Below are 692,128 nucleotides of genomic sequence, written 5' to 3' on the forward strand. Positions count from 1 at the left end.
AGCCGCGGCGGTGCGCGCGGCCATTGGCGGACTCACGGCAGCAGATGCCGCCACGCTAGGGCTCCGCGGCCTCATAGACATCCCGAAAGCGGCCTATCTCGCCGTCCCCTCCCCACCCGACGGGGCGTGAGGGTCAGTCCTTGCGCAGACAGGCGATATAGAACCCGTCCATCCCGCCTTGATCGGCCCAGAAGTCGGGGCGCAGGCGCAGCCCGCCCTCTTCGGTGTGCCAGTCGGCCTCGACGCCGGGCACCTCCAGCGCGGCGGTGTCGACGGTCATGTCGCCATGCCGCTCCAAGGCTTCGTCGACCTGCACCTCGCCCTCGTCCGGCAGCAGGCTACAGGTGCAGAACACCAACCGCCCGCCGGGCTTGAGTAGGCTCCAGGCATGGTCGATCAACTCGGATTGCAACTCGATCAGATCACCGAATTCCGATCCGTCTTTGGCATAAGGCAGGTCCGGGTGGCGGCGGATGGTGCCGGTGGCGGAGCATGGCGCGTCCAGCAGAATGGCGTCGAATGTGCCCTGCACGGCGCGCGCATCCTTGGTCAGCGTCTTGGCCTTCAACCCCACGCGGGCAAGGTTTTCCTTCACCCGCTGCATCCGGGGATGCGACTGGTCGACAGCGGTAACGACCGCCCCCGCAGCGGCAAGCTGCATGGTCTTGCCCCCCGGCGCGGCGCAGAGGTCCAGCACCGTCTCGCCCTCCTTCGGGGCCAGCACCCGCACCGGGATCGCGGCGGCGGCATCTTGCACCCACCAGTCCCCCTCGGCGAAGCCCGGCATGGTAGAGACCTGCCCGGCATCCGTCACCCGGACGGAGCCTGTCGGCAGCAGCGTGCCGCCCACCGCCTCGGCCAAGGCGGCAGCATCGCCCTTGGCGGTCAGATCAAGCGGTGCGCCCGCAAAATGCGCCTGTTCCATCGCGGCCATGGCATCGGTGCCCCAAGCCTCGGCCAGCGGTCCGCGCAGCCATTTGGGCAGGCGCGGCGCGCGCAGGGCACCCCACGCCTCGGGCCCCTGAGCGGCGACTTTGCGCAGCACGGCGTTGGTCAGCCCTTTGAGATGGCTCAGCGTGCGGTGTTGCGAGACGAGGTTCACCATCGCGTTCACCACCCCATGCGCGGCCCCGCCCTGACAAAGCTCGACCGCGCCGACCCGCAGCACATTGCGCACGGTCAGCGGCGGTGCCTTTTGCAGGTGCTTTTGCAGCAACCGGTCCGCCCGTTCCAACCCGCGCAGCGTGTCCTGCGCCAAACGCTGCGCCCGCGCCCGATCATCGGGGGGCAGCTTGTCCAGCGCGCCCGCGGCAAGAAGCTCGGACATCAGTCGCGGCTCATCGCCCAAAATCTGATCCAGCAGATAAACCGCGCTTCTGCGGGCCTGAACGCCTGTGTCTGCCATGGTCATATCCTATCTGGGTCTGGCTTGAGGGGTTGCCGGGTTGTCTGGGCCAGCGGGCGACGTATATCAAGGGAGAACTTGGCTCAAGAGGACCATGATGCCCGATCAACGCCCCATTCCCGACAGCAAACCCGGCCCTGATCCCACGCCCAGCCCCGCGCCGGACCTGCCCCCGCAGCCCAAACCGCGGCCGAAACCGATCCCCGACACGCCGCAAGACCCGACGCCAGCCCCCGGCCCCGATCTGCCCGCCGCCGCCCAGCGCGCCTTGGCCGAGGCTGCCGCCCGGCGTGAGGCGGCAGCCGCGCTCGACATGCCCACCGAACTTGGCGGGCGCGATGGGCCAGAGCCTGTGCGCTATGGCGATTGGGAAAAGAAAGGCATCGCCGTCGATTTTTAAGCGCCTCAGCGCAGGGTCAGCACCGCCGACTCCCCCGCGCCCCTGTCAGAGGTAAAGCGGAGTTTCGCGCCATCGCGGGCGACCAATTGGCAGTTATAGCCCAGATCCTTGCCGCCCCAGACAAGCGTGCGGCAGAAATAGCCGTCTTTCCACGACCACTTGCCGGTCACCTCCCAAACCGCGCCCCTGCCGGAAATGGCCCCGCCTGAGGTGACCCGCAGATCGACCAGCGGGCGGGTTAGCCTTTTGCCATTCACTGCGGCGATGAAGTCTGACTTATTTTGAATACGGGCATATTCCGCCGCAGCGGGCAGACCAACAGCCGCGAGCATCGCTGTCACAGCCAGTGCAAAGGTAATCTTCATCGAAACCTCCCTTGGGGTGAGTTGCCTGAGGCACTCACGTAGCCAAGGAAGGTAAAGTTTCAGATAATTTGCCTGCGCCTCAGCCCTTCAGGCCAAGCACGTCCAACATGTCATATTCCCCCGGCGCTTTGCCCTGCCCCCAAAGCGCGGCCTTGAGCGCCCCGCGGGCGAAAAGCGCACGGTCCGAGGCGATGTGGCGCAGGATGATCCGCTCTCCGGCGGCGGCGAACATCACGTCATGTTCGCCCACAATGTCGCCGCCCCGGATCGCCGTGAAGCCGATATCGCCCTTTTGCCGCGCGCCGGTGATCCCGTCGCGGCCCCGGTCCGAAACATCCGCCAGTTTGACACCGCGCCCCTCGGCGGCGGCTTCGCCCAGCATCAATGCAGTGCCCGAGGGGGCATCGACTTTCTGATTGTGGTGCGATTCGATGATCTCAATGTCGTAATCCACGTCCAGCGCGGCGGCGACCTGCCGGGTCAGCTGCGTCAGCAGGTTCACGCCGAGGCTCATGTTCCCCGCACGGACGATGACGGCCCCCTGTTCGGCAGCGGGGGCAAGCTGCGCGATCTCGTCTTCGGTCATGCCGGTGGTGCCGATGACATGGACGATGCCAGCCTTGGCGGCCTCACCGGCGAAAGCGATGGTGGCCTGCGGCGCGGTGAAGTCGATGACGGCCTGCACCTTGCCAAACGCCTCTGCCGCATTGTCTGTCACAGTCACGCCCGAGGCCGTGCCGCCCATCGCCTCGCCCAGATCGCGGCCAATCCAGTCATGGCCCGGACGCTCTAGCGCCGCGGCCAGATGCATTTTGTCGCTTGCGTTGATCTCACGGATCAACATTTGGCCCATGCGGCCAGAGGCGCCGGTGACGGCAATGCCGGGGGTCTGTGTCATACTCGGTCTCCTGCGGTTCTGGCCGTGACTGGCAGGGCCGGTTTAGCCCGTCGCGGAGCGCTTGGCAAAGTGCAACCGAAGCCTTAGATGGGGGGCATGGCAAAGAACAAGTTTCATGAGGGCCCCGGCCCGTCGCAACGACAACTCCGCGTGGGCGAAACCGTCCGCCGCGCCTTGTCCGATGTCCTCGCACGCGGGGATGTGCATGACACCGATCTCAATCGGATGTCGATCACCGTGGGCGAGGTGCGCATCTCTCCCGACCTCAAGATCGCCACAGCCTATGTGCTGCCCTTGGGCGGTGAAGGTCAGGAAGATGTGCTCAAACTGCTGGCCCGCAACAAAAGCGAACTGCGCCGTCAGGTCGCCAAGAAACTGACGCTCAAATTCTCGCCCGATCTGCGCTTTCAGTTGGACCAGACCTTTGACCGGATGGACGACACCCGCCGCATGCTGAACCAAGAGGTGGTGCGCCGCGATGCGGATGCCCCCGATGACGACGGCGCCGATGACAGTGCCGACGGCGCGCCGGATCAGTGATCCGCGCGGGCCTGATCGCATTCGCGCTCCTGGCGCTGAAAGGCACGCCAGCGGACGCTGCCGAATGCCGCAACATTACCTTTGACGGCAGTTCCTACACGATCTGCGAAGTCGATCTGGAGCGGGATGACCTGCGGCTCTTTCTTAACAATGAGGCGGGCGCGCCCTATGGGTTCTTCGGCTCGCTTGACGAGGCGCTGAAAGCGCAGGGGCTGCGGCTTGGCTTTGCCATGAACGCGGGCATGTACCACGAAGACCGCTCTCCGGTCGGACATTACATCGAAGAAGGGGTCGAAACGCGCGGCGTGATCGACAGCGCAGGCCCCGGCAATTTCGGCCTGCTGCCCAATGGGGTCTTTTGCCTGCGCGAGGGCCGCGCCGATGTGATCGAGACCAAGCGCTATCTCAAGGCCAAGCCGAACTGCCGTTTCGCCACGCAATCCGGCCCGATGCTGGTCATCGACGGGGCGCTGCACCCGCGATTCCTGCCCGACAGCACCTCGCGCTACATCCGAAATGGGGTTGGCACCACGGCAGATGGCAAGCGCGCGGTTTTCGCGATTTCTAATGACGTGGTTACCTTTCACGAATTCGCCCGGCTCTACCGGGATGAGTTGGACCTGCCTAACGCGCTGTATTTCGACGGCAATATCTCGCGCCTGCGCGCCCCCAGCCTGCGCCGCAGCGGGGCGGGCTTCACCACCTTGGGGCCGATCGTAGGCATCGTGACGCCCGCAAAGTAAGCTTTTCCCCGCTTGGGGGCTGGGCAGCGCGGCGCGGCTCCGATAGAGGGCAGCACCACAAAGCGAAGGGGCAAGACATGGCACGCAAACGCAAGGGTCGCGATATTTCTGGTTGGCTGGTGGTGGACAAACCCGCTGGCCCCACCTCGACCGCCGTGGTCAACAAGGTCCGCTGGGCGCTGGAGGCCAAGAAGGCGGGCCATGCAGGCACGCTCGACCCCGAAGCGACCGGCGTTCTGGCCATCGCCTTGGGCGAAGCGACCAAGACCGTGCCCTATATCACCGACGCGCTCAAAGCCTATGAGTTCACCGTGCGGCTCGGCATCGCCACCAATACCGACGACGCCGAAGGCGAAGCCATCGGCACCTCTGACCTGCGCCCCGATGATGCCGCGATCAAGGATGCGCTGAACGGCTTCATCGGTGACATTCAGCAGGTGCCGCCGCAGTTCTCCGCCGTAAAGATCGACGGCCAACGCGCCTATAAACGCGCCCGCGACGGCGAAGAGATGGAGATCGCCGCCCGCCCCCTATGGGTGGAAAGCCTGCTGCTGGTCGACCGCCCCGATGCCGATCATGTCACGCTTGAAATGGTCTGCGGCAAGGGCGGCTATGTCCGCTCCATCGCGCGCGATCTGGGGCAGAAGCTTGGCTGTCTCGGCCATGTCCGCGAATTGCGCCGCACATGGTCCGGCCCGTTCGAGGCAGGCAACGCCCTGACGCTGGCGCAGGTGGACGAACTGGCCCGGACACCGGAACTCGACACCTATCTGTTGCCGCTGGCCGAAGGGCTGGCCGAGCTGCCCGAAGTCAAAGCCACCCCCGAAGGCGCCACCCGCCTGCGCAACGGCAACCCCGGCATGGTCATCGCCCATGACGTGGAATATGGCGATGAGTGCTGGGCCTCGCTCGATGGGCTGCCTGTCGCCGTGGGTCGCTTCAAGGCGGGAGAGCTGCATCCGAGCCGGGTGTTCAACCTGTCGTCGGACGCGAATGAGGGCTGAATGGCCCTGATCACCCGCAGCCACACCAAGGGCGACGCGCCCTCGACGGCGGTCTATTCGCCCTGCGAGCAGTACCGCTACAGCCTCACGCGGGTTTGGGACAGCGCGGCACCGCGGGTGATGTTCGTGATGCTCAACCCCTCCACCGCGACCGAGGTGCAGAACGACCCGACGGTCGAGCGCTGCGAGCGTCGGGCGCGGGTGCTGGGCTTTGGCGGCTTCCGGGTGACCAATATCTTCGCCTTCCGCGCCACCGACCCGCGCGACATGCGCGCCGCCCCCGATCCCATCGGCCCCGACAATGACGCCACGCTGGTCGAGGGGGCCGATTGGGCCGACCGCATCATCGCCGCTTGGGGCGTGCATGGTGCTCATCTCGACCGCGGTCTCGCCGTCGCGGCTCGGCTGGCTGAGGGGGCAAAACCGCTCTACCACCTCGGCCTCTCCAAAGCCGGGCATCCCCGCCATCCGCTTTACCTGCCCTACACCCAAGAGCCGGTTCTGTGGCAGCCCGAGCCCCCGGCGCGGGCAGGCATTCGTTAACCATTTCCCCGCTATTCCTTTGATTTTACAGCCACGACATGCCCTTTTGAAGCTGGGACGATGTGTGGGGCATCAAGCAATCAACGGGTGGAACTGCGGATGTTGTGGCTGGCTGGAGTAATGGGTCTGATGGCGGTCGGCGCCGTCACTTTCGTGGAAATCGAAACACCGCCGGAGGACGAGCTGCCGGAGGGGGACAGCCCGGGCGGCGGCACCACCACGGTCGGAGATATCCTGTTAGGCAGCGATGACGGTGAGACGGTGCAGGGCGGCCCCGGCGACGACCAGCTTGGCGGCTACGGCGGGGAGGACCTGCTTCGTGGCGGCGGCGGGGATGATGACCTGCACGGCCACGGCGGCAATGACACGCTCCAAGGTGGCGCGGGCGGCGACATTCTGCATGGCAATGACGGGGATGACGACCTTTTTGGCGGCGCGGGCAACGACAGCCTCTTTGGCCACAATGACGATGACTTTCTCTATGGCGGGGCGGGCGATGATGCGCTGCAAGGCGCGGCGGGGGATGACCTGCTGGAGGGCGATGCCGGAAACGATGCCCTGCAAGGCGGGCTTGGCGACGATGCGCTGCGCGGCGGCGCGGGCATGGATACGCTTTTTGGCGGCTGGGGCGACGACACGCTCACCGGGGCGGATGACCAACAAAGCCCCGATTTCCTGAACGGCGGCGGCGGCGACGACCTGATCATCGCGGGCGCCGGGGATGTGGTGACCTCGGGCGACGGCACCGATCAGATCGCCTTGGGGGACTGGATCGGCCAAGGCGGGGCGGCGCAGATCACGGACTACCACGCGGCGGACGATTCGCTGCTCTTTGTCTGGGACGACAGCAGCGCGGGCGGGGCGGAGCCGCCGCTCTCCATCCTGCCCGACCCGGAGGATGCGGGCCAAACCCTCGTCCTGCTGGATGATATCATCGTCGCGCGGGTGGCGGGGGACAGCATCACGCTGGACGATATCGCGCTGATCCCGCTCTCTGCAGCCTTCGACCTCGGCCTCGCGGCCTAAGGCGGGGCGGAGCCCATGCGCAAATCACCCTTTGCCAAAGGCGAAAATTCCTCCTATACGCCCCCATCGCCTGCTGATTCCGTCAGCGGGTGATATCTCCATGGGCCTGCGCTGGACGACATCCCGGCCTGCGCCATCCATTTTAACTCTTTTCGAAAGGAGACCCCGATGTCGATCACTGCTGAAGAAAAAGCAAAAGTCATGAAAGAATTCGGCACCAAAGAAGGCGACACCGGTTCGCCCGAAGTTCAGGTTGCCATTCTGACCTCGCGCATCACCACGCTGACCGAGCACTTCAAGACCCACAAGAAAGACAACCACGGCCGCCGTGGTCTTTTGAAAATGGTCGCGACGCGCCGCAAGCTGCTGGATTACGTTAAGGCCAAAGACGAGTCCCGCTATCAGGACCTGATCAAACGCCTCGGCCTGCGCCGCTAATCGCGCGCAAGCCGCCGGAAGTTCCGGTGACAGGACGACCAAAACCTCCCGGCCCCCGCCGGGAGGTTTTTTGTTGCGCGCAGACCGCAGCGCGCTGCGGCGGAGAGAACCCGCCGCTTATGGCCCCGAGGCGACAGAACACTTCCCATTTGCCATGAAAACATGTATGCCCGCGCAATCTGAAATCCGGCGCCCGGACTCCAGCGCCTGAAAAAGAAGATACCGGAGTCAGGGGCAATACGGCCCCTATGCAATGGCCAATGGGCCAAAAAGGAAACGTAGATGTTTAATGTAACGAAAAAATCGATCCAGTGGGGCGAAGAGACGCTGACACTGGAAACCGGTAAGGTTGCCCGTCAGGCGGACGGGTCGGTGATTGCCACGCTGGGTGAGACCAGCGTCATGGCCAACGTGACGTATGCACGTCAGCAAAAGCCCGGGCAGGATTTCTTCCCCCTGACCGTGCACTACCAAGAGAAATACTATGCCGCCGGTAAAGTACCGGGTGGCTTCTTCAAGCGTGAGGCCCGCCCCACCGAGAAGGAAACCCTGACCGCGCGTCTGATCGACCGTCCGATCCGCCCGCTCTTCGTCCCCGGTTTCAAAAACGAAGTTCTGGTGATGTGCACCGTGCTGAGCCACGATCTGGTCAACGACCCCGACATGGTCGCCATGATCGCTGCCTCCGCCGCGCTGACACTCTCGGGCGCGCCCTTCATGGGTCCGATCGCGGGCTGCCGTGTGGGCTATGAGGGTGGCGACTATGTGCTGAACCCCACCATCGACGACATGCAAGACCTGCGCACCAACCCCGACCAGCGCCTCGACCTCGTGGTCGCGGGCACCAAGGACGCGGTGATGATGGTCGAATCCGAAGCCTATGAGCTGTCGGAAGAGGAAATGCTGGGCGCCGTTAAATTCGCCCATGAGCAGATCCAGCCGGTCATCGACCTGATCATCGATCTGGCCGAGGAAGCCGCGAAGGAGCCCTTCGACTTCCAGCCCGAAGACTATTCCGATCTGTCGGCTGCCGTGAAAGCCGCTGGCGAAGACGAAATGCGTGCCGCTTTCGCGATCGTGGACAAGCAAGAGCGCACCGCCGCCGTTGCTGCCGCCCGCGAAACCATCAAGAGCAAGCTCACCGAAGAGCAGCTTGAGGACAAGAACCTCAGCTCCGCGATGAAGGGCCTTGAGGCCAGCATCCTGCGCGGCGACGTGGTGAAAACCGGCAAGCGTATCGACGGTCGTCGCACCGACGAGATCCGCGACATCGTGGCCGAAACCGGCATCCTGCCGCGGACCCACGGTTCGGCGCTCTTCACGCGTGGTGAGACGCAGGGCCTCGTGGTGACCACGCTCGGCACCGGCGACGATGAGCAGTTCATCGACGCGCTGCACGGCAACTTCAAATCGAACTTCCTGCTGCACTATAACTTCCCGCCCTACTCGGTCGGCGAAGTGGGTCGCGTGGGCCCTCCCGGACGCCGCGAAGTCGGCCACGGCAAGCTTGCATGGCGCGCCCTGCAGGCGGTTCTGCCCGCGGCGACCGACTTCCCCTACACCATCCGTCTGGTCTCCGAGATCACCGAATCCAACGGCTCCTCGTCGATGGCATCGGTCTGCGGTGGCTCCCTGTCTATGATGGACGCGGGCGTGCCGCTGAAATCGGCCGTGGCCGGTGTGGCCATGGGTCTGATCCTCGAAGATGACGGCTCCTACGCGATCCTGTCGGACATCCTGGGTGACGAAGACCACCTTGGCGACATGGACTTCAAGGTCGCGGGCACCGAAGCCGGCATCACCTCGCTGCAGATGGACATCAAGGTCGCAGGCATCACGCCCGAGATCATGGAGAAAGCCCTGGCACAAGCCAAAGAAGGCCGCATCCACATCCTCGGCGAGATGAACAAGGCGATCTCCGGCGCCGCGGACTTCTCCGTTCACGCCCCGCGTATCGAGACCATGCAGATCCCGACCGACAAGATTCGTGAAGTGATCGGCTCCGGCGGCAAGGTGATCCGCGAGATCGTCGAGGTTTCCGGCGCCAAGGTCGACATCAACGACGAAGGCACCATCAAGATCGCCAGCCCCAACGGCGAAGCGATCAAGAAAGCCTATGACATGATCTATTCGATCGTGGCCGAGCCCGAAGAGGGTGCCATCTACACCGGCACCGTCGTGAAAATCGTCGATTTCGGCGCCTTCGTGAACTTCTTCGGCAAGCGCGACGGTCTGGTCCACGTCTCCCAGATCGAAAACCGCCGCCTGAACCACCCTTCGGACGTTCTGAAGGAAGGTCAGGAAGTGAAAGTCAAGCTTCTGGGCTTCGACGATCGCGGCAAGGTGCGCCTGTCGATGAAAGTCGTCGATCAGGAGACCGGCGAAGAGATCACTGCCGAGAAGAAAGAAGCGGCAGAGGGCTAAACCCCGACCGCGACCTGACTAACGAAGGCCCCTGCGCAGCCGCGCGGGGGCCATTTTCGTAGCATGAAGGTTCAACCTCTCGAACCTAGCCATCCCGCAAGCATGCTGATCACATTGCTCCGGTCCGCATGACGTGCCTCCCGCGCTACGGAGACTTTATCGACTTGCGCCGCCGTCTGATGAAGCTATCTAGCGCGCATGACCGAGAAAACGCTTTCACCAATTGATGCCGTCATCGCCTGGGTCGATGGGAACGACCCCGCCCACGCGGAAAAACGCCGCCGTTATGCGGCCGAAGACGGCGTCCGGCACAAGACATCGCAGGCCGCTACACGCTTCGACAGCCAAGGCGAGATTTACGTCTGCGTGGCCTCGATCCTCAAGTTCTTGCCGTTCATTCGCACCATCTGGATCGTGACCGACGGCCAGCGACCGCCGTTCATCGATAATTTCGCAACGTCTGGGCATTGCTCGGCGGACAAAATCCGGATTGTCGATCACCGTGATATTCTGGGTGACCATCCGGAGGCTCTGCCCACCTTTAACAGCCTGACAATCGAAGCCGCGCTTTGGCGCATTCCGGGGCTGGCGGACCGGCATATCTATTTTAACGACGATATGTTTGTCAAATCGAGCCTGCCTCCGTCCTACTTTTTCGACGAGGATGGGCATCCAAAAGTCCGGGGGCGAATCCTCAGTATGCGATCCACGGGCGGTATCGACTGGCTAAAGCACGACCTGTTGCGCAAGCTCCGTCCAAATCACTGGGGTCGCGCCTCCTTCCGCACAGCTCAGGAGAACGGCGCTCTCGCCGTAAGAAACCAACGCACATTCATTCACCAAGAGCATTGGCCCCACCCGATGCGAACCACGACGCTTGCGCGCTATTACGAAGAGAACCCTGAGGAGTTTGCCAAACAGGTCCGTCCGCGCTTCCGTGTGCGCGAACAGCATTGGCCGATCTCACTACACAATCATCTCACGACAGTAACAGCCTACGAACCGCCCCGTGTGGCCTATGCAAAACCCGGGCGCCATGTCGATACAATGCTCAGCCAACTGCTGGCCGAAGGTTACGACTTTGGCTGCATGCAGAGCTTGGATGAAATCGACCCCGACAAGACCGCTCGGCTATTCAGCGGTCTTGTCGACATCTATCAGCCCTATCTCGATATGAGAATGCTGGGCGCGGGGGCATAAACCTCCCCGCGCCCCTTAGGCCTTCAATTTGGCTTTGCGCAAATAGGGCAACACCGTCTCAAACGCCCCGAACTTCGCCTTGGCGTCCTCATCCGACACCGTCGCGGGGATGATCACATCCTCACCCACCTGCCAATCCGCAGGCGTCGCCACAGCGTTCTTCGCCGCCGTCTGCAACCCGTCCAAAGCCCGCAGAACCTCTGCAAAGTTCCGGCCCACGTTCATCGGATAGGTCATGCTCAGCTTCAACTGCTTATCCGGCCCGATGATGAAAACCGACCGCACCGTGGCACTGTCATTGGGCGTACGGCCATCGGGCAGATAGGCCTCCGCAGGCAGCATATCAAAGGCTTTCGACACCTCCAGCCCCGCATCCGCGATGATCGGGAAACCGGCCTCGGCGCCTGCAACCTTCTCGATATCGCCCTTCCACTTCTTATGCTCTTCAACACCGTCAACACTGACGCCGATCACCTTGGTGCCGCGCTTTTCCCATTCCTCGGAAAGCCGCGCCACGGCGCCGAACTCGGTGGTGCAAACCGGGGTGAAATCCTTCGGATGCGAGAACAGGATCGCCCAGTTGTCACCGACGAAGTCATGCAGGGAAAAACTGCCCTGATCGGTTTCGACTGTAAGATCGGGAATAGTGTCGTTGATACGCAAGCCCATGATATCCTCCGGGTCAATCTGTGAACAGATAGGTCAGAGGTAATCGCAAACCCCGCCGGTTTCACCCCCCGATCGCCACAAAGCCCAACTTCACCGCAGCGCCACGGCCCCTTCCCCTTCATCCTTTCTTAAATACCAATCCCGCCCCCACCTCACGGCGCAAGGCCGGGCAGGGAGCGCAGCTCAGAAAGGCGCCTTGGCCCGCACCTTCGTCGATGCGCCACCCTGCGGATGGTTGAACCGCAATTCCTCGCTATGCAGCATCAACCGCGGAAAATCCCGCGCGGCCCCCGTGGCATAGAAAGGGTCGCCCAAAATCGGATGCCCAAGCGCCAGCATATGCACGCGTAGCTGATGGCTGCGCCCGGTCTTGGGGAAAAGCCGAAGGCGCGCAGTCTCCCCATCGTTCTTGACCATCTTCCAGTCGGTCTGCGCAGGTTTGCCGGTCTGATGGCAGACCATCTGCCGGGGGCGGTTGGGCCAATCGACGATCAGCGGCAGATCGACACTGCCGGATTTCTCCGCTGGCACCCCCCAGACCCGCGCGACATAGGTCTTGCGGGTCATGCGCTTTTCGAACTGCAACCCAAGGTGACGCTGCGCATGGGGCGTCAGGGCAAAGATCATCACGCCCGAAGTGTCACGATCCAACCGGTGCACCAGCAGCGCTTGGGGAAAGACCGCCTGCACCCGCGTGATCAGGCAATCGGCCAGATGTTCGCCCTTCCCCGGCACGCTGAGCAGCCCTGACGGTTTGTCGACCAGCAGAACTTCGGCATCTTCATGCAGAATGACCAGCGGGTCCTGCGGCGGGTTATATTCGCTATCCATGGCTCCCCCTCGCAGATGCAGCCCCGCGGATCAAGCGGGGGCGTGGCCGTCAGGCGACGGCGGCGAAACTATCCTTGAGGATCGCGCTCAGCGCATCGGCATCGGCTTGGGTGAAAGCGTTTGGCTGGTCGCTGTCGATGTCGAAAACGCCCAGCAACTCCCCCGCGCCGTTCCAGACCGGCAGCACCAATTCCGAACGTGTCGAGGAGGCGCAGGCGATATGGCCCGGAAAGGCATCGACATCCTCGACCAATTGCACCTCGCCCGTGCGCGCCGCGGCCCCGCAGACCCCGCGCGAAAAGGGGATGACCAGACAGCCGTGCCCGCCTTGATAGGGGCCGATCTTCAGCAATTCGGGCGCGGTCACCCGGTAAAAGCCGGTCCAGTCAAAGCGGTCATCCGCGTGATGCACTTCGCAGGCGATGGTGGCCATCAGGGCCACGGCATCGTCTTCGCCCTCGGTCAGGGCGGCGATGGTCTTGGCGAGGGTTTGGTAGTCGACGGTCATGGGGATACTCATATTGCAGACGGGAAAAGGGAGGCTAACCGCCTCCCCCATAAATACTCTAGTCGGCCCGTAGGATCAGGGGCGCTCAATGGCGATGGCGGTGCCTTCGCCACCGCCGATGCAGATCGCCGCGACACCACGTTTCAGCCCGCGTTTTTCTAGCGCGTTCAACAGGGTCACCATGATCCGCGCGCCCGAGGCACCGATTGGGTGGCCAAGCGCGCAGGCGCCGCCGTTGACGTTCACGATATCATGCGAGAGGTCCATTTCATGCATGAAAGCCAGCGGCACAACGGCGAAGGCCTCGTTGACCTCCCACAGATCGACATCCTCTTTCTTCCAGCCGATCCGCTCCAGCAGCTTTTGCGCGGCGGGCACGGGTGCTGTTGTGAAAAGCCCCGGCGCTTGGGCATGGCTGGCGTGGCCCACGATCCGTGCACGGATGTGCAGCCCTTTGGCATTGGCGCTGTCCTCATCCGCCAAAACCAAAGCCGCCGCCCCATCGGAGATCGACGAGGAATTCGCCGCCGTCACCGTACCGCCCTCGCGGAAGGCGGGTTTTAGCTGGGGGATCTTCTCGGGCCGGGCACTTGCGGGCTGTTCGTCAGCGCTGACCGTGGTGCTGCCGCGGCGCGACCTCACCTCGACCGGGGCGATCTCATCTTCAAAGGCGCCGCCCTCCTGCGCCTCGATGGCGCGCGATAGCGACGCCAGCGCATAGTCGTCTTGGGTTTCACGGGTGAACTGGAAACGCTCGGCGCAATCCTCGGCAAAGGTGCCCATCAGGCGGCCTTTGTCATAGGCATCTTCCAAACCATCGAGGAACATGTGGTCGATCACCTGACCGTGCCCCAGCCGCGCGCCGCCGCGCATTTTCGGCAGCACATAAGGCGCGTTGGTCATGCTTTCCATGCCGCCCGCGACCATCACATCGGTCTGGCCAAGCGCGATCTGGTCAAAGGCCATCATCGCCGCCTTCATGCCCGAGCCGCACATCTTGTTGAGCGTGGTGGCCGGCACCTCTTCGCCCAGACCGGCCTTGAACCCGGCCTGACGCGCGGGCGCTTGGCCTTGCCCCGCGGGCAACACGCAGCCCATTAGAACCTCTTGCACCTCGGCAGGATCCGTCTTGCCCAGGGCCGCCTTGATCGCGCTGCCGCCCAATTCGGCGGCGGTCAGCCCCTCGAAGGCCCCTTGGAAACCGCCCATCGGGGTTCTGGCTGCACCGGTTATCACGACATTGCGCATCACGTTCTCCTAGAGTTGCACCGCATACCGGATGGTAAGGTTTTACGGCTAATCACGTCTCGAACTTCAAGTCTTGAGGCATGTTTATGGAAGTTTCCGCGAAAACAGAAGACCGCTTTTGCCTCGTCAGCGTGCTGCACGACCGCATCGATGCCGCCGCCGCGTTGGAGTTCAAGGATGCCATGCGCCGCGCCACGGCCCATGCGCCGCCGGTGGTGATCCTTGATCTGCACCGGGTGAATTTCATCGATTCCAGCGGGCTGGGCGCGATCATCGCGGTTATGAAACATCTCGCGCCAAAGCGCGCGCTGGTGCTGGCCGGGCTGACCCCGGCGGTGGAAAAGGTCTTTACCCTGACCCGTATGGGTACGGTTTTCGGCATTTTTCACACGCTGGACGCCGCCCTTACAGCGTATCGGGGATAGCGCGATGCGGCTCTCCGCCGCGCGGTCCGCGCTCTGCCCGTTCGAGATCACCGTTCACAGCGGCCCGCAGGCCGCGCGGGAGGCGCTTACGCTTTTGCTGGACGCGCTTAGCTGCCTTTCGCTCGGGGCCGAGGAGGTCTGCGTGGTGCGTTTGGTTGTCGCCGAAATGCTCAACAATATCGTCGAACACGCCTACCCCGACCCGCACCCCCCCGGCCCCATCCATATCGCCTGCCATCACGCGCCCGACGGCCTGCACCTTGCCGTGTCGGACGAAGGGCTGCCGATGCCCGATCTGCAAGTGCCCTTGGGCCTGCCGCAAGAGATCGACCGCCCGGTTTGCGACCTGCCCGAAGGCGGCTTTGGCTGGTTCCTGATCCGCGATCTGGCGAAAGACCTGACCTATCGCCGCTTGGCCCAAGAGAACCGGATCGACCTGCGGCTCCCGGTCGGGTTACCGCCGCGTTAACACCTGCGGCAGGGCGTCCCGCATATTTCGCAAAACGGCCCCGCTGGGATCACAATTGCGCCTTGGTTGCCGGTCATAAACGGTGCTGTAGCTGCATATGGCTTCCCTCGGTGCCGTGTTTAATAGCCCCCACCCAGTACGCGGTGCCGAGGAACTTTCCCCCGCATTGGCAGAACCGAGATCTCCGTCTAGGGTCACGCTGACGTAATTCAGCGAGGGGCAGCACATGCGCGATTTTCACCTTCCCGGCCGGTCACCGGTCTTGGCCACCAACGGCATCTGCGCCACATCGCATCCGCTAGCCGCGCGGGCGGCGGTCGATATCCTTGCGCGAGGCGGCAACGCGATGGACGCGGCCATCGCCGGGGCGGTCTTGCTAGGCATTTGCGAGCCGCAGATGACCGGGATCGGCGGCGACTGTTTCGTGCTCTACTCCCCGGCGGGGAGCGAGGAGGTCCATGCCCTTAACGGGTCCGGCCGCGCGCCAGCGGCGCTGGATGCCGCGAAACTGCGGGACAAGGGCGAGCAGACGGTGCCGCTCCGCTCGGCGGATGCCGTGACCATCCCCACGGCCATCGACGCCTTCTGCCACCTCTCGGAAAGCGCCGGCAAATTGGGGTTGGACGCCCTGCTCGCCCCCGCGATCCACTATGCCGAGGCGGGGGTGCCCGTCGCCCCGCGCGTGGCCTTTGACTGGGCCACCGACGGCGGCACCCTTCAGGGACGCGCGCGGGATCACTTCCTCATCAACGGCAAAACGCCCCGCACCGGCGACATCTTCCGCGCGCCGGGACAGGCCGAAGTGCTGCGCCGCGTGGCCGTGCAGGGCCGCGATGCCTTCTACACCGGAGAGATCGCCGAGGACATGATCGCCAGCCTGCAAGCCGCAGGCGGCAGCCACAGCGCCGCGGATTTCGCCCAGGCCCGCGCCGAGGTCACGACGCCCGTGTCAGGCCAGTACAAAGACCTCGAAGTGGTCGAACATCCGCCCAATGGCCAAGGGGCGACAGCCCTGCTGCTGATGAATATCCTCGATCACTTCGACATCGCCGGGATGGACCCATTGGGGGCCGAGCGCCTGCATATCGAAGCTGAGGCCACCAAACTGGCCTATGACGCGCGCAACCGCTTTTTGGCCGACCCGGACCACACCGCGCGGCTGGAGCATATGCTCGCCCCCGAAACCGCCCGCGCCCTTGCGGCCCTGATCGACCCCAAACGCGCCATGGCCGCCGCCGCCCCGATCAGCGAGGCGGTGCATAAAGACACGATCTATATCACCGTGGTCGACGGCGACGGCATGTCGGTCTCGCTCATCTATTCGATCTTCCACGGCTTCGGCTCTGGCATCGCCTCGGACAAGTTCGGCATCCTGCTGCAAAACCGTGGCGCGGGTTTCACATTGGAGGAAGGCCACCCGAATGAGCTGAAAGGCGGCAAACGCCCGATGCATACGATCATCCCCGGCATGATCCGCGAGAATGGCCGGGTGACCATGCCCTTTGGCGTGATGGGCGGGGCCTATCAGCCCTGCGGCCATGCGCGCTTTGCCTCGAACCTCACCGATTTCGGCATGGATGTGCAAAGCGCCATCGACGCACCGCGCGCCTTTGCCGATGGGCAGGTGATGAAGGTCGAGCGCGGCTTTGGCGACGATGTGCGCCAAGCCTTGAGCGATCTGGGCCATAGAGTCGAAGTGCCCGAAACGGCGATCGGCGGGGCGCAGGCGATCCGCATCCGCGAAGATGGCGTGCTGGAAGGCGCGAGCGATCCGCGCAAGGACGGCTGCGCCTTGGGCTATTGATGAAACGCTTGGGCTGGCGAAGGCCCGCCGGGCTTAGTTCATCTGGAAATGCAGCGGATAGGCACCGTCGGTGAAGGGGCCGAACAGATCGGGGATATCGGGGTGGTCCACAGGCTCCCCCGAATAATCAGCCACGAGGTTCTGCTCGGAGACATAGGCCACATAGTAGCTCTGATCATTCTCGGCCAAGAGATGATAGAACGGCTGGTCTTTCACCGGACGGTTCTCTTCGGGGATCGCCTCATACCATTCTTCGGTGTTGGCGAATTCCGGATCGACGTCAAAAATCACGCCCCGAAAGGGATGCTTCTTGTGACGGACAATCTGCCCGAGGTGATATTTTGCGCGTGTTCGTATCATAACATGCTGCCCCTACCCCTCGACGGTAGCCCTTTCAAGGGGCTTTTGTCCAATCACAGCGGCTCTGCGCGGGGAAACAGACTGTGAACGCCGCGCCGACAGTGGGTTTCCGGCGGCATCATAGCTGGGGATCAACCGCTTTGCTGCATTTCCGCGAAATACCGCCTGCGCGGGGCCGCATGGTCAGCGCAATACCGCCCAGCAAACCGAGCATTTTCCCAATTTAGTGATGTGATGGAGGGGGTGAATCGGTTAAACTCCTTCGAAAAAACGACCCTAATAAAAAACGAGAGGCGAGAGGCAGATGACCAAGCATTTTTGCGCAATGATGATCGTACTGCTGGTGGCATCCTGCGGCGGCGGGCCTCAAACGGCCCCGCGTGATCTGGATAACGCCTGCACGATCCTGAAAGATCACCCCGACTACCTGCGCGCATTCCGCGCGACCGAGCGGAAATGGGGTGTGCCCATCCACGTTCAGATGGCCACGATCCACCAAGAGAGCAAATTCGTGGCGGATGCCCGGACGCCGTTCAAATATGTGCTGGGCGTGATTCCGATGGGCCGCCAATCCAGCGCCTTTGGCTATTCGCAGGCTTTGGACGCGACATGGGATGAGTATCTGGAATCCGAGGGCCGCTGGCGCGCCAAACGCGACCGGATTCGCGACGCGAGCGATTTCATGGGCTGGTACATGAACCTGACGCGTGAGCGGAACGGCGTCTCCCTGCATGACGCCCGCAACCAATACCTCGCCTATCACGAGGGCCACACCGGTTTTGCCCGCAAGAGCTATAATAGCAAGGCGTGGCTGGTCGGGGTCGCGGGTAAGGTCGATTCCCGCGCCAAACTCTATCAACGGCAGATCGCCGGTTGCCGTCTGGGCCGCTGGTAAACCCGCCCACTCCAATGCAAACCGCCCCGGCCTGATCAGCCGGGGCGTTTTTTGTTTCAACAGGGCGCTTAGCGTCTGCCGCCTGCCCGTGCGCCCGCGGTGTCGAACAGGCTGTTAGAGATATTGCCCCCCACCTGCATGTCACCCAGCACGACCGTCGTGGCGCTGCCGTTGCCATCGTTGATGATCCACTGACGCAGCTGCACCGGGTTGCCGGTGAACTTCATCTGAATGTTGCCATATTGCGGGTTGGCGGGATCTTGGGCCGTGACCGTGGTGGCGGTGCCGTCATAGCTGTGGCCTGTCACCATCTTGGCGCGGCCTAGATTGACGTTGTCGGCCAAGATGATCGAAAGCGGGGTCCGCGCTAACGGATAGGTCTCCGCCGGTTGGTTCGACTTCTTGTCGTAGATCACGACCGTATTCGCACCCGCGACGACCAGCCCAGAATCGGGCGCATTATATTCGAAACGTACCTTGCCGGGGCGTTTGATATAGATCGTGCCCGTGCTGATCGACCCGTCATCGTTGATCTGGGTAAAGTCGCCCTCGGCGGTGCGAAGCTGGTTCAGATAGCCCGAAATCTCATTCAGCGACAGTTGCTGCGCCGCCGCCGCGAGGGGGGCCGATACGGCCAGTCCAACCGCCAGAATCGCAGAAGTTAGTTTACGCATGTTGTTCGTCCTGTGTTGCCTCACGTTCTGACATAGGGCGGGCGGGCGTGATATTCGATATCAGGGCGCGGTTTTTCGCTATCGCCCGCCCTGCCCCATAAAAAAACACCGCCGGGAGATTGGCCCGACGGTGCTTTGCATGATCGCCCCCCCCCCCGACAGGGGAGGGGGAGGTAGCCCTATGCCTGTTCCGGCACCAGAATCTCACGCTTGCCGACGTGGTTCGCCGGAGAGACCAGCCCCTCTTCCTCCATCTGCTCGACCAGTCGTGCGGCTTTGTTATAGCCGATCGCCAGTTTGCGCTGGATGTAGGAGGTGGAGCATTTGCGGTCTTTGATCACCACCTGCACGGCGGTGTCATAAAGCGCGTCTTCACTATCGGTATTGCCGCCAAGGCCCAGCACCGCGTCGATGTTGCTTTCCTTATCCTCGGACGGCCCTTCGACCACGCCCGAGACATAATCCGGCTCGCCGAATTGCTTGAGGTGGTTGACGATCTCTTCGACCTCTTCGTCGCTGACGAAGGGGCCGTGGCAGCGGGTGATCTTGGCCCCGCCCGCCATATACAGCATGTCGCCCATGCCCAGAAGCTGCTCGGCCCCCATCTCGCCCAAGATGGTGCGGCTGTCGATTTTCGATGTCACTTGGAAGGAAATCCGCGTGGGGAAGTTCGCCTTGATCGTGCCGGTGATCACATCGACCGAAGGGCGCTGTGTGGCCATGATCAGGTGGATGCCGGAGGCCCGCGCCATCTGTGCCAGACGCTGGATGCAGGCTTCGATCTCCTTGCCTGCGACCATCATCAGGTCGGCCATCTCGTCGACGATGACGACGATATAGGGCAGCGCCTCGGGGGTGTTTTCCTCGGTCTCAAAGATCGGCTCGCCGGTGTCTTCGTCGAAACCGGTCTGCACGGTGCGCGAGAACATCTCGCCTTTGGCCAGCGCCTCGCGGACGCGGCCGTTGTAGCCTTCGATGTTGCGCACGCCCATTTTGGACATCTTGCGATAGCGTTCTTCCATCTCGCCCACGACCCATTTCAGCGCCACGACGGCCTTCTTGGGGTCGGTGACGACCGGGCTCAGCAGATGCGGGATGCCGTCATAGACCGACAGTTCCAGCATCTTGGGGTCGATCATGATCATCCGGCATTCTTCCGGCGTCAGCTTGTAGAGCAGCGACAGGATCATCGTGTTGATCGCCACGGACTTACCCGAGCCTGTGGTCCCCGCAATCAGCAGGTGCGGCATCTTGGCGAGGTTGGCCACAACCGGGTCGCCGCCGATGTCCTTGCCGAGCGCCAGCGGCAGGCGATGGTTGCCGTCGCCGAAGTCGCGGCTTGAGAGGATCTCGCGCAGGATCACCTTCTCGCGGTTCTCGTTGGGCAGTTCGATGCCGATCACCGAGCGGCCCGGCACGGTGGAAACACGCGCTGAAAGCGCGGCCATGGAGCGCGCGATGTCATCCGCAAGACCGATCACGCGGCTGGCCTTGAGACCGGGCGCGGGTTCGAGTTCGTACATGGTGACGACGGGGCCGGGGCGCACCGCGACAATCTCACCCTTCACGCCGTAGTCGTCGAGCACGGTTTCCAGCATCCGCGCGTTCTCCTCCAACGCCTCGTCGCTCAGGTGCAGGCGCTGCACGCTCTCGGGGCTTTCGAGAAGGCTCAGTGGCGGCAGTTCGAAACCGGGGTGCGTGTCGTCGAAGGTCAGGGTGGGCTGCGCTTCGACCTGCGCCTGTTTCGAGGGCTGGACGGGTTTGCGGGCGGGCTGCTGCACCACTTTGCGCGGTTCCGCCACGGGGATCTTCATCGCCTCAGGCGCGGGCGCCTGCTGCAACGGCAGGGTCTCAGACGCCACGGTGTCTTCGTAGGGCGCGGCCATCGGCGCCTGCGCTGCCGGTTCCTGAACCATCGGCTCAGGCGTCGGGGCGGGCGCGGGCTGGGCCTGCGGCCTGCGCAGCAGCGGCTCGGGGCGCAGGGTGGCCGGTTCGGCGGTCAGGGGCGGTTCGGCACGCAGCCCGGCGGGCTGGGCGGCGGGGCTGGTGTTCAGCACCAGCGGATCCGGGCCACGGCCCCGGCCCTTGGTCAAGGGCGCGGTTGTCGGCGTGTGGATCGCATTGGCATGGCGCACGCGGTTCTTGATGACATCGGCGATCTTGCTTTTGATGCGCTCTTCGCCCGGTGTCTCATCCACGATGGCGTCGCTGTAGGTCTCGATCAGTTCCGGCTCGGGCATGTCGTCTTCGGGTTCGGGCCGTTTGATCAGCCCGGGCATCCGACCGAACAGGCTGCGCGGTTCGGCTTCCGGCTCGGGCACCGGGGCGTGCTGCGCGGCATAGCTCTGCTCGGCTTCCTGCGCGGCCCAGGCTTCGGCGTCTTCGGCTTCCTGACGGCGGCGCTCACGACGTTCGGCCTGACGGGCCGAGAGGTTCTGCGCGGCCACGACGGCCCCATTGGCCCCGCGGCCCAGAAGGGTCATCAGCCCGGCATAGGCCATGATCAGACCGACCAGCAGGAACCGCGCAATGCGGAACAACTCGGCCTTGGTAAAGCCCAAGACGAAGGCGCCCAACGCAAGGATAGCGACCCCCATCAAAAGCGACATCAGCTTGACCGTCAGGGTCGAACCGATGGGCAGGATCGTCAGCAGCGCGCCCATGACGGTATCGCCGAAAAGCCCGCCCAGACCGAAGCTATGGGTCAGCAGCCATTCCTGACCGGGGGCCAGTGTCGCGGCGTAGATCGCGCCAAGTGCGACGGCGATGGGGGCAAAGATCAGCCGCCCAAGCGCGCGGTCATCGCCCTGATGCAACGCGAAGCGTCCGCCCCAGAACAGCAGGACGATGGCGATGCCCCAAGCGCCCCAACCGACGATCATGAACAGCGGCGCGGCGATAGAGGCACCGATCCGGCCCATCCAGTTCTGCACCGGCGCATCGGTCGAAACCATCCAGTTGGGATCGTCGGGCGTGTAGCTGCCGATCATCATGGCGGCCATGATGCCCAGCATGATCAGCGCCAGCCCCAGCAGTTCACGACCGCGCTTTTCGATTGCCTCGGCCATGTTGCTGTCTAGCAATGGATCGCGTCCCCGTGTCTGATATGCCATGTCGTCCCTCGCTTATGCCGAATACAGACAGTCGCGGATCGCTTCCAATCCGCGCGTCGTTTCGTCTTTTGGGGCCACCAAGGCGACCCGAATGTAATTCTGCCCGGGGTTCCCCCCGGCGACGTTCTGCGCCAGATAGCTGCCGGGCAGCACCCGCACGCCGGTCTCGCGCCAGAGTTTCAGCGCCGCGGCCTCGTCATCCTCGACCGGAAGCCAGAGGAAGAACCCCGCCTCGGGGCTCACATAGCCCGGCACATTGCCAAAGATGCGGTCGGCGATGGCGTATTTCTCTTGGTAGAGCGCGCGGTTCTCTTCCACATGCGCCTCATCCGCCCAAACGGCGGCGGCGGCCTGCTGCAGGGGCAGCGGCAGCGGCGCGCCCGCGTAGTTGCGCAACTGTTTGATCTGGCGCATCGTCTCGGCCCCGCTGGCGGCAAAGCCCGACCGCAGCCCCGGCAGGTTTGAGCGTTTCGACAGCGAGTGAAAGATCACCACGCGGTTGCGGTCGGTGCCCAGTTCCTTGACCACTTCCAGCGCGCCGGTGGGCGGCGTGTCGCGGTAGATCTCGGAATAGCATTCATCGGCGAAGATCAGGAAATCATACTTCTCGGCCAGCGCGATCAGATCGGCCCAGTAATCGCGCGAGGCGACAACGCCCTGCGGATTGGCGGGGGAGCAGAGATAGGCCGCCGTAGTCCGGCGCAGCACCTCTTCAGGCAGGCTGGCGAAATCTGGCAAATGCCCGGTCTCTGCGGTCGCGGGCACCATGATCGGGTCCGCCTCACCGGAAATCGCGCCGATCATATAGACTTGGTAGAAGGGGTTCGGCATCAGGATGGCCGATTTCTCCCCATTCTTGGTGGGCGGGCAAAGCGCGATGACGGCGTTATAGAGCCCCTCGCGCGTACCGTTCAGGGCCATCACCTCGCTGTCGGGGTCCATCTCGACCCCGTAGCGCCGCGCGATCCATGCGGCGATGGCCGCGCGCAATTCGGGCGAACCGTCGTTCGGCGGGTATTTGTTGAACCCTGCGGCGTGTTTCGTGATCTCATCGGTCACCCAAGCCGGAAACGCATGTTTCGGCTCGCCGATGGTCATATGGATCGGCGTGCCGCCGCCCTCATGCCCGTCAAGCAATGCGCGCAGGCGCGGCCACACGTGGGCCGGAAGGTTCGAAAACCGCTCGGTATACATCATCAAAACTGCCTCGGATCGGGATCATTCGCGCCCCGTTTGCCCCAAGGTACCCAAGGGCGCCTCTCCCGTCCAGAAAAACCGGGGAGTTTTGCCGCCCTTGTGGCTTTTCGGTCGTGCGCTCTTAGGCCTCGCGCAGGGCCGCTTCAGCCGCTGCACCAAGGCGCAAAAGCTGTTCTTCGGCCCCCGGCGCGCACATCAGAGAAATGCCGCAAGAGGGCGTATCGGTCGGCAAGGTAAGCGCGCAAAGCCCCATGAGATTCGCGACTCGCGTGTTGCGCAAGGATAGGAGATTCTGCGCGAGGTAATAGTCGTGGTCACTGTTCAGCCGTTCGATGTTCGGCGGCAGCATGGGCGCTGTGGGCACCAGCACGGCGTCATAGCCTGCCACGGCCCGGTCATAGCCGGCCCGCGTCAGATCGAGCTTGGCCCAAGCGGCAACGTAATCGGGGCCGGAGAACCCCTTACCCAACCGGAAACGCTCAAGAATTTCGCTGAACATCGCTTCCGGGTCGGCTTCGATCACATCGCGCCATAGCCCATAGGCTTCGGTGGTGTAGAGACAGGAACTCAGCGGCATCGCCTCTTCGACTTCGGGCACGGCGATCTCGTCAACCGTGGCACCGGCCTCGCGCAACCGCGCTACCGCCGCGTCAAAAGCGGCTTTGGGCTCATCGGAAAGCTCATCCATGACAACATTGGTCAGCACCGCAAAACGGCAGCCCTCCAATTCGCTCTCTTGCAGATCGACAGGCTTGGCCCCCTCCAAGGCGGCAAGCAGCAGCGCCGCATCTTCGACCGAACGGCAAAGCGGGCCAACCGTGTCGAACTTCGCCGCGAGCGGCACGGTCCCGGCAAGGGAGACACGGCCCGCGGTGGTCTTGAGCCCCACCAGATCGTTCCACGCCGCCGGGATGCGCACCGACCCGCCGGTGTCGGACCCGATCGCCGCCGCCGCCAAGCCAAAGGCGACCGAGGCCGCCGCGCCTGAGGACGACCCGCCCGAGACGCTGTCCGGCTCGTTGACGCAGGGCGGTGTGGCGGTGCTGGGGTTGTGGCCAAGACCCGAGAAGGCCAATTCACTCATATGCGTCTTGCCCAAGCAGACCAGCCCCAAGGCCGTCGCGCTGGCGAGCACTTCGGCGTCACGCTCTGGCACCCGGCCTTCCAGCAGCTTAGAGCCCGCCTCGGTGCCCGTTCCGGCGGTATCGAAGAGGTCTTTCCAAGAGATCGGCACCCCGTCGAGCGGCGATAGGCGCTGACCGTCGCGGGCCCGCTCAGCCGCGGCGGCGGCTTCGGCGCGGGCGCGGTCAGGGGTGGCGCGGGCATAGATACGGTCGCGCATCGGATGTGCGTCGATGGCATCGAGATAGGCATCGCAAAGCGCCACCGGGTCGATATCGCCCGCCGCGATCCCGCGCCCCAAATCCGCCGCCGTCATTTCCAACCATTCTTGCATGTCATGCCCCTTACCGCTGTTCTTGGCGAACCTAGCGACCGTTCGGCGCATGGACAATCCCCGCGCGCAGGTCATATCTAGGGCCATGGATTTTGACCACGATATCGCGATCATCGGCGGGGGGCTGAACGGCCCCGCCCTTGCCTTGGCCCTTAGCCGCGCGGGATTGCGCGTGGCGGTGATTGACGCCCAGCCCGCACAGACCTTTGAGAACGCCGCCTTTGATGGGCGCGCCTATGCGCTGGCGCTGACCTCGGTCAGGTTGTTGGAAGGCATCGGCATCTGGCCCGACATCGCGGATGACGCCCAGCCAATGCTTGAGATCAAGGTCACTGATGGGCGTGCCGGAACCGGCCCCTCGCCCATGTTCATGCATTTCGATCATGCCGAGATCGAAGAAGGCCCGATGGGCCAGATGGTCGAAGACCGCCATCTGCGCCGCGCGCTGCTGCAAGCGGCGGCCGCCGATCCGGCGATCACGATGATGAACGACACCCGCGTTACGGGGCAATCGGTGGCGCCGACCGGCATCACTCTGACGCTTGAGGGCGGCAAGACCCTGCGCGCAAGACTGGCGGTGGGGGCCGATGGCCGCGGCAGCGGCACGGCGGAGCGCGCGGGCATCAAGCGTGTCGCATGGTCCTATGGTCAGACGGCGCTGGTCTGCGTGGTGGATCACGAAAAGCCGCACCACGGCATCGCGCATCAATTCTTCATGCCCCCCGGCCCGCTGGCGATCCTGCCGCTGACCGGCAACCGGTCGCTCATTGTCTGGAGCGAAGCCAGCGCCAATGCTGCGGCGATCAACGCCCTGCCGGATGCGCAATACCTTGAGGTGCTGCGCCCGCGCTTTGGCAGTTTTTTGGGGGAGCTTTCGCTGACCGGCCCGCGCTACAGCTATCCGCTGGGCTTGTCGCTGGCCCATTCCATGACCGCCCCGCGCGTGGCGCTTTTGGGCGACGCGGCCCATGGGGTGCATCCCATCGCCGGTCAGGGGCTGAACGCGGGCCTGCGCGATGTGGCCGCCTTGGCCGAGGTGATTGCCGATGCGGTTCGCCGGGGCGAAGACCCCGGAAATGACGCGGTACTGGCGCGCTATCAGGAATGGCGGCGGTTCGACAATGCCAGCCTCGCGCTGGCGACCGACAGTTTCAACCGACTGTTTTCGAACGATAATGCGCTTTTGCGGTTGGCCCGCGACATGGGCATGGCCGCGATTAACGCCCTGCCCGGTCTACGCCGCACTTTCATCCGCGAAGCGGCGGGGCTGACGGGTGACCTGCCTCGATTGATGCGTGGCAAGCCCCTTTGACCGGGTTGCGGGCCGTTACAGGGTCCGCGCCTCATCCGGCAGCATAACGGGAATGCCGTTACGGATCGGATAGGCCAGTCCGGCAGCTTTCGACACCAGCTCTTGCTTTTCCGCGTCATAGGTCAGCGTCGTCTGGGTGCGCGGGCAGATCAATGCCTCCAGCATCCGGCGGTCGAATTGAACGGTCGCATCCGTCATTGCATCAAGCCCTCTTCCTGACCGCCGCGCATCGCGAATTCGATCAATGTCACCAACGTCTCCCGCCGGGTTTCCAGCGAAGGCGCCTCCAACAGCGCCTGTTTATCTTCGGCCTCGAACTCCAGCATCATCGACAGGGAGTTGATCAGCAACTCATCTTCGGCATCTTTCAACGTGTCCCAATCGGCGGAGAGGCCGCGGCTATCGAAATAGCGCCCCAGAAGGTCAAGAAACCGCGCCCGGTCAAAGCTATCGTCGACCTCATCCTCGCCCAGATCGCGGTCAAAGCCCGACCAATTCACATCGCAGCGGCGATAGGGGGAAAAGCCCTCGATCTCCTCCACCACGCGAAAGCGCGAGACGCCGCCAAGGGTCACCATATAACGGCCATCCTCGGTCTCGGAAAACTGAGTGATGCGGCCCGCGCAGCCGATCTGGTGCAGCCCATGGCCGTCGCGACCGGGCAGTTCGTTGGGCTGGACCATGCCGATCAACCGCGTGTCAGTCTTGAGCGCGTCTTCGATCATCTGAAGATAGCGCGGCTCAAAGATATGCAGCGGCAGCCGTGAGCGGGGCAGCAGCAGCGCCCCTGCCAACGGAAAGATCGCAATAGTCTTGGGCAGTTCTGCTGGCTTGATCATGACAAGGGACTTAGCGCGACCGACGCCTCAGGCAAATATCATTGATGACAGTTTGCGACGGCCATTCAGCACCACCGGATCATTGGGCTTAAGTGCTTCGAAAATAGTGAAAAGTTGCGTCTTGGCGGCGCCTTCGTTCCACTCCCGATCGCGGCGGAAAAGCTCTAGCAGGTGCTCGACGGCAGCCTCGGCATTGTCATGGGCATAGAGCGCTTGGGCCAAATCGAAGCGCGCCTGATGGTCGTCGGGGTTGGCCTCGACCTTCTCGGTCAACTCGGCCACGGGGCCGGCATCGGCAGCCTGATGGGCCAGTTGCAACTGGGCATGGGCGGCTTCGAGTTCGGGGGCTTTGGAGATTTCGATCGGCGCGCCGTTTAGCAGGGCTTCGGCCTGATCCAATGCGCCCATGGCAATGTGAGACCGAACCATGCCGCCATAGGCGGGCGCGTTCATCGGGTCTTCTTCGAGAATCGCAGCAAAGGTCTGCTCCGCGTCGGTGGCGGCCCCTTCGGCCAGCATCTCTTCGGCGGCGGCGACGGCATCGGCCAGCGTGTCACCGGGCGCTTCGCCGCCCCCCGCTTTTACCACACGGTCGACGAAGGCTTTGATCTCGGACTGCGGCAGCGCGCCTTGGAAACCGTCGACCGGCTGGCCTTTGTAGAAGGCATAGACCGTGGGGATTGATTGGATTTGCAACTGACCGGCGATGTTCTGGGCCTGATCGACGTTGACCTTCACCATCTTCACCGCGCCTTTGGCCGCGCGCACGGCGTCTTCCAGCATCGGGCCAAGCGTCTTGCAAGGGCCGCACCACGGCGCCCAGAAATCAACGATGACCGGCACCGTTTGCGAGGCGTCGACGACGTCGGCCATGAAGGTCGCCTCGGTCGTGTCCTTGATCAGATCGGCATCCGCGGGGGCGGCGGTGGAAAGGTTCAGGTCGGTCATATCGTTATCCTCGCTAATCGCGTTTGGCCTTATATGGATGTGCAGGGGCGCGATTCAAAGGTCAAAACTGGCAAAAACCGGCGCGTGGTCACTGGGTTTCTCCCATCCGCGCGCATCGCGGACGATGTGGCTGGAGTGTCCGGCCTGCGCGATATCCGATGTGGCCCAGATATGATCGAGCCTGCGGCCCTTGTCGGCCGCATCCCAATCGGCGGCGCGGTAGGACCACCAGCTATAGAGATTGCCCTCCGGCACATCCTGCCGCGTGATGTCGACCCAATTGCCCGCATCCTGCACCGCACCAAGCGCTTCGACCTCGACCGGGGTGTGGCTGACGATCTTTAGCAGCTTCTTATGATCCCAAACGTCATCCTCACGCGGGGCGATGTTGAGGTCCCCCACAAGGATCGACTTTTCGGGCTTGTCGCCATGGAACCAGTCGCGCATCTCAGAGAGGTAATCGAGCTTCTGGCCGAACTTCTCATTGATCTCGCGGTCGGGTTTGTCGCCGCCTGCGGGGACGTAGAAGTTGTGGATCGTCGCGCCATTCTCAAGCTTGGCCGCCACATGGCGGGCGTGGCCCAGCATGGCGAAATCCTGATCACCCGCATCCACCAGCGGCAGTTTCGACAGGATCGCCACCCCGTTATAGCCCTTCTGCCCCCGCGCGACCATATGGGTGTAGCCCGCCGCCTTGAACGCCTCGACCGGGATCTTGTCCACGGGGCTTTTGCATTCTTGCAGGCACAGAACATCTGGCCCGTGTTCGGCCAGCAGTTTCAGCACCAAAGGCTCGCGCAGGCGGACGGAGTTGATGTTCCAAGTGGCGAGGGTAAAGGACATGGGGGAGGCTCCGGTCTGGGGGTGGTTCGGCACAGTAACGCGGGCGGCGCGGGGGTGCCATGCGGAAATGGGGCTTCCTTGCGGTGAGGGCCATCGCCTACGGCTTGATTTCGGTCCGGAGTGACGATCTCCCCGCCTCCCCAAAAAAAGACCGGGCGCAAAGGCCCGGCCAGTCCAACAGGGAGGTATGTACCTTTACCCGGGTACAAAAGTCGGGCTTCAAACCGAGGTGCGGGTCATGAAAACCCCGCCTCTCAGGTATTCCAACCACGGGGGTCGGAATTGGTTCCCGGTTTTTATGCCATCAGGCGATAGCCACCGGATTCCGTCACCAGCAAACGGGCGTTCGAGGGGTCAGGCTCGATCTTCTGCCGCAGGCGGTAGATATGGGTTTCAAGCGTATGGGTCGTGACGCCCGCGTTATAGCCCCAGACCTCATGCAGCAGCACATCGCGCGGCACCACACCGTCGTTGGAGCGGTAGAGGAACTTGAGGATATTGGTCTCTTTCTCGGTCAGACGCACCTTGCGGTCGTCCTCCGTGGTAAGCACCTTCATCGCGGGTTTGAACGTATAGGGCCCCAGCTGGAACACCGCGTCTTCGGATTGCTCATGCTGGCGCAGCTGCGCGCGGATGCGGGCCAGAAGGACGGGAAATTTGAACGGTTTGGTGACATAGTCATTCGCCCCGGCATCAAGGCCGAGGATCGTGTCGGCATCGGTGTCATGGCCCGTCAGCATCAGGATTGGGCTTTTCACCCCCTGTTTGCGCATCAGGCGACACAGCTCGCGGCCATCGGTATCGGGCAGGCCTACGTCGAGGATGATGAGATCGTAAAGCGCCTCTTTCGCCTTGGTCATCGCCTCGGTGCCATTGGCCGCTTCGAAAACGTCGAAATCCTCGGTCATGATCAACTGCTCGCTCAGCGCTTCGCGCAGGTCATCGTCGTCATCGACAAGCAGGATTTTCTTAAGCTGGGCCATCTGTCTCTCCGTCTGTTGTCTTATACATGCGCCTTGGGCGGGGCCCGGACAAGGGATGTGACCACTGTCTCACAGCCTCGTGTCAACAAAGCGTGAAATGTTTCAATTCCTTGCGATATAACCTAGATAGACGGGGAAGCCTTTGCGGAGTTGCAACAAACCATGAGTTTCGCCCCGGACATCACCGAACAACTGGCGCGTGCGCGGGCCGATCTGCGCATGGGCGTGCCCGTGATTCTGGCGGATGCGGCGCAGGCCGCCCTCGTGCTGGCGGCAGAGACGCTGACCGCACAGCGCCTTGCGGATGTGCTGGCCTTGGGCGGTGCGCCGGTGCTGGCGATCACGGCGCGGCGGGCCGAAACGCTTAAGGCACGGGCCTATGATGGCCAGCTTGCCCGCGTGCTGCTGCCTGCGGGGGCCACCCCGGCTTGGGTGCAAAGCATCGCCGATCCGGCGGATGACCTGCGCGCGCCGATGAAAGGGCCACTTCAGACCGCGCGAGGTGGTGATACCGCGCCGCATCGCGCCGCACTCGATCTGGTGAAAGCCGCGCGGATGCTGCCCGCCGCACTGGTCCTTGACCTGCCGCAGGGCGCGGATTTCGCACGGATGCATGGGCTGACCTTGATCGACCTTACCGCCGCCGCCCCGATCCTTGCCGAGCGCAGCGCGCTGCATCCGGTGGTGAACGCGCGCCTGCCGATGGAGGTTTCCGAGGCCGGGCGCCTGCATATCTTCCGCCCCGAGGATGGCGGCGAGGAGCATTACGCCATCGAAATCGGCCGCCCTGTCCGCGACACGCCGGTGCTTTGCCGCCTGCATTCGGCCTGTTTCACCGGTGACCTGATGGGCAGCCTGAAATGCGACTGCGGCCCACAACTACGCGCCGCGCTGGCGCAGATGGGCGGCGAAGGGCATGGCGTGCTTTTGTACCTCAACCAAGAGGGCCGCGGCATCGGTCTTGCCAATAAGATGCGCGCCTATTCCTTGCAGGATCAGGGCTTTGACACGGTCGAAGCCAATCACCGGCTGGGGTTCGAGGATGACGAACGCGACTTCCGCCTCGGCGCCGACATCCTACGCTCGATGGGGTTCTCCGCCGTGCGCCTGCTGACCAACAACCCGCGCAAGGTGGGCATGATGGAGCAAAGCGGCATCGCCGTGAGCGAGCGTGTCCCGCTGGCCGTGGGCGAGAACCGCCACAACAGCGCCTATCTGGCCACCAAAGCCGCGAAATCGGGGCATCTGCTATGACCCCGAATGACATGGTTCTAACGCCCACGGGGCTGCGGTTTCAGGGGCGGCGCTATGCCTGTAGCATCGGCAAGGGTGGGCTGACCGATGACAAACGCGAGGGCGATGGCGCCACGCCACGCGGGGCGCATCGTCTGGTGGGGATGCTCTACCGGCCCGACCGCATCCCGGCGCCAAGCGCTTGGGCCCAGCCGATCGGTCCGGGCGATCTGTGGTCAGATGCCAGCGGCCAGCCCGACTACAACCATCGCGTCCGCGCCCCCTACCCCCATAGTCATGAGGCCCTGCGCCGCGCCGATCCGCTTTATGATCTGGTGATCCTGACCGATTGGAACTGGCCCGACGCCGCGGCAGGGCGCGGCTCCGCGATCTTTATCCATCAGTGGCGGCGGCCCGGCTATCCGACCGAAGGGTGCATCGCCTTTGCACGGAACGACCTACATGAAATCGCCGCGTGCGTGGGCCCGGCGACGCGGCTGATTATCCGCTAACCCTTTCGCCGAAGATGGCGGAGCCGACGCGCACATGGGTCGCCCCAAGTGCGATGGCCTGCTCAAAATCACCGCTCATGCCCATCGACAGGCCGCTCAGATCGTTGCGCGCAGCGATCTTGGCCAGCAAGGCGAAATGCAGGGACGGCGCCTCATCCACCGGCGGAATGCACATCAGCCCCTTGATCGGCAGGTCAAGCGCGCGACACTCGGCGATGAACGCATCCGCGTCGCGGGGCATCACGCCCGCCTTCTGCTCTTCCTCGCCCGTATTCACCTGAATAAAGAGGTCGGGACAGCGGCCAATCTCCTGCGCCAGCCGCGCGATGGTCTTGGCCAGTTTGGGGCGGTCGACCGTGTGGATCGCCTCGGCCAGTTCCACCGCCTGCCGGACCTTGTTGCTTTGCAATGGGCCGATGATGTGCAGGTCGATCCCGTCAAAATCCTCGCGAAAACCGGGCCATTTGGCCGCCGCCTCTTGCACGCGGTTCTCTCCGAAAGAGCGGTGCCCCTCTTCCAAGACCGCACGCACACGCGCATCGGGCTGAACCTTACTGACGGCGATCAGCTTGACCGATCCTGCCGCGCGGCTAGCTTCGGCCTCGGCTTTCGAGATGCGGTTTTGGATGTCGCTCAGACTCATTTTCGGCCCTCCATGTCAGGCGCGCAGAAAACAACAGCCTTGAGTAAAAGAAAAGGGGCAGACCGAAAGGCCTGCCCCAATATTCAGAGTATGTCGTTCAACTTAGAAGTTGAAGCGAACACCCATGTCGGCAACGGTGTCGCCGTCGAACTGCTTAACCACACCGCCGCGCAGCGAGGTGCCGCCGCCCAAGTCGTGGTTGAAGTCGATGCCGTAGCCGGTGTCGTCTTCTGTGCCGCCGTCGTTGTCAGCAACATAGACTTCGATGTCTGTTGCAGCGCCTACGTCGAAGCGGCCAGCCAGAACAACGCGGTCACCACCGGTGCCGTTATCAGCATAGGCGAGAGTTACGTCTGCGATGCCGAAGGAACCGCCAGCTGTCGCTGTCCACTCGGTGTCGCTTGCCGCGTCGGAGTCTTGGCCACCAACTGCGAAGGTCCAGCCGCTCCATGTGTAAGCAACGTAACCAGCAACGCGGTCGTTGATGTCGGAAGCCGACACGTGCACTGCCAGATCACCAGCGGAGTAAAGGACTTCAACGCCGTTGGAGCCAGCTGCACCGTTACCGCCAGAGGAATACTGGTCGCCACGGTCATCAAACGCAGTGTAGTCATAGCCCAGACCGGTCAGACCCATGTCGACGGGGTACTGACCCGGCATGGATTCCAGAGCGCCGAAGATGTTACCAACGCCAACTTCGAAGCCACCGGTGCGAGCGAAGAAACGCACACCGTTGATGCCTGTACCGGCAGGACCACCGCTTGTGGTCACGTCGTCAGCTGTACCGTAAACACCATCAGGGCCTTTGGCGACGTTCACGTTGTCGTCAGAGTTGTTCTGCTGGATGCGCATACGCGCACCGAAGACAACGCCAGCGTCGGACTCAGCTGTCGCGTCGATCTGCAGGCGCAGACGCGAAGTAACGTCTGTGTCGCTGTCGCCACCAGTGGAGTCGTTGTCGTTGTACATGATACCGAAACGGCCGTAGCCGCCGAATGTCACGTCTGCTGCTGCTACACCGGCGGTCGCAACCAGGGCTGTTGTAGCGAAGAGAACTTTTTTCATGAGTTTTCCCTCGGTTTGAATTCATATGCCCAGACCGGGGAATCCGGTAAGGGTATGCAGGCTGTTTGCCCCCAATCCCCTGCACTTGGCAAGGTTCACGGCCTCCCCACCCGCAATGTCGCCGGGGTTGGTGCAGCTATGCCACAGTTCCTTCACCCCAGGGCCGCGGCTTTGCCTATGGCGGCGCCCGATGCCGCGCAGCGCGCTCCTATGACATAGACCTTGCCGATAAGGGCCTGCTTGGATAGACCGGAGCGCAAACAGGCAAAGGAAAGCTGCAATGGCCCTTCGTACCGCTTGCAAGATGGCAATCTCCGTTCTGGCGCTCAGCGCGCTGACCGCCTGTGGCGGGAGCTTTGGCAGCCCGGCCACAGATCGGCCGGATCAATACACCAATCCGAACAACCCCAATAACATTGAGACCAACCCCGACAATACGATCTGGTCGATCTTTAACCGCAAGAACACAGACACCAGTGTTTCGGTGAACAAATACCTCTGGTCGGCCTCGCTCGAAGTGCTGAACTTCCTGCCTGTGCAATCGGTCGATCCTTTCACCGGGGTGATCGTCACAGGCTATGGCACCCCGCCGGGCGGTGGCCGCGCCTATCGCGCGACCGTTCTGATCGACGATCCGGCGCTTGATGCACGCTCGCTCAATGTGGCGCTGCAATCTTCGGGCGGCCAGCCCGTGGCACGGGCCACCACCCGCGCGGTCGAGGATGCGATCCTCAGCCGAGCGCGGGAGATGCGCGTGTCCGACAGCAAATTCTGAGCCCGCTTAACTCAACACCGTTCCAACGCCGGGCCTTGTGAAAACAGCAGCCCGGCGTTTTTCATGTCACGAAGGTCCCCTCATGCCCCGCTATACCCCCGCCGAGATCGAAGCCCGCTGGCAGCAAGCCTGGGAAAAGGACGGCATTTTTCAGGCCGTTCGCAACGCTGACAAGCCGAAATACTATGTGCTTGAGATGTTCCCCTACCCCTCGGGGCGCATCCACATGGGCCATGTGCGCAACTACACGATGGGCGACGTGATCGCGCGCTACAAGATCGCGACCGGGCATAACGTGCTGCACCCGATGGGCTGGGACGCCTTCGGCATGCCCGCCGAGAACGCCGCCATGGCCATCGGCGGCCACCCGGCGGATTGGACCTATGACAACATCGCCGAGATGAAGAAGCAGATGAAGCCCTTGGGCCTCAGCATCGACTGGAGCCGCGAGATCGCCACCTGCCATCCCGGCTACTACGGCCAGCAGCAGGCGCTGTTTTTGGACTTCCTCGAGAAGGGTCTGGTCTACCGCAAGAACGCCGTGGTGAACTGGGACCCGGTCGACATGACCGTGCTTGCCAACGAGCAGGTCGAGAACGGCTGCGGCTGGCGCTCCGGCGCGCCGGTGGAGCGGCGCGAGCTGACGCAGTGGTTCTTCAAGATCTCCGACCACTCCGAAGAGTTGCTCTCGGCACTCGACAGCCTCGACAACTGGCCTGCCAAGGTAAAGCTGATGCAGGCCAACTGGATCGGCAAGTCGCGCGGGTTGCAATTTGCCTTCTCGACCATCGAAGCGCCCGAGGGCTTTGACCGGATCGAGGTCTATACCACCCGCCCCGACACGCTGCTTGGCGCTTCCTTCGTCGGCATCTCGCCCGACCATCCGCTCGCCAAGACGCTGGAGCGCGACGACGAAGCGGTGGCCGCATTCTGCGCCGAATGCCGCAAGGGCGGCACCACCGAGGAAGCGATCGAGACCGCCGAGAAGCTCGGGATGGACACTGGCATCCGCGTCCGCCACCCCTTCGACACGGCCCATGAACTGCCCGTCTATATCGCCAACTTCATCCTGATGGACTATGGCACCGGCGCGATCTTCGGTTGCCCGGGCCATGACCCGCGCGACTTCGAGTTCGCCACGAAATACGACCTGCCGATCATCTCGACCTTCCTGCCGTCCGAGGATGCCGCGCCCGAGCTGGACGTCGCTTTCGTCCCGCCGAAGACCGAAAAGGTGTTCTACAACCGGGGCTTCGCGGGCGACCAGTGGCAGACCGGCGAAGAGGGTGTCGACGCCGCCATCGCCTTTTGCGAGGAAAACGGAATCGGCCACGGCGTCACCAAATACCGCCTGCGCGACTGGGGCCTCTCGCGCCAGCGCTACTGGGGCTGCCCGATCCCGGTTGTGCATTGCGACGACTGCGGCGTGGTGCCCGAAAAGAAAGAAAACCTGCCGATCGAGCTTCCTTACGACGTCAGCTTCGACACGCCGGGCAACCCGCTGGACCGGCACCCGACATGGCGCAACTGCGCCTGTCCCGCCTGCGGCAAGGACGCCCTGCGCGAGACCGACACGATGGACACTTTCGTCGACAGTTCGTGGTATTTCGCCCGTTTCACCGCGCCGCGTGCCGAGACGCCGACCGTCATGGAAGACGCGCAATACTGGATGAACGTCGATCAATATATCGGCGGCATCGAGCATGCGATTTTGCACCTGCTCTACTCGCGCTTCTTCGCCCGTGCGATGCAGATCACCGGCCATCTGCCCGAAAGCGCGGTGGAGCCGTTTGACGCGCTCTTCACCCAAGGCATGGTGACCCATGAAATCTACCAGACCCGCGATGATAATGGCCGCCCGGTCTATCACCTGCCCGAAGAGGTGACCGATGGCAAACTTGCCGATGGCACCGAGGTTGAGATCATCCCTTCCGCCAAAATGTCGAAGTCCAAGAAGAACGTCGTCGACCCGCTGCACATCATCTCGAACTACGGCGCCGATACCGCGCGCTGGTTCGTTCTGAGCGATTCGCCCCCCGAGCGGGACGTGGAATGGACCGCCTCTGGCGCGGAAGCCGCCTATAAACACCTCTCGCGCGTGTGGAACATCTGTGACCGCGTGGCCGAGATGGACCGCGAGGCGGCGGGCTCGGGCGACGACGAGTTGCTGCGCGCCATGCATAAGACGATCCATGACGTGACCATGGGCATCGAATCCTTCGGCTTTAACGCCGCGATTGCCAAGCTCTATGCCTTCACCGCGACCTTGCAGAAATCCAAGGCGGGCTATGCCGCGCAGCGCGAAGCGATCATGACACTGGCGCAGTTGATGTCGCCGATGACCCCGCACCTGTCGGAAGACATTTGGGCGCATCAGGGCGGCGAAGGGCTGATCGCCAAGGCCCCATGGCCCAAGGCGGATGAGAAGATGCTGGTCGACGACACCGTGACCCTGCCGATCCAGATCAACGGCAAACGCCGGGCGGAAATCCAAGTGCCCGCCGATATGCCGAAGGAAGAGGTTGAAAAAACCGCGCTGGCGCATGAAGCTGTCATTCGAACGCTGGACGGGGCCACGCCGAAAAAGGTCATCGTCGTGCCCGGACGGATTGTGAATGTCGTTGCCTAAGACCACCCATATGCGCCGCCGCTTCCTGCTGGCCCTGCCCCTACTGGCGCTTGCCGCCTGCGGGTTCGAGCCGGTCTATGGACCCGGCGGCGCGGGCACGGCATTGCAAAACCGCGTGCTGGTGGACGCGCCGGAAGACCGCTTTGGCTATTTTCTGGTGCGCGAGGTGGAAAGCCGCCTTGGACGCGCGGCCACCCCCCGCTGGGGGCTGGCGCTGACCACCACCACGGTCGAAGACGGCCTGGCCATCGACAGCGAAGGCAACACGCGGCGCTACAACCTTGTCGGCACAACCGCCTATGCGCTGCGCGACCTCGACAGCGGGCAGATCGTGACCTCGGGCAAGGTCGAAAGCTTCACCGGCTATTCCGCCACCGGCACCACCGTGGCGACCCGCGCGGCGGAACTGGACGCGCAGGAACGTCTGATGACCATCCTCGCGGACCTCGTGATCAGCCGCCTTTATGCGGCCGACCTGCCCCAATGAAGCTGACCCCGCGCGAGGCAAAACCCTATTTCGCACGGCCCGATCCCGCGCGCACGGGGCTGTTGATCTATGGCAGCGACGCGATGCGCGTGGCGCTGAAACGGCAGGAGTTTCTGAAAAACCTGCTCGGCCCCAATGCCGAAGAGGAAATGCGCCTCAGCCGGATGCCCGCGGGCGAATTGCGCCGCGATCCGGCGATGCTACTGGACGCGATCAAGGCGGTCGGCTTCTTCCCCGGTCCGCGTGCCGCGTTGGTGGAAGAGGCGAATGACAATATCGCGAAAATCCTGCTCGACGCGCTGAAGGAATGGCAGCCGGGCGATGCGCAGATCGTGGTCACCGGCGGCGATCTCAAGAAAACCTCAAAGGTGCTGAAGGCCTTTGAGAGCCACCCCAACGCCTTTGCCACCGCGATCTATGACAACCCGCCCGACCGGGCCGAGATCGAGCAGATGCTGAAGGACGCGAAGCTCACGCCTGAGGCCGACGCCATGGCCGCCCTGACCGATCTGGCCCGCACCCTCGACCCCGGCGATTTCCGGCAAACGCTGGAGAAGATCACGCTCTATAAACTGGGCGACAGCAGCAACATCGGGCTGGATGATATCGCCGCCTGCGCCCCCACCTCGACCGAGGCCGAGGTCGACGACATCCTGCATGTCGTGGCCGAGACCCGCGCCGCCGAAATCGGCCCGGTGATGAGCAAGCTACAAGGCCAAGGCGTGAATCCGGTGACCCTGACCATCATGGCGACCCGGCATTTCCGCACCCTCTACCGCATCGCCGCCAACCCCGGCGCGCCGATCTACGGCGTGCGCGACCGCGACCGTGCGATGCGACAGGCGCGCAACTGGGGCGCGGTGAAGCTGGAAACCGCGCTGGCGGTGCTGACCGAGACGGACCTCAAGCTGCGCTCCGCCGGGCAGCACGCGCCAGCGCTGGCGCTGGTCGAACGGGCCTTTATCCGTCTGGCGATGCTGGGCGCACAACGTTGATTTTGGGAGAGGAAATTCAATGTACACAGTCATCGGCGGCACCAAGACCCGCGCCTTTCGCGTCATGTGGATGCTCGAAGAATTGGGCCAGCCCTACGATTTGAACCCCGCGGCACCCCGCTCGGACGAGGCGCGCAAATACAACCCTTCGGGCAAGATCCCCGCGCTTGTGGACGGCGATGAGGTGCTGACCGATTCCGTTGCCGTCATGACCTATCTCGCCGACAAACACGGCGCGCTCACCGCCCCCGCCGGAACGCCCGCGCGGGCGCGGCAGGATGCGATGACCTTTTGGCTGATCGACGAATTCGACGCGGTGCTTTGGGCCGCGGCAAAGCACAGTTTCGTCTTGCCCGAAGAGGCCCGCGTGCCCGCCATCAAGGACAGCCTGAAGGCCGAGTTCGAGCGTGCGGCCAGCACCCTGTCCGACCGGCTTGAGGGGCCTTTCCTGATGGGCGATCAGATCACCCTGCCCGACCTTTTGGCGGTGCATTGCATCAATTGGTCGATCGGCGCGAAGTTTCCACGGGTGGATGACAAGCTGAACCTCTGGGCGAAATCCCTGCGCGAACGCCCCGCTTTCCTCGCCGCGATGGCCAAGGAAGGCGGTTAACCCCGCGCCCATTCCACAGCATGGCGGCCTGCCCAATGGCCGGTCGCCAGACAGCCGTTGAGCAAATAGCCGCCCGTGGGCGCTTCCCAATCCAGCATTTCCCCTGCGGCAAAGACGCCCGGCAGCGCGCGCAGCATCAGCCCCGCGTCCAGCGCGTCGAGCGCTATGCCCCCCGCCGTCGAAATCGCCTCATCCATCGGGCGCAGCCCGGCGTGGGCGATGGGCAGGTCTTTCAGCAAGGCGGCCAGCGCCCCGGCCTCCTGCGGCAGCGGGCGCGCCATCTCTTGCAGCAGCGCGATCTGGGCGGGGCTCAGCTTCAGCCGTTTGCGCAGATGGTTGGCCTGACTGTCCTTGCCGCGCGGCTTTGCCAAACGCGCCGTCACCTCGTCGGCCTGCAAGTCCGGCAGTAGATCAAGCGTCAGCCCCTGCCCCTCGCGCAGCCCGCGCGAGACGCTATAGATGCCGCCCCCCTCCAGCCCACGGGCCGAGATCACCGCCTCCCCGCGCGAGCGGTAGGGGCCAGCCTGCCATGCCACCCCCTTGAGCGCTGCGCCGAAATGGCGCGTCATATGCGGGGACCAATCGACCAACAGCCCGACATTGGCCGGGGCGAAATCCTGCAGGTCCACGCCACGCGCCACCAGCAGGGGCGCCCATTCGCCAGTGGCGCCAAGCCGCCGCCAACTCGCCCCGCCAAGCGCCAGCACCGTCACATCGGCCTCGACCGCTTCCCGCCCGCCGGGCGTATCGAAGGTGAGTGCGTCCCCCTCCCAACCACGCCACTGCCAACGGGTGTTGATCGTCACTCCGTCTTCCGCCAGCCGCGCGAGCCATGCCCGCAGCAGGGGCGAGGCTTTCATCGCCCGGGGGAAAACCCGCCCGGTGGAGCCGGTAAAGACCTCCTGTCCCAGCCCTTCAGCCCAGTCCTGCACCGCTTGGGCATCAAAGGCCTCCAGCATCGGACGCAAGGCTTGCTGCGCTTCTTCATAGGCGGCGAGGAAGGGGGCGAAGGGCTCGGACTTGGTCAGGTTCAACCCGGATTTGCCCGCCATCAAGAACTTGCGCCCGACCGAAGGTTTCGCCTCACAAAGCGTGACCGACAGCCCCGCCTGCGCCATGACCTCTGCCGCCATCAGCCCCGCCGGGCCGCCCCCGATGACCAAGGCGCGGGTCACGCGGCGCGCTCTTCGATCTGGTTTTCTGACGGGGAAGCCATGGGCCTGTCCTTGCCTTAGGGAGGATTTGACACATCCTCTTGCCTGCCGTGGCCCTGCAATGCAAGCGAAAGGGAGGACCGTGACCCAAGGCGAAACCGTGCCACATTGCCCGCTCTGCCACCGGCCCATCCCTGAGGACGTGCCGCAGAGCCTGCATCACCTGATCCCCAAACTGCGCGGTGGCAAGGGCGGGCCGACGGTGCTGATGCATCACATCTGCCACCGAGAGGTGCACGCCGCCCTGACCGAGACCGAACTGGCGCGGCACTATAACACGCCCGAAGCACTGCGCAGTCATCCGAGGCTTGCCAAATTCGCCGCATGGGTGGCGAAACGCCCGCCCGGTTTCCGCTCCAAAGTGCCCGGAGGCACGCGCAAACGTTAGGCGGGGCCGCACATCCGTTTGATTTCCTGCGCGACGTCCGGACTTGCCGCCACTGTGTCGACGGCCAGCGACTGCGCGTGATCTTGCACCTCCTCCGCCGCGACTATGCGGTCGATCAGGCCAAAAGTCAGCGCCTCCTCCGCCGTGATCTTTTGCCCGCCCATCAGCAAGAGCTTGGTCCGCGCAGGGCCGATCAGCGCCGCCATTCGCGCCGGGTCAGAGGGCTGCGGCAAAAAGCCCAGCTTCATCACCGGATAGAAGAACTTCGCCCCCGGCACCGCGATGCGCAGATCACAGGCCAGCGCCATGCCCATCGCACCGCCCGCCAACGTGCCGTTAAGCGCGGCGATGCTCAGCCCCGGCAAGGCGGCCACCGCGCCCGAGAGACGCTCCCAAACATCCGATTTCGCAAGGCCCGCGCGGGCTTCGTCCCGATCAGCCCCGGCGCTGAACACCTTGCCGCGCCCGGTCAGGATCACCGCGCGGGCGGCCTGCGCCTCTTCCATGATCTCGGCGAGTTCGACCAGCATGGCATGGGTCAGGGAATTGGCCTTGTCGGGGCGGTTGATCGTGATGGACCAGATGTCGCCCGCGCGGTCAAGCTCGATCATATCAGGCCCACCGCCTTGCGGATGCCTTCGTCGCGCAGGGAAATCTCATCGCCCAAGAAGCGATCCGCCTCCGGGCCGCACATCCACAGCAGCGCGCGGGCGGGCCAATCGGCGGGGATATGCACGTCCCAATCCAACTGGCTGACCGGGTTCACGCCGCTGTCCTTGATGTCGCGCTGCATGTCGGTGGCCACGGTGCCGGGGGACAGGCCGATGGCGCGGATGCCGTTGCCGCCCTCTTCGTGGTGCAAACACTGGGTCAGCATATTCGCCGCCGCCTTTGACGCGCAGTAGTGGCTCCACGCCTCGACCGGGTTATGCGCCGCGCCCGAAGAGATCGTCAGCACCGTGCCGCCTCCGTTTTCCTTCATCAAGGGCAGCGCCGCGCGCATGCCGTGGAAGACACCCGTGACATTGATGTTGATTGCCTTGGCCCAATCCGCGGGATCGGCCTCTCCCATGAGCGAGATCGGGTCGATCACGCCTGCGTTGTTGATCAGCACGTCGAGGCCACCAAAGGCCCGGCGCGTGGTCTCGACCGCCGAGGTCATCTCGTTATAGCGGGTCACGTCGCAGGGGATGGCGATGGCCTGTTTGCCCAACTCTCCGGCCAATTCGGCGATGGCATCCTGACTGCGCGCCAACAGGGCGACATTGCCGCCCGCCTCGGCGAACACACGCGCGGCGGCGGCGCCGATGCCCCGGCTCGCGCCGGTAATCATGATCGTCTTGCCTGTCATGTCCATGGGGGGATCCTTCCGCTTGTTTTGTACATTGCTTGAGGGCTGTGGTAATCTGCCGATCAACCCGGGTCTAGCCTCGCATCGCTTGACCCTGCGCGGGGATTGGCAGACCCTATGCGTAACTCATTGCCGAAAAGGATTTTCCGATGTCTCGCATTTCCACCGCGTCGCTGTTCCTCGCCCTGCCGGTCACGCTGGCTTCGACGCCCCTCTGGGCCGATCTGACCCCTTCCGACGTCTGGGGCGATTGGCGCCAGTATATGGAGAGCATGGGCTATGAGGTCGAGGCAAGCGAAGCCTTCAACGGCGATGACCTGACCGTCAGCGATGTGACCCTGAAAATGGACATGGCCGAAGAGGGCGGCGATTTCTCCATGTCGCTCGGCACGCTGAGCTTTGAGCCCGAAGGCGACGGGGCGGTCAATATCCGCATGCCCACCGTCATGCCGATGACGATCAACGTCGCGCCCGAAACGCCCGAGGATGAACCGGTGTCGATGGTATTGAACTACGCCCAGACCGCGCCGGTGATGCGCGCCAGCGGCAGCGCCGAGGCACTGCAATACGACTATGCCGCCGACAGCATTTCGCTCACGCTGGCCGGGCTCAAAGTGGGCGAGCAAAGCTATACCGAGGAAGAAGCCAAGTTCACTCTGATCGGCACCGGCGTCAGCAGCCGGACCGAGATGACCGGGACCGAGACGCGCCGCTATGACCAATCGGGCCGCATCGACAGCCTGCAATATGACGTGGTGATGAAAACCCCCGAAGACCCGGCCCGCGTCGCCGTCACAGGCGGGGTCGATCAGGTGGTCTTTGACGGCAGCGGCACCTTGCCGATGATCGACGCAGGCGCCGACGTGGCCGCGATGATGCGCGAAGGCCTTGCCTTCGACGGCAGCTTTACCGCTGGCGCGGGCCGCACCGACATGCAGGTTTCCGACCCCGAAAATGGGGAGTTTCAACTGATCTCAAGCTCGACCGGGGCAAAACTCGGCGTGGCCATGGGGCCTGAGGGGCTTTCTTATGACGGCGGCCAGCAGGACATCGAAGTCAGCGTGACCGCCGCCGACATGCCCTTCCCGATCCAGTTCAGCATGGCAGAAAGCGCCTTTAACCTCAAAATGCCGGTATTGAAGTCCGAAGAGCCGCAGGATTTCGCCTTTGGCGTTACGCTCGACCGTTTTGAGATGTCGGACATGATCTGGGGCATCTTCGACCCCACCGGCCAATTGCCCCGCGACCCGGCGACCTTGGTCGTGGACCTGTCGGGCAAGGCCAAACTGCTGTTCGAACTGATGGACCCCGAAGTCACCGCCACCATGGGCGATGAGGCCCCGGGCGAGATTCACGCGCTTAACGTGAACGAAGTGTCGCTGGACGTGGCCGGGGCCGAGTTCGACGCCTCGGGCGCGATCACCTTTGACAATGACGATATGCAAACCGTGGCCGGCATGCCGAAACCTCTGGGCGCGCTGGACCTGTCGCTGGTCGGCGGCGTGGCCCTGCTCGACAAACTGGTGGCGATGGGCCTCGTGCCGCAGGATCAGGCGATGGGCGCGCGGATGATGATGGGCCTCTTCACCGTACCGGGCGAGGGCGAAGATTCCCTGACCTCCAGAATCGAGTTCACCGAAGAGGGCGGCATCCTCGCCAACGGTCAGCAGATCAAATAACCGGCGGCGCGGCCCTGCGCCGCGCCTGCCCTATCTGGGAAAATAGAGCCCAGCCCTTGCCCCCCGCGGGGCGGGGGATTACCCCTTTTCCAACCCCAAAAGGAGCCAGACCATGCCAGACGCCCTTGATGCATTGACCAAGTCCCTCCTTCACGCGGCGACCAAGGCCGGGGCGGATGCGGCCGATGCCATGGCGATCACGGCAAGCTCTGTCTCGATCGAAGTGCGCGGCGGGGCGCTGGAACAGGCCGAACGCTCCGAAGGGACGGACATCGGGTTGCGGGTCTTCGTCGGCCAACGCTCGGCCAATGTCTCGGCCTCCGACACGTCATCGCGCACGATCGAAGAGATGGCCGAACGCGCCGTCGCCATGGCCAGAGAAGCGCCCGAAGACCCCTATTCCGGGCTGGCCGATCCCGATCAACTCTCACCCCGCCGCGATGCCGAAGGGTTGGAGCTTTGCGATCCCACGCCCGAACCTTCCCCCGAAGCCCTGCAAGAGGACGCCGCCCGCGCCGAAGCCGCCGCACTGGCCGTCAAAGGGGTCAGCCAAGTGCAATCGGCGGGCGCGGGCTATGGCGCGCAAGAGATTTACCTCGCCGCGACAAACGGGTTCGAGGGCGGCTATGCCCGCAGCGAACGCGGGCTGTCCTGTGTCGCCATCGCAGGCAGCGGCACCGGGATGGAGCGGGATTACGACGGCGACAGCCGCATCTTTCAGGCCGATCTGCGCGACGCGCAGGAGATCGGCACCCGCGCGGGCGAACGCGCGCTGGCGCGGCTCGATGCCCGCAAGCCCCCCACCGGCAGCTACCCGGTGCTGTTTGACGAACGCATCGCCGCCTCGCTGATCGGGCACCTCTTGGGGGCGATCAACGGTCAGGCGATTGCGCGCGGCGCGTCCTTCCTGCGCGATGCCAAGGGCGAACAGGTGCTGCCCGAAGCCCTATCCCTGATCGAAGACCCGACCCGCATCCGCGCCACCGGCTCGCGCCCCTTTGACGCCGAAGGGCTGCCGACCCAGCGGCGGGCCATCGTCGACAAAGGCATCTTGCAAGATTGGACACTCGACCTCGCCACCGCCCGCAAGCTGGAACTCAGCCCCACCGGCAACGCCGCGCGCGGCCCCGGCTCTGGCCCTCAGCCCTCGAACTGGAACATCGCGCTGACCCAAGGCGAGGCCAGCCGCGACGATCTGATTGCCGAGATGGGCACGGGGCTTTTGGTGACCTCCATGATCGGCAGCACGATCAACCCCAACACGGGCGACTATTCGCGCGGCGCCTCGGGCCTCTGGGTCGAGAATGGTGAGATCACCCATGCGATCAACGAATGCACCATCGCGGGCAACCTGCGCGACATGCTGCGGGCGATGATCCCCGCCAATGACGCGCGGACGCATCTTAGCCGCGTCGTGCCCTCGCTGCTGGTGCCGGGAATGACCCTTGCCGGTGCCTAAGGACGATCTCACCCTGCTGATCGACGCCGCCCGCAAGGCGGGTGCCGTGGCGCGCGGCTTTGTCGGGGCCACGGCGAAACGCTGGGACAAGCCCGATAACGCAGGCCCGGTGACCGAAGCCGATCTGGCGGTGAACGATCTGCTACTGTCAGAGTTGCGCAGCGCGCGGCACGACTATGGCTGGCTGTCCGAAGAGACCGAGGACAATACCGATCGACTCTCTCATGAGCGGGTCTTTATCATCGACCCGATCGACGGCACCCGCAGCTTTGTCGAAGGGTCCGACACTTGGGCGCACTCGCTGGCGATAGCCGAGGGCGGCGCGGTGACGGCGGCGGTGGTCTATCTGCCGATGCGCGACATGCTCTATGCCGCGCACCGGGGAGGCGGGGCCACGTTGAACGGCGCGCCGATCCGCACCTCCGAGGTCGGCAAACTGGCCGAGGCGACGGTGCTTGCCGCGCGGCCCGCGCTGGTGGCCGAACGCTGGCACGGCGGCGCGGCACCGGTGTTCAAACGCAGCTACCGCCCCTCGCTGGCCTACCGTATGGCGCTGGTGGCCGATGCATCCTTCGACGCGATGATCACCCTGCGCCGCACATGGGAATGGGACATCGCCGCAGGCACGTTGATCGTGGCCGAAGCGGGTGGCAGTTGCACCACCGCCACGGGCGCACCGCTCAGGTTCAACAACCGCGACCCGCGTGTCGATGGCATCGTGGCGGGTGGCCCTTCGGTGCAGCGCGCGCTGATCGACGCCCTTGCGTGACCGGCCTCATCTGCTAGGCACTATGCGCAGCACCGCAGCTTTGACAGATCAAAGGACAGCTTCATGACCCAACGCCTGCACCTTGTTTTCGGTGGCGAACTTGTCGATCCGACCAAGAACGCGTTCAAGAATGTCGATGACATCCACATCGTCGGGATCTTCCCCAACTATGCCAGCGCCTATGACGCATGGAAATCCGAAGCGCATCGCACCGTCGATAACGCGCATATGCGCTATTACATCGCCCATCTGCACCGCCTGCGCGACGAAGAGACATCGGCCTCGCCCACCGAAGAGCTGGAATAAACCACCATGGCGGCGCGGTCGCTGGGGCTTGCAGCCTATCGCGCCCTCGTGCGCCGGGGCGGGGCCGAAGACGCGCCGCCCTATATCCCGCGCCCCGAGGGGGAACTGGTCTGGATGCATGCCGCCGAAGCGGGCAACGTGCTGGCCGTGCTCGACCTTGCCAAACGGTTCATGGCGATGCGCGACCGGGCCGCGGTGCTGGTCACCCTCTCGGAAAGCGCGGCGGCCCAAGAGCTGCCCACGCCCGAGACGCGCGATCTGTTCATCCTCCCCGCCCCCAGCGAACACCCCGACAATGTGGCGCGCTTCCTTGACCATTGGCGGCCTGATTTCTGCCTGTGGACATGGGGCGGGCTGAGGCCCAACCTCGTGTTGGAGACCGCAGGGCGCGGCTGCCCCATGATGATGATCGACGCCGACAGCGCCGGTTTCGATGGCCGCCGGGACCGTTGGCTGCCCGATGTGACGCGGCAGTTACTGGCGGCTTTCGATCAGGTGTTGACCCGTTCCCCCGCCGTGCTGCGCCGTCTCGTGCAACTGGGCCTGCCGCGCAACAAGGGGCAGGTGACCTCGCCGCTGTTGGCGGGTGGTCAGGCGCTGCGCTGCGCGGAATCGGATTTGGCGGATATGTCGGCCTGCCTTGTCGGGCGTCCGGTTTGGTATGCGACGCAGGTTTTGGCTGAAGAGATACCCGTCATTCTCACTGCCCATCGCCAAGCGCTGCGCCTCTCGCATCGGTTGCTGCTTATCCTGCACACCCATGATTACCCGACCGCCGATATCGCTTATGAGCGCGCCCGCGCGCGGGGGTTCACCACGATGCGGTGGGGCGATGACCCCTACCCCGATGAGACGACACAGGTCATGGTGGCGGACGATCCCGGCGACCGGGGGTTGTTCTTTCGGGTGGCGCCGGTGTCTTTCCTCGGGTCTTCGCTGGTCTCGGGCCACGGCGGCTGCGACCCGTTCGAGGCGGCGGCGCTTGGCTCGGCGGTGCTTTACGGCCCCAAGGTGCGCAACTTCCTGCCCTCTTACGGGCGGCTCGCCACGGCAGGCGCGGCGCGGATCGTCAATGACGCGGGCGCGCTTGGCAATGCGGTGTCGCGTTTGATCGCGCCGGATCAGGCCGCCACGATGGCCCATGCGGGCTGGGACGTGATCAGCGAAGGGGCCGAACTGGCCGATAGGGTGATTGAGATGGTGCAAGACCGGCTCGACGAAGAAATGGGAGCATCCGATGCGCGCGCCTGATTTCTGGCATCTGCCCCGCCCCGACTGGCGCGCACGGCTGTTGCAACCGCTGGGCGCGCTCTATGCCACGGCCACCGCGCGGCGGCTGGCGGGCGGCAGGCCGCTGCGGTTGGGGGTGCCGGTGATCTGCGTCGGCAACATCAACGCAGGCGGCACCGGCAAGACGCCCACGGTGATGGCTGTGCTGCAATATCTGCTGGAGCGCGGCCATCGCCCGCATGTCGTCTCACGCGGCTATGGCGGCACGCTAGAGGGGCCAGTGCGGGTCGACCCCCTGCAGCACAGCGCCGAGGAGGTCGGGGACGAGCCACTGCTGCTCGCCGCCTTTGCAGATGTCTGGGTCGCCCGGGATCGCGCAGCGGGGGCGCAAGCCGCCGAAGCGGCGGGGGCCACGGTGGTGGTGCTGGATGACGGCTTTCAGAACCCCGCGTTGGTGCAGAATCTGAGCATCGTCGTGGTGGATGCGGTGAAAGGGTTCGGCAACGGCCTCTGCCTGCCTGCCGGGCCGTTGCGTGAGCCTGTCGCGGCAGGGCTGGCGCGGGCTGACCTGTTGCTCTCTATCGGGGATGAGGCGGCGCAGGCGCGCTTTGCGAAACGGCTGCCTAAGACAGACCTGCCCCATGCGCGCGCCGAACTCGCCCCGCTGCAAACCGGAATGGATTGGTCGGATTCCCAAGTCCTCGCCTTTGCGGGCATCGGCCATCCCGAGAAATTTTTCGCCACCCTGCGCGGGCTGGGGGCAACGATCCTTCACGCCGAGGCGCTGGAGGATCACCAGCCGCTGACCTCGCGGCTGATGTTGCGGCTGGAGGCCGAGGCCGCGATGCGCGGCGCCCAGCTTGTTACAACCGAGAAAGACGCGGTGCGCCTGCCGATGGAGTTCCGCGCCAAGGTGCTGACCCTGCCGGTGCGCCTGTCCCTGCCCGAAGGCAACGCGCTGCATGCAGCGCTGGACAGGCTGCCACCGCCTTAGGCCTTGTTGTCTTCGCCCAGTTTCGGCGCAGGCCGGTGCAGCGAAAGCTCGGCCCCCGAAAAGGTGAAGGGTGACCGCAGCCCCGGCACACCGTCCAGTTCAATCTGCATGCCCCGCGCCACGACCTGCGGATCGGCCATGACATCGGCCATGTCGTTGATCGGCCCGGCAGGCACGCCATGCGCCTCGCAGGCGGCAAGCAGATCATCACGGCTGCGCAGACGAGTGGCCCCGGTCAGGCGACGGATCATCTCGGGCCGATTGGCGACACGGTCGGCGTTCTTGAGGTACTCCGGCGCGGTGGCCATGTCATCGAGCCCCAGCAATTGACACAGGCGTTGGTACTGCCCGTCATTGCCCGTGGCGATGATGAGATGGCCGTCGGAACACTCAAACACCTCATAGGGCGTCAGGTTGGGGTGGGCGTTGCCCATCCGCGTCGGTGCCTTGCCGGTGGTGAGATAGTTCATCGCCTGATTGCCGGTGATCGCCACGGCGCAGTCGAGCAGGGCCATATCGATATGCTGCCCGACGCCGGTTTGGTGGCGCTGGTGAACGGCGGCCAGAATCGCGGTGCTGGCATAGACCCCGGTAAAGATATCGGTGATCGCCATGCCGGATTTCTGCGGCTGGCCGTCCCGCTCTCCGGTGATCGACATCAGGCCGGACATGCCTTGGATGATGAAATCATAACCCGCGCGATGGGCATAAGGCCCGGTGTGGCCGAACCCCGTGATCGAACAATAGATCAGCTTCGGGAACTGGGCAGACAGGCTGGCATAGTCCAACCCGTATTTCGCCAATCCCCCGGTCTTGAAATTCTCGATCAGGATATCCGCATCGGCCAAAAGCTCTTTGACCTGCGCCTGACCTTCCTCAGTGCGGAAATCCACGGTGACCGAGGCTTTGCCCCGGTTGGTCGAGTGGAAATAGGAAGCGGTGACATCCTCGTCCCGGGTGACGAAGGGTGGCCCCCATTGGCGGGTGTCATCCCCCGCCGGGCTTTCCACTTTGATCACCTCGCATCCGAGGTCCGACAGTGTCTGACCGGCCCAAGGGCCAGCCAGAACACGCGCCAATTCGACGACTTTCAGTCCTGCGAGCGGTGCGGTCATTAGCCAGCCAGCGCTTCGTCGAGGATTTCCTTCATGTCGGCATAGGACATGTTGGAGTGTTTCTTGCCGTCGATGACAAAGCTCGGCGTGCTTGAGATGTCATCCTCTTTGGCGTTTGCGGTGTACCATGCCACCAGCGCCTCGGCCATTTCACCGTCTTTCAGGCATTCATCCAGCGTCTCGTTGTCGAGCCCGGCCAGACGGCCAATCTTGCGCAGCTCATCGACGATGGCGGCAGGTTCGCCAGCGCGGGTCCATTCGCTTTGCGATTTGTAGATCAGGTCAGCGATGCCAAAGAACTTCTCCTGCCCGCCGCAGCGCGCCACCATGGAGGCCCAGAGACCGTAGCGATCGAAATAGACTTCGCGGTAGATGAACTTGACCTTGCCGCTGTCGATGTAATCGGCCTTCAGCTTTTTGAAGGTCTCGTTGTGGAAGGTCGCGCAATGCGGGCAGGTGAAAGAGGCGTATTCGACAACCGTCACCGGCGCGTTCTCATCGCCCAAGACCATCTCGGTGATGCCGGAGGTGTCGACTTCGCCCTCGGTGGTTTGCGCGTTCGCGGCGCCGACGAAGGGGGTCAGCGCAGTGCTGCCCAGGGGGGCCGAGCCAAAGCTGCTGGCAGCGAACCAGCCACCGACGCCGAGGGTGGCAAGACCGCCAAGGATTACGTTTCTGCGATTCATAGGATGTTCCTTCCGTTTGACCAGCTATCAGATCGTCAGCTTTGGTTCTTGTTCAATATGTTCTCGCCCAGACGTGCAAGGGCCTCGCGCAGCCCCTCATCGGCCACCGGCTTGGCGGCTTCGGCTGCTTTTTGTTGCAACGCGGGGTTGGGGCGGGGCTTCTCGCCCTTGGGCTTGTGATCGAAGGCCACCCGCCCTTCGGCAAATCCGGTCGCCGCCGTTTGGGTGATCCGCACCCGCGCGATGGCGTTGTAGCCGTAGACCGCGTTGACCCGCGCGCGCAGTTGCTCTTTCTGCATTTCCAGCATGGGCGCATTGGCCCCGGTGGTCAGCAGGGTCAGAGTGGCACCGATGCCCTCCTTGCGGCCATAGCTGACCTCGACAGGGCGCGAGATGGCGGCGGTTGCCTCGCCCGCGATCTCGGCCCAATGGGTCAGCAGACGCGATTGCGCAAAGCCGCGCGTCTCGCTCGCCTTGCGGATCTGTTGCGACAGCAGGCTGTTGGTGCGTTTGAACCCTTTTGTAGTCGTACGACGTGGCGGCATGGCTTTGTTTCCCGAATGTGCTGACATACATAACCATTTGCCCCAGCGTCACCAGCCCCCGACCCGTCGAAAGGCCTAAACATTGCGTGAGAAAACCCGCGTCAGCGAGCTGCCGCCGATCCTGCTAGAGTGGTACGACACCCACGCCCGCGCCCTGCCATGGCGGGTGCCGCCGCAGGACCGGATCGCCGGGGTCATGCCCGACCCCTACCGCATCTGGCTGAGCGAGGTCATGTTGCAGCAGACCACCGTGGCCACGGTAAAGGATTACTTCGCACGGTTCACCGCCCGCTGGCCGGATGTCGCCGCCCTCGCCGCTGCCGAGGATGCCGATGTGATGGCCGAATGGGCCGGGCTTGGCTATTACGCCCGCGCCCGCAACCTGCTCAAATGCGCGCGGGTGGTGGTGGATGAGCATGGCGGCAATTTCCCCGCGGATCACGACGCGCTGCTGAAACTGCCGGGGATCGGGCCCTATACGGCGGCGGCGATTGCCTCCATCGCCTTCGATCTGCCCCATGCGGTGCTCGACGGCAATGTGGAGCGGGTGATGGCGCGGGTCTATGACATCCACACGCCCCTGCCCGCCGCCAAGCCCGAGCTGATGGCCCGGGCCGCCGCCCTGACTCCGGCGGCCCGGCCCGGCGACTATGCCCAAGCGGTGATGGATCTGGGCGCCACGATCTGCACCCCGAAATCCCCCGCCTGCGGCATCTGCCCTTGGCGCGATCCCTGCGCCGCGCGGGCGGAAGGCACGGCAGCGCTCTTGCCCAAGAAGACGCCGAAGAAACCGAAACCCATTCGGCACGGCACCGTCTATCTGGCAGAGCGCGAGGATGGCGCATGGCTGCTAGAGACGCGGCCCGAGAAGGGGCTGCTTGGCGGCATGCTCGGCTGGCCCGGCTCCGACTGGGTCGACACGTCAGAGCCGCGCCCGGAAGGCACGCCGCCCTTGGCCGCCGATTGGCGCGCCCTGCCCGGGGAGGTGCGCCATACCTTCACCCATTTCCATCTGATGTTGACGGTGCAGCACGCCCGGGTGGGCCATGACAGCCGCCCCGAAAACGGTGAATTCATCGGCCAGAACCAGTTCCGCCCCAGCGATCTGCCCACCGTCATGCGCAAAGCTTTCGACCTCGCGCGCTAGCGCCGCGTCAGGCTTTGAGCCTCGGGCAAACTGCGGTATATCTGGCGCGCAACTATGAGGTGCCCCATGGCCAACCGCATCATCGCCGCCCAAGACCTCGCCCGCCTGTCCCGCGCGCTGCCTTTCTGGATGTCCCTGCTGCTGATCCCGCTGGCATGGTTCTGCGCCACACAGGGCGGCTGGACCATCGCGCTGCTACCGCTGGTGACATGGTATCTGTTTTCGATGCTCGACGCGGTGCTGGGGCTGAACCTCGACAACGCCGATCTGGAAGCGACGGAGGATGATCTTTATTGGTACCGCCTCGTCACCCTGCTCTGGACTCCGCTGCAATGCCTGACCGTTTTTGGCCTGATCTACTACGCCACCCGCGCCGGGCATCTAGACACGGCAGAGCGGATCTTTCTGTTCTTCGGCGTCGGCGTCATCACCGGCACCATCGGGATCAACTACAGCCATGAGCTGATGCACCAGCGGAACAAGACCGAACGGCGGCTGGCGGATATCCTGCTGGCCATGGTGCTATATTCGCATTTCCGGTCTGAGCATCTGTTGGTGCACCACCGCCATGTCGGCACCCCGCGCGACACGGTGACGGCGCGCTACAACGAAGGGTTTCATCGCTTCTACCCCCGCGTACTGCGCGAGTCGCTGACCTCGGCCTTTCAAGCGGAGAAGAACATGCTGGCCCGCAAGGGGCTGCCCTGGACCGATCCGGGCAATCCCTTTTTCAAATACTGGGCGCTGCAAGCCACCTTTTTGCTGCTGGCGCTGATCTTGGGCGGGTGGAGCGGTCTGGGCCTGTTCCTTGTCCAAGCCGGGGTGGCGATCTGGCAATTGGAACTGGTCAATTACATCGAACACTACGGGCTGACGCGTAAACATCTGGGCGGCGGGAAATATGAACATGTCCAACCGCGCCATTCGTGGAACGCGGCGCATAAGGCCAGCAACTGGCTGCTGATCAACTTGCAACGCCATTCCGATCACCATTACAAACCCGACCGGCGCTTTCCGGTCTTGCAGACCTATGGCACGGGCGATGCGCCGCAGCTTCCCTATGGCTATCCGGTGATGACCATGGCCGCCATGGTGCCGCCGCTGTGGCGGCGCGTCATGAACCCGCGGGTGCGCAAATGGCGCGAGATGTATTACCCCGAGATCACCGATTGGAAAGCCTACAACAAGGCCAGCAATCCCCTGCCCCGGCTCTGAACACGGCAACGCAAAGTTAAACTTTGCCTGCCAGAAAAGCTGCGACTGTTACCTGTGGAGTGGTATTGATGCAGCACCAAGACGCGCCCGCGCGGGCGGCCTATGATGGCACCTGTCTGATCGTCGAAGACAGTGAGTTTGACCGAAAAAGGCTGCGCCGCGTTCTGGCCCGCGCCTATGGCGGGATGCAGGTCGAATTCGCCCCCAGCATCGAAGCGGCACGCCGGGCGCTCAGCGCCGGGGACAAGGCGCTGATCCTGCTCGACAACAACTTGCCCGATGGGCTAGGCGCGAATTTCGCGCTGGAACTGGCCTGTGATCATCGCCACGCTCAAACCCCCGTCATCATGCTCAGCGATTGGCCCTCTCCGGTCATGTGGGAGAAAGCCGCCTCGGCCGGGGTGCTCTATGTGGTGAATAAATGCGATTTCGATGCCAGCTACCTCGCCGCTGCGCTGCGCGCGCTTCAGGGCCGCAACCGGCAGATGCATTAGGCCAGCCTCACGTGAAAAGCAGAACCAAAAAAACCCCGCCATCGGGCGGGGTCAAGGTAGGCACCCGTGTGCATGCCCCTCACGCAGAGGGGCCACGGGTGCCGGCGGTGTTCAATTATCCGGGGTGGATCAGTTCGCCATCTCGGCCCTGATCTGCTGACGCAGAATGTCGATGGGGACATTCTTGCCGTCTTTCTTGTAGCACCAATAGGTCCAGCCGTTGCAGCTGGGTGCTTTCTCATAGGCCGCGCCCACCTGATGGATCGACCCTTTGACATCGCTGCCGATCAGGGTGCCATCAGCGCGGACCTTGGCCTTGTGGCGGCCATTCATGGAATAGAGGTTCTCACCCGGGCGCAGCATGCCGCGCTCGACCAACTGGCCGAAGGGCACCCGCGGCTCGGCGCGTTTGGAAGTGGTGGTTTGCAGCGCTTCGTTGTCGAATTTGCGCACCATCGAGATCCGCTTTTCTGCAACCTTGCGATAGGCTTCCTCACGCTCGATCCCGATGAAGTCACGGCCCAGCATCTTGGCGACGGCCCCGGTGGTGCCGGTGCCAAAGAACGGGTCGAGGATCACATCGCCGGGGTTGGTCGAACCAACGAGGATGCGGTGCAGCAGGCTTTCTGGCTTTTGCGTCGGATGCGCTTTCTCGCCCCCCTCATCCTTCAGACGCTCATGGCCGGTGCAGATCGGCAGCACCCAATCGCTGCGCATCTGGATACCTTCGTTCAGCGCCTTCAGCGCCTCATAGTTGAAGGTGTATTTGCTGTTCTCGCTCTTACCGGCCCAGATCATCGTCTCATGGGCATTGGTGAAACGCTTGCCACGGAAGTTCGGCATCGGGTTGGATTTGCGCCAGACCACGTCGTTGAGGATCCAAAAGCCCTGATCCTGAAGCGCGGCACCGACGCGGAAGATGTTGTGGTAGCTGCCGATCACCCAGATCGCGCCATCGGGCTTGAGCAGACGCCGCGCGGCTTTAAGCCATGCGCGGGTGAATTCGTCATAGGCTTTGAAGCTGGCGAATTGGTCCCATTCGTCATCAACTGCATCGACCTTGGAGTTGTCGGGGCGATGCAAATCACCTCGCAACTGCAAGTTGTAGGGCGGATCCGCGAAGATCAGATCCACCGATTCTGCTGGGAGGGCGTTCATTGCCTCAATGCAATCGCCCGCAACAATAGTGTTCAAGGGAAGCGCCGCGGCGCCCTTTGTCATCGTTTTCATATCTCTGCCTCATTACCCGGCGCTTAAGCGCTCATTGGTTGTGGATAAAATGAGCCATCAGAGAATCGCGGTCAATTTCTTTTTTGAATCAATCGGTTAACAAATTCGCTTGATACAAGATATTGTGTACCGGCTTGAACAAACGTCTATGGTGTGGGGTGACACCAAGATCCTGCAGGGCGGCGATGTGGCTTTTCGAGCCATAGCCCATATTGGTTTCCCAACCGTAACCCGGATGTTGTTGCGCCAAATCCACCATGAGGTTATCGCGTACGGTTTTCGCAACAATAGAAGCCGCTGAGATCGACAGGCAGCGCGCATCGCCCTTCACCACAGGTTGCGCGGGCAGCGCCAGATCCCGCGGGAGCATATTGCCGTCGATCAACGCATAGTCCGCCTTGCAGGCCAAACCGGCCAAGGCGCGGGTCATGGCCAGATGGCTGGCACGCAAGATGTTGTGTTCCTCGATCTCTTCGACCGTGGCATGGGCCACGCAGACCACGGCGACCGACATGATTTCTTCATAAAGCTTTTCGCGGGCGCGGGCGGTCAGTTTCTTGGAATCGTTCAGCCCCTCGGGGATCTGCCCTTCGGCAAAGACCACGGCAGCGGCAGTGACCGGCCCGGCCAGCGGGCCACGGCCCACTTCGTCCACACCGGCGATGGTGCGAAAGCCGCGGGTCATCGCCCCGCGTTCGAGTTCATAGTCAGGTATCATGGGGCTGGTGAAACCGCATGCGCCCAAAAGGTGCAACAAAAAAGAGAAAGGGGAGGCGCCCGAACACCCCCCCTTTCAAAACCCGAGCGACAGGGACGTGCCGCTCGGTCAAGGCACGCCGGATTTACCGACGCGCCAAGCTGTAACCCGAGTCGCGCAGACAGCGGGCGTCATAGCCATAGCGCGCGCCCTCGGCGGTACTGACGCGTTTGGCGCAGTAGCGGGGCAGGCGATCGGCATAGGAGTAATTTTTCTCAAGGCAGGGCTCGCCAAACATCATGACCTTGCCCTCATCGCCCTCATAGCTGCGGAAGCACTGCTGCGGCAGCAGCTTGCGGTCCACGCGCTCAGGCAGGGGGCGCACTTCGCGCTCAGGGTAGGTGGTACGGTCGCGCTCAGGGCGGGTCCAGTCGCCGCGACGCGGCGCGGGGCGCGGGTTAACATAGGGGCGCGGATGGGGTCGCTTGGAAACCGTGGGGTAATACCGGGGCGCCTCATAGACCGGCGCGGCGCGGCGGCGGGTCACGGTCTCACGCTCTTTGCGCTCTTTGTTGTTGTTGTCGTAGATCATCTTGCCCACGATCGCGACACCCGCAATCGCGGCGAGCGTGCGCAGCACCTCTTTTTCATCGGCAGCAGCCGGGCGGGCGCCAAAGGCGGTGATGGCAACCGACAGGGCGGCGATGGTAGCAATGAACTTGCGGTACATGGGTCTGGTCCCTTCTCGTTATCGGCGCGTTTTGCTGCGCCCTTGATCCTCTGCGGCCATAACTCGGGGGCCGCGTATCGGTTCGTGTGTCTGTTGGTGCCACCAAATTGGGATGAGGGCCAAAGACAGGCAATAACAGGGGGTCGTTATCCAATAACAAGACGCTCAAAACGCCTTGGTTATTGAATATCAGCGGGCAAAAGCGCATTAAAAACATATGAAAAACCCATGTCTCTCCTTGCTGACCGCACTAGCGGTCGTTCTGGCCCTGCCCGCCGCGGCAACAGCCGGATGCTTTGCCGATTACAAGGCCAAGCAAGACAATCCGCTGCGCCTTCACTATGGGGTGGCGCAGATCTCCGGGGCCTGTGAGCCAGCCTCCGCCGAAACCGAACTCACGCCGCGTCTTGCAGCGGAGGGCTGGACATTGTTGAATGTGCTGTCTGTTTTCGGTGACGAAGGCTTGGATCAAAGGAAAGACAGTGCAGGAACATTCTACCTCCGCTTCTGACATGCGCAGATTTGGCGGGCGTTTCGTGATCGGCGGCATCGCCGCCGTGGTCGCCGTGCTTTTGGTAGGGGCGCTTGTCCTGCTTTGGGCGCTGCCGGATGCGAACGTCTTTAACGCCCGGGTCGAGCGGATCTTTATCGAAAACGACGATCTGACCACCCAGGCCGAGATCAAGCTGCTGGAAATCCTCGCCCAGTCCGGCACCGCCTTTTCCGAGACTTTGGCCAGCTATCGCATCGTGATCGTGGTGCTTTTGGTCTTTGCCAGCGCCATGCTGGTCGCGGCGATGGTGTTTCTGTTCATGCTGATCGGCTTCAACCGCCGCATGGCCCAGATCGAGCGGACGGGCATTCAAGTGAACTCTCTGCTGATCAGCCGGGAAGAGAATACCGTCTATCTCAACAACCTCGGCTTCAAACTGACCGCCGCCGCGATGGAGACGATGTCGGTCCTTGCCGAGGCGCGGATGGATGACGACGTGCTGTCGGGCTCCGAGATCGAAGGCATGATCTCGGGCCGCAGCCCTGCCGACTGTGATGAGGCCGCGGGCGCCACGCGGATCAAACGCCTGCGCGACACGCTTGGCAACCAGCTGGTGTCGGAACTGCTGGTCAAGAACATCGCCCGGCGCGGCTATATGCTGGCGATCAACAAGGACGTGATCAAGGTTCTCTGACCCCGGCTAAGCACCGCCCTGCCCCGCCCTCACGCGGCTGGCCCTAGCCAATGCCCCGCAGGCACGTTAAATGGCGTCAAATTAAATTGGACAGACTGGAGTAATCAGATGGGTTATCGCGTCGCCGTCGTCGGTGCCACAGGCAATGTGGGCCGTGAAATGTTGAACATCCTTGCGGAGCGTCAGTTCCCCGTGGACGAGATCGTGGCCCTTGCCAGCCGCCGTTCGCTCGGGACTGAGATCACCTTCGGAGACAAGACCCTCAAGACCAAAGACCTCGACACTTTCGATTTCACCGGCTGGGACATGGCGCTCTTTGCCGTGGGCTCCGAGGCCACCAAGAAATACGCGCCTGCCGCTGCCAAAGCGGGCTGCGTGGTGATCGATAACTCTTCGCTCTACCGCTACGACAACGAAGTGCCGCTGATCGTGCCGGAGGTGAACCCCGAAGACGTGCACGGCTATTCCAAGAAGAACATCATCGCCAACCCCAACTGCTCCACCGCGCAGATGGTCGTGGCGCTGAAGCCGCTGCATGACCGCGCCAAGATCAAGCGCGTCGTCGTCTCGACCTACCAGTCGGTTTCCGGCTCGGGCAAAGAGGCGATCGACGAGCTTTGGGACCAGACCAAATCGGTCTACAACCCGACCGACAATTACGAGGCCAAGGTCTACCCCAAGCAGATCGCCTTTAACGTGATTCCGCATATCGACGTCTTCCTCGAAGACGGGTCGACCAAGGAAGAATGGAAGATGGTCGCCGAGACCAAGAAGATCGTCGATCCGTCGATCAAGGTCACCGCGACCTGCGTGCGCGTGCCGGTTTTCGTGGGCCATGCGGAATCGATCAACATCGAATTCGAAGACCACCTTGATGAGGCCGAAGCCCGCGACATCCTGCGCGAAGCGCCGGGCATCATGGTGATCGACAAGCGCGAAGACGGCGGCTACGTCACGCCGGTGGAATGCGTCGGCGATTTCGCCACCTTCATCAGCCGCATCCGTCAGGACAGCACCATCGACAACGGCATCAACCTGTGGTGCGTCAGCGACAACCTGCGCAAGGGTGCCGCCCTGAACGCCGTACAGATCGCCGAACTGCTGGGCCGCGAAGTGCTGAAAAAGGGCTGAGGTTCAGCCACAGTCTAGGAATAAGAAAGGGGGCCAAGCGGCCCCCTTTTTCGTCTCTGCCATCTGTCTGCGCGAGCGTCAGACCGGCTCGAATTTCTGCGCCTTGGCGTCGTAATATTCCAAGCTGCCCTCGCCGATGTCAGTCCACAGGCCGTGTAGGCTCAGCGTGCCGTCTTCGACCTTTTCCTTGATCCACGGGAAGGTCATCAGGTTTTCGAGCGAGGTTAGCACCGCCTGACGCTCCAGCAAAAGCTGCTGCTCCGCTGGGTCTTCGACCTTTTCCACCGTCTCGTATTTCGGGCGCAGCAGGTCCATCCAGCGGCCCACGAAACTGTCTTGGTTCTCAAGCTCGGGCGCGTTGCCTTTGCACATTTCGATGCAACCCGCCACGCCGCCGCAACTGGAATGGCCCAGCACGATCAGATGCGCGACCTTCAGCGCGTTGACAGCATATTCCACCGCCGCCGAGGTGCCGTGCTGCTTGCCATCCGGCTCATAGGGCGGGACAAGGTTGGCGATGTTGCGGTGGATAAAGAACTCCCCCTGATCCGCCCCGAAGATCGAGGTCACATGCACGCGGCTGTCGCAGCAGGAGATCACCATCGCACGCGGGCGCTGCCCCTCGGCGGCCAATCGGCGATACCATGTTTGGTTCTCGGCATAGCCGGTCGCCTTCCACCCCTGATAGCGTTGCAACAGATACGACGGCAGAGCCTTGGCCTTGTCCATGTGTAAACGTCCCCTAATGCGAAATGCGGTTTTAGCGCAGATAGCGCAAATGCCATACGAATTCGAGAGAAAAGGCACAATCATCGCAACCCTTTGCACACCTTCACGCGCCATATTGCCCTTAGGCCGTGGGGGCGATCGAAGGATGACTGGAATGCAACTTATGCAAATTCGCCCGACCGAACAGGTCTGCGTCGATCAAGAGCGGCTGGCGCTGCTCTACACACAACTGGGTGAGGTGGGGGCCGAAGATGTTCTCTGCCGCGCGATGGAGGAATTGGCCCTGCGCCTGTCCCATTGCAAAAGGCTCCATGAGGGCCAAGACCGCGCCGGCCTGCGCAAAAGCGTGCACCGCCTGATCGCCATCGCCGATCAAATCGGCATGGCGCTCGTCGCCCGGGTGGCGGCGGATGTGATGGTCTGTATCGACGACGGGGATGACATCGCCACGGCAGCCACGCTGTCGCGGCTGATCCGCAACGGCGAACGGTCGCTGACCGCGATATGGGACTTGCCCGAGATCACGATCTGATCGCTTGCGGGTGGCGATGGAAAAGGTAGGCTGCGCGCAAATCCAGATTTGCAAAGGTTTGTCATGTCCGCCGAATTCGCCACCTCCTCCGCCAATGCCCTGCCGCTTCATGTCTTGAGCGAGACCGCGCTTGAAGGCTGGCTTGCCGATCAGCCCGGCGCGGTGCAGGCATGGGTGAAGGCCAGCGGCTTTGCGGGCGGCCTTGGTCAGGCGCTTGTCGTGCCGGGTGCCGAGGGCGCGCCGGTGATGGCACTGGCGGGCTACGGGTCCGAGGCTGCCCGCCGCCGGAGCCGCTTTCACCTCGCCGCCGCTGCAGCCAAGCTTCCTGCCGGGGATTACCGGATCGAAAGCGGCCTGCCCGAGGATCAGGCGGCGACAGAGGCGCTTGGCTGGCTGCTGGCGGGTTACCGATTTGACCGCTACCGCGAGCAGTCCCCGCTGACCGCCCGCCTCGTCGCGCCCGAGGGGGTCGACGCCGAACAGATCACCGCGCTGGCCACGGGTGAGATGCTGACCCGCGACCTGATCAACACACCCGCCTCCGACATGGGGCCGCCCGACCTTGAAGCCGCCGCGCGCAAACTGGCCGAGCGGCATGGCGCGCAGATCGAGGTGACCACCGGCGATGCCCTTCTGGAAAACAACCTGCCGATGATCCACACCGTGGGCCGCGCCGCCGACCGCGTGCCGCGCCTGATCGACATGGCATGGGGCGAGGCGGGGCCAAAGCTGACGCTGGTGGGCAAGGGCGTCTGTTTTGACACCGGCGGGCTGAACCTCAAGCCCGGCGCGTCGATGGCGCTGATGAAAAAGGACATGGGCGGGGCCGCCGCCGTGCTGGGGCTGGCGCATATGATCATGGCCACCGGCATGGAGGTGCAGCTGCGCGTACTGATCCCGGCGGTAGAGAACTCCGTCTCGGGCAATGCCTTCCGCCCCGGCGACATCCTGACCTCGCGCAAGGGGCTGACGGTTGAGATCAACAACACCGATGCCGAAGGGCGTCTGGTGCTGGCCGATGCGCTGGCGCTGGCGGATGAGGACAAGCCCGATCAGATCATCTCGATGGCGACACTCACCGGGGCCGCGCGGGTGGCCGTGGGGCCGGACCTCGCGCCCTACTACAGTGACGACGCCGCCTTCGTCTCGGCCTTGGAAAGCGCCGCGGCCGGGTCTGCCGATCCGGTCTGGCGGATGCCATTCCACGACGCCTACGAGGCGCTGATCGAGCCCGGCATCGCCGACCTCGACAACGCGCCCAAGGGCGGCTTTGCCGGGTCGATCACCGCCGCGCTCTTCCTGCGCCGCTTTGTGACCGACAGCAAATACGCGCATTTCGACATCTACGGCTGGCAACCTGCCGACGCCCCCGCCCGCCCAAAAGGCGGCACCGGCCAAGGCACCCGCGCGATCTATGCCGCCCTGCCCGCCTTGCTGAAACCATGAGCGATCCGCGTCTCACCCCGGACCCGGCACTGGCGACCCAGAACCGCCCCGCGCAGGTGGCGGTGCCGGTGGCCGACCTCTGCCGCCGCCCTGACGGGCCACGCGACCGGCAGTTGTTGTTCGGCGAGCAGGTGACCGTGCTGCATGAGGCGTCGGGCTGGGCCTATGTGAAGGCCGAGAAAGATGGCTATTGCGGGCATGTTCTGCAAAGCACCCTCGGCACCCCGTGCAAGGCCACGCATCGCGTCTGCGTGCCTGCCACCCATGCCTATCGCGACGCCGATCTGAAATCGCCGGACCTGCTGAGCCTCAGCTACGCTGCGCGCGTCACAGTCACGGCAGAGACCAAGGATTTCGCCGAAACCCCGCAGGGGCACATTCCGCTGGGCCATCTTGCACCCGTCGAGAGCCGAGAGGCCGACCCGGCGCAGATCGCGGCGCTGTTCATTGGCACGCCCTATCTCTGGGGCGGCAACAGCCGTTGGGGGATCGATTGTTCGGGCCTTGTTCAAGCGGCGCTGCTGGCCTGCGGCATCCCCTGCCCCGGTGACAGCGACCAGCAGGAAAAGACCGTGGGCGCCCCCGTCAGCGACGCCTATCAGCGCAATGATCTGTTGTTCTGGAAAGGCCATGTCGCGCTGGTGGTGGACGGCGAGACGATGATCCACGCCAATGCCCACGCCATGGCCGTGAGCTATGAAAACATCGCCGAGGCCATCGCCCGGATCGAAGCGGGCGGTGACGGGCCGGTCACCGCACATCGCCGCCCCGGCGTTTAATCCACCGCGCGGATCAGCTTGCGCTCCAACACGCGCAGCACGGCCTTCAGATCATGGCCCCGGCGCAGCACCTGCCCGCCGGTGCCGACCACTGCATACATCCCCTGCCGATTGCGCAGCTTGGGCCGTTTTTCGATCCGGTAAAGCGGTATCTCAGCCGTGCGCCGAAAGACCGAAAAGACGGCCACGTCCTTAAGGTGCGAAATCCCGTAGTCCCGCCACTCCCCCGCCGCGACCATACGCCCGTAGAGCGATAGGATCAGCGACAGTTCGGTGCGGTGGAAAGCGACCTGTTCGGCAGGGCGCTCGAAAGCCGTGATTGGCGATGGGGGCTCTATGCTCATGGCTTTACAGTTGACCCTGACGGGGGCCAAATCAAGCCCTGACATGGCCGAAAGCGCGGCTCAAAATTTCTTGAAAGCGTTACAGAATTGTGCAACCAATCTGAAAAATGAAACACAAAGGCATGACGGAATGACCCCAGACGCCCGCGCCCGCAAATGTGCCGAGGTGATGTTCGCCCGAGATTCCGCCTCGGCCGGATTGGGCATGAGGATCGACGAGGTCACCCCCGGCGGCGCGGTTTTGTCGATGTCAGTGCGCCCGGACATGCTGAACGGGCATGGGATTTGCCACGGCGGTTTCATCTTCACGCTGGCCGACAGCGCCTTTGCTTTTGCTTGCAACAGCTACAACCAGACCACTGTCGCCCAGCAGAACCAGATCACCTATCTCAGCCCCGGCCAGCCGGAGGAGCGGCTGACCGCCACCGCCCGCGAAGTGTCGCGCAGCGGTCGGTCGGGCATCTATGATGTGACCGTCACGGGCGAGGATGACCGTGTCGTGGCCCTGTTTCGCGGGCTCTCCCGCAGCATCAAGGGCCAGCTATTTACCGAGGAGGAGCCGACCTGATGAAAGACCTGACCCCCGCGAAGGATACGCTCGACCCGATTGAGATCGCCAGCCGGGACGAGATCAGCGCCCTGCAATTGGACCGACTGAAATGGTCCCTGCGCCATGCCTATGACAACGTGCCCTTCTACAAGCAAAGCTTCGATGAGGCGGGCGTGCATCCCGATGATCTGAAACAGCTTTCCGATCTTTCGCGCTTTCCCTTCACGGTAAAGACCGACCTGCGCGACAATTACCCCTTTGGCATGTTCGCCGTGCCGCGTGATCAGGTGGCGCGCATTCACGCGTCCTCCGGCACCACCGGGCAGCCGACCGTGGTGGGCTATACCAAGGACGATCTGGCGAACTGGGGGCAAGTCGTCGCCCGCTCCCTACGCGCGGCGGGGATGCGCCCGGGCGACATGCTGCACAATGCCTATGGCTATGGGCTGTTCACCGGCGGCTTGGGCATCCACCTTGGCGCCGATGCGCTTGGCCTATCGACCGTGCCGATCTCGGGGGGGATGACCCCGCGCCAAGTGCGCCTGATCGAAGATTTCGCCCCCAAGGGCATCACGGTCACCCCGTCCTACGCGCTGTCGATCTTGGATGAGTTTGCCAAACAGGGCATCGACCCGCGTCAATCCTCGCTCGAAGTCGGCATTTTCGGGGCCGAGCCTTGGACCAACGCCATGCGGCAGGAGATCGAGCAGGCCTTCGACATGCATGCGGTCGACATCTACGGGCTCAGCGAAGTCATGGGCCCCGGCGTGTCGATGGAATGCGTGGAAACCAAGGACGGGCTGCACATCTGGGAAGACCACTTCTACCCCGAGATCATCAACCCCGAGACGGGCGCCCCGGTCGAGGATGGCGAAATGGGCGAGTTGGTCTTCACCTCGCTCACGAAACAGGCTTTCCCGATCATCCGCTACCGCACCCGCGACCTGACCCGTCTGCTGGCGGGCACGGCGCGCTCCATGCGGCGGATGGAAAAGGTCACGGGCCGCAGCGACGACATGATCATCCTGCGCGGGGTGAATGTCTTCCCCACCCAGATCGAAGAAGCGCTGATGGCGACGCCGGGGCTTGCCCCGCATTTCCAGATCGAGCTCACACGCCCCGACCGGATGGATCAGATGCGCGTGCTATGCGAATGCGCCGATGCCAGCGTGACCACCGACGCCCGCGCCACCGCGATCAAAGCGCTCTCGGCGCAGATCAAGCAGACGGTCGGCATCTCGGTCACGGTTGAGGTGATGGATGTGGGCGGCGTTGCCCGGTCAGAGGGCAAAGCCGTGCGCATTCTCGACAATCGGCCAAAGGGCTAGGGGCACACCCTAGCCGCAGGTGACCTTGGCGATTTTCCCCTCCGCGTCCAACACGATGTTGGTGCGGTTGGGGTTGGCATCCATGGTCACCGGGTCGCCCTCGGTATAAACGCGCTTGGGCTCGGAAACGATGCTCGCCGCCGACTTCGGGCGGCCGATCAGCCCCCACCAACTGCCTTCTTTGCAGGTGTCGGTCGGGCGCTCGGCGGCTGCGAGCTCTTCCTGACCGTCGTCCTCAGAGGGGCTGGAGGTGTCATTCACCGCATTGACCACCGAATCCGGCAGGGGCTTGGGCTTGGCCGGGCTGCTGGGGGTTTCGGACCGCGCAGGGGCCGATGGCTTAGAGACAGCCGGTGGCGGCGCGGGCGTGGTCGCCACAGGCGCGGGGGCCGGGATCGGGTTCTGCACCGGCGCTGTCGATAATTCGGCGCAACCGGCCAGCACTAGGGGTGCCAAGAAAAATACTCTCATATTCCAAACCTCGTTCTTCGCGTGGCGTCCATCCCGCAACAGGTAGCTCCCTGACCCGCCCCGCCAAGGGCCGGGCGCTTTGCCCTTGCTGGAACCTGCCAATAGGACTGCTGTGGCAGCGAGATCACGGAGCCGCCCGGGGCGATCCCGCTGGCCGCAGCCGCCTGAGCGCGCGGGTGGTGCCGATCGGTTCAGCCAAGGCCACGCCCCTGCCCCATTGCACCCCAAGGGCGGGCTGGCTAATGCTTGACCCATGGTCGCGATCTTCCTGAAAACCCTGCCGTTCTTTGCGCTGATCGGCCTTGGCTACTGGGCCGGGCGCACGCGGTTCTTCTCTGCCGAAGCGACGGCCTATCTCACCAAATTCGTCTTCTACTTCGCCCTCTCGGCGATGCTGTTCCGTTTTTCCGCCAATCTGTCCTTGGCCGAGGTCTGGGACAGCCGCCTTGTCGCCGCCTACCTCTGGGGGACGGCCTTCGTCTATGCCATCGCCAGCCTCGTCGGCTTTTTGCGCGGGCTCGACGTGGCCACCAATGGGATCGAGGCGCAATGTGCCGTGATCGGCAACACCGGCTTTCTGGGCGTGCCGATGCTGACGCTGCTCTTAGGGCCGGATGCCATCGGCCCCGTGCTGCTGGCGCTGACCGTCGACATGATCATCTTTTCCAGCCTCATCGTGATCCTGATCACCGGCTCCCGAGAGGGGCAGTTGCGGCTGGCGACACTCAAAACCGTCGGGATTGGCCTGCTGAAAAACCCGATGATCGTCGCCATCACGCTGGGGTTCCTCTGGTCCGGCTTCGGCATCCCGATCCCCGTGCCGCTGAACGAATTTCTGGCCATCCTCGGGGGCGCTGCCACCCCCGGTGCCCTTTTTGCCATCGGCGCCTCGCTGGCCTCAAAATCCGCCGAGCGGATTGAGATCGCGGGCTGGCTGACCTTTTGCAAACTTGTGCTACATCCGCTCTTCGTGGCCTTCGGCGCGCTGTTTCTCTTTGGCGTTGACCCGTATAAAGCCGGGGTCATCATCGCCACGGCCTCTCTCCCGGTCGCGGGCAATGTCTATATGCTCGCCCAACACTACGGCGTCGCCCCTCAGCGGGTCTCTGCCGCCATTCTCGTTTCAACCACGGTCAGTATCGTGACCGTCAGCCTTGTCGTAGGCTGGGTCTCGGCCCTGTGACACACTCAAGTTCGAAAGGAACGCTGCCATGAAAACCATCTCGGAAAACGCCTGTTTCGGTGGCACGCAGGGGGTCTACTCCCACGTCTCCGACACCTGTGGCTGCGACATGACATTCGGCCTGTTTCTCCCTGCCGAGGCGGAGGACGGCCCGGTCCCGGTGCTCTGGTATCTCTCAGGCCTGACCTGCACCCATGAGAACGCCATGACCAAGGCGGGCGCGCAGGCTTGGGCCGCGGAACACGGCATCGCGCTGGTCTTCCCCGACACCTCCCCGCGTGGCGAAGCTGTGGCCGATGATGACGCTTACGACCTTGGCAAGGGCGCGGGGTTCTATGTGAACGCGATCCAAGACCCTTGGGCGGCGCACTACCAGATGTGGGATTATCTGGCCGAGGAGTTGCCCGCCCTGCTGGGCGAAAATTTCGCCCTCGATATGGAGCGTCAAGGCATCACCGGCCACTCCATGGGCGGGCACGGCGCGCTGACGCTCGCGATGAACCTGCCGGGGCGCTTCCTCTCAGTCTCGGCCTTCGCGCCGATCACCCATCCAACGGCGAGCGACTGGGGCAAAAAGCAGCTCAGCGCCTACCTCGGGTCCGACGAGAGCACATGGACGAAACACGACAGCACGCTCCTGATGCGTGAGAAGGGCTTCGACGGGCCGGTGCTGATCGACCAAGGGGCGAGCGACCAGTTCCTTGACCTCTTGATGCCCGAGGCGCTGGCCGAGGCCATGGCCGCCAAACGCCAGCAGGGCAGCTTCCGCATGCAGCGGGGCTATGACCACAGCTATTTCTTCGTGGCGAGTTTCATGGAGGATCACGTCGCCTTCCATGCCGATGCGCTCTACGCGGGCTGAGCCATGACCGCGCTCTACATCGACGCAGACGCCTGCCCCGTGAAGGCCGAGGCCGAGCGGGTGGCGACCCGGCACAAGATCAAGATGTTCCTCGTCTCCAACGGCGGGCTGCGCCTGTCGCAGAACCCGCTGGTGGAGGTGGTGATCGTGCCCGACGGGCCCGATGTGGCCGACATGTGGATCGCCGAGCGGTGCGGACCGGGTGACGTGGTGGTGACGGGGGACATCCCGCTGGCAGCCAAATGCGTCGAAGCGGGGGCAAGGGTGCTGAAACACAACGGCGAGGCGCTGACCGCGCGCAACATCGGCAACGTGCTGGCCACCCGCGACCTGATGGCCGACCTGCGCGCCGCCGACCCCTTTCGCCAAGGCGGCGGCAAGGGGTTTACAAAGGCCGACCGCTCCCGTTTCCTCGAAGCATTGGAGCGGGAACTGCGCGCGGCGGCGCGGGGGTAGGCCCGCGTTAAGCAATTGTTAGGGCAAGTGATATGACACCACAGGCGGTCGTTTTCGACATCGGCAACGTATTGATCGAATGGCAACCGGAGCGGTTTTACGACAGCGTCATCGGCGAAGATCGCCGCCGCGCCATGTTCGACGCCGTGGACCTGCACGGCATGAACGACCGCGTCGACAGCGGCGAGAATTTCCGCGACACGATCTATGCCATGGCCGAGGCGACGCCTGAGTGGGGCGATGAAATCCGCCTCTGGCACGACCGCTGGATCGAGATGGCCGCCCCGGTGATCGACCACTCCCTGCGGTTGAAGAATGCGCTGCAAGCGCGCGGCGTCCCGGTCTTCTCGCTCACCAACTTCGGCATCCAAAGCTATGATCTGGCCGCGACCCATTACCCTTTCCTGCGCGAATTCGACCGTGATTTCATTTCCGGCCACCTCGGCATGATCAAACCCGCGCCCTCAATCTACGAGGCCGTGGAGCAAGGCAGCGGCCTGCCGCCCGAGGCCCTGCTCTTCACCGACGACCGCGCCGACAACATCGCCACCGCCGCCGCGCGGGGCTGGCAAACCCACCATTTCACCGGACCACAAGGCTGGGCCGACCGTCTGGTCGCCGCCGGTCTGCTGACCCGGGAGGAGGCCGCATGACCGACATCCCGAACATCTCCTTCGACGCGGGGGAGGCGCTGCTGGATTGGATCGCGCTTACCGATGCGCTGGCCACGGGCCACGACCTGCCGAAGGCCGAGATCGGCGACACCTTCCTCTATCGCGGCAAGGACACGCTTCTAAGCCGCGCGGCATGGATCGACGGGCTGGGCATGGCGGTGAAATCCGCCACGATCTTCCCCGGCAACCCCGACCGGGAGGTGCCGATGGTCAACGGCGGCGTCTCGCTTTTCGATGACGAAACCGGCACGCTCTCCGCAATCGTGGACTTCCACCTCGTCACCAAGTGGAAGACCGCGGGTGACAGCCTCTTGGCCGCGCGCCGTCTTGCCCGACCGGACAGCGAGAACATCCTGATCGTCGGCGCGGGCACCCAAGGCCGCGCGCTGCACGCGGCCTATTCCGCGGCCTTCCCGCAGGCGCGTTTCACGGTCTGGAACCGGACGCCCAAGAACGCCGAGGCGATGGCCGCAGAGCTCAAGATCAACGTGGCGACCGATCTGGAGCAGGCGGTGCGCGCCGCAGATATCGTCACCTCTGCCACCATGTCGACCGACCCGCTGATCAAGGGCGATTGGTTGCAGCCCGGCCAGCACGTCGATCTCATCGGCGCCTACCGCCCCGACATGCGCGAGGTGGACGACACGGCGCTGCTGCGCGCCCGCGTCTTCGTCGACAGCTTCGACACCACCATCGGCCATATCGGAGAGATCAACATCCCGCTTGAGGCAGGCACCATCGCCCGCGATCACCTGATCGCGGATTACTACGACCTTTCGGCCTTCACCCGGCAGAGCGATGATGAAATCACCCTGTTCAAGAACGGCGGCGGCGCGCATCTGGACCTGATGACCGCCAACCACATCCTCGAACGCTGGCGCGCGCGTTAAGCGGTCACCAGCCCCTCCAGCCGTTTCTCGCGGATCGGCAGATGCACCACGGCGCTGAAAGCCCCCACGGCCACGCCCACCCACCAGACGCCGGTATAGCTGCCGTAGATGTCGTACATCCGCCCGCCCAGCCAAACGCCGAGGAAACTGCCCAACTGGTGGCTGAAGAACACGATGCCGTAAAGCGTGCCCATGTAGCGCAGCCCGTAGATATGCGCGACGAGGCCGGAGGTAAGCGGCACCGTGGCGAGCCAGAGCGCGCCCATGCCCACAGAGAACAGGATCACCGTCATCGGCGTGATCGGGAACATGATGAAGGCCGCCGCGATCACCGTGCGCCCGACATAGATCCCCGCCAGCAGGTATTTCTTGGAATAGCGCTTGCCCGCCCAGCCCGCCAGCAGCGTGCCCGCGATATTGGCCAGACCGATGAGAGAAATCGCCACCGCGCCAAGCGCCGAGGTGGTGGTGATGCCGATGTTGTGCAGCACGCCGCCCGCTAGGATCGGGCCGCACATCTCGGTCACGAAGGCGGGGAAATGCGCGGTGATGAAGGCCAACTGGTAGCCGCAGGAGAAGAACCCGAGGAAGATCAGCGTATAGGAGGGGTCGCGGAAGGCTTTGCCGAGGATCTGGCCCATCGACTCTTCAAGCTCCGCCCGGCTCGCCATCGCGGGCGCGCGCATCATCGGCAGAGTGAGCAGCATCAGCAGGATCGCCCCCGCGAAACTCACGAAGGTCATCTGCCAGGACATGAAGCCCAGCATCCATTCCGCCACTGGCGCGCCGAAGACTTGGCCCGCGCTGCCCGCCGCCGTGGCAATCGCCAGCGCCATCGAGCGGTTCTCGTCCGAGGCCGCCCGCCCCACAACGGCGAGGATCACGCCGAACCCGGTGCCCGCGATGCCGAAGCCGACGAGCCAAGCATAGGTTTGATGTTCGATCGGCGTCGCGGAATTGGCCGACAAGAGCAGCCCCACCGCATAGACCACCGCCCCGATGATAATCGCCCGCCTATCGCCAATCTTCTCGGCCAGCGCGCCAAAGATCGGCTGCCCGATGCCCCAAGCGAGGTTTTGGATCGCGATGGCGAGGGAGAACTCGCTGCGCGCCCATGCGAATTCCTCGGCAATGGGGATCTGGAACACGCCGAAGGAGGCCCGCACGGCGAAGCTGACCATGATGATGATACATCCGACCATCAGGACCGGGGTGAACAGGGGCGCGCGGCTTTGCATGGAAGTGTTCCTTTCCACGGCAGATTATGGGTTTCCCGGGCGTCGTCAATTGCGCATCTCCAAAGACTGGCCAGCCCGCCCGCGCTGCCGTAAACATGGCCCCGTGCAAAAGACGGGAAGCTGATGGACGAGATCGACAACAAGATCATCGCGGAACTGCGCCGCGACGCGCGCATGTCCTATTCCGCGCTGGCCGCCACCACCGGCCTGTCGCGGGTGACGGTGCGGGCGCGGGTGGAGCGTCTGGTCAGCTCGGGCGCGATTTTGGGGTTCACGCTGATCCTGAAAGAAGACATACGCCACAGCCCAATCCGGGGCCATACGCTCTTGGCCATCGAAGGCGCGGGCACCGACCGGATCAAACGCATTCTTGCAGGCATGCCCGCGGTGCAGGCGATCCATGCCACCAATGGCAAATGGGATTTGATTGTCGAGACGGGGACGGAGACCGTCGAAGAACTCGACAGCGTGTTGGGCCAAATTCGCCGCATTCAGGGGGTGAGTTCCAGCGAGACGAACCTGCTGCTGGCCACGCAGATGACGGTCACGACCTAGGCTATTGCACCGAAAGGACGACCACCTCGACCCGCCGGTTCTGTTCGCGCCCCGCTTCGGTCAGGTTGCTGTCGCGCGGCGCGAGATAGCCCGCGCCCTGCGCCTCCAGCCGGTCGGGGGCCACGTCATAGCTCTCAACCAACCGGTCCCGCACCGCCTCTGCCCGCCTGCGCGACAGGGCGGTATTGGCGTCGAGACTGCCCACCGCATCGGTATGCCCCACCAGCGCCACCCGCAGACCCGGCTCGGCCTTGAGCAATTCGGCAAGCCGCGCCAGGGTCGCAAAGGGGCCGGGGCCAAGCGCGGAGGTGCCGGTTTCGAACTCCAACCGGTTCAGCACCTTATGCCCCTCGGTCTTTAGCGTCGCTGCAAAATCCCCCGTGGCGCTGGCAAGCGGCACCTCCCCCGTAGCCGCAGGCGTGACAGGGGGGCTGTCACCCTCCGCCGCGTCGCCGCTGCGGGCTTGGATGATCTGCACATAGGCCGAGGTCGCCGCCGTGCTGGCAAGGATGCTGATCGCCTCGGTCGGCGTTCCGTCCTCGCCCCGTCGCAGGGCGGTGATGAAGTGGAAGGCCCGCAGGTTCACATACATATTCGGCCCCGGCAGCACCTCTATCGCAAAGCGGAAATCAAAGCCGCCGCACTCCCGCGCCGCGCAGTCGAGCACAATGTCGAAACCCGCCTCTTCAAGCTGCCGCCGCAGCGGGCGCATCACTTGCAAGGCGGTCAGCCCCGGCGTGTCCATCCGCCATGCGGCGCGGCGCAGGTCGCCATCCACATTGACCCGCGCCACCTGCCCTTCGGCATAGACCCCGACCGGTGCCGCATAGCGATCCGGTGCGGTATTGCGTTCAGCCGTCAGGCGCGCGGTGCTGGGCAGCGCCAGTTCAAGCGCCGCCGCCGGGGCCGCCAGCAGCACCCCGACCAGAGCCGCAACGACGCGCGCCCGGCTCATCGCGCCTGCGCGTGGTAATCGTCGTTGGGGCGCATGTCGGTGGCGCTGGCCACCCGGTTGGTCATGTTAAAGAAACCCGCCACGCTGGCGATGTCGAAAATGTCACGGTCGGTGAAGCCTGCGTCGCGCAGCGCCTGACGGTCGGCTTCTTCGACCTTGGCGCTCGCCTCGGTCAGCTTGACGGCGAAATCCAGCATGGCGCGTTGTTTGGGGCTGATCTTGGCAACCCGGTAGTTCATCACCAGCGCCTCGCCCAACTGCGGATCGCCCGACATTTCGCGCACCGCCGCCCCATGGGCCACGAGGCAATAGTAGCATTTGTTGACCGAAGACACCGCCACCGCGATCATCTCACGCTCAAGCTTGCTGAGCGCGCTGTCAGCCAGCATCAGATCGTTATACATGCCCGTAAAGGCGTTCAGCTTGTCGATGTCAAAGGCATAGGCGCGCAGCACATTGGGCACCATCCCGAGCTTTTCCTGACAGACATCGAAATACTTCTGCGTCGCTTCTGGCAGCGGATCGACCATCGGCAGATCAAGGGCGGTGGGCATGTCGTTGGCCATGGGCTTATCCTTCACTCGGTGCTTTGACGGTAATGATAGTGCCCGACCGGTGCAAAGCCCAGCTTGGCATAGAGCGCCTGCGCACGGATATTGGTATCGACGCAGAGCACCGAAAGCCGCGCGGCCCCCTGCGCCTGCCCCCAATGGGCGGCGGCCCGCATCAGCCAAGTCGCCACGCCTTGGCGTTGTTGATGGGGCAGCACCTCGACCGCGTGGACCATACAGATATCATTGTGCACCCCGGCAAAGGCCACCCCCGCGGGTTTCTCGTTCCAGCGGGCGAGAATGCCCGTTTTGGTCGCGGCACGGTCCATCACGGCAAGGCGGGCGGGACCGACCCCTCCGGCGGCCCAGATCTCGGCCATGATCGCCAGCGGCTCCCAGATACAAAAAGCGGTGACCGGGGGCATCGGCACATCCGTAAGCCGAGTGATCGGCGCGCTCAGCACCGTGACCGGGTCGACCACGCCGTAGCCCCGCGCGGCCAGCAGCGCGTCGAGGTCATCTTCCCCCGCGTGCACCATGAACAGCGGGCGCTGGTCCATCTCGCGCATCGCGGCTTCGGCGGTCGGAATGTCGGCGTCGGTTATCGCCCCGCGCGCCGTCGCCGCCGAGACCCGTTTGCCGCCGCCCTGCCCTTCGCGCAGGGTCCAGGGGCCGTGCTCGAAGCGCCGCGCGGCGGGCCATGTCGCGTCACCCGCGTCGAAAAACGCCTGCGCCTCGCTCATGCGAAGGCGGCCTTGAGCTTGGCCATTGCGGCTTCGACCATCCCCGGATCGCTGCCCCGGATCACCACATGCGCGCCAAAGACGCCGTCCTTTTGAAACGGGTAGCTGCCCATGGACAGATGCGGATATTCCTCGGCCAGCGCCCCCAGTGGCCCGGCGATATCGCCCTCGCCGCGGTCGATGCGCAGGGTCTCACTGATCAGCGGCTGCCCCCCGGTCAGCCCCGGCAGAACACTGGCAACCATCGCCTGAAAAACCGCAGGCACCCCGGCCATGACATGCACATTCTCAACCACAAACCCCGGCGCGGCAGAGACCGGGTTCTCGATCAGCGCGGAGCCTTCAGGGATGCGCGCCATGCGCAGGCGCGCCGCGTTCATCTCGGTCCCCGCGCGGGCATAATGTTCTGCCAAAATCTCGCGCGCATCGTCGCGCACGTCGATGTCGCGGTTAAAGGCGGCGGCGATGCAATCGGCGGTGATGTCGTCATGGGTCGGCCCGATCCCGCCCGAGGTGAAGACATGGGTATAGGCCGAAGACAGCGCCTGCACGGCGGCGATGATCGCCCCATGATCGTCCGAGACCACGCGCACTTCGCGCAGGTCGATCCCCACTTTCGTCAACTCCCCCGCAAGGTGATGCATATTGCTGTCACGGGTCCGGCCCGAGAGGATTTCGTCGCCGATCACGATCATCGCGGCGGTGGGGTTTGACATGGGGCGGCTCCTTGAGGATGGCGTCCCTTCGGTATAGGCCGCGCCCCATGCGCTTTCAAACCCAACTTGTCCCCGCCCGGCTGATCCGCCGCTACAAACGCTTTCTGGCCGATTGCAGGCTTGAGGAGACGGGCGAAGAGGTGGTGGCCCATTGCGCCAACCCCGGCTCGATGATGGGGCTGGCGGAACCGGGCAGCCGCATCTGGCTGGAGCCGAACGACGATCCAAAGAAAAAGCTGAACTACGGCTGGCGGTTGGTGGACCATGAGAACGGCCATTTCACTGGCGTCGACACCGCCCTGCCCAACCGCGCGATGAAGGCAGCGCTGCTCGCGGGTGAGGTCGCCCCGCTCGCCGCCTATACCGAGGTGCGGCCCGAGGTGAAATACGGCGAAAACTCCCGCATCGACTTCCTGCTCAGCGGCAATGGCCTGCCCGATGCCTATGTCGAGGTGAAATCCGTCACCCTGTCACGCGAAACCGGGCTGGCCGAATTCCCCGACAGCGTGACCGCCCGCGGGGCGAAACATCTGAGCGAGTTGGCGCGGATGGCGCAGGCCGGGCACCGCGCCGTGCTGCTCTATCTGGTGCAGCGCACCGATTGCTCGCAGATGCGCCTCGCTGCCGATATCGACCCGACCTATGCCGCCGCCTCCCATGCCGCGCGGGCGGCGGGGCTGGAAATCTACGCCATCGGCACCCATATCACGCCCCAAGCCGTCACACTGGCGCAACCGATCCCCTTCGCGGGCTGAGCCGCTCTGGCCCTCGCCCGAAAGCCACGTTAAGTAGGAGCGAACACAAGCATGGAGAGAGCGGTGAACAACGCACACCGAGGCCGCCAGACGCGCGACGGCATTCGCATTTACGAGCCTTCCGATCATGCCGGGATGCAGGCAGCGGGCCGTCTCGCCGCCACCATCCTCGACGAGATCGCAGAGCATGTCTTCCCCGGTCAAACCACCGGAGAGTTGGACCGCCTGATCGAAGAGAAGGTCAACGCCGCCGGGGCGAAATCCGCCACCATCGGCTACAAGGGCTACAAACACGCCAGCTGCATCTCGGTGAACCATGTGGTCTGCCACGGGATCCCCAGCGACAAGAAGCTGAAAGACGGCGACATCCTGAACATCGACGTGACCGTGATCGTCGATGGCTGGTTCGGCGACACCAGCCGCATGTATGTGGCGGGCAAACTGTCGCGCAAGGCCGAGCGGTTGATCAACGTGACCCACGACAGCCTGATGCGCGGGATCGAAGCGGTGAAGCCGGGCAACACCTTTGGAGACATCGGCCACGCGATCCAGACATTTGTCGAAGGCCACCGCATGTCGGTCGTGACCGACTTCTGCGGTCACGGTCTGGGGCAGGTCTTTCACGCGCCGCCCAACGTGCTGCACTATGGCCGCCCCGGCACCGGTGCTGTGCTTGAGCCGGGCATGTTCTTTACCATCGAGCCGATGGTGAACCTTGGCCGCGCCGAAACCAAGACCTTGGCCGACGATTGGACCGCGGTGACCCGCGACAAATCCCTCTCGGCACAGTTCGAACATTCGGTGGGCGTGACCGAAGACGGGGTGGAGATCTTCACCCTCTCGCCCGGTGGTTTGTTCCACCCGACCTACAAGACCGACTAAATGCAGCGGGGGCACGGCCCCCGCCCGCCTATGCGTCGATGGCAACCAAATGATTGTCCCACGCCCGTTTGGCCGTGGTCAGCCGCGACAGCGTCGCCTCTTGCAGCGACAGGATACCGCCCAGCCCATCCGTAGCCACGAAGCCCCCCCGGCCCGGTGCCAACCCGCAGACATCGGCGCGGCGATGGCTGGCAAGGAAAGAACCCTTGTTGTCAAAAACATGCAGCCGCCCGCCGCGCGGTGACGTGATCCCGACCGCCCCGCCATCGACGGCAAATGCCACGCTGCCCGCGTAGCCCTGCATCGCGATTTGCTCGGCCAGATCGGCCTCGGCCAAGATCGGGTCTTCCCCGCGACGATGCAGCCCCAGCAGCGGCACGCCGTCGCCCGGCTCCCCCTGCCATTGCATCGCAAAAGCCACCTGCCCGTCCGGCGCCAAGGCCAGATGCCGGATCGAGTTCTTATGCAGATCATCGGGCAGCGAAACCTGCTCCAGCACTTCGCCCGAGAAGCTGACATAAGACAGGTTGGGCCGCATCACGTCGATGTTCAACTTTTCCCGCCCGCTGTCGGGATGGGTTCGGATACCGCCATTGGCCACAACCAGCACATCCTCGGCCCAGCGGCGGATTTCATGGGGGCCGACCCCGCCCGAGGCGATCTCTCCGATCCGGGCATAGCCATCGGCGCGGGACCACAGGCCAATGCGCCCTTCGCCGCTGTCGATCTCATTCTCACTGGTGGCGAGGATGGCCCCGCCCTGCAAAAACGCCCCATGCCCGTAGAAATGCCGCCCCTCTGGCGCGTCGAGCCGATGGGCCACACGGCCCTTCTCGCAGTCGATCACCAGCGCGAACCGGCCCGGACGGCGGGCAAAGGCGACCGCCTCGGGCGCGGTGGGATGGGCGGCAGCGGCATGGCCCCGGTCGGGCAGCGGAATGCGGAAAATGTCGTGGCCGGTCCCGTCCAGCCCGAAAAGCGCATAGGCCCCCGAAGGATCACGCGCGGCGGCAAGATAGACAGGGCTCCCGGCGGCGGCCCAGCCCATCGCCGGCAGGCTCGACGCGGCGGCGAGACCGGCGAGGAAATGGCGGCGCGAGGGCATCAATCCCCATCCGCCGAGTTGAACCCGACCGAGACGCCAAGCGCCGGGGCGATCTCTGCCCCCACCGCCTCGGAAATGGCGCGCACATCGTTTTGCAGCGCCTCGACCCGGATACGGCTGATCGGATCGGCCACTCCGGCAAAAACGGGGTCTTCCAACGCGCGCGCGGCGCTCAAGGCGCGGTCGAATGCGGCGTCGGTCTTGGGGGTGGGCGCGTCCGACAGCGTGTCGGCCAGACCATGCAATGCTTCGAGCGACAGGACCACATTGCGCAGGCTGCGGCCCGAACGGCGCGCCTCGGCCACCTGCGGTTTGGGGGAGTCGAAACGGCCCATCGGGCGGCCCAGACGTTGGTCGGCGACGAAGTCCAGCCCTGTTGCCAAAGCCGTATAGAGCGCCTGAGACGCCTCGCGCGGGCTGAGGAAACGGTCATTGCCCGCCTCGCCTGCGCTGCGGAGCGTGGCGGCGAAGTCCTCACGCCATGCGGTGTCGACCTCCCGCCCCAGTTCCGCCAGATCTGCTGCCATCGCGCGGGCCAATGCGCAGCTATAGCTGTCAGCCTCGTAGCCCGCGAAGTCATCGTCATAAAGCAGCCGTTCCAGCGCAAAGAGCCCGCGCGCGGCGATGGAGACTTCGGCGTAATCACCGCTTGTCGCAATCGGGTCTTCTTCGGCCACCATCCGCGCCACGCTGCGCCCCACCATGCCGCGCGTGTCGGGCCAGAAGGCGATGGCCAGCCCGCGCCCGTCTTCCTCTAGCGGTCCAAGGGTCAGATGCGCGATGCCGAGCCATGCGTCGAAAGCCTCCTGATAGGCCGGGCGCAGGGCGGCATCGGTGCAATCGGCCTGCGCCGCCGCATCAAGCGCCGCCGTGGCCGAGGCGAAACGGGCGGTGCCGGGCAGCGCGTGATCTTGGATCACCTCCTCTACCCCGGCGAGGGCGGGGGCGGCAGTCAGAAGGAAGGTGGCGGTCAGCAGGCTGCGCATCAGAGGCTCTCCAGATAGCGGATCAGGGCGTCACGGTCGGCTTTGGGCATGTCGACCACGGCATCGCGGGCGGGCTGGGCTTCGCCGCCGTGCCAGAGCACCGCTTCGAGCAGTGACCGCGCGCGCCCATCGTGCAGGAATTGGGTATGGCCGTTGACCTGTTCGGTCAAGCCAATGCCCCAAAGCGGCGCGGTGCGCCATTCGCGCCCGTTCGCGCGGCCCTCGGGACGGTTGTCGGCCAGCCCTTCGCCCATGTCATGCAGCAAAAGGTCGGTCATCGGCCAGATCAGTTGGAAGCTCTGCTCGGGCTGATCCTCCAGCCGTTCGGTCACGAATTTCGGCTGGTGGCAGGAAGTGCAGCCGACCTCATGAAACACCGCCTTGCCGCGCAGCACCTCAGGCGCGCCGACATCACGTCGGGCAGGCACGGCAAGGTTGCGGCTGTAGAAGGTCACCAGATCCAGCCCCTCGGCGTCGATCTCGGTGCCACGGTCGTCACCATCCCCATGGGGTGCCGCGCGGCAGGCGGTCTGCTCTGCCGTGCAATCGCCCCATGCCGCGTCGAAAATGGGGGAGGAAATGCCGATGTCCCCCGCAAAGGCGCTGGCCGATTGTTCGCGGATCGTCGGCGCCCCGGCTTTCCAGCCGAAGCGGCCCAGCATCGGACGCGCATGTTCAAAGGACCAGACGATCTGCGCCCTGCCCGAAATGCCGTCGCCATCGGCGTCCTCCGGGTCGGCCAGCGCCAAGATATCTGCCGCCGGAATGGCCTCCAACAGGCCCAAGCCGATCATCGGCGGGGCGACGCGGGGGCTGAGCATCGCGCCGTCGGCCAAGGGGCCATAGCCGAGGTCTTCGGCACTGTAGGTCGGGCGGCGCAGGCTGGCTGTCTCCCCCTCCGACAGGGCGACTTCCACCTCTTCATAACTCACGCCCAGACGGTATTCCGCCGGATGGCCCGCCACCCCGAAATCCTGCAATTGCCCGCCATAGACCGGATCGGGCCGCGTGCGCGGGGTCTCATCGCCGACCGAGAGCAGGAAGGCCTCGATCTCGCTCATCGCCTCTTCGGGGGGCGTGGGGACCGAGATGCGCAGGAACATCGACACCGCATCATCCTGAGGCCCCTCGGGCGGATGGCCGCGCCCGTCTTTCAGGTGGCAGCGCTGGCAGGAACGCGCGTTGAAGAGCGGCCCCAGCCCGTCAGAGGCCAGCGTCGAGGAGGGCGAAGAGACCCAGAGTTTTTTGAACAGACCGTTGCCGACCTTGAAGTCCAACTCACGCTCGAAAGGGATATTGCCTGAAGGCAGCGAAAACGCATCGGCATTGCCGCGCGGGCTGACCGTGGCGGCCCCTGCCGGGTTCGTCTCAAAGGGTTCGGGCTTGTCGAATTCGGTCGCGGGGGCGGTGACCTTAGCGATCCGGGCGGCCTCTTCCGCGGTGCGGGGGATCACCTTTAGATGCGGTTCCTCCAAGGCTTGCGGAGCGGCGGCGGCCATGCTCGCGGCGGCCACCATGAGCATCGGAATGAGGAAACGCATGGGGAATGCCTTGGATAAGCGGCAGGCCCGAAACCGGGCCTGCCTGTCGTGGTTACTTGCTGTCGTCTGTCGGCTTGGCCTGAAGCTGGCCATAGACGGCCTCGCCCAGTTCCGCCTGAAGCGCCAGTTGGGTTTCGAGGAAGTCGATATGCCCTTCCTCATCGGCGATCAATTCTTCGAACAGGTTCTTCGAAACGTAGTCGCCCACCTGATCGCAGTGATTGCGCGCTTCGATATAGAGGGTGCGGGCCTCATGCTCGGCGGCGAGATCGGCCTCCAGACATTCCTTGACCGTCTCACCGATGCGCAGCGCGTCCAGCTTTTGCAGGTTGGGATGCCCTTCGAGGAAGATGATCCGCTCGATCAGCTTGTCGGCGTGGTTCATCTCTTCGATGCTTTCCTCGCGCGATTTATCGGCAAGCCGACCATAGCCCCAGTCTTCTTGCAGCCGGTAATGCAGCCAGTACTGGCTGACCGCTGTCAATTCGCTGCGCAGTGCAGCGTTGAGATATTCGATGACCTTGTCGTCGCCCTTCATGAACCTGTCTCCTTGTTTGGTTTTGCCTGACATAGAGTGGTTGTCAGCACCGGCACGGAAAAGTTGCCATTTCCGCGCATGGTAGACAAGAACAGAGGCATACAGCCCCCACAATCGGCCGCTTTGCCCAAGGCGCGGTAGACTTTACCGGCCGTGATGACCGTGCGTGCGTCTGAGGCGCGCATCCAGTCGATGGCATTGTTGATGTCGCGATCGGTGATGTTCTGACAGTGACAAACAATCATGGTGTTGCGTATTCCTTGGCTGGCCCCGGGCCGCGACACGCGCGCCCCGGGGGAAAGTTTAGGATTACTGGAAGACGGCCTCCGGCGCGTCGAGGCTGTCGGAGCCTTCAAAGGCGATCTCGTCACCGCCCAGAGCCGTCACTGCGCGTTCGATGGCGCGGGTCTGGTTCACCAGCGCGTCGACCGCGCCCATGATCAGTGCCTCGCCCTCGGCATTGCCGCGCTCAAGCATCATGTCATAGCTGAAGCCCGCTTCGGCGGCGGTCTTGATCTGACCCAGTTCCACCATGGAGGCGTTCAGCTTGGCGCGCAGGTCTTCGTCGACACCGGCATCGGCACTGGCCACCAGATCGGACAGCGACGCGCCCGAGACCACGCGCCCATCGACGCGCAGGTATTCGCCCAGATAGACGTTCCGCACACCCAGGCCATCGTAGTAGTGGCTGTTGTGGGTGTTGTCCGAGAAGCAATCATGCTCTTCCTCGGGGTCGTTCAACATGACGCCCAGCTTCATCCGCTCCCCGGCCTGTTCGCCGTAGGAGAGCGAGCCCATGCCGGTCAGGATCGCGTCGATCCCGGCGTCTTCGTCGGCCAGCACGGCGGCGCGTGCCTCACCGCCTTCGGCCCATTGCCCGGCCATCCATTCCAGATCGCTGACCAAAAGATCGGTGGCGGCCTTGAGGTATTGCCCACGGCGGTCGCAATTGCCGCCGGTGCAGTCGTCGCCCGCTGCGTAGTCGGTCCAAGGACGGTCGCCCGCGCCGTGGTCGGTGCCGTTCAGGTCTTGGCCCCAGAGCAGGAATTCGATGGCATGGTAGCCGGTGGCGACATTGGCCTCGACCGCGCCCGCCTCATGCAACTGCCCTTCGAGCAGTTCGGGGGTGATTTCGGTGGCGTCCACCTCTTCCCCGCCGAGCGTGAATGTCGGGTTGGCGATGACGTTCAGAACCGCCAGTTGGTTCTCATCTGTTTCACCGCCATAGGAGGCGTCGACATAGTCGATCAGACCCTCGTCCAGCGGCCATGCGTTTACCTTGCCTTCCCAGTCATCGACGATGGCATTGCCAAAGCGGAACACCTCGGTCTGCTGGTAGGGCACGCGGGCGGCCAGCCATGCGGTTTTCGCCGCCTGAAGCGCCTCAGCAGAGGGGGAGGCGATCAGCGTCTCGACGGCGGCTTGCAGGGTCTGCGCGGTGGTCAGGCTGTCTTCGTATCCGGCCTGCGCGATGTCGGCATAGGTGTCCAGCACCTCGGCCTTGCCTTGGGCGAATGCCGGGGCGGCGGCGAATGTGATCAGCGCAATGGCCGTGGACGCTTTGAGGCGCATCGGATGTCCTTCCTTGAAAATCACCATGGTCCCGACACAGGGCGTATCGGGCCTTCGGGCAATAGGTGACTTATTTTGTCGGAAAATACAAGGTACAACCTCACGCGGGCTGAACCTAGGGAACCCCGTTAGTTGGTGGCCCTTTCCAACAGGGTCACATGGGTATCGCCATATTTGCGCGTGTCGATCCGGGCGAATCCCTCAGGCGCCTGCATGGGGGCGCTTTCCTCCCAAACGACCATCGCCCCGGGGGTGAGCCAGCCGCCTTCGGCCGCCGCGGCAAGCGCCTTTTGCCCCATGGACTTGCCATAGGGCGGGTCAAGAAAGACCAGATCGAAAGCCGCCTGCGCCCACGGCCCCAGCCGCGTGGCATCATGGCGCAGCAGTTGCGTGTCCGCCGCCGCATCCAGCTTGCGCATATTCTCCCCGATCAGCCGCTGCCCGCTGCGGCCATTCTCGACGAAACAAACCGATGCGGCCCCGCGCGACAGCGCCTCGAACCCTAGCGCGCCGGTGCCTGCAAAGAGGTCCAACACCCGCGCGCCTTCGATTACGTCGTGATGGGTCAGCATCGAAAAAAGGCTTTCGCGCACCCGGTCCGAGGTCGGGCGCAGATGCGCCCCGGCGTCGCCCTTGCCAAGTGCCGCCAGCGGGCGGCCCCGGTATTTCCCAGCGATGATCCTCATGCCCGCAGGAGCGCCTTGAGGTCCGCCTGAGGGTCCGCGACCAAGGCGGGGTCAGGCGATTTGCCCGCCTCAATCAACCGTTTGCCGACCATATAGCCCCGTGGATCGTTTGCCGCATCGACGGCCAGCAAAGTCTCACCGCGGTAATACCAGAAGGACGCGCTGCCCGCGCCCCGGCGGGTAACGACGCGATCATAGCCTGCGTTTAGCCCAGCGATTTGCAGTTTCACGTCATATTGGTCAGACCAGAACCACGGTTTGGCGACATAGTCCTTGCCCGCGCCAAGGATGTTTTCGGCCACGACCTCGGCCTGATCGATGGCGTTTGGCACGCTTTCCAGACGGATGCGCCCGCCGCGATAGGGGAACGAGGTGCAGTCCCCCGCCGCCCAGATACCGGGCAGGTTCGTGCGGCCCTGCGCATCGACCTTGATGCCGTTGTCGATCTCGACCCTCGCGCTGGCGGCCAGCGCGATGTCGGGTTCGATGCCGACGCCGGTGATGACGAAATCGGCGGCGATCTCTGTGCCGTCGCTCAGCCGTGCGCCGGTGACATGGCCCTCGCCCAAAAGCCGCTCCAGCCCCACGCCTTCGCGCAGGCGCACGCCGTGGCTTTCGTGCAGGGCGCGGAAATAATCGCTGGTCTCCGGCGCTGCCACCCGTTGCAGGATCCGGTCGGCCATTTCCACCAGCGTGACCTCAAGCCCCAGCTTGGCCGCGACCGCCGCCGCCTCCAGCCCGATATAACCGCCGCCGACGATCAGCACTTTCGCACCTTTGACGAAACGCGGGGCCATGGCATCGACATCCGCCAGATCGCGCACGGTAAAGACACCCTCCAGCGCCCCGCCGATCGCGGCGGGCAAGCGGCGCGGGGTCGAGCCGGTGGCGAGCACCAGTTCGTCATAGGCGACCGCGCCGTCGGAGGTGCTCAGCACCCGCGCCTCGGGGTCAATCGCCGTGACGCGGCAGTCGGTTTTCAGCGTGATCCCTTGATCGGCGTAGAATGCCTCGGGCCGGAGCAAGAGACGCTCTTGGCTCATCTCCCCCAGCAGGTAGCCTTTGGACAGGGGCGGGCGTTGGTAAGGGGGGCACGGCTCGGCGCCGATGAGGGTGATTTTCCCCTCGAACCCGCCGCTTCGCAGTTTTGCCACGCATGACGCTCCCGCCTGCCCGGCTCCGATCACCACCACATGCTGCATCTGCCACCCCCCGATTGATCTGGTCTCAGTCGCGGTCAAAGCCTATATCTGGCCCCAAGACAACCGCAATGACAGGAGAGGCTATCCCATGACGATTTCTCAAGGTTCGACACTGCCGGACGCGAAACTGGTTCAGATGGGCGCCGACGGGCCCGAGCCGGTGCAGATGGCCGACAAGGTAAAAGGCCGCAAAGTGGTGATCTTTGCCGTGCCGGGCGCCTTCACGCCGACTTGCCACTCTGCCCATGTGCCCAGCTTCGTGCGCACCAAGGATCAGTTCGACGCCAAGGGCGTGGATGAGGTGATCTGCATCTCCTGCAATGATCCTTTCGTGATGAAGGCTTGGGGCGAGGCGACCGGCGCGACAGAGGCCGGGATCACCATGCTCGCCGACGCGAGCAGCGCGTTCACCCGCGCCATCGGCATGGAGTTCGACGCCGAGGGCGCCGGGCTGGTGGGCCGGTCCAAACGCTATGCGATGCTGGTCGAAGACGGTAAGGTCACGCTCTGGCAGCCCGAAGAAAGCGCAGGCACCTGCGAGATTTCCGGCGGTGAAGCGTTGCTGGATAATATGTAAAGTGACGGGCAGCGGCTAAGCGGATCAGGCGCTGCCCATTCAACGATCCGCCCGGTGGCACACCGGGCATCGCCCTCCCTCCCCCCGGAGGGCGATTTTGCAAGGGTCTGGCAGACGGAACCTCAATTTAGGGTGAACCGGCCCGCCATACAGCGAGCCCCTCATCGCCCCCCAGGGAGGGCGATGCCCTTCGTTTCAGCAGGCAACGCCCTTCAGCCGCCTTACTCCGCCGCCTGAACGATTGTGCGCGTGGGGAAGGGGATATCCACCCCGCCCTCATCCAGCGCCTCTTTGACCTTGCGGGTCATATCGGCCTTGAAGGCAAAGTAATCGTCCGCGCTGCACCAGACCCGCACAAGGAAATCCACCGAACTATCGTTGAGGTTGTTCACCTGAATGAAGGGCTCGGGATCCGTATGCGCGCGCTCATCCGACATGATTGTGCTGCGGATGATATCCTCGGCGGTCTTGAGGTTCGCGCCATAGCCCACGCCAAAGGTCCACTCCGCCCGGCGCGTCGGGTTGACGGAATAGTTGGTGATCACATTGCCCCAAACCTCGGAGTTCGGCACGATGACCTGCACGTTGCTGAGATCGGCGAGAACCGTGTAGTTCAGGTTGATCTGTTTGATCGTCCCCATCTCGCCCGCGATCACAACGAAATCGCCGATCTTGATAGGGCGGAACAGGATCAGCATGACGCCCGCGGCCACGTTCGACAGGGTGCCTTGCAGGGCCAGACCAATCGCCAGACCCGCGGCACCAATGACCGCCACGACCGATGTCGTCTTGACCCCGAAGGTATTGAGCACAAAGAGAACGGTGAAACCCAGCACCACATAGCGCACGATGGAAGCGAGAAATTCGAACAGCATCTCATCGAGATGCTTATGCCGTTTGCCCAGATTCTCGACCCGGTGTTGCAGCCAACTGGAGATGACCCAGCCCAGCAGCAAAATGGCAATCGCGGCGATCACCGACCCCGCCGCGCTGGCCAAGAACTCCAGCGTCAGCAGATCGGCAACTGTCTTGCCCTGCCACAACTCGGTTTCAAACAAATCTTGCATCCGGTCTCTCCGTCAGTCTTTGCCGGCCCCAAAGAGACCATCCATCTTACGCGCCAGCTTCGCGTCGAGCGAGCTGAGCCCATCCACATCATGGGTGATCAACGTTACCTCCACCCGGTTGTAAACGTTGCTCCATTCCGGATGGTGATTCCATTTTTCCGCCCAGATTGCTACCCTTGTCATCCAGCCAATGGCATCCACGAAATCACTGAACTTGAAGGTCTTGTGGATCGCATCCCGGCCTTCCACCATCTCCCAGCCCGTGTTGAACAGCGGCTGAAGGAGGGTCTTGCGGGTTTCGATACTCAATCTTTCGGTCATTCTTGTTCCTCGATCGTCGTCTTTTTGAAAGGTCCGTAGTCGGTCAGCACGCTGATCTCTTCGTCCACGGCGTCGCGTTCGGCCTGCAAATACTCCCCCACGGCGGCGGCAAAGCCCGGGTCGCGCATCCAATGCAGCGACCATGTGGGCGAAGGCAGATAGCCCCGCGCGAGCTTGTGCTCGCCCTGCGCGCCCGCCTCGACACGGGCAAGCCCATGGGCAATGGCGAAATCCATGGCGCGATAATAGCACAGTTCGAAATGCAAAAAGGGGTGGTGTTCGGTGCAGCCCCAGTAGCGGCCAAAGAGCGTCTCGCGCCCGATGAAGTTGAGCGCCCCGGCCACCCAACGCCCGTCACGTTCGGCCAGCACCAATGCGATATCGTCGCGCAGATTTTCCTGCGCATGGTCAAAGAATTCCCGCGTGAGATAGGGTGAGCCCCATTTCCGCGCGCCGGTGTCTTGGTAGAACTGCCAGAAGGCATCCCAATGTTCCGGCTCGATCTGGTCGCCGGTGAAGGTATGGATCTTGCCGCCGAAGTCCTGCGCCTGCGCGCGTTCCTTGCGGATGTTCTTGCGCTTGCGCGAGGACAGGCTGGCGAGGAACCCGTCGAAATCCGCATAGTCGCGTTTGTGCCAATGGAACTGCTGGCTCTTGCGGCTCATCAAGCCGAGTTCTTCGGCCCGCGCGACTTCGCCCTCGGTGCAAAAGGTCACATGCAGCGACGACAGCGCGTTGTTGTCGGTCAACTGCACCGCGCCTTGAACCAGCGCGGCGGTGCCCGCCTCTTCGAACCCGGGCCGCATCAGAAAACGCCGCCCGGTGGCGGGGGTATGCGGCACCGCGATCTGAAGTTTCGGGTAATAGCGCCCGCCCGCGCGCTCATAGGCATGGGCCCAGTTGTGATCGAAGATATATTCGCCTTGGCTGTGGGATTTGGCATACATCGGCGCGACGGCGATCACTTGGCCTGCGATCCGCGCCACCAGATACTGCGGCTGCCAACCGGTGCCGGGGCCGACCGAGCCGCTGCGCTCAAGCGCCGAAAGGAAGCGATAGGTGGTGAAAGGGTCGCGCGGACGGCCCCCATCCGCGGCCTCGGGACAGGCGCAGGCGTCCCAATCCTCTTGGCCGATCTGCGCCAATTCCGGCACCACGGTAATCTCGATTTCCTGCGCGTTCATCTGAGCCTTGCCTGCCTTGCGTCCTATGTGTGGCCTCGGCCTCGCAGATCAAGGGCGCGGCAGATAATCCTCAAAGGTCACGTTCTGCGCCACCTGACGCGCGATCTCTTCCTCCGCTTGACTGCGGATCGTCCAGCAGAGCACCGCCGCCCCTTCTGCTTTCAGTTCCGCCACGCGGGGGCGGTTCAGATCGTCCGCCTCATGGCTGATGAAACAGGATCCGCTGTCGGCGTAATCGGGAATTTCGCGCAGCCGGTCACAGGTCGCTTCGGGCAGCGGCCATTCATCGGGGCGATAGGCGCTGGTGGTCAGGCCGCGCGGCACCTCGGGCAAAAGCCGGGCCAGCGCGCGCACCGAATGCGGGTTGAAGGACATGACCGCCAGATCACCCCGGTAGCGGCCAAGCAGTTCCGCCGCGGCGGCCTCAAGCGCACCGACATCCGGCCCCATGGCACCGTCCTGATCCTTGAACTCCACCAAGAGCGGCACGCGCCCGGCAACGAGGTCGAGGATGTCCTCAAGCGTCGGAATCCCCTCATCACCACCCTTCAGCGGGATCGTGGCAAGGGCACTTGCGTCGCGCAGCCGAACCGCGCCCTGCTCTTCCGTCAGCCGCTCCAACCCGTAATCGTGGAACACCATCGGCTTGCCATCGGCGCTGAGTTGCAGGTCGATCTCGATGCCTAGCCCCGCATCGACAGCCGCGCACACGGCGGCGCGGCTGTTTTCGGGCCGTCCGGCGGCAAGGTCATGCAGCGCGCGATGCGCCAGCGGAATGTTCAAAAAGGCGGCAGGAAGGGTCATTCGATCTCAAAGATGCCTTCGATTTCGACGGCGACACCCAGCGGCAGCGACGCGGCAGAGACCGCCGAGCGGGCGTGACGGCCCGCATCGCCCAACGCCTCGACCATGAAATCGGAGGCGCCGTTGATCACCTTGGGCTGGTCGGTGAAATCGGCGGTGGAGTTCACGAAGCCGGTCAATTTCACCACACGCTTGAGCCGGTCCAGATCGCCATCACAGGCGGCGCGGACCTGCGCCAGAAGGCTCAGCGCACAGCTGCGCGCGGCGGCGGCACCGGCGTCGACATCCATATCAGCGCCCAAACGCCCGGTGATCAACCCATCCGGCCCGTTGGAGATCTGGCCCGAGACATAGACGGTATTGCCGGTGACCACGAAGGGCACGTAGTTCGCGGCGGGTGCGGGCGCGTCGGGCAGGGTGATGCCGAGTTCGGCAAGGCGGGCGGTCAGGGACATGACGGGCTTCCTTTGGTTGCGGTTCTGGGCGGACGCTAACCGCCCGCCGCGCCAAGGGAAAGCCCCTTTGCCACCTGCCCCGCCTCAGCTTTCGCGGAAGGCGCGGGCGAAATAGTCGGCCATCGGTTTCAGCAAATAGGCCATGGGAGAGCGCTCCCCGGTGCGGATAAAGGCCTCGACCGGCATGCCGGGGAGGAGAATGGTGCCCTCCTCCAGCTTATCCGTCTCACCGGGGTTCAGCGCGATCTCGGCCCGGTAATAGCTCTGACCGGTGGCGTCATCCTCGATGGAGTCGGCAGAGACCTGAAGGACCTTGCCCACCAGTTCCGGCGTGGTGCGCTGGTTCAGCGCCGAAAGACGCAGGTTCACCTCTTGGCCCACGGCGACCTGATCAATGTGAATGGTCTGCACCTGCGAGGCGATGATCAGCGGACGGTCCTGCGGGACGAGATACATCAGCGGCTCCGCCGCGCGGACGACGGAACGCGGGGTTTGCACCTGCATGCCATAGATCACCCCCGACACCGGCGCGCGGATATCAAGGCGGTCGATCTCGGCCCTAAGCGCGCGGCGCTGCTCGGCCATCTCCAACTCACGGTAGCGTAGATCGCGCAGTTGAGTGATCGCCTCTTCCCGCCCGGCGGAGCGCAGTTTGAGCCGTTCGATGTCGATCTCTGTCACCCGCTCTTGCGACTGCGCCTTTTGCGCCGACAGCTCTCCGATCTGGCCGCGCAGGCGGGCCTGTTCGCGCATGAGGGTCAGCACGGCGGAGGCCTGCGTCAGGCCCCGGTCCAGCAGCGATTGCTGGTTGGCCAATTCCTCTTCGATCAACTCCAACTGCCGCGAAAGCGCGGCCTCCTGCGCGTCGACCCCGCGGATTTGCGCGTTGATCTGCGCCCGGCGTTTGCCCAATTGCTCAAGCTCTTGCGCCACGCTGACGCGGCGCGCGTCAAAGAGGTTGCGCTGCCCGTCCACCAATTCCTGCACGTCAGGGTTCGTCGCCCCGGCGGTCAGCAACTCTTCGTCAAATGTGACCGTCTCGACCTCATCGCGCTGCGCTTCGAGCCGCCCACGCCGAGCCATAAGCTCGTAAAGCTGCCCCTCGACGATGGCCAATTGCGAGGTCAACTGCTCCGCATCCAGCCGCAGCAGCACATCCCCGGCAGCGACGCTGTCGCCCTCATCCACAAGGATGTCGGCCACGACACCGCCGGTCTCATGCTGGACGATCTGCCGGTTGCGGTCGACTTCGATCCGGCCCGAGGCCACGACCGCCCCGGCGATTTGGCTGGTCACCGCCCATGTGCCGAAACCGCCGAAGAGCAGGAGCAGCCCGATGAACCCAAGGATCAGGGGCCGCCTCGCCGACCAGCGCTTGTCCTCGCGGGCGTTCATACCACGCCTCCCGAGCGCGCGGGCGCTTTCTGAATCTCGCGGTGGTTTTGCACCATCCCGGCCAGCACCTCATCCTTGGGGCCAAAGGCTTTGCGCATGCCGTTATCCAGCACCAGCAGCGTGTCGCATTCCTGAATGGCCGCCGGACGATGCGCCATGATCAGCACGGACCGCCCGCTGGCCTTCATCTGTCGGATCGCGTGGTTCAGCGCCTGAGAGCCGGTATTGTCGAGGTTCGAGTTCGGCTCATCCAGCACAACGATCACCGGGTCATCATAAAGCGCACGCGCCAGCCCGATCCGCTGCATCTGCCCGCCTGAAAGCCGCACCTGCCCCGCGCGGATGGGCGTGTCATAGCCTTGCGGGAATTCGAGAATCATCTCATGGGCCGCCGCCATCTTGGCCGCCTTGACCACTTTGGCGTCGTCAGGATTGGGGGAGAGGCGGGCGATATTTTCGGCAATGGTGCCGTCGAACAACTGAACGCGCTGCGGCAGATATCCGATATGCCGCCCCAAGGTCTCGCTCCCGTAATGCTCCAGCGCGGCCCCGTCGAGGCGGATAGACCCGCCCGCAGGCGGCCAAACCCCGGTGAGCGTGCGGGCCAAGGTCGATTTCCCCGCCCCCGAGGGGCCGATCACGCCAACCGCCTGCCCCGGCTCAACGGTGAAGTTGATCGACTTGAGCGCCGCCTGTTTCTCACCCGGCGCCACGACGGTCAGCGCTTTTGCGGCGAGTTTTGCCTTAGGCTGTGGTAGGGCAGTGCGCGCGGGCTCCTCCCCCACCGCCCCCAGAAGCTGCGCCAAATTGGCCCAACCGGCCCGGCCCCGCTGCACGACCGGCCATTGGTTCAACGCCAGTTCCACCGGCGCCAGCGCCCGGCCCAAGAGGATCGAGCCTGCGATCATCGCGCCCGGCGTCATCTGGTTTTTCAAGACCAGCCAAGCGCCGAGGCCCAGCATGGCGGATTGCAGAAACAGCCGCAGCGTCTTGGTCATCGCGGTAAAGGTGCCGCCCACGTCGGTCGATTTCACCTGCTGCGCCAGCGTCTGCCCCCGGGCCTGCTGCCAGCGGGTAAAGGCGGCATCGCGCATCCCCATGGCCTGCACCATCTCGGCCTCGACCCTGATCTGGCCCGACATGGCATCCGCCGCCTGCCCCGAGATGCCAGCCCGGGCTTGGCTTTCGCGCGACAGCATTTGATTGGCCACCGCGATTGCCACCAGCACGGCGGCACCGCCCAAGGCCAGCCAGCCCAACATCGGGTGGAACAGAAAGATCGCGGCAAAGAAGATCGGCGTCCATGGCGCGTCAAAGGCGGCCATCAGCACCGGGGAGGTCATGAGGCGCTGCACGGCTTCGAGATCGGCAAGGCCCGCGTTGGTTTTCACATCCGGGGCCACGGCGGATTTGCGCACCACCGCGTCGAACACCCGCCGGTCGAGATCGGATTGAAACCGCGCCCCCACCCGCGCCATGATCCGACCGCGCGTGTAATCCAAAAGCCCCATCACCGCATAGAGAAAGACGACGAGAACCGAGAGGGCGATCAGCGTTTCCTCTGACCCTGAGCCGAGCACGCGGTCATAGACCTGCAACATATAGAGCGGGCCGGTGAGCATGAGCATATTGGCAAAAAGGCTGAACAAGGCCACCGCCCAATAAAGCCCGCGGCTGCGCCTGCGCACGCGACGCAGCTCGGACAGCCCCCTGTTCACCACATCGCTTTGCATCAAACCCCTTCAACGCTGCCCGCCACGCGCGCAGCACCTTCCCGCCTTTGGGGAATTGATACTGAGTTTAACAACCCAATGCTATTGATTTTTCGGCCCGCCCCCGACCGCCTCAGCGGTCGAGGAAGTTCGGCGCGGGCGCGCTGGCCCCGCTGCCGCTGCTGCCGCCGCCAAAGATATCGCGCAGAACCCTGTCGATCACATTGTCCGCGCCGCCGCCTTGGTTGCCACCGCCTTGGGGTTGCGGCTGTGGCTGCGGTTCGGGCTGTGCCTCGCTCAGGTTGCTGGGCGGGGCGGGCGCCTGCATCGGTAACTCCTTGAGGGGCATCCCCTCATGCACGCGGCTCATGGTTTCGCGCCAGATCTCTGCGGGCAGGCCCCCGCCCGTGACCCCGGTGAGCGGCGTGTTGTCGTCATAGCCCATCCAGACCCCGGCCACATAATCCGCCGAGAAGCCCACGAACCAGGCATCTTTGTTGGCCGAGGTGGTGCCGGTCTTGCCCGCCAATTGCCGCCCGCCAAACTTGGCGCGCTGGCCGGTCCCTTCAGAGATCACCTTTTCCATCATATAGACCAACTGGCGTGCGGCATCTTCTTGGATCACACGTTCGTTGATGCCGCCGCCGGTGCCCATCAGCGGCTCCGTCTCGCCCAGAAGGCGCAGGTCGACCAACCCATAGGGCGTCACCGATGAGCCGCCGTTGAGGATACCGGCATAGGCGCCGGTCATTTCAAGCAGGGTGCTCTCTGATGCGCCAAGCGCCAGCGCCGGACCAGCGGCCAGATCGCTTTTGATGCCGAACTGCGTGGCGACCGAACTCACCGTTTCGCGGCCCACGCTTTCCGAGACTTTCACCGCCGGAATGTTCAGCGAGCTTTTCAGCGCCTCGGTCAGGGTCACCGGCCCCTTGAAACTCTTGGTGTAGTTCTTGGGGCACCATTGTCCCGAGCCGGGTATGTTCAGGCAATAGGGCTCATCCACGATGATGTCATCGGGCGAATAGCCCAGATCGAGCGCCGCGGCATAGATGAAGGGTTTGAAGGCCGAGCCGGTCTGACGCATCGCCTGCGTGGCGCGATTGAAGGCGCCCGCGACCTTGGTCTTGCGCCCGCCCACAAGCGCACGCACCGCGCCATCAGAAGACATCACCACGATCGCCGCCTGCGCCTTGGAGCCTTCGCGGACCTTATTCTCGAACACCCATTTCAAACCTTCCTCGGCTGCGCGCTGGATGCGCTGATCGAGGGTGGTCTTGATGATCACATCTTCGGTGGTGTTGCGGGTAAAGAATTCGGGCCCCGAGGACATGACCCAGTCGGCGAAATAACCGCCCGCCTCGGCCTCTGCCGCCTCGGACAGTTGCGCGGGGTTGGCGATGGCCTCATCAGCCTCGGCGGCAGAGAGATAGCCCTGCTCTTCCATCAGGCGGATCACCGTGGCGGCGCGGCTTTGCGACCGGTCCAGATTGTTGGTGGGCGAAAGCGTCGTGGGCGCGGTCAAAAGACCGGCCAGCATCGCGCCTTCGGCGGGCGAGAGGGCCGCTGCGGGCTTGCCGAAGAACCGCTGCGCCGCGGCCTCCGCCCCAAAGGCACCGCCGCCCATATAGGCGCGGTTAAGGTAGATCGAGAGGATGTCGTTCTTGGTGTATTTCAACTCCATCGCGATGGCAAAGAGCGCTTCCTTGGCCTTGCGACCCAAGGACGAACGACGGCATTCCGCCTCATATTCCTTTTCCGTCATGCCGCTGCTGGGGTCATAGGGCTCGCCCAGACAAAGCAGTTTGGCTGTCTGCTGGGTGATGGTCGAACCGCCGTGGCCGGAAAGCGGCCCGCGCCCCTCGCTCAGGTTGATGCGCACAGCCGAGGCGATGCCCCGCGGGCTGACGCCCAGATGGCGATAGAATCGCTTATCCTCGGTGGCGATGACCGCGTTTCTCAGATGTCTAGAGACCGATTCCGCTGAAACCACGCCGCCGAACTGATCGCCGCGCCATGCAAAGACCTCTCCCTCACGGTCAAGCATAGTGACAGACCCGCGCGCGCGGCCATCCAACAACGCTTCGAGGGGCGGGATCGTGGTGTAGATATAGCCAACGGCCAAGGCGAGGACGAGGAAGACCACAAGGCTCACCCGCCATGTGATGGTCCAGATCAGCCGCCAAATCCAACGGGCCACCCCCGCAAAAAAGCCAAGGATACCGCCGCGCCGGGGGCGTTTGGGACGGGCGGCTTTGCGGCGGGCGGGCGCGGCCTTGCGCGTGGCCGGTTTGCCCCGCGCTGCGGTCTTGGCCTTGGGTTTGGCCTTCCCGGGATACCGCTTGTCGGCCACCAAAGGGCGTTTGCGCTTGTTCTTGTCGGTCATAATATCGCCTGCTCGGCCCTATTTTTCGCCACTTTAGCCTGACTGCAGCGGTTTGTTTAGCGCTGCAAGGTCCAATCGTCGTCAAATGTCTGATTAATTTATAGGCAGATTCCAGCCTGCGCCCGCTTTTTAGGCGGCACTGCCACGCAATGGCGCAAGTATGGCAGGCAAACCTGTCCAAGAGCGCCCGATATCCGGTTTTCTCATGCTGCACGGGCAGCCGCCCGCTTCGGTAAGCACGCATTCGGACCCGCAGACAGGAAACGACCATATGAAACCCATCTTAATACTTCCCCTCGCAGCGGCGGTCAGCGCCCTGCCCGGGCTGGCGCTGGCACAGGACGCGGAATACGCGACGCTGGCGGATACGACCTTCATCTTCAACACCCTGCTTTTCCTGATCGGCGGTTTCCTCGTCTTCTGGATGGCGGCGGGTTTCGCCATGCTGGAAGCGGGGCTGGTGCGTTCCAAGAACGTCACCACGCAGCTGACCAAGAACATGGGCCTCTTTGCGCTTGCCGCGGTCATGTATTGGCTGGTGGGCTACAACATCATGTATCCCGGTGACGGCAATTGGATCATGGAAGGCGTCTTTGGCACCTTCGCGACCAAGGATATCAAGACCGAGATCGACGCAGGCGGCTATTCCAACGCCTCCGACTTCTTCTTTCAGCTGATGTTCTGCGCCACCACCGCCTCCATCGTGTCGGGTGCACTGGCCGAGCGGATCAAGCTGTGGCCCTTCCTGATCTTCGTGGTCGTGCTGACCGGCTTCATCTACCCGATCGAAGCGTCCTGGCAGTGGGGCGGCGGTTTCCTTTCCGCCATGGGCTTCAGCGACTTCGCCGGCTCGACCCTCGTGCACGCCGCTGGTGGCTTTGCCGCCCTCGCCGGGGCCATCGTCCTGGGGCCGCGTTTGGGTAAATACGGCAAGGATGGCCGCGTTGTGCCGATGCCGGGTTCCAACCTTGCCCTCGCCACTTTGGGCACGTTCATCCTGTGGATGGGCTGGTTCGGCTTTAACGGTGCGTCGCAGCTTGCCATGGGCACCATCGAAGACGTGGACGCCGTGGCGCAGATCTTTGCAAACACCAACATGGCCGCTGCTGCCGGTGCCGTCGCCGCGCTGATCCTGACGCAGGTGATGTACAAGAAAGTCGACCTGACCATGGTGCTGAACGGCGCGCTGGCCGGTCTCGTCTCGATCACTGCAGGGCCGCTTGACCCGACGCTGTTTGGTGCGCTTTGGATCGGTGCCGTGGGCGGTGTCATCGTGGTGCTGACCGTGCCGATGCTCGACAAGTTCAAGATCGACGATGTGGTCGGCGCGATCCCGGTTCACCTGATCGCCGGTTTCTGGGGCACGCTGGTCGTGCCGGTCTATACCGAAGGCACATCCTTCGTCACACAGATCATCGGCTTCGCCGCGGTTGGCCTCTTTGTCTTCATCGTCAGCTTCGTCGTCTGGCTGATCCTTAAAACCGCCGGTGGCATCCGTGTCAGCGAAGAGGCCGAGATCACCGGTCTGGACATGTCCGAACTGGGCATGGAAGCCTACCCCGAGTTCGCCAAGGGCTAAGCCCCGGCGACATCGCCAAACAATCGACCGCCCGGCCCGCAATGGCCGGGCGGTTTGCGTTAGGCCACTAGAGGTAAAGAAATGGTAAAGGTCGTGCCGACACCCGGGGCGCTGACATAGCGGATGCTGCCGCCGTGTCGGTCCAGAATCTGCCGGGTGATATGCATCCCCAGACCGCTGCCATAGGCGACCTTGGTGTCGGAGCCATCGACCTGCGAAAAGGGCGCAAAGACCTGCTCTTCCGCGCCCGGCGGGATGCCACAGCCGCTGTCGCTGACCTGCACATGCGCCATGCCTTCGGACTGCTGAAGGCTAACCTCCACCTGCCCGCCCGGGGCAGAGAATTTCACCGCGTTCGACAGCACGTTGCCAAAGACCTGCCCCAACCGCTCTGCATCGGCTTGGACCGTCAGCACCGCCTCGGGCATCTCGCAACGGAAGCGTATATCCTTCTCCGGTTGCAGGCTCTCCGCCCGGACCACGGCCTTTTGCACCAGCGGGGCGAGAGCGGCAGGCTGCAGGTCGATGCTGAACTCGGCACTGCTGAGGCTTTGGGTGTCGATCAGATCATTGACCAAGGTCGTCAGCGTCTCGGAGCTACCTGCGGCCTTTGCCAGCAGACGCGCCTTTTGCGCATCGCTCACCTTGGCCCCGCCCTGCGACAACAGGCCAAGCGCGCCGTTAATGACCGTCAGCGGGGTGCGCAGCTCATGGCTGACCGTGGCGAGGAACTGCGCCTGCATCTGCTCGGCGGCGATGGCCTTTTCGGCGGCGATCTTTTGCACGGTCACATCCAAAAGCGCCACGGCCCAGCCCACCTGTTTTTGCCCCGCCCCCAGAGAAATCGCATGGGCGCGCACGGCGAAATGGCGGTGACCCAGTTGGATATCGGTCACATCGGGTAGGCCGCCATGGGCCGCGAGATAGCGGATGATCGGCCCCAACTCCCCAAAGGCGCTCAGCGGGGCCTCGGGATCGGCCTCCCGGCGCAAGAGGTCGGCGGCGGCTGGATTGGTCTCAATCGCAGCGCCGCTCGGGTCGACCACGAAAACCGGATCGGTGCTGTTGTAGAACAACAGCTCGCGCGCGATTGCGTTCACGTCGATCCAGCGATTATCGGCCACCAGCCAGACCACCAGCGTCAGCGAAAGCGCGAATGAGAAAGGCGTCGGATCGGTATTGAACAGGGTGATGCCGCCCAAGATATAGGCCAGATTGGCCACCATGGGGATCAGCGTCGCGGCAAAAAGCTTGAGGAAAAAGCTGCGCACTGCGGGGTTGGCCGAACGCACCGCCCGCCCCGCCACGACCGCCGCCGCCATGATGACCATGTAAAGATAGGTGATCGCGATGAAGAACAGCGGGCCGTGGTCGGATTGGACATAGGCCCCCTCTGCGCTCAGCAACCACTTGGTTTCGGGGCCATAGAATGTCTCATGCCAGCCGCTCGTCACCGCGGCGAGGGTGATCAGCGCAGGCGCAAGCCCCGCGCAAAGCGGCACGAGCCATCGCGGCACCTTGGCCCCAAGCGCATATTCATAGAGGAAAAAAGCCCAGAAGGTCGGCAGCAGCACAAAGCCGATCCACGCCCAACGGCTGACCCCAAAGGCGCAGGCGGCAGAGGTGGCGGAAAGCTCGACCCCGACCGACAGAAGCCAGAGGTCCATGGCCAGAATGGCCAGCAAAAACCAATGTTTACCGGGTAGGCTGCTGTGCCCACGCACCCAATAGCCCAACACGGTGACAAGCGTGGCTGTCACGATCACCAGCTCTACCGCTGGCAAGCTCACATCCAAGCGGATGCACTGTAAGAATGATTCTAAAATTGGCCCGACCCTGAGTTTTCACTCAAGCTATCCAAACATGCCATTTCGACCAAGTTTTGATTAAAAGAGGCCAGAATAGAGGCATAGGGCGATTGTTCCGCAACAATCGAAGGCTGACCGGGCCGCGACATGCGCGGCCCGGAGCGCGATTAGATACCGACGTCGATGATCGCACGGGCGAGGATCGGCACGCTGTTTTGATTCAGCCCGGCAATGTTCATACGGCTGTCGCCGACCATATAGATGCCATGTTTCTCACGCAGCGCGTCGACCTTATCCGGCGTGGTGCCAAGCCGCGAGAACATGCCCCGGTGCTGGGCGAGGAAGCCAAAGCGGTCCGACCCGGAAAGTTTCTGCAACTCACCCGCCAGTTGCTCACGCAGACCCAGCATGGCGTTGCGAACATCCTCAAGCTCGGCCATCCAATCGGCCTTGAGCTCATCATCGGTCAGGATGGTCGACACGATCCGCGCGCCGTGATCGGGCGGGAAGCTGTAGTTCTGGCGGTTGAGGAAGGCCAAAGTGGCTTGGTTCAGCCCCTGCGCCGCCTCGGCGGCCACCAGCATCAGAATGCCGGTCCGTTCGCGGTAGATGCCGAAGTTCTTAGAGCAGCTTGCCGCGATCAGGCATTCCGGCACCGAGGCGGCCACTTTGCGCGTCGCAGCGGCATCCGCCTCCAACCCGTCGCCAAAGCCCTGATAGGCGATGTCGATCATCGGCACGGCGCCGGTGCTTTGCAGCACTTCGATCACCGCGTCCCACTCCGCGCTGTTGAGGTTCGCGCCCGTGGGGTTGTGGCAGCAGCCGTGCAGCAGGACCACATCGCCTTTCTTGGCGGTCTTGAGGTCTTCGATCATGCCGTCGAAGTTCACGCCGCCGGTCGCGCTGTCGAAATAGCGGTAGTTCACCACTTCCATGCCCAGATAGGACAGGATCGACAGGTGGTTCGGCCATGTCGGATCAGAAACGAAAACGCGCGCTTCGGGGTTGGCCATACGCACCAGTTCAAAGGCCTGACGCACGGCACCGGTGCCACCGGGGGTGGCGGCAGCGGCAATCGCGCCGCGCGGCACGGCATCGCCCAGAACGAGCGCAGCCATCGCATTGGTATAGGTCGGATCGCCAGCCAGACCGGTGTAGACCTTGGTGTCTTGGTTTTCCCAGATGCGCTGCTCCGCGGCTTTGACGGCGCGCATCACCGGGGTGTTGCCGCTGGCGTCTTTGTAGACACCGACGCCGAGGTCGATCTTCGTGTCGCGCGGGTCTTCGCGGTAGGCCTGTACAAGGGCGAGGATCTTATCGGCGGGTTGCGCCTTGAGCGTCTCGAACATTGGGTTCTCCGGTTGGAAGGTAACGGTAAAGGATTAAGCCGCGCCAGTGGCCACGGGCACGGTGGGGAACATTCCCCATTCCGCCCATGAGCCATCGTAGAGCGACCATTTGCGGTGGCCCAGCCGCTCCAGCGCCAGCGCCAGCACGGCGGCGGTGATGCCCGAGCCGCAGGAGGTGATGACGGGTTTCGACAGGTCCACGCCCGCCGCCTCGAAAATGGCGCGGGTCTCTTCGGGGGTTTTCATCGTCTTGTCGTCGTTGAGCAATTCGGTGAAGGGCACGTTACGCGCGCCGGGAATATGGCCTGCGCGCAGCCCCTCGCGCGGTTCAGGCGCATCGCCGCGGAAACGTGCTGCGGCACGGGCGTCGACGATCTGCGGATCGCCGAGTTTGGAGGCATGGGCCACCTGTGTCACATCGCGCACCAATTGGTTCTGGAAGCGCACGGTCATATGGCGGTCGCGCGGCACGGGGGGCATGTCTTCGGTCTCGCGCCCCTCGGCCTGCCATTTCGGCAACCCGCCATCCAGAACGGCGACATTTTCCTGCCCCATCAGGCGGAACAGCCACCAGACCCGCGCGGCGGACATCAGCCCCGCGCCGTCATAGACCACCACCTGATGCCCGTCACCCACGCCCATGGCGCGCAGCCGCGACATGAATTTCTCGATCGGCGGGGCCATATGCGGCAGGTCCGAACGCGCGTCCGAGATATCGTCGATGTCGAAAAAGCGCGCGCCGGGGATGTGCGCGGCGTCATACTCCGCCTTCGGATCGCGCCCGGCGTCGGGCAGATACCACGAGGCATCAAGGATGCGCAGGTCCGGGTCTTTCAGATGCTGAGCCAACCAATCGGTTGAAACCAATGTCTTGGGATCGTCGGCCATGGGGGCCTCCTTCGTCGCGGGCGTTGCCCATGCCTATAACCGGCGGGGGATGCTGGCAAGTGGAAGGGGGGCGGTGAGGCGTGCTGAGGACCATCGCCTGCCCGCGGGTGGGCGATGTGACGGTGCCACATGCCACTTTATGGTTCAGCTTCGATGTGCGCTCACGAGGTCACGCCCAGCCTCGCCAAATCGCCTACCCGGTCGCACCAAAGGTGCGCCTAGTATAATCTGGCACGCCTTTGGCGAGACGGGCGGGCAGGCGATGGCCCGGCGCCTGCGGCTTCATTCCGGGCCGGTGGTAATCTCGGTCGAAGCGAAACCTACCCGTGATCTTTCAGCAACCGCTGCTTCTGCCGCGACCAATCGCGCTTGGCCGCCGTCTCGCGCTTGTCATGCAGCTTCTTACCCTTGGCCACGCCGATCTTGATCTTCGCCATGCCGCGATGGTTGAAATACATCACCAAGGGCACCAGCGTCATGCCCTTGCGCTGCGTCGCGTTCCACAGATCGGCCAATTCCTTGCGGCTGACCAGCAGTTTGCGCCGGCGCCGTTCTTCATGCTGAAAGGTCTTGGCCTGCTTGTAGGGCGCCACATAGGAGTTCACCAACCACAGTTCGCCATCCTCTACGGCAGCGTAACTCTCGGCAATATTCGCCCCGCCTTCGCGTAGGGATTTCACCTCGGATCCCTCAAGGATAATACCGCATTCGATGTCTTCTTCGATCGCGTAATCAAACCGCGCGCGGCGGTTTTCGGCGATCACCTTGTAATTCGGATCGGATTTGGAACTGGATTTGACCTGTGACATGCCAAAGCATGTAGAGCGCCCCCCGCCCCGGTGCAAGATGCTGCCGCTCAGTCACCGAGTTTGGCGTGCACCTCATCCAAATCGATCTCCCCCAGGGGGTGCTTATTGCCGGGGTTGTCAAAGTCATATTTGAACAGATCGAAGTCGCGTTTGTAGATCTCGCGCATCAGATGCATCGACAGATCGTCAAAGTAATCCTCGACCGGATGCGCCCGCTTGGGCCCATGGCCCTCACTCTCGTTAAAGCGCGGGATCGCCGCCAGATCGACAGGGTGCGGCGTGTCCACGGCATCAAGCACCTGCTGCATCCCATCGTTGAACCGCTCGGTCCAGAAGATCTGGTCGTAGGTGCCGCCATTGACGATAAAGGTGCTGACATGGCCCGAGACCGCCGACCAATGAATGTCCGGGTCCATTGGCCGCCGCCAACGAATGGTATCGCGGGCAAACAGCAGGAACCGCCGGAAGCTCGCGATCTGGTCGAACTCCTCCTTGCCGTCCTCACCGCCCACGTCGATCCCGTATTTCTGCACCAGCAGCGGCACCAGATTGCCGCGATAGCGCCGCCCGTTGCGCTGAATGCCGCAAATCTTGTCAAAGAAAGACGACAGGATTCGCGTGTAAGGGTTGCGCACGCAGGTAAAGGCATAGGACTTGCGCGCCGTCACATTCTCGGTGATCGGCCCCTGCGACCCATCCAAGGCCCATTTATGAATGCCTGATTTGGCATCATGGATGTCGCCGTCAAAAAATTCGCCATGATCGGAATAATACATGATCTGGCCGATGGTCGAACAGGCGCATTTTGGCACCACGCGGTACACCATGCTCTCACTTTCCGTCATCCATGTTCCGGGAAAACCCATGCGCGTCCTGCCTCCTGCTGGCGCTGGCTGTTTTAAGCAACAGTCAGACCTCGGTGCAAAAAAGCAAAGAAATGCTGTTTATTCAATCGGTCTTCAGGATTAACTAGAAAGGTGATCCACGACAAAAGGCCGATGCAAGCGGGCCGCGACAAGGACATTCGGTATCCTGCATGGCGAAAATTGCCTATATCCTGCTGTGCCACAAGGATCCGGAGGCCATCATCCGGCAAGCCGAGCGGCTGACCGCCGTGGGCGATTACATGGCGATCCATTTCGACGCCTCCGCCAGCGCCGAAGACTACGCCCAGGTCACCGCGGCCCTGCGCGACAACCCCAACGTCGCCTTCCCGCGCAAACGCATCCGCTGCGGCTGGGGCGAATGGTCACTGGTGCAAGCCACGCTCGACACGCTTACCGCCGCGATGGAAGCCTTCCCGCGCGCCACGCATTTCTACCTGCTCTCTGGCGATTGCATGGCGATCAAATCCGCCGAATACGCGCATCGGTTCCTCGATGAGAATGACACCGACTTCATCGAAAGCGTGGATTACTTCGAAAGCGATTGGATCAAGACCGGCTGGAAAGAAGAGCGGCTGATCTATCGCCATTGGTTCAACGAACGCACACAACGCAAACGCTTCTACGCAATGTTCGAGGCGCAAAAGCGTCTCGGCCTGACCCGCAAGATCCCTGCCGACCTTCAGGTGCAGATCGGCAGCCAATGGTGGTGCCTGCGCCGCCGCACCGTGGAGGCGCTGATGGCATTCAGCCACGAACGCCCCGATGTCATCCGCTTTTTCCGCAGCACTTGGATCCCAGATGAGACCTTCTTTCAAACCCTCGTGCGCCACCTCGTCCCCGAAGGTGAAATCGCCAACCGCAGCCTGACCTTTCTGCTGTTTTCCGACTACGGCATGCCGGTCACCTTCTACAATGACCACTATGACCTGCTGCTCGGCCAGAACCACCTCTTCGCCCGCAAAATCAGCCCCGAGGCACTGGACCTCAAACGCCGCCTCGGCCTGCTCTATGCCGCCCAAGGGGTGCCTTTCCAGATCAGCGACGAAGGCCGCAACCTGTTCGAATTCCTCACCGCGCGGGGCCGCATTGGCCGCCGCTTCGCCCCCCGCTTTTGGGAGAGGGAATCCAGCCTTGGCCGCGAACGTGAACTGCTGATCATCATCGCCAAGAAATGGCATGTGGCAAAACGGCTCGTGGGACGGATACGCCAGCAAACCGGCCTCCCGGCGGTGGATTTCCTCTTCAACGAAGAAGACACCCCTCTGCCCGACCTCGGCGGCATTCAAACCACGCTGGAAAAACGCACCCGCCACCGCCGCGCCCTGATGCGGATGCTCTACGACTACTACGACAGCACGCGGCTGATCGTCTGCATCGACACGTCGAACCTTGACCTGCTGCGCGATTTCGCCTCGGACCGCGCGCAGGTGCGCATGCTCGAAGTCGAATGCAAACTGACCGACGCCTATCTCAGCGGCCACGCCCGGCGCATCGGCCTGAGCGGCGCGCAAACATCGCAAGAAAACCTGTCCCGCCTGCTCCCTACGATCCGCGGGAACATGCTGCATGAGGTCGACCAAATCCGCGATGCCCAATTCGCAAACTACAGCCGCCTCTCCGAATACGCCAACCCCGAAACCAACGCCGCAGCCCTCGCCCACTTCCTCAAGCTGACCGAAGGCGAGGCCCGCGCGATCGTCCAGCCCGCAGGCCTCTTCGCAGATTAGCGCCGCCCGCCCCTACCGTCCGGAACAGCCCCCCGCGCCAAGCGTTGAACCAAGAACGCCGCCACGCGGCCCGACGCACCACAACGCAAGAGGTTTTTCCATGACACATAAGCTCACCGCCCTCGCCACATCGCTCCTGCTCGCCCCCGCAGCCCTCTTCGCGCAAGAGACTGCCCCCAAGGCTGAGCGCATCAGCATGTCCCAAGCCATCAAATCCGCGCAAAGCAGCATCGACGGCGGCGTGCTGGAAGCCGAAATCGAAACCGAAGGCGACGCGCTGGTCTATGAGATCGACCTCGTCCGCCGCGAATCCGTGTACGAAGTCACCGTCAATGCCGCCACCGGCGATGTGATGAAGCAGTCCGAAGAGCAACTCACAAGCTTCCTCAGCGGCCTCTTCCAAGAGGACGAGTTGCGCGTCGCTGGCACGGCCCGCGAAGTGCTGATGACCGCGCTGACCGAGCTGGAAGGCCAAGACGGCACACGGATCGAGGAAGTCTCGCTCGACGATGAAGATGACCGCATGGTTTATGAAGTCGAACTGACCGACGCCACCGGCGAACGCGAACTACTGATCGACGCCACCACCGGCGAAATCACCCCCGACGACTAACCCCAGCCAAAGGTGCGGCCGCCTCTACCGGCCGCACCCCCCTATCTTCATCCTTTCTCAAATACCCTGCACAACACCGCCCCAAACGCCCCCCAACGTTTGACGCGCCGAGCTACCCCCGCCCGCCCGAGATCAGATCCACCGGATCGATCCCGCGCTTCTCCGCACTGGCACGCACCGCCTCGCGCAGGGCCGCGCTTCGTTCCAGCAGGCGCCGGAACCGGTCCTCGTCCAGAACCAAAAGCGTGGTCGGCGCGATGGCGCGCACATCCACCCGGCGGACGCGGTTCGTCAGGATGGCCATTTGGCCAAACATCTCCCCCCGCCCCAAACGCCAAGTCTGACCCGCGCTTTCCAATTCGACAGCGCCTGAGGCGATGAAAAACACGCTGCGCGCGGGGCTTTCCTTGCGCAAAACCACGTCGCCGATATCGACATAGCGGGTCTTGAGCGCCCGGCTCAGCCGTTTGAGCGCGCCCTCCTCCAGATCCGCAAACAGCGGAAACTGCTCGATGAAAGCCCCGCGCCGCACTGCAAGGTCAAGGCCCGGCCGCCCCTCTGCCGCGGTGCGCCGGGTCGCCAGTTCCTGCATCAAGGCGGTATAGACCTCGGCCCCAAACAGACCGTCTTCGCGCATCAATGTATATTCGCGCTCTTCCAAACGCAGTGCCGTGCGGCGGATGAAACGCCGTTCCAACTCCTCAGCATAGCCGGGATACTGCAAGCGCAGCCCCTCCAGCGCGGTTTCAATCCCTTCGATGCGGCGCGCCAACAGGTCGTGCAGCAATTCGGCCACCCGCCGCCCATGGATCCGGCGAATGCGGCCATCGATAAAAGTGCCCAGATCCCGCAGGATCAACCGTTGCGACAGCAGCATTTCAAAGCGGTCCGCCGTCATCCGCGCCAGCGGCCCCGACACGCCGTAGCGCCCGTGCAGCACTGCCGCCGCGCGAAAAGTGCGCCCATAGGCCACGCTGCGCCGCGCCGCGCGTTGATAGCCGCTGCGCCCTTGGGTTCGCGCCCCTTCGATTAGCCGGTCCGCATCCGAGAGCACCAGATCGGCCATCCGGGCCGAGATCGTCCGCTCGCGCACCCGCGCAAGGATCGTGTCACGCTCATGCCCCGCCAACGCGATCAGCCCAAGCGCGATGCGGTCGCGGTCGAGGATATCGGTCGCCTCCTCCGCGGTCTTGACCGCTGTCTCAAGCCGCTCGCCAAACCGTTTCGCCTCAGAGCGGACGATGTCGCGGTTCAGGTCGTAATTCTCGGTCGTTTGGGCCACGTCCTCGCGCACGGTCTGCAGGGCCACGGCGATGACCTGCCGCGACAGGGCGTGGTCGATGGGCGAGAGTTGATCCAGCCCCAGCCGCCCGATGATCCAGCGCAGCGTCGTACCCTGGGCCAGCAGGGTGAAGAGCGTGAAGCCGGTGGCCAGAATACCCACGATCCGCTGAATGTCATCCGGCACCCGCACGCTTTCCGTCACCGCCAGCGCCAGCGCCAAGGTGACCGCCCCGCGCAAGCCGCCCCAGAGGATCGCCACCCGGTAGGGCCGCTCGACCGCGGGCGAAAGCTTCGCCGCCGTCAACAGGGGCAGCAGGCCGAAAAGGATCACCGCGCGGGCGAAAATGGCGGCCACCACGACCACGGCGATGAGAAAGAAATCCTCCAGCCGGACTTCCTCAAGCAGCCGCGGGATCAGCAGGGCGGCGAGGATAAAGATCAGCGCCCCCGCCCAATGGGCCAGCACGTCCCAAAGCTCGCGCAGGTTGGTCAACGCCTGCGGCGGCAGCCGCCCCGGCGCGGTGAGGTTCAGCGTCAGCCCCGCCGCCACCACGGCAATCACCCCCGACGCGCCGACGCTTTGCTCGGCCACGATATAGGCCAGATAGGGCAGCGCGACCGAGATCGACTGTTGCGCCAATTCATGCCGCGCAAACAGCGCCATGACCCAAACCGCGATCCGCGCGCCCAGCCAGCCCACCAGCGCCCCGCCTGCGATCAGCATCGGGAATTGCGCAAGCGCGCTGCCCAGTTCCGGGTCGGGAATGCCCAGCATGACATAGCCCATGAACAGACCGAAAAGCGCGATGGCAGCGGCGTCGTTCAGCAGGCTCTCGCCCTCAATGATCCGCGCCAGCCGCCGCGGGGCCGAGATCGACCGAAAGATCGAGACCACCGCCGAGGGGTCCGTGGTCGAGACGATGGCCCCGATCAGCAGACAGGCCGCCAGCGGGATCGCACTGACCCAGAACAACGCGTAGCCAATGCTGACCGTCGCCACCACCACGGCCACGACCGCCAACACCAGAATGGGCACCCAGTCGTCGACCATGCGGCGCAGGTTCATCCCCAGTGTCGCCTGAAACAGCAGCGTCGGCAGGAAGACATAGAGGAAGACGTTCGACCGGATCGGCAGCCCCAGAATGGCCGCCGCCACCGGGTTCAACGCATCCGTCAGATCAGTGCGCAGGAAAAAGATCGCCGAAGCCCCGATGAGGATGCCGACGACCGCCAAGATCACGCTGAACGGCAGTCGCAATCGCGCGGCCAAGGGCTCGGCCAAGCCGATGACGACAAAGAGCGACGCGATGACCGTGGTGACGAGGATGATGTCCATATAGGATGGAATACCAGAATTTAGCTGAATGCAGGGCGTTTCTTGCCCCGCTCAGCGCCTGCAGTTCGTGGTGAGGTTATTTCCGCGCGCGACGTTCGGCCCGCCAGCGGGCAAAGCGGCCCCGCCGCGCGGCGATGTCATCCTCGATCGCCTCGATCTTGGGGTCCAGCCGCGCCCGGCGGAACCGCCGCCAGCGCACCCAGATCGCATAGAACAGCGCCGCGGCGAGGGTCAGCACGATGATGGTTACGAAGGGGATACCCTTGCTCGCTTCCGGCCCCTCAACCGGGCGGAGCGAGATGGCATTGGGGTAGATCGACAGTAGCTCACTGCGCCAGCCATAGTGTTTCAGCGCGTAATACTGCGGCGCGCCGGTGGTGCTGCGGGCATCGGCTGCCTCGGCCTGAAGGTTGGCGGTGTCGAACTTGAAATAGGGCGGCCAGCCCCAGCCGGTGTCTTCGTTGCGGTAGACCATGACATCGCCCTTGGCACGCCGGGTCTGGATGAAAAAAACATCGCGGTTGACTGCTTGGCCAGCGCTATCGGTCGATGAGCCGGACCAGAAGATCGAATTGTTGCCGAAGTCGATCCGCTTTTCATAGGTGTCCGTGACGCGGACGATATCGGTCTGCGGCAGCGTATAGTGGAAGAACGCCCCCACCAGCACCCAGACGGTCACCCAGAACACCCATTTAACGATTCTCATCTTCGGCCCTTTCCATTAGGTCGCGCGGCCGGACAGGGGCCTTTGCCCTTCTGACATAGTGTTTCCGCGGCGCTGCGGCAAATGCCTTACGCGCAATAAGGCGGGACATTTGCCGCAAAATTCGGGCCTTAGCTGCCCAGCAGCGCTTTGGTCAGGTCGCTGTCCGGCTCTGACAGCGGATCGATCACGTCGAAATGGTGCTTGCCCTCGGCCACCACATGTTTCGCGCCCCAACTGCGGGCGAAATTCTCGGCCTGTTCGAGGAAGGCGGGCCGCTCCGCCGCGCCGACCCAGACGGTGACGTCCACACCATGGGGCGGGGTCATCTTGATCGGGCTTTCAGCGGCGGCTTCGGCCTCATCCAGCCGCAAAGTGTCGTTCATTTCGGTTTGCAACAAGGGCGCCAGATCAGCCACGGGGGAGATCGGCACGATCCGCGTGATCCGGTCGCGCACCTCGGCCCCCAGCAGCAGCGGGTCGGTCATGCGGGCCACCAAATGCCCCCCCGCCGAATGGCCCGACAACACGATGGTGCCCTGCGTGCGGTTCGCCACTTCGGTCAGCGCCGCGGCGATCTGGGTGGAAATCTCGGAAATGCGCACCTCGGGGCAAAGGTCATAGGACGGCACCGCCACGGCATAGCCCCGCGCCAGCGGACCGGCGGCCAGATGCGACCAATAGCTCTTGTCGAAAGCCTTCCAATAGCCACCATGCACGAAGACCGCCGTGCCGCGCGACACGCCCTCGGGCTGGAAAAAGTCGAACTTTTGACGGTCCGAAGGGCCATAGCGCACGTTAAGCTGCGCGCGCGCCCCCAATGACGCGCGGAATGCCTCTGCCTCCTTTTCCCAGCGGGGCGGAAAGCCGTCGGCCCCGTCGATATAGGCAGCGTTTGCATAGGCGTCATCTAGCATCATTTGGGTCTCCCACCCCGGATTTGATCAAACTTAACTGGACAATCATACTCGTTGTTGCTTTGGAGGCTATAGAGAATAGCGGAGAGATGACATGACTGATGCTAAGACGGATCTGAAATCACTGCTGAAAGACCCCAGCCTGCTTGAAACCCGCGCCTATATTGGCGGCCAATGGGTCGAAGGCGACGACGGTACATTTGACGTGACCAATCCCGCGCGGGGCGATGTCATCGCACAGGTCGCCGACCTCAGCCGCGCGCAGGTCGCGGGCGCGATTGCCCAAGCCGAGAAGGCGCAGAAGGACTGGGCCGCTTGGACCGGCAAAGAGCGCGCCGCCGTGCTGCGCAAATGGTTCGACCTGATGATGGAGAACCAAGACGATCTGGGCACCATCCTCACCGCCGAACAGGGCAAGCCGCTGGCCGAAGCCAAGGGCGAGATCGCCTATGGCGCCTCCTTCATTGAATTCTTCGGCGAAGAGGCCAAGCGCGTCTACGGCGAGATGATCCCCGGCCACCAGCGCGACAAGCGCATCATGGTGATGAAACAGCCCATCGGCGTCGCGGCCTCGATCACCCCGTGGAACTTCCCCAACGCGATGATCACCCGCAAAGCCGCGCCAGCGCTGGCGGCGGGCTGTTCCTTTGTGGCGCGTCCGGCGGCGGAGACGCCGCTGTCGGCCATCGTCATGGGTGTACTCGCGGAACGCGCAGGGATCCCGGCGGGCGTGTTCAACGTGGTGCCATCCTCCTCCTCCTCCGTCGTGGGCAAGGAGTTCTGCGAGAACCCCGCCGTGCGCAAGCTCACCTTCACCGGCTCCACGGAGGTCGGGCGCATCCTGTTGAAACAGGCCGCGGATCAGGTGATGAAATGCTCGATGGAACTGGGCGGCAACGCGCCCTTCATCGTCTTCGACGACGCCGATTTGGATGCGGCGGTCGAGGGCGCGATCATGTGCAAGTTCCGCAACAACGGCCAGACCTGCGTCTGCGCGAACCGGATCTATGTGCAGACGGGTGTCTATGACGCCTTCGCGGCCAAGCTGAAGGAGCGCGTGAGCCAGATGAAGGTGGGCGACGGCCTTGAAGAGGGCACCGACCTTGGCCCGCTCATCAACCCCGAAGCCTCGGACAAGGTGCAAGAGCATATCAAGGACGCGGTCGACAACGGGGCCGAGATCATTCTGGGCAATGCCAAGGACGATATGGGCGGCAACTTCTTCGGGCCCACCATCGTGACCGGCGTGACGCAGGACATGAAGGTCGCCAAGGAAGAGACCTTCGGCCCCCTCGCGCCGCTCTTCAAGTTCGAGGATGTGGACGACGTGATCGCCATGGCGAACGACACGATCTTCGGCCTTGCCTCCTATTTCTACGCCAAGGACCTCAGCCGCGTCTACAAGGTGGCCGAGGCGCTGGAATATGGCATCGTCGGCGTCAACACCGGCATCATCTCGACCGAGCTTGCGCCCTTTGGCGGGGTCAAGCAATCCGGTCTCGGGCGCGAAGGATCGCACCATGGGATCGAAGACTATCTTGAGATGAAATACGTCTGCCTGTCGGTCTAAGCACCGGCGGAAGTTAAAGAAACGGGGCGTGCCATGGCGCGCCCCGTTTTGCATCGGGCTATTGCGTCAGCCGGTCCTGTGCCAGCATCCGGCGCTCCGCCCGCGAAAGATGCGAGACCGCCTGCGCGACATCACCTTCGCAACGCTGCAACGCCCGACACCACAGCCGATGCGCCGAACGGGGCGACCACGGCAGCGCCGCCTGCGCCAGCCATGCCCGCAGGGGCGGCGGCAGTTGGTCAAAGGCCGCCATCGGGTTCCCCTGACGCCGCCGCTGTTTCAGCCCGCTCCGCAGGTTTCGCTTTTTGCCAGTCATGCCGCGGGCCGCCCTTAATGCGCCTGCATATCCGCCGCGATCTCAGACGCGCTCAGCTCGGCGGGGAAATAGGTCGGCCAGTTGGTCAACTCTTCCAAAACCTCGGCACGGTCGTCGCCCCAGTAGAGGTGATAGTGATCGGCCTTTTGCGGCGCGATGATATGGTCGCTGAATTGGATATATTCCGGCGCCTCGGCATCGCCGCCCTCTTTGGCAAAGACATAGCGCACGCCGCGGTTGCCCTTCTTGTAGGTAAGTACCTCATAGCCATCGCTGGCATAGCGCCCCTGCACCGGATCACCGTCCCGGAAGAAGGTCACGGCATTGCCGTCGATGGTGATGCGGTCCACATCGGTGGCATAGCCAACCTCGTAATAGGCCTTGTACTCCGCCGCCGTCTTGTCGCCGTGCTCGGCCTTGTGCTGCATCACCGCGTCCAGCGCGCCCTGCTGCAACAGCGGGTAGACCGATTGCCAGTCGCCCGCCCAATCCGACAGGGGCCTATCCTTGATCTGCGCGTCGTCGAAGTAGCCTTTGTAGATGTCGTTCTGGTCGTGGGCGTGGTCATGCGCATGGGAATGATCGTGGTCATGCGATGCCTCTTTCGTCTCGGCCACGACCGGGGCCGAAAGGGCAAGGCCCGCGCTGAGCGTCAGGAAGAATAGCGGGGATGCGGATGTTTGGGGCATGTCGTTCTCCGTAGGTTGGCCTGCGTCATGATTCGATATGTTATATCATAACTAGCGCGGAGTAGCCCTGTCCCGGAGAGTTTGCAACCCGATGGCCGCTAGCCCGAACATGAAAAAGCCGACAGCACTTTCATGCTGTCGGCTTTCGGGCGGGGGAGAGATCCGCCCTGGGGTGACCCGTCTTAGTTGGTCCGGGTCTGCGCCGCGCCGTCCGCATTCACTTGCTGGGACAGGGCCGCGGCGAATTCTTCGCCCGTCATGCCGATGAGCAGCTGGCCATCGGCGTCGACATCTTGGTCGATCTGCACGACCGCACGGTCGCTATCGGCGGCGAATTCCTCGGCCAGATCAATGGAATAGCGCATGGAACCGTCCGCTTGCGGCTCTGCGTTTGAGATGGTGCCGATGACCGTATCATCTGAGGCGACGGCCACGGTGCTGCCATCCAGCGCGATATCGGCATCCGTATCAATGTCCGAGGTCGCGGTTTGGTCGATGGCCTCTTCGGTGGTCAGGGTGCCATTCGCCTCGGCCCCGGCTGTGGTGTCCAATTCCGTGCCCGCCAGATCGGCGGTCGCATCGGTGCCAACACCGGCGTCCAGCGTCTGTGCGGCGACTGGGGCCGCCATAAGAGCGGCGACAGCCGTGGTCAGGGAAAGCTTGCGTAGGGAATTTGCATAGGTCGTCATGGTTCTTCCTTTCATTGCGCGTACGGTACTCTGCACGCTGTTGTCCGGGCACGCCTGCCCGGCCCCCCACTCAACCCGACAGCTTTTGCTTGGTTTCACCCCGCCCCCCGCGCAGCAGAAAGCCGCCGTTTTCGCCCCCAAGCTTCGGCAGATATTCACCCACGAAAGGGTCGAGCTTGGGAGGCGACCGCCCACAAAAAAGGCCCGCCAAAAGCGGGCCTTCGCAAAGCGCTGGAACGGTCGCGCTTAGTTCACGGATTTGGCGTCAACCACGTCCTTGTCGATCGCCTTCACCTCGGAAGAGATGGTGATCTGGCGCGGTTTCAGGGCCTCGGGCACCTGACGCTCAAGCTCGATATGCAGCATGCCATTGGCATGGGCCGCGCCGATGACCTGAACGTGGTCCGCCAGATGGAAGCGACGCTCAAAGGCGCGGGTGGCGATGCCACGGTGCAGATAGGTCTTGGCCTCATCCTCATCCGCCTTGCGGGCCGAAACGATAAGCGCCTTCTCACGCACTTCGACGCTCAGATCGCTATCCGAGAAACCGGCGACGGCAATCGAGATGCGATAGGCATCGTTGTCGAGCTTTTCGATGTTGTAGGGGGGATAGCTGGGGGTGGCCCCATCGTTTGTCAGAACCCGGTCCATCATGTTGGCGATCTGGTCGAAACCAACGCTGGAGCGGTAAAGGGGTGCGAAATCAAAGCTACGCATGTGTTCATCCTCATCAGTGAGCGATTGACATATCGGGCCTTCCACCATTGGACAGACCCGGTTGTTCAAGCGCCGAAGCCCTATTGAGGCACCTCGGCAAAGCTCATGTGGGAAAGGGTTTGCGCGCTTTCAAGTCCTGCCGCGCAGAATTACGGGCGGATGAATTTCGCCCCGGTGCCGCGCTCTTCGCCAACGCGGATGCGCTTGCCTGCGGGGTTGGAATCCAGAAACACGCCCTTGCCAGCCACCAGTTCCGCTTGCAGCAGCGCCAAAGGCGCGCCAAGCGCCGTGCCGAGCGAGACCTGCGCGCCCTCGACCTCGGCTTTGGCCGAAACGACGGAGACGATATGCGCCTCGCCTGCGACGAAGCTAAAGATCGGCGCGCCGCTAGAGCCGAAATCGACCGCGCAGGAGGTCACCAGAACCCCCTCTTGCTGGGCCAGCACCTTGCAGACCTCTTGCAATGATGGTGCCTCGGCCCGGTCGCGGGCATAGCTGACCACGCCGACACGGTCGCCGGGGCGCGGACGCGCGGCGGTGCCGAAGGGCCGGATGGTGGTGTTGCGGATCGGGCGGGAGAGTTCCAGAAGCGCCAGATCATTGCGCACCCGTCCCGAAGAGACCTCACCGTCGTAGACGTAATCGGGATGCACCACGGCACGGCGAATGTCGCGGTAGGCCCCGGCGCGGCCATTGCGCCAACCGGCGAGGAACTGCACCTCACCATGGTCGATCCGGGCCTTGGTTTCGCGGTCAAACAGGCAATGCGCAGCGGTCAGCACCAGACGCGGGGCGATCAGCGTGCCGGTGCAAAAGCCGGTCCCGCCGATGTCGAGACGGCCCACCGCCTCCCAAGCGGCGGCATCTACACCGTTGTCGAGCGCTTTGAGCGCGCTGTCTTGGGCCAGCGCCGCCGTGGCTAGGGTAAAGACGCCGAAGATAGCCGCCAACAATTGTCGCAAAATGCACCTCAAAACCTTGTTTCCTTGGCGGATATAGGGGAGTTGCGGCGAAAATACGGCGCAGGCTTAACGCAAACGCGGCACCTGCGCAGGCGCGTCGGGATCGCGGCTGAGCGCGGGTGGTTTTGGCCCACCGCAGGCCCAATCGAGCAGTTCGACGCTATGCACCACCGGCACCCCGGTGCCCGATCCGATCTGCATCATGCAGCCGATATTGCCCGCCGCGATCACATCCGGTGATTTGGCCTCCAAGGTCTTGATCTTGCGCTCTTTCAGCTTGGCCGAAATCTCGGGCTGCATCAGGTTATAGGTGCCCGCCGAGCCGCAGCAGAGGTGACTGTCCGCCGGTTCCACCACCGTGTATCCCGCCTGTTTCAGCAGGGTCTTCGGCACGGCCTTGATCTGTTGCCCATGTTGCAGCGAGCAGGCCGCGTGATAGGCGACGACCATGCCCGGCGCTGCCGGTTCGGCGAAGGGCAGCTCCAGCTCTGCCAGCAGTTCCGTCACATCTTTTGCAAGGGCCGAAACCCGTGCCGCATCCTCTGCCAGCGGGCCATTGCGGAACATATGGCCGTAGTCCTTGACCGTGGTGCCGCAGCCCGAGGTGTTGATCACAATGGCATCCAGCCCCTCGCCGTCCATCTCGGCCCGCCATGCGCGGATGTTGCGGGCGGCGTGGGCGTGGCTCTCATCGGTCTTGCCCATGTGATGGGTCAGCGCGCCGCAACAGCCCGCCCCTTGGGCCACCACCACCTCACAGCCCGCGCGGGTCAGCAGCCGGATCGTGGCGTCGTTGATATCGGTGTTCAGCGCCTTTTGGGCGCAGCCGGTCATCAGGGCCACCCGGCGCAGCGGCTTGCCATGGGCGGGAAAGCTCTGCGGGTCGTCGTTGCGGCTGACCGGGGGGACCGTCTTGGGCGCCATTTCCAGCATGGCGCGCAGCCGCGCGTCGGGCATCAGCCGGGCAAAGGGCCGCCCGATCTTGGCCCCAAGCAGCGCCAGCCGAAAACGTGTGGGATAGGGCAGAATCCGCGCAAGCATCCAGCGCAGGGCGCGTTCGCCCATGGGGCGCTTGTAGCGTTCTTCGATATAGGCGCGGGCGTGATCGACCAGATGCATGTAATGCACCCCCGAGGGGCAGGTCGTCATACAGGCGAGGCAAGACAGGCAGCGGTCGATATGCTGAACCGTTTTCGGGTCCGGGTCGCGGTCGTTCTCCAGCATGTCCTTGATCAGGTAGATGCGACCGCGCGGGCTGTCCAACTCATCGCCCAAGACCTGATAGGTCGGGCAGGTCGCCGTGCAGAAGCCGCAGTGCACACAGGCGCGCAGAATCTCATTGCTGCGCTGCGTATCAGGATCCTGCAACTGCTCAGGGGTGAAGGTGGTTTGCATGGCGGCTCCGTTCCTATGTGCTGCGCATCAGATTGGCGAGGACGAGGCCGAACCACGGCACCGTCGTGCCCACGGCTCCCAAAACCCCGCTCCACCGGCGCATTGCCGGGCGCGGATCGGCCCGGCGCAGGGCTTGGACCACCAGCGCAATCACCCCGATCCAAGCGGCCCAGAGCGCCAAGGCGATGGCCCCCAACAGCCAAGCGCTGTCACCCCAATAGCGCAGCAGACCATAGCGCAGGGCAAGCGCGATGAGAAAGGTCACCAGCACCATCGCCGCCAAGGCGCGGATGACCCTAAGCGAAGGCGGCACGGCAATCAGCGCCTTGAACAGAAACGGGCCGATCAGAAAGACGATGAGGAAGACCAGCACCAAAGTCATGCGCTGCGGGCCAAGGCTTCGGCGTTGAACAGGCCACGGGGGTCGAACTTGGCCCTGAGCCCCGCCGTCAACCGCGCCACCCCCGGCGCTTCGGGTTCCTGTCGGGGCAGCGCCCCCGCCGCCTCGGCCCGCAACAAGGTCGCGTGGCCGTCATACCGCCCCAAGCGCGCGCGCAGGTCCGTGCCGGGGGCCATGCGCAGCCATAGCAGCCCCCCGGCCCAATCATAGAGCCGCGCCTCCGCCCCGGCCTTTGCCGCAAGCGCCGGAGCCTCGGTCGGGCGGCAATGCAGGCGCCAGACATCGCCCGCCGCCCCATGGAAAGGTGCCACATCTCGCAAACCCTGCCAGAGGGTCTCTGAGCTACCTTCTGCAAGCACCTCAATCTCGCCCCCCGTGGCGGCGAGCAGATCCTTCAGCCGCCCGATCCGGTAGCTGACCGAGGTCTCGAACCCCTCCAACCGCAGGACCGTTCGGCCCTGCGCCGGGTCATGGGCCGCGCCGGTCACCTCGAAGGGGCTGCGCATGGCCTGCGCCATCGCGGCGATGGCGGCGGGGTCGTTCAGCCCGGACAGCACAAGCGTCGCGCTGGTTTCGGGTTTCGGCAGCACCTTCAGCGAGACTTCGGTCAGCGCGCCCAAGGTGCCCTGCGACCCGGCCATGAGCTTGACCAGATCATAGCCGGTGACGTTCTTCATCACCCGGCCCCCATTCTTGATGATGGCCCCCTGCCCATCGACGAACCGCACCCCCAACAGGAAATCCCGCGCGGCCCCAACGGCAAGCCGCCGCGGGCCGCTGACATTTGCGGCAAAGACCCCGCCGATGGTCGGCGTGCCGCTGCGGCCCATAAGGGCGCGATGGTCCATCGGCTCAAAGGCAAGCCGCTGCCCCTCGACGGCCAAAGCGGCCTCGATCTCGGAGACCGGCGTGCCCGCCTGCGCGACCAGCGTCAGCGCGCCCGGCTCGTAAAGGGTGATCCCCCGCAGACCGGCAAGCGACAGTGCCGCACCCGGCCCTGCCATGCCGCGCGTATCGCCGCCACGCAGGGAAAGGGGCGCATCTGCGCCACCGATCGTCTCGGCCAGTTCCGCCTCGGAAGTCACCGTCACGCCGCCACCGACGCGCCGCTGCCGCGCCGCCCTTTCGTCACGTCGAGGGGGAAGACCTTGGCCGGGTTCAACAGCCATGCCGGGTCAAAGACATCCTTCACCATCAATTGCGCCTCTAGATCAGCGGGGGCGTATTGCTCATGCATCAGATCGCGCTTCTCGATCCCAACCCCATGCTCCCCGGTCAGGCAACCGCCCGCTTCGACGCAGAGCCGCAGGATGTCGGCGCCAAAGGCCTCGCATTTCTCCAAATCGCCGGGTTTGTTGGCGTCAAACAGGATCAACGGATGCATATTGCCGTCGCCCGCGTGAAAAACATTGCCGACCTTGAGCCCATAGTCATCGGACATCTCACCGATGCGGCGCAGCACCATGGGCAGCTCATTCACCGGGATGGTGCCATCGAGGCACATGTAGTCATTGATCTGCCCCATCGCGCCAAAGGCGGACTTGCGCCCCAGCCAGATCGCGGCGCTTTCCTCGGCGCTGGTGCTTTCGCGCAGTTCCACCGGGTTGTGACGGCGGGCAATCTCGGTGATCAGGGCCAATTGGTGGTCGATCTCGGCATCCGAGCCTTCGACCTCGACAATCAGCAGCGCCTCGCACATCGGGTACCCCGCATGGGCAAAAGCCTCCGTCGCCTCGATGCAGGGGCGGTCCATGAATTCGATTGCCACGGGCAGCACACCCGCCTTGATGATGTCGCTGACACAGGCCCCGGCGACGGCGTTGTCGTCGAAGCCCATGAGCACGGGCCGCGCGCCTTCAGGTTTGGGCAGGATGCGCAGCGTGGCTTCGGTCACCACGCCCAACTGCCCCTCGGAGCCGCAGATCACGCCCAAAAGGTCCAGCCCAGCCGCGTCCATATAGCCGCCGCCGATCTCGACCACTTCGCCGTCCATCATCACCATGGTGACGCCCAAGAGGTTGTTGGTGGTGACCCCGTATTTCAGGCAATGCGCCCCGCCCGAGTTCATCGCGATATTGCCCGCGATGGCACAGGCCAACTGGCTGGAAGGGTCAGGCGCGTAAAAAAAGCCGTCTTCCTCCACCGCGCCGGTGACGCTGAGGTTGGTGCGCCCGGTCTGCACGCGCATAAGCCGGTTGTCGTAATCGACCTCAAGCACCTCGGCCATGCGCGCCACCCCCAGCACCACGCTATCGGCAGTGGGCAAGGCCCCTCCGGCAAGCGAGGTGCCCGAGCCGCGCGGCACCACCGGCACGCCCTCCTCATGGCAGATCGCCAGAATTGACGAGACTTCTTCGGAGCTGGCAGGCAGGGTCACGGCCAAGGGGGGGCATTTATAGGCCGTCAGCGCGTCGCATTCATAGGCGCGGGTCTCATGCGCATCGTCGATCACGGCATCGCGGGGCAGCGCCGCACGCAGCCGCGCCACGACACGCGCCTTGCGCGCAATGATCCCGGCATCGGGTGTTGGCATCTGCATTGCGGTCCCTCCTCTGGCCCGCAGCATAGAGCCTATGGCGCGGGTTTGGCCAGTTTGCCGCGCGCCTGGTGCAATTGCACCACTAAATTGCGGCTTCAGGGTGAATTGCACCGGGCCCAACTTCCGCCTACCTTGGAACCTTTCCGAAATGCGCTATATTCAGTTCGTTGTTTTATTGGTGTCCCATGTTCAAACGTAGCCTCATTCTCGCCTTTTTGGCCTTTGCCGCGCCGGGTTTCGCCGATCCGCCCGCCATTCTGAATGTCACGGTCGATCGACAGGGCGACTTGTGGAAGTTTGACGTCACCATTCGGCACAACGACAGTGGCTGGGACCACTATGCCGACGCTTGGCGCATTCTGGGGCCCGATGGGAAACCCTTGGGCACCCGCAATCTGGCACATCCGCATGTGAAAGAGCAGCCCTTCACCCGCTCGCTTTCGGGCGTGCGCATCCCCGAGGGGATGACGGAGGTCAGCATTCAGGCGCGCGACAGCGTCAGCGGCTGGTCTTCGGAATTGGTGACGATCCCGCTGCCCTGACCTACGCCCTTTCAGACCCGGTGGTAAGGCCCGCCCGAGAGGATCGCGGCGGCGCGGTAAAGCTGTTCGGCCAGCATGACCCGCACCAGCATATGCGGCCAGACCATCTTGCCAAAAGAGAGGGCATGATCCGCCTTAGCCCGCAGGCTGGGGTCGATGCCATCGGCCCCGCCGATGACAAAGGCCAAATCCCCCCGCCCGGCGTCACGCCAATTGCCAAGCCGTTCGGCAAATGCGGGGGAGGTTTCGACCTTGCCGCGTTCATCTAGCACGCAGATCACCGCCCCTTGGGGGATCGCGCGCCGTAGCAGCACGGCTTCGGCGGCCATGCCGCCGTTCTTCTTGTCTTCCATCTCGACCACGCGCGCGGGGCCAAGGCCCAGACCGCGCCCGGTCCGGTCGAACCGGGTCAGATAATCATCGACAAGGGATTTTTCCGGACCGGCGCGAAGCCGGCCCATGGCACAGATGTGAACCCGCATGACCTAGGCCCGCAAAGCGGGATCAGTGAGGTGCCGCTGTGGCCGCGTCGTCGCCGCCCAGCCACATCTTTTCAAGCTGGTAGAATTCACGCACTTGGGGCCGGAAGACATGCACGACAACGTCGCCTGTGTCGATCAAGACCCAGTCGCCGGTTTCGCGGCCTTCCATCTTGGACGTGCGTCCGGTGGCGTCTTTGACGGCCTGCGCCAGCTTTTCCGAGATCGCCGAAACCTGCCGCGTGGAGCGGCCCGAGCAGATCACCATATAGTCGCCGATGGCCGTCTTGCCGCGCAGATCGATCTGCACGATATCTTCGGCCTTGTCGTCATTCAGCGAGGAAAGGATAAGCGCCAGCAGGTCGTCGCTGGTTGCGATTTGCGAGGCGGCAGTCATTGCAGCCCCATGGTCAGCAGCCTGCGCTGCGTCAACGTTAAGAGACAGGACATTGTCCTCCTTCGTAAATAGCACCATCAATGCTGAACGCTTGCCCCGGTGCCGAGCAGCCCCAATTTAGCGACCCGGGGTTTATTTTTCAATGGATCGCGTAGCCATAGCGTTAACCACGGCGCAAATCCCCGCTCACTCAGGCATATCCCGCGATGCCGCGGCGCGCGACAGGGCCAGTTGACTGTCTTCGATGACTTTTACCTCGCGCTGCGGGAAGGGGATGGAGATGCCGTGTTCCTTGAACGCATCCCAAAGCGCCAGATAGACATTGCCGCGAATGTTGGTCAGCCCGCCGGTCGGATCCTTGATCCAGAAGCGCAGGATGTAATCCACCGACGAATCGCCAAAGCCCACAATATGGCAGACCGGCGCCTTGTAGCTCAGCACCCGGTCGACGCCCTTGGCCGCCTCCACCGCCAGTTTGCGCACCAGATGCGGATCGTCGGAATAGGCCGTGCCGAAATAGATATCGAGCCGCACAAAGTCATTGGAATGCGACCAGTTCACCACCTGCCCGGTGATCAGATCTTCGTTCGGGATCAGGTATTCCTTGCCATCCCGCGTCACCACAGACGCATAGCGCGCGCCGAGCGTTTGGATCCAGCCAAAGGTCTCTCCCAGACTGATCACATCGCCGGGCTTGATCGACTTGTCGAGCAGAATGATCACGCCAGAGACGAGGTTCGACACCACCTTTTGCAGACCGAAACCAAGGCCCACACCGATTGCGCCCGACAGTACCGCAAGCCCGGTCAGGTCAATCCCCACCGCCCGCACACCGATGAAGAACGCGAGCCCGTAGAGCAGGATTTGCACCCCCTTCACGGCCAGCACCTGCATGGAGGGGCTGATGTCTTCGTTCTTGCGGATCGTCGCGGCGGTGGTCGTGCTGACCAGCCGCGCCATGGTCAAAAGCGCACCGACAACCACCAGCGCGGTCATAATGGTCAGCACCGAAAGGCGGAATTCGCCCACAGTCAGCGCGACCCCGTCCAGAAACAAAGCCACATCATCGGCGACGTTCAACATGTAGAGCGTGGCATAGATCCACAGCCCCCATGTCACCATGCGGCGCAAGGGTCGGTTGCGCACCAGACGCGCGGCGAAAGCGATGCCCACATAGATCGCCGCCAGCGTCGCTGCCAAACCGATGAGGTACGACCGCGACGGCCAAGTCACGTTCTGCATCACCTGATAAAGCAGCCCCGCCAGCAAAGCGAACCAGATCAACCCCAAGCGCCGCTTGACCTGCACCACCACGCGCAACTGCCACTTGGACCAGCCCTCGCGGGAGCGGACCCAGTTTTGCAACATCACGCCGGTGACCCGGTGCAACACCCACGCCAACGCCACCAAGGCCAGCAGGATCAGTATTTGGTTTTGCCGCCAGCCGGGGCTGAGGATGCTTTCCCCAAAGCCAAGCACCCCGTCGAACAAAGCCTGTAGCGACAGCAGGAAGTTCGAAAAAGGGTGGGATTCGGGGATCATGGACGGCCTTTGTGGCTAGGGAAGATCACGGTTGCACAGGCACTAGTATAGGGCAAGTTTGTCACACGGCGATGCCACCTTGCGAGACTCGCCAAGGCGCTATATCCCTTGCCCCATGATACTGGTGTTTGACCTTTGCGACCGTGCGCGTCTGCGCGAACGCTTTTTCGGCGCGACGCATAGCGTTCTAGCCCGACTATAAGCCGCCCCTCTCAGCCACACCCATAGCCATTCCAAACCACGGGAGAGGACCATCATGTCCCCCAAGACGCTTTACGATAAAATCTGGGACGCTCATGTCGTCCACGAAGCCGATGACGGCACTTGCTTGCTTTATATCGACCGTCACCTCGTCCACGAAGTGACCAGCCCACAGGCCTTTGAAGGGCTGCGCATGTCGGGCCGCACGGTGCGCGCACCGGACAAGACCATCGCCGTGCCGGATCACAACGTGCCCACCACCGAGGGCCGCGAAGACCCCGAGGCGATGACCGAAGACAGCCGCATTCAGGTCTCCGCCCTCGACAAGAACGCGCGGGAATTCGGCGTGCACTACTACCCCGTCTCGGACGTGCGCCAAGGCATCGTGCATATCGTTGGCCCCGAGCAGGGCTGGACCCTGCCCGGCATGACCGTGGTCTGCGGCGACAGCCACACCGCCACCCACGGCGCTTTCGGCGCGCTGGCCCACGGCATCGGCACGTCCGAGGTCGAACATGTCCTTGCCACCCAAACGCTGATCCAGCGCAAGGGCAAGAACATGAAGGTCGAGATCACCGGCAAGCTGCGCCCCGGCGTCACGGCCAAGGACATCACCCTTTCCGTCATCGGTGCCACCGGCACCGCGGGCGGCACCGGCTATGTCATCGAATATTGCGGCGAGGCGATCCGCGACCTGTCGATGGAAGGCCGCATGACCGTCTGCAACATGGCGATCGAAGGCGGCGCCCGCGCCGGCCTCATCGCGCCGGACGAGAAGACCTTTGAGTATTGCAAAGGCCGCCCCCACGCTCCGAAAGGTGCGCAGTGGGAAGCGGCGATGGACTGGTGGAAAACCCTCTTCTCTGACGAGGACGCCCATTGGGACAAGGTCGTGACGCTCAAGGGCGAAGACATCGCACCGGTCGTCACATGGGGCACCTCGCCCGAAGACGTGCTGCCGATCGACGCGACGGTCCCCTCGCCCGAAGACTTCAAGGGCGGCAAGGTCGACGCGGTGAAACGTGCGCTGGAGTATATGGACCTGAAACCGGGCCAAAAGCTCACCGATATCAAGATCGACACCGTCTTCATCGGCTCCTGCACCAACGGCCGCATCGAAGACCTGCGCGCCGCTGCCGAAGTGCTGAAGGGCAAGAAGATCAAGGACGGACTGCGCGCCATGGTGGTGCCGGGCTCCGGCCTCGTCCGGGCACAGGCCGAGGAGGAAGGGCTGGCGGATATCTTCCGCGAGGCCGGTTTCGAATGGCGTCTGGCGGGCTGCTCCATGTGTCTGGCGATGAACCCCGACCAGCTTGCCCCCGGCGAACGCTGCGCGGCCACGTCGAACCGCAACTTCGAGGGGCGTCAGGGCTATAAGGGCCGCACGCATCTCGTGTCACCCGGCATGGCCGCCGCCGCCGCACTCACCGGTCACCTGACCGACCTGCGCGAACTGGCGTGAGCGACCGGGGCACGGATACCGGGCGCGTTGCGCGGGGCTCAGTTAGCCTTGCGCAGCTCGCTGCCGGACTTCAGGACTTCGCTGCCGTCGTCCTGTTCGATCTTATAGGCCGGTTCGTCATCGCTCGCCTTGCGGGTCACCTCGCTGCCCTGCAGCTTCAGCGTGATCTTCTGCGTGTATTTCTTGACGATCTTGCCGGTCCCGGTGCCATTGCCCCAGTCCCATTCCACCTTCGTGCCGGTTTGGTACGACATGCCATGCCCTCCTGATATACCATTTGCCTAGAACGCGCCGTCAGCCGGCGCGGTTCCCGCACTCTCCGAAGGATACCCCGATGGATAAGTTTACAGAAATCACCGGCACCGCGGCTCCCATGCCGCTGGTGAACATCGACACCGACATGATCATCCCCAAGGTCTTTCTCAAGACGATCAAACGCTCCGGCCTTGGCGTGAACCTGTTCGACGAAATGCGCTATGACCGCGAAGGCAACGAAATTCCCGATTTCGTGCTGAACCAACCGCAATATCGCGACGCGCAGATCCTCGTGGCAGGCGACAACTTTGGCTGCGGCTCCTCGCGCGAACATGCGCCTTGGGCGATCCTCGATTTCGGCATCCGCTGCGTCATCGCACCCAGCTTTGCCGACATCTTTTACAACAACTGCTTCAAGAACGGCATCCTGCCAATCGCCCTGCCGCAAGAGCAGGTCGACGTGCTGATGAAAGACGCCGAAAAGGGATCGAACGCGCGAATGACCATCGATCTGGAAGGCCAGACCGTGACCACTTCAGATGGTGAGACATTCCCCTTCGAAGTGGACGCCTTCAAAAAGCACTGCCTTCTCAACGGGCTGGACGACATCGGCCTCACGCTCGAAAAAGGTGCCGCGATTGACAGCTATGAGGATTCGCTGGGCCAAAGCCGCCCTTGGGTCTAACGCCCGGCCTGCATGATCAAACTTGTGGGCGCAAACCGCGCGCCCACAAGATGTTGCCGCCTGCCATCAAACCGCCACGGAATTGATGCAAGAAGGCACCACCCCCTCCCTCAAAATACCCCAGTATCCTGCTCTTCTCTCCGCGGAGCCTTGAGGCATGTGCGGAAAGAAGGCAAAAATTGGACCAGAATGAGGCACACCCCATCAGCCGGGGGCATCAAGTTGGAACAAGCACGCGGCATCGTATCGCGGCTGGCCAGTTTGAAAGGGCAGAGCAGTGATCGGACGAATGACAGGCGCGGCGACGCGTGGCCTATTGGTGGCGCTATTGATTGCCATCCCGGCGCTTCTCTTGCCGGGGGCTGATGCGGAATCCAGCCAGATCACCGTGCTGCTCGCCTGTATCGCGGCGATCCTGACCTTCATGGAATACAACGCCCGCCAGCCCGGCATCGTCGAGTTTCGCGACGCGCCGCCTTTCAATCGGCTGCGCTTCATCAGTCTGCTCTTCACGATCCTCGTGTTGTCGCTTATCGCGCGGGGCCAAACGGCCCCCACCCTGCTGACCGGCGCGCTCACCGCGCTTGGCACGATACTGGGCAATGCGCTTGATTTCCCCTATTCCCCGGTGCGTCTTGTGGTACTGATGATGCCCGCCGACGCCCCTCTCGAGGCGGTCAACCTGATCCGCACAGCGGCGGGTCTGGCCTATCTGGTCTCGCTCATCGCATTGGCGACCTTCGTGGTGCTGGTGCGCGTTATGGGCTGGCCCGCGCGCCAAGGCGCTTTCAACGTCTGGGTGAACCTGCCACTTTTCGACCCCACCGCTGGGGGCGATGTGCTCTACCGGCTGCAACGGGACGCGCGGATCAACATCGCGCTTGGCTTCCTTCTGCCCTTCTTCATCCCCGCAGTGGTCAAGGCCACCGCCGATCTGCTAGATCCGATCTCACTGAGCAATCATCAAACCATGATCTGGACAATAAGCGCATGGGCATTCCTTCCGGCCAGTATGATCATGCGCGGCATCGCCATGGGGCGGGTGGCCGAGATGATCCACGACAAACGCCGCCGCGCCTACGCCGAAGCGCATATGCAGGCCGCCTGATCCGCCTCCTGCTGGCGCTGCTCCTGCTGACCGGCACCGCGCAGGCCGAACCGCTGCGCATCGCCACCTTCAACACAGAATTGTCGCGCAAAGGGCCAGGCCTGCTCCTGCGCGACATCCTGCGCGGGGACGACCCCGCCGTCACCTCCGTGATCGAAACCATCGCCAGCGCCGATCCCGATATCATCGCGCTACAAGGCATCGACTACGATCTCGAACAGGCCGCCCTCAATGCCCTCGCTGATGAGCTCACCGCCGCGGGCGCGCCCTACCCCCACCGCTTCGCCGCGCCGCCCAATGCAGGCCGCCAAAGCGGGGTCGACCTCGACGGTGACGGCAAGCTCGGCACCCCCCGTGACGCCCAAGGCTATGGCCGTTTCTTCGGCCAAGGCGCCATGGCGATCCTCTCACGCCACCCGATCCAAGAGGGCGGGTTCCAAGATTTCAGCACCCTCCTCTGGCGCGACCTCCCCGATACACTATACCCGATGATCGACGGCACCCCCTTCGCGGGCGCCGAAGCCCACGCCACACAGCGCCTCTCCTCCAACGGCCACTGGTCCCTGCCGATCCAAACCCCGGAGGGCCCCGTCACGCTACTGACATACCACGCCACCCCGCCGGTCTTCGACGGCCCCGAAGACCGCAATGGCCGCCGCAACCATGACGAAACCATCTTCTGGCTCCACCACCTCGCCGGAAAGATCGGAACGCCCCCGACACTCCCCTTCGTCCTGCTGGGCGACGCCAATCTCGACCCGCAGCGCGGCGACGGGCGCGGCGAAGCCATTGCCGCCCTCCTCTCCCATCCCGCGCTGCAAGCCCCCCTGCCGCACCGCCCCACGGTCAACTGGCCCCAAACCGGCCCGATGCGGGTCGACTACATCCTACCCTCCCGCCACTGGGAAGTCAGTGACGCTGGCCTCATCTGGCCAGAGGGTGAGAGCGCGAGCCGCCATGCCCTCGTCTGGGTCGACCTCACCCGCTAACGCCCCCTATCTTGACCCTCCGGAACCCGCAGGCTACCCAATCTCCAACCGTATTTTCAGGAGTTTCCCATGGCCAACCCATCCTTGCTCATCCTCCCCGGCGACGGCATCGGCCCCGAGGTCATGGCGCAGGTCACGCGCATCATCGACTGGTTCGGCGAAAAGCGCGATCTGGCCTTCGATGTAGAGCATGATCTGGTCGGCGGTGCAGCCTATGACAAACACGGCACCCCGCTGCATGATGACACGATGGCCCGCGCCCTCGAAGTCGACGCCGTGCTGCTGGGCGCCGTTGGCGGCCCAAAATACGACGACCTCGACTTCTCCGTGAAACCAGAACGCGGCCTGCTCCGCCTGCGCAAGGAAATGGACCTCTTCTCCAACCTGCGCCCGGCACAATGCTTTGACGCGCTGGCCGATTTCTCCTCGCTGAAAAAAGACGTGGTCGCGGGCCTCGACATCATGATCGTGCGCGAACTCACCTCCGGCGTCTATTTCGGCGAACCGCGCGGCATCTTCGAGGAAGGCAACGAACGCGTCGGCATCAACACGCAGCGCTACACCGAAAGCGAGATCGAGCGTGTCGCCCGCTCCGCTTTTGAACTCGCCCGCCGCCGCGGCAACAAAGTCTGCTCCATGGAAAAAGCCAACGTCATGGAAAGCGGCATCCTGTGGCGCGAAGTCACCCAACGGGTGCGCGACACCGAATACCCGGATGTCGAACTCAGCCATATGTATGCCGACAACGGCGCCATGCAGCTCGTGCGCGCACCCAAGCAGTTCGACGTGATCGTCACCGACAACCTCTTCGGCGACATCCTCAGCGACTGCGCCGCCATGCTCACCGGCAGCCTCGGCATGCTGCCCTCGGCCAGCCTCGGCGCACCCAATGCCGATGGCCGCCCCAAGGCCCTCTACGAGCCCGTGCATGGCTCCGCCCCCGACATCGCAGGCCAAGGCAAAGCCAACCCGATCGCCTGTATCCTCAGCTTCGCCATGGCGCTGCGATACTCTTTCGACCAAGGCGAAGAAGCCGCACGTCTGGAAAAAGCCGTCGAACGCGCGCTGGCCGATGGCGCCCGCACCCCCGACCTGATGGGCCCCGAAGGCGGCACCCCCATCACGACCGAGGAAATGGGCGACGCCATCCTCAAAGCCCTCGACGCCAGCCTCTAAAAAAACCGAGGCGGGGTTTCACGCCCCGCCCCTTCCCCTTCATCCTTTCTCAAATACCCTCGGGGGAGCAGCCAAAGGCTGCGGGGGCAGCGCCCCCAATTACACCCGCGTTCCCAAAACGCCCCGCAAAATCCCTGCAACTGACCAATTGCCAAAGCCGCCAAGCTGCGGTATTGCGCTGCACATCGGTCGGGCTGTAGCGCAGCCTGGTAGCGCACCTGCTTCGGGAGCAGGGGGTCGGAGGTTCGAATCCTCTCAGCCCGACCAGATCCCCCCACAGATCCCTATGCCCAAAACTCGGATCGCTCCGCTCAGCCGTAGACCCTGAGCAGCATCCAGACCCCCATGCCCAGCATCATGACGTTCTCGGTGAGCGAGACGAACCCAAGTGGGACATTGCTCGACCCGCCGACGCAGGCGCATTTTAGCTCACGTTTGTCGACATAGACCGCCTTGATGACCGAAACCGCGCCAATTGCGCCGATCACGATCGCCACGGGGGCCGAGAGCCAGGTCAGCGCCCCGGCGGTCATCAAAACACCCGCCAACGCTTCCCCGAACGGATAGACCTTGCCATAGGGCACCCACCGCTGCGCCAGCAGGTCGTAGTTCAGAAACATCGTCGAAAAGCTTTCGATATCCTGCAACTTCTGAACGGCAAGGAAACACATGGAGATCGAGATGAACCACTCGAAAGCCCGAAGTGTGAAGATGTTGCCGAATGCATACCAAGAGAGTCCCAGTGCCATCAGGAAGGCCACGCCGAAAATAGCGACAACGGGCTGATAGCTGGTGTCCGATTGCTTTTCCTTGGGCTTGTCCAAACCTAAATGCACGCGCAGATCGTCGTAACCGCCGATCCGCTCCCCATCGATGAAAGTCTGCGGCGTGGTCTCCACACCCTCTTTCGCCATAAAGGCATCGGTCTCTTCGCGGGTCGTGAGGTGGTGATCTTCGACGTGGTAGCCCTGCCGCTCCAGCAGGTCTTTCGATTTCAGCCCGAAGGGACAGAGGTGTTGCTCCATCACCATCCGGTAGAGTTTCGCGGTCTTGCCCTTTCCTTCGGCCATCCTAGCCTCCTTTTAGCTTTTCGAACGACGTCTCAAAGGAGAAACAAGTTTCCAACGCAGGAGAGTTCCGCAAAGGGGTGATTTAGGTCAACCGGCAACCCGGCGCAGCACCACTGGCGCGATGCCGCTCAGGCCAGTTTTCCCAGATGCGCGGCAGGGATCGTGACTGTCCAAGTCAGGGCGTTTTCGCTGGTCACCGTTTCCGCCGCGCCATTAACCATCGCAGGTGCCAATACGGACAGAACCTTGCTCCCGAAACCGGTGGCTTTCTTGGCAGAGGGGTCAATGGTGATGCCGGTCTCGATCCACTGGAAACGCAGCCCCCCCTTCTCGGTATGGGACCAGTGGCATTGGATATCGCCGCAGCCGTTGCTCATCACCCCGTATTTCGTGGAATTCGTCGCCAGCTCATGCAGCGCCATGCCGATCAGTTGCAACGCCTGCGGTCCCAAAGCGACAGAGGGGCCATCCACATCCACCGCCTTGGCCTGCAAATGCAAAAACGGGTCCAACTGTGCGCGCACCAGTTCGGCCAGATCTACCGAAGACCAGCCGCCATCGACCAGCAAATCGGTGGACCGGGCCAGCGCCTGAATACGGGCTCCGAAGGATTTGTTGAACTCCGCGAGAGAGGCCGCCGAACTCGCCGTCTGCCGCTGCATCGCTGTGACCAGAGAAAGCATGTTCTTGGCCCGGTGGATGACCTCACGCGAGACGAGATCGCGCACCTCTTCGGCCTTGCGCGTGGCAGTCACATCATGGTGGATGTTCGAGATCGAGACGATATCCCCCGAAAGCGTCCGAATGGGCGTGCAGGCGATGGTGACATGGCGCTCGGTTCCGTCCTTGGCCACGCGCACCGCATTGAATTGGCGCAGCTTGCCGGCCATGATCTGATCGCGATACTCAAGCACCCGCGTCGGCCAATCCGGCGGATACAAAAGCTCGACCGACTGGCCCAAAGCCTCCTCTTCCGTATAGCCATAGAGCCGCTCAGCTGCCGGATTCCAACTGATGATGCGGCCTTCCATGTCATAGGTCAGGATCGCTTCGGCCGTGGTGGCCACGAGGGCGGCAAAGGTTTCCGCCTGCACATGGGCCCGTTCGATATCGTCATGGGCCATACGGCGTGTCGTGACATTGCGATGCTGCAACAGCAGGCAGGGCGCGCCTTGGATCGTCAGGCGGTTGGCGTTGAGTTGAAACCAGCGCCGCACCCCCGGCCCATCGCAGGGGTATTCCCCCTCAAAGGAAGTCCCGGTTTTCAGCGCTTGGCGCAGCCCCTCCAGAACCGTTTCCGCCTGCACCACGGCACCCATGGCCGCCGCTTCGCAGATGTCAAAGTAATTGGCCCCGACGTAATGCGTTCCGGCGTCGCCGCCATTCTCTTCGCAAAACAGTTTCCACGCCATATTGACCGCGACAATCTTGCCGGTGGCGTCAAGAATGACCACCTCATCGGTCATCGCCTCGATCAATTCATAATGGCTGGCGTCGAGCGTGACGCTTTGGGTGCTTTTCAACATAGCCCCACCATAGCGCGAATTCGGCATTGTCTAAAGTTAACTTAGGTTTAATCGTTAAGGCCAAAGTCCTTATTTTATCGGCTTTTGGCGGAAACCCTCCTGCCTCTGCGGCGGCTGCCCGCCCGCCCGGGCCTGAGGCTTGCAATCCGCGCAATTTCTGAAATAAGCCCCGCCATCCGGTCGCAGCCTACCCGGACATCAAAACAAGGGCCCCAAAATGAAAACACTTGTCATCTGCTCAGGCGGACTCGATTCCGTGTCGCTTGCGCATATCACCGCCGAGGTGCACCACCTCACCCGGCTCGTCTCCTTCGACTATGGCCAGCGTCACCGCAAAGAGGTCGATTTCGCCCGGGCGGCGGCCGAACGATTGGGCGTGCCGTTTCACCTGATCGACATGCGCGGGATCGGTGCGGCGCTATCGGGCTCCGCCCTGACCGACGATATCGACGTGCCCGATGGGCATTACGCCGAAGACACGATGAAGATCACCGTCGTGCCGAACCGCAATGCGATCATGCTGTCGATCGGCTTTGGCATTGCCGCCGCGCAGGGGGATGAGGCGGTAGCCACTGCCGTGCATGGCGGCGATCACTTCATCTATCCCGACTGCCGCCCCGGTTTCACCCGCGCCTTCGATGCGATGCAGCAGGCCGCGCTCGACGGCTATGCCGACGTGCGGCTGCACACGCCCTTCGTCGAGCACAGCAAGGCCGAGATCGTCCGCCAAGGCGCGCAGCACGGCACGCCCTTCGCTGAGACGTGGTCCTGCTACAAGGGCGACGCGGTCCATTGCGGGCGCTGCGGCACCTGTGTCGAACGGCGCGAAGCCTTTCATCTGGCCGAGGTCAGCGACCCGACGGTCTATGCCGATCCCGACTATTGGACCGAGGCCCTTGCCGCACGGGGGAAAGGCTGATGTTCCGTATTCGCAAGGAATTCCACTTTTCCGCCAGCCACCAGTTGAGCCACCTGCCCGACGATCATCAATGCGCGCGGCTGCATGGGCACAACTACATCGTCGTGGTCGAACTGGCCGCCAAGACGCTCAATGCCGATGGTTTCGTGCGCGATTACCACGACTTGAAACCGCTCAAGGCCTATATCGACGATCACTTTGACCACCGGCATCTGAACGATGTGCTGGACGGCCCCTCCACAGCCGAGAACATGGCGAAACATTTCCACGACTGGTGCGCCGCCCGCTGGCCCGAGACCTCTGCCGTGCTGGTCAGCGAGACCCCGAAAACATGGGCGGAATACCGGCCATGACCCTGCGCATTGCCGAGATTTTCGGCCCCACCATTCAGGGCGAAGGCGCGCTGATCGGAGAGCCGACGGTATTCGTCCGCGCGGGCGGCTGTGACTATCGGTGCAGCTGGTGCGACAGCCTGCATGCCGTCGACAGCCAGTACCGCCATAGCTGGACCCCCATGTCGACCGAGGACATCTGGCGCCAGATCCGCAAGCTTTCCAAGGACCAACCGCTGACCGTCTCCCTCTCGGGCGGCAATCCGGCGATACAAGATTTCGGCCCCCTGATCCGCATGGGCAAAGCCGCGGGCTATCGTTTCGCCTGCGAGACCCAAGGCTCTATCGCGCGGCCATGGTTTGCCGAGCTCGATACGCTCGTGCTCTCCCCCAAACCGCCATCAAGCGGTGAGCGCGTCGATTGGGACGCATTCGGCGCCTGCCGGACCCTCGGCGCGCAGGCGCGGCAGCAGGTGATGAAGATCGTGATCTTCGACGAGATCGACTACCATTGGGCGCGCGAAGTGCATGCCCATCACCTCGATATCCCGCTCTACCTTCAACCCGGCAACCCCGAGGTCGACCCCGCCACGCCGGTGGACCCGCAGGCGCTGGCCGACCGTTTGGGCTGGCTGACCGAGCTTGCCATGACCGATCACTGGTTCGCCCCCCGTATCCTGCCGCAGCTTCATGTCCTGATCTGGGGCAACAAGCGCGGCGTCTGACCGATGGAGACCCCCATGTCCGACGACATCTATAGCAATCTTAAACAGCTCGGCGGGGAAACCCGCATCCCCGCCAACCCCGAAGAAGCCGAGCTTGAGCGTGTGCCGAACCCGCAGGCCGATGTGGCCTATAACGTGCGCTTCACCGCGCCGGAGTTCACCTCGCTCTGCCCGATGACCGGCCAGCCCGACTTTGCCCATCTGGTGATCGACTATGTGCCCGGCCCGTGGCTGGTGGAATCGAAATCGCTCAAGCTGTTTCTGACCTCCTTCCGCAATCACGGCGCCTTTCATGAGGATTGCACCATATCCATCGCCCGGCGGTTGGCCGAGTTCCTTGCCCCGCAGTGGCTGCGGATCGGCGGCTATTGGTATCCGCGCGGCGGCATTCCCATCGATGTATTCTGGCAAACCAGCCCCCTGCCCGAGGGCGTCTGGATCCCCGATCAAGGGGTGCCGCCCTACCGCGGGCGCGGCTGACCAAGCCCTCCCTACCTCCGACCCCCGCAGCATTCGGGGCGCGCGCCCACCCGCCCGCGCCCCGTTTTTTCGGTGAAAACCGTGTGTTTTAGATCACAATATCTTCAGCAACCGCCTTCTTCCTTGAACCTCCAGCGGAGAAAGGCCGTTAGTCTCTCATACACGCATACGACCCTGCCCCGCGCAGAGAGGTCAACCACGGAGCGACCACATGCTGACAAGACGTCATTTCATCCAGACCACCACGGCGCTATTTTCCGGCGCGATTGCCACCCCCCTGATGGCCCGCACGCGCCCAAGCGCGGCAGAGAAGGCCGCTTGGGATGCGCAGGTCACCCCAGCAGGCTTTGACCCGGCGACGAGCAACCCTTGGGGCGTCCACCCGCGCTTCTTGCCGCAGCGGGTCGTGGCGAATGACAACCTGCGCGTCGGCGACATCCACGTCGATGCGGTGGCACGCTATATCTATCATATCGAAGAGGGCGGAACCGCCATGCGCTACGGCGTGGCGATCGCGCGTGGCAATCTTTATGAGCCGGGCACCTATACGATCAAACGCAAGGTGCAATGGCCGCATTGGACGCCCACCCAAAACATGATCAAGCGCGATCCCGAGCTCTACGCGGGCCTTGAGGACGGCGTGCCGCCCGGCCCGGAAAACCCCCTTGGCTCGCGCGCACTTTACCTCTTTGAAGGGAACCGCGACACCTATCTGCGCATCCACGGCACCCCGCAGCCACAAAGCATTGGGGGCCGGGCAAGCTCAGGCTGTGTGCGGATGATCATGGCGCATATCAACCAGCTCTACCCGAATGTGCAGACCGGCTCGACGGCCTATCTCTATTCGGCGGAAGAAAGCGTTGTTGCCAGCAGCTAAGCTGGAACGAATAACGGGGGCCGCTTGGCGGCCCCCGTTGTTATGTCAGGCTTGGCGTTTGGTGCAGATCGGATTGCCACCCACCGCCCGCAGCGGCACCAGCGTCGTCTCGACCGGGCCGTTGTGCTGATACCAATAACAGCCATCCTCCGGCAGCAACCGCGCCGTCGACAAATCTTGGTTCGGCGCGGCAAGGCTCACCACCGCCTCCGGCAGATTGCCCACACGGGCCGAGCCGCCCTGCGGCCCACTCGCCGGTACCGTACATCCGGCAACGGCCAGCAAGGCCGCCCCGATCACAAAAGTTCCTGTTTTCATCAAAGCCTCTGCCATTCCTGATTATATCTGGGGCAATCTGACAGACCGGATGGGGATTTCAAGGCACAAGGGGGTGAGGATGCTAATGGTGACCCCGGCAGGATTCGAACCTGCAACCTGCCCCTTAGGAGGGGGCTGCTCTATCCAGTTGAGCCACGGGGCCGACAGGCTTGGGTTTAACGCAAGCGTCTGGCGATGTCATCGGCAGATTGGCAACCGAATGACTGCGCCTCGCAGCAGTGCTGCGGCAATGCTTGATCGCGCCTCCCGCTTCGCGCTACCTATGGGTGAGGAAAACAGGAAAACCAAATTGACCACACCCCCCAAACGCCCGTTGACCCTGCGTGATGTGTCCGATGCTTGCGGCGTTTCCGAGATGACGGTCAGCCGCGTCCTGCGCAAGCGCGGTGACGTGTCGGAAGCCACCCGCAACCGTGTTCTCGCCGCCGCCAAGGCGCTTGGCTATGTGCCCAACCAGATCGCCGGATCGCTGGCCAGCCAGCGCGTGAACCTTGTGGCGGTCGTGATCCCTTCGCTGGGCAATATGGTGTTCCCCGAAGTTCTGAACGGCATCAACCAAGTGCTCGAAGACACGCCGCTGCAGCCAGTCGTGGGGGTGACGGACTACCTGCCCGAGAAGGAAGAGCGGGTGCTTTATGAGATGCTCTCATGGCGGCCCTCTGGGGTGATCATCGCGGGGTTGGAGCATTCCGACGCCACCCGCGCCATGTTGCGCAATGCGGGCATTCCGGTGGTCGAGATCATGGACACCGATGGCAAACCCGTCGATGCGATGGTGGGGATTTCGCACCGCCGCGCCGGGCGCGAGATGGCGCAGGCGATCCTGCGCGAGGGCTATGAGCGGATTGGCTTCATGGGCACGAAAATGCCCCTCGACCACCGCGCGCGGAAACGGTTTGAAGGTTTTACCGAAGGGCTCGCCAAGGCGGGGGTCGAGATCGAAGACCGGGCCTTTTACTCCGGCGGCTCCGCGCTGGCCAAAGGGCGCGAGATGACGCAAGAGATGCTCGAACGCTCACCCGACCTTGATTTTCTCTATTACTCCAATGACATGATCGGCGCGGGCGGGCTGCTGCATCTGATCGACCAAGGCATCGACATTCCCGGTCAGATCGGCCTTGCCGGGTTCAACAACGTCGAGCTGCTGCAAGGTCTGCCGCGTCAATTGGCGACGATGGACGCTTGCCGGAACGAGATCGGTCAGGCCGCGGCGCGGATCATCCTCAACCAGACCCAGCCCGAGCCGGACCCGGAAATGCAGACCCAGATCACCCTGACGCCAACACTGTCGCTGGGCGACACCCTGCGCCGCCGCCGTCAGGGGTGAGTCGCCCAAGGCTCGGCAATGCCGCCGCGCGGCGGTTGTTTCTGGCGCGTCACCTGCTGTCGGACCCGCCGCAGGGCCCGGCCAAGGGCGCGGCACTGCTCAAGCTGATCCATGATCTGGGTTTTGTGCAGCTCGACAGCATCAACACGGTGGCGCGGGCGCATGATCTGATCCTGTTCGCCCGCCGTCCGCGCTATCGCCCCGCTGCGCTCAAGCGGCTTTATGAAAAAGACCGGGCGCTGTTTGAGCATTGGACCCATGACGCCGCCGTCATCCCGATGGAATTTTACCCGCAATGGCATCTGCGCCGAACCCGCGATGCGGCCAAGCTGCTGGGCCGCTGGAAGGATTGGCAGCGGCACGACTTCGAAACACAGATGCAAAACGTGCTCGCGCAGGTCCGGGCCGAGGGCAGCGTCACCTCATCCGACGTGGGCCGCGACGAGCCGCGCAGCAGCGGGGGCTGGTGGCAATGGCATCCGTCGAAAACCGCGCTGGAGTATCTGTGGCGCAGCGGCGCGCTGGCTGTGACCGGGCGCGAGGGGTTTCGCAAGCGCTATGACCTGACCGAGCGGGTGGTCCCCGCCGCGCTGCGCGACCCGGCGCATGCCCCCGACATAGAGCAGACGATCGACTGGTGCTGCGATCAGGCGCTGGCGCGCTTGGGTTTTGCCACGGCAGGGGAATTGGCCGCCTTCTGGGCCCATATCTCCCCCGCCGAGGCGCGCGGCTGGTGCGCGGCAGAACAAGGCGCGGGGCGGCTGGAGGAGATCGACATTGAGGCGGCCGACGGCAGCCTGCGCCCCGCCTTTGCCCGCCCCGGCTGGGCCGATGACCCCGCCCTTACCCGCGAACCGCCCAAACGGCTCCGGGTGCTCAGCCCCTTCGACCCCGCCCTGCGCGACCGCAAACGCGCCGCCCGGCTTTTCGGTTTCGACTACCGGATCGAGGTCTTCGTGCCCGAGGCGCAGCGCGAATACGGCTACTATGTCTTTCCGCTGCTACAGAGCGACAGGCTGGTGGGACGGGTCGATATGAAGGCGCATCGCGATCTGGACGTCTTGCACGTCACCGCGCTCTGGCCCGAACGCGGGGTTCGCTGGGGCAAGGGGCGGCAAGCGGCCTTCGAGGCAGAGCTGCACCGCCTCCTGCCGCTGGCCGGGGTGCGCCGGATCAGCTTCACCGACGGCTGGCTGCGCGCGCCGCTTTAGTCGAAACGGGGCGGCAGCAGCCCTGCGTGAAACCAGTTGAGATAGCTGTGGATCGAATGCACGGGCCGCCCGGTCGCTGCCGCGATATTCGTAGCATATGGCACCATGTTGGTGCATTCCAAAAGAATCGCCCCGACATCCGCGTGGGCCTCCACCAGCCGCTGCGCTGCCTGCACCATCTCGGCCCGCGCCTGCGCCACGTCGAGGTCGGGCAGATTGCCGAGGATCGTTCGGGCGAAGCCGCTGCCCTCCATCCCCACCACCGGGCTGCCCTCGGGCACGCCCGCCGCGTGCAGATGGGCGGGCGAAAGCGTGGCGGCGGAGATCGTCAAGATGCCCACCCTTTGCCCCGGCGGCAGGCAGGCCGCGATCTGCCCCGCCTGCTCCAACGCAGAGGCGGCAACGGGCACGCCCAGCGCTTCGGCGAGGCGAGGCCGGATCAGCGCCAAGAACCCGCAGGTGGTGGCAATGCCGGTGCAGCCTTCGGCGATCAAGTCGCGCCCCGCGGCGATGAAAGCCTGCACGAAGGGCTCGATATCGACGCACACGATCGCTTCAGGCGTGGCCCCCGGCACCACGGCGTAGCGCACCGGGAAATCCCAACTGCCCGCATGGCCGACATCCCCCAGAATGCGGGGAAACCGCGTGTCCAGCATGAGGATTCCCAGCCGCGCGCCCGTCTCGTTTGTCATATGCCCTCCGTTTGGGCGCAGGGTGCCTTTGCGGGCAGGACGAGACAAGCGAAACTCTAACGATGACATTTTATCAGCATTTTGTTGACGTGATGATTTTTTGTGTAAAAGATGCCCCAAAGGAAACAAGCCATGACCCAACGCGAAATCGAAAGCCACCACCCATGAACCGGCATGTCGTCGTTATCGGCGCCGGGATTGTCGGCGTCTCTGCTGCGATCTGGCTGCGCCGCGCCGGGGCGGAGGTGACACTGGTCGACCGGGCTGAGCCGGGGCGCGGCACCTCGCATGGCAATGGTGGCGTGCTGGCGGCGGCGGGCGTCGCGCCGGTGACCGGGCCGGGCCTGCTGCGCAAATCACCGGGGATGCTGCGCGACCCTGAGTTTCCGCTGTTCCTGCGCTGGCCCTATCTGCCCCGCCTGCTGCCATGGCTGCGCCGCTACATGGCCCACGCCAATGACCGCGATACCCGCCGCATCTCTGCCGGGTTGGTGCCCATCGTGAGCGACAGCGTGGCGCAGCACAAAGCCCTCTGCGCCGATCTGGGGCTGGAGGACTGGGTTCGCGACAGCGACTATTGCTTTGCCTATACCAACCGCGCTGCCTTTGAGGCTGAGGCCTACACCTGGGCGCTGCGCCGCGAGGCGGGTTTCGAGCCGGACATCATCGAAGGCGGCGCGGTCAGGGAATTCGACCCGGCCTATGGTCCGCAGATCACCTGCATCGCACGGCTGGCCGACCACGGCTTCATCGCCGACCCCGGCGGCTATGTTCGGGCTTTGGCCAAGGCTTTCGGGGGGATTGGCGGCACCATCCGGCAGGCCGAGGTGCAGGACGTGGCGATCACCGACGAGGAGGTCACTTCGGTCCTCACCGATCAAGGCTCCCTGCCCTGCGATGACGTGCTGCTGGCGACTGGTGTCTGGTCGAAAACGCTCATGCGCAAACTGGGGATCAACGTGCCGCTGGAATCCGAACGCGGCTACCACATCGTCTTCAAGGATGCCGAGGGCGGCCCATCGCGCCCCACCATGATGGCGGCGGGCAAATTTGTCGCCACGCCCATGGCCGAAGGGCTGCGCTGTGCCGGGATCGTCGAGTTCGGCGGGCTGGAAGCGGGTGCGTCCAAAGCCCCCCTGGCGCTGCTGCGCCGTCAGGCCAAGGCCGCCTTTCCCCATCTCACCGCCAAGGAAGAGATCGAATGGCTGGGGCACCGACCCGCCCCCAGCGACTCGCTGCCCCTGATCGGGCAGATCGGGACGAGCCGGGTCTACACTGCCTTCGGGCACCATCACATCGGGTTGACGGGCGGTCCGAAAACGGGCCGACTGATCGCCGGATTGATCACGGGGCAGACGCCAAACACGGATCTGACCCCGTATCACCCCCAACGCTTCGACGGATGACGCCAAGCGTGGGACTGCAACAACAAGGGAGAAACCACATGACACTGACAGCAAGACTGATGGCAGGCGCGGCAATGACCGCGCTGACGCTGGGCACCGCCATGCCCGCCTTCGCGGCCGAGAAATGGGACATGCCGATGGCCTATTCGGCCTCGAACTTCCACTCCGAGAACGGCGTGCAATTCGCCGAATGCGTGGGCGAGAAGACCGGCGGCGAGATCGAGATCACCGTGCACCCGGGCGGCGCCCTCTTTGCTGGCGCGGACATCAAGCGCGCGATCCAGACCGGGCAGGTCCAACTGGGCGAGCGCCTGCTCTCCGGCCACCAGAACGAGAACGCGGTCTTCGGCTTTGACTCCATCCCCTTCCTCGCGCCCTCTTTCGAGGCGAGCGCGCAGCTTTGGGAAGCCGCCAAGCCCAAGGTTGAATCCGTGCTGGAAGAGCAGAACCTCGTCTTGCTTTATAACGTGCCATGGCCGCCCCAAGGGCTCTACTTCAAGAAAGAAGTCGACTCGGTCGAAGACATGAAGGGCGTGAAGTTCCGCTCCTACAACAACACCACCGCGCGTCTGGCTGAATTGACCGGCATGTCGCCCGTCACCATCGAGGCCGCCGAAGTCAGCCAAGCCTTCGCCACCGGTGTCGCGGAATCAATGATTTCTTCGGGTGCCACTGGCTATGACCAGAAGGTCTGGGAGAGCCTGACGCATTTCTACGAAGTCGACGCATGGTTGCCGCGCAACTATGTGATGATCAACGCCGATGTCTGGGCCGAAGTCTCGGACGCGAACAAAGAGGCGATCACCACCTGCGCGACCGAGGCCGAAGAGCGTGGCCTGCAAGCGTCCAAGGACTACACCCAGTTCACCTATGATGGGCTGCGCGAAGGCGGCATGAACGTGGAACCGGCCAGCGAAGAGCTGATGTCGGGCCTGCGCGAAGTGGGTGAGACCATGACGCAAGAGTGGCTCGAAGCCGCGGGCGAAGACGGTCAGGCGATCGTCGACGACTACAAGGCGATGCAGTAATCACGAAACCTGCGGCGGCCCGTCACCCGGGCCGCCGTTCTCGTGCCCGGGCATGATTTGACGGAGGGAGAGCCGCATGAAGGCGCTGCGCAGACTATTGGACGGGCTATATACCGGGGCGGGGGCGCTTGCCGCGCTCTGTCTGGTGGCCATCCTTACCTTGATCGTGGCCCAGATGGTCGCCCGTTGGACTGGCAACGTCTTTCCGGGCGCCGCCAGCTATGCGGGCTATGCCATGGCCGGGGCCAGCTTCCTTGCCTTCGCCAATGCGCTCAACCGCGGCTCGCATATCCGCGTTTCGATCCTGCTTAACGCGCTGAGCGCGGGCGGGAAGCGGCTGCTGGATATCTGGTGTTTCGCCGTGGCGGCGGCGGTCGCGTGGTATTTCACCTATTACGCCTATTGGTTCGTCTACTGGTCGTGGAAATTCCACGAAGTCAGCCAAGATCAAGACGCTACGGCCCTTTGGATTCCGCAATCTGTCATGGTGATCGGCGGCGGCATCCTTGCCATCGCGCTGACGGACAATCTTTTGCACCTCATCTTCAAGGGCGACCACCGCGTCACCCGTGACCTAGTCGATCAAAGCTTCGGGGAATGACGCCATGACCGAGATCTATGCCATTACCCTGTTTCTGATCGTTCTCTTCTTCCTGCTCGGCACCGGTGTCTGGGTTGGCCTCGCCCTGATGGGCGTGGCTTGGGTCGGGATGGAGCTTTTCACCACCCGCCCCGTGGGCGACGCCATGATCACCACGATCTGGGCCAGTTCCTCAAGCTGGACGCTGACCGCGCTGCCGCTCTTTGTCTGGATGGGCGAAATCCTCTACCGCACGCGGCTGTCGCAGGACATGTTCCGCGGGCTGTCGCCTTGGCTGGCGAAACTGCCGGGCGGGCTGGTGCATACCAATATCGTCGGCTGCACGGTCTTTGCCGCCGTCTCGGGCTCTTCCGCCGCGACGCTGACCACCGTAGGCAAGATGTCGATCCCCGAGCTGCGCGCGCGCAACTATCCTGAAAAGATGATCATCGGCACGCTGGCCGGGGCCGCCACGTTGGGCCTGATGATCCCGCCCTCGCTGGCGCTGATCGTCTATGGTGTCACGGTGAACGAAAGCATCACCAAACTCTTCTTCGCCGGCGTCCTGCCCGGCCTGCTGCTGGCGCTGATGTTCATGGGCTATGTCGCCGTCACCAGCATGTTGTCGAAGGACTGGAACCCCGATGCGGAGACCGGGATGAGCTTTGGCGAAAAACTGCGCAACTCGCGTTTCTTGCTGCCGGTCTTTGCGCTGATCACCGTCGTGATCGGGTCCATGTACCTCGGCTTTGCCACGGCGACCGAGGCGGCGGCCATCGGCGTCATCGGCTCCCTCACGCTGGCGCTGTTCCAAGGCTCGCTGAACTGGCACAGTTTCCGCGAGAGCCTGATGGGGGCGATGCGTACCTCTGCGATGATCGCACTGATCCTTGCGGGCGCGGCCTTCCTGAAACTGTCGATGGGCTTCACCGGTCTGCCCCGCGCGCTGGCCGACGGGATCGCGGCGATGGAGCTTTCGCGCTTCGAGCTGCTGATGGCGCTCTTGGTCTTCTACATCGTGCTGGGCATGTTCCTCGACGGCATCTCCTCGGTCGTGCTGACCATGGCGGTGGTCGAGCCGATGGTCCGCAGCGCGGGCATCGATCTGATCTGGTTCGGCATCTTCGTGGTCGTGGTCGTTGAAATGGCGCAGATCACCCCCCCGATTGGCTTCAACCTCTTCGTGCTGCAAGGCATGACCAACCACGAGATGGGCTATATCACCAAGGCCGCGCTGCCGATGTTCGCGATCATGGTCTTCATGGTCTTCGTCCTGATCTGGTTCCCCGAAGTGGCCACATGGCTGCCCGAAAACCTGCGCAGCGCACCGGTTTAGCGGTGAAGGGCCATGCGCTATATGCTGAGACTGCCCTCGCGCCATGCGCGGGCCTGCCTGATCGTCGGGCTGCTGGCGGGGCTGGCCCTGCCCAGCCTTGCGGCGGCGCTGGCCGGGTGGCTGCCGCAGATGGTGGCGGCCCTGCTGACGATCACCGCGCTCAGGATCGGGCACCGCGCGGCCCTTGGGGCAGTGCGCGATCTCATCTGGGGGCTGGCCTCGGTGCTGGCCTTGCAGACGCTCCTGCCCCTGCTGCTGCTGGGCGGCTTCGTGCTGGCCGGGCTGGGGCAGACCCCTGCGGCACTGGCCGTGACCCTTGCCGCGGCGGCCCCGGCGCTGACGGGCAGCGTGAACCTCGCCCTGTTGATGCGGCTCGACGCGGGGCGGATGATGCAGCTGATGGTGCTGGGCACCGCCGCCTTTCCGCTGACCGTCCTGCCGGTGCTGGCAGCCCTGCCGCAACTCGGCCCGGCCTCGGAAATCGCCCTCGCCGCCCTGCGGCTCTTGGCGGTGATCCTTGGCGCGACGGGGCTGGGCTTTGCCCTGCGCCATGTCTTTCTGCCCCATCCCACCCCGCGCCAGACCGAGGCGCTGGACGGCGCATCGGTGCTCGCCTTCTCGGTCATCGTTGTGGGGTTGATGGCGGCGCTGAACCCCGCGCTGCGCAGCGATCCATGGGCCGTGGCGGGCTGGACGCTGCTGGCCTTCGCCCTAAGCTATCTGTTGCAGGCGGGCACGTTGCTGCTGACCCGGCGTGGCCCGCTGCGCGCCGTGGCCGGACCACTGGCGATCGGCGCGGGCAACCGCAATATCGCGCTGTTTCTCGTGGCGCTGCCTGCGGATGTCATCGCGCCGCTGATGATCTTTATCGGCTGCTGGCAACTGCCGATGTATCTGACCCCGGTGCTGCTGCCGCGCCTTTACGAAAGGATGCTTCGCAATGACTGACTGGCCCCGCATCCGCAGTGTCGGCCTCTCCGGCCTATTGGTCACCTTTGCCGAGAAGATGTCCGAACCGGCCAACCGCGCCGCCCTCGCCTTTCGCGCGGCGGTAGAGGAACAGGACTGGCCCGAGGTGAGCGAGACGAGCACCTCGCTGGTGTCGACCTTCGTGCAATTCGAGGTCTCCCAAGAGGCCATCACCACGATGACCGACCGCCTGCGCGGACTGCTCGAAACCCGCGACTGGTTCGCCGAAGCCCTCCCCGCCGGGCGCAGCCTGTGGCATGTGCCCACGGTCTATGGCACCGATCTGGCCCCCCAGTTGGAGGAGGCCGCCGAGGCCGCGGGCCTCGACCCCGACACGGCCATTGCGGAACTGTCGCAGGCGCGGGTCCGGGTGCTGACCATCGGCTTCGCCCCCGGGCAGCCCTACATGGGCGAACTGCCCCCGCATTGGGACATCCCGCGCCAGCAGGGGCTGACGAAATCGGTGCCGCCGGGGTCGCTGGTGGTGGCCATTCGGCAGCTGATCATCTTCACCAATGCCTCCCCCACCGGCTGGCGGCACATCGGCCAGACCGCTTTTCGCACCTTCCGCCCGGGCAGCGACATGCCCTTTCCGCTGTCGCCGGGCGATGAGTTGATCTTTCCGTCGATCACCCGGCAAGAGTTCGACCGCATCGCCGACGACCCCACCGGCGGCGCGGAGCGGGAGGCGCTGACATGAGCGGCACGCTGACCATCCATCAAGCCGGTCCGGCCATGACCATCCAAGACCTTGGTCGCCCCGGCTATCGCGCCGTTGGCCTAACCCACGGCGGCGCGGCGGACCCGACTGCCCTGCACGAAGGGGCGGCCCTGCTGGGGCAAGATCCCAACAGTGCCGCGCTGGAGATGGCCGGGAGCGGCGGCAGTTTCGAGGTCGATCAGGACACCCGCATCGCCCTGACCGGGGCGCAGATGCAGGTGAGCATCGACGGCGAGCCGATTGCATGGAACGCCAGCCACCTTCTGCCCGCCGGGGCCAAGCTGACCATCGGCGGCGCGCGGGACGGGGCCTATGGCTACCTCCATGTCGGCGGCGGGCTTGACGTGGCGCCGGTGATGAACGCGCGTGCCAGCCATCTGGCCGCTGGCATCGGCGCGCTGCTGCAAAGTGGTGAGACTCTGCCGCTAGGGGTCGATAAGGGCGGTGAGGCGAACCTCACCCTGGCCCGCGACAGCCGGTTCGGGGCCGAGCGGGTGCGCATCGTCGCCTCCATGCAGACCGATGCCTTCGACGAGGGAACCCGCCAGCGGTTCACCGAAACGACCTTTCGCCGTGATCCGCGCGCCAACCGCATGGGCGCACGGATGGATCATGACGGCGAAGGTTTTGCCACCGGCGGGCAGTTGACCATCGTGTCCGAAGTCATCACCCCCGGCGACATCCAGATCACCGGCGACGGCGCGCCCTTCGTGCTGATGTGCGAATGCCAGACCACCGGCGGCTACCCCCGCATCGGCACGGTGATCCCCTGCGACCTGCCGATCGTCGCCCAAGCCCAGCCGGGTGCTGCGCTGCAATTCGCCTTCGTCGACCTCGACGAAGCGCTGGCCGCCGAGACGCGCCACCGCGCCGACCTCGCTGCCCTGCCCAAGCGCCGCCAACCGCTGTTGCGCGACCCGGCGCGGATTCGCGACCTTTTGGGCTATCAACTGATCTCCGGCGTGGTTTCAGCCACTACCGACCCCTTCGAGAAGGAGCAGACATGACCACCGTCGATCTAAACGCCGACATGGGCGAAAGCTTTGGCCCTTGGAAAATGGGCGACGACGCGGCGCTTCTGCGCGTCGTGACCTCGGCCAATATCGCCTGTGGCGGCCATGCAGGCGACGCCGACGTGATGGCGGCCACGATGCGCATGGCACATGAAAACGGCGTCGGCATCGGCGCGCATCCGGGGTTCATGGACCTCGCCGGTTTTGGCCGCAACCGCCTCTCGGTGCCGCGCGGCACCTTGCAGAATCAGATCCGCTATCAGGTCGCCGCGAGCGTCGGCATGGCGCGCAGCGTCGGCACGCAAGTGCGGCACCTGAAGCTGCACGGGGCGCTGGCGAATATGGCGTCTGAGGATGAGGAACTGGCCCGCGACCTCTATGAGGCAGCGCTGAGCGTGGCGCCCGACCTCATCGTCATGGTGCTGGCCGCCACGGCGCAGGAGGCGGCGGTGAAATCACTGGGCTGCAAATGGGCCGGGGAGATCTTCGCCGACCGCGCCTATAACGACGACGCGACGCTGGTCGACCGCAGCAAGCCCGGTGCGGTGATCCACGATGCGGAAGCGGCAGCGGCGCGGATGGTCGAGATGGTCAAGGCAGGCGCGATCATCACCGAGAGCGGCAAACACATCCCCAGCCGGATCGACACGATCTGCCTGCATGGCGACACCGCAGAGGCCGTTCAAATCGCAACCGCCGTCCGCAAGGGTTTGCAGGACGGCGGCGTAACTTTGGCAAAGTTCAGCGGCAGCGTTTAGCTGCGCACCAGCTTTTCATAGTCCAAAGCGATCTCACGGGTCAGCGCGCCGACCTCAAAGTTCCAGTCGCCGATCTGCCCCACCGGGGTCACTTCGGCGGCGGTGCCAGTGAGCCAGCACTGCTCGAAACCTTCCAACTCTTCGGGCATGATGTGGCGCTCGTGGACCTTGATGTTCTTCTCGCGCAGCATGTCGATGACGGTCTGCCGGGTGATGCCGTTGAGGAAGCAATCGGGCGTCGGCGTGTGCACTTCGCCATCCTTGACGAAGAAGATATTCGCGCCCGTCGCCTCGGCCACATAGCCGCGGTAGTCATACATCATCGCGTCCGAGCAGCCCTTCGCCTCGGCCGCATGTTTTGACATGGTGCAGATCATATAGAGACCCGCCGCTTTGGCATGGCTCGGGATCGTCTCGGGCGAGGGGCGCTTCCATTTGGAGATGTCGAGCTTGGCGCCCTTCATCTTGGCATCGCCGTAATAGGCACCCCATTCCCATGCTGCGATAGCCATGCGGACCGGGTTGCGGGCCGAGGCGACACCCATGTCTTCGCCCACACCACGCCAAGCGACCGCACGCACATAGGCGTCTTGCAGGCCAGAGGCGGCGAGGACTTCGGCCTTGGCAGCTTCGATCTCATCAATGGTGTAGGGGATCTCAAAGTCGATCATCTCAGCCGAGCGCTTGAGCCGTTCGGAATGCTCGCGGCTTTTGAAGATTTTGCCGTTGTAGGCGCGCTCGCCCTCAAACACCGAAGACGCATAGTGCATCGCATGGGTCAGGATGTGGACGTTGGCCTCACGCCAATCCACCATTTCGCCATCCATCCAGATGTGTCCATCCCGGTTGTCATATCCGCCTGCCATGGTGTTTCCCCTCCAAATGACGCGCTATCTTTTCAAAAATTGCGCAACAATCGGCAGATGCAGACATTTAATTGCGCAAAACACGAGATTCGATAGCCTTTCACTATTGGAATGTCAACAACGCTGACGTAAACTGATCCCCAACAGGCCCGAGAGAGAATGAGACACACTATGGCTGACGGGCGCATGATGGCCCCTAGCAGCGGCGACAGCCTGCTGTTTTTGACGGATGAACAACTGCGGCAGGGGATCGAGGCGATGTTCTTTGCCTATCGCGGCTTCACCGCCGATCCTGACCGGATTCTGGCCGATATGGCCTATGGGCGCGCGCATCACCGCGCCATCCACTTCATCAACCGCGCCCCCGGTACGACGGTGAACAACCTGCTCAATATCCTCGGGGTCACGAAACAATCGCTCAACCGTGTCTTGCGCACGTTGATCGCCGATGGTCTGGTGCAGAGCAAGGTTGGCCGCAATGACAAGCGCGAGCGGCATCTGTTCCTGACCGACGAGGGTCGCACGCTGGAACAGGAGCTATCAGACGCTCAGCGCGCGCGCATGCGGTTGGCCTTTCGCACCGCCGGACCCGAAGCCGTGGCCGGTTTCAGAACGGTATTGGAGGCCATGATGGACCCCGAAATGCGCCAAAGCTTTGACCGGCTGCGCGAAAGCGCCCCATGAACGATCTCGACCCGCACCTGCTGGTCGTCGACGACGATGAGCGGATTCGCAGCCTGTTGAAGAAGTTCCTGATGCGGAACGGTTTTCTGGTCAGCACGGCCCGCGATGCGGCCCATGCGCGGCGGGTGCTGGCGGGGTTGGAATTCGACCTCATCGTGCTCGACGTGATGATGCCCGGCGAAGACGGCATGGCCCTGACCCGCGCTTTGCGCGAAACCCTGCAAACCCCGATCCTGCTGCTGACCGCCAAGGGCGAGACCGACAACCGCATCGAAGGGTTGGAGGCCGGGGCGGATGACTACCTGCCCAAACCCTTTGAGCCAAAAGAACTTCTGCTGCGCATTAACGCCATCCTGCGCCGAATGCCCGACACCACTGCTGCCGACACCGCGCCAAAGGTGCTGTCGCTCGGCGTGATCCGCTATGACATGGAGCGGGGGGAGATGTGGCAGGGCGACGATCTGGTGCGCCTCACCGCGACCGAAGTTCAACTGATGAAGATCTTCGCCGCCCAGCCCTGTGTCGCGCTGAGCCGTGCCAAATTGGTCGAGGAACTGGGCCGCGACCGGGGGCAAGCGCAGGAACGCGCGGTCGATGTTCAAATCACCCGCCTGCGCCGCAAGATCGAGAGCGACCCGAAACAGCCGCAATACCTGCAAACCGTGCGCGGCGCGGGCTATATGCTGGCCCCGGACTGACCTAGGCCCGCCTGCTCAAACGGGCCGGTGAAATTCATCACGCAAGCCCGCTGGCAATGCGCGGCGCGAAGTTCTATTGTCGCGCGAAATTCCGAAAACGAGGCGCGCAATGTCCGACACACCCGTAGAAGAGATGAACTTTGAGACCGCCATGACCGAGCTTGAGAAAGTCTTGGGCCAGCTTGAAAACGGCAATGTCGCATTGGACGAAAGCATCGCGCTTTACGAACGCGGGGCCAAGCTTAAGGCGCGCTGCGAGACCAAGCTGAAAGAAGCTGAAGAGAAGGTCGCCGCGATCACGCTTGACGGCGATGGCAACCCGAATGGGCTGAAACCCGTCGAAGGGCTTTGACCGCCCACATGCAAGAGACCACCCCCCGTCCCTTGGCAGAGGCGCTTGCCCATGCCCGCGATCTGGCGCAAGCGCAGATCGACACAGCACTCGGCACCTATGATGGCCCTGTGGCCGAGGCGATGCGCTATGCCTGCGGCGGCGGCAAGGGGCTGCGCGGCTTTCTGGTGATCGAATCCGCCCGGCTGCATGGCATCGCCCCCGGCATGGCCGCCCCTGCGGCGGCGGCGATCGAGGCGCTGCACGCCTATTCGCTGGTGCATGACGACCTGCCCTGCATGGATGACGACGATCTGCGCCGGGGCCAGCCCACAGTGCACCGCAAATGGGATGAGGCCACTGCCGTTCTGGCCGGTGACGCGCTGCAAATGCTGGCCTTTGAACTCCTTGGTCAAGCGCCCTGCCCTGCAGAGGCGCGTCTGACCTTGATGACCAGCCTCGCCCAAGCGGCAGGCGTCGGTGGCATGGTCGGCGGTCAGGCATTGGACATTGCCGCCGAGACCGCCCCCGCCCCGCTGTCGCTGGCCGAGATCACGGCGCTTCAGGCAGGCAAGACCGGCGCGTTGATCGAATGGTCCGCGATGGCCGGGCCGCGCATGGCGGATGCCGATGCCTCCGCCCTTGGGGCCTACGCCAAACACCTCGGCCTCGCCTTTCAGATCGCGGATGACATCCTTGATGTCGAAGGCGACGCCGAAACGGTCGGCAAGGCGGTCGGCAAGGACGACGCGGCGGGCAAGGCCACTTTCGTGTCCCACCTCGGGCTGGCCGGGGCCAAGACCCGCGCCGCCGAATTGGTGGACATGGCCTGCGACGCCCTATCTGAATATGGACCAGAGGCGCAGAGCTTGCGAGCCGCTGCCGCCTTCGTTATTGCCCGCGACAGCTAGCCGGGCGGCACATGCGCCAATGCGGCACCAGAGAGGCCCCGATGAGTGACAAACCCGCCACACCCCTGCTTGATCAGGTCACCCGCCCTGCGGACCTGAAACACCTGTCCGATGCCGAACTGACCCAAGTCGCGCGCGAACTGCGGGCCGAGACGATCTCGGCCGTGTCGGAAACCGGCGGGCATCTCGGCGCGGGGCTTGGCGTGGTGGAATTGACCGTGGCGCTGCACGCGGTCTTCGACACGCCGCGCGACAAGATCATCTGGGACGTCAGCCACCAGTGCTACCCGCATAAGATCCTGACCGAACGCCGCGACCGGATCCGCAGCCTGCGCATGAAGGACGGGCTGTCGGGCTTCACCAAACGCAGCGAATCCCCCTACGACCCCTTTGGCGCGGCCCATAGCTCGACCTCGATCTCAGCCGCGCTTGGCTTTGCCGTGGGCCGCGATCTGGGCGGCGTGATCCCCGAAGGTCTGGGCGACGCGATTGCCGTGATCGGCGACGGCGCGATGTCTGCCGGCATGGCCTATGAGGCGCTGAACAACGCGGGCGACCTGAAGAAACGCCTGATCGTCATCCTCAACGACAACGAGATGTCCATCGCCCCGCCCGTCGGCGCGATGTCGAGCTACCTGAGCCGCCTCTACGCCGAAGCGCCGTTTCAGGATTTCAAAGCCGCCGCCAAGGGCGCGGTGAGCCTGCTGCCCGAGCCCTTCCGCGAGGGGGCCAAACGCGCCAAGGATATGCTTAAAGGCATGGCCGTGGGCGGCACGCTCTTCGAAAACCTCGGGTTTTCCTACCTCGGGCCGATCAACGGGCATGACATGGACCAGTTGCTGCCGGTGCTGCGCACCGTGCATCAACGCGCGACCGGGCCGATCCTGATCCACATCCAGACGCAGAAGGGCAAGGGCTATGGCCCTGCTGAGGCCGCGCGCGACCGCGGCCATGCCACGGCCAAGTTCAATGTGGTGACGGGCGAGCAAAAGAAAGCCCCCTCCAACGCGCCGAGCTACACCCGCGTTTTCGCCGATAGCCTGCTGGCCGAGGCCGCCGAGGATGACAAGATCTGCGCCGTGACCGCTGCCATGCCCGATGGCACCGGCCTCGACCTTTTCGCCGAACGCCACCCCAGCCGCTGCTTCGACGTGGGCATCGCCGAACAACACGGCGTGACCTTCTGCGCGGGTCTCGCCGCGGCGGGGATGAAACCCTTCTGCGCGATGTATTCCACCTTCTTGCAGCGCGGCTACGACCAAGTCGTGCATGATGTCGCAATCCAGCGCCTGCCGGTGCGTTTCGCCATCGACCGCGCGGGGCTCGTGGGCGCCGACGGGCCGACCCATGCGGGCGCCTTCGACGTCGCCTTCCTTGCCAATCTGCCCGGTTTCGTGGTCATGGCAGCCGCCGATGAGGCCGAGTTGCGCCATATGGTCGCCACCGCCGCTGCCCATGACGACGGCCCCATCGCCTTCCGCTATCCGCGGGGCGAGGGGCGCGGGGTCGAGATGCCGGAGCGCGGCACGCCGTTGGAAATCGGCAAGGGCCGGATGATCCGCGAAGGCAGCAAAGTCGCGCTTTTGTCCTTTGGCACGCGGTTGGAGGAGGTCGAGAAGGCCGCCGAACGACTTCGGGCCAAGGGCATCACCCCCACCATCGCCGATGCCCGTTTCGCCAAGCCGCTGGACCGTGAGATGATCCTCAAGCTCGCCCACGACCACGAAGCGCTGATCACCATCGAAGAGGGCGCAGTCGGCGGCTTCGGCAGCCATGTCGCACAGCTGCTGGCGGATGAGGCGGTGTTCGACAAGGGGCTCAAGTTCCGCTCCATGGTGCTGCCCGATACCTTCATCGATCAGGCCAGCCCGGCGGATATGTATGCCGTGGCGGGGATGAACGCCGAACAGATCGCTGCCAAGGTGCTCGAAGTGCTGGGGATCGGCGACTTGGACGCACAGCGCGCCTAACTGGCGGCGGTCAGCACCAGCAGGCCACCCGCGACCAAGGTGATCACGACACAGACATAGCCCAAAAGCACGAAAAGCCCGTCGCGGGTGAACAGCCCAAACACCAAGAGGGCAACGGTGCCCGCTCCCAGCGATGACATCATCGGCAGCACCTCCATAAAGGGCCAACCGAGCGGGATGATCGTGACCACCACCAGTGTGATGAACCGCATCGGCCCGGTGGTGAGGAACTGAAGGCGCGGCTTGCAACGCCCGTCGACGAAAGCGCAAGGACGGCGCAGAAAGCGCACGCAGCCGCTCAACCGATGGCCCGCCACCTCACGCCGCAACAAGAACTGTGGCATCCAAAGCCTGCGCCGTCCGGTCACGGCCTGCACGGCCAGCAAGATGATCGTCACCGCCGCGAGGGTCGAGACGCCGGGAATGCCCGACAGGGGCGAGACCAGCAGCAAGGCGACGATCAGGATCAGGGGGGTGATCGAACGGTCCCCGATCTCATGCAGCACGTCGTTGATCGACACCGCTTCCTTCTCTGCCGCGCGCTCCATGCTATCCAGCAAATGGGCCAACGTGTGTTCGTCTTGACGCATTCAGAGCCTCTGGCGGTGCCTCGGATTCAGTCTTCCGCCTCCAGCAGCGCGGCCAGACCAGAGCGGTAATCGGGATAGATCGGTTGCCAGCCCAACGCCGCCTTGGCGTGATCGTTCCGGACCTTCTTGCTCTCCGCGTAAAAGCTGCGAGCCATGGGGGTCATCTCGGCCTTGTCGAAGTCCACCGCCGGGGGCAAGGGCAGGCCCAAAAGCGCGGCGGCATGGCCGATCACATCCTGCGGCGGGGCCGGATCATCGTCACAAAGGTTATAGATCGCCCCCGGCTGCGGTTTGGCCAGCGACAGGTCCAGGGCTTGGGCGATATCCTCCACATGAATACGCGAGAAGACCTGCCCGGGCTTGATGATGCGCCGCGCCGTGCCTTTGCGCACCTTGGCGAATGGTCCGCGCCCGGGGCCGTAAATGCCCGCGAGCCGGAAAATATGCAGCGGCAGGCCGGGGATCGCACTCCATGCCGCTTCCGCCTGCACCCGCGCCGCGCCGCGCCGGGTGGAGGGGGTGAGCGGTGTCGTCTCATCCACCCAATCGCCCCCATGGTCACCGTAAACACCGGTGGTCGACAGATAGCCAACCCACCGCAAATGGGGGGCCGCCGCGGTGATTTCATCCTGTAAATCCAGCAGAACCGGATCCCCCTCCGGCCCCGGCCCGGCAGAGACCAATAGGTTGGGCACCTCTTGCAAAAGCGGAGACAGATCGCTGCCGGGCCAGACCATCGGCTCCACCCCCGTCGCTGCGATCTCATCCAGTTTTTCGCGGCTACGGGTCGTGCCAATGATGCGCCAGCCCTGCGGGAGCAACCGGGCCGCCAAGGCCCGCGCGCTATAGCCATGGCCGAGGGAAAGAAGCGTTTTATCCATACCGCCAAAGTGGCCCGCTTGGGCCGCAACCACAAGCGGCAAGCGGTGGATTTACTCTTTCAGGAGGTCGATCCGCTGCGATCATTAGAACCTGCGCGATTAACCCCGGTGCTCCGTTGGTAGCGAGCCTGCCATGCACTTCGCTATGAGGACCTTCGCAATGCCTCAGGCGGGGCGAACCCCTCAACCCAACGGTAGACCACCTGACGCGCCAGCGCTTCGTCATTCGCCACCAGCGCTTCGCGCAGATCTCGCAGGGCAGAGGCGATTTCGAGTTCGTGCAGCCCGTTTTCCCGCGCGGAATAGATTTTGGGATGGGCCGTATTGATCAGCAGACCGCTCAACGTGAGCTCTTCGGTCATCTTTTCGCCGGGGCGCAGACCGGTGATCTCAATCTCGATATCGCCATCGGGGTTGTCTTCGTCCCGCACCGTGTATCCGGCGGTCTCGATCACCTGCCGGGCCAGTTTGAGGATCGGCACGGGTTTGCCCATGTCCAGAACAAAGACCTCGCCCCCTTGGGCCAGCGATCCGGCCTGTAGGACCAAGCGCACGGCCTCTTCGACCGTCATGAAGTAACGCGCCACCCCGCGGTCCGTCACCGTCAACGGGCCACCGCGGCTGACCTGCTCTTGGAACAGTGGCACGACCGACCCGGAGGACCCCAGAACATTGCCGAAGCGGACCATGGAGAAGATGACACCGCCCGGACCGCCATATTTGCGCGCCATATCCTGAATGACGAGTTCGGCAAGCCGCTTGGACCCGCCCATGATATTGGTCGGGCGCACGGCCTTGTCGGTGGAAACGAGGATGAAACGCTCCACCCCCGCCCGGGCCGCCTGTTCGGCCAGAGCATGGGTGCCGAGGACATTGTTCACCAGCCCCGACAGCGGGTTCGCCTCGACCAAGGGCACATGTTTATAGGCCGCGGCATGAAGGACCACATTGACCCCGTGTTGCGACAGCACTTTGCGCAGCTGCCGGGTATCCGTCACCGTCCCCAAGACCGAAACGATTTCGATATCGCTGCCCTCGGCCAACTGGCGGATCTCCATGTCGGCGTTATAGAGGGCCAGTTCGCTCAACTCGAAAAGCACCAGTTTGGTGGGCCGACAAAGCAACACTTGGCGGCACAGTTCCGACCCGATGGAGCCGCCTGCCCCCGAGACGAAAACCACTTTACCCGCATAGCTCTCGCCCCCTTCGTTGATCAAAGGGGTGACCTCATCCCGGTTCAAAAAGCGGCTCGGAGAGACGGGGGAGAGCTTGTCGACCAAAGCCTCTTCGCCGATCAGCTGCGCGAAGGAGGGGAGGGTCTGCACCTCAAGACCTAGCTTTTCCAACCGCCGAGCGATCTGGGCCTGTTTGGGGGTGCTGAGCGAAGGCACGGCAAGCAGCACGCGGTCGATCTGCTTTTCGACGGTAAGTTCAGCGATGCCCCCTGGGGAATAGACCGGCAGCTTCGAGACGTTGAGCCCCTGAAGCGCGATATTGTCATCAACAAAAGCAATCGGTTCGATCGTTTCATGGCCGCGCAGGGCCGAAACCAGTTGCGTCCCCGTGGTGCCTGCGCCGTAGATCAAAACGCGGCACCGCGCGTCGCCCGTCCGGTAGATTTGCAACACGATATGCAACAAGATGACCCGCGACAGGACCACCAGAGAGAAAAAGATCGCCCCGAACATCACATGTACGCCGATTGGGAAATCCAGTCCCAGAAGGGTCGCGCCCAGCAGAGATACGGCCGCAAGGATAGTCCCGAGTATTGCGGTGCTTCCGACCGCTGCGGTCTCGTAGGCGTTGAGTTGTGTTGTGCAAACCCCCAAGCGGATCGAAACGATTACGCCGACGATCAGGGTAATGGGTAGCGTGAGGGCATAATTCAACAAGGCATCGACGAAGGGTTCAGGTAGCCCGCGCACCGCCAGAGCGATGATGGCAGCTAACAGGATCAGGCAGGAGTCAAGCGTCAGCATGATCACGCGCTTTTGCCGCTTGGTCAGCGACTTGATAATGCTCAGCATGCGCCGTCTCCTGCTTACGAGTATATTAGCCGCAGCGCGGCCGAAACCTATTAGTAGCTCTCTTTTGTCCATGGAGCTTTTCGAGAGCGCCAAGAAGCGCAAAAACAGTAAATAGCGCTTAATGTATCACCATTCGAATCTGCATTCGCTTAAATTTTCAGCAAATAATGCCATGATTTTGTGAGGAACACCAATTCTTAACTAATTTGCCCGTCAACACTCTGCTGACAACCACAAACATTAACTGCTGCGAAAGAGGTTGCTAATGGTTTGAAACACCAGATCAAAGTCGTAGCATATGCTTTGATGGCGCTGATAGATCAGATCAAGCTGCGCCTTGCGCGGGACGCAGGTGCGACAATAGACACGATCGGTCTCTGCTGCGGTCTCGCAGTGCGACAGCAGCCGTTCTTCATGTTTGTGGTAGCGGATCGTGGCCAATCCGGTCACGCCGGGCCGGGATTTCAGGACTTCGGCATAGACCTCGGGAAAACGCTCAACATATTCGCGCAGCGGCGGGCGGGGGCCGACAAAGCTCAGATCACCGCGCAGGATGTTCCACAGCTGGGGAAACTCATCCAAGCGCCGCGCCCTGAGCCATGCGCCCGTGGGGGTGATCCGCGCGGCCTTGTTGCCGCCCGATACGCCCTGATCCTCTTCGGCCACAGTCATCGTGCGCAGTTTCCAGAGCTTGAAACTCTCTTCCGGCGTTTTCATCCGTTCGGCCACATGGAAAAGTGGCCGCCCCTCTTTGACCAGCAGCCAGACCAGCAAGCCCAGCAGGATCGGCCCCAAGATGACAACGAGAAGGCTGGCGAAGAACAGATCGAAAATGCGCTTGCGCCAAGTCATTGATGGGTCTTCATCGTTTGTTCATATCCTGCTGCCATTCCTGCACCAAACCGGCGGGCGTTTGAGTTTCTGGCGTGAAATCGACGTGGCGTTCAAGTGCATTCGTATCCAGCCGCACCTCGGGAATGGCAGCGGCAGGGGCGGGTTTGGGCTCCCACGCCAGCCCCGCCGCATCCAGCAACGCGCCCATTTCCACCGCGCCGGGGGCCGCGATGTTCAGAATGGGCGGCAGTTTGACTGCTTGGCAAAGCGCGTGAAGCACCCGCGCCAAGGTCACCGGCCCGATGTAACTGCGGCTTGGCGTGCGACCATTGGGGAAGCGATCAATTTGCATGCCCGGCCGCCAGCCGCCGAGGATCGCATCCGCCCCCGCTACGTTGCCGATCCGTAGCGCGGTGACTGCGGTCTCGCCGCTCGCCTCTTGCACCGCCTTTTCCATCGCAAGCTTCTGTCGGCCGTAGTCCGACAGCGGAGCGCAGGACAGGTCCTCTCGCAGCGGGCCGTCCTCTGCACCGTAGACCGCCGCCGATGAGGCGACGATAAGCCGCGGGACCCCCGCCGTCTCTGCCAGTTTCAGCGCAGCTAAGGCGAGGGTCGCGTTATCTCCCAAGGCAGCACCCCCAGCCCCCGCCCGGGCTGGCGTCACACCCGCCAAAGAGATGATCGCTCCTGCCCCACTTGCGGCTGCGAGGGCTGCATCGCTTGGGCTCTCTTCCGCATTCGGCAGCTTGAGATCATAAAAGCCGGGCCGCGGCTCTCTCGACTGGCTGCGCAGCGCCTCCGGCTCTGGCCAATGGCGGCGCAGCATGCCGCCCAGCCGCCCCGTCGCGCCAAGCAAAAGCACATCGCCAGATGCCAGAACCCTGCCCGAAAGCGCATTGCCCATTGAAATCATTGACGCCATAAGTTCAGTCATTATCCTGTCGAATTAGAATTGTAATCATAGGCCGCGCAGGCAGCATTCTGCGAGACCCGTTATTTTACATTAGACATTGATCAAATACCCCGGTTTGCCGGTAAAACATTCGGAAGCGATGCGCATCTTATGAAGCACCTCAGCAAGCTGTTCCTCTCGATCCTGCTGGCATCTTCTCTCGCGGCCTGCGCAAACCTTCCGCGCGGTGCCGCCATTCAGAAAGAGGTGACACGGGCGGCGGAGACTCCAGATGCGGATATCGCTGTCTATCCGGTAACCCATGCCTTTCTGCCCCATGTTGCCCATTGGCCCCGAACCGATAGTAAGCGCCATAGTTGGATCGGCGCCAGCCGGGGATCGAATGCCCAAGTCATCCGCCCCGGCGATCGGCTGGACCTTTTGGTCTGGGACAGCGGCGATAACTCCTTGCTGACCTCTCCGGCTCAACAAGTCGCCACACTGCCCGGCATTCGCGTCTCGGAAAGCGGGACCATCTTCATGCCCTATATCGGCAAGGTCAAAGTCTCTGGCCGCACACCGGATTCGGCCCGTCAATTGCTTCAACGGCAGCTTGAGGGGATCGTGCCCTCCGCACAGGTGCAACTGGCGATGACCGAAGGACGCGGCAATTCGGTGGACCTCGTGGGCGGGGTCAACAAGCCCGGCAACATCCTGATGCCAGACAACAACTTCACCGTTCTCGCTGCAATCTCAGCTGGCGGCGGCGTGCTCTCCAGTATCGAAAACCCGCAGGTCAAACTGCTGCGCGGCGCCAATATCTATACCACCTCGATCGACCGGCTTTACGAGAACCCAAGCCTCGACACCCGGCTGATCGGGGGCGATAAGCTGATCATCGAAGATGACCGCCGCTACTTCCTGTCGCTGGGTGCCGCCGGGCGGGAGGCACAGTTTCCCTTCAACCGCGACGAAGTCTCGGCACTGGATGCATTGGCAATCATCGGCGGGGTGAACGAATCCCGCGCCGATCCCGAAGGCATCCTGATCCTGCGCGAATACCCCGCCAGCGCGGTGAGTGCGGGCGTGCGCGGCCCGCGCCGCACGCGGGTGGTGTTCACGCTGGATCTGACCACATCCGACGGGCTGTTCTCGGCGCGGAATTTCCATATTCAATCCGGCGATCTGGTGCTCGCGACGGAAAGCCCGCTGTCGGACACCCGCACCATTCTGGGCCTTGTCGGTTCGGTCTTCGGGCTGGTGAATACCGCCGGCAACCTCAGCAACTGACCCTAGCCGATCCGCTTGCCCTCGGGCACCAATGCGTTGATCTGCGCGAGGTGTTCGGGCAAGCAGCGGGTCAGGAAATCGTAATTCTCAACCACATGGGCCCGCGCCGCCGGGCCGAGATGGGCGTGATCCTGCGGATGGGCGAGCACCTCTACCACCTGCGCTGCCAACGCATCGGGGTCGAAGAAATCCACCAGCAGGCCGGTTTCACCGTGGGTCACGGCCTCGCGCACCGGGGCCACGTCAGAGGCGACGATCGTGGCCTGCATCGACATGGCCTCGAGCAAGGACCAAGACAGCACGAAGGGCATCGTCAGATAGATGTGACAGCGGCTGATCTGCACGAGCTTCTTGAAGTCGGGATAGGGCACTTTGCCCACGAAATGCACGCGGTCCCAATCGACCCTATCCTGCAACTCCGCCGCCATCTCTCCGCGCAGACCGCCGGGGTGATCGCTCTGCTTGCCGTAGGAGACCTCATTGCCGCCGACGATCACCACCCGCGCATGGGGCCGCTCGGCCAAGATACGCGGCAGGGCGCGCATCATCGTGTGAAAGCCGCGGGTCTTTTCCAGATTGCGCGCGACATAGGTGATGATCTCATCCTCGCGCGTGACGGGCCGCGCCAAACGCCCTAGACGCAGGCTCACATCTGGGTCGGGCAAGAGCTGATCGGTGCGGATGCCATCATGACAGACATAAAGCTTGCGGTGAAAGCTCTCGGGAAAACGGTCGCGCTGCCAATAGGTCGGGCAATGGCCCAGATCGACGGTTTCAATATTGGCCAGCGGTACGATGTTGCGGGCATGGTTGAGGTAGGGCGCATGGGCCGAGATTTTCTCGGCTGGGTCAAAGCCCACCATCCCGCCGGTCATGTTATAGTAATACTCGAAATAACCGATGATCGGCACATCCGGCCAAAGCTGTTTGAAGAAACTCAACTCCCCCCAGCCGACGTGACCAATGATGATGTCAGGGCGAAATCCCTCTCGCGTTTCGATCTGCTGGGCGGCGTTGACGGCACCGAACCCATTGCCTGAGGCTTCCTCCCAAATGCGCGAGAGACCATAGGCCTTCTCGTCGGGGCGGTGATGGGGCCGGTAGACACGGGTTTCGACCCCCGGCAGCTGCGGCGCATTTTGACGTTGGGTCAGAAAATAAATGCGATGCCCGCCCGCCTGCGCCAGCCATTGTATCAACTCCCGGTATTGGCCGGGCATGTTCTGGTGCACAAAGAGAAAATTCATATAATCGTTCCGTAAATGCCTTGCGCGCCAGTTAGCCGCAAGCGGCGCGCTCTGGCAACATCGCGCGCCCTTTCCGATGGCGTGATCGCTTGAACCTCCCCCGGCCCTATGTCACCTTTGGACATGACAGATAAAACGTTCCCCTCTTGGCCCGATGTGGCCGCGCAATTGGTCGAGGTCGCCGCCGGACGGCGCGCGGCCGATACGATTATCACCGGCGGCACATGGGTGAATGTGCACACCCGCGAATGCCTGCCCGACCATGACATCGCCATCGCCGCCGGGCGCATCGCCTTCGTCGGGCCTGATGCCAGCCATTGCCGCGGCGATGATACCCATATCATCGAGGCCAAGGGCCGCTACATGGCGCCCGGCCTTTGCGACGGGCATATGCATATCGAGAGCACGATGCTCACCCCCGCCGAGTTCGCCCGCGCCGTGATCCCGCATGGCACCACCTCGGCCTTCACCGACCCGCATGAGATCGCCAATGTGCTGGGCCTCGACGGCGTGCGCATGATGCATGACGAAGCGTTGATGCAGCCCATCAACATCTTCACGCAGATGCCATCCTGCGCGCCTTCCGCCCCGGGGCTGGAAACCACGGGTTTTGAGATCACCGCCGAGGACGTGGCAGAGGCAATGACGTGGCCCGGCATCGTGGGTCTGGGCGAGATGATGAACTTTCCGGGCGTCAGCAACGCCGATCCGCAGATGCTGGCCGAAATCGCGGCCACGCAACGCGCGAACAAGACCGTGGGCGGGCATTACGCCTCCCCTGACCTCGGCCCCGCCTTCGCCGCCTATGTGGCAGGCGGCCCGGCGGACGATCACGAGGGCACCTGCGAGGCCGACGCCGTGGCGCGGATGCGGCAGGGCATGCGCTCGATGATCCGACTCGGTTCTGCGTGGTACGACGTGAAGACGCAGATCACCGCGATCACCGAGAAAGGGCTCGATCCGCGCAACATGATCCTGTGCACCGATGACAGCCACTCGGGCACCATCACCAACGAGGGCCACATGAACCGCGTGCTGCGCCATGCCATCGACTGCGGCTGCGACCCGCTGGTGGCGCTGCAGATGGCAACGCTCAACACCGCCACGCATTTCGGGCTGGAACGCGAGATCGGCTCGCTCACCCCGGGCCGCCGCGCCGACGTGATCCTGACCTCGGACCTTTCGAGTTTCCCGGTCGAGATGGTGATCGCCCGGGGCGAGGTCGTGGCCGAAAGCGGCGACTGCCTTGTCGATTGCCCGCATTACGACTGGCCCAGCAGCGCGCGCAACACCGTGAACATGGCGCGCGACCTCGCGGCGGCGGACTTTGACATCCCCGCCCCCGAGGGCGCCAATGCCGTCACCGCCAATGTCATCGGCGTGGTCGAGAACCAAGCCCCGACACGGGCGCTGAAGTTCGAACTGCCGGTGACCGAAGGCCGCGTGCAGGGCACCGGCGAGGTCTGCCAGATCGCGCTGGTCGAGCGCCACCGCGCCACCGGCACGGTGACCAACGCCTTCGTCTCGGGCTTCGGCTACGAGGGGCGCATGGCGATGGCCTCGACCGTGGCGCATGACAGCCACCATATGATCGTCGTCGGCACCGATGCCGAGGAGATGGCCCGCGCCGCCAACCGGTTGCGCGAAGTGGGTGGTGGCATCACCATCTTCCGCGAGGGCGAGGAACTGGCGCTGGTGGCTTTGCCGATCGCCGGGCTGATGTCCGACCGCCCCGCCGCTGAGGTCGCCGCCGATGCCGAAGCCCTCGTTCAGGCGATGATCGACTGTGGCTGCAAGCTGAATAACGCCTATATGCAGCACTCGCTTCTGGCCCTCGTGGTGATCCCCGAACTGCGGATCTCGGACCTTGGGCTGGTCGATGTGCAGAAATTTGAAATCATACCTTTGTTAGAGCCGCAAACATGACAACGATCCTGACCCCGGACACCCCGAACCCGGAAAGCTTCCGCGATGCGACCGCTGCCGTGGACCGTCTGACCGAACTCTATCAGCAGGCCACCACCTTCTTGCGGGAGTCTTTTGCCAAGGCGATGGAGAGCTCGGCCCCCGATGCCCGCGTCCGCGCCTTTTACCCTGAGCTGCGGTTTCGCACCTCCTCCTATGCGCATGTGGATACGCGGCTGTCTTTCGGGCATGTCTCCTCTCCCGGCACCTTTGCCGCGACGATCACCCGGCCCGATCTGTTTCGGAACTACCTGATCCAGCAAATCGGCCTGTTGATCGAAAACCACGACCAGCCGGTGATTGTCGGCCCTTCGACCACGCCGATCCCGGTGCATTTCGCCATGTCCGGCGATAACGCGCTGAACGTGCCGCAGGAGGGGGCGGCGGACTTCACCCTGCGCGATGTCTTTGACGTGCCGGATCTGTCGACCACCAATGACGATATCGTCAACGGCACCTATGTGCCCGAGGATGACGTGCGCCCGCTTGCACCCTTCACTGCGCAGCGGGTCGATTACTCCCTCGCGCGGCTGGCGCATTACACGGCCACGGATCCTGAGCATTTCCAGACCCATGTGCTGTTCACCAACTACCAGTTCTATGTGACGGAGTTCGAGCAATACGCCCGCGAGATGCTGCGCGACCCGGAAAGCGGCTATACCGCCTTCGTCTCGACCGGCAATGCCGAGATCACCGACCCCGATGCGCCCTTGGCCGAAACGCTGAAGACGCCGCAGATGCCGACCTATCACCTCAAGCGGGCGGATGGGTCGGGTATCACGCTGGTCAACATCGGCGTCGGCCCGTCCAACGCTAAAACGGCGACGGACCACATCGCCGTGCTGCGCCCCCATGCTTGGCTGATGGTCGGCCACTGTGCCGGGCTGCGCAATACGCAGGCTCTGGGCGACTTTGTGCTGGCGCATGGCTACCTGCGCGAGGATCACGTTCTGGATGACGACCTGCCGGTCTGGGTGCCGATCCCGGCGCTGGCCGAGATCCAGATCGCGTTGGAGCAGTCGGTGGCGCAGGTCACGCAGTTGGAGGGCTATGAGCTCAAGCGCATTATGCGCACCGGCACCGTCGCCACCATCGACAACCGCAACTGGGAACTGCGCGACCAATCCGGCCCGGTGCAACGGTTAAGCCAATCCCGCGCCGTGGCGCTGGATATGGAAAGTGCCACCATCGCGGCCAACGGCTATCGCTTCCGGGTGCCCTATGGCACGTTGCTATGCGTGTCGGACAAACCGCTGCATGGGGAGTTGAAACTGCCCGGCATGGCCTCGGACTTCTACAAAACCCAAGTCGCCCGCCATCTGATGATCGGCATCCGCGCCATGGAGTTGCTGCGCCGCATGCCGCTGGAGCGGATCCACAGCCGGAAACTTCGGTCCTTCGACGAAACGGCGTTCCTATAGGGCTAGAAACAGCGGAAAATCGCATGTTTTCGCGTTTATAGCGCCACAATTCGTTGTGTTATCCCACAACATACCGTTACATTCCGGCCATGAGGCCCTAAAAAGCGGGCAGTCTAAGGAGAATAAAATGGCAAAACCGATGACCAAGACCCAGCTCGTTGCTGCTCTGGCAGAAGAGATGGACACCGACAAGAAATCCGCAGGCGCAGCGCTCGACGCCGTTTGCAACCTGATCACCCGTGAAGTGTCCGCCGGCGGTGCCGTGACCCTGCCGGGCGTTGGCAAAATCTATTGCCGTGAGCGCCCCGAGCGGATGGTCCGCAACCCCGCCACTGGCGAACAGTTCAAGAAAGACGCCGACAAAGTGGTCAAGATGACCATCGCGAAAGCGCTGAAGGACAGCGTGAACGAGTAAGCCTTGGGCTGAGCGTTTACGAAAGGGTCGTCTTCGGGCGGCCCTTTTTTGTTGTGGGATTGATGGAGGGCCATCGCCTCCGGCTTGTTTCCGGGCCGGGTGGCACATCTTACCAAACCCACCTTGCCCTCCCCCTACAAACCCGCCATTCCTTAGCAAGTTCAGCACAGGGGGCATTTCATGGACATCCGCGCAATTCTCATGGGGCTGGCCTTTGCCGTGATGTGGTCCTCGGCCTTCACCTCTGCCCGCATCATCGTGATGGACGCCTCGCCCCTGCTGGCCCTTTCCCTGCGCTACCTGATCTCGGGCCTGATCGGCGTTGGCATCGCGCTGGCCTTGGGGCAAAGCTGGCGGCTCACCCCCGCGCAATGGCGGGCGACGATCATTTTCGGCGTGCTGCAAAACGCGGTCTACCTCGGCCTTAACTTCATCGCCATGCAGACCATCGAGGCGTCCCTCGCCGCGATCATCGCCTCGACCATGCCGCTGCTCGTCGGCTTCGCCGCTTGGGCCTTCTTGGGTGAAAAACTGCGCCCTCTGGGCATCGCAGGGCTGTTTGCCGGTGTCATCGGCGTCGCCATCATCATGGGCGCGCGCTTGGGCGGGCAAGTAGACCTCTATGGCCTCATCCTCTGCGCCATCGGCGTTGTGGCCCTCACCGCCGCCACCCTGTTGGTGCGCGGCGCGACCTCGGGCGGAAACTTCTTGATGGTTGTGGGCCTGCAAATGCTCGTCGGTTGCGTTGCCCTCTCCATCGCCACCGCGCTGTTCGAAACACCCCGCATCGACCCCAGCCTGCGCCTGACGCTTGCCTTCGCCTATACCTGCCTCGTGCCCGGCTTGGCCGCCACTGTGGTCTGGTTCTGGCTGGTCAACCGCATCGGCGCCACAAGGGCGGCGACCTTTCACTTCCTCAACCCCTTCTTCGGCGTGGCCATCGCAGCGCTGCTGCTGGGCGAAACGCTGGGGCCGCGCGACATCCTTGGCGTCGCGATCATCGCGGGCGGCATCCTCGCCGTCCAAGTCTCGCGCCAGCGCAGGGCATAACGCCAGTGTGAGGCGCACCCCCTTTGAATTTCACCGCCACACCCCATCTAATAGGCCAAGCCCATGAACGGAGGACGCCATGCCGCAATACGAGAAAACCAATGCCGCGATTGACGCGCTGAGCCCCGAAGAATTCCACGTTACCCAACGCAGCGGCACCGAACGCCCCGGCACCGGCAAATACCTCGACAATAAGGAACCGGGCATCTACGTCGACATCGTTTCGGGCGAGCCGCTCTTTGCCTCTTCGGACAAATACGAAAGCGGCTGCGGCTGGCCGAGCTTCACCAAACCGATCGAGCCTGCCTATGTCGAAGAGTTGGAAGACGCCTCGCTCGGCATGGTTCGCACGGAAGTGCGCAGCAAACATGGAGACAGCCACCTTGGCCACGTCTTCCCCGATGGCCCGCCCGACCGGGGCGGGCTGCGCTATTGCATCAATTCCGCCTCCCTGCGCTTCATCCACCGTGACGACATGGAAGCCGAAGGCTATGGCGAATATCTCAACCAAGTGGAGAATGTGACATGACAACCGAACGCGCAATATTGGCCGGTGGCTGCTTCTGGGGCATGCAGGACCTGATCCGCCGCCGCCCCGGCGTGGTCTCGACCCGCGTCGGCTATACCGGCGGCGACGTGCCTAATGCGACCTACCGCAACCACGGCACCCATGCCGAAGGGATCGAGATCATCTTCGACCCCGCGAAGACCTCCTACCGCGAGTTGCTGGAATTCTTCTTTCAGATTCACGACCCGACCACGGTGAACCGTCAGGGTAACGACATCGGGATGAGCTACCGTTCGGCGATCTACTACGTGAACGACGAACAGAAAGCCGTCGCCGAAGACACCATCGCCGATGTCGAAGCCTCCGGCCTCTGGCCCGGCAAAGTGGTGACCGAGGTTGAGCCCGTGGGCGACTTCTGGGAGGCCGAGCCCGAGCATCAGGACTATCTTGAGCGGCTGCCCAACGGCTATACCTGCCACTTTCCGCGCGCCGATTGGGTGCTGCCCAAACGCGACGCCGCAGAATGAAGCGCTGCCCCCGGCCCCGCGCCGGGGGTTAGCCCACCGCAACCCGCGGGCGGCCCGAAGCTTCGACGGTCAGCGCGGCCTCGACGAAAACCTCCCGCCCCTCGACATCCGCCAGCCGGATATCCCGCGTAACATGACATTCAATCTCCGCCGCCCCGGCTGCCCCCGCGCGAGCACGGGCGGCTTCGGTCAAAGCGCGCTCCGCTTGGGACAAAGCGCCTTCAGCGGTCGGGAAATCCTGCGGGCCATTAGCGAGGTGGAGGCGAAACACCCCCTCTTGCGGTACGGTGATGGTCGCGCTTTCGCGCATGGTGACCCGGCCCACCACTGCGCCTATGGCATTGGCGACATGGGCGTATTTGGGCAAGATCATCTCACTGCTCAGCCTTTTGCCCACCGCCGGATAGTAGGTCGCCGCCGAGGCGCCCAGGCCCACCATAGGTAAGTTCAGCCCCGCATCGATCCGCAGCACGCCGCGATGGCCCGAGAGGCCGCGCTGCATCAGCACATGGCGCGCCAGAACCTCTGGCGGCAGGTCGAAACCGGGTTTTTCTTCGGCAAATGCGGTCTCTAACAGGGCCAAGGTCGTCTGGTCGGTCAATCGGTCGAGGATGATCTGAGCGAGGTCATCAGGATCAGGACAGAACCGCATCCCCGACCCGCCGCGCTTGCGCCCGAACAGGGTCAACGCCTTGCGCGCGGCATCGGCATCCCATGCAGAAAGATGCCCCGTCACATGGCTCGCATCCGTGGGCGTCACCCCTGCCAGTTGCACCAACCCGCGTGCGACCAACCGCGCCAAAGCGCTTTGGTCGACCCGGTTGCGCAGCACATCCCCCAAGGGCCAGACATCGCCACCGATCCGCTCCAACAGCGCCATGTCGCGCGGGGCCAGACCTTCGGCCCCCTGCCCCTCTACGGCGCGGACAAAGCGGCCGTCATGCTCTGCCACCACGCTGCGGCGCAGCTGCGCGTCCAAGGCGTTATGCACCACCTCCGGCGCGGCGACCGCGATGAGAGAGATCGGCAGCAGGCGCTTCGGCCCAAGAGTCACGCCTGCGGTTAGACCCTGAGACGTGAAATGCACCTCGCTGTCGCCGCCCAGCCCATGGGTGCGCATCGCGACCGCCTCGGCCATGGTGCGGTAGGGACCGACCTGCGCGCCCGCCGGGTCAATCGCCGGGCGACCGTCGCGCAATAGGGCCACATCGGTCGTTGTGCCGCCGATATCCGACACCAGTGCCGTCTCTGCCCCGGTCAACCACCGCGCGCCCACCAGCGACGCCGCAGGGCCGCTGAGGATGGTCTCGATGGGCCGTTCGCGGGCCTGCGCGCTCGACATCAGCGCGCCATCACCGCGCACCACCATCAACGGCGCGTGGATGCCCAGATGGCGCAATTGATCCTCCGCCCGGCCAATCAGCAGGTCGATCATGCCGATCAACCGCGCGTTCAACAGCGCCGTGAGCGCCCGCTTCGGCCCGTTCAGCTTGGCCGAGAGACTGTGAGAGGCCGAGACGGGGCGCCCCGTGACCTCTGCCACCAGCTCTGCGACCCGCTGCTCATGCGTGGGGTTGCGCGTGGCGAATTGGCTGGCCACGGCAAAGCCGCTGACCTCGGCCTTATGCGTCTCTAAAAAGGCGATCAGGGCCGGTTCGTCCAGTGGTGCAACCTCGGCCCCCGCGTGGTCATGGCCGCCAGAGAGCAGCAGACAAGGGTCCCCCCGCAGCGCCTCCGACAGCCCATGCGCCTCAAGGTCAGCCGCGCGAAACCCGACATAGATCAACGCCACGCGTCCGCCCTGCCCCTCGACCAGCGCATTGGTCGCCAAGGTGGTGGAGAGGGAGGCCATCGCGATCTCTTCCGCCGCCACGCCGGATTGGGCCAAAACCGCGCTGACCGCCTTGCCCACGCCCACGGCCAGATCGGCACGGGTCGTCAGCGCCTTGGCGGTGGCGATCACCTCTGTCTCATCGCGGATCAGCACCGCATCGGTATAGGTGCCGCCCGTGTCCACGCCCAATAACACCGCCATGCGCGTGCCTCCTATGCCAAACGCGCTGCCGCCCAACGCGCGGCATCGGCCACGGTGGGGTCAGCGTCTTCGGTCAGAGATTGCGCCACGGGGCGCAGCCGCGCCAGCCCGGAATTGCCGATGGCATAAAGCACGTTGCGCACGAAACGATCCCGCCCGATCCGTTTGATCGGAGAGCCGGAATAGCGCGCGCGGAAAGCGGTATCGTCAAGGCCCGCAAGCTCGGCCAGATCGGCGGGCTGCACCGCCGGACCGTGATAGCGCATATCGCTGGCCGCCACGGCGAACTTGTTCCACGGGCAAGCGGCAAGGCAATCGTCGCAGCCATAGATCCGGTTGCCCATCTTCTCGCGCAGGTCCAGATCGACCGGCCCTTTGTGTTCGATCGTCAAATAGGAAATGCAGCGCCGCGCGTCGAGTTGATAGGGCGCAGGGAAAGCATCCGTTGGGCAAGCCTCAAGACAGGCCCGGCAAGAGCCGCAGTGGTCCATCTCTCGCACATCTGGGGGCAGATCGAGCGTCGTAAAAACAGAGCCTAAAAAGGCCCAATTGCCGAACTTTCGGCTGAGGAGGTTGGTATGTTTGCCCTGCCAGCCCAGCCCGGCGGCCTGTGCCAAAGCCTTTTCCGGCACGGGAGCGGTATCGACGAAAACCTTCACCTCCGGGTCCAGCGCGCGCGCCTCTTCCATAAGCCACCGCGCCAGCCGCTTCAGCCGCTTCTTGACGATATCGTGGTAATCGCGCCCCTGTGCGTAGACCGAAATCCCGCCCTTGTCGGGATGCTCCAACACCGCGCGGGGGTCATGTTCGGGGGTGTAGCTTTCGGCCAGCATGATGACCGACCGCGCCTCGGGCCAGAGGGCGGCAGGGTTGCCGCGCCAATGCATGCGCTCTTCCATCCAGCCCATCTGTCCGTGAAACCCGGCCTCGACAAAGCGGGCGAGCCGTTCGGGCACTTCGGGCACGTCTTGGGGGCGGCAAATGCGGCAGGCGACAAAGCCTTCCTCAAGCGCCCGGGCCACCACCCGCGCCTTGAGAGCCTCCGGCCCGGGTTCGGCGCGGGGGGCGGCAGGCATCAGAAGTCGAGGTTGTTGTAATGCAGCGGAGGCGGGAAGCCCGGCAGTTGATCGGCGAGGATCGAGCGGAAAGCCGGGCGCGACTTGATCTTGGCGTACCAATCCTTGACCACGTCAGAGCGGTTCCAATCCACGTCTGAGATATAGTCGAGCGAGGACAGATGCGCGGCGGCGGCGAAATCGGCCAGCGTCATCACATCGCCCGCCAGCCAGCGGCGGTGATCCAGCAGCCACGCCATGTAGTCGAGGTGATATTTGATCGCCTTGGCCCCGGCCTTGACGTTCTTGCTGTCCGGGTAGCCCTGTTTGGTGACCTTCTTGTTGACCCGCTCATACAGCAGTTTCGAGGTCACCTCGTCGTGGAACTTGTCGTCGAACCAACTGACCAAACGCCGCACTTCCAAGCGCTGCACCGGGTCGTTGGGCAGCAAGGACGCCTCGGGGCGGGTCTCTTCGATATATTCACAGATCGCGGCGCTTTCCGCCATCATGATCCCGTCGAGCCGCAGCACAGGCACCTTGCCCGCCGGGTTGCGGCGCAGGAAATCGGGGTCTTGCTCCCAATAGCGCTCCTCGACCAGTTCCACCTCGATCTTCTTCTCCCCAAGGCTGAGCCGCACCTTGCGGCAGAAGGGGGACAAGGGAACGTGAAACAAGCGAGCCGTCATATAAAGTCCGTGTGGTTAAAGGGATTGCACTCTTCCATGCCTGCTGGCGCGAGGATTTTCAACTCTCGAAACAGGCGGCGCGACCGTCCGCGCGGATGGTCGCCGCCCCGTCCATGATCTGGGCCGTGCGCTTGCGGGTAAAGTCACCGGGGCGCGAGGCGGAACGCTCTTTCGGGTCGGGCAGGATCGCGGCAAGGCGGGCGGCCTGCGTGGCGCTCAGGTCTGCCGCCGCGACGCCAAAGTAATGCGGCGCCGCCGCACCAACGCCAAAGACACCTTCGTCAAACTCGGCCACATTCAGATAGACCTCGATGATCCGCCGCTTGGGCCAGAGGGTTTCGACCAGCGGGGTCATCCCGGCTTCAAGCGCTTTGCGCAGCCACGACCGGCCATGCCAGAGGTAGACGTTCTTGACCGTCTGCTGGCTGATCGTCGAGGCCCCGCGGGCCGACCCGTTCTCGATCGCGGTACGAATCGCCTGCATGTCAAAACCCCAGTGGTTGCAAAAATTCGCATCCTCCGCCGCCACGGCGGCGCGGGCCATCACGGGGGCGATCTGTTCCAGCGGCACCCAGTCCCGCTGCACCCCGCCCAAACGGCGCGATTCCGAGAACATGTAGAAACCCGTGGGTGGATTGACGAAGCGGAACAGCAGCACCAACAGCACCGCCAAGAGAAAGGCCAGCGCCAGGGCGCGCAAGGCCCAACGGCGCGCGCGTTTCTTGAGCGAGGGGCTGCTCTTGCTCGATTTCTTACCCTTGGGGGCGGTCTTTTTCCGTGTCGCCATGGATCAGCTATAGGCCGTCTGCGGGATTTTGTGAACGGCTCTCGCGCGCGGTGATCTCTTGCGCGAGGTAGGCCCCGATCCGGGCAGAGCCTCGGGCCGAGGGGTGCACGTTGTCGCGAGCGAAGAGCCCGCGATCCCCCCGGTCGATCACGTCTTCGGAATCGACGAAATGGACCCCGGGGCGGCGCGCGGCGAAGCGGGCGATGCGGGATTCGATTTCGACCAGATCATCACGGCAGCCCGCGAAGGCGCCCGAACCGGAGCCCGCGTAATAGCCCATCCACATGACCTGCGCGCCGGTCTGGGCGCGGAGGCGTTGCAGGAAGGCAGGGATGCTGCCGCTTTGACCATCCGGCGCAATCAGCGCATCGACAGCGGCTCCGCAGGCGCCACAGCCGCAATCGGCGTTCAGGTCATTCGCGCCGCCATTGACCACCACCCAGTTCCAGCGTCCGCCGGGGAACTGTTGCTGGATGTCAAAGCCGACGGCGGAGGCCACGGTCGAGGCATTGTCGAACTGAGCGCCCGGCACGGCGCGGCTGGTGACGTTGCGGCCCGTTTGACTGGCGATGACATCGGGGATGGCGCGGCCCCCGTTCCACGCCATGATGGAATCGCCCAAGATGAGGATGTCACCCCCGCCGCGCGGGGCGGTGTCGGTGCAAGCGGCAAGGCCGGTGACTAGGGCGAGGGCGACTAGGATTTTATGCATGGGGTCCTCCGATGCGGAGGAAGTAGCGCATCCCGTCCCGTCTACCACCCCGCCCCGGAAGCAAGCCGTAGGTGCCGGGCCATTGCCTGCCCGCCCGGACGGGTAGGCGATGGCCCTCCCCGCGCGACCGGAGCCGCGCGGGGCAAAGATTACTCCGCCGGAACCGCGGTTTCTTCCACGCTGAGCGGCGCGGGCAGATGCACCAACATCTCCTTCGGGCAAACCTGCAAGAAGTTGTGCTTCTCGGTCTCCCAATGCTGAAGGATATCAGCGGCCTTGCGGCTCTTGGTCTCGGCGACATGGCGCTCCAGCAGACCGTGCAACTGATCGAGCCAATGATCGACGGTGACCGGGCAGGTCACGATGGTCTCGGCATTCATCAACTTATGGGCCGAGCCTTCGGGATCATAGAGATAGGCCATCCCCCCGGTCATCCCGGCAGCAAAGTTCGCGCCGATCTCACCAAGGATCACCGCCACACCGCCGGTCATATATTCGCACCCGTTGCTGCCGCAGCCTTCGATCACCACATACGCGCCCGAGTTGCGGACGGCGAAACGCTCGCCCGCCCGGCCCGCGGCAAAGAGGTATCCCGCCGTCGCGCCATAGAGCACCGTGTTGCCAATGATCGTATTCTCCGACGCCACCACGGGGCTTGCCATCGAAGGCCGCACCACGATCGTGCCACCCGACAGACCCTTGCCGACATAGTCATTGGCATCGCCCGAGACTTCGAGCTTGAGCCCCGGTGCGGCGAAGGCCCCCAGTGACTGCCCAGCCGAGCCGGTCAGCTTCACCGTCAGGTGATCCGGTTGCAGCGAATTGCGCATCCCGAAGCGCTTGACGATATGGCTCGACACCCGCGTGCCGACGGTCCGGTGCGTGTTTTGGACGGCATAGGACAGTTGCATCTTCTCACCGTCCTCAAGGAAGCGCGCGGCATCGCGGACGATCTGCGCGTCCAGCGTGTCGAGCACAACCTGACGCGGCTTGTCGCGGTCATAGACGTTCTCATTCGCGCCATCGACGGTGATCAACAGCGGGTTCAGGTCGAGATCATCAAGGTGCGCCGAGCCTCGGCTGACCTGCGTCAGCAGGTCCGCACGGCCGATGACCTCATCAAGGCTGCGCGCCCCGATGGAGGCGAGGATTTCCCGCACCTCCTGCGCGTAGAAGGTGATGAGGTTCACGACCTTATCCGCATTGCCGGTGAACTTGCCGCGCAGCGCTTCGTCCTGCGTGCAGACGCCGACGGGGCAGGTGTTGGACTGGCACTGGCGCACCATGATGCAGCCCATGGCGATGAGCGCGGCGGTGCCGATGCCGTATTCCTCGGCCCCCATCATCGCGGCCATGACGATGTCACGCCCAGTGCGCAGGCCGCCATCGGTCCGCAGGGTCACCCGGTCGCGCAGGTTGTTCATCGACAGGACCTGATGCGCCTCGGTGAGGCCCATCTCCCACGGCAGACCCGCGTATTTGATCGAGGTCGCAGGCGATGCCCCGGTGCCGCCGTTGTGGCCCGAGATCAGGATGATGTCGGCCTTGGCCTTGGCTACGCCGGCAGCAATTGTACCAACACCACTCGAAGCGACGAGCTTAACGGTTACCTTGCAGCGCGGGTTGATCTGCTTGAGGTCGTAGATCAACTGCGCGAGGTCTTCGATCGAGTAGATATCATGGTGCGGCGGGGGCGAAATCAGGGTTACCCCCTTCGTCGAATGCCGCAGCCGCGCGATCAGGTCGGTGACCTTCATGCCCGGAAGCTGGCCACCCTCACCGGGCTTGGCACCCTGCGCGACCTTGATCTCCAACTCTTCACACTGGTTGAGATACTCTGCCGTCACGCCAAAGCGACCCGAAGCAACCTGCTTGATCTTGGCTGACGGGTTATCGCCATTGGCTTCCGGCACGAAATGCGCCGGATCCTCGCCGCCCTCACCGCTGTCGGACTTCGCCCCGATGCGGTTCATCGCCACGTTCAGCGTCTTATGCGCCTCAGGCGACAGCGCCCCCAGCGACATGCCCGGCGTTACGAAACGCTTGCGGATTGAGGTGATGCTTTCCACCTCCTCCAACGGCACCGGGTTGCCGCGCGGCTTGATGTCCAAAAGGTCGCGCAGATGGATCGGCGGATTGCTCTGCATCTTTTTCGAATACTGCTGCCACATCTGGTAGGACGCTTTGTTGCAGGCCATTTGCAGCATGTGCATGCTGCTCGCCTCCCAAGCGTGTTTCTCACCCGAGCGGCGCAGCTTGTAGAAGCCACCGATGGGCATCACGACACCGTCGCCCTGCCAGCCCTTGGCGTGGACTTCCTCGGCCTTGCGCTGGATGCCGACGACACCGATGCCTGAGATGCGGCTGGTCATGCCGGGGAAATACTCGGCACACATGGCACGGGACAGGCCCACTGCCTCGAAGTTCAGACCACCGCGATAGGACGAGATCACGGAAATCCCCATCTTCGCCATGATCTTGAGCAGACCTTGGTCAATCGCCTCACGGTATTTCTGCACCGCCTGCGTCAGGGTCATGTCCAGCAGCCCGCGCTCAATCCGGTCGGCGAGGGAATCCTCGGCCAGATAGGCGTTCACCACGGTCGCACCGCAGCCCACCAGCACGGCGAAGTAATGCGGATCGACACATTCGGCAGAGCGCACGTTAAGCGAGGTAAAGGTCCGCAACCCCTTGCGCACGAGGTGGCTGTGCACCGCGCTGGTGGCGAGGATCATCGGCATCGCCACGCGGTCAGCACCGCTGTGCTGATCGGTCAGCACCAGATGCCCCGCGCCCGAGCGCACGGCGTCTTCCGCCTCGGCCCGGATGCGCGCCAGACCGGCGCTCAGATTGCCGTTGCCGGGCTCGAAGGTGCAGTCGATGGTGACGGTATGCACTTTGAACTGGGCCATCAGCTCATCGAACTGCGCGTTGCCCACAAAGGGGCTGTCGAGCACGATGATTTCGGTCTGCGAGCTGTCTTCGTCGAGCACGTTCTTGAGGTTGCCGAACCGTGTCTTGAGGCTCATCACCCGGAATTCGCGCAAGGAGTCGATCGGCGGGTTGGTGACTTGGCTGAAGTTCTGGCGGAAGAAGTGGCTCAGCGGGCGGTACTGGCCGCTGAGCACCGCCGAAGGCGTGTCGTCGCCCATCGAGGCCAGCGTTTCCTTGCCGTCTTCGGCCATCGGCGCGAGGATCTGTTCCAATTCTTCGATGGTATAGCCCGCGGCCACCTGACGGCGGCGCAACTCGGCCCCTTCGAACAGCGGTTTTTCGGTGACACCGGCAAGGACACCATCCATCTCGGTGATCTTGCCGACCCATTCGCCGAAGGGCTGGTTGGCGGCTAGTTTGTCTTTGATTTCGGTATCGTGGAAGAGTTTGCCCTCTGCCATATCCACCGCGATGATCTGGCCGGGGCCAAGCGCGCCCTTGGCCACGACGCGCGCCTCGTCCAGCGGCACCATCCCGGCCTCGGAACCGGCGATCAACATGCCGTCCGAGGTTTCGACATAGCGCATCGGGCGCAGCCCGTTGCGGTCAAGCCCGGCGCAGACCCAGCGGCCATCGGTCATCGCTAGGGCGGCGGGACCGTCCCAAGGCTCCATGACGGAGTTGCAATAGGAATACATGTCGCGCCATGCCTGCGGCAGTTCCACGGCCTGTTTGGACCAGGATTCCGGCACCAACATCGTCTTGGCCATTGGCGCGGAGCGGCCCGCGCGCACCAGCACTTCAAACACGGAATCAAGCGCCGCGGAGTCGCTGGAGCCGGAGGCCACGATCGGCTTGATGTCCTCGGCCATCTCGCCAAAGGTCGCGCTCGCCATGCGGATCTCATGGCTCTTCATCCAGTTCATATTGCCCTTGAGGGTGTTGATCTCACCGTTATGGGCCAACATGCGGAAGGGCTGCGCCAACCACCACTGCGGGAAAGTGTTGGTGGAATAGCGCTGGTGATAGATCGCGAAGGCGCTAATGAATTTGTCGTCTTTCAGGTCGGGATAGAACTCCGCCACCTGTTCGGCCAACATCATGCCCTTATAGATGATCGAGCGGCAGGACATCGAAGCGATATACATCTGCGGCACCTGCGCCGCGATGGCGGCTTTCTCAATGCGGCGGCGGATCACGTAGAGCTCGCGCTCAAAGGTCTCTTCATCCACGCCCTTGGCGTTGGAGATCAGGATCTGCTCAATCTCGGGCCGGGTCGCATTGGCCTTTTCACCCAGCACCGAGATGCCGACCGGCACATGCCGCCAGCCATAGATGTAGTAACCCATGCGGAGAACTTCGGTCTCCACGATGGTCCGGCATGTCTCTTGCGCGGCGAAATTGGTGCGCGGCAGGAAGACTTGGCCCACGGCGATCAACTCGTCCTCACGCGGGGTGTGACCGGTGCGGCGGACTTGTTCATAGAAGAAGGGCACAGGGATCTGCACATGAATGCCCGCGCCATCGCCGGTCATGCCGTCGGCATCGACCGCGCCGCGGTGCCAGATCGCCTTGAGCGCGTTGATCCCATTGACCACAACCTCGCGGGTCTTCTCGCCATTGATGTTGACCACAAGGCCCACGCCGCAGGAGGAATGCTCTTCCTCGAAACTATACATGCCCTTTTCGGCCATCATCGCGCGTTTGGCTTCTTCGCGGGCCACCCAGGCGTCATCATATTTGGTCATGGCTTGGTTCCTTCCACAAACGCCGCAAATCCTGCTTTGACTTGGGCCTTGGTTTTGTTCTCGTGCGCGCTGGCAAAGGCAGGGCCGTCGGGCGTCACGTCTATTTCACTCTTGGTCTCGGGCAGCGCCGCAGGGGGCGGGGCGGCAGGCCGCCCCGATACCATCACTCCGCCGCGATGCGCTGTGCGCCGTTGAAATCGTCAAGGATCGCCTGCGCGCAGTCGCGCCCGTCTTTGATCGCCCAAACCACAAGGCTCGCCCCGCGCACGATGTCGCCCACGGCATAGACCCCGTCGAGCGCGGTCGCCCCGGTGACGTAATCGGCCTTGATCGTGCCCCAGCGGTTGACCGGCAGCTCCGGCTCGTTCCAAAGCGTCGGCAGGTCTTCGGGCTCAAAGCCGAGGGCCATAATCACCATGTCGGCTTCTTCGACATAGTCGGCGCCTTCGATCACCTCGGGCGACTGGCGGCCCGTCACGTCAGGCGCGCCGAGGCGCATCTTTTGCACCATCACGCCGGTCACCGGATCGCCGACGAAGCCCTTGGGCGCGCTCAGCCATTCAAAGATCACGCCTTCTTCTTCGGCGTTTTGCACTTCGCGCTGGCTGCCCGGCATATTGGCCCGGTCGCGGCGGTAGAGGCATTTGACGCTTTCCGCGCCCTGTCGGATCGAGGTGCGCACACAGTCCATCGCGGTGTCGCCGCCGCCGATCACGACAACCTTTTTGCCCGCAGCGTTCAGACGGCCGTTTTCGAATTCTTCGACCGTGTCGCCAAAGCTCTTGCGGTTGGAGGCGGTGAGGAAGTCGATCGCCCGTTCCACGCCGAATCCGCCCACACCGGGGGCTTCGATCTCACGGGTTTTATAGACGCCGGTCGCGATGATCACGGCATCATGCTTGCCCCGGATCGCGCCAAAGCTGATGTCGACACCGACATCGCAATTCAACTCAAAGGTCACGCCACCTTCGGCCAACTGCGCATTGCGGCGTTCAACCACGTCTTTCTCAAGCTTGAAGCCGGGAATGCCATAGGTCAGCAAGCCGCCGGCCCGGTCGTAGCGGTCATAGATGGTGACCTGCACGCCCGCGCGGCGCAGCATATCCGCTGCCGCCAGACCGCCCGGGCCCGCGCCGATGATGCCGACACTTTCGGGCCGCTCTTCGCGCGGGGCGGCGGGTTTGACCCAGCCCTGCTCCCAAGCGGTGTCGGTGATGTATTTCTCGATCGAGCCGATGGTGACGGTTCCATGGCCCGACTGTTCGATCACGCAGTTGCCTTCGCAGAGGCGGTCCTGCGGGCAGATACGGCCACAGATCTCGGGGAAGGTATTGGTCGCTTGGCTGATCTCATAGGCCTCTTGCAAACGCCCCTCGGCAGTCAGGCGCAGCCAGTCAGGGATGTTGTTGTGCAGAGGGCAATGGGTTTGGCAATAGGGCACGCCGCATTGGCTGCACCGGCTCGACTGCTCGGCCGCTTTGGCATCCGCATATTCGGCGTAAATTTCATCGAAATCCGTCCGGCGCAAATCGGGCGGGCGTTTTTCGGGCATATCCCGCGCAACGTCTGTAAATTTTAGCATGACCTGCTTCGCCATATACCCGTTCCTTCGACAAATTCCGTCAGAAGGCTCGTATACGAGAGCGCCAAAGTAAATAAAAGACAGCAATGCTGACCTATTTACCTCTTTCCGAGCAAATAGGAGGCTCGGCCATTATTTTTATACATCATTTAAGGTCCGATGCGGACCTACCCACTAAAACCCAGCCCAAAGTGCGAGGATAACCACCCCGCCCACAAGGATTCGCCACCACCCGAAAAGCGCATAGCCATAGCGGCTGATGTAATCGAGCACCCAACGCACCACGAAAACGGCAGAGATAAAGGCCATGGCGAAGCCCACGGCAATCTCGCCCATGGCCGAGGCATCCAGCACATCGCGGTTCTTGTAGATGTCATAGGCGAAAGCGCCCGCCATCGTCGGCATCGACAGAAAGAAGGAGAATTCCGCCGCCGCCCGTTTACTGGCGCCCAGCAACAGGGCGCCAACAATTGTCGCCCCCGAACGTGAGGTGCCCGGCACCATGGCGAGGCATTGGATCACGCCGATCTTGAAGGCCATCGAGAGCGGGAACTTAGTCGCGTCGGAATGGGTCGGCGCAGGAGCAATGCGGTCTACAACCAGCAGGACCACCCCGCCCAGTACCAACATGACAGCAATCAGCAAGGGCGTCTCGAAAAGGACTGTTTTGATGAAGTCATGCGCCAAAACGCCGATCACGACCGCTGGCAGAAAGGCCAGAAGCACGGACCAGATGAACCGCCGCGCCTGCGGATCATGCGGCGCGGCCGAGAAGACCGCCCAAAGCCGCGCGGAATAGACCGTCAGGATCGCCAGCACCGCGCCCAATTGGATCACGACCTCAAAGGTCCGTCCGGCGCTTTCGAAACCCAGAAAATGACCGGCCAGCAAAAGATGCCCGGTCGAAGATACGGGGATGAACTCTGTCAGCCCCTCCAGCAAACCCAGAAAGGCGGCGATCAGAGTGGTCGATTGTTCCATTATCCCTGCCGCAGGTTACGTGCCGATGCTTTGATGGCGTCATATTGCCCCGAGGGCCGGAACCGCCAGAGATAGTCGGGGAGCACCGCATCCATCGCGGTTGGGGTGATGCCAAGCTCGGCAAAGCCGCGCGCGTCTTCCGCTACGACATTGTCCTTGCGCAGGTTCTTGACCTGATCGCGGGTCAGCATCTTGTTGGTGAACAGCCCAAAGGTAGCCGTCTGCACCATATCGAACCCGAAGGCAACGATCTTGGCGAGGAACCACGGCATGTTGAGCACCAAACGACGGCAGTGAATCACCTTGAGCATGCGCTGCATCAACCCGCGGAAGGTATCCACATCGGGACCGCCGAGTTCATAGACGCCCGAAGCGACCTGCCCCTCCAGTGCTTTTTCCGCCGCCTTGGCCACGTCATCGACGAACACCGGCTGGAACCGGGTCGAGGCACCGGCGACCGACAGGATCGGGCCGGTGCGGGTCATGCCTGCAAAACGGTTAAAGAATTCATCCTCTGGCCCGAACATGATCGAGGGTCGCAGGATCACGGCATGGGGCATATGTTTGAGAATGGCCGCCTCGCCCTCGCCTTTGGTGCGGGCATAGTCGCTCTCGGCCTCCATATCCGCGCCGATGGCAGAGACATGCACGAAATGACCGATCCCTGCGGCGGCGGCCATGCGCGCGATACGCTCGGCCCCTTCGGATTGGACGGCGTCAAAGCTGTTCTTGCCGGTCTCGACCAGAATGCCAACGCAGTTCACCACCGCATCCGCGCCGCGCAGCGCGTCGGCCACGGAGCCATCGTTGCGGATGTTGCACAAAACAGGTTCGACCTGGCCGACCACACCATAGGTCCGCACAAAGAGCGCCTCGTTGGGATTGCGCACCGCCACCCGCACCCGCCAACCAGCTCTGGCCATGCGATACGCGATATAGCGTCCGACAAACCCCGAACCGCCATAAATCGTGACCAGCTTAGACATTCTGCCGCTCCTGTAGATAAATTCTCTGACAGGATGTACCCGCGCACCGCCCCTGTCACAAGGCCAAACCCCCGGTTGCAGCGCCTCGCGGGCAGGATTTTCCGATTTTCGTATAAATTGCGATTGACAGTCACCCGGCTGAGCCTTAGAGCACCCCACACGATACGTGCCCAGGTGGCGGAATGGTAGACGCGCTAGCTTCAGGTGCTAGTACTGGCAACGGTGTGGAGGTTCGAGTCCTCTCCTGGGCACCATATTCCCCGACAGATGATTGACTGTAGATCAGGCCTTAAACGGCCCAGACGCTACCCCCTCGGGGGCGCTGCGACCGCCGGTCACGCACGGCCCTATTGAACGCGGACACCCGCATTTTGCAGGCAAAGCTGTAGCCGCGCAGCAAGCTCGGCTAGGCTGAAAGGCTTTTTCAAACAATCGCTTGCCCCCGCCGCCAAAGCGCGGCGCAGCAGATTGGCGTCTTTCCGGGTGGAGATCATGACGACCGGGATGCCCCGATAGAACGGCAAGCCCCTGACATGGCTACAGAACTCAAGCCCATCCATCGCGGGCATCATGAAATCGGTGATGATGACATCCGTCGCGATCCGCTCCTGCGCCAGCGCGACCAGAGCTTGGGCGGGGCAGCCATAATCTGCCACGCATGAGAACCCGACCTCGGCGAGGGACGCTTGGATGAACTGTCGTGCGATTTCAGAATCGTCGATAACGATAGCATTCCAGTTCATCACGCCCCGCCTTACACTTTTAATCACGCCCCAAGGGCCACCCTAGTGGTGCGAGACTTAATATGACGTGAATGCTTAAATGCGTTTGCCGACGAACATCGCCGAGTCGGAACGCACGCAGGCGATCTCACCCCTTTGCCAGATAAGCTCCCCCTGTGCGGTCGCGTATTTGCCCATGCTGACGCAGGCGGTGATCGGGGTGATTTCGCTAACGGCTTGGGCGGCGTCGAAACTGTTGCTGAACTGAATGGACATGGCTTGTGCTCCTGAGTTGACTTGTCTCAACCTTCACACATCTCGCCGCGCAATGCCTGCTGGCGTCGGGATAAGCGCCCTATTCTTAGGTATAGAGCGCCCCTCCCTCGGGCTGCGGCTAATGCCTGTTCAGCAGCTTTTGGTACTTCGATACAAAGAGATGCGCGCCCTTCATCTTTTGCGTCACCCAATCGCCCGCGGTGAAGAGCATCAAAAAGCTATTGCCGCGCACCGGCCCCAAGGGCAGCAGAATCGGCGCCTCTGCCCCCCAAGGGCGATAGGTTTTCATATCCGCCAGCTTGCGGCCCGTGATCAGCCCGGTGAGGGTCTTTCTCAGCCATGGCAACTGCCGGCTGACCGCAACGATGGTCATATTGTCGCCGGGGTCCGCCACATCCCCCGCGGCAAAGACATTGGGCAGGGATGAGGGGCGCAGATAGCCATCAGTCTTGATCCGCTCCGCAGCGGTGACCTCGGCCCCGGGCAGGTTCTTCAACAATTCTGACGCGGCGCGCGCGCCCAAGACGGGGAAGATCAGATCGAATCTCCGCTCCGCCCCGCCGTCGAGGGTGAGGCTGCCCGCATGTGGCTCTGTCAGGGAGGCGAGCCCTTCGGCCTTCTTGCCAAGGATCAGCTCCACCCCGGCGCGTTTCAGCTTCCTGCTCAACGACGCGCCGAGGCTGTCGGGCTTTCCGGCAAAAAGCTTGTCGTCTTTGGTGATCAGGGTGATCTCTTTGTCGGGCATGGCATGGGCGATCTCACCGGCAAGCTCGACCCCGACGGCGCCCGCGCCGATGATGCCTACGGTCTTAGCCGCCAGCAGCTTCTCACGCGTCTCTTGGTTCGCGGCCCGCAGCCCGTCGATATCTGCGCCCTTGGGCTTGAACGGCGTCGCATAGTCCGAGCCGGTGGCGACGACGATGTAATCCGCCTCGACCCGCGTGCCGTCCTCCAGCGTGACACACTCGCCATCGACATCAGTCGCCCGCGCCGCGACAACGCGACCCCGCTTCAGCAACCGGTCATAGGGGATCAGCGATTCCTCAACCAAACTGGGCTGCACCACGGCGCGGATCATCGCGGAGGCATGTACGAAATGGCTGCGCGGCTCGATCAAGGTCACCTCGGCGATCTGGTCCATCGCCTTGGCCAGTTCGGCCCCCAGATAGCCGCCCCCTACGATTGCGATACGCTTGCCCATCGGTGCCTCTCCTTTTGATCGGTTTCGCCTGCCGGACAGTCTGCCCGCGTGGTCAGCTTTCTACATAGGTGCTCTATCACCGATTTCTCGCCGAACGTGGCGAAAGCCGCCGATCCTGCCATCACCGGGGGCTAAATGCCCATGCGATAAGCGCCGGGAAGGGCGCGATTCTCTTAAATGGTGCAACATATTGTTTAGAATCATCGCACCTGTTTAACTCCCCCCAGCGACAGGGAGAGCCGCGACACAATGAAAGACACCAAAGCAGAGACTTTTCTGCGTTTCGATAACGTCAAGAAGAGCTACGATCAGGAAAATCTCGTCGTCAAAGGCTTCGACATGGATGTGCAGGAGGGGGAGTTCATCACCCTTCTTGGCCCCTCGGGCTCGGGCAAAACCACCGTCTTAATGATGCTGGCGGGGTTTGAGAGTGTCACCTCGGGCGATATCGCGATCAATGGCCGGTCGATCAACAAGACCGCGCCGAACAAGCGCAACATCGGCATGGTGTTCCAGAACTACGCGCTGTTCCCGCATATGACCGTGGCCGAAAACCTCGCCTATCCGCTGAGCGTGCGCAAAATGTCCAAGGCGGATATCAAAGAGCGTGTGGCCGAGTATCTGTCGCTGGTCGAGCTTTCCGCCTTTGGCGACCGTCGCCCCGGGCAGCTTTCGGGCGGGCAACGGCAGCGCGTGGCGCTGGCCCGCGCGATGATCTTCCAGCCGACGCTCATTCTCATGGACGAACCTCTTGGCGCGCTCGACAAGAACCTGCGCGAGCAGATGCAGTTTGAGATCACCCGCCTGCACAAGCAGATCGGCTTTACCGTCATCTACGTCACTCACGACCAGACCGAAGCGCTGTCGATGTCCGACCGGATCGCCGTCTTCAACGACGGTGTGGTGCAGCAATGCGCCCCGCCCGCGGAATTGTACGAGCGCCCGGTGAATGCCTTCGTGGCCGAGTTCATCGGCGAGAACAACTTCGTGCAGGGCCGCGTCACCCGGATCGAAGGGCAGATCGCCAAAGTCGAGACCGATACCGGCACGATCACCACGCAAACCTCCGAAGGGCTGACCGAAGGCGCGCAATGCCGCGTCTCGATCCGTCCCGAGAAACTGTTCATTCACCCCACGACCCATGCCCATGACAACGCGCTAACGGCGACTTTCGTCACGCGCATCTATGTGGGCGATTTCATCCGCTATTATTTCCGCCTGCCGGACGGCACCGACATTATCGTCAAAGTGCTCAACGACCTGTCCGCGCCCGAGTTCGAAGAGGGCGCGACGGCGCAGCTGTTGTCCCTGACGAAAGACTGCATCGCCTTTGCCAATTAAGGGCGACCGGGGGCAAACCGGGGCCCCGCATAAAACCTGGACATGACAAGGAGAGACCGATGAAGAAGCATCTGAGTTATCTGGCCACCGCGGCGCTGATCGCCAGCCCCGCCTTGGCCGAGGATCTGACGGTGACGTCCTTTGGCGGGGCTTACGGCGCCGCGCAGATGGAGCATATGATCCAACCCTATATGGATAAATCCGGCACCAACATCCTGTTCGAAGACTACGGCGGCGGCGTGGCCGAGATGAAGGCGCAGGTCGAGGCGGGCAACATCCTGTGGGATGTCGTCGACATCGAGGTGATCGACCTCGAACGCGCCTGTGCCGAGGGCTATCTGGAAGTGATCGACCAATCGGTTCTGCCCGATGGCGACGATGGCACCCCGGCGGCGGATGACTTCATCGATGACGCGCTGGCCAATGAATGCGGCGTGGGCAATATCGTGTGGTCCGTCGTCTTTGCCGTAAACACCGAGAACGGCGAAGGCCCCAAAACCATCGAAGACTTCTTTGATACCGAGGCGTTCCCCGGCAAACGCGGTCTGCGCAAGCGGCCTCAGGTCAACATGGAATGGGCGCTGCTGGCCGATGGCGTCGCCCCGGAAGAGGTCTATGAGGTGTTGGCCACCGAAGAGGGGCAGAAACGCGCATTTGCCAAACTCGACACCATCAAGGACGACATCACTTGGTACGACAGCTGGTCTCAGGCCCCCGTTCTGCTGAACGACGGTGGGGCGACCATGGTGCAATCCGCCAATGGCCGCATCTTCGCCGCGATCAAGGATGATGGCGCCCCCTTCGAGATCGTCTGGGACAGCCACATCTATGACCTCGACGTTTGGGCCATCATGAAGGGCACCGAGAAGAAAGAAGAGGCGATGGAGTTCATCAAGTTCGCCACAGGCACCGTGCCGCTCTCGGGGATGCAGGACGTGGCCTATGGCCCGACCCGCGCCTCTGCCCAAGCGCTGCTGCCCGAGGACGTGAAACAAGACCTGCCCACCGCGCATCTTGACGAAGGCGTCAAAGCCGATGGCATCTTCTGGGCCGACTATGGCGAGACGTTGGGCGAGAAGTTCAACGAATGGCTGCTGCAATAAGCATCCCGCCCCGCGCCTGACCGGGCGCGGGGCACCCAACCCCTATAGATGAGTAACCGCGTGTCCAGCCTCACTTCCCAAGACGCCGCCAACGCCCGTCGCCAAATGCGCAGACGCCGCCTGCAGGCGTTTCTTTTCGTGGTGCCGCTGCTGCTCTTCATCCTTTTCGCCTTTGTCGCGCCGATCACCACGATGCTGTTCCGCAGCGTCTACAACCCCACCGTGGCCGAACTGGTGCCCGAAACGCTGGAGATGCTCGAAGACTGGGAGGGCGAAAGCCTGCCCGACACGGCGGTCATCACCCAAATGGCCATCGACATGAAGCGCATGGCAAACAACCGCACCTCCGGCAGGTTCGCCGATGAGATCAACCGCGCCCTGCCGGGCATGTCGAGCGTCATCAAATCCACCGCCCGGGGCCTGCGCCGCGTCGAGGATGCCGAGCTTGCCGCCAATGGCGCCGAGATGCTGCTGGAAAAGAACGACCGTTGGGCCAAACCCGCCACTTGGCGCGCGATCCGCAGCGCCGGGCAGGTCTATACGTCGAGCTACTACCTCACCGCTGTCGATATGGAATACGACTCCGAAGGGGACATCGTCCAACGCGACACACAGATCTACAAACAGCTCTACACAAAGACGCTGAAGATGGCGCTGATCATCACCGGGCTGACGATGCTGCTGGGCTATCCGCTGGCCTTCTACATGTCGCAGGCCAGCCCCGCGACGGCGAACTTCCTGATGGTCTTTGTCCTGCTGCCCTTCTGGACCTCGCTCTTGGTGCGCACCACCGCGTGGATCGCGCTGCTGCAAGCCGGGGGCGTGGTGAACTCCTCTCTGCTCTGGGCCGGGCTGATCAACGAGCCGATAGAGCTGCTCTACAACGAGTTCTCGACCATCCTCGCCATGACCCACATCCTGCTGCCCTTCATGGTGCTGCCGCTCTACGCGGTGATGCGCGGGATTGATTCGAGCTTCATGCGCGCGGCGATCTCGATGGGGTCGAACCCCATCGGCGCGTGGTACAAAATCTACCTGCCGATGAGCCTGCCGGGTCTCTCTGCGGGGGCGCTTTTGGTTTTCATCATCTCGGTCGGCTACTACATCACGCCTGCGCTGGTCGGCGGCACCGACGGGCAGATGATCTCGAACATCATCGCTTTCCACATGCAGGTCTCGAACAACTGGGAACTGGCGGCGGCGCTTGGCTCGCTCCTGCTAATCCTGATCCTCGTTCTCTACTGGCTGTTCGACCGTTTCGTCGGCACCGACAACCTCAAGCTGGGATGACACCATGAGCCCATTGCCCGACTATTACACGATCTGGCACAAGGCGGGCCACTACGGGCTGCGCGTCATGGCGGGTCTGGTGCTGATCTTCCTGATGCTGCCGATCCTCGTCATCATGCCGCTGTCGTTCAACGCCGAGCCCTTCTTTACCTTCACCCAAGGGATGCTCTCGCTCGATCCGGACGCCTATTCGACGCGCTGGTATCAGGAGATCGTCGATGATCAGAAATGGCGCATCGCGATCCGCAACTCCTTCGTCATCGGCATCGCGGCGGCCAGCATCGCCACCGTGCTGGGCACGCTGGCGGCGGTGGGCCTCGCCTCGCCTTGGATGCCATTCAAACGGGTGATCACGGCGTTGCTGCTGTCGCCCATGATTGTGCCGCTGATCATCATCGCGGCGGGGATGTTCTTTTTCTACACGCAGTTCAATCTCGTCGGCACCTTCACCGGGCTGATCATCGCCCATGCCGCGCTTGGCGTGCCCTTTGTCATCATCACCGTCACCGCCACGCTCAGCGGCTTTGACCGCTCGCTCTTTGTCGCAGGGCTGAGCCTTGGCGCCTCGCCGATCAAGGTGTTCTGGGACGTGGTGATTCCGCTCATCCGCCCCGGCGTTATTTCGGGCGGGCTTTTTGCCTTTGTCACGTCTTTCGATGAGGTGGTGCTGGTGCTCTTCCTCGCAGGGCCAGAGCAGCGCACGATTCCGCGGCAGATGTTCTCGGGTCTGCGCGAGCAGATCAACCCGACGATTCTGGCGGTGGCGACGCTGCTGGTGGTGCTCTCGGCGACGATGCTTTTTGTGCTGGAAGCCCTGCGCCGACGCTCGGCCCGGCTGCGCGGTCAGGAATAGGCAAAACCGCCCGGGGGGCGGCACCAAACACCTGATCCATAACCATTTAGGAGGGGGGGGTGAGTGGTGAGCCGTGATGGGTTCGAACCATCGACCTACTGATTAAAAGTCAGTTGCTCTACCAACTGAGCTAACGGCCCACTAGGCGGGTAACTAGAAATTACGGGCGGCAGGGTCAAGCCCTTAATTACGAAAATCTTGCGAGATGCTGGATTAGTTTTCATGCCGGGGTTATATGCGCCGAATGTACAGCGATCAGACCCCCGGTTTGCCCTTCATGAAGATGCATGGGCTTGGCAATGACTTCGTCGTGTTTGATGCACGCGCGGAAGGAATCGACGTGACCCCGGCGATGGCACAGGCCATCGGGCACCGGCAATTTGGCGTGGGATTCGATCAGCTTGCGGTGATCACGCGCGGGACGGGCGACGCGCATCTGACCTTTTACAACAGCGACGGCTCCCTTTCTGCCGCCTGCGGCAACGCCACCCGCTGCATCGCGCGCTATCTGATGGACGACACAGGCCGCGATTCGCTGCATCTGACTACAGCACGCGGCGATCTGGCAGCGAAAGACGCCGGGGGTGGCCTGACCTCGGTCAACATGGGCCACCCGCAGCTAAAGTGGGACGAGGTGCCGCTGGCGCGCGAGATGGACACGCTGCACCTGCCGATCGACGGCGATCCGACAGCGACCGGCATGGGCAACCCGCATTGCACCTTCTTCGTCGCGGATGCCGAGACCGTGAACCTCTCCGACCTCGGCCCCCGCGCCGAGCATGACCCGCTCTACCCTGAGCGCACCAACGTGCAGGTCGCGCAGATCGTCGGGCCGGACCATATCCGCATGCGCGTCTGGGAGCGTGGCGTCGGCGTAACGCTGGCCTCGGGTTCCTCCTCCTGCGCCACCGCCGTAGCCGCCGCGCGCCGGGGCCTCACGGGCCGCGCCGTGCGCATCGACCTCGACGGGGGCACGCTGCATATCGACTGGCGCGAGGATGGCGTCTGGATGACCGGACCGACGATGCATGTCTTTTCCGGCACCCTCACCCCCGCATTTCTGGAGAGCCTGACATGAGCGCCCCGATTTTCAGCACCATGGGCTGCCGCCTCAACGCCTATGAGACCGAGGCGATGAAGGAACTCGCCGAACAGGCGGGGCTGGAGAACGCCGTGGTCGTCAACACCTGCGCGGTCACGGCCGAGGCGGTCCGCAAGGCACGGCAGGACATCCGCAAGCTGCGTAAGGCGCATCCCGGGGCGCGGCTGATCGTGACCGGCTGCGCGGCCCAGACCGAGCCCGAGACCTTTAACGCCATGCCTGAGGTCGATGCCGTGATCGGCAACACCGAAAAGATGCAAGGCGCGACATGGCAGGGCATGGCCGCCGATTTCATCGGCGAGACCGAGACTGTGCAGGTCGACGACATCATGTCCGTGACCGAAACGGCGGGCCATTTGATCGACGGGTTCGGCACCCGCAGCCGGGCCTATGTGCAGGTGCAAAACGGCTGCGACCACCGCTGCACCTTCTGCATCATTCCTTACGGTCGCGGCAATTCCCGCTCGGTCCCCGCAGGGGTCGTGGTGGACCAAATCAAGCGGTTGGTGGACAAGGGTTTTAACGAGGTGGTGCTGACCGGGGTCGATCTGACCTCCTGGGGCGCTGACCTACCCGCCACACCGAAACTCGGCGATCTGGTGATGCGAATCTTGCGTCTGGTGCCCGATCTGCCGCGCTTGCGGATTTCCTCGATCGATTCGATTGAGGTGGATGAAAACCTGATGCAGGCCATCGCCACCGAGCCACGCCTGATGCCGCATCTGCACCTGTCGTTGCAGCATGGCGACGACATGATCCTCAAGCGCATGAAGCGCCGCCATCTACGCGACGACGCGATCCGTTTCGCCCAAGAGGCCCGCGCCCTGCGTCCCGACATGACCTTTGGTGCCGACATCATCGCCGGTTTCCCGACCGAGACCGAAGCGATGTTCGAAAACTCGATGAAACTGGTCGAGGAATGTGACCTGACATGGCTGCATGTCTTCCCCTATTCCGCCCGCCCCGGCACCCCCGCGGCGCGGATGCCCGCGGTGAACGGTGCTGCGATTAAAACCCGCGCGGCACGGCTGCGCGCGGCAGGAGAACGGCAAGTGCAACGGCATTTGGAGGCGCAAGTCGGACGCACGCACGATGTGCTGATGGAGAACCCTCACATGGGGCGCACGGCGCAGTTCACCGAGGTGAGTTTTGCCGCGTCACAGGTCGAGGGCGAGATCGTGCGGACCGAGATTACCGGGACTTCAGGCACGCAGCTGACCGCCTAGCGCGCAGGGCATCGCCCTCCCTGGGGGCGATGGAACGAGGCTGTGGTCGGAACGGCTGCCGTACTCGAAACAACGCCGCATCATGAAACCTCGCCAAATCGCCCTCCGGGGGGAAGGAGGGCGATGCCCGGTGTGCCACCGGGCGGACCCTGTTGAGAGGTTTTAGGCCAAATGGCCGCCACCATTACGCATGGCCAAAAAAGCAAAAGGGCGCCGGTTTCCCGACGCCCTTCTCATTTCCAAAAGCCGTGGCCCGATCAGCCGTCCTTGCGACGGTTCTTGACCGGTGCCCAGAGCTTTTTGTTGGTCAGGTACAGCAGCACCGACAACAGACCCAACAGCACGACCCCGGCAAAGCCAGCCTGCTTGCGCGCGCCCAGCTTGGGCTCGGCGGTCCACATCAGGAAGGCAGAGACATCTTCGGCCATGTGCTGCACGTCGTTGGCATGCTCATCCGCGAACTCGACCAGCTCATCCGACAACGGGGGCGCCATGGCGATCCAGCCGCCCGGGAAGACAGTGTTCTCATAAAGAACCGTGCCCGCTTGCTCTTTCTCTTCGCCTGTGTAGCCGGCCAGAAGTGCGGTGATATACTCCGGCCCGCCGATCCCTTTGAGGAACTGGTTGATGCCCAAACCGTAGGGGCCGTGGAACGCGGCGCGTTTCTTGGCCATCAGCGAGAGGTCAGGTGCGTTCGGCAGGTTGGAGCCGGGGAAGTGGTCAACCGGGGTGCCGGGGCGGGTGTCGTCCAGCTCGGCGTCATAGACGTCATAGCCTTTGGCGTATTCGATCACCTGCTCTTCGGGCATGTTCGGACCGGTTTCGTCCGACAATGTCCGCATCGCGACATACTCCAGACCGTGGCAGGCCGCGCAAACCTCGGTGTAGATCTGCAGACCGCGCTGGAGCTGGTTTACGTCGTAACCGCCGAACGGACCATCGAAAGAGAAATCGATGTTGTCGATATGCGGTGTGGCGTGGGAATCGTCACCCTGATCGTCGTCACCGGCGTGATCTTCAGCGGCAGTTTCCTCGCCGTGGTCTTCCGCTTCCATGACACCCACGTTGGGGTCATCACTATGCGCCTGACCGGCAACATCGTCTTCGGCGATCACTTCGTTTTCAGCGTTTTCCTCGGCTGTCGATTGCGCTTCGTCCGTGGCTTCGACTTCCTCGGCAGGCGCTTCTTCGGCGTCTTCGGCAGAAACCTCTTCGGGCGCTTCCTCGGTGGCAGCATCCTCAGTGGCGGTTTCTTCGGCCGGGGCCTCTTCCGCTACTGGTGCTTCCTCGGCAGGCGCCGTTTCAGCCGGAGCTTCTTCGGTTGTCGCCTCTTCAGTTGGTGCGTCATCAACCGGAGCCTCGGCAGCAGGTGCCTCTTCGGTTGCGGTGTCCTCAGCAGGGGCTGCCTCAACCGCGGGTTCGTCAGCCGGGGCCGCGTCGACCTCGGGTTCGGCTGCGGGCGCGTCAGTTTCAGCAGGTGCCTCTTCCGCCGCTGGCGCTTCAGCAGGCGCGGTTTCGGCTTCGGCCTCCGGCGTTTCCGCCGGAGTTGTTAGCAGTTCTTCTTCTGTCGCTGTGTCCTGCGCCAGCACCGCCGTCCCCGGCAGGGCAAGGCCCAGAGTTACCACGGCAGAAAGGAGGTTGGTCTTCATCATGGTCATGATCCTTATTCCGCCGGGTTCACAAGCGTCTTGGTGCCGCCTGCCTTCGGCGCGTAATGCGCGTCAAAGTCGGCTTCGATGGTTTCAGGCTGCGCCAGCGGCTTCTCGATCACGCCCAAGAGGGGCAGGATCACGAGGAAGTAGGCGAACCAATAGGCCGAAGCGATCAGTGAGAAGCTCGCATAGGGCTCTTCTGCGGGCATCGCACCCAGCCACATCAGGGCGAAGAAGTCGATCACCAGCAGAGCGAACCACCATTTGAACATCGGACGATACCGGCCCGAACGTACAGAGGATGTGTCCAGCCATGGCACCAGCGCCATCACGGCAATCGCACCGAACATCGCCAGCACGCCGAAGAACTTGGCGTCGATGATGCCACCGGTCACGAAGGACGCGATCTGCACAACCCAAACCTCAGAGGTGAAGGCCCGCAGGATCGCGTAGAAAGGCAGGAAGTACCATTCCGGCACGATGTGTGCAGGCGTCGCCAGAGCGTTGGCTTCGATGTAGTTGTCCGGGTGGCCCAGATAGTTCGGCATGAAGCCAACAACCGCGAAGAACAGCGTCAGGATCACGGCCAGCGCGAACAAGTCCTTGATCACGAAGTAGGGCCAGAACGGCAGCGTGTCTTTCTTGGCGTCTTCCTTCGAGGTGCGGCGCACTTCGACCCCGGTGGGGTTGTTATTGCCGGTCGTGTGGAAGGCCCAGATGTGGAGAACCACAAGGCCCGCAATTACGAAGGGCAGCAGATAGTGCAACGAGAAGAAGCGGTTCAGCGTCGCGTTATCAACGGCAGGTCCACCCAGCAGGAATGTCTGCAGTGTTTCACCGACGAAGGGCACCGCGCCAAAGAGGCCGGTAATCACGGTCGCGCCCCAGAAGGACATCTGACCCCAAGGCAGAACGTAGCCCATAAAGCCGGTGGCCATCATCAGCAGATAGATCAACATGCCGATGATCCATGTGATCTCACGCGGGGCTTTATAGGAGCCATAGTAGAGACCACGGAAAATATGCGCATAGACCGCGATAAAGAACAGCGACGCGCCGTTCATATGCAGATAGCGGATCATATAGCCGCCGTTCACGTTGCGCATGATGTGCTCAACCGACGAGAAGGCCAGATCGACATGCGGCGTGTAGTGCATCACCAGAACGATGCCGGTGATGATCTGCAGTGCCAGACAGAAAGTCAGCACGATGCCCCAGATCCACATCCAGTTCAGGTTCTTGGGCGTGGGGATCATCAATGTGTCGTACAACAGGCCAACGATGGGAAGGCGGCGGTGCAGCCACTTTTCGCCGTTCGAATTCGGCTCGTAATGGTCGTGAGGAATTCCAGACATCTCTCTTCCGCTCCCTTAACCCAGTTTGATCGTGGACTCGTCCACGAATTCGGCGACAGGCACCGGCAAGTTGCGCGGAGCCGGCCCTTTACGGATGCGGCCCGCGGTATCGTAGTGCGACCCGTGGCAGGGGCAGAACCAGCCGCCAAAGTCGCCAGCATCACCCAAGGGCACGCAGCCGAGGTGTGTGCAAACGCCCATCTGAACCAGCCACTCGCCGCTTTCGTCCAAGGCGCGGTTGGCATCCGTGGCGGGCACGTCGCCGCCCAGGTTGGCGTTCTGCGCGATGGGGTCAGGCAGGCTGGACACGTCAACAGCGCTTGCCTCTTCGATCTCGGCCTCGGTGCGGCGGCGAATGAACACCGGCTTGCCCAGCCATTTCACGGTCAGCTGCGTCCCGACTTCGACGCCGGACACATCCACACGAATGGACGACAGCGCCTTTACGTCGGCAGAGGGGTTCATCTGGTTGACCAGCGGCCAGACGGCGGCACCAACGGCGACGGCACCTGTACCGGCTGTCGCGTAATACAGGAAATCCCTCCGGGTGCCTGCGTGTTCTTCTGCTTGGGACACGGGTTTACTCCAATTCTTGGCCGACTTTGGCCGACAGACATAGGGGTGGCGTCACCTTGCCACCTGACTTCTCGCCGCTATCTACCGGGATGGACCGCGCCCGTCCAGATGTCAAAGCCGCGCATCTTGGATCAACCGCGCCACAACGCGGCAAAAATACCGCGATTGTGGCAATATCATTACGGCACGCTTACTGCGGCGGCGCGGTATGGGTCATCGCGGGGCGCGAATCAAAGGCATCGAACCATGCCGCCAGATCGGGGTTTCCAGCCCGCCAATCCCGCGCAGCATGGCGGAAATCGATATATCCCAAGGCACAGCCAAGCGCGATTTGCCCCATGTCCAAGGGCCCAGCCAAATGTGCAGCCCATTGATTGTTAAGCGTCTTACAGGCCCGGTCGACCTTGCCCCACTGGCCTTCGACCCATTCCGACATGCGTTTATCTTCGGGGCGCAGCTTGCCCTCATAGACCATGGCGAGCGCAGCATCGAGCATGCCATCCGCCGTGGCCTCCAGCGTCAAAGTGTCCCACCTGCTTGTGCCTTGGGGGTAAAGCCCCGCCCCGGCGCGGTCATCCAAATAGGCGCAGATCACCCGGCTGTCGTAAAGCGTGCAGCCGTCCGGCCGCTCCAGCGCAGGCACTTTGGTCAGTGGATTGCGTGCGGCAAAGCCTTCGGCAGGGGCCAGCGGCGTGCCCGAAGTCGGCTCTAGCGCGACATCATCAAGCTGACCCGTTTCATGCAGCAACACCATGACCTTGCGGACATAGGGTGAGGTTGGAGAATAAAATAGTTTCACGTGAAGTCCCCCCTTGGTTGCCCGCACTATTCAACGGGGCCGCGCCAGACGCAACGGGGATCACACCCCGCGCATCAGGGCCGCCATCACCGCCGGATCCGTACCGAACCCATGCGCCGCCATCTGCTCCGCCGCCGCGAGACGCACGGCCGCATCCTTGTTCTGTCCCAGCTTCCACGTGCCGTCGACCCCGGTGACGCGGAGCTGGCAAGGCACGATCATCCGCAGCATCTTGTCCCGCGCCTCGGGGGTCATCTTGTCCATCTTCCACGGGGTCTTTGGGGCCAGCCGCGCCTCATAGATCGCCGATTGCCGGGCCAACAGATCGGGCAGTTCCTCTGCAGGGCGAAGCTCTAGCCTGCCGGTCAGATGCACGGCCACATAGTTCCATGTCGGCACCTGATCCTCGATCCCGTACCAATCGGGCGAGACATAGCTGTCGGCCCCCGTTACGGCCAAACGCACCGGCTGCGGGGTTTTCAGCGCCCGCGCGATGGGGTTGGGGCGCACCAGATGCAACTCGGCCAAATCCCCGGCGTCGTTCAGGATGAAAGGCACATGCGCCATCAACGGCCCCTCTGCCCCGTTGATCGCCAGAACGCCAAAGCCGGTGTCACGAGCAAAGACAAGGTTCCGGTCGCGGCCCTCTTTGCGGTAGATCGGATTGGGGTGCATGGTGCCTCCTATGCGTTTCTTTTGGTATTGCAGAGCCTTGCGCAACTTGGCAACCTGACATCATTCTCAGGGCGGGGCGGAATTCCCCACCGGCGGTAAGCGGTCCCCGCAAGCCCGCGAGCGGCCTTTTCGAAGGTGTCAGCAGATCTGGTGCGACTCCAGAGCCGACGGTCACAGTCCGGATGAAAGAGAATGCGAACAAAGACGGGGGCGAAGCCTCGGTCGTTGCGCGTGATCGCCTTGGGTGGACGTGTCTGAACCTAAAGGAGATCACCATGACACAAGAACGTTCCGCCCGTTTCGCCTTTGTGCGTGCAAGCTGGCATGCGGATATCGTCGACCGCGCCTATGACGGGTTTACCGAAGTTATTGACGCCGCGCAGGTGGACAGCTTTGCCGTTCCCGGTGCCTTTGAACTGCCGCTCATGGCGCAGCGTCTGGCCAAGACGGGCCGCTACGACGCCGTGATCTGCGCGGCCTTCGTGGTGGATGGCGGCATTTACCGGCATGACTTCGTAGCGCAGACGGTGATCGATGGGCTGATGCGCGTGGGGCTGGACTGCGACCTGCCGGTGCTGTCGGTCTCGCTCACGCCGCACCACTATCAGGAAACGGATCATCACAACGCGATCTACCGCGATCATTTCGTCACCAAGGGGCGCGAGGCTGCGCAGGCCGCCCTTGGCATGACCCAAGCGCTGGAGAAGTTTTCTTCAAAAGAAAACGGCGCGGAAATTTCAAAAATTTCCGCCGCCTAGCCGAGATAGGCGCGCAGGGCCGGGGGCGGGTTGTCGAGCAATTCCGCCGCCGGTCCCGGCGCATGGGCGCGCCCGCCTTCGACAAAGATCACCTCATCCGCAATGCGGCGCACGTCATCGGGGGCATGGGTCACCATGATCAGCCCCGCGCCGGTCTCACGGGCGAGGTCTTGGACCAGATCCAGCATCTCGACCCGCAGCGCCGGGCCGAGCGCGGCGAAGGGTTCGTCCAACAGCACCCAAGGCCGCGCCTGCACCAGCACCCGCGCCAGCGCCACGCGGCTTTGCTGCCCGCCCGACAGCGCGCCCGGGCGTTTGGCGGCATGGGTGGCAAGCCCCACCCGCGCGAGGGCGGCATCGACCGCCTCCCGATCCGCTGCTTTCAGCCGCAAATCGGGGCGCAGGCCAAGGCCGACGTTCTGCCGCACGGTGAGATGCGGGAATAGGTTGTTGTCCTGAAACAGCATCGTCATGCCGCGCTGGCCGGGATGTTGATCCGTGATCTCCTCCCCCTCCCGCAACAACCGCCCCGCCGCCACCGGCACGAACCCACAGATTGCCGCCAGCAGGGTCGACTTGCCCGACCCGGAGGGGCCGATCACCGCGTAGTTGCGCCCCTGCGCCAGTGTCATATCGGCCGCGAGGGAGAACTCGCCCCGCTCAATGCGCATATCTTCAAGCGTCAGCATGCCAGCGCCCCCATTTGTCGCAGATGAAAAACACCGCCAGCGCCAAGACCAGCAAAAGCAGCGCTGCGCCCGCCGCGGCCTCCATCCGGTAGGCGCCCATCAGACGGTACATCTGCAAAGGCAGCGTCGCACGTTCCTGATCGGCGAAAAGCGCGATCACGCCGAGATCCCCCACCGAGAGCGCCCCCGTCAGCCCGGCGGCAAAACCAAGTTGCGGGCGCAGACGCGGCAGGACCAGCAGCCGCCACAGCGCCCAGCCTTTCATGCCGAGGGTCTGGGTCAGGGGGCCATAATCCTTCAAGGTCTCGCGCAGGCGCGGCACCAGAATGCGCAGCACGAAAGGCAGCGCCATCAGCGCGTTGACCAAGGCGGTGACCGGCAAGCTCAGCCGTGCCGGGTCCAGCACAGGGTTGATCAAGATGAACCACCCCGTGCCAATCATCAGCGGAGAGGCCGCAAGCCCCATCAGGCCAATCGCCTCCACCCCGCCGCGTCGCCGGGTGGCGATCCAGCCTGCCATCGGCAGCGCCAGCAGGGCCAGCACCGCCACGCTCAACCCCGCCACCAGAATGCTATTCCCGGAGGCCTGCCAGACCGAGGCAGGCAGTTGCGCGACCCCCGCCAGCCCGCGCAGCACCACGGCCCCCAGCGGCAGCAGCAAGAACAGCGCGGCGAGCGCGATCACCAGCCCGTCCAACGCTCGCTGCACGCCGCCCCGCGCATCCCAGCGGCGCAGGGGGCGGTCCAACCCGCCGCCCAAGCTGATCGGCGGGATCAGCCAAAGCGCTGCCACCGCCGCTGCGCCAGCCAGAACAAGCTGCACCACGGACAGAAGCGCGGCGCGCCCCAGATCAAAGTCAAACCGAAAGGCCTGATAGATCGCCAATTCAACCGTCGTCGCCCGCGGCCCACCGCCTAGCGTCAGCGCCACGGCGAAACTGGTCAGGCAAATCACAAAAATTAGCGCCGCCACACCGGGCAGCACCTGCCGCAGCATCGGCCATTCCAGCGCCAGAAACAGCGCCCGCGGCGTCATCTGGAGCTGCCCCGCGAGCCGAAACCGCTCGGACGGGATGCTCTGCCAGCCTTGCAGCAAAAGCCGCGTCGCAAGCGGCAGGTTGAAGAAGACATGCGCCAGAACCACGCCATGCAGCCCGTAGATTGACACCGGCGGCAGGCCAAGAGCCGCGCCAAACTGGTTCAGCACGCCCGAGCGGCCAAAGACGGTCAGCAGCCCCAGCACCGCCACGATCACCGGCAGAATGAAAGGCGCGCCCAGCAGCGTGATCAGCGCCCCACGCCCCCAGAACCGCCGCCGCGCCAAGGCCCGCGCCACCGGCACGGCCAGCAGCACCGAAAGCACCGCCGACCAGACCGCCTGCGTCGCGGTAAACCGCACCGCCGCCCAATCCGCCGGGCCAAGCCCTGCGCCCACATCGGCTGCCGCGAAAACGGCGACCAAAGCGGCAAGGATCAGCCCCGCCACCAGCGCGGCGGCGAAAAGCCCCGTCTTGCCGCTTAACGCGACAGCGCGGTCAGCCATTCGTCCAAAGCCTCCTCACGGAGCGCGGGGACCTCGCCGTTCGGTACCAACAGCGCCTTGCCGGGCTGGATCATGCCCTCGAACCCTGCGGGCAGACCGCCTTCGGGCGTCACGGCGGGATACATCCAGTTGGTCGTCGGCAGCACCGATTGCGCGGCATCAGAGACGAGGTATTGCAAGAACCGATCCGCCAGTTCCGGCTGATCCGACCCGGCGAGCTTCCCCGCCACTTCGATCTGCATGTAATGGCCCTCGTCGAACAGCGCCGCGGTCTTGCTGTCGTCCTCCTCCGCGATCAGGTGATAGGCCGGAGAGGTGGTGTAGCTCAGCACCATATCGGCTTCGCCTTCGAGGAAGAGTCCGTAGGCTTCGGACCACCCTTTGGTCACGGTCACGACGTTATCCGCCAGTCCTGCCCAAACCTCAGGTGCGTCGTCGCCGTATGCCGCTTTGACCCACATCAGCAGGCCCAAACCGGGCGTTGAGGAGCGCGGGTCTTGGATCACGATTTTCAGATCGCTTTCGGCCAGCGCTTTGAAATTACCGGGCGCGCCCAGATCGGTGCCGTGGACAAAGGCGAAGTAGCCCCAGTCATAGGGCACGAAGACCTCGTCTTCCCAAGTGATCGGCAGGTCATAGTCGGCCTGCAACCCGCTCGGCGCAAACAGATCGGTCTCTTTCGCGGCGGCGACAAGGCTGGTGTCCAGCCCCAGCACGATATCCGCGTCGGACCGTGCGCCTTCAAGCTTGAGCCGCGCCAGCAAGGCCGCACCGTCGCCCATGCCGACGAATTTCAGATCGCAGCCGCAGTGGGCCTCGAACCCCTCTTCGATGGCCGGGCCCGGCCCCCATTCGGTGACGAAACTGTCGTAGGTATAGACCGTCAGTTCAGGCGTCTCGGCCCATGCGGCCGATGCGCCCATGACGCCCGCAGCAAGTGTAAGATACTTCATCGCATCCTCCTTTTGCGGCGAAAGGTAAAAGGTGGATGTCTGTCCTGACCTTCCCTCCGCCGGTGTTAACCGGTTCAGGTTCAACGGGTCCGCACAGCATGCACATCTCAGCCCAAAGGCCCCCCGAGGTAGCGTCAGGGGTAGATCGGACCTGCACAATTGGCAAGGCAAATCCCCTTGAGGCAGGGCGCTGGCCCGGCTAAGGGTTTGACAACAGGAGGTCCGCCCATGTCGATCAACAGCTTTGGCCATCTTTACCGGGTCACTACATGGGGCGAGAGCCACGGGCCCGCCCTTGGGGCGACCATCGACGGCTGCCCCCCCGACGTGCCGATTGACGAGGGCATGATTCAACATTGGCTCGACAAGCGCAAACCGGGCCAGAACAAATACACCACTCAGCGGCGCGAAGCGGATGAAGTGCGGATCCTGTCGGGCACCTTCGAAGGGGTCACCACCGGCACGCCGATCCAGTTGATGATCGAGAACACCGATCAGCGTTCCAAAGACTACGGCGACATCAAGGACAAGTTCCGCCCCGGTCACGCCGACATCACCTATTTCCAAAAATACGGCATCCGCGACTATCGCGGGGGTGGCCGTTCCTCGGCCCGGGAAACCGCCGCGCGGGTGGCGGCGGGCGGTCTGGCGCGTGAGGCGATCAAGGCGCTGGCGCCGGAGCTTCAGATCACCGGCTACATGGTGCAGATGGGGCCGCATAAGATCGACCGCGATGCCTTTGACTGGGACCAGATCGACCAAAACCCCTTTTGGGTGCCGGATGCCAAAGCAGCGGCGGACTGGGCCGACTACCTCGACGGGCTGCGCAAATCGGGCAGCAGCGTCGGCGCGATCATCGAAGTGACGGCGCGCGGCGTGCCTGCGGGCCTCGGCGCGCCGGTCTATGGCAAGCTCGACACCGATCTGGCCGCCGCGATGATGAGCATCAATGCCGTCAAGGGCGTGGAGATCGGCGAGGGCATGTCGGCGGCGATGCTGACCGGCGAATTGAATGCCGATGAGATCACCATGGGACCCGATGGGCCGGAATATTCCTCGAACCACGCCGGCGGCATCTTGGGCGGGATCAGCACCGGGCAGGATGTGGTGCTGCGTTTCGCGGTGAAGCCGACCTCCAGCATCCTGACCACGCGGCGCACGATCACGAAACAGGGCGAAGAGACCGAGATCATCACCAAGGGCCGTCACGATCCCTGCGTCGGCATCCGCGCGGTGCCGGTGGGCGAGGCGATGATGGCCTGCGTGCTGCTGGATCACCTGCTGCTGCATCGCGGACAGATTGGCCAGAACCGCGGCATAATTGGCCCCGAGGCGTGAGGATCAAAGCATGAAAGTCGATGATTTCTCCGCCCGCCCCGCCCTTGGTGTCGGACTGAAAATCACGGCGATCCTGCTTTTCACCTGCATGTCCGCGATCATCAAATCGCTGGCCGACGAGGTTCCCGCCGGGGAGTCTGTCTTCTTCCGCTCCTTCTTTGCCATTCCAGTGATCCTGATCTGGCTGGCACAGCGCGGCAAATTGAAGAGCGGGCTAAAGACGCAAAACCCGATGGGCCATGTCTGGCGCGGGCTGTTCGGCACCACGGCGATGGGGCTGACCTTTACCGGCCTCGGCCTGCTGCCCCTGCCCGAGGTCACGGCCATCGGTTTTGCCACACCGATTTTCACCGTCATCCTCGCCGCCGTGTTGCTGGGCGAGAAAATCCGCCTGATCCGCGTGAGTGCTGTGGCGATCGGGTTGGTGGGGGTGATGATCATCCTCTGGCCGCGTTTCACCAGCATCGGCACGATGGAGCAGACAGCCACCATCGGCGCGTTGCTGATCCTGATGGCGACGATGGTGCGCAGCCTCGTGCAGATCCACATTCGCCAATTGGTACAGAACGAAGACACCGCCGCAATCGTCTTTTACTTCTCCTGCACTGCCTCCCTGCTGGCGCTTTGCACCCTGCCCTTCGGCTGGGTCATCCCCGATCTGCAAACCTTTGGCCTGCTGGTCCTCGCCGGGTTGATCGGCGGGGTGGCGCAAATCCTGATTACCTCGGCCTATCGCTTCGGCTCGGCCTCGATGCTGGCGCCCTATGACTACTCCTCGATGCTTTTCGCCATTTTGCTGGGCTATGTCTTCTTTGCCGAACTGCCCACGATGATGATGCTGGCGGGCGCGGCGTTGGTGATCAGCGCGGGCGCGCTGGTGATCTGGCGCGAGCGGCAGTTGGGGATGGAGCGTGGCAAGGCGCGATCTGTCACCGATCCCAAAGCGTGATCGAATGCGGGCTTTCGCCCGGCCCGGCCTCTCCCTATGGTGCCCCGAAACCGGATAGAGGAGATGACCGATGAGCGACGCGGATCCGAAAGATCACAAGGAAAAGATGCAGCAGCGTCAGGCCGAACAGCGCGCCAAGGTGGCCGAGTTGCAAGACCCGGACAAGGGTCTGGTGCTGGTCCATACCGGCCCGGGCAAGGGCAAATCCTCTTCCGCCTTCGGCGTCGTGGTACGCGCGCTTGGCTGGAAGCAGCGCGTCGGCGTGGTGCAGTTCATCAAGGGCAAATGGAAAACCGGCGAACGATTGTTCTTTGAACGGTTGGACGAGGTGACATGGCACACGATGGGCGAAGGCTTCACTTGGGACACCCAAGACCGCAACCGCGACATCGCCGCCGCCGAGGCCGCATTCGGCAAGGCGCGCGAGATGATGGAGAGCGGCGACTATGACCTTGTGGTGATGGATGAGATCAACATCGCCATCCGCTACGAATACCTCAAAATCGAAGACGTGATCGCCGGGCTTGACGCCCGCGACAAGCGCACCGCCGTGGTGCTGACAGGCCGCGACGCCCGGCCCGAGCTTTGCGACTATGCCGATCTGGTAACTGAAATGTCCGAGGTTAAACACCCGTTCAAAGCGGGCATCAAAGCACAGCGCGGCGTCGACTACTGAAACGAAAAGGATCGCCCGCTTCCGGGCGATCCTCTGGCTGTGCCATGCAGAGGGCGCTTAGATCGCCGCGCCCTTGGGGTCGAGCGTAACCGAGTAGAGCTCGGTATCGGCGCGGTCCATCAGGCGCACTTTCATCTGCTGGGTCTTGGCGTCGATATCGACCAAGCCAAAGAATTGCAGACCGGCGGAGGGCGGCAGGTTCACCTGCCCTTCTTCGGGCGCTTTGACGTATTTCAACTCGGGGCCAAAGGTGCCGTCCAATTCGTTCGGGCCGAAGGTGCCGGCGTGCAGCGGGCCCGAGACAAACTCCCAGAACGGGTCAAAGTCCTGAAACTGCGCTTTGTCGGGGTTGTAGTAATGCGCGGCGGTGTAATGCACATCCGCCGTGAACCAGACCACGTTGTCGACCTGCGCGGTCTTGATGAAACGCAGCAGCCCCGCGATCTCTTGCTCGCGGCCCTTGGCGGCACCATTGTCGCCATTGGCGACCGCCTCGGCCCCGCCGCCGACGACCAGACCGATGGGCATGTCGCAGGCGATGATCTTCCATGTGGCCGCCGAATTGGTCAGCTCGCGCTTGAGCCATGCCATCTGCTCGGCCCCGAGGATATCGGTGGCCTGCGACATCTCGGTCTGCATGTTCTCGCTGTTCGGCCCCCGGTAGCTGCGCAGGTCGAGGAAGAAGACATCCAGCATCGGACCGTAGTTGATCTTGCGGTAGACCCGGCCCGGCTCGGCGGGGGTGATGCGCAGCGGGGTCATCTCATGGAAGGCCTGCGAAGCGCGGGCGGCGAGGACATGGATCGACTTCTCGCTATAGCGGTCGTCTTCCATCAGGCTGCGCGAGGAGGACCAGTTGTTCACGACTTCATGGTCGTCCCACTGCATGAAGGTCGGCACATGGGCGTTCATCTCGCGCACATGGGCGTCCATCAGGTTGTATTTCCACTGACCGCGGTATTCGTCCAGCGTCTCAGCCACCTTGCGTTTCTCGTCGATGATGGTGGTGTTCTTCCACATCGTGCCATCGTCAAGCTGGACCTCATCCTCAAGCGGGCCATCGGCATAGATGGTGTCACCGGAATGCAGGAAGAAGTCGGGGCGGTGTTTGGCCATGGTCGCATAGGTGCGCATGCCCTCATCGTCGATGCCCCAGCCCTGACCGGCGGTGTCACCGGACCAAGCAAAGCGCACGTCGCGGCGCGCGGTGGGCGCGGTGCGGAACTGGCCGATGATCGGCTCGGAGGTGGCGTTGATGTCGCTCAGATCGGCGGCGGTGAAGCGGTAAAAGATATCCTGATCCGAGGGCAGCCCTTCGACCAGACGTTTCACCGCCAGATCGTGGTTCGGCAGGGCGTTCATCGGCGCAAGCTGGCGCGCGTTGGCAAAGCTTTCGGTGGTGGAGATTTCGACCTTCACCCGCGCCGGGCGGTCGGTCCGGGTCCAGATCATGCCGGACTGCGTGTCGACATCGCCCGATTGCACCCCATGGGTAAACATCGGGCGCGAGGCCGCACGGCTAAGGCTGGGCATGGCAAGGCTTGCGGCAAAGGCGGTGGAGCCCGCCAGCACAGCGCGACGGGTCGGGCGGATCAGTTTGGTCATCGTGAGCTTCCTCTGAGGGTGGCGATGGCGGCACAGAACCCCCGATGCGTGACAGATGGCCGACAGCTGCGTGACTCTTTGGCAAAGCTTTGGTGACAGCGCGATGACGTGTTACCAAAATCCGTACCCTATTTTCTTTCCGTAACATTTTGATTGAACCGAATCGCCCCGATGTGTAGATTGCGGTGCAACAACAGGAGACCCCCATGCAGGCATTCATCTGCGACGCGCAGCGCACCCCCATTGGCCGTTACGGCGGCGCCCTCTCTTCGGTTCGCGCCGATGACTTGGCCGCCGTGCCGTTGAAGGCGCTGATGGAGCGGAACCCTTCCGTCGACTGGGCGCGGGTCGATGACGTGATCATGGGCTGCGCCAATCAGGCGGGCGAGGACAACCGCAACGTGGCACGCATGGCGTCGCTATTGGCCGGTCTGCCGGTCGATGTACCGGGTGCCACGATCAACCGTCTCTGCGCCAGCGGCATGGACGCCGTGGGCGCCGCCGCCCGGGCGATCCGCGCGGGCGATATGGACCTCGCCATCGCCGGCGGGATCGAAAGCATGTCGCGCGCGCCATTCGTGATGCCCAAGGCCGAAACCGCCTTTTCGCGCAGCAACGCCGTCTATGACACCACCATCGGCTGGCGCTTCGTAAACCCGAAGATGAAGGCGCAGTTCGGCGTGGATTCCATGCCCGAGACCGCCGACAACGTCGCCGCCGATTATGACGTGTCGCGTGAAGATCAGGACGCCTTCGCCGCGCGCAGCCAGGAACGCTATGCCGCCGCCGCCGAGAAAGGCATTTTTGCTGAGGAGATCGCCCCGGTCACCATTCCACAGCGCAAGGGCGAGGATATCGTCGTCGACAGCGACGAACACCCCCGCCCCGGCACCACGCTGGAAAAACTCGGCAAGCTGCGCGGCATCAACGGCGCGGATCTCACCGTTACTGCCGGCAATGCCTCGGGCGTGAACGACGGTGCTGCGGCAATGCTGCTGGCCTCTGAGGCGGGCGTGAAGGACCACGGTCTTGCCCCCATCGCCCGCGTCGTCGCCATGTCCGCGGCGGGCGTCGAGCCACGCGTTATGGGCATCGGCCCGATCCCTGCGGTGCGCAAGGTGCTGGACCGCGCGGGCCTCACGATCGAGCAGATGGATGTGATCGAGCTTAACGAAGCCTTCGCGAGCCAAGGCCTCGCCACGCTGCGCGCCCTTGGCGTGCCGGACGACGCACCCCATGTGAACGCCAACGGCGGCGCCATCGCAATCGGCCACCCCCTTGGCATGTCCGGCGCGCGTCTGGTGATGACGGCGGCGCTGCAGCTCAAGCGGACGGGCGGCAAATACGCGCTATGTACCATGTGTGTGGGCGTGGGTCAGGGCGTTGCCCTGATCCTCGAAAACGCAGGCTGACACTTCTTTCCTCGAAAGGAACGGACCGATGTATGCACAGATGATCAAATCCACTGGCAAGGGCGTCAAATCCCTCGACGAGATGGACCCCGACGAGCGCGCCTTTCAGGAACGCATCGACGCGGGCGGCAAGATCGAGCCCAAGGACTGGATGCCCGACGGCTATCGCAAGAACCTGATCCGCCAGATCGGACAGCATGCGCATTCCGAGATCGTGGGCCAGTTGCCGGAAGGCAACTGGATCACCCGCGCGCCGACGTTGGAGCGCAAGGCGATCCTTCTGGCCAAGGTGCAGGACGAGGCCGGCCACGGTCTCTACCTCTACTGCGCGGCGGAAACGCTGGGCGTGACCCGCGACCAGATGACCCGCGACCTCCTTTCCGGGAAGATGAAGTATTCCTCGATCTTCAACTATCCCACGCTGACATGGGCCGACATGGGCGCCGTGGGCTGGCTCGTCGATGGTGCCGCGATCATGAATCAGGTGCCGCTGCAGCGCACCTCCTACGGGCCCTACGCCCGTGCCATGGTCCGCATCTGCAAGGAAGAAAGCTTCCACCAGCGCCAAGGCTTCGACATCATGATGAAGATGGCCAATGGCACGCCCGCCCAGCGCAAGATGGCGCAGGACGCGCTCAACCGCTTCTGGTTCCCGGCGCTGATGATGTTCGGCCCCTCGGATAAGGATTCGGTCCATTCCGCGCAGTCAATGGCGTGGAAGATTAAGATGAACACCAATGACGAGCTGCGCCAAAAGTTCGTCGACGAGACGGTGCCGCAGGCCGAATACCTCGGCCTCACGATCCCCGACGAGACGCTGAAGTTCAACGAAGAGACCGGCCACTACGATTTTGCCGAACCGGACTGGGAAGAGTTCTTCCAGGTGCTCAAGGGCAACGGCCCCTGCAACACCGAACGGCTGGCGGCGCGCAACAAGGCTTGGGACGAGGGCCGCTGGGTGCGCGAGGGGCTTCTGGCCCACGCCGAGAAGAAGCGCAGCAGACAAATGGCAGCGGAGTAAGCGACATGAGCAGCCCTGAATCCAGCGAATACAAAGGCACCGAAGCCGCCCCCCACGGCGACGCACGGCCCACCGAATGGCCCCTATGGGAAATCTTCATCCGCGGCCAGCACGGGCTGAGCCACCGCCATGTCGGCAGCCTGCATGCGGCGGATGCGGAAATGGCGATCAAGAACGCCCGCGACGTCTATACCCGCCGCAACGAGGGCGTGAGCATCTGGGCGGTCGAAGCCAGCGCCATCGCCGCCTCCTCGCCCGAGGAGAAGGGCGCGCTCTATGAGCCGGCGAACGACAAGGTCTACCGCCACCCGACCTTCTACGACATTCCCGACGAAGTGGGGGCGATGTGAGCACCGATCCCAAGTTCGAATTCCTCTGCCGCATGGGTGACAACGCGCTGGTGCTCGGGCACCGCGTCTCGGAATGGTGCGGCGTGGCGCCGGTGCTGGAAGAGGACATCGCGCTGGCGAACGTAGCGCTCGACCTGATTGGCCAGACCCAGCTTTGGCTGGGACTCTCGGGCGAGGTCGAGGGCGCAGGCCGCGACGCCGACAAGCTCGCCTTTCACCGCGATGTCTGGGACTTTCGCAATGTCCTGCTGGTGGAACAGCCCAACGGCGATTTCGGCCAGACCATGATGCGGCAGTTCCTGTTCGACGCATGGCATTTGGCGCAGTTGACCGCGCTGATCGACTCTAGCGACAAAGAGATCGCCGCCATCGCCGAAAAATCGGCGAAAGAGGTGACCTATCATTTGGAGCGGTCCTCCGACACGGTGATCGGCCTTGGTGACGGGACCGAGGAAAGCCACCGCCGGATGCAGGCGGCTCTCGACCTGCTTTGGCCCTATGTGGGTGAGATGTTCATCAGCGATGATGTTGACGCCGCCATGGCCGAAGCCGGTATCGCCCCCGATCCGGCGAGCATGCGCAAAAGCTACGACCAACTGGTCGGCGACACGCTGGCGGCGGCGACCCTCAGTAAGCCCGAGGACGACTTTGCCCATAGGGGCGGGAAAAGCGGCGCGCGGCACAGCGAACATCTGGGCCATATGCTGACCCAGATGCAGTGGCTGCAACGCGCCTACCCGGACGCCACATGGTGAAACCCGCCCCCCACAGCCGGCCCGCCCCCGCGCCGGTGCCGGGGGTGGTGCGCGGGTCCCCCTCGCGCGGCCCCGCCCGCGGCGAGAAGCCGTCGGTCAAGACGGTCTGGGCGTGGCTCTCCGCGATCCCGGACCCCGAGATCCCGGCGATTTCGCTCACCGATCTGGGCATCATCCGCGATGTGGCATGGCAGGGCGACACGCTGGTCGTCACCATCACACCGACCTATTCGGGCTGCCCGGCTACCAGCATCATCAACCTCGACATCGAGACGGCGCTGCACGGCCACGGGATCGAAAAGCTGGAGTTGAAACGCCAGCTCTCCCCGCCTTGGACCACCGAATGGATGAGTGACACCGGCCGCGCCAAGCTTGAAGCCTACGGCATCGCGCCGCCCCGCCCCGCCGGCGGGCCGCAGCACTGCCCGCACTGCCAATCGAAAGCGGTGGAGCGGATCAGCCAGTTCGGCTCGACCCCCTGCAAGGCGCAATGGCGGTGCTTGGACTGCCTTGAACCCTTTGACTATTTCAAATGTATCTGAGGCCCCGATGAGCCAGTTCCACCCCCTCACCGTCACCGACATTCATCACACCATCCGCGATGCCGTGGTGCTGACGCTGAAGCCGGAAGACCCCGAAGCCTTCGCCTTCACCCAAGGCCAGTACCTGACCTTCAAGCAGGATTTCGACGGCACCGAGTTGCGCCGCAACTATTCGATCTGCGCCGGTCTCGACGACGGCGAGCTGAAGGTCGGCATCAAGCGCGTCGATGGCGGGGCCTTCTCGACCTATGCCAATACCGAGCTTAAGGTCGGCGACGTGCTGCACGCCATGCCGCCGCAGGGCAAGTTCTACACCCCGATCGAGCCGGAGGTGGCGAAGAACTACCTCGGTTTCGCGGGGGGCTCGGGCATTACCCCGGTGCTGTCGATCCTGAAAACCGTGCTGATACGCGAGCCGCAGTCGACCTTCACGCTGGTCTATGCCAACCGCGCGGTGAACACGATCATGTTCCGCGAGGAACTCGAAGACCTTAAGAACCGCTACATGGGCCGCCTGACGGTGATCCACATCCTCGAATCCGGGCAGGACATGGAGCTTTTCGAGGGCCGCGTTGACCAGGACAAATGCGATGCGCTGTTTAAGCATTGGATTCAGATCGACAACATCGACACCTCCTTCATCTGCGGGCCGGAACCGATGATGCTGGCCATCGCCGAGGCGCTGAAGACCAATGGGCTGACCGACGAGCAGATCAAGTTCGAACTCTTCAGCGAAAGCCAGCAGGGCCGTCTGGCGAAACAGGAAATGGCCAAGCGCAGCGAGGGCCAGAAGGGCACCGAGATCACCGTCATCATCGACGGCGCGCGGCGTAGCTTCACCATGCAGAAGGGGCAATCGGTGCTCGAAGCCGCGCTGGAGAACGGGCAGGAGGCGCCGTTTTCCTGCAAGGCCGGGGTCTGTTCGACCTGCATGGGCAAGGTGCTGGAAGGCGAGGTCGAGATGATCTCGAACCACGCGCTGGAGGATTACGAAGTCGAACGCGGCTACGTGCTGACCTGCCAGTCCTACCCGCTGAGCGACACGCTCGTCATCGACTACGACACCCACTGAAGGAGCCGACATGCGCGATATTCACAGTTACGCCGCCGGCGAATGGCTGGCCCCCGGGGCCGGCGCCCGCAGTATCGCCAGCGCCATCACCGGCGAGGTGATCGCGCAGGCCGGCAACGACGCGCTCGACGCGGGTGCCATGCTGGGCTTTGCCCGCGAACACGGCGGTCCCGCCCTGCGGGCCATGACCTTCCATGACCGCGCACGGATGCTGAAGGCGCTGGCGCTGCATCTGATGGAGCACAAGCAAGCGCTCTATGACCTGAGCTACGACACCGGGGCCACGCTCTCGGACCACAAGATCGACGTGGATGGCGGCATTGGCACGATGCTGGTCTTCGCCTCCAAGGGCCGGCGCGAGATGCCGGACGCCCATGTCTACCTCGACGGCGCGCCCGAACAACTGGGCCGCGAGGGGCAGTTCATGGGGCGGCATATCTGCACCCCGCTGCAGGGCGTGGCCGTGCATATCAACGCCTTCAACTTCCCGGTCTGGGGCATGTTGGAGAAACTGGCGCCGACGCTGCTCGCCGGCGTGCCGGCAATCGTGAAACCGGCCACCGCCACCTGCTATGTCACCGAGCATTGCGTGCGTCTGATGCTGGACAGCGGGCTGCTGCCGAAGGGTGCTTTGCAATTCGTGAGCGGCGGCTTGGGCGACATGCTCGATTTGCTCGGCTGTCAGGATGCCGTGGCCTTCACCGGCTCCGCCGACACCGCGCTGAAGCTGCGTGGCAATCCGAAGCTCATGGAAAACTCCGTGCGCTTCACCTCTGAACAAGACAGCCTGAATGCTTCCGTCCTCGGCCCCGATGCCGTGCCGGGGACGCCCGAATTCGACCTTTTCGTCAAGGAAGTGCAGCGCGAGATGACCGCCAAGGCGGGGCAGAAATGCACCGCCATCCGCCGTATCATGGTGCCGCAGGCGCAGGTCGACGTGGTGATCTCAGCCCTGTCCGAGCGCCTTGCAAAGACCACCATCGGCGATCCGCGGGCCGAGGACACGCGCATGGGCGCGCTGGTCTCGGGCAGTCAGAAACGCGATGTGTTGGAGAAGGTCGGGCTGCTGAGCGCCGAGGCCGAGCGCGTTTTCGGCGACCCCGACAACTTCACCGTGAAGGGCGCCGACCGCGACAAGGGCGCCTTCCTGCCGCCGATGCTGTTCCACTGCGCCGACCCCGACGCCGCCGAGCGCGTGCATGACACCGAGGCTTTCGGCCCGGTTTCCACCCTCATGCCCTACCGCGATCTCGCCCATGCGAGCGCGCTTCTGAACCGCGGCCAAGGCTCGCTCGTTGCCTCCCTCATCACCAACGACGGCGAAGTCGCGCGCGAGTTGACGATGGGCTCCGCGGCCTTCCACGGACGGCTCTACTTCAACAACCGCAAATCTATGGGCGAGGCCACCGGCCATGGCTCCCCGTTGCCGCATATGGTGCATGGCGGCCCGGGCCGCGCGGGCGGCGGCGAGGAGTTGGGCGGCGTGCGCGGCGTGATGCATTACATGCAGCGCACCGCCGTGCAGGGCAGCCCCGACATCCTCACCGCCATCGGCAAGCAATGGGTGCCCGGCGCGGAAGAGATCACCGACCGCGCACATCCCTTCACCCGTCGCTTCACCGAGCTTGATCTGGGCGAGACTTTCCATTCGCCCACCCGCGAGGTCACGCTCGAGGATATCGAGACCTTCGCCCATTTCACCGGCGATACCTTCTATGCCCACATGGATGACGAGGCCGCCGCCGCGAACCCCTTCTTCCCGGGGCGCGTGGCGCATGGCTATCTGCTGCTGAGTTTCGCCGCGGGGCTTTTCGTGCAGCCCGACCCCGGCCCCGTGCTGGCCAATACCGGCCTCGACAACCTACGCTTTCTTGAGCCTGTCTCGGCCGGGGACAGCATCAAGGTGCGGCTCTCGGTCAAGCACAAGACACCGCGCAACGAAGAATACGGCGAGGTGCGCTGGCATGTGACCCTCACCAACCAGCGTGAGGAAGCGGTCGCCGAATACGACCTGCTGACGATGAATGCCGTCTGACCACGCCCCCTCGGTCGTCGCGGCACTCGCTGGCCTTGGCGGTCAGCGGGTTTGGTCGCTGATGGTCAGCCTTTTCGGCGATCTGGCGCAGGGACAGGGTAATGCGATCGACGGACCGGTGCTGTCGCAGATCATGTCCGCGCTCGACGTGCGGCCCGAGGCGAGCCGCGTGGCGCTGCACCGGCTGCGCAATGACGGCTGGCTGCAGTCGCACAAGGTGGGGCGGATCAGCCAACACAGTCTGACCGCCCAAGGCCGCGCGGAAAGCGCCGCCGCCAGCCCGCGCATCTACGCCGCAGCGCCGGACCTGACCGAGCCTTGGCAAATGGTATTGACCGAAGAGAACGGACGCGAGACCGACAGTGCCCTGCGCGGCGCGGGTTTCATCGCCGCCCTGCCCCGCGCCTATGTCGGACGGGCCGAGAGCGTCGCGCCCGAAGGCTGCCTTGCCCTGCCCGGCGCGCCGCCGCCCGATTGGCTGCGGCGCGCGGTGGAACCCGCCGAGCTTGAAGCCGACTATGCCGCGCTTTTGGTCGCCCTTACCGGCTTGGATGCCGAACTTCCCGACCCAGAGCAATTCACAGCCCTAGACGTCGCCGTGCTGCGCTGTTTGATCGTACACAATTGGCGGCGATTGGTGCTGAAGCACCCCGCCCTGCCCGGTGGGCTGATCCGCCCCGAGTGGCCCGGCTACCAGTGTCATCTACTCGTCGACCGCCTGCTACATCGCTACCCGCGCCCCGCATTGCGGGATCTGGCCGCCGCCTGACGCAGCGCAAAGCCCTGCTTTCCCATGCCGGACAAGCAGGATATAGACGTGCTCATGACAAATTTCCTCTATCAGAACGACCTGCCGAATGACCTCGACCTTGGGCCGATGGTCGCGATTGATTGCGAAACGATGGGGCTGCATCCGCATCGCGACCGGCTCTGTGTCGTGCAGCTTTCGGGCGGCGATGGTCACGCGCATCTGGTGCAGGTCGCCAAGGGCCAGACCGAGGCGCCGAACCTCTGCGCGCTGCTGGAGAACCCTCATGTGCTGAAGCTGTTCCACTATGGCCGCTTCGACATTGCCGCAATGCTCAACACCTTTGGCGCCACCGCGACGCCGGTCTATTGCACCAAGATCGCCAGCCGACTGGTGCGCACCTATACCGACCGGCACGGGCTGGCGAAGCTTTGCCAAGAACTTCTGAGCGTCGATATTTCGAAACAGCAGCAATCCAGCGATTGGGGGGCCGAAGATCTGACCCAAGCGCAGATCGACTATGCCGCCTCTGACGTGCTTTACCTGCACCGGCTGCGCGATGAACTTAACAAACGCCTGATACGCGAAGGCCGGATGGACATGGCGCAGGCCTGTTTCGATTTCCTGCCCATGCGCGCCCGGCTGGATCTGGAGGGATGGCCGGACACGGACATCTTCGCACACGCATGAACACACCTTTCCTCGACACCGCCCGCCGGGTGATCCGCTGCGAAGCCGACGCGCTGACGCTCTTGGCCGACAACCTCGATGACCGCTTTCGCGCCGCGGTTGACCTGATGCGCACCTGCAAGGGCCGCGTGATCGTCACCGGCATCGGCAAATCGGGCCATATCGGCAATAAGATCGCGGCGACGCTGGCCTCCACCGGCACGCCCGCGCAATTCGTCCACCCGGCCGAAGCGAGCCACGGCGATCTAGGCATGATCACCGCCGCCGATGTGGTGCTGGCAATCTCCAACTCCGGCGAAGCGCCCGAGCTTGCGAACCTCATCGCCTATTCGCGCCGCTACGAGATCCCGCTTATTGGCCTCACCAGCCGCCCCGAAAGCAGCCTTGGCCGCCATAGCGACGTGGTGCTTGAACTGCCCCGCACGGCAGAGGCCTGCGGCACCGGCGTGGTGCCCACCACCTCGACCACGCTGACGCTGGCGATGGGCGATGCCGTGGCCGTGGCGTTGATGGAAAACCGCGCCTTCACCGCCGAGCATTTCCGCGACTTCCACCCCGGCGGCAAGCTGGGCGCAAGGCTGAGCCGCGTGGCCGATCTGATGCATGTGGGCGATAAGCTGCCGCTGGTCACCGCCGACGCCCCGATGCCCGAGGCGCTGAGCGAGATCAGCCGCAAGGGCTTTGGCGTGGTCTGCGTCACCGATGCGGAAGGCGCGCTGGCCGGGATCATCACCATGGGTGACCTCGCCCGGCATTTGGATGGCTTGATGACCATGACCGCCCGCGATGTCATGACCCCCTCGCCCGTGACCATCACCCCCGACGAATTGGCCGAAAAGGCCGTGGGCGTGATGAACAGCCGCAAAATCACCTGTCTTATCGTGACCGACCCCGCGCAGAACGACGGCAAATCGCCCATCGGCCTGCTGCATATCCACGACTGCCTGCGCGTCGGGCTGGGGTGACGCCGGATGAAGGGGGATCGCCACTCTCGTGTCGTGTCGTGGCTGAAAGTGCTCTTTCCGCTAATCGCGCTGGCGCTGCTATCGACCCTGTTCCTGCTGTCGCGGGCGATTGAACCGCAGGCCGTGATCCCTTTCGCGGACAAAGAGGTTCAGGAACGGCTGCGCGACCAGCAGATCACCGGCCCTTTCTATTCCGGCACCACCGCGGATGGCGATCTAATCTCTTTCTCTGCCGAAAAGCTGACCACCCCCGGCGGGGAGACCGGCACCAATGAGGCCGAAGACATCAAGGCGACGCTGGACCTAGAAGGCGGCTCCAAAATCACGCTGCACTCCAACAGCGGGCGGTTCGACACCGGCGCAGAGGCGGCGGAACTGGCGGGCAATGTGCGGGTTAGCACCTCAACCGGCTACGAAATCCTGTCCGAGCGGATGATCTCGAACCTCACCACGCTGGACCTGCAATCGCCCGGCCCGGTGCGCGCCACCAGCCCCGCGGGTGAGATCACCGCCGGCAGCATGGCCATCACCAACCGGCAGAACAGCGCCGGATCGCAATTGCTTTTCACAAAGGGTGTGAAACTGATATACACCCCGCAAGCAACGAAAGAGTAACTGCCTTGAGACACTTGTTTATTTTGATGCTGCCGCTGTTTTTCGCGCTGCAGGCCGCCCCTGTCTCTGCACAATCTGCCAATGTCGCCTTCGGCGCGCTTGAGCAAGACACCAGCCAACCCGTCGAAGTGACCGCCGATAACCTGTCGGTCGACAATGCCACGGGCACCGCCGTCTTCACGGGCAATGTATTGATTTCTCAAGGCGAAATGACCCTTTCTGCCGGTAAGGTTGAGGTCGTCTATCGCGCCTCGGATCAGGGCATTGCCAAGCTGGAGGCCACCGGCGGCGTGGTCTTGGTCGCGGGGGAGGACGCCGCTGAATCGCAGCGCGCCGATTACGACATCGACGCCGGCACCTTGGTGATGCGCGGCGATGTGCTGATGACCCAAGGCCCCAGTGCGCTGAGCGCGCAGGAAATGACGGTGAACCTGAACGACGGCACGGCGCAGATGTCGGGCGGCGTGAAGACCATTTTGCAGCCCGGCAGCGACAACTGATGCCGCCCGAGCTGAAAGTCGCCGGGGGCGATTCCGGCCTGCGCATTCAACATCTGCGCAAGTCTTACCGCAAGAAAGCGGTGATCCGCGACTTTTCGATGGCGCTTGACCGGGGGGAGGTCGTGGCGCTTTTGGGGCCGAACGGCTCAGGCAAGACGACGACATTCTACGCGGTGGCCGGTCTGGTCACGCCCGAGGGCGGGCGCGTCACGGTGGACGGCAAAGACGTGACCACCCTGCCGATGTACCGCCGCGCGCAGCTTGGCATCGGCTATCTGCCGCAGGAGATGAGCATTTTTCGCGGGCTGTCGGTGCAAGACAACATCAGCGCAATCCTCGATATCCGGGTCAAACACCGCCACCAGCGCCGCGAGCGGCTGGAAGAGTTGCTGACCGAATTTTCCATCGAACACCTGCGCCGCGCACCTGCCCTGGCGCTATCGGGCGGGGAACGACGCCGGGTGGAAATCGCCCGCTGTCTGGCCGCCAACCCGAACTATCTGCTGCTTGATGAACCCTTTGCCGGGGTCGATCCAATCTCGGTCGGGGACATCCGGCAACTGGTTGCCGACCTCAAGAAACGCGGCATCGGGGTGCTGATCACCGACCACAACGTGCGCGAAACCCTAGAGATCGTGGACCGCGCCTATATTCTGCATGAGGGCAAAGTTCTGATGTCCGGAACGCCCGAAGAAGTTGTGCAAAACGAGAATGTCCGCCGCGTCTACCTTGGCGATAATTTCCGTATTTCCTAAGACTTAGCGCGTTTTTCCGGGCCTGCCAGCCCTCGGCGAAGCCTTGCTCGCATGATGCGGAAAACCGCTCTGATTGTAGCGATAAAAGGATGGCGCGCGCATCGGCGCCATTGACTTTCAAACCGAAACGCGGCCTCATTGAGCTATGGTGACATCGCGTTCCTGTTTGATCCTGCATCGCCCTTCCCGCGAAGGAACGGTCAAAATCATCCTGGTCGCAGCGCCATTCCTCCATATCTGAAAGTTGTCGCGCTCCACGCATGTGGACCGTTTGGCAATGTTCGGAACAAGAAAGACAAGGAGACGATATGCGGTATCAGATCAGTGGCAAACAGATCGACATTGGCGACGCGCTTCGGACACATGTCCGGACCGAACTGGACGAGGCGGTCAGCAAATATGCCGAACGCCCGACAGATGCGATGGTGGTGTTTTCCAAAACGGGCCACGAATTTGCCTGCGAGGCGACCGTGCATCTTTCCACCGGTCTCAATGCGTCGGCCAAGGCCAAGGCGACAGAGATCTACGCCGCCTTCGACAGCTGCTGCGAAAAGATGGAGAAGCAGCTGCGCCGCTACAAGCGCCGCCTGAAGGACCATCACAAAGAACGTGCCGAACCGGTTGAACTTCTGGGGGCGTCCTCCTATATCCTCGCGTCAGACAGCGATTCAGATGCGCAGGAACCTGATACCCTCCAACCCATGATCATTGCAGAGATGCAGACGAAGGTGCCAACTTTGTCTGTCGGCGAAGCGGTGATGCAGATGGAATTGTCGGGCGATCCGGTGCTATTGTTTCGCAAGGAAGGCCAGGAAGGGATGAATGTCGTGTACCGCCGCGAAGACGGCAACATCGGCTGGATCGACCCTTCGTAACCCACGGCGGTAACTTCCGCCACAGAGCAGGGCGAGCGGAATGGATTTCGGCAAACTCCTCAAGCCAGAGGCCGTGAAGGTTTTGACTTCGGCTTCGAGCAAGAAGCGTCTGATGCAGGATATCGGCGAACTCGCCCAGCAAGCCTATGGGCTGCCGGCCGGCCAAGTGGTGGACGCGCTGATGACGCGCGAAACCCTCGGGCCGACCGGTGTCGGCCATGGCGTTGCCCTGCCCCACGCGCGGATGGACGGGATCGACAAGGTCGTCGGTGCCTTCGTCTTGCTGGACAAGCCGATTGATTTCTCCTCGGTCGACCGGCAACCGGTCGACGTGGCCTTTGCCCTCTTCGCCCCCGAAGATGCGGGGGTGGAGCACCTCAAAGCATTGGCACTGGTGGCCCGCACGCTGCGCGACACCAGCATCTGCACCAAGTTGCGGTCGAACCCCGACCCGGCCACGCTTTACACCATCCTGACCGAAGACAAGGCCGATAAGGCGGCTTGATTTTGGGGCGCATGATCTTGGGCCGCCTGACCTTACGCTAGACGGCGACCGGTTCCGGCTCTGGCGGGGTCGGCTTTGCGCGTTTCGCTTTCTTCTCTCCCAGCATCAACATCGCCGGGGTCACCACCAGCGTCAGCACCGTGGCAACCACCAGACCGCCCGCAATGGCCGAGCTTAGTTCGGTCCACCATTGGGTGGAAGGCGCGCCATAGACGATCTCGCGCGTGAAGAAGTTGATGTTGAGGCCGATCACCATGGGCATCAGACCAAGCGCCGTGGTGACCGACGTCAGCACCACGGGCCGCAAACGCTGCGCCCCGGTGCGCAGCGCAGCCTCTAGCGGCGACAGCCCCAGTTTCTTGAGATCGTTATAGGTATCAATCAGAACGATATTGTTGTTCACCACGATCCCCGCCAGCGCGATGACCCCGATGCCCCCCATGACCACCCCGAAGGGCCGTCCGGTAATCAGCAGGCCAAAGAGCACGCCGGCGATCGAAAAGACGATGGCCGACATGACGACGAAGGCTTGGTAAAAGCTGTTGAATTGGATCACGAGGATCACGAACATCAGGAAAATCGCGGTGATGAAGGCGCCGACGAGGAAGATCATCGATTCCTGCTGGTCCTCCGCCTCCCCGGCGAAAGAGGCTTCGACACCCGGCGGCAAGTCCATCGCGTCAATCGCGCTGCGCAGCGCGACGGTCTGGTCGTTCACCAAGACGCCCGGCGCGACATTGGCCTCGATCGTGACCACCCGCTCTTGATCCACCCGCGTGATCGTGCCGGTCCGCGGACTAGGCTCGAAAGTCACGAAGTTCGAGATCGGCACCAGCCCTGCGGAGGTCGGCACGCGCAGCGATTGCAACTCTTCCAGCGTACGCTCATCGGAGGGGAAGCGCACATTGATGTCGATGGAACCCTCGGCATCGTCAGGCCGGTAATCCGCCACGGTGATGCCCCGCGTCAGCAGTTGCACCGCCTGCCCCAGGGTCGAAATATCGGCCCCGAACCGCGCGGCCTCGGACCTGTTCACCGCGATGCGCCATTCCACCCCCGGCAGGGGGCGCGAGTCGGTCACATCGGTGAAACCGCCGATATCGGCCATCTTCTCGCGAATCTGATCCACCACCTGCTGCTGCACCTGCGGGTCATGCGCCTCGATCCGCAAGTTGACGGGTTTGCCCGCCGAGGGGCCGTTCGATGCGGTCTGCACCTGCACGTCGATCCCCGGAATGGCCGCCATCTCGGTCCGGATTTCCTCGCCAATGATGGCGGCGGGGCGGCGTTCGTCCCATTCGGTGAACTCAACCTGAATGGTGCCGATCAGATCGGCACTGTCGCGGTTGCTGCTGCCGGTGCGGGCATAGACGCTCGCGATCTCGTCATAGGCAAAGAGGCGCTGTTCGACCTGCCGCACCAGCGCATCTTGTTCGTAGATCGAGAAGTTGTCCCGCGCGCGCACCTGCACCTGCGCAAAATCAGGCTCTACATCGGGGAAAAAGGTGATCCCATTGCCGAATTGCGCATAGGCCGTAAAGCCGCCCATCAGCATGGAGATGGCAAGGATCAGGGTCATCCACGGGCGCAGGATGGCGAATTGCAGCAGTTTGACATAGCCGCCGGTAAAGCCCTTCAGGTCACGCGGGTCGCCCTGTTCGGCGGCATGGAGCGTCGCCTTATCCTTGGCCGATTGCGGGGGGCGCTTGCCGATAATCCCGCCGACGACGGGGATAAAGACCAGCGCCATGAAAAGCGATGCGGTCAGGGTCAGGATCACCGTGATGGGCAGGAATTTCATGAACTCCCCCACCGTGCCGGTCCAGAACAGCAGCGGGAAAAACACGCTGAGTGTTGTCGCCGTCGAGGCGATGATAGGCCATGCCATGCGCTTGGCGGCGTGGGCATAGGCGGCGCGGGGCGAATGCCCCTCTTGCAGGCGGCGGTCGGCCAGTTCGGTGGTCACGATAGCCCCGTCCACCAGCATCCCCACCACAAGGATCAGTGAAAACAGCACCACGAGGTTCATCGTGTAGCCCATAACCCAAAGCGCCGTGACCCCGGCCAAGAAGGCCCCCGGAATGGCCAAGCCCACCAGCAGGGCCGAGCGGACGCCCAAGGCCCAGACGATCACGATCATCACAAGGATCACCGCCGCGATAACATTGGCCTCAAGATCGCTGAGCATGTCTTGGACCTGCTCGGATTCGTCTTGGGTGTATTTGACGGTGATGCTGTCGGGCCATTCCGCGCGCATCTCGTCAATCAATTCGCGCACCGCCGCGACTGTCTCGATAATATTCGCGCCCGAGCGTTTCTTGATCTCAAGCGCCAGCGCGGGCTGGCCGTCGATACGGGCGAAGCCAGTCGGGTCTTTGAAGGTTCGACGGATCGTGGCGACATCGGCAAAGGTCACCACCGTATCGCCGCGCACCTTGATCGGCAGCGACATGACATCTTCGACATTCTCGATCAGCCCCGGCACCTTGAGCACCAGCCGCCCCGCGCCGCTTTCAATCGCCCCCGCCGCGATCAGGCGGTTGTTGCGGTTGATCTGGCTGATCAGCTCTTCGAAAGAGATGTTGTAGGTCTCAAAGACCGTGGGGTCGATCAGCACCTCCAAAAGCTCGGTCCGCTCCCCCCCGACATCGACTTCAAGCACGCCGGACAGCCCTTCGATCGCGTCCTTCAGCTCTTCGGAAATGGAGTTGAGCGTCCGTTCCGGCACCGGGCCAGAGAGGATCGCGGTCAGGATCGGGAAGAGCGCCGTGTTGATCTCGGTCACGACCGGATCGGTGGCGTCCTCGGGCAGGTCCGACTTGGCCCGGTCCACGCCCTCGCGCACCTTGTCGAGCGCCTCATCGGAATCGAACCCCGGCTCGAACTCCAATTGCACCGAGGCATGGCCCTCGGCCCCGTTCGAGGTGATCTGTTTCAACCCGGTGATGGCGCTGAGTTCGGTTTCAAGCGGCTCAACGAGCAGCCGCTCGCTGTCCTCGGGCGAGATGCCTTCGAGAGAGGTCGAGACATAGAGCGTCGGGATCGGAATCTCGGGCGAGCTTTCCTTGGGGATGCCGACATAGGCATAGGCCCCGACCGCCAAGATCATCACCAAGCTCAGGATCACCACGCGGGCGCGGCTGAAAGCGGCGTCGATCAGCGTGTTCATTCCACTTGCTCCGGCTGGGCGGCTTCGGCGCTGCCGGTGATCTGGCCATCGCCGCTCGGCTGGTCTTCCAACTCGTCAATCTCGGGCACACCCGCCGTGGGCTGTGCTTCCCCTTCGTTGTCGCCACCGGTTTCGGGCTGCGGATTGACCGTCTCCCCGTCGTTGACGAAACCCTGCCCGATGGTGATGATCTGGGCCTGATCCGGCAGGCCCGCGATCCAGATGCCATCGGTCTGCGCGCGCACGATGGCGATCTTGTTAAAGACAACCTTATCGTCATCGTTCACCGTTTTGACGCCCAAGGTGCCATTGGTGTCCAAGGATAGGATCGCCGGAGAGACGAAATGCGCGCGGGTCTCGCCCGTGGGGATGCGCACGCGGGCCGAAATGCCCGCGGGGATCGCACCATCAGCGTTTTCGACCCTGACTTCGGCGGTAAAGGTCCGGGTTTCGGCGCTGGCACTGCTTGAAACGAACTGCACCTTGCCCTGCGCCTCTGCCCCGGTGATGAAGACGACCTCGGCCGTTTGACCCTCTTTAATGTCTTTAAGCGACTGCTGGGGCACCTGCACTTGGATCGTCAGCGGCGTGTTGTCGACCAGACGCGCGATTTCCTCACCGGTCGACACGAACTCTCCCGCTGAAATATCGAGCATCTCTAGCCGGCCGGGAAAGGGGGCGCGGATTTCGGTGTTGTTCAGCGCCTCTTCGGCGGCGGTGACCGAGGCTTGGGCGGCGGCCAACGTCGCGCGCGCTTGGCTCACGCGGTCCACGGTCGACACGCCGCGGTCCAGCAGCGCTTGGGCGTTGTCGTATTCGCGCTGTGCGCGGCTCAACTCCTCACGCGCGCGGGCCAAATCGGAATCGCGCGCCGTGGTGCTGAGCCGCGCGATCAACGCGCCCGCTTCGACCGCATCGCCCTTGGCGACCAAAACCTCGGCGATCTCCCCACCCGCTTCGGCGCGGACCATCGTATCGCGGTCCGGCAGGGCCTGCCCTTCAGCTACGAAGACCTGCGTCACGCTGTCCGCCTGAGAGCCGCGCACGGCCACCGTCACCGCTTCGGGAGCAATGGGCGCAGGCGCGGCTTCCTCGGTCTCTTCGGAGGGGATGATATAGCCGCTGCCCATCCAAAGAGCGATCAACAGCGCGATCCCACCGGCGATGAACTTCGACCGTTTCGAGCCGGCATCGCTGTCGAATGAAAGCGTCTGGCGCTCTTGAGATGTGTCACTCATTGATCGAACTCCATCACCGCGACCCCGTGATCGGGCCGCGCGTCAATTCTTGGGCTTGCTCACCCGGGTTGCTACGTCATCAAGCGCGGCGCTGATCGTGTCATAGAAGGCCGCGAAAGTATCGAGCCTTTGGCGCACCCCTTCGGCCTCTTCGGGCAGCTTGCGGATCGTATCGTTAATCTCGGATTTGGCGTGGCGGGTCCCTGCCAGCGCGTATTTCGTCATGGCGGCATAGGCGTCATCGGCGAGTTGGAAGTAGTCCTGCCGGTCGCCGGTCTTGTTCACACGCCGGATCAACCCCCGCTCTTCGAGCAGACGGATAGAGGTGCTGATCGTGGCGCGGCTCACGGAAAGGCGGCGCGACAGCGCGCCGAAGGCAATCGGCTCGCCCTCGAAAACCAGCATTGCAAAGACCTGCCCCGCCATGCGCGGCAACCCTTCGCCCATGGCAACGACGCCCATGCGGGTGATGAAGTCATCGCGGACTTGGTCGATTTGGTCAGTGCTATCCATCATTCCCCGTCCACGGCAGGCGCGTTGACGGTAGATAGACAAGGCGGGGCACAAATCAAGACTATTCAGAATTTTCCGAACAGACGGAACAACGCGCGTCGCCGGTAGCCCCGGCGCTCGACCCTACTTCAACCCGTTCCGGGCGATATAGCGAGCCAGATCAAGGACGAGTTGCCCCCGCGCCGCGGCGATGGCGTTTGCGCCACCTTCGGGATTGAACGGCACGCTGAGGTCAAACAGGCCCGACCGCTCCCGCCGGTCATCGCGGACGGCCACGAAATACTGACCGGAGGCGCGGAACTCCCCCGATTCGGTGGCCACCAGTTCGGCAAAGCGCACTTCGAGGCTGGCATCGGGGAAGGCCTCGAACGGCCAAGGCTCAGACGCGATGCGCCGCCCCGTCATCCGCGCAAGGTTCTGGCTAAGCTCCAGCGCCACGGCCCGTTCGGGCGCATCGGCCCAAAGCACATCGGTCGAGCTGACCAGACGGCCATCGGCCAATTGCACCGAAATCTCTTCGGCGGCGGCGTAGGTCGGCAAAGACACGTCGCGCACTTCGACAGAGCTGAAGGCGATGGAGGTCTTCTCTGTCACCGCCGGGGCGCGGACGGGGAAACGTTCAGCCGTGCCGCCACAGGCCGCCAAGGCTGCCAGCAGGCCGAGGGTGATCAAGGGTCTTGCAAATGTCATGCGTTACCGTCCCAGCAATAGAGAATTGGGGTTACGTTCGATGGTCCGCGCCAAAGATGCAAGGGCATCGGCGGCTTTCTGGATGTCGCGCAGGGTGCGCTCGGCGCTGCGGCTGAGCTGTTCACCTTGGTTATAGCCTTCGATGGTGCGGCTGGCTTGGGCAAAAAGCGCGGTCAAACGCTCGACCACCTGCGGCAGGTCTTGGGCCGAGAGGGCGATATTGTCCGCGGCGTTGCGGGCCGAGGCCAAGGTGCGGTTCACATTCTCAACCGCGCCGCCTTCGCGCAGCTCTTCCAATGTGGCGTTCAATTCGTCCAAGGCGCGTTTCAATGCGCCCGGCAGGGCCACCGCATCTTCGGTACCGATCACCGCATCGGCGGATTCGGTGAGGTCGGTGAGTGCGACGACCAGTTCTTCGACCTCAAGCGTTTCGGCCTTGGCCGCCACCGCCTGAATGCGCGCCACCAACTCAGGCACGCCTTCGACCGAGGAGGACACCGCATTGGCCGCATCCGAAGCGCCCTCAAGCGCGTCGGAAAGCCGTTCGGCAATCCGCTCTTCCTCAAGCTGGGCCACCAATTCTTCGATCCGCACCAGCGTGCCGTTCAGGGCGACAGGCACGTTCTTGACCTCTTCGGAAGAGACCAGCCCGGTCAATTCACCCAAAAGGGTGCGCACGTCCTGCGGGGTTTCGCGCAGGTCTTCGTCCGACACGAAAGCCTCTGCCGAATTGAGGAAGGTGATCGCGCTGTTGAGCAATTCTTCGATCGGCAGGCTGTTGATGCGGGTAAAGACCCCTTCGACCGTGGCCGCGGCATCAGAGACATCGCTTTCCGTGGTCGGCATCAGCGCAAGGCCATTCTCCGTCTCGTTCAAGGATGCCTCGGGTGCGTCTTCGACGGCCACGAACTCAACCTTCAAACCACCCGTCAACAGGCTGGCCGAGGCCAGCCGCGCGCGCAGCCCGTCTTCCACACGTTCCTTCAGGAAGGCCAAAGCCGCTTCGGCGGTCACATCATCCTGCATCCCCAGATGCGCCGGTTGGATCGACAAGATGGCGTTCAGCCGGACGCGGCTGTCGCCGAACCGTTCGAAATCCACCAGCCCCGAGAGGGTCTCGACCTCGCCGATCTCCAGCCCGCTCATCTCAACCGGGGCGCCGACAATTAGACCCGAAATATTGTCGTCGAACACGACGCTCAGTTTCAGCGGATCGACTTCGGAGGCGTTAAAGACAGAGTTCCGCGCGGTTTCCTTGTCGGGGTAAATTTCAAACACCGTGCCGTCAGACACCTGCGCCCCGCCCGAGACGAAAGTGTCAAAGGTGATGCCGCCGCCGACGAGGGTCGCCAACGACGAAAAGTCGATCTCGGCCCCCGCGGGGCCAATGTTGACGCTAAAGCCCGATGCATCCCAAAAGCGGGTGGATTCATTGATCAACTGGCGGTGCTCTTCGAAAATCAGTGCCTCGACAATGGCGTAGTTGCCGCGCGGGGCGATCTTGGCATAGCCGACGCGGCCCACTTCGATGCCCTTGTAAAGGATCGGCGCATTGTCGGTCAGATGCCCGTTCGCGGTGGAGCGGAAGGCAATCTCAAGCCCGCCTTGGCCGCCGCGGATCAACGGCTCGGTCGACGATCCCTGAAAGCGCTCTGCCGCGGGGCCGACCTGTTGGTCCCACGACCCTTCGATATAGACACCGCTCAGCACCGTGCTGAGACCGGTGATGCCCTGTGCGGTGACTTCGGGCTGCACGACCCAGAAGACCGCGCCATTGTCGATATAAGGCGCCACGTCCTTGTCGACGCGAATATGCGCCGTCACTCGATCCAAACCCGAGGTGAAGCCGACCTTCTCGACCACCCCGACCGTCACATCGCGAAAGCGCAATTCGGTCTCTCCGGCAGAGATACCCGCGCCCTCTTCAAATTCCACGACGATCACCGGGCCGCGTTCGCTGTAAGAGCGATAGGCCACGAAAAGCGCCACGATCAAGGCGAGGATCGGGATGATCCAGATCACCGAGGCCCCGCTGAGAAACATCTTGCGAGTCGGGGAAATCGGTACGTCGGGAGGCGTCTTAGTCATTGGTTTTCAGGCCCTCGTCCTTGGTCTGAGCGTCCCAGATCATGCGGGTATCGAACGCTTGTGCCGCCAGCATGGTAAAGATCACGGAGAGGGCAAAAAAGATGCTCGCGGTACCGGGATTGATGGCGGCCAGTGTCTTGAGTTGCACCAGAGACGACAAAATCGCAACCACAAAGATATCGATCATCGACCAGCGTCCGATGTACTCAACCACTTCGTAAAGGTAATGCCGCTGGCGCTGCGAGGTGACCGAGCGCCGCTTGACGCTGATGGCAAGAAAGGCCACTGCCATGAATTTGGCCAACGGAATGGCGACAGAGGCGAAGAGGATGATCAGGGCGATCCCCCAGTTGCCATATTGCGCCAGTTCCACCGCGCCGCCGATGATCGTGCTTTCCTCGACCTGAAACAGCGTGCGGGTTTTAAGCATCGGATAGGTATTCGCGGGGATGTAGCACATCAGCCCCACCGTCCAGAATGCCCAGACACGCTGAAGGCTCATCCGATCGCGCGAGACCAGCTTGCTGCCACAACGGCTGCAAAGCTCCGTGCCCATCGGCGCGGGCTTGTTACAGCGGGTGCAGGCCACGATGCCCAACTCCCGTGCGCTCACGATGTCTTGGGATGTTCCAGAGAGTTCCATACGGACCAGTTGCATAAGAATCTGTCCTGCGCGATGACGAGGATCACCAACGCGCCGAACATGTAAAACGCGGGGCCAAAGCCCACATCGGCCAGATCGGCCACTTTGACCAGCGCCACGGCACAGCCGATGGCAAAAACCTCGGCCATCGACCAAGGGCGCAGTTCCTCCGACAGGCGAAAGGCGGCGACGGCATGGCGCGCGGGCGGGCGATCCAGCACCACGGGGATCAGCACATAGAGCGTCAGCAGCACCCGCAAGAGCGGGATGAAAAAGATCAGCGCCGCCGTGGCCAGCGACAAGAGGATCATCGGCCCGCCGGAAAAGGCAAGTGCTGCATCCAGCACCGATACCGCGTTGCTGGCCCCCGCCGCGTCGATGGTGAGAAAAGGAAAGACCGCCGCCCCGATAATCAAGACCATGACCGCCACCGCCACGGCGATGATCTGCAACCCGGCGTTTCTGCGGGGCGTGATCAGGGCGGTATGGCACCGCTCACAACTCGCCCGCTCCCCGTGGGCGGGGCGGCGCAGCCGATAGACGGCGTCGCATTGCGGACAGACGATCAATTCGTCCATGGGCAATTCGGCAAGGGGGGTGTCGGGGCGATCCATTCTGAACGCATATATGATGCCGCCCTTTGGCGTATCAACAAATATTCACCGCCCTGTGGCGCATCTGCACCGGCGGATCATCGCCCTCGCGCGAATGTGAGGGGAACAGGCGGCCATGCAGACCGTTGGTCTAGCAGAAATGACAAAGGAGAAAGCAATGACCGATATCACCAATGCAAAGATCCTGATCCTCGCCACCAATGGCTTTGAGCAGTCCGAACTGGAAAAACCCCTGAACGATCTGCGCGACCGCGGCGCCACCGTCCATGTGGCCACTCCCGACGGCAATGAGATCAAGGGTTGGGATGAAGATGACTGGGGCAACACCGTGCCCGCAGACCTCGCCCTTCGGGACGTGAATGTCGACGACTACCAAGGCATCGTGCTGCCCGGTGGCCAGATAAACCCCGACCTGCTGCGCGCCAACGAAGACGCGGTGGCTCTGATCCGCAAGTTCCACGACAGCGGCAAAACCGTCGCCGCCATCTGCCACGCCCCGTGGCTGCTGATCGAGGCGGGCATCATCAAGGGCCGCAAGGCGACCTCCTTCTCCTCCATCGCGACGGATGTGAAGAATGCCGGTGCGCATTACGAAGACAGCGAAGTGGTGGCCGACCAAGGCATCGTGACCAGCCGCTCGCCCGAGGATCTCGACGCTTTCGTCGCCAAGATCGTCGAGGAAATCGAAGAGGGCAAACACGACCGAAAAGCGGCCTGAGCCTTGCCTCTGTGACGAGATTTACCCCCGGTCCTTTGACCGGGGGTTTTTCATGCGCGGTCGCGCGGCAGACCAAGCTCCGCCAGCACAGCATCGGTATCCGCGCCGATGGCCCGTGGGGGGCTGGGCATCTGTGGCGCGGCACCGTCAAACCGCGGCGCTTGGCCTGATTGCAACACGCCATCGACCCTCACCACATTGCCCCGCGCCGCCATCTGCGGATGATCCGGCGCTTCGGAAAAGCTGAGCACCGGGGCCACGCAGGCATCCGAGCCATCGAAATGCGCCGCCCAGTCGTCCCGGGCGCGGGTGGCAAAAATCGCGGTGAAATCGGCGATACGCGCCTCCCATGTCGTCCTGTCGTTCTGGCTCTCGGCAAGCGCCGCAGGCAGGCCCAACTTCTCTAACAAGATCGCGTAGAACTGCGGCTCCAATGCCCCGACCGAGATGAATTTCCCATCCGCACAGGTGTAGCAACGGTAAAACGGCGCGGCCCCGTCGAGCCAATTGGCGGCACGCTTTTCGGTCCACGCGCCTTGGGCCAGCATGCCATGGATCAGCCCCATCATCGCAGGCACCCCATCGACCATCGCGGCGTCGACGACTTGGCCCCTGCCGGTCACCCCGCGTTCGATGACGGCAGCAAGGATGCCGAACAGCAAGAACATCGTTCCGCCGCCGTAATCCGCCACCATGTTCAGGGGCGGCACCGGGGGCGCGTCGGCGTGGCCCATGGCATGAAGTGCCCCTGTTAGAGCCAGATAATTGATGTCATGCCCCGCCGTCTGCGCCCATGGGCCGGTCTGGCCCCAGCCGGTCATGCGGCCATAGATCAGAGCCTCAGGGCAGGCGTCAGGGCCAAGGCCCAAACGTTCCATCACGCCGGGGCGAAACCCTTCGATCAGCACATCGGCAGAAGCGATCAGCGCCTTTGCCGCGGCGATGCCTTCGGCGGTTTTCAGGTTCAACACCACCGACCGCTTGCCGCGCCGGTTGATGTCCGACGGGTCCGCCGGGGCGGCTTTGCGGTCAACCGTAATGACATCCGCACCCAGATCGGCCAGCAGTTGCCCCGCCAGCGGCGCGGGGCCAAGACCGGAAAACTCCACCACCCTAAGCGAGGACAGCGGCCCTTTGCGCGCCGCCCCGCTCATGCTGCCCCCGGCACCAAGACCTGCCGCGCCCCTTCGGTGAAATCCGACAGCGACAGCGCCCATGTCGTGCCGGGCCAGCGCAACTCCATCTCGCGTTTGCGCGGGCGGTAGACAGCGGTGTAAAGCGTGCCAAACCCGGCGTTGAAGGCCGTGGAATAAAGCGGCGGTTTGAGGAAGGCGCCGATGAACTTCTCCTCCGGATCGCGGTGCAGGCGCAGACGTTGTAACAGATAACGCTCCCGTTCGACCGTGGCGGTAAAGCGGGCGTGGCTGATCCACTCAACATTCTCTTGATGATTGGTGGCCACTGCGGCGCGGGTGATCACAGCCGGGCGATCAGGAGCCATCATCGCGGTCAGATAGCGCCGCTTCCGGTCGAGCACGGTGACGTTGTAGCTCATATGTGTGGGCACCCGCGCCAGCACCTCGCCCGCCTCCTGCGCGGTTTCGCAGGTCTGCAAGACATAGCGCAGGATCAGCGGCACGCCGAAGCCTTCGCCCACCACACGTCGCCCGCCAAAGGTCAGCGAGATCGACAGCCCCGCGTCATTCACCCCATCGACCAGCCCCCAGAGCCCGTCGGAAGTGCCCATCACCTGCCGCCCCTGCCAGTTCGTGCGCAGCACCATCGCGTCAAAGGCATTGGGGTTGTAGTCATAGTTGCGCACCATGACCGGCTCTTTCCCCGCCCAGATCGCCTGGGAACAGGCCGAGAGATAAGGCGGTGGGCAGTAAAAACTAAGGAAGCGCGCCGCGTGATCGCCGCCGCCTGCTAGACTGCAAAGCTGGTCATATAGCGGCAGCATCTCGGGCATATGCTGGGCCAGCGCACGGCGGCATTGGGCATAGGTCGGACGCGCGGCCTCCCCCTCCTTCAGCCACCATGCGTGATAATCAGGCCAATAGGCCGCGAAGAGTCCAGCCCATTTCGGGCCGGGCTGGTCTTCGGACAATGCGCGCCAGTACATCGCGGCCTTTCGTCTTGCTACAGGATCTTGAACGCCGGATCAGAAAGCTCTGGACCGGCCGAGGCGGTGGGCAAGGGTTTGCCATCCACGCTGCGTTTGATCCCATGAATCCACTTTTTCGCGCGTTCGTTCAACTGGAAAGACTTGGTCATCGACCGGCCCCGCGTCACGAGGATGCCGATATCCGCGCCCTCGTAGCGGTAATCGCCCGGTTGCAGGATGCGCAGAAAGAAGGCCTCGTTCTCGCTCTCGACCGCGCGGCGGTGATAGTCGAACCGGTCGAAATCGACACTGCCGTCTTCCCGCAGCTTGTAGATCCCGGTCTCGGGCGCTTCGGTGCAGATGTCGACACTGTCTTCGGTGTGTTTGATGACCATCTGGCTCCAGCCGTCGATATTGTCCGGATCGGCCCAGCGGGCGTTCAGCTCATCCACGTCGAGGGTGAACTTCTTGCGGCTGAACTCCAGCAAGTGGAACAAGAACAGCGGCGCGTCGGCATGGGCGAAGGCCGCGTGGTTGGTCATGGAACTCGCGCCGGTGATCCGCGGGTTCAACTCGCCCAGCCACAAGTCGCCGGTCTTCTTGTCGATCAGGAAGTCGAGCTCGAAATAGCCGCGATAGCCCTCTTTCCGCAACTGCTCGCCGAACTTGAAGGTCAGATCGCGGGCCTTCTCCCGCACCTTGGGCGGGAAGGCGGTGGCGAGGATCTCGTTGCCGCACCAGCCACCGCGGTAGGGGGTCAATTCCTTGAAGCCGACCAGTTCGGTCATCAGCGGGCCGACGATGGTGCCCTCCTTGGTGGCGCAAGCCTCGATCGCGGCACCGCGACAGTCGATCCGCTTCATGATCTTGATCTCGCCCTCGCCCACGATCTCGCTCTCGTGGCGGCGGAAATCGGCCTCGGTCTTGATGAAAAAGGTGGTATGCCCGCTGTCGCCATAGGCCGATTGCAGCACGAGGTCATGGCCCAGATCGGCCTTCTCGCAGATCTCGCGGAGGTGGTCGTAGCTTTTCACCTCGCTCAGCGTGTTGGGCACCGAAGGCACGCCGGCCTTGTTGCCGATGCGCACCGTCTCGATCTTGTTGTCCATCGATTGGCGCAGCTTGGCCTTGGGGAACCAGACCTCGGCCCCGAGCTCTTTGCTCAGGCGCTCGGTCTCTTCGTCGAACATCAGGAAGACGAACTTGGGCTTGCCCCCGCGGCGCTTGATGAAGTCGATGACCTCCTTGTGCTGCAGCAGGTAGTTGTTGATGTCCTCGATGCTCTGGAACTCCGCATGGGGCTGTTCCGAGGGGCAGAAGACGTTGGGATGCTTGCCGCCGTAGCAGTCGATGTAGCAGATGTATTTGAAGTTTTTCACCCATTCATCGAGGCCCAAAAGGTTAAAATTGGTGGCCGAGATGAAATAAACCGGATCTTCGTTTCGGTGAAAGAACCGGCGGATTTCGGAGATATTCTTAAGAATTTTTACCATGTCGTAGGTCCTTTTGGTCAAACGGGTGAAGAAGAAAGGTCTTTGCGGCGCACGCGTTTCAGCGCCTCCGCAGTAAAGACGCGCAGGCCCAGATCGGGCCGGTATCCGTGGATCTCGCTCACGTCGAGCGCGCGCATGAAGTCGAGAATTTCCTGACTGACGACCTGTCCGGGTACGAGGATCGGAAAGCCGGGCGGATAGGGGATGATGAAGCTGGCCGAGACCACCGTGTCGCCCGCGTCCATGACCTCTTGCAAGGATCCGTTCAGATCGAGGTAGTCACAGTTCTTCTCATCATAGGCGAGGAAGAAGGGCGTGCGAATGTCGCCTTCGGGCGTGTCTGCGGCGCGGAAGGCTTCGTGGAAGCAACTGAAATCCGGCAGCGGCGGGTAGTTCTCCATCAGATTGGTGACGCGCCGGTCGAATGACAGCCGCTCCATCCGGCTGGCATCGTCCAAAAGATCATCGAGAGATTTGGCAATCTCCACCAGCACTTCGATCAGATAGGCGACCGAAGAGCGCGTGGTGCCGATGTTGGTCATGAACAGCACGGTATTGCGCGAGGTCTTGTTGATCTGGATGCCGTATTTGTCCATCAGGATCTGGGTCTTGAAAGTATCGCCATCCCAGCCCGTGCCGCCGACGGCGAGGGTCACGCGGGTCGCGTCGAGCACGAATTCATCCTGCTCCCAGCAATCCCACATGTCGGTCCAGCCCTGCTCAACGTCATAGTAGCTGGTGACGCCGCTTTCGCGGTGCTGTTCGGGGATCATGTCCCCGGCGGAGAGCACTTTGAAATACTTGCGTAAGAGGGGGTGTTCGCTGATCGCGCGACGCATCGACATCGCCGCTTCGACCTGTCGCTGGACAAACTCGAACCCTTCGAGTTCGACCTGACGCCGCCCCACGTCGAGCGAGGCGATGATCTGATAGTTCGGCGAGGTCGAAGTGTGGGTCATATAGGCTTCGTGAAAACTCTGCTCGACCTCGCCTTTGAAGTCCTGATCGTTGACATGGATCATCGAGCCCTGCCGCAGTGAGGTCAGCGTCTTGTGGGTCGATTGCGTGGCATAGGCCCGCACCCGCGCCTGCGGCGGGGGGATCAGCCGGGTGTTGAGCAGGGTCTCATCATCCGCGTCCTTCAGGGTCTTTTGCTGCGCCTCATAGGCGGCGGCATGGGCCTCTGACTTGAACTTCGCCCGCAAGGTATTGGCCGCGTTCATCGCGGTGCGCTGGCGATATGTAGGACTAAACCGGGCAAAAGCGAACCATGCCTCGTCCCAAAGGAAGATGAGGTCGGGCTTGATCGCCAGACATTCCTCCATCACGCGCTCGACGTTATAGACCAGCCCATCGAAGGTGCAGTTCGTCAGCAGCAGCATCCGCACCCGGTCGAGTTTGCCCGCCGCCTTCAACTCCAAGAGCCGTTCCTTGATCTCGCGCAGCGGCACCGCGCCGTACATTGAGTATTCGTTGAGCGGATAGCTGTCGAGGTAGCTGACCTGCGCGCCCGCGAGCACCATGCCGTAGTGGTGGCTCTTGTGGCAGTCGCGGTCGACCAACACGATGTCGCCGGGCCGCACCAACGCCTGCACCACGATCTTGTTGCAGGTCGACGTGCCATTGGTGGCGAAAAACGTCTGTTTAGAGCCGAAGGCGCGGCTTGCCAGTTCCTGCGCCTCTTTGATCGGCCCATGCGGCTCTAGCAGGCTGTCGAGGCCGCCCGATGTCGCCGAGGTCTCTGCAAGGAAGATATTCGGGCCGTAAAACGCCCCCATGTCCTGAATCCAGTGGCTGCGGGTGATCGACTTGCCGCGGCTGATTGGCATGGCGTGGAAGACGCCGGTGGGCTGTTTGGAGTATTCCACCAGCGCGGTGAAGAAGGGCGACTTGTTGCGCGCCTGCACCCCGCGCAGGATGTTGAGGTGCAGCTCCATGAAGTCTTCCTGATTGTAGAAGACCCGCCGACAAATCCCCAGATCGAGCCCGGCGATATCCTCGACCGAGCGTTCGGTGACCAGATAGGCATCAAGCTCGGGCCGGACCTTGGCGATCATGCGGCAGAGCTCTGGGCCATAGCTCTCGGGCTGAAGTGCGTCGATCTCATCCTGCCCGCCCGCGCGAGCGAGGTAGCGGGTCAGGATCTGTTGATCGACTTTCGATTTCAGCGTGAGCCCGGGGCGGACGACGATGGCTTGGATATTGTGGTTGAACATCACCGCGATCAGCGCGTCTTCAAGGCTGGGCACCACGACGGCTTCGTAGATGAACGGGTCTTCGGTCCGGCGCATGCGGGTGACATTGCTGCGCAGCCAGCGTTCCTGCTGTTCATTCACATTGTCGACGATCAGCACTTCGAAATAGGGTTTCGCCAGCGCCCGCGCCTCGGGCGGCAACATCGCCTCGTCGTCATGCTCGTCTTGATCCAGACTGTCGCGTTCCAACGGGATGGTGCGGCGGCGATAGGCGCCGGTGGTTAGCGCCCGCGTCACCCGGTTCACGGCAAAGGCCAGATCTTCGAAATTGCCGTGGGCGAACTGGCGACGCATGTGGTCAAAAGCGGACATGCCCGGAAAGGCCCAATAGGGCTCGATCAGGGCCAGTGACTCAAACAGCGCCTCGATTTCCTTGCGCCCCTGTGCCGCGCTCTTGCCTTTCGGATCGCGCGACATGGCGGCGGCAGCGGCGCGCAGGGCGCTCCACCGATCCGACCGTAGTTGAATGGCCGAGGAATAGTCGTTCATAGAATGCATCAGTCGTCCTCTGCTGGAGGGCCGACCGATGCGTCAGGTAGCGCTTTGCGCGAACCTAACCCCGGCCTAGCCGCTGGTATTGTCGTTCTGCCCGGGCGTGTCGGGCGTTGTCTGTGGGTCGGGCGTGCCCGCAGCCGGGGCCACGGGCGCCGGTGTCTGGGCCACCTCGGGCGCCGTCCCGGCGGTGGGGCTGGCAAGCGGCTCAGGCGGGAAACCGTTCTTGCCCTTATAGGTCGGGATCTCTGCAGGCACCTGCTGGGCGGGCACATCGACATGCAGCCCCGCGCGGCTGCCCTGTTGCGGGATTTCAAGCGGGCCAAGGGTGTGCAGGAAGGCATCCGCGCCGCTGTCACGGTCATAGACCGGGAAGTCTGTCGGGCGGTCGCGGAAGGATTTGAGCAGTTGGCCCAAGCCCTTCATCCCCGTCTCACGCTGGCGGCGCACCATGTTGAGGTCGATCTCAATCGGGAACATGTCCTCTTGCCCTGCCGATTGGTGCAGCACCATCGAAGTCGGGTCGACCACGCAGGAACGGCCCACGCCACCGGCGCCAAGGCCGTTCACGTCGAAGATATAGCACTGGAACTGCGCCGCCGTGGCGCGCGCGATGGCAAGTTCCGCATCGCGGTCGGTGGTGCCGGTCAGCACCGGGTGCAGCAGCACCTCAACCCCTTGCGAGGTCAACTGCCGCGTCGTTTCGGGGAACCACATGTCATAGCAGATCGACAGGCCAAAGCGGCCCACATCCGGCACATCGAAAATACAGAATTCATTGCCCGCCGCGATCCCGGCCTCATAGGGCCGGAAGGGGAACATCTTGGCATAGCGGCGCACCACTTCGCCTTCGGGGTTGATGACGACCGAGGTGTTATACACACGGCCATCTTCGGGGTGTTTGAGGAACATCGAACCGGGGATTAGCCAGACCCGGTGCCGCCGCGCGGCGGCCTGAAACTGTTCGATCGTCTCATTCTCGGGCGGCAGGGCAAACCGGTCGAGCGGGCCGAAAGGCGCCAGTTCGGAGAACAGCACCATCTGCGTCCAAGGGAAACGCGCCATCAGAATGTCGAGCCGCTGGATCATGCCCTCGACATTGGGCTGCAAGGCATTGACGTACATCTGCACGCCGGCAATCGCGAAAGGGGTCATGCGTGAATACTCCGAACACCGCGGCGCAATGGACCATTTCCTTGCCTATCTCCGCGAAGCACCTGTCTTACGCCCTCACGACCAGAACGGAAACAGGGGAACGACGCACAATGCGGTCGGCGTTGGAACCGACGAGGAATTCGCGCAGGCTGTCGGGGTGCTCGGACCCCATGACCACCAGATCGGCGTTTGATTTCTTTATCGTTTTCAGCGCCTCGCGGTGAATCTTGCCGAATTTCAGGTGCTGCTTCACCTTTACGTCATCAGGCACCTCACGCTCGACCAACTGTTCAAGCGCCTTGGCCGCGCGGCCCGTGGCCTGTTTCTCGTAATCCGCGGGGAAGAACCCTTCGACCAGCGGCGTGCCCATATCCGGCACGACCGAGAGGATATGCAACGTGCCCTTGGAGAGGCGGATCATATCAATCGCCTGCGGCAGCGCCTTTTCCCATGATTTCGGGTCGCTCAGATCAACGGTCAGCAGAATGTTATCGAACATGATGCGCCCTCCTCAGGCTGTCGCGGGCTTACGGGGGGCCTGCGCGGCACGGCCCCGTTGCAAGAAGACCACCAGCGCCAGAAGTAGCAGGGCGGGGATGAACATCCAGTACTTGCTGGGTTGTGGCATCGGTTTCAGCACCCGCAGCACCTCTTGATCCCAATCGAGACCCGCGCCCTGCGCCGGGCTGTCATAGAGGACATCGTCGATGATCATCTTGTCGCCATCCTCGCGGAACATGAGACCCGCGGCCTCCAGCTTCTCGGCCCCAGTCTCACCTTCGCCGATGGGCAGCAGCGCCACGAACTCCAGCGGATCGCCCAGATCGTTCACGCCCGAGATGCGCAACCGCAGCCGTTCGCCCGCAGGGGTTTCTTCGGCGGCCTGAACGATCTCGGTCGGGGCTTCCTCGCTATAGGGGGGATAGATCATGTCCATCCAAAAGCCCGGGCGGAACAGGGTAAAGGCGATGAGCAGCAGCGCGATGGTTTCGTAGAAACGGTTGCGGGTCAGAAAGAAGCCTTGGGTCGCCGCCGCGAAAAGCAGCATGGCCACGGTGGCCACCACAAAGATGAACAGCCCCTGCCCCCATGTGACCCCGATCAGCAGCAATTCCGTGTTGAAGATAAACAGGAACGGCAACGCCGCGGTGCGCAGGGAGTAGAAGAAGGCGACCAGCCCGGTTCGGATCGGATCACCGCCCGAAACGGCGGCGGCAGCAAAACTCGCCAATCCCACCGGCGGGGTCACATCGGCCATGATGCCGAAGTAGAAGACGAAGAGATGCACCGCGATCAGCGGCACGATCAGCCCGTTCTGCTGGCCCAGCGTCACAATCACCGGCGCCAGCAGCGCCGAGACGACGATGTAGTTCGCCGTGGTGGGCAGGCCCATGCCAAGGATCAGCGACAGCACCGCCGTCAGGAACAGGATGGCAAGGATATTGCCGCCCGAGAGCACTTCGACCACATCCGCGAGCGCCGAGCCGACACCGGTTTGGCTGACCGCGCCGACGATGATGCCCGCTGTCGCCGTGGCGATGCCGATGCCGATCATGTTGCGCGCGCCGGTGACCAGACCGTCGATCAGGTCAAGGAACCCGGCTTTGAGATCGTTCAGGAACCGGCTTTCGCCCCGGAACATCGCCATGAGCGGGCGCTGCGTCAGCAGGATGAAGATCATATAGGCAGCCGCCCAAAAGGCCGACAGGCCGGGCGACAGGCGGTCGACCATCAGCGCCCAGACCAGCACCACAACCGGCAGGATGAAATGCAGACCGGACCGCGCAGTCGGCCCCGGCATCGGCAGGGTCGTCACCTCGGCGTTAGGGTCTTCCATTTCAAGCGGTTCTTCCTTGCTCGCCACATAAAGCAGGCCGACATAGACCGCCGTGAGGAAGACAAAGATGATATAGCCCGCCGTTTCGGGGAAGGCCGGGCGGATCCAGCCCATCAGGTAGTAAACCGCAAAGGACAGCGCGCAGATCGCGATGATCGCAAAGGCGATGCCGATAAGCTGCTGCACCAGCGGCTTGGGCGTATAGGCCCGCGGCAGGCCCTGCATCCCGGCCTTCATCGCCTCAAGATGCACGATGTAGACCAGCGCGATGTAAGAGATCACCGCAGGCAGGAAGGCGTGTTTGACCACGTCGAAATAGGGAATGCCGACATATTCGACCATCAGGAAGGCCGCAGCCCCCATGACGGGCGGCATGATCTGGCCGTTAACCGACGAAGCCACCTCGACCGCGCCTGCTTTTTCGGAGTTGAAGCCCACTTTCTTCATCAGCGGGATGGTGAAGGTGCCCGTGGTCACCACGTTGGCGATAGATGACCCCGAGATCAGGCCGGTCATCGCCGAGGCCACGACCGCCGCCTTGGCAGGGCCGCCGCGCATGTGGCCCATGAGGCTGAAGGCGACTTGAATGAAGTAGTTACCCGCCCCCGCACGGTCCAACAGCGAGCCGAAAAGCACGAAGAGGAAGACGAAGGAGGTCGACACGCCAAGCGCGATGCCAAAGACGCCTTCGGTCGTGATCCACTGGTGGTTCACGATCTCCGAAAGGCTGTTGCCCTTATGCGCGATGATGCTGGGCATATAGGGGCCGAGCACGGTGTAGAAGAGAAAAACGCTCGCCACGATCATCAGCGCAGGCCCAAGGGCGCGGCGGGTGGCTTCGAGCAGGATTAACAGGCCGGTCACCCCCGCGATATAATCCGGCAGGATCGGCGCGCCGACGCGGTTGGCGATGTCACGGTAAAAGATAAAGAGATACAGCGCACAAAAGGTGCCGACGATGGCCAAGGCCCATTCCCAGATCGGAATGCGGTTCTTGGGCGAGCCGAGGAGCACCGTGGCGACCACAAAGGCCGCCGGGATCGGGATCCACCAGACCGCGGTGGAATCCTTCGTACTGACCATAAAGAGGGCGGCAAGAACGATGGGAACGATGACGCCAAGCGCCACCTGAAAACTGGTGCGCGTGGCCGGAAACACCATGATGCCAAGGAATACAGCAAAGCCCAAGTGAATGGAGCGGGCCAGCGTATCGTTGAAAAGGCCGATGGGCGAGGCGATGTAGAGTTGGAACAGGGACCAAGCCAAGGCCACCAGCAGCAGCAAGGTGCCCATCAAACCGCTGACAGAACGCCCACCCGTATCAGAAGAAGCGACAAGTTCGTCCAGTTCCGCCTGGCTCAATCCGCCCCGGTCACCGGTCGCGGCGGTTTCAACAGCCGCCGCCTTTTGCTGGTCCTTCTCAGACATATCGTCCCCCTGTCGGCTCCACCTTGGGGCGGATGCGCATATTGTTTTTCGGGTCTCTGACGGCAGCGTACCGCCGCCAGAGCTATCATGTCACGGATAGATTACTCGAGCCAACCTTGCTCTTTGTAATACTTCTCGGCGCCGGGGTGCAGCGGCGCGGAAAGACCGCCCGAGATCATTTCCTCTTGGGTCAGGTTCTCAAAGGCAGGGTGCAGACGCTTGAAACGGTCGAAGTTGTCGAAAACCGCTTTGACCACCTGATAGACGACTTCGTCGTCAACATCGGCGGAGGTCACGAAGGTGGCTTTCACGCCGAAGGTTTTCACGTCTTCGTCGGTGCCCTTATACATGCCGCCCGGCACGGTGGCCTCGGCATAATAGGGGTTGTCGTCGATCAGACCTTGGATCGCATCACCGTCCACGGGGATCAGCTTGGCGTCGACGGTCGACACGGCTTCTTGGATCGAACCGTTGGGGTGACCCACGGTGTAGATGATCGCATCCACCTTGTTGTCGCCCAGAGCGGCGGCTTGCTCAGCCGGTTTCAGCTCGGACGCCAGTGCGAAATCGTCCAGCGTCCAGCCTTTGGCGTCCATCACGACTTCCATGGTGGCGCGCTGACCGGAACCGGGGTTGCCGATGTTGACGCGCTTGCCTTTGAGATCGTCGAAGGACTCGATGCCGCTGTCGGCACGGGCGATGACGTTGAAGGGCTCACCATGCACGGAGAAGACCGCGCGCAGCTTGTCGAACTTGTCACCCTCGAACTGGGAGGAGCCGTTGTAGGCGTGAAACTGCCAGTCGGACTGGGCCACACCCATGTCCATGTCGCCCGCTTTGATCGCGTTGATGTTGGCGATCGACCCACCGGTGGAGGGGGCGGTGCATTTCAGGTTGTGATCCGCGGTGCCGCGGTTCACCAGACGGCAGATCGACTGACCGACGACAAAGTAAACGCCCGTCTGACCACCGGTGCCGATGGTGATGAATTTTTCCTGCGCCATAGCCGCAGTGCCGGCCACCATGGCACCGGTCATCGCGAGCATTTTGAACATTTTCATAAGATGTCTCCCATTGTTATAATTGGCGGACCACCCTTTAGGCGGACACCATTGCATGCACAAGTAGAGCGCCGCAGCCTTCAGGCAATTGACTGGGCTAGGAAATTCTTCACACGCCATTCAGACCGCGAGCAGACATGCCCCTGTGGCGGGAATCCCCGATTTCACGTTAGGTCGGTTTTTCATCGCAATCAATGCGGCTGACACGAAGGGCCGCAAAGCCTACCCGACGGGCTGGGGCAAGTCGGGCAGAACCGGCGCGGCAGCGATCAGCGATTTGGTATAGGCGTGCTGCGGCGCGTCAAAGACCTGCGCGGTCTCTCCGGCCTCGACGATCTTGCCGGACTGCATCACCAGCACCCGGTCCGTCACCGTGCGCACCACCGAAAGGTCATGCGAGATGAAGAGATAGGTCAGGTCATAATGGCTGCAAAGATCGGCCAGCAGGTCGAGGATCTGCGCCCGGACCGAGACATCCAGCGCGCTGACGGCCTCATCGAACAGGATCAACTCGGGCCGGATGATCAGCGCCCGGGCAATGGCGATCCGCTGGCGCTGCCCGCCGGAGAATTCGTGAATGTATTTCCGTGCATCCGCCGGGCGCAGTCCCACGGCGGTCAGCGCTTCGTCAATCGCGCGGGAACGCTCGGCCCCCTGTGGCGGGTTGTCGAGCAGGTGAAACGGCTCGGTCACCAACCGATCAACGCGGTGGCGCGGATTGAAGCTGCCGAAAGGGTCTTGAAACACCACCTGCATCTTGCGGCGCACGGCGAGGTTCGGCTGCGTCCCGGTAAAGACCGGCTGGCCATCGACAGTGATACTGCCCTCTTGCACCGGCTCCAGCCCCAAAATCGCCCGGGTCAGGGTCGATTTCCCGCAACCGGATTCCCCGACCAGCCCCAAACGCTCCCCCCGGTTTAGGGTAAAGCTGAGGTTGTCCACCGCGCGGAACGTGCCGGGCGCGCCAAAGAGTGTCTTGCGCGGCAGATGGTAATCGCGGCATACGCCTTTGACCTCTAACAGAGGCTTAGGCGCGGGCGGCGCGGGCAGGTTCACCTCATGGCGTGAGGCGTCGAAAAGCATTTTGGTATAGGGGTGCTGCATGTTGTGCAGGAGGGCCCGCGTCTCCCCCTGTTCGACGATCTGCCCCTTGCGCATGACGATGATCCGGTCGGCCATATCCGCCACGACGGCAAGGTCGTGGGTGATCATCAACAGCCCCATGCCGTCTTCGCGCGCCAATCGGGTCAGCAGGGCGAGGATCTGCGCCTGTGTGGTGACATCCAGCGCGGTGGTCGGCTCGTCCGCGATCAGCAGACGGGGGCGCAGGGCGATGGCGATGGCGATCACCACCCGCTGGCGCTGCCCGCCGCTTAGCTCATGCGGATAGCGCGATAGGGGAAAGCGGTCTTGGGGCAAGCCCACGCGGGTCAGCGTATCGGCGGCTCGGGCCTCAGCCTCGGCCCGGGAGACGCTGGGTTCGTGCACCCGGATGGTCTCAGCCACTTGGCGACCGATGCTTTGCACCGGGTTGAGCGCGGTCATCGGCTCTTGGAACACCATGCCGATGTCATTGCCGCGCATATCGCAAAGCGCTGCCTCGTCCATCTGGGTCAGATCGTCCTCGCCCAGCATGATATGCCCGGTCGTCGTCGCGCCCTTGGGCAGCAGCTGCATCGCCGCCAGCGCGGTCATCGACTTGCCCGAGCCGCTTTCCCCGGTCACGGCCACGATCTCTCCCGGTGCGACGGAAAAGGTCACCCCGTCGAGGATGCGCAGCCCGTGGATAGAGAGCGAAAGGTTGGAGACAGAAAGAAGCGTCATGTGCGTGCCACCCTCAGGCGGGGATCAAGCAGGTCGCGCAGCCCGTCACCCATCAGGTTCAGCCCCAACACCGTCAGGATGATCGCGAACCCCGGCATCAGGGCCATATGCGGCGCGATGCTGACCATGGTCTGCGCATCGGCCAGCATCCGGCCCCAAGACGGCACCGGCGGCTGCGCGCCGAGGCCGACATAGCTCAGCCCCGCCTCGGCAAGGATGCCGAGAGAAAACTGGATGGTCCCCTGCACGATCAGCAGGTTGGCGACATTGGGCAGGATATGCTCGAACGAGATACGCGCCGCGGATTTGCCTGCCACCCGTGCCGCCATGATGAACTCCCGCTGCCACAGCGACAGCGCCGCGCCGCGGGTAATGCGGGCGAAAACGGGAATGTTGAAGATACCGATGGCAATGATCGCGTTGATCGCCCCGGCCCCGAAGACCGCCGTGATCAGAATGGCGATGACAATGGCCGGGAAGGCAAAGACCAGATCATTGCCGCGCATGATGACCTCATCCACAAGGCTGCCGCGCCGCGCCGCAGCCCAAAGCCCCAACGGCACACCCACGCCCATGCCAATGCCCACCGCCACCAGCGCCACGGCGATGGAGGTGCGCGCACCGACCATGATCATGCTCAGAATGTCGCGACCAAAGTGATCCGTCCCCATGGGATGCACCAACGACGGGCTGCGCAGCTTGTTCGCGATATCAAGCCCGGCATAGTCATAGGGCGTCCAGACAAAGGAAATCACCGCAGCCAGCAGAAAGACCGAAGTCAGCACGGCCCCAAGGATCAGGTTGCGGTTCATGTGCGGGCCCTCAACCGGGGATCGACGGCGGCATAGGCCACATCGACAAGGAAGTTCACCAAGATCACCGAAAAGACCAAGAGCATCACCACCGACTCGACCACGATCAAATCCCGCGCCGAGATCGACTGAAACACCAACCGCCCGAGCCCCGGCAGGTAAAAGACCTGCTCAATAATGATCGACCCGGCCAGCAGGAAAGAGAACTGCAAGCCGATGATGGTCAGCACCGGGATCAGCGCATTGCGCAGCCCGTGCCGCCAAAGCGCCTGCCGCGCCGTCAGCCCCTTGGCCCGCGCGGTGCGCATGAAATCTTCGCCCAGCACATCCAGCAGGGCCGAGCGCATGACCCGCGCAAGGATCGCCGCCTGCGGCAAGGCCAGCGCGATGGCGGGCAGGGTCAGCGCGTGCAGCCCGGCGAAAAGCCCCTTGTCCCAACCGACGAAACCGCCTGCCGAAAACCAGCGCAGATTGATCGAAAAGATCAGCACGAGGATCATGGCGAACCAGAAGTTCGGCACCGCCACGCCCAATTGCGTCGCCCCCATCACGCCCACATCCCCCGCCCGACCGCGGCGCGAGGCAGCATAGATGCCCGCCGGAAAGGCCACGATGACAGAGAGGAAAAGCGCATAAAGCGCCAAAGGCACAGAGACCCAAAGCCGGTCGCCAATCATCTCGGTCACCGGGGTGCGATAGGTGTAGGAGGTGCCGAAATCCCCCTGCAACATGCCACCGACCCATTCCAGATAACGCTCTGGCCGGGACTGATCGAGCCCCAGTTCACTGCGCAGCGCGGCCAGTGTTTCGGGCTGGGCATTCAAGCCCAGCATAAAGGACGCCGGATCGCCGGGGGCGACCTCGATCACTATGAAAATCACCAGCGACGCAACCGCGAGACTGATGAGCAAGGAGAGAAATCTTTTCAACGCATAGCGCAACATAGCGCGGAGGTTAGGCGGCACGCTCGGGAGGGTCCAGAGCCCGCGTGCAGTTTCCCCCGCAAGAAAGAAAAAAATGATCATTTTTTGGATGTTCGGCCAGCTGCGCCCCGAATGATCGCCGAAAGAATCCAGTCAAGGCATGCCCTTAGCCGCTTTGGGCGCGGTTTCGCGGGACTTATTGCTATGCGCTGGAACCATATCCGTTATGCGGTGTTGTCTTCGGGAGAACAGACAAAACTGGAGAATGGAAATGAAAACGACTTTGAAAACACTTGCGATCGCCGGCCTTCTGGGCACCGTTTCCGCACCCGCCTTCGCCGCTGCGCACATGGATATGGCAACCATGACCTGCGCGCAGTACCAAGAACTCAGCGATGACGACAAAATGAAAGTCGCTTCCATGGCAATCGCCGAGTTGGAAGATGGCGGCCACGGTGGCTCCATGATCACCGAAACCAAGAGCGACGGTTCCGAGCCGAGCGACATCTCCGCTGAAGAAGCGACAGATTCCGAAGAGACTGAAGATTCCCTGATCGACAACACCAAAGCTGTTGAAGATTCCGAAGAAGCTGACGAAATGGCAGACACGGACATGCAGCAGGAAATGGAAGACTTCATGGTCGTCTGCAACCAGAACCCCGATGCACTGGTAAGCGAAGCCGCTGCTGGCATGCGTGGCAAAGACTAATAGGTCTTCGCCTCTAATTACAAAGGGCGCGCCTCACGGCGCGCCCTTTTTTAGTGTCTCAACATGATCCTTTCAGATCACTCCGCCCAGCTGACACCAGTCAGATCGGTCGCCTGTGTCGGTGCGTTCACCCAAAGCCCCTCGACACCGGCCTTGGCAATCGTCGGGAAGGCGAGCTGGAACAGGTAACCGTTCACATAGTCTTCGGCGATGATGCGCTGCGCCTTGGCCAGCATCTCGCTCCGCGCGGCGGGGTCGGCCGTCTTGTTGAACTCGGTCATCAGAGACTGGAACTCGGCATTGTCATACTGGAAGTAATAGTCCGGGTTGGCATAGATGTTGATGTCCATCGGCTCTGTATGACTGACGATCGACAGGCCGAAATCTTTGCCTTTGAACACGGTTTCCAGCCACTGCGCCCATTCGACATTGGTGATCTGCGCCTTGATGCCAACCTCGGCCAACTGCGCGGCGATGATCTCACCCCCGCGGCGGGCGTAGGAGGGGGGCGGCAGGTGCAATGTCGTCTCGAACCCATCGGGGAAACCGGCCTCGGCCAGCAGCGCCTTCGATTTCTCGGGATCGTAGCTGCTCATCTCCGTCAGGTCGACGTAGTCTGGGTTATGCGGTGCGAAATGGGTGCCGATGGGCGTGCCATAGCCAAACATCGCGCCGTCGATGATCGCCTGCCGGTCGATGGCATGGGCAACGGCCTCACGCACTTTAACGTTATCGAAAGGTTCGCGCTGATTGTTGATCGACAGGATCGTTTCCCCCTCGGTCGAACCGATCAGAACCTGAAACCGCGGGTCGGCTTCGAACTGGGGGATATTCTCAGGCGCGGGGAAGCCAGTGAAAACATCGACATCCTCGGCCATGACGGAGGCGAAAGCCGCTGTCGGGTCCGAGATGAATTTGAACGTCGCGCTGGCCAGGGCGGGCGCTTCGCCCCAATAGTCTTCATTCCGGGTCAGGGTGATCTTGTCGCCTTGGTTCCAGTTCTCAAATTTGAAAGCGCCGGTGCCGATTGGGGTCTGTTTGATCGTCTCGACAGACTCTGGCGCCACGATCACCGCATCGCCCCAAGCGAGGTTGAACAGCATGTTGCCGTTCGGCTCGCTCAGTTTGACCTCAACGGTCTGCGGGTCGATGACATTCACCTCGGAAATCGCGGAATAAAGTGCCTTTTGCGCGTTGGCGCTGTCTTCGGCATTGATCCGGTCGAGGGTGAATTTCACATCCTCGGCATCCATCGTGGTGCCATCGTGAAAGGTAACCCCCTCACGCAGCTTGAAGGTATAGGTCAGCCCGTCTTCGGAAATCTCCCAAGATTCTGCCAGCCCCGGCACCACAGAGCCGTCGCCCATGAAGCGGGTCAGCCCTTCGAAAACATTGGTATATAGCACCGAGTCGATGGCGCCCGCAGCGGCGGAGGTCGGATCGAGGTGCGGCGGCTCAAGTTGCATGGCGACGGTGATGTCGTCCTTGGCAAGGGCCGTCGTGGCGGCAGCGACCAATGCGGCGCTGGCCACACCGGTCATCAAACGGTTCAAACGGTTCATGAAAGTCTCCCATATTGGTGTATTTTTTTGCGAGGCTAGCCAAAAGCCACGCGGCACGCCAGCCTTCGTTGCCAAGCGCGCGCGAGAAGGGTATCGCGGGTGCTTTGCACGGGCGCGCCGCGCATCGGGGCGACCGTGAAAAGGCATCAGGAGAACATCATGGCCACGCTGGGGATTGATTTCGGAACCTCCAACACCGCGGCGGGCATCGCCATCGGCGGCACCCCGCGACTGATCTCGCTGGAGGCCGAGGCACAGACCCTTCCGACGGCGGTCTTCTTTGATTTCGAGGCGCGGGAAATGCGGATCGGTGCCGCGGCATCCGACGCGCTGCTGGCCGGGGCCGAGGGCCGCTATATGCGCGGCTTGAAAAGCCTGCTTGGCACCCGGCTAATGCGCGAACGAAGGGTGCTCTTGGGCGAAAGACTCGACTTTATCGACATTGTTGCGCGGTTTCTGGCGCGGGTCAAAACGCAGGCCGAGGCCGCCACAGGACTGCACTTCGACAGGGCGCTCTCGGGGCGCCCCGTGCGCTTTCATTCCGCCGATGACGCCCGCGATGCCCAAGCCCTGACAGACCTGCGCGAGGCCTATGGCCGGGCGGGTATCGATCATGTGGACTTCATGAACGAACCCGAAGCCGCCGCGATTGCCAATCGCGCGGCCTTGCGTCCGGGGGATCTGGGGCTGGTTATCGATATCGGCGGCGGCACCTCGGATTTCACGCTTTTCCGCCAGCGCGGGAATGATGAGATCGACATTTTGGAAAGCCACGGCATTCGGCTGGGCGGGACCGATTTCGACCGGTCCCTGTCGATCGGGCGGGTGATGCCGCAGCTTGGCATGGGCAGCGAAATTCGCCACGCTTTCGGGGGTGACACCCATATCGCGCCCAATGCGATCTTTAACGATCTGGCCACTTGGGCGAAAATTCCGTTTCTCTATGGGCCGGAGACCCGTAAGGCGGCGGCGGAACTGCATAAGTTCGCCGAACATCCCAAACGTCTGGCTCGCTTGGTCAAAGTGCTTGATGAAGAGCTTGGTCATGACCTCGCCTTTGCTGTCGAAGCGGGGAAAATCCGTGCCAACGGGGCGGGCGACGCGGGGGATGCTGAACCGGTGATCGACGTGTCGATGCTCAAACCCCGCGCGACCTTGCCCCTACCCCGCGATTGGATGCGCAAGCGGCTGTCGAAGCTCGCCGTCCAAATGGGGGACGCGGCAGAGGCGACGGCGCAGAAGGCAGGCCTCGCGCCCGAGGCAGTGGACCGGCTGATCTTTGTCGGCGGGTCGAGCCTGATGGCGGTGGTCGAAGAGGAGATGCGGGCGCGGTTTCCACGGGCGGAACTGCATCGGGGGGCGGCGCTGACGGCGATTGTTGAGGGGTTGGCCTTGCGGGCCGGTGGGGATGAAGGCGGCTGATCCGGCTGGTTGAGAGTGCGGGATCGGTATTTGAGAAAGGATGAAGGTGAAGGGGGGCTCGAAAGGGCCGCTGGTGGTGCGGCGTGAGGCTGCGGTCTTTTTACTGTGCAGGAGGCCGCGGCGGGCTATGTTCATCATGTCCGTAGTTTTTAGGAAGAACGCGCATGGCCCCACTGATCCAGAAGAAACCCCCGACCTCTGCTGTGCAGGAGGAGGCGGAAGAACGCTCTGTCAGTGATGCGGCGGCGCTGTCGCCCAAGCTGATCTATGAGGTGATCCGCCGCGAGGGGCGCGATGAGTTGAACCGCACCAACCGTTCGCTGATCTGGTCGGGGATTTCCGCGGGGATGCTGATCAGTCTTTCGGTCTTGGGCGAGGCGATTTTCCGGACCTATCTGCCGGATGCGGAGTGGCGGTTTTTGCTAGAGAACCTTGGCTATTCCTTGGGTTTCATCGCTGTCATCATGGGCCGGATGCAGTTGTTTACCGAGAACACCATTACCACCGTCTTGCCGCTGATGCAGGAGCGCAGCTTGGGTGTTTTGTGCAGTCTGCTGCGGCTTTGGGGTGTTGTATTGGGGGCGAATGTCGTCGGGGCCTTTGCGGCGGCGGCGCTGTTTGTCTATACACCTGCTATTCCGGAAAACATTCTGCCCGCCATTATCAGCCTTTCGGAACATGCCACCGGGATGGGGGTGTCGGAGGCGTTCTGGCGGGGCATTCCGGCGGGCGTGATCGTGGCGCTGATCGTTTGGATGCTTCCGCAGGCGGATGAGACCGCTTTTTTCCTGATCCTGACCTTCACTTGGCTGATTGCGGCGGGGGATTTCACGCATATCGTCGCGGGTTCGGTCGAGATGGCCGCGCTGATCCTGCATGGCGGCTTGGGGGTCGGTCAGGCGATCTTTGGCTTCTTCCTGCCGGTGCTTGTGGGCAACATCATCGGCGGCACGGTGGTCTTCACCCTTGTTGCTTGGGGCCAGGTCCGCGACGATGTGGAGGACAGTTGAGGCAAAGCGGTCCCGATCAAGGTCGGGGCCGAATTGAGAGGAATGGCATTGGTGTTGCGCAGACCCCCGACCCGACCGGCGATCTATTGGGATGCTTTCAAAGCAAGCCTGAAACAGGCGGCGGAGGACAACCTTGCGCTGATCTCGGCCGGGGTGGCGTTTTTCGCTATGTTGTCGCTGTTTCCGGCGCTGGCCGCATTGATCGCGCTTTTGGGGCTGATTTCGGACCCTGTCGTCGTCGTCGCCCAATTGGAGGAAGTGCGCGGGCTGCTGCCGGATGATGTCTATGACATCATCAATACGCAGGTGACCGGCTTGGTCACCGCGCGGGCCGATACGCTGGGTTGGGCCGGTATCGTGTCATTGCTGGTGGCGCTTTGGTCCGCCCGGGCCGGGGTGGGGGCGATGGTGATCGGGTTGAACGCCGTTTACAATGAGCGCAACCGCAATGCCGCGAAACACTACCTTCATGCCCTGCTTCTGACGGTGAGCCTTGTGGCGGTGGGCATTGTGGCGCTGCTGGCGGTGGTGATCGCGCCGATCATTCTGGCCTTCATCCCGCTTGGCCCCTTTGGCAATGCGGTGGCCGACCTTTTGCGTTGGACCGTGGCGACGGTGGTTTTGTTTGCCGGGGTTGGGGTGCTCTACCGCTTTGGCCCGAACCGGCGGGCAGCGCGGCTGCCGTGGCTCAGCAGCGGGGCGATTTTGGCGGTGCTGTCTTGGGCGGTGCTTTCCATCGGTTTTTCCTATTATGTGGCCAATTTCGGCAATTACAATCAGGTCTACGGCTCGATCGGGGCGGTGATCGCGATGTTAATCTGGCTTTGGATCAGCAGCTTTCTGATCTTGTTTGGGGCCGCGTTGAACGCGCAGGTGGAGCGGCGGACGCGGCCTGACAGCACCGTCGGCCCGGCCAAACCGCGGGGTCAGCGCGGGGCGAAGGCGGCGGATACCTATATTGATCTGGCGCAGGACTGACGGTTAGAGCAGCGGGCGTTTTTGGCGGCTTTCCGGATCGGTCATCCCCTCTTTCGCCAAGGCGGCGAGATCGTTGATTTGCAGCACCCTGTCGGACCATGACAGCAATTGACGCTCCTTCAGGGCGCCGAGGGTCTTGTTGGTGTGCACCACCGAGAGGCCAAGCGCATCGGCCAGATCGCGTTGGGAATAGGGCAGCAGCATCTGGTTGTGGGTGACCATCCCGAGCGACTGGCCGCGTTCGAAAATCTTGACCATCGCCCAAGCGATGGCCTGCATCGCGGTGCGTTGGCCGATGGTGGCGAGGACTTCGCCCATGAAATGCTCTTCGATGGCGGCCAGCCAAGTGATGTCAAAAGCGCGTTCGGGGTGGGATTTGAAGAAGTTCCAGAACTCACTGCGGTTGAAAACGCAGAGCCGCATATGGGTCCGGGCTTCGACGGAGTGGCCCATCTCGCCCATGATGCCAGCCTGTAGTCCGATGAAATCGCCGGGGAAGACAAAGCTGATGACCTGCCGGCTGCCGTTCTCCAGCGTCTTGTCGCGGATGCCCATTCCGGTGAGCGCCGTGTAAAGCTGGGGCGAGTTCGACCCTTCCATCAGGATCGGCGTGCCCGGTTCGACGGTCAACTCACCCGACTTGAACTTCTCCATGAAGCTCACTTCTTCTTTCGACATCGGCAGGAAGGCATCCTTGCGCCGAAGGGGGCAATAGCGGCATTGTGTCGTCATTAGATAAAATTTGCCTTCATATGTCTTAGTTTAATGCGCGTGTTTTGCGCACCCCCTACACCGACGACTTTGCTTACCCGGGGGAAGACCATGTCGATCTTGATCTACGAACCGGACCCATTGGTCTGTTCAGACATAAATGAAACGCTTTCTGCCGCGTTTCCGCAATCTCAAATTGAAGTATTGGAAAGCTTTGATCTCAGCGCATTGGTGAACAACGTCAACGACACGGAATTCGCGGTCCTGTCGCTGCGGCGCGAACAGTTGCAGCAGCATCTGTCGGAACTGTCGAACTTGCAGGAGTGGTTTCCGATCATCTGCATCATGAACGATACGCCACGGCTGGCAAAGGTAGGCGAGCGGCTGAAATTCATCACCCGCCCGTTTTCCAGCAGCAACCTGCTGGCCGCGGTTAACGGCGCGCTTTCTGACCCGCGGTTATGCCAGCCAGAAATGCCATGACCAGGTTCTTCAGGCCATCATGATCGGAGGCGGCGGAGTCTTCTTGCCGGGACGGCTGCGCCGCGGCCTCACCATCTGACCCGGCGATGGCGAGCAAGAGAAAGCCCATCCCGAAATAGACCGCGCCGAGGATCAGCGCGGCGGTGAGCGTAGTGGTGACGGTGATGAGGTAGAGCCATGCCGCCAGCGTGAGAAACAGCAGGCCGATCAGCAAAAAAAGCACGGCCCCGGCGCTGAGCATGGCGGTACGCAGCGCCCGTCGCAGGGAGCCGCGCAGATGTTGCATCACCGAAGACAGCATTTAGCGGCGGGCCGTCACAAGACCGACGAGGAAACCGATGCCTGCGGCAATCCCCAAAGCGGTTCCGGGCTGGGCCTTGAGGAATTCCTCGGCCTGTTGCTGAACTTCCATCGCCTTGAGACGCCCCGTATCGGCGAAATCATTCGCCGCATCGCGGGCATTATCGCGCATCTCTTCCGACTTGGCCTTGCCATAGTCGCCCAGGGTTTCGGTCAGGGATGCGATGTCTTTTTTGAGAAGTGCGATCTGATCCGACAGATCGTCAATCGTCACCTCTTTTGCGGCAGCGGTTGTGGTCTTGGCCATGCGGACCTCCTGAATGTTTGAGTGATGTTAGGCGGCACGCGCTTTTAATGCAAAGGGTTCCCTGCGCGACGTTGCGCGCGGGGAACCCTGTTTTCGCGGCTCAGCTTCAGGCGTTGAGCGTTTCCGTGGAGGAAAAGAACATCGCTTGCGACACGGCCGAGACGACCTGATCCACCGAATAGGGTTTGGAAATCAGGAAGGCAGGCTCGGGCTTGTCGCCGGTCAGCAGACGCTCAGGGAAGGCGGTGATGAAGATCACCGGACGCATGCCCAGCTCGTTCAACAGGTCGTTCACTGCGTCGATGCCCGAAGAGTTGTCGGCCAGTTGAATGTCGGCGAGGATCAGGTCCGGCACATCGGCCTTGCCCAGTTTCACCGCCTCTTCGCGGGTGCGGGCGATGCCGGTCACGCGGTGGCCCATCTCGGCCACGATGGATTCAATGTCCATCGCGATGATGGCTTCGTCCTCGATGATCATCACCGAACCCGAGGTGCTGTCGGCCATTTCGCGATGGGCGATCTGGATCAACTCGCCCGCTTCGGCCTCATCCACACCGATGATCTTGGCGATTTCCCCGTGAGAGAAGCCTTCGATCGTGTGCAGCAAAAGCGCTTCACGGCTGTTGTTCGTAAGGCTGGAAAGATGGCGCTGTGCCTTGGCCCGCGGGCCGCTTTCGCCCTCTTCGACCGGGGCGCCGGCGCTGGCCCAAATTCCGTACAAGACCTTGAAAAGACCCGTCTTTGTGTCCACCCCATCGAGCACCGAGCGATCAACCAAGATGGCTTCCAGCGCCGCCGCAGCAAAGGTGTCGCCGCTGGTCTGGCTGCCTGTCATCGCCCGCGCGAACCGGCGAAGGTAGGGGATGTTGGCTCCCAGTTCATCGCTGATGCTGGTCTTTTGTGTCGCATCGTTCATCTAGTCGAATCCTTTTTACTTTTCTTGGAACCAAACACGTCGACATTGTGTTTGGTTCCAGTATGCATGCATAATTATTCAAACGAGACGACGATGCCAGAGGTGATGTTAGTGAATTCAGGAAACAAGGACGAGCGCGAGCGCGTCATCGATGACAACCTCAAACGGGTCTTCGATGAGACGCTCGAAGAAGGCATCCCTGATCGTTTCAAGGATCTGCTTCAGAAGTTGAAGGAACAGGATTCAGAAAAAGGAACGTCATGATGACCCGTCCCGATCCGCGCGACGAGCTGGTAGAACATCTGCCGGCCATGCGGGCCTTTGCCATCAGCCTGACACGCAATGGTGCCACGGCAGACGACATGGTGCAGGACACCTTGGTCAAGGCGTGGACCAACATCGAAAAGTTCCAAGAAGGCACGAATATGCGTGCTTGGCTCTTCACGATCCTGCGTAACACCTACTATTCCTCGCGCCGTAAGGCGAAGCGCGAAGTCTCGGACGTGGATGGCGTGCTGACCGATGGGCTGGCCGAAAAGCCCGCACACGACGGCCACATGCAGATGACCGACTTCCGCAAGGCACTGGCCCTTTTGAAGGATGAACAACGCGAAGCGCTGCTTCTTGTCGGGGCCTCCGGTTTCTCTTACGAAGAAGCTGCGGAAATGTGTGGGGTCGCTGTTGGCACCATCAAGAGCCGCACCAACCGGGCGCGTGCCCGCCTTGCCGAACTGCTGGGTCACCATGACGACGAGTCGCTTGAAATGACCGATGACGCAACAATGTCTGTCCTATCCGCATCTAAAGTTTCCTCTTTCTAAATATGACATCTGGCTTCTTCAGCGGTGATCTGATGCGTGGGCTGACGATCCGTATCCTGCTGTTCCTGTCTCTCGCGCTTTTGCCCATCGGGCTGATCGCGGTTGTACAGACACGGCAGATCGCGGATCAAAGTCGCCAAAGCGCGGAGCTATCGCTGATCGCCGTCACGGAACAAGCCTCCGCGGCGGAACGCCGGGTGATCCAAGAGGCCTTTGGCGCGGCAGAAGCGCTCACCGCCATCGTGCGGCTCAGGCGGGAAGATCCCGAGGAATGCACGGCTTTCCTTAGGGAATACAAACAGGCGTCAGACATCTATTCGCTTGTGGGTTTCATCGGGCTAGACGGACAAATGACCTGCTCCTCCACGGGGCAGGATCATGACTTTTCGCAGGATGAGAATTTCCAGACCCTGCTGGAAAACCCCGTCCGGCGCGCGATGCCAGTGTTGCAGGGGGCGGTCAGCAATCAAGTGGTCACGCTGATCAACGCGCCGGTCTACGAAGAGCGCGAGTTGATCGGCTTCATGGCACTTAGCATCCCCGCGGATGCGATCAACGCGATCCGCGAGCCCAAGAGCAAACACAGCAGCGTCGCGATGATGACCCTCAATAAGATGGGTCATATCCTTACCACCGAAAACGGGCTTGAGGTGGCCAAGACGGAATATCCCAGCGATGTCGCCCTTTCGTTGCTGACCACGAAAGAACCCAATGTCTTTCTTTCGCAAAATTCCGACGGCCAAGAACGCGCCTATGTGATCGTGCCGATCGTGCCCGGCACGGTCTTCGCGCTTAGCGTTTGGCCCAGCAACACCCCGTTTTTGGACACCGGCGTTTCGACCCGTCTGAGCGCGCTTTTGCCCATCGTCATGTGGCTGGCGAGCCTTATCGTGGCCTTCTGGGCGCTGAACCGTCTGGCGATCAACCATATCCGCAAACTCGGGCGGCAGATGCGGCGCTTCGCGCTGAACCGTACCCTGCCGCGGGGGACACTCGGCCCCTCGGTTCCCACTGAATTGGTCGAGATGGAGTCTGCTTTTGTCGGCATGGCGGAATCCATCTTGCGAGACGAGGCGACGTTGGAAGACAGCCTTCGGCAGAAAAACATCCTGCTGAAAGAGGTGCATCACCGGGTCAAAAACAACCTGCAACTGATCTCTTCGATCATGAACATGCAGATCCGGCAGGCCAAAAGCGAAGATGCGCGTTTCGTGCTGCGCCGGCTGCAAGACCGTATCCTCAGCCTCGCCACCGTGCATAAGAACCTGTATCAGAATGACGATCTGGTCCGCGTCAATGCCAGCGAGCTGCTGCGTGAGATTGTGGGCCAGATGCTCTCAGTCGGCTTGCCATCCGGCTCTGGCGTGAAGGTGGAACAGTCCTTCGAGCCGATCAAGATCGACGCCGACGATGCCGCGCCGCTGACCCTGCTGGTCTCTGAGGCGCTGACCAATGCGCTTAAATACGTCTCGACGGTCGAACATGGCAAAGGCTTCATTTCGCTTAAACTGATCCAAACCGGGCCAGAGCAGGCGATGCTCGAAGTGCGCAACACCATCGGCAACCCCGAAGAGGTGAAGTCCGGCACCGGGCTAGGCTCGCGTCTGATCCTCGCCTTTACCCGCCAGTTGAACGGCCAGGTCGAGGTCGAAACCAACGACGACATCTATCAGATCAGGGTGAACTTCCACGTCCCGACCGACAGTAAAATGATCTACGATTACTGAGGCGCCAAAGCCCCAATGGAATCTGGCCCGAAACGTGGCGGAGCGATCACAGACTCGTCATAGGCGAAAAATTTGTCGGAACCCTTTGGCCTGCGCGCGGTTGAGCACCTGAAACGCAGTGCTGAAAAGGAACACGGAGATGACCACGGAGCTTTTTCTCGGCGGTCTGACCATCCTGACCTTAGCGGCGGTCATCATCCTTGCCCTCACCACGGGCCGAAGGGAACTTCACCCGGATGAGGACCGCACCGGGCGCGAAAAACAGCAACCGGAGACCCAAAGGTCGAACTACCGGTCAGACTACTAAGACCTGACACCCCCTATCGACCGCCCCGAGCAGAATGCTCGGGGCGGTCGATATTTATGGGGCACCTTTTTTAGAAACTGGGCGGGGTACAGGCGCTGACGATCTCACAACTCTCGGACCCGGTGTTGCGGAACCGATGCGGCAGGCGGCTGTCGAACAGATATCCATCCCCGGCATGAAGCAGGCTGACCGCGCCATCCACCGTCACTTCGATGCTCCCGCGCACCACGACCCCCGCCTCTTCGCCCTCATGGCTCAGAAACTCAGGTCCGGTATCCGCGCCGGGCTCATAGGTTTCATGCAGCACCTGAAGCGCGTGATGTGCGGCACTGCCCAACTGGCGCAGGGATACGCCGCCTTGATGGCTCGGTGAAATCTCGGTCAACTCCTCCGCACGGTAGAAGACTTTGGCGCTGTCGTCTTCTTCCAAAATCGCGAAAAACTCGGCCATGCTGATGGGAATCGCGTCCAACAGACTTTTGAGCGACGCAACCGAGGGGCTGGTTCGGTTCTTCTCGATCAGCGATATCGTGCCATTGGTCAGCCCGGCCTTGGCCGCAAGCTCCCGTTGGGAGAGTCCGTGTTTCTTGCGGATCGCTCTGAGTTTATCGCCGACGTTCAATGGCTTGTCCTTTGTAGGCCCCCGCGCCGCCGCTACGGGGCACGGCCTTGGGTCAACCGGGGGTCACGGGAATTGTTAGATAGAGGCTGCGATCGCGATTGACAATTATATTAAACGGAATATGGATTTTTTAAACGACACGTCACTGCCCCCTCTCTTTCGCAATAAGGTATCTGTTCCATGTCCAGCACCGTCAAGAAATCACCCCGGAAATCCGCGGCCAAGGCCAAAGCCGCGCCGCAGATCTCCGTGGTCGAAACCAACCCCGCGACCCAGCCCGACGGTCAGACCAACGCCGACCTCATCGCGCGCCGCGATGCCGCCGTGCCGCGCGGTGTCGCCTCCGCCGCACCGATCTACGCGAAATATGCCGAGAACGCCGAGCTGTGGGACGTGGAAGGCAACCGCTACATCGACTTCGTCGGCGGCATCGGCGTGCTGAACACGGGGCACCGTCACCCCAAGGTGGTCGAGGCCGCCAAGGCGCAGGAAGATCACTACACCCACACCAGCTTTCAGGTCGTGCCCTACGGCCCTTACGTCGAACTGGCCGAGAAGCTGAACGCGCTCGCCCCCGGTGACGCGCCCAAGAAGACGCTGCTGGTCACCACCGGCGCCGAAGCCGTTGAGAACGCCGTGAAAATCGCCCGCGCTGCCACCGGCCGCCCGGGCATCATCGCCTTCACCGGCGGCTACCACGGCCGTACCCTGCTGACGCTTGGCATGACCGGCAAGGTCACGCCCTATAAGAAAGACGTCGGCCCCTTCCCCGCGGATGTCTTCCGCGCGCCTTTCCCCTCTGTCCGCGACGGGATCACCGTGCAGGATGCACTGACCGGGCTAAAAAACCTCTTCCTCACCGATGCCCAGCCCGAGCGTGTTGCCGCGATCATCATCGAGCCGGTGCTTGGCGAAGGCGGCTATACCCCCGTGCCCTTCGAGATGATGCAAGAGCTGCGCGCGATCTGTGACCAGCACGGCATTCTCTTGATCGCCGATGAGGTGCAGGCGGGCTTTGGCCGCACCGGCACATGGTTCGCGATCGAGCATTCCGGCGTGGTGCCAGACCTGATCACCGTGGCGAAATCCATGGCAGGTGGCTATCCGCTGGCCGGTGTCATTGGCCGCACCGATGTGATGGACGCTATGGACCCCGGCGGCTTGGGCGGCACCTATAGCGGCAACCCGGTGGCCTGCGCTGCGGCATTGGCAGCCATCGAGGTGATCGAAGACGAAGGTCTTCTGGCCCGCTCGACCGCGATGGGCGACACGCTCAAAGCCCGCTTTGCCGAGATTGGCGAGCGTTCCGCGCCCTTCCGGTTCTGGGACATCCGCGGCCTTGGCGCCATGGTCGCCGTTGAATTCGTGACCGACTTTGACAGCGCCACGCCCGACGCGGATTTCACCAAACGCGTCATCGCCCACGCGCTGAAGCGCGGCCTGCTGCTGCTGAGCTGTGGCATGTATGGCAACGCCGTGCGCGTGATGGTGCCGCTGACAGCCTCCGACGCCATCGTCGAAGAGGGGCTCGCCATCTTTGAAGAGGCCGTCGCCGCCGCTGTCGCCGAAGAGCAGAAGTAAACCAAACGGTCACACCGGATGGATCGGGCGCGCGGGGCAATCTGCGCGCCCATTTTTATGGCGTCCCTCCGGCGGGGGCATCCTGTCCCACCTCGGCCCTTGGCATCCGCCGGGGAAGCGCGCAAACTCCGCCCGAAATCAACGCCGGAGTGACGATGCCCTTGTTAGCCCCCTGCCCCATGCGCACCCTTGCGGGGATGTTTCACGTGAAGAGCCTGCCATGAGCGCACCGATGCGTCCCGGCCCGCGCAACCTGATCACCGATGTGACGGGGCTGAAGGTGGGCAATGCGCAGGATGCGCGGCTGAAATCCGGCAGCACCGTGCTGATCGGCGACGCGCCCTTCACCGCCTCTGTCCGCGTCATGGGCGGCGCGCCCGGCACGCGAGAGACAGACCTGCTGGCCCCCGACAAGACCGTCGCCGCGGTCGATGCGCTGGTGCTCTCGGGCGGCTCTGCTTATGGGCTGGATGCCTGTTCGGGGGTGGTGGATGCCCTACGCGCACAGGGCCGCGGCTTTCGCGTGGGGGACGCGCTGATCCCGCTGGTGCCCGGCGCGATCCTCTTCGATCTGCTGAACGGCGGCGATAAGGATTGGGCGCAGAACCCCTATGCCGTTCTTGGCCGCCAGGCCTTGGAGGCGGCGGGCGAAAATTTTCAAATCGGCTCTGTCGGCGCGGGCACCGGCGCGCTCAGCGCAATGGTCAAAGGGGGCCTCGGCTCCGCCAGTTTGCAATTGCCGGATGGCAGCACGGTCGGCGCGCTTGTCGGGGCCAATCCGGTGGGCGCCGTCACCACCCCCGGTGACCGCTATTTCCACGCTGCCCCCTTTGAGATCGACGGAGAGTTCGGCGGGCTGGGGCCGGACCCATCCGCCGGGTTGGGGCTGAGCTTCGAGAGCCGCAAGATGGCGGCCATGTCGGCCCGCGCCAATACCACCATCGCCATCGTCGCCACCGACGCCACGCTGACCAAGGCCGAATGCCAGCGCGTTGCCGTGGCGGCCCATGACGGCATCGCCCGCGCCGTGGTGCCTGCACATATGCCCAATGACGGCGATCTGGTCTTCTCCCTCTCGACGGCGGCGCGGCCTGCGGGGGATGTGGCGATGATCGGCCATGCCGCGGCGCTCTGCCTGTCGCGCGCCATCGCCCGCGCCATCTATGCGGCCACCCCCGCCGATGGGGATCTTTTGCCTTGTTGGAGCACGTTGAATGCCTGATCTGCCCCTCTCCGATATCTCACTTCATTACGAGGTCGACGGGCGCGGCCCGCCGCTTTTGATGCTGGCCGGGATGCTGAGCGACAGCGCGAGTTGGGGCGCTTTGGCCCCGCTGCTTTCCGATCACTTCACCCTGATCCGGCCCGACAACCGCAGCACCGGGCGCACGACCCCTTGGGATGCCGAAACCTCTGTCGCGCAGATGGCGCGGGATGCGCTGGCGCTGATGGATCACCTGGGGCATGACACCTTTCACGTCGTCGGCCATTCGATGGGCGGGCTGATGGCGATGGAGCTTTTTGGCCTCGCGCCGGGTCGCATCCAAGCGCTGAGCATTCTCGCCTCTGCCCCAGTTCGCGCCCCCCGGACCATGGCAGTCTTTGATGCGCTGCTCGCCGTGCGCCGCGCACCGGAAGGGGAGCAGCTTTGGCTGCGCGCGCTCTACCCTTGGATTTTTGCCCCCGGTTTCTTCACTGATCCTGACAATACCGAGGCCGCCCTCGCCGCAGCACTTGCCTATCCACATGCGCAGAGCGCGGATGCCATGGCCCATCAACTCGAAGCGTTGCGCGGTTTCCGCCCGACGGTACGGCCCTCGGACCTGACCTGCCCGACCCAAGTGCTCCACGGGGCCGAAGACCTGCTGATCCCCCGCGCCGCCGCCGAGCAGGCTTTTGCGGAGATCCCAAATGTGACCCAGACCACCCTGCCCGAGGCGGGCCATTCGATCCATTGGGACGCCGCCGAGGCCGTCGCCCAACATCTGCGCCAATTCCACGACACCGCCGGAGACCCGAGATGACACAAGACCTTTACGGATTGGAAACCTCTACCGACCGCCCGGAAACCTTGCAGGCGATCAATGACTTCATCCACGGCTTCCTGTCCTACCAACCCAAGGCCGCAGGCGTGATCGCCGCCGCCGATGCCGACCCCGATGGCCCGCTGGTCAATGCCTATGCGGCGCTCTTGTGGATGTTCCTCGAACACCCCATCGCCCCTGAGAAGGCCCGCCCCTATCTGGAGCGCGCCAAGGCAGCCCCCGGCGCCAATGCTCGCGAGCAGGAGGTCATCCGCGCAGTCGGGCACTGGATCGACGGCGATGTGCCCGCCCTCGTCGCCGCCTGTGACGCCATCACCGACCAATGGCCGCGCGATCTGGCGATGCTGAAACTGGCGCAATACCACCTGTTCAACACCGGCGATGCCGCTGGCATGTTGCGCCTCGCACTCAAATCCCTGCCCGAGGCCGAAGACATCGCCTATACCCACGGCATGATCGCCTTTGGTTATGAGCAATGTCACCTGCTCGACCGGGCCGAAGCTGCTGCCCGCCGGGCGATGGAATTGCGGCACGATGAGCCTTGGGCGCATCACGCGCTGGCCCATGTGATGCTAACGCAAGGCCGCGTCGCTGAAGGCGCGCGTTTCATGGAAAGCGTGGCCGAGACGTGGAGCGACCTGAACTCCTTCATGCGGAGCCACAATTGGTGGCATCTGGCGCTGTTCTACCTGTCGCAGGGCCGTCACGACGATGTGCGCGCCGCCTATGACCAGCATATCTGGGGGCTGGAAAAGGACTATTCCCAAGACCAAGTCGGCGCCGTGTCTCTGCTGGCGCGGATGGAATTCGCGGGTGTCGATGTGGGCGACCGTTGGGGCGATGTGGCCGACCATGTGGCGGCGCGGGGGGCGGATACCGTGAGTCCCTTCCTGACGCTGCAATACCTCTATGCCCTTTGCCGCACCGGGCGGCCCGAGGCGGCAGAGATGCTCAGCGCGATCAATGCCCGCGCGAGTGAGACTGCCGCCCATGACCACGCCGCATGGGCCGAGGTCGCACTGCCCGCCGCCCTTGGCATCGCCGCCCATGCCAAGGGGGAGTGGGCCACGGCGATCCGCGAGCTTGGCATGGCCCTGCCCCGCATGGCCGAATGTGGCGGCAGCCATGCGCAGCGTGACCTGTTCGAGCAAATCCACCTCGACGCGCTGGTGCGCGATGGCCGGGCCTCAGCCGCGCAGCAGGTGCTTGAGATGCGCCGGACCTATGACCCCGATGGCGTGCCGCTGAACCTGATGCTGGGCGAGGTCTATGAAAAGACCGGCCTGCCGGATCTGGCGGCCCAAGCCCGCGCGCGGGCCGAACGCACGCTGGCCGGGGCCTAAACCGGGCGACGCGCTTTAGGCGCGCGGGCCGACGGTGACTTCGAACTCGGAGATGCCGTCGACCCCCCCGGTGATCACATCGCCGGGCTGCACCGCCGCGACACCGGCAGGCGTGCCGGTCATGATGATGTCACCCGGTGCCAAGGTCACGGCCTGCGACAGGGTGGCCGTATGCTCCCGCACCGACCAGATCATCTGCGACAAATCGGCCTCCTGCTTCATCTCGCCGTTCACCGCGAGCCATAGGCGGCCCTTCTCGACCGAGGGGACATCGGCCATGGGCAGGATCGGCGCAATGGGCGCGGAGTTGTCAAAGGCCTTGGACCAGTCCCACGGGCGGCCCATCTTCTTGGCCTGCGCCTGAAGATCGCGGCGGGTGAAATCAATGCCCACCGAGGCGCCCCAAATGTGATCCATCACATCCGCTTCCGCGATATTCGCGCCGCCCTTGCCGATGGCGATGACAAGCTCCGCCTCGAAGTGGAAATCCTCCGTCAGCGGCGGATAGGGCACGGTGCAAGGCGTATCGAGCGTGGCATCGGCGGGTTTGGTGAAAAAGAACGGCGGGTCGCGCATGTCATTGCCCATCTCAAGCACATGCGCCTCATAGTTGCGGCCCACGCAAAAGACACGGCGCACCGGGAAACGGTCGCTGGTGCCTTGAACGGCAAGGCTGCTTTGCTTGGGGGGATCAATCACATACATCACGGGTGTTCCTTTTGGCATAATGCCGCCAAGGAACACCCGCGCTTTGTAACAGTCAATGACCCCTCGCGCTTATAAGCCTTTGAGCGGCCACTCTTTCACAGTTCGGCGCCTTTGCGGATGGCCTCTTGCACCTCGGCGATCTCCTCGGCGCTCAGCCCATAATCCGCCGCCGCCACCTCGGCGCTGATGTAGCCGCGCAGAAGGTCGCGTTTGACCTGCGCCTTGGGGCGTTCCTCGGCGGGGCCGTAGCCGGCGCCACCCGGAAAGGCCATCATCACCTTCGCCCCATGCGGCACGAACTGCTTGCCCTTGCCGCGCATCGGCGTGCCGTCGTCACGGGCGATGGTGGTGGGCGCACCGGGCTTGCCGCCCTGTCGCCCGCGCGCGGGGTGATCGACGCGGTCGAACATGGCCTGCATGTCGAACTCATGCCCCTCGCGCGCGCCGACCTCCATATATTGCCCCAGCCCGCCGCGCTGGCGCCCCGCGCCGCCGCTGTCGGGGCGCAACTCCTTGCGCCAGATCACCACGGGGCCGGCGTGTTCCGTGGCCTCTACCGGCATGGTCATCACGCCCGAGGGGAAGGCCGTGGCATTGAGCCCGTCGTGTTCGGGTCGCGCGCCCGAGCCGCCGGAGTTGAAGGTCAGCACCTCAGCCCGGCGCGCGCCCGCGGGCGCTTTCGCATCCGTGCGGGGGCGCAGGCTGACCTGGAAGTTACACAGACACCCCGCCCCTTCGGCCGGGACGAGGTTCGGCAGGATCTGATCCAGCGCCGCATAGACCGTATCGGGCACGAAGTGGCCCACGATATGCCGCAGCGCCACCGGCGCGGGGTGGACGGCGTTGACGATGGTATCCTCGGGCGCGGTGATCCGAAACGGCTCCAGCGAAGCGGCGTTGTTGGGGATTTCCGGCGCGATGGCGCATTTCAGCGCGTAGCAGGCATAGGCCTTGGTATAGACCAGTGGGCAGTTGATGCCCTTCTTGTCGATCCCGCTGGTGCCCGCGAAATCCGACAGGATGTGATCCTCTTCGATGCTCACCGTGACCTTCAGCGTGATCGGCGTGTCGAAGCCGTCGATCGTCATCTCGCCAGTCGCCCGCTGGCGCGGCAGTGCCGCGATCCGCTCCAAGGTGGCGCGGCGGGAATTGTCTAGGATGAAGCTCGCGATGCCGGTGAGATCGTCGAGGGCGAATTCCTCCATCATGTCGATGAGGCGGCGGTGGCCGATTTCGTTGCAGGTGGTCAGCGCGTAGATGTCGCCGATCAGCTGATCCGGCTCGCGCACATTGCCACGGATGATCCGCACCAGCGTCTCGTCGACCTTGCCCGCATCGGCGAACTTCATGATCGGCAGATAGAGCCCTTCCTCGTAGACGCTCGCCGCATCCGCGCCAAAGCCACGCCCGCCGATGTCGACGATATGCGCGGTGCAAGCGAAGAACCCCACCAGCTTACCGTGATGGAACGACGGCGTGACCATGGTGATGTCATGCAGATGGCCCGTCCCCTCCCAAGGGTCGTTGGTGATATAGACATCGCCTTCGAGGATGTTCTCCCGCCCGATCCGGCGGATGAAATGCGCCACCGCGTCGGCCATGGCGTTGACGTGGCCCGGCGTGCCGGTGACCGCCTGCGCCAGCATCTGACCGTCGGTGTCATAGACGCCCGCGGAAAGGTCCCCCGCCTCGCGCACCGAGGTCGAGAAGGCAGTGCGCACCAGTGCCTGCGCCTGTTCCTCGACCACCGAGATGAGGCGGTTCCACATGACTTGATAGGCGACGTTGGAATGTGTCTGTGCCATGGGCTTACCCTTTCACGGTGATGTCGATGCAGCCGTCGGGCTGGCAGATGGCGCGGCGCGAAGCGGGCAGGATGATCGTCGTCTCATCCTCGGTGATGGCGGCGGGGCCTTGGGCGGTCTGGCCCGGGGCCATCTGACCGCGCAGCACGACGTCGGCCTCGCAGTACTCAGAAAGCGCCGGGTCGAAAATGCGCCGTGTTAGAGCCACATCCGCCGCCGCACCCGGGGACTGCTCTGCGGTGCGCGCGACCTCTTCGGGCGGCGTGGTGGCATTGACCGACCAAACCGTGATCTCGATGTCCAAGCCCTCGACGGTGCGGCCGAAAAGCTTGGCGTAATCGGTCTCGAACAAAGCCTCGAAACGCGCGGCATCGGGGTTTAGCGCGTCCGCTTCGTCCAGCACGATGGGGATCTCCCAGCCCTGCCCGCTGTAGCGCATGTAGACCTTGTATTCCGACAGGATCTTGGCCCCGGCATCGCAGTTGCGCACAAAGCCGGTGGCCTCGTCGCGCAGTTCCGCCAGCAGCGTCTTGATGCGGGTCGCGTCGAAGTCCGACAGCTTCATGTAGACCGAGCGGTTGGCCTCGAAGCTGAAAGGCGCACGCAGGAAACCGATGGCCGAGCCGACCCCGGCCCCGGGCGGCACCAGCAGGCGCTCGACCCCCAGCTTCTCACACAGCCGCCCGGCATGCAGCGGGGCCGCGCCGCCGAAGGCGATCATCGTGTAGTCGCTTAGGTCCTCGCCGTTCTCCACCGCATGCACCCGCGCGGCATTGGCCATGTTCTCGTCCACCACCTCGGCCAGACCGAAGGCGGCAGTGGCGGCGTCCATGTCGAGTTCCTGACCGATCGCTTGGCTCAGCGCCGTCTCGGAATTGCCGGTCTCGAGCCGGATCGAACCGCCGGCGAAATTGTCGGGGTCGAGCTTGCCTAGTACGAGGTCGGCATCGGTCACTGCGGGCTTTGCCCCGCCGCGGCCATAGCAGGCCGGCCCCGGCTCGGAGCCCGCGCTTTCCGGCCCCACCCGGATTTGCCGCATGGCATCCACATGGGCAAGGCTGCCGCCGCCCGCGCCGATCTCCACCATGTCGATCACCGGGATCGAGATCGGCATGCCGGAGCCTTTCTTGAAGCGATAGGTCCGCGCCACCTCGAAGACCCGGCTGGTCTTGGGCGTCTGGTTCTTGATTAGGCAGATCTTGGCCGTGGTCCCGCCCATGTCGAAGCTCAGCACCTTGTCGAGCCCGTAGCGCGCGGCGATGTTGGCGGCGAAGACCGCCCCGCCCGCGGGGCCGGATTCCACCAGCCGCACCGGGAATTCGGCAGCGCTTTCAATCGAGATAATGCCGCCGCCCGAATGCATAAGGAAGATGTTGCAGGAGACGCCCTCTTCCTGCAGGCGCCCTTCGAGCCGTCCGAGGTAGCTCTTCATCAGCGGCTTGATATAGGCATTGGCGACCACGGTGTTGAACCGCTCATACTCGCGCATCTGCGGCGAGACCTCGGAGGAGATCGAGACCATGACGCCCGGCAGCTTCTCTTCCAACACCTCGCGGACCATGCGCTCATGCGCGTCGTTCAGATAGGAATGGATCAGCCCGACCGCGACGCTTTCATAACCCGCGTCGGCGATGCGGTCCGCCAGCGCCTCGACCTCGGCGCGGTCGAGCGGGTGCAGAACCGCCCCCGTGGCATCGACACGCTCTTCCACCGTGTAGCGCATCTGGCGCGGCAGCAGCGGTTCGGGAAGGTTGAGGTTCAGATCATACTGCTCGAACCGGCTTTCGGTGCGCATTTCGATCACGTCACGGAAGCCTTGGGTGGTGATCAGCGCGGTCTTGGCCCCGCGCCGTTCGATCAGCGCGTTGGTTGCCAGCGTGGTGCCGTGGATGATCTGCGTGAGATCGGCGGGCGTGATCCCGGCCTTGGTGCAGACCTGATGCATCCCGTCGATGATCGCGTTCTCGGGCGCGGCATAGGTGGTCAGCACCTTGGTTGAGAAACTCTCGCCGCCCTTTTCCAGCACCACGTCGGTGAAGGTGCCGCCGATGTCTACGCCCAGTCGGATGGTTGATGCCATGTCTCACTCCTGTTTGGGCGCAGGATAGGGGTGGGCACAGCATCGGTGCAAATTATTATATTCTATGGGTGTGAAAGGTTTTTTCGATCCTCGACATCGAAGCTTCGGGCGCAGTCGCGGGCCAGTTCAGCGGCGCGGGCGACATAGGCGGGCGTGCGATCCGCGTGATAACGCGCGGCGACTTGCAGCGGGCGCGGGTGCCACGCGGCGGGCAGAATCCGCAGCGCCCCATCGGCCAGCGCGCCTGCCACCATCACACGCGGCATCACCGCCACACCCATCCCGTCGAGCACCATGTTCATCGCCGCCGACAGGCTGCTGGAGGGCACCAAACGGGCCTTCGGCGCAGTCGTGCCGTCGAAATGGCCGATGAGATCGGAATGGGCCTGCGTATGCCGCGCATGGCCCAGCACCGGATGGCGCAGCATGGCGGCGAAGTCGGGTGCGGGGCCGATCTGGGCGGCCAATTCCGGCGCGGCGACCCAGATGTAGTCATAGGTCGCCAAGTCCAGCCGCCCGCTTGCCGGGGTCGAGAAGGGGGCGGTTTGCAGGGTCAGGTCGAGCGCATGAGCGGCAAGCTCCTGATCCAGATCGCGCGAGAGATCGACGGTAAGTTCGACAGTGAGATTGGGATAGGCATCGGCCAGCGCGCGCAGAAAGGGGCGCAGCCATGTGCTCGCGACCACTTCGGTCACGCCAAGGCGGAGGCTGTCGTCGATCAGATCGGGTCGCGCGGCGGTCTCGACAAGTGCTTCGGCTTCGCGCAGCACGCGGCGGGCTTGGGTCAGCAGGGCGCTGCCCTTTTCGGTGAGCCGGATCGACCCAGCATCGCGCTGCATCAGGGTGACGCCCAAGGTTGCCTCCAGCCCGGAAATCCGGGCCGAGATATTGGGCTGTGTCGTGTTCAGATGCGCGGCGGCGCGGCGGAAACTGCCAAGGTCTGCGACCCAGATCAGCGCTTCAAGCTGTTTCAGCGTGAAGAGATTGCCGATCATTCGCGCCAGTCAAAGAAACCCGGTCCGGCCTCGGCCAGAAGCTTGCGGGCCATCGCCTCACCCGCCGCGGCGCCGTCGGAAATGGCGCAGGTAACGTCATCGCCGATGGCATCGGACCCGTCGGGGCGCAGCACCTGCCCGCGCAGGCGCATCTCGCTGCCGTTGAGTTCGGCCAGACCGGCGATGGGCGTCTCGCAAGACCCATCGAGCGTGGCGAGGAACGCGCGTTCGGCGGCAAGCTGTTCGCCAGTCTTGCGGTCATGGATCGCCGAGAGCATCTCGGCGGCGCGGCTGTCATCCTCCCGCCGCTCAACCCCGATGGCCCCCTGCGCGATGGCGGGCAGCATGTCGTCGGGGTGCACGGCAGCCTGTGGCACGTCGTCCATTTGCAAGCGGTTCAGCCCGGCCATGGCGAGGAAGGTCGCTTCGGCCACACCGTCATCGAGTTTTTTCAAACGAGTCTGCAAGTTGCCACGAAACTCGACCACTTCCAGATCAGGCCGCCGCAGTTTCACTTGCGCCCGGCGGCGCAGGCTGGAGGTGCCCACCACCGCGCCTTCGGGCAACTCGGCGATGGATTTCAGATGCGGCGAGATGAAAGCGTCGCGGCAATCCTCGCGCGGCAGATAGGTGTCGATCAGCAGGCCTTGGGGTTGCAGCGTCGGCATGTCCTTCATCGAATGCACCGCGATGTCGATGGAGCCGTCGAGCAGCGCGGCCTCGATCTCGCGGGTGAACAGACCCTTGCCGCCGATCTCTTTCAGCGGGCGGTCGATGATCTTGTCGCCCGTGGTCTTGATCACGACGATGGTGAAAGCCTCGAACGGGAGATCGAAGGCGGCGGCGAGCCGGTCGCGCACCTCATTCGCCTGCGCGAGCGCCAAAAGCGATCCGCGTGTGCCGATGTTGAGAGGCCGGGCCGGGGTGGGAAGCTGATACGTCATGACGCATCCCTACCCCCGTCGACATGAACTGACAACTGCTGTACCTGCGCTACCTACGGGTTTGCCACAAATAGGAACGCCATAATGACTGCGAACAAGACCATCCTGCGCGCCCTTGCGGGCGAAACCCTGCCGACGCCGCCGATCTGGATGATGCGGCAAGCCGGGCGCTACCTGCCCGAGTACCGCGCGACCCGGGCCGAGGCAGGCGATTTCCTGTCGCTGTGCTACAACCCGGAACTGGCCGCCGAGGTGACGTTGCAACCGATCCGCCGCTATGGTTTCGACGCTTCGATCCTTTTCGCCGACATCCTGCTGGTGCCGCAGGCGCTTGGCGCCGATCTGTGGTTCGTCACTGGTGAGGGGCCGCGTCTGTCGACGATCACCACCAAGGCCGAGATGGAAGCGCTGAAACCAGCGGACGCCATTCACGACCACCTCGCCCCGATTTACGAGACCGTGCGCATCCTGTCGCGCGAACTGCCCGAAGAGACGACGCTCATCGGTTTCGCAGGCGCGCCTTGGACGGTGGCGACCTATATGATCGCGGGCAATAGCACGCCGGATCAGGGGCCAGCCCATGCGCTAAAGGACGAGAACCCCGAGGTGTTCGATGCGCTGATGGAGCGGATCACGCTGGCGACGATCGAATACCTCGACATGCAGATCAAGGCGGGAGCCGAGGTGGTAAAGCTCTTCGACAGCTGGGCCGGATCGCTGGAAGGCACGGATTTCGACCGCTATTCGACAGAGCCGCTGCGCCAGATCATCAGCGCGTTGAAGGCGCGTCATCCGGGCGTGCCCGTGATCGCCTTTCCGCGTGGAGCCGGGGCGCGCTTCGCCAATCTACATGCCGCCACCGGGGCGGACTGTATCGCCGTCGACGACGGCGTGAGTGCAGAGTGGGTGGCCGAACATGTGCAGCCGCATGGCTGTGTGCAGGGCAACCTGAAGTCCTCGCATATGGTGTCAGGTGGGGATGCGCTGGTGCAGGAGACCCGGGCGATTTGCGATGCGCTGTCGAAGGGGCCGCATATCTTTAATCTGGGGCATGGGATCACGCCGGATGCGGATCCGGAGAATGTGCAGTTGATGATTGATACGGTGCGCGGGACGCGGGGCTGAACACCCGCGCTAAGAGATGAGGGCCATCGCCTGCCCGCGGGTTGGCGATGTCACGTTGGTTCATACCACTTTATGGTTCAACCATGATGTGTGTCCGACACGGGGCGCCCAGACTAACCAAATCGCCTACCCGTCCGGGCGGGCAGGCGATGGCCCGGCGCCTGCGGCTTGATTCCGGGCCAAGGTGGTAACCGTCACCGCTCGGTCTCGCCGAGACTTGGTTCCGGGACTAAGTTCTGCTTACACCCACTTCGCCATCGGCGGCAGGCTCATCAGAACCGCATCCGGATCATGCCCCGTCTCCAGACCAAACTTCGTCCCCCGGTCATAGACAAGGTTATACTCAGCATAGATCCCCCGGTGGCGCAGTTGCACGTCCTTGTCGTCCATGTCCCACGGCATCTCGCGCCGTTTGTCGACCACGGGCACATAGGCGGGCAGGAACGCGCGACCCACATCCTGTGTCAGCGCGAAATCCGCCTCCCAGTCGCCGCTGTTGCGGTCATCGTAAAAGATGCCACCCACACCCCGCGCGCGTTTGCGATGGGGGATGTAGAAATACTCATCCGCCCAAGCCTTCAACTCATCATAGAGCGTGGCCCCATGCGGGTCGCAGGCGGCCTTCATCTCGGCATGGAAATGGTCGGTGTCCTCGTCATACTCGATACAAGGGTTCAAATCCGCACCGCCGCCGAACCACCATGCATGGGGGGTCCAGAACATGCGGGTGTTCATATGCACCGCCGGCACATGTGGGTTTTGCATATGCGCAACTAGGCTAATCCCAGAGGCCCAGAAACGCGGATCTTCGGCCATGCCGGGCAACCCCTTGCGCGCGGCCATGGCGGCCTGCGCCCGCTCGCCCAACTCGCCGTAGACGGTGGAGATATTCACGCCCACCTTCTCGAACACACGGCCCCCGCGCATGACGGACATCTCACCGCCACCAGCGTCCGACCCATCGGGGGCAGTGCGGGTGGTGTTGCTGACCACGAAACGCCCGGCCTCTTCCTCGCCCACATGACGCGCTTCGATGTCGTGAAACGCCTGAACGATGTCATCGCGAAGCTTGCGGAACCAATCCGCCGCGCGTGTCTTTTGGTCTTGCATGTCGTCGGTCATCTCTGGCCCGCCTTTCTGTTATTCCATCGCTCCGCCGCCAAGGATCAGACCTTCGTGTTCGGCCATGTAAATCCGCAGCCAAGGCGTATATGCATCGGGATGCTGCGCAAGGTCGGCATGTAGATCGCCGAGGGTGATCCAACGCGTCGCCATCACCTCATCAGGATTTTCCGTAATCGTCAGATCCGGCGCGGCATGGGCGAGATAGACCTCGACCACCTCATGCTCGATCAGCCCGCCGCCGACATCGGCACGGTATTCGACCCGGCCCCGATGCTGCAAGGCCAGCCCGGTGATCCCCAACTCTTCGTCCAAACGCCGCGCGGCGCAGTCCTCGGGCGGCTCATCCCAATGCGGATGCGTGCAGCAGGTGTTCGCCCAGAGACCGGGGGTGTGATATTTGCCAAGCGCGCGCTGCTGCATCAGCAGCTTGCCGTCGGAGATGACAAAGACCGAAACCGCCATATGCCGCAAACCGCGTTCATGCGCGGCGAGCTTTTCGACCGGTTGCAGGGTGCCGTCGACCCAGGCGGGGACCATGATCTCCATCAGATGCGGCTTACCGTTGTGTTCATCTCACCCTCGGCGCAGAAGAAATTCACCGGCAGTTATCGGGGGATTTCCCCCTAGTCTCAACCGCTAACCGGCCCGCCCTGCGCCCGTGCTACCTTTTGGCGCAGTGAACATCCTTTACCCCTTCGCCCCAAACGCTAGATTCAAGTCAGACTGACAAAGGAACTCACAATGAACATGCGTATCGCGTCGATCTTCGCCATCTGCCTTGGGGCCACGCCCCTTTGGGCGGAAAGCCATGCCTCCGGTGACGCCGAAGCCGGGGAAAAGGTCTTTCGTAAATGCAAAAGCTGCCACATGATCTCGGATGATGAGGGCAACGATATCCAAAAAGGGGGCCGTACGGGGCCGAACCTTTATGGGATCTACAACCGCGTGGCGGGTTCCGTCGAAGACTACCGCTATGGCGATTCCATCGTGGCTGCGGGCGAGGCCGGGCTGACATGGGACGAAGAGAGTTTCACAGGCTACGTCGCCGACCCCAAGGGGTTTCTGGCCGAGTATCTTGATACGAAACGGGCCAAGTCGAAAATGTCTTACCGTCTGAGAGACGAAGAAGACGCGAAAGACGTATGGGCCTATCTGGTCTCCGTCGGGCCGGAAGTGACCGAGACTGATGAAGCGGCAGAGGCGACCGAGTAATCTGCGCATTCAGCGCAATGCGAAAGGGGGGCCATTTGCCCCCCTTTTTGTTTCGGATCAGAAGCAGTCGCGCAGCAGCTGCGTGACATTCTCTTTGGTCAGTTCAATCGGGTTGCCGCCACAGCTTGGGTCTTGCAGGGCCGAGGCCACCAGTGCGTCGATGTCGGGGTCGGTCACGCCAAGGGCAGTCAGCGAGCTGGGAATGTTCAACTCTTCATTCAGCTTGCCGACGAAATCGTAGAACCCGTCAAAGCCGCCCACGATATCGAGATAGGCCGCCGCCTTGGCTAGACGCTCCTCGATTGCGGGGCGGTTCATGCGCAGAACCGGCTGCATGACAACGGCGTTGGTGGTGCCGTGATGCGTGTGATGCACCGCGCCAATCGGGTGGCTGATGGCATGGATGGCGCCCAGACCCTTTTGGAACGCTGTGGCGCCCATGGCGGCGGCGGACATCATATGGCCGCGCGCCTCAAGATCACTGCCATCGGCATAGGCGCGGGGCAGGTATTCCTTGACCAGACGCATCCCTTCCAGCGCCATGCCTTGGCTCATCGGGTGGTAATGCGGCGAGCAGAAGGCTTCGAGGCAGTGGGCGAAAGCATCCATCCCAGTGCCTGCGGTGATCATCGGCGGCATGCCGACGGTCAGTTCCGGGTCGCAAATCACGACGGCGGGGAGCATCTTGGGGTGGAAGATGATCTTTTTCTCATGAGTCTGGGAATTGGTGATGACGCTGGCGCGCCCCACTTCCGAGCCTGTGCCGGCGGTCGTCGGCACGGCCACGATGGGCGCGATGCCGTCGGCGTCGGCGCGGGTCCACCAATCGCCGATGTCTTCGAAATCCCACAGGGGGCGGGTTTGGCCCGCCATGAAGGCGATGACCTTGCCCAGATCGAGACCGGAGCCGCCGCCGAAGGCGATCACGCCGTCATGGCCGCCGTCGCGGTAGACCTTGATGCCCGCCTCGGCGTTCATCTCGGTCGGGTTCGGGTCAACGTCCGAGAACATCGCGCGGCCCAGACCTTCGGCCTCCATCAGGTCCAGTGTGGACTGGGTGATCGGCAGATAGGCCAGCCCCTTGTCGGTGACCAGCAGCGGCTTCTTGATGCCCGCAGCGGCGCAGGCCTCGGCAATCTCTTTAATCCGGCCTGCGCCGAAACGGATGGCGGTGGGGTAAGACCAATTGGCAGTCAGGGACATGTCTCAGGCTTTCTTGAGGTGGTAAGATTTAGGGCGTGTCAGCGCGTGATAGCCCAGTTCAGACAGGCCCGCGCCGCGCCCGGTTTGCTTGCAGCCGGTCCAGCACAGCGCCGGGTCCAGATAGTCGGCACGGTTCATGAAGACGGTGCCGGTTTCCAACCGCTGGCCGATGGCCTCGGCAGCCTCGGCATCGGCGGTAAAGATCGCGGCGGTCAGACCGAATTGGCTGTCGTTCATCAGCGCAATGGCCTCTTCATCGTCCTTGACCGGCATGATGCCGACAACGGGGCCAAAGCTTTCGTCACGCATGACGCGCATCTCATGGGTCACATCGGTCAGCACCTGCGGCGTCAGATAGGCACCGCCATCGTCGGCGGGCATTCTATCGATATGCGCCTTGGCACCTGCCGCCACGGCCTCATCAATCTGCGCGCGAACCTCGTTGGCGAAACGTACATTGGCCATCGGCCCAAGCGTCGTGGCCTGATCCAGCGGATTGCCGAGGTTGAGGTTATTCACCCATGCCACGGCCTTTTCGACAAAGGCGTCATAGAGGCTTTCGTGCACATAGATCCGCTCGATCCCACAGCAGCACTGGCCCGCGTTGAACATCGCCCCGTCCATCACGCCATCGACTGCCGCGTCGAGGTTGGCATCGGCCCGGACATAGGCAGGGTCTTTGCCGCCAAGCTCGGTGGCGACACCGGTGAAAGTGCCCGCCGCGGCGCGTTCCATCGCCCGACCGCCGCCGACAGAGCCGGTGAAGTTGACGAAATCAAAGGCGTTGTCGGCGATCAACGCCGAGGTGGTGTCATGGCTCAGCACGACGTTCTGGAACACATCCTCGGGCACGCCAGCGGCGCGGTAGGCATCGGCGAGGTGTTCACCGACCAGAATGGTCTGCGAGGCATGCTTCAGGATCACCGAATTGCCCGCGATCAGCGCAGGCGCGATGGTGTTGTTCGCGGTCATGTAAGGGTAGTTCCACGGCGCCACGACGAAAACCACGCCATGCGGCTCGCGCATGATCTTGCGCGAAAAGGCGTCGCTGTCTTCGATCACATTGGGTGCCAGCGCATCGGCGGCGATCTTGGCCATGTGGCTGGTGCGTTCCTGCAAGCCGCCGAACTCACCCCCGTAGCGCACTGGGCGGCCCATCTGGTGGGCCAGTTCCTCGGTCATCCGGTCGGTGGAATTCTCAATCTCTTTCAGCGCGGCCATCACCAGATCGACACGCTCCTGCAAGGGCCGCGCGGCCCATGCCTTTTGCGCGCGGCGCGCGCGGGCAACAGTGTCTTGCGCTGCTTCCGTGCTCAGGGTTTCGCGCTCCGCATAGACCGAACCGTCAATCGGAGAGATACATTTTACCGTCGTCATTCTCAGGCCCTTTCAAAGCCGCGGGCGATTTCCCAATCGGTCACCACCCGGTCATATTCTTCCTGCTCCCATTCCGCCGCGCGGGTGTAATGGGTCACTACATCTTCGCCCAAGACCTCGCGCAGGAACGTCGAGCCGCGCAGGGTCTCGGTTGCTGCCCGCAGGGTCTGGGGGATATCGACAGCGTCGGACTCGCCATAAGCATCGCCGCGTGTGGGCGGGGCAAGCTCCATCTTGTCTTCGATCCCTTTGATTCCGGCAGCCAGCATGACCGTCTGCGCCAGATAAGGGTTTAGGTCCGATCCGCCAATACGGCATTCGACCCGCACGCCCTTTGTCCCTGCCCCGCAAAGGCGGAACCCCGCGGTGCGGTTGTCGACGGACCAGACGGTCTTGGTCGGGGCGAAGGTGCCTTTGGCGAAGCGTTTGTAGCTGTTCACATAGGGGGCGAGGAAATAGGTATATTCCGGCGCATAGGCGATCAGACCGGCCATATAGTGGCGCATCAGATCGGACATGCCCAACGCGCCCTCGCTGTCAAAGAAAGCCGCTTCGCCGTCTTTCCACAGCGACTGATGGACGTGGCTGGAAGAGCCGACGCGGTCCTTATGCCACTTGGGCAGGAAGCTCGCCGCATGTCCCTGCTGCCAAGCGATTTCCTTCACCGCATGTTTGGCAATCGTGTGGTAATCGGCGCAATCAAGCGCCTGTGAATAGCGGATGTTGAGCTCTTCCTGACCGGCCTCGGCCTCGCCCTTGGAGTTCTCAATCGGCAGACCGGCGGCGAAGAGATGGTTGCGCAGCGGGCGCATGACGTTCTCTTCCTTGGTGGTCTGAAGGATGTTGTAGTCTTCGTTATAGCCGCTGATCGGCGTGAGGTCGCGGTAGCCGCCCTTGCGGATCGCGTCAAAGCTCTGCTCGAAAAGGAAGAACTCCAGCTCGGTCGCCATCATGGCATCGAAACCCAGTTCCTTCAGCCGCGCGATCTGTTTCTTGAGCATGGCGCGCGGGGAATGCGGCACCGGCTGGTGCGTATCGTGATCCAGCACGTCGCAAAGCACCATCACCGTTCCCTCCAGCCACGGCACCGGGCGGATCGTGTCGAGGTCGGGCTGCATCACATAGTCGCCGTAACCCGTCTCCCACGAGGTGGAGGCAAAGCCTTCGGGCGTGGCCATCTCAAGGTCGGTGGCCAGCAGGTAGTTGCAACAATGGGTTTCTTTATAAGAGGTCTCGACGAAGTTGACGGCATGGAAGCGCTTGCCCATCAACCGGCCTTGCATGTCCACAAGGCACGCAAGAACCGTATCGACGGATCCTTCTTTGACCAGTTTTTTCAGCGCGTCGAATGTCAGTGTGCCGGGCATGTTCTGTCCACTTCAGGGGGTAAGGCGGGGGCGCAGGCAGCGCGCCCCCGGTTGTCGGTTCAGCCGTTGGTGTAGGGCGGACCGGCTTTGTTGATGACTTCGTTATAGTCGCGGAAGATCTGCACGATCTTGGCGTGCACTTCGCCTTCCTCGGCGATCTCTGTCCAGAAGTCCTTGGCCGCGTTTTCAACCTCGGCCCATTCGTCGGCAGGCACGGTGCTGAGCTTGAGCTTGTCGCCCTGCGCGCGCAGACGCGCCTCGCCGCCCCAGTACCACTGGTTGCGGTAGGTGTGGCCCGCTTCGATCCCCGCCATGACCAACTGTTTGAGGTGATCCGGCAGATCGGCCCACTGCTGCTGGTTGACGAAGAACGACCCGATCCAAGCACCCGAGATGTTGTTGGTCAGGAAGTAGTCGGTCACATCGGCCCAGCCGACGGTGTAGTCCTCGGTGATGCCGGACCACGCCATGCCGTCGAGCTCGCCTGTTTGCACGGCGACTTCGGCGTCCTCGTAGGGAATGTTCACCGGCACCACGCCGAACTTCGACAGGAAGCGGCCCGCGGTGGGGAAGGTGTAGAGCTTCAGACCGTCCAGATCGGCGACCGATTTGATCTCTTTGGTGGTGTTGAAGTTACAGGGGTCTTGGCCCGCAGCCGACAGCCATTCAACGCCGACCTTGGCATATTCCTCTTTCCAGATTTCGGCCAAGCCGTACTGGTTGAACAGCACCGGCACGTCGAGAATGTGCTTGGTGGCGAAGGGGAAGTAGCCGCCGAATTGTTGCAACGGCGTGGGCGAGGCCATGGAGTCGTCATCGGAATGCACCATGTCGATGGTGCCGCGCTGCATGGCTTGGAACAGCTCACCGGTGGGGACGATCTGGTCGGCGTAGAACAGTTCGATCTCCATCTCGCCATTGGCGGCGGCATTGATGTAATCGACCGCCGGTTTGGTCACCTGCTCACCCAGAGCGGCGCCGGCATAGGTCTGCATGCGCCATTTGATCGGCGCTTGGGCATGCACGATGGAGGGCGCGGCGAGGGCCGCAGGGGCGGCGACGGCGGCCCCGGATAGAAACTTTCTGCGAGTGGTCATACGTCTCTCCTTTGTTGAAATATCAGGCCGTCTTTGCGCGGCTCTCATTGTTATTTGTCGTAGATGTAATCGGGCAGCCATGTCGCGATCTCCGGGAAGACCATGACGAGTATCAGCGCCAAGACCATCACCAGCACGAAGGGCGTGATCGAGGCGTAGATGTCGCGCAGCGTGATCTCTGGCGGGGCCATGGCGCGCATCAGGAACAGGTTATAGCCGAAGGGCGGCGTCATATAGGCGATCTGCGTGGTGATCGTGTAAAGGATACCATACCAGATCAGATCAAAGCCCAGCGCACCGACCAAGGGCACATAGAGCGGCGCCACGATGACCAGCATCGCCGTATCATCAAGGAAGGTGCCCATGATGATGAAGCTAAGCTGCATCATGATCAGGATCATCCAGGGGCTGAGGTTCATCTTTTCGGTGAACAGGCTCTCAATCGCTTTCACCGCGCCCAGCCCGTCAAAGACCGCGCCAAAGGCGAGGGCGGCGAGGATGATCCACATGAACATGCAGGTGATGCCCAAGGTGTTGCGCACGGAGTTCTCGAAAACCTCGCGGGTCATGCGGCCCTTGAGCACCGCTGCAAAAAACGCCGCCGCCGCCCCGATGGCCGAGCTTTCGACCAAGCTGGTCCAACCGTTGACGAAAGGCACCATCATCACCGCAAAGATCACCAGCGGCAGGATGCCCGCCCGCAGAAGGCGCAGTTTCTCGGCACGGGGAATGTCGCGATCCTCGGCTGAGAGGATGGGACCAAGTTCGGGATTCATCCGGCAGCGGATGACGATATAGGCGATGAACATCGCTGCCATCATCAACCCCGGGATGACCCCGGCAAGCCACAACTGCCCCACCGGCTGCCGCGCGATCATCGCGTAAAGCACCAGCACGACCGAGGGCGGCACGAGGATGCCAAGGCTCGACCCCGCCTGGATCACCCCCGTCACCATCCTTTTATCATAGCCACGTTTCAGCAGTTCCGGCAGCGCGATGGTCGAGCCGATCGCCATGCCCGCCACGCTGAGCCCATTCATCGCCGAGATCAGCACCATCAGGCCAATCGTGCCAATCGCCAGCCCGCCGCGCACCCCGCCCATCCAGACGTGGAACATGCGGTAAAGGTCATCGGCAATGCGGCTTTCGCTGAGGACATAGCCCATGAAGATGAACATCGGCAGCGTCAGCAGCGGATACCATTTCATCAGTTTCATCGCGGCGGCGAAACCGATGTCATAGCCGCCCTTGTCGCCCCAGAGCAGCAGCGCCGAGACCACGGCGATAAAGCCGATGGCGCCAAACACCCGCTGGCCGGTCAGTAGCATCAGCATCATTGACGAGAACATCAATGTCGCAATCATTTCATAGGACATCAGATGGCCTCACCCTTGAGCCGCAGCACGTCTTTCGCGAGCTCGGACAGACATTGCAGCAGCATCAGAAAGATACCGACGATCATCACGACCTTGATCGGCCAGAGATAGGGACGCCATGCGGAACTGGATTGCTCCATATGGCCAACCTCTTCACTACCGGTGATCAAGTCGCCGAAAAAGCTGAACGGCTCGGTCCCCCAGTAGCCCAGCGAATAGGCGGTAGAGCTTACCGCGCCATAGAGCAGCACGCAGAGATAGAAGATCAGGAAGAAGACGGTAAAGAGGTCAAACCACGCTTTGCGGCGCAGCGACCAATCGCCATAAAGGAGGTCCATCCGCACGTTCGACCCCAGTTGGATCGAATAGGGACCGCCCAGAATGTAATAGCCCACCATGACGAACTGCGCCATTTCCAGCGTCCAAAGCGAGGGGACGAAGAAGGCTTTGCTGACGGTGGACCACAACAGCACCCCCATCAGGACAAATATGCCATACATCATGATCCGCCCGATCCGCCGGTTCATCGCATCGATGCCCCGGATATAGCCCCGGATGAACCTCATGGTTTGACCTCCTTCATCTCGGGCCGAGCCATGGCGGCACGGAGCCAATTGCTGATCATCTCGGCCATCTGCCGCTGTTCGGCTTCGGTCGTGATGAGGTCATTACGGATCTCTAGCATGACATGGGGATGACCATGGGCCAGCCCATGTTCTTTCAGCGTATGGGTCACCCCGTCCTGCGGGCCGTAGGGCTCATTTCGTTCGACATTGAGATCCGTGAACTCCGACGCCACCGCGAGCATCGCATCGGCAAGGCGCGTGTCGCTGTCGTGGAGAATGCCGATCTCAACGTTGCGCGGTTTGCCGTGGTAGATCGGCGTGAAACTATGCACCGTGACGATCGCGGGCGCATCGACCCGTTTGATCGTCGCCGCCAAAGTCGCGCGGAACGGTTCGTAATAGCGCGTCACCCGCTCGGCTCGGCCCGCTTCATCAAGCGCGGCATTGCCGGGGATCGCGAAAATCTCGCTCTGCGCGGGCATCGCGCCGGGGGCTTCGGGCGGGCGGTTGCAGTCGTAAACCAGACGGGAAACCCGCCCTGCTACCAGCACTGCATCCAGATCTTGCGCCATCGTGCGGGCCACGCCCAAGGCGCCGGGGTCCCAAGCCACATGGCTTTCGCGGGCCGCGGCATCCAGCCCAAGGCCGTCGTAGTAGGCCGGTATCTCACGCGCCGCATGTTCGCAGACCAATACCAGCGGGGCCTTGGCCCCGGCATTGATCACCTCGACGACTTCATTCGAAAGATCTAACTGTTCTGACACCCTGTCCCCCTCAATTAGTTCAAACCTCATTCGGGCGGGGGGCTTCTGTCAACAGAATAATGTCAAATTTATTACAACGCCGTTCAGTTTGTGTTATTACTCGTCAAAAGAGGGGCATCCATGGCTGAACCGACGCTGACCATTTCCGACCGTATCCAGCAAGAGTTGGACCGGCTAACCCGTGCGGAACGGCAGCTCGCCCATTCGATTCTGGAAAACTACCCCGCCTCCGGCCTAGGCCCGCTGACGGCGCTGGCGAAGGATGCCAATGTCTCAACCCCCACCGTGGCGCGGATGGTGCAAAAGCTGGGGTTCAAGGGCTATCCCGAATTTCAGAACGAGCTGCGCGAAGAGCTAAAGGCCAAGGCCAAGAACCCCATCGCCAAACATGACAACTGGACCGAAGGCGCGCCCTCGGGCCATGTGTTGAACCGGTTCACCGATGCGGTGATCGACAACATCCGCCACACGTTGGGCCAGATCGAGCCTGCCACCTTCGACCGCGCCTGCGCCATGATCGCCGATACTGCGCATCCGCTCTATATCGTGGGCGGGCGCATCACCCATGTCATGGCCGAATATCTGTTCCTCCACGCCCAGATCATCCGCCCCCGAGTGACACATATCCAATCTACATCAAACGCTTGGCCGCATTACCTGCTGGACGTGGGGGAAGGCGATGTCTTCGTCATTTTCGACGTGCGCCGCTATGAGAACAACACGCTGAAACTGGCGGAGATGGCCCATGCGCGGGGTGCCAAGATCATCCTCTTCACCGACCAATGGCGCTCTCCGGTGCATAGCCTTGCCGATATCTGTTTCTCCAGCCGGATTGTCGCGCCCTCGGCTTGGGACAGCGCGGCGGCCACGCTGCTGCTGGTAGAGAGCGTGATCTCGGCCATGCAAGACATCAACTGGGCCGATACAAAGGACCGCGCCGAACGGCTGGAAGACATGTTCGACCAGACCCGTTTGTTCCGCAAATTCACCTAAGCCCCCAGCAAGCAACGCCTTGTCATAAAGGGTATTGGCTTGCCCAAACCCCGCCAGTCGTCTATGGCCAGCACGCCGGGTGTGGTGTCCAGCGCGGTGCCGTGACACGCGCCAAGGCCGGAGGGGGACCGACCATGCGTGATGAAATCTTTTCGCCCAGCGAACTTGAGCGCCATTATGACCTCGCGCCATCGCCAGCGCTGGCGGCTGAAATGGCCGATATCTACGCCCGGATGGACCGCGTGATCTCGCCCCCCGACTGGGCCATCCACGCGCCCTATGTCGCCGCGATCAACAAGCTCAAGAAAGAGCGCAACGCGGTCATCCTCGCGCATAATTACATGACGCCCGACATCTACCATGGCATCGCGGATTTCGTCGGCGACAGCCTGCAACTCGCCATCAAGGCGACCGAGGTTGAGGCCGATGTCATCGTGCAATGCGGCGTGCATTTCATGGCCGAGACCTCGAAAATCTTGAACCCCGCGAAAACCGTGCTGATCCCCGACATGGAAGCGGGTTGCTCGCTGGCCGAAAGCATCACCGCCGAGGGCGTGGCGCAGATGCGCGCGCAATATCCCGGCGCGCCGGTTGTCACTTACGTCAACACCACGGCCGAGGTGAAGGCGGCGTCGGACATCTGCTGCACCTCGTCGAACGCGGCGCAGATCGTGGCTGCGCTTGAGGCAGAGACGATCATCATGACGCCGGACAAATACCTTGCCCAGAACATCGCCAAACAGGTGCCGCAAAAGCGCATCGTCTGGTGGGACGGCGCCTGCATCGTGCACGAACGCTACACCGCAAAAGATATCGCCGACTACCGCGAGTGGAACCCCGACACCCGCATCATCGCGCATCCGGAATGCCCGCCCGACGTGGTGGCGGAGGCGGATTTCTCCGGCTCGACCAGCGGGATCCTCGACTATGTGCACCGCGAAAAACCCGCCAAGGCGATGTTGGTCACCGAATGCTCCATGGCTTCGAACATCGCCGATGAATTGCCCGAGGTCGATTTCGTCGGTCCCTGCAACATGTGCCCCTACATGAAGAAGATCACGCTGGAAAAGGTGCTCTGGTCGCTGCACACGATGTCCGGCGCCGTCGAGGTAGAGGCCGAGGTTGCCAGCAAGGCGCGGGTGGCCGTGCAACGGATGATCGACCTCTCCCGCGAACTCGGCCTCTGAAGGGCGCGCGCGTGGAGCAGATCACAACCGGCAGGATCATCATCGTTGGGGCCGGTCTGGGCGCGCTCTATGCCGCTCTTTGTCTTTCGCCGCGCCCGGTTTTGCTGATCTCGCCCGATCCTTTGGGGTCTGGGGCCAGTTCTGCTTGGGCGCAGGGCGGCGTGGCCGCCGCGATGGCGCAGGCCGACAGCCCCGAGGCCCATGCGCTCGACACCATCAAAGCGGGGGCGGGCACGGTCGAGCCGCGCGTCGCCGCCACCGTAACGGATGAGGCCCGGGCCCATATCCTCGCCCTGACGGATTTCGGCACCGCCTTCGACCGCAGCGCCGATGGCGGCTATGTCATGTCGCGCGAGGCCGCACATAGCTTTGCCCGCGTCGTGCGCGTGCAAGGCGATCAAGCGGGGGCCGAGATCATGCGCGCCCTGATCGAAAAGGTGCGCGAAACACCCTCGATCCAAGTGCTCGAAGGGGTGCTAGCCCGCGGTTTGGAAAGTGACGGCACCAAGGTCACCGGGGTCGAGGTCGAACTGGCCCGGCCCGAAGGCTCCGCCCCCGTGATGCTGCGCGGCGCGGGGGTCTTGCTGGCGGGCGGCGGCTCTGGCGGGCTTTATGCGCTGACCACCAACCCGGCCCGCATTCGCGGGCAGGTGATCGGCATGGCCGCCCGGGCGGGCGCGCTCATTGCCGATGCTGAGTTCGTACAATTCCACCCGACCGCCATCGACTGCGGCGAAGACCCCGCGCCCTTGGCGACCGAAGCACTGCGCGGGGCCGGGGCCCATCTGATCAACCGCGAAGGCGCGCGTTTTATGGAGGCGGTTCACCCCCTTGCCGAGCTTGCCCCGCGCGATGTCGTGGCCCGCGCGATCTTTGCCCAGACCCAAGCGGGGCTGCGCCCCATGCTCGACACCCGCGCGGCCTTGGGCGCGGCGGTGCTGACCGACTACCCCGCCGTCGCAGCCGCTTGCGCGCGCAATGGCATCGACCCGGTAACCCAGCCCATCCCCGTCGCCGCCGCGGCGCATTACCATATGGGCGGCGTCGCGACGGATGCGCATGGCCGCTCAAGCCTCACTAGGCTCTGGGTCTGCGGAGAGGCGTCTTCGACCGGGCTGCACGGCGCGAACCGTCTGGCCTCCAATGGGCTGCTCGAAGCGCTGGTCTTTGCCCGCCGCGCGGCGCAGGACATGCTTGAGGAATGCGAGGCGGGCGGTGATGATGTTGTGAAGCTGCCGGAGTTGTCTGCTGGCGAGACACCGAACGAGACCCTCGTCACCCGTCTGCGCCAAACCATGACCGCAGAGGTCGGCGTGCTGCGGGATGCGGCGGGCTTGCACCGCGCCTTGACGGCCATCGCCGAGATTGAAGCGGCGCAACCCGATTGTGCCCAGTTGCAAAACATGACCGCCACCGCGACGCTGATCGCCGCCGCCGCCCTCGCCCGGCGCGAAAGCCGGGGCGCGCATTGCCGCACGGACTATCCCGAAACACGCCCCGAAGCCGCCCGCAGCTTCATGACATTGGCCGAGGCCACCGCCTACCGCACCAACCCCGAGGACGCCTGAAGATGACCACCGCCCTGCCCGACCTGATCCTTGAGCCGCTGGTCCGCGCCGCCTTGATGGAAGACCTCGGCACCTATGGCGATGTCACGACCCGCAGCGTGATCCCCGAGGGCACGACCTATACCGCCCGGCTGCGCGCCCGCGCCGAGGGGGTCGTTTCTGGCATGCAGATCGCGCGGCTGGCCTTCCACCTTGTCGACCCGACGCTTGAGGTGCGCACGCTGAAGGAAGACGGCAGCAGGATCGCCAAAGGCGACACGCTGATGGAGATCGAAGGCTCCGCCGCCGCGATCCTCTCGGCGGAACGTGTGGCGCTGAATTTCGCCGGGCGGCTCTCGGGCATCGCCACCCTGACAGCGGCCTGCGTGGCCGAGACGAAGGGCACCGAGACCCGGATCACCTGCACCCGCAAAACCACGCCGGGGCTGCGCATGGTCGAGAAACAGGCGGTACTGCACGGCGGCGGGTTCAACCACCGCTTCTCCCTCTCCGACGCGATCCTGATCAAGGACAACCACATCGCCGCCGCCGGGGGCATCCGGCCTGTGTTGCAGGCGGTCAAGGCCAATGCCTCGCATATGATCCGGGTCGAGATCGAGGTCGACACGCTGGCGCAGCTTCAAGAGGTCTTGGACGAAGGCGGCGCGGATGTGGTGCTGTTGGATAATATGGGTACGCCGACGCTCTCGCAGGCGGTCGAGATGGCACAGGGGCGCATCGTGCTGGAGGCTTCGGGCAACATGACCCTGCCGCGCTTGGCCGAGGTCGCGGCGACGGGGGTGCACTATATCTCTATGGGCGCGCTCACACATTCTGCGACAACGCTGGACCTTGGGCTGGATTTCTGAACCAACTGGGGCAAAGATCGCGCAACCAGCGAAGGGAGCCCGCCATGTCCGACCTTACCATCCGAACCGTAAGAGACCATGACCGCGCCGATTGGGAGCGGCTTTATCAAGGCTATGCCGAATTCTATAAAGTCGAGCAGACGCCGGAGATGCGCGCGCGGGTCTGGTCTTGGCTGCATGATCCGCTGACCGAGGTCGAAGGGCTGGTCTGCGAAGATGCCGAAGGGCGGGTGATCGGACTGACCCATTTCCGGCATTTCGCCCGACCGCTTGCTGCGGCGACGGGCTGTTTCCTCGACGATCTTTTCGTGGCCCCCGAAGCCCGCGGCAGCGGGGCTGCCGATGCGCTGATCGGAGAGGTGAAAAAGATCGCCCAGAAACGCGGATGGAGCCTTGTCCGCTGGATCACGGCCGAGGATAACTACCGCGGCCGTGGTGTTTATGACAGGCTGGCCACCCGGACCAACTGGGTCACCTACGACATCAAGCTGTAGGGTCCGGCGCTTTCTTGGGCGTCTCGGGATCGGTCGGCTTTTCCGGTTCGGTCACCAGTTCCGCTTCTTCGATATCCTCCGTCCGCGTGGTCAACGCCCCCTCTGTCGGCGTCGTTTCCGGCGCGCCCACGATCAGAGGCAGCATTTGAACACCGCTCGGCATGGCAACTTCCGAGAGCGGCGGAGTTTTCCATTCCAGGGTGTCAAAGCTCTTGCAGTTTTCGCAGATCGGAACCCATTCGGCATGGATGTGGTGGCAGTTCTCGCAAATCCACTGCGGCCCGCGTGAGACGTTCAGCGCGCGTGTCAGCCAGCCTTTGACCACGGTGTCCGGCGCGCCCTCGCCCCGCTCGATCGCCGCCATCAGGGTGACGGACCGGGCCGAAGGATCGGTCTCAACCAGATTGCCAAGCGCCCGGCGCGCTTCGGGGAAGTCTTCGTTGGCGATGTGCAGTTCGGCCAGCAGCATCTTGGTCTCGGGATGGTCGGGCTGAGATTTGGTCAGCGCGCGGAACCTTTTGATCCGCTGGGGCGGTGTCTCATCCGGCTGAATCTCGGCAAAGGCGGCGGCAAGATCGGGGTGCGGCTGCACGCTCCACGCTTTTTGCAGCACTTTGGAAGCATTGCGGGGCTTGTCCTGCGCGATATAGCTGCGCGCGGCCATCACGGCGGCGGGCACCAGATCAGGCGACAGGCGGTTGGCTTCAATCGCGGCCTCGCGGGCCTCGACACTGTTGCCCTCGTCGATGACCTCGCGCGCCTCGGAGAGCGCCAGCACCGCATCGCGGCGTTTGTGCACATCGCGTGGCAGATGGCCGTTTTTGTACTTGGCCTGCAAGGTGCCGCGCGCACCGGTCCAGTCATGCTTTTCGGCCTGCAACTTCAGCAGCGTATCGCCGGTTTCTTCGTGTTTGGGCTTCAGCGCGAAGGCCTTCTCGGCCAGCTTCAGCGCTGTATCGGTATCCCCGTCAGCCAGCTTTTGCTTCATGATGCCACGCACGCCGACGAAACGGGTCTTTTCGTCTTCGACCAGCTTGCGGTAGGTCCGCTCGGCTTTGCGGCGGTCCCCCGCCAGCTCCGCCGCCTGCGCGGTCAGCAGATTGGTCAGTGCCGGGCGTTTGAGATAGCGGTCGGCCTTGGCCGCCTTGGCCATCGCGACCTGTCCCTCGCCGCTGGCCAACGCCATCAACCCGTCCGACAGCGCCTCATAGCCCTTACGCTCACGGTTGCGGTCAAAGTAGCGCGACAGCGCCGTCTCATCGCCATTCAGGAAATGCCAGACCGCCGAGAGCAGCGACACGATCTTGAGCAACACCCAAACCGCAAGCATCAGCAGCAAAACGGCGATCACCGATTGCAACGGTCCAAGGGTATATTCCGTGCCCGCCACGGTCAGTTGAATGCCGCCTTCGCTTTCCAACAGGAAACCCGCGCCCCAAGCCAGAGCGGCGACCAGCACGACGAAAAGAACGATTTTAATAAGAGACCAGAGCATTTTTCGTTCCTCAGTTGGCCGTCAGGCGTTGGGAGAGTTCATTGGCGGCGGTTTCAGCCGCCTGACGCCCGCGGGCATCGGCGAGCCATTCCGCCATCGCATCCTGCGCGGGGGCTGGCAGCGTGTCGATCTCGGCCAGCGCATCGGTCAAACGGCCATCGCGCACCGCCGCTTCCGCGCGAGACAAGACAGCATCGGCATCCGTCCCTTCGCGCGGCGCGACCGAGCGAGCACCCAGTTGACGTTTCAGGAAGTTGCCAAAGCCGCCTTCGCCCTCTTCCGGTACGGCGGCACGGGCGGTGGCCAGCGCCTCCCGCGCGGCATCGGGATAGCGCGCTTGGAGATTGGCGAGGGTGACGACACCGCCCGCGGCGCTTTCACGCAGGGTTTCGGGTATGTCCTCGACCCCGGCCTGCTGCAACTCGGCCAGCGGCGCTTCGAAGGGGCGACCGGCGCTGATCGCGGCATTCATCTGGGTCATCGCGGTCTGGGCACGGGCCGCTTCCGCTGCGGCGGCGGTTGCTTCTTCGGCGGTCTGGGCGTTGTCCAGCAGGCTCTCGATCTCGCTGCGCTGTTCGGCGACAGAGGCGCGCAGGGCTTCCATCTCACGCTCAAAAGCCGCGACCGCGACTTGATTGTCACCGCCGGTGGCGGGCTGCTTTTCAACCGTGGTGAGGCGGCTGTCGATCTCGGCCAATTGGCTTTGCAGCGCCGAGAGGGCCTCGCGGCTGGCGGTCAGTTCCTCGCGCAGCGCGTCGACCTGCGGCAGGCTTTCCGGAAGGGTGGCAGGCTCTTCAACGCGGGCTTCCAGTTCCGCGATGCGGGCCTGCTGCGCTTCCATCGCGCTCTGCAATTCTGCCGCGCTTTGTGCCCGGGTGCCCAAGACGTCATATTCCGATGCGGCAAAGCCGAGGCCCGCAGCGATGGCACCCCCGAGCAGCATAGGGAAGAACACGCTGCGCTTACGCTCTTTCGGGGCAGGCTCAGGGACCGAGGTCGATGCAGGTGAGGACGTCGGTTTGGACGTGGCAGCGCTTGGCTTTTCAGCCTTTTCCGGCGCGGGTTTGGATGAGCTACCGCTCGGCTTAGACGCGGCCGCCGAGGCGCGTGAGGGCGCGGGATCAGCGGCCGGTTTGTCCTTGGGTGCAGCGCTGGTGGCGCTTGTCTTGGGATCGTCCTTGGGCGAAGCCGTCTGGGGCTTCGTCTCTTTCGCCGGTGTGGCACTCTCGGGCTTGTCTTTAACGGGTGTGGCGCTTTCGGGCTTGGCCGGGGCTTTGTCGTCCGGTTTGGCCGCAGCGGCGGGCTTCGCTGTCGTTTTATCCGTTGTGGGCGTGGTGCTGGGTGTTTTTGATGGGTCGGCCTTGCCCGTTTCGGTTTTCGGCGCGTCGGGTTTTGCCGTCTCCGCCCCCTTACCATCGGTCTGGCTGGGCTTCGCGGCCTCGGCCCTCTCTGCCGTGGTCGCCTTGTCCGCCGCGGGAGGCGTCTGATCGGCTGTGGTCTTGTCCGCTTCGCTTTTGCTGACCGTCTTCTTGGGTTTTGCCACGCCTCACGCCTTTCGATTCTGAACCTGTCATTCACTCGCAATGGCGAGCTTACCCGGCATACCTATGCCCCTCAAGGCAAGGTGGTGCAGCGGAATAGTTTTTCAACGGCCTCTGCCATGGCCTCGCCGGTGGGTTCTGTGGCGACATCATGCGCGTAGAGCGGCATAGCTTCAAGCGCCTGAGCGGCGGCGCGGCTGATCGACATGGCGATGACCCGTTCCGTCGAAGCGGCCTCGCGGGCGAAATGCTGCGCGCTGCGCGGAGAAAACAGCGGCACGATGACAGGGTCAGGGCCCTTTAGAAGGGTCTGCGCGGCGGTGGAGAGCGGCAGAAGAGCCTGGTCATAGACCGTGGCGGTTTCCACCTTCAGACCTGCGTCGCTTAAAATTCCGGCAATATCTGCCCGCCGGTGCCGCCCGGCAAGGTGCAAGAGCGGGCCGATCTGGGGGCGTTCCGCCAAGGTCGCGATCAGCGCCTCGGCATCCAGCCCGACCATCTGCGCTTGCCAGCCCGCTTTGCCCGCCGCCGCCGTGGTCTGCGGGCCGACGCAATAGGCAGGCCGCCCCTCCCCCAAAGGCGCTTGGGCCACGGCATTGGCCGAGGTAAAGATCACCCCGGCATAGGGCGAAAGATCGACAGGCTCACCCGTCGCGGTAATCTCGATCAGCGGAGAGATCACGGCCCCGTCGCGCAGCGCAGGCGAAAGCCGATCCAGAAACTGCGCGGCACCGGGCTGGGGACGTGTCAGAAGCAATCTAGGCTGCGGCATCGCAAGGCTCCGGCATTGTTTGCGCGTGAGAGCGGTGTTACCTGCGGTACAGGTGCCTTGCAACGGAAAGCCCCCATGCCCTCTACCCAGTCTCAGACCCGCTTGATCCTTGGTTTGGAAAGCAGTTGCGACGATACCGCCGCCGCCGTGGTGCGCATGGAGGAGGACGGGCGCGGCAAGGTGCTGGCCTCGGTCGTGGCGGGCCAGACCGAGTTGCACGCCGACTTTGGCGGCGTTGTTCCTGAAATCGCCGCCCGCGCCCATGCCGAGAAATTGGACCACTGTGTCGAGGATGCCTTGGCCGAAGCCGGGATCGGCCTGCCGCAGATCGACGCCATCGCGGTTACCGCCGGGCCGGGGCTGATCGGCGGCGTGGTGTCGGGCGTGATGTGCGCTAAGGGGCTCTCGGCGGCGACGGGCAAACCGCTTTACGGGGTGAACCACCTCGCGGGTCACGCGCTGACCCCGCGGCTGACCGATGACGTGCCCTATCCCTATCTGATGCTGCTGGTCTCGGGCGGGCATTGTCAGTTTCTACTGGTACGCGGGCCCGAAAGCTTCGACCGTCTCGGCGGTACCATCGACGATGCCCCGGGAGAGGCATTTGACAAGGTCGCGCGGCTGTTGGGCCTGCCCCAGCCAGGCGGACCGTCGATCGAAAAATGCGCCCAAGAGGGCGATGCGAAACGCTTTGCTCTGCCGCGCCCCCTGCTGGATCGCGAGGGCTGCGACATGTCCTTCTCGGGTTTGAAAACCGCTGTGCTGCGCGCGCGCGACAAATGCGTGGCAAAGCGTGGCGGGCTGACGCGGCAGGATCAAGCGGACCTCGCGGCAGGGTTCCAAGCCGCCGTGGTCGATGTGCTGGCCCATAAAACGCGCCGCGCCTTTGCGGAGTATCCCGCGACAGGCGCGCGGAGCCTTTGCGTGGCGGGGGGCGTGGCGGCAAACAAGTCCATCCGTGCCGCGTTAGAGACTGTTGCAGCAGCGCAAGAGGCCGCCTTCGTGGCGCCGCCGCTGGCGCTTTGTACTGACAACGCCGCGATGATCGCCTTCGCGGCGGGAGAGCAGGCCGCCCTGCGGGATGCCGATGACCTGACCCTCGCTGCGCGGCCCCGCTGGCCGCTGGACACCGCGCGCCCGTCGATGCTGGGCAGCGGCAAGAAGGGGGCCAAGGCATGAGCGTCTCCGTCCTCGGCGCAGGGGCATTCGGCACGGCGCTGGCCATTTCGCTTGCGGGCAAAGGGCCGGTAACACTCTGGGCGCGTGACGCGAGGGATATGGCCGCGCGGCGCGAGAACGCCAAACGCCTGCCCGGCTGCCCTTTCCCCGAGACGCTCAGCGTGACCGAAAGTCTTGCCCAAGCGGCCGAGGCCGAGACCCTTTTGCTGGCCGTGCCCATGCAAAAGCTGCGCAGCGTGTTAAAGGAACATCGCGCAGCGCTTCACGGGAAACATTTGGTCGCCTGCTGCAAAGGCATCGAACTCAGCAGCGGCGTGGGGCCGGTCAGCGTGATCGAAAAAACCATTCCCGAAGCCACCGCCGCGATCCTGACAGGGCCCAGCTTTGCCGCCGATATCGCACGGGGCCTGCCCACCGCCCTGACCTTGGCCTGTGCAGACCCTGCGGCGGGCGAACAGCTGCAAGCGGAACTCACCACGGCGAACCTGCGGCTTTACCGCACCACGGATACCACCGGCGCGGAATTGGGCGGGGCGCTGAAAAATGTCGTCGCCATCGCCAGCGGGGCCGCGATAGGGGCCGGATTGGGCGAAAGCGCCCGCGCCGCGCTGATGACCCGCGGCTATGCGGAAATGCAACGCCTCGCCGCCCATCTACAGGCCGAGCCGACAACGCTGGCCGGGCTTTCGGGCTTTGGTGATCTCACGCTGACCTGCACCTCTGAGCAATCGCGCAACTACCGTTTGGGGCAATCGCTGGGCCAAGGCACCCCTTTTGACCCGTCGACCACGGTCGAAGGGGCCGCGACCGCCCGCGCCGTCGATGCGCTGGCGCGCGAAGCGGCGCTCGATATGCCGATCACCCGCGCGGTTGCCGGATTGCTCGACAACCAGTTAGATGTGGCTGGTGCCATGAAATCTTTGCTGACCCGCCCCCTAAAGGAAGAATGATATGCTTGTTGCCCTGATCGCCCATGACAAAGCCGATGGCCTGCCGATCCGTCAGGAAAACCGGCCCGACCATTTGGCCTATCTAAAGTCCAGTGATGCCGTGGCACAGGCTGGGCCGCTTTTGGATGCCGAAGGCGGCATGATCGGTTCGCTCATCATTCTGGACGTGCCCGATATGGCCGCAGCCGAGGATTGGGCCGCGAATGACCCCTACGCCAAGGCCGGCTTGTTCCAAAGCGTGACCCTGACCCATTGGAACCGGGTGATCGGCTGATGGCCTATTGGTTGTTCAAATCCGAACCCGCAACTTGGAGCTGGGCCGACCAAAAGGCCAAGGGCGACGCGGGCGAGGAATGGGACGGCGTGCGCAACTATCAGGCGCGCAATTTCATGCGTGAGATGAAGGTTGGCGACCTCGGGTTCTTTTACCACTCGCAGAAAGATCGTGAGATCGTCGGCATCGTCGAAGTCTGCGCCGAGGCTCATCCCGACAGCAGCACCGATGACCCGCGTTGGGAATGTGTGGACATCAAAGCGGTGCGGTCGTTCAACCAGCCGGTCAGTTTGGATACGATCAAAGCGGACCCAAGGCTGGAGGACATGGTTCTGGTGAAGAATTCGCGCCTATCCGTGCAGCCTGTGACCGATGCGGAATGGCAGCTTATCTGCGCCTTGGGCAAGACCGCGCCCTAATACCGGCGCGGCCACTGGAAAAACGAAAAAGGGTTCCGGCACCCCGCCAGAACCCTTCTCACCCCATGTGCTCCCATAACCACCACACATGTTCGTAACTCTTACCAGCCGCTCTGGCCGATATAAGAGAGATAGCAGAAACCGGGGATTTACTCAACTTTCGACTGTGTCAAAGCCCGCGCAAAAACGAAACGCGCGCTTAACCAAGCGCGCGTCTGAGGTAAGGTTTTAGTAGGGTTTCCCACCGCCCTTCAGGCGTAGACGGACTCTTTGCCGAAGTGTTTGACCAGCATGTAATAGACCACCGCGCGGTACTTGTTTCGCTCAGACCGGCCATAGGTCTCGATCACTTTTTGAATGCCGCCCATGAGATGCTCATCATCCGGCAGGCCGAGTTTCTTGATCAGGAAGTTGTCCTTTACGGTGTTCAACTCAGCCGTATCGCTGGAAGACACCGTCTGCGCGTCGGCGTTATAGATCGACGGACCGCAACCGATGGTCACCTTGGTCAAAAGGTCCATATCCGGCTCCATGCCGCATTTGTTCTTCAGGTCTTCGGCGTATTTGGCGATCCATTCGTCACGCTTGCCCATAAAATCTCTCCCAATAGTGTCTTCGGCCCGTCAGGGGTTCCTGAGGCCGGAGCCTAAGGCCATATCCCTGTATTGCAAAAGATTTATTTCGGGGGCGGTGGGCTGACCCCGGAGCCGCCAGAAAAAGAGGCGCCCGAATTGGGCGCCTCTCAGTCAGGATATCGGCTGTCGCTTAGGAGGCGTCGTCAAGGCGGACGTCGTCTTCCAGACCTTCGATGTTTTCTTCATCGACTTCCGGCTGGGCTTCCAGCTCGGCTTTGGTCCAAGAGCTCAGCTTCAGGTCGTTCTCGGCTGCCATGGAGATTTCCTCAAGCGGTACGGCGACGGTGTGTTCGCCAAGGCCGAGGAAGCCGCCCACGCCAACAACGGCGGCATAGCCATCGTCGGTCTTGATGACATAGTCGACGTCACCAATGCTGTCGCCATCGGCTTCGACGACGGTCAGGCCGACCAGATCACCCACGACCATGCCGGAGAATGCGTTGCTCATGCCGGTGTCGGTGCGTGTCACGTCTGTTTCCATGTCCGCTTCGGTGTTGGAAGCGACATTCTCATCCAGATCGGTTTCGGCTTCGCCTTCGATCTCGGCTGTGGTTTCATTGTCGAAATCGGCATCTTCGTCGGCGGCCAGATCGGTGTCAGTCTCGGTGGTGACGGTGCCGCTGGTGTCGGTGCTCAGGGTCGAATTCGACTCTGAATCGGCGTTTCCGGCCAGATCCGCTTCGGCATCGGTTGTCGGCGTCACGCCATCGGTCTCGGCGGTCAGTTCCGCTTCGTTGTCGACTTCGGTGTCACCTTCGAACTCTGCGCCCTGGGTCGGTGCGGTCAGCATTTCGTCGGTGGTGTTGGGGTCGTTCGTCCCCTCATAGTCGTCGGAATTCTCGCGCGACATTTCGGCGGTCTGCTCGGCCTGCTTTTCAACAGTGGCGGTCAGATCGTTGGCGGTGTTGGTAACGCTTTCGCTCGAAACTGTGGCTTCGGCATCTGCCGCGGCACCGGCTTCGGTGTCGGCGGTTTGTGCGAACGCGGTGCCCGCAGTCAGTGCAAGGGCGGCGACGGTGGACTTCAGGAATGTACGTTTCATCTTCGATACTCCTTTTGAATGGTCTGGGGATGAAACACCGCCCGATTGACTATGTTCCGCCCGTCCTCCGCCGCTGGCAGATATGTGCTTGAATCCGCCGATTGAGCTGATTTTCCTATATATCGTAGTCGCTTGATAGAAAAACGCCGCCCCGGTGATCTCCGGGACGGCGCTGAAACATGCTGAGAGAGGGAACTCTTCGCGGCTTAGTAGCGGTAATGCTCGGGCTTGAACGGCCCCTCGGGCGTCACGCCGATATAGGCAGCCTGCTCCGGGTTCAGCTTCGACAGTTTTACGCCGATCCGGTCGAGGTGCAGACGGGCCACTTTTTCATCCAGATGCTTGGGCAGAATGTAGACGTCATTCTCGTATTTGTCGGTGTTTTCCCACAGTTCGATCTGCGCCAGCACTTGGTTGGTGAAGGACGCGGACATGACGAAAGAGGGGTGGCCGGTGGCATTGCCAAGGTTCAGCAGACGGCCTTCGGAGAGCAGGATCAGACGATTGCCGTTCGGCATCTCAATCATGTCCACCTGTTCTTTGATGTTGGTCCACTTGTGGTTCTTCAGAGCGGCGACTTGGATTTCGTTGTCGAAGTGGCCGATGTTGCCGACGATCGCCATGTCCTTCATCTCACGCATATGCTCGATGCGGATCACGTCTTTGTTGCCAGTGGTGGTGATAAAGATATCGGCGGTGCCAACCACGTCTTCCAGCAGCACGACCTCAAAACCGTCCATCGCGGCTTGCAGCGCGCAGATCGGGTCGACTTCGGTGACCTTCACGCGGGCACCCGCACCCCGCAGAGACGCGGCGGAGCCTTTGCCCACGTCGCCATAGCCCATGACAACGGCGACCTTGCCCGCCATCATCGTATCGGTGGCGCGGCGGATACCGTCGACGAGGCTCTCTTTACAGCCGTATTTATTGTCGAACTTCGACTTGGTGACAGAGTCGTTCACATTGATCGCGGGGAAGGGCAGCTGGCCCTGTTTCACGAGATCATAGAGACGGTGCACGCCCGTCGTGGTCTCTTCGGACACGCCCTTGATCTGGTCGCGCATCTTGGTGAACCAGCCGGGGCTTTCGGCCATACGCTTCTTGATCTGGGCGAAGATCGCCTCTTCTTCTTCGGATTTCGGCACGGCGATCAGCTCGTCTTCGCCATTTTCCACGCGCGCGCCGAGAAGGATGTAGAGCGTCGCATCGCCGCCATCGTCGAGGATCAGGTTCGGCCCTTCGGGGAACATGAAGGATTTGTCGAGGTAATCCCAATGCTCGACCAGCGACTGGCCTTTGATGGCGAAGACCGGCACGCCCGCTTCGGCGATGGCCGCGGCCGCGTGGTCTTGGGTCGAGAAGATGTTGCATGATGCCCAACGCACATCGGCGCCAAGGGCGACCAGCGTTTCGATCAGAACGGCAGTCTGGATGGTCATATGCAAAGAGCCGACGATCCGCGCGCCTTTCAGCGGTTTGCTGTCACCGTATTCATCGCGCAGCGCCATCAGGCCCGGCATTTCGGTCTCGGCGATGTCCAGCTCTTTACGCCCGTAGGCCGCCAGATTGATATCCTTAACAATATAGTCGTGGGCCATGCGGCGCTCCTGTTTAAAGTGTTGCAGGGCGGTTAGCACCTTCGCCGCGAATTCTCAACGTGAATGGGGGAAAGCCGCGCCGGATCAGTCCAGAAGAGCGGCCAGTTGCTTATCGCCCGACCGGCCCGCCATCCAATCATCGCCCTGGGCCAGCACGCAGGCATTGCCATCGGCCAAAGTCTTAACCAAGGTCCATGTCCCCGACTGATCCGATGCCCAAAGCTGGCTGTTGCCTTCACGCTGACCCGGCACCGGCTCTTCGCCGTACCAATCGATCAGGGCAGACTTCATTTCCTTGGCGGGCATGCAGACTTCTTCTGCCTGTGCAACACCGGCGAGGGTGGTCAAGGTAACTGCAACTATCGTACCGGAAAAAACGGGTTTCATGATCATCTCCTTCGTGGGATGAACAGGTTTGACAGGGATTTGTTCCCAAGGCTCACGAGGTAAGGACTCCCGCGAATGGCGCAGAAACCACGCGCATGGCAAAGGATGCTGTCAGGTCGGCGACTTGACCTGCTTGACCCCACGCCGGTCGATGTCGAGATCGAAGACATCGCCCATGGTCTGGCCTTTGTCGCACGCTGGAACGGGCAGACACGGGGCGACTATGCCTATTCGGTGGCCGAACATTCGCTGCTGGTGGAAACGATTTTCGCCCGCATCGCCCCCCGTGCGCCTGCGAAATGGCGCCTCGCCGCGTTGCTGCATGATGCGCCGGAATATGTGATCGGCGACATGATCTCGCCCGTGAAGGCCGCGGTCGGGCCGGATTATCGTGCCTTGGATGAGCGGTTGACCACGGCGGTGCATGTCCGCTTTGGCCTTCCCGCCAGCCTGCCGGTGCGGGTCAAGCAGCAGATCAAAAAGGCCGACCGCATCAGCGCTTGGATGGAGGCCAGTCAGATCGCAGGCTTTTCCGAGGCCGAGGCGACCCGTTTCTTTGGCCGCCCTGATGCCGCGCTGATGGAAGGGCTGAACATCCTGCTGCGCCCGCCGGTCGAGGTACGGGCCGAGTTCACTGAACGCCACGAGGCGCTGCTGCGCGAAATGGCGTGATCCACATCCGCCGCGCCGGGGCGCTTGATACCCGCGCCCTGGCCGATTTGCTGAATGCGATCATCGCCGAGGGCGGCACCACCGCCATGGTCAGCCCCGTCAGCCCGCGTGAGTTGCAAGGCTGGATGGCCGCGCCCGACAGCGCGTGGCATCTGGCGGAAGACGGGCGCGGTGAGATCAAAGGCTTTCAATACATCGAACCCCACCCCGACCTGCCCGAAGGCGGTGTGGACGTCGCAACTTTCGTACGGTTGGGAGAGACGGGGTTCGGCATCGGCTCGGCCCTGTTCAAACAGACCAAAGAGGCCGCGCGTGACCTAGGCTATGCCCATATCCACGCCATCATCCGCGCCGACAATCAGGGCGGGCTGGCCTATTACCAAAGCCGCGGCTTCGAGGATTCCAGACGGCTGCCAAACTGCACATTGGCGGATGGCACCCGCGTTGATAAAATCTGGAAACGGTTCGAGCTTTAGCGCGGCGAGCGTTTTGCCAAGATGCGCTGCAAGGTCCGCCGGTGCATGTTCAGCCGCCGCGCGGTTTCCGAGACGTTGCGATCACAGAGTTCATAGACCCGCTGGATATGCTCCCACCGCACGCGATCCGCGCTCATCGGGTTTTCCGGCGGTTCGGGCAGGTCCCCTCCGGTGGCCAAAAGCGCATTCACGATGTCATTGGCGTCGGCGGGTTTCGACAGGTAATCCGTCGCCCCGGATTTCACCGCCGCCACCGCCGTGGCAATCGCACCATAGCCCGTCAGCACGACGACCCGCGCATCGGCGCGTTTGTCGCGCAGCACTTCGACCACGTCGAGCCCATTGCCATCCTGAAGCCGCAGATCGACCACGGCAAAGGCCGGGGGGCGCGCGGTGGCGATGGCTTTGCCCGCCGCGACGGACCCTGCGGTTTCCACCTCAAAGCCGCGTTTCTCCATCGCCTTGGCCAAGCGGCGCAGAAACGGCTCATCGTCATCGACCAAAAGCAAGCTGCGGTCCGCGCCTAAGTCAGAAATATCCTGCATCAACATCCCCTCTCAAAGGCTAATATGGGGCGGCCAAGGCGGCGGGTCAATTTCAGCGTTGATCCAGAAAACAACCGATGCTGTCGGCCATCTCTTCGGGCCGTACTTCACGGCGGAAAAAGTCGACGACGCCTTCTTCGGGCATGACCAGATAGCTGAAGGTCGAATGATCGACGAGGTATTCACCATTCTCGTCCGCCGGGTGGGCCTTGTAGTAGGTGCGGTAGGCTTGGCTGGCGGCTTTGATTTGCTCGGGCGAGCCGGTCAGCCCGACCATACGCGGGTGCATCACCTCGGCAAAATCACCGACCACTTCGGGCGTGTCGCGCGCAGGGTCAACGGTGATGAAGACCGGCGTGATGCTCTGGCCGCGCTCATCCAGAATTTCGGTCGCCGCGGCGTTGCGGTCCACGTCCAGCGGGCAGACATCGGGGCAGGAGGTATAGCCGAAATAGAGCAGGGCAGGCTCCTTGATCACATCGGCATCGGTCACGGTTTCGCCCGCACTGTTGACCAGTTCGAACGGCCCGCCAATATCGCCGCCCGCCACTTGGCTTGACCGGCAGGTGGCATAGGGATCGTCCTCGCCCCGCAGCACCACAAAAGCCGTCCCGGCCAGAAATACAGCCGCGACCCCTGCCGCGCCAAATGCAATCATTCGTTTCATGTCAGTCCTCCGCCGTGCTGGCCGGTCTTGATCGTGTTTCGCCGCAGACCTACGCTAGATGGCAGGTGATGCAAGACGCAATAAAGTGATGGGGCTAAGATGACGCAGGCAAATATCCGGCCCCTCGATGGGCGCACCCGTGCCAGTTGGATCCGCCTGCGCACGATGATCCTGCTGCGCTGGTTCGCCATCGCCGGACAGTTGACCGCCGTCACCGTGGCGCAATGGGCGTTTGGGCTGCAGCTGGCCTTTGGCCTGTGTTACCTGACAATCGGGGCCTCGGTGGTGGGCAACCTTGTCGCGGCCTTCGTCTTTCCGCAGAACAAACGCCTGTCGGAGCGCGAGAACCTCGCCATGGTGCTCTTCGACCTGCTGCAACTGACCGCGCTTTTGGCGCTGACGGGCGGGCTGCATAATCCCTTTGCACTTCTGCTGCTGGCCCCGGTGACGATCTCGGCCACCGCGCTCAGCCTGCGCTCGACACTGGTTCTGGGCGGCACCGCGATTATCGCGGCCTCGGTGCTGGCGCTGTGGCATCTGCCGTTGGTGACGCAATCAGGCGATGTGCTGCGACAGCCCGGCATCTTCGTCTTCGGGCATTGGGCGGCGCTGCTCATCGCCATCGTTTTTACCAGTGCCTATTCCCGGCGCGTCACGACCGAGGTCCACTCCATGGCCGACGCGCTCTCGGCCACGCAAATGGTACTGGCACGGGAGCAGAAGCTCTCGGACCTCAGCGGCGTCGTTGCCGCCGCCGCCCATGAATTGGGAACGCCGCTTGCCACGATCAAACTGGCCAGCACCGAACTTCTGGGCGATCTGGAAGACCGCCCCGATCTGGCCGAAGACGCCGCGCTGATCCGCGATCAGGCCGACCGCTGCCGGGATATCCTGCGCGACATGGGCCGCATCGGGAAAGACGATCTGCACATGCAGCGCGCGCAGCTGACCGCCGTGGTGAAAGAGGCCGCCGAGCCGCATCTGGAGCGCGGCAAGACGGTGATGTTTTCCGACAATCCGATGGCCCGAGACCCGGCCCGCGCCCCGACGATCCCGCGTAAGCCCGAGATCATCCACGGGCTGCGCAATCTGGTGCAGAACGCCGTGGATTTTGCCGAAACCACGGTTTGGATCGAAACCGAATGGTCCGCCGAGGATATCTCGGTGCGGATCATCGACAACGGGCCGGGCTTCCCGCCGCAGCATCTGGGCCGGATCGGCGACCCGTTTTTGCGCCGCCGAGGAGGTGCATCGAACGAGACGACGCGGCCCGAATATGAGGGCATGGGGCTGGGGCTGTTCATCGCCAAGACCTTCCTCGAACGCTCCGGCGCGCGGTTGCGCTTTGCCAATGGATCGGACAGCGGTTGGCTGCGCGGGCTGCCCCCCGCTGGCAGCGGCGCTGTGGTCGAAGTCGTCTGGCCACGCCGCCTGCTGGACCTTGGCCCCGATGACAGCGTGATGGGCGAGAACCAGCGTCTGACGGCCTGACGGCGGGATTGGCGCGTTTGTTAACCCACCGTTAACCATTGGGGCTCAAAATAGGGCGTCGCATTTGCCGAAAGGGGTCTCCGTCATGGCATTGCCGGATGTCATCATCGTGCTTGCCGCCGCCTCCGTCACCGCGCTGGCCGCTCTTTGGTGGCTCGGCTCGGCTGCGGGCCGACCGGCGGCGGCCCCCCCCGGCATCGATGATATGAGCCTGCTGTTCGAAGAGGGGCAGTTGGTTCATGGCTCCGACAACGCGCTGACCCGCTTTGCCCTCGCACCCGGCTACCACCATTGGGAGGATATTCGCGATGCGCTGCTGTCGCGGTTTCCCGAATTCCCCCGCACGCCCCGGCATGGGGCCACCGGCAAGCTGACCCTCAAGGCAGAGGATGGCGACAGCCCGTCGGAGCTGCGCATCACATGGCGCGACGCGCTCTGTTGGTTGCACCTGCCCCAGACCCGCGCGACCGAAGAGATCACGGAAGAGACGTTTCAGAAACTCGCCGCCCTGCGCCGGGCCAGCGAGACCAGCCCGAACCCAGCGTGGCAGACCGATGCCGCAGGCCGCATCATCTGGCACAACCGGGCCTACGGGGCCCTGAAACGCAAGGCTCCGGCCGATCCTGAATGCGGCGGCGCCGCATTGTTCAGCACGCCCTCGCCCGAACATCCCAACCGCGTATGCCTGCGCTGCGGCGACGGGGACAAACCAGATTGGTACGCGCTGACCACCACGACAGAGGACAATGTGCAGGTCTACCACGCCACCTGCATCAACGCCGTGGTCGCCGCCGAAGAGGCGCAGCGCAACTTCGTTCAAACCCTTGCCAAGACCTTTGCCCATCTGTCCATCGGGCTCGCGATTTTTGACCGCAACGGGCAGTTGGCCCTGTTCAACCCTGCCCTGGTTGACCTGACCGCCCTGCCCGCCCCCTTTCTCAGCGCCCGACCGACGATGGTGTCCTTTTTCGATCAGCTGCGCGAAAGCCGCCGCATGCCGGAGCCGAAGAATTACAAGAATTGGCGTCACGAAATTGCCGAAGTTATCGCCGCCGCAACCGATGGCCGCTATCAAGAGACTTGGTCGCTGGAGAACGGCCAGACCTACAGCATCCGGGGCCGGCCCCACCCCGATGGCGCCACCGCTTTCCTGATCGAAGACATCACCGCCGAAGTGACCCTAACCCGCAATTTCCGGGCCGAACTTGAACAAAGCCAAAGCCTGCTCGACACGCTCGAAGATGGTTTCGCCGTCTTCTCTGCCTCCGGCGTGCTGACCTTTTGCAACGCCGCCTATCGCGCCCGGTGGAAACAAGACCCGGACAAAAGCTTTGCCGAAATCACCGTCAACGATGCGATCCGTGTCTGGCAGGAAATGTCGGCGGCCAATCCGCTCTGGCCCGATGTTGTGGAATTCGTCATGGGCAGGGGCGACCGCGCGGGTTGGAACATGCCCATCTACCCGCATCAGGGCGCGCCGCTTTCTTGCGAGGTCTCGGCCATCGCATCGGGTGCCACGCTCATACGCTTTCGTCCGATCCCCGTCGGCGCGGACCGGTCGGAGCCTTCCAACGCTCCTTCGGCGGGCGACCGGCGGCAACCCTCCAACTAGGTCGCTCCCAGCCGCTTTAATCTTGCGGCTGCGCGTCGGGACGCTAAGCATGGGGCATGTCCGATGATACCCTTTCCCTCCTGCTCAGCGGCCCCGATGACACCGCTGAGCGCGCCCGGCAACTGGCCCGCCGCCTGTCTCCCGGCGATGTCATCCTGCTCAGCGGCGATGTCGGCGTGGGCAAGACCCATTTCGCCCGCGCGCTGATCACCGAATTGCTCGACCACCACGAGGATATCCCCTCGCCCACCTTCACCTTGGTGCAGACCTATGACACGGCAAGCAGCGCGATCTGGCACGCCGATCTCTACCGGCTGACCTCCACCCATGAGATTGAGGAGCTCGGGCTGATCGACGCCTTTCACGATGCAATCTGTCTTGTGGAATGGCCGGATCGGCTGGGCCCGCTCGCGCCCGCCGACGCGTTAGAGATCAGCCTTAGCCCCGGCACCGAAGAAGACAGCCGCAGGCTGACCGCAGAATGGTCCGGCGGCGATTGGGCCGAGAAGCTGGCGGCGTGGCGCAAATGACCGAACGCGCCGCATTGATCGAAGGTTTTTTGCAAACCGCGGGCTGGGCCGAAGCCTCCCGCAAGCTGCTGGCGGGCGATGCCTCCAACCGGCGCTATGACCGGTTGCGCAAAGCGGATGGCGCGCGCGCCATCCTGATGGACGCCCCACCGGAACGCGGAGAAGACGTGCGACCCTTCCGTCACGTCGCCGCGCATCTGGCAGGCTGTGGCCTCAGCGCGCCCGAGATTTACCATGCGGACAATGACAACGGTCTGCTGCTGATCGAAGACCTTGGCGATGACCTCTTTGCGCGGCTCATGGCGGCGGATCCGGCTCGGGAACTCCCCCTCTACCGCGCGGCTGCTGACGTTTCGGTCAAACTGCACGCCGCCCCCCTGCCGGAACTGCCGATTTGCGATGCCGATTGGCTGACTGATATGGCCTCCCCCGCCTTCGACTTTTACGCGCCCACAGGCGGGCAGAGCGCAAACGCCGCTTTCGCGCAGGCTTTCCGCCCCCTCGCCGCAGCGTTGGATAACAGCCCAAAAGTCGTGATCCTGCGCGACTACCATGCCGAGAACCTGCTCTGGCTGCCAGAGCGCGAAGGGGCGGCGCGGGTCGGTTTGCTGGATTTTCAAGACGCGCTGCTGGGCCACCCGGCCTATGATCTCGTCTCGATCCTGCAAGACGCACGCCGCGATGTGCCCCGGTCGGTAGAGGCGCAGATCATCGACGATTACCTTGCCCAAACCGGACAGGCGGAAACCCCCTTCCGCCGCGCCTATGCACTGCTTGGCGCCCAGCGTAATCTGCGCATTTTGGGGATCTTTGCGCGCCTCAGTCTGCGCGATGGCAAACCACATTACGTCGATCTGATCCCCCGCGTCTGGCAGCATTTGCAACATAACCTGCGCCATCCCGCGCTTGCCGATGTGGCGGAGGCAATCGCAGGCGTGCTGCCCCCGCCGACCCCCGAATTTCTGGAGCAACTGAAAAGCCAATGCGCGACAATCCCGACGCCATCATGATGTTCGCGGCCGGGTTCGGCACGCGTATGAAACATCTCACCCAGAACCAACCCAAGCCCATGGTGCCAGTCGCGGGCCGCCCCTTGATTGACCATGCGCTCGACCTTGCCCGCGGGATTACGCCTGCGCGGATCGTGGCGAACCTGCACTACCTGCCCGACCAGTTAGAGGCACATCTGAAAGCGCAGGATGTGCAAACGGTGATCGAAACGCCCCAGATCCTCGACACCGGCGGCGGGCTCCGCAACGCGCTGCCGCTGCTGGGGTCAGGGCCCGTTTTCACCATGAACAGTGACGCGATTTGGGCCGGGGCGAACCCGCTCGAAATGCTCCGCAATGCATGGGATCCGGCACGGATGGACGCGCTTTTGATGACCGTGCCGTTGGAAAACACCCTTGGCCATGGCGGCACGGGCGACTTTACCCGCACCGCGGATGGCCGCCTGCAACGGGGGCCGGGCGAGGTCTATGGCGGGGTGCAGATCATCAAGACCGACCTGCTGGCCGATATCGAAGCCGAGGCATTCTCGCTCAACCTGTTGTGGGACATGATGCTGGCACGCGGGACGCTGTTTGGCCTGCCCTATAGCGGGCGCTGGTGCGATGTGGGGCACCCGGGGGGTATTCCCCTTGCCGAAAGCCTCTTGGCAGGTGCCGATGTTTGAGCCGCAGGACAGCCCCCGCGTCTTTGGCCTTGCCCCCGGTGTCGACTTCCCGCGCGGATTGGTGCGCGGGCTGTGCGACCGGTTGGAGAATGGCCCGCCCGAGGCGATGGCCCGTGTCGAGTTGCTGGTGAACACCAACCGCATGGCACGTCGGCTGCGCCATGATTTCGACGCGGGTCCGGCAGGCTTCTTGCCGCGCATCCGGCTGATCACCGACCTCGATGCATTGGCCCCCGGCATCGCGCTCCCCGCTCCGACACCGCCGCTGCAACGGCGGCTGGAACTCATTCAACTCGTGTCGCGCCTGCTGGATGCCGCACCCGATCTCGCGCCGCGCGCCTCGCTCTATGCCCTGTCGGATAGTTTGGCGGGGCTGATCGACGAAATGCAGGGCGAAGGCGTCTCGCCCGAGACGGTGGCCGGGCTGGACGTTGGCAACCTCTCTGCCCATTGGGAGCGGGCGCAGCGGTTCCTCGCCATCGCGCATGACTATCTGGGCCAAACCACCACCCGCCCGGATGCCGAGGCACGGCGACGGCAGTTGGTCGCCCGGATCATCGCCCGCTGGCAGGACGCGCCACCGCAGCATCCGGTGATCCTCGCCGGGTCCACCGGCTCGCGCGGGACAACCGCGTTGTTGATGGAGGCCGTGGCCCGCCTGCCGCAAGGCGCGATCATCCTGCCGGGGTTCGATTTCGAGATGCCGACCGCCGTTTGGAATGAGTTGGATCAGGCGCTTCTGGCCGAGGATCACCCGCAATACCGCTTCCGCAAGCTGATGAATATGCTCGGCGTGGCGCGTGGCGCGGTCGCCCCGTGGTGCGAGATGCCCCCGGTATCGACCGCCCGCAACAAGCTGGTGTCGCTCTCGCTTCGGCCTGCGCCCGTCACCCATGCTTGGCTGAACGAAGGGCCGAAGCTGGAAGACCTGCAAGGTGCCACCGCCGACATTACCCTGATCGAAGCGCCCACCCCACGGGTCGAGGCTTTGGCCATCGCGCTGCGCCTGCGCCAAGCTGCCGAGGATGGTGTGAAGGCCGCCTTGATCACCCCCGACCGGATGCTCACCCGGCAGGTCACCGCAGCGCTCGACCGGTGGGGCATTCTGCCCGACGACAGCGCCGGGATGCCGCTGCAACTCTCCCCGCCGGGGCGGTTCTTGCGCCATGTGGCGGCGCTGTTTGTCCGAAAACTGGATGCCGAAGCGCTGCTGACCCTGTTGAAACACCCGCTGACCCACAGCGGCGCGGGGCGCAATTTCCACCAGTTCTATACCCAGCGCTTGGAGGCTGAGATCCGCCGCTACGGTCTGCCCTACCCCGACGCCGAAGGCTTGGCCGAGATTGCAGAGCGCGCCGCGAAGCGGATGGAAGACCCCAGCGGGTTCCGCGATTGGGTCGCTTGGCTGGGCGAGGTTTTCCCCGGCCATGACACTCCCGGAGAGCGGCCCCTGCCCGAATGCGTCGCCGCGCATCTGGCGCTGGCCGAAAGGATCGCCGCCGGGCAATCCGCCGATCCCGACCACCTGCTTTGGCAGCAAGGCGCGGGCATCGCGGCCGAGGCGGTGATGGCGAACCTCACGGAACATGCCCCCCACGGCGGGGCGATGAACGCCGCCGATTATGCCGATCTCTTGGGCGCGCTCTTGGCCCAAGAAGAGGTGCGCGAGGCCGATACCCCGCATCCCGATATCATGATCTGGGGCACGATGGAGGCACGGGTGCAGGGGGCCGAGCTGGTCATCCTTGGCGGTTTGAACGAAGGCACATGGCCCGAAGCGCCGCCGCCCGATCCGTGGCTCAACCGTCAAATGCGCGAGAAAGCCGGGCTGCTGCTCCCCGAACGGCGCATCGGCCTGTCGGCACATGACTATCAACAGGCCATCGCCAGCCCCGAGGTTTGGATCACCCGCGCGATCCGCTCGGACGAGGCCGAGATGGTGCCGTCACGCTGGCTGAACCGCTTGGGCAACCTGCTGGGCGGCTTGGGCGACACCGGCGGGCCGGAGGCGTGGAAGGCCATGCAGCAGCGCGGCAACCACTGGCTGGATCAGGTGCGCGCCTTGGAAGCGGTGGAGCGCACCGCCCCGGCCACGCGCCCCTCGCCCCGCCCACCGCGCGCGGCGCGCCCCCGCAAGCTGTCAGTGACCGAGATCAAGACGCTGATCCGCGATCCTTACGCGATCTATGCCAAACACAGCCTGAAACTGCGCCCGATCAACCCGCTGGTGCAATCGCCCGATGCGCCGGTGCGCGGCATCGTCCTGCACCGCATCATGGAAGATTTCGTCAAACTGGTGGCCCGCGATCCGGCACGGCTGACCCGCGACACGCTGATGCAAGTGGCCGCCGAGGTGCTGGAGGAAGAAGCCCCCTGGCCCGCCGCCCGCGCCATGTGGCTGGCCCGTATCGACCGGATCGCCGATTGGTTCATCGCCCGCGAAAGCCAACGCGCCGCATTCTCCAGCCCCGTCGCCTTCGAACAGGGCGCGCGGGGCAGCTACACCTTTGCCGACCTCGGCTTTACCCTCAGCGGCTTTGCCGACCGGATCGACCAGACCGATGACGGCGATGTGCTGATCTACGACTACAAAACCGGCACGCCGCCCGGCAAAAAAGAGCAGCGACTGTTCGACAAGCAACTCTTGATCGAAGCGGCGATGGTCGAACGGGGCGGTTTTCCCGAGGTGGGCGTGGCCCATGTGGCCCATGCCGCCTTTATCGGGTTGGGGTCAAAACCTGTCGAAGTTCCCGCCCCGCTGGACGAGGAGAACCCGCAAGAAGTGCTGGCCGGTCTGCACGCGCTGCTCTCGCGCTACCTCGATGAGGGGCAGGGCTTTACCGCGCGGCGGATGGTGCAAAGTGATGCCTTTGCCGGAAACTTTGACCAACTGGCGCGGTTCGGGGAATGGGATGGCACCAGCCCCGCCCGACCGGAGGATCTGGAATGATGCGTGATTTCAACGATGCCACCCGCGCCCAAATCGAAGCGGCGCGGCCCGATGCCTCCACTTGGCTGACGGCCAACGCGGGCTCGGGCAAGACCCGCGTGCTGACCGACCGCGTGGCGCGGCTGCTGCTCGACGACGTGGAGCCGCAGCACATCCTTTGCCTGACCTATACCAAAGCCGCTGCCTCGGAGATGCAGAACCGCCTGTTCAAACGCTTGGGCGAATGGGCCATGCTGAAAGACGCGGCACTGCGCAGCGCCTTGGCCGATCTTGGCGTTCAGGGCGAATTGACACCCGAGCAACTGCGCAATGCCCGCACCCTTTTTGCCCGCGCGATCGAGACGCCCGGCGGGCTGAAAATTCAGACCATCCACTCTTTCTGCGCGGCCCTTCTGCGCCGCTTCCCGCTGGAGGCACAGGTCAGCCCGCAATTCACCGAGATCGAAGACCGCGCCGCCGATCTGCTGCGGGCCGAGATCGTCGATGAGATGGCCGAAGGCGAAGACGCCCCGCTGGTCGCCGAGATTGCGCGGCACTACACGGGCGAAGATTTCGCCAGCCTCACCCGTAGCATCGTAGGCCAGCGCGATGCCTTCAGCACGCCCCGCTCTTGGCACGAGATCCTAGCGCTTTTCGCCCAGCCCGAAGACCTGACCGAAGACAAGATCGCGGCCTCGGTCTTCCTCGGCAGCGAAGCGGCGATGATGGCCGATATCATCCCCCATCTGCTGGCGAAAGGCGGCAATGACGGCAAGGCGGGCGCGGCGCTGCAAGAGATTGACCGCTATGATCTGTCCGCCTTGCCCCAGCTAGAAAACATCCTTCTGACCGGCAGCGGCGCCAAGGCGCCCTTCACCGCCAAGATCGGCAGTTTCCCGACCAAGCCCACGCAAAAGGTTATCGCCGACCAGATGCCGCAGCTTGAGCAGTTGATGCAGCGCGTCGAAGATGCCCGCGAAGCGCGGCTGGCGCTGAAGGCGGCGCGCAAATCCTATGTGCTCCACCGTTTCGCGGCCCGTTTTCTGGACCGCTACGCAGATGAGAAGCAAAAACGCGGCTGGCTCGACTTTGACGATCTGATCCTCAAAGCCCGCGCTTTGCTGACCGACAAGGCCGTGGCCGCTTGGGTGCTGTTCCGCATCGACGGCGGCATCGACCATATCCTTGTCGACGAGGCGCAGGACACCTCGCCCCGGCAATGGGACGTGATCGAACGGCTGACAGATGAATTTTACTCCGGCGCCGGGGCGCGTAACGAGGTGGATCGCACCCTCTTCGTCGTGGGCGACAAGAAGCAATCGATCTACTCTTTCCAAGGCGCGGACCCCGAAGAGCTGGACCGCAAAGGCACGACATTCGAACAGAAGATCGGTGAGGCCGGGCAGTTTTTCCAGCGCCGCAGTCTTGCCTATTCCTTCCGCTCCTCTTCGGCGATTTTGCAAGCGGTCGATGGGGTTTTCGACCCCGCGATCCAGACCGGCTTTACCAATGACGGCCATATGGCCTTCAAAGATCGCCTGCCCGGCCGCGTCGATCTCTGGCCCTTCATCGAAAAGGCAGGCCCTGACGAGGAAGGCGATTGGACCGATCCCGTCGACCGACGCAGCGCGCGGCATCACACGGTGCAACTGGCCGAACGCATCGCCCGGCGCATCAAGGAGCTGACGACCGAGGAGCATTACCTCCCCGATGACAGCAGGGGCGGCTTGGCGCGGCGGCGCATCCAACCGGGGGATTTCCTGATCCTCGTGCAGCGCCGCTCGGCCCTGTTTTCTGAGATCATCCGCGCTTGCAAGGCGGCGGAACTGCCCATCGCCGGGGCCGACAGGCTCAAGGTCGGGGCCGAACTGGCGGTGCGCGATCTGGCGGCGATCCTGTCCTTCCTTGCAACGCCGGACGACGACCTATCGCTTGCCACCGCGCTGAAATCGCCACTTTTCGGCTGGTCGGAACAAGAGCTTTTCACCCTCGCCCATTACCGTAAAGAGGATCACCTCTGGCAAGCCCTGCGCAACCAGACCGAGGCCCACGCCGCCACCCTCGCCATGCTGCGCGACCTGCGCGGGCGGGTCGATTACCTGCGCCCCTACGATCTGATCGAACGCATCCTCACCCGCCACGATGGGCGGCGCAAACTGCTCGCGCGGCTGGGGCCAGAGGCCGAGGATGGGATCAACGCGATGTTGAGCCAAGCGCTGTCTTACGAGCGCGGCACGGTGCCCAGCCTGACCGGGTTCCTGCAATGGATGCAGACCGATGATCTGGAAATCAAACGTCAGATCGACAGCGCGTCGAACCAGATCCGGGTGATGACGGTGCATGGTGCCAAGGGTCTGGAAGCGCCGATTGTGATCCTGCCTGACACCGGGCGGCGCGATGTGACGATCAAGGATGAGATCATCACCGTTGACGGCACCCCCGTCTGGAAAGCCCCGGCGGATGACATGCCCCAGCCCATGCGCGCCCGGCTGGACGAGATGAAAGAGGCCGCGCTGCAAGAACGGCTTCGCCTGTTCTATGTCGCCATGACGCGGGCCGAGAAATGGCTGATCGTGGCCGCGGCGGGGGAATTGTCGAAAGATGAATCCTCTTGGTATCAGATCACCGCAGCCGCTCTGGCCCGGCTCCGGGCCGAGCCTTTGGGCGACGATGGCACGCTGCGCTATCAACAGGGCGATTGGGATGCGCTCGACATCATAGAGACGCCTGAGAAAACCATCACAACGCCCAGGTTAGACCCTGTTTTCACCCGCTCCGCCCCCTCCCCCAAGGGAGAGGACAAGACCCTGTCGCCCTCGGATCTCGGCGGAGCCAAGGCGCTTGCTGGTGAGGCCGGGCTCGATATGGACGCTGCGTTGAGCTATGGCACGCTGGTTCATGAGTTGCTGGAACATCTGCCACTGATGGGCGCGGATGCCCGGGAAGTCTTTCTAGAGCGGTTGGCCCGCACACACCCCGCCGAGATGATCGCCCGCGCGGAAGATGAGGCGGAAGCGGTGCTGAACACCCCTGCCCTCGCCCCGCTGTTTGCCGAGACAACCCTCGCCGAAGTGCCCGTGACCGGCAGCCTCGGAGACCAGCGCCTGCATGGCACGATCGACCGTTTGGTGATTGCGGAGGATCGCATCCTTGCCGTCGATTTCAAGACCAACCGCGTGGTCCCCGGCACGGCTGAGGCCTGCCCCGACGGGCTGCTGCGCCAGATGGGGGCCTATGCTCATATGCTGCGCCAAATCTACCCGGATCGGCAGGTTGAGACGGCCATTCTATGGACCGCGACCCCCGCGCTTATGGTGTTACCCAACGATATCGTGACAAATGCCCTGCGTGCCCTGCCATATCTTGACGCCACTGCCGCGCATTCATAGGTTCAGGCCTCAACCCATTCCTGTCAGGAGAGCATCATGGCAACCGTCGCAGTCACCGACGACACTTTCGACGCCGAAGTCAAAAATTCGGACATTCCGGTTCTGGTCGATTTCTGGGCCGAATGGTGCGGCCCGTGCAAACAGATCGGCCCTTCGCTGGAAGAGCTGTCGGATGAAATGAACGGTCGCGTGAAGATCGTCAAAGTCAACGTCGACGAAAACCCGAACTCGCCCGCCCAAGTCGGCGTGCGCGGTATCCCGGCGCTGTTCATCTTCAAGGACGGGCAGGTCGTGTCCAACCTCGCCGGTGCGCGCCCCAAGGCGGCCCTGCAAAGCTGGATCGAAGAATCCATCTAAGGCCAACGCCTTAGGCATTGAGTTACGAAAACGGGCGTCCTTCGGGGCGCCCTTTTCATTGGGGCAAAGCCGCTGGCCACTTCACCGTAAGCGTGCCCCTGCCTCACAAGCGTCGCCCCTGCCCCCCGCGCAACCGGCGCTGCCCTTGTCCTGCCCTGCCACGGGGGCCATATAGAGCGCCAAGCGACAGGAGGCCCCATGGCACAGAACGACGATTTCCCCGGTTGGCACGGGACCACGATCATTGGCGTCAAAAAAGGCGGCGAAGTGGTGATTGCCGGTGACGGACAGGTCAGCCTTGGCCAGACCGTGATCAAAGGCACCGCGCGCAAGGTGCGCAAGCTCAGTCCCGGCGGCTATGACGTGGTGGCGGGGTTTGCGGGCTCCACCGCGGATGCCTTTACCCTGCTGGAACGACTTGAGGCCAAATTGGAAGCGACACCGGGTCAATTGGCCCGTGCCAGTGTCGAATTGGCCAAGGACTGGCGCACCGATAAATACCTGCAAAAGCTCGAAGCGATGCTGATCGTGACCGACGGCAAAGACCTGTTGGTCATCACCGGCGCGGGCGATGTGCTGGAGCCGGAGCATGAGGTCGCCGCCATTGGATCGGGTGGGAACTATGCCCTCGCCGCCGCGCGCGGCATGATGGACAGTGACCGGGACGCCGAAACCATTGCCCGTGATGCCATGGCGATCGCCGCCGACATCTGCGTCTACACCAACGGCAAACTCACCGTGGAGAAAATCACCGCATGACCGACCTGACCCCCCGCGAGATCGTGTCCGAACTGGACCGCTATATCATCGGCCAGAACGACGCCAAACGCGCCGTGGCCGTGGCCCTGCGCAACCGCTGGCGCCGCAAGCAATTGAGCGATGACCTGCGCGACGAAGTCTACCCGAAGAACATCCTGATGATCGGCCCCACCGGCGTCGGCAAGACCGAGATCAGCCGCCGCTTGGCGAAGCTCGCCCGCGCGCCCTTCATTAAAATTGAGGCGACGAAATTCACGGAAGTCGGCTATGTCGGCCGCGACGTGGAACAGATCATCCGTGATCTCGTGGACAGCTCCATCGCCATGACCCGCGAGTTCATGCGCGAAGACGTTAAAGCCAAGGCCGAACAGGCCGCCGAGGACCGTGTCATCGACGCCATCGCCGGCACCGATGCCCGCGACGGCACGCGCGAGATGTTCCGCAAGAAGCTCCGCGCAGGCGAACTCGATGACACGATGATCGAGCTTGAGGTCGCCGAGACCTCTAGCCCCTTCCCGATGATGGACATTCCCGGCCAGCAAGGCATGGGGATGATGAACCTCGGGGATATTTTCGGCAAAGCCATGGGCGGCCGCACCACCAAGAAACGCATGGCCGTGGCCGATAGCTATGAAGTGCTGGTGGGCGAAGAGGCAGACAAGCTGCTCGACGACGAAGCCGTGAACCGCGCCGCCATTGAAGCGGTCGAGCAGAACGGCATCGTCTTCCTTGATGAGATCGACAAGGTCTGCGCCCGTTCTGACGCGCGCGGTGGCGATGTTTCCCGCGAAGGGGTGCAGCGCGACCTGCTGCCGCTGATCGAAGGCACCGTCGTTTCGACGAAATATGGCCCGGTGAAGACCGACCATATCCTCTTCATCGCCTCGGGCGCGTTCCATATCGCCAAGCCTTCGGACCTTTTGCCCGAGTTGCAGGGCCGTCTGCCGATCCGCGTCGAACTGCGGGCGCTGACCGAGGATGATTTCGTCCGTATCCTGACCGAGACCGACAATGCGCTGACGCGGCAGTATACCGCCCTGATGGGGACCGAGGAACTGACCGTCACCTTCACCGAAGAGGGCATCGCGGCACTGGCCAAGATCGCGGCCGAGGTCAACACCTCGGTCGAGAACATCGGCGCGCGGCGGCTTTATACGGTGATGGAACGGGTCTTCGAAGAAGTCTCCTTCGACGCGCCTGATCGCTCGGGGCAAGAGATCACCGTCGATGCGGATTTCGTTGAAAAGAACCTTGGCGAATTGACCCGCTCCACCGATCTCAGCCGCTACGTTCTTTAGGGCTTTCCTTTCTTCCATGCCCCGGCGATGAAGGGGGCATGGAATACCTCGCATTTCTGCGGCGCAACTGGCTGTTTCTGCTGGCCGGTTTCCTGCTGACCTTCACCTCATCCTATGGACAAACCTATTTCATCTCGCTCTTTGCGGGGGCGGTGAAGGGCGACTTTGGCCTAAGCGACGGCCAATGGGGCGGCATCTATACCGTCGGCACGACGTTGTCGGCCATCAGCATGGTCTGGGCCGGGGTGCTGACGGACCGCTTTCGCGTACGGGTGCTGGCCCTTGGCGTGATGCTGGCGCTGGCGGGGGCCTGTCTGGCGATGGCGGCGGTGCCGAATTGGATTGCGCTGATCTTTGTCATCTACGCATTGCGGCTGACCGGGCAGGGGATGATGTCTCAGCTTGGGCAGGTCGCCATGGTGCGCTGGTTTGAGGCATCGCGCGGCAAGGCGCTTTCGCTGTCCTCAATGGGTTTCGCCGCTGGCCAGGCGTTCTTGCCGGTGATCTTCGTGGCCCTTTTCGCCAGCTTTCACTGGCGCAGCCTTTGGGTACTGGCCGCGGTGCTGGTGCTACTGACAATCCCGGTGATCCTGATGCTGCTGCGGCAAGAGCGCACCCCGCAAAGCATGGCCGATCAGGCGCAGCGCGCGGGTATGAAAGGGCGGCATTGGACCCGGGCCGAGATGTTCCGTTCGGGCCTGTTCTGGATGATTATCCCGCTGGCCATCGGCCCCGCGGCATGGGGCACGGCCCTGTTCTTTCAGCAGGTGCATCTGACCCAAGTGAAGGGATGGGCCTTGGTCGAATTCGTGGCTTTGATGCCGGTCTATACAATCTCGGCGGTGGCCTCGACCTTCCTCTCGGGCTGGGCGATCGACCGTTTCGGCGTCAGCCGCGTTGTGCCTGTGATGATGCTGCCCTTTGCCCTGTCATTCGCGGTGCTCGCCTATGCCGACACGCTGTGGATGGCCGGGATCGGCTTGCTGATTTTCGGCATGGGGCAGGGGATGCAATCCACCGCGCCGGCGGCCTTCTGGGCCGAGTATTTCGGCACCCGCCATGTGGGGTCGATTAAAGCGGTCGCCGCCGCGCTGATGGTCTTTGGCTCGGCCATCGGGCCGGGGGTGACGGGGCTGTTCATCGACTTGGGCGTCGATTTCCCGCAGCAGATGCTGCCCATCGCGCTTTATTATCTGATCGCCGCAGGCTTGGCCGCATGGGCGATTGCGCGCTACAAACCGCTGCTGTGCGGTTAACGGTTGCGCCGCAGGTAGACGTAATAGGCCCCGCCGCCGCCGTGGCTGACATGGGCCTGCGCGACCTGTAGCACGAGACTGCTGAGCGGTGGCATCGACAGCCACTGCGGCACCTGATGGCGCAGCACGCCATCGCGCACAGGGATCGGGCCACCGTCATCGCGCCGCTTGCCCTTACCGGTGATCACCAGCACCAGCCGTTTGCCCCGGGCATGGGCATCTATGATGAAACCATTGAGCGCCGGATGCGCCCGGTCGAGGGTCATGCCATGCAGGTCGATCCGGCCCTCGGGCCGCAGCTTGCCACGTTTGAGCTTTCCGTAAGCCTTGTGGTCCATCTGAACCGGCGCAGCTTTCATCTGTTCGGCCAACGTCGGGCGCAGGTCATTGCTGCGCTTTTTCATGTTGGGCTGCGGCTTGTTGCCCTGCAGGGCGATCTTGGCGCGCCGAACCTGCGGCGGGGCAGGGGCGGGGGCGTCGATCTCGGGCGTGAACAGCTTATTCAACTCCAGCTTCTCGGTCCGCTCGGTCACCCGGCGCCAAAGTTCGAGATCATCTTCGTTCAAGCGGCGCCGTTTCATATCGCGCTCTCCGGCAGGAAGGCATAGGCGCGCTGGATCGGCATCAAAACCACCATCCGCCCCGGATCGCGCAGACGACCCGCCGCGCGGCCCGCTTTGTCACCGGTGCCAAAAAACACATCCGCACGCTGCGCGCCCTTGATGGCCGAGCCTGTATCCTGCGCGACCATGAGACGGCGTAGAGGCTCCTTCCCGTCCTTCTCGATCCAGACCGGCGCGCCGAGCGGCACATGCGATGGGTCGACCGCGATGCTGCGCATGGCAGTGATGGACCGGTTCATCGCGCCCAGCGGCCCCTTGTCGGCGGGCACGCGGCTGACCTCGCGAAAGAATACGTAAGAGGGATTGTGATAGAGCAGTTCCCGGCCATCTTCGGGGTTGCGACGCACCCAGTTCTTGATGACATCGGCGCTGACCTGATGCGCCTCATAGACCCCGCGCCGCACTAATTCGACCCCGACCGAGCGGTAATCATGGCCATTCGCGCCGCGATAGCCCACCCGCAGATAGCTGCCATCGGGCAGGCGAATACGGCCAGAACCCTGAATTTGCAGAAAGAAAAGCTCTACCGGGTCATCGACCCAAGCGATCTCAAGCCCGCGGTCGCGCATCACGTCGCCATCTAGGATCTCGCGTCTGGTGAGCCAGGGGCGGATCTGCTCGGCCTCGGGGGGCATGGCGTAGATGGGATATTGAAACCGGGCAGAGGGGTAGAGATCGCCGTCCAATTCAGGTTCGAAATACCCGGTGAAAAGCGCGTCTTTGCCGTCTTCCATCAGAACGGGGCGAAAGAACAATTCGAAAAACTGCCGGGGGTCGGGGCCATCTTTGGCCAGCTTGCAGAGCGCGCGCCAATCGACATCTTTCATGTCGCCGCAGGTGCTAGTGAAAACCTCGAAGGCAGCGGCGTGGTCATCTTTGGCCCAGCCTTCAAGCTGGTCGAAATCCATGACAGTATAATGCACCTCTGCTGCGGACGGCGTGTTCATCGACACACCGCCCAACAGCGCAAGAGCGCCAAGCGCACGCGCTACCCGTCTGTGGAAACCAACAGCCAATTCGGATCGTCCGAGCCCATGACACGGGCGAAGACCCATGTATCTTTTTGGCGTTTGATTTCTTTGCTGCTGCCCTCGACAATCTCGCCCTCGCGGTTGCGAACCTCCGAGGTCAGCTCGCCGACGAAGCGGATGGTGAGTTCGGCTTCTTTCGTGGTCTCGTCCATCTTGGCGTCGATCAGTTCCATCTCGCGCACGCCGATGAAAGTCGCCTCGATCGTTAGACCTTGATCCTCCCGCGCGGCGACGCCGTCAACAAAGCTTTCATAGACGTCATCGGCCAGAAACGGCTGAATTTCCGCCAAATCGCCCCGCTCATAGCCCATGACGATCATCTCATAGGCGCCACGCGCGCCTTGCAGGAAATCGCTGACGCCAAAGGACGGCTCGACCCGCTTCATCTCGGCCAAGGCCTTGCCCGAGGGGCTGTCTTCGGGAACGTGGTCGGTGATATCGAGATCCGGGCCACCTTCGATCACTTCAAACGCGGGGCCGCTGCGGGCGCTTGGCGTTTGATCGGTCACCGGGGGCTTTTCAAAACCCTCACGCGTGCCGAGCACGTTTTTCAGCCGCAGGATCAGGAATACGGCGATACCGGCAAGCACCAGAAGCTGTATCAGGGGAGAATTCATCGAAACCTCATTCAGGGGTGGCATGGAAACATGCGAGTTAAGCTCTTATGTAGGTGTTCGACCGGGGCAAGTCCACTCTGCCCCCAGCGAAAGGACCCCGCCACATGTGGCTATTGATCGCATTTATCGCCGTGCCTCTGATCGAGATCACGCTTTTCATCCAAGTCGGTGGCGCCATCGGCCTTGGCTGGACGCTGGCCGTGGTGGTTTTGACCGCCATTTTGGGCACATGGTTGGTGCGGTCTCAGGGCGCGCTGGCGCTTGGGCAGTTGCGCAGTTCCTTCAATGACTTGCGCGACCCGACCGAGCCTTTGGTGCATGGCGCGATGATCCTGTTTTCCGGCGCGCTGTTGCTGACGCCGGGGTTCTTCACCGATGCTGTTGGCTTTGCCTTTCTGGTGCCGCGCTTTCGCGCCGCCGCCTATCGCGCGATCCGCGATCGGGTGAAGGTCCAAAGCTTTGGCACCCCCGGCGGCATGGGGCAGCGGCCCGGTCCGCAACGCCGCGGCGATCCGCGCGGTGATGTGATCGACGGGGATTTTCACGAAATTCCCGAACAGCCGCGCCAGACCAAGGGCCCCTCGGGCTGGACTAAGGATTGAGCGGCCCGTGCCGACCTGTTAAGTCCGGGTAGATTTAAGAAATTCACCACAACAGGACACAGAAAATGGCAGAAAACGAAACCGCACAACCCAAGCAACCGCAGATGCGCGTGCTGGGCCAGTTCATCCGCGACATGTCGTTCGAAAACATCATGGCGCAGAAGGGTGCCCCGGCGGATGTACAGCCCGACGTGCAGGTTCAGGTCAACCTCGACGCGAAAAAGCGTTCGGGCGAGAACCAGTATGAAACCGCGATCAAGCTGAACATCACCTCCAAAGCGAAAGACGGCGACGCGACGCTTTTCGTGCTGGAAATCGACTATGTCGGTATCTTCCAAGTCGAAAACGTGCCGGAAGAGCAGATGCACCCCTATCTGCTGATCGAATGCCCGCGCATGATCTTCCCCTTCCTGCGCCGCATCGTCAGCGACGTGACCCGTGACGGTGGCTTCCCGCCGCTGAACCTTGAAAACATCGACTTCCTTTCGCTGTACCGCAACGAAGTGGCACGCCGTCAGGCCGAAAACCCGCCAAAAGCCGACGCCTAAGCGTCAGCCAAGCTGTTTCCACAGCGCGTCGTCGCCCAGTTTGCCGACAAATTCGGCATGGGCGGCGGCTTCGGCCTCTGTCAGACGCGAGGGCAGGGGCGTGGGCCGCGGTTTCGGGGTCCAGCGCGTCTCCGGCTCGCCCGTCTTGCGCTCCGGCGCCGAGGACAGCGCGAAGTCCGGCTGCCGCCCCCCAATCAGTTCCAAATAGACTTCGGCCAAGATCTCACTGTCGAGCAAGGCGCCGTGCAGCGTCCGCGAGGTGTTATCAATCCCAAAGCGGCGACAGAGCGCATCAAGCGAAGCGGGTGAGCCCGGAAAGCGTTTGCGCGCGATCTCGAGCGTGTCGAGCGCTTGTTCCCACGGGATCTGCGGCAGGCCCATCCAGCGCAGTTCGGCGTTCAGGAATTTGATGTCGAAGGCGGCGTTGTGGATGATCAGCTTTGAATCGCCGATAAAGTCGAGAAACTGCCGCCCGATCTGCGCGAACTTGGGTTTGTCGCGCAAAAAGTCATCGCCCAGCCCGTGCACCTGAAAGGCTTCCTCGGGCATGGAGCGTTCGGGGTTGATGTATTGGTGATAGGTCTCGCCCGTGGCCATGTGATTCATCAGCTCGACCGCGCCGATCTCGACGATGCGGTCGCCGCTTTCGGGGTCAAAGCCGGTGGTTTCGGTATCGAGCACGATTTCACGCATGGCGCAGTCTTTCCCTGATGTCGCGGATCACCGCCCGCACCTGCGCGCGGGCATGGTCGAGCGTGTCGGTCACTATCACATAGTCCGAGCGGGCGCACTTCTCTTCGGCGGGCATTTGCTTGGCGCGGATGGCGTCGAATTGCACTTCCGTCATCGTGCCACGCGCCAGTACCCGGTCGCGCTGGACCTCTGCCGGGATCGTCACGCAGGCCACGGCGTCCATCGCAGCCTCGCCGCCGGTTTCGAACAGCAGCGGAATGTCCAGCACGGCAATGTCGCTATCCGCCTGCGCCAAAAACGTCGCCCGGTCTACGGCAACCAGTGGATGCACGATGGCTTCGATCCGGGGCAGGGCGGTCGAATCGGCGGCGATGATCTCTTTCAATGCGGCACGAGAGACGCCGCCGCCCTCGATCGCTTCCGGGAAAGCCGTCTGCATCGGCGCCACGGCGGCCCCGCCCGGGGCATAAAGCCGGTGCACCGCCGCGTCGGCATCCCAAACGGCGCAGCCTTCCTCGGCGAACATCTTTGCCGTGGTCGATTTACCCATGCCGATGGAGCCGGTGAGCCCGAGGTGAAACATCAGCGCAGCACCGCCGTTCGCGTGGCGCGGTCGACCTCGGGCCGCTGGCCGAACCAACGCTCGAACGCCGGGACCGCCTGATGCAACAACATGCCCAGCCCGTCGACCGTGACGCAGCCCATATCCTCAGCCGTCTCAAGCATATGGGTGCGCAGCGGAGCGTAAACGAGATCTGTCACCACCGTGCCGGGGCGCAGCCCATCCAGCGGCACCCGCAAGGCGCCTTTGCCGATCATGCCGAGTGATGTGGTGTTCACCAACAAACTGGCGTGATCGATCATATTGCCCGCTTGCACCCAATCGACGACTTTCACTCTGCCGCCGAAATCGCGCTGCAACTGCTCCGCCCGGACGCGGGTGCGGTTTGACAGGCAGATCTCAGGCACACCAGCATCCAAAAGCGCCGAGACAACCGCCCGCGCCGCGCCCCCCGCGCCCAAGACCGCCGCCGGTCCGGCCTTCGGATCCCACTCCGCCGCACCGGCTTTGAGGTTTTCGATGAAGCCGTAGCCATCCGTATTATCCGCGTGAATTTTGCCATCGGCGCGAAAGATCAACGTATTGGCCGCGCCGATCAGAGTGGCCCGGTCAGTGATGAGATCCGCGATCTCCATCACCGCTTCTTTATGGGGGATCGTCAGGTTCACCCCAACAAAGCCCATCTTGGGCAGCGTTCTCAGCACCTCTTCCAGATCATCGGGGGCGACATCAAGCGGCACATAATGCCCGGCGATGCCATAGGTCTCCAGCCAATGGCGATGCAACTGCGGGGATTTGGAATGCGCGATGGGCGATCCGATCACACCGGCGAGGGGGATTTTGGGCAGGCTCATGTCTTGAGGTCTCCGCGCAGCGTCAGGAAATTCAGCAGTTCAAGAAATGGCATACCGAGGACGTGAAAGTAATCCCCCTCAATCTGGGTGAAGAGCCGCACGCCTTCCTCTTCCAGCTTGTAGCAGCCCACCGCGTGGCGAATGCTCTCCCAGTTTCGCGCGACGTAGTCTTCTATATAAGCGTCGCTTGCGTCACGCATCCGCAGCCGCACCTGACCGACGTGCCGCCACAGGGGTTTACCGTCTTCATAAAGCACCGCGGCGGAGAGCAGGGAATGCCGATCCCCGCGCAGACGGTGAAGCTGCGCGATGGCTTCACCCTTATCACGCGGCTTGTGCAGCATCTCGCCGCGATGGTCCAACACCTGATCGCAGCCCAGAACCAACGCGCCAAAGTGCTTTTCGCTCACTTTACGGGCTTTCATCTCGGCCAAGGTATCGGCGATGTCGCGCGGCTTGGCCTCCTCGGCCCGCAGGGCGGCGGTTATCATCTCTTCGTCGATCTTGGCCGGGATCACCTCATGCGGGATCGCGGCCTGCGCCAAAAGCTGCGCCCGGATCTCCGAGCCGGAGGCGAGGATGATTTTCTGCGGCATGTGGATAACCCTGTGATGATCTGGCGCAAATCTTGAGGATTTGTTCTGCGAGATAAAAGTTGACAGCACAAGCCCGCAGATCTCGCCCTGAGTCGCGGTTTTTGTCGCCGATTCCCACCCCGATGAATAGGGATAAGCCGCTTGTGCGTATAACCACGAGACTTCACCGGTTATCCCCGCTTTGATACATTTTGTCCCCCGGAAAATACGCCAGCAAGATCTTGAGAAAGTTCGACATTCGCGAATCGGGGCCGGCTTATCCACAGGGGGCCGCGAAGTTTGTTCACCTGTTGATAAGCGGCGGTATAAATCATTAATCCACAGGATTCAGGCGCCCTACAATCAACTACATCTTTTCTCTTTTCTTATTTATTAAGAAAGAAGCACGCACACCGGAGCCTTCCCCATGTTCGATCTTCTCAGCCTCGCTTATCCATGGATCAAAGCGCTCCATATCGTGTCGGTCATCAGTTGGATGGCGGCGCTCTTCTACCTGCCGCGCCTCTTCGTGCATCATGTCGAACAGGCGGGTTCCGCCGGGCGGATGCACGAGACTTTCGCGATGATGGAATTCAAGCTCGCTCAGTTCATCATGCGGCCCGCGATGATGGCGACATGGGTTTTCGGCCTCGCCCTCGTTCTGACGCCCGGAATCGTGGATTGGACGATGATCTGGCCATGGACCAAGGGGGCCAGTGTCATCGCCATGACGGTTTTCCACGTTTGGCTGAAAAAACAGGTCAAATCCGTCGAAAGCGGTGACAGTACCGTCACGGGCCGTCAGTTCCGTCTTTTGAACGAAGTGCCGACGCTGCTGATGATCGTGATCGTCTTCTCAGTGGTCGTGAAATTCTGAGGCAATTGACTCAAGCCGCGCTGCCGCCTATATCTGCGCCACTGTCCCGTCCGGGGCGGTTTCTGCTTGCCACATTCAAATGATCGACCAGCCCGCATTCTGCTGCGGCTGAACAGGATGCTCCATGACAACCGAAACGCTGAACCTCGCTGATCTCAAGGCGCAGACGCCGAAAAACCTGCTCGCCATGGCCGAAGAGCTGGAGATCGAAAACGCCTCGACCATGCGTAAAGGCGAGATGATGTTCCAGATTCTCCGCGAACGTGCGGATGACGGTTGGGAGATCTCGGGCGACGGCGTGTTGGAAGTGCTGCAGGACGGATTCGGTTTTCTGCGCTCTCCCGAAGCGAACTACCTGCCGGGCCCCGATGACATCTACGTCTCGCCCGACATGATCCGCAAATGGTCGCTGCGCACCGGGGACACCATCGAGGGGCTGATCAAGGCGCCCGATGACACCGAACGCTATTTTGCGCTGACCGAGGTCACCAAGATCAACTTCGAGGCGCCCGAGAAGGCGCGCCACAAGGTCGCCTTCGAAAACCTCACCCCGCTTTACCCCGACGAGCGTCTGACGATGGAGGTTGATGACCCCACGATCAAGGACCGCTCGGCGCGGATCATCGATCTGGTGTCCCCCATCGGCAAGGGCCAGCGCTCGCTGATCGTCGCCCCGCCGCGCACCGGTAAGACCGTGCTGCTGCAGAACATCGCTAACAGCATCGAGAAAAACCACCCCGAGTGCTACCTGATCGTCCTGCTGATCGACGAACGGCCCGAGGAAGTCACCGACATGCAGCGGTCGGTGAAGGGGGAGGTTGTCTCCTCCACCTTCGATGAGCCGGCAACCCGTCACGTCGCCGTTTCCGAGATGGTCATCGAGAAAGCCAAGCGCCTTGTCGAGCACAAGCGCGACGTTGTCATCCTGCTCGATTCGATCACCCGTCTGGGCCGCGCCTTCAACACCGTGGTGCCGTCCTCGGGCAAGGTCCTGACCGGTGGTGTCGACGCCAACGCCCTGCAGCGCCCGAAGCGTTTCTTTGGTGCCGCGCGGAACATCGAAGAGGGCGGATCGCTCACCATCATCGCCACCGCGCTGATCGACACCGGCAGCCGCATGGACGAAGTGATCTTTGAAGAGTTCAAGGGCACCGGCAACTCCGAGATCGTTCTCGACCGCAAGATCGCAGACAAACGCGTCTTCCCGGCTATCGACATCCTCAAATCCGGCACCCGGAAAGAGGATCTTTTGGTCGACAAGGTGGACCTGCAAAAAACCTTCGTCCTGCGCCGCATTCTCAACCCGATGGGCACCACCGATGCCATCGAATTCCTGCTCGGCAAGCTCAAGCAAACCAAGTCGAACTCTGACTTCTTCGACTCCATGAACACCTGAGTTATTTCATAATAACAATAGGTTAGTGAAATATGGACACGATATTCGCCCAAGCGTCAGCGCCGGGCCGTGCCGGGGTTGCGGTGATCCGCATTTCCGGCCCACAGGCCTTCGCGATCGCGCAGGAGATTTCCGGCAAACGTCCTGAAGGACGCGAAAGCGTGTTGCGAAACCTCCGCGGCACTGGCGGAGAGGTTATCGACCAAGCCTTGCTCCTGAGCTTCCCCGGGCCAAATTCCTTCACCGGCGAAGATGTAGTTGAATTTCAACTCCATGGCTCCATCGCCGTGGTCCGGGCGATGCTTTCCCTGCTGTCGACCTTCCCCGAAACTCGGATGGCTGAAGCGGGGGAATTCACACGCCGTGCGTTAGAGAATGAAAAGCTGGATCTCGCGCAGGTTGAAGGGCTGGCAGATCTCATCGAAGCCGAAACAGAAGCACAGCGAAAGCAAGCGCTTCGCGTTTTATCGGGCCACCTCGGCGCACGCGTCGAAGATTGGCGGAAAGACTTGATACGCGCCGCCGCGCTTCTGGAGGCCACGATCGACTTCGCGGATGAAGAGGTACCCGTCGATGTCACCCCCGAGGTGGAGGCGCTGCTCTCGAAGGTCGGCAAGGAATTGCAAGCCGAAGCGGAAGGCACTTATGTCGCCGAACGGGTTCGAAACGGCTTCGAAGTCGCGATCATCGGTGCGCCAAATGCGGGTAAGTCAACGCTCTTAAATGCGCTAGCCGGACGTGACGCCGCGATCACCTCCGAAATCGCAGGCACCACCCGCGATGTCATCGAAGTTCGGATGGACCTTGACGGGTTGCCGGTCACCCTTTTGGATACGGCGGGTCTGCGTGAGAGCGAAGATAAAGTTGAAGCCATCGGGATCGAGCGCGCAATCGAACGCGCCGAGGCGGCGGATCTGCGGGTGTTTCTCGCGGCGCCAGGTGAGGCCTTGGTCCTTACGCCGGAGGAAGAGGATATCGTTCTTCAGCCCAAAGCAGATCTCGTTGGTATTGAAGAGAATGGTATCTCAGGGAAGACCGGGCAGGGTGTGTCAGAACTCATCCAACGCATTCAATCTACACTCTCGGAACGCAGTTCAAACATTGGACTGGCAACCCATGAGCGGCATCGCGTCGCTTTGCAGCAAGCCGTCTCGTGTTTGGCTGAAGTAAATGTTATCCTGACCCGAGGACCTGATTTCTATGATTTGGCCGCTGCGGACCTTAGGTTCGGGATTCGAACGCTGGAAACCCTTGTTGGCCGCATAGACGTCGAGAACCTGCTGGATGAGATTTTCACCAGCTTCTGCGTAGGTAAATGATGGAGTGTTTCACGTGAAACATTTTGATGTGATCGTGATCGGTGGCGGCCACGCGGGCGCGGAAGCGGCGCACGCTTCGGCACGGCTTGGCGCACAAACAGCGCTCGTCACGATGAGCCGCGATGGAATCGGCGTCATGTCCTGTAATCCGGCCATCGGCGGACTGGGGAAGGGCCATCTGGTACGAGAGATCGACGCGATGGACGGCGTGATGGGCCGCGTTGCCGATAGGGCCGGCATCCAATTCCGTCTGCTAAACCGTCGGAAAGGCCCCGCCGTTCAGGGCCCCCGTGCGCAGGCTGATCGGAAAATCTACCGGACAGAGATGCTCCGCGAAATCGACGCGCAAGCGAACCTCGACATCATTGAAGGAGAGGTTACCGACTTCGTGATGGCCGGCGAAGTCGTTGCCGGCGTAGTTTTGGCCGACGGAACGAACATCAAGGCGACATCCGTTGTTCTTACGACGGGGACGTTCCTCCGGGGGGTCATTCATATCGGCGATGTATCGCACGAAGGCGGCCGCATGGGGGACAAAGCGTCGGTCAAACTGGCCGAACGGATCGATTCCTTTAATCTCCCGATGGGCCGACTAAAGACGGGGACACCACCCCGGGTGGATGGCCGCACGATCAACTGGGATATACTGGAAGCCCAACCCGGGGACGATGACCCCGTCCTGTTTTCCTTCCTCTCCGACAAGGTTTCAGCCCCACAAGTCGCCTGCGGAATCACGCATACGAACGAGAAAACTCATCAGATCATCAGAGAAAATCTCGATAGGTCCGCAATGTATGGCGGGCATATCGATGGCGTAGGCCCGCGTTACTGCCCTTCGATCGAAGATAAGGTCGTCCGATTTGCCGAGAAAGAGTCGCATCAGGTCTTTCTAGAACCCGAAGGCGCGGATGATCATACCGTCTATCCAAACGGCATTTCGACCTCCCTCCCGGCGGATGTGCAGGAAGCCTATGTCCGGAGCATGGTTGGTCTCGAAAACGCAACTATTCTGCAACCCGGTTACGCCATCGAGTACGACTACGTCGATCCGCGCGTTCTTTCATCAACGCTTGCGGTCCGTACCGTACCCGGCCTCTATCTCGCCGGACAGATCAATGGTACGACGGGCTATGAGGAAGCGGCCGCGCAGGGACTGGTAGCAGGCTTGAATGCCGCTCTGCGCGCCCAAGGCCGGGATGCGGTGACATTTACCCGTTCCGAAAGCTATATTGGGGTTATGGTCGATGATCTGACGACCCGGGGCGTTACAGAACCCTACCGGATGTTCACATCTCGGGCCGAGTTCCGCCTGTCGCTTCGAGCGGACAATGCGGATCAGCGGCTAACTCCTTTGGCGATGCAATTAGGCTGTATCTCTGACGCGCGCCGAGATAGCTTCGAGAAGAAGGTTTCCTCCCTAGAGGAGACAAAAGCGATGCTAGAAGGTACGGAGTATACGCCGAAAGAGCTTGCGAACGCCGGTATCAAAGTCAACCAAGATGGTGCAAAGCGTAGCGGCTATCAGGTTCTCGCGTTTCCCGATGTAGAGTTTGAAGACTTGCTACCACTTGATCGCAGCCTGGAAGAAACTCCATTCGAAATGCGTCGACAGATTGAGCGGGACGCGCTCTACGCAACCTACATCGCTCGACAACAGAAAGAGATCGACGTGCTGAAGAAAGACGAGAACGTTCGTATACCGTCTGATTTTTCCTTCGATGATCTTGCAGGCCTTTCTAACGAGCTGAGGTCGAAGGTATCTTCCGCGCGTCCGGAAACAATGGCACAGGCGGCTCGCATTGATGGAATGACACCAGCTGCGCTGACTTTGATACTTGCTCGTGTGAAGCGCGGGGCCGGAAAGAAGTCAGCATGAGCACCGAAAATGACCTTGATGTTTCACGTGAAACATTTGAAAAGCTGAAAGCCTTTGCTGAACTGGTGAGGAAATGGAATCCGAAGATTAATTTGGTTTCTAAGGACAGCTTGAACGACCTTTGGTCTCGCCATATTCTGGATTCCGTCCAAATCTTTGAGCTTGTTCCAGGGCCAGGGAAGTGGGTAGACCTCGGTAGCGGCGGAGGTTTCCCGGGCATTGTTATTTCGATCCTCAATCAAGAAGAACGCAATTTCGATGTAGTCATGGTTGAAAGTGATCAAAGGAAATCAGCTTTCCTACGGACGGCTATTCGAGAACTTGATCTCGCGGCAAAGGTGAAAACCGAGAGAATCGAAGAACTCGAATGTCTCGAAGCAGACGTGCTATCTGCCCGCGCTTTAGCCGATCTGACGAAGTTGTTAGGGTTCGCCGAGTTGCATCTTAAACGCGGGGGCATTGCACTTTTCCCTAAAGGTCAAAGCTGGCAGCGTGAAGACCTAGAGGCGCGGCAGGACTGGAATTACGACCTAGAGACGGTAACCAGCAAGACCAATTCGGACGCTGCCATTCTAAAGATTAAGGATATCGCCCGTGTCTGACCTTTCTCGTCCAGCTGGACCGAAAATCATTGCCATTGCAAACCAGAAGGGCGGCGTTGGTAAAACGACGACGACGATCAATCTTGCCGCTGCGCTTGCGGAAGCTGGGAAGCGTATTCTGGTGGTTGATCTGGATCCGCAAGGCAATGCTTCTACGGGTCTTGGCATCGAAGTCGAAGATCGCGATTTTACGACATATGATCTCTTGCTGGACGATAGCCTTCCGCAGGATGTCATTCAGCACACCGAAACGGATGGGTTACTTATCGTTCCGGCGACGGTTGACCTCAGCTCAGCGGACATCGAACTCTTTTCGAATGAAAAGAGAAGTTTCCTTTTGCACGACGCACTCAGGCAGACGCAGATGGATCAGTTCAAGTTCGACTATATCTTGATCGATTGCCCGCCTTCACTCAACCTATTGACGGTGAATGCGATGATCGCGGCGCACTCTGTACTTGTGCCTTTGCAGAGCGAATTTTTTGCGTTGGAAGGGCTCTCTCAGCTTATGTTGACGATAAGAGAGGTCCGGCAAAGCGGGAATAAGGACCTGCGGATTGAGGGCGTTCTACTGACCATGTATGATCGCCGCAATAACCTGTCGCAACAGGTTGAGAATGACGCGCGAGCGAACCTTGGTGAACTGGTGTTCCAAACTGTAATTCCGCGCAATGTTCGGGTGAGCGAGGCGCCGAGCTTTGCCATGCCCGTTCTGAGTTATGATCCCACATCGAAAGGGGCCCAAGCCTACCGCGATTTAGCGGCGGAGCTAACAAGAAACAATGGTTAATAAGGTGGCAGTATGGCAGACAAACAAGAGCGTAAACGGGGCCTTGGCCGGGGGCTTTCGGCACTGATGGCGGATGTAGCGGAGACCGAGAGCGTGGCCGCCAAGGGGGCCGCGGCGGCGGAGCAGTTCGTTCCGATCGAGCGAATCAAACCGAACCCGGATCAGCCGCGTAAGCGTTTTGAGCAGGAGCACCTTGATGATCTTGCGGCCTCAATCAAAGAAAAGGGGGTCATTCAGCCCCTGATCGTCCGCGCTTTGGCTGATGGCAATTTCGAGATCGTCGCGGGTGAACGGCGCTGGCGGGCCTCGCAGATCGCGAAGGTGCATAGCCTGCCGGTGATCGTTCGCGAGTTTACCGATGTCGAAGTGCTTGAAGTCGCGATCATCGAGAACATCCAGCGGGCAGATCTGAACTCGGTCGAAGAAGCGGCGGGTTATCGGCAGTTGATGGATAAGTTCGGCCATACGCAGGAGAAGATGGCCGAAGCCCTCGGGAAAAGCCGAAGCCATATTGCGAACCTATTGCGTCTGCTGAACCTGCCGGATCCGGTGCAAGAGATGGTGCGCCAGAATGAGCTGAGCGCGGGCCATGCGCGGGCGCTGATTCCGGCGAAGGATCCGCTGAAACTGGCGCAGCAGGTCATCAAAGGCGGCCTTTCCGTCCGCGCGACCGAGGCTTTGGTCAAGAAAGATCAGGCCGGCGAGCGCGGTAATATGGTAAATAAAGAGCGTCTCTCGCAGCGCCCAGAGAAAGATGCCGATACGCAGGCGCTTGAAGGCGATCTGTCAGCCAACTTAGGCATGAAGGTTAGTTTGGACCATAAACCGGGTCAGGAAGCGGGTAAGGTGACGTTGCACTATACCACGCTTGACCAGTTGGATGAGATCTGCCGCCTGTTGGGCGGCTCTTAAGGCAGAAGCGTTTCGATCACGGCGTTAAGGACAATAACGCCTTGATCTGAAACGATTAACCTGTCTTTCTCGCGTGTTGCCATGCCGATGTCTTGCAGGTGATTGACGGCCTTTTCGTCGATCTCATGCCCGGCAATATCGGCGTAACGGCTAAGGTCAACGCCTTCTTTCAGGCGCAGGCCCATCAGGAGAAACTCAGTCGCCTGTTCGCTTCGGCTCAGGGCGGTCCGGGGTTTCTCCGTTTCGCCCTTTGCGACACCGTCGAGCCACCGCTGTGGATTGCTATAAGCAACTGTCGCGAATTTCTCTCCGCCCAGCGTCAACCGCCCATGAGCGCCGGGGCCGATGCCGATATAGTCCCCATAGCGCCAATAGATCATGTTGTGCCGCGACTGTGCGCCATCCCGGGCGTGGTTTGACACCTCGTAAGCAGGCATGCCCATGTCATTGCAGATGTCTTGGGTCAGGGTGAACATATCCGCGCCGAGATCTTCGTCGGGCAGGCCGCGAAGTTTTCCGCGGGCGTAACGGTCGCCAAAGGCGGTGCCTTGTTCGATGGTCAGCTGATAGAGCGAAATGTGGTCTATCGCGAGGGATAGAGCCTGTTTCAACTCTGCTTCCCATTCCACGGCGGATTGGTCTTGCCGCCCATAGATTAGATCGAAGCTCACGCGGTCAAAGGTATTACGGGCGATGTCGAAAGCAGTCATCGCTTCTTTCGCCGTATGCAGGCGGCCCAAACGTTTGAGATCCGGATCGTTCAGCGCCTGAATGCCCATGGAGACGCGCGACACCCCGGCCTGCCGATAGGCAGCGAAGCGGCCCGCTTCGACCGAGCCGGGATTGGCTTCGAGGGTGATTTCCAGATCGTTCGCCGTAGGCCAGTGGCGCCGGATGGCGCTGATGATGTCTGCGACGACATCGGGGTCCATCAAACTGGGCGTGCCGCCGCCGAAAAAGACCGCATTGAGCACGCGCCCCGGTGTCTCATCCGCAGCGCGCTGAAGCTCGGCGAGATAGGCATCGCGCCAAGCGGCTTGGTCGATCTGGCGGCTAACGTGGCTGTTAAAGTCGCAATAGGGACATTTCGCCTCGCAAAATGGCCAATGGATATAGAGGCCGAAGCCGCCCTGTTGCCAATCTTCAGCCAAAACAGCCCGCAATCAGTTTCGCAAAGGCATCCGCGCGGTGGCTGATGCTGTTTTTCTGCTCGGCGTCCATTTCGGCAAAGGTGACCTCATGGCCGTCAGGTTGGAACATCGGGTCATAGCCGTGACCCTGTTCGCCGCGCATCGGCCAAACCAAAGTGCCATTCACCTTGCCCGCGAAAACCTCGTCATGCCCGTCCGGCCATGCCAAGACCAGCGTCGCGCAAAACCGGGCGCGGCGAGGGTGGGGGGCGTTCTTTTCTTCCAGCAGATTGCGCGTCTTGGTCATGGCCATGACGAAGTCGCGGCCATTCTCCGTTTCGGCCCAATCGGCGGTATAGACGCCGGGCGCGTTGTCGAGCGCCTCGACTTCGATGCCGGAATCGTCGGCTAGCGCGGGCAGGCCGGTCGCCTTGGCGGCGGCATGCGCCTTGATCCGGGCGTTGCCGACGAATGTCGTCTCGGTCTCTTCCGGCTCGGGCAGGTTCATCTCTGCCGCGCCGACCACCTCAACCCCGTGGGGGGCGAAGAGCTGGCGCATCTCTGCCAGTTTGCCCGCGTTATGGGTGGCAATCAGAATGCGATTTTCGGTGAACTTGCGGGTCATGCGGTAACCGATTTTTGGATTGTGGCCAGTTCGCCGACGCCTTTTTCGGCCAGGTCCATCAGCTGGTTCATCTGGTCGCGGGTATAGGTTGAGCCTTCGGCGCTCATCTGCACTTCGATCAGCTTGCCGGATCCGGTCATGATGAAGTTGCCATCGACGCCCGCCTCGGAATCCTCGGGGTAGTCGAGATCGAGCACCGGCTGGCCTGCGTAGATGCCGCAGCTTACCGCCGCGACCGGATCGACCAGCGGGTCAGAGACGACATCGCCCGCTTTCATCAGCTTGTTCACAGCCAGACGCAGCGCGATCCAACCGCCGGTGATCGACGCGCAGCGGGTGCCGCCATCGGCTTGCAGCACATCGCAGTCGACGGTGATCTGACGCTCGCCCAAGGCGGAGCGGTCGACCCCGGCGCGCAGGGCGCGGCCGATCAGACGCTGGATCTCGACCGTGCGACCCCCTTGTTTGCCGGAGGCGGCTTCGCGACGCATCCGTGTGTTGGTGGCGCGGGGCAGCATGCCGTATTCGGCGGTGACCCAGCCCAGACCGGAGCCTTTAATGAACGGCGGCACGCGGTCTTCGATCGTTGCGGTGCAGAGCACATGGGTATCGCCCATCTTGATCAGGGCCGACCCTTCGGCATGTTTGGTGAAACCTGTCTCGATCGAGACGGCGCGCATTTCATCGAGTTTCCGGCCAGAGGGACGCATGACATATCCTTTTTGATGTTGCCCGGGGATACCGCCCCACAAGGCTTTGATGCAACCCCGATTGACGTTTGCCCGGCTTGTACCTTTATTAGACAAGAGAGCGAGCACCGATGAAAAACACGCCTGAATTGCTGAAAGACATGAACGACCGATCCCGCGAAGTGTTTCGCCGGGTGGTTGAAGGCTATCTGGAAAGTGGCGATCCGGTGGGGTCGCGCACCCTGACGCGGGACTTCAGCGAAAAGGTCTCGGCGGCGACAATCCGCAATGTAATGCAGGATCTCGAATATATGGGCCTGTTGGATAGCCCTCATGTTTCAGCCGGGCGCATTCCGACACAGCTAGGGCTCCGGATGTTCGTCGATGGGATGATCGAGATCGGCGATCCGACAGAGCTTGACCGGGAGAAGATCGACGCGACACTGGGGAATAATTCCTCTGATGTCGGCGGGCTGTTGGACCGGATCGGATCGGCCCTGTCGGGCGTCACGCATGGTGCGTCGCTCGTGTTGACGCCGAAGCATGAAGCGCCGATCAAACATATCGAATTCGTTTCTCTCTCGCCTGATAGAGCCTTGGTGGTGCTTGTTTTCTCCGACGGCCATGTGGAGAACCGGCTATTCACGCCGCCACCCGGGCAGACCCCCAGTTCGATGCGCGAGGCGGCGAATTTCCTGAATGCTTTCGTCGAAGGCAAAACCCTTAGCGAGTTGCAGCGCAGCATCAAGCAGGAGATCGCCAAACGCCGTCAGGAGATCGACGTGCTGGCACAGCAGCTTGTCGAGAGCGGTGCGGTGCTGTGGGACGCGGAAGGAGAGCATTCCGAGCGTCTGATCGTGCGCGGTCGGTCGAATCTGCTGGGCGGAGAGGCGGAGGCCGAAGACCTTGACCGTATCCGCAGCCTTTTCGATGATCTTGAGCGCAAGCGGGACATCGCCGAATTCCTCGAACTGGCCGAAGATGGGGACGGTGTGCGCATTTTTATCGGCTCGGAAAACAAACTTTTCTCACTTTCGGGTTCCTCTCTGGTCGTTTCCCCTTATATGAACGCTGATCGTAAGGTGATCGGCGCCGTGGGTGTCATTGGCCCGACACGCTTAAATTATGGACGTATCGTGCCGATTGTGAACTACACGGCACAACTGGTGGGAAAGCTGATTTCCGACCGGAACTAGAGGTGGAACATGGCAGAGCCGAAAGAAAACGACTTTTTGGACGAGATCGACAGCGCCGAAGCTGAAGAATACGCCGAAGACATGGCCGAGATCGACGAAGAAGCCCTTGCGGTTGAGGAACTGCGCGCCGAGCGTGACCAGTACCGCGACCGTTTCATGCGCGCGCTCGCCGATGCCGAGAATGCGCGCAAACGCTCCGACAAGGACCGTCGCGAGGCCGAGAACTATGGCGGCTCCAAGCTGGCCCGTGACATGCTGCCCGTTTATGACAACATGAAACGCGCGCTGGAAACCACCACCGATGAGCAGAAAGAGGCCTTTGGCCCGCTGCTGGAAGGTGTGGAACTGACGATGCGCGAGCTTCTGAACGTCTTCAAAAAGCACGGCATCGAAGTGATCGCGCCCGAGGTTGGCGACAAGTTCGACCCCAAGCATCACGAAGCGATGTTCGAAGCGCCCGTGCCCGGCACCGTGGCGGGCGAGATCATTCAGGTCGCCGCCGAAGGCTTTATGCTGCACGACCGTCTGCTGCGCCCGGCGCAGGTTGGGGTGTCTTCGACCCCGGCGAGCTAAGCGCGCAATCAGTCACTTTCGAAGGAGGCGGTCAGGATTTGGCCGCCTCTTTCAGTTTATAGATCAGCTCAAGCGCTTCACGTGGGGAGAGTTCATCGGGGATGATCTCTGCCAGCTTCTCTTCGACCGCCGAGGTTTTCGCGGGGGCCGGTTGCGGCGGCGGGCTGGCTGCGAAGAGCGGCAGATCGTCGATCAGCGTCTTTTGTGTAGCCCCGCCTTCGCGTTCGCCTTTCTCCAATGCCTCCAGCACCACGCGGGCGCGGGCGATCACCGGGGCGGGCAGGCCCGCCAACTGCGCCACCTGCACCCCATAAGAGCGGTCCGCCGCCCCCTTGCGCACCTCGTGCAGGAAGACGACCTCGCCCTCCCATTCCTTGACTGCTACCGTGGCATTGTCGACCCCCGGCAGCTTGCCGGCCAGCGCCGTCATCTCGTGATAATGGGTGGCGAAGAGCGCCCGGGTCCGGTTCACGTCATGCAGATGTTCCAGCGTGGCCCAAGCGATCGAGAGTCCGTCGTAGGTCGCGGTGCCGCGCCCGATCTCGTCGAGGATCACCAGCGCGCGGTCGTCGGCTTGGTTCAAGATCGCGGCGGTTTCGACCATTTCGACCATGAAGGTCGAGCGGCCCCGCGCCAGATCGTCTGAGGCACCGACGCGGCTGAAAAGCTGGCTAACAACGCCGATATGCGCCGAACTCGCAGGCACGAAACTGCCCATCTGCGCCATCAGGGCGATCAGCGCGTTCTGGCGCAGGAAGGTCGATTTACCCGCCATGTTCGGGCCAGTGAGGAGCCAGATGTTCGCGGCTTCACCTTCGGCACTCAAGTCACAGTCATTGGCGATGAAAGGCTCGCCCGATTGCTGGGTCAGAGCGCGTTCAACGACTGGATGCCGCCCCCCTTGGATGTCAAAGGCGCGGGACATATCCACGCGCGGGCGGGTCCAATTCTCGCTTCGGGCAAGGTCGGCCAGCCCTGTGGCCAGATCGACTTCGGCCAACCCGGCAGAGGCTTGGCCGATCTCTGCCGCATGCTCCAGAATGGCACTCCGAAGGCTCTCATAGAGCCGCTTTTCGATCTCCTGTGCGTGGTTGCCCGCGTTGAGTATTTTCGTCTCCAACTCGGACAGTTCGACAGTGGTAAAGCGCACTTGGTTCGCCGTGGTCTGACGATGGATAAAGGTCTCTGACAGCGGCGGGTTCAGCATCTTCTCGGCATGGGTCGCGGTGCATTCGACGAAGTATCCCAGCACGTTGTTGTGCTTGATCTTCAGCGACGAAATCCCCGTGTCAGAGACAAATTGCTGCTGCATACCGGCAATCACGCTGCGGCCTTCGTCGCGCAGCTCGCGCGCGGCGTCGAGGTCGGCGTCATGGCCGGGGGCGATGAAACCGCCGTCGCGCACCATCAGCGGGGGCTCGGCCACCAAGGCGTGATCCAACAGGTCGATGAGGTCGCCATGACCCTGCAACCCTTCGGCGGCTTCGCGCAGCAGGTCGGGCAGATCCTGCTGCGTCAGGGTCTGGTGCAAAGCCTCAGCTTCGATCAAACCGTTGCGGATCGCGGCAAGGTCGCGGGGGCCGCCGCGGTCAAGCGACAGGCGCGATAGCGCGCGGTCGAGATCAGGCACATTGCGCAGACGCTGGCGGATGTCGTCCGCGAGCCGGGCGTTATCATAGGCAAAGCTCACCGCATCGGCGCGGGAGGTGACCACATCGACAACGCGCGAGGGGCTTGAGATCCGCCGCTCTAACAGCCGCGCGCCCCCGGCGGTGACGGTATTATCCATGATCGACAGCAAAGACCCGGCGCGGCCACCATTTAGGGAGTGGGTGAGTTCCAGATTGCGCCGGGTTGCCGCGTCAATCTGAACGGTGCGGGCCTCTGCCTCTTTCTGGGGCGGGCGGAGCAGGGGCAGCTTGCCGCGTTGAGTGATAGTGAGGTATTCTATTACCGCTCCCATAGCCGAGACTTCGGCGCGGGTGAAGCTGCCGAAAGCCTCTAGCGTTGCAATATCAAACAGGTCACAGACCCGCTTTTCCGCACTGGTGCTGTCAAAAGCCGAGCGGGCCAAACCCGTTAACGCGATACCGAAATCAGAGACGACTTCGTGCAATTCACTCTCTTTCACCTCAGAGACGATCAGTTCCGATGGCGACAGCCGCGCCAATTCCGGCCCCAGACGCACCTGCGCCAGCGGCATCACGTGAAACGCACCGGTCGAGATATCGACCCAAGCCATCGCACAAGCATCGCGCACCTCGGCAAAGGCCGCGAGGTAGTTGTGGCGCCGCGCTTCCAGCAGGCTTTCCTCGGTCAGCGTGCCGGGGGTGACCAGCCGCACCACGTCGCGTTTCACCACCGCTTTGTAGCCGCGTTTCTTGGCCTCCGCGGGGCTCTCCATCTGCTCGCAGACCGCCACGCGAAACCCCTTGCGGATCAGCGTCAGCAGGTAGCCTTCGGCGGCATGCACCGGCACGCCGCACATGGCGATATCCTTGCCCTGATGCTTGCCGCGTTTGGTGAGCGCGATGTCCAACGCCTCTGCCGCGGCGATGGCATCGTCAAAGAACATCTCGTAAAAATCGCCCATGCGGTAGAACAGCAACGCGTCCTGATGGTCCGCTTTAAGCTCGAGATATTGCGCCATCATTGGCGTTACTTTTTCTGTCTGCACGGCTGCCCCCTGTTGCCGCGCGGACCCTACAAAACCCCCCGGCGCAGCGAAAGGGGGTGCGGGGCCTTGGGCGGGCTTTGTCATGCGATTTGCACTGACGTGGGGCTTGCGTTGTGCTGAACTCGGATCGTGGCTAAGAAGATCCCAAAGCAGAAGAAGGGTAATGTCGTGACGAGAAAGAACCGTATCACCTCTGAAGAGGCGCTTGCCTTTCACCTCGAACCGACCCCCGGCAAGTTCGAGATCTCGGCCACGGTGCCGATGACCACACAGCGCGATCTGAGCCTTGCCTATTCCCCCGGTGTGGCCGTCCCTTGTGAGGCCATCGCCGAAAGCCCTGAGACAGCCTATGACTACACCAACAAGGGCAATCTGGTCGCCGTGATCTCGAACGGGACGGCGGTTTTGGGGCTTGGCAATCTCGGTGCGCTGGCCTCCAAACCGGTGATGGAAGGCAAGGCGGTTCTGTTCAAGCGCTTCGCGGATGTGAACTCGATCGATATCGAGCTTGATACCGAGGACACCGAGGCCTTCATCAACGCCTGCAAGCTGATGGGGCCGACCTTCGGCGGCATCAACCTCGAAGACATCAAGGCGCCCGAGTGTTTCATCATCGAGCAGCGCCTGAAGGAAGAGATGGACATTCCCGTCTTCCACGACGACCAGCACGGCACGGCGGTGATCTGTGCCGCCGGGCTGATCAACGCGTTGCACCTCTCGGGCAAGAAGATCGAGGACGTGCGCATCGTGCTCAACGGTGCGGGGGCTGCGGGCATCGCCTGTCTGGAACTGCTCAAGGCGATGGGCGCGAAACACGACAATTGCATCATGTGCGACACCAAGGGCGTGATCTACCAAGGCCGCACCGAGGGCATGAACCAGTGGAAATCGGCCCATGCCGCCAATACCGAGCTGCGCAGCTTGGAAGAGGCGATGAAGGGCGCGGATGTGTTCCTTGGCGTCTCGGTCAAGGGGGCGGTGACGCCTGCGATGGTCGCCTCCATGGCCGACAACCCGGTGATCTTCGCCATGGCCAACCCAGACCCGGAGATCACGCCCGAAGAGGCGCATGAGGTCCGCATGGACGCCATCGTCGCCACCGGGCGCTCGGACTACCCGAACCAGGTCAACAACGTGCTGGGCTTTCCCTATCTTTTCCGTGGCGCGCTCGACATCCATGCCCGGGCCATCAACGACGAGATGAAGATCGCCTGCGCCCATGCGCTGGCGCAACTGGCGCGCGAGGACGTGCCGGACGAGGTGGCGCTGGCCTATGGCCGCACGCTGAGCTTTGGCCGCGACTACATCATTCCCACGCCATTCGACCCACGCCTCATCCACCGCATTCCGCCCGCCGTGGCCAAGGCGGGCATGGACACCGGGGCCGCGCGGCGCCCGATCATCGACATGGACGCCTATGAGGTCGGGCTGAAGTCGCGGATGGACCCGACGGCGAGCATCCTGCGCGGCATCAACGCCCGCGCCCGGGCCAATCAGGCCCGGATGATCTTTGCCGAGGGGGACGATCCCAAGGTGCTGCGCGCGGCGGTCATGTACCAGCGCGCGGGCTTGGGCAAGGCGCTGGTCGTGGGCCGCGAGGACGACGTGCGCGCCAAGCTCGAAGAGGCGGGCATGGCCGACGCGGTGCGCGAGTTGGAGGTGGTGAACGCCGCCAACACCCAGCATCTGCCGACCTATAAAGACTTTCTTTACGGCCGGTTGCAGCGCAAGGGGTTCGACCGCAAGGACATCCACCGCCTCGCCTCGCGCGACCGCCATGTCTTTGCCGCACTGATGCTGGCGCATGGTCATGGCGACGGTCTGGTGACCGGGGCCACCCGCAAGTCGGCGCATGTCTTGGAGCGGCTCAACCACGTTTTTGATGCCAATGCCGAGGCCGGGGCCGCGGGCATCACGGCCCTGCTGCACAAGGGGCGCATCGTCTTTATCGCCGACACCTTGGTCCATGAATGGCCCGATGAGAACGATCTGGCGAATATCGCCGAAAGCGGCGCGCGCGTGGCGCGGCACCTGGGGCTTGAGCCTCGGGTCGCCTTCGTTAGCTTCTCGACCTTCGGCTATCCCGTGTCGGAACGCGCCGAAAAGATGCACCTTGCGCCAGAGGTGTTGGATCAGCGCGGGGTGGATTTCGAATATGAGGGCGAGATGACCGTCGACGTGGCGCTGAACGCGGCCAGTCAGGCGAATTACCCGTTCTCGCGGCTGACCGGCCCTGCGAACATCCTCGTGGTGCCAGCGCGACATTCGGCCAGCATCTCGGTCAAGCTAATGCAAGAGATGGCCGGAGCCACGGTGATCGGGCCGATCCTCACGGGCCTCGATAAGTCGATTCAGATCTGCTCTTCGACCTCGACGGCGAATGACATCCTTAACATGGCCATTCTCGCGGCCTGCAAGGTGGGCTGATGATCTGGAATCTCGGCTCTATCAACGCGGATAACTTTTATCTGCTGCCCCATCTGCCGGGACCGGGAGAGACTATTTCAGCCCGTGATTTTCGGCAGGGGCTGGGCGGGAAGGGGGCCAATATGTCGGTCGCCGCCGCCCGGGCCGGGACGCGGGTGATGCATGTCGGCGCGTTGGGCGCCGATGGCGGTTGGGCGCTGGAACGGCTTTTGGAATATGGGGTCGAAACGGCGCATATCACCTTGATGGAGGGCGTGACCGGTCACGCCAATATCGCCGTGGATCTGGAAGGGGAGAACAATATCGTCATCTTCCCCGGCACCAATCACGAGATCACCGATGAGATGATCGGTGCCGCACTGAGCGAGGCTTCCTCGGGCGATTGGCTGTTGATGCAGAACGAAACCAACGGGCAGCGGTTCGCGGCGCGAACGGCAAAGACCTTGGGCCTGCGACTGGCCTATGCCGCCGCCCCTTTCGATGCGGATGCGGTGACGGCGATCCTCGAACAGATCGATCTATTGGTGCTGAACGAGGTCGAAGCGGCGCAGTTGCGGGCCGCGACGGGGGGCGAGCTGCGGCAACTGCCGATTGACGACATCGTGGTGACGCTGGGGGCGGGGGGCTGTGAATGGGTCTCTAACAAGGCACATCTGGTCGAGAGCTTCCCCGCCTATCAAGTCGATGCGGTGGATACGACCGGCGCGGGCGATACTTTCACCGGCTATCTGCTGGCCGGGTTGGACCGGGGGATGACCATGCCGCAGGCGATTGATCTGGCCATGCGCGCCGGGGCCTTGATGGTCACGCGTCATGGCACGGCGGATGTGATCCCCGATCTGAAAGAGATCCGGGATCACGATTTTCGGAGCTAATCTACCGGGGCGCGGTTACTTCACGAAGGGGGCCGCGCTGCCCCAAAGCTGTTTCACGCGGACGTCACGGCCACAGCCCTTGCGGTAGCGTTTGTAGGCGACCGATTTTTTCACGGCCACGCCGACACTGCTGAACGCCAGCCGGTCGCTGCTTTTGTAGTAGTCCTGGTGATAATCATCAGCCGGGTAAAAGGGCGCATCGCCAAGGATCGGCGTCACGACCTTGGTCCCAAGGGCGGCCTGCGCTTCTGCCTTGGCAGCCTCTGCCGCGCTTTTCTGGGCGGGGCTGCCCGCGAAAATCGCGGTCCGGTAGCTTTCGCCCCGGTCACAGAATTGCCCGCCCGTATCTGTGGGGTCGATCGAGCGGAAGAAGAGATCAAGCAGTGTCTTGCGGCTGACCACATCCGGGTCGAATTGGATCTGCACCGCTTCGTAATGGCCGGTGTCGCCGCCGGTGACTTCTTTGTAGGTCGGGTTCTTGGTGCGGCCCCCGGCAAAGCCCGAGATGGCCTCTTTCACGCCTTTGACGGATTCAAAATCGGCTTCGACGCACCAGAAGCAGCCGCCCGCTACGGTCAGCACCTCGGTCTCCGCCGCCGCCGCAGGTCGGTTCTGCGCGGCGAGGCCCAGAGTGATCGCAAGGGTCAGTATGGCGGGTTTGAACATTGATTTTTGGAACATATCGGTCCTCCTCAGGCCTAGGCTTGCCGCTGGGGCGGAGATAGCGCAAGGCCGGGGCGGGGAAAGTCACGCTCTGGTGAAGGCAATTTACCACTTGGCGCACGGGCGCGTTCTTTCTAGCGTTCCGGGTTCAACGGCAATGGGAGAAGCCTTTCATGCGTATTGCGATGTGGTCAGGGCCACGCAATCTCAGCACTGCGATGATGTATAGTTTCGGAGCGCGTGCGGATTTCACCGCGATGGATGAGCCGTTCTACGCGGCCTATCTCAAGGCGACGGGGCTGGATCATCCGATGCGCGACGCGGTACTGGCGGCGCAGGAGCAAGACCCCGCACGGGTGCCTCTTGGCTTTGTCCAACACGGCACCCGGCATCTTTATATGAAACATATGGCGCAGCATATGATCGACAGTTTCCCGCTCGATTGGGCCGAGAATTGCATGAACATCCACCTGATCCGCCATCCCGCCCGGGTGATCGCAAGCTATGCGGAAAAGCGCGAAGCGCCCCGTTTGGCGGATATCGGATTTGACCGGCAAGTCATGCTCTTCGAACGGTTGGGCGGGCTGGTCATCGACAGCGGCGATATCCGCGCGGACCCAGAGGGGATGCTGCGCAGGCTTTGCGCCGCCATCGATCTGCCCTTCGATCCTGCGATGCTGCATTGGCCCGCCGGCCCGCGTGCGGAAGATGGCGTTTGGGCGCCGCATTGGTATGGGGCGATCCATCGCAGCACCGGTTTTGCCGGGCCGGAGGGGGAACTGCCCGAGCTTAAAGGAGCAGAGGCGGAAGTTCTGGAGGCGGCCATGCCCTACTATGAGCGGCTGTTTGCGGAACGTCTAAAAAATTCCTGAAGACCGCGAAACTATTTCGCGGGGCTGTCGTGACTACGGTGCTATTTCAAACGGAGGGAAAACCAGATGAAAAAATTTGCAAGCACCGCAATCGCCCTGTCCATGATCGCCGGTGGCGCATGGGCGGATGCCCATGCCATGGCCATGGTCGAAGCCTCGGGTCAGGATGTATCGAATGGCGTCGTCACTGCCGACAAGGTGATGGCGGGCGAGAATGGCTGGCTGGTTGTGCACCGCACCGACGCCGACATGAAGCCCGGCCCCGTGGTCGGCTACGCCCCGCTGCGCGCGGGCGAGAACATGGATGTGGTCGCGATCCTGCAAGAGGACGTGGCTTCGGGCGATATGCTGATGCTCATGGTGCATTCCGAAGATGGTGGCATGAAAACCGGCGTGTTCGAATACACGCTGGGCGCCAAGGAAGACGGGCCGATCAAACCGAATGGGGAGCTGGTGATGACGGTCGTCACTGCCGATTGATCCGGTAGGTGGCTAAGAGAAAGGCCCGGGCGGGAGCGTCCGGGCCTTTTGCGTTTTTATCTGGGGCTGGTCGCCGGGGGCGCTGCCCCCGGACCCCCGTGGTATTTAAGAAAGGATGAAGGGGGATTGGGGTCCCGTGCTTCAGCCTTTGCTGCGCTTGTCGCGGGCGGCGAGGAGTTTGAGGCGCAGGGCGTTCAGTTGGATGAAGCCTGCGGCGTCTTTCTGGTCGTAGGCGCCGGCGTCGTCTTCGAAGGTCACATGGGCCTCGGAATAGAGGCTGTGATCGGACCAGCGGCCAACGGTGCGGACATGGCCCTTGTAGAGCTTGAGGCGCACGGTGCCGGTGACATGGGTTTGGCTCGCGTCGATGGCGGCTTGCAGCATGGTCCGTTCGGGGCTGTACCAGAAGCCGTTGTAGATGAGCTCGGCGTATTTCGGCATCAGCTCGTCCTTGAGGTGCATGGCACCGCGGTCGAGGGTGATGGATTCGATGCCGCGGTGCGCTTCCAAGAGCAAAGTGCCGCCCGGGGTCTCGTAGATGCCGCGGGACTTCATGCCGACGAAGCGGCCTTCGACCAGATCGAGGCGGCCGCAGCCGTGTTTGCCGCCAAGTTCGTTCAGTTTGGTCAGGATCGTGGCGGGTGACATTGCTTCGCCGTTGATGCTGACCGCATCACCGCGCTCGAAGCCAATCTCGACGTATTCGGGCGTGTCGGGGGCGTCTTCGGGGTTCACGGTGCGCTGGTAGACGTAGTCGGGCGCGTCGACCGCCGGGTCTTCGAGCACTTTGCCTTCGGAAGAGGTGTGCAGCAGGTTGGCGTCGACCGAGAAGGGCGCTTCGCCGCGCTTGTCCTTGGCGATTGGGATCTGGTTCTGCTCGGCGAAGGCCAGAAGCTTGGTGCGGCTCGACAGGTCCCATTCGCGCCAGGGGGCGATGACCTTGATGTCGGGGTTCAGCGCATAGGCGGCGAGCTCAAACCGGACCTGATCGTTGCCCTTGCCGGTGGCGCCGTGGGCGACCGCATCGGCGCCGGTTTCTTCGGCGATCTCGACCAGACGCTTGGAGATCAGCGGGCGGGCGATGGAGGTGCCGAGGAGGTAGAGACCTTCGTAGACCGCATTGGCGCGGAACATTGGGAAGACGAAGTCGCGGACGAATTCCTCGCGCACGTCTTCGATGTAGATGTTCTCAGGCGCGATGCCCATCATCTCGGCCTTCTTGCGGGCCGGTTCCAGCTCTTCGCCTTGGCCGAGATCGGCGGTGAAGGTCACCACCTCGCAGCCATATTCGGTTTGCAGCCATTTGAGGATGATCGAGGTATCGAGGCCGCCGGAATAGGCAAGCACGACTTTCTTGGGCGCAGACATGACGGGTTTCCTTTCAAGTTCGCCCTGCGAGGTAGCGGTTTTCGCGGGCGCGGGCAAGATTGAAGCCCGCGTTGACCTATGCTGGCTGCGCGCCTATCGACGAATGGCAGCAAGGAGAGCACAGATGGCGGATGAATTTGCACGAAAAGCACAGGCGGCGGCAGAAGCGCTGCGGGCATTGTTCCCGGCGACACCGCTTTTGCGCAATGAGCATCTGTCGGAGCGCTTTGGCGCGGATATCTGGTTGAAGCGCGAGGATCTGAGCCCGGTGCGCTCCTACAAGTTGCGCGGGGCCTTCAATGCGATGCGCAAGGTGATCCCGGGGCAGGGGGTTTTCGTCTGTGCCTCTGCCGGGAACCATGCGCAGGGGGTGGCTTTTGCCTGTAGTCATTTCGGGGTGCGCGGCGTGATCTTCATGCCGGTGACGACGCCGCAGCAGAAGGTGCAGAAGACCCGCATGTTCGGCGGTGAGAATGTCGAGATCCGGTTGGTGGGGGATTATTTTGACGCCACGCTGGCCGCAGCGCAGGATTTCTGCCGGGAGGAGGGGGCGCATTTCCTGTCGCCTTTCGATGATGACGACGTGATCGAGGGGCAGGCGTCCGTCGCGGTGGAGATTGCCGCGCAGTTGGGCCGGGTGCCCGACCGGGTTATCTTGCCGGTGGGCGGCGGCGGGCTGTCTTCGGGGGTGGTAAGTTATTTTGGTGAGGCTTGCGATTATACATTCGTCGAACCCGCCGGTGCGCCGAGCCTTGCGCGGGCGTTGGAAGCCGGGGCGCCGGTTGATGTCTCTCCGATCGATAACTTTGTCGATGGTGCTGCGGTGGCCAAGATCGGTGCGCGGACTTTCGAGCGTTTGCGCGGGGTGAACCCGGCGGATGTGGTGCATCTGCCTGAGGACCGGATTTGCGTGACGATCAATGAGATGTTGAATGTCGAAGGCATCGTGTTGGAACCGGCAGGCGCGCTATCGATCGATGCGCTGGGCGAGGTGGCCGATCAGATCGCGGGCAAGACGGTGGTTTGCGTGGCCTCGGGGGGTAATTTCGATTTCGAGCGTTTGCCGGAGGTCAAAGAGCGGGCGCAGCGCTATTCGGGTGTGAAGAAATATTTCATCCTGCGCATGCCGCAGCGGCCCGGGGCGTTGAAGGAATTCCTGATGCTGCTGGGGCCGGAGGATGACATCTGCCGTTTCGAGTATTTGAAAAAATCGGCGCGGAACTTTGGTTCGGTCCTGATCGGGATCGAGACGCGGCGGCCGGAGAATTTCAAACCGTTTCTTGAGCAATTGGGGCAATCCGGCTTTACCTATACGGATATCACCAACGACGAAACCTTGGCGCAGTTCGTTCTGTAGCAGCGGAAGGCCGGAGGGATTCACCTTCTGGTAAGGATTGGCGGGTTAACTCGACAGGGTCTGTCAGGATCGTGTCGCATGAAATTGGATATCCCCAGCCTTTCCGAAGCAGTGGCGACGCCTGCTGTGGCGCCTTCGGTTTTGGTGGTCGAGGGGGATGAGACCCGGCGGGCCTGTCTTTCGACCGCGTTGAAAGGATGGGGATATGAGGTGGTTTCTGCCGCCTCGGAAGCCGAGGCGTTGGCCCTTTGCGCGCAGCGGTGGCCTGATATCGTGCTTTGCAGTTGGGCGATATCGGGGCTCGATTTTTGCCGGGCTTTTCGGGAGCTCTCGGAAGCGCGCAGTTATCTCATTCTGTTGGTCGATAGTCAGGAGGGGGTGGTGGACTGCGCTCTTGATGCGGGGGCTGATGATGTTTTGCTCCGGCGCGCCGGTCTGCCGGAGCTACGCGCGCGTCTTATGGCGGGGGCGCGTTTTCTGGCCATGCAGCGGGACCTGACGCAGAAAAATCAGCTGATTACCGAGACTTTGGATATTCTGCGGCAGGTGCATGCGCGGATCGACAAGGATTTGGTCGAGGCGAAGAAATTTCAGCAATCGCTGCTTCGCGAGCGTTATCGCGCCATGGAGGGGGGCAATCTGTCGATGATGCTGCGCTCTGCCGGGCATGTTGGCGGGGATTTGGTGGGGTACTTTCCGGTGCGGCCGGGGGTCGTGGGGCTGTTTGGCTTGGATGTGTCTGGGCATGGGATCAGTTCGGCCCTGATGACGGCACGGCTGGCGGGGTATCTGTCGGCGGCCACGCCGGATCAGAACCTTGCGCTCACGCTTTTGCCCGGGGGGACCTACGCGGCGCGACCACCGGGCGAAGTGATTGCGGAACTGAACGATCTTGTTCTTCATGAGATGGAGACGGAGCATTATTTCACCCTGATGCTCGCGATTGCGGATCTCACGTCTGGGGAGGTCACTGTCGCGCAGGCGGGGCATCCGCATCCCGCCTTGCTGCGCTCGGATGGGCGGGTCGAACAGTCGGGCACCGGGGGCTTCCCTGTCGGGCTGCTTTCTGGAGTCGGGTTCGAGGACTATAAGCTTCAGATGGCGCCGGGGGATCGTTTGTTGATCCTATCCGATGGGGTGACGGAATGCCCCGATCCGGGTGGGGAGATGTTGGGCGAAGAAGGGTTGGCCCGCATGTTGGGCGAATTGCGCCGGTTCAGCGGCCCGGCGCTGCTAAGTGCGCTGGTTTGGAAGCTGTCGGAATTCGCTGGTAGCCGCGATTTCCCCGATGATGTCTCGGGGATATTGCTTGAGTATCACGGCAACGCCTAGCCTAGGTGGCGTTGCAGAAACAAACGGTCGCCTTCATTGGCGAGGGTTGCCAGCGCTTCGCTGGCCGATAGCACCAGCGTGGCGTGATGCGGCTCTGTCGGGGCGGCGATCTGGCGCACGGGATGGGCGACATAGACGTGGCAGATCTTCTGCGCCCAGAGGTCGTAGTCCTTCATATAGGTAAAGCGGCGGAAGGCGCCCAACCGGCGCGGGCGGGCGATGCGCCAGCCGGTTTCCTCCAGCACCTCGCGGTGCAGCGCTTGAAGCGGGGATTCCCCCGCCTCGATACCGCCGCCGGGCAGTTGCACGTCGGTCTCCTCCGCCATTTCCAGCGTCATGAGAAAGCGGCGTTGCAGCGGCAGAATGGCATAGACGCCGGGGCGCGGCGTGTATCGTTGGCCGGGCTCTGGTGTCTCACCTGTACGTCGGATCATGTGCTGCCCCTTTTTCCATGGGTTGCTGCGCCTATATAGACGCGGTATGCCAAGCGGCCCCCGATAAGGAAACCCGATGACCCAAGGAACTAAAATCGCGTGGGACGATACCGTTCTGCCCTTTCAGCTTGATGATGTCGACATGCGCGGCCGCGTGGCGCGGCTTGATGGCGTGTTGGAAGGCATCCTGAAACAGCACGACTATCCGCCGCAGGTCGAAGCCCTCGTGGCCGAGATGGCGTTGCTGACAGCTTTGATCGGTCAGACGATCAAACTGCGCTGGAAGCTGTCGCTACAGGTGCAGTCCAAAGGCGCCGTTCGGATGATCGCGACCGATTACTATGGACCCGAAAGGGAAGGCGAGCCTGCGCGCATCCGCGCCTATGCCAGCTATGATGCGGACCGGCTGACCGATGACGCCCCGTTTGAGCAGGTCGGCGAAGGCTATTTCGCGATCATGATCGACCAAGGCCAAGGCATGACCCCCTATCAGGGCATCACGCCGCTGGCCGGTGGGTCTCTGGCCGCCTGTGCCGAAGCCTATTTCGCCCAGTCCGAACAGTTGCCGACCCGCTTTTCCCTGAGCTTTGGCAAATCGTCCGGCCCGGATGAGCCGGAGCATTGGCGCGCGGGTGGCATCATGTTGCAGCATATGCCCAAAGCCTCTCCGTTGGCGGCGTCGGGCGAGGGGAGCGGTGACATTCTCAAGGCCGATGACTTGGTCGAGGGCGATGAGGCCGAGGATTGGAACCGCGTGAACATCCTGCTCGGCACCGTTGAGGATTTGGAACTGATCGGCCCCAGCGTCCCGCCGACCGATCTGCTGCTGCGATTGTTTCACGAGGAACAACCGCGGGTCTATGACCCCCAGCCGGTGCGTTTCGGCTGTACCTGTTCCGAAGACCGCGTGCGGCAAAGCCTGTCAATCTACTCGGCCCGCGATATCGAAAAGATGACCACGGACGAAGGTCGGGTTACCGCCGATTGCCAGTTCTGCGGCGCTCATTACGACCTTGATCCGGCCACGGTCGGTTTCGACGCCAAGGCCTAAGGTGAGCGACCGGTTCCATTCTTTTCGCAAGGCGCTTGCCCAGACCGGGGTGGAATCCTCTGATTTCGATCTGAACCCAGAGGTTACCCTCCCCGAGGGGCGCGCCCTGCGTCCTGCGGGGGTGCTGGCCCCGGTGGTGGATACCGGTGCGCGGCTGGAGCTGATCTTGACCAAACGGTCTTCGGCGCTGAAACATCACCCTGGGCAGATCGCCTTTCCGGGGGGCAAGCAAGACGGCGGGGATGCGGATGTCATCGCCGCCGCCCTGCGCGAAGCCCGCGAAGAGATTGGCCTGCCGAGCGATATCGTGGATGTATTGGGCGCGCTTCCGGCTCATGAGACGGTCACCGGCTTTAGCGTGACGCCCGTGATCGGCTATGTGACGCGCGATTTCACCGTGGTGCCTGAGCCCGGTGAGGTCGAAGAGGTGTTTCGCGTGCCGCTCGACCATGTACTCGACCCCAGCAACTACCTTGTGCATTCCCGGCGTTGGCGCGGCCAGCGGCGGTATTATTACGCCGTTCCCTACGGCCCCTATTACATCTGGGGTGCGACCGCGCGTATGTTGCGGGCATGGGCGACACGAATGAACCAATGATTCCGACCGGCACGCGCTGGCTACATGACGAAGACGCACAGCGGGTTTGCCGCGTGGTGCAGGAGGGCGGGCATCCTATCTATTTCGTCGGCGGCTGCGTGCGCGATGCGCTGCTGGGACTGCCAGACAGCGACGTCGATCTCTCCACCGAAGCGACGCCTGAAACGGTGATGGCGCTGGCCAAGGCCGCCGGGGTCAAGGCCGTGCCGACTGGGATCGACCATGGCACGGTGACGCTGGTCTCGGGCGGCAAACCCTTTGAGATCACCACCTTTCGCCGCGATGTAGAGACCGATGGCCGCCGGGCTGTCGTCGCCTTTTCCACCGATATCGCTGATGACGCCCGCCGCCGGGATTTCACGATGAACGCGCTCTATGCCACGCCCGAGGGCCATGTGATCGATCCCTTGGGCGGGCTGCCCGACCTGCGCGCGCGCCGTTTGCGTTTCATCGAGGACGCAGGTCAGCGTATCCGCGAAGATTACCTGCGCACCCTGCGCTATTTCCGCTTCATGGCGTGGTATGGTAACCCTGAAGTGGGGCCAGAGCCGGAGGCGCTCGATGCCATCGCGTCGAATTTGGATGGGCTCGAGACGCTCTCGGCGGAACGTGTTGGGCAGGAGTTCAAAAAACTCCTCCGCGCGCCTGATCCTGCCCCCGCACTGGCTCTGATGCGGCAAACCGGTGCTTTGCCCGTGCTTTTGCCGGGGAGTGATGACCGGTGGATCTCCATGCTGGTCCATTTCGAACAGGGGCTTGGCCTTGGCCCCGATTGGCTGGTGCGTCTGGCCGCGCTGGGCGGCGAGGCTGTGGCAGACCGTCTGCGGCTGAGCAAAGCTGAGGCCAAACATCTCACCCAGCTGCAAGAGCAGGGTTTCGCAGGGCCACCATTGCCTGAGCTTGCCTATCGTCATGGGGCAGAGGTGGCCATTGGGGCGGCTCTGCTGCGGGGATGTATGGCGGAGAACATGCCCGAAACTGCCATGTTAGAGACGATAAAAAACGCAGCGGCGGCTCGGTTTCCAGTGGCGGCCAAAGACCTGATGCCCGCATTCAAAGGCCCAGCCTTGGGCCAAAAGCTTGCCCGGCTGGAACAGCTTTGGGTCAACTCCGGCTTCACCTTGACGCGAGCGGACCTATTGGCGCGCCGCAGCTAGGTCGACATCGCGGGGAAATTCGTCTATCCAAAGCGCATTACAAGGGAGATGGGCGAAATGTACCGCGGGATCTGGTTCAGCTAAGCTGGCATAACCATTGCCCCTTTGCGGCTCTGCTATTGGGCAGCGCCGAACATTTTGCACGTCTATTTTTCAAGGTCTCCCCATGTTTCGCTTTTTTGAAAACCTCGTCGATCCCTATGTCTCCTATCGCGAGAAGGATGTGCCGCCACAAGGGCTCTGGCCCTTTCTGCGGGACTATGCGCAGCCGTTCAAAAAGGTCTTTGCCCTCGCCGGGCTGATGGCGGTCCTTGTCGCCGCGATCGAGGTTGGGCTGATCTACTACATGGGCCGCATCGTCGATCTGCTGGGCAGCGATCCTGCGCAGATGTGGGCGGAACATGGGACCGAGCTGGTCCTCGTGGCGCTGGCCGTGCTGTTGCTGCGGCCCATGGTGCAGGCGGTCGATGTGATGCTTTTGAACAATGCGATCTTGCCGAACTTCGGCACGTTGATCCGTTGGCGGGCGCATCGCCATGTCTTGCGGCAATCGGTGGGCTGGTTTGAGAATGACTTTGCCGGGCGTATCGCCAACCGGATCATGCAGACCCCACCGGCAGCGGGGGAGGTCGTCTTTCAGGTCTTTGATGCGATCTCTTACTCGCTGGCCTATATGATCGGCGCGGCGATCCTGCTCTCTACCTCGGATATCCGTTTATTAGTGCCGCTTTTGGGGTGGTTCATCCTCTATGGCGGCTTGGTGGCTTGGACGATCAAACGGGTCGGCCCTGCGTCCAAAGCCGCGTCGGACGCGCGGTCGCAGGTGACGGGGCGCGTGGTGGATGCCTATACCAATATCCATTCGGTCAAGATGTTCGCGCATCATGATCTGGAGGTCGATTTCGCGGGCGAAGCCATCGAAGAGGCGCGGCGCACGTTTCAAGGTGAGATGCGTATTTTCACCATCATGGATGTGGTGCTCACCCTTCTCAACGGCATGTTGATCGTGGGCGTCGTCAGCTGGGCATTGTTGTTGTGGATGGGGGCCGAGGCAAGCGTCGGTGTCGTCGCCGCTGCCGCCGCGCTGGCGCTGCGGCTTAACTCCATGACCGGTTGGATCATGTGGGCGCTGTCGAGCTTTTTCCGCGAATTGGGTGTCGTCGCCGAAGGGATGGAGACCATTGCCCAGCCCCTCGCCCTCACCGACCGCCGCGATGCGCCGCCGCTGAAACTCACCGAAGGGCGGATTGAAATGGCGGGGCTGAGCCATCACTATGGGCGCGACAGCGGCGGGGTTCAGGACATCAATATCACCGTGCAGCCGGGCGAAAGGATTGGCCTTGTGGGCCGCTCGGGCGCGGGTAAATCGACCCTCGTGAAGCTGATACTGCGGTTCTACGACGCCGAAACGGGCGAAATTCGGATCGACGGGCAGGACATCGCACAGGTCCGGCAAGACAGTCTTAGGCGGCATATCGGTGTGGTGCAGCAGGATTCCTCGCTGCTGCATCGCTCGGTGCGCGAGAATATCCTTTATGGCCGTCCCGACGCCAGCGAGGCCGAGATGATCGCGGCGGCGAAACAGGCGCAGGCGCATGAGTTCATCCTCGATCTGACCGACCCTGAAGGGCGCTCGGGCTATGACGCGCGTGTGGGCGAGCGGGGCGTGAAGCTGTCCGGCGGGCAACGGCAGCGCATCACGCTGGCGCGGGTGATCCTCAAGGACGCGCCGATCTTGTTGCTGGATGAGGCGACAAGCGCGCTCGACAGTGAGGTGGAGGCCGTCATTCAGGAAACGCTCTATGGCATGATGGCGGGCAAGACCGTCATCGCCATCGCGCACAGGCTGTCGACGATTGCCGAGATGGACCGAATTCTGGTTCTGGATCAAGGTCGTATCGTCGAAGAGGGCAGCCATGAAGCGCTTTTGCAGAAAGCTGGCCTATATGCAGCTTTCTGGCACCGTCAGTCGGGCGGTTTTCTCGCATTGGATGAAAAGACGTGAGCATTTCGAACTGGATCAACCCGTTTCGCCCCGCCGACGGGCCGCCACCGCAGACCCTCTGGGCCTTCATCCGCTGGTGCCTTGCAGGCGCTTGGCCGGTGCTCTGGCTCGCCGCCTTTCTATCTGCCGCCGCTGGCGCGATGGAGGCGGGCACAGCGTGGATTTTGGGCAAGGTGATCGATGCCACGGTCAGCGCGGGGCCGGAGCGGTTTTTTGAGGGCAGCAGTCTGGTTCTGGTCTTGGGCGCGATTGCGTTTTTCCTTGTGGCGCGTCCCGTGCTGTTTGGCCTCTCCTCGGCCTCTAACGCGATCATGGTGCAGCCCAATGTGAACCCGCTGGTGCTGTCGCGGCTGCACCGTTGGACATTGGGGCAGAACGTCAATTTTTTTGACGAAGATTTCGCCGGGCGCATCGCGCAAAAGCAGATGCAGGCCGCGCGGGCGGTGACGGATGTGGCCGCCGAGGTGATCAACGTGGTGGCCTTTGCGCTTGCCTCTCTGGTGGGGTCGGTCGCCTTGCTTTTGGCGATCGACTGGCGTGTGGCGGTTGGGTTTTCCGTCTGGCTGGTGATGTATCTGGCGCTGATCAACTGGTTCTTGCCGCGCGTGCGCAAACGGGCCGCGGGGCGGGCCGGGGCGCGTGCGATGGTGTCGGGGCAGGTGGTCGATACGATCACCAACATCAAGACGGTGAAGCTTTTCGCCCATGCCGATCACGAAGACCGCGCGGCACTTTCCGCGATGCAGAGCTTTCGCGCCCGGGCGTTGGAGTTCGGCTATCTCGCCGCCGGGTTCCGTCTGGCGCTGATGAGCCTTGCGGGGCTTTTGCCGGTTCTGTTGCTGGGCGGGACGATCCTGCTGTGGCAGCGCGGATTGGCGAGCGAGGGCGATATCGTCGCCTCCGGCGCCATCGCGATCCGTATCGCGCAGATGACGGGCTGGGTCTCATTCACGCTGATGGCGATCTATTCGAATATTGGGGAGGTCGAAGACGGCATGCGCACCCTGACGCCGCGCGTGCGGCTGGATGATGAGCCTGATGCGCAGGAACTGGTCGTCGAGGCCGGAGAGATCGAGTTGCGCGATCTGGGCTTTGCCTATGGCCGTCAGACCGGGGGGATCGACCGGATATCGCTGACCATCCAACCGGGTGAGAAGCTGGGCATCGTCGGTGCTTCGGGGACGGGGAAATCGACCCTCGTGGCGCTGCTCTTGCGGCTCTATGAACCGGAGCAGGGCAAGATATTGATCGACGGGGTGGATACCACGACGGTGACCCAAGAGAGCCTGCGGCGCAATATCGGCATGGTCACGCAGGAGACGGCGATGTTCAACCGCTCCGCGCGGGACAACATCCTGTATGGCCGCCCCGATGCGACTGAGGCCGAGGTCATCGCCGCCGCCGAACGGGCCGAGGCGCATGAGTTCATTCAGCAGCTCGAAGATCACAAAGGTCGCCGCGGCTATGACGCGCATCTGGGGGAGCGTGGGGTGAAGCTTTCGGGCGGCCAGCGCCAGCGCATCGCCTTGGCCCGCGCCATCCTGAAAGACGCGCCGATACTGGTGTTGGACGAGGCGACGAGCGCCCTTGATAGCGAGGTGGAGGCCGCCATTCAGCAGACCCTAGACCGTGTGATGGAAGGCAAAACCGTGCTAGCCATTGCCCACCGTCTGTCGACCCTGACCGAGATGGACCGCATCATGGTGCTGGACGCGGGCCGCATTGCAGAGATTGGCAGCCATGCCGATTTGCTTGCCCAAGACGGGCTTTATGCGCGCTATTGGCATCGGCAGTCGGGCGGGTTTCTGGATGTGAAGGCGGCGGAATAGGCTTTCCCAGTCGCCTTAGCCGCGCTATGGGCAGGCTATGACAGAACATGAAATCTTGCGTCTCGGCCACCACGGCGATGGCATCGCCGAAGGTCCGATCTTTGCCCCGATGACCCTGCCGGGGGAAACCGTCACCGGCGTTGTCGACGGGCAGCAGCTTCGCGATGTGCGGATCGTCACCCCCTCCGACCAGCGGGTCGCACCGCCCTGTCGCCATTTCAAATCCTGCGGTGGCTGCCAGTTGCAGCATGCCACGGATGATTTCGTGGCGGCTTGGAAGGTCGATGTGGTGCGCAATGCGCTTTCGGCTCATGGGTTAGAGACAGAATTTCGCCCCATCCAAACCTCCCCCGCGCAATCGCGCCGCAGGGCGACCTTTGCCGCGCGGCGGACGAAAAAGGGCGCTATGGCGGGCTTTCATGGCCGCGCCTCTGACGTGCTGATCGAGGTGCCGGGCTGTCAGTTGGTCGATCCCGCCTTGCTGCCGGGGCTGAAGGTCGCCGAAGAACTGGCGCTGATCGGCACCAGCCGAAAGGCCGAATTGGCTGTCACGGTCACCCTGTCGGAAGAGGGGCTGGACGTCTCTGTCGCCAATGGCAAACCGCTCGACGGACCGCTGCGCCAGCAGTTGGCGCAGGCTTGTGAGGCTCTATCTCTGGCTCGGCTGACATGGGATGGCGAGGTGATCGCGATGCGCGCGCCGCCAGCGCAGCGCTTTGGCGATGCGCCGGTCACGCCGCCGCCGGGCGCCTTCTTGCAGGCCACCCGTCATGGCGAAGCGGCTTTGCTGGAGGCGGTCAGAGACGCCGTGGGTAAGGCCGAGGTCGTGGCCGATCTTTTCGCGGGCTGTGGCACCTTTGCCTTGCCCTTGGCGCAGCAGGCGCGGGTGCACGCGGTGGAAGGCGATGCCGAGATGATCGCCGCGCTGGAAGGGGGCTGGCGTCGGGCCAAGGGGGCAAAACCGCTCACCGCCGAGACGCGCGATCTGTTTCGCCGACCGCTCCTTCCGGATGAACTGGCTAAGATCGACGCCGTGGTGCTCGACCCGCCCCGCGCGGGGGCCGAAGCGCAGGTGGCCGAGATCATCCGCGCCGAGGTGCCGCGCGTGGCCTATGTCTCCTGCAATCCGGTGAGCTTTGCCCGCGATGTGCAGAACATGATCGCGGCAGGCTATCGGCTGGACTGGGTACAGGTGGTCGACCAGTTCCGCTGGTCGTCCCATGTGGAACTCGCCGCCTGTCTGACCCTGCCTAAAAGCTAATCCACGGCCCCATATGACGCCGCGGATCACTGCTTTTTGAGTGAAATTAATCCCTCTCTATGGTAACGCGGATAAAAAGGCCGGAATGGCCAGGGCGTTGAGGGCACAGTGATGAAACGCAGGACGATGATACTTGGCGGCACCGCTATGGTGGCGCTCGGCGCGTGCAGCAGCAGTAAGTTCAAACGTTACACGGGTCCTGAAGTGACCTATGTGGTTGTGAACAAAAGCCAACGCCGCATGATGCTGTTGCACCATAACCGCGTGCTCGAAGATTACCGGATCAAGCTAGGCTTCGCTCCGGTGGGTCACAAAGCCTTTGAGGGGGATGGCCGCACGCCCGAAGGGCTGTATCGAATCGACCGTCGCAACCCGAACAGTCGTTTCCATCTTTCTGTCGGGATCGATTACCCGAACGCGCGCGATATCGAAAACGCCCGCGCCATGGGCAAAAGCCCGGGGGGCGATATCTTTATCCACGGGCAGAAAGACCCGCGGAAGAAAGAAAAGCACGATTGGACTTGGGGCTGTATCGCGGTCACCAACAAGGAAATCGAAGATGTCTACGCGATGGTGCGGGACGGCACGCCGATCCTGATCACGCCCTAAGAACCGCTTGATACGACACCGGCCCCCGCAGGGGCCGGATCGGTCGGTTAATCAGACAAAGATCAGTTGCCGACGACCAGCGTCCACCAGATCTTGCCGCCGTTTTCCTGATGCCATGAGAAACCCATCTGGCGGCCATCGGGGGCCATCAAGATGCGGCGCGTGTCGGGTTGCTCCATCCATGCGGCGAGGGTCTCAAGCTCGGTCTCATAGGTTTCCGAGATCACCTCGCCGACCAGACCGCCAGTGTAGCCCACGCGCTGAATGCGATCGATGGGCGAGGACCCGTCAGAGCCGAAATGCCAGGGGCGGTTTTGCACCGCCATATCGCGCGAATGGGTGGCGGCAGCGGCGTTCAGCTTGGCATCTAGCGCGAGCGGCGTCACCCCGGCAGAGCTGCGCAGCGCATTGACGGAGTCGAGCATGCGGAATTGGATCGTACCCGCGTCGGAGCGGCTGATGCGGTAGGTGCCGCCGGCTTTGCCGCCGGTCGTGCTGGACGGGGTACAGGCAGATAGCGCAACCGTCAGCGCCAGTAGAATGGACAGGATACGGATCATATGAGCGCTCCACGCAATGAAGTTTTTTCTGCCTTACATCGGGGCGCGTTGCAGTTCAAACGCACATAGGCATGACTCTGCCGTGCGGCCCCGGTTTCAATTGAAACTGCGTCTTTCGAGCCATATAACTGGCAATAATTAGCATAATTTCAGTTTTGGAGACGCTCCATGTCCGCTCCCCGTTTTTCGATCAAGAGCCGCCGTGGCTTCCTTGCTGGCAGCGCCGCGATGCTCGCCACGCCCGCGCTGGCGCAAAGTACCTCTTCTTTCAACTCCACCGCCACGACCGAGACAGAGCGTGATCTGACCGAAGCGGTCAAGCGCAATGTCTCAAGTTTCCGGATGCTGGATTGGCGCCCCTATTTCAGCAACACGCGCAATGGCGCGGTGCTGGTCGATATCGACAGCCGGGCGGTGCACTACTGGTCTGAGGACCAGAGCGTTTACAAACTCTACCCCTCTTCGGTGCCGCTGACCGAAGACCTCACACGCCGTGGCCGAACCCGTGTCATCAAAAAGGTCGAGGGGCCAAGCTGGCGTCCCACGCCGTCGATGCTCAAGCGCAATCCCGAATGGCCGCCCTATGTCGGCCCCGGCCCGGACAACCCTCTGGGCACCCATGCGCTATACCTCAGCTGGACCTACTATCGTATCCACGGAACCCACGACACAAGAAAAATTGGACGTAAGTCTTCCAATGGTTGCATCGGGCTCTACAACGAACATATCGCCGAACTTTTTGCCCTGACAAAGGTTGGCACACAGGTGTTGCTTATTTGACGACATCCCCCTGATTCCTTGATGCAATAGCTGATTCCGGGTTTGCAAACTTTTGCCGATACTGTTTAGAACAGGATTACGAGGTAAGTCTTGGGTGCGTGTATGTATATGATACAGCACGCCTATTCTGGAGGTTATGTTATGAAGAAACTCGTTCTCGCCGCTGCTCTGTCCGCTGCTGCATCGACTGCTTTTGCTGGTTCGCTGGCCGAGCCGATCGTCGAAGCACCGGTCATCGTGGAAGAAACAACAGGTTCGTCCTCGGGCATCCTGGTTCCCCTGATCCTGCTGGCTCTGGTTGCCGCAGCTGTTGCTTCCGACTAATCGGAACTGACGATCAAACGGAAAAGGCGGTGCACTGCACCGCCTTTTTTGTTTTCTGCGCAAGGTTCTGAAAAAGGGGCCGCCGCAGCGACCCCAAGGCGGGCTTAGTCCAGCCAGCCGCCCAAGTTCTCGGTGATGATCGTGGTCAGCGTTTCGATATGCGCCGCATCGTCGTTCAGGCAGGGAATATAGGTGAAATCCTCGCCGCCTGCCTCTTCAAAGCTTTCTTTGATCTCTTCGTTGATCTCTTCGAGCGTTTCGATACAATCGGCCGAGAAAGCAGGCGCGCAGACGGCGATGCTTTTCTTGCCCGCCTTGGCCTGACGCGCGACTTCTTCGACGGTATAGGGTTGCAACCATTCCTCGGGGCCGAACTGCGACTGGAAGGTCGTGATGATCTCGCTGTCCTGCCAGCCCAGACGTTCCTTCAGCAGGCGCGTCGTTTTCTGACATTGGCAATGGTAGGGGTCACCCTCCATCAGATAGCGCTGCGGCAGACCGTGGTAGGAGCAGACCAGCAGATCGGGCTTCTTGTCCTTCGCGGCATAGGCACGTTCGACGGATTGGGCCAGCGCTTCGATATAGTCGGGGCGGTCGAAATAGGGGGCCACGGTGCGCGAGGCAGGTTGCCATTTCTCTTTGGCCAGCGCGGCAAAGAAAGCGTCATTCGCGGTTGCGGTCGTGGCCCCGGCATATTGCGGATAAAGCGGGAAGAACAGTATCTTCTGGCATCCGGCGGCGACCATCGCCTCGACTTTGGAGCGGGTCGACGGGTTGCCATAGCGCATGGCGTAATCGACCATCACGTCGGCCCCGTATCGTGCTTTGAGCGCCGCTTTGATTTTGGCGGTTTGCGATTTGGTGATCGTCGCCAGTGGGCTCTCGTTCTCGGCCTCATTCCAGATGGATTTATAGGCCGCGCCGCTGGCAAAGGGGCGTTTGGTCAGGATCACCGTTTGCAACAGCGGTTGCCATTTCCACGGGCTGTAGTCGATCACCCGGCGGTCCGAGAGGAACTCGCTTAGGTAACGGCGCATTGACCAATAGTCATAGCCATCCGGCGTGCCAAGGTTGGCGAGCAGAACACCAACCTTGGGACGCGGGACTTTTGGGTGATCGCCGGGGCCGTGTTCGGGCCGGGTGGCGTCGGCTTGGGCGGATTGGGGCTGGGCTGCCTGCATGGGGGTTTCCTCGCACATGTGATCCGCGCAGAGATAGCCGCTTTGCCGATTGGGTCAATCGGGGAGGGGTTCCTCGCGACTATTCAGCGCATCTGCCAGCCGTTGCTGCGCCGATCCGGGGCGGAGCGGCTTTTGCTGGCTTTCGTCCGGTGCCCATCCGGCAAGAAATATCATGTCGAAAGTCGCCACGATCCGGCCCGAGGCGGCGGTGAAATGCGTGGCGTAAAGCTCAGCCGCGCGTGTCAGCACGGCGCGGCCCGTGGGGCGGCGCAGGCGGGCTTGCAGGGCGTTGGTCTCTCCCATCTCGCGCAGGTCGCGCATCAGGGCCCATGCGTCATCATATTCCACGGTCAGCGGTTGGCTATCGGCCACGGGCAGGGCCAGCCCCGCGCGTTGCAGCAGCGCCCCGAGATCGCGCAGCTCTCCCATCGGGGCGATGCGGGGCGACAGGCCGCCGGTCACTTCGGCTTCGGCTTGACCAAGGCAGGCGCGCAGCTCATGCAGGGTTTGCCCGCCAAGCGCCACCGCCTGCAACAGCCCGTCAGGACGCAGCGCGCGGCGGCATTGGATCAACTGGCCAATGGGGTCATTCGCCCAATGCAGGCCCATGGCGTGGATCACCAGATCATGCGCCTGCGGTTCCAGTGACAGCACCTCGGCCTCGGGGACGATCTGGGCCTTGGGGAGCGCCTCCGCCCAGACTTGGGGGAAGCCGGTCACGATGGCCGGTGCGGTAAACGTTTTCTTAACCAAACTCAGCCGATCCTGAACCTCATCGGCGGCTGCCTGTTGCAGGAACATGCCCCGCGCCGTCGCGCGGGCGCGGTGCTGGGCGAGGGCCTTGGGGTCGGTCAGGTTGGGCTGTGCTGTCATGGGGAACACATAGAATGCCGCCACGGGGACTTCAAACAGCAGTGTCGCTTATCTACCCGCCGCGCTGTCTGGGCTGCGGCGGGCTTGTTGATGCGGATTTCGGGCTTTGCGGCGCTTGCTGGCGCGACACGGCCTTCATCGGCGGGACGGTTTGCGATGCCTGCGGCGTGCCCCTGCCGGGCGGCGGGGATGTGGGTTCACCCCATTGTGATGCCTGTCTTGCCACGCCGCGGCCTTGGGCGCAGGGACGCACGGCGCTCATCTACCGCGATATGGGGCGCAGGCTGGTTCTGGCGCTGAAACATAGCGACCGGCAAGAGATCGCCCGCCCCGCGGCCCGCTGGATGGCGCAGGCGGCCCAAGGCATCCTGCCGCAAGAGGCGCTGATCGCGCCGGTGCCGCTGCATTGGCTGCGCTTGCTAAAACGGCGGTACAATCAATCGGCTCTGCTGGCCAAAGCGCTGTCGGCGGAAACCGGGCACCGCTGGTGCCCCGATCTGTTGCAGCGGGTCCGGCATACGCCCTCGTTGGAGGGTTTGGGCCGTGCAGCCCGGTATCGCGTGTTGGAACAGGCGATCCGCGTGCATCCTCGGCGGCGGCACCGTATCATAACGCGACCGGTGATCTTGGTGGACGATGTCTTTACCTCCGGCGCCACATTGACCGCCTGCACGCAGGCCTGTCTGGCCGCCGGATCCGGCCCCGTTTTCGTGCTGGCACTGGCGCGCGTGGCCAAAGAGACCTAGATCACTGTGCAACGTTAACTGTTCAAAGGGTGATCCTATGCAACCTATCGAAATCTATACGTCGCCGCTCTGCGGTTTTTGCCATTCCGCCAAACGTCTGCTCACCCAGAAGGGCGCAGCTTTTGACGAAGTCGACGTGCTGTCGGAGCCTGAGCGCAAGAAAGAGATGATCCAGCGGGCAGGCGGTGCCCGCACCGTGCCGCAGATTTTCATCGGCGACGTGCATGTGGGCGGCTGTGATGAGCTTTACGCGCTGGACCGTGCTGGCAAACTCGACGCGCTGCTGCAAGACAGATGAAAATCGCGCTGCTGCAACTCAACGTCTCGGACGACCCCGCCGTCAACTTGATCGAGACCCGCGCCCTGCTGCGCGAGGCGGTGGAGGGCGGGGCCGAGTTTGTCCTGACCCCCGAGGTGACGAATTGCGTCAGCACCAGCCGCAGCCATCAACAGTCGGTGTTGGCCTATGAGGAAGACGACGCCACCCTCGCGGCCCTGCGCGAAGAGGCGGCGAAGGCGGGCATCTGGCTGCTGATCGGCTCGCTCGGTCTGAAAACGCGCGGGGGGGACGGGCGCTTTGCCAACCGGTCTTTCCTGATTTCCCCGCAGGGGGAGATCGTCGCGCGCTATGACAAGATCCATATGTTCGACGTGGATATCAACGAGACCGAAAGCTACCGCGAGTCCGCGGGCTATCGCCCCGGCGACAAAGCCGTGGTGGCCGAGACGCCTTTTGGCAAGATCGGCATGTCGATCTGCTATGACATGCGTTTTCCGGCGCTCTATCAAGCGTTGGCCGAGGCGGGCGCGCGCATCCTGACCATGCCAGCGGCCTTCTCTCCGGTCACCGGGGCCGCGCATTGGCACACTCTGCTGAGGGCGCGGGCGATCGAGAACGGCTGCTATGTGCTGGCCCCGGCCCAGACGGGCACCCATGCCAGCGCCGCGCATAAGACCCGCGACACCTATGGGCATTCACTGGTCGTGGCCCCTTGGGGGGAGGTGGTGTTGGATGCCGGGACAGCCCCCGGCGTTTACTTTTGTGACATGGAAATGGAAGAATGTGACAAGGCCCGCGCCAAAGTGCCCAGCCTTGCCAACCGCCGCCCCTTTGCCGCGCCCTGACCGGACCGAAAATGACCGACGATAAAAACACCCTTGCGATCATGTTGTTCGGAGAATTGCTGGCCGCCGACCAATCGGTGCGCAGTCGCCTGACACGGGTGTTGCCGCGGGGGATGGAGATCTCGCATTTCTCGGTGCTGAACTCGCTTTCGTGGCATGGCGGCGAACGCTCGCCCGCGCAACTGGCCGAGACCTTCAACGTCACGCGCGGGGCGATGACCAACACGCTGAGCAAACTCGAATGGGCCGGTTACGTTCATATCCGCCCCGATTGGGACGACGCGCGGCGCAAGATGGTCGCGATCAGCCCCGCCGGGCGGCAGGCGCGGGATGCGGCGGTGAATGCGATCACGCCGATGATCTCGAACGTGGTGGGGGAGCTTGGCGAAGAACAGGTCCGCGCCACGCTCCCGATCCTGCGCGCGCTCAGACGTCAGTTGAGCCAGGGTTGAGGCCCGGATTAAGGCTGGCGGTCACGTAGTTCACGCTCAGATCCCGATCCGATAGCCGCCACGACCACGCGACGGGGTTAAAGACGAAACCTTTGCGATCCACCGGCTCCAGCCCGGCGCGGCTCAGCAGGTCGAAAAGCTCATCGGGGGTGATGAACTTGTTCCAGTCATGGGTGCCCTTGGGCAGCCAGCGCATCACATGCTCGGCCCCGACAATCGCCATCATAAAGGACTTTGGATTGCGGTTCAGGGTCGAACAGATGTGCAGCCCGCCGGGTTTCAGCAGGCGGCGACAAGCGATCAGATAGTCGATGGGAGAGGCGACATGTTCGACCACCTCCATGTTCAGCACCACGTCGAATTTCTCACCGGCATCGGCCATGTCTTCGGCGGTGGTGTGGCGGTAGTCGATCTCTAGCCCCGATTGCTGCGCGTGAATCTGCGCCACGGGGATATTCCCCGCCGCCGCATCCGCGCCCACCACTTCGGCCCCAAGCCGCGCCATCGGTTCGGACAGCAACCCGCCGCCGCAGCCGATGTCGAGGATCCGCAGCCCCGCGAAAGGGGCAGAGCCCGTCAGGTCGCGGTCAAACTCCCCCGCGATCTGGCTGGTGATATAGTCCAACCGGCAGGGGTTCAGCATGTGCAGCGGCTTGAACTTGCCGTTCAGATCCCACCATTCGGCGGCCATGGCTTCGAATTTGGCGATCTCGGCGGGGTCGATGGTTGATTGATCCGCTTGCATTCTGATCTCCCTGTGCTCTTTTGGGTTCAATGACTATATAGGGCGGCAATGGACAAGTATCCCGACCAAAAACGCGGCGCGCCGCATCTTTATCCGCCGGTTGAGCCTTTCGACCAGCGGATGCTGTCCGTAGGGCAAGGGCATCAGGTCTATGTCGAGCAATGTGGCAACCCCGATGGCATCCCCGTTGTCGTGCTGCATGGCGGCCCCGGCGGTGGTTGCAGCCCGGCGATGCGGCGGTATTTCGACCCCAAGGTCTACCGTGTGGTGCTGTTCGATCAGCGCGGATGCGGGCGCTCCACCCCGCATGCGTCGGTCACGGACAACACGACATGGCATCTGGTCGCCGATATCGAGCTGATTCGCACCACGCTTGGCATCGACAAATGGATGGTTTTTGGCGGCTCTTGGGGCGCGACGCTTTCGCTGATCTATGCCCAAGCGCACCCCGAAGCGGTGCGCCATCTGATCCTGCGCGGCGTCTTTCTGATGACGCAGGCCGAGCTTGATTGGTTTTACGGCGGTGGGGCCGGGCGGTTCTGGCCCGAACTGTGGGCGCGTTTCGTGAACCTGATCCCCGAAGATGAGCGGGACGATCTGATCGCGGCTTATCACCGGCGGCTGTTCTCGGGCGATCTGCGGGTCGAGCAGGACTATGGCCGCGCATGGGCCGCTTGGGAGAACGCGCTGGCCTCGGTACATTCCGATGGGGTGTCGCATGGCGGGCCATCGGCCTATGCGCGGGCCTTTTCGCGGTTGGAGAACCATTATTTCACCAACAATGGCTTTTTGGAGTTCGACGGTCAGATCCTCGAACATATGGGGCGGATCGCGCATATCCCGGGGGTCATCGTGCAGGGGCGCTATGACATGATCTGCCCGCCTGCGGGGGCCTATGCGCTGGCCGAACGCTGGCCTAATGCCGACCTGCGGATGATCCGGGATGCGGGCCACGCCTTGTCGGAGCCGGGGATCAGTGCCGAATTGGTGCGCACGATGGATAGGATCGGGCAGCGATGAGCGGGCGCAACTCTTTGCTGGATCGCCGGGCGCTTTTCACCACCGGTGCGGCGGCGGCCCTGTTGGCCGCGACAGGTGCCAGCGCGGGGGAGCCGCCCCGGCGCGGGGGCCGTTTGCGGCTGGCGCTTTCGGGTGCTACGCGTGACGACACTTGGGTCAAAGGCGACGGGCTGTTCATGCAGGTCGCGCGGCAGGGGATGATTTTTGACACGCTGACCGAAGTCACAGGCAATGGCATCCTCAAGGGTGAGTTGGCGACTGGCTGGCAAGCCAGCGAAGGCGCGCGGCAGTGGCAATTCGATCTGCGCCCCGATGTGCGTTTTCACGACGGCAGTCCGCTGACCGCCCGCGATGTTGTGGCCAGTCTGCAATCCGTGCTGACCGGGGCCGAGGTCGCGGTTCAGGATGAACTGCAAGTGCAAGTCTCATTGGCAGCGGCGAATCCCGACCTGCCGCTGCTGCTCGCGCAATCGCGCTATGTGATCCGCCCCGCCCATGCCCCCGAGGCCGGGATCGGCACCGGGCTTTACCGTCTGCGGCGCTTTTCCGCCGGGCGTCAGGTTTTGGCCGAGCGGGTAGAGACGCATTACAAGGACGGCACCGCCGGGTGGTTCGATACGGTTGAGCTTGTGTCGATCCCCGCTCGTGACGTGCGGGCGCAGGCACTGAGCGAAGGGCTTGTTGATGCAGCGGATTTACCGGCGCGGCCCCGCTACCGCGACCGGGGGGATGTGACGCTTCAGGCCGATAGCACAGGCGGGGTCAGCGCATTGTCGGGCGATCTGCGCCAGCCGCCGAACCCCGGACGCCAAGCGCCGATGGACAACCTGCGCGCGCCAGAGCGGTGGTGGTTCGGCTGAGAGGGGTTGCAGTTTCGCCGCATTCGGCCTATATCCCCTTCAACAGCGGCGCTTTCGGGTCCACACCGAAGGCTCCACCGAATTCGTGAACGGGCCGCGCGCCCGTTTTTTTGTGCCCAGTGAAAATGGATGTCTCATGTCGAATGACCTGATCGCCAAAGCCGCCATCGACCGCCGCCTGGCCGAGATCATCACTCCGGTGATCGAGGATATGGGTTTTGAACTGGTGCGCGTGCGCCTGATGTCGGGCAAGTCCACCACCCTGCAAGTCATGGCCGACCGGCCCGAGGGCGGGATCGAAGTGGATGAATGCGCCAAGATCTCGCAGGCCATCGGCGCCGTGCTGGATGTCGAAGACCCGATCTTGGACGAATATTCGCTTGAGGTCTCGAGCCCCGGCATCGACCGCCCGCTGACGCGGCTTAAGGATTTCGACGCTTTCGAAGGCTATGAGGCCAAGATCGAGACGACCGAACTGATTGACGGCCGCCGCCGCTTCAAGGGTGAGTTGGCTGGCGTCGAGGCCGGCGAAGTGCTGATCAATGTCGAAGAAGGCACCATCGGGTTGCAGTTCGACTGGCTCAGCGATGCCAAGCTGGTGCTGACCGACGACCTGATCAAGGAAATGCTCCGCCAGCGCAAAGCGTCTGGTGCGATCGACGAAACCGATTTTGATGATATCGAGACTGAAGAGTCTGCTGAGGGAGACACCTAATGGCCATTACATCTGCAAACCAGCTTGAGCTGTTGCAAACCGCCGAGGCGGTGGCGCGCGAGAAGATGATCGACCCTGGTCTGGTCGTCGAAGCGATGGAAGAATCCCTCGCCCGTGCCGCCAAGTCTCGCTACGGCGCCGAGATGGACATCCGGGTGGACATCGACCGCAAGACCGGCAAGGCCACCTTCACCCGCGTCCGCACCGTGGTCGAGGATGATGAGCTTGAGAACTATCAGGCCGAGTTCACCGTAGAGCAGGCCAAGCAGTACATGGCCGACCCCAAGGTTGGCGACACTTTCGTCGAGGAAGTGCCTCCGGTTGAAATGGGCCGCATCGCGGCGCAGTCGGCCAAGCAGGTCATCTTGCAAAAGGTCCGCGAAGCTGAGCGTGACCGCCAGTACGAAGAATTCAAAGACCGCGCCGGGACCATCATCAACGGTCTGGTCAAGCGCGAGGAATATGGCAACGTCATCGTCGACGTGGGCGCTGGCGAAGCGATCCTGCGCCGGAACGAGAAGATTGGCCGCGAAAGCTATCGCCCGAACGACCGCATCCGCGTCTACATCAAAGACGTGCGCCGCGAGCAGCGCGGCCCGCAGATTTTCCTGAGCCGCACCGCGCCTGAATTCATGGCCGAGTTGTTCAAAATGGAAGTGCCGGAAATCTACGACGGCATCATCGAGATCAAAGCGGTTGCCCGCGACCCCGGCTCGCGCGCCAAGATCGCCGTTATCTCGCATGACGGTTCCATCGACCCAGTCGGTGCCTGCGTCGGTATGCGCGGCAGCCGCGTGCAGGCCGTGGTGAACGAGCTTCAGGGCGAGAAAATCGACATCATTCCGTGGAACGAAGACCAGCCCACCTTCCTTGTGAACGCGCTTCAGCCTGCTGAAGTGTCGAAAGTGGTTCTGGACGAAGAAGCCGGTAAGATCGAAGTCGTCGTGCCTGAAGAGCAACTGTCGCTCGCCATTGGCCGCCGTGGTCAGAACGTGCGTCTTGCTAGCCAGTTGACCGGTCTCGACATCGACATCATGACCGAAGAGCAGGAAAGCCAGCGCCGTCAGGCCGAGTTCGAACTGCGCACCAAGCTGTTCATGGACAACCTCGATCTCGACGAATTCTTCGCCCAGCTTCTGGTCTCCGAAGGTTTCACCAACCTCGAAGAAGTGGCCTACGTCGAAGTCGACGAGTTGCTGGTCATCGACGGTGTAGACGAAGACACGGCGGGTGAGTTGCAGGCCCGCGCCCGCGACGTGCTCGAAGCGCAGAACAAAGCGGCGCTCGATAACGCCCGCGCATTGGGTGTCGAAGACAGCCTGGTTGAATTTGAGGGGCTGACCCCCCAAATGATAGAAGCGCTGGCCAAGGACGACGTCAAAACGCTGGAAGATTTCGCCACCTGTGCCGATTGGGAACTGGCTGGCGGCTGGACCACGGTCAACGGCGAGCGTGTCAAAGACGACGGCGCGCTTGAGCCCTTCGATGTGAGCCTCGAAGATGCGCAGGCCATGATCATGACCGCCCGCGTCATGCTGGGCTGGGTCGACCCGACCGAGCTTGAGGGCGATGCGGAAGAAGACGACGTAGAAACAGACGGCGAAACCGCCGAGGAGGCCGAGGCCTAAGCGGGCCTCGGGGGTTGCACATGGGACGCGGTGGCGCCTCGAATGACCGCTCAGACGGTGCGGAACGCAAGTGCATCGCCACGGGCGAGGTGCAGCCGAAACACGGGTTGATCCGTTTCGTGGTCGGCCCGGACAATCAGGTTTACCCGGATATTCTAGGTAAACTGCCGGGCCGGGGCATCTATGTCGCGGCGGATCGTGCGGCGCTGGAATTGGCCATCAAGAAAAAGGCCTTTTCCCGCTCGGCGAAACAGCCGGTCACCCTGCCCGACGGGCTGGTCGACGAGGTCGAGCAGCAGTTGGCGCGGCGGGTGGTGGAGTTGATCTCGCTCCAGCGCAAGGCGGGCAAGGCGGTCGCCGGTTACGAAAAGGTCAAGGGTTGGTTGCAAACCGAAGAGGCCGAAGTATTGATACAGGCCGTAGACGGGTCAGGGCGCGGCAAGTCCAAGCTGAGCACCCCACACTATGGTCATTACATCGGTTGGTTGACAGCCGATGAATTGGGTTTGGCATTCGGTCGCCAAACTGTGATACATGGGGCGCTCGCCTCTGGTGGACTCACGCAACGTGTTGTAGAGGAAGCCGGTAGACTTAAAGGCGTGCGCGTAAACGAGGGTGGCAACGGCCATCCGAAAGGATAGACGAGCTTCATGAGCGATAGTGACGGCAAGAAAACATTGGGTCTGCGCGGTGGCGCACGTCCGGGGAACGTAAAGCAAAGCTTTAGCCACGGGCGTACCAAAAACGTTGTGGTCGAAACCAAGCGCAAGCGTGTTGTGGTGCCCAAACCGGGTGGCCAGAAATCAACAGGTCCGGGCGCCGGGCCGATTGGCGATCCCAAGAAGCGCCCCGCAGGCATCACCGATGCCGAGATGGAGCGCCGTCTGAAGGCCGTTCAGGCCGCCAAGGCCCGTGAGGCCGAGGAAGCCGCGCAGCGTGAAGCCGAGGAAAAAGCCCGCGCCGAAGAGCGTGAGCGTCGCCGGGCCGAGATTGAGGCCAAGGAACGCGAAGAGCGTGAGCGCGAAGAAAGCCTCAAAGCCAAGGCCGAAGAAGACGCCCGTCGCAAGGCAGAGGCCGAAGCGGCCGCTGCTGCGCCCACGCCCGAACCCGCCGCTGCACGCGAGCCGGGCAACAAACCTGCGCCCGCCGCGACACCGCGCAAAACCACGGACCGTGACCGCGACGACAGCAAGAAGCGCAATAAAGGTGGCGACAGCCGCCGCGCGGGCAAGCTGACCGTCAATCAGGCGCTTGCCGGTGGCGAAGGTGGTCGTCAGCGCTCCATGGCGCAGATGAAGCGCAAGCAAGAACGTGCGCGTCAAAAAGCGATGGGTGGTCAGGTCGAGCGTGAAAAGATCGTGCGCGACGTGCAACTGCCGCCCGCTATCGTGGTCTCTGAACTTGCCAACCGTATGGCAGAGAAGACCGGCGCGGTGGTCAAGGCGCTGATGCAAAACGGCCTGATGGTAACCCAGAACGAAACCATCGACGCCGATACAGCCGAGCTGATCATCGAGGAATTCGGCCACAAAGTGGTGCGCGTTTCCGACGCCGACGTCGAAGATGTCATCAAAGAGGTCGAGGACGATCCGAAGGACCTGCAATCGCGTCCCCCGGTCATCACGATCATGGGCCACGTCGACCACGGCAAAACCTCGCTTCTGGACGCGATCCGCAACGCCAAGGTTGTGGCGGGCGAAGCCGGTGGCATCACGCAGCACATCGGCGCCTATCAGGTGAAAACCGACAACGGCACCGTGCTGTCCTTCCTCGACACGCCGGGTCACGCGGCCTTCACCTCCATGCGTTCGCGCGGGGCTCAGGTGACGGATATCGTGGTTCTGGTGGTCGCGGCGGATGACGCCGTGATGCCGCAGACGATCGAAGCGATTGCCCACGCGAAAGCGGCCAAGGTGCCGATGATCGTGGCAATCAACAAGATCGACAAACCCGCCGCCAATGCCGACAAGGTCCGTACCGATCTGCTTCAGCACGAAGTCATCGTCGAGAAGATGTCGGGCGATGTGCAAGACGTCGAAGTTTCGGCAGCGACAGGCCAAGGTCTGGACGATCTGCTCGAAGCCATCGCGCTGCAGTCGGAAATCCTCGAACTCAAGGCGAACCCGAACCGGGCCGCCGTGGGTGCGGTGATCGAAGCGCAGCTTGACGTGGGCCGCGGCCCCGTGGCGACTGTGCTGGTTCAGAACGGCACGCTGCGTCAGGGCGATATCTTCGTCGTGGGTGAGCAGTACGGTAAGGTTCGTGCGCTGATCAACGACCAAGGCGAGCGCGTCAAAGAAGCCGGGCCTTCGGTGCCGGTTGAGGTGCTGGGCATCAACGGCACGCCCGAGGCCGGTGACGTGCTGAACGTGACCGAGACCGAAGCGCAGGCCCGTGAGATTGCCGAGTATCGTGCGCAGGCCGCCAAGGACAAACGCGCCGCTGCCGGTGCCGCCACGACGCTGGAACAGCTGATGGCCAACGCCAAGGCGGACGAGAACGTCAGCGAGCTGCCGATCTTGGTCAAAGCCGACGTTCAAGGCTCCGCTGAAGCGATCGTTCAGGCGATGGAGAAGATCGGCAACGACGAAGTCCGCGTTCGGGTTCTGCACTCCGGTGTGGGCGCGATCACCGAGACGGATGTCGGCCTTGCCGAAGCCTCCGGCGCGCCGATCATGGGCTTCAACGTGCGTGCCAATGCCTCAGCTCGGAACACGGCGAACCAGAAGGGTGTCGAAATCCGCTACTACTCGGTCATCTATGACCTTGTGGATGACGTGAAAGCGGCCGCAAGCGGCCTGCTGAGCGCCGAGATCAAAGAGAACTTCATTGGCTACGCCAATATCAAAGAAGTCTTCAAAGTCACTGGTGTGGGCAAAGTCGCAGGCTGTCTGGTTACCGAAGGCGTCGCCCGCCGCAGCGCCGGTGTGCGTTTGCTGCGCGACAACGTCGTGATCCACGAAGGCACGCTGAAAACGCTCAAGCGCTTCAAAGACGAAGTGCCCGAGGTTCAGTCCGGTCAGGAATGCGGCATGGCATTCGAGAACTACGAAGACATCCGCCCCGGCGATGTGATCGAGATTTTCGAGCGCGAAGAAGTGACGCGCACCTTGGCCTAAGCCAAGCGCTTACAAGATGAATTCTCCAGAGGCCCGGTCGAATTGCCGGGCCTCTGCTTTTGTGAAGGCCTTCTTGCTGTCATCGAAACTGATCCGCGCCAGATTGACGTGTAGGGGCGAGATATCGATCAGGTTGAAATCATTCGGCTCCCCCCGCTGGCGCGAAGACAGGCTGGTTCCCGCGTGCAGTTGGATTGCCAGATGACCGTCATGCTCAGGCGCTGGATGGGCAAAGGTGCCTGCGTGCCAAATATGTAGATGCCCCGAGAGGATCAAGTCGGCGCCGCAGTCCAAGAGCCGCTTCAGCGCGCGTTTCGCGCCGGGAATGGGCTTCTTGTGGGTCTCATTGGGGTGATCCAGCGGATGGTGGCAAACCGCAATGCGCAGGGTCTTTTCCCCCCCGCGTGACAGGGCGCGGCAGGCGCGGCCTAAACGGCGCAGGCCCAGTTTGCCGGTCTGCCATTTGAACCGATCAACGGTGTTGATCCCCACGGCGACAAAATCCGCCCCCTCATGCACTGGCGTAAGGTCGTGATCGATCCAACGCCGGTAATAGCGCCACGGGGCGAAAAACCGGGTAAAGGGGCGGTGCAGCGGAATATCGTGATTGCCCGGCACGCTCAGCACCGGTGCGTTGATCCGGTCGATAAAGGCCCGCGCGGCGCGATACTCTTTTTCCCGCGCCCGTTGAGTCAGGTCGCCCGAGATGATCACCAGATCGGGGTCATAGCCATTCACCGCCTCTAGGAGCGGCACCAGAAGGTCGGGGCGGTCCTTGCCGAAGTGCAGGTCGGATAGGTGGATCAAACGGCTCATCGCACGGTCTTCCCGGTCGTGGAGGGTATAAAGATATGAATGGGCGAACTGGCACGAGTGAGCCGATACGGGCCGCGCATTACCGCAATCTCTCCGTCCCGCGCGACATAGCGCTTGCGTTGCTTCATGCGTATCTCAATCTCGGACCCGCAGAGCATTTCGTAGTCCGTGTGGTGTTTCGCGCGACCTGTCGCCAACGCCACCGCATGGCGCAGCAGGCCGAAACGATAGGTGTCAGGGGCGACCAGCAGCACCATATCGCCGCGCGCGATGCAGTCCTGCCCATCAAGCCCCATTTGATCCAGTTGAAACGCGTTGTTCACCGCGAAAACCAGCGGGGTGCGCAACTGGCTCTCTTTCCCGTCGACCACGATAGTCAGTTTGAGCGAGGTGCGGAAATCCATCAAGGCTTTGATCACCGACCAATAGGCGGCGATCCGGCTGCGTCCCCAACGGCGGTAGATGCCTTCGCGTGTCTTGAGGATCGCGGGATAGGCGCCGATGCTGGCGTTGTTCAAAAAGGTCTCACCGTTGATCGTCGCCACATGCACCGGGCGACTGTCGCCAGCGGCGATGACGTCGACCGCCTCTTCAAGGTTCTCTGGAATACCCATCGACCGCGCGAAATAGTTGAAGGTGCCCTGCGGGATGATGCCGAGCGGACGGTCGTGGTCTACCATGGCCGAGGAAACGCCCGAGATCGTGCCATCCCCGCCCGCGACGGCAATGATCCCCTCGCCGCTAGACAGGGCTTCGCGCGCTGCGCTAGCAGGGTCGTTGCGTTTGTCGGTATGAATGAATTCTGCCGTGATCCCATGCCGCGCAAAGGCGGAGCGGATCGTGTTTTCGGCTTGGTCACCGTCTTGACGGCCTGAACCGCGGTTCAGAATGACGATAGCGCGCTTCGATGACATAAGTTCCCCTGCCAAATGCTCGGGGAAAAACGCGGTGGAACGCCTATTTGTTCACCTCAATAGGCGTTCCGATGAGATTTTTCAGACAGGCTTGCCTTCGAAAATCTTCCCGTCGACCTGAACGGCCATGCGACCGCCCGCCAACATTTTTACAAAGATACCCTGAACGTAAATGGAACTTCCGATTGCGATGGTTCTCAACATGTCGGCACCCTTTCATACAGATGTTACAACTCTGCCTCAGGATGGTGCGCATTCGGTTAAAAAATCCGCAACATGCTGAGCGATTGGCGATCACTAGTGCAATTCTGCCACTCTACGCTAGAGCCAATCACGCAATATTGATATAAGCGGCACGTCTGCCTCGGGCATCGGATAGGCGCGCATTTCGTTCGGGCGCACCCATTTCAGGGTCTGCCCCTCGCGGGAAACCGGTGTGCCGCCCCATTTGCGACAGGCGAACAGCGGCATCAGAAGGTGGAAATCACTGTAGCTGTGGCTGGCAAAGGTCAGCGGGGCAAGACAGGATTCCCATGTCTCGATCCCCAGTTCCTCATGCAACTCGCGGATCAGCGCCGCTTCTGGCGTCTCTCCGGGTTCGATCTTGCCGCCCGGAAACTCCCAAAGGCCCGCCATCGGCTTGCCTTCGGGGCGTTGGGTCAAAAGCACGCGGCCATCGATGTCGATCAAGGCCGCGGCGGAAACCAGCACTGTCTTCATCTGGTCAGGACCGATAATCGGCGTTGATGTCGATATAGCCGTGGGTCAGGTCACAGGTCCAAACCGTGCACTGCCCCTCGCCAAGGCCCAGATCGACGCCGATGGTGATGTTCTGACCCTTCATATGCGCGGCGGCATCCTCTTCGCAGTAGTCTGGGCTGCGCCATCCGTCGCGCGCGACTTCGATATCGCCGAAACGGATCGACAGACGATCACGGTCCGCCGCGGCCCCGGATTTCCCGATGGCCATGACGACGCGGCCCCAGTTGGGGTCTTCGCCCGCGATTGCGGTTTTGATCAGGGGGGAGTTGGCGATGGCCATGGCGTGGATTTTGGCTTCGTCATCGTTGGAGGCACCGGTTACGGCCACTTCGACGAATTTCTGCGCGCCTTCGCCGTCTTTGACGACCTGATGCGCGAGGTCCATCATCACGTCCCGCAGCGCCGCGTCGAAGGCTTCATTGCCCGATACATCGACACCGGAGGCGCCTGTTGCGGCCATGATCAGCGCGTCGGAGGTGGAGGTATCACTGTCGACAGTAATGCAGTTGAACGTTGTCTCGGTATGGGTCGAAAGGCGCTGTTGCAGCTCGTCCGTCGCCAGCACCGCATCGGTAAAGATATAGACCAGCATGGTGGCCATATCGGGCGCGATCATGCCCGACCCTTTGGCGATCCCCGCGATAGACACGGTTTTGCCCCCGATCTCAACCGTAGCGCTGGCCCCTTTGGGGAAAGTGTCCGTCGTCATGATGGCGCGCGCCGCGTCTTCGATGCCTGCGGGGTCAAGCTGGGCATGGAGATCACCCAGCACGGCGGTGATCCGTTCATGTGGGAGGGGTTCGCCGATGACACCGGTGGAGGAGGTGAAGACCCGCGCTTGCGGCACGCCGCAGGCCTCGGCAGCGGCGGCGGTGATCGCTTCGACCGCGTCGGTGCCGCCCCGCCCAGTAAAGGCATTGGCGTTGCCCGAGTTCACGACGATGGCGGCGCCTTCGTCCGAGGCGCCGCCGATTTTTGCCTGGCAATCCAGCACCGGGGCGGCGCGGGTGGCGGAACGTGTGAACGCCCCCGCCACGGCGCTGCCCGGCGCCAGTTTCGCCAACATCACATCGGTGCGCCCTTGATAGCGCACGCCTGCGGCGATGGTGGCGAAGGTCACGCCGTCGATAACCGGCAGTTCGGGAAAACGGGCCGGGGCGAGCGGCGAGACAGCCAGGGATTTAGCCATGAGTTAGTTCAGCCATTCGATGTTGTTGAGAACGGAAGGGTCGACGCCTTCGGCCGCGCTGCGGTCAACCTCGGCGGAGTCGGTCAGGCTTTCGATGGCCTCTTGCACGTTGGTCTGGCGGATTTGGGTTTCCAGCTCTTCACGCACGTCTTCCAGTGCGGGGGCTTCGGCGGTGCGCGTCTCGTTCAGCTTGATGACATGCCAGCCGAACTGGGTTTCCACCGGTTCCGACACGCTGCCGGCTTCCATGCCAGCGACGGCCTCTTCAAAGGCAGGAACCATCATGCCGGGGCCGAACCACCCCAAGGAGCCGCCACCGGGGCCGGAGGGGCCGGTCGATTTCTCTTTGGCGAGTTCGGCGAAATCCGCGCCGCCGTCGAGTTCTGCCTTGATCGCGTCGGCTTCTTCCTTGGTTTCGACAAGGATATGCGAAGCGTTGAACTCGGGTTCAGGCTCTGCATCGCTGTATTGCGCGTCATAAGCCGCTTGCAGTTCTTCGTCGCTGACATCTTCGGCCATGACGCCTTCGATCGCCTCACCCGCGGTGAGCGAGCGGGTCTCATTCTCGAGCGACAGGGTCACGCGCGGCGGCAATTCGCCGGTAAAGCTGTCGGCGAGGGCCGTCTGTTGCACAAGCTGGTCCAGAAGACCTTTGAACAGCACATCTTCGGGCAGTTGTTGGTACTGCTGGGGCAGGCTCGCGCGTGCGACAATCATATGCCCAAGCGTGATTTCGGTGTCGTTGACGGTGGCAACAACCGTGTCGAGACCCGGTTCGTCCTGGGCGGCCACAGGCAGCGCCACAGCGGCGGCAAGCGCCAAAGACGACAGAAATGTGAGGGGTTTTTGCATGGTTGGGTCCAATCGCTTCCTTCGTAGCAGGGCTGCTACATTGACAGTGTATGGCACGCCCCTTACATCGCCTTATGGCGCTGAGAGGCGCGGGCTCATCCACTATCTATGGGCTGCCATGGCGCTCGGCAACCAGATCGGCGCAAGACATCATAACTTCGGCGGGAGATTACATGCTGGGTATCGGAACAATCGCCAAAAAGGTCTTTGGCACGCCAAACGACCGGAAGATCAAGGCGACCCGGCCGCTTGTGGCTCGGATCAACGCGCTGGAGCCTGAGTTCGAAAAGCTGAGCGACGAAGAGATCAAGACGCGCACCGAGGAGTTGGCCAAACGGGCCGATGCGGGCGAAAGTCTTGACGATCTGCTGCCCGAAGCCTTTGCCAACTGCCGCGAAGCGGCCCGCCGCACCCTTGGCCTGCGTGCTTTCGACACCCAGCTTTTAGGCGGGATTTTCCTGCATCAGGGCAATATCGCCGAGCAAAAGACCGGTGAGGGCAAAACCCTGACCGCGACCTTCGCGGCCTACCTCAACGGGCTTACGCATAAAGGCGTGCATGTGGTGACGGTGAACGAATACCTTGCCAAACGTGACGCCGAATGGATGGGCAAGGTCTTTGGCGCGCTCGGTCTGACCACCGGCGTCGCCTATTCCGGCATGCCCGAAGACCAGAAGCGCGCGGCCTATGCCTGCGACATCACCTATGCCACCAACAACGAACTCGGCTTCGACTACCTGCGCGACAATATGAAGTCGAACCTGTCGGACATGCTGCAACGCGGCCATAACTTTGCCATCGTGGACGAGGTCGACAGTATCCTGATCGACGAAGCGCGGACGCCGCTGATCATCTCCGGCCCCTCGCAGGACCGCTCCGAGATGTACCAGATCATCGACGCGCTGATCCCGTCGCTCACCGAAGAGCATTTCGAGCTGGACGAGAAGACCCGCAACGTCACCTTCACCGACGAGGGCAATGAGTTCCTCGAAGAGCAGTTGCGCGCGCGGGAATTGATCGAAGAGGGGATGACCCTTTACGACCCCGAAAGCACGACAATCGTGCACCACGTCAACCAAGGTTTGCGCGCGCATAAGCTGTTCCAGCGCGACAAGGACTACATCGTGCGTGATGGCGCGGTGACGTTGATCGACGAATTTACGGGCCGCATGATGCCGGGCCGCCGCCTGTCGGACGGTCTGCACCAAGCGATTGAGGCCAAAGAAGGCGTCGACATCCAGCCCGAGAACGTGACCCTCGCAAGCGTCACTTTCCAGAACTACTTCCGCCTATACGACAAACTGGGCGGCATGACCGGCACGGCCCTGACCGAAGCCGAAGAATTCGCCGAGATCTATGGCCTCGGTGTGGTCGAAGTGCCGACCAACGTGCCAATCGCCCGTGTGGACGAAGACGACGCCGTCTATCGCACCGCGCGTGAGAAATACGAGGCGATGATCGAGCGGGTCAAAGAGGCCCACGCCAAGGGGCAGCCCTGCCTTGTCGGCACCACTTCGATCGAAAAGTCCGAACAGCTCAGCGCCATGCTGACCGCCGCCGGGATCGAGCACAATGTGCTCAACGCCCGCCAGCACGAGCAAGAGGCGCAGATCATTGCCGAAGCGGGCAAGTTGGGCGCGGTGACCATCGCCACCAACATGGCGGGCCGCGGCACCGATATTCAGTTGGGCGGCAACGTCGAATTGAAAGTGCTCGACGCGCTGGATGCCGATCCTGAGGCCGACCCGGCCAACATCCGCGCCCAGATCGAAGCGCAGCACGCCGAAGAGAAGCAGAAGGTGCTGGAGGCTGGTGGTCTCTACGTTCTGGCTTCTGAGCGTCACGAGAGCCGCCGCATCGACAACCAGTTGCGGGGCCGTTCGGGCCGTCAGGGTGATCCGGGCCGCACCTCTTTCTTCCTGTCGCTCGAAGATGACCTTATGCGCATCTTCGGTTCGGAACGGCTTGAGAAAGTGCTGACGACGCTGGGCCTGAAAGATGGCGAAGCCATCGTGCACCCATGGGTCAACAAATCGCTGGAGCGCGCGCAGGCCAAGGTCGAAGGCCGCAACTTCGACATCCGCAAGCAACTGCTGAAGTTCGATGACGTGATGAACGAGCAGCGCAAGGTGATCTTTGGCCAGCGCCGCGAGATCATGGAGGCGGACAACCTCAATGAGATCGTCACCGACATGCGCGAGCAGGTGATCGACGATCTGATCGACACCTATATGCCGCCCAAGACTTATGCCGATCAGTGGGACACCCAAGGTTTCTATGCCGCAGTGATCGAACAGTTGAACGTCGACGTGCCGATCATCGCATGGTGCGAAGAGGACGGCGTGGATGATGAGGTGATCCGCGAACGTCTGATGAAAGCCACGGATGAGCTAATGGCCAAGAAGGCCGAGGCCTTTGGCGAAGAGAACATGCGCAACATCGAGAAACAGTTGTTGTTGCAGGCCATCGACACCAAATGGCGCGACCACCTGCTGACGCTCGAACATCTGCGTTCGGTCGTAGGCTTCCGCAGCTACGCGCAGCGCGATCCGCTGAACGAGTATAAGAACGAAGCCTTCCAATTGTTCGAGACGATGCTCGACAGTCTGCGGCAGGACGTGACCCAAAAGCTGGGCCAGATCCAACCGATGAGCGAAGAGCAGCGCCGCGAGATGATGCAGGAAATGGCCGCCCGTCAGGCCGCGATGCAGGCTGCGGCGAGCGAAGCGGCAGATGAGGCCTCTGAACAGGCCGAGGCCGCAGCCCCCGGTTTTGACGAGAACGATCCGTCCACATGGGGCAACCCGGGCCGGAACGATCCCTGCCCCTGCGGCTCTGGCAAGAAGTTCAAACACTGCCACGGTCAGATCACTTGAGCGGCGTCACCTTTTCGCCCATAACTTGGCGTTTCAGGGCCATACCCCGGCCCTGATCCGCGCCCATAAAGTCTCTAACGAATCCGTTGGAGGAGACTTGTCATGTGGCGCACGAAAGAAATTCTGACAGCTGTCGGCACTCTGGCCTGTGCGGTGGGCATTGGCTATGTCATGCAAAGCTCCGACACCGCGCAGCAGCGCTATGGCGCGGCTGAGGCGCAGCGCCCGGTGGCCGACAATGGCGCGTTACTTGAGGTTGAAGGCATCACCCTGACCTCTGCCGCGCTCGACAGTCCCATCGCGCTGCCAACACTGGATGACCGCGTGATCAAGGCCGCAGCGCCCCAAAGCCTGCCGCCCGCCCCGGAAAGCCACGGCGCCGCGATCCCCGCGACCTGCGATATCATTGCCGAAGCGGATGCCGTCGCCGCCGCGATGGTGAAACTCACCCTCGATGCCGCCTGCCTGCCAAATGAGCGGCTGACCGTGCACCATAATGGGATGATCTTTACCGAAGTGACCGATGACCAAGGGCAGTTGTCCGTCACCGTCCCGGCCTTGGCGGAAGAGGCTGTTTTCATCCTCGCCTTCGGCAACGGTGATGGCGCGGTGGCGCAGACTTCGGTCCCTGAACTCTCTGATTTCAACCGCGTCGTGCTGCAATGGAAAGGCACGGCAGGGTTTGAGCTTCACGCCCGCGAGTTCGGCGCGGATTACGGTGAGGCGGGCCACGTCTGGTCCGGTGCGCCGCGCGATATGACCGCCGCGGTGCTGGGCGAAGGGGGCTACATGACCCGCAATGGCGACATTGAGGCTTCTGAGCCGCTGATGGCCGAAGTCTATAGTTTCCCGGTCGCCAAAGCGGGGCAGGAGGGCGATGTCGCGCTCAGCGTGGAGGCCGAGGTGAGCGAGGCGAACTGCGGACTTGAGATCGAAGCACAGGCGCTGGAACTGCGCGGCGATGATCCGGTGAAAACCCAGAACCTGACCCTCGCCGTGCCGGACTGTGACGCGGTCGGCAACTTTCTGGTGTTGAATAATTTGCTCCAAGACCTGAAAGTCGCGCAGAACTGACGCAACCGGGTAGGTCTAGATGAACGGGTTGAAACGTGCGGCGATCAGCGCCGCACTTTTGCTTTTTACGACGGGCGCATCCGCAGCGCAGGACATCGCACTGACCTCGCGCGATGGCAGTGTCGAACTCAGCGGCACCCTGCTGGGGTTCGACGGCGAATTCTACCGCGTCGAGACGGACTATGGCGAGTTGACCGTCGACAGCAGCGGCGTCTCTTGCGCCGGTCCGGGCTGCCCCAACCTTGCGGATTTCGTGGCCGAGGTGCGCTTCTCGGGCTCCGCCACCATGGGGGCGGTGCTGATGCCCGCGCTGATCGAAGCATTCGCCGCGCGCCAAGGCTATACCGTTAGCCGTGAAGAGGGGGACAGCGGGCACTTCGCGCTGCTGCTCTCGCGTGAGGATGACGGCAAGCTTGCCGCGCGGTTCGATTTCCGGGCAAGCAATACCAACGAAGGCTTTGCCGATCTGCTGGCGGATGAGGCTGATGTCGTCATGGCCCTGCGCGAGGTGCGCCGCGAAGAGCGGATCAATGCCCGTGAGGCGGGCTTGGGTGATCTGACCGGTGCCAATCGCAGCCGGGTTCTGGCGCTTGATGCGGTGGTGCCCGTGGTCGCCCCGTCCAACCCGGTGAGACAAATCTCGCCGCTGACCTTGGCGCGGGTGTTCTCGGGCGAGATCAAGAATTGGCAGCGCCTCGGCGGGCCGGACGCACCGATTGAGTTGCATTTGCCCACCGCCGACAGCGGGTTGAGCCAAGCCATCGTGGATCAGGTGCTCACCCCCGCCGGGCTGGAACTGAGCGCCGATGTCACCCGCCACGCCATGCCCGATGCGCTGGCCGAAGCGGTCGCGCGGGATGTTTTTGCCCTTGGCATCACCAGCTATGCCGAACAGGGTGAGACCGAGGTGCTGACCCTTGGCGGCAACTGCGGTTTTGCGCTGGATGCCGCACGGCGCATGATCAAAACCGAAGACTACCCGCTGACCGCGCCGATGTTCCTCTATTTCCCCGCCCGGCGCTTGCCGCTGATTACGCGGGAGTTTCTGGCCTTCACCCGTGGCCCTTCGGCCCAGATCGTGATCCGCCGGGCCGGTTTTGTGGATCAAACGCCCGAGGAAATCCCGGTTGAGGAACAGGGCAACCGCTTTGCCAACGCGATCATCACGGCGGGCGCGGAAACGCCGCTGGAAGAGTTGCAGCGCATGACAGCGACACTCGTGCCGATGGCGCGGCTCACCACCTCTTTCCGCTTCGAGGCCGGGTCGATCCGGCTTGATGCGCAGTCGCGATCCAACGTGCAGCAATTGGCGCGCGCCTTGGAGCAGGGGCAGTATGATGCGCGGCGGCTGATGTTCGTGGGCTTCAGCGATGGCGAGGGGGCCGCGCGGGCCAACCGCGAAATCGCCCTGCGCCGGGCCGAAGCGGTGCAGCGCGCGGTCAGCGCGGCTGCGGTCACGGCCAATCTGTCGCGCATCGATTTGCGGGTCGATGCCTTTGGCGAGGCGATGCCGATTGCCTGTGACGACAGCGAATGGGGCCGCCAGGCCAACCGGCGAGTCGAGGTTTGGGTCCGCTAGGCACACCCCGCTATAAATGCCCCTCACTGCGAAAGCTGAGCTCGCGCGATTTTCCGATGATCAGGTGATCATGCAGGGTTAGCCCCAAGGCGTCACAGGCGGCGGCGACCTGCCGGGTCATGTCAATGTCTGCGCGTGACGGGCTGGGATCGCCCGAGGGGTGATTGTGCACGAGGATGATCGCGCTGGCGTTCAACTCTAGCGCACGTTTGGCAACCTCGCGCGGGTAGACCGGCACATGGTCCACCGTGCCCTTCGCCTGTTCCTCATCGGCGATGAGGATGTTTTTCCGGTCGAGGTAGAGGACGCGAAACTGCTCCATCTCCAGATGGGCCATGGTGGTGTGGCAATAGTCCAGCAGCGCATCCCATGAGGAAACGACATGCCGTTGCAGCACCTTCGCCCGGGCCAGCCGCTGCGCTGCGGCCTCAATGATCTTAAGCTCCACAATCACCGCCTCTCCGACGCCTTTGACATCGCGCAGCCGGGCGGCGGGGGCGGTGATGACGCGGTTGAAATCGCCGAACCGGTCGAGCAGTTCGCGCGCCAGCGGTTTTACGTCCCGGCGCGGGATGGCGCGGAAGAGGACAAGCTCCAACATCTCGTAATCCGGCATGGCCGCCGCGCCCCCGTCAATGAAACGGCTGCGCAGGCGCTGGCGGTGATCCGCGATATAGGAGGGTTGCTTGCCCGTATTGGACGGCGGGCTGTGCGCTTCGTCCAGCAGATAGGGGAGGGGCTGATCAGCCAAGGTTCTCGGGGCACGGCTCATGCCCGGAGTGTCGCGCCAAAGTGGTTATTATTCGGTTAACGGACGGTTAAAACTTCGTTCACCACGCTGCCTAAAAAGGGGAGCCGCATCCACGGCTCCCCCCAATGGTTAACCCTTCATCGAATCCCAGAAGGATTTGACGGAAGAGAAGAAGTTGCTGCTCTCGGGGTTGTTGTTCTGGGCCTCGCCCTCGAACTCCCGCAGCAGTTCTTTCTGCCGGTTGGTCAGGTTCACCGGGGTCTCGACCGCCAGTTCGATGATCATGTCACCCACGCCACCGCCACGCAACGGCGGCATGCCTTTGCCGCGCAGACGCATCTGGCGGCCCGATTGGCTGCCCGCGGGGATCTGCACGCGGCCACGGCCCCCGTCGATGGTGGGCACTTCGATATTGCCACCCAGAGCGGCAGTGCTCATCGACACCGGAACACGGCAGAAGAGGTTCGGTCCGTCGCGTTCGAACAATTCGTGATCGGCCACCTCGATAAAGATGTAGAGATCACCCGACGGCCCGCCGCGCATGCCCGCTTCGCCTTCGCCAGCGAGACGGATGCGGGTGCCGGTTTCGACGCCCGCGGGGATGTTGACCGAGAGCGTGCGCTCTTTCTCAACCCGGCCCGCGCCGCGGCATTTCTTGCAAGGGTTCTTAACGATCTGCCCCATTCCGGAACAGGTCGGGCAGGTCCGCTCGACGGTAAAGAAACCTTGCTGCGCGCGCACCTTGCCCATGCCCGAACAGGTGGGGCAGGTCGAAGGTTCCGCGCCGCCTTCGGCACCGCTGCCGTCACAGGCGTCACATTGGACGGAGGCCGGGACGGTGATCGACTTTTGCATGCCCGAAAAGGCATCTTCGAGCGAGATGCGCAGGTTGTAGCGCAAATCGGCCCCGCGTGCGGCACGGCGTCCGCCGCCACCGCCACGTTGGCCCATGAAGTCGCCGAAGAGGTCGTCGAAGACGTCGGAAAAGGCCGAAGAGAAATCGCCCTGACCGCCGCCCATGCCGCCGCCGGGACGCCCGCCGCCCATGCCACCTTCAAAGGCGGCGTGGCCATAGCGATCATAGGCGGCTTTCTTGTCACCGTCTTTGAGCACGTCATAAGCCTCGCCCACTTCCTTGAACTGGGCTTCGGCTTGGGGGTTGTCTTTGTTGCGGTCGGGGTGGAGGTCCTTCACCTTGCGGCGATAGGCTTTCTTGATCTCGTCGGCAGAGGCCCCTTTGGCAACGCCAAGCACCTCGTAGTAGTCACGTTTTGCCATGGGTTATCATGCTCCTGCGCTGGAACGTGATAGGCCGGCCCGTCTGACGGACCGGCCCTTTCACAGGTTCCGTTTCACACGCTTACGCGCGCTTGTCGTCGTCCAGATCTTCGAACTCGGCATCCAGGATGTCGTCATCGCCACCTTGGGCTTGCTGAGCATCCGAAGGCTGCGCCGTGTCCTCGCTGCCGCCCTCTTCCTGAGCGGCCTTATAGATGGCTTCGCCCAGTTTCATGGCGGATTCGGTGACGTTCTGGATGCCGTTCTTGATCTTGTCGGCGTTGTCTGTTTCCAGCTCGTCTTTCAGCGCGGCAATGGCCAGTTCGATCGCTTCGACGGTGGTCGGGTCGACTTTATCGGAATGCTCTTCCAGCGACTTCTCGGTCGAGTGGATCAGCGATTCCGCCTGGTTCTTCGCTTCGATCAGCTCGCGACGGGACTTGTCCGCCTCGGCATTCTCTTCCGCGTCCTTGACCATCTGTTCGATGTCCGCATCCGACAGACCGCCCGAAGCTTGGATCGTGATCTTCTGCTCCTTACCGGTGCCTTTGTCGAGCGCGCCGACCGACACGATGCCGTTGGCGTCAATGTCGAAGGTCACTTCGATCTGCGGCATGCCGCGGGGCGCAGGCGGGATGTTCTCAAGGTTGAAGGCACCGAGCATCTTGTTGTCGGCAGCCATCTCACGCTCACCTTGGAAGACCCGGATGGTCACGGCGTTCTGGTTGTCTTCGGCGGTCGAGAAGACCTGAGACTTCTTCGTCGGGATCGTGGTGTTGCGGTCGATCAGACGGGTGAAGACACCACCGAGCGTCTCGATACCGAGGGACAGCGGAGTCACGTCGAGCAGGACCACGTCCTTCACGTCGCCTTGCAGAACACCGGCCTGAATGGCGGCACCAAGGGCCACGACTTCGTCCGGATTCACACCCTTGTGCGGCTCCTTGCCGAAGAATTTGGAGACCTCTTCGGCCACCTTCGGCATACGGGTCATACCACCCACGAGCACGACTTCGTCGATGTCGGACGCGGACAGGCCGGCATCCTTCAGCGCGGCGGCGCAGGGCTTCATCGAAGCTTTGATCAGGTCACCAACAAGGCTTTCCAGCTTGGCGCGGGTCAGCTTCATGACCATGTGCAGCGGCGAGCCATCCTTGCCCATCGAAATGAAGGGCTGGTTGATCTCGGTCTGGCTGGAAGAGGACAGTTCGATTTTCGCCTTCTCAGCAGCTTCCTTCAGACGCTGCAACGCCATCTTGTCTTGCGTCAGGTCAACGCCGTTGGCCTTTTTGAACTCTTCCGCAAGGTAGTTCACGATGCGCATGTCAAAGTCTTCACCGCCAAGGAAGGTGTCGCCGTTGGTGGATTTCACTTCGAACAGGCCGTCGTCGATCTCAAGAATGGTCACGTCGAATGTACCGCCGCCAAGGTCATAGACCGCGATGGTTTGCGTGTTCTCTTTGTCGAGGCCGTAGGCCAGCGCGGCGGCTGTCGGCTCGTTGATGATGCGCAGCACTTCGAGACCGGCGATCTTGCCGGCGTCTTTGGTGGCCTGACGTTGGGCGTCGTTAAAGTAGGCAGGCACGGTGATAACCGCCTGAGAGACTTCCTCACCCAGATAGCTTTCTGCGGTTTCTTTCATCTTGCCGAGGATGAAGGCCGAGATTTGGCTTGGGGAGTATTTCTCACCCTTGGCTTCGACCCATGCGTCGCCGTTGCCGCCGTCGATGACGTTGAACGGCATGTTTTTCTTGTCTTTGGCCAGATCCGCATCGTCGTTGCGGCGGCCGATCAGGCGCTTGACGCCAAAGACTGTGTTTTCGGGGTTGGTGACCGCCTGGCGTTTCGCCGGCTGGCCGACAAGGCGTTCATCGTCGGTGAAGGCGACGATCGACGGCGTGGTGCGCGCGCCTTCGGCGTTTTCGATCACACGCGGCTGGCTGCCATCCATGATGGCGATACAGCTGTTGGTGGTGCCAAGGTCAATACCGATTACTTTGGACATGTTTCGATCCCTCTTTGAATCTAAGGCGATGACACGAGGCGCGGACCCGTTTTGGCATCCTGCCCCGATCTGTTGACATCGAAGACCACGTGCCTTCGACGGTTCGGAGCGTATATAGGGAGGGTATTTGCACCCTGCAACCATTGGCTGGTCTGGATGGTCGCGATTCCGTGATGTTTTTGTTAAACGAGTGAGGAAGAACGAAAAATGACTGCTTTGCGCCTCCGGGGCTTTGATATTCACAAGGAATTTCTAGGAAGAGCGGCCCAGCAAGAGGTGCTGGAGGCGGTGCGCGGCGTGGTGCGTCAGGCGCCGTTCTTTCGCCCCGAAGTGCCGCGCGGCGGGCGCATGTCGGTCCGGATGAGCGCGGCAGGGCGCTATGGCTGGTTTTCGGATCGGCGTGGGTATCGTTACGTCACCGAACACCCCGACGGTGAGCCTTGGCCCGAGATCCCGGTGCCGATTATGGCGATTTGGGATCAGTTGACCGGGTTGGAGCGCCGCCCGGAATGCTGCCTGATCAACTACTACGATGCCGATGCGCGTATGGGGCTGCATCAGGACCGGGACGAGGCGGATTTTCAGTGGCCTGTGGTCTCGGTCTCTCTGGGGGATGATGGGTTGTTTCGGATCGGCAACCTAACCCGAGGCGGCAAGACGGAATCGATCTGGCTGCAGTCGGGCGATGTGGTGGTGATGGGCGGAGATGCGCGGCTGACCTATCACGGCGTGGACCGGATCAAACCCGGCACCTCGACATTGCTGCCCAAAGGCGGGCGGATCAACTTGACGCTGCGCGTGGTGGAGTAGCGTTTTCTTTGAAAGAGAACGGTGACGGACTTTTTTAAAAAGTCCGTCGCTTCAGTGGCTAAGCGAACAACACCCTGTCTGATGTTGCCAGCCATCATTTCCCTGCAAAAGGAAGTTGACAGCCAGCCCATAGGCGCGGTCCGACATGCCATCGCTACAGGCCCGCGCCGTGAGCGTAGCGATGGCCGCGCCCTGCGGCCCCTCGGCGATCATGTGAAAACTGTCGCGCCGCCCCTGCGCCGGGCCAGACTGCGTGATGCGGTAATCGCGTGCGCCGCCCGCCATGGCATCGTAGCTCAACGCCTCGCCAGTCACCTCAAAAGACCAAAACGGCTCTGTCCCGTCGCAATGGGCCACGGGTGGCATCGCTCCGGCCCACTGGCCCGCTTGCCGGATGAGGAAACGCAGAGAGACCCAGCCGCTCCCTTCGCCCGTGTTGACCAAGCCCCAGCCGTGATGGTCATCGGGGCGGATCACTTCGATGTTCTGGGTGTCAGGCGCGAAACTACCGATGATCGGGGCGCTGGCACTCGGGGCTTCGCGAATGTTCAATACGTCATCCGCCGCGACACCGCTGACGTCATGCAGGGCGGGCCATGCATCCTGCGTCGCCCAGACAGGCAATGCCCAAAGGCAGAGGAAGAGCGCCAGAAGTCTCATCGCCGGGCGTTCCAACTGATCGACGCATGGCGGCGGGTATAGAATTCGCCCATCAGCCCGATCATCAAAAGCACCAGACCCACCCAAAGCGGATATTCCCAACTGGTGTAGCGCGGGTTGTAATTGATGAAGGCAAAGCCGCGCGCTTGGTCGATGCTGTGAAACAACGGGTTCCAGTCAAACATCGCCAGCATATAGCCGGGCAGGGAGTTGGCGAGGAACATCTTCCCCGAGGCGATCATATTGGCGCGCTGATAGACGGTTGAGAAAATCGTCACGAAGGACGGAAACCACGGTTTGATCGCCAGCATCACCAACCCGAGCGCGCAGCCGGTAAACCACGCGGTCAGCATCATCCCGAAAGCGGCAAAAGGCTGATCTATGGTGATCGGGGTGATTGCCACATGATAGATGAACAGGATCACGGAGAGCGACAGCACTTGGATATAGAGCGAGCCCACCGCCGCTGATGCGATGGCGATGATCGTGTTCATCGGGGCGTGCTGCATCATCGGGCTTGCCGGTCCCTCAGACCCCGCGACCGCGCCCAAAGCTTTCACATGGGTGAGGTAGAGGAAAATCCCCGACATCAGATAGATGAGGAAGTCACCCCGCACGGCGGAGCCGCGCATCCCGAGGATTGAAAACATCACATAGAAGGCCAGTACGAACATCACCGTTTGCAGCATGTTCATCGCGATGGCGATAAAGGCATTGTTGTGCTGTTTGCGCACGTTGCGCACCACGGAATGGTAGACCAGTTCCGCGATGGCGAGGGCAGAACCGATGCCGGATTTCGGCTTTCTGGAAGACTGGAACATGCGCGCGTCCTTGACGAAGCCCTAGCGTGGCACGGAATTCTTGCTGTTCCGTTAGCTCCGCAGCATAAGGGAAACAGTGAATTGAAGCAACGACAGCCCGCAGGGCCGGAGGCAAAATGGATTACGAGAAACTGGTCGCGGAAATGCGGCGGCTGGCATTGGAAGCCGGGGACAAGATCATGGAGATCTACGGTCAGGACGATTTCGAGGTGAAATCGAAATCCGACGACAGCCCCGTCACCGCCGCCGACGAAGCCGCCGATGCGATCATTTCCGAAGGGCTCCGCGCCGCTTTCCCCGATGTGATGTTGGTGACCGAAGAGCAGGCCGCGACCCATTCCGCCAAGGGCGATACCTTTCTCATCGTCGATCCGCTGGATGGCACCAAAGAGTTCGTCCACCGCCGCGGGGATTTCACGGTGAACATCGCGCTGGTCGAAGGCGGCGTGCCGACGCGCGGCGTGGTCTATGCCCCCGCCAAAGCCCGGATGTTCTTTACCCAAGCCGACGGCCAGTCGGTCGAAGAGTCCGGCGCATTCGACAAGGGGCAGGTGGGGGAGACCAAGGCGATTTCGGTCTCTAACCCCGACAATGCGGCCTTGATGGTCGTCGCCTCCAAATCTCACCGTGATCAGGCGACCGATGATTACATCGGTAAATACGCTGTGCGCGACATGACCTCGGCGGGGTCGTCGCTGAAATTCTGTCTCGTCGCGACGGGAGAGGCCGATCTCTACCCGCGTTTGGGCCGCACGATGGAGTGGGACACTGCCGCGGGCCATGCGGTGCTGAACGGGGCAGGCGGCGCGGTGGTGCGCTTTGACGATCTCACGCCCCTGACCTACGGCAAAGAAGATTTCGCCAACCCTTTCTTCATCGCCCATGCCCCGGGCGTTGAGTTGAAGGCGGGCTGATGTCAGCCCTGATCGTCATTCCCGCCCGCTATGCCTCAACCCGCTATCCCGGCAAGCCGCTGGTGGCCCTCACCGGGGCGTCGGGCCAGAAACAGACCCTGATCGAACGAAGTTGGCGGGCCGCCAGCGCGGTGTCGGGCGTCGACCGCGTGGTGGTGGCCACCGACGACGACCGCATTCGGGAGGCCGCCGAAGGCTTCGGTGCCGAGGTCGTGATGACCTCGGAAAGCTGCGCCAACGGCACCGAGCGCTGTGCCGAGGCCCATGCCGCATTGGGCGGGGGCTATGACATCGTGGTCAATCTACAAGGTGACGCCCCGCTGACGCCGCATTGGTTCGTCGAAGGGCTGGTGCAGGGGTTGACAGACAACCCCGAGGCCGAGATCGCCACCCCGGTTCTGCGCTGTGACGGGGCCACGTTGAACAGTCTTCTGGCCGACCGTAAGGCGGGCCGCGTGGGCGGCACCACAGCGGTTTTCGGCGCCGACAATCAGGCGCTCTACTTCTCGAAAGAGGTCGTTCCCTATACCGGAAAGCCCTACGCAGAGACGGATATGACCCCGGTCTTCCACCACGTCGGCGTCTATGCCTACCGCCCCGATGCACTGGCCCAATACCCAAGCTGGCCTGTCGGCCCCTTGGAGCAGTTGGAAGGGTTGGAGCAGTTGCGTTTTCTTGAAAATGGCCGCGCCGTGCTCTGTGCGGAGGTCGAGGCCAAGGGGCGCGAGTTTTGGGAATTGAACAACCCCGAAGACGTGCCAAAGCTCGAAGCCATGATGGCGAAAATGGGTCTGGAATGACCGCCACCCCCGTCAGTGCCACGCTTGAAAGCGGCGTGCCTGTCAGCATCGTGATCGTCAGCCGGAATCGGCCCGAAGCATTGCGGCGCTGCCTGACGGGGGTGGAACAGCTTCAATATACCCCTTTCGAGGTCATCATCGTGGCCGATCCCGCCGGGATTGCCGTGGCCCGCGCCATGCATTTCGCCGGGGCGTTGAAACTGGTCCCTTTCGACAGGCCGAATATCTCTGCCGCGCGCAACCTTGGGATTGCCGAGGTTGCGGGGGAGGTCGTGGCCTTTATCGACGATGATGCGGTGCCCGAGCCGCAATGGCTACGCCACCTGCTGGAGCCTGCGCAACTGCCCGAGGTCGCGGCGATGACCGGTTTCGTGCGAGGGCGAAACGGCATCTCTTTCCAATATCGCGCGCGTCGGTTGAGTGGTTTCGGAGAGCCGGAAACGCTCGATGTCGACCCTGAAACCCTCAGCATCCTGCACCCTCCGCCCGGGGGGGCAATCAAGACCGAAGGCACTAATATGGCCTTTCGGCGCGATGTCCTGGTGGAAATGGGCGGCTTTGACCCGGCCTTTCACTACTATCTTGATGAGACCGATCTGAATATGCGGCTGGCGCGGGCGGGCCATGCCACGGCAATCGTGCCACTGGCCGAGGTCCACCACGGTTTCGCCGCCAACGCCATGCGAAGCGCCAACCGCGTGCCGCGCGATCTTTTCGATATCGGGGCGAGCTGGGCCGTGTTTCATCGCAAACATCTGCCCGCGCAGGACCGTGCCGCTCATTGGGCGCATCTGCGCGCCCAAGAGCGCCGTCGTCTGCTGCGCCATCTGGTAAGCGGCGGGTTGGAGCCGCGTGATGTGCCAAGGCTGCTGCGCAGGTTGGACGAGGGGCACGCCGAAGGGGGGAAGCGCCCTATCGTCCGCGTTACCCTGCCGCAGACAGCCAGCAGCGCTTTCCGCCCCTTTCCCGCCCGCGCCCGGCGCAGCGTGGCCATGTGCACCCGGCCTATTAATCTGGCGCGAGACCGGGCAAAGGCTGCAAAACGGGCATTATCGGGTGAGATCGTGACCCTGATCAACCTTTCGCCGACGGCGCTTTATCACCGCGTTGCCTTTGATCCGGCCCACGCTATCTGGCTGCAAACAGGTGGAATATACGGAAAGTCCACACGGGATGACGCGGTTTTCCGCTTAACTCGGCGCTTCGACAGGCTGCAAAGGGAAGTTAAGCGAGTTGCCAGACAGCGCGGTTTCGGCGATGATCATCGCCGGTAGAAAGACGCAGGTAGATTGACCGTGGCGTTCTGTATATTTCGAATAAGTTGTAAGGATTAAAATGCGCAAGAAGGTTACAAAAGCGATTTTCCCCGTTGCAGGCATGGGGACACGCTTTCTGCCCGCCACCAAATCGGTGCCGAAAGAGATTATGACCCTCGTCGACCGGCCTTTGGTTCAATATGCAATCGATGAGGCGCGCGCCGCCGGGATCAAAGAGTTCATCTTCGTGACCTCGCGCGGCAAAGGCGCGCTGGAAGATTACTTCGATCACGCCCCGCAGCTTGAGCAGGAGTTGCGCAAAAAGGGCAAGACCGAGCTTCTGGAGACGCTGCAAAGCACCAATATGGACAGTGGCGCAATCGCCTATATTCGCCAGCACAAGGCGCTGGGCTTGGGCCATGCGGTCTGGTGCGCGCGCCGTTTGATCGGCAATGAGCCCTTTGCAGTGATGCTGCCGGATGACGTGATCGCGGCGGAAAAACCTTGTCTTCAACAGATGGTCGAGGCCTATGAGGAAACCGGCGGCAGCATGGTCGCCGCGATGGAGGTGGAACCTTCCCGCACGTCCTCTTACGGCATTCTCGATACCAGCGAAGAACGCGGTGATCGTGTGAAGGTCAATGGCATGGTTGAAAAGCCTGCCGTCGACGAAGCACCATCGAACCTCGCGGTGATCGGGCGCTATATTCTGGCGCCGACCGTTTTGAAGAACCTGAATAAGCTGAAATCCGGCTCGGGCGGTGAAATTCAATTGACCGATGCGATCGCGCAAGAGATCGAGCAAGACCGCGATGTCTATGGCTTCCGTTTCCGCGGGCAGCGTTTCGATTGCGGCTCTAAAGCGGGCTTTCTGCAAGCGACCGTGGCCTTCGGCCTTGCCCGTGAAGAATTGCGCGACGATCTTTCGGCCTATCTGCAAAGCATCTCGCAAGTCGACCGCGCGGCGCAGTAGGGGCGGGAAGCGGGCCTTTGCAAAAGCCTCAGTCTCCCCCCGCGCGGCTGTTGGACCTGACGCGCAGTTTGCGTCGGGTTGGGCGGGGCGCGACGGGGGTGGATCGGGTCGAACTGGCCTATCTCTCACATCTTTTGACAGAGGACGCGCCGCTTTTTGGAGTGGCGCGCACCGCTTTGGGCTATGCCCTGCTGGACCGCGATGGGATGCGGGGCTTTCAGGATCGGCTTGCGGGGCGCGTTCCTTGGGGGCGGGCGGATCTGCTTTCGTGTCTGCTGCGGGGGCGTACTGTGGCGCTCAGCCGGGCGGAAAGCGACTTGCGGCGTTTGGCGGTCGCGCGCTGCGTTCCGGCCCGGTTGCCCGCGATGCTTGCGCGGCATCTGCCGCCGGGTTTTGCCTATCTGAATGTCGGGCACAGCAATCTGACGGATCGGGTTTTGGGAGCCGTGAAACAGGCGCGGGGGCGAAGTGCCGTTCTGATCCATGACGTGATCCCATTGGAATATCCCGCCTACCAACGCCCCGGCACTGTCGCGCCGTTTCGGGCCAAGATCGACCGGGTGAGCGCGCAGGCCGATCTGGTGATTTACAACTCGCAAGACACGCGCCAGCGCAGCGAGGCGCAGATGCGCGGGCGGATTCCGCTTGCCGTCGTCGCGCATCTCGGCGTCGATCTGCCCGCGCCCGATGCTGGTGAGCTGCCTGCCGGGCTTCCGCCAGAGCGTCCCTATTTCGTCATTGTCGGCACGATCGAGCCGCGCAAGAACCACGGGTTTTTGCTGGACCTGTGGCAAAAGATGGGGCCTGATGCGCCGCTCTTGCTGATCTGCGGGGCGCGGGGGTGGAACAACAGCGCGGTTTTCGACCGGCTCGACCGGCTGCCAGAAAACGGCCCTGTGCAAGAGCTGGCGAACCTTAGCGACAAAGGATTGGCGGCCTTGGTGCAGGGGGCGGCGGGGATGCTTTTCCCCAGCCATGCAGAGGGGTTTGGCCTGCCCCCGGCAGAGGCGCTGAGCCTTGGAACGCGTGTTTTATGCAACGATTTACCGGTCTTGCATGAGGTCTTGGGTGACAAAGCCGTTTACGCGCCCCTGAGCGAACCCTATTCATGGATCAGAACAATCGAAGAATGGGCCGCATCTGTGCCAGACCCGCGCCCTGCGACGACTTTTATCGCGCCAACATGGGCCGAACACTTCAAGACCGTGTTAAAGTCGACGTGATAGCGCGGTAGAAGGGCGGTCAGACGCGATAGGTAAGGGGCGGTTTGGGCTTAATTCAGTCATATCGGTTGCGGCTGCAACGCAAGCGCTGGCGCATCCGCGCCTTCCGCAAGCGGCGCGAGTTGACCTCTGTGGCGAACCGGACGGCGCAGATCAAAGCCGACGATATTCTGCTGTTCTGCACGCAGCGCAACGAAGCGATCCGGCTGCCCTATTTCCTGAAATACTACCGCGAGATGGGCGTCGGGCATTTCTTCTTTGTCGATAATGACAGCGACGATGGTGCGCTCGACTATCTGGCCAAGCAACCCGATGTCTCGGTCTGGAGCGCCAAGGCCAGCTACAAGCGCGCGCGCTTCGGCGTAGACTGGTTAAACTGGCTGCAAATGAAATACGCCCATGGCCATTGGGCGTTGACGGTCGATCCCGATGAGTTTCTGGTCTACCCCTTTTGCGACACGCGTCCCCTGCGGGCGCTGACCGATTGGCTCGATGCGTCGTCGATCAAGAGCTTTTCGGCGATGCTGCTGGATATGTATCCCAAGGGGCGGCTTGACGAAGAACCTTACCACGCGGGTCAAAATCCAATCGATATTGCCGCATGGTTCGACAGTGGCAACTACACCATTTCGCGCAATCGGCGGTTTGGGAATCTCTGGATACAGGGCGGTCCACGGGCGCGGGTGTTTTTTCCCGACGCGCCTGCCAAGGCGCCCGCGCTGAACAAGGTGCCGCTGGTCAAATGGGATCGGCGCTATGCCTATGTCAGCTCGACCCATATGCTGCTGCCGCGCGGGCTTAATCAGGTCTATGACGAATGGGGCGGAGAGAAAGCCTCGGGCGTGCTGTTGCACGCCAAATTCCTCGACACCTTCGGGGCCAAGGCGGCGGAAGAGTTACAGCGTAGCGAGCATTACGCGGCTTCGGTGGAATACAAAGCCTATGCCGCACAGCTGAAGGACGACCCGCAGCTTTGGTGCAAATGGTCGGAACGCTATATCAATTGGCGACAGCTTGAGATTCTCGGCCTCATGTCCAAGGGGAACTGGGCATGAGCGTCGGGATCGTCATGTTGGTGCACAACGCTTTTGACCGGGCCGAGCAGGTTGCGCGGCATTGGGCGGCAGCGGGCTGTCCGGTGGTGATCCATATCGACAAGGCGGTGCCCCGGCGGGCGCATGATGCCTTCGTGGCGGCGCTGTCGGATCTCAAGGATGTCTGCTTTAGCCCGCGCAAACGTTGCGAATGGGGCACTTGGGGGATCGTTGCCGCCTCTCAGGGGGCGGCGGAGATGATGCTCTCGCGCTTTCCCAAGGTGCGCCATGTCTATCTGGCCTCCGGCTCTTGCTTGCCGCTGCGCCCGGTGCAGGAGTTGATCGACTATCTTGAGGACCGTCCCCAGACCGATTTCATCGAAAGCGCCACCACGGCAGATGTGCCTTGGACCGTGGGCGGGCTGGATGCAGAGCGGTTTACCCTGCGCTTCCCCTTCTCATGGCGGCGCAATCGCTATCTGTTCGACCGCGCGGTCGAGGTGCAGCGCCTGCTGCGGTTGAAACGCCGGATGCCGCGCGGGATCGTGCCGCATATGGGCTCGCAATGGTGGTGCCTGACCCGGCGCACCCTGTCGGCGATCTTGCAAGACCCCGACCGGCCCACCTACGACAAGTTCTTTCGCCATGTTTGGATCCCGGACGAAAGCTATTTCCAGACCCTTGCACGGCTCTATTCCAGCAAGATCGAAAGCCGGTCGCTGACCCTGTCTAAGTTCGATTTTCAGGGCAAACCGCATATCTTTTACGACGATCACCTCCAGCTTTTGCGCCGCTCGGATTGTTTCGTGGCACGCAAGATTTGGCCCCATGCGGACAGGCTCTATGATGCCTTCCTGACCGACCCTGCCGGTGCGATGAAAAAGACCGAGCCGAACCCCGGCAAGATCGACCGCATTTTTGCCAAGGCGGTGGAGCGGCGCACCCGGGGCCGCGCGGGGCTTTATATGCAAAGCCGTTTTCCAAACGAGGATTGGGAGAATGGCGTCACCGCCGCGCCCTATTCGATGTTTCAGGGCTTTACCGAGATTTTCGAGGATTTCGAACATTGGCTCAGCCGGGCCAGCGGGGCGCGCGTGCATGGGCATCTCTTTGCCCCCGACCGTGTGCATTTCGCGGGTGGGGAAACCACGCTGAACGGTGCCTTGTCGGACAACCCGGTGCTGCGCGATCACAATGCCAGTGCTTTCTTGACCAATCTGATTTGGAACACCCGGGGCGAGCGTCAGTGTTTTCAGTTCGGCCCGATGGACAATCAAGAGATCAACTGGCGTGTGGCCAAGGATCCGAATGCGCATATTTCGGTCATCACCGGCGCTTGGGCGGTGCCTCTGTTCCGCTCGAACCTCGATTTCGCCGATATCCGCCGTCTGGCCGCCAAGCTGCAAAAGACGGAAAGCACGCATTTGGATGTGTTGAATTCGCCCTATACCAAGGCGCGTGTGCGGGTCTGGACCATGGCCGATTTCATCGAAGCGCCGATGGAGCCTTTGCAAGATATCCTTGACGAAATTGGCCGCCCCCGTCTGCGCCGCCTGTCAGAGGCGCCGCGCATGGTTGACCTGAACGGCTTTGGCCAGTTCCTCCAGAATCTCAAGAACCAAGGCATGCACCCCTATCTGGTCGGCGATTTTTCGGTCGCCCAAGGGGGCAGCGCCGATGCCAAAACCTCCCCAAAACCCTATCTGGTGAAATAACCCATGCGCGACAAATTCGACAGTTTCGTGGTCTTTGCCGAGATGCGGACCGGGTCCAACTTCCTAGAGGCGAACCTGAACGCCTTTGCCGGGATCGCCTGTCATGGGGAGGCGTTTAATCCTTTCTTCATGGGGTATCCCAAAAGCGAGCCGATCCTTGGCGTTGATCAGGCCACGCGGGACGAAAACCCCAAAAAGCTGCTGGCGGCGATCCGGGGACAGCAGGATGCTTTGGGCGGCTTCCGCTATTTCCACGACCACGATCCGCGTGTTTTCGATGAGATCATCGAGGATCAGCGCTGCGCCAAGATCGTGCTCACGCGCAACCCGGTCGACAGCTATGTCAGTTGGAAGATCGCGCAGGCCACCGGGCAGTGGAAACTGACCGATATGAAGGCGCAGAAGGTGGCGCAGGCCGTCTTCGATGCCGATGAGTTCAGCGCCCATTTGGATGCCCTCCAGCAGTTCCAGATCACGCTGCTGAACCGTTTGCAAACTTCCGGCCAGACGGCATTTTATGTAGCTTACGAAGACCTGCAAAGCGTTGAGGTGATGAACGGGCTTGCACGCTATCTTGGCGTGGATGAGCAGTTGGAGGGGCTGGACAAGAACCTCAAGAAACAGAACCCCAGCCCGATCTCGGCCAAGGTCAGCAACTATGACGAGATGCTGGAGGCGCTGGCGCGGCTCGATCGTTTCGATCTGACCCGCACCCCCAATTTCGAGCCACGGCGCGGGCCGAACGTGCCCTCTTATGTGGCGGCGGCGACCAGCGGCTTGATCTATCTGCCGATTAAATCCGGCCCGCAGGATCAGGTGCTGGACTGGCTCGCCGCCCTCGATGGCGTCCCGCGTGAGGCGCTGCGCGATAAGATGTCGCAAAAAGAGCTGCGGCAGTGGAAACGCAAAATGCGCGGGCATCGCGGCTTTACCGTGCTGCGCCATCCCGCCCTGCGCGCGCATGATGCCTTTTGCCGCCATATCCTGACCACGGGGGAGGGCAGTTACCGCCAGCTGCGCAACACGCTGATGCGGCGCTACAAGGTGCCGCTGCCAAAGGATGGCCCCGACGACGAATATGACCGCGAGGCGCATCGCGCCGCTTTTGTCGCCTTCCTGAAGTTTCTCAAAGGCAATCTGGCCGGGCAAACCTCGATCCGGGTGGATGCTGCATGGTGTTCTCAGGCCCAAGCCATTGCGGGGTTCGGGGCGTTCTGCCTGCCCGACCGCATCCTCCGCGAAGAGGAGTTGGCCAGCGAACTCCCCGCTTTGGCTGCGGGCCAAGGCCATGCCACCGTCCCCGCCGTGCCCCAGATGGTGGAGCCCGGGCCCTTCACGCTCGGCGATATCTATGACGATGAGATTGAGGCGCTGACGGCAGAGGCCTATCAGAAGGATTATATGACCTTCGGCTTTTCCCGCTGGCGGTGAGGGGCGCAGGCTAGATTGACCTTGCCGGTTCTGACGTAAACTGGAACAACAGGGCATCTTGAGCATCCCGCCAAAGGTCGCGCCGTGAGTTTCCTTTCTGTCACCTCTGTTCCCCGGCTGCGGTGGAGTTCGCCCAAAGCCTTCACGCTCAGGCCGCCATTGGCCTCGATGGTGTTTCTGGTGCTGGGATTGGTGATGTTTGGCTTGGGCGAGGCGCTTTTGGTCACCGCGGGCGTCGGCGTCAGCCCTTGGACCGTCTTCGCCGAAGGGGTGACCCGCATCACGGGGTGGAGCCTCGGCTTTGCGACCTTCCTGATCAGCGCCGTGGTTCTTTTGCTCTGGATCCCGCTGATGCAGTCGCCCGGTATCGGCACCATTCTGAACGCGGTGATCGTGGCGCTGGTGCTGGAATATGCGCTGCCGATCTTGCCCCACTTCGACAGCTATCTGGCGAATGCCTTTCTGGCGCTGACCGGCGTCTTTGTGACCGGCTTTGGCGGTGCGATCTATCTTGTGGCAAACCTCGGCCCCGGGCCGCGGGACGGGTTGATGACGGGGCTGCAACGGGTCACTGGCAAACCCATCGCGCTGGTGCGTATGAGCATCGAGTTATCGGTCGTCGTGGTCGGCTGGGCCTTGGGCGGGACCTTGGGCCTCGGCACGCTGCTTTTCGCGGTGGGGATCGGTCCGGCCATGGCGATTGGGATGCAGATTTTGCAACTGCGCAGCGTGACCCGCTAAGCGGCGGCGCTGCAAAAGGCTGAAATCCGCTCCTTCAGCGCATTTTCCCAAACGACCCCACCGCATACTGCGGTATACCGTCGACCTTCGCCGCCTCTTCCGCTATCAGGGCAGCAAATGCAGCAATTTGGAGCAATCATGTCCGATATCATCTATACCAAAGTTGACGAAGCGCCGGAGCTGGCCTCTGCCTCGCTGTTGCCAATCATCAAAAAGTTCGCCGAAGCCGCCGGTGTGAGCGTCGGCACGAAAGACATCAGCCTCGCGGGCCGTATCCTTGCGACCTTCCCTGAGCATCTGAGCGAAGAACAGCGTCAGTCGGACGATCTGGCGGAATTGGGCCGTCTGGTGAAGACGCCCGAGGCCAATGTTATCAAACTGCCGAACATCTCTGCCTCCGTGCCGCAGCTTGTCGCCGCGATCAAAGAGCTTCAGACCCAAGGCTACGCGCTGCCCGACTACCCCGAAGAGCCGAGCACAGACGAAGAAAAAGCCGTGCGCGCCAAATATGACGGCATCAAAGGCTCCGCCGTGAACCCGGTTCTGCGCGAAGGCAACTCCGACCGCCGCGCGGCCAAGGCCGTGAAGAGTTTTGCCCAATCCAACCCGCACCGCATGGGGGACTGGGCCGCCGACAGCAAGACGCATGTCTCCTCCATGTCGGGCAATGATTTCTTCTCCAACGAAGTTTCGGCCACGCTCGACGCCGCGACTGGCGCCAAGATCGTGCTGGAAACCGCGGACGGGGAAAAGGTGCTGAAAGAGGGGCTTGAGTATCCCGCCGGCACCGTGGTCGACGCGACCTTCATGAGCGCGGCCGCGCTGAAGGACTTCCTCAACACCCAGATCGAGAAGACCAAAGAAGACGGCATTCTCTTCTCGCTGCACCTCAAGGCCACGATGATGAAGGTCTCCGACCCGATCCTCTTTGGTCACGCGGTCAAAGCCTACCTTGCGCCGGTATTTGAAAAGCATGGCGCAAAGCTGAAGGAACTGGGCGTGAACCCCAACTCCGGCCTTGGCGACCTGCTGGAGCGCGTGAAGGGCGAGAGCGAGATCATGGCCGACATTGACGCCTGTATGGAAGAGCGTCCGCCGATGTATATGGTCGATTCCGACAAGGGCATCACCAACCTGCATGTCTCTTCCGACGTGATCATCGACGCCTCCATGCCCGCGCTCATCCGCGCTGGCGGCAAGGGCTGGGGCCCCGACGGCGAGGAGCATGACGCCAACTGCGTGATCCCCGACAGCTCCTATGCGCCGATCTATGACGAGGCGATCAACTTCTTCAAAGAGAACGGCAAGCTCGACCCGGCGACCGCTGGCACCGTGCAGAACATCGGCCTGATGGCGCAGAAGGCCGAGGAATACGGCTCCCACCCGACCACGTTTGAGCTGGCCGAAGCGGGCACCGTCAAGATGATCCTCGATGACGGCACCGTGCTTCACCAGCATAAGGTCGACGCCGGTGACATCTGGCGCTCTTCCTCCGCGCGCAAGGCGCCGATCGAGGATTGGGTGAACCTTGCGATCTCGCGCCAGAAGGCCGAAGGCTGCCGCGCGATCTTCTGGCTGGACGCAAACCGCGCTCATGACGCCGAGCTGATCTCCTACGTCAAGCCCATCCTTGAGGCACAGGGCGTTGCCGACAAGTTCGAGATCATGGCCCCCCGCGAAGCCACCCGCGCCTCGCTGGAGACCATCACCAAGGGCGAGAACACCATCGCGATCACCGGCAACGTGCTGCGCGACTACCTGACCGACCTCTTCCCGATCTTGGAACTGGCGACCTCGGCCAAGATGCTGTCCATCGTGAAGCTGATGAACGGCGGCGGCTTGTTCGAGACCGGCGCGGGCGGCTCTGCCCCCAAACACGTTCAGCAGTTGATGGAGCAAAACCACCTGCGGTGGGACAGCCTCGGCGAATTCTGCGCCCTTGGCGAAAGCCTGAAGTTCCTCGCCGATGCCCGCGGCAACGACAAGGCGCGCGTGTTGGGCGATGCCGTGGAAACCGCGACGCAGGGCATCCTCGACCACGGTCGTTCCCCTTCGCGCAAGGTGGGTGAGCCCGACAACCGCGACAGCCACTATTGGTTCGCGCGCTACTGGGCCGAAGCCGTCGCCGCGCAGAGCGATGACGCGGAGCTCGCCGCAGAGTTCGCGCCCATCGCCAAGGAACTGGCTGCCAAAGAAGCCGACATTCTGTCCGAGCTTGCAGCGGTCCAAGGCACGGCTGTCGATCTGGGCGGCTACTACCACACCGACGCGGAGAAAACCGCCCGCGTGATGCGCCCCTCCGAGACGCTGAACGGTATCATCGGGTAACTCGCCTGATATAAAAAAATCCGCCGCGCCGCTGTTTAAGCGGCGCGGCGGATTATCGTTTTAAGACTTGGCAGCGGCGCTGGCGCTTTGCGCTCGCCTACAACCCCCTCAAAAATCCAAATTCTCCACGCTCAGCGCGTTCTGCTGGATGAACTCGCGGCGCGGCTCGACCACGTCGCCCATCAGCTTGGTGAAGAGATCGTCCGCCTCGGCCATATCCTCCACGCGGACCTGCAGCAGCGTGCGCGCGTCCGGATCGAGGGTGGTTTCCCACAGCTGGTCGGGGTTCATCTCGCCCAGACCTTTGTAGCGTTGCAGCGACAGGCCTTTCTCGCCCTCGGCAAGGATCGCGTTGAGCAGGTCCATGGGGCCATAGATCATCTGGCTGCGGTCCTTGCGGATCAGCTTGGCGGGTTGGTCGTAGACCTCTTGCAGATGCTGCGTGAAGCTGCCGGATTTCTTCGCCTCGCCTGAGCGCAGCATGCGGCCGTCGAGGGTGCGGACCTCCTCCACGCCGCGCAGGATGCGGGCGAGGCGGATGCCGTGGTCTTGGGTGATGCGCCCCTGCCAGCCGCGCTCGTATTCCAGCGCGATCAGGTTCAGACGGTCGGCGACCTTGTCGGCCACGCCCTGCAGGTCGCTGTCCACCGCGCCCTCGACAAAGGCGCCGGCGATGGCGGCCTGTTCGAGGATGTGGCGCGGGTAGTGGGTCGGGAAAGCCTCCAGCACGCGTTTTAGCTGGCGCGCCATGTCAACCACGCGGGTGAGGTCTTGGCCGGTGATTTCTTCGCCGTTGCCTTGGCGCAGCATGGCGCCGTCGACACCCTGCTGGATCAGGTAGTCCTCCATCGCGGCCTCATCCTTGAGGTAGACCTCGGACTTTCCGCGCGAGACTTTGTAGAGCGGCGGCTGCGCGATGTAGAGGTGGCCATTCTCGATAAGTTCGGGCATCTGGCGGTAGAAGAAGGTCAGCAAGAGTGTGCGGATATGCGCGCCGTCGACGTCGGCGTCGGTCATGATGACGATCTTGTGGTAGCGCAGCTTGTCGATGTTGAACTCGTCGCGCCCGATCCCGGTGCCGAGCGCCATGACGAGGTTGCCGATCTCTTGGCTGCCCAGCATCCGGTCGAAACGCGCGCGCTCCACGTTGAGGATCTTGCCCTTGAGCGGCAGGATCGCCTGCGTCTGCCGGTCGCGCCCGGTCTGGGCCGAGCCGCCCGCGCTGTCCCCCTCGACGAGGAAGACTTCGGTCTTGGCCGGGTCTTTCTCCGAGCAATCCTTGAGCTTGCCGGCGAGGAAGTTGACGTCCATCGCCGTCTTGCGCCGGGTCAACTCGCGCGCCTTGCGGGCCGCCTCGCGGGCCTGTGCGGCCTCCACGATTTTGCCGACGATCTGCTTGGCCTCGTTGGGGTTCTCCTCGAACCATTCGGCGAGACGCTCGTTCATCAGCCCTTCGACCGCCGGGCGCACCTCCGACGAGACCAGCTTGTCCTTGGTCTGTGATGAGAACTTCGGATCGGGCACTTTCACCGACAGCACGCAGGTCAGACCCTCGCGGGCGTCGTCGCCGGTAAAGCTGATCTTCTCCTTCTTGGCGATGCCGCTGGTCTGGGCATAGGCGTTAATCGTGCGCGTCAGCGCGCCGCGGAAGCCCGCCATATGGGTGCCGCCGTCGCGCTGCGGGATGTTGTTGGTGAAGGGCAGCACCGTCTCGTGGTAGCTGTCGTTCCACCACATGGCGACCTCGATGCCGATGTCGTCCCGCTCGCCGGTGATGAAAATCGGATCGTCCATGACCGCGTGTTTGTGCCGGTCGAGGTATTTGACGAATTCCTTCACGCCGCCTTCGTAGTAAAGCTCGGTCTGCAGCGGCTCGACGGGGCGTTCGTCTTTCAGGATGATGCGCACGCCGGAGTTCAGGAAGGCCAGTTCGCGCAGGCGCTTTTCCAGCGTCTCGAAGCTGTAGTCGATGTTCGAGAATGTCTCGGTCGAGGCCATGAAGCGCACTTCGGTGCCGGTGCGGTCGGTCTCGCCCACGACTTCGAGGTGTTTGGTGGTGAAGCCACCCTCAAAACGCGCGATATGTTCCTTGCCCTCGCGCCAGATGCGCAGTTCCAGCCAGTCCGACAGCGCGTTCACGACCGAGACGCCGACCCCGTGCAGACCGCCCGAGACCTTGTAGGAGTTGCTGTCGAACTTCCCGCCCGCGTGCAGCTGGGTCATGATGACCTCGGCCGCCGAGACGCCCTCTTCCTCATGGATGCCCACGGGGATGCCGCGGCCGTTGTCGCTGACCGATACGCTGGAATCCGCGTGGATCGTGACCGTCACCGCGTCGGCGTGACCGGCCAGCGCCTCGTCAATGCCGTTGTCCACGACCTCGTACACCATGTGGTGCAGGCCCGAGCCGTCATCGGTGTCCCCGATATACATGCCGGGGCGTTTGCGAACGGCCTCCAACCCTTTGAGAACCTTGATGGAATCGGCACCGTATTCCTGTGGTGTCAGATCAGTGTCGGACATGCGGAAAAAACCCTTATCGTTTGCCCGATTTATAGTGTTTTCGACCGGCATTGTCACGCGAATGACACAAGATTTTGTGTCAGGCGAAGGGGATGATCAGGCCCACGAAAACCAGCATCGCGCCGGAGATCAGATTGATCCGTCGCAGGGTGCGCCGAGCGGTCAGAAAGCCGCGCAGATGGCCCACTAGGAGTGCGATCACGAGGTTGCCGACGAGCGGCACGATGACCGAAGCGGCAAGGATCAGCCCGATGTCGGGGGCGGTGACCGCGCGCAGGTCGAAGAAGCCGGGCAGCACGCCCATGTAGAAGAGCAGCGCCTTGGGATTGCCGAGGATCGCCACCAGCCCCGCGATGAAACCGGGCCACATGCCGGGGCGGGTGAGGCGGCTATCGGTGTCGATCTTCGCGCCCGCCTGCCGGATCAGGCTCAACCCCATGGCGATGAACACCAGTGCAGCGGTCCAGCGCAGCACCTCCATAAGCGTGTCGAAGGCCGAGACGATCCAAGTAATCCCCAGCACCGCCACCAACGGCCAGAGCATGTCGCCGATCGCGACGCCAAGCGCCAGCGGCCACGCCGCCTGAAAACCGCCCGAGAGCGCCCGGGCCATCATCGCGAGCCAGACCGGGCCGGGGGTGAGGAAGAGGATCAGCAGCGCGCCGCAGTAAAGGAGCAGGTCGGTGGGCGAGAGCGTCATGGCTGACGCGCCACATTCGAGAGGCCGTCATCCTCGGTCACTTCCACATATTGCGCGCGGTCCCCGAGGCTGTCGAACAGCTCCGGCCCCGTGCCCGTCATCCAGGCCTGCGCGCCGAGTGCCGTGATCTCGTCGTAAAGCGCCGCGCGGCGCCCCGCGTCGAGATGCGCAGCCACCTCGTCCAGCAGCAGGATCGGCGGCGCGCCGAAATCGGCGGCGATGGCGCGGGCATTGGCGAGGATGAGCGAGACCAGCAGCGCCTTCTGCTCCCCGGTGGAGCAATCCCGCGCGGCGATGCCCTTGGCGGCATAGGTGCCCTCGAGGTCCGCGCGGTGCGGGCCGATCAGCGTGCGGCCGGCGGCGACATCGCGCATCCGGTTGTCCGACAGCGCCAGGCGCAGCCCCTCGGCACTGTCGGGCATGTCGTTTTGCAGCATCAGCGTGGCGATGGGGAAGGCGGTCTGCGCCTCCTCCTGCGCGCTCGCGAGGGCCGTGAGGGCCTGTTGCCGGTTGGCATGGATCTGCGCCCCGGTCTCGGCCATGCGATCTTCGAGGGCGGCGTACCACGCAGGCTCGCGCACCATGTCTTTGAGCAGGCGGTTGCGCTCGCGCATGGCCTTTTCATAGCTCAGCGACAGTTCAGCGTGATCGGGCAGCATCGACAGGGTCACCCGGTCAAGAAACCGCCGCCGCCCCTCGGCGCCTTCGATCCAAAGCCGGTCCATCGCGGGGATGAGCCAGAGCACGCGGGCAATGCGGCCAAGCGCTGTCTGGGCCGCGGCCTTGCCGTCGATCTTAGTCTGCCGGGCGGCGCCGCCTTCGGACCAGAACTCGACCTCGTGCAGCACGCTTGGCCCGTGCAAGACCCCCGTGATCTTCCAGCCCAAAGCCTCGGGACGGCGGGTCATGTCGAGCGCGCTGCTGCGCCGCAGCCCGCGTCCGGGCGACAGGAGCGAGATCGCCTCGATCACATTGGTCTTGCCCGCGCCGTTGGGGCCGTAGAGCGCCACGGGACGCGCGTCGACGTCGATCACCGCGCGTTTGTGCGAGCGGAAATGCGAGAGGCCGAGGTTGGAGAGATACAGCTGCGCCATTCAGACCCCGTTTTCTTGGAAAGAAAACGGCGCGGAAATTGTGAAAATTTCCGCCAGCGTCACACGCGCATCGGCATGACGACATAGACCGCCGAGGTATCGGTGCCCTCGCGCATCAGGGTCGGATCGCCCGAGGAGTTGAACAGGAAGACGGCGTTTTCGCGGTCCACCTGACTTGCGATCTCCAGCAGGTATTTCGCGTTGAAGCCGATTTCGAGGCGTTCGTCGCCATAGGCCACGGCCAGCTCTTCCTCCGCCGCACCGCTGTCCGGCGCGTTGACCGACAGCACCAGCCGGTCTTCGTCGAGTTGCAGTTTCACGGCGCGCGAACGCTCGGACGAGACGGTCGCCACACGGTCCACCGCGCGGGCAAAATCGGCGGCGTCGACTTCCATCTTTCGGGTGTTCCCCTGCGGGATCACGCGGGTGTAGTCGGGGAAGGTGCCGTCGATGACCTTCGAGGTCAGGGTGATGGCCGGGGTGGCGAAACGGATCTTGGTTTCCGAGACCGAGACGGCGATTTCCATCTCATCATCGTCGAGCAGTTTGCGCAGCTCGCCCACGGTCTTGCGGGGCACGATCACGCCGGGCATCTCAGACGCGCCCTCGGGCATCTCGGCGTCGATGCGTGCCAGGCGGTGACCGTCGGTCGCCACGCAGCGCAGGGCCTTGCCGCCCTCGGCATCCGCCACATGCAGGTAGACCCCGTTGAGGTAATAGCGCGTCTCCTCGGTGGAGATGGCGAATTTCGACTTGTCGAACAGGCGGCGCAGCACCGGGGCCGGGGCCGAGAAGTTCGAGGCGTACTCGGAGGACGCCATGACCGGGAAGTCCTCGCGCGGCAGCGTGGCCAGCGAGAAGTTAGAGCGGCCCGCTTCGACCGTCAGGCGGCCAGCGGCGGTGTCGGCGGTGAGGCTAATGAGCGCGCCGTCGGGCAGCTTGCGCACGATTTCATGCAGCAGCGTGGCCGAGACGGTTGTGGCACCTGCGCGTTCGACTTGCGCGGCGACCTTGTCGACCACTTCGATATCCAGATCGGTGGCGCGGAAGGAAACATCGCTGCCCTCGGCCTCAATCAGCACGTTGGCGAGGATCGGAATGGTGTTGCGGCGCTCGACCACGGATTGGGCTTGCGAAACGGCTTTGAGCAGTGCCGCGCGTTCGATGCTGAATTTCATATGCCTTCTCCCATACCGACTGCCGGGAGAGGCAAACTACCCGGTTCCCACGCTTACACAAGAACTTTTGTGGATTTGTTGAAGTGAATGCAAGAGGGGCGCAAGCTGCGCCCCCGATCGCTGTTTGACCGTGTCCTGAGGACAACCCTCAGGCCGCTATGCTTAGGATTCGAGCGCCCGGCGCAGCAGTTCCAGATCCTCGGCGATCTGACCGTCCGAGACCTTGAGTTCTTCGATGCGGCGCACCCCGTGCATGACGGTGGTGTGGTCGCGCCCGCCAAAGCGGCGGCCGATCTCGGGCAGGGAGCGGCTGGTCATTTGCTTGCACAGATACATCGCCACCTGCCGCGGGCGGGCGTAGCTGCGCAGGCGCTTGGGGCCGATCATGTCGCTCAGGCGGATGTTGTAATGGTCGGAAACCTTGCGCTGGATTTCCTCGACCGAAATCTTGCGCTCCGAGGCGCGCAGCACGTCGGCCAGACAATCTTGGGTCAGCCCCATGTCGATCTCGCGGCCCACCAGCGAGGCGAAGGCGAAGAGGCGGGTCAGCGCACCTTCGAGCACACGGACGTTCGAGGTGATGCGATGCGCGAGGAATTCCAACACGCCATCGGCGACTTCAAGGTCGGGATAGGTCTTGCGCTGCACGTCGACCTTGCTTTGCAGGATGCCGAGGCGCAACTCGTAGTCCGTGGGGTGCAGGTCGACGATCAAGCCGCATTGCAGGCGCGATTTCACGCGGTCTTCGAGATCCTTGATCTCACCCGGGGCGCGGTCGGCGGAGATGATGATCTGCTTATGCTGGTCCACAAGCGCGTTGAACGTGTGGAAGAACTCTTCCTGCGTGGAATCCTTGCCCGCGATGAACTGCACGTCATCAACCATCAGCACATCGACGGAGCGGAAGATTTCCTTGAAATCCATCATCTTGCGGTCGCGCAGGGCCTGCACGAAACGGTACATGAACTGTTCAGCCGAGAGGTAGAGCACGTTCATCTCGGGCTTGCGCTCATGCAGCTCGCGGGCAATCGCGTGCATCAGGTGGGTCTTACCAAGGCCGACGCCCCCATAAAGGAACAGCGGGTTGAAGGTCACGGGGCCGCCTTCGGCGACACGGCGGGCGGCGGCATGGGCCAGTTCGTTGGGCTTGCCGACGACGAAATTGTCAAAGCTGAAGCGCGGGTCGAGCGGGGCGGTGCTGAGCTGCGAATTGGCGGCAGGTTTCGCGGCAGCCGAGGTCTGACGTGCGGCCGGGGCGGGCTTTTCGGCGGCAGGGGTGGGCTGCTGATTCAGGGCAAAGTTCAGGCGCGTGGCATCGGTGCCGGTCGCGTTGATCTCATGCAGAATCAGGTCCGAGAAGTTCTGGCTGACGTAGTTGCCGAAGAAATTCGTCGGCACTTTGAGTGTCACGATTCCGTCTTCGACGGCGCCGGGCACAAGCGGTTCAATCCAGGTGGTGTAGTTGTTCTGCCCCACGGTCTTTAGAAGCCGCTCTTTGATCTCGCCCCAGTGATCTAATGTCATCGTGCCTTACGTCCCGCTTTGCTCTTCGCACAGAGGCCGAGTGGATCCCGGCCCTTAATATTGTTTCACCCGGCAACAGGTCATCCACCCGGTCCCACGCGGATGACCGACCTGTGTCCTTCGGACTTTTAAAGAATGGCCTGCCCATGAGCCTGCTGTGCCGTAAACCGGCGCAAGAGGCGCTGAACGAACCGTTCGTGTTCTCATCGACAGGGTAAACGTGCTGGCAGCAGCATTCACGATGGTGCGCGGGACCGTCTGTGAACGGTCACTTGCACCCCCCTGAATTTGGCATTCTGCCAGTTGGCTGACGCCGTGTTCAGGGCCTGTCCCCCCAAGCGAAATGAATCGCTGGACCTTTGGTAGCAAGTGTTTCCGGTTCGCTTCAACATATCTTCCATCTTGACTCAGAGATTGCCGGAAAAGAATCTCTGGCGTGTTTTTTTCGCTGCACCCGCACGAAAAAAGGCGCCGCAATGCGGCGCCTCTTGTGTTTCTAAGGGCTTGGCGATGAAGCCAAATTAGCCCAGTGCTTTGACCCGCGCGGACAGGCGCGACATTTTGCGCGACGCGGTATTCTTGTGGAAAACGCCTTTGGTGACGCCGCGCATCAGCTCGGGCTGGGCGGCTTTCAGAGCGGCGGTTGCGGCTTCTTTATCACCGGAGGTGATCGCCTCTTCGACCTTGCGCAGGTAGGTGCGGATGCGCGAACGGCGCGCTTTGTTGATCGCAAAACGCTTTTCGTTTTGACGGGCGCGCTTTGCGGATTGACGGGTGTTTGCCATGAGTATCAGCCTTCGGGTTCATATGTTGCGTAGCAATGCGTGACGCCAACCCGACCGGAAATCCGGACCCCCCTTTGGGGTAGGTGATTCTAGCCAGAGCGGGCTGCACGCGCATGTATTGGTGCCGCCTATAAGGCAGCGGGCGCGGCAATGCAAGCCGCGCCGGGGGCGACGCTTATTTGTCGCGGAATTGCGCTTCGCGCTTTTCAAGGAAGGCGGACATGCCTTCTTTCTGGTCTTCGGTGTTGAACAGCGAATGGAACATGCGGCGTTCGAACAGCAAGCCCTCGCTCAGCGGCACCTCATAGGCGCGGTTCACGCATTCCTTGACCACGGTGGCCGAGATCATGGATTTCTCGGCGATCTTGGCTGCGGCGCCCATCGCCTCTTCCATCAGCTTTTTCACCGGCACCACGCGCGACACGAGGCCCGAGCGTTCGGCTTCTTCGGCATCCATGAAGCGGCCCGTGAGGTTCATGTCCATCGCCTTGGACTTCCCCACCAGACGGGTCAGACGCTGGGTGCCGCCGATGCCCGCCACGACGCCGAGGTTGATCTCGGGCTGGCCGAACTTGGCGCTTTCCGAACAGATGATGAAGTCGCACATCATCGCCAACTCGCAGCCGCCGCCAAGCGCATAGCCGGATACGGCGGCGATGATCGGCTTGCGCACGCGCAGAATCTGATCGGTCTCGGGCGTGAAAAGATCCCCCATGAAGACGTCGACAAAGCTTTTCTCGCGCATCATCGCGATATCGGCCCCGGCGGCGAATGCCTTTTCCGAGCCGGTGATGACGATGCAGCGGACCTTGTCGTTTTCCTGCGCGCTTTTCAGCGCCTTGGCGAGTTCACCCAGCAGCGCCTCGTTGAGCGCGTTCAGCGCATCCGGGCGGTTCAGGGTGATCAGGGCCACATGGTTGTCCACGTCCACGGTGATCGTTTCGTAAGCCATCAAGAATGCTCTTTGTTGTTGCGCTCAGGGGAATGTGCATACCACGGCACCCCCATGTTTCAAGTTATCTTTGGCAACGCGGACAATAGAAGGAAGAGCGTCCGCTTTGCACGATGCGCGCGATTGCCCCGTCGCAGCCCGGTCTGCGGCAGGCTTGGCCCTCGCGGCCATAGACGTCGAAACTGTGTTGGAAATAGCCCAATTCGCCGTCGGCCTGCCGAAAATCCTTGAGCGATGATCCCCCCGCCGTGATCGCATCGGCCAGCACTTGGCGGATGATCGGCACCAGCCCGGCGACCCGCGTGGCCGAGATGCGCCCGGCCTTGCGGGCCGGGTGAATCCCCGCGCGGTAAAGCGCTTCGCAGACATAGATATTGCCCAAGCCCGCCACGATCCGTTGATCCAGCAGCGCCGATTTGATCGGCGTGTTGCGGCCTTTCAGCGCGGCGACCAGATGCGCTTCGTGAAAGTCGTTGCCCAAGGGTTCCGGCCCGAGCGAGGCCAGCAGCTTGTGTGTCTCGGCCCCGGCGGTGGGCATCAGATCCATCGCGCCGAAACGGCGCGGGTCGTTAAAGGTGATCCGCGCACCGTTACCCATATGCAACACGACATGGTCATGTTTCTCGGGTGCGGGGTGGTTGTGCTGAAATTGCCCCAAAGGGTCCCCCGAAACGAGCATTCGCCCGGACATGCCCAAATGCACCAGCAGCGATTCCCCGCTCGCCAGATCGGCGAGGATGTATTTCGACCGCCGCCGCAGCAGGCCGACGCGCTGTCCGGTCAGCCGCTCGGCCATCTGCTCGGGGAAGGGCCAGCGCAGGTCGGGGCGGTTCACCTCGGCGCGGGCGATCACTTGGCCCTCCATCGCGGGGGCCAGCCCCCGGCGGACGGTTTCGACCTCTGGCAGTTCCGGCATCTCGGTTTCCCCTCTGGCTTGCCTGTGACAAAAGGCACGCATTGTCCCTGCCCCCCGGCACCCTATAACAAGGGACAGAACCAGAGGATCGCAAGAGCAGATGACCCAGGACGCTGACAAAACAACCCATTTCGGTTTCGAGACCGTGCCCGAACATGAAAAGGCCGGGCGCGTGCAGGGTGTGTTCAACTCCGTCGCCAGCAAATACGACATCATGAACGATGTGATGAGTATGGGGATCCACCGCGTCTGGAAAGAAGCGATGATGGACTGGCTCGCCCCGCGCCCCGGGCAGAAACTGCTCGATGTGGCGGGGGGCACCGGCGATGTGTCTTTCAAATTCCTCAAACGTGCCGGACACGGCCATGCCACGGTGCTCGACCTGACCGAGCCGATGCTGGTCGAAGGCCGCCAGCGGGCCGAGGCGGACAGGCTGACCGGCAGCCTCGATTGGGTCGTGGGCGACGCGATGGCGCTGCCGTTCCCCGACAACACCTTTGACGTCTACACGATCAGCTTCGGCATCCGAAACGTCACCCGCCCCCAAGAGGCGCTGAACGAGGCGTACCGCGTGCTGCGCCCCGGTGGCCGTCTGATGGTGTTGGAGTTCAGCCAACTGCCCAATCCGGCGATGCAGAAGGCCTATGACCTCTACAGCTTCAATGTGATCCCGCGCATGGGCCAAGCCATCGCGGGCGACCGCGACAGCTATCAATATCTGGTCGAATCGATCCGCAATTTCCCTGATCAGGAGACTTTCCTGTCGATGCTGCGCGCGGCGGGCTTTGGTCAGGCCAAATATCGCAACCTCTCGATGGGAATCGCGGCGCTGCATTCGGGTTGGAAGCTCTGATGCGCGGTCCGCACAACATCTGGCGGTTGATCCGCACGGGCGCGACGTTGGAACGCGCCGGGGCGATGAATGTGGTGCTGGATGCTTTCGATGCCTCCCCGCCGCTGCGTTTTGTGGCCCGCGCGCTTGGCCTGCCGTTCAAATGGCTGGGCTACAAGGGCGACCCGACGATGCCACCGGCCACCCGCGCGCTTACGGCGCTTGGCCCGGCCTACATCAAATTTGGTCAGGTGCTGTCGACCCGCCCCGACGTGGTGGGCGACGATCTGGCGGTGCAATTGCGCGTGCTGCAAGACAAGTTGCCGCCCTTTGACATGGCGCTGGCCCGCAGCGCGGTCGAGCAGGAGTTGGGCGAGCCGGTCAGCGCGATCTTTTCCGATTTCAGCGAACCCGTCGCCGCGGCCTCCATCGCGCAGGTGCATCACGCGCGGCTGGCCGAGAGCGGCGAAGAGGTCGCCGTCAAAGTCCTGCGGCCCGGCATCGAAAAAGCCTTCCGCAAGGACATTGACGCCTTCTACCTCGCCGCCCGCATGGCCGAGATTTTCTCGCCCGGGTCGCGCCGCCTGCGCCCGATGGAGGTGATCGAACATTTCGATGGCGTCGTGCGGGGGGAGCTGGACCTGCGGCTCGAAAGCTCTGCCGCGTCGGAGTTCGCCGCCAACACCAAAGACGACGCCGGGTTTCAACTGCCCGAGATCAAATGGAATTATTCGGGCCGCCGCGTGATGACGCTGGGCTGGGCTGACGGGCTGCCGCTGGGCGACAATGCCGCGCTGGATGCGGCGGGGCACGACCGGGTGGCGCTGTCGGAACGGGTGCTGCAACTCTTCCTCCAGCACGCCCTGCGCGACGGTTATTTCCACGCCGACATGCACCAAGGTAACCTCAAGGTCGCGGCCAACGGCGATATCATCGCCTATGACTTCGGCATCATGGGCCATATCGACAGCTACACCCGCCGGGTCTATGCCGAGATTCTCTATGGTTTCATCCGCCGCGATTACCAGCGGGTCGCCAAGGTGCATTTCGAGGCGGGATATGTCCCCGCCGACAAGGACGTCGATGAATTCGCCCGCGCCCTGCGTGCGGTGGGCGAGCCGATTTTCGGCATGGACGCCACCCGCATCTCCATGGCGCGGCTGCTGACCTATCTGTTCGAGGTGACCGAGCGTTTCGGCATGGAAACCCGAACCGAGTTGATCTTGCTTCAACGCACCATGGTCGTGGTCGAGGGCGTCGCCCGCTCGCTCAACCCGCATATCAACATCTGGGAAGTCGCCAGCCCCATCGTGACCGACTATATCACCAAGTCGCTCGGTCCCCGGGCCATTGTCTCTGATCTGCGCGACACGGCGATGGTCATGGCCCGCTTTGGTCCGCGTCTGCCGGGACTGGTCGAGCAGGCGCTGAACCGTCAGACCGAAGAGCAGCCCGAGCGCCGCCCCCGTTTCTGGCGCTATATCGCGGCGACTGCGGTGATGTCCGGTGTGGCCGGGGCCACCACAATCGCCCTGATTGACGCACTGCTTTAGGGCAGGGTGCCGCGCGGCCCCCCGGCCTTCAGGCGATACGTTCGATGGCCATGGCGATGCCTTGCCCGCCGCCGATGCACATGGTGATCAACGCGCGTTTGCCGCCGATCCGCTCCAACTCATACAACGCCTTCACGGTGATGATCGCGCCCGTCGCGCCGACCGGGTGGCCAAGCGCGATGGCCCCGCCGTTGGGGTTCACCTTTGCCGGGTCAAAGCCCAGTTCCTTGCTCACAGCCAGCGCTTGGCTCGCGAAAGCCTCGTTGCTTTCGATCACGTCGAAGTCATCGGCCTTCAGCCCGGTGCGTTCCAGCAGGCGGCGCACGGCAGGGACCGGGCCGATGCCCATGACCTCGGGGCGCACGCCGGCGTGGGCGTAGCCGAGGATGCGGGCGCGGGGCGTCAGCCCGGCGGATTTCGCAGCCTCCGCGCGGGCCAAGACTAGCGCCGCAGCACCGTCGTTGATACCGCTGGCGTTGCCCGCCGTGACGCGGCCGTCTTTCTGGAAGACGGGACGCAGCCCGGCCAGCGCCTCGGCGGTCGTGGATTTGGGGTGTTCGTCGGTGTCGAAGGGCACCATGTCGCGCTTCACCTTCACATCGACCGGCACGATCTGGTCCTTGAAATGCCCCGCCGCGATGGCCGCCGCCGCGCGTTCTTGGCTTTGCAGGGCGAAGGCGTCCATTTCCTCGCGGGTGATCGTGTGTTCGTCCGCCACGTTCTCTGCCGTCACGCCCATATGCCCGGTGCCGAAGGGGCAGTTCAGCGTGCCCAGCAGCATATCGAGGCTGCGTGCATCGCCCATCTTCTGGCCCCAGCGGGCGTCGGGCAGCACATAGGGCGCGCGCGACATGCTTTCGGCACCCCCGGCCAGCGCGAAGTCTGCATCGCCCAGCATCAGGCTCTGGGTGGCCGAGACCAGCGCCTGTACGCCCGAGCCGCAAAGACGGTTCACGTTCATCGCTGGCACCTCGTCGGGCACGCCTGCGTCGCGCGCGGCGACGCGGCTGAGGTACATGTCGCGCGGCTCGGTGTTGATGACGGTGCCGAAGACGACATGACCGATCTGCGCCGGATCGACGCCCGCGCGCTGCATTGCTGCCGCCGCGACGGTGCTGCCCAGCTTGGTGGGCGGGGTGGCGGCAAGCGCGCCGCCGAAAGTGCCGATGGCGGTGCGTGCGCCGCTCAGGATGACGATATCGTCTGACATGAAACTCTCCTCTAATCGTTGGCGGCACTATGGGGGGCGGGCGCGGCAAAGTCAGGAGAAACGTCCCGTCATGCGACAGCTTGACAGGGGCGGGGCGCCGCGCGACATATCCGCCATGACGGACAACACCGACAAGATCCTGACACAGCTGCCCGCCCGCCTGAAAGAGGCGCGGCAGGGGCAGGGGTTATCGCTCGACGCCGTGGCGAAGCTCTCGGGCGTGTCGCGCTCCATGGTCAGCCAGATCGAGCGCGGCGAATCGAGCCCCACCATCGCGACGCTGTGGAATCTCACCCGCGCGCTTCAGGTGGACTTCGCCGGTCTTCTCGATGCCGCCCCCGGCGAGCCGCAGATCGAGGTGCTGCGGAGTGCCGCCGTGCCGACGATCAGCAATCTGGGCGACGGTTGCCGCATTCGCATTCTCTCCCCGCCCGAGGAAGCCGGGCATCACGAGGTCTATGAATTGCTCATCGCCGAGGGCGGCGTGCTCGACAGTGCGCCCCACACCCGCGGCGCGCGCGAGCATCTCAGTGTCTTCGAGGGCGCAGTGGAGGTCACCAGCGGCAGCGGGACCGAGCGGCTGCAGGCCGGCGACACCGCGCGCTATGCCGCCGACGTGCCCCATGCGATCCGCGCCACCGAAGGGCCGGTGCGCGCCTTTCTGGTGGTTCAAGACGCCTAATTTCCGCAATATCGGAAAAGTTCCGCCATTCCGGAAATCCTCTATTTCGGAATCGCCTCCGCTATGGTAGACGCCTCCTGAAAAGGAGAGCCTCATGACCCAAACGTTTCTGTCCCATGTCACCGACACCCTGTCCGAGATCGACGCCGAGGGCATGATGAAGCGCGAGCGGCTCATCACCACCCCGCAGGGCGGCGAAATAGCGGTGGGCGACCGCGAGGTCATCAACCTCTGCGCCAACAACTACCTCGGCCTCGCCGATCACCCCGAGCTCATTGCCGCCGCCAAGGAAGCGATGGACGAGAAGGGCTTTGGCATGGCCTCGGTCCGTTTCATCTGCGGCACGCAGGACATCCACCGCGAGTTGGAGCAGAAGCTGGCCAGCTTCCTGGGTCATGACGATTCGATCCTCTTCGCCGCCTGTTTCGACGCCAACGGCGGGCTCTTCGAGCCGCTGCTGGGGCCGGAGGACGCGGTGATCTCGGACGCGCTGAACCATGCCTCGATCATCGACGGCATCCGGCTCTGCAAAGCCAAACGCTACCGCTACGCCAACAGCGACATGGCGGATCTGGAGGCCAAGCTGAAACAGGGCCGCGAGGATGGCGCGCGCTTCATCATGATCGCCACCGACGGGGTCTTCTCGATGGACGGCTATCTGGCGAAACTGCCAGAGATTGTGGCGCTGGCCGAGAAATACGAGGCGCTGGTGATGGTCGACGATTGCCATTCCACCGGCTTCATGGGGCCAAAGGGCGCGGGCACCCCGGCGCATCACGGGGTCAAGGTGGACATTGTGACGGGCACGCTGGGCAAGGCGCTCGGCGGGGCCATCGGCGGCTATATCGCCGGGCCGCAGCCGGTGATCGACCTGCTGCGCCAGCGCGCGCGGCCCTATCTATTCTCGAACTCGCTGCCCTCGTCGATCGTGCGCGCCGGCATCCGCGCGCTGGACCTGGTCGAGGAAGGCGACGACCTGCGCGCGCGCCTTTTCGAGAACACCGAATACTGGCGCGCGGGGCTGGAGAACCTGGGTTTCGACCTGCTGCCCGGCGAACATCCCATCGTGCCGGTCATGCTGGGCGAAGCGCAGCTGGCGCAGGACATGGCGGCGAAGCTCTTTGAGGAAGGCGTCTATGTCTCGGGCTTCTTCTTCCCGGTGGTGCCGCGCGGTCAGGCGCGCATCCGCACCCAGATGAACGCGGCGCTGACCCGCGAACAGCTCGACCGCGCGCTGAAAGCCTTTGAGACGGCCGGCAAGGCCTGCGGGGTGATCTGATGGCCACGAACGAAATGAAGGCGCTGGCCAAGCTGCACCCCCGCGAGGGGCTGTGGATGACCCATGCGCCGGTGCCCGAGATCGGCCCCGAGGACGTGCTAATTAAGATCAACAAGACCGGGATCTGCGGCACCGATATCCATATCTGGAACTGGGACGCCTGGGCCGCCGGGACCGTGCCGGTAGGGCTGATCACCGGCCATGAATTCGCCGGCGAGATCGTGGAGCTGGGCCGCAACGTCGAAGGGCTGGAGATCGGCCAGCGCTGCTCGGGCGAGGGGCATTTGATCGGCAAGCAGTCGCGGCAGAGCCGGGCGGGCAAGTTCCACCTCGATCCCGCGACGCGGGGCATCGGGGTAAACGAACAGGGGGCCTTTGCCCAGTATCTCAAGCTGCCCGCTTTCAACGTGGTGCTGCTGCCGGACGAGATTTCCGACGACATCGGCGCGATCCTCGATCCTCTGGGCAATGCGGTGCACACGGCGCTGAGCTTTGATCTGGTGGGCGAGGACGTGCTGATCACCGGCGCGGGGCCGATCGGCATCATGGCCGCCGCGGTGGCGCGGCACGTCGGCGCGCGGCATGTGGTGATCACGGATGTGAACCCCGACCGTCTGGCGCTGGCGGAAAAGGTCGCCGACGTGGTGCCGGTAAACGTCGCCAAGGAGGATTTGGCCGATGTGATCCCGCGGCTGAAGATGAAACAGGGCTTCGATGTCGGGCTCGAAATGTCGGGCAACCAGCAGGCGCTGGACCAGATGGTGGAGGCGATGACCATGGGCGGGCGGATCGCCATGCTGGGCATCCCGCCGGGCAAGTCGCCGGTGGACTGGAGCCGCATCGTCTTTAAGGCGATCACCATCAAGGGCGTCTATGGCCGCGAAATTTTCGAGACCTGGTACAAGATGATCGCCATGCTGGAAAACGGGCTGGATGTCTCCGCCATCATCACCCACCGCTTCGGGGTGGATGACTTCGAGCAGGGCTTCGCCGCGATGAGATCGGGGCGGTCAGGCAAGGTGGTGCTGGACTGGACCTGAACCGCTCAGGGGCGCAGGCGATTGCGCCCCTGTTGCGTGAGGACCCAAACGTCCTCCCCTTCGAACACCGCTGCGCAGAGCGGTTTGCCATAGCCCGCCCCGGTGTCGAGGTTCACCCGATTGCCATAGTGCATGGCGCTGTCGACCGGCGTGTGGCCGTGGACGATCAGCTTGGGGTGGGGCGCGGTGTATTGGTGAAACTCTTTGCGGATCCACAGCAGATCATTCTCGCGCTGATCATCCAGCGGCACCTCGGGGCGGATGCCCGCATGAGCAAAAAAGAGGTCGGGCGTTTGATGTGACAGGGCGAGAGACTTGAGGAAATCCACATGACTCTGCGGCACCGCTGCGCGGGCTTTCTCATGCACCTCTGACATCCGGTCGCGCCCGCTGACCGACACGCCGTAGGACCCCAGCGTCGTGTCGCCGCCCAAACGCGGGTTCAGCCAGTTAAGCTCAACCAGCAGCAGCGGATCGTGGCGGGGGAAATCCTCCATGAACCAGCGGAACATGCGGTCGTGATTGCCCATCAGAAAGGTCCAATTGCGGCCCTCGGCCTTGCCTTGGGCCAGCCGCTCGATCACCGCTTTGCTGTCGGGGCCGCGGTCGGTGTAATCGCCCAGAAAGACGATCTGCGCCTCCGGCCCGCCGTCTTCTTCGATCAGGGTCAAAACGCGCTCAAGCTCGGCGGCGTAACCGTGGATGTCTCCGATGGCATAGATGGGGCTGGGCATGATCGTTCCTGTCCTTCTGCACCCCCTCGTGATGCCGCAAAGCGGCGGAGAAGGGAAGGCTTAGGCCCGACAATGCCCCCAAAAGCAAAAGCGCCCCACGAGGGGGCGCTTCCAGATTGTGCAGGTCGTGCGGGCCTTAGGCCACGTCGAATTGCAGCGGCTTGATTTGCCGGAACATGCCGGTGTCGCGCAGCTTGCCGATCACCGTCTCGGGCACCTGATCGTCGACATAGAGCAGGGCAATCGCCTCGCCCTTGGCGGTGTGGCGGCCAAGGGTGAAGTTGGCGATGTTCACGCCGTTCTCGCCCATGGTCTGGCCCAGCGTGCCGATGATGCCCGGCACGTCTTCGTTGGTGGTGTAGAGCATGTGCTCCCCGATCTCGGCGTCGATGGTGATGCCCTTGATCTGGATGAAGCGCGGTTTGCCGTCCGAGAAGACGGTGCCCGCGATGGAGCGCTCGCGCTTCTCGGTCACCACGGTCACCTTGACGTAGCCGTCGAAGACGCCGGACTTGTCCTGGTTGGTGGTGCTAATCTGGATGCCTTTCTCGCGGGCGACCACGGGGGCGGAGACCATGTTCACGTCCGGGTTGGCCCGCTTCATGATGCCCGCCACGACGCCGCAGTTCAGCGCCTTGAGGTTCATCTTGGCGACCGAACCGTCGTAGAGGATGTTGATCGCCTTGATCGGCTCATCTGTCATCTGGCCGATGAAGGCCCCGAGGTGGCCAGCGAGCTTGACCCACGGCCCCATGACCTTGGCTTCTTCGGCTGTGACCGAGGGCATGTTGAGCGCGTTGGTCACGGCGCCGGTCAGCAGGTAGTCGGACATCTGTTCGGCCACTTGCAGGGCCACGTTTTCCTGCGCTTCGGTGGTCGCGGCGCCGAGGTGCGGGGTGCAGACCACGTTGGGCAGGTTGAAGAGCGGGTTTTCCTTGGCCGGTTCCTCGGCGAAGACGTCAAACCCCGCGCCCGCCACATGGCCCGACTTCAGTAGGTCGGCCAGCGCTTCCTCGTCCACCAGACCGCCGCGGGCGCAGTTGATGATGCGCACGCCGGGCTTGGTTTTTTCGAGGTTCTCACGGCTCAGGATGTTCGCCGTCTGCTCGGTGAAGGGGACGTGCAGGGTGATGAAGTCGGCACGGGTCAGCAGCTCATCAAGCTCGACCTTCTCCACGCCCATCTTCTCAGCCTTTTCCTCGCCCAGGAAGGGGTCATAGGCCACGACCTTCATCTTCAGCCCGCGCGCGCGGTCGCAGACGATGCCGCCGATGTTGCCCGCACCGATCACGCCAAGGGTCTTGCCGGTCAGCTCGACCCCCATGAACTTGGACTTCTCCCATTTGCCCGCATGGGTGGAGGCGCTTGCCTCGGGGATCTGCCGCGCCACGGCGAACATCATCGCGATGGCATGTTCGGCGGTGGTGATCATGTTGCCGAAGGGCGTGTTCATCACGATCACCCCCTGTTTCGAGGCGGCTTCCTTGTCGATGTTGTCGGTGCCGATGCCCGCGCGGCCAATCACCTTGAGGTTCGGCGCATTGGCGAGGATCTTTTCCGTCACTTTGGTGGCCGAGCGAATGGCGAGGCCGTCATAGTTGCCGATGATCTCGGCCAGCTTGTCTTTGTCCTTGCCCAGATCGGGCTGGAAATCCACGTCGATGCCGCGGTCGCGGAAGATCTGAACGGCAGCTTCGGAGAGTTTGTCGGAGATGAGTACTTTGGGGGCCATTTGTCTGGTCCTTCATAAACGGGGTCAGCGGTGCGCAGAGACGCGCAGCCGACGAGAGGGGGGAGTAGGGTGCGCGATCCTCGCGCACCATCGCGTCACGCGTTGATTTCGGCTTCAAAAGCCCATGCAAGCCACGGCAGCATCGCCTCGATGTCCGCCGTCTCGACCGTGCCGCCGCACCAGATGCGCAGGCCCGGAGGGGCATCGCGGTAGGCGCCGATGTCCAGCGCTGCGCCCTCATCCGCCAGCCGCTTGGCCACGGCCTTGGCAAAGGCGGCGCCGTCTTCGATGCGGCCGTCGGTGAACTTCAAGCAGACCGAGGTGTTGGAGCGTGTCGCGGGATCGGTCGCGAGGAAGTCGATCCAGTCATGCGCCTCGACGAAATCGGCCACGGCCTTGGTGTTGGCATCGGCCCGCGCGATTAGGCCTTTCAGGCCGCCCACGGATTTGGCCCAGTCCAGCGCCAGCAGGTAATCCTCGACGCAGAGCATCGATGGCGTGTTGATCGTCTCGCCGCGGAAGATGCCCTCGTTCAGCTTGCCGCCCTTGGTCAGGCGGAAGATCTTGGGCAGCGGCCATGCGGGGGTGTAATTCTCCAGCCGCTCGACAGCACGCGGGCTGAGGATCAGCATGCCATGCGCCGCTTCGCCGCCCAGCACTTTCTGCCAAGAGAAGGTCGTCACATCGAGCTTGTCCCACGGCAGGTCCTGCGCGAAGGCGGCGGAGGTCGCGTCGCAGAGCGTGAGCCCCGCGCGGTCCGCCGGGATCACGTCGCCGGTGGGTACGCGCACGCCCGAGGTCGTGCCGTTCCAGGTAAAGCAGACGTCGTTGTCATAGTTCAGCGCGGCCATGTCGACGATCTCGCCATACTCAGCGGTGTGGACCTGCGCCTCGATCTTCAGTTGCTTGACCACGTCGGTGACCCAGCCCGCGCCAAAGCTTTCCCAAGCGACCATCTCGGCCGGGCGTTCGCCCAAAAGCGACCACATGGCCATCTCGAAAGCGCCAGTGTCGGAGGCGGGCACGATGCCGATGCGGTAGTCGGCGGGCACGCCGAGCACTTCGCGGGTGGTCTCGATCGCCTCTGCAAGCTTGGCCTTGCCGGGCGCGGCACGGTGGCTGCGGCCCAGCGGAGCATCGCCAAGCTTGGTCAGGTCGAATGTGGGGATTTTGGCGCAGGGGCCGGAGGAGAAACGCGGGTTTGCCGGTACGGCAACAGGTTTCGCTTCCGGGCGCGGTGCCTGTTGGTTCATAGCCATTGATGCTACCCTCTCAGATAATCGCCCTTCGTTGGGGAAGGGTGTCCCACTTGCCGGGATACGCGGGGAGGCCGGGCTGGCGCAAGTCGCAAAATGACGCTAGGACGCCGGTCATGTCGCTTTGCGCGGCGCGAATGATGCGGATCGGAAACTTATGTTCACGGCAATCTTGTTGATCTCCCCCACCAACCCCAGCCTCGACCCCGCGCTGGTGGAAAGCCTGCGCAATGCTTGGGGCGGGGGCGACGCGCTTTGGCTGGCCCCGGATGAGGCGGCGGAGTTCTCGTTGACCCAGATGCCGGAAAACCGTTGGGATGTCTGGGAAAGCTGCCAGTCTATGGGGGTCGATCTGGTGATCGTGCCGACAGAGGGCCGCCGCAAGAAGATGCTGCTGGCCGATATGGACAGCACGATGATCCAGCAAGAATGTATCGACGAATTGGCCGATGAAGCAGGCGTCGGGGAGCGCGTGAAAGAGATCACCGCCCGCGCCATGAACGGTGAGTTGGATTTCGACGGCGCCCTGCGCGAACGTGTCGGCCTGCTGAAAGGTTTGGAATCCAGCGTGATCGACAAGGTCTTGGCCGAGCGGATCACCCTGATGCCCGGCGGCGGTGCCTTGGTGGGCACGATGAAGGCCAACGGCGGCTATGCCGCTCTGGTCTCGGGCGGGTTCACCGCCTTCACAGCCAAAGTGGCCGAGATGCTGGGCTTTGATGAGAATCGCGCCAATACGCTGCTGGTTGAACAGGCCGCGCTGACGGGCGATGTGGGGCTTCCGATCCTCGGGCGTGAGGCCAAGGTCACCGCGCTGGAAGAGATCACGGCAAAGCTGGGCATCACCGAAGATCAGGTCATCGCCGTGGGTGACGGGGCCAATGATCTGGGCATGTTGGGGCGCGCGGGCATGGGCGTGGCGCTACATGCAAAGCCTTCTGTCGCGGCGGAATGTGACATCCGCATCAACTTTGGCGATCTGACCGCGCTGCTGTTCGTGCAGGGCTATGCGCGTAGCGAATTTGCGGGCTGAGCCTGCCCGCGTGGCGCTGCCGCTTCTTTTGAGCAAGGCGGCAGCGCGAGTGGCTTAAAGCAGCCCCGCCGCTGGTTTCAGCACACCGGTTTCAAGCCCGCGCCAGTTCTTGATCGGCGCGTTCATCCGCTTGAGCGCGGCAGGGTGGTTGGCGTCCAGCGCCCCCAGTTTGACCATCAGTGCGGTGATCGCGCATTCGGCGGCGCGGGTGGTGCCGCAGGCGGCTTTCAATGCGATGCCCAGCTTACGCTCGGGCCAGATGGCGATGAAGAACCCTTCGGCTCCGGTTTTCAACGCGACCTTGCCATCCATCGCCCGCATCAGTTCCGTGCAGGCGCGACCTTCGCCCGCGACGAGTTCGGGGTGCAGGCGCATGGCCTCGTGCAGGCGCGCCTCGGCAGAGCCTTCGGGGGCGGCGGCGAAATGGGCCATGGCGCGGGCCATGCCGTGCAGGGTGCAGGCGTAATTCGGGGCCGAGCAGCCGTCGATCCCATAGCCGGGGGAGGTTTCTTGAGTGACCGTCTCGAAAGCTTCAAGGCAGGCTTTTTGCACCGCGTGCTCTGGCTTTTCGTAATCCGCCCCGCCGCCCAGATGTTGGTTCAGCGTCAGGAAACCTGCGTGTTTGCCAGAGCAATTGTTGTGGATTTGGCAGGGTTTCTCATGGGCGCGGATCAGCCCCTCCATGGCGTCGCGGTCGGCGGGCTCCTGCGGGCCGCAGCGAAAGGTGTCGTCGTCCAGACCCAGCGTGTCGAGCCAGACGCCCACCCGGTCGGTGTGGATGGCGGCCCCTTGGTGCGAGGCGCAGGCTAGCGCCAGTTGCTCGGTGCTCAGCCCCGCCTTGTCCGCCGCGCCGGAATTGATCAGCGGCAGCGCTTGGATCATCTTGGAAGACGAGCGCGGCAGAATGACCTTTTCCGGGTCGCCCCAAGCCTCGACGATCTGGCCGCTGGCGTCGCAGATCACGGCGTGACCGGAATGCACGCTTTCCAGAAAGGGTCCGCGCCAGATTTCCGCAAATGGGGCTGCTTTGGTCATGAGGTTCATCCTGTTTCTGGGCGAAAACCTGCCAATCAGGGTTTCGTCGGTCGCGCGTTTGCCGTTATTGTGGTTGGTGTCGAACAGATAACAGACACCCGCAAGAGAGCAACCCGCCCGAGGTTGCCCGGTTGGGGTCTGTGGACGTGTTGAGGTCAAGGACGGCTGGAGGCTGGACAGATGGGAATTATGAAGACATGTGGTCTTGCACTTGGGGCGCTCGCCCTTGTGGCGAGCGGCGCAGTGGCGCAGGAGCAGAGCACCAACCGGGTGGCTGCCAAGACCGACTGGAGCGTCTTTGTAGAAGATAACCCGACGGAATGCTGGGGCGTCTCGACGCCGAAGGAAGTGGTCAACACGCGCGATGGGCGTGTGGTGGCGGTGAACCGGGGCCAGACATTGCTGATGGTATTCTACCGCCCTTCGGCAGAGGCCAAGGGTCAGGTTGCTTTCACCGGCGGCTATCCTTTCGCCTCGGGCTCGACCGTGACGATGAGCATTTCGGGCAATACCTATGAGCTGTTCACCGAAGGCGAATGGGCGTGGCCCGCGACAACAGCGGATGACGCCAAGATCATCGCCGCGATGAAACGCGGTGCGGATGCGACGCTGGTCGGTAAGTCTTCGCGCGGGACGCAGACCAAGGACACCTTCTCGCTTCTGGGCTTCACCGCTGCGGTTGAAGATGCGGAGAAGCGCTGCGGGGGGTGAGCCTCTGCGATTTGAGAGTTTGGGACGGCCTCGCGATTGCGGGGCCGTTTTTGTTTGGGGCGAACGTGCCACCCGGGCCCGGGACAAGCCGCAGGCGCCGGGCCATCGCCTGCCCGCCCGTCACGCCAGAGGCGTGCCAGACCATGCTGGGCGCACCTTCGGTGCGACCGGGTAGGCGATTTGGTGAGGCTGTGCGTGACTTCGCGTGCGCACATCATGGTTGAGGCATAAAGTGGTATCGAAAATATGTTGGTTCGCCGACCCGCGGGCAGGCGATGGCCCTCGCACGAAAAGCCGCGGCTTCCTTTCGGGAGCCGCGGCTAAGGATACGTCGTATATTCCGATGTCAGGCCGCGCGCGACAACGGCGCCGCGACCTCTTCCTCGATAAACGCACCGTGCAGCGCCTTGATCACCGGTTGCAGGCTCTCCCGCTCGACGATGAACTGCACGTCCACGTTGCGTGGCCCTTGGCTCGCGCCGATCGCCGTCTCGCCAGCCTCGGCGATGGCCACAAGGCCCCGTTGCAACACCGACAAGCCGTTCAGATCGCGCCCGATGACCGAGGCCATGGACAGCGTGCGAGTGGTGATCTCGGCGGTGGGGTAAATCTCGGCCAGATCCTTCTCCACCCGGCGCATCGTCTTCAGCGAAGCGTCCAGATAATGCGTGATCGTATTGGCGTTCGAGACCTTCGAGACGATCCGCACGTTGTGCCGCGTCAGTACGTCGAGGATCGCGGTGTCATAGCCTTTGACGCCGACCATGTCCTGCTCGAACAGCTCGAGCGTAACGATGTCGAGACCGGTCACGATCTCCACCGCGGGCGCCTCGGCCTGACGGTCGTCGATCAGCGTGCCTGGGTCTTCGGGCTCAAAGGCGTTGGTCACGCGCAGCGGCACATCGGCCTGACGCAGGGTCTTGGCCGCCTTGGGGTGGATCGCCTCCATCCCCATGTTCGACAACTGATCCGCCACGTCGTAATTGGTGCGGCCAATTTTCTTGACGGCATGCTCGCCGACCAGTTTCGGGTCGCAGGACGACAGGTGGAATTCCTTGTGAATGATCGCTTCGCGCGCGCCGGTGAGGGCGGCGAGCTTAGAGAAGGTCACCTCGGAATAGCCGCGGTCGAATTCGCGCATCAGACCTTCGGCGCATTGCGCATAGCCTGTCACGATGGGCATTTCCGTATGAGGGTCGATGCCCTCCATCGCCTGCGCGATGCGCTCGTCGAGGGTCACGTTGCCCTCGTCACGCCACCCCGAGAGGTCGACGAAACGGGCGTTTACGCCAGCGCGTTGCAGCAGGATTGTGGTGACGAATGCGGAATGCGCCTCGCCCAGACCGGACAGTAGCTCGCGAATTTGCAACATGTGCTCCGACAGGCGGAAGTGGCCATAGGCGCAAAGGCGTTGCAGGTCGATCAGGCAGTTGCGGGCACCATGGGTGCGCTCGGACACAAAGGCGTCCGCCTGTTCGATGTCGCCGGGATGCTCCAGCACTTCGCGGTGCACGCGCTGCATCTCGGCCGAGACGCGGGTCAGCGCCTCGTGCCAGCCGTGATCGTTGCTGGCATTGGCCAGATGGGCGTAAACGCCCGGCTCGCCGGATTTCTTGTGTTCCAGCAACAGGTTCGTGATCCCGCCAAAGGCGGAGACCACGAAGACGCGCCCATAGATGTCCGCGCCCTTACGGTCACCGACAAAGAGCGTATCTTTGAGTTGGTTCACGCGGGACATGGACGTCCCGCCGATTTTTTCGACAGTGTGGGACGGTTGAGTCATAAAACTTAAGCGACCTCCTCGGCAGGCGCATAGGAACCATCTTCGCGGTGCACTTCGTTGCCGGTGACCGGCGGGTTGAAGCAGCACGCCATGTGCAGTTCTTCCTCTGCGCGCAGGGTGTGTTTGTCGTTCAGGTTCAGGGCGTACATCACGCCGGGGGTGATCTCATGCGTCTCGCCGGTGGCAAGATCGGTGATCGAGCCTTTGCCCTTCATGCAATAGACGCTCTCGAAGTGATGCTTGTAGTGGAACGTGTGTTCCGACCCGGCCTCAAGCACGGTGATGTGGAAGGAAAACCCCATCCCGTCATCGGCCAGAAGCATCCGTGTGGAGGTCCATTTCGCATCCGCCACGTGACGGTCTGTGCCCTGAAGTTTGTTAAAATCGCGTACAATCATCGGTATTACTCCGCTGCCAGTTTCATATTGCCCGTCACATCGCGGGTCGCTTGAAGAAGGATATCAAAGCCTTCGCGCATAACCTTCTCCGGCGTGGTGAGCGGGGCAAGATATTTTACGATCTCGTCGTTCGCGCCCGATGTTTCGATCACGAGGCCCAATTCATAGGCGCGCGCGCAGATCGCACCGGCCAGTTCGCCCGAGCCGACATCGACGCCCTGCATCAGGCCGCGGCCTTTCAGTGTGGCGCCGTCGACCAGATCTGCCACATCCTTAAGCGCGGTGGTCAGCAGCACGGCCTTCTCGGCCAGCGACTTTTCGAAGGTGTCATCGGACCAGAACTTCTCAATCGCGACGCGGGCGGTGACGAAGGCATGGGTGTTGCCGCGGAAGGTGCCGTTGTGCTCGGCGGGCTTCCAGATGTCATGCTCCGGCGCGATCAGCAGGGCTGCGAAGGGCAGGCCAAAGCCGGAAAGCGATTTCGCTTGGGTGATCATGTCAGGCTTGATGCCGGATGCCTCAAACGAAAAGAAGCTCCCCGAACGGCCACAGCCCGCCTGAATGTCGTCAACGATCAGCAGCGCGCCATGCTTGCGGGCGATCTTTTCGATGCCCTGCATCCATGCGTCGGAGGCCGCGTTCAACCCGCCTTCGCCTTGGATCGGCTCAAAGATAAAGGCCGCGGGCGCGTCGATGCCCGACGAGGGGTTCGACAGCATCGCGTCGATCATCTCAAGCGTGTCCACGTTTTCGCCCAATGCGCCTTCGAAAGGCATATGGGTGACGTCGGCCAGCGAGCCGCCGCCCGCACCGCCGCGCTTGCCTTTGTTGCCAGTCAGCGCCAGCGCGCCCATGGTCATGCCGTGAAAACCGTTGGTGAAGGAGATCACGTTGGTGCGGCCTGTTACCTTGCGCGCCAGCTTGATCGCGGCTTCAACGGCGTTGGTGCCGGTCGGGCCGGTCATCATGACCTTATAGTCCATGCCGCGCGGCTTGAGGATTTTCTCCTCATAGGCTTCGAGGAAGGCCGCCTTAGTCTCGCTATGAAAGTCGAGGCCGTGGGCGATGCCATCCGCGGTGATATGCTCCACCAGCGCCTGCTTCATGTCCGGGTCATTATGCCCGTAGTTTAGCGAGGAGCAGCCGGCGAGGAAGTCGATGTAGCGGTTGCCTTCGCCATCGAACATTTCCGAGCCGCTGGCGCGGGTGAAAACGGCGTTCATACCGCGGCAGTAGGAGCGGGCTTCGCTCTCGCGGCGGGTAAAGATGGTCGTGTTCTGTGCCATGTCCTTAGGCATAAGAATTCCTTTCTCTTCTAGAGAGTCTATCGTGTGAATTGTCAGCTGCGGTTTACGCGGCGCGTTTCAGCGCGGCGGCCTCGGGCAGCGTGATCGTCACCATATGTTCGGTGTCATGCGCGCCCTCGAAATGGGCGTCTTTGGTAAAGTGGGGCGCATCGGACAGATCGCCGCCGATGTGGTTCGCAAAGCTGCGGAACAGCCCCCAAGAGGCGTCGTTGTCCCGGGTGATCGTGGTTTTGAGGGTCTTGGCGTCCTCGGTCTCATCCCGGTTCACCAGTTCCATCAGCATGGTTTTCCCCAGACCAAGGCCGCGGGCTTTGGGGCTGACGGCGACCTGCCAGACAAAGAAAGCATCTTGGGCAGGGATCATGTGGCCGGAGATCCAGCCCACGATATCACCGTCCAACTCGGCCACCACGCAGGTGTCGCGGAAGTGGTCGGCTTGGATCAGGTTCGCATAGAGCGAGTTTTCGTCGAGCGGCTTACAGTCGCGAATCAACCGCCAGATGGCGGCTCCGTCCTCGGCATTGGGCTTGCGCAGCTTGGGTGTGCGGGCTTTTTTCATGTCGAGTTTATTCTGCATCCGTTCGTAGCTCCCTGATTGTTTCGATAGGCTAAATAAGTCATGCGCGGTAATACTTCAACAATCAAAGCAAATTACTTCAAAATGCGCTTATAGCGTGCTTTAAGCGCCATAGAACTGTGCATATTTGTTTCGTTTTCCGAACGAAATTAGGCGGCTTCGCTTAGCTATACTAAGCGATCAGGCAGGTTTTGAGCGATTGCTGAGAATGCCGCCAATGTGCAATGATGCACCATGACGCAGAAACATCCCGACCGGGTCGACGAAAGTCTGATCGCCTTGCGCCGCATTTTGCGGGCCACCGAACTCTATGCACGCGATCTGGCGCAGGCCGCGGGGGTGACCCCTGCGCAACTGCGCGTCTTGCAGATCGTGGGAGAGAAGAAAGACCCGACCGCCAAGACCCTCGCCAACCAGATGGGGGTGAGCCAAGCCACCGTGACCGCCTTGGTCGACAAGCTGGTAGCGCGCAGCTTGGTCTCGCGCCAGCCTTCGGCGCAGGACCGTCGCCAGACCAACATCACCCTGACCACCCAAGGCGAGGATGTCTTGGAAGAAGCCCCCGATGCGCTGCAACAGCGCTACGTCCGGGCCTTTGCGGATCTCGCCGATTGGGAGCAGGCGCAGCTGGTGTCGTCGTTGGAGCGTGTGGCGGCGATGTTGAACGTGGACAGTCTGGATGCCGCGCCGGTTCTCGCGACGGGGGAATTGCGGACAAGCAAGAAGACCTATTGAGCGCGGGTTCAGGGCCTCGGCGGCCAAACCCTTTTGCAAATCGCGCCTTTTCTTATATAGAGACCCATCCCTAGCCAGTGAGTCTTTGAAATGTCCGCTTCCGCGCCCATCACCCAAGACGTGATGACCCTTCCCCGTAAGCTGCCCGAAGGGCCGATCAACCTTGTCGGCCTGACCCGCGACGCCATGCGCGACGCGCTGATCGCCCATGGCACGCCCGAGAAACAAGCGAAGATGCGTGTGGGGCAGATTTGGCAGTGGATCTACCAGTGGGGCGTTCGGGATTTCGACGCGATGACCAACCTCGCCAAGGGCTACCGCGCTCAATTGGCTGAGAAATTCGTGATCGAAGTGCCCGAGGTGGTGACCCGTGCGGTCAGCGAGGATGGCACCCGCAAATACCTCGTCCGGATCGCGGGCGGTCATGAGGTCGAGGTGGTTTATATCCCCGAAGAGGGGCGCGGCACGCTTTGTGTCTCTAGCCAAGTGGGCTGCACGCTCACCTGCTCCTTCTGCCACACCGGCACCCAGAAGCTGGTCCGCAACCTTACAGCGGGGGAGATCATCGGTCAGGTTATGGTGGCGCGTGACGATCTGGGCGAATGGCCTGAAATCGGTGCGCCGAAGGATGAAACCCGGCTTTTGAGCAATATCGTGCTTATGGGCATGGGTGAGCCGCTGTATAATTTCGAAAACGTGCGGGACGCGATGAAGATCGCGATGGACCCCGAAGGCATCCAGCTGTCGCGCCGCCGCATCACGCTGTCGACTTCCGGCGTCGTGCCCGAGATTCACCGCACCGCCGCTGAGATCGGCTGCCAGTTGGCCGTGTCCTTCCACGCCACCACCGACGAGGTGCGCAACAAGCTGGTGCCGATCAACAAGCGTTGGAACATTGAGGCGCTGCTGGAGGCGCTCAAAGCCTATCCCAAGGTCAGCAATTCCGAGCGGATCACTTTTGAGTACGTGATGCTGAAGGACGTGAACGACAGCGACGAGGATGCGCATCGTCTGGTCAAGCTGATCGAGGGCATTCCGGCCAAGATCAACCTGATCCCCTTCAACGAATGGCCCGGCTCGCCCTATGAGCGGTCGTCGAACAACCGCATCCGGGCCTTCGCCAACATCATCTATCAGGCCGGCTATGCCTCGCCGATCCGCACCCCGCGGGGCGAAGACATCATGGCGGCTTGCGGTCAGCTCAAGTCGGCGACCGAGCGCGCGCGCAAGTCGCGCAAGCAGATTGAGGCGGACGCGGGTCTGGGCGGTTAAACCAGCCCGGCGCGGTCCCGCGAAAGCGCTTCTTCAGTAACACCCTCGGCGGCGATGTCGCCGGGGATTTCCGCGCCCCGCACCAATGCCGCCGCGGCGCGGGCGAGCGCCGGGGCGGTCTGGATGCCATAGCCGCCTTGGCCAGCAAGCCAGAAGAACCCCTCACCTTCAGGATCATAGCCCGCCACCGGATCGCCATCGGGCAAAAAGCTGCGCAGCCCGGCCCAGCGGCTTTCGATGCGCGGACGTTCAAGGTCGAAGGCGGTTTCGATCCGGTCGATGCAGATCGCGATGTCCAATTCCTCGGGCTGGGCGTCGCAGGGTGGCGAAGGGGTCGCATCGGCAGGGGAAATCAGCAGCTTGCCCGCATCGGCCTTGAGGTAGAACTGCTCGTCGATATCCACCACCATCGGCCAACGGTCCGGCACCATGCCCACGGGCGGGGCCACCGTCAGCGCGGTGCGGCGTTTCGGGGTGAGGCCCGCAGGCTTTAACCCGGCCAGCGTGGCGATCTCATCCGCCCAAGCCCCTGCGGCATTGACGATCACCGGCGCGTGGAAGGTGCCTTGGTTGGTGTCGACCTGCCAGTCACCCTCTTTGCGAAGCGCCTGCACCTCGGCCTTGGTTTGCAAAACGCCGCCCGCCGCGCGGAAGGTCTTGAGGTAATGCTGATGCAGCCCGTTCACGTCGATATCCGCCGCCGAGGCGTCCCGCAGCCCGCCGGTGGCATAGCCTTTGCGCAGCAGCGGCACGAGCGTAGCCACCTCGGCCCCGCTCAGCGGGGTGACATGGGGGCCCAACTCCTCGGCAGTGCGGGCAAGCGATGCTTGCTGGTCCTGCCGCGCGACGAAGACCGCGCCGCGGGGTTCCAGCAGCGGATGCGCCAGATGCGGGCTGGCAGGGTCGTGAAAGAACGCGGCAGAGGCACGAGAGAGGGCGCGGATCACCTCAGGTCCATAGGTCACCGTAAACAGCGCGGCAGAGCGGCCCGTGGTGTGATAGCCCGGCTGGCTTTCGCGCTCCAGCAGCAGCACCCGGCGGTCGCTGGACAGTTCAGCGGCGACAGAGGCGCCCGCAATGCCCGCACCGATCACGATGCAATCGAAACCTGTCGTTGAATTGTTCATACTCTGCCCTCTCTGCGCAGAGGCTAGCACCGCCCGCGGCGGGGCAAAAGGGCCGAAGCGCGGTCCGCCTCTGCCCCTGCGGGCAATCGTATAAATCCGCCATATTGTTGCAATTGCATGAAATTTTCGCCCGGCGCGGTAAAGCCGTTGACCGAACGCCCCGCCCGGCGCAGTCTGTCACAAAGGGCGCATGCGGTGATGCCGAACGCGCCCCGACCCACAGGAGTGCTGCCCCATGTCCGAACCGACCCTTTCCAGAACCCTTCCCGCGCTGGCGCTGGCCTTTGGCCTGATGGCCTCGGCTTCCGCCGCTGCCGAGCTTGTCATCGGCATGCAGCAGGAGCCCACGTCGCTCGATCCCACGGCGGATGCCACCGCCTCCATCGACAGCATGATGACGCAGAACGTCTTCGAATCGCTGACCATCGTGGCCGAGAACGGGGAAGTGCAACCCAATCTCGCGACGTCTTGGGAGGTGTCGGAAGACGGGCTGACCTATACCTTCACACTGGCCGAAGGCGTGGCCTTCCACGACGGCAGCACGCTCGACGCCGACGATGTCGTCTATTCCTTCGACCGCGCCATGGGTGAAGACAGCGTGAACCCGTCGAAGGACATTTTCGAGCCGATCGAAAGCGTCAAGGCGGTCGATCCCCAGACGGTCGAGATCACGCTCAAGAACAAGGATGCCTTTTTCCTGTTCAACATGGGGCAGGGCGACAGCGCCATCGTGGCTTCGGAAAGCGTGGAGACCAACAACGCCAATCCGGTGGGCTCCGGCCCCTTCAAGTTCGACAGCTGGACCCGCGGCGACCGGCTGACGCTGGTCAAGAACCCCGATCACCGCGATGCGGCCGAGGTGGCGCTCGACAAGGTGGTGTTCCGCTTCATCTCTGACCCGGCCGCCGCCACTGCGGCGATGATGGCCGAAGAACTCGACGCTTTCCCCGGCTTCCCCGCGCCGGAACTGCTGCCGCAGTTCGAGGCCGACCCGCGCTTCCGCGTCAACGTCGGCTCGACCGAGGGCGAAGTGATCCTTGCCATGAACAACGCTAAGCCGCCTTTCGACAATGTCGAGGTGCGCCGCGCCGTGGCCACCGCCATCGACCGGGACGAGATCATCGAGGGCGCGATGTACGGCCAGGCCGTGCCGATCGGCAGCTTCTACCCGCCGCATGGCACCGCCTATGTCGACCTGACGGACGCCTATCCGCATGACAGCACCAAGGCCGAGGAGATGTTCGAGGCGGCGGGGGTTGCGGGGGCCACCATGACCCTGCGCGTGCCGCCGTTCCCTTACGCCACTCGCTCGGCCGAAATCATCCAGAACCAGCTGTCGGAGGCCGGGATCGACGCCAAGGTCGAGAATGTCGAATGGGGCTTCTGGATCGATGAGGTCTACAAGAAGAAGAACTACGACATGACCATCATCGCCCACACCAGCCCCAACGACATGGGCAATTTCGCCCGCGGCCCGGATTATTTCTACGGCTACGACAATGCCGAGATGACCGCCCTGTGGGAGAAGATCCAAACTGAGGTCGACGCCGAGGCGCGCAATGAACTGCTCAAGCAGGGCCAGCAGATGCTGTCCGACCAGTCGGTGCATGGCTTTCTGTTCCAACTGCCTCTCTTGGGCGTCTTCCGCCAGGAGGTCGAAGGCTACTGGTCTTCCTCGCCCGTGCTCTACATGCCGCTGAAGAACGTGAGCATCGCTAACTGACCTGAAACGGCCGTGGTGCCCCCGGGCGCCGCGGCTCTTGGACCTGACTTCGTGGCCTATTTTCTTTTCCGCCGCACGCTCGGTTTCGTGCTGACCCTGCTCGCCGTATCGCTCGTCGTCTTTGCCGTGATGAACGTGCTGCCGGGCGATCCGGCGTTGACCATCCTTGGCATGGACGCCAGCGAGGATGCCATCGCGGCGCTGCGCGAACAGCTGGGGCTGAACGAGCCGCTGGTGACCCGCTATGTTTCGTGGGTCTGGAACGCGCTGCAGGGTGACTTCGGCCTCAGTCATTCGTTTCGCGTGCCGGTATCGGAACTCATTGCCGAACGCCTGCCGATGACGATCTCCCTCGCCGTCGCGGGGATGCTGGTGACGCTGGTGCTGGCGCTGGGCCTTGGCATCACGGCGGCGGCGCAGCATGGGCGCGCTGGCGACTGGGGGGTGATGTTTCTCAGCCAGCTCGGCATCGCCGTGCCCGCCTTCTGGCTGTCGATCCTGCTCGTTATGCTCTTTGCCGTGAAGCTGCGCTGGTTGCCGCCAGGCGGCTTTGCGGGCTGGGACGATCCGGCGGCGGCGCTGCGGTCGCTCATCCTGCCCACGGTGGCGCTGGCGCTGGTGCAATCGGCGGTGCTGGCGCGGGTCACGCGCTCTTCGGCGCTGGAGGTGATGCGGCAGGATTTCGTGCGCACCGCGCGCGCCAGTGGCCTCTCGCGGCGGCGGGTGCTCTGGCGGCACGTGCTGCCCAATGCGCTGGTGCCCATCGTGACCATCGTCGGCATGCAGTTCGCCGCCCTAGTGACCGGCACAATCGTGATCGAGAACGTCTTCTACCTGCCGGGGCTGGGGCGGCTGATCTTTCAGTCCATCGCCAACCGCGACCTGCCCACGGTGCAAGCGCTGGTGATGCTGTTCGCCGCTATCGTGGTGACGGCGAATTTCGTGGTCGATCTGCTCTACGTCGTCATCGACCCCCGGCTGAAGGCGCGGGCATGAAGCGGCTTCCGGCGAACTTCCTGCTGGGTGCGCTGCTGGTGAGCCTCGTCGTCGGGGTGGCGGCGCTGTCGCTCGTCTGGACCCCGCATGACCCGCAGGCGATGTCGATCTCCACCAAGTTCGCCCCACCGTCTACGGAGCATTGGCTGGGCACCGATCAGTTGGGCCGCGACGTGGTGGCCCAATTGATGGCGGCGGCGCGCAACTCGATGACCGTGGCGCTGGTGGCGGTGCTCTTGGGCGGCAGCATCGGCGTGGGGCTGGGGCTTCTGGCCTCCGCGCTTGGCGGCTGGGTCGAGGATGCGGTGATGCGGCTCGCCGACTTGGGCTTTGCCTTTCCAGCGCTGTTGTTCGCGATCATGCTGGCGGCGGTCTTCGGGCCGTCGCTGACCAACGCGGTACTGGCGATCTCCTTCATCAACATTCCCATTTTCGCCCGCGTCACCCGCGCCTCGGCGAACCAGATCTGGACGCGCGATTATGTCGCCGCCGCGCGGGCCGCCGGGCGCGGGCGCTTCGCGATCAGTCGGGATCACATCCTTCCCAACATCGCCGCGGCGGTGATCGTGCAGGCCACCATCGAGTTCGCCGTGGCGATCCTCGCCGAAGCGGCGCTGAGCTATCTCGGCCTCGGCGCGCAGCCGCCCGCGTCGAGCTGGGGGCGGATGCTGTCGGAGGCGCAGACGCTGATGTACCTCGCCCCGCAACTGGCGATCTATCCGGGGCTGTGCATCGTCGTGGCCGTGCTGGGCTTTGGCCTGCTGGGCGACGGGCTGCGCGACATCACCGATCCCCGACTGGTGCGCGCGCGATGATAGAGCTTAGCAATCTTTCGATCCATTTCGGCACTGCCGTCGCCCTGCGCGACGCCAATCTGGTGATCGAGCGCGGCGACCGTTTGGGAGTTGTCGGCGAAAGCGGTTCGGGCAAGACGCTGCTGGCGCTCTGTCTGATGGGCATGGCCCCCGAAAGCGCGCGGATGACCGGACAGCTACGCATCGACGGGCAGGACATGGCCACCGCGTCTGAGCGCGATTGGCAGAGGCTGCGCAGCCGCCGCGTGGCGATGGTGTTTCAGGAACCGATGGCGGCGCTGAACCCGCTGCGTCGGGTGGGCGACACGGTGATGGAGCCGATGGTGCTGCATGACGGGCTGACACGCAGCGCCGCCCGTGCCCGCGCCCTGAGCCTGTTCGAAGAGGTGGGCATTCCCGATCCCGACCGTCGCCTGCGGCAGTTCCCGCATGAGATGTCGGGCGGCCAGCGCCAGCGGGTGCTGATTGCGCTGGCGCTGGCCTGCAACCCGATGCTGCTGATCGCGGATGAGCCGACAACCGCGCTCGACGCCAATGTGGCGCTGCGGATCACCGACCTGCTGCAACGGCTCGCGCGGGAGCGGCAGATGGCGCTGGTTTTCATCAGCCATGACCTCGCCGCCGTGGCGCGGGCGACCGAAGACATCGTGGTGATGTATGCAGGCGATATGGTCGAGCAGGGCCGCACGGCAGAGGTGCTGGGCACACCTGCCCATCCCTATACCAAGGGGCTTTTGGGCGCGCGGCCCGATCCGGGCGTGGCGGGGCGGGATGCCCAAGGAAAACGGCGCAGGCTGCCGACCATTCCGGGCGCGGTCCCGCCGCTGCAGGGGCTGCCGCAGGGCTGCCGCTTTGCGGGGCGCTGCCCGGTGGAACTGCCTCACTGCGCCGCGCAGCGCCCGGCCTTCGTGCAGAGCGACGCGGGGCGCGCTGCCGCATGCCACCTGCTGACGGAGGGGCGCCATGACTGACGCGCCGCTTTTAGAGGTCCGCAACCTGACCCGCCGCTACAAACTGCCGCGCCAAAGTCTTCTGCGGGCCCCGCCAGTGCTGACGGCTTTGGAAAACGCCTCCTTCTCGCTGCACGCAGGTGAGACCTTGGGCGTGGTCGGGGAAAGCGGTTCGGGCAAATCCACATTGGCGCGGCTGATCATGGCGTTTGAGCGTCCGGACGCTGGCGCGGTGCTGTTTCGGGGGCGCGATCTGCATGGGCTCGGGGGGCAAGAACTGCGCAGCCTGCGGCGCGATTTTCAGATGGTGTTCCAAGACCCTTTCGGCTCGCTCAACCCGCGCCGCCGTGTCGGCTGGTCCATCGCCGAGCCGTTGCGCGCCAATGGTGAGACCGAGGATATCCCTCGCCGCATCGCCGAAGCCTTGGAGCAGGTCGGGCTGCATGCCGCGGACGCGGGCAAATATCCGCATGAGTTCTCGGGCGGGCAGCGCCAGCGCATCGCCATCGCGCGGGCCATCGTCACCCGCCCCGCGTTGTTGGTCGCGGATGAAGCGGTCTCGGCCCTTGATGTCTCGGTTCAGGCGCAAATTCTGAACCTTTTGATGGACCTGCAGGATGATCTGGGGCTCGGCATGGTCTTTATCAGCCACGACCTTGCGGTGGTCGGATCGATCTGCGACCGGGTGCTGGTGCTGCAGCACGGGCAGACGCTGGAGAGCGGTGCGGCGGCAGATGTGTTGCGCAGCCCCGAGCACCCTTATACGAAAACCCTGCTGACAGCCGCAGGAGTACGCCCATGACCCGTTTCGTCCACCTGACCGACCTGCATATCTCGCATCCCGATCTGAACGACCCGCATCTGCACAGCGACACGCCCGCCACCCTGCGCCGCGTGGTGGAGGTGATCAACGCGATGGAACCCCAGCCCGATTTCGTGGTGGCCAGCGGCGATCTGACCAATCACGGCGACCAACAAAGCTATGCCCTTGTGCGCGAGATTATGGAACCGCTGAAAGCGCCGCTGGTCATGGCCCTCGGCAACCATGACAAACGCGATGGGTTCAACGCGGTCTTTGCGCCGGGGCTGGCCGATGCGCCCTATTTCCACGACGTGCCGCAGGGCGATCTGCATGTCATCACGTTGGACAGCAGCGTGCCGGGCAAGGTGGCCGGGGCGCTGGACGACGCGCAGTTCGAGTTTCTGGAAGCCGCGCTTGAGCGTCATGGCGATCTGGCGAAACTCTTGGTGATCCACCACCCGCCGCGCATTGATCCTGCCACCCTCGCATGGGGCAGTCTGGATGCGGCGAGCAGCGCGCGTTTGGCCGAGATGTTGAAGGGGCAGCGCATGGCGGGCATCCTCTCGGGCCATGTGCATGTGAACCGGGTGAGCCATTGGCACGGCATTCCGGTGGTCATTTCCAACGGGCTGCATTCGACCATCGACCTGACCGAAACCCGCGACCTGCGTATCGTGGAGGGCACTGGATTCGGCCTTTGCGAATGGCATCCCAGCGGGCTGAGCGTTTCCTTTGCCCCGCTTGACCCGACGGCGTCTGAACTGGCGCGGATCGACCGCGCGCAGCTAAAATCCTTTGAGTAGAATGACATCCATCCCCGCTGGCCGCAGCCTCGCGCCCTGCGCCGCGGTGCAGTAAAAAAATTTTTGTTGACCCTCAACCTTTTTAATTTCACACAGCGAGACATGAAAAGGCTATACCCGGCATGAGATCGGGCCGCTGTTCACGGGGAGGGTGAATTTGCTGACTGCCAATGGCGACAGTGTATCGACGCTTGGCGCGCGTATGCGCAAGCAACGTCATCGTTTGTCCCTGACTCTACAGCAGTTGGGCGAAGCCTCCGGCGTGTCCGTAGGCTATCTCAGCCAAGTCGAACGGGGCCGGGCCACGCCGTCACTGGGCACCCTGTCGCAGATCGCCGTGGCGCTTCAGGTCGATGTCAGTTTTTTCATCCATACGCCCAAGACCCAAGACAGCCTGACCCGCGCGGCTGAGCGTCCGCGCTTTGCCGTTTCGGGCTCATCCATCGAATATGAGAAGATCGGCGCGGATTTCCCGGGCCATGAGCTGTCCTCCTACATCATGAACGTGCCGCCGGGCTATGCCTCGGAAGAGGTCGTCCATGAGGGCGAAGAGGTGATCTATATCCTTGAGGGAGAGATCGCGCAGGTCGTCGATGGGGGGGAGCATATTATGCGGCCCGGCGACAGCCTGCATTACCTCGGCAGCAGCCCGCATTCGTGGTCCAACAAGACCGACAGGCCCGCCCGCGTGCTTTGGGTGGGGCGGATGCAATATGAACAGGCCGCTGGCGCCAATAGAATACGTCCGAATGAAGGGGCAGTCGCCACCGCATTCGCGTCGTCTCGCCCGTAAGGGCGTATCACCTGCGGCGGATACCCCGCTGCCAAGAAACAAACCAACCAGGAGAGAGAATATTATGTCTTTTACAACGAAATTGGCCACCGGTGCCATGCTGGCGGTCCTTGGGGCCTCGGCGGTATCGGCCCAATCGCTGGTCTATTGCTCCGAAGGCTCGCCCGAGGGTTTTGACCCTGCGCTGTACACAGCCGGCACCACATTCGACGCCTCCAGCCACCCGATCTACAACCGTCTGGCCGAGTTCAAAGTCGGCACGACCGAAGTCGTGCCCGCGCTGGCCGAAAGCTGGGAAGTCAGCGAAGACGGCATGACCGTGACCTTCAAGCTGCGCAAAGGTGTGAAATTCCACTCCAACGACCAGTTCACGCCGACACGCGACTTTAACGCCGACGACGTGATCTTCAGCTTTGACCGTCAGGGCAACGAAGAGAACCCCTATCACACCGTCTCCGGCGGCACATGGGAATACTACGGCGGCATGTCCATGCCCGACCTGATCGAAAGCATCGAGAAGGTCGACGATTACACCGTGGCGTTCAACCTGACCCGTCCCGAAGCGCCCTTCATCGCGAACATGGCGATGGACTTTGCTTCGATCGTGTCCAAGGAATATGCCGACGCGATGATGGAAGCCGGCACGCCGGAAATGGTGAACCAAGCGCCCATCGGCACTGGCCCGTTCAAGTTCCAAGCCTACCAGAAAGACGCTGTCATCCGTTACCTGCGTAACGACGACTACTGGGGCGATGCGGCCAAAGTCGAAAGCCTGATCTTCGCGATCACGCCCGATGCTTCCGTGCGCTATCAGAAGGTGCAGGCGGGTGAGTGCCACGTCATGGCATATCCGAACCCGGCCGATGTTCAGGCGATGAAAGACGCCGAAGACATCGTCGTGATGGAGCAAGAAGGTCTGAACGTGGGCTATCTGGCCTATAACACGCAGGTCGCGCCCTTCGACAACGCCAAGGTCCGCAAGGCCCTGAACATGGCGATCGACAAACAGGCGATCATCGACGTGGTGTTCCAAGGTTCCGGCGAAATCGCCAAGAACCCGCTGCCGCCGACCATGTGGTCCTACAACGACGCCATCGAAGACGACAACTATGACCCCGAGGCCGCCAAGGCGATGCTCGAGGAAGAAGGTGTCAGCGATCTGTCCATGAAGATCTGGGCGATGCCGGTTCAGCGTCCCTACAACCCCAATGCCCGCCGTATGGCCGAACTGATGCAGGAAGACTTCTCCAAAGTTGGCGTCGATGTCGAAATCGTCTCCTACGAATGGGGTGAGTACCTTGAGCGTTCCAAGTCCAAGGACCGTGACGGTGCCGTGCTGCTGGGTTGGACCGGCGACAACGGTGACCCAGACAACTTCCTCGCGGTTCTGCTGGGCTGTGACGGTGTCGAGAAATCCAACCGCGCCCAGTGGTGCAACGAGGAATTCGACGCGCTGATCCAGAAAGCCAAGGTTCTGCCGACCCAAGAAGAGCGTGCGCCGCTTTACGAAGAAGCGCAGGAAATCTTTAAGGACCAAGCACCTTGGGCCACCATCGCGCATTCGGTCGTCTACATGACCATGCGCCCCGAGGTTGAGAACTATGTCGTGCACCCGCTGGGGGGCCACATCTTCAACCAAGTTGGCCTGAAGCAGTAACACTCCCGCTTTGACCAAAGGGGGCGGCATCCTGTGCCGTCCCCATTTTATTAACCTTGCCAGCCCGAAAGCCAGCCCATGTCCCCTTCGCTGAATGATCGCCTGTCGGCCTATGCCGATATCGCCGCTGACCTATCGGTCGATGCCGTGGCGCTGGTGCCCGGCCCGAATTTCACCCGCGCCGTCGACCATGCCTTCATGAGCCACGAACGCCCCTTCGTTCTGGTGATCCCCGCCCGCGGCCCCGCCGCCGCCTTGGTGCCGAACCTTGAGTTGGGCAGTTGGGAGTTGGTCGGTTTCGACGGGGTCGTTTTCGATTGGCGCGACCAGACGGGCTATGACGATGCCTTCGCCGCGCTGATGCAACATTTGAACATCTCCTCGCTCGCCGTTGAAGGCCAAGTGATGCGCGTCTTCGTGCATCACGCGCTGAAGAAAGCGCAGCCCGATCTGCGGATCATCGACGCCGAGCGCGAGATCTCCGCCCCCCGCATGATCAAGACCGAGGCCGAGGTCGCGGCCCTGCAAAAAGCCATCGACATTTCCGAACGCGCCCTGCGCGCCACGCTGGATAGCGTGAAGCTCGGCCAGACCGAGAAAGAGATCGAACAGAAACTGGTGCAGATGGTCTTTGCCGAAGGGGCCGACGATCTGTCCTTCGCCCCCATCGTCGCCGCCGGTGACGGCTCGGCCCGCCCGCATGCCAAAGCGCGTGAGGATTACCACGTCAAAGCAGGCGATGCGCTGCTGATCGACTTCGGCGCGCGGAAGGACGGCTTTGCCGCCGACATCACCCGCACCGTTTTCCTTACCCATGTCAGCGACGAGGGGCGCGCCGTGTACGACACTGTGCTGCGCGCCAATCTTGCCGGGCTGGAGGCCACCCGTGCAGGCGTCACCGCGCATGAGATCGACGATGTGGTGACCGGGGTGCTCGAAGCCTCTCCTTTTGCCGACCGCATCCGCACCAAGACCGGCCACGGTCTAGGCCGCGATGTGCATGAAGCGCCCTATATCATGCGCGGCAACCACATGACTTTACCCGCCGGAACGGTGTACACCAACGAACCCGGTCTCTATGAGATCGGCAACTTTGGGGTGCGCATCGAAGATGACGTGCTGATTACCGAAGATGGCTACAAATCCCTGACCAACTTTCCGAAGGAACTGATGGTGCTCCCGTGCTGAAATATGTCTTGTCGCGCCTTGCGACCTTCATCCCCACCTTTATCGGCGTCACGCTGATATCATTCGCCTTCATCCGCTTGCTGCCCGGCGACCCGATCGTCGTCATGGCCGGTGAGCGTGGCATTTCCGAAGAACGCTATCTCGAACTGCAACAGCAGTTCGGCTTTGACCGGCCGATCTATGTGCAGTTCTGGGATTACTTCACCGGCGTGATACAGGGGGATTTGGGCACGTCTTTCGTGACCAAACGCCCCGTCTGGGATGAGTTCTTCTCGCTTTTCCCCGCCACGCTTGAGCTGTCGCTCTGTGCGATGATCTTCGCCGTGGCCTTGGGCCTGCCCGCGGGGGTGATCGCGGCGGTGAACCGGGGCAAGTTCTTTGACCGGGCGCTGATGTCGACCGCGCTGGTGGGCTATTCGATGCCGATCTTCTGGTGGGCCTTGCTGCTGATCATCGTCTTTTCCGGAAACTTGGGCTGGACCCCGGTCTCGGGCCGGATCGACCTTCTTTACTATTTCCCCAACGCCACTGGCTTTATGCTGATCGACAGCATCGTCTCGGGGCAGGACGGGGCGTTCCTCTCGGCGCTGCGGCACCTTCTGCTGCCGACCATCGTGCTGGGGACGATCCCATTGGCGGTGATCGCGCGGCAGACCCGTTCGGCGATGCTTGAGGTTTTGGGCGAGGATTATATCCGCACCGCCCGCGCCAAGGGCATGTCGACGGGCCGGATCAACGGCATCCACGCCCTGCGCAACGCGCTTATCCCCGTCATCACCGTGATCGGCCTCTCGGTCGGCACACTGCTGGCGGGCGCCATCCTGACCGAGACCATCTTTAGCTGGCCGGGCATCGGCAAGTGGATGGTCGACAGCATTTTCCGCCGCGACTACCCGGTGGTTCAGGGTGGCCTTCTGCTCATCGCCGTCATGGTCATGGTCGTGAACCTTACCGTCGACATGCTCTACGGCATCATCAACCCCAAGATCAGGAAACGCTAATGGACGACGCACTCTCTGCCGAAGCCGAAATGGTGCACGACCGCCCCGGCCGCTTGCGCGAATTCTGGTTCTATTTCCGTGAAAACCGCGGGGCCGTGATTGGCCTGTGGATCTTCGCCATCTTCGCCATCCTCGCGCTCTTCGGCCCATGGATCGCCCCGCATGACGCGACCGAGCAGTTCCGCTCGGCCACCCTGCAACCGCCCGCGTGGCAAGAGGGGGGGACGTGGAACCACATCCTCGGCACCGATCCTCTGGGCCGGGACATGCTCTCGCGGCTGATCGTCGGCGCGCGCTATTCCTTCTTCGTGGGCATCGTGGTGGTGACCATCGCCGCCTCGGGCGGGATCATCATCGGTCTCATCTCCGGCTTCGCGCCCAAATGGGTCGATACGATCATCATGCGGATCATGGACATCATCCTTGCCTTCCCGTCGCTCTTGCTGGCGTTGGTGCTGGTGGCGATCCTTGGGCCAAGCCTCACCAACGCGATGATCGCCATCGCCATCGTGCTGCAGCCGCATTACGTGCGCCTGACCCGCGCCAGCGTGATCTCCGAGCGGCAGAAGGACTATGTCACCTCGGCCCGCGTCGTTGGTGCCAGCACGCTGCGGCTGATGGTCGTGACCGTGCTGCCAAACTGCCTTGCGCCGATCATCGTTCAGGCCGCGCTGTCGTTTTCGACCGCGATCCTCGATGCCGCCGCCTTGGGCTTCCTCGGGATGGGCGCACAGCCGCCCACCCCCGAATGGGGCACCATGCTGGCCGAAGCGCGCGAGTTCATCCTGCGCGCATGGTGGGTCGTGACCTTCCCGGGTCTTGCGATCCTCGTCACGGTGCTCGCGATCAACCTCATGGGCGACGGTCTGCGCGACGCCCTCGATCCGAAACTGAAGCGGAGCTGATTGATGTCACTATTGCGTATCCGCAACCTCTCGGTCGATTTCGCCACCGCCTCGGGCAAGTTCCGCGCCGTGGACAGCGTCGATCAGGATGTCGACACCGGTGAGATTCTCGCCATCGTCGGCGAAAGCGGCTCGGGCAAATCGGTCTCGATGCTGGCGCTGATGGGGCTCTTGCCCTGGACCGCCACCGTCACCGCCGATGAGCTGACCTTTGACGGCCACGACCTGCTGACAATGGACAAACGCGCCCGGCGTAAGATCGTCGGCAACGATCTGGCGATGATCTTCCAAGAGCCGATGTCCTCGCTCAACCCCTGTTTCCCGGTGGGCTGGCAGATCAAGGAATCTCTCCGCGTGCATCTGGGCCTGAACCGGGCCGAGCGGCACAAGCGGGCGATTGAACTGTTCGAACAGGTCGGCATTCCGGACCCGGAAAAGCGCCTTTCGGTCTTCCCGCACCAGATGTCGGGTGGGATGAACCAGCGGGTGATGATCGCCATGGCGATTGCCTGCAAGCCGAAGCTTCTGATCGCGGATGAGCCGACGACCGCGCTCGACGTGACCATTCAGGCGCAGATCCTCGACCTGCTGACCTCGCTGCGCGACGAGACGGGCATGGGGTTGGTGCTGATCACCCATGACATGGGTGTGGTGGCCGAAACAGCCGAGCGCGTGAGCGTGCAATATGCGGGCCAGAAGATCGAAGAGCAGCAGGTGCTGCCGCTCTTCCGCGAACCGCACCATCCCTATACGGCGGCGCTGCTGGATGCCTTGCCCGAACGCGCCACGGAGAAACGCCTGCCGACGATCCCCGGCGTTGTGCCGGGCCAGTTCGACCGGCCAGCGGGCTGCCTCTTCTCCCCGCGCTGCAAGTTCGCCAACGACAAATGCCGCGCCGAGAACCCGCCGCCCTTGGGCGAAGACCTCGGCAAGGCGCGCTGTTTCTATCCTCTCAACACCGATGAAAGGGCCGCGTCATGACCGCCCCCGTAATGACCGCCGACTCGCTGCAGCGTCACTATCAGGTTGGTGGCGGCTTCCTGCGCAAGACCCAGACGCTCAAGGCCGTCGCGGGCCTCGATTTCGAACTGCACCCCGGCAAGACGCTGGCCGTGGTGGGCGAGAGCGGCTGCGGCAAGTCCACGCTGGCGCGCATGGTCACGATGATTGAAGAGCCGACCGCAGGCGCGCTCACGCTCGACGGCAAGCCTGTGCGGCCCGAGGATTGGGCCGACCTGCGCCAGCATGTGCAGATCGTCTTTCAGGACCCTTACGGCTCGCTCAACCCGCGCCAGCAGATCGGCACGATCCTGCAAGAGCCGCTGGTCATCAACCGCAAGGACATGTCCAAGAAAGAGCGCGAGGAAAAGGCGCGCGAGATGCTGCGCCTCGTCGGCCTGCGGCCCGAGCATTACGACCGCTACCCGCATATGTTCTCGGGCGGTCAGCGCCAGCGGATCGCGGTGGCCCGGGCGCTGATGCTCGACCCCAAGGTGCTGGTGCTGGACGAGCCGGTCTCGGCTTTGGACCTGTCGATCCAATCGGCGATCCTGAACCTGCTGGTGGACCTGCAGGAAAAGATGGATTTGGCCTATCTCTTCATCAGCCATGACCTGTCAGTTGTGCGCCACGTGGCCGATGACGTGATCGTCATGTACCTCGGCCGCGCGGTGGAGAAGGGACCGAAGGACGAGGTTTTCGACAACCCGCGCCATCCCTATACAGCGGCGCTGCTCTCTGCCACACCGCGCGCGGACCCCGAAGGCGGCAAGGAGCGGATCAAGTTGCAGGGCGAGCTGCCCTCGCCGCTGGCGATCCCCGAGGGCTGCCCCTTCGCGCCGCGCTGTTGGAAAGTGCAGGATGTCTGCCGGAAAGAGCGCCCCCCGTTGGAGGGCGCACCGCATCCAGCGGCTTGCTACTTCCCCATCGACGAATGAAGCGGGCGCGGGTGGCTCAGACCACCTGCGCCACCACCCCGATGCAATCGCCCATCTTGACCAGCCCCGGCACATGCCGGGCGGTCAGGATGCCGCTAAGCTGCGCATGGGCGAGGATCGCTGGCTGACCGCTGCGGTCGCTGGGCCAGAGGCGGGCGATGGGCTGGCCCTCGGTCACCGCGTCACCCAGATCGACCAGCGGCTCAAGCAGGGCCGTGGTCTCGCTAAAGGTGAAACAGCGCCCGTCGGGCATGTCGAGCATCACGCTTTCGGCCACCTCCGGCTTCCCTTGCAGAATGCCCGCATGGATCAGCAGATTGCGCGCGCCTTTGCGGGCGACGGCGATGCTCTTGGCTGTCGATGTGCCAGCACCGCCGAGTTCGGTGGTGACAAAAACCTTGCCCTGCTCCTCGACCTCGGTGTCGAACATGCCGCGGTTGTCGATCTCTAGCATCTTCATGGAGTAAGGCGCGTTGAAGGCCTCCATCGCGGCCATGCAGGCGGCCTCTTGCCGCTTGTCGGGCAGGATATGCGCGGCGGCGAAGGGCAGGAAATCCAGCGTCCGCCCGCCGGAGTGGTAATCCAGCACAATATCGGCCAGCGGCACCAGTTCGGTGGCGATGTAATGCGCGATCTTCTGGGTCACCGTGCCCCCGGGGCTACCCGGAAAGCTGCGGTTCATATTGCCCCCGTCGATGGGCGAACAGCGGCGGCCTGCGGCAAAGGCAGGTTGGTTCATCATCGGCAGGATGATGATGCGGCCCGAGACCTGCGCCGGATCCAGCGTGGCGGCCAGTTCCTGCAAGGCAATCGGGCCTTCGTATTCATCGCCGTGGTTGCCGCCGGTGAGCAGCGCCGTGGGGCCGTCGCCGCCATTGATGACGGTGATGGGGATCATCACGGACCCCCAAGCGCTGTCGTCGCGGCTGTAGGGCAGGCGCAGGAAACCGTGATGGGCGCCGGGTTGGTCGAGCGGGATGGTCGGGGTGATGGGATTGCTGGTCATGCGGAAACAAACAACTTTCGCGGTGTGGTGCAGAAACATTCGTGGCCGGTCTCGGTAATTCGGATCGGCTCGGTGATCTCAAGCCCGCCATCGTCGAGCCAAAGCGCGGGCATGAAATGGAAGGTCATACCGGGCTCTAGGATCGTCTTGTCGCCACGGCGGAAAGAGATGGTGCGCTCCCCCCAGTCCGGCGGGTAGCTGATGCCGATGGCATAGCCGCAGCGGCTGTCCTTTTCGAATCCCGCCTTGTTCAGCGTGGCGTTAAAAGCATTGGCGATATCCTCGGCCCGGTTGCCGGGTTTGGCCTGTTCGAGACCTGCGTCAATCGCATCCAGCACGGCGCTTTCCGCGTCGCGGTATTTCTGCGGCACATCGCCAAAGAACAGCGTGCGCGACTGGGGGCATTGGTAGCGTCGATGCGCGCCTGCGATCTCAAAGAACGTCGCCTCATTGGGCTGCATGGGCCGGTCGTCCCATGTCAGATGCGGGGCGGTGGCGTCCATGCCCGAGGGGGCCATTGGCACGATGGCCGGGTAATCGCCCCAGAACCCCTGCGCGCCGCGAATGCCGGTGGCATAGATCTCGGCCACCAGATCGTTCTTGCGCATGCCGGGCACGGCGACTTCGAGGATGCGAACGTGCATTTCCTCGACGATGCGCGCAGCGCGTTCCATATACTCGATCTCGCGCTCGGATTTCACCGCGCGTTCCCAGTTCACCAGCGCGGTGGCATCCAAGAAGGTCGCCTTGGGCAGTTTGGCCTTGAGCGTGTCATGGGCGCGGGCGGAGTAATAGTAGTTGTCCATCTCGACGCCGATGCGCGCCTGCTCCAACCCCATCTCGCTCAAGAGGGTTGAGAGGTCTTCCATCGGGTGTTTTTCGGGGTTCTGGACGTAGGTATCGTCATAGCCGCGAATGCAGTCGTCCTCCATGAAGACCGTCCGCCGGGCGCCAAGCGCATCCATGCCGCGGCCCCACCAGACCGGCTCGCCCTCATGGGTCAGGATCACCGCTTGGTAAACATAGAAGGACCAACCGTCATAACCCGAGAGCCAAGACATGTTCGACGGATCGCTGACGACGATGGCATCGAGATTGCGCGCGGCCATGGTCTTGCGCGTTCGGTCGACCCGGCGCTGGTACTCGCTGTTTGTAAAATTCGCCTCATAAGTGGTCATAGGCCAGCCCCTTTCATGTCTGGTTACCCGAATAATGCGATCCGGCCAGAGGGGCCGGGATCACGGAATGATGCCTTGTGCATGGGCGCTTGGCATGTCGCAGTCGAACAGACGGCCATAGCCATCGGGGCGGCCCGAAAGCCCGCCCATCCGCTGCAACGCCCAGCACAGCGCTTGGTTAGAGGTCACGACGGGCTTGCCCAGCCGTGTTTCGATCCGGTCGATCACGTCGACGCCGCGCAGGGAGGTGCAGGAGAGGAAAAATGCCTCTACTTCCGCGCCATCCAGCGCAGCGGCGCCGTTTATGATGCTTTCGTCGTCAATCCGCGCCATGTCGCGGTCGTCTTCCAATGCGAAGGCCCCGTTGCGCATGACCTCTAGCCCCTGATCGTTGAAATAGGTGGCCAGCGGCGCGGCGGTTTCCGGCAGATAGGGGGTCAGCATCGCCACCCGCGTCACGCCAAGCGCGGCAAAGCCTGCGATGGCGGCAGAGGCGGGGGTGATGACGGGCACGCCGGGCAGCCCCTCGCCAATCGCCTCGCGCACGGCCGGGTTGCCGATGGCGACCGAGGCCGAGGTGCAGCAAAAGGCGATGGCCGACAGCTGGATGCCCGGCACCAAAAGCGCCGCCGTGCGCGCCATATCGGGGGTCATGGCCCGCAGCCGTTCGGGGGTGGTGGGGTTCTCAAAGGCGATCCGCGCCACATGCAGCGCCGCCTGCGCCGGGTCGATCAGCCGCGCGGCGTCGCGTTCAAAGGTCATGTCGGTCGACAGCAGCATCGCCCCCAGCCGCACGGGGTCATCTTCACGCAAACGGCAATCAAGCGTCTCGCTTTGCACAGGAGGTGTCACCTGAATATTCCTTTGACCTAGACGACAAGCACGGGGCATTTCGCGAGCCCCGTAACCTTGTGAGAGACCGAGCCCAAGAGGTAGCTGTCGCCCGTGGCGCCTAGGCCGCGTGACCCGATGACGATAAGATCGACCTCATGTTTCTTGGCAAATTCCGTCACCGCCCGCGCGGGGCGGCCAGAGCGGACGAAGGCGCGGACATTCTCGACGCCCGCGTCTTTCATTAGTTGCTTGCCGTGGGTGATGATCTCGGTCGCATGGGCCTGCATCGCGTCGTCGATATTGCCCGGATCGTTCACCCGCACCATCGACAGCGACGCCTCCAGCATCGAATGATGCCGGTAGATCGTCAGCAGCGTCACCTTCGCCCCGGTCAGATTGGCCATCTCTGCCGCCTTCATCAGTGCGCGGTCGGCATTCACCGAGCCGTCATAGGGGGCGAGGATATGGGTGAACATGACGCTCTCCTCTTATTTCGCAAAGGCCAGATCGCGCAGGAACAGGGCGATTTGCGGGAAAAAGATCAGGGCAACCGAGACGCTCAGCAGCATGATGATGAAGGGCGGGGTGCCGCGGATGACCTCCATATAGGGCCGTTTGAAGACCGCGATGGCGGTGAAGATGTCACAGCCAAAGGGCGGCGTGGCCGAGCCGATGGCGACTTGCAACGTGATGACGGTGCCGACCAGCACCGGGTCGAGGCCGACCGAGTCCACCACCGGTGCGAAGATCGGCACGAAGACGAGGATCACGACGATGGGGTCCACGAACATACAGCCGATGAAGAAGGCCGCCGAGATCACGAAGAGCACGCCAATCGGCCCCATGCTGTCGATCCCGATGCCGGTCAGCACCGCTTGGGGAATCTGCGCGAAGGAGATCACCCAAGAGAATGCCGCACCCGCCGCGACGAGGATGAAGACCACGGCGGTAATCAGCCCGGTCGATTTCGCGGTCTCATAGATGCCGGCAAAGTCGATTTCCCGAAAGACGATCATCTCAAGGAAAATGGCATAGAGCACGCAGGCCGCCGCCGCCTCGGTCGGGGAGAAGACACCGCCGTAGATGCCGCCGATGATGATCGCCGGGAAGCCCAGGGGCCAGAGCGCTTGACGCACCGCGCGGAAACGCTCGCCCCATGTCGCTTTCTCTTCGGTGGGGACGTTGTGGCGGTAGGCGTAGATCACGGAATAGACCGAGAAGAGCGCGAGGATCAGCAGCCCCGGCCCGATGCCCGCGATGAAGAGTTCGGCAATGGACGTGTTGGAGACGACGCCGTAGATGATCATCCCGATGGAGGGCGGAATCAGGAAGGCGATATCGGAGGAGTTCACGATCAGCGCCAGCACGAAACTGTCTTTGTAGCCCGCCTTGAGCATCCGGGGCCGCAGCGGCGAGCCGACGGCGACGACCGTCGCCTGAGTGGAGCCCGAGACCGCGCCGAACATGGTGCAGGCCGCGGCAGTGGCGACCGCGAGACCGCCCTTCATATGGCCGACGAAGGACATCACCATATCGATCAGCCGCCCGGCGGATTGGCCGCGCGTCATGATGTCGGCGGCAAAGATGAACATCGGCACGGCGATCAGCGAGGCGGGACGCACCCCCGCCATCATCTGCTGCACCATCGTCTCAAGCTGGCCAAAGCCGCCGAAGAGGGAATAGAAACCGACAAACGCGCCGACGATCAGCGGGATCATCATGGGAAAGCCGAGCAGCAACAGAACGACCATGACAGAGAAAATGGTGACGGCCATGGCTCAGACCTCCCGCTCGTTGTCGTCGTAGCCTTCGAGAACGCTGGTCGACAGGTAGATATCTGGTTCGATGATGTTTTTGATCGCTGTCAGCAGGTATTGCAGCCCGGTCATGAAAAAGCCGAAAGGCACCCAGACCAGTGTCCACCAGACCGGCACTTGCAGCGCGGGCAGCAGGCGGCCGCGTCCGGCTTGGGTCATGATGTATTGCAATGCGTACCAAGCAAGGCCGAACATGAAGACGGCGGTGACGAAGGCGATAAAGATCATCAGCACTTTGCGGGGGCGCGGGGGCAGGGCGTCGAAAATCGCCGACATGCGGATATGCCGCCCATGCCGCGCGGCATAGGAGATGCCCGCAAAGGTGATGAGAATGATCAGAACGCTGTTCAGTTCTTCGGAAAAGAAGATCGAGCTTTGAAAGACGAAACGGCCCACCACATTGGCAATTGTATTGGCGGCCATCAACAAGACACCAGCGGCGAGCATTACGGACTCAAGCCAGCTGATCGCGTTGTCGATCGTGCCCAGAGGGCCGGGGAGGGTGGATTTATAGGTGCCCACGGGGGCGTCATCGGTGCCGGTGGTATCTGTCTGAGATTGCAGTTGCGAACTGTGGTTGTCTTCCGTCACCGGCGTCATCCCGTAGATGGTTCAAATGGATCGCGTCAAAATAAGGTCACCCCCCGGCGATGCCGGAGGGTGAGAAAGGTATTTACTTGACGGCTTCAAGGTCTGCCTTGAATTGCTCAAGGATTTCCTTGCCGCTGTCGCCTGTCATTTCGATGAAGGCTTCTTCGACCGATGCGGCCTTGTCTTTGAAGGGCTGACGCTCTTCTTCGGACAGGATGTTGATCTGCATGTCGGGCTTCGCCTTGGCGATGTTATCCAGCGACTTTTCCTGCAGGCCGGACTGGTATTCGAGGATGTATTCGAATGCCGCGTCAGAGGCGTTCTGAACCACCTCTTTGTCCGCATCGGACAGGCCGTCGTAGAAATCCTTGTTGGCCATCACAGCGGTGGTGAAGTTGTTGTGGCCGATGCAGGTGATGACCTCGGTCACCTCATACATCTTGGTGGATTCCAGATAGAAGCCGGGGTTTTCCTGACCTTGGATGATGCCGGTCTGCATCGCGCCATAGACTTCGCCCCATGGCAGCGGTGTCGGGGTCGCGCCGAAGGCTTTGTAGCTTTCGACCAAGAGCGGGTTGGTCATGACGCGGAACTTGACTTCGTTGAGGTCCTCGGGCGTTTTGACCGGCTCTTGCGTGGTCATGCAGACGTCGCCCTCGGGGAACATCTTGAGCAGTTCCAGACCCTGCTCTGCATAAAGCTCGGGGAACATCTCGTTGATGGCCTTGGAACTGCGGAAGAACTCGAACAGTTCCTCGTCGTCCTGCGGCAGCAGGTAGGGCACGAAGAAGACCTGCGCCTCGGGGATCAGCGCGCCGGTGAAGCCGGGGGATTGATCCACGAACTGAAGGATACCGGCCTGCGCCTGTTCCATCGTGTCAACGGATTCACCCAATGTGCCATAGGGAAAAAGCTGCACTTCGTGGTCGGAGTTCGCTTCGACTTCTTCCTTGAATTTCTGGGCGTATTTGCCCTGCACCTCGTCCAGGGCCTCTTCAAATGCATAGCGCCAAGTGTCGGCGGAGGCCGCGCCTGCGACGCTTGTCACGGCTGCGAGGATACCCCCGGTGATAACGGTCTTGAAATTAGCCATCTGTCTCCCTTTCATTTATTGCCCGCGCAGCACAAAGGCCGCAGCGAAACTAATGTCCTGACTGCTAGATCATTTAAACCGATCCCAATCATGTCAATGTGAATATTGATCCATGACAATTTGAGGCGCTCTCACAGTCATTCCGCCCTACCCCTGTTGCGTAATCTTGCATCGATCATGCGAATCCCCCGGGCGAATTCGGGAAAGGATTGCCCCCCGATCGAGACGCGAAGCCCCGGGTGGCGGTCTGGTGGGCCGATGGCGAAACTGGCCCCATTGGCCACGGCGACCCCGCTTTCGCGGATGGATTTGACCAGTTCGGCCTCTTCGTAAATGTCATGACAGGGCAGCCAGAGGTGCAGCCCGTTCGAACTGGTCCGCATGTCGAGGCCGCGAAACACATTGGCGGCGAAATCAGCGCGGTCGCGCAGGGCCAATTGCTGACGGTTGAGCAGGGTTTCGGCGGTGCCTTCTTCGATCCAGCGCCCGGCGATCTCGGTCATCATATTGGTGGCCATCCAACTGGTCACCATATGCCGGTTGGCCGCCGAGGCTCCAAGGTGATCCGGCACCACCAGATAGCCGACCCGCAGCCCTGGCAGCAGACATTTGGTGAGGCTGGTGAAATAGAGCACCCTTTCCGGGGCCATGGCCGCCATTGGCGGCGGCGGCGCGTCTTGCAGCGGCCCCCATGATTGGTTTTCGATGATCAGCAGGTCATGGCGTCTTGCCACCTCGATCACCGCAGCGCGGCGGCTTTCGGTCATGGTAAAGGCCAGCGGATTGGCCCCATTGGGGATCAGATAGACGGCCTTCACCGGTTCTTTCGCGCAGATCCGCTCCAGCGCTTCGGGGCAAATGCCGCCCGCGTCGACGGTCACCCCTTGCAGGCGGATGCCCAAAAAACGGGCGAGGGGGCGCAGGGTGTGATGGCCGATGTCTTCGCTGACGACCAGATCGCCTGGTTGCGCTGCCGTCATCATCGCCACAGTCATGGCGCTGGTGCTGCCGTTGGTGGGGATCACCGCCATCCCCTCCAGATCCAGCCCACAGAGCGAGAGCCAGCGCCGCACTGCGCTGCTGCTGTCCCCGGCGCGGAGGTCTTGGCGAAACCCGCCCATCATCGCGCGGGGCAGGGAGCGGGCCATGGCACGGAGCGTCTTTTGCATCGCCTCTTCATGGGCGTGATCCAGTACAGGTTTCAGGATCGACATATCCAACAGCCGCCCGGCGGCCTTGCGGCTGACGAAGGGCATGGAGATCTCATCGCTCGCCGCGCGCACGAAAGTGCCGCGGCCCACCTCACCGACGATCTTGCCCGCCTCAACCAGCTTGTCATAGGCGCGGCTGACGGTCTGCACGCTCAGCGACAGGTCAAAGGCCATCTGGCGCTGCGTCGGCAGGCGGTCTCCGGGTTTGAGCACGCCGTTCTGTATCGCCGTTTCAATCGCCTGAACGAGTGAACGATAGGCAGGGCGGGTCAGGGATCCGGGGTCTGGGCGCCATTTTGTCATGATCTCGATGATCACCACAATCATGACAATTGACAAGTCCGGCATGCGCTCGCATGAAGCGGATATGAGCTTTGTCAAACTCGATAAGCGCGATATCGCGGTGCTGTCGATCCTCTCTCGCGAGGGGCGCATCGCCAAATCTGCGCTTGCCGACAAGGTTAATCTTAGCCCCACCGCCTGCGGCGAACGGCTGTCGCGGTTGGAGGCTGCGGGCATCATCACCGGCTATCAGGCTCATGTCGCCCTGCGCCGCATCGCTCCGCATGTCACCGTTTTTGTGCAGGCCGAATTGGGCAACCACCGGGCCGAGGCGTTTCAGCGTTTCGAGGCCGTGATCGCGCAGCATGATGAGATCGTGCAGTGCTGGGCCTTGGGCGGCGGCTTTGACTATCTGCTACAGGTCGTCACCCGCGACATCGACAGCTACCAACGTCTAATGGACGCGCTGTTGGACCAGCAGGCCGGGCTGAGCCGCTACTTTACCTATGTCGTCACCAAATCGGTTAAATCGGCACCGTTGCCCCTGTCGCTGCTGCTGCCTGAGGGCGAAAGCTGAGCCGCCGTAGTTTTTCCAGCGGGCAGGGGGCCGCGCCGCAAAACCTCCTGCCGATCGGCTGATATTCGGTCAAACCCGCGCCGCATCCTGCCTTACCTTCGGGGCAATTCATCCCAAGGAGGTGCCCGATGACCAAGATGATCCCAACCCCCGCCGACGGTCTGCCCGCGCTGACGCGGGGCGCGCTGGCCCGCCACTTTGCCTATGTCGATGGCGCATGGGTTGCGGGGGCGCAGAGCGATGATTTCAACGTGACCGATCCGGCCAGCGGCGCGGTGCTGGGCGCGGTGGCCAAGCTTAGCGCCGAGGACAGCCGCGGCGCGGTGGATGCCGCCCATGCCGCATTTCCCCATTGGTCGGGCCTCCTGCCGCAAGAGCGCGGCGCGATCCTGCGCCGCTGGCGCGACCTGATGCTAGAGAACCGCGAGGATCTGGCGCGGATCATGACCGCCGAACAGGGCAAACCTATCTCCGAGTCGCGCGGCGAGATTGACTATGCGGCCTCTTTCTTTGAGTTCTATTCCGAAGAGGCGCGTCGCCCGAACATCGAAGGCGTCACCTCGCATTTGCCAGATGCCGAGGTGGAAATCTGGCGCGAGCCGGTGGGCGTGGCCGCCCTCATCACGCCGTGGAACTTCCCTTCTGCCATGCTGACCCGCAAGGCGGGCGCGGCGCTGGCGGCGGGCTGCACCGTGGTGGCGCATCCTTCGGCAGAGACGCCATTCTCGGCGCTGGCGCTGGCCGAATTGGGCGAACAGGCAGGGCTGCCCAAGGGGGTGTTCAACGTCGTCACCGGGGAGGCGCCCGAGATCGTGAAATCGTGGATGGAAGACACCCGCGTGCGGGCCATCTCTTTCACCGGCTCCACCGAGATCGGCAAGCTCCTGTACCGTCAGGCATCGGACAGCGTGAAACGTCTGGTGCTCGAACTCGGCGGCCATGCGCCTTTCATCATGTTCGATGATGCCGATATGGACCGCGCCGTCGAAGAGGCGATCAAGGCTAAGTTCGCCACTTCCGGTCAGGACTGCCTCGGCGCGAACCGCTTCTTCATTGCCCGCGACAGCTATGCCACCTTCTGCGCGCGTTTCACCGCCGCGACCGAAGCGCTCACCGTCGGCATCGGCGCGGATGACCCCGACATCGGCCCGTTGATGAACGAAAAGGCCGTGGCCAAACAAGAGGAACACGTCAAAGATGCGCTTGACCGTGGGGCGCGGCTGCTTTGTGGTGGCAAGCGTCACGCGGCGGGGCCGTTGTTCTTTGAGCCGACGGTGCTGGCGGACGTGCCGCCCGATGCGCTGATCATGCGCGAGGAAACCTTTGGCCCCGTGGCCGCCATCGCGGCTTTCGACAGCGAGGATGAGGCGATCCAGCGGGCCAATGACACGGAGTATGGGTTGGTGGCCTATGTCCACAGCCAAGACCCGCGCCGCATCTACCGCGCCAGCCGGGCGCTCAGTTTCGGCATGGTGGCGGTGAACCGCACCAAGGTGACCGGCGCGCCGATCCCCTTTGGCGGGACGAAACAATCGGGGATCGGGCGCGAAGGATCGCGGCTGGGGCTCGAAGCCTTTACGGAAGTCAAATACGTCTGCCGTGACTGGGCCTAAGATTTGAAAGATACGGCGCAAAGCCGCGCCGGTAGAAAGGAAAGACCAATGCTGAAGAACGATATGCTCGAACAATGGGACCGTGAAAATTTCTTTCACCCCTCCACTCATCTGGCGCAGCACGCGCGTGGCGAAAGCCCGACCCGTGTGATCAAGACCGCCAAGGGCAGCCATATCACCGACCGCGACGGCAACGAATTGCTCGACGCTTTCGCGGGTCTCTACTGCGTGAACGTGGGCTATGGACGCACCGAGATTGCCGAGGCGATTGCCGAGCAGGCGCATGAACTTGCCTATTACCACTCCTACGTCGGCCATGGCACTGAGGCGAGCATCACCCTGTCCAAGATGATCCTCGACCGCGCGCCCGAAGGCATGAGCAAGGTTTATTTCGGCCTTGGTGGCTCGGACGCGAATGAGACGAACGTCAAGCTGATCTGGTATTACAACAACATCCTTGGCCGCCCCGAGAAGAAAAAGATCATCTCGCGCTGGCGTGGCTATCACGGCTCGGGGCTGGTGACCGGCTCGCTGACCGGGTTGGAGCTGTTTCACAAGAAATTCGACCTGCCGCTGGCGCAGGTGGTTCACACCGATGCGCCCTATTACTACCGCCGCCCCGACGCCAACATGAGCGAAGCGGAATTCACCGCGCATCTGGTGGGCGAGTTGGAAGCACTGATCGAACGCGAAGGCGCCGACACCATCGCGGCCTTCATCGGTGAGCCGGTTCTGGGCACCGGGGGCATCGTGCCGCCGCCAGAGGGCTATTGGGCCGCCGTGCAAGAGGTGCTGAACAAGCATGACATCCTGCTGGTCGCGGATGAGGTTGTCACCGGCTTTGGCCGTCTGGGGTCGATGTTCGGCTCGGATCACTACGGGATGAAGCCTGACCTGATCACCATCGCCAAGGGGCTGACCTCGGCCTATGCGCCGCTGTCGGGCTCCATCGTGGGCGACAAGATGTGGAAGGTGCTGGAGCAGGGCACCGATGAAAACGGCCCAATCGGCCACGGCTGGACCTATTCGGCCCACCCCATCGGCGCGGCTGCGGGGATCGCGAACCTCAAGCTGATCGACGATCTGAAGCTGATCGGGAATGCCTCGGACGTGGGCGGCTATCTGAATGCGCAGATGAAGGCGGCATTGGGCGATCACCCCAAGGTGGGCGACATCCGGGGCGAAGGCATGCTCTGCGCCGTGGAGCTGGTCGAAGACCGCGATGGCCGCACGCCCTTTGATCCGGCGCGCAAAGTGGTGCCGACCATCGTCGGCGATATGGTCAAGGCCGGTGTCATCGCCCGCGCCATGCCCCAAGGCGACATCATCGGTTTCGCGCCGCCCTTCTGCCTGACCCGCGAAGAAGCGGACAAGGTCGTGGGGGTGACCGCCGACGCGATCAAGGCGACCTTGGGCTAAGGCTCAAATCTACGAGACACTGGAGCGGCCCGGCGGAAACGTCGGGCCGTTTGCATTGGAGGGAATCACACCCCGCGAGAGGTGCCGCGGCTAGACCGATCAGAAATGAAAAAACGGTAAACAAGGCCGTTTATCGGGCCAAATTCCCCCGATATGGAAACAGTGCCCCGGTTTGTCGCCTATTTACTAAGAATTCGCCAAAATTAGGCCACAGTTCCCAGGGAAATTAGAAGAAAGCAGCGGTCCGTCCAGTTTGGGGCCCAAAGATTTTTATCTGTGGAGAGATGTAATGAGAATTCTGGCGGTGGATGACGATCCGATTATCCTCGAATTGCTTGGGCAATTTGTAGAGATCATCGGCGCGCATGACCTGACGACCGCCCCATCGGCTCTGCATGCGGTTGATATGTTGGGTGACCCCAACCTCGGGCCGATTGATTGCTTCATGCTGGATATTCAGATGCCGGGCATGGATGGGATCGAACTGGCGCAGCACATCCGCAATTCGGCGCGCCATGCCGATACGCCGATCCTGATGCTCACCGCGATGTCCGACAAACGCTATATCGACGCGGCCTTTGCCGCCGGGGCGACCGACTATGTGACCAAGCCTTTCGAGATTGCCGAACTCAAGGCCCGCATCGGGCTGGTCGAAGGCATGGTGAAAGAGCGTCAGCAGCGGACCAAGAAGATTTTCGCCGCCAAGACCATCGCCGATCAGGCGACGCATATGGAGCTGTTCGAGCCGGTCCCGATCTATGACGTGGACAATGTGATCGACTATACCGCGATGGAGAACTACGTCGCCCAACTGTCGCGCAGCGCGCTTTTCGGCTCCACCGCCTTTGCCTTCACCATCCGCGAGGTCGATGCTTTCCACGCGACGATGACCTCTTTCGAGTTCTATAGCCTTGTCTCCGATGTGGCCGAAATCCTGTCCGATACGCTCGTCGATCATCAGGTGCTGATGTCCTACGCGGGCAATGGCACTTTCGTATGTGTCACGGAGAGCGGCTGGCGCCCGAATATGGGCGGTTTGATGGATGCGGTTAACTTTGAGTTGTCTCAAACCGAATTGTTCGACAATAATGGCGAGCGTGTTCACCCGCGTGTCAGCGCGGGAGAGGCCGTGCGGCTGATCTGGAAGAGCGGCAATTCCGTCATGGATGCGCTGGCGCAGGCCCATGCGAGTGCAGAAGCCGCCAGTGAGGCGCATACGAGATCGCTCAATGATTTTTGGCAGAATGATCAACAGGCATGACTAAAATGTTAGCGGAACTTCCCGGCATAGAGCGCATCAGGCAGCGCTTTGTCGAAATGCTGGACGAGCGTCAGACGCTGATCGCAACCCATGGGTTGGCCGCCTGGGACGGGACCACCGTAGACGAAATCAAAAGCAATCTGTCCAGCGCGCAGGCCATTCTGCACCAGATCGCGGGCAGCGCCGGGTCGCTCGGCTTCGAAGAGCTGGGCCGTCTGGCGCGCAAGTGCGAAACGCAGATTGTCGAGCATCTGGCCGGGCCGCGCGCCAATCACGCGGATTGCCCGATCGAGATCATCTCGGAACTGGATGGGTTCGTCGCCCATTGCCGGCACGAAATCGACGCCCACGCCTAAGGGCGCGGTGACCGGTATTGAGCCGGTCCAAAACTTACTGACAATTTACCGCAAACCCGCCCGGAAGGGCAGGCCAAAGGCAAGTCGGCTTAGCCTGCTTGCATTGCCGCCTTGACCTGATCCGCCAGCGAGATTGGATCGAAGGGTTTGCTGATCACGTCAGCCGCCCCCAGATCACGAAGCTCTTCGATCTCGTTATGCTGGGCGCGGGCGGTCATGAAGATCGCGGGCACGTCGCGCAGGCTCTCCATCTCGCGCATCTTCTCAAGCGTCTGGCGACCGGTCATGCCGGGCATCATCATATCGAGCAGGATCACATCGGGCGTGTAGGACTGAACCTGATTCAGCGCCGCTTCCCCGGTCTCGCATTGGACGACATCAAAATCGCCGCTCAGCTCAAGCGCCATCAGCGCGATTTCACGAATATCGGCGTCATCCTCGACGTGCAGCAGTTTGATCATTCCATACTCTCTCTAGGAGGCTTCGCGCAGCAACGCGGCCGGTTCCTCTGCCGCTACCTGAGAATTTTTCTTCGGCAGGGTAAAGTAAAATGTCGTACCAAATCCCTCACGGCTGTCAAAACCTATTTTACCGCCGAGATTCTCGACGATGGCTTTGCAAACGCTAAGGCCCAGCCCGGTGCCGCCTTTGTCGGCCCGGTTGGAATTGGACAGATCGGCAAACCGCTGGAACACCTTGTGCTGCTCGGAAGCCGGAATGCCGGGGCCACGGTCCGCCACGGAGATGCGCAATTCGTCGTCATTCTCTTCGGCGCGGATGGTCACACGCTCCCCAGGTTTGGAAAATTTGGCGGCGTTCGACAGGAAGTTCGTCAGCACCTGAATGACCCGGTTCGGGTCCGTGGTGACCTTGTTCAAGTCCTCCGTCCCCTCGACCTGAATGCGCACGCCATGGCGCTGTTCGAGTGAGGCATTGGCGGCGCTGGTTTCGTGAAGTAGTTCCGCAATATCGACTTCTTCAAGATTGAATTCCAACCGCCCGTTGGCGATTTTCTCAAGATCGAGGATGTCGTTGATGATCAGCACAAGCCGGTCGGCGTTGCGGTGAGAGATCTCCAGCAAGGCACGCGCCTTGCTGGGCAATTCGCCCGCCGCCCGCGACAAGAGCAGCCCCATGGAGCCTTTGATCGAAGTCAGGGGCGAACGTAGCTCGTGACTGACCATTGAGATGAACTCCGACTTCATCCGCTCTTCATTGATGATATCCGAAATGTCATGCAGCATGATCAGGAACCGCCCCGCCGCCCCGCCGGTGGGCAGCAGCTTGATCGTAACTTGGAAATGGTTGCCAAACAGTTGCGTGTCGAACTGCGTCATCGCTTTGCCCGACTTTTTCAGAGCGCGGCAGGCGTCCAGCAGGGCCGGGTTGTCGCTTTCCTCGGTCAGGGTTTCGAGCGTTTGCGTGCGGTAGCTGTCCTTGCTCCAGCCAGTGCGGCTCATGGCGACGCGGTTCATATAGCTGAAGCGCTCTGTCTCGGCGTCGACGATCCAGATGTCATCGCGCAACTCATAAAGCGTTTCCGCCGTGTCGCGTTCGGCCAGAAGTTCGTTGGCATGGGTCACATCGGTACGGGCCGAGATCGACCCGGCCCAAGCGCCCTTTTTGTCGAAAAGTGGCATCACGGTGCACTGCGTCTGGATCACCCGGCCATCGGCGCAGCGCAGCGGGGTTTCGCCCTGCCACGTCTTGCCTGCCATCAGGGTGGCACGGATCTCTTCGGCAAGTTCGCGAAACTCTTCTTGGTAAAGCATCGACACAGGCTGGCCGATCAATTGATCGCGGGTGTAGCCCGTCAGTTCGATGAAACGGTCGTTGACCTGTTCCAGCATCCCGCCCGTATCAACGATATTCACAATGGCATGGCTGTCGAACGCCTTTAGCCTTTGTTCCATATCTGAATTATCGGCAGGAGACTGCGGGTTTGCTTGCAATGCGGGCGCGGCAAAGGGCGTGAGCCCCGCCAGAATGATCGCACCGACGACGGGGATAACCTCCCCCATTTGGCCCGCGAAAATTGCGGATGTTGCGGTGTACCAGCTGCCGGAAATGGCAGTGCCCAGAAAAAATGTGGCGGCGGTACGCTTGGTAAATGGCTTTGACGACACTTGGAATTCCTCGCCCCGAAGCGGACATGCTTAAAACTATAGCATGACTTGTGCATTGTAATTTAATTAAAATGCCAGAGCATATTGGCAATAATATGGCATGTCGCACTTTAGCGTCACTCCGCTGAAATGCCACGGTTTATAATGCGCCGGTTAAGAGGCGCGGGCGGTTGTCCCCGTAATTGAGTTGACCACCGAGCTGATCCCGCTCCGTGATTTGACAAGGTTGATCCCCACGCGGGGGTCGGGTTCGCGGTTGCTGTCCGCGGAAAGGCTGATGATTTTGGCCGCGGGATGCAGGCGGGTGATGTCTTCCAACAAAGAACGTGCATCGCCGTCGGGCAGGGACCAATCAAGGATCACGACGTCGAGTTCATCCTGGCCGATCATCTGCCGCGCTTGGGCAAGGTTGGTGACATTGGTCACCTCTGCCACGCTGTCCAACCCGGTGCGGATCACCTCGGCGAAGTCGATGTCGTCTTCGATATGCAGCACGCGCAGCTTGGTGTCCCGCTCCTCTGCTTCCGCGTCGGGTGTGGCGGGCGTTTGCGCGGTCTGCGCCTCGGCAATGGGGCAGGTGAACCAAAAGACGGTGACGCCGTTGGGGATGCTTTCAAACCCGATGGTGCCGCCTTGGCGTTTGATGATCTGCCGCGTGATGTTGAGCCCCAGCCCGGTGCCGCCCTTGGCGCGTGTGTCGGAGCCATCAGCCTGCGAGAAGGCCTGAAAGATGCGCGGGCGGAAGTTCTCCGGCACGCCGGGGCCGGTGTTCTGGATAAAGACGATGGCCCGGTCCCCCAGCCGCTCGGCGCGGATTTGCACCTCGCTCTCGGCATCGGAGTATTTGCAGGCGTTCGAGATTAGATTGGCCAGCACCTGCCGGGTGCGGCTTTCATCCACCCGAACCGTCAGCGGCTTGTCGGGCAGTTGCAGGCCCAGGGTGTTGTTATGGGTGATCGCAAAGGGCGACATTTCGTTGACCGAGTCGGTGATTACCTTGTTCAGATCGACATCATGGAAGTCGAACTGCACTTCGCCCGATGAAATCTTCTCGAGGTCGAGGATATCGTTCACGATATGCGACAGGCGGTCGGCATTGCTGCGGGCAATGTCGATCAGCCGGATATGCGCGGGGAGGAAGCGGCTGTTGTCCGTGGTGTCGATCAACCCCAAAGCGCCTTTGATCGAGGTCAGCGGCGTGCGCAGCTCATGGCTGACGGTCGAGACGAACTCGCTCTTGATATGTTCCAGCTTCTTTTGGTCGGTAATGTCGTTGATCTGAACGATAAAGACATAGCCGCGGGCGTTCTTGTCGTAGGTCCAAGAGACGTTGAACAGGCCCCAGCGTTCATAGCCCAGCTTGTGGGTGATGCGGTATTCGGCCTGATAGTTTTGCGAACTGTGGGAATCGACCAGCCCGCGCACCTCACCGTAGAGCTTTTGCAGATCGCCCTCGGGCATCAGATCGCCCAGTTTGGTGTTCGACAAAAGCTCTTCTTCGCTATAGCCGCAAAGGGTGCAAAGCGCGCTGTTGACGCTGTTGAACACGCCGCCTTCGCCCAAGATCGCCATGCCCACCGGGGCCGCGGCCAGCACTTGGCGAAACCGCCGCTCGCTGGTTTCAAGCGCGTTGCGGGCGTGGACGATGTCGGTCACATCGGTTTGGGTGCCGACCATCCGCAGGGCGGTGCCGTTTTCATCGCGTTCGGTCACCACCGCGTCAGAGCGCATCCAACGCCACTCACCGGTGCCGATCTTCAGCCGGTATTCGGTGACGGAACGTTGTTGCTGCCCCGAGATGCAGGCCTGATCAGTCTGGGTCAGTAGAGGCAGGTCATCGGGGTGAACGCGTTTGAGGAATTCCCCCTGCGGGTCGGGCAGCCGCTCGAAATCCGCCATTCCCAGAATGCGCCGCCATGTGTCGGACACCTCGGATTTGCCGGTGCGCAGGTCGATGTCGAAAACCCCGATCTGCGCGCCTTCGAGGGCGAGGTCATAGAGAGCCTTGTTCCGCGCCAGCTCATCCTGCACCGCCAGTTCCGAGGTCAGGTCACGCACGATTGCGGTCACCCGCCGTTCGCCGGTGTGGGTGGTCCAATTGTTGCGTTGCAGATCAAGCTTGAGGTCTTGGCCAAAGCAGGTCTTGCCCGCCGCGTTGACCTGTTCGTGGTCGTGATCCTCAACAAGATCGGTGACGAGTTCGCCGAACTCCATCCCCTTGAGCGCCTCATGCCCATAGCCAAAGCAGACCAGCGCCGCTTGGTTGGCGAAGAGCACCCGGTCATTGCTGTCGAGCAAGAAGATGGGCGTCACCGCGTTCTCGATAACGGCGCGGTTTTCCTCTTCATGGGCGTCGATCTGGCGTTCGCGCAGCACGGCAAGCTCGCTCAGTGCGGCGCTGCGCTGGCGCAGGCTGCGGAAGGCCACGAAGAACAGGATCGCCAGAAGGATGCCAGAGACCAGCAGGATTTCCGGCACCGCGCTATGGGTGGCGCGGTCAAAGCTGGCGGTGCTGACATGGACAACGGTCCAAGGGCGGCCAAAGCGTTCGATGGTCTGGGTGATGCTGTGGTGGCCGGTGGCGATGCCTTCGGGCGTGCTGTCGAAGATCCGGCTTTCGGGGGCCGTGGTCAGCCCATCGTAGACTTGGATGTCATAGGACTCTCCCTGAGCCGGGGTCAGCCCGGACAACAGGTTCGCCCCCACAAAAGGCGCATAGACCCAACCGATGAAACCGGCGGTTTCCTGCGCCGGGCTGTTGTCGGCGGCAAAGACCGGGCGCAGCAGCAGGAAGCCGGGCTGGCGGGTCTTGTCCTGCACCAGCAGGATGCGCGGCGTCAGCTTCGGCTCTCGCGTCTCACGGGCGCGCAGGGCGGCGCGGCGGCGGTCTTCGTTAAAGCTGATATCAAGGCCCACGGCCTCTGCATTCGGCCCTTGGGGGTAGATATACTGGATCACCATCTTCTCGGCATTGCCGGTGTCGGGGTGAATGCGGAAATCCTCGATTCCCAGGGCGGTGACCTTTTCGATGAACGCCTCTTCGGTGCCTCTGGCGACGGGGGCAACAAAGCCGATGCCGTTGATGCCGGGCAGGAAGCTGTCGATCTCCAGCGTATCGACGTAATGCGCGAAGTCGCTGGCCGTCACCTCGTCCGAGGCGTTCATGAAGGCGGCGATGCCATTGAGACTTTGCAGATAGGTATGCATCCGCGCATCAAGGCTTTGCAGGCTTTCCTCGGCGATGCGATCAAAGGCCCGGTCGGCGGCGGCATCATTGCTGCGACTGCTGTAGAGGAACACCCCAAAGGTGATGGCAAGGCATCCGAGAAAGAGTATGAATTCGGGTCGCCGCACCAGTTCAAGCCTTTGTTTCTGGCCACCAATTGGCGGCAAAATCTTTCCCCGAAATGAACGTCGCGCATCGCGGGAGGGGTATGTCCAATCCGGTCATATTCACTCATGGGTCGAAAAAATCAACAAACGGATTCGCCTCGCATGCAAAGCGCGGTGAATGTGGCTTTGCGGCAAAAGCCGCGGGAGGCCGGGCGATTTACGGCAGGGATTGTGACCCGTCACCGCGCGCTCTACCAATGACGGGCCGGGGAGGCGGGACAGAATATCGGGAGAGAGCAGCATGAACGACGAGACGCAGCTAGAGGGCCGCTATGACTATATCATTGTCGGTGCGGGCACCGCGGGCTGTGTCTTGGCCAACCGTCTCAGCGCCGATCCGGCCAATCGGGTTCTGCTGCTCGAAGCCGGGGGGGATGACAACTATCACTGGGTAAAGGTGCCGGTGGGGTATCTTTACTGTATCGGCAATCCGCGCACGGATTGGATGATGAAAACCGCGCCCGAGGCGGGGTTGAACGGGCGCTCTTTGGCCTATCCGCGGGGCAAGGTGCTGGGCGGCTGCTCTTCGGTGAACGGCATGATTTACATGCGCGGGCAGGCGGCGGACTATGACCATTGGCGGCAACTGGGCAATGCCGGGTGGAGCTGGGATGACGTGCTGCCCTATTTCCTGAAATCCGAGGATCACCATGCGGGCGGCAGCGAGATGCACCGCGCGGGGGGCGAGTGGAAGGTCAGCAAGCAGCGCCTGCGGTGGGACATTCTGGAGGCCGTGCAAGACGGCGCGCGTGAGTTCGGGATCGAGCCGCGGGCCGATTTCAACGATGGCGACAACGAAGGTTCGGGCTTTTTCGAGGTGAACCAGAAGGGCGGCGTGCGTTGGAACACGGCGCGCGGTTTCCTGCGCCCTGCGATGAAGCGCCCCAACCTGCGGGTGATCACCCATGCGCATACCGATGGGTTGGTCTTGGACGGCAAGCGTGTGACCGGCGTGCGTTTCACCCATAAGGGCCGCGCGATGCGCGCCGAGGCCGAGGGCGAAGTGTTGCTTTCGGCGGGGGCGATCAATTCGCCCAAGATCCTTGAGCTGTCGGGGATCGGGCAGGGTGACCTTTTGAGCGGCATGGGGATCAACACGCTGCACGATCTGCCCGGCGTTGGGGAGAACCTTCAGGACCATTTGCAAATCCGCACTGTCTATAAGGTGCAGAACACCAAAACGCTCAACACGATGACCCATTCGATCTGGGGCAAGGGCCGGATGGGGCTGGAATACCTCCTGCGCCGCAGTGGTCCCTTGGCGATGGCGCCCAGCCAGTTCGGCATGTTCACCAAGTCCGACCCCGCGCTTGAGACGCCGGATCTGGAGTATCACGTGCAGCCCCTGTCGACCGACAAGCTGGGGGATCCGCTGCACCCTTTCCCGGCGATCACCGTCTCGGTCTGTAACCTGCGGCCTGAAAGCATCGGCAGTTGCCATCTCACCAGCCGCGACAGCGCGGTGCAGCCCGATATCCGGCTGAACTATCTTTCTGCCGAGAATGACAAGCGCGTGGCGGTCACGGCGATGAAACAGGCGCGTCACATCATGACGGCCAAGGCGCTGCACCCCTATGCGCCCGAGGAAATCCTGCCCGGCCCCGCCGTGCAGAGCGACGAAGACCTGCTCGACAAGGCGCGCGACATCGCCACGACGATTTTCCACCCCGTCGGCACCTGCAAGATGGGCAGCGATCCGATGGCGGTGGTCGATAGCGATCTGCGGGTGCATGGCTTAGGCGGTCTGCGGGTGGTGGACGCGTCGATCATGCCCAAGATCGTCTCGGGCAACACGGCGTCGCCGACGGTGATGATCGCCGAAAAGGTCGCTGATGCCATTCTGGCGGGGCGGTAGGCGATGCTGATCACGCGGCTGACCAAACGGCTGGGGATCGACCACCCGATTATCCAAGCGCCGATGGCCTTCGCCGCAGGCGGGCGGCTCGCGGCGGTGGTCTCAGGCGCGGGTGGTTTGGGGATGATCGGCGGGGCTTATGATGCTGGCGATTGGATCGCCGAGCAGATGGATGTGGCGGGTAACCAATCGGTCGGCTGCGGTTTCATCACTTGGAAGCTGCGCGAGCATCCGCAGGCGCTGGAACAAGCGCTCGACCGTGATCCGGCGGCGATCTTTCTTTCCTTCGGCGACCCGGCAGAGTTTCTCCCCGCGATCCGCGCGGCAAAGGTGCCGTTGATCTGTCAGGTGCAAACCCTGCGCGACGCCGCCCATGCGATTGATCTGGGGGCCGAGATCATCGTCGCCCAAGGGGCCGAGGCTGGCGGCCACGGCGAGAAACGCGCGACCTTTACCCTCGTCCCCGAAGTCGCGGATCACATCGCCCGCCATGCGCCCGAGGTGCTGCTCTGCGCCGCAGGCGGCGTGGCGGATGGGCGCGGGTTGGCGGCGGCGCTAGTGCTGGGGGCCGACGGTGTGGTCGTCGGCTCGCGCTTCTGGGCCTCGGAAGAGGCGCTGGTGCACCCCGCGATGCGAGAGGCCGCGCTCAAGGCCAGCGGTGATGACACGCTGCGCAGCACCGTGACCGACATCATGCGCGGCTATGATTGGCCCAAACGCTACACGGGCCGTGTCTTGCGCAACGATTTCACCGACCGCTGGCATAAAGACCCCGACGGGCTGCGCGCCGCGCTGGCGCAGGAGCTGCCGCGCTGGCAGGCGGCGGTGGCAGCGGGGGATGCCCGCACCGCCAACGCCTTTGTCGGAGAGGTCGCAGGGCTGATCGGTACGATCAGCCCTGCCGCCGATATCCTGCGCGATATCGTCCAAGGGGCCGAAGCGGCCTTGGGCCAGACCTTCACCCGGTGACGGGGCGGGGGCGGGCCAAGGCGGCTTAGCCGTGATCTTCGACCTCTTCGCGGCCCGGCACATGTTCGCGAGCGGGGGCGGTCTCCCAATTCTCGATCACCTCCATCGCCTCATCCGCGCTTTCGACAAAGCGGAACAGGTCGAGGTCTTCGGCTGAGATCGTGCCCGCATCGGCCAGCGCGTCCCAGTTGATGATCTTTTCCCAGAACTCACGGCCAAACAGCAAGAATGGCACCCGGTTCATGCGGCCCGTTTGGATCAGCGTCAGCGCCTCAAAGAGTTCGTCCATCGTGCCGAAACCACCGGGGAAGACGCAGATCGCGCGGGCGCGCATTAGGAAGTGCATCTTGCGGATCGCGAAGTAGTGGAAGTTGAAGCATAGCTCCGGCGTGACATATTCGTTGGGCGCCTGCTCGAACGGCAGCACGATGTTGAGGCCGATGGAATGGCCGCCCGCGTCGAGCGCGCCGCGGTTGCCTGCCTCCATCACACCCGGCCCGCCGCCGGTGACGATGACATTCTCGGTGCCGCCGCTTTCCATCGACTTTTCGGTCATCAGCCGAGCAAAGGTGCGCGTCTCGTCATAAAAACGCGACAGATCGGCCAGTGTCTTGGTCCGGGCGGTGTGTTTCTCGGCCGGTTCGGGAATGCGCGCGCCGCCAAAGAGCACGATGGTCGATTGGATGCCGTGGGCGTCCAGCAGCAGCTCGGGCTTGAGGAGCTCCAGTTGCAGACGCACCGGGCGCAGCTCATCGCGGCACATGAAGTCATCGTCGGTAAAGGCCAGACGATAGGCAGGCGCGCGGGTTTGCGGCGTGTCGGGGGCGTCTTGGGCTTTGGCGCGGTCCACATTGGCGCGGCGCAGGGGGTGGCGGTGTTCGTCGGTCATCCTCGGGTCTTTCCTTGGTCTGGGGCTTGGCTCAGGTGGCGCGATGGCCGCTTAGGTCAAGATGCCCTGTTGTTCGGCGAATGACCACGCCCCTCATCGCCCGGCAATTGCACCCTAGGCAGTGCAAGGCTATAGCCCTCAAAAGGCCTTTTCATCATTCGGAGACTTGCCCCATGTCCAACGCCCAACTTGAAACCGCCATCGAAGCCGCTTGGGATACCCGTGATCAGATCACATCCGCCACCACCGGAGAGACCCGCGACGCTATCGAAGACACGCTGAACGCGCTCGACAGCGGCAAACTGCGCGTGGCGGAAAAGCAGGACGACGGTCAGTGGCACGTCAATCAGTGGGCCAAGAAGGCCGTGCTGCTGGGCTTCCGCATCAAGGACATGGAACATCAAGAAGGCGGCCCGCAGGGCGCTGGCTGGTGGGACAAGGTCGATAGCAAGTTCAAAGGCTGGGGCGACGCCGAGTGGAAAGAGGCCGGCTTCCGCGCCGTGCCGAACTGCGTCGTGCGCCGCTCGGCCTATATCGCGCCCGGCGTGGTGCTGATGCCGTCTTTCGTGAACATCGGCGCCTATGTCGACACTGGCACCATGGTTGATACATGGGCCACCGTCGGCTCCTGCGCGCAGATCGGCAAGAACGTGCACCTCTCGGGCGGCGTCGGCATTGGCGGCGTGTTGGAGCCGATGCAGGCGGGCCCCACCATCATCGAAGACAATTGCTTCATCGGCGCACGGTCAGAAGTTGTCGAAGGCTGCATCGTGCGCGAAGGCTCGGTGCTGGGCATGGGCGTCTTCATCGGAAAGTCGACCAAGATCGTCGACCGCGAGACCGGTGAGATCATGTATGGCGAAGTGCCCGCAGGTTCGGTCGTTGTGGCGGGCACCATGCCGTCGAAGAACAACGTGAACCTCTACTGTGCCGTGATCGTCAAGCGGGTGGATGCCAAGACCCGCTCCAAAACCTCGATCAACGAGCTGCTGCGCGACTGAACGGAACAAAATACCCCGTCATGGCGTTGAGACCTGAATTCAAAGGAGATTAACGACATGACGGGTATCGGTTGGTTTGCCGCAATCATCGTGGGTGGCCTTGCGGGCTGGATCGCGGAAAAGATCATGAAATCGGACATGGGTCTGATCATGAACATCATCCTCGGCATTCTGGGTGCCTTGGTCGCGAACTGGCTCTTGATGCTGATCGTCGGCAGCACGCTGGGCGGTTGGTTCGGTCAGTTGGTGGTGGGCGTCATCGGTGCCTGCTTGCTGATCTGGGTCACGCGGATGGTCCGCGGCAAGACTTAAGGGCAGGGGCGCGGCCCCTTTCCAAATCCAAGTGAAAAGGTTAGGGCTGCCGAAAGCAATCGGCGGCCCTTATCATGTCTGAACCCAAGAAAACCAAGAAACCTTCGCGCCAGCAGGTCTTTACCCTTTTGGTTCAGATCGGCCGCAAGGACGGTGACGGTCTGCCCGACAAGGCCACCGGTGCTGCGCTGATGTGTTTCGCCTCTGGCATTGATGAGGCCGAAGCTGTGCGCGAGACGGTGGCGATCCTCAAACAGGCCGATACCAACCCGCTTGACGTGACCGGTTACGGCACGCTGGAAGAGCGCGAGGCCGAAGGTCAGGAGATCGACGCCGAGGAACGCGCCCTGATGCAGCGCGCTTTGGAAGAAAACTCGGTCATCGTCGCGCAAATGACCCCGTTTTACGACTGACCCGCGCCCCACACGGGGAATTGCAATGCGCCCCCTTGGCATTGGCGCGATTTGCCCACACAAGTTACCGGACAAGCGATAACCCCTGAAAAGGAGCCGATATGTCCGGTCTCGACCCTGTTGATCTCACCGCGAAACTGGTGCGCTGCGCCTCTGTCACCCCTGCGAACGATGGGGCGTTGGAAGTGCTCGAAGAGGTGTTGGACGCGGCGGGTTTCGACTGTACGCGCGTCGACCGGGGCGGCATCTGCAACCTCTTTGCCCGCTGGGGCAACAAGGGCAACACCAAGTCCTTCGGCTTCAACGGCCATACCGATGTCGTGCCCATCGGGGATGAGGCGGATTGGTCGATGCCCCCCTTCGGGGCCGAGATCAAGGACGGCATCATGTATGGCCGCGGCACCACGGATATGAAATCGGGCGTGGCGGCTTTCGTCGCGGCAGCGGTGGATTTCGTGAAGGACACGCCGCCCGACGGCTCCATCGTGCTGGCGATCACCGGGGATGAAGAGGGCGATGCCCTCGACGGGACCACGGCTCTTTTGGACTACATGACGGAGAACGGCGAGCGGATGGATGTCTGCCTTGTGGGGGAGCCGACTTGCCCCGAGCGCATGGGCGACATGATCAAGATCGGGCGGCGCGGCTCGATGAACGCGCATTTCAAGGTGACGGGCAAACAGGGCCATGCGGCCTATCCGCACCGCGCCAACAACCCGCTGCCCGCGATGGTGCGGTTGATGGATCGTTTGGCCAGCCATGAGTTGGATCAGGGCAGCGATCACTTCGACCCTTCGACGCTGGCCGTGGTGACCGTCGACACCGGCAATAAGGCAACCAATGTGATCCCGGCGCAATGCCGCGGCGCGGTCAACATCCGGTTTAATGACCACCATTCGGGCGCGAGCCTCAGCGACTGGCTGCGGGGCGAGGCGGATAAGATCGCCGAGGAATTCGGCCTGCAAGTGGATGTAGAGATCAAGATCTCCGGCGAGAGTTTCATCACCCCGCCGGGCGCCCTGTCCGATCTGGTCGCGGGCGCGGTTGAGGCTGAGACGGGCGTGCAGCCCGAGCTTTCCACCACCGGCGGCACTTCGGACGCGCGTTTCGTCAAGGCGCATTGCCCGGTGGTGGAGTTCGGTCTGGTGGGCCAGTCCATGCACCAAGTTGATGAGCATGTGCGGGTCGAACATATCGAACAGCTCAAATCCATCTACGGGCGCGTGTTGCGGAATTATTTCACGTGAAACCAACGCTCATTGTCATGGTGAAAGAGCCGCGCCCTGGTCGGGTGAAAACCCGTCTGGGCCGCGACATCGGCATGGTCGGCGCGGCTTGGTGGTTTCGCGATCAGACCCGCCGCCTGTTGCGTCGGATCGAAGATCCGCGTTGGCAGGTGGTGCTGGCCGTGGCCCCGGACGTGGAAGGGCTGCAAAGCCGCGTCTGGCCCGCGCATCTGCCACGCTGGCCGCAAGGGCGCGGCAACCTCGGTGACCGTATGGCGCGGATGCTGCGCAGCGCGCCGGGACCGGCCTGTGTGATCGGGGCGGATATTCCGGGCATCAACCGCAAGGAACTGGGGCGGGCATTCGATGCGCTTGGCAACCATGACGCGGTGTTTGGCCCGGCGCCCGATGGCGGCTATTGGCTCGTGGGGCTGAAACACCCCCGCCGCGCGCCGTCCAGCCTGTTTGACGGGGTGCGCTGGTCCGGCCCCCATGCGCTGGCTGACAGCCGCGCGACCCTGCCGGGCTACCGCATCGCCGAAGTCTCTACCCTGCGCGACGTGGACGAAATTCACGATTTGCCATGACGACAGGGGGGCTGCGTGCTACCTGCTGAGGTATGAGCAAGATACCCAGCAAATCCGAGATCCTCGACTGGATCGAACAGAACCCAACGCTGACCGCCAAGCGCGACATCGCCAAAGCCTTTGGCATCAAGGGCGCGGCCCGGATCGACCTGAAGCGCGTGCTGAAAGAGCTGGAGGCCGAGGGCCATCTGGAAAAGCGCAAGCGCAGCTATCAGGACCCTGACCGCCTGCCGCCGGTCTCGGTCTTGCTGGTCACGGGGCCGGACAGCGATGGCGATCTTTTTGCCAAGCCGATGGAGTGGCATGGCGAGGGGAAAGAACCCATCGTTCTGCTGATCCCGCGCGAGAGTGACCCGGCGCTTGGCGAAGGTGACCGCATTCTGGCCCGGCTGACGTTGGTGAAAGGTGAAGATCACCACTATGAGGCCCGGCTCATTCGCCGCATCGGCTCCAACCCGCGCAAGGTGTTGGGCATCTTCCGCAAAGCGGCCGAAGGCGGGCGGATCGTCCCGATCGACAAGGGCACGGACCGCGAATGGCGCGTCGGTGCCGACCATACACATGGCGCGAAAGACGGTGAACTGGTCGAGGCCGAGCAGGCCGGACCGAAGGCACGTATGGGATCGCCCCGCGCACGCATCGTCGAGCGGCTGGGCGACCCGTCCGAGCCGCGCGCGGTCTCGCTCATCGCGATCCACCAGCATGGCATTCCGGACGAATTCCCCGACGATGTGATCGCACAGGCCGATGCGGCCAAACCACAAGGCCTCAAGGGTCGCGAAGACCTGCGCGACCTGCCGTTGGTCACCATCGACCCCTCCGATGCGCGGGACCATGATGACGCCTGCTATGCCCATGCCGACGACGACCCCAAGAACGAGGGTGGCCATGTCGTTTGGGTCGCCATTGCCGATGTGGCCGCCTATGTGACGCCGGGCTCGGCGTTGGACCGCGAGGCGCGCAAGCGCGGCAACTCCACCTATTTCCCTGACCGCGTGGTGCCGATGCTGCCGGACCGGCTTTCGGGTGACCTCTGCTCTCTGCACGAGGGCGTGCCGCGTGCCTGTATCGCCGTGCGCATGGTGCTGGATGCCAAGGGCAACAAGATCGGCCATACGTTCCACCGTGGCTTGATGCGCTCGCCCGCGTCGTTGCATTACGAAGAGGTGCAGGACGCCATCGACGGCAACCCGAACGACCGCACCGGCCCGCTGTTGGAGCCGGTGTTGAAGCCGCTTTACGCCGCCTATGACGCGCTGAAGACCGCCCGCGCCGAGCGGCAGCCGCTGGAGTTGGACCTGCCCGAACGCCGCATCGAATTGGGCGAGGATGGCAAGGTGAAGTCGGTGAACTTCCGCGAGCGGCTCGACGCGCATCGGCTGATCGAAGAGTTCATGGTCTTGGCCAATGTCGCCGCTGCCGAGACGCTGATCAAAAAGAAAACCCCGCTGCTGTTCCGCATCCACGAGGAACCCTCGCCAGAGAAGCTCGAATCCCTGCGTGAAACCGCACAGGCGGCGGGTTTCACGCTGGCCAAGGGGCAGGTGCTGCAAACCGCGCATCTGAACCGCCTGCTGGATCAGGCGGCGGGGACCAATGACGCGGAGCTGATCAATCTCAGCACCCTACGCTCGATGACGCAGGCCTATTATGGCCCGGCGCATATCGGGCACTTCGGCCTTGCCCTGCGCTCCTACGCGCATTTCACCTCGCCCATCCGCCGCTATGCTGACCTCATCGTGCACCGCGCGCTGATCACGGCGCATGGCTGGGGCAAGGATGGGCTGACGCCCGAAGAGATTGAGGGGCTGGAGCAGACCGGCGCGCATATCTCCGACACCGAGCGGCGCTCGATGGTGGCTGAGCGTGACACGACCGACCGCTACCTCGCGGCTTTCCTGTCGGAGCGTGTCGGCAATGAGTTCACCGGGCGGATCAGCGGCATCGCGCGTTTTGGTGCCTTTGTGAAGTTGGACGAGACGGGCGCGGACGGTCTGGTGCCGATGCGCTCGCTCGGGCGGGAGTATTTCCACCACGACGCCGAGGCGCAGACGCTGATGGGCTCGGACACCGGCATGATGATCGGCATTGGCCAGCGTGTCACCGTGCGGCTGGCCGAGGCGGTCCCCGTGACCGGGGGCATCGCGCTGGAATTGCTTGAGATCGAAGACCAAAAGGTCAAGCAAGGCGGAGGTGGGGGCCGCCGCAACCCGGCGGGTCGTAGCAAGCCGCGCGGCAAGGCCGTGAAGGCCAAGCGCAAGAAGGACAAGATCAAACGCAAAGTGACCCGCACCCGCCGCTGATGCGGCAAACCGGCGGAGCTTCGCGGATGGCCGCCCCCCTCCCTTTCCACCGGGGCGGGGCGGGCATAGGATTTGCCGTAACTCTATGAGGTGAGGCGATTATGATCCGGCACTACGCGATGATTTCAGGCATTCTGGCGACAGCTGGCATGGGGGCTCCGGCCTTCGCGTTAGGCCCGACTGAATCCCTGCGCCCCGCGCCGCGCGCGCCGCAGGCCGTGCTGGCCGCCGTGGCGCCAGTAGCGCAGGAACCCGCGGCAGAGGCCAGCGGCGACGACACCGGGCTGCGCGCTTGGGTGAAAGACTTCCGCCCCCGCGCACTGCAACAGGGCATCGACCCGGATGTCTTTGGCCGGGCACTGGATACGGTCAGCTATGACCCGGAGGTGATCCGCCGCGACCGCAACCAATCGGAATTCACCAAAACGATTTGGGATTACCTCGACACCGCCACCTCGGATCTGAGGGTGCAGAACGGGCAGAAGGCGCTCGCCCAATGGCAACGCACGCTGGAAGAGATCGAAGTGAAGTACGGTGTCGAGAAAGAGATCGTCACCGCGATCTGGGGGCTTGAGAGCGCCTATGGCAGCTTCCGGGGCGGGGATCGGGTGCTGGATTCACTGGCCACCCTTGCCTATGACGCGCGGCGGGCGGAATTTTTCGAAGGCGAGCTCCTCGACGCCCTGCGCATCCTTCAGGCGGGCGATACCGATGCCGATCAATTACGCGGCTCTTGGGCGGGCGCGATGGGGCATACGCAGTTCATGCCCTCGTCCTTCCACGCCCATGCGGTCGATTGGGATGGCGACGGGCGGCGCGACATCTGGGGCGATGACCCCAGCGATGCGCTGGCCTCTACCGCCGCCTATCTCAAGCATTTTGGCTGGACCGAAGGGCAGCCCTGGGGGGTCGAAGTGGCTCTGCCCGAGGGGTTCGACTATCTGCTGGCCGACCGCGCGGTGACCAAGACCCCGGCGGAATGGGCCGATCTTGGCGTCACCGCGCTCGATGGTGGGGCGGTGGCGGATCATGGCCCGGCGTCGATCTTGCTGCCCGCGGGCGCAGAGGGGGCCGCCTTCATGATCTTCCCCAATTTCGCGGTGATCGAGCGCTATAATACGGCGGATGCCTATGTCATCGGAGTGGGCCATCTGGCCGACCGCATCGGCGGCGCGGGCGAGATACAGCAGGACTGGCCCCGCGAAGACCGTGCGCTGAGCTTTAATGAGCGGATCGAATTGCAGACCCTGCTGACCGAAGCGGGTTTTGACACGCAAAAGATCGACGCCAAGATCGGGCCGCTGACCGTCAATGCTGTGCGCAGCTATCAAAAGGCCGAAGGCATCGCGCCCGATGGCTATGCCTCCCCCCGGCTGCTGGCCCGACTGCGCGCCGAGTGAGGGGCCGCCCCCGATTGGGGGCAGCCCGATGTTTTAGGACGCGGCTTTGAGCATGTCCTTGTCTTTCAGATCGGCATAGGTCGCATCCAGTGCCTTGGTCGCCCGTTCGGCGAAGATCTTTATCTCTTCCGGGGTAATGATCAGCGGCGGCGAGATGATCATCCGGTCGCCGACATGGCGCATCACCAGATTGTTGGCAAAGCAATGTTCGCGGCAAATGTACCCGGCGGTGCCGCTATCGGCGAATTTCGCGCGGCTTTCCTTATGCGGCGTCAGCGGGAGGGAGGCCATCAGGCCCGATACGTTCACCCCGCCTACCAGCGGATGCTCTCCCAGCTTGCCCAACGCCTCTTTCAGCGCGGGGGCGGCGACGTTTTGAACATGAGCGACAATGTTCTCTTCTTGCATAATCCGCAGGTTTTCCAGCGCCACGGCGGCGCAGACCGGGTGGCCGGAGTAGGTGTAGCCGTGGTTGAACTCGCAGGCGTTGATGACCTCAGCCACCTCGTCACAAACGATCGACCCGCCGATGGGCGCGTAGCCCGAGCTCAGCCCCTTGGCGATGGTCATGATATGCGGCTTGATGCCCATGGTCTGCGAGCCAAACCAATTGCCCGTCCGACCAAAGCCGCAGATCACCTCGTCAGCGATCAGCAGAATATCGTGTTTGTCGCAGATGCGCTGAATCTCGGGCCAATAGGTGCTGGGCGGCACGACGACCCCGCCCGCGCCCTGAACGGGTTCGGCGATGAAGGCCGCGACCTTGTCCGCGCCCAGCTCGACAATCTTCGCTTCCAGCTCCTGTGCGCGTTTCAGACCGAAGTCTTCGGGCGACATATCCCCGCCTTCGGCATACCAATCGGGCTGGCCGATGTGGTGGATGCCGGGGATCGGCAGCCCGCCTTGCTCATGCATATAGGTCATGCCGCCGAGACTGGCCGAGCCGACCGAAGAGCCGTGATAGGCGTTCTTGCGGCTGATGATATGGCTTTTCTCGGGTTTGCCCTTTTGCGCCCAATAGGTGCGGACAATGCGCAGGTTGGTGTCATTCGCCTCTGACCCCGACCCGGCGAAGAAGACGTGGTTCAGATCACCGGGGGCCAGATCGGCCAGCTCCTTGGCCAGCGCGATGGCGGGCACATGGGTCGTTTGGAAGAAGGTGTTGTAATAGGGCAGTTCGTTCATCTGTCGCGCGGCGACATTGCCCATCTCTTCGCGGCCATAGCCAAGGTTCACGCACCACAGCCCGGCCATCGCATCGAGAATCTCATTCCCCTCGCTGTCGGTCAGGTAGATGCCCTTGGCCCTTGTGATGATGCGCGCGCCCTTGTCGCCCAATTCATCATTGGTGGTGAAAGGATGCATGTGATGCGCCGCATCCAGCGCCTGAAGGTCCGCGGTGGGGAGGTGATTCGTGATGGGCGGCATGGGTGTGCACCTTCTATTTGCATGAAAAATAAGCTTAGCCGCAGAATATGATCAAATTATAGCATGTCAATCGAATCAACGCGGAACGGGCAGACCATCGAGGGCTGCGCGAATTTGGGTCATTCCTTGGGCGACATCGCCCGCCATGACCTCTCCCGCCAAAGCGGCGTTGCCCTCGGCAAAGGCCGCCAAAAGTTCGGCATGTTTATCGGGTAGATTGCTGGTGCCATAGCGCCCGCAAACCACCCGAAGCGAGGGGCCAAAACGCAGCCAAAGACGGTCCACCGTTGCGGCCATGATCGGCGCTTCGGCAAGGTCGTAAATCATTCGGTGAAAGCTGTAGTTCTGCATCAAATAGCCGCCGACATCGCCCCGGTCGATGGCATGGTTCAGCGCGTTGTCACAGGCTTTCAAAGCGTTCAAACGCTCATCCGTCATGCGGTTTGCGGCGCGTTTGGTCAGTTCCGGCTCTAGCGTTTCCCGCATGAATCTCAGTTCTTCCAGCCCCGCATGGGTCAGTTCCGGCACGGTGACCCGGCGGTTGCCCAAATGGGTCAGCGCCCCTTCCGAGATCAGGCGGCGGATGGCCTCGCGCACCGGCGTCATGCCCGCATCCAAAGCGGCGGTCAGACCTTGGATCGTGACCCCCTGTCCGGGGGCCAGATCGCCGAAGAGAATCATCTTGCGCAGGCGTTCGTAAACATGCTGATGGATCGGTGTCTTGGCCGCCGCATCGGCGGCGGGAAGCAATCTCGGATCGGTTTTTTCTGAACCCATAGGAGCGGTCTTTCCGTCTTGTTTCGCCGTGTCTTGCAGCATTTCATTCTGCATGAAAGCATAAACCATCTTGCCCGAAGAGGCAAAACTTGATCAAATTGACGAAAGGTGGGGATCAACCCGACCTGTCTAACGGGAGTATGAAATGAAACATGTGCTACTAAGCAGCGTCGCCGTTGCCACCTTGATGGCAGGTGCCGCCACTGCCGAAACGGTCCGGGTCTATAACTGGTCCGACTATATCGATGAATCCTTGCTGGATAAATTCGAAGAAGAGACCGGCATCGAATTGGTCTATGACGTGTTCGACAGCAACGAGGTGCTGGAGACCAAAATGCTCGCCGGTGGGTCGGGCTATGACGTGGTCGTCCCCTCGGGCACCTTCCTGCAGCGCCAGATCACAGCCGGTGCATTCCAGCCGCTGGATACCTCTAAGCTGCCCAACCTGGAAAATATGTGGGACGTGGTTTCCTCGCGGACCGAACAATATGATCCCGATAACGCCCATTCCATCAACTACATGTGGGGTACCACCGGCATCGGCGTGAACGTCGGCAAGGTGAAAGAGATCCTAGGCGAAGACGCCCCGATTGACTCTTGGGACTTGGTTTTCGACCCCGCCAATATGGAAAAACTGGCTGACTGCGGTGTGCATTTCCTCGATGCCCCGGCAGAGATGATCCCCGCCGCGCTGAACTACATCGGCGAAGACCCCAACAGCCATGACCCCGATGTGATCGCCAAGGCCGAAGAGGTCTTCATGCCGGTCCGCCCCTATATCCAGAAGTTCCACTCTTCGGAGTATATCAACGCTTTGGCCAACGGTGACGTCTGCGTCGCGGTAGGCTGGTCGGGCGATATCTTGCAGGCCCGCGACCGCGCGGATGAAGCCGACAACGGTGTCGAAATCGCCTATAACGCCCCCTCCGAAGGCGCGCAGATGTGGTTTGACCAGATGGCCATCCCGGTTGACGCGCCGAACCCCGAGGGCGCGCATAAGTTCCTGAATTTCATCATGGACGCCGAGAATATGGCCGCCGCGTCGAACTATGTGTACTACGCCAACGGCAACAAAGCCTCGCAAGAGCATCTGGTCGAGGATGTGATCGGCGACCCGGCGATCTACCCCTCTGAGGCGGCGTTGAACAACCTGTTCACCACCACACCTTACCCGCCGAAAGTACAGCGCGTGGTGACCCGGCTCTGGACCAAGATCAAGTCCGGTACCTGATCTGAGACAGGGGGTGCGGCCAGTCTGGTCGCGCCCCTTTTTCTTGCCCCGCGACCCCGATCAAAGCCCGAGCAAAGCCCGATCAAAGGATGTCTCAACCGTGAGCCCAACCGTCTTCGCCCCCTGGAACGACCCCGACGAAAAGCCGCTCATTCGCTTTAAGAATGTGACCAAGAAATTCGGCGAATTCGTCGCCATCGACGATCTGTCTTTGGATATTTACGCGCAGGAATTCTTTGCCCTTCTTGGGCCTTCGGGCTGTGGCAAGACGACGATGATGCGGATGCTGGCCGGGTTCGAAAGCCCCACCACCGGGCGCATCGAATTGGCAGGGCAGGACATCGCCCCGGTGCCCCCGAACAAACGCGCGGTGAACATGATGTTCCAATCCTACGCGCTGTTTCCGCATCTCAGCATCTGGGACAACATCGCCTTCGGCCTGCGCCGCGACAAGATGGAGAAGGACGCCATCGCCGCCCGCGTGGCCGAGATGCTGAAGCTCACCCGGCTAGAGAAATTCGCCCGCCGCAAACCGCATCAGATCTCCGGCGGCCAACGGCAGCGTGTCGCGCTGGCGCGCTCGCTAGCCAAAGCGCCGAAGCTTCTGCTGCTTGATGAACCCTTGGGCGCGCTGGACAAGAAGCTGCGGCAAGACACCCAGTTCGAGCTGATGGACATCCAAGAATCCACCGGCACCACCTTTGTCATCGTGACCCACGACCAAGAAGAGGCGATGACCGTCGCCTCCCGCGTGGCGGTGATGGACGAGGGGCGCGTGATTCAAGTGGCCACCCCGGCCGAGATCTATGAAGCGCCGAATTCCGTCTATGTCGCTGACTTCATCGGTGACGTGAACATCATCGAAGCCAGCACCAAGGCCATTGGCCAAGATCAATACCATTTGAACTGGATCGAGGGGCAGCCGCCGCTGACCGCCACCTCTGCCGCGCCGTTCAGCGAGGGGCAGCAGGCCCATCTGGCAATCCGGCCCGAGAAAATCCGCATTTCGACCGAGCGGCCCGAGGATGCGCCTAATGCGCTACAGGGCAAAGTGCTCGACATCGCCTATTTGGGGAACCTTTCCACCTATCACGTCGAACTGCCCGGCGGCCAGGTGATCAAGGCGCAGACGGCCAACACTCGCCGCATCGCACGGCGTGACATCACATGGAAAGACCCGGTCTGGATTTCATGGAGCGCCACCGCAGGCGTTTTGTTGGCGCAATGAACATGCGTCGCTTCGCCCTGATCGCGGTCCCGTACCTCTGGCTGTTGGCGCTGTTTCTGGTGCCTTTCCTGATCGTTTTCAAAATCTCCCTGTCCGATACGGCACTGGCGATCCCGCCCTATACGCCGACGATCAAGGACGGCATCGGCGCCCTAATCGCCCAGTTGGATTTCGAGAATTTTACCTTCCTCGCCTCCGACGACCTTTATTGGAAAGCCTACCTTAGCTCCCTGCGCATCGCCGTTGTATCGACCGCGCTGACGCTCTTGGTCGGCTATCCCATCGCCTATGGCATGGCCCGCGCCCCCGAAGAGTGGCGCGCCACATTGATGATGTTGGTGATCCTGCCGTTCTGGACCTCCTTCCTGATCCGCGTCTATGCGTGGATGGGCATTCTCAGCAACGAAGGGCTGCTGAACCAACTCTTGATGGGGTTGGGTCTAACGGCAGAGCCTTTACAGATCCTTAATACCAATACGGCAGTCTACATCGGCATCGTCTATACCTACCTGCCGTTCATGATCCTGCCGATCTATGCCGCGCTGGACCGCTTGGACGAATCCCTGAATGAGGCGGCGGAGGATCTCGGCTGCTCGCGTTTGCAAGCCTTCTGGCTGGTGACGATCCCCTTGTCGCGCAACGGCATTGTGGCGGGCAGCTTCCTTGTCTTCATCCCTGCCTTGGGCGAATTCGTGATCCCCTCGCTTTTGGGCGGGTCGGGCACGCTGATGATCGGCAAGGTGCTGTGGGAGGAGTTTTTCAACAACCGCGACTGGCCGGTGGCGAGTGCGGTGGCGGTGATCCTGCTGCTGATCCTGATCATTCCGATCATCCTCTTCCAGCGCAACCAGCAGAAACAGGCGGAGGCCGAACAATGAAGCGGATGACATGGTTCAACGTGACCTCGCTCACGCTGGGGTTCGCCTTTCTTTACCTGCCGATGATCATTCTGGTGATCTACAGTTTCAACGCCTCGAAACTGGTGACGGTCTGGGCCGGATTCTCGACCCGCTGGTATGGCGAGCTTTTGCAAAACGAAGCCTTCCTGAATGCGGCTTGGGTCACGCTGAAGGTCGCGGTGATCTCATCCTCCATCGCCACGGTGCTGGGCACCATGGCGGCCTATGTGTTGGTGCGCGGCGGGCGGTTCATGGGGCGGACGTTATTCTCCGGCATGATCTACGCGCCGCTGGTGATGCCCGAGGTGATCACCGGCCTTTCGCTGCTCTTGCTCTTCATCGGCATTGGGCTGGACCGGGGCGTGCTGACCATCGTGCTGGCGCATACGACCTTTTCGATGTGCTATGTCTCGGTCGTCGTCTCCTCCCGGCTGGTGTCCTTCGACCGTTCGTTGGAGGAGGCCGCGCTCGACCTCGGTTCTTCCCCGTGGGAGGCCTTCCGCCTCGTGACCCTGCCGATCATCGCGCCTGCGGTGATCTCGGGCTGGCTTCTGGCCTTCACGCTCAGCCTCGATGATCTGGTCATTGCCTCCTTCACCGCCGGGCCATCGGCCACAACGCTGCCGATCAAGATCTTCAGCGCCGTGCGTTTGGGCGTCTCGCCCGAGATCAACGCGCTCTCGACGATCATGATCGCCATCGTGACCGTAGGGGTCATCACCGCATCGCTGGTCAGCAAACGCTCAAGCCTGCGCGCGCAGGAGGAAGCCCGCGCGGCGGAACGGCCCGCCGCATGAAGCGTATCTACGCGGATTTCGCCTATTCCGAAGCGCCGCGTGCGGGCTGCTGGTGGGACCAGACCCATGGCGCGCCGGAGCGGCCGGCGCTGCAGGGCGCGGCGCAGGCCGATGTGGTGATCATCGGCGGCGGTTTCACCGGCCTCAACGCCGCGCTGCATCTGGCGCAGGCCGGGGTTGGGGCCACGGTGCTAGAGGCCGAGCGCGTGGGCTTTGGCGCTTCGGGCCGCAACGGGGGCTTTTGCTGCTTGGGCGGCGGGATGCTGGACGACGCGGCGCTCGACCGGAAATTCGGGCGGACAGAGCGGCTTGGCTGGCGGCAGGCCGAGGTGGCAGCGATCCGACAGGTGGAGGATTTCATCGTCGCCCGCGGCATCAATGTCGATCGGCATTCCCAAGGGGAAACCCAGCTGGCCCACCGCCCGCGCGATTTCGAAGAGATGCGCGGCAGGCTGGCTTACTACGCAGAGAATTACGGCGTCACGGCCCGGCTGACCGAAAAGGCCGATCTGGCCGCCGAGGGGCTGAACGCAGGCTTCGAGGGCGCGATCACCGTGCCGATTGGCTTTGGAATAAACCCCCGCAAATATGTGACCGCCCTCGCGCAGGCCGCGGAAGAGGCGGGGGCCGCGATCTATCACAACAGCCCGGCCACCGGGGTGACAGGGCACGAGGGCGCGTTCGAGGTTACGACCCCGCAGGGCCGCATCCGGGCCGAGCGGGTGATCATAGCCACCAATGGCTATTCCTCCGAAGACCTGCCGACATGGCTGGCCGCGCGTTACATGCCGACGCAATCCAGCGTGATCGTGACCCGCCCGATGACCGAGGCCGAGCTTGCCGCTCAAGGTTGGACCAGCCAACAGGCCTGCTATGACAGCCGCCATCTGCTGCATTACTTCCGGCTGATGCCTGACAATCGTATGTTGTTCGGCGTGCGCGGCGGGCTGATGTCCAACCCCAATTCCGAGCGGCGCGCGCTGGCCCGGGCCCGCGCGGATTTCGAGGCGATGTTCCCCGCGTGGCGTCATGTTGAAACGCCGCATGGCTGGTCCGGCATGGTCTGTATCGCGCGCAATCGCATGCCCTTCGTGGGGCAGGTGCCGGATCAGCCGGGGATCTTCGCAGGGCTGTGCTACCACGGCAATGGGGTGGCGATGGGCAGCTATTCCGGTGCGCTCTTGGCTGATCTGGTTCGCGGCATAACGCCCGAGCGGCCCTATCCCGCCCCCATGCGCGCCCCGCTTGCACGGTTCGAACTGGGTCGTTTTCGCCGGGCGGTCATGCCCTTTGCCTATGCGGGCTTCGCGCTGTCGGATCGCTGAGGGGGGGCGGTCAGCCCTCTTCCCGCGCCGCGCGTTCCTTGGCCAGCGTGATCTGGCGCTGGCGTTCGCGGAACCGTTCCTTATCCTCTGCCGAGGTCTCATCCACACATTGATGACAGGACACCCCAGCCTCATAGGCGGGGTGCTGCGTGTCCTCGGGCAGGATCGGGCGGCGGCAGCCGTGGCAAAGCATATGCGGCCCCTCGCGCAGCCCATGGCCAACGCTGACGCGGTTGTCGAAGACGAAACAGTCGCCTTCCCATGTGCTTTCCTGTTCGGGCACCTCTTCGAGGTATTTCAGGATACCGCCTTTGAGGTGGAAGACATCCTCGACGCCCTGACCGATCAGGTAGTTGGTCGATTTCTCGCAACGGATGCCGCCGGTGCAGAACATCGCGATCTTCTTATTGTGGAAGCGGTCTTTGTTCGCTTCCCACCACGCGGGAAATTCACCAAAGCTCTCGGTCTCGGGGTCGACCGCGCCTTCAAAGGTGCCAATCGCCACTTCGTAGCTGTTGCGCGTGTCGATCACCGCCACATCGGGGGAGCGGATCAATTCGTTCCAATCCTTCGGGTCGACGTAATGGCCCACCTTGGCGCGGGGATCTACATCGGGCTGGCCCATCGTCACGATCTCGCGCTTGATGCGCACCTTCATCTTGCCGAAGGGCGGCTTGTCGCTGGTGGCCTCTTTCCACTCCAGATCCGCGCAGCCGGGCAGGGCGCGCAGATGGGCGATCACCGCGTCGATCCCGGCGCGCGGCCCGGCGATGGTGCCGTTTACCCCTTCGGGGGCCAACAGCAGCGTGCCCATGACCGATTGCGCCTCGCAAAGCGCCAAGAGCGCGGGTTTGAGCGCGGCGGGATCGTCGAAGCGGGTGAAGTGATATAGGGCGGCGATGGTATACATGAGCGTCAAATAAGCGCTTCGGCGGCAAAGCTCAATCCGGCGCGTGCCATTGACCTACCCCATCCGCCGCCCTACCCCTTTTGGTAAGGAGAATGCCCATGACCCATGCCCTGATCGTGATCGACGTTCAAAATGATTTCTGCCCCGGCGGCGCGCTGGAAGTGCCGCAGGGCGATGAGATTCTGCGCGGCATCAACGCGCTGATGCCCGAGTTTGACGCGGTGGTCCTGACGCAGGACTGGCATCCGGCGGTGCATTCGTCATTCGCGTCGTCGCATAGGAACAACGGGCCTTACGAGATCGTCACCATGCCCTATGGCCCGCAGGTGCTCTGGCCCGATCACTGCATCCAAGGCAGCATTGGCGCGCAGTTCCACCCCGAGCTGCAAACCGACCGCGCCGATCTGATCATCCGCAAGGGCTATAACCCCGACATCGACAGCTATTCAGCGTTTTTCGAGAATGACCACCGTACGCCCACGGGGCTCGAAGGCTACCTGCGCACACGCGGGATCGAGCGGCTGACCATGGTGGGGCTGGCGCTGGATTTCTGCGTGAACTTCTCGGCGGTGGACGCGGCGAAGCTGGGGTTCAAGGTCGATGTGCGCGAAGACCTGTGCCGCGCGATTGATCTGGACGGATCGCTTGCCAAAGCCCGCGAAGGCATGCGCGCGGCGGGGGTGACGCTGGCCTGATCCGCCGCTTTCCCCTTGCCCATCTGTCCGCCCCCTTGGCATGAAGGGGCACGCAATAAGGAACCTCCCATGGTCGACATCGCCACCCGCGTCTATAACCACAAGTGGAAAATCGACCCCATCGTGCGGTCGCTGATCGACACGGATTTCTACAAGCTCTTGATGTGCCAATCGGTGTTTCGCAACAAGCCGGACACGCAGGTCACCTTTAGCCTGATCAACCGCTCCACCCATATCCCGCTGGCCAAGCTGATCGACGAGGGGGAGTTGCGCGAGCAACTCGATCACATCCGCTCTCTCAGCCTCAGCCGGGGGGAGAGCACATGGCTGCGCGGCAATACCTTCTACGGCAAACGCCAGATGTTCCGCCCCGATTTCATGGAGTGGTTCGAAGGCATGCGCCTGCCGCCCTATCATCTGGAGCGGAAGGGCGATCAGTATGAGCTGACCTTTGAGGGCAAGTGGCATGAGGTCATGCTTTGGGAAATTCCCGCGCTGGCGGTGTTGATGGAGCTGCGCAGCCGTGCAGCGCTGGACCCGATGGGCAAGTTCGAGCTTCAGGTGCTTTACGCGCGCGCGATGACCCGCGTCTGGGAAAAGATCGAAGCGCTGCGCGAGGTGGATAACCTCTCGATCGCTGATTTCGGCACGCGGCGGCGGCATTCCTATCTCTGGCAGGATTGGTGCGTGCAGGCGATGCATGAGGGGCTGGGCGATGCTTTCACCGGCACCTCCAACTGTCGCATCGCCATGATGCGCGAGCTTGAGGCGATTGGCACCAACGCGCATGAGTTGCCCATGGTCTATGCGGCTTTAGCCGAAGATGACGCGGAGCTTGCCCGCGCGCCCTATGATGTGCTGTCGGATTGGCATGACGAGCACGAAGGTAACCTGCGGATCATCTTGCCCGATACCTACGGCACTAAGGGCTTTCTCGATCACGCGCCGGATTGGCTGGCGGGCTGGACCGGCATCCGCGTCGACAGCGGCGATCCGGCCACGGCGGCGCAGACGGCCATTGACTGGTGGCGCGCCCGCGGCGAGGACCCGACGACCAAGCGAGTGATCTTCAGCGATGGGCTGGATGTGGACAAGATCAAGGAGTTGCACGCGCAGTTTGCGGGCAAGGCCAAGGTCTCTTTCGGTTGGGGGACGCTGTTGACCAATGACTTCCGCGGGCTGGTGCCGAATGATGCGCTGGCACCCTTTAGTCTGGTCTGCAAAGCGGTCAGCGCCAACGGGCGGCCCACGGTCAAACTGTCGGACAACCCCAACAAGGCGATGGGTCCGGTGGATGAGATCGCGCGTTACAAGCGTGTTTTCGGGGTCGGAGAGCAGGCCGCGCAGCAGGTGATCGTCTGACGGTCAGCCTTCGCCAAGGGCGGCCACGGGGAACTCCGCCGTGGCAATCAACCCTTCGGGCTGCCAATCGTAGTGCAGGGTGCCACCGACCGCGCGGGTCAAGGACTGGATGATCCGCGAGCCGCTGTTGCGCGGAGACTTGATGACCTCCGGCCCGCCTGTTTCGCGCCAGACAAACCGCAGGCGGGCAGGCTCCTGAAGGATGGTGATATCGAGCGATACCCGCCCGGTATCGGAACTGAGCGAGCCGTGTTTCACCGCATTCGTCGCCAGCTCGTGCAAGGCCAGCGTCAGGGGGGAAACGAGGCGGTGCGAGATCAGCGGATTCGCCCCGGTGAGGTTGATCTGATCCTCGGTGGCCGAGGTATAGGCCCGCATGATCGGCCCCATCAGCGTCTCGAAATCCACCTCATGCTGGTCGCTGCGGCCAATCGTGTCGAAATGCGCCGCGCCCAAGGCGGCCAGCCGCTCGATCACCTTGTCGGCAAAGGCCGCGGGGCTCGGCTCCTCACGGGCGGTCAGGCGGACCATGGCGGTCATGACGTTGACGATATTGCGCAGCCGGTGCAGCAATTCGTCATCGGCCAATTGCCGGTGCTCCCGCTCCGCCCGGCGGCGTTCGGAAACGTCGAGTTGCGAGCCGAAGAAGTAGATCAGATTGCCATCTTCGTCATTGATCGGCCCCAGTTGCAGGGCGTTCAGGAAGCGGCTGCCATCCTTGCGGTAGTTCACGATCTCAACCGTGTCGACCCGGCGCGCCAGTAGGATTTCGCGCACCGCATCGACGCTTTCGCGCGTGGTTTCCGGGCCTTGCAGGAAGCGGCAGTTCTGGCCCACGATCTCATCCAAGCCATAGCCGGTCAGATCGGTGAAAGCGTCATTCACATAGACGATGGGGTTGTCCGGCAGGGTCGGGTCGGTGATGCACAGCGGCAGGCGGGCATAGCGCACGACCTTGCCTAGAACGTCTTCGGTCAGGGTCTGCCGAGCGGCGGAGACCGTGTTGTCGTTCATGAATTCCCGCCCTTTGATCAAAACTGGCCGTCAATGTGCCCTGCACGTGGCTTTTGGGTCAACCCGCATACTGGGGGTTGGGCCATATTTATCTACTAAATGCTGTATGCGCCATACGGTTCCGCGAGGTTCGATAAATGCGGCTTGTCAGGAAGGGCCTAAAATGCGTAATTGAGGGCGCTTGGTGTCCCGAAAAGCGCCTTCGAGTGTGGGACCGAAAAGGGAATTCAGTAAGGGGTCGCCCGACCCTGAAGCCGAAGCCGCCCCCGCGACTGTAAGCGGTAAGCCAATGCCCCTCGTGCCACTTGTCCTTTCGGACGGGGAAGGCGGGCAAAGGCCACGACCCGCGAGCCAGGAGACCTGCCAGGCAAATGAAACGCTAGATCCCGTCGGGTGTGACGGTAAGGAGATTGAAGATGACGACGATGATTAAGACCGCCGGTGCCACGCGCAGCAAACTCGTACCGGCGCTGTTTGCCGCCGTATTGGGTGTGGCTCTGATGGCGCTGACCGGCCATGTGCAGGCCGCAGCACTGCATGATGCCGCCCATGACGTGCGCCACGCGACAGGCTTTCCCTGCCACTAAGCGCCGCGTTCGGTATCACTGGGGTCCGGGCTGCCATGCCGCAGTCCGGCTGTCTGTGATTCTGCCATTTATCAATGCCTGCCTTTCGCTGTTTTGCCCGCGCCCGCCGTTCGCTGCGTCGGGAGGGCTTTGGCACATCTTGAGGCTGGCTGATGGCTCGGCCCGCGTTTCGCGCGGCGCTGAGTATCATTTCGCATCTAAGGATCATTGCGATGTTTTCACGTTTTCTGACTTCCGCCCTGTTTGCCGGGGCCTCTGCCGGCCTGTTGACCGGCCTGCTGCAACTCTATTTCGTGCAGCCCGTGCTGCTTCACGCCGAGCTTTATGAGACCGGCGCGCTGGTGCATTTCGGGGCCGACCCCGTCAGCGCGCACCCCGATTTGCCCGGTTTCGATGCCGTCCGCGATGGGTTGAGCCTGATCTTCACCATGCTGACCTATACCGCCTATGCGCTGATCCTTCTGGCCGCGATGAGCCTTGGCGAAGAGCGCGGCGCGGTAATCGATGGCCGCTGGGGCATCCTTTGGGGTGTCGCCGGTTTCGTGGCCTTCCACCTCGCGCCGGGGTTCAGCCTTGCGCCCGAAGTGCCCGGCGTCGCCGCCGCAGACATCACTGCGCGGCAGATCTGGTGGTTCGCCACCGCAGCGGCAGCGTTGGTAGCGCTTTGGCTGCTCGCCTTCGGCAAAGGCTGGGGCGCGTGGATCGGCGCGGCGGTTCTGCTGATGGCCCCCCATGTCGTCGGCGCACCCGAACCCGAAAGCTTCAGCGGCCCGGTACCGACAGAGATCGGCGCGCTCTTCGCCGCGCGTGCGCTTGGCATCGGCTTGGCCGCATGGGTGTTGCTGGGCAGTTTCGCCGGGTTCTTTTGGCAACGTGAAGGCGCGCAGAGCGCCTGAGGGAGGTCGAAATGGACAGATCACTGGCGCTTTTCGCCATTGGATTGGTCTTTGGCGGTGGCATCGGTTTTGCCATCGCCGCAAGCAACGGTGTGACCTTCGACGGCCATGACCACGGCGACCCTGCCGCCCATGGCGGCGGCGGGCATGTGGCCATGGATCACGGTGGCGCGGATCACGCGCGCATGCATGGCCAGCCCATCGCGCTGGCCGCCGAAGAGGCCCCCAGCCTTGCAATCCGCGTGACCCCCGACCCGATGTCAGGCCATAACCTTTTTGTTGAGACCGAAGGCTTCGCCTTTGCCCCCCAGAACGCCAGCGGCGAAAATCAACCGGGCGAGGGCCATGCCCATGTCTATGTCAACGGTGCCAAGATCGGGCGGCTTTATGGCCCGTGGCTGCATCTGGCTGACCTGCCCAAGGGCGAGGTCACGGTAGAGGTCACGCTTAACGCCAACGACCACCGCCCCTTGGCGGTGAACGGCGCGCCGATTACAGCCCGCGAGGTGCTGACAGTTGAATAATCGCACCGCCTCCCCTTTTCATGGCGGGCCGGAGCGCATACCCGGCACGCATAACTCGATGGGACAAGATCAATGAGCGCAACCCTACATGTCTGCAGGACCTGCCGCGCAGGCGAGGTGCTGGAGGAAGACGCCCCGCGCCCCGGTGCGCAGCTTCATGCCGCCCTCGACGCCGCAGGCGCGCCAGAGGGCGTGACCATCGTGCCAGTGCAATGTCTTTCCGCCTGTTCGCAGGGGGCCGCCGTGGCGCTGTCTGCGCCGGGCAAATGGTCCTATGTCTATGGCCGCTTGACCAAGGAAGACGCCGCCGACATCCTTGCCGGAGCCGCCGCCTATGCCGCCACCCAAGACGGGCTGGTGCCATGGCGCGAACGCCCGGTCATCTTTCGCAAGCAAAGCCTTGCGCGTATCCCCCCTTTGACCCTGCCGCAGGAGCCTACCGCATGAGCGATCTCGCCAAAATTCCCGTTACCGTCATCACCGGCTTTCTCGGCGCTGGTAAAACCACGCTCATCCGCCATTTGATGACCAATGCAGGCGGGCGCCGCCTTGCGGTTCTGGTCAATGAGTTCGGCACCGTGGGGGTGGATGGGGACATCCTGAAATCCTGCGCCATCGACGACTGCCCGGCGGAGAATATCGTCGAGCTGGCCAATGGCTGCATCTGTTGCACCGTGGCCGATGATTTCATCCCCACCATCGAAGCGTTGATGGCCCTGCCGACGCGCCCCGATCACATCCTGATCGAAACCTCTGGGCTGGCCCTGCCAAAACCGCTGCTCAAGGCCTTCGACTGGCCCGCGATCCGGTCCAAGATCACCGTCGACGGCGTCATCGCGCTGGCCGATGCCGAGGCCGTGGCCGCTGGCACTTTCGCCGCCGATGTCGCCGCCGTGGACGCGCAGCGTCTGGCCGACGACAGCCTCGACCACGAAACGCCGCTCTCCGAAGTGTTCGAAGATCAGATTTCCTGCGCCGATATCGTGCTGATGTCCAAGGCCGATCTGGCCGGTCCCGATGGCCTCGCCAAAGCCCGCAAGGTGATCGAAGAGGAAAGCCCGCGTGAGATTCCGATCCTTGAGATGACCGAAGGCGTGATCGACCCCAAGGTCGTGCTGGGCCTCAACGCCGCCGCCGAAGACGACCTCGCCGCGCGCCCTTCGCATCATGACGGCCACGACGATCACGAGCATGACGATTTCGAAACCGTGGTGATCCCGATGCCGGAAGTGTCGGATGTCGATGCGCTGGTGGCCTCGATCGAACGGCTCGCGCGCGAGCAGAACATCCTGCGCGTGAAGGGCTATGTCGCGGTCGAGGGTAAACCGATGCGCCTGTTGGTGCAGGCCGTGGGCGCGCGGGTGCGCCAGCAGTTCGACCGCCCTTGGGGCAGCGACACGCGCGCCGGGCATCTGGTGGTGATCGCCGAGCATGACGACATCGACCTTGCCAAAATCCGCGAGACTTTGGGAGCCTGACCGCCCATGCATGTCGTCTTTCGCGAAAGCCACGGGTTGGAGGATACCGACACCCCCTATGATCCGGGGCAAACCCCCGCCGATCTGGTGGTGCTGTCGTTTTCCGACAGTGACCTCGGCGCTTTCGCGGCAGGCTGGCATCGCGGCGGCGGCAAGGAGGGCAAGCTGCCCTCGCTGCGGCTGTGCAACCTCGTGGCGCTGCGGCACCCGGCCTCGGTCGACAACTATATCGAACAGACGCTGACCGGGGCCAAGGGCATTTTGATCCGCCTCATCGGGGGGGAGAATTACTGGCCCTACGGCATCATGCAGGTCCAAGACTTCGCCCGCCGCCATGATATCGCGCTGGCCGTCTTGCCGGCCGATGGGCGCGAGGATCCGGGGCTCGACGCGCATTCGACTTTGCCGGTTTCCACGCTGCGCCGTCTTGCGCATCTTTGTGATGCGGGCGGGCCGGTGGCGGCGCAGGCCGCGCTGGCGCAGATGGCGCTGGCGGCGGGCTTTTACGCCGGGCCGGTCATGGGCACGAAAACGGTGCCCGATTGCGGCTATTACGACCCCGATCAAGGGGTGCTCCCCCTCGCCGACGCGGCGGGGGAGACTGTCGCGGTTACCTTTTACCGCAGCTATCTTCTGGCCGCCGATACCGCGCCCGTCGACGCGCTGATCCGGGCGTTGCGGGCGGCGGGGCTGAACGCCATCGGGCTTTTCGTACCCTCGCTCAAATCCGATCCTGCGCGGGGCTTTCTGGACGATGCCTTGGCGGCGATGAAACCCGTGGCCATCGTCAACGCCACCGCCTTTTCGGGGCGCGGGGATGATGGCACCTCCCCGCTCGACGCGCCGGGCTGCCCGGTGTTTCAGGTGGCCCTCTCCACCGCCCGGCGGCGCGACTGGGACGAAAGCGAGCGCGGCCTTTCCCCCGCCGATCTGGCGATGCATGTGGTCCTGCCCGAGGTCGATGGCCGCATCTTCGGTGGCGTCGTCAGCTTCAAGAGCCCCGGAAAGCGCGACCCCGATCTGCAATATTCCCGCTTTGCCCACCGCGCCGAAGAGGCGCGGATCGAGGCTGTCGTCGCCCGCGTGCTGGGCTGGCATCGGCTGGCGCAGACCCCGGCGGCCACGCGCAAGCTGGCACTGGTGCTCTCGACCTATCCGGGGCGGGACGATCAGCTGGCCCATGCGGTCGGGCTCGACGCGCTGGCCAGTGTCGAAGACATGCTGATGCGTTTGGCGGGCGAAGGCTATGGCGTCACGCCTCAGATCGGCTTTGGCCGCAGCCTGACCGAAGCGCGCATCACTTGGCCCCTTGCCGACTATGAGGTGGCGCTGGCAACTTTGCCGCAGGCGTTGCGTGATGATCTGGCGCAGGCTTGGGGCGCGGCGGAGGACGATCCGCTGGCTCAGGACGGCGCCTTCCACTTCGCCGCGCAAACCTGCGGCAACGCGCTGGTCGCGCTGCAACCCGAGCGGGGCGATCTGCAAGACCGCGAAGACAGCTATCACGACCTCGCCCGCACGCCGCGGCATTCCTATGTGGCCTTCTACCTCTGGCTGCGGGCGCAGGGGCATCATGCGCTGGTGCATATCGGCGCGCATGGCACGCTGGAGTGGCTGCCGGGCAAGGCGGTGGCCCTTTCGGGCGATTGCTGGCCCGAGGCGCTGACCGGTGATCTGCCGGTGATCTACCCCTTCATCGTTAACGATCCCGGCGAAGCGGCACAGGCCAAGCGGCGCATCGGGGCGGTGACGCTCGGCCATCTGCCGCCCCCGCTGAAAGACAGTGAAACGCCCGATGGGCTGTTGCGGCTGGAACGGCTGCTGGACGAATATTCCACTGCCGACGGGCTCGACCCCGCGCGCCGCGACCGGCTGGTCGACACGATCCGGGCCGAGGCGCAGGCGGCGGGGGTGGAAGATGACCTCGGCCTCGACGCCGCCAGTTCCTCGGCCGAGGCGCTAACCCGGATCGACGCCTTCGTTTGCGACATCAAGGAAAGCCAATACGGCGATGGTTTGCACGTCTTCGGCGCGGGGGCGGGCGAATGGGACGGGCTGCTGACCGCACTGGCGGGGCGGCGCGTCACCTCCGGGCCCTCCGGCTCGCCCTATCGCGGGCGGTCGGATGTGCTGCCCACGGGGCGCAACCTCTATGCCGTCGATCCGCGCGGGGTGCCCAGCCGGGCCGCCCATGCGCAGGGGGTGAAACTGGCCGAGGAACTGCTCAGGCGGCATCTGCAAGACAATGGCGACTGGCCGCGCGGGCTGGTGATCGACCTTTGGGGCTCGGCCACCATGCGCACGGCGGGCGAAGAGGTCGCCATGGCGATGCATCTCGCCGGGATCGCGCCGAAATGGGATGAGGGCAGTGAACGGGTGTCGGGTTTCGAGGTGATCCCGCTGACCCTGCTGGACCGTCCGCGCATCGACGTGACCCTTCGCATCTCGGGCCTGTTCCGCGATGTCTTTCCCGGCCTCGCGCAGCTTTTCGAAGCCGGGGCGGCGGCATTGGCCGAACGCGAAGAAGCGCCGGATATGAACCCCTACCTCACCCGCACGCCGCGCGTTTTTGGCCCCAAACCGGGCCTTTACGGCGTGAATATGGAAGCAGCCTTGCAAGACTATTCCGACGCGGGTCGCGCCGCGGCGGGCGAGGCGTGGCTTGCGGGGTCGGAATGGGCGATCAATGCCCAAGGCGAGGCGCATCAGGACCGCGCCGCGCTGGAGGCGCAGTTGCAGCGCGCCGATGGCTTTGCTCATGTGCAGGACTTGGCCGAAAGCGATATCCTGCTCGCCTCGGACTATGCCAGCCACGAAGGCGGCTTTGCCGCCGCGATGGCGCATCTGGGCGCGCAGAAACCGGCGATGTACCACCTTGACCACACCCGTGCAGGCAGCCCCCGCGCGCGCTCCATGCCCGAAGAGATCGCCCGCGTCGTCCGCGCCCGTGCGGCCAATCCCAATTGGGCCAGCGGCATGATGCGCCATGGTTTCCGCGGCGCGGCAGAGGTGGCCGCGACGCTCGACAACCTTGCTGCCTTTGCGCATCTGACGCGCGAGGTGCCTGCGCATCTCTTCGACCTTTATTTCGACGCCACGCTGGGGCGCGAAGATCTCGTGGCCTTCATGGAGGCCGAGAACCCCGCGGCCTTGCAAGCCATGCGCGACCGTTTTGCGGCGCTGCGCGAGTCCGGCCTCTGGCTGACCCGCCGCAACTCGATCTCGGCCACGTTGGACGGGGTGACGTGAGCGCGGCCCCGGCGATCAAGGGCTGGTGCCCCGGTGCGTTGCGCCCGATGCTCTCGGGCGATGGGCTGGTGGTGCGTCTGCGGGTGCCGCAGGGGCGCTTGACCCCGGCCCAAGCCCGCGGCGTGGCAGGGCTGGCCGCGCGCTATGGCAATGGCATGCTCGACCTGTCGAACCGGGGCAATCTGCAACTGCGCGGCGTCGATCCCGCGCGGCATGAAGGGCTGATCGAGGCGCTGCGCGCGCTGGCGCTGATCGATGTGGATGAGCGGACGGAGCGACGGCGCAACATCATGGTCAGCCCCTTTTGGCAGGCGGGCGATGATACCGAATTCCTGAGCCATGCCCTCTCATCCGCCGCGCAGTCCCATGCGCTGCCGGATGTCTCCGCCAAATTCGGCTATGCGGTCGATGCGGGGCCGCAGCCGGTGTTGCAGGCCGATCCCGCCGACATCCGTTTCGAGCGGTCGGCGAAGGGGCAACTGCTACTCTGCATCGAAGGGGCGCCGCGGGGCAAACCCGTAACCCGCGCGACTGCGGTGGCCGAGGCCATCGCGCTTGCCGAATGGGTGCGCGCGCAGGGGGTGACCCGCGCTGCGCGCGCCACGGCCACGGGGGCACCGCTTCCCGCCGGTTTCGACCATCCACGGCAGACAGGGCAGGGCACACCCGCCCTCGGTGCCTATCCGGCGGGGGCGCTTGCTGCCTGTGCTTTCGGGCAGATGGAGGCCGAGACGCTTGCCGCGCTCGCCGAGCTTGGCCCGCTGCGCCTGACCCCGTGGCGGAGGATGCTGATCGAAGGTGCCACGCGGTTGCCTGATCTGTCCGGTCTTATCACCGCCGCCGATGACCCGTTGCTGCGCGTCATTGCCTGTATCGGTGCGCCGGGCTGCGCACAGAGCCGGGGCGAGACGCGCGCGCTGGCCCGCCGCCTTGCCGCCGTGGTGCCAAAGGGTCAACGCCTGCACGTCTCGGGCTGTGCCAAGGGCTGCGCCGCGCCGCGCGCTACCGACCTCACCCTGACCGCCACCGCGCCAGCGCGCTATGACCTCATCCACGATGGCCGCGCCGATGCCCCGCCTGATCTGCGCGGGCTGACCCCCGCCGCCATCGCCTCTCACCTTAGAAAGTCCGCCGATGCCCCATAGCTATATCACCGACGGTGCCGAGATTTACCGCCAGTCCTTTGCCACCATCCGCGCCGAAGCGGCGCTGGCGCGGTTCACCCCCGAGGAAGAGATCGTCGCCGTGCGCATGATCCACGCCGCGGGCATGGTGGGACTGGAGGAACACATCCGCTTTTCCGAAGGCATGGCCGTGGCCGCGCGGGCGGCGCTGGAAGACGGTGCGCCGATCCTCTGCGACGCCTATATGGTCAGCGAAGGCATCACCCGCAAACGGCTGCCGCGCGAGAATGAGGTGATCTGCACCCTGCGCGACCCCTCGGTGCCGGATTTGGCCGCGAAGATGAGCAACACCCGCTCTGCCGCCGCGCTGGAACTGTGGCGGCCCCATCTGCAAGGTGCCGTGGTGGCCATCGGCAATGCGCCCACGGCGCTGTTTCACCTGCTCAACATGCTCGAAGACCCCGATTGCCCGCGCCCGGCGGCGATCATCGGCTGTCCGGTGGGCTTCATCGGCGCGGCGGAATCGAAAGAGGCTTTGATGCAGGACCTGCCGGTGCCCTCGATGATCGTGCAGGGGCGTTTGGGCGGTTCGGCGATCACCGTGGCGGCGGTGAACGCCTTGGCCAGCAGGGTGGAATGACGATGGGCAAGGTTATCTGCGCGGGCCTTGGTCCCGGCGACCCCGAACTGATGAGTGTGAAATCCCACCGTGCCATTCGCGGCGCGCGGCATCTGGCCTATTTCCGCAAGAAAGGCCGCGCGGGCCAAGCACGCCGGATCGTTGAGGGGATGCTGCGCGACGACGTGGTGGAATATGCGATGGAATATCCCGTCACCACCGAGTTGCGCTTTGATTCGCCCGAGTATCGCGCCCAGATGGTCGCATTTTACGAGGAATGGGCCGACCGGCTAGAAGCCTTGGCGCAGGATCACGAGGTCGTCGTGCTCTGCGAGGGTGACCCTTTCTTCTACGGCTCCTTCATGCATCTGCACACGCGGCTTCAGGGCCGCGCCGAGGTTGAGGTGCTGCCCGCGATCCCCGGCATGGTGGGCTGCTGGAATGCGCTCGATACGCCCTTCACTTGGGGTGACGACGTGGTAACCGTTTTGATGGGCACGCTGCCCGAGGCCGAGTTGACCGATCACATGAAGCGCGCCGATGCGCTGGTGGTGATGAAGACGGGCCGCAACCTGCCCAGCGTGCGCCGCGCGCTGGCGGCGGCGGGCAAGTTGGAGGACGCTTGGCTGGTCGAACGCGGAACCATGCCCGACCAGCGGGTGGCAAGGCTTTCTGACGTGGCGGATGACGACTGCCCCTATTTCGCGATCGTCTTGGTCCATGGCCAAGGCCGCAGACCGGAGGCGGAGACATGAGCGGCATCCTTCATATCGCGGGCCTCGGCCCCGGTGACGACGCGCTTGTCACGCCCGAGGTGACCGAGGCCTTGGCGCAGGCCACTGACGTTATCGGCTATATCCCTTACGTCGCCCGCGTCGCCCCGCGCGACGGGCTGACCCTGCACCCCAGCGACAACCGGGTGGAGTTGGACCGCGCGACCCATGCCCTGCAACTGGCGCAGGCGGGCGCGCGGGTGGTGGTGGTCTCTTCGGGTGATCCGGGTGTTTTTGCCATGGCCTCAGCCGTGTTCGAAGCGGTGGAGCGGGAACCGGCGTTTGAAAGCGTCGACGTCCGCGTGCTGCCCGGTATCACGGCGATGCTGGCGGCGGCGGCGCGGCTTGGGGCGCCTTTGGGTCATGATTTCTGCGCGATCAACCTCAGCGACAACCTCAAGCCCTGGGCGATGGTGGAGCACCGTTTGCGGATGGCCGCGCGGGCGGATTTCGCCATGGCCTTCTACAACCCCCGCAGCAAATCCCGCCCGCATCAATTCGCCGAGGCGTTGGAGATTTTGCGCGCCGAATGCGGGCCGGAGCGGCTGATCACCTTCGCCCGCGCCGTGACCACGCCGGAAGAGGCGTTCAACACCGTCACATTGGGCGAGGCGACGCCCGAGATGGCGGATATGCGCACCGTGGTGATCGTCGGCAATTCCGCGACGCGGCGGGTCGGGCGCTATGTCTATACGCCGCGCAGCGCGGTATGATGTAGCCAATGCATCACTTCGGTCACATCATTGGCGGCCACTTCGCCCGGCAGTTTCGGCCGCTCGGCCAAGATCACCGGCAGGCCAAGGCTGCGGGCGGCATCCAACTTGGCCCGCGCGCCAGCGCCTCCGGCGTTCTTGGCGACCACATGGGTGATTGCATGGGTCTGCATCAGCGCGGTATCGCCCGCCACGTCAAAAGGCCCGCGCGCCAGCACGACCGTCGCCCGCGGCAGCGGCAGCGGGTCGCGTGGCGGATCGACGAGGCGCAGGAGGTAGCGGTGCTGCGGTTTCGCGGCGAAAAGCGCCAGCTGCTGCTTGCCGATGGCCAGAAACACCCGCGCCGGGCTGTCGGGCAGGGCGGCGGGCAGCGCGGTGAGGTCGGGCACGAAGGTCCAGTCGTCACCCTCCTGCGGCTCCCACGCGGGGCGCTCGAACCGCACGAGCGGCAGGTCTTGCCGGGCGCAGGCGACGAAGGCATTGTTGCTCATCCCCGCGGCGAAGGGGTGGGTTGCGTCGACGACATGGGTGATCGCTTCGGCTTTGAGATAGGCCACCAGCCCCGACACGCCCCCGAAGCCGCCGACGCGGGTGGGCAGGGGCTGGGCCACGGGGCTGTCGGTGCGCCCGGCATAGGAAAACACCGCGTCGATCTCGGCTTTGGCCAAGGCGCGGGCCAAGGCGCTGGCTTCGGTGGTGCCACCCAAAAGAAGGACGCGCATAATGGGTGACCCTTGGCTCAGCATCATCGGAATGCCCGACGATAGCGCGGATGCCTTGCCCCCGGCAAGCCGCGCGGCGCTGGCAAAGGCCGAGGTGATCTTTGGCGGGCCGCGTCATCTGGAGCGGGCAGGCGCAGGCGCGCGCGGGCGCGCTTGGCCGGTGCCCTTCTCGGTCGAGCCGGTGTTGGCCGAGCGCGGCAAACGCGTGGCGATGCTGGTGTCGGGCGATCCCTTCTGGTTCGGCGCGGGCGGCAGCATCGTCGGCGCGTTGCAGCCCGACGAATGGCACAGCCTGCCCGCGCCCTCGACCTTCTCGCTGGTGGCCAATGCGCTCGGCTGGCGGTTGGAGGAGGTTACCTGCCACGGGTTGCATGCCGCACCGCTGGCGCAGTTGCGCGGTGCCCTGCGTCCCAACGGGCGGATGATCTGCCTGCTGCGCGATGGGAAAGCCCCTGCGGCGCTGGCGGAGTTTCTCTGCACGCAAGGCGCGGGCACGGCCACGCTGCATGTGGCCGAACGGCTGGGCGGCCCCGATGCGCGGGTGCGAGAGGTGCGGGCGGATCGCTTCGATCTGACGGATGTGCAAGCGCCGGTGGCGGTCGGGGTCGCGCTGCCCAAAGGCATCGGCCTGCAGCGCTCCCCCGGCCTGCCGGATGACCATTTTGCCAGCGACGGCCAAATCACCAAGGCGCCGGTGCGGGCGCTGACGCTGTCGGCCCTCGCCCCTCGGCCCGGCGAGTTGCTGTGGGACATCGGCGCGGGCAGCGGCTCGGTCTCGGTCGAGTTCTGCCTTGCCGGTGGGCGCGCCATCGCCTTTGAGCAGCACGCCACGCGGGTCGAGAATATCACCCGCAACATCGCAGATTTCGGCCTGAACGCGCGTATGCAAGCGTTTCATGGCCGCGCACCAAATGTCTGGGCGGGGCAGCCTTTGCCTGATGTCGTCTTTGTCGGCGGCGGCGGGAACGCGGCGCTTTACGATGCCCTCCTGCCTGCGCTACCAGCGGGCACGCGGCTGGTCGCCAACGGTGTGACGCTGGAAACCGAAGCGCTTTTGGCGCAGTTGCAAGCGGCCCATGGCGGTAACCTGTTGCGGATCGAACTGGCGCAGGCCGCACCTTTGGGCCGGATGCGCGGCTGGCAGCCGCTGCGGCCCGTGGTACAATGGAGCGTGACACTATGAGGATGGCCGGGATCGGATTTCGGGGCGCGGCAAGCGTGGCGTCATTGCGCGACGCGCTGGAGCGGGCCAACCCCGATGGCACCAAGATCGACGCGTTGGTGACCGAAGCCGCCAAGGCCCGCGCCACCGTCTTCCGCGAGTTCGCGCAAGAGTTGGGCGTGCCGGGGCTGGGCATCACCACCGAAGACTTGGCCCGCATGATAACCCCCACGCAATCGGCCCGGATCGAAGACCGTTTCGGCACCGGCTCCCTGTCCGAGGCCGCCGCATTGGCTGCCGCCGGGCCGGGGGCGGTATTGGTTGCCGAACGCGTCGTTTCGGGCGATGCCATGGCCACCGCGGCGATTGCCGAGAGGAAAGGATAGATACCGTGACTATACATTTCATCGGGGCCGGGCCGGGGGCGGCGGATCTCATCACCCTGCGCGGGCGCGACCTGATCGCGGCCTGCCCGGTCTGCCTCTATGCCGGGTCGCTGGTGCCCGAGGCGTTGCTGAGCCACTGCCCCGAAGGCGCGCGGATCGTCAACACCGCACGGCTGTCGCTGGATGACATCATGGAGGAAATCGCCGCCGCCGATGCCGCAGGTCATGACGTGGCGCGGCTGCATTCGGGCGACCTGTCGGTCTGGTCGGCGATGGGCGAACAATTGCGCCGCTTGCGCGAGATGGGCATCGCCTATGACGTGACGCCGGGGGTGCCATCCTTTGCCGCCGCCGCGGCGGAACTGGGGGCCGAACTGACCCTGCCGGGCGTGGCGCAATCGGTGATCCTGACCCGCACCTCGGGCCGCGCCACGGCGATGCCCGAAGGCGAGACGCTGGCCAATTTCGCCCGCACCGGGGCGACGCTGGCCATCCACCTGTCGGTGCATGTGCTTGATAAAGTCGTCGAAGAACTGACCCCGCATTACGGTGCCGATTGCCCCGTCGCCGTGGTCTGGCGTGCAAGCTGGCCCGATCAGCGCATCGTCAAAGCGACGCTTGCGACCCTGCGCACCGAAGTGGGCGAGGAAATGGCCCGCACCGCGCTGATCCTCGTGGGCCATGCCATCGGGGCCGAGGATTTCGGCGAGAGCCGCCTTTACGCCGCCGATTATGACCGCCGCTTCCGCCCCGTCGGGGCCGAGCCGCGCTTTCCGGAGACCTCCTCATGATCCCGCCCGGCCTGCTGATTTCCGCCCCCGCTTCCGGCACGGGCAAGACGACCTTGATGCTGGGGCTGTTGGCCGCGCTGCGCGCCGAAGGTGTCGCGGTGCAGCCGTTCAAAAGCGGCCCTGATTACATCGACCCTGCCTTTCACACGGCGGCCTCGGGCCGGGCGTCTTTCAACCTCGACAGTTGGTCGATGGACCGCGCGCGGATCGAAGGGCTGGTCGGCAATGCCGATGGGGCCGAATTGATCCTCGGCGAGGGGTCGATGGGGCTGTTTGACGGTGTGGCCAAACCGGGGGCCTGCGGCAATGGCGCCAGCGCCGATGTCGCGGCGCTGATGGGCTGGCCGGTGGTGCTGGTGCTCGACGTATCGGGGGCGGCGCAATCGGTGGCGGCCACGGCGCTCGGCTTTCGCGAGATGCGGCCCGATGTGGAACTGGCGGGCGTGGTGTTGAACCGCGTCGCCTCCCCCCGGCATGAGACGCTGGTGCGCGCGGGGATGGAGGCTGTCGGGATCAAAGTCTTCGGCGCGCTGCCGCGCCGGGTGGAAATCGAAATGCCCGAGCGTCACCTCGGGCTGGTGCAGGCCGGAGAGCAGGAAAACCTGCCCGATCTGTTGGGGCAGGCGGCGGCCTTCGTCGCGGCCCATGTCGATGTCCCCGCCCTGCGGGCCGCCGCGCGGGGCACGTTGCAGAACCCACCCGCACCGGCGCAGATCACCCCGCCCGGGCAGCGCATCGCGCTGGCGCAGGACAACGCTTTCGCTTTTGTCTATCCGCATCTTTTGGCCGGATGGCGCGCGGCGGGGGCAGAGGTTCTGCCCTTCTCCCCGCTCGCCGATGAAGCGCCGGACGACAGTGCCGATTGCTGCTGGCTCCCCGGTGGCTACCCTGAACTCCACGCCGGCAGGCTGGCCGCCGCCGCGCAATTCCGCGACGGGCTGCGCGCCTTTGCCGAGACCCGCCCCGTGCACGGCGAATGCGGGGGCTATATGGCGATGGGCGCGGGCCTCATCGACAAAGAGGGCGCCCGGCACGAGATGGCGGGGCTTCTGGGGCTCGAGACCTCTTTCGCCAAGCGCAAGATGCATCTGGGCTACCGTCAGGCCGACCTCAACGCGCCGATCCCCGGCCATTCCGCACGGGCCGAATTGTGCGGGCATGAGTTCCACTATGCCACGATCCTTGCCGAGCCGGACGCCCCGCTGGCGCGGATCACCGACGCCAATGATCTTGAAGTGCCCGAGACCGGCTCGGTCCGCGATTTCGCGGGGGGCGGGCGTGCCACGGGCACCTTCTTTCACATGATCGCGGCGCTGTGATGGGGGGCTTTGTTTCCTTCGTCTCCTCCGGCCCGGGCGACCCGGAGCTCTTGACCGTCAAGGCCGTGGCGCGGTTGCAGGCGGCCGATGTGGTGCTCTTCGATGACCTCAGCGCGGGCCCGATTTTGGAGCACGCGCGCCCCGATGCGGACCTGATCGGCGTCGGCAAACGGGCCGGGCGCGCCTCGCCCAAGCAAGACCATGTGAGCCGCGTTCTGGTCGATCATGCGCAAGCCGGGCTAAAGGTCGTGCGGTTGAAATCCGGCGACAGCGGCATGTTCGGACGGCTGGAGGAAGAGATCATCGCCCTGCGCGCGGCGGATATCCCTTTCGAGATCGTGCCGGGCGTGACCGCCGCCTCTGCCGCCGCAGCCACCGCAGGCATCCCGCTGACCCGCCGCATGACGGCGCGGCGCGTGCAATTCATCACCGGCGCGGATGTGACCGGCGAATTGCCGCGCGACGTGAACATGGCCGCCTTGGCCGATCCGATGGCGACCACCGTGGTCTATATGGGCAAACGCACCTTTGCGGGCCTTGCTGCACGATTGATCGAACACGGGCTGCCAGGCCACACGCCCGCGCTGCTGGCCGAGGCGGTTTCGACCCCGGCGGAGAAGGTGCAGCGCTTCACGATCGGAACGCTGGCGCGCCATCTGGAGAGCACCAGCAGCACCACGCCCGCGCTGATCTTTTACGGACCATTGGCCGAGTTCGAGACGTGAAGGCGTTTGTCTGCACCTCCTGCACCGCTGATGGCGGCTTTCTGGATGTGGTCCGCGCGGGTCTGTCCGAGGTGGAGGTCGAAGGCATCGACTGTATGTCAGGCTGCACGCGGGGCCAGACCATCGCCTTTCGCGCGCCAGGCAAGGTGGCCTATCTGTTTGGAGAGATCACCGAGGCGGATATGGATGACCTGCGCCGTTTCGTGGTGCTCTACCGTGCGTCGCCGGATGGCAAATTCCCCGATGCGCGGGTGCTCGGCGGGCTGCGGCTGAAAGCGATTGCGAGGATACCGGGATGAGCGCGCTTGAACTCACTTTGATCGGCATCGGCACCGGCAACCCTGAGCATCTGACGCTGCAAGCGATCCGGGCGATGAACGCGCAAGACCTGATCTTGATCCCGCAAAAGGGCGCGGGCAAGGATGATCTGGCGGGGCTGCGGCGGAGCATCTGCGACGAGGTGTTGACCAATGAGGCGGTGCAGATCGTCGGCTTCGATCTGCCCGTGCGCGACCCGGCGATCGAGGATTACCGCGCCCGTGTCGACCACTGGCATGATGCGATTGCCGAGGCGTGGCGCGGGGCGATGGCCCAGCATCCGATCGCCCGGCGGGTGGCGCTGCTGGTCTGGGGCGACCCGTCGCTTTATGACAGCACCCTGCGCATCGCCGCGCGGCTGGAACCTGCGCCGCGCATCACCGTGATCCCCGGCATCACCTCATTGCAAGGGCTGACGGCGGCTCATGCGATCCCGCTGAATGAAATCGGCGCGCCCTTCATGGTGACCACCGGGCGGCAATTGCGCGATCACGGCTGGCCCGAAGGGGTCGATACGTTGGTGATCATGCTTGATGGCGATTGCGCGTTTCAGACGTTGGAGCCTGCGGAGGTGACGATCTGGTGGGGCGCCTATGTCGGCATGGCCGAAGAGATCATCCGCCACGGCCCGCTGGCCGAGGTTGCCGAAGACATCATCGCCACCCGTGCCGCCGCCCGCGCGGCGCATGGCTGGATCATGGACATCTACCTGCTGCGGCGCGGCTGATCCTTAACCGTCGGGATCGACCTTGCCGCGCATCGCCTTGACCTCGCCGCGTACCTTCTTGGCCTTGAGGCGGCGCTTTTTCGACCCCAGCGTCGGGCGGGTGGCGATGCGGCGTTTCGGCGGGGTGAGGGCGCGGCGGATCAACTCGGCCAGACGCTCGCGCACCAACTCGCGGTTGCGGGCCTGACTGCGGGTCTCGTCACATTGCAGCACCAATGCGCCTTCGGTCGTCCAGCGCCGCCCGGCCAGACGGCGCAGCCGGTTCTTGACCGGTTGCGGCAGGGAAGGCGAGGTCGCGGCTTCGAACCGCAATTCCACCGCCGAGGAGACCTTGTTCACATTCTGCCCGCCGGGGCCGGAGGCGCGCATGAAGCTTTCCGTCAGTTCCCAATCCTGAATGGCGATGTCATCGTTGATGTGCAGCATGGGCTCTCCTTGCCCCGCAACATGCCAGCCCGCGCGGTGAGGGTGAAGGGGGAATGCGAAATGGGCCGCCCCTTGCGGAACGGCCCAATCGAATGGTTTCAGGAGGGGGATCGGTTAGACCGACGTCCACCAGGTGGTTGCATTGCCAGGGGCTGCCCTAGCAGGAAACCCCGCTGGCTGTTCCGACACCTCGCTCCAATACCTTTCTTGACACTGGATCACCTCCTTTACATTTGTTGAACTCACCCTGAGCGTTGCACAGGTTTTGAAATTCGCAAAGCGTTTTTTTAGAGGGGTGCGGCGGCAGGGGGGTGGCCCCCTGCGCCGGTATCACGCGCGGGCGGTCAGCCGTGCGGTCAGCAGCCGGAAGGGGATCAGCGCGATCAGCGCGATGGCCAGTTTGACCGACCAATCCGCCACAGCGAGCGAGACCCAAAGCGGCGCGAGCGGGCCCGTGCCCAAAAGCGGCAGTGTCTCAGCGGCCCAAGCCACATCGGTGGCGGGGTGGATGAACGACAGGCTGGCCGAAAAGGCGATGGAGAAAAACAGCGCCGTGTCGATCGCGCTGCTGATCAAGGTGCTGACCAAGGGCGCGCGCCACCATGCGCCATCGCGGAAACGGTTAAAGATCGTCACGTCCAACAGCTGTGCCACGAGGAAGGCGGTGCCCGAAGCCACGGCAATGCGGATCGTCACCAGCGGGCCGAACTCGCCCATGATCTGCGTCCCAATGAGCGAGCAGATCAGGCCCACGACAAAGCCCACCAACACGACCCGGCGCGCGGCAGAGGCGCCGTAGAGACGGTTCATCACATCGGTGACGAGGAAGGCCAGCGGATAGGTGAAAGCCCCCCAGGTCAGCCATTGGCCAAAGAGAAACTGAACAAGGATATTCGAGGCCACGACGATGGCGGCCATGGCAAGGATGCCGGGAAGATAGGTGCGTGTCATATGTGAACCGTTTTGTGCAAGGGTGCGGCGACTTGGCCTGCGGGGATCGCAGACCGGACGGCTTTAGCCCTCGGAAGCCGGTTTGGCAAGGATCAGCTCGACCACCTCATTGCGCTGCATGACGAAGAAATTGTCGTCCGACAGCAGGGTCAGCCGGGTTTGCCCCGCCGCATCCTGCCAAGTGCTGAGCGCTTCGAGGTTGTCATACTGACCGGGGCCGGAGGTCAGCAGTGTCTCTTCGCCAAGCCCGGGCGCGGTGAGGTCGAAGCTGCGGATGCGGCTGCGAAACCCCAGCGGCGTGATCGTCCGCTCCAGCAGATAAAGCGTGCCGTCTTGGGCAAAATCGGCATCCACCGGCAGGAACGGCCCCCGGCGCGGGATCTCTGCGGTGATCGTCCAACTGCTGCCGTCAAAAGCATAGAGCGGGAAATCATCCGAGGCCGGGCCGCCGCCTTCGGGGATCGCAAAGAGCCGCCCATCGGGGTGGGCGGCCAAAGTCTCCATCCCCGCGTTTGGCTCGAACTTGGCGAAGTCGTCGTGTCTGGGCAGCGGGGTGGTGACGCCGCTCTCGGGCGACAGCCGCGCGACATGATGGTCGTGTTCGAATGAGACGTAGAGTTGCCCGCCGCCGTCACGCGCCAATGCTTCGGCATCGCGCATCTTGTCGCGCAGGGGCTTGCCATCGGCATCTTTGAGCGGCGCATCCTCCTCAATCTCAAGCGCGACCAAACGGCCCGCCTCGCGCAGCATGCGCGCTTGCACAACGCGGCCCCGGTCCGACACCGCCGTGAGGCGGGTGCCATCGGCATTCACCTCGACCCCGGAAAAGCCGCCGAACCACGGCGCCGGATGGCGCCATGTCAGCACGCTGTCCACCTGCACCACCGGCCCTGTCTGCGCGGCGGGGGCCACGCAGGCGATGAGCAGGAAGAACGGGAGGCAGGCGCGGATCAGTTTGCGTTCAAAACGGCGTTGCATTGTGCAGGCAGGTCCGCAAGCAGGATATCGCGCTTGGGCTTCGGTTTTACTTTGGGCGCATTCGGGTCGGGCTTTGGCGGGTTCAGGATATTGGCCTGCCACTGGCGCGCATCGGCGCAGCCGTCACCGGGCGGGGGCGGGGCCTGATCCACACAGCCGCGCGCGCCTTTGGGGCAGCTGATGCGGATGTGGAAATGATAGTGATGCCCGTACCAAGGCCGGATTTTGCGCAGATAGCTGCGGTCGCCTTTCTCATCGGCGCACATTTGCACCTTGGCGCCGGGGAAGACGAAGATACGCGCGGTGCGGGGGTCTTGGGCCGCGGCTTTGATCACCTCGTGATGCGCAGGGGTCCAAGAGGAATTCACATAGGCCCCGCTGGCCCGGCGCATGGAGATCGACGAGATGTTCTCGCGCTGTGCCCGGCTGAGGTTCAGGGATTTGGGCGGCAGCATCCAGATGTCGGCATCAAGCCCGATCTGGTGGCTGGCGTGACCGGTCAGCATCGGCCCACCGCGCGGCTGGCTCATATCGCCGACATAGACGCCTTCCCAACCGGGCTGCTGCGCGGCCTTGCGGCTGAGCTTTTTAACCATGTCGATCATCTCGGGGTGGGCCCAGTTGCGGTTGCGCGACAGGCGCATGGCCTGCCATGTCGGACCAGTCTCGGGCAATTGCTCGGCCCCGGCAAGACAGCCTTTGGAATAGCTGCCGAAAGCCGCCGGAGACTGCGCGGAGGCAAAGCTCTTGGCCCCGAAAAGCCGCTTGGCCTCGACCGTGCTCAATGCGCCGCCCGAAGAGCCGATGGTCGGCAGGGCGACCTTCTCACCGCTGATGTCGGTCTCGGTCCGGCCGCCCCCGCAAGAGGCAAGCGCAAAGGCCAGCGCCACGGAGGTGAGGGTGCGAAGCAGCGTCATGTGGCGAAATCTCCCTTGGGTTTGACCCAAGCTAACAGGATCAAACCGACGATGAAAAGCCCCACGACAGGGGTGATGCCAAGCCGTTGGCTGCCGGTGAGGTCGCTGGTCAGGGCAATCAGCGCCGGTGCGAGAAAGGAGGTGGCCTTGCCCGAGAGGGCGTAGAGGCCGAAAGCTTCGGTCATCCGATCGGGGTTTCCCTGCCGGGTCAGCATGTTACGCGATGACGCCTGGAGCGCCCCACCCGCCGCCCCGATAGAGGCACCGGCGACGTAGAAGAGGATATCGGGCAGGGCGGAGCCTTCGGGCAAAGAAACGCCCATGACTGAATTCGGTCCCAGCGAGATGATTAGGCAGGCGGTGGCGATGAGGATGACGCAGCAGGCCACGATCACCGGCATCGGCCCGATGCGCCGGTCGATCCGCCCGCCCAGCACGCAGAACACCGCGCCCGAGATGGCGGCGAGGATGCCGAAGATGCCGATCTCTTGGATCGACCAATCCAGCACCCCAAGCGCATAGACCCCGCCAAAGGTGTACATCCCGTTCAGCGCGTCGCGGTAGAACATCGAAGAGCCGAGATAGGCCAGCAGAGACGGGTGCTTCGGCAGCCCCCGCAGGGTGCGCGCCAAATCCGCAAGGCCTGCGCCTACGCGATACCGCACGGCGCCGGGTTTCGGCCTGTCGCGCACATAGAGAAAGAAGGGGATCATAAAGACCGCGTACCAGATGGCCGTCAGCGGCCCGACGATGCGGGTGTCGGCCTTTGTCGCCGGGTCGAGCCCGAAAAGCGGCGTCAGCCCCGCCATGGTGCGCCCATTCGCGCCGCTTTGAAACAGGGCGATCATCGCGATCAGCGCCAGCACCCCGCCCGCATAGCCAAAGGCCCAGCCATCGCCGGAAATGCGCCCCCGCTCATCCGCGTCGGGGTGCAGCTCGGGCAGGTAGGCATTGGTAAAGATCGTTGCGAACTCCATCCCGACCAAGCCGATGCCGAAAAAGAACAGCGCCCAAAGCAGAGAGAAATCCGCCGGGGCCGTCCACCACAGCGCGCCCGCGCCGACCACATACATGGCCGAGAAGAGCCTGATCCAAGGCATCCGCCGCCCCGAGGAATCCGCCACAGCGCCCAAAATCGGGGCCAGCACCGCAATCGCGACGCCCGCCAGCGCCAGACCATAGCCCCAGTATGCCTGCGCTTGGGCTTTGGCGGCGCCAAGCTCCATCCCGCCTTCGACCAGCGCATTGGTCGCGGTCTGAGCAAAGTAGGGGCCGAAGATGAAAGTCAGAATCAGGGTGTTGTAAGGCTGGCTGGCCCAGTCAAAGAAATACCATCCCCAGATGCGCTTGCGCCCGCCTGTCTGTGCCATGTTGCGCCCTTTCGCGGCCTGCCCTTTTTCAAGTTAGAGCAGGGCAGGGCGCAAGGCGCAAGCGTCAGTAAGGGCGGGGGTGAGGCAGAGGAGGGCGGTCAGCTCAGGCCGAAAGCGGCCCTGCCGCAGCGGGGGCCGGGGCCGCGTCCTGCATCGGCGGCCAAGGGCGGTGCGCATCGGCGCGGATCCATTCGGCCACCCAGCCCGGCACCTCAGGCGAAGCTTGCTGCCGTCCCATCGCTTGCAGGACCTTTTCCGGCGGGATCAGGCCGTTGCGATCCGTGACAGCGGAACGGTAGAGCACATGGCTCGCGCATTCGCCGTTCTTCTTCCACATGGATTGCTCAAGATAGATGAACTTGCCGTCCCAACACAGTGTCCGGCTGCGCATCTCGAATTTCTCAAACATGCGGATGCGGCGGCGGAACCGCGTGCTGGACCCCGCGATGGTGATCGCCCATTTGTTCTGTCGCAGCAGCGTGATCAGCCCGGCCCGCTGGGCCATGGCGGTGCGGCCCAGATCATAGAGCGACAGCGCCCGCCCGTTGTTCAACTCCATCCAGATATCGAGGTCATGCGGCCAGCAGATGTGGTGGCTGACATGGGTGTCGGTCAGATTGTCCAGCGGCGCCTGCCGCGCGGCGACGATGACGTCTTTGGCCATGCGGATGATCGGGAACATGAGGCTTTCCTTTGTCGTGACGCCGCGGATTTGCGGCGGAAGCGCAGCGCGGTCAAGCATATACGTCGCGGCACTCTTGCCCTTTGAGGGCGGGGCGCTTAACTGTCTTGCGTCAAACCAAGGGGATATTCCATGACGTCGCTGTTCCAGATCCTGATGCTGCTTTTGAACATCGTTTGGTTCATCGTCATCGCCCATGTCATCATGTCTTGGTTGATCAACTTTCAGGTGCTGAACCTGCGCCAACCGCTGGTGGCGCAGATCTGGGACGGGCTGAACCGCATTCTTGAGCCGGTCTATAGCCGCGTGCGCAATGTGATTCCGCCGATGGGCGGTCTGGACCTCGCCCCCCTGATCGTGCTGATCGCCGTTGCCATGGCGCGGATCGTGCTGACCAACAACGCAGCGGCCTTCTACTGACCCGTGCCCCAGCCCGCCCGCGCGCCGATGCCGCGGGCATCTGGCCTTGTTCACGCTTTGTTAGTGTGGGAGTCTGCATAAAAAGAGCAGACAATCTTACAGGTTCTCCATGACAGGCGCTGCCACGCTTCTTCGTGATGTTTTCGGTTTCGACGGGTTCCGCCCCGGCCAGCAAGAGATTGTTGAGGCCGTGACCGAGGGCGAAAACGTGCTGGCCATCATGCCCACAGGCGGCGGCAAATCCCTGTGTTTCCAATTGCCTGCGCTGATGCGCGAGGGCGTGACGGTGGTCATCTCGCCGCTGATCGCCCTGATGCGCGATCAGGTCCGCAGCCTGCAGGAAGCGGGCGTGGCGGCGGGCGCGCTCACCTCAGGCAACACGCCCGAAGAGACCGATGCGGTTTGGGAGGCGTTGGAAGCTGGCACGCTCAAACTGCTCTACATGGCGCCGGAACGGCTGGCGGCAGGCTCCGCCATGGGGATGCTGCGCCGGGTTGGCGTCAATCTCATCGCCGTGGACGAGGCGCATTGCGTCAGCCAATGGGGCCATGACTTCCGCCCCGATTACCTGCGCATCGGCGAGCTGCGCCGCACGCTCGACGTGCCGCTGGCGGCCTTCACCGCCACGGCGGATGCTGAGACTCAGGCCGAGATCGTTGAAAAGCTCTTCGACGGTACCCCGCCGCGCGCCTTCCTGCGCGGTTTCGACCGGCCCAACATCCACCTCGCCTTTGCCGCCAAGAACAAGCCGCGCGACCAGATCCTCGCCTTCGCCGGGGCGCGGCGCGGCCAATCGGGCATCGTCTATTGCGGCACCCGCGCCAAGACCGAGGGGCTGGCCAAGGCGCTGCGCGATCAGGGGCAGGAGGCGCTGCATTACCACGGCGGGATGGAGGCAGAGGACCGCCGCATCGCCGAGCGCCGCTTTCAGCAAGAGGACGGGCTGATCGTCTGCGCCACCGTGGCCTTTGGCATGGGGGTCGACAAGCCCGACATCCGCTGGGTCGCCCATGCCGATCTGCCCAAGTCGATCGAGGCTTACTATCAGGAGATCGGCCGCGCCGGGCGCGATGGTGCGCCGGCCGAGACGCTCACTCTTTTCGGCCCCGATGACATCCGCCTGCGCCGCAGCCAGATCGACGAAGGCCTCGCCCCGCCCGAACGCCGCGCGGCCGACCACGGGCGGCTGAACGCGCTTTTGGGTCTGGCCGAAGCGCTGGAGTGTCGTCGCAAAACCCTTCTGGGATATTTCGACGAGGCCGAGGTCACCTGCGGACGTTGCGACCTTTGCGATAGTCCGGCGGAGGTGTTCGACGGCACCACGGCGGTTCGCAAGGCGCTTTCGGCGATGCTGCGCACGGATGAGTGGTTCGGCGCGGGGCATCTAATCGACATCCTCTTGGGCAATGAGACCGACAAGGTACGCCAGCGCGGCCACCAGTCGCTGCCGACATACGGCGTGGGCGGCGAATACAGTCGCAACGAATGGCAGGCGGTGTTCCGGCAGATGATGGGCCATGATCTCGTGCGCCCGGATGCCGAACGTCACGGCGCGCTGCGCATGACCGATGCCGCCTTGCCGATCCTGCGCGGCGAGGCCAGCATCAAGCTGCGCCGCGACACGATCAAGGCCGCGGGCGCCAACCGCCGCCCCGCGGTCAAAGCCATGGTCAGCGACGAGGATGCACCGCTTTTGTCGGCGCTCAAGGCCAAGCGCCGCGCGCTGGCCGAGGCGGCCCGCGTGCCCGCCTATATCATCTTCACCGACCGCACCTTGATCGAGATGGCCGAGGCACGGCCCGCCGACCTCGACGCCATGGCGCGGATCGGCGGCGTAGGCGCCAAGAAGCTGGAAAATTACGGCGCGGCCTTCCTCGAAGTCATAAACGGCGAGGCGCAACCGATGCATAAGGCGCGGCGCAAGCTGGCGGGGCGCGAGGCGGGCAATGTCTATGACCAACTCTTGCAGGTGCAAGCCGACCTCGCGCGCGGCGCGCAGGGCACCGAAAAGCCGCTGAGCTGTTCTGCCGCGATGCTTGCGAAAGTGGCCCAACTGCGCAGCGCCGACCCTTCGGCCATTGAACGATTGCTCGGCGATAAACGCGCTGAACGCTTTGGTCCGGCCTTTCTGGACGTTCTGCGCGACGCGGGCTAGATCACCCCGAAACGCCCCAAGGAGACTGCCATGCTCGTCGTTATTTCCCCCGCCAAACGCCTTGATTGGGCTGAGCGCAATGTCGCCGTTACCCAGCCCGATTTTCAGGAAGACGCCGTGCGGCTGGCGACGACTGCGCGCAATCTCAGCTTGGGCGATCTCAAAAGCCTGATGGGGCTGAGCGACGATCTGGCGCGGCTCAACCGCGACCGCTTTCAGACGTTCGAGGCTGAGCCCACAGCCGAGGTCACCCGCCCCGCCGCGCTGGCCTTCGCCGGCGACACCTATCAGGGGCTGGAGGCCACGAGCCTTGATGCCGATGAGATGACCTATGCCCAAGATCACCTGCGCATCCTGTCGGGGCTTTACGGCGTGCTGCGTCCGCTCGACGCAATCCAAGCCTACCGGCTGGAGATGGGCAGTAAGCTAAAAACCCGCCGCGGCGGCAACCTTTATGACTATTGGCGTGACAGCCTGTCAAAGGCGTTGAACGCACAGGCCGAGGCGACCGGCAGCGATGTTCTGGTGAACTGCGCCAGTCAGGAATACTTTGGCGCGGTGGACCTCAAGGCGCTGAAACTGCGGGTGATCACCCCGCAGTTCATGGAAGATAAGGGCGATGGCAAGGGGCCGAAGATCGTCAGCTTCTTCGCCAAGAAGGCGCGGGGTGCCATGGCCCGCTACATCGTGCAGCACCGGGTGAATGACCCGGAAGGCTTGCAGGATTTCGACAGCGGCGGCTATGCCTATCAGCCCGACGCCTCGACGCCCGAGCGTCCGGTCTTTGTCCGGCCCTACCCGTCGAACTGACCCGCGGGCGGGGCGGCGATGCGCGCCTTCCCGCCGTGCGCCGCCCGCCGGGCGATTGCCGCGCTTGGCGAAGGGGCGTAGACCTAGCGCCATGAAATACCCGCTCGTCACCGCCGCTGTCATCGCCTGCGCCACGCCGCTTGGCGCGCATCCGCATATCTTCGTCGATACCGGGTTCGAGGTGATCGTTGATGCCAAGGGTCGGTTGTCCCATCTGCGGATCACATGGGCCTATGACGAATTCTACTCTCTCTTGGTGACCGAGGATCGCGGGCTCGACCCCGATTACGATGGCGTGTTGACGCAGGCGGAAGTCGCCTCTCTCAACGGATTCGACATGCAGTGGATCGAAGGGTTCAACGGCGATACGGTCTTGCTGGAGGGGGGCGAAGAGGTCGCGCTCTCGGGTCCGCAGGACGTGGAAACCCGCTTTGCCGACGGTCGGATCATCACCAGCCATCTGCGCGCGGTTGAAGGCCCGGCTCCCTCGGCGGATGGGCTGATCATCAAACCCTATGATCCGACCTATTACACCGCCTATGAGGTGACCCAGAAAGTGACCATCCAAGGCAGTAAAACCTGCCGCGCGCGGGTCAAGATGCCGGATATGAATGCCGATCTGCGCGCCCTTCAGCAAGACTTGAGCACGCTGGACGCCAATACCGATCCAAGCGATGTGGGTCTGCCGGAGATCGGTGAAGCCTTGGCCAATGAAGTGGTGATCACATGCGACGCATCATAGCGCTGGCGGCATTGGCGACCCTTCTGGCGCTGGCGGCGCTGTGGTGGTCAGGCGGGTTCAACGCCCTTGCCCATTGGGCCGCGGGGCAGCAGCGCGGGTTTCAAAACAGCATCGCCAGCGGGCTGCGCGCCACGCGGGGCGGCGATACGGCGGCGTTCTGGACGGTGCTTCTGGCGTCTTTTGCCTATGGCGTCGTCCATGCAGCGGGGCCGGGGCACGGCAAGATCGTGATCGGCGGCTATGGGTTGGCGCGCGCGGTGCCGGTGCTGCGGCTCACGCTGATCGCGCTCGCGGCATCTTTGGGCCAAGCGGTGACCGCCGTGGTTCTGGTCTATGCGGGGATCCTCCTCTTGGGTCTTGGGCGGGAGGCGCTGGTCGGCGTGACCGAAGACATCATGGCCCCGGCAAGCTATGGCGCGATTGCCCTCATCGGGTTTTGGCTGATCTGGCGCGGGCTGCGCCATGCGCGGCAGGACAGATCGGCGCATTCCGGTGAAGTATGCAGCCATTGTGGCCATGCCCATGGGCCCAGTCTGGCGCAGGTTCAGCGCGCGGGCAGACTGCGCGACGCGCTGCTTTTGATCGGCGGGATTGCCATACGGCCCTGCACCGGCGCGCTTTTCGTGTTGGTGATCACTTGGCATATGGGGATCGGCGGGGTCGGCATCTTGGGGGCCTTTGCCATGGCGCTCGGCACCGGCTTGATCACCATCGCCACTGGCTTGGCCGCAACGGGGCTGCGCGCCGGGGTCTTGGGCGGGCTGGCCGGATCGCCGAGGCTGGCCCAAGCCGCAGCGGTGGCCGAGTTGACGGCGGGCTTGGTCGTGGTGACGCTGGCGGGCGGCTTGCTGCTGCGGGCGCTTTAGCGGCGGCCCTCGCGCAGCCATGCGGCAATGATGAAGAGCGCCGAGAGCAAGAGCACCAGCCACCCTGGCAGCAGCGGCGTTTGTCGCACATCGCGCGTCTCGTAAGCGCCGCGCGGGGTCAGCCCCAGCCAGCCGCGCCCGGCGGCGGGACGGCCAAGGCGCACGTCGCGCAGGCGGGGGAGCCCATCCTCCATCCGTGCCACCCCACCGCGCAGGCTGTCGATTGCCGGGCGCAGGGCCGCGTCGCTGGCGATGGTCTCGACAAACTCGCGCGGGGCGGCGGGGCCGAGGCCGATGACGGTGACCTCATCGCCGTTCTCCAGCCGGTAGAGGCCAATCTCTTCGCCGGTATATTCCGCCTCGAACCGGCCCGGCCCGGCGGGGGCGAGGGGCAGTTCGGTCGTGCTGCCATCGGGGGCGGTGATCGTGACGGGGGGCACGGTCTCGTCCAAGGTGCGGCGGGTGATGCGCATGGTCCGGCCTTGGGCAGAGGCCATCAGCGCCTCTTCCTCAAGCTCGGGTTCCTTCATCATCCAATGGGCCAGACGACGAAGCAATTCCAACTGCGGGCCGCCGCCCTCATAGCCGCGGTTCCACAGCCATGCGTGGTCAGAGGCGAGCAGCGCCACGCGCCCCTCATCCACGCGATCCAGCACCAGAAGCGGGCGGTCGTCCGCGCCGGTCATGACCACGTCACCGCTGTCAGCCGTCACGTCGATCTGGCGCAGCCAGCGGCCCCAGTCGCCCTTGCCGGGCAGGTCTGAGGTGACGGGATGGCGCTGGCCGATGTCGGTGACGACCGGGGGGAAGGCTTCCTCCAACACCCGCGCGGTGGGGGTGGCGGGCAGCACCGTGCCGAGCGGCGACCGGTAGAGGCTGTCGGCACTGGCAAAATCCGGCCCGGCGGCGACCAGCACCGCCCCGCCCTTGCGCACATATTGCGCCACATTATCAAGGTAAAGCGCAGGCAGGATGCCGCGCCGTTGGTAGCGGTCAAAGATGATGAGATCGAAGTCGTCGATCTTTTCCATGAACAACTCGCGCGTCGGGAAGGCGATGAGCGACAGCTCGTTCACCGGCACCCCATCCTGTTTGTCGGGCGGGCGCAGAATGGTGAAATGCACCAGATCGACCGCGCTGTCGGACTTCAGCAGGTTGCGCCACGTGCGCCCGCCGGGATGCGGCTCGCCTGAGACCAAGAGCACGCTGAGCCGGTCGCGCACGCCGTTCATCTGGATCAGCGCGGCATTGTTGCGGTCGGTCAACTCCCCCTCGGCTTCGGGCAGGGAAAAGCGGATCACGTTGCGCCCGCCGTGGGGCAGGGCCACGGGCAGTTCAAGGTCTTGGTCAATGGGCACGTTGAAACTCTGCGGTTCTTCCCCTTCGACAGAGATATCAAGCTGGGTCAGCCCGCCACCCTCGGGCGCGGCGCCCAGATCGTCGATGCGCAGGGTCAGGGTCACCGGCTCTCCGATGATGGCAAAAGCCGGGGCATTGCGCACGGTCAGGCGGCGGTCCCAATCCTCGGTCCGGCCGGTTTGCAGCAGATGCAGCGGCGCGGGCAGGTCGAGCGGCAGGTCCGCATCATGCACCCGGCCATCGCTGAGCGCCAGAATGCCCGCGATCCGCGCGCGTGGCTCTTCGGCCAACGCATCGGCCAGCGTGGTCATCAGCCGGGTGCCGGCATCCTCGGCCCCATCGGGGACGGTGATCCGGCGCAGCTCGGTGTTGGGGCGGGCGGTGATGCGGGCAGAGAGCGCCTCTGCCGCCGCGTCGGTCTGCGCGGCACGGTCGGAGAGCCGCTGGCTGGCGCTTTCGTCTTCCAAGAGCAACACGATGTCCGACAGCGGCGCGCGGTCTTCGGTCTGGTAGGACGGCCCGGCGAGCGCGGCCAGAACCACCGCCGCCGCCAAGCCCCGCAGGGCCCAGCCCGACAGGCCGCGCCACAGCGCCAGCAGAAGGCCGAGCGCGGCCAGCACCGCAAGGCCGATCAGCAGCGGCAGGGGGATCAGCGGGTCGAAAAGCACGGTTCCGGTCATTGGCCTAACCTATCCAGCAGCGCAGGCACATGGACCTGATCGGATTTGTAGTTGCCGGTCAGCACATGCATGACAAGGTTCACGCCAAAGCGATAGGCCAGTTCACGTTGCCGCTCTCCGGCAAAGCCGCGCCCGATGGGCAAAAGCGGCGCGCCATCGCGGCGCACGGCCCAAGCGGCGGCCCAGTCGTTGCCCCCGATCACCACCGGCGTCACCCCGTCATTGAGGTTGCGAAAGGGCATCCCCTCAATCCGTTCGGCATCGGGCGGCGAAGCCTCGACCCAGACATCGCGGCTGCTGTAGCGGCCCGGGTAGTCTTGCAACAGGTAGAAGGTGCGCGTCAGAACGTGATCGCCCGGCAGTGGCTCCAGCGGTGGGATGTCGAGCGGCGCGGCCAGTTCCTGCAACTTGCGCCCATTCGGGCTGGCGGCACCGTAGCTGGCGATATCCGCGTCCCGCGTATCGAACAGGATCAGCCCGCCCGAGCGGAGGTAGTCGTTCAGCTTGCCATAAGCCTCGGACGAGGGCTGCGGTTGGTCGGGGGTCACCGGCCAATAGAGGATCGGAAAGAAGGCCAGTTCGTCCTGTTCAAGATCAACGCCGGTGGGCAGGTCGGGCTCCACCGTGGTGCGGAAATAGAGCGTGTCCGACAGGCCGATCAGCCCGGCGCGGGCGATCTCGTCAACGTCGCTGTTGCCGGTCAGCACATGGGCCAGCGTCACCTCAGAGGCCGAGCGTATGGCAAAGCTTTCGGGGTCATTCTCCTGCGCGTCGCCCATCTGCGGGGCGATGGCCAGCCCCAAGGCCAGCGCCAAGCTGCCAGTGGAGCGGCGCAGCAGCAGCCCCGAAAGGGCGAGAGAGGCCAGCACATCGGCCACGAGCAAGAGGATGGCGAGGCTCAGAAGCGCCCCGGCGAGTGGCTGTTCCGGCGGCAGGGCAAGGCCGCGCAGCGGCACATCGGGGGGCCATGTGGCGGCGGTGAGGGCGGTCTCGCCGGTCAGCACATTGCGCGCAAGACGCCTTTCTTCGGCGCCGTAGATGCCGGGCGGCAGGGCGGGGCCTGCGGGGGCCGAGATTAGGTCAGGCCCCGCAACGCCCGGCAGGTTGCCCGCGTCCGACAGGATGCCGAAACCGTCCATCACCCGCAGCGGGGTCCATGTGGTGCCCTCAAGGCTCTCGGCCTCGGGGGCGCTGGCACCCGATGACACGGCCAGCCGTTCCATCATCTGCACGAAAAGACCCGAGAGCGGCAGGGTGGACCATTCCGCCGTGGCGGTGACGTGGAACAGCACGATCTGCCCCTGACCCACCGCTTTGCGCGTGACCAGCGGGGTGCCATCGCTCAGCGCGGCGATCACCCGGTCGGCCAACGTCGGGTCGGGTTGCGCCACGACTTGGGCCGAAACGGTCACATCTTCGGGCACCGTCAGCCCGAAGAATGGCGACCCGTTGCGGAAAGGGGCCAGCGCCTTGGGCTCCCCCCAAGACATCGCGCCGCCGACACTGCGGCCCCCGGCGCGCAGGCGCACGGGCATCAGCGGGTCTTCGTCGATGCGGCTGACATCGCTCGCCGCCACGCGCGGCCCGGCGAAACGGATGAGCATGCCGCCCGCGTCGATCCACTCTTGCAGCGGCTCGGCCTCAGCAGGGGCGAGGGTGGCCACATCCGCCAGCACGATCACATCGGGGTTGGCGGGCAGCACCTCGGTCAGGGTGCCGTCGATCAGATCAGCACTCGGGGCCAGCGCCTGTTCGATGTAATGCAGCGGTGAGAGCAGTTGCAGCCCCTCCTGCGCCCCGCGCCCCCGGATCAGCGCGACTTCGCGGCGGCGCAGCCCGTCATCGACCAAGCTGCGCGCCCCGGCGGAACGCTGGCCCGCGATGTCGAAAGAGGTGAGCCGCGCGCGCATTTCGGCGGGCAGCGAGAGGGAGGTGCTGGCCTCGGTCGCGCCCGCCTCGAATGTCGTATTGGCGGTGGCGAGCACGCGGGCGTTGCCCGCCGGATCGCGGCCATGGGCCTGCACCACCGCCGCGCGTTCCGGTCCGGGCGCGGCGCGGCGCAGGGTCAGGTCGATCGCGCCGTCTTGGTAGACTGCGGGCGCGATGCCGATGACATTGCCTGCGGAATGATGCACCTCGACCGCGCCTTTGGATTGCAGCGCGGCAAGCAGATCATCGCGGCCCGGATAGTCCAACCCGTCGCTGAACCACAGGGTGTCGAAAGCGGGCAGGGCCGCCATGATCTCGGTCGCGCGGGCGATCTCTGCCGGGGCGGGTTGCCACGGGGCGGGGCTCAGCCCCGCCAAACGGCTGCGCCACGCATCGGCGGATTGGAAGGTCGGCACCTGCGGGTCGGTGAGGCTGAGGATGCCCACCGTCCGCTCCGCCCGTCCGGCGCGGGTGAGTTGCGCGTCAACGGCGGCCATCTGTCGGTCCCAGCCGCTGGCCCCGGCCCATGAGCCGTCGAGCAGGATCAACAAGGGGCCGCTGCCCTCTTCCGCCTCGGCCTGTGGGTTCAGCACCGGCCCGGCAAGGCCAATGATGATCGCGGCCACGGCCAGCATCCGCAGCAAAAGCAGCCACCACGGGGTGCGGTCGCTGGTGCTGTCGTCATCCGCCAACCCCAAGAGCAGCGCCACGCCGGGAAAGCGGCGGCGGACCGGGGCGGGCGGCACGGCCCGCAGGATCAGCCACAGAATTGGCAGCGCCAGCAGGGCCAGCAGCAGCCAAGGCGCGGTGAAACCGATGCCGCCGAAAACGCTCATGCAGCACTCCCCTGCCGCGCGTCCAACGCGCCATAGAGCCAGAGCAGCGCCGACTGCGCCGTGGCATCGGTGTGGTGCAGCCCGTAACGCCAGCCGGTCCGGGCGCAGAGTTGCTGCAAGGCGTCTTTGCGCGCCGCCAGCCGATCGAGATAGCGGTCGCGCAGGTCATTCGCCTTGAGCGTCTCATGGCGCAGGCTGCCGCCGACGCTTTCGAAAATGGTACGGCCCGCGAAGGGGAAGGCTTCCTCCGCCGGGTCCAACAGGTGATAGAGCACGCCACGCACGCCACGGTCGGCGGCCTTGGTCAGCGCGGTCTGCACCGGGTCGAGATCGCCCATGAAATCCGAGATGAAAACCGCCCGCGCATGGGGGATCATGCCGCGATGTTCTGGCGGGGCGTAGTCTTGGCCATCGTCTTGGCAGAGCAATTCGGCCAGTCGCAGCACCTGGGGATTGCCGCGCCGTGGGGGCAGGGCGATGCCAGTCAGGCCCACACGCTCCCCCCCGCGCAACAGCAGGATCGCCAGCGCAAGGCCCAGAAGGCGGGCGCGATCGGCCTTGTCAGGCAGCGCCTTGTCCGAGGCAAAGCGCATCGAGGCCCCCTGATCAACCCAGAGCATGACGGACTGCGCAATCTGCCACTCGCGCTCGCGCACGAACTCCTGATCGCCACGGGCCGAGCGGCGGTGGTCGACCATGCGGCGGCTGTCACCGATCTGTGCCGGGCGGTATTGCCAGAAATCATCCCCCGTCCCCGCGCGGCGGCGGCCATGGGCGCCGGGCAGAACGGCACCGGCCAAATGCTCGGCCCGCGCCAGCAGGGCGGGCAGCCGGGCCGCTTCGCCCTCGGCGCTGGCTCTGAGGGACAGGGGGCTATGGGTCACGCGGCGGCCTTTTTCCCGATCAATTGACCGGCGGTGGCGTCGATCAGCCCTTGCAGGCTTTCGCCGCGCGCGCGGGCGGCAAAGTTCAGCGCCATCCGGTGGCTCAGCACCGGGCGGGCCATGGCGAGCACATCTTCGGCAGAGGGGGCCAACCGCCCCTCCAGCAGCGCACGGGCGCGCACGGTCAGCATCAGCGCCTGCGCGGCACGGGGGCCGGGGCCCCAAGCGACGCTGTCGCGCACGGGCTGGGTGGCTTCAGGCTCATCGGGGCGGAAGGCGCGGACAAGGTCGAGGATCAGTTCCACCACGCTATCGCCCACCGGCATCCGCCGCAGCAGGGTCTGGGCAGAGAGCAGTTCTTCGGTGGTGAAGACCGGCCGCACCGTGCCCTCTTCGACACCGGTGGTGGCCAGCAGAATGTCCCGCTCGGTCGCGCGGTCGGGGTAGGCCACGTCGATCTGCACGAGGAAACGGTCAAGCTGCGCTTCGGGCAGGGGGTAGGTGCCTTCCTGCTCGATCGGGTTTTGCGTGGCCAGCACATGGAAGGGCTGGCCAAGCGCGCGGTCCTGTCCTGCGACGGTCACGGTCTTCTCTTGCATCGCCTGCAACAGGGCGGATTGCGTGCGCGGGCTGGCGCGGTTGATCTCATCGGCCATCAGAAGTTGGCAAAAGATCGGCCCTTCGACAAAGCGAAAGGCGCGGCTGCCGTCGGGCGCGGTGTCGAGCACTTCGGAACCCAGAATATCGGCGGGCATCAGATCGGGGGTGAATTGCACGCGGTTGCCGTGCAGGCCCATGACCGTGCTCAATGTCTCAACCAGCCGGGTCTTGCCCAAGCCCGGCAGGCCGATCAGCAGGCTGTGCCCACCACAGAGCAGCGCTGTCAGCGCAAGGTCGACGACCTGCTCTTGCCCGACGAAACGCCCGGTGATCGACTGCTTCGCCGCGGCGAGCTTTTCGGTCAGCGCTTCGATTTGCGCGATCAGATCATCCGCTTCGGCCATGACATTTCTTTCCCCGGAGTTATATCTTTCAGGTGTAAGTGTATCGCGACCAAAGGGAATGGCAAAACCAATGAGCGGACAAAATACCGTGACACCCATGGCAGACAGTTTGATCGAAGCCGCCAAGGCCGCAAAAGCGCGCGGAACCCCGCCGCTTGAGAAGTGGAACCCGGAATTTTGCGGCGATCTGGACATGCAGATCAAACGCGACGGGACGTGGTTCTATCAAGGCACACCCATTGGCCGGATCGAAATGGTCAAATTGTTCGCATCGATTCTCTGGCGCGAGGGGGATGACTATTTCCTCAAGACTCCGGTGGAGAAGGTGGGCATCACCGTCGAAGACGCGCCATTCGTCGCCGTGGATTTCGAGGCCGAGGGCGCGGGCGAGGCGCAGCAGTTGCGGTTTTTGACCAATCTGGGCGATGTGGCCGAGGCAGGGGCGGCCCATCCGATCCGCGTGGTCCGCGATGAAGAGACGGGCGAACCTGCGCCCTATGTGCTGGTGCGCCGCAATCTGGAGGCGCTGATCGACCGCAAGAGCTTTTATCGCTTGGTCGATCTGGGCCAGCACCGCGATGGCTGGTTTGGTGTCTGGTCGGGTGGGCAATTCTTTGGCATCATCCCATCGGAAGACCTGCCGTAAGTCCACCGAAAGACCCGAATGCCGATCACCCCCGCCGCCAACCTATCGCTGCTTTGGCCCGAACTGCCCTATCTGGACCGGTTCGACGCAGCGGCGGAGGCGGGGTTTGGCGCGGTTGAGGTCTTGTTCCCCTATGACATGCCCGCGAAAGAGACGCAGCGCGCCTTGCTGCGCAATGGCTTAACGCTCGCCCTGATCAACGCGCCGCCGCCGAATTACACGGGCGGTCCGCCCGGTTTCGCCGCCCAGCCGGGAGGGGAGGCGCGTTTCGCCCATGATATGCGCCGGGTCTGGCGCTATGTAGAGGCGCTGCGGCCCAGAATGGTGCATGTCATGGCCGGGGAGGCCGAGGGGCCAGCGGCGGCAAAGGCTTTTGTGGCGAGCCTGCGCCATGCCGCAGCAGAGGCGCCGCCGGGGGTCACCCTGATGATCGAACCGCTCTGTCCGCAGGCCAAACCGGGGTATTTCTTGAACGACTACGCGCAGGCGGCGGAGCTGCTGGCGGCGGTAGATGCGCCGAATGTGGCGCTGCAATTCGACAGTTTTCACGCGCAGATGATCCACGGCGATGCCGTGGCGGTTTTCGAGGAATATCGCCCCCTGATCCGCCATGTGCAGCTAGGTGATGCGCCAGAGCGCGGCGCGCCGGGCAGCGGTGATGTCGATTTCGACGGGCTCTTTGCCGCGCTGCGGGCGGGCTATGACGGTTTCGTCAGCGGGGAGTATAGTCCGGGCGGCCCGACGGAGCGGTCCTTGGGCTGGGTGACCGCCTTAGGGGAATGACACCGGCGTATCCCCGGGCTGCCACTGGGGGTATTTATCCATCACGCTTTCAAAGCGGGGCGACGCGAGGAAGCGGTCGAGCCAGCCGCGCAGCGCGGGCCAGTCCTGCGCGTCGAACCAAGCGCGGTCGATAAAGGCGAACTGCCGCACGAAGGGCAGGATCGCGTAATCCGCCAGCGTGGGGCGGTCAAAGATCCAGTCCCCCAGTTGCGCGTCGAGGTCATGGAGGAAGGTTGCCGCCTTGGCGCGTTGCTCTTCGGGGTCCGCCTCGGGGTAGCGGGTAGCGTATTTGGTGCGGTCCAGCGCGTCTTTGAACGGGCCGTCGGCGCGGGCGATCCAGTCGTGGCCTTCGGGCGGCATGTCGCGCCAGCCCTCGGGATCGTTCTGGGTCAGCGCCCATTTCATGATGTCGAGGCTTTCGTCGATCGGGTCGGTTTCGGTGACGAGGCAGGGCACGGTGGCGGTGGGCGAGGCGTCGAGGAAGGCTTGCGGTTTGTCGCGCAGGACGACTTCGCGCAGATGGACAGGTGTTTGCGCGGCCGCGAGGGCGAGACGCGCGCGCATGGCATAGGGGCAGCGGCGGAAGGAGTAGAGGACAGGGGTCATGCTGCATGATTTAGCGCATGGGGGACGCGTGTACAAAGGGCCATCGCCCGAGAATGGGGCCAACCCGGAATCAAGCCGCAGGCGCCGGGCTATCGCCTGCCCGCCCCACCGGGTAGGCGATTTGGTGGGGCCGGGCGTAACCTTGAGGCCGCACATCATGGCTGAGAGATAAAGTGGCAGGAACTGAGCTTGGATCGCCAACCCGCGGGCAGGCGATGGCCCTCCACCCTACTGAAACGGCGTCGGCGGCAGCCCCTTGCCGGCAAAGCGCGCCACGTCATCCACCCGCTTTGACCGCGCCGTCGTGGTCCGCGCCGCGTCGATCCACGCCAGCGCATCGGCGCGCAGCGCGTCGCTGTAGCTGTCCCAACCGGCCTGCGCGCCGGTCTCTTCCAGCGCTTGGGCGAGGTCTGCGGGAAGGGCCGCGTCATCCATCAGTGCGCCTCCGCCCAATTGGCCCCCACACCGGCGTCGACGATCAGCTTCACGTCAAGCTTCACCACCGGGTCATTGGCATTCTCCATCACCTCACGCGCGGCGGCGATCAGTGCGTCTTCGGCACCCTTTTCGACCTCGAACAGCAGTTCATCGTGCACCTGCAACAGCATGGTCGCGGGCAGATCGGCGATCGCCTCGGGCATCCGCACCATGGCGCGGCGGATCACATCGGCAGCGGTGCCTTGGATCGGCGCGTTGATCGCCGCCCGGGCGGCGAAGCCCGCCTGCGGTCCCTTGGCGCCGATGTTGGGCGTGTTGATCTTGCGGCCAAAGAGCGTCTGCACGTAGCCGTGCTCTTTCGCAAAGGCCTTGGTGTCGTCCATGTAGGTCCGGATGCCGGGGAAACGCTCGAAATAGCGGTCGATGAAGCCCTGCGCCTCGGCCCGCGGGATGCGCAGGTTGCGCGCAAGGCCGAAGCCCGAGATGCCGTAGATCACGCCGAAGTTGATCGCCTTGGCGTTGCGGCGGATCTCAGGGGTCATCTGATCCATCGGCACGTCAAACATCTCGGACGCCGTCATGGCGTGGATGTCGTCGCCGCGGTGAAACGCCTCCTTCAGCGCGTCGATCTGGGCGATATGCGCAAGGATGCGCAGCTCGATCTGGCTGTAGTCCAGCGCCACCAGCACCTTGCCCTCGGGGGCGACGAAAGCCTCGCGGATGCGGCGGCCTTCCTCGGAGCGGATCGGGATGTTCTGCAAGTTCGGATCGGTCGAGGCGAGCCGCCCGGTCGCCGCCCCGGCGATGGAATAGCAGGTGTGCACCCGGCCCGTCTCGGCGTTCACATGGTCTTGCAGCGCATCGGTATAGGTCGATTTCAGCTTGGACAGCTGCCGCCAGTCCAGCACCCGGCGGGCGAGGTCATGTTCGGTCGCCAAATCCTCAAGCACATCCGCGCCGGTAGAGTATTTCCCGGTCTTGCCCTTCTTGCCGCCCGGCAGCCCCATTTTGCCAAAGAGGATTTCGCCAAGCTGGGCGGGGGAGCCGACGTTGAAGCTCTCGCCCGAAAACTCGTGAATATCCGCCTCCAGCCCGGCCATTTTCTGGGCAAAGGCGTTGGACATGCGGCTGAGCGTATCGCGGTCGACCTCGATGCCCGACCGCTCCATCTGCGCCAAGACCGGCACCAGCGGGCGCTCCAGCGTTTCGTAGACCTTGGTGACCTCGGCGCGGTGCAACTGTGGTTTGAAAAGCTGCCACAGGCGCAGGGTGACATCGGCATCTTCGGCGGCATAGGGGACGGCATCGGCCAGCGGCACCTTGTCGAAGGTCACGGCGGATTTGCCGCTGCCCAAAAGCGGTTTGATCGGCATCGGTGTGTGACCGAGGTAGCGTTCCGACAGCGTGTCCATCCCATGGCCGTGCAGGCCCGCGTGCATCGCGTAGGACATCAGCATGGTGTCGTCGATGGGCGCGACCGCGATGCCCAGTTGAGCGAAAATCTTGCTGTCGTATTTCATGTTCTGCCCGATCTTGAGGATCGCGGGATCCTCCAGCATCGGGGTCAGCAGTTGCAGCGCCTCTTCGACCGGCATCTGACCGGGGGCTAGCCCCTCTCCGCCGAAGAGGTCGTCGTCGCGGCTGGCTTTGTGGGTCAGCGGGATGTAGCAGGCCTGCCCGGGCTCCACGGCCAGCGAAACGCCGACCAGTTCCGCGGTCATCTCATTGAGGCCGGTGGTTTCGGTGTCCACCGCGACATAGCCCCGCTCGTAAATCCGGTTGAGCCAGACGCGCAGCGCTTCGGCGTCGCCGACCTGTTCGTATTTGCCGTGGTCAAAGGCCACCTCGGCCACCTGCGGCGCATCGGCCACGGCGGGGGCGGGCGCTTCGGGGATGGCCGGGGCCTCGCGGCCCAGCACCTCGGCAACGCGTTTCGACAGGGTGCGGAACTCCATCTCGGACAGGAAACCCAGCAGGCGGTCCGCATCGGGGTCGCGCATTTCGAGATCGTCGATGGTGAAGTCGAGCGGCGTGTTCTCGTCCAGCAGGACAAGATTGCGGCTCAGGCGGATTTGCTCGGCATGGTCGATCAGGGTCTGGCGGCGCTTGGGCTGTTTGATCTCGCCCGCCCGTTCAAGCAGCGCATCCAGATCGCCGTATTCATTGATCAAAAGCGCTGCCGTCTTAATCCCGATGCCGGGCGCGCCGGGCACGTTGTCGACCGAATCGCCCGCCAGCGCTTGCACGTCGACCACGCGTTCGGGATAGACGCCGAACTTCTCGAACACCCCATCGCGGTCGATGGTCTTGTTCTTCATCGCGTCGAGCATTTCCACCCCGTCGCCCACAAGCTGCATCAGATCCTTGTCGGAGCTGATGATGGTGCAACGCCCTCCGGCGGCGCGGGCCTGCACGGCGAGGGTGGCGATGATGTCATCGGCCTCATAGCCCTCAAGCTCTTTGCAGGCGATGTTGAAGGCTTCGGTCGCGGTGCGGGTCAGCGGGATCTGCGGGCGCAGGTCTTCGGGCATCGCATCGCGGTTGGCCTTGTACTGGTCGTACATGTCGTTGCGGAAGGTGTGGCTGCCCTTGTCGAAGATCACGGCGACATGGGTGGGCGCGTTGGGGCCGGTGTTGCCCTCTACATAGCGGTGCAGCATGTTGCAGAAGCCCGCCACGGCGCCAATCGGCAGGCCGTCGGATTTGCGCGTCAGCGGCGGCAGGGCGTGATAGGCGCGAAAGATGAAGGCAGAGCCGTCGATCAGATGCAGGTGGTGGCCTTTGCCGAATGTCATAGGAATGCTCCGCTGGGTTGGCGACCCTTTTGCCACGAAGCATGGCCCACGGCCAGACGCCAATGCGCCGCGCGGGCAGGTTCGTGCCGTCGGTTCAGTTGTTCAGATGGGGGCCGGAAAGGCTCAGACTTTGCCTTCGAAATCCGCATGGACGAATTTGCAGTCGCAATAGCCGCATTCGACCCAGCCGCGATCCTGGGGAATTTGCAGCCAGACGCGCGGGTGGCCAAGCGCGCCTTCGCTGCCGTCGCAGGCCACGCGCCAAGTGTTCACGATGCGGGTTTCGGGCGCTTGCAGGGTCATGGAGTTGGTCCTCGGCTCAGGCGAAAGTTGCCACTCGTTATGACCAAAGCAGCCGCGCGGGGCAAGGGCTCTGCGCGGGAATGGGGGGCTTGTGCACAAAGTGGTTCAAGTGCCAGCCCACAAGGGGTAAAAGGCGCTGAACAGCCACCAAGCCGGAGCAACAGTCTGATGAGCGCCCCCAAACCTGTCGTATTGTGCATCCTTGACGGTTGGGGCCTGAGCGAGGTGCGGGAAGGCAACGCGCCCCTGCTGGCCAAGACGCCAAATTTCGACCGGATCATGCAGGCGGGGCCGAAGGCGCAGTTGATCACCCATGGCCCCGATGTGGGGCTGCCGCGCGGGCAGATGGGCAATTCCGAGGTCGGCCACACCAATATCGGCGCGGGCCGGGTGGTGGCGATGGATCTGGGGCAGATCGATCTGGCCATCGAAGAGGGCAGCTTTGCCGAGAATGAGCGGCTGCGGGGTTTTATCGCTAAGCTGCAAGAGACCGGCGGCACCGCGCATCTGATGGGCGTCGTCTCGGACGGGGGGGTGCATGGGCATCTCAGCCATATGATCGCCGCCGCCCGCGCGCTGGATGCGGCGGGGCTGCCAGTGGTGATCCATGCGGTGACCGATGGGCGCGACGTGGCGCCGTCCTCAGCCCTTGGCTATTTCGAGACGCTGGAGCCGGCGCTGCCCGAGGCCGTGAAGATCGTCACTGTGACGGGGCGCTATTTCGCGATGGACCGCGACAACCGTTGGGACCGGGTCAGCAAGGCTTCGGCGGCGATCCTGCATGGCGAAGGGGAGGGGTACTCCGATCCCCGCGCGGCGGTTGAGGCGGCCTATGGGCGGGGCGAGACGGATGAATTCATCACCGCCAGCGTGATCGAGGGCTACGCGGGGGCGGCTTCTGGCGACGGATTCTTCTGCCTCAACTTCCGCGCCGACCGCGCGCGGGAAATCATGGCGGCTTTGGGCGATCCGGGCTTTGACGCCTATGACACCGGCCCGCGCCCCGAATGGGCGGCGCTGATGGGCATGGCGGAATATTCCAAGGACCACGCCGCCTATATGACCACGATGTATCCCAAGCCGGACATCAAGAACACGCTCGGCGACTGGGTGGCGCAGCACGGGCTGCGCCAGTTCCGGCTGGCCGAGACCGAGAAATATCCCCATGTGACCTTCTTCCTCAATGGCGGGGTTGAGACTCCGGCCACGGGGGAGGACCGCAACATGCCCAAATCGCCCAATGTGGCGACCTATGACATGCAACCCGAGATGTCCTCTGCCGAGGTGACGGATCAATTCGTGCAGGCGATCGAGGCGGGCTATGACCTGATCGTGGTGAACTACGCCAACCCCGATATGGTCGGCCATACCGGCGATCTGGAGGCGGCGATTGCGGCTTGTGAGGCGGTGGATGCGGGGCTGGGCCGGGTGCTGAAGGCGCTGGAGGCCGCAGGCGGCGCGATGATCGTCACCGCGGATCACGGCAATTGCGAGATGATGATCGACCCCGAGACCGGCGGCGCGCATACGGCCCATACGCTCAACCCCGTGCCGGTGGTGGCGGTGGGCGCGCCCGAAGGGGCGGCGCTGCGCGACGGGCGGTTGGCCGATCTGGCGCCCACGGTGCTTGATTTGATGGACCTGCCGCAGCCCGAAGAAATGACCGGGAAAAGCCTGCTTTCATGAAACATCTTGCCGCGGCTGTCCTTTTTGCCTGTCTGCCCCTGATGGCACAGGCGCAGGCCGATGAGGCCGCCGCGGAGGCACGCGCGGCCGCGACCGCCTTGGAGGCCGCATCGGCGCGGTTGGATCAAGCCGATGGCGCGCGCGACCGGGTGAAGGCGCTGACCGAGACGATTCAGGCGTTTGAGGCAGGTCTCGCGGCGATGCGGGCCGGGCTGCGGCAGGCCGCGATCAACGAGGCGCAGCTCAGCCGCAAGCTACAGGCGCGCGAGGGTGAGGTGGCGCAGTTCTTGGGCGTCTTGCAAAGCATCGGCGGTGACCCGTCGCCCGTGGTGCTGCTGCACCCCGACGGACCGATGGGCACCGCCCGCGCAGGCATGTTGCTGGCTGAATTGACGCCCGCGCTGAACGCCCGCGCCGATGCGCTGCGGCAGGACTATGAGGACATCAAGACCCTGCGCGCGCTCCAAACCGATGCGGCGCAGCGCCTGCAAGACGGGCTGACCGAGCTTCAGGCCGCGCGCACCGCGCTCAATCAGGCCATGGCCAACCGCACCGATCTGCCTATGCGCTTTACCGAAGACCCGGTGCGCACCGCGATCCTCATCGCCTCGACCGAGACGTTGGACGGCTTTGCCAGCGGCCTGTCCGAGATCACCACCGGCGCGGTTGAGCCTGCGCCGGTGAACCTCGACGGGCAGGTGGGCGATCTGCCATTGCCCGCGCAGGGGCTGGTGATCCGCAAGGCCGGAGAGACGGATTCGGCGGGCGTGACGCGGCCCGGTATGATCCTTGCCACCCGCCCGCGTGCCATCGTCACCAGCCCATCGGCGGCGACGATCCGTTATGTCGGCCCGCTGCTCGATCTGGGCAATGTGGTGATCCTTGAGCCGCAGGTCGACACGCTTTTCGTGCTGGCGGGGCTGGATGTGGTTTACGGCCAAGCCGGGCAGGTGATTGCCGGTGGCACCCCCATCGGGTTGATGGGCGGGCCGGAAAGCGGCACAACTTCTCAGATGTCACCAAATGGTGAAGCCACTGGCACTGACCGGACGGAAACGCTCTATATAGAAGTCAGGCAAGACAACACACCTCAGGATCCGGCAGACTGGTTCCGCACCGACAAGGATGGATAGCAGATGAAGAAATTCGTGATGGCAGCCGTTGCAGGCACGGTGGCGGGGGTGGTCGCCACCACCCAGATCGCCGGGCCGCTGCTGGCGCAAGAGGCCGAGAAGACGACCAATGTTTACGAACAACTCGATCTCTTTGGCGATATTTTCGAACGCATCCGCGCCCAATATGTCGAAGATGTTGATCCCGGTGACCTGATCGAAGCTGCCATCAACGGTATGCTGACCTCGCTTGATCCGCATTCGTCCTACCTGTCGCCGAAAGACGCCGAGAAAATGCGCGAGCAGACGCGCGGTGAGTTTGGCGGCCTTGGCATCGAGGTCACCCAAGAAGAGGGTTTTGTCAAAGTCGTCTCCCCCATCGACGGCACGCCTGCTGCTGAGGCCGGGATCGAAGCGGGGGATTTCATCACCCATGTCGATGGCGAAAGCCTGCTGGGTCTCGGCCTCGACGATGCGGTCGAGATGATGCGCGGGCCGGTGGGGTCCGAGATCCTGATCACCGTGGTGCGGGAAGGGGAGCCGGAGCCCTTTGACGTCTCCATCGTACGTGACACGATCCAATTGACCGCCGTGCGGGCCCGCACCGTGGGCGATACCGCCGTGCTGCGCCTGACCACCTTTAACGAGCAGACCTATCCGAAGATGAAGGAAGGGCTGGAGCAGCAGATCGAAGAGGCGGGCGGCATTGAGAATCTCAACGGCATCGTCATCGACATGCGCAACAACCCCGGTGGCCTGCTTAATCAGGCAATTGCCGTGTCGGATGCCTTTCTTGAGGAGGGCGAGATCGTCAGCACCCGGGGCCGCGACATCGAAGACGGTGACCGGGTGAACGCCACGCCGGGTGATCTGGCGATGGGCAAGCCGATCGTCGTGCTAATCAACGGCGGTTCGGCCTCGGCTTCCGAGATTGTCGCGGGCGCTTTGCAGGACCACCGCCGCGCCATCGTCATCGGCACCAAGAGCTTTGGCAAAGGCTCGGTCCAGACCGTGATGCCGCTGCGCGGGGACGGGGCCATGCGCCTGACCACGGCGCGTTACTACACGCCCTCGGGCCGGTCGATCCAAGCGCTTGGCGTATCGCCCGATATCGTCGTGGCCCAACCTCCGGTCACGCCAGAGCCCGAGGAAGACGACGACGCATTGTCGGCACGCCCCCTCCGCTCCGAAGCCGATCTGCGGGGCCGGTTGAACAACGACAGCCTGACCGACGATCAGATCAAACAGATCGAAGACGACCGCGAAAAGGCCCGCAAAGCGGCAGAGCTGCGCGAAGAGGATTACCAACTGGCCTATGCCATCGACATCCTCAAAGGTCTGTCGGCTCTGGGTCCGAACGAGTGATCTCTTTCACATAGATGCACAAAGCCCCGCTGGAGGCAGCGGGGCTTCTTGTTGGGCGCGGTCCTGCGGGAGGGCGTTTCGCTCATTCCGTCTCGCGGCAGTGCCGCCGAAAGGCGCGTTTCAGCATGTCGAGTTCGGCGCGCAGCAGGTCCATCTCGGCCCGTATGTCATCGCCGAGCGCTTCATCCGCGATCAGGGTCACATGACCCAAGAGCGCCCCGCTGGCCTTTTCGGTGATGACAAGGGTCTGGACCCCATCGGCAATCGCCTCTGCCGGGACCGGGAAGGAGATATGCCAGCGCCCTTCGGACCCTTCGGCCTCTAACGTGATATCCGTCACCTCCTTGCCCTCATGGGTCACGCTGATCTGCGGCGTGTCTGCACCCTCTTTGGCGGTCAGCACGCCCTGCCAGACGCCTTGGCGCAGCACGGTTTTGGTCAGGTCATATCGGCTCATCACGGGGTCCTAGATCTGGGCGCGGGGGGAGCGGGAAAAAGTGAGGTCGCGCAGCACGACTTGGTTCATCTCCGGCCCTTCAAAGATCAGGTCGATCCATGCCGCCTCGATCCGCTTTTCGTTGAGCTTGCTATAGGCCAGATCGAATTCGACGCTGATGCTTTCCTGACCCACGGGCATTTCGCGGACGATCTGTTCGGTGTTCGGACCGTGGCGGATGTTGAGCCGGGCAAAGATCTCCAGCGGGTGTTCCAATTGCACGATCGTATCCATGCGGATGACATGGCGGCGTTTCAATCCGGTGATGGCCTCGGGCGGCAGATCAACAACCAGCGACAGGAATGACCCGTCGAATTTGAACACGTCGAGTTGTAGGCCAAAGGGGGCCAGGTCGGCTTCGCGCAGGTTGCGCAATTGGCGCAGAGTCAGTTCCGACTGCGCGCAATCGTGGAACAGGGTCACCTCTTCGCCCAGTTTGGATTTCGTCGCGACCGAGGACAGCCCCGGCGTGGCAAGCGGGCCGCGCCACAACTCGGGCCGCCATGCCCAATCGGCGTTATGTGGTTTCGGGAAGCCGCTGGCCCCGATGGCAGGCAGGGCAAGGCGGTCTTCGGCGCGATGGATCAGCCGGTTCAGTTCGGCCCGCAGCAGCCGGGCGCGGCTGCGTTGGCGGCGCAGGGTGGCAAGGTCAGCCGTGGCCGCTTTGCGGGCCGCAACCGCCCAGCGTTGCAGCGCGCGGGCAAAGAGCTTGCCCTCAAGATAACCGCTGCGGAAGTTGACCATGGCCCTGCGCCTCTCGTTTGCTCGCAGTCTATGCAAGGCGGGGATTTCGTTCAAATGAATAGCCCCCGTGATTGTTTCCGGCCCCGGGCAGTGTTGCCGATTTGGAAACAAAGGCCAGTCAGCTGCCGGGGGCGGTGGGCTTTGCGCTTTTGCTGCGGCTTTGCTGGATCAGCTCTGCCACCAGCGCGCGGCCTTCTTCGGAAATGGCGCGGCTTTGCGGCGCGCCGTAGAGGGTGACGCTGGCCACATGGCCGCCGATCCGCGCCATGCCGCGCCAGTGGCGGGGGGACATGCCCTCGGCGGGCACCGGCCCTTGAGCCACAAAGATTGACGCCCCTTCGATGCGACCGGCCTCTTGCAACTGGCTTAGCCCTGCCGCCTCGGCAACCTGTTGCGGGGTGGGCAGGGGCGCGTCGGCCTCGGCTTCGATCAGCGCGAGGGTGAGAATGCCGCGCGGCGCGGCGCTGACCGCATCCGGCAGACCAAGTGCATCGCAGCGCGCCATCAGCGCAAAGCGACGTTTGAGGCTTTTGGGGTCGATGCAATAACCCTGCGGCGGCACCACCTGCACCGCGCCCCCGGCCAGAGCTGTTTGCAGCAGCGGTTTCTCGGGCGTGTCGGGGCTGCCGCCAAAGGAAAAACCCTGACCGCCTTCGCAGGCGGACAGGGTGAGCATCGCAAGCGCCGCAAGCGGGCTTTTAGAGGTCCATGTAATCATGGGTCTCCGCCTTGGCGCCGGGATGTGTTACCGCGCCAAGGTAGGTGGGGCCGACGAGTTTCGCGTATTTCCACAGCGCGCCGCTTTCGTAGTTAGTGGCACGCGGGCCAGCCCATGCCTTGCGGCGCTCGGCCAGTTCCTCGTCCGACAGATCAACGGTGATGCTGCCCTTGATGGCGTCGAGGGTGATCATGTCGCCGTTTTTCAACAGCGCGATCGGGCCGCCATGTGCCGCTTCGGGGCCGACGTGGCCAACGCAGAAACCACGGGTGGCACCCGAAAAACGACCATCGGTGATCAGCGCCACCTTCTTGCCCATGCCCTGACCGGAAAGCGCGGCTGTAGTCGCCAGCATCTCGCGCATGCCGGGGCCGCCTGCGGGGCCTTCGTTGCGGATGACGAAAACATCGCCTTCGGAATAGGCGCGGTTTTGCACCGCCTCGAATGCGTCCTGTTCGCATTCGAACACCAGCGCCGGTCCGGTGAAGACGATGTCTTCCTCGGCCATGCCCGCGATCTTCACGATGGCGCCTTCGGGGGCGAGGTTGCCTTTCAGGCCCACGACGCCGCCGGTCTTGCTGATCGGGGTCGCGACCGAGTGGATCACCTTGCCGTCGGCCTCGCGGTCGATGCGGTCCAGTTCTTCGCCGATAGAACGGCCCGTGGCGGTCAGACAGTCGGTGTGCAAAAGCCCCGCCTTGCGCAGCTCCTTCATCACCACAGGAACGCCGCCCGCGTCATAGAGGTCTTTGGCCACATAGGCGCCGCCCGGTTTCATGTCGACGAAGTACGGCGTGTCGCGGAAGATTTCGCAAACGTCTTCGAGGAAGAAGTCGATCCCGGCCTCATGGGCCATCGCAGGAAGGTGCAGGCCCGCGTTGGTGGAGCCACCGGTGCAGGCGACGATACGCGCCGCGTTCTCGAAGGCTTCGCGGGTGCAGATGTCGCGGGCGCGGATGTTCTTCTCGATCAGGTTCATCACCGCGGCACCCGAGGCTTCGGCATAGGCGTCGCGGCTTTCGTAGGGCGCGGGCATGCCCGAGGAGTTCGGCAGCGCGAGGCCGATGGCTTCGGACACGCAGGCCATGGTGTTGGCGGTGAACTGGCCACCGCAGGCCCCGGCAGAGGGGCAGGCGACGCGCTCCAGCACGTCGAGCGCGGCCTGCGACATGGAGCCGTTCTGGAAGCGGCCCACGGCCTCGAACATGTCCTGCACCGTGAGATCGCGGGTGGCGAAATCTTCCGGCACATCGGCGCCCGCAGGCGCCTTGCCCGGCAGGATCGACCCGCCGTAGAGGAAGACCGATGGCACGTTCAGCCGCAGCATCGCCATCATCATCCCCGGCAGCGACTTGTCGCAGCCCGCCAGCCCGACAATGGCGTCATAGCAATGGCCGCGCATGGTCAGCTCAACCGTGTCGGCAATCGCCTCACGCGAGGCCAGCGAAGAGCGCATGCCCTCGTGTCCCATGGCGATGCCATCGGTGACGGTGATGGTGGTGAACTCGCGCGGGGTGCCCTGTTCGGAGTGCACGCCAACCTTCACCGCCTGCGCCTGACGGTTCAGCGCGATGTTACAGGGGGCGGCTTCGTTCCAGCAGGTGGCGACGCCCACCAGCGGCTGGTGAATCTCTTCTTCGGTCATGCCCATGGCATAGTAGTAGGACCGGTGCGGCGCGCGGGCCGGGCCTTCGGTCACATGGCGGCTGGGCAGCCGGGATTTGTCGAAGCGGGGCGTGGTGGACATCGGTGGGCTCCTTGAAACGTCGTGAATGGAATAGTCGGGCGGCGGCTATGCTGCAAGGCTTTGGCGCGTATGAGGCGGGGGAACTGTTGTATTGCAGCGTGTTAGGGCATAGGTTCTGACCTTCTGGCGCGGTCGGTTCGGCCCGCCCGCAAGCGTGAAGGCCCGGTATATGCTCTGCAAGCACCACCTCCGATTTGAACGGCGCCGCTGATGAACTGGCGGCCCGATTACAGCGCCCACGCGGCCTTTGTCGCGCCCGCACGCAGCACCTCGGCACTGTGGCGGTTTTTCTTGGGGCTGTTCGTGGCCGTGGTGGCCTATGTCGCGCTGAACGAGCTTTACTTTCAAACGGTCTATGGGCTGGCGGGATCGGCGGCCCCCTCGCTGCATGGCGATCTTCTGAAAGGGGCCACGCCGCAGGCGATGTATCTGCTGCTGTTCAGCTTTGGCACCATGGCGATGGCCGTCGCCGTGACCGTGCGGATCGTGCACCGGCGCAGCGCGGGGAGCCTTTTTGGCCTGCCGGGGCGGCTCTGGCCCAGTTTTCGCGCGGTTTCCGGGGCGATGTTGCTGCTGGGCGTTGCGCTTGCGGTATTGCCGCCGTGGAGCATGGGCGGTGAGTTGACGCCGAACCTGCCCCTAAGCCGCTGGTTGCTGCTTTTGCCGCTGTCGCTGCTGGCCGTGCTGGTGCAGGTCAGCGCCGAAGAGATCGTCTTTCGCGGCTATGTGCAGCAGCAACTCGCGGCGCGGTTCAACGCGCCGCTGATCTGGATGGTGCTGCCGTCGGCGCTGTTCGCAGCGGGCCATTACCTGCCTGCCGAGGCGGGGGAGAACGCGCTAATGGTGGCGCTTTGGGCTGGGTTTTTCGGCATCCTGATGGCGGACCTCACCGCGCGCTCCGGCTCGCTTGGGCCGGCCATCGCGGTGCATCTGTGGAACAACGTCTCGGCCATTCTCATTGTCTCTCTGCCGGATGATCTTTCGGGGCTGGCGCTTTATCTCACGCCCTTTTCGATGGATGACGCGGCGGCGTTGCGCTCATGGTTGCCGGTGGACTTCGCCTTGATGCTGGTCTCATGGCTGGCGGCGCGGCTGGCGATACGCCGCTGATTGCAATTTCCCCATGCGGGGATTATCTGGGACGGAACCACAGCAGAGGCCTGCCAATGAACTGGATCACGAACTACGTCCGCCCGCGAATCAACTCGATCTTCTCGCGCCGCGAGACGCCGGACAATCTGTGGACCAAGTGCAACGAATGCGGCACCATGCTGTTTCACCGTGAGTTGGCAGACAATCTGAACGTCTGCACCAACTGCGGCCATCACATGCACATCAGCCCCCGCGCGCGCTTCAAAGCGCTGTTCGACGGTGGTATCTTTACCGAGGTGAAGGTCCCGGCGCCCACGCCCGACCCGCTGCATTTCAAAGACCAGAAGCGCTATCCCGACCGGATGAAGGCCGCGCAAAAGCAGACCGGTGAGCATGAGGCGATGCTGGTCGTGACCGGCGATATTGGTCGCACGCCGATCGTCGCCTGCGCGCAGGACTTTTCCTTCATGGGTGGGTCGATGGGCATGTATGTCGGCAATGCAATCATTGCCGCCGCCGAGGAAGCCGTGAAGCTGAAGCGCCCGCTGGTGCTGTTCTCCGCCGCCGGTGGCGCGCGGATGCAGGAGGGTATCCTCAGCCTGATGCAGATGCCGCGCACCACCGTCGCCGTGCAGATGCTGAAAGAGGCGGGGCTTCCTTACATCGTCGTGCTGACCCATCCCACCACCGGGGGCGTCACCGCGTCCTACGCAATGCTGGGCGACGTGCAGATCGCCGAGCCGAACGCGCTGATCTGTTTTGCCGGGCCGCGCGTGATCGAACAGACCATCCGTGAGAAACTGCCCGAAGGGTTCCAGCGGGCGGAATATCTGCTCGACCACGGGATGCTCGACCGGGTGACCAAACGGACCGAGATGCGCGATGAGTTGATCACCATCACCCGCATGTTGATGGGCCTGCCCCCTGCCGTGCGCGGCGACTTGCCCGCCCCCGAAGAGCTTGAGGTGGCCGAGGCCGCCGCCGCCGTTCAGGCCGCAGCGGATTTGCCCGCCGACACGCCAGAGAAGAAATGAGCACGCCTTCATCCGACGTCATCCTTGAACGGATGATGGCGCTGCACCCCAAGATCATCGACCTGACGCTCGACCGGATGTGGCGGCTGCTCGATGCTTTGGGCAATCCGCAGAACGACCTGCCGCCGGTGATCCATATTGCGGGCACCAATGGCAAAGGCTCGACCCAAGCGATGATCCGCGCAGGCCTGGAGGCGGCGGGAAAGACGGTACACGCCTATACCTCGCCGCATTTGGCGCGGTTTCACGAGCGTATCCGGGTCGCGGGGGCGTTGATCTCAGAGCCCGACCTCGCCGCCGTGCTGGACGAATGCCATGCTGCCAATGGCGGCGAAGAGATCACCTATTTCGAGATCACGACCTGTGCCGCGATCCTCGCTTTTTCGCGGGTGCCTGCCGATTATACCCTGCTCGAAGTCGGCCTTGGCGGGCGGCTCGACGCGACGAATGTGGTCGATCCCGCCTTGACCGTGATCACCCCGGTGTCGGTCGATCATCAGCAGTATCTTGGCGAAACACTGGCCGAGATCGCCGGCGAAAAGGCGGGTATCATCAAGCGGCTTGTCCCTTGCGTGGTCGGCAAGCAGGAAGAGCCCGCGCTTGAGGTGATCGAAGACCGCGCCGCGAAACTCGGGGTACCGCTCTTGGCCTATGGTCAGCAGTGGCATGTCGCGCCCGAAGCCGGGCGCGTGGTCTATCAGGATGAGCGCGGCCTGCTTGATCTGCCGCGTCCCAATCTGCCCGGCGACCACCAGATCATGAACGCCGGGGCCGCGCTGGCCGCGCTGCGCCAGCTTGGCATTGACGCAGAGGCTTGCGAGGCTGCGGTGACGCAGGCGCAGTGGCCCGCACGGATGCAGCGGCTGTCAGACGGGCCGCTTGCCCGTATGGCGCCGGAGGGCGAGTTGTGGCTCGACGGCGGCCATAACCCGGCGGCGGGGGCGGCATTGGCGGCCACGCTGGCCACCCTGCCGAAACGCCCGACGCACCTGATTTGCGGCATGTTGAACACCAAGGACATCGCCGGATACCTGCGCCCGTTGGCGGCAGAGGCGGCTAGCCTCACCGCCGTGTCGATCCCCGGCGAGGCGGCGACCCTGCCTGCCGAGGCGACAGCAAAGGTGGCGCGCGATGTGGGGTTCGAGACCGCAGAGGCCGAGACCGTCACCGCGGCGCTCAAGGCGATCATCGCCCGCGAACCCCATGCGCGTGTGCTGATCTGCGGCTCGCTCTACCTTGCCGGTAGCGTGTTGCGTGAAAACGTCTAATTAACCATATTTGGGTGTGCCGCTGCTGCGAGGTGCAGATGTGGTATATCTTGGTCCATGGAACTCTCCCCTTTCGAATTTGACCGAGGTCTCCCCATGCGCAATTTCAGCCGGTCCGCGCGTCACGATCAGGACGATGCACGGAAGTTTCAATTTATCTTCATGGCCGTAGGTCTCGCAATTATCGCGGGCGGCCTGTGGTGGCTTTATGAGGTCGAACGGCCTTACCACCCTTTCCTGCAGGGCAATGACCTGCATATGCAGCCGGTCAGTGATTCCTGATCGGTTGGCCGGGGGCGGTCAGCGCCCCCAGTCTTCCCCCTGCATCTCCCGCAGGCGGGAGGCTGTACGCTCGAATTCAAAGGTGCCTTCACCTTCGAGGTAGAGCATTTCCGGCGCGGCGGCGGCGGAACAGATCAGCCGCACCTTCGCCTCGTAAAGCGCGTCGATCAGGGTGACGAAACGCTTGGCCTCGTTAAAGTTTGACCGGCCAAGGGTGGGGATGTTGTCCAGCAGCAGTACCCGCACAGCCTGCGCCAGCGCGAGGTAATCCGCCGCGCCCAGAGGTTGGCCGCAGAGGGCGTGAAAACCGGCGCGGGCCATGGCGTTGTGATATTGCGGAATGGTCACTTCGCGGCCCTTGACCTGTAGGGTCAGCGGTTCGCCCTCGGTCCCTGCAAGATCGTCCCAGACCGCGTCCATCGCGGCCCGGCTTTCGGCATTGACGGGGGTGAAATAGACCTGCGACCCTGCCAGCCGGTCTTGGCGGTAATCGGTCGGGCTGGCCAATTCATGGACCACCATCCGCTCTTTGATGAGGTCGATGAAGGGCACGAAAACCTCGCGGTTGATGCCGTTTTTGTAGAGGTCATCGGGCAGGCGGTTCGAGGTGGTGACCACTACGACGCCCGCGGCAAAGAGCGCTTCGAACAGGCGGCCTACGATCATCGCGTCGGTGATGTCGGTGATCTGCATCTCGTCGAAGGCCAGCAGGCGGACGCTTTCCGCGACGTCGCGGGCCACGGGCGCAATGGCGTCATCCACGCCGGTCTTGCGGACCTCATGCATGGCGTTGTGGATTTCCTGCATGAAGGCGTGGAAATGCACGCGGCGCGCAGGCACGTCGGGCAGATGCGCCACGAACATGTCCATCAGCATGGATTTACCGCGCCCGACACCGCCCCAAAGGTACAGGCCCTTGGGGGGCTCTGGGGCTTTGCGGAAAAAGCTTTTCTTCGGCGGGTTGGCCAGCGCATCGCGGATGCGGTCGAACTCGGCCATGACGGTTTCTTGGGCCGGGTCGGCCTGTAGTTTGCCCTCGGCGACAAGCCGGGCGTAGGTTTCGCGCATGTTGCTCATGGCGGGAGAGATAGCGTGCTGGTGGGGGAGAGGAAAGGTGGTCTTGTGAAAGGGCCAGCGCCTGCCCGCGGGTCGGCGATCAGGCGGTATGGCGTTGCCACTTTATGGCTCAACCATTGTGTGCGTTCGCAAGGTCGTACCCAGCCTCGCCCAATCGCCTACCCGGGGGGCGGGCAGGCGATGGCCCGGCGACCGCCACTCGTTCCGGCTGGGTGGCTCTCGCGACCCTTACCAGTCCGCCGGCCCCTTCTCGGCGAACTCATGCACCAGAAAGTCGATAAACGCCCGCACCTTGGGCTGGGTGAAGCGGCCCGGCGGATAGACGGCATAGATGCCCTGCGTCTCCAGCGGCAGATCGGGGATCGCGTCCTCGACCAGACCTTTCTCCATCGCCTCGGCGTAGAGGAAGCTCGGCAGATAGGCGATGCCTAGCCCCGAGATCGCGGCGTTCAAAAGGCTCTGCCCGTCGTTGACCGACAGCCAACCGGCGGTGCGCACCTGCCGTTTCTCGCCCGAAGGGGCGGTCAGTTTCCACACGTTGCCCGAAGACTGGTTCGAATAATGCAGCAGCTTGTGATTGTTCAGATCGTCGATCTTTTCCGGCCGCCCGTATTGCTCGAAATACTTCGGGCTGGCGATCATGCGTTTGGTGGTCTCGGTCAATTTGCGCGCGCGCAGGGTGCTGTCTTCCAACTCCCCGATCCGCACGGCCATGTCGAAGCCTTCCGAGATCAGCTCGACGTAGCGGTTGTTCAGCACCATGTTCACGGTGATATCGGGAAAGTCTTGCAAGAACTCCGACAGCGCGGGGGAGAGGTGGTTCACCCCAAAGTCCGTCGCCACCGAAATGCGCAGAAGCCCCGAGGGCGCGGATTGCATCGAGGTGACCAAGGCATCGGCCTCGCCTGCGTCGTTCAGCACGCGACGGGCGCGGTCGTAGTAAGCAAGGCCAATCTCGGTGGGCGAGACGCGGCGGGTGGTGCGGTTCAGCAATCGTGCGCCCAAGCGCGCCTCAAGCGAGGAGACATGCTTTGAAACGGCGGATTTCGAGATCCCCATCTTCTTGGCAGCATCTGTAAAGCCGCCTTGATCCACCACAGTGGCAAACGCTTCCATTTCCGTAAGGCGGTCCATTGCCTGTCCCTTCGCATTGATCTTGTTGCGGTCAGGTATGGGCGTCAATTCGGGCAGGATCGGGGCGGAGGCAAGACAGTCCCGTGGTCTTTGCGGGGATCGTTCATGGCATGGAAACGGCAGAACAATCCGTTTCCATGCCCGTCACAGCCAGCGCAGCCATTTCAACACGGCCAGCATGATGGCAGCGAGGCCGACCATGGCAAGGCAAAGGATCGCGAAGGCATGCGGATCGTCCACGCCCGGCATCCCGCCCACGTTCACGCCGAAAAGTCCCGTCAGGAACCCCAGCGGCAAAAAGACCGCGGCGGCGATGGAGAGCATGTAGCTGTGCCGCGCCTGTCGCTGCGCGACCTGGTTGTCGTGTTCGTCCTGCACCGTGACGATGCGTTCCTGCAGCGCGTCCAATTCCTCGACCACGATGGCGGTGCGGTTGGCCAGTTCGCGCAGCTTCATCGCGTCCACGCCCGGCACCAGCGGCAGGTTCAGCGTGGCTAGCCGCTCCAGCGCATGGCGCTGCGGGGCGAGGTAGCGTTCCAGCCGGATTGCGCTGCGGCGGGTCACCGGCAGTTCCTTCGGCGGCGGGGTGCTGTGGTCCTCTAGATCGGTCTCGTAGAAGGCCGTCCGATCCGCCAGCCGCGCCACTTCGACCTGCACCCGGGCGGTCAGCCGAGACACCAGCGCCTCGACAAAGGCCGAAGGCCGGGGCGGCGCGTTGTTCTCGGCGGCCAGCGCGCGCAGCTCATCTATGGCAAAGACCCGGCGCATCCGCACGGTGATCACCACCGCATCCGTCACCCACATCCGGACCGAAACCATCTGGTCGGCCTGTTGCCCTTCGTTGAGGTTGATGCCCCGCAGGTTGAGGATCAGCCCGTCGTCATATTCGTCACAGCGCGGGCGGGTTTCGGGCTGTAGCAACGCACCCGCCGGGATCTCGGGCAGGTGTTCGGCCAGCCACGGTGCCAGCGCCGGATCAGCCATGTCGTAGTGCCACCAGCGGTAGCGCCCCGGCCCGGTGAGATTGTCGTCGGAGGGCACCTTGGCTGTGCCGTCCTCAAAGATGTCGAAGACGCAAAGGGGCATGGGGACCTTGGATCGTTTTAGCAATCCTGCGGCGATCTAGGGCGCGGCGCAAGGGGGCCAAGGCCCCGCCGGTTGCCTAGAGCCCCGCTGCCAGCCGCGTGCCTTGGTTGATAGCGCGTTTCGCGTCGAGTTCCGCCGCCACATCCGCGCCGCCGATCACGTGGCAGGTCTGCCCCCGCGCCTCCAGTGCATCGGCGAGGCTGCGCTCGGACAATTGCCCGGCGCAGAGCACGATGGTGTCGGCCTCGATCACCGTGGGGTTCTCGCGCGCCTCGCCAAAGGAGATATGCAGGCCGGCGTCGTCAATCTGTTCGTAGTTCACCCCCGCGATCATCTTCACGTCGCGCATGGTGAGCGAGGCGCGGTGAATCCAGCCCGTGGTCTTGCCCAGACCCTTGCCGGGCTTGCTGGTCTTGCGTTGCAGCATGGTGATCTGGCGTGCGGGTGCTGGCGGTTGCGGCCCTTCGGGGGCAAGGCCGCTGCGGTGTTCGCCCGGGTCCGTGACGCCCCATTCGCGCATCCATTCGGGCAGGTTCATCGTGCTGCTCTCGCCATCGTGGACCAGATGCTCCGACACGTCGAAGCCGATCCCGCCCGCACCGATCACCGCGACCCGCTGGCCGACCTTCGCAGTGCCGTTCAGCACGTCGATGTAGCTCACTACGTTGTCGCGGTTCTGGCCGGGAATCTCCGGGTCGCGCGGCACGACGCCGGTGGCGATGATGACCTCGTCGAAGCCTGAGAGCGCCTCGCTCGTGGCTTCGGTCTCAAGCTGCACGGTCACGCCGTGCACGTCCAGCATGGTGCGGTACCAATCGACGAGGCCCCAGAACTCCTCCTTCCCCGCGACTTGTTTGGCGAGGTTGAGTTGCCCGCCGATCTCGCTTGCGCGGTCCATCAGGGTGACCTTGTGGCCCCGCTCCGCCGCCGTGATGGCCGCCGAGAGGCCGGCAGGGCCGGCACCGACAACGGCAATTGTTTTCGGGCTTGCGGCGGGTTCGATCCGCAATTCCGTCTCGTAACAGGCGCGCGGGTTCACGAGGCAGGTGGAGATCCTGCCGCCGAAGGTATGGTCGAGGCAGGCTTGGTTGCAGGCGATGCAGGGGGCGATGCGCTCGGCCTGACCGGCCTTCGCCTTGGCGAGGAAACCGGCATCTGCCAGCATTGGACGCGCGAGGCTGACCATGTCGGCGCAGCCCTCCGCCAGCACCTCTTCGGCCACTTGCGGCGTGTTGATCCGGTTCGAGGTGATCAGAGGGATGCCGACCTTGCCCATCAGCTTTTTCGTGACCCATGCAAAGGCCGCGCGCGGCACCGAGGTGGCGATCGTGGGGATGCGCGCCTCGTGCCAGCCGATGCCAGTGTTAATGATATTTGCACCCGCCTTCTCGACCTCTTGCGCCAGTTGCACGACCTCTTCGAAGGTCGAGCCGTTGGGCACGAGGTCGATCATCGACAGGCGGTAGATCAGGATGAAATCCTCGCCCACCGTCTCGCGCACCCGGCGCACGACTTCCAGCGGCAGGCGCATGCGGTTCTCGTAAGACCCGCCCCAGCGGTCTTCGCGCTTGTTGGTATGGGTGACGAGGAACTGATTCAGGAAATACCCCTCGGAGCCCATGATCTCGACCCCATCGTAGCCCGCCTCGCGGGCGCGCAGGGCGCAGGCGGCGATGTCGCTGATCTGTTTCTCGATGCCTTCCTCGTCCAACGCCTTGGGCGCGAACATCGAGATCGGGGATTTCACTGCGCTCGGGGCCACGCATTCAGGCGTGAAGGCATAGCGGCCCGCGTGCAGGATCTGCATGGCGATCTTGCCGCCCGCCTCATGCACCCGCTGGGTGATGATGCTGTGGTTGTCCACGTCCTTCTGGCTGACCATCATCGCCGCGCCATGGGCCACCGCGCCTTCGCGGTTCGGCCCGATGCCGCCCGTGACCATCAGCCCCACATCGCCCCGCGCCCGCGCCGCATAGAACTCCGCCACGCGGTTCCAATCGCCCGTCTCCTCCAACCCGGTATGCATCGAGCCCATCAACAGCCGGTTCTTCAGCGTGGTGAAACCAAGGTCGAGCGGGGCAAGCAGGTGGGGGTAGTCGGACATGGCTTTACCTTTCTGGGTGGGCTGGGTCACTGTGACACCATCGGAAACGGCAGGGCAAGTCACGCGAAACGCCGCGTCAACGATGCCGCTGCCGAAACGTCATAGCCGCAATGTGACCGCTTTGAGCCGCGCCTTGGTCGTGCTAACTCCCTCATGAACGCCATTCAGGAGACCTGCCCCCATGACCCCCGAAGAGATTGCCAAACTGCCCTACCGCTCTTGCGTCGGCGTGATGCTGGTGAATGCCGAGGGGGAGGTCTTTGTCGGCCAGCGGCGCGACCGGGATCAGGACGCTTGGCAGATGCCCCAAGGCGGGGTCGACAAGGGCGAGGCCGCGCGCGATGCGGCCCTGCGTGAGCTAGAGGAAGAGACCGGCATTCCCAGCAATCTGGTGCGGATCGAAGCCGAGACGACAAGCTGGCTGCCCTATGATCTGCCCCATGAACTGGTGCCCAACATCTGGAAGGGCCGCTACCGGGGGCAGGAACAGAAGTGGTTCCTCATGCGTTTTCTGGGGCAGGACGATCAGGTCAACATCCAGACGGCTGAGCCTGAATTCTCGGAATGGCGCTGGATGCCCGCAGATCAACTGGTCGCGAATATCGTGCCGTTCAAACGTGCGGTCTATGCGGCGGTTCTTGAAGAGTTTGAGGAGAAGTTATGACACGGATCATCGCCTGCGCCCTCGCCACTTTGGCCCCGCTGCCCGCGCTTGCGCTCAGTTGCCTGCCCCATTCGGTCGAGGCGACTTATCAACGCGCGGCCACGGCCGAGGAAAACTATGTCGTGGTGCAGGGGCGTCTGACCTTTGACGCCAGCGCCCTGCCAAAGGGTGGCACCATCGGGATCAACCCGCCCGAAGAGACGCCGATCCGGGCGCAGATCAGCGGCAAGGCGCTATCCGAAGGGGGCTTTGACGTGCCCTTTGACCAGCCCTTGACGCTCAACGTTCAGTGTTTCGGCCCTTGGTGCGGCTCCGCCGAAGAGGGGGATGTTCTGGCCTTCCTCGAACGCAAACCGGATGGGGCCTATGCGCTGGAAAGCAACCCCTGCGGGGGCGATCTTTTCGGCTCTCCGAAGCCTGCCATGGTGGATAAGGTGATCGCCTGTTTCCAAGGGGCGGAGTGCACGCCGGTTCGGTGATCCGGCGGCAGTCTTATGCCTCGATAAGCGGCACTTGCGGTGCGGCATCGCGGGGCAGCAGCCCTGTGAGACGCGGGTCGTCGTCGATCTCAACCTGGCGGCGCACTGGGATGAAACCTGACCGCACATAAAAGCCAAGCGCCTGTGGGCTGTCGTTGGTGCAGGTATGCAGGTGCAGTCGGGTGATCGGCTTTTCCCATGCCAGCGTGATCGCTTGGTTCATCAGATACCGCCCCGAACCGCTGCCGATCAGCGCAGAGGTCAGCCCGAAATAGGCCAGCTCGCAGCTGCCGTCTTCGGGGAAGTTCAACTCAAGCAGCGCCTCGTCCTTGCCATCGCGGGTCAGCGTATAGAAGTCCCGCGCCGGGTCTTGCAGCAGCGCGCAGAGGGCCGTGTCATCCAATTTGAGCCGCCCGTACCAGAGCCAATCCATCCCGACGCGCCGGAAAATGCCCCGAAACCAGTCGGGCGTCGGTGAGACCTTTCGAAAGGTGACACCCTCGGGCAGGGGCACCTCCCGCAGGCTGGGTTTGGCGTCCATCTCAAGATGGGTCACCACCACGGCGAGTTTGCCGGGCGGGACATCATGAAAACCGTTCTCGATCATGGTCAGACCAGCCCTTCGGCCTTGAACAGGGCCATGATGTCAGTTTGGGGGCGGGGGCCGATGTGGCGGATCACTTCGCCCGCGCAGATGTTGCCCATGCGGCCACAGGTCTCAAAATCGCGGCCCGTGGCGAGGCCATAGAGGAAGCCCGCCGCGAATTGATCGCCCGCGCCCGTGGCATCCACCGGCACGACCTTTTCGACCGGCACGTCGACCCGTTCCTCGCCCCGCACTAGCGTGACACCGTCGCCCGACCGGGTGCAGACCACCAGCGGGCAAATCTCGGCGGTCTTGGCCAGGGCGGCTTCGGTGTCGTCGGTTTCCCAAAGGGCGCGAATCTCGGCCTCATTACCGATGACATAGCCCAGATCGTTTTCGATCAGCGCGAGGAAGTCGTCGCGGTGACGCTCCACGCAGAAGGGGTCGGATATGGCGATGCCTGCCATGCCGCCGCCCGCCGTCGCGGCCCGCGCGGCTTCGCGAAAGGCGGTTTTGCCCGCCTCGTGGTCGAAGAGGTAGCCTTCGAGGAACATCAGCTTGGCCTTCTCCGTCACCGCCTGCGGCACATCGGCCGAGGTCAGCCCGGTCGAGATGCCGAGGTAGGTGTTCAGGGACCGCTCCCCATCGGGGGTGACGAAGATCATGCAACGCGAGGTTGGGTTCTCGCCCTCCGCCACGGGGGCGTTGACGAAATCGATCCCGATATCGGTCATCGCCTTGGCATAGAACTGGCCCAACTCATCATCGCGCACCCGCCCGATAAAGGCGGTCTTGAGGCCCAGCGCGCCCGCGCCCGCGACGGTATTGGCGACCGAGCCGCCCGGCGTCTGCACCCGGTCTTGCATTGCGGCATAGAGGTCTTCGGCGCGGTCACGCTCGATCAACTGCATGATGCCTTTCTCGATACCGTTGTCGGCAAGGAAACTGTCATCGGCATGGGAGATCACGTCGACGACGGCGTTGCCGATGCCAACCACTTCGTATTGGGTCATTCTGTCTTGTCCTCGTATTGGCACAGGTCACGGATGATGCAGGTGCGGCACAGGGGTTTGCGGGCTTTGCAGTGATAGCGGCCATGCAGGATCAGCCAGTGATGGGCATGGCGCTGGAAATCGGCGGGAATGTTGTCCTCGATGGCGCGCTCGACCGCGTCGACCGTCTTGCCCGGTGCGATCCCGGTGCGGTTGCCAACGCGGAAGATATGCGTGTCCACCGCCTGCGCGGGCTGGCCCCACCACATATTGAGCACGACATTCGCGGTCTTGCGCCCGACACCCGGCAGCGATTGCAGCGCGGCGCGGGAATTGGGCACCTCGCCGTCGTAATCGTCGACAAGGATTTGGCTCAGCTTGATGACGTTCTTGGCCTTCTGACGGTAGAGGCCGATGGTCTTGATATGGCCGATCAGCCCCTCAAGCCCCAGATCGAGCATCTTTTGCGGCGTGTCGGCGATTTTGAACAGCTCGCGCGTCGCCTTATTGACACCCGCGTCGGTCGATTGCGCGCTCAGCGCCACGGCCACGACGAGCGTATAGACATTCACATGCTCCAACTCGCCCTCGGGCTCAGGCTCTGCCTGTTGGAAGCGGGCGAAGATCTCGCGGATGGTATGATAATCAAGTTGGCGGGCCATGGCTCAGGGTATGCGATGAATGGCGCGGCAGGGCAAGCGGGGGCGGGGCGTGGGGTGCGATGGCGCAAGAAACGGGTCGCACGGGGGCAGGGGCGCGGCTAATCTGGTGGCATGACACAGATCGCACAGCTCTCTCCCGCGCCCGAAGATCAGGGGTACCACTATCAGGTGATGCGCCGCGCCATCGCCCTGATTGACGAGGCCGAGGACCCCAAGCAACTCGATTGGATCGCGGGCGAGATGGGCATGTCCGCCGCGCATTTCCAGCGGCTGTTCTCACGCTGGGTGGGGGTCTCGCCGAAGCGATACCAGCAGTATCTGATGCTGGATCAGGCCAAGGTCATGCTGCGCGACCGTTTCACCACGCTGGCGGCGGCGCATGAATTGGGGCTGTCGGGCAGCGGGCGATTGCATGACCTTTTCCTGCGCTGGGAGGCGATGAGCCCCGGTGAGTTCGCCCGCAAGGGCGCGGGGCTGACGATCTACTGGGGTTGGTTCGACAGCCCCTTCGGCCCGACACTGGTGATGGGCACCGACAAGGGCATCTGCGGGCTCGCGCTGTCGTCGGAAGTGGGGGAGGATGCGGCGATGGCGGATCTTTGTAGCCGCTGGCCGCTCGCCGATTTCAAGGAGGCCCCCGCGCGGTTGCAGGCATGGGTTGACGCCGCCTTTGGGCGGCGGAAAGACCCCGAGGCGAAGGCGCCGCTCTACCTCATCGGTGCGCCCTTTCAAATCAAGGTTTGGGAGGCGCTGCTGAGCATCCCCTCGGGGCAGGTGACCACCTATTCCGAAATCGCGCAGAGCATCGGCAGCCCCCGTGCCGTGCGCGCCGTGGGCACGGCGGTTGGGCGCAATCCGGTGAGTTGGCTGATCCCCTGTCACCGGGCGCTGCGCAAAAGCGGGGGCTTGGGCGGCTACCACTGGGGGTTGCCGGTGAAACGCGCAATGCTCGCCTTCGAGGCGGCACGGGCAGAGGCGCAAACAGCCCCCTCTGGGCGGGTTTCTGCCGAATAGCGGTTATATGTAATGTTTTTGGGAACTTTGCGTGCCTATATTGCGTTCACGTCAAGATGCCCCGCCCGAACGGGGCCGCAAACATGAAGGCAGTAGACATGATTTCTTCGAAGATGACTTTGGCCGCCGCTCTGGCTGGCGCGATGACACTGGGTGCCTGTACGCAGCCGATGCAGCCGGGCAATGGCGATCCCAACCAGCGGACCAAGAATGGCGCTTTGATCGGTGCGGGCGTCGGGGCCCTTGCCGGTGCGATTTCCGAAGGTGACGGCAAAGGCGCGCTGAAAGGCGCTTTGATCGGCGGCACGATCGGCGCGGGCGTCGGCTATTCGCTCGATAAGCAAGAGGCAGAGTTGCGCGCCGCGATGGACAGCCGTGTGGTGATCACCAACACCGGCGACCGTCTGATCGTGACACTGCCGCAAGACATCCTCTTTGCGACCGACAGCACCAGCGTATCGCCCGCCCTGCGTGACGATCTGGCCGCGCTGGCGCAGAACGTGAACATCTATCAGAACTCCACCCTGCAAGTCGTGGGCCACACCGACAGCGATGGCGAAGCGGCCTACAACCAGCAGCTTTCCGAGCGTCGCGCGCAGGCCGTGGGCAACATCCTTCTGTCCAACGGCGTGCCGCAGCAGCGTTTGCAGACATTCGGCCGTGGCGAAAGCCAGCCCGTGGCAAGCAACCTGAGCGCCGCTGGCAAAGCGCAAAACCGCCGGGTCGAGATCGTGATCCTGCCCAACGCGCGCTAAACGGCAGGTTGAAAGTGACAGAGAACCCCGGCCAGTGGCCGGGGTTTTTTGTTGGTCTAGAGGTTGTCCTCGACCCTGAAACCCTTGGGGATGGCATCGCGCCCTTCGAGCAGAAGATCGGCCATAACCTCTGCCACTTTGGGGGCCATGCCGAAGCCGATTTTGAAGCCGCCGTTGGCGATGTAATGCCCCGGTCTGCCCGGCCACGGGCCCAGCATCGGCGCGCGGCTACGGCTGCGCGGACGCAGCCCGGCCCAGCGTTCGACGACCGGCGCGTATTGCAATGCGGGGACCGCCGCGCGGGCCTTGGCGATCACCGCGTCGAGCTGTGCATCGGTGCTGTCGGGGCTGTCATATTCTCGCTCAGTGGTGCCGCCCACAGCCACCGTGCCATCCAGATGCGGGATCACATGGACCCCATCGGCAAAAAGCTGCGCCGCGCCGCCCCGGTCCAGCCGCAAGAGCGCGGCCTGCCCTTTGATGCCCGCGCCAACCAAACGCGGATGGCCCGCATTCAGCGCCTCCAGCCCCGCGACCCCAGTGGCCCAGAGGGTCAGACCTATATCGGGGGCCTCGGCCACGATCTCAACGCCTTTGGCCGCCAGCGCCGCGACGAGGGCGGCACAGGCGTGGCGCGGGTGGACGAGGGCGCTTAGCGTGTCGCGGATCAGCCAGCCGGTGGGGCTCTGCGGGGCCCAATCGCGGCTCTCGGCGCGGATCAACTCCCACCGGGCGCGGCCTTGCCAAAGCGCGGCTGCCGTGTCCTGCCGTTGCCGCGCCAGCGCGAGGGCCGCGTCATCCGCCACCGGCTGCAACCGCCCGCTGCGGATATAGCCGGGCGCGCGACCGCCCTCGGCCTCGACCTCGGCCCAGAAGGCTTCGGCGCTGAGCAGGCTCTCAAGCTGAAAGGCTTTCTTGGTGTTCCAATTCTCTGGCACATGCGGCGCCAGCGCGCCCACGATCCCGCCCGAAGCCCCCGCTGCCGGTCCTGACGGATCGACCACACGCACCACAGCCCCGCGCCGGATGCAGGCCCAAGCCACCGACAGGCCAAAAATCCCGGCCCCTCTTACGGTTACATCCACCATTGCCATTCCCCGCCAGCTTGCGCAGTGTCTGCGCGACTTCTTTCCCCCTCTAGCAGGACGTGCCGTGCCAGACCAGAATGCCCAGATCACTTGGCGCGCGGGCCAAGTGCCCGTCTCGACCCAGTTCGATGACCCCTACTTCAGCTTGGAAGATGGCGCGGCTGAGACGGCCTATGTCTTTCTGGCGGGCAATGACCTGCCCGAGAGGTTCCGCCCCGGCTTTCACATCGCTGAACTTGGCTTTGGCACCGGGCTGAACCTGTTGCTGGCTTGGGATGCTTGGATGCGGGCGGGCCATGACGGGCCGCTGCATTTCACCAGTTTCGAAGCCTACCCGATGCACCGCGAGGATATGGCGCAGGCCCATGCGGCCTTTCCCGCGCTCGACGGGCGGCGCGATGCGCTGACAGCGGCGTGGGATGGCGCGGGTGGCGTGTTGGAACTGCCCGGCCTGCGGGCCGAGATCATCATTGGGGACGCGCGCGAAACCCTGCCCGCATGGCAGGGGCAGGCCGATGCTTGGTTCCTTGATGGGTTTTCACCGGCCAAGAACCCCGAGCTTTGGGGCGATGATCTGATGGCCGAGGTGGCACGCCATACCGCACCGAGCGGCAGTGCGGCGACCTATACCGCCGCGGGCTTCGTGCGCCGGGCCCTCGCCGCGGGCGGTTTCGAGGTTTCCCGCATCCCCGGCTATGGCCGCAAACGCCATATGACCCGCGCACGGATGCCCGCATGAGCCAGTCTAACAATATCCCGCTCGGCATCATGCTGATGATCGCCACGACGATGGTCTTCGCCGTTCAAGATGGGCTGTCGCGCCATCTTGCCGAAAATTACAATGTGCTGATGGTGGTAATGATCCGCTATTGGTTTTTCGCGGCCTTCGTGATTGCGCTGGCATTGCGCAAGGCAGGCGGCATCCGCCGCGCCGCCGCCACAACACAGCCCGCGGTGCAAATCCTGCGGGGCGTGCTGCTCTCGGCGCAGATTTGCACGATGGTGCTGGGCTTCACCATTCTGGGGTTGGTGGAGAGCCATGCGGTCTTTACCTGCTACCCGCTTTTGGTGGCGGCGCTGTCTGGCCCGATCTTGGGTGAGAAAGTCGGCTGGCGGCGGTGGGCCGCGATTGGTGTGGGCTTTGTCGGGGTGCTGGTGATCTTGCAACCCGGGCTTCGGGTGGTGGACCCTGCCGCTGCGATCCCGCTGGCAGGGGCGGCGATGTTTGCGGTCTATGGCCTGCTGACCCGCTATGTCGCGCGGCGCGACACGACGGCGACGAGTTTCTTTTGGACAGGCGTGACCGGTGCGGCGGTCATGACGGCAGTCGGCATCTGGTTTTGGGAGCCGATGACCCCGGGCAACTGGCTGTTGATGGGCACGCTTTGCATCACCGGGGTCACGGGCCATTGGCTGCTGATCCGCTGCTACGAGGTGGCCGAGGCCAGCGCGGTGCAGCCCTTCGCCTATACCCAGTTGATCTTTACCGTGATCATCGGCCTGTCGGTCTTTAACGAAGTGCTGCGCCCCAGCGTGGTGCTGGGCGCGGGTATGATCGTGGCGGCGGGGCTGTTCACCCTATGGCGCGAACGCCTTCAACGTCGATCCGGTTAACTCTTCGCTAAAGGGGATCGGCAGCGGGTCTTTTCCCAGACGGGCGCGATAGACGGGCAGGCTTTCGGTCACCCGCATGACGTAGTTCTGCGTCTCACGAAAGGGGATCATCTCGATCCAATCGACGATGTCGATCTCACCCTTGCGCGGGTCGCCATAGGTCGCCATCCAGCGCCGCGGGCGGCTGGGGCCCGCGTTATAGGCCGCCGACATCATGGAGACATTGCCGTCGAAAAGCCCCGCCATCTGCGACAGATAGGTCGCGCCAAGCCGCGCGTTGTAATCGGGGTCGGCGGTCAGGCGGTCCGTCGTGTGTTGGCCTGAGATGTCAAGATCGCGCGCCACGTCCCGCGCCGTGGCAGGCATGATCTGCATCAAACCGCGCGCGCCGACGCCGCTTTGCACATTGGGATCAAATTCGCTTTCACGCCGCGCGATGGCGAGGGTCATTTCGGTCGCCATCGGCAGGTCTTTCTCCACCAGACTGTGCAGCGCGTAATAGGGGGCGGGCACCTCCAGCCCCCGCTGCGCCGCGCGTTTGCCGATCATCACCGCGATATGCGGCTGGCCCACGTCGATGGCGGCTTGCCCCAGCAGGGCGATGTCTTCGGGGACGAGTTGTTCAGCCAAATGGGTCCAGAACCGCTCGGCGGTGGACAGCTCGCCCGAGGCTTGCAGCAGCAATCCGGCCTCAAACAGGGGCGCACGGGCCAGCGGAGAGCTGCGCCAGTCTTGCTCAGGTGCCGCGCCTGCGAGCTTTTCGTCAAAGGGGATGCCGCCCCGTTCGGCGGCCAGCAGCCCGTAGAAGGAGGTTTGGTATTCCGCCCCCATGGCATAGGCTTTCGCCGCGCCTTGGGCATCGCCCATCGCCTCTAACGCGCGGCCTTGCCAATAGCCCGCGCGGCCTTGGCTGATGGGGGATTCCACGGCGTTGTCGTGGTTCTGGAAATGGCCCAGAGCGGTGGTGGGGTCGTCCAAGAACCGCAGCGCGATATAGCCTGAGAGCCATTCGAGATCGGCATAGTTCGAGCCATCGGTCAGGAAATGCTGCGATGCCAACCGGTAGGCCGTCCGCGCCTCGCCATTGCGCATTTCATCCCGCGCCAAGGCACGGCGGCGATTGGCCCATGCGGGGGGCTGTCCGAGATCGGCAGCCGAGGTCGAGCGCGCCAGCATCAACTCTTTGGCGTCTTCGCGTAGGCCCTTTCGGATGCGCCATTCAAAGCGGTCATGGGCCAACCCCGGCGCATCGGCCTTTGAGGCGGGCAGGGCGTCAATCTTGGCGTTCACATCGCTTTCCAGCTTTTGCAGGGCGATGCGGGTCTCGGCCAGCGCCTTGTCGGCGCTTGAAACCAGATCGAACATTTGCCGCGCTTCGGAATGTTCGCGCTGCCAGAGCATCTCTTCCAGCCGCGCCGCGTGATGTGGGGCCAGAAGGCTCCCGTGGGCCTCGGTGAAAAGGGCCTGACTGCTGGCGTTCATCGGCATGGTGCGCCACGCCAGAACGAGGTTCGCCTCGGCCTCACCGCGCTGGCCGCTGTTGATCAGCGCCTCGGCGTGGGCCAGCACGCCGCGCGGGGTCTGCGGGGCCATGGCCGAGAAGAAATCCAGTATCTCGCTCTCACCCTGTTTGATGACCGCCGCTTCGCTCTGCCGGCGCAGATACGCCTCACCGGGCCAGTCGGGTCTGCGGTTCAGGAAATCGCGCGTGTCGGCATAGGAGCCGCGCCCGGCGCGCAGCCGGTGCCATTCGATCACATCGGCGGCGACCTGCCCGTCACGGGCGGCCAGCGCCGCAGCCGCGTCCCAATTGCCGCTGCGCATCGCATCCATCGCCCAGCCCAAAGGCCGCGGGCGCTGCGCTTCCGCAGGCACGGTCAGGACAAAAACACTCATGAGGATCGCCATCAGGCGCGTCATCGCTTGCATTTCCCACGTCTCCGAGGCTAGAGCCTTGCAACATATGGCTCGGGCGCCGTTTATCAAACCGTAGCGCCCGCAAAAGCCCTCATCCAGTCCGGTTTTCCGCCGGCCAGCACTTAAGGAGCGTGCACATGTTCAAAGGCTCTCTGCCTGCCCTCGTCACGCCGTTTCGCAACGGCGCGCTGGATCTGGATACGCTCAAGAAACTTATCGAATGGCACATCGGCGAAGGGTCGAGCGGGCTTGTCCCCGTCGGCACCACTGGCGAATCCCCAACGCTGAGTCATGCCGAGCATGAGACCGTCGTAGAAGAGGTGGTCAAAGCCGTCGCGGGCCGCATTCCGGTCATCGCGGGCGCCGGGTCGAACAACACGGTCGAAAGCATCCGCCTTGCCCGCCATGCCGAGAAAGTCGGCGCGGATGCGCTGTTGGTGGTGACGCCCTATTACAACAAGCCGACGCAGCGCGGGCTGGTGGCGCATTTCACTGCCGTCCATGACTGCTGTGAGTTGCCGATTATCATCTACAACATCCCGGGTCGTTCGGTGGTGGATATGATGCCCGAAACGATGGGCGAACTGGCCCAGTTGCCGCGCATCGTCGGCGTCAAGGACGCCACCGGCGATCTGGCGCGCGTCTGCGATCAGCGCATTACCTGCGGCCCGGATTTCTGCCAACTCTCCGGCGAAGATGCCACGGCGCATGGGTTCAACGCCCAAGGCGGCGTCGGCTGCATCTCGGTCACCGCCAATGTCGCGCCGCGCCTTGTGGCGCAGATGCAGGCCGCCTGTCTTGAGGGCGATTATGCCAAGGCGCTGGAATTGCAGGACCGTCTTATGCCGCTCCACAAGGCGATCTTTACCGAACCGGGGCTTGTGGGTGTGAAATACGCCATGTCGCGGCTCGACCTCTGCTCGGACGAGGTGCGTCTGCCGCTCACGGAACTGACCGACCCGACCAAGGAACTGGTCGATGCGGCCCTGCGCCATGCGGGGCTGATGAACTAAACCTAATGTAAACAGGTTGGCCGATACGAAGAGGGGGTGAAGACACCCCCTCTTTTGCGTTCAGCGTTTGCCGTAATAGAGGCCGACCACATGTTCGGCTTGGGCAAAGAACAGCCAGCGCGCGGTCAGCACCCCTGCCGCATGGCTGAGCACCGCGAGACCGGCGGCAAGGTGGTGGAACACGGGCGAGAGCAACAGCAGCAGCGGCAGCAGCACCATCAGCGCAATCGCGATCACCCGCAGTTTCAGCGCATGTTTGCGCCCGATCTGATAGACGAATTCCCGCAGCAGATAGTTGGTGCCGGTATGGGGCGGCTCCAAGGCGCGGACGCTGCCATGTTCCCCCAGCCGCGTCGCCGTCGCGATATCGCTGCCCGAGGTTGCAAGCGCCCGATCCCCGCGCCACCATGTGGCGATCTGCACCACCCCCGCCAGCGCCAGCAGGATCATCGCCGCCGTCACCTGCCCCGCCAGCAGGGCACCGCCCGCGATGCTGAGCGACAGGAAATTCAGCGGCGTCATCACGCTGTGCCAGCGCGGCACGGTTTTCATCTGGGTATAGATCATCGCCGTGGTCAGCACCGTCAGCAGCGACAGCGCCGCACCGATCACCCCCAAGGGCCAAAGCCGCGTGTCGTAAAACACCAGCCCCGCGCCATAGGCGGCCATGGTCAGCAGCGCCGCGACCGAGGCCCAAGCCTCTCGGCTGAGCCAAGAGCTGCGCCATTGGGTGAAGGCTTTGAGCGCACGCTCCGGGTGGCCGAGGTGGAAGGTCGAGGCGATGAGCCCGCCCACGGCCAAAAGATAGGCCAGCGCGAAGAAGACGAAAGCGACCCAGCCGGTCACCGCAGGCAGGCCGATCCCGAGCCATGCAAGCAGGCCAAATCCCATGCCCGACAGGCTGCTGAACAGAATAACGGAAGGCGCCGGATGCATCAGAGCTTCTCCAAAGTGCGGTCGAGCCAGCCGAGAAAGCCCTTCGGCCCCTCGTCCACCGGGGCGAGGAAGGGGGAGAGCACGTCGATCTCGCCCTCGGGAGGGCCAAGCGTGTCACGCGGGCGCGGCGGCAGGTATTTGTTGACCGGTTTGGTGCCCTGCTCGGGCATCAGGTCCACGCCGCCACGCTCTGCTACCAACTGGCTGACAGCGCTGTCGGGATCGCCCAGATCGCCGAAATGCCGTGCGCCCGCGGGGCAGGTGCGCACGCAGGCGGGCTGGCGGTCTTCTTCGGGCAGGTTCTCGTTGTAGATCCGGTCGACGCAGAGGGTGCATTTCTTGATCACGCCGGCTGCCTGATCCATCTCGCGCGCGCCGTAGGGGCAGGCCCAAGCGCAGAGGCCGCAGCCGATGCAATCGCTTTCGTTGACCAGCACGATGCCGTCCTCGACCCGCTTGTAGCTGGCCCCCGTCGGACAGACGGTGACGCAGGGCGCGTCTTCGCAATGCAGGCAGGATTTGGGGAAATGGACCAGTTGCGCCGCACCCGCCTCGGGCTGGACCTCGTAGCTGTGCACGCGGTTGAGGAAGGTGCCCGAAGGATCGCTGCCATAGGCGTCTTGGTCCGACAGGGGCGCGCCGTAATTCTCGGTGTTCCAGCCCTTGCAGGAGATCACGCAGGCATGACAGCCGACGCAGGTGTCGAGGTCGATCACGAGGCCGAGTTTGCGCTCGGTTTGGTCGGGAAGGGTGGTCATGTCTGGCGGTCCTGAAGGGTCGTTCTCGCGGCGCGGGGGGCGAAGGGGGTCATTTGCCCACCTTCCACGCGATGTCGCGCGGCGCGGGCGGGATAGGCGAGCGTTGCGGCGGTATTTCGGGCTGGGCCTCGGCGGGGGCCTCGGTCTTTTCGATGTGGACCTTGAGGTCGAACCAAGCGGCCTGTCCGGTGATCGGGTCGGAGTTGGACCAGCGCAGCCCGTCGCCCTTGGGCGGCAGAAGCTCATGGATGAGGTGGTTCAGCAGGAAGCCGCGGGTCGCTTCGGGCGCGTCTTTGTCGAGCGCCCAGGCCCCCTTGCGCTTGCCGATGGCGTTCCAGGTCCAGACGGTATGGGGGTTCAGCGCCGCCATTTCCTGCACCGGCACGGTGATGCCGCCGTGCGGAGAGGTGACGCGGGCCCAATCGCCGTCCCGCAGGTCCTTCTCGCGCATGATCTTGGTGGGCAGGTAGAGCGGATTGTGCCCGTGCAACTGCCGCAGCCAGGCGTTTTGGCTGCCCCATGAGTGATACATCGCCATCGGGCGTTGAGTAAGCGCATGGACGTCGTAGCCCTGCGCGCCTTCGGGATCGCTCTCGTACCAATGCGGAAGCGGCGTCATGCAGCGTTTGATGCGGTTGCGCAGATGCTCGGGGGGCTGGCGGTCGCCGTGGCCCTCGGCGGCCAGTTGGAAGCGGCGCAGCGGCTCGACATAAAGCGAGAAGAGGTAGGGCTGGGCTGCGTCGAAGAGGCCCATGCCCACGGCCCAATCCTGATAGGCAGCGTTCCAGGGCTTGTAGTATTGCGCCTCGGCGGGGATGTGGTGGGTCGAGAAGCCGCCGTTTTCAATGTAGCGGTCGATCTGCTCGGGGTTCGGGGCGCCGCGGCCGCTTTGGGTGCCGTCCTCTCCGCGGAACCCCGCCAGCGGGCCGATGCCGGGGCGGCGTTCGTGGTTGGTGATGTAATCGGCGTAGTCGCGGTACTTTTGACTGCCGTCCTCGTTCACGAACCCGGGCAGGTCCAGCCGCGCGCCAAGATCGCAGAGCACCGACTGGAAGCCGCGCACGTCGCGGTTCGGCTCAACGACCGGCCAGCGGATCGCATCGGCGGCGGCGTCGGCCTCGCTGATCGGGCGGTCGAGGAGCGAGATGCAGTCGTGACGCTCCAGATAGGTCGTGTCGGGCAGGATCAGGTCGGCATAGGCCACCATCTCCGACGAATAAGCATCGGAATAGATGATGCGCGGGATCACGTAGTCGCCGTTCTCATCCGTGTCGGTCAGCATCTCCATCACCCCGCCGGGGTTCATGGAGGAGTTCCACGACATGTTGGCCATATAGAGAAACAGCGTGTCGATCTTGTAGGGATCGCCCGCATGGGCGTTGGAGATCACCATATGCATCAGCCCATGGGCCGACATCGGGTTTTCCCAAGTAAACGCCTTGTCGATCCGCGCGGGGCTGCCATCGGGGCACAGCGCCAGATCGTCGGGGCCTTGCACGAAGCCCAAATGCGGCCCGTCGAGCGGCCCGCCCGGCGTGGCCTTGCAATGGGGCTTGGGATGCGCCGTGGCGGGCTTGGGGTAGGGCGGTTTGAAGCGGAAACCGCCCGGCACCTCCACGGTGCCGAGGAGGATTTGCAGCACATGCAGCGCGCGGCAGGTCTGGAAGCCGTTGGCATGAGCCGAGATGCCGCGCATGGCGTGGAAGGACACCGGGCGGCCGGTCATCTTCTCATGACGCTCGCCGCGGAAATCGGTCCAGGGCTGGTCGATCTCGAAGGCCTCGTCGAAGGCCACCCGCGCCAGTTCGGCGGCGATGGCGCGGATGCGCGGCGCGGGGATGCCGCAGCGTTCCGCCACGGCCTCGGGGGTGTAATCCTCGCCGAGGTATTCCTCGGCCATCTTGTGAAACACCGGGCGGTGCGTGATGCCGCCCGCGCGGTAGGTGGCCGACAAGTCGGGGCGCACGCCGGGTTGGTCGAAGGGGGTGAGCTTGCGGGTCTTGCGGTCGATCACCAGTGCCTTGCCGTCCGCGTCGCGCAATTGCAGGCCGAATTCGGGCGACTTCGGGTCGCTGTTCAGCAGCACCGGCGCGTCGGTATAGCGCGCGAGGTAGTCCAGATCGATGCGACCGGCCTTCATCAGGCAGTGGATCAGCGACAGGATGAACAGCCCGTCGGTCCCGGGCGTGATGCCGACCCAATCGTCGGCGATGGCGTTGTAGCCGGTGCGGATGGGGTTCACCCCGATCACCCGCGCGCCGCGTTTCTTCAGCTTGCCCAGCCCCATCTTGATCGGGTTGCTGTCGTGATCCTCGGCCACGCCGAAAAGCATGAAAAGCTTGGTGTGGTCCCAATCGGGCTGGCCGAACTCCCAGAAGGCGCCGCCCATGGTATAGATCCCCGCCGTCGCCATGTTGACCGAGCAGAAGCCGCCATGCGCCGCATAATTCGGCGTGCCGAAGGCCTGCGCCCAGAGGGAGGTGAAGCTTTGCGACTGGTCGCGCCCGGTGAAGAAGGCGAGTTTCTCTGGCGCCTCATGGCGTAGCGGGGCAAGCCAGCCGGTGGCGATCTCAAGCGCCTCGGCCCAGCTGATGTCCTCGAATTCGCCCGAGCCGCGGGGGCCCACGCGTTTCATCGGGTTGCGCAGCCGCGCCGGGGAATTGTGCTGCATGATCCCCGCCGAGCCCTTGGCGCAGAGCACGCCGCGGTTCACCGGGTGGTCGCGGTTGCCCTCGATATAGGCGACCTTGCCCTTCTTCATATGCACGTTGATGCCGCAGCGGCAGGCGCACATGTAGCAGGTCGTGCGGCGGACCTCGTCCGAGACCTTGGGCGACAGATCGAGCGGCGGCTGGGAATGCGTCATGAGGGGGCGGGGGCTTTCAGCAGGGCAAGCGCTTGGCGCGCGATATGTTTCTCTTCGGCGGCGGGGATGACCCACGAGGGAATATTTCCCGCCCAGCGGAGGTTTGCAAGAACCTTTTCCCTCACCGCGGAATCGTTCTCGCCAATCCCGCCGGTGAAGGCGATGCCGTCGATCCCGCCCATGGCGGCGATCATCGACCCGGCCTGACGGGTGATCCAGTAGCAAAAGTGGGCGCGGGCGAAGCGGGCGGCCTCGCTGTCGCTCTCCGCCAATTGCCGCATGTCGGCGGTCTGACCCGACAGGCCGAGCAACCCGCTTTCATGGTGCAGCAATCTCTGCGCGGCTTCCAGTCCAAGATCGCCCACCAGATGCAGCACCGCGCCCGCGTCGATCTCTCCCGCGCGGGTGCCCATGGTCAGCCCGCCCAAGGGTGAGAATCCCATGGTGGTGGCGACCGAGCGGCCCTCGCGGATCGCGCAGAGGGAGACGCCGTTGCCCAGATGCAGCGCCAAGAGGCGGTCGGGCAGGGGGGCGCCGGTTTGGGCGGTGAAATTCCGCGCGAGGCTCTCGTAGCTGATCCCGTGGAAGCCGTAGCGGCTGAGGGCGGCGGTCTCGGGCTTCTCGGGCAGCGCGTAGCGGCGCGCCACGTCCGGGTTGGTGCGGTGAAAGCCGGTGTCGAAAGCGGCGAATTGCGGCAGCTCCGGCATCAGCGCTGCAAGGGCGTCGATGGCGCTGAGGTGATGCGGATTGTGCAGCGGGGCCAACGGTTGCGCCGCGGCGATGGCGGCGCGCACGGCGGGGGTGACTTCTGTCGTCTCGGTCAGGTCCGGGCCACCGTGCACCACGCGATGTGCTGCAATGCTAAGGTCGGATGTCGCGATACCTGCGTCACGCAGTCCCGCAAGAATGGCGGTGAAGGCGGTGCGGTGATCGGGCAATGCAAGAGGCTGTCTCGGAGCGCTTCCCACACGTAGGGCGCCAGTCTGGCCGATGCCCTGCGCCTCAATCCGCAGGGTTTCGGACAGCGCGCCGTCAAAGACCGCCGCCTTGATCGACGACGAGCCTGCGTTGACGACGAGCACCAGCGCCATGGCTCAGACCCGTTGCGGGCGCATGTCATCCCGGCTGATCCCGGCGATGGAGACCGGTTTCTTCATCGCGTCGCGGCGGAAGGGCTCGCCCAGTTCCTGGTTGAGCAGCACCTCAATGAAGGTCGTCTTACCGTCATTCATCTGCGCCTTGATCGCGCGGTCCAACGCCTCGGTCAGTTCCTCCATCGACGAGACCTGCACCCCCTCGACCCCGCAGGCCTTGGCGATCCCGGCATAGGAGACTTCCTGCGCCAGTTCGGTGCCGACGAAGTTGTCGTCGAACCAAAGCGTCGTGTTCCGCTTCTCGGCGCCCCATTGGTAGTTGCGGAAGATCACCATGGTCACGGCGGGCCAGTCGTCGCGGTTCACGCTCACCATCTCGTTCATGGAAATGCCGAAGGCCCCGTCGCCGGCAAAACCCACGACGGGCGTGTCCGGGCAGGCGATCTTGGCGCCGCAGATCGCCGGGAAACCGTAACCGCAGGGGCCGAAAAGCCCGGGGGCGAGGTATTTGCGGCCCGCCTCAAAGGTCGGGTAGGCGTTGCCGATGGCGCAGTTGTTGCCGATGTCGGAACTGATGATCGCCTCGGTCGGCAGCGCCTTCTGGATCGCGCGCCATGCCATACGGGGCGACATTTTCTCGGGCTCGCGGTCGCGGGCGCGTTCGTTCCACGTGGTGCCGGGGTCGTCGTCTTCGTGGTCCATCGAGGTCAGTTCTTGCGCCCATGCGGATTTGGTCTGGGCGATCAGGTTGCGCCGTTCGTCGCGGCCCGCATCGCCTGCATCCTCGGTCAGCCGGTCGAAAATGCTCCGTGCCACCTTGCCCGCGTCGCCGACGATACCGACGCTGACCTTCTTGGTCAGACCAATGCGGTCGGGGTTTATGTCGACCTGAATGATCTTGGCGTCCTTGGGCCAATAGTCGATGCCATAGCCCGGCAGGGTTGAGAAGGGGTTGAGCCTTGTGCCGAGCGCCAGAACCACATCGGCCTTGGCGATCAACTCCATCGCTGCTTTGGAGCCGTTGTAACCCAGCGGCCCGACCGAGAGCGGGTGCGAGCCTGGGAAGGCGTCATTGTGCTGATAACCGCAGCAGACCGGCGCATCGAGACGCTCGGCCAGTTGGCGCGCGTCGTCGATCGCCCCACCGATCACCACGCCCGCCCCGTTCAGGATCACCGGGAATTTCGCCTTCGAGAGCAGTTCAGCCGCCTCGGCAATCGCCGTCTCCCCGCCCGAGGGGCGTTCAAACTCGACAATGGCGGGCAACTCGATGTCGATCACCTGTGTCCAGAAATCGCGGGGGATGTTGATCTGGGCGGGCGCGGAGTGACGCTTGGCCTGAAGGATCACGCGGTTCAGCGTCTCGGCGATGCGGCTGGGGTCGCGGACCTCCTCCTGATAGGCGACCATATCGCGGAAGAGCGCCATCTGCTCGACCTCCTGAAAGCCGCCCTGACCGATGGTCTTGTTCGCCGCCTGCGGGGTCACCAGCAAAAGCGGCGTGTGGTTCCAGTAGGCGGTCTTTACCGGCGTCACGAAGTTGGTGATGCCCGGCCCGTTCTGGGCCACCATCATCGACATCTGCCCCGAGGCGCGGGTGTAGCCATCGGCCATCATGCCAGAATTGCACTCATGCGCGCCGTCGTAAAAGGTGATCCCTGCGGCGGGGAAAAGGTCGGAAATCGGCATCATGGCCGAGCCGATAATGCCAAAGGCCGTGTCGATCCCATGCATCTGAAGGGTTTTGACGAAGGCTTCTTCGGTGGTCATTTTCATCGCGCGATCCTTTGGGCATGGGGCAAAGCTATCGGCAAATTACGGGCAGGTGCAGGCCGGGGTTAGGGCCAGAAATGCGCCAGCCCTAAGGCCAGATCAGCGCAGGCGGTCAATCTCTTGCGCGATCAGCCCGAGGCCCTCTTCGATCCGCGCGGCGGGGATCGAAGAATAGGCCAGCCGGTAGTAATTCGTGGCCTTCTCAGCCCCGGCGAAAAAGCCATGTCCCGGCTCCAGCAGCACATCCTGCGCGCGCAGGTTTTCGGCCAGTTCCGCCGTGTCCACGCCCTCCGGCGCGCGCATCCAGAAAGACGAGCCGCCATAGGCCCCCCGGCCCGACACGCGCAGGCCATGGGTCTCTAGCGCCGCGTCCATGACCCGGCGGCGTTCGTGCAGCGCCAGCCCCATGCGGCGGATCTGGGCGTCGTAATGGCCAAGCGACAGGAAATAGGCGGCGGTGCGCTGGATATGCCCCGGCGGGTGCCGCAGGACCGAGGCGCGCAGCGCGCGGGCCTCGCGGATGAAGGGTTCGGAACCCACCAGATACCCCAGTCGCAGCCCCGGAAAGAGCGATTTGGAGAAACTGCCAACATAGATCACCCGCCCCTCGTCATCGAGCGATTTGAGCGCGGGCGAGGCGGGTTTGAGAAAGGACATCTCGAACTCATAGTCATCCTCGACGATCAGCGCCTCCAGCGCGCGGGCGCGGGCCAGCAGCGCGCGGCGGCGGTCCATCGGCATGGTCGCATTGGTCGGGCATTGGTGGCTGGGGGTTGCGAAAATCACATCCGTATCGGGGGGGATCGCCTCGGGCGGGAGGCCGTCTTGATCCACCCGCACGGGCGTGATGTGGCAGCGGGATTGGCTGAGAATACCGCTGAGTGCCGGATAGCACGGGTCTTCGAGCACGGCGCGGCGGCGTTGGGTCAGCAGCACCTGCGCGGTCAGCCAAAGCGCGTTTTGCGCGCCGAGGGTGATAAGGATCTGCTCGGGCCGGGCCGAGACGCCGCGCCGGGGTAGGATGTGGCGGGCAATGAACTCGATCAGCTGCGGGTCGTCCTGATCGTAGTAATCGGTCGTCATTGAGGTGAAATCGCGCTGGCCGAGGGCTTGCAAGGCGCAAAGCCGCCAGTTGGCGTGATCAAAGAGCGTCGGGTCGGCTTGGCCATAGATGAACGGGTAGCGGTAGCTGGCCCAATCCTGCGGTTTGGCGGCCAGCCCGTTGGCGCTGAACCGCTGCCCGATGGCGCGGGTCCAGTCGATGGCGTCATCCGCCTCGGCCCGGGGGGCGAAGGCGGGCGGGGCGGGCGCATTGTCCGAGACGAAATACCCCGACCGCCCGCGCGAGGTGAGGTAGTCATTCGCCAAAAGCTCGGTATAGGCGATGGTCACGGTGATCCGGCTGACGCCGAGATGCGCGGCGAGTCTGCGGGTCGAGGGCAGCTTCTCCCCCCGCTGGAACCGGCCCGAGAGGATGCCTTGGGCGATCATCTGCTGGATCTGCTGTTGCAGGGTGCCTTGCGCATCGGGGCGCAGGAAAAAGGTTTCGACGGGCAGGGCCATGGGGCGAAGGTTAGGCTGGCCCTAGGGGGAGTTCAATCTGGCATTACGGCTGGACGAATTTATCCTCGGGGCCGCGCCCGCACTTCCGTTCGCCCGGCCCCTCGCCTAGAACGATCGCATGAGCATTTCCGCCCCTCTTTTGATCGCCGTGGACGGCGGTGGCACCGGCTGCCGTGCGGCCATCGGCACGCAGCGCGATGGTATCCTTGGCCGGGCCTCTGGCGGGCGGGCGAATATCGGCAATGACCCGGACCAGACCCTGATCAATATCCGCACCACGGTCGAAGCGGCGGCGTCCTCGGCGGGGCTGCCTGCCGAGGCGCTTGCCGGGGCCACCGCCTTTCTCGGCCTCGCCGGGATGAACGTCGCGCGGGACGCAGCGCGGCTGCGCGCGGCGCTGCCCTATGCCCGGATCATTGCGGAGGATGACCGCCCCGCCTGCGTGGTCGGCGCGCTTGGCGAAGGCGCGGCGGGCTGGGTCTTGGCCATTGGCACCGGCACGATCGTGGCCGCGACCGATGGCACGGCGTTTCGCTATGTCGGTAGTTGGGGGTTTCATCTGGCGGATCAGGGATCGGGCGCTTGGCTGGGCCGCGGCGCGCTGGATCTGGCGTTGCAATCTCATGACGGGGTATTGCCCCACACCGACCTAATCCGCGCATTGTTGGCGGATTTCGGAGATGATCCTGAGGCTTTCGTGGCCTTCAGCCTGACGGCGCAGCCGGGGGATTACGCGGCATTCGCGCCCAAGGTTATCGCGGCGGCTGAGGCCGGGGACGATCACGCGCAGGCGTTGATGCGGGAGGGCGCGGCCTATTACACCCGCGCGTTGAAGGCGCTGGATTTCGCGCCCGGCGATCCGCTCTGTCTGCTCGGCGGGGTCGGCCCGCATTACGCGCCTTTCCTGCCGGAAGACCATTTGGCAGGACGGATCGTGGCGCGGGGCACGGCGCTGGACGGGGCGTTTCATCTGGCCTGCAAGGCCGCGGCGGAGGAAGTTCAGTGATGAGCGAGATCGCGAAGGTTTTCACCGGGGCGCAGATCCATGACGGCAAGCGGTTGCACCCCGGCAAGGTGCTGGCGCAGATGCAGGACGGCAGCCGCCGCATCCTCACCGCCGAAGAGGTGCCGCAGGGCATCGTGGCGGAGCCTATGACGGGCGGCGTGCTTTGCCCCGGCTTCGTCGATCTTCAGGTTAACGGCGGCGGCGGGGTGATGTTCAACGACAGCCCCGATCTGGCGACCCTGCGGCACATGGCCGACGCGCATCGCAGCACCGGTGTCGCGGCGCTCTTGCCCACATTGATCACCGACACGCCCGACAAGACCGAAGCCGCCATCGACGCCGCTGTCGACGCCATCGCAGAAGGGGTGCCGGGCATCATCGGGCTGCATCTGGAAGGCCCGCATCTGGCGCTTTCGCGCAAGGGCGCGCATGACGGGGCGCTGATCCGCCCGATGCGTGAGGCGGACCTCGCCTTGATCCTACGCGCCGCCGCGCGTCTGCCGAATCTCATGGTCACCGTCGCGCCAGAGAACACCAGCACCGCGCAGATCGCCGCGATGGCCAAGGCGGGGGTCGTGGTCTCGCTCGGCCATAGCGATGCGGATTACGAGACCTGTATGGCGGCCTTCGACGCGGGCGCGTCCTGCGTCACCCATTTGTTCAACGCGATGAGCCAGATGGGCAACCGCGCGCCGGGGCTGGTCGGGGCGGCGCTGTCGCGAGAGGGGGTTCATGCCGGGCTGATTGCCGATGGCATCCATGTGCATCCGGCGTCCATGCGCAACGCGCTGGCGGCCAAGGGCGACGGTATTTTCCTCGTCAGCGATGCCATGGCGACGGCGGGGTCGGATATCACGGGCTTCACCCTCAATGGGCGGGAGGTTTACCGCGCTGAGGGGCGGTTGACCTTGGCCGATGGCACGCTGGCGGGGGCTGATCTGAAAATGGGCCGCGCGGTCCATACGCTGACCCATGCGGTGGGAGAGCCGCTGGAGGTGGCCCTCGCGCGGGCGATCTCGGGGCCGGTTGCGCTGTTGCGTGATGACATGGGGCTGGGCCGGATCGAAAGCGCGACCCACCCCTTGGTGCTTTTCGATCCCGAAAGCGGCGCGGCGCGGGTGGTGGGTTAGCCTGCCACGAGCCGCCAGAAAAACACCGCGCTCATGCCGAACCCGATGGCCGCGATCAGCCAGCGCACGGTCTCTTTCGGCAAGGCCCGCGCCAAGGGCGCCCCGGCATAGCCGCCCGCCGTGGCCGCCAGCATCATCAGCAGCGCCTGCGGCCATGCAACCAGACCGGCCAAGGCAAAGACCGCCACGGAAATCGAGGAGAGCACGAAGCTCAGCCCGGTCTTGAGGCCGTTCATCCCGTGAAGATCGGTCATTCCCCAAAGCGCGAAAAGGGCCAGCAGAACGATGCCCAAACCCCCGTTAAAATAGCCGCCATAGACACTGACCGCAAAGAGGCCGAGCGCGCCTTGGGGCGTCACGGCGCGAGCACGGGCGGCGGCGAAAGCGCGGATGCGGTCGCCCAGCAGAAACACCAGCGTCGCCGCGAGCAGTAGGAAAGGCACGACAACGGAAAACGCCGCGTTGGAAGAGATCAGAAGCAAACCCGAACCGACCACACCGCCCGCCAGCGTGATGAGGGACAGCCGCAGCAGCGCGCGGCGGTCGAAGCGGCCAAGCTCGTTGCGAAAGCCAAGAGCGCCTGCAAGGTAGCCCGGAAACACCGCCACGGCGCTGGTCGCATTGGCGGCCACGGGGGGCATGCCGGTAAAGACCAGCGCGGGAAAGGTCAGAAAGGTGCCGCCCCCGGCGATGGTGTTCAACACCCCCGCGCCGAAGGCCGCGATCAGCAAGATCGCGATATCGCTTAAAGTTGTCATGGTTCCTCCCCGCGCCCTTGGGGCGCTTGACCCCTGTTAGGATCAAATCATGCCGGTGCCAAGGTGGGGGAAGGGCGGAAACGAAAAAGGGCTCCGACCTATGGTCGAAGCCCCGATAACGCGAAAACGCGCGAAGTCAGCCGTTTATGGGCAAGCCGCGACGTAGCGCTGGCCGTTGGCGTTCTGGTAAACGCATTTGCCGGACTGTGTCTGGCCGATGTAGTTGCCAGCCGCCGCACCTGCGAGACCGCCGATGATTGCGCCTTGAACCTTGTCGTCACCGCCTGAAACGGCAGCACCGGTGGCAGCTCCGAGAGCCGCGCCAGTCAGAGCACCTTGGTTCGAGGTGGTGCCGTCACAAGCGGCGAGACCGGCGATCATCGGAATTGCGATAAGAAACTTCTTCATGTCTTTCTCCCAGTTTACTCATTTGCCAACGCGGGGGGATTGGAAGAGGTTCCCGCGAAGGCGCTACATTTTCAGAAAAATCCCGCGGGTTTCGATCTGCGGCGATCTTTCGGTGCGATGTCATGTTCGGGCAAGACAGGGGTTTAGATAGACGAAGGCGGCACCGGGTCAACCGATGCCGCCTGTCGCATGCCGCAAGACGCGGTTTTACGCCGAAGTGAAGACCCGGCCCAAGGCGCCATCGACTGCTGTGATGATCTCATCAATATCATCGCGGGTGGCGATCAGCGCGGGCGAGAAACACAGCGTGTTGTTCTTGCCGGGCAGGGAGCGGTTGGTAGCGCCGATGATCACCCCTTGGGCCATGCAATCGCCCACCACGGCCTGAATGCGCTTTTCCTCAACAGGGGCGCGGCTGTCGCGGTCCGTCACCAGTTCGGCCCCCAGAAACAGCCCTTTGCCGCGCACATCACCGATCACCTTGTGCTTGTCGGCCAGCGCGTGAAGCTGCTCTAGCATGTAGTGGCCCATGTTGGTGGTGTTCTCCAACAGGTTCTCACGCTCGATGATGTTCATGTTTTCGATGCCCGCGGTCGGCCCCGCGGTGCAGCCGCCAAAAGTCGAGATGTCGCGGAAATAGTTCAGCGGATCGCTGGCATCGTCCTTGAACATGTCAAAGACCGCATCGGTCGTGACCAGACAGGCGATTGCGGCATAGCCCGAGGCGACGCCCTTGGCCATGGTCACCATGTCGGGCTGGATGCCGTAGTGCTGATAGCCGAACCATGTGCCGGTGCGGCCCACGCCGCAGACGACCTCGTCAATGTGCAGCAGGATGTCGTATTTGCGGCAAATCTCTTGCACGCGTTCCCAATAGCCCTCGGGCGGGCAGATCACGCCGCCGCCCGCTGTGACCGGTTCGAGGCAAAGCGCGCCCACGGTTTCGGGGCCTTCGGCGAGGATCACCTTTTCGATCTGATCGGCGGCCCAGACACCGTAGTTTTCCTGCGGCGCGCCGTCCTGTTCAAAGCTGCGGTATTCAAGGCAATGCGGCACCCGCACGAACCCCGGTGCGAAGGGGCCGTATTGCGCATTGCGCTCGTCCTGACCGCCCGCCGAGAGGCAGCCAAGCGTGGTGCCGTGGTAGTCGCGGTCGCGGTAGAGGATCTTGTGCTTCTTGCCGCCATAGCGCTTGTGCGCGATCTGACGGACCATTTTGAAGGCTTTCTCGTTCGCCTCGGAGCCGGAGTTGCAATAGTAGACGCGGTCCAGCCCCGGCATCTTGTCGAGCAATTTCTCGGCGAAATGGGAGCCGGGGATCGAGCCTGCGGAACCGGCGAAATAGTTCAGCTTGATCAATTGGTCGCGCACCGCATTGGCGATGCTCTCGCGGCCATAGCCGACGTTGACCGTCCAGACCCCGCCCGAGACGGCGTCGAGGTGCTCTTTGCCCTTTTGGTCCCAGACCCGGATTCCCTTGCCTTCGACGATGATGCGCGGGTCGGTGGTTTCATAGGGTTTGTGCTGGCTCAGGTGGTGCCAGATATGCGCGCGGTCGGCTTCGACAACGCGGGAGATGTCGTTCTCGTTGAAATTGCCGTCCATGGGGCAAACCTTTCTTTACGGGTGGGCGAGCCCACGAATGAAGCCCGCGCAAAGGCGGGGTAAACTGTTCCAAGAACACCGCGAATAGGCAAGATCCAGTAGTGCCAGTTTGCCCCCTTTGGTGAGGCCAGAGGGGGCGATTTCTTTAAAGAAATGACGCCGGATGCAAAAACGCCGGGGTGAGGCCCCGGCGTTTGGTCTTATTTCGATTTCGGGCCACCCTTGCCGCCCTGTTTGCCGATCTTATTCGGCGGGGTGAAGCGTTTCGACGGGTCGGAGGCCCGTTTGTAGGACTTCTCTCCGCCCGGCGTGGTGGCCGAGGTGGTCGGTTTGCCCTTGCCCTTGCGCGGGGCGTCGCCCGCGGGCTTTTCCTTTTTCCAAACGGCCTTTGCCTTGGGCTTGCCGCTCGTGTCGCCGCCCGATTTGGGCTTGGGCGTCGCGCCGGGTTTCATCGGGCTACGCTCGGTCTTATGCGACTTCGGCGGGCGTTCGCCCTTGGGCGCGCGGGGTTTATCGAATTTCGGCTTGTCGTATTTCGGCTTGTCGAAAGACGCAGCACCGGGGCCGTCGCTGGATTTCGCGCGGGGTTTGCGCGGGGCGGGGGCGGCATCCGGGTCATAATCGCCGCGCGGTTTGCGGGGGCCGCGGTCGCCTTTGAAACCGCCGGGTTTCGGGCCACGTTTGCCGCCGGGCTTGGGGCCGCGCGGCAGATCGGGCGCTTTGTCCAGCTTGGTCAGCACCACGCCGTCTTCCAGTTTCATGTCGCCGCCCAGCGTGTCGAGCAGACCGGGCACCGAGGCTTCGGCCACCTCCACGAAACTATGGCTGTCTTGCACGCGAATCGCGCCGATGTCGTCCTTGGTCAGGTCGCCGCGGCGGCAGAGCATCGGCAGCAACATGCGCGGCTCGGCCCCGTCTTTGCGCCCGGTGGAGACCGAGAACCAGACCGATGGGCCAAAGTCGCGGCGCGGCTTGTCCTCGCCCGGCGCGCCGGGGTCGCTCAGCTCTTCCGGGGCGGACTGGCGCTTGCGGTAGAGGTTGACGAAAGCGGTGGCCAATTGCTCGGCGCTGAATTTCTCGACCAGCGAGGTGACGAATTCCGCCGCATCCTCGGGCGCAGGCTCCACCCATGCGGAATCGGCCAGCAGGCGGGCTTCGTCAGCGGCGTTGACCTCGGCGGCGGAGGGCGGTGCGGCCCATTCCACTTTCAGCTTGGCCCAGCCCAGAAGCCGGTTTGCCTTGCTGCGCATCTTGGGCGGCACGATCAGCGCCGAGACCCCCTTGCGCCCGGCGCGGCCCGTCCGGCCCGAGCGGTGCAGCAGCGTGTCGGAGTTGCTGGGCAGGTCGGCGTGGATCACCAGTTCGAGGTTCGGCAGGTCGATGCCGCGTGCAGCCACATCCGTCGCGATGCAGACACGGGCACGCCCGTCGCGCAGCGCTTGCAACGCGTTGGTGCGCTCGGACTGCGTCAGTTCACCCGACAGCGCCACGACCGAAAAGCCGCGGTTGGTGAACCGCGTGGTCAGTCGCGCCACGGCGGCGCGTGTGTTGCAAAAGACGATGGCGTTCTTGGCCTCGTAGAAGCGCAGCACGTTAATGATCGCGTTCTCGGTGTCGCGCGGATGCACATTCAGCGCGCGGTATTCGATGTCGCTGTGCTGTTTGGCCTCGCCCACGGTGGTGATGCGCTGCGCGTCGCGCTGGTAGGATTGCGCGAGCTTGGCGATGGCCGCGGGCACGGTGGCCGAGAACAGCAGCGTGCGGCGTTCCTCGGGGGATTCCGACAGGATGAACTCGAGGTCTTCGCGAAAGCCGAGGTCGAGCATCTCGTCAGCCTCGTCCAGCACCACGGCGCGCAAGGAATCGAGGTCGATGTTGTTGCGTTTGATGTGGTCACACAGACGCCCCGGCGTGGCGACGACGATATGCGCGCCGCGGTCCAGCGCCCGGCGCTCGGTCCGGGTGTCCATGCCGCCGACGCAGGTGGTGACCACCGCGCCCGCTTTGCCGTAAAGCCAGGTCAACTCGCGGCTAACCTGCATGGCCAATTCGCGCGTCGGCGCGATGATCAGCGCCAGCGGCGCGCCTGCTTGGCCGAAATGCGTGTCCTCGCCCAGAAGCGTGGGCGCGATGGCAAGGCCGAAGCCCACCGTCTTGCCCGACCCGGTTTGGGCCGAAACCAGAAGGTCTTGATCGTTCAGCGCGGGGTCTGTGACGGCCTCCTGTACGGCGGTAAGTGTTTCATAACCCTGTTGGGCAAGGGCATCGGCAATAGTCTGGATCACGAAGGCTGTCCTGTCTTGAACGTTGTGCGGGGGGCGGGCACGTGGGGTGCTACCAGCCACGGCAAAGGAATCCGGCCGTCGGTAGAGGGTCGGGGATGGAATGTACATGGGGGTTTTGTGGCGAATTGTCACCCTTTTTACCGGTTTGGCGGCTTTCCGGGCCCGAATGGGCGGGGAAGCGCCATTTCCGCGCTGATCCGGCCCGCTCACATCTCGGTCAGGCCGATGGCGCGGGCGGGCGGCTTGGGGTAGCTATGATCCAAAGCGGAAAGAGAGAGTGAGGCTATCTGGTGCAAAGCGATCTGCCCCTGACGCGGGATTTGGTGCTGGTGGGGGGCGGGCACGCCCATGCGCTGGTGCTGCGCAAATGGGGGATGGACCCGCTGCCCGGCGCACGGCTGACGGTGATCAACCCCGGCCCCACTGCGCCCTATACCGGCATGCTGCCCGGTCATATCGCCGGGCATTACGACCGCGATGCATTGGAGATCGACCTCATGCGCCTTTGCCGTCACGCCGGGGCGCGGTTGATCCTTGGGGCGGCGACGGGGATCGACCGCGCGGCGCGGGAGATCACGGTCGAAGGGCGCGGGGCCGTGGCCTATGATGTGGCGTCGATCGACATAGGCATCACGGCCAAGATGGATCTGCCGGGATTTGCCGAGCACGCGGTCGGGGCCAAGCCGCTCGATCTCTATGCCGCGCGTTGGCGGGAGTTTCTCGCGGCGGTCAAGGCGGGGGAGCAGCCGCCCGAGGTGGCGGTGATCGGCGGCGGTGTGGCGGGCTGCGAGCTTGCCATGGCGATGGCCTTTGCCCTGCGCGACGCGGGGGGGCAGCCTGCGGTGACGGTGGTGGAACATGGGCCGCAGCTTTCCGGCATGGCCCCCCGGACCGAGGCGATGGTGCGGCGGCAGATGGCGGAGCTTGGGGTGACCGTGGCGCTTGAGGCCAAGGTCACGCAGATCACCGACCGGCAGGTGCTCTTGGCGGATGGCGCGCCGATCCCTGCAGCGCTTTGCGTGGGGGCTGCGGGGCCGGTGCCGCAGGGCTGGCTTGCCCAGACCGATCTGCCGCTGCACGCGGGGTTCATCCGCGTCGGGGCCGATCTGGGGGTGGTAGATGATGACAGGCTCTTCGCCGTTGGCGATTGCGCACATATGGAGGCCAGCCCGCGCCCCAAGGCCGGTGTCTTTGCCGTGCGGGCGGCACCGGTGCTGCACGACAACCTGCGCGCGGCGCTCAGCGGCGGGGCACGGCGGGCGTTCAAACCGCAGCGGCATTATCTCAAGCTGATCTCACTCGGCAAGAAAGCCGCCGTGGCGGAGCGGAATGGGCTGGCCCTTGACGGTGGGCTGCTGTGGCGGTGGAAGGATCGGATCGACCGGAAGTTCATGGACGGGCTCGATGACCTGCCCGAGATGAAGACCGATGCGCTGACGGGCCCGGTGGCCTCGGGCGTGCAGGAGGCGCTGGCGGGCAAACCGCTTTGTGGCGGATGCGGGGCCAAGGTGGGCGGCGCGGTGCTGGGCGATCTTTTGGCCGAGGTGCAGCCGCCCGTCTCGGGCGATGTGCTCACCGGGGCGGGCGATGATGCGGCGGTGCTACGCCAACCGGGCGGTGGTTTTCAGGTGATGAGCACGGATCATCTGCGCGGCTTTGTCGAAGACCCCGCAATGATGGCGCGGATCGCGGCGGTGCATGCTTTGGGCGATGTCTGGGCCATGGGGGCCACACCGCAGGCGGCGCTGAGTTCGATCATCCTGCCGCGCATGTCGCCCGAATTGCAGGCCCGGACCCTGCGCGAGATCGCGGTGGCCGCGCAGGAGGTGATGGCGGGTGCAGGCGCGCAGATCGTGGGCGGCCATACGACCATGGGCGCGGAACTGACCATCGGCTTTACGGTCACCGGTACGCGGGACGCGAGGCCCATCGGCCTCGGTGGCGCGCAGCCGGGCGATCTGCTGATGCTGACCCGGCCCATCGGGTCGGGGGTGATCCTTGCAGGCCATATGGCAGGGACCGCGCCGGGGCGGGTGGTGGCCGAAGCGCTCGGCGTCATGGCCACCCCGCAGGCGCGGGAGGCGGAGATTTTGAGCAAGGCCCATGCGATGACGGATGTAACGGGCTTTGGCCTTGCCGGGCATGTGCAAGCGATCTGCCGCGCCTCGGGATTGGCGGCGGAGCTTTGGGGGGAGGCGGTGCCGATCTACCCCGGCGCGCAGACGTTGTCGGATCAGGGGGTGGCCTCTTCCCTGCTGGCGGTCAATCAGGCAGATGCCCCGATCGCGGCGGCAGGCCCGGTGAACCCGCTTTTCCACGATCCGCAAACCGCCGGGGGGCTGCTGGCAGCCTTGCCCGAGGATGCCGCGAAAGCGGCGCAGGCGCGGTTAAAGGCCGAAGGCTTGGCGGGCCATATCATCGGGCGGCTTGAGGCGGGGGCGACCTCTATCCGCCTGCGGTGAAACGGCTGTGCAGCGTGGCGGCGGTTTCGGCCAATGTGCTGTCATCAAGCCGGTCGAGCGTCAGCCGGGCGCGCGGGGCGGGGTTGCGGCTGGCGGCCTTGGCATAGCGCGGATCGTAGTGTTGGCCGATCAGCCCTTCGGCGAGGCTGGCCCAATCACCCGCGCGGGCTTGGGTCTGCCACTGGGTGATCGTCTCTCCGCTATGATAGGGCCGCAGCTTGTCGATGCGGTTTTCGAGCATGGCGGGGTCGGTGGTCAGGTCATCATAGGCCCGGCACAGAAAATCCGCCCGCGCGGCCAAGGGGGCGGCGATCTCAACCCGCGCGGCGTCGCGCATCGCGGCCCAAAGCGCAGGCGGAAGGGTGATGTCGCCGATCTTGCTGCTCTCGGCTTCGACCCATGTCACCTGCGCGGGGTCGAGCGGCAATAGCGCTTGGGCGAGCCGAGATTCGAACATCTTTTGATGCGGCTGCCCGCCGTCCACCGCACCGAAAAGCGAGCCGCGGTGCTGCGCCAGCCCTTCGAGGTCAAGCACCTGCGCGCCTGCCTTGGCCAGATGGTGCAACAGCCGTGTCTTGGCCGTGCCGGTGCCGCCTTCGATCAGCATCAGCCGATGCGGCAGGGGCGTGTCGTAGAGCGCCGCGACCACCAAGCGCCGGTAGCTGCGATAGCCGCCGCGCAGCAGTTGCACGCGCCAGCCGACCTGATCGAGGATCGTCGAGAACGCCCCCGACCGCTGCCCGCCGCGCCAGCAATAGACCAGCGGTTGCCAGCTGCCGTCTTTATCCGCCAGTGCCGTTTGCAAATGGTGGCCCGTGTTCTGCGCCACCAGCGCCCCGCCGATCTTGCGCGCGTCGAAGGGGCTGACCTGCTTGTAGATCGTGCCCACTTCGGCGCGCTCCGCGTCCGACAGCACGGGCAGGTTAATGGCACCGGGCAGATGATCCTCGGCAAACTCCATCGGCGCGCGCACGTCGATGATTGTGTCGACGTTGAGCGTGGCGAGGTCCGACAGGGCGGTGAGGGTGCAGGGGGTCATCTGGGGGTCCGGCAAAGCCCCGCGCCCCGTGACAGGGCGCGGGGGGAATGGCTCAGGCCTTGGCGGCGATTACCAGCACTTCGACCAGATATTCCGGCGTGGCGAGTTTGGATTCGCCGCAGGCGCGAGCGGGGGCTTGGCCCTCGGGCACCCATGCGTCCCAGACGGCGTTCATGGCTTCAGAATCGGCCATGTCGGCCAGCCAGATGGTCGATTGCAGGATGCGGGTCTTGTCGCTGCCGACTTCGGCCAGAAGTGCGTCGACCTTATCAAGGCAATCTTGGGTCTGCTGGGCCACATCCGCCCCCGCCGTGCCGACCTGACCGGCAAGGTAGATCACATCACCATGCTCGACGATTTGGCTCATGCGGCTGTTGGTGTGGTGGCGTTTGATCTCGGTCATTCTGTCTCTCCTTTGACGTTGCAAAACTTGTGGCAGCTTTACGTGGGGGAGGCCAGATCAAAGCCTGCGCTTCAGGACCTCTCGATCGGGCCGCCCACTTTTTCCCAGCCGCCGAAACCGTCCTTCAGGTGAGCCGCGTCAAAGCCCATGTCTTGCAGCGTCGCGACCGAGATGGCCGAGCGCCAGCCAGAGGCGCAGTGAAAGACGAACTTCTTGTCTTGGGCAAAGACCTCTTTGAAATAGGGGCTGTCGGGGTCGACCCAGAACTCCAACATGCCGCGTGGGCAGTGGAAGGCACCGGGGATGAACCCGGTGCGTTCGCGTTCGCGGGGGTCACGCAGGTCGACGAATTGCACGTTTTCGTCCTCCAGCATGGCGATGGCCTCAGCGCTGTCGATCTCTTCGATCCGGGCGCGGGCCTCGGCGACCATTTGCGCGGCGGTTTTCTTGAGGGCCATCGGGGTCTTCTCCTTACAGTTGGTTCAGCAGGTCGGGCGTGGGCCAGCCATCGACGGGCATGCCAAGACGGGCCTGTTCCGCGCGTACGGCGGCTCGGGTGCCGGAGCCGAGGATGCCATCCACATCGCCCACGTCATAGCCCTTGGCTTGCAGTTTGCGTTGAAGCGTTTTCATCGCCTCGCCGCCAAGGCCGGGGGCCGGGTTGCCCGCATCATAAACCTGCGCGCCCTCAAGCCGTGTGGCGAAATAGGCGGCGGTCATGACGTAGGTAAAGCTCTGGTTCCACTCGAAATAAACGCGGAAGTTCGGATAGGCGATGAAAGCAGGCCCGCCGCGTCCCTGCGGCAGCAGGACAGAGGCGGTCAGCCCCTCGGCCAGCGGCCCGTTGCGGGGGGAGACACCCATGGCCTGCCATTCGCTGACGGGTTTTGTGGTCTCCAGCCCGGTTTGCGACCAGTCGAAATCCTGCGGCAGGGTGACCTCGGCCAACCAAGGCTCGCCCGCGCGCCAGCCGAGGCTTTGCAGCATCTTGGCACCCGACAGCAGCGCATCGGGGGCAGATGTCTTGAGCGAGACCGCGCCGTCGCCGTCGCCATCCACCCCGTTCTCTAGGATGTCGCGCGGCAGCATTTGCACCATGCCGATCTCACCGGCCCAAGCGCCGGTGGTGGTGGCCGGGTCGAACGCACCGCGCTCGAAAAGCTCCAGAGCGGCGAAAAGCTGTGGGCGGAACAGTTCGGGGCGGCGGCAGTCATGGGAAAGGGTCGCCAATGCGTTGGCAGTGTTAAAGTCGCCTTGGAACGCGCCGTAATCCGTCTCAAACGCCCAGAAGGCCAAGAGCACGCCACGGCTGACGCCATACTCGGCTTCTACCCGGTCGAAGACGGCGTCGTATTTCTCGGCCATGGCGCGGCCCCGGTTGATCCGGTTTTCCGAGATTAGGCGGCGCGAGAATTCGATGAAGGGCTTTTGAAACACCCCTTGGGCCTGATCGGCGCGCAGCACGGCGGGGTCTTGGCGCAGGCCGGAAAAGAAACGCTCGGCCTTGGCGGGGTCCGCGCCGTTCGCCACGGCCTCGGCTTTGGCATCGGCAATGAAACTGGAGAAATCCCCGCCGCATTTGGCTTGCGCATAGGCGCTGGCGGGAAGGGTGAGCGCCGCGAGTGCGGCGGCGAGAAACGTGGGGCGCATGGTTACCTCTTTGTCACAGACAGGCCAGAACTAGGGCGATTGCCCACATCACCAACCATGCCTGCCAGAGGCGGGTGATGGCCGCATCGATCTCCAAAGGTCCGATGACGCGCGCCCCCGCGCCATGCACCCAAGGAAACTGCTGCACCTGCCCATCATAACTGCGCGGACCGGCGAGGGCCACACCTATGGCCCGCGCCATGGCGGCTTCCGGCCAACCGGCATTGGGCGAGCGGTGCAGCGCCGCGTCGGCCTTGATGTCGCGCCAAAGGTGCAGCACCCCGCCGGGCAAGGCAATCAGCAGGGCGGTCAGCCGTGCGGGGGCGAGGTTCAGAAGGTCATCCATCCGCGCCGCGGCCCAGCCGAAATCGGCATAGCGCGGGGTGCGGTAGCCGATCATACTGTCGGCGGTGTTGACGATTTTATAGACCAGCAGCCCCGGCAGCCCGCCTAGCAGGAACCAAAAGGCAGGGGCGATGATCCCGTCGCTGAGGTTCTCCGCCCCGCTTTCGATGGCAGAGCGGGCGACGGCCTCTGGCGGCATCGCGGCGGTGTCGCGGCTGACGATCATCGCCACGGCGCGGCGCCCTGCGGGCAAGGACTGGCGCAGCCCGTCGGCCACGGCGCGCAGGTGCTCGACGAGGGAACGTTGCGCCAGCAGGATGGCGGTGAGGATGATCTCGACGAGGGGGCCAGCAAGGCTGAGCGCCCAGCCGAGCAGCGCGGCCCCGATCATCAGGGCCAGCAGCAGCGCCACGCCCTTGGCGCGGCGGGCTTGGCCGCGGTTCAACCGACGATCCCCCCAGCCGATCAGCCGCCCCATCAGCACCGCCGGATGCGGCAGGCGACGCCAGAGCCAATCCGGCTCTCCAAGCGCGGCATCGAGCAGCATGGCCAGCGCGAGGATCGCCGCCGTGCTCATGCCAGCGCCTGCTCCAACCGCGCCCAACCTATCGAGGGCGGCAGGCCAAGGCGCAGCCAGCGCGGATTGTAGGGGAAGACGCGGCTCCAGATCTGGTGCCGGGCGAGGCGGGTTTGCCAAGCCTGCGCGTCTTCGACCTCATAGAGCCGGAAAAGCGGGGTGCCGCCGACGATCTCTGCGCCTGCTGTGGTCATCAACCCGTCGAGGCGCGTGGCCTCGGCCCCCAGCCGCGCCCGCGTGGCTTCGGCCCATGTTTCGTCCCGCAGCGCCGCTGCACCGATATGCAGCGCGGGGCCACTGACCGGCCACGGCCCGAGCATCTGTTCAAGCCGCGCGACCAAGGCCGGATCGCCTATCACGAACCCCAGCCGCAGCCCGGCCAGCCCCCAAAATTTGCCAAAGCTCTTGAGGATCAGCGTGCCGGGCACCGTGGCCTGCACCATCAGGGTGGCGTCGGGCGTGATGTCGCAAAAGCTCTCATCAACGATGCTGAGCGGGGCTGTCGTCTTTGCCATAGGCCAAATGCGCCCGTCGGGGTTGTTGGGATGGACGTGAACGGCGGCTTCGGCCTCGCCCGTCTCGACCACTTGCCAGCCGTTCTCGGCGAAGCTGGCGGCATGTTCGTTATAGGTCGGCCCGGGGATGCGCACGCGGCCCTTCGGGGCCAGCGCCGGGATTCGCGCGATGGCCGAGGAGGCCCCCGGCACGGCGAGGATCGCGGCCCCTTCGGGCACCTTCCAAAAGCCGCGGGCGGCGGCCAGCAGCGCGTCTTGCGCCGCGGCGTCGGGGAGGGCAGACCATGCGCCCGCAGGCAGGGCAGGTATTGGGTAGGGCGCGGGGTTGATCCCAGTGGAAAGGTCGATCCAATCCGACCGCTGCCCGCCGAAACGCGCCGCTGCCGCATCGACACCGCCGCCGTGGTCGCGCTGGTCTGGCTTTTGCATGATCATCCCCCTGCCGTCGTCGCTGCGGTGAAAGCGCAAAAGCGCTGCGCGATCAAGCGCCTTCCACGCGGCAGGGGGAGGGGAGGTCAGCCGCGCCCGTGCGGCGCGTCGAAGTCCAGCACCGGATTGATCGGGATGATGCGGTGCGGGTTAATCGTGTCATGGCTGTAGTGATAGTGCCGCACGATATGGTCGAAGTTCACCGTCTCGGCCACGCCCGGCACCTGATAGAGTTCGCGCGTATAGGCCCAGATGTTCGCGTAATCGACGATCCGGTGGCGGTTACATTTGAAGTGCAGGTGATAAACCTTGTCGAAGCGCACCAACGTGGTGAAAAGCCGCCAGTCGGCCTCGGTCATCCGGTCGCCCGTGAGGTAGCGGTTCTGCGACAGGATGTCTTCGATCCAATCCAGCGTGTCGAAGAGCGGATGCACGGCGGCGTCATAGGCCTCTTGCGTGGTGGCGAAGCCAGCTTTGTAGACGCCGTTGTTCAGCGTGTCATAGACGCGGGCGTTCACCTTTTCGATGCGGTCGTGCAGCTGCGCGGGGTAATAGTCATCACTGTTGCCGGTGATCGCGTTGAAGGCGCTGTTGAACATGCGGATGATCTCGGCGCTCTCATTGCTGACGATGGTCTCGCGCTCTTTGTCCCAGAGGATCGGTACGGTAACGCGGCCGGTGAACTTGGGATCGGCGCGGGTGTAGATGTCGCGGGCATAGGGCAGGCCGAAGAGCGTGTCGCCCGTGGCACCGGGGAAATCCGTGTCAAAGGTCCAGCCCTCGCCCAACATCTCGGGATGCACGACGGAGACGCCGATGTGATCCTCAAGCCCCTTCAACTGGCGGAAGATCAGCGCGCGATGCGCCCATGGGCAGGCATAGCTGACGTAGAGGTAGTAGCGGCCCGATTCTGCCTTGAACCCGCCTTCTCCGCTTGGTCCGGCGCTGCCATCGGCGGTCACCCAGTTACGAAACTTGGCCTCGCTGCGCTCAAACTTGCCGCCCGAGGATTTGGTGTCATACCATTTATCTTGCCATTTACCGTCGACCAATAGGCCCATCTTGTTCTCCTTTCCGCGTTTGAGGGTATATTTAGGGCAGGGCGCGGGGGCCGCCCAATCTTCATAGGCGCGCAGCCGCTCTGCGCTGATGCAGACTGCCCAAACGTCACCAATTCTTAACTTGAATTTTCTACGCTTTCCGCCAGCTTAGAGGCATCAGCGGGGGAATTGCGCATGGAAGAATTTCTGTCGAAAGAAATACAGGCGGGGCTGGATGCCGCGCGTATGGCAAGCCTGCGCAAGGGCGCGCGCCTGCGGCTTGAGGCGGGGGGTGATGTCTACCGCGTGCTGCGCATGTGGAAGACTGGTTTCTCCGTCGATGCACAGGATGCGCCGAAGCTGCGCGGGCTGGTCGATCTCTATGACGGCAGCCTGCATCTGTTCCAATGTCTGATCGTGGCGAGCGAGGAAGAAGCGGGCGAGATGCGCTATGAGTTCAAACGCGCCACCGCCGTGGCGGACCGTCCGCCGCTTGATTTCGAACGCCCCGCCGATGCGCCGCTGGGGCTGATCGAAGACGGCCGCACCTGATAGGGCGGCACGGCGGGGCTGCCCCGCCGCGCCGTTTCGTTACTGCAAATCACTGAAGGCTTTGGCGAGCCGGTCGCAGGCTTCCTCGACCCGTGCGCGCGGGGTGGCGAGGTTGAAGCGCATGAAGCTTTCGCCGCCGGTGCCAAATGTCGCGCCGTGGTTGGCAGCGATGGCGGCGCTTTTCTCGACACGGTCCTGAAACTCCGCGGGCGCCATGCCGGTGCCCGAAAAGTCCACCCAAGCCAGATAGGTCGATTCCAGCGGCATCGAGCTTAGCCCCGGGATCGCGTTCACCGCCTCGTCGAAGATCTGCCGGTTGCCGTCGAGATAGGCGGTCAACTCATCCACCCAAGCAGCCCCTTCGGGCGAATAGGCGGCGGTCGCCATGATCAGCCCGAAGGAGTTTGCCGAAACACCCAAGGCCGCCATGCGCCGGGCAAAGCGCTCACGCAGCTTGGGGTCGTGGATGATGACGTTTCCGGTATGGCCGCCCGCGATGTTGAAGGTCTTGGTCGTGGCGGTCATCATCACCAGACGGTCTTCGATCCCGTCGATCTGGGCCATGGGGATATGCTTGTGCCCCGGCATCACCAGATCGTGGTGGATCTCATCCGAGACCAGCACCAGATCGTGCCGCTTGGCGAAGTCGGCCACGCCCTGCAGTTCCTCACGGCTCCAGACCCGCCCGCCGGGGTTATGCGGCGAGCAGAGGATCACCATCTTCTCATCCCCGGTCATCAGGGCGTCATAGGCATCGAAATCCATCTCGTAACGGCCCGAAGCATTGGTCAGCGGGCATTCCACCACCCGACGCTCGGCGGCGTTAATCACGCGGGCGAAGGCGTGATAGACCGGGGTGAACAGCACCACCCCATCGCCGGGCTGGGTGAAAGCATCGACGCACATGGCGGTGCCGTTCACCAAGCCATGCGTGGTAAGGATCGCCTCGGCGTCGACCTTCCAGCCGTGGCGATTTTCCATCCACCACTGGATCGCGGCAAGGTATTTGCTGTCATCGCCGAAATACCCGTGCACCCCGTGATCAATCTGGGCCTGAAGCGCGTCCTGCACCACTTGCGGGGGGCGGAAATCCATGTCGGCCACCCACATGGCGATGCCGGTATCCGCGGGCACGCCATAGATCGCTTCCATCTTGTCCCATTTCGCACAATGGGTGCCGCGCCGGTCGATGATGTCGTCAAAGCTCATGCTGGTCTCTCCTGATATTGCGGCCAAGCTAACGGCTGCCGCAGGCGCTGCAAGCCCCCGGTTGCGCGATGCACGGGCATGGCCTAAATGAGCGGGATGAAACGCCCGATCCTTTTGCACCCCGATCCACGGCTCAAGAAAGCCGCAGCCCCCGTCGCCGATCTCAGTGACGAGCTGCGCGTGCTGGGCGATGATATGTTGACCACCATGTATGATGCGCCGGGCATCGGCCTTGCCGCGCCGCAGATCGGCGTGTTGAGCCGGGTGATCGTGCTGGATTGCGTCAAGGAAGAGGGCGAAGCGCCCCGGCCCTTGTTGATGTTCAACCCCGAAATCGTGGCTTCTTCGGACGCGCTTAACACCTATGAAGAAGGGTGTCTCAGCATCCCCGACCAATATGCCGAGGTGACCCGCCCGGCGGAGGTTGAGGTGCGTTGGCTCGACCGTGATGGGAAAGAGCAGCAGGAGGCCTTTGACGGCCTTTGGGCGACCTGCGTGCAGCATGAGATCGACCACCTCGATGGGAAGCTTTTTATCGACTACCTCAAGCCGTTGAAGCGCCAGATGATCACCCGCAAGATGGTCAAGCTCAAGCGCGAGCTGGCGCGCGGATGAGCGTGCTGGAGGTTCTCCGCTGGCCCGACCCGCGACTGGCCGAGATCTGCGCCCCGGTCGAAGAGATCACGCCCGAGATCGAACGCCTTGCCGCCGATATGCTGGAAACGATGTATGCCGCACCGGGGCGTGGCCTTGCCGGGCCACAGGTGGGCGCGATGCTGCGCATCTTCGTGATGGATGCGGGCTGGAAAGAGAATAAGTCCGACCCGCTGGTCTGCATCAACCCGATGTTTCAAGAGATCGGCGAAGAACGGGTGACCAATACCGAAGGCTGTCTTAGCATCCCCGGCATCAGCACCGATATCTCGCGCCCCGCTCAGGTCCAGATGGTTTGGACCGGTCTGAACGGGGGCCGCTATGTGCAGAGCATGGAAGGCGCCGCCGCGCTAATCGCGCAGCATGAGATGGATCACCTTGATGGCGTGGTGACCTTCGATCACCTCGACGCGGAGACCCGCGCGGCCAAGATTGCGGAGTTCAACGCACAATGACCCTACGCCGCTATGTTCCATGGCCCGACAAACGCCTGCGCAGCCCCGCCGAACCCATCGATGCGGTGACGGATGAAATCCGCACCCTCTGGGACGACATGATCGAGACGATGGACGCCATGCCCGGCGTCGGCCTTGCCGCGCCGCAGATCGGGGTGATGTTGCAGGTCGCCGTCGTCGATGCCTCGGAAGCGCGCAACAAACGCATCCGGCTGGCGAACCCGGTGATCGTCGATGCCTCTGCCGTGTTGCATCCTTACGAGGAAGCCAGCCCCAATCTGCCCGGTTTCAGCGCCGTGATCCGCCGCCCGCGCGGGGTGAAGGTACGGTTCCTTGACGAGACGGGGGCCGAGGTGGAGCGTGATTTCGTCGGGCTGGAAGCGGTGAGCGTGCAGCACCAGATCGACCATCTGGCGGGCAAGATGTATTTCGATAACCTCAGCAAAACCAAGCGCGACATGCTGTTGCGCAAGGCGCGCAAACAGAACGGCTGACAGCGCTCTCCAAGGCGCTGTCCGGCAGGAGTGAACAGATGCGACTGATCTTCATGGGCACGCCCGATTTTTCGGTGCCGATCCTCGATGCGCTGGTGCAGGGCGGGCATGAGATCTGCGCGGTCTATTGCCAGCCGCCCCGCCCCGCCGGGCGCGGCAAGAAGCCCCGCCCCAGCCCGGTGCAGCAACGCGCCGAAGCGCTTGGACTGCTGGTGCGCCATCCGGTATCGCTCAAACATCCTGAGCCGCAGGAAGAATTCGCCGCGCTTGAGGCCGATGCGGCGGTGGTCGTGGCCTACGGTCTGATCCTGCCGCAGCCCATTCTCGACGCGCCGAAACATGGCTGTTTGAACATCCACGCCAGCCTGCTGCCGCGCTGGCGCGGGGCGGCGCCTATTCACCGTGCAATCATGGCGGGCGACGATAAGACCGGCGTGTGCATCATGCAGATGGAAGCGGGGCTTGATACCGGGCCGGTGCTGCTCTGTGAAGAGACCGAGATCGGCGCGGCAGAAACCACGGCACAGTTGCACGACCGGCTGAGCACCATGGGCGCGGTGGCGATCAACAAGGCGCTGTCGCAACTCACCGATCTGACACCGCAGCCCCAGCCCGAAGAGGGCGTCACCTATGCCGCCAAGATTGACAAGGCCGAAGCGCGGATCGACTGGACCCGCCCGGCGGTCGAGGTGGACCGGCTGATCCGCGGGCTTTCGCCCTTTCCGGGGGCATGGTTCGAGATTGACGGCCAGCGCGTGAAAGTCCTCGGCTCTGTGCTGGACGAGGGCACCGGCGCGCCGGGTGAGGTGCTGTCGGACGCGCTGCGCATCGCCTGTGGCGAGGGGGCGGTGCGGCTGACGCGGCTACAGCGCGCGGGCAAGGGCGTGCAGGATGCGGATGTGTTTCAACGCGGTGCGCAGATCGCAGTGGGTGCGCGTCTTAGCTGAGGCCGAGGTTCAGCTTTTGGGCGGGGTGCTTTTGTAAACCGGCAGGTGCCAGCCGAAATAAAGCGACCCGGCGCGCAGCACCCAAGTCGTCGCAGCGCAGGCCAGCAGCGGGTAGAGCGTGCCATCGAAATAGGGCGACAGCAGCACGGCAACGGCGGCACCTGAGAGCGCTGCGGTGGCGTAAAGCTCGCCTTGGGTCAGCACCAGCGGCAACTGCCCCACCACCACATCGCGCATCAGCCCGCCCATACAGCCGGTGATCATGCCCATGACGATGATGATTGGCGCCGATTGCTCTTGCGCCATCGCCACACCGACACCCGCCGCGACAGCGACGGCGAGCGCCAGACTGTCGAGCCAGATCAGAGTGCGAAAGCGGCTTTCGAGCAGGTGGGCGGTGAAAAACACCACCAGCGCCGCCACGATGGCCACGCCGAGCATGCTGGGCGTCTCGATCCAGAAGATCGGGTTGCGGTCGAGCAAGAGGTCGCGGATCGTGCCGCCGCCCACGGCGGTCAGGCAGGCGATAAAGGCAAAGCCCACGATATCAAGCTGCGCCCGGCTGGCGACAAGCGCGCCGGTGATGGCAAAGACCAGCACGGCGGCATAGTCCAGCAGGGCCAGCAGGGTCACTTCTTGCTGCCCGGTTTGAAGGGGGCCATGCCCGCGCGGGCTAGTTCATCGGCGCGCTCGTTCTCGGGGTGGCCAGCGTGGCCCTTGACCCATTTCCACGTCACATTGTGCCGCGCATTCGCGGCGTCCAGCCGTTGCCAAAGCTCGGCATTCTTGACCGGCTTCTTAGCCGCGTTCTTCCAACCGTTCTTTTTCCAGCCGAAGATCCAACCGGTGATGCCGTTTTTGACATAGTTACTATCGGTCACCAGCGTGATCTCGGTCGGGCGGCTGAGCGATTCCAAGGCCGAGATCGCGGCCATCAACTCCATGCGGTTGTTGGTGGTCTGCGCCTCGCCGCCCTTCAACTCGCGTTCCTTGACGATCTTATCGTCGTCCATGGCGCGCATCAGCACGCCCCAGCCGCCGGGGCCGGGATTGCCCGAACAGGCACCGTCAGTATAGGCGTAGAGGTCAGGCATGGGTATCTCCGGCAGTTTCCAGCGCGGTTTAGGCGGCTGGCGCGCGGCGGTCAATCAGGCGGGTTGGCGCAGAACGCGCGGCACTTTGAATTCGACGTTCTCCTGCGCGGTTTCGACCAGATCGGTGGTCACGTCATAGCGCGCTTTGAAGGCTTCGATCACCTCATTGATGAGCACTTCGGGGGCCGATGCGCCCGCCGTGATGCCGATGCTGCCGATGCCCTCCAGCGCGCGCCAGTCGATGTCATCGGCGCGCTGCACCAGTTGCGCATAGGCGCAGCCCGCGCGGGCGCCGACTTCGACCAGCCGTTTTGAGTTCGAGGAGTTGGGCGCGCCCACCACGAGCATCGCGTCGCATTTCGGGGCCATGGCTTTGACCGCTTCCTGACGGTTGGTCGTGGCATAGCAAATGTCTTCTTTATGCGGGCCGATAATGGCGGGGAAACGCGCCTGTAGGGCGGCCACGATATCGGCGGTGTCATCAACGCTGAGCGTGGTCTGGGTGACATAGGCCAGACGCGCGTCATCGCGCACGGCGACTGTGGCCACATCCTCAGGCGTTTCGACGAGCAGCACATCGCCTTCGGGCAATTGGCCCATGGTGCCGATCGTTTCAGGGTGGCCCGCATGGCCGATCATAATGATCTGAAGGCCCGCATCTGCGTGGCGCTGCGCCTCGATATGCACCTTGGAGACCAGCGGGCAGGTCGCGTCGACATAGATCATGTTGCGCGCTTGCGCCGCCGAAGGCACGGATTTCGGCACGCCATGGGCCGAGAAGATCACCGGGCGGTCGTCGGGGCATTCGCTGAGTTCTTCGACAAAGACCGCGCCCTTGTCGCGCAGCCCGTCGACGACAAACTTGTTATGCACGATCTCATGGCGCACATAGACCGGCGCGCCCCATTTCTCGATCGCCATTTCGACGATCTTGATCGCCCGGTCCACGCCCGCACAGAATCCGCGCGGCGCGGCGAGGTAGAGGGTAAGAGGCGGTTTGGTCATGGCGAAGTCTCCGGACGGTTGGCGCAGAGGTAAGGGCTTGGGCCCGCTTCGTCCAGCCCGTCAGTCCGACTTGGGCGCAGGCTCGCCCGCTGTGGCGTGCACCAGCGCGGCGGCCTGCGCCCGGTTGCGGATGCCGAGCTTGCGGTAGCCAGATTTCGCATAGTCCGACACGGTGTGGATAGAGAGATTGCAGCGGTGCGCGGTCTGCTGCCGGGTGTAGCCATGGGCCAGCAGATTTACCACTTCGGCTTCGCGCGGGCTGAGTTTGTCGAAAGCCGAAGGGTTTTCGGGCAGGGGCAGGGGCGCGGTGCCGGTCAGGTCTTCGATCCGGCGGTGCATCAGCAGGCAGAAGAGGCGCAGATCCTCGGCAATGTCGCTGAAGGCGCGCTCGAACTCTTCGGCCTCCATCCCGTTACCGACGATGAAGCCGCCAAAGCGTTCGGAGCCCTTCAGCCGCATGGGCACGGCAAAGGCAGCATGCAGACCTTCGCGCCCCGCGCGGGCGATCAGCGAATGCTCGGACGGGGTGACATCGGGGTAGAGGTGTACGAAGGCTTGGCCGATCGTCAGCACATCATAACTGTTGCACGAGTGGTGCAGGAATGGGTCATCCTCGGGCGGGAGGTCATCGTAAAGGTCGGGTATGGTCGACAGAAACTGAGCGTCTTTGAAATCCGCACCCACGCTGATGTGGATGGCGTGGGTAAAGCCGGTCTTTCGAAATGTCTTTACGATCCCATCCCAAAGCGCGCTAACATCTTGCAGCTTTTCCAAACGTACAGCGGCATCGAACAGCATCTTCCCTCACTTTTACCCCCCTTTTTCGGGGGATCGTCTACTTCTACGGGAGCAGGTAGTGTGGGATCAAGGGGAACGCATGGTTTCATGTGCTGTATTGTATCTTCCCTGGGGTATTTTAGAAATTTCACAGGCCAGTGACGCCACAGTCGCTGGCCTGGTATTCGTTCGCCCATCACCCAGACACTGCGCACAATAAGACCGCTGCCGCACGGGGCGGCATGGTTCTGCGCGAAATGGGTCTATGTCGTTCAGTCCTGCGGTGCGGGGTCGCGCGGCGGGCGGCCGATAACGTCACGCAGATCGTCAAGCTCGATAAAGTTGTCGGCTTGGCGGCGCAGATCATCCGAGATCATCGGCGGCTGGCTGCGGATCGTGGAGACGACGGAGACGCGCACGCCTTGGCGTTGCAGGCTTTCCACCAGCGGGCGGAAATCACCATCGCCAGAGAAGATCACGATATGATCGACACGCGGTGCCAGTTCCATCGCATCAACGGCCAGTTCGATGTCCATGTCGCCTTTGACTTTGCGGCGGCCCATGCTGTCGGTGTATTCCTTGGCCGGTTTGGTGACCATGGAAAAGCCGTTGTAGTTCAACCAGTCGACAAGCGGGCGGATCGGCGAATATTCATCGTTTTCCAAAAGCGCGGTATAGTAGAAGGCGCGCAGCAGCTTGCCGCGGCGCATGAACTCTTGCCGCAGCAGCTTGTAGTCGATGTCGAAGCCCAGCGTCTTTGCCGCGGCGTAGAGGTTGGAGCCATCTATAAAAAGCGCCAACCGCTCATCTTTGTAGAACATTAAACTATCCTTTCGGCAGGCTTCGCCGTATTCCCGGTTTGAACTGTAATCGCCGCGGATTAATAAATCCGTGACCTCTGGCGATGCCCCCACATCAGGGTGCATAACTAAGGCTTTTTAACGATGTCGCAAGACCCCGAGGGTATGGAATTAAGCAGTAGAGACCCTATACGAAAGTATAGTCTTCTGGTTGCGCTCGGCGGTAACCTTGCATCTTCTGTGGGTAAACCTCAGGAAACGCTAAAATCGGCTTTAAAGCTATTGCAGACGTCCGGCGCGGTGATTCGCGCCACGAGTGCATTCTATCACACTCCGGCCTTTCCCGCAGGGGCGGGGCCAGACTATGTGAATGCCGCCGCCTGGCTTGAAGCACCGTGGGATCCGCAGACCGCGCTTGGCGTCTTGCACCGGATCGAGGCGCAGATGGGCCGTGAGCGGGTGCAACGCTGGGGGCAGCGGACCTTGGATTTGGATCTTTTGGCCTGTGATGATATCGTGTTGCCAGACCGTCAGACCCACAAGATATGGCGCGAGTTACCTTTGGAGGCACAGATTGGCCGCACGCCGGATCAATTGATTCTGCCGCATCCCCGGCTACAGGATCGCGCCTTCGTCTTGGTGCCGCTGGCCGATGTGGCCCCCAATTGGGTGCATCCGCTGCTTGGAAAGCCCGTGCGCGCCCTGCTTGAGGCCCTGCCTGAGCGGGATCGTGCCGAGGTGCGGCGGCTGCAATAACGGCTTGTAAATCTGCCCGAGGCGGCTTAAATACGGCACTTCTGGCAGCAAATGAGATATTGGAGGCTTCATGGCCCGCGTCACCGTCGAAGATTGTGTGGATAAGGTTCCGAACCGTTTCGAACTCGTCATGCTGGCCGCACATCGTGCCCGCGAGATCTCTGCCGGATCGCAGTTGACCGTTGACCGTGACAACGACAAGAACCCCGTCGTGTCCTTGCGCGAAATCGCTGAAGAAACACAGTCGGCCGATGATCTGCGCGAACGTCTGATCGAAAGCAACCAGAGCCAGATCGAAGTCGACGAGCCCGAAGAAGACGCCATGGCGCTTTTGATGGGTGCCGAAGAGGACAAGCCCGAAGAAGACAGCATGTCCGAAGAAATGTTGCTGCGCCAGTTGATGGCCGCACAGGGACAGGGCTAACCCCCGCGCCCCGGCCGGGGCTATGAGGCAGATGGCATGAACAGCGCCGACATCACTGCCGACGACCTGATCGCTCTCGTTCAAGGCTACAATCCGCGTACCAACGAACCCCTGATCCGCGCCGCTTTCGACTATGGGGCGCGGATGCATGAGGGGCAGTTTCGCCATTCCGGTGAGCCCTATTTCACCCATCCCGTCGCCGTCGCTGCGATCCTCACGGAACAGCAGCTTGACGATGCGACGATCATCACCGCCCTGCTGCATGACACGATCGAAGACACCAAAGCGTCTTATGCCGAGGTGCAAAGCCTCTTTGGCGGAGAAGTGGCGGAATTGGTCGATGGTGTCACCAAGCTGACCAACCTTCAGCTAAACTCGACCGAGACCAAACAGGCCGAGAATTTCCGCAAGCTTTTCATGGCGATGTCCAAGGACTTGCGCGTCATCCTCGTCAAGCTCGCCGACCGTCTGCACAACATGCGCACGATCAAATCCATGCGCCCGGACAAGCAGATCAAAAAGGCGCGGGAGACGATGGACATCTATGCGCCGCTGGCGGGCCGCATGGGCATGCAGTGGATGCGCGAAGAGCTTGAAGACCTCGCCTTTCGGGTGCTCAACCCCGAGGCGCGCGCCTCGATCATTCGCCGCTTCATCACCCTGCAACGCGACACCGGCGATGTGATCCAGCGCATCACCGGCGATATGCGGGTAGAGTTGGAAAAGGCGGATATCGAAGCCGAGGTCTTTGGCCGGGCCAAGAAACCCTATTCGATCTGGCGCAAGATGGAGGAGAAGGAGCAGAGCTTCTCTCGCCTGTCTGACATTTACGGTTTTCGCGTGATTACCGCTTCTGAGGAAGACTGCTACCGCACCCTCGGCGCGATCCATCGCCGTTGGCGCGCGGTGCCGGGGCGGTTCAAGGATTACATCAGCCAGCCCAAGACCAACGGTTATCGGTCGATCCACACCACCGTCTCGGGCCGTGACGGCAAGCGGGTGGAGGTGCAGATCCGCACCCGCCAGATGCATGACGTGGCCGAGACCGGCGTTGCCGCCCATTGGTCCTACCGCGACGGTGTGCGCAGCCGAAACCCCTTTGCCGTCGATCCCGCCAAGTGGATCAGCCAGCTGACCGAGCAGTTCGACGCCGAGACCGATCACGAGGATTTCCTCGAAGCCGTGAAGCTTGAGATGTACGCCGATCAGGTGTTCTGCTTCACGCCCAAGGGCGATGTGGTGAAACTGCCGCGCGGGGCCACGCCGATTGATTTCGCCTATGCGATCCACACCCGTATCGGCAACGCCTGTGTGGGGGCCAAGGTCGACGGGATGCGCGTGCCGCTTTGGACCCGGATCAAAAACGGCCAGTCGATTGAGATCACCACCGCGCAGGGCCAGACGCCGCAGGTGACATGGCTCGACATTGCCACCACGGGTAAAGCCAAGTCGGCGATCCGGCGCTCCCTGCGTGAGGTCGACCGCGAGCGCTTTATCAAACTGGGCCGTGAATTGGCGCGTTCGGCCTTTGCGCAGGTCGGTAAAAAGGCCACCGATAAGGTGCTGCATACCGTGGCCAAGAACATGCGGCTGAATGGCCCTGATGAGGTGCTCGCCCGGCTTGGCAGTTCGGAGCTCACGGGCCGCGAAGTGGTGGAATGCGTCTATCCCGACCTTGCCCCGCAAAAGGGCGAACAGATCGACGTGCGCCGCGCGGTCGTGGGGCTAGAGCCGGGGCAGAGCTTTGACCGCGCCCCCTGCTGCACCCCGCTGCCCGGTGAGCGGATCGTCGGCATCACTTTCCGCGGCAAGGGCGTGACTGTCCACGCCATCGACTGTGACCGCCTCTCGGAATATGAGGACCAGCCCGAACGCTGGCTCGATTTGCGTTGGCATGACGGCAGCCATCCGGCGGTCTATACCTGCGCGCTGGACATCACCATCGGCAATGGCGCGGGCGTACTGGGGCGGGTCTGCACCTTGATCGGCGAAGCCTCGGCCAATATTTCAGATCTGGAGTTTGTGGAGCGCAAGCCTGACTTTTACCGGCTGGTGGTCTATGTGGATCTCAGAGACGTGAGTCACTTGCATTCGCTGATGTCCACGCTCGAAGCCGAGAGTGAGGTCGCCGATGTCAGCAGGCACCGCAATATGAGCATGGGAAAGACCGCCTGACCCCGCGCAGACGAAACGCCGATACTGGACCTGAGACTTGATTTTCAAACGCCGCGATCCGAAACCGACCCTGCGCGCGCTGGCCGAGTTTCTGTGGCCGCGCGGCGGTTGGACGCGTGCGTTTCACTATGTCAAACACCGGATGCGGCGGCTGCCCGACAGTCCCGAGCGCATCGCGCGCGGCATTTGGGCCGGGGTCTTTACCACCTTTACGCCCTTTTACGGCCTGCACTTCATCGTCGCCGCGCTGATCGGGCGGGTGATGCGGGCCAATATCCTTGCTGCGCTGATGGCGACCTTCTTTGGCAATCCGCTGACCTATGTGCCCATCGGCATCGCGGCCCTGCAAACCGGGCATTGGATCCTCGGCGCGCCCGTGGCACCGACGGCGCACCGCTCTTTCGGGGGGAAGTTTCTCGACGCCGGGCGCGATCTGAAAGAGAATTTCGTCGCGATCTTTACCGATACCCAGATGGATTGGACCGGGCTGACGGTGTTTTTCCATCAGGTCTTCTACCCCTATCTGATCGGGGGCATCCTGCCTGGGATGATCTGCGCCTCTATCGCCTATTACATCTCGGTCCCGGTGTTGCGCGCCTATCAAAAGCGGCGGCGCGGCATGATCAAAGCCAAGTTCGAGGCGCTCAAACATAAGGCGGCGCAAAAGGCCGACGCCAAGCGCCACGCCGACTGATCCTGTCGCGCCATCAATTTTCGGGAAAAACCGCTTCTCCCTATGGGGTTGGCGAAAGTTCCGACCTATGGTCGGGGCAAGTGATGCAAGGGGAATCGAGATGGCGGATCAACCAAAGCTGAGATTGGGCGTGAACATTGACCATGTGGCGACGGTGCGCAACGCACGGGGCGGCGCCTATCCCGACCCGCTGCGCGCGGCCAAGATCGCGGAAAAGGCCGGGGCCGATGGCATCACCGCGCATCTGCGCGAAGACCGGCGGCATATTTCCGACGCCGATATCGAAGGCTTGATGGAGGTGCTGTCGGTCCCGCTTAACTTCGAGATGGCCGCGACGGATGAGATGCAAAAGATCGCCCTGCGCCATAAGCCCCACGCGGTCTGCATCGTGCCCGAAAAGCGCGAAGAGCGGACCACCGAAGGCGGGCTGGAAGTCGCCCGGGAAGAGAACAAATTGGCCCATTTCATCGCGCCCCTGCGCGAGGCAGGCAGCCGGGTGTCGATCTTCATCGCGGCAGAACGCGCGCAGATCGAAGCTGCCAACCGCATCGGCGCAGAGGTGATCGAATTGCACACCGGCGCCTATTGCGATGCCTTCGCCGAGGGCCGTTGGGATGAGGCGGATGTCGAACTCAACAAGCTGCGCGAGATGTCGCGTTTCGCCGACTCTCTCGGGCTTGAGGTGCACGCGGGCCACGGGCTGACCTATGACACCGTCACCCCGATCGCCGCTTTCCCCGAGGTGCGGGAACTTAACATCGGGCACTTCCTGATTGGAGAGGCGATCTTCCTCGGGTTGGAGCCCGCGATTGCCGAGATGCGCCGCCTGATGGATGAGGCCCGCGAGGGCTGAACCTGCCGCCCGCCGGTGGCGGAAAATCTCTCAAAGGGTGCCTCCCTCTGGACCTAAAGCGGCCTTGGTCGCGTTGGGCCGCCAGACTGGTTAACGAACCTAAGGAGGCACCAATGAGCGACCATATCGACACGCTAAAGAAACTGCACACCCGCCTGATCGACAGTCGCGACGGCTATCGCGAATCCCGCAAGCAGGTCTCGGACGAAGCGGCTTTTGTCGGCTTCTTCGACCAGCGCATCGCGGAACGTGAGAAGTTCCACACAGAACTGCACCGCCAGCTTGGCGTCGACGGCGTGGATGTATCCGAAGAAGGCTCTGCCGCCGCATCGGCTCACCGCGGTTGGCTGAAGCTGCGCGACGCAGTGACCGGCGACAACGAAGCTGTCTATGACGAGATCATCAACGGCGAATCCGCATTGGTCGAAAACTACGACGATGCGATCAAAGCCACTGCTGGCCGCCCCGGCTATGAGTTCCTGACCGAACAGCGCGCCGCCGTTCAGCGCGCCATCGACGAGGCGAAAGCCGAGAAGGCCCGCCACGTCGCAGCCTAAGCGCCACGCCCTGTGGTAAATTCAACGCCGTCCCGTTCCCGCGGGGCGGCGTTTTCGGGTCGGATTGCCGCTTTTCCTCGCTTTCGCCGCGTGATCTATTGAGGGCAAAGGGCCATCGGCCCCGTCACGCGGCAAGAATGGCACTCAATGATCCTCGGCATCGGCACTGATCTGGCAAATATCGAGCGTATCCAAGGCACGCTCGACCGTTTCGGCGACCGGTTTCGCAACCGGGTGTTCACCGAGGTCGAGCAACGCAAGGCCGAGCGGCGCCATGATGTTGCGGGCACCTATGCCAAACGTTGGGCCGCGAAAGAGGCATGTTCAAAGGCGCTTGGCACCGGGCTGCGCATGGGCATTGCCTGGCGCGACATGGCGGTGAGCAATCTGCGCACCGGTCAGCCGGTGATGGAGGTCACGGGCTGGGCCGCGGACCGTCTCGCCGCGATGACCCCGCCGGGGCATGAGGCGATCATCCATGTCACCCTGACCGACGATCACCCTTGGGCGCAGGCTTTCGTGGTGATTGAAGCGCGCCCTCTTGCCGATTAGGCTGCATAGGCTGGCGCGCCCCGCCGTTTCGCGTCATATGCACGCGGGGCAGGCCGATCCGGCCCCGCGTCACTTGACTTGGCCCGCACGGCCCCGCATGTAACCCCAAACCTATATGTCAGGAGCGCCGCATGGCCGCTAAGGAAAAAACCGGCAACGCCTTTGTCGAAACCATCAAGACAATCTTTTGGGCGCTGATGATCGCCGGTGTCTTTCGGACCCTGTTCTTCCAGCCCTTCTGGATCCCCTCCGGCTCCATGAAAGAGACGCTGCTGATCGGTGATTTCCTCTTCGTGAATAAGATGGCCTACGGCTATTCCTACGCCTCTTGCCCCAGCCTGATGCTGCCCGGTGTCGGGATCGAGATTGACGCCAAGGATGTCTGCGGTGTCTTCGATGGCGATAACGAGCGCCTCTTCGGTTCTGAGCCTGAGCGTGGCGATGTGGTCGTCTTCCGTCATCCTGTCTCGGGCCGCGACTATATCAAGCGCCTGATTGGCCTGCCGGGTGACAAGGTGCAAATTAGAAATGGTGTGATCAGCCTGAACGGCACCCCGGTCGAGGTCGAAGATGCGGGCACGTTTGAAGAGGTCATGGCCCCCCAAGGCCCGCAACAACTGCGCCCGCGCTGCGAGAACGGCCCCGTGGGCCAAGGGGCGACCTGCGTGAAAAGCCGCCAGATCGAAACCCTGCCCAATGGCGTGTCCTACCCGACCCTGAACATCACCAATCAGCAGTCGGACAACACGGGCGTCTATACCGTGCCCGAGGGGCATTACTTCTTCATGGGCGACAACCGCGACAACTCCGCTGACAGCCGTCTGGCGCAGCGCGCCGGGGGCGTGGGTTTCGTGCCCTTCGAAAACCTCATTGGCCGCGCGGATCGCATCATGTTCAGCTCTGCCGGGCGTTCGATGCTGTTCTTCTGGACATGGCGCGGCGACCGCTTCTTCGAAGCTGTCAGATGAAACTGAGCGGAGACCTCAAAGCCTTCGAGACGCGGATTGGCCATCACTTTGCCAAGCCGGAGCTGCTGGTGCGCGCGGTGACCCATGCCTCCATGTCCTCGGCCAATCGCGACGACAACCAGCGGCTGGAGTTTCTGGGCGACCGGGTGCTGGGCCTTGTCATGGCCGAGGCGTTGCTGGCACTTGACCCGGGCGCCAGCGAAGGGCAACTCGCGCCGCGCTTCAACGCATTGGTGCGCAAGGAAACTTGCGCTGACGTGGCGCGTCAGATCGATCTCGGCAAGGTGCTGAAGCTCGGCCGGTCCGAGATGATCTCGGGCGGGCGGCGCAAGCAGGCGCTTCTGGGCGATGCCATCGAGGCGGTGATTGCCGCAGTTTACCTCGACAGTGGCTTCGAGGCCGCGAAGGAGTTGGTCCTGCGGCTCTGGGGCGACCGGCTGAAGACCGTCAAGGAAGACGCGCGAGACGCCAAGACTGCGTTGCAGGAATGGGCGCAAGCGCGCGGGCTGAACCCGCCGCGCTATGTGCAGACCGGGCGCAGCGGCCCGGATCACGCGCCCGTCTTTACCATTACCGCGCGGTTGGACAACGGGGCCGAGGCCGCCGCCACCGCGCCGTCGAAACGCGCCGCCGAACAGGCCGCCGCCAGCACGCTGCTGCGGCAATTGGAGAGCAATACATGACCACCCGTGCCGGATTCGTCGCCCTGATCGGAGAGCCCAACGCGGGCAAATCCACCCTGCTGAACCGCATGGTCGGGGCCAAGGTCTCGATCGTGACGCATAAGGTCCAGACCACCCGCGCCCGCATCCGCGGCGTGGCGATGGAGGGCGATGCGCAATTGGTCTTCGTCGATACCCCCGGCCTGTTCCAGCCGCGCCGCCGTCTGGACCGCGCCATGGTCGCCGCTGCTTGGGGCGGGGCGGCGGATGCCGATGTGATCGTGCTGCTGATCGAAGCGCACCGTGGCGTGACCGAGGGTGTGGAACGCATCCTCGAAGAGCTTGGCAATATCGCCAAGGGCCGCCGCGTGGCGCTGGCGATCAACAAGATCGACCGCGTCGAGGCGCCGGTCCTGCTGGGACTGGCCGAGAAGATGAACGCGGCCTTTGACTTTACCGAGACCTTCATGATCTCCGCCGAACGCGGCCACGGCGTCGACACATTGCGCGAATGGCTGGCGGGCGAGGTGCCGGAAGGCCCGTGGCTCTATCCCGAAGACCAGATTGCCGACCTGCCGATGCGCAACATCGCCGCCGAGATCACGCGCGAGAAACTGACCCTGCGCTTGCATCAGGAGCTGCCCTACCAGCTCACCGTCGAGACCGAGAACTGGGAAGAGCGCAAGGACGGCTCGGCCCGGATCGACCAGCTGGTCTATGTCGTTCGTGACGGCCACAAGGGCATCGTGCTTGGCAACAAGGGCGAGACCATCAAGGCCGTGGGCAAGGCCGCGCGCGAGGAACTCGAAGAGTTCCTTGGCCGCAAGGTGCATCTGTTCTTGCAGGTAAAGGTCCGCGCCAACTGGCTGGAAGAGGCCGAGCGCTATTCCGAGATGGGCCTGGATTTCAAAGATGGCAATGACTGACGCCAAAGGTCTGCCATGGCCCGCCTGACCGCGCGCTTCTGGGTCGATGCCTATCTCGCGCGGCTCAGGTTGCAGGACATCCCCGCCTTCGTCGTGGCCCATGGCGATGACACCGGCGGCGCGGTGCTGGTGAAGCTGGCAACGCTCGATGGCCGCGCGGTGCTGTTCCAGCGTTCCTTCGATCTGATGAGCGGCGCGCGTAAGTGGGTCGAACTGGCCGCGGGCGACGAGGGGGAGGTCGATGCCGCCGTCTCGCGCCAGCGCGGCTTCGATCCTGACCTCTGGGTGATCGAGGTCGAGGACCGCGCCGGGCGGCACCTTCTGAACGAGCCGGGGCTGGCCTGATGGAATGGCGCGATCAGGGCATCCTGTTGAGCGCGCGGCGACATGGCGAGACTTCCGCCATCATTGAGGTCTTCACCCCCGCCCAAGGCCGCCACGCCGGCGTCGTCCGCGGCGGCACCAGCCGCAAGATCGCGCCCAGCCTGCAGCCCGGTGCGCAGCTTGATCTGGCGTGGCGCGCGCGGCTTGAAGACCATATTGGCGCCTTCACCGTCGAGCCGCTCCGCAGCCGCGCCGCCGTGGCCATGCAGGACCGTCTGGCACTGGCGGGGCTGAACGCGGTCACCGCGCTTCTGGCCTTCTGCCTGCCCGAGCGCGAGCCGCATCCGGCGCTTTACCAGCGGACTGAGGCGCTACTGGATATGCTGGGGCAGGGCGATGTCTGGCCGCTGGCCTACCTCAAGTGGGAACTGCGCCTTTTGGAGGAAATGGGCTATGCGCTCGACCTCGACGCCTGCGCGGTGACGGGGGCGACCGAGGGGCTGATCTATGTCTCGCCCAAGACCGGGCGCGCGGTCTCGGCCAAGGGGGCGGGGGAGTGGGCGGATCGGCTTTTGCCCCTGCCGCCCGTGCTGCGCGGCGGCGCAGGCAGCGATGCCGAAGTGGCGCAGGGCCTGCGAACGACGGGGCATTTCCTGACCGTCCATCTGGCGCGGGATTTGGGCGGCAAACCCCTGCCGGAAGCCCGCGCGCGCTTTGTCGATGCCTTTAGTCGGCGGCTTTGAAAACCAGACGTTCGCCGCTGTCATCCGACAGGATCATCGTGTCGCCCAGCACGTCCGAAATGGTCACCTCGGTCAGCGCGTCCAAAAACGCCGTCTCGCTCGCGAGGTCGGGGCAGGCGCGGCGAGTGGCGGCGATATGGCCCGCGGCGAACCACGGGTAGGGCACCGTCATCGGGGCGCTATAGGCGTTGCAGGGGGCTTGCCCCGCGATCTTGCCGGTCTCAGGGAAGGTCAGCGTGGCGCGGGCGTCGAAGGGCTTGCCGTCCAATTCCACCAGATGCCATGTCTTGTCGCCTGCGCCATAGGCACGGACGGTTTCATCGCCTTGGCATTGCGGCAGAGCGCTGAGGGCGGCGAGGATCAGAAAGCTGCGCATGGGCTGTCCTTTGGAGTGAAGCGCCGCCTATGTCCCTGACATCGGCAGCGCTTGCAACCCCGGCAGATCAGCCCAGAAGGCGGCGGGCAATAACCTGCGCCTGAATCTCGGCAGCCCCTTCGAAGATGTTGAGAATCCGCGCATCGCAGAGGACGCGGCTGATCTTATACTCCAGCGCGAAGCCGTTGCCGCCGTGGATCTGCAAACCGTTGTCTGCCGCCGCCCATGCGACCCGTGCGCCCAGCAGTTTGGCCATGCCCGCCTCCACATCGCAGCGGCGGCCGGCGTCCTTCTCGAAGGCGCTGTAATAGGTCAGCTGCCGCGCCACCATCAGTTCCACCGCCATCATCGCCAGCTTGCCTGAGACGCGGGGGAAGTTGATAAGCGATTTGCCGAACTGCTTGCGGTCTTGGGCGTATTGCATCGAGATATCGAGCGCCGATTGCGCCACGCCGATGGCGCGGGCGGCGGTCTGGATGCGGGCGCTCTCGAAGGTCTCCATCAACTGTTTAAAGCCGCGCCCCTCTTCGCCGCCGAGGAGGTTCTCGCCCTTCACCTCGAAACCGTCGAAGCCAAGCTCATATTCCTTCATCCCACGGTAGCCCAGCACCTCGATCTCACCGCCAGTCATGCCGGGGGTGGGGAAGGGATTGGCATCATCGCCGGGGGTCTTTTCGGCGAGGAACATCGACAATCCACGGTGATCGCTGGTTTCGGGATCGGTGCGCGCCAGCAGGGTCATCACATGGGTGCGCGCGGCATGGGTGATCCATGTCTTGTTGCCGGTCACCTTGTAATCATCCCCGTCCTTAACCGCGCGGGTGCGCAGACTGCCAAGGTCTGAGCCGGTGTTGGGCTCGGTAAAGACCGCCGTCGGCAGGGTCTCGGCGCTGGCGATGCGGGGCAGCCATTTCTCTTTCTGCGCGTCGGTGCCGCCGCAGAGAATCAGTTCGGCGGCAATTTCCGAGCGGGTGCCGAGCGAGCCGACCCCGATGTAGCCGCGCGACAGCTCTTCGCTGACCACGCACATCGACGCTTTGGTTAGGCCCAGACCGCCGTATTCTTCGGGGATGGTCAGGCCGAAAACGCCCATCTCGGCCAGTTCCTCGATCACCTCCATCGGGATCAGTTCGTCCTTGAGGTGCCAGTCATGGGCGTGCGGCTCGACCTTTTCCACCGCGTAGCGGCGGAACTGGTCGCGGATCATCTCAAGCTCTTCATCCAGCCCGCTCACGCCAAAAGTCACATCGGCGCTGCGTTCCTGCATCAGTTCGACCAGACGGCTGCGCGCGGCTTGGGTGTTGCCCGCGCGAGTCAGGGTAGTGATCGCAGGATTATCGAGCGCGGCCTCATCCTCGGCGCTCAGCCCCAGATCTTGCAGGCGCAGCATCTCCCCTTGGTTCATCTGGATGCCGCCGCGGATCTGGCAGAGGTATTCGCCAAAAGCGATCTGCTGCAGCAGTTGCTCCACCTCTCCAAAGCGCCCTTCGCTTTGCAGGCGTTCGGCCCAAAGCTGCATCTGACGCAGGGCTTGGACATAGGTGGCGAGCCAAGCAAGCCCGTGGGCGGCGGTCTGATTGGCCTCGATCAGCTTGGCCGAGACGCGACCGCCGTCGCTCACCTGCGCGCGGACCGCGGCGGTGGCGGTTTCGAGCAGTTGGTCGAGCGGCGGCAGGGCCGCGCCGGTCTGCCCGATCAGATCGTCGAGAATTACGCGATGCATCGTCATGTCCTGACCGTCATGTGCCATGGGCTGTCCTTTCTTGCTTGGGACAGGCATAGACCTTTCGCAGTCGCAGCACAACAAAGATACGTTTCGCTGCGGCATTTTGTTCTAATATTGCGCGATCATTTTTGGCGTGCGGCCCCGGAGGAGGGTGCTATGTAACGGTATGAACAGTATTTTCCCCTTTCTCACCCCGTTCGAATTTTATGCTGCACTTGCAATCGGTCTTTGCGGTGGCTTCGTCAAAGGCGTGGTGGGCTTCGCCCTGCCACTGGTGCTGATTTCCGGCCTCACGACATTCATGGCGCCCGATCTGGCCTTGGCGGGGCTGATTCTGCCCACGGTGCTGGCCAATGCCTTTCAAGCGTTGCGGCAGGGGCCGCAGGCCGCGCTGCGGTCGATCAAGCTGTTTTGGGTGTTTCTGCTCTGCGGCGGCGTGATGCTGGTGCTCTCCGCCCAGATGGTGCGGCTGGTGCCGGCAACGGTGATGCTGCTGATGATCGGCGTGCCGGTGGTGCTGTTTGCGCTGCTGCAACTGTCGAAACATCAGTTTCACCTGGCCCAGCGGTCGACGAAGGTCGAGGCGCTGGTGGGCGGATTTGCCGGGGCCGTTGGGGGGATTTCCGGCATCTGGGGGCCGCCCACGGTGGCCTATCTCACCGCGCTCGGGACCGCGAAACATGATCAGATGCGGATCCAAGGGGTGATCTACGGGCTGGGCGCGGTGGCGCTTCTCGTCGCGCATATCGGGTCGGGCGTTCTGAACGCGCAGACCTGGCCCTTCTCGGCGCTGTTGATTCTGCCGGTGATGCTGGGCGTTTGGCTGGGCAGCAAGGTGATGGACCGTGTTGATCCGGTGCTGTTTCGCAAGATGACTTTGGTGGTCTTGATGGTGGCGGGGTTGAACCTGATCCGGCGGGCGATTTTTTAATGGCTTCGGGATTGCCACCGGCCCGGAAACAAGTCGCAGGCGCCGGGCCATCGCTTGCACGCCCGTCACGCCAGAGGCGTGCCGTCGTATTGGGGCGCACCTTTGGTGCGACCGGGAGGACGATGACCCTCAGGAAACGATCGCGACGCATCGATTTCGGCTAATCGCTAGCATTGTCCGATTTTGAGTAGGCTGGTCTAGCGCTCTCATCGCTTCTTCGAAGCGACTGCCGCGCGACGCCTTTTGCTTTGCAAAAGGCTTGGTGGAGCCTAGCGGGATCGAACCGCTGACCTCCTGCATGCCATGCAGGCGCTCTCCCAGCTGAGCTAAGGCCCCATCGTGGATCGTGATCGTGTGATCCGGGTCGTTCTGTGGCGCTGTCTAGGCGCTGGCGGAGGCGGGATCAAGCGGAAAATTGACCCCGCCGCCGATTAATTAATCCTCGTCGTCCGAGGCCACATCGGCCAGATCGTCGAGCGGAACTGTATCGTCATCATCGTCGTCGTCATCAAGGATATCGTCATCCAGATCCACGTCGACCGCGTCATCGTCATCGACCAGCGATTCGTCGTCGGCCTTGTCGCCCTTCTTGGCTTTGGCTGTGACCGCATCCTCGGCATCCGCCGCGATCATGCGCGACTTGGAATTGTCGACCTCGACCTCTTCGCCCGTGTAGGGGCTGATGATCGGATTCTTGTTGAGGTCATAGAAGCGCTTGCCCGTAGTGGGGCACAGGCGCTTGGTTCCCCATTCTTCGTTGGGCATGAAACACCCCTTTATAATATTGCTGTTGCGTGTAGATGATTCCGGCCAAGTGCCATATGAGGGGGGCACTGTCAAAGGCTTTGGCCTCTATCTAGGGACGTTGCTCCGGTAATGAAAGACCCTGTGCTGCCCGGCAACCCGCCGATTCCGCTGATCCTTCGCCGTTCGGCGCGCGCGCGGCGCATCTCACTGCGCATCTCGCAACTGGACGGGCGGGTGACCCTGACGATGCCGAAACGGCTGGCGGAGCGTGAGGCGCTGGCCTTTGCCGAAAGCAAGCAAGACTGGATTCGCCAACACCTCGCCGCGCGGGGCGAGGATGTGATCGTGGCCCCGGGGGCAGAGCTTCCGGTGGGCGGCAAGCTGCTGCGGGTGCGCGGGGGGCAGGGGAGGGGTGTGCGGATCGGCCCCGAAGAGATCCTCGTGCCCGGCCCAGAGGAGAGCCTGGGCAAACGTCTGGCCGCACACCTGCGCGAGGTGGCGCGCGACCGCCTCGCCGGGGCTTGCGACGATTATGCCGCGCTCCTGGGCAAGCCCTATGCCCGCATCACCCTGCGCGATACGCGCTCCCGCTGGGGGTCATGTTCCAGCGACGGGGCGCTGATGTTCTCTTGGCGGCTGATCATGACCCCGCCCGAGGTGCTGGACTATGTCGCCGCCCATGAAGTCGCGCATCTGGCGCAGATGAACCATTCCCCCGCCTTCTGGGCCGAGGTTACGCGGATCTACGGCGATTATCAGGCGCCGCGCCAGTGGCTGCGCGACCATGGCGGCGGGCTGCACCGCTATCGATTCTAGGCCAGCGTGGCGAAACGCGCCTTCAGCAGCGCTTCGGCATATTCATCCTCGGCCGTGCTGTCATGCACCACGCCGCCGCCCACGTTCAGCCGTAGCCGCCCCTCTGGGTGACAGGTCGCCGTGCGGATCGCCACGTTGAACTGCATCGCACCCGTGGGGGCGATCCAGCCCACCGCCCCGCAATAGGCATCGCGCGGGGCCGGCTCCAAAGCGCGCAGGATCTGCATCGCGCGGATCTTGGGGGCCCCGGTGATCGAGCCGCAGGGAAAGAGCGCGTGAAAAAGGTCGGTCAACCGCTTTCCCGGCAAGACCTGCGCCGTGATGCGCGAGGTCATCTGATGCAGGGTCTCATAGGTCTCGATCTCGAACAGTTTCGGCACCTCGACACTGCCCACCTCGGCGATCCGGCTGATGTCGTTGCGCAAAAGGTCCACGATCATCAGGTTCTCGGCCATGTTCTTTTCCGAGGCCGCAAGGTCATCCCGCAGCTTCGCGTCCTCCGCAGCATCCCGCCCCCGCCGCGCCGTGCCCTTCATCGGGCGGGCGGTGAGCTGCCCCTCGGCGGTGAGCGCGAAAAACAACTCCGGCGAGCGTGACAAAAGCACAGGGCCGCCAAGATCGACGAAAGCCCCATGGGCCACGCTTTGCCGCTGGCGCAGCCGGGCATAAAGCGCCTCTGGCGTCCCGGTAAAGCGCCCCTCCATCCCAAAGGTCAGATTGGCCTGATAGATGTCCCCCGCGCTGATGAAGTCCTGCACTTCAGCAAAGGCGGCCTGATACTGCGCGAAATCCCAATCCGACGTGAGCGCCGACAGGCTGGCATCACCCGCATCTTCGGCAAAACCATAAGCCTCAGGCGCATCAAAAACGCCGAAGCGCAGCAGGGGCAGCCCGCGCGCCGCGGGCATCAACGCACGCAGCTTGTGCGATCCAAGATAGCCCAACTCATAACTTGCATAGCCTGCCAACCACGCGCCGCTTTCCTGCGCAGCTTCAAGTGCTGCAAAGGCCGCAGGCACCTCAGCCGGGGTATCGGCACTGATGATCTGCCGCGGCGCGGTGAAGGCCGTGCCGTACCCCAGCGGGCCAGTGTCGAAAAGAACGCGCGGGCCAGCCATAGCGCGCCTTAAAAGTCCGCAGGCACGCGCATATCGCGCAGTGGCCGCACGATATCGATGGATTCCTGGTAGAGCGGATGCGCCTTATAGGCGGCCAGCGCCTCGGCATCCGGGAATTCGGCATAGACGACCACATCCACATCCCCCGACAGCGCATCAACACGGGTGTTCTCGCAGATCTCGAAAGTCGTCGAATGCGGAATGTCGGCCAGTTTCCAAAGCCCCGCCACGATCGTCGGAATGTCCTTGGGGTCCTTGGCCGAGAAAAAGACCACATGACGGATGAAGTTTCGTTTGGTCACGGCGCGTCTCCTTAAGGCAGTTTGACCTCCGATAAATCGCCGCAAGGCTCGCGACAACGGGTGATCGCGTCTTGGCTGCAAAATGCCGCGCTTGACGGGTGGCTGGTTTGTGATCACAACCGCATCATGAACCTGACCCCACGCCCTGTCGAGGCCACGCCGCTGGCCCATGATCGTGTCTACCGCCGCCTGCGCGCGCGGATCATGCATGGCGATTTGCCGCCCGGCCACGCGCTGACCCTGCGCGGCATCGGCAAGGAATATGAGGTCTCGATGACCCCGGCCCGCGAAGCGGTGCGGCGGCTGGCGGCAGAGGGGGCGCTGACCATGTCGACCTCCGGACGCATCTCCACCCCCGAGCTCAGCAATGAGCGGATCGAGGAATTGGCCGCCCTCCGCGCGCTCTTGGAGGTCGAGCTTGCCTCTCGCGCCCTGCCACGCGCCCATATGGCGCTGATCGAGCGGATGCAGACAATCAACACCAATATTGCCGAGGCCGTGGCCCACCGCGATGCGGTCAGCTACATCCGCACCAATCTCGAATTCCACCGCACGCTCTACCTGCGTGCCCAAGCGCCCGCTATGCTCGCCATGGCAGAAACGGTCTGGCTGCAACTCGGCCCCACCATGCGCGCGCTCTATGGCCGCCTGCGCCGGACCGAGCCGCCGCATTTTCACCGTCTGATCATCGCGGCCCTGCGCGCGGGCGATGAGCCGGGGCTGCGGCTGGCGGTGCGTTCGGATGTGACACAAGGTCTGCGCATGCTGGCCAGCTGATCCCGCCCATGGCTTGACAGTAGGGGAGCAGCAGCGCATCAAAGGGATATGGAAAAGACCAGCTTCACATCTGTCTATTACCCCCGCTCCTGATCGGCGCGGCACTCATTCCCATATGCACAAGCCGCCACAGCGCGGCTTATCCTGTCTCCCTGTGGCCTCACAGAAAGAGACGACATGCCCCCCATTCGACCCGCCGCGAAATCCGACCTGCCGATGGTGCTCGATCTGGCCCACGCGCTGGCCGCCTACCACGGCGACACCGCCACCGTGACGCGCGCCGCGCTGGAACGTGACTGCTTCGGCCCCACACCCTGGGTGACCCTTCTGGTGGCCGAAGGCGCCACCGGCCTACATGGCTATGCCGCGCTCTGCCCGCAGATGCAGTTGCAATTCGGCGCAAGAGGGATGGACCTGCACCATCTCTTCGTCTGCGACACGGCCCGCGGTCGCGGCATTGGCCGCGCGCTGGTCAAGGCGGCGCTGGACCACGCCCAGAGCCAAGGATGCAGCTATGTCACTGTGGGCACGGATACAAAAAACCGGCGCGCGCAGGGGTTCTACCGCGCCGCCGGTTTCGACCAAATCACGCCTGATCCGCGTTTTCGGCGGCGGCTGGCTTAGGCCGCCAGCCCCTTGCGCCCCATCTCAAGGAACTTGGTCCGGCGTTCCTGAACCAGCGTCTTGCCGTCCTTGCCGTCAAGCTCCTTGAACATCGCTTCAATCGACTTGCCCACGGCCGTGATCGATTCTTCGGCATGGCGATGCGCACCCCCCATCGGCTCAGGGATGATCTGGTCGATCACGCCAAGCGTCTTGAGCTCATCGGCTGTCAAACGCATCTGTTCGGCGGCCTCGCGCATCTTCTCGCTGTCTTTCCACAGGATCGACGCACAGCCTTCGGGCGTAATCACGGAGTAAACCGAATGCTCCAACATCGCGACACGGTTCGCCGTGGCGAATGCCACCGCCCCGCCAGAGCCGCCTTCGCCCACGATCACGCTGACCAAGGGCACGCCGATTTGCAGACATTTCTCCGTCGAACGGGCAATCGCCTCGGACTGGCCGCGCTCTTCGGCGCCCTTGCCGGGATAGGCGCCGGGCGTGTCGACGATGGTAACCACCGGCAGGTTGAACTTATCCGCCAGTTCCATCAACCGCACCGCCTTGCGATAGCCCTCAGGCCGCGCCATGCCGAAATTACGCTCGATCCGGCTCTTGGTGTCATTGCCCTTCTCATGGCCAATCACCACGACAGGCGTATCATTGAACCGCGCCAAGCCGCCCATGACGGCCAGATCATCGGCAAAGTTCCGATCCCCCGCCAAAGGCGTGAACTCGGTGAAAAGCGCCTCGATATAATCCTTGCAATGGGGCCGCTCCGGATGGCGCGCCACCTGACATTTCCGCCAAGGCGTCAAAGAGCCATAGAGGTCTTCGAGCATCCCGGCGGCTTTCTTATCCAGCGCGCGGGCCTCATCGGTGATGTCCATCTCTTCATTGGACCGGGCCAACGCCCGCAGCTCTTCCGCCTTGCCTTCGATCTCGGCCAGGGGTTTTTCGAAATCCAGATATTGGGTCATTGCATGCTCCGGCTTGTTGCCTGTGTATATGGAGCGCCGCGCGCCGGTTTGCAACGCGGGTTTGCAAGGCAGGCAAGCCCACGCCCCTCCCTCTTCATCCTTTTTCAAATACCCTCGGGGGTCCGGGGGCAGGGCCCCCGGCGGCTTGCCAAAAGCGCTCAGCCCCCGGCGATCATCTCGGACTGGCGCACGATCACCTCCGCCTGTTTGATGCTGGCGATGTCCACCAAACGCCCCTTATAAACGGTGGCCCCTTCGCCCTTGGCCTTGGCCTCTTCCATCGCCGCGAGGATCTCGCGCGCTTCGGCCACAGCCTCTTCCGACGGGGTGAACACCTCGTTGCTCAGCGCCACCTGCTTGGGGTGGATCGCCCATTTGCCGACCATGCCCAGCGTGGCCGAGCGGCGCGCCTGTGCGCGGAAACCCTCGTCGTCCGAGAAATCGCCGAAAGGCCCGTCGACGGGGAGCACGCCATGGGTGCGGCAGGCGGCGACGATGGCGGCCTGCGCCCAGTGCCAGGGGTCCGACCAATGCTTCTGCTCGCCACGCTGCATATAGTAGTTTTCCTGCGTGCCGCCGATGCCGGTGGTCTGCATGCCCATGGAGGCGGCGAAATCCGCGGCCCCCAGCGACATCGCCTGCAAGCGGGGGGAAGACGCGGCGATCTCTTCCACATGGGCGATACCGGCGGCAGATTCGATGATGACCTCAAAGCTGATTTTCTTTTCGCGGCCCTTGGCGGTCTCAACCGCCGTCACCAGCGCGTCGACGGCATAGACATCCGCCGCGCAGCCCACCTTGGGGATCATGATCTGATCAAGCCGCGGCCCGGCCTGCTCCAGCAGTTCCACCACGTCACGATACCAATAGGGTGTGTCGAGCCCGTTGATCCGAACCGAAAGCGTCTTGTTGCCCCAGTCGATCTCGGAAATCGCCTTAATGATATTGGCGCGCGCGCTGTCCTTGTCCGAAGGTGCCACGCTGTCTTCGAGGTCGAGGTTGATCACATCGGCATCCGACGCTGCCATCTTTTCAAAGATCGCCGGGCGGGAGCCGGGGCCGAACAATTGGCAGCGGTTCGGGCGGGCAGGGGCGGCAGGCTGAATGCGGAAGCTCATGGGGCACCTATGGGTAATATTGTTTCATCGAGTGTCTCTATTCTGGTATGAAATTGCGTCGCCAATCGCAAGGAGGTTTTCGCAGCCGCAGCATTTCGAAAGGCCCGCCCTTCGACGAAAGCCGCGCACGAATTTTGCGCAGCCAGCGGTAATTCGCGGGAAATGCCGCGCATTTGCATGCAGATGCGTCGACAACGCCACGCACTTGCGTATTCTCGCGCGCAATATGCGGACAAATTCAATGCCGGAGGCTTGCCATGATCAAAACCCCCTATCTGCTCTTTCTGGGCGACGCGCCTGACTCTCTGTCCGCCAAGGTCGCCCAAGGCATCAAGGACTGGCGTCCCGACAATGCGGTCGGTCAGTTCCGCATGGAGGGTTGCATGGCCGATCTCGGTCTGCAAGACATGACGCTGGCCGAAGCGCGTGAGGCGGGGGCCGAGACATTGGTCATCGGGGTTGCCAACCGTGGCGGCAAGATCAGCGCGGCATGGAAAGAGGTGCTGATCGAGGCGCTGAACATGGGCTTCGACATCGCCTCGGGCCTGCACAACCTGCTACGCAACGAAGCCGATCTGGTGGCGGCTGCCGAGGCCAACGGCACCACATTGCATGACGTGCGCGTGCCCAGCGTCGAATACCCCATCGCCGACGGCAAGAAGCGCAGCGGCAAGCGGGTTCTGGCCGTGGGCACCGATTGTTCGGTCGGGAAAATGTACACCGCCCTCGCGCTGGACGAGGCGATGCGCGAAAAGGGCATGAAAAGCACCTTCCGCGCCACCGGCCAGACCGGCATCCTGATCACCGGCGAAGGCGTGCCGCTGGATGCCGTGATCGCTGATTTCATGGCCGGGTCGGTGGAATATCTCACCCCCGCCAATGACGATGACCATTGGGACATCATCGAAGGGCAGGGCAGCCTGTTCCACGTCTCTTATTCCGGGGTGACTATGGCGCTGATCCACGGCGGCCAGCCCGATGCGCTGATCCTGTGCCATGAACCGACCCGGACCCATATGCGCGGCCTGCCGGAATACAGCCTGCCCAGCCTCGAAGCGGTGCGCGACATGGCGCTGACGCTGGCGCAGGTGCCGAACCCAGACTGCAAAGTCGTCGGTATCTCGGTCAACACCTACCATATGTCCGAGGCCGAGGCGGATGCCTATCTGGCCGAGGTTGAGGAGCGTCTTGGCCTGCCTGCGGTTGATCCTTTCCGCCAAGGGGCGGCGCGACTGGCCGATGCGCTGGCGGCGCTGTGACCATGCAGATCGACGTTACCGCAGATACGTTCAAACTGGCGCAGGTCTTTACCATCAGCCGCGGCTCGCGGACCGAAGCCAAGGTGCTGACCGTCCGCGTGACCGAAGGCGGCGTCACCGGCTGGGGCGAATGCGTGCCCTACGCGCGCTATGACGAGACCCTCGAATCGGTCACGGCTGAGATCAACGGCCTGCCGGGTGATATCACCCGCCAAGCGCTCTATGATCTGCTGCCTGCCGGGGCCGCACGCAACGCGGTCGACTGCGCGCTATGGGATCTAGAGGCCAAACGCGCAGGCAAGCGGGTGTGGGAACTGGCCGGGCTGACCGCGCCGGGGCCAGAGATCACGGCCTATACCCTCTCGCTGGACGAACCCGAGGCAATGCGCGCGCAAGCGGCGAAACATGCGCATCGGCCACTGCTGAAAATCAAGCTCGGCACGCCTGACGACATGCCGCGGCTCGAAGCGGTGCGCGCCGGGGCGCCCGATGCCACCATCATCATCGACGCCAATGAGGGCTGGTCGGCTGAGGTCTATGCCGACCTCGCCCCGCATCTGCTCCGTCTTGGGGTGGCGCTGGTCGAACAGCCTCTGCCCGCTGGCGAAGACGACGCGCTTTTGGGCATGGACCGCCCCGTGCCCGTCTGCGCGGATGAAAGTTGCCATGACCGCGCCAGCCTGCCGGGCCTCAAGGGCAAATACGATGTGGTGAACATCAAGCTCGACAAGACCGGCGGTCTGACCGAGGCACTGGCACTGCGCGATGCAGCGCGGGCCGAGGGGTTTGAGGTCATGGTGGGCTGCATGGTTGGCTCGTCGCTGGCCATGGCCCCGGCGACACTGGTCGCGCAAGGGGCAAAGGTGGTGGACCTTGACGGCCCGCTGCTTCTGGCAGAAGACCGCGACAATGCTTTGAAATTCGACGGCGCGGGCGTGCATCCCCCCGCCGCAGCGCTCTGGGGGTGACCATGCGAACTGTCTATGTAAACGGCGAATACCTGCCCGAGGATGAGGCCAAGGTCTCGATCTTTGACCGAGGTTTCCTGATGGCCGATGGGGTCTATGAGGTGACGAGCGTGCTGGATGGCAAGCTCATCGCCTTTGAGGGCCATGCCGAGCGTCTGACCCGCTCGATGAACGAGCTTGACATGCGCGCGCCTGCGACGACCGAAGAACTGCTGGAAATTCACCGCGAGCTGGTGCGGCTGAACGACATCAAAGACGGGCTGATCTATCTTCAGGTCACGCGCGGGTCGGATGGCGACCGCGATTTCGCCTTCCCCGATCCCGACACCACCGCGCCCTCGCTGGTGTTGTTCACCCAGTCCAAACCGGGTTTGGCCGACAACCCTGCCGCCCGTGACGGCATCCGCGTGATCAGCATCGAAGACATCCGTTGGGGCCGCCGCGATATCAAAACGGTGCAGCTGCTCTACCCCTCGATGGGCAAGATGATGGCCAAGAAAGCCGGTGTCGAAGACGCGTGGATGGTCGAAGAGGGTTTCGTGACCGAAGGCACCTCGAACAACGCCTATATCGTCAAGGACGGCAAGATCGTCACCCGCGAAACCTCCAGCGACATTCTGCACGGCATCACCCGCAAGGCGGTGCTGGAACTGGCCCGCGAGGCGCAGATGCAGGTGGAGGAGCGGAACTTCACCATTGAAGAGGCGCAGCAGGCGGATGAGGCCTTTGTCACCTCGGCCAGCGCTTTCGTGACGCCGGTGGTTGAGATCGACGGTGCCAAGATCGGCAGCGGCACGCCGGGCAAGCTTGCGCCCCGTTTGCGTGAAATCTATCTCGAAGAGATGCGCAAAACCGCGATCTGAGTTTCAGAACCGCGACAAGACCAGCCCCGCCGCCACCAGCGCGGCGGCGGCGATGCGGGTGGGGGTGATGGCCTGCACCGACAGCCCCAAGAGCCCCGTGGCATCGATCACCAGCGCCGCACTCAACTGCCCGAGGATCAGCGCCGAGATCACTGTCAGCGCCCCCAGCGTCGGGATCGCCCAAAGCACCGACCAGACGTAGAAGGCCCCCAACACCCCGCCCAGCAGCAAAACGGGAGAGGCCGAGGCCGCGCGGGGCAGCGCGCTCAACTCGCCCCGCAGCAGCAAGACCCCCAACAGGATCGCAAAGCCGACGCCAAAGGACACCGCCGCCGCAGCGACGCCGCTGCCGATGTTGCGCCCCAAGGCGGCATTGATCGGGGTTTGCAGGGCCACGGCGGCCCCGGCGATGGCGACGGTGATAAGGGCAAGGATGGGGGTGTTCATGGCGGCTCCGCTCTGCTTGGCCCCAGCATGAGAGATGTCGCGCCGGGCGCAAGGGCTTTCGCAGCGAGCGCCCGCGCGGCTAGACTGGCGCAAAGAGGAGGCCGCGATGCGCAGAGAGATTGACCGGGCAGAGATGGAAGCCGCCGTGGGCCGTGAATTGGGCGTCTCGCCGTGGTTCATGATGGATCAGGCGCGGATCGACGCCTTTGCCGATGTGACCGAGGACCATCAGTTCATCCATGTTGAACCGCTCCGCGCGGCCAAGACGGATTTTGGCGGCACCGTGGCGCATGGGATGCTCACCCTGTCGATGATGTCGGGCATGGCTTACGGCGCGCTGCCGGTGGTGGCGGGCACGAAGGCGTCGATCAACTACGGGTTCGACAGCGTGCGCTTCATCGCACCTGTGCATTCCGGCAAGCGGATTCGGGGGCGGTTCACGCTGGCCGAGGCGCAAAGGCGGGGGCGGGGTGACCTGATGACCCGCTTTGCCGCAACGGTAGAGATCGAAGGCGCCGCGCGGCCTGCGCTCAAGGCGGATTGGCTTGTGCTCTATCAGTTCTAGGCGAAGCCTTTGAGCACGCTTGGCCGAGGTAAAGGGGGGCGCACAGGGATGCGCGCCCGCTTTGTGGGTTCATTCAAGCGGGTTGCTCAACCCTTTCCGACATTCTCTTCAAAAGCCGTTTTGAATGCCTCTTTCTGACTGTCGTTCGCATCGGTCTGATAGTTGGCTTTCCATTCGTCCATCGTCATCCCGTAGAACAATTCGCGCGCCTCGTCCTTGCCCATCTCGATCCCGCGTTCGTTGGCGGCCTCTTGATACCAGCGCGACAGGCAGTTGCGGCAAAAACCGGCGAGGTTCATCATGTCGATGTTCTGCACATCCGTCCGATCTTCCATCAGGTGTTTCTGCAACCGGCGAAAGGCGGCGGCTTGCAGTTCGATCTCTTGTTGGCTGGGCATGACAGCTTCCTTCTCATATCACTGGACGGGACCGCGATGGACCGTCATTCTGATGAAACCTTTGACAGGCACTCATGGGGGCGCTAGGCCACCGGACAGGCGATGTTATCGTTAACATTCGCTCTGGGGACATAGGACACGAAGGAACAGATATGAGACGTTTGCGCAATGTAAAGATCGTGGCCACGCTTGGGCCAGCCTCCGAAACCCGAGAGGTGATCGCGGCATTGCACAACGCCGGGGCGGATGTTTTCCGCCTGAACATGAGCCACGGAAGCCACGAAGAGATCCGGGAAAAACACCGGATCATCCGCGATATTGAGAAAGAGACCGGCGGCGCGATCGGCATTCTGGCGGACCTTCAGGGGCCGAAACTGCGGGTCGGCGTGTTCGAGGGCGATGGGCCAACCTTGGAAGAGGGCGCGTCTTTCCGGCTCGATCTTGACGAGACGCCGGGCGATGCGACCCGCGTCTGCCTGCCCCATCCTGAGATTTTCGCGGCGCTTGAGCCGGGCGCGTGCCTGTTGGTCAATGACGGCAAGATCCGCCTCAAGGTGCGCGACTGCGGCCCGGATTTCGCCGATTGCGAAGTGGTGACGGGCGGTGTCATCTCAAACCGCAAGGGCGTGAACGTGCCCGACGTGCTGCTGCCGCTGGCCGCGCTTTCCGAGAAAGACCGCGCCGATCTGGAGTTCGTCTGCGAATTGGGGGTCGATTGGCTCGCCCTCAGCTTTGTTCAGCGGCCCGAGGATGTGACCGAGGCGCGCGATCTGGTCAGAGGCCGGGCGGCGGTGCTTTCAAAGATCGAGAAGCCCGCGGCGGTGGAGCGGTTCGAGGCGATCTTGAATGTCAGCGACGGCATCATGGTGGCGCGGGGCGATCTGGGCGTGGAGCTACCGGTGCAGAACGTCCCGCCGATTCAGAAACGTCTGGTGCGCAAATGCCGCGCGGCGGCCAAGCCGGTGATCGTGGCGACACAGATGCTCGAATCGATGATCGAAAGCCCAATGCCGACTCGCGCCGAAGTCTCGGACGTGGCCACCGCAATTTATGAAGGCGCCGATGCCGTGATGCTGAGCGCTGAATCTGCCGCCGGGGATTACCCGCTGCAGGCCGTGGCGACGATGGACAACGTGGCTCAAGAGGTCGAAGCCGATGCGACCTATACGCAGATCATCGAATCCTCGCGCACGGCGGATCGCACCACCGTGGCCGATGGCATTGTCGCCGCCGCGCGTGAGATTGCCGAGACGACGGACATCAAGGCGATCTGCTGCTTTACCCAATCGGGCACCACCGCCCTACTGACCGCCCGCGAACGGCCCCGCGTGCCGATCATCGCCCTGTCGCCACTGGTCAACACCGCGCGCCGTCTGGCGTTGAGCTGGGGCACGAATTGCATCATCACCGATGGGCATGACCGGTTTAAACTGGCCGTGCTGAGCGCCGCGCGGGCCGCCTTGTCAGAGGGGTATGCGGGGCCGGAGGATCATATCGTCGTCACCGCCGGGGTGCCCTTCAACGTGCCGGGCAGCACCAATATTCTGCGCGTCGCGCCCTGTGACGAACGTTTGATTTACGCCTCCGATCCAGAGTAGCCTTTCCCCAGATAGGGGGATGTTGCGTGGACTCTGACTTGGCAATGGTGGTGGGCATCGTTCTGGCGGTGCTGTCGATCCCCTCGATCCTGTCTGCGGTGACCGACCGTCGGTCGCCGCGCGCCTCGGCCATCACGATCTTGATCGCGGGCGGGTTGATCGTCTTTGCGCTGCGCGAAAATCCGCGGCGCTATTCCTTTGAGAACCTGCCGGAGGTCTTCGTCTCGGTCGCGGCGGACTTCTTGCCCTGAGGGGCCGTGCGAAACCTCTTGCATCCCCGACCGAGCGCGCCTATACGGCGCATCTTAGCCTGCACGACCGGCCTCAAGTGGCATGCCGAGTCGTGTTTATACCGAACTCAAAAGACGGAGACGGAAATGCCCAAGATGAAGACGAAATCGAGCGCCAAGAAGCGCTTCAAGGTCTCGGCGACCGGCAAGGTCATCGCCAGCCAAGCCGGCAAACAGCACGGCATGATCAAGCGGACCAACAAGTTCATCCGTAACGCACGCGGCACGACAACCCTGTCGGAAGCCGATGCAAAGATCGTCAAGGGCTTCATGCCCTACGCCCGCTGATTAAGGAGAGCCGAGATGTCCCGAGTTAAAGGTGGTACAGTCACCCACGCGCGTCACAAGAAGATCATCAAAGCCGCAAAGGGCTACTATGGTCGGCGCAAGAATGTCTTCAAGGTCGCCACGCAGGCGGTCGACAAGGCCAACCAATATGCAACGCGTGACCGCAAGAATCGCAAGCGCAACTTCCGCGCCCTGTGGATCCAGCGGATCAACGCCGCCGTGCGCAGCCACGACGAGGCGCTGACATACAGCCGCTTCATCAACGGTCTGACGCTGGCTGGCATCGAAGTGGACCGCAAGGTTCTGGCCGATCTGGCCGTGCACGAGCCCGAAGCCTTCGGTGCGATCGTCAAGCAAGCGCAGGACGCGCTGGCGGCCTAAGCCGAGATTGCTTTGAATTTGCGAAAGCCCTGCCGGATGGCGGGGCTTTTTGCGTTTGGGGCAACTGCGTTTCGGGCCGTCGTGCGGGGCCTGCCATAATCTTGCCCCGATAATCCCTTGCCACGGCCTTGCCTGCTCCTCACCCCCCATGGACAATCTGCCCCAACGACAGGTCACTGTGCAGCCTATCTGCACCGGTGCCGCAGCAATTGGCGCTGTTTGTCGGCATGTTATTTGTAAAAGGTGGGGAGGTTTATGCCCGGAATTGTAATCAATAGGTTGGACGAAGACCCCCATGAGACGGTCTATGGTATTCGCGATGATACCAGTTCACGCGGCGTTGATCTTGAGGGCGCGCGGATCACGCTGACCTATGCCGATGGCTCGGTCGAGACGCTGACGTGGCACGCAACGGATCCCTATACGAATGGCGCGGCGGTGGGCGAGGATACGCAGATGTCCTTCGGCTATGACTGGCACCATCTTGAGACGACCAAGCCGCTCGCCACGATGGAGATTGACCTTCAGTCCGCCAGTTCCGTTTTCGACACCACCACCACGGCGGATGACGACCCCAATGGTGGCTCGACCCCTACTTCGCTTGAGGGGTTTCCCTTCCGCGTGGAGTCCGGTTCGCGGGATTTGGCTGGCGATATAGAGGTGACCTACTCCGGCATCGTCAATCTGGCGGGCAGCCCGGCTGCGGGCGATCTTTTCACGACCATGACCGTCGATTTCTCAGACCTGCCCGAGGGCGGGTTATTGGGGAATCTGGCGTGGAAATCCGACATCGACACGATGCGCGAAGAGGGCGATCTGGTCTCGACCGGTGTGGCCTGTTTCGCGCGCGGCACGCTGATCACCACCGAGGCGGGCGATCTCCCGGTCGAGGCTTTGGCCCCCGGCGTGCGCGTGCTGACCCAAGGCCACGGCTATCAGGAACTCGTCGCCGCGCTGCGCCGCAGGGTCGGGGCGGGGGAATTGGCGAAGAACCCCAAGCTCTACCCCATTCGGATCAGTGCCGGGGCCTTGGGCGCGGGGCTGCCGAAGCGTGACCTCATGGTCTCAAGACAGCATCGCATGGTCGCGCGTTCAGGCATCGTCAAGCGGATCTGCGGCGCGATGGCTGTGCTCGTCGCCGCGATCCGGTTGACCGAACTGCCGGGGGTGCATGTGGATGAGGGCATCTCACAGGTGGAGTATTTCCACTTGGTCTTTGAAAAACACCAGATCGTTTATGCCGAGGGCGCGCCGAGCGAGAGCTTTTTGCTGAATGCCGACACCGTGAAAACCCTCGGTCAGGCGCAGCGCGAGGAGTTCGCGACGCTCTTCCCCGCTTTGGTTGAGGGTGACGGCTTCGGTGCCCCCGCGCATCAGATCCCCGCGGGCCCCGTGCAAAAGCGGTTGGTCGCGAAGCACAAGAAAAATGGCCGCGCCCTGCTATCGGTTTAGGGTGTCGGGGTCATAGGGATTGTGGCTGGCGGCGGATAGATTGATCCCATCCTGTGCCGCGCGATGTGCAATCGCCTCTTCGCTGCGGTTCAGTTGCACCGCGATCACGCTGGTCGCCGTGCCCTCTGCCGCAAGAATGCGAAGCTGTTCGATGTCTTCGGCGCTCCATGGGGCGCCGGTGCTGCGGTCATAATCTGCCATGTCGGAGGCTCCTTTCACTGGCAAAACACGGCGCGACCAGCGGCGGTTCCTCCCATGGGGGAGAGGGGGCGCGGACTTGCGCCCCCACCTGCCGTCACTTCAAGAGCGCCAGCATCTCTTTCGCCGCTTCCTCGGAAGAGGCGGGGTTCTGGCCAGTGACCAGCTTGCCGTCGACCAGCACATAGGACGCCCAATCGTCGCCCTTGCTGTAGTCGCCGCCGTTTTCCTTCAGCATGTCTTCGACCAAGAAAGGCACCACATCGGTCAGGCCAACGCCCTCTTCCTCGGTATTGGTAAAACCGGTGACGCGCTTGCCGGAAACCAGCGGCTTGCCGTCGGCTTGGGTGTCCTTGAACACGGCGGGCGCGTGGCAGACAGCGCCAACGGGGCGGCCCGTGGCCCAGAAGGTTTCGATCAGGCGTTTGCTGTCGGCGTCATTCGCGAGATCCCACAGTGGGCCGTGGCCGCCGGGGTAGAAGATCGCATCGAAACCGTCCGCATCCACATCGCCCAGCACTTTGGTCGAGGCGAGCGCTTGTTGCGCGGCATCGTCGTCCTTGAAGCGGCGGGTGGCGTCGGTCTGCGCGTCTTCGCTGTCGCTGTTGGGGTCAAGCGGCGGCTGCCCGCCTTTGGGCGAGGCGAGGGTCACATCCGCGCCCGCGTCTTTGAAAACGTAGTAGGGCGCGGCGAATTCTTCGAGCCAGAAACCGGTCTTGTTGCCGGTGTCGCCCAATTCGTCATGCGATGTCAGAACCATCAGGATTTTCATAGGTCTCTCCTTTCGGGGGAGGTTGGGCGCGCCGCTGGGGACAGGGCGCGCCGAGGGGATGCGGCCTAACGCTTTGCGGAGGTGGTGGTTCCCCCATGGCGCCACAACCCCTACGGCTTGCATTCGAGGGGCGAGAGGGCTAGCAGGACGGGGTATTATTCCAAGGGCCTGTCATGGACGATCTGAAGCAAAAGTACCTGAGCCAAATCGCCGATGCTGGCGACGAATCCGCGCTGGAAGACATCCGGCTGGCCGCCGTGGGCAAAAAGGGCGAAGTCGCGCTGAAAATGCGCGAGCTGGGCAAGATGACCCCCGAGGAGCGTCAGGTCGCGGGCCCCGCGTTGAACGCGCTGAAGGATGAGATCAACTCGGCCCTCGCCGCCAAGAAGGCCGGCCTTGCCGATGCCGCGCTGGACGAGCGCCTGCGCAGCGAATGGCTCGACGTGACCCTGCCCACGCGGCACCAGCGTCAGGGCAGCATCCATCCGGTCAGCCAAGTGACCGAAGAACTGACCGCGATCTTTGCCGAGATGGGCTTTTCCGTCGCCGAAGGCCCGCGCATCGACACCGATTGGTACAACTTCGATGCGCTGAACATCCCCGGCCACCACCCCGCGCGGGCCGAGATGGACACCTTCTATATGCACCGGGCTGAGGGGGACGAACGCGCCCCCCATGTGCTGCGCACCCATACTTCCCCGGTGCAGATCCGCACGATGGAGGCCGAAGGCGCGCCCCTGCGCATCATCTGCCCCGGCGGTGTGTATCGTGCGGACTACGACCAGACCCACACGCCGATGTTCCATCAGGTCGAAGGGCTGGCGATCGACAAGGATCTGTCGATGGCGAACCTGAAATGGGTGCTGGAAGAGTTCTTCTCGGCCTTCTTTGAGATCGACGGCATCAAGACCCGCTTCCGCGCCTCGCACTTCCCCTTCACCGAGCCTTCGGCTGAGGTCGACATCCAGTGTTCCTGGGTCGACGGCCAGTTGCGCATTGGCGAGGGCGACGGCTGGATGGAGGTGCTGGGCTCCGGCATGGTGCACCCCAAGGTGCTCGCCGCGGGCGGGATCGACCCGAATGAGTGGCAGGGCTTTGCCTTCGGCATGGGGATCGACCGGATCGCGATGTTGAAATACGGGATTCCGGATCTGCGGGCGTTTTTTGATTCAGACCTGCGCTGGCTGCGGCATTATGGGTTTGCGAGCTTGGATCAGCCGAATTTGCATGGTGGGTTGTCGCGGTGAGTATCTGCGAAATTTTCTTGGGTTGGCCTCCAGCAGTTCAGTTGGGTTTGACCGTCTTGGCAGGTGCCGGATGTTCAGCTGCAATTGTACAGGGCCGAATAATTTATGGAAAGAACAAGGCCAAAAAAGACGGATTTCGCGCACTTAAGGATCGGCTTGATGATTATGCACTGATGCAAAACATGAACCCGACTGATCATGGCGATAATTTCATGCACGGTCGGCTGCCCATACGGTCTTCAAGGCCAATTCTTAGCCCGGGTTCGCATAAAATCTTGTTAGGTGTGCTGAAAAAGATTGAAGCTAAAAATGCTGTAGCCATGGGGGTCGTATTCCTCTTATTAGGAGGGATGTGGTCAATTGCGGGAGACGTAAGAGACTACGATCCATGGTTGTCATTCGCCTTTGCCGCAATCATTGGTTTCTTAGTTGGTCCCCTGTTTGCGGGTCTCGACGGAGTTGGGCACCTAGGGCAGTCACACTACCTCAAACTCGAGAAGGAAAACCGCAAGAGAGAACCTCGACCAGAATGGTATATGGCGCAGAAAATGCAACACCGCTTGATGTTGGACTTGGTGGCTAAAGAGTACGGGTTTCAGGCAAAGATTTTTTCTATTGCCCTCGCCGTTTTTGCCGTGATTGCTTTGGTGATTTTTTCATTTTCAGCGGAATCAAAAGAAAAACGGCCATTGTTGACGATAGAGGTCAGCTTCGAAAGCGAGGACGCATAGCATGAAATTCACCCTCTCCTGGCTCAAGGACCATCTCGACACCACGGCGTCGATTGATGAGATCACCTATGCCCTGACCGACCTCGGCCTCGAAGTCGAAGGCGTCGAGAACCCGGCGGCGAAGCTTGCTGACTTTACCCTCGGCTATGTGCAATCGGCGGAAAAACACCCCGATGCCGACCGGCTGAACGTCTGTCAGGTGGAAACCGACGAGGGCGTCATGCAGATCATCTGCGGCGCGCCGAACGCGCGGGCGGGGATTACCGTCGTTGTGGCCAAGCCGGGCGTCTATGTGCCGGGCATCGACACGACCATCGGCGTCGGCAAGATCCGCGGCGTGGAGAGCTTCGGCATGATGGCCTCTGAGCGCGAGACGGAGCTAAGCGAAGAGCATGACGGCATCATTGAGCTGCCCTCGGGCAAGCCCGGTGACCGTTTCATCGACTGGCTGGCCGAGAATGACCCGGCGAAGGTCGACCCGGTGATCGAGATCGCCATCACCCCGAACCGCCCCGATGCGCTCGGCGTGCGCGGCATCGCGCGCGACCTCGCCGCGCGGGGTCTGGGCAAGCTCAAGCCGCGCGATTCCGATGCCGTGGCGGGCAGCTTTGCCTCGCCGATCAGCGTCAGCATTGATGACGACACGCTGGACGGCTGCCCTGTGTTCTATGGCCGCTTGATTAAAGGCGTGAAGAACGGCCCCAGCCCGCAGTGGCTGCAGGACCGGCTCCGCGCAATCGGGCTGCGCCCGATCTCGTTCCTCGTGGACGTGACCAACTTCTTCACCTTCGACCGCAACCGTCCGCTGCATGTCTTCGACGCCGACAAGGTCAAAGGCAATCTGCGCGTGCACCGCGCCAAGGGCGGCGAGGAGATCGCCGCGCTCGACGAGAAGACCTACACCCTGCAGGAGGGCCAGATGGCCATCTCCGACGATAGCGGTGTGGAAAGCATCGCGGGCATCATGGGCGGCGAGGCGACCGGTGTGACCGAGGAGACGGTGAACGTCTTTGTCGAGAGCGCCTATTGGGACCCGGTGCAGATCGCCTATACGGGCCGCGCGCTGAAGATCAACTCGGACGCGCGCTACCGGTTCGAGCGCGGCGTCGACCCGGCCTTCACGCCCGAGGGGCTGGAGCTTGCTACGCATATGATCCTTGATCACGCGGGCGGCGAGGCTTCCGAGGTTGTGGTCGCGGGGCAGGTGCCGGACACGTCGCGCGCCTACAAGCTCGATACCGCGCGGGTGCAGTCGCTCGTCGGCATGACGATCCCTGAGAGTGACCAGCGTGAGACGCTGACCGCGCTCGGCTTCCAGCTCGACGGCGACATGGCACAGGTGCCAAGCTGGCGCCCGGACGTGCAGGGCGAGGCCGATCTGGTCGAAGAAGTCGCGCGTATCGCCTCGCTGACGCAGCTCGAAGGCAAGCCCCTGCCGCGCCTGACCACGGGCGTGCCGCGCCCGGTGCTTTCGCCCATGCAGCGCCGCGTGGTGACGGCACGGCGCACGGCGGCGGCGCTCGGCTACAACGAATGCGTGAGCTACAGCTTCATCGACCAAACCTCGGCGGCGCTATTCGGCGGTGGCACCGATGCGACGCGGCTGGAGAACCCGATCTCCTCGGACATGAGCCACATGCGCCCCGACCTGCTGCCCGGCCTGCTGCAAGCTGCCGCCCGCAATCAGGCGCGCGGCTTTGCCGACATGGCGCTTTTCGAGGTTGGCCCCGCTTTCTCCGGCGGGGAGCCGGGCGAGGAACAGGTCATGGTTTCCGGTCTTCTGGTGGGTCGCACCGGCCCGCGGGACGTGCATGGCGCGGCGCGCGCGGTGGATGTCTATGACGTGAAGGCCGATGCCGAAGCAGTGCTGGCCGCCATCGGCGCGCCCGCCAAGGTGCAGATCCTGCGCGGGGCTGATGAGTGGTGGCACCCGGGCCGCCACGGCAAGATCTGCCTCGGCCCCAAGAAGGTGCTCGGCGTCTTCGGCGAGGTGCATCCGCGCGTTCTGGCGGCGATGGACGTGAAAGGCCCGGCGATGGCCTTCACCCTCTATCCCGCCGAGGTGCCGCTGCCGCGCAAATCCGGCGCCACGCGCCCGGCGTTGCAGATCAGCGACCTGCAAGCGGTCGAGCGTGACTTCGCTTTTGTCGTCGATGCCGATGTCGAGGCGCTGGCGTTGGTCAATGCCGCCAAGGGTGCCGACAAGACCCTGATCGAAGATGTCCGCGTTTTCGACGAGTTCATCGGCGGCAGCCTTGGCGAAGGCAAGAAATCCCTCGCCATCACCGTGCGGCTCCAGCCCAGCGACAAGACGCTGAAGGATGCAGACATTGAAGCCGTGGCTGCTAAGGTGGTCGAAAAGGTGACCAAGGCCACCGGCGGCGTGCTGCGCGGCTGAACCAAGGAAGGACGGAAGCGATGAAAGTCTATCTCTCCGGTGAAATTCACACCGACTGGCGCGAACAGATCACCGAAGGGGCCAAGGGTCTCGACGTGACCTTTACCGCACCCGTCACCGACCACGCCGCCAGCGACGATTGCGGCGTGGCGATCCTCGGCGCGGAGGACGACAAGTTCTGGCATGACCGTAAGGGCGCACAGATCAACGCGATCCGCACCCGCAAGGCGATTGCCGAGGCGGATGTCGTCGTGGTGCGTTTCGGTGACCAGTACAAGCAGTGGAACGCGGCCTTCGATGCGGGCTATGCCGCAGCACTTGGCAAATCGCTGATCATCCTGCACGGCCCCGACCACGCCCATGCGCTGAAAGAGGTCGACGCGGCGGCGCTCGCCGTGGCCTCCGAGCCTGCGCAGGTGGTTGAGATTCTGCGCTATGTCTTGACCGGTACGCTGCCGGGGTAACGCGGCAGCGGGGCTAGCCGCGTTAAAATTTAACATCTATCAAGGGTTTAAGCGCGAATCGATTCGGCAGCGTGCTGGACGCCGCTGCTTTGCGGACTAAACCTTCACTAGCTGGAGGTTCATCAGCCGTGATCTGCCCCCCGAAAGGCAGGCCATATCCGACCCCCGCTGTCGTGCCATAGTCGCGCGGCGGGTTAACTTTGGAAGGAGAAGGTCCATTTTAGCCGACACGCCCGCAGAGCAGGACGAGCGTCTAGAGACGCTCTATTCCTATGATGTTCTTGATACCGAAGCCGAAGCGGATTTCGACGATATTGTCGAGCTCGCGTCCAAAATCTGCGAAACGCCCGTCTCTCTGATCAGTCTGGTGGATGAAAAGCGCCAATGGTTCAAGGCGCGCGTCGGGTTCGAGCCGCATGAGACGGCCCTTGATCAATCGGTTTGCTCTCATGCCATTCTCGACGAGGGCTATACCGAGATTGCGGATATGGGGGCGGATCCGCGCACCTCGGACAATCCGCTCTATGTTGGCGACCCTCGGGTGAAATTCTATGCCGGTGCCAATCTTGTCGCGCCGAACGGCCAGCCGATTGGCACGCTTTGCGTGCTGGATACCAAGCCGCGGACCCTGAATGATTTTCAACGCCAAGCGCTGCAAACCCTCTCGCGCCATGTGATGATGCAGTTGGAACTGCGCAAGAAAATCCGCATCGAAGCGGCGCTGCGCGCCGAGATGGACCACCGGGTGAAGAACTCGTTCCAGACCATCGCCTCATTGCTGCGCATGGCGACGCGCAAGGTGCAAGACCCCGACGCCAAGGATGTGCTTGCCCTTGTCGAGCGTCGTTTCGGCGCGGTGGCATCGCTGCACAGCGAGTTGATGGGGCAGGGTGGCCGAAGCAAGGTGCAAACCACCTCCTATCTCGAACAACTGAACAAGCTTCTTGCCGCCAGCGCGCCGGACCACGTTACTATCTTTTGTGCGGCTGAGCCGGGCGAGTTGCAGGCCGTGCAGGCCTCAGCCCTCGGCATGATCGTGAGCGAATTCGTGGCCAATTCGATCAAACACGCCTTCGCCGGGGACCGGGCAGGGGAGATCAAAATTTCCCTACGGCGGCAGGAGGGGGCCGAGGGCTGGCTTTTGGAATGCCGTGACAATGGCTGCGGCCATGCCGGTGCCGTCTCGGGGGCCGATAGCACGGGGCTGGGGCGGATGTTAATGGCCACGGCAGCCGAGCAGTTGAACGGGCGTCTGACGACCGATTTCAGCCCCGAGGGCGCGCTTTTGCGGGTCTGTTTTCGGGATTGAACGGGCGCGGGCCGTAAAACGCGCGATTTACCGTAAAACTTTATTGACCGTTCTATGTGCCAGTCCGCACTATCGACCGTGATGGCGGGGTTATCGGCGCGCCTTAGAATAGGGACAGAACTGTGATTCAAGAATTCAAGGATTTCATCGCCAAGGGCAATGTCATGGACATGGCCGTTGGTATCATCATCGGCGCGGCCTTCACGGCGATCGTGTCGTCACTGGTGGCCGATCTGATCAATCCGATCGTCGGGCTTTTCACCGGCGGGGTGGATTTCACCAACAACTATGCCGTGCTGTCGGGCGATGTGCCTGCGACCGCTTCGCTAGAGCAGGCGCGGGAGGCGGGGGCGTCGGTCTTCGCCTATGGCTCGTTCCTGATGGCCGTGATCAACTTTTTCATCATCGCCTTCGTGGTCTTCATCCTGGTGAAGATGGTGAACCGGGTGAAGGCGGCTGCAGAAAAGCCGGATGAGGTGGCACCAGAGGTCAAGACCGGCCCATCGCAGCTCGATGTATTGTTGGAAATTCGGGACGCTTTGAAGACGCGCTGAGCGCTGCTTTCGAAATGGAAAGGCCCGCCAATCTGGCGGGCCTTTTGTTTGGCCGCTGACGTTCAGCCCGCGATGGCCTGATCCGCGGTGATGCTGTCGATCCCAAGCGCTTCGCCCACGGCGGCATAGGTCAGCTTGCCCGCGTGGACGTTCAGCCCGGCCTTGAGGTGCGGGTCATCCGCGCAGGCCTGTTTCCAGCCCTTGTCGGCCAGCGCCAGCATGAAGGGCATGGTGGCGTTGCCAAGCGCGATGGTCGAGGTGCGCGCCACCGCGCCGGGCATATTGGCCACACAGTAGTGCATGATGCCGTCGACCTCATAAACCGGGTCTTGGTGCGTCGTCGCCTTGGAAGTCTCGAAGCAGCCGCCTTGGTCGATGGCCACGTCGACCAGCGCCGCGCCGGGTTTGAGTTCGGACAGTTGCGCGCGGCTGATCAGTTTGGGGGCCGCGGCCCCGGGGATCAGCACCGCGCCGATGATCATATCGGCCTCACGCGCCAGTTCGATGGTGTTGCCCGCGCTGGCATAGGCGGTTTTGAAGGTGCCGCCATAGATGTCATCGAGATAGCGCATCCGGGGCAGGGAGCGGTCGAGCACGGTCACATCCGCGCCCATGCCCGCGGCGATGCGGGCCGCATGGGTGCCGACGACGCCGCCGCCGATGACCATAACCTTAGCCGGGCCGACACCGGGCACGCCGCCCATCAACACGCCGCGCCCGCCATTGGCCTTTTGCAGCGTCCATGCTCCGACCTGCGGGGCCAAACGGCCCGCGACCTCGGACATTGGGGCCAGAAGGGGCAGGCCGCCATTGCGGTCGGTCACGGTTTCATAGGCAATCGCCGTACAGCCCGAGGCCAGCAGGTCGTGGGTTTGATCCGGGTCGGGCGCGAGGTGCAGATAGGTAAAGAGCAATTGCCCTTCGCGCAGCATCTTGCGTTCGCCCGCCTGCGGCTCCTTGACCTTGACGATCATGTCGGCTGTGGCAAAGATCTCCTCGGCCGTGTCGATGATGGTGGCGCCTGCGGCGGTGTAGTCAGCGTCTTCGAAACCCGCGCCGACCCCGGCCCCCGCCTGCACGATAACCTCATGCCCATGGGCGATGGCTTCTTGTGCGGCATTGGGCGTCAGGCCGACGCGGAATTCCTGCGGTTTAATTTCTGTCGGGCATCCGATTTTCATGGGGGTTCCTCCTCCTCCGTAGTGGGACAGGATTATCATATCCGCCGTGCATATCGCTGCCAAATTGGGGTCGCCAAAGGGCGCATCCTTCGAATATAATCGCGCTGGGTTGCTTCCTCACGCGAAAGTATTGCGCATATGGCCTTGGATGAGATTGATCGGCGTGTTCTGCGGGCTTTGCAGCGCAATGGGCGGATGTCCAATGCCGAACTGTCAGAGGTGGTGCATCTGTCGCCCTCGGCCTGTCATCGCCGTGTACAGCGGTTGGAGAAGGAAGGGTATATCCGCGATTATGTCGCCCTCTTGGACCCGCGCAAGCTGGATATGCCGACGACGGTCTTTGTTGAGATCACTTTGCAGGCGCAGGCCGAAGAGGTGTTGGAGGCTTTCGAGAAGTCGGTCTCGCGCATTCCCGATGTCCTGGAGTGTCACCTGATGGCTGGCACGGCGGATTACCTGTTGAAGATCGTGGCCGAGAATACCGAAGATTTCGCCCGTATTCACCGGCAGCATTTGGCGCGGCTGCCCGGCGTGGCGCAGATGCAGTCGAGTTTTGCGCTCAGGACGGTGTGCAAGACCACGGCGCTGCCGGTGTAGTTGGAAAGCCCGGAATCAAGGCCGTGAGGCCGCCGGGCAGCGCCAGACCGCTCGGACGGGCTGGCGCTTTTGCTGAGGTCGTGCCGTCCTGAAGTATTTCTCAAGCGCAGCTACCATAAACTGCCTAATTGAAGGGATTTCGAGCGCCTTCCCGCGGTCTGGCGCTGCCCGGCTCGGTTGCGCTCCCCCGCAAAACAAAACCCCCGCTGCCATGGGCACCGGGGGTTCTATATCTGTCGCGTGTCGCGGGGATGATTTACATCATACCTTCGCGTTGCGCTTTTTTGCGTGCCAGCTTACGGGCACGACGGATCGCTTCAGCTTTCTCGCGCGCTTTTTTCTCGGACGGTTTCTCGAAATGTTGCTTGAGCTTCATTTCACGGAAAACGCCTTCGCGCTGGAGCTTTTTCTTCAGAGCCCGGAGGGCCTGATCGACGTTGTTGTCGCGAACACTAACCTGCATGTGGTTGTCACCACCTTTCTAGGATAAAGTTGCAAGGAATTGCAGGAAGTGGGCCTATAACAGCCTATATCACGTTTGTCCACCCCATCACGCCCCGATAGGAGCCCGCCATGACACCGCCCAAGGCCGACCCAAAGGACCAATTGCTGGATGCCGCATTGATGCATGTGCCGTTTGACGGCTGGTCGCCCGCGACCTTCAACGCCGCGATCAAGGACAGCGGTCTGGACCCGGCGCTGGCCCGTGCGGTCTGCCCGCGCGGTGCGGTCGATCTGGCGGTGGCCTATCACCGGCGCGGCGATGCCAAGATGGTCGATGGCTTGGCGCAGGCCGATCTGTCGGCGCTGCGCTTCAGGGACCGTATCGCCAAGGCCGTGCGCCTGCGGCTCGAAGCCGGGGATCGTGAGGCGATCCGCCGGGGCAGCACGCTTTTCGCCCTGCCGCATCACGCCCCCGAAGGGGCCGGGCTGATCTGGGAGACCAGCGATAAGATTTGGACCGCGCTTGGCGATACCTCGGAGGATGTGAATTGGTATAGCAAACGGGCCACGCTGTCGGGGGTCTATTCGGCCACGCTGCTCTATTGGCTGGGGGATGCCAGTGAGGGGCATCAGGCGACATGGTCGTTCCTCGACCGGCGCATCGACGATGTGATGCAGATCGAAAAGCTCAAATCCCATGTGCGCGAAAGCCCGACGCTGAGCCGTCTGATGGCCGGGCCGAACTGGCTGTTGAGCCATATCAAGGCCCCGCGCGGGCAAGGTGACCCCGATCTGCCGGGCCGTTGGACGCCGCCAAGCTGAGGCGCGCTGCGGGCTTCCCCGCCCGCGCGGCAGGTGGTAGGGCGGGGCACCCGGTTTTACCACAGGCGCCCGATGACCAACGCGACCCTTCCGCTCATCGATATTGACAGCATCAGCTACACCCCCGGGGGCACGCCGGTGCTGCGGGATGTGAGCCTGAGCTCCGATGTCGCGCGGATCGGCATCGTGGGCCGCAATGGCTCGGGCAAGACCTCTTTCGCGCGGGTTCTGTCGGGGCTGGTGGCCGCCGATGAGGGGCAGGTGCGGATTGCCGGGGTCGATGTGGCCCGTGACCGCCGCCGCGCGATCGGGGCGGTGGGCATCCTGTTTCAGAACCCGGACCATCAGATCATCTTTCCCACCGTGGAAGAGGAAATCGCCTTTGGCCTGCGGCAGATGGGCCAATCCAAGGCCGAGGCTGCGCGGGGCGTGGCGGCGATCCTTGGTCAATTCGACAAGCGCCATTGGGCGCAGGCATCGATTCACCAACTCTCCCAAGGACAGCGGCAGTTGGTTTGCCTGATGGCAGTCTTGGCGATGCAGCCCCGGGTGGTGGTGTTGGACGAACCCTTTGCCGGGCTCGACATCCCCACGCGGTTGCACCTTGAACGGGTTTTGGCGGGGCTGGATCTGACGCTGGTCCATATCACCCACGATCCGGCGGCGGTGGCGGCATACGATCACGTTCTCTGGCTGGAGCGCGGCGAGGTCGTCCAGCAAGGCAGCGCCCGCCCGGTGCTGCGCGCCTTTGAGACGCGGATGAAGGAATTGGGGGCGAGCGATGATCTCTCTGACCTCGCCGGTTGAGACCCGCGCCCATGGCTGGCCCGCCGGGGCCAAGCTGGGGGCGCTCTGCCTGGCCACGCTGCTGCTCTTCGGGGTGGAGGAGCCGGTTTGGCAAATTCTCTTCGGTGCCGGGGTGCTGCTGCTCTATGCCCTGCCGGGGCGAGCATTCCTGCGGGCTGGGTTGGGGCGTCTGTGGATGCTTTGGCCTTTCGTCGGGCTGATCCTGCTGTGGCATGTCTTGACCGACGATGCGGAGGCGGGGCTTGTGATCGCGCTGCGGATGGTCACCGCTGTGGGGCTTGCGAACCTCGTCACCATGACCACGAAGCTCAGCGATATGATGGGGGTGGTGCATTGGCTCGCCGCCCCGCTGCGCCGTTTCGGGCTGCGCACGCGCAGCCTTGAGTTGGCCGTGGCGCTGGTGGTGCGCTTTACCCCCGTACTGGCGGTCAAGGGGCAGATGCTGTCGCTGGCGTGGCGGGCGCGGTCGCGCAGGCGGGCGGGCTGGCGCGTGGTGATGCCCTTCACTGTTCTGGCCATCGATGACGCCGAACATGTGGCCGAGGCGCTGCGCGCGCGGGGCGGTCTGTAATGCTTGACCGGGGCAGGGGGGTGGCCTAGGCAATGGAAAATTCAACCCAAGGATCCTTCCAATGGAACGCAATCTGACCATGATCGCCCTTTTTGCCGCGTTGATCGCGGCGCTGGGCCTGATTCCGAAATTCACGCTTGGCTTCGGCGTGCCGATCACGGCGCAGTCGCTGGGTGTCATGCTGTGTGGCACGGTGCTGGGCGCATGGCGCGGTGGCCTTGCGGCGCTTTTGTTCGTGGCGCTGGTGGCGCTGGGCCTGCCGCTTCTGGCCGGGGGCCGTGGCGGTCTGGGCGTCTTTGCCTCGCCGACCGTGGGTTTCCTCGTCGGCTTCCCGATCGGGGCTTTCGTGACCGGCTTTATCATGGACCAGTGGCGCAGTGCCCCGGTGGGTCTCGCGGCTGGGGTGTCGGCGGTCTTGGGCGGCATCCTCGTGGTCTATGCCTTCGGCATCTTCGGCATGATGATGACGCTGAACAAAACGCTGGTCGAGGCGACCTTGCTGGTCCAAGCCTTCATCCCCGGTGACCTGATCAAAGCCGTGCTGGCGGGGTTCATCACCTCCGGTCTGGCCAAAGCGCGCCCGGCAAGCCTGCTGTCGCGCAGCTAAACGATTGGCCCGCTCCTCAAGGGGCGGGCCGCTACAGCCGCATCAGCGCGGCAGAGCCGATCCCCCCGGCGGCGGCAATCCCCGCCAAGCCGATGCCTGATCCCCGCGCCACCAACTCATGCCACAGCCGCACCGCATTGATCGCGCCTGATGCGCCAATCGGATGCCCGCGCGCCAAAGCGCCGCCACCTCTGTTGACGATCCGCGGCGCGATCCCCGCGCCGGTGACGCAGGCGATGGCCTGCACGGCATAGGCCTCCATGATCTCGGCGCGGTGCAGGTCGTTGGCTTCCAATCCGCTTTGACGAAAGACTTCTCCGATGGCCACCAATGGGGCCAGCCCCGGCTCTTCGGGGCGGCTGCCCTTCGTCGCCGCTGCGATGAGTTCGACTGTCGGCAGGGCGAGGTCTGCTGCCACCCGCTCTGACACGACGACGCAAAAGGCCGCGGCATCGGCGGCGACGGCGGCATTGGCGGCGGTGATGTCGCCGGAAAGCACCTTGGCCCGGCTGCAAAGCGCGGGGGTGAGCCGGCGGGTGAAGGCATCGGTTGAGACGCCTGCGAGCGGCACCAGTTCCGCTTCGGTTGGGGGCTGTGCGCAGGCCTTCGCATGGCTTTCCACGGCCCAGTCATCCTGTGCTGCGCGGGAAATGCCTTGGGACCGACCAAGCGCCGCGGCGGCCTCCGCCATGTCCGGGTCGCGTTCGGGCCATGGGGTGAAGGGCGCTTGGGTATAGGCCTCAGCCGGGCGGCCATCGGCGAAGGTGCGGTAGCGCAGCGGCTGGCGAGAGTAGCTCTCGGCCCCGCCCGCCACGACGATATCCGCCGCGCCGCTGAGGACCATCTGCCGCGCCAGCGCCAGCGCATCCAAGCCCCCCGCGCATTGCCGGTCAATGCTCAGCCCCGCGACATGTTCTGATAGTCCTGCCGCCAAGGCGATGCTGCGCGCCGGATTGCCGCCGGGGCCAAGGGCGGTGCTGCAGATCACCTCGTCGACCTGCGCAGGCGTAAGCCCCGCACGGCTGAGGGCGGCGGAAAGCACAGGCGCGGCAAGGTCGGGTAAAGACAGATGCGCCAGCGCGCCGCCGCGCGGGGCGACGGGGCTGCGGCAGGCAGAGACGATATAGGCGCGGGTCATGTTTGGCCCTCTACCCAGTCCGAGAGGGCGCGCAGGTCGGGCTTGCCCGAAGGTAACAGTGGCAGGTCGGCGCGGAAATAGACGCGCCGGGGCGAGGTGAGGGGCCCAAGCGTCGCGCGGCAATGGGCAATGATCTCTTCGGCGGGCGGCTCTCCTGCCGGGGCTTCGACCACCGCGACCAGATGCTGCCCTCGCAGCGCATCGTCTCGGGGCAGAACCGCGCAGGGCAGGCCGGTTTCGGCGCTGATCACGGCCTCCACCGTTTCGGGGAAAATCATCTGGTCGGCGATCTGCACCATGCGCTGCCGCCGCCCCTTGATCCAGAGGTTGCCCTTGGCATCCAGCGCCCCCATCTCACCCACGGTCACGAAGCCCTCCTGCCAGCGGGTCTCTTCGCTGGGGCCCAGGGCGTAGCCATCGAAGAGGTAGGGGCTGCGCACCCAGATCTCACCAACATCAGTTGTGGGTTCACCCTCAGCATTCATCAGACGCAGCTCGACACCGGGGTAGGGGCGGCCCACCGCGCCTTCGGGCGTATCGGCATCGGCCAGCGTGATAAAACTTGTCTCTGCCGCGCCGTAGAAAACATGCACTGCCGCTTGGGGGCAGAGCCGCCCCACCGCCGCCCGGGTCGCCGGATCGAGCGCGCCGCCGCCGCAAAGGACCAAGCGCAGCGATGGCAGCGGGGCGGCGGCAGCGCGGGCAAGCAGGCGCAGCTGCGTCGGCGTGGCGTAGAGGATCGTCGCCCCGGCTTCGGCGATCCGCTCTGCCTGTCGCCGGGGAACGTGATCCGCCAGCACATGCGCATCGAGGCCAAGATGCAGCGCTTCCAGCACGGCATAGAGCGATAGCGAATGGCTGAGCTGCCCCAACACGGCGACGCTGTCGCGGCGGGTAAGGGCGAAACGGTCGGCATTGACCTCAAAACTGGCGATCCAAGAGGCTTGGCTGCGGCGGACCGCCTTGGGCCGCCCCGACGCGCCGCCGGTCAGGGTGAGAAAGGCAGCAGGCGGGCAGGAGATGTCATCGGGCAGGGGCCGGTCGCTGAGGCAAAAGGGGGCCTGCTGGGTAATCGCTGTGGTTAGGGCGGCCAGCGCATCAAAGGCCGGAGTGGCGGGCAGGGCGCGGAAGCTGTCGTGCTGGCCTTCGGGTGCGCGGGGCAGTTCCTGTTCCCCTGCATAAAGCCGTGCGGCCTCATGCCATTTGAACCTGTCTTGCCCGCGCATCCGCCTCTCCCTCTTCCGTCGGGTCTCAAATTCCGGGTGCACGCCGCGGGGCCGCCCGTTAGGCTGCGGCGAAACCAGACCCGAGGATACTTCAGACATGACAGAGACCATGCGTGCAATCGAAATCACCGAACCCGGCGGTCCGGACGTTCTGCAAGGCACCACCCGCCCGCGGCCTCAGCCGAAACACGGTCAGGTCATCATCAAGGTCGCCTATGCCGGGGTGAACCGCCCCGATGCGCTGCAACGCGCGGGCCGCTACGCGCCGCCCGCCACCGCCAGCGATCTGCCGGGGTTGGAGGCCTCGGGCGAGGTGGTCGAAGTCGGGCCGGGGGTGACAACGCTGGCCCCGGGCGATCTGGTCTGCGCCCTGCTGCCCGGCGGCGGCTATGCCGAATATGTCGCCACCCCCGCGGCGCATTGCTTGCCCATTCCCGAAGGCATGGGGCTGAAAGAGGCCGCTTGCCTGCCTGAGACCTTCTTCACCGTCTGGTCGAACCTTTTCATGCGCGGTGGGCTGAAGGCCGGGGAGAAAGTGCTGATTCACGGCGGCTCTTCCGGCATTGGCACCACGGCGATCCAACTGGCGCGTATCTTGGGCGCGCGGGTCTTCGTGACCGCGGGCACCGATAGCAAATGCGCGGCCTGTATGAAGCTGGGGGCCGAGGTGGCGATCAACTACCGGGACACGGATTTCGTCGATGTCGTGCAGGCCGAGGGCGGCGCAGATGTGATCCTCGACATGGTGGGCGGCAGCTATATCAACCGCAACCTCAAGGCTTTGGCCGAGGACGGCAGGCTGGTGCAAATCGCCTTCCTGCAAGGGGCCAAGCAGGAGGTGAACTTCGTCACGCTGATGACCCGCCGCCTGACCATGACCGGATCGACCCTGCGCCCGCAGAGCGATCTGGCCAAGGCCCGGATTGCAGAGGAGCTTTTGCAGAATGTCTGGCCCCTGTTGGAGCAGGGCCGCGTCGCGCCGGTGATGGACAGCACCTATGACCTGTCCGAGGCGAATGACGCGCACCGCCGGATGGAAGCCAGCGGTCATATCGGCAAGATCGTCCTGAAGGTGGGCGGTGAACTGCAAGGCGGAGAAGATCAGTAAAACTTGAGACAGTAACGAATTGTTAACCAGTAATTCGTTTACTGAAGGCACGGGTGGCCGGGACGCTGACCACCCGTGTTGGAGAGAGAGCCGAAAGGCATTGAATGCGGGGGAGGAAATTACGCCTCTCCCGCTTTCGCCATACTATCGGCCCGGTTGGGTCTAGCGCAGAGGGGTGAACAGCGCGTTATCAAGCGTGCAGTCCCGCCGAACGTCCGGTCCGCAGGGGATGAACTCAAGGTCGCGAGACAGGCAGATGCGCGCCTCTTGGATGTGCCCTTGCTTGCAGGTGATGGTGATCCCCCGCGCGGTCAGGTCCGGGTTCGCTTTTAGGAAGGCCTCTTCCACTACCGCGGCGGGGAGGGACACGGTGCGGTCGAGCTTGCGAAACACCTCGGGGCGCTTGATGCGGGCGTAGGCCTCCTGTGAGAGGGCAAAATAATCCGCCGGGTCCAACCCGCTGCAAGACCCGTGTTTCTTCCACTGGTGCCATGCCAAGCCACCGGTGCCCATGATATCGGCCATCGCCCCGGTCTGGGCGCGGCTGGGCGGGCGACGGCCACTTTGGCAATAGGACGGGTATCCCCGTGTGAACTGTGGCCAGAGGCCATGTAGGGTCCAACCGTGGTCTTTCGCGGCGTCGCATTGCGGAGATTGCCGCGCGTCGCCGGTCAATTCGCACCAATTGGGCGACCATGACAGGGACATGACGTAGTAGTCGAACTCGCCCGAACGCTCCCCTTCGGCCAGCGTGGCGGTGGGGGCGATCAGCCCGAGGATCAGCAGACAGGCGCGCAGTGGCCGCATTGGGTCTTCCCTTATGACGTTTGAGCCAGTATACAGCCGCCAACTTCCCCGACAATGGAGCCCGTTCTGCCAAGCAGGACAGCCTTTCAGGCGACGGGAAAATTGCGTTTTTAGGAGAGTGACATGGCAAAACCGATTATGGCCAAAGCCACCGCCGTCTGGCTCGTGGACAACACCACCATCAGCTTCAAGCAGATCGCCGATTTCGTCGGCATGCATGAACTCGAAGTGCAGGGCATCGCCGATGGCGACGTGGCGCAGGGGGTGAAGGGTTTTGATCCGGTTGCCAACAACCAGCTAACGCAGGAAGAGATCGACGCGGCGCAGGACAACCCGCTGCACAAGCTGAAGCTCAAGTTCAACGCTGCCGCCGAGGGCGAAGAGAAACGCCGCGGCCCGCGCTATACCCCGCTCAGCAAACGTCAGGACCGTCCGGCGTCGATCCTGTGGCTGGTCAAGTTCCACCCCGAGCTTAGCGATGGTCAGGTCAGCAAGCTGGTGGGCACCACCAAGCCGACGATCCAAGCGATTCGCGAGCGCACACACTGGAACATCGCCAACATCCAACCGATCGACCCGGTCGCGCTGGGCCTGTGCAAACAGTCCGAGCTTGACGCCGCCGTGCAAAAGGCTGCCGCGAAAAAGGCCGCCGCGGGCGAGGTGATGAACGACGATGAGCGCCGCAAACTCGTCTCGACCGAGCAGAGCCTCGGCATGGAGAGCGAGCCGAAAATCCCCACGGCCATCGAAGGGCTGGAAACCTTCACCCTTTCCGGCAACAGCACGGATGACGAGGAAGAAGAGAGCCACACCAAGGGCGATTACTCTGACGCCGACAGCTTCTTCTCGCTGCCCGACAGCACCGATGAAGACGACGAGGACGAAGACAAGGCCAAGGGCTAAGCCCCCTAGGGGCGGTGTGGCGAAAGGAACTTTCGCCGTAAAGATGTGTTAGAATGACAGGGCGTCGGGTATTCCGGCGCCCTGTTTTGCTTTGTACAAAAGGCGCGGCGCGCCGGGGGATGGATTTGGAAACGGCATTGGACTTGGTGATCTGGGGACTGGCGGGGCTGCTGATACTGGGCAGCCTGCTGCCGCTGAGCAAACTGCCCTTCGGGGCGATCCGCGGGCTGGCCTTTCCTCGGGAACAATTCCTCGGCTTGGCACTGTTGCTGGCAATCGGGTTCGCCCTGTCGCAGGGGGTGACGACACCCTCGGGCATGGCCGGGATCGCGTTGATGTTGGGGGTCGCCGCGCTTCACGCGCTTTACATCACCAAGTTCACCCCGCTGTGGCGCAAACAATCCTTGGCGGCCTCGCCCGAGTTGCGCCGCGCGACGGACCGCCATTTCAGCCTGCTGGCCGCCAATGTCAAAATGTCCAACCGCGACTATGGCAAGCTGATCGCACTGGCCGAGGCGCGGGTGCCAGATATCTTCATGGCGATCGAGGTGGATCAGGCGTGGATCGACGCGCTGGATGACGGTCTGGGCAAGAACTACGAGCATCGCGTCGACGTGCCGCTCGACAATGGGTATGGGCTTTGCCTCATGTCGAAACTCCCGCTGTCGGAGGTCGAGGTGCGCGAGTTGGTCACCGAAGAGGTGCCCTCCATCCGCGCCCGTGTACACCTGCCGGTGGGGGAGGATTTCCGCCTCTACGTCGTCCACCCCGAACCGCCCGTGATCGAACATGACACAAAGGGGCGCGACAGTGAGATCGCTTTGGTCGGCATCGAGGCCGAGAAGGATCCGCTGCCTGCCGTTGTCTCGGGCGATCTCAACGATGTGGCTTGGTCCACCACGACCCGACGCTTTCAGCGGCTTTCGGGTCTTTTGGACCCGCGGGTGGGGCGCGGCATGTACAACACATTCAGCGCGACAATGCCTTGGATGCGCTGGCCCTTGGATCATCTCTTCCACGATCCGCAGTTTCGTCTGCTAGAGATGGACCGCTTGGACAAGATCGGGTCGGACCACTTCCCGATGTGGTTCGTCCTCGCCATGGCCGAGACCGAAGCCGCCGAGAGCGACCCCGAAGAAACCGACCCCGAAGAAGAGCGGGAGGCCAAGAATATGATCAAAGAAGAACGGAAAAGAGACCGCGACCCCATCGGCAGCGATTGGGAAGACGAGGAAAACTAACAAATTGCCGTGGGGGTAATTTTACCCCTTGTACGAATCCCAAAACGGCGTATGTGGCGCGTTACAGACGCCAACGCACGCGCCTCTGGCCGGTCAGTTCCCACTCTGACTGACCCGCGTTTATGTAGCGACGGTAACGTCTCTTGAAACGACACGCGGGGAACCAGCCCCACCTGCTCTTTGGAGATGACCATGAATGCTACAGTCCCCGGCGCCCTGCGCGCCGCACCGTCCTTTCACGCCGACCCGGCTGCGGCCTATATCGCCGTCAACAGCTTTGACAAGCCAACGCTGGTGATCAGCCGTGACCGTGTGGCCGCGCAATATGACGCGCTGCACAAGGGCTTGGGCGCGGTGCATATCCACTACGCGGTCAAGGCGAACCCGGCCCCCGAGATCATCCGTCTGCTGGTCAAGAAAGGCTCCGGCTTCGACGCGGCTTCGCGGGCCGAGATCGAACTGTGCCTGAGCCAAGGGGCGAAGCCCGAAAACATCTCTTTCGGCAACACCATCAAACGCGCTTCGGACATCGCCTTCGCCCATTCGGCGGGGGTGACCCTGTTCGCAGCCGACAGCGAAGCGGAGCTCGATAAGATCGCCGCCCATGCGCCCGGCGCGCGGGTCTATCTGCGGCTGATCGTCGAAAACTCCATGGCCGACTGGCCGCTCAGCCGGAAATTCGGCTGTGCCGGTTCGGCGCTGCCCGCGATGCTGAACCACGCGGTTGCCGTGGGCCTCGTGCCCTTTGGCCTGTCGTTCCACGTCGGCTCGCAGACCCGCAAGGCGGAGTTTTGGAACCCGGTGTTGGATCAAGTCGCGCCGCTGTGGCACGCCGCGCGTGCCGATGGCCATGACCTGCAACTGCTGAACCTCGGCGGCGGTTTCCCGGCCTTCTATGGTGAGGATATCGAGGGCCCCCGCGCTTATGCTGCCGCTGTGATGCGCGCCGTCAAAGCCCGCTTTGGCGACGTGCCGCAGGTCATGGCAGAGCCGGGCCGTGGTCTGGTGGCCGAAGCCGGGCATATCGCCGCCGAGGTTATGCTGGTCAGCCGCAAGTCTGCGGATGATTTGCACCGCTGGGTCTATCTGGATATCGGTCGTTTCTCGGGCCTGGCCGAGACTGAGGGCGAAGCGATTCGCTATCAGATCGTCACACCGCATGACGGCGAAGAGACCGGACCCTGCGTTTTGGCCGGCCCCTCCTGCGATTCGGCGGATATTCTTTACGAAAAGCGCCCGATCCACCTGCCTTTGGCCCTGCGCGATGGCGATAAAGTGATGATTCGTGCTTGCGGAGCCTACACAAGCTCGTACAGTTCGGTTGGGTTCAACGGATTTCCGCCGCTTGATGTGATCGTGCTCTGACAGCACGATCTGCGTCGCCCCGGAAAAGGGCCGTCTGCTTTGGGAGGAGCGGGCGGCCCGCTTTGATTCTGGGGGTTAAAGCGACTTGCGCGCCTGCATCGCAGCGGTGATCGTCCCGTCGTCGAGGTAGTCCAACTCCCCGCCGATCGGCACACCTTGGGCGAGCGACGTCAGCCGCACGCGGTCTTCCAATTGATCCGCGATGTAATGTGCCGTTGTCTGCCCGTCGATCGTGGCGTTGAGCGCGAGGATCACCTCGGTCACCCCTTCGGTATCAATCCGGTCCACAAGGCGCGGGATGCGCAATTCCTGCGGGCCAATGGCGTCGAGCGCCGAGAGCGTGCCGCCCAGCACATGATAGCGCCCTTTGAACACGCCGGAGCGTTCCATCGCCCAGAGGTCGGCCACGTCTTCGACCACGCAAAGCTCTCCGTTCGCGCGTTTTTCGGAGGTGCATATGTCGCAGATGTCGGCGGTGCCGACGTTGCCGCAGTTCAGACATTCGCGTGCCGTGGCGGCGACGGTCTGCATCAAGTCGGACAGGGGCGTCAGCAAAAGCGCGCGTTTGCGGATCAGGTGCAGCACTGCCCGCCGGGCCGAGCGGGGGCCAAGGCCGGGCAGTTTCGCCATCAGCTCGATCAGGGCGTCAATATCGCGGGTAGAGCTCAAGAATGGCACCTATGGGCGTTGAAAGAGGGGCGGGACCGGCCCGCCCCACCGGGATCAGAAGGGCAGTTTCATGCCCGCGGGAAGGCCCATGCCTTCGGTCAGCTTGCTCATCTCGGCCTGCGCGCGTTCCGAGGCTTTGCTCTGCGCATCCTTGATGGCGGCGAGGATCAGGTCTTCGACCACTTCCTTCTCGTCCTTGTTGAAGATCGACGGGTCGATATCGAGGCCCTTCAACTCACCCTTGGCGCTACAGGTCGCTTTGACGAGGCCCGCACCGGATTCACCTTCGACGGTGATGTTGTGCATCTCCTCTTGCAGTTCGGCCATCTTGCCCTGCATTTCCTGCGCTTTTTTCATCATCCCGGCCATATCGCCGAGGCCGCCTAATCCCTTGAGCATCTGGGTCTCCTTGTTGCGTTGTCGTTTATATGTGGCGCGGGGGCCGGGGGATCAACCGTCCTCGAACGGATCCCATTCGTCTTCGACTTCGGGCAGCGCCTCTGCCGTGGCGGCGGCGGCGATGTCTTCGGGGGTGCGGATCGCGGTGATCCGGGCCTTGGGGAATTGTGCCAGCACCGCCTGCATCATAGGGTGGTCCTCGGCCTGTTTCTTCAGCGCCAGTTCACGCGCATCGCGGACCTGCGCGATGGTCTCGGCCCCGCCTTCGTTCACCAGTGAGACGGCCCAGCGGTTACCGGTCCAGAGTTGCAGTTTCTGCCCCAGCCGCTGCGCCAGATCGCGCGGCGCGTCGTCGGTGGGGACAAACTCGATGCGGCCCGGCTGGTAGGCGGCAAGTTGCACGCAGGTTTCCACCTCGACCAGCAGCTTCACGTCGCGGTTCACGCGGATCAACTCGACGACATGTTCGAATGTCGGAAAGCGGGCCAGCGCAGCGTTGAGGTCTTGCGCCAGTGCCGTGGTCTGCCCCTGCGGGCCGGGGTTGGAGGCCATCCGCTGCTGCGCCTGTTGCACGGCCTGCGCGCCGGTGCTGCCCTGCGCGGCGCCATTGCCCCCGCCGTTGCCGCCACCGCCAACGGGGCCGGGGGCCGGGGGCGGACTGCTGTTTTGCAGCTTGCGCACCAGTTCCTCGGGCGAGGGCAGATCGGCCACATGGGTGAGGCGGATCACGGCCATTTCGGCGGCCATCATGGCGTTGGGCGCGGCTGCGACCTCGTCCAGCGCCTTCAGCAGCATCTGCCAGAGCCGCGTCAGCACCCGCATCGGCAGGGTCTCAGCCATCTGTTGGCCGCGGGCACGTTCTTCAGGGGCGATGGTGGGGTCTTCGGCGGCATCGGGCGTGATCTTCACGACCGAGACCCAATGGGTGATCTCGGCCAGATCGCGCAGCACCGCCATCGGGTCGGCCCCATCGGCATATTGCGCCGAAAGCTCGGTCAGCGCGGCACCTGCATCGCCGCGCAGCACCATGTCAAAGAGGTCCAGCACTCGGCCACGGTCCGCCAGCCCCAGCATGGCGCGCACCTGTTCGGCCCCGGTCTCGCCCGCGCCGTGGCTGATCGCTTGGTCCAGCAGCGAGGTGGCGTCGCGGGCCGAGCCTTCGGCGGCGCGGGTGATCAGCGCCAGCGCGTCATCGGTGATCTCGGCACTCTCGGCGGTGGCGATCTTGCGCAGGAGCGCGATCATCACCTCGGGCTCGATCCGGCGCAGGTCGAACCGCTGGCAGCGCGACAGAACCGTCACCGGCACCTTGCGGATCTCGGTGGTGGCAAAGATGAATTTGACGTGCTCCGGCGGCTCTTCCAGCGTCTTGAGAAGCGCGTTGAACGCCCCGGTCGAGAGCATGTGTACTTCGTCGATGATATAGACTTTGTACCGGGCCGAGGCGGCGCGATAATGCACCGAATCGATGATCTCGCGGATGTTGGCGACGCCGGTGTTCGATGCCGCGTCCATCTCCATCACGTCGACATGGCGGCCTTCCATGATGGCGGTGCAATGTTCGCAAACGCCGCAGGGGTCGGTCGTCGGCCCACCGTTGCCGTCAGGTCCGATGCAGTTCATCCCCTTGGCGATGATCCGCGCCGTCGTCGTCTTGCCGGTGCCGCGGATGCCCGTCATCACAAAGGCCTGCGCGATCCGGTCGGCGGCAAAAGCGTTTTTCAGCGTGCGCACCATGGCGTCTTGGCCGACGAGATCGGCAAAGGTTTCGGGCCGGTATTTGCGGGCCAGAACGCGGTAGGCGGATGTATCTGTCATGGTGCCCCAGATCGGATTCGGTCAAGGCCGTAAACTATGCGCTCCGCGCCGTGGCGTCTACCGTGCTTGCGGAAGGCTCAGAGCATCCAAAGGATCGCCCCGACCCCGGCAGAGGCGAAGGCGAGCAGGATCGCCAAGACTTTCATGCGGCTGTTGGGCTGGGCATGGGCGTGATGGTCGCTCAGCCGCTTTTGGGTTTTCGCCGCCGAGGCCTGCGCGGCCCAATAGACGTAGAGCGCGGCAAAGATGAACACCGAAGCCACGGCTTTCGCCACCCACGTCGGCTCGAACTCACCGAAAACGGCGCGCAGACCGATGGCCACGGCGACGGCGGCCATGCCGGTGCGCATCCAGCCCGCAAAGGTGCGTTCATTGGCAAGGATCGTGCGATCCTCGGCCCAGTCGGTGCGGTCTTCGGCCAGGTCATTCTTATCACTCATTGAACCAAACTGCGCCTTGCGCGTTCATGTGGCAATAGGCTTTGACATAACGAGGGACGGTTCATGCGGTTGGGTGGAATTGGGCGGAGCAAGAATGTCATCCGCCGCAGCGGACGGGCCGGCAAGGCGGGGGGGCTGGGACTCGTCGGCGTTTTGGCGGTCATGGCGATTGGCTATTTCACCGGGATCGACGTGACGCCGCTGTTGACCGGCCAAGGCGGCGGTCAAGTCCAACAGTCCCGCCCGCTCAGTGACAGCGAAGACCCGCAGGTCGATTTCGCCGCCCGCGTGCTCACCACGACCGAGCAGGTCTGGAGCCGTATTTTCCAAGAACAACTGGGTGAAACCTATACACCGCCCAAGCTTGTGGTCTTTGAGAATGTGACGCAAAGCGCCTGCGGCGGGGCCTCGGGCGCGACGGGGCCGTTCTACTGTCCGGCGGACAATATGGCTTATCTTGATACCGCCTTTTTCCGCACGCTGGACCAACGTCTCGGTGCCGGGGGCGATTTTGCGGCTGCCTATGTGATTGCCCATGAGGTCGCGCACCATGTCCAGAACGAAATCGGCGTTCTGCCGCAGGTGGCCCGGATGCGGCAGCAGTCTTCCGAGGTTGAGGCGAACGCCCTGACCGTGCGGCTTGAGCTGATGGCCGATTGTTTCTCGGGCATCTGGGCCTCGAACGTCGAAGGCTTGATGGAGAAGGGTGACCTTGAAGAGGCGCTGAATGCTGCGCGGATGATCGGGGATGATCATTTGCAGCGACAGGCCGGTCAGGTGCCGCAGCCGCATACTTTCACCCATGGCACGTCAGAGCAGCGCGCGCGTTGGTTTGAGCGCGGGTTTGAAAGTGGCCAGATTGCGGCCTGCGATACGTTTGAGGCGGATCGGTTGTGAGGCGATGCCCGTGGTGCCCACGGGCGGGGCGTCTCGCCTATCGAATGCATCATTTATTAAGAGAAGGTACCCCTCTCATCGCTTCTGCGAAGCGACCGCCGGGGCGTTGCATTGCTGCGCAATGCGACGGTGGTGAGAGGCTGATAACGACCCAAGCGGGGCTCGTTACGGCTGCTTCCTTCCGGATCTGACCGGGTTGGCGAGGCGCTTGCCCGCACCAACCTCTCAAGGCCCATATAGGAGGGCATGGAACGAAGTGCAAGCCTCACAAGCGGATCGCGATTTGGGCGAAGCCCGAGGCGGTCATCCCCCGCGGGGTGGGCGACAAATGGGCGATGTCTTGCAAGAAGGGCAGGGCCTCGGGCGAGGTAAAGAGAACCGCCTGCGCCCCCGCCGCATCGAAGCGCCATGGCAGCGCATCGGACCATGGACACGGCTGCGGCGTAGCGAGAGCGGCAATCAGCGCGTCCGACAGCGGAAGCGGGCTGCGCAGGGCGACGTCATCCCCCGCCGCGCGGTCAAACCCGCCGCCGCCTGCCGCGCGGAACTGGTTGGTCGCGAGTAGAAACTTTTGGTCCGGCCTCACCGGTGCCCCTTGCCGTGACAGCGCAGTGATCCGTCTGCCGCGGGGGCGGCAGGGGTCAATGGCGTAGGTAACGCCAAAAATCGTGTCGCAGTGAAATGGCGGGCGGCAGGGGTCGAGTAGCGGGCCGGGGGTGCTGTCGAGCGGGGCAAACACCTCTGCCGCTTTTTCCAAACGCCGTCGCAGGGCGGCACCGGTGAGGCGCAGCGCCCAGACCGCGTTTTGATAGGGAAGCAGCCCGGCGATATGGCGGCGTTGCACCGCGCCGGGCGGGATATGCAGGAAATGCCCCGGCCCGCCGCGCCCGCCTGCCGTATGCGCCGCCGTGGCGGCGAGGATCGGGAGTTCGCTATCCGCCGTGCCCGCGACCCCTTGGCGGATCACCTCGGCCTGCGCGCGGGCGCTCAGCGCGTCGATGGGGGTGGGCATGGCGAGGGCAAAGTAGTTGTGCAGCGCGGTGTCGGTATGGCCGACCACCTCCTCCAGATGCCTCCGCACGCCGATGTGGCTGACCCGTGCTGCGCTCAGCACCGTGGGATCGGCCAGCGTTTGTGTGCTGTTGTCGCGCAGGTGGCTTTGATGGCCCGACACCGTCCAGCGCCCCTGCGCATCCCGTTCAAGAGCCAGATCCAGCACCGCCAAATCGGACCCCCCAAAGCCCGGCATCGCCGCCGGACGGTCGGACAGCGTGCCGGCCTGCGTATCGACCCCCTCGCGCGGGCCGTGGTCCTCTCCGGGAAAACGAAGATGGGTGTGGCCGGTGATCACCGCGTCGATCCCGTCGATCTGGGCCAAAGTGCAGATGTCTTCCTCGGTGGTGATTTCACCTTCATGGGCGATACCCATATGGGCCAGCAGCACGGTCAGATCGGCCCCCTCTGCCCGCAGCGTTAGTGCGGCGCTGCGCAGGCTTTCGAACGGGCAAATGATCTCGGCCTCATTCTCCAAAACCTCGCGGTTCCAGATCGCGGTTCGGCCCGGCAGGACGGAAAGCAGGCCCACCCGCAGCCGAGAAGAGGGATGCCCCGCAACGGCAGGCAGCAGGCAAGAGACGACGGCCCAACGGCGCAGCGGGCCGGGGTCGGTCAAATGCAGATTGGTCGAGATCAGCGGCATGTCCAGCGCCCCGGCCACGGCGCGCAGATAAGGCAGCCCATGGTCGAGGTCGTGATTGCCAAGGCCCAGACCATCATAATGCAGATGGTTCACACAGGCGACAAGCGGATGCGTTTGGGTGACCGGCATCTGCGCCAGTTGATCGCCCAAGGCATTGCCCTGCAACAGATCGCCATTGTCGAGCAGGATACAGGCGGCCCCCTGTTCCGCCGCCTCTGCCCGGGCGGTGCGGATCAAGGTGGCGATTCCGGCCAGCCCGTGATGCCCCACCGAACGGTCGCCCACATAGTCATGCCCCACGATCTGCATATGCAGGTCCGTCGTGGCCAGAATGCGCAGACGTGGCTTGGCCGGGATGCCACCCTCAGGGGGAACGACACCGGTCGAGGCATATGTGCTGCGCCTGTTCACCGAAAAGGTAAGTACTCGTTAAATTTTGCAACTTAAAGATGTTTTGATATGACCAGATTTCAACCGATCTGGCAAGGGGGCTTGGGATTGCCAATCTCGCATGTGCCGTGGCATGGCTGGGCAAAACGCCAAAAGCCTGTATCGGGCCTGTATCGGGAGAGCGCCATGCGTCACGCGGAGACGGTAACCTTTGGAGGCTCGGCCCTTGATCGGGCGGGGGAGATACGCGGCAATCCGGAAGCCTTGGCGCAGTTGCGTGCCGACCCGGCGGCGCGGGCGGTGGTCTTTTGGCGCGGCAAGCCGCTGATCGCGCCCGAATGCCCCGCCGCTTTGGCGCGATTGGCGATGGATCACCCCGTCTTGCAAGAGGCCGAAGGCACGGCGATCTTGCTGGGGCGCGAGGATGGGGCGCCGCGCTTTGCCGTGGATATCTCTGACTGGGAACCCGCCGATCTGGATCAATCGCAACTGGGCGCGTTCCTTGACCCCAGCGAACAGCGCCATCCGCTTTTGGGCGATGACATGGCCTTTGCCGAATTGCGGCGGGTGATGACATGGCTTGATCCGCGCGATGCCGAACTGGCCGCCAGCGGCAAGGCGATCCTTGGCTGGCATGAGACCCACCGCCATTGCGCGCGCTGTGGCAGTGCCACCGATCTGGCCCAAGGTGGCTGGCAGCGGGTCTGCCCCGACTGCGGCAGCGCGCATTTCCCGCGCACCGATCCGGTGGTCATCATGCTGATCACCCACGGCAATTCCGTGCTCATGGGCCGTTCCCCGGGTTGGCCCGAGGGGATGTATTCGCTGCTTGCTGGCTTTGTCGAGCCGGGCGAAACGGTAGAGGCCGCCGTGCGGCGGGAGGTGTTTGAGGAAGCGGGCGTGCAGGTCGGCGCGGTGAGCTACCTCTCCAGCCAGCCATGGCCCTTTCCGGCGTCCCTCATGCTGGGCTGTGCGGGGCAGGCGCTGAACCGGGAGTTGACCATCGACCCGGTTGAGATCGAAGACGCGCTTTGGGTTACCCGCGAAGAGATGATGGAGGTCTTTGCCGGAAGCCACCCGCGGCTTCTGCCTGCCCGCCGCGGTGCCATCGCGCATTTCTTGCTGGAAAACTGGCTTGCGGATAGACTGACCTGACACACCGCGCTGACGGGCCCGGACAAAGCGGCGCGGGTGGCAAATGCGAGCAGAAGAATTGGAACGGACCGAATGAAATTCTCCACCAAAGAAGACGTCGAAGCGCCGATTGAGGCGGTCTTTGACATGTTGTGCGATTTTGAGAGCTTTGAGCGGGCGGCGATGCGGCGCGGGGCCGAGGTGCAGCGCGCCGATGCCCTGCATCAGCCCGGCGTTGGGATGACATGGAAGGCGGTCTTCCCCCTGCGCGGAAAGCGGCGCGAGTTGACGCTAGAGATGGTGACCTTCGACCGGCCCAACGAGATGGTGATCGACAGCATGTCGCAGGGGTTGGCGGGGCAGATGTCCTTTGAATTGATGCCCCTGTCGCGCAACAGCACGCGTGTCTTGGTGGCGCTTGAGGTAAAACCGCTGACCCTGTCGGCACGGCTTTGGGTGCAATCGCTGAAACTGGCCAAGACGACATTGACCAAGAAATACAAAGATCGCGTGGCGGAATATGCCCGTGGGATGGAAGAGCGCTACGCGGGCGGCGTCAAGGTCTAAGCCCGCGCGGCCAGACTTACATCCCGGTCGGCGCGCCCCGGCCGGGATGGGCGGGGTAGGCGCCGAGAATTTCCAGCTTGTTGGTGAAATACCCCAGTTCATCCAGCGCGCGTTTCACCGCCGGGTCTTCGGGATGGCCTTCGATATCGGCGTAGAACTGCGTTGCGGTGAAGGAGCCGCCGACCATATAGCTTTCCAGTTTGGTCATGTTGACGCCATTGGTCGCAAAGCCCCCCATCGCCTTATATAGCGCGGCGGGAATGTTGCGCACCTCGAAGACGAAGGTGGTCAGCATCCGCTCGGCCCGGCGCGAAAGGTCGATCTTAGGCGCCATCAGCAAAAAGCGAGTGGTGTTATGGTCCATATCCTCAATATCGCGGGCCAGCACGGTGAGGCCGTTGATCTCTGCCGCGACCTCGCCTGCGAGAACGCCATCGGTGCTGCCCTCGGTCGCGGCCAGTTCGGCGGCGGCCCCGGCGGAATCGGCGGCGGGTTCGGAGGTGATGCCATGTTGCTGCAAAAAGCTGCGTGCCTGCGGCAAAAGCACCAGATGCGCGCGGACATGTTTGATGTCTTCCAATGCCACGCCGGGGCGGGCCATCAGGGCGATGCGCACCCGCACGAAGGCTTCGCCGATGATATGCAGCCCGCTTTCCGGCAGCAGGCGGTGAATATCGGCCACCCGGCCATAGGTCGTGTTCTCGACCGGCAGCATGGCCAGCTCGGCGCGGCCCTCGTTTACGGCCCGGATAACGCCTTCGAACGATTGGCAGGGCACCGGTTCCATGTCGGGGCAGGCCTGAAGGCAGGCCTCGTGACTATAGGCGCCAAGGGCCCCTTGGAAGGCGATGCGCGGCGTGGTCTGGGCGGTCATGGATCGTATCCTGCTGCAAAAGGCGCGGAGAAGGGCAATTGGTCGCGGTAACTACACCTTGCCTGCGCCAAGGGAAAGCAATAGATACGCGGGCAACGATGCCAAGAACCATGGCGCGCCCATGGTGCCAATACCAAGTGATGGACCCTGACGCATGTTCGATACAATGACCCTGACCAAAATCGCAGCCGGCGTATTCGGCGCCTGGTTGGTACTTCTGCTGGGCAAATGGGCGGGTGAAGAGATTTACCACGCCGATGCACATGGGGAAGCGTCCTATGTCATCGAAGTGGCTGACGCCGGTGGTGACGATGGCGGCGAAGAGATCGATTTTGCAGCCGTGATGGCCGAAGCCGATGCCGACAGCGGGTCGAAAGTGTTCCGCAAATGCGCCGCTTGCCACAAGGTTGACGGGTCCAACGCTGTTGGTCCGCACCTCGACGGTGTCGTCGGTCGCGATATCGCCTCGGTTGATGGTTTTGGCTATTCCGGCGCGCTGACCTCGCTTGAAGGGGATTGGACCCCGGAAGAGCTGAGCGCCTTCTTGGAAAGCCCCAAAGGCTACGCGCCCGGCACCACCATGGGCTTCGCCGGTCTGCGTAAGGTCGAAGACCGCGCCGACGTGATCGCTTACCTGCAAAGCGTTTCCAACTGATATCCCGCGCCATCGCGTGAGAGAAAGCCGCCCTCGGGGGCGGCTTTTGCGTTTGGGCGGGGCGGAACGTCTTATCCGTGCAGGTGTTGGGCCATGAAACGTCCACACCGAAAGGAGACGCGCCATGCAAAGCCACAGAACCACGGTCGATGGAATCGAAATGCGGTGGGAAGAGACGGGGGCGGGGGATCCTGTCATCCTGCTTCACGGTATTCCCACATGCCCCGCGCTTTGGCGGGATGTCGCGCCCAAGCTCACGGGCCGTCGGGTGCTCGCTTGGGAGATGCCGGGCTATGGGGCCTCGATCCCGCAGGGCGAGGGGCGCGATATCTCGGTCGCCAAACAGGCGGACTATCTGGTCGCTTGGATGCGCGATCAGGGCATCACGCGCGCGATCCTCGCGGCGCATGACCTCGGTGGCGGGGTCGCGCAGATCGCGGCGGTGCGTCACCCTGAGATGATCAGCGGGCTGCTTTTGACCAATGCGATCAGCTATGATTCGTGGCCCGTTCCGCTGGTCAGCGCGGTGGCCAAGACCGGCGGCGTGGCGAAACATGCGCCCGATGGCTCATTCCACCAGTTGCTGAAGATGATGTTCTCGAAGGGGCATGAGACCGACGCCGCCGCCGAAGCGGCCTTTGACGCCCACGCCCCGCATTACGCGCAGCACGGAGAGGCCGAAGCCTTTGTCCGGCAGGCGCAGTCGCTGGACGTGGAAGACACGAAAGCCATCGCGGACAAGCTGCCCACCCTCAACATCCCCGCGCGGATCGTCTGGGGTGCTGCGGATGACTTCCAAAAGATCGAATATGGCGAGCGGTTGGCGAAAGACCTGAATGCCCCCCTGCGACGGATCGAAGGGGGCAAGCATTTCACGCCGGAGGATCACCCCGGCGTGCTGGCGGATGAGATCAACGCGCTGATCCGCATGGTCGACGGGCAGTGATCGAAGGCGGGGCGCGGCACAGTACGCGCCCCGTTTCGACTTTACTGAGCGGCGATCACCGGGGCGGTGGCATTCGCGGCGGCAATCCCGCCGATGTCGCAGCGCCAAGCGGGCAGGCGGATCACGGCGCGGCTTTGGCCCGCTTCCACATGCACCTCGAAATCCCCACCGTGCATTTCGATCAGCTTACGGGTCAGCGGCAGGCCAAGGCCGAGCCCGCCCTTGGTGCTGCGGTGCTCCATCATGCCGCCGACGACGAAGGGTTTGTAAAGCTCGGCCAGATCGACGTGCTCATCGAATGAGCCGTTGTCGACGATCGAAATCTCGATATTGCCCTCGGCGTCTTTGAACGTCTCTAAGGCGATCTCACTGCCGCCATGCAGGACGGAGTTCAAAACCAGCGCCGTCACCGCCAATTCGATCTGGTCGCCGTCGATATGCATCTCTTCAAGCGGGAGGCTGTCGCGCAGCGTGATGGTCTTGGCCGTCGCATCCGTGGTGGCGAAATGCAGGGCAGAAACCGATTGCAGAAGGTCGCTCAGGTTGCATTTCCGCTCGTTCAGGCGCAGCTCGCCGGTGCTGACATTGCTGTAGGAAATGATCGTCTCGATCAGGGCGCTCAGATGGTCGACAGACCGGCGGGCCGAGCGGATCAGTAGCGGATTGACCCCCTGTTCGGCCTTGGCCTCCAACATGCGCAGGCTGCCGAAAAGAACCGTCAGCGGAGTGCGGAGTTCGTGGCCCACCAGCGTCAGGAAAGTGGCTTCGGCGCTGTTGTCGGCCTTTTGCTCGGACGCGTCCGGCTGGCAGCGTTCAAGGGCCGCGACCACCATGCGGCCCATATCTTCCAATAGGGCGATCTGCTTCTCAGAGGGCGCCTCATGCGGTTGCAGGTCCAGCGCGCACAGGCTTCCAAAGCGGTGGCCCGACGACAGGATCAGCGGCACACCGCAGTAATAGCGCGCCGCGGGGCCGCCCTCGGCGACCATGGGGTGACGCGCGAACCGGGGGTCTTTGCTGAGGTCGGGCACCACCAGCGGCGCGTCCGACATGATTGTATGGCTGCAAAACCCGGTATCTTTCGGCATCGGCCCCAGCGGGTAGCCGACCACGGATTTGTACCATTGGGTATCTGCCTCTACGACGCTGATATGCGCGATCGGACAGTCAAGCAGGCGGCGCGTGGCCTCGCAAATGGTGTCGAACAGTGCTTCGTTCTCGGCCGTGAGGCCGGGCACATCGAAAACGGCGCGCAGACGGGCTTCTTCGTTAAAGGGAATCGGGTAGGTTCTCATGCTCAGCTCCAGTTTACGCATCGTTAACCTGAGTGAAGAATCTGTTAACTTTAGGGCGAGAAACGGGCCGGGCCGCGAAGATACAGGGGCAGCGGGCTACACTTTGTCGCGAGCGGGGGCGGGGGAAGCCGCCAATCCACGGGGCATGCTTTGCGGTGGACCGCCCGTGCGGGGCAACCTTACATATTCGCAACTTGTATCTTGGCGTCGCACAGCGTTAGCCTAGATGACGCCTATCCGGACTACGCCACGCCAAGGAGTGACCTATGCCCCGTGCCCAGACCCGCGCCGCGACCCGTCCTTCGGTCCTTGATGACCTGCCGCTCTGGCTCGCGACGCTGACGCTGATGGTGGCGGCCCTGCTGGCCGGTGCCGCCGCGGCACAGGAGCAGAAGATCATCAAAAGCCACGGTTATTCCTTCTACGGCGATCTGACCTATCCGGCGGATTTCGAGCATTTCGACTACGTGAACCCGGATGCGCCCAAGGGCGGGGAAATCTCGATCCCCTTCGTCGGTACGCTGGATTCGATGAACCCCTATTCTGGCAAGGGCCGCGCGCATCTGTTCTCGATCTTCGGTTTCGAGAGCCTGCTGGGGGAGGCGCCCTCGGGTGAGCCGCTGCCGGCGGATGTCTATGGCGAGAGTTACTGCCTGCTCTGCGAAAGCCTCGAATACCCCGAGGACAAGTCTTGGGTCACCTTCCACATGCGCCCCGAGGCGCGCTTCTCGGACGGCACGCCGGTGACGGCGCATGACATCGTATTTTCGCACAACCTGCTGCTGGACGAGGGGCTGAAGTCCTACGCCGACGCGGTGCGCAAGCGCATTCCCAAGGTCGAGGCGTTGGATGATCACACGGTGAAGTTCTACTTCGCCGACGGCATCTCGCGCCGCAGCCTGATCGAGACGGTGGGCGGCGTGCCCGCATGGCCGCAACATTGGTTCGAGGAGACCGGTAATACCCTCAAGGACAGCTGGATGGACCCGCCCCCCGGATCGGGCGCCTATATGGTCGAAAGCGTCGACCTGACCAAGCGTATCGTGCTGAAACGCAACCCGGACTACTGGGGGAAGGACTTGCCGATCAACCGCGGCCGCATGAACTTCGACCGCATCCGGTTGGAAATCTTCAGCGACGACACCTCGGCTTTCGAGGCCTTCAAGGCTGGCGAATACACCTTCCGCGCCGAGGGGGATTCCAAGAAATGGGCCACGGGCTATGACTTCTCCAAGGTGAGTGAGGGTGCCATCGTGAAGGCCGAACTGCCCGACGGCTCGCCGCCCACGCCTTCGGGCATCATCTTCAACTTGGGCCGCGAGACGCTGCAGGACCGCCGCGTACGCGAGGCCGTGGCGCTGATGTTCAACTTCGAGTGGACCAACGAGTCGCTGCAATACGGGCTGTTCAACCACCGCGCCTCCTTCACGCAGGATACGCCGCTGATGGCGCAGGGCGCGCCCGAGGGGGCCGAGCTGGCGCTTCTGGAAAGCCTCGGCGATCTGGTGCCGGACGCGTTGCTGAACGAGCCCGCCGTGGTGCCGCATAGCTCCGACCCCGCGCGCCTATTGGACCGTCGCAACGCGCGCCGCGCCTCCAAGCTGCTGGAAGAGGCCGGCTGGACCGTGCAGAACGGCATGCGCGTGAACGAGGCAGGCGAGCCCCTGCGGCTGAATTTCCTGATGAACTCCGCCGGGTCGCCGACGATCTCAGCAGTGATCGAGAACTTCGTCGGCAACCTCACCTCCATCGGCATCGACGCCCGGCTCGAGAAGGTGGACAGCTCGCAATACACCGCCCGCGAACGCGACCGCGACTACGACATGATCTATGACGCCTATGCGGCCTTCCTCAGCACCGGCACCGGTCTGGCACAGCGCTATGGCTCGGAGGCGGCGGAGTTCTCGCTCTTCAACCCGGCAGGGCTCGCGAGCCCCTTGGTGGACGCGATCATCGAGGCATCGCTCGATGCAGAGACCGCCGAGGAGGAAGACGCCGCCCTCATGGCCCTCGACCGGGCGCTGCGGCACGAGTTCTTCATGATCCCGACGTGGTACAACGACAGCTACTGGGTGGCCTATTACGACCAGTACGACCACCCCGAGATCCCGCCCTACGCCTTGGGATACCTCGATTTCTGGTGGTACGACGAAGAGGCCGCCCAGCAGTTGCGCGCCTCGGGCGCCTTGCGGTAAGGCCTCCACATGGGTGCCTATATTCTCCGACGGCTTTTGCTGGTGATCCCGACCTTGTTCGGCATCATGCTGGTCAACTTCGCGCTGGTGCAATTCGTGCCCGGTGGCCCGGTTGAGCAGGCCATTGCCCGTATTCAGGGTGGCGGTGACGTCTTCGGCGGCTTTGCCGGGGGCAACAACGATGCGGGCGTCGACACCATGGCGCGCGGGTCCGACAGCACCTATGTCGGCGCGCGCGGCTTGCCGCCCGAGTTGATCGAGGAGTTGGAGAAGGAATTCGGCTTCGACAAACCCCCGGTGGAGCGGTTCTTTCACATGCTTTGGAACTACATGCGGCTCGATTTCGGCGAAAGCTATTTCCGCGCCATCAGCGTGATCGATCTGATCAAGGAAAAGCTGCCGGTGTCGATCACGCTTGGGCTCTGGTCGACGCTAATCGCGCATCTGGTCTCGATCCCGCTGGGCATCCGCAAGGCGGTGCGCGACGGCAGTAGGTTCGATACCTGGACCTCAGGGGCGATCATCGCGGCCTATGCGATCCCCGGGTTTCTCTTCGCGATCCTGCTATTGGTGCTCTTCGCCGGCGGCTCTTACTGGCAGATCTTCCCGCTGCGCGGCCTGACTTCGGATAATTTCGACAGTCTGAGCCCCTTGGGCAAGGTGGCTGATTATTTCTGGCACATCACCCTGCCGGTGCTGGCCTCTACGATCTCGGCCTTCGCCACGCTGACGCTTCTGACGAAGAACAGCTTTCTCGACGAGATAAAGAAGCAGTATGTCATCACCGCCCGCGCCAAGGGTCTGTCCGAGAGCAAGGTTCTCTACGGTCATGTCTTTCGCAACGCGATGCTGATCGTGATCGCCAGTTTCCCGGCGGTCTTCATCTCGGTCTTTTTCGGCGGGTCGATCATCATTGAGACGATCTTTAGCCTCGACGGCCTTGGGCGCTTGGGCTTTGAGGCGGCAGTGGCGCGGGACTATCCGATCGTCTTTGGCACGCTCTTCATCTTCGGCCTGATCGGGCTGGTCGTCGGCATCCTGTCTGACCTGATGTATGTGCTCGTCGACCCGCGCATCGACTTCGAGAAGAGGGAAGGCTGATGGCGCTGTCTCCGCTGAACCAGCGCCGTTGGCGCAATTTCACCGCGAACCGGCGCGCCTATTGGTCGCTGTGGATCTTCGCGATCCTGTTCGGCATCTCGCTGCTGGCCGAGTTCGTGGCGAACGACAAGCCGATCCTCGTCAGCTACCGTGGCGAATATTACACGCCGATCTTCAACTTCTACCCCGAGACCGCCTTCGGCGGCGACTTCCAGACCGAGGCCGCCTACCGCGATCCGGAGGTGCAGTGTCTTATCGCCACCGGCGGGCTGGACCTTTGTTTCGACGATCCTGAGGGTTACATCCTCGACGCCGAGGATGGCGAGGTCGAAGGCGAGGCGATCGAGACAGGCTGGGCGCTCTGGCCCGTCATTCCCTATTCCTACGACACCGCCGTGGACCGCCCCGGTGCCGCACCCCTGCCGCCCAACGGGCAGAACTGGCTGGGGACCGACGGCACCAAGCGCGACGTCATGGCCCGCGTGATCCATGGTTTCCGCCTGTCGGTGGTCTTTACCCTGATCGTGACCGGGGCGGCCTCGCTCATCGGTATCCTCGCGGGCGCGGTGCAGGGGTTCTTCGGCGGCTGGCTCGACCTCATTTTCCAGCGCATCATCGAGATCTGGTCCTCGACCCCGTCGCTCTACGTCATCATCATCATGTTCGCCATTCTGGGCCGAAGTTTCTGGCTTCTGGTCGTGCTTTTGGTGCTGTTCTCATGGACCGCGTTGGTGGGCGTGGTGCGGGCCGAGTTCCTGCGTGCCCGCAACCTCGAATACGTGCGGGCGGCCCGGGCGCTTGGCGTTGGCAACGGCACGATCATGCTGCGCCACATGCTGCCCAACGCCATGGTGGCGACGCTGACCATGCTGCCCTTCATCATCACCGGCACGATCTCCACGCTGGCGACGCTCGACTTCCTTGGCTTCGGCCTGCCGTCCTCGGCCCCCTCGCTGGGTGAGTTGACGCTGCAGGCCAAGCAGAACCTTCAGGCGCCGTGGCTCGCCTTCTCGGCCTTCTTCACCTTTGCCATCATGCTGTCGCTTCTGGTCTTCATCTTCGAGGGCATCCGCGACGCATTCGACCCCAGAAAGACCTTCTCGTGACTGCATTGTTGGACGTCAAAGACCTGCAAGTCTCCTTCCGGCAGGACGGGCAGCTGATCCCGGCGGTGCGCGGGGTGAGCTTTGCCGTGAACCGTGGCGAGACGGTGGCGCTGGTGGGCGAAAGCGGCTCGGGCAAGTCGGTCTCGGCACTGTCGACCGTGTCGCTGCTGGGCGAAAGCGCTGAGGTGAGCGGGTCGGTCACCTACAACGGCCAGCAGATGATCGGCGCCGACGACAAGCTGCTGCGCGACGTGCGCGGCAACGACATCTCCTTCATCTTCCAAGAGCCGATGACCTCGCTCAACCCGCTCCACACGATCGAGAAGCAACTGGCGGAATCGCTGGCGTTGCATCAGGGGCTGCAAGGTCAGGCGGCGCGGGCGCGGGTGCTGGAACTGCTCCAGCAAGTCGGCATCAACGACGCCGAAAGCCGCATGGATGCCTATCCGCACCAGCTTTCGGGGGGGCAGCGGCAGCGGGTGATGATCGCCATGGCACTGGCCAACAAGCCCGACATCCTGATCGCGGACGAGCCGACGACGGCGCTCGACGTGACCATTCAGGCCCAAATCCTCGACCTGTTGAAGGATCTGAAAGACGAGATGGGCATGGGGCTTTTGTTCATCACCCATGACCTCGGCATCGTGCGGCGCATCGCCGACCGGGTTTTCGTCATGCAGAAGGGGCTGGTGGTCGAGGAAGGCCCGACGGCGGAGATTTTCGACAATCCGCAGCACCCCTACACGCGCAAACTGCTCGGCGCCGAGCCCACCGGTGCGCCCGCGCCCGTGGCCGAAGATGCGCCCGAAGTGCTGCGCACCGACAACCTCAAGGTCTGGTTCCCGATCCAGAAGGGCCTGCTGCGCCGGACCGTGGGCCATGTGAAGGCCGTCAACGACACCAGCCTGTCGATCCGCGCGGGCGAGACCCTGGGCATCGTCGGCGAAAGCGGCTCGGGCAAGACCACGGCGGCGCTGGCGATCATGCGGCTCATCGGCTCGGAAGGGGAGGTGACCTTCCGCGGTGAGGACCTGCGCAAATGGTCGACCAAGAAGCTGCGCCGGCTGCGCGCCGACATGCAGATCGTCTTTCAGGACCCCTTCGGCTCGCTCAGCCCGCGGATGACCTGTTTCCAGATCATCAGTGAGGGGCTTGCGATCCACAAGATCGACAAGGGGCGCGACAAGCGCGAGTTGGTCGCCGAGGTGATGACCGAGGTCGGGCTCGACCCCGCGACGATGGACCGCTACCCGCATGAGTTCTCCGGCGGACAACGCCAGCGCATCGCCATCGCCCGCGCCATGGTGCTGCGCCCGAAGCTCTTGGTGCTGGACGAGCCGACCTCGGCATTGGACATGACCGTGCAGGTGCAGATCGTCGATCTTCTGCGAGATTTGCAGGCGAAATACGGGCTGGCCTATCTCTTCATCAGTCACGACCTGAAGGTGGTGCGGGCCATGTCGCACAAGGTGATGGTGATGAAACGCGGTGACGTGGTGGAATATGGGGACGTCGACGCGCTTTATGACAATCCGCAGACGGAATACACGCGGAGCCTGTTGCAGGCGGCAGGGTAAGCGGGCGTTGCATTTGCGGAGAGGGTAGGGGGCGCTGCCCCCATCGCGCCGGGGGCGCGATTCCCCCGCGGTATTTTTTAAAGGATGAAGTTGATTTGGTGGCGCTTTGGCCGCCCGGTGGTGGTTTAGCCTTCGCTGGGGCCGATCATGAAGCAGCTGACGTTACGCGCGGCCAGACGGCGGCAGGCGAGGTCGGCGCTTTCGCGGGACATGCCGAGGAAGTTCGCGTCAAAGCCTTGTGGGCGGCGCACCACTTTGCGCAGCGTGCCATCGAGGGTCGACATTTCGGCCAGGGCGGTTTTCAGCAGGACCTTCTCGGCGGCGTAGCGGCTGGGGAAACGGCCCACGTTCACGCCCCAGTGGCGCCCGCCGGAGGTGGAGACGCGGGTCACGATCTCTTGCTCTACCGCCTGTTGTACCGCCAGCTTCACATCCTGGGGGCGCGGTTCGGGGCGGGGGGAGGCTTTGGCGGCGGCGATGACGACCTCGGCCTCATTGGCCTCTGGGGTGGGCGCGGCGGCGGGCGGGGTTGGTGGCGTCTCAACCGCTTCGCGCAGCGCTGCTGTGATATCGCTGTTGGAGACCACGCTGGTTGCCTCGGGCGCGGCGGCGGTGGCCACGACGACGACATCGCTGCGGGGGCGCAGTTGCGGGCGTTTGGAGGTGGTGACGGCGCCGACGAGGCGGATCGTTTTGCCTGCGGCGCCGGGGGCGGTTTCCACATCGGCGTAGACGGGCGGGACCGGTTTGCGCAGCGGCGCGGAGGAGGGCGCGCGGCGGAAGCCGAGGTCCATAAGCTCGGCCACTTTGGCGTTGCGCGAGGCGGTGGATTTGCCGCCGAAGACGGTCACGATGATGCGCTCATTGCCCCGTTCGGCCGAGGCGGTGAGGTTGAAGCCAGCGGCGCGGGTGTAGCCGGTCTTGATGCCGTCTGCCCCTTTGTAGGATCCCAGAAACCGGCGATTCGTATGGGAGACCTTGCGCACGCCCGCATCGGCGGTGATGCGCGAGAAGAGGTTGTAGTATTGCGGGTAATCATAGAGCAGGTGGCGGCCCATGCGGGTCATGTCGCGGGCGGTGGAGAGGTGGCCGCTCTCGGTCAGCCCGTGCATGTTTTTGAACGTGGTGCGCGTCATGCCAAGCTGTTTGGCGGTGCGGTTCATCCGGCGGGCGAAGGCGGCCTCAGAACCGCCAATGGCCTCGCCGATCGCGGTGGCGGCATCATTGGCGGATTTCACGGCGGCGGCGCGGATGAGATAGCGTAGGGCGATCTTTTGGCCCGGGCGCATGCCCAATTTGCTGGGCGGCTCGGAGGCCGCGTTTTTCGAGATCGTCACTTGGGTATCGAGAGAGATTTCCCCCCGTTCCACCGCTTGGAAGGCGATATAGAGGGTCATCATCTTGGTCAGCGAAGCCGGGTGCAGGCGGGTATCGGCATTCTCGGCGTGGATTTCTTTGCCGGTGCGGGCGTCGATGACATAGGCGGCGTAGGGGGCAGCGATCGCGCTGAGGGGCAGGAGAACCAGAACCCAGAGTGCTGCGAATAGAAATAGCCCGTAACGGGCCGGCTGAATGCGCCGAGCCTTCATATTTGCCTGCCTTTTACTGCCTCAGGTCGCCGATTTCTGGCTGACCATTTATTAATTGGTTCAAGGCTAGCATAGGACGCCGCATCGCGGAAGCCGTCGAATCCAGTGAACAGGGGAAAAAGGGGCGGATCTCTCCTCCAATATGTAGAGGCTTGCGCACATCAACCCACTATAAGCGCGAATAAGGCAAGAATTGGGCGGAAATTGGCCGGCAGTGCGGCATTTTCGGCGATGTGTCAGAACGACTCAGGCGCGGGGCCGAGTCACCCCGACACGATCTTTTTCACTGTCTCCGGGAGGCCTGAGAGGTCGCTGATCTGGGCAAAACGGGGGGGAATTGGTTGGCGCTTCGGCATGTTCCATTGCCCATGTGAGGTCGTGAGGCACATAGACGCCCCAGCCGCCTGCCGCGATCATCGGGCGCACGTCGGAGGCCATCGAGTTGCCAACCATCAGCCCCCGTTCGGCACCTTGGCCATGCTGCTCAAAAATGTGGCGATAGGCGGTTTCGGTCTTGTGAGAGACGATTTCGACCGCGTCGAACCTATCGCGCAGGCCCGATTGGGCCAGTTTGCGCTCTTGGTCCAGCAGGTCGCCTTTGGTCACCACGATGAGCCGGTAGTCGCCGCGTAGGTTTTCCAGCACGTCTTCGACATGGGGCAGCAATTCGATGGGATGGTCCAGCATGTCACGCCCGGCGGCGAGCAGATCGTTGATCACCTCGGCGGGGACTTTGCCCTCGGTTACCTCGATCGCGGTCTCGATCATCGACAGGGTGAAGCCTTTGATCCCATAGCCGTAATGCGGCAGATTCCGCCGTTCGGCCTCCAGCAGCCGGGCCATCAGGTGGTCGCGTTCACTATGTTCGGCGAGAAGGGCTGCAAAACGGTCGTGAGAGAGTGCAAAGTAGCGTTCATTATGCCACAATGTGTCATCCGCATCGAAACCGATGGTGGTGAGTGCCCCGCCCATATGTGCTGCCTCTTTCCTAAATTGGTTCAGGGGTTATATAGACGGCTGCACGACGAACAAGCTCTACCCCCAGCCGCAGGAGCAGCAATGCACCGTGACGACGTGAAAGCAGATTGGACGATCCAGCCCGCAGGCCGGTCCGCGCCGGGCGCGTGGATGATGGCCGACGGCCCCAAGGATGACGACGACAGCGAGTTGCTGACCAAGACCCGCCCCAAGACCAAACGCCCGCCGCTCTACAAGGTGATGTTGCTGAACGACGATTTCACCCCGATGGAATTCGTGGTGCATGTCTTGGAGCGTTTCTTTGGCCTGAACCACGCGCAGGCGTTCGAGATCATGTTGACGGTTCACAAGAAGGGGCTGGCCGTGGTTGGCGTCTTTAGCCACGAGATCGCGGAGACGAAAGTGGCGCAGGTGATGGATTTTGCCCGGCGTCACCAGCATCCGCTGCAATGCACCATGGAAAAAGAAGAATAACACGTGATTGATCCGCGACTGGAACTGGCCCTGAACGGCGGTGGGCTAGACCTGCCCGAAACTGGGGTGATCGCTGTCTTTCAGCCCCCCGTGGATGCGGATTTGGCCGGTCTTCCGCCTGAGCGTTGCAAGATCATTCACGATTTCAAACCTGCCTATGACGCGTGGACGGCGCGGGGCTATGAGGCGGCGCATTCGATCGAGGGGCGCTATGCTGCGGCCATCGTCTGTCTTCCGCGTGCCAAACATGAGGCCCGCGCCTTGGTCGCCCAAGCTTGCGCCGTAAGCGATGGGCCGGTGGTGGTCGATGGGCAAAAGACCGATGGCGCGGATTCCATCCTGCGCGAGATGCGGGCGCGGGTGACGGTGCAGGGGCCGATCTCCAAGGCGCATGGCAAGCTTTACTGGATCGACGCGGGCGCGAGCGATTTTTTCACCGATTGGGAGGCTGGTCCGGCCCAGACCGAAGGCGGCTTTTGGACCGCGCCGGGGGTGTTCTCTGCCGATGGGGTCGATCTGGCCTCGGCGCTTTTGGTGGATGTGCTGCCTGATAACCTCGGGGCTGAAGTGGCCGATCTGGGGGCGGGCTGGGGGTTCCTTTCGGCGCATATCCTGACGCGGCCCAAGGTGAAGACGGTGCATTTGGTCGAGGCCGGGCATATGGCGCTGGAATGCGCGCGCCATAACGTGACCGACGACCGCGCCGTGTTCCATTGGGAGGATGCCACCGAATGGCAGCCCCCGCACCGGATGGATACCGTGGTGATGAACCCGCCTTTCCACACAGGCCGCGCCGCTGAGCCGCAGATCGGTCAGGCCTTTGTCGCCGCGGCCGCGCGGATCCTTTCGGGGCAGGGCGATCTGTGGATGGTGGCCAACCGGCATCTGCCCTATGAGGCGGAACTGAAGAAACGCTTTGCTCAGGTGGCCGAGCTTGGAGGCGATGCGCGGTTCAAACTGTTCCACGCCACACGCCCGCTGACCCGGCGCCGCTGAGCCAAAAGGGGGTATCCCGATGTCATTCTCGATCTCTGGTAAAACAGCCATCATCACCGGCGCGGCGGACGGGATCGGCCTTGCCATCGCGCGGCATCTGGCCGACCGGGGCGCCAATGTGATGTGCGCCGATTCCAACGAGAAAAAGCTGATGGAAGAGCTGGGCGACACGCCGGACGACGGCAATATCCGCGTCTTTGCCGGTGATCTGCGTCAGCGGCTGACCATCGCCAACCTCGTCTCGGCCACGATCGACGCCTATGATCAGGTCGATATCCTCGTGAATGCCTCGCGGCAGGTGATGCCGACCGATCCGCTGGATGTGGAAGACGGCTCGGTCGAGACGCTGTTGCAGCAAAACCTGATGACGGCGCTGCAATTGTCGCAGCAGGTGGCGCGGCGGATGATCAAACAGGCCGAGGGCCAGACGGAGGGGCAGGTGGGGTCGATCATCAACCTCAGCTCTATCGCGGCACAGCGCCACCAGCCGGATATGATGGGCTACGCCATCGCCTCGGCGGCGGTGCAGCAGATGACCCGCTCTCTGGCGCTGGTGCTGGCGCCGCATCGGATACGGGTGAATGCGATCTCTTTCGGTTCGGTGATGAGCGCGTCCCTGCGCGCTGCCGTGGCCGAAAACCGCGACTGGCGCGACGACATCCGCGCGCATACGCCGCTTGGCCGGATCGCCGGGCCGAACGAGCTTTGCGAGGCGGTGCAATTCCTCGCCGCTGAAAGTTCGGGCTTCATGACGGGCGAGATCATGACCATCGACGGCGGGCGCACGCTGCTCGATGTGGTCTCGGCCCCCGCGCATTGAGGGCGGGCAGCAGTTTTCTGCGGCAAAAGTGAAATCATCCAGATTTCGCCCTTGACCCCAATGCCAAGCTGCCTTATCCGACGCGCCACGGCGTTATAGCTCAGTTGGTTAGAGCGAACGACTCATAATCGTTAGGTCCCTGGTTCAAATCCAGGTAACGCCACCATTATCCCCCCTTTGTTTCAGATGAACATCCGGCGTCTGCGCTGCTGCGTGTGCTCCGCGCTTGGGTTGCGCATGGGGCTGGAAGGGATAGAAGATAGCCCATGCCCCGCGCGGGTTTGAGCAGATGAAAGCAGCCTTATGACCACGGATAACTTCGTTCACGAGATCAATGTCACTTGGGGCGATTGTGACCCGGCGCAGATCGCCTATACCGCGCGGCTGCCCTATTTCGCGCTGGATGCGATCAACGCGTGGTGGGAGGCCCATTTCGACGGTGACGGCTGGTTCCAGCTTCAGATCGACCGCAATATCGGCACGCCTTTCGTCAACCTGTCGATGGATTTCCGCAGCCCGGTCACCCCGCGGCACAAGCTGATGTGCGAAACCTATCCGACCCGGCTTGGCAACAAATCCATCACCTTCGGCATGAAGGCGCGGCAGAACGGGGTGCTCTGTTTCGAAGGGTCTTTCACCTGCGTCTTTACCATCGCGGATGTGTTCAAAAGCCAATCCGCGCCCGAAGAACTGGCTCGTGTGATCAAACCTTTGGTCCGCGCCGACCTCGCCTGAGGCAATTGCGCCGCGCGCAGTTGAAGTTCCCCCGATTGCAGCGTCTTATCGCGCAGCACATTGAGGGAGACGAAGATGACGATCAGGACTGCGGTAATCGGATTAGGGATCATGGGGCGGCGCATGGCCGAGAACATGGTGCTGCACCCTGACTTCACGGTCACCACCATGTGGGATCCCGACCCCGCCGCCTGTGCCGCCGCGCAAGAGGCCGCGCCGGAGGCGGTTGTCTCCGCCACGGCGTCCGAGGCGATGGCCGATGTCGATCTCGTCTATCTCGCCTGCCCCCCGGTGCCGCGCAAAGCCTATGCGCTTGAGGCCGCGGCGGCGGGTAAGGCGATCTTCCTCGAAAAACCGCTTGGCGTGGACATTGCCGAGAGCCGCGCCTTGGTGGCCGAGTTGCAGGCCGCGGGCGTTCCGGCGGCGGTCAACTTTACCCAAGCGGCGGGGGCGGCGCTGACCGATCTGACGCGGTCGATCGAAGAGGGCGCGCTTGGCGATCTTTGCGGCATCGACATCATCGTGACCTATCCGGCATGGCCCCGCGCGTGGCAGGTGGATGCCGATTGGCTGCGCTTTGCCGCTGAGGGGGGCATGACGCGCGAGGTGATCTCGCATTTCCTGTTCTTGAGCGAGCGGGTGTTGGGGCCACTGACCCTGCAATGGGCTCATGCGGAATACCCTGACGACAAGCTCTGCGAGACCCATGTTGCGGCGCGGCTGGTCAATGCCGAGGGCTTGCCGGTTTCGATCCTCGGTTCTGTCGGCGGCGCGCAGCCGGACCGGCAGGAGGTGACGGTGAAAGGCGCGAAGGCCAGCCGTCGCATCTCGGAATTCTCTATCGACACCGTCTCGACCGGGGAGGATTTCGCGCCGACCAGCGACGTCCCCGCCGACACCCGGGCGACCAGCCTTAAGGCGCAACTCGATGATATGGCGCTGCTGATGGCGGGCAAGACCAGCCGTCTGGCGACACCAGAGGAAGCGCTGCGGGTGCAAGAACTGATCGAAGGCATCTTGGCCAACCGGGGGGTGCAGTCATGACCGCCACGCTGCAATCTTCGCCCGAGACCTGCCATTGGGGCTATTTCGAGGCCAGCCGCCCGCCTGCGCTGACCATCCAAAGCGGCGAAGAGGTGATAATCAACACCGTCTCTGGCGCGCCCAATTGCCTGCCGCCCGAGGGCTTCCACGTCCCACCCGAACTCTACGACATCCACAAGGCAGGCCCGCCGCCGATGCCGGGCCATATCCTGACCGGGCCGGTCGCCGTCGAAGGTGCGATGCCCGGCGATGTGCTGAAGGTCGAAATCCTCGATGTCGCGCTGCGGCAGGACTGGGGGTATAACTTCATCCGCCCCTTGGCGGGCACGCTGCCGCAGGATTTCCCCGAGACCTATCACAGCAACATCCCGCTGGATGCAGAGCGGGGCGTCGCCCGGCTGCCTTGGGGGCTGGAACTGCCCTTGGCCCCGTTCTTTGGCGTGATGGCCGTGGCGCCGCCGCCCGAATGGGGCCGGATCGCCACCATCGAGCCGCGCAAACATGGGGGCAATCTGGACAACAAGGAACTGGGGGCGGGCAGCACGCTTTACCTGCCGGTCTTCAACGAAGGGGCGCTGTTTTCCTGCGGGGACGGGCATGGCGCGCAGGGCGATGGGGAGGTCTGCGTCACGGCGATTGAGACGGCACTACAGGGGCGTTTCCGTCTGACCGTGTTGAAGGACCGCACAGTCAGCTATCCGCAGGCCGAAACGCCGAGCCATGTGATTACCATGGGCATGGCCCCCGACCTCGACCGCTGCGCGGAGATGGCCCTGCGCGACATGATCGCATTGGTGTCTGCACGCGCGGGGATCAGCCGCGAGGATGCCTATGTGCTCTGTTCGCTGGCCGGTGATCTGCGGATCACCCAGACGGTGAACCGTGAGAAGGGCGTGCATATGATGATGGCGAAAGAGTTGATCGGCGGTTAACGCCGGTGCCGCGCAAAGAAAAAGGGCCGCATCGCTGCGGCCCTTTCGCGTGTCTAGCTAGCGGCAGATCATTCTTCCGCCCAAGCCATCCGCGCCGGGTGATATTCGAACCCGATGTGATGCGCGGCACCCACCAGCCCCTCGCGGGTGTGGTTGTAGAGCGAGCGCCAGTAGGGCTGGATCGTGACGCCATCGTCTTGCAGCATCTTCTCACCCTTGGCCATGATCTCGCGGCGCGCTTCGACATCCGCCGTGGCCAGCGCCTCTGACAGCAGGGCGTCGAACTCGGGGCTGGCATAGCCGAACTCGTTCCACGCCTCGCCCGAGCGATAGGCCAGCGCCCAGATCTGCACGCCCAGAGGCCGCGCGTTCCAGTTGGTGGAGGAGAAGGGATATTTCACCCAGTCGTTCCAGAAGGTGGAGCCGGGCAGGATGGTGCGTTTGACCTTGATGCCCGCGTCACGCAGCTGGGCTGCCACGGCATCGGTGGTGTCTTTGCGCCATGCATCGTCGATCGAGAAGAGTTCATGCTCGTAATCTGCCATGCCCGCCTCTTCCATCAGCGCGCGGGCGGCTTCAGGGTCGGTCTTGGGCGGCTCGACTTCAGCGTATTCGGGATGCATCGGGCCGACGTGGTGGTTCTCGGCGACGAGGCCGCGCCCGGCGTAGCCGAGTTCCAGCAGCACGGCATTGTCGACCGCGAGTTGCAGCGCGTTGCGCACGCGCTTGTCTTCATAGGGTTTCATGCCGTCGACTTCGGCCAGTTGGTTGGGGCGGATCACGATGGTCGCCGCTGTGGCGATTTCATTCTCGACCCAGCCGTCCAGCGTGCTCATCACGTCGATATATTCGCCTTCCATGGAGTAGAAAGCGTCAACCTCTTCGGCCTCGGCTGCGGCGATCCATGCGGAAGGATCAGTGCCGTAGTCGATATATTCCAAACGGTCGATATAGGGCCCGCCGAAGACCTCAGTGCCCCACCATGTGTGATCGGGGTTCTTCACCAGCACGCTTTTGACGCCAACTTCGAGCGACTCGGGCAGGTAGGGGCCGGTGCCTTTCGGGTTTTCGAGCATTGTGTCGGGGTCGAACCCTTCGGGCGTGATCGCGGCGGGGTAGTCGGCCATGCCGGGGATCAGCGTGATGTCGGATTTGGGCAGCGTGAGCTTGACGGTGTGGTCGTCCACCACCTCGATCGCGCCTTCGATGGCCTTGCCGGTTTCCTCATCCACCAGTGTGGCGAAACGGCCCGCCATGGAGTTGCCTTCGAGCGACTTGTCGCACCAGCCTTCGATGTTGCGCGCCACGTCCTGCGCGGTGAAGGCGGTGCCGTCGTTCCATGTCACGCCCTTGCGGACGTTCAGCGTGTATTCGGTGGCGTCGTCGTTAATCTCCCAACTTTCCAGCAGGCCGGGGGTGAAGGTGCCGTCATTCTCCCAGATGGCGAGGTATTCCAGCCAGCCGCGGCTGAAGTTGGCGATCTGCGACCAGTCAAAGGTGCGCGGGTCTTTCAGGGCACGCACCTCCATCTGCATCCGCACGGTGCCGCCTTCCTTGAGGTTGGCATGGGCCGCCGCACGCGCAGGCGCGGCCATGCCAAGCATCCCGTAGGCTGTGGCGGACGTGGCCCCGAAGGCGCTCGCAATCGCCAGAAACTCGCGTCTGCTGACGGGGTCTTTCTTGGCGTTCTCGGCTGATGTCAGCACGGATTGCGGCAGCGGTTTTCCGGTGCGTGTCAAAAATTCCATGATTTTCCTCTCTGTTGGTGCGTTGGCCGGGCCATCGCGGATCCCCACTTTTCACGGTGGGGCAGGTGATGCAGTTGACCTGCTTTTGTCGCCTCTTGAGGTGGGCGCGGGGTGTTTAGTCTGCCGATCAGGCGCGTTGCGTCAAGCCTGTCGCGGGAAGTTGAGCAGCAAGCTAGCGCAGGAAACCGGCCCGGCAAGCGCGGGCATGGGGGAAAAGTGCTGTGAGGCTGGCGGGTTAGGCCAGATCGCGCGCGGCTTTGAAAAGCGCCGCAAGCCGGGCCGGGACGCCGAGTTCATTGGCCAGGATCAGAACCAATCGGGCGTTGAGGGCGTGGCTTTCCGCCTCGCTCAGCCCTTCGTGGGCGGCCATGAGGGCGGCATAGACGCTGTCGCCCTCGGCGCCGAGGTTGTCTTCAAGGATCATGCGGTGGCTCCTTTCGCACGGTCATAGGCGCGGGCAATCGCGGCGCTGTCGGGCTGGTCGAAGACGGCGCAAACATGGCCATCGGGGCGCAGCAGATAGAGGAATCCGCTGCCATAGCGCCGCTGCGCGTGGTCGTCCTTACCTTGGAAACAGGGGTAAGCATCATGGGATTGATCGATACCGATCCGGGCAAGGCCGGGAAGGTCGGGGGCGGTGATCTCGCCCACGGCGAGGAGGGCGAACTGGCCCTGAACCGCACCCAACAGCCAGCAATCCCCCGCAGGCCCGACCAACGGCGCGTCGATCAATGCGCTGCCGGGGCGCAGGGGTGCGTCGCCTGCGGTTTGCAGCGGGCTATGGGCCAGCGTGCAGGGCTGCGACAGCCGGCCGGAGTTGATCAGTTTGCGCGCGAAAGGGTGCTTTGCTGCGAGGGTTAGCACCTCGTTGCGAAACAGGGTCTCGATGGGGGATTTCGGCGTCATGAAATTGGTCGCGCGGGCGGAGTTGCGCATGTTCTCATCCGCGCCATGGCCGCGTTCGAAGTCATAGCTCTCAATCAGGCTTGGCGGCGCATCGCCCTGCACCACAGCGGCCAGTTTCCAGCCAAGGTTGTCGACATCCTGCACCCCGCCATTGCCGCCCCGCGCCCCGAAGGGGCTGACCACATGGGCGCTGTCGCCGACAAAGACGACGCGGTCATGCACGAACCTCTCCAGTCGTGCGCAGCGGAACTTATAGACGCTCATCCAATCCAGCCGGAACGGCGCGTCGCCGAGCATCTGCTTCAGCCGCGGCACGACCTTCTCTTCGGTCGCCTCGGCCTTCGGGTCGGTCTCTGGCCCCAGTTGCAGGTCGATGCGGTAGATGTTGTCGGGCTGTTTGTGCAGCAGGGCGGATTGGCCGTTGTGAAAGGGTGGGGCGAACCAGAACCACCGCTCGGGCGTGTCATGGTCGCCGAAGGGGGAGGTCTCCATCTCTACATCGGCAATGAGGAAGTGTTCGTCGAAGGTCTGCCCCTCGAAGGGCAGGTTCATCCGTTTGCGCGTGGCCGAGCCTGCGCCATCGCAGGCGATGTACCAGTCGGTCTCAAGCCGGTAGGGGCCATCCGGCGTCTCGATCGTCAGCTCAACATGGTCGGCGTGGCCCTTGTGATCGGTGACCTTATTGAGAAAGCGCAGGTCGATTTGGTCGGGGAACTCCTGCGCGCGTGCAATGAGATATTCTTCGACGTAATATTGCTGAAGGTTCACGAATGCCGGGTATTTATGCCCCGGTTCCGGCAGCAGGTCGAAGTTATAGACCTCCTGTTCCCCGTGAAACTGACGGCCCACTTTCCATGTCACGCCCTTTTCCAGAATCCGCTCGCCGATGCCGAGCCTGTCGAAAATCTCCAGCGTCCGTTTCGCCCAGCAAATCGCGCGCGAGCCGAGGGAGACGACGTTGTTGTCATCCAACACGACCGATCTGACCCCGCGCAGGGCCAAGTCCACGGCCATCGACAGGCCGATAGGGCCAGCGCCTACGATCACCACCGGGTGCCGCGGCTCGGGCGCGGTCAGGCCGGGTGGGGGGCTGTAGGGGAAGGGGGTGTAGGCATAGGCCATGGCGGTATCCTCAGAGAAAGGCGCGCAAGAGCAGCAGGGCCAGCAAGGCCAGCGACACCAGCGCCACCCGGCGGCGCGCACCGCGGTATTCGGGCGCGCCCAGCATCTTTGACCAAACCTGCGCTGCATCGCGCAGCCCGGCGTAGGGCTGCCCGCTGCGGCGCGCCGCATGGCGGCGGTGCTCCATCACCAGCGCGAAGACCAGATAGAACCAGAGCGCCAGCGCCAAGACGATCAGGGCAGGAAGAAGCGCGGGCAGGGACATCAGTCCGACAGCGCCTCCCACATCTCTTTGTCGCGCGCCGCCGTCCAGATGCGCGGCGTGTCGATGTCCAGCGCCTCGTCATAGGCGCGGGCGACGTTGAAGGGCAGGCAGTGCTCATAGATCGCATAGTCGCCGAACTTGGGGTCGCATTCGGCGCGCACGGCGTCCCAAGCCTCTTTCAAGGTGCCGCCACGCAGGGCCACGCGGGCCGCCGGGCGGTAGGTGGAGCGCACGAAGTCGGCGGTGCTGTCAATCGCGGCATTGACCATCTCGCGCCCCACCAGCGCGTCGCCCCGGCCCGGCGCGATGGCGTCGAGGTCGAAGGCGCGGAGGCGTTCCAGCGTCTCGGGCCAGTCGTGGAAATGCCCGTCGCCGCAGTAGCAGGCGGAGTGATATTCCACGATGTCACCGGTGAACATTACGTTCTGATCGGGCACATAGACCACCGCGTCACCCGCCGTATGGGCGCGACCCAGTTGCATGATATCGACCCGGCGTTTGCCGAGGTAGACGCTCATCCGCCCGTTGAAGGTGGTGGTGGGCCAGGTCAGCCCGGGGATGCTCTCATGGCCTTCGAAGAGGCGGGGGAAACGCTCGAATTCGCTGTCCCAATCCTCTTGCCCGCGCTCGGCGACCATGGCGCGGGCCTTCTCAGACATGATGATCTGCGGCGCGCCAAAGGCGGAGGCCCCGAGCACGCGCACGGCGTGGTAATGGGTCAGCACCAGATGGCTGATCGGCTTGTCGGTGACCGAGCGGACGCATTCGATGACCTTATTCGCCAGTCGCGGTGTCGCCTGTGCTTCGATGATCATCACGCTGTCGTCGCCGATGATCACACCAGAGTTCGGGTCTCCCTCGGCGGTGAAGGCGTAGAGGCCCTCGCCCACCTCGGTAAAAGAGATCTCTTTCTCGGTCATGTCGCCTTGTGATGCGAATTGCTTGGCCATGTGTTGTCCTTCTGTCTTGCTTCGCCAGCGCGGTTACGCGGCCTGTTCAGGAAAAGTCGATTGCCGGGCGGATCTTGCCGGTGCAGGCGCCGAAACCCACGCGGAAGCCGTCGCCCTGCGCGTGGCCGGTGAGGGTCAGCGTATCGCCGTCTTCGACAAAGCTTCGGGTGCTGCCGTCTGTGAGGGTGATCGGCTCTTTGCCGCCCCATGACAGTTCCAGCAGCGACCCGCGCTCCGATTTTTCGGGGCCGGAGATCGTGCCGGAGCCGAGCAGATCGCCCGCGTTCATCGCGCAGCCGGAGGAGGCGTGATGCGTCAACTGCTGGGCGGCGGAGTAATACATCTCGCGGTAGTTGGTGCGGGCGATCTCCTCGGCCTCGCCGCCCTCGGGCTGGAGCGTCACGGAAAGGTCGATATCATAGAGACCCGGTTTGCTTTCGCGCAGGTAGGGCAGCAAGTCTTTCTCACGCTCTGGCGTCGAAGTGCGGAACGGCTCAAGCGCGTCACGGGTCACGATCCACGGGGATATTGACGTGGCGAAGGCCTTGGCCTGAAACGGGCCGAGCGGCTGGTATTCCCACGCCTGAATGTCCCGCGCTGACCAGTCGTTGAGCAGGACATAGCCAAAGATCATCTCGTCCGCCTCAGTGATACTGACGGGCTGGCCCATCTCGGTCGAGGTGCCGACGATCGCGCCCATCTCCAACTCGATATCGAGTTTCTGGCAGGGGCCGAAATGCGGCGTTTCGGCCTCGGGGGCTTTCAACTGGCCATTGGGCCGCGTGATCTCAGTCCCCGAGACGACGACGGTGGAAGCGCGGCCATTATAGCCGATGGGGATGTGCAGCCAATTCGGCGGCAGCGCATTTTCGGCCCCGCGAAACATGGTGCCGACATTCGTGGCGTGATGTTTGCCCGCGTAGAAATCGGTATATTCGGAAACCATCATCGGCATGTGCAGCTGCGCGGCCTCCATCGGCACGAGATGGGGCGCCACAGCCGCCTGATCGGGCGCATCGGCGCTGAGGAGTTCGATCAACCGGGAGCGCAAGGAAGCCCAAGCCGTAGGGCCAAGGTCCATCACATCGTTCCAATAGGGCACATCGAACACCGGCTCTTCAGCGAGGGTGATCAGCCCCTCTTCCTCCAGCGCGGCCATGTCGAGGATCTGATCGCCAATCGCCACGCCGCAGCGCGCCTCTAGCTGATTGGTCGAAAAGACGCCGTAGGGCAGGTTGTTCAGCGGGAAATCGGTGGTGGCCGAATTGGCGCTTTCCACCCAAGAGGTCATCAGGGTCATATTGGTCCTTTCGCGGACAGCGGTCACCTCTTGCCCGGGGTGCCGTCGAATTTCTTCTCAAGGCTCTCCCAGCAGTCGATGTAATCGTCCTGCAACGGCGCTTCCTTGGCGGCGAATTCGGTCAGATGCTGCGGAAAGCGGGTCTCGAACATGAAGGACATCGTGTTGTCGAGCTTATGGGGTGCCAACTCGGCATTCGACGCGCCCTCGAAGGCGTTCCGGTCCGGCCCATGCGGCAGCATCATATTGTGCAGGCTCATGCCCCCGGGAACGAAGCCCTTGGGCTTGGCGTCGTACTGGCCGTGGATATTGCCCATCAGCTCGGACATGATGTTCTTGTGATACCATGGCGGACGGAAGGTATCCTCGGCCACCATCCAGCGGTCGCGGAACAGCACGAAGTCGATATTGGCAGTGCCCTCGACGCCCGAGGGGGCGGTCAGCACGGTAAAGATCGACGGGTCTGGGTGGTCGAACAGCACCGCGCCCACGGGGCAATAGGTGTTCAGGTCGTATTTCACCGGCGCGTAATTGCCATGCCATGCCACCACGTCGAGCGGCGAATGCCCGATCTTGGTCTCATGGAACTGGCCGCACCATTTGATGATGACGGTGGAGGGCACCTCGCGGTCCTCGAAAGCCGCCACGGGGGTTTTGAAATCACGCGGGTTCGCCATGCAGTTGGCGCCGATCGGGCCGCGCGCGGGCAGGTGGAACTTCTGGCCGTAGTTCTCGCAGACAAAGCCGCGCGCGGGGCCGTCCAGCACCTCGACCCGGTAGACCAGCCCGCGCGGGATGATGGCGATCTCCTGCGGGGCGATATCCATAACGCCCAACTCGGTGCAAAAGCGCAAGCAGCCCTCCTGCGGGACGATCAAAAGCTCGCTGTCGGCAGAGTAGAAATAGCTGTCCACCATGCTCTCGGTCACCAGATAGATATGGCTCGCCATGCCGACTTGGGTGTTCACATCCCCCGCCGTGGTCATCGTGCGCATGCCGGTCAGCCAAGTCAGCGGCGTGTCGGAATGCGGCACCGGATCCCAACGGTATTGGCCAAGGCTGGTCACATCCTGCGGCTGATGCGGCGCGGACTTCCAATAGGGCAGGTCGATCCGCGTGTAGCGCGACGAATGTTTGACCGAGGGCCGGATGCGGTAGCACCATGTACGCTCGTTCTGATGAGAGGGCGCGGTAAAAGCCGTGCCGGAAAGCTGTTCGCCATAGAGGCCGTAGTTGCATTTCTGCGGGGAGTTCATGCCCTGCGGTAGGGCGCCGGGCAGGGCTTCGGTTTCGAAATCATTGCCGAATCCCGGCATATAGCCCGGATGCGTGCCCGATGTGGTGGCCGCGGTTGTCATCGTCGATGGCTTGGACTGGCTGGTCATCTGTGCCCCCTTGCAGAATCTGTTACAAGCGTAATAGTTGGATTTGTAACTAACAAGCGGCGCAGCATGGCGGACGGTGACTTTCAGCTTCAGTATTTCCTGCCCTACCTGCTGAACCAAGCGGCGGAGGCGTCATCGCTTGAGTTTCAGCAGATCTACAAAAGCCGCTATGGCATGCTGCGCACCGAATGGCGGGTCTTGTTCCACCTCGGCCTCTACGGGCAACTCACGGCAAGCGAGATCGGACAGCGCGCGCGGATGCATAAGACCAAGATCAGCCGTGCCGTGCACCGCCTGACCGAGCGGCGCTTCGTCACCCGCAGCCGCGATCCAGAGGATCGGCGGGTGGAGCATCTGTCGCTGACGCGGCAGGGCCAAGCGGCCTATGACGATCTGCGCGCCGTGGCGCAGCGCTACAATGCCGCGCTGATGGATGCGCTCGACCCTGCCGAGGCGGCGGTGCTGCGGCGGGCGCTGCTCAAGCTGTCGGATGTGGGGCAGGGGGGCTTTACTTAGCCCGTAGAAACCGCCACCGATGGCGCATGACCGATCAGACCAAAGGCCTCTTGCTCACCTTTCTTGGGGTGATGTGCATCGTTCCCGAAGCGCTTTTCGTGCGCGTCATCGACGCGCCTATGCTGACGCTTGCCTTTTGGAAGGTGACCCTCGTGGGCATGGCGATTGGCGCGGGCCTGCTGCTGGCCCAAGGCACCGCCCCCTTCCGCGCCCTCAGCCGCGCCGGATGGGCGAGCGCCATCTACATCGGCGGCGTGGCCTGCGCCGGAGTCGGCTTCGTGCTGGCCGTGCGCCTGACCTCGGTCGCGAATGTGGTCTTCATCCTCGCCTCGCTGCCGGTCTTTGCCGCGATCTATAGCCGGGTCTTTCTGGGCGAGCCGATCAGCCGGCGCATGTTCTTTACCATCGCGGCGGTGCTCGCTGGCTTGGCCGTGATCGCCTTCGGCTCGGGCGAGACCGAGAATGCCTCGCGCGCGGGCGATCTGCTGGCCTTGTCGATCTCGGCCATCTTCGCCGGAGCGCTGACAGCGGCGCGCCATGCGCGCGCAGTGTCGATGGTGCCCGCGGTCGCATTGGCCTATCTGCTGGCCGGGGCGGTGCTGCTCCCCGTGGCGCGGCCGCTGCACATGCCCACCGCAGAACTGCCGCAGATGCTGCTCTACGCGGCGTTCATGGCTGCCAGCGCCGGGCTCATCGCCCTTGGCCCGCGCTATATCTCAAGCGCCGAAGTGGGCCTGCTCGTTTTGTTGGAATCTGTGCTGGCGCCGCTGCTGGTCTGGGCGGTGCTGGGCGAAGACCCCGGGATCTATGCGCTGATCGGCGGGGGGATCGTCGTGGGCGCGCTGTTTCTGTCGAACCTCATCGCCCTGTCGCGCCGCCGCCGGGTCGTGCCCCCGCTGCCGCGCCACTAGGATCAAAAGTCGGGGCTGACGCCCGGCAACTCCAACGCCTTGATCAGCTCACGCAACTCCTGCCGCGCGGCGATGTTCGAGATATTGAGCTGTTTCACCCCGATATCCTTGAGGTCCAGCAAGGTCAGACCACGCGGGAAAAGCTCCCGAAAGATCACCCGCTCATTGAACCCCGGCGCGGTGCGGAAACCGATCCGTTTACTGAGGTTGTTGATCGCGCGCTCCATCTTCTCCTTGTTGACCATGCGCTGCGCGCCCAAACGGTTGCGCACCACGATCCAATCAATCGCCGACAACCCGGCCTGCGCCCTGAGCTGCCGCGCGTTCCAAACCATCTCGGAATAGACGGAGGGGCCGGTGATCTTTTCGCCATTGGCGTCGATATGGGCCAAAAGATCAAAGTCGATGAAACTGTCGTTCAGCGGCGTGATCAATGTGTCCGCCAGCGAATGGGCCACCTGACTGAGCCGCGTGTGCGATCCGGGGCAGTCGATCAGAATGAAATCATTGTCCGGCTCCAGCGCGGCCACGGCGGCGCTCAGGCGATGGTCATACATGTTCTCGCCGGGGCGCAGGCTGCTGGCCTCTACATCCGGCAATTCGCAAAGCGTCGGACTGGCCAGCGTCAGGCCGGACTCGCGCATGAAGGCACGGCGGTTCTCGATATAGCGCCCAAAGGTCCGTTGCCGCAGGTCGAGGTCCAGCCCGCTGACCTTATGGCCAAGCCGCGCCAGCGCCGTCGCCACATGCATGGAAACGGTTGATTTGCCCGCGCCGCCTTTTTCGTTACCGACGACGATGATATGCGCCATACTGCTGTCCCTTCGCGCCTGCCCTTCAAGGCAGGATATTGTTGAGCCGCACTATATGTAGGGTTCACGCCTTTGGAAAGTGGCGAGGCCGCTTGTTCAGCCCGACCGTGGCAGCCCTGCCGCGTTTGGACATCGCTGACATTCGCGCTATTTTCACCGCTTAAGGCACCGTGTAACACCGCGCCTTACCGCGCGCTCGCGCACCCCAACGAACCGCTCAAGCAAGGTCTCCCCCATGCCAGATCACCACCCCACCACATCGAAACAGACAACAGTCCGCGGCGTGCTGCCGTCTCTGGGCATGGTGATCGCGGAATTCGCGCTGGTTTGCCTGCTGGTGGCGCTGGTGCCGGTGACGGTCTACCTCGATACGGCCGTTCTGGGCGAGGGCGTCACCGAAGACTCGCTGACCGAACATATGCACAACACCCTGCTGGCCATCGCGGCTGGGATTTTCATGATGGGCGCTTATCAACATGTGGGCATGCGGGGGTATCTCACGCTGGCGGCCACGCTCTTCGCTTGCATGTTCCTGCGCGAATATGACGCCGCGCTCGACCGTATCCAACACGGGTTCTGGATTTACCCCGCCCTTGTGACACTGGCAGTGGGCAGCTTCATCGCATGGCGCAATCGCGGCACCACGCTGCTGCCCATGCTGCACCACCTACAAACCCGCTCCGCCACCTTCGTCTATATCGGCGTGGTGCTGCTGCTCTTCTTCTCGCGGATTTTCGGCACCGGCGCCCTGTGGGAGGCCGTCATGGGCGCAGCCTATGACCCGCAAATCAAAACCACCGTCCAAGAGGGCACGGAACTGCTCGCCTATCTGCTGATCGCCTATGGCGCGGTGCTGTCCCACCTGCACGGCTACGGCGCCCAAGCCGCCCTACAAGAACGCCGCCTCTAACCCGGCCTCCCCCATGCGCGCCGGCCCCCACCGGCACGCACACCCCCTTAACTTCATCCTTTTAAAAATACCTCCACACCGCTTGCCGCACGCACCCGGCCTAGGCCCCATCCACTGCCCCATCCCCCAAACGCAAAAGGCGCGACCCCGAGGGGCCGCGCCTTTATCTCGCAATTTCTGTAAGGCTTAGAAGCCCAGACCTGCGTATTTGTTCTTGAACTTCGACACGCGGCCGCCGGTGTCCATGATGCGGCCAGTGCCGCCGGTCCAGGCAGGGTGCACGGAGGGGTCGATGTCGAGCGACAGATGGTCGCCTTCTTTGCCCCATGTCGATTTCATTTCCACAACGGTGCCGTCGGTCATCTTGACGTTGATGATGTGGTATTCGGGATGTGTATCGGTTTTCATCGACCAGTCCTTTATGCGTTCGCGCCGGAAAGCGGCTTGTAGTGGACGTTTTCGGCGATCCGTGCGGATTTGCCGCGACGGCTGCGCAGGTAGTACAGCTTTGCACGACGGACGCGGCCGCGGCGCACGACGGTGATGCTGTCGATGTTGGTCGAATGCAGCGGGAACACACGCTCCACGCCTTCGCCAAAGGAAATCTTGCGCACGGTGAAGGACCCGGCGATGCCGTGGCCGTTCTTGCGCGAAATGCAGACGCCTTCGTAGTTCTGCACACGGGTGCGGGTGCCTTCGGTGACTTTAAAGCCAACACGAACGGTATCACCGGCACGGAAGTCGGGGATCTCTTTCCCCAGTTCGGCGACTTGTTCCGCCTCGATTTCTGCGATCAGGTTCATCTGACCATTCTCCTATGATGTTCGCGGTATTCCACGAAATTATGTCGCGACCCAGAGCTTCGGGTTCTATCGGGCAGCGCTGCAATCGTTTCCGATCAAGGGCCCCCGCCGGAGGTATCATCGTCATTACTTAGTTTCTTGCGTAAAACGCAAAGCACCGGAGCCGCCAAAGCGATTCCGGATGCGCGGGGTATAGGGGGCAAAAGCGATAGGATCAAGGGGGCTGTGGCCACCTTGATCCCCAGTGTTTCAGACCTCTGCGGGCGGGCGCGTCAGGCCAGTGCGATCACGCCCAAGACAACGAGCAGGAACAGCACCAGCACGATGCCGATCAGCACTTTCGCCCCGGTCATCGCGGCACCCGATACGCGGCCAAAGCCCAAGAGGGCAGCAACGGCGGCGACGATCAACAGAATAAGAATAAGTTCAAGCATTTGGATTCTCCCTCCGATATGGGAGATCAACGCGCCGCGCGGGGGCGGGTTCCGTATCGGGGCGCGGGCTCAGTCCTTGCTCTCGAACGCAGCCCACATGTCGGGGCGGCGTTTGCGGGTCAGCTCTTCGGCCTGCGCCTGCCGCCATTTCGCAATCTCGCCGTGGTTGCCCGACATCAAAACGGGCGGAATCTCGCGCCCTTCCCATTCGGCGGGGCGGGTATATTGCGGATGTTCCAGCAGGCCCGAGGCGTGGCTTTCCTCTTCGATGCTCTCGGCATTGCCCAGCACGCCGGGCAAGAGGCGCACAGTGGCGTCGATCATCGCTTGGGCGGCCAGCTCGCCCCCCGTCATGACAAAATCGCCCAGGCTGACCTCGGTGATGCCGAAATGCTCGATCACCCGCTCGTCGACCCCCTCGAATCGCCCGCAGAGCATTGTCACCCCCGCGCAGCTTGCCAGATCGCGCGCCATGGCCTGATCGAACCGCCGCCCGCGCGGCGACATGTAAAGGATCGGCCAGCGCCCATGGGCGTGGCTTTGCGCGCGCGCCAGCGCCGGGCCGACCACATCGGCGCGCATGACCATGCCCGCCCCGCCGCCTGCGGGGGTGTCATCGACATTGCGGTGCTTGCCGATGCCAAAGTCGCGCAGGTCATGGGTGTGCAATTGCCAACGCCCTTCATGCAGCGCCTTTCCGGTCAGGCTGGCCCCCAGCACACCGGGGAAGAGGTCGGGAAACAGCGTGACGATCCTTGCCTGCCAGACATCCGAATAATCCGGTGCATCTTGCATCAAGGCGCGGGGTTTGAGGCTGGGCCGTGCGCTTTGACGTCCGTGAGAGCGGGTGGGTTTCATGCGGTTCCTGCCTGTTGCAATAGGGCGGTCTTGGCGCGGCGGCGCGCCTCGGGGTCATCGGCGTGTTGGCGGTTGGCGTCAAGCAGAGCCTGCAAAAGTTCCGCAGGCAAACGCTGGTTCTCGGGCGGGGGCACGGTCATCTGCGCCAAGACCTCAGGCGGCAATGCGCAAAGGTCCAAGAGCGGCGTCGCGGGTCCAAGCGGCAGGTCACGGCAGGCCTCCAGCCGCGCGTGATGCACCGGGCAGGGCAGACGCCGGGCCATCGTTTCGGCCACCGCATCCAAATCTGCCGCTGGGGCGTAGCGGGATGTGAACTGTGCAAGGTCGAGCGTCATGGAGGAGGCTTTGACATGCTCCCAATAGGCCGAAGTGATCCAATCCGCCGGATCGCGGGTCGAGAGGTAGACCATGACCTCCGCCCGGGGGAAACGGCGGCGCAGGCTGTGGGTAAAGGTCTCCAGCAACACGGGCGCGGCGCTGTAATCGGCCAGAGCGCCCCGCCCGGGCATGTGACCGGCCAGTTCCTCGGCCGAGAGGACCAGCGTCCGGCGCGGCATCCGGGGTAGGGCATCGAGAAGGGCGTCGAAGCGGTATTCGGCCTTGAGCAGCGTGAGCGGGTCGCGCCATGTGGAATAGCCGCGCGCGGCATGCAGCAGCTCTTTCATCTGCCAGCGCAGGCGCAGGGCAACATGGGGCTTCAGCAGGGCGCGGTTGGCGCGCAGGGTGGCTTGAACGGAACTGGTCCCGGTCTTGTGAAAGCCGGGATGCAGGATGATCCGGCGGGGCATCATCCGGCTCCGGTCTCAGCCATCCTTGCCCTCGGGCAGCACGCCCAAAGGCGGGTCGGCGATGATCCGGCCCGAGGCAAGGTCGACCGTCGGCACGGCGGCTTTGGTGAAGGGCAGGAAGGTGGTGGCCGAGGTACCTGCAAGTTGCAGTTCCAACAGATCGTCCGCCCCGTGGTTCTGCACCGTTTTAACGCGCCCCAGCAACACGCCGCCGGTGTCATAGACCTCAAGCCCGATGAGATCGGCGTGGTAGAATTCGTCATCCGGCAGGCCCGGCAATTGATCCCGCGCGGCAAAGAGCGAGACACCGCGCAGATCGTCGGCCTCTTCCTTGGTGGTGATTTCGGCGATGCGCGCGGCAAAGCCGTTTTTGACCGGGTGCAGCAAGGCAAGGGTGAACTGGCGGCTGCCGTCCTCGGTGCTCAGCGGGCGGTAGTTTTCGATGTCTTCGGGCACGGCGCAGTAGCTTTTCACCCGCACTTCGCCGCGCACGCCATAGGCGCCCGCGATGGCACCGACGCAGATCAAGTCTTGGTCACTCATTGCAACAACTCCGAATTCACGCAGATCGTCCCGGTCCATTCACCGGCCCCGGCTTTGCATTCATCCTGCATTAACTGCCGATCATAGCGGATGCCAAGGACAAAGCCGAGCACGAGCACGGACAGAAGGAACAGTAGCTTTCTCATTAGCGGGTCTCGACCTTAAGGCGGGGGGCGCGGGTCTCCCAACCCTTGGTTTCCAGTTCCGGCGTCAGGCTGTTTTCCTCGGGCCAGCCCATGCAAAGATAGGCCACCAGCGACCAATCCTCTGGCACCGCAAGGTCACGGTTCAGCTTTGCCGGGTCGAGCACCGAGACCCAGCCTAGCCCGAGGCCATGGGCGCGGGCGGTGAGCCATAGGTGGGTGATCGCCCCCACCACCGAATAGCGCCGCATCTCGGGCATGGTGCCCGCGCCGAGACCGCTTCCCTTTTTGGTGCTTTCATCACAGTAGATCGCCAATTGCTCGGGCGCGTCACTCATGCCCGAAAGCTTGAGCCCTGCATAGCGCTCGGCCTTCTCGCCGTCGTATCCGGCAAGGGCGCGGGCATTGGCTGTCTGGAAATTCTCAAGCGCGGCTTGGCGCGCGGTGTCGGACGTCACGCGGATGATCCGCCATGGTTCCGACAGGCCCACAGAAGGGGCGAGGGTAAAGCTGTCGAGGCAGGTTTGCACCAGTGCCTCGTTCAGCGGGTCTGTGCGAAAGCGGCGCACGTCGCGCCGCCATCGCATCAGGTCGTGCAGCCCGGCACGGAAGTCATCAGAGAATGTATCCATGCCGGGCGCTCGAAGCTTATTCTGCGGAAGCTTCTTCGGCAGGGGCGTTGGCAGCTTCGGCAGCGGCAGCGGCCTTGTCGGCTTTCTCCTGCGCGCGCTCTTGGGCTTTCTTGCCCGGTGCGCCCTTCTTGGGGTTGTTACGCTCGGTCTTTTCGCGGATGCCAGCGGCTTCCAGCATGCGAACGACGCGCTCGGTCGGCTGGGCGCCTTTGGCGATCCATTCCTGAACCTTTTCAACGTCCATTTTCACGCGGTCTTCGCTGTCTTTCGGCAGCAGCGGGTTGTAGGTGCCCAGCTTCTCGATGAAGCGGCCATCGCGCGGCATGCGGCTGTCGGCGGCCACGATGCGGTAGAAGGGGCGCTTTTTGGAACCGCCGCGGGCGAGACGAATTTTCATTGCCATGGTGTTTAATCCTTTAGGTTGGTTGGGGGGACGGGAGGCCGTCCTATTCTTGGTGGGTTTTGTGGTGCCGAATGACTTCGGCGATGATGAAGTTCAAGAACTTCTTGGCGAAGACGGGGTCGAGGTCCGCCGCTTCCGCCAAATCTTCGAGCCGCTCGATCTGGGCCGCTTCGCGGGCCGGATCGGAGGGGGGAAGGTCGTGCGTGGCCTTGAGTTTCCCCACGGCCTGCGTGTGTTTGAACCGCTCGCCCAGCGTATAGACGAGGATCGCGTCGAGCCGGTCGATCGAGGCGCGGTGCTCTTTCAACAGCTCGGCGGCGCGGGCGGCGGTATCCGTGAGGGGCTCGGTCATTTCTTCTTCCCGAAACCGCTGAGGCCGCCGGGCAGGCCCATGCCGCCGCCGAGGCCACCGCCCATGCCACCCAGACCGCCGGGCAGCTTGCCGCCCATTTGCTTGGCCGCCGCTTCCAGCGCCTTGGGGTCCATCTGGGAGGGGTCCATGCCGCCGGGCATGCCGCCCTTGCCCATCATGCCCTTCATGGCCTGCTTGAGCATACCGCCTTTGCCCATCTTTTTCATCATGTCGGACATCTGGCGGTGCATCTTCATCAGCTTGTTAAGGTCAGAAACCTCCATGCCGGCACCCTTGGCGATCCGCTTCTTGCGGCTGGCCTGAAGCAGAGCAGGGTTGGCGCGCTCTTTTTTGGTCATGGACTGGATCAGGGCGATCTGCTGCTTGAGGATCTTGTCGTCGAAACCGGCGTCTTCGACCTGTTTCGCCATTTTCCCCATGCCGGGCATCATGCCCATCATGCCCTGCATGCCGCCCATCTTGATCATCTGCTCAAGCTGCATCTTTAGGTCGTTCATGTTGAACTGACCCTTGGCCATGCGCTTCATCATCTTCTCGGCCTGTTCGGCCTCAATGGTTTCCTGCGCCTTCTCGACCAGCGCCACAATGTCGCCCATGCCGAGGATGCGGCCCGCGATACGCTCGGGCTCGAAGGTCTCCAGCGCGTCCATCTTTTCGCCCAGACCAACGAATTTGATCGGCTTGCCGGTCACGGCCCGCATCGAGAGCGCAGCACCGCCACGGCCATCGCCGTCCATCCGGGTCAGCACGACGCCGGAGATGCCGATACGCTCGTCAAAGTTCTCAGCCGTGTGCACGGCATCCTGACCGGTCAGGCCGTCGACGACCAGCAATGTTTCACGTGGATTGGCCACGTCGCGCACGGCTTCGACTTGGCTCATCAACTCTTCGTCGATGGACAGGCGGCCCGCGGTGTCGAGCATATAGACGTCATAACCGCCCAAACCCGCCTGCGTTTTAGCGCGTTTGGCGATCTGCACCGGGCTTTCGCCCTTGACGATCGGCAGTGTGTCGACGCCGATCTGCGTGCCGAGGATCGCCAATTGCTCCATCGCCGCGGGGCGGTTCACGTCGAGCGAGGCCATCAGCACGCGCTTGCCGTCGCGGTCTTTCATGCGCTTGGCGAGTTTCGCGGTGGTGGTGGTCTTACCGCCGCCCTGCAAACCGACCATCAGGATCGGCGCGGGCGGGCTGTCGATCTTGAGCGAACCGGGTTCGCCTTCGCCTTTCAGCACATCGATCAGCGCGTCATGGACAATCTTGACGACCTGCTGGCCCGGCGTCACCGATTTGGTCACCGCTTGGCCCGTGGCCTTTTCCTGCACCGTTTTGACGAATTCACGCGCCACGGGCAACGAAACGTCCGCTTCCAACAGGGCGACGCGCACTTCGCGCAGGGCGGTCTTGACGTCCTCGTCGCTGAGCGCGCCTTGTTTGGTCAGGCGGTCAAAGACACCAGAGAGCCGTTCGCTTAGATTTTCAAACATGGGCACAGGGCCTTTCGGGTCGGTTGCACTTGCCCCTATTTAAGGACGCGCGCGAAAATGCACAAACGCCCCAGTGGGCGCAACGCGCTGACTGGGGGCGATCCCGACGACAGGCCGGGACCGGAAGGCAATGCTTCCGGAGATCGGTTGGCGTTTACGCGCTGCGGGGGTGCGAGTCAAGCCGCGTGGGGTGGCTGGCGAAAGGCCGCCATGCAAAAGCCGCGCCCCCGGTGTGGAGACGCGGCTGATTTGGAGGAGAGGGCGGGGCGCTTAGGCCGCGTCGCGCAGCGCGTCGATCTGCGCATGGGCGCGGGCGATGGTGCCTTCGGCGTCCACGGCCAACTGGTCCGCTGCGACGAAGGTCACATCGGTGATGCCCAGAAAGCCCAGCACGAAGCGTAGGTAGCCGCTGGCGAAATCGGCGGCGGAATCGATGCCCGTGCCGCCCGACGCAAAGGCGACGATGACGCGTTTGTCCTCCAGCAGCCCTTGGGGGCCGTCTTCGGTGTAGCGGAAGGTCACGCCGACGCGGGCGATCAGGTCAATCCATGCTTTCAGCGAGGCGGGAATGGTGAAGTTGTAGATGGGCGCGCTGATCACGATCGTATCGGCGGCCTGCACTTCAGCGACCAGCGCGTCGGAGAGGGCGAGGGCTTCTTGATCCAGCTCGGTGCGCTCTTCGGCGGGTTTCACCCGGGCGCTGGCCCATGTCGAATCGATCAGCGGCAGGGGTTCGCTGGCGATGTCACGGGTGACGACGTCGCTGTCGCCCAGGGTTGCGATGATCCGGTCCGTCAGTTGGCGGGTGACGGAGTTTTCGCGGTTCACCGAGGTTTCAATGCGCAATGTGGCCATGGTGTTGATCCTTGTTCCAAGGGTAAATCTGATGGCGTGGAATTGGCCATTGTGCTCGCGAACGCAACTGCCAGAATGAGCGTGACCATGTTCGTAAATGCACAAGTCGGGAAGGCGAGGTGAACAATGGACAATTGGGATGAGATCAGGACCGCCTATCAGGTCGCACAGCTTGGCACCGTCAGCGGCGCGGCAGAGGTGCTGGGCGTGCACCATGCCACCGTGATCCGTCATATCGACGCGCTGGAAGGGCGGCTTGGTGTGAAGCTGTTTCAGCGTCATGCGCGGGGCTACACGGCCACCGAGGCGGGGGAGGACCTGCTGCGGGTGGCGCGGGCGACGGACGACCAGTTCAGCCAATTGGCCGGGCGGATAAAAGGGCGCGGCAGCGATGTTTCGGGGGAGTTGGTGATCACCTCGCTCGATTTCCTCGCCCCGCAGCTTGCGCCTTTGCTGACCGAGTTCCAGCGCCAGAACCCCGAACTGGTGGTGCGCTATCTGATCGGAGACCGCTTGTTCCGGCTGGAATATGGCGAGGCGCATGTCGCCATCCGTGCCGGGGCCGCGCCGGATCAGCCCGACAATGTGGTGCAGCCCTATGCGCAGCTGGCGGTGGGGGCCTATGCCAGCCGGGACTATGTGGCGCAGTACGGCATCCCGCAGGGGCCGGAGGATTATCACAAGCACCGTTTCATCGCCGCCGACAACCGCGACAGCCGCGCGCCCTATCACAAGTGGCTCTGGGCCACGGTGCCAGAGGAAAGCGTGACATGGCGCAGCACCAGCGGCACGGCGATGGAGGCGGCGCTGCGGGCCGGGGCCGGGATCGGCGGCCTGCCCGCCGCCATGGGGCGCAATGATCCGCAATTGGTCGAGATTCACGCGCCGCGCCCCGATTGGGGCAGTGCGCTTTGGCTGGTCACCCATGTCGATCTGCACCGCACCAGCAAGGTGCAGGCGGTGCTGCGGTTCCTCAAGGAACATGCCGAGGATGCGGTCACATGTCCCGAATAAGTGCCGCGGCGCAGGGGCATCTGGCGATGCTTTGCTTCTCGGCCTTGGTGGCCGGTTCATTCTCGCTCGGGGCGCAGGTGGCGAACGAGATCACGCCGACAGCGCTGAACGCCCTGCGTTTTGTCTTGGCGACGGTCCTGGTCGGGGTCTTGGCCTGGGGGCGAGGCGATATCAGCCGGGCGGGCTTTGCAGCACCTTGGCGCTATTTCGTGCTGGCGGGGCTGTTCACGCTCTACTTCGTCTTGATGTTCGAAGGGTTGAAGACCGCGCCCCCGGTGGCTGCGGCGGCGGTCTTTACCCTCGTGCCGGTGATGGCGGCGGGGTTCGCCTGGCTGTTGATGCGGCAGGTCATGACAGGGCGCATGGCGCTGGCGCTGGCCATCGGCGGGGCCGGGGCGCTTTGGGTGATCTTTCGCGGCGACCTTGCGGCGCTTTTGGCCTTCGACATCGGGCGGGGGGAGGCGATTTATTTCGTCGGCTGCATCAGCCACGCGCTTTATACCCCCATGGTAAGGCGGCTGAACCGCGGAGAAAGCGCGGTGATGTTCACCTTTGGCACCCTGTTGGCGGGCACGGTGCTCTTGGGGCTTTACGGCTGGAAAGACCTCCGCGCGACCGATTGGAGCGCGCTGCGCCCCTTGGTCTGGATCACCATCCTCTATGTCGCGGTCTTTGCCACGGCGGCCACGGTGGTTCTGTTGCAATTCGCGGCGCTGCGGCTGCCTTCGGCCAAGGTCATGGCCTATACCTATCTCACGCCCAGCTGGGTAATCCTGTGGGAGTTGGGCTTTGGCAATGCCCTGCCGGGGGCGCTGGTCTGGGGCGGGGTGCTGCTGACGATCCTCGCGCTTTCGCTGCTGCTGCGCGGGGATGACGAAGAAAAATCATAAAAATTCAGAAAGTTGCGGAATCGGTGGAACCTTAGCGCGACGCCCGGCGTTGGGGCGTGAATTAACAGTGAAGGACACCACCATGCGTAGTATTATTTACCTGATCGGGTTGATCGTCGTGGTTTTGGCTATTTTGCGTTTCGCATTCGGCGTCATCTGACCGTCGATTGATCCTCCCCTTGTCTTATTTACCTCGCGGCAAGGGGGGATCACTCTATCTATATATGTATCACCTACTCTGACCCTGAGCGCATCTCGCCTTCGCCGCCCTCAGGCAGTTCGATTTCCAAAAAACGTTCGAAGGCATCAAGGTTCACCGGCTCGAATTGCCCGAACCCCTGCATCCAGACCGACGCATCGCGCAGCGCATCCGGTTCCAGTTTGCACCATTTCACCCGCCCCCGCTTTTCCTGACTGATCAGCCCCGCCGCTGTCAGAACGCCTAAATGTTTCGAGATCGCGGCAAGCGACATCTCGAAGGGCTCGGCGACATCGGTAACGGCCATATCATCCTCCAACAGCATGGCGAGGATGGCGCGACGCGTGGGGTCGGCGAGAGCGGCAAACACCTGATCGAGGTCTTGGGTCATACGTCTGAATAGCGCGGGGCGCGCACAGGCGAAAGCGGGCATTGCGGCTAACTTAACCGCTGAGTTGAATAACCCTTCGGCGCGATTTCCTTGGGGTTTGCCGGGCCCGTTTCAAGTGTGGGTTGCCTCCGCCTCCCGTAAGCCCTTGTAAACTCGTGAAAACCCGCGGCGGCCAAGGTTGTTGACTCTAACCCGCCCTGACAGTAGCACCGCAGCAGATATTCCTAAGGGGATTTTGGTGTGACCAGCCCGGACCAACGGCAGCAGATGGAGCAGCTTGAGGCCAGACTGGCGGCTGCGAAAGAACGCGGCGCACCCAAGCCCCGGGCGGATGAACATTACTCGCAGGCCAATATGGCATGGCGGATGGTGATCGAACTTGTGGCCGGTCTTGGGATCGGTTTCGGCATCGGATACGGGCTGGATGTGCTCTTTGGCACGCTGCCCATTTTCATGGTGCTATTCGTAATGCTGGGCCTTGCGGCGGGGGTGAAGACGATGCTCCGCACCGCTGAGGAAATCCAGGGTAAACAACAGGCCGAACCGGCCGAACAGGATACGCCCCATTCGGGCAAGGACGAGGGAGCCTGAGATGGCAACAGAGACACACGGCGCTGAAACAGGCGGTCTGGAATTCCACCCGATGGACCAGTTCATCGTATCGCCGCTCTTTGGCGACGATGCTTCCGTTGCTTGGTACACCATCACCAACGCGACCTTCTGGATGGCGCTGGCGGTTCTGGCCACTTTCGCGATGCTCGTTCTGGGCAGCGCGCGCCGCTCGGTCGTTCCGGGCCGTATGCAGTCTGTGGCTGAACTGGCTTACGGCTTCATCCACAAGATGGTCGAAGACATCTGCGGCAAAGAGGGGCTAAAGTTCTTCCCCTATATCATGACCCTGTTCATGTTCATCGTCATGGCCAACTTCCTCGGCCTGATCCCGACAGCCTTCACCCCCACCGCGCATTTCTCGGTGACCGTGGTGCTGGCGCTGGCGGTGTTCATCACTGTGACCGTCGTCGGCTTCGTCAAGAATGGCGCGGCGTTCCTGAGCCTCTTCTGGGTGTCCTCGGCGCCTCTGGCCCTGCGCCCCGTGCTGGCGATCATCGAACTGATCAGCTACTTCGTGCGCCCAGTTAGCCACTCCATTCGTCTGGCGGGCAACGTCATGGCGGGCCACGCGGTGATCAAGGTTTTCGCCGGTTTCGCCGCCATCGCTGTCATCTCGCCCGTTTCGGTCGTCGCGATCACCGCGATGTACGGTCTCGAAGTGCTGGTGGCCTTCATTCAGGCCTATGTCTTTACCATCCTGACATGCGTGTACCTCAAAGACGCGCTGCACCCGGCACACTAACAACCCCAACAACGGCGGGGTTTCCCGTCAAAGTTTTAACTTCCAATCGTAAGGAGATACCCCAATGGAAGGTCAACTCGCACATATCGGCGCAGGCATCGCAGGTCTCGGCACAGGCATCGCAGCCCTGGGTGTCGGCAACGTTGCCGCCAACTTCCTGTCCGGCGCACTGCGCAACCCCTCGGCAGCCGCAAGCCAGACAGCGACCCTGTTCATCGGCATCGCTTTCGCAGAAGCTCTGGGGATCTTCTCGTTCCTCGTCGCTCTGCTGCTGATGTTCGCTGTCTAAGCTCTCGGAACTGTAATCCTTACGAGCGGGCAGGCGCGCATCGCCGTGTCTGCCCGGCTGTAACGGCAAAGTTTCCAAGGAGAAGCCACGATGGCAACTGTAACAACCAGCGACGGGCTGGCCGACGCGACCGGCATTGCGACCCATGCTGCCGAAACGCCGGGCATGCCGCAGCTGAACTTCGATCACTGGGGCAACCAGATTTTCTGGCTGATCCTGGCGCTGATCGCCACCTACCTGATCCTGTCGCGCGTGGCTCTGCCTCGTATCGGTGCGGTTTTGGCTGAACGCCAAGGGACCATCACCAATGACATCGCGGCTGCCGAAGACCTTAAGGTCAAGGCGCAGGAAGCCGAAGCCGCCTATGACAAGGCCCTGATCGACGCCCGTGCCGAGGCACAGCAGATTGTGGCCCAAGCAAAAGCGGACATGCAGGCTGATCTGGATGCCGAAATGGCCAAGGCCGATGCCGAGATTGCCGCGCAAGTGGCGGAATCGGAAAAAGCCATCGCCGAAATTCGCGCGGGCGCCATGGACAACGTACAAGCCGTTGCCAAGGACACCGCCGAGGCCCTCGTCGCCGCTCTGGGTGGCACGGCCGATACCGCAACCGTCAGCGCTGCCGTCGACGCGCGGATGAAAGGATAAGCCATGACCAAATCCATGCGCCTGACACTTTCGACCCTGCTCGCCGGTCTCGCCGCTTCGCCGGCGCTTGCCGCCACGGGGCCTTTCTTTTCGCTGCGCAACACCGATTTCATCGTGTTGCTGGCCTTCCTGCTGTTCCTTGGGATCCTGATTTACTTCAAGGTGCCAACGCTTTTGATCGGCATGCTCGACAAACGCGCCGACGGCATCAAGACCGAGCTGGAAGAAGCCCGCGCCCTGCGTGAAGAAGCGCAAACCCTGCTGGCCTCTTACGAGCGCAAGCAGAAAGAGGTGCAGGACCAAGCGGACCGGATCGTGTCTTCCGCCAAGGAAGACGCCCGTCTCGCCGCCGAACAGGCGCGGGCGGATATGGCCAAGTCGCTTGAGCGTCGCATGGCCGCCGCGAAAGACCAGATCAGCTCGGCCGAGGCCGCCGCTGTAAAGGAAGTCCGCGACCAAGCCGTGACCATCGCCGTGGCCGCCGCGCGCGACGTGATCGCCAAGCAGATGACCGCCGCACAGGGCAACAAGCTGATCGACAATGGCATCGCTCAAGTCGAAGCCAAGCTGCACTAAGCCAGCGCCTTATAGATTTTTGAAAGCCCCGGCCCCGCCGGGGCTTTTTCTTTTGCGTTAGGCTTTTGTTAACTCTGCGGGGGCAGGGTTGCGTCATGCGGTTGCTCATCATCATTGCAGTCTTATTCAGCCTCGCGGCCTGTACGGCGCCCAGTCGGGAGTTCCGGGGGCTGCCGGCGCAGCGGATCTCCGTGGAGGGGTCGGTGTTCGATGTGCGCGTACGGGGCGAGCGGGCAGAGGCGGTGCGCGTAAACACCCAATACGCGCCGCGCTTTGGCCCCATCCGCGCGCGGGCCGGGCGCGCGATGGCACTGGTTAGCGGCTGTGAGGTGAAGGAGGTTCTGGGCGATCAGGCGCTGGCGCTTGGGGTGCTAGACTGCGATTAGGCCGGGCTTTGTATTGCGGCATCGCATGAGGCGAGGGCCGCGGAATGGGCGAAGCGTGCTATCGACCCGCTCCGACTAGGCGCCCCGTGGGCAAACACGCCGATCAAGACAATATCTTGTGGATAACCGCCGACCGCCCCCTCTCCCTTGGGGCTTTTGATTGACTCGGACCCATGCCAAACGGCAAGTTCGCCGCTCAGGCGAGAATCAATCACGGCAGGGCTAACTTGCGCTTTTCCAAACTCAGATTAACCGGCTTCAAAAGCTTTGTGGACCCGACCGACCTCGTCATCTCCGACGGGTTGACCGGGGTCGTGGGGCCGAACGGCTGTGGCAAATCCAACCTGCTCGAAGCGCTGCGATGGGTGATGGGCGAAAACCGCCCGACCGCCATGCGCGGCGGCGGCATGGAAGATGTGATCTTCGCCGGAGCCTCCTCCCGGCCCGCACGCAACTTCGCCGAGGTGGCGCTGCACCTCGACAACAGTGACCGGTTGGCGCCTGCGGGGTTTAACGAGCAAGACGCGCTTGAAATCGTACGCCGGATCACCCGCGATGTCGGCAGCGCCTATAAGGTGAACGGCAAGGATGTGCGCGCCCGCGATGTGCAGATGCTTTTCGCCGATGCCTCGACCGGGGCGCATAGCCCCGCTTTGGTGCGGCAGGGGCAGATTGCCGAGTTGATTAACGCCAAGCCGAAGAGCCGTCGCCGCATTTTGGAAGAGGCCGCTGGCATCTCGGGCCTGTATCAGCGCCGCCATGAGGCCGAGTTGAAACTCAACGGGGCGGAGCAAAACCTCGCCCGCGTAGATGATGTGGTCGAACAACTGGCCGCGCAATTGGCCACGCTGGCCCGGCAAGCCCGGCAGGCGGCGCGGTATCGTGCGATTGGCGAAGCATTGCGCCATGCCGAAGGCTTGCTGTTGTATCGCCGCTGGCGCGAAGCCGATGAGGCGCGTGCGAAGGCCGAGGGGGACTTGCGTGCCCGTGTCGCCGCCACGGCAGAGGCCGAAGCGCAGGTGCGCCGCGTGGCCGAAGGGCGGGAGGAGGCCGAAGCCGCCTTGCCACCCCTGCGCGAGGAAGAGGCGATTGCGACTGCGATTCTGCAACGTCTCACCACGCAGCGCGACACGCTGACCGAGGAAGAAGCACGGGCGGCGTCGCTGATCGAGACCCTGACCGGACGAATTGCCCAGCTGACCCGCGACATCGAACGCGAAGGCGGGCTGAACCGCGACGCGGAAGAAACGATCGCGCGGCTCGAAGAGGAAGCGGCAGACCTCGCCAAGGCGGATAAGGGGCACGACAGCGCGGTTGAGGCGGCGGAACAGGCCGCGCGCGAGGCAGCCGAAGTCTTGCAAACCCGCGAGGCCGATCTTTCGCAGCAGACCGAAGACGTGGCCCGTTTGGCCGCGCGCCACAGTTCGGCGGAACGCCTGCTTCAGGACAGCCGCAAGACGTTAGAGAAGTCGGAGGCCGAGGCCCGCAAGGCCCGCGATGCGGTGGCCCAAAGCCAAGCGACCCTCGACAAGGCCGGGCTAGATTTCGCCGCGGCTGAGAAGGCCGAAGCCGCTGCCGTCACCGCCTCGGCGGCGGCGGATGCCGCCCTTTTGGCTGCCGAAGAGACCCGCGCCGACACGCAATCGCGCGAGGCCGAGGCCCGCGCGGAGCGCTCTGAGGCGGAGGGCGAGGCCAAGGCCCTGCGCGCCGAGGTTGGCGCGCTGGCAAAGTTGGTGGAGCGTGACAGCGCCGAAGGCGGGCAGGTTCTCGACCGGTTGCAAGTGGAACAGGGCTTTGAGAAAGCGCTCGGCGCAGCCTTGGCCGATGACCTGCGCGCGCCTGAGGTAGAGGCCGATCGCCCCTCAGGATGGGCGCATTTGCCGAGCTACCCGGTGCCGCAGCCACTACCCGCCGAAGTGACCCCGCTCACGCAGCATGTCACCGTGCCGCGGGTGTTAGAGCGCCGAATGGCCCAAGTCGGGCTCGTTGACGCCGACGCGGGCGGAGAGTTGCAGGCGCAGTTGCAGCCGGGGCAGCGCTTGGTGTCGAAGGAGGGGGACCTCTGGCGGTGGGACGGTTTCCGTGCCATGGCCGAAGATGCGCCATCGGCCGCCGCGCTGCGCTTGCAGCAGTTGAACCGGTTGGAAGTCCTTAAACAGACGTTGGAACAGGCGAGCGCCCGTGGCGATGCCGCGCGGGCGGCGCATGAGACCCTCCAGCAGCAATTGGCCGAACAGGCCGAGGCCGACAAACGGGCCCGCGAGGCGCGGCGCGATGCGGACCGGCAGGTCGCCGAGGCGGGCCGCGCGTTAAGTCGGGCAGAGGCGGATCGCAACCTCGCCCAAAGCCGGTTGGAATCCCTCGGCCTTGCCGTGAAGCGCCATGAGGAAGCCGCGATCACCGCGCGGGCCGAGGTGATGGACGCCGAGCGCACGCTGGCGGGCTTGGATGACCTCTCCGCCGCCCGTGCGACGGTTGAAGATGTCCGCATGACGGTCGAGGCGTCGCGGATCACCATGATGTCGCGCCGCTCGGCCCATGACGAATTGCGCCGCGAGGGCGAGGCGCGCAGACGGCGGCTGCAAGAGGTCGCGAAAGAGGTCAGCGGCTGGCGGAATCGCTTGGAAACGGCGGGCAAGCGCAGCGCTGAATTGGTCGAGCGCAAGACCGCGTCGGAGGCCGAATTGACTGAGGCGAGCGCTGTCCCGGCGGAGATCGCGGCGAAGCGGGAAGACCTGTCGGGCGCGATCACCTCTGCCGAAGCCCGCCGCACCCATGCCGCGGAAACGCTGGCCGCCGCGGAGGCCGCCCTGAAAGCCGCGACGGACGCCGAGCGCGACGCGGAGCGGCAGGCATCGGATGCGCGGGAGGCCCGTGCCCGGGCCGAGGCGCGCAGCGATGCCGCCCGTGAAACGGTGACCCATGCGGCAGAGCGCATTCAGGACGAACGGCAAAGCACGCCCGAGGCGCTGCGCGATGCGCTTGATGTCGAGACGGATCAGATTCCACCGGTGGAAACGCTTGAAGAGGACGTGAACCGATACAAGCGGCAGCGGGATTCCTTGGGCGCAGTGAACCTGCGCGCCGAGGACGATGCCAAAGAGATACGCGAAGAGCACGAAGCGCTGCTGACTGAGAAGGCCGATCTGGAAGAGGCGATCAAAACCCTGCGCAGCGGCATTGCGGGCCTGAACCGCGAGGGGCGGGAGCGGCTGTTGACCGCCTTTGATCAGGTGAACGCGAATTTCTCGATGCTGTTCACCCATCTCTTCGGCGGCGGTGAGGCGAACCTTGTGATGGTCGAAAGCGACGATCCCTTGGAAGCCGGGCTGGAGATCATGTGCCAGCCGCCGGGCAAGAAGCTGAGCACCCTCAGCCTGCTGTCGGGTGGAGAGCAGACATTGACCGCGATGGCGCTGATCTTTGCCGTCTTCCTCGCCAATCCGGCGCCGATCTGTGTGCTGGATGAGGTCGACGCGCCGCTTGATGACGCAAATGTGACCAGGTTCTGTGATCTGCTGGATGAGATGTGCCGTCAGACCGACACGCGCTTTCTGATCATCACGCACCATGCGGTGACGATGGCCCGGATGGACCGGCTCTTTGGCGTCACTATGGCGGAGCAGGGGGTGAGCCAGTTGGTCTCTGTCGATTTGAAAAAGGCGGAAACGCTGGTCGCGTGAAGGTGGGAGACGCCGGTAATTTGGACCGGCCCTTAAAGCGGGTGCGCATCAGTTTGCCGCGGGCTTTCGTAGCCGTTGGTCAGGTGGTGTGAGCCGTATGGCCCTAGGGAGTTTCGCGTGAATGACGGACTGTGATCAGCCTTTGCGCGCGACGGTGACGCCGGCAACATCCTCAATAAACGTTAGAATTCGGGCCTTTACCGCATCATCCTTGATGGAGCCGATGGCGTTCACGATGTCGAGCGAGGGGTCGTTGCTGGCCTCGGGGTTGTCGTCATCCAGCCCTTCGAAGAAATAGCCGGGGGTGACGTTGAGTATCCGGGCCAGCTCATGCAAACGGCTGGCGGCGATCCGGTTGGAGCCGATTTCATACTTCTGAATCTGTTGAAACGACAGTTTGAGTTCGCGTGCCACATCGGTCTGGGATTGCCGTCGCAGGGTGCGTGCCTGCTTGAGCCGACGACCGACGTGAACGTCTACGGGGTGGGACATGGTTCAATACCTCAGGTTGAGTACAATATATTCACTACCCGCAATGTATTGAGGATCAATTGCCTAGATCTGGCCTCTTTGCGTTAACCAATTCACCCTAGCTGTATGGATTATATTGCGTTACCGGGTGATTCATGTACCATCCCTTGCCTATGAACCAGCATATGTCCGATATTGAGCCGGGCGCACCCGTGCCCCAGACCTTGCAAAAGGACCCCGCTCCGGCCCTTTTGTTCGAGATGATGCGCTCTTTCGTGACGCTGGCGCATACTTTGAACCTCAGCCATGCGGTGGCCGAATTGGTCAGCACACGGCAGACGGTCCGGCGGCATATCCAGCAGTTGGAAGAGGCGATGGGCGCGCCGCTGTTTACCATCGAAAATCGCCGCTATTCCCTGACCAAGGTCGGCCTGGAAGCCTTGCCCGAGGCACGCGATATTCTCGATCGGGGCAAGCTGTGGCTGGATGGCAAAACGCGCCATGCCGATGGCATGCTGCGCCTTTCGCATGAAGAGCCGAACGGTTGGTGTTTTCACCAACAACAGCAGCCTCTGTCGCTGATCTGGGACGGTGGCTCTGCCATGCTTCAGGCCGTGTTGCAGGCGTGGAGCTTGAGCCGGGGTGAGTTGGAAAGCGAAGCCTTTCGCGCCATGCGCCCCTATGTGTTGGTGTATCGCGATTCGCCCAATGGATGGATTTGTACCGAAGTGGGGGAGAAATCCTTTTACACGCAATGGTGGGGCTGGACCAATGCGCGCAGCAGCATCGGGCGGCCCATCAAACTCTTCCCCGGCGGTCCTGAGTTCGAGAATATGCTGAACTACCCCTTTCGGGAGGTTGAGTCGACCTGTGGCGTTCGCTTGGACGAGGTGGTCACTGAAATCCCGCGGGAGGAGGGGGGCGCGCCGGTGCCTTTGGCCTATAAACGTTTGCTGATGGCCGGGCGCTATCCGGACAAGAGCTTTGCCCTGATCGCGGCGGTTGATCGGTCGACTTCGGTCAATATCGTCGGCGTGGATGACAGTTTCCTGCGCGAGATGCCTTTGGATGCGAAGGTGACTTTCGCAGGCTAAGGGCCACGGAGCGTGAGATGCGAAAAGGGCCGCCCAACAGGGGCGGCCCTTTCTTTTTGTCCTTGGCGAAAAGCTTAGCTGATCGCCGCGGCTTTCACGTCGTCGTCGATATGGGGCAGGTACTGCTCGAAGTTGTCCGAGAACATCTTGACCAGTTTTGCCGCTTGACGGTCATAGGCTTCTGGATCGTCCCAGGTCCGGCGCGGGTCGAGCAGGATGTCGGCGACGCCGTTCACCTCGACAGGGACATCGAAGCCGAAGTTCGGATCCTTACGGAACTCGGCATCCGCCAGACGGCCTTCGAGCGCGGCGCTGAGCAGGGCGCGGGTCGCCTTGATCGGCATCCGCGAGCCGGTGCCGTATGCGCCGCCGGTCCAGCCGGTGTTCACGAGCCAGCAGGTGGCGCCGTGCTGGGCGATCTTTTCGCGCAGCAGGTTGCCGTAAACCTCGGGGCGGCGCGGCATGAAGGGGGCGCCGAAACAGGTGGAGAATGTGGGCTCCGGCTCGGTCACGCCACGCTCGGTTCCCGCCACCTTGGAGGTGAAGCCCGACAGGAAATGATACATCGCCTGCGCCGGGCTCAGCCGCGCGATCGGGGGCAGCACGCCGAAGGCATCACAGGTCAGCATGATGATGTTTTTCGGGTGGCCGCCGACGGCCTTCTCACTTGCGTTCGAGATGTAGTGCAGCGGGTAGGCGGCACGCATGTTGGCGGTGAGCGAGTCGTCGTCGAAGTCGAGTTCAAAAGTATCGGGATCGAAGACCATATTCTCGATCACGGTGCCGAATTTGGAGGTCGTTGCGTAGATCTCCGGCTCCGCCTCGGGGTTGAGGTTGATGGTCTTGGCATAGCAGCCGCCTTCAAAGTTGAAGGTGCCGTTGTCAGACCAGCCGTGCTCGTCATCGCCGATCAGCGTGCGCTCGGGATCGGCGGAGAGGGTGGTCTTGCCGGTGCCCGAGAGGCCGAAGAAGACGGCGGTGTCGACCGGGTTACCATTGGCGTGGTTGGCCGAGCAGTGCATCGGCATGATGCCTTTTTCGGGCAGCAGGTAGTTCAGCAGGGTGAAGACCGATTTCTTGTTCTCGCCCGCGTATTCGGTGCCGCCGATGAGGATCATCTTGCGGTCGAAGTTCATCGCGATCACGGTCTCGCTGCGGCAGTTGTGCTTGGCCGGATCGGCCTGGAAGCTGGGGCAGTTAATGACGGTGAAATCGGCAGTGAAGTCCTTCAGCGCTTCGGCGTAGGGGCGGCGCAGCATGGTGCGAATGAAAAGCCCGTGCCATGCCAGTTCGGTCACCATGCGCACGTTGATCGCATGTTTGGGGTCCGCACCGCCGACGAGGTCCTGCACGAAGTAGTCCTTGCCCTGCATGTGGGCGATCATGTCGTCGTAGAGCGCGTCGAAGCCTTCGGGCGACATCTCGGCGTTGTTCTCCCACCAGATGCTCTCGGCCACGCTGTCGGTCTTGACCACGTGTTTGTCCTTCGGCGAGCGGCCGGTGAACTTGCCAGTGGTGACCAGGAAGGCGCCGCCCTTGCCGAGGCTGCCTTCGCCGCGCTTCAGCGCGGCTTCGACGAGCGCGGGCTCGGTCAGGTTGTAATAGACATCGCCCAGCCCGGTGATCTGCTGATCCTTGAGGCTGAACTGCGGGTTTACCCGTCCAAATGTCATATGATGTCTCCTGTGGTAGCGCGTGAGCAGCGCAGAACGTGTCCGAGCGGGCGCAATTGCCCTGGGCGTCGGGGGCCTTGAGAGCCTCTTAACACGGGCGTTTTCAGGTTGAACAGGCAGCTTTGTCACAGTTAGCGCCATCATCTAAAACTTTGTTTCTGAGCGCTTAGAACCCGCCCCAAAGCGGTGGATGCTGCCGCGTCTTCACCTTGGGCGGGGCCAGTCAAAGTGCGGCAATTTAGCCATTCCTAACCAAATTATGACGGAATTGGTGCATCTCAGAGGCACGATTCGCACTTAAGGATTGATTCGATCTGTAATATTGGAGATCACTGACTCCAAAAATAAGAACGAATTGAGCAGCATAAGGAAGCAGGCAATGTCAAAGATCGCATTGGTAGACGATGACAGGAACATCCTGACATCCGTTTCGATGACTCTTGAAGCTGAAGGTTTCGAAGTGGAAACCTATAACGATGGCCAAGCGGCGCTGGACGCCTTCAACAAGAAACTGCCCGATATGGCGGTGCTGGACATCAAGATGCCCCGTATGGACGGCATGGATCTGCTCCAACGTCTGCGCCAGAAAACCGCGATGCCGGTGATTTTCCTGACCTCCAAGGACGATGAGATCGACGAGGTGCTGGGCCTGCGCATGGGGGCCGACGATTACGTCAAAAAACCCTTCAGCCAGCGCCTGTTGGTCGAGCGTATCCGCGCCCTTCTGCGCCGCCAAGACGCGGTCGAGACGAATGAGGTCGGCGATACCGAAGAGACCAAGGTGATGGAACGCGGCGATCTGCGGATGGACCCGCTGCGCCACGCGGTAAGCTGGAAGGGCAAGGATGTGTCGCTGACCGTGACCGAATTCCTGCTGCTGCAAGCCCTCGCGCAGCGCCCCGGTTTCGTGAAATCGCGCGACCAACTGATGGATGTGGCCTATGATGATCAGGTCTATGTGGATGACCGCACCATCGACAGCCACATCAAGCGCCTGCGCAAGAAGATGCGCAGCGCTGATGACGAATTCTCGGCGATCGAGACGCTTTACGGCATCGGCTATAGATATAACGAAGAGTAAACCCGTCGGTTAACGCGGGTCGAAAGGAAGCTTGTGCGGGACATGGCTGCTGGCAGGGACGGTGATGTTGTATTGGGGGATGATTGGGTCACCCCCGACAGTGCCGCGCCGGATGAAATTCGGGTCAAGCGTGAACGGCGGGGGCTGTTCTCGCTCCGCTCCTCGCCGCTGACGCGCAAGATCATTACCTTCAACCTGATCGCGCTCAGCGTTCTGGTTGCGGGGATCCTCTACCTCAATTCCTCGCGAGACAGTCTGGCGCTGCAACGCGCCGCGGCACTGGTGTCTGAGACTGAGCTGATCGCCGATGTGATCGAGGCCCAACTCCCCGCAGGCGCGCCGGTGAACCTGACCACTGGCGATGGTGTCGATGTGGCTGCCACGCTCGACGGGCTGGATCTGCGCGGCGGCATCGAAGTCTTTGTCTATGATCCGGCGGAAACGCTGGTCGCCCGCACCGCAGGCAGCCTTACCGTGGCCGAAGCCCTCGCCGCGTCCGAGGCGGGTGAGCGGACCTTGCTGAACGACGGGTTGAATTGGCTTTGGGACCGGGTTTCGGCCCCCTTCAGCACCGATGAGGTCACCGCCACCCCGCCGCTCGAAGAGCAATTGCGCGGCATGGTCGGCACTAGCGTGACCAGCGGCACCCGGCTGGAAGGCACGCTCGCCATCGAAGGCGGCACGCTTTTCAGCGTGGTGACTCCCATCATGCAGGGCGAGGCCCCGGTCGGCGTGGTCGCCGTGGCCAGTGCTGCGGGAGAGATCGACCGCCTTGTGCGCAGCGAACGCGAGCGCGTCTTGCAGATTTTCGTCATCGCGACCCTCGTCTCCATCGGCCTCAGCCTCGTTCTGGCCTCGACCATCGCCAATCCGCTGGCCGACCTCTCTGCCGCCGCCGAACTGGGCCGCGACAAGGACGCGCGCAAGATGAACCCCGGCCGTATCCGCATCCCGGACCTGACCGCGCGCCCCGATGAGATCGGCCGCCTATCGGGCGCCCTCCGCGGCATGGTCTCGGCGCTCTACAATCGGATCGACGGCAACGAACAATTCGCCGCCGATGTGGCCCATGAGATCAAGAACCCGCTCGCTTCGCTCCGGTCTGCTGTGGGCACGCTGCGAATGGTCAAGCGCGACGACCAGCGCGAGAAACTGCTGGATGTGATCGAACATGACGTGCGCCGCCTCGACCGTTTGGTGAGCGACATTTCCAATGCCTCGCGGCTCGATTCCGAACTGGTCAAGGAAGAGGAAGAGCCCTTCGACCTGCTGCAAATGCTGGGCAATCTGGGCCAGTACCTCGGCGAAGATGCGAAATCCAAAGGCATCGATTTCATCACCGATCTCCCCGCTGCGCCGATCACCGTGCATGGGTTGGAAGCCCGTTTGGCGCAGGTCTTCGTGAACCTGATCACCAACGCGATTTCCTTTTGCGAAGACGGCGACGCGATCCGGGTCTGGGCCCGCAAACGTGCCAATCGCGTGTTGATCGTCGTCGAGGACACCGGCCCCGGCATCCCCGAGCAGGCGCTCGGCAAAATCTTCAAACGCTTTTACTCGCAACGCCCGGAAGAGCATTTCGGCAACAATTCCGGCCTCGGCCTCGCAATCTCCAAGCAGATCGTCGAAGCCCATGGCGGCGTGATTTGGGCCGAGAACATCCGCCCGACTGAAGCCGACATTACCTCCGAACCGCTCGGCGCGCGTTTTGTCGTGGGGCTGCCCACCTAAATCCCGGGCGCGGGGCCTGATATGACCGTCGAGCGCGAAAACCTCCACGCCAGCTGCGTGGCGATCAATGGGCGCGGGGTGCTGATCCTTGGCCCGTCCGGTGCGGGCAAATCGGCGCTCGCCCTGCAACTGATCGCCCTTGGCGCCAAGCTGGTGGCCGATGATCGCACCGATATCATGCGCGAGGGGGATCAGGTGATCGCCAGCGTCCCCGAGCCGATCCGCGGCCTGATCGAAGCGCGTTATGTCGGCATTCTGCGGGCCGAGGATCACGGCCCCGTGCCGCTGGCCCTCGTCGTCGATCTGGCCCGCACCGAAGACCAGCGTCTTCCCGAAGGGCACAGCCATATGCTACGGGGTGTCACGTTGCCCTGTTTTCACAAATGCGATAGCGCTCATTTTGCGGCAGCAATTCATCTGTATATGTCAGGTGTGGAAGAACCGAATTGATCAGTCAGACCTCATCAACAGACCCCGCCCCGCGGCGGTTGGTTCTTGTCACCGGCCCTTCGGGCGCCGGGCGGTCCTCTGCGCTCAACGTGCTTGAAGATGCGGGGTTCGAGGCGATCGACAACCTGCCGCTGCGGCTGCTGCCCGCGCTGCTTGACCGCCCCGGCGATGCGCAATCGGTGGCCTTGGGGATCGACGCCCGCAACCGGGACTTTTCCACCGAAGGCGTGCTGGAGCTGATGGGCCGCCTGACGGCTGAGCCGGGGTGGCGCGCGGAACTGCTCTATCTCGACTGCGCCCCCGATGTGCTGCTGCAACGCTTTTCCGAAACCCGCCGCCGCCACCCGCTGGCCCCGGCTGACCGCCCAGTCGACGGGATCGCACGCGAGCAGGAACTGCTCCACCCGATCCGCGCCCGTGCCGACGTGTTGATCGATACGACAACGCTGAACGTCCACGAGTTGCGCGCCGAGGTCGAGCAATGGTTCGCCCCCGGCGGGCAGCGCCAACTGACGGTCTCGGTACAAAGCTTTTCCTACAAACGGGGCCTTCCGCGCGGCGTTGATGTGGTGCACGACTGCCGCTTTCTGAACAATCCCTATTGGGTTCCTGAATTGCGCAGTGGCGACGGGCGCGACCCTTCCGTCGCGGCCCATGTGGCGAGCGATAAGCGCTACGCGGATTTCGCCGACAAGGTGCTCGACCTCAGCCTGCTGCTGCTGCCCGCCTACCGCGAGGAGGGCAAATCGCATATCTCCATCGCATTCGGCTGTACGGGCGGGCAACACCGCTCTGTCGCCATGGCCGAAGATCACGCTTTGCGCCTTGCAGAGCAGGGCTGGCAGGTGTCAATTAGGCATCGAGAGCTGGACCGTCAGCATCGTGAAGGAAGCAAGCCGTGATCGGGATCGTCATCGTCGCACATGGGGGGCTGGCGCAAGAATATCTTGCCGCCATCGAACATGTCGTGGGATCCCAATTCGGCGTGCGCGCCATCGCCATCGAAGCCGACCATGACCGCGCCGACAAAGAACGCGAGATCTGCGGCGCCGCCGATGCGGTGGACCAAGGCGCCGGTGTGGTGGTTGTCACCGATCTTTTCGGCGGCTCCCCCTCGAACCTCAGCCTCTTGGCTTGCCGCCCGGAAAACCGCCGGATCATCTACGGCGCGAACCTGCCCATGCTGATCAAACTCGCCAAATCGCGGCATATGGATGTGCCCGATGCCGTGCGCGCCGCGCTCGAAGCTGGTAAGAAGTATATCGACAGCCAGAATGTCAGCGCAGGTTAGAAGGCCCCAAGACGTCATGCCCGAATTTTCTTTAAAGATCGTTAACGAAAAAGGCCTGCACGCGCGCGCCTCCGCCAAATTGGTCGAGGTGGTCGAGGCGTTTGATGCCCGTGCCGAAGTCAGCAAGGATGGCATGTCGGCCTCGGGCGACAGTATCATGGGGCTCTTGATGCTCGGCGCGTCGCGCGGCACCACCATCGATGTCCAAACCTCCGGCCCCGATGCCGAGGCCTTGGCCGAAGCTTTAACCGCCCTCGTGGCGGATAAGTTCGGCGAAGGGTTTTAGGCCCGCCAAGCGGGAAAAGGAACCGCCGACCCCATGGATGACGTGCAAAACATCGCGGCTGAGCCGGCCCAGACAGGCGACGGCACGGTGACCTTCACCAAATACGACCGCCGCAGCCTGTCCTATGCCTCGACCTTCGATGACCCATGGAAGGCGCGAGTGATCTCCGCGATGGAGCTTTTCACCGGCAAGCTCAAAATCCTGCGGCTAATCCGCAAGTTCGAACAACGCGGCACCCCCTCGGGCCAAGCCTTTTGGCGCGCAGCGCTCGACACGATGGGCATCGACCTCACAACCCCGCAAGAGCAGTTGGACCGCATCCCGAAAGAAGGGCCCGTCGTAGTCGTGGCAAATCACCCCCACGGTATGGTCGACGGTATGATTTTCGCCGATCTCATCGGCCGCGTGCGCCCCGATTACCGTATCCTCACCCGGTCGCTGCTCACTTCCATTGACGAGGTGGCAGGCAGCTACATGATCCCGGTGCCCTTCCCACATGACCCGGATGCGCAGCGCAAAGGCGTGGAAATGCGCGCCAAGGCCATGGCCCATCTCAAAGAAGGCGGCGTCGTGGCGCTCTTCCCCTCAGGCGTCGTCGCGGCCTCGGAAAGCTGGTGGGGCCCGGCGGTCGAAGCGGAATGGAACGTCTTCACCGCCAAGATGATCCGCCGTTCCGGTGCGCAGGTGGTGCCGATGCGCTTCCCGGGCCAGAACAGCCGCGCCTATCAGATTGCCAACAGGCTCAGCCCGATGCTGCGCCAAGGGCTCTTGCTGCATGAGATCGCCCACGCCTGCGACAAACCCCAAGGCCCCATCGTCGGCCACCCGCTCGCCCGCCAAGAGATTGACCGCTGGGCCGACGACCCGCGCGGTTTCATGGCTTGGCTGCGCGCCCATACTCTGGCGCTCACCAACTAAACTTCATCCTTTTAAAAATACCCTCGGGGGAATCGCGCCTCTGGCGCGATGGGGGCAGGGCCCCCAACACCCTCGCAACTCAGCGCGTCGGAACGGGCTTTTCGCCCCGGTAATCATAGAACCCACGCTGCGTCTTGCGGCCCAACCACCCGGCTTCGACATATTTGGTCAGCAGCGGGCAGGGGCGATATTTCGTATCCGCCAACCCGTCATGCAGAACGTTCATAATGGCAAGGCAGGTGTCGAGACCAATAAAGTCCGCAAGCTCCAGCGGCCCCATCGGATGGTTCGCCCCCAGCTTCATCGAACTGTCGATCGACTCGACGTTGCCGACCCCTTCGTAGAGCGTATAGACCGCCTCGTTGATCATCGGCATCAGGATGCGGTTCACGATAAAGGCTGGGAAATCCTCCGCCGAGGCGGCGGTCTTGCCCAAACGGTCCACCACGGCTTTGCAAGCGTCATAGGTCTCGCTGTCCGTGGCGATGCCGCGGATCAATTCGACCAGCTGCATCACCGGCACAGGGTTCATGAAGTGAAAGCCCATGAATTTCTCGGGCCGGTCGGTGCGGCTGGCAAGGCGGGTGATCGAGATCGAGGAAGTGTTCGAGGTCAGGATCGTCGTCGGCTTCAGATGCGGGATCAGGTCTTCAAAGATCGCCTGTTTCACCGTTTCGCGCTCGGTCGCGGCTTCGATCACCAGATCGCTTTGGCCCAGATCGCTTAGCGTCTGCGTCGTGGTGATGCGCGCCATGGCGGCGTCCCGGTCGGCGGCGGTGATCTTTTCGCGGCTGACTTGGCGGTCCATATTGCCGGTCACGGTTTTCATCGCTTTGGCCAGCGCATCGGCGCTGACATCGTTCAGCAGCACGTCGTAGCCCGCCAGCGCCATGACATGGGCGATCCCATTGCCCATTTGCCCCGCTCCCACGATACCGATTGTCTGGATGTCCATGGCCTGTCCTTTGCTTGAGTTCGGCGCACAATAGGGCGCGTGGCGGGGGTGCCGCAAGGGCAGCTGTTTACGAAATCTCACGACAAATTCGCCCATTAACAGAATCGCAGCCCCTGTTGTGCAATCTGGCTTTGGGTGAACAAAAAGGTGGGTTCGATGACCTATGATGCAGTGGGGCCAGCGCCTCTGGACTATTTGCCATGCCGCTACGGCACGTCAAAGCTGATGTTTCGCGGCCCGCGCCGCAGGTTGGAGGCGCCCTATATCGCCTTTCTCGGCGGGACGGAGACCTATGGCAAATTCATTGAAGAGCCGTTTCCCGCGCGGGTCGAGGCCGAGATCGGCAAGACCTGTGTGAACTTCGGCTTTCCCAACGCGGGGATCGACGCTTTTGCCCACGACCCTTTCGTCGCGCAGGCCGCCTCGCAGGCAGATGTGACGGTGGTTCAGGTCATGGGGGCGCAGAACATGACCAACCGTTTCTATTCCGTGCACCGGCGTCGGAACGACCGTTTCGTCGGGGCCTCCGCGCTGTTGCAGACGATCTACCGCGAAGTCGATTTCTCGCAGTTCCACTTCAACCGGCACATGCTGACGCACCTCATGCAGGTCTCGCCCGAACGGTTCGAAGCGGTGCGCGCGGAGCTTCAGCAGGCGTGGATGGCGCGCATGCGTTTGATGTTGGGGCAGATACAGGGGCGCACGCTCCTGCTTTGGCTGGCTGACCGCCCGCCGGTCGCCACAGCAGCGCAGCCGGTGAGAGAGTTGGGCCATGATCCGCTTTTCGTGACACGCGAAATGTTGGACGCGGTGGCCCAACACGCCACGGCCAAGATCGAGGTCGTCTCTCCCAAAGACCCCTCAGGGGCGCCGACCGCTGGCATGGTGGTCAGTGAATTCGAGGCGCAGGCCGCGTCGGAAATGCTGGGCCCGATGGCTCATGCCTCTGCCGCCGCCGCTTTGACCGATGCGCTGCAAAGCATGTCCTGACGCTCCCGGTAGGGGCATGCACGAAAAAGGCCCGCCGAGAACGGCGGGCCTTTGGTGTTTCAGGTGAAAAGCCTTACAGCTTTTCGATCAGTTCCGGCACCGCGTCGAAGAGGTCTGCCACGAGACCGTAGTCGGCAACTTGGAAGATCGGCGATTCTTCGTCTTTGTTGATCGCGACGATGATCTTGGAGTCTTTCATCCCGGCAAGGTGCTGGATCGCGCCCGAGATGCCAACCGCGACATAGAGGTCAGGGGCGACCACTTTGCCGGTCTGGCCAACTTGCCAGTCGTTCGGAGCGTAGCCCGAATCAACCGCCGCGCGGGACGCGCCAACGGCGGCGCCCAGTTTGTCGGCCAGTTTCTCGATCAGGGCGAAGTCCTCTTCCGAGCCGACGCCACGACCACCGGAAACCACCACGCCCGCGCTTGTCAGCTCGGGGCGGTCCGATTCGGCGACCTTGTCTTCGACCCATGTGGACAGGCCGGGGTTCTCGGCAGCCGAGATGGTCTCGACCGAGGCGGAGCCGCCTTCGCCTGCCGCATCGAAGGTCGATGTGCGGAAGGTGATGACCTTCTTGGCGTCGTTCGACTTCACGGTCTGCACCGCGTTGCCCGCGTAGATCGGGCGCTCAAAGGTATCGGCATCCACAACGCCGGAGGCATCCGAGATTACCATGACGTCAAGCAGCGCCGCGACGCGGGGCATGATGTTCTTGGCGTCCGTGGTGGCGGGCGCGACGATGTGGTCGTAGTCACCGGCAAGGCTGACGATCAGCGCCGCGGTGGCTTCGGCCAGACGGTGGCCCAGCATCTCGTCCTCGGCAACCAGCACCTTGGAGACGCCATCGATCTTGGCCGCCGCTTCGCCAGCCGCCGCAGCAGAGCTGCCAGCCGCCAGAATGGTCACGTCGCCCAGTTGCTTGGCCGCGGTCACCGCCTTGGCGGTTGCGTCCATCGACAGTTCGCCGTCGGAAATCTCTGCAATCAGAAGAACAGCCATTACACAGCCCCCGCTTCTTTGAGTTTCGCCACAAGCTCGTCGACCGAGCCGACCTTGATGCCAGCGGCGCGTTCCGCGGGCTCTTCGGTCTTCACGACTTCCAAGCGGTTGGAGACGTCGACGCCGTAGTCCTCGGCGGTCTTCTCATCCAGCGGCTTTTTCTTGGCCTTCATGATGTTGGGCAGCGAGGCGTAGCGCGGCTCGTTGAGGCGCAGGTCCACGGTGACCACGGTCGGCATGGTGACTTCGATGGTCTGCAGGCCGCCGTCGACTTCGCGGGTCACTTTCGCCTTGTCGCCTTCGATGGCGATGTCGGAAGCGAAGGTGGCCTGCGACCAGCCCATCAGCGCCGAGAGCATCTGCCCGGTGGCGTTCATGTCGTTGTCGATCGCCTGCTTGCCGCAGAGCACGAGGCTCGGCTGCTCTTCGTCGACGACGGCTTTGAGGATCTTGGCCACGGCCAGCGGTTCGATGTCCTTGTGCACATCGTCCGAGGCCACCACGAGGATCGCGCGGTCGGCACCCATGGCGAGGGCGGTGCGCAGCGTTTCCTGCGCTTGCTTCACACCGATGGAGACGGCGACGACCTCTTCAGCCTGGCCGGCTTCTTTCAGACGAATCGCCTGTTCGACGGCGATTTCGTCGAAAGGGTTCATCGACATTTTCACATTGGCAAGATCAACACCCGATCCGTCCGCTTTGACACGAACTTTCACGTTATAGTCGATCACGCGTTTGACAGGCACCAGTACCTTCATGAGCGGTCTCTCTCCTCAGTTTGCGACGCGGGCTGGTGGCCCGGTCTCCCTAATTCTCCAGACGGGTGTAACGAAGCGGATCGGATCAAAACAGGCCAAAATCGGCAGGTTGGCAGTTTTGAACGCGGCGTTTTCCCGGTTTTTCGTCTGTTAGCGCTATTTTACGCCCGGTTCGCCCCCGGCACCCAAAGCACGTCTTCCTTGCCCGCGTTATTGGCCATCCGTGCGGCGACGAAGAACCAATCGCTCAGCCGGTTCAGATAGGTCACGCAGGCGGGGTTCACCGCCGTTTGCTCAGCCAGCAGCACCGCCAGCCGCTCGGCTCGGCGCGCGACGGTGCGGCAGACATGCAGATGCGCCGCCAGCGCGCGGCCACCCGGCAGGATGAAGCTGCGCAGCGACTCCAACTCGGAATTCATCACGTCGATCTCACGCTCCAGCCGGTCGACCTGTTCTTGAGTGACCCGCAGGGGCGGGTATTCCGCATCCTTATCGGCTTCCATATCGGGGCGGCAGAGGTCGGCGCCGAGATCGAAAAGGTCGTTCTGAATGCGCGCCAACGCTTCGTCGGTGGCGCCCGTGGCTTCAAGCCGTGCAACGCCGACAAAGCAGTTCAACTCATCCGAGGTGCCATAGGCCTCGACCCGCGCGTCATGTTTGGCGACACGGTCGCCATTGCCAAGGGCGGTGGTGCCCTTGTCCCCGGTGCGGGTGTAAATCTTGTTCAGTACAACCATTAGATCGTGCCCCCTCGGAAATAGACATAGGCAAGGATCAGCAGCACGGCGATGAACTGCGCGATGATCCGCCAGCGCATCAGCTTATTAGCGTTGCGTTTGTTGAATTTGCCCCCGGTGGCAAAGCCGCCCAGCCCCATCAGGAGCACAACGGCGACCGCCACGACAGAGATCAGGACGATCACGAAAAACGGATCATTTGGCATGGGCTGTCCTTTCGTTGGCCTGAGATGTAGCGGCACCGTGCAGCCGCGCAACCAAAATCAGCGGCTGGTGACCCAGTCCAGCGCCCGCGTCGGCAGGATACGCCGTAAAATACCGCCGATATGCGTTGGGGTTGTGACGAAATAGCGCGGGCGGGCCCGGGGGGATTCGACGGCGTGGACCAGCTTCTCGACCACCGCCTCGGGCGGGAGTTCGAAGCGGTCCTTCTTGCCGCTGTCGTCATAAAGCCGGGGGCGCATTGTGCTTTCATACTCCGCCGCGCGGGGGCTGCTTTGCCAGTCGATCCAACGCTCGAAACGCGGGATGGCCTTGGTCCGCAGTTTCGAGGTGACAGGGCCGGGTTCGATCAGGATCACCGCGACCCCGGTGCCGCGCATCTCAAGCCGTAGGGTATCGGTCAGCCCTTCAAGGGCGAATTTCGTGGAGTTATACGCCCCGCGCCACGGCATCGCCACCATGCCAAGCACCGAGGAACATTGCACGATCCGCCCGTGCCCCTGCTTGCGCATCACCGGGATCACCGCGCGGGTCAGGCTGTGCCAGCCAAAGAAATTCGCCTCGAATATCTCGCGCAGGGCATCGGTGGGGAGGTCTTCGACCAACCCGGGCGTGGCGTGGGCACCGTTGTTGAACAAAGCGTCGAGCGTGCCGCCGGTTTGGTCCAGCACATGGGCAAGCGCCGCGTGGATGCTGGCCTCATCGGTGTAGTCAAGGCGCGGCGCGTCGAATCCTTCGGCTTGCAGCCGGTCGCAATCCGCTTGTTGGCGGCAGGCAGCGAAAACGCGCCAGCCCCGGGCGCGCATGCCGTGCGCGGCGGCATAGCCGATGCCGCTGGAACAGCCGGTGATGAGGATGGAGCGGGTCGCAGACATGCAAAGGGCCCTTCGTGTGAAAGGCCCTTCATCGCGCGATGCTATGAGATTGGCAAGTTAGCCGTTGTTGAGCAGGAAGTCGGCCATCCAGCCGGATTCGCTGCCGTCGACGCTGCGGAAACGCACCCAGCCTGCGCCATTGTCTTCGATCACTTCGACAGCGTCGCCTTTGCCGAGCTTGCCGACCACGCCGAAGTTGGTGCCCGGACCGCCGCGGACATTGACGCGGGTGCCGTTGACTTCGCGAATGTCGGCCTGGGTCGTGCTGACAAAGCTCGCGCCGTTGTCAGCGCCTTCGATCAGGCTCGGGATGACAGCGGGCGCATTGGCGCTTGGCGTCGTGTAAGCGGCCTTTTCCACTTTGGGGGCAGGGGTGCTGACGGCCTTGGCCTTCACCACTTTCGCCCCGGCACGGTCCGCAGGGGTGGCCACGGCCTTTTGCACCATCCCGTCATTGGCCTGCGGCAGGTCGCTTAGCGTCGTGAGGTTCAGCGCCACGCGGGTCGCTGTGGCATCACGCGCAGGGGTTCGTTCGGCGAAGGGGGTGATCGGGCTTTCCGCCTTGCGGGCCGCGTTCGCGGCGGTGGCAGTGACAAGGTTGGAAGAGGGGTTGGCGCTGGCGATCAGGGCTGCCTCAGCCGCTTCGGCGCTGGCCGTTTGCGAGCCTGCGGGCACGAAGTCGGCCCCGCCGCTCATCTCGTAGAATGCCCAGCCCATGAAACCAAATGTCAAAAAGATGAACCGTTTCATTTTTGCTGTTCCTCGTCCCGTGTCAAACCATGTTGTTGTTGAGAGACCAACGCGAAACTTCGCGAATGGTTCATTTCTGACTGGCAAGAATTCGCATAGCCGAAAAGTATTGCTTTTTTCTCACTTGAAACCGTGCCAGCGGCCATTTTAACGAGTCGTTTGCCGGTAATCTGTCGCTTGCCCGCTCTGGCGTGCTTGGCTAAAAGACCCGTCATGTCAGACACAAGCACACCCCCAGAACTCGACCCGAATGACCTGTCCGAGCCGCTGCGCCGCGCCTTGGGGGATCGTTACCTGACCTATGCGCTGAGCACGATCATGCACCGGGCGCTGCCCGATGCGCGCGACGGGCTGAAGCCGGTGCACCGCCGCATCCTCTACGCCATGCGCGAGCTGCGGCTGTCGTCCACCGGGGGCTTCCGCAAATCGGCAAAGATCTCGGGCGACGTGATGGGTAACTACCACCCGCACGGCGATGCCGCGATTTACGACGCGATGGCGCGTCTGGCGCAGGATTTCAACGTGCGCTACCCGCTGGTCGACGGGCAGGGCAATTTCGGCAACATCGACGGCGACAACCCCGCGGCCTCGCGCTACACCGAGGCGCGGATGACCGCCGTGGCCGAGGCCATGCTCGAAGGGCTGAACGAGAACGCCGTCGACTTCCGCGAAAACTACGACGGCACGCTGACCGAGCCTGCGGTGCTGCCCGCGCAGTTCCCGAACCTTCTGGCCAATGGCTCCTCGGGCATCGCCGTGGGCATGGCCACGAACATCCCGCCGCATAACATCGCCGAGCTTTGCGACGCCTGTATCCACCTGATCAAGACGCCGGACGCACGCGACGACACGCTCTTGAACTACGTCCCCGGCCCGGATTTCCCCACCGGCGGCATCATCGTCGAGCCGCCCGAGAACATCGCCAATGCTTATCGCACAGGCCGCGGCTCCTTCCGGCTACGCTGCCGCTGGGGGGTTGAGGATCTGGGCCGTGGCGCGTGGCAGATTGTCGTCACCGAGATTCCCTATCAGGTCCAGAAGTCCAAGCTGATCGAGAAGATCGCCGAACTGATCCAGACCAAGAAGATCCCGATTCTCGCCGACATCCGCGACGAATCTGCCGAAGACATCCGCATGATCATTGAGCCGCGCTCGAAGAACGTCGATCCGAACGTGCTCATGGGGATGCTGTTCCGCAACTCCGATCTAGAGGTGCGCTTCTCGCTCAATATGAACGTGCTGATCGACGGGCAGACGCCCAAGGTCTGTTCGCTCAAGGAAGTGCTGCGCGCTTTCCTCGACCACCGGCGCGAGGTGCTGCAACGCCGTTCTCGGCACCGGATGGACAAGATTGACCACCGGCTTGAGGTGTTGCAGGGCCTGATCACGGCGTTTTTGAACCTCGACCGGGTGATTGAGATCATCCGCTACGACGAAGACCCCAAGGCCGCGTTGATGTACGAGGATTGGAGCCGCGCGCATCAGGAAACGCTGACCCGCGCCATGGACGAAACCGCTTACGTCTCGCCGCTGGCGGGGGTCGATGTCTCGAAACTGGCGGTCATCGCCGATGCCGAGGCGCAGGCCACCGGCGTGCTGGCTGAAAGTGGTGAGACCCGCGCGATCCCGCACAGCTACGCGGGCCGCGAGAACGGGCTCTCGGACGTGCAGGCCGAGGCGATTCTCAACATGCGCCTGCGGTCCTTGCGGCGTCTGGAAGAAGATGCGCTGGTGGCCGAGCGTGACGCGCTGATGACCGAACGTGCGGGGCTCGAAGACCTGCTGGAAAGCGAGGACCTGCAATGGTCCACCATCGCCGACCAGCTGCGCGCGACGAAAAAGCAGTTCGGCAAGGATTGGGTGATCGACGGCGTGAAGCGCGGCCAGCGTCTGACCGAATTCGACACCGCTGGAGAGGTCGAGGACGTGCCGATCGAGGCGATGATCGACCGCGAGCCGATCACCGTGGTCTGCAGCCAGATGGGCTGGATCCGCGCCATGACCGGCCATATCGACCTGAACCGCGAGTTGAAGTTCAAGGACGGCGACGGCCCGCGCTTCATCTTCCATGCCGAGACGACGGATCGGCTGCTGGTCTTTGGCTCGAACGGGCGGTTCTATACCGTCTCCGCCGCCAACCTGCCCGGCGGGCGCGGCATGGGCGAGCCGCTGCGCCTCATGGTCGATCTGCCCAACGAGGTGCAGATCGTCTCGCTCTTCATCCACCAGCCGGGGCGCAAGCTTTTGGTGGCCTCCACCGCGGGCGACGGTTTTGTCGTGCCTGAGGATGACGTTGTAGCCCAGACCCGCAGCGGCAAGCAGGTGCTCAACGTGCGCGGCGAGGGGGTCACGGCGCTGGTCTGTCACCCCGTCACCGGTGATAGCGTCGCCACGGTGGGCGAGAACCGCAAGGTGCTGGTCTTCGGCCTTGATGAGCTGCCCGAGATGGGCCGGGGCAAGGGCGTGCGGCTGCAGAAGTTCAAGGACGGCGGCCTGTCGGACGCCATCACCTTCACGCGCGAGGCGGGTCTCACTTGGCAAGACCCGGCGGGCCGCACGCGGACCGAGGCCGATCTGGCCGAATGGACCGGCAAGCGCGCAAGCTCGGGCCGCATGGCCCCCCGCGGCTTCCCGCGCGACAACAAGTTCACGTGAAACACCCGCGCCCTTCGGGGCGCGGTCAGTCCAGCGGCTCGGCGGTCATCCAGACGCCACCCTCGGGGCGCAGGGTCAGGATCATCACCGGCTCCGGGTCGCGGCCCGGCACCGGGGTGAATTTGAACCGCCCCAGCAGGGTGGCGAGGATGATCACCGCCTCCTGCAGCGCAAAGCTCGCCCCGATGCAGATGCGCGGACCGTCCCCGAAGGGCAGATAGGCGTAGCGGTCGATGGCCTTGCGATCGGCGAAGCGCTCAGGCCGAAAGGCGTCTGGGTCCTCCCAAAGCAACGCGTTGCGGCCGAGCGCGTAGATCGGGACCATCACCGTGTCCCCGGGTCGGATCTCGCGGTCGCAGAGCCTGTCGTGTTTCTGCGCCGTGCGCGAGATGATCCCGGCGGCGGGGTAGAGGCGCAGCGCCTCGTCGATGATCATCCGCACCAGCGGCAATTTATCCACGTCCTCGCCGGTACAGGCGCGGCCTTGAAGCACGGCGTGCACTTCGGCGCGGGCACGTTCTTGCATCTCGGGGTCAAAGCCCATCAGATACATCGACCAGGCCAGCGTCAGCGCCGTGGTTTCATGGCCCGCGACAATGAAGGTCAGCAGGTTGTCGCGTAACTCTCCGGTGTTCATCTGGCGCTTGGTCTTGGGGTCTTCGCCCTCCAGCAGCAGGTCCAGCAGATCGGGCGTGCCGTCATGGCCGCGCGCCACCCGCGCTTCGATCGCCTGATCGGCCATCGCCTTCATCTGCTTCAGCGCTTGGCCAGACATCATCCGCCCCGGGCGCGGCAGCCAGTCGGGCAGGCCGAGGATGTCGAAAAGGCTGATCTTGCCGGCCTCGGCGATATAGTCGTCGATGGCGCCATGCACCTTGTCGCGGTCGAAGGTGCCGTCGCCCGAGAAAGTCACGTCGCCGATCACGTCGAAGGTCGTCGTTACCATCTCGTCGAGCATGTTGACCGCGCGCGGCCCGGCGGCGGCGATGCGCTCGGCCGAGCGCGCGGCGGCGGCGCTCATGACGGGGGCGAGGTTGCGCACGTTGCGCTGCGAAAAGACGGGGGCGGCGGCGCGGCGCTGCCAACGCCAATGCGCGCCCTCGGCGATGAAGAGCGACTCACCGATGGCCGGGCGCAGCAGGTTCTTGGTGACGTCGGACTTCGGGTAGTCCTCCAACCGGTCGAGCAGTATCTGCCGGATCGCGCCGGGGTCCATCACCATATGCCAGCGCTTGCCGGTCTTGCCCGAGACCATGGGCTGCGTCGTGGCGATCTTGGGAATGATGCTCAGCACGTTGCGCCGCGCCATCTGCAGGCTGCCGAGCATGCCGACAGGCTCGGTAACGAGCGGCACGCGAACGGGCAGGGGGCGGGCTTGGGTCATCTTGCTGTCCTCACTCTCAGTCCAAGATAGACCGGCCCGGGGACTGCGCAACTGCGGCAAATGATTGCGCCCCTTGGGCCCATCGGCTACCCCTTTTCGAAACCTTAACACCCCTGAGGGATCGCCCATGCTGAGAGTTCTTGCCCTGTTGACCTTCGTCGCGACGCTGGCCGCCTGCAACGGGGCATCCGACCTCGACAAGGCGCCGACCCCGCTGGGGGATTTCAATCTGCACCACAATATCGTGGTGGCGCCCAAGGCGCAGAAGGGGCCGCTCAGCCGCGAGGTGAGCAAGGAAGAACTGGCCGAGGCCGTGCGCGCCGCCACCGCCGAACGCTTTGATCGCTACGAGGGCGAGCGGCTTTACCACTTCGGCATCAGCGTCGAGGGCTACGTGCTGGCCCAGCCGGGCATCCCGCTGGTCTTTGCCCCCAAATCGATCCTGATCCTCAACCTGACGGTCTGGGACGACGCCAAGAACAAAAAGCTGAACCCCGAGCCGCATCAGATCACTGTCTTCGAATCCCTCGATCAGGGGCCGGTGGTGGGCTCGGGCTATACCAAATCCGCCGAGGAGCAGCTGAAGAACCTCAGCCAGAACGCCGCCAAGGCGATTGAGACCTATCTGGTGAAGCAAAACCGCGAAGAGGGGTGGTTCAACGGCGGCACAGCCCTGTCCCCCGCCGGGGAGCCGGAGGATAAATAGACCATAGCCGAGGCGCGCCCGACCGATGCGGCAGGCCCACGGTGGGCTTTAAGTGGCGCCAAGACGCAAGTCTCGCTTGATTTTACCGCTCGAACCCAATACATCGCCCGCCAGATAGGGTTCGGGTCCCCGTTGGGGCCCCTCAATTAAAAGGGCGCCACCATGGCAAAGGCAAAGTTTGAACGCACCAAACCGCACGTCAACATCGGCACGATCGGCCACGTTGACCACGGTAAAACCACGCTGACCGCGGCGATCACCAAGTATTTCGGTGACTTCCAAGCGTATGACCAGATCGACGGCGCGCCCGAAGAGAAGGCCCGCGGCATCACCATCTCGACCGCGCACGTTGAGTATGAGACCGAGAATCGTCACTACGCCCACGTCGACTGCCCCGGCCACGCTGACTATGTGAAAAACATGATCACCGGTGCGGCGCAGATGGACGGCGCGATCCTGGTTGTGAACGCGGCCGACGGCCCGATGCCCCAGACCCGCGAGCACATCCTGCTCGGCCGTCAGGTTGGCATCCCCGCCATGGTCGTCTTCATGAACAAAGTTGACCAGGTTGACGACGAAGAGCTGCTCGAGCTCGTCGAGATGGAAATCCGCGAATTGCTGTCCTCCTACGACTACCCCGGCGACGACATCCCCGTCGTTGCAGGTTCCGCTCTGGCGGCGATGGAAGGCAACAAGCCCGAGATCGGTGAAGAGTCGATCAAGAAGCTGATGGCCGAAGTTGACGCCTACATCCCGACACCTGAGCGTGCCGTGGATCAGCCCTTCCTGATGCCCGTCGAAGACGTCTTCTCGATCTCCGGCCGTGGTACCGTTGTGACTGGCCGTGTCGAGCGTGGCGTGATCAACGTTGGCGACGAAATCGAAATCGTCGGCATCCGCGATACCAAGAAAACCACCTGCACCGGTGTGGAAATGTTCCGCAAGCTGCTGGACCGTGGTGAAGCAGGCGACAACATCGGCGCGCTGCTGCGTGGCGTTGAGCGTGACGGCGTTGAGCGCGGTCAGGTTCTCTGCAAGCCCGGCTCCGTGACACCGCACACCAAGTTCGAAGCCGAAGCCTACATCCTCACCAAAGAGGAAGGTGGCCGTCACACGCCGTTCTTCGCGAACTACCGTCCGCAGTTCTACTTCCGTACAACTGACGTGACCGGCACCGTTCAGCTGGCAGAAGGCACCGAGATGGTCATGCCGGGCGACAACGTGTCCTTCGGCGTTGAGCTGATCGCACCGATCGCCATGGAAAACGGCCTGCGCTTCGCGATCCGTGAAGGTGGCCGCACTGTTGGCGCGGGCGTCGTTTCCAAAATCACTGAGTGATTTTGAAACGGACCCGGTGGGCGGCAGTCGCTCCGCAGGAGCGATGAGAGCCCATCCCCTGGCCTGACCGGGGACCACGGTTCAGATATTCGAAAGGCCGCAGCTTTTGCTGCGGCCTTTTGCTTTGGCGGGGTATGCGACCCCCCTGAAACGAGAAAACCGGCTCCCGTAAGAGCCGGCTCTAATCATTCTAATTCAACCGCAATCAAGCGGCGTCAGCGTTCACGCCGCCTTTGGTCGCGATCTCTGTCATGCGGCGGTCACCATCATAGGTGTGATCAAGCTGCTCTTGCAGTTGTGCACCATCTTCATTTTCGCCCAGACGGTTGGCGAAAGCGACAACACATCCGTAGCCCGCCAGAGCATAGTGCACCATCCGCTGATACTGCGTGATGATCATCGCATCCCGGGCATCGCTGTCGCCAAAATCCTCCTCCAGCACATGTTTATGCGCCTCTTTCACAAGGCCCTCCATCCCGTGGCAGTGCTCGCCTTCCGGGTCGAGGTCATGTTTGGCGCAGATGGACTTCAGCACATCCATGCCCTTGGCGATTCCGTTGCTGCCGTCGATAAGCGCTTCGCTAAGTTCCTTGTCTTCTGCCGCACGGCCCAGAGCGTTGGTCGCTTCGAGCGATTGCTTGCAGGCAGAATAGAGGTCTTGCAGTTGGTCGGTGTAGACGTCTTTGAGATTGTTCATAGTCATCGGTCGTCCTCCAATTTCGGGCTTGGTTCGACGGGAAAACGTAAGCTGAGCGCTCAATGTTCCCCAAAGAAGAGAATATCGGCGGAAAGGCCAGATCTGCTCTTGATCCGCCGCCCGTTTGCGACTACCCAAGCCACCGGCATAGGGGTTTAGCTCAGTTGGTAGAGCATCGGTCTCCAAAACCGAGGGTCGTGGGTTCGAGTCCCTCAGCCCCTGCCACATTTCCTTAAATTAACGACGAAGCTGCGCGGCGTATCGTTCTTAGCGGAGTCCTGCATCCGTGAGGAGTAGGGCCGTGCCTTTGAGGCAATGGCGGTCGGCGGCAATCTATTCTTTATAAGTTTACCCACCCTAGGCCCGTCACCGCGCAAGTGTTCAGAGAGTCGCGCTGCCTCGCGGCGATTCACTCAGCATCCCCTCTATGGCGCTCCACTCGGAGATGATTCACGCGGTCATGGAGGGTTCTACCAGTGTCATGCTGCCATCGCGGCGAAGCGCAGGGCCGGTTCCTATGGAATTAGCACGCCATTTCAGCGCCTTGCCGAAAAGTTCCCCGAAATCTCATCTTTTCTCAACTTTCTGCTTGCGGCTTTGCCCCAGTAACCTTAGAACCCCCTCTACCGGCGGCGCTGAGACGCACCGCTGGGGCGCCAGACGG

The 692,128-nt window shown here is 63.2% G+C and carries 691 protein-coding genes, 7 tRNA genes, 1 other RNA gene, 1 pseudogene and 3 riboswitches (1 of these 703 only partly in view); of the genes and pseudogenes, 372 read left to right on the forward strand and 328 right to left on the reverse strand.

Going from position 1 to position 692,128, the window contains the following annotated elements:
• A protein-coding gene (locus ACGYLO_RS00250; protein WP_271688866.1) for a phosphate/phosphite/phosphonate ABC transporter substrate-binding protein crosses the window boundary here: on the forward strand, positions 1-130 show its final stretch. 620 nt of this gene lie to the left of the window's left edge; 130 of the gene's 750 nt are visible here — the last part of the coding sequence; its start codon lies beyond the left edge, outside the window; it ends in the stop codon at positions 128-130.
• Between the two features lie 3 nt (positions 131-133).
• Here ACGYLO_RS00250 and ACGYLO_RS00255 read toward each other — a convergent pair whose 3' ends face one another.
• Complete coding sequence (locus ACGYLO_RS00255) at positions 134-1,405, reverse strand: RsmB/NOP family class I SAM-dependent RNA methyltransferase (RefSeq protein WP_271688864.1); 1,272 nt, start codon at positions 1,403-1,405, stop codon at positions 134-136.
• 199 nt (positions 1,406-1,604) lie between these two features.
• Between ACGYLO_RS00255 and ACGYLO_RS00260 the strand changes: the two genes are divergently transcribed.
• On the forward strand, positions 1,605-1,805 hold the full coding sequence (locus ACGYLO_RS00260; protein WP_271689916.1) for a DUF1674 domain-containing protein: 201 nt from the start codon (positions 1,605-1,607) through the stop codon (positions 1,803-1,805).
• A 5-nt stretch (positions 1,806-1,810) separates the two neighbouring features.
• Here ACGYLO_RS00260 and ACGYLO_RS00265 read toward each other — a convergent pair whose 3' ends face one another.
• Complete coding sequence (locus ACGYLO_RS00265) at positions 1,811-2,170, reverse strand: dihydrodipicolinate reductase (RefSeq protein ID WP_271688862.1); 360 nt, start codon at positions 2,168-2,170, stop codon at positions 1,811-1,813.
• Between the two features lie 79 nt (positions 2,171-2,249).
• Complete coding sequence (dapB, locus tag ACGYLO_RS00270) at positions 2,250-3,068, reverse strand: 4-hydroxy-tetrahydrodipicolinate reductase (RefSeq protein ID WP_271688860.1); 819 nt, start codon at positions 3,066-3,068, stop codon at positions 2,250-2,252.
• 96 nt (positions 3,069-3,164) lie between these two features.
• Between dapB and rbfA the strand changes: the two genes are divergently transcribed.
• The 8 genes from rbfA to ACGYLO_RS00310 all read left to right on the forward strand — a co-directional run bounded on the left by rbfA (position 3,165) and on the right by ACGYLO_RS00310 (position 10,986).
• A complete protein-coding gene (gene rbfA, locus ACGYLO_RS00275; protein WP_271688858.1) occupies positions 3,165-3,608 on the forward strand; it encodes a 30S ribosome-binding factor RbfA in 444 nt (147 codons plus the stop codon).
• Positions 3,605-4,351 carry a phosphodiester glycosidase family protein gene (locus ACGYLO_RS00280; RefSeq protein ID WP_394374327.1) on the forward strand — a complete coding sequence of 249 codons (747 nt, stop codon included), beginning with the start codon at positions 3,605-3,607 and terminating at the stop codon, positions 4,349-4,351. The genes rbfA and ACGYLO_RS00280 overlap by 4 nt, the downstream gene beginning before the upstream one ends.
• A gap of 77 nt (positions 4,352-4,428) precedes the next feature.
• Positions 4,429-5,355 (forward strand): tRNA pseudouridine(55) synthase TruB, encoded by a 927-nt coding sequence (truB, locus tag ACGYLO_RS00285; RefSeq protein WP_276154393.1) that lies wholly within the window; start codon positions 4,429-4,431, stop codon positions 5,353-5,355.
• A 6-nt stretch (positions 5,356-5,361) separates the two neighbouring features.
• A complete protein-coding gene (locus ACGYLO_RS00290; RefSeq protein ID WP_271689914.1) occupies positions 5,362-5,898 on the forward strand; it encodes a DUF1643 domain-containing protein in 537 nt (178 codons plus the stop codon).
• 87 nt (positions 5,899-5,985) lie between these two features.
• Positions 5,986-6,924, forward strand: coding sequence for a calcium-binding protein (locus ACGYLO_RS00295; RefSeq protein WP_331618922.1), 939 nt, complete (start codon positions 5,986-5,988; stop codon positions 6,922-6,924).
• Positions 6,925-7,092: 168 nt separating this feature from the next.
• A complete protein-coding gene (rpsO, locus tag ACGYLO_RS00300) occupies positions 7,093-7,362 on the forward strand; it encodes a 30S ribosomal protein S15 (protein WP_067266742.1) in 270 nt (89 codons plus the stop codon).
• Positions 7,363-7,644: 282 nt separating this feature from the next.
• Positions 7,645-9,786, forward strand: coding sequence for a polyribonucleotide nucleotidyltransferase (gene pnp / locus ACGYLO_RS00305; RefSeq protein ID WP_067266744.1), 2,142 nt, complete (start codon positions 7,645-7,647; stop codon positions 9,784-9,786).
• Between the two features lie 198 nt (positions 9,787-9,984).
• Positions 9,985-10,986: a stealth family protein gene (locus tag ACGYLO_RS00310; protein WP_271688856.1), complete on the forward strand. Its 1,002-nt coding sequence runs from the start codon at positions 9,985-9,987 to the stop codon at positions 10,984-10,986.
• A 15-nt stretch (positions 10,987-11,001) separates the two neighbouring features.
• Here ACGYLO_RS00310 and ACGYLO_RS00315 read toward each other — a convergent pair whose 3' ends face one another.
• The 4 genes from ACGYLO_RS00315 to ACGYLO_RS00330 all read right to left on the reverse strand — a co-directional run bounded on the left by ACGYLO_RS00315 (position 11,002) and on the right by ACGYLO_RS00330 (position 14,242).
• Positions 11,002-11,655 (reverse strand): peroxiredoxin, encoded by a 654-nt coding sequence (locus tag ACGYLO_RS00315; RefSeq protein ID WP_271688855.1) that lies wholly within the window; start codon positions 11,653-11,655, stop codon positions 11,002-11,004.
• Between the two features lie 183 nt (positions 11,656-11,838).
• Positions 11,839-12,486: a pseudouridine synthase gene (locus ACGYLO_RS00320; RefSeq protein WP_271688854.1), complete on the reverse strand. Its 648-nt coding sequence runs from the start codon at positions 12,484-12,486 to the stop codon at positions 11,839-11,841.
• 49 nt (positions 12,487-12,535) lie between these two features.
• Positions 12,536-12,994, reverse strand: coding sequence for a GAF domain-containing protein (locus ACGYLO_RS00325; protein ID WP_209218454.1), 459 nt, complete (start codon positions 12,992-12,994; stop codon positions 12,536-12,538).
• Positions 12,995-13,069: 75 nt separating this feature from the next.
• Positions 13,070-14,242 (reverse strand): acetyl-CoA C-acyltransferase, encoded by a 1,173-nt coding sequence (locus ACGYLO_RS00330; protein WP_271688852.1) that lies wholly within the window; start codon positions 14,240-14,242, stop codon positions 13,070-13,072.
• A gap of 86 nt (positions 14,243-14,328) precedes the next feature.
• On the opposite strand from ACGYLO_RS00330, the gene ACGYLO_RS00335 reads away from it, so the two are divergent.
• From ACGYLO_RS00335 to ACGYLO_RS00345, 3 genes are all read left to right on the forward strand, one after another.
• Entirely contained in the window at positions 14,329-14,667 is a 339-nt protein-coding gene (locus ACGYLO_RS00335; protein WP_271688851.1) for an STAS domain-containing protein, read from the forward strand.
• Positions 14,668-14,671: 4 nt separating this feature from the next.
• Complete coding sequence (locus tag ACGYLO_RS00340) at positions 14,672-15,136, forward strand: ATP-binding protein (RefSeq protein ID WP_271688850.1); 465 nt, start codon at positions 14,672-14,674, stop codon at positions 15,134-15,136.
• A 226-nt stretch (positions 15,137-15,362) separates the two neighbouring features.
• Complete coding sequence (locus tag ACGYLO_RS00345; RefSeq protein ID WP_271688849.1) at positions 15,363-16,940, forward strand: gamma-glutamyltransferase family protein; 1,578 nt, start codon at positions 15,363-15,365, stop codon at positions 16,938-16,940.
• A 33-nt stretch (positions 16,941-16,973) separates the two neighbouring features.
• Here the strand turns inward: ACGYLO_RS00345 and hspQ are convergent, their stop codons facing one another.
• Complete coding sequence (hspQ, locus tag ACGYLO_RS00350; RefSeq protein ID WP_067261750.1) at positions 16,974-17,300, reverse strand: heat shock protein HspQ; 327 nt, start codon at positions 17,298-17,300, stop codon at positions 16,974-16,976.
• Between the two features lie 304 nt (positions 17,301-17,604).
• Here hspQ and ACGYLO_RS00355 point away from each other — a divergent pair, with 304 nt between their 5' ends.
• Positions 17,605-18,195, forward strand: coding sequence for a lytic transglycosylase (locus ACGYLO_RS00355; protein ID WP_271688848.1), 591 nt, complete (start codon positions 17,605-17,607; stop codon positions 18,193-18,195).
• A gap of 68 nt (positions 18,196-18,263) precedes the next feature.
• On the opposite strand, the gene ACGYLO_RS00360 is transcribed toward ACGYLO_RS00355, so the two are convergent.
• From ACGYLO_RS00360 to ACGYLO_RS00375, 4 genes are all read right to left on the reverse strand, one after another.
• Positions 18,264-18,869, reverse strand: a complete 606-nt coding sequence (locus tag ACGYLO_RS00360; protein ID WP_067261746.1) for an outer membrane lipoprotein carrier protein LolA — start codon at positions 18,867-18,869, stop codon at positions 18,264-18,266.
• Positions 18,870-19,048: 179 nt separating this feature from the next.
• The gene (locus ACGYLO_RS00365) at positions 19,049-21,982 is read right to left on the reverse strand and encodes a DNA translocase FtsK (protein WP_271688847.1); all 2,934 of its coding nucleotides are present in this window, start codon (positions 21,980-21,982) and stop codon (positions 19,049-19,051) included.
• A 12-nt stretch (positions 21,983-21,994) separates the two neighbouring features.
• Positions 21,995-23,179, reverse strand: a complete 1,185-nt coding sequence (locus ACGYLO_RS00370; RefSeq protein ID WP_271688846.1) for an aminotransferase class I/II-fold pyridoxal phosphate-dependent enzyme — start codon at positions 23,177-23,179, stop codon at positions 21,995-21,997.
• Positions 23,180-23,300: 121 nt separating this feature from the next.
• Positions 23,301-24,635: an amidase gene (locus ACGYLO_RS00375; RefSeq protein WP_271688845.1), complete on the reverse strand. Its 1,335-nt coding sequence runs from the start codon at positions 24,633-24,635 to the stop codon at positions 23,301-23,303.
• A gap of 85 nt (positions 24,636-24,720) precedes the next feature.
• On the opposite strand from ACGYLO_RS00375, the gene ACGYLO_RS00380 reads away from it, so the two are divergent.
• Positions 24,721-25,947: an FAD-dependent oxidoreductase gene (locus ACGYLO_RS00380; protein ID WP_276154392.1), complete on the forward strand. Its 1,227-nt coding sequence runs from the start codon at positions 24,721-24,723 to the stop codon at positions 25,945-25,947.
• A gap of 15 nt (positions 25,948-25,962) precedes the next feature.
• Here ACGYLO_RS00380 and ACGYLO_RS00385 read toward each other — a convergent pair whose 3' ends face one another.
• The 5 genes from ACGYLO_RS00385 to ACGYLO_RS00405 form a co-directional block, all read right to left on the reverse strand.
• The gene (locus ACGYLO_RS00385) at positions 25,963-26,145 is read right to left on the reverse strand and encodes a Trm112 family protein (RefSeq protein ID WP_067624385.1); all 183 of its coding nucleotides are present in this window, start codon (positions 26,143-26,145) and stop codon (positions 25,963-25,965) included.
• A complete protein-coding gene (locus tag ACGYLO_RS00390) occupies positions 26,142-26,786 on the reverse strand; it encodes an LON peptidase substrate-binding domain-containing protein (protein ID WP_067261736.1) in 645 nt (214 codons plus the stop codon). Before ACGYLO_RS00390 ends, ACGYLO_RS00385 begins: the two co-directional genes overlap by 4 nt.
• 27 nt (positions 26,787-26,813) lie before the next feature.
• Complete coding sequence (trxA, locus tag ACGYLO_RS00395) at positions 26,814-27,734, reverse strand: thioredoxin (RefSeq protein ID WP_271688843.1); 921 nt, start codon at positions 27,732-27,734, stop codon at positions 26,814-26,816.
• A 54-nt stretch (positions 27,735-27,788) separates the two neighbouring features.
• Positions 27,789-28,577: an exodeoxyribonuclease III gene (locus ACGYLO_RS00400; protein ID WP_271688842.1), complete on the reverse strand. Its 789-nt coding sequence runs from the start codon at positions 28,575-28,577 to the stop codon at positions 27,789-27,791.
• Positions 28,578-28,873: 296 nt separating this feature from the next.
• A complete protein-coding gene (locus ACGYLO_RS00405; RefSeq protein WP_067261731.1) occupies positions 28,874-29,560 on the reverse strand; it encodes a response regulator transcription factor in 687 nt (228 codons plus the stop codon).
• A 162-nt stretch (positions 29,561-29,722) separates the two neighbouring features.
• Here ACGYLO_RS00405 and ribA point away from each other — a divergent pair, with 162 nt between their 5' ends.
• Both ribA and ACGYLO_RS00415 read left to right on the forward strand, forming a co-directional pair.
• On the forward strand, positions 29,723-30,814 hold the full coding sequence (ribA, locus tag ACGYLO_RS00410; RefSeq protein WP_271688841.1) for a GTP cyclohydrolase II: 1,092 nt from the start codon (positions 29,723-29,725) through the stop codon (positions 30,812-30,814).
• Complete coding sequence (locus tag ACGYLO_RS00415; protein ID WP_271688840.1) at positions 30,811-31,305, forward strand: L,D-transpeptidase; 495 nt, start codon at positions 30,811-30,813, stop codon at positions 31,303-31,305. The genes ribA and ACGYLO_RS00415 overlap by 4 nt, the downstream gene beginning before the upstream one ends.
• On the opposite strand, the gene ACGYLO_RS00420 is transcribed toward ACGYLO_RS00415, so the two are convergent.
• A complete protein-coding gene (locus ACGYLO_RS00420) occupies positions 31,295-31,948 on the reverse strand; it encodes a YggS family pyridoxal phosphate-dependent enzyme (protein WP_271688839.1) in 654 nt (217 codons plus the stop codon). The genes ACGYLO_RS00415 and ACGYLO_RS00420 overlap by 11 nt on opposite strands.
• 102 nt (positions 31,949-32,050) lie before the next feature.
• Positions 32,051-33,013: a porin gene (locus tag ACGYLO_RS00425; RefSeq protein WP_271688838.1), complete on the reverse strand. Its 963-nt coding sequence runs from the start codon at positions 33,011-33,013 to the stop codon at positions 32,051-32,053.
• A 280-nt stretch (positions 33,014-33,293) separates the two neighbouring features.
• On the opposite strand from ACGYLO_RS00425, the gene ACGYLO_RS00430 reads away from it, so the two are divergent.
• The 5 genes from ACGYLO_RS00430 to ACGYLO_RS00450 all read left to right on the forward strand — a co-directional run bounded on the left by ACGYLO_RS00430 (position 33,294) and on the right by ACGYLO_RS00450 (position 38,512).
• Complete coding sequence (locus ACGYLO_RS00430; RefSeq protein ID WP_067261722.1) at positions 33,294-33,788, forward strand: DUF3576 domain-containing protein; 495 nt, start codon at positions 33,294-33,296, stop codon at positions 33,786-33,788.
• An 82-nt stretch (positions 33,789-33,870) separates the two neighbouring features.
• Positions 33,871-36,417 (forward strand): leucine--tRNA ligase, encoded by a 2,547-nt coding sequence (gene leuS, locus ACGYLO_RS00435; protein WP_271688837.1) that lies wholly within the window; start codon positions 33,871-33,873, stop codon positions 36,415-36,417.
• Positions 36,404-36,904 carry an LPS assembly lipoprotein LptE gene (gene lptE / locus ACGYLO_RS00440; RefSeq protein WP_271688836.1) on the forward strand — a complete coding sequence of 167 codons (501 nt, stop codon included), beginning with the start codon at positions 36,404-36,406 and terminating at the stop codon, positions 36,902-36,904. The genes leuS and lptE overlap by 14 nt, the downstream gene beginning before the upstream one ends.
• A complete protein-coding gene (gene holA, locus ACGYLO_RS00445) occupies positions 36,901-37,899 on the forward strand; it encodes a DNA polymerase III subunit delta (protein WP_067261716.1) in 999 nt (332 codons plus the stop codon). Before lptE ends, holA begins: the two co-directional genes overlap by 4 nt.
• Positions 37,900-37,918: 19 nt before the next feature.
• Positions 37,919-38,512, forward strand: a complete 594-nt coding sequence (locus ACGYLO_RS00450) for a glutathione S-transferase family protein (RefSeq protein WP_271688835.1) — start codon at positions 37,919-37,921, stop codon at positions 38,510-38,512.
• On the opposite strand, the gene ACGYLO_RS00455 is transcribed toward ACGYLO_RS00450, so the two are convergent.
• Entirely contained in the window at positions 38,509-39,687 is a 1,179-nt protein-coding gene (locus ACGYLO_RS00455) for a TIGR03862 family flavoprotein (protein WP_271688834.1), read from the reverse strand. The genes ACGYLO_RS00450 and ACGYLO_RS00455 overlap by 4 nt on opposite strands.
• Positions 39,688-39,808: 121 nt before the next feature.
• Here ACGYLO_RS00455 and ACGYLO_RS00460 point away from each other — a divergent pair, with 121 nt between their 5' ends.
• A complete protein-coding gene (locus ACGYLO_RS00460; protein ID WP_231886283.1) occupies positions 39,809-40,114 on the forward strand; it encodes an HNH endonuclease in 306 nt (101 codons plus the stop codon).
• Here the strand turns inward: ACGYLO_RS00460 and ACGYLO_RS00465 are convergent.
• Both ACGYLO_RS00465 and ACGYLO_RS00470 read right to left on the reverse strand, forming a co-directional pair.
• The gene (locus tag ACGYLO_RS00465; protein ID WP_271688833.1) at positions 40,111-40,725 is read right to left on the reverse strand and encodes an enoyl-CoA hydratase/isomerase family protein; all 615 of its coding nucleotides are present in this window, start codon (positions 40,723-40,725) and stop codon (positions 40,111-40,113) included. The genes ACGYLO_RS00460 and ACGYLO_RS00465 overlap by 4 nt on opposite strands.
• Entirely contained in the window at positions 40,722-41,471 is a 750-nt protein-coding gene (locus tag ACGYLO_RS00470; protein WP_067261708.1) for an SDR family oxidoreductase, read from the reverse strand. Before ACGYLO_RS00470 ends, ACGYLO_RS00465 begins: the two co-directional genes overlap by 4 nt.
• A 143-nt stretch (positions 41,472-41,614) precedes the next feature.
• On the opposite strand from ACGYLO_RS00470, the gene ACGYLO_RS00475 reads away from it, so the two are divergent.
• The 6 genes from ACGYLO_RS00475 to lpxK all read left to right on the forward strand — a co-directional run bounded on the left by ACGYLO_RS00475 (position 41,615) and on the right by lpxK (position 47,902).
• Positions 41,615-43,144, forward strand: coding sequence for a DUF2125 domain-containing protein (locus ACGYLO_RS00475; RefSeq protein ID WP_271688832.1), 1,530 nt, complete (start codon positions 41,615-41,617; stop codon positions 43,142-43,144).
• A gap of 112 nt (positions 43,145-43,256) precedes the next feature.
• Positions 43,257-44,603, forward strand: a complete 1,347-nt coding sequence (locus tag ACGYLO_RS00480) for a TldD/PmbA family protein (protein ID WP_136720263.1) — start codon at positions 43,257-43,259, stop codon at positions 44,601-44,603.
• Positions 44,596-45,372, forward strand: a complete 777-nt coding sequence (locus ACGYLO_RS00485; protein WP_271689912.1) for a 3'(2'),5'-bisphosphate nucleotidase CysQ — start codon at positions 44,596-44,598, stop codon at positions 45,370-45,372. The genes ACGYLO_RS00480 and ACGYLO_RS00485 overlap by 8 nt, the downstream gene beginning before the upstream one ends.
• Before the next feature lie 63 nt (positions 45,373-45,435).
• Entirely contained in the window at positions 45,436-45,678 is a 243-nt protein-coding gene (locus ACGYLO_RS00490) for a DUF4170 domain-containing protein (RefSeq protein ID WP_067262181.1), read from the forward strand.
• Positions 45,679-45,684: 6 nt separating this feature from the next.
• Positions 45,685-46,929 carry a 3-deoxy-D-manno-octulosonic acid transferase gene (locus tag ACGYLO_RS00495; RefSeq protein ID WP_271688831.1) on the forward strand — a complete coding sequence of 415 codons (1,245 nt, stop codon included), beginning with the start codon at positions 45,685-45,687 and terminating at the stop codon, positions 46,927-46,929.
• Positions 46,916-47,902, forward strand: a complete 987-nt coding sequence (gene lpxK, locus ACGYLO_RS00500) for a tetraacyldisaccharide 4'-kinase (RefSeq protein WP_271688830.1) — start codon at positions 46,916-46,918, stop codon at positions 47,900-47,902. Before ACGYLO_RS00495 ends, lpxK begins: the two co-directional genes overlap by 14 nt.
• Here the strand turns inward: lpxK and ACGYLO_RS00505 are convergent.
• Genes ACGYLO_RS00505 through ACGYLO_RS00515 form a run of 3 tightly spaced genes read right to left on the reverse strand, consistent with a single transcriptional unit; the run spans position 47,899 to position 50,248 of the window.
• The gene (locus ACGYLO_RS00505) at positions 47,899-49,017 is read right to left on the reverse strand and encodes a CaiB/BaiF CoA-transferase family protein (RefSeq protein ID WP_271688829.1); all 1,119 of its coding nucleotides are present in this window, start codon (positions 49,015-49,017) and stop codon (positions 47,899-47,901) included. The genes lpxK and ACGYLO_RS00505 overlap by 4 nt on opposite strands.
• Positions 49,017-49,703, reverse strand: a complete 687-nt coding sequence (locus tag ACGYLO_RS00510; RefSeq protein WP_271688828.1) for a DsbA family protein — start codon at positions 49,701-49,703, stop codon at positions 49,017-49,019. The genes ACGYLO_RS00505 and ACGYLO_RS00510 overlap by 1 nt, the downstream gene beginning before the upstream one ends.
• Positions 49,704-49,738: 35 nt before the next feature.
• On the reverse strand, positions 49,739-50,248 hold the full coding sequence (locus tag ACGYLO_RS00515) for a DUF721 domain-containing protein (RefSeq protein ID WP_271688827.1): 510 nt from the start codon (positions 50,246-50,248) through the stop codon (positions 49,739-49,741).
• An 82-nt stretch (positions 50,249-50,330) separates the two neighbouring features.
• Here ACGYLO_RS00515 and mutY point away from each other — a divergent pair, with 82 nt between their 5' ends.
• The 3 genes from mutY (at position 50,331) to ACGYLO_RS00530 (ending at position 53,104) form a co-directional block, all read left to right on the forward strand.
• Positions 50,331-51,395: an A/G-specific adenine glycosylase gene (gene mutY, locus ACGYLO_RS00520; protein ID WP_271688826.1), complete on the forward strand. Its 1,065-nt coding sequence runs from the start codon at positions 50,331-50,333 to the stop codon at positions 51,393-51,395.
• A gap of 66 nt (positions 51,396-51,461) precedes the next feature.
• Positions 51,462-52,610 (forward strand): alkane 1-monooxygenase, encoded by a 1,149-nt coding sequence (locus ACGYLO_RS00525; RefSeq protein WP_271688825.1) that lies wholly within the window; start codon positions 51,462-51,464, stop codon positions 52,608-52,610.
• Between the two features lie 68 nt (positions 52,611-52,678).
• Positions 52,679-53,104, forward strand: coding sequence for a response regulator (locus ACGYLO_RS00530; RefSeq protein ID WP_271688824.1), 426 nt, complete (start codon positions 52,679-52,681; stop codon positions 53,102-53,104).
• A gap of 129 nt (positions 53,105-53,233) precedes the next feature.
• Here ACGYLO_RS00530 and ACGYLO_RS00535 read toward each other — a convergent pair whose 3' ends face one another.
• The 3 genes from ACGYLO_RS00535 to ACGYLO_RS00545 form a co-directional block, all read right to left on the reverse strand.
• Positions 53,234-54,334: a site-specific DNA-methyltransferase gene (locus tag ACGYLO_RS00535; RefSeq protein WP_271688823.1), complete on the reverse strand. Its 1,101-nt coding sequence runs from the start codon at positions 54,332-54,334 to the stop codon at positions 53,234-53,236.
• A gap of 88 nt (positions 54,335-54,422) precedes the next feature.
• Entirely contained in the window at positions 54,423-55,052 is a 630-nt protein-coding gene (locus ACGYLO_RS00540; protein ID WP_067265994.1) for a ribonuclease HII, read from the reverse strand.
• Between the two features lie 124 nt (positions 55,053-55,176).
• Positions 55,177-55,761, reverse strand: coding sequence for a hypothetical protein (locus ACGYLO_RS00545; RefSeq protein WP_271688822.1), 585 nt, complete (start codon positions 55,759-55,761; stop codon positions 55,177-55,179).
• A gap of 217 nt (positions 55,762-55,978) precedes the next feature.
• Here ACGYLO_RS00545 and ACGYLO_RS00550 point away from each other — a divergent pair, with 217 nt between their 5' ends.
• From ACGYLO_RS00550 to ACGYLO_RS00560, 3 genes are all read left to right on the forward strand, one after another.
• Positions 55,979-56,272, forward strand: coding sequence for a hypothetical protein (locus tag ACGYLO_RS00550; RefSeq protein WP_271688821.1), 294 nt, complete (start codon positions 55,979-55,981; stop codon positions 56,270-56,272).
• Between the two features lies 1 nt (position 56,273).
• Positions 56,274-56,948: a hypothetical protein gene (locus ACGYLO_RS00555; protein ID WP_082852096.1), complete on the forward strand. Its 675-nt coding sequence runs from the start codon at positions 56,274-56,276 to the stop codon at positions 56,946-56,948.
• A 108-nt stretch (positions 56,949-57,056) separates the two neighbouring features.
• Positions 57,057-58,079 carry an aspartate-semialdehyde dehydrogenase gene (locus tag ACGYLO_RS00560; protein ID WP_067266005.1) on the forward strand — a complete coding sequence of 341 codons (1,023 nt, stop codon included), beginning with the start codon at positions 57,057-57,059 and terminating at the stop codon, positions 58,077-58,079.
• A gap of 78 nt (positions 58,080-58,157) precedes the next feature.
• Here ACGYLO_RS00560 and ACGYLO_RS00565 read toward each other — a convergent pair whose 3' ends face one another.
• Positions 58,158-58,808 (reverse strand): carbonic anhydrase, encoded by a 651-nt coding sequence (locus tag ACGYLO_RS00565; RefSeq protein WP_209218489.1) that lies wholly within the window; start codon positions 58,806-58,808, stop codon positions 58,158-58,160.
• Between the two features lie 154 nt (positions 58,809-58,962).
• Here ACGYLO_RS00565 and ACGYLO_RS00570 point away from each other — a divergent pair, with 154 nt between their 5' ends.
• The 3 genes from ACGYLO_RS00570 (at position 58,963) to ACGYLO_RS00580 (ending at position 61,565) form a co-directional block, all read left to right on the forward strand.
• Positions 58,963-59,340, forward strand: a complete 378-nt coding sequence (locus ACGYLO_RS00570; protein ID WP_271688820.1) for a hypothetical protein — start codon at positions 58,963-58,965, stop codon at positions 59,338-59,340.
• Positions 59,341-59,403: 63 nt separating this feature from the next.
• The gene (locus ACGYLO_RS00575) at positions 59,404-60,786 is read left to right on the forward strand and encodes a M17 family metallopeptidase (RefSeq protein WP_271688819.1); all 1,383 of its coding nucleotides are present in this window, start codon (positions 59,404-59,406) and stop codon (positions 60,784-60,786) included.
• Complete coding sequence (locus tag ACGYLO_RS00580) at positions 60,783-61,565, forward strand: C40 family peptidase (RefSeq protein ID WP_271688818.1); 783 nt, start codon at positions 60,783-60,785, stop codon at positions 61,563-61,565. Before ACGYLO_RS00575 ends, ACGYLO_RS00580 begins: the two co-directional genes overlap by 4 nt.
• On the opposite strand, the gene ACGYLO_RS00585 is transcribed toward ACGYLO_RS00580, so the two are convergent.
• Positions 61,562-61,909: a DUF2794 domain-containing protein gene (locus tag ACGYLO_RS00585; RefSeq protein WP_209218493.1), complete on the reverse strand. Its 348-nt coding sequence runs from the start codon at positions 61,907-61,909 to the stop codon at positions 61,562-61,564. The two genes, ACGYLO_RS00580 and ACGYLO_RS00585, sit on opposite strands and share 4 nt — an antisense overlap.
• Positions 61,910-62,039: 130 nt before the next feature.
• Here ACGYLO_RS00585 and paaI point away from each other — a divergent pair, with 130 nt between their 5' ends.
• Positions 62,040-62,477, forward strand: a complete 438-nt coding sequence (gene paaI / locus ACGYLO_RS00590; RefSeq protein ID WP_067266022.1) for a hydroxyphenylacetyl-CoA thioesterase PaaI — start codon at positions 62,040-62,042, stop codon at positions 62,475-62,477.
• Positions 62,477-63,787 (forward strand): phenylacetate--CoA ligase PaaK, encoded by a 1,311-nt coding sequence (gene paaK / locus ACGYLO_RS00595; protein ID WP_271688817.1) that lies wholly within the window; start codon positions 62,477-62,479, stop codon positions 63,785-63,787. Before paaI ends, paaK begins: the two co-directional genes overlap by 1 nt.
• Before the next feature lie 9 nt (positions 63,788-63,796).
• On the opposite strand, the gene ACGYLO_RS00600 is transcribed toward paaK, so the two are convergent.
• The gene (locus ACGYLO_RS00600) at positions 63,797-64,258 is read right to left on the reverse strand and encodes an I78 family peptidase inhibitor (RefSeq protein WP_271688816.1); all 462 of its coding nucleotides are present in this window, start codon (positions 64,256-64,258) and stop codon (positions 63,797-63,799) included.
• A 253-nt stretch (positions 64,259-64,511) separates the two neighbouring features.
• On the opposite strand from ACGYLO_RS00600, the gene ACGYLO_RS00605 reads away from it, so the two are divergent.
• Genes ACGYLO_RS00605 through ACGYLO_RS00625 form a run of 5 tightly spaced genes read left to right on the forward strand, consistent with a single transcriptional unit; the run spans position 64,512 to position 68,323 of the window.
• On the forward strand, positions 64,512-65,441 hold the full coding sequence (locus tag ACGYLO_RS00605; protein WP_271688814.1) for an AEC family transporter: 930 nt from the start codon (positions 64,512-64,514) through the stop codon (positions 65,439-65,441).
• A 28-nt stretch (positions 65,442-65,469) separates the two neighbouring features.
• Positions 65,470-66,303, forward strand: a complete 834-nt coding sequence (gene fghA, locus ACGYLO_RS00610) for an S-formylglutathione hydrolase (protein ID WP_271688813.1) — start codon at positions 65,470-65,472, stop codon at positions 66,301-66,303.
• Between the two features lie 3 nt (positions 66,304-66,306).
• On the forward strand, positions 66,307-66,759 hold the full coding sequence (locus ACGYLO_RS00615; RefSeq protein WP_209218498.1) for a YaiI/YqxD family protein: 453 nt from the start codon (positions 66,307-66,309) through the stop codon (positions 66,757-66,759).
• A gap of 32 nt (positions 66,760-66,791) precedes the next feature.
• The gene (locus ACGYLO_RS00620; protein WP_271688812.1) at positions 66,792-67,412 is read left to right on the forward strand and encodes an HAD family phosphatase; all 621 of its coding nucleotides are present in this window, start codon (positions 66,792-66,794) and stop codon (positions 67,410-67,412) included.
• A complete protein-coding gene (locus ACGYLO_RS00625; protein WP_271688811.1) occupies positions 67,409-68,323 on the forward strand; it encodes an ornithine cyclodeaminase family protein in 915 nt (304 codons plus the stop codon). Before ACGYLO_RS00620 ends, ACGYLO_RS00625 begins: the two co-directional genes overlap by 4 nt.
• Here the strand turns inward: ACGYLO_RS00625 and ACGYLO_RS00630 are convergent.
• On the reverse strand, positions 68,320-69,561 hold the full coding sequence (locus ACGYLO_RS00630; RefSeq protein WP_276154390.1) for an MFS transporter: 1,242 nt from the start codon (positions 69,559-69,561) through the stop codon (positions 68,320-68,322). The two genes, ACGYLO_RS00625 and ACGYLO_RS00630, sit on opposite strands and share 4 nt — an antisense overlap.
• A gap of 123 nt (positions 69,562-69,684) precedes the next feature.
• Between ACGYLO_RS00630 and ACGYLO_RS00635 the strand changes: the two genes are divergently transcribed.
• Positions 69,685-70,116 (forward strand): Lrp/AsnC family transcriptional regulator, encoded by a 432-nt coding sequence (locus tag ACGYLO_RS00635; protein WP_271688809.1) that lies wholly within the window; start codon positions 69,685-69,687, stop codon positions 70,114-70,116.
• A gap of 1 nt (position 70,117) precedes the next feature.
• On the opposite strand, the gene ACGYLO_RS00640 is transcribed toward ACGYLO_RS00635, so the two are convergent.
• Genes ACGYLO_RS00640 through ACGYLO_RS00655 form a run of 4 tightly spaced genes read right to left on the reverse strand, consistent with a single transcriptional unit; the run spans position 70,118 to position 73,081 of the window.
• Entirely contained in the window at positions 70,118-71,071 is a 954-nt protein-coding gene (locus ACGYLO_RS00640) for an OmpA family protein (protein ID WP_271688808.1), read from the reverse strand.
• A complete protein-coding gene (locus ACGYLO_RS00645) occupies positions 71,068-71,637 on the reverse strand; it encodes a peroxidase-related enzyme (protein ID WP_271688807.1) in 570 nt (189 codons plus the stop codon). Before ACGYLO_RS00645 ends, ACGYLO_RS00640 begins: the two co-directional genes overlap by 4 nt.
• Before the next feature lie 11 nt (positions 71,638-71,648).
• The gene (locus ACGYLO_RS00650) at positions 71,649-72,365 is read right to left on the reverse strand and encodes a GNAT family N-acetyltransferase (RefSeq protein WP_271688806.1); all 717 of its coding nucleotides are present in this window, start codon (positions 72,363-72,365) and stop codon (positions 71,649-71,651) included.
• Entirely contained in the window at positions 72,362-73,081 is a 720-nt protein-coding gene (locus ACGYLO_RS00655) for a molybdopterin-binding protein (RefSeq protein ID WP_271688805.1), read from the reverse strand. Before ACGYLO_RS00655 ends, ACGYLO_RS00650 begins: the two co-directional genes overlap by 4 nt.
• A gap of 47 nt (positions 73,082-73,128) precedes the next feature.
• Between ACGYLO_RS00655 and sfsA the strand changes: the two genes are divergently transcribed.
• Positions 73,129-73,836, forward strand: a complete 708-nt coding sequence (sfsA, locus tag ACGYLO_RS00660; protein ID WP_271688804.1) for a DNA/RNA nuclease SfsA — start codon at positions 73,129-73,131, stop codon at positions 73,834-73,836.
• 51 nt (positions 73,837-73,887) lie between these two features.
• Positions 73,888-74,718: a type I methionyl aminopeptidase gene (gene map, locus ACGYLO_RS00665; protein ID WP_271688803.1), complete on the forward strand. Its 831-nt coding sequence runs from the start codon at positions 73,888-73,890 to the stop codon at positions 74,716-74,718.
• A 28-nt stretch (positions 74,719-74,746) separates the two neighbouring features.
• Here the strand turns inward: map and ACGYLO_RS00670 are convergent, their stop codons facing one another.
• The 8 genes from ACGYLO_RS00670 to ACGYLO_RS00705 form a co-directional block, all read right to left on the reverse strand.
• On the reverse strand, positions 74,747-75,823 hold the full coding sequence (locus tag ACGYLO_RS00670; RefSeq protein WP_271688802.1) for a DUF1513 domain-containing protein: 1,077 nt from the start codon (positions 75,821-75,823) through the stop codon (positions 74,747-74,749).
• On the reverse strand, positions 75,823-76,809 hold the full coding sequence (locus tag ACGYLO_RS00675) for an imelysin family protein (protein ID WP_271688801.1): 987 nt from the start codon (positions 76,807-76,809) through the stop codon (positions 75,823-75,825). Before ACGYLO_RS00675 ends, ACGYLO_RS00670 begins: the two co-directional genes overlap by 1 nt.
• Entirely contained in the window at positions 76,809-78,350 is a 1,542-nt protein-coding gene (locus ACGYLO_RS00680) for a di-heme oxidoredictase family protein (RefSeq protein WP_394374324.1), read from the reverse strand. Before ACGYLO_RS00680 ends, ACGYLO_RS00675 begins: the two co-directional genes overlap by 1 nt.
• A 52-nt stretch (positions 78,351-78,402) precedes the next feature.
• The gene (gene bfr / locus ACGYLO_RS00685; protein ID WP_136720255.1) at positions 78,403-78,888 is read right to left on the reverse strand and encodes a bacterioferritin; all 486 of its coding nucleotides are present in this window, start codon (positions 78,886-78,888) and stop codon (positions 78,403-78,405) included.
• The gene (locus ACGYLO_RS00690; protein WP_067266845.1) at positions 78,885-79,133 is read right to left on the reverse strand and encodes a bacterioferritin-associated ferredoxin; all 249 of its coding nucleotides are present in this window, start codon (positions 79,131-79,133) and stop codon (positions 78,885-78,887) included. The genes bfr and ACGYLO_RS00690 overlap by 4 nt, the downstream gene beginning before the upstream one ends.
• Before the next feature lie 64 nt (positions 79,134-79,197).
• Positions 79,198-80,460, reverse strand: coding sequence for an imelysin family protein (locus ACGYLO_RS00695; RefSeq protein ID WP_271688800.1), 1,263 nt, complete (start codon positions 80,458-80,460; stop codon positions 79,198-79,200).
• Positions 80,461-80,588: 128 nt separating this feature from the next.
• Complete coding sequence (gene rsmD / locus ACGYLO_RS00700; protein WP_271688799.1) at positions 80,589-81,146, reverse strand: 16S rRNA (guanine(966)-N(2))-methyltransferase RsmD; 558 nt, start codon at positions 81,144-81,146, stop codon at positions 80,589-80,591.
• Positions 81,143-82,348 (reverse strand): NAD(P)/FAD-dependent oxidoreductase, encoded by a 1,206-nt coding sequence (locus ACGYLO_RS00705; protein ID WP_271688798.1) that lies wholly within the window; start codon positions 82,346-82,348, stop codon positions 81,143-81,145. The genes rsmD and ACGYLO_RS00705 overlap by 4 nt, the downstream gene beginning before the upstream one ends.
• An 88-nt stretch (positions 82,349-82,436) precedes the next feature.
• On the opposite strand from ACGYLO_RS00705, the gene ACGYLO_RS00710 reads away from it, so the two are divergent.
• Positions 82,437-82,925, forward strand: coding sequence for a peroxiredoxin (locus ACGYLO_RS00710; RefSeq protein WP_209218513.1), 489 nt, complete (start codon positions 82,437-82,439; stop codon positions 82,923-82,925).
• A gap of 221 nt (positions 82,926-83,146) precedes the next feature.
• Here the strand turns inward: ACGYLO_RS00710 and ACGYLO_RS00715 are convergent, their stop codons facing one another.
• From ACGYLO_RS00715 to ACGYLO_RS00750, 8 genes are all read right to left on the reverse strand, one after another.
• Positions 83,147-83,992 carry a mechanosensitive ion channel family protein gene (locus ACGYLO_RS00715; protein ID WP_067266837.1) on the reverse strand — a complete coding sequence of 282 codons (846 nt, stop codon included), beginning with the start codon at positions 83,990-83,992 and terminating at the stop codon, positions 83,147-83,149.
• 12 nt (positions 83,993-84,004) lie between these two features.
• Positions 84,005-84,313 (reverse strand): 4a-hydroxytetrahydrobiopterin dehydratase, encoded by a 309-nt coding sequence (locus tag ACGYLO_RS00720; RefSeq protein ID WP_209218515.1) that lies wholly within the window; start codon positions 84,311-84,313, stop codon positions 84,005-84,007.
• Positions 84,310-85,497: a GNAT family N-acetyltransferase gene (locus tag ACGYLO_RS00725; RefSeq protein WP_271688796.1), complete on the reverse strand. Its 1,188-nt coding sequence runs from the start codon at positions 85,495-85,497 to the stop codon at positions 84,310-84,312. Before ACGYLO_RS00725 ends, ACGYLO_RS00720 begins: the two co-directional genes overlap by 4 nt.
• A gap of 48 nt (positions 85,498-85,545) precedes the next feature.
• Positions 85,546-86,301: a glycerophosphodiester phosphodiesterase family protein gene (locus ACGYLO_RS00730; RefSeq protein WP_271688795.1), complete on the reverse strand. Its 756-nt coding sequence runs from the start codon at positions 86,299-86,301 to the stop codon at positions 85,546-85,548.
• On the reverse strand, positions 86,298-86,756 hold the full coding sequence (locus tag ACGYLO_RS00735; RefSeq protein ID WP_271688794.1) for a RidA family protein: 459 nt from the start codon (positions 86,754-86,756) through the stop codon (positions 86,298-86,300). The genes ACGYLO_RS00730 and ACGYLO_RS00735 overlap by 4 nt, the downstream gene beginning before the upstream one ends.
• Positions 86,757-86,840: 84 nt before the next feature.
• Positions 86,841-88,151, reverse strand: coding sequence for an HlyD family type I secretion periplasmic adaptor subunit (locus ACGYLO_RS00740; RefSeq protein ID WP_271688793.1), 1,311 nt, complete (start codon positions 88,149-88,151; stop codon positions 86,841-86,843).
• Complete coding sequence (locus ACGYLO_RS00745; protein ID WP_271688792.1) at positions 88,148-89,884, reverse strand: type I secretion system permease/ATPase; 1,737 nt, start codon at positions 89,882-89,884, stop codon at positions 88,148-88,150. Before ACGYLO_RS00745 ends, ACGYLO_RS00740 begins: the two co-directional genes overlap by 4 nt.
• A 112-nt stretch (positions 89,885-89,996) precedes the next feature.
• Positions 89,997-92,246, reverse strand: coding sequence for a transglycosylase domain-containing protein (locus ACGYLO_RS00750; protein WP_271688791.1), 2,250 nt, complete (start codon positions 92,244-92,246; stop codon positions 89,997-89,999).
• 271 nt (positions 92,247-92,517) lie between these two features.
• Between ACGYLO_RS00750 and ACGYLO_RS00755 the strand changes: the two genes are divergently transcribed.
• Positions 92,518-93,825 carry an ammonium transporter gene (locus tag ACGYLO_RS00755; RefSeq protein WP_271688790.1) on the forward strand — a complete coding sequence of 436 codons (1,308 nt, stop codon included), beginning with the start codon at positions 92,518-92,520 and terminating at the stop codon, positions 93,823-93,825.
• 59 nt (positions 93,826-93,884) lie between these two features.
• On the opposite strand, the gene ACGYLO_RS00760 is transcribed toward ACGYLO_RS00755, so the two are convergent.
• The 5 genes from ACGYLO_RS00760 to ACGYLO_RS00780 all read right to left on the reverse strand — a co-directional run bounded on the left by ACGYLO_RS00760 (position 93,885) and on the right by ACGYLO_RS00780 (position 99,545).
• Entirely contained in the window at positions 93,885-95,609 is a 1,725-nt protein-coding gene (locus ACGYLO_RS00760) for a histidine kinase N-terminal 7TM domain-containing protein (protein ID WP_276154389.1), read from the reverse strand.
• A 191-nt stretch (positions 95,610-95,800) separates the two neighbouring features.
• On the reverse strand, positions 95,801-96,982 hold the full coding sequence (locus ACGYLO_RS00765) for an amino acid aminotransferase (RefSeq protein WP_067266822.1): 1,182 nt from the start codon (positions 96,980-96,982) through the stop codon (positions 95,801-95,803).
• Positions 96,983-97,015: 33 nt separating this feature from the next.
• The gene (gene sseA / locus ACGYLO_RS00770) at positions 97,016-97,870 is read right to left on the reverse strand and encodes a 3-mercaptopyruvate sulfurtransferase (RefSeq protein WP_067266820.1); all 855 of its coding nucleotides are present in this window, start codon (positions 97,868-97,870) and stop codon (positions 97,016-97,018) included.
• Between the two features lie 320 nt (positions 97,871-98,190).
• Complete coding sequence (gene smpB / locus ACGYLO_RS00775; RefSeq protein ID WP_209218524.1) at positions 98,191-98,679, reverse strand: SsrA-binding protein SmpB; 489 nt, start codon at positions 98,677-98,679, stop codon at positions 98,191-98,193.
• 47 nt (positions 98,680-98,726) lie between these two features.
• Complete coding sequence (locus ACGYLO_RS00780) at positions 98,727-99,545, reverse strand: sulfotransferase family protein (protein WP_209218525.1); 819 nt, start codon at positions 99,543-99,545, stop codon at positions 98,727-98,729.
• 170 nt (positions 99,546-99,715) lie between these two features.
• On the opposite strand from ACGYLO_RS00780, the gene ACGYLO_RS00785 reads away from it, so the two are divergent.
• Both ACGYLO_RS00785 and ACGYLO_RS00790 read left to right on the forward strand, forming a co-directional pair.
• Positions 99,716-101,293 (forward strand): DUF5928 domain-containing protein, encoded by a 1,578-nt coding sequence (locus ACGYLO_RS00785; RefSeq protein WP_271688788.1) that lies wholly within the window; start codon positions 99,716-99,718, stop codon positions 101,291-101,293.
• A 100-nt stretch (positions 101,294-101,393) separates the two neighbouring features.
• On the forward strand, positions 101,394-101,906 hold the full coding sequence (locus ACGYLO_RS00790; protein ID WP_271688787.1) for a PepSY domain-containing protein: 513 nt from the start codon (positions 101,394-101,396) through the stop codon (positions 101,904-101,906).
• 112 nt (positions 101,907-102,018) lie between these two features.
• Here the strand turns inward: ACGYLO_RS00790 and ACGYLO_RS00795 are convergent, their stop codons facing one another.
• The 3 genes from ACGYLO_RS00795 to ACGYLO_RS00805 form a co-directional block, all read right to left on the reverse strand.
• The gene (locus ACGYLO_RS00795) at positions 102,019-104,526 is read right to left on the reverse strand and encodes a cation:proton antiporter (RefSeq protein ID WP_271688786.1); all 2,508 of its coding nucleotides are present in this window, start codon (positions 104,524-104,526) and stop codon (positions 102,019-102,021) included.
• A gap of 76 nt (positions 104,527-104,602) precedes the next feature.
• Positions 104,603-105,232 (reverse strand): DUF1523 family protein, encoded by a 630-nt coding sequence (locus ACGYLO_RS00800; RefSeq protein ID WP_271688785.1) that lies wholly within the window; start codon positions 105,230-105,232, stop codon positions 104,603-104,605.
• A gap of 128 nt (positions 105,233-105,360) precedes the next feature.
• Complete coding sequence (locus tag ACGYLO_RS00805) at positions 105,361-106,149, reverse strand: alpha/beta hydrolase (RefSeq protein WP_271688784.1); 789 nt, start codon at positions 106,147-106,149, stop codon at positions 105,361-105,363.
• Between the two features lie 91 nt (positions 106,150-106,240).
• On the opposite strand from ACGYLO_RS00805, the gene ACGYLO_RS00810 reads away from it, so the two are divergent.
• Positions 106,241-107,716, forward strand: coding sequence for an NAD-dependent succinate-semialdehyde dehydrogenase (locus ACGYLO_RS00810; protein ID WP_271688783.1), 1,476 nt, complete (start codon positions 106,241-106,243; stop codon positions 107,714-107,716).
• Positions 107,717-107,774: 58 nt separating this feature from the next.
• Here ACGYLO_RS00810 and ACGYLO_RS00815 read toward each other — a convergent pair whose 3' ends face one another.
• The 9 genes from ACGYLO_RS00815 to ACGYLO_RS00855 form a co-directional block, all read right to left on the reverse strand.
• Positions 107,775-108,032: a DUF6525 family protein gene (locus ACGYLO_RS00815; protein ID WP_271688782.1), complete on the reverse strand. Its 258-nt coding sequence runs from the start codon at positions 108,030-108,032 to the stop codon at positions 107,775-107,777.
• Between the two features lie 14 nt (positions 108,033-108,046).
• The gene (locus ACGYLO_RS00820; RefSeq protein WP_271688781.1) at positions 108,047-108,721 is read right to left on the reverse strand and encodes a metal-binding protein ZinT; all 675 of its coding nucleotides are present in this window, start codon (positions 108,719-108,721) and stop codon (positions 108,047-108,049) included.
• A gap of 182 nt (positions 108,722-108,903) precedes the next feature.
• Complete coding sequence (locus ACGYLO_RS00825) at positions 108,904-109,410, reverse strand: hypothetical protein (RefSeq protein WP_271688780.1); 507 nt, start codon at positions 109,408-109,410, stop codon at positions 108,904-108,906.
• Between the two features lie 246 nt (positions 109,411-109,656).
• Positions 109,657-110,127, reverse strand: a complete 471-nt coding sequence (locus tag ACGYLO_RS00830; protein ID WP_067268529.1) for an Hsp20 family protein — start codon at positions 110,125-110,127, stop codon at positions 109,657-109,659.
• Positions 110,128-110,276: 149 nt separating this feature from the next.
• Positions 110,277-111,080, reverse strand: a complete 804-nt coding sequence (locus ACGYLO_RS00835; RefSeq protein WP_271689910.1) for a serine protease — start codon at positions 111,078-111,080, stop codon at positions 110,277-110,279.
• Between the two features lie 75 nt (positions 111,081-111,155).
• The gene (glcF, locus tag ACGYLO_RS00840; RefSeq protein WP_276154388.1) at positions 111,156-112,484 is read right to left on the reverse strand and encodes a glycolate oxidase subunit GlcF; all 1,329 of its coding nucleotides are present in this window, start codon (positions 112,482-112,484) and stop codon (positions 111,156-111,158) included.
• Positions 112,485-112,497: 13 nt separating this feature from the next.
• Positions 112,498-112,866: a hypothetical protein gene (locus tag ACGYLO_RS00845; protein ID WP_271688778.1), complete on the reverse strand. Its 369-nt coding sequence runs from the start codon at positions 112,864-112,866 to the stop codon at positions 112,498-112,500.
• The gene (locus ACGYLO_RS00850; protein ID WP_271688777.1) at positions 112,863-113,975 is read right to left on the reverse strand and encodes an FAD-binding protein; all 1,113 of its coding nucleotides are present in this window, start codon (positions 113,973-113,975) and stop codon (positions 112,863-112,865) included. Before ACGYLO_RS00850 ends, ACGYLO_RS00845 begins: the two co-directional genes overlap by 4 nt.
• Positions 113,972-115,423 (reverse strand): FAD-linked oxidase C-terminal domain-containing protein, encoded by a 1,452-nt coding sequence (locus ACGYLO_RS00855; protein ID WP_271688776.1) that lies wholly within the window; start codon positions 115,421-115,423, stop codon positions 113,972-113,974. The genes ACGYLO_RS00850 and ACGYLO_RS00855 overlap by 4 nt, the downstream gene beginning before the upstream one ends.
• Before the next feature lie 185 nt (positions 115,424-115,608).
• Here ACGYLO_RS00855 and ACGYLO_RS00860 point away from each other — a divergent pair, with 185 nt between their 5' ends.
• Entirely contained in the window at positions 115,609-115,965 is a 357-nt protein-coding gene (locus ACGYLO_RS00860) for a hypothetical protein (protein ID WP_271688775.1), read from the forward strand.
• Positions 115,966-115,976: 11 nt separating this feature from the next.
• On the opposite strand, the gene rlmH is transcribed toward ACGYLO_RS00860, so the two are convergent.
• The 3 genes from rlmH to ACGYLO_RS00875 all read right to left on the reverse strand — a co-directional run bounded on the left by rlmH (position 115,977) and on the right by ACGYLO_RS00875 (position 118,383).
• The gene (rlmH, locus tag ACGYLO_RS00865) at positions 115,977-116,447 is read right to left on the reverse strand and encodes a 23S rRNA (pseudouridine(1915)-N(3))-methyltransferase RlmH (protein WP_271688774.1); all 471 of its coding nucleotides are present in this window, start codon (positions 116,445-116,447) and stop codon (positions 115,977-115,979) included.
• Positions 116,448-116,469: 22 nt separating this feature from the next.
• Positions 116,470-116,841, reverse strand: coding sequence for a ribosome silencing factor (gene rsfS / locus ACGYLO_RS00870; RefSeq protein ID WP_394376335.1), 372 nt, complete (start codon positions 116,839-116,841; stop codon positions 116,470-116,472).
• Between the two features lie 186 nt (positions 116,842-117,027).
• Positions 117,028-118,383 (reverse strand): mechanosensitive ion channel family protein, encoded by a 1,356-nt coding sequence (locus ACGYLO_RS00875; protein ID WP_271688773.1) that lies wholly within the window; start codon positions 118,381-118,383, stop codon positions 117,028-117,030.
• A gap of 256 nt (positions 118,384-118,639) precedes the next feature.
• Here ACGYLO_RS00875 and leuC point away from each other — a divergent pair, with 256 nt between their 5' ends.
• Positions 118,640-120,046 carry a 3-isopropylmalate dehydratase large subunit gene (gene leuC / locus ACGYLO_RS00880; RefSeq protein ID WP_271688772.1) on the forward strand — a complete coding sequence of 469 codons (1,407 nt, stop codon included), beginning with the start codon at positions 118,640-118,642 and terminating at the stop codon, positions 120,044-120,046.
• 38 nt (positions 120,047-120,084) lie between these two features.
• Here leuC and ACGYLO_RS00885 read toward each other — a convergent pair whose 3' ends face one another.
• On the reverse strand, positions 120,085-120,300 hold the full coding sequence (locus ACGYLO_RS00885) for a DUF2945 domain-containing protein (RefSeq protein ID WP_120349937.1): 216 nt from the start codon (positions 120,298-120,300) through the stop codon (positions 120,085-120,087).
• Positions 120,301-120,380: 80 nt separating this feature from the next.
• On the opposite strand from ACGYLO_RS00885, the gene leuD reads away from it, so the two are divergent.
• From leuD to ACGYLO_RS00910, 5 genes are all read left to right on the forward strand, one after another.
• Positions 120,381-120,986 carry a 3-isopropylmalate dehydratase small subunit gene (gene leuD / locus ACGYLO_RS00890; RefSeq protein ID WP_271688771.1) on the forward strand — a complete coding sequence of 202 codons (606 nt, stop codon included), beginning with the start codon at positions 120,381-120,383 and terminating at the stop codon, positions 120,984-120,986.
• Positions 120,987-121,263: 277 nt separating this feature from the next.
• Positions 121,264-122,094: a hypothetical protein gene (locus tag ACGYLO_RS00895; RefSeq protein ID WP_271688770.1), complete on the forward strand. Its 831-nt coding sequence runs from the start codon at positions 121,264-121,266 to the stop codon at positions 122,092-122,094.
• A complete protein-coding gene (locus ACGYLO_RS00900; RefSeq protein ID WP_331618950.1) occupies positions 121,977-123,083 on the forward strand; it encodes an endonuclease/exonuclease/phosphatase family protein in 1,107 nt (368 codons plus the stop codon). Before ACGYLO_RS00895 ends, ACGYLO_RS00900 begins: the two co-directional genes overlap by 118 nt.
• 69 nt (positions 123,084-123,152) lie before the next feature.
• Positions 123,153-124,259 (forward strand): 3-isopropylmalate dehydrogenase, encoded by a 1,107-nt coding sequence (leuB, locus tag ACGYLO_RS00905; protein ID WP_271688769.1) that lies wholly within the window; start codon positions 123,153-123,155, stop codon positions 124,257-124,259.
• A 190-nt stretch (positions 124,260-124,449) separates the two neighbouring features.
• Positions 124,450-124,526 (forward strand) — tRNA-Pro (locus ACGYLO_RS00910).
• 44 nt (positions 124,527-124,570) lie between these two features.
• Here the strand turns inward: ACGYLO_RS00910 and ACGYLO_RS00915 are convergent.
• Complete coding sequence (locus ACGYLO_RS00915; RefSeq protein WP_271688768.1) at positions 124,571-125,329, reverse strand: glutaredoxin; 759 nt, start codon at positions 125,327-125,329, stop codon at positions 124,571-124,573.
• A 128-nt stretch (positions 125,330-125,457) separates the two neighbouring features.
• Complete coding sequence (locus ACGYLO_RS00920; protein WP_271688767.1) at positions 125,458-126,855, reverse strand: sensor histidine kinase; 1,398 nt, start codon at positions 126,853-126,855, stop codon at positions 125,458-125,460.
• A gap of 217 nt (positions 126,856-127,072) precedes the next feature.
• Here ACGYLO_RS00920 and queC point away from each other — a divergent pair, with 217 nt between their 5' ends.
• The 5 genes from queC (at position 127,073) to ACGYLO_RS00945 (ending at position 130,188) form a co-directional block, all read left to right on the forward strand.
• Positions 127,073-127,774, forward strand: coding sequence for a 7-cyano-7-deazaguanine synthase QueC (queC, locus tag ACGYLO_RS00925; RefSeq protein WP_271688766.1), 702 nt, complete (start codon positions 127,073-127,075; stop codon positions 127,772-127,774).
• Positions 127,774-128,127: a 6-carboxytetrahydropterin synthase QueD gene (gene queD / locus ACGYLO_RS00930; RefSeq protein ID WP_271688765.1), complete on the forward strand. Its 354-nt coding sequence runs from the start codon at positions 127,774-127,776 to the stop codon at positions 128,125-128,127. Before queC ends, queD begins: the two co-directional genes overlap by 1 nt.
• Positions 128,124-128,831: a 7-carboxy-7-deazaguanine synthase QueE gene (gene queE, locus ACGYLO_RS00935; RefSeq protein WP_271688764.1), complete on the forward strand. Its 708-nt coding sequence runs from the start codon at positions 128,124-128,126 to the stop codon at positions 128,829-128,831. The genes queD and queE overlap by 4 nt, the downstream gene beginning before the upstream one ends.
• A gap of 15 nt (positions 128,832-128,846) precedes the next feature.
• Positions 128,847-129,311, forward strand: a complete 465-nt coding sequence (gene queF / locus ACGYLO_RS00940; RefSeq protein WP_271688763.1) for a preQ(1) synthase — start codon at positions 128,847-128,849, stop codon at positions 129,309-129,311.
• A gap of 211 nt (positions 129,312-129,522) precedes the next feature.
• Positions 129,523-130,188, forward strand: a complete 666-nt coding sequence (locus ACGYLO_RS00945) for a L,D-transpeptidase (protein ID WP_067268495.1) — start codon at positions 129,523-129,525, stop codon at positions 130,186-130,188.
• A gap of 45 nt (positions 130,189-130,233) precedes the next feature.
• On the opposite strand, the gene ACGYLO_RS00950 is transcribed toward ACGYLO_RS00945, so the two are convergent.
• Positions 130,234-130,506 carry a hypothetical protein gene (locus tag ACGYLO_RS00950; protein WP_067268532.1) on the reverse strand — a complete coding sequence of 91 codons (273 nt, stop codon included), beginning with the start codon at positions 130,504-130,506 and terminating at the stop codon, positions 130,234-130,236.
• A gap of 86 nt (positions 130,507-130,592) precedes the next feature.
• Positions 130,593-130,669 (reverse strand) — tRNA-Arg (locus ACGYLO_RS00955).
• Positions 130,670-130,816: 147 nt separating this feature from the next.
• Here ACGYLO_RS00955 and ACGYLO_RS00960 point away from each other — a divergent pair.
• Together ACGYLO_RS00960 and ACGYLO_RS00965 are read left to right on the forward strand one after the other, a co-directional pair.
• Complete coding sequence (locus tag ACGYLO_RS00960) at positions 130,817-131,854, forward strand: LacI family DNA-binding transcriptional regulator (RefSeq protein ID WP_120349930.1); 1,038 nt, start codon at positions 130,817-130,819, stop codon at positions 131,852-131,854.
• Positions 131,851-133,065: a winged helix-turn-helix domain-containing protein gene (locus ACGYLO_RS00965; RefSeq protein WP_271688762.1), complete on the forward strand. Its 1,215-nt coding sequence runs from the start codon at positions 131,851-131,853 to the stop codon at positions 133,063-133,065. Before ACGYLO_RS00960 ends, ACGYLO_RS00965 begins: the two co-directional genes overlap by 4 nt.
• Here the strand turns inward: ACGYLO_RS00965 and ACGYLO_RS00970 are convergent.
• Complete coding sequence (locus tag ACGYLO_RS00970; protein ID WP_394376336.1) at positions 133,062-133,757, reverse strand: aspartate/glutamate racemase family protein; 696 nt, start codon at positions 133,755-133,757, stop codon at positions 133,062-133,064. The genes ACGYLO_RS00965 and ACGYLO_RS00970 overlap by 4 nt on opposite strands.
• Positions 133,758-133,921: 164 nt before the next feature.
• Here ACGYLO_RS00970 and ACGYLO_RS00975 point away from each other — a divergent pair, with 164 nt between their 5' ends.
• The 8 genes from ACGYLO_RS00975 to ACGYLO_RS01010 all read left to right on the forward strand — a co-directional run bounded on the left by ACGYLO_RS00975 (position 133,922) and on the right by ACGYLO_RS01010 (position 141,568).
• Positions 133,922-135,163, forward strand: a complete 1,242-nt coding sequence (locus tag ACGYLO_RS00975) for an FAD-binding oxidoreductase (protein WP_271688760.1) — start codon at positions 133,922-133,924, stop codon at positions 135,161-135,163.
• A 38-nt stretch (positions 135,164-135,201) separates the two neighbouring features.
• Entirely contained in the window at positions 135,202-136,191 is a 990-nt protein-coding gene (locus ACGYLO_RS00980) for a TRAP transporter substrate-binding protein (RefSeq protein ID WP_271688759.1), read from the forward strand.
• 76 nt (positions 136,192-136,267) lie between these two features.
• Complete coding sequence (locus tag ACGYLO_RS00985; RefSeq protein WP_067264971.1) at positions 136,268-136,792, forward strand: TRAP transporter small permease; 525 nt, start codon at positions 136,268-136,270, stop codon at positions 136,790-136,792.
• A 4-nt stretch (positions 136,793-136,796) separates the two neighbouring features.
• Positions 136,797-138,107: a TRAP transporter large permease gene (locus ACGYLO_RS00990; protein WP_271688758.1), complete on the forward strand. Its 1,311-nt coding sequence runs from the start codon at positions 136,797-136,799 to the stop codon at positions 138,105-138,107.
• Positions 138,108-138,119: 12 nt separating this feature from the next.
• The gene (locus ACGYLO_RS00995) at positions 138,120-139,055 is read left to right on the forward strand and encodes a hypothetical protein (protein ID WP_276154386.1); all 936 of its coding nucleotides are present in this window, start codon (positions 138,120-138,122) and stop codon (positions 139,053-139,055) included.
• Positions 139,048-139,776: an allophanate hydrolase subunit 1 gene (locus tag ACGYLO_RS01000; RefSeq protein WP_271688756.1), complete on the forward strand. Its 729-nt coding sequence runs from the start codon at positions 139,048-139,050 to the stop codon at positions 139,774-139,776. The genes ACGYLO_RS00995 and ACGYLO_RS01000 overlap by 8 nt, the downstream gene beginning before the upstream one ends.
• Positions 139,773-140,804 (forward strand): biotin-dependent carboxyltransferase family protein, encoded by a 1,032-nt coding sequence (locus ACGYLO_RS01005; protein ID WP_271688755.1) that lies wholly within the window; start codon positions 139,773-139,775, stop codon positions 140,802-140,804. The genes ACGYLO_RS01000 and ACGYLO_RS01005 overlap by 4 nt, the downstream gene beginning before the upstream one ends.
• Entirely contained in the window at positions 140,801-141,568 is a 768-nt protein-coding gene (locus ACGYLO_RS01010) for a LamB/YcsF family protein (protein WP_271688754.1), read from the forward strand. Before ACGYLO_RS01005 ends, ACGYLO_RS01010 begins: the two co-directional genes overlap by 4 nt.
• On the opposite strand, the gene ACGYLO_RS01015 is transcribed toward ACGYLO_RS01010, so the two are convergent.
• Positions 141,565-142,434 carry a branched-chain amino acid aminotransferase gene (locus ACGYLO_RS01015; RefSeq protein ID WP_271688753.1) on the reverse strand — a complete coding sequence of 290 codons (870 nt, stop codon included), beginning with the start codon at positions 142,432-142,434 and terminating at the stop codon, positions 141,565-141,567. The genes ACGYLO_RS01010 and ACGYLO_RS01015 overlap by 4 nt on opposite strands.
• Positions 142,435-142,605: 171 nt before the next feature.
• Between ACGYLO_RS01015 and ACGYLO_RS01020 the strand changes: the two genes are divergently transcribed.
• From ACGYLO_RS01020 to dxs, 5 genes are all read left to right on the forward strand, one after another.
• On the forward strand, positions 142,606-143,118 hold the full coding sequence (locus ACGYLO_RS01020; RefSeq protein WP_271688752.1) for a MarR family winged helix-turn-helix transcriptional regulator: 513 nt from the start codon (positions 142,606-142,608) through the stop codon (positions 143,116-143,118).
• Positions 143,115-143,816, forward strand: a complete 702-nt coding sequence (locus ACGYLO_RS01025) for a response regulator (protein WP_271688751.1) — start codon at positions 143,115-143,117, stop codon at positions 143,814-143,816. Before ACGYLO_RS01020 ends, ACGYLO_RS01025 begins: the two co-directional genes overlap by 4 nt.
• Positions 143,817-143,925: 109 nt before the next feature.
• Positions 143,926-144,168 carry an exodeoxyribonuclease VII small subunit gene (locus ACGYLO_RS01030; RefSeq protein WP_271688750.1) on the forward strand — a complete coding sequence of 81 codons (243 nt, stop codon included), beginning with the start codon at positions 143,926-143,928 and terminating at the stop codon, positions 144,166-144,168.
• An 8-nt stretch (positions 144,169-144,176) separates the two neighbouring features.
• The gene (locus ACGYLO_RS01035) at positions 144,177-145,058 is read left to right on the forward strand and encodes a polyprenyl synthetase family protein (RefSeq protein ID WP_271688749.1); all 882 of its coding nucleotides are present in this window, start codon (positions 144,177-144,179) and stop codon (positions 145,056-145,058) included.
• A 41-nt stretch (positions 145,059-145,099) separates the two neighbouring features.
• On the forward strand, positions 145,100-147,028 hold the full coding sequence (gene dxs / locus ACGYLO_RS01040; protein ID WP_271688748.1) for a 1-deoxy-D-xylulose-5-phosphate synthase: 1,929 nt from the start codon (positions 145,100-145,102) through the stop codon (positions 147,026-147,028).
• Here dxs and ACGYLO_RS01045 read toward each other — a convergent pair.
• The 5 genes from ACGYLO_RS01045 to ACGYLO_RS01065 form a co-directional block, all read right to left on the reverse strand.
• The gene (locus ACGYLO_RS01045; protein ID WP_067264997.1) at positions 147,025-147,618 is read right to left on the reverse strand and encodes an exopolysaccharide biosynthesis protein; all 594 of its coding nucleotides are present in this window, start codon (positions 147,616-147,618) and stop codon (positions 147,025-147,027) included. The genes dxs and ACGYLO_RS01045 overlap by 4 nt on opposite strands.
• 26 nt (positions 147,619-147,644) lie before the next feature.
• The gene (locus ACGYLO_RS01050) at positions 147,645-148,499 is read right to left on the reverse strand and encodes an SDR family oxidoreductase (protein ID WP_271688747.1); all 855 of its coding nucleotides are present in this window, start codon (positions 148,497-148,499) and stop codon (positions 147,645-147,647) included.
• A 143-nt stretch (positions 148,500-148,642) separates the two neighbouring features.
• A complete protein-coding gene (locus ACGYLO_RS01055; protein ID WP_271688746.1) occupies positions 148,643-150,526 on the reverse strand; it encodes a nucleoside-diphosphate sugar epimerase/dehydratase in 1,884 nt (627 codons plus the stop codon).
• 240 nt (positions 150,527-150,766) lie between these two features.
• Positions 150,767-151,378: a sugar transferase gene (locus ACGYLO_RS01060; RefSeq protein ID WP_271688745.1), complete on the reverse strand. Its 612-nt coding sequence runs from the start codon at positions 151,376-151,378 to the stop codon at positions 150,767-150,769.
• Between the two features lie 10 nt (positions 151,379-151,388).
• The gene (locus ACGYLO_RS01065) at positions 151,389-152,282 is read right to left on the reverse strand and encodes an NAD(P)-dependent oxidoreductase (RefSeq protein ID WP_276154384.1); all 894 of its coding nucleotides are present in this window, start codon (positions 152,280-152,282) and stop codon (positions 151,389-151,391) included.
• Between the two features lie 141 nt (positions 152,283-152,423).
• Between ACGYLO_RS01065 and ACGYLO_RS01070 the strand changes: the two genes are divergently transcribed.
• Positions 152,424-153,542 (forward strand): polysaccharide biosynthesis/export family protein, encoded by a 1,119-nt coding sequence (locus tag ACGYLO_RS01070; protein ID WP_271688742.1) that lies wholly within the window; start codon positions 152,424-152,426, stop codon positions 153,540-153,542.
• Positions 153,543-153,544: 2 nt separating this feature from the next.
• Here ACGYLO_RS01070 and ACGYLO_RS01075 read toward each other — a convergent pair whose 3' ends face one another.
• Complete coding sequence (locus ACGYLO_RS01075) at positions 153,545-154,789, reverse strand: glycosyltransferase family 4 protein (RefSeq protein WP_271688741.1); 1,245 nt, start codon at positions 154,787-154,789, stop codon at positions 153,545-153,547.
• A gap of 123 nt (positions 154,790-154,912) precedes the next feature.
• Here ACGYLO_RS01075 and ade point away from each other — a divergent pair, with 123 nt between their 5' ends.
• The 6 genes from ade (at position 154,913) to msrA (ACGYLO_RS01105) (ending at position 160,675) form a co-directional block, all read left to right on the forward strand.
• Positions 154,913-156,715: an adenine deaminase gene (gene ade / locus ACGYLO_RS01080; protein ID WP_271688740.1), complete on the forward strand. Its 1,803-nt coding sequence runs from the start codon at positions 154,913-154,915 to the stop codon at positions 156,713-156,715.
• Positions 156,712-158,175, forward strand: a complete 1,464-nt coding sequence (locus ACGYLO_RS01085) for an AMP nucleosidase (RefSeq protein ID WP_067262140.1) — start codon at positions 156,712-156,714, stop codon at positions 158,173-158,175. The genes ade and ACGYLO_RS01085 overlap by 4 nt, the downstream gene beginning before the upstream one ends.
• 127 nt (positions 158,176-158,302) lie before the next feature.
• The gene (locus ACGYLO_RS01090) at positions 158,303-158,590 is read left to right on the forward strand and encodes an HU family DNA-binding protein (protein WP_007118569.1); all 288 of its coding nucleotides are present in this window, start codon (positions 158,303-158,305) and stop codon (positions 158,588-158,590) included.
• A 180-nt stretch (positions 158,591-158,770) separates the two neighbouring features.
• Positions 158,771-159,640: a DMT family transporter gene (locus ACGYLO_RS01095; protein ID WP_168612445.1), complete on the forward strand. Its 870-nt coding sequence runs from the start codon at positions 158,771-158,773 to the stop codon at positions 159,638-159,640.
• 79 nt (positions 159,641-159,719) lie between these two features.
• Positions 159,720-160,169: a peptide-methionine (R)-S-oxide reductase MsrB gene (gene msrB / locus ACGYLO_RS01100; protein ID WP_067263849.1), complete on the forward strand. Its 450-nt coding sequence runs from the start codon at positions 159,720-159,722 to the stop codon at positions 160,167-160,169.
• Positions 160,166-160,675, forward strand: coding sequence for a peptide-methionine (S)-S-oxide reductase MsrA (gene msrA, locus ACGYLO_RS01105; protein WP_271688739.1), 510 nt, complete (start codon positions 160,166-160,168; stop codon positions 160,673-160,675). The genes msrB and msrA (ACGYLO_RS01105) overlap by 4 nt, the downstream gene beginning before the upstream one ends.
• A 28-nt stretch (positions 160,676-160,703) precedes the next feature.
• Here the strand turns inward: msrA (ACGYLO_RS01105) and ACGYLO_RS01110 are convergent, their stop codons facing one another.
• The 9 genes from ACGYLO_RS01110 to ACGYLO_RS01150 form a co-directional block, all read right to left on the reverse strand.
• The gene (locus tag ACGYLO_RS01110) at positions 160,704-162,710 is read right to left on the reverse strand and encodes a hydantoinase/oxoprolinase family protein (protein WP_271688738.1); all 2,007 of its coding nucleotides are present in this window, start codon (positions 162,708-162,710) and stop codon (positions 160,704-160,706) included.
• Positions 162,711-162,721: 11 nt separating this feature from the next.
• A complete protein-coding gene (gene queG, locus ACGYLO_RS01115; protein WP_271688737.1) occupies positions 162,722-163,786 on the reverse strand; it encodes a tRNA epoxyqueuosine(34) reductase QueG in 1,065 nt (354 codons plus the stop codon).
• Positions 163,786-164,454 carry a glutathione S-transferase family protein gene (locus tag ACGYLO_RS01120; protein WP_271688736.1) on the reverse strand — a complete coding sequence of 223 codons (669 nt, stop codon included), beginning with the start codon at positions 164,452-164,454 and terminating at the stop codon, positions 163,786-163,788. The genes queG and ACGYLO_RS01120 overlap by 1 nt, the downstream gene beginning before the upstream one ends.
• A gap of 58 nt (positions 164,455-164,512) precedes the next feature.
• Positions 164,513-165,241 (reverse strand): monofunctional biosynthetic peptidoglycan transglycosylase, encoded by a 729-nt coding sequence (gene mtgA / locus ACGYLO_RS01125; protein WP_168612441.1) that lies wholly within the window; start codon positions 165,239-165,241, stop codon positions 164,513-164,515.
• Positions 165,242-165,248: 7 nt separating this feature from the next.
• Positions 165,249-165,953 carry an SGNH/GDSL hydrolase family protein gene (locus ACGYLO_RS01130; RefSeq protein WP_271688735.1) on the reverse strand — a complete coding sequence of 235 codons (705 nt, stop codon included), beginning with the start codon at positions 165,951-165,953 and terminating at the stop codon, positions 165,249-165,251.
• A 149-nt stretch (positions 165,954-166,102) separates the two neighbouring features.
• The gene (gene gltB / locus ACGYLO_RS01135; protein WP_271688734.1) at positions 166,103-170,635 is read right to left on the reverse strand and encodes a glutamate synthase large subunit; all 4,533 of its coding nucleotides are present in this window, start codon (positions 170,633-170,635) and stop codon (positions 166,103-166,105) included.
• Between the two features lie 163 nt (positions 170,636-170,798).
• Complete coding sequence (locus ACGYLO_RS01140; protein ID WP_271688733.1) at positions 170,799-172,232, reverse strand: NAD(P)-dependent oxidoreductase; 1,434 nt, start codon at positions 172,230-172,232, stop codon at positions 170,799-170,801.
• 159 nt (positions 172,233-172,391) lie between these two features.
• Positions 172,392-173,198, reverse strand: coding sequence for an undecaprenyl-diphosphate phosphatase (locus ACGYLO_RS01145; protein ID WP_271688732.1), 807 nt, complete (start codon positions 173,196-173,198; stop codon positions 172,392-172,394).
• On the reverse strand, positions 173,198-174,184 hold the full coding sequence (locus ACGYLO_RS01150; RefSeq protein WP_394376337.1) for a complex I NDUFA9 subunit family protein: 987 nt from the start codon (positions 174,182-174,184) through the stop codon (positions 173,198-173,200). Before ACGYLO_RS01150 ends, ACGYLO_RS01145 begins: the two co-directional genes overlap by 1 nt.
• Positions 174,185-174,352: 168 nt before the next feature.
• Between ACGYLO_RS01150 and ACGYLO_RS01155 the strand changes: the two genes are divergently transcribed.
• Positions 174,353-174,438, forward strand: a tRNA-Leu gene (locus ACGYLO_RS01155).
• Between the two features lie 93 nt (positions 174,439-174,531).
• Here the strand turns inward: ACGYLO_RS01155 and ACGYLO_RS01160 are convergent.
• The 3 genes from ACGYLO_RS01160 to ACGYLO_RS01170 form a co-directional block, all read right to left on the reverse strand.
• Positions 174,532-174,927: a PleD family two-component system response regulator gene (locus ACGYLO_RS01160; RefSeq protein WP_271688730.1), complete on the reverse strand. Its 396-nt coding sequence runs from the start codon at positions 174,925-174,927 to the stop codon at positions 174,532-174,534.
• 75 nt (positions 174,928-175,002) lie between these two features.
• Positions 175,003-175,182, reverse strand: coding sequence for a hypothetical protein (locus ACGYLO_RS01165; RefSeq protein ID WP_067265753.1), 180 nt, complete (start codon positions 175,180-175,182; stop codon positions 175,003-175,005).
• A 118-nt stretch (positions 175,183-175,300) separates the two neighbouring features.
• Positions 175,301-176,383 carry an NAD(P)/FAD-dependent oxidoreductase gene (locus tag ACGYLO_RS01170; protein ID WP_271688729.1) on the reverse strand — a complete coding sequence of 361 codons (1,083 nt, stop codon included), beginning with the start codon at positions 176,381-176,383 and terminating at the stop codon, positions 175,301-175,303.
• 249 nt (positions 176,384-176,632) lie between these two features.
• Here ACGYLO_RS01170 and ACGYLO_RS01175 point away from each other — a divergent pair, with 249 nt between their 5' ends.
• From ACGYLO_RS01175 to ACGYLO_RS01190, 4 genes are read left to right on the forward strand one after another with little or no spacing between them, the layout of a single operon-like run.
• Positions 176,633-177,724, forward strand: coding sequence for an ABC transporter ATP-binding protein (locus ACGYLO_RS01175; protein ID WP_271688728.1), 1,092 nt, complete (start codon positions 176,633-176,635; stop codon positions 177,722-177,724).
• 59 nt (positions 177,725-177,783) lie between these two features.
• Positions 177,784-178,827, forward strand: coding sequence for an ABC transporter substrate-binding protein (locus ACGYLO_RS01180; RefSeq protein WP_067265759.1), 1,044 nt, complete (start codon positions 177,784-177,786; stop codon positions 178,825-178,827).
• 60 nt (positions 178,828-178,887) lie between these two features.
• Entirely contained in the window at positions 178,888-180,117 is a 1,230-nt protein-coding gene (locus ACGYLO_RS01185) for an ABC transporter permease (RefSeq protein WP_271688727.1), read from the forward strand.
• A 4-nt stretch (positions 180,118-180,121) separates the two neighbouring features.
• On the forward strand, positions 180,122-180,970 hold the full coding sequence (locus tag ACGYLO_RS01190; protein ID WP_271688726.1) for an ABC transporter permease: 849 nt from the start codon (positions 180,122-180,124) through the stop codon (positions 180,968-180,970).
• A 64-nt stretch (positions 180,971-181,034) separates the two neighbouring features.
• Here the strand turns inward: ACGYLO_RS01190 and ACGYLO_RS01195 are convergent.
• Positions 181,035-181,110: transfer RNA gene (locus ACGYLO_RS01195), tRNA-Lys, on the reverse strand.
• 104 nt (positions 181,111-181,214) lie between these two features.
• Between ACGYLO_RS01195 and dapF the strand changes: the two genes are divergently transcribed.
• Positions 181,215-182,048 (forward strand): diaminopimelate epimerase, encoded by an 834-nt coding sequence (dapF, locus tag ACGYLO_RS01200; RefSeq protein WP_271689908.1) that lies wholly within the window; start codon positions 181,215-181,217, stop codon positions 182,046-182,048.
• A complete protein-coding gene (gene mtaB / locus ACGYLO_RS01205; RefSeq protein ID WP_271688725.1) occupies positions 182,045-183,298 on the forward strand; it encodes a tRNA (N(6)-L-threonylcarbamoyladenosine(37)-C(2))-methylthiotransferase MtaB in 1,254 nt (417 codons plus the stop codon). The genes dapF and mtaB overlap by 4 nt, the downstream gene beginning before the upstream one ends.
• A gap of 257 nt (positions 183,299-183,555) precedes the next feature.
• Here mtaB and ACGYLO_RS01210 read toward each other — a convergent pair whose 3' ends face one another.
• From ACGYLO_RS01210 to ACGYLO_RS01230, 5 genes are all read right to left on the reverse strand, one after another.
• Positions 183,556-184,950, reverse strand: coding sequence for a cytochrome c1 (locus tag ACGYLO_RS01210; RefSeq protein WP_271688724.1), 1,395 nt, complete (start codon positions 184,948-184,950; stop codon positions 183,556-183,558).
• Between the two features lie 11 nt (positions 184,951-184,961).
• Entirely contained in the window at positions 184,962-186,305 is a 1,344-nt protein-coding gene (gene petB, locus ACGYLO_RS01215; RefSeq protein WP_067265773.1) for a cytochrome b, read from the reverse strand.
• A gap of 15 nt (positions 186,306-186,320) precedes the next feature.
• Positions 186,321-186,881, reverse strand: coding sequence for a ubiquinol-cytochrome c reductase iron-sulfur subunit (petA, locus tag ACGYLO_RS01220; RefSeq protein WP_271688723.1), 561 nt, complete (start codon positions 186,879-186,881; stop codon positions 186,321-186,323).
• Between the two features lie 190 nt (positions 186,882-187,071).
• A complete protein-coding gene (locus ACGYLO_RS01225; RefSeq protein ID WP_271688722.1) occupies positions 187,072-187,680 on the reverse strand; it encodes a glutathione S-transferase in 609 nt (202 codons plus the stop codon).
• A gap of 60 nt (positions 187,681-187,740) precedes the next feature.
• Positions 187,741-188,355, reverse strand: a complete 615-nt coding sequence (locus ACGYLO_RS01230) for an FMN-binding negative transcriptional regulator (RefSeq protein WP_271688721.1) — start codon at positions 188,353-188,355, stop codon at positions 187,741-187,743.
• A gap of 58 nt (positions 188,356-188,413) precedes the next feature.
• Positions 188,414-188,553: riboswitch (FMN riboswitch) on the forward strand.
• A gap of 77 nt (positions 188,554-188,630) precedes the next feature.
• On the opposite strand from ACGYLO_RS01230, the gene ACGYLO_RS01235 reads away from it, so the two are divergent.
• Positions 188,631-189,113 carry a 6,7-dimethyl-8-ribityllumazine synthase gene (locus ACGYLO_RS01235; RefSeq protein ID WP_394376338.1) on the forward strand — a complete coding sequence of 161 codons (483 nt, stop codon included), beginning with the start codon at positions 188,631-188,633 and terminating at the stop codon, positions 189,111-189,113.
• On the opposite strand, the gene ACGYLO_RS01240 is transcribed toward ACGYLO_RS01235, so the two are convergent.
• From ACGYLO_RS01240 to thiB, 3 genes are read right to left on the reverse strand one after another with little or no spacing between them, the layout of a single operon-like run.
• Positions 189,110-189,802, reverse strand: a complete 693-nt coding sequence (locus ACGYLO_RS01240; protein ID WP_271688719.1) for an ATP-binding cassette domain-containing protein — start codon at positions 189,800-189,802, stop codon at positions 189,110-189,112. The two genes, ACGYLO_RS01235 and ACGYLO_RS01240, sit on opposite strands and share 4 nt — an antisense overlap.
• Positions 189,789-191,345 (reverse strand): thiamine/thiamine pyrophosphate ABC transporter permease ThiP, encoded by a 1,557-nt coding sequence (locus ACGYLO_RS01245; RefSeq protein WP_276154361.1) that lies wholly within the window; start codon positions 191,343-191,345, stop codon positions 189,789-189,791. Before ACGYLO_RS01245 ends, ACGYLO_RS01240 begins: the two co-directional genes overlap by 14 nt.
• Positions 191,321-192,298, reverse strand: a complete 978-nt coding sequence (gene thiB / locus ACGYLO_RS01250) for a thiamine ABC transporter substrate binding subunit (RefSeq protein ID WP_271688717.1) — start codon at positions 192,296-192,298, stop codon at positions 191,321-191,323. Before thiB ends, ACGYLO_RS01245 begins: the two co-directional genes overlap by 25 nt.
• A 34-nt stretch (positions 192,299-192,332) precedes the next feature.
• Positions 192,333-192,434, reverse strand: a riboswitch (TPP riboswitch).
• Positions 192,435-192,526: 92 nt separating this feature from the next.
• On the opposite strand from thiB, the gene aroC reads away from it, so the two are divergent.
• The 3 genes from aroC (at position 192,527) to cobO (ending at position 195,261) form a co-directional block, all read left to right on the forward strand.
• Positions 192,527-193,636: a chorismate synthase gene (aroC, locus tag ACGYLO_RS01255; protein ID WP_271688716.1), complete on the forward strand. Its 1,110-nt coding sequence runs from the start codon at positions 192,527-192,529 to the stop codon at positions 193,634-193,636.
• Between the two features lie 10 nt (positions 193,637-193,646).
• Positions 193,647-194,585: a DMT family transporter gene (locus ACGYLO_RS01260; protein ID WP_271688715.1), complete on the forward strand. Its 939-nt coding sequence runs from the start codon at positions 193,647-193,649 to the stop codon at positions 194,583-194,585.
• A 70-nt stretch (positions 194,586-194,655) separates the two neighbouring features.
• Positions 194,656-195,261 carry a cob(I)yrinic acid a,c-diamide adenosyltransferase gene (cobO, locus tag ACGYLO_RS01265; RefSeq protein ID WP_067265789.1) on the forward strand — a complete coding sequence of 202 codons (606 nt, stop codon included), beginning with the start codon at positions 194,656-194,658 and terminating at the stop codon, positions 195,259-195,261.
• 57 nt (positions 195,262-195,318) lie between these two features.
• On the opposite strand, the gene ACGYLO_RS01270 is transcribed toward cobO, so the two are convergent.
• Complete coding sequence (locus ACGYLO_RS01270; RefSeq protein ID WP_271688714.1) at positions 195,319-196,866, reverse strand: alkaline phosphatase; 1,548 nt, start codon at positions 196,864-196,866, stop codon at positions 195,319-195,321.
• Between the two features lie 206 nt (positions 196,867-197,072).
• On the opposite strand from ACGYLO_RS01270, the gene pcaF reads away from it, so the two are divergent.
• From pcaF to ACGYLO_RS01345, 15 genes are all read left to right on the forward strand, one after another.
• The gene (gene pcaF, locus ACGYLO_RS01275) at positions 197,073-198,278 is read left to right on the forward strand and encodes a 3-oxoadipyl-CoA thiolase (RefSeq protein ID WP_271688713.1); all 1,206 of its coding nucleotides are present in this window, start codon (positions 197,073-197,075) and stop codon (positions 198,276-198,278) included.
• 28 nt (positions 198,279-198,306) lie between these two features.
• Entirely contained in the window at positions 198,307-199,299 is a 993-nt protein-coding gene (paaA, locus tag ACGYLO_RS01280; protein WP_271688712.1) for a 1,2-phenylacetyl-CoA epoxidase subunit PaaA, read from the forward strand.
• Positions 199,300-199,304: 5 nt separating this feature from the next.
• Positions 199,305-199,649, forward strand: a complete 345-nt coding sequence (gene paaB / locus ACGYLO_RS01285) for a 1,2-phenylacetyl-CoA epoxidase subunit PaaB (protein ID WP_231886377.1) — start codon at positions 199,305-199,307, stop codon at positions 199,647-199,649.
• 32 nt (positions 199,650-199,681) lie between these two features.
• Positions 199,682-200,404, forward strand: a complete 723-nt coding sequence (gene paaC, locus ACGYLO_RS01290; RefSeq protein WP_331619011.1) for a 1,2-phenylacetyl-CoA epoxidase subunit PaaC — start codon at positions 199,682-199,684, stop codon at positions 200,402-200,404.
• Positions 200,398-200,946, forward strand: coding sequence for a 1,2-phenylacetyl-CoA epoxidase subunit PaaD (gene paaD, locus ACGYLO_RS01295; protein WP_271688710.1), 549 nt, complete (start codon positions 200,398-200,400; stop codon positions 200,944-200,946). The genes paaC and paaD overlap by 7 nt, the downstream gene beginning before the upstream one ends.
• A gap of 7 nt (positions 200,947-200,953) precedes the next feature.
• Complete coding sequence (locus tag ACGYLO_RS01300; protein ID WP_271688709.1) at positions 200,954-202,018, forward strand: 2Fe-2S iron-sulfur cluster-binding protein; 1,065 nt, start codon at positions 200,954-200,956, stop codon at positions 202,016-202,018.
• A gap of 10 nt (positions 202,019-202,028) precedes the next feature.
• Positions 202,029-204,053: a phenylacetic acid degradation bifunctional protein PaaZ gene (gene paaZ, locus ACGYLO_RS01305; RefSeq protein WP_271688708.1), complete on the forward strand. Its 2,025-nt coding sequence runs from the start codon at positions 202,029-202,031 to the stop codon at positions 204,051-204,053.
• On the forward strand, positions 204,043-204,822 hold the full coding sequence (locus ACGYLO_RS01310) for a PaaX family transcriptional regulator C-terminal domain-containing protein (protein WP_271688707.1): 780 nt from the start codon (positions 204,043-204,045) through the stop codon (positions 204,820-204,822). Before paaZ ends, ACGYLO_RS01310 begins: the two co-directional genes overlap by 11 nt.
• A 54-nt stretch (positions 204,823-204,876) precedes the next feature.
• Complete coding sequence (locus tag ACGYLO_RS01315; RefSeq protein WP_271688705.1) at positions 204,877-205,491, forward strand: ribonuclease D; 615 nt, start codon at positions 204,877-204,879, stop codon at positions 205,489-205,491.
• Positions 205,488-206,456: an SIS domain-containing protein gene (locus ACGYLO_RS01320; RefSeq protein ID WP_271688704.1), complete on the forward strand. Its 969-nt coding sequence runs from the start codon at positions 205,488-205,490 to the stop codon at positions 206,454-206,456. The genes ACGYLO_RS01315 and ACGYLO_RS01320 overlap by 4 nt, the downstream gene beginning before the upstream one ends.
• Positions 206,457-206,462: 6 nt before the next feature.
• Entirely contained in the window at positions 206,463-207,071 is a 609-nt protein-coding gene (gene lptC, locus ACGYLO_RS01325; protein WP_271688703.1) for an LPS export ABC transporter periplasmic protein LptC, read from the forward strand.
• Between the two features lie 26 nt (positions 207,072-207,097).
• The gene (gene lptA / locus ACGYLO_RS01330; protein ID WP_394374296.1) at positions 207,098-207,571 is read left to right on the forward strand and encodes a lipopolysaccharide transport periplasmic protein LptA; all 474 of its coding nucleotides are present in this window, start codon (positions 207,098-207,100) and stop codon (positions 207,569-207,571) included.
• On the forward strand, positions 207,568-208,326 hold the full coding sequence (gene lptB, locus ACGYLO_RS01335) for an LPS export ABC transporter ATP-binding protein (protein ID WP_136720275.1): 759 nt from the start codon (positions 207,568-207,570) through the stop codon (positions 208,324-208,326). The genes lptA and lptB overlap by 4 nt, the downstream gene beginning before the upstream one ends.
• A 308-nt stretch (positions 208,327-208,634) precedes the next feature.
• A complete protein-coding gene (gene hpf, locus ACGYLO_RS01340) occupies positions 208,635-209,201 on the forward strand; it encodes a ribosome hibernation-promoting factor, HPF/YfiA family (protein ID WP_067267651.1) in 567 nt (188 codons plus the stop codon).
• A gap of 40 nt (positions 209,202-209,241) precedes the next feature.
• Positions 209,242-209,706 carry a PTS sugar transporter subunit IIA gene (locus ACGYLO_RS01345; protein ID WP_067630567.1) on the forward strand — a complete coding sequence of 155 codons (465 nt, stop codon included), beginning with the start codon at positions 209,242-209,244 and terminating at the stop codon, positions 209,704-209,706.
• Positions 209,707-209,743: 37 nt separating this feature from the next.
• Here ACGYLO_RS01345 and ACGYLO_RS01350 read toward each other — a convergent pair whose 3' ends face one another.
• The 7 genes from ACGYLO_RS01350 to ACGYLO_RS01380 all read right to left on the reverse strand — a co-directional run bounded on the left by ACGYLO_RS01350 (position 209,744) and on the right by ACGYLO_RS01380 (position 218,661).
• Positions 209,744-212,875 (reverse strand): efflux RND transporter permease subunit, encoded by a 3,132-nt coding sequence (locus ACGYLO_RS01350; protein ID WP_209273844.1) that lies wholly within the window; start codon positions 212,873-212,875, stop codon positions 209,744-209,746.
• Positions 212,872-214,113, reverse strand: coding sequence for an efflux RND transporter periplasmic adaptor subunit (locus ACGYLO_RS01355; protein WP_271688702.1), 1,242 nt, complete (start codon positions 214,111-214,113; stop codon positions 212,872-212,874). Before ACGYLO_RS01355 ends, ACGYLO_RS01350 begins: the two co-directional genes overlap by 4 nt.
• Positions 214,114-214,155: 42 nt before the next feature.
• The gene (locus tag ACGYLO_RS01360) at positions 214,156-214,629 is read right to left on the reverse strand and encodes a GbsR/MarR family transcriptional regulator (protein ID WP_271688701.1); all 474 of its coding nucleotides are present in this window, start codon (positions 214,627-214,629) and stop codon (positions 214,156-214,158) included.
• 120 nt (positions 214,630-214,749) lie between these two features.
• Positions 214,750-215,316: a membrane integrity-associated transporter subunit PqiC gene (locus ACGYLO_RS01365; RefSeq protein ID WP_271688700.1), complete on the reverse strand. Its 567-nt coding sequence runs from the start codon at positions 215,314-215,316 to the stop codon at positions 214,750-214,752.
• Between the two features lie 3 nt (positions 215,317-215,319).
• Positions 215,320-217,404 (reverse strand): MlaD family protein, encoded by a 2,085-nt coding sequence (locus ACGYLO_RS01370; RefSeq protein WP_271688699.1) that lies wholly within the window; start codon positions 217,402-217,404, stop codon positions 215,320-215,322.
• On the reverse strand, positions 217,397-218,062 hold the full coding sequence (locus ACGYLO_RS01375; RefSeq protein WP_394376339.1) for a paraquat-inducible protein A: 666 nt from the start codon (positions 218,060-218,062) through the stop codon (positions 217,397-217,399). The genes ACGYLO_RS01370 and ACGYLO_RS01375 overlap by 8 nt, the downstream gene beginning before the upstream one ends.
• Positions 218,014-218,661 (reverse strand): paraquat-inducible protein A, encoded by a 648-nt coding sequence (locus ACGYLO_RS01380; RefSeq protein ID WP_394376340.1) that lies wholly within the window; start codon positions 218,659-218,661, stop codon positions 218,014-218,016. The genes ACGYLO_RS01375 and ACGYLO_RS01380 overlap by 49 nt, the downstream gene beginning before the upstream one ends.
• A 157-nt stretch (positions 218,662-218,818) precedes the next feature.
• Here ACGYLO_RS01380 and ACGYLO_RS01385 point away from each other — a divergent pair, with 157 nt between their 5' ends.
• On the forward strand, positions 218,819-219,379 hold the full coding sequence (locus ACGYLO_RS01385; RefSeq protein WP_067268192.1) for a type 1 glutamine amidotransferase domain-containing protein: 561 nt from the start codon (positions 218,819-218,821) through the stop codon (positions 219,377-219,379).
• A 50-nt stretch (positions 219,380-219,429) separates the two neighbouring features.
• Here the strand turns inward: ACGYLO_RS01385 and ACGYLO_RS01390 are convergent, their stop codons facing one another.
• The 11 genes from ACGYLO_RS01390 to ACGYLO_RS01440 form a co-directional block, all read right to left on the reverse strand.
• On the reverse strand, positions 219,430-220,533 hold the full coding sequence (locus ACGYLO_RS01390; protein WP_271688698.1) for a CaiB/BaiF CoA-transferase family protein: 1,104 nt from the start codon (positions 220,531-220,533) through the stop codon (positions 219,430-219,432).
• The gene (locus ACGYLO_RS01395; RefSeq protein ID WP_271688697.1) at positions 220,530-221,501 is read right to left on the reverse strand and encodes a C45 family autoproteolytic acyltransferase/hydolase; all 972 of its coding nucleotides are present in this window, start codon (positions 221,499-221,501) and stop codon (positions 220,530-220,532) included. The genes ACGYLO_RS01390 and ACGYLO_RS01395 overlap by 4 nt, the downstream gene beginning before the upstream one ends.
• A 17-nt stretch (positions 221,502-221,518) precedes the next feature.
• Complete coding sequence (locus tag ACGYLO_RS01400; RefSeq protein WP_271688696.1) at positions 221,519-222,976, reverse strand: biotin carboxylase; 1,458 nt, start codon at positions 222,974-222,976, stop codon at positions 221,519-221,521.
• 17 nt (positions 222,977-222,993) lie between these two features.
• On the reverse strand, positions 222,994-225,729 hold the full coding sequence (locus ACGYLO_RS01405; RefSeq protein WP_209216967.1) for an aminotransferase class I/II-fold pyridoxal phosphate-dependent enzyme: 2,736 nt from the start codon (positions 225,727-225,729) through the stop codon (positions 222,994-222,996).
• Positions 225,730-225,795: 66 nt separating this feature from the next.
• The gene (locus ACGYLO_RS01410; protein WP_136720276.1) at positions 225,796-226,878 is read right to left on the reverse strand and encodes a carbon-nitrogen hydrolase family protein; all 1,083 of its coding nucleotides are present in this window, start codon (positions 226,876-226,878) and stop codon (positions 225,796-225,798) included.
• Between the two features lie 67 nt (positions 226,879-226,945).
• Positions 226,946-227,377 carry a universal stress protein gene (locus tag ACGYLO_RS01415; protein ID WP_067268202.1) on the reverse strand — a complete coding sequence of 144 codons (432 nt, stop codon included), beginning with the start codon at positions 227,375-227,377 and terminating at the stop codon, positions 226,946-226,948.
• 12 nt (positions 227,378-227,389) lie between these two features.
• Entirely contained in the window at positions 227,390-230,143 is a 2,754-nt protein-coding gene (locus tag ACGYLO_RS01420) for a TRAP transporter permease (protein WP_271688695.1), read from the reverse strand.
• Positions 230,144-230,244: 101 nt separating this feature from the next.
• Positions 230,245-231,204 carry a TAXI family TRAP transporter solute-binding subunit gene (locus tag ACGYLO_RS01425; RefSeq protein WP_271688694.1) on the reverse strand — a complete coding sequence of 320 codons (960 nt, stop codon included), beginning with the start codon at positions 231,202-231,204 and terminating at the stop codon, positions 230,245-230,247.
• Between the two features lie 222 nt (positions 231,205-231,426).
• Positions 231,427-233,028, reverse strand: a complete 1,602-nt coding sequence (locus ACGYLO_RS01430; protein ID WP_271688693.1) for an ABC transporter ATP-binding protein — start codon at positions 233,026-233,028, stop codon at positions 231,427-231,429.
• Positions 233,025-233,840 carry an ABC transporter permease gene (locus ACGYLO_RS01435; RefSeq protein ID WP_271688692.1) on the reverse strand — a complete coding sequence of 272 codons (816 nt, stop codon included), beginning with the start codon at positions 233,838-233,840 and terminating at the stop codon, positions 233,025-233,027. The genes ACGYLO_RS01430 and ACGYLO_RS01435 overlap by 4 nt, the downstream gene beginning before the upstream one ends.
• Positions 233,837-234,784, reverse strand: coding sequence for an ABC transporter permease (locus tag ACGYLO_RS01440; protein ID WP_271690017.1), 948 nt, complete (start codon positions 234,782-234,784; stop codon positions 233,837-233,839). Before ACGYLO_RS01440 ends, ACGYLO_RS01435 begins: the two co-directional genes overlap by 4 nt.
• A gap of 250 nt (positions 234,785-235,034) precedes the next feature.
• Between ACGYLO_RS01440 and ACGYLO_RS01445 the strand changes: the two genes are divergently transcribed.
• The gene (locus ACGYLO_RS01445; RefSeq protein ID WP_271688691.1) at positions 235,035-235,472 is read left to right on the forward strand and encodes an HdeA/HdeB family chaperone; all 438 of its coding nucleotides are present in this window, start codon (positions 235,035-235,037) and stop codon (positions 235,470-235,472) included.
• A 77-nt stretch (positions 235,473-235,549) separates the two neighbouring features.
• On the opposite strand, the gene ACGYLO_RS01450 is transcribed toward ACGYLO_RS01445, so the two are convergent.
• Positions 235,550-237,034: an ABC transporter substrate-binding protein gene (locus tag ACGYLO_RS01450; RefSeq protein ID WP_067268209.1), complete on the reverse strand. Its 1,485-nt coding sequence runs from the start codon at positions 237,032-237,034 to the stop codon at positions 235,550-235,552.
• 159 nt (positions 237,035-237,193) lie between these two features.
• Here ACGYLO_RS01450 and ACGYLO_RS01455 point away from each other — a divergent pair, with 159 nt between their 5' ends.
• The 3 genes from ACGYLO_RS01455 (at position 237,194) to ACGYLO_RS01465 (ending at position 240,444) form a co-directional block, all read left to right on the forward strand.
• Positions 237,194-238,456, forward strand: a complete 1,263-nt coding sequence (locus ACGYLO_RS01455; protein WP_271688690.1) for an Hsp70 family protein — start codon at positions 237,194-237,196, stop codon at positions 238,454-238,456.
• Between the two features lie 164 nt (positions 238,457-238,620).
• A complete protein-coding gene (locus ACGYLO_RS01460) occupies positions 238,621-239,466 on the forward strand; it encodes a formate/nitrite transporter family protein (RefSeq protein ID WP_271688689.1) in 846 nt (281 codons plus the stop codon).
• 42 nt (positions 239,467-239,508) lie between these two features.
• On the forward strand, positions 239,509-240,444 hold the full coding sequence (locus ACGYLO_RS01465) for a YihY/virulence factor BrkB family protein (protein ID WP_394374293.1): 936 nt from the start codon (positions 239,509-239,511) through the stop codon (positions 240,442-240,444).
• Positions 240,445-240,447: 3 nt separating this feature from the next.
• Here ACGYLO_RS01465 and ACGYLO_RS01470 read toward each other — a convergent pair whose 3' ends face one another.
• The gene (locus ACGYLO_RS01470) at positions 240,448-241,176 is read right to left on the reverse strand and encodes a Crp/Fnr family transcriptional regulator (protein ID WP_271688688.1); all 729 of its coding nucleotides are present in this window, start codon (positions 241,174-241,176) and stop codon (positions 240,448-240,450) included.
• Positions 241,177-241,266: 90 nt separating this feature from the next.
• Here ACGYLO_RS01470 and ACGYLO_RS01475 point away from each other — a divergent pair, with 90 nt between their 5' ends.
• Positions 241,267-241,638: a hypothetical protein gene (locus ACGYLO_RS01475; RefSeq protein ID WP_271688687.1), complete on the forward strand. Its 372-nt coding sequence runs from the start codon at positions 241,267-241,269 to the stop codon at positions 241,636-241,638.
• Here ACGYLO_RS01475 and ACGYLO_RS01480 read toward each other — a convergent pair.
• The 3 genes from ACGYLO_RS01480 to ACGYLO_RS01490 all read right to left on the reverse strand — a co-directional run bounded on the left by ACGYLO_RS01480 (position 241,589) and on the right by ACGYLO_RS01490 (position 243,161).
• Positions 241,589-241,939, reverse strand: coding sequence for a phage holin family protein (locus ACGYLO_RS01480; RefSeq protein WP_271688686.1), 351 nt, complete (start codon positions 241,937-241,939; stop codon positions 241,589-241,591). The two genes, ACGYLO_RS01475 and ACGYLO_RS01480, sit on opposite strands and share 50 nt — an antisense overlap.
• Entirely contained in the window at positions 241,940-242,245 is a 306-nt protein-coding gene (locus ACGYLO_RS01485) for a YqjD family protein (RefSeq protein ID WP_271688685.1), read from the reverse strand.
• A gap of 106 nt (positions 242,246-242,351) precedes the next feature.
• On the reverse strand, positions 242,352-243,161 hold the full coding sequence (locus ACGYLO_RS01490) for a response regulator (protein WP_067264155.1): 810 nt from the start codon (positions 243,159-243,161) through the stop codon (positions 242,352-242,354).
• Positions 243,162-243,254: 93 nt separating this feature from the next.
• On the opposite strand from ACGYLO_RS01490, the gene ACGYLO_RS01495 reads away from it, so the two are divergent.
• From ACGYLO_RS01495 to ACGYLO_RS01510, 4 genes are all read left to right on the forward strand, one after another.
• The gene (locus ACGYLO_RS01495; RefSeq protein ID WP_197470876.1) at positions 243,255-243,425 is read left to right on the forward strand and encodes a NepR family anti-sigma factor; all 171 of its coding nucleotides are present in this window, start codon (positions 243,255-243,257) and stop codon (positions 243,423-243,425) included.
• The gene (locus tag ACGYLO_RS01500; RefSeq protein ID WP_067264157.1) at positions 243,425-243,982 is read left to right on the forward strand and encodes an RNA polymerase sigma factor; all 558 of its coding nucleotides are present in this window, start codon (positions 243,425-243,427) and stop codon (positions 243,980-243,982) included. Before ACGYLO_RS01495 ends, ACGYLO_RS01500 begins: the two co-directional genes overlap by 1 nt.
• 2 nt (positions 243,983-243,984) lie before the next feature.
• A complete protein-coding gene (locus ACGYLO_RS01505) occupies positions 243,985-245,709 on the forward strand; it encodes a sensor histidine kinase (protein WP_394376341.1) in 1,725 nt (574 codons plus the stop codon).
• Positions 245,710-245,848: 139 nt separating this feature from the next.
• A complete protein-coding gene (locus ACGYLO_RS01510) occupies positions 245,849-246,016 on the forward strand; it encodes a hypothetical protein (protein ID WP_271688683.1) in 168 nt (55 codons plus the stop codon).
• 70 nt (positions 246,017-246,086) lie between these two features.
• Here the strand turns inward: ACGYLO_RS01510 and ACGYLO_RS01515 are convergent, their stop codons facing one another.
• A complete protein-coding gene (locus ACGYLO_RS01515) occupies positions 246,087-246,638 on the reverse strand; it encodes a cupin domain-containing protein (RefSeq protein ID WP_209216952.1) in 552 nt (183 codons plus the stop codon).
• A gap of 180 nt (positions 246,639-246,818) precedes the next feature.
• On the opposite strand from ACGYLO_RS01515, the gene gabT reads away from it, so the two are divergent.
• The 4 genes from gabT (at position 246,819) to ACGYLO_RS01535 (ending at position 251,607) form a co-directional block, all read left to right on the forward strand.
• Entirely contained in the window at positions 246,819-248,219 is a 1,401-nt protein-coding gene (gene gabT / locus ACGYLO_RS01520; RefSeq protein ID WP_271688682.1) for a 4-aminobutyrate--2-oxoglutarate transaminase, read from the forward strand.
• 232 nt (positions 248,220-248,451) lie between these two features.
• Complete coding sequence (locus ACGYLO_RS01525) at positions 248,452-249,441, forward strand: P1 family peptidase (protein WP_271690014.1); 990 nt, start codon at positions 248,452-248,454, stop codon at positions 249,439-249,441.
• Positions 249,434-250,243, forward strand: a complete 810-nt coding sequence (locus ACGYLO_RS01530) for an alpha/beta fold hydrolase (protein ID WP_271688681.1) — start codon at positions 249,434-249,436, stop codon at positions 250,241-250,243. The genes ACGYLO_RS01525 and ACGYLO_RS01530 overlap by 8 nt, the downstream gene beginning before the upstream one ends.
• A complete protein-coding gene (locus ACGYLO_RS01535) occupies positions 250,240-251,607 on the forward strand; it encodes a tetratricopeptide repeat protein (protein WP_271688680.1) in 1,368 nt (455 codons plus the stop codon). The genes ACGYLO_RS01530 and ACGYLO_RS01535 overlap by 4 nt, the downstream gene beginning before the upstream one ends.
• A 15-nt stretch (positions 251,608-251,622) precedes the next feature.
• On the opposite strand, the gene ACGYLO_RS01540 is transcribed toward ACGYLO_RS01535, so the two are convergent.
• The 5 genes from ACGYLO_RS01540 to hemC all read right to left on the reverse strand — a co-directional run bounded on the left by ACGYLO_RS01540 (position 251,623) and on the right by hemC (position 258,139).
• Positions 251,623-252,312, reverse strand: coding sequence for a fumarylacetoacetate hydrolase family protein (locus tag ACGYLO_RS01540; protein WP_067262780.1), 690 nt, complete (start codon positions 252,310-252,312; stop codon positions 251,623-251,625).
• A 98-nt stretch (positions 252,313-252,410) separates the two neighbouring features.
• Positions 252,411-254,120, reverse strand: coding sequence for a hydantoinase B/oxoprolinase family protein (locus ACGYLO_RS01545; RefSeq protein ID WP_271688679.1), 1,710 nt, complete (start codon positions 254,118-254,120; stop codon positions 252,411-252,413).
• A 4-nt stretch (positions 254,121-254,124) separates the two neighbouring features.
• Complete coding sequence (locus ACGYLO_RS01550) at positions 254,125-256,200, reverse strand: hydantoinase/oxoprolinase family protein (protein ID WP_271688678.1); 2,076 nt, start codon at positions 256,198-256,200, stop codon at positions 254,125-254,127.
• 62 nt (positions 256,201-256,262) lie between these two features.
• Entirely contained in the window at positions 256,263-257,195 is a 933-nt protein-coding gene (locus ACGYLO_RS01555; protein WP_271688677.1) for a LysR family transcriptional regulator, read from the reverse strand.
• Positions 257,192-258,139 (reverse strand): hydroxymethylbilane synthase, encoded by a 948-nt coding sequence (gene hemC / locus ACGYLO_RS01560; protein WP_271688676.1) that lies wholly within the window; start codon positions 258,137-258,139, stop codon positions 257,192-257,194. The genes ACGYLO_RS01555 and hemC overlap by 4 nt, the downstream gene beginning before the upstream one ends.
• Before the next feature lie 84 nt (positions 258,140-258,223).
• On the opposite strand from hemC, the gene hemE reads away from it, so the two are divergent.
• A complete protein-coding gene (hemE, locus tag ACGYLO_RS01565; RefSeq protein ID WP_271688675.1) occupies positions 258,224-259,264 on the forward strand; it encodes a uroporphyrinogen decarboxylase in 1,041 nt (346 codons plus the stop codon).
• 240 nt (positions 259,265-259,504) lie between these two features.
• On the opposite strand, the gene hemF is transcribed toward hemE, so the two are convergent.
• Both hemF and idi read right to left on the reverse strand, forming a co-directional pair.
• Positions 259,505-260,386 (reverse strand): oxygen-dependent coproporphyrinogen oxidase, encoded by an 882-nt coding sequence (gene hemF / locus ACGYLO_RS01570; RefSeq protein ID WP_209216943.1) that lies wholly within the window; start codon positions 260,384-260,386, stop codon positions 259,505-259,507.
• Between the two features lie 18 nt (positions 260,387-260,404).
• Complete coding sequence (gene idi / locus ACGYLO_RS01575; protein ID WP_271688674.1) at positions 260,405-260,935, reverse strand: isopentenyl-diphosphate Delta-isomerase; 531 nt, start codon at positions 260,933-260,935, stop codon at positions 260,405-260,407.
• A 195-nt stretch (positions 260,936-261,130) separates the two neighbouring features.
• Here idi and ACGYLO_RS01580 point away from each other — a divergent pair, with 195 nt between their 5' ends.
• Complete coding sequence (locus tag ACGYLO_RS01580) at positions 261,131-261,601, forward strand: cytochrome c family protein (protein ID WP_271688673.1); 471 nt, start codon at positions 261,131-261,133, stop codon at positions 261,599-261,601.
• A 57-nt stretch (positions 261,602-261,658) separates the two neighbouring features.
• Here the strand turns inward: ACGYLO_RS01580 and ACGYLO_RS01585 are convergent, their stop codons facing one another.
• The 7 genes from ACGYLO_RS01585 to ACGYLO_RS01615 are packed head-to-tail and all read right to left on the reverse strand — an operon-like array spanning position 261,659 to position 269,351.
• Positions 261,659-262,804: an iron-containing alcohol dehydrogenase gene (locus ACGYLO_RS01585; RefSeq protein ID WP_271688672.1), complete on the reverse strand. Its 1,146-nt coding sequence runs from the start codon at positions 262,802-262,804 to the stop codon at positions 261,659-261,661.
• A 3-nt stretch (positions 262,805-262,807) separates the two neighbouring features.
• A complete protein-coding gene (locus ACGYLO_RS01590) occupies positions 262,808-264,181 on the reverse strand; it encodes an aldehyde dehydrogenase family protein (protein WP_271688671.1) in 1,374 nt (457 codons plus the stop codon).
• 2 nt (positions 264,182-264,183) lie between these two features.
• Complete coding sequence (locus ACGYLO_RS01595; RefSeq protein ID WP_271688670.1) at positions 264,184-265,548, reverse strand: glutamine synthetase family protein; 1,365 nt, start codon at positions 265,546-265,548, stop codon at positions 264,184-264,186.
• A 59-nt stretch (positions 265,549-265,607) separates the two neighbouring features.
• The gene (locus ACGYLO_RS01600) at positions 265,608-266,645 is read right to left on the reverse strand and encodes a TRAP transporter substrate-binding protein (protein WP_136720278.1); all 1,038 of its coding nucleotides are present in this window, start codon (positions 266,643-266,645) and stop codon (positions 265,608-265,610) included.
• 50 nt (positions 266,646-266,695) lie between these two features.
• Positions 266,696-268,021 carry a TRAP transporter large permease subunit gene (locus tag ACGYLO_RS01605; protein ID WP_067268276.1) on the reverse strand — a complete coding sequence of 442 codons (1,326 nt, stop codon included), beginning with the start codon at positions 268,019-268,021 and terminating at the stop codon, positions 266,696-266,698.
• Positions 268,021-268,587, reverse strand: a complete 567-nt coding sequence (locus tag ACGYLO_RS01610) for a TRAP transporter small permease subunit (protein WP_271688669.1) — start codon at positions 268,585-268,587, stop codon at positions 268,021-268,023. The genes ACGYLO_RS01605 and ACGYLO_RS01610 overlap by 1 nt, the downstream gene beginning before the upstream one ends.
• Positions 268,584-269,351, reverse strand: coding sequence for an N-formylglutamate amidohydrolase (locus ACGYLO_RS01615; protein WP_271688668.1), 768 nt, complete (start codon positions 269,349-269,351; stop codon positions 268,584-268,586). Before ACGYLO_RS01615 ends, ACGYLO_RS01610 begins: the two co-directional genes overlap by 4 nt.
• Positions 269,352-269,471: 120 nt before the next feature.
• On the opposite strand from ACGYLO_RS01615, the gene ACGYLO_RS01620 reads away from it, so the two are divergent.
• The 5 genes from ACGYLO_RS01620 to ACGYLO_RS01640 all read left to right on the forward strand — a co-directional run bounded on the left by ACGYLO_RS01620 (position 269,472) and on the right by ACGYLO_RS01640 (position 274,441).
• On the forward strand, positions 269,472-270,344 hold the full coding sequence (locus ACGYLO_RS01620) for a MurR/RpiR family transcriptional regulator (protein WP_067268280.1): 873 nt from the start codon (positions 269,472-269,474) through the stop codon (positions 270,342-270,344).
• A gap of 134 nt (positions 270,345-270,478) precedes the next feature.
• Positions 270,479-271,531, forward strand: coding sequence for a quinolinate synthase NadA (nadA, locus tag ACGYLO_RS01625; protein ID WP_271688667.1), 1,053 nt, complete (start codon positions 270,479-270,481; stop codon positions 271,529-271,531).
• Between the two features lie 11 nt (positions 271,532-271,542).
• Positions 271,543-273,099, forward strand: coding sequence for an L-aspartate oxidase (locus ACGYLO_RS01630; protein ID WP_271688666.1), 1,557 nt, complete (start codon positions 271,543-271,545; stop codon positions 273,097-273,099).
• Between the two features lie 2 nt (positions 273,100-273,101).
• A complete protein-coding gene (gene nadC / locus ACGYLO_RS01635; protein WP_271688665.1) occupies positions 273,102-273,947 on the forward strand; it encodes a carboxylating nicotinate-nucleotide diphosphorylase in 846 nt (281 codons plus the stop codon).
• Between the two features lie 44 nt (positions 273,948-273,991).
• Entirely contained in the window at positions 273,992-274,441 is a 450-nt protein-coding gene (locus tag ACGYLO_RS01640) for a GNAT family N-acetyltransferase (RefSeq protein WP_067268284.1), read from the forward strand.
• Here ACGYLO_RS01640 and ACGYLO_RS01645 read toward each other — a convergent pair.
• The 3 genes from ACGYLO_RS01645 to ACGYLO_RS01655 all read right to left on the reverse strand — a co-directional run bounded on the left by ACGYLO_RS01645 (position 274,431) and on the right by ACGYLO_RS01655 (position 278,249).
• Complete coding sequence (locus tag ACGYLO_RS01645) at positions 274,431-275,936, reverse strand: heme biosynthesis protein HemY (RefSeq protein ID WP_271688664.1); 1,506 nt, start codon at positions 275,934-275,936, stop codon at positions 274,431-274,433. The genes ACGYLO_RS01640 and ACGYLO_RS01645 overlap by 11 nt on opposite strands.
• A 10-nt stretch (positions 275,937-275,946) precedes the next feature.
• Positions 275,947-277,479 (reverse strand): hypothetical protein, encoded by a 1,533-nt coding sequence (locus tag ACGYLO_RS01650; protein ID WP_271688663.1) that lies wholly within the window; start codon positions 277,477-277,479, stop codon positions 275,947-275,949.
• A 71-nt stretch (positions 277,480-277,550) separates the two neighbouring features.
• A complete protein-coding gene (locus ACGYLO_RS01655) occupies positions 277,551-278,249 on the reverse strand; it encodes a uroporphyrinogen-III synthase (protein WP_271688662.1) in 699 nt (232 codons plus the stop codon).
• Positions 278,250-278,324: 75 nt separating this feature from the next.
• Between ACGYLO_RS01655 and tsaD the strand changes: the two genes are divergently transcribed.
• From tsaD to ACGYLO_RS01675, 4 genes are read left to right on the forward strand one after another with little or no spacing between them, the layout of a single operon-like run.
• The gene (gene tsaD / locus ACGYLO_RS01660) at positions 278,325-279,428 is read left to right on the forward strand and encodes a tRNA (adenosine(37)-N6)-threonylcarbamoyltransferase complex transferase subunit TsaD (protein WP_271688661.1); all 1,104 of its coding nucleotides are present in this window, start codon (positions 278,325-278,327) and stop codon (positions 279,426-279,428) included.
• A complete protein-coding gene (locus ACGYLO_RS01665) occupies positions 279,425-280,378 on the forward strand; it encodes an NAD(P)H-dependent glycerol-3-phosphate dehydrogenase (RefSeq protein ID WP_271688660.1) in 954 nt (317 codons plus the stop codon). Before tsaD ends, ACGYLO_RS01665 begins: the two co-directional genes overlap by 4 nt.
• A gap of 1 nt (position 280,379) precedes the next feature.
• Positions 280,380-280,652, forward strand: coding sequence for a YciI family protein (locus ACGYLO_RS01670; RefSeq protein WP_271688659.1), 273 nt, complete (start codon positions 280,380-280,382; stop codon positions 280,650-280,652).
• The gene (locus tag ACGYLO_RS01675; RefSeq protein ID WP_271688658.1) at positions 280,652-281,071 is read left to right on the forward strand and encodes an EVE domain-containing protein; all 420 of its coding nucleotides are present in this window, start codon (positions 280,652-280,654) and stop codon (positions 281,069-281,071) included. Before ACGYLO_RS01670 ends, ACGYLO_RS01675 begins: the two co-directional genes overlap by 1 nt.
• A gap of 251 nt (positions 281,072-281,322) precedes the next feature.
• Here the strand turns inward: ACGYLO_RS01675 and ACGYLO_RS01680 are convergent, their stop codons facing one another.
• The 4 genes from ACGYLO_RS01680 to ACGYLO_RS01695 all read right to left on the reverse strand — a co-directional run bounded on the left by ACGYLO_RS01680 (position 281,323) and on the right by ACGYLO_RS01695 (position 284,733).
• Positions 281,323-281,664: a DUF2853 family protein gene (locus tag ACGYLO_RS01680; protein ID WP_209216928.1), complete on the reverse strand. Its 342-nt coding sequence runs from the start codon at positions 281,662-281,664 to the stop codon at positions 281,323-281,325.
• A 172-nt stretch (positions 281,665-281,836) separates the two neighbouring features.
• Positions 281,837-282,748, reverse strand: a complete 912-nt coding sequence (locus ACGYLO_RS01685; RefSeq protein WP_276154355.1) for a PRC-barrel domain-containing protein — start codon at positions 282,746-282,748, stop codon at positions 281,837-281,839.
• Positions 282,749-282,954: 206 nt separating this feature from the next.
• Complete coding sequence (ahcY, locus tag ACGYLO_RS01690; protein WP_271688656.1) at positions 282,955-284,346, reverse strand: adenosylhomocysteinase; 1,392 nt, start codon at positions 284,344-284,346, stop codon at positions 282,955-282,957.
• 84 nt (positions 284,347-284,430) lie between these two features.
• Positions 284,431-284,733, reverse strand: coding sequence for an S-adenosyl-L-homocysteine hydrolase (locus tag ACGYLO_RS01695; protein WP_271688655.1), 303 nt, complete (start codon positions 284,731-284,733; stop codon positions 284,431-284,433).
• A 75-nt stretch (positions 284,734-284,808) separates the two neighbouring features.
• On the opposite strand from ACGYLO_RS01695, the gene ACGYLO_RS01700 reads away from it, so the two are divergent.
• Positions 284,809-285,405, forward strand: a complete 597-nt coding sequence (locus ACGYLO_RS01700; RefSeq protein WP_271688654.1) for an HD family hydrolase — start codon at positions 284,809-284,811, stop codon at positions 285,403-285,405.
• Positions 285,402-285,881, forward strand: a complete 480-nt coding sequence (locus tag ACGYLO_RS01705) for a GNAT family N-acetyltransferase (RefSeq protein WP_271688653.1) — start codon at positions 285,402-285,404, stop codon at positions 285,879-285,881. Before ACGYLO_RS01700 ends, ACGYLO_RS01705 begins: the two co-directional genes overlap by 4 nt.
• Here the strand turns inward: ACGYLO_RS01705 and ACGYLO_RS01710 are convergent.
• Both ACGYLO_RS01710 and ACGYLO_RS01715 read right to left on the reverse strand, forming a co-directional pair.
• Complete coding sequence (locus ACGYLO_RS01710; protein ID WP_067268317.1) at positions 285,878-286,432, reverse strand: ActR/PrrA/RegA family redox response regulator transcription factor; 555 nt, start codon at positions 286,430-286,432, stop codon at positions 285,878-285,880. The two genes, ACGYLO_RS01705 and ACGYLO_RS01710, sit on opposite strands and share 4 nt — an antisense overlap.
• 46 nt (positions 286,433-286,478) lie before the next feature.
• Positions 286,479-287,093, reverse strand: coding sequence for an SCO family protein (locus ACGYLO_RS01715; RefSeq protein WP_271688652.1), 615 nt, complete (start codon positions 287,091-287,093; stop codon positions 286,479-286,481).
• A gap of 99 nt (positions 287,094-287,192) precedes the next feature.
• Here ACGYLO_RS01715 and regB point away from each other — a divergent pair, with 99 nt between their 5' ends.
• The 11 genes from regB to ACGYLO_RS01770 all read left to right on the forward strand — a co-directional run bounded on the left by regB (position 287,193) and on the right by ACGYLO_RS01770 (position 302,389).
• Positions 287,193-288,584, forward strand: coding sequence for a sensor histidine kinase RegB (gene regB / locus ACGYLO_RS01720; protein ID WP_271688651.1), 1,392 nt, complete (start codon positions 287,193-287,195; stop codon positions 288,582-288,584).
• 85 nt (positions 288,585-288,669) lie between these two features.
• Positions 288,670-290,196: a PAS-domain containing protein gene (locus tag ACGYLO_RS01725; RefSeq protein WP_394376342.1), complete on the forward strand. Its 1,527-nt coding sequence runs from the start codon at positions 288,670-288,672 to the stop codon at positions 290,194-290,196.
• Between the two features lie 56 nt (positions 290,197-290,252).
• The gene (gene tsaE, locus ACGYLO_RS01730; protein ID WP_271688649.1) at positions 290,253-290,726 is read left to right on the forward strand and encodes a tRNA (adenosine(37)-N6)-threonylcarbamoyltransferase complex ATPase subunit type 1 TsaE; all 474 of its coding nucleotides are present in this window, start codon (positions 290,253-290,255) and stop codon (positions 290,724-290,726) included.
• Positions 290,723-291,736, forward strand: a complete 1,014-nt coding sequence (locus ACGYLO_RS01735) for an aminoglycoside phosphotransferase family protein (RefSeq protein WP_271688648.1) — start codon at positions 290,723-290,725, stop codon at positions 291,734-291,736. Before tsaE ends, ACGYLO_RS01735 begins: the two co-directional genes overlap by 4 nt.
• Complete coding sequence (locus tag ACGYLO_RS01740; RefSeq protein ID WP_271688647.1) at positions 291,709-292,401, forward strand: nucleotidyltransferase family protein; 693 nt, start codon at positions 291,709-291,711, stop codon at positions 292,399-292,401. The genes ACGYLO_RS01735 and ACGYLO_RS01740 overlap by 28 nt, the downstream gene beginning before the upstream one ends.
• Positions 292,394-295,351, forward strand: coding sequence for a double-strand break repair protein AddB (addB, locus tag ACGYLO_RS01745; protein WP_394376353.1), 2,958 nt, complete (start codon positions 292,394-292,396; stop codon positions 295,349-295,351). The genes ACGYLO_RS01740 and addB overlap by 8 nt, the downstream gene beginning before the upstream one ends.
• On the forward strand, positions 295,348-298,719 hold the full coding sequence (gene addA, locus ACGYLO_RS01750; RefSeq protein WP_271688646.1) for a double-strand break repair helicase AddA: 3,372 nt from the start codon (positions 295,348-295,350) through the stop codon (positions 298,717-298,719). The genes addB and addA overlap by 4 nt, the downstream gene beginning before the upstream one ends.
• A gap of 36 nt (positions 298,720-298,755) precedes the next feature.
• Positions 298,756-299,076 carry a thioredoxin gene (gene trxA, locus ACGYLO_RS01755; protein WP_007118424.1) on the forward strand — a complete coding sequence of 107 codons (321 nt, stop codon included), beginning with the start codon at positions 298,756-298,758 and terminating at the stop codon, positions 299,074-299,076.
• Positions 299,077-299,274: 198 nt separating this feature from the next.
• Complete coding sequence (gene hslV / locus ACGYLO_RS01760) at positions 299,275-299,835, forward strand: ATP-dependent protease subunit HslV (protein ID WP_067623712.1); 561 nt, start codon at positions 299,275-299,277, stop codon at positions 299,833-299,835.
• The gene (gene hslU, locus ACGYLO_RS01765) at positions 299,832-301,133 is read left to right on the forward strand and encodes an ATP-dependent protease ATPase subunit HslU (protein ID WP_271688645.1); all 1,302 of its coding nucleotides are present in this window, start codon (positions 299,832-299,834) and stop codon (positions 301,131-301,133) included. The genes hslV and hslU overlap by 4 nt, the downstream gene beginning before the upstream one ends.
• Positions 301,134-301,171: 38 nt before the next feature.
• Positions 301,172-302,389 carry an MFS transporter gene (locus ACGYLO_RS01770; RefSeq protein ID WP_271688644.1) on the forward strand — a complete coding sequence of 406 codons (1,218 nt, stop codon included), beginning with the start codon at positions 301,172-301,174 and terminating at the stop codon, positions 302,387-302,389.
• Here ACGYLO_RS01770 and ACGYLO_RS01775 read toward each other — a convergent pair.
• From ACGYLO_RS01775 to ACGYLO_RS01785, 3 genes are read right to left on the reverse strand one after another with little or no spacing between them, the layout of a single operon-like run.
• Complete coding sequence (locus tag ACGYLO_RS01775; protein WP_271688643.1) at positions 302,386-302,970, reverse strand: Smr/MutS family protein; 585 nt, start codon at positions 302,968-302,970, stop codon at positions 302,386-302,388. The two genes, ACGYLO_RS01770 and ACGYLO_RS01775, sit on opposite strands and share 4 nt — an antisense overlap.
• Positions 302,967-303,959 carry a murein transglycosylase A gene (locus tag ACGYLO_RS01780; protein ID WP_271688642.1) on the reverse strand — a complete coding sequence of 331 codons (993 nt, stop codon included), beginning with the start codon at positions 303,957-303,959 and terminating at the stop codon, positions 302,967-302,969. Before ACGYLO_RS01780 ends, ACGYLO_RS01775 begins: the two co-directional genes overlap by 4 nt.
• Before the next feature lie 41 nt (positions 303,960-304,000).
• Complete coding sequence (locus tag ACGYLO_RS01785) at positions 304,001-304,660, reverse strand: Tim44/TimA family putative adaptor protein (protein WP_271688641.1); 660 nt, start codon at positions 304,658-304,660, stop codon at positions 304,001-304,003.
• Positions 304,661-304,764: 104 nt separating this feature from the next.
• On the opposite strand from ACGYLO_RS01785, the gene ACGYLO_RS01790 reads away from it, so the two are divergent.
• Together ACGYLO_RS01790 and secB are read left to right on the forward strand one after the other, a co-directional pair.
• Positions 304,765-305,262, forward strand: a complete 498-nt coding sequence (locus ACGYLO_RS01790; protein WP_271688640.1) for an FxsA family protein — start codon at positions 304,765-304,767, stop codon at positions 305,260-305,262.
• Positions 305,263-305,327: 65 nt separating this feature from the next.
• Positions 305,328-305,810 carry a protein-export chaperone SecB gene (gene secB, locus ACGYLO_RS01795; RefSeq protein WP_067267736.1) on the forward strand — a complete coding sequence of 161 codons (483 nt, stop codon included), beginning with the start codon at positions 305,328-305,330 and terminating at the stop codon, positions 305,808-305,810.
• Between the two features lie 3 nt (positions 305,811-305,813).
• Here secB and dnaQ read toward each other — a convergent pair whose 3' ends face one another.
• From dnaQ to ACGYLO_RS01815, 4 genes are read right to left on the reverse strand one after another with little or no spacing between them, the layout of a single operon-like run.
• Complete coding sequence (gene dnaQ, locus ACGYLO_RS01800; RefSeq protein ID WP_271688639.1) at positions 305,814-306,503, reverse strand: DNA polymerase III subunit epsilon; 690 nt, start codon at positions 306,501-306,503, stop codon at positions 305,814-305,816.
• Positions 306,496-307,089, reverse strand: a complete 594-nt coding sequence (gene coaE, locus ACGYLO_RS01805; protein ID WP_271690012.1) for a dephospho-CoA kinase — start codon at positions 307,087-307,089, stop codon at positions 306,496-306,498. Before coaE ends, dnaQ begins: the two co-directional genes overlap by 8 nt.
• Positions 307,086-307,919: a shikimate dehydrogenase gene (locus tag ACGYLO_RS01810; protein WP_271688638.1), complete on the reverse strand. Its 834-nt coding sequence runs from the start codon at positions 307,917-307,919 to the stop codon at positions 307,086-307,088. Before ACGYLO_RS01810 ends, coaE begins: the two co-directional genes overlap by 4 nt.
• Positions 307,916-308,515, reverse strand: a complete 600-nt coding sequence (locus ACGYLO_RS01815) for a nucleoside triphosphate pyrophosphatase (RefSeq protein WP_271688637.1) — start codon at positions 308,513-308,515, stop codon at positions 307,916-307,918. Before ACGYLO_RS01815 ends, ACGYLO_RS01810 begins: the two co-directional genes overlap by 4 nt.
• Positions 308,516-308,921: 406 nt before the next feature.
• Between ACGYLO_RS01815 and ACGYLO_RS01820 the strand changes: the two genes are divergently transcribed.
• The 7 genes from ACGYLO_RS01820 (at position 308,922) to ACGYLO_RS01850 (ending at position 316,266) form a co-directional block, all read left to right on the forward strand.
• The gene (locus tag ACGYLO_RS01820; RefSeq protein WP_067267858.1) at positions 308,922-309,371 is read left to right on the forward strand and encodes a CopD family protein; all 450 of its coding nucleotides are present in this window, start codon (positions 308,922-308,924) and stop codon (positions 309,369-309,371) included.
• Between the two features lie 124 nt (positions 309,372-309,495).
• On the forward strand, positions 309,496-310,767 hold the full coding sequence (rho, locus tag ACGYLO_RS01825; protein ID WP_067267859.1) for a transcription termination factor Rho: 1,272 nt from the start codon (positions 309,496-309,498) through the stop codon (positions 310,765-310,767).
• A 32-nt stretch (positions 310,768-310,799) separates the two neighbouring features.
• Positions 310,800-312,086 carry a tRNA uridine-5-carboxymethylaminomethyl(34) synthesis GTPase MnmE gene (mnmE, locus tag ACGYLO_RS01830; protein WP_271688636.1) on the forward strand — a complete coding sequence of 429 codons (1,287 nt, stop codon included), beginning with the start codon at positions 310,800-310,802 and terminating at the stop codon, positions 312,084-312,086.
• Between the two features lie 13 nt (positions 312,087-312,099).
• Complete coding sequence (mnmG, locus tag ACGYLO_RS01835; RefSeq protein WP_271688635.1) at positions 312,100-313,962, forward strand: tRNA uridine-5-carboxymethylaminomethyl(34) synthesis enzyme MnmG; 1,863 nt, start codon at positions 312,100-312,102, stop codon at positions 313,960-313,962.
• A complete protein-coding gene (gene rsmG, locus ACGYLO_RS01840; protein WP_271688634.1) occupies positions 313,959-314,564 on the forward strand; it encodes a 16S rRNA (guanine(527)-N(7))-methyltransferase RsmG in 606 nt (201 codons plus the stop codon). Before mnmG ends, rsmG begins: the two co-directional genes overlap by 4 nt.
• The gene (locus ACGYLO_RS01845) at positions 314,557-315,354 is read left to right on the forward strand and encodes a ParA family protein (protein WP_271688633.1); all 798 of its coding nucleotides are present in this window, start codon (positions 314,557-314,559) and stop codon (positions 315,352-315,354) included. Before rsmG ends, ACGYLO_RS01845 begins: the two co-directional genes overlap by 8 nt.
• A gap of 12 nt (positions 315,355-315,366) precedes the next feature.
• Complete coding sequence (locus ACGYLO_RS01850; RefSeq protein ID WP_067267864.1) at positions 315,367-316,266, forward strand: ParB/RepB/Spo0J family partition protein; 900 nt, start codon at positions 315,367-315,369, stop codon at positions 316,264-316,266.
• Here the strand turns inward: ACGYLO_RS01850 and hemW are convergent.
• From hemW to rph, 3 genes are read right to left on the reverse strand one after another with little or no spacing between them, the layout of a single operon-like run.
• Positions 316,263-317,417, reverse strand: a complete 1,155-nt coding sequence (hemW, locus tag ACGYLO_RS01855; RefSeq protein WP_271688632.1) for a radical SAM family heme chaperone HemW — start codon at positions 317,415-317,417, stop codon at positions 316,263-316,265. The genes ACGYLO_RS01850 and hemW overlap by 4 nt on opposite strands.
• Complete coding sequence (gene rdgB, locus ACGYLO_RS01860; RefSeq protein WP_271688631.1) at positions 317,410-318,021, reverse strand: RdgB/HAM1 family non-canonical purine NTP pyrophosphatase; 612 nt, start codon at positions 318,019-318,021, stop codon at positions 317,410-317,412. Before rdgB ends, hemW begins: the two co-directional genes overlap by 8 nt.
• Complete coding sequence (rph, locus tag ACGYLO_RS01865) at positions 318,018-318,731, reverse strand: ribonuclease PH (protein WP_271688630.1); 714 nt, start codon at positions 318,729-318,731, stop codon at positions 318,018-318,020. The genes rdgB and rph overlap by 4 nt, the downstream gene beginning before the upstream one ends.
• A 110-nt stretch (positions 318,732-318,841) precedes the next feature.
• Here rph and hrcA point away from each other — a divergent pair, with 110 nt between their 5' ends.
• Together hrcA and ACGYLO_RS01875 are read left to right on the forward strand one after the other, a co-directional pair.
• Positions 318,842-319,906, forward strand: coding sequence for a heat-inducible transcriptional repressor HrcA (hrcA, locus tag ACGYLO_RS01870; RefSeq protein WP_271688629.1), 1,065 nt, complete (start codon positions 318,842-318,844; stop codon positions 319,904-319,906).
• 9 nt (positions 319,907-319,915) lie between these two features.
• Positions 319,916-320,479, forward strand: a complete 564-nt coding sequence (locus tag ACGYLO_RS01875) for a nucleotide exchange factor GrpE (RefSeq protein ID WP_067267873.1) — start codon at positions 319,916-319,918, stop codon at positions 320,477-320,479.
• Positions 320,480-320,510: 31 nt separating this feature from the next.
• Here ACGYLO_RS01875 and mutS read toward each other — a convergent pair whose 3' ends face one another.
• Positions 320,511-323,132 (reverse strand): DNA mismatch repair protein MutS, encoded by a 2,622-nt coding sequence (gene mutS, locus ACGYLO_RS01880; RefSeq protein ID WP_271690011.1) that lies wholly within the window; start codon positions 323,130-323,132, stop codon positions 320,511-320,513.
• 192 nt (positions 323,133-323,324) lie between these two features.
• On the opposite strand from mutS, the gene ACGYLO_RS01885 reads away from it, so the two are divergent.
• Together ACGYLO_RS01885 and ACGYLO_RS01890 are read left to right on the forward strand one after the other, a co-directional pair.
• Positions 323,325-325,583, forward strand: a complete 2,259-nt coding sequence (locus ACGYLO_RS01885) for an NADP-dependent malic enzyme (protein ID WP_271688628.1) — start codon at positions 323,325-323,327, stop codon at positions 325,581-325,583.
• Entirely contained in the window at positions 325,583-326,458 is an 876-nt protein-coding gene (locus tag ACGYLO_RS01890; protein ID WP_271688627.1) for a ribokinase, read from the forward strand. Before ACGYLO_RS01885 ends, ACGYLO_RS01890 begins: the two co-directional genes overlap by 1 nt.
• 15 nt (positions 326,459-326,473) lie before the next feature.
• Here the strand turns inward: ACGYLO_RS01890 and msrA (ACGYLO_RS01895) are convergent, their stop codons facing one another.
• Positions 326,474-327,139, reverse strand: a complete 666-nt coding sequence (gene msrA / locus ACGYLO_RS01895; RefSeq protein WP_271688626.1) for a peptide-methionine (S)-S-oxide reductase MsrA — start codon at positions 327,137-327,139, stop codon at positions 326,474-326,476.
• Between the two features lie 155 nt (positions 327,140-327,294).
• Between msrA (ACGYLO_RS01895) and ACGYLO_RS01900 the strand changes: the two genes are divergently transcribed.
• Together ACGYLO_RS01900 and ACGYLO_RS01905 are read left to right on the forward strand one after the other, a co-directional pair.
• Complete coding sequence (locus ACGYLO_RS01900; protein WP_271688625.1) at positions 327,295-327,993, forward strand: HAD family hydrolase; 699 nt, start codon at positions 327,295-327,297, stop codon at positions 327,991-327,993.
• Positions 327,994-328,059: 66 nt separating this feature from the next.
• A complete protein-coding gene (locus ACGYLO_RS01905; RefSeq protein ID WP_067267884.1) occupies positions 328,060-328,473 on the forward strand; it encodes a hypothetical protein in 414 nt (137 codons plus the stop codon).
• 141 nt (positions 328,474-328,614) lie between these two features.
• On the opposite strand, the gene ACGYLO_RS01910 is transcribed toward ACGYLO_RS01905, so the two are convergent.
• A complete protein-coding gene (locus tag ACGYLO_RS01910) occupies positions 328,615-329,841 on the reverse strand; it encodes an argininosuccinate synthase (protein ID WP_067267886.1) in 1,227 nt (408 codons plus the stop codon).
• Positions 329,842-329,965: 124 nt separating this feature from the next.
• On the opposite strand from ACGYLO_RS01910, the gene ilvA reads away from it, so the two are divergent.
• On the forward strand, positions 329,966-331,198 hold the full coding sequence (ilvA, locus tag ACGYLO_RS01915; RefSeq protein WP_197471019.1) for a threonine ammonia-lyase IlvA: 1,233 nt from the start codon (positions 329,966-329,968) through the stop codon (positions 331,196-331,198).
• A 78-nt stretch (positions 331,199-331,276) separates the two neighbouring features.
• On the forward strand, positions 331,277-332,530 hold the full coding sequence (locus ACGYLO_RS01920) for a response regulator (protein WP_271688624.1): 1,254 nt from the start codon (positions 331,277-331,279) through the stop codon (positions 332,528-332,530).
• Here the strand turns inward: ACGYLO_RS01920 and ACGYLO_RS01925 are convergent.
• Positions 332,527-332,964 (reverse strand): NUDIX domain-containing protein, encoded by a 438-nt coding sequence (locus ACGYLO_RS01925; protein WP_271688622.1) that lies wholly within the window; start codon positions 332,962-332,964, stop codon positions 332,527-332,529. The two genes, ACGYLO_RS01920 and ACGYLO_RS01925, sit on opposite strands and share 4 nt — an antisense overlap.
• Before the next feature lie 76 nt (positions 332,965-333,040).
• On the opposite strand from ACGYLO_RS01925, the gene ACGYLO_RS01930 reads away from it, so the two are divergent.
• The 7 genes from ACGYLO_RS01930 to ACGYLO_RS01960 all read left to right on the forward strand — a co-directional run bounded on the left by ACGYLO_RS01930 (position 333,041) and on the right by ACGYLO_RS01960 (position 341,474).
• On the forward strand, positions 333,041-334,015 hold the full coding sequence (locus ACGYLO_RS01930) for an Hsp33 family molecular chaperone HslO (protein WP_276154350.1): 975 nt from the start codon (positions 333,041-333,043) through the stop codon (positions 334,013-334,015).
• Position 334,016: 1 nt separating this feature from the next.
• The gene (locus ACGYLO_RS01935; protein ID WP_271688620.1) at positions 334,017-334,613 is read left to right on the forward strand and encodes a CoA pyrophosphatase; all 597 of its coding nucleotides are present in this window, start codon (positions 334,017-334,019) and stop codon (positions 334,611-334,613) included.
• Entirely contained in the window at positions 334,610-335,770 is a 1,161-nt protein-coding gene (locus ACGYLO_RS01940; RefSeq protein ID WP_271688619.1) for a CCA tRNA nucleotidyltransferase, read from the forward strand. The genes ACGYLO_RS01935 and ACGYLO_RS01940 overlap by 4 nt, the downstream gene beginning before the upstream one ends.
• 166 nt (positions 335,771-335,936) lie before the next feature.
• Entirely contained in the window at positions 335,937-337,775 is a 1,839-nt protein-coding gene (locus ACGYLO_RS01945; protein ID WP_271688618.1) for an ABC transporter ATP-binding protein, read from the forward strand.
• On the forward strand, positions 337,772-339,604 hold the full coding sequence (locus tag ACGYLO_RS01950; RefSeq protein WP_271688617.1) for an ABC transporter ATP-binding protein: 1,833 nt from the start codon (positions 337,772-337,774) through the stop codon (positions 339,602-339,604). The genes ACGYLO_RS01945 and ACGYLO_RS01950 overlap by 4 nt, the downstream gene beginning before the upstream one ends.
• A gap of 37 nt (positions 339,605-339,641) precedes the next feature.
• A complete protein-coding gene (locus tag ACGYLO_RS01955; protein ID WP_271688616.1) occupies positions 339,642-340,865 on the forward strand; it encodes a class I SAM-dependent RNA methyltransferase in 1,224 nt (407 codons plus the stop codon).
• A gap of 111 nt (positions 340,866-340,976) precedes the next feature.
• Positions 340,977-341,474 carry a murein L,D-transpeptidase family protein gene (locus ACGYLO_RS01960; protein ID WP_168612924.1) on the forward strand — a complete coding sequence of 166 codons (498 nt, stop codon included), beginning with the start codon at positions 340,977-340,979 and terminating at the stop codon, positions 341,472-341,474.
• A gap of 62 nt (positions 341,475-341,536) precedes the next feature.
• On the opposite strand, the gene ACGYLO_RS01965 is transcribed toward ACGYLO_RS01960, so the two are convergent.
• Positions 341,537-342,034: a CAP domain-containing protein gene (locus tag ACGYLO_RS01965; protein ID WP_271688615.1), complete on the reverse strand. Its 498-nt coding sequence runs from the start codon at positions 342,032-342,034 to the stop codon at positions 341,537-341,539.
• A 168-nt stretch (positions 342,035-342,202) separates the two neighbouring features.
• Between ACGYLO_RS01965 and ACGYLO_RS01970 the strand changes: the two genes are divergently transcribed.
• Both ACGYLO_RS01970 and ACGYLO_RS01975 read left to right on the forward strand, forming a co-directional pair.
• Positions 342,203-342,814 carry a L,D-transpeptidase gene (locus tag ACGYLO_RS01970; RefSeq protein ID WP_067261126.1) on the forward strand — a complete coding sequence of 204 codons (612 nt, stop codon included), beginning with the start codon at positions 342,203-342,205 and terminating at the stop codon, positions 342,812-342,814.
• 141 nt (positions 342,815-342,955) lie between these two features.
• Positions 342,956-343,138, forward strand: a complete 183-nt coding sequence (locus ACGYLO_RS01975) for a hypothetical protein (RefSeq protein WP_067261136.1) — start codon at positions 342,956-342,958, stop codon at positions 343,136-343,138.
• Positions 343,139-343,242: 104 nt separating this feature from the next.
• Here ACGYLO_RS01975 and hemH read toward each other — a convergent pair whose 3' ends face one another.
• On the reverse strand, positions 343,243-344,319 hold the full coding sequence (gene hemH, locus ACGYLO_RS01980) for a ferrochelatase (RefSeq protein WP_271688614.1): 1,077 nt from the start codon (positions 344,317-344,319) through the stop codon (positions 343,243-343,245).
• A gap of 54 nt (positions 344,320-344,373) precedes the next feature.
• On the reverse strand, positions 344,374-345,192 hold the full coding sequence (locus tag ACGYLO_RS01985) for a methyltransferase domain-containing protein (protein WP_271688613.1): 819 nt from the start codon (positions 345,190-345,192) through the stop codon (positions 344,374-344,376).
• 14 nt (positions 345,193-345,206) lie between these two features.
• Here ACGYLO_RS01985 and ACGYLO_RS01990 point away from each other — a divergent pair, with 14 nt between their 5' ends.
• From ACGYLO_RS01990 to ACGYLO_RS02005, 4 genes are read left to right on the forward strand one after another with little or no spacing between them, the layout of a single operon-like run.
• A complete protein-coding gene (locus ACGYLO_RS01990) occupies positions 345,207-345,938 on the forward strand; it encodes a ComF family protein (protein ID WP_271688612.1) in 732 nt (243 codons plus the stop codon).
• Between the two features lie 37 nt (positions 345,939-345,975).
• The gene (grxC, locus tag ACGYLO_RS01995; protein WP_271688611.1) at positions 345,976-346,236 is read left to right on the forward strand and encodes a glutaredoxin 3; all 261 of its coding nucleotides are present in this window, start codon (positions 345,976-345,978) and stop codon (positions 346,234-346,236) included.
• On the forward strand, positions 346,233-347,063 hold the full coding sequence (locus ACGYLO_RS02000; RefSeq protein WP_271688610.1) for a carbon-nitrogen hydrolase family protein: 831 nt from the start codon (positions 346,233-346,235) through the stop codon (positions 347,061-347,063). Before grxC ends, ACGYLO_RS02000 begins: the two co-directional genes overlap by 4 nt.
• An 11-nt stretch (positions 347,064-347,074) precedes the next feature.
• On the forward strand, positions 347,075-347,515 hold the full coding sequence (locus ACGYLO_RS02005; protein ID WP_067265366.1) for a MarR family winged helix-turn-helix transcriptional regulator: 441 nt from the start codon (positions 347,075-347,077) through the stop codon (positions 347,513-347,515).
• Here ACGYLO_RS02005 and ubiG read toward each other — a convergent pair.
• The gene (gene ubiG / locus ACGYLO_RS02010) at positions 347,490-348,260 is read right to left on the reverse strand and encodes a bifunctional 2-polyprenyl-6-hydroxyphenol methylase/3-demethylubiquinol 3-O-methyltransferase UbiG (protein WP_271688609.1); all 771 of its coding nucleotides are present in this window, start codon (positions 348,258-348,260) and stop codon (positions 347,490-347,492) included. The two genes, ACGYLO_RS02005 and ubiG, sit on opposite strands and share 26 nt — an antisense overlap.
• A 48-nt stretch (positions 348,261-348,308) precedes the next feature.
• Here ubiG and pip point away from each other — a divergent pair, with 48 nt between their 5' ends.
• The 6 genes from pip (at position 348,309) to infB (ending at position 355,602) form a co-directional block, all read left to right on the forward strand.
• Positions 348,309-349,280 carry a prolyl aminopeptidase gene (gene pip, locus ACGYLO_RS02015; protein ID WP_271688608.1) on the forward strand — a complete coding sequence of 324 codons (972 nt, stop codon included), beginning with the start codon at positions 348,309-348,311 and terminating at the stop codon, positions 349,278-349,280.
• Positions 349,277-350,140: an ABC transporter substrate-binding protein gene (locus ACGYLO_RS02020; protein ID WP_271688607.1), complete on the forward strand. Its 864-nt coding sequence runs from the start codon at positions 349,277-349,279 to the stop codon at positions 350,138-350,140. Before pip ends, ACGYLO_RS02020 begins: the two co-directional genes overlap by 4 nt.
• A gap of 136 nt (positions 350,141-350,276) precedes the next feature.
• On the forward strand, positions 350,277-350,855 hold the full coding sequence (gene rimP / locus ACGYLO_RS02025) for a ribosome maturation factor RimP (RefSeq protein ID WP_271688606.1): 579 nt from the start codon (positions 350,277-350,279) through the stop codon (positions 350,853-350,855).
• Positions 350,855-352,483 carry a transcription termination factor NusA gene (nusA, locus tag ACGYLO_RS02030; protein ID WP_271688605.1) on the forward strand — a complete coding sequence of 543 codons (1,629 nt, stop codon included), beginning with the start codon at positions 350,855-350,857 and terminating at the stop codon, positions 352,481-352,483. Before rimP ends, nusA begins: the two co-directional genes overlap by 1 nt.
• 20 nt (positions 352,484-352,503) lie before the next feature.
• Complete coding sequence (locus tag ACGYLO_RS02035) at positions 352,504-353,124, forward strand: RNA-binding protein (protein WP_271688604.1); 621 nt, start codon at positions 352,504-352,506, stop codon at positions 353,122-353,124.
• A gap of 9 nt (positions 353,125-353,133) precedes the next feature.
• Entirely contained in the window at positions 353,134-355,602 is a 2,469-nt protein-coding gene (gene infB, locus ACGYLO_RS02040) for a translation initiation factor IF-2 (protein ID WP_271688603.1), read from the forward strand.
• A 9-nt stretch (positions 355,603-355,611) separates the two neighbouring features.
• Here infB and ACGYLO_RS02045 read toward each other — a convergent pair whose 3' ends face one another.
• The 6 genes from ACGYLO_RS02045 to ACGYLO_RS02070 form a co-directional block, all read right to left on the reverse strand.
• Positions 355,612-356,418: a metallophosphoesterase gene (locus ACGYLO_RS02045; RefSeq protein WP_271688602.1), complete on the reverse strand. Its 807-nt coding sequence runs from the start codon at positions 356,416-356,418 to the stop codon at positions 355,612-355,614.
• Positions 356,415-357,332, reverse strand: a complete 918-nt coding sequence (locus tag ACGYLO_RS02050; protein WP_271688601.1) for a diacylglycerol kinase family protein — start codon at positions 357,330-357,332, stop codon at positions 356,415-356,417. Before ACGYLO_RS02050 ends, ACGYLO_RS02045 begins: the two co-directional genes overlap by 4 nt.
• 81 nt (positions 357,333-357,413) lie before the next feature.
• Positions 357,414-357,536, reverse strand: coding sequence for a hypothetical protein (locus ACGYLO_RS02055; RefSeq protein WP_271688600.1), 123 nt, complete (start codon positions 357,534-357,536; stop codon positions 357,414-357,416).
• 117 nt (positions 357,537-357,653) lie between these two features.
• Positions 357,654-358,052: an 8-oxo-dGTP diphosphatase MutT gene (gene mutT, locus ACGYLO_RS02060; RefSeq protein ID WP_067264286.1), complete on the reverse strand. Its 399-nt coding sequence runs from the start codon at positions 358,050-358,052 to the stop codon at positions 357,654-357,656.
• Positions 358,053-358,056: 4 nt separating this feature from the next.
• On the reverse strand, positions 358,057-359,283 hold the full coding sequence (gene argJ / locus ACGYLO_RS02065) for a bifunctional glutamate N-acetyltransferase/amino-acid acetyltransferase ArgJ (protein ID WP_271688599.1): 1,227 nt from the start codon (positions 359,281-359,283) through the stop codon (positions 358,057-358,059).
• Between the two features lie 3 nt (positions 359,284-359,286).
• Positions 359,287-360,135, reverse strand: coding sequence for a peptidylprolyl isomerase (locus ACGYLO_RS02070; RefSeq protein WP_271688598.1), 849 nt, complete (start codon positions 360,133-360,135; stop codon positions 359,287-359,289).
• A 173-nt stretch (positions 360,136-360,308) separates the two neighbouring features.
• On the opposite strand from ACGYLO_RS02070, the gene secA reads away from it, so the two are divergent.
• From secA to ACGYLO_RS02085, 3 genes are all read left to right on the forward strand, one after another.
• Entirely contained in the window at positions 360,309-363,011 is a 2,703-nt protein-coding gene (gene secA, locus ACGYLO_RS02075) for a preprotein translocase subunit SecA (protein WP_271688597.1), read from the forward strand.
• A 102-nt stretch (positions 363,012-363,113) separates the two neighbouring features.
• The gene (locus tag ACGYLO_RS02080; RefSeq protein WP_271688596.1) at positions 363,114-364,085 is read left to right on the forward strand and encodes a hypothetical protein; all 972 of its coding nucleotides are present in this window, start codon (positions 363,114-363,116) and stop codon (positions 364,083-364,085) included.
• A 19-nt stretch (positions 364,086-364,104) separates the two neighbouring features.
• Entirely contained in the window at positions 364,105-365,664 is a 1,560-nt protein-coding gene (locus ACGYLO_RS02085; protein ID WP_271688595.1) for a phosphate ABC transporter substrate-binding/OmpA family protein, read from the forward strand.
• Positions 365,665-365,674: 10 nt separating this feature from the next.
• Here ACGYLO_RS02085 and radC read toward each other — a convergent pair whose 3' ends face one another.
• The 3 genes from radC to dnaK all read right to left on the reverse strand — a co-directional run bounded on the left by radC (position 365,675) and on the right by dnaK (position 369,698).
• On the reverse strand, positions 365,675-366,436 hold the full coding sequence (gene radC, locus ACGYLO_RS02090) for a DNA repair protein RadC (protein WP_271688594.1): 762 nt from the start codon (positions 366,434-366,436) through the stop codon (positions 365,675-365,677).
• Positions 366,437-366,544: 108 nt separating this feature from the next.
• Positions 366,545-367,693 (reverse strand): molecular chaperone DnaJ, encoded by a 1,149-nt coding sequence (dnaJ, locus tag ACGYLO_RS02095; RefSeq protein ID WP_067264268.1) that lies wholly within the window; start codon positions 367,691-367,693, stop codon positions 366,545-366,547.
• 82 nt (positions 367,694-367,775) lie between these two features.
• Positions 367,776-369,698 (reverse strand): molecular chaperone DnaK, encoded by a 1,923-nt coding sequence (gene dnaK, locus ACGYLO_RS02100; protein WP_271688593.1) that lies wholly within the window; start codon positions 369,696-369,698, stop codon positions 367,776-367,778.
• Between the two features lie 207 nt (positions 369,699-369,905).
• Here dnaK and ACGYLO_RS02105 point away from each other — a divergent pair, with 207 nt between their 5' ends.
• A complete protein-coding gene (locus tag ACGYLO_RS02105) occupies positions 369,906-370,508 on the forward strand; it encodes an alpha-ketoglutarate-dependent dioxygenase AlkB (protein ID WP_271688592.1) in 603 nt (200 codons plus the stop codon).
• Between the two features lie 51 nt (positions 370,509-370,559).
• Here the strand turns inward: ACGYLO_RS02105 and ACGYLO_RS02110 are convergent, their stop codons facing one another.
• Both ACGYLO_RS02110 and ACGYLO_RS02115 read right to left on the reverse strand, forming a co-directional pair.
• A complete protein-coding gene (locus ACGYLO_RS02110; protein ID WP_271688591.1) occupies positions 370,560-371,168 on the reverse strand; it encodes a COG3650 family protein in 609 nt (202 codons plus the stop codon).
• Positions 371,165-371,989, reverse strand: a complete 825-nt coding sequence (locus tag ACGYLO_RS02115) for an ABC transporter permease (RefSeq protein ID WP_271688590.1) — start codon at positions 371,987-371,989, stop codon at positions 371,165-371,167. The genes ACGYLO_RS02110 and ACGYLO_RS02115 overlap by 4 nt, the downstream gene beginning before the upstream one ends.
• 116 nt (positions 371,990-372,105) lie before the next feature.
• On the opposite strand from ACGYLO_RS02115, the gene cysQ reads away from it, so the two are divergent.
• The 10 genes from cysQ (at position 372,106) to ACGYLO_RS02165 (ending at position 384,404) form a co-directional block, all read left to right on the forward strand.
• Positions 372,106-372,903: a 3'(2'),5'-bisphosphate nucleotidase CysQ gene (cysQ, locus tag ACGYLO_RS02120; RefSeq protein ID WP_271688589.1), complete on the forward strand. Its 798-nt coding sequence runs from the start codon at positions 372,106-372,108 to the stop codon at positions 372,901-372,903.
• On the forward strand, positions 372,903-373,703 hold the full coding sequence (locus ACGYLO_RS02125) for a 3-deoxy-manno-octulosonate cytidylyltransferase (RefSeq protein ID WP_271688588.1): 801 nt from the start codon (positions 372,903-372,905) through the stop codon (positions 373,701-373,703). The genes cysQ and ACGYLO_RS02125 overlap by 1 nt, the downstream gene beginning before the upstream one ends.
• Positions 373,700-374,977: a glycosyltransferase family 2 protein gene (locus tag ACGYLO_RS02130; protein WP_271688587.1), complete on the forward strand. Its 1,278-nt coding sequence runs from the start codon at positions 373,700-373,702 to the stop codon at positions 374,975-374,977. Before ACGYLO_RS02125 ends, ACGYLO_RS02130 begins: the two co-directional genes overlap by 4 nt.
• Positions 374,978-375,038: 61 nt before the next feature.
• Complete coding sequence (gene galU, locus ACGYLO_RS02135) at positions 375,039-375,932, forward strand: UTP--glucose-1-phosphate uridylyltransferase GalU (RefSeq protein WP_209216861.1); 894 nt, start codon at positions 375,039-375,041, stop codon at positions 375,930-375,932.
• Between the two features lie 17 nt (positions 375,933-375,949).
• Complete coding sequence (locus tag ACGYLO_RS02140; protein WP_271688586.1) at positions 375,950-377,155, forward strand: glycosyltransferase family 1 protein; 1,206 nt, start codon at positions 375,950-375,952, stop codon at positions 377,153-377,155.
• Between the two features lie 44 nt (positions 377,156-377,199).
• Positions 377,200-378,210, forward strand: coding sequence for a glycosyltransferase family 2 protein (locus ACGYLO_RS02145; RefSeq protein WP_276154349.1), 1,011 nt, complete (start codon positions 377,200-377,202; stop codon positions 378,208-378,210).
• Positions 378,207-379,904: a beta-1,6-N-acetylglucosaminyltransferase gene (locus ACGYLO_RS02150; RefSeq protein ID WP_271688584.1), complete on the forward strand. Its 1,698-nt coding sequence runs from the start codon at positions 378,207-378,209 to the stop codon at positions 379,902-379,904. The genes ACGYLO_RS02145 and ACGYLO_RS02150 overlap by 4 nt, the downstream gene beginning before the upstream one ends.
• Before the next feature lie 3 nt (positions 379,905-379,907).
• The gene (locus tag ACGYLO_RS02155) at positions 379,908-381,335 is read left to right on the forward strand and encodes a nodulation protein NodH (RefSeq protein WP_271688583.1); all 1,428 of its coding nucleotides are present in this window, start codon (positions 379,908-379,910) and stop codon (positions 381,333-381,335) included.
• Between the two features lie 84 nt (positions 381,336-381,419).
• Positions 381,420-382,076: a YitT family protein gene (locus ACGYLO_RS02160; protein ID WP_271688582.1), complete on the forward strand. Its 657-nt coding sequence runs from the start codon at positions 381,420-381,422 to the stop codon at positions 382,074-382,076.
• Positions 382,077-382,214: 138 nt separating this feature from the next.
• Positions 382,215-384,404, forward strand: coding sequence for an NADP-dependent isocitrate dehydrogenase (locus tag ACGYLO_RS02165; RefSeq protein WP_271688581.1), 2,190 nt, complete (start codon positions 382,215-382,217; stop codon positions 384,402-384,404).
• 108 nt (positions 384,405-384,512) lie between these two features.
• Here the strand turns inward: ACGYLO_RS02165 and gyrB are convergent, their stop codons facing one another.
• The 8 genes from gyrB to mutM form a co-directional block, all read right to left on the reverse strand.
• A complete protein-coding gene (gene gyrB / locus ACGYLO_RS02170) occupies positions 384,513-386,927 on the reverse strand; it encodes a DNA topoisomerase (ATP-hydrolyzing) subunit B (protein WP_271688580.1) in 2,415 nt (804 codons plus the stop codon).
• Between the two features lie 79 nt (positions 386,928-387,006).
• Positions 387,007-387,627 carry a LysE family translocator gene (locus ACGYLO_RS02175; protein ID WP_271688579.1) on the reverse strand — a complete coding sequence of 207 codons (621 nt, stop codon included), beginning with the start codon at positions 387,625-387,627 and terminating at the stop codon, positions 387,007-387,009.
• Positions 387,624-388,721 (reverse strand): DNA replication/repair protein RecF, encoded by a 1,098-nt coding sequence (gene recF / locus ACGYLO_RS02180; protein ID WP_271688578.1) that lies wholly within the window; start codon positions 388,719-388,721, stop codon positions 387,624-387,626. Before recF ends, ACGYLO_RS02175 begins: the two co-directional genes overlap by 4 nt.
• A gap of 59 nt (positions 388,722-388,780) precedes the next feature.
• Positions 388,781-389,899 (reverse strand): DNA polymerase III subunit beta, encoded by a 1,119-nt coding sequence (gene dnaN / locus ACGYLO_RS02185; protein WP_209216850.1) that lies wholly within the window; start codon positions 389,897-389,899, stop codon positions 388,781-388,783.
• A gap of 162 nt (positions 389,900-390,061) precedes the next feature.
• A complete protein-coding gene (gene dnaA, locus ACGYLO_RS02190) occupies positions 390,062-391,423 on the reverse strand; it encodes a chromosomal replication initiator protein DnaA (RefSeq protein ID WP_136720544.1) in 1,362 nt (453 codons plus the stop codon).
• Positions 391,424-391,944: 521 nt separating this feature from the next.
• Positions 391,945-392,208, reverse strand: a complete 264-nt coding sequence (gene rpsT / locus ACGYLO_RS02195; protein WP_067261164.1) for a 30S ribosomal protein S20 — start codon at positions 392,206-392,208, stop codon at positions 391,945-391,947.
• Positions 392,209-392,383: 175 nt separating this feature from the next.
• The gene (locus ACGYLO_RS02200; RefSeq protein WP_067261165.1) at positions 392,384-393,160 is read right to left on the reverse strand and encodes an enoyl-CoA hydratase; all 777 of its coding nucleotides are present in this window, start codon (positions 393,158-393,160) and stop codon (positions 392,384-392,386) included.
• A 64-nt stretch (positions 393,161-393,224) separates the two neighbouring features.
• A complete protein-coding gene (gene mutM / locus ACGYLO_RS02205; RefSeq protein WP_271688577.1) occupies positions 393,225-394,076 on the reverse strand; it encodes a bifunctional DNA-formamidopyrimidine glycosylase/DNA-(apurinic or apyrimidinic site) lyase in 852 nt (283 codons plus the stop codon).
• Between the two features lie 100 nt (positions 394,077-394,176).
• Between mutM and ubiE the strand changes: the two genes are divergently transcribed.
• Positions 394,177-394,929 carry a bifunctional demethylmenaquinone methyltransferase/2-methoxy-6-polyprenyl-1,4-benzoquinol methylase UbiE gene (ubiE, locus tag ACGYLO_RS02210; protein ID WP_271688576.1) on the forward strand — a complete coding sequence of 251 codons (753 nt, stop codon included), beginning with the start codon at positions 394,177-394,179 and terminating at the stop codon, positions 394,927-394,929.
• Positions 394,929-396,461 (forward strand): 2-polyprenylphenol 6-hydroxylase, encoded by a 1,533-nt coding sequence (gene ubiB / locus ACGYLO_RS02215; RefSeq protein WP_271688575.1) that lies wholly within the window; start codon positions 394,929-394,931, stop codon positions 396,459-396,461. Before ubiE ends, ubiB begins: the two co-directional genes overlap by 1 nt.
• A gap of 28 nt (positions 396,462-396,489) precedes the next feature.
• Here ubiB and ACGYLO_RS02220 read toward each other — a convergent pair whose 3' ends face one another.
• The gene (locus tag ACGYLO_RS02220; protein WP_271688574.1) at positions 396,490-397,671 is read right to left on the reverse strand and encodes an acetyl-CoA C-acyltransferase family protein; all 1,182 of its coding nucleotides are present in this window, start codon (positions 397,669-397,671) and stop codon (positions 396,490-396,492) included.
• 115 nt (positions 397,672-397,786) lie between these two features.
• Between ACGYLO_RS02220 and ACGYLO_RS02225 the strand changes: the two genes are divergently transcribed.
• From ACGYLO_RS02225 to tdh, 3 genes are all read left to right on the forward strand, one after another.
• Positions 397,787-398,353 (forward strand): helix-turn-helix domain-containing protein, encoded by a 567-nt coding sequence (locus tag ACGYLO_RS02225; protein ID WP_067261174.1) that lies wholly within the window; start codon positions 397,787-397,789, stop codon positions 398,351-398,353.
• Positions 398,354-398,447: 94 nt separating this feature from the next.
• Positions 398,448-399,632: a glycine C-acetyltransferase gene (locus tag ACGYLO_RS02230; protein WP_271688573.1), complete on the forward strand. Its 1,185-nt coding sequence runs from the start codon at positions 398,448-398,450 to the stop codon at positions 399,630-399,632.
• Entirely contained in the window at positions 399,632-400,672 is a 1,041-nt protein-coding gene (gene tdh, locus ACGYLO_RS02235; protein ID WP_271688572.1) for an L-threonine 3-dehydrogenase, read from the forward strand. The genes ACGYLO_RS02230 and tdh overlap by 1 nt, the downstream gene beginning before the upstream one ends.
• Before the next feature lie 5 nt (positions 400,673-400,677).
• On the opposite strand, the gene ACGYLO_RS02240 is transcribed toward tdh, so the two are convergent.
• The 3 genes from ACGYLO_RS02240 to ACGYLO_RS02250 all read right to left on the reverse strand — a co-directional run bounded on the left by ACGYLO_RS02240 (position 400,678) and on the right by ACGYLO_RS02250 (position 404,397).
• Positions 400,678-401,406, reverse strand: a complete 729-nt coding sequence (locus ACGYLO_RS02240; protein ID WP_271688571.1) for a metallophosphoesterase family protein — start codon at positions 401,404-401,406, stop codon at positions 400,678-400,680.
• A 136-nt stretch (positions 401,407-401,542) separates the two neighbouring features.
• Entirely contained in the window at positions 401,543-403,138 is a 1,596-nt protein-coding gene (gene serA, locus ACGYLO_RS02245) for a phosphoglycerate dehydrogenase (protein WP_067263789.1), read from the reverse strand.
• Between the two features lie 95 nt (positions 403,139-403,233).
• On the reverse strand, positions 403,234-404,397 hold the full coding sequence (locus ACGYLO_RS02250; RefSeq protein WP_394376343.1) for a phosphoserine transaminase: 1,164 nt from the start codon (positions 404,395-404,397) through the stop codon (positions 403,234-403,236).
• 154 nt (positions 404,398-404,551) lie between these two features.
• Here ACGYLO_RS02250 and serB point away from each other — a divergent pair, with 154 nt between their 5' ends.
• A complete protein-coding gene (serB, locus tag ACGYLO_RS02255) occupies positions 404,552-405,427 on the forward strand; it encodes a phosphoserine phosphatase SerB (protein WP_271688569.1) in 876 nt (291 codons plus the stop codon).
• 54 nt (positions 405,428-405,481) lie between these two features.
• Here serB and ACGYLO_RS02260 read toward each other — a convergent pair whose 3' ends face one another.
• A complete protein-coding gene (locus ACGYLO_RS02260; protein ID WP_394376344.1) occupies positions 405,482-406,462 on the reverse strand; it encodes an asparaginase in 981 nt (326 codons plus the stop codon).
• A gap of 189 nt (positions 406,463-406,651) precedes the next feature.
• Here ACGYLO_RS02260 and ACGYLO_RS02265 point away from each other — a divergent pair, with 189 nt between their 5' ends.
• The gene (locus ACGYLO_RS02265; protein WP_231886279.1) at positions 406,652-407,173 is read left to right on the forward strand and encodes an invasion associated locus B family protein; all 522 of its coding nucleotides are present in this window, start codon (positions 406,652-406,654) and stop codon (positions 407,171-407,173) included.
• Between the two features lie 346 nt (positions 407,174-407,519).
• On the opposite strand, the gene ACGYLO_RS02270 is transcribed toward ACGYLO_RS02265, so the two are convergent.
• The 4 genes from ACGYLO_RS02270 to ectA are packed head-to-tail and all read right to left on the reverse strand — an operon-like array spanning position 407,520 to position 411,238.
• Positions 407,520-408,956 (reverse strand): aspartate kinase, encoded by a 1,437-nt coding sequence (locus ACGYLO_RS02270; RefSeq protein WP_067261587.1) that lies wholly within the window; start codon positions 408,954-408,956, stop codon positions 407,520-407,522.
• A gap of 5 nt (positions 408,957-408,961) precedes the next feature.
• On the reverse strand, positions 408,962-409,354 hold the full coding sequence (locus tag ACGYLO_RS02275; RefSeq protein ID WP_067261585.1) for an ectoine synthase: 393 nt from the start codon (positions 409,352-409,354) through the stop codon (positions 408,962-408,964).
• Positions 409,355-409,359: 5 nt separating this feature from the next.
• On the reverse strand, positions 409,360-410,652 hold the full coding sequence (ectB, locus tag ACGYLO_RS02280) for a diaminobutyrate--2-oxoglutarate transaminase (RefSeq protein ID WP_276154347.1): 1,293 nt from the start codon (positions 410,650-410,652) through the stop codon (positions 409,360-409,362).
• Between the two features lie 52 nt (positions 410,653-410,704).
• A complete protein-coding gene (gene ectA, locus ACGYLO_RS02285; RefSeq protein ID WP_067261582.1) occupies positions 410,705-411,238 on the reverse strand; it encodes a diaminobutyrate acetyltransferase in 534 nt (177 codons plus the stop codon).
• Positions 411,239-411,472: 234 nt separating this feature from the next.
• Here ectA and ACGYLO_RS02290 point away from each other — a divergent pair, with 234 nt between their 5' ends.
• Together ACGYLO_RS02290 and rlmN are read left to right on the forward strand one after the other, a co-directional pair.
• Positions 411,473-411,973: a MarR family winged helix-turn-helix transcriptional regulator gene (locus ACGYLO_RS02290; protein WP_271688566.1), complete on the forward strand. Its 501-nt coding sequence runs from the start codon at positions 411,473-411,475 to the stop codon at positions 411,971-411,973.
• Positions 411,974-412,063: 90 nt separating this feature from the next.
• Positions 412,064-413,245, forward strand: coding sequence for a 23S rRNA (adenine(2503)-C(2))-methyltransferase RlmN (rlmN, locus tag ACGYLO_RS02295; protein WP_271688565.1), 1,182 nt, complete (start codon positions 412,064-412,066; stop codon positions 413,243-413,245).
• On the opposite strand, the gene ACGYLO_RS02300 is transcribed toward rlmN, so the two are convergent.
• Positions 413,242-414,372, reverse strand: a complete 1,131-nt coding sequence (locus tag ACGYLO_RS02300) for an FAD-binding oxidoreductase (RefSeq protein WP_271688564.1) — start codon at positions 414,370-414,372, stop codon at positions 413,242-413,244. The genes rlmN and ACGYLO_RS02300 overlap by 4 nt on opposite strands.
• Positions 414,373-414,607: 235 nt before the next feature.
• Here ACGYLO_RS02300 and ACGYLO_RS02305 point away from each other — a divergent pair, with 235 nt between their 5' ends.
• The 13 genes from ACGYLO_RS02305 to ACGYLO_RS02365 all read left to right on the forward strand — a co-directional run bounded on the left by ACGYLO_RS02305 (position 414,608) and on the right by ACGYLO_RS02365 (position 427,942).
• The gene (locus tag ACGYLO_RS02305; protein WP_271688563.1) at positions 414,608-416,095 is read left to right on the forward strand and encodes an ABC transporter substrate-binding protein; all 1,488 of its coding nucleotides are present in this window, start codon (positions 414,608-414,610) and stop codon (positions 416,093-416,095) included.
• A 51-nt stretch (positions 416,096-416,146) separates the two neighbouring features.
• On the forward strand, positions 416,147-417,091 hold the full coding sequence (locus tag ACGYLO_RS02310; RefSeq protein WP_271688562.1) for an ABC transporter permease: 945 nt from the start codon (positions 416,147-416,149) through the stop codon (positions 417,089-417,091).
• On the forward strand, positions 417,088-417,906 hold the full coding sequence (locus ACGYLO_RS02315; RefSeq protein WP_271688561.1) for an ABC transporter permease: 819 nt from the start codon (positions 417,088-417,090) through the stop codon (positions 417,904-417,906). The genes ACGYLO_RS02310 and ACGYLO_RS02315 overlap by 4 nt, the downstream gene beginning before the upstream one ends.
• Positions 417,903-418,877, forward strand: coding sequence for an ABC transporter ATP-binding protein (locus ACGYLO_RS02320; protein ID WP_271688560.1), 975 nt, complete (start codon positions 417,903-417,905; stop codon positions 418,875-418,877). Before ACGYLO_RS02315 ends, ACGYLO_RS02320 begins: the two co-directional genes overlap by 4 nt.
• Complete coding sequence (locus tag ACGYLO_RS02325; RefSeq protein WP_271688559.1) at positions 418,870-419,658, forward strand: ATP-binding cassette domain-containing protein; 789 nt, start codon at positions 418,870-418,872, stop codon at positions 419,656-419,658. The genes ACGYLO_RS02320 and ACGYLO_RS02325 overlap by 8 nt, the downstream gene beginning before the upstream one ends.
• Positions 419,655-420,461 carry a metallophosphoesterase gene (locus ACGYLO_RS02330; RefSeq protein WP_271688558.1) on the forward strand — a complete coding sequence of 269 codons (807 nt, stop codon included), beginning with the start codon at positions 419,655-419,657 and terminating at the stop codon, positions 420,459-420,461. Before ACGYLO_RS02325 ends, ACGYLO_RS02330 begins: the two co-directional genes overlap by 4 nt.
• A 202-nt stretch (positions 420,462-420,663) precedes the next feature.
• A complete protein-coding gene (locus ACGYLO_RS02335) occupies positions 420,664-421,254 on the forward strand; it encodes an XRE family transcriptional regulator (RefSeq protein WP_209216997.1) in 591 nt (196 codons plus the stop codon).
• 64 nt (positions 421,255-421,318) lie between these two features.
• Positions 421,319-422,911: an ABC transporter substrate-binding protein gene (locus tag ACGYLO_RS02340; RefSeq protein ID WP_271688557.1), complete on the forward strand. Its 1,593-nt coding sequence runs from the start codon at positions 421,319-421,321 to the stop codon at positions 422,909-422,911.
• Positions 422,912-422,989: 78 nt separating this feature from the next.
• Complete coding sequence (locus ACGYLO_RS02345; RefSeq protein WP_271688555.1) at positions 422,990-424,099, forward strand: Xaa-Pro peptidase family protein; 1,110 nt, start codon at positions 422,990-422,992, stop codon at positions 424,097-424,099.
• Positions 424,093-425,100 (forward strand): ABC transporter permease subunit, encoded by a 1,008-nt coding sequence (locus ACGYLO_RS02350; RefSeq protein WP_168612859.1) that lies wholly within the window; start codon positions 424,093-424,095, stop codon positions 425,098-425,100. The genes ACGYLO_RS02345 and ACGYLO_RS02350 overlap by 7 nt, the downstream gene beginning before the upstream one ends.
• Entirely contained in the window at positions 425,100-426,005 is a 906-nt protein-coding gene (locus tag ACGYLO_RS02355) for an ABC transporter permease subunit (RefSeq protein ID WP_271688552.1), read from the forward strand. The genes ACGYLO_RS02350 and ACGYLO_RS02355 overlap by 1 nt, the downstream gene beginning before the upstream one ends.
• A gap of 3 nt (positions 426,006-426,008) precedes the next feature.
• A complete protein-coding gene (locus ACGYLO_RS02360) occupies positions 426,009-426,986 on the forward strand; it encodes an ABC transporter ATP-binding protein (protein WP_271688551.1) in 978 nt (325 codons plus the stop codon).
• Positions 426,983-427,942 (forward strand): ABC transporter ATP-binding protein, encoded by a 960-nt coding sequence (locus ACGYLO_RS02365; RefSeq protein WP_271688549.1) that lies wholly within the window; start codon positions 426,983-426,985, stop codon positions 427,940-427,942. The genes ACGYLO_RS02360 and ACGYLO_RS02365 overlap by 4 nt, the downstream gene beginning before the upstream one ends.
• Positions 427,943-427,958: 16 nt before the next feature.
• On the opposite strand, the gene doeB is transcribed toward ACGYLO_RS02365, so the two are convergent.
• From doeB to ACGYLO_RS02405, 8 genes are all read right to left on the reverse strand, one after another.
• Entirely contained in the window at positions 427,959-428,948 is a 990-nt protein-coding gene (doeB, locus tag ACGYLO_RS02370; RefSeq protein ID WP_271688546.1) for a N(2)-acetyl-L-2,4-diaminobutanoate deacetylase DoeB, read from the reverse strand.
• Positions 428,945-430,126 (reverse strand): ectoine hydrolase DoeA, encoded by a 1,182-nt coding sequence (doeA, locus tag ACGYLO_RS02375; RefSeq protein ID WP_271688544.1) that lies wholly within the window; start codon positions 430,124-430,126, stop codon positions 428,945-428,947. Before doeA ends, doeB begins: the two co-directional genes overlap by 4 nt.
• A 60-nt stretch (positions 430,127-430,186) precedes the next feature.
• Positions 430,187-430,978 carry an aspartate/glutamate racemase family protein gene (locus ACGYLO_RS02380; protein WP_271688542.1) on the reverse strand — a complete coding sequence of 264 codons (792 nt, stop codon included), beginning with the start codon at positions 430,976-430,978 and terminating at the stop codon, positions 430,187-430,189.
• 17 nt (positions 430,979-430,995) lie between these two features.
• Positions 430,996-431,436 carry a universal stress protein gene (locus ACGYLO_RS02385; protein WP_093738578.1) on the reverse strand — a complete coding sequence of 147 codons (441 nt, stop codon included), beginning with the start codon at positions 431,434-431,436 and terminating at the stop codon, positions 430,996-430,998.
• 12 nt (positions 431,437-431,448) lie between these two features.
• On the reverse strand, positions 431,449-432,735 hold the full coding sequence (locus tag ACGYLO_RS02390) for a TRAP transporter large permease (RefSeq protein ID WP_067262546.1): 1,287 nt from the start codon (positions 432,733-432,735) through the stop codon (positions 431,449-431,451).
• 3 nt (positions 432,736-432,738) lie between these two features.
• Positions 432,739-433,377, reverse strand: coding sequence for a TRAP transporter small permease (locus ACGYLO_RS02395; protein WP_197470835.1), 639 nt, complete (start codon positions 433,375-433,377; stop codon positions 432,739-432,741).
• Between the two features lie 73 nt (positions 433,378-433,450).
• On the reverse strand, positions 433,451-434,461 hold the full coding sequence (gene dctP / locus ACGYLO_RS02400) for a TRAP transporter substrate-binding protein DctP (RefSeq protein WP_271688539.1): 1,011 nt from the start codon (positions 434,459-434,461) through the stop codon (positions 433,451-433,453).
• A 137-nt stretch (positions 434,462-434,598) separates the two neighbouring features.
• A complete protein-coding gene (locus ACGYLO_RS02405; protein ID WP_271688537.1) occupies positions 434,599-435,975 on the reverse strand; it encodes a PLP-dependent aminotransferase family protein in 1,377 nt (458 codons plus the stop codon).
• A gap of 22 nt (positions 435,976-435,997) precedes the next feature.
• Between ACGYLO_RS02405 and ACGYLO_RS02410 the strand changes: the two genes are divergently transcribed.
• The 5 genes from ACGYLO_RS02410 to ACGYLO_RS02430 all read left to right on the forward strand — a co-directional run bounded on the left by ACGYLO_RS02410 (position 435,998) and on the right by ACGYLO_RS02430 (position 441,180).
• Positions 435,998-436,531, forward strand: a complete 534-nt coding sequence (locus tag ACGYLO_RS02410; RefSeq protein ID WP_271688536.1) for an Lrp/AsnC family transcriptional regulator — start codon at positions 435,998-436,000, stop codon at positions 436,529-436,531.
• Positions 436,532-436,659: 128 nt separating this feature from the next.
• Positions 436,660-438,144 carry an NAD-dependent succinate-semialdehyde dehydrogenase gene (locus ACGYLO_RS02415; protein ID WP_271688535.1) on the forward strand — a complete coding sequence of 495 codons (1,485 nt, stop codon included), beginning with the start codon at positions 436,660-436,662 and terminating at the stop codon, positions 438,142-438,144.
• Between the two features lie 48 nt (positions 438,145-438,192).
• On the forward strand, positions 438,193-439,563 hold the full coding sequence (locus ACGYLO_RS02420) for an aspartate aminotransferase family protein (RefSeq protein ID WP_271688533.1): 1,371 nt from the start codon (positions 438,193-438,195) through the stop codon (positions 439,561-439,563).
• A gap of 289 nt (positions 439,564-439,852) precedes the next feature.
• Positions 439,853-440,824: a PleD family two-component system response regulator gene (locus ACGYLO_RS02425; protein ID WP_168612990.1), complete on the forward strand. Its 972-nt coding sequence runs from the start codon at positions 439,853-439,855 to the stop codon at positions 440,822-440,824.
• Positions 440,821-441,180, forward strand: a complete 360-nt coding sequence (locus ACGYLO_RS02430) for an Hpt domain-containing protein (RefSeq protein WP_271688531.1) — start codon at positions 440,821-440,823, stop codon at positions 441,178-441,180. The genes ACGYLO_RS02425 and ACGYLO_RS02430 overlap by 4 nt, the downstream gene beginning before the upstream one ends.
• An 89-nt stretch (positions 441,181-441,269) precedes the next feature.
• Here the strand turns inward: ACGYLO_RS02430 and ACGYLO_RS02435 are convergent, their stop codons facing one another.
• The 3 genes from ACGYLO_RS02435 to ACGYLO_RS02445 all read right to left on the reverse strand — a co-directional run bounded on the left by ACGYLO_RS02435 (position 441,270) and on the right by ACGYLO_RS02445 (position 446,660).
• The gene (locus ACGYLO_RS02435) at positions 441,270-441,641 is read right to left on the reverse strand and encodes a response regulator (protein ID WP_067261066.1); all 372 of its coding nucleotides are present in this window, start codon (positions 441,639-441,641) and stop codon (positions 441,270-441,272) included.
• Positions 441,642-441,653: 12 nt separating this feature from the next.
• The gene (locus ACGYLO_RS02440; RefSeq protein WP_271688527.1) at positions 441,654-443,306 is read right to left on the reverse strand and encodes a PAS domain-containing sensor histidine kinase; all 1,653 of its coding nucleotides are present in this window, start codon (positions 443,304-443,306) and stop codon (positions 441,654-441,656) included.
• A 153-nt stretch (positions 443,307-443,459) separates the two neighbouring features.
• Positions 443,460-446,660 carry a CHASE domain-containing protein gene (locus ACGYLO_RS02445; RefSeq protein ID WP_276154342.1) on the reverse strand — a complete coding sequence of 1,067 codons (3,201 nt, stop codon included), beginning with the start codon at positions 446,658-446,660 and terminating at the stop codon, positions 443,460-443,462.
• 280 nt (positions 446,661-446,940) lie between these two features.
• On the opposite strand from ACGYLO_RS02445, the gene ACGYLO_RS02450 reads away from it, so the two are divergent.
• Both ACGYLO_RS02450 and ACGYLO_RS02455 read left to right on the forward strand, forming a co-directional pair.
• Positions 446,941-448,554: a GMC family oxidoreductase gene (locus ACGYLO_RS02450; RefSeq protein WP_271688524.1), complete on the forward strand. Its 1,614-nt coding sequence runs from the start codon at positions 446,941-446,943 to the stop codon at positions 448,552-448,554.
• Between the two features lie 3 nt (positions 448,555-448,557).
• A complete protein-coding gene (locus ACGYLO_RS02455) occupies positions 448,558-449,523 on the forward strand; it encodes a nitronate monooxygenase family protein (RefSeq protein ID WP_271688523.1) in 966 nt (321 codons plus the stop codon).
• A 25-nt stretch (positions 449,524-449,548) separates the two neighbouring features.
• Here ACGYLO_RS02455 and ACGYLO_RS02460 read toward each other — a convergent pair whose 3' ends face one another.
• Positions 449,549-450,412 carry an LOG family protein gene (locus tag ACGYLO_RS02460; RefSeq protein ID WP_271688521.1) on the reverse strand — a complete coding sequence of 288 codons (864 nt, stop codon included), beginning with the start codon at positions 450,410-450,412 and terminating at the stop codon, positions 449,549-449,551.
• Between the two features lie 173 nt (positions 450,413-450,585).
• Between ACGYLO_RS02460 and dapD the strand changes: the two genes are divergently transcribed.
• From dapD to ACGYLO_RS02495, 7 genes are all read left to right on the forward strand, one after another.
• Positions 450,586-451,413, forward strand: coding sequence for a 2,3,4,5-tetrahydropyridine-2,6-dicarboxylate N-succinyltransferase (dapD, locus tag ACGYLO_RS02465; RefSeq protein ID WP_271688518.1), 828 nt, complete (start codon positions 450,586-450,588; stop codon positions 451,411-451,413).
• 57 nt (positions 451,414-451,470) lie between these two features.
• Entirely contained in the window at positions 451,471-451,725 is a 255-nt protein-coding gene (locus ACGYLO_RS02470) for a GlsB/YeaQ/YmgE family stress response membrane protein (protein ID WP_067261077.1), read from the forward strand.
• A 74-nt stretch (positions 451,726-451,799) separates the two neighbouring features.
• Entirely contained in the window at positions 451,800-452,138 is a 339-nt protein-coding gene (locus ACGYLO_RS02475; RefSeq protein WP_067261079.1) for a hypothetical protein, read from the forward strand.
• A 101-nt stretch (positions 452,139-452,239) separates the two neighbouring features.
• The gene (dapE, locus tag ACGYLO_RS02480) at positions 452,240-453,385 is read left to right on the forward strand and encodes a succinyl-diaminopimelate desuccinylase (protein ID WP_271688516.1); all 1,146 of its coding nucleotides are present in this window, start codon (positions 452,240-452,242) and stop codon (positions 453,383-453,385) included.
• Complete coding sequence (locus ACGYLO_RS02485) at positions 453,382-453,951, forward strand: TIGR04282 family arsenosugar biosynthesis glycosyltransferase (RefSeq protein WP_271688514.1); 570 nt, start codon at positions 453,382-453,384, stop codon at positions 453,949-453,951. Before dapE ends, ACGYLO_RS02485 begins: the two co-directional genes overlap by 4 nt.
• A gap of 32 nt (positions 453,952-453,983) precedes the next feature.
• The gene (gene rnr / locus ACGYLO_RS02490) at positions 453,984-456,254 is read left to right on the forward strand and encodes a ribonuclease R (RefSeq protein WP_271688512.1); all 2,271 of its coding nucleotides are present in this window, start codon (positions 453,984-453,986) and stop codon (positions 456,252-456,254) included.
• Positions 456,255-456,355: 101 nt separating this feature from the next.
• Entirely contained in the window at positions 456,356-457,654 is a 1,299-nt protein-coding gene (locus tag ACGYLO_RS02495; RefSeq protein ID WP_271688511.1) for a lytic murein transglycosylase, read from the forward strand.
• A 33-nt stretch (positions 457,655-457,687) separates the two neighbouring features.
• Here ACGYLO_RS02495 and ACGYLO_RS02500 read toward each other — a convergent pair whose 3' ends face one another.
• On the reverse strand, positions 457,688-459,082 hold the full coding sequence (locus tag ACGYLO_RS02500) for an aspartate aminotransferase family protein (protein WP_271688510.1): 1,395 nt from the start codon (positions 459,080-459,082) through the stop codon (positions 457,688-457,690).
• 75 nt (positions 459,083-459,157) lie between these two features.
• Positions 459,158-459,859: a GntR family transcriptional regulator gene (locus ACGYLO_RS02505; protein WP_271688508.1), complete on the reverse strand. Its 702-nt coding sequence runs from the start codon at positions 459,857-459,859 to the stop codon at positions 459,158-459,160.
• Positions 459,860-460,004: 145 nt separating this feature from the next.
• Here ACGYLO_RS02505 and ACGYLO_RS02510 point away from each other — a divergent pair, with 145 nt between their 5' ends.
• The 5 genes from ACGYLO_RS02510 to ACGYLO_RS02530 all read left to right on the forward strand — a co-directional run bounded on the left by ACGYLO_RS02510 (position 460,005) and on the right by ACGYLO_RS02530 (position 465,339).
• Entirely contained in the window at positions 460,005-461,090 is a 1,086-nt protein-coding gene (locus ACGYLO_RS02510) for a polyamine ABC transporter substrate-binding protein (protein WP_067265724.1), read from the forward strand.
• 100 nt (positions 461,091-461,190) lie between these two features.
• A complete protein-coding gene (locus ACGYLO_RS02515; protein WP_394376345.1) occupies positions 461,191-462,318 on the forward strand; it encodes an ABC transporter ATP-binding protein in 1,128 nt (375 codons plus the stop codon).
• 2 nt (positions 462,319-462,320) lie between these two features.
• Entirely contained in the window at positions 462,321-463,196 is an 876-nt protein-coding gene (locus tag ACGYLO_RS02520) for an ABC transporter permease subunit (protein WP_168613629.1), read from the forward strand.
• Entirely contained in the window at positions 463,193-464,014 is an 822-nt protein-coding gene (locus ACGYLO_RS02525) for an ABC transporter permease (RefSeq protein WP_067265716.1), read from the forward strand. The genes ACGYLO_RS02520 and ACGYLO_RS02525 overlap by 4 nt, the downstream gene beginning before the upstream one ends.
• Positions 464,011-465,339, forward strand: a complete 1,329-nt coding sequence (locus ACGYLO_RS02530) for an FAD-binding oxidoreductase (protein ID WP_271688504.1) — start codon at positions 464,011-464,013, stop codon at positions 465,337-465,339. The genes ACGYLO_RS02525 and ACGYLO_RS02530 overlap by 4 nt, the downstream gene beginning before the upstream one ends.
• A 10-nt stretch (positions 465,340-465,349) precedes the next feature.
• On the opposite strand, the gene ACGYLO_RS02535 is transcribed toward ACGYLO_RS02530, so the two are convergent.
• Positions 465,350-466,249: a rhodanese-related sulfurtransferase gene (locus ACGYLO_RS02535; protein WP_271690010.1), complete on the reverse strand. Its 900-nt coding sequence runs from the start codon at positions 466,247-466,249 to the stop codon at positions 465,350-465,352.
• 98 nt (positions 466,250-466,347) lie between these two features.
• Between ACGYLO_RS02535 and pncA the strand changes: the two genes are divergently transcribed.
• On the forward strand, positions 466,348-466,944 hold the full coding sequence (gene pncA, locus ACGYLO_RS02540; RefSeq protein WP_271688501.1) for a bifunctional nicotinamidase/pyrazinamidase: 597 nt from the start codon (positions 466,348-466,350) through the stop codon (positions 466,942-466,944).
• Between the two features lie 69 nt (positions 466,945-467,013).
• Positions 467,014-468,306, forward strand: coding sequence for a nicotinate phosphoribosyltransferase (pncB, locus tag ACGYLO_RS02545; protein ID WP_271688500.1), 1,293 nt, complete (start codon positions 467,014-467,016; stop codon positions 468,304-468,306).
• A 3-nt stretch (positions 468,307-468,309) separates the two neighbouring features.
• On the opposite strand, the gene ACGYLO_RS02550 is transcribed toward pncB, so the two are convergent.
• Positions 468,310-469,320: a PAS domain-containing protein gene (locus ACGYLO_RS02550; protein WP_271688499.1), complete on the reverse strand. Its 1,011-nt coding sequence runs from the start codon at positions 469,318-469,320 to the stop codon at positions 468,310-468,312.
• A 165-nt stretch (positions 469,321-469,485) separates the two neighbouring features.
• Positions 469,486-469,703, forward strand: a riboswitch (cobalamin riboswitch).
• A gap of 33 nt (positions 469,704-469,736) precedes the next feature.
• Between ACGYLO_RS02550 and ACGYLO_RS02555 the strand changes: the two genes are divergently transcribed.
• The 10 genes from ACGYLO_RS02555 (at position 469,737) to cobJ (ending at position 479,283) form a co-directional block, all read left to right on the forward strand.
• Positions 469,737-469,907, forward strand: a complete 171-nt coding sequence (locus ACGYLO_RS02555; protein WP_082849519.1) for a CbtB-domain containing protein — start codon at positions 469,737-469,739, stop codon at positions 469,905-469,907.
• Positions 469,908-470,119: 212 nt separating this feature from the next.
• On the forward strand, positions 470,120-470,803 hold the full coding sequence (locus tag ACGYLO_RS02560) for a CbtA family protein (RefSeq protein WP_271688498.1): 684 nt from the start codon (positions 470,120-470,122) through the stop codon (positions 470,801-470,803).
• A gap of 11 nt (positions 470,804-470,814) precedes the next feature.
• Positions 470,815-471,327, forward strand: a complete 513-nt coding sequence (locus ACGYLO_RS02565) for a hypothetical protein (protein WP_271688497.1) — start codon at positions 470,815-470,817, stop codon at positions 471,325-471,327.
• A gap of 72 nt (positions 471,328-471,399) precedes the next feature.
• Positions 471,400-471,774 carry a DUF1636 domain-containing protein gene (locus tag ACGYLO_RS02570; RefSeq protein WP_271688496.1) on the forward strand — a complete coding sequence of 125 codons (375 nt, stop codon included), beginning with the start codon at positions 471,400-471,402 and terminating at the stop codon, positions 471,772-471,774.
• Positions 471,771-472,805: a cobalamin biosynthesis protein CobW gene (cobW, locus tag ACGYLO_RS02575; protein WP_271688495.1), complete on the forward strand. Its 1,035-nt coding sequence runs from the start codon at positions 471,771-471,773 to the stop codon at positions 472,803-472,805. Before ACGYLO_RS02570 ends, cobW begins: the two co-directional genes overlap by 4 nt.
• 6 nt (positions 472,806-472,811) lie before the next feature.
• Complete coding sequence (cobN, locus tag ACGYLO_RS02580) at positions 472,812-476,054, forward strand: cobaltochelatase subunit CobN (protein WP_271688494.1); 3,243 nt, start codon at positions 472,812-472,814, stop codon at positions 476,052-476,054.
• Positions 476,051-477,199 (forward strand): precorrin-3B synthase, encoded by a 1,149-nt coding sequence (gene cobG, locus ACGYLO_RS02585; RefSeq protein WP_271688493.1) that lies wholly within the window; start codon positions 476,051-476,053, stop codon positions 477,197-477,199. Before cobN ends, cobG begins: the two co-directional genes overlap by 4 nt.
• Positions 477,189-477,818 (forward strand): precorrin-8X methylmutase, encoded by a 630-nt coding sequence (locus ACGYLO_RS02590; protein WP_271688492.1) that lies wholly within the window; start codon positions 477,189-477,191, stop codon positions 477,816-477,818. Before cobG ends, ACGYLO_RS02590 begins: the two co-directional genes overlap by 11 nt.
• A 2-nt stretch (positions 477,819-477,820) precedes the next feature.
• The gene (gene cobI / locus ACGYLO_RS02595; protein WP_271690009.1) at positions 477,821-478,552 is read left to right on the forward strand and encodes a precorrin-2 C(20)-methyltransferase; all 732 of its coding nucleotides are present in this window, start codon (positions 477,821-477,823) and stop codon (positions 478,550-478,552) included.
• Complete coding sequence (cobJ, locus tag ACGYLO_RS02600) at positions 478,549-479,283, forward strand: precorrin-3B C(17)-methyltransferase (protein ID WP_271688490.1); 735 nt, start codon at positions 478,549-478,551, stop codon at positions 479,281-479,283. The genes cobI and cobJ overlap by 4 nt, the downstream gene beginning before the upstream one ends.
• Here the strand turns inward: cobJ and ACGYLO_RS02605 are convergent.
• Positions 479,259-480,008, reverse strand: coding sequence for a cobalt-precorrin-6A reductase (locus tag ACGYLO_RS02605; protein WP_271690008.1), 750 nt, complete (start codon positions 480,006-480,008; stop codon positions 479,259-479,261). The two genes, cobJ and ACGYLO_RS02605, sit on opposite strands and share 25 nt — an antisense overlap.
• Here ACGYLO_RS02605 and cbiT point away from each other — a divergent pair.
• The 7 genes from cbiT to cobF are packed head-to-tail and all read left to right on the forward strand — an operon-like array spanning position 480,007 to position 485,433.
• Positions 480,007-481,188: a precorrin-6Y C5,15-methyltransferase (decarboxylating) subunit CbiT gene (cbiT, locus tag ACGYLO_RS02610; protein WP_271688489.1), complete on the forward strand. Its 1,182-nt coding sequence runs from the start codon at positions 480,007-480,009 to the stop codon at positions 481,186-481,188. The two genes, ACGYLO_RS02605 and cbiT, sit on opposite strands and share 2 nt — an antisense overlap.
• A complete protein-coding gene (locus tag ACGYLO_RS02615; RefSeq protein WP_271688487.1) occupies positions 481,185-481,553 on the forward strand; it encodes a cobalamin biosynthesis protein in 369 nt (122 codons plus the stop codon). Before cbiT ends, ACGYLO_RS02615 begins: the two co-directional genes overlap by 4 nt.
• Positions 481,554-481,558: 5 nt before the next feature.
• Positions 481,559-482,344, forward strand: a complete 786-nt coding sequence (gene cobM, locus ACGYLO_RS02620; RefSeq protein ID WP_271688486.1) for a precorrin-4 C(11)-methyltransferase — start codon at positions 481,559-481,561, stop codon at positions 482,342-482,344.
• Complete coding sequence (locus tag ACGYLO_RS02625) at positions 482,341-483,663, forward strand: cobyrinate a,c-diamide synthase (protein WP_271688485.1); 1,323 nt, start codon at positions 482,341-482,343, stop codon at positions 483,661-483,663. Before cobM ends, ACGYLO_RS02625 begins: the two co-directional genes overlap by 4 nt.
• Positions 483,663-484,388 (forward strand): uroporphyrinogen-III C-methyltransferase, encoded by a 726-nt coding sequence (cobA, locus tag ACGYLO_RS02630; protein WP_271688484.1) that lies wholly within the window; start codon positions 483,663-483,665, stop codon positions 484,386-484,388. Before ACGYLO_RS02625 ends, cobA begins: the two co-directional genes overlap by 1 nt.
• Complete coding sequence (locus ACGYLO_RS02635) at positions 484,385-484,687, forward strand: DUF1636 domain-containing protein (protein ID WP_271688483.1); 303 nt, start codon at positions 484,385-484,387, stop codon at positions 484,685-484,687. Before cobA ends, ACGYLO_RS02635 begins: the two co-directional genes overlap by 4 nt.
• Positions 484,684-485,433, forward strand: a complete 750-nt coding sequence (gene cobF / locus ACGYLO_RS02640) for a precorrin-6A synthase (deacetylating) (RefSeq protein ID WP_271688482.1) — start codon at positions 484,684-484,686, stop codon at positions 485,431-485,433. Before ACGYLO_RS02635 ends, cobF begins: the two co-directional genes overlap by 4 nt.
• A 3-nt stretch (positions 485,434-485,436) precedes the next feature.
• On the opposite strand, the gene arfB is transcribed toward cobF, so the two are convergent.
• The 6 genes from arfB to ACGYLO_RS02670 all read right to left on the reverse strand — a co-directional run bounded on the left by arfB (position 485,437) and on the right by ACGYLO_RS02670 (position 490,757).
• Positions 485,437-485,859 carry an alternative ribosome rescue aminoacyl-tRNA hydrolase ArfB gene (gene arfB, locus ACGYLO_RS02645; protein WP_067267837.1) on the reverse strand — a complete coding sequence of 141 codons (423 nt, stop codon included), beginning with the start codon at positions 485,857-485,859 and terminating at the stop codon, positions 485,437-485,439.
• A 330-nt stretch (positions 485,860-486,189) separates the two neighbouring features.
• Entirely contained in the window at positions 486,190-486,810 is a 621-nt protein-coding gene (locus ACGYLO_RS02650; RefSeq protein WP_271688480.1) for a queuosine precursor transporter, read from the reverse strand.
• Between the two features lie 63 nt (positions 486,811-486,873).
• A complete protein-coding gene (locus ACGYLO_RS02655) occupies positions 486,874-487,788 on the reverse strand; it encodes an esterase-like activity of phytase family protein (RefSeq protein WP_271688479.1) in 915 nt (304 codons plus the stop codon).
• Positions 487,761-488,705 (reverse strand): penicillin-insensitive murein endopeptidase, encoded by a 945-nt coding sequence (gene mepA / locus ACGYLO_RS02660; RefSeq protein ID WP_067267832.1) that lies wholly within the window; start codon positions 488,703-488,705, stop codon positions 487,761-487,763. The genes ACGYLO_RS02655 and mepA overlap by 28 nt, the downstream gene beginning before the upstream one ends.
• Positions 488,702-490,075: an MFS transporter gene (locus ACGYLO_RS02665; protein WP_271688477.1), complete on the reverse strand. Its 1,374-nt coding sequence runs from the start codon at positions 490,073-490,075 to the stop codon at positions 488,702-488,704. The genes mepA and ACGYLO_RS02665 overlap by 4 nt, the downstream gene beginning before the upstream one ends.
• 103 nt (positions 490,076-490,178) lie before the next feature.
• Positions 490,179-490,757, reverse strand: a complete 579-nt coding sequence (locus ACGYLO_RS02670; protein ID WP_271688476.1) for an acyl-CoA thioesterase — start codon at positions 490,755-490,757, stop codon at positions 490,179-490,181.
• A gap of 132 nt (positions 490,758-490,889) precedes the next feature.
• Between ACGYLO_RS02670 and ACGYLO_RS02675 the strand changes: the two genes are divergently transcribed.
• From ACGYLO_RS02675 to ACGYLO_RS02695, 5 genes are all read left to right on the forward strand, one after another.
• A complete protein-coding gene (locus ACGYLO_RS02675) occupies positions 490,890-491,177 on the forward strand; it encodes a YggT family protein (protein ID WP_067267829.1) in 288 nt (95 codons plus the stop codon).
• A 109-nt stretch (positions 491,178-491,286) separates the two neighbouring features.
• Positions 491,287-493,332, forward strand: coding sequence for a DNA helicase RecQ (gene recQ / locus ACGYLO_RS02680; protein ID WP_271688475.1), 2,046 nt, complete (start codon positions 491,287-491,289; stop codon positions 493,330-493,332).
• Between the two features lie 30 nt (positions 493,333-493,362).
• Complete coding sequence (gene yaaA / locus ACGYLO_RS02685; protein ID WP_271688474.1) at positions 493,363-494,142, forward strand: peroxide stress protein YaaA; 780 nt, start codon at positions 493,363-493,365, stop codon at positions 494,140-494,142.
• A gap of 91 nt (positions 494,143-494,233) precedes the next feature.
• The gene (locus ACGYLO_RS02690) at positions 494,234-494,884 is read left to right on the forward strand and encodes a DUF1007 family protein (protein WP_394376346.1); all 651 of its coding nucleotides are present in this window, start codon (positions 494,234-494,236) and stop codon (positions 494,882-494,884) included.
• The gene (locus ACGYLO_RS02695) at positions 494,869-495,750 is read left to right on the forward strand and encodes a nickel/cobalt transporter (protein ID WP_271688470.1); all 882 of its coding nucleotides are present in this window, start codon (positions 494,869-494,871) and stop codon (positions 495,748-495,750) included. The genes ACGYLO_RS02690 and ACGYLO_RS02695 overlap by 16 nt, the downstream gene beginning before the upstream one ends.
• Here ACGYLO_RS02695 and ACGYLO_RS02700 read toward each other — a convergent pair.
• From ACGYLO_RS02700 to ACGYLO_RS02715, 4 genes are read right to left on the reverse strand one after another with little or no spacing between them, the layout of a single operon-like run.
• Positions 495,747-497,789 (reverse strand): hypothetical protein, encoded by a 2,043-nt coding sequence (locus tag ACGYLO_RS02700; protein ID WP_276154341.1) that lies wholly within the window; start codon positions 497,787-497,789, stop codon positions 495,747-495,749. The two genes, ACGYLO_RS02695 and ACGYLO_RS02700, sit on opposite strands and share 4 nt — an antisense overlap.
• Positions 497,786-500,554 carry a DUF4159 domain-containing protein gene (locus ACGYLO_RS02705; RefSeq protein WP_276154340.1) on the reverse strand — a complete coding sequence of 923 codons (2,769 nt, stop codon included), beginning with the start codon at positions 500,552-500,554 and terminating at the stop codon, positions 497,786-497,788. Before ACGYLO_RS02705 ends, ACGYLO_RS02700 begins: the two co-directional genes overlap by 4 nt.
• Positions 500,551-501,438, reverse strand: coding sequence for a DUF58 domain-containing protein (locus ACGYLO_RS02710; protein WP_271688467.1), 888 nt, complete (start codon positions 501,436-501,438; stop codon positions 500,551-500,553). Before ACGYLO_RS02710 ends, ACGYLO_RS02705 begins: the two co-directional genes overlap by 4 nt.
• Positions 501,435-502,442, reverse strand: a complete 1,008-nt coding sequence (locus ACGYLO_RS02715) for a MoxR family ATPase (RefSeq protein ID WP_271688466.1) — start codon at positions 502,440-502,442, stop codon at positions 501,435-501,437. The genes ACGYLO_RS02710 and ACGYLO_RS02715 overlap by 4 nt, the downstream gene beginning before the upstream one ends.
• A 70-nt stretch (positions 502,443-502,512) precedes the next feature.
• Here ACGYLO_RS02715 and ACGYLO_RS02720 point away from each other — a divergent pair, with 70 nt between their 5' ends.
• Entirely contained in the window at positions 502,513-503,088 is a 576-nt protein-coding gene (locus ACGYLO_RS02720; RefSeq protein WP_271688465.1) for a DUF1285 domain-containing protein, read from the forward strand.
• 18 nt (positions 503,089-503,106) lie between these two features.
• Complete coding sequence (locus ACGYLO_RS02725) at positions 503,107-503,871, forward strand: hydroxypyruvate isomerase family protein (protein WP_271688464.1); 765 nt, start codon at positions 503,107-503,109, stop codon at positions 503,869-503,871.
• Here the strand turns inward: ACGYLO_RS02725 and ACGYLO_RS02730 are convergent.
• The 4 genes from ACGYLO_RS02730 to ACGYLO_RS02745 all read right to left on the reverse strand — a co-directional run bounded on the left by ACGYLO_RS02730 (position 503,860) and on the right by ACGYLO_RS02745 (position 508,013).
• Entirely contained in the window at positions 503,860-504,477 is a 618-nt protein-coding gene (locus ACGYLO_RS02730) for a glutathione S-transferase (RefSeq protein ID WP_271688463.1), read from the reverse strand. The genes ACGYLO_RS02725 and ACGYLO_RS02730 overlap by 12 nt on opposite strands.
• A 228-nt stretch (positions 504,478-504,705) precedes the next feature.
• On the reverse strand, positions 504,706-504,912 hold the full coding sequence (locus ACGYLO_RS02735) for a YdeI/OmpD-associated family protein (protein ID WP_271688462.1): 207 nt from the start codon (positions 504,910-504,912) through the stop codon (positions 504,706-504,708).
• Positions 504,912-507,710, reverse strand: coding sequence for a DNA polymerase I (gene polA, locus ACGYLO_RS02740; RefSeq protein ID WP_394376347.1), 2,799 nt, complete (start codon positions 507,708-507,710; stop codon positions 504,912-504,914). Before polA ends, ACGYLO_RS02735 begins: the two co-directional genes overlap by 1 nt.
• A gap of 123 nt (positions 507,711-507,833) precedes the next feature.
• The gene (locus ACGYLO_RS02745) at positions 507,834-508,013 is read right to left on the reverse strand and encodes a zinc-finger domain-containing protein (protein WP_067263007.1); all 180 of its coding nucleotides are present in this window, start codon (positions 508,011-508,013) and stop codon (positions 507,834-507,836) included.
• Between the two features lie 168 nt (positions 508,014-508,181).
• Here ACGYLO_RS02745 and gpmI point away from each other — a divergent pair, with 168 nt between their 5' ends.
• Genes gpmI through ACGYLO_RS02760 form a run of 3 tightly spaced genes read left to right on the forward strand, consistent with a single transcriptional unit; the run spans position 508,182 to position 512,176 of the window.
• Positions 508,182-509,699 (forward strand): 2,3-bisphosphoglycerate-independent phosphoglycerate mutase, encoded by a 1,518-nt coding sequence (gpmI, locus tag ACGYLO_RS02750; protein ID WP_271688460.1) that lies wholly within the window; start codon positions 508,182-508,184, stop codon positions 509,697-509,699.
• Positions 509,696-510,832 carry a murein hydrolase activator EnvC gene (locus ACGYLO_RS02755; RefSeq protein ID WP_209216699.1) on the forward strand — a complete coding sequence of 379 codons (1,137 nt, stop codon included), beginning with the start codon at positions 509,696-509,698 and terminating at the stop codon, positions 510,830-510,832. Before gpmI ends, ACGYLO_RS02755 begins: the two co-directional genes overlap by 4 nt.
• A gap of 3 nt (positions 510,833-510,835) precedes the next feature.
• Positions 510,836-512,176 (forward strand): S41 family peptidase, encoded by a 1,341-nt coding sequence (locus ACGYLO_RS02760; RefSeq protein WP_271688459.1) that lies wholly within the window; start codon positions 510,836-510,838, stop codon positions 512,174-512,176.
• An 82-nt stretch (positions 512,177-512,258) separates the two neighbouring features.
• On the opposite strand, the gene ACGYLO_RS02765 is transcribed toward ACGYLO_RS02760, so the two are convergent.
• From ACGYLO_RS02765 to ilvD, 4 genes are all read right to left on the reverse strand, one after another.
• Positions 512,259-512,633, reverse strand: coding sequence for a hypothetical protein (locus ACGYLO_RS02765; protein ID WP_271688458.1), 375 nt, complete (start codon positions 512,631-512,633; stop codon positions 512,259-512,261).
• Positions 512,634-512,642: 9 nt separating this feature from the next.
• Positions 512,643-513,416 carry a DUF6478 family protein gene (locus ACGYLO_RS02770; RefSeq protein WP_271688457.1) on the reverse strand — a complete coding sequence of 258 codons (774 nt, stop codon included), beginning with the start codon at positions 513,414-513,416 and terminating at the stop codon, positions 512,643-512,645.
• A 118-nt stretch (positions 513,417-513,534) separates the two neighbouring features.
• The gene (locus ACGYLO_RS02775; RefSeq protein WP_271688456.1) at positions 513,535-514,134 is read right to left on the reverse strand and encodes a hypothetical protein; all 600 of its coding nucleotides are present in this window, start codon (positions 514,132-514,134) and stop codon (positions 513,535-513,537) included.
• On the reverse strand, positions 514,115-515,881 hold the full coding sequence (gene ilvD / locus ACGYLO_RS02780; protein WP_271688455.1) for a dihydroxy-acid dehydratase: 1,767 nt from the start codon (positions 515,879-515,881) through the stop codon (positions 514,115-514,117). Before ilvD ends, ACGYLO_RS02775 begins: the two co-directional genes overlap by 20 nt.
• Before the next feature lie 210 nt (positions 515,882-516,091).
• Between ilvD and ACGYLO_RS02785 the strand changes: the two genes are divergently transcribed.
• From ACGYLO_RS02785 to ACGYLO_RS02800, 4 genes are all read left to right on the forward strand, one after another.
• Positions 516,092-516,991, forward strand: coding sequence for a CPBP family intramembrane glutamic endopeptidase (locus ACGYLO_RS02785; protein WP_271688454.1), 900 nt, complete (start codon positions 516,092-516,094; stop codon positions 516,989-516,991).
• A gap of 56 nt (positions 516,992-517,047) precedes the next feature.
• Positions 517,048-518,007, forward strand: a complete 960-nt coding sequence (gene accD, locus ACGYLO_RS02790; RefSeq protein ID WP_136720227.1) for an acetyl-CoA carboxylase, carboxyltransferase subunit beta — start codon at positions 517,048-517,050, stop codon at positions 518,005-518,007.
• Entirely contained in the window at positions 518,004-519,275 is a 1,272-nt protein-coding gene (locus tag ACGYLO_RS02795; RefSeq protein WP_271688453.1) for a folylpolyglutamate synthase/dihydrofolate synthase family protein, read from the forward strand. Before accD ends, ACGYLO_RS02795 begins: the two co-directional genes overlap by 4 nt.
• 96 nt (positions 519,276-519,371) lie before the next feature.
• Complete coding sequence (locus tag ACGYLO_RS02800; RefSeq protein WP_271688452.1) at positions 519,372-519,557, forward strand: hypothetical protein; 186 nt, start codon at positions 519,372-519,374, stop codon at positions 519,555-519,557.
• 18 nt (positions 519,558-519,575) lie between these two features.
• Here the strand turns inward: ACGYLO_RS02800 and zapE are convergent, their stop codons facing one another.
• The 4 genes from zapE to ACGYLO_RS02820 form a co-directional block, all read right to left on the reverse strand.
• Positions 519,576-520,634 carry a cell division protein ZapE gene (gene zapE, locus ACGYLO_RS02805; protein WP_394376348.1) on the reverse strand — a complete coding sequence of 353 codons (1,059 nt, stop codon included), beginning with the start codon at positions 520,632-520,634 and terminating at the stop codon, positions 519,576-519,578.
• Positions 520,635-520,862: 228 nt separating this feature from the next.
• Positions 520,863-521,768, reverse strand: coding sequence for a LysR family transcriptional regulator (locus tag ACGYLO_RS02810; RefSeq protein WP_067261147.1), 906 nt, complete (start codon positions 521,766-521,768; stop codon positions 520,863-520,865).
• Positions 521,769-521,912: 144 nt separating this feature from the next.
• The gene (locus ACGYLO_RS02815; RefSeq protein ID WP_271688450.1) at positions 521,913-522,854 is read right to left on the reverse strand and encodes a zinc transporter ZntB; all 942 of its coding nucleotides are present in this window, start codon (positions 522,852-522,854) and stop codon (positions 521,913-521,915) included.
• 76 nt (positions 522,855-522,930) lie between these two features.
• Complete coding sequence (locus ACGYLO_RS02820; RefSeq protein WP_271688449.1) at positions 522,931-524,958, reverse strand: NADPH-dependent 2,4-dienoyl-CoA reductase; 2,028 nt, start codon at positions 524,956-524,958, stop codon at positions 522,931-522,933.
• Positions 524,959-525,139: 181 nt separating this feature from the next.
• Here ACGYLO_RS02820 and ACGYLO_RS02825 point away from each other — a divergent pair, with 181 nt between their 5' ends.
• Positions 525,140-525,622: an RNA pyrophosphohydrolase gene (locus ACGYLO_RS02825; RefSeq protein ID WP_271688448.1), complete on the forward strand. Its 483-nt coding sequence runs from the start codon at positions 525,140-525,142 to the stop codon at positions 525,620-525,622.
• Entirely contained in the window at positions 525,619-526,101 is a 483-nt protein-coding gene (locus ACGYLO_RS02830; RefSeq protein WP_271688447.1) for a hypothetical protein, read from the forward strand. The genes ACGYLO_RS02825 and ACGYLO_RS02830 overlap by 4 nt, the downstream gene beginning before the upstream one ends.
• Positions 526,102-526,114: 13 nt before the next feature.
• On the opposite strand, the gene ACGYLO_RS02835 is transcribed toward ACGYLO_RS02830, so the two are convergent.
• Genes ACGYLO_RS02835 through nth form a run of 3 tightly spaced genes read right to left on the reverse strand, consistent with a single transcriptional unit; the run spans position 526,115 to position 528,341 of the window.
• Positions 526,115-526,708 carry a GNAT family N-acetyltransferase gene (locus tag ACGYLO_RS02835; RefSeq protein WP_271688446.1) on the reverse strand — a complete coding sequence of 198 codons (594 nt, stop codon included), beginning with the start codon at positions 526,706-526,708 and terminating at the stop codon, positions 526,115-526,117.
• Positions 526,709-526,710: 2 nt separating this feature from the next.
• Positions 526,711-527,700, reverse strand: coding sequence for an adenosine kinase (locus tag ACGYLO_RS02840; protein ID WP_271688444.1), 990 nt, complete (start codon positions 527,698-527,700; stop codon positions 526,711-526,713).
• Positions 527,697-528,341: an endonuclease III gene (nth, locus tag ACGYLO_RS02845; RefSeq protein ID WP_271688443.1), complete on the reverse strand. Its 645-nt coding sequence runs from the start codon at positions 528,339-528,341 to the stop codon at positions 527,697-527,699. The genes ACGYLO_RS02840 and nth overlap by 4 nt, the downstream gene beginning before the upstream one ends.
• A gap of 111 nt (positions 528,342-528,452) precedes the next feature.
• On the opposite strand from nth, the gene ACGYLO_RS02850 reads away from it, so the two are divergent.
• Entirely contained in the window at positions 528,453-529,355 is a 903-nt protein-coding gene (locus ACGYLO_RS02850) for a bifunctional helix-turn-helix domain-containing protein/methylated-DNA--[protein]-cysteine S-methyltransferase (RefSeq protein ID WP_271688442.1), read from the forward strand.
• A 98-nt stretch (positions 529,356-529,453) separates the two neighbouring features.
• Positions 529,454-530,110 (forward strand): OmpA family protein, encoded by a 657-nt coding sequence (locus tag ACGYLO_RS02855; protein WP_067265672.1) that lies wholly within the window; start codon positions 529,454-529,456, stop codon positions 530,108-530,110.
• A 56-nt stretch (positions 530,111-530,166) separates the two neighbouring features.
• Here ACGYLO_RS02855 and ACGYLO_RS02860 read toward each other — a convergent pair whose 3' ends face one another.
• Complete coding sequence (locus ACGYLO_RS02860; RefSeq protein ID WP_271688440.1) at positions 530,167-531,204, reverse strand: FAD-binding oxidoreductase; 1,038 nt, start codon at positions 531,202-531,204, stop codon at positions 530,167-530,169.
• A 58-nt stretch (positions 531,205-531,262) separates the two neighbouring features.
• Here ACGYLO_RS02860 and mnmD point away from each other — a divergent pair, with 58 nt between their 5' ends.
• Complete coding sequence (gene mnmD / locus ACGYLO_RS02865; protein WP_271688439.1) at positions 531,263-531,937, forward strand: tRNA (5-methylaminomethyl-2-thiouridine)(34)-methyltransferase MnmD; 675 nt, start codon at positions 531,263-531,265, stop codon at positions 531,935-531,937.
• On the forward strand, positions 531,934-532,812 hold the full coding sequence (locus ACGYLO_RS02870) for a DMT family transporter (RefSeq protein WP_271688438.1): 879 nt from the start codon (positions 531,934-531,936) through the stop codon (positions 532,810-532,812). Before mnmD ends, ACGYLO_RS02870 begins: the two co-directional genes overlap by 4 nt.
• On the opposite strand, the gene ACGYLO_RS02875 is transcribed toward ACGYLO_RS02870, so the two are convergent.
• Positions 532,777-534,741 carry a lytic transglycosylase domain-containing protein gene (locus ACGYLO_RS02875; protein ID WP_271688435.1) on the reverse strand — a complete coding sequence of 655 codons (1,965 nt, stop codon included), beginning with the start codon at positions 534,739-534,741 and terminating at the stop codon, positions 532,777-532,779. The two genes, ACGYLO_RS02870 and ACGYLO_RS02875, sit on opposite strands and share 36 nt — an antisense overlap.
• A gap of 125 nt (positions 534,742-534,866) precedes the next feature.
• Here ACGYLO_RS02875 and dapA point away from each other — a divergent pair, with 125 nt between their 5' ends.
• On the forward strand, positions 534,867-535,742 hold the full coding sequence (gene dapA, locus ACGYLO_RS02880; protein WP_067265665.1) for a 4-hydroxy-tetrahydrodipicolinate synthase: 876 nt from the start codon (positions 534,867-534,869) through the stop codon (positions 535,740-535,742).
• A gap of 60 nt (positions 535,743-535,802) precedes the next feature.
• On the opposite strand, the gene ACGYLO_RS02885 is transcribed toward dapA, so the two are convergent.
• The 6 genes from ACGYLO_RS02885 to ACGYLO_RS02910 form a co-directional block, all read right to left on the reverse strand.
• Positions 535,803-536,678 carry a DmsC/YnfH family molybdoenzyme membrane anchor subunit gene (locus ACGYLO_RS02885; protein ID WP_271688434.1) on the reverse strand — a complete coding sequence of 292 codons (876 nt, stop codon included), beginning with the start codon at positions 536,676-536,678 and terminating at the stop codon, positions 535,803-535,805.
• Positions 536,678-537,436 carry a 4Fe-4S dicluster domain-containing protein gene (locus ACGYLO_RS02890; RefSeq protein ID WP_394376349.1) on the reverse strand — a complete coding sequence of 253 codons (759 nt, stop codon included), beginning with the start codon at positions 537,434-537,436 and terminating at the stop codon, positions 536,678-536,680. The genes ACGYLO_RS02885 and ACGYLO_RS02890 overlap by 1 nt, the downstream gene beginning before the upstream one ends.
• 49 nt (positions 537,437-537,485) lie before the next feature.
• A complete protein-coding gene (locus tag ACGYLO_RS02895; RefSeq protein ID WP_271688432.1) occupies positions 537,486-540,302 on the reverse strand; it encodes a molybdopterin oxidoreductase family protein in 2,817 nt (938 codons plus the stop codon).
• The gene (locus ACGYLO_RS02900) at positions 540,299-541,393 is read right to left on the reverse strand and encodes an acetate/propionate family kinase (RefSeq protein WP_271688431.1); all 1,095 of its coding nucleotides are present in this window, start codon (positions 541,391-541,393) and stop codon (positions 540,299-540,301) included. The genes ACGYLO_RS02895 and ACGYLO_RS02900 overlap by 4 nt, the downstream gene beginning before the upstream one ends.
• A 3-nt stretch (positions 541,394-541,396) precedes the next feature.
• Positions 541,397-543,172: a sulfoacetaldehyde acetyltransferase gene (xsc, locus tag ACGYLO_RS02905; RefSeq protein ID WP_271688430.1), complete on the reverse strand. Its 1,776-nt coding sequence runs from the start codon at positions 543,170-543,172 to the stop codon at positions 541,397-541,399.
• A 96-nt stretch (positions 543,173-543,268) separates the two neighbouring features.
• On the reverse strand, positions 543,269-544,732 hold the full coding sequence (locus tag ACGYLO_RS02910; RefSeq protein WP_271688428.1) for a PLP-dependent aminotransferase family protein: 1,464 nt from the start codon (positions 544,730-544,732) through the stop codon (positions 543,269-543,271).
• A gap of 118 nt (positions 544,733-544,850) precedes the next feature.
• Here ACGYLO_RS02910 and ACGYLO_RS02915 point away from each other — a divergent pair, with 118 nt between their 5' ends.
• Together ACGYLO_RS02915 and nagA are read left to right on the forward strand one after the other, a co-directional pair.
• Entirely contained in the window at positions 544,851-545,738 is an 888-nt protein-coding gene (locus ACGYLO_RS02915) for a BadF/BadG/BcrA/BcrD ATPase family protein (RefSeq protein WP_271688427.1), read from the forward strand.
• Positions 545,738-546,868, forward strand: coding sequence for an N-acetylglucosamine-6-phosphate deacetylase (nagA, locus tag ACGYLO_RS02920; protein WP_271688426.1), 1,131 nt, complete (start codon positions 545,738-545,740; stop codon positions 546,866-546,868). The genes ACGYLO_RS02915 and nagA overlap by 1 nt, the downstream gene beginning before the upstream one ends.
• Here nagA and ACGYLO_RS02925 read toward each other — a convergent pair.
• The 4 genes from ACGYLO_RS02925 to ACGYLO_RS02940 form a co-directional block, all read right to left on the reverse strand.
• Positions 546,865-547,626 carry a sulfite exporter TauE/SafE family protein gene (locus ACGYLO_RS02925; protein ID WP_271688425.1) on the reverse strand — a complete coding sequence of 254 codons (762 nt, stop codon included), beginning with the start codon at positions 547,624-547,626 and terminating at the stop codon, positions 546,865-546,867. The genes nagA and ACGYLO_RS02925 overlap by 4 nt on opposite strands.
• A 144-nt stretch (positions 547,627-547,770) precedes the next feature.
• Complete coding sequence (locus ACGYLO_RS02930; RefSeq protein WP_209216644.1) at positions 547,771-548,034, reverse strand: glycine zipper 2TM domain-containing protein; 264 nt, start codon at positions 548,032-548,034, stop codon at positions 547,771-547,773.
• A 207-nt stretch (positions 548,035-548,241) separates the two neighbouring features.
• Positions 548,242-549,639 (reverse strand): aspartate aminotransferase family protein, encoded by a 1,398-nt coding sequence (locus ACGYLO_RS02935; protein WP_271688424.1) that lies wholly within the window; start codon positions 549,637-549,639, stop codon positions 548,242-548,244.
• A gap of 200 nt (positions 549,640-549,839) precedes the next feature.
• The gene (locus ACGYLO_RS02940; RefSeq protein WP_271688423.1) at positions 549,840-551,924 is read right to left on the reverse strand and encodes a DEAD/DEAH box helicase; all 2,085 of its coding nucleotides are present in this window, start codon (positions 551,922-551,924) and stop codon (positions 549,840-549,842) included.
• A 290-nt stretch (positions 551,925-552,214) separates the two neighbouring features.
• Between ACGYLO_RS02940 and selD the strand changes: the two genes are divergently transcribed.
• Positions 552,215-554,386, forward strand: coding sequence for a selenide, water dikinase SelD (gene selD, locus ACGYLO_RS02945; RefSeq protein WP_394376350.1), 2,172 nt, complete (start codon positions 552,215-552,217; stop codon positions 554,384-554,386).
• Here the strand turns inward: selD and mnmH are convergent.
• The 7 genes from mnmH to ACGYLO_RS02980 form a co-directional block, all read right to left on the reverse strand.
• On the reverse strand, positions 554,370-555,425 hold the full coding sequence (gene mnmH / locus ACGYLO_RS02950) for a tRNA 2-selenouridine(34) synthase MnmH (RefSeq protein ID WP_271688422.1): 1,056 nt from the start codon (positions 555,423-555,425) through the stop codon (positions 554,370-554,372). The two genes, selD and mnmH, sit on opposite strands and share 17 nt — an antisense overlap.
• 52 nt (positions 555,426-555,477) lie before the next feature.
• Positions 555,478-555,828, reverse strand: a complete 351-nt coding sequence (locus tag ACGYLO_RS02955) for a RidA family protein (RefSeq protein WP_271688421.1) — start codon at positions 555,826-555,828, stop codon at positions 555,478-555,480.
• Positions 555,829-555,899: 71 nt separating this feature from the next.
• Positions 555,900-556,286 (reverse strand): rhodanese-like domain-containing protein, encoded by a 387-nt coding sequence (locus ACGYLO_RS02960; RefSeq protein WP_271688420.1) that lies wholly within the window; start codon positions 556,284-556,286, stop codon positions 555,900-555,902.
• 13 nt (positions 556,287-556,299) lie between these two features.
• Positions 556,300-557,478 carry a lytic murein transglycosylase gene (locus ACGYLO_RS02965; protein WP_271688419.1) on the reverse strand — a complete coding sequence of 393 codons (1,179 nt, stop codon included), beginning with the start codon at positions 557,476-557,478 and terminating at the stop codon, positions 556,300-556,302.
• Positions 557,479-557,491: 13 nt separating this feature from the next.
• Complete coding sequence (gene cbiB / locus ACGYLO_RS02970) at positions 557,492-558,400, reverse strand: adenosylcobinamide-phosphate synthase CbiB (protein ID WP_271688418.1); 909 nt, start codon at positions 558,398-558,400, stop codon at positions 557,492-557,494.
• The gene (gene cobD, locus ACGYLO_RS02975; protein WP_394374286.1) at positions 558,397-559,350 is read right to left on the reverse strand and encodes a threonine-phosphate decarboxylase CobD; all 954 of its coding nucleotides are present in this window, start codon (positions 559,348-559,350) and stop codon (positions 558,397-558,399) included. The genes cbiB and cobD overlap by 4 nt, the downstream gene beginning before the upstream one ends.
• A gap of 80 nt (positions 559,351-559,430) precedes the next feature.
• On the reverse strand, positions 559,431-560,405 hold the full coding sequence (locus ACGYLO_RS02980; RefSeq protein WP_271688416.1) for a glutathione S-transferase family protein: 975 nt from the start codon (positions 560,403-560,405) through the stop codon (positions 559,431-559,433).
• Between the two features lie 174 nt (positions 560,406-560,579).
• On the opposite strand from ACGYLO_RS02980, the gene ACGYLO_RS02985 reads away from it, so the two are divergent.
• The gene (locus ACGYLO_RS02985) at positions 560,580-560,936 is read left to right on the forward strand and encodes a hypothetical protein (protein WP_271688415.1); all 357 of its coding nucleotides are present in this window, start codon (positions 560,580-560,582) and stop codon (positions 560,934-560,936) included.
• Between the two features lie 39 nt (positions 560,937-560,975).
• Here the strand turns inward: ACGYLO_RS02985 and ACGYLO_RS02990 are convergent, their stop codons facing one another.
• A complete protein-coding gene (locus tag ACGYLO_RS02990; RefSeq protein ID WP_271688414.1) occupies positions 560,976-562,145 on the reverse strand; it encodes a MalY/PatB family protein in 1,170 nt (389 codons plus the stop codon).
• 96 nt (positions 562,146-562,241) lie between these two features.
• On the opposite strand from ACGYLO_RS02990, the gene def (ACGYLO_RS02995) reads away from it, so the two are divergent.
• From def (ACGYLO_RS02995) to fmt, 4 genes are read left to right on the forward strand one after another with little or no spacing between them, the layout of a single operon-like run.
• A complete protein-coding gene (gene def / locus ACGYLO_RS02995) occupies positions 562,242-562,760 on the forward strand; it encodes a peptide deformylase (RefSeq protein ID WP_067264635.1) in 519 nt (172 codons plus the stop codon).
• A complete protein-coding gene (gene def / locus ACGYLO_RS03000) occupies positions 562,757-563,254 on the forward strand; it encodes a peptide deformylase (protein ID WP_271688413.1) in 498 nt (165 codons plus the stop codon). The genes def (ACGYLO_RS02995) and def (ACGYLO_RS03000) overlap by 4 nt, the downstream gene beginning before the upstream one ends.
• Positions 563,251-563,748, forward strand: coding sequence for a peptide deformylase (def, locus tag ACGYLO_RS03005; protein WP_168612657.1), 498 nt, complete (start codon positions 563,251-563,253; stop codon positions 563,746-563,748). Before def (ACGYLO_RS03000) ends, def (ACGYLO_RS03005) begins: the two co-directional genes overlap by 4 nt.
• Before the next feature lie 38 nt (positions 563,749-563,786).
• A complete protein-coding gene (gene fmt, locus ACGYLO_RS03010; protein ID WP_271688412.1) occupies positions 563,787-564,695 on the forward strand; it encodes a methionyl-tRNA formyltransferase in 909 nt (302 codons plus the stop codon).
• Between the two features lie 9 nt (positions 564,696-564,704).
• Here fmt and ACGYLO_RS03015 read toward each other — a convergent pair whose 3' ends face one another.
• The 5 genes from ACGYLO_RS03015 to ACGYLO_RS03035 form a co-directional block, all read right to left on the reverse strand.
• Positions 564,705-565,328, reverse strand: a complete 624-nt coding sequence (locus tag ACGYLO_RS03015) for a trimeric intracellular cation channel family protein (protein WP_271688410.1) — start codon at positions 565,326-565,328, stop codon at positions 564,705-564,707.
• Positions 565,325-565,789, reverse strand: a complete 465-nt coding sequence (gene rnhA, locus ACGYLO_RS03020) for a ribonuclease HI (RefSeq protein ID WP_271688409.1) — start codon at positions 565,787-565,789, stop codon at positions 565,325-565,327. The genes ACGYLO_RS03015 and rnhA overlap by 4 nt, the downstream gene beginning before the upstream one ends.
• Positions 565,790-565,843: 54 nt before the next feature.
• Positions 565,844-566,794 carry a 4-hydroxy-3-methylbut-2-enyl diphosphate reductase gene (gene ispH, locus ACGYLO_RS03025; RefSeq protein WP_271688408.1) on the reverse strand — a complete coding sequence of 317 codons (951 nt, stop codon included), beginning with the start codon at positions 566,792-566,794 and terminating at the stop codon, positions 565,844-565,846.
• A gap of 60 nt (positions 566,795-566,854) precedes the next feature.
• A complete protein-coding gene (locus tag ACGYLO_RS03030) occupies positions 566,855-567,592 on the reverse strand; it encodes a LuxR family transcriptional regulator (RefSeq protein WP_209216623.1) in 738 nt (245 codons plus the stop codon).
• A 251-nt stretch (positions 567,593-567,843) separates the two neighbouring features.
• Entirely contained in the window at positions 567,844-568,392 is a 549-nt protein-coding gene (locus ACGYLO_RS03035) for an NYN domain-containing protein (protein ID WP_209216621.1), read from the reverse strand.
• Positions 568,393-568,536: 144 nt separating this feature from the next.
• On the opposite strand from ACGYLO_RS03035, the gene folK reads away from it, so the two are divergent.
• The 12 genes from folK (at position 568,537) to recO (ending at position 578,005) form a co-directional block, all read left to right on the forward strand.
• Complete coding sequence (gene folK / locus ACGYLO_RS03040) at positions 568,537-569,127, forward strand: 2-amino-4-hydroxy-6-hydroxymethyldihydropteridine diphosphokinase (protein WP_304951353.1); 591 nt, start codon at positions 568,537-568,539, stop codon at positions 569,125-569,127.
• A 70-nt stretch (positions 569,128-569,197) separates the two neighbouring features.
• Complete coding sequence (gene rpoZ / locus ACGYLO_RS03045) at positions 569,198-569,551, forward strand: DNA-directed RNA polymerase subunit omega (protein WP_067264606.1); 354 nt, start codon at positions 569,198-569,200, stop codon at positions 569,549-569,551.
• 36 nt (positions 569,552-569,587) lie between these two features.
• Complete coding sequence (locus ACGYLO_RS03050; protein ID WP_271688405.1) at positions 569,588-571,726, forward strand: bifunctional (p)ppGpp synthetase/guanosine-3',5'-bis(diphosphate) 3'-pyrophosphohydrolase; 2,139 nt, start codon at positions 569,588-569,590, stop codon at positions 571,724-571,726.
• Between the two features lie 37 nt (positions 571,727-571,763).
• A complete protein-coding gene (locus ACGYLO_RS03055) occupies positions 571,764-572,420 on the forward strand; it encodes a DUF2062 domain-containing protein (protein WP_067264597.1) in 657 nt (218 codons plus the stop codon).
• Positions 572,421-572,520: 100 nt separating this feature from the next.
• Entirely contained in the window at positions 572,521-573,273 is a 753-nt protein-coding gene (locus ACGYLO_RS03060) for a pyridoxine 5'-phosphate synthase (RefSeq protein ID WP_209216617.1), read from the forward strand.
• Positions 573,274-573,386: 113 nt separating this feature from the next.
• Entirely contained in the window at positions 573,387-573,830 is a 444-nt protein-coding gene (locus ACGYLO_RS03065; protein ID WP_067264591.1) for a PA2169 family four-helix-bundle protein, read from the forward strand.
• A 147-nt stretch (positions 573,831-573,977) separates the two neighbouring features.
• Entirely contained in the window at positions 573,978-574,382 is a 405-nt protein-coding gene (gene acpS, locus ACGYLO_RS03070; protein ID WP_271688404.1) for a holo-ACP synthase, read from the forward strand.
• A gap of 131 nt (positions 574,383-574,513) precedes the next feature.
• Positions 574,514-575,350, forward strand: a complete 837-nt coding sequence (lepB, locus tag ACGYLO_RS03075; RefSeq protein WP_271688403.1) for a signal peptidase I — start codon at positions 574,514-574,516, stop codon at positions 575,348-575,350.
• On the forward strand, positions 575,347-576,033 hold the full coding sequence (gene rnc / locus ACGYLO_RS03080) for a ribonuclease III (RefSeq protein ID WP_271688401.1): 687 nt from the start codon (positions 575,347-575,349) through the stop codon (positions 576,031-576,033). The genes lepB and rnc overlap by 4 nt, the downstream gene beginning before the upstream one ends.
• Complete coding sequence (gene era, locus ACGYLO_RS03085; protein ID WP_271688400.1) at positions 576,030-576,938, forward strand: GTPase Era; 909 nt, start codon at positions 576,030-576,032, stop codon at positions 576,936-576,938. The genes rnc and era overlap by 4 nt, the downstream gene beginning before the upstream one ends.
• Before the next feature lie 15 nt (positions 576,939-576,953).
• Complete coding sequence (locus tag ACGYLO_RS03090; RefSeq protein ID WP_271688399.1) at positions 576,954-577,283, forward strand: DUF1491 family protein; 330 nt, start codon at positions 576,954-576,956, stop codon at positions 577,281-577,283.
• On the forward strand, positions 577,283-578,005 hold the full coding sequence (recO, locus tag ACGYLO_RS03095; protein WP_271688398.1) for a DNA repair protein RecO: 723 nt from the start codon (positions 577,283-577,285) through the stop codon (positions 578,003-578,005). Before ACGYLO_RS03090 ends, recO begins: the two co-directional genes overlap by 1 nt.
• Here recO and ACGYLO_RS03100 read toward each other — a convergent pair.
• Positions 577,989-578,381 carry an META domain-containing protein gene (locus ACGYLO_RS03100; RefSeq protein WP_271688397.1) on the reverse strand — a complete coding sequence of 131 codons (393 nt, stop codon included), beginning with the start codon at positions 578,379-578,381 and terminating at the stop codon, positions 577,989-577,991. The genes recO and ACGYLO_RS03100 overlap by 17 nt on opposite strands.
• A gap of 67 nt (positions 578,382-578,448) precedes the next feature.
• Positions 578,449-580,131 (reverse strand): acyl-CoA dehydrogenase family protein, encoded by a 1,683-nt coding sequence (locus tag ACGYLO_RS03105; RefSeq protein WP_271688396.1) that lies wholly within the window; start codon positions 580,129-580,131, stop codon positions 578,449-578,451.
• Between the two features lie 142 nt (positions 580,132-580,273).
• On the opposite strand from ACGYLO_RS03105, the gene ACGYLO_RS03110 reads away from it, so the two are divergent.
• Complete coding sequence (locus ACGYLO_RS03110; RefSeq protein WP_271688395.1) at positions 580,274-581,038, forward strand: sulfite exporter TauE/SafE family protein; 765 nt, start codon at positions 580,274-580,276, stop codon at positions 581,036-581,038.
• Between the two features lie 260 nt (positions 581,039-581,298).
• Here the strand turns inward: ACGYLO_RS03110 and ACGYLO_RS03115 are convergent.
• Positions 581,299-581,374: transfer RNA gene (locus tag ACGYLO_RS03115), tRNA-Ala, on the reverse strand.
• Between the two features lie 99 nt (positions 581,375-581,473).
• On the reverse strand, positions 581,474-581,803 hold the full coding sequence (locus ACGYLO_RS03120) for a TIGR02300 family protein (RefSeq protein WP_269342735.1): 330 nt from the start codon (positions 581,801-581,803) through the stop codon (positions 581,474-581,476).
• 111 nt (positions 581,804-581,914) lie between these two features.
• Here ACGYLO_RS03120 and ACGYLO_RS03125 point away from each other — a divergent pair, with 111 nt between their 5' ends.
• A complete protein-coding gene (locus tag ACGYLO_RS03125) occupies positions 581,915-582,601 on the forward strand; it encodes a M48 family metallopeptidase (protein ID WP_067264558.1) in 687 nt (228 codons plus the stop codon).
• Here ACGYLO_RS03125 and ACGYLO_RS03130 read toward each other — a convergent pair.
• Positions 582,598-583,719, reverse strand: a complete 1,122-nt coding sequence (locus tag ACGYLO_RS03130; RefSeq protein WP_271688394.1) for an aminodeoxychorismate synthase component I — start codon at positions 583,717-583,719, stop codon at positions 582,598-582,600. The two genes, ACGYLO_RS03125 and ACGYLO_RS03130, sit on opposite strands and share 4 nt — an antisense overlap.
• 8 nt (positions 583,720-583,727) lie before the next feature.
• Complete coding sequence (locus ACGYLO_RS03135) at positions 583,728-584,021, reverse strand: Dabb family protein (protein ID WP_271688393.1); 294 nt, start codon at positions 584,019-584,021, stop codon at positions 583,728-583,730.
• A 126-nt stretch (positions 584,022-584,147) separates the two neighbouring features.
• On the opposite strand from ACGYLO_RS03135, the gene ACGYLO_RS03140 reads away from it, so the two are divergent.
• Together ACGYLO_RS03140 and ACGYLO_RS03145 are read left to right on the forward strand one after the other, a co-directional pair.
• Positions 584,148-584,798, forward strand: coding sequence for a GntR family transcriptional regulator (locus tag ACGYLO_RS03140; protein ID WP_067264652.1), 651 nt, complete (start codon positions 584,148-584,150; stop codon positions 584,796-584,798).
• Between the two features lie 177 nt (positions 584,799-584,975).
• Complete coding sequence (locus ACGYLO_RS03145; protein ID WP_271688392.1) at positions 584,976-585,422, forward strand: GNAT family N-acetyltransferase; 447 nt, start codon at positions 584,976-584,978, stop codon at positions 585,420-585,422.
• On the opposite strand, the gene ACGYLO_RS03150 is transcribed toward ACGYLO_RS03145, so the two are convergent.
• Together ACGYLO_RS03150 and ACGYLO_RS03155 are read right to left on the reverse strand one after the other, a co-directional pair.
• Complete coding sequence (locus ACGYLO_RS03150; protein WP_271688391.1) at positions 585,419-586,381, reverse strand: acetyl-CoA carboxylase carboxyltransferase subunit alpha; 963 nt, start codon at positions 586,379-586,381, stop codon at positions 585,419-585,421. The two genes, ACGYLO_RS03145 and ACGYLO_RS03150, sit on opposite strands and share 4 nt — an antisense overlap.
• 158 nt (positions 586,382-586,539) lie before the next feature.
• A complete protein-coding gene (locus ACGYLO_RS03155) occupies positions 586,540-587,499 on the reverse strand; it encodes an L-malyl-CoA/beta-methylmalyl-CoA lyase (RefSeq protein WP_067264541.1) in 960 nt (319 codons plus the stop codon).
• A 257-nt stretch (positions 587,500-587,756) separates the two neighbouring features.
• Here ACGYLO_RS03155 and dgcN point away from each other — a divergent pair, with 257 nt between their 5' ends.
• Genes dgcN through ACGYLO_RS03170 form a run of 3 tightly spaced genes read left to right on the forward strand, consistent with a single transcriptional unit; the run spans position 587,757 to position 590,589 of the window.
• On the forward strand, positions 587,757-588,758 hold the full coding sequence (gene dgcN, locus ACGYLO_RS03160) for an N-acetyltransferase DgcN (protein ID WP_271688390.1): 1,002 nt from the start codon (positions 587,757-587,759) through the stop codon (positions 588,756-588,758).
• 2 nt (positions 588,759-588,760) lie between these two features.
• Positions 588,761-589,726 (forward strand): N-acetyl-D-Glu racemase DgcA, encoded by a 966-nt coding sequence (gene dgcA / locus ACGYLO_RS03165; protein ID WP_271688389.1) that lies wholly within the window; start codon positions 588,761-588,763, stop codon positions 589,724-589,726.
• Between the two features lie 2 nt (positions 589,727-589,728).
• A complete protein-coding gene (locus ACGYLO_RS03170; protein ID WP_394376351.1) occupies positions 589,729-590,589 on the forward strand; it encodes a D-amino-acid transaminase in 861 nt (286 codons plus the stop codon).
• A gap of 3 nt (positions 590,590-590,592) precedes the next feature.
• Here the strand turns inward: ACGYLO_RS03170 and ACGYLO_RS03175 are convergent, their stop codons facing one another.
• Entirely contained in the window at positions 590,593-591,036 is a 444-nt protein-coding gene (locus ACGYLO_RS03175; RefSeq protein ID WP_209216582.1) for a DMT family transporter, read from the reverse strand.
• Between the two features lie 106 nt (positions 591,037-591,142).
• Between ACGYLO_RS03175 and ACGYLO_RS03180 the strand changes: the two genes are divergently transcribed.
• A complete protein-coding gene (locus tag ACGYLO_RS03180; RefSeq protein ID WP_271688387.1) occupies positions 591,143-591,601 on the forward strand; it encodes a MaoC family dehydratase in 459 nt (152 codons plus the stop codon).
• An 86-nt stretch (positions 591,602-591,687) separates the two neighbouring features.
• Here ACGYLO_RS03180 and ACGYLO_RS03185 read toward each other — a convergent pair whose 3' ends face one another.
• Positions 591,688-591,999 carry a DUF1244 domain-containing protein gene (locus tag ACGYLO_RS03185; RefSeq protein ID WP_067264526.1) on the reverse strand — a complete coding sequence of 104 codons (312 nt, stop codon included), beginning with the start codon at positions 591,997-591,999 and terminating at the stop codon, positions 591,688-591,690.
• A gap of 152 nt (positions 592,000-592,151) precedes the next feature.
• Here ACGYLO_RS03185 and pyk point away from each other — a divergent pair, with 152 nt between their 5' ends.
• The 5 genes from pyk (at position 592,152) to ACGYLO_RS03210 (ending at position 596,008) form a co-directional block, all read left to right on the forward strand.
• The gene (gene pyk, locus ACGYLO_RS03190; RefSeq protein ID WP_271688386.1) at positions 592,152-593,597 is read left to right on the forward strand and encodes a pyruvate kinase; all 1,446 of its coding nucleotides are present in this window, start codon (positions 592,152-592,154) and stop codon (positions 593,595-593,597) included.
• Between the two features lie 26 nt (positions 593,598-593,623).
• Positions 593,624-593,848 (forward strand): hypothetical protein, encoded by a 225-nt coding sequence (locus ACGYLO_RS03195; protein WP_271688385.1) that lies wholly within the window; start codon positions 593,624-593,626, stop codon positions 593,846-593,848.
• 126 nt (positions 593,849-593,974) lie between these two features.
• On the forward strand, positions 593,975-594,175 hold the full coding sequence (rpmI, locus tag ACGYLO_RS03200) for a 50S ribosomal protein L35 (protein ID WP_067264506.1): 201 nt from the start codon (positions 593,975-593,977) through the stop codon (positions 594,173-594,175).
• Between the two features lie 15 nt (positions 594,176-594,190).
• The gene (gene rplT, locus ACGYLO_RS03205; RefSeq protein WP_067264504.1) at positions 594,191-594,556 is read left to right on the forward strand and encodes a 50S ribosomal protein L20; all 366 of its coding nucleotides are present in this window, start codon (positions 594,191-594,193) and stop codon (positions 594,554-594,556) included.
• A gap of 255 nt (positions 594,557-594,811) precedes the next feature.
• Positions 594,812-596,008: a Hint domain-containing protein gene (locus tag ACGYLO_RS03210; protein WP_271688384.1), complete on the forward strand. Its 1,197-nt coding sequence runs from the start codon at positions 594,812-594,814 to the stop codon at positions 596,006-596,008.
• Here ACGYLO_RS03210 and ACGYLO_RS03215 read toward each other — a convergent pair.
• On the reverse strand, positions 595,997-596,209 hold the full coding sequence (locus tag ACGYLO_RS03215; RefSeq protein WP_271688383.1) for a hypothetical protein: 213 nt from the start codon (positions 596,207-596,209) through the stop codon (positions 595,997-595,999). The two genes, ACGYLO_RS03210 and ACGYLO_RS03215, sit on opposite strands and share 12 nt — an antisense overlap.
• A 94-nt stretch (positions 596,210-596,303) precedes the next feature.
• Positions 596,304-596,978, reverse strand: coding sequence for a type 1 glutamine amidotransferase domain-containing protein (locus ACGYLO_RS03220; RefSeq protein ID WP_271688382.1), 675 nt, complete (start codon positions 596,976-596,978; stop codon positions 596,304-596,306).
• A gap of 173 nt (positions 596,979-597,151) precedes the next feature.
• Between ACGYLO_RS03220 and pheS the strand changes: the two genes are divergently transcribed.
• The 6 genes from pheS (at position 597,152) to mscL (ending at position 603,681) form a co-directional block, all read left to right on the forward strand.
• Positions 597,152-598,225, forward strand: coding sequence for a phenylalanine--tRNA ligase subunit alpha (gene pheS, locus ACGYLO_RS03225; RefSeq protein WP_271688381.1), 1,074 nt, complete (start codon positions 597,152-597,154; stop codon positions 598,223-598,225).
• 41 nt (positions 598,226-598,266) lie between these two features.
• On the forward strand, positions 598,267-598,956 hold the full coding sequence (locus ACGYLO_RS03230; protein WP_271688380.1) for a hypothetical protein: 690 nt from the start codon (positions 598,267-598,269) through the stop codon (positions 598,954-598,956).
• Position 598,957: 1 nt separating this feature from the next.
• Positions 598,958-601,354: a phenylalanine--tRNA ligase subunit beta gene (pheT, locus tag ACGYLO_RS03235; protein ID WP_271688379.1), complete on the forward strand. Its 2,397-nt coding sequence runs from the start codon at positions 598,958-598,960 to the stop codon at positions 601,352-601,354.
• 20 nt (positions 601,355-601,374) lie between these two features.
• Positions 601,375-601,818 carry a YtoQ family protein gene (locus tag ACGYLO_RS03240; protein WP_209216571.1) on the forward strand — a complete coding sequence of 148 codons (444 nt, stop codon included), beginning with the start codon at positions 601,375-601,377 and terminating at the stop codon, positions 601,816-601,818.
• A gap of 313 nt (positions 601,819-602,131) precedes the next feature.
• Positions 602,132-603,127: a histidine kinase dimerization/phosphoacceptor domain -containing protein gene (locus ACGYLO_RS03245; RefSeq protein ID WP_276154395.1), complete on the forward strand. Its 996-nt coding sequence runs from the start codon at positions 602,132-602,134 to the stop codon at positions 603,125-603,127.
• 122 nt (positions 603,128-603,249) lie between these two features.
• On the forward strand, positions 603,250-603,681 hold the full coding sequence (mscL, locus tag ACGYLO_RS03250) for a large conductance mechanosensitive channel protein MscL (protein WP_271688378.1): 432 nt from the start codon (positions 603,250-603,252) through the stop codon (positions 603,679-603,681).
• A gap of 62 nt (positions 603,682-603,743) precedes the next feature.
• Here mscL and ald read toward each other — a convergent pair whose 3' ends face one another.
• Positions 603,744-604,862: an alanine dehydrogenase gene (gene ald, locus ACGYLO_RS03255; RefSeq protein WP_271688377.1), complete on the reverse strand. Its 1,119-nt coding sequence runs from the start codon at positions 604,860-604,862 to the stop codon at positions 603,744-603,746.
• Positions 604,863-605,000: 138 nt separating this feature from the next.
• Between ald and ACGYLO_RS03260 the strand changes: the two genes are divergently transcribed.
• A complete protein-coding gene (locus ACGYLO_RS03260) occupies positions 605,001-605,459 on the forward strand; it encodes an Lrp/AsnC family transcriptional regulator (RefSeq protein WP_120351940.1) in 459 nt (152 codons plus the stop codon).
• Positions 605,460-605,715: 256 nt separating this feature from the next.
• Here ACGYLO_RS03260 and rpsU read toward each other — a convergent pair whose 3' ends face one another.
• On the reverse strand, positions 605,716-605,922 hold the full coding sequence (gene rpsU, locus ACGYLO_RS03265) for a 30S ribosomal protein S21 (RefSeq protein WP_007118112.1): 207 nt from the start codon (positions 605,920-605,922) through the stop codon (positions 605,716-605,718).
• A gap of 110 nt (positions 605,923-606,032) precedes the next feature.
• Here rpsU and ACGYLO_RS03270 point away from each other — a divergent pair, with 110 nt between their 5' ends.
• The 4 genes from ACGYLO_RS03270 to ACGYLO_RS03285 all read left to right on the forward strand — a co-directional run bounded on the left by ACGYLO_RS03270 (position 606,033) and on the right by ACGYLO_RS03285 (position 608,710).
• Positions 606,033-606,725, forward strand: coding sequence for a COQ9 family protein (locus tag ACGYLO_RS03270; RefSeq protein WP_271688376.1), 693 nt, complete (start codon positions 606,033-606,035; stop codon positions 606,723-606,725).
• 72 nt (positions 606,726-606,797) lie between these two features.
• Positions 606,798-607,532: an energy-coupling factor ABC transporter ATP-binding protein gene (locus ACGYLO_RS03275; RefSeq protein WP_271688375.1), complete on the forward strand. Its 735-nt coding sequence runs from the start codon at positions 606,798-606,800 to the stop codon at positions 607,530-607,532.
• On the forward strand, positions 607,507-608,103 hold the full coding sequence (locus ACGYLO_RS03280) for an energy-coupling factor transporter transmembrane component T (RefSeq protein ID WP_271688374.1): 597 nt from the start codon (positions 607,507-607,509) through the stop codon (positions 608,101-608,103). The genes ACGYLO_RS03275 and ACGYLO_RS03280 overlap by 26 nt, the downstream gene beginning before the upstream one ends.
• A 61-nt stretch (positions 608,104-608,164) precedes the next feature.
• Complete coding sequence (locus tag ACGYLO_RS03285) at positions 608,165-608,710, forward strand: biotin transporter BioY (RefSeq protein ID WP_209216564.1); 546 nt, start codon at positions 608,165-608,167, stop codon at positions 608,708-608,710.
• 31 nt (positions 608,711-608,741) lie between these two features.
• On the opposite strand, the gene ACGYLO_RS03290 is transcribed toward ACGYLO_RS03285, so the two are convergent.
• A complete protein-coding gene (locus tag ACGYLO_RS03290) occupies positions 608,742-609,848 on the reverse strand; it encodes a thiolase family protein (RefSeq protein ID WP_271688372.1) in 1,107 nt (368 codons plus the stop codon).
• Complete coding sequence (locus ACGYLO_RS03295) at positions 609,845-611,074, reverse strand: class I adenylate-forming enzyme family protein (protein WP_271688371.1); 1,230 nt, start codon at positions 611,072-611,074, stop codon at positions 609,845-609,847. Before ACGYLO_RS03295 ends, ACGYLO_RS03290 begins: the two co-directional genes overlap by 4 nt.
• Before the next feature lie 97 nt (positions 611,075-611,171).
• Between ACGYLO_RS03295 and ACGYLO_RS03300 the strand changes: the two genes are divergently transcribed.
• Positions 611,172-612,182 (forward strand): NAD(P)H-quinone oxidoreductase, encoded by a 1,011-nt coding sequence (locus ACGYLO_RS03300; protein ID WP_271688370.1) that lies wholly within the window; start codon positions 611,172-611,174, stop codon positions 612,180-612,182.
• A gap of 162 nt (positions 612,183-612,344) precedes the next feature.
• Here ACGYLO_RS03300 and ACGYLO_RS03305 read toward each other — a convergent pair whose 3' ends face one another.
• Entirely contained in the window at positions 612,345-612,989 is a 645-nt protein-coding gene (locus ACGYLO_RS03305; protein ID WP_271688369.1) for a ribonuclease T2, read from the reverse strand.
• A gap of 123 nt (positions 612,990-613,112) precedes the next feature.
• Here ACGYLO_RS03305 and ACGYLO_RS03310 point away from each other — a divergent pair, with 123 nt between their 5' ends.
• From ACGYLO_RS03310 to ACGYLO_RS03320, 3 genes are all read left to right on the forward strand, one after another.
• Complete coding sequence (locus ACGYLO_RS03310) at positions 613,113-613,892, forward strand: DUF1013 domain-containing protein (protein ID WP_067268570.1); 780 nt, start codon at positions 613,113-613,115, stop codon at positions 613,890-613,892.
• Between the two features lie 119 nt (positions 613,893-614,011).
• The gene (locus tag ACGYLO_RS03315) at positions 614,012-615,133 is read left to right on the forward strand and encodes an endonuclease/exonuclease/phosphatase family protein (RefSeq protein ID WP_271688368.1); all 1,122 of its coding nucleotides are present in this window, start codon (positions 614,012-614,014) and stop codon (positions 615,131-615,133) included.
• 186 nt (positions 615,134-615,319) lie between these two features.
• The gene (locus tag ACGYLO_RS03320) at positions 615,320-616,498 is read left to right on the forward strand and encodes a type III PLP-dependent enzyme (protein ID WP_271688367.1); all 1,179 of its coding nucleotides are present in this window, start codon (positions 615,320-615,322) and stop codon (positions 616,496-616,498) included.
• A 75-nt stretch (positions 616,499-616,573) separates the two neighbouring features.
• Here the strand turns inward: ACGYLO_RS03320 and recR are convergent, their stop codons facing one another.
• From recR to ACGYLO_RS03340, 4 genes are all read right to left on the reverse strand, one after another.
• Entirely contained in the window at positions 616,574-617,167 is a 594-nt protein-coding gene (gene recR / locus ACGYLO_RS03325; RefSeq protein ID WP_067268574.1) for a recombination mediator RecR, read from the reverse strand.
• Between the two features lie 54 nt (positions 617,168-617,221).
• On the reverse strand, positions 617,222-617,566 hold the full coding sequence (locus ACGYLO_RS03330; RefSeq protein ID WP_007118099.1) for a YbaB/EbfC family nucleoid-associated protein: 345 nt from the start codon (positions 617,564-617,566) through the stop codon (positions 617,222-617,224).
• Positions 617,567-617,617: 51 nt separating this feature from the next.
• On the reverse strand, positions 617,618-619,384 hold the full coding sequence (locus ACGYLO_RS03335; protein WP_271688366.1) for a DNA polymerase III subunit gamma/tau: 1,767 nt from the start codon (positions 619,382-619,384) through the stop codon (positions 617,618-617,620).
• Between the two features lie 77 nt (positions 619,385-619,461).
• On the reverse strand, positions 619,462-619,824 hold the full coding sequence (locus tag ACGYLO_RS03340) for a YidH family protein (RefSeq protein WP_271688365.1): 363 nt from the start codon (positions 619,822-619,824) through the stop codon (positions 619,462-619,464).
• Positions 619,825-619,887: 63 nt separating this feature from the next.
• Here ACGYLO_RS03340 and ACGYLO_RS03345 point away from each other — a divergent pair, with 63 nt between their 5' ends.
• Complete coding sequence (locus tag ACGYLO_RS03345) at positions 619,888-620,721, forward strand: neutral zinc metallopeptidase (RefSeq protein WP_209216555.1); 834 nt, start codon at positions 619,888-619,890, stop codon at positions 620,719-620,721.
• Between the two features lie 130 nt (positions 620,722-620,851).
• Here the strand turns inward: ACGYLO_RS03345 and ffs are convergent.
• Together ffs and ACGYLO_RS03355 are read right to left on the reverse strand one after the other, a co-directional pair.
• Positions 620,852-620,949: signal recognition particle sRNA small type (ffs, locus tag ACGYLO_RS03350), an RNA gene on the reverse strand.
• Positions 620,950-620,986: 37 nt separating this feature from the next.
• The gene (locus ACGYLO_RS03355) at positions 620,987-622,831 is read right to left on the reverse strand and encodes a 5'-nucleotidase C-terminal domain-containing protein (RefSeq protein ID WP_271688364.1); all 1,845 of its coding nucleotides are present in this window, start codon (positions 622,829-622,831) and stop codon (positions 620,987-620,989) included.
• Between the two features lie 165 nt (positions 622,832-622,996).
• Here ACGYLO_RS03355 and nudC point away from each other — a divergent pair, with 165 nt between their 5' ends.
• Together nudC and ACGYLO_RS03365 are read left to right on the forward strand one after the other, a co-directional pair.
• Positions 622,997-623,965 (forward strand): NAD(+) diphosphatase, encoded by a 969-nt coding sequence (gene nudC, locus ACGYLO_RS03360; protein ID WP_271690004.1) that lies wholly within the window; start codon positions 622,997-622,999, stop codon positions 623,963-623,965.
• 72 nt (positions 623,966-624,037) lie between these two features.
• Positions 624,038-624,511, forward strand: a complete 474-nt coding sequence (locus tag ACGYLO_RS03365) for an SRPBCC family protein (RefSeq protein ID WP_271688363.1) — start codon at positions 624,038-624,040, stop codon at positions 624,509-624,511.
• A gap of 16 nt (positions 624,512-624,527) precedes the next feature.
• On the opposite strand, the gene ACGYLO_RS03370 is transcribed toward ACGYLO_RS03365, so the two are convergent.
• Positions 624,528-625,385, reverse strand: a complete 858-nt coding sequence (locus tag ACGYLO_RS03370) for a prephenate dehydratase (protein WP_209216552.1) — start codon at positions 625,383-625,385, stop codon at positions 624,528-624,530.
• Positions 625,386-625,539: 154 nt separating this feature from the next.
• Between ACGYLO_RS03370 and ACGYLO_RS03375 the strand changes: the two genes are divergently transcribed.
• Complete coding sequence (locus ACGYLO_RS03375) at positions 625,540-626,040, forward strand: cytochrome c family protein (protein ID WP_271688362.1); 501 nt, start codon at positions 625,540-625,542, stop codon at positions 626,038-626,040.
• A gap of 124 nt (positions 626,041-626,164) precedes the next feature.
• A complete protein-coding gene (locus tag ACGYLO_RS03380) occupies positions 626,165-626,986 on the forward strand; it encodes an alpha/beta fold hydrolase (RefSeq protein WP_271688361.1) in 822 nt (273 codons plus the stop codon).
• 41 nt (positions 626,987-627,027) lie between these two features.
• Here the strand turns inward: ACGYLO_RS03380 and ACGYLO_RS03385 are convergent, their stop codons facing one another.
• On the reverse strand, positions 627,028-628,281 hold the full coding sequence (locus tag ACGYLO_RS03385) for a GAF domain-containing sensor histidine kinase (RefSeq protein WP_271688360.1): 1,254 nt from the start codon (positions 628,279-628,281) through the stop codon (positions 627,028-627,030).
• A gap of 266 nt (positions 628,282-628,547) precedes the next feature.
• On the opposite strand from ACGYLO_RS03385, the gene ACGYLO_RS03390 reads away from it, so the two are divergent.
• The 4 genes from ACGYLO_RS03390 to ACGYLO_RS03405 are packed head-to-tail and all read left to right on the forward strand — an operon-like array spanning position 628,548 to position 634,260.
• On the forward strand, positions 628,548-630,476 hold the full coding sequence (locus ACGYLO_RS03390; RefSeq protein ID WP_394376352.1) for an extracellular solute-binding protein: 1,929 nt from the start codon (positions 628,548-628,550) through the stop codon (positions 630,474-630,476).
• Between the two features lie 9 nt (positions 630,477-630,485).
• Complete coding sequence (locus ACGYLO_RS03395; protein WP_067268603.1) at positions 630,486-631,577, forward strand: microcin C ABC transporter permease YejB; 1,092 nt, start codon at positions 630,486-630,488, stop codon at positions 631,575-631,577.
• Positions 631,577-632,683, forward strand: coding sequence for an ABC transporter permease (locus tag ACGYLO_RS03400; protein ID WP_271688359.1), 1,107 nt, complete (start codon positions 631,577-631,579; stop codon positions 632,681-632,683). The genes ACGYLO_RS03395 and ACGYLO_RS03400 overlap by 1 nt, the downstream gene beginning before the upstream one ends.
• Entirely contained in the window at positions 632,680-634,260 is a 1,581-nt protein-coding gene (locus ACGYLO_RS03405; protein ID WP_271688358.1) for an ABC transporter ATP-binding protein, read from the forward strand. The genes ACGYLO_RS03400 and ACGYLO_RS03405 overlap by 4 nt, the downstream gene beginning before the upstream one ends.
• A gap of 125 nt (positions 634,261-634,385) precedes the next feature.
• Here ACGYLO_RS03405 and ACGYLO_RS03410 read toward each other — a convergent pair whose 3' ends face one another.
• Both ACGYLO_RS03410 and ACGYLO_RS03415 read right to left on the reverse strand, forming a co-directional pair.
• The gene (locus tag ACGYLO_RS03410; protein ID WP_271688357.1) at positions 634,386-635,849 is read right to left on the reverse strand and encodes a D-alanyl-D-alanine carboxypeptidase family protein; all 1,464 of its coding nucleotides are present in this window, start codon (positions 635,847-635,849) and stop codon (positions 634,386-634,388) included.
• Between the two features lie 263 nt (positions 635,850-636,112).
• Positions 636,113-636,821: pseudogene (locus tag ACGYLO_RS03415) on the reverse strand (HAD family hydrolase).
• A 156-nt stretch (positions 636,822-636,977) separates the two neighbouring features.
• Here ACGYLO_RS03415 and clpS point away from each other — a divergent pair.
• The 7 genes from clpS to ACGYLO_RS03450 all read left to right on the forward strand — a co-directional run bounded on the left by clpS (position 636,978) and on the right by ACGYLO_RS03450 (position 641,828).
• Positions 636,978-637,301 carry an ATP-dependent Clp protease adapter ClpS gene (clpS, locus tag ACGYLO_RS03420; protein WP_067268646.1) on the forward strand — a complete coding sequence of 108 codons (324 nt, stop codon included), beginning with the start codon at positions 636,978-636,980 and terminating at the stop codon, positions 637,299-637,301.
• Positions 637,302-637,304: 3 nt separating this feature from the next.
• Positions 637,305-638,297: a class I SAM-dependent methyltransferase gene (locus ACGYLO_RS03425; RefSeq protein ID WP_271688356.1), complete on the forward strand. Its 993-nt coding sequence runs from the start codon at positions 637,305-637,307 to the stop codon at positions 638,295-638,297.
• 19 nt (positions 638,298-638,316) lie between these two features.
• Positions 638,317-639,117, forward strand: a complete 801-nt coding sequence (locus ACGYLO_RS03430; RefSeq protein WP_067268615.1) for an SDR family NAD(P)-dependent oxidoreductase — start codon at positions 638,317-638,319, stop codon at positions 639,115-639,117.
• Between the two features lie 89 nt (positions 639,118-639,206).
• Positions 639,207-639,283, forward strand: a tRNA-Met gene (locus ACGYLO_RS03435).
• 137 nt (positions 639,284-639,420) lie between these two features.
• Positions 639,421-639,852 (forward strand): thioesterase family protein, encoded by a 432-nt coding sequence (locus tag ACGYLO_RS03440; RefSeq protein ID WP_271688355.1) that lies wholly within the window; start codon positions 639,421-639,423, stop codon positions 639,850-639,852.
• A gap of 75 nt (positions 639,853-639,927) precedes the next feature.
• Complete coding sequence (locus ACGYLO_RS03445; RefSeq protein WP_276154334.1) at positions 639,928-640,896, forward strand: Gfo/Idh/MocA family protein; 969 nt, start codon at positions 639,928-639,930, stop codon at positions 640,894-640,896.
• Positions 640,893-641,828 (forward strand): acetamidase/formamidase family protein, encoded by a 936-nt coding sequence (locus ACGYLO_RS03450; protein ID WP_271688353.1) that lies wholly within the window; start codon positions 640,893-640,895, stop codon positions 641,826-641,828. Before ACGYLO_RS03445 ends, ACGYLO_RS03450 begins: the two co-directional genes overlap by 4 nt.
• Positions 641,829-641,896: 68 nt before the next feature.
• Here the strand turns inward: ACGYLO_RS03450 and ACGYLO_RS03455 are convergent, their stop codons facing one another.
• The 7 genes from ACGYLO_RS03455 to hmgA all read right to left on the reverse strand — a co-directional run bounded on the left by ACGYLO_RS03455 (position 641,897) and on the right by hmgA (position 649,504).
• Positions 641,897-643,576: an ABC transporter substrate-binding protein gene (locus ACGYLO_RS03455; protein ID WP_271688352.1), complete on the reverse strand. Its 1,680-nt coding sequence runs from the start codon at positions 643,574-643,576 to the stop codon at positions 641,897-641,899.
• Positions 643,577-643,811: 235 nt separating this feature from the next.
• On the reverse strand, positions 643,812-644,000 hold the full coding sequence (locus ACGYLO_RS03460) for a DUF2783 domain-containing protein (RefSeq protein WP_271688351.1): 189 nt from the start codon (positions 643,998-644,000) through the stop codon (positions 643,812-643,814).
• Complete coding sequence (locus tag ACGYLO_RS03465) at positions 643,997-645,604, reverse strand: FAD-dependent oxidoreductase (RefSeq protein WP_271688350.1); 1,608 nt, start codon at positions 645,602-645,604, stop codon at positions 643,997-643,999. Before ACGYLO_RS03465 ends, ACGYLO_RS03460 begins: the two co-directional genes overlap by 4 nt.
• Before the next feature lie 10 nt (positions 645,605-645,614).
• Positions 645,615-645,869, reverse strand: coding sequence for a hypothetical protein (locus ACGYLO_RS03470; protein WP_271688349.1), 255 nt, complete (start codon positions 645,867-645,869; stop codon positions 645,615-645,617).
• Positions 645,869-646,819 carry an MBL fold metallo-hydrolase gene (locus tag ACGYLO_RS03475; RefSeq protein ID WP_271688348.1) on the reverse strand — a complete coding sequence of 317 codons (951 nt, stop codon included), beginning with the start codon at positions 646,817-646,819 and terminating at the stop codon, positions 645,869-645,871. The genes ACGYLO_RS03470 and ACGYLO_RS03475 overlap by 1 nt, the downstream gene beginning before the upstream one ends.
• A 46-nt stretch (positions 646,820-646,865) precedes the next feature.
• Positions 646,866-648,119: a fumarylacetoacetase gene (fahA, locus tag ACGYLO_RS03480; protein WP_271688347.1), complete on the reverse strand. Its 1,254-nt coding sequence runs from the start codon at positions 648,117-648,119 to the stop codon at positions 646,866-646,868.
• Between the two features lie 23 nt (positions 648,120-648,142).
• The gene (gene hmgA / locus ACGYLO_RS03485) at positions 648,143-649,504 is read right to left on the reverse strand and encodes a homogentisate 1,2-dioxygenase (protein WP_394374283.1); all 1,362 of its coding nucleotides are present in this window, start codon (positions 649,502-649,504) and stop codon (positions 648,143-648,145) included.
• 66 nt (positions 649,505-649,570) lie between these two features.
• On the opposite strand from hmgA, the gene ACGYLO_RS03490 reads away from it, so the two are divergent.
• The gene (locus tag ACGYLO_RS03490; RefSeq protein ID WP_067268636.1) at positions 649,571-650,020 is read left to right on the forward strand and encodes a MarR family winged helix-turn-helix transcriptional regulator; all 450 of its coding nucleotides are present in this window, start codon (positions 649,571-649,573) and stop codon (positions 650,018-650,020) included.
• 26 nt (positions 650,021-650,046) lie between these two features.
• Positions 650,047-650,931 carry a DMT family transporter gene (locus ACGYLO_RS03495; RefSeq protein WP_271688346.1) on the forward strand — a complete coding sequence of 295 codons (885 nt, stop codon included), beginning with the start codon at positions 650,047-650,049 and terminating at the stop codon, positions 650,929-650,931.
• Positions 650,932-650,933: 2 nt separating this feature from the next.
• Here the strand turns inward: ACGYLO_RS03495 and ACGYLO_RS03500 are convergent, their stop codons facing one another.
• A complete protein-coding gene (locus ACGYLO_RS03500; RefSeq protein ID WP_271688345.1) occupies positions 650,934-651,743 on the reverse strand; it encodes a division plane positioning ATPase MipZ in 810 nt (269 codons plus the stop codon).
• Between the two features lie 235 nt (positions 651,744-651,978).
• Here ACGYLO_RS03500 and ACGYLO_RS03505 point away from each other — a divergent pair, with 235 nt between their 5' ends.
• Complete coding sequence (locus ACGYLO_RS03505) at positions 651,979-652,653, forward strand: hypothetical protein (protein WP_209216530.1); 675 nt, start codon at positions 651,979-651,981, stop codon at positions 652,651-652,653.
• A 186-nt stretch (positions 652,654-652,839) separates the two neighbouring features.
• Here the strand turns inward: ACGYLO_RS03505 and rpmE are convergent, their stop codons facing one another.
• From rpmE to ACGYLO_RS03565, 12 genes are all read right to left on the reverse strand, one after another.
• Positions 652,840-653,061, reverse strand: coding sequence for a 50S ribosomal protein L31 (gene rpmE, locus ACGYLO_RS03510; RefSeq protein ID WP_271688344.1), 222 nt, complete (start codon positions 653,059-653,061; stop codon positions 652,840-652,842).
• 11 nt (positions 653,062-653,072) lie between these two features.
• Positions 653,073-653,456 carry a 50S ribosomal protein L19 gene (rplS, locus tag ACGYLO_RS03515; protein ID WP_067262249.1) on the reverse strand — a complete coding sequence of 128 codons (384 nt, stop codon included), beginning with the start codon at positions 653,454-653,456 and terminating at the stop codon, positions 653,073-653,075.
• A 272-nt stretch (positions 653,457-653,728) separates the two neighbouring features.
• Positions 653,729-653,890: a DUF1328 family protein gene (locus ACGYLO_RS03520; RefSeq protein WP_082849512.1), complete on the reverse strand. Its 162-nt coding sequence runs from the start codon at positions 653,888-653,890 to the stop codon at positions 653,729-653,731.
• Between the two features lie 69 nt (positions 653,891-653,959).
• On the reverse strand, positions 653,960-654,748 hold the full coding sequence (trmD, locus tag ACGYLO_RS03525) for a tRNA (guanosine(37)-N1)-methyltransferase TrmD (RefSeq protein WP_271688343.1): 789 nt from the start codon (positions 654,746-654,748) through the stop codon (positions 653,960-653,962).
• Positions 654,745-655,536 (reverse strand): hypothetical protein, encoded by a 792-nt coding sequence (locus ACGYLO_RS03530; RefSeq protein WP_271688342.1) that lies wholly within the window; start codon positions 655,534-655,536, stop codon positions 654,745-654,747. Before ACGYLO_RS03530 ends, trmD begins: the two co-directional genes overlap by 4 nt.
• Before the next feature lie 15 nt (positions 655,537-655,551).
• On the reverse strand, positions 655,552-656,079 hold the full coding sequence (rimM, locus tag ACGYLO_RS03535; RefSeq protein WP_271688341.1) for a ribosome maturation factor RimM: 528 nt from the start codon (positions 656,077-656,079) through the stop codon (positions 655,552-655,554).
• Positions 656,076-656,225 carry a hypothetical protein gene (locus tag ACGYLO_RS03540; protein ID WP_169306052.1) on the reverse strand — a complete coding sequence of 50 codons (150 nt, stop codon included), beginning with the start codon at positions 656,223-656,225 and terminating at the stop codon, positions 656,076-656,078. The genes rimM and ACGYLO_RS03540 overlap by 4 nt, the downstream gene beginning before the upstream one ends.
• Positions 656,225-656,854 (reverse strand): 5,6-dimethylbenzimidazole synthase, encoded by a 630-nt coding sequence (gene bluB / locus ACGYLO_RS03545; protein ID WP_271688340.1) that lies wholly within the window; start codon positions 656,852-656,854, stop codon positions 656,225-656,227. Before bluB ends, ACGYLO_RS03540 begins: the two co-directional genes overlap by 1 nt.
• 16 nt (positions 656,855-656,870) lie before the next feature.
• Entirely contained in the window at positions 656,871-657,257 is a 387-nt protein-coding gene (gene rpsP, locus ACGYLO_RS03550; RefSeq protein ID WP_067262240.1) for a 30S ribosomal protein S16, read from the reverse strand.
• A 43-nt stretch (positions 657,258-657,300) separates the two neighbouring features.
• Positions 657,301-657,609: a chorismate mutase gene (locus tag ACGYLO_RS03555; protein WP_067262239.1), complete on the reverse strand. Its 309-nt coding sequence runs from the start codon at positions 657,607-657,609 to the stop codon at positions 657,301-657,303.
• Entirely contained in the window at positions 657,606-659,117 is a 1,512-nt protein-coding gene (ffh, locus tag ACGYLO_RS03560) for a signal recognition particle protein (protein WP_271688339.1), read from the reverse strand. Before ffh ends, ACGYLO_RS03555 begins: the two co-directional genes overlap by 4 nt.
• Positions 659,118-659,387: 270 nt before the next feature.
• A complete protein-coding gene (locus ACGYLO_RS03565) occupies positions 659,388-659,972 on the reverse strand; it encodes an FMN-dependent NADH-azoreductase (RefSeq protein WP_067262237.1) in 585 nt (194 codons plus the stop codon).
• Positions 659,973-660,098: 126 nt separating this feature from the next.
• Here ACGYLO_RS03565 and ACGYLO_RS03570 point away from each other — a divergent pair, with 126 nt between their 5' ends.
• From ACGYLO_RS03570 to ACGYLO_RS03580, 3 genes are read left to right on the forward strand one after another with little or no spacing between them, the layout of a single operon-like run.
• Positions 660,099-660,986, forward strand: coding sequence for a LysR family transcriptional regulator (locus ACGYLO_RS03570; RefSeq protein ID WP_271688338.1), 888 nt, complete (start codon positions 660,099-660,101; stop codon positions 660,984-660,986).
• The gene (locus ACGYLO_RS03575; protein WP_271688337.1) at positions 660,974-661,876 is read left to right on the forward strand and encodes a DMT family transporter; all 903 of its coding nucleotides are present in this window, start codon (positions 660,974-660,976) and stop codon (positions 661,874-661,876) included. Before ACGYLO_RS03570 ends, ACGYLO_RS03575 begins: the two co-directional genes overlap by 13 nt.
• Positions 661,857-662,036, forward strand: a complete 180-nt coding sequence (locus ACGYLO_RS03580) for a hypothetical protein (RefSeq protein ID WP_271688335.1) — start codon at positions 661,857-661,859, stop codon at positions 662,034-662,036. Before ACGYLO_RS03575 ends, ACGYLO_RS03580 begins: the two co-directional genes overlap by 20 nt.
• 73 nt (positions 662,037-662,109) lie before the next feature.
• Here ACGYLO_RS03580 and ACGYLO_RS03585 read toward each other — a convergent pair whose 3' ends face one another.
• Complete coding sequence (locus tag ACGYLO_RS03585; protein ID WP_271690001.1) at positions 662,110-662,466, reverse strand: helix-turn-helix transcriptional regulator; 357 nt, start codon at positions 662,464-662,466, stop codon at positions 662,110-662,112.
• 240 nt (positions 662,467-662,706) lie between these two features.
• Between ACGYLO_RS03585 and ACGYLO_RS03590 the strand changes: the two genes are divergently transcribed.
• The 7 genes from ACGYLO_RS03590 to smc all read left to right on the forward strand — a co-directional run bounded on the left by ACGYLO_RS03590 (position 662,707) and on the right by smc (position 669,402).
• A complete protein-coding gene (locus ACGYLO_RS03590; RefSeq protein WP_067260640.1) occupies positions 662,707-663,057 on the forward strand; it encodes an AtpZ/AtpI family protein in 351 nt (116 codons plus the stop codon).
• Position 663,058: 1 nt separating this feature from the next.
• Positions 663,059-663,820 carry a F0F1 ATP synthase subunit A gene (locus ACGYLO_RS03595; RefSeq protein ID WP_067260637.1) on the forward strand — a complete coding sequence of 254 codons (762 nt, stop codon included), beginning with the start codon at positions 663,059-663,061 and terminating at the stop codon, positions 663,818-663,820.
• Between the two features lie 64 nt (positions 663,821-663,884).
• Positions 663,885-664,109 carry a F0F1 ATP synthase subunit C gene (locus ACGYLO_RS03600; RefSeq protein ID WP_007118046.1) on the forward strand — a complete coding sequence of 75 codons (225 nt, stop codon included), beginning with the start codon at positions 663,885-663,887 and terminating at the stop codon, positions 664,107-664,109.
• A 90-nt stretch (positions 664,110-664,199) separates the two neighbouring features.
• Positions 664,200-664,757, forward strand: coding sequence for a F0F1 ATP synthase subunit B' (locus ACGYLO_RS03605; RefSeq protein WP_136720208.1), 558 nt, complete (start codon positions 664,200-664,202; stop codon positions 664,755-664,757).
• 15 nt (positions 664,758-664,772) lie between these two features.
• Positions 664,773-665,333, forward strand: coding sequence for a F0F1 ATP synthase subunit B (locus ACGYLO_RS03610; protein WP_209216985.1), 561 nt, complete (start codon positions 664,773-664,775; stop codon positions 665,331-665,333).
• 95 nt (positions 665,334-665,428) lie between these two features.
• Positions 665,429-665,719, forward strand: a complete 291-nt coding sequence (locus tag ACGYLO_RS03615; protein ID WP_271688333.1) for a hypothetical protein — start codon at positions 665,429-665,431, stop codon at positions 665,717-665,719.
• 227 nt (positions 665,720-665,946) lie between these two features.
• Positions 665,947-669,402: a chromosome segregation protein SMC gene (smc, locus tag ACGYLO_RS03620; RefSeq protein ID WP_276154331.1), complete on the forward strand. Its 3,456-nt coding sequence runs from the start codon at positions 665,947-665,949 to the stop codon at positions 669,400-669,402.
• 135 nt (positions 669,403-669,537) lie between these two features.
• On the opposite strand, the gene ACGYLO_RS03625 is transcribed toward smc, so the two are convergent.
• Positions 669,538-669,894, reverse strand: a complete 357-nt coding sequence (locus ACGYLO_RS03625; RefSeq protein ID WP_271688330.1) for a helix-turn-helix domain-containing protein — start codon at positions 669,892-669,894, stop codon at positions 669,538-669,540.
• Positions 669,895-670,058: 164 nt separating this feature from the next.
• On the opposite strand from ACGYLO_RS03625, the gene ACGYLO_RS03630 reads away from it, so the two are divergent.
• Positions 670,059-670,967 (forward strand): LysR family transcriptional regulator, encoded by a 909-nt coding sequence (locus ACGYLO_RS03630; protein ID WP_271688329.1) that lies wholly within the window; start codon positions 670,059-670,061, stop codon positions 670,965-670,967.
• Positions 670,968-671,041: 74 nt separating this feature from the next.
• On the opposite strand, the gene ACGYLO_RS03635 is transcribed toward ACGYLO_RS03630, so the two are convergent.
• On the reverse strand, positions 671,042-672,640 hold the full coding sequence (locus tag ACGYLO_RS03635) for a phosphoenolpyruvate carboxykinase (protein WP_271688328.1): 1,599 nt from the start codon (positions 672,638-672,640) through the stop codon (positions 671,042-671,044).
• 379 nt (positions 672,641-673,019) lie between these two features.
• Here ACGYLO_RS03635 and ACGYLO_RS03640 point away from each other — a divergent pair, with 379 nt between their 5' ends.
• From ACGYLO_RS03640 to ACGYLO_RS03670, 7 genes are read left to right on the forward strand one after another with little or no spacing between them, the layout of a single operon-like run.
• Positions 673,020-673,721 carry a response regulator transcription factor gene (locus ACGYLO_RS03640; protein ID WP_067260621.1) on the forward strand — a complete coding sequence of 234 codons (702 nt, stop codon included), beginning with the start codon at positions 673,020-673,022 and terminating at the stop codon, positions 673,719-673,721.
• 42 nt (positions 673,722-673,763) lie between these two features.
• Positions 673,764-675,452 (forward strand): sensor histidine kinase, encoded by a 1,689-nt coding sequence (locus ACGYLO_RS03645; protein WP_271688326.1) that lies wholly within the window; start codon positions 673,764-673,766, stop codon positions 675,450-675,452.
• A gap of 21 nt (positions 675,453-675,473) precedes the next feature.
• Positions 675,474-675,902, forward strand: coding sequence for an HPr kinase/phosphorylase (locus ACGYLO_RS03650; RefSeq protein ID WP_271688325.1), 429 nt, complete (start codon positions 675,474-675,476; stop codon positions 675,900-675,902).
• Positions 675,899-676,804: an RNase adapter RapZ gene (rapZ, locus tag ACGYLO_RS03655; RefSeq protein ID WP_271688324.1), complete on the forward strand. Its 906-nt coding sequence runs from the start codon at positions 675,899-675,901 to the stop codon at positions 676,802-676,804. The genes ACGYLO_RS03650 and rapZ overlap by 4 nt, the downstream gene beginning before the upstream one ends.
• A complete protein-coding gene (locus ACGYLO_RS03660) occupies positions 676,801-677,193 on the forward strand; it encodes a PTS sugar transporter subunit IIA (protein WP_067260606.1) in 393 nt (130 codons plus the stop codon). The genes rapZ and ACGYLO_RS03660 overlap by 4 nt, the downstream gene beginning before the upstream one ends.
• Before the next feature lie 16 nt (positions 677,194-677,209).
• Positions 677,210-677,479, forward strand: a complete 270-nt coding sequence (locus ACGYLO_RS03665) for an HPr family phosphocarrier protein (protein WP_067260603.1) — start codon at positions 677,210-677,212, stop codon at positions 677,477-677,479.
• Between the two features lie 33 nt (positions 677,480-677,512).
• Positions 677,513-678,397 carry a lysophospholipid acyltransferase family protein gene (locus ACGYLO_RS03670; protein WP_271688322.1) on the forward strand — a complete coding sequence of 295 codons (885 nt, stop codon included), beginning with the start codon at positions 677,513-677,515 and terminating at the stop codon, positions 678,395-678,397.
• A gap of 79 nt (positions 678,398-678,476) precedes the next feature.
• Here ACGYLO_RS03670 and ACGYLO_RS03675 read toward each other — a convergent pair whose 3' ends face one another.
• Positions 678,477-679,352 (reverse strand): 3-hydroxybutyryl-CoA dehydrogenase, encoded by an 876-nt coding sequence (locus ACGYLO_RS03675; RefSeq protein WP_168612495.1) that lies wholly within the window; start codon positions 679,350-679,352, stop codon positions 678,477-678,479.
• 156 nt (positions 679,353-679,508) lie between these two features.
• Here ACGYLO_RS03675 and ACGYLO_RS03680 point away from each other — a divergent pair, with 156 nt between their 5' ends.
• Positions 679,509-680,342 (forward strand): DUF6473 family protein, encoded by an 834-nt coding sequence (locus ACGYLO_RS03680; RefSeq protein ID WP_276154330.1) that lies wholly within the window; start codon positions 679,509-679,511, stop codon positions 680,340-680,342.
• A gap of 73 nt (positions 680,343-680,415) precedes the next feature.
• Here ACGYLO_RS03680 and ACGYLO_RS03685 read toward each other — a convergent pair whose 3' ends face one another.
• From ACGYLO_RS03685 to ACGYLO_RS03715, 7 genes are all read right to left on the reverse strand, one after another.
• Entirely contained in the window at positions 680,416-681,342 is a 927-nt protein-coding gene (locus ACGYLO_RS03685; protein ID WP_271688320.1) for an electron transfer flavoprotein subunit alpha/FixB family protein, read from the reverse strand.
• Entirely contained in the window at positions 681,342-682,100 is a 759-nt protein-coding gene (locus ACGYLO_RS03690) for an electron transfer flavoprotein subunit beta/FixA family protein (protein ID WP_067260591.1), read from the reverse strand. The genes ACGYLO_RS03685 and ACGYLO_RS03690 overlap by 1 nt, the downstream gene beginning before the upstream one ends.
• A 161-nt stretch (positions 682,101-682,261) precedes the next feature.
• On the reverse strand, positions 682,262-682,837 hold the full coding sequence (locus tag ACGYLO_RS03695; RefSeq protein ID WP_271688317.1) for a cob(I)yrinic acid a,c-diamide adenosyltransferase: 576 nt from the start codon (positions 682,835-682,837) through the stop codon (positions 682,262-682,264).
• Positions 682,837-683,043: a twin transmembrane helix small protein gene (locus ACGYLO_RS03700; protein ID WP_067260586.1), complete on the reverse strand. Its 207-nt coding sequence runs from the start codon at positions 683,041-683,043 to the stop codon at positions 682,837-682,839. Before ACGYLO_RS03700 ends, ACGYLO_RS03695 begins: the two co-directional genes overlap by 1 nt.
• 57 nt (positions 683,044-683,100) lie before the next feature.
• Positions 683,101-683,934 carry an SDR family NAD(P)-dependent oxidoreductase gene (locus ACGYLO_RS03705; RefSeq protein WP_271688315.1) on the reverse strand — a complete coding sequence of 278 codons (834 nt, stop codon included), beginning with the start codon at positions 683,932-683,934 and terminating at the stop codon, positions 683,101-683,103.
• A gap of 57 nt (positions 683,935-683,991) precedes the next feature.
• Entirely contained in the window at positions 683,992-684,684 is a 693-nt protein-coding gene (locus tag ACGYLO_RS03710) for an SH3 domain-containing protein (protein ID WP_271688314.1), read from the reverse strand.
• The gene (locus tag ACGYLO_RS03715) at positions 684,681-684,908 is read right to left on the reverse strand and encodes a hypothetical protein (protein WP_271688313.1); all 228 of its coding nucleotides are present in this window, start codon (positions 684,906-684,908) and stop codon (positions 684,681-684,683) included. The genes ACGYLO_RS03710 and ACGYLO_RS03715 overlap by 4 nt, the downstream gene beginning before the upstream one ends.
• Between ACGYLO_RS03715 and ACGYLO_RS03720 the strand changes: the two genes are divergently transcribed.
• A complete protein-coding gene (locus tag ACGYLO_RS03720) occupies positions 684,898-687,339 on the forward strand; it encodes a DNA topoisomerase IV subunit A (protein ID WP_271688312.1) in 2,442 nt (813 codons plus the stop codon). The genes ACGYLO_RS03715 and ACGYLO_RS03720 overlap by 11 nt on opposite strands.
• Positions 687,340-687,364: 25 nt before the next feature.
• Here the strand turns inward: ACGYLO_RS03720 and ACGYLO_RS03725 are convergent, their stop codons facing one another.
• On the reverse strand, positions 687,365-688,723 hold the full coding sequence (locus ACGYLO_RS03725; protein ID WP_271688311.1) for a cytochrome P450: 1,359 nt from the start codon (positions 688,721-688,723) through the stop codon (positions 687,365-687,367).
• 127 nt (positions 688,724-688,850) lie between these two features.
• Between ACGYLO_RS03725 and ACGYLO_RS03730 the strand changes: the two genes are divergently transcribed.
• A complete protein-coding gene (locus ACGYLO_RS03730) occupies positions 688,851-689,429 on the forward strand; it encodes a hypothetical protein (RefSeq protein ID WP_067260571.1) in 579 nt (192 codons plus the stop codon).
• Positions 689,430-689,591: 162 nt separating this feature from the next.
• The gene (gene tuf, locus ACGYLO_RS03735) at positions 689,592-690,767 is read left to right on the forward strand and encodes an elongation factor Tu (protein WP_067260569.1); all 1,176 of its coding nucleotides are present in this window, start codon (positions 689,592-689,594) and stop codon (positions 690,765-690,767) included.
• Between the two features lie 205 nt (positions 690,768-690,972).
• Here tuf and ACGYLO_RS03740 read toward each other — a convergent pair whose 3' ends face one another.
• Complete coding sequence (locus ACGYLO_RS03740; protein ID WP_067260565.1) at positions 690,973-691,470, reverse strand: DUF892 family protein; 498 nt, start codon at positions 691,468-691,470, stop codon at positions 690,973-690,975.
• 143 nt (positions 691,471-691,613) lie between these two features.
• Between ACGYLO_RS03740 and ACGYLO_RS03745 the strand changes: the two genes are divergently transcribed.
• Positions 691,614-691,689: transfer RNA gene (locus ACGYLO_RS03745), tRNA-Trp, on the forward strand.
• The last annotated feature ends 439 nt before the right edge of the window (positions 691,690-692,128 follow it).

It is taken from the genome of Sulfitobacter sp. 1A13353, assembly GCF_043557255.1.
GTDB lineage: Bacteria > Pseudomonadota > Alphaproteobacteria > Rhodobacterales > Rhodobacteraceae > Sulfitobacter > Sulfitobacter faviae.

Coding starts and splice junctions, on each gene's coding strand:
- ACGYLO_RS02755 (WP_209216699.1), top strand. CDS start 509,696: ATGAAACATCTTGCCGCGGCTGTCCTTTTTGCCTGTCTGCCCCTGATG.
- ACGYLO_RS02715 (WP_271688466.1), bottom strand. CDS start 502,442: ATGGCCGAAGCGGATGATCTGATCGCGCAAATCGAAGCGCTGACCGAA.
- ACGYLO_RS02495 (WP_271688511.1), top strand. CDS start 456,356: ATGATCCGGCACTACGCGATGATTTCAGGCATTCTGGCGACAGCTGGC.
- ilvA (WP_197471019.1), top strand. CDS start 329,966: ATGGCGGATGAATTTGCACGAAAAGCACAGGCGGCGGCAGAAGCGCTG.
- ACGYLO_RS02435 (WP_067261066.1), bottom strand. CDS start 441,641: ATGATCAAACTGCTGCACGTCGAGGATGACGCCGATATTCGTGAAATC.
- ACGYLO_RS02695 (WP_271688470.1), top strand. CDS start 494,869: ATGCGACGCATCATAGCGCTGGCGGCATTGGCGACCCTTCTGGCGCTG.
- ACGYLO_RS01085 (WP_067262140.1), top strand. CDS start 156,712: ATGACAACGATCCTGACCCCGGACACCCCGAACCCGGAAAGCTTCCGC.
- ACGYLO_RS02200 (WP_067261165.1), bottom strand. CDS start 393,160: ATGGCTTACGAAACGATCACCGTGGACGTGGACAACCATGTGGCCCTG.
- ACGYLO_RS03725 (WP_271688311.1), bottom strand. CDS start 688,723: ATGACCCAAGCCCGCCCCCTGCCCGTTCGCGTGCCGCTCGTTACCGAG.
- ACGYLO_RS01900 (WP_271688625.1), top strand. CDS start 327,295: ATGCGTATTGCGATGTGGTCAGGGCCACGCAATCTCAGCACTGCGATG.
- ACGYLO_RS03315 (WP_271688368.1), top strand. CDS start 614,012: ATGGATTTGGAAACGGCATTGGACTTGGTGATCTGGGGACTGGCGGGG.
- ACGYLO_RS02340 (WP_271688557.1), top strand. CDS start 421,319: ATGTCTTTTACAACGAAATTGGCCACCGGTGCCATGCTGGCGGTCCTT.
- nusA (WP_271688605.1), top strand. CDS start 350,855: ATGGCCATTACATCTGCAAACCAGCTTGAGCTGTTGCAAACCGCCGAG.
- tdh (WP_271688572.1), top strand. CDS start 399,632: ATGGCCACGAACGAAATGAAGGCGCTGGCCAAGCTGCACCCCCGCGAG.
- ACGYLO_RS01015 (WP_271688753.1), bottom strand. CDS start 142,434: ATGGCAGGCGGATATGACAACCGGGATGGACACATCTGGATGGATGGC.
- ACGYLO_RS01370 (WP_271688699.1), bottom strand. CDS start 217,404: ATGACTAAGACGCCTCCCGACGTACCGATTTCCCCGACTCGCAAGATG.
- ACGYLO_RS01510 (WP_271688683.1), top strand. CDS start 245,849: ATGACCACGGAGCTTTTTCTCGGCGGTCTGACCATCCTGACCTTAGCG.
- nagA (WP_271688426.1), top strand. CDS start 545,738: ATGAGCGAGATCGCGAAGGTTTTCACCGGGGCGCAGATCCATGACGGC.
- ACGYLO_RS01270 (WP_271688714.1), bottom strand. CDS start 196,866: ATGACCAAACTGATCCGCCCGACCCGTCGCGCTGTGCTGGCGGGCTCC.
- ACGYLO_RS00320 (WP_271688854.1), bottom strand. CDS start 12,486: ATGGATAGCGAATATAACCCGCCGCAGGACCCGCTGGTCATTCTGCAT.
- ACGYLO_RS00790 (WP_271688787.1), top strand. CDS start 101,394: ATGACACATAAGCTCACCGCCCTCGCCACATCGCTCCTGCTCGCCCCC.
- ACGYLO_RS03140 (WP_067264652.1), top strand. CDS start 584,148: ATGAACCTGACCCCACGCCCTGTCGAGGCCACGCCGCTGGCCCATGAT.
- ACGYLO_RS00755 (WP_271688790.1), top strand. CDS start 92,518: ATGAAACCCATCTTAATACTTCCCCTCGCAGCGGCGGTCAGCGCCCTG.
- ACGYLO_RS00635 (WP_271688809.1), top strand. CDS start 69,685: ATGGACGAGATCGACAACAAGATCATCGCGGAACTGCGCCGCGACGCG.
- ACGYLO_RS01890 (WP_271688627.1), top strand. CDS start 325,583: ATGATCTGGAATCTCGGCTCTATCAACGCGGATAACTTTTATCTGCTG.
- ACGYLO_RS03690 (WP_067260591.1), bottom strand. CDS start 682,100: ATGAAGGTACTGGTGCCTGTCAAACGCGTGATCGACTATAACGTGAAA.
- galU (WP_209216861.1), top strand. CDS start 375,039: ATGCGCAAGAAGGTTACAAAAGCGATTTTCCCCGTTGCAGGCATGGGG.
- ACGYLO_RS02355 (WP_271688552.1), top strand. CDS start 425,100: ATGGACGACGCACTCTCTGCCGAAGCCGAAATGGTGCACGACCGCCCC.
- ACGYLO_RS02570 (WP_271688496.1), top strand. CDS start 471,400: ATGAGCGCAACCCTACATGTCTGCAGGACCTGCCGCGCAGGCGAGGTG.
- ACGYLO_RS01405 (WP_209216967.1), bottom strand. CDS start 225,729: ATGCATTCTATGAACGACTATTCCTCGGCCATTCAACTACGGTCGGAT.
- ACGYLO_RS02230 (WP_271688573.1), top strand. CDS start 398,448: ATGACCCAAACGTTTCTGTCCCATGTCACCGACACCCTGTCCGAGATC.
- ade (WP_271688740.1), top strand. CDS start 154,913: ATGACAGATAAAACGTTCCCCTCTTGGCCCGATGTGGCCGCGCAATTG.
- ald (WP_271688377.1), bottom strand. CDS start 604,862: ATGAAAATCGGATGCCCGACAGAAATTAAACCGCAGGAATTCCGCGTC.
- ACGYLO_RS00355 (WP_271688848.1), top strand. CDS start 17,605: ATGACCAAGCATTTTTGCGCAATGATGATCGTACTGCTGGTGGCATCC.
- ACGYLO_RS03605 (WP_136720208.1), top strand. CDS start 664,200: ATGGCAACTGTAACAACCAGCGACGGGCTGGCCGACGCGACCGGCATT.
- ACGYLO_RS03680 (WP_276154330.1), top strand. CDS start 679,509: ATGACCTATGATGCAGTGGGGCCAGCGCCTCTGGACTATTTGCCATGC.
- ACGYLO_RS02175 (WP_271688579.1), bottom strand. CDS start 387,627: ATGACGCTCTCGCCCACCGACCTGCTCCTTTACTGCGGCGCGCTGCTG.
- tsaE (WP_271688649.1), top strand. CDS start 290,253: ATGTCCGATGATACCCTTTCCCTCCTGCTCAGCGGCCCCGATGACACC.
- ACGYLO_RS02825 (WP_271688448.1), top strand. CDS start 525,140: ATGACCCCCGAAGAGATTGCCAAACTGCCCTACCGCTCTTGCGTCGGC.
- cobW (WP_271688495.1), top strand. CDS start 471,771: ATGAGCGATCTCGCCAAAATTCCCGTTACCGTCATCACCGGCTTTCTC.
- ACGYLO_RS02305 (WP_271688563.1), top strand. CDS start 414,608: ATGTCCGAACCGACCCTTTCCAGAACCCTTCCCGCGCTGGCGCTGGCC.
- rdgB (WP_271688631.1), bottom strand. CDS start 318,021: ATGACCCGCAAGTTCACCGAAAATCGCATTCTGATTGCCACCCATAAC.
- ACGYLO_RS01365 (WP_271688700.1), bottom strand. CDS start 215,316: ATGACATTTGCAAGACCCTTGATCACCCTCGGCCTGCTGGCAGCCTTG.
- ACGYLO_RS00740 (WP_271688793.1), bottom strand. CDS start 88,151: ATGAACGCCCGCGAGGACAAGCGCTGGTCGGCGAGGCGGCCCCTGATC.
- ACGYLO_RS00450 (WP_271688835.1), top strand. CDS start 37,919: ATGTACACAGTCATCGGCGGCACCAAGACCCGCGCCTTTCGCGTCATG.
- ACGYLO_RS02270 (WP_067261587.1), bottom strand. CDS start 408,956: ATGACTCAACCGTCCCACACTGTCGAAAAAATCGGCGGGACGTCCATG.
- ACGYLO_RS01610 (WP_271688669.1), bottom strand. CDS start 268,587: ATGAGGTTCATCCGGGGCTATATCCGGGGCATCGATGCGATGAACCGG.
- dnaA (WP_136720544.1), bottom strand. CDS start 391,423: ATGACATTAGATCACTGGGGCGAGATCAAAGAGCGGCTTCTAAAGACC.
- ACGYLO_RS01695 (WP_271688655.1), bottom strand. CDS start 284,733: ATGAAACCCGTTTTTTCCGGTACGATAGTTGCAGTTACCTTGACCACC.
- ACGYLO_RS01090 (WP_007118569.1), top strand. CDS start 158,303: ATGGCAAAACCGATGACCAAGACCCAGCTCGTTGCTGCTCTGGCAGAA.
- ACGYLO_RS00255 (WP_271688864.1), bottom strand. CDS start 1,405: ATGGCAGACACAGGCGTTCAGGCCCGCAGAAGCGCGGTTTATCTGCTG.
- ACGYLO_RS03385 (WP_271688360.1), bottom strand. CDS start 628,281: ATGAGAACCTACCCGATTCCCTTTAACGAAGAAGCCCGTCTGCGCGCC.
- ACGYLO_RS00920 (WP_271688767.1), bottom strand. CDS start 126,855: ATGTTGAAAAGCACCCAAAGCGTCACGCTCGACGCCAGCCATTATGAA.
- ACGYLO_RS01540 (WP_067262780.1), bottom strand. CDS start 252,312: ATGTATGTGATTGATCCCCCCAAGCAAAGCAGCCTTGCCGTTCAAGGC.
- cobI (WP_271690009.1), top strand. CDS start 477,821: ATGGGCAAGGTTATCTGCGCGGGCCTTGGTCCCGGCGACCCCGAACTG.
- ACGYLO_RS01020 (WP_271688752.1), top strand. CDS start 142,606: ATGGCTGACGGGCGCATGATGGCCCCTAGCAGCGGCGACAGCCTGCTG.
- ACGYLO_RS01490 (WP_067264155.1), bottom strand. CDS start 243,161: ATGAACGATGCGACACAAAAGACCAGCATCAGCGATGAACTGGGAGCC.
- ACGYLO_RS03595 (WP_067260637.1), top strand. CDS start 663,059: ATGGCAACAGAGACACACGGCGCTGAAACAGGCGGTCTGGAATTCCAC.
- ACGYLO_RS00825 (WP_271688780.1), bottom strand. CDS start 109,410: ATGACGACCTATGCAAATTCCCTACGCAAGCTTTCCCTGACCACGGCT.
- ACGYLO_RS00390 (WP_067261736.1), bottom strand. CDS start 26,786: ATGATCAAGCCAGCAGAACTGCCCAAGACTATTGCGATCTTTCCGTTG.
- queG (WP_271688737.1), bottom strand. CDS start 163,786: ATGCCTGCCGCCCCCCGCGCCGAACCCGGGCCGGAGGCTCTCAAGGCG.
- ACGYLO_RS02035 (WP_271688604.1), top strand. CDS start 352,504: ATGGGACGCGGTGGCGCCTCGAATGACCGCTCAGACGGTGCGGAACGC.
- serA (WP_067263789.1), bottom strand. CDS start 403,138: ATGGCCCCCAAAGTACTCATCTCCGACAAACTCTCCGAAGCTGCCGTT.
- ACGYLO_RS01920 (WP_271688624.1), top strand. CDS start 331,277: ATGAAATTGGATATCCCCAGCCTTTCCGAAGCAGTGGCGACGCCTGCT.
- cobN (WP_271688494.1), top strand. CDS start 472,812: ATGCATGTCGTCTTTCGCGAAAGCCACGGGTTGGAGGATACCGACACC.
- ACGYLO_RS03700 (WP_067260586.1), bottom strand. CDS start 683,043: ATGCCAAATGATCCGTTTTTCGTGATCGTCCTGATCTCTGTCGTGGCG.
- leuB (WP_271688769.1), top strand. CDS start 123,153: ATGGCCAACCCATCCTTGCTCATCCTCCCCGGCGACGGCATCGGCCCC.
- ACGYLO_RS00600 (WP_271688816.1), bottom strand. CDS start 64,258: ATGAGAGTATTTTTCTTGGCACCCCTAGTGCTGGCCGGTTGCGCCGAA.
- ACGYLO_RS00845 (WP_271688778.1), bottom strand. CDS start 112,866: ATGACTTTGGTGCTGGTCTTCCTCATCGTCTTTCTGATCGGCCCGTTT.
- glcF (WP_276154388.1), bottom strand. CDS start 112,484: ATGCAAACCACCTTCACCCCTGAGCAGTTGCAGGATCCTGATACGCAG.
- ACGYLO_RS00820 (WP_271688781.1), bottom strand. CDS start 108,721: ATGCCCCAAACATCCGCATCCCCGCTATTCTTCCTGACGCTCAGCGCG.
- ACGYLO_RS01235 (WP_394376338.1), top strand. CDS start 188,631: ATGACACAAGAACGTTCCGCCCGTTTCGCCTTTGTGCGTGCAAGCTGG.
- ACGYLO_RS01975 (WP_067261136.1), top strand. CDS start 342,956: ATGAAGAAACTCGTTCTCGCCGCTGCTCTGTCCGCTGCTGCATCGACT.
- ACGYLO_RS03600 (WP_007118046.1), top strand. CDS start 663,885: ATGGAAGGTCAACTCGCACATATCGGCGCAGGCATCGCAGGTCTCGGC.
- serB (WP_271688569.1), top strand. CDS start 404,552: ATGTTCACGGCAATCTTGTTGATCTCCCCCACCAACCCCAGCCTCGAC.
- ACGYLO_RS02020 (WP_271688607.1), top strand. CDS start 349,277: ATGAGCGGGCGCAACTCTTTGCTGGATCGCCGGGCGCTTTTCACCACC.
- ACGYLO_RS02930 (WP_209216644.1), bottom strand. CDS start 548,034: ATGAAGAAGTTTCTTATCGCAATTCCGATGATCGCCGGTCTCGCCGCT.
- ACGYLO_RS03170 (WP_394376351.1), top strand. CDS start 589,729: ATGCGAACTGTCTATGTAAACGGCGAATACCTGCCCGAGGATGAGGCC.
- ACGYLO_RS03395 (WP_067268603.1), top strand. CDS start 630,486: ATGGGTGCCTATATTCTCCGACGGCTTTTGCTGGTGATCCCGACCTTG.
- mtgA (WP_168612441.1), bottom strand. CDS start 165,241: ATGGCGACACGGAAAAAGACCGCCCCCAAGGGTAAGAAATCGAGCAAG.
- ACGYLO_RS01390 (WP_271688698.1), bottom strand. CDS start 220,533: ATGAGCGGGGCGGCGCGCAAAGGGCCGCTGTCCTCGCTTAGGGTGGTG.
- paaA (WP_271688712.1), top strand. CDS start 198,307: ATGTATGCACAGATGATCAAATCCACTGGCAAGGGCGTCAAATCCCTC.
- ACGYLO_RS02795 (WP_271688453.1), top strand. CDS start 518,004: ATGAGCACGCCTTCATCCGACGTCATCCTTGAACGGATGATGGCGCTG.
- ACGYLO_RS03500 (WP_271688345.1), bottom strand. CDS start 651,743: ATGGCGCATATCATCGTCGTCGGTAACGAAAAAGGCGGCGCGGGCAAA.
- ACGYLO_RS02765 (WP_271688458.1), bottom strand. CDS start 512,633: ATGAGCCGATATGACCTGACCAAAACCGTGCTGCGCCAAGGCGTCTGG.
- pncA (WP_271688501.1), top strand. CDS start 466,348: ATGACCCATGCCCTGATCGTGATCGACGTTCAAAATGATTTCTGCCCC.
- ACGYLO_RS02330 (WP_271688558.1), top strand. CDS start 419,655: ATGACCCGTTTCGTCCACCTGACCGACCTGCATATCTCGCATCCCGAT.
- ACGYLO_RS03575 (WP_271688337.1), top strand. CDS start 660,974: ATGTCCCGAATAAGTGCCGCGGCGCAGGGGCATCTGGCGATGCTTTGC.
- ACGYLO_RS01500 (WP_067264157.1), top strand. CDS start 243,425: ATGACCCGTCCCGATCCGCGCGACGAGCTGGTAGAACATCTGCCGGCC.
- ACGYLO_RS00810 (WP_271688783.1), top strand. CDS start 106,241: ATGACTGATGCTAAGACGGATCTGAAATCACTGCTGAAAGACCCCAGC.
- hslU (WP_271688645.1), top strand. CDS start 299,832: ATGACCGACCTGACCCCCCGCGAGATCGTGTCCGAACTGGACCGCTAT.
- ACGYLO_RS02505 (WP_271688508.1), bottom strand. CDS start 459,859: ATGGGTTCAGAAAAAACCGATCCGAGATTGCTTCCCGCCGCCGATGCG.
- ACGYLO_RS01355 (WP_271688702.1), bottom strand. CDS start 214,113: ATGAGTGACACATCTCAAGAGCGCCAGACGCTTTCATTCGACAGCGAT.
- dctP (WP_271688539.1), bottom strand. CDS start 434,461: ATGGCTAATTTCAAGACCGTTATCACCGGGGGTATCCTCGCAGCCGTG.
- rpmI (WP_067264506.1), top strand. CDS start 593,975: ATGCCCAAGATGAAGACGAAATCGAGCGCCAAGAAGCGCTTCAAGGTC.
- bluB (WP_271688340.1), bottom strand. CDS start 656,854: ATGGATACATTCTCTGATGACTTCCGTGCCGGGCTGCACGACCTGATG.
- ACGYLO_RS01450 (WP_067268209.1), bottom strand. CDS start 237,034: ATGAACCGTTTGAACCGTTTGATGACCGGTGTGGCCAGCGCCGCATTG.
- ACGYLO_RS00380 (WP_276154392.1), top strand. CDS start 24,721: ATGGATTTTGACCACGATATCGCGATCATCGGCGGGGGGCTGAACGGC.
- ACGYLO_RS00525 (WP_271688825.1), top strand. CDS start 51,462: ATGGCCAACCGCATCATCGCCGCCCAAGACCTCGCCCGCCTGTCCCGC.
- leuD (WP_271688771.1), top strand. CDS start 120,381: ATGGATAAGTTTACAGAAATCACCGGCACCGCGGCTCCCATGCCGCTG.
- hrcA (WP_271688629.1), top strand. CDS start 318,842: ATGAAAAACACGCCTGAATTGCTGAAAGACATGAACGACCGATCCCGC.
- ACGYLO_RS01600 (WP_136720278.1), bottom strand. CDS start 266,645: ATGACCACTCGCAGAAAGTTTCTATCCGGGGCCGCCGTCGCCGCCCCT.
- ACGYLO_RS03285 (WP_209216564.1), top strand. CDS start 608,165: ATGGAACGCAATCTGACCATGATCGCCCTTTTTGCCGCGTTGATCGCG.
- ACGYLO_RS00325 (WP_209218454.1), bottom strand. CDS start 12,994: ATGACCGTCGACTACCAAACCCTCGCCAAGACCATCGCCGCCCTGACC.
- petB (WP_067265773.1), bottom strand. CDS start 186,305: ATGTCTGGAATTCCTCACGACCATTACGAGCCGAATTCGAACGGCGAA.
- ACGYLO_RS01545 (WP_271688679.1), bottom strand. CDS start 254,120: ATGGCACAGACACATTCCAACGTCGCCTATCAAGTCATGTGGAACCGC.
- ACGYLO_RS01685 (WP_276154355.1), bottom strand. CDS start 282,748: ATGAAACGTACATTCCTGAAGTCCACCGTCGCCGCCCTTGCACTGACT.
- ectB (WP_276154347.1), bottom strand. CDS start 410,652: ATGCCTAAGGACATGGCACAGAACACGACCATCTTTACCCGCCGCGAG.
- ACGYLO_RS01480 (WP_271688686.1), bottom strand. CDS start 241,939: ATGCTGTCTTCGGTGATGCAACATCTGCGCGGCTCCCTGCGACGGGCG.
- ACGYLO_RS02875 (WP_271688435.1), bottom strand. CDS start 534,741: ATGCAAGCGATGACGCGCCTGATGGCGATCCTCATGAGTGTTTTTGTC.
- hslV (WP_067623712.1), top strand. CDS start 299,275: ATGGCACAGAACGACGATTTCCCCGGTTGGCACGGGACCACGATCATT.
- ACGYLO_RS02670 (WP_271688476.1), bottom strand. CDS start 490,757: ATGTTCCCGATCATCCGCATGGCCAAAGACGTCATCGTCGCCGCGCGG.
- ACGYLO_RS03710 (WP_271688314.1), bottom strand. CDS start 684,684: ATGAAACGGTTCATCTTTTTGACATTTGGTTTCATGGGCTGGGCATTC.
- ACGYLO_RS00750 (WP_271688791.1), bottom strand. CDS start 92,246: ATGACCGACAAGAACAAGCGCAAACGCCCTTTGGTGGCCGACAAGCGG.
- queD (WP_271688765.1), top strand. CDS start 127,774: ATGTTCCGTATTCGCAAGGAATTCCACTTTTCCGCCAGCCACCAGTTG.
- ACGYLO_RS01810 (WP_271688638.1), bottom strand. CDS start 307,919: ATGAGCCTGCCCAAAATCCCCCTCGCCGGTGTGATCGGATCGCCCATC.
- def (WP_067264635.1), top strand. CDS start 562,242: ATGAAACGCCCGATCCTTTTGCACCCCGATCCACGGCTCAAGAAAGCC.
- ilvD (WP_271688455.1), bottom strand. CDS start 515,881: ATGTCCACCACGCCCCGCTTCGACAAATCCCGGCTGCCCAGCCGCCAT.
- ACGYLO_RS02225 (WP_067261174.1), top strand. CDS start 397,787: ATGACGGACAACACCGACAAGATCCTGACACAGCTGCCCGCCCGCCTG.
- ACGYLO_RS01485 (WP_271688685.1), bottom strand. CDS start 242,245: ATGGCCAAGACCACAACCGCTGCCGCAAAAGAGGTGACGATTGACGAT.
- ACGYLO_RS00420 (WP_271688839.1), bottom strand. CDS start 31,948: ATGAGTCTGAGCGACATCCAAAACCGCATCTCGAAAGCCGAGGCCGAA.
- ACGYLO_RS01970 (WP_067261126.1), top strand. CDS start 342,203: ATGTCCGCTCCCCGTTTTTCGATCAAGAGCCGCCGTGGCTTCCTTGCT.
- cobA (WP_271688484.1), top strand. CDS start 483,663: ATGGGGGGCTTTGTTTCCTTCGTCTCCTCCGGCCCGGGCGACCCGGAG.
- ACGYLO_RS01010 (WP_271688754.1), top strand. CDS start 140,801: ATGACCACCGTCGATCTAAACGCCGACATGGGCGAAAGCTTTGGCCCT.
- ACGYLO_RS00715 (WP_067266837.1), bottom strand. CDS start 83,992: ATGCAAGATTTGTTTGAAACCGAGTTGTGGCAGGGCAAGACAGTTGCC.
- cysQ (WP_271688589.1), top strand. CDS start 372,106: ATGGATTACGAGAAACTGGTCGCGGAAATGCGGCGGCTGGCATTGGAA.
- ACGYLO_RS02000 (WP_271688610.1), top strand. CDS start 346,233: ATGAAAATCGCGCTGCTGCAACTCAACGTCTCGGACGACCCCGCCGTC.
- paaK (WP_271688817.1), top strand. CDS start 62,477: ATGAAAGACCTGACCCCCGCGAAGGATACGCTCGACCCGATTGAGATC.
- ACGYLO_RS01165 (WP_067265753.1), bottom strand. CDS start 175,182: ATGTCCATTCAGTTCAGCAACAGTTTCGACGCCGCCCAAGCCGTTAGC.
- ACGYLO_RS00585 (WP_209218493.1), bottom strand. CDS start 61,909: ATGAGCATAGAGCCCCCATCGCCAATCACGGCTTTCGAGCGCCCTGCC.
- ACGYLO_RS02460 (WP_271688521.1), bottom strand. CDS start 450,412: ATGACCGACGAACACCGCCACCCCCTGCGCCGCGCCAATGTGGACCGC.
- ACGYLO_RS01075 (WP_271688741.1), bottom strand. CDS start 154,789: ATGAATTTTCTCTTTGTGCACCAGAACATGCCCGGCCAATACCGGGAG.
- ACGYLO_RS02345 (WP_271688555.1), top strand. CDS start 422,990: ATGTCCCCTTCGCTGAATGATCGCCTGTCGGCCTATGCCGATATCGCC.
- ACGYLO_RS00415 (WP_271688840.1), top strand. CDS start 30,811: ATGACCCCGAATGACATGGTTCTAACGCCCACGGGGCTGCGGTTTCAG.
- rpsU (WP_007118112.1), bottom strand. CDS start 605,922: ATGCAGGTTAGTGTTCGCGACAACAACGTCGATCAGGCCCTCCGGGCT.
- ACGYLO_RS00785 (WP_271688788.1), top strand. CDS start 99,716: ATGGCGAAAATTGCCTATATCCTGCTGTGCCACAAGGATCCGGAGGCC.
- ACGYLO_RS00945 (WP_067268495.1), top strand. CDS start 129,523: ATGCTGACAAGACGTCATTTCATCCAGACCACCACGGCGCTATTTTCC.
- ACGYLO_RS03305 (WP_271688369.1), bottom strand. CDS start 612,989: ATGCGGCCACTGCGCGCCTGTCTGCTGATCCTCGGGCTGATCGCCCCC.
- ACGYLO_RS02475 (WP_067261079.1), top strand. CDS start 451,800: ATGTCTGAACCCAAGAAAACCAAGAAACCTTCGCGCCAGCAGGTCTTT.
- ACGYLO_RS03280 (WP_271688374.1), top strand. CDS start 607,507: ATGATCTCTCTGACCTCGCCGGTTGAGACCCGCGCCCATGGCTGGCCC.
- ACGYLO_RS01210 (WP_271688724.1), bottom strand. CDS start 184,950: ATGATGAAGACCAACCTCCTTTCTGCCGTGGTAACTCTGGGCCTTGCC.
- ACGYLO_RS00860 (WP_271688775.1), top strand. CDS start 115,609: ATGTTCAAACGTAGCCTCATTCTCGCCTTTTTGGCCTTTGCCGCGCCG.
- ACGYLO_RS01930 (WP_276154350.1), top strand. CDS start 333,041: ATGACCCAAGGAACTAAAATCGCGTGGGACGATACCGTTCTGCCCTTT.
- ACGYLO_RS02860 (WP_271688440.1), bottom strand. CDS start 531,204: ATGGCAATGGTGGATGTAACCGTAAGAGGGGCCGGGATTTTTGGCCTG.
- ACGYLO_RS00655 (WP_271688805.1), bottom strand. CDS start 73,081: ATGTCAAACCCCACCGCCGCGATGATCGTGATCGGCGACGAAATCCTC.
- ACGYLO_RS01465 (WP_394374293.1), top strand. CDS start 239,509: ATGGCATTGGTGTTGCGCAGACCCCCGACCCGACCGGCGATCTATTGG.
- ACGYLO_RS02745 (WP_067263007.1), bottom strand. CDS start 508,013: ATGACCCTGCAAGCGCCCGAAACCCGCATCGTGAACACTTGGCGCGTG.
- ACGYLO_RS03705 (WP_271688315.1), bottom strand. CDS start 683,934: ATGTCTGCGACCCGCTCCATCCTCATCACCGGCTGTTCCAGCGGCATC.
- ACGYLO_RS01790 (WP_271688640.1), top strand. CDS start 304,765: ATGTGGCTATTGATCGCATTTATCGCCGTGCCTCTGATCGAGATCACG.
- acpS (WP_271688404.1), top strand. CDS start 573,978: ATGATCCTCGGCATCGGCACTGATCTGGCAAATATCGAGCGTATCCAA.
- ACGYLO_RS00620 (WP_271688812.1), top strand. CDS start 66,792: ATGACACCACAGGCGGTCGTTTTCGACATCGGCAACGTATTGATCGAA.
- ACGYLO_RS03175 (WP_209216582.1), bottom strand. CDS start 591,036: ATGAACACCCCCATCCTTGCCCTTATCACCGTCGCCATCGCCGGGGCC.
- ACGYLO_RS00900 (WP_331618950.1), top strand. CDS start 121,977: ATGGGCATTCCTTCCGGCCAGTATGATCATGCGCGGCATCGCCATGGG.
- ACGYLO_RS01240 (WP_271688719.1), bottom strand. CDS start 189,802: ATGCTGACGCTTGAAGATATGCGCATTGAGCGGGGCGAGTTCTCCCTC.
- ACGYLO_RS01530 (WP_271688681.1), top strand. CDS start 249,434: ATGCCTGATCTGCCCCTCTCCGATATCTCACTTCATTACGAGGTCGAC.
- ACGYLO_RS01360 (WP_271688701.1), bottom strand. CDS start 214,629: ATGATGGATAGCACTGACCAAATCGACCAAGTCCGCGATGACTTCATC.
- msrB (WP_067263849.1), top strand. CDS start 159,720: ATGCCGCAATACGAGAAAACCAATGCCGCGATTGACGCGCTGAGCCCC.
- ACGYLO_RS02300 (WP_271688564.1), bottom strand. CDS start 414,372: ATGAACAATTCAACGACAGGTTTCGATTGCATCGTGATCGGTGCGGGC.
- rpoZ (WP_067264606.1), top strand. CDS start 569,198: ATGGCCCGCGTCACCGTCGAAGATTGTGTGGATAAGGTTCCGAACCGT.
- sfsA (WP_271688804.1), top strand. CDS start 73,129: ATGCGCTTTCAAACCCAACTTGTCCCCGCCCGGCTGATCCGCCGCTAC.
- ACGYLO_RS01820 (WP_067267858.1), top strand. CDS start 308,922: ATGTTCGATCTTCTCAGCCTCGCTTATCCATGGATCAAAGCGCTCCAT.
- idi (WP_271688674.1), bottom strand. CDS start 260,935: ATGGAGATCATGGTCCCCGCCTGGGTCGACGGCACCCTGCAACCGGTC.
- ACGYLO_RS00640 (WP_271688808.1), bottom strand. CDS start 71,071: ATGAGCCGGGCGCGCGTCGTTGCGGCTCTGGTCGGGGTGCTGCTGGCG.
- ACGYLO_RS03685 (WP_271688320.1), bottom strand. CDS start 681,342: ATGGCTGTTCTTCTGATTGCAGAGATTTCCGACGGCGAACTGTCGATG.
- ACGYLO_RS00515 (WP_271688827.1), bottom strand. CDS start 50,248: ATGCCGCCACGTCGTACGACTACAAAAGGGTTCAAACGCACCAACAGC.
- mutT (WP_067264286.1), bottom strand. CDS start 358,052: ATGAAGACAGTGCTGGTTTCCGCCGCGGCCTTGATCGACATCGATGGC.
- ACGYLO_RS03330 (WP_007118099.1), bottom strand. CDS start 617,566: ATGCTCAAGGGATTAGGCGGCCTCGGCGATATGGCCGGGATGATGAAA.
- ACGYLO_RS03340 (WP_271688365.1), bottom strand. CDS start 619,824: ATGAGTGATAAGAATGACCTGGCCGAAGACCGCACCGACTGGGCCGAG.
- ACGYLO_RS02265 (WP_231886279.1), top strand. CDS start 406,652: ATGAAGACATGTGGTCTTGCACTTGGGGCGCTCGCCCTTGTGGCGAGC.
- ACGYLO_RS03125 (WP_067264558.1), top strand. CDS start 581,915: ATGAAAGACCCTGTGCTGCCCGGCAACCCGCCGATTCCGCTGATCCTT.
- ACGYLO_RS03410 (WP_271688357.1), bottom strand. CDS start 635,849: ATGAAGGCTCGGCGCATTCAGCCGGCCCGTTACGGGCTATTTCTATTC.
- rpmE (WP_271688344.1), bottom strand. CDS start 653,061: ATGAAAACCGATACACATCCCGAATACCACATCATCAACGTCAAGATG.
- ACGYLO_RS01345 (WP_067630567.1), top strand. CDS start 209,242: ATGGATTTCGGCAAACTCCTCAAGCCAGAGGCCGTGAAGGTTTTGACT.
- ACGYLO_RS02730 (WP_271688463.1), bottom strand. CDS start 504,477: ATGACCCCTGTCCTCTACTCCTTCCGCCGCTGCCCCTATGCCATGCGC.
- ACGYLO_RS01005 (WP_271688755.1), top strand. CDS start 139,773: ATGAGCGGCACGCTGACCATCCATCAAGCCGGTCCGGCCATGACCATC.
- mtaB (WP_271688725.1), top strand. CDS start 182,045: ATGAGCGCCCCGATTTTCAGCACCATGGGCTGCCGCCTCAACGCCTAT.
- ACGYLO_RS02615 (WP_271688487.1), top strand. CDS start 481,185: ATGAGGATGGCCGGGATCGGATTTCGGGGCGCGGCAAGCGTGGCGTCA.
- mnmE (WP_271688636.1), top strand. CDS start 310,800: ATGGACACGATATTCGCCCAAGCGTCAGCGCCGGGCCGTGCCGGGGTT.
- thiB (WP_271688717.1), bottom strand. CDS start 192,298: ATGAAGTATCTTACACTTGCTGCGGGCGTCATGGGCGCATCGGCCGCA.
- ACGYLO_RS00530 (WP_271688824.1), top strand. CDS start 52,679: ATGCAGCACCAAGACGCGCCCGCGCGGGCGGCCTATGATGGCACCTGT.
- ACGYLO_RS01645 (WP_271688664.1), bottom strand. CDS start 275,936: ATGCTCTGGTCTCTTATTAAAATCGTTCTTTTCGTCGTGCTGGTCGCC.
- queE (WP_271688764.1), top strand. CDS start 128,124: ATGACCCTGCGCATTGCCGAGATTTTCGGCCCCACCATTCAGGGCGAA.
- pheS (WP_271688381.1), top strand. CDS start 597,152: ATGGACGATCTGAAGCAAAAGTACCTGAGCCAAATCGCCGATGCTGGC.
- ACGYLO_RS00265 (WP_271688862.1), bottom strand. CDS start 2,170: ATGAAGATTACCTTTGCACTGGCTGTGACAGCGATGCTCGCGGCTGTT.
- ACGYLO_RS01475 (WP_271688687.1), top strand. CDS start 241,267: ATGTCGATCTTGATCTACGAACCGGACCCATTGGTCTGTTCAGACATA.
- nadA (WP_271688667.1), top strand. CDS start 270,479: ATGCGTGATGAAATCTTTTCGCCCAGCGAACTTGAGCGCCATTATGAC.
- ACGYLO_RS01680 (WP_209216928.1), bottom strand. CDS start 281,664: ATGGGCAAGCGTGACGAATGGATCGCCAAATACGCCGAAGACCTGAAG.
- pnp (WP_067266744.1), top strand. CDS start 7,645: ATGTTTAATGTAACGAAAAAATCGATCCAGTGGGGCGAAGAGACGCTG.
- ACGYLO_RS03335 (WP_271688366.1), bottom strand. CDS start 619,384: ATGACAGATACATCCGCCTACCGCGTTCTGGCCCGCAAATACCGGCCC.
- ACGYLO_RS02830 (WP_271688447.1), top strand. CDS start 525,619: ATGACACGGATCATCGCCTGCGCCCTCGCCACTTTGGCCCCGCTGCCC.
- ACGYLO_RS00855 (WP_271688776.1), bottom strand. CDS start 115,423: ATGCAGATGCCAACACCCGATGCCGGGATCATTGCGCGCAAGGCGCGT.
- ACGYLO_RS00730 (WP_271688795.1), bottom strand. CDS start 86,301: ATGACCCTTCCTGCCGCCTTTTTGAACATTCCGCTGGCGCATCGCGCG.
- ACGYLO_RS01120 (WP_271688736.1), bottom strand. CDS start 164,454: ATGACGGCTCGCTTGTTTCACGTTCCCTTGTCCCCCTTCTGCCGCAAG.
- ACGYLO_RS03630 (WP_271688329.1), top strand. CDS start 670,059: ATGTCCGATATTGAGCCGGGCGCACCCGTGCCCCAGACCTTGCAAAAG.
- ACGYLO_RS00505 (WP_271688829.1), bottom strand. CDS start 49,017: ATGACCGCACCGCTCGCAGGACTGAAAGTCGTCGAATTGGCGCGTGTT.
- ACGYLO_RS02815 (WP_271688450.1), bottom strand. CDS start 522,854: ATGCCCCTTTGCGTCTTCGACATCTTTGAGGACGGCACAGCCAAGGTG.
- ACGYLO_RS03520 (WP_082849512.1), bottom strand. CDS start 653,890: ATGCTTGAACTTATTCTTATTCTGTTGATCGTCGCCGCCGTTGCTGCC.
- folK (WP_304951353.1), top strand. CDS start 568,537: ATGGAATTAAGCAGTAGAGACCCTATACGAAAGTATAGTCTTCTGGTT.
- ACGYLO_RS00830 (WP_067268529.1), bottom strand. CDS start 110,127: ATGCGTAGCTTTGATTTCGCACCCCTTTACCGCTCCAGCGTTGGTTTC.
- ACGYLO_RS00690 (WP_067266845.1), bottom strand. CDS start 79,133: ATGATTGTTTGTCACTGTCAGAACATCACCGATCGCGACATCAACAAT.
- dnaN (WP_209216850.1), bottom strand. CDS start 389,899: ATGAAATTCAGCATCGAACGCGCGGCACTGCTCAAAGCCGTTTCGCAA.
- ACGYLO_RS01815 (WP_271688637.1), bottom strand. CDS start 308,515: ATGCCGCAGAAAATCATCCTCGCCTCCGGCTCGGAGATCCGGGCGCAG.
- paaD (WP_271688710.1), top strand. CDS start 200,398: ATGGTGAAACCCGCCCCCCACAGCCGGCCCGCCCCCGCGCCGGTGCCG.
- lpxK (WP_271688830.1), top strand. CDS start 46,916: ATGCGCGCGCCTGATTTCTGGCATCTGCCCCGCCCCGACTGGCGCGCA.
- ACGYLO_RS03345 (WP_209216555.1), top strand. CDS start 619,888: ATGCGGTTGGGTGGAATTGGGCGGAGCAAGAATGTCATCCGCCGCAGC.
- ACGYLO_RS02910 (WP_271688428.1), bottom strand. CDS start 544,732: ATGGCCCTGCCCGTCGAAACCTTTTTCCTGCGCCCCGATGCGCAAGGC.
- ACGYLO_RS01735 (WP_271688648.1), top strand. CDS start 290,723: ATGACCGAACGCGCCGCATTGATCGAAGGTTTTTTGCAAACCGCGGGC.
- truB (WP_276154393.1), top strand. CDS start 4,429: ATGGCACGCAAACGCAAGGGTCGCGATATTTCTGGTTGGCTGGTGGTG.
- ACGYLO_RS00950 (WP_067268532.1), bottom strand. CDS start 130,506: ATGAAAACAGGAACTTTTGTGATCGGGGCGGCCTTGCTGGCCGTTGCC.
- ACGYLO_RS00650 (WP_271688806.1), bottom strand. CDS start 72,365: ATGAGCGAGGCGCAGGCGTTTTTCGACGCGGGTGACGCGACATGGCCC.
- ACGYLO_RS03130 (WP_271688394.1), bottom strand. CDS start 583,719: ATGGCTGGCCCGCGCGTTCTTTTCGACACTGGCCCGCTGGGGTACGGC.
- dnaJ (WP_067264268.1), bottom strand. CDS start 367,693: ATGGCAAAACGTGACTACTACGAGGTGCTTGGCGTTGCCAAAGGGGCC.
- ACGYLO_RS01190 (WP_271688726.1), top strand. CDS start 180,122: ATGAGCCCATTGCCCGACTATTACACGATCTGGCACAAGGCGGGCCAC.
- ACGYLO_RS03585 (WP_271690001.1), bottom strand. CDS start 662,466: ATGACCCAAGACCTCGATCAGGTGTTTGCCGCTCTCGCCGACCCCACG.
- ACGYLO_RS02850 (WP_271688442.1), top strand. CDS start 528,453: ATGACACAGATCGCACAGCTCTCTCCCGCGCCCGAAGATCAGGGGTAC.
- ACGYLO_RS00645 (WP_271688807.1), bottom strand. CDS start 71,637: ATGGCCAACGACATGCCCACCGCCCTTGATCTGCCGATGGTCGATCCG.
- ACGYLO_RS01320 (WP_271688704.1), top strand. CDS start 205,488: ATGAACACACCTTTCCTCGACACCGCCCGCCGGGTGATCCGCTGCGAA.
- ACGYLO_RS02675 (WP_067267829.1), top strand. CDS start 490,890: ATGACGTCGCTGTTCCAGATCCTGATGCTGCTTTTGAACATCGTTTGG.
- ACGYLO_RS03440 (WP_271688355.1), top strand. CDS start 639,421: ATGACCACGGATAACTTCGTTCACGAGATCAATGTCACTTGGGGCGAT.
- dapD (WP_271688518.1), top strand. CDS start 450,586: ATGTCCAACGCCCAACTTGAAACCGCCATCGAAGCCGCTTGGGATACC.
- ACGYLO_RS01150 (WP_394376337.1), bottom strand. CDS start 174,184: ATGTCTAAGCTGGTCACGATTTATGGCGGTTCGGGGTTTGTCGGACGC.
- ACGYLO_RS01070 (WP_271688742.1), top strand. CDS start 152,424: ATGAAGCACCTCAGCAAGCTGTTCCTCTCGATCCTGCTGGCATCTTCT.
- ACGYLO_RS02220 (WP_271688574.1), bottom strand. CDS start 397,671: ATGTCAGACGATATCGTCATCCTGAGCGGCGCACGCACCGCCATCGGC.
- ACGYLO_RS00580 (WP_271688818.1), top strand. CDS start 60,783: ATGAGCGATCCGCGTCTCACCCCGGACCCGGCACTGGCGACCCAGAAC.
- ACGYLO_RS03215 (WP_271688383.1), bottom strand. CDS start 596,209: ATGGCAGATTATGACCGCAGCACCGGCGCCCCATGGAGCGCCGAAGAC.
- rimP (WP_271688606.1), top strand. CDS start 350,277: ATGTCGAATGACCTGATCGCCAAAGCCGCCATCGACCGCCGCCTGGCC.
- ACGYLO_RS00705 (WP_271688798.1), bottom strand. CDS start 82,348: ATGCAGCATGTGGTGGTGATCGGAGCCGGGCAGGCGGGAGCGTCATGC.
- ispH (WP_271688408.1), bottom strand. CDS start 566,794: ATGACCAAACCGCCTCTTACCCTCTACCTCGCCGCGCCGCGCGGATTC.
- ACGYLO_RS01045 (WP_067264997.1), bottom strand. CDS start 147,618: ATGCGTCAAGACGAACACACGTTGGCCCATTTGCTGGATAGCATGGAG.
- recQ (WP_271688475.1), top strand. CDS start 491,287: ATGACAGGCGCTGCCACGCTTCTTCGTGATGTTTTCGGTTTCGACGGG.
- ACGYLO_RS01380 (WP_394376340.1), bottom strand. CDS start 218,661: ATGGATCGCCCCGACACCCCCCTTGCCGAATTGCCCATGGACGAATTG.
- ACGYLO_RS00795 (WP_271688786.1), bottom strand. CDS start 104,526: ATGGACATCATCCTCGTCACCACGGTCATCGCGTCGCTCTTTGTCGTC.
- ACGYLO_RS01960 (WP_168612924.1), top strand. CDS start 340,977: ATGAAACGCAGGACGATGATACTTGGCGGCACCGCTATGGTGGCGCTC.
- ACGYLO_RS00675 (WP_271688801.1), bottom strand. CDS start 76,809: ATGCGCAGCCTGCTGACCGCCACCTTCCTTCTGACTGCCGCCCCCGCC.
- mutS (WP_271690011.1), bottom strand. CDS start 323,132: ATGATGGCGCAATATCTCGAGCTTAAAGCGGACCATCAGGACGCGTTG.
- aroC (WP_271688716.1), top strand. CDS start 192,527: ATGTCGATCAACAGCTTTGGCCATCTTTACCGGGTCACTACATGGGGC.
- ACGYLO_RS00490 (WP_067262181.1), top strand. CDS start 45,436: ATGACCCAACGCCTGCACCTTGTTTTCGGTGGCGAACTTGTCGATCCG.
- ACGYLO_RS01700 (WP_271688654.1), top strand. CDS start 284,809: ATGGCGCAGAAACCACGCGCATGGCAAAGGATGCTGTCAGGTCGGCGA.
- ACGYLO_RS03375 (WP_271688362.1), top strand. CDS start 625,540: ATGTTCGATACAATGACCCTGACCAAAATCGCAGCCGGCGTATTCGGC.
- ACGYLO_RS03650 (WP_271688325.1), top strand. CDS start 675,474: ATGACCGTCGAGCGCGAAAACCTCCACGCCAGCTGCGTGGCGATCAAT.
- ACGYLO_RS01170 (WP_271688729.1), bottom strand. CDS start 176,383: ATGGGCAAGCGTATCGCAATCGTAGGGGGCGGCTATCTGGGGGCCGAA.
- dxs (WP_271688748.1), top strand. CDS start 145,100: ATGAGTGACAAACCCGCCACACCCCTGCTTGATCAGGTCACCCGCCCT.
- ACGYLO_RS02005 (WP_067265366.1), top strand. CDS start 347,075: ATGACCGACGATAAAAACACCCTTGCGATCATGTTGTTCGGAGAATTG.
- ACGYLO_RS02835 (WP_271688446.1), bottom strand. CDS start 526,708: ATGATCGAGAACGGTTTTCATGATGTCCCGCCCGGCAAACTCGCCGTG.
- ACGYLO_RS02470 (WP_067261077.1), top strand. CDS start 451,471: ATGACGGGTATCGGTTGGTTTGCCGCAATCATCGTGGGTGGCCTTGCG.
- ACGYLO_RS01605 (WP_067268276.1), bottom strand. CDS start 268,021: ATGTCCTATGAAATGATTGCGACATTGATGTTCTCGTCAATGATGCTG.
- rph (WP_271688630.1), bottom strand. CDS start 318,731: ATGCGTCCCTCTGGCCGGAAACTCGATGAAATGCGCGCCGTCTCGATC.
- ACGYLO_RS01655 (WP_271688662.1), bottom strand. CDS start 278,249: ATGCCGCAGCCTAGATTGCTTCTGACACGTCCCCAGCCCGGTGCCGCG.
- cobO (WP_067265789.1), top strand. CDS start 194,656: ATGAGCGACGCGGATCCGAAAGATCACAAGGAAAAGATGCAGCAGCGT.
- ectA (WP_067261582.1), bottom strand. CDS start 411,238: ATGCAGAATAAACTCGACATGAAAAAAGCCCGCACACCCAAGCTGCGC.
- ACGYLO_RS03180 (WP_271688387.1), top strand. CDS start 591,143: ATGCGCAGAGAGATTGACCGGGCAGAGATGGAAGCCGCCGTGGGCCGT.
- ACGYLO_RS00310 (WP_271688856.1), top strand. CDS start 9,985: ATGACCGAGAAAACGCTTTCACCAATTGATGCCGTCATCGCCTGGGTC.
- rnc (WP_271688401.1), top strand. CDS start 575,347: ATGAAACTGAGCGGAGACCTCAAAGCCTTCGAGACGCGGATTGGCCAT.
- ACGYLO_RS00800 (WP_271688785.1), bottom strand. CDS start 105,232: ATGAGAATCGTTAAATGGGTGTTCTGGGTGACCGTCTGGGTGCTGGTG.
- ACGYLO_RS01525 (WP_271690014.1), top strand. CDS start 248,452: ATGCGTCCCGGCCCGCGCAACCTGATCACCGATGTGACGGGGCTGAAG.
- ribA (WP_271688841.1), top strand. CDS start 29,723: ATGAGTTTCGCCCCGGACATCACCGAACAACTGGCGCGTGCGCGGGCC.
- ACGYLO_RS01060 (WP_271688745.1), bottom strand. CDS start 151,378: ATGACTTGGCGCAAGCGCATTTTCGATCTGTTCTTCGCCAGCCTTCTC.
- ACGYLO_RS00370 (WP_271688846.1), bottom strand. CDS start 23,179: ATGATGTATACCGAGCGGTTTTCGAACCTTCCGGCCCACGTGTGGCCG.
- ACGYLO_RS01110 (WP_271688738.1), bottom strand. CDS start 162,710: ATGGCGGTGTTATTGGGCGTGGACACGGGCGGCACCTATACCGATGCG.
- ACGYLO_RS03720 (WP_271688312.1), top strand. CDS start 684,898: ATGTCAGACACAAGCACACCCCCAGAACTCGACCCGAATGACCTGTCC.
- ACGYLO_RS03455 (WP_271688352.1), bottom strand. CDS start 643,576: ATGGAATTTTTGACACGCACCGGAAAACCGCTGCCGCAATCCGTGCTG.
- ACGYLO_RS02990 (WP_271688414.1), bottom strand. CDS start 562,145: ATGAGCTTTGACGACATCATCGACCGGCGCGGCACCCATTGTGCGAAA.
- ACGYLO_RS01415 (WP_067268202.1), bottom strand. CDS start 227,377: ATGTTCGATAACATTCTGCTGACCGTTGATCTGAGCGACCCGAAATCA.
- ACGYLO_RS03555 (WP_067262239.1), bottom strand. CDS start 657,609: ATGACCGAGCCCCTCACGGATACCGCCGCCCGCGCCGCCGAGCTGTTG.
- ACGYLO_RS03260 (WP_120351940.1), top strand. CDS start 605,001: ATGGCCTTGGATGAGATTGATCGGCGTGTTCTGCGGGCTTTGCAGCGC.
- radC (WP_271688594.1), bottom strand. CDS start 366,436: ATGAGCCGTGCCCCGAGAACCTTGGCTGATCAGCCCCTCCCCTATCTG.
- ACGYLO_RS00550 (WP_271688821.1), top strand. CDS start 55,979: ATGAAAAACCCATGTCTCTCCTTGCTGACCGCACTAGCGGTCGTTCTG.
- ACGYLO_RS03035 (WP_209216621.1), bottom strand. CDS start 568,392: ATGTTCTACAAAGATGAGCGGTTGGCGCTTTTTATAGATGGCTCCAAC.
- ACGYLO_RS01775 (WP_271688643.1), bottom strand. CDS start 302,970: ATGAAACGGCGCCGCTTGAACGAAGATGATCTCGAACTTTGGCGCCGG.
- ACGYLO_RS02980 (WP_271688416.1), bottom strand. CDS start 560,405: ATGGGCCTATTGGTCGACGGTAAATGGCAAGATAAATGGTATGACACC.
- ACGYLO_RS01945 (WP_271688618.1), top strand. CDS start 335,937: ATGTTTCGCTTTTTTGAAAACCTCGTCGATCCCTATGTCTCCTATCGC.
- ACGYLO_RS00545 (WP_271688822.1), bottom strand. CDS start 55,761: ATGTACCGCAAGTTCATTGCTACCATCGCCGCCCTGTCGGTTGCCATC.
- ACGYLO_RS01430 (WP_271688693.1), bottom strand. CDS start 233,028: ATGACGCTTCTTTCTGTCTCCAACCTTTCGCTCTCTATCCACGGGCTG.
- ACGYLO_RS01715 (WP_271688652.1), bottom strand. CDS start 287,093: ATGAAACGAATGATTGCATTTGGCGCGGCAGGGGTCGCGGCTGTATTT.
- ACGYLO_RS00375 (WP_271688845.1), bottom strand. CDS start 24,635: ATGCAAGAATGGTTGGAAATGACGGCGGCGGATTTGGGGCGCGGGATC.
- mnmH (WP_271688422.1), bottom strand. CDS start 555,425: ATGACCCCCTGCACCCTCACCGCCCTGTCGGACCTCGCCACGCTCAAC.
- ACGYLO_RS01420 (WP_271688695.1), bottom strand. CDS start 230,143: ATGTCTGAGAAGGACCAGCAAAAGGCGGCGGCTGTTGAAACCGCCGCG.
- ACGYLO_RS00990 (WP_271688758.1), top strand. CDS start 136,797: ATGACCGAGATCTATGCCATTACCCTGTTTCTGATCGTTCTCTTCTTC.
- ACGYLO_RS02335 (WP_209216997.1), top strand. CDS start 420,664: ATGCGCAAGCAACGTCATCGTTTGTCCCTGACTCTACAGCAGTTGGGC.
- ACGYLO_RS01395 (WP_271688697.1), bottom strand. CDS start 221,501: ATGTACTGGCGCGCATTGTCCGAAGACCAGCCCGGCCCGAAATGGGCT.
- ACGYLO_RS01245 (WP_276154361.1), bottom strand. CDS start 191,345: ATGGCTGACCGCGCTGTCGCGTTAAGCGGCAAGACGGGGCTTTTCGCC.
- ACGYLO_RS00340 (WP_271688850.1), top strand. CDS start 14,672: ATGCGGCTCTCCGCCGCGCGGTCCGCGCTCTGCCCGTTCGAGATCACC.
- ffh (WP_271688339.1), bottom strand. CDS start 659,117: ATGTTTGAAAATCTAAGCGAACGGCTCTCTGGTGTCTTTGACCGCCTG.
- ACGYLO_RS02690 (WP_394376346.1), top strand. CDS start 494,234: ATGAAATACCCGCTCGTCACCGCCGCTGTCATCGCCTGCGCCACGCCG.
- ACGYLO_RS01350 (WP_209273844.1), bottom strand. CDS start 212,875: ATGAACACGCTGATCGACGCCGCTTTCAGCCGCGCCCGCGTGGTGATC.
- zapE (WP_394376348.1), bottom strand. CDS start 520,634: ATGAGCAACATGCGCGAAACCTACGCCCGGCTTGTCGCCGAGGGCAAA.
- grxC (WP_271688611.1), top strand. CDS start 345,976: ATGCAACCTATCGAAATCTATACGTCGCCGCTCTGCGGTTTTTGCCAT.
- cobF (WP_271688482.1), top strand. CDS start 484,684: ATGAGCGCGCTTGAACTCACTTTGATCGGCATCGGCACCGGCAACCCT.
- addB (WP_394376353.1), top strand. CDS start 292,394: ATGTTTGAGCCGCAGGACAGCCCCCGCGTCTTTGGCCTTGCCCCCGGT.
- ACGYLO_RS02720 (WP_271688465.1), top strand. CDS start 502,513: ATGAGCGGACAAAATACCGTGACACCCATGGCAGACAGTTTGATCGAA.
- ACGYLO_RS01725 (WP_394376342.1), top strand. CDS start 288,670: ATGGCATTGCCGGATGTCATCATCGTGCTTGCCGCCGCCTCCGTCACC.
- ACGYLO_RS02520 (WP_168613629.1), top strand. CDS start 462,321: ATGCGTCGCTTCGCCCTGATCGCGGTCCCGTACCTCTGGCTGTTGGCG.
- hemE (WP_271688675.1), top strand. CDS start 258,224: ATGACTGCGAACAAGACCATCCTGCGCGCCCTTGCGGGCGAAACCCTG.
- ACGYLO_RS03365 (WP_271688363.1), top strand. CDS start 624,038: ATGAAATTCTCCACCAAAGAAGACGTCGAAGCGCCGATTGAGGCGGTC.
- ACGYLO_RS00630 (WP_276154390.1), bottom strand. CDS start 69,561: ATGCAAAGCCGCGCGCCCCTGTTCACCCCGGTCCTGATGGTCGGATGT.
- ACGYLO_RS02240 (WP_271688571.1), bottom strand. CDS start 401,406: ATGCCCAGCCCCATCTATGCCATCGGAGACATCCACGGTTACGCCGCC.
- xsc (WP_271688430.1), bottom strand. CDS start 543,172: ATGAAAATGACCACCGAAGAAGCCTTCGTCAAAACCCTTCAGATGCAT.
- ACGYLO_RS00385 (WP_067624385.1), bottom strand. CDS start 26,145: ATGACGGATGCGACCGTTCAATTCGACCGCCGGATGCTGGAGGCATTG.
- ACGYLO_RS02735 (WP_271688462.1), bottom strand. CDS start 504,912: ATGGATGACGCGGCCCTTCCCGCAGACCTCGCCCAAGCGCTGGAAGAG.
- rlmN (WP_271688565.1), top strand. CDS start 412,064: ATGTCCGCTTCCGCGCCCATCACCCAAGACGTGATGACCCTTCCCCGT.
- ACGYLO_RS03155 (WP_067264541.1), bottom strand. CDS start 587,499: ATGAGCTTCCGCATTCAGCCTGCCGCCCCTGCCCGCCCGAACCGCTGC.
- cbiT (WP_271688489.1), top strand. CDS start 480,007: ATGGGTGACCCTTGGCTCAGCATCATCGGAATGCCCGACGATAGCGCG.
- ACGYLO_RS03665 (WP_067260603.1), top strand. CDS start 677,210: ATGCCCGAATTTTCTTTAAAGATCGTTAACGAAAAAGGCCTGCACGCG.
- ACGYLO_RS03370 (WP_209216552.1), bottom strand. CDS start 625,385: ATGACCGCCCAGACCACGCCGCGCATCGCCTTCCAAGGGGCCCTTGGC.
- ACGYLO_RS01035 (WP_271688749.1), top strand. CDS start 144,177: ATGCAAGAGACCACCCCCCGTCCCTTGGCAGAGGCGCTTGCCCATGCC.
- ACGYLO_RS03220 (WP_271688382.1), bottom strand. CDS start 596,978: ATGAAAATCCTGATGGTTCTGACATCGCATGACGAATTGGGCGACACC.
- ACGYLO_RS03380 (WP_271688361.1), top strand. CDS start 626,165: ATGCAAAGCCACAGAACCACGGTCGATGGAATCGAAATGCGGTGGGAA.
- ACGYLO_RS03030 (WP_209216623.1), bottom strand. CDS start 567,592: ATGCTGTTCGATGCCGCTGTACGTTTGGAAAAGCTGCAAGATGTTAGC.
- ACGYLO_RS02525 (WP_067265716.1), top strand. CDS start 463,193: ATGAAGCGGATGACATGGTTCAACGTGACCTCGCTCACGCTGGGGTTC.
- rsmD (WP_271688799.1), bottom strand. CDS start 81,146: ATGAGGATCATCGCTGGGAAATACCGGGGCCGCCCGCTGGCGGCACTT.
- ACGYLO_RS03505 (WP_209216530.1), top strand. CDS start 651,979: ATGCCAGATCACCACCCCACCACATCGAAACAGACAACAGTCCGCGGC.
- pncB (WP_271688500.1), top strand. CDS start 467,014: ATGGTCGACATCGCCACCCGCGTCTATAACCACAAGTGGAAAATCGAC.
- ACGYLO_RS03625 (WP_271688330.1), bottom strand. CDS start 669,894: ATGTCCCACCCCGTAGACGTTCACGTCGGTCGTCGGCTCAAGCAGGCA.
- ACGYLO_RS00995 (WP_276154386.1), top strand. CDS start 138,120: ATGCGCTATATGCTGAGACTGCCCTCGCGCCATGCGCGGGCCTGCCTG.
- hpf (WP_067267651.1), top strand. CDS start 208,635: ATGCGGTATCAGATCAGTGGCAAACAGATCGACATTGGCGACGCGCTT.
- pip (WP_271688608.1), top strand. CDS start 348,309: ATGGACAAGTATCCCGACCAAAAACGCGGCGCGCCGCATCTTTATCCG.
- paaZ (WP_271688708.1), top strand. CDS start 202,029: ATGCGCGATATTCACAGTTACGCCGCCGGCGAATGGCTGGCCCCCGGG.
- pyk (WP_271688386.1), top strand. CDS start 592,152: ATGAGACGTTTGCGCAATGTAAAGATCGTGGCCACGCTTGGGCCAGCC.
- ACGYLO_RS01025 (WP_271688751.1), top strand. CDS start 143,115: ATGAACGATCTCGACCCGCACCTGCTGGTCGTCGACGACGATGAGCGG.
- ACGYLO_RS02085 (WP_271688595.1), top strand. CDS start 364,105: ATGAACGGGTTGAAACGTGCGGCGATCAGCGCCGCACTTTTGCTTTTT.
- ACGYLO_RS02110 (WP_271688591.1), bottom strand. CDS start 371,168: ATGAGACTTCTGGCGCTCTTCCTCTGCCTTTGGGCATTGCCTGTCTGG.
- ACGYLO_RS00465 (WP_271688833.1), bottom strand. CDS start 40,725: ATGATCGAGCTTGACCGCGCGGGCGACATCTGGTCCATCACGATCAAC.
- ACGYLO_RS02420 (WP_271688533.1), top strand. CDS start 438,193: ATGCTGAAGAACGATATGCTCGAACAATGGGACCGTGAAAATTTCTTT.
- ACGYLO_RS03240 (WP_209216571.1), top strand. CDS start 601,375: ATGAAAGTCTATCTCTCCGGTGAAATTCACACCGACTGGCGCGAACAG.
- gabT (WP_271688682.1), top strand. CDS start 246,819: ATGTCCAGCACCGTCAAGAAATCACCCCGGAAATCCGCGGCCAAGGCC.
- ACGYLO_RS02840 (WP_271688444.1), bottom strand. CDS start 527,700: ATGACCCAATACGAAGTGGTTGGCATCGGCAACGCCGTCGTCGACGTG.
- ACGYLO_RS03275 (WP_271688375.1), top strand. CDS start 606,798: ATGACCAACGCGACCCTTCCGCTCATCGATATTGACAGCATCAGCTAC.
- ACGYLO_RS02900 (WP_271688431.1), bottom strand. CDS start 541,393: ATGGCGCTGGTGCTCGTCGTCAACGCAGGCTCGTCGTCGATCAAGGCG.
- ACGYLO_RS01230 (WP_271688721.1), bottom strand. CDS start 188,355: ATGCACCCCAATCCGATCTACCGCAAAGAGGGCCGCGACCGGAACCTT.
- rho (WP_067267859.1), top strand. CDS start 309,496: ATGACAACCGAAACGCTGAACCTCGCTGATCTCAAGGCGCAGACGCCG.
- ACGYLO_RS00495 (WP_271688831.1), top strand. CDS start 45,685: ATGGCGGCGCGGTCGCTGGGGCTTGCAGCCTATCGCGCCCTCGTGCGC.
- ACGYLO_RS02510 (WP_067265724.1), top strand. CDS start 460,005: ATGAAACATGTGCTACTAAGCAGCGTCGCCGTTGCCACCTTGATGGCA.
- ACGYLO_RS02320 (WP_271688560.1), top strand. CDS start 417,903: ATGATAGAGCTTAGCAATCTTTCGATCCATTTCGGCACTGCCGTCGCC.
- ACGYLO_RS01455 (WP_271688690.1), top strand. CDS start 237,194: ATGGCCACGCTGGGGATTGATTTCGGAACCTCCAACACCGCGGCGGGC.
- yaaA (WP_271688474.1), top strand. CDS start 493,363: ATGCTCGTCGTTATTTCCCCCGCCAAACGCCTTGATTGGGCTGAGCGC.
- ACGYLO_RS03290 (WP_271688372.1), bottom strand. CDS start 609,848: ATGACCCGCGCCTATATCGTCTCTGCCTGCCGCAGCCCCGTCGCCCCG.
- lepB (WP_271688403.1), top strand. CDS start 574,514: ATGGCCGCTAAGGAAAAAACCGGCAACGCCTTTGTCGAAACCATCAAG.
- ACGYLO_RS02155 (WP_271688583.1), top strand. CDS start 379,908: ATGCGCGACAAATTCGACAGTTTCGTGGTCTTTGCCGAGATGCGGACC.
- gyrB (WP_271688580.1), bottom strand. CDS start 386,927: ATGTCCGACACTGATCTGACACCACAGGAATACGGTGCCGATTCCATC.
- ACGYLO_RS00720 (WP_209218515.1), bottom strand. CDS start 84,313: ATGACCGAAAGATTGAGTATCGAAACCCGCAAGACCCTCCTTCAGCCG.
- ACGYLO_RS01940 (WP_271688619.1), top strand. CDS start 334,610: ATGATTCCGACCGGCACGCGCTGGCTACATGACGAAGACGCACAGCGG.
- ACGYLO_RS01620 (WP_067268280.1), top strand. CDS start 269,472: ATGGCTGAACCGACGCTGACCATTTCCGACCGTATCCAGCAAGAGTTG.
- ACGYLO_RS00735 (WP_271688794.1), bottom strand. CDS start 86,756: ATGTCCCTGACCGCCCGCCTTGCCGAACTCGGCATCACCCTGCCCGAC.
- rlmH (WP_271688774.1), bottom strand. CDS start 116,447: ATGCGGGTTCACATCTGTGCCATGGGCCGGCTTCGCGCCGGTCCGGAA.
- ACGYLO_RS01410 (WP_136720276.1), bottom strand. CDS start 226,878: ATGACCCCTTTCGCGATTGCCGGCGTGCAGATGTACGTCAATGCCTTG.
- ACGYLO_RS03145 (WP_271688392.1), top strand. CDS start 584,976: ATGCCCCCCATTCGACCCGCCGCGAAATCCGACCTGCCGATGGTGCTC.
- paaB (WP_231886377.1), top strand. CDS start 199,305: ATGAGCAGCCCTGAATCCAGCGAATACAAAGGCACCGAAGCCGCCCCC.
- ACGYLO_RS03400 (WP_271688359.1), top strand. CDS start 631,577: ATGGCGCTGTCTCCGCTGAACCAGCGCCGTTGGCGCAATTTCACCGCG.
- ACGYLO_RS03210 (WP_271688384.1), top strand. CDS start 594,812: ATGCCCGGAATTGTAATCAATAGGTTGGACGAAGACCCCCATGAGACG.
- ACGYLO_RS03490 (WP_067268636.1), top strand. CDS start 649,571: ATGGCGGACGGTGACTTTCAGCTTCAGTATTTCCTGCCCTACCTGCTG.
- ACGYLO_RS00605 (WP_271688814.1), top strand. CDS start 64,512: ATGGTCGCGATCTTCCTGAAAACCCTGCCGTTCTTTGCGCTGATCGGC.
- ahcY (WP_271688656.1), bottom strand. CDS start 284,346: ATGGCCCACGACTATATTGTTAAGGATATCAATCTGGCGGCCTACGGG.
- ACGYLO_RS03310 (WP_067268570.1), top strand. CDS start 613,113: ATGGCAAAACCGATTATGGCCAAAGCCACCGCCGTCTGGCTCGTGGAC.
- dnaQ (WP_271688639.1), bottom strand. CDS start 306,503: ATGCGTGAAATCGTGCTCGATACCGAAACCACCGGCTTTGACCCCGAA.
- ACGYLO_RS01850 (WP_067267864.1), top strand. CDS start 315,367: ATGGCAGACAAACAAGAGCGTAAACGGGGCCTTGGCCGGGGGCTTTCG.
- msrA (WP_271688739.1), top strand. CDS start 160,166: ATGACAACCGAACGCGCAATATTGGCCGGTGGCTGCTTCTGGGGCATG.
- argJ (WP_271688599.1), bottom strand. CDS start 359,283: ATGGCTAAATCCCTGGCTGTCTCGCCGCTCGCCCCGGCCCGTTTTCCC.
- ACGYLO_RS03270 (WP_271688376.1), top strand. CDS start 606,033: ATGACACCGCCCAAGGCCGACCCAAAGGACCAATTGCTGGATGCCGCA.
- ACGYLO_RS03730 (WP_067260571.1), top strand. CDS start 688,851: ATGCTGAGAGTTCTTGCCCTGTTGACCTTCGTCGCGACGCTGGCCGCC.
- ACGYLO_RS01095 (WP_168612445.1), top strand. CDS start 158,771: ATGGACATCCGCGCAATTCTCATGGGGCTGGCCTTTGCCGTGATGTGG.
- ACGYLO_RS00330 (WP_271688852.1), bottom strand. CDS start 14,242: ATGCGCAATGTCGTGATAACCGGTGCAGCCAGAACCCCGATGGGCGGT.
- rpsO (WP_067266742.1), top strand. CDS start 7,093: ATGTCGATCACTGCTGAAGAAAAAGCAAAAGTCATGAAAGAATTCGGC.
- ACGYLO_RS02250 (WP_394376343.1), bottom strand. CDS start 404,397: ATGGCTATGAACCAACAGGCACCGCGCCCGGAAGCGAAACCTGTTGCC.
- ACGYLO_RS03105 (WP_271688396.1), bottom strand. CDS start 580,131: ATGGCACATGACGGTCAGGACATGACGATGCATCGCGTAATTCTCGAC.
- ACGYLO_RS01640 (WP_067268284.1), top strand. CDS start 273,992: ATGTCCGACCTTACCATCCGAACCGTAAGAGACCATGACCGCGCCGAT.
- ACGYLO_RS01400 (WP_271688696.1), bottom strand. CDS start 222,976: ATGGTAAAAATTCTTAAGAATATCTCCGAAATCCGCCGGTTCTTTCAC.
- ACGYLO_RS00365 (WP_271688847.1), bottom strand. CDS start 21,982: ATGGCATATCAGACACGGGGACGCGATCCATTGCTAGACAGCAACATG.
- ACGYLO_RS01535 (WP_271688680.1), top strand. CDS start 250,240: ATGACACAAGACCTTTACGGATTGGAAACCTCTACCGACCGCCCGGAA.
- ACGYLO_RS01910 (WP_067267886.1), bottom strand. CDS start 329,841: ATGTCTGCGCCCAAGAAAGTCGTGCTTGCCTATTCCGGCGGCCTCGAT.
- ACGYLO_RS02700 (WP_276154341.1), bottom strand. CDS start 497,789: ATGACCGGAACCGTGCTTTTCGACCCGCTGATCCCCCTGCCGCTGCTG.
- ACGYLO_RS03120 (WP_269342735.1), bottom strand. CDS start 581,803: ATGCCCAACGAAGAATGGGGAACCAAGCGCCTGTGCCCCACTACGGGC.
- ACGYLO_RS02895 (WP_271688432.1), bottom strand. CDS start 540,302: ATGACGCATTCCCAGCCGCCGCTCGATCTGTCGCCCAAGGTCTCGGAC.
- ACGYLO_RS03065 (WP_067264591.1), top strand. CDS start 573,387: ATGAGCGACCATATCGACACGCTAAAGAAACTGCACACCCGCCTGATC.
- ACGYLO_RS02530 (WP_271688504.1), top strand. CDS start 464,011: ATGAAGCGTATCTACGCGGATTTCGCCTATTCCGAAGCGCCGCGTGCG.
- leuC (WP_271688772.1), top strand. CDS start 118,640: ATGTCCCCCAAGACGCTTTACGATAAAATCTGGGACGCTCATGTCGTC.
- ACGYLO_RS02070 (WP_271688598.1), bottom strand. CDS start 360,135: ATGCAAAAACCCCTCACATTTCTGTCGTCTTTGGCGCTTGCCGCCGCT.
- ACGYLO_RS02115 (WP_271688590.1), bottom strand. CDS start 371,989: ATGTTCCAGTCTTCCAGAAAGCCGAAATCCGGCATCGGTTCTGCCCTC.
- mepA (WP_067267832.1), bottom strand. CDS start 488,705: ATGACGCTGCTTCGCACCCTCACCTCCGTGGCGCTGGCCTTTGCGCTT.
- ACGYLO_RS00540 (WP_067265994.1), bottom strand. CDS start 55,052: ATGATACCTGACTATGAACTCGAACGCGGGGCGATGACCCGCGGCTTT.
- dgcN (WP_271688390.1), top strand. CDS start 587,757: ATGATCAAAACCCCCTATCTGCTCTTTCTGGGCGACGCGCCTGACTCT.
- ACGYLO_RS01590 (WP_271688671.1), bottom strand. CDS start 264,181: ATGACGACGGTAAAATGTATCTCTCCGATTGACGGTTCGGTCTATGCG.
- rnr (WP_271688512.1), top strand. CDS start 453,984: ATGAGCAAGATACCCAGCAAATCCGAGATCCTCGACTGGATCGAACAG.
- ACGYLO_RS01260 (WP_271688715.1), top strand. CDS start 193,647: ATGAAAGTCGATGATTTCTCCGCCCGCCCCGCCCTTGGTGTCGGACTG.
- mutM (WP_271688577.1), bottom strand. CDS start 394,076: ATGCCGGAACTGCCAGAGGTCGAAACCGTCCGCCGGGGGCTGGCCCCC.
- ACGYLO_RS00475 (WP_271688832.1), top strand. CDS start 41,615: ATGTCTCGCATTTCCACCGCGTCGCTGTTCCTCGCCCTGCCGGTCACG.
- ACGYLO_RS02325 (WP_271688559.1), top strand. CDS start 418,870: ATGACTGACGCGCCGCTTTTAGAGGTCCGCAACCTGACCCGCCGCTAC.
- ACGYLO_RS01875 (WP_067267873.1), top strand. CDS start 319,916: ATGGCAGAGCCGAAAGAAAACGACTTTTTGGACGAGATCGACAGCGCC.
- ACGYLO_RS00725 (WP_271688796.1), bottom strand. CDS start 85,497: ATGAACGCGCAGGAAATCGAGATTACCGTGGTGCCGGAATTGGCGCAG.
- ACGYLO_RS02820 (WP_271688449.1), bottom strand. CDS start 524,958: ATGTCCGACTACCCCCACCTGCTTGCCCCGCTCGACCTTGGTTTCACC.
- ACGYLO_RS00360 (WP_067261746.1), bottom strand. CDS start 18,869: ATGCGTAAACTAACTTCTGCGATTCTGGCGGTTGGACTGGCCGTATCG.
- ACGYLO_RS03470 (WP_271688349.1), bottom strand. CDS start 645,869: ATGTCCCTGCCCGCGCTTCTTCCTGCCCTGATCGTCTTGGCGCTGGCG.
- doeA (WP_271688544.1), bottom strand. CDS start 430,126: ATGACCACTTATGAGGCGAATTTTACAAACAGCGAGTACCAGCGCCGG.
- dnaK (WP_271688593.1), bottom strand. CDS start 369,698: ATGTCCAAAGTAATCGGTATTGACCTTGGCACCACCAACAGCTGTATC.
- ACGYLO_RS02290 (WP_271688566.1), top strand. CDS start 411,473: ATGACGCAGAAACATCCCGACCGGGTCGACGAAAGTCTGATCGCCTTG.
- ACGYLO_RS01670 (WP_271688659.1), top strand. CDS start 280,380: ATGCTTGTTGCCCTGATCGCCCATGACAAAGCCGATGGCCTGCCGATC.
- ACGYLO_RS03495 (WP_271688346.1), top strand. CDS start 650,047: ATGACCGATCAGACCAAAGGCCTCTTGCTCACCTTTCTTGGGGTGATG.
- ACGYLO_RS00315 (WP_271688855.1), bottom strand. CDS start 11,655: ATGGGCTTGCGTATCAACGACACTATTCCCGATCTTACAGTCGAAACC.
- ACGYLO_RS02415 (WP_271688535.1), top strand. CDS start 436,660: ATGACCAAGATGATCCCAACCCCCGCCGACGGTCTGCCCGCGCTGACG.
- fmt (WP_271688412.1), top strand. CDS start 563,787: ATGCGACTGATCTTCATGGGCACGCCCGATTTTTCGGTGCCGATCCTC.
- ACGYLO_RS03060 (WP_209216617.1), top strand. CDS start 572,521: ATGGCGGATCAACCAAAGCTGAGATTGGGCGTGAACATTGACCATGTG.
- ACGYLO_RS03320 (WP_271688367.1), top strand. CDS start 615,320: ATGACCATGAATGCTACAGTCCCCGGCGCCCTGCGCGCCGCACCGTCC.
- ACGYLO_RS02810 (WP_067261147.1), bottom strand. CDS start 521,768: ATGGACCGCCTTACGGAAATGGAAGCGTTTGCCACTGTGGTGGATCAA.
- addA (WP_271688646.1), top strand. CDS start 295,348: ATGATGCGTGATTTCAACGATGCCACCCGCGCCCAAATCGAAGCGGCG.
- ACGYLO_RS02390 (WP_067262546.1), bottom strand. CDS start 432,735: ATGGCCGTCACCATTTTCTCTGTCATGGTCGTTCTGTTGCTGCTCGGC.
- map (WP_271688803.1), top strand. CDS start 73,888: ATGGAGAGAGCGGTGAACAACGCACACCGAGGCCGCCAGACGCGCGAC.
- ACGYLO_RS01055 (WP_271688746.1), bottom strand. CDS start 150,526: ATGCTGAGCATTATCAAGTCGCTGACCAAGCGGCAAAAGCGCGTGATC.
- hemH (WP_271688614.1), bottom strand. CDS start 344,319: ATGCAGGCAGCCCAGCCCCAATCCGCCCAAGCCGACGCCACCCGGCCC.
- ACGYLO_RS00780 (WP_209218525.1), bottom strand. CDS start 99,545: ATGGGTTTTCCCGGAACATGGATGACGGAAAGTGAGAGCATGGTGTAC.
- ACGYLO_RS03475 (WP_271688348.1), bottom strand. CDS start 646,819: ATGGCCAAGCAATTCGCATCACAAGGCGACATGACCGAGAAAGAGATC.
- ACGYLO_RS02725 (WP_271688464.1), top strand. CDS start 503,107: ATGCCGATCACCCCCGCCGCCAACCTATCGCTGCTTTGGCCCGAACTG.
- ACGYLO_RS01990 (WP_271688612.1), top strand. CDS start 345,207: ATGCCGCCACGGGGACTTCAAACAGCAGTGTCGCTTATCTACCCGCCG.
- doeB (WP_271688546.1), bottom strand. CDS start 428,948: ATGACCAGCAATCCCATCACCCCGACCATCCCGCTCGACCAACCCGGC.
- ACGYLO_RS00805 (WP_271688784.1), bottom strand. CDS start 106,149: ATGATGCTAGATGACGCCTATGCAAACGCTGCCTATATCGACGGGGCC.
- ACGYLO_RS03445 (WP_276154334.1), top strand. CDS start 639,928: ATGACGATCAGGACTGCGGTAATCGGATTAGGGATCATGGGGCGGCGC.
- ACGYLO_RS00555 (WP_082852096.1), top strand. CDS start 56,274: ATGCGCAGATTTGGCGGGCGTTTCGTGATCGGCGGCATCGCCGCCGTG.
- ACGYLO_RS00560 (WP_067266005.1), top strand. CDS start 57,057: ATGGGTTATCGCGTCGCCGTCGTCGGTGCCACAGGCAATGTGGGCCGT.
- trxA (WP_007118424.1), top strand. CDS start 298,756: ATGGCAACCGTCGCAGTCACCGACGACACTTTCGACGCCGAAGTCAAA.
- accD (WP_136720227.1), top strand. CDS start 517,048: ATGAACTGGATCACGAACTACGTCCGCCCGCGAATCAACTCGATCTTC.
- ACGYLO_RS00335 (WP_271688851.1), top strand. CDS start 14,329: ATGGAAGTTTCCGCGAAAACAGAAGACCGCTTTTGCCTCGTCAGCGTG.
- ACGYLO_RS03580 (WP_271688335.1), top strand. CDS start 661,857: ATGACGAAGAAAAATCATAAAAATTCAGAAAGTTGCGGAATCGGTGGA.
- ACGYLO_RS02925 (WP_271688425.1), bottom strand. CDS start 547,626: ATGACAACTTTAAGCGATATCGCGATCTTGCTGATCGCGGCCTTCGGC.
- ACGYLO_RS00680 (WP_394374324.1), bottom strand. CDS start 78,350: ATGCGTTTCCTCATTCCGATGCTCATGGTGGCCGCCGCGAGCATGGCC.
- ACGYLO_RS00670 (WP_271688802.1), bottom strand. CDS start 75,823: ATGCCCTCGCGCCGCCATTTCCTCGCCGGTCTCGCCGCCGCGTCGAGC.
- ACGYLO_RS02760 (WP_271688459.1), top strand. CDS start 510,836: ATGAAGAAATTCGTGATGGCAGCCGTTGCAGGCACGGTGGCGGGGGTG.
- ACGYLO_RS01925 (WP_271688622.1), bottom strand. CDS start 332,964: ATGATCCGACGTACAGGTGAGACACCAGAGCCCGGCCAACGATACACG.
- ACGYLO_RS00745 (WP_271688792.1), bottom strand. CDS start 89,884: ATGCAAAGCGATGTGGTGAACAGGGGGCTGTCCGAGCTGCGTCGCGTG.
- ACGYLO_RS02080 (WP_271688596.1), top strand. CDS start 363,114: ATGTGGCGCACGAAAGAAATTCTGACAGCTGTCGGCACTCTGGCCTGT.
- dapA (WP_067265665.1), top strand. CDS start 534,867: ATGTTCAAAGGCTCTCTGCCTGCCCTCGTCACGCCGTTTCGCAACGGC.
- ACGYLO_RS02890 (WP_394376349.1), bottom strand. CDS start 537,436: ATGACCACCCTTCCCGACCAAACCGAGCGCAAACTCGGCCTCGTGATC.
- trmD (WP_271688343.1), bottom strand. CDS start 654,748: ATGAAACCCACCCGCTCTCACGGACGTCAAAGCGCACGGCCCAGCCTC.
- ACGYLO_RS03300 (WP_271688370.1), top strand. CDS start 611,172: ATGACAGAGACCATGCGTGCAATCGAAATCACCGAACCCGGCGGTCCG.
- ACGYLO_RS00425 (WP_271688838.1), bottom strand. CDS start 33,013: ATGAAAAAAGTTCTCTTCGCTACAACAGCCCTGGTTGCGACCGCCGGT.
- def (WP_168612657.1), top strand. CDS start 563,251: ATGACCCTACGCCGCTATGTTCCATGGCCCGACAAACGCCTGCGCAGC.
- ACGYLO_RS01145 (WP_271688732.1), bottom strand. CDS start 173,198: ATGGAACAATCGACCACTCTGATCGCCGCCTTTCTGGGTTTGCTGGAG.
- ACGYLO_RS03530 (WP_271688342.1), bottom strand. CDS start 655,536: ATGCCCCGCCGGATCATCCTGCATCCCGGCTTTCACAAGACCGGGACC.
- regB (WP_271688651.1), top strand. CDS start 287,193: ATGACGCAGGCAAATATCCGGCCCCTCGATGGGCGCACCCGTGCCAGT.
- ACGYLO_RS03110 (WP_271688395.1), top strand. CDS start 580,274: ATGAACAGTATTTTCCCCTTTCTCACCCCGTTCGAATTTTATGCTGCA.
- ACGYLO_RS02885 (WP_271688434.1), bottom strand. CDS start 536,678: ATGCATCCGGCGCCTTCCGTTATTCTGTTCAGCAGCCTGTCGGGCATG.
- ACGYLO_RS00470 (WP_067261708.1), bottom strand. CDS start 41,471: ATGGACATGACAGGCAAGACGATCATGATTACCGGCGCGAGCCGGGGC.
- ACGYLO_RS03670 (WP_271688322.1), top strand. CDS start 677,513: ATGGATGACGTGCAAAACATCGCGGCTGAGCCGGCCCAGACAGGCGAC.
- ACGYLO_RS01180 (WP_067265759.1), top strand. CDS start 177,784: ATGAAGAAGCATCTGAGTTATCTGGCCACCGCGGCGCTGATCGCCAGC.
- ACGYLO_RS01140 (WP_271688733.1), bottom strand. CDS start 172,232: ATGGCGAAGCAGGTCATGCTAAAATTTACAGACGTTGCGCGGGATATG.
- ACGYLO_RS03090 (WP_271688399.1), top strand. CDS start 576,954: ATGGCCCGCCTGACCGCGCGCTTCTGGGTCGATGCCTATCTCGCGCGG.
- ACGYLO_RS02425 (WP_168612990.1), top strand. CDS start 439,853: ATGAGAATTCTGGCGGTGGATGACGATCCGATTATCCTCGAATTGCTT.
- ACGYLO_RS01050 (WP_271688747.1), bottom strand. CDS start 148,499: ATGGATAAAACGCTTCTTTCCCTCGGCCATGGCTATAGCGCGCGGGCC.
- dgcA (WP_271688389.1), top strand. CDS start 588,761: ATGCAGATCGACGTTACCGCAGATACGTTCAAACTGGCGCAGGTCTTT.
- clpS (WP_067268646.1), top strand. CDS start 636,978: ATGATGGCCGACGGCCCCAAGGATGACGACGACAGCGAGTTGCTGACC.
- ACGYLO_RS01955 (WP_271688616.1), top strand. CDS start 339,642: ATGACAGAACATGAAATCTTGCGTCTCGGCCACCACGGCGATGGCATC.
- ubiE (WP_271688576.1), top strand. CDS start 394,177: ATGACCCAGGACGCTGACAAAACAACCCATTTCGGTTTCGAGACCGTG.
- recF (WP_271688578.1), bottom strand. CDS start 388,721: ATGGCGCAGCTGTATCTCTCCAACCTCGGCCTCTCGCATTTCCGCTCG.
- ACGYLO_RS01965 (WP_271688615.1), bottom strand. CDS start 342,034: ATGATCCGTATCCTGTCCATTCTACTGGCGCTGACGGTTGCGCTATCT.
- dapB (WP_271688860.1), bottom strand. CDS start 3,068: ATGACACAGACCCCCGGCATTGCCGTCACCGGCGCCTCTGGCCGCATG.
- ACGYLO_RS03540 (WP_169306052.1), bottom strand. CDS start 656,225: ATGAGAAAGCTACTGTTCCTTCTGTCCGTGCTCGTGCTCGGCTTTGTC.
- ACGYLO_RS02565 (WP_271688497.1), top strand. CDS start 470,815: ATGGACAGATCACTGGCGCTTTTCGCCATTGGATTGGTCTTTGGCGGT.
- ACGYLO_RS00915 (WP_271688768.1), bottom strand. CDS start 125,329: ATGGCCGAAGGAAAGGGCAAGACCGCGAAACTCTACCGGATGGTGATG.
- hspQ (WP_067261750.1), bottom strand. CDS start 17,300: ATGATACGAACACGCGCAAAATATCACCTCGGGCAGATTGTCCGTCAC.
- ACGYLO_RS02130 (WP_271688587.1), top strand. CDS start 373,700: ATGACCGCCACCCCCGTCAGTGCCACGCTTGAAAGCGGCGTGCCTGTC.
- ACGYLO_RS02650 (WP_271688480.1), bottom strand. CDS start 486,810: ATGACACGCACCTATCTTCCCGGCATCCTTGCCATGGCCGCCATCGTC.
- ACGYLO_RS00400 (WP_271688842.1), bottom strand. CDS start 28,577: ATGTCCTTTACCCTCGCCACTTGGAACATCAACTCCGTCCGCCTGCGC.
- sseA (WP_067266820.1), bottom strand. CDS start 97,870: ATGGCCGACGATCCCAAGACATTGGTTTCAACCGATTGGTTGGCTCAG.
- ACGYLO_RS00710 (WP_209218513.1), top strand. CDS start 82,437: ATGACGATTTCTCAAGGTTCGACACTGCCGGACGCGAAACTGGTTCAG.
- ACGYLO_RS01435 (WP_271688692.1), bottom strand. CDS start 233,840: ATGAACCGCAACCTGATCCTTGGGGCCGTGCTGACTTCGGTCTTTCTG.
- ACGYLO_RS01785 (WP_271688641.1), bottom strand. CDS start 304,660: ATGAATTCTCCCCTGATACAGCTTCTGGTGCTTGCCGGTATCGCCGTA.
- ACGYLO_RS03185 (WP_067264526.1), bottom strand. CDS start 591,999: ATGCCCAGCCAACAAGAGATCGAACTGCAAGCCGCCGCCTTTCGCCGG.
- ACGYLO_RS03610 (WP_209216985.1), top strand. CDS start 664,773: ATGCGCCTGACACTTTCGACCCTGCTCGCCGGTCTCGCCGCTTCGCCG.
- ACGYLO_RS01985 (WP_271688613.1), bottom strand. CDS start 345,192: ATGACAGCACAGCCCAACCTGACCGACCCCAAGGCCCTCGCCCAGCAC.
- ubiB (WP_271688575.1), top strand. CDS start 394,929: ATGCGCGGTCCGCACAACATCTGGCGGTTGATCCGCACGGGCGCGACG.
- pcaF (WP_271688713.1), top strand. CDS start 197,073: ATGCAGGCATTCATCTGCGACGCGCAGCGCACCCCCATTGGCCGTTAC.
- ACGYLO_RS01300 (WP_271688709.1), top strand. CDS start 200,954: ATGAGCCAGTTCCACCCCCTCACCGTCACCGACATTCATCACACCATC.
- ACGYLO_RS02430 (WP_271688531.1), top strand. CDS start 440,821: ATGACTAAAATGTTAGCGGAACTTCCCGGCATAGAGCGCATCAGGCAG.
- ACGYLO_RS02260 (WP_394376344.1), bottom strand. CDS start 406,462: ATGACCAAAGCAGCCCCATTTGCGGAAATCTGGCGCGGACCCTTTCTG.
- ACGYLO_RS03675 (WP_168612495.1), bottom strand. CDS start 679,352: ATGGACATCCAGACAATCGGTATCGTGGGAGCGGGGCAAATGGGCAAT.
- nudC (WP_271690004.1), top strand. CDS start 622,997: ATGCGTCACGCGGAGACGGTAACCTTTGGAGGCTCGGCCCTTGATCGG.
- ACGYLO_RS02105 (WP_271688592.1), top strand. CDS start 369,906: ATGACTGCTTTGCGCCTCCGGGGCTTTGATATTCACAAGGAATTTCTA.
- ACGYLO_RS01385 (WP_067268192.1), top strand. CDS start 218,819: ATGACCGATATCACCAATGCAAAGATCCTGATCCTCGCCACCAATGGC.
- ACGYLO_RS03460 (WP_271688351.1), bottom strand. CDS start 644,000: ATGATCCTTGAAGACAACCTCGGCGCCGAGGGCGACAGCGTCTATGCC.
- smpB (WP_209218524.1), bottom strand. CDS start 98,679: ATGTCACAGGTCAAATCCAGTTCCAAATCCGATCCGAATTACAAGGTG.
- ACGYLO_RS00570 (WP_271688820.1), top strand. CDS start 58,963: ATGCAACTTATGCAAATTCGCCCGACCGAACAGGTCTGCGTCGATCAA.
- ACGYLO_RS01770 (WP_271688644.1), top strand. CDS start 301,172: ATGGAATACCTCGCATTTCTGCGGCGCAACTGGCTGTTTCTGCTGGCC.
- ACGYLO_RS01780 (WP_271688642.1), bottom strand. CDS start 303,959: ATGAACACGCCGTCCGCAGCAGAGGTGCATTATACTGTCATGGATTTC.
- fghA (WP_271688813.1), top strand. CDS start 65,470: ATGAAAACCATCTCGGAAAACGCCTGTTTCGGTGGCACGCAGGGGGTC.
- ACGYLO_RS03635 (WP_271688328.1), bottom strand. CDS start 672,640: ATGACATTTGGACGGGTAAACCCGCAGTTCAGCCTCAAGGATCAGCAG.
- lptC (WP_271688703.1), top strand. CDS start 206,463: ATGAAGGGGGATCGCCACTCTCGTGTCGTGTCGTGGCTGAAAGTGCTC.
- infB (WP_271688603.1), top strand. CDS start 353,134: ATGAGCGATAGTGACGGCAAGAAAACATTGGGTCTGCGCGGTGGCGCA.
- rsmG (WP_271688634.1), top strand. CDS start 313,959: ATGAGCACCGAAAATGACCTTGATGTTTCACGTGAAACATTTGAAAAG.
- ACGYLO_RS03615 (WP_271688333.1), top strand. CDS start 665,429: ATGCGGTTGCTCATCATCATTGCAGTCTTATTCAGCCTCGCGGCCTGT.
- rsfS (WP_394376335.1), bottom strand. CDS start 116,841: ATGACTGCCGCCTCGCAAATCGCAACCAGCGACGACCTGCTGGCGCTT.
- ACGYLO_RS00625 (WP_271688811.1), top strand. CDS start 67,409: ATGACCGACATCCCGAACATCTCCTTCGACGCGGGGGAGGCGCTGCTG.
- hmgA (WP_394374283.1), bottom strand. CDS start 649,504: ATGACCAGCCAGTCCAAGCCATCGACGATGACAACCGCGGCCACCACA.
- ACGYLO_RS02045 (WP_271688602.1), bottom strand. CDS start 356,418: ATGAGCCGTTTGATCCACCTATCCGACCTGCACTTCGGCAAGGACCGC.
- arfB (WP_067267837.1), bottom strand. CDS start 485,859: ATGCTGCACATCAACGATGACATCGCCATTCAGGATTGGGAACTGACG.
- ACGYLO_RS00875 (WP_271688773.1), bottom strand. CDS start 118,383: ATGATCCCCGAATCCCACCCTTTTTCGAACTTCCTGCTGTCGCTACAG.
- ACGYLO_RS03740 (WP_067260565.1), bottom strand. CDS start 691,470: ATGACTATGAACAATCTCAAAGACGTCTACACCGACCAACTGCAAGAC.
- ACGYLO_RS02165 (WP_271688581.1), top strand. CDS start 382,215: ATGTCCGATATCATCTATACCAAAGTTGACGAAGCGCCGGAGCTGGCC.
- ACGYLO_RS00480 (WP_136720263.1), top strand. CDS start 43,257: ATGCCAGACGCCCTTGATGCATTGACCAAGTCCCTCCTTCACGCGGCG.
- ACGYLO_RS03640 (WP_067260621.1), top strand. CDS start 673,020: ATGTCAAAGATCGCATTGGTAGACGATGACAGGAACATCCTGACATCC.
- ACGYLO_RS01315 (WP_271688705.1), top strand. CDS start 204,877: ATGACAAATTTCCTCTATCAGAACGACCTGCCGAATGACCTCGACCTT.
- ACGYLO_RS00985 (WP_067264971.1), top strand. CDS start 136,268: ATGAAGGCGCTGCGCAGACTATTGGACGGGCTATATACCGGGGCGGGG.
- gltB (WP_271688734.1), bottom strand. CDS start 170,635: ATGACCAAATATGATGACGCCTGGGTGGCCCGCGAAGAAGCCAAACGC.
- ACGYLO_RS03390 (WP_394376352.1), top strand. CDS start 628,548: ATGCCCCGTGCCCAGACCCGCGCCGCGACCCGTCCTTCGGTCCTTGAT.
- ACGYLO_RS01375 (WP_394376339.1), bottom strand. CDS start 218,062: ATGCAACTGGTCCGTATGGAACTCTCTGGAACATCCCAAGACATCGTG.
- ACGYLO_RS03430 (WP_067268615.1), top strand. CDS start 638,317: ATGTCATTCTCGATCTCTGGTAAAACAGCCATCATCACCGGCGCGGCG.
- ACGYLO_RS01425 (WP_271688694.1), bottom strand. CDS start 231,204: ATGAAAATGTTCAAAATGCTCGCGATGACCGGTGCCATGGTGGCCGGC.
- def (WP_271688413.1), top strand. CDS start 562,757: ATGAGCGTGCTGGAGGTTCTCCGCTGGCCCGACCCGCGACTGGCCGAG.
- rnhA (WP_271688409.1), bottom strand. CDS start 565,789: ATGCCTGACCTCTACGCCTATACTGACGGTGCCTGTTCGGGCAATCCC.
- ACGYLO_RS02535 (WP_271690010.1), bottom strand. CDS start 466,249: ATGTATACCATCGCCGCCCTATATCACTTCACCCGCTTCGACGATCCC.
- ACGYLO_RS00615 (WP_209218498.1), top strand. CDS start 66,307: ATGACCGCGCTCTACATCGACGCAGACGCCTGCCCCGTGAAGGCCGAG.
- ACGYLO_RS01710 (WP_067268317.1), bottom strand. CDS start 286,432: ATGTTGATGCAGGATATTTCTGACTTAGGCGCGGACCGCAGCTTGCTT.
- ACGYLO_RS00970 (WP_394376336.1), bottom strand. CDS start 133,757: ATGACAAACGAGACGGGCGCGCGGCTGGGAATCCTCATGCTGGACACG.
- ACGYLO_RS00980 (WP_271688759.1), top strand. CDS start 135,202: ATGACACTGACAGCAAGACTGATGGCAGGCGCGGCAATGACCGCGCTG.
- ACGYLO_RS00815 (WP_271688782.1), bottom strand. CDS start 108,032: ATGACTGGCAAAAAGCGAAACCTGCGGAGCGGGCTGAAACAGCGGCGG.
- lptE (WP_271688836.1), top strand. CDS start 36,404: ATGTCGTTGCCTAAGACCACCCATATGCGCCGCCGCTTCCTGCTGGCC.
- cobJ (WP_271688490.1), top strand. CDS start 478,549: ATGAGCGGCATCCTTCATATCGCGGGCCTCGGCCCCGGTGACGACGCG.
- hemF (WP_209216943.1), bottom strand. CDS start 260,386: ATGACCGACGACATGCAAGACCAAAAGACACGCGCGGCGGATTGGTTC.
- holA (WP_067261716.1), top strand. CDS start 36,901: ATGAAGCTGACCCCGCGCGAGGCAAAACCCTATTTCGCACGGCCCGAT.
- ACGYLO_RS01740 (WP_271688647.1), top strand. CDS start 291,709: ATGCGCGACAATCCCGACGCCATCATGATGTTCGCGGCCGGGTTCGGC.
- paaC (WP_331619011.1), top strand. CDS start 199,682: ATGGGTGACAACGCGCTGGTGCTCGGGCACCGCGTCTCGGAATGGTGC.
- ACGYLO_RS02410 (WP_271688536.1), top strand. CDS start 435,998: ATGACAATTGACAAGTCCGGCATGCGCTCGCATGAAGCGGATATGAGC.
- secA (WP_271688597.1), top strand. CDS start 360,309: ATGCTGGGTATCGGAACAATCGCCAAAAAGGTCTTTGGCACGCCAAAC.
- trxA (WP_271688843.1), bottom strand. CDS start 27,734: ATGACCGACCTGAACCTTTCCACCGCCGCCCCCGCGGATGCCGATCTG.
- rplS (WP_067262249.1), bottom strand. CDS start 653,456: ATGAACCTGATCGCAGAAATCGAGGCGGAACAAGTCGCCGAACTGGGG.
- ACGYLO_RS01580 (WP_271688673.1), top strand. CDS start 261,131: ATGAACATGCGTATCGCGTCGATCTTCGCCATCTGCCTTGGGGCCACG.
- ACGYLO_RS02965 (WP_271688419.1), bottom strand. CDS start 557,478: ATGCGCCCCACGTTTCTCGCCGCCGCACTCGCGGCGCTCACCCTTCCC.
- ACGYLO_RS03695 (WP_271688317.1), bottom strand. CDS start 682,837: ATGGTTGTACTGAACAAGATTTACACCCGCACCGGGGACAAGGGCACC.
- gpmI (WP_271688460.1), top strand. CDS start 508,182: ATGAGCGCCCCCAAACCTGTCGTATTGTGCATCCTTGACGGTTGGGGC.
- ACGYLO_RS01595 (WP_271688670.1), bottom strand. CDS start 265,548: ATGCCCGGCACACTGACATTCGACGCGCTGAAAAAACTGGTCAAAGAA.
- ACGYLO_RS03565 (WP_067262237.1), bottom strand. CDS start 659,972: ATGGCCACATTGCGCATTGAAACCTCGGTGAACCGCGAAAACTCCGTC.
- queF (WP_271688763.1), top strand. CDS start 128,847: ATGTCCGACGACATCTATAGCAATCTTAAACAGCTCGGCGGGGAAACC.
- ACGYLO_RS02785 (WP_271688454.1), top strand. CDS start 516,092: ATGAACTGGCGGCCCGATTACAGCGCCCACGCGGCCTTTGTCGCGCCC.
- ACGYLO_RS02555 (WP_082849519.1), top strand. CDS start 469,737: ATGACGACGATGATTAAGACCGCCGGTGCCACGCGCAGCAAACTCGTA.
- ACGYLO_RS01440 (WP_271690017.1), bottom strand. CDS start 234,784: ATGTTGCGCTATGCGTTGAAAAGATTTCTCTCCTTGCTCATCAGTCTC.
- hemC (WP_271688676.1), bottom strand. CDS start 258,139: ATGACGTATCAGCTTCCCACCCCGGCCCGGCCTCTCAACATCGGCACA.
- era (WP_271688400.1), top strand. CDS start 576,030: ATGACCACCCGTGCCGGATTCGTCGCCCTGATCGGAGAGCCCAACGCG.
- ACGYLO_RS00405 (WP_067261731.1), bottom strand. CDS start 29,560: ATGGCCCAGCTTAAGAAAATCCTGCTTGTCGATGACGACGATGACCTG.
- ubiG (WP_271688609.1), bottom strand. CDS start 348,260: ATGCAAGCGGATCAATCAACCATCGACCCCGCCGAGATCGCCAAATTC.
- ACGYLO_RS02315 (WP_271688561.1), top strand. CDS start 417,088: ATGAAGCGGCTTCCGGCGAACTTCCTGCTGGGTGCGCTGCTGGTGAGC.
- msrA (WP_271688626.1), bottom strand. CDS start 327,139: ATGTTCCAAAAATCAATGTTCAAACCCGCCATACTGACCCTTGCGATC.
- ACGYLO_RS00535 (WP_271688823.1), bottom strand. CDS start 54,334: ATGAAAACGATGACAAAGGGCGCCGCGGCGCTTCCCTTGAACACTATT.
- ACGYLO_RS00765 (WP_067266822.1), bottom strand. CDS start 96,982: ATGTTCGAGACGCTCAAGGCGCAACCCGCCGATAAGATCCTCGCCCTT.
- ACGYLO_RS01495 (WP_197470876.1), top strand. CDS start 243,255: ATGCCAGAGGTGATGTTAGTGAATTCAGGAAACAAGGACGAGCGCGAG.
- ACGYLO_RS02655 (WP_271688479.1), bottom strand. CDS start 487,788: ATGCAACGCCGTTTTGAACGCAAACTGATCCGCGCCTGCCTCCCGTTC.
- ACGYLO_RS00885 (WP_120349937.1), bottom strand. CDS start 120,300: ATGTCGTACCAAACCGGCACGAAGGTGGAATGGGACTGGGGCAATGGC.
- ACGYLO_RS01445 (WP_271688691.1), top strand. CDS start 235,035: ATGAAAACGACTTTGAAAACACTTGCGATCGCCGGCCTTCTGGGCACC.
- ACGYLO_RS02055 (WP_271688600.1), bottom strand. CDS start 357,536: ATGTTGAGAACCATCGCAATCGGAAGTTCCATTTACGTTCAGGGTATC.
- ACGYLO_RS00695 (WP_271688800.1), bottom strand. CDS start 80,460: ATGCGCCTCAAAGCGTCCACGGCCATTGCGCTGATCACATTCGCCGCC.
- ACGYLO_RS02360 (WP_271688551.1), top strand. CDS start 426,009: ATGTCACTATTGCGTATCCGCAACCTCTCGGTCGATTTCGCCACCGCC.
- ACGYLO_RS02770 (WP_271688457.1), bottom strand. CDS start 513,416: ATGGTCAACTTCCGCAGCGGTTATCTTGAGGGCAAGCTCTTTGCCCGC.
- ACGYLO_RS00975 (WP_271688760.1), top strand. CDS start 133,922: ATGAACCGGCATGTCGTCGTTATCGGCGCCGGGATTGTCGGCGTCTCT.
- ACGYLO_RS01130 (WP_271688735.1), bottom strand. CDS start 165,953: ATGCATAAAATCCTAGTCGCCCTCGCCCTAGTCACCGGCCTTGCCGCT.
- polA (WP_394376347.1), bottom strand. CDS start 507,710: ATGACATTCGGCAAAGGCCACCACCTGCATCTGATCGACGGCTCTGCC.
- ACGYLO_RS00565 (WP_209218489.1), bottom strand. CDS start 58,808: ATGGACAAGGCCAAGGCTCTGCCGTCGTATCTGTTGCAACGCTATCAG.
- ACGYLO_RS00430 (WP_067261722.1), top strand. CDS start 33,294: ATGGCCCTTCGTACCGCTTGCAAGATGGCAATCTCCGTTCTGGCGCTC.
- ACGYLO_RS01555 (WP_271688677.1), bottom strand. CDS start 257,195: ATGATCGGCAATCTCTTCACGCTGAAACAGCTTGAAGCGCTGATCTGG.
- cbiB (WP_271688418.1), bottom strand. CDS start 558,400: ATGAGCACGGCGGCGATCCTCGCGCTGGCCATGCTGCTCGATGCCGCG.
- ACGYLO_RS01905 (WP_067267884.1), top strand. CDS start 328,060: ATGAAAAAATTTGCAAGCACCGCAATCGCCCTGTCCATGATCGCCGGT.
- leuS (WP_271688837.1), top strand. CDS start 33,871: ATGCCCCGCTATACCCCCGCCGAGATCGAAGCCCGCTGGCAGCAAGCC.
- rbfA (WP_271688858.1), top strand. CDS start 3,165: ATGGCAAAGAACAAGTTTCATGAGGGCCCCGGCCCGTCGCAACGACAA.
- ACGYLO_RS02550 (WP_271688499.1), bottom strand. CDS start 469,320: ATGAACGACAACACGGTCTCCGCCGCTCGGCAGACCCTGACCGAAGAC.
- ACGYLO_RS02870 (WP_271688438.1), top strand. CDS start 531,934: ATGAGCCAGTCTAACAATATCCCGCTCGGCATCATGCTGATGATCGCC.
- ACGYLO_RS01310 (WP_271688707.1), top strand. CDS start 204,043: ATGCCGTCTGACCACGCCCCCTCGGTCGTCGCGGCACTCGCTGGCCTT.
- ACGYLO_RS02855 (WP_067265672.1), top strand. CDS start 529,454: ATGATTTCTTCGAAGATGACTTTGGCCGCCGCTCTGGCTGGCGCGATG.
- ACGYLO_RS03295 (WP_271688371.1), bottom strand. CDS start 611,074: ATGCGCGGGCAAGACAGGTTCAAATGGCATGAGGCCGCACGGCTTTAT.
- ACGYLO_RS02985 (WP_271688415.1), top strand. CDS start 560,580: ATGGAAGAATTTCTGTCGAAAGAAATACAGGCGGGGCTGGATGCCGCG.
- ACGYLO_RS00510 (WP_271688828.1), bottom strand. CDS start 49,703: ATGAATCGCAGAAACGTAATCCTTGGCGGTCTTGCCACCCTCGGCGTC.
- paaI (WP_067266022.1), top strand. CDS start 62,040: ATGACCCCAGACGCCCGCGCCCGCAAATGTGCCGAGGTGATGTTCGCC.
- bfr (WP_136720255.1), bottom strand. CDS start 78,888: ATGAAGGGCGACGACAAGGTCATCGAATATCTCAACGCTGCACTGCGC.
- nadC (WP_271688665.1), top strand. CDS start 273,102: ATGACCACCGCCCTGCCCGACCTGATCCTTGAGCCGCTGGTCCGCGCC.
- lptA (WP_394374296.1), top strand. CDS start 207,098: ATGCTGCCGCTGTTTTTCGCGCTGCAGGCCGCCCCTGTCTCTGCACAA.
- ACGYLO_RS02705 (WP_276154340.1), bottom strand. CDS start 500,554: ATGAGCGTTTTCGGCGGCATCGGTTTCACCGCGCCTTGGCTGCTGCTG.
- ACGYLO_RS01175 (WP_271688728.1), top strand. CDS start 176,633: ATGAAAGACACCAAAGCAGAGACTTTTCTGCGTTTCGATAACGTCAAG.
- recO (WP_271688398.1), top strand. CDS start 577,283: ATGGAATGGCGCGATCAGGGCATCCTGTTGAGCGCGCGGCGACATGGC.
- ACGYLO_RS02455 (WP_271688523.1), top strand. CDS start 448,558: ATGCTGATCACGCGGCTGACCAAACGGCTGGGGATCGACCACCCGATT.
- ACGYLO_RS01550 (WP_271688678.1), bottom strand. CDS start 256,200: ATGGCATCAACCATCCGACTGGGCGTAGACATCGGCGGCACCTTCACC.
- ACGYLO_RS01585 (WP_271688672.1), bottom strand. CDS start 262,804: ATGTCCCTGACTGCCAATTGGTCTTACCCCACCGCCATCCGTTTCGGC.
- ACGYLO_RS02405 (WP_271688537.1), bottom strand. CDS start 435,975: ATGACAAAATGGCGCCCAGACCCCGGATCCCTGACCCGCCCTGCCTAT.
- ACGYLO_RS01505 (WP_394376341.1), top strand. CDS start 243,985: ATGACATCTGGCTTCTTCAGCGGTGATCTGATGCGTGGGCTGACGATC.
- ACGYLO_RS02125 (WP_271688588.1), top strand. CDS start 372,903: ATGTCAGCCCTGATCGTCATTCCCGCCCGCTATGCCTCAACCCGCTAT.
- ACGYLO_RS02960 (WP_271688420.1), bottom strand. CDS start 556,286: ATGGCCCTCAAGAAAACCGCCGCGCAAATGGTCGCCGAGGCCCGCGCC.
- dapE (WP_271688516.1), top strand. CDS start 452,240: ATGTCCGGTCTCGACCCTGTTGATCTCACCGCGAAACTGGTGCGCTGC.
- ACGYLO_RS02500 (WP_271688510.1), bottom strand. CDS start 459,082: ATGCCGCCCATCACGAATCACCTCCCCACCGCGGACCTTCAGGCGCTG.
- ACGYLO_RS02590 (WP_271688492.1), top strand. CDS start 477,189: ATGCCCCATAGCTATATCACCGACGGTGCCGAGATTTACCGCCAGTCC.
- ACGYLO_RS03465 (WP_271688350.1), bottom strand. CDS start 645,604: ATGGCCTATGCCTACACCCCCTTCCCCTACAGCCCCCCACCCGGCCTG.
- rimM (WP_271688341.1), bottom strand. CDS start 656,079: ATGAGTGACCAAGACTTGATCTGCGTCGGTGCCATCGCGGGCGCCTAT.
- ACGYLO_RS03645 (WP_271688326.1), top strand. CDS start 673,764: ATGGCTGCTGGCAGGGACGGTGATGTTGTATTGGGGGATGATTGGGTC.
- ACGYLO_RS01160 (WP_271688730.1), bottom strand. CDS start 174,927: ATGAACTGGAATGCTATCGTTATCGACGATTCTGAAATCGCACGACAG.
- pheT (WP_271688379.1), top strand. CDS start 598,958: ATGAAATTCACCCTCTCCTGGCTCAAGGACCATCTCGACACCACGGCG.
- rpsT (WP_067261164.1), bottom strand. CDS start 392,208: ATGGCAAACACCCGTCAATCCGCAAAGCGCGCCCGTCAAAACGAAAAG.
- ACGYLO_RS02150 (WP_271688584.1), top strand. CDS start 378,207: ATGAGCGTCGGGATCGTCATGTTGGTGCACAACGCTTTTGACCGGGCC.
- ACGYLO_RS02050 (WP_271688601.1), bottom strand. CDS start 357,332: ATGTCATCGAAGCGCGCTATCGTCATTCTGAACCGCGGTTCAGGCCGT.
- tsaD (WP_271688661.1), top strand. CDS start 278,325: ATGCCCTCTACCCAGTCTCAGACCCGCTTGATCCTTGGTTTGGAAAGC.
- ACGYLO_RS03570 (WP_271688338.1), top strand. CDS start 660,099: ATGGACAATTGGGATGAGATCAGGACCGCCTATCAGGTCGCACAGCTT.
- ACGYLO_RS03450 (WP_271688353.1), top strand. CDS start 640,893: ATGACCGCCACGCTGCAATCTTCGCCCGAGACCTGCCATTGGGGCTAT.
- queC (WP_271688766.1), top strand. CDS start 127,073: ATGAAAACACTTGTCATCTGCTCAGGCGGACTCGATTCCGTGTCGCTT.
- ACGYLO_RS01460 (WP_271688689.1), top strand. CDS start 238,621: ATGGCCCCACTGATCCAGAAGAAACCCCCGACCTCTGCTGTGCAGGAG.
- rpsP (WP_067262240.1), bottom strand. CDS start 657,257: ATGGCAATGAAAATTCGTCTCGCCCGCGGCGGTTCCAAAAAGCGCCCC.
- ACGYLO_RS00575 (WP_271688819.1), top strand. CDS start 59,404: ATGTCCGCCGAATTCGCCACCTCCTCCGCCAATGCCCTGCCGCTTCAT.
- ACGYLO_RS02625 (WP_271688485.1), top strand. CDS start 482,341: ATGATCCCGCCCGGCCTGCTGATTTCCGCCCCCGCTTCCGGCACGGGC.
- ACGYLO_RS02665 (WP_271688477.1), bottom strand. CDS start 490,075: ATGGCACAGACAGGCGGGCGCAAGCGCATCTGGGGATGGTATTTCTTT.
- ACGYLO_RS03100 (WP_271688397.1), bottom strand. CDS start 578,381: ATGCGCAGCTTTCTGATCCTCGCCGCCCTCAGCGCTCTGCCGCAATGC.
- ACGYLO_RS01000 (WP_271688756.1), top strand. CDS start 139,048: ATGACTGACTGGCCCCGCATCCGCAGTGTCGGCCTCTCCGGCCTATTG.
- ACGYLO_RS02935 (WP_271688424.1), bottom strand. CDS start 549,639: ATGGACGGCAATTTCAACGAGAACGACATCTCCCGCGTTGTCGAAGCC.
- ACGYLO_RS02365 (WP_271688549.1), top strand. CDS start 426,983: ATGACCGCCCCCGTAATGACCGCCGACTCGCTGCAGCGTCACTATCAG.
- ACGYLO_RS02560 (WP_271688498.1), top strand. CDS start 470,120: ATGTTTTCACGTTTTCTGACTTCCGCCCTGTTTGCCGGGGCCTCTGCC.
- ACGYLO_RS02385 (WP_093738578.1), bottom strand. CDS start 431,436: ATGTTCACCCATATCCTCGCCCCCTATGACGGCTCGGTGAATGCCGAC.
- ACGYLO_RS01470 (WP_271688688.1), bottom strand. CDS start 241,176: ATGACGACACAATGCCGCTATTGCCCCCTTCGGCGCAAGGATGCCTTC.
- ACGYLO_RS02395 (WP_197470835.1), bottom strand. CDS start 433,377: ATGACGCCGGTGACGGAAGACAACCACAGTTCGCAACTGCAATCTCAG.
- fahA (WP_271688347.1), bottom strand. CDS start 648,119: ATGACCCTGATGACCTCTTGGGTGGAAAGCGCCAATTCGGCCACCACC.
- ACGYLO_RS01665 (WP_271688660.1), top strand. CDS start 279,425: ATGAGCGTCTCCGTCCTCGGCGCAGGGGCATTCGGCACGGCGCTGGCC.
- secB (WP_067267736.1), top strand. CDS start 305,328: ATGGCAGAAAACGAAACCGCACAACCCAAGCAACCGCAGATGCGCGTG.
- ACGYLO_RS02800 (WP_271688452.1), top strand. CDS start 519,372: ATGCGCAATTTCAGCCGGTCCGCGCGTCACGATCAGGACGATGCACGG.
- tuf (WP_067260569.1), top strand. CDS start 689,592: ATGGCAAAGGCAAAGTTTGAACGCACCAAACCGCACGTCAACATCGGC.
- ACGYLO_RS01065 (WP_276154384.1), bottom strand. CDS start 152,282: ATGGCGTCAATGATTTCAATGGGCAATGCGCTTTCGGGCAGGGTTCTG.
- ACGYLO_RS02775 (WP_271688456.1), bottom strand. CDS start 514,134: ATGATTACATGGACCTCTAAAAGCCCGCTTGCGGCGCTTGCGATGCTC.
- ACGYLO_RS03150 (WP_271688391.1), bottom strand. CDS start 586,381: ATGACCCAATATCTGGATTTCGAAAAACCCCTGGCCGAGATCGAAGGC.
- ACGYLO_RS03050 (WP_271688405.1), top strand. CDS start 569,588: ATGAACAGCGCCGACATCACTGCCGACGACCTGATCGCTCTCGTTCAA.
- ACGYLO_RS02955 (WP_271688421.1), bottom strand. CDS start 555,828: ATGACCGAGATCAAACGCCACCACACCAACAGCCGCATGAGCCAAATC.
- ACGYLO_RS02450 (WP_271688524.1), top strand. CDS start 446,941: ATGAACGACGAGACGCAGCTAGAGGGCCGCTATGACTATATCATTGTC.
- rplT (WP_067264504.1), top strand. CDS start 594,191: ATGTCCCGAGTTAAAGGTGGTACAGTCACCCACGCGCGTCACAAGAAG.
- ACGYLO_RS00345 (WP_271688849.1), top strand. CDS start 15,363: ATGCGCGATTTTCACCTTCCCGGCCGGTCACCGGTCTTGGCCACCAAC.
- ACGYLO_RS01030 (WP_271688750.1), top strand. CDS start 143,926: ATGTCCGACACACCCGTAGAAGAGATGAACTTTGAGACCGCCATGACC.
- ACGYLO_RS01675 (WP_271688658.1), top strand. CDS start 280,652: ATGGCCTATTGGTTGTTCAAATCCGAACCCGCAACTTGGAGCTGGGCC.
- nth (WP_271688443.1), bottom strand. CDS start 528,341: ATGGCCCGCCAACTTGATTATCATACCATCCGCGAGATCTTCGCCCGC.
- dapF (WP_271689908.1), top strand. CDS start 181,215: ATGTACAGCGATCAGACCCCCGGTTTGCCCTTCATGAAGATGCATGGG.
- ACGYLO_RS02275 (WP_067261585.1), bottom strand. CDS start 409,354: ATGATTGTACGCGATTTTAACAAACTTCAGGGCACAGACCGTCACGTG.
- cobD (WP_394374286.1), bottom strand. CDS start 559,350: ATGATCATGCAAAAGCCAGACCAGCGCGACCACGGCGGCGGTGTCGAT.
- ACGYLO_RS02915 (WP_271688427.1), top strand. CDS start 544,851: ATGAGCATTTCCGCCCCTCTTTTGATCGCCGTGGACGGCGGTGGCACC.